This window comes from Streptomyces sp. NBC_00258, from assembly GCF_036182465.1.
GTDB lineage: Bacteria > Actinomycetota > Actinomycetes > Streptomycetales > Streptomycetaceae > Streptomyces.
In genome coordinates this window covers 4,712,431-5,635,176 of the sequence record NZ_CP108081.1, presented here as the reverse complement: position 1 = coordinate 5,635,176, position 922,746 = coordinate 4,712,431, and the positions used below count along the sequence as shown (strand labels likewise).

Genomic DNA, 922,746 nt, shown 5'->3' with positions numbered 1-922,746 from the left:
CTACTCGCCAACATCGGCGTACGAAGCGACTATTCACTCGACCGGGTGGCATATACCAGTGGAGTCTTCCGTCGAGATACCGCGAGGGTGTATTGTCCGGCGCCCTCTCGCCGAGAGCGGTGGAAATTCGGCCCAACACCGCCTCGCGCGCCGCCCGGTGACGCCTCGTCCCACCGGTGGCGCCCTGCCTCAGGACATCGCCACGGTGGCGTAGTCCTTGGCGACGTCCGCGATGAACTCCCGGGACTGGTCCGCGTTCAGGGCCTGCGCCCGCAGATGCTCGTACATGACGCTGTACTTCTGGACGTCGTTCGCCTTCTCCAGGTACAGGTCGCTGGTGACGCCCTCGATGTAGACCACGCTGGAGTCGGCCGCGTCCGGGAACTCCAGGATCGCGTACTGCCCGCTGACCCCGGGATGGGCGCCCATGGTGAACGGAATGACCTGGACCGTCACGTGCGGCACGTGGGACATCTCGACGAGATGCTCCAACTGCTCGATCATCACCTGTTTGTTGCCGACGGTCCGGCGCAGCGCGGCCTCGTCGAGCACGGCCCACAGCCGCAGCGGGTTCTCCAGGTCGGAGATACGTTCCTGTCGCCGCAGCCGTACCTGCACGCGCTTCTCGATGTCGCCGGGTGCCGCCTCCGGGAGCGCGCCCTGGATCAGGGACTCGGCGTACGGACGGGTCTGCAGCAGGCCCGGGACGACCAGCGGGTCGTACACGCGCAGGCTCGCCGCGTCCGTCTCCAGACCGATGTAGACGCTGTACGGGATGTCGCCGAAGGAGTGCCACCAGCCCTGCTGGCGCGAGTCCTTGGCCATCTGCATCAGCGAATCGACGATGCGGACGTCCTCGACCTCGTACACGCCGCACAGATCGCGGACGTCGCGCTGGCTGATGCTGCGCCGCCCGTTCTCCAGGCGGCTGATCTTCGACTGCGAGACGAGCAGCCGCTCGGCCACTTCTTCTGCCGTCATGCCCTTGAGCTCGCGGAGCCGGCGCAGCTCCTGGCCCAACCGGCGTCGCCTGACGGTGGGATTGACATTGGACGCCACGGGACGTGCACCTCCGGCTGCGTACTGTCTGTACTTTGCGTATCTGCTGTTGAGCAGATTGCCACCAAGGCGCTTGCTACCGCTGGGAAACAGCGGATATGCCGTGCGTACCCGCCACTTGTCGCCACCTCGCGCCACCTGGCGTGGAAGAGTGGTGAGAAGTGTGATGAGACGCGCGGTTGTACGTGGAGATACGTGACGTTGCGATACATGCGACTTGGCGGCACATGAGATGACATGCCGACGCGCGGGGCGGCGGGCCGTGTCGTCGTCCGGACGTACGGCCCACCGCCCCGCGCGGCCCAGCGGCTCCCGGACCGGGTCTTGGGGACGTCGGTGCGGCGCTGACGTGCGTGACGCGCGGTGTGTGCCGCGTGCTGCACGGTGGGTGCTGCGGTTGTCGGGTCCTGCTGGTCCTGCTTGTCCTACGGGTACTGCTGTGCTGCGGTCGTGCCGGCGGGTGCCGTGGGACTGCGGCTCAGTGAGCCACGGCACGCGCCATCGAACCGCGGCGCGGTTGCATCGGGACGCCCCTGGCGGGCTCCGGTGCGGGCCTGGCTCCGGGGGCGGCCTGACGGCCGGCCGGTGCCGGGCTGCGGCGTGGCTGAGCGGCCACACCGTTCTGGACGTCCATCACGGCGTGCGCCACGAGGCCGCCCATGGGGTCGTGCCTGATCAGGTCCCGGAGGCGGGAGCGCGACGAACGCCCTTCGTTCCCCGGGTAGAGGTGCTTGCCCAGGCCGACGGCGTGCGCCAGCGCGGCCAGCGCGGCGGTCCGCGGATCCGGCGGTACGCCGGTGCGGATCGCGCTGTCCAGCCGGGCCCTGATCTCCCGGCTGATCTCCGTGTCCGTCGCCTGATAGCGAGTCGTCGGAAGCACCCCGCACATCTGTCCCGCCACGGCATGCACCATGCCGCACCGCTCCAGATGCGAGAGATAGGTCTGGCGCAGCCCCAGTCGGGGTCCGCCGATCCAGTTCACAGCGCGTACTGGAGCACCCCGCCTGCGGAGTAGTTCCAGCGCACAGTCCAAGGTCGGATCTCCGGTCGGCCGTGGTGCCACCACGGCGATACGATCCCCGTCTGGGGCTATCCGTCCGGCCAGCGCCAGCTCCACTAGCTGCGCTCCGGCCAGACCTAGGTCGAGCGACTGCGGCTGTGCGGTGGTACCCGTGGTCGGGTCCAGCGCCAGCAGCAGAAGCTCCTCCGGAAGTGTTCTGCGGCTCCTGCCCATCCATGCCTCCCCGCGTGGATGAATGACAGGGTGACCCCTCTCACATTGGTCTGTCGAGAGTGCGTGACCGGAATGTAGTGGAACCGATAGGTATGTCGTTCTCGTCTACCACGGGGGTTAAGCCCGCACACAGGACACTGGTACATGGTTCGGACACGGGATGTCCGGGCGTGTGTGCACTGCTTGGCGGGTTCATGGTTCGGTTGGCCGCACGGAGTTGTGGCACATGGAGGAGGCACCGGTGGCGGGCGAGTCCCCCGACAGGTCGAAGCAGCACGAGTCGTCGGCAGAACCGACGTCGGGGAGCAAGGCTCCGGTTCCGGATCCGCGGCTGGCGGTCGCCAGGGAGGCCGTGACGGCGGCATCCCGGGTGGACACGGCCACGGCGGTGTTCTCGACGAAGCGCTCCGCGGGGTCGGAGGGATCCGTCTCCGCGAGTTCCCAGGGGAGTGACGGTTCTGCGGACCGCGAGTCCGCCGGGAAGGGCCCCGCCAAGGGCACCGAGGGCGGTGACGCGCGTCTGCGGGACGTGGTGGCCGCGTGGGTCGCGACAGCGGACGAGGAGGCCCCTGAGGGCGCCTCTGGCGCCGGCGACTCCGATGGCACGGAAGGTTCCGGTGCCGCCGAGGGGTCCGACGGTCCGGAATCGGACACATCGGGTTCGGCCGGTTCGGCCGGGGGCGACGCGGAGGGTCCGGACGCCGCTGAGGGCGCCTCTGGCGCCGATGACTCGGACGGCGAGGGTGAGTCCGGTGCGGAGGGCGGTGCGGCTGGGGCCGAGCCGGAGCCCGAGACCGAGGACGCCGAGCCGGAGGGCGCCGCTGACGCGGAGGCCCCGGCCGAGGACGACGCCCCCGCAGACACCGACTCCGCCGCCGAGACCGACGGCGACGACGACGCGGAGCCCGCTGGTGGCGTCGACGCCGACGCCGAGCGGGAGCCCGAGGGCGAGTCGCGGAGCGAGACGACCGACGAGGCGAAGGATCAGCCGGAGGACGAGCCGGAGGCCGGTGCCGACGCGAAGGCGGGCGCTGCGCCCGAGGCCGTCGCGTCCGTCGCGTCCGACAAGTCCGAGGGTGAAGGTTCCGGCGACGGTGACGCCGACGCGAAGGCCGACGCCGTGTCCGAGCCCGGTGCCGCCTCCGATGCGGACGAACCGGCTGACGAAGCCCCCGCTGAGGTCAAGGCCGACGCCGCGAAGGTCGACGCCGTGCCCGATGCGGGCGAACCCGCTGACGAAGTGCCCGCTGAGGCCAAGGCTGACGCCGCGAAGGCCGACGCCGTCGCCGATGCGGACGAAGCCGCAGGTGAAGACCCCGGCGAGGGCAATGCCGACGTCGATGTGAAGGGCGAATCCGAGTCCGACGCGGGCCGGTCCGACGCGGTGGCCGCCGGTGACGGTGACGCCGGGTCGGGCGCGGACGTGGACGCGGACTCCGACGACGCCCCCGAGCCCCCCGTCGACCAGCCCACCGCCATCTTCAAGATGCCGGCGCGTGCCGTGGACCAGCCCACCACCATGCTCAAGCTGGGCGGCGCCAAGCCGGGTGCCGAGACCGACGAGAAGTCCAGGACCGGGACGGACGCCGGGACGGACAAGGGCACGGCAACCGAGCCCAAGCCCGAGCCCGGTGCCGGGCCCGACAAGGGTGCCGACCGTGCCGCCGAGGAGAAGCCCGCTCCGGCCTGGGCCGCCAAGCCCTCCACCGAGCCGGAGTCCGAGCGCACCAGCAAATTCGTAGCGCTCAAGCCGCTCGACGAGCCCGCGCCGCCGAAGGCGAGGCCGGTCGTGCCGCCGGCGGTTCCGCCGGCCGCCGAGACCGCCGCCATCCCGCAGGTCGGCCCGGAGCGGACGACGCAGCAACCCCTGCCGCCGAAGCCCCCGTTGGACCTGCTGGCGGAGCTGACGAACACGCCGCCGCCCCGGCAGACCCCGGTGCGGACCGTCGTACGGCGGGTCAAGATCTGGACGCCGCTGGTGCTGCTGCTGGCCGTGGTGTTTGCAGTCGTACAGGCCGTACGCCCGCTGCCCACCCCCACGCTCGCGCTGACGGCCGACGAGTCGTACGCCTTCGAGGGGAACAAGGTCACCCTCCCCTGGCCCGACGAGGGCCAGGGCTGGATGGACGTGAACGGCATCGGCACGGTCGACACGTTCGGTGAGCAGAAGCCGGTCGCCATCGGCTCGGTCGCCAAGGCCATGACGGCGTACGTGATCCTCAAGGAGCACCCGCTGAAGCCCGGCGAGGACGGCGCGAAGATCCCCGTCGACGCGAAGGCGGAGACGGAGGGCGGCTACGACGCGCAGGGCGAGTCGACGCTCAACACCGTCAAGGAGGGCGACACCCTCACCGAGAAGGACGCCATCGCGGCCATCATGATCCCCTCCGCGAACAACATCGCCCGGCTGCTGGCCCGTTGGGACTCGAACGGTTCCGAGGAGGCGTTCGTCAAGAAGATGAACGACGCCGCCAAGGACCTCGGGATGACCGACACGACGTACACCGACCCCTCGGGCCTCAAGGAGACCACCGTCTCCACCGCCGAGGACCAGGTGAAGCTCGGCAACGAGCTGGTGCGGATGCAGGCGCTGGTGGACATCACCAAGCTCCCCACCTGGGTGGACCCGTCCGGCAAGAAGTGGGACAACTACAACCGCCTCGTGCCGTACAACAACGCCATCGGCATCAAGACCGGCTCCACCACCAAGGCCGGCGGCAACCTGCTGTTCGCCGCCACCCAGGAGGTCGGCGGCGAGAACGTCATCGTCGTCGGCGCGGTCCTCGGCCAGCACAAGCCGCCGATCATCGACACGGTCAACGCGGTCAGCAAGGAGGCGATGATCGCCGCCCAGGAGGCGCTGACCTCGCAGAAGATCCTGAAGAAGGGTGACGTCGTGGGGTACGTGGACGACGGGCTCGGCGGTCGGACGCCGGTCGTGGCCACGAAGGACGTCTCCGCGGTGGGCTGGGCCGGACAGACCGTCAAGCTGAAGCTGAGCGAGGACGGCGCCGCCATCCCGCACACGGCGAAGGCGGGAACCGAGGTCGGCTCCCTGAGCGTCGGTGACGGCACGAGCGGCAACGCGGTCGAGGTGCCGGTCGCGCTCCAGTCGGACCTCGTCGAACCGGGCTACGGGCCCAAGCTCACCCGGGTGAGCTGACGGGACGTACGCAACTGCGGCGGCTTGGGGGCGTAATGCTCCCAAGCCGTGCCGAAACGGTCGTACGCCGCCGACGGAGTACCGCCCCGGCGCTCTGGGCCGGGGCGCGTGCTAGCGTCGCGAGAAGGGCAAGGTCGCCCGCCGCGGGGCCCGGCCGAGCAGCGAGACAACGGGACACGGGAGTGCCTTCACGTGGCGACAGCGGAGCCGACGCACGCCGACGACGCCGAGCCCGGCCAAGGAGCCGGCCAGCGAATACGCGTGCGTACGCGGCACGTTGAACGCCCCGGACCGAACGACGCCCCTGACTCCTCCGGGTCGGCCGAGAGCCCCGAGCACGACACGGACTCCGGCGGCGGTGAGCACCGCGCGGACCCCGACGGCGTTCAGGAGACCACTCGTCTCCACCGCTTCCTCCGGCACCCCGCGACCCTCGCCACCGCGCTCTCCGGCATCCTCCACGTCATCTGGTTCTTCACGTTCGCGAACAGCGGGGGCGACCTCGCGGCGCAGGACGCGTGGGCCGAGTTCGTCGGGCGGAACCCGGGTTCGGCGTACAACCTGGCCTGGTACGGCGGGATGCACCCGGTCTCGTACAGCGTGGTGTCGCCGTATCTGATGGCCGTGCTCGGCGTGCGGACGACGCTGATGATCGCGGGGACGATCTCCGCCGGGCTGCTCACGCTGATCCTGATGCGCACCAGGGCCGTACGGAACCCGGTGTGGCCGTCCCTCGCCGGAGTGTTCGCGCTGCTGTGCAACGCGGCCTCGGGACGCGTGACCTTCGGCCTCGGCATGGTGTTCGCGCTCGGCGCGACCGCCGTCGTCTTCTGTTGGCCGTACCGCTGGCGCTACAAACGCTGGGCCAAGGCCCTGTGCGCGGCCCCCCTCGCCGCGCTCGCGACCGCCGCGTCACCCGTGGCCGGACTCTTCGTGGGCTTCGTCGCGGTGGCGCTCTTCCTGCAGAAGCGCCGCCCGGGCGCGTACGCGCTCGGCCTCGCGCCCGCCGCCGTCGTCGGCGTCTCCGCGTGGCTGTTCCCCTTCTCCGGTACGCAGCCGATGCTGTGGGCGTCGGTCCTGCTGCCGTTCTCGTACTCGGTGTTCGTCTTCCTTCTCGTCCCCAAGGAGTGGAAGACGGTCCGGATAACGGCGGCGGTGTACGGACTCTCCGTCCTCCTCGTCTGGCTGATCAGCTCGCAGATCGGCTCCAACATCAGCCGCCTGCCCATGCTCCTGGCGGGGGTCGTGCTGATCGCCGCGCTGCCCTTCACGGTGCCGCGCTCGCGCAAGTGGTACGCGATCGTCGTCACCTTCGTGGGCATGAACGCCTGGATCGGCTTCAAGGCCGTCGACGACATAGTGCACACGACGCCCGCGGCCTCCTGGGCCCGCGAACTGGCCCCGCTGGTCAACCAGCTCCAGGTCGCCGGTGCCGAGAAGGGCCGCGTCGAGGTCGTACCGGCCCGCTCCCACCGGGAGGCGTCCGCCCTCGCCCCGTACGTCAACCTCGCCCGCGGCTGGAACCGGCAGGCGGACATGGAGCGCAACCCCCTCTTCTACGACGACACCCTCAACTCCGCGAACTACCACGAGTGGCTGCGGCGCTGGGCCGTCCACTACGTCGTCGTCCCCAAGGGCGAGCCCGACGGCGACGGCGGTGAGCGCGAGCGGGAGCTCGTGCAGCGCGGGATGCCGTATCTGAAGCAGGTCTGGGGCGACGCCAACTGGCAGCTCTTCAAGGTCATCGACCCCACCCCGATGGCCGACCCGCCCGCCGTCGTCGACCGGGCCGAGCAGGGTGAGCTGACGATCGAGGTGAAGCGGGCGGGGCAGGTGCTCATCCGGATCCCGTACTCGCCGTGGCTCGGGCTCGTCGACGCGGAGGGCAAGAGCGTGAAGCCGCCGCAGGAGACCGAGGAGTCGAAGCGGCTGCGGGAGGACGACGACGAGTTGCCGAAGACGTACGAGAACGTCAACGGGTGTCTGATGGAGACGGAGGAGGACGTCAACGGGGACAAGTGGACTGAGCTTCTCGCTCCGCGGGCCGGCACGTATCGGTTGGCTGCGCCTTATCAGTTGCCCCGGGGGACGGGGTGTCCTGAGGAGATGAGGGAGGCCGTGCGGGGGACCGGGTAGCGCTTCCGCGGGTTCGATTTCGGGTGCGGGTTCTTTGTGGCCGGTCGCGCCCACGCGGCGGAGCCGCAAATCGATACAGCCCCGCGCCCCTAAACAGGGAATGCCACGTCGCAGACCTCGTCCTCCGGGCCCGACTCGTCCCAGTCGGTGAAGTAGATCTCTCGGCACGGGCCCGCGTAGGCGAGGCCTTCTTTGGTCAGCCAGGCCTCCACCGCCTCGTAGGCGGCGTGGATCTGGGGGTTGGCCACCTGGGCCTTGGTAATGCGGGTGTAGGCGAGGCGGCGGGCGGGTTCGAGGCGGGCCGTCGTGTTCCAGGCGCGGGCGTGCCGGGCGGCCCAGGCGCGGGCGGCGGCCGGGTCGGCGACGGGGACGCAGGACTCGACGGGGCCGTCGCTCTCCTGCGAGACCTCGGAGTAGTAGACGACGAACGGGGCGCCCGTCGTGCCGCCGCACTCCTTCGCGGCCGCCTCCAGCCGCCCCAGTGACGCCGGGATCCAGACGGGCAGCTCCTCCACGAGGGTGTGCCGGTTCTCGGTGATGACCCACTGCTCCGGTACGTCCACGGTGTGGACCTCGAATGTCGCGTACAACTCGGAACTCCTTCCGGAAAGCCGTCCACGGAGGTAGTGCGCGAGTGTCCGCTGCCCGGCGAGGCGTTCCTCGACGTCCGCCCAGTAGGCGCTCACGAGGTCCGCGGCCGCCTGCCCGTCGGTCTCCTGGCGCTCCACGACCTCGGCGATCCGCGCGAGCGGCATGTCGAGTCCGCGCAGCAGGAAGACCAGGCGGGCCCGTTCGACCTGGGCGGCGCGGTAGTAGCGGTAGCCGGTCGCGTCGTCGACGTGCGCGGGGCGCAGCAGGCCCAGCCGGTCGTACAGCCGCAGCGCCTTCGGCGAGAGCCGCGCACGGGCGGCGAACGCGCCGATCGTGAGCAGGCCCTCGGCCGGGGGCAACGCGTTGGTCACGGGTTCCACGGGCCCATCCTCCGTCACCGGGCGACTGCCGCCCGGCGGGAGGAGGATGCTCCTTGCCCCAGGGGCAAGGTCAACCGACGGGAGCCGCCGCGTCAGGCGACGAGCGCCTCCACGGCCGCCACGACCTCGGCCGACTCCGGCTCGGTCTGCGGCGAGAAGCGGGCGACCACCGTGCCGTCCCGGCCGATCAGGAACTTCTCGAAGTTCCAGCGGATGTCACCGCTGTGCCCCTCGCCGTCCGCGAAACCGGTCAGCCGCTCGTAGAGCGCGTGCCGCGCGTCCCCGTTCACGTCGACCTTCTCGGTCATCGGGAAGGTCACGCCGTACGTCGCCGAGCAGAACTCCGCGATCTCCTCGGACGTGCCGGGCTCCTGGCCCATGAACTGGTTGCAGGGCACGCCGAGCACGGTGAAGCCCTGCGCGGCGAACCGCTCCTGCAGCCGCTCCAGGCCCCCGTACTGAGGGGTGAGCCCGCACTTGGAGGCCACGTTGACGATGAGCACGGCCTTGCCCTTGTACTGGCCGAGGTCCGCTGAACCGCCCTGCAGGGCATCGATGTCGACGTCGAGAACTGAGTCAGTAGTCATAAACGGATGCTAACTCCGCTCCGAAGTGGCACGGGCGGCGCCCCGGTCTCCCTGGGCGCCGACGAGAACCTCGCCCGCGGGGGTGCGGTAGTAGAGGACCGACCGCCCGGAGCGCCGCCGCTCGACTAGCCGGGCGTCGAGGAGCACCTTCAGGTGGCGGCCGACCGAGCCGAGCCCCTGTCCGGTGACGGCCACCACCTGGCTCGTACTCATGGGGGAGCCGAGCAGCACGAGAACGCCCGCCCGCCCCGCCCCGAGCAGCCGGCTGAGGCTCTCGGGGGCACCCGCGGCCGTCGCCCCGGTGTCCGCGAGCGCGCCCGAGCACGGGTACACGACCGCGTACCGGTCGGGCTCCTCCCACGACACCCAGCCCTGCCGCTGCGGTGTCACGGGTACGAAGATGAGCTCGGCGCCCGAGATCTCGCGGGGCGGGTACTCGTGGAGGTTGATCTGCAGCCGGTTCTCGCCGAGCCAGCGCATGCCCGGCCGCATCGCGTCGAGGGCTGCCGCCCAGCCGCCCTGGCTCAGCTGGGCGGTGCGGGCGACGACATCGGCTTCGAGCACGCGGCGGCGACGGGGCCAGTAGGGGCGTACGGCCTCGGTCCAGACGTGGGTGAGCAGGTCGGCGGCGCGGTCGGGGAGGTCGTCGCGGTCCTGGAGTATGCCGGGGAGCGGGCCGCGCAGGGCGACGGCGAGGTGGGCGCGGGCGGCCTCGGGGGAGGTCTCGCGTACACGGCCGACCTCGGTGCCGAAGTCCTCCTCGCCGCGCGGGGTGGGCGTGAGGAAGTCGGCGATCCACTCGGGCCCGAGCCCGGCCCGGACGAGGGCGGCGGTGACGGGATCGGCGGCCAGCCGTCGTAGGTGGTCCGGCAGATGGGCCTCCAGCCAGGCCCGCTCGCCCGGGTGCGCGGCCGTCCCCGCCCGCAGTGCCTTCAGACAGGCGAAGGTCTCGGCGAGCGGCGAGAGCACGAACCGGCTGCCCGCGAGGGTGTCGGCGTTGACCTGCCACCAGCCCATGTCGGCGACCTCCCCGGTGCCTGTCCCGCCGTCTGCCGCACTGGCTGTTCCGCCGACTGTTCTGCTGTTTGCTACGCCGTTTGCTTCGCTGCTTGTTTCGCGCAGGAGCGAAACTCTACCGGCCGCTCCGGCGCCGGTCCGAGACTCCGGGGCATGCCCACGACGTACCGGTCCCTCTTCCGCACCCCGGAGTTCACCCCTCTCTTCCTGGCCTCCTCGGCGCAGGTGGCCGCCCAGACGATGAGCGGTCTCGCGCTCGGCACGCTCGTCTACCGGGCCACGGACTCGCCCCTGCTGTCGGCCCTGAGCATGTTCGGCCCGTCACTGGCCCAGGTGCTGGGCGCGACCACGCTCCTGTCGGCGGCCGACCGGCTGCCGCCCCGGGCCACGCTGACGGGCACCGCGCTGGCGTTCGCGGCGGGTACGGCGGCTCTGGCGGCCCCGCAGCCCCTCTGGGGGATCTTCGCCCTGATCCTCGTACTGGGCCTGGTGGCGTCCCTGGGCGGCGGGGTCCGCTGGGGCCTGCTGAACGAGATCCTGCGCGCGGACGGCTACATCCTCGGCCGCTCGGTCTTCAACATGGCGAACGGGATCACCCAGGTCGCGGGGTTCGCGACGGGAGGCGTCCTCATCGCGTTCCTGTCCCCGCGCGGCACGCTGCTCACGGCGGCGGCCCTGTACGCGACCGCCGCCGCGGTGTCCCGCCTCGCCCTGACCCGCCGCCCGCCGAGAACCACGGGCCGGCCGTCGGTGCGCGAGACCCGCCGCACGAACGCGGCCCTGCTCGCCTCCCGCCCGCGCCGCCACCTGTTCCTGGCCCTCTGGATCCCCAACGGCCTGATCGTCGGCTGCGAGTCCCTTTATGTCTCGTACGCCCCCGGCCACGCGGGCCTGCTCTTCGCCTGCGCGGCGCTGGGCATGCTGACCGGCGACGTGGCGGCGGCCCGCTTCGTGCCGGCCCGCCTGCGCCCGCGGCTGGGCGTGCCCCTGCTCCTGCTGCTGGCGGCCCCGTACGTGCTCTTCGTCCTGCGCCCGGGGCCCTTCCTGGCGGCCGCCCTCGCCACCCTGGCCTCGGCCGGTTTCGCGGCGAGCCTCCTGCAACAGGAACGCCTGATGGCCGTGACCCCGCCCGAACTGTCCGGCCACGCACTGGGGTTGCACTCGTCCGGAACGCTGACGATGCAGGGGGTGGGAGCGGCCCTGGCGGGCGGGACGGCCCAACTGACGTCACCGGGCACGGCGATGACGGTGATGGCGCTGGCGTCGATCGCCGTGACGGTGAGCCTGGCGCCGGGGCTGCGCCCCGCACCTCGTCCGGCTAGCGCGCCACGAACTGCGTGAGGATCGCCTGGACCTCGTAGATGTCCACGCCCTTGGTGAAGGTCTTCTCGATCGGCGCCGGGGTGCCGGAGATCCAGATCTTCAGCTCGGCGTCGAGGTCGAAGTGGCCCGCGGTCTCGACGGAGAAGTGGGTGATGCTGCGGTAGGGGACGGAGTGGTACTCCGTCTTCTTGCCGGTGATGCCCTGCTTGTCGACCAGGATGAGGCGGCGGTCGGTGAAGAGGATCGTGTCGCGTATCAGCAGGTACGCCGCGTACACCTGCTCGTCCTGTCCGAGCAGTCGCGCGTAGTCGTGCTGGGCCTTCGCCGGATCGATGGTGTGCGCGTTTCCGAACAGCGCCATGATGTGCCCCCGTTGGATGTGTGGAACCGGATGCGGACCGGATCGTGATGTCACAAGATCCTCACACTGTAGGGCAATCAGGGCACCGATTCAGCTGAGGCGACCGCCGTCCGGCGGCGGCTCACCCCGGGTGCCGACCGGTCCGTCCGATCCGTGACGCTTCCATTACTCACACCACCCTTGACAGCGTGCGTACTGTTTCGCGAGGTTTGAGCCACGCCGAACAGTTCGAGGCGGGGGCAGGACGCGGAGAGCGCGTCACGGGGGAATGGGGGGGGCTGCCCGTGCGATCCATGAGCACCATCACGATCCACAGACCCGAGGAACTGAGCATCCCGCTGCGCCGGGCCTGGCACCGTGCGATGGACGAGTCACCGGACTACGCGAACCCCTTCCTGGCACCGGAGTTCGCGGCCGGGATCGGCCGGCACCGCGGTGGGGCGCGGGTGGCGGTCCTGCACGAGGGCGAGGAGGCCGTCGGCTTCCTCCCGTACGAGCGCAACGCCTTAGGGGTCGGCCGGGCCATCGGACTCGGTCTCTCCGACGCCCAGGCCCTCGTGCACCGGCCCGGCGTCACCTGGGACACCAGGGAACTGCTGCGGGCCTGCGGGCTGTCCGTCTTCGAGTTCGACCACCTCGTCGAGGAGCAGAAGCCCTTCGGGGCGTACGTCACGGGGACGTTCGCCTCACCGGCCATCGACCTGAAGGACGGCGACGACGCGGGCTACGCGGAGTGGCTGCGCGGCGCGTACCCCGGGCTGGCCAAGACGACGCTGAAGAAGGAACGCAGGCTGGCGCGCGACCTGGGCGAGATGCGGTTCGTCTTCGACGAGCGCGATCCGGGGGCGCTGCGCACGCTCATGCGATGGAAGTCCGCCCAGTACCGCAGGACGGGACGGATGGACCGGTTCGCGCGGCCGTGGATAGTCGAGCTCGTGGACCAGCTGTTCCAGGTCCGCGAGGAGCACTTCACCGGTGTGCTGTCCGTGGTGTACGCGGGGGACCGGCCGGTGGCCGCGCACTTCGGGCCGAGATCGCGCACGGTGTTCGCGCCGTGGTTCACCGCGTACGACCCCGACCTCCACTACTACTCGCCCGGCCTGATCATGCACCTCCGCATGGCCGAGGCCGCCGGCCGGGACGGTGTGCGGCTCATGGACCTGGGGCGCGGCGACAAGGAGTGGAAGGACTGGCTCAAGACCCGCGAACTGCGCGTCGGCGAAGGCTTCGCCGTCCGGCCCCACCCGGTGGCCACGGCACACCGGCTGTGGCGCAGGCCGGTGCGCGGCCTGCGGAACACGGTCCTGGCCCATCCGCGGCTGCGGGAACCGGCCGACCGGCTGCTGAAGACGGTGGGCACGCTGCGTACGTCGGGCCGCATGGGCACGGGCTCCGGCACCGCCCCACGACGGAACGCGGACGGACGGGACAACGTGAACCCGCAGGCCGACGCGGACCCACAGGGGAAAGCGAACGCGCGGGGCAACGCGGCCCCGCAGCGGAAGAGGTGACGATGCCGTACGGATCGCGGCTCGCCGCGACGATGGCACGCCGGCTCGGACGGGAGTGCGTCTACACACCCTCGGCACGTCTGGCCCTGTACCTGGCACTGCGACGCTGGTGCCGCCCGGGCGGGCGGGTGCTGATGTCACCGGTGAACGACGACGTGATCCTCTTCGTCGTCCTCGCGGCCGGACTGCGCCCGGTGCTGGCCCCCGTGTCCGTCCGGGACGGCAACATCGACCCGGCCGCCGTACCGGAGTCCACCTGGCGCGGCGTGGACGCCGTCCTCACCACGAACCTGTACGGCATGCCGGACCGGGTCGTGGAACTGCGCCTGCGCTGCGAGGAGTTGGGGATACCCCTGATCGAGGACGCCGCACACGCGATCGGCACGCACCTCGACGGGCGGCCGATCGGGACGTTCGGAACGGCGGCGGCCTTCAGCCTGTCCAAGCACGTGGCGGCGATGGCGGGCGGCTTCCTGGCCGTGGAGGACGCGCGCACCCGCCGGGAGCTGGAGCTGCTGCGGGACGACCTCCTGGTCCCGGGCCGCCTGGCCGGCGACCTGGCAACTGCCCTGCGCCCACTGGCGCGTTCGGCCGTCCGCACCCTGCACCTGGTGCGCCCCGCCTGGCGGACGATGCAACGCCTCGGCCTCCTCGAACGCGACGACTTCCGGATGGCCCTGCACGCGCCCCGGCTCTCCGCCAGCGCACTCCGGGCACCGAGCCTGACCGCGTACGAGTCATGGATCCGTGTCGACCTCCACGACTTCCGGACCCGCCACGGAACCCTGGTCCGCGGGCAGTTGAAGCTCAGGATGGCGCTGCTCGACGAGAACCTCACCCGCCGCCGGGCAGGCGTCGGCGTCCTCTCCGGCACGCCCTGGGCCTCACCGGCACTCCGAGATCGCGCGGCAACGGGCGGGCCGCTTCCCCTCTTCCGGGTCCCGCTCCTGGTCCACGACCGCGACGCCCTCGTGCGGCGCCTGGTGAGACACGGAGTGGTCGCGGGCTACATCTACGATCCCCCGCTCGACGACTACGCGGGCGCGGAGTTCGTCGAACCGTCCCCCGACCCGTCGTCCGCCCGCTGGTTCGCCTCCCACGTCCTTCCGGCCGATCCCCTCCTGGCCCGCACCCTCACCGCCGCCCTCACAAGAGAACGGACGAAGACCGCGCACCCACCGACCCCGACCGCCGTCGTCCCGGACGCCACACCTCCGGCGCCGTTGGGGCAGTGAGCGGGCGGGTGGTCTCACCGGCCGTGCGCCGGGCCCTGCTCAGGGGCGCTCCGTGTCGTACACCGTCTGGTTCCGCTCGATGTCGGGGTTGTTGTCGACGGCCCACTCGGCCAGCGCCACGGCGGGCTCGATCAAGGTCCGTCCCATCGCGGTGAGTTCGTACTCCACGCGAGGCGGAACCTCGGCGAACACCGTGCGGGACACGAGGCCGTCGCGCTCCAGGTGCCGGACCGTGCGGGTGAGCATGCGCTGCGAGATGCCGGGGATGCGCTGCTGGAGCTCGGTGAAGCGCATGCGCTCGCCGTCGAGGGTGGCCACCACCAGCAGCGTCCACTTGTCGCCGATGCGGTCCAGGATGCCCCGGATCGCACGGCCGCCGTCGCCACGGATGAGGCAGGTCCTGCGGTACTTCGACATCGGCGTCCCCTGTTCGCAACGCACACCGGTGTGCCTTTTGTGAGCGTCTCGATAGTCACCGACCATGTGCCTACTTACAAGTGGTAACCATGACGGAGGGCGCAGAACATGGAGATCGCCTACTGGATCGTCGCCGGACTCCTCGCCGTCTTCTACCTGTACGCGGGTGGCAAGAAGGTCGCGCAGAGCAAGGAGCAACTGGCGCCCATGATGGGCTGGGTGGACACGGTCCCGATGGGGGCGGTCCGGGCCATCGGCACCATCGAGATCCTCGGCGCCGCCGGCCTCGTACTGCCGCCCCTCACAGGGACGGCCCCCGTCCTCGCGATGGTCGCCGCACTCGGCTTCCTCGTACTCCAGATCCTGGCAACCGCCCTGCACCTGTCGCGCGGAGAGGTGAAGGAAACGGGCCTCAATGTCACGCTCATCGCCCTCGCGGGGGTGGCCGCGTGGCTGGCCACGACCTGGTGAGGCCCAACCCCGAACAGCTCCGGTCGCGGGTGGCCGGAACCCGGACAGTTATCCTTCCGTCTTCCCTCGTCGGGCGGGCTGTTCTCCATGGGGGAGAAAGCGGTCCCGACGGGAAGGCGGCGAACGAAACTCACCCCGACCATTGACCAAAATCTATTAAATCGGCTGAAAATTGAGATATATACCATGGCGTGATTCTTCGCGAACAAGAAGAAGAATCACGCTCTCCGTGTGGCGTGGGTCACGGACGGGGCTCTGGGTCGCGGCGGGTGTCGTGGCTCTCGGATTCCTCATAGCGCTGGAGATCGCCGCACGGCACTACGGTCAGCCGGGGCCGATCACCAATCAGGCGCGAGAGGTGATATTCGCGCCCAAATCGGGCTTCCTGCTGTATGCCGGTATGGCATTGATGATGGTGGTTCTCACCTGGCGGCAACGGTTCATCGCGGCCGGTGCCGCCATCGGTATCGACATCGCCTTCGCGGTGGTCCGGTGGGCGGTCGACGCCAGGGTGACCGACGGCCACCCCTTCGGCAACGGCGCGTTGTGGGTGATGCTGGGGTACGCGGTCATCGCCGTCACCCGCCGTACCGGCCGGGAACGTGTCCTGTTGCTCAAGGGCGTCGGACTGGGCCTGCTGCTGGTGGCCGGCCGCAAGACCGGCGACATCTGGCTGCTGATCACCTCCAGGACCCGCCCAGGGGTGCTCGACCAGTACGTGGCAACCGCCGATCACGCACTGGGCAACCCGTCGTGGCTGATGGGCCGGATCGTCACGGCCACCGGCCCGATCGGCTCCAACCTTCTCAACATCGTCTACAGCCAGCTCGCGGTGGCCGCGGTCGTCGTCGCGCTGTACCAACTGCGCAACGTGGCGGCCGAGCGCCGCTTCCCGCGCCACCATCTGGTGCGTACGTTCCTGGTGATCGGCCTCCTCGGGCCCGCCACCTACATGATCTTCCCGGTGGTCGGACCGGTCTTCGCCTACGGCACCGGCCTCGAGCACTGGTCGTCGGTCGGCCTGTGGCCGGAAGGGCCGCCCAGCGGGCAGTGGGCGGTGGCCGACCTGTGGCCGCGGACGCTGCCGCCGATCAGCACCCCGCACCCCATGCCGTTCGACGAGGTCACCCCGCGGAACTGCATGCCCAGCCTGCACACGGCCTGGGCCGTCGCGATCTTCATCCACTCCCGGAAGGGCCCGCGGACGCTGCGATTCGCAGGCACGTTCTGGCTGCTGGCCACGCTCGGCGCAACGCTGGGATTCGGCTACCACTACGGCGTGGACCTCATCGTCGGGGTGGTGTTCACGCTCACGGTCGAGGCGGCCCTGCGCTCGTACGACCGCGGCTGGGATCGAGCAGGGGTCCGACTGGTCGCCTACGGCACAACCGTCTTCGCCGCGCTCCTGGTGTCCTACCGCTACCTGCCGTTGGAGATGGCCCGACATCCGTGGCTGTACGGCCCACTCCTCATCCTGACGATGATCTCGGTGATCTACGGCTATGCAAGGACCGTCGCACTGTGGGAGCCGAGTGCAGCACCAGCGCGACAACCGGAACGGCAACCCGAACTCGTTTGAACCGCGTCGCACCCGGTTGTGGGCCGAGCGCGGAAGTGGGCGATGGCGACTGAGCGGTCAGCCGGTCGGTCGCCCTGTCACACCGGCTCCTGCCCGTCCCCGCGGTCTGAGAGTGGGGACGGGGGCGGACCCGGAGGCGGTGTCTGTGCCTCGTGCCATCATCCTCGCGTGCTGAAGATCCCCGGATACGAACACGGTCCTCTGGTCGTGGGCAGCGCCTACCTGGACGATCCGCTGTTCTGGCCCGTGCACCTCGGTTCCTGCTTGCGCGGAGAGGACGCGCAACGAGCCGCGTTCGGCGCCGACTGGGACGCGGCCATCGAGCTCAGCCGCAGGCTCTCCGCCGCGCGTGAGTGGCCGGTGTTCAGCCTGCCCCTGCGCTCCGGTCACACCATCCACGTCGTCTACCGGAACTTCGAAGGCGACCGAGGGGTGGACTACCTCATTCACCACCCGGCTTGGTCCGCAGCGGAAACCCTCGCCGTGGACGACGGCCATTTCATGGGGCCGGGCACGGCATGGCCGGAACTGCTGTCCGCGGCTGGTCAGTCGGCATCGGAGGGCGTTGACGATTCCGACGCCCGTCTCCTGCTCCTGTTCCCGAGCCTCGGGGATGCGCAACTCCCCGACGACGCGCCCGCTGCCCTGACGGCCGCTCTTGCCGCTCTCACCTTGATCGAGGAGCCCGCCGAAGTAGCGAGGACGCTTCTTGAGAAGCAGGGGCAATGGGCGCCTGAGCACTGGAGATTGGCAGACGGCATCTGGATCAACGACGGCGGGCATTCCTACCGAAACCCCCTCAACGCCTTCGCCATGCCCAAGGGTCACCTTCTGGAGATCAGCAACGCATTGAACGGTGAGAAGCGCGGGCCTCACCAGACATCCGGCTGAAGCACTGAGCGTCCGCGTCACCAAAACCCGGTTCTGCGGTCGGGCCTGGCTGCGGCAGCATGGGCCGTTGCACTGATGATCCTGAGGCGCTCCGGAGGGACCTGGTGGACGCGGGACGCGGGCCGAGGCTGATTCTGCTGTGCGGGCTTCCTGGTTCCGGGAAGACGACACTGGCCAAGCGCCTGGCGGATGAGACTCCGGCTGTGCGTCTGTGTCCGGACGAGTGGATGGCGGATCTCGGCGTCGACTTCTTCGACGAGCAGGCGCGCGACCGGCTCGAGAGGCGCTTTGCCCGGCATGCCCAGGAGCTGTTGAAGCTCGGACAGAGTGTGATCCTGGAGTTCGGCTTCTGGGCACGCTCGGAGCGGGACGAGAAGCGCCTCGGGGCGCGCGCACTCGGCGTTCCCGTCGAACTGCACTACCTCACGGCGCCGATCGATGAACTGCACCGCCGCCTCGATGTCCGCAACGGGGAGGGCGAGCGGGGGACGGTCCCGATCACTCGCGAGATGCTCGAGGAGTACGCAGCACTCTTCGAGGCCCCGACCAGCGACGAACTCCGCCTGTTCGACGAACCTCCGCCGCCCCGGAGGGGATGACCGGGCCGGCCGGGTTCCGGGAGCGGCCGAGCCGCGGTGCACGGTTCTGGCATACGCCTAGCGACGCCGGTTGTATCTCCGCTTCACTGCGAGACATGGAACTTCAGTGGTTGGGCCCGTGGGACGCAAGCCGCCACCGGGCCAACACGGCATCAGCGCGGGGTGAGTGTTCCTGGGCAGCACCATGCCCCGAACCCGCAAAGTGGAGCGTTCTCGTCACGTACTCGGGTGGCGAGAGCTGGTGGGCCGCTTGCGCGCGGCACGCCGCCACATCCGCGGTGCTGTCCACCGGCAAGCCGGCCGACTAGCACGCGGCTCCGGCCGCCCTGTGCGGCTTGCAGAACATCACCGGTCGGGTGACCTCCACACCGGCCTGGGCGGCCCGCAGGTACCAGGTGGTCGCCCGCGAGGTACGTACGCACGTCGACCTGTGTTCCCCGACGAAGTCCGTCTCGACGCGGCGGTCAAGGAGTCGGCCGAGTCGGTCCCCGGTATCGAGGAACGTGCGTCGGTCACGATCGAACTCGCTGCCGAGGCAGTCGACGAGCCGGGGCTCGGGCACCGGACCGGCATTGCCGAGGTCAGCCCTGTTGAGGCCCGGGTCGGTCTGGTGCGTAGGCACCAGGGCATGTGAGCGGCTGGTCCGGGTGCACCAGGGGAAGACGGCGACGGGGGACGATGCCCGGCCGGGCGCCGGCGGGAAGTGTGGGAGGCGCGCGAATCTCGCGCATTCCCCTTCCTAACGGTGTCTGGAGCGATCAACAGATGGCGATTTTTCTATACCGGATCGGACGGTGGGCCTTCCGGCGGCGCCGGCTCGTCAGTGCTGTGTGGCTGGTTGCCCTGGTGCTGGCCGGGGTCGCCGCCGCCACGGCGCCGGAGGGGAAGGAAGAGGACCTCTCCATGCCCGGCACCGAGTCGCAGAAGGCGTTCGACCTGCTGGACGAGCGGTTCCCCCAGAGCAACTCCCAGGGCGCCGAGGCCCGTCTGGTGTTCCAGGCCCCGGACGGGCAGCGGGTGACGGCCAGGGAGAACAAGGCGGCCGTCGAGGACACGATCGGCTCCCTGGACGGGGGCGATCAGGTCGCGTCGACCACCGACCCCTATGAGACCGGCGCCGTCAGCAAGGACGGCACCATCGCCTACTCCACGATCACCTACACCGCGGACGCCGTCGACCTGACCGAGCCGACCAAGAGCGCACTCGAGGACGCCGCGAGCCAGGCGCGGGACGCGGGGCTGACCGTGGAGATCGGCGGCTCGGCCCTGGACGCGGAAGTGGAACCGGGCGGTACGACGGAACTCATCGGCGTGATGGTGGCGGCGGTGGTGCTGGTCCTCACCCTCGGGTCGCTGGCCGCGGCCGGACTGTCGCTGCTGACCGCCTTCCTGGGCGTGGCCATCGCCTTCGGCCTGGTCACCGCACTCGCCGTTCCGCTGGGCCTGACGTCCACCGTCGCCATCCTGGCGCTGATGCTGGGACTTGCGGTCGGCATCGACTACGCACTCTTCATCACCTCCCGCTTCCGCGACGAGCGCGCCCGGGGCAGCGAACCGGAGGAGGCCGCCGGCCGGGCGGTGGGCACGGCCGGATCCGCCGTGGTCTTCGCCGGCGCGACCGTCTTCATCGCCCTGGCCGGGCTGGGGGTCGTCGGAATCCCCGAACTCACCAAGATAGGCATGGGCGGCGCGGGCGCCGTGGCCCTCGCCGTACTCGTCGCACTGACCCTCGTCCCCGCGCTGTTCGGCTTCTTCGGCCGGCGGGTACTGTCCCGCTCCGTCCGCAAGGCCGCCCGGCGGGCAAGCGAGCGCCCGCACCCGGTGCCCACCGCGGCGGGCCGGCCCGGACTCGGCACCCGCTGGGCGCGGTTCGTGCTGCGCAGGCCGGTGGCCGTGCTGATGGTCGCCGGACTCGGCCTCGGCGCCGTCGCCCTACCGACGCTGAGCCTCGAACTCGGGCTCCCAGGAGACGAGTCCAAGCCGGTGGAGACCACCCAGCGCCGCGCCTACGACCTGCTGTCGGAAGGCTTCGGCCCCGGCTTCAACGGCCCGTTGACCGTGGTCGTGGACACATCGAAGTCCGCGGACCCCAGCGCTGCCACGGACCTGGTCGTCAAGACCGTACGGGGAGTGGACGGGGTCGCCTCGGTCGGTGATCCGGTTCTCAGCCGGAACAAGGACACGGCCGTCCTCACCGCCGTCCCGCAGACCGCGCCGACCAACGGCGAGACCAAGGACCTGGTGCACACGCTCCGGGACGAGGTCTCCGGCATCGAAGCCGGCACGGGCGCCGGCATCCTGGTGACCGGCACCACCGCGCTGAACATCGACATCTCCGAAGCCATGTCCGACGCCCTCATCCCCTATCTGACCGTGGTCATCGGCCTGGCGGTGCTCCTGCTGCTGGTGGTCTTCCGCTCGATCCTGGTCCCGGTCAAGGCCGCGCTCGGCTTCCTGCTGTCGGTGGGTGCCGCCTTCGGCGTACTCGTCGCGGTCTTCCAGTGGGGCTGGGGGGCAGACCTGGTCGGCATCGAGCAGACCGGACCGGTCATGTCGCTGATGCCGATTCTCATCATCGGCATCGTGTTCGGCCTCGCCATGGACTACGAGGTCTTCCTCTTCACCCGCATGCGGGAGGCGTACGTCCATGGCGCCACCCCCGGCGAGGCCATCGTCAGCGGTTTCCGGCACAGCGGACGTGTGGTGGCCGCGGCGGCGATCATCATGATCAGCGTGTTCGCCGGATTCATCGGGCTGAACAGCCCGACCATCCAGACCATGGGCGTCGGCCTGGCCTCCGCCGTCGCCTTCGACGCCTTCCTGGTCAGGATGGCGATCGCACCCGCGGTCCTGGCACTGCTCGGCCACCGGGCCTGGTGGCTGCCCCGTATCCTGAACCGCGTGCTGCCGAACGTGGACATCGAGGGTGAGGCACTGAACAGGCGTGTCCCGGCCCCCGCGGCCGATCCGGACGCAGAGGTGCCGCGGCTCCCCGTCGGCCGGCACAGCAGGCCATGACGAACACGGGTCGTGGCGGCCCGCGACCACGCGGCGCGTGGTGGCGGGAGGCGGCGGTCACGGCAACGGCGTTCGTGCTCTGTCTGCTCGGCGGCACGGTGCAGGTCGACGACACCCTGTCGGCACCGCCTGCCGCCGCCTACTTCGTCGCCGTGGTGTCCTGTGGCGTGCTGCCGGTGCGGCACCGGGCACCCCTGGCCGCCATGGCGGCCACGACCGTGTGCGGCATGCTGGCCGGGCCGTTGGGCCTCCTGCTGAGCCCGCTCATCGCGGCCCCCGCCGTGATCACCGCCTACTCCTACTCGCTCGCCGCGCGCACCGAATGGCGCGCGGCGAGCGCGGTGTCTCTCAGCTCCGTGGCGCTGCTGGTCGCCTCCACCTCCATGTCCGGGGACCTCTCATGGAAGGACGCGAGCAGGATGGGAGTGGTGGGGGCGTTCCCGCTGGTGGCCGGCGTACTCGGTCACTCGGTGCGGAACCGACGGGCCTACCTGGCGGCCGTGGAGGAGCGGGCCCGGCGGGCCGAGGAGAGCCGGGACAGGGAGGCGCGCCGGAGAGTGGCCGAGGAACGGGTGCGCATCGCCCGGGAGTTGCACGACCTCGTGGCCCATCAGATCACCCTGGCCAACGCGCAGGCCACGGTCGCCGCCCACCTCTTCGACACCCGCCCGGAGCAGACCCGCAAGAGCCTGACGGAGCTCGTCGAGACCACCGGCCACGCGCTCGACGAACTGCGGGCCACGGTCGGTCTGCTGCGTCAGTCCGGGGACACGGCCGCCCCCGCCGAACCGGCGCCCGGGCTGGCCCGGCTCCCCACGCTCTTCGAATCCTTCCGCCGCGCGGGTCTGGAGGTGTCGGTGCACCAGGAGGGCACGGCCAGGCCGCTGCCACCGGGTGTCGACCTCACCGCGTACCGCATCGTCCAGGAGGCCCTGACCAACGTGACCAAGCACGCCGGCACCGGCAGTGCCCGGGTGCGCCTCGCCTGGAACACCGATCGGGTGACCATCACCGTCGCCGACGACGGAGCGGACGCCCGCACGGCACCGACCGCATCCAGGGGACCGTCCACATCCGCGGGACCGTCCACGTCCGCGGGACCGATCACGTCCAACATGCCGGAACGTTCGCCCGGTTACGGTCTGATCGGGATGCGTGAACGTGCCACCGCGGTCGGGGGACACCTCTCCGCGGGCAGGCGTCCGGAGGGCGGCTTCCTCGTCTCCACCCAGCTGCCCCTCCCGCCCGCCAAGGACACGACACGGACGACCGACGGATCAACAACCGTCGAGGGACGGATGTCTGACGGAACGACAGACGACGTACGGACGGGCGGCGGAGCGACAGGCGACGGGCGAACAGGCGACGGAGAAGCCGGTGATGCGCCGTGACGCTCCGCGTGCTCCTCGCCGACGATCAGGCCCTGCTGCGCGGTGCCTTCCGGTTGCTTCTCGATTCCGCCGACGACATCACCGTGGTCGGCGAGGCCGCCGACGGCAGGGATGCGGTGAGACTCACCCGGGAGCTGCGCCCGGACGTGGTGATCATGGACATCCGTATGCCCGAGGTGGACGGTCTCACCGCCACGGCGGAGATCTGCGCGGACCCCGAACTGCGTGCCAGCCGCATCCTGATCCTCACCACGTACGAGACCGACGAGTACGTCGCTCAGGCGCTGCGCGCGGGGGCCGGCGGCTTCATCGGCAAGGGCATCGGGGCCGAGGACCTGCTGAACGCCGTACGTACGATCGCCGAGGGGGACACTCTTCTGTCCCCCGCCGCGACCCGTTCCCTGGTCACCCGTTTCCTGGCCACACCGGACGACGCCCCGCCGAACCACCCCGAACTCGCCGTGCTCACCCCGCGCGAACGCGAGATGGTGGCTCTGGTCGCGACCGGCCTGTCCAACCAGGAGATCGCCGAGCGGATGTTCCTCAGCCCCTTCACCGTCCGCGCCCATGTGCAGCGCGCCATGACGAAGCTGGAGGCCCGCGACCGGGCGCAACTCGTCGTCATCGCCTACCGGACGGGCCTGGCCCACGCGGCCCCCGACGGCGGCACCGACCGCCGCCGGCCGTAGCCCGATACCGAGGACTCGTTGCCGGGGCCCGTCAGCGACTCGACGCGGCTGCCGTATCAGCTCACGGGCTCACGAGTTCATGGGCAGCGGGGCGAATTCGGGCAGCGCAAGGGCCGAGTAGGCCGGTCGTACCGTCGCGGAGGGCATGGTGACGAGATCGCGCAGCATGGTGTTGCGTTGCTCCAGGGCCCGCACCGTGGTGGGGAAGAGCGTGGCCCCGCCGTTGTCGACCAGCGCCTGATTCATGGCCACGAACCCGCGAGCACCGCGTTCGTAGGCGGCGAAGGCCGCGGTGTGGTCCCGGTTCGCGGCCAGGGCGTTGGCGAGCATGTAGGCGCCGACGAGCGCGAGGCTCGATCCTTGTCCGGTGAGGAACGAGGGCGCGTACGCGGCGTCGCCGACGAGCGCGACGCGACCCTTGGACCAGTGGGGCATACGGATCTGACCGGCCGTGTCGAAGAACAGGTCATCCGCGTCACGCATGGCGTCGACCATGCCGGGGACCTCCCATCCCGCGCCCGCGAAGACCGTGGCGACCAGATCCCGCTGGGCGTCGGGGCTCCGGAGGGCGCCGAAGGGCGGTTCCGGCTGGTGAAAGGTCAGGAAGGCGTGCAGTTCGTCGTTGTCCCCGACGGCGTAGAGGGCCGCGGCCTTCCCCGGGGTGTTCCACAACACGACCTCGCGGGAGAGCCCGAAGGTGTTCGGCATGGTGAATATGGCGAAGCAGTATCCGAGGTGGCGGTGGAACTGTTCTTCGGGGCCGAACAGGGACTCCCGGGTGTGTGAGTGCATACCGTCGGCGCCGACCACCAGGTCGAACGTACGCCGTCGCCCACTGTGGAAGGTGACGTCGACCCCTTGTCCGTACTGGTCGAGGGTGTCGATGGAGTCGTCGAACAGGAATTCCACGTCGTCGCGAACCACCGCGTAGAGGGCCGCGGCCAGGTCCCCACGACGCACCTCCAGGTCCCGTCCCTCGACACCGCCGGCAACGGCGTGCGGGCTGAGCGAGGCCACTTCGCTGCCGTCGGCGTCGAGGAAGGTGCAGCGACGCGAGTCGATGTGCGCGTCCCGCAGCCGCGGCAGTATCCCCATCCGCCGGACCACCTCGATCGCGGTGCCGCGGACGTCGATCGGGTAACCACCGTCGCGCAGGGCGCCTGCCTTCTCCACCACCGTGACCGCGAATCCGGACCGGTTCAGCCAGTACGCCAGCGCGGGCCCGGCGATGCTGGCCCCGGAGATCAGAACCTTGCGCTTCGCGGCGGTACTCGCCTGAGTACTCACGTGCGTCGACAGGCCGGTCGACAGACCGATGGACGTCATGCCTGGGATCCCTTCTTCGCGATATTGATCTTCGTGATACGGACAATGAGCAGTGACAACGCGGCTACGAGGCCGGCGGCGGCGAAACCCGTGGCGAAGGCCGATTCGGCAGGAAGGCCCGTCGTCGGGTCGGCCCCGGCGTCGAGGATCGCGCCGCCGACCTGGGCGCCCAGAGCGACGCCGATCACGCGAGTCACCACGAGCAGGCTGGTGGCGATGCCGGTGTCCTTGGCCTCGACGGCGGTGGCGGTGCCGGCGAGCAAAGCCGTGGTGCCGACGCCCGCGGCGAACGCGGTCAGCACCTTCGCGAGGACGAGCTGCCACTCCGCGGAGTGCAGCGACGCCAGGGCGATCATCGTGACCGCCGTGACGACGGTGCCCACGACGACCACGGCACGCGGACCGAAACGCCGCGCAGCGATCCCGCCGACCGAGTCGCTCACCGCCCCGGCGATGGCACCGGGCAGCAGGAAGAGTCCGATGTCGGTCGTACTGGCTCCGAAGCCGTACCCGTCGGCCGATACGGCGAACAACTGCGGGAGCAGAAAGAGCACCATCCCCGCGCTGGTGGTGATGACGAAGGTGAGCACGCCCGCATGCCACATCGCGGGCTTCGTCAGCATTCGCAGATCGACCATCGGCGAGGCTGCCCGGCGCTCGACGGCGACCCATCCGGTCGCGAGGGCGGCCACGACCACCGCGATGGCGCCGACCGCGAGCGGCGGCAGGCCACCCTCCCTCGTCACCGTCACGAGCCCGAGCATGAACGCGAGCAACGTGGCGCTCAGCAGAACCGTGCCGGGCCAGTCGATCCTGTCGTCCGACCGGATCGGTGGATCATGCGGCATCAGCCGAGCGACGGCCAACGTCGTCACGATGATCGCGATCGTCGGCAGCGCGAACATCCAGTGCCAGGACAGGCCTTCGGCGATCGGCCCGGCAAACAGCATTCCCACCATGCTGCCGCCCGTGAACAGCGCGACGACCAGCCCGATCGCCACCTGCGACTCTCCCGCCGGGAGGTGTTTGCGCACCAGGATGAAGGAGAGGGGCAGCGCACCCACCATGACGCCCTGCAGTACCTGACCGAGCAACAACACCGGCAGGTTCGGCGCCAGGCCGGCCAACAGACCACCGACCGAGACCACGGCCATCAGCTGGACCAGCACCCGCTTTCCGCCGTAACGGTCGCCGAGTTTGCCTGCGACGGGTGTGACGACCGCACCGGTGATGAGCAAGGTGTTGCCGATCAAGGCCCCTTCGCCAGAACTGACCCCCAACTCACGTTGCAGCAGCGGGAGCGCAGGCTCCACCACCGACTGCAGGGTGCCGAGGGCGAGCGCCAAGATGCCGAGGGCACCGATCGCCGGCCTCCCGATACGAACCGGCGAAACCACGGCTTCGGACGTAGACGTCCCTTTCATCACCTGTTGATCACTCCAGACACCACTGCGCAAGGGCAGGGGGAGGGGGAAGGGCAAGGGAAATGCGCGAGTTTCACGCGTCTCCAACACTTCCTTCCGGCGCCCGGCCGGGCATCGTCCGCGGCCGCCGTCTTCCACTGGTGCACCCGGACCAGCCGCCCACGTGCCCTGGTGCCTCCGCACCAGGCCGCCTCGGGACGGGTGAGGGTGACGGTCGTGGCGAGGCCCGTGACTGGGTTGGGCGCGCCTACGACCTCTTCGTCCCGAACTCTCGGCCGGGAGGCTGTTGAGGTCCGGTCGGCTGGTCGGTCGGCCTTCGGCGGTTGTTGACGCCCGGCTGCGGTCGTGGTGATTGCTGTACTCCATTGCCGTACAGCTGTCACGGGATCAGGAAAGCCGCCCGGCGTCGTGAAGCGCGTCGAAGGCCATCTCGTCGACGGCCGAGACCCGGTCCCGATCGGCGTAGCGGAACCACGCCTTCTCGGCGATCTCCCTCGACGGGGTCAGCTCACCGCGGTGATCGGCGGTGTAACAGATCATCCGGAAGGGGTCGTGATCCGGATGGCCCTCGCCGATCTCGAAAGTGCCGAAGTGCACCATGGAACCGGGGTCGATCGTTGCCTGCAGTTCCTCGTCGATCTCCCGCACCAGGGTCTCGCCGTCGGACTCGCCCGGCTCACGATGACCGCCCGGGAGGTAGAAGCGATCTCTGCCGTGACTGCGCGTCACCAACACCCGGTCGTCCCGAACCAGGATCCACGCCACCTTCTCCGGCACACCGCTGCCACTCGCCATGGGCCGGGACCGTATCGGAGGGCATCGCCTGCGTCAGCACCGTCTTGGTCACTTCCACCGTGACTCCCCGCTGTTTCCCGTTCTGTCCGGTGCGCTTGTGGTGCGGCGGCTGAAGGACCTGCCGATGACCACCCTCTGGGCGGCTCAGGAAGATCATGCAACAGTGGGTCCATGGCGGCATCGGAAGTCACGGTCGTGGCGGTCGACGAGGCCGAGAGGCTTGCGGTGGACGGGCTGGGCTGGCTGACGGCGACGGCGCGGGAAACCGCCGACGGAGGCCTTGCCTGGACGACCAGGCCCTCGGACGATGAACTCGACGCGATGCTCTACAGCGGCACAGCCGGGATCGTCCCTGTGCTTCTGGAGGCGTGGCGGCACTTCGGCGACGACTCCTACGCCGACACGGCCCTGCGCGCGGCCCGCAGCCTCGCGGACTCCGTCGACAGAATTGACGACGACTCCCTCTACTTCGGTCGCACCGGAATGGCTGTCGTCCTGCGGGCCCTTCACGACGAACTCGGCGACACGGCCGCCGGCGCCGCCGCGGACCGCGCACTGGAAGTCGTACGATCACGCTTCGACGGGACGCGCTGGGGCGAGCTGTTCGAGCTGATGGGCGGCAACGCGGGCATTGGCCTCGGCGCGCTCGTGGCCGGCGATGCCGAACTGGCCGTCCTCGCCATGGAGCCGTATCTGCGGACGGCGGAGCACACCCCGACGGGCGTCCAATGGGCCCACCTCCCGGACACCGACTCCCGTCTGCACCACATCTCGCACGGCACCCTCGGCATTGTCCTGGCGCTTGCCCGGGTCGGCCGGGCCACCGGCCGTGCCGACCTGGTCGAGCTGGCGCTGACCGGCGCCACGAACATCGTGGCGCGTGACGAAGCAGGGCCGGAGGGCTTCCTGGTGGTGCACTCCACCCCGCAATACCTCCCCGATGCGATCGATCCCATCAGCTACGGCTGGTGCCACGGCCCGGCCGGCGACGCCCAGGTCTTCCGGCTGATGCGGGACATCACGGCCGACCCCCTCTGGCCCGCCCTCGCCGACCGCTGCTGGCACACGGTCACCCACTCCGGGCTGCCCCAACGGCTGCGCCCCGGCTTCTGGGACAACAACGGGCGCTGCTGCGGCACCGCGGGTGTCCTCGCTCTGGCCTGTGACCGGATCGCTGAACAAGAGGACCCGCACGACTTCGCACACGTCCTCGTCGCGGACCTTGCCGCCCGCGCGATCCAGGACGCCGACGGTGCGCGGTGGTCCAACTTCGAGCACCGGGCCACCCCGAGCGACCTCGAACCCTGCACCGGCTGGGCGATGGGCAACGCGGGCATCGTCCGCGAGCTCCTGCGCTTCGTACGGCTGAGCCGCGGAGGCGACCCCCGGTACGCGTTCACCTGGCCGGACCAGCCTTCGACACCCGCTCAGACCACGATCCGCTACTCCGGCACGGACACCGTGTCGTGACGGATCGTAGGTGCGAGCCGGTCAGGCGGCGTCGACAGGCGCTGTCCTGCTGTTCGCGCGCTGTGCGTCGTCGTTGTCACGCAGTTGGACACTCAGTGTGTCTCGCACGCGAAGCCGGGGTGCAAGTTCCTACAGGCCTCGTAGCGCCTCGTACAGGTCGTCGTAGGCTGCCCAACAGTCGATGCTGCCGTCGTCGTACAGGCTGCCCATGTACCAGTCGTCGTCATCGACGGGCTTCACGAGGCACAGGCTGTGGAACCCGAGAACGATCTCCGGGCGTGGCATTTCGTGGGCCTCGGCGAAGGCGACCCACTTCACTGGCCGATCGGGATCCAGGACAACGGCTTCTCGGTCCCCCGATACATCGCGGATCTGCTGAAGAGTCCATCCCCGGGGAAGCCGCGCTTCTGCCATCCAAGGATGATCCCACTCGCCCAGGTGTGGATTACCGCCTTGGAGCGAGGTTGGGCGGCTGCCGGGATGAGCTGCGGAGACGTGCACCGGGGCAAGTACGCGCTCGTGCTCCGTTGTTGTCGCCGAGTCCCCGTGAGTCCCCCGTTCTGGCACGAGAGCGGCACGGGCTTGAGGCGGTGGTGAGCCAGCCGACCCTTGTTGCACCCCTGGGGGCGCGGTCGAAACTCCTTGCGCTTGAAGGAGTGAGACTGGAGGATCACTCAGGATTTTGACCAGGTTCTTTGAACAGGTTCTTTAAAGGGGGGGCATGTACGACAGATACCGCGCCGCGTTTGTGGCGTCAGGCGCCGTCGCGCTCGTGTTCACGCTCGGTGCGCTCCCTGGCGCCGCCCACGCGGTCGGCCAGGGGCACGGAGGCCGTGCTGAAGTGACGTCGCTGAGTCGGGAGGGCTACTGGCCCTTGGAGGAGGCGCCCGGCGGAATCGCTCCCAATGTGGAGCCCGATGGCCTGCCGCTGACGTTGAACGGCGATGCGTGGATCTACCACAACGAGGACATCTTCGGAGACCCCGCACTGGTTGATCAGGGCGATCTCAGGCTTGACGGCGAGGGTGACTGGGCGGCGACATCCGCGGCACCGGTCGGCGGGGACGGGAGTTTCACTCTCGCAGCCCGCGCTCGCTTGTTCGCAGCCGACGACAGGACACAGACCGTCCTGTCCCTCCCGGGCTCCGACGCCGACCGCATCGCGATCCGGTACCAGGCGGCAAGCGGGAAATGGGAAGTCGTGGTGTCCACCAAGGACAAGGCGAATGCTCCGCAAGTGGTCGTCACCGAGGAGCAGGACCTGCCCGATGACCATCCCCAAGGCGTGGGCGACCACTTGGCCGTCGTATTCGACGCCCCTGCTCATGAGCTCCGTTTCTACGTGAACGGGCAGCTGGCCAACACGTCGACCGCCGTGGACACGACCTCGTGGACGGCCTCGGGCGGTCTTCAGGTGGGCCGCTCGGCGATCCACGGTGAGTACTTCCAGGGCACCGTCGACGAGGTGCGCGCCTACTCCGGTGCTGCGAACCCGACGATGATCAACCAAATGGCCTCCCTGACGGGACTCCCCGACCTTTGAGTCCCAGGCGGGCCGGCCGGACCCACAGACCGTGACCCCCACCCGGCACGCCCGGGTCCTACCGGCGACTTGGCGAGTTGGGTTCCCCTGCTCAGGAGCGGCAGGCCCGTGAGCCTGGTGGTCGTCATCGATTGTCGCTGACCGCTGTGGCTCGCTGATGTCAAAGGCCCCGGACCCCGATCGGTCCGGGGCCTTTCGCCTGGCGCCCCCGGAGGAGCAGAAAAGCGCTCGATCTGTGCGTTCCTGCTCGGCGATGTCCGCCCGCGCGTTTTGCTCGACGCCGCGTACGGCCCGGCGGAACTCCTCGCGGCGTGGTCCTCCTGAGCATGCAGGAACACGTGTGGGCGTCAGGTCTTCATGGCCTGTCCCCCCAACTCGGGTCGGCCGAGCCTCCGACCCACGGCGACGGCGACGTCCCCCCCCCCCGCTCACGCAAACGGCCCCGGACGACGAGTCCGAGGCCGAGAAGCGCCTCCCTGGGCGAGAAACCCCAGGTCGGCGACTATCGCGTTGTGCCCCCGGCAGGATTCGAACCTGCGACACCCGCTTTAGGAGTTCGATCGAGCAGCCTCCACGGAGCCCTTCTGCGGGTACGGCTGCGCCATGCAGGACTGTCCAAGGTCGCCTGTGTACGCCGCCGTTGATGTCAGCTGGTGATGTCAGGTTGGATGGCCCGATGGAGCGTGTTGAGGCAGAGCTGTTCACCGACGGCGGGAACGATGCTGTGGTTCGCCTGCCCGGTCGCCGCTTCCCCGGTGTGCTGGTCCAGGGCGACTCACTTCACATCCTTCGCGGCGACGTGGCCGAGTTGGTGGAGGCCTGTGAACGTCGGGACCTGGCTGAGGCGGGGGAGTGCGCCGGCCTCCTACTGGAGCATCTCGATGCACTGCTGAACCGCTATTCCACGGCGTTGGAAGAGCACCAGATTCAGCGGCCGTACTGAGTGGCGGGACTCTCAGCTTGAGAAGCTCAGGTGATTCAGGAGCTGTTGCCCGGCTGACCTGGGGTGGATCGAGTTCAGCACCCAGCGGACCGTCACTTGATGCCCCGGTGTTCTCCGCGCCATCTGGCACGGGTCTGGCCCGCCAGCCTCAGTAACGACCAAGCTGGCATAGGCGGCTCAACTGTGGAAATGGGCAGGAATATTTTTGCACTGTTCGGCACAAAAATAAAGTATGGCCGACTCCCTTGTCCTCTCCCTAGCTGGAATGATCGGAACTCTGGTTGGTGGTGGCTTGGCGGGTTTCCTTTCTCTGAGGTCGGAACACCTGAGACACCAGGCCCAAGAGCGACAGGAAGAACGCCAGTCTCACAGGCAAGAGGCCTTGCAGGTAATGGACCTTCGCTTAGAGCATCATCGATGGAGAAGGGAGCACAGAAGGGAGGTCTATCAGGAATTTGCTGGGAAGGCCCAGACGGCCCGAGGTGCTTCCCTTGATTACCATCGGTCTTGCCTGCAAGGAATTTCTGATCCAGTGCGTATCGCTGACCTTCGTTCGGAGGGTAGGAAAGCGCACAGAGATGCTGTACTGACATCCTACGGAGTCGGGTTGCAGGGTCCCGAAGAGGTAGCCGCTCTGGCGAATGACTGTATCGCCAGTCTCCGGGACCTATTGAATTGCGCCGAACAACACGAAGCGAGACTATCGACAGAATTGCCGACGGAGGAAGCTACTGCCGAAATGGAGGAGCGGATAACGATTCGCTACATAGGCGTGCAGGAGAGGCTTCGAACCTTCATCGAAGCGGGGCGCGTGGCCCTTGATCAACCAATGCCTTCGGCGTGATGTCTTCTTTCCCTGGGTGTTGTCAGGGATCTTGGTGAGCTGACTTTTGCTGCTCAGGAGCGATGTGCGTGCGCTCCTGGTGGTCGTCATTGGCCACTGTCGAGCGGCCTCGAACGGCCCAGGGACGGCCCAAAAGATGGGATTTACTCGTCACTGCCGGCCACCTGGACCGCTACGCGCCGGGAGCCCGGTACTGGACTTGCCCGGCTTTGCGCAGGGCATCCATGGTTTCGTCGATGGTCAGGAGAACGGTCGTTTCAAACGAGCTGAGCGCGCCGCCTCCGCTGATCGACAGGGCGACCGCGGCCATGGAGACGTTGTCGGGGGCTTCCCACAAGTTGTAGCCGTCACTAGTGCCGAACGCGTACCAGAAGCCGTGTAGCTTGCCGCCGACGGACTCGATGTACGACTGAGCGGCCTTTGCGCGGTCCTCGGGGTGGCCGATGAGTTTCGCCCAAGTCTCCGGCGTGTAGCTGAACCTCGATAGATAGAGCGGCATCATGTCTCCCTTTCGTCCCAGCAAGGGATGCCCCACAGGGTGAGATACGCCCCCGAGGCCGCGCGCGTTTCCCCCGAACGGCCGGGATGATGACCGGCATGGCCACTGCTGTGAGCGACCCCGCCCGCATCGGAACTACAGCATCGAAGCCCTCAGCTTGGGAAGCTTGGGTCTCTTGGCGGTGGTGGCTGTGCTGAACTGCGGCGGAGTGGTGTTGGGGCCCGGTCGCGCCCGTGGCCAGTTCTCGCTGTTCCCCGTGGTTCCCCGCAGGATCTGGCACGCGAATGGCACGGCCCGTTTTGCCACGGAGAACCCGGGGCGGTAGCTCGGTCTTGAAGCCTGAGCCTCAGCCGACGACAGTCAGCCACGATAGCGGGTGCGTATACCTATCAGGCGCTCGCGGATCTTGCTGTACCCAATCGGCCTCAGTCAAGATATCGGCGATTGTTGCAGATCAGTCGCAACTAACCTTCTATTGCTACATCATATTCGGTCGCATCGGAATTCTTTTTCTCTTCCAGATGGGCGATGTACTCAGGCAGGACGGCCTTTGCTGCCACTTCATCCATTTCTTCTCGCTCCTGCTGTGCCTATCGATAGAGATCCTCGATCTTGTGCGAAATATTGAACAGCTCGTCCATAACCCGCTCAATGTCAGGGATCGTCAAGGCAGTCACCTTAGTTACACCCTTCCTCATACGACTTCGGGCAAACAAGTAGGACGGTCCGCTTGACTTACCCCAGGGTGGGTACATTATGCGTCGACCTACTGGATCCTTGACGATCAGGCCATGTATCACCTCGTTCCGGAGGTCATTTAGGATCTTGAGTTCTCTAAGAGTTGATCGAAGCGCTGCTATTCGAGGCCGTTCCGGGGGAAGATATTTTTCCGGCCAGTCGTTCCACTCGTCGAGCATAGCCATCATGTCACTGAGAATTTGTTCTGTGGAGCGCCCTTCAAATAAAACCCAAATTGGCTCTTCTGTTTCAGCGCCTGCCATGAGCCGCGCCACAGAGGAGAGGTGATAGTCCAGGTAGGTGTGTGCGTGTGCGAGCTTGCCAATTGCAGCGAAGAGCTGCTCAGTCAGTGGTTCTGCCATGTCGGTAGTGTGTCAGTTAGACGCGTCTAAGACAGCCGCATTTCAGTTGCTGAGGGTTGGACGTGAGATCAGTGGAGTTCCAATGGGCGATTCAAGACCTGTCTTCTTGCCCTGGGTCTTGCCGGGGATCTTGGGGAGCTGGGTTTTTGCTGGTCAAAGCGGTCCTCATAGGCGAGCGAGTGGTCATCATTGGTCGTCGTTGGCCACTGCCGAGCGGCCTCGGACGGCCCAGAGACGGCCCAGCCAACACCGTCACGAGCGTCGGCCTATCGCGTTACGCAGTGCCTCGAACCAACTCATGAAGAACCATCGAAGCCACCACATCCAGCCTCTCCGGCTGCCTTGCGGTTGCGGTTCCGGACGCGCCGGCATACGTGGAAGCCGGGGAGGAGTAGAGACACGTGGGCTTCGGCTTCGTCGACCTCCACCACCGTGCAGATGGCAGCAGCCCATCCATCCGGCCGGGTTTCCGCACGCTCGTCCCTGCCGTGTCACGCCAGCGCAACGCCCCATGACCGGAGTTTGGCCGAGCGCGCGCGTGGAGGGGGTGATTGGGGCAACTCCCACGAGAACTGCGGAGTCCAACCTACGGAGACGTCGCCTTGGGAAGGGCGGACGTGACTGGCGGCGAAGTTCACCAGGTCGTTCCGGCTGTGGCGGCAGCACAGGGGAACGGCGCATCTCGACTGTGGCGAGCCATCATTGACCGTGATTGACCGCACAATGTGGCACGAGGACTGCTTCCCGAAGCAACTTGGGCGGGAGCGCTGCCTTGGGCTGAGGTGGCTTTCACCTGCGCTGATGATCCGCAGACGTCCACGGTCGTCCGCCGGTGTTCGTCGGCGCTGTCACGCAGTTAGACACTCACGCCACGCAGGCTCCTTCACTCCTCTTCGGGCGGGAGGAGGCGATCGGCGCTATCAGCGTCGTCCACATGTCCGTGCTTGTCGACGGTGATTGGAGTGGTTCGCCCCTTGGAGGTGACGAGCCATGCAAGGACCTGCTCGGTCAACGGCCCGTTCTCCGGGCCTTCGTCCTTCCAGTGCGCACGCCAGCCCCCTCCGGGGATGGCGGCCACCACTTGGTCTGCTTGCTCCAGGTGCGAGAAGTCCGGGTAGTCCGTCACCGGGCGCCGAGTACCGCGCTGCGGATCGACAACTAGGGCAACGCCTGTGGCCGTGTCCCACGCGTCCACGTCCACAGTCCGAGCCATCATCGTCTCCGTGCCGGTGAACATCGCGAGCCAACCGGTCCCGTTGAAGTAGTGCATGCGGTCATCCTCCACGTCGGCGGCCGGCTCTGACAGACCAACTGCGGTGCCCTGGCGTGACCTCAGCTTGGGAAGCTTGGGTGCTCAAGAGGTGGTTCCTGTTCTGACCTGCGACGAAGCGCCCCTGTGTACTTGGCTTGCCGGTCCACGAGACCCCGCTGTTCCCCGTGGTTCCCCGCTGGATCTGGCACGCGTCTGGCACGGACGCTTTTCGTCTCGCTGTGTTCGGAGTCTTCGCAGGCGGGCGGTCTCCCACACGGGGCACGGGTAGTTTCGTCCCGCAGATGCGCCGCAGATCTGTTATGAGGTGGGCGAGCTTGGAGCGAGCTGGCCTGGAGTGTCCTGCCCCAGTGCGCAGTTCGGCGAGCCGATCACACCGTCCAAGGAATCGCTCTGAACCGAAGGAAAGCCACACGGGCTCTGCCGTGATCGCTAGCCTGGGCCGCGTGTCGGCTGCAGAAGATACGCCAGAGGTGCCTGAACTTGATGCGGCGCCCCTCTCTAAGTGGGAACGCCTGGCGGCGTCACTGTCAGGGGCTGCCCTGTCGGGGGCGGGTGTCGCTGCAGTTTTTGTCACCAGTAATCAGGCTGGTTCGGTTGCACTCCTACTTGTGGGCGTTGTGCTTCTGATCATGGGTATCAACGGGTCTCCTCTTACGCGCGCCCGTTACCAGGACTATGAGCTGTTCATGACACGTCGGCGCCGTCAGATCGTGGCGAGCATCGAGCAAGATTCTCCAGAAGAGGCGCGGCAAGCTCTCCAGGTCTTGACCACCGTTGATCCGGGGGCGTCCCGTGACCCTCTCGTAGCTCATGTCTCTGCGGCAGTCCTGGAGCGTGAGGTGATCAACCGGCTGACCGTCCTGTTCCCCACAACTTCGTTTGCTGCCGGGCCTGGGGATATGGGACTGGATGCCGTGGTGCCTACGCCGAACGGGACCATTGGTGTTCAGGTCAAGGGCGGCAGCACCCCTCTGAGCGGGTTGGAACTGCGCAACCTGGTCTTGGCTGCATCCCGAGCTCGCGTTCCTGCGGCTCCGGCAGGCGTCGATGCCTTGCTTGTGGTGACGAACAAGCCGCTTCCAACCAACCTGCCTCGGCGGGTTCGGGAAATGAGTGCGAGCCTTCCGACTGCAGTTGTGCGATGGGTCGATGAGCAAGACGATCAGGCTCTAGACGCAAAAATCCAGGAGCTCACTCGACGAATCTCTCCGCCTGAGTAGGCGTCACGCTCACAGCCTCTTCAGCCCAACCATCATCCTCAGCTCTTATCCCGTCTGCCAGGCAGCGTGAGCCGCAGGAGGCCGGTCGTCGGACGTCTGGGCCGTTTTCGCGTTTTCCCTTGCAGAGGCGGCGTGCTGAGCTGACCATCGACAGCACGGTGAGGCGCGTCGGCAAGGGGGACCATGACCAAGCCCACGAAGGGCGAGCCGGCCTCCGAGGCCATGGCCCGGCACAAGGCGGCGATGGCGCAACGTGAGAAGGCGCTCAAACTGATGGCAAGTCAGGCTGCCAGGAGTTCCGCAGCAGCCAAGAAAGCCAAGTTGGACCCCGGGAGCAGCCGGAGAAAGCGGCTCGGGCCACGAAGCAGCCGTTGCGAGTAGTGCGGGTGGCTACCAGCGTTCGGACGGTGTCTGGAGGTCTGCCGCCCCTAGAGGTTGTCCCGTAACCGGTGTGGCTGTTGGGGCGTTGTCCGGTCATGGGTGGGGTGATCTCAGCGGGTGATCCGAAGTGGATCGAGCCGTTTGTCGGGTTGAGTCCGGGGCAGTTCAACCGGCTTGTCGCGCTGGTGCGCCGACGCGGTGGCGACATCCAGCGAGGCCGGCCGTGGCGATTGTCGCTCGAGGACCGGGTGTTGCTGGTGGCGACGTACTGGCGCACGAATCTGACGTTGCGGCAGGTGGCGCCGCTGTTCGGGGTCTCCAAGTCGGCCGCGGACCGGATTCTGGACCATCTCGCACCGTTGCTGGCGATCTCACCGGCCCGCCGCAAACGGGAAGACACCGTCTACATCGTCGACGGCACCCTGGTCCCCACGCGAGACCGCAGCATCGCGGCCTCGAGCAAGAACTACCGGTACTCGACGAACCTGCAGGTGGTCATCGACGCCAACAGCCGCCTGGTGGTGGCCATCGGCGATCCGCTGCCCGGCAGCCGCAACGACTGCAGGGCTTTCAGCGAGTCCGGAGTCGACCGGGTCTGCCGCGGTGTCCCCACCATCGCGGATGGCGGCTACCAGGGCACCGGGCTGCTCATTCCGCACCGAAAACGTCGTGGTCAAAAACATCTGAGTCCCGTGCAGGAAGCGGAGAACTCGGTCCACCGTCGCGCTCGGGCACGCGTCGAGCACGCCTTGTCCCGGCTGAAGAACTGGAAGATTCTGCGGGACTGCCGACTCAAGGGCAACGGGGTCCACCAAGCCGCACTCGGCATCGCCCGCCTCCACAACATGGCCCTCACGGGATAACTCAAACCCCATACGGGACAACCTCTAGGGAAGCATCGATGACCCATTGAGACCGCCTTCCTTCAGCCCAGGTGATCCGGGGGGCCTAGCAGTCCCGCTCTGAACCGGCAGTGCCCAACACCGCTTTAGGAGAGAGGCCGGCGGATCTTACGGCTGAGCTGCGGCTTCGCCGGTCGAGGCGGCAGGCGAGTACTAGACCGCGGGACACTGGTGCTGACCGTGGCTGACCCCTGTATCTGGCACGGTTGTGGCACGGACTTCGCTCGTCAACCGCCGTTAGTAGTTCCGGGGCGGGGATCGGCCGATCGGATGCAGTCGTTGAGGGCGGCAAAGGACACTCGTGGACCGGCCGCCGCGCGAACGGTGCTCAGGCTGACGCTGTCCGCGTTTAGGGCAGCGACTGCTGGGCGGGGGAGTACGTAGAATTGCCACTGGGCCGTGTCGAGCGGGTTGTAGGCAGCGTGTTCACGGGCGGTCTGGACGGCGAACACGTAGACGTCGGCGTTGTACGACTTCGCCTCCGAGAAACCGTTCTCGGATGACCATGTGCAAGCGCGGAGTCCACTGAAGCGGATTTGAGAGGGCGTGCGCTGCTCCCAGGCTTGCAGATAGGCACCGGCCTTGACCTCGATGCGCAGTCCGTCGTCAGTCTCGACATCGTGGCTTGCCCACTCCACCCGGGGCTCGTGGGAGCCGACCGCCTGGTGGACCAGGAATTCGGCGAACAGGCCGCGTGTGTTGTTCATGCGGAGGTCCGGCATGGCAAACCGCCAGAAGTCAACCACGGTGGCGTCCGGGAAGCCGACGATCGACTCGTCGCCGCGGAGCGGGGGCATGGGACGCGGGGTCAAAGGCAGACGGGCAGGCTGCTTCATGGGTCCGCAGTCTGCCAGCGAGGCGTGGACGCTTGCACATCTGCTGTCGGCAGCCCTTGCCAAGACGCTGGCTGGGTGGTCGCGGAAGTGGAGCCGGGTCCACGCTCTCAGCTTGGCAAGCTAAGGGCATCAAGCGCTTGGTCAGGGCCTGACCTGCGACGGAGGGAGGCAGACGCCTGGCGGACGGTCGATGGGTTCCCCGCTTTTCCCTGTGGTCCTCGCAGCATCTGGCACGAGTCATTCGTCGTCGCACCTCTCCAAGACGAGGCTTGCGGACCCCTCTTCAAGTCCGTTGTTCTCCTCCAGGTGGAGATGGGCGCCGTTCGGGGTGCCGTCCTGGGCCAGTGTGAGGAGGTGGCCGGCCAGGGTCTTCAACCCGGCGGCGTTGGCCTCAATGACGATCTCGCCGCCCAGGTTGCGGACGTCGATGCGTGCGCCAGCCTCCCACGTGAAGACTCTGGTGGTGCCGTCGGTCACCGCACTTACGTGAGTGGTCGTCGATGGAGCAGCGCTCGGTTCAGGGGCCATACCCAAGCTTCGCGTACTCAGGAACCGTCAGACACCGAGGGTGCACGCTTTCCAACTGTGTTGGTGGGGTGTTGGGGTGCGTGCAGGGTAGTTCACCTGCGTTCATGGGCGGTTGCCCGTGGGGCTAGCTCGGTGCGCGGTCCTCGATGAACGGCCGTGAACGGAGCTGAATGAGACGGAAACTGAGACGGGCTGGCCTGGTTGTGCCAGCTGGTGGCCAGGGCTTCCGGCTCCATAGACGCGGCTCAATCTCCGGACAGGCGCAGCACGCCCCAAAGCCCAGGGTTGAGCGGGCCACATCTCAGCGCCGCAGACGACTGTCAATATGTGTGACAACCAGCCAGTGCCAGGACTCGCCGCGGTACCTCGTGTCGAGCTCATCAACTTGAGTGAAGCCCTCCATCCAACGTCTACGCCCGTGGTACTGCGCGAGGCACGAACAGGTGCAGTACGGGCCATGGGCGTTCTTACAGCTTGCGTTGCACTTCTCATGCGGGTTGTACTCGCGGCCAAGCATCAGGTGTTTATGGCGTCCCAGGAGCCTGCCGACCATCACCAGAAAGTGGTTCTTCGGCACCGTCCAGCACTCGCGCTGCGGGTCCCACACTGGCCGCGTGCTGGTCGTCATCATGGCGTCGATCGAAGCGATGTGCCCCAAAGAGGTGGTGTGGGGCAACCAGATACGAAGTGCGCCGGATGCAGGGAGGGAGAGAGAAGCCATGTGTCGCTGCTGCCAGGGCGGCAGCCACGCGGGCGCCGGAAGGTGTTCCGCTGGTCGCTTCGCGGGCTTAGCATCACGCCTCGCGCCTTCTGTATCCCACACAGGCTGCTGGCCTTCTCCTTTGCAGCGAAGCTCGCTGAACTCAGTCAGAAGATGAGGGGCCACTAGCCCTTGCGCGGATCGTTCGACGGGCTGAGTGCAGTGCGGGCAGAGATGCACAGTTCCCCCTCTTCGCTGTGATCCCGCTGGGCTGCCCCATCATGCTCTGCACCCTGCAGTTGTGGCAGCGATTCCAACTACACGGAGGCTCCAGAGTGGGTCTACGGAGTTCAGTGAGAGGACCAGGGCGTGTCTTCTTGTCGGGGATCTTGGGTGACCTGCCTTTGCCTGTTCAGGGGCAGTGGTCCCGTGCGCCTGGCGACCGTCGTTGGTCGTCCTTGGCCACTGTTGAGCGGCCTCGGACTGCCCGGGACGGCCCAGCTCCTTAGTCGGAGTGAGCCGCCCGTCGGTCTCAGCGTGAGGGGCGCCTCTTCGGGGGGACCGGGCCAGGGATCACATCCTTGCCGAGGTGTTCCTTGATCAGGTATTTGAGTTCTGGCCCTTCGATGAGTTGGAGCCGGCCATGCTGTCGGGCGAAGTCGTGGCTGGCCCTGCCGAACCACGATGTGGTGATCAAGACCCCTTTGGCAGCACGCTTGTGCTCAACCACTCCGGCGAGTGCCTGGACGGACTCGACACCCACGAGCTTGTTGTAGCGCTTCGCCTGGATGATGCACTCACCGTTGAAGACGGGGTCCTTGCTGACGGCCACAGCGTCAACGCCCTCGTCTTTGGACGCCTGGGTGTTCCAGGCCTCCATGCCGATCGCCTCGAACAGTTGGCGAATCAGGTGCTCGAACTCGGTGGGAGTCAGCTTCACCAGCACGGGCCTGCTGTCCAGGCCGGCGACTACATCCATGCTGTCCATCAATCGGTACTTCGACAGGTCGAACTCGACGATGGGGCGAATAGGTTCGAGATCGTAGGGATTGGGAGACACCAGCGCGTTGAGTCCCCTGAGGCAGTGCGCTGGATCAACCTGACTGAGACGGAGCTTCCCGAACTGGTCCCTGCTGGCGCTGAGCGTCACCAGACAGGGCGAGACCTCCTGACCGGTGGCCCGGTCGATGGTCTTCACATGGCCGTTCAGGATCACGCCATTGACGACCCGGTCCGGATCGCTCGTCAGGACCTCGTGGACTGTCCTCAGAGCGACTTGCGCCAGGACGGAGGCGTAAAGCTCTTTGCGCTCTTTCTCCGGACGAGGCAGCACGGTCGTCTCGTCTCGGTTCTTCACGTACCGGTAGCCCCGCGCGGCAGGAACGATCGCCTCAGGAGGCAAGTGGATCTCAACGAGCACGTCACCGGTGGCAGGACGAAAGGCGATTCGATGTTCGTGCGGGAAGCCCACTGGATACTCCGACGCATCCAGAACAGCACCAAGATGACCTTCGACCGCCGTGGGCTCCCCGACCCTGTACGCCTCGCGCTCCTCGTCCAACTTCCCGTTAAAGGTCGCCACCTCGTCAAGGGCTTGCGCTTCGGCCTGGCGGTGCTCAGCACGCTTCCGCTCCAGTGTCGCCAGCCGCTTCTCTTCCACTCGGCCGTGGCGTTCTTGTGCCTCGCCGAAACGCACACGCGCCTCGGCAACCTCAGCTTCATAGCGCTTCCTGCCAAGTCCCAGGACAGCAGCCAGACCGCCGGGCTCAGGTGGTGCAAACTCCTCCCAGCGCGGGGAAGGTTCCGGTCGGGACCAACGACGCTCGTCTAACTCTTTGGGTGTGTGGGTCCTCCGCCGGCGCTCAAAGGTCGTTGGCGGATCGCCAACCAACGCGTCACGGAGCAACTGCCCCAGCTGCTCGACCTCGTGTTCGACCCCGATCGTGCGCACCTGCGCCTGCTCGGCCTGCTGCTCCTGATACGCGGCCTTCCGCTCGCGTTCCTGCCGCTTGCTGGCCGTCTCAGCGGCCTTGCGTTCCCGCTCCGCTTGTCGTGCCCGTAGCTCCTGGGCACGCCGTAGAGCTTGCTGCTGCCGCTGATAGTCGTTACCTCGGCTACTACCCCGTTGTGCCACCCGCTTACCCCTCCCCTGGCCGTACTCCGCCACAGGGCTGCATTCCCCTTCCACAACGCAGAATCACGCAGGGCAGAGACGTCACCTCAGCTGGACCGCAACAGTGCGCCGTGGACTCAAGTCGTCTGCGCCTCAATTGACGACAGTCAGCCACGACGGCGGGTTTGCCGACCTGCCAAGGCGCGCGTGTGCCTCGCTGCACCCCCACTGGCCTCAACCACGCTGTCGAGGTATCGACGACCAGAGAGAGCCAGGACGGCTGGGGTTGCGAGCACATGGCCTAGGCCATCGGATTGAGAAGCTGTGATCATCTGCGACTCACCGTTGTGTTGACCTGGCTGAATGGCTACGTTAAACGCCTTACTGACCTTGAATGCGCGATGTCGTCATGGTGCGGCGGTTGCCAGTCCGGTGCCGGTGAGGCAGCCGTCGAGGACGTCGTGGCGGTACTGGAGCTGGCGTAAGCCGCGCCGGACAGTGGTGATCAGGTCTTGCGGGTCGGCGAAGGCGCGATTGGCCATGGTGGTGCGCCGCAGTACCGACCAGATGCCCTCGACCGGGTTGAGGTCGGGTGCGTAGGGCGGGAGTTGGTAGACGGTGAGCCAGTCCCGTTCGGCGATGTAGTGGCGCATCCCGGCCGTCAGGTGGGTGTTGAGGTTGTCCCAGACCAGCACGATCGGGCCGTCGAGTTGCTGGTGTGCGGTCTGGATCAGGTCGCGGTAGTCCTTCCAGGAGAAGCTTTTGCGTCCGTCGGGGCGGGCGTCCGGGCAGGGCCGGTAGATCAGCCGGGAGCGTTCGCCGGGTTTGTAGCAGGCCAGGGCGGCGACGGATAATCGTCGGCGGGAGCGGCCCCGTACGCGCACGACGGGAGTGCGGCCGCGGCGGGACCATGTGCGGGCGGTCGGCGGCGTCATCGAGAAACCTGCCTCGTCCTCGAAGACGAGCCAGGCGTCGAGCGCCGCCACGGTCATTCCACGCGCGGCCAGGTCTCCTTCGCCCAGCCGGCCACCGCTGTCTCGTCGCGTTCCAGGGCCCGGCGGGCGGGGAGCCGGCAGGTCCAGCCGTGCCGTTTGAGCAGGGCCGCGACACCCTGGATCGTGTAGCTCCGGTGGAACCGGCGTCCGATCAGGGTCTTGATCCGTGCCAGAGTCCAGGTCTGGTCGGGCCAGCCGTGCGCGAGGGGGCCCTTGTCCAACTCCCGCTCCAGGACCGCGAACAGCTCATCGCCCAGCAGCGGCAGGGACGCCGGTCCCCTCGACGCGGGAGCCCGCGTCCCACCTTCGGCCCACGCTCTGCGCCAGCGCTGCACCGAGCGGACAGTGACCCGCAGGTCATGAGCGACAACGGCAGTGTCGTCACCTCGCGAGAATCGCTCAGCCGCCTCTGCCCGAAGTCGCTCCCGAAACGCCCGACGCTCGGCGGTCAACCCGCCACCCTGCGCGTACCTCATGAAGACGGCATACCGCCGGGATCACCAACTGTCAGCCCTCACGACACCACGCTTTGAAGGTCAGTAGGCAAGGCTGAGGCAGTGTGACTCCCTGCCATTCCCCGCTCGATCTGGTGAGTAGTGGTGCAGCGACGACTGAAGGCCAAGCGACACGACACTCACCAGATGTCATGGTCGTACGGAGGGTTACGGCGGTCGGAGTGATTCCCTGCAAGGTTCAGCAAGGAAGCTGACAACTTCCGTTGTGTCCCGCACTTCGTGGTGGTCGGCAAGGCAGCGACGGGTGTGATGGATGCTGAGACGGTCCGAGGCCCTCTTCTGGTCAGCCAGCAACGCAGTAAGAATAGTCCTGGATCCTGCTATTGGGTATTGCCAGGTGCAGCTACCAAGCTACGCTTACCCTTCATACTCAATGACCGCGCATTGCTCGGCCCAAGGGGACATCGTTGATTCTGCGTCTTGAACGTACCCCATTCCGGGAGGAGTCCTTCGGGGCACACCACAGCATGCATCTCCACGCACGAGGTCGAGCCGGTCGCTCCAAGACAGTTGTCGTCTTTGTTCACGGCCTAAACGGACGTGGATACGGCACCTGGCAGGGCTGGCCGCGCATGTTGTTCGATGGCGAAGGAGGCCATCCCCCACTGGATGTAGCGATGTTTGACTACCGGAGTTTGTTTAGAGCTGTCGCACAACTCAAGCCTGGAGCCGATATTGATTTCCAAGCACAAAAGCTCGCAGGATATTTTCGTGAGCTCGGTGAAGAATACCAGGACATCTTTGTTGTAGCTCACAGCCTGGGTGGACTGCTAGCGGAGGCTGCTGTCGAGCAGTTTCTAAGCGATATGCGATGGAAGGATGAGAACTCAGCTGTTTCTCCAGTAGCGGCCCTGATTTTCATGGCATCCCCTTTGGCAGGGTCTACTAAGGCAAGGTTTCCGCTTTTCTTTTTCCGTGACATTCGTCGACTAAGAGTGCTATCGAGTGAGCAGGGAAAGATCAGATCCTTCTTCACTTCTCACGTGCAGGCAAAAACCATTGCTTCCGAAAAGCCTTTTGACTTTCTCGTCCCCCGCTATGCAGGTCTGGTTGATACAGACGTCGCGGTTAGTTCGACTAGCGCAATAGGAAGTGTGCCGAGCGACCAGTGCGGCTATTTTAAAGGATCGCACTCTTCAATTGCAAAACCGGATGAGCCTACCGATCCGCAGCACGTATGGCTTTTGCGGATCGTGAGAGAGGTGCAGGAGGTTCGCACACAATGGCACCGAGAGGACAATCAGAGAAGACGCATAGAAATGAGTGCATCCTCTGCTGATAAAATTTCCATCGTCACGGAGATGCGATTTGAGCGGCGTCGAGGTGTCTGGGATCGCGCTTACAATGACGCCCGCGCTAATTCATCTAAGAGATATGCGAAAATCCGAGATCGAGATCATGCGGGTATCGAATCAAAAGTAAACCTCCTTATCACCGTGCATGAAGCCAGCGAGATTCTAAGTACTGATGAACCCAGAGCAACGGTAGAAGAAGCAGTTCTTGACTATGCGAGTGGCGATGTGCTCTCGGTGGCTGTATGTCCCGTGGGTATCGAGTTCTTGGCGGCGGAGCGAGCCGTCCTGGGATGGCTCCCTGTGAGATATAGGAATAAGTTCTATGTTGAGGGTTCAGTAGACGTTGAAGGATTCCGAGAAAATATGATGACTTGGATTGATGCAGTAATACATGGTCATCCAGAGAGGCAGCAGAGAGCGGTAGTCGGTAGACGCTTGTTGGCGAGGAACTTTGACCCTTATGAGGAGGGTGAAGATCTGTGAACCTGATGTGGATTGCGGCAATTCTGCGTCCGCGAGATATCATCAATACGAGCTTCCCTTCTTCGGGGAGGGAAGCTGAACCTGCCTCCTGGCTCGCGGCATTGGTACTCGGAAAATATCGGTACGCTGATCTCTCTGATAGGGGTGAGGATCACCCGAGTCGTAGAGATCCAAGCTTGTTGCTCGCTGAGCAGAGTCTAAGGTATGCGAGTATCCGACAGGGCACAGACGGACTGGTCGACGAAATCCTAATAGACGGACCTCCTGACGATCTAGCCCGCGCTTGTGCGTTCGCTCTTTTTGCATGCAGTGCTGCATCAGAGATGGACGACTATGCAACCTGTGATCGAGTCCTGGACCGACTCTTGACGTGGGTTGGCACAGACGGCTCGGCAGAAAAAATGGTTCGTCTGATCCTGCTGCAACAGAAGAGTCTGCGACTGTGGGACTCCGGGCGCAATCATAGGGCTACCAATTTGGAGGCCCTGCAGCTTATTAATGAAATCGATGTTACCGCTATCCCGTCATTTAAGGTCGGGCCTCTTGCTGCTGGTTCATCACTAAATACGCTGCATCATATCCTTGCTGCTCTCAAGCGCGCGGTCTGGAGCCTTGCGCCACAGTTCGAGATCGAGGCCAGCCAGGCAGCTGGATATGAAAATTTCCCGACAAGGGATGAACAACTCCGGACGCCGCGGTCCGAGGAACTCTTGCGAATTAGAGCGGATCGGTCGGAGGTTTACGCAAACTTCGTAAGTCAGACGTACAAGAATGCCTTCCGTAGTAGCTCGCGCTATGTAATTGGAGGGCCAATGGCTCCGGACCTTTTTCCGGAGACGTTTGCGATGGAGCTGCTGGGTCATGCTGAGGTGCGAAAAGCTCGTAAGGAACTCGCACTGATGCGGCTACTGCAGGTGGAATCTCTTGACGATCCTGATCATCTGCGTGACGCACTTAGACTCTTGCGCCAGGCAGGCGCCGAAACTGAACTGAACCTCGCTGTTGAGCGACTTCGCGCGGCAGGGCCTCTCTCGGCTCTTAGTGAGGATGCACGACAGATCTTGAGGGCACGCACTACGCGAGAATTGTTGCGTTCGCCTGAGCTTCGTGTTCTGCGTGGCGCGGCTGAACTCATGACTCCGAGCGAAGCGAGGGGTGCGCTCGATACCGTACGAGCTGTCCTGGCGTCAGGCGGGCCCGTAAATAAGCCCGGTTTTCTACAAAACAACTCGAAGCTTCTGGGAGAAGCGTGGCTTGCAGGGGCTGTCCTAGCCAATGCTGCAGAAGTGCCGGGTGAAATGGTTGAGGTATTTCTCCAGGAGGCAAGTAAACCAGAAACTCAAGAGGATGACCTACGAGATCGTGCTATTGCGCGAGCGGTCCGAGCACTCAGTTGGCCAGATATTTCGGCAGCGGTTGTTTCCCGAGCATCAAGTTGGTTGACAGAAGGAGAGACAGTTGCTCCGGCTACGGCCGAAGTTGTCAGCTCGCACTGTGGCCCTGGAGAGGGCGGGGAAAGCGAGACGCTCTCGGATCTCGACGAGGTAGCGGTTCGGGTGAACAGTGCCATCCGTGGAAATCCCATGCCGAGAGAATTGGTGGTGCGGGCTGTCCCTCTTGTTCGTGATGCTTTGGTGGGAATTCTGCGGCAAGCGCACGGGGGAGCACACTCTGTGGGTACTCTCTCCGCAGCAGACATCGGGGCGGCTCTTATTGCGTACACCGATGCGCCACTGTGGGTAGATCTGGCCGATTTCCTCTCCGACCCGTCGATTGGGCGGCATGAGACTAGAGATGCTTTTGAGCGGTTGGCGCATGAGCGCCCCAGTATGCCTGAGTCGATTTCGGATAAATTCCGATCCGCTGCAGAAGAAATGCTGTCCGCATCGGTAGACGTGTTCGGAGGGTCTGACGTCTTTATTCCATATCCTGAAGCTCTGCGTTTCCTTTCCAGTAATAGACTTCTCGATGAAATCACGACATTCGCGAATATCGCAAAACTCGCAGGAGACGGGACGCCAGCGGCGCGGGAGCAAGCGGCGCGCACCGTAGCCACTATCGCTGAGGTGAGCCCCGACACGTGGTTGCTGGCGGTTGCAACCCAACTGAGTCATGACCGGGATTCGTCAGTCAAGGCGCATGCTGGCCGAGCTCTCGCGCTGCTAGCATCCAAGGATGACAATTTGTCTCGAGTTGCTAACCCTCGCATTGTTCAATTGCTGAACGAAGACGGTGTCCTAATCCCGTTCCGGCTGCTGCATGCCATGCGCAAGCAGGAAAATCTGCAACCCGACGTGAGGCAAGAGGTCGAGCGGCTAAGTCGTGATCACCCCTCCCGCATTGTTCGCCATGCTGCTCAGACTGTGATCGACTCTACGGTGTCTAGCTAGAGACTCAGGGTTTTAGCAGAGGGCTGATGTGAGGCGGTTACTCAAGGCGAACCGCCTACCCTACAGGCAAGCAAAGTCGTTAGGTCGGCGGAGCGGATTTGGGCTGGAGCTGCGTGGGCGTGAGTGATCATGGACCCGGAAGCTTCCGACGCGTCGGGCAGTCTGTGGACCTGCCCGGTAAAGCACGACGTTGGGGCCGTGATTTTCGAGGCTCGCGCAAAAGTGGCTGCCTAAAGCCGTGGAGCTGGCCGCCCCAACCACGACGTATCCCTTCTCTGGCATCAGGCGGCTGACTGCCATGAGCGCGGCACGGACGCCGGCCGGGCTGGAGCGGGGCGGAGACAGGAGCGCAGGCCCGGCCGGGGGCCGTGCCGCGCGCGGGGAGCGGAGCGAGCCGCCTTGAACCCCGTAGAGAAAGTTGTAACTCAGCTGCTGACTTTGCGTCGCCATTCGCGCATCTGAGCGTCCCAGTAGATGACGACTTTGCCACCGTCCGGTTCTGCGGCGGCCAGTCCGAGAAGGTCAGCAGTAGCCAGAGCTTGCAACGCGTCGTTTGGCAGGTGGTCGGGCATGACGAAGCTGACGCCGCTCGCCGTATCTTGCACAGTGATCTTGTGAGAGCTGTGCCATCTGGCCTGATCCACGGCGCTGCCAACCGAGGTGCGATGGCGGATGTAGCGCTCTCGGTAAGCCCTTGCCACCTCGAACATCCGCGCTCCAGCCTGAGTGGCCAGTGATTGCATGAATGGCAGCACAGTGGCAGTGACCGTGACGGTCGCTGCCGTCCCCAGCCATTCCGGCATGTGCTGGTCAAGAGTAGTTATGTCTCTGCGGAAGATCTCGTGCTGTGCCACCTGCTTCCAAGCAGGTCCTCTTTGCTTGAGGTGGCTCTGGAGTTCGTTCAGCATGGTCTCGCGCTTGTGACCATTGGGTTCACTAACCCGCGAAGCTTGGTTGAGCCACTCGGCCACGTCGGATGGCTCGGGAGATCCGCTCACCAACCTCAGACAGATAGACAGCAGATCGCCTTGCTCTGCAACCTCTGAAACGGTCCGAGCGGGTTGCCGGTACCGCCGCACAACTGGATCCTCAGGGTGGCTATCCGGCCACTGAAGGTCGTCCGGCAGTGTCGTTTCGTCATCACTCATGCCCCAATGCATCTCCCGAGTCTGCCGTTTCGACGGACATCGAGTACGCAACTTCGGAGACTCACAGCAGCAACTTGGGCAGAGTCCATACCGATCAAGCCTTGAGGGTCACCGAGCGCCATAACCTCTGCTGAGATTCGACGCTTGGTCTCCGATGTGCCACAGCGGCGCGCAGTACTGCTCCGGGCGGGAGCTGATCAGCAGTTGGCGCAGGTCCTCGCGCTGGGAGCCGTTGAGGTTGAGGGCCTCGGTGAGGTGGCGGAATGTTGTGTGGGTGACTCCGCGGCGCCGGGACTCGCCCTCGAACTGCTCGAGTTGGGCCAACACGGTCTGGGGGACCAGGTCCGCGGGCGGCTGGTCTTTGAGCCATGCGGCCTTGTTGCGTTCGTAGTCGATTTCCGAGTAGCCGCAGACTTCGCGGCTGTGGGCCTCGACCTCGTCGAGCGTCTCGGTGGCCATGATGGCGCGGGCCAGTTGGTTGCGGGTGACGGCGTCGTCCACGTCGACCACGTGGACGGTCGGGCCTTCATCCGTGAGCGCGACGGGTAGGCCAGCGTCCCGGACTTCGCAGGTTCCGCGTACGCCTCGGGCAGTGGCTGCAAGCATTCCGGTGGCCTCGGACGGATGCCACTCCAGGACCGCGCTGATCGGCTCGACATCCTTCGCCGTGAAGGTGTGGACGAGGGGGCCGAGCATGCCGCGCAAGTCGTCGAGCGGTAGTTCGCCGTCAAGGCCGGGGCCTGCGACCAGTAGCCGGATGGGTGCGTTCACCTGGCAGCATGCGGCAAGCGTGAGGGCGTCCGCGAGCGGGCTCTTCAGTGTCGGTTCGTCGCCCCGGGCCAGGACGTCGCCCCCCACGTCGAGCAGATCGATCGACTCCGGTGACAAGTGGCCGATCAGCTCTTCGAGTTGGCGCGTGATGCCCTCGGCGCCGTAGTGAGGGTCGATCAGGGCGAAGGTGTGCGGGAGCTCTGCCGCAAGCCGGGGGAGTGTGGAGCCTGCTGGAGCGATCGGGCGGGCATCCGCCGGCACTGTCCAGACTGCCGGGGTGAGCTGTTCGAGGCCGGTGAAGTTGTCCGGTCCTCGGGGGCCCGGTACCGGGTCGATGAGGAGGCGGTCCCACGCGTACGTGAGGATCACCGCCTGGTCCTCGTCGCCGTAGAGGGCGGCGTGAAGCATTGCGGCGGCGACAGCGTCGCCCCCTCCTCCTGCTGCGACGATCAACCGCTTCATGCGGTCAGCGTACGGGGTGGAGGGTTGACCACTCACTCTATAGTGGCTAGAGGCCATAGCCACTTGGACGAGGAGGGCGAATGCCTCAGATCGAGGAGGCTCAGCCGAAGTATCTCCAGATCGCGCACTTCATCCGCGATCAGATCCTTCGGGGAGACCTTAGGCCGGGGGACGAGGTGCCCTCGGAGCGCCAGTTGGCGGCGGACTGGAAGGTGTCCCGGCCCACGGCTGCACGGTCGTTGGAAGCACTGAGCCATCAGGGGCTCGTCGAGAAGCGCCAGGGATCGGGCACGTACGTGCGCAGCCTGGAGGTCAACCGGCGGGCGCGTGAGCTGTACGGCCGGGCCCGGCAGACCGGGAAGATCTACACGCCCGGTGAGTACGCGGTGATCACGTCGGCTGGTTGGCTGGATGCGCCGGATCACGTTGCCGAAGCTTTGGGTCTGGTCAAGGATCGTCGGGCCGTGCACCGGCGACGGGTGACCAACAACCATGACGGGCCGATCACCCTGTCTACCTCGTGGTTTGCTCCTGACGTCGGCCAGCGTGCGCCGAAGCTCCTGGAGCCTGAGCGGATCCAGGAGGGGACGCTCATGTACGTCGAGAACATGACGGGCCGCCAGGGTAGCTATGCCGAGGACCGTATGTGCGCTCGGAGCGCCACCGACGAGGAGGCATCGGACCTTCAACTGGACGCCGGTTCAGCGGTTCTGATCGTTCATCACGTCGTCTTCGACCTTCAGGACCGGCCGTTGGAGTTCGCCGAAGCCACCTATCCCCCGCACCGCTGGGCCTTCGAACAGGGCTACCCCCTCACCTGAGTGTCCGGCAGTTGCGCCGAATCACTTGCACACTCCAAGTGGCTAATGCCACTATCCACAAAGTGGCTAAGGCCACTTGGACTGGAAGGGGGCACGGCGTGACGAGTCAGCGGCCGGACAAGGGCGCGCGGTTAGCTTGCCGGGGATGCCGTGGGCGCGGTTGGAAACGCGTCGGCTCCCGTACGGCTCTGGCGCTCTCCACGGCCAACGACCGCGTTCGTGCCACATCGAAGCGGCGCTGTCTCGACTGTGATGGCAGCGGCAAGGAGTGAGCGCGGATGGATGACACCACCGATGGCCGCGACGGTTTCGGTACCGCACGACTCGGGGCGATGATCCTGCACCCGGCGCCGGAGTCCGTACCCCGGGCCCGGAGCTGGTTCCGGAAGTTCATCGCCGCGTACAACCCGGCCTGCTCGATCGACGACTGCACGCTGATGGTCTCGGAGCTGGTCACCAACGCGATTCTCTACGGACGGGCGGATGAACCCTGGCTTGTGCGCGTTGAGTGGTACCGCGTGGAGACGTCGCTGCGGATCGAGGTGCACAACCCGGGGTTCCCGGCGAACGTGCGACTGCGGCGCCCAGAGGCCAGCGAGGCACACGGACGCGGCCTGTTCCTGGTCGACGCCATCGCCGACTCATGGCACTCCGGACCCAGCCGCTTCGGCGGGACCGTGGTCTCCGCCGTGGTGGCCGGCGCCTGGCCGACGAACGAAGGATTCGGCCCCCTCCTACTGTGAGTGTGCAAGTGTCGCTAGTCTGGTTGACCAGTTGACTGGTCCAATCCCGACGGGCGGCGTTCATGGCGTATGAAGTGGAGCCACCGAAGTACGTGCGCCTCGCGCAGACCCTTCAAGGTCGCATCGAGGACGGCACGTACCCGCCCGGCACACGGGTGCCCAGTGAGAACCAACTGGTGCAAGCCTTCGCGATGTCCCGCCCGACCGTCGTGCGAGCGCTGGAGCTGTTGAAGCGTGACGGCTGGCTGGAGTCCCGGCAGGGATACGGCACGATCGTGCGGGGACGCCCCGAGGCTGGCGAGCAGAAGGACCGCCGCGGTCGTACGGCGCTGGAGCGCGACGAATCGCAAGCGCCCGGCCGCCTGATTGAGGTCGGCCATGTACCCGTTCCTGCTCGCGTTGCCTCGGCGCTCGGACTGCCCAAGCGGGCGAAGGTTCTCGTGCGCCGGTTCCTGGTCGAGGAGGACGGCGAAGCGGTCGAGTTGGTCTCGTCGTACTTCCCCGCCGGCCTGGTCGAGGGAACCGAGCTGGAGACTTCCGAAGCCCTGAGCGGCAGCGTCCGCGAGCATCTTGAGACGCGGAAGAAAGTGCGCTTCGACCATGTGACGGAACGGGTCTCGGCGAGAGTGCCCGACAGTGGCGAGGCTCAACTTCTGGAACTCCCTGAGGGTGTTCCCGTCCTCAGCGTGCTGGTCATCGCCTGCGACAGCTCGGGGCAAGCGTTGCAGGTCGTCGATGTGCTGCTGCCAGCCGACCGGCAAGAACTTGAAGACACTTACCGGCTCACCTGAACCGGCGTGCCGCCTGCCGTTCGGCTGCGATGGCTTGTCTTAGGTGCGTCGGCTGGCGAGTCGGTAGACGACGTATGTAAAGCCAAGGATGACGTCAACGGCCGCCCACAGGCCGATGATGAGTCCCACGCCGATGGTGGTTCCGATGTCGTTCGCGTCCTCGCACACCTGCAAGTTGTCACCTGTCAGGCCTCGGCACTCATCGGGTGTGCCGCTGCCGCTCGCGGCGCCCGTGATCACCCAGATCAGGAACAAGATCTGAACGATCAGGAAGATCCATAGAAAGACGCGGCGTCGCTTCTTCGGCCGGGACGTCGTCTCGCCCTGATAAGGGCTGTTTGGCCGGGGGCCTTCCGGTGGCGCAGACCAGGCATTTGGCGGTGGCGCGGGCCCTTGCGAGTTGCGTGGACCCCATGACTGCGGCTCCTGAGCGCGGTGTTGCTTGCCCATGTCGCGCCCTCCTTTGTACTGCCTGGTTACAGGGTGCGCTTGCGTTGTCGATCGTGCTCGTTGGTCGTCAGGTAGCCACTTGACAAGTCAACCAGGCATCCTTACCGTCGAACTTGCTAAGTCAACTTGTCATGCGGCGAGTTGATCCACTCAGAAGGAGAAATCTCTGTGCGTGTGATCCGTATTGACGCCTCGTCCGCCACGATCCTGCTCACCGAAGCGCCGTCGCCGAAGGTGCGCGACCGGCAGACCGGTGAGATCGCGAAGGACGCGGTGAGTGGCGAGGCACTGATGACGGTCGGCGTCGTCTTCATCGACGAGGGGGAGTCGTCGCTGATCCAGGTCACCATCCCCGAAAGCGGTGTGACGGACGGGCTGTCGGTCGGTTCCCCGGTCTCGCTGCCGGGTCTGATCGCCCGGCCGTGGGAGAGCGTGTTCAACGGCCAGCAGCGGCACGGCATCGCCTACCGGGCCACGGCCATCACTTCGGGCGCCTTCCCGGTCGCCCAGGCGGGCTGATCGACGTGACAGACCTGGTGACGTTGGCCGAGCTGAGCGGGCCGCTCGCTGCGATAGGCGGCGCGGCCTACGCCCGGCACGCCCACCCGGCGGCGTACTGGTCCACGGTCGGGCTGCCGGTCTCGGTGGTCCGGCTGATGGCCTCGTACTCCTCGACCATGGACGCGTGCGGCCTGACGGTCGCGCCGTCCCGGCTGCGGGTACTGGCCGTCAAGGCCACGACTCGCCGTGAGGTTCGGCCTGTGCCCCCGCGTCGGGGCATGATCCGGCCCACCACGACCGGCCTGCGGCTTCGGCTGCGGCTGGCTCCGGGCCAGGAACCGGCGGACGTGGCGGCCTCGGCCGAACGGCTGCGGCACGCCTGGGGCGTTCACACCGTATACGTGCGGAACGTGAAGCCCGGGGTCGTGGAACTGCGGCTCGTCGGCTTCGACGTACTGCGCAAGGTGCGCATGCCCCGCCGGATCGATGGCGGGCTGCTGCGGGTGCCGGTGGCGCTGCGGCAGGATGCGACCGCGTTCGTACGGGACTACCGGGCTGTACCTCATGAACTGGTCCTCGGCGCCACGCTGTCGGGGAAGTCCATGTTCCTGCGCAACCTGTTGACCGGGCTGGCGGCTCAGCCGGTGGTCCTGGTCGGCATCGACTGCAAGCGCGGTGTTGAGCTGGCGCCGTTCGCCGCCCGGCTCTCCGCGCTGGCGACCGACCCGGAGCAAGCGGCCGAGCTGCTTCCCGTGCTCGTGAAGGAAATGGAGGACCGCTACGACCTGATCAAGGCCCGACAGGGCATCGCCCCTGGCACCCCGGACGAGTCGATCACCTCGGACATCTGGGGCCTGCCCGAGGGCGAACGCCCGGCGCCCATCGTGCTGTTCATCGACGAGGTGGCCGAACTCTTCCTCATCGCGACGCGGAAGGAGGAGGAACGGCGAGATGAGATGGTCACTCAGCTGATCCGGCTCGCTCAGCTCGGCCGGGCCGCCGGTATCTACCTGGAGGTCTGCGGGCAGCGGCTCGGCGCCGAGCTGGGCAAGGGCGCGACCATGCTCCGCGCTCAGCTCTCCGGCCGGGTCTGCCACCGCGTCAACGACGAAGCCTCCGCAAAGATGGCGCTCGGCGACATGGCCCCGGAAGCCGTCGGCGCTGCCTGCGCCATCGCGGCCGAGCTGCCCGGCCTGGCCGTCGTCGGTGACACCTCTGGCGGCTGGTCCCGCATTCGCACTCCGTACATGTCCCTCGCCGACGCTGCGGTCACTTGCCGGGAGACGGCGCATCTCGCCCCCGACGTACCGGCGCTCACGCCCTTCCGGCCGTACGTTCCGCCGGTGCCCGTGAAGGCATCCGAACCGGTGGCTGCCCCGCTGCCGGTCACCGAGTAAGCGCACCCGCCCCAACCGCCGGCGCGGCCGTCCCGCGCCAAGTCCCTACCCCCGCCTTGCCCGAAACCGACCGAAGAACGGGAGTCTCCATGTCCCACCGCCCCACAGTCGACCAAATCGCCGCCTTCCTCGCGGACCTCAAAGCCGTCTGCACCATCGGCGGCGATCCGGTCGAGCTGGCCGCTCGTAAGGCAGATCTGTTGGAAGGCATCGCCGACGCCATGCCCGGTGACCAGGAGGCGGTGGAAGTCGCCCGTGCTGCTCGCGCGGCTGCTGACAAGGCTCAGGAGCGGTGAGCGATGCGCATCGGTCGTCTCCGGGCTGATCCCGTACTGATCCAAGCCGTCATCGCCGCAGCGCTGTCCTTCGCCCACCTGCACGACCTGGCCTCGGCCGCCGGACAAGACGGGTGGAAGGCGTGGGCCTATCCGGTCTCCGTCGACCTGCTGATGGTGGCGGCCTGGCATCGACTGCGCTCCGGCGAGGCGATAGCGGCCGGATGGTGCTGGTTTCTGGTCGCGCTCACCGCGTCGCTGGGCGCCAACGTCGCCACCGCCGGGCTGCTCGACCTGAACGACGTACCGGCCTGGCTCCGCATCCTCGTCGCCGGATGGCCCGCCGTCGCCTTCCTCGGCGGAACCCTGCTCGCCCACGGCGCCCCGACACCGACAGGGGGTCCGGCGGCGAAGGAGCCAGAGTCCGCCCCGACCACCACAGCTCCCGAACACCCCGCGGCGGCACCAGAACCCGCCCAACCCTCCACACCCTCTGTCCCGCCCGCGCTCGTCGCCCTTGCGCACAAGGTCGCCGACGAACACCGCACCCGGACCGGAACCGCCATCGACACCCCGACGCTTCGCGCACGCCTCGGCATCCCCGCGCCGCTCGCCGAAGCCATCGCCGCTCAACTCACCTGATCCCGGAGGACTTTCCACCTTGCGCCCGACCACGCTCCGCGCGCTCAAGCGCGCTGCCGAGCTGACCCGACAGAACCGCCTCACCGAAGCGGTGCTGATCGCCGAGCCCGTGATCCTCGCTGCCGACAGCTACGAGGGCGACGAGATCTTGCGCTGGCTGGCCGACCACGTCACCGACTTCACCGGCCAGACCCACGACGACCACAACGGCCACGACAACCCGAAGGAGCCCCACTGATGACCGCCAACCGCCGGTTCCGCAACGTCGTCCGCATCGGCCCCGTCCAGGTCGCCACGTACTACGACGGCCGGGGCCACGAGAAGCACACCGCCGCCTGCACGGCTCCGCGCTGCGGCTTCTCCACGGACTACGACAGCCGCGCCGCCGCCGAATTGGCCGCCCGCACCCACCGCTGCCCCGCCCGCTGACCGCTGAGGAGCTCGCGTGACCGTCTCACTGCCGCTCGTCTTCGTCCTGGGCGTCATCGCCTGGGCCGCGATCAAGTTCCTCGGCGTCCGCCTCTGGGTCGCCGCAGTGATCGCGCTGTTCGGCTTCTGGCTCTCGCACACGATCCTCGCCCCCGCCATCGAGTCCGGCACCCGTTCCGGGGTCGACGTCGTCAACGGCACCCACGACTGAGAGGAGCCCCGCCATGTTCCGCCCCAAGCTGCCCGACGCCCCGCCCCTGCCGACAACCGTCACCACTCAGCAGCACGTTCAGGCTCCGGCCGTTCCATCCGCCGGCCGCCCGGTCGCCCCATACGTGGGCGTCGGAGTCGGCGCGGTCGCTGCTGTGGTCGTCGTCGGTGTCGTCCTCACCGCGCTCCTGGCGGCAGTCGCCATCACGGCTATCTCGGTCGCCATTTCCGCCGTGGTCCTGCGCTCGCTCGTCAACGGCGCCAACAGGCGCTGACCGGCCGCCGGGGCGGCAACAACGCCGCCAAGCATCCCGCCGCCCCGGGGCCGTCCCTCCCAACCGCGAAACAGCCGAAAGGAACTCCCATCATCACCCGGCAGACTCCGCCCCCGCTGGCGGAACTCTCCATGCTGGCCTCCCTCGGCACTATGCCCGAGCTGGCCCGGCAACTCTCCGGCCTGGGCGGCTGCACCCGCCCCGTACGCCTCGACGGCCACCGCACCGAGTACGAGATCAACAAGGCAACCGGCGAGATCGGCCGCACCCTGCACCACCTGGACTCGGCCACCCTCCCGGCCGGTCACCTCCTCGTCCGCTGCAACAACCGCCGCGCCACCCGATGCGCGGCCTGCGCCGAGACGTACCGCCGTGACACCTACCACCTGATCACCGCCGGACTCCGCGGCGGCAAAGGCACCTCCGAACAAGTCGGCACCCACCCGCGCGTGTTCGCCACCTTCACCGCCCCGGGCTTCGGCCCCGTCCACAACCGTCCCTCCAGCGGCCGTGCCTGCCGCTGCGGCGTCCGCCACGACCAGGAGGACGCGACCTTGGGCACGCCCCTCGCCCCGGACACGTACGACTACGAAGCGGCCGTGCTCTGGAACGCCCACGCCGGGGCCCTGTGGCGCCGGTTCTCCATCTACCTGCGTCGTGAGGTCGCCAAGCGCGCAGGTCTCACGCAACGCGCCTTCCGTGAGCACGCGCGCATCTCGTTCGCCAAGGTCGCCGAGTACCAGAAGCGCGGCGCCGTCCACTTCCACGCGGTCATCCGCCTCGACGGCCCCGAGGGCGGCGACACAGCACCGCCCGCCTGGGCCACCGCCGAACTGCTCACCGACGCCATCGGCGCCGCTGCACGCGCGGGGCAAGTCGACGGCCCGGTCATCGAGGGCCGTGCCCACACCTTCACCTTCGGCCGTCAGCTCGACGTCCGGCCCATCCGAACCACCGACTTCGACGGCGGCCAGGAGCTGACCGAACGCGCTGTAGCCGCGTACATCGCCAAATACGCCACCAAGGGCGCCGAGACAGCGACCGGCACCCTCGACCGGCCGATCAAGTTCCTCGCCGAGCTGGCACAAGCCAAACTCACCGACCATGCCCGACGCATGATCCGCACCGCCTGGACCCTCGGCGCACGCCCCGAGCTGGCAGACCTCCGCCTCCGGGCCTGGGCCCACATGCTCGGCTTCCGCGGCCACTTCTCCACGAAGTCCCGCCGCTACTCCACCACCCTCGGCGCACTCCGCACCGCCCGAGCCGACTGGCGCCGCGAGCAAGCCAACCCCGCACCGCAGAACACCGAGGAATCCACGCTCGTCCTCGCGCACTGGGTCTTCGCCGGAACCGGCCTCAGTGCCGGTGAGGCCTGGCTCGCCACGTCCCTCGAACCCGCGCCCGGAACAGAAGGTGAGCCGACGCATGCCTGACGACGAGCTGTTGACCGTGGCTGACGTCATGGCGCGACTCAAGCTCGGTCGGTCGACGGTCTACGACCTGATCCGCTCCCGTCGGCTCCCCTCGATCACCATCGGCCGATGCCGCCGCATTCCGGCGCGGGCTCTCAGCGACTACATCACCAACGAAATGGAGGCGGCTGCCTGATGGCCGGTCAGCGCAAGAGGAACCCCAACGGTGCGGGGACGATCACCAAGCGCAAAGACGGCCGTTTTCAGTGCGCTGTCTACGTGCTCCAGCCGGACGGCACTCGGGCCCGGAAATTCGCCTACGGCAAGACCTGGACCGAGTGCGACACCAAGCGCCGGGAACTGCTCGCCAAGGTCGACCAGGGCGTGCCCGTGCCCACCCGTTCGGCCAAGCTCTCCGAATGGCTGCCGTACTGGCTGGACAATGTGATCAAGCCTCGGCGGAAGCTCAGCACGTACGACAAGTACGAGTCGCACGTTCGCCTCTACCTGGTGCCGTTCCTCGGTGCGAAGAGGCTCGAATCCCTCGGCGTCGCGGATGTGCGCCGTTTCCTCGTCCGGCTGGAGAAGGAATCCACCGCTGCAACGGCCAAGGAATCGCACCGCGTACTGCGCTCCGCTCTCTCCTCCGCCTGCCGCGAGGAGCTGATCACGCGCAACGTCGCCAAGCTCGTCGAGCCGCCCCGAACGGACAACCGGGAGCTGAATCCCTGGAGCCTGGACGAGACCTTGGACTTCCTCGCGGCGTCCCGCAGAGATCCGCTCTACGCGGCCTTCGTGCTCGCCATCGCGATGGGGCTCCGCCGGGGCGAGATCATCGGTCTCCGCTGGTCGGATCTCGACCTCGAAAACCGCATCCTCTACGTCCGCCAGCAGACCCAGCGCCGTCGCGGCGTTCTGTACGACGACGATCCCAAGAGCCGTCGTCGTCGCGTTGTCCCCCTGCCCGCGCTCTGCATCGCCCCTCTGCGCTGGCACCGGATGAGACAGTCCGCCGCACGCGCAAAGGCGGGGGAGCGGTGGCACGAGTCGGGGTACGTCTTCACCACCCGCACCGGCCTCCAGGTCGAGCCGCGCAACGTCTACCGGTCCTTCACCCGTGTCGCCGAGTCCGCCGGCCTTCGCGTGATCCGGCTGCATGACGCTCGCCATGGCACGGCGACTCTTCTCACGGCGGCCGGAGTCGCCCCCCGTGTCGTGATGGAGATCCTCGGGCACAGTCAGATCAGCATCACGATGGACGTGTACACGCACGTCGTGCAGGACACTCAGCGCGAGGCCATGAGCCACATGGACCGGCTGCTCAGGAGGCGCCCCGGTCGGCAGTGACCGCCCCGTTGATGTCAGACCTGGATGTCAGAGGCCCACCAGATACCAAAATTGGTATGTGGTGGGCCTCTGACCTTGTGCCCCCGGCAGGATTCGAACCTGCGACACCCGCTTTAGGAGAGCGGTGCTCTATCCCCTGAGCTACGAAGGCGTGGTGCCGGTTCCTGGGCTCAGGTGGGGGTTGGGGTTTCGTGCGTGTCCCCAGCCCTCCTCCTGGTGGCAGGGAGAGGTACCGGGAACAGCGTAGCGGACGAGCGTGGGAGCTGGGTGGGCAGTGCTCCGGGGGTGGCCAGCGCCCGGTGTCGGTGCGGTGATTCTTGCCGTGTTTCTTTCGTGCGGTGTGGAGGTGGGCACCCGGAGGCCTCGCCCCCGCCACTCCCGCTCACCACCCGACGCCGCTCAGCAGCGGCTGCTCAGCTGAGCACCCACACCCCACTCAGCCCCCCCTCACCACCCACACGGCAGCCCCGCCTCGATCACCGTCGGTCCTCCCGTTGGGCTCGTCAGGCGGACGGTGCCGTCGAGTGCGGCGATGCGGCGGCGCATTCCGAGCAGGCCCGAGCCGGCTGTCTCGTCGGCGCCGCCGTGGCCCTCGTCGGACACGGTTACCGTCAACCCCGTTGGGACAAGCGCGAGTTGGACCGAGGCGTGGTCCGAGCCGCTGTGCTTCGCGGCGTTGGTCAGGGCCTCGGCCACGGTGAAGTACGCGGCCGCCTCGACCCCCGCCGGGGCCCGGGGGCCGGTCTCCAGGTCACCCGTGTCGACGGTCACGTCCAGGCCACTGCTCGCGGCCAGGGCGCGTACGGCGCCCACCAGCCCGCGGTCGGTGAGGATCGGCGGGTGGATCCCGCGGACGACGTGGCGGAGCTCCGTCAGCGCCTCCTCCGCCTGGTCCTGGGCGTCGTCCAGGAGTTTGCGGGCAGCGGCGGGGTCGCGTTCGTACGCTCGTTTCGCGAGGCCCAGGCGCATGGAGAGGGCGACCAGGCGGGCCTGGGTGCCGTCCTGCAAGTCCTGTTCTATGCGGCGCAGTTCGGCCTCGTGGGCGGCGACCACTCCCGCCCTCGTCGCGGTCAGTTCCTCGACCCGCTCGGTGAGACGTGCTCTGGGGGAGGGCTTGAGCAGGGCGGTGGAGTATCTCGCTTCGAGGTCCGCCACACGGGTGATCAAGGGGAGGACGAGCGGGTCGCGGTTCAGGAGTCCGCAGCGGATTCCGTCCACCAGCAGCGCCGCCGGCCACAGCGGGAGCACCAGGATCGGCAGCAGGCTGCCGTAGCCGTACTGGGCGAACATCCAGCGCAGGTCCATGAGCGTGCCGGGGTCCTGGACCGCGGTGCGCAGGCGGACGCGGAGCGGGCCGTCGTCCAGGGGGAGGTAGGCCTCCGGGATCCGCTCGCCCGTCCACTCGGTCACCTGGCGGCGCTTGGCCCCGGCGATCCGGCGTACCAGCGTCACCGTCTCGGGGAGCAGCCCCGCGCCGACCACCGCGAGGGTGGCCGTTGCCGTGATCAGCAGGACCGTGAGGAAGAGCATCGTGCCGAAGGTCAGGACCGCGGCCCTGGCCAGCTGGACCGTTGCCCCGGCCGCCTGCCGCGTCGTCTTCCTCATGCCGTTCAGGCTAGGAGCCGCGGGGTACCCCGCGCGGGGGAGTGGGACACCGTCCTGGTGGTGTAGCCCGCTACACCACGGTTCGGGAGCGCGCTCTCTCGTGACGGCGGGCCGCCGCCGGGATCGTTGATCTCGGAAGTCGACGGCCCCCCGGAGGGCGTTGACGGCCCCGGCGGGAGCCGGGCCACGGGCCGGCCCAGGCCCCCTTTCAAACACCGACCCACCGCCTCGGGCCCATCGCTCGAAGCACCCCCAACTCGCACCCACCCCCGTACCTCGCACCGCCGCCGTACCCCCGCACGCCACCCACACCCCTCGACGTACGCGACTCTTGGAGACCCCCGTGGCCACTTTCCTCTACCGACTCGGCCGGCTGGCCTTCCGAAGGCGCTGGTACGTCACCTTCCTGTGGGTGGCGGTCCTCGCCGCCGTCGGTTTCGGTGCCGCCAAGGCGCCCGCCGCCCCCGACGCGACGAACAGCATGCCGGGCATCGAGTCCCAGAAGGCCTTCGACCTGATGGAACAGCGCTTCCCCGGGACCGAGGCCGACGGCGCGACCGCCCGTATCGTGTTCGTCGCGCCCGACGGGCAGAAGATCACAGCCGCCGACAACCGGAAGGCCGTCGACACCCTCGTCGAGCGCGCGGCCGACGGACCGCAGGTCGCGAGCGCCGTCAACCCCTTCAAGGCCGAGGCCGTCAGCAAGGACGGGACGACCGCGTACGCCACCGTCACCTACAAGGCCGCCGCCGACGACCTCACCGACGCCGCCAAGGACCGGCTCGAGAGCGCCATCGAGCGGGCCCGGGACGCGGGCCTCACCGTCGAGGCCGGCGGAACCGCCCTGGAGACCCAGCCCTCGGCCGGCGGCTCGGCGGAGGCGATCGGTATCGCCATCGCCGCATTCGTCCTGCTGATCACCTTCGGATCGCTCGCCGCCGCCGGTCTTCCCCTTCTCACCGCGATCCTCGGCGTCGGCGTCAGCATGGCGTCGATCATGGCGCTGGCCAGCGCGTTCGGTCTGTCGTCCACGACCGGCACCCTCGCGACCATGCTGGGCCTCGCCTGCGGCATCGACTACGCCGTGTTCATCGTCTCCCGCTACCGCGAGGAGCGCGCCAAGGGCCACTCCCCGAAGGAAGCGGCCGGGCTCGCCACCGGTACCGCCGGATCCGCCGTCGTCTTCGCCGGGCTCACCGTCGTCATCGCGCTGGCCGGGCTCTCGGTGGTCGGCATCCCGATGCTCACCAAGATGGGTCTCGCCGCCGCCGGCGCGGTCGTCGTCGGAGTGCTCATCGCACTGACCCTGGTCCCGGCCGTCCTCGGCTTCTGGCCCAACGCCGTTCTCTCGCGCAGGGCCCGCAGGAACGGACGTATCAAGGAGGGCGGCGAGAACAACGGCGGCAGCCGCTGGGCACGCTTCGTCCTGCGCCGCCCCGTGCCCGTCCTGATCGCCTCCGTCGTCGGACTCGGCGCACTCGCGATACCCGTCATGGACCTCCAACTGGGCATGCCGGGAGCCGAGGCCAAGCCCACCTCCACCACCGAACGCCGCGCCTACGACGACCTCGCCGCCGGTTTCGGCCCTGGCTTCAACGGGCCCCTCACCGTCGTCGTGGACGCCAGGAACGCCGAGAACCCGAAGACCGCCGTCCGTACGATCGAGAAGAGGATCGGGGCCACCGACGGGATCGTGTCCGTCTCACCGGCCCGGTTCAACTCGGCCGGCGACACCGCCGTGTTCTCCGCGATCCCGTCCACGGCACCCACCAGCGAGCAGACCCAGGACCTGGTGAAGAGCATCAGGGCCGACCGTCCCGCCACCGAGGCCTCGACCGGCGCGGAGTTCGAGGTCACCGGCACCACCGCGCTGAACATCGACGTCGCCCAGAAGACCCAGGACGCGCTGATCCCGTACCTGATCCTGGTCGTGGGCCTGGCCATCCTGCTGCTGATGATCGTGTTCCGGTCCGTGCTCGTCCCGATCAAGGCGGCCGTCGGCTTCCTCCTCTCGGTGCTCGCGGCCCTCGGTTCCGTCGTCGCGGTCTTCCAGTGGGGCTGGGGCGCCGGACTCCTCGGGGTCGAGACGACCGGCCCGATCATGAGCATGATGCCGATCTTCCTGGTGGGCATCGTGTTCGGACTGGCCATGGACTACGAGGTGTTCCTGGTCGCCCGGATGCGGGAGGCGTACGTCCACGGGGACAGTCCGAGCCAGGCGATCCGGACCGGCTTCCGGTACAGCGCCCGGGTCGTGGTGGCCGCCGCGCTGATCATGATGGCGGTCTTCTCCGGGTTCATCGGGGCCGGCGAATCCATGATCAAGATGATCGGCTTCGGGCTCGCCATCGCCGTTCTCTTCGACGCCTTCGTCGTCCGCATGGCCCTCGTCCCGGCCGTCCTCGCCCTCCTCGGCAAGGCCGCCTGGTGGATGCCCCGCCGGCTGGACCGGATCCTGCCCCGCGTGGACGTCGAGGGCGAGGCCCTCAGCCACCGGGCCGCGCCGCCGCAGGCCACGAAGGACGGGACCTCCACCGCGGTGCCCACCGAGGCCCCCATTGCGGCACGTACCGAAGAAGAGGAGACAAGGCAGGACTTCACAACCGTCTGACCGCCTCCACCGAGGGCCGCTCGCCGACACAGGGGCGGCCCTCGGCCCGTACGCACCCGGTACCGAGCACCGCACCGCACAGCCCCGCACTCGACAGGAACCCGCGATGACCACCAGCCGGCAGCGACTCGTACGCAGACCTGTGCGCGGACTCGTACGCGACAGCCCCCGCGCCCGCGACATCTCGATCGCCCTGCTTCTGTTCGCCGTCTCCGTGCCCGGCGCGCTGTACGTCTCCACGGGCACCGCGTCCCCGCTCCCGTGGTGGGCCGTGCTGCTGCTCTCGGGCGTCTCCTGCGCGGTCCTGCCGCTGCACCGCACCCGTCCGTACGTCACCGTGGCGGTGACCACCGCCTGTGCCGTGACGGCGGCCGGGCTCGGCCAGTTGCAGACCGTCCTGTCGCTGGGGCCGCTCATGGCGGCGCTCTACTCGTTCGCGCTGCGCACCGACCGCGACGGCGTCCGCAGGTGCTGTGCCATCGGGGTCGCCGTCCTGCTGATGACCACCGAACTGATCGCGGGCCCCGCCGACCGCCCGCTGGACCTCAAGGCGGTCGGCCCCGCGGCCTGGGTCCTGCTGCCGACCGCACTCGGCAGCTGGGTCCGGCTGCGACGGGCGTACGTGGACGCCGTGCGGGCCCGTGCCGAACACGCCGAGCGGACCCGCGACGAGGAGGCGCGGCGCCGGGTCGCGGAGGAGCGGATGCGCATCGCCCGCGAGCTGCACGACGTCACGGCCCAGCATCTGGCGCTGGCCAACGCCCAGGCCGGGGCCATCACCCACCTCATGCGCTCCGACCCCGACAGGGCCCACGGGATCCTCGCCGACTTCGCGGTGTCCACGTCCTCGGCGCTGCGTGAACTCAAGGCGACCGTCGGCCTGTTGAGACAGACGGACGATGACCCGGACGCGCCCGTGGTGCCCGCCGTCGGACTCGCCAGGCTGGCCGCCCTGACCGAGTCGTTCCGGTCCGCCGGACTCGCGGTCACCGTCACCACCGAGGGCGCGCCGCACCGGCTGTCACCGGGAGCGGACCACACGGCGTTCCGGATCGTGCAGGAAGCCCTCACCAACGTCACCAAGCACGCGGCCGCGCGCGAGGCACGGGTCCGGCTCGCCCACTCCGACGACCGGCTGACCATCACGGTCACCGACGACGGAGGCGGCCCGACACCTTCCCGGGCCACCGGAGACAGTGACACCGGGACCGGGACCGGGACCGGCAGCGGCTTCGGCCTCCTCGGCATGCGCGAACGTGCCCAGTCGGTCGGCGGCAGCCTCGTCGCCCGTCACCGCCCCGAGGGCGGCTTCGAAGTGGTGGCCGAACTGCCGCTGTTCCAGAGGGACTTCGGACAGGAGGAGGCCGGCGGGTCAACGCCAGTCAGGAGCCCCTGACGCGGGCGACAGAACACTCTCGATCTTCGTCCGGATCTCCCGCATGACCGCCACGACCCGGGCCTCGTGCGCCGCGTCGAGCCGGGCCACCGGCACCGAGCAGCTGATGGCGTCCGTGGCCGGTGAGTCGTACCGCAGGGCGAAGCCGAAGCCCGCGATGCCGGTCACCGTCTCCTCGCGGTCGATGGAGTGGCCGCGCTCGCGCACCTCCGCCAGGTCGGCGAGCAGGGTCGCGCGGTCGGTGTGGGTGTTCTCCGTGAGGGCGGCCAACGGCCCCTCGGGGAACGGGAGTTCGTCGTCCGGGCGCTCGGCGAGGAGGGCCTTGCCGAGGGCGCCCGCGTGGGCCGGGATCCGGCGGCCGACCCGGCTGATGGTGCGCAGGTACTCGTGGGACTCGCGGGTCGCGAGGTAGACGACGTTCGGGCCGTCCAGCCGGGCCAGGTGGATCGTCTCGCCGAGCGCGTCCGAGGCCTCGTCGAGATAGGGGCGGACCGTGCGGACGTGCGGATCGCTGTCGAGGTAGCTCGTGCCGGTGAGCAGCGCGCTGATCCCGATGCCGTAGAGGGAGCCGGTGGTGTCGGAGCGCACCCAGCCGCGGTCGACGAGGGTCTGCAGCAGCTGGTACATGCTGCTGCGCGGTACGCCCAGCTCCTCGGCGAGTTCGTCCAGGCGGGCGGGCCGGTCGCCGCGCGCGGCGAGCAGTTCGAGCAGTGCGACGGTACGGGCCGCGGACTTCACCTCACGGACGCCCGAGCCCCCCGCACGGACCCGTGCGGGCGCCTCTCCGCCCCGCGCCTCTTCGCCCTGCGCCCCTCCGCCCCGCACGTCTTCGCCCCGCACCTCTTCGCTCTCCGGCATGGGGCTCATCGTAAATCCGCGGTGTCGTACCCATTGACCCATCGCGTTCACCAACTTAGCCTCCATCTTCATACGTAGACGGCATCTGCATATGGAGACAGCGTTCATGACAGGGATCAGCGCGGAGGCCGAAGGCACTGTCCAGCGGCTGCGTGACGGCATGGCGGGCGGGGTGCTGTCCTTCCCCCTCACCAGCTTCCACAGTGACGGCGGCCTCGACCTCGACTCGTACCGGGCCTACCTGACCGGACAGTTGGCGGCTTCTCCGGGCCCGGGCGCGGTCTTCCCCGCCTGTGGCACCGGTGAGTTCTTCTCGCTGGACGAGGACGAGTACCGCGAGGTCGTCCGGGCCACGGTCGAGGTCGCCGCAGGCAGGCTGCCGGTGGTGGCGGGCATCGGCTACGGCTGGGCGCAGGCCCGCCGTTTCGCCCGGATCGCCGAGGAGGCGGGCGCGGACGCTCTCCTCGTACTCCCGCACTATCTGGTGGCCGCCCCGCAGGACGGACTCGTCGAGCAGCTGCGCCACATCGCCGCCGGCACCTCGCTCCCGCTGATCGCGTACCAGCGCGGGCAGGTCGCCTTCACCGCCGAGGGACTGCGCCGGATCGCTGAGATCCCCACCGTCATCGGCCTCAAGGACGGGCACAGCGACCTCGACCGGCTCCAGCGCCTCACCCTCGCCGCCCCCGACGGCTTCCTCTTCTTCAACGGCGCCTCCACCGCCGAGATCCAGGCCCGCGCGTACGCCACCGTCGGCGTCCCCGCCTACTCGTCGGCCGTCCACGCCTTCGCCCCCGAGATCGCGAACGCCTTCTTCACGGCCCTGCACACCGACGACCACACGACAACGACCAAGCTCCTGCGCGACTTCTACGTCCCCCTCGTGGAACTCCGGGACCAGGTCCCCGGCTACGCCGTCTCCCTCGTCAAGGCAGCCGCCCGCCTGCGCAACCTCCCGGTGGGCCCGGTCCGAGCCCCCCTGACGGACCCGGACCAGACCGACCTGGCAGCCCTGGAGAAGATCCTCGCCACGGGCCTCGCCCTGGTAGGAGCCCGCTGACCGGGCCCCTTTAGGGGCGCGAGGAACCGCGCGCTCAGCCCACGAGGACTCGCACCGACGCCCCGCCCTCAGCCACGCCTTTCAGGGGCGCGGGGAACCGCGCGACAAGCCCCCACGCACCCGCACCCAGCACCAAACCGGCGGAGCCACCCGCACCCGGCCCCGAACCGGCGGAGCCACCCGCACAAGAGCCCAACAGTTCAAAGGGGAACTGCCATGCCTCTCCTCGTAGTAGGGATCAGCGTCCTGATCCTGCTGCTCCTGATGACCCGCCTGAAACTGAACGGCTTCGCCGCCCTCCTCCTCGTGGCGATCGGCGTGGCCGTGGTCCGCGGGATACCGGTGGCCGACATCCCGGACGTCCTCTCGGCCGGCATCGGCGACCAGATCGGCGACACGATGCTCACCATCGGCCTCGGCGCGATGGTCGGCCGGGTCATGGGCGACTCGGGCGCCGCCCAACGCATCGCGGGCAAGCTCCTCGACGCCTTCGGCCCCCGCTGGGTCCAGGTCGCCATGGTCGTCACGTCCATGCTCATCGGCGTGACCATGTTCTACGAGGTCGCCTTCATCATCATCGTGCCGATCGCGTTCACCCTGGTCAGGGTCACCGGGGCGAACCTGCTCTGGGTCGGCCTGCCGATGTCGATCGCGCTGTCCACGATGCACAGCTTCCTGCCGCCGCACCCGGGCCCCACCGCCGTGGCGGCGACCTTCCACGCGTCCGTCGGCCACACCCTCTTCTACGGCCTCTTCATCGCCGTGCCCGCCGGTGCGGTCATCGCGCTCGCCTGGCCGCGGCTGCCGTTCATCAAGCGGATGAACCCGTCCATCCCCACGGGCCTGGTCAGCGAGCGGGAGTTCGCCGACGAGGAGATGCCCGGCATGGGCTGGTCGCTGTTCGTGGCCCTCTTCCCGGTGGTGCTGATCGCGGGCGCCGCCGTGACCGACATGGCAACGTCGGGCGAGAGCCCGTTCCTGAACTTCGTCGCGTTCATCGGCTCGGCACCGATCGCGCTCATGCTGACCCTGCTGCTGGCGATCTGGGCGTTCGGACCGCGGATCGGCCGCAGCATGGAGGAGGTCAGCGCCTCCTGCACCTCCGCCGCCAAGGCGATGGCGATGATCCTGCTGGTCATCGGGGCGGGCGGCGCCTTCAAGAACGTCCTCGTCGAGGGAGGCATCTCCGACTACATCAAGGACGCCACCGACGGCTGGTCCATCTCGCCGATCGTCCTGGCGTGGCTCATCGCGGTCATCCTCCGCGTGGCCCTCGGCTCGGCGACGGTCGCCGTCGTCACGGCCTCCGGCGTGGTCCTCCCGCTCCTCGCGGGCAGTGGCGTCCACCCCGAGATCATGGTGCTCGCCGTGTCGTGCGGGTCGATCGCCTTCTCCCACGTCAACGACCCGGGATTCTGGCTGTTCAAGGAGTACTTCAACCTCTCGGTCATCGAGGCGATCAAGGTCCGTACCACCTATACGACGGTGCTCGCGATCATCGGCCTGGGCGGCGTCCTGGCGCTGGAGTGGGCCCTGGACGTCCTCAGCCTGTGAAGTCTTCGACCACTGGCCCCAACCACCTTCACACACAAGGGACTTCGACTCGCATGAGCCAGCCGACCGTCACCCACTTCGCCGTCTATCCCGTTGCCGGCCGTGACTGCATGGAGCTGAACCTCTCCGGCGCCCACGGCCCGTACTTCACCCGCAACGTCGTCGTCCTCAAGGACTCCGAGGGCCGTACGGGACTGGGGGAGGTGCCCGGTGGCGAGAAGATCACCCAGACCCTCCGCGACTCCGAGTCCCTGGTGGTCGGTGCGAAGGTGGGCGACTACAAGCGGGTCCTGCGCGAGATCGGCGCCCGTTTCGCCGACCGTGACTCGGGCGGACGCGGTGCCCAGACCTTCGACCTGCGCACCACCGTCCACGCGGTCACGGCCGTGGAGTCGGCGTTGCTCGACCTCCTGGGTCAGCACCTCGACGTACCGGTCGCGGCCCTCCTGGGCGACGGCCAACAGCGGGACTCCGTACGGGTGTTGGGCTATCTCTTCTATGTCGGTGACCCCGACCGCACCGACCTGGAGTACGTCCGCGAGCCCGACTCGGACATCGACTGGTACCGCGTCCGGCACGAGGAGGCACTGACGCCGGAGGCGATCGTCCGCCAGGCCGAGGCGGCCTACGACCTGTACGGCTTCCGGGACTTCAAGCTCAAGGGCGGGGTCCTGGCGGGCGCGGAGGAGGTCGACGCCGTACGGGCGCTCAAGGACCGCTTCCCCGAGGCCCGCATCACCCTCGACCCGAACGGCGCATGGTCACTGAGCGAGGCGATCGAGCTCTGCAAGCCGCTCGTCGGCACGCTCGCCTACGCCGAGGACCCCTGCGGGGCGGAGGGCGGCTACTCGGGCCGCGAGATCCTCGCCGAGTTCCGCCGGGCGACCGGCCTCCCGACCGCGACGAACATGATCGCCACGGACTGGCGTCAGATGACCCACGCCCTCGCCCTCCAGTCGGTCTCCATCCCTCTGGCCGACCCGCACTTCTGGACCATGCAGGGCTCGGTGCGGGTGGCCCAGCTGTGCAACGCCATGGGTCTGACCTGGGGATGCCACTCCAACAACCACTTCGACATCTCGCTCGCCATGGTCACCCACTGCGGCGCGGCGGCCCCCGGCGAGTACAACGCCCTCGACACCCACTGGATCTGGCAGGAGGGACTGGAACGCCTCACGGTCGCCCCGCCCCGCATCGCCGACGGCGAGATCCGGGTCCCCGACGCTCCCGGCCTGGGCCTCGACCTCGACATGGACCGCCTCCTCGCCGCCCACGACCTCTACAAGGAGAAGGCCCTCGGCGCGCGGGACGACGCCACGGGCATGCAGTACCTCATCCCCGACTGGCAGTTCGACCCGAAGCGACCTTGTCTGGTCCGGTAGGACCAAGGGGGGTTCGTCGTATGTCTGCGGACGCGCTGTGGCTGGTCGCGCAGTTCCCCGCGCCCCTGTCTTTCATCTTTTGGGGGCGCGGGGAACTGCGCGACCAGCCACGACGGGCCCGCAGACGCCCAGCAACCCCCGCACCCCCAACCCCCCTATCGGGAGACCCGCGTCGCCAACCCATCCAGCACGCGATCCAACCCGTACTGGAACCCCGTCTCCCGAGCCACCCCCGGATCCTGATCCCGCTGCCCGGCGTACCCGTCACGCAAGTGCGGGTACGCCTGAGCAGCAGCCTCCGCCGCAGGCCACAACCCCCGCACATACTCCGCCTCGGTCTGCCCGCTCCGGGCCAGCACGGTCAGCCAGGCAGCCTCACTGGTCGCCATCCCGATGACGTACGAGATGACGGTCGACCCCGCGTGATCGGCCTCGTCCGCCGGAAAGCCCGCCCGGATGAGCACGGTGAGCAGCGTCTCGGACATCCGCATGGCGTTCGGCCCGAGATAGGACATGCCCAGCTCACCGAGCACCGAGGCGATCCACGGATGCCGCAGCATCGTCGCGCGCAGGCTCCGGCCGCACTGGGCCACGTCGGCGCGCCAGCGGTCCGGGTCTCCCGAGTCCGGTACCTCGATCTCGCCGTAGATCTCGTCCACGGCCAGCTCGATCAGCTCGTCCTTGTTGGCCACGTGCCGGTAGAGAGAGGTGGCGCCGGCGCCGAGCCGGGTGCCCAGCTTGCGCATGCTCAGCGCGTCGATGCCCTCCGCGTCGAGCAGATGCACGGCCTGGGCGACGATCTGGTCCCGGCTCAGGGCGGGCTGCTCCCGCTTGCCCTGCGGCCGGGTCCACACGGACTGAATGGGCTGCTTCTGTGCGGGCATGGCGGACATCGCTCCTGCTCTGTGGTCACTCGGCGGCTACGTGTGCGTACACCATACGCATCAAGCGTACGCCCCGAAAGTTATGCGCACAGTGTTCCGAGCCTTCGCCTCTACGCCCCCACTCCCCGCCCCTCAGTACACGCCGACACCTTCAACGCACCCCGCACCCACCACCCCCACCGCCGCCTCCTCCCAGTCGGCCTCGCCCCCGCCGACCGACCCCCCACTCGCAATCGGAATGCCCGACAGCACCTGCGCAGGCAGATCGAAGGCGTCCACGAGGGTCATCAGATGGGGAGCGAGTTCCCCCACAACCGTGTCGACGGCCTTTGGCAGGGCCCGTACGTGATCCGGCGTGAGCCGCCCCTCGGCGAGCAGATCCCCCGTGTGGTCGCCGAGTTGCCGCAGCAGGAACAGCCGGCACAGGCTCCGCATCAGGAAGGCGGCCCGGGGGTCCTCCGCCCGGGCGGCCGCGGCGAGGAACGCGTCGGCGGCCTGGAGCCGGGCGTGCGCGGAGACCATCTCCAGGGCGGCGTCCGAGGTCACGTTCCAGCGGCCGACCGGGTCGCCCGAGGGGCCTTCGCGCAGGGCCGTACGCGCCCGGTCCTGCCAGATGCGCTCGGCCTCGGCCAACAGGTCGCGGAGGAAGGGGAGTTCGGTGAGCTCCCGGCCCTCGGGATCGCCGGACTCGCCCGGGCGTACGCCCTCGTGGCCGAAGACCATCTCGGAGGCGGCCTTCACCCAGATCACCAGGTTGTCGCCCTCGGCGGTGATGCCGCCCTCGATGTTGAGGGGGAGGTCGGCCAGTCCGTTGACCGGGAACAGGCCCTGGGCGCCGCAGCGTTCGCGGCACTCGGTGGTGATCGCGCGGGCCTGCCAGGTGATCCAGCCCTTCGCCACGGCCACCTCGCGCTCCACCTCGGCCCGGTCCCCGTCCGCGTGCACGGCGAAACGGCTCACCAGCGAGCGGTGCAGGAACGTCATCGCGTACGCCGTCGCCAGCGCGTGCAGCAGCCGGCCGTGGTGGCTGCGGTGGGCGGCCAGCGGAATGCGCTCGCCCGCCTTCGGCCCGGCCAGGAAGCGGCTGTGCGCGTACCGCACCGCGATGGTCAGCGCGGCCCGTGACATGCCCAGCGTGCCGGCGCTCATGCACAGCTTGCCCATGGTGACGCGGTTGATGGAGCGCAGCAGCCGCTTGCGCCTGTTGCCGAGGGTGCTGGCCAGTGTTCCGTCGGCGCCGAGCCGCCCGTGCTCGGCCTCCAGCAGTGCCTCGCGCGGCAGCCACACCCGGTCGAACGAGGTGAGGCAGTGGTCGACCGGAGTGCCGGTGCGCTGGGGGAGCGGCCGGACCCGTACGCCGGGGAGGTGGCCGTTCTCGTCGCTGAGCGGGGTCAGGAAGAGGAAGGTGCCCTGGTCCTCTTCGTCGACGACGAGGCGGGCGGCTACCACCGCCGTCTTGGGGCCGCCGGTCAGGCTGGTGTTGGGCATGAACTTCCGCGCGCCCGGCGTGGGGGTGGTGAGGTGGAAGCCGCCGGTCGTGCGGTCGAACACCGCGACGGTCTCCATCGAAGCTACGTCGTTCCCGTGCTCCAGCTCCGTGCAGAGAAACGTTCCTGTGCGCCGGAGCGAGGTGAACGCGGACAGGTCCCTGTTCCGGCCGCCGTCGTGGTCGAGGACGCTCCCGAGGAACAGGTTGTAGTGGATGCTCGCGAGCGTGGTCAGCCCGCCGTCCACCGGTCCCGTCCACTCGTGCAGCCCGGCGAGGCGGTACGGATCGGCCGCCAGCTCCACCGGGTCGCCGGCCGCGTCGTTGAGGAGCCGCAACCGCTCGTACGAGAGGGCCGTCCGTTCCTCGGGAGACAGCCCCGGGCGGTACGCGAACTCCTTGCCGGACACGAGCCGACGCCAGGCCCCGTGCACGCGGTCGCGATCGGCGCCCTCGAAGAGCAGCTGGGCCAGCTCGTCGGCGACGGGGTGGGTCTTGGTGTGTGCGGGCACGGCCATCGAACTCCCCTGGGTGTGGGAACCGGTCAGGTACGAACCACTGCGCACCGAAGATACGTACCAACCGGTTTTGTTTTCAAGGGTGCTCAGGGAGGCGAAGGTGCTCACTGGGGGAGCCCGAGGGGGCGCTCGCGGCGCGGCCGAAGGGTCGGCGCAGCTCACAGTGGGGCCGCGAGTTCGATATGGGTGAATCCTTGAGAAACCGTTCGGCTGGTTTTATTCTGAACCGCGAGGTCACGGCTGCCCAGTACAGACCTCAAGGTCTCTTTTCCCGGTGAGCGGGATGGTACGGAGGTTGTTCGTGGCGCGGCAAGAGCGGGCCATTCGGACGCGGCGGGCGATTCTGGTCGCGGCGGCCGAGGTGTTCGACGAGGTCGGATACGAAGCGGCGACCATCTCGGACGTCCTCAAGAAGTCGGGCATGACCAAGGGCGCCCTCTACTTCCACTTCACGTCCAAGGAGGAGCTCGCCCAGGCGGTCCTCGCGGCGCAGGTCGGGGCCCTGCCGCGCGTGCCCGAAAGGGAGCTGAAGCTCCAGCAGTCGCTGGACGAGGCGCTGCTGCTCGCGTATCTGCTCAAGCGGGACACGGGTGATCCGATCGTCCAGGGCAGTGTGCGGCTGACCGTCGACCATGGGTCGCCCAAGGACCACCTGAACCGGCGGGTGCCGATGGGGGCCTGGCAGGACCACACCCGGGCCCTCTTCCAGGAGGCCATGGCGAGGGGCGAGGTCCTGCCGCACGCCGATGTGGACTCGCTCGCGAAGCTGTTCGTCGGCGCCTTCACCGGCGTACAGGTGCTGTCGCGGATCATGACCGGCCGCGAGGATCTGGCGGAGCGGGTGGCCGACCTCTACCGGCATCTGATGCCGTCGATCGCGGTGCCGGGCGTGCTCGTCCGGCTGGACTTCACACCGGAGCGGGCGGCGAGGATCCACCGCGAGGCCATGGAACTGCGCGAGGCGGAGGCGGCCGAGGCCGAGGCGGAAGGCGACCTGGAGGACGGACTGGAGGACGGCCCGGAGGCGGACATCGCGACCGGCCCGCAGGCCGGGGCCGGGGCGCCCGCGGAGGTCGCGACCGCCGCTCAGTGAAGCGCCCTCGCGCCGGGGGTGCGCCGACGACCAAACCGAACGGAGTGCACGGATGGACATGCCTGCTTGCCCGTACGCGCTGGACGTGACCGGGCGCGATCTCGCCTCGGAGGCCGAGAAGCTGCGCTCCCGAGGGCCGGTGGCCGAGGTGGAACTGCCGGGCGGGGTGGTCGCCTGGGCGGCCGTACGGCAGAAGTACGTCAAGCAACTCCTGCTGGATCCAAGGGTGTCGAAGGACGCCCGGCAGCACTGGCCCGCCTTCGTCGAGGGTCGGATAGGCCCCGAGTGGCCGCTGTACCCGTGGGTCGCCAACGAGAACATGCTGTTCGCATACGGGGATCACCACTCCCGGCTGCGGCGGCTGGTCGCGGGCGCCTTCACCACGCGCCGGAGCGAGGCCCTGCGACCGCGGATCGAGGAGATCACGGCCGGGCTGCTGGACGACCTGGCCGCGGTGCCGGACGGTGAACCGGTCGATCTGCGGGCCGACTTCGCCAGGCTGCTGCCGATGCGGGTCATCTGCGAACTGTTCGGGGTGGCGGAGGAGACGCGTGAACCCCTGTGCACCGCGCTGGAGTTGGTGTTCGGCACGGCCGTGCCCGCCGAGCGCATGGCCGCCGCGCAGATCGAGGTCTTCGGGATGCTCGCCCGACTGGTCGCCGAGAAGCGGGCCGAACCCGGTGGCGATCTCACGTCCGCGCTGATCGGGGCCCGCGACCAGGACGAGGACGGCGGGCTCACCGAGGAGGAACTCCTCGGCACCCTCTACCTCATGATCGCCGCGGGTCAGGAGACGACCTGCACGCTCATCACCAACGCCGTCGGGGCCCTGCTCTCCCACCCGGAACAGCTCGCGCACGTCCGCGCAGGCCGGGCCACCTGGATGGACGTGGTGGACGAGACGCTGCGGGTGCACAGCCCGGCGGCGTACTCCCCGATGCGGTTCGCGGTGGACGACATCGCGCTGGGGAACCCCGCACCGGCCGACGCCGGGTCCGGTGGCGAGTCCGACGGCGTACTGATTCGCAAGGGCGACCCGATCCTGGTCTCCTTCGCCGCCGCGTCCGGAGATCCGGAGGCGTACGGGGAGGACGTCGCCGTCTTCGACCTGCTGCGCCCGGGCCGCCGCGAGGATCTGGCCTTCGGGTTCGGTGTGCACCGGTGCCTGGGGGCGCCGCTCGCGCGGATCGAGGCGAGCGTGGCGCTGGCGGGGCTGTTCGACCGCTTCCCCGGGCTGTCGCCGGCGGCTCCGGTGGACGGCATCGAGCCGGTGGAGTCCTTCATCGTCAACGGCTACGGGTCGCTGCCCGTGCTCCGCGCCCAGCAGGAGCAGGAGCAGGAGCAGGAGCAGGAGCAGTAGTAGCAGTAGCAATCGCAATGACACGGCAATAGAAACCGCCTGTGCGGTTTGTTATTGTGGGGGCGCCTCTCTGGCATGCCCCCCGCAGCAACGGAGTGCTCTGATGGCCCAGCAGGAACGCGCGGTTCGTACGCGCAACGCGTTGATCGAGTCGGCGGCCGAGCTCTTCTGCAAGGACGGCTTCGACGTCGTGTCCCTGTCCACGATCAGCGCCCGGGCCGGAGTCAGCAACGGCGCGCTGCACTTCCACTTCGCCAGCAAGGCGGCGCTGGCCGTGGCGGTGTGGGAGGCGGCTGCGCAGCGGCTCGGGCGGATCACGGCCGAGGGCCGGGCGAGGAGTGAGGCCGCCGCGACCGCCGAGGGTACTGGGGGCACCGGTCCCGGCGGGCCCCTGCAGGTGCTGGTCGACGCCACGCACGCGCTGCTCCGGGGCCTGCGGCACGACGTGATCCTGCGCGCCGGGTTCGACCTGAGCGAGAGCCCGGTGCCCGTGGCGGCCGGGGCGGATCTGCGGCGGCGGTGGCAGGCCTGGGTGGAGGGCGTACTGGCCGAGGCGGCCCGCGAGGGCACGCTGGCCCGTGACGTGTCGCCGCAGGACGCGGCCCATGCCGTGGTCGCGGCCACCGTGGGCTTCGGGGCCCTGGGCAGCCGGAACGCGCAGTGGCTGTCGCAGTCCATGCTGACCCGCTTCTGGGCGCTGCTGCTGCCGCGGCTCGCCACGGAGGTGGCGCTCAAGGGGCTGGTGGCCTCTGGGTGGCGGGAGGGAATGACGGGGGCCGACGGCGTGCCCTCGCCGTTCCGCGTCACGGCCCGGTCGGGAGCGTGACGACGTCGATGTTGAAGGCGTGGGTGCCCAGGCCCTCCGCGATGCCGACGAAGAGCAGTGCGAAGTGCTCCTGACCGCGTGCGGTGCCGATGCCGCCGAGGTCCAGCTGTGAGGCCGCGGACCAGCCGAGGTCGGTGAGCAGCCGGGCGGTGAGCTGCTTGGCCGCCCCGCTGTCACCGGACAGGAAGACGGTGCTCCGGCCCTCCAGCGCGCCCGGCCGCACCATCACCGACGCGTCCATCGTGCACAGCGTCTTGACGACGGGTGTCTCCGGGAACGCCTTCTGGATCAGCTCTCCCAGGCTGCTGTTGGGGTGCGACAGCTCGGTGAAGTCGTCGGACAGGCCGACGCCCACGTCGACGAGCGTCTTCCCGGCGAGAGCCGTCGCCCCGACCGAACCCAGCAGGTCCACGGACACCGTCCCGGGCGTCGCGTTGACCACCACCTCCGCGTCCGCGACCGCCGCGTCGAGCCCCACGACGGTGAAGCCCGCCTCCGTCACATCCGTACGTTCCTCCGGTCTGCGTGAGCCGAGCACGACGTCGTGCCCCGCGGTGGACCAGCCGGCTGCCAGCGCACGGGCGACATTGCCCGTGCCGAGAATTCCGATACGCATGCCGCCGACGCTAACTGCCCTGTGTCCCAAGGGGATCGGGCGTGCGGACCAGGTGTCACCGGTACCTGGGGCGTAGGTCCGGGCGACCCGGAGACCTCCGGCGAGTACGCCGTTCCCCTCTTGCGCACACTGTGCGCAAGTCGGTACGTTGTTCCTACCGAGCGCACGACGTCCCGGAACCGGGAGAGGTGTGCGCCGCCAGGCCCGTACCGCTCGAAAGGCAGGAAGATGGACCGTCACCCGCGCCGCTGGCTCATCCTGATCGTGTTGTGCCTCAGCACCCTGGTGCTGGTCGTCGACAACATGGTTCTCACCGTCGCGATCCCGACGATCGCCGAGGACCTCAGGGCGAGCGCCTCCGATCTGCAGTGGATCCTCGACTCGTACATGCTCGTCTTCGCCGGACTGCTGCTGACCGCGGGAAGCCTGTCCGACAAGTTCGGGCGCCGGAAGGTGATGGTCATCGGGCTGGCGCTCTTCGGAGCCGCCTCAGTGGTGGCGATGGAGGCCACCACACCCGAACTGCTCATCCTGGGACGGGTGTTGATGGGCGTCGGCGGCGCCCTGGTGATGCCCAGCACGCTCTCGATCCTCATCACGGTCTTCGACGACGAGGAGCGGCCCAAGGCGATCGCAGCCTGGAGCGCCGTCGCGATGGTCGGTCTGGTCGGCGGTCCCGTGCTCGGCGGCGCCCTGCTCGCCCACTACTGGTGGGGCGTCGTGTTCCTCATCAACATCCCCATCGCGCTCCTCGCCATCGTCGCCGCGCTCATCCTGATGCCGGAGTCCAAGGGCCCCTGGCGCAAGGCCGATCCGGTCGGCATGGTCCTCTCGATGGTCGGTATGACCGCGCTCGTCTGGACGATCGTCGAGCTCCCCAAGGGCGGCCTCGGCCACCTGGGCACGCAGATCTCACTCGCCCTGACGGTGTTCAGCCTGGTCGGGTTCGCCGTGTGGGAGGCGCGCTGCAAGTCCCCGATGGTCCCCGTGCAGCTCTTCAGGAACCGTGTGTTCACCGGCGCCAGCTTCTCGCTCGTCCTGCTGACCCTCGCCAACGGCGGTCTGATGCTGGTCCTCACGCAGTACCTGCAGTTCGTCCTCGGCTACTCCGCCACCGAGGCGGGTCTCGCCTTCATGCCGCTGGCCCTCGCCACCCTGGTCTTCAACAGCATCGGCGCCGCACTGCTGTCGAAGACCGGCAACCGCGCCATGGCGGTCTTCGGACTCCTTGTCATCGCCGCCGGGTTCGGCCTGCTCTCCACGCTGGGCACGGACAGCGGCTGGGGCATCCTCGCCGGTGCGATGTGCCTGATGGGCGCCGGTGGCGGGCTGGCGATGCCCGCCGCGATGTCGGCCATGATGGGCGCCATCCCCGACGAGCACGCCGGTGTCGGCTCCGCCCTCAACGACACGGTCCAGCAGGCCGGTGCCGCCCTCGGTGTCGCGATCCTCGGCGCCGTCCTCTCCAGCACCTTCACCGGGAACATGCCGTCCGACGCCCCCGAGGCCGCCCGCCACTCCATCGGCGACGCCCTGGCGGCGGCCGCCACCACCAAGGACCCCGCCCTCCTGACCGCCACCCACGACGCCTTCACCAGCGCGATGTCCGCGAGCTTCCTGACGGGAGCGGCGGGAGTGGTCGGCGCGGCGGTCCTGGCGTTCTTCCTGATGAGGGGCACCAAGGACCTCCCCGAAGGGGCGCCTGTCGGGAACACGGAGACCGAGGCCGCACCGGCCGAGCTGGCCGAGGCGGCGCCCCTTTAGGGGCGCGGGGAACTGCGCGACCAGCCCCCACGAACCCGCACGTTCCCCACCACGCACGACCCCACCCCCCACCGCGCGAAACGCTCCAGGGCGGGTGGGAGACCGGCAACCCCGGTCTCCCACCCGCCCCGCCGCCGTCATCGCCCCGCCGGCTAGGCGACCGGCACACGGGCAAACCGCCCCGCCACGCGAAGATCCCCCTCGATCCGCCCGGCCGTCGCGGCCAGCTCCGGCAACACCTCACCCACACACTGCTCAACCGTCCGCCGCGAACTGTGCATCGCCACGTTCACGGCCGCCACGACCAGCCCCGAACGATCCCGCACCGGAACCGCGATCGACCGCAACCCCTCCTCCAACTCCCCGTCCACCAGGGCGTATCCGGCCTCCCGGACGCGATCGAGGGTGGCCGCGAGAGCCCCCGGGTCCGTGACCGTGTGCGGGGTCAGCGCGTGCAGGCCGGTCAGGAACGGGCCCCGCTCGGCCGCGGCGAGGCCGGCGAGCATCACCCGGCCCAGCGAGGTTGCGTAGGCGGGGAAGCGCGTGCCGACGGTGATGTTGACGCTCATGATGCGGCTGGTGGCGACGCGGGCCGTGTATTGGATCTCGTCGCCCGCGAGGACCGCGAGGGACGCCGAGTCGTGCAGCCGGTCGGCGAGTTCGGCGAGATGAGGGGCCGCGATCTGCGGAAGCGTCGTACGGGAGAGCGGCGGGAAGCCGAGTGCCAGGACGCGCGGCGTCAGGGTGAACGTCCGCCCGTGGGCGGTCACTTGACCCAGGTGCTCCAGGGTGATCAGCGCACGCCGGGCCGTCGCCCGCGCGAGCCCGGTGGCCTGCGCGACCTCGGTGAGCGTCAGCTCGGCCCTGCCCTCGCCGAACGCCGTGATCACGGTCAGCCCGCGGGCCAGCGACTCGACGAACTCCCGGCCCAGTTCCTGCTTCGAGGCTCCGGTCCAGGCGGCGAGACCGGCGCGCGCGGCGGGCTGCTGCGCGGGGGCGTCCCGAAGATCCCGTTCCATCGCACGCACGGTCGCCCGCAGCCGGGGCAGCAGGGTGTCCCGCAGGGAGTCCGCGGTGTGCCGGCTGGTGTGGCTCACCACGCTCACCACGCAGGCGATACGCCCACCGCGATCCCGTACCGGAACGGAGAGCGCGACCAGGCCCGGCTCGATCAACTGGTCGTCGAGCGCCCAGCCGCGCGCCGCCGCCTCACGTGTCCGCTCCTCGAACTCCTCGTCCCCGGCGGGGTGTTCACGGGGTGGCACGGCGGGGAAACCGCGGTCCTCGGGATCGGCGGCCCGCCGTTCGCGCCAGCGCGTCCAGTCCTCGTCGGTCCACCCCGTGGCGAACAGCGGGCCCGGCGCGGTCCGTTCGGCCGGGAGCAGATCGCCGATGCGGAAGCTCAGCGACATCGCGCGCCGGCGGGTCGCCTGATGGATGAAGCGGATGCCGTCCCGGTCGCCGACCGCCAGCGACACCGACTCGTCCAGTTCGTCGGCGAGCGCGTCGGCCCGCCCGTCCAGCAGCCGGGGCAGCCGCAGGGCGGCCAGATAGGCGTTGCCCAGCTCCATCAGCCGCGGCGTGAGCACGGCGTCCCGTCCGTCGAGACGTACGTATCCCATGCGGGCCAGCGTCGCCGCGATCCGGTCCACCGTGGACCTGGCGAGGCCGGTGGCCTTCTCCAGGGCGCTGAGACTCGACGTGCCGCCCGCCTCTGTGAGCCGGAGCAGCACGGTGATGCCCCGCATCAGCGGGGCGACTGCCTCGACGGGGGCGACTGTGTCGGGCTCGGCAGGTGTGAGGTGGGTCGGAGTGAGGTGGGTCGGTGGCATGGGCTCCCCATTACGGTGTGCGGACCACGGTAATGAATGCGGGTCGCTCCGCGGGAAGGGCCGTATCGGAGGTGCGGGCCGGTGAGGGCTGGTCGCGCCCCGCGGCGGAGCCGCAAAATGTCACAGCCCCGCGCCCCTGAAAGGGCGCGGCCGCCTGAAGGGGCCCCGCGGCCTACGACGCCGCCTGGCGGTCTCGGGTCACGTACACCTGGTGGTTGCCCGTGGAGTCGGTGCCCGCGACCGTGATGCGGATGCCGGTTCTGAGGTCCTTGAAGTACTGGCCGGGGGAGAAGGCCGCGTCGGAGAGTTCGGCGTGGACGTTCGGGCTGCGGGTGCAGCCGCCGCTGTCCTTGGTGGAGTCGATGACCGTGATCGGGCCCCGGCCGGTGTCGACGGTCGCGTCGACCTTGTAGATGAGAACGCCCGTCTTGCAGATCGCGTCGTCGTTGCCGGCCTGGGTGCGCAGCTCGACCGCGTACCCCGTCCTGGAGTCGACCGGGACGAAGACCAGCTTGCCGCCGGTGCCGGGCTCGGCCAGCGGGGTCAGGACGTGCTCGGTGGTGCCGGCCGCGGACGCGCAGCCGACCTGGGAGTCGTCGAGCCAGCCGAGCTTCCACTTGTGCCAGCCCAGCAGGTCGTTGTCGGCCCCCCAGTCCTCGCTCATGATGTCCCAGTGCCCGACCGCGCCGCCCCCGTCCTGGGTGTAGAGGTCGGGCAGCCCGAAGACATGGCCGTTCTCGTGGGGGAGTACGCGGTAGCCGGTCTCTTCGTACGAGCCCGAGCCGTCGTCCTGGCGGCTGTAGACGAAGGACGCGTTCGCGACGGGCACCCCGTCCGCGACCGGCGCCTCCGTGTTGCCCGCGAAGGTCACCGACAGGACCGTGTCCAGGGCGGAGGGGCCGGCGTTCGGGGTCATCAGGACGTTCAGCAGGTCGTACTCCCTGAAGTCCACCTTCGGATCGGCAGCGGCCACGAGGTCCTGGACCAGCTCGCGGTAACCGGGGTCGAAGGGCGCCCCGCGTTCTATCCCGTACTCCTCGAAGGACTTGGGCATCCGCAGCCAGCCGCCTATCGGGGCCTCGGGGCGGTAGTCGAGGCGGCCGTACGAACTGGTGCGGAACCAGTTGGTGGTCTGCGGGAAGAACTCACCGAAGCGGTCGAGCGCGCTGCCCTGGCCGGGCGCGTCGGAGAAGTCGACCATCAGGTTCAGGGCGCGGACGGTGCCGGTGGAGCGCGAGTAGCCGGCCGGGGTGGGGATGCCCTCGGACATCTGCACGCCCATCGAGCCGCTGATCATGCAGGGACCGAGAGGGGAGGAGCGCGCCAGCGCGATGGGTCCCGCAGCCGTGGTGGAACCGGTCGTCAGATGTCCGGTCCCGGCCGAGGTGCTGACCGTCAGGGTGAGGACGGTGACCGAGGCGAGGGCTGCGGCGCGGCGGCGCGGGGATATCCGACGGCTGGTCGGCTGCATGCAGGGGCCTTTCGCTCCAGGCAGCCGGCCGGTATGGCTGCACCCTGTTCGATCACCCTGTGCCGCCGGATGCGCGGGCGCGCGCTGGAGGAGACCGATCGTGGGTTTCTTGTTCGCGGGAGCCCCTGAAGGGTGTGACGCGGGTCACATGGAATCTCTTCGATGTTCGGAAATAACTGGGGATCGTTTCCCCGTTTAGCCATGTGTCCGAGCGAAACGGGGAGTGGATCCCCGGATCGCACCCACCGGCTCAAGGAGTACGCCGTGGAGACCGCAGTCCGCGTACAGCACAAGGTGACCCGGCCGCGCGCCGACGCCCTGCGCAACCGGGAGCGGATCGTCACCGCCGCCCGCGAGATGTTCGTGGAGTTCGGCCCCGACGTGCCGCTCGACGAGATCGCTCGCCGGGCCGGCGTCGGCAACGCCACGGTGTACCGCAACTTCCCGGACCGGGACGCACTGGTGCGGGAGGTCGTCTGCTCGGTCATGGACCGTACGTCGGAGGCGGCCGAACTCGCGCTCGCCGAGACGGGCGACTCCTTCGAGGCACTGTCGCGCTTCGTGCACGCCTGTGCCGACGAGCGGCTCTCGGCCCTCTGCCCGATGATGTCCAGCGCCTTCGACCAGCACCACCCGGACCTGGAGGCGGCGCGTGAGCGGATCGAGGAACTGGCCGAGCGGCTGATGGCCCGCGCCCGCGAGGCCGGACAGCTCCGACCCGACGTGGGCGTCGGCGACATCATGATCGCCGTGGCCCAGCTCAGCAGGCCCCCGGCCGGTACCGCGACCCTGTGCTTCGACCGGTTCGTCCACCGCCACCTGCAGCTGTTCCTGGACGGTCTGCGGGCCCCGGCCCGATCCGAACTGCCGGGCATGACCGCGACCATGGAGGACCTGCGACAAGCCTGACCGATGACTTCCGCCCCTCCGGGCGGTCCTTACCAGCGACGACCCGACCAGTCCTCGCGTAACCCCACTTACGCACCGAACATCCCGGCCGTCACCGACGACGAGCCGCGCCCTCTCACTGTCTTTTTCGATCCGAAGTCCCGAAGTGGGTACCTCCATGTCTGAAACAGCCCAGGCCACCGCCGGCAAGGCGCAGGCCCCCGATTCCAACCGCTGGAAAGCGCTGACCTTCATCGCGCTCGCCCAGCTCATGGTCGTGCTCGACGCGACCATCGTGAACATCGCGCTGCCCTCGGCCCAGCAGGACCTGGGCATCTCCGACGGCAACCGGCAGTGGGTCATCACGGCCTACGCCCTCGCCTTCGGCGGACTCCTCCTCTTCGGCGGCCGGATCGCCGACATCTGGGGCCGCAAGCGCACCTTCGTCACCGGCCTCATAGGCTTCGCCGGCGCCTCCGCCCTCGGCGGTGCCGCGACCAACGAGGCGATGCTGCTCGGCTCCCGTGCCCTGCAGGGTGCCTTCGGCGCACTGCTCGCGCCCGCCGCGCTGTCGCTGCTCGCGGTGATGTTCACCGACTCCAAGGAGCGCGCCAAGGCGTTCGGCATCTACGGTGCGATCGCCGGTGGCGGTGGCGCCGTCGGCCTGATCCTCGGCGGCTTCCTCACCGAGTACCTGGACTGGCGCTGGACGTTCTTCGTGAACATCCCGTTCGCGGTCGTCGCCGCGGCCGGTGCGTACTTCGTCATCCGTGAGCCGTCCGGCAGCCGCAACCGCTCGCCGCTCGACATCCCGGGTGTCGTCCTGTCCACCGTCGGTCTGGTCTCCCTCGTCTACGGCTTCACCCGCGCCGAGTCCGAGGGCTGGGGCGACTCCATGACCATCGGCCTGTTCGTCGCGTCGGCGGTGCTCCTCGCGGCCTTCGTCCTCGTCGAGTCCAAGGTCAAGGCCCCGCTGCTGCCCCTGCGCGTCATCACCGAGCGCAACCGCGGCGGCGTCTACCTCTCGCTCGGTCTCGCGATCATCGCGATGTTCGGCCTGTTCCTCTTCTTGACCTACTACCTGCAGATCGTGAAGGGCTACTCGCCGGTCAAGACCGGTTTCGCCTTCCTGCCGATGATCGCGGGCATGATCGCGGGCTCCACGCAGATCGGCGCCCGGCTGATGAACCGCCTCCCGGCGCGTCTGCTGATGGGCCCGGGCTTCCTGGTCGCCGCGGCCGGCATGCTGCTGCTGACCCAGATGGAGATCGGCTCCTCGTACGCGGCCCTGCTCCTGCCGGCCATGCTGCTGCTCGGCCTCGGTATGGGTACGGCGTTCATGCCGGCCATGTCCCTGGCCACGCTGGGCGTCGAGCCGCGTGACTCCGGTGTCGCCTCCGCGATGGTCAACACCTCGCAGCAGGTGGGCGGCGCGATCGGTACGGCTCTGCTGAACACGATCGCCGCGTCGGCCACCACGGCGTACGTCAAGGACCACATCGCCGGTGCCACCACCCAGCCCCAGCAGCAGCTCGTCCAGCTGCAGGCCCAAGTGCACGGCTACACCAACGCGATCTGGTTCGCCGTCGGCATCCTCGTCATCGCCGCGGGAATCGCCTTCACCTTCATCAACGCCGGAAGCCCCGACGCCACCGCGGCCGCGGGCTCCCTCGAAGGCGCCGAGGACGACGTGAAGGTCCCGGTCATCGCCCACTAGTGCGACCGGACCCGCATGGGGTCACCCACTGACCTCGTACGTGTGCAGGGGTGGGGACGCCTTCATACGTACGAACCGGGATCTGCCCCGGCTCCGAGAGCGGTGGAGCCGGGGCAGATCCATGCCCATGCCCGGGGCCCGGACCGGTGCCGGGGCCCGCGATGGGCCGCGTGAGCGGCCCTTCGGGGGCGCGGGGAACTGCGCGACCAGCCACTACGAACCCGCACCCGACGACGAACCCGGCGAACCCCTACCGCAGCCAGGGCAGGTCCGCCCCCGTCCCCTCCGGCTGGAGCCCTTCCGCGATGAGCAGCATGGCCTCCCCGAGGGCCTTCTGCTGATCGGGCGTGAGCCGGTCGAAGAAGGCCTGCCGGACCGCGGCCACATGCCCGGGCGCGCTCCGCATCAGCACCTCGTGTCCTTCGTCCGTCAGCACCGCGAACTGCCCCCGCTTGTCCGAGGGGCAGTCCTCCCGCCTCACCCACCCGTTCTTCTCCAGCCGCGCGATGGCGTGCGAGAGCCGGGACCTGGTGATCTTCGCCTTCATCGCCAGCTCGGTCATCCGCAGCCGCCGGCGCGGGGCCTCGGCGAGACCGACGAGCAGGCCGTAGTAGATGTGAGGCATGCCCGCATCACGCTGCAGCTGGCGGTCGAGATGGTCGTCAAGAAGTGTGGTGGCATGGATGTACGCACGCCACGTGCGCTGTTCCTCGTCACTGAGCCAGCGCGGCTCGTCAGCGGATGCCGTGTTCATGCATCTACTGTACGAGACCCCTCCTTGAACGTTAAACAAATGCGGAGTAACCTCATATCACAGAAGTTGATACTTCAAGCAAGTGGGCCCGGCCGGTGTCGGTCGAGCCGGTCGAACGAGTGCCCAAGGGAGCCGCCGTCATGTCCGCCGCCACCGAGGAACGTGCCGTCGTGGAGCGCATGCCCGCCCTCTACCTCTCCCACGGGGCCCCGCCGCTGGCCGACGATCCGATCTGGCCCGGCCAGCTCGCCGCCTGGTCCGCGGACCTGCCGCGCCCGAAGGCGATCCTCATGATCTCCGCGCACTGGGAGGAGGCCCCGCTCGCCCTCGGGGCCACCGGGACCGTCCCGCTGGTCTACGACTTCTGGGGCTTCCCCGAGCACTACTACAAGGTGCGGTACGAGGCCCCCGGCGCACCCGAACTCGCCGAGTCCGTCCGCAAGTTGCTGCGCGCCCCCGGCATGCCCGTCCAGGACATCCCGGACCGCGGCCTGGACCACGGCGCGTACGTCCCGCTCGTGGAGATGTTCCCCGCGGCCGACATCCCGGTCCTCCAGGTCTCGATGCCCACGCTGGACCCCGTCCGCCTCATGGAGATCGGCCGCAAGCTGGCACCCCTGCGCGACGAGGGCGTCCTCATCGTCGGCTCCGGCTTCTTCACCCACAACCTGGCGGCCCTGCGGCAGGGCGGGATCCCCGGCTGGTCGGTGGAGTTCGACGAGTGGGGCCACCGGGCCCTGGACTCGGGTGACGTCGACGGCCTCCTCGACTTCCTCCACAAGTCCCCGGCGGGACAGCTGGCCCACCCGCGCACCGAGCACTTCGCCCCGCTGTTCGTGACGATGGGCGCGGCGGACGCCGCCGGTGAACTGGACGCCCAGCGGTCGGTGATCGACGGCTTCTGGCTGGGACTGGCGAAGCGGTCGGTGCAGTTCGGCTGAGACCGGCGGGCCCCGGCCGACGGCCCCCGGCGCCGGACCCCTGGCACCGGACCCTGGGCGATGGGCCCGGGAGACGGACCCCGGCCGTGGCGCGGAACCCTCAGAGCTCCTTCTCGTACCAGGCCACATCCCAGTACCGCCCGAACTTCCGGCCCACCTCCCGGTACGTACCGACGTACCGGAACCCGAACCGCTCGTGCAGCCGCACGGACGCCTCGTTGGGCTGGGCGATCCCCGCGTAGGCCCGGTGCAGATCCTCGTCCGCGAGCGCCGCGAACAGGGCCTTGTAGAGCAGTGTGCCGACACCCCGGCCACCGGCGTCCGGGGCGAGGTAGATCGTCACCTCCACGGACGTCTCGTACGCGGGCTTCGGCCGGAACGCGCTGGATGTGGCGTAGCCCAGAATCTCCTGTGAGTCCCCGGCCGTGGCAACCATCAGCCGATGCGGGCCGTCTTCAGGGTGAGAGAGCAGCCAAGGGCGGCGCTCTACCGGAGTGAAGGTCGCTGTGTCGAACGTGATCGGCGTCTCACGCACGTAGTGGTTGTAGATGTCCGTGAGGGCGTCGAGGTCGCTCTCGACTCCTGGCCTGACCTGCACCTCTGTACGTTCCGACGACATCTGCCCTCCCTCGGTGGCCGCACAGGGTACTGCAAGATCAGAAAAATCGAGTAGCAGGTTGGGAATTCTGTCCGGATTCCAGTCGTTGTTTCCATCGGATGCAGGGCACCCGGGAAGGTGTCCGAGCCACCACCAGAACCACTAGGACCCGCAAGCCCACCATCGCAAGGGAGCACGCATGGCAACCCGTGCCGTCGCCCGTCGTAAGTCCGCCTCAGGCGGAAGCGACGCGGCACGCAGTGTTCGCGTCGTAGGCGGCGAGATCGCCGACCGCGACCTGGTCGGCATGTATCTCGACGAGATCGCGCGCACACCGCTGCTCGACGCCGCCAAGGAAGTGGACCTCTCCCAGACCATCGAGGCGGGCGTGTACGCCCAGCAGATCCTCGACGGCGAGGTCACCGACACAAAGGTGAAGGCCTCCCGCGAGGAGCTCGAAGCGCTGGTCGCCGACTCCGAGCGGGCCAAGGACATCTTCATCCGGTCGAACCTCCGCCTGGTCGTGGCGGTCGCCCGTCGCTACCCGCGCAGTGGCCTGCCGCTCCTGGACCTGATCCAGGAGGGGAACGCGGGCCTGGTCCGGGCCGTCGAGAAGTTCGACTACCGCAAGGGCTTCAAGTTCTCGACGTACGCGACCTGGTGGATCCGTCAGGCCATCACCCGTTCCATCGCCGACCAGTCCCGCACCATCCGCCTCCCCGTCCACCTGGTGGAGGAGCTGGGCCGGATCCGCCGTGTGCAGCGCGAGTTCAACCGCGAGCACGGCCGTGAGCCGGAGCCCTCGGAGATCGCCGCGGAGCTGGACACGAAGCCGGAGCGCGTGGTCGACGTGCTGGACTGGGCCCGCGACCCGGTCTCGCTGAACATGGCGGTGGACGACGACGGTGACACCCAGTTCGGCGACCTGCTGGAGGACACCTCCGCCGTCTCGCCCGAGCAGTCCGTGCTCACGCTGCTGCGCAGCGAGGAGCTGGACGACCTCATCGGCCGCCTCGACCAGCGCACGGCCTCGATCATCAAGATGCGGTACGGCATCGAGGACGGCCGGGAGCGCACGCTCACCGAGGTCGGCAAGGAGCACGGCCTCACGCGCGAGCGCATCCGCCAGATCGAGAAGCACGCGCTGCTGGAACTGAAGAAGCTGGCCCGCGACACGGGCTTCGACGCCGCCGCGTAAGCCGCCCCTGGCGGCCGGGTGGTCCGGCCGCCGACGGCTCACCCCGCGAGAGTGGCTTCCGGCCGGGGGCGCGTATCGCGCGCCGGGCGGTTGTGACCGGTTTCGCGGGGGCGGGTGTGTACTGTCTGCCGGAAGCGGGCGGGACGCCTCCCGCGCCGACAGCGGGACCCGTCCCGGGCGGGCGGTCCCGGACGGTGAAACTCACTGTCGTCGGGAGGATTGGCCTCGCTCCGTCGGGGCAGGCGCTCTTACCCGGCCATGTACCTGTGACCGGGGTCGACCGTGCCTCGCCGGGCGGCCGGGGCAGGTCTCGAACAAAGTCGTACAGAAGTCCGTATTCCGCCGCTTCAACACATCGGCCCCGGGGCACAAGACTCCAGGGCCCACAGAGCCGAGTCCCGACGCACACCCCCCCCCGGCGCCGGGACTCTCCCAGAGCCGAGCTCCGGCGCCTCCCCCCCTGGCGCCGGGGCTCGGCTCCATCTTTGGGGGTGGGTACGGCTGCGAGTGCGGCTGTGGCTTCGGGTGCGCGGGCGCTTGGTGCGAGGGTTTGGGTGCAGCCGCGTGGGCATGGCTGCCCGGGCCACCCCGGACCTGAACCCCGGGGTGACCCGGGTGGCACATTGTGCCATGAGGGCAAATCTTGCCGGTCGGGTGCCTGGGGCGGGCTTGTTTCGCCCCCGCCGCCCCTACCTGTTCCCGTCACTGCTCGGGGGCTCCGCCCCCGAACCCCCGCTCCTCAAACGCCGGAGGGGCTGAAATGCCTCAGGGCCGAGATACCCAAGGGGCGCGGGGAACTGCGCGACCAGCCACAGCCGGACCCGCACCTTCACAATGAACCTGCCGCCCCCAGCCCGTCCGGCGCCTGAGGGCAAGGGCCGTTCAGGCCGCTCTACCGATTCGCCGCCGCCCGGCTCAGTCGGCCCCCCAACTGCCGTACGTACTCCACGAGTTCAACCGGCTCATGCACGGTGAACTCGCAGTCCACCATCGCGAGCCGTACCGCCAGCCACTCCACGGCATCTCCGGAGGAGCTGCGCAGCCGACAGCTCCGCTCGTCGACCGGCTCGGGCACCCCGAGCCACCCCGGCAGCCGCGCCGCGATGAACTCCGCGGGCGCGGCGAACGTCACCTCGAACTCGTACGTCTCCTGGCGCCGGTGCATCGACTGCCGCAGATACTCGGCGGCGCTCCCCGTGGGCAGCTCGCGCGGCGTGAAACGGGCCCCGGTCGCGAACGGGTCGGCCACCCGGTCGACCCGGAACGTACGCCAGTCCGCGCGGTCGAGGTCGTACGCGACGAGGTACCAGCGGAGGCCGGTCGACACCAGCCGGTAAGGCTCGATCCGGCGCCGGCTCTCCGCGCCGTCCTTCGCCCGGTACGCGAACCGCAGCAGTTCCCGCCCCGCGATCGTCGAGGCCATCACGGTCAGCGTCTCGGGCGCGATGCTCGCACCGTCGCCGCTGGTCAGTGGAGTGGTCGCGGCCTGCAGGGTGGAGACGCGATGCCTCAGGCGGCTCGGCAGGACCTGTTCGAGCTTGGCCAGCGCCCGTACGGAGGCCTCGTCCACGCCCGCGACGGCGTGCCCCGCACCGGCCCGCAGCCCGACCGCGATCGCCACCGCCTCCTCGTCGTCGAGGACCAGCGGCGGCATGGCCTTCCCGGCGACCAGCCGATACCCGCCGTCCGCGCCCATCGTCGCCTGTACCGGATAGCCGAGTTCCCGCAGCCGGTCCACATCCCGCCGCACAGTCCGCCGCGAAACCCCCAGCCGCTCGGACAACTCCCCACCGGGCCACTCCCGCGGAGTCTGAAGAAGAGAGAGCAACTGAAGGAGCCGGGCCGGGGTGTCGGTACTCATGGGGTCTCCCTCTCGTGGTTTCTCGTTCCTCCGAGAATGCCTCACCACTAGGACATGACCTGACCTATATCCCCTCTACCTTCAAAACATGACCTCTTCCAGCAGCACTCTCCCGTCCCCCCGGCCGGAGGCCGACCGCCGGCGCTGGTTCGCGCTCGCCATCGTGATGACCGCGGCCTTCATGGACCTGGTCGACGTCACGATCGTCAACGTCGCGATCCCGTCGATCCAGCGGGACGAGGGCGCGTCCTTCAGCCACATCCAGTGGATAACGGCCGGCTACGCGCTGGCCTTCGCGGCCGGCCTGATCACCGGCGGCAGGCTCGGTGACATCCACGGCCGCAAGCGGGTGTTCCTCGTCGGCATCGGCGGGTTCACGCTCGCGTCCGCGCTCTGCGGCTTCGCGGTGAACCCGGACATGCTCGTCGCCTCCCGCATCCTCCAGGGAGCCATGGCAGCGCTGATGGTGCCGCAGGTCCTGTCGATCGTGCACGCCACGTTCCCGGCGCACGAGCGGGGCAAGGTCTTCGGGATGTTCGGCGCGATCGTGGGTCTCGGCGCGGTGTCGGGCCCGATCCTGGGCGCGCTGCTCACCGAGTGGAACCTGTTCGGCCTGGAGTGGCGGCCGATCTTCCTCATCAACCTGCCGGTCGGCATCGCGGGCCTCATCCTGGGCCGGAAGTTCATCACCGAGTCCAAGGCCCCGCACGCCCTCAAGCTCGACCTCGTCGGCGTCGTGCTCGTCACCCTCGGTCTGCTGATGCTGCTCTACCCGCTCACCCGCGGCCGCGAGCTGGGCTGGCCGATGTGGGGGTACGTCGTGATGGCCGGCGCCCTCGTCGTCTTCGCGGCGCTGGTGGCGTACGAGAAGAGGAAGGCGGCACGCGACGGTTCCCCGCTCGTCGAGCTCTCGCTCTTCAAGGTGAAGAGCTTCGCCGCGGGCATCGCCGTGCAGACGGTCTTCGGGGTCGGCCTCGGCATCTTCTTCCTGGTCTGGACGCTGTACATGCAGGTGGGCCTCGGCTGGAGCGTGCTGCGGGCCGGTCTGACCGGTGTTCCCTTCTCGATCGCGGTCTCGGTGGCGGCGGGCATGTCGGTGCAGATGCTGGTGCCGAGGTTCGGGCGCAAGGTGCTCCAGGCGGGCGCGCTGACCATGGCGGCGGGCGTCCTGCTCTACATCTGGGAGGCCGAGCGGTACGGCATGTCCATCGCCTCCTGGCAGATGGCCCTTCCGCTGGTCGTCATGGGGGCCGGCATGGGCCTGATCGTGGCCCCGCTGACGGACGCGATCCTCTCCGAGGTGCCGCGTGAGCACTCCGGTTCGGCGTCGGGCCTGATCAACACGGTTCAGCAGATGGGCAACGCCCTCGGCCTCGGCCTGGTCTCCGTCGTCTTCTTCGGCACGATGTCCGACGACCTGCCCGGACCCGAGGTGGGCCCCGCCTTCGTCGACGCCTTCCAGAGCGCGCTGGTCTGGGTCGCCGTGGTGATGACGGCCATCTTCCTGCTGATGTTCGCCCTCCCGAAGCGGCCCGCCCAGCACGTGGAGGGGGCGGAGACCGCCGAGACACCGGAGATCACGCCGCTCGGCAAGGAGCCCGAACTCGTCGGCTGACGAGAGCATCTGGTGACAGCGGTCGGCGATGCGCCGACCGGATCCGGCATCGCGAGGCCCGGCCCCTCAGGGGGCCGGGCCTCGCCGTATGCCCACCCACGCCCGGCCCGATGTCCGTTCATGCCCACATCGATGCCCGAACCTGTTTACTTTGCGGAAATCTGGGCGTAGCCTCACGCTTAAACCACAGGTTCGGGCACAGAGCGGAGGCGAACGGACATGTACGCACCGGAGCGACAGCAGGAGATCCTCCGACTCGCACGTGACGGCGGCCGTGTGGATGTCGTGTCGCTGGCCGAGGAGTTCCAGGTCACGGCGGAGACGATCCGGCGGGACCTGAAGGCCCTCGACCGGGCGGGACTGCTGCGCCGGGTCCACGGCGGTGCCATCCCGGCCGGGCGGCTCGACTTCGAGCCCGACCTCGCCGAGCGCGAGACCACCGCGGCCGACGAGAAGGACCGCATCGCCAAGGCGGCCGTGGCCGAACTGCCGGACAAGGGCACGATGATCCTCGACGCGGGCACGACCATCGCCCGCCTCGCCGGAGCCCTCCCCCTGGAGGCGACACTCACCGTCGTGACGCACAGCCTCCCCATCGCGGCCCGCCTCGCCGACCACCCCGGCATGCAGCTCCACCTCATCGGAGGCCGCGTCCGGCACCGTACGCGCGCGGCGGTCGACGCCTGGGCGCTGCGGGCCTACGGAGAGATCCGCGCGGACGTCGTCTTCCTCGCGGCGAACGGCTTCTCCGTCGAGCACGGCCTGACCACCCCGGACCTCGCCGAGGCCGCCGTGAAGCGCGCCGCGCTCGCCGCCGCGCGCCGCGTGGTGCTGCTCGCCGACTCGGCCAAGCACGGCCAGGAACACTTCGCGCGCTTCGGCGGCCTCAGCGAAGTGGACCTGTTGATCACCGACAGCGGGCTGAGCCCCGAAGACGCGACCGCCATCGAGCGCGGCGGCACGGAAGTAGTGCGCGCATGATCCTCACCGTCACCCCGAACCCGTCCCTGGACCGTACGTACGAGGTCCCGTCGCTCGACCGCGGCGAGGTCATACGGGCCACCGGCGAGCGCATGGACCCGGGCGGCAAGGGCGTCAACGTCTCGCGGGCCGTCGCCGCGGCCGGCCGGCGCACCGTCGCCGTGCTGCCGCTCGGCGGAGCGCCCGGCGCGCTCGTCGCCGACCTCCTCGACGCACAGGGCATCGAGGTCGCACCCGTCCCGGTCGCCGGGGCGACCCGCTCGAACATCGCGCTCGCCGAGGCCGACGGCGTACTGACGAAGATCAACGCACCCGGGCCCGAACTCACGTCCGCCGAGGAGGAGTTGCTCCTGGAGACCGTGCGCGAGCAGTCCGGCGACGCCGACTGGATCGCCTGCTGCGGCAGCCTGCCGCGCGGCCTCGCCCCCTCCTGGTACGCGGAACTGGTCGCCCGCGCCCACCGGGCGGGCGCCCGCATCGCGCTCGACACCTCCGGACCCGCCCTGCTCGCGGCCCTCCGCGAACGGCCCGACGTGGTCAAGCCCAACGCCGAGGAACTCGCCGAGGCCGTCGGCCGCCCCCTCGCCACGGTCGGCGACGCGGTCAAGGCCGCCGAGGAACTGCGCGAGCTGGGCGCCCGTGCCGTGCTCGCCTCCCTCGGCGCCGACGGGCAGCTGCTCGTCAGCGAGGAGGGCGCGTGGTTCGCGGGCGCGCGCGTCGACGTCGTACGCAGCAATGTGGGCGCGGGCGACTCCTCGCTCGCCGGTTTCCTCATCGCCGGCGGCAGCGGTCCCGGCGCACTCGCCTCCGCGGTGGCCCATGGCGCGGCCGCCGTCCAGCTTCCGGGCAGCGTGATGCCGAGCCCGGCGGACCTCGACCCGTCCTCGGTGACCGTCACTTCGGAGATCCCCGTGGACCGCGTACTGACGGAGCCGGTGTCATGACCGGCCGCCGACTCCCGCGTACGGGCTGTCCACTCGCGCGTACCGGCTTGCGCGCAACCCACGAACCGGCCCTGATGCGGCGGGGACTCCCCTTACCCGCCGCAGCCGCCGCCGCGCGGAGGCGGGGCTTCACCGGCCCCGTCCCCGGCTCCGGCCCCGTTTCAGCACACCCCGTAGTCCCCGTAACCGTCGCGGTTCTCGACCGCGGCACCCCCGTCCCCACCCTCGCCCACAACTCTCCCCGGGCGATACGCGTGCGAAGGAGCCCGCGATGAGCGAGATGATCACCGCGGACCTGGTCGATCTCGACCTGTCCGCCGATACGAAGGAAGCGGCGGCGCGCGCCCTCGCCGAGCGCATGGTGTCCCTGGGCCGGGTGACCGACCTGGACGGCTTCCTCGCCGACGTGGCCGCCCGCGAGGCCCAGATGCCGACCGGCCTCGACGGCGGTATCGGCATCCCGCACTGCCGCAGCGAGCACGTCACCGAGCCGACGCTGGCCTTCGGGCGCAGCGCGGCAGGGATCGACTTCGGCGCGCCGGACGGCCCCGCCGACCTGATCTTCCTGATCGCCGCCCCGGCCGGCGCGGACGACGCCCACCTCACGATCCTGTCGTCACTGGCCCGCCAGCTGATGAACGCCGAGTTCACCTCGGCGCTGCGGTCGGTGGGCGACGCGGCGGGCGCCGCCGCCCTGATCAGCGGCGACGAGCCCGCGACCGCACCCGCACCTGCCACCGAGACCGCAACTGCGGCTGCCGAGCCGGGTGCCGACGGCTCCTCCGAGGGTTCCGGTGACTCGGACGGCTCCGAGGCGGCTTCCGGGACCGGCTCCGCCGAGGCCGGCGCCGGGACTGCCCCGGCCCCCGCTCCTGCCCTCGCCGGTACGGACGACGAGGGTGCCGCCGACGGGAAGGGCGGGCGACCCTTCCGTATCGTCGCCGTCACCTCCTGCCCCACCGGTATCGCGCACACCTACATGGCGGCCGAGTCGCTGGAGAACGCGGGCCGTGACGCCGGTGACGTCGAGGTCGTCGTCGAGACGCAGGGCTCGGCCGGTTTCACCCGGCTCGACCCGGCCGTCATCGCCGCGGCGGACGGCGTGATCTTCGCGCACGACATGCCCGTACGGGAGAAGGACCGGTTCGCCGGCAAGCCCACCGTGGACGTCGGCGTGAAGGCGGGCATCAGCAAGGCCGCCGAGCTGATCGCCCAGGTGCGCGGCAAGGCCGAGCGCGGCGAGGTCACGGCGGCCGCCGGGCCCCGCGGCGGTACACCGGTGGAGCGGGCCGGCGAGCCCGGTGAGGGCTACGGCACGAAGCTCCGCAAGTGGCTGATGTCCGGCGTGAGTTACATGGTCCCGTTCGTGGCCGCGGGCGGTCTGCTGATCGCGCTCGGGTTCGCGATCGGCGGCTACCAGATCAACGAGGCCAAGCCGGTCACCGAGGTCTTCAACTGGGGCCAGGTCGACAGCTGGGCCGCGCTGCTCTTCCAGATCGGCGGCGTCGCCTTCGGCTTCCTGATCCCCGTCCTCGCCGGTTACATCGCGTACGGCATGGCGGACCGGCCCGGTCTCGTGCCCGGCTTCGTCGGCGGCATGATCTCCGCCAACATCGCCGCGGGCTTCCTCGGCGGTCTGGCCGCGGGTCTGCTGGCCGGTGGTGTCGTCCTCGCGATCCAGCGGATCAAGATCCCGCCGGTGCTGCGCGGCATCATGCCGGTGGTCGTGATTCCACTGGTCTCCTCGATCGTCGTCGGCTTCCTGATGTTCATCGTGATCGGCAAGCCCATCGCCGAGGCGCAGAAGGCCATGACGGACTGGCTCTCCGGTCTCTCCGGCACCAACGCCGTCCTGCTCGGTGTGCTGCTCGGCCTGATGATGTGCTTCGACCTCGGCGGCCCGGTCAACAAGGTCGCGTACGCCTTCGCCACGGGCGGTATCGCCGTCCAGGACCCCAGCGGGTCCGCGATGAAGATCATGGCGACGGTCATGGCGGCCGGCATGGTCCCGCCGCTGGGCATGGCCCTGGCCACCACGATCCGCAAGAAGCTGTTCACCTCGGCCGAGCGGGAGAACGGCAAGGCGGCCTGGGTCCTCGGCGCCTCCTTCATCTCCGAGGGCGCGATCCCGTTCGCGGCGGCCGACCCACTGCGGGTCATCCCCGCCTCGATGGCGGGCGGCGCGGTCACCGGTGCCCTGACCATGACCTTCGGCTCGACCCTGCGCGCCCCGCACGGCGGCATCTGGGTCACCTTCCTGATCGGCAAGCCGTTCCTCTACCTCCTCGCCATCGCGATCGGCACAGCGGTCACGGCAGGCCTGGTCATCGTCCTGAAGGGCATGCGCAAAACGACCCCTGAGGGCGACGAGGACAAGACCCCGGAGGCCCCGACGGCCACTCAGAAGAAGGAGCCGATAGCGGCCTGAACGCTCCGCTGAAAGCGACAACGACGGTGGGCCGGGACTGAGAAGTCCCGGCCCACCGTCGTTGTCCCGTCAGGGGCGCGGGGGTGCCCATTCAAGCGGGCAGGGCCGGCAGTGGTTTTTAGGGGCGCGGGGAACTGCGCGACCAGCCACAACGACCCGCAGATCACCCACAGGCCGAATCCCGCTTAACCGCCGGAGGCAGACGCACGGCGCTCCATGGCCGACCGCGCATCCTCCTCGGACGGATACACCTCACACATGTGCCGCCCATCGGGCGTAGCCGTGTGCTCGACCTCCCACAACGACAGCTCCCGCCCGTCGTGGAGCAGAAACGCGTGCTCGTAGAGCGAGAAGCACATCCCGCGCTCACCCGCCCGGCACGGCCGCCCGAACGCCTGGGTGATCTGGTGCGCGAACGCCATCTGCAGCAGATCGGCCATGTCCTCGCCCGGCCGGTCCGCGTTCTCCGCGCGCCGCAGCAGCCGCCGCCCGTGATCCGCGGAGTCGTCGGGAACGTACGCGTGCAGCGGCTCGGGGACGTGCGACACCCGCACCATCACCGGCAGTTCGAAGTCCGGCGCGTCCGCCGGGAGAGGCAGGCGCCCCGTCGCGGTGCGCAGCTCCTCCTCGTCCTCGTACACCTCGTGCTGCGTGTCGCGGCCCGGTGCGGTGTTGTGGACGAGCTCCCAGAGCGTGAGCGCGCTCCCATCGGCCAGCAGCCAGGTGTGCCGGTACGTCTCGCGGTGCAGCCCCGCGCTGTGGTGTGCGGAGTGCAGCGAGCTGTCGTGGGCCAGTGCCCGGTCCAGCCGCCGTATCGTCTCGTCCGGCAGCTCGAAGGAGTTCAGGGCACGGCCGAGGAGTCGCGCGAGATGCTCCTCCGGAGACTCGGGCGACTCGGGTGGCTCGTACGCTGCCGTCTCGTACGGAACGCTCAAGGCTTCTCCCGGCGTTGCTGCATGTCACCTTGTGGGTGCATACCGTAGCCCCTCGGGCGGACATCATGTCCGGGAACCGAGAAAACGTACGCACAGAAAACGCCGGGGCCGTGTGAGGAGTTCCCACACGGCCCGCCGAAACGTCAAAACCCCTTGGTCAGAGGGCACTTCCCGCGGTCCAGGCACTCCATGCCATGTTCCAGCCGTTGAGACCGTTGTCCGGAGCGACCGTCTTGTCGGGGGAGTTCTTGACGGTCACGACGTCCCCGACGAGCGAGTTGTCGAAGAACCACTTGGCGACCGTGTCACCGCCTGCGCCCTGCACGTCCGCCAGCCCCACGCAGCCGTGGCTGGTGCCCTGCTTCCCGAAGGGCGGATTGCCCTTGTTGTACCAGTAGTTCCCATGAATGAAGGTCCCCGAGGTCGTCAGCCGCATCGCGTTCGGCACGTCCGCGATGTCGTACTCGCCGCCGTAGCCGACCGTCGACCCGTTCATCCGCGTCTGCCGGAACTTCTCCGAGATCACCATCTGCCCGTTGTACGTGCTGTTGTCCGGGCTGCCCGCCGAGATCGGGATCGTCTTGACGGTCCTGCCGTCACGAACGACCGTCATGGTCTGGGTGTTGACGTCGACCGTGGACACCTGGGAGCGCCCGACCGTGAACGTCACCGTCTTGTCCTGCACCCCGTAGACGCCCTTCGCGCCCTCGACGCCGTCCAGGTCGATCTTCATCGTGACCTTGGAGCCGGCCTTCCAGTACGCCTGGGGCCGGAAGTCCAGCCGCTGCGCGCCGAACCAGTGCCCGACCACCTTCTGCCCGCTGCTGGACATGACGGTGATGTGCGACTGCACGTCCTTCCTGAACTTCCCGCCGCCGATCGTCTTGTCGAAGGTGAACGACACCGGCATCCCGACGCCGACCTTCGTGCCGCCGTCCGGTGTGTACGTCCCGATGAAACTGTTGTCCGTGGACACCGTCGTGAAGATGGAGTTGGCCGCCGCCGGCTTCCCGTCGCCGTCCTTCGCGGTGGCCGATATCTGGTACTTGGTCCCCCGCTCCAGCTGCTCCTTCGGCTTCCAGCTCTTCCCGTTCGCCGCGATCGACCCCGGTACGGCCGCCCCCGTGGCCGACTCCTTCATCGCCACCTCGGTCAGCTTCCCGTCGCTGACCTTCACCCCGGTCGAGTTGATCGACGCCGACGCCGAACCGTCCTTCGCGGAGATGACTATCTTCGCCGCCGAAGTCCTGGTTCCGCCGTTCTTGTCCTCGGACTTGTTGTCGGCCTTGGCGTCGCCGCCGCACGCGGTGAGGGTCAGGGCGCCGACCATCAGGGCGGCACAGGCCACCAGCGCGCGCCTCGCTGTTGTGTCCGGCGTTGTCACGGGCTGCTCCAGTTCTCGCGGTTGGGGGTGATCCGCTCCGTTCCGTGGAGAAAGATCGGATCCATGGAGAAGGAGGGGAACATCACCCGCCCGGGTTCCCCCAGCCCGACATCAACACCATCACGTGACAGATTCGGGACAATCGCCCTATGCGGCGGGGGCCTTGGCGGCGGCATCGGCGGGGGACCCGTCCGCGATGCGCAGCGCCTCGACCAGATCGCGGTAGAGGGAGTCCGTGGCGAGCAGTTCGTCATGGGTGCCCCGGGCGCGGACACCGCCCGCGTCCATCACCACGATCGAGTCCGCGTCGATCACCGTCGACAGCCGGTGCGCGATCGTCACCACCGCGTGCTCCCTCGCCCGCCGCCGGACACAGTGGTGGACCGCCGACTCCGTGAGCGCGTCGAGCTGGGCCGTCGCCTCGTCGAGCAGCAGCACGTCCGGCTCCCGCAGCAGCGCCCGCGCGAGAGCGATGCGCTGCCGCTCCCCGCCGGAGACGGCCGCGGTCGACAACTCCGTGTCCAGTCCCTCGTCCAGCGACTCCACCTTCTCCGTCAGCCGCACGTCCGCGAGAACCTGAAGCAGTTCCTCCTTGCTTGCCTCCGGCCGGGAGATGAGCAGGTTGTCGCGGATGGTGCCGGGGACGACCGGGGTGTCCTGCTCCACATACGCCAGCCTGGAACGGATCGCCGCGTGACTGTGCCGGTGATACGGGACACCGTCCAGCAGCAACGCGCCCTCCTGCGGCTCCAGAAAACGCAACAGCAGGGAGAAGACCGTGGTCTTGCCCGCCCCGGAGGGCCCGACGATCGCGGTGTGCCCACGAGCCGGCACCGCCAGGTCGATCCCGCGCACGGCAGGCTCCCGGCCAGGACCGTACGACGCCGTGACGCCCTTCAGCTCCAACACCGGGCCGCTCGTGTCCGGCTTCTCCGGCACGGGACCGCTCGTCCGCCGTCGGCCCGACGGCTCCGCCTGCCCATCCGTCGCGGGCCCGTCCGTCTCCGCGTCCAACTCGTCCACCGCCCGGATCCGCTCCGCCGCGGCGATACCGGACTGCAGCGCGGTGAGATTCTGCGACAGCTCCGTGATCGGCTCCATCAGCCCGAAGGCGTAGAGCAGGAAGGCGATCAGGCTGGACACCTCCAACTGCCCTTCCCCGACCCGCCACGCGCCCACACCGAGGATGAGGATCACCGCGAGCTGGATCCCGGTCCAGGCGATGGTCCACACGGTGGCCTCCAGCCGCACCGCGCGGATGCCGTACTCCGCCGAGGCCCGCGCGTCCGCCGCGATCCGCTCCGCCTGCCGGTCCTCGGCACCGCTCGCCTTGACCGTACGGATCGCCCGCAGCGTGCCCTCCAGGGTGCCGCCGACCCGGCCGACGTGCTCCTGCGCCCGCTCCTGCGCCTTCGCGATGCCGGGCATCAGCACCGCGAACAGGACGATCACCACCAGTACGGCCGCCACCGTGGTGCCGAGCAGGACCAGGTCCAGAAAACCCATCAGCACCAGCGTGCCGACCAGCATCACCACGCCGTTGATCAGCCCGATCACGCTCGACGAGGCCGCCTCGCGCAGCAGCACCGTGTCCGAGACCGTCCGCGAGACCAGCTCGCCCGGCGGACGCGCGGTCACCGCGGGGATCGTCGCCCGGAAGTACCGCCGCACCATCGACTCCCGGGCGTCCAGCACCACCCGCTCCCCGAGCGTGCCGAGGAGCACCCACTGCACGCGGTACAGCACCGCGCCGATCACCAGCAGTACGAGCAGCGCGACCACCGGACCACGCAGCGAACTCCCGTCGTTGAGCGCGTCCAGCACCCACTTGGTCACCATCGGCGTGGCCAGCCCCAACGCAGAAGCGGCCAGTGCCAGCAACAGCCCGACCGTCAGCGTCCGCCGGTGCGGCCGCGCGAACGAAGCAAGAACCCGCAGACTCTCCGGAGCAACCATGCTCACGAGTGGAACATCGATGTTCCAAAACTGTCAACTCTGTTTTATTGTGGAACAGCGCTACAGTGTGTGCCCATGGACACCGCTGTAAGCGACAGGAGCGGCGCACGAGGCCGCACGAGGCGCGCCATCCTCGACGCCGCCGCCGTCGTACTGGCCAAGAACTCCGGGGCCTCCCTCGGCGACGTGGCCGCCGCGGCGGGCGTCGGCCGCACCACCGTCCACCGCTACTTCGCGGAGCGCTCCGACCTCCTGAGAGCCCTGGGCGCCGACGTCCTCGAAAAGGTCGCCGCCGCGACCGACCGCAGCCGCCTGGAGGACGGCCCGGCACTCGCCGCCCTTGAACGGCTGTGCCAGGAACTCTTCGAACTCGGCGACGCCCTCACCCTCGTCTTCGACGAGTCACTGGTGGCCACCTGGAACTGGGAGGGCTGGGACGAGGACACCGACGCCGACCGCGCCCTCGCCCGCCTCATCGAACGCGGCCACACCGAAGGCGCCTTCGACCCCGCCCTGGACGTCGACTGGATCGTCCAGACCCTCTGGTCCCTGCTGTACGTGGCCTGGCAACGCGGCCGCACCGGCGGAACCAAGCACGAGGCACTGACCCTGTGCCTACGCACCCTGCGGAAGGCTGTTTCCCCGGGGCTATAGGGGCCTTCGGGCGGGTGGGCGTGCCGGGTTGGCCGGGCTGGCGATGTCGGCCGGGGTAGCCGGACTGGCCGCCTCCCCCCTGGGCCCCTCCCCGCCCCCTCCTCCCACCCTCCCGCTACCGCCGCCCGTACAACTCCCCGTACGCCGGCCACATCCCTCCCGGTCCCTCCACCGATTCGGCGGCTCGTACCGCCCGGACGATGGCGCGCGTCACCAGGTCCGCGCCGGCCGCGAGGATCTCGTTGAGCGCGAGCGGGTTCTCCTCCTCCAGCGGACGCGCCCCTGTGGCGAGCGCGAACACCGTGTCGCCGTCGTGGAGGAGATGCACCGGCCGGACGGCACGCGCGATGCCGTCGTGCGCCGTACCCGCGAGCTTCTGGGCCTGCGCCTTCGACAGGTCGGCGTCGGTGGCGACCACCGCGAGGGTGGTGTTCAGCGGGGGAAGGTTGTTCTTCGCCGCGGCCTCGGCGAGCCGCACCCGCGCCGCCTCGTGAACCTCCTCGGCCGGACAGCTCAAGAGCCCCTGGACCAACTCCCCGTACAACGCCCCTGTCTCCGGCTCCACCACCGACCCCGCCGCGTTGGCCACGACCAGCGCCGCCACCGTGACACCCGATTCGAGCACGGCACTCGCGGTGCCGACCCCTCCCTTCATCATTCCCACGGCCGCCCCCGTCCCGGCGCCCACGGACCCCTCCGGAACAGGTGCGCCCGGTTCGCTCGCCGCCGCGGCCTGCACCGCCTCGCGACCGGTCGCCGCGTCCGGCCTGGCCCGGAAGTCGCCGCCCCGGCCGAGGTCGAAGACACAGGCCGCCGGCACGACGGGCACCACCTGCCGCGGACCGGGCCCGACCCGTACACCGCGTCCCCGCTCCTCCAGCCAGGCCATCACACCCGTCGCCGAGTCCAGCCCGTACGCGCTGCCGCCGGTCAGTACGAGCGCCTCGACCTTCCGCACCACATTGCGAGGATCGAGCGCGTCGGTCTCCTTGGTGCCCGGCCCACCACCGCGCACATCCACCGCGGCGACCGCGCCGCCTTCCGGGGCGAGGACAACCGTCGTACCGGTGAGCCAACCGTCACCGGTCCTCGTGGCGTGCCCCACGCGCAGCCCGGCAACATCCGTCAGAGCGTCAACTGTCATACGCCCAGTGTCGACCCGACCTATGCGGCCGACGCGCCCGCCACGGCTTCCTCGCGCTCCTCCCGCGCGGCCGTCCGGGCGGTCAGCGTCACCCCCACCACCACCGCAAGAGCGGCCACCACACCCGCCGCGAACACCGCCCAGTCACCCAGGAACGTGCACAGGGCCACCGCCAACGCCGTGACGGGCAGCACCAGTTGCTGCGCCGTGCCCACCTTGTAGTGGCGGGCGTGCAGCGCCCAGACGGTCAGGAGGAACAACGCCGTCGGAAGTGTCACCGCGGCCGACGCCGCCAGTGTGGAGATGTGCGCCTTGCCGACCGCCTGCTCCACGGCGACCTCCAGTCCGGCACCGATCGCCGCCGCCGAAGCGAAGATCAGGTAGTGGCCGTATCCCCACAGGAACGCCTTCCTGCTGGAACTGAGATGACCGTGGATCGGTACGACGAAGTAGATCCACCACGCGGCGAAGATGATCAGCAGCCCGCCCGAGGCGATCGGGAGGAGCTCGCCCAACGCGTCGTTCTCGTCCACCCCCACCTTCACCGCGATCGTGGCGGCGGCGATGGTCTCGCCGAGGACGATGATCGTGAAGAGCCCGTATCGCTCGGAGATGTGGTGCGGATGCCAGACCGTGCTGTACTCCCTCTCCGCCACCAGCGGGACGCACATCTCGGCGATCGCCATCACCAGGAACAGCCACGGCCGGCCGGACTCCGGCAGGAGCACCAGTCCGACCCAGCCGACCTGGCACACCAGGACCCCGCCCGCGTACCGCAACGCCATCCGCCGCTCGGCGCCGTCCGCGTTCCGGGCCACGCGCAGCCACTGCACGGTCAGCGCCATCCGCATGATCACGTAGCCCAGCAGAACCAACAGGAAGTCGTGGTCCTCGAACGCCTTGGACACCCCGGCGGCCAGCACCAGCACACCGGCGATCTGGACCAGCGTGACGACCCGGTACAGCGCGTCGTCGTTGTCGTAGGCCGACGCGAACCAGGTGAAGTTCATCCACGCCCACCAGATGGCGAAGAACACCATCGCGTAGTTCAGGATGCCCTCGGCCGCGTGCGCCTCCGCGACGGAGTGCACCAGCTGCACTCCCGCCTGGGCGATGGCCACGACGAAACACAGATCGAAGAACAGCTCCAGCGGCGACGCGACCCGGTGCGCCTCGTCCCGTCCGCGCGCTGTCATCCTGCGCAGCGGCCGACGGGAGGGGACGGTTGGGGAGCGGCGCGGAGCGGAATCGGAAGCGGCATCGGACGTCATGCGACCAAGCAGAGCAGAAACGCTCCAAAAATCCAGAAGCACGCCGACACCCGCACCCGGAGTCCGGACAGCACCCGCACCCGGAGCCCGGCCCCTGCCCAGGACCGCGCCCGCACCCATGGGCCGGCCCGAGCCCGGAGCCGGACCCGTACCCTGGACGCATGAGCGCTACCCCCGATCCCGCCCCACCGCAGGTCCAGCCCTCGGGCGCCGAATCACGTGACCCCAAGGCCGCGCTGATCTTCGACGACCCGCTGAGCCGCCCGTCCGCCGACGACACGGACCGCGGTTGGGGCGAGCGGCCCGCCGGCGACAGCGCGGCGGACCTGGCCCGCTTCCTGGACGAGAAGCCGCCCCACCACATCTGACCCCCGCACCACCGCCGAGCCCAGCGGGCCGCAGCCCCTGTGGGACCCCGACGGACGGCTGCCAGTACGGCACGGACGCCTGCCAGTACGGCGGTTACCGCAGTTACAGCGGCCAGTACAGCGACTACTGCTCGTTGTGCCCCGAGCCGCGCTGGGCCACCAGGGCGTCGCGGATCTCCTTCAGAACCTCCAGCTCGCTCACCTCGATCACCTCCTGAGCCCCCTCCTTCGCCTTCTGGCGGGCCGCCTGCCTGGCGAGGTACTTGGACATCGGCAGCACCATCAGGAAGTAGACGACGGCTGCGGTGATCACGAAGGTCAGCGTCGCGCTGAGGACCGTGCCCCACATGATGGGGATACCGCTCGTCGCGGTCCCCGTCGCCTCGTCGAACCGGCACGGGTCCTTCAGGCAAGAGCTGTACTGGTCGAGGTCCTTGGTGCCGAAGGCGCCGACCAGGGGATTGATCACGCCCTTCACCACGGAGTTGACGATGTTGGTGAAGGCGGCGCCGATGACCACCGCGACAGCCAGATCGACGACGTTCCCGCGCATCAGGAAGGCCTTGAAGCCGTCCCAGACGCTCGGTTCCTTCTTCTTCTCGCTCACCAGGGAGCCCCTCTTCAGCCGCACAAACTGTGGAATCAACAGCTCCGCAACCTACGTCAGGGCGTGGCAGCGCTGTCCAATTCCGTAACTCCAACGAGGGACTTGACAGCCTGACGGCAGCCATCCTGGCCATGGTCAGCACAGGGTCACCGCCAAGCGCGAGGTCGCGCCGGCCCCGGCCAGCAACGTCGCCGTCCGCCGAGGCACGGACAGGACGACGAGCGCCCCACCCTCCGAGACACTGTCCGGCGACTCGGGCAATTTCGTCACCCGCGCACCGCGCGCGACCACATGCGCGTCACCCGGCCCCACCGCCCCCTGCTCAGCCGCGACGACGTCGACCCGGTCACCGGGCCTGAGCAACCGCACCGTCGCACCGTCGGCGATCCGCACCGGTGCCGTAACCATCTCGACGGGCCGCCGCTCCCGCACCGGATCCACCACCGGGCGCCCCCGCGGAGGCCCGGCCCCCCGCGCCTCGGTATCTCTGGCCCCGGGCCCCGCCGCGACGATCGCCACAGCGGTCACCGCGAGCCCGACCGCGACGGCCCGCCTCCGATGCCGAACGAGCCGCCGCACCTGATACCGCCCACCACGCACCCGCACCGGAGCGAAATGCGGCACCTCACACGTACCGGGCACATCAGTGCCCAACGGGCGCGAAAAGGAGGAGAGCTGCGACACGGTCACCACCACCTGCGGTCGAAAGATCGGCTTGCGACCCCAGCCTGCGCCCTCTCCAGAAATCCCGCCGAGCCCAGTGGACGACCACCCAGTTGTGGACAACTCCCTCACCCGAAGGAACAGTTCCGCCCCCGCGCACAACGCACCCGCACCCGCACCCGAACACACACGGGAGCGACCCGCACCCGCAGCGAATCACGCACGGGAGCGGGCCGTGCCGGTACGTCGAAAGCCCGCCGCGTACGGCTCCTCCAAAAAAGCGGAACCCTCAAAACCGCAGCAGTACACCCGGCAGCGGCGGGCTCGACGTACCGGCACGGCCCGCGCCCCACACGACCACGCGGCACACGACCACGCCCCACACGGCACGCGGCGCACCACCTAGGGCAACGCGACCCCCGGATCCATCCCACCCAACGCAGTCGTACACAGACAGTCCCGCGAAGCGTTTGCAGGCAGCCCCGCCACCGCATCGAACAGAACCCCCCGCAGCCGATCCACATTCGCCGCGAACACCTTGAACACCTCGTCGTGCGAGACGCCCTCCCCGCTCTCGGCCCCCGCGTCGAGATCGGTGACCAGCGTCAACGACGTATAACAAAGCTCCAGTTCACGAGCGAGCGCCGCCTCCGGATGCCCGGTCATACCCACCACGGACCACCCCTGCGCCCGATACCAGAGCGACTCCGCACGGGTCGAGAACCGCGGCCCCTCGATCACCACCAGCGTCCCGCCGTCCACCGCCTCCCAGTCCCGCCCGCGCGCCGCCTCCAGAGCGACCTCGCGCCCGGTGGGGCAGTAGGGATCGGCAAGGGACACGTGCACGACGTTCGGCACCTCACCCCCGGGCAACGGCAGCCCGTCGAAGTAGGACTGTGCCCGGGACTGCGTACGGTCCACGAACTGGTCCGGCACGAGCAGCGTCCCCGGCCCGTACTCGGGCCGTAGCCCGCCTACCGCACACGGCCCGAGCACCTGACGCGCCCCGACGGAGCGCAGCGCCCACAGATTGGCGCGGTAGTTGATGCGGTGCGGCGGCAGATGATGGCCGCGCCCATGGCGGGGAAGGAAGGCGACCCGCCGCCCGGCGATCTCACCGAGGAACAGGGAGTCGCTGGGCGGTCCGTACGGCGTGTCCACCTGTATCTCGGTCACGTCGTCGAGGAAGGAGTAGAAGCCCGACCCGCCGATGACGCCGATCTCGACGTTCTCCGTGTTCACCATGAACGGCACCCTAACGGGACCCGGAAACGCCGAAGACCCTGCCGTCGTACGACGACAGGGTTCGTGGGCGAAGAACCGTTGTGCGCGAGAGCGTTACGCGGCGTTACTGCTGCCGGAGGACGAGCTCGTGGACGACGACTTCGAGTCCGAGGACGACTTGGAGCCCGACGAGGACGAGGAGTCCGACGAGGACGACGTCTTCGAGTCGGACGATCCGGTCGACGTCTTCGTGGCCGGCGCCGGGCTGCTGCTCGACGACGAACCGCGGCTGTCGTTGCGGTAGAAGCCGGAGCCCTTGAAGACGATGCCGACCGCGGAGAACACCTTCTTCAGGCGTCCGTCGCAGCTCGGGCACACGGTGAGGGCGTCATCGGTGAACTTCTGCACCGCCTCGAGGCCCTCGCCGCACTCGGTGCACTGGTACTGGTAGGTCGGCACTTGTCTTCCTCCTGGCACTCTCACTCAGTGAGTGCTAACGACGGTCCATAGTGACGTATTCCTCGGGATCAGTCCACTGCCACCGGCACTCGGTGACCCACGCCACGTGCGACGGTCCGGCTCACCACCCGGGGCGCGAGCCGTGAACGCAGGGCCACGAGGGTCGCCAGGGCCACCAGTGTGCCGCCCATCGGGACGAGGAATCCGGCACCGTCCCACAGGCGGTCCTCCATCTGCCCGGCGATCGTGACGGCGGCCGCCTGCCCGAGCGCGACCGCTCCGGTGAGCCAGGTGAAGGCCTCAGTGCGGGCGCCGGCGGGCACCAGGCCGTCGACCATGGTGTAGCCGGTGATCAGGGCGGGAGCGATGCACACACCGACGAGGAGGCCGATCCCCGCGAGGACGATCACCGACTGGGCGGCCCACAGCCCGGAGGCGGCCAGTCCCAGGGCGGCGTACGCGACGACGAGGCGGCGGCGCGGGGCCACCTTCCAGGCGATCGCACCGCAGACGACGCCGGAGAGCATGTTGCCCGCGGCGAAGGTCCCGTACAGGACACCGTTCAGACCGGGCTCACCGATGGACTCGCTGAAGGCGGCGAGCGAGACCTGCATGCCGCCGAAGACGGCACCGATGCCGAGGAAGGCCACGATCAGCACTCGCACGCCGGGGACCGACAGGGCGGAGGCGTGCTTCACGCGCGCGTGGCCGTCGGCACCGGCGTCGGTGGCCACGGCCGGCTGGGTGCCGCGCTGGGCGGCGAACAGCAGACCGCCGACGAGGGTCAGCGCGGCCTCCGTGAGCAGACCGGCGGCCGGGTCCACGGCCGTGCACAGCGCGGTCGCCAGCAGCGGCCCGAACACGAAGGTGAGTTCGTCGGTGACGGACTCGAAGGCCGCCGCGGTCGTCATCAGCGGCGAGTCCTGGAGCTTGACGCCCCAGCGGGCCCGCACCATGGGCCCGACCTGCGGCACGGAGGCGCCCGTCGGCACGGCGGCCACGAAGAGCGCCCACAGGGGCGCGTCCGAGAGCGCCAGCGCGGTCAGGGAGAGCCCCGCCACCGTGTGGACGAGGACGCCGGGCAGCAGCACGGCCCGCTGGCCGTGACGGTCGGCGAGACGGCCGGTGAAGGGCGCGAACAGCGCCAGGGAGACACCGGTCACGGCGGCGACGGCGCCGGCAGCCCCGTACGAGCCGGTGGTGTGCTGGACGAGCAGCACGATGGAGATGGTCAGCATCGCGAACGGCTGCCGCGCGGCGAAGCCGGGAAGCAGGAACGTCCACGCGCCGCGCGTACGCAGCAGTTGTCCGTATCCCGGGCGGGAGGAGACAGGAGTCCCGGGGGACTCCGAGGTGACCGTGGATGCCACGGCCCGTGCCTTTCTGCCGCCTGGTAGCGCGGCCCGTTTCACTGGGCCGGAGGCGCCGAGAGCTGTCCTCTTGCGCGGAACTGCGGTAGATGCCGGGCCGCCCGCCAAGAGGGCACCGCGGCCGCCATACGGTCGCGCCAGCTCTGCGTCAGGCAGAGTTGGTTAGATCAAGATGCGCCTTGATGATACAGGTCCGAGCGACCCTGCCCCTGTGAAACCCAGCACTCTCCTGATCGAGACCTGCGAATACTCGCCGGCCTGGAACCCGCGAGCCGAGAACCGCGAACCACCAAGCCGAGCAGCCGACCACGTGAGGACCTGAGGACCTGAGGATCCCGGGTCCTGAGGATCCCGGGATCCTCAGGACCCGGGAGAGCCGAGGATCAATCCTCGGCTCCGTTCCCACCCGTCCCCAGCCACCCCGCCAGCTTGCCGCCCTGGCCGACCGCGCGCAGCCTCTGCTCGGCGGCGTCCCGGACGGGATCGGTGGCCACGACGAGCAGCTCGTCACCGCGCCGCAGCACGGTCGTCGGAAGCGGAACGAACGATTCTCCGCCGCGGACGACCAGGGTGACGGCGGCGCCCGCGGGCAGCCGCAGCTCGTTGATCTCGACGCCGTGCATCTTCGACCCCTCGGGGATAGCGACGGACAGCAGATGCCCGCGCAGCCGCTCCAGGGGTGCCGACTCGATCCCCAGGTCGGCGGTCTCCGAGGAGGCCTTGGACACGCCAAGCTTCCGGGCCAGCCAGGGGAGCGTAGGCCCCTGGACGAGGGTGTAGACGACGACAAGTACGAAGACGATGTTGAAGATGCGACGGCTTTCCTCGACGCCGCTCACCATCGGGATCGTGGCCAGGATGATGGGCACCGCGCCGCGCAGCCCGGCCCACGACATCAGGGCCTGCTCCTGCCAGCGCATACGGAACGGGGCAAGCGCCACCACGACGCTCAGCGGACGAGCCACCATGGTCAGCACCAGGCCGATGACGAGCGCGGGCCAGATGTCGTCGCCCATCTCGTGCGGTGTGACCAGCAGCCCGAGCAGCACGAACATGCCGATCTGGGCGATCCAGCCGAGCCCGTCGGCGAAGCCGCGCGTGGCGGGCCAGTGCGGCAGCTTCGCGTTGCCCAGCACCATCGACGCCAGATACACGGCGAGGAAGCCGCTGCCGTGGGCCAGCGCCCCGGCCGCGTACGCCGTGACCGCGATCGCCATGACGGCGATCGGGTAGAGGCCGGAGGCGGGCAGCGCCACGTGCCGTAGTCCGTACGCCCCCAGGAAGCCCACCGCGAGGCCGATGGCCGCTCCGATGGACAGCTCAAGCGCTATCTCGCCGAGCAGGTGGTACCAGTGCTCCACGGGGCCGGTCATGGAGAACGAGACGACGAGGATGACCACCGGGGCGTCGTTGAAGCCCGACTCGGCCTCCAGGATGCCCGTCACGCGCGCGGGGAGGGGCACCTTCCGCAGCACGGAGAAGACCGCCGCCGCGTCCGTCGAGGACACCACCGCGCCGATGATGAGCGCCTGCCGCCACTCCAGCCCGATCAAGTAGTGGGCCGCTGTCGCGGTGACGCCGACGCTCACCGAGACGCCGACCAGCGCCAGTGAGGAGGCAGCCGGCAGCCCGGGCTTGATCTCTTTCCACTTCGTGCCGAGGCCGCCCTCGGCCAGGATGACGACCAGGGCCGCGTACCCGATGACCTGGGTCAGTTCGGCGTTGTCGAAGTGGATGTCGCCGATGCCGTCCTGGCCCATGGCGACGCCGATGCCCAGGTAGACGAGCAGGCTGGGGAGCCCGCTGCGCGACGAGATCCGAACCGCTGCCACCGCGACGAGCAGAACGAGCGAGCACACGAGCAGGAGCTGGTTGAGGTGGTGGACAGTCAGCGGCTGTTCCCTTCTCGCCGTTCCGGGTGGATCACTTTGACCAGTTGGACCGCATTGACCGGTTGGATCACCTTGTTCGGTGCAACCGTGGCCGGTTCAGCCGGCTCGATGGTTCAACTACTTCGTTACCTTACCTAACTCTTGACGCTTTCTTGACACTCGGCAAGGCAAGATCGAACTCCCGTCCGCCCGGGTTCCCGACTCCGCGTCAAGTCCGAGTTGGCCCTGCGCCTATGGTTGCTCCAGCGCTCAGTCAAATGGACAAGCCCGCCTGCCGCTCGCGTGAGGACAGCAAGGACAGCGATGCCCCCCAACACCACCGCATCTTCCGGTCAAAAGCCCGGCAAGTCCGGCAGGAAGAAGGGGCGCAGAGCCCGTCTGATCCTGATCGTCCTGGTTCTGGCCATCATCGGCGGCGTCGCCTACGGGTCGTTCTGGAGCATCAGCACCGTCCGTGCCTCCTTCCCCCAGACCAAGGGTTCCATCACGCTCGACGGCCTGTCGGGCCCCGTGGACGTGAAGCGCGACGGCTACGGGATCCCGCAGATCTACGCCTCGACCGACGCGGACCTGTTCATGGCGCAGGGCTACGTCCAGGCGCAGGACCGGTTCTACGAGATGGACGTACGCCGTCACATGACGGCCGGCAGGCTCTCCGAGATGTTCGGCGAGAGCCAGGTCGACGAGGACGAGTTCCTGCGCACGCTCGGCTGGGACCGGGTGGCGGAGAAGGAGTACAAGACCACGCTCTCCGCGGAGACGAAGAAGTACCTGCAGGCATACGCCAAGGGGGTCAACGCGTACCTGAAGGGCAAGGACAGCGCGGACATCTCACTGGAGTACGCGGCCCTCGGTTTCCGCAACGACTACAAGCCCAAGGAGTGGACCCCGGTCGACTCGGTGGCCTGGCTCAAGGCGATGGCCTGGGACCTGCGCGGCAACATGCAGGACGAGATCGACCGCTCCCTGATGACCAGCCGTCTGGGCCCGCAGCAGATCGACGACCTGTACCCGGCGTACCCGTACGACCGGAACAAGCCGATCGTGCAGGAGGGCGAGTACAACAGCACCACCGGGGAGTATCAGCAGGGCGGCGACTCCGGTACCGGTACCGGTACCGGCGGTACGCAGTCCGCGGCGGGTACCGGACTGGCGAACAACGCCGAGGCCCCCTCCGGGCTGCAGAGTCAGCTGTCGGGCCTCTACAAGGTGCTCGACGACGTCCCGGCGGCCGTCGGCGTGAACGGCAACGGCATCGGCTCGAACTCCTGGGTCGTCAAGGGCACCCACACCATCACCGGCAAGCCACTGCTCGCCAACGACCCGCACCTGTCGCCCTCGCTGCCGTCCGTCTGGTACCAGATGGGCCTGCACTGCAGGAGCGTCTCCGAGAAGTGCCAGTACGACGTCTCCGGGTACACCTTCGCGGGCATGCCGGGCGTGGTCATCGGCCACAACCAGAGCATCGCCTGGGGCATGACCAACTCCGGGGCCGACGTCACCGACCTGTACCTGGAGAAGCTCACCGGGAACGGCTACGAGTACGACGACAAGGTGAAGGCCTTCACCACCCGCGAGGAGAAGATCAACGTCGCGGGCGGCGAGGCCAAGACCATCGTCGTCCGGGAGACCAACAACGGACCGCTGCTGTCCGACCGCGACGACGAGCTCGTGAAGGTCGGCAAGAAGGCCACCGTCGACAGCGCGGCACCGGACCGCGGCGACGGCTACGGCATCTCCCTGCGCTGGACCGCCCTGAACCCGGGCAACTCGATGGACGCCGTGTTCGCGATGAACAAGGCCACCGACTGGACGGAGTTCCGCAAGGCGGCCGCCCTGTTCGACGTGCCCTCGCAGAACCTGACCTACGCGGACAGGGACGACAACATCGGCTACCAGCTGCCGGGCAGGATCCCCATCCGCGGTGAGGGCGACGGCTCGCTCCCCTCGCCCGGCTGGGACTCCAAGTACCGCTGGACCGGTTACATCAAGCAGGCCGAGCTGCCCTACGAGTACAACCCCGACCGCGGCTACATCGTGACCGCCAACCAGGCCGTCGTCGACAAGGACAAGTACCCGTACACGCTCACCACTGACTGGGGCTACGGCACGCGCAGCCAGCGGATCGCCGATCTCATCGAGTCGAAGATCAAGGGCGGCGGCAAGATCTCGACCGACGACATGCGCCAGATGCAGCTCGACAACAGCAGCGAGATCGCCAAGCTCCTGGTGCCCAAGCTGCTCAAGATCGACGTGGCCGACAAGCACGTCCGTGAGGCGCAGAAGCTCCTGGAGGGCTGGAACTACACCCAGGACGCCGACTCGGCCGCGGCCGCGTACTTCAACGCGACCTGGCGCAACATCCTCAAGCTCGCCTTCGGCAACAAGCTGCCCAAGGAGCTGCGGGTCGAGGGCCAGTGCCTGAACGTCGAGCCGGTGGACTCCACCGGTCCCGCCGACGAGGACCGGCGGGTGCGCGAGTGCGGTCAGCGCGACGCCGACAGTGCGCAGCCGGACGGCGGCGACCGCTGGTTCGAGGTGGTGCGCAAGATCCTCGACGACGAGGACAACGCCTGGTGGTCGGCGCCGAAGACGCGTACCGACAAGGCCGTCAACACCCGCGACGAGCTCTTCGGGCGGGCCCTCACGGACGCCCGCTGGGAGCTCACCGCCAAGCTCGGCAAGGACATCGACAGCTGGAACTGGGGCCGGCTGCACCGGCTCTACCTCAAGAACCAGACCCTGGGCCTCGAAGGGCCCGGCTTCCTGAAGTACATGCTCAACCGCGGCCCGTACAACATGGGCGGCGGCGAGGCGGCGGTGAACGCCACCGGCTGGAACGCCGCGGGCGGCTACTCCGTGGTCTGGGTGCCGTCGATGCGCATGGTGGTGAACCTCGAGGACTTCGACAAGTCGAAGTGGATCAACCTCACCGGTGCCTCCGGGCACGCCTACAGCGCCCACTACATCGACCAGACGGGCAAGTGGGTCAAGGGCGAACTGCTGCCCTGGGCCTACAAGGAGCAGGCGGTCGACGAGGAAACGTCGGACACGCTGGTCCTTAAGCCCTGAGCACCACGTGAGAACGGCCCTCCACGCGCGCGTGGAGGGCCGTTCTCACGTGGTGCCGCCCCTGCGGGAGCGGTCGCGGCCCCTACGGAGAGGCCGAGGCTCCCACCGTGCGACCGGCCTCTACGGAGAGGGCCGGCGGAAGCGGCGTACTCCCGAAGGGGTCACCACCGCGTGCACCGGCCGGTCGTGCGGCTCCCCGGGGACGCGGTCGACCACTTCGGAGTCGTACAGCAGCACCACAAGGGCCGGATCCGCGCCCGCCCGGTCGAGCCGCGCCAGCACCCGGTCGTACGATCCTCCGCCCCGGCCGAGCCGCGTCCCGCGCGCGTCCACGGCCAGGCCCGGCAGCAGCACGGCGTCGGCCGCGAGCACGGCGTCCGGACCCAGCCGCTCGCCCGCGGGCTCCAAGAGAGCCATCTTTCCCCGGTGTTGTACGGCGACGAGCGAGCCCTCTCCGGCGTACGCGCCCCAGTCCAGGTCGTTGTCCGGGAGCAGCGCCGGGAGCAGGACGCGCACGCCGCGCGCGTGGAGTGCGTCGAGGAGCGCACGCGTGCCCGGTTCGCTCCCCACAGACACGTAAGCTGCCACCGTGCGCGCGTGCGCCAGTTCGGGCAGCTCCAGGGCGCGGGTGGCGAGTGCGGCCCCGGATTCCCGCACGTCATCGGCCGTATACCGGCTTCTCACCGTGAGGAACCCTCGCCGCAACAGTCGCTTGCCAGACTCGGGTTCGGGTCCAAGGTGGCTCATAGACTTGTTCCGTACCCTTCATAATGCGCTCATATGAGAACAAATTAACCGGAGCCACAGATTCCATACAAAGGCACCGGATATGGTGTCGGGCATGACTCAGGCACACCCCAGGATCAGCAAGGCTGTCATCCCCGCAGCAGGCCTCGGCACCCGGTTCCTGCCGGCCACCAAAGCCACTCCCAAGGAGATGCTGCCGGTCGTCGACAAGCCGGCGATCCAGTACGTGGTCGAGGAGGCCGCGTCCGCGGGCCTCGATGACGTCCTCATGATCACGGGCCGCAACAAGCGCCCCCTCGAGGACCACTTCGACCGCAACTACGAGCTGGAATCGGCCCTTCAGAAGAAGGGCGACGCCGACCGGCTCGCCAAGGTGCAGGAGTCCAGCGACCTCGCCACCATGCACTACGTCCGCCAGGGCGACCCCAAGGGCCTCGGCCACGCCGTGCTCTGTGCCGCCCCGCACGTCGGCCACGAGCCCTTCGCCGTGCTCCTCGGCGACGACCTGATCGACCCGCGCGACCCGCTGCTCAAGCGCATGGTCGACGTCCAGGAGCAGCACGGCGGCAGCGTGATCGCCCTCATGGAGGTCGCCCCCGAGCAGATCCACCTCTACGGATGCGCGGCCGTCGACGCCACCGACGACAGCGACGTCGTCAAGGTCCACGACCTGGTCGAGAAGCCGAACGCCGCCGACGCCCCGAGCAACTACGCGATCATCGGCCGCTACGTCCTCGACCCCCACGTCTTCGACATACTGCGCAAGACCGAGCCCGGCCGCGGCGGCGAGATCCAGCTCACCGACGCCCTCCAGCAACTCGCGGCCGACGAGAAGATCGGCGGCCCGGTGCACGGCGTGATCTTCAAGGGCCGCCGCTATGACACCGGTGACCGGGGCGACTATCTGCGTGCCATTGTCCGACTCGCGTGCGAACGTGAAGACCTGGGCCCGGACTTCCGGACCTGGCTTCGCAGTTACGTCACCGAGGAGATGTAGCAACTTGAGCAGCGCCGCGACCCGTGTCACCGGCCAGGACCACCTCTGGTCGGTGTCCGAGCACCTGGAGGACATCCTCGCGACCGTCCGCCCCCTCGAAGCCATCGAGCTGCAGCTCCTCGACGCCCAGGGCTGCGTCCTGGTCGAGGACGTCACCGTGCCGGTCTCCCTGCCGCCGTTCGACAACAGCTCGATGGACGGGTACGCGGTCCGGGTCGCCGATGTCGCGGGCGCGAGCGAGGAGTACCCGGCCGTGCTCACGGTCGTCGGCGACGTCGCGGCGGGCGAGTCCGAGCTGCTAAACGTGGGACCCGGCCAGGCCGCCCGCATCATGACGGGTGCCCCGCTGCCGCCCGGCGCCGAGGCCGTCGTCCCCGTGGAGTGGACCGACGGGGGCCTCGGCGAGGGCCCCGTCTCCGGGATGCGCGCCCGCAGCGCGTCCCCCGAGGGCGCCTCCGGCGAGGTCCACGTCCACCGCTCGGCACAGGCACGCGCGCACGTGCGCGCCAAGGGCAGCGACGTGAAGGCCGGCGACCGCGCCCTTGCTGCGGGCACCGTCCTCGGCCCGCCGCAGATCGGCCTGCTCGCCGCGATCGGCCGGGGCACCGTCCGGGTGCGCCCGCGCCCGCGCGTGGTCGTCATGTCCACCGGCAGCGAACTGGTCCAGCCCGACGAGCAGTTGGGCACCGGCCAGATCTACGACTCCAACAGCTTCGCGCTGTGCGCCGCCGCCCGTGACGCCGGCGCGATCGCCTACCGCGTGGGCGCGGTCGCCGACGACGCCGAGACACTCCGCGCCACCATCGAGGACCAGCTCATCCGCGCAGACCTCGTGGTCACCACGGGCGGCGTCAGCGTCGGCGCGTACGACGTCGTCAAGGAGGCCCTGTCCTCCGTCGGCGACGAGGACGAGGCGGGCAGCGGCATCGACTTCCGCAAGCTCGCCATGCAGCCCGGCAAGCCCCAGGGCTTCGGCTCCATCGGCCCCGACCACACCCCGCTGCTCGCGCTCCCGGGCAACCCCGTGTCGTCGTACGTGTCCTTCGAGCTGTTCGTGCGCCCCGCGATCCGCACACTGATGGGCGTCGACGACGTCCACCGGTCCACCACCAGGGCGACCCTCCGTACGGACAAGGCGCTCACCTCGCCCGCCGGACGCCGTCAATTCCTGCGCGGACGGTACGCGGACGGGGAGGTGACGCCCGTCGGCGGCGCCGGATCCCACCTGATCGCGGCCCTCGCGCACGCGAACGCGCTGATCGTCGTCCCCGAGTCCGACGAGTCCGTGGAGCCCGGCACCGAGGTCGACGTGGTCCTCCTCGGCTGAAGGCCCCGAGTTGGGGGTACCGTGTCGCGCACAACAGGCCCGACCGGGAGCGCCCCAGCCATCATGAGTACGCAGGACCGACTGACCCACATCGACGAGGCGGGCGCCGCCCGCATGGTGGATGTGTCCGAGAAGGACGTGACCGCCCGCACGGCCCGCGCGAGCGGTCGCGTCCTCGTCTCGCCCCGCGTGATCGAGCTGCTGCGCGGCGAGGGGGTCCCCAAGGGAGACGCCCTCGCCACCGCGCGCATCGCGGGCATCATGGGCGCCAAGCGCACACCGGATCTGATCCCGCTCTGTCACCCGTTGTCGGTGTCGGGTGTCAAGCTTGACCTGTCGGTCGCGGACGACGCCGTCGAGATCCTGGCCACCGTGAAGACCACCGACCGCACGGGCGTCGAGATGGAGGCCCTCACCGCGGTCACCGTCGCGGCTCTCACCGTGATCGACATGGTCAAGGCGGTCGACAAGGGGGCGGTCATCACGGACGTGCGTGTGGAGGAGAAGACGGGCGGCAAGTCCGGCGACTGGAGCCGGGCATGACGGCGGCACCGGCCGAACCACCGATCGGCGGCGCGCTGACCGCCCCGTACAGCGCGCTCGTCGTGACGGCCTCGAACCGGGCTGCGGCGGGTGTCTACGAGGACAGGGGCGGGCCCCTGATCGCGGAGGGGCTCATGAAGTTCGGCTTCGCGGTCGACGGACCGTGGGTGGTCCCTGACGGTGACCCCGTCGAGAACGCCCTGCGGGTGGGCGCCCAGGCCGGGTACGACGTCATCGTGACCACCGGCGGCACGGGCATCTCACCCACCGACCGCACCCCCGAGGCCACGCGCGAGGTGATCACGTACGAGGTGCCGGGCATTCCCGAGGCCATCAGGGCGTTCGGAAGGGAGAAGGTGCCCACGGCGGCGCTCTCCCGGGGCCTCGCCGGGGTCGCGGAGAGGACACTGATCGTGAACCTTCCCGGTTCCACCGGCGGGGTGCGGGACGGTCTCGCCGTCCTCGAACCCCTCCTGATCCACGCCGTCGAGCAGATCCGCGGCGGCGACCACCCCAGACCCAGCGGCAGTGGGGGTGTGAGCTGAACAGCCCATCCTGGCCGGTCGAGCTGGTGGACGGCGATGTGGTCCTCCGGCCCATAAAGCTGCGCGACCAGCGGGCCTGGCGCGACGTGAACCGCCGTAACCGGGACTGGCTGCGCCCCTGGGAGGCGACCATCCCGCCGCCCACGCCCAGCGGGCCGATCGCCCACCGGCCGACCTATCGCCAGATGGTCCGGCATCTGCGCGCCGAGGCGAACTCGGGGCGGATGCTGCCGTTCGTCATCGAGTACCAGGGGCGGCTCGTCGGGCAGTTGACGGTCGCCGGAATCACCTGGGGCTCGATGTGCTCGGGCCATATCGGCTACTGGGTGGACGAGGCGGTCGCCGGTCGCGGAGTGATGCCGACTGCCGTGGCGCTTGTGTCCGACCACTGCTTCCGAACCGTTGGTCTGCACCGCATCGAGGTCTGTATTCGGCCCGAGAACGGACCGAGCCGACGGGTCGTGGAGAAACTCGGATTCCGCGACGAAGGCCTTCGTCCACGTTATCTCCACATCGACGGCGCCTGGCGTGACCACCTCGTCTTCGCGCTCACGGCCGAAGAGGTGCCCGAAGGACTGCTGGCCCGCTGGCGGCGGACACGCTCGCGGAACACGTCCGAAAACTCACCGCGGGACACCCCCCGGAACACCGCGTAAATGAAATGGGTGTTCGAAAGTGATCGGCGATCGACCATCCTCGGGCATTAATTTCGCGCCCCTGGCGGCCTGCTGATCGCATCGGTCACAAAAAAAGCTCGAAATATCAGCCAGATCGTGCGACACACCGGCTCAATTGGCAGATGGCCTCACGCAAACCCCTCTACCGTGTGAGGCGTGAGCAGCAGCGGCCTCATCTACGCAGTCATTGTCGGGGCCTGGGCCGCCTACTTGGTGCCTATGTGGCTCCGTAGGCAGGACGAGCTGAATGAGGCCCGTCCGACGGAACGCTTCAGCACCGCCATCCGGCTTCTGTCCGGCCGGGCGGGCATGGAGCGCCGGTACGCCAAGGACCTGCGGGCGCGCTCCGCCGAAGAGGGGGAGCACCACGCCGACCCGGACGGCGTCACCGACTCGGTGGACGTCCGGGCCTTCGCCATGCCTCCGACCCGTCGCGAGGTACGGGCCGACGCCGACGACGTACGGGATGCACGAGACGTGCGTGACGGACGGGACGCGCGGGACGAAGCGCGGTCCGAGGGTCAGGCACAGGCGCAGCCCGCTTCGAGGCAGACGCCGAAGAAGGCGTCGAAACACGCACCGGAACAGGCGGCACGGCAGGCGTCGAGACAGGTGTCCGCGACGGTGCCGAAGCCCGGCTCCCCGGCCGGTGCCGCCCACCCCGCACCGAAGTCCGGCCGTGCGGCGGACGGCCGGCCGGTACCCCGGCAGGGCGCCAAGCCCTCGTCGGACGGAGCGTCCGCGTCGTCTCCCGCCAGGCGGGCCGCGGCCGCGGAGGCAGCGGCGCGCGCCCGGCGCTCGAAGGTGCTCGCGCGCCGGCGGCGTACGACGGTCATGCTCTTCATGGCCTTCACGCTCGGCGCGATCGTCGCGGCCGTCGGCGGACTCGCGTTCCTGTGGGCGCCCGGGGTGCCCGCGGTGATGCTGAGCGTCTACATCGCCTATCTGCGCTCCCAGGAGCGCCGGCGCTTCACCTACGTGATGGACCGCAGGCGGGCCGAGGTCGCGGCGCAGCGACTGCGGGAGCGTCAGCCCAGGCGGCGGCCGCCCACCGACCCGGGTGCCGCGGACGAGCCGGAGGACGGACCCGAGGCCGACACCGATCCCGGTCTGTCCGCGCTCGCCGCCGACCGCCGTGCCCTCGTCGAGCAGACCGACCACGCCGAGTGGGTCGACCAGCAGCGCGAGCGCCGCAGCGGCCCCTCCGGCGGTGACAGCTGGGACCCCGTCCCGGTGCCGCTGCCGACGTACGTGACCGCCCCGGTCGCCCCTCGCGCCACGTCCGACGTCGACCTGGGCGGACCCGACGCCTGGAGTTCGGCCCGGTCCAGCACGGTCGAACCGAACGCCGACCGCCCGACGGCCGAGGCGGGAGAGGAGCTCGGCGAGCCCGACGCGGACGACGCGTCGGACAGCGCCGCGGACGCCCGGCGCGCGGCCTCGGCCCGCCGCGCCCGCGAACGCGGCCGCACGCCCCTCTTCGACCAGTACGAGGACGGCGACCGGCCGCGCGCGGCCAACGAGTGACGGCGCCTCAGAAGTCCCGCCGCGGGCCCGCTCCTGACCAGCGGGTGAGGGCCCGGGAACGGATTTCCAAGCACCCTGACCGGGATGCTAGAGTTTCACTCGTTGCAAGGGCCTGTGGCGCAGTCTGGTAGCGCACCTCGTTCGCATCGAGGGGGTCTGGGGTTCAAATCCCCACAGGTCCACGCACACGGCTGTTCTTGAGTTAGCTCGGGAGTAGTTGACGAGATCCCGTCCGATCGGAAGATCGGGCGGGATCTTCGTCGTTTCCGGGTGGTGTCCGGGTCGCTCCGGCGGTGCAGGTGGAGGCCGAGCGGGGTGATCGTCTTGCGCAGGCCCATGTCGTCGGGGAGGCAGCCGCCAGGCCGCGTCCGCACATCTCGGCAAGCCCCGGGCGAGGCCGCGCGGCTGGTAGCCGCGCAGGATGGCGGTGAGGGCGGCGGGCCGGGTCGCGGGCGGGCGGGACGCGGACTCGCGGATGCGATCGGCGAGGCCGGCGAGCCCCGCCGACCGCCTCACGGGCGACCGGCTCCCCGTCGGATGTCACCCGCTCACCGGTGCCGCTTGCGCCCGCTCCTGCCCGCGGAGCGCGGCGGAAGTACGCAAGGCCTGGGCCGGCAGTTGCCTGAGCTCTTCGAGTCCGGCCCGGTCCGGGTGCGCGGATTCCAGCGCGGCGGCAACCGCGTCCCTGGCCTCGGGGCCCTGGGCGCGCGGCGCCTCCTTCGCGCCCTCCCGGCCGCCCGCCGGCTCCACGAGCTGCAGCAGGCTCTCGGCGAGCACCCGCAGATGCTCGGCGTCGGTCATGTCCGCGGGGTGACAACAGCTCACGGTGCGCCAGAGCGCTCAGTGCGAGCGGTGCCACCACGGCGTCGTCGCGCAGCGCACGCAGCAGCCGTTCGCCCTCGCCGTTCAGGCGACGCCGCCGGCAGCACGTCGAACATCGCCTCCGCACGTGTGCGGAGGCGCATGGTCCGTACAGCGTCGGTCGGTTGCCGCGGCGCGGTATCCCGTCAGATCTTGGTGAAGGTCCACAGCAGGTTGGTGCTGGTGCCCCAGGTCCACTGCTTGGTGACGGAGCCGGAGGAGACGTTGCCCCCGCCGTCCAGGACGAGGCCCGTGGTGCGGTTGGCGATGGAGTAGCGGCCGTCGCCGCGGTGGGTGATCAGCCATTGCTGGTTGGTGCCGCCGTTCCACGCCTGCTGCCTGGCCGGGGCGCCGTCGCTCGTGGCGCCCCCACCGTCGGCGACGAGGCCGTTGGCGCGGTTCTCCAGCTTGTGGTGGCCGTTGCCGAGGTCGACCGCGTGCCACTGCAGGTCGGTCGAACCGTCCCAGGTCCGCAGCTTCAGGTCGGAGCCGGCGGGGACGTCGCCGCCGCCGTCCAGGACCAGCCCGTTGGTGACGTTGGTGACGCGGAAGTATGCGGCCGGGTCGAACACGACCTTCAGGGAGGTGATCCTGCTCCGGATCCTGGCGTTGTCGACGGTGAAGGTCCACGACCTACCGGTGAAGTCGTCGCCGGAGTAGCCGACGACCTGGTATCCCGGGGCCAGCCGCAGCGAGGAGAGAGTACGCGGCGGGATGCCGGCGAGGGAGAGCTGTTCGGCGGTGTAGCCGCCGACGGCCAACACGGCGCTGTCACCCGCGTAGTTGGCGCCCTGGTGGGCCACGGCACCGACGAGGGGCCGCAGCGCGGGGATCCGGCCGGAGAAGCGGAGCTTGAGTACGTACGCGGGCGCGTCGAACGGCGCCGTGGACGGCAGGGTCACCTTCAGCCCCGACGCGTCCTGGGCCGGGGCGGGGAGGTCGATGTATTCGCCGGCGGTCGCGCCGAGCAGTTTCACCGAGGACAGCGAGGCCAGATCGATCCGTTCGGAGCCGAGCGTCTCGATCGTGAGCGAACTGCCGGGCCAGCCGAGGGCCGTGGCGTACAGGACCGTGTCCGCCTTGTTGCGGGTGAAGCGGATGTCCTGCGCGGTGCCGGCCGTGGGGCGGGTGAAGGAACCGCCGCCCATCTTCGTCGGGCCCTCGCCGTACGCGGTCCACGCCCGGGTGTCGTAGATCGACTCGCCGTGGCGCTTCAGGTAGTCGCCGATGGCGAGGAGGAGGTCGCGCTGGCCCTGCGGGATGGTGCCGTCGGCCTGCGGGGCGATGTTGAGCAGCATGTTGCCGTTCTTGCTGACCCGGTCGATCAGCGAGTGCAGCATCTGCACGAGCGAGTAGTAGCCGATGCCCTCGGTGTAGCACCAGCTGGTGTTGGAGATGCTGTCGTCGGTCAGCCAGTACGGCGCGGTGAGGTCGGCCGGTCCGCCCCGCTCGTAGTCGAAGACCTCGCCGTGGGCGTTGAGCCCGTCCTTGTAGGTGGCGACGACTTCCTTGCCCCACTTGTTCGCCTGGTTGTAGTAGTACGCCAGGAAGTTCAGCCGTTGCGTCTCGTCGACGTGGTCAAGTCGCCAGTCCTGCCACAGGATGTCCGGCCGGGCCCGGTCGACGACCTCCTTGAGCTTGTCGAACCACAGTTGGTTCTCCTTCGCCGAACTCAGCTGGCCGTACAGCTTCTTCAAGCTCGGGTCGGACTGAGCGGGTGCGTACTCGTAGTAGCCGGTGTAGTTGTACGCGTGGTGCATCGCCACCAGCAGCTTGAGGTTGCGGGCGCGGATGGCGTCGGTGAACAGATGGAGCAGGTCGAGCCGCGGCCCCTTGGCCACGGAGTTCCACTCGTTGACCTTGCTGTCCCACATCGAGTAGCCGTCGTGGTGCTCGGCGACCGGGCCGGCGAACCGCGCGCCGGCGTCGACGAAGAGCTGCGCCCACTCGTCGGGGTCGAAGTTGCCGCCGGCCGACTTGAGTTTCGGCGCGAACTCCACGTGGTCCCCGGCGAGGTCGTCCGCGCCGTTGATGAAGTTGTGGAGCGGCCAGTCGGCGGGGTTGCCGTAGGTGGCGATGTGGTGCTTGTTCGCCTTGCTGCCCGGCTCGTACATGTTCCGCGGGTACCACTCGCTGTCGTACGCGGGCACGCTGAACACGCCCCAGTGGAAGTAGATGCCGAACTTGGCGTCCCGGAACCACTCGGGGGCCGCCGGATGACGGTTCACCGAGTCCCAGGTGGGCGTGTAGGTGCGCGGGGCCGCCATGGCATTGCCGCCGGCGAACACGTCGGTGACCATCGCGGCCGCCACGACGGACGTGGCACCGGCCAGTAGCCTGCGCCTGCTGATCGATTGCGACACTGCGGAAACCTCCGGCGAAGCGGAACCCATGGGACTTGAGCGCCTGGTGTTACGCACGAACGTCAGGCACGCGACCCTTCACTGTCAACGGGTGTGCAGGGATGAATTGCCCTGACGAGACAGCTGATATGACCGATTTGATGCTCCATCAAGCAGTTCGTGCGGGAAGATACATCACATGTCTTTCGGAGAGAGGTCCCCTTTGTCCCTGACGGACAAGGCCATCGAGCAGATCCGCGAGCTCGTTCGCTCGGGTGCGCTGCCGCCAGGCGCCAAGCTGCCTCCGGAGCCGGACCTGGCCGCGCAGCTGGGGCTCTCGCGCAATCTGGCGAGGGAGGCGGTCAAAGCGCTGGCCGTCGCCCGGGTGCTGGAGGTCAGACGGGGTGACGGCACCTATGTGACCAGCCTGCAGCCGAGTCTGCTGCTGGAGGGTCTCGGGGGTGCGGTGGACCTGCTGCAGAGCGATGCGGGTGCCCTGTTGGACCTGATGGAGGTCAGGCGGCTGCTCGAGCCGGTCGCCACCGCGCTGGCCGCCACCCGGATCTCCGACGAGGACCTGGCCGAGGCGAAGCGGCACCTGGACGCCATGCGGGAGGCCCGCGACGATGTCGAGCAACTCAACGCGCACGACGCGGCGTTCCACCGCGCGGTGGTCGCCGCCACAGGCAACGAGTCACTGGTCACGCTCCTGGAGGGCGTCTCGGGCCGCACCCTGAGGGCCCGCATCTGGCGCGGCCTGGTCGACGGCCAGGCCGCGGGGCGCACCCTCGCTGAGCACGAGGCGATCTTCAGTGCTCTGTCCCGCCGCGACGCCGCACTCAGCCAGGCCGCCGCGCTGCTGCACGTCAGCAACACCGAGCAGTGGCTGCGGGATCACCTGGATGCGACGCCGGTCGCCTCCGGGACGCCGACGACGATCGACGGAGACGGGAGCGGTCAGATGTGACGCCCTGTCGCTCGGCGGTGGGTTCCGCGAAGACATCGGACCGTCCCGTCCGCTCCCCGCCTTCCCCCATGGCGTCGATGTTCCCCACCCGGGTGGGGGCGGGCGGGAAACGATCACCTGCCGGCCGGGAAGCGATCACTCGCAGCCCTCAACTCGGCAGGCCACGGGGACTCGTGAACGCCCCACGCACAGATCGGAGCCCCAGTCGGTATCACCGACCGGGGCTCTGACGTGTTCCCCGCTTCGCCGTGTTCGCTACTTGGCGTTGACCATCTGCAGGTGGTGGCCCGTGACGCGGATGTCCGTGCCGGACGCGGGGACAACGGCCATGGTGATCAGGGAGTTCGTGCGGGTGAGGCCGCTCGTGCTGGTCCTGCCGTCCAGATAGACGTCCGTGACCGTGGGCAGGTCGTCGATGTCCAGCTGGGTGCCACAGCGAGGGCCCTCGGCCTTCGGCCAGTTCCGGTAGTCGACGCCGAAGTCGTACAGGGCCAGCGCGCCGCCGTCGGTGGTCTTCAGGCCGTACGCCGTCTCGGCCGCGGTGAAGCCGGGCTCGTACTCGCCGTCGACGCAGCCGTCGTCGAAGGCGGCGCGGTTCGTGTACGCCTTCTTCCAGGTCTTCACGGACGCGGTGTTCACGAAGCTCGCGCCCGTCTTCCTGCCGCCCGTGACGTAGAAGTCCTTGGACAGGTCGCGCAGGTCGTCCAGCTTGACCTTGCCCACGGTGTCCGAGGCCTTGAGGACCGTGACGAAGCCGTCGTCGTCGCGCTCCACGGCCGGCAGCCTGCCGTCGGCCTCGCCGACGGACACCGCCTTCCACTCGGCACCCTTGTTCTTGCTCTTCTCGTAATCCTTCACGTGCTCGAAGACCAGGAGGCGGCGGCGGTCCTTCTCGATGTCCTCGCCGGTCACCCGGGTGTCGACCATGAAGACCTGCGGCGAACCCTTGCGGGGGATGTAGAAGCGGGCGCCCTCCACCGGGTAGTGGAACGGCGTCTTGAAGCTCGCCTGCTCCTTCTTCGGCAGGGCCTTGAACTGGGTGAACGTCGCCTGACTCTGCTGGAGCAGCGCACCGCCCTCCACCTCGGCCGTCCTGTCCGGGGCCTGCGCGGCGTTGGCCGCGTTGTTGACCTTGGCGTAGTTGAGCAGGACGGCCTGCGCCGACTTGAGGGAGATGACGCCCGCCGCGGCGGAGGAGCCGCCCTTGTCGTCCGCGCCGGATGCCTCGGTCCCGCCGTCGGAGCACGCCGTGAGGGCGAGTGCGAGGGCGGTGACGGGCACGGCGGCTCGCAGAAGTCCGGGCGTGCGGCGGCGCGAAGTCATGGGTCCCCTGTCGTGAGGTGTCGTGAGGTGTCGTGAGGCCGGTGGTACGGGTCCGGCCGTCCGGTGCCCGTGGTGAACCGGGCCGATGATCACGACAGGCTAGTGGCCCCGCCCGCGCCGGGCGGGAGTCCTCACAGAAGCTTCGCGAAGCAGCGGCTGTCCTCGTGGAAGCGGTAGTGGCCGAACTTGACGCACGGCTCATAGCCGCTGGAGGCGTAGAGGGCGATGGCCTCGGGCTGCTTGTTGCCGGTCTCCAGGACCATGCGGATGCGGCCGGCCGCGCGGGCGTCGTCCTCCAGGGCCGCCAGGATGCGGCGGGCCAGGCCGTTGCCCCGGGCCTCCTCGATCACGTACATGCGCTTCAGCTCGGCGTCGCCGTCCGAGTAGCCCTCGTCGTTCTCGTCCTGGGTGCGCCAGCCGCCCGTGGCCATCGGGCGCTCCTGGACGTCGTACGCCATCAGGTACAGGCCGGCCGGCGGCTCGAACATCGACGGGTCGAGCGGGGTGACGTCGCCCTCGTCCCCGTAGCGCACGGCGTACTCGGCCTGCACCTGGTCGTTGAGCTTGACGGCGTCGGGGTGGTCGAAGGCGACCCGGCGTATATTCATGCTGAGTATCGTACTTCTATGCGGTGAGTGGGACGGAGGCGTGCGGTGTGCCCGTCCGTGCGGAGGGCTCGGCCGGGCGCTGTGCACATCCAGTGTGCCGGTATCGTGCCCGGGTGCTGACTGTGACCTCTGTGAATGTGAACGGGCTCCGGGCCGCCGCCAAGAAGGGCTTCGTGGAGTGGCTGGCGGAGACGTCCGCCGACGCGCTGTGCCTCCAGGAGGTACGGGCCGAGCCCCAGCAACTCCCGGAGGGCGTACGGCAGCCCGAGGGATGGCATGTCGTGCACGCGCCCGCCGCCGCGAAGGGGCGGGCCGGCGTCTCCCTCTACACGCGCCGCGAGCCCGACCGCGTCCAGGTCGGCTTCGGGTCCGCCGAGTTCGACGGCAGCGGACGGTACGTCGAGGCCGACCTGCCCGGCGTCACCGTCGCCAGCCTGTACCTGCCCTCCGGCGAGGTCGGCACCGAGCGGCAGGACGAGAAGGTCCGGTTCATGGACGAGTTCCTCGCCTACCTGAAGGACCTGCGCGAGCGGGCCGCCGCCGACGGGCGCGAGGTCGTCGTCTGCGGCGACTGGAACATCGCCCACCAAGAGGCCGACCTCAAGAACTGGCGCGGCAACCGGAAGAACTCCGGCTTCCTGCCGGAGGAGCGCGAATGGCTCGGCCGCGTCCTCGACGAGACGGAGGGCGGGTACGTGGACGTCGTACGCGCGCTCCATCCGGACGTGGAGGGGCCGTACTCGTGGTGGTCGTACCGGGGGCGGGCCTTCGACAACGATTCAGGGTGGAGGATCGACTACCAGGTCGCCACGCCCGGTCTCGCGGCCAAGGCCGTCAAGGGATTCGTGGAGCGGGCGGCCACGCACGACGAGCGGTGGTCGGATCATGCGCCGGTGACCGCGGTCTACGACCTCTGACCCCGTAGGCGCCGGTCCAGCGCCATCGAGAGCTCCGCCTCCACCACGCTCTTCGCCAGCGGGCGCAGGCGTTGGAGGTCCTCCGCGGTGCGGTCGGCCGTTCCGGTTGTGAGGACGAGGGCGGCGAACAACTCGGCCAGGGCGTCGGCGTGTTCGCGGACCCGGTGGGCCGCGGCGAGGACGTCCGCCAGGGGGATGCCCTCGCGGACCAGGGCCGCCGACGTGTCCAGCAGGCGGCGGCTGATGTGGACGAGGTCCGTGCCGTCGGTGGCGAGGTAGCCGAGGTCGAGGGCCGCGGCGAGGTTCTCCGGGGTGTCCTGGCCCGCGAAGACGTCCGCCAGTTCCTCCGGCGAGAGGCGGACCGGGGTCTCCTCGGTGGGCGCGCCCAGACCGAGGAGCTCGCCGACGTCGCGGCCGTGGTCGAAGGCCTCGGAGAGTTCCGCGATGCCGTTGAGCGTGTGGCCGCGTTCCAGGAGCGCGGCGATCGTGCGCAGCCGGGCCAGGTGGTCCTCGTCGTACCAGGCGATCCGGCCCTCGCGGCGCGGTGGCGGGATCAACTTGCGCTCGCGGTAGAAGCGCAGCGTGCGCACGGTGATGCCGGCCTCCCTGGCCAGCTCCTCCATTCGGTACTCCCGCTTGTCCGCCACGCCGGAAGCCTATGTCGTACCGTCGGTAACTTTCCTTCCTCCAGACCCTACCCATCGGTATGGAGCTGCTCTACGCTCCAATTGCGCCAGTGTTCACTGGCGGAGTCGGCAGCGTCGTACGCGGCAATGGAGGCGTCGGGATGACCGAGCACGAGCATGTACGGGTGGCGGTGATCGGCTCCGGATTCGGTGGGCTCGGAGCCGCTGTGCGGTTGCGCCGTGAGGGCGTCACCGACTTCGTCGTCCTGGAGCGGGCCGACAGCCTGGGCGGGACCTGGCGGGACAACAGCTATCCGGGCTGCGCCTGTGACGTGCCGTCCCACCTCTACTCGTTCTCGTTCGCGCCCAACCCCGACTGGCCGCGCACCTTCTCCGGGCAGGAGCACATCCGCGCCTATCTGGAGCACGTCGCCGACGTCTTCCGGCTCCGGTCGCATCTTCGCTTCAACTCGGAGGTGAAGATGATGACGTGGGACGCGGAGCGGCTGCGCTGGGTCATCGAGACCAGCAGTGGGACCCTTACCGCCGATGTCGTCGTGTCCGCGACCGGGCCGCTGTCCGACCCCAAGGTCCCCGACGTTCCCGGCATCGACACCTTTCCCGGCAAGGTCTTCCACTCGGCCCGCTGGGACCACGACTACGACCTGCGCGGCAAGCGGGTCGCGATGGTCGGCACGGGCGCCTCGGCCATCCAGATCGTGCCGGCCATCCAGCCGGACGTCGCGAAGCTCACCGTCCTCCAGCGCACCCCGCCCTGGGTGATGCCCCGCGTCGACCGGGCCATCAGCGGGGCCGAGCGCTGGCTCCACCGGCAGCTGCCCTTCACCTCGCAGGCCCGGCGCGGACTCCTGTGGGGCCTGCGGGAGTTGCAGGTCCAGGCGTTCACCAAGCGGCCCAACGAGCTGGGCCTGGTCGAGCAGCTGGCCAAGCGGAACATGGCCCGGGCCATCAAGGACCCCGAGCTCAGGGCCAAGTTGACCCCGTCCTACCGCATCGGCTGCAAGCGCATCCTGCTCTCCAGCACGTACTACCCGGCCCTCGCGCAGCCCAATGTGGACGTGGTCGCGAGCGGGCTCAGCGAGGTCCGCGGGTCGACCGTCGTGGCCGCCGACGGGAGCGAGGCCGAGGTCGACGCGATCGTCTTCGGCACGGGCTTCCACGTGACCGACATGCCGATCGCCGAGCGGGTCGTCGGGGCGGAGGGCAGGACGCTCGCCGAGGCGTGGCGGTCCGGCATGAAGTCGCTGCGGGGCGCGACGGCGGCCGGGTTCCCCAACTGGATGACGATCATCGGGCCGAACACCGGCCTCGGGAACTCCAGCATGATCCTGATGATCGAGTCCCAGCTCAACTACATGGCCGACTACGTGAAGCAGTTGGCGGTGCTCGGCGGGCCGGCCGCCCTCGACGCACGGCCCGGCGCGGTCGACGCCTGGAACCACCGGGTCCAGGAGCGTATGAAGCGCACGGTCTGGAACACCGGCGGCTGCACGAGTTGGTACCTCGACGAGAACGGCGTCAACACGACCATCTGGCCCGGTACGACGACGGAGTTCCGCGGTGCGACGCGGCGCGTGGACCTGGCGGAGTACGACCTGCTGCGCCCGCCGCCCGCCCCGGAGGCGGCACCCGGGCGTCGTACGAAGAAGACGGTGGAGGCGGGCGCGTGAGTCGGCTGATGCATGTGGCGTCCGGTCCTTACGCGCCGCCCGTTCCCGCGCGCGAGCTGACCGCCGTCTCCGCGGACGGGGCCCGGCTGCACGTCGAGGTGCACGGGCCCGACGGGGCACCAGCGGTGGTGCTCTCGCACGGGTGGACGTGCTCGACCGCCTTCTGGGCGGCGCAGATCAGGGACCTCGCCACCGACCATCGCGTGATCGCGTACGACCAGCGGGGCCACGGGCGCAGTCCCGTGAACCCCGTGTGCAGTGCGGACGCGCTCGCCGACGATCTGGAGGCGGTGCTGGCCGCCACGCTCGCGCCCGGGGAGAAGGCCGTCCTGGCCGGGCACTCCATGGGAGGTATGACGCTGATGGCCGCGGCCGGGCGGGACCGGTTCCGGGAGCACGCGGGTGCCGTGCTGCTGTGCAGTACGGGCAGCTCGCGGCTGGTCGCCGAGTCGCTGGTCGTGCCGATGCGGGCCGGTGGGCCGCGGACCTGGCTGACCAGGAAGGTTCTCGGGTCGCGGGCGCCGCTCGGGCCCGTCACACCGCTCGCCCGGCGGATCCTCAAGTACGCGACGATGGGGGCCGGTTCGGCACCCGGCATGGTCGAGGCGTGCGCGCGGATCGTGCACGCGTGCCCGCGCAAGGTGCGGTACGCCTGGTCGCACGTGCTCGACACACTCGATCTTGACCATCGCGTACGGGAGTTGAGCGTGCCGGTCGCGGTCGTCGTCGGCACGGCCGACCGGATGACGCCCGTCGTGCACGCCCGCGCACTCGTCGCCGCGCTGCCGCACTGTGTCGGATCCACCGAACTGCCCGGGCTCGGGCACATGACCCCGGTCGAGGCGCCCGCGCTGGTCACCACCCGGATACGGGAACTCGTCTCCACATACGTACGGATCCAGCAGAAGGAGGGCGCATGAGCAGGGTCAGCCTGGAAGGGCAGGTCGCCGTCGTCACGGGGGCCGCGCGGGGCGTCGGGGAACTCCTCGCCCGCAAGCTGTCGGCCCGCGGTGCCACGGTCGCTCTCGTCGGCCTGGAGCCGGACGCGTTGAAGCAGGTCGCCGAGCGGCTGCACGGCGAGAGCGGGCACTGGTACGCCGACGTCACCGACCACGAGGCGATGGCGCGGGTCGCGGCGGAGGTGAAGGAGCGGTTCGGGAAGGTCGACATCGTCGTCGCCAACGCCGGGGTCGCCAACGGGGGTCCGTTCGTCGACTCCGACCCGGAGGCGTGGAAGCGGGTCATCGAGGTGAACCTCATCGGGTCGGCGATGACCGCGCGGGCCTTCCTGCCCGTGCTGATGGAGAGCCGTGGGTATCTGCTGCAGATCGCCTCGCTCGCCGCGATCACGCCCGCGCCGATGATGACCGCGTACTGCGCCTCCAAGTCGGGCGTCGAGGCGTACGCGCACAGCCTGCGGGCCGAGGTCGGGTACAAGGGCGTACGCGTGGGGGTCGGGTATCTGTCCTGGACCGACACCGACATGGTGCGCGGGGCCGATCAGGACGACGTCATGCGGGAGTTGAGGCAGCGGCTGCCGTGGCCCGCCAGCAAGACGTATCCGCTCGGGCCGGCCGTCGACCGGATCGTGGCCGGGATCGAGCGGCGGTCCAGCCATGTCTACGGGCAGTGGTGGCTGCGGGGGATGCAGGGGGTACGCGGGTATCTGCCGGGGCTCATCGGATCGGTGGGGCAGCGGGAGATGCGGCGGTTCGCTCCGCGGGTGGGGCAGGTTCCCAAGGGGCTGGTCGGGGCCGGGGGAGAGGCCGATGAGCAGGCACGGAGCACTCTGCGTAACTGACCGTTACTGATCGAAATGCGCGTTTTGTCGGTCCGTGTGAATCTGGTCGAGGCCCCATCCCCCACCCACTACGGGAGTGAATCTCATGGGCATGAAGGACCAGTTCCAGGACAAGGCCGAGGAGCTCAAGGAGCAGGCGCGTCAGCGTGCCGGCCAGGGCCGGGACGAGGCGAGTGAGCGCGGGCAGCAGCCGCGTGAGCCGCGTGAACCGCGTGAGCGGGCGTCGCGTGAGCGTGAGCGGCAGGAGCCGGGGCGGCAGGAGCCGGGGCGTCAGACGCCTGACGAGGCTCAGCGCGCGTCGCGCGACGCGCAGGAGCGCTTCGACCAGGACTACGACATCTGATCGAGTGTCCTGAGCGTGGGGTGCCCTTCTTCGGGAGGGCGCCCCACGCTTTTGTGTTTGGCGGGCGTTCGTTGTTGGGTGCGGGTGCGTTGGGGCTGGTCGCGCAGTTCCCCGCGCCCCTAAAGACTTGGGTGGGCCCCGCTGAAGAAGGAACCCCCCGCGCGCCTAAAAGACTTGGCTGAGCCCCGGTCAAGAAGGAACCCCCACTGGCGAGTCCCCTACGAAAGTGTCCTCGGCGGTAGCTTCGGGCGGGTTCTCGTGGGGGTGTTTTCGTAGGTTGGTGGAGTTGCCGCGGGGTGTAGGGACAGGAGGTCCAGGGCCAGTTGGACCGCGTCGTCCAGTTGGGCGTGGCGGCCTTCTGCCCAGTCCAGGGGGGTGCGGAGGATTTCGAGGTCGGGGGTGACGCCCTGGTTCTCGACGGACCAGCCGTACGCGTCGAACCAGGCGGCGTTCATGGGGACCGTGATGACGGTGCCGTCGCCCAGGCGGTGGCGGCCGGTCATGCCGACGACGCCGCCCCAGGTGCGCTGGCCCACCACCGGGCCCAGTTTCAGGAGTTTGAACGCCGCCGTGATCATGTCGCCGTCGGACGAGGTCATTTCGTCGGCCAGGGCCACCACCGGCCCCCGCGGGGCGTTGGACGCGTACGACACCGGCTGGGCGCCCCGGGTCAGGTCCCAGCCCAGGATCGTGCGGGTGAGTTTCTCCACGACCAGCTCGCTGATGTGGCCACCGGCGTTGCCGCGTACGTCGACGATGAGGGCGGGCCGCGACACCTCCATGCGCAGGTCGCGGTTGAACTGGGCCCAGCCCGAGCCGCCCATGTCCGGGATGTGCAGATAGCCGCAGCGCCCGCCGCTCAACTCCCGTACGACCTCGCGGCGTTTGGCGACCCAGTCCTGGTAGCGCAGGGGGCGTTCGTCGACCAGGGGGACCACCGCGACCCGGCGTGAGCGGCCCTCGCCCTCCGCCGGGGTGAACGTCAGCTCGACCGTCGTGCCGCCCGCGCCCGCGAGGAGGGGGAAGGGGCCCGCGACGGAGTTCACCGGGCGGCCGTCCACATGGGTGAGGACCGCGCCCTCGCGGATGCCCGTACCGGCCAGCGGGGAACGGGCCTTGGAGTCGGAGGAGTCACCGGGAAGGATGCGCCGGACGAGCCAGCCTTCGTCGCGGCGCACGAAGTTGGCGCCGAGGAGGCCCTGCGCCCGCTGGTAGTGCGGCGGGCCCTCGTTGCGGCGGGCGGCGGTGACGTACGCGTGCGAGGTGCCCAGTTCGCCCAGGACCTCGCGGAGCAGGTCGGCGAACTCGTCGGGGGAGGCGACCCGTTCGACGAGCGGACGGTACTGCTCCAGGATCCCGTCCCAGTCGATGCCGCACATGTCGGGGGCCCAGAAGTAGGCGCGGATGAGACGGCCCGCCTCGGCGTACGCCTGGCGCCACTCCGCGGCCGGGTCCACCTCGTGCAGGATGCGGCGGAGGTCGATCCAGACGGTCGAGTCGCCGTCGCCGGGCTCCGTCGAGGGGACCGCGCGCAGGTCGCCCTCGTCGACCACGACCAGCCTGCTGCCGTCGCCGCTCAGCGCGAACCAGTCGAGATGCTCGACCAGTTCGGACTTCTTCGCCTTGGTGATGTTGAAGTACTCCAGGGTCGGACGGCCGCTCGTGTCGTCCGGATTCGCGAACGTCTCGCCCAGTGCTCCCGAGATCGGCCAGCGCAGCCAGACCAGGCCGCCGCCCGCGACCGGGTACAGCGCCGAGTACTTGGAGGCCGTGACCGGGAACGGCGTCACCCGGCTCTCCAGGCCCTCGATCTCCACGGTCACCGTTCCGTCGCCGGCATCGTCCTCGACCGGGTCCAGGCCGCCCGCCGCCGGGCGGCCCTCGGGGGTCAGCGCGAACGGGGACGGGGTCGCCGAGGACAGGGGGACGAGGTACGGGCGGCAGCCCAGCGGGAAGGAGAGGTCGCCGGTGTGGACGTCGTACACCGGGTCGAACCCGCGCCAGGAGAGAAAGGCGAGGAAGCGGCCGTCCCGGGTGAAGACCGGGTTCTCGTCCTCGAAGCGGCCGTTGGTGACGTCGACGATCGTGCGCGCGCCCGGACCCTCGATGCGGGCCATCTTGATCTGGCGCAGGGTGCGGCCGATGCCCGGGTGCGACCAGGTCAGCCACGCCCCGTTCGGGGAGAAGGCCAGGTCGCGCACCGGCCCGTTGATGGACCGGATGAGCTCCGTGACCCCGCTTTGCCCGGACTCCGTACGGGAGTTGCCCTCGGACTCCTCCGTCGCGTCGAGAAGCAGCAGTCGCCCGTCGTTCGACGCGATGGCGAGACGCTCGCCCTTCGGGTCCGAGACGAGTTCCAGGACGCGGCCCAGTTCGCCGGAGGCCAGCCGGCGCGGCTCGCGTTCGCCGCTGGCGCGCGGCAGATAGGCGATCTCGACGGCGTCCTCGCCCTCCGCGTCCGTCACGTACGCGACCTGCCCGCCCGAGCCGAGCATCTCGGGGAGCCGGACGCGGACGCCCGGGGTGTCCGCGATCGTGCGCGCCGGGCCGTCGCGGTGCGTGAGCCAGTACAGGCTGCCGCGTACGACGACCGCGCCGGCCCGGCCCGTCTCGTCCACGGAGATCCCGTCGACGTGCTGCGCGGCCGGCACCTGGTACGTACGGCGTCCGGCGCGCGGCCCGCCGAGGCGTACGTCGAGGCGGCGGGGCAGCGATTCGGGGGACAGGTCGTCGACGATCCACAGGTCGCCCGCGCACTGGTAGACGACCCGGGTGCCGTCGCTGGACGCGTGCCGGGCGTAGAAGGTGTCGTGGTCGGTGTGGCGGCGCAGGTCGGAGCCGTCGTGCAGACAGGAGTAGAGGTTACCGATGCCCTCGTGGTCGGAGAGGAAGGCGATGCGGCCGCCGACGAACATCGGCGAGTCCAGGTGCCCGTCGAGATCGGCGAGGATGCGCCGCCCGTGCAGCCAGAGCCGGCCGGTGGCACCGCCGCGGTAGCGCTTCCAGGCGGCGGGCTCGTGCGGGGGCGTGCCGGTGAGCAGCAGTGTCAGGCGCTCGCCCGCGAAGTCCTCGACCGCGATGTGGGAGACCGGGCCCCACGGGAGCTTGCCGCCGGGGCAGCCGTCGACGGGCACGCTGTAGGCCCAGGTGAAGTACGAGAAGGGCTCGCCGTGCGAGGCGACGGCGAGGATGTCGCCGTCGGGGGACCAGCCGCAGACCTGGGTGTCGGCGTTCCCCCAGTAGGTGAGCCGCCGGGCCGGGCCGCCGTCCACCGGCGCCAGATGGATCTCCGGCACGAGGTTGCGCCAGGTCGTGTACGCGATGTGGCGGCCGTCGGGCGAGAAGCGCGGATGGCTCACCTTCGTCCGGTCGACGGTCAGCCGCCAGGCCCGGCCGGGGGTGTCCAGGGGGGCCACCCAGAGGTCGTCCTCGGCCGCGAAGCACAGGCGGTCGCCGCTGAGGTGCGGGAAGCGCAGGTAGGCGGCGGAGCCGTGGCCGTCCCCGGTCGCCCCGCGGTCCGCGGCCTCTTCTGGCAGAGGGCCGTCTCCGGTCGCGTTCTCGTACTCGTCGCTCACCCACCCATGCTTTTCCGGTGGGCGGGGCCCGGCAACTCGTGGTCCGGCGGAACGGGTGTGCCGCGGCCCGGGGGAGGGCGCCGGTGGGACGTGAGTGGGGACACCGGTGAGAAGTCGGTGAGAAGCCGTGACCCAGCACACGTACGAAACGGTTTCGTTTCGCTTGGGGATGGGGTACCTTCATAGGCGTACGAGACAGTTTCGTTCGAGCGGAAAGTGGTGAGCAGGATGGCTGAGACAGCAACGACGCGTCGCAGCCGGATCACGCCCGAGCGCGAGGCCGAGTTGTACGAGGCCGTGCTCGACCTGCTCCAGGAGGTCGGTTACGACTCCCTGACCATGGACGCGGTCGCCACCCGCACCCGGTCCAGCAAGGCCACCCTCTACCGCCAGTGGGGCGGAAAGGCCGAACTGGTCGCGAGGGCGATCCGGCATCACAAGCCGGTCGATCTCGCGTCGATCGACACCGGAACCCTGCGGGGCGACTTCCATGCGCTCACGCAACGCCAGAACGACTGCCAGATGGAACAGGACTCCGCGCTGATGCGAGTCCTCGGCACGGCGGCCCACACGAACCCCGAACTGCTGGCCGCCCTCCGCGAATGGCTGATCGAGCCGGAACTCGGGGAGATGCGTCGGGTGGTGCAGCGTGCCGTCGACCGCGGCGAGGTCCGTGCGGACAACCCCGCGATCGACTACGTGCTGCACATGATCATCGGTGCCTTCGTGGCGCGGACGTTGATCGACGAACAGCCACCGACCCAGGCCTTCATCGCCTCGTACATCAACGCTGTGGTGATCCCCGCCCTCAGCGCCTGATCCGATCCCGGGTCCCTTGGGTTCTACGGCCCTGGACCCTCCCCGAACCTCACGCCCCGAGGCTCATCCCCCTTACGCACGACCCCAGTTGCACCTGACGCGACCGCTCACGTCGTCGGGCCGATGACTCACGCCCTGCCATCACCGACCTGACCGGGAGTACGCCCTCGTGGCCACGTTCCTCTACAACCTCGGCCGACTCGCCTTCCGGCGACGGCATTTCGTCGCACTGATATGGGTGGCGCTGCTGACGCTCGCGGGCGTCGGAGCGGCGAGCGCACCCGCCGCCGGAACCACCTCCTTCTCGATTCCCGGCACCGAGGCGCAGAAGGCCTTCGACCTGCTGGAGCAGCGGTTCCCCGGCGCCAGCGCCGACGGTGGCACCGGGCGCATCGTCTTCAAGGCGCCCGAAGGCCAGAAGATGACGGACGCCGACAACAAGGCGACCGTCGCGAAGACCGTCAAGGAACTGGGCGGCGGCACCGAAGTCGTCTCCGTCACCGACCCCTTCACGACGAACGCCGTGAGCAAGGACGGCACGGTCGCCTACACGTCGGTGAAGTACGAGGTCCCCGGCATGGAGCTCGCGGACTCGACCAGGGAGTCCCTGGAGGCTGCCGGTGACGACGCCCGGGCCGCCGGGCTGACCGTCGACGTCGGAGGTGACGCGCTGGAGGCCGGCGCCGAACCGGGGGCGGTCGGCGAGATCGTCGGCATCGCCATCGCCGCGGTCGTCCTCGTCATCACCCTGGGCTCGCTGGTCGCGGCCGGACTGCCGCTGCTGACGGCGATCATCGGCGTGGGCATCGGAGTCTCCACGATCACCGCTCTCGCCAAGGCGCTCGACCTCGGCGACACCACCTCCACGCTCGCCCTGATGATCGGCCTCGCGGTCGGTATCGACTACGCGCTGTTCATCGTCTCCCGCTACCGGAACGAACTGGCCGAGGGCCGCGACCGCGAGGAGGCGGCGGGCCGCGCCACCGGCACCGCCGGCTCGGCTGTCGTCTTCGCGGGGCTCACGGTCGTGATCGCCCTGGCGGGTCTCGCGGTCGTCAACGTCCCGATGCTGACCAAGATGGGTCTCGCGGCGGCGGGCACGGTCGTGATCGCCGTCCTCATCGCGCTGACCATGATCCCGGCGATGCTCGGATACGCGGGCAGGAAGATCCGGCCGGCCGGCGAGAAGCGCAAGGCGTCCGACGCCGCCACGCCCGAGAAGCAGACCAAGTCCGAGAAGCAGGCCAAGCCCAACATGGGCACCCGCTGGGCGAGCTTCGTCATCCGCCGCCCGGTCGCCGTGCTGGTGCTCGGCGTGGTCGGTCTGGGCGCGATCGCCCTTCCCGCCACCCAGCTGGAGCTGGGCCTGCCCGACGACGGCTCGCAGCCGACGTCCACGACCCAGCGCCGGGCGTACGACACGCTGTCGGAGGGCTTCGGCCCCGGCTTCAACGGCCCGCTGATGATCGTGGTCGACGCCAGGGACAGCGACGACCCGACGGCCGCCTTCGGTGACGTGGCCGACGGGATCAAGGGCCTCAAGGACGTCGTGACGGTCACGCCGCCGGCGCCCAACAAGGCCGGCGACACCGCGACGATCACCGTGATCCCGAACTCCAAGCCGTCCTCGACCCAGACCGAGGACCTGGTGCACGCCATCCGTGACAAGGGTTCCGACTTCAAGGCCGACACGGACGCGGAGGTACTGGTCACCGGCACCACCGCGATGAACATCGACTTCTCGCAGAAGCTCAACGACGCGCTGGTCCCGTACCTGGCACTGGTGGTCGGTCTCGCCTTCCTGCTCCTGATCGTGGTCTTCCGCTCCATCCTGGTCCCGCTGAAGGCGGCCCTCGGCTTCCTGCTCAGCGTGCTCGCCGCGCTCGGCGCAGTGGTCGCGGTCTTCCAGTGGGGCTGGTTCTCCGGCCTGATCGGTGTCGAGGAGACCGGTCCGATCATGTCGATGATGCCGATCTTCATGGTGGGTGTGGTGTTCGGTCTCGCGATGGACTACGAGGTGTTCCTCGTGACCCGCATGCGGGAGGCGTTCGTCCACGGAGAGTCGGCGAGCCAGGCCGTGGTGACCGGTTTCCGGCACAGCGCCCGGGTCGTGGTCGCCGCCGCGATCATCATGATGGCCGTCTTCGGCGGCTTCATCAGCTCCAGCGAGTCCATGATCAAGATGATCGGCTTCGGTCTCGCGATCGCCGTCTTCTTCGACGCCTTCGTCGTCCGTATGGCGATCGTCCCGGCGGTCCTCGCGCTGCTCGGCAAGAAGGCCTGGTGGCTGCCGAAGTGGCTGGACCGCGCCCTGCCGAACGTCGACGTCGAGGGCGAGGGCCTGCGGGCCCACGACGACCGGACGAAGGACTCGGGCTCCGGCTCCGACGAGGACCGGGAGCTGGTGCGCGCCTGAGGACCGGGAGGCGGTACGCGCCTCATGCGCGGGAGCCGGTACGTGACCGATGTACGGCTGACACGCATGTGACGTGCCGGCTCCTGTGAAGGACCAGCCGGTGAGGGCTCCGTGGGGACGGGCGGCCCTCACCGGCTTCATTCGTGCCGCGCGGGTGTGCCACGGGTGTGTGCGGCACGCCGGGCCGGGGCGATTGTCAGTGGCGCGGTCTAGCGTGAAGGGCATGACGACTCTCTCCGAACGACCTCGCACGGCCCTGATGGTGATCGACGTCCAGAAGGGCGTCGTGGCCGGGGCCCACCAGCGCGACACGGTGGTCGCGAACATCGCCGCCCTCGTCGAAACGGCCCGCACCCAAGGCGCCCCGGTCGTCTGGGTCCAGCACTCCGACGAGGGCCTGGAGAAGGGCAGCGAGGCCTGGGAGTACGTTCCCGAGCTGGCCCGCCGGGATTCGGAACCGCTGGTGCACAAGTCGTACGGCGACTCCTTCGAGGACACCGACCTGGAGGAGGTCCTGGCCGGAGCAGGCGTCGGACATCTGGTGGTCACCGGCGCCCAGACCGACGCGTGCATACGGTCCACGATCCACGGAGCGTTCGTGCGGGGCTACGACGTGACACTCGTCGGCGACGCCCACACGACGGAGGACCTGAGCCAGTGGGGTGCCCCGCCGCCGGAGCAGGTCATCGCGCACACGAACCTGTACTGGCAGGAGCAGTCGGCACCGGCGCGCAAGGCCGGGGTGGCGGAGACGAAGGACGTGACGTTCAGCGACTGAGCCCGGGGCGGGACTCGGCCCGGCGGAGGCCGAGGTCCGTGATGGTGACCTCGCCGTCCGGGCCGGCCTGTCCGCCGAGCCGGTCGCCCAGCGCGCCGGGGCGGGGGAGTGCGCTGCCGTGGAACTCGTTCGCATGTCCCGTACACCCACCGCTAGCGTGCCGTGCATGACGACGAGCGCAGCTGAAGAGTCCGGAGCACACCCCCGTTTCGCCGAAGCCCTGAGCGAGCTGGGTCTCGACGATCTGCACCCGCGGATCCGCCGCTTCCCGGACGCCGCCCGTACGGCCGTCGAGGCCGCCGAGGCGATCGGGTGCGAGCTGAGCGAGATCTGCAAGTCGCTGATCTTCGCGGCGGACGGCGTGCCTGTCCTGGTGCTGATGGACGGATCGTCCCGGGTGGACATCGAGCTCGTACGCCTGGCGCTGGGGGCCGAGAAGGTCACCCGGGCCAAGGCCGAGCTGGTCCGGGAGACGACCGGGTACGCGATCGGGGGCGTACCGCCCTTCGGGCACCGCACCCGGACCCGTGTCCTGGCGGACCGCTCGCTGCTGGACCACGACACGGTGTGGGCCGCCGCGGGCACCCCGCACACCGTGTTCCCCATGGACCCGAAGACCCTGATCGCCCACGCGGGCGGCACTCTGGTGGATGTCCGCGAGCAGTCCGCGTGACCCCGCTGGTCACCGCGGCCGTCCTGCTCGCCGCGGTCACGCACGCCAGCTGGAACGCCATCGCCCACCAGATCACCGACAAGCTGGTCGGCTTCACGCTGATCGCGGGCGGCGGGATGCTGATCGGGCTGGCCATGGTCCCGTTCGTGCCGTTCCCGGCGGCGGAGGCGTGGCCGTATCTGATCGGCTCGGCGGTCATCCACGTCGTGTACTACGTGCTGCTGATGAAGTCCTTCCGGCTCGGAGACTTCGGGCAGGCGTACCCGATCGCACGTGGCACCGCGCCCCTGGTGGTGACCCTCCTCGCCGCCGTCTTCGCGCACGAGGTGCCCGACGGCTGGGCGGCGGCGGGCATCGTGGTGTCCTGCGCCGGGCTGACCGGCGTCGCACTGTGGGGCCTGCGCGGACGCCGGCCCAACTGGGCGGCGATCGGCGCCGCGTTGGCGACGGGCCTGTCGATCGCGGCGTACACCGTCGTCGACGGCCTGGGCGTACGCGCCTCCGGCTCCTCCCTCGCCTACATCGCCTGGCTGATGGCGGTGGAGGGCGTGGCGGTCCCCGCGTACGCGCTCTACCACTGGCGCGGTGAACTGCTCGGCGTCCTACGCCCGTTCGCCGCCGTCGGCCTACTGGGCGCCGCCCTGTCAGTCGCGGCCTACGGCCTGGTCCTCTGGGCCCAGACCAAGGCGGAACTGGCCCCGATCGCGGCGCTCCGGGAGTCGTCCATCATCGTCGGCGCGGCCATAGGAGCGGTCTTCTTCAAGGAGCGGTTCGGGGCGCCTCGCATCGCTGCCGCGGGGCTGCTGGTCGTGGGCATCGGCCTCATGCTCCACGCCTCATGAGGCGGCGCGGGCCCGGCGGGGGGTGTTCGCGCAGTTCCCCGCGCCCCTGAAAACGGGGCTGCCGCCCGAGTCTTTTAGGGGGCGCGGGGAACTGCGCGCTCAACCCAATGCGGCCGGCAGCAAATCCACAACACCAGCCCTCACCCCCTCAGGAGCGCAGGGAACTGCGCGCCAAGCCCTCACCGGGCCGCAGCGAATCCACAAGACCAGCCCTTACCCCCCTCAGGGGCGCGGGGAACTGCGCGAACAACCCTCACCGGGCCGCAGCGAATCCACAACACCAGCCCCACACACCCAGGGGCGCGGGGAACTGCGCGACCAGCCACAACGCACCCGCACCCGTACCCAACACAGAACCGCCAGAGGCACCCGTTCACAACGAGGCGCGAAGTGCCCGCACAAGCGCCTGCGCCCGAGGATCCGCCGTCACCGTCTTGCTGAAGCCGTTCGTGACGTAGCCGAAGGCGATGCCCGACTCGGGGTCGGCGAAGCCGAGGGAGCCGCCGCGGCCCGGGTGGCCGAAGGAACCGGCTTCCAGGAAGGGCGAGGCCGAGCCATGGAGCATGTAGCCGAGACCGAAGCGGGTGTTGATCACCAGGACCCGGTCCGGCCCCGCGGACTCCTCCGCGCGGGCCGCCGCCAGCGTCCCGGGCGTGAACAGGCGCCGCCCGCCGTCCACTTCACCGATCAGCGACGCGTAGAAGCGGGCCAGCCCGTCCGCCGTGGCGATGCCGTTCGTTGCGGGGAGCGCGGCCGCCCGGTACGCCGGGTCGTTCTGGTCGGGGAACGGAGTGATCGCGGCGAAGGCCCGTCGGGTGAGGGAGGCCGGATCGTCGTAGGCCTCGGCGACCGACCGCTTCGGGCGGGACCGCAGACCCCCGGCGTTCCCCGGCGCCTCCACGCGGCCGACCACGCCCACCCGGCCCACCTCCGCGGCGGGCAGCCCGACCCACAGATCGGCGCCCACCGGTCCGGCGATCTCCCCGGCGATCCAGTCACCGACGCCACGGCCCGTGACACGCCGCACCAGCTCGCCGGCCATCCAGCCGTACGTGAGGGCGTGGTAGCCGTGATTCGTGCCGGGCTCCCACACGAGGGCCTGGCGCGCGACCGCCTCGGCACCGCGCAGGGGGTCCAGCGCCTCCTCGGGCGTCAGCGGCAGATCAAGGACCGGCAGCCCGGCCCGGTGCGACAGCACGTGCCGCACCAGGACCCGCTCCTTGTCCGCCGCCTTGAACTCGGGCCAGTACTCGCCCACCGGAGCGTCCAGGTCCAGCAGCCCGCGCTGGTGCAGGAGAAGGAGTGCGGCCGCGGCGACGCCCTTGGTCGCCGAGCGCACGATCTGGGCGGTGTCGCGCTCCCAGGGCGCCGAGTCCGCCGTACCGTCGACGTCCTTCGTGCCGGCCCACAGGTCCACGACCCGGTGCCCGTCCCGGTACACGGCGACGGCCGCACCCCGGTCCCCGAGCACCTCGAAGTTCCGTACGAACGCTTCCCCGACCGGCTCGAAGCCCTCGGCCACAGTGCCGTTCACGTCCACGCCCGTGCTCCGTTCAGTCCAGTCCTGTCCAACTCGCTCCGCGGACAGTGGGTGCAACGCCCACCCACCGCCCGCGATTCCTGAGAATTGTCGGACCGGCCCTAGCCCAGCAGGATCGTGACCTCGATGTTGCCGCGTGTCGCGTTCGAGTACGGGCAGACCTGGTGGGCGGCGTCCACGAGCTTCGACGCCACGTCCTGGTCGAGGATCGGCAGCGAGACGCTCAGGGCGACCGCGAGGCCGTAACCGCGCTGCTTGTTGGGGCCGATTCCGACCTTCGCGGCGACCGTCGAACCGGTCAGGTCGAAGCCCTCGCGGCGGCCGACCAGGACCAGCGCGTTGTGGAAGCAGGAGCTGAAGCCGGCCGCGAAGAGCTGCTCCGGGTTGGTGCCGTTACCGTCGCCGCCCAGCGCCGGAGGCATCGCGACCTTCAGCTCCAGCTGGCCGTCCTGGCTGGTCACATACCCTTCGCGGCCCCCGTGTGCCGTGGCCTCGGCCACGTACATGATCTTCGTGGGACGGCTGTCGAGGTCAACAGCGGCGTCGGTCATGGATCGCCTCACCCCCAGGCACGCGAGAACGCGGAATCAGAGTCCAGAAACAGAGTGCACAAACACATCGCACACAATGTATCCACCGATCCGGCCACTTATTACTTGGGGGTAGAAACCGTCGGTAACATCGAGGTCAGCCGCCGGAGGTCCGCGCGCAGCCGCTCCACCTCGTCCGCCGTCAGCCGCGTCCCGGCCAGCAGCGCCGACGGCACGCACTCCGCGCGCTCCCGCAGCTCCTCGCCCCGCCCGGTGACCGCGACCAGCACCGACCGCTCGTCCAGCACGGAGCGCTCCCGGTGGACAAGACCGGCCGACTCCAGGCGTTTGAGCAGCGGCGACATGGTCCCGTAGTCGAGCCGCAGGGTCCCGGCCAGCTCCTTGACGGTGAGCTCGCCGCGCTCCCAGAGGACGAGCATGACCAGGTACTGCGGATAGGTGAGCCCGAGCGCTTCGAGGAGCGGACGGTACGCGGCGGTCACGGCACGCTGGGCCGCGTACAGCGCGAAGCACAACTGGTCGTCGAGCAGCAGCGAACCGGCCGGCGCGCCCTCGTCGGGCGAATCCGCCGTCGGACCCTCTTCGTTCGTCACGCGCCCATTGTCACGGAGCGCGGGTCGAAGCCGAACGGCAACTCCAGACGGTGCTCCCGCATCAGCTCGTCGTCCGACAGAAGCTCGCCGGTCCTGCCGTCCGCCGCGATCACGCCGTCGCTGAGGATCAGGGCCCGCGGGCACAGTTCGAGGGCGTACGGCAGATCGTGCGTGACCATGAGCACGGTCACGTCCAACGACCGCAGGATGTCGGCGAGTTCGCGCCGTGAGGCGGGGTCGAGGTTGGACGACGGCTCGTCGAGGACCAGGATCTCCGGCTCCATCGCGAGCACGGTCGCGACCGCCACCCGGCGCCGCTGCCCGAAGGAGAGATGGTGCGGCGGGCGGTCGGCGAAGGCCTCCATCCCGACCCGCTCCAGGGCGGTGCGCACCCGCGCCTCCAGCTCGGGCCCCTTGAGCCCGGCGGCCGCGGGCCCGAAGGCCACGTCCTCGCGCACGCTCGGCATGAACAGCTGGTCGTCCGGGTCCTGGAAGACGATGCCGACCTTCCGCCGGATCTCCGCCATGTGCTTCCGGCCGACGGGCAGCCCGGCCACCGTCACGGTCCCGGCACCGCCGGTCAGGATGCCGTTGAGGTGCAGCACGAGGGTCGTCTTGCCGGCGCCGTTCGGCCCGAGCAGCGCCACGCGCTCACCGCGATCGACGGTGAAGTCGACGCCGAAGAGGGCCTGGTGTCCGTCGGGGTAGGCGAAGGCGAGTCCGGAGACTTCCAGGGAGGGCGCGGTAACAGGAGTCACGGAGGAGGTCACAGGGTCCATCCCAACAGACACACGACGAGGGCGGCGGACGGCAGGGCGAGCGCGTACGACCACTGCGCCCGGGACGCGGTCACCTCGTCGATGACCGGCATCGAACCGGCGTACCCCCGGCTGACCATGGCGAGATGCACCCGCTCCCCGCGTTCGTACGAGCGGATGAAGAGCGCGCCCGCGGACTTGGCGAGGACGCCCCAGGACCGGACGCCGCGGGCCTCGAAGCCGCGCGACTCCCGCGCGATCTTCATCCGCCGCATCTCGTCCGCGATGACGTCCCCGTAGCGGATCATGAAGGACGCGATCTGTACGAGGAGCGGCGGCAGCTTCAACCGCTGGAGCCCCAGCAGCAGTTCGCGCAGTTCGGTCGTCGAGGCGAGCAGGACGGACGCGGCGACGCCGAGCGTGCCCTTGGCCAGCACGTTCCAGGCGCCCCACAGACCGTTCACGCTCAACGACATGCCGAGTACGTCGACCCGCTCGCCCTGCGCCACGAACGGCATCAGCACCGCGAAGGCCACGAACGGCACCTCGATCAGCAGCCGCTTCAGCAGGAAACCGGCCGGGACGCGGGCCGCGTACGCCACGGCACCCAGCAGCAGCGCGTACAGCCCGAAGGCCCACATCGCCTCGCGCGGGGTCGACACCACGACCAGCACGAAGGCGAAGACGGCGGCGAGCTTCGTGTGCGGCGGCAGGGCGTGCACGGGTGAGTGCCCGTGCCGGTAGAGCCGGTGCGCGTGTCCCGCCCCCATGTCAGACGGATTCCCCGACCTGCGAGGGCGAGGCCTCGGACGTACGGCGCTTCCGTACGGCCCAGAAGACGCCCGTGCCCGCGACGACCGTGACGCCCACGCCGATCACGCCCGCGAGGCCGCCGGAGATCCGGGAGTTGGTCAGGCCCTCGACGCCGTAGTCGGCGAGCGGGGAGTCGGCGGCCGCGTGGTCCTCGGCCTTGGCGTCGATGCCCTTGTCGGCGGCGACCTTCTCCAGGCCGTCGGGGTTCGCGGAGGCGTAGAAGCTGACGAAGCCCGCGAGGACGAGGGAGGCGGCCAGGCCCGCCAGCCACACCGGGCGGTGCGACCGCGCGGCGACCGGGACGGGCTCCGCGGCGGGCGTGTCCACCAGCTCCCCGCCGACGCGCAGCTTCAGCGGCGCGGTCAGACCGCGGGCCCCGTACACGAGGTCCGGTCGTACGGCGATGACGGCGCCCACCGTGAGAGCGGTGATCGCGGCCTCACCGATGCCGATCAGGACGTGGACGCCGACCATGGCGGTGAGGACCTGCCCGATCGGGACGTCCGTGGTGCCGCCTATCGCGTAGACGAGCGTGAAGGCCGCGGCGGCGGCCGGAACGGAGAGCACGGCGGCGATGAACGCCGAGACGGTAATGGACCGACGCTTCTTGGGCAGAAGTTTTACAAGACCGCGGAAGACGGTGTACGCCACGACCGTCGTGACCACCGCCATGACGGTGATGTTCACACCGAGCGCGGTGAGCCCGCCGTCCGCGAAGAGGATGCCCTGCATGAGGAGCACGACCGAGACACAGAGGACCCCGGTGAAGGGGCCCACGAGTATCGCGGCCAGCGCGCCTCCGAGCAGATGTCCGCTGGTCCCGGCCGCGACCGGGAAGTTGAGCATCTGCACGGCGAAGATGAAGGCGGCGACGAGACCCGCGAGCGGGGCGGTGCGCTCGTCCAGTTCGCGCCGGGCGCCGCGCAGGCTCACGGCGACGGCCGCCGCGGCGACGACTCCGCTGGCCACGGAGACGGGTGCGTTGATGAAACCGTCGGGGACGTGCATGAGGGCTCCGCTTCCGGGGGCAGGCCGGCTGGCTATAACCGTTCGATGATAGTGGCTTAATGCGAACAGCTTGCAAGAGCGAGGTGACCTCGAATAATTCAGGAGCGCATTTCGGAAAATATGCGACATTGGAGAGGAAGCAGCTCAAACACGGAGCAGCTCGCAGAGGGAGCGATCGATGTCCGCCGTCGAGCAGTACGCGCGCGCCCACATAGTGACGGACGCGGCGCAGGATCCGCCCGCCGTCCCGGTGGCCCTTCGATACGACCCGGAGGCCGACCCCCGACGGGTGCACATCATGCTGCCCGGCCATCACGAGTGGGTCTTCGCCCGCGACCTGCTCGAACAGGGTCTGCGGGCTCCGGCCGCCGCCGGTGACGTACGCATCTGGCCGTGCGGGCGGGTCCAGGCCGTCATGGAGTTCCACTCGCCGAAGGGAGTGGACGTCGTGCAGTTCGACACGAGGACCCTGATCCGGTTCCTGCGTCGTACGTACACGGCCACGCCGGTCAGCAGCTGACCGGACACTCGGCCGGGGCGCTCCGCCGGGGCGCCCCGCTGGGGTGCGGTTTCGTCTGCGGGTTCGTCGTGGCTGGTCGCGCAGTTCCCCGCGCCCCTGAAGGGCGCGGGGCTTCAGCTGCCTGCCTTCAGCAGTGCCGCCACGATCGGGCCGGCCGTTTCGCCGCCGTGGCCGCCCTGCTGGACGACGCCCGCGGCCGCGAGGTCGCCCTTCCAGGCGGTGAACCAGCCGTTGGGCTTCTTCTGGCCGTCGACCTCCGCGGAGCCGGTCTTGGCGCCGAAGTCCGGGCCGAGACCGGCCATGGCCTCGGCCGCCGTGCCGGCCGCCGCCGTGTACTGGAGGAGCTCCTTGAGCTGGGCCTGAGTGCCGACCGACAGCGAGCGGGATGCCTTCGCGAGGGTGCGCTTGTCGACCGTCGGGGCCACCAGATAGGGCTGGTGGAAGGTGCCCGTCTTGGCGGTGGCGACGACCGACGCCATGTTCAGCGGGTTCATCCGGACCCCGCCCTGGCCGAGCAGCGAGGCAGCCATCTGTGCCTGCGACTGGACCGGCACCGAGCCGTCGAAGGTCGGCACGCCGATCGCCCAGTTGTCCATGCCGAGCCCGAACACCTGCTGGGCCTGCTTGGTCAGGTCGTCGTCGCTCAGCTTTTTGGCCTGGCTGATGAAGGCCGTGTTGCAGGAGCGCGCGAAACTCGCCTTGAACGTGCCGCCCTTGATCTGGAACTTGTCGTCGTTCTGGAACTTCCAGCCGCCGTACGTCGAGTACTTGGGGCAGGGGTGCTGCTTGTCCGCCGACGCGAGGCCCTTGTCGATGAGCAGCGACGCCGTGATGATCTTCATCGTCGAGCCGGGGGCCAGGGAGCCCTGGAAGGCGGTGTTGAAGCCGTGGCCGGCGTTCGCGACGGCCAGGATCTCGCCGGTGGACGGCCGGATGACGACGGCCGACGACTTGGCCTTCTTGGCCACCTGCTGCTCGGCGGTCGCCTGGAGACCCGGGCTGAGCGTCGTACGGACCGTGCCCGGGGTGCCCTTGCTCAGCTCGAGGAGCGTCTTGTCGGGGTTCTCGTCGGAAGCGGTCTTGGCGGAGCCCTCGGCGTCCTTCGACTTCGCCTCGGCGCGGATCACCCGCAGCTCGATGCCCGCCTTGCCGCCCGCCGTCTTGCCGAACTTCTCCCGCAGGCCGTCCAGGACCGTGCCGAGCGAGGGGTACTTGGCGGTGGTCAGCTCGCCGCCGTCCCGGTCGAGCGCCTTCACCGGGGGCGTGCCGGCCTCACCGGTGACCAGCTTGTCGCCGTCCTTCAGGTCCGGGTGCACGACCGCCGAGTGCCAGTCGACCAGCGGCTTGCCGTCCTTGGCGCGACGGACGACGGTGAGCTCGGACTCGTACGCCAGGGGCTTGGTCAGGCCGCCCTTGTACGCGACCGTGCCCTTGACGGAGAACGGGACGGCGGCGCCGGAGCGCTTCTTGGCGGTGAGCGTCACATCCTTGATGTACGCCTCCTTGCCGTAGCCGGTGAGGAGGGTGCGGGCCGCCGCCGTGTCGTTCGTGGCGGCCGCGGCGGTCGTGACGTCACCGCCCTGCCAGGCCGTGAGGAACGCCGTGGCCGTCGACTTCACCTCGGTCGCCGACAGCGGGCCCTTCTTCACGGGCTTGGAGTCGGAGGCCGAACTCGAATCGTCGGCCGCCGCCCCGCCCCCGTACAGGGCGTAGACACCGAACCCCGCGCCGCCCACGACAACGGCGATCATCCCGCCGATGACGGCGGGTTTCGTCCTGCCACGCTCAGGCGCGCGCCTTCTGTTCCCCACGGCTTCCGTTCCTTCGCTGCTTCCCCGGTACCTCACGGTCCCCTACAAGAACGAGCGTCACCACCCTAGAGTCCCGCCCTGTGGGCGTGAGTTCGGACACCTGTGTACCGGCGCCCCCTCGGGCTCAGCCCCCCGCCCGCAGGACCTGGGCCACGATCGGTCCTGCCGCGTCGCCGCCGTGGCCGCCCTCCTCCGTCATGGCCGCGGCCGCGACGTCGTTGCGGAAGCCGGTGAACCAGCTGTTGGGCGTCTTCTGGCCGTCGACCTCGGAGGAGCCGGTCTTGGCGCCGATGTCTCCGCCGAGCCCGCGCATGGCCTCCTGGGCGGTGCCGCCGGTGGCGGTGAGCCGCATCATCTGCTTCAGCTGGCCGACGGTTCCGCTCGACAGGCCGCGGGCGGTGGCCAGTTGGCGGTTGTCGAGCTTCGGTGACACGAGGTAGGGCTGGCGGAACGTGCCCGTGATCGCGGTCGCGGTGACCGACGCCATGTTCAGCGGGTTCATCTGGACCTCGCCCTGGCCGATCGCGTTGGCCGCGCGGTTCGGGCCGGCGGACGCGGGGACGCTGCCGTCGAAGGAGACGATGCCCGTCTTCCAGTCCTTGCCCAGGCCGAACCGCTCCTGGGCCTCGGTCGTGAGCGACTCGTCCGTGAGCGGGTTCGCCTCGGTGCCGTCGATGAGCTTCACGAAGGCCGTGTTGCACGAGCGCATGAAGCTGTTGGCCAGCGAGGCACCCTCGTTGGGCTCCATGCCCTTGAGGTTGGGGATCGTCTGGCTCTGCCAGGTCGCGGTCGGCGGACAGGGTGCCGGGCCGTTCATCGAGGCCACGCCGTTGTCGATGAGCATCGCCGCGGTGATGATCTTCATCGTGGAGCCGGGCGCGACCTGGCCCTGGAACGCCGCGTTGAACGCGTCGCCGCGGTGGTTCGCGACCGCCAGCACCTGACCGGTGCTCGGCTGCACGGCGACCACCGACGACTCCGCGAACCGCGTGACCGCCTTCTCCGCCGCCGCCTGCACGCCCGCGCTGAGCGTCGTGCGCAGCTTGCCCGCCTCGCCCTTGGTGAGGGTCACCAGCGAGGTGTCTCCCGCGCTCTCGCTGTCGTGCCGGATCGCGAGTTCGACGCCGGGCGTGCCGCCGGCCTTGTCGCCGTACCTGTCGCGCAGCGTGTCCAGGACCGGGCCGAGCGACGGGTACTTCTCCTTGGTCAGGACGACGCCGTTCCGGTCCACCGCCTCGATGGGCGGGCTCGCGGCCTCGCCCGTGACCAGGGTGTCGCCGGTCTTCAGATCCGGGTGCACGACGGACGGCTGCCAGTCGACCAGCGCCTTGCCCGTGGTCTTCCCGCGTACGACGGTCAGTTCGCTCTTGTACGCGAGGGGCTTGCTCTTTCCCTCGTACGACACCGTGGCCGACACCGAGTAGGGGACGGTCGTGCCCGTCGGCGTACCGGGCGTGACCTTCACCTTGGTGATGTGCGCCTGGCCGGCGTAGGCGACCAGCAGGGGCCTGGCGGCCTGCGCGTTGTTCGTCTCCGCCGCGGCCGTGGCCGCCTCACCCTGCTCCCAGGCCGCGAGGAACTTCTTGCTGGTCTCCTCGACCTCGTCTCCCGACGGCGGCCCGGTCTTCTTCTCCGCCGTGGTCCCGGCCGAGCCGCTGTCGCCGCTGACCGCGCTCACTATGTTGTACGCGCCGTACCCGGCGCCCCCCACCATCACAGCGAACACCCCGCCCACAATGGCGGCCTTGGCCCCGTTGCGCATCGCGCGTTCCCTCCCCGATTCCCCGTTCCCCGTGAACCTTTCTGAACGCGTTCAGAAAGGTGTCCATGTTGGCACTGTATGCGGGAGGCGTGGCGGATGGGGCGGCTGTCTCCAGAAGTTGTCCGAACAGAGACGAGGATCCCGAGGCGGTTCACATATCTGACCGCTCATGACTGCCCGTCACCACCCATGCCTGTCCGCGCGCTCCCTCGGAACGGTCGCCGAGAGCGGAAAACCAATCAGAAAGAGACCGCCTCCGTCACCGCGTTCTCAATATCGGATCAGCATTCTTTTTGCTGTTCGTCGATTCCTTTCATGTGTTTGAGTGACGTGCTTCACACCGCAAATGAGGGGGACGAGTGGGGTATTCGCGCGGGATCACAGAAGTCCAAGTCAGCAAGGGCGCCCTGTGGGTGGCTTCGGATACATATCCGTTGCGCAACATCGCCAGGACGTCGATGCGGGAAATCGTGCCCGACTACGGCAAGGCCAAGGCCGAGTTCGTGAAGAAGCTGGTGCTCCAGCTGATCCTGGTGTTCGCGGGGCTCGCGCTGATGTCGGCGTCGGTGTTCTTCGGCTTCCTGCTGCTGATCGTCGGTGCCGGACTGATCGCTCGCGACTATCAGCGGCTCCAGAAGGTACTGAACGCTCCGACGCTGTACGTACTGCAGATCACGACGTCGGGGTCCCCGCAGACCGCACTGACGAGTGACGACAAGGGACTGATGGACAAGATCTTCCACCAGCTGATGGAAGCGATGGACAACCCGGAAATCCAGTTCCGCTACGAAATGCCGACCTACAACATCAACGGCGACAGCATCTACCAGTTCGGCGACCACAACACGGGACAGGTGATCGGGTGACCGGCGACAGCGTCATGCAGTTCGGCAACTTCAACATCGGAATGGTCAAGAGTCAGGGCCCGGTGGACCAGCGCGCGGCCCACGAGCAGATGATCAACGCGGTACTGGCCATCCGGGCGCGCGTCTCCGAGACGGACCGGGCGGTGATCGACGACTCCCTGGGCATCATCGACACCGACGGCCCCGTGGACCGCCAACGCTTCCGCCAGGCCCTCGGCACGATTGGCGGAATCGCGGCGTTGCTGGGGGCGGCGGGGGCACCGGTGATCGAGTCGATCGGCAACGTGATGGAGGCGTTCGGCCTGGGCTAGTCGCAGGCTTCCGGCCTCGGACGTACACAGTGCTCCTGCCCCGCCACGACGGGCCAGGAGCACTGCCATGTCATCTCCACCCGGGCCCTCAGACCCAGGTGTCCAGCCACATCCGTGACCGCCAGCTGTCGATCGGGATGGCCTCGCCCGTGTAGATCGGCCAGAAATAGATGAAGTTCCAGGCGATGAGGAGGACCAGGACTCCCGCCGTGGCCGCGCCGATCACGCGGCGGCGTTCGGTGGAGCCGGGCGGGCCGAGGATCGCGCCGATCATCATGGCGACGGCGAGGCAGAGGAAGGGGAGGAAGACGACGGCGTAGAAGAAGAAGATCGTGCGTTCCTGGTACATGAACCAGGGGAGGTAGCCGGCCACGACGCCGCAGGCGATCGCGCCCGCGCGCCAGTCGCGGCGGAAGAGCCAGCGCCACAGGACGTAGAGGACCGCGAAACCCGCCGCCCACCAGAGCATCGGCGTGCCGAGGGCGAGGACCTCGCGGGCGCACTTCTCGCCCGCGTCCGTCGGGCAGCCGTCCTTGCCGGGCAGCGGCGACTCGTAGAAGTACGAGACCGGGCGACCGGAGACGATCCAGCTCCACGGGTTCGACTGGTAGGTGTGCGGGGAGTGCAGGCCGACGTGGAAGTCGTACACCTGGGTCTCGTAGTGCCACAGGCTGCGCCACCAGTCGGGGAACAGCCAGGACCAGTCGCTGGTGCGGCCGTCGGCCGTGGCCCAGTCGCGGTAGTAGCCGCCCTTGCCGTTGGTGGCCGACAGGAACCAGCCCGTCCACGACACGATGTACGTGGCGATCGCGACCGGGACCGTGGAGAGGAACGCCCAGCCCACGTCGTGCTTGAGGACCGCCAGATGGGGGCGGCGGGCGCCCGCGACCCGGCGGGAGCCGACGTCCCACAGGACCGTCAGCAGGCCGAACGCGACGAGGAAGTAGAGGCCGTTCCACTTCGTGCCGATGGCGAGGCCGAGCAGCAGACCGGCCGCCAGGCGCCAGGGGCGGCGTCCCAGCAGCGTCTCCTCGGCGACGCGCGCGTCCGGGTGTACGAGGCCGTCGGCGTTCGGTGGGAGCGCGGCTGCGAGGCGTTCGCGGACCTTGTCGCGGTCGATGAGCAGGCAGCCGAAGGCCGCGAGGACGAAGAACATCAGCACCTGGTCGAGCAGCGCCGTGCGGCTCATCACGAAGTGCAGGCCGTCGACGGCCATCAGGGCGCCGGCCAGGCAGCCGAGGAACGTCGAGCGGAAGATGCGGCGCCCGATCCGGCACAGCATCAGCACCGACAGCGTGCCGAGCAGCGCCGTCATGAACCGCCAGCCGAACGGCGTGAACCCGAACATCCACTCGCCGAGCCCGATGACGTACTTGCCGACGGGCGGATGGACCACATAGGCGGCGTCCGTCGGGATCTTGACGTTGCCGCCGTTCTGCAGGATCAGTTCGTTGGCGTTCTTCGCCCAGTTGACCTCGTACCCGCGGTGGATGAGCGCCCAGGCGTCCTTGGCGTAGTACGTCTCGTCGAATATCACCGCCTTCGGGCTGCCGAGGTTCCAGAACCGCATCACGCCCGCGATCAGCGTGACGAGCAGCGGGCCGCCCCACGCCGACCAGCGCACGAGGCGTTCCGCCGCCTCCCGGCGGAGCCCGATCGCCGCCCACAGCCGGGGGCTGGGCTCGGTGTACGCGGGCACCAGGCGGCCCTGGACGTCGCCTCTGGGCGGGGCCGTGTAGCCGAACCGGCGCAGCCGCTGTTGCCACGACGGCCGCTGGTCTTCGACGCCCTGTCCCTGCCGGGTGTCCGTGGAGGACGCGGTACTGGTCACCGCGCCATCGTAGGGAACAGGTCTGTGTGAGTCCCGCGGGCCGCCCCTGCGAGGATGGAACCGTGACAGGAACCCTTGTACTCGCCGGCACGCCCATCGGGGACATCGCGGACGCGCCGCCCCGTCTGACGGCCGAGTTGGCGGGGGCCGACGTCATCGCCGCCGAGGACACGCGGCGGCTGCGGAGACTGACGCAGGCGTTGGACGTACAGCCGTCCGGGCGGGTCGTCTCGTACTTCGAGGGGAACGAGTCCGCGCGTACGCCCGAGCTGGTCGAGGCGCTGGTGGGCGGGGCGCGCGTGCTGCTCGTCACGGACGCCGGGATGCCGTCCGTGTCCGACCCGGGATACCGGCTGGTCGCCGCCGCCGTGGAGAAGGACATCAAGGTCACGGCCGTCCCCGGACCCTCCGCGGTGCTCACCGCGCTCGCGCTGTCCGGGCTGCCCGTCGACCGGTTCTGCTTCGAGGGATTCCTGCCGAGGAAGGCCGGCGAGCGGCTGTCGCGGCTGCGGGAGAACGAGGTCGAGCGGCGCACGCTCGTGTACTTCGAGGCGCCGCACCGCCTCGACGACACGCTCGCCGCGATGGCCGAGGTGTTCGGTGCGGAGCGGCGGGCCGCCGTCTGCCGCGAACTGACCAAGACGTACGAGGAGGTCAAGCGCGGGCCGCTGGGCGAACTCGCCGCCTGGGCCGCCGAAGGGGTGCGCGGCGAGATCACCGTCGTCGTGGAGGGCGCCTCGGAGACCGTCGAGTCGCTCGACGCCGAGGAGCTGGTGCGCAGGGTGCGGGTTCGCGAGGAGGCGGGGGAGCGGCGCAAGGAGGCGATCGCCGCCGTCGCCGCCGACGCGGGACTGCCGAAGCGGGACGTCTTCGACGCGGTCGTCGCGGCGAAGAACGCGACGCGCCCGAACCCCTGAGCGAACAGCCGCGTCCGACCCCATGAGCGGGCAAAGGACGATCGCGAAAAGCAAAGCTCAGACCGTGTTCTGAGGGCGCTCCGACAAGGAAAGGCCAAGACGGCTCCAACACTCGACAGGTCTGGTGCGCATCGGCCGGCGGAAGCGTCCACTGGTTAAAGGACGCACCCGTCCTCGTCCAGCGGACAAGAGGAGCTGGCATGAGTGAGATCGCAGGTCAGACCGGGCAGATCACTGGAGATCCTGGCCACCGCACCACGGCGACCGACACAGTCCACGAGTCGTATTCCTTCGCCTGCATGCGCTGCGGGCACGGCTGGGAGCAGTCGTACGAGATCGAGCACCACCTCGACGCCGAGGGCACCGAATTCGTCATGTACGTGGCCGACGGCCGGGTCGTGCCGTCGCCGCTGAGCCGGCCCAGCTGTCTGAACTGCGACGGCCATGTCGTCCGCATCATGCGCGCGGGACAGGTCTCCTCGGCGCAGAACTCGTTGCGCCGGCCGACGCCCGTACGGCCGAGGAAGGCCCCGGACGCCGAGAGCCCGGAGACGGCGGAGAACGCGGAGTCGGCAGCGGCCGAGGAGCGTCACCACTGGCACCTCTCCGATCTGCTCCACCCGTTCCACCACCGCAAGGCGAGCTGATCCTCCGGTCCGCCCACTGATGCCGGGCCCCACGTTCCGCGGCGCCTCCCCCCGCCTCCCGCGACGTGGGGCCCGGCATCCCCCTTCCCGATGCCTCCCGAGACCCCCTTCGTAGGATCGGGGCATGCCTTCCAACGCCGAAGCCCCGCCCCCGCCGACTCCCCTCCGGGTGCCGGTCGCCGACTCGCACACCCACCTCGACATGCAGTCCGGCACGGTCGAGGAGGGCCTCGCCAAGGCCGCGTCGGTCGGTGTGACCACGGTCGTCCAGGTGGGCTGCGACGTGAAGGGCTCACGCTGGGCCGCCAAGACCGCCCTTGAGCACGAGGCCGTCCACGCGACCGTCGCGCTGCACCCGAACGAGGCCCCCCGGATCGTGCACGGCGACCCCGACGGCTGGTCCCGGCAGGGCGCCCGGCAGCCCGGTGGCGACGGCGCGCTGGACGAGGCGCTCGCCGAGATCGACCGGCTCGCGGCCCTTGTGCAGGTCAAGGGCGTCGGCGAGACCGGCCTCGACTACTTCCGCACGGGCCCCGAGGGCAAGGCCGCCCAGGAGAGGTCCTTCCGCGCCCACATCGAGATCGCCAAGCGGCACGGCAAGGCGCTGGTCATCCACGACCGCGACGCCCACGCCGACGTGCTGCGGGTCCTGAAGGAGGAGGGCGCCCCCGAGCGGACCGTCTTCCACTGCTACTCGGGTGACGCCGCCATGGCGGAGATCTGTGCCCGCGCCGGCTACTACATGTCGTTCGCCGGGAACATGACCTTCAAGAACGCCCAGCCGCTGCGCGACGCCCTCGCCGTCGCCCCGCTCGAACTGGTCCTCGTCGAGACCGACGCGCCCTTCCTGACCCCCGCGCCGTACCGCGGACGGCCCAACGCCCCGTATCTCATTCCGGTCACGGTCCGCGCCATGGCCGCCGTGCGGGGGCTGGACGAGGACGCGCTGGCGACGGCGATCTCGGCGAACACGGCCCGCGCGTTCGATTTCTGAGCCGTAACGGCCGGCCCGCCCGCAGGGGTCCGACCGGGGGACGTCTCGCGACACAGCGTAGTCGTGCTGCTTTGGAGAGTGACGAATGCTCCGCTAGGTTCCTCTGGCCCGATCCGGATCGGATCCCTGGAGCGTGTCGTCGTGAGCAACTCGCAGTACGAGACGTATGGCCCGACGTACGAGACCCCTGAGCCGTACGGTCACGGATACCCGGACATGGACACGGCCTCGGAGCCGGACACGTATCGGCCCGCGTACGAGGACGTGAGCGGGGGTGGGAGCGGTGGCCGGCGTGAGAGCTGGGGCGGCAACGAGTACGCCCCCGACGGGTGGCGCGGGCCGGAGGCGCCGACGCTTCCCCGGCAGGTTCCGCCCACGCTGGAGATGCCGCTGCCCGGTGGCCGCGCCGAAGCCCGGCGGGCCGCCCGGCGGCGCCGGGGAGCCGAGCGGCCCGATGTGCGCCGGCTGCTGCCACAGGCGCTCGTCGTGGCGTTCCTCGCGGGCGGCACCACCGCGTTCGTCGCCGACGACAAGGCGATCGAGCTGAACGTCGACGGGAAGCCGCGCACGCTGCACACCTTCGCCGACGACGTGACCGAACTCCTGGCCGACGAGGGCGTCGAGATCGGCGCGCACGACATCGTGGCGCCCGGCCCCGGAGCGGCGCTGACCAGCGGCGACGAGGTGGCCGTACGGTACGGGCGGCCCGTGCGCCTCACGCTCGACGGACAGCGGAGCCGGGTCTGGACCACGGCCCACACCGTGGACGGCGCGCTGCGGGAGCTCGGGGTGCGTGCGGAGGGCGCGTACGTGTCCGTTCCGCGCTCCCGGCGGATCGGGCGGGAGGGGCTCGCGCTCGACGTCCGTACCGAGCGGACCGTGACGGTCATGGCGGACGGGCGGGCGCGGACGGTCCGGACGAACGCGGCGACCGTCCGCGAGGTCGTGGCGGACGCCGGGATCACGCTGCGCGGCGAGGACACCACGTCCGTGCCGCCCGGGAGCTTTCCCCGGGACGGGCAGACGGTGACGGTCATGCGGATCACCGCTACGCAGGAGGTCCGTGAGGAGCCGATCCCCTTCGAGGTGCGGCGCACGGAGGATTCCGGGCTGTTCCGGGGAACGGAGGTCGTCGAGCGGGCGGGGCGGCCGGGGCTGCGGCGCGTCACGTACGCCCTTCGTACGGTCAACGGGGTGAAGCAGCGGCCTCGGCGGCTGGGGGTCGAGGTGGTGGACCTGCCGCAGGCGCAGCAGGTGAAGGTGGGGACGAGGCCGCTTCCCACGTCCGTGCAGGGGGCGGACGGGCTGAACTGGCAGGGGCTGGCGCACTGCGAGTCGGGCGGCCGACCCGGCGCGGTCGACTCCTCCGGCACGTACGGGGGGCTCTACCAGTTCGACACCCAGACCTGGCACAGCCTCGGCGGCTCCGGCCGCCCCCAGGACGCCCCGGCCGCGGAACAGACCTTCCGCGCGAAGAAGCTGTACGTGCGGCGGGGGGCGAGCCCTTGGCCGCATTGCGGGGGGCGGCTGTAGGGCTGAGGGCCTTTTCCTCGCCCCCGCCGCCCCTACCCATTCCCGTCCCCTGGGGCTCTGCCCCAGACCCCGTGGGGTGCGTTGTCGGGTGCGGGTCGGTTGTGGCTGGTCGCGCAGTTCCCCGCGCCCCTTTAGGGGGCGCGGGGAACTGCGCAGTCTTTTGGGGGTTCGGGGGCGGAGCCCCCGAGTAGTGACGGGAATGGGTAGGGGCGGCGGGGGCGAAAAACAGCCCCGCCCCGTCCCACCCGTACCCTTGGGGCGTGAGCAGCCCCACCTCCGACGCCCTCCTGGGCCCCGCCGACATCCGCGAACTCGCGGAAGCCCTCGGCGTGCGGCCCACCAAGCAGCGCGGCCAGAACTTCGTCATCGACGCCAACACCGTGCGCCGCATCGTGAGGACCGCCGACGTCCGCCCCGAGGACGTGGTCGTCGAGGTGGGCCCGGGACTCGGCTCCCTGACCCTCGCCCTGCTGGAGGTCGCCGACCGCGTCGTCGCCGTCGAGATCGACGACGTCCTCGCGAGCGCCCTCCCCGCGACGATCACGGCCCGCATGCCGTCCCGCGCGGAGCGCTTCGCGCTCGTCCACTCCGACGCCATGCAGGTGGCCGAACTCCCCGGCCCCGCCCCCACCGCCCTCGTCGCGAACCTCCCCTACAACGTCGCCGTCCCGGTACTCCTGCACATGCTCGACACCTTCCCCACCATCGAGCGCACGCTCGTGATGGTGCAGGCCGAGGTCGCCGACCGCCTCGCCGCCCCGCCCGGCTCGAAGGTCTACGGCGTGCCGTCGGTGAAGGCGAACTGGTACGCCGACGTCAGGCGGGCCGGTTCCATCGGCCGCAACGTCTTCTGGCCCGCTCCCAACGTCGACAGCGGGCTCGTCTCGCTGGTGCGGCGCGCGGAGCCGGTGAAGACGACAGCCTCCAAGCGCGAGGTCTTCGCCGTCGTGGACGCGGCCTTCGCCCAGCGGCGCAAGACCCTGCGGGCCGCGCTCGCCGGGTGGGCCGGTTCCGCCCCCGCCGCCGAGGCCGCCCTCGTCGCGGCGGGCGTCTCGCCCCAGGCACGCGGTGAGTCCCTGACGGTCGAGGAGTTCGCACGGATCGCGGAGAGCAAGCAGTGAGCGTGACGGTAAGGGTCCCCGCCAAGGTCAACGTGCAGCTCGCGGTGGGCGGCGCCCGCCCCGACGGGTTCCACGACCTGGCCAACGTCTTCCTCGCGGTCGGCCTCCACGACGAGGTCACCGTGACCCCGGCGGACGCCCTCCGGGTGACCTGCGAGGGGCCCGACGCCGCCCAAGTGCCCCTGGACCGTACGAATCTGGCGGCCCGCGCGGTGGAGAAGCTCGCCGCGAGGACGGGGCGCGAGGCCCGTGTGCACATCCACATCGCCAAGGACATTCCCGTGGCCGGGGGCATGGCGGGCGGGTCCGCCGACGGCGCGGGCGCGCTGCTCGCGTGCGACGCCCTCTGGGGTACGGGGGCCTCTCGCGAGGAACTCCTCGACATCTGCGCCGAGTTGGGCAGCGACGTGCCGTTCAGCCTGGTCGGCGGCGCGGCGCTCGGGACCGGGCGGGGGGAGAAGCTGCGGGTTCTGGAGGTCGGGGGGACCTTCCACTGGGTGTTCGCCGTCGCCGACGGCGGGTTGTCGACGCCTGCCGTGTACGGGGAGTTCGACCGGCTGAGCGAAGGGGTGGAGGTGCCTGAGCCGGTTGCCTCCGGCGGGCTTCTGGAGGCGTTGGCCAAGGGTGACCCCGTGGCTCTTGCGGGCACCCTCTCCAATGACCTTCAGGCCGCCGCGTTGTCCCTCCGGCCGTCGCTGGCCCTGACACTGGCCGCGGGTACCTCTGCCGGGGCGCTGGCCGCGCTGGTGTCGGGGTCCGGACCGACGACCGCGTTCCTCGTGCGGGATGCCGAGGCGGCGGTGAAGGTTGCGGATGCGCTTGTTGTTTCCGGGACCTGTCGCGCTGCGCGCGTTGCCGCGGGGCCCGTGCCCGGGGCTGTTGTGATCTGACGGTCGTGTTGCGACCGCGGGTGCGTGGGGGCTGATCGCGCCGTTCCCCGCACCCCTGGGGGCCGGGGGCTGAGGGCTGGGGGAGCCGCCCCCGGACGGGCGGAAGGATCACCCTCACGGGCGACTACCCTGGAAGGTCGATCGATCCCCCTTGTCAGGAGTGCGATGGCCGTCAATCTGGTCAATGTCGAGGCAGTCAGCAAGGTGTACGGAACCCGTGCGCTGCTCGACGGAGTCTCCCTCGGCGTGTCCGAGGGCGACCGGATCGGGGTGGTCGGCCGCAACGGTGACGGCAAGACCACACTGATCCGGATGCTCGCCAAGCTGGAGGAGGCCGACACCGGGCGGGTCACGCACTCGGGCGGCCTGCACCTCGGTGTGCTCACCCAGCACGACTCCCTCGACCCCGAGGCCACCGTCCGCCACGAGGTCATCCGGGACATGGCCGACCACGAGTGGGCGGGCAACGCCAAGATCAGGGACGTACTCACCGGACTGTTCGGCGGGCTCGACCTGCCGGGCTTCCCGCAGGGGCTCGACACCGTGATCGGACCGCTCTCCGGCGGTGAGCGGCGGCGGATCGCGTTGGCCAAGCTGCTCATCGAGGAGCAGGACCTGATCATCCTCGACGAGCCCACCAACCACCTGGACGTGGAAGGGATCGCCTGGCTCGCCCAGCATCTGAGCCGGCGCCGGTCCGCGCTCGTCTGCGTCACCCACGACCGGTGGTTCCTCGACCAGGTCTGCACCAGCATGTGGGACGTGCAGAAGGGCGATGTGTACGAGTACGAGGGCGGCTACACCGACTACGTCTTCGCCCGGGCCGAGCGGGAGCGCATCGCCGCCACCGAGGAGGTCAAGCGGCAGAACCTCGTCCGCAAGGAGCTGGCCTGGCTGCGGCGCGGGGCGCCCGCCCGTACGTCCAAGCCGCGCTTCCGTGTCGAGGCGGCCAACGAGCTGATCGCCGATGTGCCGCCGCCGCGGGACAGCAGCGAGCTGATGAAGTTCGCCTCGACCCGGCTCGGCAAGACCGTCTTCGACCTGAAGGACGTCACCGTCCAGGCCGGGCCGAAGGTGCTCCTCAAGCATCTGACCTGGCAGCTCGGGCCGGGGGACCGGATCGGTCTCGTCGGTGTGAACGGCGCGGGCAAGACCTCCCTGCTGCGGGCCATGAGGGACGCCGCCCTCTCCGAGGGCGAGACACAGCCCGTCGCCGGACGGGTCGCGGTCGGCAGGACCGTCAAGCTCGCCTACCTCTCCCAGGAGGTCGCCGAGCTCGACCCGACGCTGCGGGTGCTGCAGGCCGTCCAGGCCGTGCGCGACCGCGTCGACCTCGGCAAGGGCCGCGAGATGACCGCGGGCCAGCTCTGCGAGACCTTCGGCTTCAACAAGGAGAAGCAGTGGACGCCGGTCGGTGACCTGAGCGGTGGTGAGCGCCGCCGTCTCCAGCTGCTGCGGCTGCTGATGGACGAGCCGAACGTCCTCTTCCTCGACGAGCCGACGAACGACCTCGACATCGAGACCCTCACACAGCTGGAGGACGTCCTCGACGGCTGGCCCGGCTCGATGATCGTGATCTCCCACGACCGGTTCTTCATCGAGCGCACCACAGACCGGGTGTTCGCGCTCCTCGGCGACGCCACCCTGCGGATGCTGCCGCGCGGGATCGACGAGTACCTGGAGCGGCGCCACAAGATGGAGGAGGCCGCGGCGGCCTCCGCGCCCGCGCCGGTTCCGTCGTCCGAAAAGACCGGTGTGTCGTCGGCGGACGTCCGCGCCGCGAAGAAGGAACTCCAGAAGATCGAGCGGCAGCTGGACAAGATCTCCGAGAAGGAGAGCAAGCTGCACACCCAAATCGCCGACAATGCCACGGACTTCGGGAAAGTGGCGAAACTGGACTCCGACCTGCGCGAACTGGCCACTGAGCGCGAGGAGTTGGAAATGCGGTGGCTGGAGCTCGCAGACGACGCGTGAAGGCTGCGTGAAGGAGCATAACGAGGGCATCACGGGCCGGTCCTCCCTTGGGAACAGGGGAGGAACCGGCCCCTTGTTCGAGCGCGTCATGGTGATAGAAAGAGCCGTCCGAGAACACTCTTGGGCAGTCTGACAACCACTGTGAGTGCATCGCCTACTGCGGTGCGTACTGCAGGGCATGGCTAAAAATCAGTGAAGAGGGGGAACGCGCTGATGACTCAGCCGCCCAACCAGCCGCCGCAGGGCGGGTTCGGAGCGCCACAGGACCAGCCGCCGCAGGGAGGCTTCGGCCCGCCGCAGGCCCCGGGGGGAGCCACGCCTCCGCCGCCCGCCCAGCCGCCGGGGACTCCGCCGCCGCCTCCGCAGGGCGCGCCGGGGACCCCGCCGCAGCCCGGTTACGGCTACCCGCAGCAGCCCGGTCCCTACGCCCAGCCGGGTCCGTACGGCCAGCAGCCGGGGCCGTACACCCAGCCCGGCCCGTACGGGCAGCCGCAGCAGCCCGGTCCGTACAGCCAGCCCGGGTACGGCTATCCGCAGCAGCCGCAGTTCCCGGGTGCGCCCGGGACGCCGCCGGGCGGTGGCTCGCGCAATCCCTTCAAGGGGAAGCCCGCGATGATCATCGGGGCGGCGCTGGCCGCGGCGCTCGTCATCGGCGGCACCGTGTGGGCCGTCTCCGGCAGTGGTGACGACACCAAGAAGAAGGAGCCCGTCGCCGACAAGAGCCAGGACGGCAAGGCCTCCGCCTCGGACGCCCCGGTCAACCCCGGCGACGGTGACGGCGACGGCAACGCGGGCACCGAGGACCTCAACGAGGGCCGCCAGGCGGGCGAGTCGAAGGTGCTCTGGTACAAGGAGGCGCCCGACGCGCCCGGTTCAGGCGCCGACGCCCCCGGCCTGTGGGTCACCGACAAGATCGCCGTGAAGGCCGCGTACAAGCAGGTCTTCGCCTACAACGTCGACGACGGCAAGGTCGCCTGGCCCGCGGTCTCCTTCCCGGAGAAGATCTGCGCGGTGTCCCCGCAGAAGACGTCCGCGGACAAGGTCTTCGTGGCGTACAAGGAAGGCACCAAGGACGCAGCCGAGTGCAACCAGGTCGTGGAACTCGACCTCGCCACCGGCAAGAAGGGCTGGACGAAGGAGATCCCCGAGGGTGACCTCTTCGACAGCTCTCTTCAGCTCGGCCTGAACATCGTCGGGGACACGCTGGTCGTGGGCCGCTCCATGTCCGGCATCGGCTACGACGTGAGCAGCGGCGACAAGCTCTTCGAGAAGAAGAAGTACGGCGCCTCCTGCTTCCCGTCGGCGTTCACCGGTGGTGCCAAGCTGCTCGTGGTCTCTTCCTGCGGGGCCGGCGGCGACAACGAGCACGACGAGGTGCAGGAACTCGACCCGGCCACCGGCAAGGCCCAGTGGACCAGGAAGTTCCCCAAGGGCTGGCGCGTCGAGCGGACGTACTCCGTCGACCCCGCCGTCATCTACCTCACCAACGCCGACAAGAAGCAGTGGAACGTCACCACGCTGAAGAACGACGGCACGGTCCGCTCGGAGCTCGACGTCGACGAGTCGTTCGCGCCCGAGTGCGGCTGGGCGATCCTCTCGCGCGACCTCCAGGGCTGCGCGGGTGTGGCGGCCGACGCGAACACCCTCTACCTGCCGACCGAGGCGAAGAGCGGCGCCAACGAGGTGGTCGCCGTCAGCCTGGAGACCGGCAAGGAGAAGTGGCGGGTCAAGTCCCCGGCGGACGAGGCGATGATGCCGATGAAGCTGGACGGCACGAACCTGATCGCGTACGTGCAGCCCTCCTACGACTCGGGCGGGCGGGTCGTCTCGATCCCGACCGGCGGCGGCTCGCACACGCCTCGGAAGCTCCTGCAGAACCCGCAGGGCACCGCGGACATCGAGGACGGCTTCTTCTCGAAGGCCGTCGACTACGTGGACGGGCGCTTCTACCTCTCCACCACTCGCCTGACGGGCAACGACGAGTCCAAGGAGAAGCTGATGCTGGCCTTCGGCAAGTGATCCGGCCGGCTCTCCCGTACGTTCTGCCCGCTCGTCCCGTCCGGCCCGTCCACGGCCACCAGACCTTCGTCCCCTTCGTATCCGAGGTACACACGTCATGAGTCAGCCGCCGCCCCCGCCGCCCAACCAGCCGCCCCAGGGAGGCGGTTTCGGCGCCCCGCAGGACCCGCCTCCGGGTGGCTTCGGTGCGCCCACCCCGCCGCCCACCCCGCCGCCCGCCACTCCGCCCGCCGGGCCTCCGCAGCAGCAGCCGGGCTACGGCTACCCGCAGGCGCCGGGGCAGGCACCCCAGACCCCGCCCCCGGCCGGGCCCCCGTCGGCCCCGCCGCAGCAGCCGTACGGCTACCCGCAGGCGCCCGGCGCGCCCCAGGGAGGCCCGCAGACGCCGCCGGCCCAGCCGGGCTACGGCTACCCGGGCCAGCAGCAGCCCGGTTACGGCTATCCGGGCCAGCAGCCCCAGTACGGCTACCAGCAGCCCGGCACCATGCCGATGCAGCCGCAGGCTCCGCAGGGCGGGCGCAAGGTCAACCCGCAGGTGGCGATCATCGTCTCGGCCGTCGTGGCGATCGCGCTCATCGTCGGCGGCGGTGTCTGGTACGCGAACTCGTCCGGCAAGAGCGACGACAAGGACACCTCGGCGGGCCCCGGCGGCACCGAAGGCAAGGACGACAACAACGGCGGCGACGACGTCGGCGGAAGCGGCGGCACGGAGAAGGTGCCCTCCAGCACCAGCGCCAAGGTCCTCTTCCAGCTGCCCGCGGCGGAGGTGCCCAAGAAGGACGTCTGGAGCGTCGCCGGCTCCTGGCTGACCGACAAGGTGTACGCCAAGTCCGGCCCCAGTGAGGTTGTCGGCTACGACCCGGACACCGGCAAGGAGTCCTGGACGCTGCCGCTGACGGGGCTGACCTGCGCCGGTTCCCCCGAGGTCACCAAGGACGGCGTCGCCGTGGTGGTCGCCGAGGACGCCAAGCGCACCAAGGCGAACCCGTACCCGGAGTGCACCGAGGTCACCGCGTTCAACCTGAACACCGGCAAGGCGCTCTGGACGAAGTCCGTGGCCCCCAACGGCGGTGAGAAGGCCGCGTTCAAGGAAGTCAGCATCACCGGCACCACGGTCGCGGCCGGCTCCGGCCTCAACGGCGGCGCCGCCTTCGACATCAGCAACGGCAAGATCCTCTGGCAGCCGAAGGTCGGCACGTGCGAGGACGTCGGCTACGCGGGCGGCGAGCAGCTCGTCGCGGTCCGCAAGTGCGGCGACTACGGCAACGAGAAGTACGAGGTCCAGCTGCTCGACCCGAAGGCGGGCACCGTCAAGTGGAGCTACAAGCTCCCCGCGGGCATCGACAACGCCAAGGTCATCTCCACCAAGCCGGTCGTCTTCGGTGTGGACTCCGGCGAGATCACCGCGTCCGGCGCGACGGACGTCTTCTCGCTGGACGACAGCGGCAAGCTGCGCACCAAGATCACGCTGGAGGACGGCAAGTACGAGCACGACTGCGGTGTGAACAAGATCCACAACTGCCGCTCGATCGCGGTCGGCAACGACAGGCTGTACGTGCCGACCAAGCAGCACGAGGGCGCCGAGCAGTACTCCCGGGTCAACGAGATCGTGTCCTTCTCGCTGGCCACGGGCAAGCCCACGAGCGACCGGGCCGACGCCGGTGACGGCTACGAGATCCTGCCGATCCGGATGGACGGCGGCAACGTCATCGCGTACAAGAACGGCCCGTACGACAAGGGTTCCCAGGTCGTCTCCATCGACGGCAAGACCTTCAAGGAGACCAAGCTCCTGGAGACCCCGGCCGAGGCCCAGGTCCGCAGCGCGATCAGCAGCATCAGCCCGAGCAGCGCGGAGCTGCGGTACACCAGCGGCAGGCTCTTCATGGCTCAGGAGCTGATCAGCGCGCCGTACTCCGCGGACGACAAGGAGTACGCGGCGATCGGCTTCGGCGCCAACTAGGCGTCCCACGGCTGCCCGAGGTCTTCGACGGGCCTCGGGCGGGCCGTACGCCGATCAGGCGTTCGCCTGTCGATCACGACTCCGTCCCTGCTCAGGGGCGGAGTCGTTCTCGTACGGCCCATCGCTCGCGAATGCGAGGAATTTCGGAAATCCGGGGCACTTCTCTCCAGTAGGGGAAGCGCAACGTCGAACAAGCGTGTAGCTTCCGGGGGATGGAGAGCCGGGGGGCTCCTATCCATGGGGTACCAGTGGGGATCCAGGGGGACTGGGGGGTTGGGCTCGATGGGAGTGCGGCTCATGGTGGTCGACGACCACCGACTGCTCGCCGAGGCGTTGGCCTCGGCCTTGAAGCTGCGCGGGCACCGCGTGCTGGCCGCGGCCGCGCCTGCCGCGGGAGCGGCGGAGCTGGTGATCACGAGGGCGCCGGAGGTGTGCCTGATCGGCACGGCGACGCCCGCCGAACCGGGCATGTTCGACCCGGTGGTGAGGATCAAGCGGGAGCGGCCGCAGGTCGCGGTGCTGGTCCTCGGACCGGTGCCGAACCCGCGCGGAATCGCCGCGGCGTTCGCCGCGGGAGCGTCCGGCTACGTACGGCACGACGAGCGGATAGAGGGTGTCGAGCGGGCCATCATGAAGGCCCGGGCGGGGGAGGCGGCCGTGGCGCCGCAGCTTCTGCAGGGCGCCTTCAGTGAACTGCTCAACCCGGCCGCGCAGCCCGACGACGAGGGCCAGCGGCTCCTCCAGATGCTGACGCCGAGAGAGGTCGAGGTGCTGGTGAGGGTGGCCGACGGCGAGGACACGCGGCTCATCGCGGCCGGCATGGGCATAGCGCCGAGCACCGCGCGGACCCACGTGCAGCGCGTACTGATGAAGCTGGGCGTCGGCTCCCGGCTGGAGGCGGCCGCGCTCGCCGCCCGTACGGGGCTGCTGGACCGCGCGGGGCCGATTCAGCACCCGGCGCCGGACACGGGGTCCGAGGTCTAGTCCCGGCCCTGGTACAGGGTCCCGGTCCCGGCCCCGGTACAGGTGTGGGGGCCGGAGTCGCGCTGTGCGGCTCCGGCCCCGTACCCGCGATCGCCGTGCCCGGCGGTTACCCGGCGGGTCGCTCGGTGTCCGGGTCCTGGTCCGGTGTGGGCGGTGCCGTCGGGCGCAGCCACAGCCAGGCCAGGAAGAACAGGCCGAGCGCCAGCATGCCGAGGCCCGTCCAGAGGTTGATGTTGACGTCCTGGGCCTTGGCGATGTCGGCGTCGGACTCGGTGATGCCGGCGATCGTGACGATGATCCCGTAGACGACGAACAGGCCGCCGATGATGCGGCGGATGTCGAACAGGCGGGCCGCGGTGGCGGACTTGCCCTGCAGTTCGGTGACTTCGCGTTGAAGGTCGCGGTCGGAATAGCCAGAGTGCTCGGACATGGGTGATCAGGCCTCCGGTCGTCAGAAGGAGAAGGGGATGTAGCAGGCGGCGGCCAGGATGATCGCGCCCCAGCCGAGCAGGGCCGGCTTGCGGTACCAGGCGTCGTCGCCCTTGGCCGGCGGCTCCTCCATGCCGGGCGAGGTGGTCCCGTACACCAGGCCCTGGAGTTCCTCCGCGGGCTTCGGCGCGGTGAAGAGGGAGACGGCGAACATGACCACCGCGCCGGCCACGAACCCGGCGATCGCGGAGACGAAGTTGGCGCCCTGGTCGGAGGGGATGCCGATGATGTCCTGCTTGTAGAGGACGAAGTAGTTGATCATCGCGGCCGTGGTGCCCGCGAGCAGGCCCCAGAAGCCGGACTTCATGGACGCGCGCTTCCAGAACATGCCGATGATGAAGACGACGAACATCGGCACGTTGAAGAAGGAGAACAGCGTCTGGAGGTAGCTCATGATGTTCGAGAAGGAGGAGGCGAGGAACGCCGTCCCGATCGACGCCAGCACGCCGGCGGCCGTGATGAGACGGCCGAAGCGCACGTAGTACGTGTCCTCCTCGTCGCGCTTCACGTACTTCTGCCAGATGTCCGTGGTGAAGACGGTGTTGAAGGACGAGATGTTGGCCGCCATGCCCGCCATGAAGGCCGCCAGCAGACCGGTCACCGCGATCCCGAGGACGCCGTTGGGCAGCAGGTCCTCCATCAGGTACGGGATCGCGTCGTTGTACTGGAGGTCGGACCCGGAGGTCCCGATCTTCGGCACGAGCACGGCCGCGACGAGCCCCGGGATCATCACCAGGAAGACGATGAAGATCTTCGGGAACGCGGCGATGAGCGGGGTGCGCTGGGCCGCGGAGAGGTTCTTCGCGGACAGGGCGCGCTGCACCTCGGCGAAGTTCGTCGTCCAGTAGCCAAAGGACAGCACGAAGCCGAGGCCCAGGACGATGGTGAGCCAGTTGGCGCCGAGCGGGTTGTCGCTGCCGATTCCGGTGCCGCCCCACGCGGTGGTGAAGTCGGCTCCGTGGGACGCCGTCAGGGAGTCGGTCAGGCCGTCCCAGCCGCCGACCTTCTTCAGCCCGAGCACCGAGAGCGGGATCAGCGCGGCGAGGATCACGAAGAACTGCAGCACCTCGTTGTAGATCGCTGACGACAGACCGCCGAGGGTGATGTAGCCGAGCACGAAGAAGCCCGCGACGACGATCGACACCCACTGCGGCCAGCCGAGCAGTGCCTCGACGACGATGGCGAGCGCGTAGAGGTTCACCCCGGCGATGAGGATCGCGGCGAACGCGAACAGGATCGAGCTGAGCAGATGCGCCCCCTTGTCGAAGCGCAGCAGCAGGAACTCGGGGACGGACCTGACCTTCGAGCCGTAGTAGAAGGGCATCATCACCAGGCCCAGGAAGACCATGGCGGGGATGGCGCCGATCCAGTACCAGTGCACGGTGTAGACGCCGTACTGGGCGCTGTTGGCGGCCATGCCGAGGATCTCGGTCGCGCCCAGGTTGGCGGCGATGAACGCGAGACCGGTCACCCAGGCGGGCAGCGAACGCCCGGAGAGGAAGAAGTCGAGGCTGGTCTTCACCGAGCGGCGGGCCGCGAAGCCGATGCCGAGCACGACGACGAAGTAGATCGCCAGGATCGTGTAGTCGAGCCAGTTGGTGGGGAGGCGCAGCTCCGCCGCCAGGTGCACGGGCGATGTGGGGGCTGGATCTGTGGGGGTCTGCATACAGCACTCACTTCACTTTGGTGTTCTTTGTTTGGTTGTGGTGATGACTGGCGTGGGGGTTTGTGGTTTGATGTGTTTGCTTCTGTTGAATGCTTTGATCGGGTACGGATGGAGAGTCCGGCGTGAAGAAGACCTCGACCCGACTGGCCGACGGTCGTGAGCTCATCTACTACGACTCGCGCGACGACACGGTGCGCGACGCGGTGGACCGGCGCCCGCTCGACCGGACGGTCACCACATCGGAGGTACGCCGCGATCCGCTGCTCGGTGACGCGGTGGCCATCGCCTCCCACCGGCAGGGCCGGACCTACCACCCGCCGGCTGACGAATGCCCGCTGTGCCCCTCCGAGGGCGACCGGCTGAGCGAGATCCCGGACTCCTCGTACGACGTCGCGGTCTTCGAGAACCGCTTCCCGTCGCTGGCCGGGGACTCCGGTCGCTGCGAGGTCGTCTGCTTCACCTCGGACCACGGCGCGTCCTTCGCCGATCTGACCGAGGAGCAGGCGGGTCTGGTCCTGGACGCGTGGACCGACCGCACGGCCGAGCTGTCGCATCTCCCCTCCGTGGAGCAGGTGTTCTGTTTCGAGAACCGCGGCGCCGAGATCGGCGTGACGCTCGGACATCCGCACGGGCAGATCTACGCGTACCCGTTCACGACGCCTCGAACGGCCCTGATGCTGCGGTCGCTCGCGGCACACAAGGAGGGGACGGGCGGGGAGAACCTCTTCGACGCCGTGCTGGAGAAGGAACTGGCCGGCGAGCGGATCGTGCTGGAGACCGACCACTGGGTGGCCTTCGTGCCGTACGCCGCGCACTGGCCGTACGAGGTGCACCTCTACCCGCGCCGCCGCGTGCCGGACCTGCTGGGTCTCGACGAGGGGGCACGCACAGAATTCCCCCAGGTCTATCTGGAACTGTTGAGGCGCTTCGACCGGATCTTCGGCGAGGGTGAACCGCGCACGCCGTACATCTCGGCCTGGCACCAGGCGCCGTTCGGCACGCTGGAGGAGTTCGACGGTGTGGTGAGGGAGGACTTCGCGCTCCACCTCGAGCTTTTCACCATCCGCCGTACGTCCGGCAAGCTGAAGTTCCTCGCGGGTTCCGAGTCCGGCATGAGTGTGTTCATCAACGACGTGCCGCCGGAGGCCGCGGCCCAGCGACTGCGAGAGGTAGCGAGTTCATGAGTGGGAAGTACCTGGTCACCGGCGGTGCGGGCTATGTGGGCAGTGTGGTCGCCCAGCATCTGCTGGAGGCGGGCCACGAGGTGACCGTCCTCGACAACCTCTCCACCGGCTTCCGCGAGGGCGTGCCCGCGGGCGCCGAATTCATCGAGGGCGACATCCGCGACGCCGCCAAGTGGCTGGACTCCTCGTTCGACGCCGTGCTCCACTTCGCCGCGTTCTCGCAGGTCGGCGAGTCGGTCGTGAAGCCCGAGAAGTACTGGGACAACAACGTCGGCGGCACGATGGCCCTGCTGGCGGCCATGCGCTCGGCGGGCGTCCGCAAGCTGGTCTTCTCCTCCACGGCGGCGACGTACGGCGAGCCGGAGACCACCCCGATCGTCGAGTCCGCCCCGACGTCCCCGACCAACCCGTACGGCGCCTCCAAGCTCGCCGTCGACCACATGATCACCGGCGAGGCGGCCGCGCACGGACTCGCGGCGGTGTCGCTGCGCTACTTCAACGTGGCGGGCGCGTACGGCGCGTGCGGCGAGCGGCACGACCCCGAGTCGCACCTGATCCCGCTGGTCCTCCAGGTCGCCCAGGGCCGCCGCGACGCCATCTCCGTCTACGGCGACGACTACCCGACCCCGGACGGCACCTGCATCCGCGACTACATCCACGTCGCGGACCTGGCGGAGGCCCACCTGCTGGCCGTCGCCGCCGCGCAGCCGGGCGAGCACCTGATCTGCAACCTCGGCAACGGCAACGGCTTCTCGGTCCGCGAGGTCGTCGAGACCGTCCGCCGGGTGACCGGACACCCGATCCCCGAGGTCGCGGCCCCGCGCCGCGCCGGTGACCCGGCCGTCCTCGTCGCCTCCGCGGCCACGGCCCGCGAACGGCTCGGCTGGAACCCGTCCCGCGCGGATCTCGCGGGGATCGTCGCGGACGCGTGGGAGTTCGCGCAGCACATCGCGACGTCGCAGTCGTCGGCGCAGTCGAAGTCGAAGGAGAACTAGTGGGGGCACAGCAGGTACGCGAAGGGTTCGAAGCGCTCTTCGGGGCGGCCCCCGACGGTGTCTGGGCGGCACCCGGCCGGGTCAACCTGATCGGTGAGTACACGGACTTCAACGAGGGCTTCGTGATGCCGCTCGCGCTGCCGCACACGGCGGTGGCGGCGGTCTCGCGCCGCGACGACGGCGTACTCCGCATCCACTCGGCCGACATCGAGGGCCCGGTCGTCGAACTGCACGTCGACGAACTGGCGCCGCTGACGAACACGAGCTGGGCCGCCTACCCGGCGGGGGTCGTCTGGGTCCTGCGCGAGGCCGGTCACGCCGTCACCGGCGCGGACATCCACCTCGCCTCGACGGTCCCGACGGGCGCGGGCCTGTCGTCCTCGGCCGCGCTGGAGGTGGTCACGGCCCTGGCGCTGAACGACCTGTTCGAGCTGGGCCTCACGCGTCCGGAGCTGGCCCGGGTCTCCCAGCGGGCGGAGAACGACTTCGTGGGCGTGCCCTGCGGAATCATGGACCAGACGGCGTCCGCCTGCTCCACGGAGGGCCACGCCCTCCACCTCGACTGCCGTGACCTGTCCATCCGGCAGGTCCCGTTCGACCTGCCGGCCCACGGGCTGAGGCTCCTCGTGGTCGACACCCGTGTGAAGCACGCTCTGGGCGACGGGGAGTACGCGGAGCGGCGGGAGGGCTGCGAGGAGGGGGCGCGGCAGCTCGGTGTTCCCTTCCTTCGGGACGTCCGCTTCGAGGACCTGGAGGCTTCCCTCGCGCGTCTGTCCGACGAGCGGGTGCGTCGCTATGTGCGGCATGTGGTGTCCGACGACCATCGGGTCGATGAGGTCATCGCGTTGCTGGACGCGGGGGATGTGCGTGGCATCGGGCCGATCCTGACGTCCGGTCATGCCTCGTTGCGGGACGATCTGCGGATCTCGTGCCCGGAGCTGGATCTGGTGGTTGCCACGGCGAACGAGGCGGGGGCGCTTGGCGCTCGCATGACCGGGGGCGGGTTCGGCGGCTCGGCGATCGTGTTGGTGGAGTCCTCGGACTCGGACACGGTCACCAAGGCGGTGGAGGAGGCCTTCGCGGCCGCCGGCTTCACCGCGCCGCGGGTGTTCCCGGCGGTGCCTTCTGAGGGTGCTCGGCGGGTGAGCTGACCTCGGGCTTTCCTCGCCCCCGCCGCCCTTACCCATACCCGTCACTACTCGGGGGCTCCGCCCCCGAACCCCCGCTCCTCAAACGCCGGAGGGGCTGGATTTTCCGCGGCCTGGGCCGACACTTCCAGCCCGTCCGGCGTTTGAGGACGAGGCCGTTCAGGCCGATGCGGGGGTCTGGGGGCGACAGCCCCCAGGGACGGGACGGGTAGGGGCGGCGGGGCGAGAAACGGGTGGGTCAGGCGAGGTGCTTCGTCAGGGTGTACTCCGTGATGCCCGGGGGATAGTCCGGGATCTCGCACACCACCTCGTAGCCCTGTTTCCGGTAGAAGGCCGGGGCCTGGAAATCCCACGTCTCCAGCCGGGAGTTGCGGCAACCGCGGGACGTACGGGCCAGATGTTCCGCACGGGACAGAAGGTGCGAGCCAAGACCGGCACCACGACGGCGCTCGTCGACCCAGAGATACGTCACGTGCAGCCACCCCGCCCACGTGTGCCCGACCAGACCCCCCACGACCCCACCGGCCGGATCCAACGCCCATACCTGGAGCGGAACTTCCCGTTCACCAGGGGTTCCGCGCAGAGAACGGAGCACCGGAGACGCAGCCATGTTCGCGTCCCGTAGCCGTGAACGCAGGAATTGACTACGCTCTTTGTCGACTTCAGTCTCAATACGAAACATACGGCTCACCATAAACGCGCTGGCCAATCAGTTCTGCAAATCACCTTCCGCTCCTGCTGCCCAGCCGTACTCTGATGAGCAGCACCGGTGGGGGCCGGTGCTGATCAGGGGGCGAGACAGTCGGGTACGACGCCCGGAGTGGGGGTAGCAGTTCCAGCACGGCGGCGGCCGTGCGGCTGCGGCACCCCGTTTTCCGAGCGTAGGAGTTCGGAATCTCCGGGCGCCGTACCTGCGTCGGCCGTCCCCCGAGCAGTGGGGGTTTCAGTGGTTCGCATCCGTGTCCTGGTCGTCGACGACCACCGTATCTTCGCCGAGTCGCTCGCCGCCGCCCTGGCCGCCGAGCCCGACGTGGACGTCTCCGCGGCCGGCAGCGGTCCTGCCGCGCTGCGCTGCCTGGAGCGGGCGGCCGCCGAGGGCCGCAGATTCGACGTGCTCCTCGTCGACGCCGACCTGGGCGGCAACGTGCCGGGCGCCCGCCCGGCCGTACCCGTCCACGACAACAACGAAGAAGGCCTGGTCGACGGCATCTCGCTGGTCGCGGGCGTCCGTTCGGGCCAGCCCACCGTCCGTACGGTCGTGCTCGCCGAGAAGGACGACCCGCGTCGCGCGGCGCTCGCCCTGCAGGCCGGCGCCTCGGGCTGGGTCGCCAAGGACTGCTCGCTGTCCCGGCTGCTCACCGTCATCCGGGGCGTACTGCGGGACGAGACGCATCTGCCGCCGGCGCTGCTCACCGGCGTGCTGCGCGAGCTGACCGCCGCGCGGAAGCACCGTACGGAGAGCGAGCGGCTGGTGGAGTCGTTGACTCCGCGGGAGCGGGAAGTGTTGCGGTGCATGGTCGCGGGGCTGGGGCGCAAGGCCGTCGCCGAGCGGCTGTTCCTCTCGCCGCACACGGTCCGTACGCATATGCAGAACGTGCTGGGGAAGCTCGGTGTGCACTCGACGCTCGCCGCCGTGGCGCTCGCCCGGCGGGCCGGGGTCGGGCCCGTCGACCTAGCCGGGGATGTTGTCGAACGGGGCGGTCAGCTGGCGTAGCAGCCCGGCGAGTTCGCCGCGCTGGGCCCTGCTGAGTTCCGCCAGGATCGCGCGCTCCTGGTCGAGGAGTCCGGCCAGTGCCTGGTCCGCGCGGTCGCGGCCGTCCTCGGTGAGGCGTACGAGTACACCGCGGCGGTCGCTGGGGTCGGGGAGCCGCTCCACCAGGCCCTTTTTCGCCAGCCGGTCGATGCGGTTCGTCATCGTGCCCGAGGTGACGAGCGTCTGGGTGAGCAGCTGGCCGGGGGAGAGCTGGTACGGAGTCCCCGCGCGCCTCAGCGCCGTCAGGACGTCGAACTCCCAGGGCTCCAGGGCATGCTCGGCGAACGCGATCCGGCGTGCGCGGTCCAGGTGTCTGGCGAGCCTGCTCACCCGGCTGAGTACCTCGAGCGGTTCCACGTCGAGGTCAGGGCGCTCCCGGCGCCACGCAGCGACCAGCCGATCGACCTCGTCCTCCATGGCGATCAGTGTAGTGGTTGTGTCGACATGAAGTCTCTTGACGTGAAGTCTCTTGACGTCGAGAGAGTTGGGGTGTGAGGCTGGGGTTTCTTCGGGACGTCGGGTGCGGCGTCGCTCGTGACTTCGAGGAGGCCCTCATGCCTACCACCCCCACTTGGGACCCGGGCCAGTATCTGCGCCACGCGGAGCATCGCGCGCGGCCCTTCGCCGAGCTTCTCGGCCGGGTGCCGGCGCTGCCCGGCGAGCCGGCCCGCGTCGCCGATCTGGGCTGCGGGCCTGGCAACGTCACCGTGCAGCTGGCCGAGCGGTGGCCCGGCGCGTACATCACGGGGTACGACAACTCCGCGGAGATGCTGGCCAGGACGGGCGAGCATGCGGGGCCCACGGCGGGGGGTGGGCGGCTGGACTTCGCCCACGCGGACCTCACGGACTGGGCGCCGACGGAGACGTACGACCTGATCGTCTCGAACGCGGCGCTGCAGTGGGTGCCGGGGCATCTGGACGCCTTGCCCGGCTGGGTCGACGCGGTGGCTCCCGGCGGGACCTTCGCCTTTCAGGTTCCGAACAACATCGATGCGCCTCTGCATGCGCTGATGCGTGAACTCGCCGCGTCCGGCCGGTGGAAGGGTCACCTCGACGGCGTCCTCCGCCGTACGGACTCCGTCCATCCGCCGCTTCTCTATCTGGACCGGCTGGCCCGGCTGGGGTGCGCGGTGGATGTCTGGGAGACGACCTACATGCAGCTCCTGGAGGGAGAGGATCCCGTGCTCGACTGGGCCAAGGGCACGGGCTTGCGGCCGGCTCTCACCGCCCTCGCGGACGATCCGGAGGCGCGGGACGCCTTCGTCGAGGAGTACCGCGACCTGCTCCGCAAGGCCTATCCGGCTGCTCCGTACGGGACTGTGCTTCCGTTCCGGCGGCTGTTCGTGGTGGCCCGGAAGGGGTAAGCGCATGCGGCTCGTGGGTGGGGCGGGGCCGTGCCGGTATGTCCAGCCCGCCGCGGCGGGGCGTACTGCCCCGTGTAGTGGGGTGGGCGCTGTTGCGGGAGCCGTATGCGGCGGGCTGTGACATACCGGCACGGCCCCGCCCGGTTGTACGGCGGCTGCGGCACCGTCGTGCGCGGCCTGGTCACCGGTTTTTTGAGGGGTACGGGGAACTGCGCGATCGGGCCCCGCTCGGTCGCAGGCGTGCTGTGACCCTGGCTACGCCTTCCGGCGCCCTATCAGGCGCGGCTTGGCCTCCAGGCCGTCCAGGCCGTGCCAGGCCAGGTTCACCAGGTGGGCCGCCACCTCGGCCTTCTTCGGGCGGCGGACGTCCAGCCACCACTGGCCGGTGAGGGCGACCATGCCTACGAGGGCCTGGGCGTAGAGCGGGGCGAGTTTCGGGTCGAAGCCTCGGCGCTTGAACTCGCGGCCCAGGATGTCCTCCACCTGTGTCGCGATGTCCGAGATCAGGGATGCGAAGGAGCCCGTGGACTGGGGGATGGGGGAGTCGCGGACCAGGATGCGGAAGCCGTCCGTGTACTCCTCGATGTAGTCGAGGAGTGCGAAGGCCGCTTGTTCGCAGAGTTCGCGTGGGTGGCCCGCGGTGAGTGAACTCGTCACGCCGTCCAGGAGGCGGCGCATCTCGCGGTCCACCACTACGGCGTACAGGCCTTCCTTGCCGCCGAAGTGTTCGTAGACGACGGGTTTGGAGACGCCGGCCTTTGCCGCGATCTCCTCCACCGATGTCGCCTCGAAGCCTTTCTGGGCGAAGAGGGTGCGGCCGATCTCCAGCAACTGGGCCCGCCGCTCCGCACCGGTCATCCGGGTGCGGCGGGCGCGCCGCGGCTTTTCATTGCTGGGTGTGCTGGAGTCGGCCACGCCGTCAATCATGCCGCGTCGGCGGTCTCCGCCTTGCGTCGGGAACCCTTCCCGTCCGGGTTTCGGCGGGAATCGATACGCGAGCGTGACGGCCAGCGCACGTCGTACGCCCAGCCGAACGCTTCGAACCAGCGGATCAGACGGGCCGAGGAGTCCACCTGGCCGCGCTCCACACCGTGCCTGGCCGAGGTCGGGTCCGCGTGGTGGAGGTTGTGCCACGACTCGCCGCAGGAGAGGACCGCCAGCCACCACACGTTGCCCGAGCGGTCACGCGACTTGAAGGGGCGCTTGCCCACCGCGTGGCAGATCGAGTTGATCGACCAGGTGACGTGGTGCAGCAACGCCACCCGGACGAGCGAGCCCCAGAAGAAGCCCGTGAACGCGCCCCACCAGGACATCGTCACCAGGCCGCCGATCAGCGCCGGGAGCATGAGGGAGAGCCCCGCCCAGAGGAGGAACTGGCGCGAGATCGTACGGATCGCCTTGTCCTTGATCAGGTCCGGCGCGTACTTGTCCTGCGGTGTCTGCTCCTCGTCGAACATCCAGGCGATGTGCGCCCACCACAGGCCCTTCATCAGCGCCGGGACCGTCTCGCCGAAGCGCCACGGCGAGTGGGGGTCGCCCTCGGCGTCGGAGAACTTGTGGTGCTTGCGGTGGTCGGCCACCCAGCGGACCAGCGGCCCCTCGACGGCCATCGAGCCGGCGATCGCCAGCGCGATGCGCAGCGGACGCTTCGCCTTGAAGGCTCCGTGGGTGAAGTAGCGGTGGAAGCCGATCGTGATGCCGTGGCAGCCGAGGTAGTAGAAGAAGACCAGCAGACCCAGGTCCAGCCAGCTCACGCCCCAGCCCCAGGCCAGCGGCACCGCCGCGAGGACCGCGAGGAACGGGACGGTGATGAAGAGGAGAAGGGTGATCTGCTCGATCGAGCGCTTCTGCTCACCGCCCAGCGTGGCGGAGCGGAGTGCGGTGTCGTCGTTGTTCGCCTCGGGGGCGTCATCGATCACATCGGAACTCGTGGTCATGGGAGCGTCCCCTGTGGGGTCGAGGGTTGTGAGAGTGGCCGGTAATCGCGCCTGCCGGGTTGCCGGAAACCGCGCTTACGGTTCCGTAACCTACGGCGTCGTAAGTATGGCAGTGCCTCGCCCGGCGGCAAGAGCCCGAGAGACTGCGCGTCCGTATGGACACCTATCCTTAAGGTCGGTCGGACAGCGCGGTCCGCTCTGTTTCATTCCCGGATGCCCCGTCGCCGATGCGCGCCCGCCGCCCAGGTGACGGGTTCCCCTCCAGACGAGCTTCAACACTGCAAGGAGCCGCACCTGTGAGCAGTGCCGACGACCAGACCACGACAACCAGCAGTGAGCTGCGCGCCGACATCCGCCGCCTGGGCGATCTGCTGGGCGAGACCCTCGTACGTCAGGAGGGGCCCGAGCTTCTGGAACTGGTCGAGAAGGTCCGCCGCCTCACCCGCGAGGACGGTGAAGCCGCCGCCGAGCTGCTGCGCGGCACGGAACTGGAGACCGCGGCCAAGCTGGTCCGCGCCTTCTCGACCTACTTCCACCTGGCCAACGTCACCGAGCAGGTGCACCGCGGCCGCGAGCTGCGTGCCAGGCGGGCCGCCGAGGGCGGACTGCTCGCCCGCACGGCGGACCGGCTCAAGGACGCCGACCCCGAGCACCTGCGCGCGACCGTGCAGCACCTGAACGTTCGCCCGGTCTTCACGGCGCACCCCACCGAGGCGGCCAGGCGCTCCGTCCTCAACAAGCTGCGCCGGATCGCCGCCCTGCTGGAGACGCCCGTCATCGAGGCGGACCGGCGTCGCTACGACACCCGTCTGGCCGAGAACATCGACCTGGTCTGGCAGACCGACGAGCTGCGAGTGGTGCGTCCCGAGCCCGCCGACGAGGCCCGCAACGCCATCTACTACCTGGACGAGCTGCACGCCGGCGCCGTCGGGGACGTCCTTGAGGACCTGACGGCGGAGCTGGAGCGCGTCGGGGTCACGCTGCCCGATGAGACCCGCCCGCTCACCTTCGGTACCTGGATCGGCGGCGACCGGGACGGCAACCCGAACGTGACGCCTCAGGTCACCTGGGACGTCCTGATCCTCCAGCACGAGCACGGCATCAACGACGCGTTGGAGCTGATCGACGAGCTGCGCGGCTTCCTGTCGAACTCCATCCGCTACACGGGTGCCACCGAGGAGCTCCTGGAGTCCCTGAGGACCGATCTGGAGCTGCTTCCGGAGATCAGCCCCCGCTACAAGCGCCTCAACGCCGAGGAGCCCTACCGGCTCAAGGCCACCTGCATCCGGCAGAAGCTGGAGAACACCAAGCAGCGCCTCGCCAAGGGCACCCCGCACGAGGTCGGCCGCGACTACCTCGGCACCGCCGAGCTGCTTCAGGACCTGACCCTCGTCCAGAGTTCGCTGCGCGAGCACCGGGGCGCGCTGTTCGCCGACGGCCGCATGAACCGTACGATCCGCACGCTCGCCGCCTTCGGCCTCCAGCTCGCCACCATGGACGTACGGGAGCACGCGGACGCCCACCACCAGGCGCTCGGGCAGCTCTTCGACCGGCTCGGCGAGGAGTCGTGGCGGTACGAGGACATGCCGCGCGAGTACCGGCACAAGCTGCTCGCCAAGGAACTGCGGTCCCGGCGGCCGCTCGGGCCCACCCCGGCACCGCTGGACGCGGCGGGCGAGAAGACCCTCGGTGTCTTCGAGACCGTGAAGCGGGCCCTCGGCGTGTTCGGGCCCGAGGTCATCGAGTCGTACATCATCTCGATGTGCCAGGGCGCGGACGACGTGTTCGCCGCGGCGGTGCTGGCCCGCGAGGCCGGGCTGATCGATCTGCACGCCGGCTGGGCGAAGATCGGCATCGTGCCGCTGCTGGAGACGACGGACGAGCTGAAGGCCGCGGACACGATTCTGGAGGACATGCTGTCCGATCCGTCCTACCGGCGCCTCGTGGCGCTGCGGGGCGATGTCCAGGAGGTCATGCTCGGGTACTCCGACTCGTCGAAGTTCGGCGGCATCACGACCTCGCAGTGGGAGATCCACCGGGCGCAGCGACGGCTGCGCGACGTCGCCCACCGGTACGGCGTACGGCTGCGGCTCTTCCACGGCCGCGGCGGCACGGTCGGGCGTGGCGGCGGTCCGTCCCACGACGCGATCCTCGCCCAGCCCTGGGGCACGCTGGAGGGCGAGATCAAGGTGACCGAGCAGGGCGAGGTCATCTCCGACAAGTACCTCGTGCCGTCGCTCGCGCGGGAGAACCTGGAACTCACCGTCGCGGCCACGCTGCAGGCCTCGGCCCTGCACACCTCGCCGCGTCAGTCCGACGAGGCGCTCGCCCGCTGGGACGCGGCCATGGACGTGGTCAGCGATGCCGCCCACGCGGCCTACCGCAGGCTGGTCGAGGACCCGGACCTTCCGACGTACTTCCTCGCCTCCACTCCGGTGGACCAGCTCGCCGACCTGCACCTGGGCTCGCGGCCCTCCCGCCGCCCCGGCTCGGGCGTCTCGCTCGACGGTCTGCGCGCCATCCCGTGGGTGTTCGGCTGGACGCAGTCGCGGCAGATCGTGCCCGGCTGGTTCGGTGTCGGCTCCGGTCTGAAGGCGCTGCGCGAGGCCGGTCTCGACAGCGTGCTGGAGGAGATGCACGAGCAGTGGCACTTCTTCCGCAACTTCCTCTCCAACGTCGAGATGACGCTGGCGAAGACGGACCTGCGGATCGCCGGGCACTACGTCGACACGCTCGTCCCGGACGAGCTGAAGCATGTCTTCGAGACCATCCGGGCCGAGCACGAGCTGACCGTGCGCGAGGTGCTGCGCATCACCGGTGAGCCGGGGCTTCTGGATGCCCACCCGGTGCTGAAGCAGACCTTCACCATCCGTGATGCCTATCTGGACCCGATCTCGTACCTTCAGGTCGCTCTGCTCAAGCGGCAGCGTGATGCGGCCGCCGCCGGCGAGGAGGCCGACCCGCTGCTGTCGCGGGCCCTGCTCCTCACGGTCAACGGCGTTGCGGCCGGTCTGCGCAACACCGGCTGACCCGTCTGGAGGTGCTCCGCAGGGAGGGCTGTGTGTTCTCTGCGGGTTCGTTGTGGCTGGTCGCGCAGTTCCCCGCGCCCCTTTGGGGCGCGGGACTGCGCCCGGCCTCAGAGGGTTACGAAGGCTGCCGTGAGCAGGGTCAGGCCCGCGCCACCCAGGGCCCATGCGAGGCGGGTCAGGCGCAGGCCGCCCGCCACCACCATCGAGGCGAGCAGCAGTGCGCCGCCGAGTGGGGCCCAGGCGTAGAGGAGTCCGCCGGTGCCCGTGCGCACGACCTCGTCGCTGCCGGGCTTCACGGTGACCGTGTAGGTGCGGCCCTTGTCCACCGCGACCTCGCTGTCGAGGACGACCCGGTCGCGGGCGGTGGATCCTTCCGACAGCGGCCGGTACGGGCCCGTGCAGCGGTCGTCGGCACATCGCGTGACCGTCATCGTGCCGCGCTCACGGCCCTTGGTGAGCATCACGTGCTGGGCGGTGCCCCAGGAGGCCCAGACGCCCGCGATCAGGATCAGCGCCGCGACCGTACCCATCGCCGCGAGCTGCCCGAACCGCAGCGCGACGACCGCGTTCTGACGGGAGGCGAGGGCAGGCATGGCGGAGATCCTTGGCCATGGCCCTGCGCTCGGTCAACTCCGGTGGGGGACAAGTCCCGCGTTGTACGGACCTTTTGTACGGATCTTCCGGCGGTGCCGCCGGATTCTCAGCAGTCGGCGTTCTCAGGAGTTGTACGTCGACTGGGCCCGCTCCAGGCCCTCGATCACCAGAGCCTCCACCGCGTCGGACGCACGGTCCACGAAGTAGTCCAGCTCCTTGCGCTCCGCCGAGGAGAAGTCCTTCAGGACGAAGTCGGCGACCTGCATACGGCCCGGCGGGCGGCCGATGCCGAAACGGACGCGGTGGTAGTCCGGGCCCATCGCCTTCGTCATCGACTTCAGACCGTTGTGGCCGTTGTCGCCGCCGCCGAGCTTCAGCCGCAGCACGCCGTAGTCGATGTCGAGTTCGTCGTGGACGGCCACGATGTTCGCCGTCGGCACCTTGTAGAAGTCGCGCAGGGCCGTGACCGGGCCGCCCGACAGGTTCATGTACGACATCGGCTTGGCCAGGATCACCCGGCGGTTCGCCGGTCCCGGCGGGCCGATACGGCCCTCGATCACCTGGGCCTGAGCCTTGCCGGCCCGCTTGAACTTCCCGCCGATCCGCTCGGCGAGGAGGTCGGCCACCATGAAACCCACGTTGTGGCGGTTCCTGGCGTACTCGGGGCCGGGGTTGCCGAGCCCCACGATCAGCCAGGGGGCGCCTGGTTCCGTGGTCACGTCCGTCTCTCCCATGGGTCCTCGGTCGGCGGGCTGTCCGGATCAGGGACACGCACCGGCCGCCGCCCCCTCGGGAGCGGCGGCCGGCGCACGGTGATCCGGTGCGGGATCAGGCCTCGGCGGCCTCGTCGGCCGCGGCGTCCTCGGTGGGCTCCTCCGCCTGGGCGGCCAGGACCTGGAGCACGACGGCGTCCTCGTCGATGACCAGCGTGGTGCCCTCGGGGAGCGGGATGTCCTTGGCGGCGATGGAGGCACCGGCCTCCAGGCCCGCGATGGACACGGTGACCGACTCGGGGATGTGCGTGGCCTCGGCCTCGACCGTCAGCGTGCTCAGCACGTGCTCAAGGAGGAAGGCGCCCGGCGCCAGCTCGCCCTCGGTGTGGACGTAGACCTCGACGGTGACCTTCTCGCCGCGCTTCACGGTGAGCAGGTCGACGTGCTCCAGGAAGCCCTTGATGGCGTCGCGCTGGACGGCCTTCGGGATCGCCAGCTCGGTCTTGCCCTCGATGTCCAGGGTGAGCAGGACGTTCGGGGTACGCAGGGCGAGCTGGAGCTCGTGGCCCGGGAGCGTGATGTGGACGGGGTCGGCGCCGTGGCCGTAGACGACCGCGGGAACCTTGTTCTCACGGCGGATGCGGCGGGCGGCACCCTTGCCGAACTCGGTGCGGGTCTCGGCGGCGATCTTGACGTCGGCCATGGTCACTCCTCGTAGATCAACTGGGGAAGGTGGTCACCCGGCCAAACATCGGCCTGCTACGAAGAGCGCGTCGATAACGGACCGCCGCACCAAAGAGTGCGGCCTCCCTCGCCGAGCAACTGTGACAGCTTACGCGGCGGGGAGGCCGTACAAGAAATCGATCTACGCGGCCCGGAGGGACCGGCGGACCTGCTTCCCGGTCACTCGTCGAACAGGCTGGTCACCGAGCCGTCCTCGAAGACCTCGCGCACCGCGTTGGCGATCGTCGGCGCGATCGACAGCACGGTGATCTTGTCGAGCTCCAGCTCGCCCGGGGTGGGCAGCGTGTCCGTGAAGATGAACTCGCTGACCTTCGAGTTCTTCAGCCGGTCCGCGGCCGGACCGGAGAGCACACCGTGCGTGGCCGTCACGATGACGTCCTCCGCGCCGTGCGCGAACAGCGCGTCCGCGGCGGCGCAGATCGTGCCACCGGTGTCGATCATGTCGTCGACCAGGACACAGACCCGGCCCTCGACGTCACCGACGACCTCGTGGACCGTGACCTGGTTCGCGACGTCCTTGTCGCGGCGCTTGTGCACGATCGCGAGGGGCGCGCCCAGGCGGTCGCACCAGCGGTCGGCCACGCGCACGCGGCCGGCGTCCGGCGAGACGACCGTGAGCTTGGAGCGGTCCACCTTGTGGCCCACGTAGTCGGCGAGCAGCGGCAGCGAGAACAGATGATCCACCGGGCCGTCGAAGAAGCCCTGGATCTGGTCGGTGTGCAGATCGACCGTCAGGAGGCGGTCGGCACCGGCCGTCTTCATCATGTCGGCGATCAGACGGGCCGAGATCGGTTCACGTCCGCGGTGCTTCTTGTCCTGCCGGGCGTAACCGTAGAAAGGCATGATCACGGTGATGCTCCGGGCGGAGGCCCGCTTCAGAGCATCGATCATGATGAGCTGCTCCATGATCCATTTGTTGATCGGAGCGGTGTGGCTCTGGATGAGGAAGCAGTCGGCGCCGCGGGCCGACTCCTCGTAGCGGACGTAGATCTCGCCGTTGGCGAAGTCGAAGGCCTTCGTCGGGACGACCCCGACACCCAGCTGGTGGGCGACCTCCTCGGCAAGCTCGGGGTGGGCGCGGCCGGAGAAGAACATCATCTTCTTCTCGCCGGTCGTCTTGATCCCGGTCACAGCACTGTCTCCTCAGAGGTGTCTCAGCTGGATGTTGAGATGTGTTCTCAGATGCGGTCCCAGCTGGGTGTGCGGGTGTGCATCTATCACGGTACGCCGAGTCCGACCCACCGCTTTCCGGTCAGCTTTCGCCGGCCGACTCCCGGGCAGCCGCCTCCGCCGCCTTCGCGGCCGCGCTTCCCGGACGCTTGCGGGCCACCCAGCCCTCGATATTCCGCTGCTGGCCCCGGGCGACGGCCAGTGAACCGGGCGGCACGTCCTTCGTGATGACGGAGCCCGCGGCGGTGTAGGAGCCGTCCCCGACCGTGACAGGCGCCACAAACATGTTGTCCGAGCCCGTCTTGCAGTGCGAGCCGACCGTGGTGTGATGCTTGGCCTCGCCGTCGTAGTTCACGAAGACGCTCGCGGCGCCGATGTTCGAGTAGTCGCCGATCGTCGCGTCGCCCACGTACGAGAGGTGCGGGACCTTGGTGCCCTCGCCGATCGTCGAGTTCTTCGTCTCCACGTACGTACCCACCTTGGCCTTCAGTCCGAGGCGGGTGCCGGGGCGGAGATACGCGTACGGACCCACGTTCGCCTGGGGGCCGACCTCGGCGCCGTTGGAGACCGTGTTGTCGATCCGGGCGCCCGCGCCCACCCTGGTGTCCTTCAGGCGGGAGTTGGGGCCGACCTCGGCGCCCTCGGCCAGGTGTGTGGCGCCCTGGAGTTGCGTGCTCGGGTGCACGATCGCGTCCTGCTCGAAGGTGACGGTGACGTCGATCCAGGTGGAGGCCGGGTCGATGACGGTGACGCCGGCGAGCATCGCCCGCTCCAGCAGCCGGTCGTTGAGGATGCGGCGGGCCTCGGAGAGCTGGACGCGGTTGTTGATGCCGGCGATCTCGCGGTGGTCGCCCGCCACGGAGGCGCCGACGCGGTGCCCGGCCTCGCGGAGGATGCCGAGGACGTCGGTCAGGTACTCCTCGCCCTGGCTGTTGTCCGTGCGGACCTTGCCGAGCGCGTCCGCGAGGAGCTGTCCGTCGAAGGCGAAGACACCGGAGTTGATCTCACGGATCGCGCGCTGGGACTCCGAGGCGTCCTTGTGCTCGACGATCGCGGTGACGGCACCCGAGACGCCGTCGCGCACGATGCGGCCGTAGCCGGTCGCGTCCGGGACCTCGGCGGTGAGCACGGTGACCGCGTTGCCGTCGGTGCCGTGGTTCGAGGCGAGGTTGCGCAGGGTCTCGCCGCTGAGGAGGGGCGTGTCCCCGCAGACGACCACGACGGTTCCGTCGACGGTGCCGCCCAGCTCCTCCAGGGCCATCCGCACGGCGTGACCCGTGCCGTTCTGCTCGGCCTGCACGGCGGTCCGTACGCCCGGAGCGGTGTCGGTGAGGTGCGCGGTGACCTTCTCCCGGGCGTGGCCCACGACGACCACCAGATGCTCGGGCTCCAACTCGCGTGCGGCGGCGAGTACATGGCCGACGAGAGAACGGCCACAGATGTCGTGCAGGACCTTGGGTGTGGCCGACTTCATACGGGTGCCCTCACCCGCTGCAAGAACGACGACGGCTGCCGGGCGGTTGGCGCTCACGGGGATGCCCTTCGGCTTCGGATGGCTGGGGTGCCTTTGGGGGGTGGACATCCGCAGGATACCGGGGCGTTGTGAGGGGGAAATGTGAGTGGGCCCCGACGGTGCTGTCAGGACCCGATTGCCGTCTGCTCCCCCGCCAGGACTCGAACCCGGACAGATGGCACCAAAAGCCACAGTGCTGCCAATTACACCACGGGGGATGGAACTCGACGGGACCGGAGATCCGGTCGGGCTGCCGAGTCGACATCCAACACTATGCCGTACCGGGTGCCTTCGGTGCGACGGTACTTCGACGGTGCCGGGTGCTGCCGGGTGGTGCGGGGCGGGCGTGGGGTGACTCGGGGGCGGCTTGGGCCGGTTCCGGGTTTTCGGCGGATTGCGGCGGGTTTCGTGTCTGTTCGATTACGGCGAGTGGTGTAGGCCAGTACGCGAAACTCACCGGAAAAGCGGCGGGGGGCGACCGTAGGCTGGAGGCATGACCACGACGGGGGAAGACCACACCGCGACCCTGACCGGGCCGTGGTGGTGGGCGAGGTGGCGCAGTGCGGTGCTCGACGGGAGCCTCGCGCTGGTGTCCGCCGTGGAGTGTGCGATCGAGGGATATCCCTTCGCGGATGCGGCCGGAGTGCCGGTGCCCGCCGGGATGGTGTTCGGGGCTGTCGCCGGGTCCGTGTTGTTGTTCCGGAGGCGGTGGCCCATCGCCGTGGTGCTGGTGTCGATCGCCATCACACCGGCCCAGATGGGGTTCCTGATGGGGCTCGTCGGGCTCTACACGCTCGCCGCGTCCGAGATGCCCCGGCGGATCATCGGGGCGCTGGCCGGTATGTCGATGGTGGGCATGCTCATCGTCACGTACGTGCGCGCGCACCAGGGGATGGTGCGGGGCGACCTTCGGATGGTGGGCGACTGGTTCGTTCCGTTCGTGTCCATCACCACCTCGCTCGGGATGACCGCGCCGCCGATTCTGCTCGGGTTGTACGTGGGGGCCCGGCGGCGGCTGATGGAGAGTCTGCGGGAGCGGGCCGACTCCCTGGAGCGGGAGTTGATGTTGCTGGCCGAGCGGGCCGAGGAACGGGCGGAGTGGGCGCGCAACGAGGAGCGGACCCGGATCGCCCGTGAGATGCACGACGTCGTCGCGCACCGGGTGAGTCTGATGGTGGTGCACGCTGCGGCGCTGCAGGCCGTTGCGCGGAAGGATCCCGAGAAGGCCGTCAAGAACGCCTCGCTCGTGGGCGACATGGGCCGGCAGGCGCTGACCGAACTGCGGGAGATGCTCGGGGTTCTGCGTACGGGCGAGGGGGGTTACGGGGGTTCCTCCGTACGGATGCAGACCGTGCCGCTCGCGGCGGTGGGGGTCGCGGCTGCCGCCGCGGCGTCCCGGGCCGTGGACGAGGACACGGGGGAGGGGCCCTGCCTCGACGATCTCCAGGAGCTGGTGGGGCAGTCCGCCGCCGCGGGGATGGTCGTCGACCTGTTCGTGGAGGGGGACGCCCGGGGCTACGCGGCCGCGGTGGAGCAGACCGCCTATCGCGTGGTGCAGGAGGCGCTGACCAACGTCCACAAGCATGCGGCGGGGGCGAAGACCCGGGTGCGGGTCGCGCATCGCGGGGCCGAGATCGCCATGCAGGTGGAGAACGGGCCCCCGCCCGAGCCCGGTGCCGCGTCCGACGCCCGGCTGCCCAGCGGCGGGAACGGTCTGGTGGGGATGAAGGAGCGGGTCCTGGGACTCGGGGGCGTGTTCGTGTCCGGCCCCACCGACGCCGGCGGCTTCCGGGTCTCGGCGGTCCTCCCGGCCGAGGCGTGAACCCGTCCGGGGGTGAACCGGCCGGCGGCGTGAATTCGTCCGGGGGTGACCCGGTCGGGGCGGGATCCCTCAAGGCCGGCCCTGGAGAGGCCGTGGCGGTTCAGCCGGCCGTCAGGCGTACCGGTTCCAGGCCCGAGACGAGTGTGGTCAGGGCCTGGTCGATGGTCGCGCCCAGGTACCAGTCGCCCGTGTGGTCGAGGGTGTAGGTGCGGCCCTCCGCGTCGATGGCGAGCAGGGCTCTCGTGTCGGACTCCTCGCCCAGCGGGGCCACTTCGCTGTCCAGGGCTCTGCCCAGGTCCACGAGCGTGCGGGCCATGTGGAGGCCGTGCAGGGGGTCCAGGTGCAGAGGGGTCGGGGCGATCTGGCGGCCCGGGGCCGTGGCGGGGATGTGGAGACCGCCGAACTCCGCCCAGGCCTCCACCGCCGCCGGGAACACGGAGTGACGGTGACCGGCCGGCGACTCGTGGCTGCGCAGGGCGTCGGCCCAGATCTCGGCCTGCTTTATGTCCCAGCGGCCCGGCTGCCATCCCGCGGAGCGCAGCGCGGCGTCGACCGCGGCGGAGAACCGGGTCGAGGTCGGTGTGGGGGAGGGGGAAGTGCGGTCGGTGTGCATCGGCCCTTCGCGTTCGTCTGAGCTGCCGCGGCTGTGGTTCGGCGGCTTCGGAGGGGCGTGGGTGACGCCCTGTGTGGGGGAAGAGGGGTTTGTCAGTCCCCCGGTGCCGTCGGGTCGACGATGCGTACGCCGAAGTGGGCGCTGAGCGCGGTGCAGGAGCGGCAGGGCGGCGCGAAGCTGCCGTGCAGCGGGTCGCCGTCCTCGCGGATGCGGCGGGCGGTGAGTTTGGCCTGCTTGAGGGACTTGCGGGCCTCTCCGTTGGTCATGGGTTTCCGGGAGGCCCGTTTGGACCGGTCCGCGTCCACCGCCGTGATGTGCCGGGAGATGAGGATCACTTCGGCGCAGCGGCCGGTGAAACGGTCGCGCTGTCCGCTCGTCAGGGTGTCGAGGAAGTCCCGGACGAGCGGGTGGAGCGGCGGCGGCAGGTCGCCCCGGCCCGCCGTGCCGGTGAGGGTCGCGCCCCGTACGGACAGGGCGGCGGCGATGGTCGGAAGTATGCCGTCACGGCGGTGGAGGAGTGTGGGAGTGACGGGCGCCTCGTTGCTGCTCCAGCCCACCCTCGGGTCACCAGACCTGCCTGTCTGCGTTGAGTTCATCGTCCTGTTTCCTCCCCTTACCGCATCCCCCGGTGCTCGGACAGAGTGCCAAACTCCGTGGCTGGTGCGGAAGCTGGGGCGGCGCGACACGCGTGGTCTTCGCCGCACCGTCACGGCGCGATGACGGCAGGTCACGGAACCGGAGTCCCGCTGGCCGGTACGGAACCGGAGGCCCGGTGACCGGTGTCGTTCAACCGCATAGGCTGTCGATATCCGCGATCCATCAGAACGCCGCAGGGGGCAACCGCCATGACGACAGGTCGGCTCGGGCAGCAAGCCGCGCCGCCGAACGCGGCCTACGCCGGGCAGGTCGTGCACTTCCCGGACCCGGTCCGGGCGGCGCGTCACCCGAGAGGTGTACGTGTCGACGACCGCGGCTATCCCGACTTCTCGTTCTATGCGCGTGCAGCCGCGGAGATCGCCGAGCCGCCCGAGGGGTTCGGGGTCGACGAACTTCGGCTGACGGACTACGTGTCCGCGAACGCGGCCATGGCCGCGGACGGTCATGACCTGTGGGACACCATCCCGCCCGTCGCCACTCCGCACGGCTGGACCTGGCACCACGCGCCGGGGACCCGGCGGCTGGAGCTGGTGCCGGTCGAGGTGAAGGCGCTGCTGCGGCACCACGGCGGACTGGCCACCGCGGCCGTCGACCAGAACAAGCGCGGGACCCGGCCCCTGCAGGAGACCCGGCCCGCGCACTTCGTGCTGCCCAAGGCCGCCGTCGCGGTGACCGAGCAGCAGGTGCTGGGCGTCGAGGAGGACCTCGGTTACCGGCTGCCCGGCGCGTACCGGTCCTTCCTGAAGGCCGCCGGCGGGTGCGCTCCGATGGGGGCCGCGCTCGACGCCGAGCTGGGGCTGCTGGTCGACCAGCCGTTCTTCACCGTGCGCGACGAGGCAGCCGTCAACGACCTCGTGTACGTCAACAAATGTCTGCGGGACCACCTGACCAAGGACTACCTGGGCGTCGGCTTCGTCCAGGGCGGTCTGCTCGCCGTGAAGGTCAAGGGCGAGAAGGTCGGGTCCATGTGGTTCTGCGCGTACGACGACGCCCGTGACCAGGACCTGTGGGCGCCCCCGGAGCGTGTGCAGCGGCTGCTGCTGCCCTGCGGGGACGACTTCGACCAGTTCCTGGCCCGGCTCGCGGGCAATCCGCCGGAGCTGGAGACCGTGGCGAATCTGATGGTGGACGGTGGATTCGCGCGGGCTGTGTCGGTGTCCGCGGTGTCTTCGGTGGGGGAGTGAGCGTCCGATGGTGACCTTCGCGCAGGCGCAGGAGCGCGCCGAAGAGTGGATCAACGGGGATGTGCCCGGCTACCAGCACCGCGAGGTGCGGGTCCGGGAGTTCGAACTCGGATTCGTGGTGTGGGCCGAGGACCGTGCCGAAGGACCGCGGTCCGACGGCGGTGCCCAGCGGCTCGTCATCGCCCGCGACAGCGGAGAGGCCACCCTGTGGCCCTCGCTGCCGCTGGGCGAGGTGATCCGCCGGTACGAGGAGGAGTACGGCCTGCCGGACGCGGCGCCCGATCCGGCGCCCGCGCCTCCCGCGCGCGTCGACCTCAACCAGACGTCCTTCCTGCTGACGCCTCCGGAGTGGCTCCAGGAGGCGGCGGACCGGATGGGCATTCCGGACCGACGGGACCGGACGTCCGGCGGTTCGACCGGCGGGACGTCGGGCGGCGGTTCGCCCCGCCCGTCGGACAGGACTCCGGACAGGACGTCCGACGGGGCCGGGTCACGGCCCGCCGCCGCTGCCGCCGTCAGTGACGCGGTTCCGCCCGGCGGTCCTGCCGGCCCCGCCCATGGAGGGGCCGGCGGCGGAGGCGCGATCCCCGAGACGTTGCCCGGGCCCGTCGGTGCCCCGGGGCCGTCCTCCGCTCCCGGTGGCGGTACGTCGTGGCCCGCCGCCGGCGGAGAGCCCTCGGATGGTTCCGGGGTGCCCGCCGACGCGACGCCGTGGGCCGGGACCGACACCAACGCCGAGACGGGCGACGACCGTTCGGTGCCGCTGCCCGCGACCGTGTACGCGCCGCAGATAAGGGACGGGGGCGCCGGTGGCGGGCCGTCGGAGCCCGACGCGACGCCCGAGGCCAAGACCAGCCTGATCTCGGGCGGCAGCCGGCTCCCGAGCACGACCGTCGCGCCCGCGGTGGGCAACCCGAACCCGCCCGCGTTCCCGCAGGGCCCGGGGGCTCAGGCCGGTCCGGGAGGCCCGGGTGGGCCCGGCGGTCCTGGTGCGCAGGGCACTCCGCCGCCGGGTGCGCCGTCTTCGTACGGCTATCCGCAGGGGCCTGGCGCCGGTACGCCGCCTCCGGGTGGGCCCGCCGGAGCGCCTGGTGCGCCTGGTACGCCGCCGCCCGGGGCGCCTTCCTCGTACGGCTATCCGCAGGGGCCCGGCGCCGGCACACCGCCTCCCGGTGCGCCCGGTACTCCGCCTCCGGGTGCGCCCGGTACTCCGCCTCCGGGTGCGCCCGGTGCGCAGGGTGCTCCCTCGTACGGCTTCCCGCAGGGTGCTCCGCAGCCGCCCGCCGGGCCCAATCCGCCGCAGCCGCCTCCCGGTTCGGGTGCGCCCGGGCGGCCGCTGCCCCCGAACGCCGGTGACATCGCCGACGCCGCCACCAGCAAGGCGCAGGCTCCGCCGCGCGGTGCCCGTGGTGCGGGTGCGGCCGGTACGCCGCCGCCTCCGGGTGCGCCCGGAACGCCGGGTGCGCGGCCGGGTGGTGCGGCTCCCGCGTCCGGGCCCGGTGCGCCGGGGACTCCGGCCGGCGGGTACGTACCGACGCAACTCGTCTCGCAGCTCGGCCCCGACGGGCCGGGCGGCCCCGGGACCCCGCAGCCTCCTGGAGCCCCGGGTGCCCCTGGCGCTCCGGGTACCCCGGGCGGTACGCCTCCGGGCGGTGTCCACCACGCGGCGACCATGCTCGCCGACCCGAACCAGCCCGGCGCGCCCAAGCCCCCCGGCGCGCCCGGTACTCCGGGTGCCCCGCAGCCTCCTGGTGTGCCCGGCGCACCAGGTGCTCCTGGCGCGCCCAACAACCCCGGCGGTACGCCCGCGGGTGGCGTCCACCATGCCGCGACCATGCTCGCCGGTCCGGCCGTGGGCGGCCCCGGCGCGCCACAGCCTCCGGGTGCCCCAGGCGCTCCGGGTGCTCCGGGAGGTCCCGGCGGGCCAGGTGCCCCCGGCGCCCCCGGTGGCGTCCACCACGCCGAGACCATGCTGTCCGGTCCTCCGGGCGGCGGCCCGGGCACGGCCCCGCCGCCCCAGGCGCCTCCCGGGATGCCGCAGGGCGGCCCCGGCATGCCGCCGTCCGCTCCTCAGCCGATGCCCGGTCAGCAGCCCTTCCCGGGGCAGCCCATGCCCGGGCAGCCGATGCCGGGCCAGCAGCCGCCGGCCTACGGCTATCCCCAGCAGGGGCAGCCGACCGTCGGCCCCGGCTACCAGGCGGTCCTGCGCTACCGCGCCCAGGACGGGAGCGAGCAGCAGCTCATCCGGCGTTCCGCGCCGGGCACCCCGCACCCGGAGTGGCAGATCCTGCACGAGCTGCGCGCGATGAACGTGCCGCCGCAGCAGGTGCTGGAGCTCCACACGGAGCTGGAGTCCTGCGAGCTGCCGGGTGCGTACTGCGCCCGGATGATCCGGGAGAGCTGGCCGCAGGCGCGGATCACCAGCATCGCCTCGTACGGCACGGACCACGCGAGCCGTCAGCAGGGTATGGCCCAACTGCTCGCGCACCAGGGTGAGTTGCACCAGGTCGCGGACGGTCCGGCGCGGCCCGGACCGATCCGGGCGCCGCTGCCGCCGGTGCAGCCCGCGCCGCCGATCCCGCCGGAGGCGATCGGGCAGGAGCTGGCGGCGGCGTTCGGACCCGGAGTGTTCCGGTTCGACCAGGCGGCCGTGTCCCGGCAGGGTGTGCCGCCGATCGTGGCGCACACGCTGGTGGTGGCCGGACTGCCCGTCGACATGAACCCGTTCTTCTGGGCACAGGCCCAGCCGGGTCGCCCGGTGCCGACGCTCGCCGAACTGGCGCAGGAGCGTGGCGTCCAGCCGTCCGCGGACGCGGGCTCGTACCTCGTCATGGGCAGCGACTTCGGCAAGGCGATCTGTGTCCAGTACGGGACGGCGCACATCGTGGCCGTGCCGGTGGAGGCGGGTCCCGGCGGGGCTTCCGTACCGCCGCAGTTCGTGAACACGGGGCTGCCCGAGTTCGCACGCAGCCTCGCGCTGCTGGGCCGTATGTGGCGTCTTCGCTTCGGGCTCAACCAGGAGCAGGCGGGGCGCTGGACGGTCGACTTCCAGGCGCAGTTGGCCGCGACCGACCCGGCGGCGCTCGGTTCGCCGGAGAGCTGGTGGTCGGTGCTGCTGGAACAGATGTGGGACGGCTTGCTGTGACGCGACGTTGACGACGTGACTGACGTCGAGAGCTGAGTACGAGAGGGCCGGGCCCGGTCGGTTGACCGGGCCCGGCCCTTTTGCGTCACATTCCTGCCTGACCCAAGTCCGGAGTGTCGCGTTATGAACGCTTCTGCCTGATCCGCCAAGATGTGCGACAAATCATGTCGTACGCCGGAGAGGGGATTCGAGGATGAGCAACGCATCGGTGTCACCTCATGGCTTCGAGGCCGTACGGGGGCGCGGTTACCGTCCCGACCAGGTCGACGCGTATGCCGCGGCGCTCTCCGGGGGGCGTGACGCCGCCTGGGAACGGGCCGCCCGGCTGACCGTCCTGGCAAGGGAGATGGAGGCCGAGGCGGACCGGCTGCGGGAGGTCGTGGCGGGACTGGCTCCCCAGACGTACGAGACGCTCGGCGACCGCGCCCGACGGCTCTTCGAACTGGGCGAGGAGGAGGCCGCGGCCGTGAGCGAGGGCGCGCGGCGGGAGGCCCGGCTGGTCGTGGAGGAGGCCGAGGCGGCGGCCGGGCAACTGCGCGCGGCCGCGGGCGCGGACGCCGACGCGGTGCGTGGTGAGGCCGAGGAACGGGTCCGGCACCGGCTGCTCGCCGCGCAGGCCGAGGCCGACGAGATGCGGATCGCCGCGCGGCGTGACGTGAAGGAGAACCGCGGTGAGGCGCTCGCCGCGCTGCGTGAGACGCGGCGGCGCAGCGAGACGCTCCTCGCCGAGCAGGAGAAGGAACACGCCGAGCGCTGGGAGCGGGTCGGACGCGAGGCGGCCGAACGGGAGGCCGCGCTCGACGCGCGCCACGAGGAGCGGGCCTCGCGCGCGGCGGCGGAACTGGCCGAGGCCGAACGGGCCCTCGCCGAGGCCCACGAGTCCACCCGCCATCTCCAGGAGGACGCCGAGGCCCGCGCCGCCGAACTCCTCGCCGAGGCCCGCCTCCACGAGGACCGCATCACCCGCGAGACGGAACGCGTCCTCCGTGAACACGGCGACGAGTGGGACGACGTCAGCGCCCACATGACCCACGTCCGCAACAGCCTCACAGCCCTGACGGGCCGAGCGACGGCCGAGTAGCCGCGACGCGTTGTCGGCTGCCGGCCGGTGGGGGCTGACCGCGCAGCTCCCCGCGCCCCTGAACGGGCGGCCGAGGTCTGCATGTCGACTGCGGGTCGTCCCTGGCTGGTCGCGCAGTTCCCCGCGCCCCTAAAAACGGGGGGTGCCCCCATCCTTTTAGGGGCGCGGGGAACTGCGCGAACAACCCCCACCGGCCGGCAGCCGACACACACGCCTAAGCCCAACCCCCCTCAGTCCCGCCGGACGGCCCCCGCCAGAATCCACCCCTCCACCGCCTCGTACTGCTTCCGCTGCTCCTCCGCCGCCCCCCGGCCGGAGGCCACCGTGCCGAGCCAGCCGAGCAGGAACCCCAACGGAATGGAGACGATCCCGGTCGTGGTGAACGGGAACCAGGTGAAGTCATGGCCGGGGAATGCCGATATGGGCGACCCGGACACCAGATTCGTACCGGTCATCAGAACGAGCGTGCTCACCGAGCCGCCGATGAGCGTGCACATCAGCCCTGCCCGGGTGTACCGCCGCCAGAACAGGCTGTAGACGAGCGCCGGCGCTATGGCGGACGCGCCGAGGCAGAACGACAGCGTCACCAGCGGCTGCAGGCTGTGGTGCTGGACCAGCGTGGCCAGCAGGATCGCCGGGATGCCGACCGCCGCCGCGGACACCCGTGCCAGCGTCATCTCCCGGCGCGGCGACAACTGCTTCCTGCCGTGCGCGAAGACGTCATGGGCAAGGGAGTTGGCGCAGGCGAGGATCATCCCGGCGACGGAGGCGAGCACCGTGAGGAAGATCGCCGCCGTGACGGTGGTGAACAGCAGCGTCTCGGCCGTCGAGACGTCCGCCCCGAACGCGGCCCGAGCCCCCAGCAGATACGCCGTGTTGCCCTGCGGGTCCTCCGCCGCGATCGCCTCCCGCCCGATCAGGGCCGTCGCCCCGAACCCGACGACCGTGATGATCAGCACGAACAGTGCCACGGCCGGCACCGCCCAGGACATCGAACGGCGTACCTGACGCGCGCTGCCCGCCGTGTACATACGCATGGTGATGTGCGGCAGACAGGCCCCGCCCAGCACGACGGTCAGCTCCGAACTGATCATGTCCAGGCGGGGGTTGGGCCCGCCCGCGAACTGCAGCCCCGAGCTCAGGAAAGCGGATCCGGCCCCGCTGCTCCGCGCCGCCTGGTTGAACAGGCCACCGAGGTTCCAGTCGAACTTGTTCAGGATGAGTACGGCGATGACGGCGCCCGAGCCGAGCAGCATCACGATCTTCAGGATCTGGATCAGGGCGGTGCCCTTCATGCCGCCGATCGCCGCGTAGCTGATCATCAGCGCGCCGAGCCCGATGATGCAGCCCGTCTTCAGCCCTTCGCTGGAGAAGCCGAGGATGAACGCCAGCAGGTCGCCGGTTCCGGCGAGCTGGACCAGCATCAGCGGGAGCAGCGCGGCCAGCGTCGCCGCGCAGGCCGTGATCCGTACCGCCCGGCCCGGCATCCGCCGGGCCAGCGCGTCGCCCATGGTGAACCGGCCCGCGTTCCGCAGGGGTTCGGCCAGCAGGAACATCAGCAGCATGAGGGAGAGGGCCGTGCTGAGGGCGAGTACGACACCGTCGTACCCGAAGAACGCGATCACGCCGCCCGTGCCGAGCACGGTGGCCGCGGAGATGTAGTCGCCCGCGATGGCCAGGCCGTTGCGCATGGGGGAGAGGGAGCCGTAGCCCGTGTAGAACTCGTCGAGGTCGTCCCGGTCCGGGCCCGTCATCACGCACAGCAGCAGCGTGATGGTCGCCACGACCGTGAACGCCACGAGCGACATCGCCTGGGCGGAACTGCTGAAGCCGGTCACCTGCCCGCCTCCGCCCGCTTGGTGTCGAGTTCCGTCTGCTTCCGTATCCGCTCGGCGATCGGGTCCACGCCCCGGCGGGCCGTGTACTCGTACAGCGCGATCGCCACGCAGGTGACGGGCATCTGGAACAGCCCAAGGAGCAGACCGAGGGGCAGCCCTTCGGCCACCTCCCTCGTCATGAACGACGGCGCCCACGCGGACAGGACGAGGAACAGCGTGAAATAACCGAGCGCGGTAAGCGTCGCCACGCGCCGCTGCCAGCGGTACGCGGTGCGCAGCACCCGGAGGTCGCTGTGGTGCCCGAGAGCGGTGTGGCGATGCCGGTTCGGCTGTCGGGCGGGTTCCGGCTCCGGTTGCTGTGGAGCCCACGGATACGTCGGCTGCGTGGGGTACGTCGAGTAGGACGGTGACGAGTTGTGGGGCGGATGGTGCGGTGGAACGGGGTACGACGGGGACGTGTCGTAAGACATCCCGGTTCTCCTTGCGTGGCTCGGGCCCGGTGCGGACCGCAGGGAGCGGGGGGTGAGCGAGGACGCACGCTACTCGCAGGTAGCAGGCTTGCGCGAGGGTTTCGCCAAACTGTCTGGTCGGTATGCGCTTACTTCGCTGACCTGGGGTGTTACCCGCGTTAACCCGAACGGTCGTGCCCGCGTTGACCACTTGTGACCGAAGTGTGAACAACTTGAGTGCACACGTGTCACTTTCGGCCCGGTACTCTCCTCGTCGACCGCGTTCGTACACCCGGGCGTCCAGCGGAACTTGTTCCGGGGCTGAGAGACTGCTGATGGGCGAAGACATTCGGTTCGTGGAGGAACTGGTCGCCAGGATCCCTGAGTTCGGTGAGCTCTACGAGAATCACGTCTTCAACATGGGCGGTGAGGCGCTGCCGCACGTGTTCTTCGGGGACGTCACGCACGCCACCGTCGATTCGTATCTCGGTACGGATCCCGACGCCCCCGACTGGCGTGCGACGCTCCGGTTCCTGGAGGAGCAGTTCGAACGTCAGGTAACGGAGATCACCGAGGTGATCGTGACGTCGTTCCTCGACCACCTGCCGTTCCGGGGCGAGCCGGGCCACGGGATCGTCGAACACCTCGGGCCCCTCATGGCGAGGAAATACCGGGAACTGCGGCCTACGGGCTGACGCTGTCCGAACAACGGGCCAGAAACGATGCCGCTGCCGGAACTCCGGGCAGCGGCATCCGGAAGTTTTCCAGCAAGGGAAATCGATGACTGACGTACGTGAATCCGTGATGCCCCGCTCAGTGCGAGGAGCCCAACTGCTCGTGTTCGTCCTGGCGTTCGCGGGGCTGGTCGTCGTGCTCGCGTTGTCGGGCGGGCTGACGTCCTACGGGATGGGCAACATGATCGCCCCGTGGCTACTGGTCTGGGTGTGCGCGCTGCTCGCCCTGACCTACGACGGCAGCGCGCGCGGCGGGGTTCGGGTCACGACCATAGTGGTGATGGTGTTCGTGGTCCTGCCGTCGTTCAGCAGGGCACTGGGCGCGGCGGGGCCCGCGGAGTTCGTGGACGCCGCACTGCGGATCGTGCTCGGGCTGCCCGTGATCGTCCTGCTGTTCCTGCCGGAGACTACGGCCTGGTTCGACCGAGCGAAGTGACGAAGGCCGTCCAGGCGGGGGCGGAGAAGGTGACGGCGGGGCCGGCCGGGTTCTTGCTGTCACGGACGGGGATGCGGGTGGTTGCCCACTCGTTTCCCGCTGTGCGAATGCCCCAGGTGCGGCCCGATTACTTGAGTTGGACCAGCGACACCGACGGCGGCACCTCGTCGCCGTCGAGGGTTGCCGTGAACTCCAGCCGGTGGTCGGTCCGGCGCTGTACCCCGCTGCCTGCCGTGATCGTGAAATCCACGGTCATACGGCCCTGGGGCGGAACTTCGACCCGCGTCGGCCCCTCCGCCCGCGCCGACCAACCCCCGGCGGGACTCGCCTTCACGGTCACCGTCCGTGAGGTGGACGTGAAGTTGTAGACGTCCAGGGACATTTGGGTACGGCGGGACAGGCGGTAGCCCAGCGGGGGTTCCGCGTCGCCGTTGTCCTTGTTGGGGGCGGCGTTCCGGGCCGCGTATCGCTGGCTGAGGACGATGTGTTCGGCGGGGGAGAGGGGGGCTCGCCGGCGCGGGGCCGGGTGGGCCTCCGGGCGGCCGACGGTCGCGGTGACCACGTACACGGGGTCTCGGGAGACGGTCACTTCGGCGGAGGGCGTCGCCATCTGCCTGCCCATGATGTCGTGCACGGTCGCTCCCGGCACCGGCACCGGCACCGGCACCCGTACCGGCTTCGACGCCCAGAGCACCTGTGCCGACTCGCCCCGGCCCGAGTCGAATTCGAAGCCGACAGCCCCGGTGGGCAACCCGTTCACCGGCCCGACGAAGTGCGCCTCGCCCAGCAACGACGTCAGCGCCGCGCATGCGCTGTACGCCGGCAGTGGCTGGAACTCCCGGCTCAGCAGCCCGAAGTACACGCCGTCGTCGTGGAGCGGTGGAGCCGCGAACCAGAACTGCCGGGTGTTCCCCGCGGCCAGCCCCTCCACCATCGACCGGACCAAGTAGCGGGCCTGGACGGCTTGTTGGGCGGGCACGAGATCGACGCCCGGCCGCACCGCGAAGAACGCGCCGCACTCCGTCATCCACCGCGGTACGTCATCCGCACCGAGTCGTTCCGCCAGCTCGCGCTGCTCGTCCGCCGCCCCAGGGAAGGCCGGTTCGCCCTGCTCGGCCGGGTCCGGGTAACCGTGGAACGCCCACACGTCCGCGTACCGCACGACGTCGTTCGCCAGCAGCAGGTCCTGGAAGTGGCCCGCCTGCGCGATACCCGGCAGGACTATGAGAGGCCGGTCGGGGGTGTCCGCGATGCCCAGGGCCGCCGCCTTCACGAAGGCCGCGTGGGCGTCGCCGGTGCTGCTGGTGACGTCCACGTCGGGCTCGTTGGAGAGCTGGACGGCGGCGGGGTGGCGGGAGGCCAGGCGGCGGGCGTAGCGGTACGCGTGCCGCAGGTCCGTGGGGAGGGGGAGCGAGGCGGTCGTCATGGCCCACTCGGGGGCGGGTGACATGACCTCCAGGGGCGCGAGGCCGTGACGGCGCATCGTCCGCGTGACCCGGTCGTGGTGTTCCGTGTCGTACGCGCCCGGTGTCGGCTCGGCCGCGGGCCAGGCCTGGCCGTCCCTTGTCCAGCCCGCGCCCATGTCCCTCATCGCGGCGGCGAAGGCGTCCAGGCGGGAGGGGGGTACGAGGGAGGTGGCCCAGACGTTGACGCCGAAGCGGTTGGCGGCGCCGGACGCGGCGGCGAGCGCGGGCAGGCAGGCGAAGTGGCCCACCACCGCTTCGGCATCACCGGCATCACTGGCATCACCGGCGGCGGCGGCGGATGCGGCAACCCGGTAATGTCCGGGCGGGAGTTGAGGGAGCGGGACCTTCACCGTCGTCCTTCCGGCCGCGATCGTCGCGTATCCCTCCGCGACCCGTTCCCCGAAGTAGTCGACGACGGTGTAGCGCACGCGGTACGGGTCGTCGGGGCGGCCGTTCAGGCCGAGGGCCAGGCTCGCGGGCTCCCCGAACCGGTACGTGCTCAGCGTGCCGTCGCCGCCCGCGTGGACCTCGCGCAGCTCCAGCCCCTCCCGCCGTCGCAGCGTGAATCGGTCCAGCGCGAGCGCGTACGCCGTTCCGGTCTCCAGGACCGTCGGTTCCGTCACCCGGAACGTCAACGCGTTCTCACCGCGCCGCAGTTCGAGGTCGCCGAGGTCGAGGACGGAGAGGTCGCCCCAGGCCGGTTTCGACTCGTACCAGTACGGCTGGGACCGGGCGATCTCCGTGAACCGGCCGTCATTCAGGGAGAGTTGGAGGTACGAGGCCGTCGCCTCGGTGTGCGGTGTCTCGACCGGGGCCGTGGCGACCGCGGTCAGCGCGTACACGCCTGCCTCGGGTGCCTGGATCGTGTACGCCGCGTACCAACCTCCCTTCGGAGGCGTCTTCTTGGTGTTCAGGGCGAGGAAACTGCCCCCGGACGCACGGCGGTCCCGTACGACCGGGATGTTCGTCCGGGTCGCCGCCTCGCCCTGCACGGTGAGTGCCGGGGTGGCCGAAGTGCCTTGTGAACGAGCCGAGTTCAGCCCCAGTGCCGACACCGCCGTCGTCAGGAGGCCCGCCTTCATCGCCGTGCGCCTGTTGAGTCCCATCGGTCCAGCAGACCTGGGTCGGCCGATGCCGGGCGTCCTGCGTGAGGAGGGGTGTACCCCGGACGTGCGCTCGGGGATGACCCTTCGGGGTCAGCGGTTCTGCCAGGTCGTGCCGTGGACCTCAGTCCCCGGGATTCTTGAGCAGCGGGAAGCGGCGCGGCGCCACCAACAGCAGGACCAGGAAGGCGAGCCCGGCCGCGCAGGCCGCGCCGAAGTAGACGGCGTGGACGGCCTCCGCGACCGCTCGGCGCATGTGTTCGCCGGGGGCGCCCGAGTCGAGTGCCCTGGTCACCGAGTCCAGGTCGCCCGCACCGCCGAGCCGGGCGGCCAGCACCCCGTTGGCGACCGCGCCGAAGAGGGCGGCACCGATCGTCTGGCCGGTCTGGCGGCAGAAGAGTACGGACGCGGTGGCCGTGCCGCGCTCGGACCAGCCGACGGTCGACTGGACGCCGACGAGCAGCGGGAGTTGGAAGAGACCGAGCGCGCCGCCGAGCAGGAACATGAGGAGAGTGGGCTGCCAGGCCTCGCCGGGGTACGGGAGGAAGGGGAAGGCGAACAGGAGCAGTGTGGCCGTGCCGATGCCGAGCATCGCCGTGTTGCGGAAGCCGATGCGACGGTAGACGTGCTGGCTGAGGGCCGCCGACACCGGCCAGCTCAACGTCCATACGGAGAGCACGAATCCGGCGGTGATCGGGGCGAGGCCGAGCACCGACTGCGCGTAGGTCGGGAGGAAGACCGTCGGGGCGACCATCAGGAGGCCCAGCGCGCCCAGTGCCAGGTTCACGGCGGCGATGGTGCGGCGGCGCCAGACCCAGCCGGGGATGATGGGTTCGGCGGCCCGGCGTTCGATGAGGACGAGAGCGGCGATCAGGGCAAGTCCCGTACCGAACAGGGCCATTGACGGTGGCGAGAGCCATGGCCAGGCCACCCCGCCCTGCACCAGGGCCGTCAGGAGTACGCCGCCGCAGGCGAAGACCGTGAGCGCGCCGGCCCAGTCGATGCGGGGGCGCTCGGTGGCCTTCCGTTCGCGCTGGGGCTCGTGGAGGTGGCGGATCAGCAGCCAGAGCGCGACCGCGCCGAGCGGCAGGTTGATGAGGAAGATCCAGCGCCAGTCGGCGTAGGCGGCGATCACCCCGCCGAGCGCCGGGCCCGCGACCGCCGAGGTGGCCCAGACCGTGGACAGCTTGGCCTGGATCTTGGGGCGCTGTTCGAGCGGGTACAGGTCGGCGGCGAGGGTCTGGACCGTGCCCTGGAGGGCGCCGCCGCCGAGGCCCTGGACGACCCGGAACGCGATCAGCGCGGCCATGTTCCACGCCAGCGCGCAGAGCAGGGAGCCGAGGAGGAAGAGGATCGAGCCGGCGATCAGCACCGGCTTGCGGCCGAAGGTGTCGGAGAGCTTGCCGTAGACGGGCAGGGTGACCGTCACGGCGAGCAGATAGCCGGAGAACAGCCACGAGAAGACGGAGAAGCCGCCGAGGTCGCCGACGATCTGCGGGACGGCCGTCGACACGATCGTGGAGTCGAGCGCGGCCAGGCCCATGCAGAGCATGAGGGAGGCGACGACGGCTCGGCGGCCGCGGGTCCCGGCCCGCGCGGAGGCGGGCTCGTCCTCCTTCGCGGCGGGTATCTCGGTGTCTTCCCCCTGGCCCACTGGATTCCTTCCCCCTGCATCCATCTGCCGGAAGCCACTCTCCCACTTGACCCTCACGTGGCGGGAGGGTGGACGCTGACCGGGCTGGTGGGTGGAGGTGTCCCTGAGAGGTGGTCCACCGACAGGTGGAGATCCCCTAGGGGGCTCTCCGTACTACGGCCCGGGGAGGGTTCGTACTGCCGGAGGAGGAGAGGGGCCGAACCGCTACTTAACCTGGCTTTATGCCGCTGGGGGGCGGTGTACCGCACCTGCCGGGGTGGGGTTTACCCCAGCAGAAGACTGCGCTGGGCACCAGCGCGGTGGACCACCTGCCGCCACCAGACTTATCGCTGTAACCGCACGGCGTGAACGAACGACGTGACCGCACGGCGTGAACGAACATCGCACGGCTCAACCGCACGACATACACAAGCGCAGATCCCGTCGTCCTCAAGGGCGTCCGACTTAGGAGACATACCGTGACATCGGCTGTAACCATTCCCAGGCACGGCAGCACTGGAGGACGTACGGCCGTCGCGGCACGGGCGCGGCAGGTCGTGAAGGCGTACGGGTCCGGTGAGACCCGCGTCGTCGCCCTCGACCAGGTCGACGTGGACATCGCGCGGGGCCAGTTCACCGCGATCATGGGCCCCTCGGGCTCGGGCAAGTCGACGCTGATGCACTGCCTCGCCGGGCTCGACACCGTCTCCTCGGGGCAGATCTTCCTGGACGATACCGAGATCACCGGCCTCAAGGACAAGAAGCTCACACAGCTTCGCCGGGACCGTATCGGCTTCATCTTCCAGGCGTTCAACCTGCTGCCGACGCTCAGCGCGCTGGAGAACATCACGCTGCCGATGGACATCGCCGGCCGCAAGCCGGACAAGGGCTGGCTGGCCCAGGTCGTGGAGACCGTCGGGCTCAAGGACCGGCTCAAGCACCGGCCCAACCAGCTCTCCGGAGGCCAGCAGCAGCGCGTCGCCGTGGCCCGGGCGCTGGCCGCCCGGCCGGAGATCATCTTCGGTGACGAGCCGACCGGAAACCTCGACTCCCGCGCGGGCGCCGAGGTGCTGGGCTTCCTGCGCCGCTCGGTCGACGAGTTGGGCCAGACCATCGTGATGGTCACGCACGACCCGGTGGCGGCCTCGTACGCGGACCGTGTGCTGTACCTCGCCGACGGCCGGATCGTCGACGAGATGTACCGGCCCACCGCGGACGCCGTCCTCGACCGCATGAAGGACTTCGACGCCCGGGGGCGCACGTCATGACCGTCTTCAAGACCTCGATGCGCAACTTCTTCGCGCACAAGGGACGGATGGCCCTGTCGGCCGTCGCCGTCATGCTGTCGGTGGCCTTCGTCTGTGGCACGCTCGTCTTCACCGACACGATGAACACGACCTTCGACAAGCTCTTCGCGACCACCGCGTCCGATGTCACGGTCTCCCCCAAGTCGGCCAAGGCCGACGACACCCCGCAGAACGGCAAGCCGGAGTCCCTGCCCGCGTCGGCCGTCACTCGGGCCCAGAAGGCGCAGGGCGTCAAGTCGGCCGAGGGCGCGGTCAGTTCGATGAACGTGACCGTCGTCAACAGCAAGAACAAGAACATGGGGTCCAGCACCGGCGCCCCGACGATCGCGGGCAACTGGACGAAGAACGACCTGCGTTCGATGGAGATCACCTCCGGGCACGCCCCGCGTGGGCCCACCGAGGTGATGGTCGACGCCGACACCGCGGACAAGCACCACCTCAAGATGGGTGACGAGCTGCGCACCATCGCCGTCACCGGTGACTTCAAGGCGAAGATCGTCGGCATAGCCACCTTCAAGGTGACCAACCCCGGTGCCGCCGTCGTCTACTTCGACACCGCCACCGCCCAGCGCGAACTGCTCGGCGCCACCGGCCGGTTCACGCAGATCTACGTCTCGGCGGCGCAGGGCGTCTCCGACACGCAGCTCAAGCAGAACGTCTCCACGACGCTCGCCGGTGCCGAGAAGGCCACCGGGGCGTACAAGATCCAGACGCAGAAGGAGTTCTCGGACGAGAACCGCGAGGGCATCGGCGAGTTCATGAACGTCATCAAGTACGCCATGCTCGGCTTCGCCGGAATCGCCTTCCTGGTCGGCATCTTCCTGATCATCAACACCTTCTCGATGCTGGTCGCCCAGCGCACCCGCGAGATCGGCCTGATGCGGGCGATCGGCTCCTCCCGCAAGCAGGTCAACCGGTCCGTGCTGGTCGAGGCGCTGCTGCTCGGTGTCATCGGCTCGATCCTGGGTGTCGCCGCGGGTGTCGGTATCGCGATCGGCCTGATGAAGCTCATGTCGATGGCGGGCATGAACCTCTCCACCGCCGACCTGACGGTGAAGACGACGACCCCGGTCATCGGCCTGGTCCTCGGCGTCGTCGTCACGGTGCTCGCCGCCTATCTGCCCGCCCGCCGCGCGGGCAAGGTCTCCCCGATGGCCGCACTGCGCGACGCCGGTACGCCGGCCGACGGCAAGGCAGGCTGGATTCGGGGGATCATCGGCCTCCTCCTCACGGGAGCCGGCGCCGCCGCGCTCTTCACGGCGGCCGGCGCGGACAAGGCGAGCGACGGCTCGTTGATGCTCGGCGCCGGTGTGGTGCTCTCGCTGATCGGGTTCGTCATCATCGGCCCGCTGCTCGCCGGCGTCGTGGTCCGGGCCATCAGCGCGGTTCTGCTGCGCGGCTTCGGACCCGTGGGACGACTCGCGGAGCGGAACGCACTGCGCAACCCGCGCCGCACCGGCGCCACCGGCGCGGCCCTGATGATCGGCCTCGCGCTGGTCGCCTGCCTCTCCGTGGTCGGCTCCTCGATGGTGGCCTCCGCGACCGACGAGCTCGACAAGTCGGTGGGCACGGACTTCATCGTCCAGGGCAACCAGCGGATCGTGCCGCAGGCCCAGAAGGCCATCGAGTCGACGCCGGGCCTGGCGCACGTCACCAGCTACAAGGAGGTCGAGGCCAAGCTGACCTCGCCCGACGGCAAGACCGAGGACAGCAGCGTGACGGCCGCGGACCCGACGTACGCGAGCGACCTGCGCCGCGAGACGACCGCCGGTGAGCTGTCGGCGGCCTACGGCAAGGACGCGATGGCGCTCGGCTCCGACTACGCCAAGAAGCACGGCGTGAAGGTCGGCGACACGATGACCGTCGCCTTCAAGGGCGGCCAAACCGCGAAGCTGAAGGTCGCGGCGATCACGAACGACGACGTGGCCATCGACAAGGGCGCGCGGTACATGAGCATCGCCACGATGGAGAAGTACGTCCCGGCCGACAGGATCCCGCCGAACGACATCATGTTCGCCGCGGCCAAGGAGGGCCAGGAGAAGACGGCGTACGCGGCCCTGAAGAAGTCCCTGGACCCGTACCCGCAGTACCAGGTCCGTGACCAGACCGACTACAAGCAGGAGCTCAAGGACCAGATCGGCCAGCTGCTGAACATGGTCTACGGCCTGCTGGCCCTCGCGATCATCGTGGCGGTCCTGGGAGTCGTGAACACCCTGGCGCTGTCGGTGGTGGAGCGGACCCGCGAGATCGGCCTGATGCGTGCCATCGGCCTCTCCCGCCGCCAGATGCGCCGCATGATCCGCCTGGAGTCGGTCGTCATCGCCCTCTTCGGAGCGCTGCTCGGCCTCGGGCTGGGCATGGGCTGGGGCGCCACCGCCCAGAAGCTCCTCGCCCTTGAGGGCCTGAAGGTCCTGGAGATCCCCTGGCCGACGATCATCGGCGTCTTCATCGGCTCGGCCTTCGTGGGCCTGTTCGCCGCGCTGGTGCCGGCGTTCCGGGCGGGCCGGATGAACGTGCTGAACGCCATCGCGACGGAATAGCCGCGGCAGCGGCGGCCGCCATCACGTCGGCCGCCATGACCGCAGCCTCCATCACTGCCCCAGAGCCACCGTGGACGGGGGTCACGGGGGAGAGGGGGACGGGGGAACGGGGAAGGGCTGGGCCCGGCGGATCACTCCGCCGGGCCCAGCCCGGTTGTCCGTCGGCCTACGGGACTCGCCCGATGTGCAGCAGGACGATGGTGACGGTGCCCTCGTCGATCTCGTACATGATCCGGTACAACCCGACGTGCATCCGTCGCAGGTCAGGCGATCCAAGGGCAGTGGTTCCCGCGGGGCGCGGATCGTCTACCAGCAGATCGACGGAGGCGAAGACCTGGCGCAGGCCGTCGGGGTCGTCCTTGAGGAAGCGGGTGGCCGTGTCGGTCGCCCGTTCCTGCCAGATGATCTGGAAGGTCACTCATCCTCCAGGCCGAGCAGCTTGCGAACCTCTTCATGAGGAACACCGACGAACGTGCCGTTCGCCTTCTCTGCTCGGTACCGAACCAGCGCCAGCTCCTCCTCCAGCTCCAGTACCCGCTCCTCCAGCTCGGCCAGCTCTCTGGGGTTTATGAACACGGCCGCGGCCCGGCCATGATCAGTGATCGTGATGCGCTCACGGTCAGTCGCCGTCCGGCGGACAAGGGAGCCGAACTGCGCGCGGGCCTCCGTGATGGGGAACGCGGCGTTCGTGCCGGTAGATGTGACACTCATGTACGGAACTGTACGGTCCTGCACGGTGGCGAGTCGATCCCTCAAACGGGTGAGTCGCCCGCGGCCGTCGTACCCTGGACACCCCCGGCCCGTCAGACGTGTCGGGCGGTTCGCGTTGCCCACCCGTATCGCATATCGCCCCTGTCGGATATCGCCCACTTCTTCAGATCCTCGGATGGAAGCCTCTTCATGAGCCTGCACGGTCTGCTCGACGCCGTCGTCAAGGACGCCGCACTCACCGAAGCGGTGAAGGCCGCCGGCGACGGCAACCGTATGCACGTCGATCTGGTGGGCCCGCCCGCGGCCCGCCCGTTCGCGGTGGCGGCGCTGGCCCGCGAGGCGGGACGTACGGTGCTGGCCGTGACGGCCACGGGCCGGGAGGCCGAGGACCTGGCGGCGGCACTGCGGACGCTGCTGCCTGCCGACGGGGTCGTGGAGTACCCGTCCTGGGAGACGCTGCCGCACGAGCGGCTGTCCCCGCGCAGCGACACCGTGGGACGCAGGCTCGCCGTCCTCCGCAGGCTCGCGCACCCGCGCCCCGACGACCCCGAGACCGGCCCGGTCTCCGTCGTGGTCGCTCCCGTCAGGTCGGTCCTCCAGCCGCAGGTCAAGGGCCTGGGCGACCTGGAGCCTGTGGCCCTGCGGACCGGCCAGAGCGCCGACCTCGGTGACGTCGTGGCGGCCCTGTCGGCAGCGGCGTACGCACGGGTCGAGCTGGTCGAGAAGCGCGGCGAGTTCGCCGTACGCGGCGGGATCCTGGACGTCTTCCCGCCCACCGAGGAGCACCCGCTGCGCGTGGAGTTCTGGGGCGACGACGTCGAGGAGATCCGCTACTTCAAGGTCGCCGACCAGCGGTCCCTGGAGGTCGCCGCGCACGGGCTGTGGGCGCCGCCCTGCCGCGAGCTGCTGCTCACGGACGACGTACGGGAGAGGGCGGCCCGGCTGGCCGAGGCCCACCCCGAGCTGGGCGAACTGCTGGGCAAGATCGCCGAGGGCATCGCGGTCGAGGGCATGGAGTCCCTCGCGCCCGTCCTCGTCGACGACATGGAACTGCTCATCGACGTCCTGCCCAAGGGCTCCATGGCCGTCGTCTGCGACCCGGAGCGGGTGCGCACGCGCGCCTCGGACCTGGTGGCGACCTCGCAGGAGTTCCTCCAGGCGTCCTGGGCGGCGACGGCGGGCGGCGGCGAGGCCCCGATCGACGTCGACGCGGCGTCCCTGTGGGGCATCGCGGACGTACGGGACCGGGCCCGCGAGCTGGACATGATGTGGTGGTCGGTGTCGCCGTTCGCGGCCGACGAGGAGCTGACGGACACATATGCCGCCGACGCGGCGGGGGACACGCTGAAGCTCGGGATGCACGCGCCCGAGACGTACCGCGGCGACACCGCGAAGGCCCTCGCCGACACCAAGGGCTGGCTCGCGGACGGCTGGCGCACGGTGTTCGTCACCGAGGCCCACGGCCCGGCGGCCCGTACGGCCGAGGTGCTCGGCGGCGAGGGCATCGCGGCCCGCCTCGAGTCGGACCTCGCCGGGCTCGTCCCCTCCATCGTCCAGGTGGCCTGCGGTTCGATCGACTACGGATTCGTCGACCCGGTGCTGAAGCTCGCCGTGCTCACGGAGACCGACATCTCCGGCCAGAAGGCCGCCGGCAAGGACGGCGCCCGGATGCCGGCCCGCCGCCGCAAGACGATCGACCCGCTCACGCTGGAGGCGGGCGACTACATCGTCCACGAGCAGCACGGCGTCGGCCGCTACATCGAGATGGTCCAGCGGACGGTCCAGGGCGCGACACGCGAGTACCTGGTGGTCGAGTACGCGCCCGCCAAGCGCGGTCAGCCGGGCGACCGTCTCTACATCCCCACCGACCAGCTGGAGCAGATCACCAAGTACGTGGGCGGCGAGTCCCCGACCCTCCACCGCCTCGGCGGCGCCGACTGGACGAAGACCAAGGCGCGCGCGAAGAAGGCGGTCAAGGAGATCGCCGCGGACCTGATCAAGCTGTACTCCGCGCGGATGGCGGCCCCCGGGCACGCCTTCGGCGGCGACACGCCGTGGCAGCGCGAGCTGGAGGACGCGTTCCCGTACGTCGAGACGCCCGACCAGCTCACCACCATCGCCGAGGTCAAGGAGGACATGGAGAAGACGGTCCCGATGGACCGCCTGGTCTGTGGTGACGTGGGCTACGGCAAGACGGAGATCGCGGTCCGCGCGGCCTTCAAGGCGGTGCAGGACGGCAAGCAGGTCGCCGTCCTCGTACCGACGACGCTGCTGGTCCAGCAGCACTTCGGCACGTTCGGCGAGCGTTACTCCCAGTTCCCGGTGAACGTACGGGCGTTGAGCCGCTTCCAGACGGACACGGAGGCGAAGGCGACCCTGGAGGGCCTGCGCGAGGGGTCGGTCGACGTCGTGATCGGTACGCACCGGCTCTTCTCCTCCGAGACCAAGTTCAAGGACCTGGGGCTCGTCATCGTCGACGAGGAGCAGCGGTTCGGCGTCGAGCACAAGGAGCAGCTGAAGAAGCTGCGCGCCAACGTGGACGTACTGACGATGTCCGCGACCCCGATCCCGCGCACCCTGGAGATGGCGGTGACGGGCATCAGGGAGATGTCGACGATCACGACACCCCCGGAGGAGCGTCACCCGGTCCTGACCTTCGTCGGCCCGTACGAGGAGAAGCAGATCGGCGCGGCCGTCCGTCGCGAACTGCTCCGCGAGGGCCAGGTCTTCTACATCCACAACCGCGTCGAGTCCATCGACCGGGCGGCGGCGCGACTGCGCGAGATCATCCCGGAGGCGCGCATCGCGACCGCCCACGGCCAGATGTCCGAGCAGTCCCTGGAGCAGGTCGTCGTCGACTTCTGGGAGAAGAAGTTCGACGTCCTCGTCTCCACGACGATCGTCGAATCGGGCATCGACATCTCGAACGCGAACACGCTGATCGTGGAGCGCGGCGACAACTTCGGTCTCTCGCAACTGCACCAGCTGCGCGGCCGGGTGGGCCGTGGCCGCGAGCGGGGGTACGCGTACTTCCTCTACCCGCCGGAGAAGCCCCTCACGGAGACCGCCCACGAGCGTCTCGCCACCATCGCCCAGCACACCGAGATGGGCGCGGGCATGTACGTGGCGATGAAGGACCTGGAGATCCGCGGAGCCGGAAACCTGCTGGGCGGCGAGCAGTCGGGTCACATCGCCGGCGTCGGCTTCGACCTGTACGTACGCATGGTCGGCGAGGCGGTCGCGGACTACCGCGCCTCTCTGGAGGGCGGTGTCGAGGAGGAGCCGGCGCTGGAGGTCAAGATCGAGCTCCCGGTCGACGCGCACGTCCCGCACGACTACGCCCCGGGCGAGCGGCTGCGCCTCCAGGCGTACCGGTCGATCGCCTCGGTGAACTCCGAGGAGGACGTCAAGGCGGTACGCGAGGAACTCGTCGACCGCTACGGCAAGTTGCCCGAGCCGGTGGAGAACCTGCTGCTGGTGGCGGGTCTGCGGATGCTCGCGCGCGCGTGCGGTGTCGGCGAGATCGTCCTCCAGGGCAACAACATCCGCTTCGCGCCGGCGGAGTTGAGGGAGTCGCAGGAGCTGCGCCTCAAGCGGCTGTATCCGGGGACCGTGATCAAGCCGGCCGCACATCAGCTGCTGGTGCCCCGCCCCAAGACGGCGAAGGTGGGCGGCAAGCCGCTGGTCGGGCGGGAGCTGCTGGGGTGGACCGGGGAGTTCCTGGCTTCGATTCTGGGGTCCTGAGCGGATCGGACGGATTGCACGTGCAGCCCTGTGGACCTGCGCGGCCGGAAGGGCACGTGAACGGCAGGGTCACGTGGACGCACGTGGACCGGAAGGTCAGGCGGACCGGAAGAGCATGCTGCTGAGTGCGCGGAAGACGTCCTCCGGGTCCTGGTCTCCCACCGGTCCGTCCAGGTTGTGGCTGAGCAGCAGCGTGGCGAAACCGTGGGCCAGGGACCAGGCGGCCACACCGGCGAGGCGGGCGTCGGTGCCGCGGCCCTCGGGCGGGACGGCCGAGACGGCGTCGCGCAGGCGCTCGCCCGCGAGGGCACGGGCCGTCGTCAGCTCCAGGTCGTTGCCGCGGAGCAGCTCCGGCGTGAACATCACCTGGAAGTGAGCCGGGTGCTCGCGGGCGAAGCGGACGTAGCGCACGCCCGCGTCCTTCAGGTCCGCCGCCTCCGTGAGCGTGGCCGCCAGCAGTCCGTAGCCCTCCGCCGCGATCGCCGTCAGCAGACCCGTGCGGTCCTTGAAGTGGTGGGCCGGCGCCGCGTGCGAGACACCCGCGCGGCGGGCCAGGTCCCGCAGGCTCAGCGCGGAGGGGCCCTCGGCGGAGATGACGTCGAGCGCGGCCGCCACGATCGCGCGGCGCAGGTCCCCGTGGTGGTACGCGCGGCGTCCGCCGGACTTGTTGGCTGAGGGTTCGGACGGGCCGGATGGCTCGGACGCTTCGGATGGTCCGGACGGCTTGGACGCCTCGGACGGTCCAGACGGTCCAGACGGGCCGGAGGACTCGGTGGGCCCGGTGGACGGCGTGCGGGTGCTCTTCGTCATGGTCAGCAGCGTACGCCGAATCTAGGCATTGACAAGTTCCATGCGGGCGGGCAATCTAGACAGTGTCAAGTTGTCGGACGGTCGGGAACGGACGAAGGGGGTACGTCATGTCTGTGGACGCGGGCGAGACGGTGCTGGACGGCGGTGGGGTCGAGCTGGGCAGGGTGCGGCAGATGTGGCATCTGATCGAGCCACTGCACGCCGTGCTCTATTACGCGCCGGAGGTCTTCGAGGAGGTGGCGGCGCTCGGCTTCGACGCCGGGGACCGCTGGCCGAGCTACTTCCCGTCGCGTGCCGCCCCGTTGGGCGCCGTCGGGAGTGAGCGTGTCGCCTCCGCCTTCTACAGCTTCAGCCCTCGCATGGTCGCCGAGCACATGGACCACGCGTGGCGGACCGCCGATCCTCGGAAGGTGCTGGAGGCGAGGGAGCGGGGTGTCGACCGGGCGTATCGAGCGATATTCGGGGATCGCGTCGACAGCTCTGAGCTGGCGGAAGCCGCTGCTCTCGCCCGCCGCGCGGCCGAGTCGGTGAACACGGCCGGTCGCCCCTTGGCCGCCGCCAACGCCGAGTTGCCCTGGCCCAAAGCCCCGCATCAGCAGTTGTGGCACGCGGCGACGATCCTGCGAGAGCACCGCGGTGACGGACACCTGGCCGCGCTGCTCGTCGCCGGCCTCGACCCCGTCGAGTCGCTCGTGTCGTTCGCGGCGATAGGCGCCGCGTCCGTGGAGCGGTTCGAGAGCCGCGGCTGGAGTGCGGGGGAGTGGGCTGCCGCGCGTGAACGGCTCCTCGCACGGGGCCTGTTGGCCGCCGAAGGCACCGCGACGGACACCGGCCGCGCCCTCCGGCGGGAGGTGGAGCGCCACACCGACGAGCTGGCGACCGCACCCTGGCAGGGGCTCGGACCGGACGACACCGGTCGACTCGCCGATCTGCTGGGGGAGTTCTGGGTCGCGGTCCTCGGGTCGGGGCTGCTTCCGTCGGAGACGACGTTGGGGATCGGGAAGGGATGAGGCATCGGGAGATGTGAGGGGGCGTGAGGAGGTCGGTGGCGGGGCCGGCGCTGCGGCCGCGTGCGGGGACTCCCAACTGCCGGTCACCACCGGTGTCACGCCGGTCGTGCACCGCTTGCCCGTTGAAGTCCGATGAAGTCCGTTCGCCGCCTGTTATTGCGCCACCCTTTGGCCAGTACGGTGAGGTCCAGGGAAACCGCCCGCTCAGGGCGGACAGGGGCAAGCAAGGGGAGGGAGCGCCGTGACGCTCTGGACCAGGGTCGCCGGAGCCGCGGTACTGCTGCTCGCCGCGACCGGCTGCACCGTCGAGACACCGGGTTCGGCCGGCCCCGAGGAGTCGGCGGCGGGAGCGGGAGCGGGCGCGGGCACAGGCGCCGGTGGAGCTGCCCTCACCGCCGTCGACGGGCTGACCGTCAAGGGGCGGGCACCCAAGACGGGATACGACCGGGACAAGTTCGGCAGCCCCTGGGCCGACACGGACACGAACGGCTGCGACACCCGCGACGACGTACTCAAACGGGACCTGAAGGAGGTGAAGTTCAGCGACGGCGACTGCGAGGTGAGTTCAGGGAAACTCGATCCCGACCCGTACACCGACAAGGACGTCACCTTCGTACGAGGGGGACGCAGCGAGGTCGACATAGACCATCTCGTCGCGCTGTCGGACGCCTGGCAGAAGGGCGCCCAGAAGTGGGACGCGAGCAAGCGGATAGCGCTGGCCAACGACCCGCTGAACCTCCTCGCCGTCGACGCCGGCCGCAACCGCAGCAAGGGCGACGGGGACACGGCGACCTGGCTCCCGCCCCACAAGGCGTACCGCTGCACGTATGTGGCCCGGCAGGTGGCCGTGAAGAAGAAGTACGAGCTGTGGGTCACCGCCGCCGAGAGGGACGCCATGAAGAGGGTGCTGTCCGGCTGCCCCGGGCAGAAACTCCCCTCCGGGGGGACCTCGACACAGGCGCCCGAGCGATTCCACGCGGACTGAGCAGGCTGAGCTGTCTGAGTGGGGTGGCGCGAGGGGTGGGGCCGGATCCGCGCAGGTAAATCCGTTCCGCGCCGCCCGAGTCGCCGCCTACGGTGTCCCGCATGGAGCTGAAGGTGTCGAGCCTCGCCGAGCGGCCCGAGATGTACGACCAGGTGACGGGGATGGCGGACACCTGGCCCGAGTTCCTGCGCAACGACCCTGTCGGCAACGCGCACTACGGCCGCATCGCCACCGAGCTGCCGGAGTACGTGCTGTTCGCCGAGGACGAGCGCGGAGAGGTGGTCGCGCACGCCTACAGCGTGCCGTTCGCCCTCGCGGACCAGGACCGCGGCGAGCTGCCGGCGCGGGGCTGGGACGAGGTGCTGGTGTGGGCCTTCTCCGACCGGCGCCACGGCATCACACCCGACACGGTGAGCGCGATCTCCATCGTCGTCGCCCCGCACGCCCAGGGCACCGGCCTGTCGGGCCGCATGCTCTCCGCGATGCGTGACAACGCCAGGGCCCAGGGCTTCGACGAGGTCGTCGCCCCGGTGCGCCCGAGCGCGAAGCATCTGGAACCGCGTTCGGAGATGGCGGAGTACGCGTTCCGGACGCGCGGCGACGGGCTGCCGCACGACCCGTGGCTGCGGGTCCACGTCAGGGCGGGCGCGCGCATCGAGGCGATGGCGCCCGCGTCGATGACCGTGGCGGCGTCGCTCGACGAATGGCGGGCATGGACGGGGCTGCCCTTCGACGAGGAGGGCCAGATCGAGGTGCCCGGCGCGCTGGTGCCGGTGCACTGCGAGCCGCGACGCGGGTACGCGGTGTACGTCGAGCCCAACGTGTGGGTGCGGCACGCTCTTTGAGACGCGTGCGGTGGTCCGGTGTGTCTGGTTGGGGCATGCCTGTGCGGGCGGGCACGCCTTGAGGGCGCCCCCCTGAAGGCGCGCCCCATAGGCGCCCGCCAGTCCGGGCGGTGTTCCGTCAGCCGCCCATCTCGTCCAGGTCGATGACCTGGCCCGCGGGCTTCTCGGCCGGGACCGGGGTGTCGAAGTCGCCGAAGGTGACCGTGCCCGGGTCCTCGGCGGACTTGCTGACGACCCTCAGCAGGTAGGGCTTGCCCTCGGTGGCGACGTACAGCGTGTAGGTGTCCTTGCCGTCCTTCTCGTGCAGGACGATCGCCGGGGTGCCGTCGACCGTGGTCGTCCTGCCGCGGGTGGCGTCGGAGTTGACGTCCTTGAAGTCCGCGAGCACGGTGTCGAGGTCGCAGAAGCTCGCGATGTCCTTGGCGTCCGAGCCGGTCGCGGACATCTTGGTCCACTTGCCGGCCAGCATGGCCACCACTCCGTCGGTCTCCTCCTTGGACGCCCCGTCGCTCTGGGCACGCAGGAACTTCTCGTCGTACTTCATGTAGAGGGTGTCGCCGGTCTTGACGAGGTCGGCCTTGCCCTCGCCGTTCGCGCTCATCGTGCCTGCGCACTGGCCCTTCCTGTCGAGGGCCATGTCCAGGCCGACGCGGCTGCCGCCGTCCTTGATGTCGCCCTTCATACGCAGCGACGACGCGTTCGAGGTGGCCTTCACGGCCTGGTCGGCGATCTCGCCGCCGGTCTGCCCGGCGAACGGGCCCTTCGGCTTGCTGTCCGCCTTCTCCTCCCCGGGCAGACAGCCGGTGAGCGAGGCGGCGGCCGAGGCGGCGAGACAGAGAGCGGCAAGTGCGGTGCGACGCATGACAGTTCCTTGAAGTGTCGAGGTGAACAGAAAAGGGGAGAGGGCATGGACGCGCGAAGAGCGATGAAGAGGAGGCGCGCGCGGGCGCGGATGCGGATGCGGCAGACGCTGGCCGGGGCCGGGGCCGGGGCCGGGGCCGGCACGGGGACGGCGGCGCGTGGTGTCAGCCGGTCTTCTTCCAGTCCTTGCAGCCCGTGGTCTTGAAGTACGCGTCGCCGGCGGCCACGGTCACGACGGCCGTGCCTGACACGTTGTTGTTCGCGAGGATCGACTCCATGGAGTGCGAGGCGTCCTTGGCGCGCTCCCAGTAGCAGAGGTCGTCGGTGTTGCCGGTGGACCTGTAGGTGCCGGGAGCGATGTCGACGCCGACTCTGTGCATGCCGCCGTTGCCCTTGACCAGGGCCGCCGGGGTGCCGGTCGCCCTCGCGGCGACGGCCTCCCAGTCCTTGCAGCCGCTCGACTTGAAGAGCTTGTCGCCCGCCGGGATCGTCACGTAGCTGGTGCCGCTGACGTTGTCGTTGGCGAGGATCGAGTCCATCTCGCCCGAGGCGTCCTTCGCGCGCTCCCAGTAGCAGAGGCTGTCCGTGTTGCCCGTGGTCCGGTAGGTGCCGGGCTTGACGTCGGTGCCGACCTCGAAGTCGCCGTCTCCCTGGAACGCCGCCTTCTTCTCGGCCTTGTCCGCCTTTGCGTCCTTCTTCGTGTCCTTCTTCGTGTCCGTGTCCGCCTTGGTGTCGGACTTCGTGCCGGACTCGCGGTCCGCGGAGGCCGCGGAGTCCTTGCCGTTGCCACCGGAACCGCTGTCCCCGTCGTCACCCGCGTTCGCCGACACCGCGCCGATGACGACGACGCTCACGACAACCCCCAGCGCGATCTTGCCCTTGGCGCCCATGACAGTCCCCTCCCCCGAGGTGACGGCCGCCGCTTTCGGCGGCCGTTCATCCGATGGGTCAATCACAGCAGAGCTTGTGAACTGAGTCAACACGGTTCACAAGGATGTGTGCGTACACGGCCGTGAATGGGTTGTTGACTCGTGCGTCGGTATGCTCGACGCCACACACCAGGACGAGGGGAGCCGTGCGGGTGCAGGACAACGCGACAGAGGTCACCGCGGCGGGAATCGCCAGGCTCGCCGGAGTCGGCCGGGCCGCCGTCAGCAACTGGCGCCGCCGCCACGCCGACTTCCCCAAACCCGTCGGCGGCACCGAGACCAGCCCCTCCTTCGCGCTCACCGAGGTCGAGACCTGGCTGCGCACCCAGGGCAAGCTCGCCGAGGTACCCCTGCGCGAGCGCGTATGGCAGCAGCTCGCCGGTCACCCGGAGGGCCCGGTCACCGCCCTGGTCCACGTCGGCTGCGCGCTCCTGCTCGTCAACGACCGCCCCACGGTCTGGCTGGAGCTGAGCGCCGGCTCCGACGCGCGCCTCGCCGAACTGCTGCCCGCGTCTCTCGACCAGGTCCTCACCCCGCGCTTCGGCCTGGTCCGCAAACGGGCCGTGGACACGCCGACCGCCGCCCAACTGCTCCCGTCCGCCCCCCTGTTGCGCGGCGCCGCAGACCTCGCGGCCGAACTGGGCACCCGCAAGGCGTACGAGTTCCTGCTCGGAAGGCACCTGGACGCCAACCCGCGCCAGTACACGCTCACGCCGACCGGCCTCGCCGCCCTGATGACCGACCTCGCGGGCCCCGCCCGTACCGTCCTCGACCCCGCGTGCGGCACCGGCGCCCTGCTGCGCGCGGTGGCCGCCGCGCAGGACACCAGGGGCATCGAGGACCAGCACCTGTACGGCCAGGACAGCGCCCCTGAGTTGGCCGCCCTCACCGCACTGCGTCTCGCCCTCCACACGGAGGCCACCGTGACGACCGTGCGCACCGCCGCCGCCGACAGCCTCCGCGACGACGCGTACGGCACCCTCGGGGCCGACGCCGTCCTATGCCATCCGCCGTTCAACGAGCGCAACTGGGGCCACGACGAGCTCGCCTACGACCCCCGCTGGGAGTACGGCTTCCCGGCCCGCACAGAGTCCGAACTGGCCTGGGTCCAGCACGCGTTGGCCCGCCTCAAGGAAGGCGGCATCGCCGTCCTCCTGATGCCGCCCGCCGCCGCCTCGCGCCGCTCCGGCCGCCGTATCCGCGCCGATCTGCTGCGCCGCGGCGCCCTCCGCGCGGTGATCGCCCTGCCGCCGGGCGCCGCACCCCCGTACAACCTCCCGCTGCACTTGTGGGTGCTGCGCAGGCCCGCCGTCACCGCCCATCCCGCGCAGCCCGAAGTGCTGCTCGCCGACACCGGTGTGTTCACGGCCGACAGCCGCGGCGGCCTCGACTGGCAGTCCGTGCGCACCGCGGTCCTCGACGCCTGGCGCCCCTTCGACCGCACCGGCACCGCGCCGGAGCAGCCGGGGCTCAGCCGTTCGGTGCCGGTCATCGAACTCCTCGACGACGACGTGGACCTGGCCCCGGCCCGTCATCTGCCGCCCCCCACGGCGGGCGGCGGCGCCGAGCAGCTCGCCGATGTACGCGACCGTCTCGGCGAGACCCTCCGCCTCACCGGCGACCTCACCCCGCCCGCCGCCGACCCGCGCCCGCCCACCCGCTGGCCGCTCACCACGATCGGCGAACTCGCGCGCGGGGGCGCACTCCAACTGCGTACGGGCGGAAACGGCGGCCACGCGCGCGTGCCCGTCCTCACCGACCACGACGTCCTCGCCGGAACAGCACCCTCCGGAACGCTGCCCGAGAGCGACGAGGAACCCGTCCTCACCGAGCCCGGAGACGTCGTCGTCCCCGTGCTCGGCGGTGGCGCCATCGCGCGCGTGGTCGACGAGGCGACCGCGGGCGCCGCCCTCGGCCGCAACCTCGCACTGCTGCGGCCCGACCCGGCCGCCATCGACCCGTGGTTCCTCGCCGGCTTCCTGCGCGGCACCGCCAACAACCGCCAGGCCAGCAGCTACGCGTCCACCGCGACCCGGCTCGACGTCCGCCGCCTCCAGGTGCCCCGGCTGCCACTGGACCAGCAGCGGACGTACGGCGAACGGTTCCGGGCGCTCGCCGAGTTCGAGGAGGCGCTACGGCTGGCCGGCCACCTCGGCGAGCAGCTGGTGCGCGGCATGTACGACGGCCTGACGGACGGCACGGTGGCGCCCGCCTGAGGCGGTTGGGGCGGACGGAGTGATCGGCACGACAACGGTTCGGTACAACCCGGGAACAGTTGTCCTTGTCGGCCTATACGCTCGGACTTCCAACTCGTAGGTTCGTCCTCCGTCCGTTCTCCGTCCCACCTTCGTCCGTCCTCATCAGGCCTCCAGGAGCAACCATGCAAGGCCACGGCCAGGCGCCGCCGGTGAAGCCGCCACCCTCGACCGGGTTGCTGGTCTTCCTGCGCGTGTTCTTCGTGGTGATCTCGGTGTGCAGCTTCGGCCTGCTCGGCTGGACGATGATGCTGCGCCTGGCACTCGTGACCCGAAAGTCGCTCGACTGGGGCCTGTTCGTCGCCACCCTGGCGGCCGAGATCCTCGGACTCGTCCTGCTCGGCACCGAGCCCGGCGAGGAGATCCACACCGTCGGCGGCTGGCTCGGCCTCGCCCTGCTCTTCGGCTCCCTCGTGGTCGTGATCTCGTACTATCTCGCGGCGGACATCCGCCACTTCCACCAGCTCGGCTACGCGACAGCGGGCTACGCGCAGCACCAGCAGCAGCCCTCGGCGCCCGTGTACGGCTACCCGCAGCAGCAGTCGCCGTACACCGCCGCGACGGGCCCGCACACCCCGGTGCCCCCGATGGCGCCGATACCCCAGCCCGCCACGCCCCAGCCCAATACGCCGACCCCGACCCCGCCGCCGCAGCGCCCCGCGCCCGCCCGGATCGACCAGGTGCGCGCCGAGCTCGACGAGCTGAGTGACTATCTCCGCAAGCACGAGGACGGCAGGTGACCGTGGCGCCGGGACGTGTGATCACCGGCCGCTACGAACTGTCCACGCTCATCGGGCAGGGCGGCATGGGCCAGGTGTGGACGGCGTACGACCAGCGCCTGGACCGGCGCGTCGCCGTCAAACTGCTGCGCCCCGACAAGGTCGCGGGCGCCGAGGCCGACGAACTGCGCCGCCGCTTCGTGCGCGAGTGCCGCGTCACCGCCCAGGTCGACCACCCCGGTCTGGTCACGGTCCACGACGCGGGCAGTGAGGGCGAGGAGCTGTTCCTCGTCATGCAGTACGTCGACGGCGCCGACCTCTCCGACCACCTCGCCGAGCACGACCCGTACCCCTGGCAGTGGGCCGTCTCGGTCGCCGCGCAGCTGTGCGCCGTGCTGTCCGCGGTGCACGCCGTGCCGATCGTCCACCGCGACCTCAAGCCGCGGAACGTGATGGTCAAGCAGGACGGCACGGTCACCGTCCTCGACCTCGGCGTCGCGTCGGTCATGGACACGGACACCACCCGCCTCACCCACACCGGTTCACCCATCGGCTCGCCCGCCTACATGGCTCCCGAGCAGGCGATGGGCGGCGCGGTCGGGCCGTACACGGATCTGTACGCGCTCGGGGTGCTGATGCACGAACTCCTCAGCGGAGACGTGCCGTTCTCGGGCTCCACCGCCCTCGGCGTGCTCCACCGCCATCTCTACGAACCGCCCCTCCCGGTCCGCCGCCTGCGCCCCGAGGTCCCGGAAGCGCTCGAAGCCCTCGTGCTGCGGCTGCTCTCCAAGGACCCGCAGCACCGCCCGGACTCCGCGCAGGAGACGTACGAGCAACTGCTGCCGCTGCTTCCCGCGCGCGGGATCCCGTCCGGCGGCCCGCTCGACCCCACCCGCCCCTTCCTGCGCCCGCACGCCCCCTGGCCGGACCGCGCCCGGACCCCCGCGGCCCAGCCGCAGGCCACTCCGGCAGCCGAGAAGCCCGACGTCGCGGGAGCCGTCGACGAGGTCAAGCGCCTCCTCGGCGAGGGCCGCATCACACAGGCCGTCGACATCCTCGGCGGCATCCTCCCGGCCGCCGCCGCCCAGCACGGCGAGCACTCACCCGTCGTCCGCACCCTGCGCAAGCAGTACGCGGCCACGCTGATGGACGACGGCCAGTACCGCCGAGCCCTGCCCGAACTGCGCCACCTCGCCGACGAGCGCGCGGCCGAGGCCGGCCAGGCCGACCCGCAGTCCCTGCGCTTCCGCTACGAGGCCGCCCAGTGCCTGGAACAGCTCGGCGAACCGGCCGCCGCCCTCGCCGAGTACCGCGCGCTCCTCCCGTACTACGAGAACCAGTACGTCGCCCAGGACGCCGAGCTGTCCTTCGAAGTCCGCCGCCGTATCGGCCACTTGCTGCTCGCCCTCGGCGACCGCGCCGCCGCCCACGACACCCTGGCCCGCCTCCAGTACGACGTCGAACGGCTGCGGGGCCCCGGCCATCCACTGGTCACCGAGATCAGCCGGACCCTCCAATGGCTGGGACAGGTCCGAGGCTGACCGCACCCCTCCGACGGGACCCCGCCGCCCGGGCGCGACGGGTCCGCGGCGCCTGGACCTGGCGGGTCCGCGATGCCTGGGACGCGCCGGTGGCGGTCACCGGCTGAGGCCGCTGTGCGGCGTGAGGATGGAGACGGCCCGGTGACGGTGCCCGAAGTCCTGGCGAATCGTTGGGTCGAATGGGTGGCCGATAGCCGGTCCCCTGCCTACCATCGATCACCGCAAGACTTTGTGCACCGTCGCACAAGCTCCTACAGGAGGTCTCCTTGCACCGCCGCCGTCGCACCGCGTTCCTCCTCTCCGCCGCGCTCGTCACCGCGGCCCCTCTCCTCTCCGCCTGCGGCAACGACGCGCATCCCGGTGCCGCGGCCGTCGTCGGCGGCGACCGCATCACCGTCTCCCAGCTGGAGAACCGGGTGAACGAGGTACGGTCCGCGCAGCGGGCGGCCACCACGGGCGAAGCGCAGTACGAACAGGCCATCGCCAAGTCCGGCGGCCTCACCCGCGACACCCTGCACGGCATGGTCCTCGACCGCGTCCTGCACCAGGCCGCACAGGACGCGGGCGTGACCGTCACCCGCAAGGAGGTCCAGCGCTTCCGCGGCGAACTGGAGAAGCAGGCGGGCGACGCGAAGGCGCTGGAAGTGGCCTGGCTGCAGCAGTACGGTGTCGCGCCCGAGCGGCTCGACGACAACCTCCGCGTCCAGATCGAGGCCCAGAAGCTCGCCGCCGCACTCGGCACGGACACCAGCCAGCCCGCCTTCTGGGAGGCGCTGTCCAAGGCCTCCAAGAAGATGGACGTCGACCTGAACCCGCGCTACGGCGACTGGGACGTGGAGAAGAGCAGCCGCGTCGACGCGAAACTGCCGTGGCTGCGCGAGGTCACCTCGTCGGGGAGCAAGGAAACGGCGTGACCGGTCCGGTCCGGTCGTGATCCTTCCCCGCTGACGGCACGTGACCTTGATGTCAGTGGCGTGGGTTACGTTCGGTGTGTGAACGCATCCAGCCCGGGGCGCATCGTCCTGCTCACCACCAGCCACCGAGTCGCGCCCGGACTCCTGTCCTGGCCCGCCTGGCAGGCGCTGCACGGCGCCGACCGCGTCCTGTGCGCGGACGGCACGCACCCCCAGCTGCCATATCTGCGCGAGGCGGGCGTCCAGGTCGACGAGGCCGCGCCGACCGCCGAGGACCTCGTCGACACCTGCTCCGGCGGGCACACGGTCGTCGTCGTGGCCACCGGAGAGGGCGAGCCGAGCCTGACCGACGGCCTGGCCCGGCTGGCCGGCTCCGGGCGCGTCCAGATGCCCGACCTCGAACTGCTCCCCGCGTCGTACGACCTCCCGGGCGCCCGCCTCCTCGACCTCGTCCAGGTCATGGACCGCATTCGCGTCGAGTGCCCCTGGTCGTCCCAGCAGACCCACAAGGGCCTGGCGAAATACGGCATCGAGGAGGCGTACGAACTCGTCGAGGCCATCGAGGAGGGCGACCGCGACGAACTGCGCGAGGAACTCGGCGACGTTCTGCTCCAGGTCGTCTTCCACGCCCGGATCGCCGAGGAGGGCAGCCCGGAGGACGGGGAGGAGCCCTTCTCCATCGACGACGTGGCGGGCGGCATCGTCACCAAGCTCATCCACCGCCACCCGCACGTCTTCGGCGACGAGACCGCCTCGACCCCCGAGGAGGTCAAGGAGCACTGGCTGCGCACCAAGGCCGTCGAGAAGCAGCGGACGTCCGTGACCGAGGGCGTCCCACTCGGCCAGCCGGGCCTCGCACTCGCCGCCAAGCTGGCATCCCGCGCACGCACGGCGGGAATGGAAGTGCCACTGCCCCAGGGCGAGGGCGTCGGCTACGAACTACTGGCGCTGGCGGTCCGCGCCGAGGAGCAGGGCGTGGACCCGGAGGCGGCGCTCAGGTCGGCGGCGCGGGCATACCGGGACGCGATACGAGTGCGCGAAGGCCGACCGACCGATGACCTGCCGGCCGAGAGCTGAGCGTTCCGCCGGAAGAGCGTTCGGTACCCGAGGGCCGACTGTGGCTGGTCGCGCCCACGCGGCGGAGCCGCACATTGACTTCGCCCCGCGCCCCTTGTGAGGCGTTCAAGGCGGGTTCAGTCCGGCTCACGTGCCGACGGGTTGTGCCAGTGCGGACGGGGCCGGTGGAGAAGCCATTCGCCCGGGCCGAGCGGGCGGGCCTGCCCCTGATCGGTGGGCGGCAGATCGTCGCAGAAGACGCGCTCGGGGTCGGCGCCGAGAACAGCGAGGACCTCGGCGGCCTCGTCGACCAGCCTGGGCGGGCCGGCCAGATAGACGTCGTGGCGGGCCCAGTTGGCCCGATTCCCCAGGGCCGTCAGCAGACGGCCGGTGGCCTGGGCCTTCGGCCGGCCGGGCGCGGGCGTTATGACGGTGACGTCGAGATGCGGCAGGCGCGTGCATAACTCCCCGAGCGCGGCCCGGTCGTACAGGTACGCGGTGTCCCGGGCGACCACGAAGAGCCGGGCCTCGTCGTACGAGCCCGGCTCCCACGCCAGTTGCTCCAGCAGCGCCTTCACCGGAGCCCAGCCGGTGCCCGCGGCGATGAACGTGACGGGCCGCTCCACCGGCGTACGCAGGGTCAGCCGGCCACCGGGGGCGCCGAGCCGGAGGACGTCGCCCGCGCGGGTGCGGCGGACGAGCTCGGTGGACAGGACACCGTCCTCGACGAGACTGACGTGCAGGTCCACGGTGTCGTCGGAACGGGGCGCGTTGGCGAGGGAGTAGGGGCGCCAGACGCCCGGGATCCGGGGGCTGTTGACGCTCACGTACTGGCCGGGCAGATGGGGGAGCGGACGGTGGGGGCGCAGCTTCAGCACGGCGAGGTCGTCCCCGTACCGGGCACGGCCGAGCACCTCGGCGTCCCACCAGGGCGGCTCCCCGCTGCTCTCCGCCTCCCACGCGCCGTCCATCATGGAGTCCGCGATCACGGCGTACGCCTCGTCCCAGGCCTTCTCCACCTCCGTGCTCCACGCCGCCCCCGACACGGCGGCGAACGCGGCGATCAGGCTCGTGCCCACGGCCGCGTAGTGCTCCGGCCGTGCCAGATACTTCCGGTGGTCCCGCCCCAGCTCCCACAGATACTCGTGCATCCCCGGCTCCCCCAGCCGCCCCACGACGAGCGTCAACGCGGCGAACAGACGGTCCCGCTGACGTTCCATGTCCTCCGGGAAATCCAGCGGGAACAGGGCGCGGACATCGGGGTGGTGCCAGAAGAGGTGCGAGTAGAAGTACTTGGCCGCGAATTCGGCTCGCCTTTCGACGACCGCGAAACTGGTCCGGAGGAGATCGGGGTCCACGGGCGCGAATGTATGGAGTTTCCGGCTCGTGGGGTCAAGGAGCAGGTGATTCACGGACGTTCTGGGATGAACAGCGCAAGCCGTGGAGTGGAGCCCGGCTCGACGAGCAGCCGCGGCGGGCCACGACGGCACCGGGCCGGCTCCTGCCACCGACCGGGCCGGCTCTCACCACCCACCGGGCCAGTTCTCGCCACTCCCTGCCGATACGGTCGAGGAGTGACGGAAACACCTGTTCAGCCCCCCGCCGGGGAACCTGCCCCGGAACTCTTCACCTGGGAGTTCGCGACCGACCCCTACCCGGCGTACGCCTGGCTCAGGGAGCACGCCCCCGTGCACCGGACGAAACTCCCCAGCGGAGTCGAGGCCTGGCTGGTCACCCGGTACGCGGACGCCAAGCAGGCCCTTGCCGACGGCCGGCTCAGCAAGAACCCCGCTCATCACGACGAGCCCGCGCACGCGAAGGGGAAGACCGGCATCCCCGGCGAGCGCAAGGCCGAGCTGATGACGCACCTCCTCAACATCGACCCGCCGGACCACACCAGGCTCCGGCGACTGGTCAGCAAGGCGTTCACGCCTCGGCGAGTGGCCGAATTCGCGCCCCGGGTGCAGGAGTTGACCGACCGGCTCATCGACGGGTTCGTGGAGAAGGGGGAGGCGGACCTCATCCACGAGTTCGCGTTCCCGCTCCCCATCTACGCCATCTGCGATCTGCTGGGCGTCCCGCCCGAGGACCAGGACGACTTCCGGGACTGGGCCGGAATGATGATCCGGCACGGAGGAGGGCCGCGCGGGGGCGTGGCGCGGTCCGTGAAGAAGATGCGCGGCTATCTCGCCGAGCTCATCCACCGCAAGCGCGAGGAGCTGACCGAGGTGCCCGCCCCGGGCGAGGACCTCCTCTCCGGTCTCATCCGCGCCTCCGACCACGGCGAGCACCTCACCGAGAACGAGGCCGCCGCGATGGCCTTCATCCTTCTGTTCGCCGGGTTCGAGACGACCGTCAACCTGATCGGCAACGGCACGTATGCCCTGCTCACCCACCCCGAGCAGCGGCAGCGGCTCCAGGACTCCCTGACGGCCGGCCGTACGGACCTTCTCGCGACCGGTGTCGAGGAACTGCTCCGCTACGACGGACCCGTGGAACTGGCCACCTGGCGGTTCGCCACCGAGCCGCTGAGCATCGGCGGGCAGGACATCGCCGTCGGCGACCCCGTACTCGTCGTGCTCGCCGCGGCCGACCGGGACCCCGCCCGGTTCGCCGAGCCCGACACCCTCGACCTCTCCCGCCGTGACAACCAGCACCTCGGTTACGGCCACGGCATCCACTACTGCCTCGGCGCGCCCCTGGCCCGGCTGGAGGGCCAGACCGCGCTGGCCACGCTCCTCACCCGCCTCCCCGACCTGCAACTCGCGGGTGATTCCGCCGATTTGAGGTGGCGTGGAGGGCTCATCATGCGGGGATTGCGCACGCTTCCGGTGGAGTTCGCCCCTTCGGGGAAGGTGCGTACCAAGTAGCAGACCGGTCGATGGAACATGAGACTCCGTCAACTTTGTGATCTTCACGTTATCTGCGCTGCATCGACTTGTGACAAGAGTTCGACTGCCTATACGTTCACCCATCAATGCGGCCGGTCCCACCTGCCGCAGTAGTCACAAGCGCAGTCGTCGGCTGTGCGCTGTGCGCAGTCCTTGATGTCACGCGAAAGGCAACCGCATGCTCTCCGGGAACGGTCGTCACCGTCGCCCCCGTCAGGCTCCGGCTCTCCTCGTCGCGGCGGGTGTGACCGGGTCGGCCATCGCGATCCCTCTGCTCGGTGCGACCGGCGCGAGCGCCGCCAGCGGGACCACATGGGACGCGGTGGCGGAGTGCGAGAGCGGCGGCTCGTGGAGCGCGAACTCCGGCAACGGGCACTACGGCGGCCTCCAGATGACCCAGGAGACCTGGGAGGACCACGGTGGCCTCGACTACGCGCCGAGCGCCGACCAGGCCAGCCGTTCGCAGCAGATAGCCGTCGCCGAGAAGATCCTCGCGGACCAGGGCACGAGCGCCTGGGCGACCTGCGGTCTCGTCGCGGGTCTGACGCAGAACTCCGACTCGGCCGACGTCGACACGGGAGTGGTGGAGGAATCTCACACCCCGCTGTCCGGCTTGGGTATGGGGGACAGCGGTGACGGGACGAAGTCCGACACTTCTGGTTCATCCGGTTCGCCCGACTCGTCCACCGGTAGTGGCGACAGCGCGGACTCACAGGATTCCGAAAGCTCCTCCGCGGACGCCACCGCAAAGAGTGACGACTCGGACAAGTCGTCCCAGAGTGGGGAGGCTTCGGCCGAGGCGAGCGAGGGTGCCGGGGCGGACGACACCGGCTCCGGCCGCCACCGCGGCGGCAGTGCCGACGAAGGCGCCACCGATTCCCGTGCGGACGACTCCGCCGGCAGGCACGCCTCGCGCAGCGACAGCGAGTCGCGCGTCGCCGCCGAGGGCTCGTACGCCGTGCGTTCCGGAGACAGTCTCTGGGGGATCGCCGACTCCCTTGACGTCAAGGGCGGATGGCGGGCGCTCTACGCCGAGAACAAGGAAGCCGTCGGTGACGACCCGGACTTCATCATCCCCGGTCAGAGCCTGGACGTGGACGGCCTGCAGACGGCGGACAAGTAGCGGTCCGCGCGGTGTGCCATGTGGTCATCAAGGCGTCGAATCGGGCGAAAAACAGCGGCAGTTCGCGCTGAATGTCCGATTTGGTGAAAGTGAGACATGGATCTCAAGAGCCTGATCGTCTTTGAAATTCGGCGGATCGCGTGTCTACGGTCGTGACCGCTCGCCACTGGTGAGCCCCGACGGTCGCAACGCCGAATCCTGCCAACGGCCGTACGGGAACAGTCGTCGCGTCAAGCGCCGTAGGCAGGAGCGGGGGACCCAAGGTAAGTGCCGGACCCGGTCGTTGAGGCCAGGTACGGCTTGGGGTTAAGCCGCGTGACAGCAGTGTCGCGCGGCCGGGCAACTCACTCGGCCCGAACCCGACAGCTCACCTCGCAGGCGTCGGTGAGGGGATCACTTCATGCTGCTTTCCGGCAAGGGCAAGCACCGCCGCCCGTCCAAGGCCACCCGTATCGCCACGCTCGCCGGTGTCACCACCGCGGCCGTCGCCGTCCCGCTGATGGGCGCCACGGGAGCCTCCGCCGCCACCGCCTCCGAGTGGGACGCCGTCGCACAGTGCGAGTCCGGCGGCAACTGGTCGATCAACACCGGCAACGGCTACTACGGCGGCCTGCAGTTCTCGGCCTCCACCTGGGCCGCGTACGGCGGCACGGCGTACGCCTCCACGGCCAACCAGGCCTCCAAGTCCCAGCAGATAGCCGTCGCCGAGAAGGTCCTCGCGGGCCAGGGCAAGGGTGCCTGGCCGAGCTGTGGCGTGGGCCTGTCCGGCGCCTCGACCGGTGGTGCCCCGGCTCCCTCGAACTCGGGCAACTCCGGCCAGAGCACCTCGCAGTCTCAGCAGCAGCAGAGCACCAAGTCCTCCGAGGAGCGCGCCTCGCGTTCCCAGGAGCGCTCGACCGCGAAGAAGACCGTCGAGACCCCGACCGGCAAGAAGGTCAAGAAGGGCGACGGCGAGTACAAGGTCGTCAAGGGTGACACCCTCAGCGAGATCGCCGAGAAGGAGAACGTCAAGGGCGGCTGGCAGAAGCTGTACAAGCTGAACGACGACATCGTCGACGACGCCGACTTCATCTTCCCGGGCCAGCAGCTGCACCTCAGCTGACACCCGTCGGCCGCGACCCCCACTTCGATTGCCCGGATGGCACGTCCTGGCCGAGGCCCCTGGCCGCTCAGCCTCGGCCTGATCCGGATCTCCGGATCAGCCGGCGTCCGCCCCGCAATCGAATCGCGGCTGAACCACAGCGTCCTCACATCCGTGTCCCCCATAGTGGAGGCCTCGTGAGGGCCACCCCCGTCCCCCACGGGCTCCCCGCACCGGTGCGTGTTCCCCCGTACGCACCGGGGCGGGGCTTTTTCGTTCCCGCGCTTCCCGTGTACTTCCTTCGCGCTTCCCTCTCGCTTTGTTCCGTTCGGAAACAATTTACTCTCGGTTCTGTCCAGGAGGCGGTCGAGGGCTGGCCGAACCCCGGCAGCCGGTTAGGCTCATGCCGCGGGGCCACCACAGGTCCGCACCCAACCGGGCCTTCGGCCCGGACAGCTTGCGTCACATCCCAGAAGGAGATGCTCGTGCCGTCCATCGACGTCGTCGTAGCCCGGGAAATCCTGGACTCCCGAGGCAACCCCACGGTCGAGGTCGAGGTCGGCCTCGACGACGGCAGCACGGGTCGTGCCGCCGTTCCGTCCGGCGCCTCCACCGGTGCCTTCGAGGCTGTTGAGCTCCGTGACGGAGACCCCAACCGCTACCTCGGCAAGGGTGTCGAGAAGGCCGTCCTCGCCGTCATCGAGCAGCTCGGCCCGGAGCTCGTCGGCTACGACGCCACCGAGCAGCGCCTCATCGACCAGGCCATGATCGACCTGGACGCCACCGACAACAAGGGCTCGCTCGGCGCCAACGCCATCCTCGGCGTCTCGCTCGCCGTCGCCCACGCCGCGTCCGAGGCGTCCGACCTCCCCCTCTTCCGCTACCTGGGCGGACCGAACGCGCACCTGCTGCCGGTCCCGATGATGAACATCCTCAACGGTGGGTCGCACGCCGACTCCAACGTCGACATCCAGGAGTTCATGATCGCCCCGATCGGCGCGGAGTCCTTCTCCGAGGCCGTGCGCTGGGGCGCCGAGGTCTACCACACCCTCAAGAAGGTCCTGAAGAGCCGCGGCCTGTCCACCGGCCTCGGCGACGAGGGCGGCTTCGCCCCGAACCTCGGCTCCAACCGCGAGGCGCTGGACCTGATCCTCGACGCGATCAAGGAGGCCGGTTACATCCCCGGCCAGCAGGTCGCCCTCGCGCTCGACGTCGCCGCCTCCGAGTTCTACAAGGACGGCAAGTACCTCTTCGAGGGCAAGGAGCGCTCCGCCGCCGAGATGACGGAGTACTACGAGGAGCTCGTCGCGGCCTACCCGCTCGTCTCCATCGAGGACCCGCTGTACGAGGACGACTGGGCCGGCTGGAACGTCATCACCGAGAAGCTGGGCGACAAGGTCCAGATCGTCGGCGACGACCTCTTCGTCACCAACCCGGAGCGCCTCGCCCGTGGCATCGAGGAGGGCTCCGCCAACGCCCTGCTCGTCAAGGTCAACCAGATCGGCTCGCTGACCGAGACCCTGGACGCCGTCGAGATGGCCCAGCGCAACGGCTTCAAGTGCATGATGTCCCACCGCTCCGGCGAGACCGAGGACGTCACGATCGCCGACCTCGCCGTCGCGGTGAACTGCGGCCAGATCAAGACCGGCGCCCCGGCCCGCTCGGACCGCGTCGCCAAGTACAACCAGCTGCTGCGCATCGAGGAGATCCTCGACGACGCGGCGGTGTACGCGGGCCGTTCGGCTTTCCCGCGCTTCAAGGGCTGAACCGCTCAGGAGGGGTGACAGCCCCGTCGTACGTACGTCCCCGTACTCGGTCCCGTACCGTGTGCGGGGACGTACGCACGTGATGGGCTCGACGGGCTCGATGTACTCGACGGGTTTGTACCGGGGAGGCGGGACAGATGGCCGTGAAGGACCGCGACCGGTTCTCCACCTCGACCAGGCTGAGGCTGCTCGGTGAGCAGACCGCCGCCCGTGTCTACCGCTCGCAGACCAAGCGCCAGGCCCGCCGCTCGCGCCTCACCGGCCGGGCTGCTCTGCTCGCCCTCGTCCTGTGCACGCTCGTGGTGGCTCTCGCCTATCCCATAAGGCAGTACGTCTCCCAGCGCGCCGAGGTCGCCGACCTCCAGCGCGAGCGGGAGCAGGCCCGGCAGCGGGTCGAGCAGCTGCGCGACCTCAAGGCGCGGTGGCAGGACGACGCGTACGCCGAGCAGCGCATCAGGGAGCGGCTGCACTACGTGATGCCGGGCGAGACCGGCTACATCGTGATCGACCCCGACGCCGCGAAGAAGACGCGTACGGATCAGACCGCGGCCGACCGGGCCTGGTACGCCAACGTCTGGGACGGCGTCGACAAGGCAGACGCCGCCGACAGGTGATCCGACCAGTGATCCCCTCAGTGAACTGACTAGAGAGACTTACGCACAGGCATGCAAACGCCCCCGCCGCCCACCCCGCGCACCGAGCCGACCGACGCGGACGTCGAGGCCTTCAAGCAGCAGCTCGGTCGGCCGCCGCGCGGGTTGCGCGCGATCGCGCACCGCTGTCCGTGCGGGCAGCCGGACGTCGTCGAGACGGCTCCCCGGCTGCCGGACGGGACTCCCTTCCCGACGACGTACTACCTGACGTGTCCGCGGGCGGCCTCCGCCATCGGGACGCTGGAGGCGAACGGTGTCATGAAGGAGATGACGGACCGGCTCGCCACGGATCCCGAGCTGGCGGCCGCGTACCGGGCGGCGCACGAGGACTACATCGCTCGGCGTGACTCCATCGAGGTGCTCGAAGGCTTTCCGAGCGCGGGCGGTATGCCGGACCGGGTGAAGTGCCTCCACGTCCTGGTCGCCCACTCCCTGGCCGCCGGGCCGGGGGTGAACCCCTTGGGGGACGAGGCACTCGCGATGCTGCCGGAGTGGTGGCGCAAGGGCGCGTGCGTGGTGCCCACCGAGGCCTGATCCGGCCTCGTGCCACCGTCTGGGGCCGCGGGTTCGTGGTGAGGTGCGGGTCCGGCTGTGGCTGATCGCGCAGTTCCCCGCGCCCCTCAAAGGGGCGCGGGGAACTGCGCAGTCTTTTGGGGGTTCGGGGGCGGAGCCCCCGAGTAAGGGACGGGAATGGGTAGGGGCGGCGGGGACGAGAGAATACTCGGGCGCCCCCGGAGCCACGATCGCAACAGGAGACCACCACTCATGACTCGCGTCGCTGCCATCGACTGCGGTACCAACTCGATCCGGCTGCTCGTCGCGGACGCGGACCCGGCGACGGGGGAACTCGTCGACCTGGACCGCCGGATGACGATCGTCCGCCTGGGCCAGGGCGTCGACCGGACGGGCCGCCTCGCCCCGGACGCGCTGGACCGAACCTTCGCGGCCTGCCGCGAGTACGCGGCGATCGTCAAGGAACACGGCGCGGAGCGACTCCGCTTCGTGGCGACCTCCGCCTCCCGCGACGCCGAGAACCGCGACGAGTTCGTACGGGGAGTCCTCGACATCCTGGGCGTCGAGCCCGAGGTCATCTCCGGCGACCAGGAGGCGGAGTTCTCGTTCACGGGCGCCACCAAGGAGCTGACGGGCCGGGACGGCCTCGCCAAGCCCTACCTCGTGGTGGACATCGGCGGCGGCTCCACGGAGTTCGTCGTGGGTGAGGACCAGGTCCGCGCCGCCCGCTCGGTCGACATCGGCTGCGTACGGATGACGGAACGACACCTCGTGCACGACGGCGTGGTCAGTGACCCGCCCGCGCCGGAGCAGATCGAGGCGATCCGCGCCGACATCGAGGCGGCCCTCGACCTCGCCGAGGAGTCCGTGCCGCTGCGCGAGGCTCGTACGCTCGTCGGGCTCGCCGGATCCGTGACCACCGTCTCGGCGATCGCCCAGGACCTCCCGGAGTACGACTCCGAGGCCATCCACCACTCCCGGGTCTCCTACGACCGGGTCCGCGAGATCACCGAGCGGCTGCTGTCGGCCACCCACGCCGAGCGTGCCGCGATCCCCTCGATGCACCCGGGCCGGGTCGACGTCATCGGCGCCGGCGCCCTCGTACTGCTCTCCGTGATGGAGCGGATCGGGGCGGACGAGGTGGTCGTGAGCGAGCACGACATCCTCGACGGCATCGCGTGGTCCGTGGCCTAGTTCCGGCCCGGACCGCCCTCGACTGAGCAGGTCGGATGACGTATGAGCGCCTCCGAAGGCCTCTGAACGGTCTTGGAAACGGTCCCGGGAACGCCCCGTCGGAAAACTTCGTGAAGTTCTTCACAAGAGAATCGGCCCTGTTGGGCGAGGTTTTCGTCCCTACGGGTCCCCCGGGGCCTCCGAGCGACTCCGGAGCATGATCAACAGGGTGTTCCGCGAGTGCTGCGATCGTATGAAAAAGGGGTCTGGTTCAGAGGGGTCGAACAGCCGGAGCGGCAGCTCACGCGGCATTGACAACGGCCCGTACCGGGCGCTGGTTCCCCTGCTGTGGCATGACCTCGCTCACGTGGGCCGCGCAGTGTAGCAGAGGGTGTGAAGAAGCTTGTGAAGGGGCGCACGAGCGACCCCCCTGAGGCAGGTGGATACTCGATGGCATGAGCACCACGGAGCGTCCCAGGATCCTCGTAGTAGGCGGTGGGTACGTAGGCCTGTACGCAGCTCGGCGCATTCTCAAGAAGATGCGCTATGGCGAGGCGACCGTCACGGTCGTCGACCCCCGGTCGTACATGACCTACCAGCCCTTCCTCCCCGAAGCCGCCGCCGGCAGCATTTCGCCTCGGCACGTCGTCGTCCCGCTGCGACGCGTGCTGCCCAAGGCGGAAGTTCTGACCGGCCGGGTCACGACCATCGACCAGGACCGCAAGGTCGCCACGATCGCCCCCCTCGTGGGTGAGGCGTACGAGCTGCCTTTCGACTACCTCGTCATCGCGATGGGCGCGGTCTCGCGCACCTTCCCGATCCCCGGCCTCGCCGAGCAGGGCATCGGTATGAAGGGCATCGAGGAGGCCATCGGCCTGCGCAACCACGTGCTCGAGCAGCTGGACAAGGCCGACTCCACGACTGACGAGGACGTCCGCCGCAAGGCGCTCACGTTCGTCTTCGTCGGCGGTGGCTTCGCGGGCGCGGAGACCATCGGTGAGGTCGAGGACATGGCCCGCGACGCGGCCAAGTACTACAGCAACGTGTCGCGCGAGGACATGCGGTTCATCCTCGTCGACGCCGCGGACAAGATCCTTCCCGAGGTCGGCCCGAAGCTCGGCCAGTACGGCAAGGAGCACCTCGAAGGACGTGGGGTCGAGGTCTACCTCTCCACCTCCATGGACTCCTGCGTCGACGGCCACGTGGTGCTGAAGAACGGCCTCGAGGTCGACTCCAACACCATCGTGTGGACGGCCGGCGTCAAGCCCAACCCGGTGCTCTCCCGGTTCGGCCTGCCGCTCGGTCCCCGTGGTCACGTGGACACGCAGACCACGCTCCAGGTGCAGGGCACGGACTACGTCTGGGCCGCCGGCGACAACGCCCAGGTGCCTGACCTCGTCGGCCGCAAGGCCGGCAACGAGAACGCCTGGTGCCCGCCGAACGCGCAGCACGCGCTCCGTCAGGCCCGCGTCCTCGGCGACAACGTGATCTCCGGTATGCGGGGCTTCCCGCAGAAGGACTACAGCCACGCCAACAAGGGTGCGGTCGCCGGTCTGGGCCTGCACAAGGGCGTCGCGATGATCGTCATGGGCAAGATGAAGATCAAGCTCAAGGGTCGTCTTGCCTGGTACATGCACCGGGGCTACCACGGGCTGGCCATGCCGACGTGGAACCGGAAGATCCGTGTCTTCGCGGACTGGACTCTCGCGATGTTCCTGAAGCGTGAGGTCGTCTCGCTCGGGGCCATGGAGACTCCTCGTGAGGAGTTCTACGAGGCTGCGAAGCCGGCGCCGGCGGCTGCCGCCGCGAAGGCTGAGCCGGTGTCCGCGGCTTCGGCCGCCAAGACCGAGGAGAAGGCCAAGGCCTCCTGACCTCCGGTCACCTGCTTCACCCTGAAGGGGGCCTCCCGCCATCCGTGGTGCGGGAGGCCCCCTTCGGGGTTTTGTCGCCCCCGCCGCCCCTACCCGTCCCGTCCCTGGGGGCTGCGCCCCCGGACCCCCCTTGTCGGCCTGAACGGCCTCGTCCTCAAACGCCGGACGGGCTGAAGGTGCCGGCGTTTGAGGAGCGGGGGTTCGGGAGCCGGCCCCGTGGTTTGCGTGTTGCCTGCATGTATTTTGCTCAGATGTAACGCTTTGGCGGGACTGCGCATCGGGCCCGTTGGTGTTTACGTGGTGTTGGAGTCTGTGGGATCCCACGTCACGGAGGTGTGCGTCATGCAGGACGCGGCGCTGCGGCTGAAGGCGCTGATGGAGCAGTTGCTGGGAGCCCCGCTCCCGGTGCGCATTCGCGCCTGGGACGGTTCGGAGGCGGGCCCGCCCGAGGGCCCCGTACTCGTCGTACGGAACCGCCGGGCCCTTCGCCGACTGCTCTGGAAGCCCGGCGAACTGGGCATGGCCCGCGCCTGGGTCGCCGGGGACCTGACCGTGGACGGCGATCTCTACGCCGTCCTCGACGTCATGGCCGGGCTGGTGTGGGAGCGCGGCGAGGACGCCCGGACCCTGCGCGAGTCCCTCCGGGATCCCGACGTGCGGGCCGCCGTGTGGGGGCTCGTGCGGATGGCGGGGCCGCCACTGCCCCCCGCCCCGCCCCACGAGGAGGTGCGCAGACGCTCCCACCTGCACACCAAACACAGCGACAGACGGGCGATCAGCCACCACTACGACGTGGGGAACGACTTCTACGAGATCGTCCTCGGGCCGTCCATGGTCTACTCGTGCGCCTACTGGGACTCCCCGGACGGCACCCTGGAGGACGCCCAGCACGACAAGCTCGGACTGGTCGCCCGCAAGCTCGACCTGAAGCCGGGCATGCGGCTCCTCGACGTCGGCTGCGGGTGGGGTTCGATGGCCATCCACGCCGCCCGCGAGTACGGCGTGAGCGTCGTCGGCGTCACCCTGTCCCAGGAACAGGCCGCCTACGCCCGCAAGCGCGTCGCGGAGGAGGGACTCACCGACCGGATCGAGATCCGCGTCCAGGACTACCGCGACGTCACCGACGGTCCGTACGACGCGATCTCCTCCATCGGCATGGCCGAACACGTCGGCAGCGACCGCTATCTGGAGTACGCGCGGGATCTGTTCGCCCTCCTCAAACCGGGCGGACGGCTCCTCAACCACCAGATCGGGCGTCGGCCGTGGGGCAACGAATCGGCGTACGAGATCGACGAGTTCATCGACGCGTACGTCTTCCCGGACGGCGAGCTCGCGCCGATCGGCGGGACCGTGAGCGGGCTGGAGGCGGCCGGGTTCGAGGTCCGTGACGTCGAGTCGATCCGTGAGCACTACGCGCTCACGCTGCGCCGCTGGGTCGCCAACCTGGAGGCGGACTGGCCGAACGCGGTCCGGCTCACCAGCCCCGGCCGGGCCCGGGTCTGGCGGCTCTACATGGCCGCCTCGGCGCTCGCCTTCGAGCGCAACCGCATCGGCGTGAACCAGGTGCTGGCGGTGAAGACCCCGGACACCGGCACCTCGGGGATGCCGCTGCGCGCCCGCTCCTGGCGGTAGGACGTACGTGAGTGGGGCCCCGGACGACGCTCGTCCGGGGCCCCACTCCTGTGCGCGCCTCCAGTGACTACTCGCTCTTGATCGCCATCAGCGGGTTCAGCTTCGCCGCGCTGCGCGCCGGCCACATCGCCGCGAGGACGCCGACCAGGCCCGCGATGCAGAGGAAGACGGCGATCCGGCCGAACGGGATCTCCATGGTGTACGTCTTCACCGTGCCGGAGATGCTGTCGCCCGCCACCCAGCCCATGAAGAGGCCGAGACCGATGCCGAGCACCGCACCGAACAGGGAGATGATGATCGCCTCCAGGCGCACCATCTGCTTGACCTTCGCGCGGTCGAGACCGATGGCCCGCATCATGCCGATCTCGTGCTTCCGCTCGAAGACCGACATGGCCAGGGTGTTGATGACACCGAGGACGGCGATCAGGATGGCCATCGCCAGGAGGCCGTAGAGCATGTTCAGCATCAGGTTGATCGCGCCGGCGATCTCGTTGTTGATCGCGTTCTTGTCCTGGATCTTGATGGCGGGGTTGTCGCCCAGGGCCTTGACGATGGCGTCCTCGGCCCGGTCGGAGACACCGTCCTTCATCTTCACCATGACCTGCTGATCGGTGACCTTCGACAGGTGCGGGTCGACCACGGCGAGCGGCGCGAACAGACCGTTGAGCATCTCGTTCTGCTCGTAGACGCCGGCGACCTTCAGCCGGGCCGTCTCGCCGTCGTCGAACTTCACCGGGACGGTGTCACCCGTCTTCAGGCCCTCGTCGTCCGCGGTCTCCTTGTCGACCAGGGTGGAGGCGCCGGTCAGGTTCGCGAGGGAGCCGCTGGTGAAGTCGAGGCTCACCAGCTTGCCGAAGGCCTTCTCGTCGACGCCGGAGACCTCGGTGTACGAGTCGCCGAGCTCGCCGTAGGCCGGGCGCAACGGGCTGCTCGCCTCGACGTCGGGGAGCTTGTCCAGCTTCTCGCGGATCTCGGGGGCCAGCGGCTGGTAGTTCGCCATGGAGACGGTGTAGTCGGCCTTCAGGGAGTCCGCGGCCATCTTGTTGATGGCGCTGCCCATGGAGGTCGCGACAACCGTCATCGCCGTGATGAGGGTCAGGCCGATCATCAGGGCCGAGGCGGTGGAGGCCGTGCGGCGCGGGTTGCGCACCGCGTTGAGCCGGGACAGCTTGCCCGTGACGCCGAACGGCTTCAGGAGCGGGGCCGACGCGGCGATGAACGGGCGCGACAGGAGCGGCGTGAGGACGATGACACCGACGAGGATCACTCCGGCGCCGCCGGCCTTCACGTAGTTGTCGTCCATGAACAGCATGACCGCGCCGAGGGCGACGATGATCGAGCCGAGGGTGTTGCGGACGACGAGACCGCGCGTGGTCGGCGTCGCGTGGACGCTGTTCATCGCGGCGACCGGCGGGATCTTCGCGGCGCGGCGGCCCGGCAGCCAGGCGGCCAGCATGGTCACGACCACGCCGATGACCAGCGCGACGACGATCGTGGTCGGGGCGATGACGAGCGGCCCGTCGGGCAGGGACGCGCCCGCGGAGTTCATCAGGGACTCCAGGCCCATGGCCACGCCGATGCCGAGCGCGAAGCCGGTGACCGCGGCCGCCAGGCCCACGAGGAACGCCTCGATGAGCACGGAGCGCGTCACCTGGCGGCGCGAGGCGCCGATGGCGCGCATCAGGGCCAGCTCCTTGGTGCGCTGGGCGACCAGCATGGTGAAGGTGTTGGCGATGATGAAGATGCCGACGAACAGGGCGATTCCCGCGAAGATGAGCAGGACCTGGCTCATCGCACTGGTCTGCTCCTCGATCATCGCCTCCTGGTCGTCGGAGAGCTGGGCACCGGAGAGGGCGACCGTCTCCTTCGGCAGGATCTTCTCGACCGAGCTCTTCAGCGCCGTCTCGGAGGTGCCCGCGGCGGCCTTCACGTCGATCTCGTCGTACTGGCTCTTGCCGAGGACCTTCATGGCGGTGTCGTTGTCGAACACCACCAGGCTGCCGCCCGCGAGGACGCTGCCGTCCTCGGTGTCGAAGACGCCGCTGATCCTCGCCTGCCTCACCGGTCCGTCGGTGGAGTAGCGGACCGTGTCACCGACCTTGTAGCCGGTGCGTCCGGCGGTCCTGGAGTCGAGCGCGATCTCACCGGCGGACTTGGGTGCCGCGCCCTCGGTGAAGTCGTAGCGGGGGTCCTTGCCGTCCTTGCCGGGGTAGTAGTTGGCACCGGAAGTGCCCCAGTCGCCGCCGACGAGCTTGCCGTCCTTGTCGGCGAGCGCGGTGAAGTCCATGACGCCGCCGATCGCCGAGTCGGCGCCGGGCAGGTTCTGGGTCTTCTTCAGGAGGGCGTCGGTCAGCCGCGGCGGCTTCTTGGCCTCGCCGTCGTCACCGGACTCGTAGTAGGAGCCGCCTTCGGGCTGTATGGCGACCGAGACGTGGTCGAAGCTCTTCGCCGACTTGTTCTTGTAGGCGTTGCCGAAGGTGTCGGTGAAGACCAGGGTGCCGGAGACGAAGGCGACGCCGAGCATGACGGCGAGCACGGTCATCAACAGCCTGGCCTTGTGCGCGAGGACGTTGCGCAGGGCGGTACGGAACATGGGTTTCTGTCCTGGTGGAGGAGGAGGCGGGACGAGACGCGGCGGGGCGCGAGGGCGCGTTGTCGGCTAGCTCGTACGGCCCTTGGCGTCGAAGGCCTTCATCCGGTCGAGGACGCCGTCGGCGGTCGGCGAGAGCATCTCGTCGACGATCCGCCCGTCGGCCAGGAAGATCACGCGGTCCGCGTACGCCGCGGCCACCGGGTCGTGGGTGACCATGACGACGGTCTGCCCCATCTCCCGTACTGAGTTGCGGAGGAAGCCCAGCACCTCGGCACCCGATCGCGAGTCCAGGTTTCCGGTGGGCTCGTCGCCGAAGATGATGTCCGGGCGGGACGCCAGCGCGCGGGCCACGGCGACGCGCTGCTGCTGGCCGCCGGAGAGCTCGGTGGGACGGTGGGAGAGCCGGTCGGCCAGGCCCACCATGCCGATCACCTTGTTCAGCCACTCCTTGTCCGGCTTGCGGCCCGCGATGTCCATCGGAAGGGTGATGTTCTCCAGGGCCGTGAGGGTCGGCAGGAGGTTGAACGCCTGGAAGATGAAGCCGATCTTGTCCCGGCGCAACTTGGTCAGCTGCTTGTCCTTGAGGGAGCCGAGTTCGGTGTCGCCGATGCGGACCGAGCCGGAGGAGAAGCTGTCCAGGCCCGCCACACAGTGCATCAGCGTGGACTTGCCGGAGCCGGAGGGGCCCATGATCGCGGTGAACTCCGCCTGCCGGAAGTCGACGGAGACCCGGTCCAGGGCGACCACCTGGGTCTCCCCCTGTCCGTAGACCTTGGACAGTTCCGAGGCGCGGGCTGCCACCGTGGTGGCACGGTCGGCGAGGGGCATGGTGGTCACGGGAGGGTGCTCCTTGTCGGTACGACGAGTGAGGACGACCGTTCCATCGTCTGCGTCGATCGGCGTCGTGTAGTCACCCGCTGTTCTGGTTCCGAAGGCAGCCTTGGGTCGGACCCGGCGACCCCGTGTCATACCTGGGGATGACGTCCGCCCCTGAGAGGGAATCGGCGACGGTTCGTCAGGTTCCGCTCGTTCGGGCGGTGAAATCACGTCATTCCCCATACGCCGCCAAGCTTCGGCCGAAGGGCATTTGGCATGTGCTGATGGCGCGTACCGTGGGCTGATGCACCCTCAGACGTCAATAAAATAAGACAACATCGGGCTGCCCTTCCGCTGTTCGGGGGATCTGTCCCGATAGGCTCGGAACACTCGACGCGGAGCCCATGGCCTGCCCGGATGGTGGAATGCAGACACGGCGAGCTTAAACCTCGCTGCCCCTCGCGGGCGTACCGGTTCAAGTCCGGTTCCGGGCACCTCCGACACTTCCGCTTTTTCCGGCGTATCCCAATGAAGGGTGCATCCTTCATTGAAGACTTCACCTCGCAACCGTTGACAGCGGGTTCTGCCCGTCGGAGACTCACGGTAGTGATTTGGTGAATTAAATTTCACTGAGCGAACGGTATGGGTATCGCTCACTGCTGTTGTCGGAACGCGAAGGGGCGTGGCGATGCGTACCACCGTCGGGATCATCGGGGCCGGACCGGCCGGGCTGCTGCTGGCGCGGCTGCTGCACAACGCGGGGATCGACTCCGTCGTGCTGGAGAGCCGGGACCGGGCCTATGTGGAGCATCGGCAGCGGGCCGGGATCCTGGAGCAGGGGACCGTGGACGTCCTGCGGGCCGCGGGCGCCGGTGAGCGCATGGACCGTGAGGGACTGCGGCACGACGGCATCGAGCTGCGGTTCGACCGGCGTCGGCACCGGATCGACTTTCCCGCTCTGACCGGTGGGCGGTCCGTGATGGTCTACGCCCAGACCGAGGTGTGCAAGGACCTCATCGCGCTTCAGCTGAAGGAGGGCGGGCCGCTGCTCTTCGAGGCGGAGGCCCTCGCCGTGGAGGGGGCGGACAGTGATGCTCCGCGGGTGCGGTTTCGGCATGAAGGGCGGGAGGACGTTTTGGAGTGCTCCTACGTGGTCGGGTGCGACGGGTTCTGGGGGGTTGCCCGCAAGGCGATTCCCGCTGAGCTCACCCGGGTCTTCGAGCGGACCTACCCGTTCGGGTGGCTCGGGATCCTCGCCGATGTGCCGCCCTCGCACGACGAGCTCGTCTACGCCCGGCACGACCGTGGTTTCGCCCTGTTGTCCATGCGGTCGCCCGTCGTCTCGCGGCTCTACCTCCAGGTGCCCGAGGGCACGGACGCCGAGGAGTGGGCCGACGAGGAGATCTGGGACGAGCTGGAGCGGCGGTTCGAGACCGGGGACGAGTGGCGGCTGGAGCGGGGGCCCATCACGCAGAAGTCCGTCACCCCCATGCGCAGCCATGTGCACGAGCCGATGCGGTACGGGCGGCTCTTCCTGGCAGGTGACGCCGCCCACATCGTGCCGCCGACCGGAGCCAAGGGACTGAACCTCGCGGTCGGTGACGTCGTCACCTTCGCGCGGGCTCTGGCGTACGAGAAGGAGACCGGGTCGGCCGAGCGGCTCGACGCGTACTCCGAGACCTGTCTGCGGCGGGTGTGGCAGGCCGAGCGGTTCTCGTACGAGATGACGACGCTCCTGCACCGCACGGCCGACGCGACGCCCTTCGAGGACCGGATCCAGCTCGCCCGGCTGGCCCGGATCGCCGGTGCGCGGGCCGCCGAGCAGGACCTCGCCGAGGGGTACACCGGCTTCCCGCTGGAGTGAGAAGCCCCGGAAGAGGGAACCGGAACAGTGCGTACCGGCGTTGTAGCGGTGCGGGGAATGCCGGGTCCAGGCCTGGTGTTCCCGGTCACAAGAGGGGAAAGATCCTCCCCAGGCACTAGAGGCTTTCTTTTGCCTACCCATTACTCTTGAGCCAAGGCCACGCAGGGTGGCCATGGAGGAGTGAAATGAGGAGCAGCAACCCGGTCTTCTCGCGACGGGGGTTCAGCCGCGACAACGGCTACGCGGGCTTCAACACCGCGCCGCAGGCCGGGGGCCCCGCTGTCGGAACGCAGGGGAACCCGTACGCGGGCACCCCGCACGCCCCGCAGGGCGGCAACCCGTACGCGCAGAATCCTTACGCCCCGCAGGACCTCCAGCACGGCGCGCCGCCGCAGGCCCCGCCCGCCGCCGGCCGCATGACGATGGACGACGTCGTCACGCGCACGGCCATGACGCTCGGCACGGTCACCGTCGGTGCCGTGCTCGCGTGGGCCCTGCTGCCGGTCACGTCGAGCAGCTTCGGCCTGGCCATCGGCTCCGCGCTCATCGCGATGGTCTTCGCGCTGGTCCAGGCCTTCAAGCGCAAGGCCTCGCCCCCGCTGATCCTGGCGTACGCCGCCTTCGAGGGTGTTTTCCTCGGCGTGATCAGCGAGATGTTCAACAGCAGGTGGAGCGGCGCGCCCTTCCAGGCCGTGCTCGGCACCATGGCGGTGTCCGGCGCCACCCTGCTGATCTACAAGGCGGGCTGGATCCGAGTCACCGCCCGGTACGCGCGCATCGGCATGGCCATCGCCATCGCCTTCGTGCTCGTCATGGCGGTCAACCTGCTGCTGGTCGTCTTCGGTGTCGCCGATGACGGCGGGCTGCGGAGCATGGGCCCGCTGGGCGCGATCGTCGGCATTCTCGCGATCGTCCTCGGTGCGTTCTTCCTGACGCTCGACTTCAAGCAGATCGAGGACGGCATCGCCTACGGCGCGCCGCGCGAGGAGTCATGGCTGGCCGCCTTCGGCCTCACCATGAGCCTCGTGTGGATCTACCTGGAGATGCTGCGCCTGGTGGCGATCTTCAGCGGCAACGATTAGCAGGACCGCAGTAGGAAGGGCCCGCGAACCGAGGTTCGCGGGCCCTTCCGTGTTTTTCGGGTGCTGGAGCAGAGCGAAACCGCTCAGAGCAGTTTGCGCGCGGCCCTCCTCAGGTCGTACTCGTGAATGATGGCTTTGGCGTGGCCGTACGCGAGGTCGTGCTCGGCGCGGAGCCAGCTGACCTTCTCCTCGAAGCGGAAGAGGGCGGGGCCTTCGTCGACGGTGCGCAGCCAGTCGGAGATCTCACGACCGGTGCAATGGGGGATGCGGGCGAGCAGATTGCGATGGGTCTCCTCGGAGAAGACTTGGGACATCGGCGCCTCCGGACGCATGGGATGTAAGCCGGTCCTTCAAGTCACCGTGCCTGAGCGTTGGCCTGTTGGCAACAGTCCAGATGAGGCGCGTAGGGTCGGCGCGTGCTTGATACGACGCCTTTGACGCGGGCCGTGGAACATTTCGCCGACCGGTTGCGGGCCGCTCCGCAGAGCCGGCTGCAACGGGGGGCTGCCGCGGAAGCGCTGGGGCTGGCCAGGGAGTTGGCACTGCGTGCCCAGCGGTTGGAGGATCCCTCGCGGGAGCCTCTGGAGATGCCGGACGCGGGGATGTTCGCCGCGGCGGATCAGATCACTCTGGCTGGGAATGACTTGGCTGTTGTGCTGACTTCCGAGGACGAGGTCGCGGAAGCGGTGCGGGTTGTGGAGGAGGCGCAGAAGAGGGCGGGGGTTTGAGTGTTCGTTGCGACTGCGGGTGCGATGTGGCTGAGCGCGCAGTTCCCCGCGCCCCTGACGGGGCGCGCCTCCTGTCAGGCTTGTTCTAAAGCGAGGCTATGACCCGGTCCGCCAGGACGTAGACGTTTTCGTCCGCGCATTCGAAGGTCAGGGCGTAGGCGCCTGAGACTCCGGAGCCGCCCAGGAGGACCGGGGGGTGGCCGGTGCGGAGGGAATCGGCGAGGCGTTCGGCCGTTTCGCGGTGGCCCGGGGTCATGCAGAGGGTGGTGCCGTCGGCGAAGACGTAGACGTCGAGGGTGCCGAGGGGGCCGGGGCGGATGTCGGCGAGTTCCGTGCGGGACTCGGCCAGTTCCTCCAGGCAGGACACGGTGCGTTCGTGGTCGTTCACGACCGGTGACTGGACCGGTACGAAGTCCGGGTGCGAGGGGTGACGGCGGCGGGCCGCGGCCAGTTCGGGGGAGTCCCCGGCGAACTCGTCGGCGTCGGCGGCCGGCTCGGTCACCGGCTCCAGGTGCTCGAGACCCGCGAAGTCCGACTGGCGCGGCAGGAACAGGTCGCTGTCCGGCAGGCCGAGCAGGGTGGGCGAGTCCGAGGCGTCACGCGCCTCCTGAGCGGCCCAGAACGCCCGGGCCTCGGCGAGCTCCCGCTCCCGCTCCTCGGCGAGCGCCTCGGCCACGGCGGCACGTATCTCGTCCGTGTCCGTGGTCGAGCGCGCGGACGGCACGAGACCGCGGACGGCCGTGGTGCGGCTCTCGGCGAGCTGGGTGTGCAGGGCCGCCACCTGTCGGCGCAGCGCCAGCAGGGTGCGCAGAACGGCGACGCCCACGGCCGTGGTGGTGGCTGTGGCGAGCAGCAGAGCAAGAGACGTGGTGCTCACTGACGTACTCCCGGTTCAAAGTCGACCCCCGACTTCCTACATCAGCTTGAAGGGCGGACTAACCAGCTGTCAGTGCGTAACGTCACGAAAGGGACAGGACTTTAGGCCTGATGTTTGGTTGCGTAACGGCTCTGACCTGCGTAAATCCCTCTCCGGAGGGAGATAGGTCACATCCTGGGGGAGATTGGATCACAAATCGGCCCGTAGCCCCGGTGGTTGCGGGGTTCCGGGCCGATCCGGTCACGCTGAGTTCAACTGCGGTTACAGGTGCGGTGCTTCGGATCGGGCGCCGGTGCCTGTGGTGACTCCCGCTACTAGCTCAGGCGCTCGATGACCATCGCCATGCCCTGGCCGCCGCCGACGCACATCGTCTCCAGGCCGAACTGCTTGTCGTGGAACTGGAGGGAGTTGATGAGCGTGCCGGTGATGCGGGCGCCGGTCATGCCGAAGGGGTGGCCGACCGCGATCGCGCCGCCGTTCACGTTCAGCTTCTCCAGCGGGATGTTCAGGTCGCGGTAGGAGGGGATCACCTGGGCGGCGAACGCCTCGTTGATCTCGAAGAGGTCGATGTCGTCGACGGTCAGGCCGGCGCGGCTCAGGGCCTGCTTCGACGCCTCGACCGGGCCGAGGCCCATGATCTCGGGGGAGAGGCCGGTGACGCCGGTCGAGACGACCCGGGCGAGCGGGGTCAGGCCGAGCTCGCGGGCCTTCGTGTCGGACATGATCACCACGGCGGCGGCGCCGTCGTTCAGCGGGCAGCAGTTGCCCGCCGTGACGAGTCCGTCCGGGCGGAAGACCGGCTTGAGGCCCTGGACGCCTTCGAGGGTGACGCCGGCGCGGGGGCCGTCGTCCTTCGAGACGACCGTGCCGTCCGGGGTTGTGACCGGGGTGATCTCGCGCTCCCAGAAGCCGTTCTTGATGGCTTCCTCGGCGAGGTTCTGCGAGCGGACGCCGAACTCGTCCATGTCCTGGCGGGTGACGCCCTTGATGCGGGCGAGGTTCTCCGCGGTCTGGCCCATCGCGATGTACGGGTCGGGCACGAGGCCGTCCTCGCGCGGGTCGTGCCAGCTCGCGCCCTCGCTGGCGGCGACCTCGGCGGTGCGGGCCTCCGCGTCCGCGAAGAGGGGGTTGTGCGTGTCCGGGAGGCTGTCGGAGTTGCCCTTCGTGAAGCGGGACACCATCTCCACGCCCGCCGAGATGAAGACGTCGCCCTCGCCCGCCTTGATGGCGTGCAGGGCCATGCGGGTCGTCTGGAGCGAGGAGGAACAGTAACGGGTGATGGTGGTGCCCGGGAGGTGGTCCATGCCCATCTGTACGGCGACGATGCGGCCGAGGTTGCTGCCCTGCTCGCCGCCGGGGAGGCCGCAGCCGAGCATCAGGTCCTCGATGTCCCTGGGGTCGAGCTCCGGGACCTTGGCCAGGGCCGCCTGGATGATCGTGGCGGTGATGTCGTCGGGGCGCAGGTCCTTGAGGGAGCCCTTGAAAGCGCGGCCGATGGGGGAGCGGGCGGTCGAGACGATTACGGCTTCCGGCATGACGGCTCCATTGGCGTACGAGGGTGTAGGCGGACCTGGATTGGAAGTTACCCGGACGTATGGGCGAGGTCACGGGTGTGGGCGTGTGACTCGGGCCGCATTTGTCTAAGCGCTTGCTTTCCTCGCCCCCGCCGCCCCTACCCGTCCCGTCCCTGGGGGCTGCCGCCCCCAGACCCCGCATCGCGCTGACGCGCTCGTCCTCAAACGCCGGACGGGCTGAAATGCAGCCCGTCCGGCGTTTGAGGAGCGGGGGTTCGGAGGCGGAGCCCCCGAGTAGCTGACGGGAACGGGTAGGGGCGGCGGGGGCGAGAAACGTCCCGGTCAGGCGGACGGCTGGTGGGTCGTCGTCGGGGACGGGTCCGTGGCGGGGACGCGGTGGCGACGGCGGCGCTTGAGGAGGGCCCAGGGGCCACGGGGCCCCGTGGGCATGGCCGCGGTGACCTCCGTGCCCGCCTCGGAGGCAGCCTCCGCGGCCGCCCGGGCCACCGGCAGGAACCCCTCCCGGCGGGAGACGTCCGGACGCTCCTCCTCCGCCGGCCACAGGCCCAGCGCCGCGCACACCGTGGGCAGCACGGCCATCGCGGCCGTCGCATAGCCCTCGGCGGAGGGGTGGTAGTTGTCGGGCCCGAAGAGCTCCCGCGGATTCGCCGCGAACTCCGGCCCCAGCATGTCGCCCAGCGACACCGTCCGCCCGCCCTGCTCCACCGTCCCGATGGTCTGGGCGGCCGCGAGCTGCCGCGAGGCGCGCCGTGCCAGCCACCGCAGCGGCTGCTGGACCGGCTCGATGGTGCCCAGGTCGGGGCACGTGCCCACGACCACCTCGGCACCCGCCGTACGCAGCCGGCGTACCGCCGACGCGAGGTGGCGGACCGAGCGCGTCGCCGGCATCCGATGTGTCACGTCGTTCGCGCCGACCATGATCACGCACACGTCGGGGATCCCGTCCGGCTCCCCCAGAACCACCGCCACCTGGCGGTCCAGGTCGTCGGACTGGGCGCCGGGCAGCGCCACGTTCCGCAGCCGCACCGGCCGCTCCGCCACCGCCGCGAGCCCGGAGGCGAGCAGCGCGCCCGGTGTCTGACGGGCCCGGTGCACCCCTTGCCCCGCGGCCGTGGAGTCACCCAGCATCGTCAGGCGCAGCGGTTCCTCGGAGCCGGCGTACACATACCCGTACAGTCCGTCCGCGCTCGGCGGATGGGGGCTGTGGCCGTTCCCCACCTGGCGCTTCGCGAGCTGGACCTCGGCCAGCACCACTCCGACCGTCGCCGCACCCAGCAGACCGATGCCACCGCCGCCGTACGCGGCGCCCGCGGCGATCCGGCGTGCCACCCTCGCTCTCGACAAGCTCGTCATGCGTAGCCGCCACCTCCTCTTTGCCGTACACCCACTCCTTGCCCCGTACAGACCGTCGGCCAATCTCAACGCGACGTGAACGCCCAGGAGGGGGCATAGGCTGACGACCACCCCGACCACTTCTTTTTCAGCTCCGGAGACAACGGTGCAATTCCACGACTCGATGATCAGTCTCGTCGGCAACACCCCGCTGGTGAGGCTCAACAGCGTGACAGCCGGCATCCAGGCGACCGTCCTCGCGAAGGTCGAGTACTTCAACCCCGGCGGTTCCGTGAAGGACCGCATCGCCCTGCGCATGATCGAGGCCGCCGAGAAGAGCGGCGCGCTCCAGCCGGGCGGCACGATCGTCGAGCCGACCAGTGGAAACACCGGTGTGGGCCTTGCCATCGTGGCCCAGCAGAAGGGCTACAAGTGCATCTTCGTGTGCCCCGACAAGGTGAGCACCGACAAGATCAACGTCCTGCGGGCGTACGGGGCCGACGTCGTCGTCTGCCCCACCGCCGTTGATCCCGAGCACCCCGACTCGTACTACAACGTCTCGGACCGGCTCGTGCGCGAGACGCCCGGTGCCTGGAAGCCCGACCAGTACTCCAACCCCGACAATCCCCTCTCGCACTATCACTCCACCGGCCCCGAGCTGTGGGAGCAGACGGAGGGGCGCATCACCCACTTCGTGACGGGCGTGGGGACCGGCGGCACCATCTCCGGGACCGGGCGGTACCTCAAGGACGCCAGTGACGGAAAGGTCCAGGTCGTCGGCGCCGACCCCGAGGGGTCCGTGTACTCCGGCGGCTCCGGACGCCCGTACCTCGTGGAGGGCGTCGGCGAGGACTTCTGGCCGACCGCGTACGACCGGACCGTCGCCGACGAGATCGTCGCCGTGTCCGACAAGGACTCCTTCCAGATGACCCGGCGGCTCGCCAAGGAGGAGGGGCTGCTGGTGGGCGGTTCGTGCGGCATGGCCGTCGTGGCCGCGCTGCGCGTCGCCGAGCGGCTCGGCCCCGACGACGTCGTGGTCGTGCTGCTGCCCGACAGCGGACGCGGCTACCTCAGCAAGATCTTCAACGACGAGTGGATGGCCGACTACGGGTTCCTGGAGGACGAGGGTCCCAGCGCCCGCGTCGCCGACGTCCTGAGCGACAAGGTGCACGGGGCCATCCCGTCACTCGTCCACATGCACCCGGACGAGACGGTCGGCGAGGCCATCGAGGTGCTGCGGGAGTACGGCGTCTCGCAGATGCCGATCGTGAAGCCGGGCGCGGGCCACCCGGACGTGATGGCCGCCGAGGTCGTGGGCTCCGTGGTCGAACGCGAGCTGCTCGACGCGCTGTTCACCCAGCGGGCCTCGCTCTCCGACCCGCTGGAGAAGCACATGTCGGCACCGCTGCCCCAGGTCGGCTCCGGTGAGCCCGTGGGCGACCTGATGACCGTGCTCGGCGGCGCCGACGCGGCGATCGTCCTGGTCGAGGGCAAGCCCACCGGTGTCGTCAGTCGGCAGGACCTGCTGTCCTTCCTGGCCAAGGGTGGACGCCAGTAGGAACGTCCGGTGAACTCCGCACCCCGGAGGGGAACTTCCGGTGTGAGCGATCACGGCGGAACTTCGTGGAAGTGGTACGAGCGCGTCACGTCCGCGCAGCACACGCTTAACACGCGTCCGGCACATTGGTGGATGTCGGCAAGGGCGGGAGCGGCTCCCCGCCCCGGCCGGCACCGAAACGGCGCCAAGGACCTCCGGAGCGGCTCCCGGACCTCCATGGACGCCACGGACGCGTAAGCCTGGCCCTGACCCGGCCCGCGTCCCTCGCGGGGACCGCCGTCGTCCCGCCCCCCGGTATCGGGGGTGCGGCGGTCCCCGCGCAAGCTCGCGAAGGGCCCGGTACCCATATAGGTACCGGGCCCTTTGTGCGTGGGCTGCGCTGTCGGTCTTTGCTGCGGGTCCGTGGGGGTTGGTCGCGCAGTTCCCCGCGCCCCTTACGGGGCTCGGTGGTGCTTGCCGCGCGTGTGGCCTTACGGGGCTCGGTGGGTCAGTCTTCCCACTCGCTGTCCTGGGAGGACTTGTGGCGCCTGCCGAAGAAGTTCGGTGAGTTGCGTGCGGCCTGGACCACGTTGACCCCCACGATGCCCGCCCAGGCGACGAGGAGGCCGGGCAGGTCCGCGACCCCGCCGCCGATCGCGGACAGGGGGATCGCGAGGACCAGCGAGACGATGCCGAAGCCGAAGCGCTCGCCGAAGGAGTCCGAGGATCCCTGCGGGGAACGCGAGCCCCGGGCCACCACCATCTGCTGTTCCGCGAGCTGACGACGCACCCGGCGGTCGACCGCGCCGTCCAGGCGCTGCTCGACCTTTTCCAGGAACGAGTCGACCAGCGCGGACTCGTACTCTTCGCCCAGTTCCTTGCGTGCGTGCAAGGTGGCGTCGAGTTCCTTCTTGAGTTCGGCGTCGGGGGTTTCCATACCGGTCATATCTCGACGGTAGAGAGCCGGAGCGCGGTTGGCACGGGGGTTAGCCCCCCTGTCCTCGCTGGGCTGTTCCCCACCAGGTGGGGCCGCCGGCGTCGGGTCCCGCCTCGTCGGGCCCTACTTCGTCAGGCCCTTCTCCTTCGCGTACGCGTTCGCCACGTCCTCCGGGTCCTTCTTGTCCTTGTCGACCTGGCGGTTCAGCTCGGTCAGATCCTCGGTGGTGAGCACGTTGCCCAGCTCGGCGAGGGCCTTGCGGACCGTCGAGTCGGCCTTGCGGTCGGCTATGAGGGGGACGACGTGCTGGCCGGGGATGAGGTTCTTGGGGTCGGTGAGGACGACCCACTTGTTGGCCACGATGTCGGTGTCGGTGGTGAAGAGGTTCGCCACGTCCACGTCGCCCTTCTTCAGGGCGCCCTTCACCAGCGGCCCCGAGGAGTCGAGGGACTTGAACTCCTTGAACTCCACCCCGTACACGTCCTTCAGGCCCACCGAGCCGACCTCGCGCTTCTTCACCTCGGGCGCGGCGCCGATGACGAGCTTGCCGTTCTGCTTCTTCAGGTCGGCCAGGGAGGACAGCCCGTACCTGTCGGCCGTCTCCTGGGTGACGACGAACGCGTCCGAGTCCTCGGCCATGCCGTACGGCAGCACCTGGAGTCCGGCGGGCAGCGCGATGGCGAGGGCGTTCTGCATCTCGCCCTCCTCCGTCGCCTTCGCCTTGGGGGAGAGGTAGTGCAGGAGGGCGCCCTGGTACTCGGGGAGCAGGTCGATGTCGCCGCCCCTGAGCGCGGGTATGAGGATCTCGCGGGTGCCGAGGTTGGGCCGGACCTTCGTCTTCACACCGGCGGCCTCCAGCACGGCCGCGTAGAGGAAGCCGAGCACCTGGTTCTCGGTGAAGTTGGCGGTGCCGATGGTGACGCCGTCCTTGCTGGACCCGCCCCCGCCACCGGCACTGCCCCCGCCGTCGAGGGAGGTGATACCGCTGCTGCAAGCGGCGAGAGCGGGCACGGACGCGGCGGCGAAGAGCCCGCCGAGGAGGGTGCGACGATTCATGGGGTGACTCCTAAGCGTGGGGTGCCCCTTCGTGCTTCTAGGGGCGCGGGGAACTGCGCGACCAGCCACGACGGACCCGCAGATTCAATACAAACGGTCGGCGGCAGCGCCTACGCGGGGCGATGACGGAACAGCACCCGCTGAAGGCCACTCAGGCCAAGGTCGAGCACGACGGCGACCAGAGCCACCAGCACCGCCCCGCCCAGCACCTGCACAAGGTCCCGCTGGGCGAGCCCGTCGAACACATACCGACCCAGCCCCCCGAAAGAGACGTACGCCGCGATCGTGGCCGTCGCCACCACCTGGATCAGCGCCAGCCGCAGGCCCGTCATGATCAGCGGGAGCGCGAGGGGCAGTTCGACCTGGAAGAGGACCTGGTGCCAGCGCATGCCCTGGCCGCGCGCCGCGTCCTTCACGTCCGGGTCGACGGCGGTCATGCCCGCGTACGTGTTCGTCACGATCGACGGGACGGCGAGGGCGACCAGCGCCACGTACACCGGCCACATCGACAGGCCGCTCGCCAGGAAGACGAGCACGACCAGGCCGACGGTGGGCAGCGCGCGGCCGAAGGACGCGAGGTTGATCGCGAGGAACGCGCCCCTGCCCGTGTGGCCGATCAGCAGGCCCACGGGGAGGGCGATCGCGGCGGCCACGAGGGTGGCGAGGAGGGAGTACTGGAGGTGTTCGGCGAGGCGGTGGCCGATGCCGTCGGGGCCGGTCCACTGCTCGCCGCTGACCAGCCAGTCGCCGAGGTCCTTGAAGAGTTCGTACATGTCAGGCTCGCCGCCTCGTCCACGGGGTGAGTACGTACTGGACGGCGACCAGCAGCGCGTCGGCGACCAGGGCCAGCAGGAGCGTCAGGACGACGCCGACGATGACCGGGGTCGGGAAGTTGCGCTGGAAGCCGTCCGTGAAGAGCTGGCCGAGGCCGCCGTCGCCGATGTAGGTGGCCACGGAGACCAGCGAGATCGACATGACCGTGGCGATACGGACGCCCGCCATGATCACGGGGAGCGCGAGGGGGAGCTCGACCGTGAGGAGGGCGCGCAGGGGGCGCGTGCCCATGGCCTTCGCGGCCTCCTTCGTCTTCGTGGGGACCGAGTCGAGGCCTTCGACCGTGTTCCGCAGGAGGACGACGAGGGTGTAGATCGTCAGGCCGATGACCGTGGTGGTGCGGGTCAGGCCGGAGACCGGGAGGAGGAGTACGAAGACCGCGATCGACGGGATCGTGAAGAGGACGTTCGACAGGCCCAGGAGCACACCGCGCAGCGGGCGGATCCGGTGGGCGACCACGGCCAGCGGGAGGGAGATCAGCAGGCCGAAGAAGACCGCGGACAGGGCCGCCTGGAGGTGCGAGACGGTCAGGGTGGTGAGGTCGTCGGTGTGGTCGCCTATCCACGACCAGTCGACGGTCACGAGGCCACCCGGGCTTCCGCGTGGGCCTGGCCCGCGTGCTGGTGGATCTCGTCGCGGGAGGTCACGCCGGTGAGGGCGCCGTCGGCGTCGACGCGGGCCACGAGCCCGGTCGGGGAGGCGATGGACTCGTTGAGCGCGGCGAGCAGGGAGTCGGTGTCGCGCAGCGGCCGTACGGGGAGTTCGGTGTCCCCGGTGCGCCAGTGCAGGGGCCTGCGGGCCGCGTCGAGGGCCAGTTCCCAGGTGCCGCCCTCGGGGGCCGGCGCCTGCGGTATGTCCTTGAGCGGCGTCAGGGACAGGAGCTTCAGGCCGCGCTCGGCGCCCAGGAAGTCCGCGACGAAGTCGTCCGCCGGGCGGGCCAGCAGTTCGGAGGGGGTCGCGCACTGGACGAGGTGGCCGCCGGTGCGGAAGATCGCGATCTGGTCGCCGAGCCGTACCGCCTCGTCGATGTCGTGCGTGACGAAGACGATCGTCTTGCTCAACTCCTTCTGGAGCCTGAGCAGTTCGTCCTGGAGCTGGGTGCGAACGACCGGGTCGACCGCGCCGAACGGCTCGTCCATCAGGAGCACCGGCGGGTCGGCGGCGAGCGCGCGGGCCACGCCGACGCGCTGCTGCTGGCCGCCGGAGAGCTGGTGCGGGTAGCGCTTCCCGGACTCGGCGGTCAGGCCGACCGTCTCCAGGAGCTCGGCGGCCCGGGCCCGTGCCTTGCGGCGGCCGTGGCCGAGGAGCAGCGGCACGGTCGCGATGTTGTCGAGGACCGTGCGGTGCGGGAAGAGGCCCGACTGCTGGATGACGTAACCGATGGAGCGGCGCAGATCGGCGGCGTCCTGGTCCAGCACGTCACGGCCGCCGACCCGGATGGTCCCTGAGGTCGGGTCGACCATTCGGTTGATCATTCGCAGGGTGGTCGTCTTGCCGCAACCGGAAGATCCCACGAGGACGGTCACGCCGCCTTCTGGCATCTCCAGGGAGAGGTCGTGGACCGCTGTGGTGCCGTTCGGGAAGCGCTTGTGGACCGCGTCGAACTGGATCATGAGGTGTCCCTTGCCCGGCTGCATATCGTCATGCAGAGTTCTCTGTATCTGAATAGGTTGTCAACGGTTCGGTGTTAATCGCCGGTTACTTATGACCGTCAGGCAAGATCCAACGTCCGGATTGAGGGGAGTTCGCGCTCTATGTCGTCTCAGGATGTGGACGCACCGGTTGCGGTGACCACCGGCCTCGTGGTGCTGGACGGTTGCAGCACCGGTGTCGCCGACGTCGTACGGCTCGCCGACGGGACCGCACGGCCGGTCGCGGGTACCGAGGCGATGAAACGCGTCGAGGAATCCTGGGACGCCGCCCGGCGGATCGCCGCGACCGGGCGCGTGTACGGCCGCTCGACCGGAGTCGGCGCCAACCGGAACGAGGACGTGCCGACCGAGGCGGCCGCCGAGCACGGTCTGCGTCTGCTGCGCAGTCATGCCGGCGCCATCGGCGAGGAACTGCCCGCCCGGCAGGTCAGGGCGATGCTCGCCGTCCGCGCGAACCAGCTCCTCGCGGGCGGCGCGGGCCTGCGGCCCACCGTCGTCACGGCACTGTGCGAGGCGCTGGAGGCCGGCGCGTACCCCGTCGTGAACGAGTTCGGCTCGGTGGGGACCGGGGACATCGCGGCGCTCGCACAGCTCGGGCTGGCGTTGGCCGGGGAGCACCCCTGGCGGGGCGCGGACGCGTCGACCGGTGTGCGCGCGGTCGTGGGTGCGGGCGCCTCGGGAAGCGTGGGCGGTGGTGTGCTCGGAGGCGCGATCGCGGGAGCGGCCACGGGCGCGGTCGCCGGTACGCCGGAGTCCGTGGGCGCGCCCGAGCCCCAGCCGCTCGACAACAACGACGCCCTCGCGCTGATCAGCAGCAACGCCCTCACCCTCGGACAGGCGGCCCTCGCGCTGCACGAACTGCGCGGGCTCATCGGGGCCACCCAGGTCGTCGCCGCGCTGTCACTGGTCGCGGTGGACGGCTCGTACGAGGCCTACGCGGCGCCCGTGCACGCCGCGCGTCCGCACCGCGGTTCGAGTGAAGTGGCCCGCCGGATGCGGCAGTTGATCGGCGCCGCCGACCACCCGACGCCGCCGCTCGGCCGGATCCAGGACCCGTACGGATTCCGATGCCTTCCCCAGATCCACGGGCCCGCGCACGACGCGGCCGACGCCCTGGAGGAAGTCCTCGCCGTCGAGATCAACGCGGCCGCCGAGAACCCGCTGATCTGCGCCGAGGACATGGCCGCCTACCACCACGGCGGCTTCTACCAGGCCCAACTCGCCCTCGCCCTGGACCACTTCAGGCTCTCCCTCACCCAGGTGGCCCGCCTGTCGACCTCCCGCCTGTCGACCCTCAACGAACCCTCCTACACCCGCCTGCGCCCCTTCCTCGCCGACCACGAGCCCGCCTCCTCCGGCGTGATGATCCTGGAGTACGCCGCCGGGGCCGCCCTCGGCGATCTGCGGGCCTTCTCCGCGCCCGCCTCGCTCGGCCACGCTGTACTCTCCCGGGGCGTCGAGGAGCAGGCCAGCTTCGCCTCGCTCGCCGCACGTCAGACGCTGCGCGCGTGCGATGCGTACCGGCTCGTCGTGGGCTGTGAACTCGTCGCCGCCGTACGGGCGTTGCGTCAGCGCGAGCTGCGGCCGGATCCGGAGCTGCCGGTGGCACGGGCGCTGGAACTCGCCGAGTCGGTGCTCGACGCGGACCCGACCGACCGGCCGCTCACGGACGACGTGACGGCTGCGGCCGCACTGCTCGACCGGTTCACGGACATCTGGAGGGGGAGCACGGCATGAGCGTGGACGGGAACATGAGCGTGAATATGGGCATGGACACTGGCATGGAGACGGGCCTGGACGGCGAGGCGGGCGTGGATGGCGGGAGCGCGGGCGTGACGGACACTCCTGCCGGGCGTCTGCAGACGCTCTTCGAGGGCCACCGGCTCACCCCCACGCAGCGGCGCATCGCGCACAGCATGGTGCGGCGGGCCGCCGACGTGCCGTTCCTGTCGAGCGTGGAGCTCGCGGAGCTGGCCGGGGTCAGCCAGCCGTCCGTCACCCGTTTCGCCGTGGCCCTCGGCTTCGACGGCTATCCGGCGCTCCGCAAGCACCTGCGCGAGGTCGCGCCCGCCGAACCCGCGGCGGACACGGGCTCGTACAACGAGTACCAGCAGGCCGTCGAGGCCGAGATCGAGAACATGCGCCATCTCGCCTCCGTGCTCGCGGACCCGCGTCCCGTGGAGCGGGCGGGACGGCTGCTCGCCGCCTCACGGCCGCTGCCCGTCCTCGGACTGCGGGCGGCCGCGTCCCAGGCCTACGGCTTCGCCTACTTCGCCGCCAAGGTCCATCCGGACGTACGGCTGCTCCACGAGGGCGGCACGATGGTCCACGACCGGATCGACTCGGCCGTACGGGCCGGGGCCACGACCCTGCTGTGCTTCGCGCTGCCCCGGCATCCGCGGGAGGTCGTGGACACGCTGGCCTACGCGAAGGAGGCCGGGCTGACCGTCGTCACGGTGGCGGACTCGGCGTTCGCGCCGGTGGCCAAGGTGTCCGATCTGCTGCTGCCCGCCGCCGTCGGGACCGGGCTCGCCTTCGACACGGCGTGCGCGCCCATGCTGCTCGGGCGGGTGCTCCTTGAGGCGATGTGCGACGGGCTGCCCCAGGCGCAGGCACGCCTGGAGGAGTTCGACGCGCGGGCCGCCGCACGGGGCCTGTTCGTCGATTAGCAGTACCGTGTCGCGTTTTTTCGTTCGCTCTCAGACGTGTCTCACTTTTGCTCGCTAGCCTGCGTGCCCGAAAGAGGCGTCGATGAGTCGGTGAGGAGCGGATCGTGACGCGCGGAGGGCAGGGACTGGCGCGGGTGGCCGTCGTCGTACGGGCCGGGGCGGCACCGTTGTGGTGGCTCGGAGTGATCTCGGCGGGTGTGGGTGTGCTGGTGCCCGGGATCACCGGGCGCCGGATCGGGGTGATGGCGGGAGCCGCGCTCTTTCTGATCACCGCGGCCGTGGTGGCCCTGGTACGGCACAGGCGGTACGTGGCGCTGGTGGGCGGGGCCGCCCGGGCCGGGAAGCACGACGTGCTCCAGGACCGGGCCGTGACGGTACGGAACTGGCGGCGCGGGCACCGGTGGTGGCTGCTGCTCGCCCTCGCGGGAGCACTGGGCTCGGCGTTCGCCGTCCCTGCGGCCGGAGGGATGCTGCTCGCCGGAGCCGGGGCGGGCCTTCGCCTCAAGGCGGCCCGGATCGGACGGCTGGAACGGGCCGCCGAGTCGCTCGTCTGGGTCCGTGTCGACTGGCTCGGGCGCGGGGCCGGCGTTCCGGCGGGCAAGCAGGTCAAGGGCTATCGCGCCACGGGGATCGCCGCGGGCGACGCCGCGCCCGGTGGGGCGCGGCGTCGGGGTGGTGTGCTCGTCTGAGGTTCGGGGCGGAGTCAGACCTCCAGGTCGGCCTCGATCCTCTTCAGCTGGTGCCTGGCCATCGCGAGGTTCGAGCGCTTGGCGTCGAGCACCAGGTAGAGGAAGAGGCCGTTGCCGCCGCGGCCCTTGATCAGCCGGATCAGGTGGTACTGGTCGGACAGCGTGATCAGGATGTCCTCGATGTCGCCCTTGAGGCCCAGGTGCTCCATGGTGCGGATCTTGGCGCGTACGACGTCGGTGTTGCCGGCCGCCGCGACCGTGAGGTCGAAGCCCTTGCTGCCGCCGATCGTGCCGAGTGCCATGCCGCTGGTGTAGTCGACGAGAGCGGCTCCGGTCGCGCCCTCGATGGAGGCCAGGGCCTCTTTCAGTGCGGTTTCGGTGTTGGTCATGGTCGTGCCTGTCCTTTCGGTTCGGTGAGGCCGGACCGGTGAGTTCGGTCCGGTGAATCCGTGCTCAACGGCTCTTGCCGGTCGGCTCGGTGGTGGTGGTGCGCGCGACGCGCGCGGTTCGGGTGCGGGGCGCGGTGGGCTTCGCGGGGGCCCGCGCGGCCGGGGTCGGCCGGCTCTCGACCGCGGCCTCGACGAGCTCCGCGATCCGGGTTCCGGAGCGGCGCCCTTCGAGGTGCAGCCGGCCGACGTTCGCCCGGTCGCCGGCCAGTAGCGTCAGCACGGCGGACGGTCCCGCCGCGTAGGTCGCCAGATAGCCGTGCTCGCCGTGCAGCAGCAGCTCGCGGAAATCGCCCCGTCCGGTCGCGTCCGCCATGCGCAGGGCGACTCCCAGTGCGGCGGCGGTGAGCGCGGCGAGCCCCTCCGGCTCCACGCCCGGGGTGTCCTGGGCCAGCACGAGGCCGTCGACGCTGGCCGCGAGGGCACCCGTCAGCTGGGGCACTCGGGCCCGCAACCGGTGTAGTTCGTCGAGGACTTCGGCCTCGGCCGCCATCAGTTGTCTCCTCTCGGCACGCTGTCGGAGCGCGCGGATCACAAGGCCTCCAAGGCGTCTCTGAGCCGGCGCAGCAGGGCGACGTCGGGATCGGCCGACGCCTGCGCCGCCTCCGCGGCCTGCGCGACCACCGTGGAGACGGGGGACAGGGGGGCTGCGGGCGCTCGGGGCGCCCGGGATTCGTCCGGCCCGGATTCGGCGGGCCCGGACGCGATGGATCCGGACGTGATGGACCCCGTCGGGACCGGCCCGGACGCGGTCGTCGGCGATCGCGGCGTCACGATTCCGGCGGCCGCGAGCCTCCGGAGGTCGACCAGGGTGTGGAACCCCGGACGGCCGAGCACCAGCGAGATGTCCGACGCCGTGCGCTCACCGTCCACCTGGTCGAGGACCGTGCGCTGACGCGGGGGAAGGGCCAGGTCGACGGCACGGCCGGTCCGTACGAGCGGTCCGGTGTCCGTGCCCGGCTCCGGCCAGATGCGGTGCAGCAGATCGCGACGCCGCAGCGTCTCCCGCTCCACCGCGTCCACGGAGACCGGCCGTACGGGCCCGATCCAGTGCGCGACCCCGTATCGGAAGCGCGCCGGACCGCTGCTCGGGCCGAGCGTGAAGAACGCCGCGTCGTACAGCGCTCCCAGGTGGCACAGCTCAAGGGCGCCCGCCGTCAGTCGCCCGCTGTCCACCAGGAACCGTCCGACCCGCCGCTCGGCCCCCGCCTCCGAGACCGCCTCCCACCAGCCGTCGGAGCCCAGCGCGCCGCGGGTGGTGAGCAGCACGTCGAGCCCGGGTGTCGCGGGGCTCTCGGCGTGCACCACCTGGCCCTCGACCAGATACAGCACACCGCGTTCCCGCGTCAGGACGCCGGTGGCGCGCTCCTCGGCGAGACGGCTGAGCATCGGGCTGAGCGTGGGCGGGATGCCGGACCGTGGTTCCGCGCGGTTCGGGGAGCCGCGGTCCGGGGTGGTGCGGTCCGCCGGGACGTGGTCCGTCCTGACGGGATCCGCCGTGTCGCCGTCGGCTCTGTCGCGGCCGGGCAGGGGGCGCGCCTCCATCGTGGTCACCCCACCACCAGCCGTTCCGCCATCTCGCCCAGGCGTATGCGGGCCAGCGCGAGATTGCCGTCCGAACGACCCAGCCACAGATGCAGGAACACACTGCTGTCGAACGTCGTACGGACGAAGCGCAGGACGTGGTAGCTGTCCTTGTTGCAGATGATGAGATCCTCGACCGGCGGCTGTCCGCCGGACCAGTCGGCTCCTTCCTCGGGGGCGAAGGCCTTGTGCTCCGCGGCCAGGCGGGCGAGTTCCGCCGCCTCGGCCGCGGTGGCCTCGTGGTCCCCGTTGGGCGAGTCCCCGACCGTGCCGAGAGCCAGTCCGCTGGTCCAGTCGACCACCGAGGCTCCCCGGGCTCCGGGCAGTCTCATGGCCTCCAGCAGGCACTCGTCGATTCCGGGCACGGTGCTTCCCTCCCGCCCGTTGTGGTTCGGCTGAGTAACGCCGAAACTACGCAACGTGTGCGCGAGGAGTGATGGTTCTGGCATTTTCCTGTGGAACATGCCAGCGGCTGGCTAGAGTGTGTGGATTTTCCCTCTCAGTCCTCGCTCCTTACACGCAGCACCACCTTGTTCAGCGCCCACAGGCCCACCCCGACGGCCAGCAGCACTCCGGCGCGGATGTAGACGTCCGCGGGGCGGTCGGCCAGCGGGCTGGCGAGGATCAGGGCGGTGAGGGCGCCGAGCACCGGAAGCACGGTCGGCGTGCGGAAGTGCTGGTGATCGACGGGGTCGCGGCGCAGTACGAGAACCGCGATGTTGACCACGGCGAACACGCACAGGAGCAGGAACGACGTCGTGTCGCCGAGGCCCTCGATCTCGCCCGTGGAGACCAGCCCGATCGCGAGCAGCGTCACGAAGGCGATGCCGACCACGGGTGTGCGACGCGTGGGCAGGACGCGGGCCATGCCGCGCGGCAGGATGCGTTCGTTGGCCATGCCGTAACACAGGCGCGAGGCCATCATGATGTTGATCAGCGCGGAGTTGGTGACGGCGAACAGAGCGATGAGCGCGAAGAGTTTGTGCGGGAAGTCGACTCCGCCCGCCTTCACGACCTCCAGCAGCGGGCCGCTCGAACCCTCCAGCACCTTGTAGTCGACCAGCAGCGACGAGACCAGCGCCACCAGGACGTAGATCGTGCCCGTCACCGCCACACCGACGAAGATCGCCCGCGGGAAGGTGCGCACGGGATCCTTCGTCTCCTCGGCCATGTTCACCGAGTCCTCGAACCCGACGAACGCGAAGAAGCCCAGCGCCGTCGCGCCCAACACCCCGGTCATCAGGGCGTATCCGGTGCCGCCCGCCTCGAACTCGCCCAGCCGGGAAGGCTCCCCGTCGCCGTTCAGCACGGCCCACGCGCCGATCGCGAGGATGATCGCCAGGCCCGTCAGCTCGACCAGCGTCAGGACCACGTTCGTCTTCACGGACTCCGACACGCCCCGCAGGTTCAGGGCGGCCAGCAGCAGGATGAAGCAGATCGCGACGAGCGTCGGCGGCAGCGCGTCGCCCGTCAGCTCCGACAGGTAGTCGCCGCTGAACGCCCGGGCCGCCGCGCTCGCCGACGACAGGCCCGAACACATCACCATGAACGCGACGATGAAGGTCAGGAAGGGGACCTTGAACGCCTTCTGTGTGTAGAGCGCGGCCCCGGCCGCCTTCGGATACTTGCCGACGAGCTCGACGTACGACGCGGCCGTCAGGATCGCCACGACGAAGCCGATGGCGAACGGCAGCCACAGCGCCCCGCCTACCTTCCCGGCGACCTTGCCTGTGGTGGCGTAGATGCCGGTCCCGAGGATGTCGCCGATCACGAAGAGGATCAGCAGTTTGGGGCCGAGGACCCGCTTGAGCCCCGGGTCCTCGGCGGGCGCCGGTGTGCCCGCGGTGGTTTCTGCGGTGGACAAGAGAACCTCCCCCGATCGGTGATCCGTCCGGGGACGTCTTCCCTGCGCCGCGCGCGGGATGCCGGTCGGGAGCCGTCTCAGAGGTTCATCAGAGCTTCGCCCCGGCGTGGGCGCCTCAGAACAGGTCCGTCAGCGAGCCCGCGTGTGCCCCTCCCGACTCCGTCACGATCTCGTCGAGGGTCTGCGGTGTCCGGACCACGGCGAACCGCACCCCGCCCGCCCCGTCGGGCCCGAAACCGTAGATCCCGGGCCGCGCGAGGGAGTTGTACGCGTAGTGGTGCGCGAAGTAGTACGCGCCCGTGTCCAACGCGGCCGCGTAGTCGCCCTGTTCGAGCAACGGCATCGACCGCCCCTCCGCCAGCAGGTCGCCCGCGAAGCACGCGGGACCCGCCACGTCCTGCACCACGTCGGGCCCCGCCTTGGGCCGCCCCTTCGTGTCGTACGCGGCCACCCGCAGCGGCCAGGACTTCGGCGCGTACACCGTGCGCGCCGCCACCTGCACCCCCGCGTGCGTCACCGCGATCGCCCGCCCGCCGGCCGACTTCGCGTACTCGACGCGTGCCAGCACCACCCCGTGCTTGGCGAGCAGCGACCGCCCGAACTCCGTGACCAGCCCGTACCGCCCGTCGAACAGCCCCGGCACGGTCTCCGCGAGGAGCCGCGCGTACTCCTCGTACGTGGGCGTGTGCGCGTCCGACCCGAAGTTCACCGGCAGTCCGCCACCGATGTCGAGCGTGTCGATCTGCCGCCGCCCGGCCCGCTCGTTGATCTCCTCCGCGAGCCCGTACGTCTCCGCGACCGCGCGTGCCATCAACTCCAGCGGCATTCCCTGCGAACCGGAGTGCGCGTGCAGCCGGGTCAGCCACGGCCGGTCCAGATACGCCCGCACGACCCACTCGCGCGCGCCCTCGTCCCGCAGCGCGACCCCGAACTTCGAGGTCGCCGTCGCCGTCGAGAGCGCTCCGATCGAACCCCCGCCGACCTGCGGGTTCACTCGGATCCCGATGGGGGAGCGGGTCGAGGCCGAGCGTACGAGCGCGTCGAGGCGGGCCAGCTCCTGCGGGTTGTCCGCGTTGACCGCGATGCCCAGCGCGAGCGCCTCCCGCAGCTCCGCCGGGGTCTTGGCGGGCGAGTCGAGGACCGTACGGGCCGGCGGGACACCGGCCGCGCGGGCGAGGGCCAGCTCGCCCGGGCTCGCGACCTCCGCGCCGATGCCCTCCCGGTGCAGCAGCCGCAGCACCGGCACGAGAGGGGTCGCCTTCACCGCGAACGCGTGCAGCACGGGCGTCCCCGGTGCCGTCACCGCGTCGAAGGCCGCCCGCAGCGCCGCCGCCGAGGCCCGGATGCCGGTGATGTCGAGGAGCCCGATGATGGGGGTGGCGGGACCGACCAGCCCCTGTTCCACGGCCGCGCGAACGGCCTCGTCCCGCCGAATGCCCCCGTCCAGGGCCGGGCCCGGCTCCTCGTCCGAAGCGCCTCCCGGCTCCCCTTCCGGAGCGTACGGAACCGCGTCCAGCTTCTTCGTGGGGCCGTCCGGTTCTTCGCCCGTCGGGTCCCCGTCTCCTGTGCCTGTGTATGCCGCCATACATCCAGCCAAACATCCGTGCCGCGCCCGTGCTGGCCCACGAAGGTATTGACTAGTTCTATTCAGGAGATCAGGATGTGAATATCGACTGAATGACCGGCACCACCCGGAGCACTCACCAGCCGCCAGGAGGCAGACCATGTCAGGACCCCGCCCCGTCCGAGCACCGCGCGGTACGGAACTGAGCGCCCTGGGATGGCAGCAGGAAGCCGCTCTGCGGATGCTGCAGAACAACCTCGACCCCGAGGTCGCCGAGCACCCCGACAAGCTCGTCGTCTACGGCGGCACCGGCAAGGCCGCCCGCGACTGGCGCTCCTTCGACGCCATGGTCCGTACGCTGCGGACGCTCAAGCAGGACGAGACGATGCTCGTCCAGTCCGGCCGGCCCGTCGGCGTCATGCAGACCCACGAGTGGGCCCCGCGCGTCCTCATCGCCAACTCCAACCTGGTGGGCGACTGGGCGAACTGGGAGGAGTTCCGACGCCTGGAGGCCCTCGGCCTCACCATGTACGGGCAGATGACGGCCGGCTCCTGGATCTACATCGGCACCCAGGGCATCCTCCAGGGCACCTACGAGACGTTCTCCGCCGTCGCCGCGAAGAAGTTCGGCGGCACGCTCGCGGGCACGATCACCCTCACCGCCGGCCTCGGCGGCATGGGCGGCGCCCAGCCGCTCGCCGTCACCATGAACGACGGCGTCGCGATCTGTATCGACGTCGACCCGCGTGCCATCGAGCGCCGCATCGAGCACCGGTACCTCGACGTGAGGGCCGACTCCCTGGAGCACGCCCTCCAGCTCGCCGTCGAGGCCCGCGACGCCCGCCGCCCGCTCTCCATCGGGCTCCTCGGCAACGCCGCCGAACTGCTGCCGCGCATGCTCGCCGAGGGCGCCCCGGTCGACATCGTGACCGACCAGACCTCGGCCCACGACCCGCTGGCCTACCTCCCCGTGGGCGTCGACTTCGACGACATGGCCTCGTACGCCGCGAAGGATCCGGCCGGGTTCACGACCCGTGCCCGTGAGTCCATGGCCCGGCACGTGGAGGCCATGGTCGGCTTCATGGACGCCGGCGCCGAGGTCTTCGACTACGGCAACTCCATCCGGGGTGAGGCCCAACTCGCCGGGTACGAGCGGGCGTTCGCCTTCCCCGGCTTCGTCCCCGCCTACATCCGCCCCCTCTTCTCCGAGGGCAAGGGCCCCTTCCGCTGGGCCGCCCTGTCCGGCGAGGCCTCCGACATCCACAAGACGGACAAGGCGATCCTCGACCTCTTCCCGGAGAACGAGTCCCTGCACCGTTGGATCAAGCTGGCCGGCGAGCGGGTGCACTTCCAGGGGCTGCCGGCCCGGATCTGCTGGCTCGGCTACGGCGAGCGCGACAAGGCCGGCGAGCGGTTCAACGACATGGTGGCGAGCGGCGAGCTGGCGGCCCCGCTGGCCATCGGCCGCGACCACCTCGACTGCGGCTCCGTCGCCTCCCCGTACCGCGAGACCGAGGCCATGCTCGACGGCTCCGACGCGATCGCCGACTGGCCGCTGCTGAACGCCATGGTGAACGTGGCGTCCGGGGCGTCCTGGGTGTCCATCCACCACGGTGGTGGCGTGGGGATGGGGCGGTCCATCCACGCGGGTCAGGTGTCGGTGGCGGACGGTACGAAGCTGGCCGGGGAGAAGATCCGGCGCGTGCTGACGAACGACCCCGGGATGGGTGTCATCCGGCATGTGGATGCGGGCTACGACATCGCCGAGACCGTGGCCGATGAGCGGGGCGTGCGGGTTCCCATGCGGGAGGGCGAGTGAGCCTGCCGTTCGGTGGGGAGCGGGACTCTTCTTCCCCCACCCCGCCCCTTCCCGAATCCATGGGCTCTGCCCCTGGACCCCGCCGGGGGCTCCGCCCCCAGACCCCCGATCGGCCTGAACGGCCTCGTCCTCAAGCGCCGGACGGGCTGAAAACGCCTGGACCGGGCTCGAAGACTCAGCCGCGCTCGGCGTCTCCGTCCTTCCACGAAATGTGGCGGCAGCTGCAGCCCATCGGCCGGCACCCCGACTCCGGTGGGTACCGGCGGTTCGCCTGGACCGGGGCCGACCGTGACTGCCGGGACTGGTTCGAGGAGCAGGCCCGGGGGCGGGGGCTGACCTACGAGCTGGACCGGAACGGGAACCAGTGGGCCTGGCTCGGCGATCCCGCCGCGGGGGACGCCGTCGTCACCGGGTCGCATCTCGACTCGGTGCCCGACGGTGGCGCCTTCGACGGCCCCCTCGGTGTCGTGTCGTCCTTCGCCGCGCTGGACGAACTGCGGAGCAGGAACGCGGAGTTCGCCAGGCCGCTCGCCATCGTGAACTTCGGTGACGAGGAAGGGGCCCGGTTCGGGCTGGCATGTGTGGGGTCCCGGCTCGCGGCCGGGGAGCTCACCGTCGAGCAGGCGCGGCGGCTCCGGGACGGTGACGGGGTCAGCCTTCCGCAGGCCATGGAGGCCGCCGGTTACGACCCGGACGCCATCGGGGCCGACCCCGAGCGCCTGGCCCGGATCGGCGCGTTCGTCGAGCTGCACGTCGAGCAGGGCCGTGCCCTCGACCTCTCCGGTGACCAGGTCGGCATCGCCAGCGCCATCTGGCCGCACGGGCGGTGGCGGTTCGACTTCCGGGGCGAGGCCAACCACGCGGGGACCACCCGGCTCGTGGACCGCCGCGACCCGATGCTGTCGTACGCCGAGACCGTGCTCGCCGCCAGGCGGGAGGCTCGGCTCGCGGGTGCCGTGGCGACCTTCGGCAAGATCTCGGTCGAGCCGAACGGCGTCAACGCCATCCCGTCCCTCGTGCGCGGCTGGCTCGACTCCCGCGCCGCCGACCAGGCGACCCTCGACACGGTCGTGAGCGGCATCGAGAAGGCGGCCCGCGAGTACGCCGACGAGCACGGGGTCCAACTGGACGTCGTCCGGGAGTCGTTCACCCCCGTCGTCGAGTTCGAGCACGCCCTGCGGGACGAGATCGCCCGCATCCTGGGCAGGGAGAAGGAGGCGGACCTCAAGGTCCCCGTCCTCGGTACCGGCGCGGGACACGATGCCGGGATCCTCTCCGGATCCATCCCCACCGCCATGCTGTTCGTACGCAACCCCACGGGCGTCTCGCACTCGCCGGCCGAGTACGCCGCCGAGGACGACTGCGTGGCCGGGGTGACCGCACTCGCCGACGTACTGGAAGGGCTGGCCTGCACGTGAGCGCGCGAGGCACGACCTACTGGCTGGAGCACGCCTGGCTCGACTCCTACGTCGAGCCGGGCGTGGCCCTGGACGTGGACTCGGAGGGGCGGATCGCCGCCGTCCGCACGGGCGTCGACGCCCCGCCCCCGGGTGCCGAGATCCTGCGCGGCCTGACCCTTCCCGGTCTCGCCAACGCCCACAGCCACGCCTTCCACCGTGCCCTGCGCGGCACCGTCCAGGTCGGCTCCGGCACCTTCTGGACCTGGCGCGAGATCATGTACTCCGTCGCGGACCGGCTGACCCCGGAGACGTACCATGCGCTCGCCCGTGCGGTGTACGCCGAGATGGCCCTCGCCGGAGTCACGGCCGTCGGTGAGTTCCACTACGTCCACCACGCGCCGGGCGGCACTCCGTACGCCGACCCGAACGCGATGGGCGAAGCCCTCATCGAGGCCGCCGCCGAGGCGGGCATCCGCATCACCCTGCTCGACACCGCCTACCTCGCCGCCGGCCTCCTGAACACGCGCAGCGGGCAGCCCCCGAACCGGCACCAGCTCCGCTTCTCCGACGGCACCGCGGAGGCCTGGGCCGAACGCTGTTCAGTTCTCAAGGACCGGGATCACGCACGGATCGGGGCCGCCATCCACTCCGTACGGGCTGTGCCCGCGGGGCAGTTGGCGACGGTGGCGCGGTGGGCCGAGGAGCGGCGGGCGCCGCTCCATGTGCACCTGTCCGAGCAGACGGCGGAGAACGACGCCTGCCTGGAGACGCACGGCTGCACGCCGACCCGGCTGCTCGCCGACCACGGGGTGCTCGGCCCGCGCACGACGGGCGTCCACAACACCCACCTCACCGACGAGGACATCGCGCTGCTCGGCGGCTCCACGACCGGCACCTGCATGTGCCCGACCACCGAGCGCGACCTCGCCGACGGCATCGGACCGGCCGTCGCGCTCCAGCGGGCGGGCTCGCCGCTGTCCCTCGGCTCCGACAGCCACGCCGTCATCGACCTGCTCGAAGAGGCGCGTGCCATGGAGCTGAACGAGCGCCTGCGCACCCGCACCCGAGGCCACTGGACGGCGGCGGCGCTCCTGCGCGCCGCCTCCGCGGACGGTCACGCGGCCCTGGGCTGGGACGACGCGGGCATCCTCGAACCCGGCGCGCTCGCCGACTTCACGACGATCGCGCTCGACTCGGTCAGAACAGCGGGGCCGGTGCCACGGCTCGGCGCCGAGACGGCCGTATTCGCGGCGAGCGCGGCGGACGTGCGCCATACGGTCGTGGGCGGCCGCCATGTCGTACGCGACGGGGCCCATGCCCTGGTGCCGAACGTGCCGCAGGCCATGGCCGATGCCGTCGAAGCCCTGCGCGCCTGATTCCCGCCCCCGCCCCTGTCCCAGCTCCAGCCATCGCCCCCGCCGCCCCGAGCCCTCACAAGGACGCCATGAGCAGCACAGGCAGCACCACGAACGGCACGACGACCGTCATCACCAACATCGCCAGTCTGGTCACCAACGATCCCTCCCTCGGTGACGGCTCCCCCCTCGGTCTGATCCAGGACGCGGCCGTCGTCATCGACGGCGACCGCATCGCGTGGACCGGTGATTCAAGAGAAGCACCCGCCACTGACAACCGGGTCGACGCCGGTGGCCGCGCGGTGATCCCGGGCTTCGTCGACTCCCACTCGCACCTCGTCTTCGCGGGCGACCGCACGCAGGAGTTCAACGCCCGGATGTCCGGCCGGGCCTACAGCGCCGGCGGCATCCGTACGACCGTCGCCGCCACCCGGGCGGCGAGCGACGAGGAGCTGGAGCGCAACCTCACCCACTACCTCGCCGAGGCCCTGCGCCAGGGCACGACCACGTTCGAGACGAAGTCCGGCTACGGACTGACGGTCGAGGACGAGGCCCGGGCCCTGCGCATCGCCTCCGCGCACACCGACGAGGTCACCTACCTCGGCGCCCACATCGTCTCCCCGGACTTCGCCGACGACCCCGCCGGGTACGTCGCGCTCGTCACCGGCGAGATGCTCGACGCCTGTGCCCCTTACGCCCGTTGGGTCGACGTCTTCTGCGAGAAGGGCGCCTTCGACGGCGACCAGGCCCGCGCGATCCTCACGGCCGGCAAGGCGAAGAGCCTGCACCCGAGGGTCCACGCCAACCAGCTCTCGTACGGCCCCGGCGTCCAGCTCGCGGTCGAACTGGACGCGGCGAGCGCGGACCACTGCACGCACCTCACGGACGCGGACGTCGACGCCCTCGCGAGCGGCGACACCGTGGCGACCCTGCTCCCCGGCGCCGAGTTCTCCACCCGTGCCGAATGGCCGGACGCCCGCCGCCTCCTCGACGCGGGCGCCACCGTCGCCCTCTCCACCGACTGCAACCCGGGCTCGTCCTTCACGTCGTCCGTGCCCTTCTGCATCGCCCTGGCCGTACGGGACATGCGCATGACCCCGGACGAGGCGCTGTGGTCGGCCACCGCGGGCGGAGCCCGGGCGCTGCGCCGCACCGACGTCGGCCGCCTCACTCCGGGCGCGTACGCCGACCTCGCGTTCCTCGACGCCCCGAGCCATGTCCACCTGGCCTACCGGCCGGGCGTGCCGCTGGTCGACCAGGTGTGGCGGCGGGGCGTACGCGTGGTCTGAGGCCGGCCCCGGGCGGGCCGGTCGCTCAGCCCGCCTTGGCCCGGACCCCGTACATCAGCCGCCGCAGCACCGCCTCGGCCGGGCCCCGGCGCCCCGCGCGCTCCAGGGCGTACGCCCCCGCCACCGTGAGCAGCCAGACGCCGACCGCGAAGAGGGCCATGGTCCAGCTGGACAGGTGCTCGCCGAGGCCGAGGCCCCAGGCGGCCAGCACCGGCGCGAAGAGCAGCGAGTGCGCGAGGTAGCAGGACAGGGACCGCTTGCCGACCGCCGACACCGCCGCGACGACCGTGGCACCCGCGCCGGCACCCGCACCCCCGATCGCACTCGCCGCCGAACCCGCGATCTCGCCCGCCCCCACACGCGCCCTCCGGCTGGTCCACCAGTGCACGAAGAGCGCGACGGCCGCGACGTAACCGAGTCCGGCGGCGTTTCCGGTGACGTCCCGGAGAAGCGTGAGCGCTCCCTCCTCGCTCTGCGCGTCGGCCGGTACGTCCAGGGCGCCGACGTGCGCGAGTGCGGCGGGCAGCGCGCCGAGCCAGCCGACCGTGATGCCGATGACGGCCGTGCGGCGCAACAGGGTCCGATGGCGCCCGGGCTCCTCCAGGACACGGCGGCGGGCCGCCCAGAAGCCGAGCAGGAAGACTACGTACCCGCCGCCGGCCAGTGCCAGAGCGGAGGCCAGGAACGTGATGAACAGCCCGGTCTCCAGCCGGGTCCCGGCCGCCGTGAGCCAGTTTTCTTCCTGCGCCGCGTACGCCATGAAGCCGGGCTCCGCGCCCGCGTCCCCGAGTGTGCCCAACTCGCCCCGGAGCAGGGCCGATACGACGGGCTGGGCCGCGAAGAACACGATCAGTACGGCGCCGGCGCAGATCCACCCCTTCAGCGCGCGCTCGCTCCGCCGCAGGAACACCAGGCCGAGGACGAGGCTCAGCACCCCGTAGTAGCCGACGATGTCGCCCGCCATCAGCAGGGTGGAGTGCAGGAGCCCGATGACGATCAGCCACAGACTGCGCCTGCGCAGGATCCTGGCGGCGCCCCGCTCGGAGTTGCCGGCCGCGGTCTGCCGGAGGAAGAGCTGCATCATCCCGTAGCCGAAGAGGAACGCGAAGAGCGGATAGACCCGCAGGTCCAGCACGATGATCATGGTGAACTGCACCGCGTGGTCGAGCCACGAGCCGTCCGCGGGCTGCCAGCCGGAGGGCCCGCGCCGGGCCGCCCAGAGGTGGAAGGCGGTGTTGGACAGAACAATGAGCAACAGCATGATCCCGCGCGCGAGGTCGGGTGCGAGCGCCCGCTCCTCGGCCCGCACGCCCCCGCGTCGCACCGGCGTCTCTTCGCTCGTGGTTGTCATGACCCCACGCTAGGAAGGGCGTGACCTGGGCGACATCGGCCGGCGGTCCAGTGCCGACCGACCAAGGGATGACACCGAGTCGCGGGACCGCGACCAAAGTCGCCGCCGAACACCCCCTCGGTCAGAAACCTGGTCGGGTGCCCGGACAGGAACCCGGTCAGAAACCCCGTCACCCGGCCAGGAAGCCCGCCCAGTGGCTCAGGCGGGCCCCGCCCCCGCCCGCCACAACTGCTCCGTGCGCCCCGCGTCCGTGGCCAGGTCGAGGCCGTCGTCGCCGTACGGAGTCAGCGCGTGGTCCGGGGCGACGGCCGGGCGGATCACGCCGTCGGCGGTCACCGCGAACCTAAGGTTCACGGCGTTGCGGCCGCCGAGCGAGTCGCACTCCCAGATGCCCACGCCGTCGTCGGTCGCGCCGCGGCTGTCCAGACAGAAGTCGGGGTCCGCGTACGACTGCAGCGCGCCCCGGTCGGTGTCGACGCGCCAGCGCTGGGTGCCGGCCGAGGAGCAGGGGGCCGTGATGACGTCCGTGCCCTTCTCCATCTCGCCGTCCAGGATGTCCAGACAGCGGCCGGTGGAGCGGTTCACGACCTGGGCGTAACTGCCGTTCGGAGGCGGCGGCGGAGCGGACGGCGGGCGGGAAGCCGGGTGGGACGGGCTCGGGGACGCCGGCTTCGACGGGCTCGAACTCCTCGTCGGGGACGGGGAGTCGGAGCTGTCCGTGGGGGAGGCGGACGGCGCCGTCGGGACCGTGGCCGTCACCGTGACCGCCGCCGGGGGCACCGGAGTCCCCGCGCTTCCCGCGGTGTCGGGCTGTGAGCCGCCCGAGGAGACGAGGAAGAGCAGCAGCGGGGCCAGGGCGACCCCGAGCGCCGCGGAGGCCAGCACGAGGCGGCGTGAGGGCGGCCAGGCCGCCAGGGACCCCCAAGTGGCCGACTGCGTCTGCGCGGTGGCGTGCGAGCGGGCCGCCGCACCCGTGCCGTACGCCGTGCCGCCCCACGGCAGCAGGCCCTCGGCCAGGCCCGTGTGCGGGTCGTCGCGCAGCGCGGACAACTCCTCGTACGCGGTGGCGCAGTGCGCGCACTCGGCCATGTGGGCGCGCAGATCCGTGCTGTGGCGAGGGCTGTCGGGGCGTACCGACTCCTCGATCAGCCGGCGGAAGTCCTGGCAGCGCGGATCGCCGGAGGCGGCGAGATGGCTCTTCAGGAAGGACGCGCGCAGGGCCTGGAGCGCCGGCTCCGTTCCGTACGTCACGTCCTCGCGGGTGAGTCCCAGGAGGCCCGCCGTGTTCTCCTCGGGCTCCTGCTCCACGATCCCGTACCAGACGAGGCCCTGGACCCGGGAGGGGAGCGACCTGAACGCGTCGAGCAGCGGTGGCGTCGGGCCCTCGGGACCGGCCGCGCGCAGCCGCGCGAGGAGGCCGGGGTCGAGCCGGCCGGCCCGTTCGTCCCCGGTCCATGTGACGGCCACCCGCCCCGCCAGCAGCAGGAGTTGGTGCCGCCAGGCGCCTCCCGGGTCGGAGCCGCGCGCGGTCTCCTGGGCCGCGAGCGCGAACGCCCGGTCCGTCAGCTGCCGCGCCGCGGAGTCGGCGGTGGTGCACAGACGGGCGTACGCGAGGACCGCCGGCCGGTGGCGCACGCGCAGTTCGCGCAGTGCCGCGTACGCGGTCTTGGTGTCCGCGCGCAGCAGCTCGGTGAGCCGCGCGTCGGCCGCGCCCGCGTGCACGCCGCCCCCGCCCCCGCTCCCGATGCCGGCATCGTCGCCGGTCCCCTGCCCCTCGCCCCGAACCATCCACGTGCCTCCCTGCACCCCTGTGCGGCCCCCGCCGGACAACTGACATACCAGCCAGTTTGGCGGGTGACCATAGTGATGGAAGGTGAACAGTGAAGAAAGGGGTTCCCGTGGGTAACTCGGGGGATGCGAGGGTGCGGACCCGCGTGCCGCGAGGTCATGGACCCGGGCGATCCGAGGGTGTGGACCCGTGGGATCCACCGGCCGGAAGCCACGTCATCCGCGGGCGGGAAGCCGCGTGACCCGCGGGCGTGACGTCGCGTGATCCGCGGACAACGCACTCGGGGCCGGGCCGGATGATCCGGCCCGGCCCCGAGCGCACACCTGCGCGCCCTGTGTGCCGGTACGACCACACACCTCGTGCGGTGGTGCGGTGGTGGTGGCGACGGTGACCCTCACTCCTCGACGGTCAGTCCCCTGCGCAGCCGCACCAGCGTCCGCGAGAGCAGCCGGGAGACGTGCATCTGCGAGATGCCGAGTTCGTCACCGATCTCGGACTGGGTCATGTTGGCGACGAACCGCAGGGACAGGATCTGCCGGTCGCGCGGCGGGAGTTCGGCGATCAGCGGCTTCAGCGACTCGACGTACTCGATGCCTTCGAGCCCGTGGTCCTCGTAGCCGATCCGGTCAGCCAGCGCGCCCTCGGAGTCGTCCTCCTCGGGCTGGGCGTCGAGTGAGCTGGCCGTGTAGGCGTTCGACGCAGCCATGCCCTCGACGACCTCGTCGTTCGACAGGCCCAGACGCTCCGCCAGCTCTCCCACCGTCGGAGCGCGGTCCAGTTGCTGCGCGAGTTCGTCGCCCGCCTTGGCCAGGTCGAGGCGGAGTTCCTGCAGTCGGCGCGGTACCCGCACGGACCATGAGGTGTCGCGGAAGAAGCGCTTGATCTCGCCGACGATCGTCGGCATCGCGAAGGTCGGGAACTCGACGCCACGGCTGAGCTCGAAGCGGTCGATCGCCTTGATCAGGCCGATCGTGCCGACCTGGATGATGTCCTCCATCGGCTCACTGCGGGAGCGGAACCGGGAGGCCGCGAACTTCACCAGGGCGAGATTGAGTTCGACCAGGGTGTTGCGTACGTACGAGTACTCGTGGGTGCCTTCTTCCAGCGACTCCAGCCGCTCGAAGAGGGTCTTGGACAGGGCCCGTGCGTCCACTGGCCCGACCTCGGCGAAAGGCGGGATCTCCGGAAGTCCTGCGAGGCCGGCGTTCTCGTCGGCGGACTCGTCTTCCAGTCGTTCCAGAGGGGGTGTCGACGTCGCCCTCTGGGGCTGCGATGCGTCGAGCCGGGGTGACATGGTGTCCTCCATCGTTCTCGGCATATGGCTGCCGATGCCAATACGTGCACTGCGGTGTGCGGCGCCTCCAAAGCCGGCCGTGTCGAAAACTGTCTCTACTAGCCCTACCCGCTTTCGCGACTCTCTCGCAAGTGTGTTTCATGGCTAAATGTCCGTTTCTTGGCGGTTGTTCGGGTGTTGAAGAGTGCGAGGAAGGCGTAGGGTTCGTGGGCGTATCAACAGCCACGACGGTCGGAAGAGAGACACGGCATGGACCGCGGGACGGTCGGCAGCGCACAGTCGGGCCGGCTTCTGGTCGAGGTGAGGGAAGAGGGCGCTAGCGCCGTCGTGACCCCGGCCGGTGAGTTGGATCACCATACGGCGGATCTACTGCGTGAACCGATCGAGGAATACCTCGACCGCGGGTTCGCGCGACTCGTCGTGGACTGCTCACGTCTGGAGTTCTGTGACTCCACGGGGCTGAACGTGCTGCTCGGTGCCCGGCTGAAGGCCGAGGCCGCGGGTGGCGGGGTCCATCTGGCGGGCATGCTGCCGGTGGTGTCCCGGGTCTTCGAGATCACCGGGGCGGAGGCCGTCTTCACCCTCCACGACACGCTCGAAGAGGCTCTGAGCGAGCCCGGGTCCGACGGGTCCGAGGCCGGCAAACCCGAGCCCGAACCGGGCGACCAGTCGCACTGAGGCGCTCCCGTGAGGCAAAGTTATGCCTCGGTTGTGTCCGTGTGATCAGCGCGTTACCAGAGTCACAGCATCCATGCCGAATAAGTGGGTGTTCTGACGGTTCGGTCGGGCAGGAGACATCCTGAATATGTCAACAGACCGAACGGCAAGCGCGCGGCAGTCCCCGGACGACTCCCGGATCCCGAGTGTCCCTGAGCTTTCCGAATGTCCTGAATGTGCTGAGTACTGAGTCTTGAATCGTGAACTGGTGAATCGGTGAGGTGAAGCGCTGATGAGCACCACCCGGCCTTACCCGCCGGGCGACCGCGGCCCGGAACCGGGCGACGGCGGCGCTTCCGGGACGCCTCCGGGCGGTACGCCTGTCGTGCGTCGGGCCCGTCGGCTGAACTTCGACGGCGCGAGCGGGGTCGTCCCGCTCGCCCGCGACTTCGCCCGTCAGGCGTTGTACGAGTGGGGCTGGCTGCCCGCGGCCACCGCCGACCAACGGGCCGCGGCCGAGGACGTCCTGCTGGTCGTCTCCGAGCTGGTCACGAACGCCTGTCTGCATGCCGAGGGGCCGGACGAGCTCTCGATCGCCTGCGAGAACAAGGTGCTCCGCGTCGAGGTCTCCGACCGGGGCACGGGCCAGCCCGCGCCGCGCACCCCGCACCGGGCCGGCCGACCCGGCGGCCACGGGATGTTCATCGTGCAGCGGCTGTGCCTGGACTGGGGTGTGATCCGTACGAACGGGGTTGCGGGCAAGACGGTCTGGGCGGAGCTCGGGGCGCCGGCGTAGCCGTTCCACTGGGTTCGGCGTTGTCGGCCGGGTGCGCTGTCGGGTGCGTCGTGGCTTGTCGCGCAGTTCCCCGCGCCCCTTTGGGGTGCCTGCCCTTAGGTGCCTCTTGGGGTTACCCGCGGTTCGGTTTTTCCCCTTCCCTCACTTGATGCGCGTCGGATCCCCACGGATCCGGCGCGCACTTTGTCTTCCCTCGGCAAGGCCCCGGGCGTACCTTGACGGCCGATCTGATGTGCCGTCAGGAACGCCATCAGGAAAGCCTTCAGGAATGAGGGGACCGTGTCATACCGGATGTACCCGAAACGAACCGCCGCGCTCGCGACCGCCGCGGCTCTGGCCGGCTCGGCGGTGCTGATGGCCGCCCCCGCTGCCCAGGCCGACGTGGTGGACGTCAACTACCAGTGCAAGACACCCATCGGTGACAAGTCCGCCGTCTCGCCCATCGACATCAAGGGTGTCAAGAGCGGCAGCGGCTACCAGATCACCATGACCTTCGAGAAGGGCGTCTCGTCCAGCCCCGTCGACCTGGGCAAGGGCGCGATGAACCCGAGCGCCGTCATCAAGCTGGGCGGCGCCGATACCGGCACGCTGGCGGTCAAGGGGCCCGCCAACCCGGAGACCGTGCCCGCCAACACCCCGATCAAGATCACCGACCTCACGGGTACGTACACCCCGAAGAAGACCGGCAAGGTCACCTTCACACCGGGTGTGCTGACCATCAAGGCTCTCGGTACGACGACCACGTGCACGCCCTCCAACGCCCCGAAGGTCTCGCTGACCCTGGACGTCACCGCGGCCGGCGGCGGGACGACGGGGACGACGGGCTCCTCGCAGGATGCCCCCGCGGGCGGCGAGGAACTCCCGCAGACCGGCCCCGAGGACTCCGCGATCGCCCTCGGCACGCTCGGCGGCACGGTGCTGCTGGCGGGTGCGGCCGGAGTGCTGTGGCTGACCCGGAGGAACCAGGCCCACCGCTGATCCGCACGTCTCGTACGACCTGCACGACCTGCACGACCTGCACGTCTCGCACGACCCGTACGCCATCCGGAGCCGCCGATGCCGTTCGTACCGCCCACCGCCCGTGTTCTCTGTCTCGCCGCCGTCGCACTCCTGGCCGTTGCCCCGACCGCGGCGGCCGACGACGGCTGGTCCGTCGTGCCGTCGGCCGGCGGGCGGGACGCACGGCCGTACTTCTACGCGGAGGGCGCGCCCGGCACGGTCCTGCAGGACACGGTGTCGGTGCTCAACCCGGGCGGGAAACCGCTCACCGTGCGGTTCCGGGGTGCGGACGCCGACAACACGAGGAGCGGCGGATTCTCCGTGCGGACCAGGGCGACGGACACCGGTGCCTGGATCACCTTCGCCGAGCGGACCGTGCGGATCCCGGCACGTACCCGCGCGGACGTGCCGTTCACCGTGAGCGTCCCGGCGGGCGCCACGCCCGGCGACCACCCCGGCGCGATCGTCGCGAGCGCCGCCGGCCGGACCGCTGCCGTACGCGTCCATCTGCGGGTCGCGGGCCCGACCCTCTCCGCGCTCACCGTCGAGCACGTGCGGGTCACCGGCGGGCGCATCTCGTACGAACTGGTCAACCGCGGCACCACCGTGCTGACCCCGAAACTCGCCGTACGCGCCGAGGGGCTCTTCGGCGAGGTGCTGGACCGGGCCCCGCGCACCCTGCCCGTCGAACTGCTCCCCGGCCGCCGCGTCACGCTCACCGAGCCCTGGCCCGACCCGCCCGCGATCGACTCCGTCGACGTCGAGCTCACGGTCACGGCGGCGGGCGGGGCGCACGACGAGGCGGGAGTGTCGGCCCGGTTCGTGCCGTGGGGAGCGGTGACGGGCGCGGCGATCGGGCTCGCGGCGTGTGCGGCCGGCGGCCACTGGTTCGTACGACGTCGTAGGCGGCCGCGGGAGTCACCGGACGCCGAACAGCCGCGTACGGAAGTCGAGTTGACGGGAGCGGTGACGTGAGCGGGAAAAGAGGGGCGCGGATTCCGGCGGTTGTCGTGGTGCTCGCGCTTGTGCTGTTCCCCATGGCGGGGGCGACCGCCTCGGCGGCCGAGAAACCGGTGGTCAAGCTTTCCAAGGCCCAGGCGGGGACGGGCGGTTCGATCACCGTGGGCGGTACGGGGTGGCGGCCGAACGCGCTGCTGATGATGCTGATCTGCGGGCAGTCCTCGACCGACCGGGGTGTGATCGGCGGGACCAACTCCTGTGCCAACGCGGACGGCCGGGCCGTCACGACCGACGCGAAGGGCGCCTTCAGCAAGAAGCTTCCGGTCGCCGAACCGCCCAAGCCGTGCCCCTGCGTCGTGCACGTGGCGACGGTCACCGGGGAGAAGGCGGAGGCGGACGCCCCGTTCCTGGTCGCCGGACACGATGTCGAACCGCTGCCCAAGCAGGACAGCGGCGGACGGCTCTCGGTGCTCACCGACACCCGGCTCGACGGGTCGAGCGGCCTGCTCGCCTGGTTCGGCGCGCCGCCGTCCCGCAAGCTCGTCTTCACCGTCGGCAACGTCGGCACGACCGCCGTCAAGAACCCCGTCTTCCAGGTCGGCACCTCCCACGGCGTGTTCGCCCCCCAGTGGGAGGAACAGCAGTGGCGCGGCACCATCGGGCCCGGCGAGAAGGAACGGATCACCCTGCCGGTCGAGCTGACCGCCGGCGCGCACGGCGACTACACGGTCTCGCTCAAGTTCGGCGGCAAGGTGCTCGCCGAACAGCCGTGGGGCGTGGGGCGCCCCTGGGGCGTGACGCTCTTCTGGATCCTGGTCTGCGTCGTCGTACCGGCCGCGCTCTTCCGGATCGGCATGGCCGTGGTCGACCGGATCCGGCCGCGCGGCTCCGCGGGACGCGGCGGACGTGCAGGGCGCCTCGCGCGACCGGGGCGCCCCGGGCGTGGCGCGCACGGTGTGCGGCGCGGCGGTCTCCGGCTGCCCGAAGTCACCCTGCGCATGCCGAAGCTGAGCCTCACGTCGGCCTCCCCGGAGTCCGAGGCCGACACCACGACGCGTACGCCGTCCCGTACGAACCCGACGCTGCCCTGGTTCACCCCGGACACCGATCCCGGGGCGGCCGAGGCCGATCCGCTCTCCGCACCGCACGAGAACAGTCCGACGACCCCCACCAGGAAGGGAAACACGTGAGCACGCAACGGAGAGTCCGGCCGGGGCCGACACGGCCCAGAGGCAGCCGGAGAGCGGGCGCGGCCGGGGTCGCGATGATGCTCGGCGGTGCGGGAGTCCTGCTGGGCGTGGCCGCTGCGCCCGCCCAGGCCGCCGAGGTGTCCTACGCGACCGACTGCGTACCGCCTCCGGTCTCCGGGCTGCCGACGGTCAAGGGCACCACCAAGGTGGAGGTCACCGCGCCGGCCACGGCGAAGGTCGGTGACGAGGTCGAGGTGGTCTGGAAGTTCACGCAGGCCGCGTCGAAGAACCCCGACCTCATCGACCTGCCCGCGAACTCGGTCCAGCCGTCCGGCACCCTCAAGGCGGCCGGCGCGCAGGCCGCGTCCATCGCGATGCAGGGGCCGCGGGAGAACCCGGCGATCCCCAAGGGCGGGGCGATGGTCCTGTCCGACATGAAGGGCAAACTGAAACTGACGACGGCGGGAGACGTGACGCTGACGCCCGACGCGTACGCCATCAACGTCATGTCGACGGACACCAAGTGCACGCCGACGGAGACGGTGAAGCCCGCGGCGACGATCAAGGTCACGGCGGGGGAGGGGACTCCGCCTCCCGATCCCACGGATCCCCCTGATCCCACCAGCCCGCCGCCGACCGAGAGTGAGACCGGGGGCAGCGACACGGGCGGTACCACCGGTGGAGGCGGTGAGACCGACTTCACCGGCAAGGAGGTCAAGATCCCCTACGCGTGCAAGACGCCGATCGGCGACAAGAACGCGACCTCTCCCGTGCAGATCAACGCCAAGAAGGACGGCGGGAGTTACGACCTCACCGTCAAGTTCAAGGGCTCCGTGATGGACAGCCCCGCCGACATCCCGGCGGACTCGGTCAAGCCGTCGATGGAGGTCGCGCTCGGCGGCGCCGACAAGGGCACGGTCCATGTCGAGGGGCCGACGAACCCCGAGGCGATCAAGTCCGGGGATCCCATGGTGATCTCCGACATGACCGGCACGTACAAGCCGGGCGCCGACGGGGAGTCGACGCTCTCGCCGGGTGTGCTGACGGTGAAGGCGCTCGGGACGACCACGACGTGTACGCCGGAGAAGTCCGAGGTGTCGTTGACGCTCGACACGTCGGCGCAGCCGGGTGGCGCCGCCGGTGGGAGTGGCTCCGCCGGAGGAACTGGTACGTCGGGGTCCGGTGACACCGGTGGAGGGCTGGCCGACACCGGCGCCGATGACAGTGGAGGGCTGCGGGCGCTCGGGTTTGTTGCCGGGACCGCGATTCTGCTGGGCGGGGCCGTGTTCACGTTCATGCCCAGGCGGCAGGCTTCGCGTCGGGCGCCGTAGGGGTGGCGCTTCGGTGGGGAACTGCGGGACCGCCGTGGCTGGTCGCGCAGTTCCCCGCGCCCCCAAAAGACTGCGCAGTTCCCCGCGCCCCCTAATAGGGAGCGCGGGGAACTGCGCGATCAGCCACAACGAACCCGCGGTTGGCCCACCGGACCTCGGCGGAGCGTCTAGCGGACGTCGCCCATCAGGGACTTGACCTTGTTGCGGTACATGTAGACCGCGAAGCCGGCGATGACGGCGAGGGTGGCTTCCAGGGCTACGACGCCCATGCCGTTGAGGTCGACGCCCGCGATGGAGAGCAGGCCCGTCGTGGCGTCGCCGGCGGTGACGGCGAGGAACCAGACGCCCATCATCTGGGAGGCGTACTTCGCGGGGGCCATCTTCGTGGTGACGGAGAGGCCGACCGGGGAGACGGTCAGCTCGCCGACGGTCTGGACGAAGTAGATGGCGACCAGCCACATCGCGGCGGCCTTGTGACCGCCCTCGGCGATCGACAGGGGAGCCAGGAAGAGGAAGAACGACGCGCCGACCAGGACCAGACCCGAGGAGAACTTCACGATCGTGCTCGGCTCCCTGCCGGCGCGGTTCAGCGCCAGCCAGGCCCAGGCGAAGACCGGGGCGAGGGCCATGATCAGCACCGGGTTCACCGACTGGTACCAGGAGACCGGGAACTCCCAGCCGAACACGGTGTTCTCGGCCGACGACTCGGCGAAGATCGACAGCGTGGAGCCGCCCTGGTCGTAGATCATCCAGAAGACGGCCGCGGCGATGAAGAACCAGATGTACGCGGACATCTTCGACTGCTCGACACGGTCCAGGGACTTGTCCCGCTTGATACGGGCGATGACCCAGACCGGGATGACCAGGCCGAGGACGGTGAGCGGAACCAGGATCCAGTTCAGCGTGTAGTGGCCGGAGAAGCCGACGGCGGCGTAGAAGACCGCGGCGACGGCCAGCCACAGCAGACCCTTGCGCAGCGTCGAGGCCTTCTCCGCGGCGGACAGCGGCGTCGGGACGACGTCGGAGCGCGTGTCGAGGTGACGGCGGCCGAGCAGGAACTGGGCCAGACCCAGCGCCATGCCGAGCGCGGCGAGCGCGAAGCCCAGGTGCCAGTTGACGTTCTCGCCGATGGTGCCGATGACCAGCGGCGCGGCGAAGGCGCCGAGGTTGATGCCGATGTAGAAGACGGTGAAGCCGCCGTCACGGCGCGGGTCGTCCGGGCCGTCGTAGAGGTGGCCGACCATCGTCGAGATGTTGGCCTTCAGCAGACCCGAGCCGATCGCGACGAGGCCGAGGCCGGCGTAGAAGGTGCCGGACGAGGGCAGCGCCAGCGTCAGGTGGCCGAGCATGATGACCAGGCCGGCGACGGCGACGGTCCTGCGGGGGCCGAGCACGCGGTCCGCGAACCAGCCGCCCGGGAGGGCGAGCAGGTACACGAGCGACAGGTACACCGAGTAGATCGCGGTCGCGGCGGTCGCGCTCAGGTGCAGGCCGCCGGGGGCGACCAGGTACAGCGGGAGGAGTGCCCTCATGCCGTAGTAGGAGAAACGCTCCCACATCTCGGTCATGAAGAGAGTGGCCAGTCCGCGGGGGTGGCCGAAGAAGGTCTTCTCGGAACCGGGGGTGCCCGGAGAGACCGAGTCCTTCGTCAGGCTGGACGCCATGGTCGTTCCTTGCTGGTCGGGACGCGCTGCAGAGCGTCGCGCGCCCGGTGGGGGAGGCGGCCGGCACCGGCGGGGGCCCGTCCCGCCCCACGCCCACGGGGAGTCCGCTCCGGGTCATCGGAACGGTGGACGGCGACCACCGGGATCCACGCCCCGCACGCGTCCTCGCGCTCGGGGCCCGGCCACAGGTCATTCCTTTCGAGGCTGGTAGACACCAGCCCGCACACAAAAGAGACCTTCGGCGTCAAGCTCCCGCCAAAGGTCCCTGCGTGGTGCTACAGGCGTCTGGTCACCATAAGGCCCCACGGCATGGCATTGCCGCATATGACATGACTTGAGAGATGGATCACAGGTATGGATGGAACTATGCGCCTGAATCGAAGGTCGTTCATAGATTTACATCCCTAACCCACAGGGTTGCATCCCCCGCGCGGTGCGGGCGAATCACGGGTGTCGATCACCCTGTCTGCACTGGTCCGCAGCGGACTACCATCAGTTCATGACCCGAGTACTGCTCGCCGAGGACGACGCGTCCATCTCGGAACCCCTGGCCCGCGCCCTGCGCCGGGAGGGGTACGAGGTTGAGGTACGCGAGGACGGCCCCACCGCGCTGGATGCCGGCATCCAGGGCGGCATCGATCTGTGTGTGCTCGACCTCGGGCTGCCCGGCATGGACGGCCTGGAGGTGGCCCGGCGGCTGCGCGCCGAGGGGCACACCGTGCCGATCCTCATCCTGACCGCGCGCGCCGACGAGGTGGACACGGTCGTGGGCCTGGACGCCGGCGCCGACGACTACGTCACCAAGCCGTTCCGCCTCGCCGAGCTGCTGGCCCGCGTCCGGGCCCTGCTGCGGCGCGGCGCGTCCGAGCCCCAGCAGCCGCCGGCCACGCACGGCGTGCGCATCGACGTCGAGTCGCACCGGGCCTGGATGGGCGACGAGGAGCTCCAGCTCACCGCCAAGGAGTTCGACCTGCTGCGGGTTCTCGTCCGGGATGCCGGGCGGGTCGTCACGCGTGACCAGCTCATGCGTGAGGTGTGGGACACGACGTGGTGGTCGTCCACGAAGACGTTGGACATGCACATCTCGTGGTTGCGGAAGAAGCTCGGTGACGACGCCGCGAATCCGCGGTACATCGCGACGGTACGTGGAGTGGGTTTCCGCTTCGAGAAGAGCTAGCTCGTTGCTGTCGGGCTGCGCCTCATCGCCGTTGTGGCGTCGGTGGGTGCGCGGCCGCGGGTCGTGTGTGGCTGGTCGCGCAGTTCCTCGCGCCCCCGTAGGGCGCCCCTAGCCCTTGATCGATCAGTTGCCCGGAGGGCCCCGTGCGTCGCCGTCTCATCAATTCCACGTTGGCCGTCGTGCTGGTCGTGATCGCCGTGTTCGGGGTCTCGCTCGTCATCGTCGAGACCCGCACGATCAGCAACAGCGCCCAGGAGCGGGTGGACTCCGAGGCGGTGCGGCTGGTGAGCATCGTCGACAGCCGCATCCTCGGTGACGAGCTGATCAGTGCCGGTGTCCTCAAGGACCAGGTCACGGGCGACCGGTACGCGCGCATCGAGATCCCGGGCCGTGCCGACATCCACATCGGCGACAAGCCCACCGGTGACGTCATCAAGTCCACCCGCGAGGGCGAGCAGCGCGAGACGGTGACGGTCCAGGAGCCCCGTTCCGCGGTCACCCGCGAGGTCGGCCGTACGCTCCTGATCATCGCGGCGGTCGCCCTGCTCGCGGTGATCGCCGCCGTGCTCCTCGCGGTACGCCAGGCCAACCGGCTCGCCTCCCCGCTGACCGACCTCGCGGAGACCGCCGAGCGGCTCGGCTCAGGGGATCCGCGGCCGCGCCACAAGCGCTACGGCGTCCCGGAGCTGGACCGGGTCGCCGACGTCCTGGACGGTTCCGCCGAGCGCATCGCCCGCATGCTGACGGCCGAGCGCCGTCTGGCGGCCGACGCCTCGCACCAGCTGCGTACGCCGCTGACCGCGCTGTCCATGCGGCTGGAGGAGATCACCCTCACCGACGACCCGGACATCGTGAAGGAGGAGGCGACCATCGCGCTGGGCCAGGTCGAGCGCCTCACGGACGTGGTCGAGCGGCTTCTGACGAACTCCCGGGACCCGCGGACCGGCTCCGCCGTCACCTTCGACCTCGACGAGGTCATCAAGCAGCAGCTCGCGGAGTGGCGTCCGGCCTACCGCAACGCGGGCCGCGCGATCGTCAGCTCGGGCAAGCACCATCTCCAGGCCGTCGGGACGCCCGGAGCCGTGGCCCAGGTCCTTGCCGCGCTGATCGAGAACTCCCTGATGCACGGTGGCGGCACGGTCGCGCTGCGCACGCGCGTCACCGGCAACCAGGCTGTGATCGAAGTCACCGACGAGGGGCCCGGTGTCCCGGCCGATCTGGGCGCCCGGATCTTCGAGCGGGCCATCAGCGGCCGGAACTCCACGGGCATCGGCCTAGCCGTGGCCCGTGACCTCGCGGAGGCCGACGGAGGGCGCCTGGAGATGCTCCAGGCGCAGCCTCCGGTGTTCGGGCTGTTCCTGTCGCGTACGCCGCTCAGACGGCCGCAGGACGGCGACGAGCAGACGGTTCGCTAGCGCCCCCGAAAAGTCCCCTAGCGCACGCGCTGGACCTGGCGGAACTGGCGGGTCGGGCGGTCCTCGTCCTGCAGGTAGGCCTGGCGCTCCTGGTCGAGGTAGGGCTCCGGGTTCTCCAGGAACGATTCCGCGCTGGCCACGGCCTCACGCGCCGGAGCCGCCCGGAAGACCCAGGTGCGGTAGGACCAGAAGCGGAAGAGCGTCGCGATGCCGATGCCGACGAACTTGAAGACGTTGCTGGCGAGGGGGCTGTCCAGCCCGAGCCCGTACGTGGCGGCGTAGAGGAAGCCGTTCTCGATGACGAGGCCGACCGCGCTGAACAGCACGAACAGCGTCAGCTCCTTGGTGCGGCCGCTCTTGTCGCGATCGCGGTACGTGAAGTACCGGAAACCGATGTAGTTCGAGACGATAGCGACGACCGTGGCGATCACACTGGCCCGTACGACCTGAAGATCAGTGGCACTGCGCACCACGTTGAAGGCGATCAGGTTGACCAGCAGACCGGCACCGCCGACCGCGCCGAACTTGGCGACTTCCCTGGTCAGCCGGTCGATCCGCATGCGGACAGCGCTGGGCGGCCTGGCATGTGCCCTGCGTTTACCACCTTTGCCCATGGTGTCGCCCAGCCCCCGTCTCGTCGGATACGTCAATTTCGTCAACCTTCGTCGACTCCGCCATGCTAACCAGCGGTTCCCTTCGGTGCCCGGCTTGGACTCGAATATGTGGCCGGGATGTGATGAACATGCGGAACTTCCGATGATCATGCGGGTGACAGGGGTGCCCCGGTATGGCCGATACCCTGGGGGCGTGACGTTCCCGGTAGTCGGCATGGTCGGCGGGGGCCAGCTCGCTCGTATGACACACGAGGCGGGCATCCCGCTCGGCATCAGATTCAAGCTCCTCAGTGACACCCCCCAGGATTCCGCGGCGCAGGTCGTCGGTGATGTCGTCATCGGCGACTACCGCGACCTCGACACGCTGCGGGCCTTCGCGCGGGGCTGCGACGTGATCACTTTCGATCACGAACACGTACCCACCGAGCACCTGCGTGCCCTGGAGGCGGACGGCATTCCCGTGCGCCCCGGGCCCGACGCGCTCGTGCACGCCCAGGACAAGGGCGTGATGCGCGCGAAGCTCGACGAGATCGGCGTGCCGTGCCCGCGGCACCGGATCGTGAGCGATCCGGCCGACGTGGCCGCGTTCGCGGCGGAAGGGCTCCCCGAGGGAGCCGAGGGTGACGGCTTCCCGGTCGTCCTCAAGACCGTCCGCGGCGGCTACGACGGCAAGGGCGTGTGGGTCGTGCGGTCCGCGGCGGACGCCGAGGACCCCTTCCGCGCAGGCGTCCCGGTCCTCGCCGAGGAGAAGGTCGACTTCGCACGGGAGCTCGCGGCCAACGTCGTACGGTCGCCGCACGGCCAGGCCGTCGCCTACCCCGTCGTCGAGTCCCAGCAGGTCGACGGGGTCTGCGACACGGTGATCGCGCCCGCGCCCGGCATCTCCGACGAGCTCGCGCTGCGGGCCGAGGAGCTGGCCCTGCGCATCGCGAAGGAGCTCGGCGTGGTCGGCCATCTCGCCGTCGAGCTCTTCGAGACCCGCGACGGCCGGATTCTGGTCAACGAGCTGGCCATGCGCCCGCACAACTCCGGCCACTGGACCCAGGACGGCGCGATCACCTCCCAGTTCGCCAACCACGTCCGCGCGGTCCTGGACCTGCCCCTCGGCGATCCGCGCCCGCGCGCGAAGTGGACGGTCATGGTGAACGTCCTGGGGGGCGACTACCCCGACATGTACTCCGCGTACCTGCACTGCATGGCCCGCGACCCCCAGCTCAAGATCCACATGTACGGCAAGGACGTGAAGCCCGGCCGCAAGGTGGGCCACGTCAACACCTACGGCGCCGACCTGGACGACGTCCTCGACCGCGCCCGCCACGCAGCCGCCTACCTGAGAGGCACGATCACCGAATGAGCACGTCCGCAGATGCGTCCTCCGAGTCGCCCGTAGTCGGCATCGTCATGGGCTCGGACTCCGACTGGCCCGTCATGGAAGCGGCCGCACAGGCCCTCGACGAGTTCGAGATCGCCTACGAGGTCGACGTGGTCTCCGCGCACCGGATGCCGCGCGAGATGATCGCGTACGGCGAGGAGGCGGCCGGGCGCGGCCTCAAGGTGATCATCGCAGGCGCGGGCGGCGCGGCCCATCTGCCGGGCATGCTCGCCTCGGTGAGCCCGCTGCCGGTGATCGGCGTCCCGGTCCCGCTGAAGTACCTCGACGGCATGGACTCGCTGCTCTCGATCGTCCAGATGCCCGCGGGCGTTCCGGTCGCCACGGTCTCGGTCGGCGGCGCGCGCAACGCGGGTCTGCTGGCCGCCCGCATCCTCGCCACGCAGGACGAGGAACTCCTCGGCCGGATGCGCGAGTTCCAGCAGGAGCTCAACGACCAGGCCACGGAGAAGGGCAAGCGCCTGCGCTCCAAGGTCGAGGCCGGCGCCGGCAACGGCTTCGGCTTCGGAAAGTGACGCGCATGTCGTCCCTGGACCGCGCCCGCGCCCTGCTCGCCGACTTCCCCGTCGTCGACGGCCACAACGACCTCCCCTGGGCCCTGCGCGAGCAGGTCCGCTACGACATCGACGCCCGCGACATCGCCGCCGACCAGAGCGCCCATCTGCACACGGACCTGGCCCGGCTGCGCGCGGGCGGTGTCGGCGCGCAGTTCTGGTCGGTGTATGTGCGCTCCGACCTTCCCGGTGCGGTGACGGCGACGCTCGAACAGATCGACTGCGTACGGCAGTTGATCGCGCGCTACCCCGCCGACCTGCGTGCCGCGCTGACGGCCGCCGACATGGAGACGGCCCGCGGCGAGGGCCGGATCGCCTCGCTGATGGGCGCCGAGGGCGGCCACTCGATCGACAACTCCCTCGCCACCCTGCGCGGGTTGTACGAGCTGGGGGTCCGCTACATGACCCTCACCCACAACGACAACATCGCGTGGGCGGACTCGGCGACGGACGAGCCGTCCGTGGGCGGCCTGTCGGCCTTCGGCCGCGAGGTCGTACGGGAGATGAACCGCCTGGGCATGCTCGTGGACCTCTCCCACGTGGCCGCCACGACGATGCGGGACGCGCTGGACACGTCCGTCGCGCCGGTGATCTTCTCCCACTCCTCCTCGCGCGCGGTCTGCGACCACCCGCGCAACATCCCGGACGACGTGCTGGAGCGGCTGCCCGCCAACGGCGGTGTGGCGATGGTGACGTTCGTGCCGAAGTTCGTCCTCCAGGCCGCCGTCGACTGGACGGCCGCCGCCGACGAGAACATGCGCGAGCAGGGCTTCCACCACCTCGACACGACCGCCGAGGCGATGAAGGTCCACCGTCTCTTCGAGGAGTCCAACCCCCGCCCCGTCGCGACCGTTCCGACGGTCGCCGACCACCTCGACCACATGCGCGAGGTGGCGGGCGTCGACCACATCGGCATCGGCGGCGACTACGACGGCACGGCGTTCACGCCCGAGGGCCTCGGTGACGTCTCCGGCTACCCGAACCTCATCGCGGAACTCCTGGACCGCGGCTGGTCGTCCACCGACCTCGCCAAGCTGACCTGGCAGAACGCGGTCCGGGTGCTGGGCGCCGCGGAGGACGTGGCCCGCGCGGAGCAGTCCCGCAGGGGCCCGTCGAACGCGACCCTGGAGCAACTGGACGGCTAGCACGGCCAGGCGCATCGGTCACGCGGGTGCGGGGTGCCCCAGAAGCATGGTCGGGGCGCCCTTCACCCGGGTCAGGAACACGGTCGCCGAGTTCGGCCCCTGCGGCTTCACCTTGCGCCGCAGCTCCTCCGGCTCGACGGCGGAGCCACGCTTCTTGACGGTGAGGACACCGACCCCACGCTCCCGCAGCAGCGCCTTCAACTTCTTCACGCCGAAGGGAAGCTGGTCGGTGATCTCGTAGGCGGTGGCGTAGGGCGTGTCCTTCAGGGAGTCCGCTGTGATGTAGGCGATGGTCTCGTCGATCAGCCCGCCGCCGTCCAGCTCCCCGGCGACCTCCGCGACCAGATGCGCCCGGATGACGGCCCCGTCGGGCTCGTACAAGTACCGCCCCAGGGGCCGCACCTGAGGGTCGGGCAGCCCCCGGCCCACGAGGGTCCGCGGCCCGGGCAGCAGGGTCGCACGTACGGACCCGGCCTCTCCCGTGCCGAACCACAGCACGGCCTCCTTCACGTCCCCGGAGTCCGAGATCCACTCGGCCCCGGCCTCGGCGGGGACGGTCTCGTGGGGAATCCCGGGTGCGATCTTCAGCGCGGCGAGTGGCGCTCCGAGGGCGGTTCGCACGGCCCACGACAGCGGCGGCGAATAGGCCTCGGGATCGAAGACGCGCCCGCGCCCGCCCCGCCGCGCCGGATCCACGAACACGGCGTCGTACGCGGATGTCGAGACCTCCGTGACATCCGCCTCGCGCACCTCGATCAGATCACCGAGCCCGAGTGCGTCGGCGTTCGCCCGTGCCACGGCCGCCGTCAGCGGGTCCCGGTCGACGGCGAGCACCCGGATCCCGGCCCGGGCGAGCGCGATCGCGTCACCGCCGATGCCGCAGCACAGGTCCGCCACCGAACGCACACCGAGCTCCTGGAAACGCCGGGCCCGGTACGCGGCGACACTCGCCCGGGTCGACTGCTCCACCCCGTTCGGCGTGAAGTACATCCGCCCCGCGTCCGCCGCGCCGAACTTCACCACGGCCCGCTGCCGCAACCGCGCCTGCCCGAGCGCCGCCGACACGAGCCCGACGGGATACTCCCGCCGCAGCCGGGTCGCGACGGCCAGCTCCTGAGCGGGTTCGGTGTCCCGCACCTCGTCGAGAAGGGCACGGCCCTGGCCGGTGAGCAGGGAGGTGAAGGCGGAGAGCGGATCGAGGTCGTTCACCGCCCCATTGTGGGCCAGTCGGTGGACGGCACGCGGTCGCCGGATGTGTCGAGGGCTCGTGAGGGGTGTGACCTGTGAGGATCCGGGTTCATGCGACTTGTACGACAAAATGATGGCAACAATGTAAATGGCGGCTCGGGGGACGCTCCCTCAGGGGCGCGGAGAACCGCGCGACAAGCCCCCACCGCCCCGCAGGTCGCAATCCGGCCGTCCCAGGCAGTACGCACCGCTCTCGTCCTGCTGACGGTCACCGCACTGGCAGCCGGCTGCGCGGAAGCAACTCCCACCACCGTCGAGCCCGCCGCAGGCCAACAACTCCTGAAGGCCCCACCGGCCCGGGCCATGGACGCCTACGCCACCAAGCTCCGTCAGGAGCAGCGGGCCCGCGCCACCGCGGCGAAGAAGTGGGGCCTGGCCGAGCCCCCGCTACCCGCGCCCCCCGCCCCCGGGCAGAAACCCCGCATCAGCACCCGCAAGGGCTTCGAGGTGGACGACCACGAAGGCCTGCCACCCGTCTTCACCACGATCCCCACCAAGGACAAGGTCGTCTTCCTCACCATCGACGACGGCGCCGAGAAGGACCCGGCGTTCCTGCGGATGATGAGCGAGCTGAAGATCCCGTACACGGCCTTCCTGAGCGACTACCTGGTCAAGGAGGACTACGGCTACTTCAGGAAGATGCAGGACAGGGGCGTGGTCCTGAACAACCACACCCTCCACCACCGTCAAATGCCGAACCTCTCCTACGAACGGCAGAAACAGGAGATCTGCGGCATGCAGGACGTGATCGAGAAGCGCTACGGCAAGCGCCCGACCCTCTTCCGCCCGCCCTTCGGCAACTACAACGAGGACACCCTGCGCGCGGCCAGGGCCTGCGGCATCAAGGCGGCACCGCTGTGGAACGAGGAGGTCTTCGCCGACCGCTGGGACTACCGCGAGTCGGACCGCGACCTCCACCCCGGAGACATCGTTCTCAGCCACTTCCGCGGCAAGGAGCACTGGAAGGGCACGATGCCGGACATGGTCCGCCACTTCCTGAAGCTGGTCACGGACAAGGGGTATGCGGTGGCACGCATCGAGGACTACCTGTGAGGAAGCGGCCGGCCGTCGGCGCGGCGCTGCTCGCGGGCCTGGTCTGCCTGGCCGGCTGCGCCCAGTCCGTGGACCCCATCGAGCGGCTGGGCAAGAAGGCCGCGCAGAAGGTACGCACGTACGGCCCCACCGAGGACCCGTACCGCCGCTGGGGCCTGGCCGCCCCGCTCGCCCCGGCGCCGAAGCCGCCCGACCGGCGGCCCTCCGCCCGCACCGCGGGACCGGGCCTGCCGCCCGTCGTCGACCGCGTCCCCACCCGCGACAGGGTCGTCTTCCTGACCTTCGAGGACGGCGCCGAGAAGGACCCGGGATTCGTCGACATGGTCCGCGAACTGCGGCTGCCGGTCACGATGTTCCTCACGGACAGTGTCGTCGGGCCGGGATACGCCCACTTCGGCCGGCTCCGCGCGGTCGGCGCGACCGTGCAGAACCACACGCTCGACCACCCGTACCTGCCGGGCCTGCCGTACGCCGGCCAGCGCGCCGAGATCTGCGGCCAGCAGGAGAAGCTCAAGCAGCGCTTCGGTATCCGACCCCGGCTCTTCCGCCCGCCCTACGGCGACTACAACGCCGACACCGTGCGCGCGGCCGCCGACTGCGGAGTGGCCGCCATCGTCCTGTGGCGCGACGCGGACCGCCTCCGGCCGGGTGACATCCTCCACTGCCCGGAGGGCCGGATGGGGGCGAGTCTCACCGATGCGACGACCGCCATGCTGAAGCGCATCCAGGGGGAGGGGTTCACGGTGGCACGGCTGGAGGACTACCTCTAGCGGGTTCGTTGTGGCTGGTCGCGCAGTTCCCCGCGCCCCTGAAGAGCGGGTCTGGGGGCGCAGCCCCCAGCAAGGCCCACCCCGGTTCCGGGTGCCGAACATCTCCCTGACCGCCGGAGGCAACTGGCACTCCGCTTGACCGAGTGCTAATCGCAGTCATAGTCTCAGGTCTGGCACTCACCGCAGGAGAGTGCCAATAGCGACGGGCAGGTCCGGCACCCGCGACGACGGATCCACCTGGTCGCCACCTCAGACAGTTAACCCCGTGAGATCTCCGAAGGGGGAGGTCGGATCGTGACGACCACCAGCTCCAAGGTTGCCATCAAGCCGCTTGAGGACCGCATTGTGGTCCAGCCGCTCGACGCCGAGCAGACCACGGCCTCTGGCCTGGTCATCCCGGACACCGCCAAGGAGAAGCCCCAGGAGGGCGTCGTCCTGGCCGTTGGCCCGGGCCGCTTCGAGAACGGCGAGCGTCTTCCGCTCGACGTCAAGACCGGCGATGTCGTGCTGTACAGCAAGTACGGCGGCACCGAGGTGAAGTACAACGGCGAGGAGTACCTCGTCCTCTCGGCTCGCGACGTGCTCGCGATCGTCGAGAAGTAATTCACCCGGCATTACCAGCATTGCAGTGAACTGCGCCCCTGGCCCCCGCGACCTTATGAAGCCGGGCGTCGGGGGCGCAGTTCGTTTCACCCACGTTTTCCGAGAGGGCTGAACCGCTCCCATGGCGAAGATCCTGAAGTTCGACGAGGACGCCCGTCGCGCCCTCGAGCGCGGCGTCAACAAGCTTGCCGACACGGTCAAGGTGACGATCGGCCCCAAGGGCCGCAACGTCGTCATCGACAAGAAGTTCGGCGCACCCACCATCACCAACGACGGTGTCACCATCGCCCGCGAGGTCGAGATCGACGACCCGTACGAGAACCTCGGCGCCCAGCTGGTGAAGGAGGTGGCGACCAAGACCAACGACATCGCGGGTGACGGTACGACCACCGCCACCGTGCTGGCCCAGGCGCTCGTCCGCGAGGGCTTGAAGAACGTCGCCGCCGGCGCGTCCCCCGCCCTCCTGAAGAAGGGCATCGACGCGGCCGTCGCCGCGGTCTCCGAGGAGCTCCTCGCGACCGCGCGCCCGATCGACGAGAAGTCCGACATCGCCGCCGTCGCCGGTCTGTCCGCCCAGGACAGCCAGGTCGGCGAGCTCATCGCCGAGGCGATGGACAAGGTCGGCAAGGACGGTGTCATCACCGTCGAGGAGTCCAACACCTTCGGTCTGGAGCTGGACTTCACCGAGGGCATGGCCTTCGACAAGGGCTACCTGTCGCCGTACTTCGTGACGGACCAGGAGCGCATGGAAGCCGTCCTGGACGACCCGTACATCCTGATCCACCAGGGCAAGATCTCCTCCATCCAGGACATGCTGCCGCTGCTGGAGAAGGTCATCCAGACCAACGCCTCCAAGCCGCTGCTGATCATCGCCGAGGACGTCGAGGGCGAGGCCCTGTCGACCCTGGTCGTGAACAAGATCCGCGGCACGTTCAACGCCGTCGCCGTGAAGGCCCCCGGCTTCGGTGACCGCCGCAAGGCGATGCTCGGCGACATGGCCGCGCTCACCGGCGCCGAGGTCATCGCCGAGGAGGTCGGCCTCAAGCTCGACCAGGTCGGCCTCGACGTGCTGGGCACCGCCCGCCGCGTCACCATCTCGAAGGACGACACGGTCATCGTCGACGGCGGTGGCGACACCGGCGCCGTGGCCGGCCGTGTCAACCAGATCAAGGCCGAGATCGAGAACACCGACTCCGACTGGGACCGCGAGAAGCTCCAGGAGCGCCTCGCGAAGCTGGCCGGCGGCGTGTGCGTCATCAAGGTCGGCGCCGCCACCGAGGTGGAGCTCAAGGAGAAGAAGCACCGTCTGGAGGACGCCATCTCCGCGACCCGCGCCGCGGTCGAGGAGGGCATCGTCTCCGGTGGTGGCTCCGCGCTCGTCCACGCCGTCAAGGTCCTCGAGGGCAACCTCGGCAAGACCGGCGACGAGGCCACGGGTGTCGCGGTCGTCCGCAGGGCCGCCGTCGAGCCGCTGCGCTGGATCGCCGAGAACGCCGGCCTGGAGGGTTACGTCATCACCTCCAAGGTCGCCGAGCTCGACAAGGGCCAGGGCTTCAACGCCGCCACCGGCGAGTACGGCGACCTGGTCAAGCAGGGCGTCATCGACCCGGTCAAGGTCACCCGCTCCGCCCTGGAGAACGCCGCCTCCATCGCCTCCCTGCTCCTCACGACCGAGACCCTGGTCGTCGAGAAGCCGGCCGAGGAAGAGGGCGACGCGGGTCACGGCCACGGTCACGGCCACTCCCACTAGGCGCAAGCCGCTTCCGGGCGGCCCGAGGGGGCGTACGTCCCTTTGAGCGCCCGGCGAAGGCCCGGTACCCCGTCTCGGGGGACCGGGCCTTCGTGCTGTCGTCGGCGCGGCCCGGCGCGGTCAGACCTCCAGCTGGTCCAGCACCCCGAGCTGGCCCATCAGCCCCAGCCGGTCGTACTGCCACCACCCCTCGACGACCTTGCCGTCCTCGCGGCACCGGTGAATGGTCATACCGGTCATGGTGACCTGCTTGCCGCTGGCCGGTATCCCCATGAAGTCACCCGTGTGGGTGCCGTTCCAGGTCCAGCGCGTACAGACCCGGTCGCCGTCGGAGATCTGGTCCTCGATGGTGAACACGAAGTCGAACCCGGCCCGCCACATCTCCACCTCGCGGCGCATGGCGTCCATCCCGATCACGTCCTGCTCGTTGGACGGATCATGGTCGTGGTAGTTCTCCGCGACGGTCTCGTCCCACGACGGCAGGGTGCCCTTCCCGGCGAGCAGTCCGAAGAGATTGCGGACGCTGGCCTTGTAGAGCCGCTCGTCCCGCACCACGTCGAGATCCGTGAACGTCGGCATCTCGTCACAGAGTGCCACCATCTCCCGGAAGATCCGGTCGGTCTCCGGAAGGTTCGAGTTCCGCATCGCCTCCTCGAAGGACGGAAACTCCACGATCTCGATGAAGTGCCCGGCGTCGTGCCGGTCCTTCCCGATCACGTTGTGCGTCGCGGTCCGCTTGCCCTTGGTCTGCTCGACCCAGGTGTCCATGAGCCGGTTCATCTCGTCGATCCGGCTGGTCTTGCAGTCGATCAGCTGTACGAAAGTCATGGCGCTGCCTCCCGGCACTTCGAGTCCGGTTGAATACGCCCATTTTAGTGAAAATCCCCTTCAGCCGTTTTTCAGCCGAAGGGGATTGTGCCGCTGCCTAAGTGTCCGTCCACGTCACCGCGCACGACCGGGCTCACTTCGGCCCGTACTTCCGCCCTGTCTTCGAACTGATCCCACTGAGCAACGCACGCGGTGTCACCTTCGCGACACCCATCAGGGCCTTGTAGCGCGGGTCCGGAATGGACAGCGACTTGCCCCGCGCCAGGTCGGCCAGCGCGGCCGTGACCACCTTGTCGGCGTCCAGCCACATCCAGTTCGGGATGTTGTCCGTCCCCATCCCGGCCCGCTCGTGGAACTCGGTCCGCACGAACCCGGGGCACAGCGCCATCAGCCGCACACCACTGCCGGACAGGTCCTTCGCCACGCCCTGCGTGAACTGCACGACCCACGCCTTCGACGCCCCGTACGTACCGCGCGGCACGAACGCGGCCGTGGACGCCACGTTGACGACACCGCCGCGCCCGCGCGCCCGCATGGACCCGGCCGCCGCCGACGTCAGCCGGAGCACCGCCTCGCAGTGCACCTTGAGCATCTTCAGCTCGTCCTCCATCGGTACGTCCAGATAGAGGCCCTTGTTGCCGAAGCCCGCGTTGTTGATCAGCAGGTCGACCGCGTTCTTGCGGTCCGAGAGGCGGGCGGCCACCGCCTCGATGCCCTCGTCGGTCGCCAGATCCGCCGTCAGCACCTCCGCCTCGATGCCGTGCCGGTCGTGCAGTTCGGTCGCCTGCTCACCGAGCCGCTTCTTGTCGCGCGCCACCAGCACGAGGTTGTGCCCGTCGGAGGAGAGCCGCCGCGCGAAGGCGGCACCGATGCCCGCGGTCGATCCCGTAATCAGAGCCGTTGTCATGGCCCAAGATTAGTGACCCGTCTCATGCTGTCCGTGCGCCGAACGACCCGAAAGTACCCCCGTCGGCTGTGCCTTCCCCACAACCTCCACAACGACGAACTGCCCCGTCATCTCCCGGCCTTCGCACTGCGGTGGACGGCGGTGGGATTTGCGCGGAGTGTCCGGACCGGCCGCCCCTCGCTGCCGGGCTCCTCCAACTCGACCGGCGGGACGCCGGTCTCAGCTCACTTCGCGTCCTGGCCGTACTTCTCCACGTACTCCCGCGCGTGCTTCAGCGCCTCCGGATGCAGTGCGTCCGACGCCTCCAACACCCGTGGCAGCAGGCCTCGTTCGGTCGTGACGGCGCGGAACTGGAGGGCGACGGTCACCTCGTGGTCGGGCCGGTGGACGATCTCGATCGGGTCGCCGGCCCGCAGCTCACCCGGCTCGATCACCCGCAGATACGCACCGGGTGCCCCCTTCGCGGTGAACCGCTTGACCCACCCCTTCTCGCCCAGATGGCCCTGGAAGGTGAGACAGGGAATCCGCCCGGAGGTGACCTCCAGGACGACCTCGGAGCCGACCCGCCAGCGCTCCCCGATCCGCGCGCCGGACACGTCGAGGCCCTCCGTCGTGAGGTTCTCCCCGAACATTCCGCTGGCCAGGGGCCTCCCCAGCTCGCGCTCCCAGTCGTCGAGGTCCTCGCGCGCGACGGCGTACACGGCCTGGTGGTCGCCGCCGTGGTGCCGCAGCTCGCACACCGCGTCCCCGGCGAGCCCGCTCGCGCCGACCCCCTTGGGCCCGGGCGCGGACACCCGCACCCGCCCGTCCACCGGACGCTTGTCGATCCCGGTCACACCCTCCGCCTGGTCCGTGTAGTTGACGGCCTTGGGGCGGCCAAGGTTCAGAGAGAGAAGCTTCATGACTGCACGCTAGGTGATCCGAGCCAAAGCCTCGACGCAATATTCGTCGCCGTATCCAAGATTCGCTTATGCTCGGAGGGTGATCGAGGCCCGTCATCTCCGTGTGCTGCGTGCCGTCGCCGCCACCGGCTCCTTCTCGGCGGCGGGGCGCGAACTGGGCTGCACCCAGCCCGCCGTCAGCCAGCAGATGAAGGCCCTCGAAGCCTCCGTCGGCACACCCCTGCTGATCCGCACGGGCCGCGAGATGCGGCTGACCCAGGCCGGCGAGGCTCTCGTACGGCACGCCGCGGGCATCATCGCCGGGCTGACGGCCGCCGAGGAGGAGGTCGCCGCGATCGCGGGCCTGCGGGCCGGCCGGGTCCGGCTCGTCTCGTTCCCCAGCGGCAGCTCCACGCTCGTACCGGCCGCGCTCGCCGCCCTGCGCGCCGCGCACCCCGGCACACGTGTCTCCCTGGAGGAGGCCGAGCCGCCGCGCTCGGTCGAGATGCTGCGCGAGGGCGACTGCGACGTGACACTCGCGTTCCGGTACGAGGGCGCGGCGGGCGCAGAGGAGTGGGACGACCTGGTGGTACGGCCCCTGCTCAGGGACCGGCTCGTCGGTCTGGTCCCCGAAGGGCACAGGCTGGCCCGCGCACGGACGGTCGCCATCGGCGAACTGGCCGACGAGCCGTGGATCGCCGGCTGCCCCCGCTGCCGCGGCCGGCTGGTCGAGGTCTGCGAGCGCGCGGGCTTCACACCCCGTATCGACTTCGCGACCGACGACTACCCGGCCGTGGTCGGCCTGGTGGGAGCGGGTCTCGGGGTCGCGGTCCTGCCGGAGCTCGCCATCGAGTCCGTACGCCCCAAGGGCGCGCGCACGGTGATGGTCGAGCCCGCCCTGCGTCGGGAGATCGTCGCGCTCACGCTGCCGGACCTCGCCCAGGTGCCCGCGGTGGCGGCCACGTTGGATCAGCTGGCCCGGGCCGCGGCGCGCTGACCCGCCGGAAAGTGGGGGCACGCGCGCGTGCCCGTTCGAAGAAACGTTCCTTCAGTGATGTGACGGAGTGCCTCCGCCGGACGCCGACGCCGACGCCGAGACCAGGCGGTTGCGCGCCCGCCCCATGAGTTCCTCGCGCTCGTCCTCGGTGAGGCCGCCCCACACGCCGTACGGCTCGCGCACCGCCAGTGCGTGTGCCGCGCACTCCGCGCGTACCGGGCACCTCATGCAGACCTCTTTGGCCGAGTTCTCACGAGCGCTCCGTGCCGCACCGCGCTCGCCCTCGGGGTGGAAGAAGAGCGAGCTGTCGACCCCGCGGCAAGCCGCGAGGAGCTGCCAGTCCCACAGATCCGCGTTGGGTCCGGGAAGGCGGGAGAAATCTGCCATTGCGTTGTCCCCTTGTAGCCGTTCTGGGCGGTTACGTGCCCATGACCGTACATCTACGATCTAAGGAGATGAAAATATGACTCATTGCGAATCTAGCCTCAGACACCAGTAAATGGGAAGAAAAGCGGCTAAATGGGGCATGGGTTGTGATGAAACCTTGAGGGTCCGCCGTGGGTGTCTCCACCGTGTCCGTGCCCTCACGTAGAGTGCCGAACGTGGCTCACCGCCCCGTAACTCTTTCGGGTGACCGTCGTTGGTAGTGCGGAGCGGTTGAAAGAACAAGCGCTCGGGCAAGCGTCCGAGAGCGTCAACCGCACAGGTGACGATTCGTACCAGCCTGGAGGCTCAAGGTGACGCGCATCAGCTGCGGAGGACGGCCATGACATCCGTCCTCGTCTGCGACGACTCCCCGCTTGCCCGAGAGGCGCTCCGCCGTGCGGTGGCGACCGTGCCCGGCGTAGAGCGCGTGACCACGGCGGCCAACGGCGAGGAAGTCCTCCGCCGCTGGGGTGCCGACCGTTCGGACCTGATTCTGATGGACGTACGCATGCCCGGTCTGGGCGGCGTGGAGACGGTCCGGCGGCTGCTGTCCGCCGACCCCGGTGCGCGCATCATCATGCTCACCGTCGCCGAGGACCTGGACGGTGTCGCGCTCGCGGTCGCCGCCGGTGCCCGCGGCTATCTCCACAAGGACGCCTCCCGCGCGGAGCTGCGTGCGACCGTCACCCAGGCTCTCGCCGACCCGACCTGGCGGCTCGCGCCGCGCAGACTGCGGTCGGCCGAGATGGGCGCCGCGCCGACGCTCACCGCGCGTGAGATCCAGGTCCTTGAGGGCATGAGCCACGGCCGGTCGAACGCGGAGATCGGTCGTGAGCTGTTCCTCTCCGAGGACACGGTCAAGACCCACGCCCGACGGCTCTTCAAGAAGCTCGGCGCCTCGGACCGCGCGCACGCGGTGGCGCTCGGGTTCCGATGGGGCCTGGTCCGCTAGGTGAACCGCCGCGGGGGTAGCGGGTGTCCCCGCCCGCCGCAGGGCGGGTGGGGCCGGGCCCGACAGGGGATCGAAAACGGCCGTTCGGGCGCCCGATCCCCGTTTCCCGGCGGATGCCGCATCCTTGAGGTGTGGAGTTCCTCGGGAACGAGTCGGTCGAGCGGGAGGGGAGGGCGCAGGAGATGAGTTCCGGCGCACCTGCTCATAACGCTTCGGTGCACAACTACGGACGCGGTGCCACGGACAGGACGACGCCAAGGCACCATGGACCGATGCGTGACGACGAGGCGGCCACTGCCCAAGGGGCAATCGGTGCGCTCGTCCATCGCGCGGTCGACGGAGACGAGCAGGCCACGCACGACCTGCTCGCCCATGTCCATCCCCTCGCGATCCGCTACTGCCGCACCCGTCTTTCCCGACTGCCGGGTGACGCACGGCACTTCGTGGAGGACCTGGCGCAGGAGGTCTGTGTCGCGGTGCTCCTCGCGCTGCCGCGGTACAAGGACACCGGGCGCCCCTTCGAAGCCTTCGTCTTCGCCATCGCCGCGCACAAGGTCGCCGATCTGCAGCGCGCCGCGATGCGCCATCCCGGCTCGACGGCGGTGCCGTCGGACGAGATGCCCGAGCGGCCGGACGACTCGCTCGGCCCCGAGGAGCGTGCCCTCCTCAGCAGCGACGCCGAGTGGGCCAAGAAGCTCATGGCCAACCTTCCCGAGAACCAGCGGGAGCTCCTCCTGCTGAGGATCGCGGTGGGCCTCACGGCCGAGGAGACGGGCCAGATGCTGGGCATGTCACCGGGCGCGGTCCGCGTGGCCCAGCACAGGGCGCTGAGCCGTTTGCGGGCACTGGCGGAGCAGTAGGCGGACTTCGCGGGCTTCTGAGTGCGGCCTCTGGGCGGGGCGCCGGGCCGACGTGGGGTTGGACCAGCCGGCCGATGCGCGGTTGAACGACCGGTGGGCCAAGCCGACGTGCGGTCGCACGACTGGTGAGCCGGCCCGTGGATCGCCGCGCGAGCCTTCCCGGCAGGGTGGGCTTTCTCATGAGTACGGCAAATTTTTTTCCGCCGCCCCGGGTGAGGCGCGGGGCGGCGAGGCAGGGCACGGCCCGCCCAAGGCCCGTGCCCCCGGCGGGCGGGCGCCGGATGAACGCGGCGGCCGTCCTCCACGTACGAAGCTACGAAGCCCAGGGGCACCCGTAACCGTGGAATGAGAGAGCCATGCTTCCCGTTAGCATGGACATCCGCACCGATCAAGGCCATTTGGGGAAGGTGTCATGACTGCAAACGTCGACGGAGTGCCCGAGAAATTCGCGACACTCGGGCTGACCTACGACGACGTGCTGCTGCTGCCGGGCGCATCCGAGGTGCTGCCCAACGCGGTCGACACCTCGTCCCGGATCTCCCGCAACGTGCGCGTGAACATCCCGCTGCTGTCCGCGGCGATGGACAAGGTCACCGAGTCGCGCATGGCGATCGCGATGGCCCGGCAGGGCGGTGTCGGCGTACTGCACCGGAACCTGTCCATCGAGGACCAGGTCAACCAGGTCGACCTCGTGAAGCGCTCCGAGTCCGGCATGGTCACCGACCCGATCACGGTGCACCCGGACGCGACGCTCGCCGAGGCCGACGCCCTGTGTGCCAAGTTCCGCATCAGCGGCGTGCCGGTCACCGACGGCAACAAGAAGCTGCTCGGCATCGTCACCAACCGCGACATGGCCTTCGAGACCGACCGCTCCCGTCAGGTGCGCGAGGTCATGACCCCGATGCCCCTGGTCACCGGCAAGGTCGGCATCTCGGGCAACGACGCCATGCAGCTGCTCCGCCGCCACAAGATCGAGAAGCTTCCGCTGGTCGACGACGCGGGCATCCTCAAGGGCCTCATCACGGTCAAGGACTTCGTGAAGGCCGAGAAGTACCCGAGCGCGGCGAAGGACGGCGAGGGCCGCCTCCTCGTGGGTGCCGCCGTCGGCGCCAGCCCCGAGGCACTGGACCGGGCGCAGGCGCTCGCCGAGGCCGGTGCGGACTTCCTGATCGTCGACACCTCCCACGGGCACAACAGCAACGCCCTCAACTGGATGGCGAAGATCAAGTCGAGTGTCGGCGTCGACGTGATCGGCGGAAACGTCGCCACCCGTGACGGCGCCCAGGCCCTCGTCGACGCCGGTGTCGACGGAGTCAAGGTGGGCGTGGGCCCCGGCTCGATCTGCACCACCCGCGTGGTCGCCGGCATCGGCGTCCCGCAGGTCACCGCGATCTACGAAGCCGCTCTGGCGGCCCGCGCCGCGGGCGTCCCGGTGATCGGCGACGGCGGACTGCAGTACTCCGGAGACATCGGCAAGGCGCTGGCCGCCGGCGCCGACACGGTGATGCTCGGCAGCCTCCTCGCCGGCTGCGAGGAGTCGCCCGGCGAGCTGCTCTTCATCAACGGCAAGCAGTTCAAGTCGTACCGCGGCATGGGCTCGCTCGGCGCAATGCAGTCCCGCGGCCAGGGCCGGTCGTACTCGAAGGACCGCTACTTCCAGGCCGAGGTGGCCTCCGACGACAAGCTCGTGCCCGAGGGCATCGAGGGCCAGGTGCCCTACCGCGGCCCGCTGGCCAACGTGCTGCACCAGCTCGTCGGCGGTCTGCGCCAGACCATGGGCTATGTGGGCGCCGCCTCCATCGACGAGATGGAGACCAAGGGCCGCTTCGTACGGATCACGTCGGCGGGTCTCAAGGAGAGCCACCCGCACGACATCCAGATGACGGTCGAGGCGCCGAACTACAGCCGTAACCAGTAGTCATTTCAGCAGTCGCCATCCAGTCGGCATCGTGCTCCACGCGCGCGTGGAGCACGGGAAGCACGGACAAGGGCGGTCCCGGAGGCTCCGGGACCGCCCTTGTCGTGGGTGTCGGGGATACTGGGAGGCGCAGAAGCGAAGAGGGAAAGGCCACACACGTGACTGAGATCGAGATCGGGCGCGGCAAGCGCGGCCGCCGGGCGTATGCCTTCGACGACATCGCCGTCGTCCCGAGCCGCCGTACGCGAGACCCGAAGGAGGTCTCGATCGCCTGGCAGATCGACGCCTACCGCTTCGAGCTGCCGTTCCTGGCCGCCCCCATGGACTCGGTCGTCTCGCCGGCCACCGCCATCCGTATCGGCGAGCTCGGCGGCCTGGGCGTCCTGAACCTCGAAGGCCTCTGGACGAGGTACGAGGACCCGCAGCCGCTCCTCGACGAGATCGCGGAGCTGGACGTGGACTCCGCGACCCGCCGTCTCCAGGAGATCTACGCGGCCCCCATCAAGGAGGAGCTGATCGGGCAGCGCATCAAGGAGGTGCGCGACTCGGGCGTGGTCACCGCGGCCGCGCTCTCGCCGCAGCGCACCGCCCAGTTCTCCAAGGCCGTCGTGGACGCGGGCGTCGACATCTTCGTCATCCGCGGTACGACGGTGTCGGCCGAGCACGTGTCCGGTGCCTCCGAGCCGTTGAACCTGAAGCAGTTCATCTACGAGCTGGACGTCCCGGTCATCGTCGGCGGCTGCGCCACGTACACGGCGGCCCTGCACCTGATGCGTACGGGCGCGGCCGGTGTCCTCGTCGGCTTCGGCGGCGGCGCCGCGCACACCACGCGCAACGTGCTGGGCATCCAGGTCCCGATGGCCACCGCGGTCGCCGACGTGGCCGCGGCCCGCCGCGACTACATGGACGAGTCCGGCGGGCGGTACGTGCACGTGATCGCGGACGGCGGTGTCGGCTGGTCCGGCGACCTCCCCAAGGCGATCGCCTGCGGTGCCGACTCCGTGATGATGGGCTCCCCGCTCGCGCGCGCCACCGACGCGCCCGGCCGTGGTCACCACTGGGGCATGGAGGCCGTCAACGACGAGCTGCCGCGCGGCAAGAAGGTCGACCTCGGCACGGTCGGCACGATCGAGGAGGTCCTCGCCGGACCCTCGCACACACCCGACGGTTCGATGAACTTCTTCGGTGCACTGCGGCGGGCCATGGCCACGACCGGCTACAGCGAGCTCAAGGAGTTCCAGCGCGTCGAGGTCACGGTGGCGGACTCGCAGCACAAGCGGTAGCCGCACGGCACTTCGAAGGGCCCGGGCCGAGGTGGTCCGGGCCCTTTCGTGTGCCCAACTGGGCCTCGTGGGGCGCGTGGTTGCGTTCGGGGCGAATGCGCGTCTGAAGGCCGTTTCGGGGCGGTAACGTCCCTGTTCGGCGCCCCAGTTGTGTGGGGTGCCCCCTTCCAAGGACATGGTTCCGGACCCCGGCCGTCGGGGCCCGGCCCGAGTTCCGACGTGCTGCCCAACGGGCCTCTGGGTGGCGTCGTGGAAGGGGGCGCCCATGGGCCGCCATCGCAAGCCCACCCGCTGGGACCGGATCCGTCTGTGGACGGTGAAGTGCCGGAGGAGGTGGATCTTGCGAATTTTCGGATGGTGAGCGGCCGCCCCTAAACGCAATAGGGGCGGACACTCTGTGATCCATCCTGGGGCCTGCCGCAGTGTCCGCTGCGGTGGGCTCCACCTTTTGTACGGTACCGGCGTGGAGCGCTCCGTGCCACCAGCCCCAGAGGCTCGGGACCGCCCCGCGCGCCCCCGGTCACAACCTGTGCGCCGCCCCCGTGGGCGTAGCCCCCCGCGTGTCCAGCAACAGTTGCGCCTTCACCGACAGCCCCTGCAGGTCGTACGTGCGGTGTTGCTGGAGGAGGATCGTCAGGTCCGCGTCGGCTGCCGCCTCGTAGAGGGAATCCACGCGGGGGACCGGGCGGTCGAGGATGCTCCAGGACGGGACGAGCGGGTCGTGGTAGCTGACGGCGGCGCCGAGTTCCATCAGGCGGGTCGCGATCTCCTTGGCGGGGGAGCCCTGCTGGTCGGCGTGGTCGGGCTTGTAGGTGATGCCGAGGAGGAGCACGCGTGCCCCGCGGGCGGACTTGCCGTGCTCGTTGAGGAGCGTGGCCGCGCGCTGGATGACGTACTGGGGCATGTGGTTGTTGACCTGCTGGGCCAGTTCGACCATGCGCAGGGAGCGGGTCCGCGGGCCCGCGAGGTCCCGGGGGACGGCGTGGCCGCCGACGCCGGGGCCGGGGCGGAAGGCCTGGAAGCCGAACGGCTTGGTCTCTGCGCAGCGGATGACGTCCCACAGGTCGACGCCCAGATCGTGGCAGAGGACCGCCATCTCGTTGACGAGGGCGATGTTGACGTGCCGGTAGTTGGTCTCCAGGAGCTGCACGGTTTCGGCTTCTCGTGGTCCACGCGCGCGTACGACCTTGTCGGTGAGGCGCCCGTAGAAGGCGGCGGCCGACTCGGTGCAGGCGGGGGTGAGGCCGCCGATGACCTTCGGGGTGTTGGCGGGGGTGTGGTCGCGGTTGCCCGGGTCGACGCGGCTGGGTGAGTACGCGAGGTGGAAGTCGCGGCCCGCGCGGAGGCCGGAGCCCTCTTCGAGGAGCGGACGGAGGAATTCCTCCGTCGTACCCGGGTATACGGGTGACTCCAGGATCACCGTGGTGTGCGGGCGCAGGTGTGCGGCCAGGGTGCGGGCGGCGTCGGCCAGTTGACCCAGGTCGAGCGCGCCGTCGGCGCCACGTGGGGTCGGCGCGCAGATGACCGCGGTACGGACCCGGCCGAGTTCGGCCGGGTTGGTGGCCGGCCGGAAGCCCGTCGAGAGCATCCGGCGCAGGTCGGCGGCGGCCAGTGGCGCGGGGTCGCCGAACTGGTAGCCGAGTGTGGGGACGCCGGCGGTGACGGCGGCCTGGGCCAGGGGCAGGCCGAGCTGGCCGAGACCGATGACGGCGAGATCTGCGGGCATGGCGGTGGGCCGTCCTTCCCAGTAACCGAAGGGGGACAAGGGCGCAAGCCCTGTGGACAGAACGGGCGAGTGCAATGTCAGACTAGGAGTAAATATGACCGATTTGCGGGATTGCTCGGCTGTGTTTCTCCGGAAGTCACCGAGAGATATCCACAGGCGGACGGCTGGTGGTGGCCGAAGGCGGGCAACGGGTTGAGAATTTGGGCATGGGGGATGTGAGCCGGGCCTCGCCGGACGGGTGAGCCGGGCGCGACGGAACAGCGGGAGGCAACTGTGCGGACAGCGACACTGGGACCGGCGGAGCGCGCCGAGTCACTCGCGGGAATGGCCGAGCACGAGCTGGATGTGCTGGTCGTGGGAGCAGGCGTGGTCGGCGCGGGCACGGCACTGGACGCCGTGACCCGCGGTCTGTCCACCGGTCTGGTCGAGGCGCGTGACTGGGCGTCGGGCACGTCGAGCCGGTCGAGCAAGCTGATCCACGGAGGTCTGCGCTATCTGGAGATGCTCGACTTCCCGCTCGTACGGGAGGCGCTGAAGGAGCGCGGGCTGTTGCTGGAGCGGCTCGCGCCGCACCTCGTGAAGCCCGTTCCGTTCCTGTATCCCTTGCAGCACAAGGGGTGGGAGAGGCTGTACGCCGGTTCGGGCGTCGCGCTCTACGACGCGATGTCGATGGCGCGCGGCCACGGGCGCGGACTGCCGATGCACCGTCACCTGTCACGCCGTCACGCGCTGCGTGTCGCCCCCGCACTGAAGAAGGACGCGCTGGTCGGGGCGCTGCAGTACTACGACGCGCAGATGGACGACGCCCGCTATGTGGCGACCCTGGTGCGCACGGCCGCGGCGTACGGAGCGAAGGTCGCCAACCGCGCGCGCGTGACCGGCTTCCTGCGCGAGGGCGAACGTGTGGTCGGCGCCAAGGTGCAGGACGTCGAAGGGGGCGGGGAGTACGAGATCCGCGCCAAGCAGGTCGTCAACGCCACCGGGGTGTGGACGGACGACACCCAGGCGATGGTGGGCGAGAGGGGACAGTTCCACGTCCGGGCGTCCAAGGGCATCCATCTGGTCGTACCGAAGGACCGGATCACCTCGACGACCGGGCTGATCCTGCGTACGGAGAAGTCCGTGCTGTTCGTGATCCCCTGGGGCCGGCACTGGATCATCGGGACGACGGACACCGGCTGGGACCTCGACAAGGCCCACCCGGCTGCGTCCAGCGCGGACATCGACTACCTGCTGGAGCACGTGAACTCGGTGCTCGCGGTACCGCTGACACGTGATGACGTGGAGGGGGTGTACGCGGGGCTGAGGCCGCTGCTCGCCGGTGAGTCGGACGCCACGAGCAAGCTGTCGCGCGAGCACACCGTGGCGCATCCGGTGCCGGGGCTCGTGGTCGTGGCGGGCGGCAAGTACACGACGTACCGGGTGATGGCCAAGGACGCGGTGGACGAGGCGGTGCACGGGCTCGACCAGCGGGTCGCGGAGTGTGTCACCGAGGACATCCCGCTGATCGGTGCCGAGGGGTACCGGGCGCTGTGGAACGCGCGAGCGCGGATCGCCGCGCGGACCGGACTCCATGTGGTGCGCGTGGAGCACCTGTTGAACCGGTACGGGGCACTCGCGGAGGAACTGCTCGACCTCATCGCCGCGGACGCCTCGCTGGGCGAGCCGCTGCCGGCCGCCGAGGACTACCTGCGCGCCGAGATCGTCTACGCCGCCTCGCACGAGGGCGCGCGGCACCTCGACGACGTGCTGACGCGGCGGACACGCATCTCGATCGAGACCTTCGACCGGGGTACGCGCAGCGCACGGGAGGCCGCGGAGCTCATGGCTCCGGTGCTGGGCTGGGACAAGGACCAGATCGAGCGCGAGGTCGAGCACTACGAGAAGCGGGTGGAGGCGGAGCGGGAGTCGCAGCGGCAGCCGGACGATCTGACGGCCGACGCGGCTCGGCTGGGGGCGCCGGACATCGTGCCGTTGTAGGGAGGGACGGATGGACGGTGGTGGAGGGGCGGACGGCGGTGGACGGACGGTGGGAACGGTCGGTGGTGCAAAGGCGCGGGCCGTGCCACGGTCCGGCTGTGGTGGCGGCCCGGGCATCCGAGCGGATGTCTCCGTGCTGCCTCCGTGCCGCCTCCGGATGTCACCCGAACGAGTGTCCTGAGCTGGGATCTTTGCTCGGAACCCGGGCGTTCTACGGGGTGCGGGGGCAGAACTCGGCGGCGAGCAGGGCGGGTTCGAGATCGGGGTCTGCGATCGCATCCGTGTTCACGCGGAAGGTGAGGACACGACGGGCGTCGAGCGTGGCCGCGGTCCGGACGTAGCTGCCGGTGATGCGGCCGTTGTGCCCCCACACCGTGGTGCCGCACGGAAGTTTCTCGGAATAGAGGCCCATGCCGTACAAGCCGTGTGCGGTGCGGGTGTCGAGCATCTCGCGCAGTTGGCGGGGCGGCAGCAGGTCGCCGCGGAGCAGGGCCGCGTAGAAGCGGTTCAGGTCGGCGAGCGTGGTGACCAGCTCGCCCGCCGCGCCGGCCACGCGCGGGTCCAGTTCGGTCACATCGGATCCGTCGGCGTCGTACGCGCGGCCGTGCGGATCCGGCAGAGAGCGACGGGCGCCCGGGAACGAGGTGCCCGTCAGATGGAGGGGAGTGATGATGCGGCGCTCGGCCTCGGTGGCGTACGAGCGGCCGGTGACCTGCTCGACGACCATGCCGAGCAGTACGTAGTTGGTGTTGGAGTACTCGAAACGGCCGCGTTCGGCCGGGGTGCGGGCGAGCGCGATACGGACGGCCTGGATGGGGGTGAGGGAGACGACACCGGCGGAATCGGCGGTGAAGTCGGCGAGGCCGCTCGTGTGGGTGAGCAGGGCGCGCAGGGTCAGGAGGCGCCCGTCGTTGCCCGAGCCGCGCACCAGGCCCGGCAGATGAGCGTCCACCGAGTCGGACAGGGACAGGCGGTGCTCGGCGGCCAGTTGAAGGACGACCGTCGCGACGAACGTCTTGGTGATGCTGCCGGCGCGGAAGTGGTCGGCGCGGCCGATGGCGTCGGCGGAGCGGATGGCTCCGGCGGAGCGTATGACGTCGGCCGGGCCGGCGGTTGTGGGGGCTTCCGCGTGGGCGAAGCGGGAGCCGGACTGCTCGTCGGCCAGCAGGGCGGCTGCCGGGACCTTGCCTTGCGTGACGAGCCGGGTGAGGGCGGTGTCCACGGCAGGGAGCGCGGGAGTTGTCGAGGCGGTCGAGGTCAGGGCGAGGAGGGTCAGGCACACAGGAAGGGTCAGTAGCGTCCTCAGAGGCGGCATGAGGTCCTTCCTTGTCGCCGCTCATCATGAGGGACGGGCTCGGCCGGGTGACGGGCGGGGCAGGTGAGGGGCGGCGCGGGGAAGCAATGCTTCCACGAGGGGGCACCCGGGGCGTCGGACGGTGGTCGGGTGGGTGACAATGGAGGCTCTGTCAGGGCGGGTTGCATGAGGGGACGCATGTCGGAGGCGGAGCGCACGGGAGCATCCCGGCAGGACGAGAGCGATCGTCTTCTCGCCGGGCGATACCGGCTGGGAGGAGTCCTCGGCCGCGGCGGCATGGGCACCGTGTGGCGGGCCAAGGACGAGACGCTGGGCCGGACGGTCGCGGTCAAGGAACTGCGCTTGCCGGCGCGGATCGACGAGGACGAGAAGCGGCGGCTGATCACGCGGACCTTCCGTGAGGCCAAGGCCATCGCGCGGATCCGGAACAACGGCGCGGTGACGGTCTTCGACGTGATCGACGAGGACAACCGGCCGTGGATCGTGATGGAACTCGTCGAGGGCAAGTCGCTCGCCGAGGTCATCCGTGAGGACGGGCTGCTCACGCCGAAGCGCGCGGCCGAGGTGGGGCTGGCCATCCTCGACGTGCTGCGTTCGGCGCACCGCGAGGGCATCCTGCACCGGGACGTGAAGCCGTCGAACGTGCTCATCGCCGAGGACGGCCGGGTCGTGCTCACCGACTTCGGTATCGCTCAGGTGGAGGGCGACCCGTCCATCACCTCGACCGGCATGCTCGTCGGTGCGCCCTCCTACATCTCGCCCGAGCGCGCGCGGGGGCACAAGCCGGGCCCCGCGGCCGACCTGTGGTCGCTCGGCGGGTTGCTGTACGCGTCGGTGGAAGGCGTGCCGCCGTACGACAAGGGGTCCGCCATCGCGACGCTCACCGCGGTGATGACGGAGCCGATGGAGCAGCCCAAGAACGCCGGGCCGCTGGAGAAGGTCATCTACGGGCTGCTCGTCAAGGACCCCGAGCAGCGGCTCGACGACGCCGGGGCCCGGGCGATGCTCACCGAGGTGCTTCACGCGCCCGAGCCCAAGGAGGACGAGCCGGAGCCGGCGGACGCGACGAAGGTCGTGCCGTTGCCCGAGCTTCCGGTGGACGACGCCCCTGCCAAGAAGAAGAGTTCGGGCGGCAAGGCCGCGGGCGGGAGCAAGAAGGGCGAGGAGCCGGTGGAGCGGCTTCGCGGGGCCCTGCGTTCCGTGCGGAAGGGCAAGGGGGCTGCTGCCGCGGCGGGGGCTGCCGCGGTGGCCGGAGCCCGGAAGGCCGGTGCCGGGAAGGCCGGTGCCGGGAAAGCCGCGGACACCGAGGCTCCGGCGGCGCCGGAGGGGGCGGACGGCAAGGCTGCCAAGGCCTCGACATCAGCCTCGGCCTCGGCTGCTCCTGAAGCCTCCCCCTCCCCCTCCGCCTCAGCCTCGACCCCCTCTTCGCCTGCTGCCCCTGCCCCTGCCCCTTCTGACTCGGCCGCCGAGGCTGCTCCTCGCTCTGCCTCCGCGGATTCGGCCGGTTCGGCCAAGGGGCGTGATTCTGCTGCCTCCGTGGTGAACTTCAGTTCGGTGGGCGGGAGTTCGGGCGGTGCCGGGGACACGCATCCGCGGACCGCCGCGCCGAGGGCGTCGCTCACCGATGTGGTGCCCCGGCGGACGCTGATGATCGTCGCCGTGGTCGTCGTGCTGGCCGTGCTGGGCACGATCCTCGCCGTCACGCTCAGTGGCGGCGACGACTCCAGCGCCAAGGAGAACAAGGGCGGCGACGACAAGTCGGTGTCGAGCGGCGCGAGCGCGGGCAGCGACACCAAGCAGGACGAGAAGAGCGGTACGGAAAAGGACAGCGGAGAGAAGACCGACTCCGCCGGCGGAGGCGCGAACACCGGCAGTTCGCCGAGTGCGAGTGCGTCCGGTGAGACCGGCGGTTCGAAGGACGACTCCGGCAGCGGTTCGGGCGACGGCGCCGCGGAGACGTACAAGAGCGGGCAGGGGTTCTCGATCGGGCTGCCCAAGGGGTGGAAGTACGAGTCCACGAGTGCGGCCGGGTCCCGGTTCGCCGGTCCTGACGGGCAGAAGCTGCTGGTCGGATGGACCACGACGCCCAAGAGCGACCCGGTGGCGGACTGGAAGAACCAAGAGCAGTTCATGCAGCGGCCGCAGTACAAGCGCATCCGAATAGAGAAGGTGGACTACCGCGGCTGGAACACGGCCGACTGGGAGTTCACCTACGTTGATGGTGGGACCCAGTACCGGTCGATAGACCGCGGGTTCGTCGTCAACGACGGCCTCGGATATGGGCTCATGTACACCGCGAAGGGCTCGAAATGGGACACCGAACTTCGTAAAAATACGTGGCGGACGCTGACGAAGTCGTTCGAACCGAAGTCCTGAGGGGCACGAGATTCCTGAGATCTCGTATCTCCTCACTGTGGGTTGCCTCCGGCACGTATCGTGAATGGTTGCGGACCGTACGCAGCCACATCTGCAGCCACAACGGGACGCATGGCGAACGGAATTGACCAACCGGGCGGCCGGGGGAGGCATCGTGGACGACTATGCGGGACGGGTACTCGCAGACCGTTACCGTCTGCCGCTGCCACCGTCGGACGAGTACGAACTCGCCGAGTCCCGGGCCTTCGACACGTACAGCGGGCAGGAAGTCCTGGTCCGGCAGGTGCCGTTGCCCGAGATCGTCGAGGCGGAGGTGCTCGACGCGGACGGGCTGCCCGACGGGTTCGTGGCCCGGGACACCGGAGTGCGGCGGCCGTCCGCGCGGACCACACGGCGGCCCACCGAACCGGCGGTGCGGCGGGCGATCGAGGCCGCGCAGGCCGCGGCCCAGATCCCCGACCATCCGCGGCTCGACCAGGTCTTCGACGTGTTCGCCGAGGGCGGGTCGTTGTGGATAGTGAGTGAGATGGTGGCCGCGCGGCCACTGGCGGCGCTGCTCGCGGAGCGGCCGCTGAGTCCGTACCGGGCCGCGGAGGTGGCCTCCGACGTGCTGACCGCGCTGCGGGTGCTGCACGGCCATGGATGGGTGCACCGGAACATCACCGCGCGCACGGTGCTCGTCTGCGACGACGGGCGCGTGATGCTCACGGGGCTTGCCGCGGGGGCCGCGGAGGAGGCGCTGTGCGGGTACGACCCGGTGCCGGCCGCCGACGGTGAGGGCGAGGCGGACGGCTCCGGAACGGCAGACGGTCCGCCAGGTCGGATGGGTCCGGCAGGTCCGGCCGGCTCGGCAGGCCCGTCCGGGCCGCACGGCCGGCTCGGGCATGGTCAGCAGGGGCAGTCCCAGCAGGGCGGTTCCGGTGGTGTGCCCGGTGCTCGGGTTGCCGGTGGCGGTCGTGCCGCCGTCGAGGCCGTGCCCGGAGGCGGCGGAGGGCTGTCGCCCGTCCCTCGGGCACAGGCGTCGGCCGCGGGGCAGCGGGCGCTGGACGCCGGCGGTGATGTGCGGGCCGCGCGGGCCGGGGCCATCGCGGCCTACCGCGCGGGCGCGCGGGCCGCGGCCCGGGTGCAGGAGGAACAGCAGGGCGGCCGGAACGCGGCGTTGCCCGCGCCGAGGTCCCGGCCCGCCGAGGGCGAGGTCGAGGGCGAGGTCGGACAGACCTCCGGGCTCGGGCTGGAGCACACCCCGCCGCCGGGGCAGATCGCCGACCCGTACGGAGTGGGGCGGTCCAGTTCCTGGCACGGCGCGGCGCCGCGACATGGCGCCCCCGAGCTGGGCGGGAACGGACAGAACCAGCCTCCCGCGCTTCCCGGCCCCGGAAGCAGCGGCAATGGCGGCAACGGGGGTAACGGAAGTGGCGTACAGGGCGACGGTGACGGCACCGGATTCCCCGGGAACGGCAACGGCGTGTCCCACACCGGGAACAGCAACGGCACCGCCGGCCATTTCGCCAGCACCTCCGACCCCGCCTACAGCACGGACCCCGCCTACACCGCAGACCCTGCCCACACCCCCGGCACCGCCACCGAGGCCCCCACCCAGTGGAGCCGGCTGACCGCCGACCCCGCACCCGCCGCCCATCGGGGCCCCGCCACCGCCCTGGCGGCAGAGCGGGCCCGGCAGGCGCGGATGACCGTCGTCGGACCCGTCACCGAGCGCTGGGCGCCCGAGCAGGCCGGGCCCGTGCACGAGAACTGGCAGTTGGCGGCGCCGATCGGGCCCGCGACCGACCTGTGGGCGTTGGGGGCGCTGCTCTTCAGGGCCGTTCAGGGGCACGCGCCCTATCCCGAGGAGAACACCGCCGAGCTGGTGCAGCTGGTGTGCGCCGAGCCGCCCGCGTTCGCCGAGGAGTGCGGGCCGCTGCGGCCGGTCGTGGAGTCGCTGCTGCGTCAGGACCCCACGGAGCGGCTGGACTTCGAGGAGCTGCGCGGCTGGCTGCGTTCGCTGGTGCGGTCGGCGCCCGAGCCGGAGGCCGGGACGTACGTCGTGGCCGCGCCGCCCGTGGACCCCAAGCGGCTGCCCGTCGTGCGCCGCCGGGGCGAGCTGGTCCGAAGGCGCCGCGCCGGGCTGCCCGACACCAGCCCGCACGGCCGCCACAAGCGGTCCAAGCGGGAGGCCAAGCCCCGCCGGCTCGGCCGCACGCTGCTCCTGCTGATACTGCTGGCCATGGCGGCGGCCGTCGCGTATGCCGTGGCCTTCATGCCCAAGTCCGACAACGCCGGTGAGCGGACCGGTTCCGCGGGGGACATCGTCAGTCCGGCGCCGGGACACTCGGCCGACACGGACACCGGCACGGACGGGAACGCGGGCACGGATCCGCAGGACGAGAAGTCGCCTAGCAAGGAGAACAGCCCGACGCAGTCGTCCAGTTCCGGCACCCAAACCACCGGACCCGAGGTCGCACAGGGCTTCACCCTGCGCAAGGACTCCGAGGGCTTCCGCGTCGCGGTCGCCAACGGCTGGGACCGGACGGGAAAGAACGGCCGCGGCCAGATCGTCTACTCCCAGGGCGACTTCGAGCTGCTGGTGGTGCCGGGCCGCGACACGACCGGCGAGTACGGCACCGACCCGATGACGTACCAGCGTGAGGACGAGCGGGAGTTGCAGCCGTTCCGCGACTCGACGTGGGCCACGTCCAGCGGGATGCGGCGCATCGAGGTGGGCGGACGGACCATGGCCGAGGGGCAGTTCACCTGGCAGGACTCCCAGGGGCGCGAGGTCTTCGTACGCAATCTCGCGATCATCGTCGACGGGCGGTACCACGTGGTGCAGGTGCTCGGTCCGGAGGCCGAGCGGGACGAGGTGACACGGCTCTACGAGCAGGCGTCGGCGACCTATCAGCCCACTGGCTGAGGCCAGTCAGCCCACCGGCTGACGTCCGATTGCCGGGCGGTAACCGCCCGTTCACGCTCGGGCAAACCGTCACAGTGCTGTCTCCGTAGGGCCCCGCCGGTTCCCTGGGCGGGGGCCGGTCCTTAGTCTGACCCTGTCAAGAGCATTGCGGGGAAACGTGAATCAGATGCAGGGCCTGCTGCTGGCGGGGCGCTATCGGCTCGTCGACTCCATCGGCAGTGGTGGCATGGGCCGGGTGTGGCGTGCGCACGACGAGGTGCTGCACCGGGCCGTCGCCATCAAGGAGCTGACGGCCGCGCTCTATGTGGCGGACAGCGACCAGCCCGTGCTCCTCGCCCGGACCCGGGCCGAGGCGCGCGCGGCCGCGCGGATCAACCACTCGGCCGTCGTCACCGTGCACGACGTGCTGGAGCACGACGGCCGCCCGTGGATCGTGATGGAGCTGGTCGAGGGCCACTCGCTCGCCGACGCGGTCAAGGACTCCGGACGCGTCGAGCCCCGCGAGGCGGCGCGGGTCGGGCTGTGGGTACTGCGCGCGCTGCGGGCGGCGCACGCCGCGGGCGTACTGCACCGAGACGTCAAGCCCGGCAACGTACTGATCTCCAACGACCGGCGCGTCCTGCTCACCGACTTCGGGATCGCGCAGGTCGAGGGCGACACGACGATCACGCGCACCGGGGAGATCGTCGGCTCGGTCGACTATCTGGCGCCTGAGCGCGTACGCGGCCACGATCCGGGTCCCTCCTCCGATCTGTGGGCGCTCGGCGCGACGCTCTACACGGCGGTCGAGGGGAGGTCTCCGTTCCGGCGGACGACCCCGCTGACCACCATGCAGGCCGTGGTCGGCGAGGAGCCCGACGAGTTGACGCACGCCGGCGCGCTCGCGCCCGTCATCGCCGCGCTGCTGCGCAAGGATCCCGCCGAGCGGCCCGGGCCGGAGGAGGCCGAGCAGATGCTCGCCGAGGCCGCGGAGGGGCGCACACCGAATTCGGCGCAGGCCTATGTGCCGACGGAACATGTGGCCACCTCGCACGAGTCCGCCGAGTCCCCTCAGCCTCCCGAGTCGCCTGTGCCGCAGGGCACGTACGGGCCGGCCCATGCCGCTTACGGGCCACAGGGCGTCCCAGGAGCGCAGGGCACGTACGGCGGCCCGTCGGGCGCGCACGGAGTCCAGGGGACCCCTGGCGTTCCCGGCGCCCATGACCCCTACGGCGGCCGCGGCGGGCACGACACCTACGGCAGCCACGGCCGTCCCGCGCCCGACCCGGTCGTCGCCACCATGAACCAGCCGACGGTCGCCGGGACGCAGCGCCGCAAGGTCAGCACGCTCGTCCTCGTCGTCATTCTCGCCGCGCTCGTGGGCGGCGGAGGCGTCGCGGCGATGCTGTACGCGGACGGGTGGGGCAACGACACCAACTCGACGTCCTCGCCCGACCGCTCCTCACCCGACCCGTCCTCCTCCACCCCGTCGTCCTCGGCGGGGGCGACGGACGACGGGAAGGGGAACCAGACCCCGGACACGGGTGCCGGCGGTGTGCCGGACGGCTGGGAGCGCGTCAACGACCCCAAGGGTTTCAGCCTTGTCCTGCCCAAGGGCTGGAAGCGCCAGGTCGAGAACACCCAGGTCGACTACACGCCCGACAACGGTGAGCACTTCGTCCGTATCGCCATCGACGACGCCCCGGACTTCGACACCCCGTACACACATCTGCTCGACCTGGAGGAGCAGTTGGGGCGGCTGCAGGACTATCAGCGGATCGGTCTGGAGGAGAACACCTTCCGCGACCGCCCGGGCGCTCTCTGGGACTTCACCTGGACCGCGCTGCCGAAGGACACCGAGTTCCCCGGCCCGCGCCGGGCCAGCGAGCAGGCGTATCTCAGCCGTGACGGCGTCGAGTACGTGATCTACATGTCCGCGCCGGCGGCGGACTGGGACACCGCGAAGGAACGGTTCGACACCATCCTGCGCAGCTGGCGGCCCCCGGGCGCCCAGTGACCCCGAACGCCCCGTAGGTACGGCCGGCCCGACACCGGACCGCGTACGTCGCTTGTCGGCCACCCGCGCCGCAGCGCCCCGGAGGGCCTCCGTCCGGTGCGGCATGATGGGGCGCATGGTGACCGAGGGGGACAACGTCCGTGTCATCGCGGGCCGTTACCGGCTGGAGTCCAGACTCGGCCGGGGCGGTATGGGCGTCGTATGGCGGGCCACGGACCAGTTGCTCGGCCGGCAGGTCGCGGTCAAGGAACTCGTCCTCGACACCTCGCTCTCGGCGGAGGAGTACCGGCTGCAGTGCGATCGGACCCTGCGCGAGGCGCGTGCGGTCGCGCAGTTGCGGGACCCGCACATCATCGTCGTGCACGACGTCGTGGAGCAGGACGAACGCCCCTACATCGTCATGGAGTTGATCGAGGGCGGCTCGCTCTCCGAGCGGATCTCCCGGAGCGGGCCCGTGGACGCGGCCGAGGCCGCCCGGATGGGGATCGACCTGCTGGGCGCGCTGCGCAGGGCACACGGCGCGGGCGTGCTGCACCGGGACCTGAAGCCCGCGAACGTACTCCTCACCGGGGAGGGCCGCGTCGTCCTCACCGACTTCGGGATCGCCCAGGTCGCGGGGTCGACGACGCTCACCGAGAGCGGGTCGTTCGTGGGCTCGCCCGAGTACACCGCGCCCGAGCGGATGTCCGGCGTCAGGACCGGGCCCGAGTCCGACCTGTGGTCGCTCGGCGCGCTGCTCTGTACCGCCCTGAGCGGCGAATCGCCGTTCCGTCGCGACTCGTTGGGCGGGATCCTGCACGCGGTGGTGGTCGACGAGATACGTCCGCCCGCGGCCGCCGGGCCCCTGCTTCCCGTCGTACGGGGCCTTCTTGAGCGCGATCCCGAGCGCAGGCTCGACGCGGTGGAGGCGGAGCGGCTGCTGCGGGCGTTTCTCGACACGGGCCGTATGCCGCCGGTGTCGCCCGGCTACACGACGACCCATCGGGACGCGCCGAGGCCGCAGACGCAGTCACTCCACGCGCCGTCGCCTCCGCCGGACTCGCCCGTGACATCGCCCATGAGGCCGGGGGCCTCCTCGCGCTCCCCAACGCGGAACGTACTGATCGCGGTCGCGCTCGTCGCCGCGATGGCCGTGGCGGGTGTGTCGGCGGCCGCGCTGTTGATGAACGAGGACGGCGGTGGGCCCTTGTCGCCGACGAGTTCCGTGCCCACGTCCCGGGCGACGACCACCGTGACGACCACGGCAACGCCGAGCCAGAGGCCGAGCCGGACGGCGAGCGCGACCCCGAGCCCAGCGCCCACGACTCCAGCGCCCACGACCCCCGCACCCACGGGGCCTGAGCCCACGAGCCCCGCCCCTTCGGGCACCTGAGTCGCCCGGCCGCGTAAAAGGAACATAAGCGACGCCGTGCGTCACGGGTCTGTGACTGGAAAGCGCCCAGGGTGGCTCCCGAAGCGCTTGCCGCGATAGGGATGGACCCATGAGCAACAACGGGGGAGCCCCTTACGGACCCGACGAACCAACGAGTTTCGGCCTGCAACCGCCGCGACCGCCCGTCGCCGTGCCGCACCCCGGGAACCCGTACGCGGCGCCCACCCAGGTCGTGCCCGACCAGCAGGCGCCGCAGGAGCCCGGCATCGGTCGGCTCATCGCGGGCCGCTACCGGCTGCTCGGCAAACTCGGCCACGGCGGGATGGGCACCGTGTGGCGGGCCAAGGACGAGACGGTGGACCGGGAGGTCGCCGTCAAGGAGCCGCGCGTACCGGATCATCTTCCCGAACGCGAACGGGCCAACGTCTTCGAGCGGATGCGCCGCGAGGCGCGCGCCGCCGCCCGGCTCGACCACCCGGCCGTCGTGAACGTCCACGATGTCGCGGTCGTGGACGGCCAGCCGTGGATCGTCATGGAGCTCGTACGGGGACGTTCGCTCGGTGCCGCGCTGCAGGAGGGCACGATCGGGGCGCGTGAGGCGGCGAGAATCGGCCTCGACGTGCTCGGCGCGCTGGAGGCCGCGCACGCGGCGGGCATCCTGCACCGCGACGTCAAGCCCGACAACGTCATGCTCGGCACGGGCGACCGGGTCGTCCTCACCGACTTCGGCATCGCCCAGATCGAGGGCGAGACGAACCTGACCGACACCGGCGGCTTCGTCGGCTCGCCCGAATTCATCGCACCGGAGCGGGTGTTGGGGCAGCGCCCGGGTCCGGCCTCGGACCTCTGGTCCCTCGGCGTGGTCCTGTACGCGGCCACGGAGGGCGTCTCGCCGTTCCGCCGCAACAACACGCCCGCGACGCTCCAGTCCGTCCTCAACGCCACGCCGGCCGCGCCCAACGCGGCCACGGGACCGCTGGCCGACGCCATCAACGGCCTCCTCGACAAGGACCCGGCCCGCCGCCCGGACGCCGCACGGGTGCGAGCGCTCCTGGAGCAGGCCGCGCGTCCGCCCGAGCCCGCGCCCACGCAGGTCGTACGGATGGCGGAGCCCGGCGGCAGGTCGATCAGGGTCGGCCGCAAGGCGTGGATCGGCATCGGTGCCGTCGTGGTCGCGGCCGCGCTGGCGGCGTACCTGGTGGTCGCGGACCCGTTCGCGGGGCCGCTGCCCGACAACTGGAACAAGAGGGACCTGAAGGCGCTGGGCGCGACGATGGCGGTACCGGCCGGCTACCAGAAGACCGTGCCCAAGCCCGACGCGGCCAAGGACGAACACTGGGTCCAGTTCACCGACGAGAGCGGCAGCCTCTGGATCAGCCTCACCCTGGCCAAGAGGCTTGAGGACACCAGCGGCGAGATCGCCGCGTCGGCGGCGGCCGAGATGTACGACGACGACGCGAGCTACAGACAGAGCGGCAACTACGGCATGGACATGGACTCCGAGCCCGCTCCCAAGAGCAACCCCGATACGACGAAGTACAAGGACCGGAAAGCGGCCCTCAACACCATCACCTACTCGACCACGGACACCGAAGCCCCGCGTCCGCGCGAGATCCAGGTCCTCTACTACAAGACCAAGTCCGGCGACATGTACAAGCTCATGATCGGCTACCCGGGCAAGGGCGACTTCACCGAGCGCGGGCGCGAGGTCGCGAAGACGGCGATCGCGAACCTGGACATCACCAAGCCGTGAACACGCGAGAGGGCGGACCGGTGGACCCGGCCCGCCCTCCGTTCGCGCTTGCGCGCGGGCTCAGGCGTCGGCTCAGCCGAGCTTCGCCGTCTGGGCCTTGATGAGCTCGGCCGGCACGTCGTAGTCGGAGACCTTGGCGTCATCGGCGAACGCCGCCAAGCTGATGGAGTAGTACGTGGCGACCGTGTTCCCGTGCCGCGCGACCTCCGCGTGCACGACCGGGTCGCCGTCGGAGTCCGCGGTCACCGCGAACGCCAGCGACTCGTCGCCGTTCCCGGACGCCTTCTCCGACTCGACCTTCTTGAACTTCTGGGGCTCCTTCTTGGCCGTGGCCGTGAAGCCGCTGCCGCAGCCCTCGATCGCGGCGGAGAGCGAGGACATGGTCTCCTTCGCTCCGTCGCCCTCGTACGAGGACAGCGAGACGAGGGTGACGGTCGAACCGAGGGCGTCGGTGATCGAGTTCATCGCGTCCTCCATCTCCTCCTCGGTCATGTCCTCCAGGTCCTCGGTGGGGGACGCGCTCGCCTTGGCCGTCGGGTCCTCCTGGGCCATGCGGTTGACGTACGAGGCCGAGTCGCCCGGCGCGAAGCCGGTGAGGACGTACGCGAGGGGCGCGCACTTCTCGTCGACGACCTTGATCTCCTCCTTGGAGGAGGCGAACTGGTCGGACTGGTCGGCCGGGCCGACCTTGAAGCCCTTGACATCGGCCGTCGCGATGATGAGCTTCTCCAGCTCACCCTTGGCGAGGGTCTTCGCTGCCGCGGCCGGCTCCTTGCCCGCGGCCTTGTCGTCCTTGCCCGATCCGGAGTCGGAACCGCTGTCGGAGCAGCCGGTCACCAGGGCGAGCGAGAGGACGGACACAACGGCTGCGGCGCCGGGACGCGGCAGCGCGAGTCTCTTCATTATTCGAATATTCCTTCGGTGGTATTGCGGTGAAGCTGGGAGTCTGAGGGCAGGTCAAGAAAACGTCAAGCCGGTTCCGGGAACGGCATACTGCTCTGCACCGACGGACAACAGGGACGACAGCCGCCGACCCTCCCCGCGGCTTCCTGTGAGAGAGGTGACGGGCGTGGGCCTGGATCTCGACGTGCGTGCGCACGCACGCCAGCGGTGGGCGGCGCGTGGTGCCCTGGCGGCGGCCGGCCTCGCCGTGCTGCTGCCGATCGGATTCGCCAGGGCCGCGAGCGTGTTGCTCGTCGTGGTCGGGGTGCTCGGTACGGCGGTCACGGTCGCCGCGCTCTGGTGGGTACTGACCCTCAGGGGACCGGCCCGGGCCGCGGCCGGGGTGCTGGCCCTCGCGACACCCGCCACGGTCATCGGGCTCTTCGCCGCCGCGAACCTGCTGTGGGTCGTCGTGGTGTCCCTGGCGCTGTGGGGCTTCGCCGTCTGGGCCGGGAAGTTCGCGCTCAGCCTGACCAAGTCGCACGCCGTGCGCGTGGCCGAGTACAGGACCCCCGCCCCCGCCAGGCCCTTCCTCATCATGAATCCGCGGTCCGGCGGGGGAAAGGTCGAGCGGTTCGGGCTGAAGGAGAAGGCCGAGCGGCTCGGAGCGCGCGTCCACCTCCTCGACCCCGAGCAGAAGGAGGACGTCACCGAACTCGCCCGGCGCGCCGTCGCCGACGGGGCCGATCTGCTCGGCGTCGCGGGCGGGGACGGCACACAGGCGCTGGTCGCCGCGATCGCCGCCGAGCACGACATCCCGTTCCTCGTCGTCTCCGCCGGGACCCGGAACCACTTCGCCATGGACCTCGGACTCGACCGGAACGACCCCGCCACCTGCCTCGACGCGCTCACCGGCGCGGGGGTCGAGGTCCGTGTCGACCTCGGTTTCGCGGACGGGCACCCCTTCGTCAACAACGCCTCGTTCGGGGCGTACGCGGTGGTCGTGCAGAGCCCCGAGTACCGCGACGACAAGGTGCGTACGACGCTGGAACTGCTGCCGGAACTGCTCACGCACCAGCGGGGGCCGCGGCTGACCGCCCGGATCGAGGAGAAGGGCGGGACCGGCGGGACCGCTGGGACCGGCGCGACGAGCGGGGCGGAGGCGGCCGGGGTGGCCGTCATCGAGGCGCCCCAGGCACTCCTCGTGAGCAACAACCCCTACCGCATGGACGATCCGGCGGGCCTCGGCTACCGCGAGCGGCTGGAGTCCGGTCTGCTCGGCGTCCTCGGCATCAAGGTGGAGAACGCGGCCGAGGCCGCCGGGCTGCTGCTCGGGGTGCACTCCACCGGGCTCACGGTGCTCACGGCCCGCGAGGTGGTCGTCGACGCCGACCTTCCCGAGGTCGAGGTCGGCGTCGACGGCGAGGCCTTCGTCCTGCCCACGCCGGTACGGTGCCGCATCGAGCCCGGCGCGCTGCGCGTGCGCGTCCCCCGGAACCGGCCGGGCGTGCCGGAGACCAAGCCGCCGATGGACTGGCGCCGGCTGCGCAAACTCGCGGCGGCGGTGGGCCGTACGGCACTCCCCAAGCACCGGGCCCTGCCCAGGGACGAGGCTCTGCCCGAGAACCGGACCCCGCCTACCGCATGACCCACTGCATGACGTCGACAAGCTCGGGCCCCGCACGGTACTGATGGGGCATGAGCGATGACGGGGGGCGGTTGATCGGAGGCCGTTACCGGCTGGCCGAGCGCATCGGCTCCGGCGGTATGGGCACCGTGTGGCGGGCCGTCGACGAACTCGTCGAGCGGGACGTGGCGGTCAAGGAGCCACGGCTTCCGGGCGATCCCCAGGACGCGGCCCATCAGCGCGCGTACAACCGGCTGCAGAGGGAGGCGCGGGCCGCGGCGCGCGTGGAACACCCGGCGGCCGTCGCGATCCATGACGTGGTCGTGGAGGACGGACTGCCCTGGATCGTCATGGAGTTGATCCGCGGCGAGTCCCTCCACGAGGTGCTGCAGCGCGGCGCGCTTCCGCCCGCCGAGTCCGCCCGGATCGGGCTCGCCGTCGTGGGCGCGCTGAAGGCCGCGCACGCCAAGGGCATCGTGCACCGTGACGTGAAGCCGGCCAACGTGCTGCTCGGACAGCACGGTCGTGTCGTGCTCACCGACTTCGGCATCGCCCACATCCAGGGGGAGGAATCCCTCACCATGAGCGGGGAGTTCGTGGGCTCCCTGGAGTTCATCGCACCCGAGCGGATGTCCGGCCGCGGCGCGGGTCCTGCCGCGGACCTGTGGTCACTCGGCGTCTGTCTGTTCGCGGCCGTCGAGGGCTGGTCCCCTTTCCGGCGTACGACGCTGGAGTCCACCCTCGCCGCGATCCTGTCCGCCGAGCCGCCGGAACCCAAGCAGGCGGGGCCACTTGGTGTGCTGATCGTGCGGCTCCTGGCGAAGGACCCGGACGAGAGACCGGACGCGGACGAGGTGGTCGCCGCGCTGGAGGCGGTGGCGGAATGGTGGCCGGTTCCGGCATCGGTTCGGCAGGGAGATCCGACGATCCCTCAGGACGCCTCCGCGTTGAGGGAGTTCGCGGACGATTCGGGGACTGTGCAACTCGTCGCGCCTTCCGCCTCGGGCGAGGCGCGGGGCGAGGCGGGGGCATCCGAGTCGCCCGAGCCGCGTGAATCGCCCGAGCCGCCCGAGCCGCCTGAGCCGCCTGAGTCGCCCGAGCGACCGGAGGCGGCCGCCCCGCCCGCTACCCCCGCCACCTCTGAAGACACCCAGGCCGAGTCCATCCCCGTACGCCCCAAGCGCAAGCGCTCCACCGCGCGCCTCGTGGCGGGAGTCCTGGCCGGTGCCCTCCTCGTCGTGGGTGGTGTCTGGGCCGGGACCTCGCTCACCGACGACAGCGCGACCGCCGCAGGGGGCGAGCCGTCGGTGACCCCGAACCCGCCGACGACCAGGGACAGTTGGGTCGCCCACGAGGAGGAGGACCTGAACGCCGTTCTCTCCCTCCCCAGGCAGTACGTGCGCTTCCACGAACAGGGCGGCCCCGACGACCAGCCGCGCATGGCCATCTACGACAACGACGAGGTCGTCCAGGTCCGCCTCACCCAGTGGGACGAGGCGCCGCGCTCGCCGATGGGCCAGGCGAAGGACTCGGCCGAGACATGGGCCGGATACGGGGAGTCGCAGACGCAGTACACGAAGACGTCCGTCCACGGGAACGAGGCCGTGCTCGTCGACACGACCTACGAGACCGAGGGCAGGCTGGTCCGCGTCATGGAGCTGATGATCCTCACCGACGACAGCCGGCTGTACGAGCTGCGTGTCGACATGCCGAAGGGGACGGCGGACGAGAAAAGGGGCACTGAGGTGTTCAAGGGCGCGCGCGACCGACTGGAGATCGGCGGGTCGAGGAAGTGGTCCCCGCGCTCCGATTTTTCGGTCGGGCCCTGATCGTCGCCGGACAACCCCCTGATCAGGCCATTCATTGCCAGTGATCGCTGGCGCTGTGTGTGCACTCGGTGAATCCCTATTACCGCCGGGTACCCAAAGCGGCGGGCCCGGGCATACGCTGCGGGCCATGACCGACTCGCAGGCCCCGGTACAGGCCCCGGAAAAGACTGGCACCAACCCCCTCGCGCCCGCCCCCGAGGGCGCCCGCACGGCTGCTGACGTGGTCACGCCGGAGCTGATCGCACAGCTCACGCGTGGCGTGGTCGGTTCGGGCCGCACCGCCAACCACACGCCGTTCACGGGCGAGAAGCTGGCCGACCTGCCCGAGTCCACCCCCGAGGACGTGGAGCGGGCCTACGAGAAGGCCCGCGCCGCCCAGGCCGTCTGGGCCCAGACCCCCGTCAGGCAGCGCGCAGCCGTCCTGCTCCGCTTCCACGACCTGGTGCTCGCCCGCCAGGCCGAGGTGCTCGACCTCATCCAGCTGGAGACCGGCAAGGCCCGGCTGCACGCCCACGAGGAGGTGCAGGCCGTCGCCGTGGCGGCCCGCCACTACGGCCGCAAGGCCGTCTCGTACCTCAGGCCCAAGCGTCACGCGGGCGCCGTGCCGACCCTCACCAAGGTCACCGAGCTGCGCCACCCCCGAGGCGTCGTCGGCCAGATCGCCCCCTGGAACTACCCGCTGGAACTCTCCGTCGGCGACGCGATCCCCGCCTTCGTCGCGGGCAACGCCGTCGTGATGAAGCCCGACACCGAGACCTGCCTCACCGCCCTGTGGGCCCGTGACCTGCTGATCGAGGCGGGCCTGCCTGCCGACGTCTTCCAGGTCGTCCTGGGCGAGGGACCGGTCGTCGGCCCGGAGGTCGTCAAGCGCGCCGACTACGTCTCGTTCACCGGCTCCACCCGCACGGGCCGCGAGGTCGCCCAGAGCGCGGCGGCCCGCCTGGTCGGCGTCTCCCTCGAACTCGGCGGCAAGAACGCCATGCTGGTCCTGGAGGACGCCGACATCGACAAGGCGGCGGCCGGCGCGGTCCGCGCGTGCTTCTCGTCCGCGGGCCAACTGTGCATCTCCATCGAGCGGTTGTACGTCCACGAGTCGGTCGCGGACGCCTTCGTGGAGCGGTTCGCCACGCGCACCAGGGCGATGCGGCTCGGCAAGTCCCTCGCGTACGGCGCCGAGATGGGCTCGCTGGTCGGCGAGCGCCAGCTGGAGACGGTGACCCGGCACGTCGAGGAGGCGGTCTCCAAGGGCGCCAAGCTGGTGGCGGGCGGTGTCGCCCGCCCGGACATCGGCCCGTACTTCTTCGAGCCCACGATCCTGGACGGGGTCGAGGCGCCGATGGCGGTCTGCAACGAGGAGACCTTCGGCCCGGTCGTCTCCATCTACCGCTTCAAGGACGAGGACGAGGCGGTCGAACTCGCCAACGCCACGCCCTACGGCCTCAACTCGTCGGTCTGGACGAAGGACGGCCGCCGCGGCGCCAAGGTCGCGGCCCGCCTGCGCACCGGCACGGTCAACGTCAACGAGGGCTACGCGCCCGCCTACGGCAGCGTCCAGTCCCCGATGGGCGGCATGAAGGAATCCGGCCTCGGGCGCCGCCACGGCTCCGAGGGCATCCTCAAGTACACCGAGGCCCAGACGGTCGCCCAGCAGCGCCTGCTGCCCATGGCCCCGTCCCTCGGCATGGACGACGAGGGCTACGCCCAGTTCATGAGCCGCAGCCTGAGGCTCATGAAGGCGTTCCGGTTCCGCTAGGAGTTCTCGTCTTTCAGGGGCGCGGGGGCCGCATCGATATGCGGCTCCGCCGCGTGACCCGGCCAGCCACACACAACCCGCACGGACACTCAACGAGGAGCACACGTGCCTCAGGACACTTACGATTACGACGTCATCGTCGTCGGCTCCGGCTTCGGCGGCTCGGTGACCGCCCTACGCCTCACAGAAAAGGGCTACAACGTAGGCGTCCTGGAGGCGGGCCGCCGCTTCACCCCCGAGTCCCTCCCCAAGAACTCCTGGGACCTCAAGAACTACCTCTGGGCGCCGAAACTCGGTATGTACGGCATCCAGCGCATCCACCTCCTCGGCAACGTGATGGTCCTGGCGGGCGCCGGCGTCGGCGGCGGCTCGCTCAACTACGCCAACACCCTCTACGTACCGCCGAAGCCGTTCTTCGAGGACCCGCAGTGGAAGGACATCACCGACTGGCAGGAGGAGTTGAAGCCGTACTACGACCAGGCCCGGCGCATGCTCGGCGTACGGCTCAACCCGACCATGACCCCCTCGGACGTCCATCTCAAGGCGGCCGCGCAGCGGATGGGCGTGGGCGACACCTTCCACATGGCACCGGTCGGTGTCTTCTTCGGTGACGGCCAGGACGCCGACGGGACCGTGAAGGCGGGGCCCGGACAGCAGGTCGACGACCCGTACTTCGGCGGGGCGGGGCCGGCCCGCAGGGCGTGCGCCGAGTGCGGCGAGTGCATGACGGGATGCCGGCACGGCGCGAAGAACACCCTCAACGAGAACTACCTGTACCTCGCCGAGAAGGCGGGCGCGGTCGTCCACCCGATGACGACCGTCGTGTCGGTCACGGACGACTCGCAGGGCGGCTACGCCGTCGCGACGCTCCCCACGGACGAGAAACGCAAGGGCGAGGGCCGGACCTTCAAGGCCCGCCGGGTCGTTCTCGCCGCCGGTACGTACGGCACACAGACCCTGCTGCACCGCATGAAGTCGAGCGGTCAACTCCCTTACCTGTCCGGCAGGCTGGGCGAGCTGACCCGTACCAACTCCGAGGCCCTGGTCGGCGCGCAGACCGACAACCGCCGCTACCGGAAGGCCACCGGTGAGGCGAAGGTCGACTTCACGCGCGGAGTCGCGATCACGTCGTCCATCCACCCGGACGAGAACACCCACATCGAGCCCGTCCGCTACGGCAGGGGCTCGAACTCGATGGGCAGTCTGTCGATCCTCCAAGTCCCCTACGCGGAGGGCTCGTCGAGGGTTCTGGGCTGGCTGGTCAACGCGGTGAAGCACCCCACCCTCGTGGCCCGCTCGCTCTCCAACCGCCGCTGGTCGGAGCGGACCATCATCGGCCTGGTGATGCAGTCCCTCGACAACTCCCTGACGACGTACCTCAAGCCGAAGGGCGCGGGCAAGGGCCTGCTGACGGCCGGCCAGGGCCACGGCGCCCCCAACCCCAAGCAGATCAAGGCCGCTTCGGAGTCCGCCTCCGCGATCGCCGCGGAGATCAACGGCTTCGCCGGTTCGAACGTCGGCGAGCTGATGGGCACCCCGCTGACCGCCCACTTCCTGGGCGGGTGCCCGATCGGCGCCTCGGCCGACGAGGGCGTCATCGACCCGTACCACCGGCTGTACGGACACCCGGGCATCTCGGTCGTCGACGGTGCCGCGGTCTCGGCGAACCTGGGCGTCAACCCCTCGCTCACGATCACCGCGCAGGCGGAGCGCGCGATGTCGTACTGGCCCAACAAGGGCGAGGCGGACCCGCGTCCGGCGCAGGGGGCCGCGTACGAGCGCCTGAAGCCGGTCGAGCCCCTCGCACCCGCCGTCCCCGCGGACGCCTTCGGCGCGCTGCGCCTGCCGTTCCTGGGAATGCCGACGGTGCCGCCGAAGAAGTAACGACGAAGGACCTGCGCCCCCCTCCGAGCGCAGGTCCTTCGTTTCTTGCGTGAAGCGTTGGTCGCGTGAAGCGAGTTACGCCCTACGCGTCCTAGACGTCGGCGCCGGCCTTGCGGCGGCGGACGACGAACACAGCGCCGGCACCGGCGACGACGGCGGCGCCGCCGACGAGACCGATGGTCGGCAGGGCGGAGCTGGAGCCGGTCTCGGCGAGGTTGCCGGTCGGCAGCTCGGAGACGTTGCCCTGCGGCTTCTTCACCGGGTCCTTGCCGTTGTCGCTCGGGTCGGCGGTGCCCGGGTCGGGGTTGGTCGAGCCGGCCTTCAGCACCTCGAAGTCGTACTGCGCCCAGCCCTCGGCGATGCAGTCCTGGTCCTTGATCTTGTCCAGGTAGGCGCCGGAGCCGAAGGAGTACGAGTCACCGGCCGGGGCACCCTTGTCGACGCTGAAGCGCAGGGCGACCTTCTCGCTCGCCTTCGCCTTCAGGGACTCGACGTAGAAGAAGTAGTCACCGGCCCAGTTCTCGTCGCCGATCCGCTCCCACTTGCCGGACTCGGTGTTCTTGAACTCCAGCGTGACGTACGGGCTCAGGAACTTCGCCTCGTCGAGCTCGTAGTTCTCGATCTCGGCGTAGAAGGCGACACCCTTGATGTCGGCCTTCGACTCGTTGGTGACGACCAGGTTGAAGTTGTGGAAGCCGTCGCCCGCGACGATCTTGCCGGGCAGACCCTTGATGTCCGCGGAGACCTTGGCGTCGCCGTAGTTCTCGTCGAGGTCCTCGCAGTACGGGACGTCCGGGTCGGGCTCCTCGCTCGGCCCGGGCGTCGTGGTCGGCGACCCGGTGGGCGTGGTGGTGGTGCTCGGGGTCGGCGTACCCGAGGGGATCTCGGTGCTCGGCGGCGTCGTCGTGGGCGTCGCGCTGGGCGTCGTCGTCTCGGTGGTGGTCGGCGTCGCGCTCGGCGTCGTGGTGGCGGACTCGGTCCCGGTGGGCGTGGGGTCCGTCGCGAAGGCGGCAGGAGCCGACAGCAGCGCGAGCGGAGCTATGACGGCCGTCGTGGCCGCAGCGGCCATGACACGGCGAAGCTTCATGAAGACCTCGGAGAGTCCGGCGTACCGCAGCGTTGCGGCACGAGAGGTTGGGAGGCCTCCGCGTGCGGGGTACGCGGGTACGGCCGTTGGTTCCGCAAGTGAGACCTGTGACTCCTGTAAAGGGTTGTCCTCGAACTCACAGAATTCTTATGTGGGCTGGGTCACAGCCGGATCGGACTTGTGAACTCCCTTGCCCACGCCTTAGAACTGTCCATCGTTTGTCCGTCGAGTAATTCGAAGAAAACGTCGATCCGCGGGTCGATCATGGGGGAGAGGCGCCAGCGCCATGGCCGAGAAGCCGTCGGAGAAGACATCCGAGGAACCCGAGGGGGCTGGGCAGTCCGGAGAGCCCATACCGGATGACGTGTGGGCGCGGTTCGTCGAGGACAGCGAGCGGGACATCCACACGTCCGACGCACCCAAGGAGCCGTCCGCGCGGGCCCGCATGGTGACCGAAAGGCTGCGGCAGCAGGAGGCACGCGGCGAACTGCCCCCGGGGTGGCGCACCGGGCCTGCCTGGCAGGAGATGAACGGGCGGGCGGCCCGGCGCCGCAAGGTGTGGACGATCATCGGCGTCGTACTCGCGATCGCGTTGGCCGTGGTGGCCATGAAGCCGTCCCTGCTGCCGGGCGACCCATTCGGCACCGGCACGGACGAGGGCACGCAGTCGGCGAACCCGCTGCCCGACGAGACCGCGGCCCCGACGAACGCCCCCTCCGGCGCGCCCGGAACGCCCACGCTGGACGAGCCGTTCGCCGGCTCTCCCGCCGTGCGGTACGCCGACGGCGCGGCCGGAATCGTCCTGCCGGAGGCGACGCCGGTCGGCGCGTTCGGCAAGGACCAGGTGGCCAAGGCCCTGGCGCAGACCAAGTCCCTGCTCGTCGACGCGAACCTCGACCGCAAGACCCTGCTCGGCGGCACCCCCGAGACCACGCTCGACAAAATTCTGGACCCCAAGCAGCCGGACATGATCGACGACGCGAGGTCCTGGCTCCGCGAGCCCGGCAAGGACAGCGACCCGCTCTGGCTCTTCAGCCGCTTCGACCCGGACGAGGTGCGGCTCGTCGGCGACGTGGTCAAGACCCGTGGCCGTACCACCTTCAAGGCGGGCAAGGACGGTGGCGTCGCCATCCACGCCGACTACACCTTCGTCTACGCGCTGGCCCCGGCCGACCCGGACGCCACCGAGGTCACCCGCACCATCGTCCGCCGCATCCTCGACCTGGAGCTCCTCAACCCGGCGACGTACGAGGTCACTCCGGGCAGGCTCTCGGTCGACCGCCACGACCAGGATCTCGCCAACTCCGCCTGTGACGTCTACGACGGCTTCCTGCACCCGCAGTTCGACTCGGCCGACCCCACGGGCGCGCCGCCGAGCGGGCCCACGACCGACCCGTACGACCGCAGCCGGGACCTCGGGAATTCCGGGACGGAGGAGTGTGGGACGGTGTCCCGGACATGAGTACGGGCGTGAGCAGAAGGATCGTGCGGACCGTCGTGGCCGCGTCGGTCGTGGCCGGCCTCGGATGCGCCTCGGCGTGCGCGGGTGGCGACGGCAAGGACAAGAAGGCAGCAGGGACGCCGGCCGCCGCACAGTCGGCCGGCGAGTCGAAGGAGCAGGCGAAGGACAGGGGCGGGGACGGGGCCAAGAGCAGGGCGAAGGCGCCGGGCAAGGACGGCTCCTCGGTCGCCCCGGACACGGACGAGCCCCTGACCCGGGCGCAGTTGAAGAAGGCCGCGCTCGCGACGGGTGACGTCAAGGGGTACAAGGTCGAGGGGGCGGGGTCCGCCGATCTCCAGGGGGCGTCCTCCCCGGCGGTCCCGGCGAAGTGCCAGCCGGTCGCCGACATGTTCCTGTTCACCACCGACCCGGCCTCACGGACCTCCCTCAGCCGCGGCGTCACGGCCAAGGACGAGACGAACGCCTCGGTGACCACGCTCGCACTCCTCTCGTACGGGTCGGGAGAGGCCGACGACGTGCTCGCCGGGCTGCGCAAGGCGACGGGAGAGTGCACCGAGTACCGGTACGTCGGCTACAAGTACACCGGGGTCAAGGCGCTGGCCGATCCGAAGCTGGGCGACGAGTCCGTCGCGTTCCGGCTGGTCGCCTCCATCGAGGGGGCGGAGGTCCCGGCCGCGTACACGGTCGTCCGTGACGGTTCGACGCTGGTGGCCTTCAGCTCGATGAACATGCTGGACGCCGACGAGGTCGAGGTCCCGGCCGAACTCGTCGAGGCGCAGCTCGCGAAGCTGAACAAGACGACCGCCTGACGGGCCGGCCCGGGACACGGGACCGGCCGCACGGCGTGCCGGACAGGCGAAGGGCCCCGCGGGCAACCGCGGGGCCCTTCGTGGTCAGCACCGACGTCAGGGCAGCGCCGGTGCCTACGGGACGGCGCCGGGGGGTGCGCCGCTTACTGGCTTCTCCGCCCGGTCGGCGCCCCGGCGCACCGGGGGAGTGCGCGTGGTATCGACCAATGGCGGTAAGACGATCCAATGCTGCTGTCGCTCAGGGACTTGGGGGTAGTTCCAAACATCGTGCTCGATGGGCCGCGGCCTCCGCAACCGTTTCGACCGCCCTTGCACAGATTCCGCCGGTCGGCTCCGAGCGTCCCCGGAGCCGACCTCTCTTGGGTGACCGGGCTGCTGTCCCCTGCCGTCCGGTCACTTCTCTGGAACGAGGTCCCACGGCGCACGTCCGTACGCCTCATCGTTCCAGCGGAGCCACGCGTGGTTCTTCGGGCCCGCCCCTGGCTGGCACGGACACCGGGACCAACGAAGCCCGCCGCGGGGCGGTCACGCGCCGTACGGGTGAGAGGACATGCGTACGTGCGTGCACCGGACGTCCGTCGTACGCGGATGTCGTACGCGGATCCCGTACGCCCTCAGCACCGTCGGAGGCGATCTTCGGAGGCGGTCTTCGGACGCGGTCTTCAGATCCGGCCCCGGCACAGCTCCAGGAGCGTCATCGCGAGTGAGGTGCCCGGCTTGCCGAGTGCGTCCCTGTAGTGGCCGAGGACGTCCATCTCGCGCGACAGGTTCACGCGGCGGCCTCCGGAGGCGATGCGGGCCTCCTGGATGACCGCCGAGATCGCCATGCGTTCCTGGACGAGGCCGATGATCCGGTCGTCGAGGGCGTCGATGCGTTCGCGGGCGCCGGTGATGACGTCGGCGGCCTCTTCGGTGCGGGCGCCGGTCTTGTCCGTGGTGGCGGCTGTGCTCATCTCGGGGGCTCCTCTTCGAGTGGGGTGCCCCGGAGCGGCAAGGTCCGGAAACCGCGAGGCGCCCCGGGCCTTGTCGGCCCGGGGCGCCTGGGAAGTCGCTTGTCAGTTGCTCAAGCAGCACGACCATGGCAGCCGGTGGGCCGGTTGCCATAGGTAAAGACGAAGGTCTCGTGCGTGAGCATGGGAGCAGTATGCCCGGCCACCGGCCGCCGGCCAACCACGCTCGGATGCTGAGACGGTTCTCTCGCCCCCGCCGCCCCTACCCATTCCCGTCACTACTCGGGGGCCGGCCCCCGAACCCCCGCTCCTCAAACGCCGGAGGGGCTGAGATACCCAGGGGCGCGGGGAACTGCGCGACAAGCCACAGCCGGACCCGCACCCGACGACGGGGCCTGGGGCGGAGCCCCGGTGGCGACACGGGGGCCGGGGGGTGGAGCCCCCAGGGACGGGACGTCGGCTCCGGGCGCCCGGTTAGACTCGGGAGCACATCCCTGCTGAACCGCCGGAAGGCAAACCGTGCCAGAAGCGTCCCCCGTCGCCCCCGACACCGTCCTGGTCGTCGACTTCGGTGCGCAGTACGCCCAGCTCATCGCCCGCCGAGTCCGCGAGGCCCGGGTCTACAGCGAGATCGTGCCGAGCACCATGCCGGTCGCGGAGATGCTCGCCAAGAACCCGGCGGCGATCATCCTCTCCGGCGGCCCCTCGTCGGTGTACGCGGAAGGCGCCCCCCGCCTGGACCGCGCCCTGTTCGAGGCCGGCGTCCCGGTCTTCGGCATGTGCTACGGCTTCCAGCTGATGGCGACCACCCTCGGCGGCACGGTCGACAACACCGGCGCCCGCGAGTACGGCCGTACGCCGCTGCACGTCTCCAGGTCGGGCTCGACCCTCTTCGAGGGCACCCCGGACGAGCAGTCGGTGTGGATGTCCCACGGTGACGCGTGCAGCGCGGCCCCGGAGGGCTTCTCGGTCACGGCCTCCACGGACGTCGTCCCGGTCGCCGCCTTCGAGAACGACGAGAAGCGGCTGTACGGGGTCCAGTACCACCCCGAGGTCATGCACTCCACGCACGGCCAGCAGGTGCTCGAACACTTCCTGTACCGGGGCGCGGGCCTGACCCCGGACTGGACCACCGGCAATGTGATCGAGGAGCAGGTCGCCGCGATCCGCGAGCAGGTCGGTGACAAGCGCGCCATCTGCGGCCTCTCCGGCGGCGTGGACTCCGCGGTCGCCGCGGCCCTCGTGCAGAAGGCCATCGGCACCCAGCTGACCTGCGTGTACGTCGACCACGGTCTGATGCGCAAGGGCGAGACCGAGCAGGTCGAGAAGGACTTCGTCGCGGCTACCGGCGTCCAGCTGAAGGTCGTGGACGCGGAGGAGCGGTTCCTCACCGCCCTCAAGGGGGTCAGCGACCCCGAGGAGAAGCGGAAGATCATCGGCCGCGAGTTCATCCGGGTCTTCGAGCAGGCGCAGGCGGAGATCATCGCGGACGCGGGTCCCGAGGTGTCCTTCCTGGTCCAGGGCACGCTCTACCCCGACGTGGTCGAGTCCGGCGGCGGCAGCGGCACCGCGAACATCAAGTCCCACCACAACGTGGGCGGACTCCCCGAGGACCTCGAGTTCGAGCTCGTCGAGCCGCTGCGCAAGCTGTTCAAGGACGAGGTCCGGATGGTCGGCCAGGAGCTCGGCCTGCCGGACGAGATCGTCCAGCGCCAGCCGTTCCCGGGCCCCGGCCTCGGTATCCGCATCGTCGGCGAGGTGACCAAGGAGCGGCTCGACCTGCTCCGCGAGGCCGACGCCATCGCCCGCGAGGAGCTGACGGCGGCCGGTCTCGACCGCGACATCTGGCAGTGCCCGGTCGTGCTGCTCGCGGACGTCCGCAGCGTGGGCGTCCAGGGCGACGGCCGGACGTACGGCCACCCGATCGTGCTGCGGCCCGTCTCGTCCGAGGACGCCATGACCGCCGACTGGTCGCGCCTCCCGTACGACGTCCTCGCGAAGATCTCGACGCGCATCACGAACGAGGTCGCGGACGTCAACCGGGTCGTCCTCGACGTGACGTCGAAGCCGCCGGGCACCATCGAGTGGGAGTAGCCCCAGGGCTGCTGAAGGTCACGTCCGCCTGAGAGTCCGCACCGGCTCTCCGGGCTTCCAGATCTCGACGACCAGATACTTGTCGTCCTCGACGTAGGTCCGTACGACCTCCGTCAGCTCGGTGCGGAAGAGGTGGAACGGCTCCGGCGGTTCCACCTCTTCGGCGTACCGGGCGCGCTCGGCCGGTTCCTCGACCTCGACGGCCCGGCCCGCGATCCGTACGTCGCCGCCCGCCATCTCCGTGCCGGGACCCGGATTCGCCTGCAGGGCGAAGCGCGGGTCGCGGCGCAGGTCCAGTGCCTTGAGCGAGTCCGGCATCATGCCGAGCCACAACTCCCCGTTCAGGAACCGGACTTCGAGTCCCGAGGTGCGTGGCGACCCGTCCTTGCGGAGGGTCGCCACGATGTGGTGAGTGAAGGCCGCGAACCGGTCCTCGACGGTCTTGGCGAGGTCCGGTTCCGCGGCGGTGATCGCCGCCCAGTTCGATGTCGTCCGAGTCATACGACGAGTCTGACGCCGATACCCGACACCTTCCGTCGCCTTTGCGGCGGAGGATTTCTCGGGCGGATCTGCGACGGGGGATTCCTCGGGCTCGGATCGCTCAGATCAGCCCCGCCGACCGCAGCCGCCGGGCCAGCCGGTCCTTCCGTAACACCTCCAGGCGCAGGAAGACCGCGAACACCGCGGCCATGGTGGCGCTCGCGGCGAGCGAGGCCCTCCAGCCCGCGGGGATCAGCAGCAGCGCCATGAGGGCCGCGCTGGCGGTCATGAAGACGGCCTTGCGGCGCCAGTCCAGGTCGTCGGCCAGCGCGTCGAACTCGATACGGGCCTTGAGGAGCCCGACCGCGGGCGCCACGTCGGGCAGCGGTTTGAGTGTGCCCGGGCGCATGCCCGGAGCGCGGCCGGCGGCGAGGCGGCCGAGGGCGGCCGTGCTGCGTTCGCGGGCCTCCGGGCGGGGGTCGCGGGTCAGGCGGACCTGGAGTGTCTGGCCGAGTCTGCTCGTCTCCTCGTAGCGGAAGCCGTACTGCACGGCGATGTAGGTGAGCGCGGCGAGGCGGCGGGGGGATCCGCCGAGGTCGTCCAGGACGACGACGTCGCGCGTGGCGATCTGTCTGAGCATGCCTGTGACAAGGCGCTCGTTTCTCTTCATGGGCGGTTGGGGGGTGCGGTCGCGGGACGCGGTCCGCGCAGCGTAGGGGGGTGACTGCGCACGGGGGTCCTCCAGGGGGCGTCGGTGCAGGTGCCCGACCGATTAGTTGGCTCCAGACAGGCAGACCACCGACCCCGTGCAACGGTTGTGCACTCTCTTCACGAACATCTCTGTTCTCCTGCGCTGACCGCCGGTAACTTCCCGCCCGTAAACACGTACGGAGTCCGTACCTCAGGGCTGGAGGACATATGCACGGGCCCACACCACCCCTGCCGCTTCCCACCGACCGGCTGCGGTTCGCCATGCCGCCCATGCACGAGTCGCTCGACGACGAGCGGCGGCACCGCAAGGAACGCCTGGCAGGCGCGCTGCGTCTGTTCGGCCGGCTCGGGTTCGAGGACGGGGTCTCCGGTCACATCACCGCGCGCGATCCGGAGTACAGCAACTGCTTCTGGGTCAATCCGTTCGGCATGCCGTTCAAGCACGTCACGGTCAGTGATCTGGTCATGGCCAACGAGGACGGGCAGGTGATCGAGGGCCGCTATCACGTGAACCAGGCGGCGTTCACCGTGCACGCCCAGGTGCACGCCGCCCGGCCGGACGTCGTCGCGGTCGCCCACTGCCACTCGGTGTACGGCCGCGCACTGTCCGCGCTCGGCGACCTGCTCGACCCGATCACCCAGGAGAGCTGCGCGTTCTACGAGGACCACGCGCTGTACGACGCGTACTCGGGGGTCGCCGTGGACGCCGAGGAGGGGCGGCGGATCGCCTCCGGGCTCGGCACCCGCAAGGCGCTCGTGCTGCGCAACCACGGGCTGCTGACCGTCGGCGACTCGGTGGACGCGGCGGCCTGGTGGTTCCTGTCGATGGAGCGCTCGTGCCAGGTGCAGCTGACCGCGTGCGCGGCGGGCCGTCCCGTACTCATCGACCACAAGCAGGCGGTCGCGACACGGGAACAGCTCGGCGGGGATCTGGTGGCGTGGATCAACTACCAGCCGCTGTGGCAGGACATCAGCCGCAGCGAACCCGACCTCCTCAGTTAGCCCGGTCCCACCCGTGTCAGAAGTCCCGCAGCACCGCCGCTTTCGTCGCCGCGAACTCCTCGTCCGTGAGCACGCCGTCGCGGTGCAGTTCGCCCAACTCCCTGAGGCGGCGCAGGAGTACGTCGTGGTGCCCCTGCCGGGGCGGCTGCGGTACGGAGTCCTCGGGTGCGGGCGGGAGGCGGGGCGGGTCGCCCTGGGTGTACTCGCCGGACCGCGTGGACGGGTGCGGGAGCCGGGCCATGACCGCGGTGGCGACCAGCGCCGTGAGCAGATCGCGGCGGGCACTGCCCCACAGGTCGAGGGCGAACGGGTCCTTCTCCGGCGGCAGTTTGGAGAACACCGAGTCACGGGTCACGAAGCGCAGGAAGCCGTCCTCGTAACCGGAGTTGGGCAGCCACTCCACCTGGACCAGATCCGGCAGCTCGATGATGCGCGGGCCCGTCGCGCGCTTCACCCGGTCCGAGGTGTCGCTCCAGTCGATACGGACCTGGGTGCCGTCGAAGGACACCGTGCCGTCGCTGGAACGGACCGAGACGGGGACGGGCGGGCCGGGCACGAGGTAGGTTCTGGCCGGTTCCTTGGGGATCTGTTCGAGGAGCAGGGCGCGCCGGATCTCCTCGGCGACGTACTCGGCGACGCCCGAGCGGTCGATGTCCACCGTCAGCCGGTACGGGTCCGCGGGCTCGGGCAGACGGCCCCCGGTCGCCTGGAGCAGCGGGTCGGCGCCCTCGCGGAGTCTCAGGCGCAGCCGGCCACGCTTGCGTTCGGGTTCGTAGGCGACGCCCGCGACCGCTTCGAGGGGCACGGCGATCTCTCCGTACGTCTGCCGGAACAGCGGCACGGAGCGGTGCAGTCCCGGGGTGATCCGGACCGTGCTGCCGTCGAAGGCCCAGGTCCCGTCGCGCTGGATGATCTCGGCCATACGGGAATTCTCGCAGCCGGGTCAACACGGGGGTGGGCGGTTCACCCGCGCTGACCAGACCTGGCGGACGCGCGGGGTGTGGGGTACGGCACAATGCGCTGTCGTCGCGAGGCACTTGTGCGGCTGCGCAGATGTGCGGGGGTTGATTGTGCGACCGGTGGCCTCGGGGCCGGTGGTCGTGCCGCTGTCCGTGGTGCGGCGGTGGCGTGCGAACGTGACATATCGGTAGGGCGTGCGGTCGGTTCGGTGGGGCGTGCGGTAAATGAGGGTTCGACCCAATGGTCTGGAAGGCGGCAACGGGCGTGGCGGTGCAGGAGACTGGACAGGGCGCGGGGCGTGACGCCGGGCGCGGCGCCGGTCGGAGCGGGCACGAGGGGGGCTGCACCTGCGGGAACTGTCCGCACGGGGCACGCGAGGGGCATCGGCGCGCCGTTGCCGAATTCCTTTCCAAGCGGGACGAATTGGCGTCCGGGCGAGGGCTGCCCGCGGCCGTCGCGTACTCGGCCGGTGCGTCGAGGCAGTGGGTGTCGGACGAGCTGACCCAGTCCGCGGACGTCGTCGCGGAGCGCGGGCGGGCCGAGGGCGAGGTCTGGCTGGGTCTGGTGTGGCGGCGAACCGTCATCGCCGTGTGGGGAGTTGTCCTCGTCCTGCTCCTGGTGCAGACGCTCACCGCGATCGGGGCGGGCTGGACGGCCGCACGGACCGCGGGGCTGGTGGCCGCGGTGGTCGTGAGCGGGCTGCTGACCGGGGCCTCGTGGTTCCACCGGGCACGGGGCGGAGTGCTGGCGCCCGTCATCGGCGAGGACAACCGGCTGTCGACCTCCCGTGCCGTGGCGGTCGGCTGGGTGCTGTTCGTCGTCTACGCCGTGCTCGTACTGGCGGGACGCCTGGCGGGTGCCTCCTCGCCCGCCGAGCGGGACTCCCTGATCGCGGGGCTCGAACTCGCGCGGGGCGCCGGCATCGTGACCGTGCTCGCCGTCGTGTGCGCGATCGCCGTGCTCGTACGGCGGGTCGTGGGGCTGCGCGTCCTCGGACAGCGGCTGCAGAAGGTGCGGGCCGACCGGCCCCGGGCTGCGGATCTGCTCACCGACGACTCCGGCCGCGGCAGCTTCGCCGACATCCAGTACGTGGTCGTGGGTGCCGTCGCGCTGGTGTTCGCGGCGGTGCGGCTGGCCCGGCGGCCCGAGCAGCTGCCCGATCTGCCGTGGGGGCTTGCGGTGATGGTGCTGGTGTCGGCCGCCACCTATGTCGCCGGGAAGTACGCGGAAGGCGGGCGGCCGGTGATTCTGTCGGTCGTGCGGGCACGCGAGGCGGGGGATCTGGACGCGCCGATCCGGACCGGCGACGACATCGAGATCCGGGGCGCCGGGTTCGTGCCGCCCGGCGCGCAGGGCGCGGACCGGCTGTCGCGGATGGTGGTGCGGATCGGGCCCGTGCATGTGCACGTACCGCTGGTTCCGGTGCCCGGCGGGTTCAGCAACCCGTCCGACGCGGTGCTCACCGTGCCGGTGCCGGCGGATGTGGAGCCCGGGCGGGTGGACGTACAGGTCGTCACCGCGGCGGGGCTGGAGACGAACCGGGTGGGGATCGACGTCACCGAGTGACCGGCGACTCGGTGACGGGGTGTGACCGCGGCGCGCGGCGCGCCCGGTCTGCGGTTCCCGCCACCCGCATGGGCGCCGCGTGGACATCTCTCCGGAGGGCGGCGTGCGGATGCGGATCTTCCGTGCCCGTACGGGAACAAAAGGGATGTTCCGGCGGACCTGGTGAAAATTTGTGCGTCCGCTCTTGAGCGGGAGCTCGTCGTCGTACGTATCGTCTGTTGAGGGGTGAACCGTTCGGCGGGCGAGAGGCGGCGGAGAGCGATGGCTCACGGCATGCGAATGGACACGCACTCCGGGTACATGGACGACGGCGGCGGTGACTGGCGGGACACCGCGACGCGGTACGCCCTGCTTCCGCTGCGGGTCTTCCTCGGCGTCACCTTCATCTACGCGGGAATCGACAAGCTGACCGACAGCGCCTTCATGAACGATGCCGGGGCCGGGTCGGTCGGCGACCTGATGCGGACGGTGCGCGACTCGTCGGCCATCCCCGCGCTCGTCGATCTCGCCCTGAAGAATCCCGTCGGCTTCGGCTATGCCATCGCCTTCGGTGAACTCGCGGTGGGTATCGGCACGCTGATCGGTCTCCTCGCCCGTCTCGCCGCGTTCGGCGGCGCCCTGATCTCCCTCAGCCTCTGGCTGACGGTGAGCTGGGCCTCGGACCCGTACTACTACGGCAACGACCTCCCCTACCTGATGGCCTGGCTGCCGATCGTTCTGGCCGGTGCGTCGGTGTTCTCGGTGGATGCGATGCTTCGGTCCCGGCGGAGGCGCCGGTCGAGCAGCGCCTACTAGGCGCTCCGCCGGCCGAGGTGATCAACCCGCGGGCCGGTGGGGGCTTGTCGCGCGGTTCCCCGCGCCCCTGAAGGACGCGACTACTGGCCCGGTGCGTGTGTGGCCTCCCTGGAATCCTGGGCCTCTTGCGAGAGCAGCGCGCGGCGCCGCCGACGGCGGACTCCGTGCGCCAGGGTGCCTGCCGCGGCCGCCAGGCAGAGGCCGACCGTGACGAGGGGGATCACCACGAACCACGGGGTGTCCCAGGCTTCCCCCGCGTCTCCGGCGTAGACGACGCCCGTGAGGGTGAGGAAGAAGCCCGCGATGAGCCGGCCGGGCTGGAACTCATGACGTGACACGGGTGACCTCCGCCTGTCCGATGCCGACTTCGAGGGTGAGGTCGAGCGTGCCGCCGGCCTTGGCCTTGTCCGCGCTCTCTCCCGTGGGGGAGAGCGTCACCTGCTTGTGCTTGCCCGGGGCCACGTCCACGTCCTGCTGGTCGTCACCCGGCAACTGGATGTCGCCGACGCCCACTTCGATCACCAGCTTCACCGTCACGTCCTTGGGCAGGATCACCTTGAGCTGTCCCAACCCCACCTCGGCGTTCGTCGTCACGGTCCGGCCCTTGGCGAGGTCGATCCGGCTGAGGTCGAGCGTGCCGACGCCGGTGCCGAGGTCGTACTGCTCCTGTACGGCGGCGGCCGTGGCCGGTGTCCAGTCCGTACGCACCCAGTGGGTGCTGATGTCCTTCGGCAGTGCCGCCGAGCATGCCAGCAGGCCCGCCGTGACGATCGCGAGGAAGATCGACCCCGCTCCTGTGCGTCCTCGGAACGCGCTGACCGCGATGCCCAGGCCGAGCACGACGAGCGCGCAGGCCAGGCCGGTCTGCAGGCTGGCGCCCAGTGCGCGGTCGTCCCAGGTCAGGCGCGTGGCGAGCAGGCCCGCGAGGAGGGCGAGAAGGAAGGCCGAGCCGCCGATCGAGCGAGGGCCGCGCGGCTTGGGCGCCCGGGGCCGTATGTCCCGGCCGTGACCGCCGCCCTGCGCGATGGTGATCGCGGCCGCGATGTCGCGGTCGCGCACGTCCTTGGGGCCCCACAGATAGCCCGTGCCGCCCACATACGTGCCGTCCTTGACGATGGGCTCGCGCCACCAGGAGGGGAACGAGGCGGGGACGGGCGGCGCCTGTGCCTCCGGCGGCGCGTCGGCGACGGCCTGCGCGGCGAGCGGGTCGGGGTCCTCCGTCGCGCGCTGCCGCGACCAGTACCCGGCGCCGGCGAGGAGCAGCGAGAGCGTCGTCGCGAACGTCAGCACACCGCTGTTGCTCAGCATGGAGAGGAACACACCGCAGCCGACCAGGGCGAACAGCACGCCCGCCAGCGCCTGGCCGTCCACCCGGCCGGTGAGGAGCTTGCGCACCTCGTTCTCGTCCTCGTCGTCGTTCGGGACGAAGAGCCAGGCGAAGCCGTAGAAGATGAGGCCGAGGCCGCCGGTCGCCGAGAGAACGGCGAGCACGATCCGGAAGATCACCGGGTCCATGTCGCACTGCCGCCCGAGCCCCGCGCACACGCCGCCCAGCATCTTGTGCCGTGGGTCGCGCCGGAACTTCCGCGGGACCTCGGGCACACCGGGCTCACCGGGTGTGACCGGACTCCCCGGGGTGTGCGGCTCCCCGGGTGCGCGCGGCTCCTCACCCGCGGTCGCCCGGGCGCCCGCGGGCACGGTGTCCTGCGGCTCCGCCCCCGGGATTCCACCCCCGGCCGGGCCGGAGCCGGGTCCCGGACCCGGCGCGGCGTGCTGGTGATCTGTCATGTGTCCATGGTGACGGCCGCGACGGCCCGGCGGGAGTCGGTACGACCCTGGCCGAACCCTGAGATCGACCCTGGGCCGGACCCTCACGCGGTGATCACCGAGGAGAATCCGTGCCGATTCGAAGATCAGGGGAGTCTAGGGGGTCGACCCTGATGCCCGGCGCTCCCCGGCGTGTGAACATCGATGGCATGCCGGAAGCCGCAACCCTGACCGTCGAGGATCCGCGGCCGCCGCGCAAGCTCTACCGCAGCAGTGACGGACGCTGGCTCGGAGGGGTGGCGCGGGGGCTCGCGGGCCATCTCGGGCTGCCCGTGATCTGGGTGCGGCTGGTCTTCGTCGGCCTGATGATGGCGGACGGCCTCGGCGCGTTGCTGTACGCGGCGTTCTGGTTCTTCGTCCCGCTCGGCATCGGCGGTGTGGACGCCGAGCGGCCTCCCGCCCTCGCCACCGAGACCGCGCCCGACGGCCGCCGCAGGCTCGTCGCCCGCAAGCCCGACAAGGGCCAGATCGTCGCCCTGCTCGCCATGGTCGTGGTGGCCCTGATCTTCGTCGGCAATGTGGACCTGAGCGGCGGAGCCAAGGCCTACCTCTGGCCCACCGTCCTCGTGGGCGCGGGCGTCGCCCTGGTCTGGCGCCAGGCGGACAACGCTCGGCGGGCCCGCTGGATGGAGGTGGGCCGCCGCAAGCGCACGATCACCCTGCTCCGCTCCGCGGCCGGTGTCCTGCTCGTCGCCACGGGCGTCTCCGCGATCTTCGTCCTGCAGGGCTCCGCGGCTCACCTGGGCTCGGTTCTCCAGGCCGCGCTCGCGGTCCTCGTCGGCATAGCGCTGCTCGCCGGCCCGTATCTCGTCCGCATGACCCAGGACCTCTCCGAGGAGCGCCTGATGCGCATCCGCGCCCAGGAGCGGGCCGAGGTCGCCGCCCACGTCCACGACTCGGTGCTGCACACCCTGACCCTGATACAGCGAAACGCCGAGAACGCGAGCGAGGTGCGACGCCTCGCCCGCGCCCAGGAGCGCGACCTGCGCAACTGGCTCTACAAGCCCGAGGGCACCGGCAAGGACGAGGACGACGAGCCCGGCACGCTCGCGGAGGCCGTGAAGCGCAACGCCGCCGAGGTGGAGGACAAGCACGGCGTCCCCATCGAGGTCGTGGTCGTCGGCGACTGCCCGCTCGACGACCGGATCGGCGCCCAGATGCAGGCCGCGAGGGAAGCCATGGTGAACGCGGCCAAGTACGGTGGCGAGGGCGGCGCGGTGCAGGTCTTCGCCGAGGTCGAGGGGAGAACCGTCTTCGTGTCGGTCCGGGACCGCGGCCCGGGCTTCGACCTGGATTCGATACCCGGCGACCGCATGGGCGTCAGAGAATCGATCATCGGCCGCATGGAGCGCAACGGCGGCACGGCGCGGCTGCGCGCGGTGCCGGACGGCGGCACGGAGGTCGAGCTGGAGATGGAGAGGGCGGAGACATGAGCGACGCGAACGAACCGACCGGAGCGGCCGGGCCGGACGCCGGCACGACCGGCGCGGGCACGGCCGGCGGCCCTGCCGCGGCGACCGGTGCGGCAGGTTCGGCCGGCGCGGCCGGTGCGGCCGGAGTCGGCGCGCCGTCCGGTGCCGCCCTGGCCAACGACCCTGCGGGCGCCCCTGATCCGGCTGATCCGGCGGGCTCCGCGCCCGGGCGACGCGTGCGCGTGGTCCTCGTCGACGACCACCGCATGTTCCGTACGGGGGTCCAGGCGGAGATCGGGCAGACCGAGCGGACCGGGGTCGAGGTGGTCGGCGAGGCCGCCGACGTCGACCAGGCCGTCACGGTCATCACGGCGACCCGGCCCGAGGTCGTCCTCCTCGACGTGCACCTTCCGGGCGGCGGCGGGGTCGAAGTCCTGCGCCGCTGCTCGCCGTTGATGGCGGACGCCGAGCAGCCGGTGCGGTTCCTCGCGCTGTCCGTGTCGGACGCCGCGGAGGACGTCATCGGTGTGATCCGGGGCGGCGCCCGTGGCTACGTCACGAAGACGATCACAGGCACGGACCTCGTCGACTCCGTCTTCCGCGTCCAGGACGGCGACGCGGTCTTCTCGCCCCGCCTGGCCGGCTTCGTCCTCGACGCCTTCGCCTCCACCGACGCCCCGCCCGTCGACGAGGACCTGGACCGCCTCACCCAGCGCGAGCGCGAGGTCCTGCGCCTCATCGCCCGCGGGTACGCGTACAAGGAGATCGCCAAGCAGCTGTTCATCTCCGTCAAGACGGTCGAGTCCCATGTCTCGGCGGTCCTCCGGAAGCTCCAGCTGTCGAACCGGCACGAGCTGACGCGGTGGGCGACGGCCCGACGGCTGGTCTGACGTCAGGGGTTCACGGCCACGGCCTTGAAGAACGTGTAGTGGAACGTGCCGTCCGGGTCCGCCGTGCGGCGCAGGTCCACCAGGCCGTGATCCCAGTCCGTCGGGGTCATGAGACCCGCCGCCAGGGCGTCCTCCCGTACGGACTCGATCATCGCGATGAAGGTGTTGCGGGTGAAGCCCTCGACCAGGGCCGGGCGGGAGCTGTCGGCGTAGACCGGCCGGGGGCGGACGTCTACGCGCTCGTACCCGGCGGCGGTGAGAAGCGGGTGCAGTCGGCGACCCAGCAAGGCGTTTCCGCCCGCCGCCTGCTGTAGTCGGACCTGGCAGTCGATGGCAGCGTGGGCGTACGTGCTGTCGGGGTGGAAGAACGTCGAGCCGTGGTCGCCCTCGATGACGGTGAGCGTGCCGCCGGGGCGCAGGACACGGCGCAGGGCCGTGAGAGCCCGCCGCGGGTCGGGCAGGTGCTCAAGCACGAAGCAGACGAGGACGTGGTCGAACTCGGCGTCCTTGAAAGGGAGTTCGAAGAGGTCGGCCCGGTGCCAGGTGACCAGGGCGTCCGGGAACCGTGCCGTGACGCGGGCACGGGCCTGGGCCAGCGAGGCGGCCGAGATGTCCACCGCCGTGAAGCGGGCCTCCGGGCTTGCCGCGACCAGGTGCACCGTCTGGGCGCCCACTCCGCAGCCCACCTCCAGGACCTTGCTGCCCGGTGGGTACGCCGTGCCGGCGTGGAGCAGTTCCGCGAGGGTGTTTGCCTGGTCGCCGAGGCGGCGGGACTCGTGAGGGGAGTAGCCGTGGACGTAGTCGACGGGGTTGGCGCTTGTGGTCATGACAGCGAGCCTTGCCCGAGAATGGTCCTGTGGACAGGTCCAAAGACGGTGCTGTTGAAGGGGCCATAGGCGAAGCCTCGGAGTCGGGCTCGGGTGCGGTCGTCTCCGGCTCCGACTTTCTCCAACTCGATGTGCGCGAGGCGCCGTTCGGTGGGCGGGCCGAGTGGCTGGCCGGGCAGTTGCGGCAGGCCGTCGCCGACGGGCGGTTGCCGGTCGGCAGCCGGCTCCCGGCGACTCGGGTGCTCGCCGCGGAGTTGCGCGTCTCGCGCGGGGTGGTGACCGAGGCGTACCGGCGGCTCTCGGAGGAAGGGCAGGTGGAGGGACGGGGGAGGGGCGGGACCGTGGTGGTGGCGGGGCCGGGGGCCGCGGGAGCTCCGGGTTCGGGTGGTGGGGGTCGTGCGATCGGCTCCGGGCAACTCGCTTACGCCACGCCTCCGTACGCCGAGTTCCCTTCCACTCCGTCCCCGTCCACCCAGTACCCGTCCACCCCGTCCCCCTCCACTCCGTCCCCTTCCACTCCGTCCTCCCCGTTCGACGGCCCGCCCGGCGACGACGTCTTCGACCTGATCCGTACGGCGGCCGCGCGGATCGATCTGTCGCCGGGGGTGCCGGATCTCGCGGCGTTTCCGCGGGCGGCCTGGCTGCGGGCCGAGCGAGGGGTGTTCGGGGAGCTGGCGGCGGGCGGGTTCGGGTACGGGGATCCGCGCGGGACCGAGGAGCTGCGGCGGGCCGTCGCCCGGTGGCTGGGGCGGTACCGGGGAATCAGGGTCGAGGCCGGTGACGTACTGATCGTCGCCGGGACCGCGCAGGCGCTCGCGCTGATCGGGCGGGTGCTGCGGGAGGACGGCATCGAGGAGATCGCCGTGGAGGACCCGGGGTCGCTCGGGGTCCGCCAGCATCTGTGGAACCAGGGACTGCGTACCCCGCCCGTGGCGGTCGACGGAGAGGGCGTCGTCGTCTCCGAACTGCGGGACCACCGGGCCGTGTTGCTGACGCCGGCACACCAGTTTCCGACGGGGGTCGTGCTCGGGGGCGCGCGGCGCCGGGAGCTGATGCGGTGGGCCGGGGACGGCGGGCTGGTCGTGGAGGACGACTACGACGCCGAGCACCGTTACGACCGGGCGCCCGTGCCCGCGCTGCGGTCGATGCTGCCGGAGCGGGTCTGCTACGCCGGGAGCGTGTCCAAGCTGCTCGCGCCCGCGCTGCGGATGGGGTGGGTGGTGGCGCCCGCGCGGTACCGGGAGGCGCTGGTCGCCGCGAAACGGTACGCCGACCTCGGCAACGCGGTTCTGCCCCAGCTCGTGCTGGCCCGGCTGATGGAGTCGGGGGAACTGGAGCGGCACCTGCGGCTGGTACGGCGGCGCCATCGGCGTCGGCGGGACGCGATGATCGGGGCGATACGGGCGCGGTTGCCGGGCGCGGTGGTGCACGGGGCCGCGGCCGGGCTGCATCTGCTGATCACGTTCGGCGGGGGCGACAGCGCCGGTACGAGTGGCGGGGCGCCGGGGGAGTTCAGGGACACGGACCTCGCCGCCGACTCGCTGGCCCACGGGGTCAAGGTGCACCCGCTCTCCTGGCACCGTCAGCGCCCGGACGGCCCACCCGGGCTGCTGCTCGGCTACGCGGCGTCTTCGGTGTCGGCGATCGAGGAGGGGATCGCCGTACTGGGCGAGGCAGTTGGCCGCTGCTCGGCCGGTACCCGGGGCCCCAACACCCGTACGGCCCACCGATAGTGCCGTACGGCCTTCACCACGCCGATCAGACCGGTCAGCCAGAGGATGAATCCGATCCCCATCACGAGCACCACGTCGCTGTAGGCGTCCCGTCCCGGCCTCGCCTCCGCCACCCCCGCGAACGACGTCCACAGCCCGAACGCGCAGACGGTGAGCGAGGAGAGCAGCCAGAAGAGACTCAGGCCGGAGGAGCGCAGGCGGGCGTCGGTGGGCGGATGGCTGTCCAACCGCAGCCAGGCGTCGAGAAGTTGGCTGATATGGCGGTCCCTCCTGACGGCGAGGACGACGGCCACGACGGAGGGGGCGAGCGAGGCCAGACCGAGGACCGCGAAGAGCGGCCCCAGGATGAACCCGGTGGGATCGCGCTGCTCCAGTTGCTGCAACGGCAGTACCAGCAGCGCCCATCCGATGATCGCCGCGACCGCCAGCAGCCACAGCAGCAGCACCCGGTGCACCCCGAGACTGCGTCTGCGCAGCTCCTCCAACGCCCGTCCGCGGTCGGCCAGCAGCGCCGACCTGTCCGGCCAGCCGCTGAAGTACGCGGGCGGCTGCGGAGGCGGCAGCGTGGGGCCGGGCATCGAATCCTTCGGGAGGGCGACGGCGAACCAGGCGGAACGTGACGGCGGAACGGGATGGGAGGGGAGGCAGCGAGGTGGAACGGGACCGAGCGGATCGAGACCGTGCGGTGCGACATGTCGAACAGTGCCACGCCGACGCTACCCCGCCGCTGTACCCACGCGATGCCCATCCAAGCCGGTCCGATGCCCGAACGGCTTGAACTCCCCCGCTCTCTCCACCAACCCCTGCCTGTTCCCAACAACCCCTGCCTGTTCCCAACGACCCCCGCCTGTTCGCCGACCGGCTCACGCCACGCGCGTGGCCCCCGCGAACGGCATCTCGTCGATCGGCGCCACCCGCACCGGCGCCGACGGATTGGGCGCGTGGACCATCTGCCCGTTGCCCACGTACAGCCCCACATGGCTGATGCCCGAGTAGAAGAACACCAGATCGCCGGGGCGCAGTTCGGACCGCGACACACGCCGGCCCGCGTTGATCTGCGCGTACGTCGTGCGGGGCAGCGAGATCCCCGCTTCACGGTACGCGGCCTGCATCAGCCCCGAGCAGTCGAAGGCGTCGGGTCCGGTGGCACCCCACACATATGGACTGCCGAGTTTCCCGTACGCGTACGAAATCGCTGTCTCGGCACGGGAGTTGGTAGCAGCGGCAGATGAACCCGTGCCGCCGCCCAGGTCGCGCGGGCCCGCGGCGGAACGTGAGGCACGCGCGGAGTCCGCGTCGTCGGCGCCGATGCGGGCCCGGTCCGCGTCCGACAGCCGCGACAGCAGATCCCGTGCCTCTCCCAGCTTCCCGGTGACGGTCGTCTTGTGCCGCCTCAGCTCCGCCTGCCGTTCCTTGAGCGAGGTGAGCTCCACGTGGGCGGCCCCGCGCAGCTGCTCGATCTCGCGCAGCTGCCGACGTACCCGCGACACGTTCGAGGCCTGCCTGTCGCCGGCCCGCTCGGCGAACGCGGCCCCGTCCAGGTACTGATCCGGGTCGGAGGAGAGCATGAGCCCCAGCGCGGGGTCGACGCCGCCGTCCCGGTACTGCGCGGCGGCGAGTGAACCGAGCGCGTCCCGCTCGGAGTTGAGCCGTTGCGTCCTGCGCGCGGCCTCGTCCTGAAGGGTGTCCAGCCGGCCCCGCGTCTTCGTCGACTTCTCCTTCGCACCGTTGTACTTCTCGGTGGCGACCTCCGCCTCCTGGTACAACTTGTCGACCTTCGCCCTGACCTGAGCGGGTGTCAGCTCCGGGGCGGCGGTTCCCGTCCCCTCGAACCCGGTCGCGCTCGCCGCGCCCGCCAGCGCGATGGTGAAGGCGGTGCGGGCCGTACTGCCGCCGACTGAGCGCTGTCTCGGCTTGCGGTGCGCTGCCACGTGCGATCCACGTCCTTCCGTACGGCCGCCGAGGCGTTGGTGCAGCCGCGGCGGCGGCCCTCAGGGGCCGGTTGCGCGTCCGGCGGCGGCCCGCACAGGGGGAGCGGGCCGCCGCCGGACCTTTCTCGGCGGTGGTGTCCGGATGCCGCCCCTGACCCGGGCGGTGGTGGGGAGCCGGTCACCTGGTGAAGGACGCTAAACCTGGGACCGCGGCGGGGGTAACGGCATGTACGGAAGTGGTGGGACTCGGACATGAGCTGACCGGGTGCGACCGCGATTCGGGCCCGGGGCCGCCGACTTGATGTGGTGCGGTGACCGATGCGCGGGTTGTGGGGAAACGGGCGGCGGGCCGGTGCTATGGGCTCCGCCGGGCTGTGGCGCGGGAGCTGCCGGGGGCCAGTGGGGCGGGCGGGGCAGGGCGTGCGGGGCCGGCGGGGCGGGTGCGCGGGGCGGGTGGGGCAGGGTGTGCAGGTCCGGGGGCGGTGCGTGGTGGCGCGGAGGCGTTTGGTTAGTGTCCGGGCTCATGGACGTACTCATTCATGTCTTCGTCGCCCTGCACATCATCGGCATCGCGTCCCTCCTCGGCGGCTTCCTCACGCAGATGAAGGCCATGAGCGCCGGCACGGCCCGCTTCAGCCCCGCCATGCTCCACGGCGCGCTGACCATGCTGGTCACCGGCGCGATCCTGGTCGGCCTCAACCAGGCCGACGACCAGACCGTCAACAACGTCAAGATCGGCGTGAAGCTCGCCCTGCTGGTCGTGATCCTCGGCCTCGTCTACGTGAAACGGGACGAGGAAAAGGTGGAGAACAGCCTGTTCGGCCTGGTGGGCGGGCTGACCACGGCGAACATCTTCATCGCGGTGCTCTGGACCTGAGCGGAAGCGGGCCGGTCTCGACCGGCAAACAGGAGAGGGCACGCGCGCGTGCCCGCTCCCGACGTCTGCACATCTGCGAAACAGGTCTACGAAAAGCCCCTCATGCCGGGCGCACCACGCTGTGGATCGGCATGTAGTAGATCGACTCCTCGCGGACGTACGCCCCCGGCTTGGGCGCGTGGATCATCATTCCGTCGCCGATGTAGATGCCGACGTGGCTGATGTCGTCGTAGAAGAAGACCAGGTCACCGGGCTGGGCGCTGTTCACGGAGACCGTCGCGCCGGCCTTGACCTGGTCCCAGGTGGTGCGCGGGAGCGTGACGCCGGCGGCCTTCCAGGCGGCCTGGGTGAGACCGGAGCAGTCGTACGAGCCGGGGCCGCTGGCGCCCCAGACGTACGGCTTGCCGATCTGGGCGCGGGCGAAGGCGAGGGCCTTGTCGGCCTTGGCGGTGGAGGCGGCGGAGCCGGACCCGGAGGTCCCCGAGGCGCTCCCCGAGCCCGTGGAGGTCCCGGTGCCCTGCGCGGCCTCCTGGCGCCGCCGCTCGGCGTCGGCCGCCTGCTGCCGGGCCAGCTCGTCCGCCTTGCGCTGGGCCTCTTCCTGCTTCTTCCGCTCGATCGCGGCGAGCCGCGCCTTCTCCTCGGCGGTCAGCTTCGAGAGGAGGTCGCGCGCCGTGGCGAGCTTCCGCTGGACGTCGGCCTTGGACGTCTTCAGCGAGCTCTGCGTCCTGGTGAGCGTCTCCAGGCTCTCGGACGCCTCCTGCCGCTTCTCCGTCGTGGCGGTCTGCTGCGTCACGTAGTCGTCGACGGACTGCTTCTGGCGGCTGGTCAGCCGGTCCATCAGCTGGGTCTGGTCGAAGTAGTCCTGCGGGTTGTCCGCGAGGAGGAGGGAGGCGGTGTCGGGGGCGGAGGCCCCGGTGCGGTACTGCGCGGCGGCGAACGTACCGAGTTCCTCGCGCGCGTCGTTGAGCTTCTCCGTGCGGCGCGCCACGTCGTCGAGGAGGGTGTCGACGCGCTTCTTCTGCTTGGTGGTCTTCTCCTTGGCCGCGTTGTACTTCTCGCCGGCCGTCTCCGCCTGGCGGTAGAGGTCGTCGACCTTCTTCTCGACTTCCTCGAGGCTCGGCCTGGGCTCCTCGGCGGGGGACGCGTTCGCCGTCTGGGAGAGGAGGGCCACCGAGGTCAGGGCCGCGGTGGCGAGGGCCGGAGTCCGTATGCCCATGGGACTGGGGGGCCGGGACTTGCGGTGTGGCGCCACGAGGGCGTCTCCTTCCGTCATCCGCCTACCGAGTTAGCTGTCGGGTTCGGGCGGGTGCTCCGGAAGGTTTGCCCTACGGTCCGCTTCCCCGAAGGGAGTTGGACCGATTCACCCCAAGGTCGGTTGGGTCCCCGGCTCCGTCGGCCACGAGGGCGTACCGGACTCGGCGGAGGCCGCTCGGCCCGGCGTGTTCGCCGGTGCGGGTCGTGCGGCCCACATAAAATTTAGCTAATTCGTGTGGCCCCTGTGAAGTTTGATGTGCGATATGCCCGATACATTTTCGTGACCTTGGCCTTGGATTCTGCTCCGCGGGGTCAATTCGGAATGGTGTGGGCGGAGTTGTCCATCGCCCCGTCAGGGGCGCGGGGAACTGCGCGCCCAGCCACAGCCGGCCCGCACTCGCGATACGGCGTTCCGGGTTTCCAGGTTTCCGGTCTCTGGCGAAGGCGAAGGTCGACCACCTGATCGCGGACCGCTACAGGTCACCTCCGGAGGGTGACAGAGCCCTCGCTGGGCGGCCCCGGAAGACCCTCGGCCCCGCGGAGCGATCCGCGGAGTTTCAAGGGTGGCGGCGGGCTGTCAGTGGGGGCGCCTAGACTCGGAGAGCGATGAGCAGCCTCTTTGATGACAGCTTCCTGGCGGACCTCAAGCCCTCGCGGGCCCACGAGGAGGAGCCCCCGCCGCCGCCCGAGGACGAGGCGTCGGAGTCGGAGCCGGTTCCGGACGATTTGTTCGGCGGCCGCTTCGACGCGCCGCCGAGCAGGGACGGGTACTACCGCGACGGCGCCGCCCGGCCGCACGTGGACCCGGCCGCGCTCCTGGACGGGCTGAACGAGAACCAGCGCGCGGCGGTGGTTCACCACGGCTCGCCGCTGCTCATCGTGGCAGGAGCCGGTTCCGGCAAGACCCGTGTGCTCACGCACCGGATCGCCCACCTGCTGGGCGAGCGCAACGTGCACCCGGGCCAGATCCTCGCGATCACCTTCACGAACAAGGCCGCGGGCGAGATGAAGGAGCGCGTCGAGCAGCTCGTTGGCCCGCGGGCCAACGCGATGTGGGTGATGACCTTCCACAGCGCATGCGTACGGATCCTGCGGCGGGAGTCGAAGCAGCTCGGCTTCACCTCCTCCTTCTCGATCTACGACGCCGCCGACAGCAAGCGCCTCATGGCACTGGTCTGCCGCGACCTGGACCTCGACCCCAAGCGCTTCCCGCCCAAGTCGTTCAGCGCCAAGATCTCGAACCTGAAGAACGAGCTGATCGACGAGGAGGACTTCGCGGCCCAGGCCGCCGACGGCTTCGAGAAGACCCTCGCCCAGGCCTACGCGATGTACCAGTCACGCCTGCGCGAGGCGAACGCGCTGGACTTCGACGACCTGATCATGACGACGGTCAACCTCCTGCGCGCCTTCCCGGACGTCGCCGAGCACTACCGCCGCCGATTCCGGCACGTCCTGGTCGACGAGTACCAGGACACGAACCACGCGCAGTACGCCCTCGTGCGGGAGCTCGTCGGCACCTCCGAGCACCCGGTCGACGTACCGCCGAGCGAGCACGACCTCCCGCCGGCCGAGCTGTGCGTGGTGGGTGACGCCGACCAGTCGATCTACGCCTTCCGGGGCGCGACCATCCGCAACATCCTCCAGTTCGAGGAGGACTACCCGAACGCGACGACGATCCTGCTGGAGCAGAACTACCGCTCCACGCAGACGATCCTCACCGCCGCCAACGCGGTCATCGAGCGCAACGAGAGCCGCCGCCCCAAGAACCTGTGGACCAACGCGGGCGCGGGCGCCCAGATCACCGGCTATGTGGCCGACACCGAGCACGACGAGGCCCAGTTCATCGCCGACGAGATCGACCGCCTCACGGACGCGGGCGACGCGAAGGCGGGCGACGTCGCGGTCTTCTACCGCACGAACGCGCAGTCCCGTGTCTTCGAAGAGGTCTTCATCCGCGTCGGCCTGCCCTACAAGGTCGTCGGCGGCGTCCGCTTCTACGAGCGCAAGGAGGTCCGTGACGTCCTCGCGTACCTGCGCGTGCTGGCGAACCCCGAGGACTCCGTACCGCTGCGCCGCATTCTCAATGTCCCCAAGCGCGGCATCGGCGACCGCGCCGAGGCGATGATCGACGCGCTCTCCCAGCGCGAGAAGATCAGCTTCCCGCAGGCGCTGCGCCGCGTCGACGAGGCGTACGGCATGGCGTCCCGCTCGACGAACGCCGTCAAGCGGTTCAACACGCTGATGGAGGACCTCCACACGATCGTCGAGTCGGGCGCCGGCCCGGCGACGGTCCTGGAGGCCGTGCTCGAACGGACCGGCTACCTCGCCGAGTTGCAGGCTTCGACCGACCCGCAGGACGAGACCCGCATCGAGAACCTCCAGGAACTGGCCGCCGTGGCCCTGGAGTTCGAGCAGGAGGCCGGCGAGGGCGAGGTGCCGGGAGGGCTCTCCGCCTTCCTGGAGCGGGTCGCGCTCGTCGCCGACTCCGACCAGATCCCGGACGAGGAGGAGGACGGGTCCGGCGTGATAACGCTGATGACCCTCCACACCGCCAAGGGCCTCGAATTCCCCGTGGTGTTCCTGACCGGCATGGAGGACGGCGTCTTCCCGCACATGCGCGCGCTCGGCCAGACCAAGGAGCTGGAGGAGGAGCGCCGGCTCGCGTACGTCGGCATCACCCGCGCGCGGGAGCGGCTGTATCTGACCCGTGCCTCGATGCGCAGCGCCTGGGGTCAGCCCTCGTACAACCCGCCGTCCCGCTTCCTGGAGGAGATCCCGGACACGCATCTGGACTGGAAGCGCACGGGCTCCCTGGGCCCGGTGGCCTCCGGCCCGGCGTCCGGCGTGGCGGCCTCCCTGTCCTCCTCGCGCTCCCGCTCGGCCGCCTCGGGCGCGTCCGGCTTCGCCACACGACGTGGCGCCACGGACAAGCCGGTGGTGTCACTCGCGGTCGGCGACCGCGTCACCCACGACCAGTTCGGCCTCGGCACGGTCGTCGGCGTGAAGGGCACGGGGGCGAACGCCGAGGCGACGGTCGACTTCGGCGAGGAGAAGCCGAAGCGGTTGCTGCTGCGGTACGCACCGGTGGAGAAGCTGTAGCTCTCAAGGGCCGTGGTCCCCAGGAGCATTGGCTGCTGGGGACGAAGCCCTCAGGACTCCGGCCTCAAGGAAGGCTTCAAGGAAGGCCTCAACAGGGGTTCCCCTACGAGGGGTCCAACCCGTGGCTGCGCAGCCACGGCAGTGGGTCGATCGCCGAGCCGCCACCCGGACGCACCTCGAAGTGGAGGTGCGGACCGGTCGAGTTGCCGGAGTTGCCGGAGTACGCGATCGGGTCCCCGGCCTTCACGACGGCACCCGAGGCGACCTTGTACGTGGAGAGGTGGCAGTACCAAGTCTCCGTACCGTCCTTGGCCGTCACGATGACCATGTTCCCGTACGCGCTGTTCCACTGCGTCCGGACGGTCCCGTCGGTCGCGGCCATCACCGTCGTGCCGTACGAGACGGGGAAGTCGATACCGGTGTGGACGGACATCCAGTTGATGCCGGCCTGCCCGTAGTAGGCGCTGAGCCCGTGCTGCGAGACCGGCAGCGCGAACTTCGGCCGCAGCCGCTCCTTGCGGGCCGCCTCCGCCGCCGCCTTCTGCTTGTCGGCGGCCTGCTGGGCCTTCAAGTCGATACGTTCCTGCGTACGGCTGGCCCGGTCGGCGAAGTCGTCCGCGTCCGCGGAGAGGTTCTCCAGCTGGGTGTCCAGCTGGTTGTTCGCGGCCGACGGCTTCACGGCGCTCGCGTCGGGCGCGGCGGCCGTCGTCGTCTGCACGTCGTCGTTGCTGCTGCTTCCGCCGGTCACGGACGCGGCGGCGATTCCGGCCACGCCCATCACACACGCCGAGGGCACGGCGACCGTCAGCAGCGCGGAACGCTTCGGCGGGGTGCGGCGGCGGGAACGGGGCGCGGAACGGCCGGCCGCACGTGACGCGGAGCGGCCGGCCGGGGCGGCGGTGGCGACGGAGGTGGTTTCCTCGACGTCGTCGAAGGGAGCGGGTTCGTCGTGGGTGTGGCCGTGACCACCGGTACCGGAGTCCGCGTCGGCGTCGTCGGAGGGGGTGAACTCGCCTTCCGCGGTGGCCTGTTCCTCGTACGGGACCTGCTCGAAGGTGGTGGTGGCCTGCTGGTCGTACGACTCCTGCCGGTCATGGACCTCGTGGTGGTCGTACGACGTGTGCTGGTCGGCCGGATACGACTCGTGCTCGGCCTGCGCCTGATGGTGGAGCTGGGGCTGGACCTGGGTCCGGTCCTGCTGGTTCTGGTCGCCGCCGTCCGAGTTCCACGCCGTCGCGTCGTACGTGCCGGTCTCGAAGGTCGGCGCGGTCCACTGCTGGGTGGGGTCGACCGGATCGGCCTGGAGCCAGGCGTTCGCGTCCCACTGGCCGGTGCCTTCGGGGCCCGCGGCCTGCGTCGGGATCTCGCCGAGCTGCTGGTAACCGGAGTTTTGCCAGACACCGCTCGTGTCATAGCTGCCGGTCTCGAACGCGGCGTGGTGCTGGGCCGCGTACGGGTCGTAGTTCAGCGTCTGATGACTGCCGGTGGCCCACTGCGTGGCGTCGTACGAACCCGTGCCCGCGCCGCTGCCGTCGGTTCCGCCGCCGTTGCCGGGGAGGTCGCCGAACAGGGGGTCGGTGTCGAAGGTCGTCGTCGCGTAGGCGCCCGTCGTGTCGTAGCCGCCCGTCGTGCCGTACATACCGGGTGCGTTGGCGTCAAAACCGGTGGCGGAGTAGCCGTCGTACGTGGTGAAGTCGCCGTACTGGACGCCCTGTTCGCCATGGGACGCGTAATGCGCCGAGGCGGCCTCGGGAGCCGGAGCCGGGGGAGTTGCGGTCCCCGACGGGTGACGGTCGTTCACCAACTTCTCTTTCGCCTCGACGACAGGGGCTGGCAGAGCAGTGCGGTGACTGTACCCGGCGGTACGAGGGCGCGACAATCTTCGGCGGCTTTCCTCCTCTCAGGAAACGGGCATTCGGCCGTCTTTCGGTGGAGGGCGGGCACAGCTTTGGCCTGGCGTTCGATGAATGTTCGAAGAAACGTCGGTCCTCGGAGCCGATTGAACGGGTTCGGCGGCGCGTTCCGGTTGTGCCGGTTCGCTTTTGCGCCGCTTGCGCTCCGCCGCTTCCGGTTGTCCCACTACCCGTTCCGGCGTTTCCGGCGACACCCCTGCCCGTGGTGACGCCCGCGGTGACGTCACGTCACGCCGTCGTCGGCCGGTCACGCCATCGTCAGTGGGTCACGCAACCGGCAGCCGGTCACGCAACCGTCAGGCCGTCGGCGTGGGCGGCGGCGGGGCGGGCTTCCGTCTCCTCGGCGTCCAGGGCCTGCCGGACGCCGGCCGCGACGGCCGGGTGCACGGGGAGGGCGAGATGCCCGATTCCGCTCACCCGCACGTTCTGGACGAGCAGGTCCGGGTGCTCGATGCACGCGGTCTCCAGCGGGTCCATCAACTGGTCGAGGTCGCTCCAGAAGCTCACGAACCGGGTACGGCAGTGCGGCGCCGGCTGGCACAGCTCGTCGAGCACGCCCGAACCGGGGCGCATCTGGCGGACGATCGGGTGCGCGTTCATCAGCGGGACGACCCGCGTGCCCGAGTGCGGCGTGCCCAGCGTGACGAGGGTCCGGACGCGGACGTCACCGCCCAGGCACTGCACGTAGTACCGCGCTATCAGTCCGCCGAGGCTGTGCCCGACGATGTCCACCTCGTGACGGCCGGTGCGCTCGCAGATCTCCTCTATGTGCCGGCCGAGCAGCTCGGCGGCGGTCCGGATGTCACAGGTCAGCGGGGAGTAGTTGAGCGACTCGATCTGCTGCCTGCCGTGCTGTGCCAGCGAGCGGCGCAGCATCACGAAGACGGAGCGGTTGTCGATGAAGCCGTGCAGCAGGACGACCGGGGGCCTGGTGGGGGTGGGGAGCCGGGTGGTGCCGGGGGTGTCGCCTGTGCCGGCGCCCGTACGTGTGCCTGCCTCGGTGCGTGTGCCGGTATGTGTGCCTGTGTCGGTCAGGTCGGTCGGGGTTCCGGGTGGGGCCGGGGCCGGGCGGCGCTCCGGGGTGATGCCGGTGGGGTACAGGAGCAGGTGGCCCGCGAGGATCGCGATTTCCAGGGCGGTCGCCTTCAGGAGGGTCAGTGAAAGTCCGGCCAGTCTGTTGGGCAGCAGGCGCTGGCAGAGTGGAAGAAGGGGCGACACTGCCCTGGTGACCTTCATGGCCGACCTCCCGTCGGCGCACGGGAGGACGACTCCGTCCCCCGTGTGCCCTCGTGAGAAGCCGGTGACGAGGAAGGCGAGGTGCACGTGCGGCGTGTGTGACGCCGGTGGAGCGACGGGCGTGCCCGTCGTCGTGCGATCGCCGATGCGCCGTACCACCTTGCCGCGCGGCTGACGGCGCGGTGGTGCGGCGACCTCGAAGCGGCTCCCCTTGCGCCCGGTTCGGCCGCGGTCCATCGGCCGCAGGCAGCGGCCCATGTGCCGCGTGATGCGGGACCGGTGCGCGGCGAACTTGTCCCACCGTGTGATTTCCCCCTCGGTCCACACCGCGAAACTGCCGGTTGCGGGATGGTGGCGATAACGTTCGTTCACTTTTCCGGGCCGTGTCGTGCGGGGTTGCTGTGCCACCGGGGCATATCTGACGTGAGGGCGGTGGCGGCGAGTCGCCGTCGCGGCCCTCGGGTGCTATCAGTCGGTACAGGTCCGATCGGAGATCCGCGGACTGTGTGGATCTCCGCAGATCTCCGTAGATCTCCGTAGATCACTGCGGATCTCCGCAGATCCCCGCGGACCGTGTAGGTCGGTAGAACGGTGCAGTCGGTTCATGGAGGCAGTGATGGGTGTGGCAGCCGGTCCGATCCGCGTGGTGGTGGCCAAGCCGGGGCTCGACGGCCACGACCGTGGGGCGAAGGTGATCGCGCGGGCGCTGCGGGACGCGGGTATGGAGGTCATCTACACCGGTCTCCACCAGACGCCCGACCAGATCGTGGACACGGCGATCCAGGAGGATGCCGACGCGATCGGACTGTCGATCCTGTCCGGCGCGCACAACACGTTGTTCGCCGCGGTGATTCAGCTCCTGAAGGAGCGGGACGCGGAGGACATCAAGGTGTTCGGGGGCGGGATCATTCCGGAGGCGGACATCGCGGCGCTGAAGGAGCTGGGCGTGGCGGAGATCTTTACGCCCGGGGCGACGACTATGTCGGTCGTGGAGTGGGTTCGCGCGAACGTGCGGTAGGGCTCCGCCGGTGGGCAGGGGGTTGTGGGGGCTTGGCTTGTGTTGTGGGTGCGGGTTCGTTGTGGCCGGGCGCGCAGTTCCCCGCGCCCCTGGGTGGGTGGGGGTTGTCGTTCTGAGTCCTCTGCGGATTGTTCTGGGCTGAGCGCGCAGTTCCCCGCGCCCCTTGGGCGGGTGGAGCCTGGGTGCTCTACTCCTCCGTGAGTTCTCTCTGCATCGCTGCTCGTAGGCGCAAGGTTGTGACCAGGCGTTGGAAGGATTCCGCCCAGTAGCTGCCGGCGCCGGGGGCCGCGTTTTCCGGTTCGTCGGGGATGGCGGTGAGGGTTTCCAGGTGGGGGGCCTCCGAGGGGTCCAGGCAGCGTTCGGCCAGGCCCATGACTCCGCTGAAACTCCATGGGTAACTGCCCGCGTCGCGCGCGATGTTGAGGGCGTCGACAACGGCCCGCCCCAATGGACCCGACCAGGGCACCGTGCACACTCCGAGCAGTTGGAACGCCTCGGACAGGCCGTGTACGGCTATGAATCCCGCCACCCAGTCGGCCCGCTCCGCGGCCCCCAGCGTGCCGAGCAGCTTGGCCCGCTCGGCCAGCGACACCGCCCCCGGCCCGCCCGCCTCCGGCGCGGCGGGAGCTCCGAGCAGCGCTCTGGACCAGGAAGGGTCGCGCTGGCGCACCGCGGCCCGGCACCACGCGGCATGCAGCTCGCCCTGCCAGTCGTCCGCCACGGGCAACGCCACCATCTCCTCCGGCGAACGTCCCCCGAGCCGCCGCGACCACGTACCGAGGGGTGCCGCCTCGACCAACTGGCCCAGCCACCAGGACCGTTCACCCCGCCCTGCCGGAGCCTTGGGTACGACTCCGTCCCGCTCCATGCCCGGGTCGCACTCGTGCGGTGCCTCGACCGCTATCGTCGGCGTGCTCTGCGTGTGGTCGACGGCGACGCAGGACTGCGCGCGCTCCGCCATCCGCCCGGCGAGCGCCGAACCGGGCAGCGCGGACAGCAACTCCGCCGCCGTGGCCCGCACGTTGCGGCTCCGGTCGGCCAACGCCCGCTCCAGGAACGGCTCGTCCGCCGCGCACAGCCCCCTCCGCAACGAGTCGAGGAACATCAGCCGGTCCTCGGCCCGCTCCGTCGCCCACGTGGTGGCCAGCAGGTCCCGGGCGGCCGCCGCGTCCCGGGCCCGTATCCCCGAGAGGAGCGATACCCGCTCGGCGAAGAGCCCCTCCTCCCACAACTCCCGTATGCGATCGGGCTCCTCGGGCCCGGGCAGAGCTGCGCCGCCGCCCGGCGTCGAACGCAGCGCGAACCGCCAGTCCGCGTTCAGCCGGGCCAGCCACAGCGCCCGCGGCCCCGCGAACGTCAGCACCGCCGGCCGCAGATCCGTACGCCCCCGGGCCGCGTCCAGCAGCGCGGGCAGTGCCTCCGGGCGGGGCGCGAACCCACGCCGGTTCGCCGTAGCGAGCCACTGCGGCAGCAGCTCCATGAGATCGGGAGCCGATCCTCTGCGGCCGCCACTGCCGCCGCCCGTCCCTGGCCGGTCGGCGAGCAGCATCGCGAGTCTGCGCGCGGCCGCGGGCGGCAACAGCGGACGAGGGTCCGCCACCGCGGGCTCCACCCGGGCCGCTGCCGGTCCCGGCCGCATCCCGGCCCGCCGCCGCACGGTCTCCACGGCCGCCGCGTCCAGCAGCGCCGTCGGCGCCTCCCGGCCGGCCGGGATCCCCGACGGCGTACGCCGCGCGGTCCCCAGCAGCGCCGCGGTCACGAGCTCCTCCCAGCGGCTCCCGCCGGACGCTTCAGCGGAGGCCGTGTCGGTGGGAGTGGGGGTCCTGTTCATGTGAGTCCTTTCCACGGATCCACCAGGTCGGTCACGTGGGTCACGTCGGCCGGGTCGGGCAGGTCCGTGGGCGGCGAGGGGGCGGGAGTGGTGTCGGGTGTCGGCGTCAGCACAGGGGCACCGCCTCGCCCGGGCCCTCCGGCCATGCGGTGAGGGGCGTGAAGCCGCGGTGGCCGCACTCGCCGAAGACCGTGACCGGTGTGCCGCCGGAGAGGGCGACCAGGCGCCACAGGCCCGAGCCGGACCGGGCCGCCGGGTTGAGCGGCAGCGCCAGCTCGCCGTCGGCGTCGGCCAGTTGCCAGGTGTCGCCGTCGGGGGTCGGTATGACGCGGCCGAGGGTCACCGGGTAGGAGTCCAGCCACGGGTCGTCCCGGAGCGCCTCGCCGTACTTGGCCGCCGCCTGCGCCACGCCCACTCCCGGCGGACGGATCGCCGTGGGCGCCGGAGGCGTGAACTGCTCGCCGAGCGCGGCCCGCAGCTGTCCCGCGCCCGGATAGACGGACACCTCCGCGTCGAGCGCCAGTCCGACCGGCAGGGCCAGTTCGGGTGCGCGGCCGGCCGCCCCGTACGACAGGAGCAGGACCGGGCGCGCCGATTCCTCCCCGTGCAGCCAGATGCGACGGGTGGTGAGGCGGCTGTCCGACGTGTCGTACTGGGCCAGGACCAGCCAGTGGTCGCGGACCGGTGGGGCGTCCGCCGAGCCGGTCAGCCCGATCCGTGAACGGACCGTCGCGGCCAGGCCGTCCGGCAGCCGCTCGCGGCGCAGCCAGCCCTGGTCGAGGAGATGGAGCAGCGCGCACTCCTCCAGCAACCGCACCGGCCAGCCGGGTCCCGACGACGGGATAGCCCCCAACTCCCTGACACGCGCCGCCAGTCCCGACGCCTGTGCGTCGACCATCCGGGCCGCTGTCTCCTCCCACAGCCCGTACCCCGCCTGCTCCGCCGTGGCCAGGCCGCCCCGGAGCAGATCGGCCAGCCGCTGCTCCAACTCCGCGGCGCCCGCCGTGATGTGCTCGGCCCGCCGCTCCGCCCTGCGCCGCGCGGCCTCCGGATCACCCGACGCCGGGGACCCCGCCGCGCTCGCCGCCCGTTTGTCGTCCGCGCGCTTCCTCCTCCCCTCTGTCCACTCCTCCGCCCAGTCCGGCACCTGGCCCCGCAGCACCGTGCCGTCCTCGCCCGCCCAGAGCAGCAGCAGCCCCAGCGCGTGCTTGCACGGGAACTTGCGGCTCGGGCAACTGCACTTGTACGCGGGCCCGGTGGAGTCCGCGATGTCGATCACCGTCTGATATGGCCTGCTGCCACTTCCCCTGCACAGTCCCCACACCGTCCCCTCGTCGGTACTGCCCGCCTCCGACCACGGCCCTGCCGCGCCGAGCTTGCTGCCCGCCTTGCGTGACGCGGCGTCAGGCGCCAGTGCCAGCACCTGATCCGCAGTCCAGCGCACCCCCTGCTGAGTCATGTCATCGAAGGTAGATCCCACCACTGACAATCGACCGTGACGAGTGCGTTCTCGCAGGTCAGAGCCGATTGTCAGTGGCGTAGGGCACGGTGGAACCAGATCCGAACCGGCCGAGCCGCAAGGGGGACCCCTCCATGTCCGTGTCCGTCGACCCGACGTCCGTCGAACCGAGCCAGCACCACTCCGCGCACACGCGAGAAGCAGGCGAGGGCGAGGCGCTGCGGCCGCACGCCGAGGACGCGTTCGCCGCCGAGCTCGCGGCGCTGGCCGCGCAGGACGACCGCCCGCGCCCGGTCCGCTGGCGGATGTCGCCGTGGGCCGTCGCGACCTACCTGCTCGGCGGCACCCTCCCGGACGGCACGGTGATCACGCCGAAGTACGTCGGCCCGCGCCGCATCGTCGAGGTCGCCGTCACCACGCTCGCCACCGACCGGGCCCTGCTCCTGCTCGGAGTGCCCGGCACGGCAAAGACATGGGTCTCCGAGCACCTGGCCGCGGCCGTCAGCGGCGACTCCACCCTCCTCGTGCAGGGCACGGCCGGCACACCGGAGGAGGCGATCCGCTACGGCTGGAACTACGCGCAACTGCTCGCGAACGGTCCGAGCCGGAACGCGCTGGTGCCCAGCCCGGTCATGCGGGCGATGGCGGAGGGGATGACGGCCCGGGTCGAGGAGCTGACCCGCATCCCCGCCGACGTACAGGACTCGCTCATCACGATCCTGTCGGAAAAGACCCTGCCGATACCGGAGTTGGGCTCGGAGGTGCAGGCGGTCCGGGGCTTCAACCTGATCGCCACGGCCAACGACCGCGACCGCGGGGTGAACGACCTGTCGAGCGCCCTGCGCCGCCGCTTCAACACGGTGGTCCTGCCGCTGCCGGAGAGCGCCGACGCCGAGGTCGACATCGTCTCGCGCCGCGTCGACCAGATCGGCCGCTCCCTCGACCTGCCCGCGGTGCCCGACGGTGTCGACGAGATCCGCCGCGTCGTCACGGTCTTCCGCGAGCTGCGCGACGGCATCACCGCCGACGGGCGGACGAAGCTGAAGTCGCCCAGCGGCACGCTGTCCACCGCGGAGGCGATCTCCGTCGTCACCAACGGGCTCGCCCTGGCCGCCCACTTCGGGGACGGCGTCCTGCGCGCGAGCGACGTCGCCGCGGGCATCCTCGGTGCCGTCGTCCGCGACCCGGCGGCCGACCGCGTCATCTGGCAGGAGTACCTGGAAGCGGTCGTCCGTGAGCGCGACGGCTGGAAGGACTTCTACCGCGCCTGCCGGGAGGTGAGCGCGTGAGCGACCGCGACGGGGGGACCGGGCCCCTGCTGCTCGGGGTGCGCCACCACGGGCCCGGCTCGGCCCGGGCCGTACGGGCCGCGCTCGAAGCGGCGGGCCCGCGCACCGTACTCATCGAAGGGCCGCCGGAGGCCGACGCGTTGATCGCGCTGGCCGCCGACGAGGACATGAGGCCGCCCGTCGCCCTTCTCGCGCATGTCGTGGACGAGCCGGGGCGGTCGGCGTTCTGGCCGCTCGCCGAGTTCTCACCGGAGTGGGTGGCCATCCGCTGGGCCCTGGAGCACGGGGTGCCGGCCCGCTTCATCGACCTCCCGGCCACGCACACGCTGGCATGGGGACGGGAGGAGAGGGAGGAACAGGAGCAGGAGGCACCGGAGAAGGGGGAGCCGCAGGGGGCGGGGGAGCCGGGGGGACTTCCGTCCGAGCCCGGAGAGGCCGTGCGGATCGACCCGCTCGCCGTCCTCGCCGAGACCGCCGGCTACGACGACGCCGAGCGGTGGTGGGAGGACGTGATCGAGCACCGGGGGGCGCGCGACGGGGACGCGTTCGCGCCGTTCGAGGTGCTCGGCGAGGCGATGGGGGCGCTGCGGGAGGCGTTCGGATCCGGGGGACACGAGCGGGACCTCGTGCGGGAGGCGTACATGCGGCTCCAGGTGCGGGCGGCTCAGCGGGAGTTCGGGGACGACGTGGCCGTCGTGTGCGGTGCCTGGCACGTGCCCGCGCTGCGGCAGCGCACGACCGTCGCCGCAGACCGGGCGCTGCTGAAGGGGCTGCCCAAGGCCAAGGCGGACATGACATGGGTGCCCTGGACCCACCGGCGCCTGTCGCGGGTGAGCGGCTATGGCGCGGGGATCGACTCACCGGGCTGGTACGGGCACTTGTTCGGCGCCGCCGACCGCCCGATCGAGCGCTGGATGACGAAGGTGGCCCGGCTCCTGCGTGACGAGGACCGGCTCGTCTCGTCCGCGCACGTCATCGAGGCGGTGCGGCTCGCCGACACGCTCGCCGCGATGCGGGGCCGCCCCCTGCCGGGCCTGACCGAGACCACCGACGCCGTACGGGCCGTGATGTGCGAGGGCTCGGACGTGCCGCTGGCGCTCGTGCACGACCGGCTCGTCGTCGGTGACGTCCTGGGCGAGGTGCCCGCGGCGGCGCCCGCCGTGCCGTTGCAGCGCGACCTCGACCGGCTCCAGCGGCGGCTGCGACTCAAACCGGAGGCGCAGGAGCGGGAGTTGGAGCTCGACCTGCGCAAGGAGAACGACGCCGGGCGCAGCAGGCTGCTGCACCGGCTGCGGCTCCTCGGCATCGAGTGGGGCGAGCCGGCCGCTTCGCGCGGCAGCACCGGTACGTTCCGGGAGACCTGGCGGCTGCGCTGGGAGCCGGAGCTGGCGGTGCGGGTCGCCGAGGCCGGCGTGTGGGGCACGACCGTGCTCGCCGCCGCGACCGCGAAGGCCGAGGCGGACGCCATCGGCGCCCGGTCCCTCGCCGACGTCACGGGCCTCGCCGAGCGCTGCCTCCTCGCCGAACTCCCGGACGCGCTCCCGGTGGTGATGCGGATCCTCGCCGACCGCGCCGCCCTGGACGCCGACGTCGGCCACCTCGCCCAGGCACTGCCCGCCCTGGTCCGCTCCCTCCGCTACGGCGACGTACGCGGCACGGGTACGCAAGCCCTGGCCGAGGTCGCCGCGGGCCTCGCCGAGCGCGTCTTCGTGGGGCTGCCCCCGGCCTGCGCCGCACTCGACGCGGAGGCCGCGGAGGAGATGCGCGGTCATGTGGACGCGGTGCACGGGGCGGTGGGGTTGCTGGGGGAGGGAGAGGGGGACGAGGACGGCTCGGCCGGACCTCGGCCCGGGCCCCGTGGCGGCATACGTGGCCGTTGGCACGGCGTTCTGCGCACGCTCTCCGGGCGGGACACGGTTCCCGGGGTCGTCCGGGGGCGGGCCGTGCGGTTGCTGCTGGACGACGGGGAGTTGGGGCAGGAGGAGGCGGCGCGGCTCATGGGGCTCGTGCTGTCGCCGGGAACGGAGCCGGCGGACGCGGCGGCGTGGATCGAGGGCTTCGTCGGCGGGGGCTCCGGGGGCGGGATGCTGCTCGTGCACGACGAGCGGCTGCTCGGGCTGGTCGACGCCTGGCTGACCGGGGTGCCGGGGGACGCGTTCACCGACGTGCTGCCCTTGCTGAGGCGCACCTTCTCGGCGTACGAGCCCGGAGTGCGCCGCACCCTCGGCGAACTGGTCCGGCGCGGACCGGGAACCCGCGGCAGCGCCACGGCCACCGCCTCGGGCATACCCGGCTTCGCCGCCGACCTCGACGCCGCACGCGCCGACGCGGTGCTGCCGGTGCTGCGCCTGCTGCTGGGGCCGGACGAATCCGCGGACGCCACCGATGCCGACGACAGCAGCACCGATGGCACCAGCACCGGTACCAACGACAACGGTGCCGACGACAACGACCTTGTGGGGGTGGGCCGATGAGCGCGGGAGCGGTGAACACGGGAGCGACAGACCAAGCCGGGACTCCCGAGCCGGGCGGCGCGCCCGATCCGGCCGGCGCCGGCGACGAACGGCTCCGCCGCTGGCGGCTCGTGCTCGGCGGGGAGGACGCGGACGGCACCGGGTGCTCGCTCACCGGGCAGGACGCCGCGATGGACGGGGCGCTCGGGGCGCTGTACGGGAACTGCAAGGGGGGCAAGGCGCGGGCGGGGCGGGAGCGTTCGGCGGGGCTCGGGGCGTCCGCGCCGTCCGTCGCCCGGTGGCTGGGGGACATCCGGACGTACTTCCCGTCCTCGGTCGTCCAGGTCATGCAGCGGGACGCCATCGACCGGCTCGGCCTGTCCACCCTGCTCCTGGAGCCGGAGATGCTGGAGGCGGTGGAGGCGGACGTCCACCTGGTCGGCACGCTCCTTTCGCTCAACAAGGCCATGCCCGAGACGACCAAGGAGACGGCACGGGCGGTCGTACGCAAGGTGGTCGAGGACCTGGAGAAGCGGCTCGCGACGCGGACCAGGGCCACGCTCACCGGTGCCCTCGACCGCAGCGCCCGTATCAACAGGCCCCGCCATCACGACATCGACTGGAACCGCACGATCTCGGCCAACCTCAAGCACTACCTGCCCGAGTACCGCACGATCGTGCCCGAGCGGCTCATCGGGTACGGGCGCGCGTCGCAGTCGGTGAAGAAGGAGGTCATCCTCTGCATCGACCAGTCGGGTTCGATGGCGGCGTCGGTCGTGTACGCGTCGGTGTTCGGCGCGGTCCTCGCCTCCATGCGGTCCATCAACACCCGGCTCGTGGTCTTCGACACGGCCGTCGTCGACCTCACCGACCAGCTCGACGACCCGGTCGACGTGCTCTTCGGCACACAGCTCGGCGGCGGCACGGACATCAACAGGGCACTGGCGTACTGCCAGTCGCAGATCACACGCCCCGCCGACACCGTGGTCGTCCTCATCAGCGACCTCTACGAGGGCGGCATCCGGAACGAGATGCTGAAGCGGGTCGCGGCGATGAAGGCGGCGGGGGTGCAGTTCGTGACGCTGCTCGCGCTGTCCGACGAGGGGGCTCCCGCATACGACCGTGAGCACGCGGCGGCGCTCGCGGCGCTGGGCGCACCGGCGTTCGCCTGTACGCCCGACCTCTTCCCGGAGGTGATGGCGGCGGCGATCGAGAAGCGCCCGCTGCCGATACCGGACACCGGGAGCCCGGGGCAGTAGCGGCGGCGGAAGCGGCCGAGGCCGTGGAGCCGAAAGACGACGGAAATAGCGGACATGAGTATCCATCGGTAACAGGGGACTTGCGCAACCTCGGGAGTCCCGTGCAAGGATCGGCGGGACTTCAGGGGGCGCGCAGCCTCGTCGCCGCGCCCCGATGCGCTCCACCCCGCCCCACCCGATCTCGCACCGCCTTGTCCCTCCGCACGGGAGGCTCTCCCCGCCTTGGCCCTGTCAGCAGTACTGCCCGATGTCGCTCTGCGCATGACGCGCACGGCGGCGGGGCGGCGTGCGCTGCAAGTGGCCTTGCTGGTGGGCGGGTTGTTCGTGCTGGGGCTCCTCTGCGGGGAGCAGGCGCGCGCGGTGGACGGTGTCGCGCCGGCCTCGACGCCCACAGCGGCCGTGCGGTCGGTGACGAGTTCGGCCGAGCAGATGGCGAAGGGTTCGGAGCAGCAGCGGATCGGAGAGCGGGCCCCGGGCTCGAACTCCAGGTCCGTGACCGCAGCGTCGGCCACCTCCCCATCGACGACCACCCCGTCCGCTTCCGCCACTGCCCCAGGCTCCAACTCAGGCGCTGCCGCTGACTCCGCCTCTGGCTCTGGCTCTGAACAACCCGGACTCCCCAAGGCGATCACGCCCGTGACCGACGAAGTCCAGCGAGTCGTAGGGCCGGCCGCCGAGCCTGTCGTGCGGCCGGTGACCGAGCGCGTCGTGCGGCCGGTCACCGAGCAGGTGGTGCGCCCGGTCACCGAGCGGGTAGTACCGCCGGTCGCCGAGGACGTCGTACGGCCCATCGGAGATCTGGTGGATCAGATCACCGGCGGGGTGTCCGGCGGGATCGGCGAGCGCCCGGCCCCGCCGCAGTGGTGGCCGTCGCTGCCTCAACTGCCCACGCTGCCGGGCCTTCCCGGGCTGCCGGAGTTCCCGGGGCTGCCGCTGCCCGCGGTTCCCGGTCAGACCCTGCCGGCCGGTACGGCGCCGCAGCAGCCCGGCGGGGCGACGGACGACCACCGGGCGGCCGAGAAGCAGTCGCGCGACGACAGCGCGGCGGTGGCGTACGGGCCGCAGTTCGCCGGTGGCCTCGCGGCGGCCGGTGACGAGGTGCGCCACCAGACGGGCACCCAGGGCACGCGGGCCGTGCAGGCACCCGTGCACCAGGTTCCCGACGGCGACCCCACGGGTGTGCTGGGGCGTCACTCCGCGGTCGACAACGGGTCGCCGCGGCACGGCGACGCGCAGGCCGTCGCGCTGAACGAGAGGGCCCGGCCGACGCTGGTGCCCGGCGCCGCCGCGGACGTCACCGCGGTCGGGACCCGGGACAGGCACCGGGACATTCCGGCGTTCCCCGGCTAGGACCGGCCTTCCCCCGCTGAGACCTGCCGCGCGGGGGCGGCACAGGTCTGCCCGCGCCCGTCCGGACATCCGACATCCCTCCGATGCCTCCGGACGCGATCGGCCGGACACCCCCCGGACGCGGGCCGCTGCCACGGCCGTCGGTGCTCGACTCCTCGCACCGACGCGGCGCATCGGCCCCTCCGGACGCCCGGTCCCTCCCCCTCACGTCCCGAACTCTCGGTCTTCCGAAGGACTGACGCACGCATGCACAAGAACATTCGCCGTTCCATCGTCATAGCTGCCGGCGTCACCGGCGCCTGGGCACTCGGCTCAGCCGTCGCCAGCGCGGACGAACTGCCCGCCACGTCCGCCTCCGTACCCGACGCGTCCCTCTCGGTGGACGACGTGGACGGCGTCGTCGGCACGGTCACCGACACGGTCGACGGGGTGGTCGGTGACGTCCGGAGCGACGTCTCCACGACCACCGGCACGACGACGGACACCCTCACCGACGTCACCGGCGGCACGACCGCCAAGGCGCAGGACACCGTCACCGCCGTCACCGGCACGAGCACCGACACCATCGACAGGGCGAAGTCGGCCCCAGCCGTCGACACGAAGACGAAGGCGGCCGACCAGGCCCGCCGGTACGTCGATGCCGAGTTGCCGGCCCAGCAGACCCAAGCCAGGGCCGGGGCCGCGACCGCCGAGTCCGCCGCCGTCGCGACCGCCGTGGCCACCGACGCGCTGTCCGACGCCCCCGGCCCCCGTCCCCAGGGCGAGGTCGACTACCTCTTCGGCCCCCTCTCTGCGTTCGCGCCGGAGCTGGAGCAGGCCCTCGCCGCCACGCAGACGAAGCTCGGGGCCACCCGGCGCACCGCCACCGCCGTCCCCTCAGGTGCCCGCGCCGAGGTCAGGCAGACCGTCGCCACCGCAGGCCGGACCGTCCCCGACTCCCGCCGCACCGTGAACAACGCGCCCGGCCATCTCCAGGCCACCCTCGACGCCACCCCCGCCCACCTCCAGAACACGGTCACCGGGGCCAGGAGCCAGGTGCACGGCACCACCACCGAAGTCCACGGCACGGTCGCCACGCTGGGCGGCGGTGCCCAGGCCACCGTCACCTCCGTGAAGGCCGACGCGGCCGCCACCGTCACCGGCCTCCCCTCCACCGTCCGCGGCATCCAGGGGACCGTCACCCCGGTCGTCGACGAGACGGCCGCCGCCGCGCTGCCGCCTGTCGCCGCCACCGCCGTGCACGGCGTCACCCCGATCGCCGGCCGGGCCGTCGCCGGTGTCACCCCCGTCGCGGACCAGGCCGTGACCGGAGTCGCCCGGGTCGCCACCGGCGCCGCGAACGGCGTGGTCCCGGTCGCCGGTCAGGCCGTGGGCAACGCCACCGGCCTCGCACACGAGGTCGTGGCCGACGTGCGCACGTACACCGACGGAGTCACCGGCGACGTCACCCCGTACGCGACGGGCGTGGTCGGGAACGTCGGCCCGTACGCGACCGGCGTCGTCGGCGAGGTCGCCCCGTACGCCACCGGCGTGGTCGCGGACGTCCCCCCGTACGCCACCGCCGTGGTCACCCAGGTCGCCGACGAGACCGTCGGCTCCGTCCTCCCGCCCGTCGCCGCCACGGCGGTGGACGGTGTGGTGCCCGTCGCCGGGCAGGCGGTCGGTGACGCGACCGTGCTCGCCGACGGTGTCGTCGGCGACGTGAGCCCCTTCGCGGGCGGCGTCGTCGGCGAGGTCCCGCCGCTCGCGTACGGCGTGGTCGGCGAGGTCGATCCGTTCGCGCAGGGAGCCGTCGGCCAGGTGCCGCCGTTCGCCGAGGGCGCCGTCGGCGCGGTGCGGCCGGTCGTGGACACGGTCGTCCAGTACGTCCGGCCCGTCGTGGACGGGGTCGGCGGCAGCGCCACGACGCTGGCGTACGGCGTCACGGGCGACGTACGCCCCTTCGCGGACGGTGTCGTCGGTGAGGTCGCCCCGTTCGCGGCCGACGTGACCGGACAGGTCGGGCCCTTCGCGCGGAACGTGACCGGAACCGTCGAGTCGGCCGCCGGCCCGCTGGCCGAAAACGCAGTCGGCGGAGTCGAGGACGTCGCCGAGTCCGTCACCCCGGGCTATCTGCCGACCGCCAACGGGGTCACCCCGAGCCACACGCCGACCGCCCCGTACGGGCAGTACGGCTCCCCCTACGGCGTCTGACCGACGCCCCCGTCGTACGGCCGTGCCCGGCGGCCGGCCGTACGGCACCCATCCGACCCCGCAGGGCGACGGCCACGTACGGCCGAAATCCGTCGGTCCGTGCGACCGAAACCCTGCGGTCAGGGCCGGGCGGTCCTCATTGGGGTGGGGACCGGCCGCCCTACGCCCCTTAGGTCACTGTTAGGGGCTGTTCGAGGGGCCTCACCAGGCAAACCCCAGCCTGGTGAGGCCCTTTAAACTGGCAATCTGTGACCGTAATCACCGCCCAGGTGTGATCTGCGATTTACGACCCCACCACGAGCGGGGATAACCTGCGAGACGGACATGCCGCGTGCCGGCCACCGTGCCCACGCCTTCCTTGTGACCGCGCAGTCACGTTGCCCTTCGCGGCACGCCCACGCAGACAACGAACCGCGAGATACCTGATAGGGACGGACGCGCGTGGACCTGTTCGAGTACCAGGCGAGGGACCTCTTCGCCAAGCACGGTGTACCGGTGCTGGCCGGTGAAGTGATCGACACGCCTGAGGCAGCCCGCGAGGCGACCGAGCGGCTTGGCGGCAAGTCCGTCGTCAAGGCCCAGGTGAAGGTCGGTGGCCGAGGGAAGGCCGGCGGCGTCAAGCTCGCCGCCGACCCCGACGAGGCGGTCGCCCGTGCGACCGACATCCTCGGCATGGACATCAAGGGCCACACGGTCCACAAGGTGATGATCGCCGAGCTGTCCCCGGAGATCGAGGCGGAGTACTACGTCTCGTACCTCCTCGACCGCACCAACCGCACCTTCCTGGCCATGGCCTCGGTGCAGGGCGGCATGGACATCGAGGAGGTCGCGGAGAAGACCCCCGAGGCCCTCGCGAAGGTCCCGGTCAACGCCGTCGAGGGCGTGAACATCGAGAAGGCGCGCGAGATCGTCGCCCAGGCGAAGTTCCCGGCCGAGGTGGCCGAGGGTGTCGCCGAGGCCATGGTGACCCTGTGGGAGACCTTCGTCGCCGAGGACGCGCTCCTCGTCGAGGTCAACCCGCTGGTGAAGACCAAGGACGGCCGCATCCTGGCGCTGGACGGCAAGGTCTCGCTCGACGAGAACGCCGACTTCCGCCAGCCGGAGCACGAGGCGCTCGAGGACAAGGACGCGGCCAACCCGCTCGAGGCCGCCGCCAAGGAGAAGAACCTCAACTACGTCAAGCTCGACGGCGAGGTCGGCATCATCGGCAACGGCGCGGGTCTCGTCATGAGCACCCTCGACGTCGTCGCGTACGCCGGTGAGAACCACGGTGGCGTGAAGCCGGCCAACTTCCTCGACATCGGCGGCGGCGCCTCCGCCGCGGTCATGGCGAACGGCCTGGAGATCATCCTCGGCGACCCGGACGTCAAGTCCGTCTTCGTCAACGTCTTCGGTGGCATCACCGCCTGTGACGAGGTCGCCAACGGCATCGTCCAGGCGCTGCAGCTGCTCGCCGACAAGGGCGAGGAAGTCACCAAGCCGCTGGTCGTCCGTCTGGACGGCAACAACGCGGAGCTGGGTCGCAAGATCCTGTCCGACGCCAACCACCCGCTGGTGCAGCGCGTGGACACCATGGACGGCGCGGCCGACAAGGCCGCCGAGCTGGCCGCGGCCAAGTAAGGGACGAGGGAAAACCACAGCCATGGCTATCTTCCTCAACAAGGACAGCAAGGTCATCGTCCAGGGCATGACCGGCTCCACGGGCATGAAGCACACCAAGCTCATGCTGGCCGACGGCACGAACATCGTCGGCGGTGTGAACCCGCGCAAGGCCGGCACGTCGGTCGACGTCGACGGCACCGAGATCCCGGTCTTCGGCACGGTCGCCGAGGCGATCGAGAAGACGGGCGCCAACGTGTCCGTCCTCTTCGTGCCCCCGGCCTTCTCCAAGGCCGCCGTCGTCGAGGCCATCGACGCCGAGATCCCCCTCGCGGTCGTCATCACCGAGGGCATCGCCGTCCACGACTCCGCCGCCTTCTGGGCGTACGCGAAGGCGAAGGGCAACAAGACCCGCATCATCGGCCCGAACTGCCCCGGCCTCATCACGCCGGGCCAGTCCAACGCCGGCATCATCCCGGGCGACATCACGAAGCCGGGCCGCATCGGCCTGGTCTCGAAGTCCGGCACGCTGACGTACCAGATGATGTACGAGCTCCGTGACATCGGCTTCTCGTCGGCCGTCGGCATCGGTGGCGACCCGGTCATCGGTACGACGCACATCGACGCGCTGGCCGCGTTCGAGGCCGACCCCGACACCGACCTGATCGTCATGATCGGCGAGATCGGCGGCGACGCCGAGGAGCGCGCGGCCGACTTCATCGCGAAGAACGTGACGAAGCCGGTCGTCGGCTACGTCGCGGGCTTCACCGCGCCCGAGGGCAAGACCATGGGCCACGCCGGCGCCATCGTCTCCGGCTCCTCCGGCACGGCCGCCGCGAAGAAGGAGGCCCTGGAGGCCGCCGGAGTCAAGGTCGGCAAGACCCCGACCGAGACGGCGAAGCTGGCCCGCGCCATCCTCGCCGGCTGAGCACGGCTCCCGGCTCAGCCCCGGGACAGCTCCCGGACGGCTGATTCGCAGCCTGTACGCGGACGGGCCCGCACCCCTTCTCCAGGGGTGCGGGCCCGTCCGCGTTGCCGTATGCCCGGTGACTCTCGCGCCCACGCTCCTCAGCGGAGTTCCGGCCGGAGCCTCTCCGGACCGTTCTGGAACGTCGAGCGGAGCTTGGCGCGGATCTCCTGCTCCTCCTCGGACAGCGGACCGGAGCCCGACCGCGGCGGAACCCCGCTGATCGTCGCGGCGGGCGCCTGCGGGGCCTCGTAGTGGTCGGGAGCCGTGCGGAGCGTGAACGCGGTGGAACCGATGAGCAGGACCGTGAAGGCGATGGCGGCACGGGTCCAGCGACGGGCGCGGCGTTCACTTCCCGACCGCACCACGACGGGCTTCGCGGCGGTCCGCAGCGACTCCTTGCTCCCGAGCTCCGTCAGCCTGAGCCGCAGCTCCTCGGGATCCGCCAGCTCGGGCACGCGCGCGGCGACGACCTCACGCGCGTGCAGCAGCCGGCCCGCCGCCGCGGGCGTGCTCGCCTCCGTCTCGGCCGCGGTCTCCGGCAGCCCGAGGCCGAGGCCGTCGTAGAGGAGCACGGTGCGGCGGTACGCGGGCGGGAGGCTGAGCAGTACGGAGAGCAGCCGGCGGTCGTCCAGGGCGGCGGGCGGCGGCTCCGGAGTCCGGTGCCGAAGACGCAGCCTGTGCCAGGGGGACATCGCGTACTCGTACGCCGCCGCCCGCACCCAGCCCGCGGGATCCCGGTCAACCGCCACCTCCGGCCAGCGCTGCCACGCCAGTTGGAAGGCCCGCTCCACGGACTCGCGCGCCAGCTCGCGCCGCCCGGTCAGCAGATAGGTCTGCCGTACGAGGGCGGGGGCCGCGTATGCGTAGAGGGCGTCGAAGGCCTGACCTGGCGTCAGGGCGAGGGCGGGGGGCGCGGGTTCGAAGTCGGCCTCCACCTCGGTCCCGTCCGGGTCCTCCACGTCGGTCCCGTCCGGGTTCTCCGGCTGGTTCTCCGCCTCGGTATTCACCTCGGTCCCGTCCTCGGCCTCGGCCTCCGGAAGTGGCGGCGGGCAGGCAGGGGTCTGCGTCACCGGGCGCCCCTTCGCACGTAAAAGTACATAAAACGTATATTGAGCGACACATCCGGGGTTCGCCTGTTACGAGGAGAAAGCGCGTGTCGTTGGGAGCATGGCGGCGTGACCCAGACGACCGACCGCAGTCCGGACCGCAGCCCCTCCCCGCCGATCCTGCCGACCAAGCCGGCCCTGCTGGCCCGATGGCGCGGGAGGTCGCCGGGACTGGCCGCGGGCCTGGTCGGCGGCGCGCTCGCGGCGGGGCTCGGACTGGCGGCGTTCACCGTACTCGTGACGGTCCTCTGGATCAGTTCGCCCTATCCGGACAGCGGTCCTGACGGGGCGTTGCACATCGCCGCCGGGCTGTGGCTGCTCGCGCACGGCTGCGAACTCGTCCGCACGGACACGCTGTCCGGCGTACCCGCGCCCGTCGGCGTGACCCCGCTGCTCCTGGTCGTGCTGCCCGCGTGGCTGCTGCACCGCGCGGGGCGCGACGCGGCGGACGGCGACGAGGAGTCGGCACCGCCCGCCGTCCGTACGGCCTGGGCCGGTGTCGTCGCGGGCTATCTGACGGTCGGCACGGCCGCGGCCCTGTACGCCTCGGGCGGTGCGCTGCGGCCGTCCTGGGCATCGGTCGCCGTATGGCCGCCGCTGCTCGCGATGACCGCGGCGGGGGTGGGCGCGTGGACGGCGTACGGGCGCCCCCGGGGGCCTCTGCCGCCGCCCGTGCGCCGGGCCCTGCGCGCCCTCCCCTTCGCCTCCTTCGTCTCCTCCGCCCCCGGGTTCCGGCTTCCGGCCGCCCTGCGCGCGGCGAGTGCGGGGGCGGCGGTGCTCGTGGGGGGCGGGGCGGTGCTGGTCGGCGCCTCACTCGTGTGGCACGGAGGCCTGGCCCGCGGGTCGTTCCTGCATCTCACGGAGAGCTGGTCGGGACGGTTCGCGGTGCTGCTGCTGGCACTGGTCCTCGTGCCCAACGCGGCGGTGTGGGGGGCCGCGTACGCCCTCGGACCCGGCTTCGTGCTCGGCGCGGGGCACGCGGCCGATCCGCTGATGTCGTCGCCCGGTCCGCTGCTCCCGCCCTTTCCCCTGCTGACCGCGGTTCCGGACGCGGGCCCTGGCACCCCGGTGAACTGGGCGGCGGGCGCCGTGCCGTTGGCGGCGGGCGTGGTGGTGGCCTGGTTCACGGTGAGGGCGGGGGTGCCGGGGCGGAAGGACGCGGGGGAGGCAGAGGCAGACGGAAGGGGGAAGAAGGGGAGGCCGGGTCGGGTTCCAGTGGCGGCCCACCGCGGTGAGGCCTGGTCGCCCGGCCGGACCGCCGGGAACGCGGCCCTCGCGGCACTCCTCTGCGGACTGGCCCTCGCGGTGCTCGCCGCCCTGTCGGGCGGCCCCCTCGGCACGCACGCGCTCGCCGACTTCGGCCCCGTCTGGTGGCAGACGGGGCCCGCGGCGGCCGGGTGGACCGCGGTGGTGGGCGTCCCGGTGGCCCTGGTCCTGCGCACCTGGCGGCTGCGACAGCCGCGGGTACGGGTGCCGCGGGCGCCCCGTGTACGGGCCGCGCATGGAAGTGGGCGCTGGGGGTGGGCTTCCTGGATGTGGAGGCCTTGGACGCGGAGGAGGGGAGTCCAGGAACCGCTGGTTCAGGAACACGGGGTTCAGGAGAACGGGGTTCAGGAACATGTGAGTCAGACACATGCGGGCCTGAAGCCTTCGGCCCATGAGCCTGGGGGCGGGGTGACTCCGGTGCATCGGCCTGTGGGCGGGGAGCCATCGGACGATGAGCCGCAGGCACACCTTCCGGACTTCGAGCGGTCAGAAGCCGTGCACCCGGCCGACGGGCCCTCCGAGCAGGCCCAGCAGCGGGAGTCCGGGTTCTCCGAGCAGGCCCGCCAGACCGACTCCGGGCCCTCAGAGTGGGCTCGCCGGACGGATTTCGGGCTCTCCGAGCGGGCTCCTCGACCTGAGTCCGGGCCCTCCGAGCGGGTTCGTCGGGCCGAGTTCGAGTCTTCCGAGCAGGCCCCTCGCCCCGCGGCCGGGCCCCCCGAGCAGCCCCTCCACCCCGAGCGCCTCGCCCCCGAGCCCCGGGCCCCCGAACGCCTCGCCCACCAGCCTCTCGCCCCCGAGGCGCCCGCATCCCCCCTCCACCCCCGGATGTCCCCCGAACCCCCCACCGAACCCCCGCCGCCCCCGCGCACCCAGGTGTCCCAGGGGTCCCAGGGGTCCCAGGGGTCCCAGGGCGCTCAGCGCACCCCGAGAACCAGCTGGTTCTCGCGCGTACGGCCTCGGCGCCGCCCGGAGGCGCCGCCCGTCGCGCCCGTCACCCCCGTCGAGCGTCGCCGCGGCACCCCGGACCCCGACTTCGAGCCGTACGACTTCCTGCCCCCCTCCGACTCCTTCGGTTCGCTCTGGCACGACGACGTCTCGCGGGAGGCCCGCTGGGCCGCTCTCAGGCAGGCGTCCGGCCCGGCCGATCCCCCGGACCGGGAGGACCGAGGGGACCGAGGCGACCGAAGGGACTGACGGGGGTCAGCGGGCCGAGTCCAGCCGGGCCCGCTGTTCCGCCGTCAGTTCCAGGTCCACCGCCGCCAGGTTCTCGTTCAGCTGGGCCACCGAGGAGCAGCCGACGAGCGGGATCGCCGGGACCTCGCCGTCGATCAGCCACGACAGGACCACCTGGTTGACCGTCGCGCCGGTCTCCTCGGCGACCGAGCGGAGCGCGGCCAGCCGGGCCGGGGTGCCCGCGTGGTCGAACTCGGGACCGAGCGGCTTGTCGTCGCGGACGTAACGGCCGGACAGGAGCGGGGTGTAGGCGACGAGCGTGAGGGACGGCTCGGCGCGCAGATAGCTGAGCAGGTCGCCGCCGGTCACGCCCTGGTCGCCGTCCGGCGAGAGCTGGCCGGGCAGGTCGGCGCGCTTGCGCAGATAGCTGTGCTGGTACTGGAGGACCTCGTAACCCGGCAGGCCGGCCGCCGCCGCGAGGCTCCGGGCCCGCTCCAGACGCCAGGTCCAGTGGTTGCTCGCGCCGAGCAGCCCGACCATGCCCTCGGCGACGAGTTCGGCGAAGCCCTCGACGGTCTCCCGCAGGGGCACGGCCGTGTCCTCGATGTGGGCGTACAGCAGGTCGAGCTTCGGAACGCCGAGCCGCTCGCGGCTGCCCTCCACCGCCTCCCGGATCGCCTTGGCGGACAGCCCCTCCGGGTTGTCGGTGTAGCTCGTGCCCGGGGCGAGCGGCCGTGCGCCCAGCTTCGTGGCGATGACGATCTCGTCGCCGATGCCACGGCTGCGCCGCCAGCGGCCGATCAGGGCCTCGCTCTCGCCGCCCTGCGTGCCGTTGATCCAGAACGCGTAGTTGTCGGACGTGTCGACGAACGTGCCGCCCGCCTCGACGAACCGGTCGAGGATCGCGAACGAGGTCGCCTCGTCCGTGACCGTCCCGAACAGCATCGCGCCGAGGCTGAGGACGCTCACCTCACGGCGGGTCCCGGGGGCCGTTCCGATCGTGCGGTAGCGCATGCGGGTGTCCTCCCCTTACGGCCCGCCGAGCGGCGGGCGTTGAGAGGAGCATGGATTTTGAAGCGCACTCCAAGTCAACCCACGGCCGCACCACGTACGGCGCGGGCCCTCAGCTCTGCGTACCCAGCAGCCCCCGCAGCTCCTCCGGCAGCAGCTGGTCGCAGGACTTCTTCGCCGTGTTCGTGAGCGAGTCGTTCACGCACGTGTAGTAGTCGCTGTACACGAGCTGTGCAGTGAAGGTGGCCGCGACCATGGCGAGGGCCAGGGACGCCGTGACCAGGCCGCTGATCGCCGCGGTGGTCTGTGGTTTGCTGCCCGAGGAGGGCGGCGCCGGGGTGTTCGGATCCGGCGCGCGCGGCGGCTTGCTGCGCAGCGCGCTGATCGCCCAGTACAGGGCCAGCGCGCCGAGCAGGAGCGCCACGTACGGCCAGCTGAAGAGGGCGAAGAAGAACGCCCACATGCCGGACAGCAGCGCGAACCGGGCGCGGCGCTGGGCGGGGTCCGTCGGGTCCCAGCGCATGCCGGTGCCCGGGCCGCCGGCGGGCCCTTCCGGACCGTTCTGGCCGCCGCCGGACCCGCCGTTGGAACCGGGCCGGTCACCGAACCGGCCGCCCTGCGCGGGCCCCGGCTGGCGGTCGCTCCACTGGCTGCCCCAGGGGGAGCTGTCACCCTCGCCCCGGCCGTCCTGGCCCTCGCCCTGCCCGCCCGCGGGCCGACGCGGCTGCCAGGGCCGGTCGGGCGTGCCCTCCGGCGGCGGGGCGAAGGGGTTGTCGTCGGCGGGAGGCTGCGGCGGCTCGGGCCGCTGTCCGGAATCGGGCGCACCGGAGCCGCCCGCACCGCCGGAGTCGCCCCGGCCACCCGTGGGGCCCTGCCCACCTGCGGAACCATGGCCGCCCGAGGAGCCCTGCCCGCCCTCGGGCACGTCGTCGTTCTCCCGCGGCGGAGTGGGAGAAGGGCGCCGCTCGCGCAGCAGGAGTGGAGGGAGTCGGAGACTGCGGTCCGGCATCAGGTGTGCGTCTTCCCCTTGATGGTCTCTGGCGGGCAACGTGTCCACAGAGCTGGTTACGTGTCCGGGGCTCGCGCCCAAGCGTTCGTACCCGTCCCTGGTCAACGTCCCGTGCGCAGAAGGCGTTCCCCTGTGCGCACCGTGTCCCCGGGCGGATCCTCCCCAGACGCTACCTTCCGGCCACGCCCCCGTCCCGTGGGGGCCGCTCGGTGTGCCGGTATCGTTGCTGACGGTCGGCCGCTTCGTAGACTTCCCCGTATCCGGGGGCTCGATGCATTCGTACGACCGTACAAACGCCGACCGTGGACACGCTCTCCCCCGAGAAGTCCCCCAAGAACCGCAAGAACCCCCGAGAACCTCCGAGAAAGGGCCCCGCCGTGGCCAAGGCCAAGCGCCTCGTCGTGCTGGTCTCCGGATCAGGTACGAATCTGCAGGCCCTCCTCGACGCGATCGCGTCGGAGGGGACGGCCGCCTACGGAGCCGAGATCGTCGCGGTCGGCGCGGACCGCGACAACATCGCCGGCCTGGAGCGCGCCGAGCGCGCCGGGCTTCCCACCTTCGTGTGCCGGGTGAAGGACCACGCCACGCGTGAGGAGTGGGACAGGGCACTGGCCGAGGCCACCGGCGCGTACGAGCCGGATCTCGTCGTCTCGGCCGGGTTCATGAAGATCGTGGGCAAGGAGTTCCTGGCCCGCTTCGGCGGCCGGATCGTGAACACCCACCCCGCGCTGCTGCCGAGTTTCCCGGGGGCGCACGGCGTTCGCGACGCCCTCGCGTACGGCGCGAGGGTCACCGGGTGCACCGTCCACTTCGTCGACGACGGCGTCGACACCGGCCCGATCATCGCTCAGGGCGTGGTCGAGGTCCGGAACGAGGACGACGAGAGCGCTCTGCACGAGCGCATCAAGGAAGTCGAGCGAAGCCTGCTCGTTGATGTCGTGGGGCGGCTCGCCCGCAACGGCTATCGCATTGAGGGACGAAAGGTAGTTATCCCGTGACCGCCGAAGGTACGCAGGGTACGCAGGACACGAAGCGGGTCATCCGCCGCGCGCTCATCAGCGTCTACGACAAGACCGGTCTTGAAGAGCTCGCCCGCGGCCTGCACGCGGCCGGTGTCGAGCTGGTCTCCACCGGCTCCACCGCCGGGAGGATCGCCGCCGCCGGAGTCCCGGTCACCAAGGTCGAGGAGCTCACCGGCTTCCCCGAGTGCCTGGACGGCCGGGTCAAGACGCTGCACCCGCGCGTGCACGCGGGCATCCTCGCCGACCTGCGCCTGGAGTCGCACCGGCAGCAGCTCGGCGAGCTGGGCGTGGAGCCGTTCCAGCTGGTCGTCGTGAACCTCTACCCGTTCCGGGAGACCGTCGCCTCGGGCGCCACGCCCGACGAGTGCGTCGAGCAGATCGATATCGGCGGCCCCTCGATGGTCCGCGCCGCCGCCAAGAACCACCCGTCCGTGGCCGTGGTCACCAGCCCCGAGCGGTACGCCGACGTACTGTCCGCGGCCCGCGACGGCGGCTTCGACCTGCACGCCCGCAAGCGGCTCGCCGCCGAGGCGTTCCAGCACACGGCCGCGTACGACGTCGCCGTCGCCTCCTGGTTCGCGAGCTCGTACGCGCCCGCCGACGAGTCGGGCTTCCCCGACTTCATCGGCTCGACCTTCGAGAAGCGCAACACCCTGCGCTACGGCGAGAACCCGCACCAGGGCGCCGCGCTGTACGTCGACGGCACGGGCGGTCTGGCCGACGCCGAGCAGCTGCACGGCAAGGAGATGTCGTACAACAACTTCACGGACACGGATGCCGCGCGCCGTGCCGCGTACGACCACGACGAGCCCTGTGTGGCGATCATCAAGCACGCCAACCCGTGCGGGATCGCGATCGGTGGGAACGTCGCCGAGGCGCACCGCAAGGCGCACGCCTGTGACCCGCTCTCCGCGTTCGGCGGTGTGATCGCCGTCAACCGGCCCGTCTCGAAGGAGATGGCGGAGCAGGTCGCCGAGATCTTCACCGAGGTCATCGTCGCGCCCGAGTACGAGGACGGCGCGCTGGAGGCCCTCACCAAGAAGAAGAACATCCGCGTGCTCCGCGCCCACCAGGGCCCGGCCGCCTCCGTCGAGGTCAAGCAGATCGACGGCGGCCGGCTCCTCCAGGTCGCCGACCGCCTCCAGGCCGACGGCGACAACCCGTCCTCCTGGACCCTGGCGACGGGCGACGCCCTGTCGCCCGGCGAGCTGGCGGAACTGGCCTTCGCCTGGCGGGCCTGCCGCGCGGTGAAGTCCAACGCGATCCTCCTCGCCAAGGACGGCGCCTCCGTCGGCGTCGGCATGGGCCAGGTCAACCGCGTCGACTCCGCCAAGCTCGCCGTCGAGCGCGCCGGCACCGAGCGCGCCCGCGGCTCCTTCGCCGCCTCGGACGCCTTCTTCCCGTTCCCCGACGGCCTGGAGATCCTCACCGACGCCGGCGTCAAGGCCGTGGTCCAGCCCGGCGGTTCGGTCCGCGACGAACTGGTCGTCGAGGCCGCGAAGAAGGCCGGCGTGACGATGTACTTCACGGGGACGCGGCACTTCTTCCACTGAGTGGTACGCGAACGCGCGTATGGCGGGCCGTGTCCCCTGTCGGGGTACGGCCCGCCATACGTACGGGCTTCCTCAGCAGCTGTCCACCCAGCGGTGCGAGCGGAACGAGCGGTGCTCCAGGAGGTTCACCGGTGCGCGGGGTTCGACGCAGACCGGTGGCCCGGTGAAGTTCGCCCCCGGGTAGACGGCGACCGGGGTGAGCCCCGCGTTGCGGACCGATCCCACGCCCGTGGTCGCGGCCCATGAACAGCGGAACGGTCCGGTGTTCCAGTTGGGGACGTCCACGTCCGTGGAGCATCGTTGGCCGGTGCCGGCGGTCCCTTCGTAGAAGCAGACATGTCCCGTGGTGCAGTTCTGCGCCGGGGCGTCGGCCGCTTGGGCGCTCCCCGGCACCGCGACGGCCGCGAGGCCCGCCACTGCGGCACCGATCAGCGCGGTACGGATGCCCGTCATGTGTTTCCCCCGCCCCCGCCGGGCCGCGATCAGCAGCCGTTCACCCACTTGTGGGAACGAAGCGTGTAAGTGCCCGCGAGGTTGCCCTTCTTGCCCTTCGTCGTGCAGCCCTTGCGGTCCTTGTAGTCGGAGTCGTTGTAGTAGACGACGGCCTTGCCGCTGGTGCCGTTGTTGTAGACGGACCGCACCTTCTTGTCCGCGGACCACGAGCACTTGATCGCGCCGTTCCGCCAGTCCTTGTCGTCCCCGTCCCAGGCGCACCTGTCGCCTCCGCCGTCGTCCTTCGTGTAGAAGCAGATGGATCCCGACGGGCAGCTGTAGGCGGCGGCCGCGGCCTGTGCCGGTGCGGCGGTGACGCCGAGGCCCAGGCCGGCGAAGACCGTCGCTCCGGAGATGAGGCCGACCTTGGTGCGCAGCGCTCGTACTCGCTTCATGAAGCTTCCTCCTGGTCGATGGTGCTGGAGGGGTTGTGGTGCCCTCCCCCGATTACCGGCGCCGTGGTGGCGGCGCTGACATCAATCTGGGGGGAGTGGGCCGTGAGCGGAACCTGGAAGGTTTCAGGGTCGGCCACGAAGCCGTCTGTGCCACAGTGCAGTTCACACCGCACGGTCTTGCCGCCGCGGCTCTGCTCCACGCCCCAGCGCAGTGCGACCGCGTCGAGCAACGGCGACGGCGGCAACTGCGTCGAAGTCCGCCACGACCTCCCCGGTTTCGTCCCCGTCCGGGACTCCAAGACCCCCGCCGGCCCTGCCCTCGTCTTCCCCGTGAGCGCCTGGGCCCCCTTCGTCGGGGCGCTCAAGGGTGACGGCGCGCCGACGGGTTAGCCGGCGCCCAGGCGTCAGCAGCGCGCGATCCATCTGTGGGACAGCGGGGCGTACGTGCCCGCCAGGTTTCCCTGGTTGCGCTGGGACGTGCAGCCCGTGCGGTTGCGGGCGTTCTCGCGGGTGACGTCCGCGCCGACCGGGGTGAAGTCGCGGCCCCTGAAATACGCTACGGCGCCGAGGCCGTTCTCGTCGTCGCTGCTGTTGTTGAAGATGGACTTCACCGGTTGGCCCCGGGTCCACGCGCAGGTGTCCGCCCCCGACAGCCAGTCCGCGTCGTCCTCGTCCCAACTGCACATCTCACCCGAGCCGTTGGGCTCGCTGAAGAAGCAGACGGAGTCGGCCGGGCAGCGGTGGTAGCCGTACGTCAGACCCTGGTCGTCCTCCCGCATCGCGTACACCACCGTCGTCGCCACGATCAGCGCCGCCGCTGCGAGGGCGCCCACCAGGGCGGGGCGCCACCGGCGTCGGGGCCGCAGTCTCGGCAGTCGGGCCGAGCGGGTGGCGCCCGCGGCCCGCTCCACCCGGCGCAGCAGTGAGGCGGTGTCGTGGGCGGCGCGCTCCTCGTGCGTACGGGCCAGGCAGTCGGTGATGATCTCCCGCCAGACGGCGGGGAGTTCGGGGGACAGGCGCAGTTCCTCGGTGCCGCGCGCGTACCGTACCGCCGCGTCGCAGCGGGCCTCCGTGGTGCCGCCGGGCAGCGGGAACGTGCCGGTCAGGACGAGGTGGGCCAGTACGCCGAAGGACCAGACGTCCGCGGTCGGGCGGATCTGCGTGCCGCGTTCGCTGACCTCGGACCAGAGGAGTTCCGGCGCGGTGTAGTCGGGGGTGGCGAAGGCGGGCGCGTACGCGTGGGTGCCCTCCATCTCCGCCGCCATGTTGAAGTCGCCGAGCCGGGCCGAACCGTCCTTCATCAGCAGCACGTTGGCGGGCTTGAGGTCGCCGTGCACCCAGCCCGCGTGGTGCAGCTGGTGCAGACCCTCGCAGACCTGGGCCAGCAGGGCGGGCCCGTGCGGCGGGCCCGGGGAGCGGTCGAGCAGGGCGGCCATGGAACCCTCGGCCCGCTCCAGTACGAGGACGGTGGCGCCGTCGAGTTCGGGATGGTCCGGGTCGTCGACGGTGAGGGCGTCGTACATCCGGATCAGCCGCGGTGAGCGCAGGCGGCTCAGCAACTCCTGCTCACGGTGGGCCAGTTCCCGCAGGTGGTGGAGTTGGCGCGGGGTGCGGGTGCCGGTGGGCAGGAACTTCAGCGCCGCGTGCCGGGGCAGGGGACCGGTGCCTTCACCGGCGGTGGTGTCCTCGGCGGGCCTCTCCGCGGCCTCGCCGCCGTCACTCGTGAGCCTGGCCGCGTAGACGCTGGCGAACGCGCCGGACGCGAGGGGCTCGCGCACCTCCCACGGGCCCACTCGGTAGCCCTTCGGAACGGGGACGGTGGGGCCTCCGTTCACTGCCCCACCTCGCTCGGGGCCGCCGCGAGAACGACCAGATCGTCCTCCCGTACCAGGTTGAAGCGGAGCGCGAGCGAGACCAGCGACTCCTTCTTGCCGTTGACCCGCGGTCCGGGCTCCGCCGCGTCCGGGCCGGGCCGCAGCCGGAGTTTGACCGCCAGGTAGTCGATGTTCCAGTACACGGAGGAGCGGTTCGCCGCGGGCCAGCCGGGCCGCAGACGCTCCACGAGCTGGTCGACGGTGGGAGGCGGGGCGTGCGGCTCGCCGCGCAGCCGGGGCTCGCACAGGGCGGTGAGTACGGCGAAGTACCGCTTCGTGCGGTCGAGCGTGAACGCCGGGGCCGTGATGCCGCCGGAGAGCCCGGAGCGGGCCGCGGCGCCGTAGCTGTGGCGCGGCGCCCACACCTCGAAGCTGAGCAGCTCGCCCGCCGCGGGCAGGACGACACGGGAGAACTCGAACGACACGGGCGCGTCCAGCCGGCCCGGCGCGACCTTGATGTGCTCGCCAGCGCCCTCCGGGTTCTCGACCACATAGGTCTGGTCCTCGCTGAGGTTGCTCAGGATCCAGAAGGCCCGGTGCGCGGTGATCTCACCGGCGACCCGGGACACCCCTTCGTGGGCGATCCTCAGTCCGCCGTCCCGAGCCGTTCTGCCGAAGGCGAGCTTCTCGCCCGCCGCGAGCCTGATCTGGCCGTCGCATCCGTCGGCGGATCCGCCACTCCGCGGTGGCACCACGATGACGCTGTACATGGAGTCGTCCCCCTCCTCCTGCCTCAACGGAGGCCAGAGTAGGGCGAGTTACCCGGGACATGTCACGGCGGCGCGACGGGGGAGGGCATGACGACGGCGGCCTCCGGCCCTCCCCCGAGGGAGCCGGAGACCGCCGCATTCGGATGGACCGATACCGCCCACCCTGGCGGCGGACGCCCGCGAGGGGTACCTCGGAACTCTCAGGGTCACTTCTTGTCCGCGGGCGTGTACTCCTTGAGGTAGTGAGCGACGCGGGCGGCGTAGTCGCGGTACTTCGGGGGAACACCGGCCGCGTCGTTCACCTTCTCGTACGACGTCCGGTAGGCGGCCGCGATCAGTACGCGGTGGTCGCCGGCCAGCTTGGGATCGAGTCGTGGCGCGATCCAGCACAGGTATCTGCTCATGGCGGGGATGGACTCGGCGGGGGAGAAGGGGGGCTCGGGGATCGTCTTCGCGGTGACGCCGTCGGACCGGATCCACCAGCGCAGCACCCGCGGGGTCCAACGGGCGATGCCGTACTCGTCGTTGCCCGGGTCGGACAGGCCCGGGTCGAAGTCGCTCTCCACCTTCAGCATGGCGGCGAGCAGTGCCGGGGTGACCTCCTCCTGCACACAGTCGTGCGCGGAGTCGACGATCAGCGGCCGGTATTCGGCCGGTACACCCTTGCCGGTACGGAGTTCGCCGGCGCCGTAGGAGGCCTGGACGACCTTCTCGGTCGCGGGAGCCCTGCCCTCGCCCCCCTCCGTGCCGCTCCCGCTGTCGCCCGCCCAGGTCGTGATGCCGTACGCGAGCCCCGAGACGGCGACCGTGGCGGCCGCGGCGGCGAGGACCAGCGTCGAGCGGCGTCCGCGCCGGGCGCGCAGCCTCGGCAGGCGGGGGGACCGGCTGGTGCCGGCCGCCTCCTCCACCCGCCGCAGCAGTGTCTCTCCGGAGATCCGCTCCGTGTGCGTACGGGCCAGACAGTCCCGCACGATCTCCCGCCAGCCGTCCGGGAGTCGAGGGGACAGCCGCAGTTCGTCGGTGCCGCGCGCGTACCGGACAGCCGCGTCCCGGCGGGCCGAGGGGGTGCCGCCCGGCAGCGGGAACGTGTCCGTGAGGACGAGATGGGCGAGGACGCCGAAGGCCCAGACGTCGGCCGAGGGCCTGATCTGGCGGCCGCGTTCGCCGATCTCCGACCAGAGGAGCTCGGGCGGGGTGTAGTCGGGGGTGGAGAAAGCGGGGGTGTAGGCGTGGGTGCCCTCCAGCTCGGCGGCCATGTTGAAGTCGGCGAGCCGGGCCGAACCGTCCTTCATCAGCAGCACGTTGGCGGGCTTGAGGTCGCCGTGGACCCAGCCGGCGCTGTGCAGCTGGGCCAGTCCCTCACAGGTCTGCGCGAGCAGCGTGGGGCCCTGCGGCGGGTGCGGGGAGCGGGCGAGGAGCGCGGCGAGCGAGCCCTCGGCCCGTTCCAGTACGAGGACGGTGGCGCCGTCGAGTTCGGGGCGGTCCGGGTCGTCGACGGTGAGGGTCTCGTACATCCGGATGAGCCGCGGGCGTGTGAGTCTTCGGTGCAACTCGACCTCGCGCTCGGCGAGTTCACGCAGATGCGTCAGCTGACGTGGCGTACCCGTGCCGGTGGGCAGGAACTTCAGCGCCGCGGACTTCGGCAGGCCCTCGGGCGGGTGGGCGCACCGGGCCTCGTAGACGCTGCCGAACGCGCCCGTGGCGATCGGGTCCCGCACCTCCCAGGACCCCACCCGGTACCCCTTGGGCACCGAGACCGCGTACCCCTCCGTCACCGCGCCGCCCGGCTCGCCGGCTCCGTCAGGACGAGCAGGTCGTCCTCCCGTACGAGATCGAACCGCAGGGCGAGGGAGACCAGGGACTCCTTCTTGCCGTTGAGGCGCGGGCCCGTGTCCGCCGTGTCGGGGCCCGGCTTGAGCCGCAGTTTCACGGCGAGGTAGTCGATGTTCCACTGGACCGACGTGCGGGACGCGGCGGGCCAGTGGGGGCGCAGCCGCTCCACGACCTGGTCGACCGTGGGCAGCGGGGCGTGCGGTTCACCGCGCAGCCGGGGCTCGCAGAGGGCGGCCAGCACCGCGAAGTACCGCTTGGTGCGGTCGACGGAGAACGCGGGCGTGGTCGTCGCCCCGTCCAGGCCCTCGGGTGAGCGCAGATAGTCGTGGCGGGGTGCCCACACCTCGATGGGCAGCAGGTCGCCCGCCGCGGGGAGCACGATCCGGGCGAACTCGAAGGGGACCGGCGCGTCCAGCCTGCCGGGTCCGACCTTGATGTGCTCGCCCGCGCCCTCCGGGTTCTCCACCACGTACGTCTGGTGGGCCGAGAGGTTGCTCAGTACCCAGAAGGCGCCCTGCGCGGTGATCTCCCCGGCGTTCCGGGAGACGCCTTCGTGTGCGATTGCAAGTCCGTTGCCGCTCGCGGAGCGGCCGAAGGCCAGCCGCTCGCCGGGCGCGAGCCGGATCTGGGTGCCGGTGCGCTTTGCGCCGTACGTCCCGCCGTGCGCGTCGCCATACGTGCCGCTGTGTTCGTCCTCCGTGGTCGGCGGAGGTACCACGATGATGCTGTACAAGGCCGTTCTCCCCGTCCCGCTCCCCGTTCCCAGTCCCGCACGCGGTTACCGGATCAGGGTATGGCGACGCGGCAGGGCCGTGTCCCCCTCAGCGGGGGGAAACACGGCCCTTGGCGTGAATGGCGTGAACGTGCCGTTGCGGCGGCTGAGCCCGGGGCTCCGGGGTCGGTGCCGCGGGCGTTCCGAGGTCAGTACCGCGGGCGGTTGAACCACGCCGAGGCCGCGCCGTTCACCATCGAGGCGAGGATGATGCCGGCGATGGCGAGGGAGATGAGCCCGCCGAACGTGCCGGAACCGCCCGCGCCCTGCACGGTGTTGGCGAGGCCGCCGAGGATCATCAGCGACGCGTACACGATCGTCGTGACGCGGATCCCGCTGCCGCCGTTCTTGAACTTGACGCCGAGGAAGATGGACAGGGCGCCCATACCCACCAGGAACGCCGCGAGCACGAAGCCCAGTCCGGCGAGGGTGTCGGTGTCGTCACCGCTGCCCACGCCGTTCGACACGTCCTGGACGGCGCCGACGGCGATGCCCGCGATGATGCCGAACAGGATCTGGAGGCCTGCCAGGATGAACAGCAGGACGCGCGCGGTCTTCATCAGACCGGGCATCTCCATCGTCATGTGGTTGCCGCCCGGGTAACCGGGATACGCGGGCTGCTGCGGGTAGCCGTAACCGGGCTGCTGCGGCGCGCCCTGCGGGTAGCCGTAGCCGGGCTGGCCCTGGGGCGGGTAGCCGGGCTGGCCCTGAGGAGGCTGTGGAGGGTAGCCGGGCTGCTGGCCCTGCGGCGGACCGTATGGGTTGTTCGGGTCGCCAAAACTCATGGCGTCTTTCCTCCGTCGTTGCGTAAGTGCGGGGACGACGCGGCACATTTCGGAGGAAAGTTCTACAGATGCGGTTCGTCCCCCCGGTACTGTCCGCGGCACTGTGCCGCTCATCGTCCTTAACGCGTCGCTTATTTGTCCAGCCGGATACCGCGTGTGTTGTGCAAGTGCAACATCGCCGATCATGGGCGCGGGCCGGACGGCGACCGGACGGAGTGCGCCCGGGAGGTGCCTCGGGCAGGCCGGAAGTGGCCGTGGGGGGCCGGATTGGAACCAGGGCCCGGTCATCCGCGAGGATGGGCACATGACCGCCCAGATTCTCGATGGCAAGGCCACCGCAGCCGCGATCAAGTCCGATCTGACCGTCCGCGTGGCGGCCCTGAGGGAGAAGGGCATCACGCCCGGCCTCGGAACCGTCCTGGTGGGCGACGACCCCGGCAGCCAGAAGTACGTCGCGGGCAAGCACCGCGACTGCGCCCAGGTCGGTATCGCCTCCATTCAGCGGGAACTGCCCGCGACCGCCACGCAGGAGGAGATCGAGGCGGTCGTCCGCGAGCTCAACGAGGACCCGGCCTGCACCGGTTACATCGTTCAGCTGCCGCTTCCCAAGGGCATCGACGAGAACCGCATCCTGGAACTGATGGACCCGGACAAGGACGCGGACGGGCTCCATCCGATGAACCTCGGCCGCCTCGTCCTGAACGAGCCGGCCCCGCTGCCCTGCACCCCCAACGGGGTCCTGACCCTCCTGCGCCAGTACGGCGTGGAGATCAAGGGTGCCGAGGTCGTGGTCGTCGGCCGTGGCGTGACGATCGGCCGCCCGATGCCGCTGCTGCTCACCCGCCGCTCCGAGAACGCGACGGTGACGCAGTGCCACACCGGCACCCGCGACCTCGCCTCGCACCTGCGCCGGGCCGACATCATCGTCGCCGCGGCGGGCTCCGCGCATCTGATCCGTCCCGAGGACGTGAAGCCCGGGGCGGCCGTCCTCGACGTCGGTGTCTCCCGCAGCGCCGAGGGCAAGATCGTGGGCGACGTCCACCCCGGTGTCGCCGAGGTCGCCGCCTGGATCTCCCCGAACCCCGGGGGAGTGGGCCCGATGACCCGCGCCCAGCTCCTCGTCAACGTGGTCGAGGCGGCGGAACGCAGTGCCGGCTGACCGGGCCGCCACCGGGCGGGACAGCGAGACCGACACCTCCGCGACGGCGGACACCTCCGCGAACGCGGACACGTCGACGAAGGCGGATGCCTCGACGAAGACCGACGCGGTGATGCGGGCCGAGGCTGCGACACGGGTCGAGGCTCCGACGCGTGCCGACGCCACGACACGGGCCGAGGCCGCGGACCGGAGCGGCAGTGAGCGCCGGGAGGACAGCCCGGCTCCGAGCGACGCCGCGGGTCAGGGCGCCGAGAGCACCCCGGACGTCCAGGACGTCCAGGACACCAAGTCGCACGGGACGTCCGCCGCCGGGGCATCCGTACCGGAACAGGAGCCGGCCGGCACCGAGCCGGAGGCCGGACGGACGCCGGACGCGAAGCCGACCGGCACCGAGCCGAGTGGCGCGGAAGAAGCGGCGGCCGGACAGGTACCTGGCGCGAAGCCACACGGCACCGAGCCGAGTGGCGCAGAGCCGAGTGGCGCAGAGCCGACCGGTACCGAGCCGACCGGTACCGAGCCGCACCCGGCGCACGCCGACGAGGGGGACTCCGGCGGCACCCCGGCAGAGGACGCCGAAGCCGATGCCGACGCGGCCCGCGAGGGCGAACCCACCGCCCGGGACGCGGTCAGCGCGCCCGGCCCCGACGGCAGGCCCCGGAGGGTCACACGGCGGTTCCCGCTGTTCACGCGGGACACCGCGCGGCCCGAGGGCGGTGGCCGGGCGGCTCCGCGCGACGCGCCCGCGCCCGTGCGCCAGTGGCCGATCCTCGCGGTCACCGGCACCGTCGGACTCGGTCTGCTGCTGACCGCGCTCGACCTCTTCAAGTTCGGCACCCTGCTGATCGGTGTCGCGCTGCTCGCGGGCGGCGTCATGCGCTGGATGCTGCCCGACGTGGGCATGCTCGCCGTCCGCTCCCGGTTCACCGACCTCGTCACCTACAGCGTTCTGGGCGTGACGATCGCGCTGCTCGCGATGATGGCGCAGCCCAACCCGTTGCTGGAGATCCCGTTCCTGGACGACACGCTGCACTTCACGATCAGGACCTAGCGAACGCGGTGCCTGTGTGACGAAAGCCCGTCCCCTCTTCCCGAGGAGGCGGGCTTCTTCGTGGGAGGGAGCGGCGCCTGTCCACTCCCCCGAGCGAGGACGGGCGCCGCCTGGACTCCACAGTCATGGACGTGCCAACGGCGGTTCAATGCCTGTCAGCCCCCTGTGGCACGGAGGTGACGGTTCCGGCACGTCCCGCCCGTCGTACGTCTCCGTATGTCGCCGTTCGGCCGCCGTATGGCGTCGTACGACAGGCGTATGGCATTCGTCCCGCGACGCATCCGGCGGGAACCGATTCGCCGTCGGGGCCGTCACCCGGTCATAGCGGGGGACGTACGAGGGAGACGGCGAGGGGGGCGAGGAGAGGGATGAGCGCCTGGCAGCCACTGCCTGCGGATCTTCCGCCGGAGGTGGGGCATTTCGTGGAGCAGCTGCGGCTGCTCAAGGACCGTACGGGGCTCAGTCTGGTCGCCCTGGGCGAGCGCACGGCGTACAGCAAGTCCTCCTGGCACCGCTATCTGAACGCGACACAGCCCCCGCCCCGGCAGGCGGTCGTCGCCCTGTGCCGGGTCGCGGGGGCGGACGCCGAGCGCTTCGGCGTGTGCTGGGAGCTGGCGGTGCGGGCGTGGCCGCGAACGGTGGCCCCGGCCCGGGCACCGGCTCCGGCGGGGGCGCCCGTGGCCGGGGGCGAGGGTGCGAACGGGGCGACGGACGGGGGCAAGCGCGAGGACGGGTACGAGGACGACCCCACGGTCCCGTGGTGGGACCTGCTCGCCGAGACGCCGGAACCGGAGCCCGCCCGGGCCTCCTGGGCCGCCTCGCACCGTCTGCTGCTCTGCGCCCTGGTGCTCGTCCTCGTCCTGCTGCTGACCGCGGTGGTCGGTGCCGTCACCCTGGCGTGATCACACGTCGGAGTGACGGTCCGAGGGCGCGGGAGGCACGGGTTCAGCCGCGCCGGCTGTACGCCGCGACCTTCCACTGCGTACCGATCTTGACGTAGTACTTCCCGCTCAGCCGCTTGAACGTGACGTCCCGCTGGTAGCCGCTGTACGTAACCTTGCCGCCCCGGTACGGGCCGTCGAGGAAGTCGTCTGCGTGGCCGAAAGTCTCCTTTCCGACGATGCCGTCGACGTCTTCGAGTTCCTCGCGGGCCTGCCACCACTTCGTGGCCGACTTCGTCTTCCAGCCGAAGGAGCCGTCGATGTCGTACTTCGTGAAGGGGTGTTTCACGCCATTGCCGTCCCTCCACCTGGCGCCGTCCGCGTACAGGACGGTCTGCCACAGACGCGTCGCGTTGCTGTTCGAATGGCGGCCGACGGAGAGCGTCCCTTCGTCGCCCCAGTCGTTGTACGCGCCGCCGGTGCCGTCGATGACCTGCGGAGAGGCGGCGGACCCGGACGTGGCCGCCGCGAGCGGACCGCTCACGCCGAGCGCGAGTCCCGCGGTCGCCGTCACGGTGACGGCGGTGAGCAGTCGACGATTCGACCTGCCCCTGGTGTGCATGTGATCCCCCTGAGGTCGTGAGTGACGCACGAGGTCGCGCATGTGTTCCCCGCGTGTCGATGTGTTGACAAGTTCGAGGATTTACGCTGATCACCCCCGACACCAGGGATAACGTGGGCAATCGGGACGCTCCGGGACGTCCCGTGCGCTGACCAGGCGATCCTGTCGGCCGAGAGGGAAGACGGTGGGACACTGGACCGCAGACCAACGGGCGTGCAACGGTGCATGCCCACAGGCCCGAATGCTCCCGTGCGCCCCCATCCCGGGAACTGAGATCCTTACTGCGCGCATCCCTGTGGGTAGCCAGAACGAGGACTCGGCAGAGGGCTTCACGCGCGGGAAAAGCCAGCACGTACGGGGGGAAAGAGGGGGGTAGCAATGCCTCGTTGGAGGGCCTTGCCGGATGAACTCGATCCGCAGGTCAGGGAGTTCGCCAGTCAGCTGCGCCGGCTGGTCGACCGCAGCGGACTGAGTGTCGCCGCCGTGGCCGACCGCACCGGGTACAGCAAGACGTCCTGGGAGCGGTATCTGAACGGCCGGCTGCTCGCGCCGAAGGGCGCGATCGTGGCTCTGGCCGAGGTGACCGGGACCAATCCCGTCCATCTGACGACGATGTGGGAGCTTGCCGAGAGGGCCTGGAGCCGCTCGGAGATGCGCCACGACATGACCATGGAAGCGATCCGGATCTCCCAGGCGCGTGCCGCGCTCGGAGAGTTCGGGTCGACTCCGGCCAAGGGGGGACGGAACGGGAAGCCGGCGCGCGCCGGGGGTAGTGCGACGGCGGCGCCCACGCCGGGTATCGCGGGACCTGCCGGGGTGGCGCCCACGGTGCCGCCGGGGACTCCGGTGCAGGGGGAGGAGCGGCGGACGCCGCACGGCGCCGGTGCCGGGGCCGGTGGCGGCAGTGGCTCCGGCGGAAGCTCGGGTTCGCGCGGTGGCGGCTGGGGAGTCGTTGCCACGCCTTCGGGGACGTCCGGGTCGTCCGGGGGGTACGGATATCCCGGGGGTCTGGGTGCGTCGAGTGCAGGCGCGTCCGGCTCTGCCGGTGCGTCCGGGTCGTCGGGCCTCGGCCCGTCGGGCTCCTTCGGGCCGTCCGCCATGGCCGGACCCGCCGGTTCGGCCGGTTCCGCCGGGGGGCCGCCTGAGGACGCGCGGCCGCGTTCGGGCGGTTCGCCCGACGGGAAGCGGGGGAAGCGGCGGCTCACGATGTTCCTCGCGGGGGTCGTGGGTGCGCTCGTGGTGATAGCCGCGGCCGTGTTCCTCACGAACGGCGGGAGCGACGACACGGCGGGGAGCGACACCACGCCGACGCCGACACCGACCGTCAGCAAGGAGCTGCCGGCCGGCGTCGAGTGCTTCGGCGCGGACTGCGCGGGCAAGGACCCGGAGAACATGGGCTGCGGCGGCACGCTTGCGACGACGGTCGAGAAGGCCGTCGTCGGCACCGCCCAGGTCGAGGTCCGTTACAGCGAGACGTGCGGGGCCGCGTGGGCCCGCATCACCGCGGCCGGACCCGGCGACGCGGTCCGGATCACGGCGGGCAAGGCGGCCGCCCAGACCGCCGAGGTCGACACGGACACCGACGCCTACACCCCGATGGTCGCCGTGAAGAACGCCACCGAGGCCAAGGCCTGCGCCACCCTGCAGACCTCGGGCGAGGAGGGCTGCACCAAGTAGCACAGAGGCTCACACTGAACGAGCTTCGACCGGGTGCCCGCCTCACAAGAGGCGGGCACCCGCATTTTCCGGCACCGCGGCCACCCGCTTTGTCGGGCTGCGGCCACCCGCCTTTCCGATCGCGGTCACCCGCGCTTCGGGCTGCGGGAACTTGCTTGTTCGGCCGCCGGGGACTGCCTCTTCAGGGGCGCGGGGAACTGCGAGACCAGCCCAGAACAACCCGCACGCACCCACCGGCCAAAGCCCACCCACACGATCCGAGGCGCTCCGCAACTATTCGCCGAACAACAGGAATGGCCTCCTCCCGCCGGGGCAGGCGAACCGTACCCCCACGGGAGTCCGGCGCCGTCCGGGAGGACTCACCCCCCTCCCGGCCAACCGGCACCCCCACCAAGGCGGTCGTCGTCCTTCTCTCCCGGAACGACGGCCGCCTTCCCGTGCCCCACGTCATCCCCTCCCACACCCCGCCCCCTGTCCCGCAAGCGGGCGGAGCGCTCCGCCGAGCGCCCTGTGGGGTGGGCCACATCGGCCCCGGCCGTCCGGGATCCCGGATGCGCGATAGCCTGACCGCTGGATCTCTCTTGACGCCAAGAGATCGATCATCGACACCGGTGATCGATCATCCCGGCGGCAGGGCAGGGGATCCCGTACCCCGGGGCAGGGACGCCCCACCGTCGTCAGCTGTCATACGGAGAACGCCATGACCCGCACTCCCGTGAACGTCACCGTCACCGGCGCGGCCGGCCAGATCGGTTACGCCCTGCTCTTCCGCATCGCCTCCGGCCAGCTGCTCGGCGCGGACGTGCCGGTCAAGCTGCGTCTCCTGGAGATCACGCCCGCGCTGAAGGCCGCCGAGGGCACCGCCATGGAGCTCGACGACTGCGCCTTCCCGCTCCTTCAGGGCATCGACATCACGGACGACCCGAACGTCGCCTTCGACGGCACGAACGTCGGTCTCCTCGTCGGCGCCCGCCCCCGCACCAAGGGCATGGAGCGCGGTGACCTGCTCTCCGCCAACGGCGGCATCTTCAAGCCCCAGGGCAAGGCCATCAACGACAACGCCGCGGACGACGTCAAGATCCTCGTCGTCGGCAACCCGGCCAACACCAACGCCCTCATCGCCCAGGCCGCCGCTCCGGACGTACCGGCCGAGCGCTTCACCGCGATGACCCGCCTGGACCACAACCGCGCGCTCACGCAGCTCGCGAAGAAGACGGGTTCGACGGTCGCGGACATCAAGCGCCTCACCATCTGGGGCAACCACTCCGCCACCCAGTACCCCGACATCTTCCAGGCCACGATCGCCGGCAAGAACGCCGCCGAGACCGTGAACGACGAGAAGTGGCTGGCCGAGGAGTTCATCCCGACCGTCGCCAAGCGCGGTGCCGCCATCATCGAGGCCCGCGGCGCCTCCTCGGCCGCCTCGGCCGCGAACGCCGCCATCGACCACGTGTACACGTGGGTGAACGGCACGGCGGACGGCGACTGGACCTCGATGGGCATCCCGTCGGACGGTTCGTACGGCGTTCCGGAGGGTCTCATCTCCTCCTTCCCCGTCACCACGAAGGACGGCTCGTACGAGATCGTCCAGGGCCTCGACATCAACGAGTTCTCCCGTGCCCGCATCGACGCGTCGGTGAAGGAGCTGGAGGAGGAGCGCGAGGCGGTCCGCGGTCTCGGCCTCATCTGAGCCGCACGCCGAGCCGAAGCCTGAAGGCAGAGTCCTCAAGGCCGAAGCCCCGAGCCTGAAGCCGCCCCCGGGAGTTCCCGGGGGCGGCTTCTCGCGCACCGCACCGCACATCACCGCGCACCGCTCACCACCCCACCGTCCGGTACCTGCTCTCCCCTGTGCAGCAGGTCCCGGACAGCGGCGGCGCGTACGAGCCCGGCTCAGGCGGTGTCGATCCGGTTTCCGAGGCCTACTGCGGCCACCGCGGCGACGCCGAACGCTCGCCCACGATCGGCGGCAAGGACGGCTGGCCGGCGACGGGCGGTACGTCAGCCGGGCAGGACCAGGACCTTCTCGAACCAGTAACTGGCGTGCGCGTTCGCGTCGTACGCCGGGATCTCGACGTACCCGCTCGTGCGGTACATCGCGGCGGCCTCCTTGAGGACCTCGTGCGTGTCGAGGCGTACGACGTGATGCCCGCGCCGGGCGGCCGCACGTTCCAGCGCGGTCAACAGCCGCCGTCCGAGGCCGAGTCCGCGGGCGTCGGGGTGCACCCACAGATGCCGGATCTCGGCCGTGCCGGCGTCGAGCGCGCACAGCGCCCCGCAGCCGACGGCACGCTCCTCCTCGTACGCGACGAGGAGGACCGCGATCTGCTCGGGTGGCACGAGGTCCGCGGTGGCGTATCCCTCGGGGAACCGCTCGTCGAGCTCGGCGGCGAAACCGGCCAGGCAGGCGCGGGCGTCGGCCGACCCGGCGTCGACGGCCCTGACACCGACCGCGGCCAGCCGGAGCAGCCGCTCGGCCACGGTGACGGCCTCCGTCAGCCGTCCCCGCTGCTTCTCGCTCAGCCCGTCGAGCAGTCCCTCGGCGAGTCCGTCCGCACGCCGGTTCTGCTCCGCCAACTCCGCCCGTCCGGCCTCCGTGAGCTCCGCGAGGCGCAGCCGGCTGTCCGTCGGGTGGACGCTGACCCGTACGAGCCCCTGGCCCTCCAGTGCGCGCACCATCCGGCTCAAGTACCCGGCGTCCAGGCCGAGTCGGGTCCTCAGCTCCTTCAGCGACGCGCCGGTCCCGATCTCGAACAGCAGGCGCGCCTCGCCGAGCGGCCGGTCCTGCCCGAGGTAGTGGTCGTCGAGCACACCGATCCGGCGGGTGAAGTACCGGTTGAAGCGGCGCAGGGTGGTCACGTGCTCCGCGGACACTGACGCTGTCACTGGCTCCATATTTCTTTGACTTTAGTCAAAGGACGGCGGAGTGTCCATGGTCGCACCGACCGAAGGTGCCCATCGGCCGACCGAAGGTGCCCATGGTCGGGTCGAAGATCTTGGCAGTCCCCGCGCCGCCGGCGGCGATAACTCCAGCCTCGCGTTTCGTGCCTTCTGGGCGAATTTACGCTGATTTTTCAGTGACCCCGCGCACTATCCGTCACTGGTTGTGCATGCAAACCAGGTCCCGGGGCAGGTGCACTCGGCCCACGAGAGTGACACGCGTGTGACACAGGGGCACGGAACAGGAACGGAAGGCAACACCGATCATGTCGGGACACCAGGCGCAGCAGACGATTCACGTGGGCGGAGAGTGGCGTGCGGCCGCCTCAGGGGCCACGCGCGACATTCTCGACCCGGCGGACGCCAAGACGTTCGCCGTGGTCGCCGAAGGCGGAGTGCCGGACACGGACGCCGCCGTCGAGGCCGCCCGGCGCGCCTTCGACCACGGAGAGTGGCCACACACACCCGTCACCGAGCGGGCCGCGCTCCTGCGCCGCGTCGCCGACCTCCTCGTACGCGACCGCGAACAGCTCGGGCTCCTGGAGAGCCGGGACGCCGGCAAGACCCTGGAGGAGGGGCGCGTCGACATCGACTGTGTCGCCGACGCCTTCCGGTACTTCGCCGATCTCGTCGTCGGAGAGGGCGGCGGACGGGTCGTCGACGCCGGGTCGGACGACATCCACAGCGTCGTCGTGCACGAACCCGTCGGCGTCTGCGCGATGATCACGCCCTGGAACTATCCGCTGCTGCAGGCGAGTTGGAAGGTCGCCCCCGCCCTCGCGGCCGGGAACACGTTCGTCGTCAAGCCGAGCGAGATCACTCCGCTGACCACGGTCGCCCTCATCGAGCTGCTGGTCGAGGCCGGACTGCCCGAGGGCGTCGCCAACATCGTCACCGGTCCCGGCCACAGCGTCGGCGCCCGGCTCGCCGAGCACCCGGACGTCGACCTCGTGTCCTTCACCGGCGGGCTCGTCAGCGGTACGAAGGTCGCGCAGGCCGCCGCCGTCACCGTCAAGAAGGTCGCCCTCGAACTCGGCGGCAAGAACCCCAACGTCGTCTTCGCCGACGCCTGCGCCACGGAGGAGGGGTTCGACACCGCCGTCGACCAGGCCCTCAACGCCGCCTTCATCCACAGCGGGCAGGTGTGCTCCGCCGGTTCCCGGCTCATCATCGAGGAGTCCGTGCGCGAGCGCTTCGTCGCCGAACTGGCTCGCCGGGCCGAGCGGATCCGGCTCGGACGCGGCACCGAGGGCGGCGTCGAGTGCGGACCGCTCGTCTCCGCCGAACAGCGCGAGAAGACCGAGTCGTACGTCGCCGCGGCCCTCGCGGAGGGCGCGGTGCTGCGAGCCGGCGGCGCCCGCCCCGAGCCGTCCGCCGAGCGGCCCGCCACCGGCTACTTCTACGAGCCGACCGTCCTCGACCAGTGCCACCGCGACATGCGGGTCGTCCGGGAAGAGGTGTTCGGCCCCGTCCTGACCGTCGAGACCTTCCGTACGGAGGACGAGGCCGTCGCGCTCGCCAACGACACGGAGTACGGGCTCGCGGGCGGCGTCTGGACCGCCGACGCGGGGCGCGCCCGGCGCGTCGCCGGCCGGCTGCGGCACGGCACCGTCTGGATCAACGACTTCCACCCCTACCTCCCCCAGGCGGAGTGGGGCGGCTTCGGCAAGAGCGGTGTGGGGCGCGAACTCGGCCCCGCGGGGCTCGCCGAGTACCGCGAGACCAAGCACGTCTACCAGAACCTCGCGCCGAAGCCCGTCCGGTGGTTCGCGGGCTGACCCCCGGCCCGTCCGTGGGCCGGCACCCGGCCCCGACCACCTTCGACTCCCCACCGCACAAGGCACCTTGGAGCGCCACGCCATGCCCGAAGAACAGAACACGTACGACTACGTCGTCATAGGCGGCGGCACCGCGGGATCCGTCATCGCCTCCCGGCTCACCGAGAACCCGGACGTCACCGTCGCCGTCATCGAGGGCGGCCCGAGCGATGTCGGCCGCGACGACGTCCTGACCCTGCGGCGCTGGATGGGACTGCTCGGCGGGGAGCTGGACTACGACTACCCGACGACCGAGCAGCCGCGCGGCAACTCTCACATCCGGCACAGCCGCGCCCGTGTCCTCGGCGGATGCTCCTCGCACAACACGCTCATCGCGTTCAAGCCGCTGCCGTCCGACTGGGACGAGTGGGAGGCGGCGGGCGCCAAGGGCTGGGGCGCGGTGCCGATGGAGGCGTACTTCCCGCGGCTGCGCAACAACATCGTGCCGGTCGACGAGAAGGACCGGAACGCCATCGCCCGCGACTTCGTCGACGCCGCGCAGTCGGCGCTCGAAGTGCCGCGCGTGGAGGGCTTCAACAAGCAGCCGTTCACCGAGGGCGTCGGCTTCTTCGACCTCGCGTACCACCCGGAGAACAACAAGCGGTCGAGCGCCTCGGTCGCCTACCTGCACCCGTTCATGGACGAGCGCCCCAACCTCCACATCCTCCTGGAGACCTGGGCGTACAGGCTGGAGCTCGACGGGACGCGCGCCCGCGGTGTGCACGTACGCACCAGGGACGGCGAGGAAGTCCTCGTGAAGGCCAGGAACGAGGTGCTGCTCTGCGCCGGCGCCGTCGACTCGCCGCGGCTGCTCATGCACTCCGGCATCGGGCCGCGCCAGGACCTCGAAGCGCTCGGCATCCCCGTCGTCCACGATCTGCCGGGCGTCGGTGAGAACCTGCTCGACCACCCCGAGTCCGTCATCGTCTGGGAGACGGACGGGCCGATCCCCGAGAACTCCGCGATGGACTCCGACGCGGGTCTGTTCGTGCGGCGCGACCCCGAACACGCGGGCCCGGACCTGATGTTCCACTTCTACCAGGTCCCCTTCACGGACAACCCGGAGCGCATCGGCTACGAACGCCCCGCGCACGGCGTCTCGATGACCCCGAACATCCCCAAGCCGCGCAGCCGCGGCCGCCTGTACCTGACGAGCGCCGACCCGGCCGAGAAGCCCGCCCTCGACTTCCGCTACTTCACGGACGAGGACGACTACGACGGCCGCACCCTCGTCGACGGCATCAAGATCGCCCGCGAGATCGCCAGGTCCGAGCCGCTCGCGCACTGGCTCAAGCGCGAGGTGTGCCCGGGTCCGGACGTCACGGACGACGAGGAGCTCAGCGCGTACGCCCGGTCGGTGGCGCACACCGTGTACCACCCGGCGGGCACCTGCCGCATGGGCGCCTCCGACGACCAACTGGCCGTCGTGGACCCAGAGTTGCGCATCCGTGGCCTCGACGGCATCCGGATCGCCGACGCGTCGGTCTTCCCGACGATGCCCGCCGTGAACCCGATGATCGGGGTGCTCATGGTCGGCGAGAAGTGTGTGGACCTGCTGGGAGGCGGTGCGTGATGAGTACGTCAACCGATGTTCAGGACAGTGCTGTTGAGCCCACGGGTGGCAGGCGCACGGGTGCCGGGCACGCCGGTGCCGATCCCGTCTTCGCCGTCGAGGGCCTGTGGAAGGTCTTCGGCCCCAAGGCCGAACGCGTCCCCGCCGACCCCGAGCTCACGGCCCTCACCCCGGCCGAACTCCGGTCCCGTACCGGCTGCACGGCCGCCGTCCGGGACGTGAGCTTCGACGTGCGCAAGGGCGAGGTCTTCGTCGTCATGGGCCTGTCCGGCTCGGGCAAGTCCACCCTCGTACGCTGTCTGACCCGGCTCATCGAGCCGACGGCCGGCTCGATCGTCATCGACGGCGAGGACGTCCGCGCCATGGACAAGGCCCGGCTGCGCGAACTGCGCCGCCACCGCGCCGCGATGGTCTTCCAGCACTTCGGCCTCCTGCCCCACCGGACCGTGCTCGACAACGTCGCGTACGGGCTCGAAGTCCAGGGCGTCGGCAAGCGCGAGCGCCGCGAGAAGGCGCAGGAAGTCGTCACCAAGGTCGGCCTCGAAGGCATGGAGCAGCGGCGGCCCGGCCAGCTCTCCGGCGGTCAGCAGCAGCGCGTCGGACTGGCGCGGGCGCTGGCCGTGGACCCCGAGGTCCTGCTGTTCGACGAGCCGTTCAGCGCACTCGACCCGCTGATCCGGCGCGACATGCAGGAGGAGGTCGTCCGGCTCCACCACGAGGAGGGCCGCACGATGGTCTTCATCACCCACGACCTCAACGAGGCCCTGCGCCTGGGCGACCGCATCGCCCTCATGCGCGACGGCCGCGTCGTCCAGCTCGGCACGCCCGAGGAGATCGTGGGCTCGCCCGCCGACGACTACGTACGCGAGTTCGTACGTGACGTGCCGCGCGAGCAGGTCATGACGGTACGGCGGGCCATGCGGGCCGCGTCCGCGCAGGAGGCGGGCGAGGGTCCGGCCCTCGCGCCCCAGGCCACGGTCTCCGAGGCCATCGAGGCGGTCGCGCGCACCGGCCAGACCGCCCGCGTCGTCGACCAGGGGCGCTGCCTCGGGGTCGTCGACTCGGACGCGCTGCTGGGAGTGGTGGCGGGGACCGGCGGGCAGTTCGCCGACTCGGCCACCGATACCGATGCCGATGCCGAAACCGATGCGGCTGCTGGTTCGGGCGCTGGTTCAGGTGCCGCGTCGGCCGAGTCCGCTCCTGACAAGGGTGACGGAACGGCCGAGCCCGCTCGCGAGGGGGTGGCCTGATGGCCACGATCACCGCGGCCGCCCCCCGGAGCGGTCTTCCCGGCTTCCTCAAGCACCCCGCCGCCGGCAAGCTCCTGCTGCTCGCCGTCGCGGCGGCGGTCCTCGTCCCGCTGGCCAACGCACGCTGGGCCAGCGGCAGTTGGCCGCACGCCCTCACCGTCGACCTCACCGAACCCCTCGGCAAGGCCAGCGACTGGGTCATCGACAACCGCGACAGCCACCCGCTGTTCCTCTACTTCTTCGGGTACATCTCCAACGCGGTCGTCCTCTCCGTACGCGCCGTCTACCTCGTCCTGCTCGCCGCCGGCTGGGCGGGCGTCACGGCCGCGGCGGCACTGGTCGCCTGGCGGGTCGCGGGGGTACGGCTGGCGCTCGGCACGGGCGCCGCGTTCCTGGCCTGCGGGCTGCTCGGCATGTGGATCCCCACCATGCAGACGCTCGCGCTCATGGTGGTCGCGGTCCTCGCGTCCGTCGTGCTCGGCGTGCTCCTCGGCCTCGCGGCCGGGCTCTCCGACCGCGTCTACCGAGGGCTGCGCCCCGTACTCGACACCATGCAGGTGTTCCCGGCCTACGCGTACCTCCTGCCGGTCGTCCTCGTCTTCGGCATGGGTGTCCCGGCCGCGGTGCTCGCCACCGTCGTGTACGCCGCGCCGCCCATGGCCCGCCTCACCGCGCTCGGCCTGCGCGGCGCCGACGCAGGGGTGATGGAGGCCGTCGAGTCCGTGGGCACCACGGCCCGGCAGCGGCTCCTCACGGCCCGCCTGCCGCTCGCCCGCAAGGAACTCCTCCTCGGCCTCAACCAGACGATCATGATGGCCCTCTCCATGGCCGTCATCGCGTCCGTCATCGGCGCGGCCGGCCTCGGTGACCGCGTCTACCAGGCGCTCGCCTCGGTCGACGTGGGCGCGGCGCTCGCCGCCGGCATCCCGATCGTGCTGCTCGCGGTCGTCCTCGACCGGGTGACCGGCGCGGCGGGCGCGGCGGACGGAGGGCTCGAAGAGCCCAGGTCCCGCTGGACCGGTTGGGCCTACGCGGCCGTCGCCGCCCTGGCCGTCGCGGTCGCCGGACGCCTGACCGACCGCCTCGACTGGCCCGAGGCCTGGCTCGTGAACATCGCCGAGCCCGTCAACCGGGCCGTCGACTGGATGACGGACCACCTCTACTCCGGCGTCCCCTACGTGGGCGGCACCGCCGACTGGGCGGGCCACTTCACCACCTGGGTCCTGGACCCGATGCGGGACGGCCTGCAGTGGCTGCCCTGGTGGTCGGTCCTGCTGATCGTCGCCGCGCTCGCCTGGCTGATCGGCACCTGGCGCACCGCGCTCACCGCCGTCCTCGCGATGGCCGCGATCGGTGTGCTCGGCGTGTGGGGGCCGTCCCTCGACACGCTGTCGCAGGTACTCGCGGCCGTGACGGTCACCCTGGTGCTGGGCTTCGCGACCGGCATCGCGGCGGCCAGGAGCGAGCGCTGCGAACGCGTGCTGCGCCCCTTCCTGGACGTCTTCCAGACGATGCCGCAGTTCGTGTACCTCATCCCCGTCGTCGCGCTCTTCGGCGTGGGCCGCGCCCCGGCGGTCGCCGCCGCGGTCGTCTACGCCCTGCCCGCCGTCGTCCGCATCACCACGCAGGGCCTGCGCCAGGTCGACCCGGCGGCCATGGAGTCCTCGCGCTCGATGGGCGCCACGGGCTGGCAGCAACTGCGCCAGGTCCAGCTGCCGTTGGCCCGTCCCGCACTGCTGCTCGCGCTCAACCAGGGCGTCGTCCTCGTCCTCGCCGTCGTCATCATCGGCGGCCTGGTCGGCGGTGGCGCACTCGGCTACGACGTCGTGTTCGGGCTCGCCCAGGGCGACCTCGCCACGGGTCTGGTGGCCGGCGCGGCGATCGTCTGCCTCGGCCTGATGCTCGACCGGGTGACCCAGCCGACGGACCGCCGTACGAAGAAGGGAGCCTGAGATGCGTACGCGTATACGTCGTGCGACCGGTACGACTGGTGGCACGCGCATGACGGGCGCTCTGGCCGCCGGCTGCTCCCTGCTGGTGCTGACGACGGCCGGCTGCGGAGCCGCCGACATGACCAAGCAGGCCTCGCCCTTCGCCAACGCGCAGGGGGCGAAGACTGTGACCCTGTCGGTGCAGTCGTGGGTCGGCGCACAGGCCAACGTGGCCGTCGCGCAGTACCTGCTGGAGCACGAACTGGGCTATCGCGTCGACACCGTCCAGGTCGACGAGGTCCCCGCGTGGGACGCGCTCAGCCAGGGCCGGGTCGACGCGATCCTGGAGGACTGGGGCCACCCCGAGCAGGAACAGCGATACGTCAAGGACAAGAAGACGATCGTGAACGGCGGCGGCCTCGGCGTCACCGGGCACATCGGCTGGTTCGTGCCGACGTACTTCGCCAAGCAGCACCCCGACGTGACCAACTGGAAGAACCTGAACAAGTACGCCGACCAGCTCCGCACCCCCGAGAGCGGCGGCAAGGGGCAGTTGCTCGACGGCTCGCCCTCCTACGTCACGAACGACAAGGCGCTGGTGAAGAACCTGGACCTCGACCTCCAGGTGGTGTTCGCCGGTTCGGAGGCGGCCCAGATCACCCAGATGCGCCAGTTCGCCAAGGAGAAGAAGCCCTTCCTCACGTACTGGTACTCACCTCAGTGGCTCTTCAAGAAGGTCCCCATGACGGAGGTGAAGCTGCCCGCCTACAAGGAGGGCTGTGATGCCGACCCGGAGAAGGTCGCCTGCGCCTATCCGCACACCCCGCTGCAGAAGTACCTGAACACGGACTTCGCGAAGAGCGGCGGCAAGGCGGCGGCCTTCCTGAAGAAGTTCAAGTGGACGACCGAGGACCAGAACGAGGTCTCCCTGATGATCGCCGACCAGAAGCTGACGCCCGAGGAGGCGGCGCGGAAGTGGGCCAAGAGCCATGAGTCCACGTGGAAGGCGTGGCTGGCCAAGTAGCCCTCCCTGTACGGGTGCCGGGTGTCTCCCTGACGAGGGCACCCGGCGCTCCCGTATGCGGTGCTGCTGTTTGTACGGCTACGGCTACTTGTACGGCTACGGCTACTTGTACGGCTACTGGTGACGGCTACTTGTACTGCCCGGCCGTGTAGTGGCCTGCCACCAGACGGCAGGTCACGCCGAAGCGGTTCCAGGCGTTGATCACCGTGATGGCGGCGATCAGCTGGGTCAGCTCGGCCTCGTCGAAGTGGCGGGCGGCGGCCTCGTACACCTCGTCCGGCACGAAGCCGTCCGTCAGGACCGTCACGGCCTCGGTGAGCGCGAGCGCCGCGAGCTCCTTCTCCGTGTAGAAGTGCCGTGACTCCTCCCACGCGCTGAGCTGGACGATCCGCTCGACGCTCTCGCCCGCCGCGAACGCGTCCTTCGTGTGCATGTCGAGGCAGAACGCGCAGTGGTTGAGCTGCGACGCGCGGATCTTCACCAGCTCCAGCAAGACCGGGTCGACGCCCTTCCGGGCGGCCGCGTCCAGCCTGACCATGGCCTTGTAGACCTCGGGGGCGAACTCGGTCCACTGGAGTCGGGGGGCGTGCTCGCGGGCGAGCGGGGTGCCCTGCGGGATGTCGGCGGCGGTGTCTGTCGTGGTGTCGGTGGCGGTCTTGGCCGCGGTGCCGGTGGCGGTGGTGTTCGTCGTCATGATCATGAGCCTACGTCCGGATTAGCCCAGGAGTATGGTCCATTTCCATGGTGAAATCCTGGGCCACTTTCGGAGTGGATCTGCATCTCGACGTGACGCGCACCGGCTCCGGCCTGCGCAGAGGCCTGACGGACGCGCTGCGGGCCGCGGTGCGCGGCGGACGGCTCGCACCCGGGACCCGGCTGCCGTCGTCGCGCTCCCTCGCGGCCGATCTGGGCATCGCGCGCAACACCGTCGCCGACGCGTACGCCGACCTCGTGGCCGAGGGCTGGCTCACCGCCCGCCAGGGCTCCGGCACCCGGGTTGCCGAGCGGGCGGTGGTGGCACCGGCCTCCGCCCAGCCCCGGCCGCGTACGCCCGGCGGCCCGGCGTACGACCTCGTCCCCGGCACCCCCGACCTCGCCTCCTTCCCGCGTGCCGAGTGGCTCAAGGCGTCGCGCCGAGCCCTCGCCGCGGCCCCGTACGACGCTCTCGGATACGGGGACCCGCGCGGCCGCGTCGAACTGCGCACCGCGCTCGCGGGCTACCTCGCCCGGGCCCGCGGTGTACGCGCCGACCCCGAGCGCATCCTCATCTGCTCCGGGTTCGCGCACGGCCTGATGCTGCTCGGCGCGGTGCTGCGACAGCGGGGCGCGGGGGCACTGGCGATGGAGTCGTACGGGCTCGACGTGCACTGGAATCTGGTGGAGCGGGCCGGACTGCGGTCGGTGACCCTGCCGTTCGACGAACTGGGCACGCGCACGGAGGAGTTGACCGGGGGAGGTCTTGGCGGGAGCGGGGACGGAAGTGGGGGCGGGCGCGGGAGCCGGAGCGGGACCGGGAGCGGCAAGGGGAGCGGCGGCGGGACGGGGAGCCGGGGCGGGAGCGGGCGCAAGGGTGGGTCCGGTGGTGTGGGGGCGGTGCTGCTGACTCCCGCCCACCAGTTCCCCATGGGCGTGCCCCTGCATCCCGACCGCCGTGCCGCCGTCGTCGACTGGGCGCGGCGGACGGGCGGGCTGATCCTGGAGGACGACTACGACGGGGAGTTCCGTTACGACCGGCAGCCCGTGGGCGCGCTCCAGGGCCTCGACCCGGACCACGTGGTGTATTTCGGCACCGCCAGCAAGTCCCTGGCCCCCGGCCTGCGACTCGGCTGGCTGGTCCTGCCGCCGGACCTGGCGCCCGAGGTCACGGCGGCGAAGGGCGGCGCGGACTGGTCGTGCGGCGTCCTGGACCAGCTGACCCTGGCGGAGTTCATCACGTCGGGCGCGTACGACCGCCATGTGCGCGCCTCCCGCCTCCGTTACCGCCGTCGCCGTGACCACCTCGTCTCGGCCCTGGCCGCCCACGCCCCGTCGGTGACGGCCACCGGCATCGCGGCCGGCTTCCATGCGGTACTCCAACTCCCGCCCGGCACCGAGCAGTCGGTCGTCCGCTCGGCGGTCTGGCAGGGCCTGGCGGTCCACGGCCTGACCCGCTACCGCCACCCGTCCGCCACGGCCCCACCCCTGGACGCGCTGGTCGTGGGGTACGGGACCCCTACGGACAGCGGATGGCCAGGAGCACTGGAGGCACTGGTCAGGGCGCTGCCTTAGCTTGGCCGGCCGGCCGGCGGGCTGAGGGCTGAGGGCTGGCGGGCTGGGGGGCCGGGGCCGGGGTCTGTGGCCGGCGTGTGGCTGGGGTGCCTGGGAATGGCCGGGCGGCTCGGCAGTCGTGGGGCGCGAACCGGCCTCCGCCGCGCCCGTCACCCGCCGCGCCCGTCACCCGCTACGCCCGTCACCCGCCGCGCCCCGCCCCACCCGCGGAGCCCTACGGCGCAACCGACTCCGACTCGTCCACCTCCACCGGCGCCTCCCCGAAGCGGGCGAGCGCCAGCGCCCCGGCCACCGCCACGGCGAAACCGAGGACGGCCAGCCAGGCCAGTCCCTCCCGCGTACTGTCGCCCAGCCACACCACACCCACCACCGCGGGCCCGATGGTCTCGCCGATGACCAGCCCCGCGGTGGCCGTAGTGACCGAGCCCCTCTGGAGCGCCGACGTGAGAAGCAGGAACGCCGCGCCTCCGCCCAGCAGCAGGGCGTACGTCGCCGGGTTGGTGAAGAGCGCCGAGGGAGTGAGGCCGTCGATGAGCCGCACCGACACCTCGACCACCCCGAACCCGAACCCGGCACCCAGTCCGAGCGCGAGCGCCCGCCCCCGATCGGGCAGCCGTCCGGCCAGCGCGCCGAGGAGCAGCACGACCACGGCCGTGCCGAGCATCGCGTACTTGAGCGCGGTCGACCCGGCCTGATCCCCCTCCTCCCCGGACGCGAGCCCGAGCATCGCGAGCCCCGCGCACACCACCCCGACCGCGCCCCATTCGAGCCCGCTCAGCCGCACATGGAGCAGCCATGCCGCGACCACCGCCGTCACCGCGAGGCTCGCGGCGAGCGCCGCCCCCACCGTGTAGATCGGGAGCGACCGCAGGGCCGCGATCTGCAGGACGAACCCGACCCCGTCGAGCGCGAGCCCGGCGATGTACCGCCACTCGCGCAGGGCCCGCAGCAGCAAGGCGGCGTCCACACCGGACGAGCCGGAGTCGTCCGCCGCCGGTGCGGCCGCCCGCGCGGCAATCGCCTGCAACACCGTCGCCGTCCCGAAGCACAACGCCGCGCCAAGGGCACACACCATTCCAAAGAGCACAAAGCGACTCTAGGGGAGGGAGAGTTCGGGAGAGCCGTTTGTACAACCCGCTCACCTGATCTTTGCCCTGTCCGGGGCCGGACGAGCGAACCCGGCCCTGGACGAGCCCGCCGGACGGGCCCGACGGAGGAGAGAACATGGCGGACCAGCGCAGAAAACTGCGTTCGAGCACGGTCGTCCTCGGCGGAGTGGGCATCCTCGCCGCGGCCCTCACCTCGTGCGGTTCCGACCCCGACCGCCGCTGCGTGGACCGCGACAGCTACGAGTACGACGGCTACAAGATCGTCGCCGACAAGAACCGACAAGCCGGGCTCCACCCACGGCACCGGGCTGGGCGCCCCCGGTCCGGCGAGGTGCGAGGCCGGTCACACACCCAGTACGCCCCGCAGTTGCGCGAGCCCCCAGTCCAGGTCCTCCTTACTGATCACCAGCGGCGGCGCGATCCGGATCGTGGACCCATGGGTGTCCTTGACCAGCACACCCCGGTCCATCAGCTTCTCGGAGATCTCCCGGCCCGTGCCGTACACCGGGTCGATGTCGATCCCCGCCCAGAGTCCGCGACCCCGCACCCGAGTGATCCGGCCCGAACCGGCCAACTGCCCCAGCTCCCGGTGCAGATGCTCGCCCAGCTCGGTGGCCCGCCGCTGGTACTCGCCCGACCGCAGCATCGCGATCACCTCCAGCGCCACCGCACAGGCCAGCGGATTCCCGCCGAACGTCGACCCGTGCTCACCCGGCCGGAACACCCCGAGCACCTCGCTCGACGACACCACCGCCGACACCGGCACGACCCCGCCCCCGAGCGCCTTGCCCAGCACGTACATGTCCGGCACGACCCCCTCGTGCTCACACGCGAAGGTCCGTCCCGTCCGCCCGAGGCCCGACTGGATCTCGTCCGCCACGAACAGCACGTTCCGCTCACGCGTCAGCTCCCGTACGCCCGCGAGATAACCGGCCGGCGGCACCAGCACCCCCGCCTCGCCCTGAATGGGCTCCAGCAGCACGGCCACCGTGTTCTCCGTGACCGCCGCGCGCATCGCCGTCAGATCCCCGTACGGCACGATCTCGAAGCCCGGCGTGTACGGACCGAAGTCCGCCCGGGCCTCGGAATCCGTGGAGAAGCTGATGATCGTCGTCGTACGCCCGTGGAAGTTGTTGCCCGCCACGACGACCTTCGCCATCCCGTCGGGCACGCCCTTGACCCGGTACCCCCACTTTCGGGCGGTCTTCACGGCCGACTCGACAGCCTCCGCGCCCGTGTTCATCGGCAGCACCATCTCCATGCCGCACAACTCGGCCAGCCGCGTGCAGAACTCGGCGAACCGGTCGTGGTGGAACGCCCGCGACGTCAACGTCACCCGCTCCAACTGCGCCTTCGCCGCCTCGATCAGCCGCCTGTTGCCGTGACCGAAATTCAGCGCCGAATACCCGGCCAGCAGATCCAGATAACGGCGCCCCTCGACGTCCGTCATCCAGGCCCCGTCCGCCGTCGCCACGACGACCGGAAGCGGGTGGTAGGTGGGCGCGCTGTGGGCTTCGGCCGAGGCGATCAGTTCTTCGGTAGTGCTCACGGGGTCTCCGTTTCCGGCCGCACAAGGGCTCGTGACCTGCTTCTTTTCCCGCTGCTGTTCCCGAGCTCCGGCCCGGCTCCCTTCCGGCCGTCCGACTGCATGTGGCCCCTTTCCTATCGTCGCTCGCATGGTGGACGGCGGACCCCGACGGTCCGGCGCGCCCGGTACGCTGATCCACGGGCCGTGACTGGCGCGCTGGGATGGGACCGACCATCGGGGAGCGGCCCAAGAACTGTGTGCCGTGCGCCTGGGCCGAACCGTGAACGCCGAACGCCACGTCCGGAGGCCGTCATGTCAGAGCCCCTCTCCAACGAATCCACCGCCTTCCGCAGCGCCCTCGAAGTGATCCGCGCCGTCGAGCCCCGCGTCGCCGACGCCATCGGACAGGAAGTCGCCGACCAGCGCGAGATGCTCAAGCTGATCGCCTCCGAGAACTACGCCTCCCCGGCCACCCTGCTGGCGATGGGCAACTGGTTCAGCGACAAGTACGCCGAAGGCACCGTCGGCCGCCGCTTCTACGCCGGCTGCCGCAACGTGGACACCGTCGAGGCCCTCGCCGCCGAGCACGCCCGCGAACTCTTCGGCGCGGAGCACGCCTACGCCCAGCCGCACTCCGGCATCGACGCCAACCTCGTCGCCTTCTGGGCCGTCCTCGCCGCCCGCGTCGAGGCCCCGGCCCTCCAGAAGGCCGGCGTCCGCAACGTCAACGACCTCTCCGACGCCGACTGGGCCGAACTGCGCCAGGCCTTCGGCAACCAGCGCATGCTCGGCATGTCCCTGGACGCCGGCGGCCACCTCACCCACGGCTTCCGCCCGAACATCTCAGGCAAGATGTTCGACCAGCGCTCCTACGGCACCGACCCCGCCACCGGCCTCATCGACTACGAGGCCCTGCGCACCTCCGCCCGTGAGTTCAAGCCCCTGATCATCGTCGCCGGCTACTCCGCCTACCCCCGTCTCGTGAACTTCCGGATCATGCGGGAGATCGCCGACGAGGTCGGCGCCACGCTCATGGTCGACATGGCGCACTTCGCCGGTCTCGTCGCCGGCAAGGTCCTCACCGGTGACTTCGACCCGGTTCCGCACGCCCAGATCGTCACCACGACCACCCACAAGTCGCTGCGCGGCCCGCGCGGCGGCATGGTCCTGTGCGACTCCTCCCTCGCCGACCAGGTCGACCGCGGCTGCCCGATGGTCCTCGGCGGCCCCCTCCCGCACGTCATGGCCGCCAAGGCGGTCGCGCTCGCCGAGGCCCGCCGTCCCGAGTTCCGCGACTACGCCCAGGCCGTCGTCGACAACGCCCGTGCCCTCGCCGAGGGCCTGATGCGACGCGGCGCCACGCTGGTCACCGGCGGCACCGACAACCACCTCAACCTCATCGACGTCGCCTCCTCCTACGGCCTCACCGGCCGCCAGGCCGAGACCGCCCTGCTCGACTCGGGCATCGTCACCAACCGCAACGCCATCCCCGCCGACCCCAACGGCGCCTGGTACACCTCCGGCATCCGCATCGGCACCCCGGCGCTGACCACCCGTGGCCTCGGCGCCACCGAGATGGACGAGATCGCCGGTCTCATCGACCGCGTCCTCGCCACCACGGAGCCCGGCACCACCGCCAAGGGCGCCCCTTCCAAGGCCCAGCACGTCCTGGACCCGAAGATCGCCGACGAGATCTCCCACCGGGCGACCGACCTCCTGGCCGGCTTCCCGCTCTACCCGGAGATCGACCTCGGCTGAGACCGCGGGCACGGTCGCGGGCGAGGCGGAGGGAGCGGGTGCCGAGACCGAGAACCGACACCCGGTCTCGGCCGGAGCCGCTCCGCGAGCCGAACCAGCGGCTTCGTAGGCCGGCCCACAAGGCGCCTCACAAGCCGACTCACAAGTCGATCAACTCCTGTCGTGACTCCCGCGGCGGCCCCGGCTCACGCCCGGCCGCCGCGCGGCGTATCAGCAGGGTGCCGCCGGAGCCGAGGGCCAGGCCCGCCGCGAGTCCGGCTGTCGCCCACCCCGGGCCGCCTGCGGGATCGGCCGCACCGCCCGTCACGGATCCCGGGCCGAACAGCTCCTTCCCCTCCAACTCGTCGTAGACCGACCGTGGTGCCCGATGCCAGCGGATGTCGTCGTCGTTCACGTCGACCGCCGGGTCGCTCCGTATCCAGGGCGTGCCGTCGTCCGCGAGGAACACCTGGTCCTGGCGCCCCATATAGATGTCGCCCCCGGGCGCACTGTCCGTATCGGGCCAGCCGCCCACGCCGGTCGTCCCCCAGATCACGGTGGCCCGCACGGCAGGGAAGCGGCCCTCCAGCCAGTCCTGCGGGACCTTCTCCGTATCCGCGGCCGAGGGCCCCAACAGCCGCCAGAGCCGCGCGAAGTACGGATCCCCGGAACGCACGCTCGTCGTCCGCCCGTTGCCCTCACCCGCCATGACCACCGCCAGGTTCGGAACGTCGGGGTCCGGAGCCGAGGCCGCGGACGCCACAGCCGCGTGAGCCCTTGGCGCCCCGAGCCCGGCGAGAGCCACGATGACAAGCGCGGCCATGACGCACACGACTCCGGCAGACACCCCGCCGCCGAGCCGCCCGCCCGGACCCGCACCTGCCCGCCCACCCCGAAGGCGACGGGCCACACCCCTGCTTCGGGTAAGCGTGCCTTGGGTCCGTATGCCCCGGGTACGCGTGCCCCGGGTCCGTATGCCGCGGGTCCCCGTGCCCCAGATCTGCGCGCCGCGGAACCACGTGCCACAGGCCGTCCTCGCTCTTCGGTACGGCACGCCGAAGACCCCCCCCACGCGTCCGACCCCCACCTTCATGAGCCCTGCCTCACTGCTGCTCCCCCTCAGACATCCCTAGACATCCCTCAGCTCCTGCCGAGGACCCGCCTCCCGAACCCGCCGACGGCTCAACTGCCGCACTCCCGGCAACCGTCCGACGAACGGCCGCAGCCCCAGGGCCAGCACAGCCCCGGTAACCAGCCCAGGTATCGCCCACCACCAGTCGGTGTCGTCGCCCGCCGCCACGGCGGCCGTAGCCGTGCCGGACTGCTTCGTGGGCTCGGACTCGGGCGCGGTGGCGGCATCCTCCGCCGTCTCCCAGGGCGCCGGATAGATCGCCCCGGCGGCCTCGCCGGACGATTCGCCCAGCACGCCGAGCTTCTTCAACAGCGCGCGCACCGCGGCCGGTTGCGCGGCCCTGTGCCAGTAGCCGTTCGTGGACTCCGGAACGTTGGCCGCCGTGTGTATCCAGACGTCCTTGGTGCGCGGTGTCTCCGGATAGACGCGGTCGACCCGCCAGGGCGAGACGTCATGGATCATCCAGGTGACGTTGATCTGCCGACCGCTGCCCACGCCCAGCCCGGGCGGCTCGTCGCGGGTGCCCCTGTCCGGCGCTCCGAGGAGGCGCTGCAACTCCCCGTACTCCGCCTTCGAGTTGTAGAGCGCCGCGCTCTGTCCGCTCTCCGGCGAGACCACCAGCACGCTCGTCGGACCGCCGGCCGCCGCGGTGGGCGCGCTCAGCACCACGAGGCCGAGCGCCATCGCCCATCCCGAGAGCACCGCCCAACCCCGACTCCCCGTCACTCGTGCACGAACCTTGCGCATCCCGACACCCCCAATCGGTCCCGGTGCGGTCCGCCCGCACCCGTGTGTCACTTCTGGTACACCGCTCGACCCGCCGGGGTTCCCACTCGACACCGACCAGAATTTCGAGAAACCTGAACCGCCCCGGCCTGCTCCGCCCCGCATTGGCCCGGCCCGTCCCGCATCGCCCCGCCCGGCCAACAGGCTCGCTAGTCCAGCGACTTCGCGATCTCCACCGCCCGCGCCCTCGACGCCACACCCTCCAGCCGGAGCGTCATGTCGCCCCCGTGCGTCCACAGCAGCGTGGGTCCCGCGGTCCGCTTGGAGCGGGTGAACTCACCGTCCCCGTCCATCAGCCAGAGGCGCAGGAGATGCGGTTCGGGAAACCACAGCGCCGTGCGCTCGACGAAGTCCGCGTCCTCGCCCAGCGGCACATACTCCGGCTGCTCGCGCACGAACTTGGTGAAGCCGGGACTCAGCATCGCCGGATACTCGTCCAGCCGGACCGTGCGCCCCTGCTCTCGCCAGCACAGGGTGATCAGGAACCGTCCCTTCGGCTCGCGGGTCACCGTCACCGCCTCCGGGGTCCCCAGGGCAGGGGGCGCGAGGGGCGCGAAACCCGCCCGCCGCTCGGCCTCGGCGAGGGTGAGCGACGGGCCGCCGCAGCCGGGCACCTCGGCCCCCGGCGAAGGCGTCGCCGACGGGTCGTACCGCACCTCAACCCCGCCGAAGTCGAACCAGTCGACGACCGCGGCGCGCACCGGAGGCGTGAGCACGAGGACCGTCAGCAGACCGCACAGCCCCGCGGTCAGCGCGCGCCGACGCGCCCGGGCCCAGCGGCGCACCGCCCTCAGACGCTCCGCGGGGCCCGGTGGCTCGGCCACGGGGACCGGCACGTGCTCGGCGAGTATCTGCTCCAGCACCCGCTCGACCATCGACTCACCGCCCGCCGCCCCGGGCCGGTCCAGCGACCGCCCGAGCGCCCGCAGCTCCTCGGGCAACCGGGAGACACCCTGCCCGCGCCCATCGCCCTGCCCCTGGCCCGGCCCATGCCCACGCCCGTCGCCGCCCCAATACTGGCCCTCACCGCGGCCCCGGTCACCGGAGGACCCCGTGCCCCCCGCCTCGTACGACTCGTGAGAGTCACCCATGCTCATCACCTCCTCCCCGCGTCCTCTGACCTCTCAGGCCGTCCAGGCCCGCCGCATCCGTGCCGTCCGCCGCATCCTCCGAATCCCCCGAACCCTCCCGCGGCTCGAAGTCCGGCAGCAGTCTGCCGAGCTTCCGCAGGGCGCGGTTGAGCCGGGATTTCACCGTCCCCCGCGGCCAGCCCAGGGCCTGGGCGGTCTCCGACTCGTCCATCTCCAGCAGATAGCGGTAGGTGACGACCAGGCGGTGGTCCTCGCCCAGTCCTTCCAGGGCGGTCAGCAGGGCCGTCCGGCGCTCGCCCTCCAGGGCCGCGGCTGCCGGATCCGCCGATTCCGGTATCAGCGGCTCGGCCTCGACGAGGGCGGCCTCACGGCCGGCCAGCGTCCGCTGGCGCACCGCCGTCCGCACTGTGTTCCTCGTCTCATTGGCGACGATCGAGAGCAGCCATGGCTTGAATGCCGCGCCGTCCCGAAAGCGCCCCAAGGAGCAGTAGGCCTTGAAGAAGGCCTGCTGCACCACGTCCTCCGCGTCCGCACCCGCCCCCAGTGCCGCGGCCGCCCGGAGCGCGAGGCCCGTATGGGCACGCACCAGCTCCGCATACGCCTCCGGCTCTCCGGCGCGCACGCGTGCGATCACCGCGGCCTCATCGACGATGCGGCCCCCCTCCCGCGTCCTCACGCTCTTGTTACACCGCCGGAGGCAGATCGGTTCCCACCCGTGTCACATCTGTTTCCGACCAGTTCCGGAACGGCCCCTGACACCTGAGAGAATGGTGAGCATGGCCTCTGATCGTCCCCGTGTGCTTTCTGGAATCCAGCCCACCGCAGGCTCGTTCCACCTCGGCAATTACCTCGGCGCCGTCCGTCAGTGGGTGGCCCTGCAGGAGTCCCACGACGCGTTCTACATGGTCGTCGACCTGCACGCGATCACCATTCCGCAGGACCCCGCGGACCTCCGTGCCAACACCCGGCTGGCCACCGCCCAGCTGCTGGCCGCGGGGCTCGACCCGGAGCGCTGCACGCTCTTCGTCCAGAGCCATGTCCCCGAGCACGCACAGCTCGCCTGGATCATGAACTGTCTCACCGGCTTCGGCGAGGCGTCCCGCATGACCCAGTTCAAGGACAAGTCCGCCAAGCAGGGTGCCGAGCGCGCCTCGGTCGGCCTCTTCACGTACCCGATCCTGCAGGTCGCGGACATCCTGCTGTACCAGGCCAACGAGGTCCCGGTGGGTGAGGACCAGCGCCAGCACATCGAGCTGACGCGCGACCTCGCCGAGCGCTTCAACGGCCGGTTCGGGCAGACGTTCACCGTTCCGAAGCCGTACATCCTCAAGGAGACGGCGAAGATCTTCGATCTCCAGGACCCGGCGATCAAGATGAGCAAGTCGGCGTCGACCCCGAAGGGCCTCATCAACCTCCTCGACGAGCCGAAGGTCACCGCCAAGAAGGTCAAGAGCGCGGTCACCGACACGGACACGGTGATCAGGTACGACGTCGAGAACAAGCCCGGCGTCAGCAACCTGCTGACCATCTACTCCACCCTCACTGGAACCGGTATCGCGGAACTGGAGCAGAAGTACGTCGGCAAGGGCTACGGTGCGCTGAAGACCGACCTCGCCGAGGCCATGGTCGACTTCGTGACGCCGTTCCGGGAGCGTACCCAGCAGTATCTGGACGACCCGGAGACGCTCGACTCGATCCTGGCCAAGGGGGCCGAGAAGGCCCGCGCCGTCGCCGCGGAGACCCTCTCCCAGACGTACGACAGAGTGGGTTTCCTGCCGGCGAAGCACTGACTGCCGGGACGACAGCCAGTACGAGACCAGGACAACACCGGTACGACAACCGGTACGGGGCCCTTCGGCCGTACAGTCGATAGCCGAACCGGCAGCAACCCCTGCCCGAGAAGTACACCAACACGACCGAACATCAACACAACGACAGGAGACGACGTGGGGACCGTAACGATCGGTGTGTCGATCGCGGTCCCGGAGCCACACGGCAGCCTGCTCCAAGAGCGGCGCGCGGGCTTCGGCGACCCCGCGGCTTCCGGCATCCCCACGCACGTCACACTGCTGCCGCCGACCGAGGTCGACGACTCGGCGCTGCCCGCGATCGAGGCGCATCTCGTCGAGGTCGCGGCCGCCGGCCGGCCCTTCCGGATGCGGCTGTCGGGCACGGGCACCTTCCGTCCGCTGTCGCCCGTCGTGTTCGTACAGGTCGTCGAGGGGGCCGAAGCCTGCGCCTGGCTGCAGAAGCAGGTCAGGGACGCGTCCGGGCCCGTGGCGCGCGAGCTGCAGTTCCCGTACCACCCGCATGTGACGGTGGCGCACGGCATCGACGACGAGGCGATGGACCGGGCCTTCGAGGAACTCGCGGAGTACGCGGCCGAGTGGCCGTGCACCGGCTTCGCGCTCTACGAGCAGGGGGCCGACGGCGTGTGGCGCAGGCTGCGTGACTACGTCTTCGGCGGTGCGGTCGTTCCCCCGCAGGCCGCCCGCGCGGAGCGGGGCCCGCTCCCGGCCCGCTGAGCGGACGACCCGCGGACCGGCCGGTCCGCCGAGTGCGGCCCACGGACCGGGTGCCCCGATCCGGTGCCGCCCGAGCCCGGCGCCTCGATCGACCATGGGTTCCGGGGGTGGGGCACGTCCAGGTCAACCAGAGTGGTGATCCGATGAGCAGGTCCGTGATCGTGTCGCTCGAGCGGTAGCGCTTCGCGCGGGGCAGTACATCAGAGTGCGGCGCGGTGGGGGCTTGTCGCGCCCACGCGGCGGAGCCGCACAGTGTCACAGCCCCGCGCCCCTCACGGGGCGCCCCTGAACGTCGTCCCCTAGATCGGCAGGCGGCGGAACACCGCCCGCGGTACGTGCCTCAGTGCCGACATGACCACCCGCAGTGCCCCCGGTACCCACACGGTCTCGGAGCGTCGGCGCAGGCCTGTCTCGATGGCCGTGGCGACCGCCTCGGGGGTCGTCGCGAGCGGGGCCTCCGGCAGGCCCGTCGTCATCCTGGTGCGGACGAAGCCGGGGCGTACGACCATCACGTGGACGCCCGTGCCGTGCAGGGCGTCGCCCAGGCCCTGGGCGAAGGCGTCGAGGCCCGCCTTGCTGGAGCCGTAGATGAAGTTGGCGCGGCGCGCGCGCTCGCCGGCCACCGAGGAGAGCACGACCAGGGAGCCGTGCCCCTGGGTCTGGAGCGCCCGCGCGCACACCAGCCCCGACGACACCGCGCCCGTGTAGTTGGTCTGCGCGACACGGACCGCGGAGCCGGGCTCGTTCTCGTCGCGCGACTGGTCGCCGAGGACGCCGAACGCGAGCAGAACGAGGTCGATGTCGCCTTCGGTGAAGACCTTGCCGAGGGCGGTCTCGTGGGCGTCGGGATCGAGCGCGTCGAAGGCGACCGTACGGACGTCCGCGCCGAGGACGCGCAGGTCGGCGGCGGCCGTCTCCAGGGCGGGCGAGGGGCGGCCGGCGAGCCAGACCGTGCGGGTACGGCGGGCGATCAGCCGCCGCGCGGTGGCCAGCGCGATCTCGGACGTGCCGCCGAGAACGAGCATGGACTGGGGGGCACCGAAGGCGTCCTTCATGAAACCGAACTCCTATAGAGAGAGTGGGAAAACCGAACTCACCTAGCGGCTCACCATCAGAGGCCCAGGCGGCGGGACAGGTCCGAGGTGAAGACGGAACGCGGGTCCAACTCCTCGCGCAGCGCCCGGAAATCGCCCAGCCGCGGATACATCGCCGAGAGCAGCTCGGGCCGCAGCCGGGAGTCCTTGGCGAGATAGACACGCCCGGCGGCGGCGGTGACCTCCTCGTCCAGCTCGTCCAGGAAGCCGTCGAGCCCCGGCAGGTTCGCGGGGATGTCCAGCGCGAGGGTCCAGCCGGGCATCGGGAAGGACAGCCAGCCGGGGTCGCCCTCCCCGAACCGCTTCAGGACGGCGAGGAACGAGGGACAGCGGCGCTGCGAGATGCGGTGCACGATCCGGCGCAGGGCGTCCTCCTGGCCGTATCCGACGACGAACTGGTACTGCACGAAGCCGCCGCGCCCGTAGACGCGGTTCCAGTGCGGCACGCCGTCGAGCGGGTGGAAGAAGGTGGAGATCCGCTGCAGTTCGCCGCTGCGCGCGCGGGGCGCCTTCCGGTACCAGAGCTCGTTGAAGAGACCGACCGTCGTCCGGCCCAGCAGCCCCTCGGGCATCCAGGCGGGTGCGGCTGGAAGGCGGCCGGGACGGAACTCCAACGGGGCCCTACGCGCGCGCGTGCGGTCCGACAGCGCCTCCAGGGGAGCGTGATCGCCCCGGGTGAGCACCGAGCGCCCCATCGACGCGCCGCGGGCCAGCAGATCGATCCAGGCGACCGAGTAGCGGTAGCGGTGGTCGGTCGCCGTGAGGCGGGCCATCAAGTCGTCCAGGTCCGTGGCGCGTTCCGTGTCGACCGACATCAACGAGGTCGCCACGGGCTGCAGCCGGACGGTGGCCGTGAGGATGACACCGGTCAGGCCCATACCGCCCGCCGTCGCGTCGAAGAGGGGCGTGCCGTGGCTCACCGTACGGATCTCGCCGTCAGCGGTCAGCAGTTCGAAGGAGAGGACATGGCGGGCGAACGAGCCGGACACATGGTGGTTCTTGCCGTGGATGTCCGCGCCGATCGCCCCGCCGACCGTCACGTAGCGGGTCCCGGGCGTCACCGGCACGAACCAGCCCAGTGGCAGCAGGACTTCCATGAGGCGGTGCAACGAGACGCCCGCGTCGCACAGCACGGTCCCTCCGTCGGCGTCGATCGCGTGGACGCGGTCCAGGCCCGTCATGTCGAACACGGCCCCGCCCGCGTTCTGCGCCGCGTCCCCGTACGCCCGTCCCAGGCCCCGTGGGATGCCCCCGCGGGCTCCGCACTCCCGGACGGCCGCCGCGGCCTCCTCGTACGAACGAGGGCGGGTCAGACGGGCGGTGGTGGGGGCGGTGCGGCCCCACCCCGTGACGGAAACCGTGTCGGCAGGCATGCATGCGACCGTATCGCCCGAAAGTGACCGTTAGTTCCTTAACATCCTTGCTCTCCCCGAAATGGGTGATTAATGGGATGTCGCTCAATATTGCCGGAGTTCCAGCGGTGTTGACGTGAACAGTGAGTCCACATGGACCACCACGACGACCGCCCCGATCTGGACCACCGGATCCTTACGGCCTTCCACGCCCGCGGTGCCGCCCCCCGCGTCGCCGCCGCCGCGCGGGCCCTGTCCCTGGCAGGCGAGCACGGTGCGCTGTGGCTCGCGGCGGGCCTCGCCGGAGCGGCCGTCGACCGGGAGCGGCGCGGCGCCTGGCTGCGCGGCACGGCACTGACCGCGGGCGCGCACCTGGCCAGCATGGGCGTGAAACGGCTCGTACGCCGCCCACGCCCAGGACACGTCGAACCCCTGGTCCGCACCGCGGGCCGGCACTCCTTCCCCAGCTCGCACGCCACCTCGGCGGCGGCCGCCGCAGTGGCCTTCGGAGCGCTCGGCGCCCACGTGGTGCCCCCGCTGGCCGCCGCGATGTGCCTCTCGCGGCTGGTCGTCGGCGTCCACTACCCCTCCGACGTGGCCGCGGGCGCGGCGCTCGGCGCGATGACGGCCCGCCTCGGGGCCCGTTGGATGACCGGAGGTCGGGACCATGGCTGACACGACCCTTCTGGAGAGCACGCACAAGAAGCACGAGAAACAGCCCGCCCGGGAGAAAAGCGGCCTCCTAAGAGGGCTGATCAGGACCGCCCGTCCGAAACAGTGGGTCAAAAACGTCCTCGTGGTCGCCGCCCCGGCCGCGGCCGGCGAGCTCTTCTCACGCCACGCGCTCACCCAGATCGCGCTCGTCTTCGTGCTGTTCACGGCCTGCGCCGCAGGCGTCTACCTGGTCAACGACGCGCGGGACGCCGACGCCGACCGCGCCCACCCGGTCAAGCGCCACCGTCCGGTCGCCGCCGGACAGGTGCCCGTACCCGTCGCCTACTCCGTAGGGATCGCGCTCGCCGTCGTCGCCCCGACGGTGGCCGCGTTCCTGTGCTCCCCGCTCACCTCGGCCCTGCTGACCGCCTACCTGGGCATGCAGTTCGCGTACTGCGTCAGTCTCAAGCACGTCCTCGTGATCGACCTCGTCGTGGTCACCACCGGATTCCTGATGCGGGCCATGATCGGGGGACTCGCGCTCGGGATCCCGCTGTCGCGCTGGTTCCTGATCACGACCGGCTTCGGCGCGCTGTTCATGGTCTCCGCGAAGCGCTACTCCGAAGCCGTGCAGATGGCCGGGAAAGCGGGCGCCACGCGCGCGTTGCTCACCGAATACACCACCGGCTACCTGCGGTTCGTCTGGCAGCTCGCCGCCTCGGTCGCCGTCCTCGGTTACTGCCTGTGGGCCCTGGAGGAGGGCGGCGTACCCCACACCAGCGTCCTGCCCTGGCGGCAGCTGTCGATGGTCGCCTTCATCCTCGCGGTCCTGAGATACGCGGTGTTCGCCGACCGCGGCACGGCCGGCGAACCCGAGGACGTCGTCCTGCGCGACCGCGCGCTCGCCCTCATCGGCGTGGTGTGGCTCGCGATGTACGGCCTGGCGGTGGCCAACTGGTGAGCCACGCACAGCAGTTGAAGGCCCCCGGGCCCCAGCCCCAGCCCCCGTCGCCGGCCCCGTCCCAGGCCCGCCCCGAGCCGCGCCCGAGGCCGCGGACCCGGCGCCCCGGAGCCCAGGAGCTGCTCGGCTTCGCCGCCGCCGGGCTCCTCGCGTACGCCGCCGATCTCGCCCTCTTCGTCTGGCTGCGCGGCCCCGTCGGCATGGACCCGCTCACCGCCAAGGCCCTGTCGTTCGTGGCGGGCTGCTCGGTCGCGTACGCGGGCAACGCGCTCGGCACCTACCGCCACACGGCGACCGGGGGCCTGCGCCGGTACGCGGTCTTCTTCGCGGTGAACATCGCCGGCGCCCTCGTCCAGCTGATGTGCATCCTCATCAGCCACTACGGCCTCGGCTACACCTCCCCGCGCGCGGACACGGTGTCGGGTTCAGGAATCGGCATGGCGCTCGCCACTGTCCTGCGGTTTTGGGGTACCCGGACATTGGTTTTCCGAGGCGAGGGCAGAGTCGGATCATGGACTGGCTGAAAAAGCTCCCCGGCGTGGGCCCGTTGGTCACACGTCTGATGGCCACGCACGCGTGGCGCTCGTACGAACGGCTGGACCGGGTGAAGTGGACGCGGCTCGCCGCCGCGATGACCTTCATCAGCTTCGTCGCGCTGTTCCCGCTCATCACCGTCGCCGCCGCGATCGCCGCCGCGACGCTCGACAAGGAGGGGCAGGAGAAGCTGCAGGAGAAGATCGCCGAGCAGGTGCCGGGCATCTCCGACCAGCTCGACATCGGCGGTCTCGTCGACAACGCCGGCACGGTCGGACTCATCGCGGGCGCGCTGCTGCTGTTCACCGGCATCGGCTGGGTCGGTTCGATGCGCGAGTGCCTGCGCGCGGTCTGGGAGCTGCCGGACGAGGAGGAGAACCCCTTCCTGAGCAAGCTCAAGGACGGCGGCGTACTCGTCGGCCTCGGCGGCGCCGTGCTCGTCACGCTCGCCGCCTCCACCGTCGCGTCGAGCGCGGTGGGCTGGACGGCCCGGCAGTTCGGCATCGACGAGGACGGCTGGGGCGGGGTGCTGCTGCAGACCGCCGCGTTCGCCGTGGCCGTCCTCGCCGACTTCCTGCTGCTTCTGTACGTCCTGACGCTGCTGCCCGGAGTCCAGCCCGCGCGGCGCCGCCTCGTGGTCGCCGCGCTCATCGGCGCAGCCGGGTTCGAGCTGCTGAAACTGCTGCTCAGCGGCTATATGCAGGGCGTCGCGTCGAAGAGCATGTACGGGGCGTTCGGGGTGCCCATCGCACTGCTCCTGTGGATCAACTTCACCTCGAAGCTGCTGTTGTACTGCGCCGCCTGGACGGCGACGCAGCACGAGGAACCGGCCGGGTCCGAAGAGTCGGCCGAGCCCGACGAGTCCACCGTGGAAGGCGGACCGGCCGGATCCGGCGGGCCCACGGGGTCCGGCACGGTCGCCGGCTCCGGTAAATCCGCCGGCATCGGCAGGTCCGACGGTGTCAGCGGCGGCGGCGCATCAGGTCGGGCAGCGGCCAGCGGCGGTTGATCACGAAGACACCGGCCGCGAGGAGCACGAGGACGCCGCCGGTGATCGCCAGCGCGATGCCGACGCCACTCGAACCCTCCGTCTCCGCCGAGGCCGCGACGGGCTTCGAGGAGGCCTCGCCGTCGCCCGAACCGCCCGCCTCGCCGGAGGCGTTCGCGCCCGGCTGCGCGTCCGTGTCCGCGCTCTTCGGCGGCACCAGTTCGCCCACCGGGTCGACCTTGCCGGACGCCTGGAAGCCCCAGTCGAGGAGCTTCGCGGTCTCCTTGTAGACCTGGTCGTGCTCCTCCTTCTCGGGGTTCATGACCGTGACGAGCAGCACCTTGCCGTCGCGCTCGGCGACACCCGTGAAGGTCGAGCCCGCATTCGTGGTGTTGCCGTTCTTCACACCTGCGATGCCCTTGTAGGCGTCGAGTCCGTAGTCACCGGTGAGCAGCCGGTTGGTGTTCTGGATCTCGAAGGTCCCGCGGGTCGTCTTGCCCTTCTTGTTCTTCTTGGTCTCGCCGGGGAACTTCGCGCGGACCGTCGAGCAGTACTCCCTGAAGTCCTTCTTCTGCAGGCCGGAGCGGGCGAACAGGGTCAGGTCGTACGCCGACGACACCTGCCCCTTCTCGTCGTACCCGTCCGGGCTGACCACGGTCGTGTCGAGGGCCTGGAGTTCCTCCGCGTGCGCGTTCATGTCCTTGACGGTCTGGTCGACGCCCTTGTTCATCGCGGACAGGACGTGGACCGCGTCGTTGCCGGAGCGAAGGAAGACGCCGAGCCACAGATCGTGGACCGTGTACGTCTCGTCCTCCTTTATGCCCACCATGCTGGAGCCCGAGCCGATGCCCGCCAGGTCGGACGGCACGACCTTGTGCTTCTCCGTCTTCGGGAACTTCGGCAGCAGGGTGTCCGCGAACAGCATCTTCAGCGTGCTCGCCGGCGGCAGCCGCCAGTGCGCGTTGTGCGAGGCGAGGACATCGCCCGACTCGGCGTCCGCGACGATCCAGGAACGGGCGCTCAGGTCCTTCGGGAGGACCGGGGCGCCGGCGCCGAGATTCGCCTGGGTGCCGGACCGGCCGAGCTGGGCGCCGCCCACGGTCGACATGTTCGCCGGGGGCGTGGCCGACGGGCTGGTCGACGCCTTGCCCGACGGCGAGGTCGACGTCGACGGAGTCGAGGAGGGTTTGTCGTCCGCGAGGGCCGGTGCGGTGGCGGTCGCGGTGAGCGCGAGCGAGAACGACAACAGGGTGGCGGAGGTGACCAGCAAGGACGACTTGGCGGTCTTTTTCATGGCGGGCACGGTCGAGAACGTACATGGCGCCGGGCGGGAAGTCGCGCGGTCCTCCCCACCGTGGCGCGTACCGTTGAGGTCGTTCCCGCTGTGGTCCTTCCCACCCCGGACGCCGGTGCCGTTCGACGGCGGCGATACTGAACCCATGAAGCTCAGCCGTCCCGTCTCCTGGTTCCTGCTCGCCTTCGGAGTGTGGAGCTGGGTCATCTGGATCACTTTCGTCAAGAACCTGTGGAAGGACGGGAGTGGGCTCGCGTTCGACGACGCGGGCGATCCGACCGGGTACTTCTGGGTGCACCTGACGCTCGCCGTTGTCTCCTTTGTCTTGGGGACGGTCGTCGGGGGCATCGGGTTGCGCGGTGTTCGAGCCTTGCGTCACACGTCATAACGGGGAGTCTCCGCGTGATCATCGTGTTCCTGGTCCTGGTCCTGGCCGTGTTCGGCGGTCTGCACTGGTATGTGTGGCGCCGGATGGTGCGTGACACCACGGCGCGGCCGGGAGTGGCCCGCCGGGTGGGTACGGCCTTGGTCGTCGGCGGGCCGTTCCTGATGTTCGCGGCGATCGCCTCCGAGCGGGCCGGGGCGCCGTTCTGGCTGCAGCAGGTGCTGGCCTGGCCCGGGTTCCTGTGGATGGCGTTCTCGCTCTATCTCCTGCTGGCGTTGCTGGTGGGGGAGGTCGTGCGGCCGTTGCTCCGGCGGGTGCTGGAGCGGCGTTCGACGCCCGCGGTGGAGACGGTGGGTGTACGCGAGGACGCACCCGTACGCGCGCGAGTGCCCGACCTGGAAGCCGAGCCCTCCTCGGAGCCCGAGACCTCCTCCGATGCCGATGCCGGTGCCGGTGAGGCCCAGACCGGGCCCGCCGAGAAGCCGGAGCCCGCGGTCACCGGGCCCTCGCGGCGCCTCTTCGTCTCGCGTGTGGTGGGCGGTGCGGCTGCCGCCGCGGCCGTGGGGACCGTCGGATACGGGACGTACGGCGTCCTGCGCGGGCCCAAGGTGAAGCGGGTGACCGTGCCCCTCGCGAAACTCCCCAGGTCGGCCCACGGGTACCGGATCGCCGTCGTCAGCGATGTGCACCTCGGCCCCGTACTGGGGCGCGGGTTCGCGCAGAAGGTGGTCGACACGATCAACTCGACGCAGCCCGACCTCATCGCGGTCGTCGGGGACCTCGTCGACGGCAGCGTGAAGGATCTCGGGCCCGCGGCGGCGCCCCTCGCCCAGTTGAAGGCCCGGCACGGTTCGTTTTTCGTCACGGGCAATCACGAGTACTTCTCCGGTGCCGACGAGTGGGTCGCGCACGTACGGGGGTTGGGGCTGCGGCCGCTGGAGAACGCCCGTACGGAGCTGGCCGATTTCGATCTCGCCGGTGTCAACGACGTGTCCGGTGAGGACGAGGGACAGGGGCCCGACTTCGTCAAGGCGCTCGGGGACCGGGACCGGTCGCGGGCGTGTGTGTTGCTGGCACACCAGCCGGTGCAGATCCATGATGCCGTGGACCATGGCGTGGATCTTCAGCTCTCGGGGCACACGCACGGCGGCCAGTTGTGGCCCGGCAACCTCATCGCGGATCAGGCCAACCCGACCCTCGCCGGCCTGGAGCGGTACGGGGACACGCAGTTGTACGTGTCGCGGGGCGCCGGCGCCTGGGGACCGCCCACGCGGGTGGGCGCGCCGTCCGACATCACGGTCGTGGAGCTGGCTTCCAGGCAGGCCTGAGGCGCACACGTCACGCCTGGGAGCGGGCTGTGAAAGCGGCCGGAAACCATCGCTTGGTCAGCTTTCTCCCAACACTCCCCATAAGCCTTCCCCCGCCCGAAACCCCTGTGGTTGAGTGCCTCGCGCCACCAGGGAGTGGCTTGAGGAGCCACTGGGGGAGTGGCGGGATTGAGCCACGGGACCGTGGCTCCAGGAGGGGCGCCGATGCGATCGGTTCGCATACGGATTCTTGCGGTGGTTCTGGTGCTGGTCGCCGTGGGTGTGGGCGGCTGGCAACTGCTGCCGACGGGTGGCGGCGGGGCCATCACCGTCGGTACGACGGACGCGGTGACGGCCCTCGATCCGGCGGGGGCCTACGACGCAGGGTCCTGGGACCTGTTCAGCAACGTCTTCCAGTCGCTGCTCACCTTCGAGCCGGGCGGCGCGGACCCCGTGCCCGACGCCGCCAGGAGCTGCGGATTCGTCGGTACGGGCCTGACCACGTACCGGTGCACGCTGAAGGAGGGCCTCACGTTTCCCAGCGGGCACAGGATGACCGCCGAGGACGTGAAGTTCTCCTTCGACCGGGTCAGGTCCATCGACTCGGCCGTGGGACCCGCCTCGTTGTTCGACACGGTGGGTTCGGTGGACGCGAGCGGGCTCACCGTCACCTTCCATCTGTCGTCGCCGGACGCCACGTTCCCGTTCAAGGTCGCCACCGGCGCCGGTTCGATCGTCGACCGCACCCGCTACTCCGGGCACTCGCTGCGTACCGACAACGGGGTCGACGGCACGGGACCGTACACACTGAAGACGTACACGAAGGATCAGCGGGCCGTTCTGACGCCGAACTCCCGCTATCGGGGGGCGGCGCAGAGCAAGGGTGAATCCGCCGTCGTGCGCTACTACGCGACTCCCGGGAAACTCGACGCCGCCTGGAAGGCCAAGAAGGTCGACGTCGTGGCGCGCACGCTGCCGCCGAAGGTGCTCGCCGGGCTGTCGCCGAGCGATCCCGGTCATCGCGTCACGGAGGCGGCCGGCGCCGAGACCCGCAATCTGTACCTCGACGTGCGGGCCGGATCACCGCTCCACGACCGCCGGGTACGGCAGGCGCTGGCCCTGCTGGTCGACCGCGACGAGCTGGCCGCCACGACGTACCAGGGGACGGTGGATCCGCTCTACTCGCTGATCCCCGCGGGCATCACCGGGCACACGGCCTCCTTCTTCGACGCCTACCCGAAGCCCGATCCCGCGCGGGCGAAGGCGCTGCTCGCCGCCGCCGGCGTGAAGGCGCCCGTGCGCTTCACGTACGGGTACGCGAAGGGCAGGGACGCGGCCGGGGCGGAAGCCGCCGAACTCAAGCGGCAGCTGGAGCGGGGCGGACTGTTCCAGGTGACGCTCAAGGGCTACGAGTGGACCGACTTCCAGAAGCGGTACGCGGACGGCGAGCTGGACGCCTACGCCGTCGGGTGGGTCGCCGACTTCCCCGACCCGGACAACTTCACCGCGCCGCTCGTCGGCACCGGCGGCAGCATGAAGAACGGCTACAGCAGCAAGGACGTGGACCGGCGGATTCAGGACAGCCGGCAGTACGCGGACCGCAGTCGCACGGAGGAGGACTTCCGGGTGGTCCAGGACGACGTCGCCCGCGATGTTCCGCTCGTTCCGCTGTGGCAGCGCAAGGAATACGTGCTGAGCAGTGAGGCCGTGGGCGGCGGACAGTACCTGTCGGACGGCACCGGGGTCTTCCGGCTGTGGAGCCTCGACCGGATCTGAAGCGTTGGCGCGGGGTTGACGATTGCGGGAGTGACGCGATGAGGTCACCCCACGCAGCATCTTGTGACGAAGGTGTGCGTGGGGTGAGGAGCAAACGTGTTGAGACGCAACTCCTTCCGGCTGCCCCGGCATCCGGCTTCGGTCGGGCTCGCCCGGCGCCGGGTGCGCGACCACCTGTCGAACTGGGGGCACAGCGCGGGGGAGCAGGCGTTCGAGGACGTCGTGCTGCTCGTGTCCGAGCTGTCGACGAACGCCGTGCGCCACGGACCGCTGCTGGAGCGGGAGTTCGAGGTCGCCGTCACCGTGCTCGCGGACGGCTCCTGCCTCATCGAGGTCTCCGACGAGAGCCCCGTCCAGCCCCGCCTGCGGGTGGTCGGAGAGTACGACGAGGAGTCCGGCCGGGGCCTGACCCTGGTGGAACACCTCACGACTGCCTGGGGAGTATGGAGCCGCGGAAGATACGGCAAGACGGTCTGGGCACTGGTCCCGGCGGCATAGCGCCCCTGTCCTTTCAGGGGCGCGGGGAACTGCGCGACAAGCCCCCACGGCCCTGCAGATCACAACGCACCGTTCGCCCCCGAAGAATCAACCACAAGCCTTCGCAGGCAACGTGACCGTCACCGCCAGCCCCTCCCCCGGAGCCGTCCGCACCACCACCTCACCCCCATGGGCCACGGCCACCCCCTGAACGATGGCCATGCCGAGCCCACTGCCCGCACCCCCACCCGCCCGGAAGAACCGGTCGAAGATGCGGGAGGCGTCATCCTCGCCGAGACCGGGCCCCTCGTCGGCGACACAGAGCCGGACGACCCCGTCGACCCGCTCCAGACCGAGCGTGACCGCGACAGACACGGGCGTGTGCGTCCGTACGTTCGCCACGAGGTTTCCCAGGATCTGACGCAGGCCCGACTCGTCGGCGTGTATCAGCAGGGCCCCGTCGGCGCCCACGGACACCGGCCGCTCGGGCTGCTGGGCGCGAAGATCCTCGGCCGCGTCGCGCACGAGACGGCTCAGGTCGACGTTCTTGAAGCGCAGTTCGGGCTGCTGGTCGAGGCGGGCCAGGGTGAGCAGCTCGTCGACCAGGCGGGCCATGCGGTCGGCCTCACCGGTCATCCGGTCCCAGGCCCGCTTGCGCTCGCCCGGCTCGCGCAGCATGCCCTTGTCGTACAGCTGGAGGTAGCCGCGGATCGCCGACAGCGGCGTACGCAGTTCGTGGGAGGCGTCCGCGACGAAGCGGCGCAGTTGCGTGGCGCTCCGCTCACGGGTGCGATACGCCGACTCGACCTGGTGGAGCATCGAGTTGAGGGCGAGCCGCAGCTGCTCGACCTCCTGGGTCGGGTGATGGCTTGAGGGCACCCGCCGGGCCAGATCCCCCTCGGCGATCGCCGACGACGTCTCGACCATGTCCTCCAGGGGGCGCAGCCGACGGCTCACGCTGAGCATGGTCAGTACGGCGAGCAGCGCCAACAGCAGGACACCGAAGGTCAGATCGAGCTTGAGGGCCTTGGCCATGCCCTTGTGCAGGGCGTCCGTCGAGGTGGCCAGCAGGATGGTCGTGCCGTCCGTGAGGGAGATGCCTATGACCCGGTACGGGGTGCCGTCCACGCTCACGTCCCGTGGCTCGGCGTCGCCGGTGAGGGACCGGGGGTCGTCCACGGCCGCGGCCAGCGCCCGCTGGTTGTCCGTCGGTTCGAAGGTGCCGATCGTGAGGGTGTGTCCGGTGGTGTCGACCAGGGCGAAGAGGGAGTCCGAGTTCGGCGGCCCCTGCGATTCGGGGATCTTCCCCTCGCGGACGAAGGCCAGGGCGCTCATCGAGTCGATCTGCCGCGCCGTGAGCTGCGTACTCCCCAGCGAGTCCCGTGTCTTGAGCAGTTCCGAGTCGACCTGGTCCAGCAGGTAGTACCGCATGCCCATCAGGCTGACCGCCGTCGCCACGATGATGCCGAGCGCCAGCAGTGCCACGTTGGCCAGCGTCAGCTTGCCACGCAGCGAGTGGATGCCACGGCTGTGCTTGCGGCAGATCATGCGAGCCCGTATCCGACGCCCCGGCGTGTCGTGATCACCGGGGCGCCGAGGGCGTCGAGCTTGCGCCGCAGATAGCTGATGTACGTCTCCACGACGGTCGACTCGGCCGAGTGCTCGTACTGCCAGACGTGGCGCAGGAGCTGCTCCTTGGGGACGATCCGGCCGCCGTTGCGCACGAGGAAGCGCAGGAGCGCGTACTCGGTGGGGGTGAGTTCGACCGAGCGGCCCGCGCGGTGCACCGAGTACGTCGTCTCGTCCAGCTCCAGGTCTCCGTAGCGCAGGGGCGGGCGCTCGGGGAGGACGTCCGCCGGGCGGGTGCGGCGCAGGACCGCGGTGATGCGGGCGATCACCTCGTCGATGTTGAACGGCTTGGTGATGTAGTCGTCGCCGAAGGAGAGCGCGCCGACGATCTCGGTGGGCGCGTCCCTCGCGGTGAGGAACACCAGGGCCAGGTCGGGCTGTTTCGCGCGCAGTTCGCGGCCCAGCGCCCGGCCGTCGCCGTCCGGGAGCATCACGTCGAGGAGCGCGGCGTCCGGGCGGGTGCGCTCGGCCAGCGTCAGCGCCTGGCGCACGGTCCCTGCCGTCATCACCTCGAAGCGGTGGTAGCGCAGAGCGATGGCCAGGACGTCCGCGATGCTCGGTTCGTCCTCGACGACCAGGACGGTCGCCCCCTCGTGAGCGGTCATGTCCCCAGTATCGGCGCGGGCACCGACAACGGGGGCGGGTCGTGCTTTGGAGTTCCTTGTGAGTCATGGCCGAGTCGTGTCCACGGGTGCGCGCCACCCCGATGCTGATCCGCAGGACCTGGGGGACCAACCGACAACCGACTAAGGGGCGTTGAGGCGTGACGACATTGGCACGGTGGTGCTATCGGCACCGGCTGGTGGTCCTGTTGTTGTGGGTGGGGGCGCTGTTGGGGCTGGGCTTCGCGGGATCCGCCGCGGGCACGAACTACGCGGACACCTTCACCCTTCCGAACACGGACTCCACGCGCGCGTACGACCTGATGGAGAAGGCCTTCCCGGAGCGGTCGGGCGACACCGACACGGTGGTGTGGAAGGTCGACGACGGATCCGTACGGGACGATTCCGTACGCTCCCGGATCGAGCCCGCCCTTGAGGAGATCGGGCGCATGAAGGGCGTCGGCGACGTCAGCAGCCCGTACGCCGCCCAGGGAGCCACACAGATCAGTGAGAACGGGCGGATCGCCTACGCCCAGGTGACCTTCACCGAGCAGGCGAACGGTGTCCCCAAGGAGCTGGTCCAGGACGTCGTAGACACGTCACAGGACGCCGAACGAGCCGGCCTCCAGGTGGAGCTGGGCGGCCAGGCGATCACCCGGATCCAGGAACCGCCCACCGGTATCGCCGAGATGGTCGGCATCATGGCCGCGGCGGTCGTCCTCTTCCTCGCCTTCGGCTCGCTCTTCGCGATGCTGCTGCCGCTCGTCGTCGCGATCGCGGCCCTCGGCACCGGCCTGATGGCGACCTCACTGCTCAGCCATGTCACCGACGTGCCCGAAGTGGCCCCGCTGCTCGGCTCGTTGATCGGTCTCGGCGTGGGCATCGACTACGCGCTGTTCATCGTGACGCGGCACCGCCGGGGCATCCTGCGCGGCATGAAGCCCGAGGAGTCCGCCGTCACGGCCCTCAACACCTCGGGCCGCGCCGTGCTGTTCGCGGGCGGCACGGTGTGCATCGCGCTCGCCGGAATGCTCGTGATGAACATGCGTTTCCTGGACGGCGTGGTCGTCGCGACCTCGCTGACCGTCGTACTCAGCGTCCTCGCCGCGACCACTCTGCTGCCCGCGCTCCTCGGCATGCTCGGCATGCGCGTCCTCAGCCGCAAGCAGCGGCGCAGGCTCGCCGAGACGGGACCGGAGCCGGCCGAGGCGAGCGGCCTCGCGGCACGCTGGTCCATGTACGTGCAGAAGCGGCCGCGTTCGATCGCCGCCGGGGCACTGGTCGTGATGGTGATCCTCGCGCTGCCCGTCCTGTCGATCCGGCTCGGCGCCACCGACCAGGGCAACCACAAGGACTCGACGACGACGCGCCAGGCGTACGACCTGCTCGCCGAGGGCTTCGGGCCCGGCTTCAACGGCCCGCTCCAGGTGGTCGTGGACGGCGGTGACACGGACGCGCTGGTGTCGACCATCCGCTCGACCGAGGGCGTCGCCCAGGTCGCGGCCGCGCCGCCCTCCCAGGGCGTCACGGTGATCCAGGTCGTGCCCACCACGTCACCGCAGTCCGAGAAGACGGACCAGTTGATCGACCGGCTGCGGGACGACGTGATCCCGGAGTCCGGAACCGAGGCCCACGTGGGCGGAGTGACCGCCGTCTTCAAGGACTTCGCGGCCGTCACGGGGGACCGGCTGCCGTACTTCGTCGCGGCGATCATCACACTCGGCTTCCTGCTGCTGATGGTGGCCTTCCGCTCCCTGGTGGTGCCGCTGACGGCAGCCCTGATGAACCTGATCGCGGCCGCCGCGTCCTTCGGAGTGCTCGTCGCGATCTTCCAGTGGGGCTGGGGCACGGGACTCCTCGGCCTCGGCAAGGAGGGGCCGATCACCGCCTTCCTGCCGGTCATCATGCTGTCGCTGCTCTTCGGGCTCTCGATGGACTACCAGGTGTTCCTGGTGAGCCGCATGCACGAGGAATGGGTGCACACCAAGGACAACGCGCGGGCGGTCCGGGTCGGCCTAGCCGAGACCAGCCGGGTCATCAACTGCGCGGCCCTGATCATGATCTGCGTCTTCTCCGCGTTCGTCCTCAGCGGCGACATGGAGGGCGCGATGGCGGGCATCGGGCTCGCGGCGGCGGTCGCACTGGACGCGTTCATCCTGCGTACGGCGCTGGTGCCGGCCGCGATGCACCTCCTGGGGAACTCCAACTGGTGGCTGCCCGCCGGTCTGGAGAAGCGGCTGCCGCATCTGGCGGTCGAGCCCCGCGAGGAGGAGGCTGCCGAGCCCCACGCGCGCGTGCCCGACGCCGACGGCGGTTCGACCGTGGTCCACGGCTTCGTCCGCACCCCGGACGGCGCACCCGTCGAGGGCGCCGCGCTGACCCTGCTCTCCAAGGGCGGCCGTCAGCTCGACCGGGTGACGTCGCTGGCCGACGGCTCGTACATCGTCACGGTGCCCTCCGCGGGCTCGTACCTGCTGGCCGTGACGGCCGCCGAGCACCCCTCCCGCGCCCGGCACGTGATGGTCGGCGCCGAACCGCTGGTGTACGACGTGGAGCTGGCGGAGGACGAGGTGGACGCCGTGAACTGACCGCCGCGGCGGGCTCCCGCGCCGGTGCCGCTCGATCGGGTGACCGGCGCGGGGAACCCGCCACGCGAGGTCCGGGGCGGTCCTACGGTCCCCCGTAACCCGGTCGCGCGGTGCCTCCGGGGCGGAGCCCGGCGGAACGGGGGGCGGCGGAGTGGGACTGCGCCAGCGCAGCAAGGACGTGTGGCGGGGGTCGGTGCCGAGTGACGCCGGCGCGCTGGTCCTGGACCTGTGCGAGGAACTGATCGACGGCTACGCACAGCGCCGGGGCCCGATGCCGGTGGTGGTCCTGCACGCGGCCGGGCAGGACCCGGAGGGCCGGCACGACGACGGGGTGAGGGAACTCGTCGACCTGTTGCACCGGGCCCAGAAGCCCCGCTGGCTGCTGTGCCGCAGTATGGACCCGCCCGCGGACCGCGGTCACCCGCCGGAGCCCTCGGACACACCGCCGGAGGGCGGACTCCGCCTGGACGACCAGACGTACGCGGCGACGACCGCGTTGGTGAAGGACGTGTCCGAGGGGGTGTGGGAGAACCACAACCGCTCCCAGTACCGTCCGTACCGGATGCCGCGGTCCCGGCTGATGGCCGCGCTGGACCAGGTCCTGGACGAGATGCCGGAGAGCGACCGGGCCCCCGACCCGCGCGCGGCCGTGACCCGGCTGACGCGGCGGCGCTGGCAGCCGGCCACCCGGCCGGAACCGGACGGGTTCTGGCGGCAGTTGGGGACGATGCTGAGCCCGGCGACCGTGCTGGGCGCCGCGGTGGTCGCCGCCCTGGGCGTCCTGGCCGCCAAGGTGGACGCCTGGCCGCTGGCGGCCGCCGTGCTGGCGGTCCTGTCGGTGCCGGCGGTGGGCTGTCTGATCCGGCGCCGGCTGCCTCCGCTGTGGCTCGGGTCCGGCTGCCGTTGGTTCGCCACCACCACCTTCCCGCTGATGCCGGGCACCACGGCTCCGGTCTGGTCGCTGTGGCATCCCCGGCAGTCCCGCGCCACGCTGGAGGACCGCGCCGTCGACGTGATCCGCCAGATGCTCACCGCCGTCGGGCCCGGCGACACCGGGGACGGCGGGGACACCGGATGCGGGACCTCGGCCCGGGAGTCGGCCCGCCAGTTCTGCCTCCAACTGCGCACCCTCGCCCTGCTGGAGGACCTGCGGGAGAACCACCGCCCGGCCTGGGACCTCAGGCACCGCAAACGCACGGTCCCCCCGCTGCTGCTGATCCCACGGGCCACCCGGGCCAACGGAGCGCTGCCCTTCGTCCGGGCGATCAGCGACGTACGCAGCCGCCGCAGCGAGCAGGACCCGCTGCTGGTGGTCGCCGGCGTCGCCCACGGGGACCTGGCCGGCCTGCGCGAGCGCACCCTGCTCCCACTGCCGTCACCGGACGCCTACCGCCGCGAGCCGGCGAGGCTCTACGAGGCATGGGTGGCCCGCAGTCTGCGTACAGGTCAGGCACCGAGCCTGAACGCGGCGTTGCCCTGGATCCTGCCGGTGTCCCTGACGGGGCCCCTCCTGAGGACCAACGACGCGAACGCCCCGTTCAACGAACGCAGCACGTACCGCGTACGGCGCAGCCCCTGGCTGCTGTGGTCGCGGTGGACCCTGGCCGCGACGTGTGTCTTCGCCACGACCGGTGCCGGCGTCTACTACGAGAGCCTGAAGGACAGGTACTGCATCGCGCCGGAGACCGTCTGGAACCGTGACCTGGTGCGCACGGTCGACGACCAGTGCGTGGGGGTGGTCACCGGCCGGCCGCTGCTCGAAGGGTCCGATCCGCCGCTGCTCGACGCCGGCCTCGGCCGACGCGTCGGCCTGAAGGAGCTGCAGGCCGCGATCAAGGCCGAGAACGAGGCCCTCGACGAGGACAGGAAGCACATCACCCTGGTCTTCGCCGGTGCGCTCACCACCAAGGAACACGAACCGGGGGACGCGGTGGACGTTCTGCGCCAGCTGGCCGGCGTGTACGTGGCACAGCACCTTGTGAACAACCCCGAAGAGACCAACAGCGACCTGCAGCTGCGGATCCTGATCGCCAACGGTGGTCCGGGCATGGCGGACCAGAAGACCATGGCCACCAAGATCGTCGAGTACGCCCGCTGGGATCCCAGTGTCGTAGGTGTCGTCGGCATGGGCATCCACACGCCGGACAGCGCGGATGCCGTGCGGCAGCTCCAGCAGGCGGGCCTGGCGGTGATCGGCACCACCAACTCGGCCACGGGCCTGGCCTCGACGTACCGCAACTACTTCGGCATGGCCCCCACCGACCAGGAGGAGGCGTCGCTCCTCGTGAACTCCCTGGGAACGGCCGGGAAGCGAACGGCGGTGGTCCTGGCGCCCGCCGAGGGCGAGGGCCCGGGCAGCAGCTCCTACGGCAACGACCAGGCGAAGTACGGCACCTTGGCACTCCGGGCAGCCGACTTCACCCTGCGGCGGCGCGTCGACTACGAGGTCACCGGCACCAGCGCGGACATGCACGAGGCAGCCCAGAGGATCTGCGGCGAGCGGATCGACATCGTCTATCTGGCGGGCCGGGCGAGCCACGTCAGCAACCTCATGAGGGTGCTGAGGGACCACACGGGCTGCGAGAAGCACCCGGTCACCGTGCTGGCGGGGGACGACATGGAAAAGAAGTCGTTCGAGGACGAGGACATCACCTTTCCCGACGGAGGCCGGCTGCGCTACACCTCCCTGACGTACGACAAGCACCTCCGGACAACGGACCTCCACCGTCGCGCGGCGGCCGCGTTCGCCTACCCGCTCTTCGAGGGCCGGCGCCTGAACGACACCAGGGACGCCATCGACGACGGAGGCTTCCTCGCCCTGTCCCACGATGCGGCGATGGCGTTCCACACGGCCGCGGCGGAGGCCGGGGTTCCCGGCAACGGCCGCGCCCCCGCCGTGCTGGCCGTCCTGCATACGATCGAGTTCACGGGAAAGGTCGGGAACATCAGCTTCCGGAACGCGGACGCGTCGAACCCCGAACTGCGCGGCCACGGCATCGGGCTCCACGAGGTGACGCGGACGCCCGGGGACTCCACGCTCCGTGACGTGACCCTGTGCGGCCGTGCGGCCGGTGACTCCACGGCCCTCAGGAAGCTGTCGTGCCCCCCGGTGCCGCCGGATCAGGAGCAGAGTTCGTCATCCCCGGCAGGAAGTCCGTGAACAGCCCGTGCACCTCGCGGACCAGCGGCCGCAGCACTCGGAAGCGGGCCAGTGAGACGCCGAGCGACGTGAGGCGGGCACCTCGTTCGGCGAGCCGGTAGCTGCGCTCGCGGCCCTCCGTGCGGTCGAAGACCCAGTACAGGACGAGACCCATCTGGGAGAGCCACAGCAGCTCGGGGAGCACCTCCCGCAGTTCCTCCGGGATCTTCGCCTTGGAGCCCGCCAGCACCTCGCGGCAGACCCCGATGGCCTCCACGCGCGCGTGCTCCGACTCGGCGGAGAACGGGCTGAGCGGGCTGTCCGGATCGGCCGCGTTCTTGAAGAACTGCACCGCGAACTCGTGGTACGGCGTCGCCACGTCCAGCCACGCCTTCAGCACCCCGGCGATCCGCGCCTCCAGATCCTTCTCCTGGTCCAGGACTTCGCGGACCGCCGCCCGGTGCTCGGCGGCGAGCCGGTCGTAGAAGCCCTGGATCAGGTGCTCCTTGCCGGCGAAGTAGTAGTAGGCGTTGCCTACGGAGACCCCTGCCTCCGTGGCGATGGCCCGCATGGTCGTCTTCTCGTAGCCCCGTTCCTGGAACAGGCGCATCGCCGTCTCCAGGATCAGGGCCCGGGTCTGCTCGCTCTTGGCGGGCGTACGGGACGGCCGGGCGGGGCCTTCCGGCTCCGCGGGGCCGTCCGGACGACTGGCACTGTCTTTCGCTGCTGGCACGGGAGAGAGCCTAACGAGGCGCGCAGGTGCCGCTGTCACAGGCGGGCGCGTTGTAGGTCCAGCCCGTGGCCGGGGTGTACTGCCATCCGTCGGCCCCGTAGTACGCGCCTCCGCCCCAGGCGCCGTGCCTGCGTGCCCACTGGCCCTCACGCCACTTGGCGGCGGCGAGGACGGCGCCGCGCGCGAGCCGTGCCCCGGCCGGGGTGCTGAACCGGTGGGCCGTCGGGCGGTGCTCGGCCAGCGCCCACAGGGTGACGATCCAGGCGGCGGTGCCGCGGTAGACCTGGCCCGAGTCGCCGATCACGGTGATCTCGTCGAGTGTCGCCGCGTGGTCGAGCCCCGGGAAGCGCCGCATGGCGGCCTCCGAGCCGGCGGGCACCAGGTCCAGGGGCACCAACTGGCGCTGCCGTACGAGCCAGTCGCGCAGGAAGCCGCAGAGCGAGCACTGCGCGTCGTACAGGACGGTGAGCCCGCGGACCGGGACGCGCGCGGCGTCCCGGTCCGGGGTGGCGGTGGTGGCCATCGCGGTCACGCCCCGACCGCCGGGGCGACCCAGCCCTGCGGCGGCACGGGCGGCTGCTGCTCGCGCTCCATGATGCCCCGGCGCCGGATCTTGTTGAGCACGTACACATTGCCCAGGTGCATGGCACCGAGCACCAGGAGCACCACGCCGATCTTCGTCGACAGGGCCTCGAACACCCCGCGGGCGTCGGCGATCTCCTCGTCCTGGCTCAGATAGAGGGCCACGAAGCCCAGGTTCACCAGGTAGAAGCCCACCACCAGCAGGTGGTTGACGGCGTCCGCGAGCTTCTCGTTCCCGTGCAGCACATCCGCCAGAAAGATCCGCCCGTTCTGGCTGAGCGTCCGTGCCACCCAGATCGTCAGCGCCACGCTGACCAGCAGATAGATGACATACGCGAGGACTGTGAGGTCCATGTCCCCACCCCTTCCCGACTTCTTGAACGCGTTCAAAACGCGCTGTCGAGGAAGAATGTAGACCTGTTTTTGAACGTGTTCAAGTCAGTTGCGGGACGTGCGTGTGTGACGTGCGGCTCAGGCCGCGACGGGAGTGGGGGAGCCTGGGGGAGTTGGTGCCGCGGGCGGGGCTCAGCCGTTGCGCGCCAGCTCCGGCCGCTTGCCGTAGTCCGTGAAGCCGATGACGTTGCCCCAGGGGTCGGCGATCTCGACGGTCCAGCCGGTGGCCACCGGGAAGGGCTCGTCGAGGGGCGGGATCCCGGCCGCGGTCAGCGCCCGTGCCGTCACCCGGGCGTCCCGCACCTCCAGCCACACGCGGCACGCCGGCCAGGACGGCTGCCGTTGTCCGAGTTCCTCGTCCACGCGCAGCAGTACGCCCGGAGTCTCGTTCCCCACCTTCAGCAGGGCGATCCCGGCCTCGTCCAGGCGGAAGGCCACCGGAAACCCGGCCCGCCCGTAGAAGCCCAGCGCCTCGTCGAGATTCCCGACGGGCAGCAGCACGTTGTCGAAACCGAGCAGTTCGTACGACTCGTCATCTGACATACCGTCAGAATAGGTCGCCGTCCGCTCAGGGCGAGGGAACCGGCTGCGGCGTCGCGCGCGTGGCGAGCAGCCGCAGCGACTTGTCCGTCGCGGAGCCGGGCTCCGCCGTGAACGTGACCAGGGTCTGGCCGGGATCGGAGGGCAGCGGCAGCGACTCGTAGTGCAGCCACAGCTCGCCCACGACCGGGTGGGTGACGTGCTTCACGCCGTAGCACAGGCCCCGTACGTGCTGCTGGTCCCAGCAGCGGCGGAACTGCGCGCTGTGCTCCAGCAGGTCCGCGATCAGCGCGCCGAGGGCGGGGTCGTCGGGGTGCCGGCCCACATCGGCGCGGAGCGTCGCGGCCATGTACTCGCCGCCCGCCTCCCACTCCGGATACAGCGACCTGGACTGCTCCTCGTGCAGGAAGTACAGCCGGGCCAGGTTCCGCTCCCGCGGCTCCAGCGCGGCGAAGTCGTAGGTGACCCGCCCGCCGAGCGTGTTCCAGGCCAGGACGTTCATGGCCACGCTGCACACGTACGCGGGCACGTCCTCCATGGCGTCCATCAGCAGCCGGATGCCCTGCCGCACCTGCTGTGACGCCGTCGTCGCCGTCGGCAGTGTCCTGCGTCCGGGAAGGGTGAGGTCCCGCAGATAGGCGTACTCGGAGTCGGTCAGCCGCAGCGCGCGGGCGACGGCGTCCAGGACGGAGTCCGAGATGTTGGGCGTACGGCCCTGCTCGATGCGCGTGTAGTAGTCGACGCTGATCCCCGCCAGTTGGGCGGCCTCCTCGCGCCGCAGACCCGGCACCCGTCTGCGGTTGACCCCGGCGGGGAGCCCCAGCTCACCCGGGTCGAGAGCGGCACGGCGGGCCTTGAGGAACGCGCTGATGTCGGGTTCGGGACGCGTGACCATGCTTCGAGTATCGCCCAGCCGGATCCGTCGCCGGTTCCTGGTACTGCCAGACCCAGGCTGGACCGGGCCTGGTCCGGACCCGTGGCGGGAGGGAGGGTCGAAAGGTATCCACACAGCCACATGAAACCCACAGCCACGTGAAACCCACAGCCACGTGAAGCCCAAGGAGGCTCGACACTCATGCAGCGCAGGATTCTGGGCGGCACCGGCATCTCGGTCAGCGAGTACGCGCTCGGCGCGATGATGTTCGGGGAGATCGGCAACCCCGACCACGACGATTCCGTACGGATCATCCACGCGGCCCTGGAAGCGGGCATCAACTTCGTGGACACCGCAGACATCTACAGCACCGGCGAGTCCGAGGAGATCGTCGGCAAGGCCCTCAAGGGGCGCCGCGAGGAGGTCGTCCTCGCCACCAAGTTCCGGCTGCCCATGGGCGACGAGCCCAACCTGGCGGGAGGCTCGCGCCGCTACATCATGCGCGCGGTCGAGGACAGCCTGCGGCGCCTGGACACCGACTACATCGACCTCTACCAGATGCACCGCCCCGACCCGCTCACGGACATCGACGAGACCCTGTCCGCCCTGTCCGACCTCGTACGGTCCGGAAAGGTACGGGTCGTGGGCTCCTCCTCCTTCCCGGCCGACCAGATCGTGGAGGCACAGTGGACGGCCGAGCGGCGCGGCCACGTCCGGTTCCGTACCGAGCAGCCGCCCTACTCGATCCTGGCCCGCGGGGCGGAGGGCAGCATCCTTCCGGCGGCCCAGCGCTACGGCATGGGCACGCTGACCTGGGGACCGCTCAGCGCCGGCTGGCTCTCCGGCCGTGACCTCGCGGCCAGCGGGCGCGCCAAGCTGGAGGGCTTCAAGTTCGACCCGGCCCTGCCCGGCAACGCGGCCAAGCTCGCCGCGGTCGCGGACCTCAAGAAGGTCGCCGCCGACGCCGGTCTCCCGCTCCCGCACATGGCCCTGGCCTTCGTACGCGCCCACCCGGGCGTCACCTCGGCCATCATCGGCCCGCGCACGATGGACCAGCTCACCGACCTGCTGGCGGGCGCCGACGTCACCCTCGACGACGCGATCCTGGACCGCATCGACGAGATCGTTCCGCCCGGCACGGACCTGAACCGGGCCGACAACTACTTCGTCGAGCAGCCGGCGTTGACGGACCCGTCGCTGCGCCGCCGCAGGTAGCGCGGACGGTAGCGCATAGCGCGGACGGTACGGCCCCCACTGCGGCGGGGCTCCGGAACCGGGGCCCCGCCGCCTGTTTCTCCCCCGCGGTGACTGATTGTCAGTGGTGCCTCGTACTGTCGACGGCATGGGAATGGTGACGTTCGTCGACGAGACGACAAGCGGGGACCGCGGTGCGGGCTGGGGTCTGGAGATCGCCGAGGAGCGGCTCGCGCTGCGCGAGTTGATCCGTCGGCGGGTCTTTCAGGAGGTCGCCGAGTTCAACGCGCGTACGCCGGAGGTGTTCCAGGGACTGGTGCAGCCCAAGGACACCGAGCGCGTGCTGAACGGGTACGCGTTGCGGACGCCCCGGCGGATAGACCCCGAGGCCCAGACGGCCCTGGCGCTCAGGGCCTTCGCGGGGAACGGCTTCCTGGTGCTGGTGGGGGACCGGCAGGTCACCGACCTCGACGAGGAGATCGAGCTGGCGCTCGGCACCGAGGTCACGTTCCTGAAGCTCGTCGCGCTGGTGGGTGGCTGATGACGTCGATGCGATCGCACAGGCAGAAGATCAGCAACCAGATCGCCGCGGGGAACATGGGCAGACTCGCCGACGAGACGCTGAAGGCCGCCGTCGCCAACCACGGCTTCTGGGGCGGAGACTGGGCCGAGATCTTCGACATCCTGCGCAGCCTGCCCATGGAGGAGCGTCGCCGGCTCGCCCACGCGCTCGTCGAACGCTTCGACTCGCTCGGCTCGGAGCCGGAGGCCCGGCAGAGGGTGCTGACGCTGCTCGGCATCATCGCCCGTGACCTGCCCGACGACTTCTTCCTCCCCACCGAGCGGCTGGCGGAGCTCGAATCGCTCGGTGCCCGGCACTCCTTCTGGCACGCCACGCGTCTCGACCTCCTGGCGGAGGCGGAGCTCGCGACCGGCAGACAGCTCGCACCCCCCGTCGTGGCCGTCCTCCGTCGTACGGCCCTGGTCGCCTACCGCGCGGAGCACCTCGTGGAGTTGGTCAAGAAGCTCACCACCCCTGTCCTCAACGTCGGCGAGGCGTGGGCCGATCACGCCATGGAACAGCTCACCGGCTCGGACGACGACCCCTGGCACGACCTGCTCGTCCACGCGCTCACGGCCACCGCCTCCAAGCCCAGCGCCAAGTGGGACAAGCAGGCGCAGGCCCTCATCGACACCATCGGCCCGGACCGGGTCAGGGAGACCGCCCTGTCCTGGCTCGCCCTCGTCGGCCGCCCGCGGACCATCCCGCTGGAACGCCAGACGTACGACCCGGACATCAACAACGCCTACGACCCCTACAACGCCAACGCCCTGCGCGGACTCGCCTGGCTCCTGTCCCTCCTTCCGCCGCACCCGGACACGGCCCGGGCGCTGGGCGCGCTCGTCGAGACCTCCCTCAAGAAGGTCGCCGGGATCGGCCCGCGCAACCCGAAGGTCGCCAACGCGGGCGTCATCGCGCTCTCCCGCGTCGACAGCGAGGCAGCCCTCGCCGAACTGGCCCGCCTGGCCACGCGGGTGACGTACAAGAACACGGCGAAGCTGCTCGACGGCGCGTTGGAGGCGCGGGCCACCGCTCTCGGCCTGAGCCGCGAGGAGATCGAGGAGCTCGCCGTCCCGGCGTACGGGCTCACCGAGGTGGGGCGTGCCCTGCACCGGTTCGGGGACGTCACCGCCCTCATCGAGGTCCATGGCTCCAAGTCCGTGCTCAGCTGGCGCAACGCGGCCGGCAAGGAGGTCAAGAGCGTGCCCGCCGCGGTGAAGCGGGATCACGCCGACGACCTCAAGGAGCTCAAGGCCGCCGCCAAGGACATCGACAAGATGCTCTCGGCGCAGGCGGAGCGGCTCGACCGCCAGTTCCTGGCTCGGCGAACCTGGGCGTACGACGCCTGGCGCGAGCGCTACGTCGACCACCCACTGGTCGGCACCCTCGCCCGGCGCCTCGTGTGGACGGTCGACGGCAGACCGGTCGGTTTCGCCGACGGCGAGCTGCGTACGCTCACCGACGACCCGGTGGCCACAGGTTCGGAGGTCGGGCTCTGGCACCCGGTGGGACGCGAACCCGCCGAGGTCGTCGCCTGGCGCGACTGGCTGGAGCGGCACGAGATCACCCAGCCGTTCAAGCAGGCCCACCGCGAGGTGTACCTGCTCACCGACGCCGAGCGCGCCACGGGCACGTACTCGAACCGTTTCGCGGCGCACGTGCTGCGGCAGCACCAGTTCAACTCGCTGGCCGCGATCAGGGGGTGGCGCAACAAGCTCCGGCTGTGCGTCGACGACTCGGCTCCGCCGGCCAGCCGGGAGCTGTCCCAGTGGGGCCTGCGCGCCGAGTACTGGATCGAGGGCGACGGCGAGGAGTACGGCGAGGACACCACGGAATCCGGCAGTTACCTGCGACTGCGCACCGACCAGGTCCGCTTCTACCCGATGGACGCCCCGGAGAACTCGGCGCACTGCTACGGCGGCGAGTACAGCATGTGGCTGCGGGACGGGCAGGACCCGGTCGAGCCGTTGGCCCTCGCCGACATTCCACCCCTGGTCCTCTCCGAAGTCCTGCGCGACGTCGACCTGTTCGTGGGCGTCGCGAGCGTCGGCAACGACCCGACCTGGCAGGACGGCGGCCCCGGCGGCCGCTTCCAGGAGTACTGGTCGGGGTACAGCTTCGGCGAGCTGAGCCAGAGTGCCGAGACCCGCCGGGCCCTCCTCGACCGCCTGATCCCCCGGCTCGCGATAGCCGACCGCTGCACCCTGGAGGGCCGCTTCCTGCACGTGAAGGGCGAGCGCCACACGTACAAGATCCACCTCGGCTCGGGCAACATCCTGATGACCCCGAACGACCAGTACCTGTGCATAGTCCCGAAGTCCGCGCCGGCGTCTCCCCAGACCGGCTACTTGCCGTACGAGGGAGACCGAACCCTCGCTGTCATCCTCAGCAAGGCGATGATGCTGGCCAAGGACACGGAGATCACGGACCCGACGATCCTCAGCCAGCTGTAGCCGGTACTGGGACGTCGAACGCCGCCCCCGCTATCCGCATGACGTACGGCAGTTCCGGGGTCCGGTCCGTCGGGTTGAGGGCGTAGACGAGGAGACGGCGGAGGTCGCGGGTGGCGAAGGTGCCGCTCGTGTAGCCGGGTACGTGCCCGCTCTTGCCCCAGACGACCGTGCCGTCGGGGAACTCGGTGCGCTGGAGCCCGCCGTAGCTGAACTGCGTGTCACCGGACGCCGCAGCGGGCATCCGGAACAGATCTTTCTGCTGGGCAGGCGGGAGGAGGCGGCCGCGGTACAGGGCCGTGAAGAAGCGGGCCAGATCGGGTGCGTTGGAGATCATGCCCCCTTCCGCCCAGCCGAACGGATTCTGGACGCTCACGTCCTTGAGCCCGCCGGAGCCCGGCACCGCCACCAGGCCGCGTGTGTAGGGGGCCGGGATCGACCAGTCGTCCAGGGCGGGGACGTACGTGTCGCGAAGCCGGAGCGGCTTCAGTATCCGCGCACGGACTTCGGAGCCGTACGTGTGACCTGTCACCTGCTCGATGATGAGGCCCGCGATGAAGTAGTTGATGCCGTTGTACCGCGTGACCTTGCCCGGTTCCGTCGGTTCTCCGCAGGCCAGGGACGCGTCCACGGCCTCGCGCGGTGACATGTCCTCCGTGGCACAGGTCATGATCTGCAGGCCGCTGGTGTGGCTGAGCAACTGGCCCACGGCGACGGGGTAGTAGCCGGCCGGCAGAAGACCCGGCATCAACTCCTGCACCGTGTCGTCCAGAGTCAGCCGTCCCTCGGCGGCCAGTTGCAGCAGCACGGTCGACGTGAAGATCTTCGTGACACTGCCGATCCTGAAGTGCGCGTCGGAGGATGGCACGGACGGACCGGCCGTACCCGTCCAGCGGCCGTCCGTCCCGGACATCCGGATCAGCCCACCCGTCACGTTCTCATCGGGCAGCCCGGCGAGGGAGGCCCGCAGCGCCTCCTTGTCGAGCCCCCGGTCACTCTCGCCGAGCCCCCGATCACTGCGGTCCACACCGTGCCCGGGCCCCGCGGCCACCGCAGGCACGGTCCCCACCACCAGCACGGCCGCCACCACTCCGGCGGCCGCCACCGCCCTCCAACGCCTCTTGTGTCCACGTAAGTTCGCCATGCACACCAGCTTTGCGCCGCCCTTCCCCCGCTTCCATCGGGAAGATCCCGGACACGCCCCTGACCTCACCCTGAGCCGCCCCCCGGCTTCTGCCGGCCACAGGACGCGCACGCCTGTCCACGACGAAGGCCCCGCCCCCGGAACTCCGGAGTGGCAGGGCCTTCGTCAACGTACGACCGTGGAGGTCAGAAGCGGCGCGTGATCAGCGCCCTCTTCACTTCCTGGATCGCCTTGGTTACCTCGATGCCTCGGGGGCAGGCGTCCGTGCAGTTGAACGTGGTGCGGCAGCGCCAGACGCCGTCCTTGTCGTTCAGGATCTCCAGGCGCTGCTCGCCCGCCTCGTCACGCGAATCGAAGATGAAACGGTGCGCGTTGACGATCGCGGCCGGGCCGAAGTACTGGCCGTCGTTCCAGAAGACCGGGCACGAGGAGGTGCAGGCCGCGCAGAGGATGCACTTCGTCGTGTCGTCGAAGCGCTCGCGGTCCTCCGCCGTCTGGAGGCGTTCCCGGGTCGGCTCGTTCGTGTCCTTCGTGATGAGGAAGGGCATGACGTCGCGGTACGCCTGGAAGAACGGCTCCATGTCCACGACCAGGTCCTTCAGGACCGTCAGGCCCTTGATGGGCTCGACCGTGATCGGCTTCTCGGGGCTGAGGTCCTTGATCAGCGTCTTGCAGGCGAGGCGGTTCCTGCCGTTGATCCGCATCGCGTCCGAGCCGCAGATGCCGTGCGCGCAGGACCGGCGGAACGTCAGCGTGCCGTCCATGTCCCACTTGATCTTGTGCAGCGCGTCGAGGACACGCTCCTTCGGGTCGATCTCCAGCTGGAAGTCTTCCCAGACCGCCTCCGCCGAGACCTCGGGGTTGAAGCGGCGGATGCGGAACGTGGCGGTGATGTACGGGGTGTCGGCGAAGCCGGCCTCCGGCGCGCCGGCGCTGTCCGCCTTGTCCAGGGTGGGGGTAGCCATCAGTACTTACGCTCCATCGGCTGGTAGCGGGTCTGGACGACCGGCTTGTAGTCGAGACGGATGGACTCGGTGCCGTCGTCGCCGACCTCGCGGTACGCCATGGTGTGGCGCATGAAGTTGACGTCGTCGCGGTTCGGGTAGTCCTCGCGGTAGTGACCGCCGCGGGACTCCTTGCGGGCGAGGGCGGAGACCGCCATGACCTCGGCCAGGTCCAGGAGGTTGCCGAGCTCGACGGCCTCCAGCAGGTCGGTGTTGAACCGCTTGCCCTTGTCCTGGATCGAGACGTTCCGGTAGCGCTCGCGCAGCTCCGCGATCTTCTCCACGGCCGTCTTGATCGTCTGCTCGGTGCGGAACACCATGACGTTGGCGTCCATGCACTCCTGCAGCTCGCGGCGGATGTCCGCCACGCGCTCGTTGCCCGTGGACGACCGCAGCCGCTCGATCTGCTCGACGACCTGCGAGGCCGGGTCCTCGGGCAGCTCGACGTGCGAGGCCACCTTCGAGGAGTACTCCGCCGCGGCGATGCCCGAGCGGCGCCCGAACACGTTGATGTCCAGGAGGGAGTTCGTGCCCAGGCGGTTCGCGCCGTGGACGGACACGCAGGCGACCTCGCCGGCCGCGTACAGGCCCGGGACGACCGTGGTGTTGTCCGACAGGACCTCACCCTCGACGTTCGTCGGGATGCCGCCCATCGCGTAGTGCGCGGTGGGCTGGATCGGGATCGGGTCCGTGTACGGCTCGATGCCCAGGTACGTACGCGCGAACTCCGTGATGTCGGGCAGCTTGGCGTCCAGCTGCTCCGGCGGGAGGTGCGTGAGGTCGAGGTAGACGTGGTCGGCCTCGGGACCGCAGCCGCGGCCCTCACGGATCTCCGTGTAGATGGAGCGGGACACGACGTCGCGGGACGCGAGGTCCTTCATCACCGGCGCGTACTTCTCCATGAAGCGCTCGCCGTCCTTGTTGCGGAGGATGCCGCCCTCACCGCGGGCGCCCTCCGTCAGCAGGATGCCCATGCGCCAGATGCCGGTCGGGTGGAACTGGAAGAACTCCATGTCCTCCAGCGGCAGGCCGCGACGGTAGACCGCCGCCTGGCCGTCACCCGTCAGCGTGTGCGCGTTCGACGTCACCTTGAAGAACTTGCCGGTGCCGCCGGACGCGTAGATCACGGCCTTCGCCTGGAAGACGTGGATCTCACCGGTCGCCAGTTCGTACGCGACGACACCGGCCGAGTGCTTGACGCCGTCGATCTCGGTGATGAGCTGGTCGAGGACGTAGAACTCGTTGAAGAACTCCACGCCCTCCTTCACGCAGTTCTGGTACAGCGTCTGGAGGATCATGTGGCCGGTGCGGTCGGCCGCGTAGCAGGACCGGCGGACCGGGGCCTCGCCGTGGTTGCGGCTGTGACCGCCGAAGCGGCGCTGGTCGATGGTGCCGTTCGGGGTGCGGTTGAACGGCAGGCCCATCTTCTCCAGGTCGAGGACCGCGTCGATGGCCTCCTTCGCCAGGATCTCGGCGGCGTCCTGGTCGACCAGGTAGTCACCGCCCTTGACCGTGTCGAAGGTGTGCCACTCCCAGTTGTCCTCCTCCACGTTGGCCAGCGCGGCGGCCATGCCGCCCTGCGCGGCGCCCGTGTGGGAGCGGGTGGGGTAGAGCTTCGTGAGCACGGCGGTACGGCTGCGCTTCGTCGCTTCGATCGCGGCGCGCATGCCGGCGCCGCCTGCGCCGACGATGACTGTGTCGTACTTGTGGATCTTCATGAGTCTCGTAGCCCCGGATCTAGCGGATGTTCGGGTCGAAGGTGAAGATCACCAGCGTGCCCAGCAGGATGGTGAACACCGTGGCCGTGTAGAGCAGGCCCTTGAGCCACAGCCGGGTGTTCGCGCGCTCCGCGTAGTCGTTGATGACCGTGCGCAGGCCGTTGGTGCCGTGCAGCATCGCCAGCCACAGCATCAGCAGGTCCCACGTCTGCCAGAACGGGGACGCCCAGCGGCCCGCCACGAAGGCGAAGCCGATCTTGGATACGCCGCCGTCGAGGACGAGCTGGATCAGCAGGTGGCCGATGACGAGGACGACGAGGACGATGCCGGACAGACGCATGAAGAGCCATGCGGCCATCTCGAAGTTGCCACGGGTGGACTTCGGGGTCTTCTTCGTCCGCTTGCGCGGGGCCTCGATCAGGGGCGCCGGGTTGTCGACGCTGTAGAGGGACGCGCCCTCGACGGGGCCGATGCCGGCGGCGGTCTTCTCAGTGGTGGACATTGTTGGCGTCAGCTCCCGAAGACTTCACGAGCGGCGTGGCCGAGTACGGGGTACAGAGCCCCGACCATCAGCACGACCCAGATGCCGACCACGGTCCAGAGCATCTGCTTCTGGTAGCGCGGGCCCTTCGACCAGAAGTCGACGGCGATCACACGCAGGCCGTTGAGCGCGTGGAAGAGGATGGCGGCGACGAGGCCGTACTCCAGCAGCGCGACGATGGGCGTCTTGTAGGTGGCTACGACCTTGTCGTAGTCCTCGGGGGAGACACGGACAAGAGCGGTGTCCAGCACGTGTACGAACAGGAAGAAGAAGATGAGGACGCCGGTGACTCGATGAGCCACCCATGACCACATTCCTTCCCGGCCGCGGTACAGCGTTCCAGCCGGCACGGAAGAACCCTCCGGGAGCGGGGATTGGGGCCGCGCCGGCTTCTGTGTCGGACGGGCCCGGCCGGGTACGGTCCACCGGCCCTGGCCATCGTAGCGACGTGTTGTCGGAACGATTACGGCGGGCCTACCGATGTGATCGAACCGGCAGTCATATGGGACACGGACGGGCTACTCCGTAGGTGGTGCGGGGGCGGCTACGGGGGTGGGGGTTTGTGCGGTTTGCCGGGTGCGGGTGCGTTTTGGCTTGTCGCGCCGTTCCCCGCGCCCCTGAAGACTGCGCCGTTCCCCGCGCCCCCAAAAAGGACTGCGCCGTTCTCCTGCCCCAGAGACTGCGCAGTCCCCGCGCCCCTAAGGGGTTGTGGCGGTGCCCGGGCCTAGGAGACGGCGCAGTTTCCCGCGGGTCTGAAGGACCTCGTGAGGCGGCCTCTTGCCAGGCGGCGTAGTTCTTCTGCCGTCTGGATTCGTTCCTCGTCGGGATCGTTTGTCAATCGTGATCGGATTCCGGCCAGGACCTGGTCGAGGGACTCCTCGGGGGTCGTGTCGTCGAGGCAGATGACGAAGACGTGGCCGAAACGGCTCTCGTAGGCGGCGTGGGCGGCGCTCAGGGCGGTGTGGGCCGCGGAGTACGCGCCTTCCGGCAGGAGCGTGAGGGATTCGCAGGCCAGGGCCTCGGCGAGATCGCCGGGTGTCAGGTCGTACGCCGCCTCGTCGGCCGCGGCCAGCAGGGCGTCCAGGTCGGGGTACGGGCGGTGGGCGGCGACACGGCGGGCCCAGTGGTGGCTGCCGCAGCAGACGAGGAGGGCGCGCTCGGCCTCGTCGGCGGGCATGGCGTTGAACCCGTCCAGGCCGGTGGGACGGGGTCCGGCGGGATCCGGCGCCGAGCGGGTCTGCCCCGGCAGTTCCGAAGGCCCCGAAGGCTCCGAGGGCCCCGACGGGTCGGTCGGTTCGGAGGGTTCCGGAATGGCGACGGCCTGGCCGGGGAGGCGGGAAGGACGGTGCGCGGGCAGCGTGGGTTCCTCGGCGGTTCGGTGACGCTCGGATGTGCGCCACGCGTGGTTCGGCAGGGGGTCAAGTGAGAGATGTGTCATCACGCTATCGAGGTGTGACGCGACCTGTCCGACGGATGCCCGAATATCACCCGTAAGAGAGAGTTTAAGAACGGGCGGTGGACGGCGGCCCCGGGTGACGGGGCCTAGGTTCACAGTGAAGGTACAGGTACGGGAGTGATCGCAGGAGGGTGAGTGGTCTGTGGTGAACGGGCGTGGGCGCAGGGCTTCGCGGTCCGTGCCGGGCGGCAGGAGGACTCTGCTGGTCGGTGCGGGTGTGGCGGTCGCGGCGGGTGCCGCGCTGACCGTCGGGCTCTGGCCGAGCGGTGACTCCGGCGCTCCCTCGTCCCAGCGGCCCTCCGGCGGGAGAACCGCCCTGGCGCCGACACCGTCCCATTCGCCCACTCCGTCACCCAGTCGGACGTATCCGCTGTCGAAGACTCCTCGGACCATTCCGGCCGTGAGGGAGCACACCCCGGCGCGCGGGCCCGGCTGGCGTCCCGGGAAGGGCGGGCGGGTCGTCGTGGGCGACGACGCGCTCGCGGACGAGGGGCGGCTGCTCGCCGGGGAACTGGGCCTGGCCTACGCGGGCTCCGGCGGAGCGCGGGCCGGCGACGTGGAGCTGGGCCTCACCGACGAGGACGCGAACGCCGAGTCGTACACGCTGACCGTGAAGGACGGGCGGGTGCGGATCAGCGGGACGGCCGAGGCGGGCGTCTTCTACGGGACGCGCACGCTCAAGCAGGAGGTGCGCGCGGGCGGCACGGCACCCGAGGGAGTCGTACGGGACTCGCCGGCCAAGCCGCAGCGCGGGTTCATGCTGGACATCGCGCGCAAGCACTTCACGGCCGGATGGATCGAGGACCGGATCCGTGAGCTGGGGGACCTGAAGTACAACCAGCTCGGGCTGCACTTCTCCGACGACCAGGGCTTCCGGATCGCCTCCGACTCGCATCCCGAGGTCGTGTCGAAGCAGCATCTGTCGAAGGCGGAGGTGCGGCGCATCCTCGACCTCGCGGCGAGCCGGCACATCACCGTCGTGCCGGAGATCGACTCGCCCGGCCACCTGGGCGCGGTGCTCGACGCTCACCCGGACCTCCAGCTCCGCAACGCGCAGGGCGTCGTCTCGCGGGGCTCGCTCGACATCTCCAAGCCCGCGTCCGCGAAGATCGTGGACGACCTGCTGAACGAGTACGCGGGCCTCTTCCCCGGGCGCTACTGGCATCTCGGCGCCGACGAGTACCGGGCGCTGACGGTGTCCAACCCGGCGGCCTCGTATCCGCAGCTGGCCGCCGCAGCGAAGGACAAGTACGGCTCGGGCGCCGGGATCGCGGACCTCGCGACCGGGTGGCTCAACGACCGGGCCAAGGTGGTGCGCGGGCACGACCGGACCCCGCGGGCCTGGAACGACGGGTTCTTCCCCGGGGGCGCCGTGCAGGCCGACGACGACATCCAGGTCGCGTACTGGACGGGCAAGGAGATCGGCGCGCGGCAGCCGGCCGAGTATCTGCGGGCCGGGCGCGAGGTCATCAACTACAACGACGAGTACCTGTACTACGTGCTCGGGCAGCCCAACGCCTTCGTCTACCCGACCGGGCAGCGCATCTACGAGCAGTGGACCCCGCTCGTCGTGCGCGGGACGACGCCGGTGCCGCGGGAGTACGACGACCAGATCCTCGGCGGCTACTTCGCCGTCTGGTGCGACCTCTCCGGCTCGCAGACGCAGGACCAGGTGGCGGCGGGGATCCGGATGCCGCTGCGGGCGCTGACACAGAAGCTGTGGGATCCGCGGAAGCCTGCGTTGTCGTGGGCCGACTTCAAGGGGCTCGCCGGGAAGCTGGGCTGACGATACGGGTGAGTCGTACGAGACGGCCGTGTCGCGTGGACGTCAACACCCAGGTGGCGGTATGCAGGACGAAAAGGCCTGGCCTGGATCACGCACCGGTGTGGCGCAGTTGCGGCGGCTTGCCCGTTTCGGTGGCGAACTGCCGTGCGTGTGTGGTGTATTCACGCTGGCCGAACCGATACACCGGGGGAGCGGGATGGGCTACTGGGGATATTTCGTCGTAGGCAGGAGCGAGCAGCCGCTCGCGGAACTGGAGGCGCTGTCGGGCGCGACGGGCTTGACACTGCACCAGACGGCGGACGACGGCTGGCAGGTGTGGGAGTACCCGAACGCTCCCGACGACCCCTCCAAGGGTGACGTCGGCAACATGAACGACCTGGCCGGGGAGACGGGCGCGCCCGCGCTCTTTGGGTACGTGATGGACAGTGAGTGCGTGGTCGTCGAGGCGGCCGCGCCCGAGAGCGGTGCCTGGACGACCTGCCTGGACAGGGACGCGATGGCCGGGTATCTCGGCGGCAACGAGGACGGGCTGGCCGTCGACGACTTCTTCCTCGAACCGCACGACGCCGTCGGACGGGCCGTCGCCTGGGCCGCCGAGTCCGGGCGTCCCGTGCCCGAGGAACCCCTCCTCGACGTGCTCACCGCCGACGCCGACCCGTCGGCCGAGATGCTTTTCTTCCGATTTCTGGACCGGCTGGGCGTCGTCCCCATGTAGATTTCGGCCAACTCGCAGTGTGACGTTCCGGCCACAGTGCACGCAGTAAGGGGAAGTGCGGGCTCCGTTACCAGAGGCGGCCCCACCGAGGGAGGCGTGATGAGCCTGGTGGAACTGATCGCTCAGGCCGACGAGCGTGGTCTTGCGGCGAGCGGTCTGGCGTGTCTCGACCGGTGCGTGCCGCTGTTGGGCGGTGACGACGAGATTCTGCGGCCGTTGTGGGCGAGCCTTGCCGAGAGCGAGGGGTGGGGCGAGGACTGGGGAGAGCGGGTCGAGCAGGCGCGCGCCAAGCTCGACATGCCCGGTGTCGGTGCCGGTGTCCCGGGCGGTGGGGTGTTCGCCGAGGGCGAGGCCGTTGTGCTCGCGCACCGGATGCTCGGTGCCGTTCCGGTGGACCGCGATCCCGGGGACCTTCGTGAGTGGGCGGACGCCTGTTCCGTCGCGGCGCTTCAGATCCACCGGCTCCTCGATGCCGCGAGCGACGGTGCGTCCTCGGTGACGGCTCGGCGGGAGGGGCGTACGCAGGACATGTCGCCCCTCGTCGCGGCCGAACTGCGGCGCCAAGTCGCCATCCTGGAGTTGCTGTCCGCCCATGGTCCTGCCGGGCTGCGTCAGGCGCTCGACCTGTCGACGGAGGGCCGCCGCGTGCTCCGCGCGGTCGTCTCGCGCCGGGCGCGTGGGCGGGTCTGAGAGTTTCTCGCCCCCGCCGCCCCTACCCGTCCCGTCCCTGGGGGCTGCCGCCCCCGGACCCCCGCATCGCGCTGCCGCGCTCGTACTCAAACGCCGGACGGGCTGGGTGGGTTGACCGTGGGTGGGTGGGGATCGGCCTGAACGGCCTCGTCCTCAAACGCCGGACGGGCTAGTAATTAGCCCCTCCGGCGTTTGAGGAGCGGGGGTTCGGGGGCTGGCCCCCGAGTAGTGACGGGAATGGGTAGGGGCGGCGGGGGCGAAAAAAGCCGGGACCCACACACGTGGGCCCCGGCTCTCGGTTGATGGGGCTACGGGGTCAGGAACTGGCCCAGGCGGGCGGCTGTTGGCGTGGTCAGTTGGGTTACGCCGTAGTAGGCCGACTTGGCGACGGAGACGCCCGAGGCCGTGGTCGGGAGGTACAGGAGCGTGCCGTTGCCCGCGTCCTCGCCCTCCGCGCCGATCAGCAGATGGGCGCGGCCATGGCCGGAGAAGTCCGTCAGCGAGACGGACGAACCCAGCTTGTCGTCCTTCTCCGTGGAGCCGGGGATGCCCGTCGTGTCCTGGGAGTAGGACAGCGAACCGGTGCCGGTGAGGCCCGAGGAGGCACCCTTGAAGAGCCAGACCGCACCCGCGTTGGCGCGGTTGGTGGTGCGGGTGATGTCCTCGTTCGGGGCGCCGGTCAGGACGTCCGCGTAACCGTCGGCGTTGAAGTCGCCCACGGAGACCGACGTGCCCAGCGCGTCGCCGGACTCGTTGGCGCCCGCGACCCCCGCGGTGTCCTGGGTGATCTTCGTCATCCCGGTCGTGGTGAAGCCGGTCGACGTGCCCGGAACCATGGTGACCTGGCCGCCGGAGATCGCTCCGGACTCGGTGGCGTACGGCTGGCCGATGACGATGTCGTCGTAGCCGTTGCCGTTCACGTCGCCCGCGGCGATGGAGCGCCCGCCCTTCACGGAGAGTGTCGAAACCTTCGACAGGCCCAGTGACTTCGAGCCCTTGAACCAGGTGACCTTGCCGACTCCGGACGCGTCGCGGTAGTTGAGCGCCACGTCCGCGTAGCCGTCCCGGTTGAAGTCACCGGTCGCGGCATCCGCGTACGAGAGGGCGCCGGAGACGGTGGTGAGGTCGCCCGCGACCTCGTGGCCGTCGTTGAAGCGGGCCGCCCAGTTGCCGCCCGTGCCGGTGGCCGCCGTGAAGACGTCGGCCTTGCCGTCGGCGTTGAAGTCGCCGACCGCGACCGTCGCACCGAACCGTGCGCCGGCCGGCTCGTAGTCGTCGCCCAGCGCCATGGTGTCGGCACCGGTGTCGAACTTCGGGCCGTACAGGATCGTCACCGCGCCGCGGTCCGCGTGGCCGGTCGTGTCGTCCTCGCCGGGCGCGCCGATCGCGAGGTCCGCGTAGCCGTCGGCGTTGATGTCGCCCCAGGCCGTGGCCGTGCCCCACTGGTCGCCGGACTCGGCGGCACCCGGAACACCGGCGCTGCCCTGGTTGAGCTTCACCTTCGAGGCGGAGACGGGGCCGTTGACACCGCCCGGCACGAGCGTGAGCCAGCCGCTGCCCTGCTTGGGCGTGGCGGCGACGGCGTCGCTGATGCCGTCCCGGTTGAAGTCGGCCGTGGGGATCGCGGCGTTCTTGCCGGGGCTGGAGGCGTACCGGCGGATCTCGCTCAGCTTCGAGTACAGGTTCTTGCCGGGGCACGCCGTGGCGAAGCCGTCGCGGTGGCCGGAGATCGTGTTCAGCGTGGCCTGCTCGCCCGCCTTCCACACACCCGTGTCGGCGGCGGCGGTCAGTGTGACCTGGCCGCTCGGGTTGCCCCCGTACTGGCCCAGCTTCCACGCGGCGACGCGCGCCACGGACTCCAGGGCGGCGCGGCTCGGCCTGCCCGCGGCCTTCGCCGGAGTGGTGGAGGTGGCGGCAGCGCCCTCGAAGTCACCGAGGACGGCGACGCCCGCCGAGTCGCCGTTGAAGCCGTACGTGTGCGCGCCGCGCACCGGCAGGTCGATGCCGCCGCCGCGGCCCTCGAAGATCCGGCCGCACTTGTCGACCAGGAAGTTGTAGCCGAGGTCGTTCCACCCCTCGCTCTGCACGTGGTACGCCATGATGCCGCGCACCAGCGCCGGGGACTCCGCGCAGCTGTAGTCGTTCGTGCCGACCGTGTGGTGCACGAAGACCGCGCTGACCTTGTCGATGTACTCCGGCGGGTCCTTGACCGTCGACTCGTCGGCGCCCCACTGGGCACGGGAGACGATCGTCGGCTGCGCCACGGTGGACGGCGGCGGGGACGGCACCGGGTCGGGGGTCGGGGAAGCGGACTCCGACGGGCTCTCCGACGTGCTCTCGGTGGGCGACGCAGGGGCGCTGGTCGTGGGCTCCGTGCCGGTGGAGTCCGTCGGCGACGGGGAGCCCGAGGCCGGGTCGGTCGGCGTCGGGGAGTCGGTCGGGTCCTCGGCGACGAAGGCGGCGTTCTCCAGGGAGGTGCCGGTCGTCGTGCCCAGTGCCTTGTTCTTCGCCTCGGCCGAGGTCACACCCGGGTCGACCAGGCTGACCTCAAGGCCCTTGGGCAGCGGCGAACTCGACGAACCGTCGGCCGCCACGACCCGCGCCTCGACACCGTCGCTCGGGCCGACCCACAGCGGATCGGAGGCGCCACGGGCATCCTTGGCGCCCGGCTCGGCCTTGTCGACCGGGTGCGGCTCCAGATCCAGGTTCTGCCAGCCGGTCCACTCGCCCGTCGCCAGGTCGCGGGTGCGTACCTGGGCGGTGCCGTCCAGCTCGGTCTTCGCGCCGGTCCAGGTGACGCCGAGCAGCGAGAACTGCTCGGTGCTCGTCCGCTCGACCTCGCGCCGGTCCGAGCCGTCGCTCGTCATCGTGAGCTCGTGCACCTTCACGGGCCGCTTGCTGCGCGCGGCGTCCACGGCCGGGTCCGTGCTCGGGTTCGCGACGGCGTACGTCACGGCGCCCGCCCCGCCCAGCACCACGGCCCCTATCGTCAGCCACGCCCTCCGCTTCAGACTCAGCGGCTTGTACGCATGGGTCGTCCGGCGACTCAAATACCCCACCCCTAGGAAATCCTCACAAAAAACCCACCCGTCACTGGGGTGGCTTTCTAATTCAGCGGTAAGACGAGGTTAAACATCACCCAACAAGGGTGTGGGGTACGTCACTTCATGTTCGCGCAGACGTCCGAGAGTGGCGGATGGTTGTACGGGTATCGCCGACTTGTCACGTGACCCTTGTCACTGTGGTGACGTGTGATGTTCGGGGAGCCCGCCCCGCTTGGTCTGCCAGAGGCGGATGCGCGACCGCTGATGCGTGAGTGCGGACGTGTGAGCGCAGATGTGTGAACCAGGGGGGCGGAAACGGTGGAAAGGACAAGGCTGTCGGCCGACCTGCGGATGCGGCGGCACGCGGCGGAGTTCGTACGGGACGTCACGGCCCGCAGCCGGCTGCCGCTGGACTACTCGGTCGCGAGCCTGCGGGTGGTCGACTTCATCGTCGACGGGCTGCGCAAGAGCGGGCGGGACCGCACGGCCGTGGGGCACGTGCTGTTCGGGCTCGGGGTGTACGCGGGAGAGGTGCTCGTCCGCCGGGCCGGTGCGGTGTGGGTCGAATTCGACGAGGGCCGACGGGAGTTGTTCGGCCAGCCGGTGGGCGTACGGATGCCGGACGGGCGGCTCTGGAATCCGCTGGGCAAGGTCGTGAAGCGGTTCGAGGCGGGGGAGCGGGAGTCGCTGCGGACGTTCTATCTGCAACTGCACGGGCGGGCGGCGCGGACGGGGTTGCCCGGACAGCCCGGGCCCGCTGAGACGGGTGGGACGGGCGGGGCCGGTGATCGGGCCGGCCATGGTGCCGGTCGTGGGGGCGCTCGTGGGCCCGCCGGGCCGTCTGACGGGCTGTGACATTTCCGTGCCGTCCGACGCTGATGACCTTGGAGGCGCGCGGGCATGGCGACCCGCGCCGGGCGGTGCGGATCCGGTACGAACTCGGCGTGAACGAGGACACTGTTGGGCCAGGGAGGGGAACCCCACCGCGGGCGGACGTCCGACGGTGAGCTGGGCACGGCCGTCGAACGGGCGCAGGAGGGGGACGAGGCGGCCTTCGCCGTCGCGTACCGGATCGTGCAGCCCGGACTGCTCGGGTATCTGCGGGGGCTGGTCGGCGACGAGGCGGAGGACGTGGCGTCGGACGCCTGGCTGGAGATCGCCCGGGACCTGGGGCGGTTCCGCGGGGACGGGGCGGGGTTCCGAGGCTGGACCGCGACCATCGCCCGGCACCGGGCCCTCGACCATCTGCGGCGGCTGAAGGTGCGGCCGCGGGCGTCCGCGCTGGAACACGACATGCTCGACCTGCCCGGCCCGCACAGCACGCACGACCAGGCCCTGGAGTCCCTCTCCACGGAGTACGCGCTCGAACTCGTCTCGAGTCTCCCGCGTGACCAGGCCGAGGCCGTACTGCTGCGAGTCGTCGTCGGCCTCGACGGCCCCGCCGCCGCGCGCGTCCTCGGCAAACGCCCCGGCGCGGTACGCACCGCCGCGCACCGGGGCCTGAAGCGCCTCGCGAGCCGGCTCGGCGCGGAGGGTGTGACGGATGACGGGCCCAGCACGCTGGGGGAGTCGAGATGAACGGCAAGCAGTCCTTGGCCGGCGAGGGTGGATACGGACATGGCTGAACAGCACGACCCCGACGGCCCCCCGAACCCCCCTGCCGGGAACCCGCCCGACCTCGGCGCGTCGCTCGCCGCCGCCGTGCGCGGCGACGCGGTCGATGCCGAAGCCGAGAGGCGGGTGCTCGCCGCGTTCCGGGCCGCGCGGGACGAGGGGGCGCACCGGGCGGCGGGGCGCAACCGGCGGCGGGACGACTGGCGGCCGGAGCGAGAGCGGCGGGGCGGCCGGCCGGTGCGGGCAACCCTGGTCGCGTTGGTGGCGAGCGTGGCGCTCGGCGGGGTGGCGGTCGCGGCCATCGGCTCGGTGGGCGGCGGAACGCGGGACGAGGGCGCCGAGCGGGGCGGGCCCCTGCCCGCGAGCAGTGCTCCGACCGGCTCGGCGACCGCCGGGCCGAATCCGTCCGCGCCCGCGCAGGCCGACCGTGGTGCGGGCCGTCCGTCGGCCGCCCAGGACACCGAGGCCCGCTGTCGCGCGTACGACTCCGTCAAGAAGCGCGGCAAGGCCCTCGACTCGACCGCCTGGCAGCGGCTGATACAAGCCGCGGGCGGTGAGGAGAACGTCGAGGCGTACTGCGCCGAGCAGCTGGCTGAGAAGAAGGAGAAGAAGAAGGAGAAGGGGAACGCCGACAAGGGCGGGCCGAGCAAATCGCCCAAGGCGTCCAGGACTCCCGGCAAGGGCGCCACGAAGAACGCGAAGAGCGCAGAGAGCACGGAGAACTCGAAGGGTCAGGCCGGCTGACCGAGAAGCGACCCGTAAAAGGGTGAAAAGCGGTATAAATGCCCAGCCTCACCATGCCGATGGCAACGACCGGGGCCGCCACCCCCCACAGGAGAGGCCCCGGCCGTCGCGCGGCACGGGCCGCGCGGCGGCCCGTACTTGCTTCAGCGTCGGAGGTGCGTTTTGTGTCACACCCCACGCCGGAACGCGATAGTTGCATGTTGTACGGACATGGACGGGGAACGGTTTCACGCCGTAACGTGCCTTTCGCGCCGGACTGCGGCAGACCTGAATCCACAGAGGATCCACGACCGCAACCATCAATTGAGCAAGCACGATGGTGAGCAACCACGTCCGCGAGAGCGGCGCCGGTTTAGGCGCATGAGGGAGTGCGGTGCTGGGGGACGACGCGGAGCTGACCGCCGCGGTGCTTGCGGCACAGGACGGAGACGAGACCGCGTTCCGGACTGTGTACCGAGCCGTGCATCCACGGCTCCTGGGGTACGTACGGACGCTGGTCGGTGACCCGGACGCGGAGGACGTCACGTCCGAGGCCTGGCTGCAGATCGCCCGTGACCTCGAACGGTTCAGTGGCGACGCCGACCGCTTCCGCGGCTGGGCGGCCCGGATCGCCCGCAACCGCGCCCTCGACCACATACGCATGCGAGGCCGCCGCCCCGCGATAGGCGGCGACGAGACCGAGCTCACCGGCAGGGCGGCCGAGTCCGACACCGCCGGTGAGGCCATCGAGGCCCTCGCCACCGGCAGCGCGCTCTCCCTCATAGCCCAGCTCCCGCAGGACCAGGCCGAGGCCGTCGTGCTGCGCGTCGTCGTCGGTCTCGACGCGAAGACCGCCGCCGAGACCCTGGGCAAACGGCCCGGCGCCGTCCGCACGGCCGCGCACCGCGGTCTGAAGCGGCTCGCGGAGCTGATCGGCGCGGATCCGGAATCGGCCGGATCCCTGAGTTCCGTACCCCCACAAAGACCCCCACACGCAGAACCGCGTACCCGCGCGGTGACGTCCGCCGGTGTGACGCATACGCGTTCGCGGACGCAGAAGGACATGTGATGGCCGACGAGCAGTACAGGTGGCTGGACCGCGATATGGCGGAGCGGCTGCTGCGCGGCGAGCCGTTGGACTCCGTCGACGCCGACAACCGCGACCAGGCCGATCGGCTCACCGAGGCGCTCGACGCCCTCGATGCCCTGGGCATGCAGACCGCCGACGCCACGCCTGCCGACTCCGAACTGCCCGGTGAGGCCGCCGCGTTGGCCGCCTTCCGCAAAGCACGCACCGGCAAGAACGGCGAACAGGCGAGCCTCGGTCCGCGCACACGTACCCGCTCGGCGGCCTCGGCCTCCGCCGCTTCCTCCGCTGCTTCCCAGATCTCCTCCGACGCGGGCCTGATCCACCTCGGCCGCCCCGCCGCGCATCGGCGCGTCCCCTCCCGCTGGGGCCGCCCGGTGCGATACGGACTCGCCGCCGCGCTGGCCGCGGGGATGATCGGCGGGGCCGCCATGGCAGCGACCTCCGGTGTCCTGCAGTTCGGCGGAGAGGAACCGGAACCCGGCTCGTCCGCGACGGTCGACGTCACCCCGGACCGCCCACTCGTCTCGCCGTCCCCCGAGAAGAAGCCGGGCGGCGGGGCCGACGAGCCGCGGCCCGACGGCAGCGCGGGCGGCCCGACCGGCAAGGGTCCGGTCCCGCCCGGAGAGGCGCGCGGCGGTACGGACCCGGGCGTACGGCCCGATCCCGGCGACGACCGGCGTGAGGGGCGGCCCGGCCGGGGGTGGCGCTGGCTCGCCTCGGCCTGCCGCGACTTCCGCGACGGCAGGAACCTCGACTCGGAGCGCAGACGCGGCCTGGAGGACGCGGCGAGCGGCGCCGAGCAGGTGAAGAAGTACTGCGAGGGCGTCCTGAAGAACTGGGACGACCGCGACTCCGGTGACGGCCGGCGCGGCTACGGGTCGGGCAGGGGTGAGTCGGGCCGGGGCGGCTCGGGCTGGAACAACGACCGCGAGGGCAGGGACGGCAGGGACAACGACGACGACGGCGACGGGGACGGCGAGGGCTCGCACATAGGCGCGGGCGTGTTCCGGGGCGGCAGCGGCACGGTCAGCCTCGCCGCCGGCTCGGCCGAACCCACGGCCTTCGCCCCCGTCCGGCCCTCGGCGACGCGGACTCCGACCCCCGTACGGACGCTGCTTCAGGCACCGGCCAAGACACCCACAGAGGCGCCGGCCAAGGCGCCCGTTCAGGCATCGACGCGGGCACTCGCCCCCGATGCCGGTACCCCGACTCGGCCCATGGCCGCCGTCCCCTCCCCGCTCTCCGCCCAGGGCCGGTCCGCGGGACCCGAGCCCCGGTCCGCGGATCCCAGGGAGTCCGCCCCGCGTAGCCCGCGGGCGCTCCCCGCGCTCTCGTCACCCTCCTGACCGCCGCCCGACCTGCGGTTTCCCACCACTGCCCGGCTGCCATAGCCCGGGTGTGACGTTTTCAGCCGCCCTGACGCAGTAGTAAGCGAGCCGACTGGTCATCGGCTGTCGCACGAGCCGGGGTTCCCCCCGTACCCACGGCTCAGTGCACAGTGGCGCGGGCGGGACACGTTCCCCCGGTCCCGCCCGCGCCCACGCACTCTTCCCGCCGCGGGTTCCTCACCAGTAGACGACGACCTTGTCGCCGTTCCTCACCTGGGAGAACAGCGCCGCGATCTTCCCTTCGTCCCGTACGTTCACGCAGCCGTGCGAGGCTCCGTAGTAGCCCGTCGCCGCGAAGTCCGAGGAGTAGTGGACCGCCTGTCCACCGCTGAAGAACATCGCGTACGGCATGGGTGAGTCGTAGATCGTCGACACATGGTGGCGCGACTTGAAGTAGACGTTGAAGACACCTTCCCGGGTCGGCGTGTACTGCGAGCCGAAGCGCACGTCCATCGTCGAGACCGTGCGGCCGTCGATCATCCAGCGCAGGGTGCGGCTCGTCTTGCTGACGCACAGCACCCGGCCCGTCATACAGCGCGGGTCGGGCGTCGCGGCCGGCTGACCGCCCGACGCGTACAGCTCCCACTTGCCGGGCTCGCGCGTCATCTTCAGCAGCCGCTGCCATGTCACGGTGTCCGTCTTCCCGGTCTTCGGCAGGCCCCGCTTGCCCTGGAAGCCCTTCACCGCGGTGACCGTCGAGCCGTCGTACGTCCCTGTCGGACCCTCGAAGAGCCAGAGGACCTGACGCAGCCGGGCCTGCAGTTCCCGTACGTCCCTGCCCTGATCGCCCTTCGACCACAGGGTCCTGGGGGCGGGCGTCGGCGGCGCGGCGGGCTTCGGCTTCGAGGGCTTGGCGTCGTCCGGGGAAGCGCCGGGTGTGGGAGACGTACCGGCCGGTGTCTTCCCGGCCGGTGTCTTCCCGGCGGGGGTCTGTCCGCCGGACGTCCCTTCGGCGGGCGTGCCAACGGTCTGGACGGTGCATCCGCTCACCGCGACGAGCGCCGCCATCGTCGTCGCCACCGCGCCTGTTCGCCACATGACCGGTATACGCATCCGAACCCCCCGTTGCTCACCGACCCCCGGTGGTGCGTCGTGCCCCCTGAGATGTTTCCCGCGCGTGCCCGGTTGCGAACTACGCGGCATTGTTGAGGGCGGAGGCCCGTCCCGGTCCAGTGGGAGGCAGACATCATGGCGCGTGAGTCGGAGTCCGGGCTGCCCATCGAGCCGGTGTACGGGCCGGATGCCCTGGAGGGCTGGGATCCGGGGGAGAGGCTGGGCGAACCGGGTGGGTATCCCTTCACGCGGGGTGTCTATCCGTCGATGTACACCGGTCGGCCGTGGACCATGCGGCAGTACGCCGGGTTCGGTACGGCCGTCGAGTCCAATGCCCGTTACCGGCAGCTGATCGCGCACGGCACGGCGGGTCTGTCGGTGGCTTTCGACCTGCCCACGCAGATGGGCCATGACTCGGATGCCCCGATCGCGTCGGGTGAGGTCGGCAAGGTGGGGGTGGCGGTCGACTCGGTCGAGGACATGCGGGTGCTGTTCGACGGGATTGCGCTGGACCGGGTGTCGACGTCGATGACGATCAACGCGCCCGCCGCGCTGCTTTTGTTGATGTACCAGCTGGTCGGTGAGGAGCAGGGTGTGCCGGCCGGCCGGCTGACCGGCACGGTCCAGAACGATGTGCTGAAGGAGTACATCGCGCGCGGTACGTACATTTTCCCGCCGAAGCCGTCGTTGCGGCTGATCGCGGACATCTTCCGGTACTGCCGGGCCGAGATCCCGCGGTGGAACACCATCTCGATCTCCGGTTACCACATGGCGGAGGCGGGTGCCTCGCCCGTGCAGGAGGTCGCGTTCACTCTGGCCGACGGTATCGAGTACGTGCGTACGGCGGTGGCGGCCGGGATGGACGTGGACGATTTCGCGCCCCGGCTGTCGTTCTTCTTCGTGGCCCGTACGACGCTGCTGGAGGAGGTCGCCAAGTTCCGGGCGGCGCGCCGGATCTGGGCGCGGGTGATGCGTGAGGAGTTCGGGGCGCAGAGTCCCAAGTCGCTGATGCTGCGCTTCCATACGCAGACGGCCGGGGTGCAGCTGACGGCGCAGCAGCCGGAGGTGAACCTGGTGAGGGTGGCGGTGCAGGGTCTGGCCGCGGTTTTGGGCGGTACCCAGTCGCTGCACACGAACTCCTTCGATGAGGCGATCGCGCTGCCGACGGACAAGAGCGCGCGTCTGGCGTTGCGCACTCAGCAGGTCCTCGCCCATGAGACGGACGTGACCGCGACGGTCGATCCGTTCGCGGGCTCGTATGTGATCGAGAGGATGACCGACGACGTCGAGGCGGCCGCGCTCGACCTGATGGGCCGGGTCGAGGAGCTGGGGGGTGCGGTCGAGGCCATCGAGCAGGGTTTCCAGAAGGGGGAGATCGAGCGCAACGCGTATCGGATCGCCCAGGAGACCGATTCGGGTGAGCGGGTCGTGGTCGGTGTCAACCGGTACCAGCTCGACGTCGAGGAGCCGTACGAGCCGTTGCGGGTGGATCCGGCGATCGAGGCCCAGCAGGCCGAACGGCTGGCCAGGCTGCGTGCCGAGCGTGATCAGCCGGCGGTGGACGCGGCCCTGGCCGCCCTGAAGAAGGCCGCCGAGGGCCAGGACAACGTCCTGTATCCGATGAAGGACGCGCTGCGGGCCCGGGCGACGGTCGGCGAGGTGTGCAACGCCCTGCGCGAGGTGTGGGGGACCTACGTGCCGAGCGACGCGTTCTGACACCGCTGCCGGACACCGCTCCCGGACACCGTTCACGGCGTCTCGGCGGGGCGGTTCGCGCGGCGCGCACGACGGCCGTCCCGCAAGGTGAAACCCCGGGGCGGAGTGTCGTACCCGCGTGCGACACTCCGACCATGCTTGGCGTAATCGACCTCCCCACGTACCTCGCGGGCCTCGTGCTGATCGTCCTGCTGCCCGGGCCCAACTCCCTCTATGTGCTGTCCGTCGCCGCGCGGCGGGGCATCAGGACCGGATACCGGGCCGCCGCGGGCGTCTGGTGCGGGGACGCCGTGCTGATGACGCTGTCGGCGGCCGGAGTCGCGTCGCTGCTGCAGGCCAACGCACTGCTGTTCGGGATCGTGAAGTACGCGGGCGCCGGATATCTGACCTGGCTGGCGGTCGGCATGCTGCGGGCCGCGTGGGGCATGTGGCGGACCCGGAAGGAGCGGACCGAGTCGCAGGAGGCCGCCGCCCCGGCCGCCGAGGAGCGGCCCTTCCGGCGGGCACTCGTCATCAGCCTGTTCAACCCGAAGGCGATCCTGTTCTTCGTCGCCTTCTTCGTGCAGTTCGTCGACCCGGCGTACGCCTACCCCGCCCTGTCCTTCGTGGTGCTCGGCGCCTTCGCCCAGCTGGCGAGCGTCCTCTACCTCAGCGCGCTGATATTCGGCGGTACGAAGCTGGCGGCGGCCTTCCGTCGGCGCAGGCGGCTCTCCGCCGGTGCCACCTCCGCGGCCGGCGCCCTCTTCCTCGGCTTCGCCGTGAAGCTCTCCCTCGCCAGCACCGTCTAGCCGACGGCCGCCGACCCGGCCCGGTCATCGGCGCCCGGACCCACGCCCACACCCGCCGCGTACTCCGCCAGCCCCTCCGCGGTCGCGCCCGCCCAGCCCACGTAACCGTCGGGCCGGACGAGGAACACCCCGGTTCCGTATGCCTCGTAGGCCGGGATCCGGACCGTGCGGGCCGCGAGTCCGGGCAGCTCGGTGTCCGTGCCCACCGCGAGCAGCGTCCAGTGCGGACCCCGGAACGCGTCGAAGAGGCGTACGCCGCCGCGGGTGCCGTCCGGTGCGCGGTCGCCCGCGTGGAGGGCGTCCTCGGACAGGCCCTCCCGGGTCTCCCTCGCGAGGGAGGAGCCCCGGTAGCCGAGGCCGAGCTGCTGTGTGGCCGCGCCGCGTCGGACCTCGCCCCGGTGGACGCCGGTGGAGAGACCGAGCATGTGCGCGGCGATCGGCAGCCGCTCCTCCTCGTACGAGCCGAGGAGGGACTCGGGAGCCTCGCCCCGCAGGACGGCCGCGAGCTTCCAGCCGAGGTTGTAGGCGTCCTGGACGCTGGTGTTCAGGCCCTGTCCGCCCGCCGGTGAGTGGACGTGCGCCGCGTCGCCCGCGAGGAACACCCGCCCCTGTCGGAAACGGTCCGCCATCGCGGCCCGCGGCCGGAAGTCGGAGGCCCAGCGCACCTCGGTCACGTCGTCGGCCGCGAGGTGCGTCCGCGTGGCGACCAGCTTCCGCATGCCGTCGAGGGACAGGTCCGGTTCGGCGGCCGGGTCCTCGAAGCCGCCCGCCAGCTGGAAGTCCTCCGTGTGCGGCAGCGGGCAGATCGCCAGGAAGCCCTCGCCGTCGGCGGGCGGGAACACATGCCAGTTGTCGCGGTCGAGTCCGCGGATCCGCAGGTCCGCCACCAGCGCCGGACCCGGGTCCACGGTCTCCCCGGTCATGCCGATGCCGAGCGCGCGGCGCACGGCCGAGCGGCCGCCGTCCGCGGCGACGGCGTAGCGGGCCCGGACCGGGGCGCCGGAGGCGAAGGCCGCGGTCACGCCGTCCGCGTCCTGGGAGAGGCCGGTCAGCTCCCGGCCGAAGGCCACGCTCCCGCCCAGCTCCTCCAGACGCGCGAACAGGATCTCCTGCGTGCGCCACTGCGGAACCATCCACGGGACGCCCGCGTAGGGCTCGGCCTCCGTCGTCTCCGTCTCGTCGAACATCCGGTGCTCGCCCTGCCGGGTCCCGTCCTGCCAGATCATCCCAACGGGATACAGGCCGCCCCCAGCCCAGATCGCGTCCAGCACGCCGAGGTCCTCGAACACCTCCAGGGTCCGAGGCTGGATGCCCTTGCCGCGCGAGCCGGGGAAGAGCTCGCCGGCCCGCTCGACGACGAGGGCGCGCACCCCCCGCCGGGCGAGGTCGACCGCGAGGGCGAGCCCGGTGGGGCCCGCGCCGACGATCAGCACGTCCGTGTCTGCTGTGTCCTTGTGTTCCTGCGTATGCGTGGCCATAGCCGCACTCCTTAACGCTGTTAAGTTCGCTGCTCTTCGAGAGTGGCCTTAACGCCGTTAAGCTGTCAAGTGTGAATACGGAACGCCGAGCGCCCCTCGACCGCAAACGCGTCGCGGACACCGCCCTGAAGCTGCTGAACGAGGTGGGCCTGGACGGCCTCAGCCTGCGGGCCATCGCGAAGGAGCTGGACGTCAAGGCGCCCGCTCTGTACTGGCATTTCAAGGACAAGCAGGCGCTGCTCGACGAGATGGCGACCGAGATGTACCGCCGGATGATCGCCGGCACCGCCCTCGACCCGGACGACACCTGGCAGGAGCGGCTGCGCAAGTCCAACAGGGGGCTGCGGACCTCGCTGCTCGGCTACCGCGACGGCGCGAAGGTGTTCAGCGGCTCACGCTTCACCGGCATCGAGCACGCCGGGCAGATGGAGGAGAGCCTGCGCCTGTTCACGGCCGCCGGTTTCACCCTCGCCCAGGCGGTCCGCGCGACCTCGACGACGTACCTCTACACCCTCGGTTTCGTCACCGAGGAACAGGGCGTCGAGCCACTGCCCGGCGAACGCCGAGAGGGCTACGACGTACACGAACGCGCCCGCCTGATGGCCGACTATCCCTTGTCGGCGCAGGCGGGCGCGGAAATCTTCGAGAACTACGACCAGCACTTCGAGGAGGGCCTGGACCTGGTGATCACGGGCATCGAGGCGCGCTACCGGGCCCCGTGAGGGGCAGCGCCCCGAAGGGGGCGCGGGGAACTGCGCGACCGGCCACGACGAACCCGCGGCCGACGAACCACCCTTCAAGCGCGCGAAGCGCCTAGCCGCGCTCCGCGCGCTTGGCGGCCCGGCTCCGCCGCACAGCCCGCGTGACGACCGGCGGCAGCAGGTCGAGGGCGAGACGCCGGGTACGGGACCGCCCGGCGCCACGGACCGCGGTCCGGGCCGGGGCCTGCGCGGCGGCCGGAGTGGACTGCCGGACGGGCTCCGGGACGGGCTCCACGAAATGGCGCGAACGCGGGAAGGGCGGCGGCTTCATGCCCTGTGACCTGGTCCGGATCAGCCGATGCCCCGCGGCCATCTGCACACTCAGACCGAAGTCGTCCCGCTCCTTGATCATGGCGAGGAGCTTCTCCTGGAGCGGCTCGGGGTCGCCCCAGGTCCCGTACAGCTTCTGGGTGCTCAGGCAGATGGGCCGCAGGCCTCGGTTGAGCACGGCCTCCCACGCGGCGACCGAGACCCCGGGGGTGTGCTCGGAGCGGAAGTCGTCGAGGACGACGATGCCGCCGGGCAGCAGGATGTCGTGGGCCGCGCCGATGTCGCCGTGGACGTGCTCGTACAGGTGCGAGGCGTCGATGTGGACGAAGCGACAGGTCGTGGGGGAGACCTCCTTGGAGATCACGGAGCTCGGTCCCTGGATGACCGTCGGCAGCGTGTCGTGGAACGAGAGATAGTTCCGCTCGAAGATCTGCCTCGTCAGCGACGCGTACGACTTCGTCGCCTCGGCACGGTTGGACTCGTCCGGCGCGTCCCCCTCGAACAGGTCGCACACCGTGAACTTCTCGTCGTCCCTCAGGTGGTGGCCGAGGAGGATCGCGCTCTTGCCCATGTAGACGCCGAGTTCCAGCAGATCGCCTTGTATCCCCTCCGTCTCCTGCTGTTCGAGCAGCCAGGTGAAGAGCACCTGGTCCAGCGGCGGGAACCAGCCCGGGACGTCCTTGAGCTCGCCGGGGTGACTGGGGGTCTGCTGTGAGTTGGCCATGTGATGAGTCTTCTCCCTCGGTACGTGGCGAACTTTCGAGGACCTGAATGTCCGGTGAACAGAGCGCGTGTCGTCGCTGGGGAACGCGGCGTCAGCGCGGCTTGGAGAGCATCGTGCGCATGCGGGGTGTCAGCGGGTCCTCGACGAACCGGTTGAGGAGCCAGGCCAGGGTGAGCATCGACAGAACCGTCAGGGGCAGGGTCGCGTACGCCGGGATGTCCAGCTTCTGGTGGTACGCCTCGATGGCGACCCAGCCCAGGTGCTCGTGCACCAGGTAGAAGGGGTATGTCAGGGCGCCCGCGACCGTCAGCCAGCGCCAGTTCGCCCAGTTCAGCCATCCCAGGGCGATCACGGCGACGGCGACGAAGCCGAACGTGACGACGAGGACGATTCCGAACGAGGTGCGGTAGGAGAAGAAGTCCGGGTTCGGCGCGTGCCACAGCCCGCGCACCGCCTGGTGCTGGCCGATCAGCCAGCTCACGATCACGATGCCCCAGGCGTACGCGTCGTGCCGGTCGCGGTGGACCAGGTAGAGGCCGATCCCGCCGATGAAGAACGGCGCGTACTCCGGCATCAGGACCAGGTCGAGCAGCGGCTCGTCCGCGGCCTGGGTGAGCGCCGCGGCCAGGGTCCAGACCGCGCAGAACATGATCACGCGCTGCCGGGTCGCGCCCGGCATCACGACGCACAGCGCGAACAGCGCGTAGAAGCGGACCTCCGCCCAGAGCGTCCAGCAGACCCCGAGCACCCGGTCCGCCCCGAGCGGCTGCTGCATCATGGTCAGGTTCACCAGCGTGTCGCTCGGTGAGACCGTCTTGTACGCCACCACGGGCAGTGCGAACACCAGCGTCACGATGACGATCGCCGCCCAGTACGACGGCAGCAGCCGGGACGCCCTGGAGGCGAAGAACGAGCGCAGCGGCCTTCCCCAGCCGCTCATGCAGATCACGAAGCCGCTGATGACGAAGAAGACCTGCACACCCAGACAGCCGTACGCGAACCACGAGTGCAGCGTCGGGAACTGGGCCTTCGCGGAGGTTCCCCAGGCCTGTGTGACCTCGCCGCCGCGACCGCCGTAGTGGTACGCCGCCACCATCAGCGCGGCGATCAGCCGCAGCCCGTCGAGGGCCCGCAGCCGGTTCTCCCGCGGCCTTTTCACCTGTGGCGGGCTGGGCCTGTCGGCTGCCGGGAGGACGGCACGGACCACCGTGCCCACGGACGTCGTACGTGTGTCCTCGGGAATGTCGGTCACGGGTCCCCTCAACGGCCGTTCTGTGAAGTCGTGCGTACTGCGGGCCGTGGATTCCGTGACCCGGGGCCTCCGAGGGCCTCAGCTAATTCACAGCACATTAGTCCGACTCACAGGTGGGGCCCGGTTGAAGAACTGATCATTCCCTGACCGGACCCCAGGAATTCACCGTCTGTTTGTTCTCATTTCCCGGAGGAACTCAGCGGCGTACTGCTTTCTTCAGCGAGCGCGCGCGGCGGGCCACCCGGCGCACCGCCGCGTTGCGCGGAAGGAACGCCAGCTGCGCCGGGACCGCGCCCGGCAGCGCCAGCGAGGTGAGGCGCTTGCGCTTGAAGTACCGCCAGGTGTGCGTGTTCAGATGCTTCGTCAGATAGGTCTCGGCGGCCGGGCGCAGGTCCGGGTAGATCTTCGGCTGCATCGCGTAGCCGACGGCCCGCACGAGGTCGGTCAGGCCCTGCTCGTCCGTGCCCCGGCGCTGCTCGGTGACCGCCTTGCGGTCGGTCAGGTCCGGCAGCAGCGCGTCGACGACCGTCACCGGCACGCGGTTGCTGTTCTCGTACGGCGTCAGACGGTCGAGGAGGGTGGCGGTGCCGACGCGGGCGACCGGCAGGCCGTACAGCGCGTAGGCCGTGAGCAGTGCCGTGGAGAAGCATCCGACGACCAGGGCGGGACGCATCCGCTGGTAGAGGACCTCGGCGAGGACCGGGGTGTCGAGCACCGTCAGGTCGGCGCCCAGCTTCTCGGCCTCCTTCTCCAGGCCGCGGGTCCAGCGGGCCGGCGCGGAGGGGTGCGGCTTGAACACCACGCGGGTGTGGCCGAGTTCGACGGCACCCTTCAGCATCCGTACATGGAGGTCCTCCTCCTGCTCGGGCGTGAGGATGCCGAGCGCGGAGAGGTACTGGCCGAGGAGCAGGGCCGGTTCGTCGACCACCGGCAACGCGTCACCCGTGTCGACCAGTTCGGCGAGCACCTTCACGAAGGCGTCCGTCGGCACGATCTCCGAGTCCACACCGAACTCCGTGAGCAGGAGTGGCCGCAGCCCCGGGACCAGGTCGAGGTGGAGCAGCCGGTCCACGCGGGTGCCGACCAGCGGGTCGATCTTGTTGCGCGTGGGGCCGTAGCTCATCAGCCCGTCCGCGTACACGGTGACGGGCGCGCCGGTGAAGATCTGCGTGACGCCGAGCGCCGGATTGACCTGGATCGACTCGACGGCGAGTTCCACGGGGTCGTCGCCCAGCCCCCACGCGAGGCGCAGGTGCCGCTCCCAGATCGGGACGTCGTCGAGCCGGGGGGCCCAGCCGCCCGGATGGAAGGGCGAGATGGTCTCGTTCCACGACACCACGTCGTCGAACCGCTCGCGCAGCCGCTCGAACCCGGGCATCTCGTCGACACCGGGTGTCGTCTCGGGCGTCGTCGTGTTGTTGCAGACGAGCAGGATGCGGCGGTCCGCCGGCGCGAAACAGTCGGAGTCGAGGGCGGCGGCGAGCGTGGCCGTGCCGTACAGCGTCGACGCCAGGAAGATCTGCGTGGTCACGCGGCGACCCCCGCGGCGGCCGGGCGGCGGCGCAGCCGGCGCAGCCTGGTGGCCCGCTGGATGTCCATGGAGTCGAGGGCCTCGTCGAGGACGTTCTGCGGCATACGGCGCAGTGCCGCGGCGCTCATCGACTTCAGTTTCCGTGCCACCTGTGGCTCGAACCTTTCGATGGATCCCAGATGATGGGAAATAATCGCGCAATATGTGCGCACGGCCTTGGGAAGCAGTTTGTCCGCGTCCGGGTCCTGCGCGGTTTCCACGACGACCTGGTCGAACGCGCGAATGAAATCGAGCTGGCGCACATCGCCGATCTGGGTCAGCGAGGACGCGACGCCCCGCCGGTAGAACACCCCGAGCAGCCCCACCGTGGCGAACGACTCGGCCTCCCGGTGGAGCTTCCAGATCCACGGCCGGTCCTCGGCCGTGCGCAGCCCGTCGGTGAAGTGCAGCAGGCCCCGGTCGACCAGCCGGCGGTGGTAGATGCCCGCCCACGCGTACGCGTAGTCGACGGAGGTGGACCGGTCGGCGGGCAGGATCGCCTCGCGCGGATTCAGCACGACACCGCGCCTGCCGTGCGGCACCCGGTGGATGGCGCGGGCCCGCGCGGTGCACTGGACATGGTCGGTACGGACGAAGTCGCACCCCAAGTCCTCGATGGAGGCCAGGAGTTGCTCGTAGTAGCCGGGGGCCAGCCAGTCGTCCCCGTCGAGGAACGTGAGATATTCGCCGCGTGCCGCGTCGATGCCCGTGTTGCGCGCGGTCGCCAGCCCTCCGTTCTGCTCGTGTCTGACATGCACCGCGCCCGGGAGCTCGCGCTCCGCGCGCGCGAGAATGTCCGGGGTCTCGTCGCGCGAACAGTCGTCGACGAGAATGAATTCGAAGTCCTCGCGTGCGTTCGCACGCAGACTCCTCAGGGTGTCGGGTGCGTATTGCTGCACGTTGTAGAACGGCACGATGACGGAGAGCTTGACCACCCGAGTGACGTTAGGCGGCGGCCCGGCATTCGTCTTGACCGCCGGTGAGATGCAAGGTGAACGACGCGTGGCGGATTGGTGAATCGGGTCTTTTCCGCTGCCGATCCGAGGCCGATTCGCCATTCGGCTCTGTGCTGTTAACCCTTTGTTGCATTCTGGTTGGGCCGCACATCGGAATCGCTTCCTAGCGTCTTGGACGTGCCAGCAAGTACCCCGAAGTCCCTGCGAGTCGCCGTCCTCGCCGATTCCGACACCCGGTGGAAATGGGGCTCGCTCACCGCGAACCGCATCGCACCGGCCGATTCGGACATCAGGCTCGACGGCTACCTCCTGCGTGGCCGTGCGACCCCCACCGCCCGACAGCTCGAAGAGGTCGGCGTGCGCGCGGACTCCCTCCGGGAGGTCACCGCCGTGGAGTTCCTGCGGGAGATGGCCCGCCCCTCCGAGGGGGCCGAGGGAGCGCCCGCGTACGACCTCGTCGTGCTCTCCCTCGTCGGCGGCGCCGTCCAGGCCATGCTGCACGGACTCTCGTACCAGTGGCGGGAGCGCTTCGGACCGGGGCGCGTGAAGCGGCCCGTCGTCGTCACCGGCTACGTCGGGGTCGTCTACGAGAAGCTCGCCGACGGTCTGCTGCTGCGGCACGGCGCGGACCTCGTCCTCGCCAACTCCCGCCAGGACGCGGACCGTTTCACCAGCGTGTACGAGGGAGTGGGCGCCGACGCCTCCTCCGTGACCGAGGTCGCGCTGCCGTTCCTCGGCGGCGCCGCCTACGAGAAGCACGACCCGTACACGGTCGTCTTCGCCGCGCAGCCCTCCGTCCCGGAGAGCCGCAAGGACCGTACGTACCTGCTGAACCGGCTGGTGAAGCACGCCCGGCTGCACCCGGACCGCGAGGTCCTGCTGAAGCTGCGCTCCAAGCCGGGCGAGCACACCACGCACATCGAGGAGCAGCCCTACCAGCGCCTCGCGGAGCGGATCCCGGGCGGCCCGCCCGCCAACTTCCGCCTCGTGTACGGGCACATGGGCGAGGTCCTCGACCGTACGGACCTGCTGGTCACCATCAGCTCCACGGCGGCCCTGGAGTCCCTGCACCGCCGGATCCCCACCGTCGTTCTCACCGACCTCGGAGTGCGCGAGTCGCTCGGCAACCACCACTTCGTGGGCTCCGGGTGCCTCGCCTCCTGGGACCAGCTGGACGCCGGGCACGAGCCGTCGCCCGACGAGCAGTGGGTGGGCCGGCAAGGAGTGGCCGCCGACGGATCGTACGAGACGGCCTTCGACGCGGCACGCGAGCGCATCGCGAAGCTGCTCGGCCAGGGCGGACTCACCGCCCTCGCCCCCTACTACACCCCCGCCACCGCGCCCGGCTATCTGCCCGGCATCCTCGCCCGCCACCACCTCGGCCCGGACGGCAGCCCGCTGCCCGGCGCCCCCGACGCCGACAAGGAACCGGGCCCCGTGCGGCAGATCGTTCGCCGGGCGGCCCGGGGTGCCTACCGGCACGGCGTGCAGCGCGTGGCGCCCGTCATCCGGCGAATGGGCGAGCTGTGACCGCCCTCCCTACGGATCCGCGAGCCGCGGGCGTCCAGAACCCTCCTCAAGGAGTACAGCCAATGACCAACTCGCAAGCGGGCCAGGCGACAGCGGGCCGGGCGAAGCCGGTGCGCCGGGTGCTCGCGGTGATCCCCGCGCGGGGCGGCTCCAAGGGCGTCCCCGCCAAGAACCTCCTCCCCGTCGGGGGCGTACCGCTGGTGGCCCGCGCGGTGCGCGAGTGCGTCGCGTCCCGGCTCGTGACGGACGTCGTGGTCTCCACCGACGACCAGGCGATCGCCGCCGCCGCCCGCGAGGCCGGCGCGGAGGTCGTGCTCCGCCCCGCCGCCATCGCCGGCGACACCGCCACCTCCGAGGCCGCCGTCCTGCACGCCATGGACGCCCACGAGGCGCTGCACGGCTCCGCCGTCGACGCCGTACTCCTCGTGCAGTGCACCAGCCCCTTCATCATCCGCGAGGACATCGACGGGGTGGCCGGCGCGGTCGTCGAGAACGGCGCGGACACCGCGCTGACCGTGGCGCCCTTCCACGGGTTCATCTGGCGGGACGCGGACGACGACCCGACCGCCGTCGACACCGAGCGCACCCGGGCCGTCGGCGGCGGCACGGCAGTCGCCAACGCCACGGCCACGGACGGCGGTTACGGCGTCAACCACGACAAGTCCTTCCGCCCGCGCCGCCAGGACCGCCCCCAGGACCTCCTGGAGACCGGCGCCGCCTACGCCATGAACGCGGCGGGGCTGCGCGAGCACAAGCACCGCTTCTTCGGCCGTACGGAACTCGTCCGCACCGACCCCGCCCGGGTCCTGGAGATCGACGACCCGCACGACCTCGCCCGTGCCCGGGCCCTCGCGCCGCTCTTCGACGCGAACCGGCCCGGCACCCTCCCGACCGCAGAAGACATCGACGCGGTCGTCCTCGACTTCGACGGCACCCAGACCGACGACAGGGTGCTGATCGACTCCGACGGACGGGAGTTCGTCTCCGTGCACCGCGGAGACGGACTCGGCATCGCGGCCCTCCGCAAGAGCGGCCGGACGATGCTGATCCTGTCCTCGGAGAAGAACCCGGTCGTCGCCGCCCGAGCCCGGAAGCTGCAGATCCCGGTGCTCCACGGCATCGACCGGAAAGACCTCGCACTGAAGCAGTGGTGCGAGGAGCAGGGCATCGCGCCAGAGCGCGTGCTCTACGTCGGCAACGACGTCAACGACCTCCCGTGCTTCGCCCTCGTGGGCTGGCCCGTGGCGGTCGCGAGCGCCCACGACGTCGTACGCGGCGCCGCACGCGCGGTCACCACCGTTCCCGGCGGCGACGGCGCGATCCGAGAGATCGCCAGCTGGATCCTCGGCCCTTCTCTCGACTCCCTCGACAAGTAAGGAACTTCTCCACCATGAGCACCAACTCCCGTCTGCGCCAGTTCGGTTCGAAGACCGCCGGCCCGGGTCACCCCGTCTACGTCGTCGGCGAGATCGGCATCAACCACAACGGCTCCCTCGAGAACGCCTTCAAGCTGATCGACGCCGCCGCCGAGGCCGGCTGCGACGCCGTGAAGTTCCAGAAGCGCACCCCGGAGATCTGCACCCCGCGCGACCAGTGGGACATCGAGCGCGACACCCCCTGGGGCCGCATGACCTACATCGACTACCGCCACCGCGTGGAGTTCGGCGAGGACGAGTACCGCCAGATCGACGAGTACTCCAAGTCGAAGAACATCGCCTGGTTCGCCTCCCCGTGGGACACCGAGGCCGTCGCCTTCCTGGAGAAGTTCGACGTCCCCGCCCACAAGGTCGCCTCCGCCTCCCTCACGGACGACGAGCTGCTGCGCGCCCTGCGCTCCACCAACCGCACGGTCATCCTCTCCACCGGCATGTCGACGCCGAAGCAGATCCGCCACGCGGTCGAGGTCCTCGGCAGCGACAACATCCTGATGTGCCACGCCACGTCGACCTACCCGGCGCAGGCCGAGGAGCTCAACCTCCGCGTCATCAACACCCTCCAGGCGGAGTTCCCGAACGTCCCGATCGGCTACTCCGGCCACGAGACGGGCCTGCAGACCACCCTCGCCGCGGTCGCCCTGGGCGCCACCTTCGTCGAGCGTCACATCACCCTCGACCGCGCGATGTGGGGCTCCGACCAGGCCGCCTCCGTCGAGCCGCAGGGCCTGACCCGCCTCGTCCGCGACATCCGCACCATCGAGGCCTCCCTCGGCGACGGTGTCAAGAAGGTCTACGAGTCCGAGCTCGGCCCGATGAAGAAGCTGCGCCGCGTCCCGGGCGTCGTCGCCGAGGCCGAGATCGCGGCGGCGGCGGGCGAGCCGGTCGCGGTCTGAGTCACCTCCGAATCCCGATCAGGATCAAGGGAAAGCGACGGTCCTACGTCGATGAGTCCCCGCGCCGGGTCCACCGGCCCCCAGTCACCCGCCACCCTGGCTTTCGTGGAGAGCCCGGTGCAGCTCCTGAACGTCCTGGAGTGGGCGCATGCGCATGCCCTGAGGGCGGCTGCCCTCAGGATCACGGGCGAGCCCTCCGGACCCCCGGGTCCGGAGCTGGGAGCCGGCAGGCCCGGCGGGAACGGCAGGTTCGGCCGGTCGGGCCGGCCCGGCGGCGCCGGCAGGACCGGCGGCACCCGCGGGGTCAGCAGGCCCGACGGGGCCGGGGCGGGGCTCAGCCTCGTCGTCCTCTCGCCCACCGACCCGATGACCCGCGGACAGCTCCGGCGCATGGCCGAGCTGGCGCGCGACGAGGGGTACGACGTGCGCTGGGAGGAGGCGCGGGGCGGTGCGACGGCCCCCTTCCACACGGTAGGGGGGCTCGCCCCGCTCCTGCGACGCGCCGAGCGGATCGTCATGGGCGACCCGTTCTCCCGCTACGTACAACTGCTGCTCAGCATCACCCGGGCCCGTGACCTCGTCGTCGTCGACGACGGGACCGCGACGATGGAGTTCGTCTCCCAGCTCGCCAAGGGCGAACGGCTGGTGCGCTGGCACCGGCGCGGCGGTCGTCCCGGGGCCCGCGACCTGGTCTTCGCACCGGTCTCGGCCCGGGCCCGCCGCCGGCTCACGCCGGGGAACGGACGGCGGGTGGAGGTCTTCTCCTCCATGCCGATCACCGAGACGCCCGAGGGCGTCACCATCACGGCCAACGACTTCTCCTGGACCCGGTCCAGGTTCGGCCCGCCCCGGATCACGAAGGGCGCCGACCTGGTCGGAACGTCCCTGGTGGAGACGGGAGTCGTGGACCCCGACCGCTACCTGGAAGCGGTGAAGGGGCTCGCCACGACCTATGGCGCGACCCGTTACTTCGCCCACCGCCGGGAGAGCCCGGACAAGCTGCACCGGCTGGCGGTCGAGACCGGCCTGGAGATCGTCCGCCCGGACCTCCCCCTCGAACTGATCGCCCGCCGCGGCCCCATCGGCCGTACGATCCTGAGCTTCCCGTCGACCGTGGTGCACACGCTGCCCCTCGCGCTGGTCGGCACGGAGGTCAAGGTCGCGGTGTGCGACATCGACCCGGCCTGGCTCACGGAGAGCGCCTCTCCCCGGGCCCAGGGCTTCCTCTCGGGCGTCACCGGCACGGCCCGCGACGTCCACCGGCTGTCGGCCGTCTCGACGGCCACCTGAGGTACCCCGAGGGGTACCTGGTTGGACGCAGGGTGCGGGCCGCCTGTGGCCGATCGCGCAGTTCCCACTCACCCGCACCCGACACACAACCCAGAGCCGCCTTGCCGTCCGTCAGGTGAACAGAACCGGCCACGGCCACGTATGCGTGGTATGCGTAGAGAAGCTGTTCCCGGAGACCCGGGAATGGGCGTCGCCGCCCGGGGGTTCTCCCATCAGGAGACCTGGATCACGATCCATCCGGCCACACAAGATCCACACGGCCGAAAAGCCGGGCGAGTGTACCCAGCCCAGTCAATATCTATGCGCCACGCGGCCAGGTTTTCTTCCCCAATCGGGTTGAAGTTTTGTTGATCGTGGGTCAGTTGGCCGTCGCGTCGCCCTACCCTTCAGAGGGTGAACCAACTGATGTCCCGAGATTCCGAGGCCGACCAGCCCGGGGAAGCCACGCTCCCCGGCACGCTCCCTGGTGCGCTCGCAGGCGCCCTGCCGGGCGCACTCCCCGGCACGCTGCCCGAGGCACTCCGCACGGAGCTCGTGGCGTTCCGCCGCGACCTGCACATGCACCCGGAGCTCGGCAACCAGGAGTTCCGCACCACCGCCGCCATCAAGGCGCGACTGGAGCGGGCCGGCCTTCACCCCCGCGTGCTCGCCATCGGGACCGGACTCATCTGTGACATCGGCGACCCGGACCCCGCGCGTCCGATGCTCGCCCTGCGTGCCGACATCGACGCCCTGCCCATCCCGGACACGAAGACCGAGTGCGCGTACCGCTCGACCGTGCCCGACCGGGCCCACGCCTGCGGCCACGACATCCACACGACCGTGGTGCTCGGGGCCGGCCTCGTCCTCGCCCAACTGCACGAGCAGGGCCTGCTCAACAGGGCCGTGCGCCTGATCTTCCAGCCCGCCGAGGAAGTACTGCCCGGCGGTGCTCCGGACGTCATCGAGTGCGGGGTACTGGACGGCGTCGGCCGGATCGTCGGGGTGCACTGCGACCCGAAGGTCGACGCGGGCCGGATCGGACTGCGGCACGGCCCCATCACCTCCGCCTGTGACCGGCTGGAGGTGTCGCTGGACGGGGCCGGCGGGCACACCGCACGGCCGCACCTCACCACCGACCTCGTGACCGCCGCCGCCCGCGTCGTCACGGACGTGCCCGCCCTGGTCGCCCGCCGGGTCGACGCGCGGGCCGGCCTCGCCGTCACCTGGGGACGGATCGAGTCGGGCCACGCCTGCAACGTCATCCCGCAGCACGCCGAGCTCTCCGGGACCGTACGGTGTCTGGATCTCGCCTCCTGGCGGGCCGCACCCGATCTGGTGCACGCCGCCATCGACGAGATCGCGAACCTGTACCGGGCCAAGTCGGAGATCAACTACATCCGAGGGGTGCCGCCGGTCGTCAACGACCCGGACACCACCGACCTGCTGCGGGACGCCATGGCCGCGCGGCGCGGACTCCACTCCGTGGAGGACACCGAGCAGAGCCTCGGCGGCGAGGACTTCTCCTGGTACCTGGAGCACGTGCCCGGGGCCATGGCCAGGCTCGGAGTGCGCACACCGGGGGAGCGGACCGTGCGGGATCTGCACCAGGGCGACTTCGACGCCGACGAGTCGGCGATCACCGCGGGAGTGGAGCTCTTCACCGCGGCAGCCCTCCTCGACGCCGGGGCCTGACCGGCGGGCGCGGCCGGTCCTTCCGGTCGCGCCGCGTACCCCGTCGCAGTAGCGTGGTGCACTGTCAAGAACCACTCGTGTCGTCACGCGGACTCCACCGTGCCGGTTGCGGAGCGTGACTGCCGTGGTGGGTGTTGCGTCCCTATGTGCGCCTTTCGATCCCGGGGTTCACAAGGACGTAACCGGCCATCGGCACGAATGGATAACGGCCAAGCGCTACCCCGTTCCCTCAAGGGTCTACGCGCGTTAATGTGCGCCGAACTCAGCACCCACTGCGGGGCTTGGAGAATGGGGAACTTCAGATGCGTCGGATATCCAGCCTGACCCGCGTCGCGGTGGGGGTCGCGTCGCTGGCACTGGCGGCGACCGCCTGTGGCGGCACCAGCAGCGACAGCAGCAGTAGCGACAGCAGCGAGAGCAAGGGTGGCAAGGGCCTTGCCATCGCGTACGACGTCGGCGGCAAGGGCGACCAGTCCTTCAACGATGCCGCGTACGCCGGTCTGGAGAAGGCGAAGAAGGAGTTCGGCTACCAGACCGCCGACATCGAGCCCACCGACGGCGAGACGGACGCCGACAAGGAGCAGCGCCTGGTCTCGCTGGCCAAGCAGGGCTACAACCCGGTCGTCGGCGTCGGCTTCGCCTACGGCCCCGCGCTGGAGGCCGCCGCCAAGAAGTACCCGAAGACCAGCTTCGGCATCGTGGACTCCGTGGTCGAGGGCGACAACGTCGCGTCGCTCGTCTTCGCCGAGCAGGAGGCCTCGTACCTCGCCGGTGTCGCGGCCGCCAAGGCCACCAAGACCAACACGGTCGGCTTCGTCGGCGGTGTGGACATCCCGCTGATCCACAAGTTCGAGGCCGGCTACACGCAGGGCGTCAAGGACACCAAGCCCAGCGTGAAGGTCCTCTCGCAGTACCTGACGCAGACCGCCGAGGAGGGCGGCTTCTCCAGCCCCGACAAGGGCAAGGCCGCGGCCGAGGGCCAGCTGGAGAAGAACGCGGACGTCATCTACCAGGCCGCCGGCCTGTCCGGCCAGGGTGTCATCGAGGCCGCGGCCAAGAAGAAGGTCTGGGCGATCGGTGTCGACTCCGACCAGTACAAGCAGGAGGCGCTGGCCGCGTACAAGGACTACATCCTGACGTCGGCGCTCAAGGACGTCGGCGGCGCGGTGTACTCCCTCGCCAAGTCGGTCGAGGACGGCAAGCCGCTGACCGGTGTCCAGACCTTCGACCTGAAGGTGGACGGCGTCGGCCTCGCCGACAGCAACCCGAAGATGGGCGAGATCGCCGGTCTCACGGACGCGGTGGCCAAGGCCAAGGCGAGCATCATCGACGGCACCATCAAGGTGAAGACCGAGTAGTCCTGAGGGCGGGCCCCCGGGCCCGTCACCGCCCGAACGGGCGAAGCAGTCGAACTCACACAGAGCGGGCGGGCATCCTCGATGCCCGCCCGCTCTGGTGTTCCCCTCGCAGGTCATCCGCCATGGGCGGACCTTTGCGGTCGGCAAGCCCGCAGCCGGTCCGCGGGAGCCCTCGGGCACAGCCGCATAACAAGGTGGACAGAGGGGGTTCTCTCGCGGGTCTACGCGCGTTAATCTGCGGCGAAGCCAGCGCCGAAGGTGTTCCGCCCGGCGCTTGTACAAGCTTGTACGACAGGAGCACAACACATGCGCCGGGTTCCCCGCATCGCGCTCGCAGGCGCAGCGGCCGCCTCTTTCGCCCTCGTCCTCTCCGCCTGTGGCGGTACGTCGACCTCCTCCGGTTCGTCGGAGTCGAAGGGCGACAAGGGCCTCGCCATCGCGTACGACGTCGGCGGCAGGGGCGACCAGTCCTTCAACGACGCCGCGTACGAGGGCCTGAAGAAGGCGAAGGGCGAGTTCGGCTACGAGACCGCCGACATCGAGCCCACCGACGGTGAGACGGACGCCGACAAGGAGCAGCGGCTCGTCTCGCTGGCCAAGCAGGGCCACAACCCGGTCATCGGCATCGGCTACGCCTACGCGCCGGCCGTCAAGGCGGCCGCGGAGAAGTACCCCGACACCACCTTCGGCATCGTCGACGACTCCACCATCGAGGCGGAGAACGTCGCGGACCTGGTCTTCTCCGAGCAGGAGGCCTCCTACCTCGCCGGTGTCGCGGCCGCCAAGGCGACCAAGACCAACACGGTCGGCTTCGTCGGCGGCGTGGACATCCCGCTGATCCACAAGTTCGGGGCGGGCTTCGCGCAGGGCGTCAAGGACACCAAGCCCGGCGTGAAGGTCCTCTCGCAGTACCTGACGCAGACCGCCGAGGAGGGCGGCTTCTCCAGCCCCGACAAGGGCAAGACGGCCGCCGAGGGCCAGATCGAGAAGAAGGCCGACGTCGTCTACGCGGCGGCCGGTCTGTCGGGTCAGGGTGTCATCGAGGCCGCCTCCGCCGACAAGGTGTGGGCGATCGGTGTCGACTCCGACCAGTACAAGCAGGAAGCTCTGGGCAAGTACAAGGACGCCATCCTCACCTCCGCGACGAAGGATGTCGCCAAGGCGGTGTACAACCTCGCGAAGTCGGTCGAGGACGGCAAGCCCGAGACCGGTATCGTCAGGGGCGACTTGAAGTCCGGTGAGGTCGGCCTCGCGGACTCCAACCCGAAGTTCAAGAGCGACACCGCGGTCCAGGAAGCCGTTCAGGCGGCCAAGGAGAAGATCATCGGCGGCGAGATCAAGGTCAAGTCCAGCTGACAAGCAGTACCTCAGGAGCAGCTCGGCGATCCGGGAAGTCCGGACATCGGTCTTCCCCGGAATCGCTCGTAACCGCGGGGTTACGTCCGCTCAACGGGGTACGGGGAGCCTGGCTCCCCGTACCCCGTTCTCGCGGCGCGTCGGCCCCTCATGTTGCCGTAGGGGCGCTACGCGCGTAGACGACCCCCTTTCCCTTCAGGAGAGTGCGCCATCAACGCGTCCAGCAGTCCTCCGGCCGGCGCGGTCAACGGATCGGTGACCGCAGTCGAACTCGCCGGGATCACCAAGCGGTTCCCCGGCGTCGTGGCCAACCACGACATCCACCTCAGCGTCCGCAAGGGCACGGTCCACGCGCTCGTCGGCGAGAACGGCGCCGGCAAGTCGACGCTGATGAAGATCCTCTACGGCATGCAGAAGCCGGACGAGGGGACCATCGCCGTCGACGGGGACCAGGCCACCTTCTCGTCGCCCGCCGACGCCATCGCCCGCGGCATCGGCATGGTCCACCAGCACTTCATGCTCGCCGACAACCTCACCGTCCTGGAGAACGTCGTCCTGGGCAGCGAGAAGTCGTACGGCATCGGCGCCAAGGCCCGTCGCAGGATCGTCGAGCTCTCCGAGCGCTACGGCCTCGGCGCGCGGCCCGACGCCCTCGTCGAGGAGCTCGGCGTCGCCGACCGCCAGCGCGTGGAGATCCTCAAGGTCCTCTACCGCGGCGCCCGGATCCTCATCCTCGACGAGCCCACCGCGGTCCTCGTGCCGCAGGAGGTCGACGCGCTCTTCGCCAACCTGCGTGAGCTCAAGTCCGAGGGCCTGTCGGTCATCTTCATCTCGCACAAGCTGGGCGAGGTCCTGGCGGTCGCCGACGACATCACGGTGATCCGCCGGGGCACGACGGTCGGCACGGCCGTCCCGTCCGAGACCACCTCGCGCCAGCTCGCCGAGCTGATGGTCGGCAGCGAACTGCCCACCCCGGAGACCGCCGAGTCCACGGTCACCGACCGGCCGGTGCTCACCGTCGAGGACCTGCGCCTGGTCGCCCCGGGCGGCAAGGCACTGCTCGACGACATCAGCTTCACCATCCACGAGGGCGAGATCCTCGGCCTCGCCGGTGTCGAGGGCAACGGCCAGACCGAGCTGATCGAGGCCCTCATCGGCCTCAAGGCGGCCGACTCCGGCACCATCACGCTGGCCGCCGAGGAGATCACCTCCTGGGCCACCCGCAGGCGCCGCGAGCAGGGCATCGGCTACATCCCCGAGGACCGCCACCGCCACGGCCTGCTCCTGGAGGCCCCGCTCTGGGAGAACCGCATCCTCGGCCACGTCACCGAGAAGCCCAACGCGAAGGGCGTCTGGCTCGACATCAAGGGCGCCCAGGACGACACGCGCCGCATCGTCGAGGCGTACGACGTCCGCACGCCCGGCATCGACGTCACCGCCGCCTCGCTGTCCGGCGGCAACCAGCAGAAGCTGATCGTCGGCCGGGAGATGACCCACAAGCCGCGGTTCCTGATCGCCGCCCACCCCACCCGGGGTGTGGACGTCGGCGCACAGGCCGCGATCTGGGACCACATCCGCGAGGCCCGCCGCGAGGGCCTGGCCGTCCTGCTGATCTCCGCCGACCTGGACGAGCTCATCGGCCTCTCCGACACCCTCCGGGTGATCTACAACGGCAAGCTGGTCGCGGACGCCGATCCGGCGACCATCACCCCGGAGGAGCTCGGCTCGGCCATGACCGGCGCCGCCTCCGGACACCTCGAGAACGAAGAGCTCGTGGAACAGCTCGAAGAGCAGGCAGAGCTCGAAGAGCATGCCGAGACGCCGGCCGACGGCCCGGCAGACGCCCCGGAAGACGAGGCCCGCTGATGAAGAAGTTCGACAAGGAGCGACTGCTCCTCGCGGTGGCCGGACCGGTCATCGCGCTCGTCGTGGCCGTGGCGCTGACCTCGGTCGTGCTGATCGCCTCGGGGAAGAACCCGTTCGAGCCGTACTCGATCATGTTCGAGCAGGCCACGTTCTCCGACATCCAGGTCCTGATCATCAACCAGGCCTCGCTGTACTACATCGCGGCGCTCGCGGTGGCCATCGGCTTCCGGATGAACCTGTTCAACATCGGCGTGGACGGCCAGTACCAGCTCGCCGCCATGATGGCCGCGGTGGTCGGTGCCCACGCCAGCCTGCCGGCGGTCCTCCAGGTCCCGCTGCTGCTCCTCACCGCCGTGCTCACCGGCGCCTTCTGGTCCGGCATCGCCGGTGTCCTCAAGGTCACCCGAGGGGTCAGTGAGGTCGTCGCGACGATCATGCTGAACGCGATCGCGACCTCCGTCATCGCCTACTTCTGGCTGCCCAACGTCTTCGGCGTCAAGGTCGGCAACAACAACACCACCGGCGAGATGCACGAGTCCGGCTGGATCCCCGGCTTCGACATGGGCGACGCCGGCGAGATCTACGGCCTCGTCGTCCTCGCGGCCCTGCTCGGCATCGGCTACTGGGTCGTCCTCAACCGCACCCGCTTCGGCTTCGACCTGCGCGCCTCCGGCGCCTCGGAGACCGCCGCCGCGGCCAGCGGTGTGAACCCCAAGCGCATGGTCCTCACCGCCATGCTGATCTCCGGCGGCCTGGCCGGTCTCGCGGGCCTGCCGATCCTGCTCGGCGACTCGCACACGTACAGCCTGAACTTCCCGACCGGCATCGGCTTCCTCGGAATCGGTATCGCCCTGCTCGGCCGCAACAACCCGACGGGCATCGCCTTCGCGGCCCTCCTCTGGGCCTGGCTGGACAAGGCCTCGCCCGAGCTCGACTTCCACGGGTACGACAAGGAGATCGCGGTCATCATGCAGGGCCTGATCGTGATCGCGGTCGTCGTCTCGTACGAGGCCGTGCGCGAGTGGGGCCTGCGCCGCCAGCAGCGCCGCGTCGGCGCCGAACTCGCGGCGGGCCACGTGCTCGGCGCCACCTCCGACAACTCGACCCAGAAGGAGGTGGCCGGACGATGACCACCGTGACCGACCTCAACCAGCCCTCGCTGCAGCCCACGGCGCCCAAGGGCCGCCGGCTCACGCTCCCCGTCCTTCTGCTGGTCATCGCGGGCGGCCTCGCGCTGACCTCGATCGTCCGCATCATCACCGGCGCCGACGGCATCACCAACGTCAGCCAGATGTCGACCGCGCTCGAACTGGCCGTCCCGATCGGCCTGGCCGGTCTCGGCGGACTGTGGGCCGAGCGCGCGGGCGTCGTCAACATCGGCCTCGAAGGCATGATGATCCTCGGCACCTGGTTCGGCGCCTGGGCCGGCTACCAGTGGGGACCGTGGAACGGCATCCTCATCGGCATCATCGGCGGCTGCGTCGGCGGCCTGCTGCACGCCATCGTCACGGTCACCTTCAACGTCAACCACATCGTCTCCGGTGTGGCCATCAACATCCTGGCCCTCGGCGCCACCCGCTACCTCGCCCCGCTCGCCTTCGAGGGCGTGCAGGGCGGCTCGGCCAAGCAGTCCCCGCCGGTCGAGTCGATCGGCAACTTCACGGTGCCGGGGCTGTCCGACGCGCTCGTCGACCTCAACGACAAGGGCTGGTTCTTCATCTCGGACCTCGCCGGTCTGCTCGGCGGTCTGGTCACCAACGTGTCCTGGCTGACCCTGATCGCGATCGCGCTCATCCCGGCCACCTGGTGGATCCTGTGGCGCACCGCCTTCGGCCTGCGCCTGCGGTCCTGCGGCGAGAACCCGGTCGCGGCGGAGTCGCTCGGCGTCAACGTCTACAAGTACAAGTACCTGGCCGTGATCATCTCCGGCGGCCTGGCGGGCCTCGGCGGTGTCTTCCTCTCCATCGTCGCCAACCCCTTCTACCTGGAGGGGCAGACCAGTGGCCGCGGCTACATCGGTCTCGCGGCGATGATCTTCGGCAACTGGATGCCGGGCGGACTCGCCCTCGGCGCGGGCCTGTTCGGCTACACCGACAGCCTCAACCTGCGCGGCGGCGCCGAGAACGTCCACGCGCTGCTGCTGCTCGGCGCCATACTGCTGGCCATCGGCGCGATCTGGCTGCTGGTCAGGAAGAGGTACGTGCCCGGCGTGATCACCCTGGCTGTCGGCGTCCTGGTGTTCACCTGGTACTCGCTCACCGACGTGGTGCCGAACCAGGTCGTCTCCGCCACGCCGTACGTCATCACGCTGCTCGTCCTCTCCCTGTCCGCACAGCGGCTGCGGATGCCGAAGGCGGACGGCATGCCGTACCGGCGGGGGCAGGGCAAGTGACGTCCGCCGAAACCGGGTCCGGGCCCGAGGTCGACTGGGAGTCCCTGCGGGAGGTGGCCCGCGAGGCCATGTCCCGTGCGTACGCCCCGTACTCGGGCTTCCCGGTCGGTGTCGCGGCCCTGGTCGACGACGGCCGGGTGATCTCCGGGTGCAACGTCGAGAACGCCTCGTACGGGCTCGGGCTGTGCGCCGAGTGCGGACTGGTCGCGCAGCTCCACAACACCGGGGGCGGCCGGCTCACGCACTTCACCTGCGTGGACGGCCGCGGCGAGATCCTGGTCCCGTGCGGCCGCTGCCGCCAGCTGCTGTACGAGTTCGGCGGCCCCGATCTGATCATGGAGACGCCGGCCGGGATCCTGCCGCTCTCGGAGATGCTTCCGCAGGCCTTCGGGCCGGGGCACCTCCGCAAGTAATTCACTGTCGGCCCCCCGGTGTTCGGAGTCCCTGTGCCTCCAGGACACCGGGAGGGGCCGCTGCACTTCGGAAGGAAAGGCCATGGCTTTGTTGTCGATGGATGCCATCTCCGTCATCCGCACCAAGCGCGACCGCGGCGAGCTGAGCGACGAGCAGATCGACTGGGTCATCGACGCGTACACGCGCGGCGAGGTCGCCGACTACCAGATGGCCGCCCTGAACATGGCGATCCTGCTCAACGGCATGAACCGCGGCGAGATCGCCCGCTGGACGGCCGCGATGATCGCCTCCGGCGAGCGCATGGACTTCTCGTCCTTGTCCCGCCCGACCGCCGACAAGCACTCCACGGGCGGCGTCGGCGACAAGATCACCCTTCCGCTGGCCCCGCTCGTGGCGGCCTGCGGCGCGGCCGTCCCGCAGCTCTCGGGCCGGGGCCTCGGCCACACCGGCGGCACCCTCGACAAGCTGGAGTCGATCCCGGGCTGGCGCGCCCTGCTCTCGAACGAGGAGATGCTCTCCGTACTGGACGAGGTCGGCGCGGTGATCTGCGCGGCGGGCGACGGCCTGGCCCCGGCGGACAAGAAGCTGTACGCGCTGCGGGACGTGACGGGAACGGTCGAGGCGATCCCCCTCATCGCCTCCTCGATCATGTCGAAGAAGATCGCGGAGGGCACGGGCTCCCTCGTCCTGGACGTGAAGGTGGGCACGGGCGCCTTCATGAAGACGATCGAGGACGCGCGCGAACTGGCCTCCACGATGGTCGGGCTGGGCACGGACCACGGCGTTAAGACGGTGGCCCTGCTGACGGACATGTCGACCCCGCTGGGCCTGACGGCGGGCAACGCCCTCGAAGTCCGCGAGTCGGTCGAGGTGCTGGCCGGCGGAGGCCCCGCGGACGTCGTCGAACTGACCCTCGCCCTGGCCCGCGAGATGCTCGACGCGGCGGGCGTGAAGGACGCCGACCCCGCGAAGGCACTGGCCGACGGCTCGGCGATGGACGCCTGGCGCCGCATGATCGCCGCACAGGGCGGCGACCCGGACGCCCCGCTCCCCACCTCCCGCGAGCAGCACGTGGTCAAGGCCCCCTCCTCGGGCGTACTGACCCGCCTGGACGCGTACGACATCGGCATCGCCGCCTGGCGCCTCGGTGCGGGCCGCGCCCGCAAGGAGGACCCGGTCCAGGCCGCGGCGGGCGTCGAGATGCACGCCAAGCCGGGCGACACGGTGACCGAGGGCCAGCCCCTGCTGACGCTGCACACGGACACCCCGGAACGCTTCGAGTACGCGCTGGCGGCCGTCGAGGGCTCGTACGACGTGGCAGCACCGGGCACGGACTTCACGGCGGCGCCGGTCGTGCTGGAACGTATCGCCTGAGCCGAACCGACCCGACTGGCAGGTGAAGGGGACCGGCGTCCGTCGCCGGTCCCCTTCGGCTGTCCGGGCGGCCGGGCCCGGCCTCAACCGAGGGTCGCCGCGACCACCACCAGGACCGGCACCGCCAGCATCGTCGACAGCAGGATCGACTCCCGCGCCAGGACCTCGCCGACGCGGTACCGGGACGCGTACGTGAAGAGGTTCTGGGCGGCGGGCAGGGCCGAGGTGACCACCACGTCGAGGAGTGGGGCGCCTCGCAGGCCGAAGACTCCCGCCGCCAGGGCCCAGGCCGTCAGGGGCTGGCCCACCGACTTCAGGGCGACGGAGAGAAGGACAGGGGTCCGGTCGGGGCCGCGGCCCGGCATCGTGCTGCCGCACAGGGAGATGCCGAAGGCCAGGAGAACGGCCGGGACCGACATGTTCCCGATCAGGGTGAGCGGGTCGAGGACCGGGCCCGGGACCGTCAGGCCGGACGCGGAGACGGCGACCCCGGACAGGGAGCCGATGCCGACGGGGTTGCGGACGGGAGTGGTCACCCGCCGCCACAGGGAGGTCTTCTCGCCCGGGCCGGAGAGGTCGAGGACCGTCAGGGCCACCGGGGTCATCACGATCTGCTGGAACAGCAGGACCGGGGCCACGAGTGAGGCGTCGCCCAGCACGTACACCGCGATCGGGATGCCGAGGTTGCCCGCGTTGACGTAACTGGAGCACAGCGCGCCGATCGTCGTCCGGCCCACGCCCCAGCGGCGTACGGCACCGACCGCGACGAACACGCCGGCCATCGCGAACGTGCTGATCGCCGTCACCAGCAGCCGGTTGGAGAGGATCACCGACAGGTCGGCCTGCGCGAGCGTGGTGAAGAGGAGCGCGGGGGTGGCCACGTGGAACGCGAGCTTGGTCAGCACCTCCCGGCCGTTGTCCCCGAGATAGCCGCGGCGTCCGATCAGATAGCCGACGCCGATGACGACGGCGATCACCGCGAAGCCGTTCAGCACCCCCTGCACGGCACCTCCCGGAGCCCGCGGAGCTCCCGGGGGTGGCCGGGAGCTGCGGCGCGGAGGCGGTCGCGTATTCGGTCGGGGCGGAGTGCGGGCAGGCGGACGGGCGGTGATTCGTGGGGCATACACCGAACCCTCTGGGGTAGGCCATGCCCAGGTCAATGTGACCTTGCGCTACCTGAACTTCGTGCTCGGTGAGCACGCAGCGATGAGTTCCGCGCCTCCGCCCGGTCTACCGCACGTGGACGCCATGACACCTGCTGTACTCGTACTGCCCGGCCCCGTCACCCGAGACGAGGTGCCGAGGCTCTGCCAGGACGTGCGCGCACGGCTGATGAGCAGCAGAGCCGGCGTCTTGGTCTGCGACGTCGCCGGTCTCGGACCACCAGGTCTGACCACCGTCGACGCGCTCGCCAGGATGCAGCTCGCCGCCCGTCGCGCCGGGGGACGGATCAGACTGCGCGACCCGGACCCCGCCCTGCGTGCGCTACTCGGTCTTGTCGGCATCCCCTTCGAGATCGAGGGGCAGCCCGAACAGCGGGAACCACCTCTTCGTGTCGAGGAAGCAGTGGAACCCGGTGATCCGGCCCTCTGACGTCTCCAGGACCTGCACGGCCCACGCCGTGTAGCCGCCCGTCTCCGGGTCCGGCTTGTACTGGGCGAAGCCCGGCAGGCCGTTCACGGCGACCGGGACCAGGTGCGAGTTCGCACAGGGCGCGCCGAGTGTCGTCATGAAGCCCGTGATGTCCTCGGGGCCGGACAGCCACAGGTCGAACGGCGGCATCGTCATCACGGCGTCCTCGTGCAGGAGTGCCGTGAGGGCCGTCATGTCGTACCCCTCGAAGGCCGCCACATAGCGCTCCAGGAGCTTCTGCTGCGCCTCGTCGAGCGGGTCGGACGTGGCGGCCCGGGCCGCGGCGCCGTCGCTCTCGGCGAGCGTCGCACGGGCCCGCTGGAGCGCGCTGTTGACCGAGGCGACCGTCGTGCCGAGCAGCTCGGCGACCTCGCTCGCCTTCCAGGCCAGCACCTCGCGCAGGATGAGCACGGCCCGCTGCTTGGGCGGCAGTTGCTGCAGGGTGGCCATGAACGCGAGGCGCACCGACTCCTTGGCGACGGCGGCCTCGGCCGGGTCCTCGACGACGGGCAGCACACGCGCGTCCGGCATCGGCTCCAGCCAGGTGTGGTCGGGGCGCGGATTCAGCGCCGCCTGTGTGAGCGGTGTCGATTCCGTCAGGTCCATGGGGCGGGCCCGCTTGTTCCCCGCCGACAGCATGTCCAGGCACACGTTCGTCGCGATCCGGTACAGCCACGAGCGCATCGAGGAACGGCCCTCGAACTTGTCGTAGCTTCTCCAGGCCCGCACGAGCGTGTCCTGGACCGCGTCCTCCGCCTCGAAGGACGAGCCGAGCATGCGGTAGCAGTACCCCGTCAGCTCGACCCGGTGCTTCTCAAGCCGGACGTCGAGGTCCTCCACCGTCGCCGTTCCGTCGCTCATAGCCAACCCACCCCTGTGGCATGTTCGTCGTCACCTTCACCGCCTCTTTGCGATGCCGGCACTTCGGAAGCTACCGCAGCCCACTGACAATGGCCCCCCGAGATACAAAAGGTGCAGGTCAGGACAGTTATTGTCCTGACCTGCACCCGTACGTTCGAAAGCCGACCCGCTGTGCCGCCGTGTCTCAGCGGTGCACGGCCACCAGCCGCCGCTGCGTCCTGGCCGCGTGCGACCCGACCACCGTGATCGTCACGACCCCGATCACCGCCAGCAGGCCGAGCGCCACCGTCCCGGCCCAGCCGCCCGAGTGGAAGGCGACCGCGCCGAGCGTGCCGCCCGCGCTGGAGCCCAGGTAGTAGGCGGACTGGTAGAGGGCGGAGGCCTGCGCGCGGCCCTCCTTGGCGGTGTGGCTGACCGAGGAGGAGGCGACCGCGTGGCCCGCGAAGAAGCCCGCGGTGATCAGGACCAGGCCGAGCAGGATCAGCGGCAGGGAGTCGGCCAGCGAGACCAGCAGCCCCGCGGTCGTCGTACCGCCCGCCAGATACAGCGCGCCGCGCCGGCCGAGCCGCCCCACCAGCTTCCCGGCCGTCGACGCCGAGACCGTGCCGACCAGGTAGACGAGGAAGATCGAGCCGATGATGCCCTGCGGCAGCGAGAACGGGGCCTCCGTGAGGCGGTAGCCGATCACCGTGTAGACGGCGCCGAACACCGTCATGAACAGCGCGCCGATCACGTACAGCCTGCACAGCAGCGGGTTCGCGAGATGGCCGCGGACCGTGCGGACCAGCACCGCGGGCCGCAGCGAACCGGCCTTGAAGTGCTTCGGCGCCGGGAGCAGCAGCCGGAAGGCCACCGCGCAGCCCACCGCGATCAGCCCGATGGTCCCGAGGGCGACCCGCCAGCCCCACTCCTGAGCGACCCAGCCGGTGATGACCCGGCCGCTCATGCCGCCGACGCTGTTGCCCGCGACGAACAGACCGATCGCGGTGATCAGCGCCTTCGGCCGTACCTCCTCCGCCAGATAGGCCATCGCCGAGACCGGCAGCCCGGCCAGCGCCGCACCCTGCACGGCCCGCAGCGCGACCAGCCAGCCGACCGACGGGGCGAAGGGCACCAGCAGTCCGACGGCCACCGCGATCGCCAGGGACGCCGTCATCAACGTACGCCGGCCGAACCGCTCCGAGAGCGCGCTCAGCGGCAGGACGAACAGCGCCAGCGCACCGGTCGCCGCCGACACCGTCCAGCTCGCCGTGCTCGCCGTGACCCCGAAGTCGCCGGAGATCAGCGGCAGAAGGGCCTGGGTGGAGTAGAGAAGCGCGAAGGTCGCGACACCCGCGAGGAAGAGGGCGAAGCTCATCCGGCGATAGCCGGGCCCGCCCGGGGCCATACGGGAATCGACGGGAACGACTTCGACGGGAGCGGCTTCGGTGCGAACGGTGCTGGCTGCGGAGGCGCCCACGATGGTGGACGCCCCGGTACTTGCGGAAGGCATGCTTCGAACCTAAAACCGTCCCGCTCATCCGTCCAATGCATGGAATCGTCATAATCGTTCCTGTGATGCATCAGCAGAGGTCAGAGCCTCACCTGTCACCGTCCAGTGACACAGAAGACATCGTCGCGATCCTCGCCCCGCGCCTCGCGTACTTCGCCGGGGTCGCCCGCACCGAGCACGTCACACGGGCCGCGCAGGAGATGCAGGTCCCGCAGTCGACCCTGTCCCGCGCGATGGTCCGCCTCGAACACGACCTGGGCGTGGACCTGTTCGCCCGCAGAGGCCGCACGGTCTCCCTCACCCCTGCCGGACGCACCTTCCTGGCCTCCGTCGAGCGGGCCCTCGCCGAGATCGAGCGGGCCGCCGACGAGGTGCGCGCCGACGCCGACCCGGCCACCGGCAAGGTCGCCTTCGGCTTCCTGCACACCATGGGCTCCGAGACGGTCCCCGGCCTGATCCGCGCCTTCCGCGCCGACCATCCCCGCGTCCGCTTCAGCCTCGTCCAGAACTACGGCGAGGCCATGATCGAACGCCTGCGCTCCGGCGAGCTGGACCTCTGCCTCACGTCCCCCGTCCCGGACGCCCCCGACCTCGTCGCCCGCCGCCTCGACGAACAGAAACTCCGCCTGGTCGTCCCCGCGGACCACCGCCTCGCCTCCCGCCGCCGCATCCGCCTGGCCGAGGCCGCCGACGAAACGTTCGTCACCCTGGAACCCGGCTACGGCCTCCGCCGCATCACCGACGACCTCTGCCAACAGGCGGGCTTCCGCCCCCGGGTCGCCTTCGAGGGCGAGGAGGCGGAGACCCTGCGCGGCTTGGTGGCCGCGGGCCTGGGCGTAGCCCTCCTGCCCCCACCGGCCGTGGCCCGCCCGGGAGTTGTCGAACTGACGGTCACGGCTCCAAGGGCGGCCCGGGAGATCGGCGTGGCTTGGCTGGACGGGCATCCCGATACGCCCCCGGTGGCGGCGTTCAAGAAATTCCTACTGTCAAAGAGGGGAAATCTGCTCCCCGACTAGGGTCTCTTCATCAACTGAGTCGCACGATGGCATGTCTTTTTAGGGGCGCGGGGCTGTATCCATATGCGGCTCCGCCGCGTGGGCGCGACCAGCCCCCACCGAACCCGCACTCCACCACAGCCCGGGCAACTAACGGCGAAGGGACCGCCCAAACCCGGAGGCAAGCGGCATCCGCAACCCCAAAGGCGGCGGGGCCGCAAGCGCATCCTCCACGGGCCGGGCAAAGGCCCGCCCGAACAACGCCCCCATCACAAAGTCCTCCGCCAACGAGTACACCTCGTCGCGAAACGCGTGCAACGCATGCCCGTCGGAATGCACCTCGAACCGACAGACATCCCGGTTCGCCTTCTTCGCCCGGGCCGCCAGCCGGAACGACAACTCGGGATCGGTCCGCTCGTCGTTCGTGCCGTGCACCATCAACACCCGCCGCCCCACAAGCTGTTTCACCGGTTCGGGCGGCGCGGCGACATCCTCCTCGGGGAGCCAAGGGGACAGCGCCAGCACGGAGTTGACGGCGGTGTGCCCGCCCGAGTGCAGAGCGGCCCGCCCGCCCATGTCCACGCCCGCGAGACACACGGGAACGTCCCCGTACCGCCGTACGACCTCGTCCGCGGCCCACGAGGCGTCCCGGGCCTGATCCGCCTGCGTGCCGTTCCAGCCCCGGAACCGGTAGTGCACCACGTGCACGACCAGGCCGTCGTCCCGTCCCGCGCGGGTCAGCCGGCGCCCCAACGCCCGTACGGACGCGGTCGCCAGCATCGGTGAGGGTCTGCGGGCCGAGGTCTCCTCGCCGCCCGGCAGCAGCAGCACCACGCCGCTCACCGCCGTCGGTTCCGTTCCGAGTGCCCGCCCGAGCCGGGCCGTGCGAACCGGCGTCGCTTGCTGTGCCATGACAGAACAGTGTCAGAAGCGATGGTGTACGCCATCCGTCCGCACGGTCACCGTTACGTATCGACGGTTCCGTACAACAGGAGATCTACGCGCGTAGGCGGTAGAGTGCGGAGATGACGAGCCAGATCAAGAACACCCCGAGCTCGGAGCAGATCCGCCGGGCGCCGAAGGTCCTGCTGCACGATCACCTCGACGGGGGCCTGCGCCCCGGGACGATCGTCGACCTGGCCCGCGCGTCGGGCTACGAGAACCTCCCCGAGACGGATCCCGACAAGCTCGGCATCTGGTTCCGTGAGGCCGCCGACTCCGGTTCCCTGGAGCGGTACTTGGAGACCTTCGCGCACACCTGCGCCGTCATGCAGACCCGCGAGGCGCTCGTCCGCGTGGCCGCCGAGTGCGCCGAGGACCTCGCCGAGGACGGTGTCGTCTACGCCGAGGTGCGGTACGCGCCCGAGCAGCACCTGGAGGCCGGGCTCACCCTCGAAGAGGTCGTCGAGGCGGTCAACGAGGGCTTCCGGGAGGGCGAGCGGCTCGCCCGCGAGAACGGCCACCGGATCCGCGTCGGCGCACTGCTGACCGCCATGCGGCACGCGGCCCGTGCCCTGGAGATCGCCGAACTCGCCAACCGCTACCGCGATCTCGGTGTCGTCGGCTTCGACATCGCGGGTGCCGAGGCCGGCTTCCCGCCCACCCGTCATCTGGACGCCTTCGAGTATCTGAAGCGGGAGAACAACCACTTCACGATCCACGCGGGCGAGGCCTTCGGGCTCCCGTCCATCTGGCAGGCCCTCCAGTGGTGTGGCGCCGACCGGCTCGGCCACGGCGTGCGCATCATCGACGACATCCAGGTCCACGAGGACGGCTCGGTGAAGCTCGGCCGCCTCGCCTCGTACGTACGCGACAAGCGCATCCCCCTGGAGCTGTGCCCCAGTTCCAACCTGCAGACGGGCGCCGCCGACTCGTATGCCGAGCACCCCATCGGGCTGCTGCGGCGGCTGCATTTCCGGGCGACGGTGAACACCGACAACCGTCTGATGTCCGGCACCAGCATGACCCGGGAATTCGAGCACCTTGTCGACGCCTTCGGCTATTCGCTCGACGACATGCAGTGGTTCACAGTCAATGCGATGAAATCAGCATTCATTCCTTTCGATGAACGACTGGCCATGATCAATGACGTCATCAAGCCCGGTTATGCCGAGCTGAAGTCCGAATGGCTGTTCCAGCAGACCGCTTCCACCAGCGGTTCTGTGAGCGAAGAGGGCTGAAGAAGAAGGACGGGAAGCGGCCGGGCGATGACGACTCGGCCGCTTTTCGATGTTTGCGGGGCGAGCTCGCACGTGATTACCGTTTCGGACCGCTCAAATCCCCGTCACAGCATGCAAGGACGAAGATGAAGCAGTCTGCTGCCAAGACCCTCGGTGTCGCCGCTCTCGGTGCCGCCTTCGCCGCCGCCGGCGCGGGTGCTGCCAACGCGGCCCCGGCGGTCCCGGACGCCTCCTCGGCGCTCTCCACCGCCACCAGCGCGCTGCCGGTGGACGGGGTCACCAAGACCCTGCCCGGCGCGGGCGAGTCGCTCGCCCAGGGTGAGAACGCGCTCGGCAGTGGCCTCGCCGCCGCCCAGCCGGCCGTCGCGAACCTCCTCGCCGAGGGTCCGGCCGCGCCGGTCGCCGGTCTGCTCGGGGGCCTGCCGGTCCAGGGCCTGCCCACGCACGGCCTGCCGGTGAACGGGATTCCGCTGGGCTGAGTCCGGCACCTGAGCACCACCCCTTTCGCGCCGATGGGGCGCACCCGGTACCGGGTGCGCCCCATCGGCGTTCGCTCTGGTGCGTCACCAGGCCGTACGCGCCGCCTTGCCCTCGGAGGGGAACAGGATCCACAGCGCTATGTAGAGCAGGAACTGCGGGCCCGGCAGCAGGCAGGACACCAGGAAGATCACCCGCATCGTGGTCGCGGAGGTGCCGAAGCGCCGAGCCAGCGCTGCGCACACTCCGCCGATCATCCGGCCGTTGGTGGGGCGGGCAAGGCGGTTCATGAACGGCTCCTTCGTGAGCGTCGGTCCGAGGCCTCCCGTGTGGCTGCCTCATCTGTCGTCAACGCTACGGAGACGAAGGGGGCAAAGCGTCGCTCTAGGGGGCGATCCCGACCCTGGGAATCGTCGGGGTCCGACCCTGAGTCGTCTCCTCGGCCGCCTGCTTGCGGCGGAGGGCGGCGGCGACCCGCCGCCGGGTCTCGGCCCGGCGGCGCAGCAGGGCACGGGCGGCGGGCACCACGGCTACATGGGCCAGCGCCACGCCCACGGTGTTCAGGAGCAGCGAGTCGACGTCCACGACCTGCCCGGGCACGCCGGTCTGCAGGAGTTCGATGCCGAGTGAGAGCAGGGCGCCGGCGGCGACCGTACGCATCAGGGACAGCAGTGGGGAGACGGCGAGCCTGCCGCCCGCCATCGGCAGCAGCACACCGAGCGGGGCGAGCAGCAGCAGGCCCTTGCCGATGTTCCTGGCGGCCGCCTCGGGGCCCAGCGCCAGATCGGCCCGGATGCTCGCGAAGGGACGCAGATTCGCGGCGCTCACCCACGGCACGTCCAGGGGCCGCAGCGTGACCCAGGCAACAAGCGCGAGATGCGCGACGAGGAGGACACCCCCCGCCGCACGAAAGCGGATCACGGCGCTGCTGCCGTTCGAGCCTTGACGCTGCACGCACCCCAAGACGCGGCCACCGGCAGGATCGGTTCCGTGTGACGGCGGCGCTTGGCCCGCACGGGTGAGGCGTGCGCCACAGACGGGGTCCGGCCGGGGCCCGTCCGGAGGGCTCAGGTCCCCTCCGCCTCCGACTGCGGCGGGGTCTCCGAGCCGGGCCGGGAGCGCACCGCCTCCGTGCACTCGTAGCGGCGCGGGGCGTCCGTGCCGGGCCCGCCGAGCGTCACCGTGTCGCCGTCCGAGGCGGCCGCCGAGTCGCTGAACGTGCAGATGATCTGGGCCAGCGCGAACGGCGTCAGGTCCGCGGGCGCCGTGCTCAGACGCAGCGTGTCCTCCGGTTCACCGCGGCCCGGGCCGCTCACCGTCAGGCCCCGCGGCACGTCCGTCGTGTAGTTCGCCTGCTTCTCGGCGTCCGACGGGGACTCGGACAGCTCGTCCAGAAGCGCCTGTGCGGCCCGTACCCGGTCCGTCGCCGCGGGTCCGGCCCCGATGCGCACGGTCCGGTCCACCGGAGCCAGCTGCGAGGAGCAGAGCAGGAAGACCTGGACGAGGATCCCGCGCGAGGACTGCGTACCGATGTCGGGCTCGGTCAGCGTGCACGGCACCCGGGAGGGCGCGGGACCGAAGTCGGTCGGCACCTCCGTCGCCCGGATCCCGCACCCGGCGAGCGTCACCGCGAGCAACGGCACGGCGAGCGCGAGACGAGCCGCACGCGTCCGGCGTCCGCCCGATGCGTAGGCCGCACGCGTCCGGCGTACGCCCCATGCGTGGCGTTCGGACATCACGCGCCCCCCTCGGTGCGGTCGTCGGCGACGGCCGCGCCCGGGCCCCCGGGGTTGTCGGGGTCTTCCAACTCCGAGGCGTCGCGCGGCAGACGCAGCGTGAAGACCGCGCCGCCCTTGGGCGAGTTCGCCGCGGTGATCTCGCCACCGTGGATATGGGCGTTCTCCACGGCGATCGACAGACCGAGGCCGCTGCCCTCCGAACGCGGCCGGGAGGCGCTCGCCTTGTAGAAGCGGTCGAAGACGTGCGGCAGGACGTCCTCGGGGATGCCGGGACCGTGGTCCTGGACCTCGATGACCAGGTCGTTGCCCTCGTCCCGCACGCTCACGCGCACCGGGGAGCCGCCGTGCTTGAGGGCGTTGCCGATGAGGTTCGCCATGATCACGTCCAGGCGGCGCGGGTCGACCCGCGCCATGAGGCCGCGCTCGGCGTCCAGGTCCACCGCGTCCAGCCAGGCCCGCGCGTCGATGCACGCGGTGATCTGGTCGACGATGTCGACGTTGTCGACGACGAGCCGGGCCGTGCCCGCGTCGAAGCGGGTGACCTCCATGAGGTTCTCCACGAGGTTGTTCAGCCGCCGGGTCTCGCTGACGACGAGCCGGACGGCGGGCTCGATCATCGGGTCGACGCTGCCGGTCTCCGCGTCGAGCTCCTCCTCCAGCACCTCGGTCACGGCGGTGATGGCGGTCAGCGGCGTCCGCAGCTCGTGCGACATGTCCGCCACGAACCGCCGGGACGCCTGCTCACGGGCGCTCATGTCCTCGACCCGTTTCTCCAGCGACTCCGCCGTGCGGTTGAACGTCCGTGACAGATCCGCGAGTTCGTCCGTGCCCGACACCCGCAGCCGGGTGTCCAGCTTGCCCTCGCCGAGCCGCCGGGCCGCCGTGCCCAGCCGGTGCACCGGCTTCAGTACGGTCGTCGCGGCGGCCTGCGCGAGCAGCGCCGAGCCGATCAGCGCGAGCCCGGTCGCGATCCCCAGCGACCAGGCCAGGGAGTTGAGGTCCTTGGCCTCGGGCTCCAGCGACTTGAGCATGTATCCGGTGGGCCCGCCGCCGATGACCTTCGCGCCGCCCACGAGATACGGCTTGTCGCCCTGGACTATCCGCTGCCAGTACAGGTGGTACGTGTACTTGTTGTTCGAGGAGATCTCCTGCTCCTTGTTCACCGCCTTCTGGAGGGACTTCGGTACGTCCTCCAGCGTGAAGGTGTCCAGGTCGGAGTTCCCGCGGACCGGGTTGCCGCTCTCGTCCTCGGCGATCAGCAGCACGCTGAAGCGCTGGCTGCTGTTCGCCATCTGCCCGGCGGCGCGCTGCAGTTCCTCCTGCGTGGGATGCGGCCGCAGCGTGCTGGCGCGGGTCTGCATCGCCTGCTGGAAGTCGCCGAGCACCGCGTCCTGCGTACGGGTGAGCACCGCCTCGCGGTTGAGCCAGTACGCGATCCCGGACGCCGACACGGCGGCGGTGAGCGCCACGAGCCCGAACACCACGACCAGACGCAGCCGCAGGCTGGTGAAGCGCAGACCCGCCAGTATCGTCTTGCGCGCCGCGGCCCAGCCGCGGAGCTTGTCCTGCGGTTTTGTCACTGAGGACTGTCCAGCCGGTAGCCGACTCCCCGAACCGTACGGATCAGGGTGGGGGAGGACGGCACGTCCTCCACCTTCGCGCGCAGCCGCTGCACACACGCGTCGACGAGCCGTGAGTCGCCGAGGTAGTCGTGCTCCCACACCAGCCGCAGCAACTGCTGGCGGGACAGCGCCTGCCCGGGCCGGCGGCTCAGTTCGAGGAGCAGCCGCAGCTCGGTGGGCGTCAGCTGCAGATCCTCGCCGTTCTTCGTCACGGTCATCGCCGCACGGTCGATGACCAGCGAACCGAAGGTCGCCGCGTCGTTCGCCTCGCGCTCGCCGCGGCGCAGCACGGCACGGATACGGGCGTCGAGCACACGCCCCTGCACGGGTTTCACCACATAGTCGTCGGCGCCGGACTCCAGCCCGACCACGACGTCGATGTCGTCACTGCGCGCGGTCAGCAGAATGATCGGCAGCTGGTCCGTACGCCGGATGCGGCGGCACACCTCGAATCCGTCGATGCCCGGCAGCATCACATCGAGGACGATCAGATCGGGCCGTTGCTCGCGCAACAGCTTCAGACCGTCCTCGCCGGTGGCAGCGGTGGCCACCCGGTGTCCCTGGCGCGTCAGAGAGAGCTCCAGGGCCGTCCGGATGGCGTCGTCGTCCTCGATCAGCAACAGGGAAGGCACGGACGTCATTCTGTCCCATGACATGGACGTGTATCGACTGTTGGAGCGCTCCCACACATGTCCCGCGTACGAGTGGGTGGCCGTGTGTCGGATGAGTAGCCGTACGACGCTTCTCTGTGATCGGTCTGTGGGCCGACTGGGCCGAGCCCCTGTGACAGGTCTGTGACAGTCGGCGGACACCGTCATGAAGTGACCCCGGCAAGCTTTTGGTCACAGGCAAGGAAGCACCACAGCGAAGTACCGAAGAACCGGAACTCCACGACGGGGGGCGCGAGATGAACACGCTGCACAGCACCAGTACTGGCGCAGTTGTCACGCGGCTCCACGACGTCACGAGGAGCACGGAGAAGTCCGGTGCCGTGAGCGGGCGGGGGTGCGCTCGCGGCACCGGGCGTCAGCACACCGGGTACATGACGGTGGTTGACGCACACACGGGGGGAAGCAGCACGGGGGTTGCCCACGGGGGAACGGGGGCAGCGTACGGGGAGGTCACGGGGGAGCGTCGTTCGGTGTCGGAGGCGGAGTTCACCGCCTACGTCCAGGAGCGCCGCGCCTCCCTGTACGCAACCGCCTACCACCTGACCGGTGACCGCTTCGAGGCCGAGGACCTGCTGCAGAGCGCACTGTTCTCGACCTACCGGGCATGGGACCGGATCAGCGACAAGGCCGCGGTCGGGGGCTACCTCCGCCGCACGATGACCAATCTGCACATCAGCGCGTGGCGCCGCCGCAAGCTGAACGAGTACCCGACCGAGGAGCTGCCGGAGACGGCCGGCGACACGGACGCGATGCGCGGCACCGAGCTGCGCGCCGTCCTGTGGCAGGCGCTCGCCCGGCTGCCCGAACTCCAGCGCACCATGCTGGTCCTCCGTTACTACGAGGGCCGCACGGACCCGGAGATCGCGGAGATCCTCGACATCAGTGTCGGCACGGTGAAGTCCAGCATCTGGCGGTCACTCCGCCGGCTGCGCGAGGACCAGGTCCTCAGCTTCGGCCGTGACGAGGAAGAGTCCTTCGGGGAGCTTGTCGCCTGAAGGGTGTGGGGGGATGCCCGTCACTCCGGGGGGAGGTAGCGGGCAGGGTGTTCGTCACTCCGGGGGGAGGCGACGGACAGCACGGGGGAGCAGTACCGGGGGGAACCAACGGGGTCACGGGGGACCACGGGGGAAAACGGGAGTGGGTCCAGGCAGACCGGGGGGTCTGACTGGGCCTCCTTTCGTTTGTGCCGCCCCTACTTCTTGTCCTTCGCCACGACGGTTTCCGCGCGCTCGACCATGCGCCGCTTGCGGTCGTTCACCGCGGTGAGCGTGGCCTCGTTCTTCTCGATGAGCCGCTTCTGGTGGCCGGACTCGATTGCGTGCCGCTTCGCCACGTAGCCGGTCGTGGCCTTGCAGCGGACATCGGCCTCCGCCGTGGCGATCTCCTTGGCGGAGGGCGCGGGGAAGCTCGGGTGCGGGCCGTCCGGGCTGGTCCGCCGGGTGCGCCAGGTCTCGTCGTCGGCCGCCGCGAGCGGGTCCGGATACGTCAGTCCGGCCTTCCGCATACAGGCGCTCCACCGCTTGTCGAGGGCGACCGTGCCGGGATCCTTCTTCGTGGTGGCGGACGCCTCGAAGAACAGCGTCTGGACCTTCGTCAGATCGTCGGCGGCCCGGTCGGCCAGGGCCGCACGCCGCGCCTGTCCGTGGCAGCCGCCCTCGGGCACGCCGGCCGGGACCTCGGTGGAGGCGCCGCCCTTCTTCTGTGCCTCCTGAGCCGTCCCGGTGTAGACGGCGGCCGCGACGGGAGTGATCGTTCTGTCCCGGGCCTGCGCCTTCCGCTGAGCCGTCACGGCCTCCTGCCGGGTGACGCCGTCGGGCAGCGGCGGCTTGTAGCCGTACACGCGGACCGAATCCAGGTCCGTGGGCCCGTACTTGCGGGCGTTGAGCGGAATGCCGGCCCCGGACGCCTCGTACGCGGGCCAGGTCACGCCGAACTTCTTCAAGCAGGGACCGGCCAGGACGCGGACCGCGTGGTCGACCGTCGAGGTCTCCGCGGCGGTCGGGCGGTAGGCGTCCAGCGGGTAGGCCTTGGGCGCGTTGGCGAACGAGGTGGCGACGACCGGTTCGGTGTCCTTGCCGTTCCGCTCGTCCCGGGCGGTGTCGCCGCTGCCGCAGCCGGTGGCGAGGAGTGCGGTGGCTGCCGCCAGGGGGATCATCGCGCGGGCCCCGGTCACCGGGCTCGTCCTGTTACGCATGTTTCAGATGATCATTCGTGATGCGAACCGGTCAAGTGGCTCAAGGGGCCGGGCGGTTCGAACGTATGTGTTCTGGTCATGATCACCGAGATTTCGGCCATTGTCCGGAGTGATCGTTTGGCGTGTCGGCCCATGCGCCAAGATCACCTGCGCAATCGCTCCGGAACGAAGGGCAGGAAATGACAAGAGCACGAGGTCTTCTGGCGGCGTCGGCGATGTCCGTCGCGGCGGTCTTCGCCGCGATCACGCCCGCGCAGGCGGCCAGCTACGACGGCAGCTGCAACGTGGACGAGGCGTGCCTCTACCGCAACCTGGACTACGCGGGCGGTGTCTACGACACGCTGAACAGCAAGAAGACCTACAGCGGGATGACCTACTACGGCACCTCGACCGCCGTCGACAACACGGTGAGCTCGGCCAAGAACCGTGACCCCGACAGCAACCTGTGGTTCTACTCGGGCACCAACTGGACCGGCGACTCCTGGGGTCTGCCGGCCGGCTCCAACACGAACTTCTCCAGTTCGTTCGAGAACACGCCGTCCTCGCACTGCTGGAGCGGCGCGACCGCGGGCTGTCCCGCGGGCTGACGCCGAGCCGCGCCGCCGGGGGAGGTGCCGCTACGCCGTCGTCGGGCGTGGTGCCGCGCAGTGCCCGGCGGTCGCGGCGGCCAGCCGGTCCAGGGCCTCGTCCTTGTCGCAGGGGTGCGCGCCCAGCGCGGTCTGCCGGGCCACGATCGACCGCTCGGCCCGCATCAGCCGCCAGCCGCGACGCAGCAGGAACGGCACGGACTTCCGCCCCTCCCGCAGATCCCGCAGGAACCGCCGCCGGAACGTGGCCACCGCACCCCGGTTCAGGCACAGCGCGTCGGCCAGCACGCCGGCCTCACGGCACCGCGCCACGATCTCCGCGGCGAAGATGCCTTCCGCGATGAAGGTGGGTGCCCCCTCGATGTCCACGGTCTCCTCGCCCGTACGCGCGCTGAGGGAGATGTCGTACATCGGAACGCTCGTACGTCCCGTCCGGCACAGCTCGGATATCGCCGCGACCGCGGCGTCCGCGTCCCAGGACAGCGGGTGGTCCCAGTCGATGTCCGAACTCCCCGCCACCTGCGGCAGCGTCGGGTCGTCGCCCTCTTTGTAGAAGTCGTCGAGCCGCAGTACCGGAAGGCCGGCGCGGGCCGCGACCAGGGACTTGCCGGAGCCCGAGGGGCCGCACAGCAGCACGACGCGGGCGGTTGTCGCGGAATTCGGGAGATGTGAACTCACGAGACACCAGTCTGACGCATCGAGCGCCCCCCGCCGACCCCGCGGGTCGCCTTTGGAGCGGGCATCACACCTCAACTACCCTTCGTATCGACCCGATTACTTTGCGCAGCAGAAGGTGGCAGCAGCCATGGCACGATTCTCGGCCTCCCAGAACCCGACCGCCCGGCGCGCGTTGCTGGCCCTCACGACCGCGGGCATCGCGGTGGGCGTGGGAGCGACCTCGGCGGCCGCGGACACCGAACCCGTCGTGGACGTGGTCCGCACCCGGCCCACCTCGCTGGGCAACATCGACCCGCAGGCGGGTGTCCAGGCGCTGACCCGGACCGTGGGTTACGTGACCGGCCCGGTCGCGGGTCTGAAGCCCAACCCGCTGGCCGGCACGGGTGTCGACCCCCTCGACAACGGGCTCGCCACCCAGGTCGCCGACTTCCCGCCGCTGGCGACGACCATGCTCACGGCCCCGGTCGCCCAGGCCCAGTCGCTGGGTGCCGTTCCGGTACTGGGACAGGTGACGGGCCTGCTGCACTGAGCCGTACAACCGCCCGTGGCGCGACGGGAGTCGCGCCACGGCCGAAGAGAGAGCCGCGCCTCCCCCGGACGGTGGGGAAGCGCGGCTCTCCCGTCTTCGGCGCCGTCGGTACGACGAACGCGGTGGCCGTCAGTACGACGAGCCGGAGGCGCCCAGTGCGCCCGTCGGGTGCCAGACCGTCTTCGTTTCGAGGAAGGCGGTGAGGCGCTCGATGCCCGGTGCCGCAAAGTAATCCACAGCCTGTGGACGGACGACCCGCTTGAGGTTGTCCGCGGCCGCGACCTCCAGTTCCTTCGCGAGTACGTCGTCCGCGCCCGCGAGGTCGATCGCGTTGACGTCCTGGTGCGCGGCCAGCGGGGCCGCGATCTCCGCCGTCTTTCCGGAGAGGACGTTGACGACCCCGCCCGGAACGTCGGAGGTGGCCAGCACCTCGCCCAGCGACAGCGCGGGGAGCGGGTACTTCTCGCTCGCGATCACGATCACCGTGTTGCCGGTCGCGATCACCGGGGCGATCACCGAGACCAGCCCGAGGAAGGACGACTCCTGGGGGGCCAGGACCGTCACCACACCCGTCGGCTCGGGGGTGGAGAGGTTGAAGTACGGGCCCGCGACCGGGTTGCCGCCGCCCACGACCTGGGCGATCTTGTCGGTCCAGCCCGCGTACCAGACCCAGCGGTCGATCGCCGCGTCGACGACCGCCGCGGCCTTGGACCTGGAGAGTCCTTCCGAGTCCGCGACCTCCCGTACGAACTGGTCCCTGCGGCCCTCCAGCATCTCCGCGACGCGGTAGAGGACCTGGCCGCGGTTGTACGCGGTCGCTCCGGACCAGCCGCCGAAGGCCTTGCGGGCGGCGACCACCGCGTCACGGGCGTCCTTGCGGGAGGAGAGGGGCGCGTTCGCCAGCCACTTGCCCTTCGAGTCCGTCACCTCGTACACCCGGCCGCTCTCGCTGCGGGGGAACTTGCCCCCGACGTACAGCTTGTAGGTCTTGAAGACGCTCAGGCGCTGCCGCTCCGCCGTCTCGGTGTTCTTGGGCTTTGCGGTGTTCTTGGGCTTATCGGACATCGAGGTACGCCTCCAGGCCGTGGCGACCGCCCTCGCGGCCGAAGCCCGACTCCTTGTAACCGCCGAACGGTGACGTGGGGTCGAACTTGTTGAACGTGTTGGACCAGATCACGCCCGCGCGCAGCTTGCTCGCGACGGCCAGGATCCGGGAGCCCTTCTCCGTCCAGATCCCCGCGGAGAGGCCGTACTGGCTGTTGTTGGCCTTGGCGACCGCCTCGTCCGGCGTGCGGAAGGAGAGGACGGACAGGACCGGGCCGAAGATCTCGTCGCGGGCGACGGTGTGCGCCTGGGTGACGTTCGTGAAGAGCGTCGGGGCGAACCAGTAGCCGGAGGAGGGGAGTTCGCAGGCCGGGGACCAGCGCTCGGCGCCCTCGGCCTCGCCCTGCTCGACGAGCGTGGTGATGCGCGAGAGCTGCTCAGCGGAGTTGATCGCGCCGATGTCCGTGTTCTTGTCGAGCGGGTCGCCGAGCCGCAGGGTCGACAGGCGCCGCTTCAGGGAGTCCAGCAGCTCGTCCTGGATCGACTCCTGGACCAGGAGCCGGGAGCCCGCGCAGCAGACCTGGCCCTGGTTGAAGAAGATGCCGGAGACGATGCCCTCGACGGCCTGGTCGATGGGTGCGTCGTCGAAGACGATGTTCGCGCCCTTGCCGCCCAGTTCGAGCGTGACCTTCTTCCTGGTGCCCGCCACCTGGCGGGCGATCGCCTTGCCGACGGCCGTCGAACCGGTGAAGGCCACCTTGTTCACGTCCGGGTGCTCGACCAGGGCCGCGCCCGTGTCGCCGTACCCCGGAAGGATGTTGACGACGCCCTTGGGGAGGCCCGCCTGGCGGCAGATGTCCGCGAAGAAGAGCGCCGAGAGGGGGGTCGTCTCGGCCGGCTTGAGCACGACCGTGTTGCCCGTGGCCAGCGCCGGGGCGATCTTCCACGCCAGCATCAGGAGCGGGAAGTTCCAGGGGATGACCTGGCCCGCGACGCCGAGGGGCTGCGGGTTGGCGCCGAAGCCCGCGTGGTCGAGCTTGTCGGCCCAGCCCGCGTAGTAGAAGAAGTGCGCGGCCACCAGGGGGAGGTCCGCGTCGCGGGTCTCCTTGATCGGCTTGCCGTTGTCCAGCGTCTCCAGGACGGCCAGTTCGCGGCTGCGCTCCTGGATGATGCGGGCGATGCGGAAGAGGTACTTGGCGCGCTCGGAGCCGGGGAGCGCGGACCACTTCCCGAAGGCCCTGCGTGCCGCCTTCACCGCGCGGTCGACGTCCGCCTCGCCCGCCTGGGCGATCTCGGAGAGGACCTCTTCGGTGGAGGGGGAGACGGTCTTGAAGACCCTGCCGTCCGCCGCCTCCACGAACTCGCCGTCGATGAACAGGCCGTACGAGGGCGCGATGTCGACGACGGAGCGGGACTCGGGCGCGGGTGCGTACACGAAAGCGGACGACCGCTTCTCGGTGTTTTCCGTGGTCATGGTGATCAGTCCACCGTCACGTAGTCGGGGCCGGAGTAACGGCCGGTGGCCAGCTTCTGCCGCTGCATCAGCAGATCGTTCAGGAGCGAGGACGCGCCGAAGCGGAACCAGTGGTTGTCCAGCCAGTCCTCGCCCGCGGTCTCGTTGACCACGACCAGGAACTTGATGGCGTCCTTGCTGGTACGGATGCCGCCGGCGGGCTTCACGCCGACCTGTACGCCGGTCTGCGCGCGGAAGTCGCGGACCGCCTCCAGCATGAGGAGAGTGTTCGAGGGCGTCGCGTTGACGGCGACCTTGCCCGTCGAGGTCTTGATGAAGTCCGCCCCCGCCAGCATGCCGAGCCAGCTCGCGCGGCGGATGTTGTCGTACGTCGACAGCTCGCCCGTCTCGAAGATGACCTTGAGGCGGGCCGCCCCGGAGGCCTCCTTCACGGCGACGATCTCCTCGTACACCTTCGCGTAGTTGCCCGAGAGGAACGCTCCGCGGTCGATGACCATGTCGATCTCGTCGGCGCCCGCGGCGACGGCGTCCCGCACGTCGGCCAGCTTCACGTCGAGCGCGGCGCGGCCGGCCGGGAAGGCGGTGGCGACGGAGGCGACCTTCACGCCGGAGCCGGCGACGGCCTCCTTGGCGGTGGCCACCATGTCGGGATAGACGCAGACTGCGGCGGTCGACGGGGCCGTGCGGTCCGTGGGGTCGGGGCGGACCGCCTTGGCGCCGAGCGCCCGGACCTTGCCCGGGGTGTCCGCGCCTTCCAGCGTCGTCAGGTCGACCATCGAGATGGCGAGGTCGATGGCGTACGCCTTCGCGGTGGTCTTGATGGAACGGGTGCCGAGGGAGGCTGCGCGTGCCTCCAGGCCGACCGCGTCCACGCCGGGGAGCCCGTGGAGGAAGCGGCGCAGTGTGCTGTCGGACGCGGTCACGTCTGTGAGTGCGTGTGCTGCGGGTGCAGTGGTGGGCATGGTCACCAGACGAGCATATCTACGCGCGTAGCGGCTGTACAGCCCCGGGGGTGGGTGAGGGTGGGGGTGGGCGGGGCGTGGAGATTTCGCCCCCGCCGCCCCTACCCATTCCCGTCACTTGCTCAGGGGCTCCGCCCCCGAACCCCCGCTCCTCAAACGCCGGAGGGGCTGGATTTGCCGGGGCTGGAAATCGATTGCGCGGGGCGTCGGGCAGAATCGGGGTATGACGACGCCCGACCAGCAGCCGACCGCACCGGAGACACCGGATCCTCAGTTCAAGGATCGGGTCTATCGGTCGCCCTCCGGTATCGCGGGTGGGGTGCTGTTGCTCGCGATCGCGGGGTGGCTCGGGATCGACGCGCTGGTCACCGGGGAGGGGCGGGCGCCGTGGGTGGCGCTGGCCGCGCTGCTTCTCCTGGTTCCGCTGGTGCTCGCGTTCACCGTGCGTCCGGCCGTGTACGCCAATGAGCAGCGGCTGCGTGTCCGTAACCCCTTCCGGGTGATCGTGCTGCCCTGGGGGACGGTCGAGGGGTTCAGGTCGGGCTACTCGAACGAGGTCCTCGACAAGGCCGGCGCCAAGTACCAGGTGTGGGCCGTGCCCGTCTCGCTGCGGGGCCGCAAGAGGGCGGCGCGGCGGGAGGCGCGCGGGGAGGCCCGCGGCGCCGCGGCGGCCGCTCGGGGCGGTCAGCAGCACCATGCCGCGGCGGTGGCCACCGGACCGGTGCGGTCCGCGGGCGACCAGATCATGGAGGAGCTGCGCGAGCTGCTGGAGGCCCGGGGCAAGGATCCGCGGGCGCAGGGCGAGGTGTCCGTGCGGTGGGCGTACGAGATCGTGGCCCCGGCTGTGGCCGGTGCCGTGCTGCTGGCGATCCTGCTGGCTGTGGGCTGACGCTGCCTGGGGCGAGCCGTCGGGGCCCGCTCCTACCTCTTGTGATTTCTTGAGCCTTCTCATGGCATTTCGTGGCCTGACGTCCCCGCCCGTTTGAGGCGATGGGCGCGTCCGGCCGTACGAGAGGGCGGCACCTCGGTGGGGGCGGAAGCGGTCCGGTGGCCCGGGCAGGGGCGTCCGGTCGCTACTGTCACCACCTGTGCCGGCGCCGGTGTCATCACCGGCGTTCCCACGCGATCCAGGAGTGCATGTGTCGTACGACGAGCCGCTGCGACTGCCCGTTGCCGCGATACCCGACGGCTGCCGGGACTGGACGGCCGGGCGGGCGGGCGTCTGGTCGGCCGCGCTGCCTCCGCGCTGGTCGTTCCTGCGGGTGCGCAGGTCGATCGCGGGAGCCGTGTCCACCTTCGCGCTGTGCGCGGGCGCCTGGGCGGCGATGCTCGGCGGACTGTGGCCGTTCGTCGCGGCGGGGTTCGCGGTGTACGTCCTGTGGGTGCTCGCACGGCCCGAGCTGGTCTGGGCCGGGGCGCCCGTCCTGCTGCTGGTGCTCGCCTTGGAGGCGCCTTCGCTGCCGTGGGTCGTGACCGCCGTCGTGGCGTTCGCCGTGGTGGTCACCTGGGCCGCGGTCGCCGTACGCCTGCGGGCCCGGAGCGGCCAGCTCGAACGGGCGCTGGAGGCCGCCGGGGACACCACGGCACGGACACCGGACGCGGACGCCGTGCTCCAGCGCGGCCGTTTCCTGTTCCCGCTCGGCCTCACGGTGCTCGGGCTCGGCGTGCTCACCGGCGCCACCGCGGGCCTCTGGGGCACGGCCGACGACCAGCGGGGCTCCTGGGTCATGGCCATCTACCTGGCCGGGCTCGCCGTGACCGCCCTGGCCTCGGCGTGGCTGGGCCGCCACCGGGCCCTCGCCCTGCGCCGGGTCCCCGCGCCCGTACTGCGCGTCCTGGTACGCGACGACGCGCAGGGCACCACGGAGGTGTACGCGGCGGACGACCTCGCGGCGGTGCGCCCGCTCTTCACGGTGGACCTGACGTCGTACGACGGTGAGGAGCCGGACGACGACGAGGACGAGGACGACGAGGACGGCGAAGCGGACGACGAGGAACTGGAGCGGCTCCTCGACGCGGTGGACGACGACACCCCCGGGCCGGTCCGCGAGGCCGTCCTCTACGGCGCTCCCTTCGACGGCGCCGAAGTCGTGGTCGTCAGCGCGGACGAGGACCCGGACCAGCCGCCGCTGACGGAATGGTCGACGGGACCGGTCCGGCCGCTGTCGCCGAGCGCGGGCATGAGACGGGTCGCCAAGGAGAAGGCCCGCGAGGAGCAGAACCGCCAACTGGAGGAACAGGCGAGGGAGTTGGTCGTCGACCGGCCGCCCGTCCCGGTCCGCCGCTGGCGTGCGGGCTGGCTCGACTGGGTGGCCGCGGCGCTGCTCGTGCTCTGGGGTGCCTGGTTCGTCGCGATGTGGTTCTCCGAGTCCGGAGCGCCCCTCTGGAAGCTGGCACTCCTCGGCGTACTCGGTCTCTACGGAGTCGTACGCGTCCCCGTGAAGCTCGCCTGGCGCATCACCGCCGACCGCTCGGGCCTGTGGGTCACCGGACTGCGCGGCCCCCGGCACGTCCCCTGGGACGACATCCGCTCCGTACGCCGTCAGTCCTTCGAACTGAAGCTCCGCTGGCGCGGCGACAACTGGTCGGTCGCGGCGCCGCGCTGGGCGTGGTTCGAGCGACGCCAGGGCCTGGTCCATCCCTACGACGCCCTGGCGGCCGAACTCACGGCCATGCGTACGGATCCCGCGCTGCGGCCCACCGGAGAGAGCACCGCACCCGAACGGGGGCGCCCGCTCTGGCCGTTGGCCCTGGTGCTGGGGCTGGTGTGGGCGGCGGTACTGGTGGTGTGGGGCTGAGACCGAGGTGAGCGAGCGCGCGGCGCGGCCCACGTCGGTCGTGCCCGACCGGCAACCTTCGCGGGAGTCGGCGGCGACCTGAGGGTGAAATCCCGTCCCCCACCAAGGGAGTTCACCGTGCACAGACACTTGGCGCGTCTGGTCACCGTTCTCGCCGCGCTGGTCGCGCTGGTCGCCTCGCCCCTCACGTCGGCGTCCCCGGCGAAGGCCGCCGACGTGTGGAACCCGCCCGCGAACCTCGTACAGCCGCTGGGCGAGGTGTGGAACCACGTCTCGACCACCTACCCCGACCTCTACGGCTTCCGCAACTACGGCTGGGACCAGGTCATGGCCAACCGGGGAAGCATCAACTACTGCGTCCGCTGGGAGTCCGACGCCCCGGTCAGCACCGATCTGCGCGACCGGATCCACGCCGCCCTGAAGAAGCAGTTCGGCAAGTGGACGGCGGCCATGGTGGACAACGGCACGGGCCACAACGCCTGGCCGTACACCAGCGTGCCGGTCAACATCGTCGGCTGGGCGGTGAAGAACCGCTCGACACTCCAGTGGACCGACAACTCCGTCGACATCTACACCGGCCTCGACGGCGGCGGCTCCCCGCAGTGCGCGCCCGACTGCGGCCGCTTCTTCCACCAGGACGGCAACTACTCCCGCTGCCCGGGCGGCGCGGCCCGCCACTACGACCAGTCCCTCTGGCTCACCAAGGGCTTCCAGGGCGGTGCCGGCGGCGACTGGGGCCAGCGCGTCGGCCAGGAATACTTCACGGGCGCACTGTCGCAGGAGAACATCCACATCTACCTGCACGAGGTCGGCCACACCTTCGGCCTCGACGACTTCTACGACTGGACCCCGACCGGCCAGTGCTGCTTCCTCATGAAGGCCGGCAGCGCCGCGCAGATCACGGAGTTCGACAAGTGGATGTTCCGGGACTTCTGGCGCCATCTGAAGAGCCGGTACGGCTTGTGACGCCCGGCCGCTGACAGGGGTGTCCGGCGGGGGCCGCGGTGGTAGGACCCGGCCCCCGCCGGGTGTCCGTCAGGATCGCAGCGTCCTCAGATGCCCGCGGCCGCCGACAGGTCCCGCTTGATCGTCGACAGCAGCTCCGTCGCCTTCGCACGGGCCGCCGGGAGGTTGTCGTGGGTGCCCACCGGGACCACGACCTCCAGGTAGCACTTCAGCTTCGGCTCCGTACCGCTGGGGCGGACGATGACGCGGGCGCCGTCCAGCGTGTAGCGCAGGCCGTCCGTGGGCGGGAGCGTGTCCGTGCCCTTCGTCAGGTCCTCGGCCTTCGTGACGGGCAGGCCCGCGAGCCGCGTGGGCGGCTGCTCGCGCAGACGGCGCATCGCGTCCGAGATGAGGGACAGGTCGTCCACGCGGACCGAGAGCTGGTCCGTGGCGTGCAGGCCGTGCTCGACCGCGAGGTCGTCGAGGAGGTCGAGGAGGGTACGGCCCCCGGACTTGAGCTCCGAGGCCAGTTCCGTGATCAAAAGGGCCGCCGTGATGCCGTCCTTGTCCCGTACGCCCTCGGGGTCCACGCAGTAGCCCAGCGCCTCCTCGTAGCCGTACCGCAGGTCCTCCACCCGGGCGATCCACTTGAAGCCCGTCAGCGTCTCCTCGTACGGAAGGCCCGCTTTCTCGGCGATCCGGCCGAGGAGGGAGGACGAGACGATCGACTCCGCGAACGTGCCCCGCGCGCCCCGGCGGACGAGGTGCTCGGCGAGGAGCGCGCCCACCTCGTCGCCGCGCAGCATGCGCCAGTCCCCGCCGTCCTTGACGGCCGCCGCGCAGCGGTCCGCGTCCGGGTCGTTCGCGATGATCAGGTCCGGGTCCGTCTCGTGGGCCTTCGCGAAGGCCAGGTCCATCGCGCCGGGCTCTTCCGGGTTGGGGAAGGCGACGGTGGGGAAGTCCGGGTCGGGGTCGGCCTGTTCGGAGACGAGGACCGGTTCCGGGAAGCCGGCCCGCGCGAACGCCGCCAGGAGCGTCTCCTTGCCGACGCCGTGCATCGCCGTGTAGACCGTGCGGGCCGTACGCGGGGAGCCGGCCGCCAGGACCGCGTCCGTACGGGCCAGATAGGCGTCCAGGACGCCGTCGTCCAGGGTCTCCCAGCCGCTGTCCGGGCGGGGGACGTCGGCCAGGCTCGTGATCGCGGCGATCTCCGCGGCGATCTCGGCGTCCGCCGGGGGCACGATCTGGGAGCCGTCGCCGAGGTAGACCTTGTAGCCGTTGTCGCGCGGGGGGTTGTGGCTGGCCGTGACCTCCACGCCCGCCACCGCGCCCAGGTGCCTTATGGCGTATGCGAGTACCGGCGTCGGAAGGGGGCGGGGGAGCACGGCGGCGCGCAGGCCCGCGCCCGTCATGACCGCCGCCGTGTCGCGGGCGAAGTCGGCGGACTTGTGTCGGGCGTCGTAGCCGATGACGACGAGGCCGTCGGTCCGGCCCTTCGCCTTGAGGTACGCGGCGAGGCCGGCGGCGGCGCGGATGACGACCGAGCGGTTCATGCGCATCGGGCCCGCGCCGAGTTCGCCGCGCAGGCCGGCCGTGCCGAACTGGAGGGTGCCGCTGAAGCGTGCGGTGAGCTCCGCCGTGTCCTCGGCGTCGATCAGCTTGGCGAGTTCCTCACGGGTTTCCGCGTCGGGGTCCTCGGCCAGCCATGCCTTGGCCCGTGCGGTGAGTTCGTCCTGCACGTCGGGTCAACCTCTCTCTTTGTCCTGTCGTCCTGTGGTGCCGCGTACCCGTCCCGTCCCTGGGGGCTGCGCCCCCAGACCCCCCATATCGGCCTGAACGGCCTCGTCCTCAAACGCCGGACGGGCTGGAAGTGTCGGCCCGGGCCGCGAAGTATTCAGCCTCTCCGGCGTTTGAGGAGCGGGGGTTCGGGGGCAGCGCCCCCGAAAAGGGACGGGAATGGGTAGGGGCGGCGGGGGCGAGGAAACTACAGCCGGTCCAGGACCTGGGTCAGGAGGGCACCCATGTGGGTGGCCGAGTCGCGGCCCGCCTGGAGGACCTCCTCGTGGTTGAGGGGCTCACCGGTCATACCGGCGGCGAGGTTGGTGACGAGGGAGATCCCGAGCACCTCCGCACCCGCCTCGCGCGCGGCGATCGCCTCGAGCGTGGTCGACATCCCGACGAGGTCCGCCCCGATCACCCGCGCCATCCGAATCTCCGCAGGCGTCTCATAGTGCGGCCCGGGGAACTGCGCGTACACCCCCTCTTCGAGGGTCCCGTCGATCTCCTTGCACAGCGCACGCAGCCGCGGCGAGTACAGATCCGTCAGGTCGACGAAGTTCGCGCCGACGATCGGCGACGCCGCCGTGAGGTTGATGTGGTCGCTGATGAGGACCGGCTGCCCGGGCCGCATGCCCTCGCGCAGCCCCCCGCAGCCGTTGGTCAGCACGATCGTCTTGCAGCCGGCGGCCACGGCGGTACGGACGCCGTGCGCGACGGCGGCGACACCGCGGCCCTCGTAGAAGTGGGTGCGGCCCAGGAACACGAGCGCGCGCTTGTCGCCGATCTGGTACGAGCGGACCTTGCCGCCGTGGCCCTCGACCGCCGGCGGCGGGAAACCGGGCAGCTCGGTGACCTGGAACTCGGCCGCGGGGTCGCCCAGGGCGTCCACGGCAGGTGCCCAGCCGGAGCCCATCACGAGGGCGACGTCGTGGGTCTCGGCGCCCGTCAGTTCCCGTACGCGCACGGCGGCGACGTCGGCGGCGGCGTACGGGTCGCCCTGGATGTCGTCCGGAAGAAGAGATGCGTTCACGCGCACGAGGGTAGCCGGTCTGGGCCTACGCGCGTAGATGGTGATGGTCACGGGATTGCGATCGTTGTCTTGTTGTTTCCGCCGAAGGCCGCCGGGGCGGTCAGCAGGGGCGCTTGCGCAGTTCCATCACGTAGTCGTGCGGGGCGCCCGCCGATTCCGCCGCGTCCGCGATCTCGCCGAGGTACCGGGCCGAGGGGAGCCCTCCCTCGTAGCCGTTGAGGACGTAGACCCATGCGGCCTCCTCGCCCTCCAGCGTGTGGATCCGTACCCGCATCCGCCGGTAGACGTCCAGGCCGACGCCCTCCCAGCGGTCCATGGACTCCTCGTCCGGGGGCGCGATGTCGTACAGGGCGACGAAGACCTGCGAGCGCGGGGCCTCGACGATGGTGGCCAGTGCGCCCTCCCAGCCCATGTGCTCGCCGCCGAACGTCAGCCGCCAGCCGTTCAGCCACCCCGTGGCGCGCAGCGGCGAGTGCGGAGCGCGGCGCGTCATGAGCCGCGGGTCGAGATTGCCGGCGTACGCGGCGTAGAGCGACATGGATCGAGAGTACGGCAGGCGGCACGCCGGCCTCGCCCGATGACAAAGACCCCTCGCGCACCGCAGCCACCGATCGAGCAACCACGACGGTGAGCAATCCGGTCCGGGAGAGCGGCGCCGGTTCAGGCGGAAAAAACAGCCCCCGGGCGGAAGCACCTTGAAGCGTGCGGGACAATGGAGTACGTGACTCGGATCGTGATCATTGGTGGCGGACCCGGCGGATACGAGGCGGCCCTGGTGGCCGCCCAGCTCGGCGCGGAGGTGACCGTCGTCGACTGCGACGGTCTGGGCGGGGCGTCGGTGCTCACCGACTGCGTCCCGTCGAAGACCCTGATCGCGACGGCGGAGGTGATGACCACCTTCGACTCGTCGTACGAGGAGCTGGGGATCATCGTCGCCGATGACACTCCTCACATCGACACGCCCGCGCGGGTCGTCGGTGTCGACCTCGGGAAGGTCAACCGCCGTGTGAAGCGGCTCGCGCTCGCCCAGTCGCACGACATCACCGCCTCCGTGACGCGTGCGGGTGCCCGGGTGCTGCGGGGCCGCGGGCGGCTCGAAGGCATGCAGGCGCTGGACGGGTCGCGCAAGGTCGTCGTACGGGCCGCCGACGGCAGCGAGGAGACCCTCGTCGCCGACGCCGTGCTCATCGCCACCGGCGGGCACCCCCGCGAGCTGCCCGACGCGCAGCCGGACGGGGAGCGGATCCTCAACTGGACGCAGGTCTACGACCTCGACGAGCTGCCCGAGGAACTCATCGTCGTCGGGTCCGGTGTCACCGGTGCCGAGTTCGCCGGCGCCTACCAGGCCCTCGGCTCGCGCGTCACGCTCGTCTCCAGCCGCGACCGCGTGCTGCCGGGCGAGGACCCGGACGCGGCCGCCGTCCTGGAGGACGTGTTCCGGCGGCGCGGCATGAACGTCATGGCCCGCTCGCGTGCCGCGTCCGCCAAGCGCGTCGGCGACCGTGTCGAGGTGACGCTCGCCGACGGCCGGGTCATCACCGGCTCGCACTGTCTGATGGCCGTCGGCGCCATCCCGAACAGCCACGGCATGGGCCTCGAGGAGGCCGGGGTCAAGGTCCGGGAGTCCGGCCACATCTGGACCGACAAGGTCTCCAGGACCTCCGCCCCGGGCGTGTACGCCGCCGGTGACGTGACCGGCGTCTTCGCGCTCGCCTCCGTGGCCGCCATGCAGGGCCGTATCGCCATGTACCACTTCCTCGGCGACGCGGTCGCCCCGCTGAACCTCAAGACGGTCTCGTCGAACGTCTTCACCGACCCCGAGATCGCCACCGTCGGCTACTCCCAGGCGGACGTCGACGGCGGCGTCATCGACGCCCGGGTCGTCAAGCTGCCCCTGCTGCGCAACCCGCGCGCCAAGATGCAGGGCATCCGCGACGGCTTCGTCAAGATCTTCTGCCGTCCGGGCACCGGGATCGTCGTCGGCGGTGTGGTCGTCTCGCCGCGCGCCTCGGAACTCATCCATCCGATCTCGCTCGCGGTCGACAACAACCTGACCGTCGAACAGATCGCGAACGCCTTCACCGTGTACCCGTCCCTGTCGGGCTCGATCGCCGAGGTGGCCCGGCAGCTGCACACCCGGAAGACCGAGGGCGAATCCTGACGGTGAAAGACGGTTCCCCGCTGGTCACGGGGATCATCGGCCCTTCGGTGACGGTGAGTCGCGGCCCATTCGTACGGCATAGGCGCCGCGATTAGGCGCGTATACCACTCCGTGCCCTGCCGTGCGAACAACTTCTGTTATTCGGCGCAAACTGCTGAAAGCAGACGGTCGTTGGGGTTACTGTCAGTTTCGTGTTCGCTGCAGAACGTCGCCAATTGATCCTCGAAATGGTGCGAGCGAATGGGGCCGTGTCGCTCCGTGAGCTCGCCCGCGTCGTCCAGACCTCCGAAGTGACCGTACGGCGGGACGTGCGCGCACTGGAGGCAGAAGGACTCCTCGACCGCCGGCATGGCGGTGCGGTATTGCCGGGCGGGTTCACGCGGGAGTCCGGCTTTCCGCAGAAGTCTCATCTCGCGACCGCCGAGAAGACGGCCATCGCCGATCTCGCCGCAAGTCTCGTCGAAGAGGGCGAGGCCATCGTGGTGGGGGCGGGAACCACGACACAGGAGCTGGCCCGCCGGCTCGCGCGGGTCCCCGGCCTGACCGTCGTCACCAACTCCCTGCTGGTGGCCCAGGCGCTGGCCCACGCCAACCGCGTGGAGGTCGTGATGACCGGCGGCACCCTGCGCGGTTCCAACTACGCCCTGGTCGGCAGCGGGGCCGAGCAGTCCCTCCAGGGGCTGCGGGTCTCCCGGGCCTTCCTGTCGGGGAGCGGACTGACCGCCGAGCGCGGCCTGTCCACCTCCAACATGCTGTCGGCGTCCGTCGACCGCGCGCTGGTGCAGGCGGCCGCCGAGGTCGTCGTCCTCGCCGACCACACCAAGCTCGGCACCGACACGATGTTCCAGACCGTGCCGACCGATGTGATCACCCGGCTCGTCACCGACGAGCCGCCCGCCCACGACGACCGCGCGGGCACCGAACTGCAGGCCCTGGCGGATCAGGGCGTACAGATCACGGTGGCCGGAGCGGGCGGTGCGGGAGGGGATACGGTCCCGGCGGGGCGTCAGCCGCCACGCCGGGACGTGCCGCTCCCCGGCCCCAGGCGTGGCCAGGTCCCGGGTGGAGGCCCGCAGTTGCGCAGCGCGGCCGCGGTTCTGGGGGAACAGCCCCAGAGCGAGCGGGCGCGGGTCGCGGACCTGCGCCGACGCTGACGGGCGGCCGGCTCCGATCCTGCCCGACCTGCCCGATCCTGACGGACGACGGTCCAGTTCGTACGTCACGAAGTGCGGTTCCGGCAGTACGTACGTTGTCGGTGCGCGTGTCGGCAGTAACGGGCGCTAGTTGTGCGGGGCGTCAGGCCTTGAGGCCCCGCAGGGTCAGTGTCAGCAGGCGGTCGGCCAACTCCGGATCGTCCGGGGTCTCCTCGGCCGCCAGCGCGATGGCGTTGGTCAGCTGGAGCAGGTCGCCGATGGAGACATCGGATCGCACGGCGCCCGCCCGCTGCGCACGGGCGAGCAGGGCGCTGCCCGCCTCACGCATCGGACCGCTGCACCGGGCGAGTTCCGAATCGTCGTCGTGCGAGGCCGCCATGAGCGCACGCGCCAGACCGCGGTACTCACTCGCATGAGTGATGATGGCGCGCAGCCACGTCACGAGCGCCGTGCACGGCTGCGGGTCGTCCAGTAGTTCGCCCGAGAGGTCCAGGAGATCGCTCACCGCGTCCGAGAAGACCGAGCTCAGCAGGGCGTGGCGGTTCGGGAAGTGCCGGTACAGCGTGCCGATGCCCACTCCGGCCCGTCTGGCCACGTCCTCCAGGGAGGCGTCCGCGCCGAACTCGGCGAATGCCGTTCGTGCCTCGGAGACCAGTCGCTCGTGGTTGCGGCGCGCATCGGCTCGCATGCGTGTGCCTGCCGGCGGCTTGGCCATGTGATTCACCTAGCCTCTTCTGCGTGCCGGGTCGGGTTGTGGTTGCCCGATGCCCATCTCGTCTGCCCCATTGTTGTCGTCCGGGGGCTGCGGGCCGATTGTGGCTGGTCGTGCAGTTCCCCGCGCCCCTGGCGGGGCGCGTCGCTGACCGGGCTTTGAACCCGAGGCGCCCGACGGACAGGCTAATCCTGTTCGTCGGGCGCCTCGGGGCGGTGTGTGCGGGTCAGTCCTTGATTTCGCAGATGGGGGCGCCGGAGGTGATGGAGGCGCCGACTTCGGCGGAGAGGGCTTTGACGGTGCCGGAGCGGTGGGCGTTGAGGGGTTGTTCCATCTTCATGGCTTCCAGGACGACGACGAGGTCGCCTTCCTTGACTTCCTGGCCTTCCTCGACGGCGACCTTGACGATGGTGCCCTGCATGGGGGAGGCGAGGGTGTCGCCGGAGGCGGCGGGGCCGGACTTCTTGGCGGCGCGGCGTTTGGGTTTGGCGCCGGCGGCGAGGCCGGTGCGGGCCAGGGACATGCCCAGGGAGACGGGCAGGGAGACTTCCAGGCGTTTGCCGCCGACCTCGACGACGACGGTCTCGCGGCCGGGCTCGTCCTCCACCTCGGTGTCGGTGGGGGCGGCGAAGGGCTTGATGTCGTTGACGAACTCGGTTTCGATCCAGCGGGTGTGGACGGTGAAGGGGTCGGTGGAGCCGGTCAGTTCGGGGGCGAACGCCGGGTCCTGCACGACCGCGCGGTGGAAGGGGATGGCGGTGGCCATGCCCTCGACCTGGAATTCGGCCAGTGCGCGGGCGGCGCGTTGCAGGGCCTGTTCGCGGGTGGCGCCGGTGACGATCAGTTTGGCGAGCAGGGAGTCCCAGGCGGGGCCGATCACGCTGCCGCTCTCCACGCCGGCGTCCAGCCGCACTCCCGGGCCCGAGGGCGGGGCGAAGGTGGTGACGGTGCCGGGGGCGGGCAGAAAGCCCCGGCCGGGGTCCTCGCCGTTGATGCGGAACTCCAGGGAGTGGCCGCGCAGTTCCGGGTCGTCGTAGCCGAGTGCTTCGCCGTCGGCGATGCGGAACATTTCGCGGACCAGGTCGATGCCGGCGACTTCCTCGGTCACCGGGTGCTCGACCTGCAGGCGGGTGTTGACCTCCAGGAAGGAGATCGTGCCGTCGGTGCCGACGAGGAACTCCACGGTGCCGGCGCCGATGTAGCCGGCCTCCTTGAGGATGGCCTTGGAGGACGAGTACAGCTCGGCGACCTGCGCCTGGGACAGGAACGGGGCGGGGGCTTCCTCGACCAGTTTCTGGTGGCGGCGCTGCAGGGAGCAGTCGCGGGTGGAGACGACGACCACGTTGCCGTGGGAGTCGGCCAGGCACTGGGTCTCCACGTGCCGCGGCTTGTCGAGGTAGCGCTCGACGAAGCACTCGCCGCGGCCGAACGCGGCGACCGCCTCGCGGACCGCCGAGTCGTAGAGTTCGGGGACTTCTTGCAGGGTGCGGGCGACTTTGAGGCCGCGGCCGCCGCCGCCGAAGGCGGCCTTGATGGCGATGGGCAGGCCGTGCTGTTCGGCGAAGGCCACGACCTCCTCCGCGCCGGAGACCGGGTCGGGGGTGCCGGCCACCAGGGGGGCGCCGGCGCGCTGGGCGATGTGGCGGGCGGCGACCTTGTCGCCCAGGTCGCGAATGGCCTGCGGGGGCGGGCCGATCCAGATCAGCTGGGCGTCCAGGACGGCCTGGGCGAAGTCGGCGTTCTCGGAAAGGAAGCCGTAGCCGGGGTGGATGGCGTCCGCGCCGGAGTCCTTGGCCGCCTGCAGCACCTTGGTGATGTCGAGGTAACTGGTCGCGGGGGTGTCACCGCCCAGCGCGAACGCCTCGTCCGCGGCCCGCACATGCAGCGCGTCCCGGTCCGGCTCGGCGTACACCGCCACGCTCGCGATACCGGCGTCTCGGCACGCCCGGGCGACACGAACAGCGATTTCGCCACGGTTGGCGATCAACACCTTGCGCACGTTGGCTCCCTCTCCTTGAAACAAGCCGAGTTTAGGGACTGCCGACACGACGTATCGACCCGTCCCCGGTGGTGAGCTTGCCCACACGGAGCGTGATACGAGGCCCGCTCGTCCGCGAAATCCCTTGTCGCACCGCGGTACGCAGGGGGCTTCCCAAGAACCCTAGCCCTCCGATGTGGCCAAGGTCTCTGTGAGAGCGTGCTGCGCCCCACTCCGTTTCTTTGTGGAGTCCCTACGAATGGCCCAACGAATCTTTGCCCTCCGTAGATCCCTTGTCCCGCGGTTTACCCGTTAGTAGCGTGCAGGCTGTCCCGAACGTACTTGAGGTAACAACAGTTTTGGTCGAGCGGCAGTCGGAAGTGGGTGGGGACCGGTGGTGCGCAGACCGGTGGCATGGGTGACCGCGATCGTGCTCTTCGCGGAGGCGATAGGCATCGCGTTGGTCAACTGGTTCATGGGGATAGTCGTCGACCGGCAGGACATGTCCCTGGCGGGGCTCGACTCGGACGTGATGTCCACGTCCTCGAAGGTCGCCGGCCTGCTCTTCGGCCTCTACTTCGCGCTCTGTGGTGTAGTCGCGCTGCGCGTGGCCCTGCGCGACCGCGCCCCGGCCGGGGTCGGCCGCATCCTGCTGTTCAGCGCCGCGGTGGTGCACGCCCTGCTCGGCGCGTTCACGGTGGGCCTGGTGGGCTGGGGCGCGTTCGCCTTCATGATGGTGGTGCTCGGGCTGATCGTGCTCATCTTCATGACGTACGACCGTCGCGAGGGCACCGTCTCCGACGCCGGGCCGGACGACGCCAAGCCGGACGGTGGCGTGGCAGGTGGTGGCGCCGCGGGTGGCGGCAGCGGCGGGACGCCGGTCATCCCGCCTCCGGCGCCCTCGACTACCTGACCGCCCGTCCCGCGCCGCGCGTCACTTCTCGCGCGGCGTCCACAACTCCGTGATGCCGACACCCAGTTCGGCCAGCAGACGGCGCACCAACGGCAGCGAGATCCCGATGACGTTGCCGTGGTCGCCGTCGATGCCGTCGATGAACGGGGCCGAGCGGCCGTCGAGCGTGAACGCCCCCGCGACATGCAGGGGCTCGCCCGAGGCGACGTACGCGGCGATCTCCGCGTCGCTCGGCTCGCCGAAGCGGACCACGGTGGAGGCGACCCCCGAGGTGTGGCGCCCGGCCGTCGTGTCCCATACGCAGTGCCCGGTCTGGAGCGTGCCCGCACGGCCGCGCATCGACTTCCAGCGCGCGGTCGCCTCCTCGGCGTCGGCGGGCTTGCCGAGCGCCTCGCCGTCCAGGTCGAGCACCGAGTCGCAGCCGATCACCAGGGCACCCTTGACCTCCGGCCTCGCCGCCACCACGGACGCCTTCGCCTCGGCCAGCGCGAGCGCCAGTTCGGCGGGGGTCGGGGCGGTCACGGCGTCCTCGTCGACCCCGCTGACGATGACCTCGGGGGCGAGTCCGGCCTGGCGCAGCAGCCCGAGCCGGGCGGGGGACTGGGAGGCGAGGACGAGTCGGCGGCGTGGCTGATCAGTCATGCGGCCAGGGTATCGGCGGGGCCGCGGCGGCTCACATCACGCCGAGCACGATCATCGCGAGCACCGCGGCCAGTGCCAGGAGAACGCCCAGTCGCCGCAACATGTCCTGCATGTCGCGCAGTTCCTTGGGCGGCTCGTTCTCCGGGTCGGACCACAGCATGTCAACGATCGTGACTCCGCCGCGGGCGCGGGCGCCTGAGTACGCGTACTCATTTTGAGTAAAAGGGTCTGGGGTTCCATTAGCTCTTGTTCCCCTGCTACCGTTCCGGGTGTCACTAACGGGACTCCTGTCCCGTTAGGTAAGTCTGCTGATCCTCTCAGGGAGGGATGCGCCGTGTTCACCACCGCCTGGACCGCCTCACCCCAGCTGCCCAGCACGGGCTTCACGCCCAACTGGTCGCAGGAGGGCTTCTGGCGGCAGTCCCTGCGCCAGGTCGTCCGCGTCGGCGCGGGCGGCGACCGGGTCCGTATCCGTCTGTCGAACGCGTACGGGACCTCGCCGCTGCGGGTCGCGGGCGCGACGGTCGCCCGTACGGCCCGTGGAGCCGCCGTGCGGCCGGACTCGGTCCGGCGGCTCACCTTCGCGGGGTCCGCGTCCGCCGAAGTCCCCGCGCGCGGGGAGATCATCGGCGACGCGGCCGAACTCGCCCTGGAATCAGGCGAATCGGTGACGGTCACCCTTCATCTGGACGCCGTCACCGGGCCCGCCACCTTCCACGCGCAGGCCTTCGCCGCCAGCTACCGGGGCGCGGGAGATCTCCTGGCGGACACCGGGGGCGAGGCCTTCGACGAGGTCAGTGAGTCCTGGTACTTCCTGTCCGGCGTCGATGTCTCCGCGGGGCGAACGGACGCCGTGGCCCTCTTCGGCGACTCGATCACCGACGGGTTCGGGTCCACGCCCGGCGCGAACCGACGCTGGTCCGACGCCCTCGCCGAGCGCACGGGGCGGCCCGTGCTCAACGCGGGCATCGGGGGGAACCTGCTGCTCAACGACTCGGCCTGGTACGGGGAGAAGGGCGTCCGGCGGGTGGAGCGGGACGTGTTCGCGCTCGCGGGCGTCGACACGGTCGTCGTTCTGCTGGGGCTCAACGACATCGGGTTCAGCGAGACCGACGAGCAGCCGACGTATCGGCCCGCGCCTCGGGTCGAGGTGAGTGAACTCGTCGCGGGGCACCGGGAGTTGATACGGCTGGCACGGGCTCGCGGCGTGCGCGCGGTTGGTGCGACGCTGCTGCCCTTCGGCGGGTCCGATCACTGGGGGGAGCGGGCGGCGAAGGTGAGTCACGAGCTGAACGAGTGGATTCGTTGCTCGGGGGAGTACGACGCGGTTGTCGATCTCCACCGGGTCATGGGCGATCCCGGCGCGCCGGATGTGCTGTGTGGTGCGTACGACTTCGGCGATCACCTGCACCCGAATGATGTCGGGTACGAGGTGATGGCCGAAGCCGTCGCTCGTGTTCTTTGACTGCGGGTGCGTTGTGGCTTGTCGCGCAGTTCCCCGCGCCCCTAAAAGGGGCGCTGCCCTCTAACCGGGCCAGAAGGTGCGGGCCCAAGACCTCGGACCCGGGGGCGGCAGGCGCCTCTGGGCCACTCGGGACGGGTCGGACCATGCCGGGCGTTCCTGTGTCGCGCCGGGCGGAGTGGTTGCCGCCGCCGCGGCGCGGGCCTGGACCACCGCCAGTGCGGCTGCCAGCTCCTCGGGGGTCGGGTTGCCCCTTACGACCTTGATCATGACCGTTCCCGCTCTCGAATCGTCTGCTCTCGACCGGCGTCCTACAGGGGGATGTTGCCGTGCTTCTTCGGCGGCAGGGACTCCCGCTTCGAACGCAGCGACCGCAGGCCGCGTACGACGTGGGAACGGGTGTCGGACGGCAGGATCACACCGTCGATGTACCCGCGCTCGGCGGCCGTGTAGGGGTTGAGGAGCGTGTCCTCGTACTCCTGGATCAGGCGGGCCCGGGTGGCCTCCTGCTCGTCGGCGGGGGCCGCGGCGATGGTGCGGCGGTGCAGGATGTTCACCGCGCCCTGCGCGCCCATCACGGCGATCTGGGCGGTCGGCCAGGCGAGGTTGAGGTCGGCACCCAGGTGCTTGGAGCCCATGACGTCGTACGCGCCGCCGAAGGCCTTGCGGGTGATGACCGTGATCAGCGGGACGGTGGCCTCCGCGTACGCGTAGATCAGCTTCGCGCCTCTGCGGATGATGCCCGTGTGCTCCTGGTCGACACCGGGGAGGAAGCCGGGGACGTCCACGAACGTGATGACGGGGACGTTGAAGGCGTCGCAGGTGCGGACGAAGCGGGCCGCCTTCTCGCTCGCGTCGATGTCGAGGCAGCCCGCGAACTGCATCGGCTGGTTGGCGACGATGCCCACCGGGTGACCCTCGACCCGGCCGAAGCCGGTGAGGATGTTCGGCGCGAACAGCGGCTGGGTCTCGAAGAACTCGGCGTCGTCCAGGACGTGTTCGATCACCGTGTGCATGTCGTACGGCTGGTTCGCGCTGTCCGGGATCAGCGTGTCGAGCTCGCGGTCCTCGTCGGTCGGGGCCAGGTCGGCCTCCTCCGGGAAGGCGGGCGGCTCACTGAGGTTGTTCGACGGGAGGTAGGACAGCAGCGACTTGACGTACTCGATCGCGTCCTTCTCGTCGCCCGCCATGTGATGGGCCACGCCCGACACCGCGTTGTGCGTGCGCGCGCCGCCCAGCTCCTCGAAGCCGACGTCCTCGCCGGTCACCGTCTTGATGACGTCCGGGCCGGTGATGAACATGTGCGAGGTCTGGTCGACCATCACCGTGAAGTCGGTGATCGCGGGGGAGTAGACCGCGCCGCCCGCGCACGGGCCGACGACCAGGCTGATCTGCGGGATGACACCCGAGGCGTGGGTGTTGCGGCGGAAGATCTCGCCGTACATGCCGAGCGCCGCGACGCCCTCCTGGATGCGGGCGCCGCCCGAGTCGTTGATGCCGATGACCGGACAGCCGGTCTTCAGCGCGAAGTCCATCACCTTCATGATCTTCTGGCCGTAGACCTCGCCGAGCGCGCCGCCGAAGACCGTGAAGTCCTGGGAGAACACGGCGACCGGGCGCCCGTCCACCGTGCCGTAGCCGGTCACGACCCCGTCACCGTACGGGCGGTTGTTCTCCAGGCCGAAGTCCGTCGAGCGGTGCTGCGCGAACTCGTCGAACTCCACGAAGGAGCCCTCGTCCAGCAGCAGCTCGATCCGCTCACGAGCCGTCAACTTGCCCTTGGCGTGCTGCTTTTCGACGGCACGCGCCGAGCCGGCGTGCGTCGCCTCGTCGATGCGGCGCCGCAGATCCGCGAGCTTGCCCGCGGTGGTGTGGATGTCGATCTCGTGCTGCTGTTCCGGCTCGGACATCGGGATGCGGCTCCCTGCCTGCTCAGTGGGGACGTGAGGGTGAGGTGACACGAGGTGTTTCGGACCTGCTGAACGGTGCTGGCGGTGCTCAGAAGGGGGGTTGGCTACTCATCCGTAGCGTAGTGGCGTGCCTACCGTTCGGCAGTGCGGCGTTTACCACACCTAGGGTGGGTTGCATGACGCCGCGAGACGACTCAGACGCGAACAGCAATCGGTGGTCCGACCTGGACCGTCCCCCGCTCAACGCCGTGGCCCTGCGCCGCGCGCTCGTGCGCAACGGGGGCCACGAGGGGCTCTGGCGCGCTGTCGACGTCGTGCAGCACACCGGCTCCACCAACTCCGACCTCGTCGCCCTCGCCACGGAGGGCAAGGCGGAGGAGGGCACGGTCCTCGTCGCCGAGGAGCAGGACGCCGGGCGCGGGCGCCTCGACCGCCGGTGGACGGCACCCGCCCGCTCGGGCCTCTTCTTCTCCGTCCTGCTGAAACCGACCGAGGTGCCGGTCGAGCGCTGGGGCTGGCTGCCGCTGCTCGCCGGGGTCGCGACGGTCACCGCGCTGTCCCGCGCCGCCGGGGTCGACACGGCACTCAAGTGGCCCAACGACCTGCTCGTCACCGTGGACGGCCAGGAACGCAAGACCGGCGGCATCCTCGCCGAGCGTGCCGGGCCCGACGCGGTCGTCGTAGGCATCGGCATCAACGTCACGCTCCGCGAGGACGAGCTGCCCGTGCCGGGCGCGGGTTCGCTCGTCCTCGCGGGAGCGTCGACCACGGACCGTGACACGATCCTGCGGGCCGTGCTCCGGTCCCTCGGCCAGTGGTACGAGAAGTGGCGCAGCGTGGGCGGCGATCCGGCCAGGTCCGGCCTTCAGGACACGTACGCCGCCGGATGCGCCACGCTCGGGCGGGTCGTACGGGCCGAACTGCCCGGCGGGAAGTCGATCACCGGGGAGGCGGTGGCCGTGGACGGCGACGGACGGCTGGTCCTGGCCACGGCGGAGGGCGTGCAGCACCCCGTGGGAGCGGGGGACATCGTGCATCTGCGGCCGGCGGGGGACCCGGGGGACCAGTGACGGACATGCCGGCAGGGGTGCGCGGGACGCTTCGTGCCTGGTGGTGAGCAAGGAGCGCGTACGAGCCGTACGAGTGGGAGTGGGCCGCGGACCTACGCGGGAGGAGTGGGCCACGGGCCGTCCGGCCTCGGCGGTCGGGAGTGAGCCAGAGCACACCTGCCGTAGAGTTGAGGCCGGTCGATACCTGACCGCGGCAGATCGGAAGGGCAGCAGGCGTGACCGTCGACGACACGGGCTCCGGCACGGGTGACACCGCCTCCGACGGTGAGCCGGGGCGTACCACCGGGTCTGTCGCCGACACGGCGGCCGCACGGATCGATCGGGCCGAGGCGCACGCGCGGGTGGAGGAACAGAACCGAGTGGACGCGCAGGACGGCCGGACGGACCGGGCGGAAACGCCGGACCGGACGGAGACGCCGGACGGACCGCCCAGCGCGCCCGAGGCGTCGGATCAGGTGGAACAGACGGATCTGTCGGATCAGACGGATCTGACGGATCAGGTGGATGCGTCGGGCGGGTCGCCGACCGCGGGCCGGGCGGAGAGCTCGGGCCGAATGGGGACCTCGGGCCGGGCGGAGGCCGCGGGCCGCGGTGAGGTTGCGGGCCGGGGTGAGGGGGCCGACCGTGCGGAGGCGCAGGCCGCCGCCTCCGAGGAGGATCCGCTGGCCCTGCGTCTCGAACAGCTCATCCTCGGTGCCGAGCGCCGCTACACCCCCTTCCAGGCCGCCCGCAGCGCGGGCGTCTCCGTGGAGCTGGCCACCCGTTTCTGGCGGGCCATGGGCTTCGCGGACATCGGCCAGGCCAAGGCGCTCACGGAGGCCGACGTACTCGCGCTGCGCCGGCTCTCCGGTCTGGTGGAGGCAGGGCTGCTCAGCGAGGCGATGGCGGTCCAGGTCGCCCGTTCGACCGGCCAGACCACCGCGCGGCTGGCCGAGTGGCAGATCGACTCCTTCCTGGAGGGCCTCACCGAGCCCCCGGAACCGGGCATGACACGCACCGAGGTCACGTACCCCCTCGTCGAACTGCTCCTGCCCGAGCTGGAGGAGTTCCTCGTCTACGTCTGGCGGCGCCAGCTCGCCGCCGCGACCGGCCGCGTCGTGCAGGCCGCGGACGACGAGGAGATGGTCGACCGCCGGCTCGCCGTCGGCTTCGCCGACCTCGTCGGCTTCACGCGTCTGACCCGGCGCATGGAGGAGGAGGAACTCGGCGAACTCGTCGAGGCCTTCGAGACCACCGCGGCCGACCTGGTGGCCGCGCACGGCGGGCGACTCATCAAGACGCTGGGCGACGAGGTGCTGTACGCGGCCGACGACGCGGGCGTCGCCGCCGAGATCGCGCTGCGGCTGATCGAGACCATGGCCGGCGACGAGACGATGCCCGAGCTGCGCGTCGGTATCGCCTTCGGCACGGTGACCACCCGTATGGGAGATGTCTTCGGTACGACCGTCAACCTCGCGTCCCGGCTGACCTCGATAGCTCCGAAGGACGCCGTCCTGGTCGACGGGGCGTTCGCCGAGGAACTCACCCGGACCGGCGACGCACCCGCCTCAGAGGCCGCTGCCGCCGACGAGGCCGCCGCCGCGGAGAAGGAGGGCGAGGAGCCGCCGGCGTACCGCTTCGCGCTTCAGCCGATGTGGCAGCGGGCCGTGCGGGGGCTGGGCGTGGTCGAGCCGTGGCAGCTCAGGCGGCGCAGCAACTAGCCGTTGTCGGTCCGCGTCGGTCCGCCCTTCCTCGGTCCTTTCCTACCTGTCGTTTCCGTCGAAGCACAGGCCCACGATCGGGACGCACAGGCCCGTGCCCGGGCGGGCGGGATCCTGTGGTGTGCCGGGGGGCGTCGGGGCCGGCGCGGGGGCTGAGGGTGTGGCGGCGGGGGGCCGGGGCGCTGCCGGTTGCTGTCCTGCTCGGGCGGGCGGGGTTGCGGTGATGGGGCGGCGGGTGTCCTGGAGGGCGGCGGAGGGGTCGGGGGCGGGATTGAGAGGGCCTGCGGGTCCTGGGAATCCGGCTGGTCCTGCGGCTCCGCTCTGCGCTCCCGGGGCGGACGGTCCGATCGGCCCCTTCGAATCCCTCGTCTCGCCCGGCTTGTTCTGCCCGTCCAGCCGGTTCGGTTCGTTCGGTTTCGATGTGGCTCCCGAGGGGCCCATGGCGGCCGTGGGTGGTGCGCCCACAGGCACCGCCCCCGCGTCGTCCTGAGCCGGGTTCTCCGTCGAGCCGGCCGCGCTGGGGTCGATGTCCGTGGCCTCCACGCCGGTGCCCCCGCCGGTGGGGGCGGGTGCCATACGGAGGAGGCTCAGGGCTCCTGCGGCCAGGGCCAGGCCGCCCACCGCGAACAGGATGCGGCGGGGGCGGGGTTTGCGGTGGCGTCCTCGGGGGCGGGTGAGGACCGGTTCCGGTGGTGTCGTCTCCGGTGTGACCGTTCCTGGCTTCGTTGCCGTGTGCGGCATGCAGTTCCCCTCCCCGATGCGAGGGCGCCCCCCCGGCGCGCTGTCGCGGTGCGCAGGTTATGCGCGCTGTGGTGTGGTTCGGGGCGACTCGGGTCTCCCATCACCCGAACGGGGAGTCTCCGACGGCTTGGGGTTTCTTTCGCCCCCGCCGCCCCTTCCCGTCCCTGGGGGCTGCGCCCCCAGACCCCCCGTTATCGGCCTGAACGGCCTCGTCCTCAAACGCCGGACGGGCTGAAATTCAGCCTCTCCGGCGTTTGAGGAGCGGGGGTTCGGGGGCTGGCCCCCGAGTAAGTGACGGGAATGGGTAGGGGCGGCGGGGGCGAGAAACTACTCCCCGGGCCACTCCGGCCGGCGCTTCTCGTTGAAGGCCGCTACCCCCTCCGCCCGGTCGCCAGAGAATGCGACCGAGCGCCACGCGGCATCCTCGATCTCCAGACCCGCGCGGAGATCGAGCCCGTGCCCGAGCCGAAGCGCCCGCTTGGCGGCCCGCAGCCCGACGGGCGAGTTGACGGCGATACGGCCCGCCAGGGCCAGCCCCTCCGCACGGGCCTCGCCCGCGGGGACCAGGACATCGACCAGCCCGAGGTCCCGTGCCTCGTCGGCCTCCACCCGCCGCGCCGAGAAGATCAGCTCGGCCGCCCGCGCCGCACCCACCCGCCGCGGCAGCAACTGCGTACCCCCGCCCCCGGGAATGACGCCGACCGACACCTCGGGCAGCCCCACCACGGCCGTACCGTCCGCCACGATCAGATCGCAGGCCAGGGCGAGCTCGAAACCGCCGCCCAGCGCGAACCCGTGCACGGCGGCGACGGTGGGCATCGGCAGATCGAGTACGCCGGTGTACGCGGCACGCGCGAGCGGACGCTGACGGACCAGCTCGGCGTCCGTGAGGGAGTTGCGCTCCTTGAGGTCGGCGCCGACGCAGAAGGCCCGCTCGTGGGTGGAGGTGAGGACGACCGCCCGGACGTCCCGGTCCGCGGCCAGCGTTTCGCACGCGGCGGAGATCGAGCGGGCCATCTCCGTCGACACGGCGTTCATGGCCTTGGGCCGGTCCAGGACGAGCTCGGCGACGTGCGACGACGCATCGCGCCGCACCACGACGTACTCCCCGAACCGCTGCTCCGCGCCTTGCTCGGACATGAGACTCTCCCGGTTCACGGTTCACGTTAACGGCGGTTAACTTCTCTGCGGCCCGATCATTCCAGCCGCCCGCCCCGAGGGAAAGGCCCGCCCCGGACCCCTGTTCGCCGCATCAATGTCCCAAATCATTACAAACGTACCTAACCTGGAGTGATGGGCGGTGACGATGTGCGGTTGAGGGCGGTGGTGGCGCTGGCGCAGGGCATGGCCGCCGCGCACGCCCCGCGGGAGTCGTGGCGGGCTGCGGCTGCCGGAGCCTGCCGGGCGCTGGGCGGGAGCTTCGCCGCGCTGTCCGTGTGGGAGCGGGAGCTCGGGCGGCTCAGGGTCCTGGCGAACGTGGGGGACCGGGCCCGGGACGAGGAGGAGTTCCCGGAGGACGAGGCCTATCCCGTGCACCAGTTCCCGGAGATCACGGAGTTCCTGCATGAACGCTGGGTCGGCGGCGGCGGACCCAACGCCTGGGTGGAGACGGCCGACGGGCCGGCCACGGGGCACGCCGGGTACTGCCATCAGCGCGTCGCCGCCCTGCGCAGACGCGGCCGCGGGTGCTGTGTCGTCGCGCCGATCGTCATGCACGGACGCGCCTGGGGCGAGTTGTACGTCGCCCGCCCGGCCGGAGCCCCCGTCTTCGACCGCGCCGACGCCGACTTCGCGACCGTCCTCGCCTCCGTGGTCGCCGCCGGGATCGCGCAGACCGAACGCCTGGAGGAGGCCAGACGTCTCGCCTTCACCGACGCCCTCACCGGCCTCGCGAACCGCCGTGCCGTGGACATGCGACTGGACGAGGCCATCGAACGCCACCGCGCCGAGGGCGTGGTCGTGAGCCTCGTCGTGTGCGACCTCAACGGCCTCAAGCGCGTCAACGACACCCGGGGCCACGCCGTCGGCGACCGGCTCCTGGAGCGTTTCGGGTCCGTCCTCTCGCTGTGCGGCGCGATGCTGCCCGGCACGCTCGCCGCCCGCCTCGGCGGCGACGAGTTCTGCCTGCTGGCCGTGGGTCCGGCCGCCGACGAGGTCGTCCGCGTCGCCGACGAACTGTGCCGCCGCGCCGCCGAGTTGGAGCTCGGCGAGGGTGTGGCGTGCGGGGTCGCCTCCACCGAGGATCCGCTCGGCCCCGTCCGCTCGGCCCGGCGGCTCTTCCGGCTCGCCGACGCGGCCCAGTACCGCGCCAAGGCCGTACGCTCCGCGAAGCCCGTCGTCGCGGGCCGCGAGGGGCCGGACGACCCCGTCGTACGCCTCGCCGACGCACCCCCGCCCGCGGCGGCCGAGCGCCGGCGGTTCCGCGGCCGGCGGTAGGGCCGCCCCTGTCCGTCCGCCCCTGCGGGCTTCTGTGTGTAAGGACCCAACCCGCCACCCACTAGTGACACCAAGGCATTCACTGCGTACGCTCCTGAATATGGATATGCACACTGTGGTGGTGGGGACGACGGGTGTCACCGCGTCCGACGTTCTCGCCGTGGCGCGCGGCGGCGCCCGGGTCGAACTCTCCGACGAGGCGGTGTCGGCGCTCGCCGCGGCCCGCGAGATCGTGGAAGCGCTGGCAGCCAAGCCGGAGCCCGTGTACGGGGTCTCCACCGGCTTCGGAGCCCTCGCGACCCGGCACATCAGCCCGGAGCTGCGGGCCCAGCTGCAGCGCAACATCGTGCGGTCGCACGCCGCCGGAATGGGCCCGCACGTGGAGCGCGAGGTCGTCCGCGCCCTGATGTTCCTGCGGCTCAAGACCGTCTGTTCGGGCCGCACCGGCGTCCGCCCGTCCGTCGCCCAGACCATGGCCGACATCCTGAACGCCGGCATCACCCCGGTCGTCCACGAGTTCGGCTCCCTCGGCTGCTCCGGCGACCTGGCGCCGCTCTCCCACTGCGCCCTGACGCTCATGGGCGAGGGGGATGCGGAGGGCCCGGACGGAACGATTCGCCCCGCCGGTGAACTCCTCGCCGAGCACGGTATCGAGCCCGTCGAACTGCGCGAGAAGGAGGGCCTGGCCCTCCTCAACGGCACCGACGGCATGCTCGGCATGCTGGTCATGGCCCTCGCCGACCTCGACACCCTCTACAAGTCCGCCGACATCACCGCGGCCCTCTCCCTCGAAGCGCTCCTCGGCACCGACCGGGTCCTCGCCCCCGAACTGCACGCCATCCGCCCCCACCCGGGCCAGGGCGCCAGCGCCGCCAACATGCTGGCCGTGCTGAAGGGTTCGGAGCTGACCGGCCACCACCAGGACGACGCCCCCCGCGTCCAGGACGCCTACTCCGTGCGCTGCGCCCCGCAGGTCGCGGGCGCCGGCCGCGACACCATGACCCACGCCCGCCTGGTCGCCGACCGCGAACTCGCCTCCGCCGTCGACAACCCCGTCGTCCTGCCCGACGGCCGCGTCGAGTCGAACGGCAACTTCCACGGCGCCCCGGTCGCCTACGTACTGGACTTCCTCGCCATCGCCGCCGCCGACCTCGGCTCGATCACCGAGCGCCGCACGGACCGGCTCCTCGACAAGAACCGCTCGCACGGCCTGCCGCCGTTCCTCGCGGACGACGCCGGTGTCGACTCCGGCCTGATGATCGCCCAGTACACGCAGGCCGCCCTGGTCAGCGAGATGAAGCGGCTCGCCGTCCCGGCCTCGGCCGACTCCATCCCGTCCTCCGCCATGCAGGAGGACCACGTCTCGATGGGCTGGTCGGCCGCCCGCAAGCTCCGTACGGCCGTCGACAACCTGACCCGGATCGTCGCCATCGAGCTGTACGCCGCCACGCGCGCCATCGAGCTGCGCACCGGCCTCACCCCCGCCCCCGCCTCGCAGGCCGCGATCTCCGCCGCCCGCGCCGCCGGGGTCGCCGGCCCGGGCCCCGACCGCTTCCTCTCGCCGGACCTGGCGGCCGCGGATGCGTTCGTGCGCGGCGGCCACCTGGTCGAGGCCGTGGAACCCGTAACGGGCCCGCTGGCATAGGGATTTCCGGGGTTCCTTCAGGTGTACGAGGTGGGGGCGCCGGGGCGTCGCGACGCCCCCACCGAAATCTGTGCTAGGGTTCCTAACGAAACGTTTTTGGTACCCATTAACTTTGTGCGCCTGAAAGGAATCCTCTCTCAGGCGCGTTTTGTTTTTCCGGTCATTTCCGGATGGGAGCCACCTATCTTGGAGAAATGACATGGCTACTGGCACCGTGAAGTGGTTCAACGCGGAAAAGGGCTTCGGCTTCATCGAGCAGGACGGCGGCGGCGCCGACGTCTTCGCCCACTACTCGAACATCGCCACCTCGGGCTTCCGTGAGCTGCAGGAGGGCCAGAAGGTCTCCTTCGACGTCACGCAGGGTCAGAAGGGCCCGCAGGCGGAGAACATCGTCCCCGCCTAATTCCGGGACGCGCATCACGCGAGCCGGGGCCCGCACCTTCGGGTGCGGGTCCCGGCTTGTGCTGTCCGTGTGTCCTTGAGCACGGGATAACCGTGAGGCCCAGGAAGGAATTCCAGATCCAGCATGACTCGATCCGAACGTCCTGAACGACCCGCCGGCAAACGCCCGGCGAATTCCCGGGGTTCCCGTGGCTCTCGTGGCACGCGCGGCGGAGCCCCTGCGGCCGCCGCGAACGGCGGCGCAAGGAACGTACGCAAGAAGCCGTCCCCGCAGTCGACGGCGCCGCGGGAGTTCACCCTGCCGCAGACGCTGACGCCCGCGCTGCCCGCCGTCGAGTCCTTCGACGCGCTGGACATGCCGGCCGCACTGACCAAGACCCTCGCCGCCCAGGGGGTCATCGAGCCGTTCCCGATCCAGGGCGCGACGCTCCCCAACTCCCTCGCCGGGCGCGACATCCTCGGCCGCGGCCGGACCGGCTCGGGCAAGACCCTCGCCTTCGGCCTCGCGCTGCTCGCCCGTACGGCCGGCCGGCGTGCCGAGCCGAAGGCGCCGCTCGCGCTCGTCCTCGTGCCCACGCGCGAGCTCGCGCAGCAGGTCACCGACGCGCTCACGCCGTACGCCACGGCCGTGAACCTGCGGCTCGCGACCGTCGTCGGCGGGCTCTCCATCGGCAAGCAGTCCGGTCTGCTGAGGCGCGGTGCCGAGGTGCTCGTGGCCACACCCGGGCGGCTCAAGGACCTGATAGACCGGGGCGACTGCACTCTCGCCCAGGTGGGGATCACCGTCCTCGACGAGGCCGACCAGATGGCCGACATGGGGTTCATGCCCCAGGTCACGGCGCTGCTCAACCAGGTCGAGCCGGACGGACAGCGCATGCTGTTCTCGGCGACGCTGGACAAGAACATCGACAAGCTCGTACGGATGTTCCTCACGGACCCCGTCGTGCACTCCGTCGACCCCTCCGCGGGCGCGGTGACGACCATGGAGCACCACGTGCTGCACGTCGCCGACGAGACCGACAAGAAGGCCGTCGCGATGCGGATCGCCGCGCGCGACGGGCGCGTGATCCTCTTCGTCGACACCAAGCGCTCGGCCGACCGCTTCGCCAAGCGGCTGCTCGCGAACGGTGTGAAGGCCTCCGCGCTGCACGGCGGGCGCTCGCAGCCGCAGCGGAACCGGACGCTCGACCAGTTCAAGACCGGGCTGGTGACCGCGCTCGTCGCCACGAACGTCGCGGCCCGCGGAATCCATGTCGACGACCTGGATCTCGTCGTGAACGTCGATCCGCCGGTCGACCACAAGGACTATCTCCACCGGGGCGGGCGTACCGCACGCGCGGGGGAGTCCGGGAGCGTCGTCACGCTCGTCCTGCCCGAGCAGAAGCGGGAGATGACCCGGCTGATGGCCGACGCCGGGATCAGCCCGCGGACGGCCCGGGTCAAGTCGAGCGACGAGGAACTCGTACGGATCACGGGGGCTCGGGAGCCGTCCGGGGTTCCTGTCGTCATTCCTGTGCCGGAGCCGGTTGCCGCGCAGGCTCAGCCGAAGTCGCAGGCGCGGGCTCGACGCGGTGGTGGTGGGCGCGGGGGCGCTGCCGCCGGGGCGCGCACCGGTGCCGGTACCGGCGGGGGTTCGCGGGGGCGTGGTGGTGCGGGTTCTTCGCGTGCGCGTGGAGGCCAGGGGGGCGGGCGTCGGTCCGCCTGACAGCTCGGCGGGGGACGTGGGTCGGCGGCTGCGGGTCGAGTGCGGCTGGTCGCGCAGCTCCCCGCGCCCCTTACGGGGCCCAGCTCCCCGCGCCCCTCAGGGGGCGCTGATCGCCACGTCGTTCGTGATCGTGAAGAAGTAGTGGGCCTGCACCGACCTGCCAGTCGGGGTGGTCAGCGTCGTGCTCGGGTGTTTCGCTGTGGGCTTGCGGTCGACGATGTCGTCGGTGATGCGGCCCACTCGTACGGGGGCGGCGGCTTCGGAGGGGCGTAGGAAGAGGTCCCACAGGGGCTTGTCCGCGTCGGTGGGGCGGGGCAGGGTCGTGATGCGGGCCCGGAACGTCCGTTCCCCCGTGGGTGTCGCCGGGGTTTCGAAGTCGTGAGGTCTCCCGTCGCGGGAGACGCCGAGCAGTGCCGCGCCCTCGCCCAGGACGGCCCCATGGAGCGTGCCCTCGACGGACAGTGAGTCGTCGTCGGTGCGCAGGGCGGTGGCTTCCGCGTGGGCCGGGCGGTGGAAGGTCCGTAGCGCCAGGTAGCCGTCCTTGGTCGCGTACGGGATCCACCAGGCGAAGGCCTTCCCCGGAACCGGTCTCGCGCTCAGCAGACCGCGCTGCTCGACCAGCCCTGCCTTCAGGCGACGGCGTGTGCCGTCCTCCGCGCGTTCGACATACAGGTCCCAACGGCCTTCCGCCAGGGTGAGCCGGTGATGGGACAGGTTCGCCGTCCAGGGCGACTTCGGGTCGTCCGGGCGCTCCAGCGGAACGCGGGTCTCGTCGTCGCCGTGCCGGTGACGCAGTACCAGCGTCAGGTCCTTGCCGGACACTCCCGCCGCGTTCACCGTGATCCGTACGCCACCGGTGGAGTCGGTCGTGCAGCCGCCCTTCGGGCGCAGGGCGCGCGGGCGGTCGTCCGCGAGCGGTGGGGCGGCCGGTGGCGCCTCCTCGGGGCCCGGGCGTGAGCCCTGGGGCAGCAGCGTCGCGAGTGCGCGGCGCACCCGGCGCGTGACCTTCGTCGTCGTCGAGGTCCGGGCCTCGCGCAGTTCGCCGAACAGCCGCTCGTACTGGTCCGCGATCCGGCGGGGGGCGAACCGCTGGACGGTCTCCCTGGCGGCCTCGCCCATCAGCCGGCGCTGGTCCGTGTCCTCGATCAGCTTCAGCAGCCCGGCCGCGAACGCGTCCGCGTCTCCCGGCGGTACGAGGAGTCCGTCGGAGCCGTCGGTGATGATCTCGCCGGGGCCGTGCGGACAGTCGGTGGCCACCACCGGGACGCCGGCGTGCATGGCCTCCAGGATCGTCATGCCGAAGGACTCCCAGTCCGAACTCACGGCGGCGACGGAGGCCTTGGCCCACTCGGTCTCCATCGTCGGGTGGGCTCCCATGAGGAAGACGTGGTCGTTCAGGCGGTGTGCGTCCACGGCGGCGCGCAGGGCCGCGCGCTCGGGGCCCTGGCCGTAGATCCGCAGCCGCCACTCCGGGCGTACGGCGACGACCCGGGCGAAGGCCTCGATGAGCAGGTCGTAGCGCTTCACCGGCATCAGCCGGCCCGCGGCGACCACCAACGGGGCCTGTACGTCGGAGCGTTCGGCCTTCGGCCGGGGCGCGGCGTTCGGGATGTCGGTGATCCGCGTCCGCAGCCCCGGCAGGTGGTCGCGGTGGTCGGCCGCGTCCTGGGCGGAGACGGTGACGAAGGCGTCCAGGTGCCGGAGGGCCTCGTTCTGCGCGGTGCGTACGTCCGGGACGTGGTTGTCGTACGACAGGTGCTCCTGTCCGACGCGCAGATAGCGGCGCGAGCCGTGCCGGGCCAGGAAGACCACCAGCGCCGGGCGGGTCGCGACCACGACGTCCGCGTCCGTCCCGTTGAGGAAGTCGCGCAGCCGCTCGTCCGTGAGCTCGGTGTAGCGGTGCGCGAGGACCTCGGCGGGAGGTACGACGGTGGAGGGGCGCGCCATGAGCGGGTTCCCGCCGTCGTACGTCGGCGCGTCGGGGCGCTCGTCGACGAGCGGGACGAGACGGACCTTGCGGTTCACCCCGAGCAGGGGTCTCTCCTCGCTGCGGAAGACCGAGACGATCTCCACCTCGTGCCGCGCGGCCAGGGCACCGGCGAGGTTGAGCGTCGAGCGCACCGTGCCACCGATGGCATAGGCGTTGTGCAGCAGGAAGACGATCTTCACGTGGGCAACTCCCTGTTCACGCGGTATGGAGAAGCGACAGGGAGTGCGTGCGTGAACCCCACGGACTGTAAACGGGTCCGCCCCTCTCTCGCCGGTCTTCCTTCGAGGATGACGCGAAATGGCTGAAAAGGGGGCGGATATCTCCGTGCCGGGCCGTGCGGGCGCCCGGGCGGCAGGGAGATCCTCAGTACACGGTCGTACGTTCCCGGCGTACCGAATACACCACGAAGCCGGCGCCCAGGCCGAGGAGCAGGGTGCCGCCGACGACGTACGGGGTCGTGTCGAAGCTTCCCGTGTCGGCCAGTTGTGTGCGGACGGAGGTCGTGGCGGCGCCCTCCGAGTCCTCCTCGCCGGACGGCCCGGTCTCGTCCCCTGCCTTGGTCTGCAGGGTCGTGGTCGTCGTTGTCTGTGTTCTGTGTTCTGCCGCCCCGTCCCCGGTCGCATTGGCGGACGGGACGAACCACAGGGCGCCCAGAAGAGTCCCCGCGGCGGTGGCGGTCAGCAACGATCGACGTGCGGACACGGAATATCGATCCCCTTGTGACGCTGGCGAATTGGCCGTGTGGGGCGATGTTAGTGAAAGGTGCGGGTCACGGGAAAGTCACGGTGGTGATGAGTCGTACGCTCCGACCTATGAGCACTCCTGAGACATCACGTTTTGTACGGTTGCGCGTCGAATTGGTCGTCGAGGTCGACGACGAGGGCGCGCTCACCAAGGCGGCGCTGGGGCGCATCGCCGAGGATCCCGAGCTCCCGGGCGACGAGCGGGCGCACGCCGAGAACGCAGTGACGGAAGACACTGCCGAGGCCCTCGCGTACCTCGTCGACCCGTTCGACCTGGTCAGCGAGGTGGCCGGGGTCGAACTCGCACAGGCCTCCTGGAGCAGTGAGCGGATCGACTACGACCCCGATTCGCCGGACTGGGACCTCGACGAGGATGATGAGGCCGGAGACGAGGAAGAAGTGGTCGGCTGAGGCGGCTTGGGAGAATCGTGACCCCGGGCGGCAACCGCCACCCGGGGTTCTGTCGTCTCAAGGGGCGCAGTGACCGACACCCGCACCAGTCGTAACAGCCGCACCGGTCGAATCGAGGACGATCCGACGTGGGCTGAAATGGATCGACGTGGTGTGCCCCACACCTGGGAAGGGTGTGGAAAGGGACGAACCGGTCGTAGCGTTTACAGGTGTTACGGGGACTCTCGGGGTTTTGGGGATTCGGCAACGATGGAGAAGCGTGTGATGACGGACAGTAAGCGGCGCAAGGGCCTCGCGGCCGCGTCCGCACTGCTCGGCGGGGTGCTGGTGCTCTCTGCGTGCAGCGGAGGCGGCGGCGACGACCCCAAGGGCGAGAGTGGGGGTGACGGCTCGTCGCAGTCCAAGGTCGACGAGGCGGCGGCCGAGAAGTCCTCCGAGGCCCAGATCAAGATCACACCCAAGGACGGCTCCGACAACGCCTCCATCAACAGTGCCGCGGCCGTGACTGTGACCAAGGGCACGCTGACCGACGTGACCATGAAGACGGCGGCCGGCACGGCTGTCGCGGGTGAGATATCCGCGGACAAGAAGAGCTGGAAGCCCAGCGCCCAGCTGGAGCGCGCCACCGCCTACAAGATCGCCGCGACGGCCAAGGACTCGGACGGCCGCGCCGCCCACGAGAACGCGTCGTTCACGACGGTCTCGCCGGCCAACAGCTTCATCGGCAACTTCACGCCCGAGGACGGTTCCACCGTCGGCGTCGGCATGCCGGTCTCGATCAACTTCGACAAGGCGATCACGAACAAGGCCGACGTGCAGAAGGGGATCACCGTCTCCTCCAGCAGCGGCCAGGAGGTCGTCGGCCACTGGTTCAACGCCAACCGGCTCGACTTCCGCCCCGAGGAGTACTGGAAGGGCAACTCGACCGTCACCCTGAAGCTGAACCTCGACGGTGTCGAGGGCGCCGACGGTGTCTACGGCGTGCAGCAGAAGACGGTCACCTTCAAGATCGGCCGCAACCAGGTCTCGATCGTCGACGCGCAGACCAAGACGATGAAGGTCACGCAGGACGGCAAGACCATCCGGACGATCCCGATCTCCGCGGGCTCGCCCGAGAACAAGACGTACCAGGGCCAGATGGTGATCTCCGAGAAGTTCAAGGAGACCCGGATGAACGGCGCGACCGTGGGCTTCACGGACGACGACGGCAAGGGCGAGTACGACATCAAGGACGTACCGAACGCGATGCGTCTGTCGAACTCCGGCACCTTCATCCACGGCAACTACTGGGGCGCCAAGTCCATCTTCGGCAGCGTCAACACCAGCCACGGCTGTGTCGGCCTGTCGGACACGAAGGGCGCCAACGACCCGAACACGCCGGGCGGCTGGTTCTTCAGCCACTCGATCGTCGGCGACGTCGTGGACGTGCGGAACACCGGTGACAAGACCATCGCCCCGGACAACGGCCTCAACGGCTGGAACCTGGACTGGGCGGCGTGGAAGGCCGGTTCGGCCGTCTGACCCGAACGCGTTTCCCGTCCCGAGGGCGGTTGCCCGTACTACTCGTACGGGCAACCGCCCTCGGCGTTCTCACAGGGTTCCGCGGCGGCGCACAGTGTTCTCATCCTTCTCTTATGCGGGCCTTATCCCGCCATCACGCGGTGTCCCTAGCTTTCGGCCATGTTCTTCACCTATCTGAGGCGCGAACTGCGCCGCCGCAGAAAGGCGGCGCTCGTCGTCGCCTCCGGACTCGCCCTGGGCATCGCCCTGGTCATCGTGGTCAGTTCCGTGTCGTCCGGCATGGAGAAGGCGCAGGGCAAGGTCCTCCAGTCGCTGTACGGACTGGGCACGGACATGACGGTCACCAAGGCGGCCCAGGCACAGTCGAGCACGGGCGAGCGCCCGCGCTTCCAGTTCGACGCCCGGGGCAGCGACTCCGACGAAGAACAGAGCAGTGACCGCGTCATGGTGCAGGGCTTCCAGACCCTGGCCACGAGCACGGTCTCCAAGGTCGGCGCGCAGAAGGGTGTCTCGGACGTCGTCGGGGGGCTCAGCCTCCAAGTCGTCAAGGTCAGCGGTCAGTTCCGCCAGGGCCAGTTCCAGCAGGACCAGCAGAACGGCGGCGGCAACCAGCAGGGCGGCGGGCCCGGCGCCCAGCAGTCCCCGGAGGGCCGTGTCGAGGGCGGCGGCGCCGACTTCGACGTCAACAACTACTCCGTCTACGGCACGGACGTCACCAAGCCCGCGCTCGGCCCGCTGACCTCCTCGAAGATCACCAGCGGCCGGACCTTCAAGTCCTCCGAGACCGACGCCAAGGTCGTCGTCGCCGACAAGTCGTACGCCAAGGAGAAGAAGCTCGCCCTCGGTGACACGGTCACCATCAAGAGCGTCAAGTACAAGGTCATCGGCATCGCGACGCCCGACAGCGGGGACGCGGCGGCCAACCTATACATCCCGCTCAAGCAGGCGCAGACGCTCAGCGACTCCAAGAACAAGGTCACCACGATCTACGTCAAGGCGTCCGACTCGCAGCAGATCAGCGCGGTCAAGTCGACCATCCAGAAGAACATCTCGGGTACGACGGTCACGACCTCCGCCGATCTCGCCGACACGGTCTCCGGCTCCCTGTCGACCGCTTCCGACCTCGCCTCGAACGTCGGCAAGTGGCTGTCGATCGCGGTGCTCGTGGCCGCGTTCCTGGTCGCGGGCCTGCTCACCTCCTCGGCCGTATCCCGCCGAGTGAGGGAGTTCGGCACCCTCAAGGCGCTCGGCTGGAAGTCCGGCCGCGTCACCCGGCAGGTCGTCGGCGAGGCCGTCGTCAACGGTCTGGTGGGCGGCGCCCTCGGTATCGCGCTCGGTCTCGGCGGCGCCTACGTCGTCACCGCGATCAGTCCGACGCTCCAGGCCGAAGTCGGCTCCACGGGCGGGTCGCTCGGCGGACCCGGCGGCGGTGGTGGCCCCGGCGGTGGCATGGGCGGACCCGCCCGCGAGACGGCGTCCAAGGCCCTCGACGTGGCGCTGACCGCGCCCGTCGCCCTCAGCACGATCGCCCTCGCGGTCGGCCTCGCCGTCACCGGCGGCCTGATCGCGGGCGCCTTCGGCGGCTGGCGCGCCTCCCGGCTGCGACCGGCGGACGCCCTGCGCCGCGTCGAATAGCCGGCCGCCTCGGGCGCCTGCCCGGCCGCGCGTCGCGGCGGGCGCCAACCCCCTTACGCATCCCAGGAGTTGCACCATGTACGAACTCAGAGGCGTCACCAAGCGCTACAAGCGGGGAAAGGAGTCCGTCGACGCGCTCGACGGGGTCGACCTGACCATCGGGGACGGTGACCGGCTGGTCATCCAGGGCCCCACCGGCGGCGGCAAGTCCACCCTTCTGCAGATGCTCGGCGGACTCGACCGGCCCACCGCCGGAAGCGTCGAACTCGACGGTACGGATCTCGCCAGACTGTCCGAGACCAAACTCACCAAGGTGCGCAGCGAGAACATCGGCTTCGTCTTCCAGAGCTTCAACCTCATTCCCACGCTCACCGCCCAGGAGAACGTGGAAACCGCCCTCGTACCCCTGAAGCTGAAGGTCAAGGACCGGCGCGAACGGGCCGCGGCGGCACTGGATTCCGTGGGGCTCGCCGAGCGGCTCGGGCACCTGCCGGCCGAGCTGTCCGGCGGTCAGCAGCAGCGCGTCGCGATCGCCCGTGCCCTGGTCAAGCAGCCGAAGGTGCTCCTCGCCGACGAACCGACCGGAAACCTCGACGAGTCCATGCGCGACGAGATCATGGACGTACTCGAAACCATGTGGAAGGAGCACGGGCTCACTTTCATCATGGTCACGCACGATTCGGCGATCGCGAAGAAGGCCCCCCGGCTCGCCACGATCCGCAAGGGGAGGATCACCGTGAAGGAAAACGCGAACTCTTAACAGCTGTCTCACTATTGAGCGCCTGTTCACCCCCCGGCATACTGAGTATTCCGGGGGGTTACGCGCGAGCATGCGTGCGGGACGTCCCCCGGCCGGATGAACGGGGATTCATCCCGGACCTGCATCTCCAGGGGGAGACTTGCGCAGACAAGTGAAGAGAGCGTGCGTGGCCACGATCGCCGCGGCGGCAGCCGTGGCACTGGCGGCGGGCATGACCAGCCCGGCGTCGGCGGAGGCCAGGCCCACGGCCGCCGACTCGGCAATGCCGACCACGCCCAAGCACCGCATCACCCTGATCACCGGCGACCGTGTGGTCGTCGACGCCAAGGGCCGCGTCGTCGGCCTGGAGCGCGCCAAGGGCCGCGAGGGGATACCCGTCCAGATCCGCACGGCCGGCGGGCACACACTCGTCGTGCCGGCCGACGCCGCGCGGCTGATCGCCTCCGGCAAGCTCGACCAGCGGCTCTTCGACGTCACCGAGCTCAACAAGTCGGCCAACCGCAAGGCCCAGAAGCAGGGCCTCAAGCTGATCGTCGGCTACCGCGGCGCGGCCGCGGCGGCGAAGGCCGACGTCCGGGACGCCGGCGACACCAAGGTCCGCCGGACCCTCAAGTCGCTGAACGCGGACGCGGTACTGACGCCGAAGGCCGACGCGACCGACCTCTGGTCCGCGGTCACCGACGCGCAGGGCGGCAACGCTCGGACCGCGTCCGGCATCGCCCACGTGTGGCTCGACGGCGTCCGCAAGGCCAGCCTCGACAAGTCCGTCAAGCAGATCGGCGCCGACAAGGCCTGGGCCGCCGGGTTCGACGGCAAGGGCGTCAAGATCGCCGTCCTTGACACCGGTGTGGACACGACCCACCCGGACCTCAAGGACCAGGTCGTCGCCGAGAAGAACTTCTCCACCGCTCCCGACGCGACCGACAAGTACGGCCACGGCACGCACGTCGCGTCCATCGCGGCAGGTACGGGCGCCAAGTCCGCGGGCAAGTACAAGGGCGTCGCACCGGGTGCCCAGGTGCTCAACGGCAAGGTGCTCGACGACAACGGTTACGGCGACGACTCCGGCATCCTCGCCGGCATGGACTGGGCGGCCGAGCAGGGCGCCGACGTCGTGAACCTCAGTCTGGGCGGCGGCGACACCCCCGAGGTGGACCCGCTGGAGGCCCAGGTCAACAAGCTGTCCAAGGAGAAGGGCATCCTGTTCGCGATAGCCGCCGGCAACTCCGGCGAGTTCGGCGAGCAGACGGTCGGCTCCCCGGGCAGCGCGGCCGCCGCGCTCACCGTCGGTGCCGTCGACGACAGCGACAAGCTGGCCGAGTTCTCCAGCACCGGACCCGGCCTCGACGGCGCCATCAAGCCCGACGTGACCGCACCCGGCGTGGACACCACCGCAGCCTCGGCCAAGGGCAGCATCATCGCCCAGGAGGTCGGCGAGAACCCCGCCGGCTACGTCACCATCTCGGGTACGTCGATGGCGACCCCGCATGTGGCGGGCGCCGCCGCGATCCTCAAGCAGCAGCACCCGGACTGGAAGTACACCGAGCTCAAGGCCGCGCTGACCGGCTCCACCAAGGGCGGCAAGTACACGCCGTTCCAGCAGGGTTCGGGCCGTATCCAGGTCGACAAGGCCATCAAGCAGACCGTGATCGCCGACCCGTCGTCCGTGAGCTTCGGCCTCCAGCAGTGGCCGCACACCGACGACACCCCGGTCACCGAGAAGATCACGTACAAGAACCTCGGCACGGCCGACGTCACGCTGAGCCTCTCCGCGACGGCCACCAACCCGAAGGGCCAGGCCGCTCCGGCCGGCTTCTTCACGCTCGGCGCCAAGACGCTGACCGTCCCGGCGGGCGGCACGGCCTCCGCCGACCTCACGGTCAACACCAAGCTGGGCGGCACGCTCGACGGCGGCTACTCCGCTTACGTGACGGCGACCGGCGGCGGCCAGAGCGTGCGCACGGCGGCGGCGGTGCAGCGCGAGGTGGAGTCGTACGACGTCACGCTCAAGATGATCGACCGTGACGGCAACCCGGCGAAGTACTACGACGCCAGCCTGACCGGTGTCTCCGGCATGGCCGCGGAGAAGTGGTTCTCGCCGTACGACGAGTCCGGCACGGTCAAGGTCCGGGTGCCCAAGGGCGGATTCATCCTCAACTCGGCGTTCTTCGTCGACCCGGAGGACTTCACCAAGGGTGCCGACTGGGTGGCCCAGCCGAAGCTGAGCATCACCAAGAACGCCACGATCACGGTCGACGCGCGGACCGCGAAGCCGGTGGACGTCACCGTGCCCGACACGGCCGTCAAGTCGGAGTTCGCGTCGCCGGACTACATGGTGGAGGTGGGCAACAACGCCTACGGGTTCGGCTGGTGGCTGGACACGTACGCCAACTTCCGTACCGCGCACGCCGGTCCGGAGATCACCGACGGTTCGCTGTTCCAGCAGTGGGGCGGTCACTGGGCCAAGGACGCTGAGGAGTACAACACCGTCGCGGGCGGCAAGGTGAAGAAGCTCGCCACCGGCTACACCAAGCACTACAAGGCGAGCGAACTGGCCACCCTGAAGGTCGGCCTGGGTGCCTCGACGAGCGGCAAGAAGGGCGCGGTCAACACCACCGGCTGGCTGCCCGGAAGCTTCAGCGCCTCCTCGATCGGTTTCCCGCAGACCCTGCCCAGCACGCGGAAGGTGCATGTCACCACCGCGAACGGCGTGAAGTGGGAGCAGGACTTCGAGCAGCACGGCGGGATCGACCCCGACGGCTTCCCGATCACCGAGGCCTACTACACGCTCGGCAGCGCCCAGACCTTCAAGGCGGGCAAGAGCTACGAGAAGATCTACAACACGGCGGTCTTCGGTCCGCGCGTCGGCTCCGGCTTCGGCATCCAGCGCGAGGGCAACGAGATCTACGGCTACGTGCCGCTGTTCGCCGACGGCAAGACGCACGCCGGCTCCTCGCTCTTCTCGGCGGTCACCACGACGCTCTACCGCAACGGCACCAAGGTCGGCTCGAACGCGGACCCGCTGTTCGGCGAGGGAGTCTTCAAGGTCCCGGCCGGTGAGGCCTCGTACAAGCTGACCACCTCGGTCAAGCGGAGCGTCAAGGTCGCGGCGGCCTCCACCCGCATCGACGCCAGCTGGACCTTCCGCTCCAAGAAGGTCTCCAGCGCCGCGCTGCCCACCTCCTCGGTCCGCTTCAACGCGGCCGTCGGACTGGACAGCAAGGTCCCGGCAGGCAAGAAGGCCTCCGTCCCGGTGACCGTCCAGGGCTCGGCCGCCGGCAAGAACCTCAAGTCGCTGTCGGTGTACGTGTCGTACGACTACGGCCAGACCTGGAAGAAGGTCACCGTCAAGAACGGCAAGATCGGCGTGACGAACCCGGCCAAGGGCAAGGGCATCTCGTTCCACGCGAAGATCACCGACAAGAAGAACAACAAGTCGACGATCTCGATCTACAACGCGTACTACGGGAAGTGAGCCGTGGGGATCGGCCTTCGGGCCGATTCTCGTGGTCGGTCCTGTGGTTCGCTGAACGCTGACTGATGCGAACGGCCCGTCGGAAGTACAGCTTCCGCGGGCCGTCCGTGTTTGTGTGGAGGCATGACAGCGCACACCGTTGAGTACATCCGGTACCGCATTCCCGAGCAGCAGTCGGCGGAGTTCCTCGCCGCCTACACCCGGGCCGCCGCCCAGCTCGCCGCGGCCCCGCAGTGTGTCGACTACGAACTGGCGCGCTGCGAGGAGGACTTCGAGCACTTCGTGCTCCGCATCACCTGGACCTCCACCGAGGACCACATCGAGGGCTTCCGCAAGTCGGAGCTCTTCGAGGAATTCCTGGCCGAGATCCGGCCGTACATCAGCTCCATCGAGGAGATGCGGCACTACAAACCGACGACGGTACGGGGTACGGGGGCGTCCGTGCCGACGCTGTACGTCTGGGCGGGGGGTGCCGAGGCCTTCGACCGGCTCACCGAGGTCTTCTACGACAAGGTCCTCAAGGACGACGTCCTGGCGCCCGTCTTCGAGGGCCTCGCTCCGGAGCACGCGTCGCATGTCGCGCTGTGGCTCGGGGAGGTGTTCGGGGGGCCGGCCGGTTACTCCGAGACGCAGGGCGGGCACGGGCACATGGTCGCGAAGCATCTCGGGAAGGGGATCACGGAGGTGCAGCGGCGGAGGTGGGTGAACCTGCTTCAGGACGCGGCGGACGACGCCGGGCTCCCCTCCGACGCCGAGTTCCGTTCCGCGTTCGTGGCGTACGCGGAGTGGGGGACTCGGCTTGCCGTGTACTTCTCCGGGCCCGACGCGGTGCCTCCGGCGGAGCAGCCGGTTCCCAAGTGGACGTGGGGTTCGGCTCCGCCGTACCAGGGCTGACGTCGTTCAGTCCGGGGCAGTCCGGGGTTTTCTTCGCCCCCGCCGCCCCTACCCATTCCCGTCCCTGACTCAGGGGCTCCGCCCCCGAACCCCCGCTCCTCAAACGCCGGAGAGGCTGAGTTGCAGTGGGGGTCCGGGGGCGTCGGCCCCCAGGGGATTACGCCTGCGGCGTCGACGTGCCCGCGCGGGTCGCGTCCGTGCCCCAGCTGGCCAGGAGGCGGAGGGCTTCGGCGGAGGGGGAACCGGGCTCGGCGTGGTAGGTGATCATCGACTGTTCGTCGTCGTCGACGAGCCGGAAGGACTCGAAGGAGAGGGTCAGCTCACCGACGAGCGGATGGTGCAGCCGCTTGACGCCATGGCTCTTCTCCTTGACGTCGTGCGTCGCCCAGAGCCGACGGAACTCCTCGCTCTTCACGGAGAGCTCGCCCACGAGGGCGGACAGACGCGGATCGTCGGGGTGGCACCCCGCGTCCATCCGCAGAAAACTCACCATGTCGGACGCCTTCTGATCCCACTCCACGAACAGCTCGCGATACTCGGGCTTGAGAAACACCATCCGCGCCCAGTTCCGCTCCTGCGGCGGCACCTCCGACCAGTCCCCGAAGACGGCCGCGGCCATCCGGTTCCAGACGAGGATCTCCGACCGCCGACCCACGACATACGCGGGCACACCGTCGAGGGTGTCGATCAGCTCCCGCAGAGCGACCCGCACCTGCTGCGGCCGGACCGACGGCTTCTTCTTGTGCTGCTTCGGCTTCGCGAGATGCGTGAGATGCGCGTGCTCGGCCCCCGTCAGCCGCAGAGCGCGCGCGATCGAGTCGAGCACCTCCGCGGACACGTTCCGCCCATTGCCCTGCTCAAGGCGTGTGTAGTACGCCACGGACACCCCGGCCAGCTGCGCCAGCTCCTCGCGGCGCAGCCCGGGCACCCGGCGATGCCGCCCGAAGTCCGGGAGCCCCACGTCCTCCGGCTTCAGCCGGGCACGGCGCGTGCGCAGGAACTCGCTGAGCTCGGCACGCCGGTCCAGCGGCCGCCCGGGCCCCTGCCCCGCCTGTCCCGACCGCCCCGCGGACTCCTGAGAGGGCTGTTCATCCATACGTCCAGTATTCACGGTCGTACGCATACGAACCTGCCCCCATCAGTAGTAGGACCAGCGAACGTACGCAAAGCCGTGGTCTGGGTGACTTCCCGGACGAGGAGCAGGCTGGAGGCCGTGCCCGGCCGGAAGGCAGGCCGGGCGCAGAACCCCTCCTTAGGAGAACCCCCGGCATGACCACTGTCGCCGCATACGCCGCTCCCGCCGCCAAGGCTCCGCTGGAGCGCACCACCATCGAGCGTCGCCCGGTCGGCGAGCACGACGTTCTGATCGACATCAAGTTCGCCGGCATCTGTCACTCCGACATCCACCAGGCCCGCGAGGGCTGGGGCGAGGCCATCTTCCCGATGGTCCCCGGCCACGAGATCGCCGGAATCGTCACCGAGGTCGGCCCGGGCGTCACCAAGTTCGCCGTCGGCGACCGCGTGGGCGTGGGCTGCATGGTCGACTCCTGCCGCGAGTGCGAGAACTGCAAGGCGGGCCTGGAGCAGTACTGCACCCAGGGCAACGTCGGCACGTACAACGCCGTCGGCAAGGACGGCGAGGTCACCTACGGCGGCTACTCGACGCACATCGTCGTCGACGAGGCCTTCACCGTCCGTATCCCCGAGGGCCTGGCCCTCGACGAGGCCGCGCCGCTGCTGTGCGCCGGCATCACCACGTACTCCCCGCTCAAGCACTGGAACGCCGGCCCCGGCAAGAAGGTCGCCGTCCTCGGCATGGGCGGTCTCGGCCACATGGGCGTCAAGATCGCGCACGCCCTCGGTGCCGAGGTGACCGTTCTCTCGCAGTCCCTGCGCAAGAAGGACGACGGGCTGAAGCTGGGCGCCGACCACTACTACGCGACCAGCGACCCGAAGACCTTCGAGGAGCTGCGCGGTTCCTTCGACCTGATCCTTTCGACGGTGTCCGCCCCGCTGGACCTGGACACCTTCCTGTCCCTCCTCAAGACGGACGGCGCCTTCGTGAACGTGGGCGCTCCCGAGGAGCCGGTCTCCCTGAACCTCTTCTCGGTGATCGGTGGCCGTAAGACCCTTGCCGGGTCCGGGATCGGTGGCATTCAGGAGACCCAGGAGATGCTGGACTTCTGTGCCGAGCACGGGTTCGGCGCGGAGATCGAGCTGATCAGTGCGAGTGAGATCAACGAGGCGTACGAGCGGGTGCTGAACAGCGATGTGCGGTACCGGTTCGTGATCGACGCCGCGACCATTTAGTTCCACTGGGGGCGGGGTTCGGCTGCGGGTTCGTTGTGGCTTGTCGCGCAGTTCCCCGCGCCCCTAAAGGGCGGGGCTGCGCCCCTGCCCTCGGCCCTTTCCGCCCGCCAGCAGCCATAGCAAGTACGGGCCGCCCACCAGCGCCGTCAGTGCCCCCACTGGGATTTCCAGTGGGGGCATCAGCGTGCGGGCCGCCAGGTCGGCCGTGATCAGGACGACCGCACCCGTCAATGCCGAGGTCGCCAGGGGGAGTTGGGGGGTGCGAGTCAGGCGGCGGGCCAGTTGGGGGGCCGTGAGGGCGATGAAGCCGATCGGGCCCGCCGCTCCTGTGGCCGTTGCCGCGAGGACTACGCCCAGGACCGTCAGGGCGAGCTGGGTCCGGTGTACGCGTACACCCAGCGCGGCGGCCGTGTCGGGGTCCAGGCCGAGCGGTCGCAGGGCCCGGTTCGCCCACACCAGGGCGGGCAGGGAGAGGAGAAGTACCCAGGCGAGAGGGCCCGCCTGTTCCCAGCCGCGACCGTTGAGGCTGCCGGTCAGCCACAGCTTGACCTGCTCGGCCGCGGCAAGCTCGCTCTCCGTGAGGTACAGCTGGACGATCGCGGAGAGGGCCACGCCGATGCCGACCCCGGTCAGCACGAACCGGCTGGGCTGCATACCGTGCCGCCAGGCCAGTACGTACACGAGCGCAGCGGCACCGAGCCCGCCCGCGACGGAGACCGCCGGGAGCGCGCCGGGGGAGGCGACCGTACCGGTGGCGAGCGCCAGGACCGTGGCGGCGGCCGCCCCGTGGCCGACGCCGATGACGTCCGGGCTGGCCAGCGGATTGCGGGTCACGGTCTGCACGAGTGCCCCGGAGAGCCCGTACGCGGCGCCGACCAGCGCGCCGAGCACGATCCGCGGGACCCGCAGCTCCCCGACGATCAGGTCGTACGGGCCGCCGTGGCCGCGCAGGACCCGCCAGACCTCGCCCGGCGACACGTACGCCTGCCCGACGCACGCCGAGAGCACCATGACGCCGGCCAGGAGCAGCAGCAGTACGGCGACGACCACCGCCGAGCGGCGGTGCAGGAGCAGTGAGAAGGAGCGGCGGCGGAGTACGGAGAGGCCCGCCGAGTGGGGGTAGCCGGGGTCCGGGGACGGCCTTGGGGGTGTCGCCTGCTCGGACGGGCGCGGGGATGCCGTCGTCATGAAGCTGCTCCCTTCCGGCGTACGAGCACGACCAGGACCGGCACGCCCACGAGGGCCGTCATCACTCCCGCCGGTACCTCCGCGGGCGCGCGGACCACCCGGCCCGCCACGTCCGCCGCGAGCAGCAGGGCCGCCCCGAGCAGGGCGGAGAGCGGCAGGGTCCAACGGTGGCCGCCCGAGACGAGGCGGCGGGCGAGGTGCGGTACGGCGAGCCCTATGAAGGCGATCGGCCCGGCGGCGGCCACCGCGGCGGCGGTCAGGACGGTCGCGCCGAGTGCCGCGCAGACCCGTACGAGCTGGACCTTGTGCCCCAGCGCACGCGCGGTGTCGTCGCCGAGGGCGAGCGCGTCCAGACCGCGTGCGCAGCCGAGCACCAGCAGCGCGCCCGCGACGAGGAAGGGCAGCATCTGCCCGACCGTCCCCGTGTCGCGCCCGCTGAGCGCGCCCACCTGCCAGAACCTGAACTGGTCCAGCGTCGCCGAACTCGACGTCAGGACCACGGTGGTGGCCCCGCCGACCATCGCGGACAGCGCGGTCCCGGCGAGCGCGAGCTTGACCGGCGAGGCGCCGCCCCGGCCGCGCGAGGCGACGGCGTACACCAGACAGGCGGCGACGACGGCGCCCACGAAGGCGAACCAGACGTAGCCGCCGAAGCCGTTCGCCAGCCCGCCCGCGATCGCGAACACCACGCCGGCCGCGGCCCCCTGGCTCAGCCCGAGGATCCCCGGGTCGGCCAGCGGATTGCGGGTGACGGCCTGCAACGCCGCCCCCGCGACACCGAGCGCGGCCCCCGCGGTGAGCCCGACGGCGGTCCGGGGCAGCCGCAGCGACCGTACGACCAGAGCGTCCCGCGAGCCGCCGCCGTGCAGCAGAGCGTCGAGCACGGCGGACAGCGGCACCGGCCGGGTGCCGACGGCAAGGCTGAGGGCCACCGCGACGAGGGTGAGGAGGAGGGCGACCGCCAGCCAGGAGGTGCGTACGGTCGCGGTGCGCGTGGTCACGTGCTCGCGGACCTACTTGGCGAGTGACGCGGTGAGCTGCTTCACGACCAGGCCGGCCGCCGTGGGACCCGCGTTGAGGTACCAGGGGTCGTCGTCGACCTCGACGGCGTGCCCGGCCTCGACGGCCTTCATCGACTTCCAGAGCGGTCCGGCGAGGACGCTCCCGGCGTCGGTCCTGTCCTGGGCACCCTGCACGGAGTAGAAGATCCAGTCGCCGTCCGCGACATCGATGCTCTCGGCGCCGATGTCCTCCGAAATGGCGTTGAACTGCTGGGACTTGGGCCGTCCGAGCCCCATGTCGACGGCGATCGACCCGGTGAAGGAGGAGATCCCGAACATCCGGGTCCGGTCCGGCGTGAACCGCACCATGGACACGCTGGTGTTCTGCCCGTCGGCCTTCGTGCCCGCCGCGGCTGCCTCGTCCGCGTGCTCGTCGAGGAGCTTCTGCGCCTGCTCGCCCTTGCCGACGGCGTCGCCGACGAGCAGCAGGTCCCGCTTCCAGTTGATGCCGTTGCCCGCGGTGATCACGGTCGGGGCGATCTTCGAAAGCTTGGGGTAGAGGTCGCCGAGCGAGTCGTTGGCGAGGATGAGGTCTGGCTTGGCGGTGGCCAGCGTTTCGAGGTTGGGCGCGGCCCTGGTCCCCGCGTCGGTCATCTTCGCGAGCTGCTTCTTGTACCGGGGGAAGGCGTCGGCGAGGTAGCCGGGTACGAGTCCGGCGTTGTCGGCGCGGGTCGTGGCGGCCGGCACGACTCCCAGGGTGAGCAGGTCGTCCAGCTGCCCGGTGCTGAGCACGGCTATCCGCTTCGGCGCGGCCCCGATCTCCGTCCTGCCCTTGAAGTGGCCGACGGTACGGGGGAACTCGCCGTCAGCCGCCTTCGTACCCATGCCGTCGGCGAGGGCGCTCGGGGCGGCGGAGGGGCCCTTGGAGGCGCCGGCGACGAGGTTGCGGTCGCTCTTGCCGCCGCCCTCGCCGCTCCTGCCGCTCTCCGACGACGCGCATCCGGCCATCAGCCCGCCGACCACGGACACGGCCATGACGGCTTTCAATCCCGATGTGCGCACGACTCGCTCCGATTTTTCGATCTATAAGGCAAGGCTTACCTTATCCCGCGTTCCGGAGTGGCCACTTCCGGGGCTGCGCACCTGCCGCGGGGGCGCCTAGCGTGGAAGGGATACGCGGAAAAGGGCAGGAAACGGTCGCCGGTGATGAGTGATCCAGCAGGACCGACGACGAGCAACGCGCCAAGGAGGTACGCACGATGACCGTCGAGCTGAACCACACGATCGTCGCCGCCCACGACAAGAAGACCTCGGCCCGGTTCCTCGCCGGCATCCTGGGCCTGGAGGTGAGCCCGCAGTACGGCCCGTTCATCCCGGTCAGGATCCCCAACGGCGTGACCCTCGACTACATGGACGCGACCGGGCCCATCCCGCCCCAGCACTACGCGTTCCTGGTCTCGGAGGCCGACTTCGACACGATCTTCGCCCGCATCCGGGACGCGGGTCTGACCTACTGGGCGGACCCCTTCCACCGCCACGTCGAAGAGATCAACACGAACGACGGCGGTCGCGGCACGTACTTCGACGACCCGAACGGCCACAACCTGGAGATTCTCACCCGGCCTTATGGGAGCGGGAGCCAGGAGTAGGCGACATCGGCGGCGGATCGGCCGGCCGACCGCACCGGTGGGCCGGACGGCTGTCGGCCGTCGACTGTCGAACCGTCGGCTGTTGGACCACTGGCTAGTGGACGGTCCTCGCCGCCCACAGCACCGCGTCGCCGGACTTGATCACGACGTTGCCGTCGGCCTGGAGGACCAGGACCGCTCCCGGGTGGCCGAACGTCTGCGAGGCCCACACGGGTTTTCCGGCGCTGTTGTGGACGACCAGATTGCCGTCGTCCTGGAAGCGGGCGGTGTTGCCGGTGCCGGACGTCATGGCGGCCCAGAGCGGGCGGTCCTTCTTGTCGGTGATCACGAGGTTGCCGTCCCGCTGCATGACCAGCTTCGTCTTGTTGGTCTGCACGGACTCTCCGACGCCCAGGTCGTACACGGCCTGGAGGATCCTGCGTACCGGGTTCGCCGGCTTCGTGGCCGACGCCGACGCCGACGCCGAGGGCCGTGTCTTCGTGCCGCCGGAGGAGCCGTCCGACGCATCGGAACCGGAGCCGCGCATACCGGCGTACGCGGCGACCGAGACGGCAGTCACGGCGACGGCGGCCGCCGCGGTGACGGCGACGACCAGCCAGAGGGGGCGACGGCGTCCTTCGGGCGTGCCCGGGACAGCCAGGACGGTGCTGTCCTGCGTCTGCCCGGCGACCGGGTGCTCGGGGCCGGGAGCCATGAAGGGCCGGGTCCGCTGTTGGTGCCGCGGGTCGGGCTGCGAGCCGGGCCGAAGGTCGGGTCGCAGATCGGGCGGGAGGTCGGGCCGCGGGTCGACGAGGGTGTGCGTCGGCTGCTCGTGCGCCGCCAGTTCCGTGGCGAGGGCCGGAGGACGGACGTCCGGCCAGTGGCCGGTACGGGCGCCGATCTGCTCCAGGCGTTTGCCCAGCTCGGCCGCGGTCGGGCGGTCGGCCGGGGCCTTGGCCAGACATGAGGCGAGTACGGGGACCAGGGTCGGCGGAACGCCCTGGAGGTCGGGCGCCTCGTGGACGGCCCGGTAGACCAGGGCGGCCATGGCCACGTTCTCCTGCGGGCGCGCGAACGGCCCGTGGCCGGTGGCCGCGTACACCAGGACCGCGGCCAGCGAGAACACGTCGGCGGGCTCGGCCGGTACGCCACCGACGGCCTGGTCCGGTGCGAGGAATCCGGGCGAACCGAGAACTCCGCCGACCTGGGTGTGCCGGGGGTCGTCGGCGGCCCGCGCGATGCCGAAGTCGATCAGCCGCGGGCGGTCGCGTGCCAGCAGGACGTTGCCCGGTTTCACGTCCCGGTGCGTGAGGTCGGCCTGGTGCACCGACTGCAGCGCGCCGCACAGTTCGGCGGCGAGCGAGAGGACCGCGGCCTCCGGCAGCGGGCCGTGGCGCGCGACCCATTCGTCGAGCGACGGCGCCGGTACGTACTCGGTGGCCAGCCACTGCGGACGCTGACCCGCAGGGCTGTAGTCCACGACGGTCACGGTCCACGGCGAGCGCACCCGGTCGCTGTTGCGTATCTCGCGCGCGAACCGCTCCTCGAACCCCGGATCACTGCTGAGGTCCTCACGGATCGTCTTCAGCGCCAGCAGACGCCCGGACGGCGTACGGGACAGGAACACCTGCCCCATGCCTCCCGCTCCGAGGCGGCTCAACAACGGGTAGCCGCCGATGGACGACGGATCCGAAGGCTGAAGGTTCTTCATGAAAGCTGCACCCCGGGAATCGGCCTCGCCGCTCCAACAACGCGTAGCGGTCTGGTAGTTGAATCGAGGAGCAGCGTAGTTGGCGGGGCGCGCGGAGGTGACCGGGCACACGTCTTGGGCCGGGTCTGTGCCGCGATTGTGCCGAGTCTGTGGCGTGGAGTGCCGTGGCGTGGAGTGGCAGGTCTGCCGTCCGGTGCGGCCTAGGGGCGGCCCACGATGCCGGGGTGGCCGCCTCGGCCTTCTCGGTCACCTCGGCGATCTCCTGATCCGCTCGCTGCCCGCTGCCCGCAGCGCGGAATGTGGGCCGAAATGCCCCGTACGGCCGGGGAGTTGTGTTCGGTAGCCTGCCCGGGCCGACGGCCGGGTACTTGGGTGCGCGATCGTGCCGAAGCGAGGTCGTGGCAGTTGAGCGATCGTCATGGGGGCGTGGCATGCGAGCGATCGTCGTGGGAGCGGGTGTCGGGGGACTGGCGGCGACGCTGAGCCTGCGCCGGGCCGGTCATGAGGTCACGCTGGTCGAGCAGGCGGCCCGGTTCACCGAGATCGGTGCCGGGATCCAGCTCGCGCCCAACGCCACGCGCCTGCTGCGCCGGCTGGGCCTCCTCGACGCGGTCGCCGCGCAGGCCGCCCGCCCCTCCCACGTGAGCTTCCGCACCTGGTCCGACGGGGCCGAGATCTGCCGTTACGCGCTGGGACGTGCGGCCGAGGACGCCTTCGGGGCGCCCTATCTGCTGCTCCACCGGGCCGATCTGCATCAGGCCCTGGTCGCCGCGGTGCCGCCCTCGTCGGTGCGTCTGAACACCGTGGTCGTGGGCATCGACCAGGACGAGGAGTCCGCCCGTGTGACCACGGCGAGCGGCGAGCGCCTGCGGGCGGACCTGGTCGTGGCCGCCGACGGGATACGGTCGGCGGCCCGCCGGTGGCTGTTCGGCCCGGACGAGGCGGTCTTCTCGAGGACCATCGCCTACCGGGCGCTGCTCCCGGCCGACGAGGTGGCCGATCTGGGCCTGCCCGACCTCGGCCTCTGGCTCGGTCCGGGCCGTCACTTCGTCCACTACTGGGTGCGTCGAGGGGAACTGCTCAACGTCGTGGCCGTCTTCACGGCGGAGGCGGAGGCGGAGGCGCACGCGGCGACGGAGTCGTGGACCGCTCGGGCGGAACCGGGAGAGCAACTGCGCGAGTTCGACGGGTGGGACTCCCGGGTGCTGAGCGTCCTCGAACGCGCCGGGCAGATGTTCCGCTACGGCATCCATACGCGGGTGCCGCTCGCGCGGTGGAACGTCGGCCGGGTGACCCTGTTGGGCGACAGCGCCCACGCGATGGTGCCGTTCCAGGCCCAGGGGGCGGCTCAGGCGATCATGGACGCGGCCGTACTCGGCGACGCCCTCGCGGATGCGACGCCGGCCGAGGTCCCCGACGCGCTCGACCGGTACGTACGCCGGCGCCTGGCCACCGCCACGTGCATGCAGGCCGCCTCCGCGCGGGCGGGCGACGACTTCCACCTGCCGGACGGTCCCGAGGCCCAGGCACGGAACGCCCGCATGTCGGCGTACGCGGACGAGCACGTCTTCCTGCCCCAGGCGACGGGATGGGCGGTGGACGTCCTTGACGACCGACGTCCTTGAAGAACGGGCGCCGTCGCGGGGCTAGGCCGTCGTCGTCGGCGGCATCACGACGTGCTCCTTGACGAGTTCGTACGACCGCAGCCGGTCGGCCAGCGCGTAGACGGGCGTTACGAGCATGAGTTCGTCCGCGCCGGTCAGGTCCACCACCTCCGTCAGCTGCTTCGCAACGGTCTCTGGCGAGCCCTGTGCCTGGTGGGCGCGGAAGCCTGCCAGGGCCTTCGACTCTTCCGCGGTGAACGAGTGGGCCGCTGCCGCCTCGGGCGTGGGGAAGGGGATGCCGCCTTGTCCCTTGAGGAGTCCGACCTTGATGACGTCCATCGGGCCGACGAGTCGGGCCGCCTCCTCGTCAGTCTCGGCGCACACCGTTTCCACGCAGACCAGCACGCGCGGGCTCGCGCACCAGCGGGAGGGGGTGAAGTGCTCGCGGTAGTGGGCGAGCGCGGCCAGGGTGTTGTCGGGACGGATGTGATGGGCGAAGGCGATCGGCAGTCCGAGTTCCGCGGCGAGCGCGGCACCGGCCGTGCTGGAGGACAGCAGCCATGGCTCCGGGAGCGGGTCCAGCCCGACCTCGTCCACCAGGAAGCGCAGGGTCGATGACACGTCGTCGCGATATTCGTCGTCCGTCGTCGGACCGGCCCCGCGGCGCAGGGCCCGCGCCGTGGCCTCGTCGAAGGTACCCGGGCCACGGCCGATGCCCAGGTCGATCCGGCCCCCGTGCAGCGCGGCCAGCGTGCCGAACTGCTCCGCCAGCATGATCGGGGCGTGGTTCGGAGCGAGAACGCCGCCGGAGCCGAGACGGATGGACGCCGTCAACGCGGCCGCGTGGGCGGCCAGTACGACGGGCGGGAACGCTCCGATGGCCGGGGAATGGTGATGCTCGGCGTACCAGAGCCGCAGATAGCCGAGGTCGTCGACGTGTCGGGCGAACTCGGTGGTGTCTCCCAACGTGTCCTCGGCCGGAGTGCCCGTCTGGACCATGGCCACTTCGAGCGCGCTGAGCGGAACGGTGATCATTCGGTCAGTATAGAAATCGTCCGCAGTCGCCAATTCCCTTTGCGCGTACGGCGGATCGGGCGTGGCGGAGACCCCGGGCGGGGTCGGCCGGTGCTGCTGGCCAGAAACCGCGGGTCGGATACCGCGGGTGGTCGGTTGGAGTGGCGAGTGCGGTATTACTCCGTTCCGCCTGAAGACTCAGACTCAGACTCAGACTCAGGCCCGGACTCAGGGGCTTGTGCGGGCTCGCCGCGTCCGATCGTCATGGACCACCACACCGACGAGGGCGCCAGAACCGAGACGGTGCCCTTCTTCTCCACTCCCGCGACGCCGATCCGGTTGTAGGTGGTGCTTGTGGTGGTGCTTGCTTCGCCATCGACGCACTCCAGCGGGAAGCCGACGTTCACCGGCTTCACGGAGACCTTGATCTCCCCTTTGCCCCGGCACCGGACGGCGATGATCAGGGCATCACCTTTCTCACCTTCACCGAACTCGAATGTGCCGCTCCCACGGGTCTCACCCTGACGGCCGGCGACGGTCTCGGAGTCGTCCAACTCGGGTGGGGACTTCACGGGGTTGGAGTCCGAGTGCAGGTCCGAGTGCGGGTCCGAGTCTGAATGCGGGGCTGAGTCCTGTTCGGAGCTGGGAGAAGCGGCGGGCGCCGTCGTGCTGGGCGTAGCGGGTGCCGGAGGACTTGCGACGTCCGTCCGATCGGACCCGCAGGCAACTGCAAGCGCCAACACTGCCATTGCGAGACCTGGTGCAATCAGCAGCGATGCCGTTCTTGAAATTCGTATAGCAGTCCCCCTGGCCGGGCGAGCGGGGGGAACGGTTGCGGTGGCCCCGCTCGCGATCACCTGATCTTGCAGCGCGTCACGTCGGCAATCAAGATCGCAGCGAAAACGCTGAGGGGAACGTGAGATTCAAGTTCTGTCCGAAGCGGCCTGGGGCGAGTTCCGGGCGGGAGCGGGGGCGCCCTGGTCAAGGGCGCCCCCTGCCCACCGCCTGCCGGCTACTTGGTGCCGTTGGCGGCGAACGTCCAGACGGCGCGGCTGCCCGGGCCGACGGCGAGGGTCGAGAGGCCGATCTGCTCCACGTGCCGGTCCTTCACGGGCCGGTTGAGCGAGAACTCGACCCGCTGCAGCCCTGCCTGGTCGCGCGGGACGGCGTCGAACCGGATCGTGGTGCCGCCACGCGACGCGACGACGCCACCGTCCGCCACGGTCCGGACGGCGAACCCGCCGACCCGCAGCAGCGGTACGTTGTCGGCGAGGTCGCCCTCGGTGACCGCGAGGTGGACGGAGGTCACGTCACGCATCAGGTGGGTGCGGTAGTCGTCGGACAGGTAGCGCTCCCGGCCGACGTCACCGGGGAAGCTCGCCGGCTCGGTCTTGCCGCGTGGGTCGGCGAAGTACTCCGGGCGGTACTCCATCGCCCAGGCCCCGAAGGCGTCGTACTCGGTGGTGGTGAGGATGGCGTCGAACCACGGCACGGGGACACCGTCACCGAAGTCGCGCGTCTGGAGGAACTCGACGGGGTCGGCGACGCCCTCGTCCTTCAGCCGCTCGGTGACCGTCGCCAGGTCGCCCGCACGCTCGGTCGAGAGGCCGAGACCGGCGGAGCCGAGGGTGCCGTCCTGACCGGCGATGTCGCCGACTCCGAACAGTTCGACGTAGGTCTCGCGGCCCATCAGATAGCGGCCGGTCCAGGTCTCTCCGCCGGTACCGGTCGTCGTACGGACCTGGAAGTTGGCGAAGTCCCGCAGGTAGTCGGAGTGCTCGATGGCGTCGGCTGTCTCCCGGTCGAGGACACCGTAGGAGTGGTTGTAGAACAGCAACTGCCGATCGTGCGACGACGGGCTCCCCTCCGCTTGCGCCGTCCCCACACCACCCCCGACCGCACCGGCGAGGGCGACAGCGAGCACGATGATCATCCGTAATGTCCGGCGAATCAGCATGCGAGGGATCGTAGGTCGGGGAGTACGCGGGCGCTGTTCATTTCGAACGAGGCCGAATTGACTGAAGCGTGACCTGTGGCGACCGCGCTGCTTTCCTGGCATCGGGTCATGGCACCCGATGGACGAAACGGGGGTCGCCATGAGGCGCTCCGACCATCGCCTCCTGGCCCCTGACCATCGCCCCTGGCCCCTGGCCCCTGGCCCCTGGCCTCCCGGCCGTAGACGCGGTGGCCGGTCCACGACCCGTGTCATCCGTGCGGGCGGGAAGCGCCTGTCCCGCCGAACCTGTGCTGCCATGGGACCCACGGGCGGGGCCGGTCTTCGACCACGCCGTAGTGCGGGCCCGTCAGAAGATCAGCTCACCCGGTACTTGCCGAATACATGCAGCACCCCCGCGATCAGGAACTTTCCGCGGCCCCCCAGCACCCCGTAGATCTCGACGAAGACGTCTCTCGAATCCGGGATTGCCGCGATCCGCACGGTGAACGTGCGTCGGCCGACCAGCCGGTGGCTGTACCAAGCATCGTGCTCGATGTCCGTTCCCGGCACGGCGGCCTCGACGACCTCCCATTCGGAGTCCCCGAAGTCGTGCTCGGCGAAGTGCGCCAGAACCTGACACAGGGGCCGTAGGTTCTCGCCGTGGATCCGCCGCTTGGCCATGGCTCGCGTCCAGCCCAGCGGGTGGGCATGGACACCGTCCCAGACTCCCCGGCGTACGAGACGGCGCTGGCGGCCTCTCTCGATCAGTGCGAGCAGCCCGAAGAATCCGCCGAGCAGTACACCCACTCCCAACGCCGGCAGTACGGCGCCCTCGAAGACGGGGATGAAGAGCCCCCACAGGACGACCCCTGCCGCAAGCCCGACGACGAGTGGCCGCCTCGCTACGGACATCTGCGGTCCAGTCGGAGGTTGTTGCCCTCCGAGAGCGCGGTCGAAAGCCCGGTAGGCGCGCGCCAGATTCCCACCCGTGATCGGCATGGCGGGATCGTAGTCCGTCCCCCGCTGCAGAGGCAGGCCTCGGCCTTCGTACTGCTCAGCGTGACGGTCTGCTGACATGTGCCCCGACTGATCCAGCCGCGTCTTCGGCGAACTGCCCAGTCACAGAGGCAGGTTGCCCAGTTGGTCGTCGGCGGACGTTCGAAGGGCCGGCGCACGGTCGGGTGACCTGTCTGGTCACCAACGGGTCACCTGCCGGGTCAACTACGGGGCAGGGCGGGGTGCCTGGCTCTGGGCCCGGCGACGATACGCGGGGCAGCCTTCAGCGAGCTGCCCGGCAGCTCCACCGTGCTTCGATCGCCGACGGTGCAGCACCGTCGAAAGCCGCACCGATCCGGACCTCGGACCGCCCCGGAAAGCCGCTCGCCAGTCTCCGGATGCGCGGCAGGGCATGATCACCGACGTTGACCTCGTACACGTGCCGTGCGCACAATCTGCGGGCCCGCGACGGCCGTTGGCGAACAGGGAGGCCCACCGTGTGTGAAGACTGCGGTCACCGCGAGACGATCGCGGCGATCGCGGCGATCTCGCGAAATCCTGCGGCGCCGGCCGACGTCCTGACCAGGCTGCTGTGCGAGGAAGCCAAAGCGGCCCGGAACGCGTTCGCCTGGCGCGCTCTGCCGGACGAGGTGGTCGACGCCATCGTCGCGCACCCCGACCGCAGAGTGCGGGCTCTGCTCACTGAGAACATCTCGGTACCGGCGGAACAACGCGCCAGGCTCGTGGACGATCCCGATCCATACGTCCGCCTCGGGCTGGCCATCGGACCCAACTGGTTCCGCATCCCCACGCCACCACTGCCCCTGTCCACTCAGCAGCGTCTGCTCGCCGATCCGGAACCGAAGGTCCGCCGAAGCGCGGCCTTCTGCCACGACACGGCTCCGAGCCTGGTCGCCGGGCTCGCCGACCACCAGGACGCGGCCCTTCGACAGGCGGCCTGCCGTGAGTGGGCCCTGCTGTCCGAGTACACCCGGAGCCGTCTGCTCAACGACGCCGAGGACAAGGTCCGCCAGGCGGCCATGATCGAGGCCTCCCGTGAAGACGCGGCCTGCACGGACCTTCTTCTCGCCGCGGAATCCGGCAGCCTGGACAGCCTCGACAGACGGAAGGTGATCCGTTGCGGCGCCATGAGCACAGCGACCGCCGAACAGCTCGCGGCAAGCACCGATGAGGCGGACCGGCGGGAGCTGGCGGCCAACCTCCACGTCCCCATCGACATCGTCCGGTCGTTGGCGGACGACGACGCGCACGGCGTCCGGCTCGCGGTATCGGTACGCCCCGAGCTGACGGAGACGGAACGCGCAGCCATCGGCGTCACCATCGGCCCGTCCGACCGGCTCCACCCCGTCGAATGGGTTCGCCTCTGCTCCGATCCCGACGTCCTGCGTCAATGCGCCAAGTCGGCCAACACGCTCCTACGGCGCAGCGCCACCTACAGCCCGCACCTGCCTGCCGACGCCATCGACCTGCTCTCGAAGGACGACGACCACCCCGTACGACTCCTGCTGTGCGAGAACCAGCCGACCGTCGACGGCGAGGTGGTGCTCCAGACCTATCTGGACTGCAAGGTCATCACCAAGGGCGCTCTGCAGGGCCACCCGAACTTCCCGCGCGCGGGCAACGGGCAACGCTTCGCCGACGACCCGGATCCGGCGAAACGACGGCTGGTCGGTCTGGACCCCGAAGCGCCCGTCGACGTCTTGGTCCGGTTGCTCACAGACTCCGACGATCTTGTACGCACCATGGCAGCCGGGCACCCCGCACTGCCGGTCGATCTCATCCTCGAAAGCTGCGGAAACCCGAAGACCTCTTCCCAGGCCCTCAGCAACCCGAGCCTTCCCGCGGAAGCCATGCACCAACACCTGGACGAGGCCGGCATCCCCCGCTGACGCGGACGGACCCCTCTCGGGCTGCGGGTCGGTCGATTGCGCCTGCCGGTCCCTTTGCGGGAGGGGTGGTCGCAGCATGGCGTGAGTGGCCGGTTCCAGGCTCGTCTGCGATATTCCTCGGCTCAAGAGGTGCGTCCTGGTTCGATCGGGGAGGGCGAGGGCTTACGCGTTGTCCTGCCGGAGGGGGCGGAGAGAGTGCATGAGCGTCAGGTCGTTCTCAACGAGCTTGCGCAGGGGATTCGGCCCATGGCCGAAGGCGCCTCATGGTTTGCCGCTCTAGCGGAGGACGAACAGCGTCTTGTCCTGACGGAGTTGGTGCAGTTCTGCGTCCAGGCACGTGCCGTGGAGACGGATGCCGAAGAGGCGATCGCGCGCTCCGGGATACGCCCGACCTACACACCGGCCGTGATGCTGACCCGCTGGCGGTTGAACATGTCGCAACTGCCGCCCTACGACCGAGCCCGGGCGTTTCCCCTGCTGGTTGCCCTGTTCGCCATTGCCGACACGCGTCGACGCGATCGTTACTGCGTCGGCGGATGCAGCCATGCGTGGCATCAGCTGGTCGCTCATCGGGGCGAGGGCCCAACGGCCCTTGGGTGACCGCTGGTCGTGGTCACGGACGTACGTGGGCCGGCAGTTCTTCCGGGGCAGGGTAGGGACGTTCCTCGGGCAGCAGCCGTGCCGCCGATTCGAGGTCGCCGTTGCCGACGAGCGCGTGGATCTCGTGGGCGAGCGGCGTCACATCGCTGATGCTGACCGTCCAATCGTCCGCGTAGCGTCGTACGGCTTCACCGGAGAGACCGAGTTGCAGGGAGCGGTACGGCAGGGCGTGCAGACAGAGGTCGCGCTCCGGGTCCCACTGGATGCGAGTGGGTGCGTGCTTCAGCTGACGCTGCCAGGCGGCACGGTCGGGGTGCACCCCACGCACGTAGCTCGACAGGCACGCGTTGCGCAGCGCCCACTCGAAGCCGTCGCGTGTGATCTCGACTGCCAGAACGGTTTCCTGCCCTGCTTTCGTGCCCCAGCCACAGCGGTACATCATCCACAGGAAGGACGGCTTGATCCAGGTCAAGCCGCGTTCACAGCCTCATACGCTGCAGTCCCATCTCCTCGATGCGTCGCCCGTGTGGCAGCACCTCGCCCCAGGCCCGGCGTGTGAGGCCTCAGTGACTGCCGCTCCCACCACCACAGCTGAAGGCGCCGCCCGAGCCGGCGTCCGAGTCGGAACCGGAACCGGAACCGGAACCGGAGTCGGAGTCGTGATCCAGGGCCTTGCCCATGCGGATCAGCGCCCGGCCCAGACCGGACGGGACCGGCCGCGCGCTGACGACGCCGCGCCTGACCAGGCCGTCCGGGAGGACAGCGGGACCACCGAAGACGTAGTCCGGCAGCCCCTCGCCTCGTTCGGCCGCCCGCAGTTGCCGTCTGCCCAGCCGCGTCAGCCGGCGCCGAGACCCCGTCACCAGGCTCCGCGCAGCAAGTCGGCGGGCGATCTCCTGCACCTCTGGAGAGCGTTGCAAAACTGCGAGTACAGAGGCGGCGCTCCTGCTGCGCGGGCACGAGGCGATCAGGGCACACTCGACCGGGTGCTGAGGCAGCGCCTCACCCACGGCACCCACGGCCCGCACTCGTGGACCGCTGAGCTTCAGCAGGCCGCAATCGGACAGCGCGATCATCGCGCTCTCCACCACCCTCTGTGCCCCGCCTGCCAGGAAGGCGACGTCGTAGGCGTCCAGGACCCAGGGCTCCTCCATCGCCGAAGCGGACCGCCGAAACCCAATTCCCATACCGATCCCCCTTCGGACACCTCGCCTGCCTGCAGTGTCACCGGGCAGAAGATCGCACAACCCTGTCCCCTGCCACTTCAGAGCAACAGTTGAGCTTTCCGGTCGGGTAACGAGAGCACGGAGCACGACGAACGCGCCTGGCCGCCCTCCGGAGAAGATCAAGTCCTGTCAGCATTGGGCACGTAGCACTTGAGGATAGTCAGGACCACCAGCGGTACCGGACCGAGCGGCCAGGGCCTGGCGAGGCCTCAGGAGTAGACGGGGCAGGACAGTGAGACCCATGTCAAGCCGGGTCCACAAACCTCCGTGCCCTTCTGGCATCCACAGATATGTCACCCCGCGCCGCCCGGGCAGGGAACGCACGAGAGGCTGTACAACTGTCCGGTGGACTCACGTGTCTGATGTCTGATGCACAACGCATGAGATCAGGAGAGACATGGCCGATCGCCGGGGCGTGCCACCCGTGGGCCCGGTCACTGCTCCCGAGAAGTGGCTGCTGCGGGTCGGTGTCGTGGGCCTCCTCATTGCGGCCCCGGGTGTGGCGGTGGGCTACTTCGAGGGGTTTCAGGACGGCACGGAGGCCGGTGGCTTCGCCTGGGTCATGACCTTTCTCGGCGGTCTGCTGATGGGTGTCACGGCATTGGCCGGTGTGGTGCGCAGGCTGGATCCTGAGTCGAGGAGGGAGCGTCGCCGCAGGACCGCCGCCCGAGGTTCCCGGCAAATGCCCCTGACTGCAGCGGAGCTCACCCGTGAGACCCTCCTCGCAGCGGCCGTGCGCTCCACGGCTGTACCCCTGCAGTCGAGGCTGGCCGCGCCCGTGGCCGGCAGCCGGGGGCGACTGGTCTGGTAGCGCAACCGCGAACTGCTCACTGCTTTCGATCTTCCCTACATCGCGGCCGGGACCGTCGTCGGGGCGTTTGTCGGGTTCGGCGGTGTGCTGCACATCTTCGGAGGGGCCGGCCGTGGTTGGTTTTTCCTCGTGGCCTCGGTCGGCTGCTTGGCGGTGCTCGTGTCCGATGTGCGGATCGTCCGCCGTCTCGCCCGCCTGGCCACCAGCAAGGATTTACACCAGATGTGCTGGCTGCTGCTGCGCGAACCGGACGCGGGTGACGCCTACTTGGTGCTGTACCTTGCCGACGACGATCCGGACGAAGCTCCGCCGATGCTTCTGCGGCTCGCGAAGAAGAGCCAGGCACGACGTCTCCCCCCGTCGGGAGTTGCAGACGTCCACGGCCTGCTCAATTCCGTCACCGTGCTCGTGCCGTGGATCGACGGCTCGCCTGTGTGGACCCGCCACCCCGTGACCACTCTCGACTTGACGACTGAACGCGACCGAGGGCGGCTGACCTACCTCAAGGGATCCGAGACCCACGGTCAGTAGGCGTTCTTCGCGACCGGATCCGACAGCGCTGAGCACAGGGTTCTCCGGGACTGACTCGCGGTGTCCCCGCGGTCCCAGTCAACAAAGTGGCCGTCAAAGCGGCTTGATGGGCCATGTAAAGCCACGCTCAGCGACCGTATCCGGGGCAGTTGGCTTCGGACGTAGCGGGCCCCACACCGGTTACATCGACACCTTGTCCCATCGCGCGTCCACGCTCCATGCGGCCTCACCTGAAGCGAAGTCGGCGAAGATCGTTGCTACTTGATTCTTCTCGCTCAGCACACACCGGTAGTGCCGGTCCGGCGAACCATCCCGGTGTTCGACAGCAAATCCGCCTGCGGACAGGCCTGCGTTCGGCCCTTGACCGACTTGGAGGTAGCGGCCCAGCCGCTTCTCCAGAATCAAGAACCAGTTCTCCGCGGACAAACGACGTACGGCACGTTCGATCACATCACGGTCCGGGTCCTCGACCTTCAGCCCAACGCATGGCTGAAGACTCAGTCCATCTGTCCCGCGCAGCGCGGGCGGAAGGTGAAGCACCTCCGCCTGCGGGTCGAAACAGACCAGTCCATGACGGCCGGCGAGGGCCACTACCTCGGGCGCCGTCTCACTGGCCCGACTCCACGACATGGGCATGAGCACGTGAGCGGCAGAGACATCGAGGCCTGCCATCCACGGCGACACCGTCACCTGCTGACAGTCGTCTCCGGCAGACGAGAGCTCGGGGAAATCCGCGATCAGCGCCTGATGGAACGCAGACACGGCCTCGCTCGCGACAACTCCCGCCCCTGCGAGGTCGCTGCCACACAACCGCTCATACTTCCCGGCGGCATCAGAGGCCGACACCCGCTCGGGTTCGAACCACACCGCAAGATCAAAGCCCACGTCGTCCCATCCGCCGATACCTGCCTTCGAACGGGACCGAGCCTATGGCGGCCCACTGACAACGCCAGCGCCCCTCAACTTGTGCTCACTGCTGCGCTGCCCCGAGCTGAGCATCCGGCCGGGAGACCCAGGTCAAGCTGTGTTCACAGCCCTTTCCGTCAAAGGTGTTCGGGCTGGTCGTCCATGGTCGTACCTCTGACGGTGCTGGGCAGCGTCAGCCGCGTTGCTGCCACCAGCGCCGCTTCGGCTCGACCTGCCGAGGATGGTCTGCGGTCTCACCAAAGGCTGGTGGGGTATCCGAGGGGAGGGAGTTCAGGGCGGCGCGGATGCGGTCGAAGGAAGCAATCGCGTGGTGACCTTCGGCGGGCAGTGTCACCCCCAGGCAGACCAATTTGAAACTGTCCCCGCTGAGGCGAGTGCTGATGAACACCGGTGCCCCTACGCACCCCGGCGGCAGGTCTCCGTTCCAACGGATGCTGTCGCCGCTGGTGCGCGTGACCTGGCCGACCACCACAGCCTGCTCTCGGGCACCGTCCTCGATGATGTGCCCCAGTACGTAGGCCGCGATCGGGTGCTCACCGAGGCCGGCGATGTCCTCCTCCGTGGCGGCGATGCCTTCGGTGATCTCGTCGGTCGTCCAACTCCACCCCTTGCGAGCGCCGTGCGCGTGCAATCCGGTGGTGGGCATGACCGCCACTCCCAGGTCGCCGAGATGAGTCCACCCCTCCGCGAAGTCGATCATCATCAGCTTCTCTGCGCTCATCGCGGGTGTGCACAAGTCCGGACGCAGGGTGAATTCGGCCAACTCGACTCTCGCCGGCTCGCTGGCGGTCACCAGGTACTGGCGGATGACCTCGTCTTCGGCGGTCGTCTCCACGAGTTCGTTGAACCAGAAGGCCGTGGCGTGTTGTTCCTCCCGGTGGGCTCGCTGGAAGGGAAGCGTCGATCGGCCGACGTGATCGACTATCGCGTCGATGGTCGCACTATGAAGATCGGGTAGGTCGGACATAGCCCGAGAGGCTAGTGCCTGCTCTGAGACAGCTACCGACAGGGCTGACGGTCCAAGGGGCGCCATCGACCTCGGGGTGGTCCCAGCTCCTCGAGAGTTCCACGATCACCAGGCAAGATCGGCGCCGTGATCAAGGCAGGCTCCGCCCACGCGCCACCAGTCCTCAGCCTTCGTCGTCGGCAACGCACAAGGGTCTGTCAAAGCGGCTTGATGATCCAAGTCATCCTGCCCTGCTTCCACGCGTTGGGGAATCGGCCCTCTCGGGCGGCGGGCCGGCCGATTTCCGGGGAGTACGCCTGGTAGACGGTGATCGTGGATGCCGTGTAGGCCGCGCGGATCCTGCGTTGCGGTTCTTCCATGAGTGCAGCGTGGCGCCCGCCTGGGATGGGCGGCCATCGAATTTCGACTGCCCTCATGCTTGGGGAGCGGGCCGCAGCACCGCGTCGGTTGCTGGTGCCGCGGCCTCCCCCTTCACTTGAAGTGCGGGACGGGTCACCCAGTTCGACACCTTTCCCCATGCGCCTGCGCTGCCATGTGACGCATCCAGGCAGCGATGGCTGGATGTCTGGTCTCGCGCGATGGCGGGCTCAGGTTGGCCAGCAGTTCGTCTGCGGCGGGGTCGGTGCGCTCGTCGTGGCAGTCGGCGGCCGCAAGGCCGGTTGGACGGGCACGGAATCGCCCGGAACCCTCGCGCGTTGAGCACAGTGGGAATGGGATGCCGGTGGTGTGCGAGCCGATGAGCCCGAGTGACCGAGCTGACAGACACAGATATTGGAGGGCCGCAATGGCTGCGCAGACGCAGAGGGCCGTACTGGCGGGCGGATGCTTCTGGGGGATGGAGGACCTGATCCGCCGGCTCCCGGGCGTGACGGCGACCCGGGTGGGCTACACCGGGGGTGACGTGCCGAACGCGACGTACCGTAACCACGGCACGCACGCGGAGGCCATCGAGATCCTTTTCGACCCCGCGGGCACCGATTTCCGCGCGCTCCTGGAGTTCTTCTTCCAGATCCACGACCCGAGCACCAAGAACCGCCAGGGCAACGACATCGGCCTCAGCTACCGCTCGGCGATCTACTACGTGGACGACGAGCAGAAGCGGATCGCCGAGGACACGATCGCGGATGTGGACGCCTCCGGGCTGTGGCCGGGCAAGGTCGTCACCGAGGTGGAGCCGGTCGGCCCCTTCTGGGAGGCCGAGCCCGAGCACCAGGACTACCTGCAGCGTTACCCGGACGGTTACACCTGCCACTTCCCGCGCCCGGGATGGCGGCTGCCCGCCCGCGCGGAGGGCTGACCGCGAAGCGGCCCGGCGAAAGGCGGAGGCCGACTCGGTCGAGGCTCCGCAACCGGGCCGCGCATGCGTGTGCGGGCCCGGTTGCGGAGCCTCGGTGGGCGCGAGGCGGAGGGCGAAACAGGGGCCCGGCGAGACGATCAAGCCCCGCCGTCCACCGTGCCGCGTCCCCATCACCGTGCGATCCGGTACCGGCCCACCACCTGGCCGGCGGGCCCGCCCCGATCGTTCCGCCGGTACCGCCGACGTCGTACGCCGGTGCCGCCACCGTCGTCCCGCTCGGCTCCGGCCTTCTGACGGACGGCCCCCCCCCGAGCGTTCCGCCGCGAGACCGTGGGCGCGCTCAGTGCGGCAGCGTCGCCGGGCTCCCGCCGTTCGCCTCGTAGCCGCCCACCGCCAGTGCGCGGTACACCGCGTAGTCCGCCGCCGGGTCCGACGTCAGGGTCCAGGGGAGGGCTCCCACGTGGCCGTCGACGTGGATCAGCTGGGTCATCGCCTCCGACCAGCGTTCGCCGCGGACCAGGAAGAAGACCAGCAGGTGGCGGACGTGGGCGAGCATCGGGTCGTCGGGGCGGGCCGAGTGGACCGCGAAGAGCGCGCCGTGGACCGCCTTGGTCACGACCTCGCTCTGGTAGAAGCCACTGACCAGGTTCACCTCGGGGAGGTGCTCGAAGACGGCGAAGAGGGGCATCGCGGCCAAGAGGGAACCCTGGGGTGCCCGGGCCGCCGCCGCCTCCGCGAAGGAGTACGCCACCTCGCGCGAGCCGTGCCACTTCTCGCACCAGTAGTGGAGCGCCGCCAGATGCGCCCCCATGTGCGCGGGCGCGCGGTCCAGGATCTTCAGCCAGACCTTCTCGAACTCCGCCTGGGGGTAGGCGAGTCCGCGGCCCACGGAGAGCTCGATGATGTACGGGATCGGGTCGCCCGGAGACAGCAGCGCGGCCTCGCCGCAGGCCGCCCTCGCCTCCTCCATGATGATCCGGAACTCGTCCGTACCCGGCGACGACGTACGCCACGCCTGCTGCACCAGGAACTCCGCGTGCACGGCGGCGCCGCCCGCGTCCTTGGGCTGCTCGGCCCGCCACACCCGCAGCCACTGCCCGCCGGGGGAGTCGCTCACCCCGCCGGGGCGCTGCTGCAGCTCCAGCGACGCGGCACCCGCGAAGGCCTGCACGCGCTGCCAGCGCCGCTCGCCCTCGATCTCGGTGCCGGCGAGGAGCTGCGACGCCGCCCGGTAATCCTGGGTGCGCTGCACGAGGTCCAGGACCTCCAGCAGGTCCTGGTCGGGGCCGGGCATGCGGATGTCCAGCTCCTCCTGGCGCAGGAAGCCGTAGTTCGCCGGGTCGGCCGCGTCGGGGTCGCCCGGGGCGACCTGCTGGATACCACCGGCACGCCTGCGCAGAAGGATCGGCCAGAGGACGAAGCTCATCATGAGCAGCGCCATCAGGACCCAGAGAATCTCCATGCCTCAAGCGAACCAGACTGGTCCGACAATTGGCGAACCTGGTCACCGCTCCTGTGGAAACTGCTCGGCGGATCCTGTGGAAAACCGCCGGACCGACGGCCGGATGCACCCTGGTCCGAGGCCCGCACCAGGCCCGCACCAGGCCCGCACCAGGCCCGCCTCGGGGCAGCCGGGCCCGGCCCGCTCCAGGCTCTCTCCGGGCCCGCCCAACCCCGTGCCCCGTCCCCATGCCTCGCTCCATGCCCCGTGCCCCAGCCCCGTACCTTCGGCTCCCCGCCCCGCACCCCCGCCCCGTGCCGTCACTTTCCCCGCGAGCGCATTACCCTCGGTGCCCATGAGCGACAGGCACATCAGCCAGCACTTCGAAACCGTGGCGATCCACGCGGGCAACACCGCCGATCCCCTCACCGGCGCGGTCGTCCCGCCGATCTACCAGGTTTCGACCTACAAGCAGGACGGCGTCGGCGGTCTGCGCGGCGGCTACGAGTACAGCCGCAGCGCCAACCCCACCAGGACCGCCCTGGAGGAGAACCTCGCCGCCCTGGAGGGCGGCCGCCGCGGGCTCGCGTTCGCGTCCGGACTGGCGGCCGAGGACTGCCTGTTGCGTACGCTGCTCAGCCCGGGCGACCACGTGGTCATCCCCAATGACGCGTACGGCGGTACGTTCCGCCTCTTCGCGAAGGTCGTCTCCCGGTGGGGCGTGGAGTGGTCGGTCGCCGACACCAGCGACCCCGCGGCCGTACGGGCCGCCATCACCCCCAAGACCAAGGCCGTCTGGGTGGAGACCCCCTCCAACCCCCTCCTCGGCATCACCGACATCGCCGCGCTCTCGCAGATCGCACGCGAGGCCGGCGCAAAGCTGGTCGTCGACAACACCTTCGCCAGCCCCTACCTGCAGCAGCCGATCGCGCTCGGCGCGGACGTCGTCGTGCACTCGCTGACCAAGTACATGGGCGGCCACTCGGACGTCGTCGGCGGCGCACTAGTGGTTGCCGACCAGGCGCTCGGCGAGGAGCTCGCCTACCACCAGAACGCGATGGGCGCGGTCGCCGGGCCCATGGACGCCTGGCTGGTACTGCGCGGCATCAAGACGCTCGCCGTCCGCATGGACCGGCACAGCGAGAACGCCACCCAGGTCGCGGAGATGCTCACCCGGCACGCGCGCGTGACGCGCGTTCTGTACCCGGGCCTCCCGGAGCACCCCGGTCACGAGATCGCCGCCAAGCAGATGAAGGCGTTCGGCGGCATGGTCTCCTTCCAGGTCGAGGGCGGAGAGGAGGCGGCCGTCGAGGTCTGCAACCGCGCCAAGGTGTTCACGCTGGGCGAGTCCCTGGGCGGCGTCGAATCCCTGATCGAGCACCCGGGGCGCATGACGCACGCGTCCGTTGCCGGGTCCCTCCTGGAGGTCCCCGCCGATCTGGTACGCCTCTCCGTAGGCATCGAGAACATCGACGACCTCCTCCAGGACCTCAAGCAGGCCCTGGGCTAGTCACCGACGGGCTCCTCGGCGAGTCGACGGACTCACCGAGGGGCTCACCAGCCGGTCAGCGGTGGAGTCGTCTCCGACGGCGGCTCCACCCACGGCTGAGTCAGCGAAGCCCACACCACGAAGGCCACGGCCGCCGCGAACAGCAGCAGCCAGAACAGCCGCCTCGCCGCCGTCCTGCGGCGCAGCATCCGTCCGCCCCGGCGCAGCGCCTCCCCGTACAGATCGGGCGGTACGGGCGGCTGCGGCTCCTCCAGGATCCGGCGGACGTCCGCCTCCCTGCGGCTCATCGAGCTCATGACGGGGCCACCTTCGCGATCACCGGAGCGGCCTCCCGCGGCGGGTGCAGCAGCGTCGCCATGGCACGCGCGCAGATGGCCCGTACGCGCTCGGTGGGCAGCCCGAGCAGCGCCGCGGCCTGTTCCTCGGCGACACCCTCGTACATGCGCAGCACGAGGATCAGCCGCTCCTGGGGCGTGAGGCAGTACAGGACGCTGTCGGTTTTCGGGCGGCTCCGGGGGTGTGCCCAGCCCAGGCTGCCGTACTGATGCCATGCCCCGCGCGCGAAGCGCACGGCCACCTGCTGCCGGGTCCGGTCGTACGGGTCCTCGCCGCGCAGCCGGTCCCAGGAGGCGTACGTATGGGCGAGGGCCGCGGTGAGCAGGCGCCGCGCGCGCGGGTTGTCGTCCGGGGGCTCCGCCGTGAGCAGCGTGGCGGCATGCAGCAGCCGCCCTGCCGCGCCCGCGACGAACGCCTCGAACTCCCGGGCCCGGCGGGCGTTCTGGGACGCCTGCCGCTCTCGCACCGCGCCTCCCGGCTGAGGGAAACCGGGTCCTTGAGACGTACGCCGAGGACAGCCGCGTACGACAGGACCCGGTCTCATATGAGGCCAGGCGCGGGTCCCTGGTCAAGAGGCGGGCGCCGATGTGGTGCGCGCGGGGTGTTTCAGGAGGGCTCCGGTACCTCCGCGGAGGGCGACGCGGCCATGCGGGCGGAGAGCGCGAGGTTGAACCGGGTGAGCAGCGTGCAGAAGGCCTCGCGCTCCTCGGGGGCCCACTCCTGGGTCAGCTCTGCCATCAACTGGCGCCTTGAGGACCGCACTTCCTCCAGGCGGGAGAGCCCGCGCGGGGACAGCTGGAGCACCACGGCACGTCCGTCCTCCGGGTGGGAGGTGCGCTTGACGAGCCCGGTGTCGACGAGCGGGGCGACCTGCCGGGTGACCGTCGACGAGTCGATGCCCATGCTCGCGGCGAGTGCCTTGACGCCCATCGGCCCCTCCTTGTCGAGGCGGTTGAGCAGCAGGTATGCGGCACGGTCCATGGAGTTGCGCACCTGGCCGACCCCGCCGAGCCGGGTCTGTTCGGCACGGCGGGCGAACACCGCCACCTCGTGCTGCAGCGATTCGAGAAGACCGGTGTCACCGACGGTCGTCATGTCCATCGACATTTCAGGTGTTGTGGGCATGGCCGGAGGCTCTATTCATGCGTGGGGCTGGGTTGGGGGACAGAGTACGCGGACGGGGGGCGGGCCGTACCTGCGCTGAGCAAACCAGTCTCGGACGTTGGTCACAGCCGGTGTGGCGCCGCGTGAACTGCGAGACTGGTGGTCATGAGCTACCGCACGGCTGACTCCTTGCCGCTGGTGACCCTCGACGATGTACGCGGCGCCCAGAAGATGCTCGCGGGCGTGGCGCGGATGACCGCCATGGAGGGCAGCAGGCACCTGTCCCGGCTGGTGGGCGCGCCGGTCCACTTCAAATGCGAGAACCTCCAGCGGACGGGTTCGTTCAAGCTGCGCGGCGCGTACGTGCGGATCGCCGGGCTGCTTCCCGAGGAGCGGGCCGCCGGCGTGGTCGCGGCGAGCGCGGGGAACCACGCGCAGGGCGTCGCTCTCGCCTCTTCTCTGCTGGGTGTGCGTTCCACGGTGTTCATGCCCAAGGGCGCCCCGCTGCCGAAGGTCGCGGCGACCCGGCACTACGGCGCCGAGGTGCGCGCGCACGGCACGGTGGTGGACGAGACGCTGGCCGCCGCGCAGGAGTACGCGGCCGAGACGGGCGCCGTCTTCATCCACCCCTTCGACCATCCCGACATCATCGCGGGGCAGGGCACGGTCGGCCTGGAGATCCTGGAGCAGTGCCCCGAGGTGCGCACGATCGTCGTCGGGATCGGCGGCGGCGGTCTCGCCGCGGGCATCGCGGTCGCCGTGAAGGCGCTGCGGCCGGACGTACGGATCGTGGGGGTGCAGGCGGCGGGCGCGGCCGCGTACCCGCCCTCGCTGGCGGCCGGGCGCCCGCTGTCCATCGAGAACCCCGCGACGATGGCCGACGGCATCAAGGTCGGGCGGCCGGGCGACGTGCCGTTCGGGATCATCGGTGACCTGGTGGACGAGGTCCGTACGGTCTCGGAGAACGATCTGTCCAGCGCGCTGCTGCTCTGCCTGGAGCGGGCCAAGCTGGTCGTCGAGCCGGCCGGCGCGAGTCCCGTCGCCGCGCTGCTGAGCGAGCCGGAGGCCTTCGAGGGCCCGGTCGTGGCACTGCTGTCCGGCGGGAACGTGGACCCGCTGCTGATGCAGCGCATCCTGCGCCACGGCATGGCCGCGGGCGGCCGCTACCTGGCGGTCACGCTGCGGCTGACGGACCGCCCCGGCGCCCTGGCAACGCTTCTCGGGGTGTTGTCAGTGGTGGACGCTAACGTCCTCGATGTGAGCCACGTACGGACCGACCCACGGCTCGGGCTCACGGAGGTGGAGGTCGAGCTGCACCTGGAGACCAAGGGACCGGAGCACTGTGCCGAGGTGAACTCCGCGCTGCGGAAGGCGGGTTACACGATCATCGACTGAGGTCGGATCGGCTGTCGCCCCGGTTGGAATAATCCGTTGAGAAACGCGATACATCGCGTTATGGTGTGTCTCTGGTCACAGGTCCGCCTTGCCGCCGAACCGGCTCGTCGGGCGGCGTAAACCTGAGAAAACTAGCTTCTTTCCGCAGGATCCCCAACCACTTTTCGGAGACTCATATGCCAGGCGCCATCTACGCCGAAGGCCTGGTGAAGACCTTCGGCGACGTAAGGGCTCTGGACGGCGTCGATCTCGATGTCCCGGAGGGCACCGTCCTCGGCCTGCTCGGGCCGAACGGCGCGGGAAAGACCACCACGGTCCGCTGTCTCACCACCCTGCTCCGGCCCGACAGCGGCAAGGCCGTCGTCGCGGGCATCGACGTGCTGAAGCAGCCGAACGAGGTGCGGCGCTCGATCGGCCTGTCCGGTCAGTTCGCCGCGGTCGACGAATACCTGACGGGCCGCGAGAACCTCCACATGGTCGGCCAGCTCTACCAGATGCGGGCGAAGCAGGCCAAGGTCCGCGCGGTCGAGCTGCTCGAGCAGTTCCACCTCACCGACGCCGCCGACCGCCCCGCCAAGACGTACTCCGGCGGGATGCGCCGCCGGCTCGACCTCGCGGCGGCGCTCGTCGTCTCGCCGCCCGTCATGTTCATGGACGAGCCGACGACCGGCCTCGACCCGCGCAACCGCCAGCAGCTGTGGGAGGTCATCAAGGACCTGGTCTCCGGCGGCACGACGCTGCTGCTCACCACCCAGTACCTCGAAGAGGCCGACCACCTTGCGCACGAGATCGCCGTGGTCGACCACGGCCGCGTCATCGCCCGGGGAACCGCCGACCAGCTCAAGGCCCGCACCGGCGGCGAGCGCGTCGAGGTCGTCGTGCACGAGCGCGAGCACATCGAGACGGCGTCCGAGGTGCTGCGCGGCTTCGGCAAGGGCGACACCACCGTCGAGCAGCACACCCGCAAGCTGACCGTCCCCGTCACCGGTGGCGCGAAACTCCTCGCGGAGGTCATCCGCGAGCTGGACACCCGTGGCATTGAGATCGACGACATCGGTCTGCGCCGCCCCACCCTCGACGACGTCTTCCTCTCGCTGACGGGGCACCACGCCGAGGCGGAGGACCAGGAGAACGGCACGGCCGAGGACGCCAAGGGCCGCAAGGACAAGAAGGACGACAAGGAGGCCGCCAAGTGAGCGCCGTCACCGACGCCGTGCGGACCGCTGCCCCGGGAGGCTCGTTCGGCCAGTCCGTCCGGGACTCCCTGGTCGTGGCCAAGCGGAACCTGATCCGCATGACCAGAATTCCCGAAATGATCCTTTTCGGTCTGATTCAGCCAGTGATGTTCGTGGTGCTGTTCACGTACGTCTTCGGCGGCTCGATGCAGATCGGGGACACCACCAATCCGGACGTCTACAAGAACTTCCTGATGGCCGGCATCTTCGCGCAGACCGTCACCTTCGCCACCGCGGGGGCCGGGGCGGGCATCGCGGACGACATGCACAAGGGCCTCATCGACCGGTTCCGCTCGCTGCCCATGGCGCGTGGCGCGGTACTGACCGGACGCACCGTCGCGGACCTCGTCCAGACGGCCCTGACGCTGCTCGTCCTCGCGATGGTCGCGCTGCTCGTGGGCTGGCGTCCCGGCTCCATGGAGCCGACCAACTTCGGGAAGATCATGGGCGGCTTCGGCCTGCTCCTGCTGCTCGGCTATGCCTTCACCTGGATCGGCGCGCTGATCGGACTGTCCGTGCGCACCCCGGAAGCGGCTACCTCGGGCGGTCTGATCTGGCTCTTTCCGGTGACGTTCCTGTCCAACGCGTTCGTGGACTCCAGCAAGATGACGCCCTGGCTGCGTCACATCGCCGACTGGAACCCGTTCAGCGCGACCGTTCAGGCCTGCCGCAAGCTCTTCGGTGACCCCGGCCTGTCCACGTCCGGCGCCTGGCCCATGCAGCACCCGGTCTGGGCCTCGCTGATCTACTCGGTCCTGATCGTCGTCATCTTCCGGACGCTGGCCGTGCGGAAGTACCGCTCGGCGGCGGCCTGAGGCAGGGCGACGGCCCGAGGCGCGGTGGCCGCCCCGGACGTGACGGGCCGGCCAGGACATGGCGGGCCCGCCAGGACATGGTGAAGCCCCCGGAGCGTGGGCGCCGGGGGCTCACCAGGGGCGATGCGCTGGACGGGTCGCGAGGCGCGGGGAGCGCGCGACGCGACGCGGGAGGAACTACGCGGCGTACGGCTTGGCCTCCAGGATCTTCACCGAGGCCAGCTTGCCGTTCGGCAGTTCGTACTCGGCGTCCTGGCCGATCTTCTTGCCGTTCACGCCGGAGCCCAGCGGGGACTGCGGCGAGTACGTCTCGATGTCCGTGCTCGCGTACTCACGCGAGGCGAGCAGGAACGTGAGCGTGTCGTCCTTGTCGCCGTCGAAGGCGATGGTCACGACCATGCCGGGCGCGACCGCGCCGTCGGCCGCCGGGGCCTCGCCCACCTTGGCGTTCTCCAGGAGCTGGGTCAGCTGGCGCACGCGGAGCTCCTGCTTGCCCTGCTCCTCCTTGGCCGCGTGGTACCCGCCGTTCTCGCGCAGATCGCCCTCCTCGCGCGCAGCCGCGATCTTGGCGGCGATCTCCGTGCGCGCAGGACCAGACAGGTGATCCAGCTCGGCCTTGAGCTGGTTGTACGCCTCCTGGGTCAGCCAGGTGACGTTCTCGCTGGTCTGGGTCACAGGTGCTCCTCGTAGGTACTGGGAATACAAAGCATCGCCCTACCCAGAAGAATGTTCCTTCACGGGTGGGCGAAACCACGAGCCTAACAATTCACGGCCCAAAGGGGGAGGACATAAGCCATCAGTAATACGTCAACGCAGGTCAGCGGCCAGTTGTCCAGGGTGACATCCGTCAGCCGCGCGACGGGACTCAGTCCGCGTGGCAGCCGAGGAGTTCCGCGGTCGTGCCAGGGGCCGTGGTGCGGAGGGTGACGACCTTGTCGATGCGGGTGGAGTCCTGGTCGAAGCGGAAGTCCGCGCGGCCCACCTCGGCACCGCTCTCGGCCTGTGAGCGGATCGTGCAGTAGCCGCTCGCGTCCGCGTCCTTGCGGACCTCCAGGTGCACCTTCACCGAGGTGTCCGAGAGGTCGAAGGTGATGATCTCGGCGCTGATCTTGTTGCCGCCGACGTAGTAGTAGGCGAAGTAACCGACCAGGGCGAGCAGGGCCGCCCCCAGCACCGCACCGATGATCCTGAGCCTGCGGTCGGCGCGCCCGTCCGTGGAGCGGCCGTACCGGCCCTCGGGCAGCTGCACCGTACTCATGATCGTCCTCTCCGCGGCGGGCGGGCGGGGTTCGGGGCCCGGAATTATTCGCCCCCCGATTCGGTCACTATAGAAGCGCCGATCGCGCCGTTTCCCACCGGGCGCCGACTTACGAGGATTGAGTCTTGACTGACCAGCTGCGACTGATGGCCGTCCACGCCCACCCCGACGACGAGTCGTCGAAGGGCGCGGCCACCATGGCGAAGTACGTTTCCGAGGGGGTGGACGTGCTGGTCGTGACCTGCACGGGCGGGGAGCGCGGCTCCATCCTCAATCCGAAGCTTCAGGGGGACAAGTACGTCGAGGAGCACATCCACGAGGTACGCAAGAAGGAGATGGACGAGGCCCGCGAGATCCTCGGCGTCAAGCAGGAGTGGCTCGGTTTCGTGGACTCGGGTCTGCCCGAGGGCGACCCGCTGCCGCCGCTGCCCGAGGGCTGCTTCGCCCTGGAGGACGTCGACAAGGCGGCCGGTGAGCTGGTCCGCAAGATCCGCGCCTTCCGTCCGCAGGTGATCACCACCTACGACGAGAACGGCGGGTATCCGCACCCGGACCACATCATGACCCACAAGATCTCGATGGTGGCGTTCGAGGACGCGGCGGACACCGAGAAGTACCCGGAGTCGGAGTTCGGCCCGGTCTTCCAGCCGCAGAAGCTCTACTACAACCAGGGCTTCAACCGCCCGCGCACCGAGGCGCTGCACAACGCGATGCTGGAGCGCGGCCTGGAGTCGCCGTACGGGGACTGGCTGAAGCGCTGGGACGAGTTCGAGCGCACCGAGCGGATCCTGACGACGCACGTCCCGTGCGCCGACTTCTACGAGATCCGCGACAAGGCCCTCATCGCCCACGCCACGCAGATCGACCCCGACGGCGGCTGGTTCCGGATCCCGATGGACCTCCAGCGGGAGGTCTGGCCGACCGAGGAGTACGAGCTGGCGAAGTCGCTCGTCGATACGTCCCTCCCCGAGGACGACCTCTTCGCGGGCATCCGCGACAATGCCTGACATGAGCGCAAGCCTGGCACTGACACATCTCGTCCCCCTCGCCAAGGAGGTCGACGAGAACAAGGTCACCCCCGGTGTCCTCGGCTTCATCGTCTTCGCGGTGATGGCCCTGGCCGTGTGGGGTCTGATGAAGAGCATGAACCGGCAGCTGGGAAGGGTCGACTTCACGGAGGAGGCCGACCCGAAGGCGGCCGCCTCCGAGCAGACGACCGGTCCGGCCGGTTCCGGAGGGAAGGCCTCGCCCGCGAAGGGCTGAGGCCGACCGGGGCCCGATCGGGCAGCGGCCCTGATGCGGTGACACGCCACAGGCGTCACCGCGTCAGGCCTGCGTGCGCCCGCGTGCCTCGCACCCGGCCCGGGCGCCTCACACCCGCCGGGCCGACACCGCCACCCCCATGACCTCCCGCGCATGCCGGTTCGGCACCATGCCCAGCCGCCATGCCTGCCACCCGGCCTCCAGGTCGGCTCCCCGTTCCAGGAGCAGCTGGTACGCCTCGATGTAGTCGTCCAGCTTGCCGTCGCGGGAGCCGTGGCCCGTGCGGGAGAGCTGGGTCAGCTCCTCCTGGGCCACCGCCGTGCCGACCTCCACACCGCCCGGGGAGGCGTAGGGGAGGAGCGTGCAGCGCAGGAAGCGGGCCCAGTCCTCGCCGCGGCGGTCGCCGTAGGAGGCGAAGAGGGACGCGGCCTCGTCGCAGAGGCCGAGGGCCGGCTGGGTACGGGCGTTGCCGGCGTCGACCACCGCCAGTTCCAGGCAGGTCCAGGCCTCGCCGTGGGCGACGCCGATCCGCTGGAAGTCGGCCCGTGCGTCCACCAGGAGCTGGCGGGCGAAGCCCGAGTTCCGCAGTGAGCCGGTCTGGGCGGCACGCTGGTCGCGGGTCACCCGGGCCGAGTGGTGGCGGGCGCACGCCAGGCCGTACACGTCACGGATGCGGGAGAACATCGTCCGTGACCGCTCCAGCTCACGGACCGCCTGGTCGAGGTTGCCGGTCTCCTCCAGGGCCTGGCCGAGGTAGTAGACCGTCCAGGCCTCGCCCCGCGAGTCCTCGTTGTCGCGGTGACGGGAGGCCGCCTGGCGCAGGCCGTCCACCGCGGAGGACGGGTCGCCGTCCACCAGGCGGGCCCGGGCCAGCTGGGTGAGGGCCCAGGCCTCGCCGCGGGCGTCGCGCGTGCGGCCGTACAGATCGAGGGCCTCGCGGAGCTCGGACTCGGCGCGCGGTACGTCGCCCATGCGCAGACCCAGCTGGCCGAGCTGGAAGTGGGCCCACGCCTCGCCGTGCACGGACTCGCCCTCGCGGTGCAGGACCAGGGCGTTCGTCAGCAGGTCGAGCGCCTCGCGCAGCCGTGCCCGGTCCCGCTCCACCGCCGCCAGCGCGTGCATCGTCCAGGCGCGGTCCGCCGAGAGGCCGGGGGAGGCCTGGAGGTCCATGGCCTCCTGGAGCTTCGCCGCCGCCTCCGTGAGATTGCCCTGGTGGTGGAGGGTGATCCCGAGCGAGCAGAGCGCCCGGGCCGCGCCCGCGTCGTGGTGCGCCTCGAAGTAGAGGTCCACCACGGAGGCCAGTTGTGTACGCGCCTTGTCCAGCTCGCCGAGCTGGCGGGCCGCGATGCCCGTACGCCACTGGACCGAGCGCACCAGCAGCCCCTGGTCGACGGCCTGCGTCAACTCGCTGATCTCGCCCAGGCGGTAGAGGTCGCCGCGCAGGAGGCAGTAGTCGCACAGCGCGCCCAGGAGGTTGAGCACCGTCGCCTGGTTGACGCCCTCCGCGTGCCGCAGGGCCGCCGTGATGAAGCTCGACTCGTCGTCCAGCCAGCGAAGGGCCGCGTCCAGCGAGGTGAAGCCGTGCGGGCCGAACTGGTCGGCGCGCGTGGACGTCTTGCCGTCCACCAGGCGGATCACCGAGTCCGCGAGCTCGGCGTAGTTCGCGATGAGACGTTCCTGCGCGGCCGTGCGCTCGGACGGCTCCTCCTCGTCGAGGAGGCGGGCCTGCGCGAAGGCGCGTACGAGGTCGTGCAGGCGGTAGCGGCTCCCGCGCACATGGTCGATGAGGCCCGCGCGGGAGAGGGCCTCCAGGTGGCGGGTCGCCTCCGGCTCGTCCGTCGCGAGCAGGGCGGCCGCCGCGGCCGCGCCCAGCGAGGCGCGGCCCGCCAGCGCGAGCCGTCGCAACAGCCGCCGGGCCGTGTCCGACTGGTCCGTGTAACGCAGCCACAGCACCCGCTCGACGGGCTCGACCGGGCCGTACGCCGCCAGGTCGGCGGCGAGCCGGCTGGGTGTGCGCGGGCCGAGGGACGAGCCCGCGATGCGCAGCGCCAGCGGGAGGCCGCCGCACAACTCCCTCACCTGGTCGGTGGATTCGGCGTCGTACGGGGACGAGTCGTCCTGTGCCGCAGCCTTCAGGAGCTCCTCGGCGCCGGGCGCGGTCAGCGGCTCCACGGCCAGCTGGTGCACCCAGGCGGGGAGGTCGGCGGGCAGGTCGAGGGGTTTGCGGGCGGTGACCACGACGAGGCTGTCGGAGCGCTCGGGCACGAGCGTGCGCACCTGCTCCACATCGTTCGCGTCGTCGAGGATGATCGTCACCGGCAGGCCGGTCAGATGCTGGTGGTAGAGCTCGGCGAGCCGCCTGACCTGCTGGTCCTGCGAGGAACGCTCACGGAACAGCAGCTGCTCGCGGGGCGCGCCCAGCCTGTTGAGCAGGTGCAGCAGCGCGTCGCGCGTCGTCAGCGGCGACTCCTCCGGGCTGTCGCCGCGCAGGTCCACCACGCACGCGCCGCGGAACTGGTCCTTCAGTTCGTGCGCCGCCCGGACGGCGAGGGTGCTGCGGCCGGAGCCGGGCGCGCCGTACAGCACGACCACCGTCGGCCTGGTCTCCGTGCTCGCACGGGCCGCGTGCACCCACTGTGCGACGCGCAGCAGCTCCTGCCGACGGCCCGCGAACGGACCGACCGGCTCGGGAAGCTGGCCGAACGACTGCTCCAGGACACTTCGTCTGCGGGCCGCCGCGCTCTTGTCCGTACGCCGCAGCTGGGGCGCCCCCTTCTTCGCGCCGGTGGAGGCGATGAGGACGCGCTGCTGGTCGAAGAACGGGCGGATGCCGCGCACCTCCAGGGCGGTCAGCCACGCCAGGCGCAGCTGTTCCGGGCCGCCGGGCTGGCCGAGGGCCCCCGCCCGGCGGCTCGCGGCCGGCAGATGGGAGGCCGTCACCTTCACCACCGTGGCCGCGGCGCCCGCGACGCCGACGACCGCGCCGGCGGCCACCGCCGTGCCCGTGCCGATGCCGAGAGCCAGGTCCGCGACGACGGCCGCGAGTGCGGCAACGGCGGCCACCAGCAGGGGAGTTCCGGCGCCCTCGCGGGCGTACCGCTGGCCGAAGGTGAGCCGGCCCACCTCCGCCTCGTCCAGCGCCGAGGTGAACGCCTCGTACTCCTCCGTGGAGGTCTGGGCCATCGTGTCCAGAGACGCCCTTGCCCGCGACAGCAGCGCGCCCCCGTCGGCCCGCCCGCCCGAGCGCCGGACCTCCTCCTCCACGGCCCGCACCAACAGCCGTTCGGCCTCCGCCCGATGGCTGTCCCGCATATCGCGTCCCCCTCCGCCGGTAACGGCTTTCTTGGTCAAGTGTCCTGCGGATGGGCGGGGAAGGCGAGAGAGCCAGCCTCTGTCATGACCACGCCCAACCGGAATGCGTCGGACCCATCACCTACCCCCGGCGCGCACGGGTGATCCGCATTGCCCACCGGGTACTGCGGCAGGATGGACCCCATGCCGAACCGACTGGCCCATGAGACGTCTCCCTACCTCCTCCAGCACGCCGACAACCCCGTCGACTGGTGGCCCTGGTCGGCCGACGCCTTCGAGGAGGCACGCAGGAGCGGCAAACCCGTGCTGCTCAGCGTCGGGTATTCGAGTTGTCACTGGTGCCACGTCATGGCGCACGAGTCGTTCGAGGACCAAGAGACCGCCGACTACCTCAACGCGCACTTCGTGAGCGTCAAGGTCGACCGGGAGGAGCGGCCCGACGTCGACGCCGTCTACATGGAGGCCGTGCAGGCGGCGACCGGCCAGGGCGGCTGGCCCATGACGGTCTTCCTCACGCCCGACGCCGAACCGTTCTACTTCGGCACCTACTTCCCGCCCGCGCCCCGGCAGGGCATGCCGTCCTTCCGGCAGGTCCTCGAAGGCGTGCACAGCGCGTGGACCGACCGGCGGGACGAGGTCGCGGAGGTCGCCGAGAAGATCGTGCGGGACCTGGCGGGCCGGGAGATCGCGTTCGGCGACACCCAGGTGCCCGGCGAGGAGGAGCTCGCGCAGGCGCTGCTCGGCCTCACCCGGGACTACGACTCCGTTCACGGCGGCTTCGGCGGCGCGCCCAAGTTCCCGCCGTCCATGGCGGTCGAGTTCCTGCTGCGGCACCACGCCCGCACCGGCGCCGAGGGCGCGCTGCAGATGGCCGCCGACACCTGTGAGCGGATGGCCCGCGGCGGAATCTACGATCAGCTCGGCGGCGGCTTCGCCCGCTACTCCGTCGACCGCGAGTGGGTCGTGCCGCACTTCGAGAAGATGCTGTACGACAACGCCCTGCTGTGCCGGGTGTACGCGCATCTGTGGCGGGCCACCGGGTCCGACCTTGCGCGCCGTGTCGCCCTGGAGACCGCCGACTTCATGGTCCGCGAACTCCGTACGAACGAGGGCGGGTTCGCCTCCGCGCTCGACGCCGACAGCGACGACGGGAACGGGAAGCACGTCGAGGGCGCGTACTACGTCTGGACGCCCGCGCAGCTGCGCGAGGTTCTCGGCGAGCAGGACGCCGAACTCGCCGCCGACTACTTCGGTGTGACCGCGGAGGGCACCTTCGAGGAGGGGGCCTCGGTCCTCCAGCTCCCGCAGAGCGAGGGCGTGTTCGACGCGGAGAGGATCGCCTCCATCCGTGCGCGGCTCCTCGAAGCGCGCGGCGAACGCCCCGCCCCCGGCCGGGACGACAAGGTCGTCGCCGCCTGGAACGGTCTCGCGGTCGCGGCCCTCGCCGAGACCGGCGCGTACTTCGACCGTCCCGACCTGGTCGAGGCGGCACTCGGCGCCGCCGACCTCCTCGTACGGCTCCACCTGGACGAGCACGCCCGCCTCGCCCGTACCAGCAAGGACGGTCGCGTCGGCGCCAACGCGGGTGTGCTGGAGGACTACGCGGACGTCTCGGAGGGCTTCCTCGCGCTCGCCTCGGTGACCGGCGAGGGCGTCTGGCTGGAATTCGCCGGTTTCCTGCTCGACCACGTGCTCGTGCAGTTCACCGACGAGGAGTCAGGGACGCTCTACGACACCGCCGCCGACGCCGAGAAGCTCATCCGCCGCCCGCAGGATCCGACCGACAACGCCACGCCCTCCGGCTGGAGCGCGGCCGCCGGTGCTTTGCTGAGCTATGCCGCCCAGACCGGTGCCGAGCCCCACCGGGCCGCCGCCGAGCGGGCGTTGGGCGTCGTCAAGGCCCTCGGCCCGCGCGCCCCGCGTTTCATCGGCTGGGGGCTCGCCACGGCAGAGGCCCTGCTCGACGGGCCGCGCGAGGTGGCTGTGGTCGGGCCGGTCGACGATCCCGCGACCAAGGAGCTCCATCGCGCGGCCCTCCTCGCCACCGCCCCCGGAGCGGTTGTCGCCGTGGGTGCTCCGGACAGTGACGAACTGCCTTTGCTCGCGGAACGATTGCTTGTGAGCGGTGAACCAACCGCGTATGTCTGCCGTAACTTCACATGTGACGCTCCGACGACCGATGTCGATCGTCTCCGGGAGGCCCTGGGGCGCTGAGCGGCGAGAACGCCTGCTCACGGGGGATTATGTGGGCATGTGTTCGGATACGCCCAACAAGTCGACCGACCATTCCGAAACACGTTATTTATCAGAACACCTCCCGGGCTTCACAGAACCCCCATAGTCTCTGTCCCGGACACGACAGGAGTGACTCGCTGTCGTGACAGGGGGTTATGGGGATCCTGGGGGGATCTGTTGCTTACGTCTGTGCTCATTGCTGCCGTTTCGCTTGCCCTTTTCGGGATGGCTGCCTTCACTCTGTGGTGGCAGATGCACGCGTGGCGTACGCCCGAAGTGCTCGCCTCCACCCGGTTCAGCAGTCCCGACGGGGGTGAACACCTGTCGTTCTCGCTGCTGCTGCCGGCGAGACACGAGCAGGCCGTGCTCGACCACACCATCCAGCGACTGCTGGAATCCAGCCACACCGACTTCGAGATCATCGTGATCGTCGGCCACGACGACCCGGACACCACCGAGGTGGCCCGGAAGGCCGAGGCGCGCGACCCGCGCGTACGCGTCGTCGTCGACACGCACGAGAAGAAGAACAAACCGAAGGCCATGAACACGGCGTTGCCGCACTGTCGCGGTGACGTCGTCGGAGTCTTCGACGCCGAGGACCAGGTCCACCCGGAGCTCCTCGCGCACGTCGACCACGCCTTCAGGTCGACCGACGCCGACGTCGTCCAGGGCGGCGTCCAGCTCATCAACTTCAACTCCAGCTGGTACAGCCTGCGCAACTGCCTGGAGTACTTCTTCTGGTTCCGCTCGCGGCTCCACCTGCATGCGCAGAAAGGTTTCATTCCGCTCGGCGGCAACACCGTCTTCGTCCGCACGGACGTCCTGCGGGCCGCCGACGGCTGGGACCCCGACTGCCTCGCCGAGGACTGCGACCTGGGCGTGCGGCTGTCCAGCATCGGCAAGAAGGTCGTCGTCGCGTACGACTCCGACATGGTGACCAAGGAGGAGACGCCCGGCAGCCTGATGTCGCTGCTCAAGCAGCGCACCCGGTGGAACCAGGGCTTCCTGCAGGTCTACCGGAAGAAGGACTGGAAGCAGCTGCCCGGCTTCGGCCAGCGGCTACTCGCCCGCTACACGCTGATGACGCCGTATCTCCAGGCGATCTCCGGCGTGATCATCCCGCTCAACGTGGCCGTCGCGCTCTTCCTCGACGTCCCGGTCGGCATCGCCTTCATCACCTTCCTGCCGGCCGTCACCGCCTTCGTCACCTTCGTCTTCGAGCTTGTCGGACTGCACGACTTCGGCAAGCAGTACGGGCTTCGCGTCCGATTCGTCCACTACCTCAAGCTCATCGTCGGCGGCCCCTTCTATCAGGTGCTCCTCGCCGGAGCGGCCGTCCGTGCCGTGTGGCGTGAGCAACGGGGCCGGAACGACTGGGAGCTGACCAGCCATGTCGGCGCACATCTCACCGATGTCGGGGCCGCCCGCGCCCTCGAAGCCACTGAAGCAACCGAAGCCGCGGCCGTAGCGTCCCGCGGGTCCCGAGAGGACGTTCCTGCGTGACCTCCACCCTTCCCGCGGTGACCACCCCAAAGGTCCCCGCGCAGCGGACACCTGTCCCCAAGACCGGTTCGACTCCTCGAACGACCCCGCTCCCGTCCCGCCTGCGCACCTCGCGCGCCGACCTGGTCCTGTGCGGCGTACTCCTCGTGGTCGTCATGACCGTGCAGGGCTGGAACATCGCCGACTACCCGGCGCTCAGCGACGACGAGGGCACCTACCTCGCCCAGGCCTGGTCCGTGCAGCAGGGCAACGGGCTCGCCCACTACACCTACTGGTACGACCACCCGCCGCTCGGCTGGATACAGATAGCCCTGCTGACCTGGATACCGTCCCTGATCAGCCCCGAGTCGATGACGGTCGGCTCGATGCGGATCGTGATGCTCCTGGTCAGCGCCATCAGCGCGGTCCTCGTCTACGTGGTGGCCCGCCGCCTGTGGCTGCCCCGCTGGGCGGCCGGACTCGCGATGCTGCTCTTCGGGCTCTCGCCGCTGTCGGTGGTCCTCCAGCGGGAGATCTTCCTCGACAACATCGCCGTGATGTGGACGCTGGTCGCGTTCTGCCTCGCCGCCTCCCCGAGCCGCCACCTCTGGCACCACTTCGGGGCGGGTCTCGCGGCCGCCGCGGCCGTCCTCACCAAAGAGACCATGATCTTCGTGCTGCCCGCGGTGATGATCACGATGTGGCGCCACAGTCACCGGGACACCCGCAAGTTCGCGCTCACCGGAGCCATCACGGCCTGCGTGCTGATCGGCATGTCGTACCCGCTCTTCGCCCTCCTCAAGGGCGAACTCCTCCCCGGTGACGGACACGTGTCGCTGTGGGACGGCCTCGAATACCAGCTGACCAGGCCCGGTTCGGGATTCATCCTCGACCAGGGCTCCGGCTCGTACGGGGTCCTGCAGTCCTGGCTCTACTACGACCGCGTGCTGCCCCTCGGCGGCCTCGCGGGCGCGCTGCTCCTCCTGGTCACCTGGCGCTGGTCGGTGACCGCGCGGGCCCTCGCCGGACCCGCGTTCACCGTCGCGATCCTCGCGCTGGTCGCCCTGCGCCCGACCGGCTACCTGCCCGCGATGTACGTCATCCAGGCACTGCCGTTCCTCGCGCTCGTCCTCGCCGGAGGCGCCGCGAGCGTCGCGCACGGGGTGCTGCGCAGGTGGCGGAGCACCGACGAGAAGGAGTACGTCACCCGCGCCCGGTACGCGGTCGCGGCTCTGCTCGTAGCGGCCTCGGCGGCGTACGTCGTGCCGCGCTGGTACGACGGCGACCGCACCGCAGTCACCGCCGACGCCAACGCCCCCTACCGGGCGGCTTCCAAGTGGCTGGCCACCGAGGTCGACAACCCCGAGGACACCCGCGTACTCGTCGACGACGCTCTCTGGCTCGACCTGGTGCACGCCGGCTACGAGCCGGGCCTCGGCGTCATCTGGTTCTACAAGGCCGACCTCGACCCCGCGGTGACCAGGACGATGCCGCGCGGCTGGCGCGACATCGACTACGTCGTCGCCTCCCCGACCGTGCGGCGCGACGCGGCCGACCTGCCCAACGTCAGGCAGGCGATGAGGCATTCGACCCCTGTCGCCACCTTCGGCAAGGGCCCGGACCGGATCGAGATCCGGCAGGTCGAGGGCGGATCCACGGCAGGCACGACGAGCACGGCCGACACCGCCGGTGCGACGACCACCGGAGGCGACCGATGACGTACGAGTCCACCGTCCCGGGGGAGTTGCACGACCCCGCCCTGAACGCGGCCTCCGCCGTTCCCGAACCCGGCGCCGTCACCATCGTCGTGCCGACCTTCAACGAGTCCGCGAACATCCGGGAGTTGCTGCACCGGATCACCGAGTCGGTGCCCTCGCGGCTGCCCTGCGAGGTCGTGTTCGTGGACGACTCCACCGACGACACCCCCGAGGTGATCCGGGACGCCGCGCGGGACTGCCCGTACCCGGTGACCGTGCTGCACCGCGACACACCGGCCGGCGGGCTCGGCGGCGCGGTCGTCGAGGGGATCCGGGCCGCGACCTCCGACTGGATCGTCGTCATGGACGGCGACCTCCAGCACCCGCCGTCCCTCGTACCGGAGTTGGTGGCCGCGGGCGAGCGCGAGCACGCCGGACTCGTCGTCGCCTCCCGCTACATCAAGGGCGGCAGCCGCGCGGGCCTCGCGGGCGGCTACCGCATCGCCGTCTCACGCGGCGCGACCTGGCTGACGAAGACGCTGTTCCCGCGGAGACTGCGCGGCATCAGCGACCCGATGAGCGGCTTCTTCGCGATCCGCCGCAGCGCGGTCACCGCCGACGTCCTCAGGCCGCTCGGCTACAAGATCCTCCTCGAAATGGCCGTACGCGCCCGCCCGCGCCAGGTCACCGAGGTTCCGTTCGTCTTCCAGGACCGGTTCGCGGGCGAGTCCAAGTCGACCGCGCAGGAGGGCTTCCGCTTCCTGCGCCACCTCGCCGGGCTGCGCACCGCCTCGCCGGTCGCCCGCATGGTGGTGTTCGGGCTGATCGGCGCGACCGGGTTCCTGCCGAACCTCGCCGCGCTCTGGGCCCTGACGGCCGCCGGGATGCACTACCTGCCCGCCGAGATCGTCGCCAACCAGTTCGGCGTCGCCTGGAACTTCCTGCTCATCGAGCACCTCTGCTTCCGGGACCGCCGGCAGCACCGGCGCTGGTGGGACCGCTCGGGCCGGTTCGCGCTGCTGGCCAACGCCGACCTGGTGCTGCGCATCCCGCTCATCGCGCTGTTCGTGGGGCAGTTCGGGATGTCCGTGCTCGGCGCCACCGCACTCGCCCTGGTGACCACCTTCGTCCTGCGGTTCGCGGGCACGGAGGCCCTGGTCTATCTGCCGCGGAAGGGAGGGCGCGCAGGGAACACGACGGCCGTCGAGACCGGCCGTCACGCAGGGAGCCGCGACCGCGCAACAAGGGGGAGAACCAGCTGATGTTCAGTAGACCCGTTCCGAAGTTCAGAAGACCCGTCCGGCCCAGACGCCGCACCGCGCTGCTGGCCGTGGGAGCCCTCACCTCGGGGCTGCTCCTCATCGCCCCGCAGCCCGCCTCCGCCGCCAACCTCGTGAAGAACCCCGGCTTCGAGACCGCCGGCACGGGCGACATGCCGTACTGCTGGGAGAAGTCCGGCTGGGGCGACAACGACTTCACCTTCTCCACCGTGGCCGACGCCCACTCAGGCTCCAAGGCCATGAAGGTCGAGCTGACCCGCCGCGCCGAGGGCGACCGGAAGGCGCTGATCACCGAGTCCGCCGAGTGTGCGCCGGTCGTCAGCGTCGGCAAGCAGTACGACCTCGGGCTCTGGTACAAGTCGACGACCCCGGACACCTCGCTCACGCTCTTCCGGCACGACGCGACCGCCGGCTGGCAGTACTGGACCGACCTCAAGACCCTGCCGATCAGCGGCGGCTGGGCCGAGGCCACGGTCCGTACGCCCGAGGTCCCCGCGGGCACCGACCGCATCACCTGGGGCGTCTCCGTCTACGGCACCGGAGCCGTGACCACCGACGACTACACGATGGACCAGGTCGCCGACCCGGTCCCGGACCCCGTGTGCACCGGCACGGCCGAGGAGTGCGCCAACGGCAAGTGGGACGTGCTGCCCACGCAGAACCCGGTCCGCTCCATGCACTCCGTCGTCCTCAACAACGGCAAGGTGCTGCTGATCGCGGGCTCCGGCAACAGCGAGGAGATGTTCAAGGCGGGCACGTTCACCAGCGCGGTCTACGACCCGGTGAACGGCACGTACAAGCAGATCCCCACGCCCAAGGACATGTTCTGCGCCGGGCATGTGCAGTTGCAGGACGGCCGGGTCCTCGTGATGAGCGGCAACAAGGGCTACCCGTCCGCCGACGGCACGATCGGCTACCAGGGCTACAAGGACTCGTACACCTTCGACCCGGTGACCGAGACGTACAGCAAGACGAACGACATGAACGACGGGCACTGGTACCCGTCGGCGACGATCCTCGGCAACGGTGACGTGATCTCCTTCGGCGGGCTGAAGGAGGACTCCACGGGGTCCGTGACGGCCGAGCGCTGGTCGGCCGCCGAGAACAAGTGGCTGCCGCTGTGGCAGGTCAACCAGACCTGGTCGTACTGGGGTCTGTACCCGACGATGGTCCTGATGCAGGACGGCCGCCTCTTCTACACGGGCAGCCACACCTTCGGCAACAACATCCCCGGCACGGGTTCGGCGATCTACGACTACGACGCCAACACCACGACCGAGGTGCCCGGCCTGCAGCGCAAGGACGAGCGCGACCAGTCGGCGAGCGTCCTGCTGCCCCCGGCCCAGGACCAGAAGGTCCTCACCGTCGGCGGCGGCAACATCGACTCGAACCCCGACGCGAACCGGCTCACGGACATCATCGACCTCAAGTCCGCCAACCCCGCGTACGTCGCCGGGCCGCCGCTCCCGCAGGGCACCGTCGACCTGGGCAACGGCAGGATCCCGCAGACCGGCAACCAGGGCAAGATGTACGTCTCCACCGTGCTGCTGCCCGACGGGAAGGTCCTGGAGACCGGCGGCGCCCTGCACAACCGCGCCAACCCGGTCTACGAGTCGTCGATCTTCGACCCGGCGACGGAGACCTTCGACCCGGTGGCCGCCGACCCCGAGGCACGCGGCTACCACTCCTCCGCGTTCCTGCTCCCCGACGGCCGTGTGATGGCGACCGGCGACAACCCGGGCAACGGCTCCTGGAACCACAACGTGTCGGTCTACACCCCGCCGTATCTGCTCAAGGGCGCCCGCCCGACGATCACTTCGGTGATCGACAACGAGTGGACGTACGGCGACACGCAGCGCATCACGGTCGACCGGCCCATCGCCAAGGCGGAGCTGATCCGCCCGGCCGCGGTGACGCACTCGTCCGACCCGAACCAGCGCTTCGTGGACCTGCCGCTCTCCGTCGACGGCAACAACGTCGACCTGAACGTGACGAGCAACCCCAACCTGGCCCCGCCCGGCTGGTACATGCTCTTCGCGGTCGACGCAAACGGCGTGCCCTCGGTGGCGAAGTGGGTCCACCTCCAGGGCCCGTCCGCCATGGCGGCGGCGGCCGAGGACACCCCCTCGGCGCACGAGCACTCCTTCGCGGACTCGCTCGAGGGCAAGGTCAAGAAGCCCGGCAAGAAGCGCGCCTCGGCCAAGGTCAGCACGACCGTCGCCGGCTGCGACCGCCACTACGGCTCCGCCAACGTCTGTGTCCCGACGGTCTTCCCCGACGAGGTCAAGAAGACGACGGCGGCCCGCTGCGCCTGGCTGAAGGAGAACGACTACGGCCGCCTCAAGATCAACGGCAAGGACGACCCACTGCGTCTGGACCGCGACAAGGACGGGCTGGCGTGCGGAAAGGGTGATGTGACGAGGCGCTGAGTGCGCCCTCGTGAGTTCGTGAGACGCGGTTGCCCCGCGCCCCTTTCGAGGGGCGCGGGGCAACCGCCTTCCTCCGCTACTCCGTCCGCGGCGCGAGCCCGTGCTCCAGGACGTCCAGGGCGCGGTCGACGAGATCGGCGAAGTCGTCCTCGTGGTGGTGTTCGGCCCAGTAGAGGGACACCTCCATCAGGCCGCCGACGAGGGACATCGCGAAGACGCGCACCTCGAAGCTGTCGGGGTCCCGGTTGGTGCGCTCGCCGACGACCTGGCAGAGCAGGTGGCTCGTGACCGACATGCTCTCCATCATCCGCGAGCGCACGGCGGGCACCTCGGCCATCAGCCTGGTCCGCACCCGGGTGACCTCGGGGTCATCGGCCATCCCGGTGGCCACGGCCTTCTTCAGCACGTACCTCAGGGAGTCCATCGGAGGCTCGTCCGCCGGCCGTGCCCGCAGCTCCGACTCCAGCAGCGGGTCGTACTCGTCCGTGAGGACGATGTCCTCCTTGGTCGGGAAGTAACGGAAGACCGTGGACGGCGACACCTCGGCGAGCTCGGCGATCTGCTCGATCGTCGTGGCGTCGTACCCCTGCTCCTCGATCAGCCGGTAGGTCGCGTCACGGATCGCCGTCCGGGTCTTGATCTTCTTCCGCTCACGAAGTCCCAGCTGGGGGCGGTCGGCGGGGATGGAGGTACGTGCGGCCGTCATGGGGGTCATTGTCGGCCATCGGCCGGGGCGGGGGCCATGTCCGGGGCCGGCTTCCCCTCCTCGGACCCCGTGGCGTCCCGCGATCCGGTGTTCGGCAGGAACGCGCCCGCGAGCAGCGCCGCCACGAGCGAGGCGATCCCGCACACCAGCAGGACCAGGCCCATGCCGTGCACGTACGCCGCGTCCGCGGAGGTCACCAGGTCGGCGGCGCCCACGCGGTCGCCGACGAGGTGGGACGCGACCACGGACTCCCGGGCCGTGTCCGCCGCCCGCTCGGGCAGCCCGGTCACGTCGAGCCGGTCCCGGAACGCGCCGGCCAGCAGACTGCCGAGCAGCGCGATCCCGATCGCCCCGCCGACCTGGCGCAGCGTCATGAGCAGCCCCGAGCCGCTGCCGGCCCGGTCGGCGGGGAGTGTGGCGAGCGCCCCGTCCATCGCAGGGACGACGGCGAAGCCGAAACCGAGGCCCGCGATCGACAGCCACAGCGCGGTGAAGCCGTACCCGGACTCGACCGTCGTACGACTGCCGAGGAGCGCGGCGAAGGCCAGCACCACCAGACCGGCGCTCACCACACCACGCGACCCGAACCGTTCGACGACCGGCTGGGCCGCCCTCGCCGCGACCATCAGCCCGCCCATCATCGGCAGCATCCGTACCCCCGTACCGAGGGCGTCGTTGCCGAGGACGGCCTGCAGATACGGCGGGAGCACGAACATCAGGCCGGACAGGACGAACATCACGAGCGTCGCCGCGACCGCGTTGAGCAGGAAGCCGCGGTGGCCGAGCAGCGACATGTCGAGCATGGGGCGTACGGACCGGCGCTCGCGCACCACGAGCGCGGCCAGCAGGATGACGGACCCGGCGATCAGGGCGAGCACGAGAGGGTCGCCCCAGCCGCGGTTCGGCGCCTCGATGATCGCGTAGATCAGCGCGCCGAGCCCGGCCGCGGTGAGCGCGGTGGAGACGACGTCGACCTTGGGGGAGGCCGGGTCGCGGGTCTCCGGCAGCAGGAAGAGACAGGCGGCGATGCCGATCGCGGCCATCGGGACGTTGATCAGGAAGACCGAGCCCCACCAGAAGTGGTCGAGCAGCCAGCCGCCGATGATCGGGCCGAGCGGCATGCCGAGCGCGGACGCGGCCGAGATGACGCCGACCGCCTTGGTGCGCTCGGTGGGCGGGAAGAGCGAGGGCAGGACGGACAGGGCGAGCGGCATCACCAGCGCGCCGCCCACGCCCATCACGGCACGGGCGACGACGACCCAGGTCACATCGCCCGCCAGCGCGCCGACGAGCGAACCGGCGAGGAAGACGCCGAGCCCGACCATCAGCATCCGGCGCCGCCCGAACCGGTCGCCGAGCAGCCCGGCCGGGAGCATCAGCGCCGCGAAGACGACGACGTAGGCGTCCGCCATCCACTGCTGCTCACCGGTGCTCGCGCCGAGCTCTCCGGCCATCGTCGGCAGTGCCACGTTGAGGATCGTCATGTCGAAGCCGAGTACGAGCATGCTCGCGACCAGGGCGCCGAGGGCCCACCAGCGACGGGGGTCGAGGTGCGTCTCGGGATGCGGAGTGACAGTAGCCATGAAATGAGAGTAACTCTCAAAAGATGGTTACTGTCAATCCACGGGTCGGTGGCTGGACGCGCCGGACGTGCCGTGCCGGGCAATGCGAAAGGGCCCCGTCGCGCGATGCGACGAGGCCCTTCGGGTAAGGGGGTGAGGGGCGGTGGGGGCTATCCGTGCTGGTAGGCCACCATCGAGATGCCGATGTAGTGCGTGGCGAACGCCGCGAGTGTGAGGGAGTGGAAGACCTCGTGGAAGCCGAACCAGCGCGGTGACGGGTCGGGGCGCTTGAGTGCGTAGATCACGCCGCCCGCGCTGTAGAGGAGTCCGCCCACGATCACCAGGACCAGTACGGCGATCCCGCCCGCCCGCATGAAGTCGGGCAGGAAGAAGACGGCCGCCCAGCCCATCGCGATGTAGCACGGGGTGTAGAGCCAGCGCGGGGCGCCGATCCAGAACACGCGGAAGGCGATGCCCGCGACGGCCGCGCCCCAGATGCCCCACAGCAGCCACTGTCCCTTGGCCTCGGGCAGCAGCAGCATCGTGAGCGGTGTGTACGAGCCCGCGATGATCAGGAAGATGTTCGCGTGGTCGAGTCTGCGGAGCACGCCGTCCATGCGTGGTGTCCAGGTGCCCCGGTGGTAGATCGCGCTGACGCCGAACAGCAGGCAGGCCGTGAGCGCGAAGATCGCGCAGGCGATACGGGCGCGGGTCGAGCCGGCGAGTGCCGTCAGGACGAGGCCGGAGACGAGTACGGCCGGGAACATCCCGGCGTGCAGCCAGCCGCGAAGCTTCGGCTTCACCGGATGCGGCAGGGAGAGCGCTTCGGCGACGCGGTCTACGACCGGCGTGTCCGAGGGCGCGTCGGGGACGGACGCAGTCATGAAGGGCATCGTACCTACGGAACCGTAAGTTACACATCAGTCCGACCGCATGAAGGGCGTCAAGTGGCCATGGTCTCACCGGCGTACGAGGTGGGGGTCTCATCGGCGTACGAGGTGAGGCCTGGTCGGCGTACGGGCCGGGCGACCGGTGGGCGGGGAAGGGGCCCGGGTAAATGACCGGCAATAAGTGGTGATGCTCACGCTGCTCACGTGTGAGGCCCTCTGGACATATGCGCGGACCCGTCGGATGATCAAATGAGTGCGGTCGGCACCGGATGAGCGCCTAAGCGTCACCACGTGAAGCATCCGGGTCGCAGCCCCCACGGGGCATAAACAACCAAAACCCCTCATCTAGGAGCAATCGTGGCGCGCGACATCGCGGCTCCCTCAACCGTTCCCACCAATCACCAGGAACTGATCTCGTGGGTCAACGAGATCACCGAACTGACGCAGCCGGACAGCGTGGTCTGGTGTGACGGCTCAGAGGCCGAATACGAGCGACTGAGCGAGGAGCTCGTCCGCAAGGGCACCTTCAAGAAGCTCGACCCGATCAAGCGCCCCAACTCCTACTACGCCGCCTCGGACCCGACCGATGTCGCCCGGGTCGAGGACCGGACGTTCATCTGCTCCGAGAAGGAGCAGGACGCGGGCCCGACGAACCACTGGAAGGCCCCCGGCGAGATGCGGGAGATCTTCCAGGGCACGGAAGGGCAGGGCGGCGTCTTCCGCGGCTCGATGAAGGGCCGGACGATGTACGTCGTCCCGTTCTGCATGGGCCCGCTCGGCTCCGACCTCTCCGCCATCGGCGTCGAGATCACCGACTCGGCGTACGTCGCCGTGTCCATGCGCACCATGACCCGCATGGGGCAGCCGGTCCTGGACGAGCTCGGCTCCGACGGATTCTTCGTGCGTGCTGTGCACACGCTCGGAGCGCCGCTGGAGGCGGGCGAGGCGGACGTGCCGTGGCCGTGCAACTCCACGAAGTACATCTCGCACTTCCCGGAGACCCGCGAGATCTGGTCGTACGGCTCCGGCTACGGCGGCAACGCGCTGCTCGGCAAGAAGTGCTACGCCCTGCGCATCGCGTCCGTGATGGCGCGGGACGAGGGCTGGCTCGCCGAGCACATGCTGATCCTCAAACTCACTCCGCCGCAGGGCGAGTCGAAGTACGTGGCGGCGGCCTTCCCGTCGGCCTGCGGCAAGACCAACCTCGCGATGCTGGAGCCGACGGTCGGCGGCTGGACCGTCGAGACGATCGGCGACGACATCGCGTGGATGCGGTTCGGCGAGGACGGCCGTCTGTACGCCATCAACCCCGAGGCCGGTTTCTTCGGCGTCGCGCCCGGCACCGGTGAGCACACCAACGCCAACGCGATGAAGACGCTGTGGGGCAACTCCGTCTTCACGAACGTCGCGCTGACCGACGACAACGACATCTGGTGGGAGGGCATGACGGAGGAGACTCCGGCCCACCTGACGGACTGGAAGGGCAACGACTGGACCCCGGAGTCGGGGACCCCGGCGGCCCACCCCAACGCCCGCTTCACCGTGCCGGCCGCGCAGTGCCCGATCATCGCGCCGGAGTGGGAGGACCCGAAGGGCGTGCCGATCTCGGCGATTCTCTTCGGTGGCCGTCGTGCCACGGCGGTGCCGCTGGTGACGGAGTCCTTCGACTGGAACCACGGCGTCTTCCTCGGTGCGAACGTGGCGTCGGAGAAGACGGCTGCGGCCGAGGGCAAGGTCGGCGAGCTGCGCCGCGACCCCTTCGCGATGCTCCCCTTCTGCGGCTACAACATGGGCGACTACATGGGCCACTGGATCGACGTCGCCAAGGACAAGGACGCGTCCAAGCTCCCGAAGATCTACTACGTCAACTGGTTCCGCAAGAACGACGAGGGCAAGTTCGTCTGGCCCGGCTTCGGTGAGAACAGCCGTGTCCTGAAGTGGATCGTCGACCGCCTCGACGGCAGGGCGGAGGGTGTCGAGACGCCTATCGGCATCCTGCCGACGAAGGAGGCCCTGGACACGAAGGGCCTGGAACTCTCGGACTCCGACCTCGACTTCCTCCTGACGGTCGACAAGGAGGTCTGGCGCGAGGAGGCCGCGCTGGTCCCCGAGCACCTCAACACCTTCGGCGACCACACGCCGACGGAGCTGTGGGACGAGTACCGGGCCCTGGTGAAGCGCCTGGGCTGACGCCCACCCCCGCACAAACTCCGTGGCCGGCCCCGAGTTGCCCTGACCTGCGACGTCGTCGGGGCCGGCCGCGGTGGTATTTCCTCGCCTCCGCCGCCCCTACCCATTCCCTTCACCTGAGGGCTGACGCCCCCAGACCCCCACTGGTAGTCAGCCCCTCCGGCGTTTGAGGAGCGGGGGTTCGGGGGCAGCGCCCCCGAGTAGTGACGGGAACGGGTAGGGGCGGCGGGGGCGAAAAAGACCCTACGAGCGGTCCTCCAAATAGCGGGTGTGGGACTCCTGGCGGCGGGCTTCCACCTCGTGGAGGCTGGTGGCCAGGGTCTGTGCCTCGTCGTGGAGCACAGCGAGCTGCCGCTCCAGGTGCCGCTCGGGCGGCTCGACGCCGGGCGCGAGCCGAGTCCACCACCGGGTCCGTACGAACGTGTCGACGGCCTCGGGCACATCCTGTCGCACGGCCCGGGACAGGGCGTGAACCCCCTCCGGGTCCTGGGCCAGGACCTCGGCGACCCAGCCGGGGTCCAGCAGCGCGGCCAGCAGCTCCGTCAGTTCGGTGAGGTGGCCGGCCGCGGCGGGCGGCAGCTCGACGTCGGCCAGATATGCGCGCAGCTTGCCGAAGTCGCCCCGAAGTTCGTCCAGTTGCGCGGACGGGTCCGGGAAGTCCGGCACCGGCGGCCGTTCCGGGGGCGCGACCAGCGCCCCCGCGCCGTACAGGCCCGCGACCACCACCGGCCAGTACGGGCCCGCCACACCCGCGAAGGTCAGCGCCAGGCCGACGATTCCCCCGGCACTGCCGGCGAGGTTCTTGCGGGACTCCAGGTAGCCCAGGAGCCTATTGGTAGCCACGGATCTCCTCGAAGGCGCCGTCGAGCGAACCCTTCTGGGCGTCGAAGAGCCGGCCGCCGGTCAGCTCGGCGATGTGCTCCAGTTCGCCCCGGTCGGAGTCGCCGAAGAGGATCGGGAAGACCGGGATCTCCCGTTCGGCTTCCGGCAGTCCGCCGTAGAAGCCGTCGAACCTCGCCGGGCTCGCCCCCGCCGTGTTCTCGCCGTCCGTCATCAGCACGATCGACGTGAACGTGTCGTCGTCGGCGCCCAGATGCTCGTACGCCTTCTCCAGCGAGGTGTAGATCGCGGTGTCCCCGTCGGCGGTGAGCGCCTCGGTGTCGCGGCGGATCCCGTCGAGCCCCGACCGCGGGTTCTCGGGCCGCACCACATGCGTCCGTACGCTCTTGACCTCCGAGCCGAACGGCATCAGGGTCACCTCCTCCCGGTCACGGAAGTCGCCCGTCAGATCGGTGAGCGCCTTCTTCAGCCGGTCGAGCCGCCCGTCCTCGCCCATCGAGCCCGAGGTGTCCAGGACGTACACCGTGCGCGAGGGCCGGCGCAGCTTGTTCTCGTACGAGTCCAGGAGTCCGTCGGCCACGGAACGGCTGCCCGGGAAGGGGAGTTCGCGCCGTCGGGTGGTGTCCAGGCCGGTCGCGGGCGGCACGGAGGCGACGACCGGGCGGCGCAGGGTGCGGTCGGTGATCAGCCGCTGGGCCGCCGGCGCGCGCAGCGCCTCGGTGAGGCGGCGGACGTCGTCGCGGACCTGCCGGCTCGTGGACGCGAGCGAGGAGAGCGGATAGTCGGCGGTGACCACGCCGTCGCGCGGCCGGATCACCGTGAGGTCCTTGCGCGCCTTCAGCACCGACTCGTAGTTGAGCAGCGCGTCGACGTCACCGCGCCGGTCGTACGCCTCCGCCAGCCAGCCCGACGAACCGGACGTCAGCTTCTGCCCCTTGAAGAACTCCGCCAGTCTGGGCGTCGCCTGCTTCACGTCCTTGTCCGTCAGCGCGGACTGGGCGTCGGACAGGCCCGACGCCACCGAAACGAGGGTGGAGAAGCCGGAGTTGGAGCGGGACGGGTCGGTCATGCCGTACGTCAGGTCGCCGTCCGCCACCGCCTCCTCGACGTCCGCCCAGGTGACGTTCTCCGGCTTCCAGCCCAGCTCCCGTACGGTGGCGTCCTTCACGCCGATGGCCACCGGGCTGGACATGACCGGGGTCTCCGACACGATCTGCTTCGCGGCGGTGGGGTTGAGGCGCAGGTAGTCGTTGGAGGAGAGCCAGATCGCGTCGTACGTGCCCTTGGCCTTGTCCTTCGCCAGAAGGTTCACCGCGTCGAGGGTGCCCATGTAGGTGGGGCGGACCTTGATGCCGGTGTCCTGCTGGATCTGCTCCAGCACGCTCTTCATGTCCGCCAGTTCGCTGGAGGCGAGGATGCGGAGGGTGCCGGGGTCCGGCTTGCTGGAGGGGGCCGGCTCTTCCGTTGCCGACGTGCATCCTGCCGTCACCAGGACCAGTGCGACGGCGGCTGCCGCCCGGTGAGTGGCCACAGACCGTGCGGCGGAGTATCTCGTCACGCGAGCCCGCCTTCCAGTGCGCCCCTCGACCTCGAACGGTCCAAGTACGCGCTGGCGTGCTGGAGTTCCGAGGTCAGGGACTCGACCGTCGCCGCCATGGACTCCGTGGCCTGGGCCTTGTAGGTGTCGATGGTGTCGAGGGTCCGGTAGATCTGCTGGAAGGCCGCGCGGAGCGTCTCCGCGCCGACGGCCGGGTCGGCGGCGATGCGCTGGATCTCGCCGGACTGCGTGGCGAGCATCTCCGCGTTGCCGCGGATGAGGTCCTCCGTCGTGCCGCGCAGCGCGTTGACCTGCTCGACGACCTTGCGCTGGTTGTCGAGGGCGGAGGCGAGCATCACGGAGATGCGCAGCGCGGAGACGGTCGTGGTGGCCGCGCGGTCGACGCCCTTGATCAGCTCGTCGTTGTTGCGCCGGACCACGTCCATCGCCAGATAGCCCTGGGCGCACACCGCGAGCTGGGTGAGCAGGTCCTGGTGCTTCTGCCGGACCGGGAAGAGGACGTCGGCGCGCAGGTTGTCCGCCTGGGCCGGGTCCTGAGCCTCCACGCCGGCGATGTGCCCCTCGACCGCCGCGTCCAGGGCCTCCGTCAGGACGACGTACTCCTGGAGCTTGCCCATCGAGTCCCAGAGGCGGACGCGTTCGGTCTGCAACGCGGCGTTGTCGCGGCGCAGTTCGTCCTGGCCGCCGCGGAGCGAGCCGACGATCTTGTTCAACGTGCCCTGCGCGGACGCGTACTTGGCGACGTGGTCGCGGAGCTTGTTGCCACCGGGAAGCCGGGACAGCAGCTTGCGCCCCTTGCCGCCGGGCAGGTCGCGCGGGTCCAGGTCCTCGACCGTACGCCGCAGTTCGACCAGCGAGGACGAGACGCGGGACTGGGCGTCCTCGCCGTTGGCGGGCAGGCTGCGGATCGTGCGCTCCAGCATGCGGTTCGACTGGGCGGCCGCGCCGCGCATCTCACCGGAGCCGAGGCCGACGATCTCCCCGATCTTCCCCGCGAACTCGGGGGAGCGGGCGTCGAGCGCGGCCAGTCCGTCGACGTACTCGGCGGCCTTGCGCGCCATGTCGGTGCGGACGGACTCGTCGACCGGCACGAGTCCGCCGGCCTTCTCCCTCGGTACGGCCGCGACGGCCTGAGGTGGTGTCAGGACAAAGGTGTCTTCGGTGTTGCTCACTTGCGGTTCCCCCTAGCCCCGCGCCCGGCGCGCCATCTCGTGCAGCACCTTGGAGGCGGGCACGGGCGACTGCCGGACACCGGTCAGCTTCTGGTTGAGATACGTGGTGTGGGCGGCGGTGGCCGCCGTGAACTCCGCGCTCGTGCCCTGCGGCCGGAACCCGTGCCGCACCGCGAGCTTCCGCAACTCCTTGTCCGTGCCGAGGAGTTCACCGAGCGCCCGGCCCTCGTCCGTGAGGGGGACGACGGTGTGGTCGCTGTTCGCGGTGGTGTCGGGGTAGAGGACGGTCAGGTCACCGACGTCCTGGCCCTGCGCGAGCAGCGAGGCGACCTGCGACTCGTACACGAGGACCAGCGGGTTGCCGACGCCGCTGATGAAGTCCCTGAACGCCGCGTCCGAACTGGTCTGCTGGGCGCCCTGGACGCTGATCAGCTTGCGCATCAGCGGTGCCGTGCGGTTCACGGCCGCGGTGCCGTCGGCGACCCGGCCGCCGTCGGCGACGTACGAGGCGGCGGCGAGGTAGAGCGCGCCGGAGTTCGAACTGGTCGGATCAGTGGTGGAGATGAAGAGCGTGCCGCTCAACTCACCGTGCCGTTCGGCCCCCTTGAGCTGTTGCCAGGTCCGGTCGGCGCCGGCGGCCTTGAGGTAGGCGGACATCCTGAACGTGCCGTTGCCCTTGGCAGGCAGAGTCGCGAGCCCGTTGTCGGCCAGCACCGCGGCGGCGCTTCGGTGCGCCACGACCACGAGGGGCGAGTAGAAGGGACGCGGCAGAGGCTGCCGTACGTCGTACTTCGCGGCCAGTTCGTCGGCGGGGGCCTGGCTGGACGGGAAGGCGAAGTCGTACCCCTTGAGGTCGAGTCCCTCCATGGCCCAGGACCCGGAGGTCTCCGTCTTCAGGGTGTAGCCCTTGGCAGCGAGGGCCTTCACCACATCCGGATCGGCGAAGAACTCCGCCTTCTCCGATCCGATCACTCCCAGCACGGTCTTCGTTGCCGTGCCCTTGTCCTGCTTCTCGCGGCCCGCGACGACGGCTGCTGCCACTCCGCCGATCAGGAACACCGCCAGGACGATGGCGACTATTCGTCTCACACTCGGAGCCTGCTCCCGGAACCCAACATTCCGCACGGTTCCGGGTGAACGCGGGGTGACGACCCCATCCCAGTACGCAACCGGATCAGCCCGTTCCGGGCGCCCCTTCAGGGGTGCGGGAACTGCGCGATCAACCCCCACCGACCCGCAGATTCGTACCGGCGCCAAGCGGAGCGCAATGGCACCCGGCCCGCGCGTCACTGCGGGCGCACGCGGGCCGGGGCCGACCGGGGGAGCCCTGAGGGCTCAGTGGGTGGTGAGGGTGCGGCGCGCCTCGGTGGCCGCCGTGTGCGCGTCCATGCGCTCGGCGGCCAGGATCGCGGCCGCGGTGTCCGCGCGGGACGCCGCGACGACGAGGGCGCGGCCCGCGAGGGCGTGCGCCCGCTCATGAAGCGCCACGACCTGGGCGGACTCGGCGGCGGTACCGGCACCGGTCGCCGACGCGCGGACCGGCGGACGGCCCCCGCGAAGACGTGCGACCTGCCCGGTCAGCCGCTCGGCGGCGACATCGAGCTCGGCGGACGGTTCGATCCCGCGCAGCTCGTCGGTCACGGCCAGCAGTGCCGCGAGGTGGCCGGCGAGCTGGATGTCCAGCTCCTCTTCGCGCGACCGGTGGGGAAAGTCGGCGGTGCCGGCCATCGTGTGGACCGACTTGGTGCGGATCGGTTCGTACATGGGAGATGGCCTCCTGTGCTCTGACAGGAAACCATCCTAGCTTGGATTTCGTCTAAAGTTGAGCTTGTTCATAAAAGCGGGCCGGTCGACCACGGAGCGTGACTGAGTGGGCGTCAGGGCTGGCCGTATCCGTCCAGGAAGTTCCCGATCCTGGTCACGGCGTCCGTCAGGTCCCGGGCGGTGGGCAGGGTGACGACCCGGAAGTGGTCGGGCTCCGGCCAGTTGAAGCCCGTCCCCTGCACCACCATGATCTTCTCGGTCCGCAGCAGGTCCAGCACCATCTGCCGGTCGTCCTTGATCTTGAAGACCTTCGGGTCGAGGCGCGGGAAGAGGTAGAGGGCACCCTTCGGCTTCACGCACGTCACGCCGGGGATCTGCGTCAGCAGCGCGTGCGCCACGTCCCGCTGCTCCCGCAGCCGCCCGCCGGGAAGCACGAGCTCGTTGATCGTCTGCCGCCCGCTCAGCGCGGCGACCACGCCGTGCTGGCCCGGCATGTTCGCGCACAGCCGCATGTTCGCGAGGATGGTCAGCCCCTCGATGTACGAGTCGGCGTGCGCCCGCGGCCCCGAGATCGACATCCACCCGACCCGGTACCCGGCCACCCGGTACGCCTTCGACATGCCGTTGAAGGTGAGCGTCAGCAGGTCCGGGGCGACCTTGGCGGTCGGCGTGTGCGTGGCCTCGTCGTAGAGGATCTTGTCGTAGATCTCGTCCGAGCAGACCAGCAGGTTGTGGCGGCGGGCGATGTCGGTCAGCCCTCGCAGCATCGCCTCGTCGTAGACCGCGCCCGTCGGGTTGTTCGGGTTGATGATCACGAGCGCCTTGGTGCGGTCGGTGACCTTCCGTTCCACGTCGGCGAGATCGGGCATCCAGTCGGACTGCTCGTCGCACCGGTAGTGCACGGCCGTGCCGCCGGACAGTGACACGGCGGCGGTCCACAGGGGGTAGTCGGGCGCCGGTACGAGCACCTCGTCGCCGTCGTCCAGCAGCCCCTGCATCGCCATCACGATCAGCTCGGAGACGCCGTTGCCGATGAAGACGTGCTCGACGTCCGTCTCGATGCCGAGGGTCTGGTTGTGCATGACCACGGCCCGGCGCGCCGCCAGCAGGCCCTTCGCGTCGCCGTACCCGTGCGCGGACGAGACGTTGCGGAGGATGTCCTCCAGGATCTCGGGCGGGCACTCGAACCCGAACGCGGCCGGATTCCCCGTGTTCAGCTTGAGAATGCGATGCCCAGCCGCTTCGAGCCGCATCGCCTCCTCGAGCACCGGGCCCCGGATCTCGTAACAGACGTTGGCGAGCTTGGTCGACTGGATCACCTGCATGTCCGTGAGCTTACGGCCCGGTAACGCCCCTCGGGCCGTGTTTTCCACCACGTGAGACACGGCGGTTTGGGTGGATATCGCCACCGGCGGTCCCACCGGCCCCTCCCGCCCCTGCGATCAGCCGCCACGCCGAGGCCGTACGAGTGCGAAAAAGGACGTACGCCACGAACGCCGCGGTCGGTGCACGCGACGTCCCGGTGCGCACCGGCAGGACGACGGGCCCGTGGCTCCGCCGATCGTGTACCACCCGCGGAACGAGCCGCCCCAGCCGCGGGACATGCACCGAATGAACCGGGGGCCGCCGGACATGAACCGGGCGGCCGCCGGGCAAGCGCCCAAGTGGCAGTCGCCCTGGTCAGGTTGATCGCGCCCGAGGCAACTCCTTGCCCACACCCCCCTCTCGCTTCACAATGTGCATGACAGACCCGTGGGCGGCCGGAGATTCTCCGGCCGCCCGAGTCTCAATGAGGGGACCCCCACATGAGAAAGCCTCTCGGCGCCGCGCTCCTCGCCCTGGTGATAGCCGGGGCGGGCGCGGCACCCGCGGTCGCGGCGCCCAATCCTGTGACCGTGGACGCCGTGGACACGGACACCACCACGTCGGTGGTCAGAGACGCCGTCACGTCCACGACGGCGGCCGTGTCCAGGATCACCGCGCCGACGGTCCAGGCCGTCAACTTCGCCGGCACCGTCTCGCTCAGCAACTGCTCGGGCTCCGTCGTCCGCTTCCCGGACTCGGAGGACAACGACCCGGCGATGGTCATGTCCAACGGCCACTGTCTGGAGACCGGCTTCCCCGCGGCCGGTGAGGTCATCGTCGACCGGGCCTCCAGCCGCACATTCGGCCTGCTCAACGCCTCCGGCGGACGAGTCGCCACGCTGCGGGCCAGCAAGATCGCGTACGCGACGATGACCGACACGGACGTCTCGCTGTACCAGCTCACCACCACGTACGCGCAGATCAAGAGCTCGTACAACATCAGCCCGTTGACGCTGAACGACACGCACCCGGTCGCCGGGACCGCCATCACGGTCGTCTCGGGCTACTGGAAGCGGACCTACGCCTGCAACGTCGACGGCTTCGCCTACCGCCTCAAGGAAGGCGCCTGGACCTGGAAGGACTCGGTCCGCTACACCTCGGCCTGCCAGACGATCGGCGGCACCTCGGGCTCGCCCGTCGTCGACAACGCCACCGGCAACGTCGTCGCCGTCAACAACACCGGCAACGAGGACGGCGGCCGCTGCACCGACAACAACCCCTGTGAGGTCGACGAGAGCGGCAACGTGACCGTCCGCGCGGGCATCAACTACGCCCAGGAGACCTACCAGATCCCTGCGTGCTTCGGCATCGACAACAAGCTCGACCTGAGCGCGAGCGGGTGCACCCTGCCCAAACCGTGATCCCGCGGCGGGCGGTCACGGAGCAGTTCCGCGCACCGCCCGCCCCGCGAGCACATCCGTCCTGCGCCCGTCCTCCACGACGAAACGCCCGTCGATCAGGACGTGCGGGATGCCGGTCGGCAGCGTACGAGGATTCTCGAAGGTCGACCCCGCCGCCACCGTGGCCGGATCGAAGAGCACCAGATCCGCCCGGTACCCCTCACGGACCAGCCCCCGGTCGGGCAGCCGGAGCCGGGCCGCGGGCCGCGACGTCAGATGGGCCACGCACTCCTCCAGACCGAGAACGCCCAACTCCCGTACGTACCGGCCGAGATACTGCGGGAACGTGCCGTACGCGCGCGGGTGCGGCTTGTCGCCGCGAAGGATGCCGTCCGAGCCGCCGGTGTGGACCCGGTGCCGCATGATCGCCTGCACGTTCTCCTCGTGCCCGACGTGCTGGAGGATCGTCGAGCCGAGCCCGTCGTCGAGAAGCAGCCGCCGCGCGGTGACCCACGGGGCCTCGCCCCGCGCGTCGGCCGACTCCTGAACCGTCCGGCCCACGTACTCCGCGAGCGCCGGATCGGCAACCCCCGAGATCTCGATGGTGTCCCACTCGATGGGAACGCCGTGGCACCCGTCCGCGCCCACCACCTCCATGTGATGGCGGATCCGCTCCGCGGTCTCGTCGTCCTTCAACCGGGCGAGAACCGCCTCGGGACCACCCTCACTGGCCCAACTGGGCAGCATGGCCACGAGAGTCGTACAGCCGGGCGTGTACGGATACGTGTCGAGACTGATGTCGGCCCCACCGGCGAGCGCACGGTCGACGAGCGCCAGCAGCTCTGGCCCTCTGCCCTTGTTCACGCCGAAGTTCATGGTGGCGTGGGCCAGATGAAGGGAGCAGCCCGCCTCGCGCGTCAGCTCCACCATCTCCCGGTACGCGTCCAGGGCGCCGGCTCCGTACGACCGGTGGTGCGGGCAGTAGTAGCCGCCGTACTCCGCCACCACCCGGCACAGTTCGGTGAGTTCGGCGTCCTTGGCGTACATGCCCGGGGTGTAGGTGAGCCCGGACGACATGCCGACCGCGCCCTCCCGCATACCGTCGGCGACCAACTGCCGCATCCGGTCCAGTTCCCGTGGCGTTGCTTCACGATCGTCCCAGCCGACGGCGAGCATCCGCACCGAGCCCTGAGGAATCAGATAGGCGGCATTGACGGCGATGCCCTCACCGTCAAATCCATGATCCAGCCGGTCCAGATACTCGCCCACGGACCGCCAGGTGAAGTCGATGTCGTCCCCGTTGCCGTTCCACCCGGTGATGGCCCTGCGCACCTCGGCGAGGGTCCGGTCGTCGACGGGCGCGTACGACAGCCCGTCCTGCCCGATGACCTCCAGCGTCACGCCCTGGGCGACCTTCGCGCTGTGGTCGGGGTCCCTGAGCAGGGCGAGGTCGCTGTGAGCGTGCATGTCGATGAAGCCGGGGGAGAGGACGAGCCCCTCGGCGTCCAGAACGCGGCGGGCCACGGGCCGCAGGCACCCAGCAGCAGCGGCCTCCTGGACCACGGCCGTGATCCTGCCGCCCTCGATACCCACGTCGGCCCGGTAGGAGGGGCCTCCGCTCCCGTCGACAACGTCCACGTCACGCACTACGAGGTCCATCATGGCGGGCTCCTAGAAGTAGGTGCGGATGTAGTCGACGACCGTGCCGTCCTGCTCCACCACCGGAATCAGCTCCCATTTGTCGAAGGACGTACAGGGATGGGAGAGCCCCATGCCCACCCAGTCACCGACCCGGAGTTCGGCTCCTTCGTCCGTACGAATCCAGGCGTGCTGATCGGACAGACCAGTGACCGCGACACCGTCGGCGGACCGCTCGCCCTCATCCGAGCGGACCACCTGCACCTCGGGCAGATCAAGGTCGTAGGCGGCGTCCCGCTTGCCCGCGTTGACGAAGGCCTGCTCGGCCGAGGGGCGGGAAACGACCTGTGCCCAGAGCCGGAAGGCGGGCTGGAGGGCACCCTCATCGGGAACCCGGTTGAACGGGGTGATCTTCCGGTAGTGCCCGTCATCGTGCGAGACATATGCACCGGACCGCAGCAACTTCAGTACGGGCAGGGAGAGTTCGGGAATCCCGGCGAAGACATCGGCCACGGCGTCGAACCAGGCGCTGCCCCCCGCGCTCACCACGATCTCGTCCAGCCCCTCGAAGCGACCGTCCTTGTCGAAGTCGACGGCCAGCGTGACAAGCCGCCGAAGCCAGCCACGCACCCGCTCCGAATCGGCGTCCGGCACCTCACCCTCGTACCCGGCGACACCCACCAGCCGCAAGGTGTCCACACCGGCGACCGCATCCGCGACGGCGGAGCACTCCTCCTCCGTCCGCACACCGGTCCGAGCACCCTCACCGGCAGCCAACTCGACGACGACGTCCACGGGCCGAACGGCACCCCGCAACGCGGAGTCCATCAACTCCACCCCGCGCACGGAGTCGACGTAACAGACGAAACGAAACCCGGGATCGGCGTCGAGCTGCGAGGAAACCCACTTCAGGGCGGCGGCGTCCACCACTTCATTCGCCAGGAAGACCCGCTGGACCCCGAACGCCCGCGCGACCCGCACCTGATGAGGCACGGCCAGAGTGATCCCCCAGGCGCCACGCTCGATCTGCCGCTGAAAAAGCCGGGGAGCCATGGAGGTCTTGCCGTGCGGGGCGAAGGCGAGCCCGTGCCGGACCGAGTACGTCTCCATGAGCCGCAGATTGTGCTCAAGACGCTCGGCGGACAGGGCGAGCACCGGAGTGGTGAACCCACCGCTGAACAGGTTGCGGCGCTGAGCGGCCAGCTCACCGACCGTGAGCCCGTCGGCATCGGGCGGGAGCCCCTTGAAGCGGTGGTCGACACGTTCGTCCGCCAGCGCGGCAAGACGCTCCGCACCGGTGCCGGAGACGGAATCGGCGGCCATGAAGCCTCCCCAATATTCGCCGTTGCACTCCTTGCAACAGTCATTGCGTATCGCGCTTACTGCTGTCTAACATCTCGGCCAACGCCGGGTCAACGGAGCCGCCGAGACCCGCAAAGGCCGAGGAGCCCAAGCCATCGTGACCCCCACCGGACCCGCCCCCACGGCCGCCGCGCACCCCGCGCCCGCCGTGGATGTCGTCACCCTCGGCGAGTCCATGGTCACGTTCCTCCCCTCCCGCCCGGGCCGCCTCGCCGACGTGCCGTCCTTCGACCGGGCGATCGGCGGCGCGGAGTCCAACGTGGCCTGCGTACTGGCCGCCGCGGGCCACACCGCCAGGTGGGTCAGCCGGGTGGGTGCCGACGGTTTCGGCGACCACCTGACCGAGGCGATCGGCGCGTACGGCGTCGACACGTCCGCCGTACAACGCGACCCCACCCGCCCCACCGGCATCTACTTCCGCACGGCGAGCGACCGCTCCACCGACGCCCACGAGGTGGCGTACTACCGCACGGGCTCCGCGGCTTCGGCCATGTCCAAGGCCACCCTCGACATGGCGGCCGTCAACGCAGGCCGAATCCTCCACCTCTCCGGCATCACAGCAGCACTCTCCCCCGACTGCCGTTCCCTCCTGACAGCCCTGACGGCCCCACACCCCGACCGCCCCCTGATCTCGTTCGACGTCAACTACCGAGCAGGCCTCTGGCCAACCCCGTCCAAAGCAGGAGCCACCCTCCTCACACTCGCCCGCGGCGCCGACCTCGTCTTCGTGGGCGAGGACGAGGCGGAGGCGGCCTGGGGCATCACGGGCGGCCCCACCGCGATCCGCGCCGCACTCCCGGAGCCCCGGGTACTGGTGGTCAAGGCCGGCAGCCAAGGAGCCACGGCCTTCGAGACAGCGCCCCCCACGCACCCGCACCCGCCCACGGACGGAAGGGGGCGTGTCGGGGGGTGTCCGCCCGCAGCGGATGGCGTGTCAACTCGTAGCCCTTCTCAGGCAACCGATTCCACGCCAGACCGAGGACGGACACCCCCCGGCGCGCACCCGCCCCCCACCACACGCGAGGGCGACCAAACCACGGCGCGGTACTCGCACACCACACGCGAGGGCGACCAAACCACGGCGAGCCACCCGAACGACACCGTCACATTCGTCCCCGCCCTCCAGGTGGACGTAGTCGCCCCGGTCGGCGCGGGCGACGCCTTCGCGGCCGGCTTCCTGTCGGCGACCCTCCGTGGACTCCCTCCACGGGCCCGCCTCCGCCACGGCCACCTCATGGCCGCCGCCGCGCTCACCGACCCCGGAGACCTGGGCGCACCCCCCTCCCGCGACCACGCCGACCGCCTCGCCGCCCTGGACGACGACGCGTGGGGGACACTTCGACTCGGCCCCGGCTGGACGCACACCGCAGACCGGGCCCAGGAGGAGGTACCCACCCCATGAGCCAGACCGTCGACAGAGCGCTGTCCATCCTGCCGCTCCTAGCCGAAGGCCCCGCCGACCTGGGCCAGGTCGCCGACCGCCTGGGCGTCCACAAGTCGACCGCCCTGCGGCTCCTGCGCACGCTCCACGAACACGGCCTCGTCTACCGCCAGTCCGACCAGCGCTACCGCCTCGGCGCCCGCCTCTTCGCCCTGGCCCAGGAGGCCGTCGAGAACCTCGACGTCCGGGAGATCGCCCACCCCCACCTCGTACGCCTCAACGAGCAGTGCGGCCACACCGTCCACCTCGCCGTGCACGAGGAGGGCGAGGTCCTCTACATCGACAAGGTGGAGAGCCGCTACCCCGTCCGGATGTACTCCCGCATCGGCAAACCGGTCGCCATCACGGTCGCCGCGGTCGCGAAACTGCTCCTCGCCGACCTCCCGGAACCCGAGCGCCACACCCTGGCGGACAAGCTCGACTACCCCATGTACACATCCCGCTCGACCCCCAACGCCCCGGCGTTCCTCAGGGAGTTGGAGAAGGTACGGGACCAGGGCTGGGCCACCGACCTCGGCGGCCACGAGGAGTCCATCAACTGCGTGGCCGCCCCCATCCGCGGCACCGACGGCCGAGTCGTCGCCGCCATGTCCGTCTCCGCCCCGAACGTCGTCGTCACCGCCGACGAACTCCTCACACTGCTCCCACTGGTGCGCCGTACCGCGGCGGCCATCAGCGGCGAGTACTCAGGCAAGACCCCGACGAAGGAAACCAGCTCATGACCGACAAGATCGCCCTCACCCCCAAGACCCACACCACCCCGCCCGCCAAGTTCTCGCACGGCGTCAGGAAGGGGAACATCCTCCAGGTCGCGGGCCAGGTCGGCTTCCTGCCCGCGGTGGAGGGGCAGCCCCCGACGCCGGCCGGCCCGACCCTGCGCGAGCAGACCCTCCAGACCCTCGCCAACGTCAAGGCCATCCTCGAAGAGGGCGGGGCCTCCTGGGACGACGCGATGATGATCCGCGTCTACCTCACGGACGTGGACCACTTCGCGGAGATGAACGCGATCTACAACGCGTACTTCGAGGAGCAGGGCCTGACAGCACCCCCCGCGGCCCGCACCACGGTGTACGTGGGCCTCCCGGCGGGCCTGCTGATCGAAATCGACACACTCGCAGTACTGGGCTAACAACGCGGCCCCACAACGCGCCTCCCCCCAACGCGCCCCACACTCCCCACCCCCCACAACACCCGCACCCCGTAAGTCATCACGGTGCGGCGCCCACCCCCAGGGCGCCGCACCGCGATCCGCCCTGCCCGAAAGCTCCATGCCCTTAAGAAGAGGCCCCCCATGTCGTCCCTGCTCGCAGCCACACCCACCCCGGAAGCGCCACCCCACACAGGCGGCCTGCTCCTCCTCATCGACGGCACCGCAGGCCTGCTGACGGTCGCGGCCCTCGGCATAGTCCTGCTCCTCGTCCTGATCATCAAAGTCAGACTGCAGCCGTTCGTCGCGCTGCTCGCGGTGTCCATAGCCGTCGGCCTCTCGGCCGGCCTCTCCGTCACCGAACTCTTCGGCACGGTCCAGCGGTCGACCTCCGTCTCGATGATCGAGTCGGGCATGGGCGGCATCCTCGGCCACGTCGCGATCATCATCGGCCTCGGCACGATGCTCGGCGCGATCCTGGAGGTGTCGGGCGGCGCGGAGGCGCTCTCGGCCCGCCTGCTCAACCTGTTCGGCGAGAAGCGCGCCCCGCTCGCCATGGGCCTCACCGGCCTCATCTTCGGTATCCCGGTCTTCTTCGACGTAGGCATCTTCGTCCTCGCGCCGATCGTGTACGCGGCCGCCAAGCGCTCCGGCAAGTCGATCCTGCTCTACTGCATGCCGCTCCTCGCGGGCCTGTCGATGACCCACGCGTTCCTGCCGCCGCACCCCGGCCCGGTCGCCGCCGCAGGTCTGTTCAAGGTGGACCTGGGCTGGGTCATCCTGATGGGCGTCGTCGTCGGCATCCCCGCCGTGCTCGCCGCGTGGGCGTACGCCGCCTGGATCGGCAAGCGCCTCTTCGTCCCCGTACCGCAGGACATGGTCGAGGCCGCGGAAGAGGCGAAGGCGGCGGTCGCCGCGGAGCGCGCGGCGCGCCGCGCGGCAGTCGGGGGACCCACCGACGGCGCAGGCACGGCCACGGGCGCAGGCACGGGCGCAGGCACGGGCACGGGCACAGGCACGGGCAAGAGCACAGGCGCGGGCTCCGGTTCGGTCGCCGTCGCCGAAGGCCCGGGCGGGGACCCCGCCGAGCAGCCGCCCTCCCTCTCCACGGTCTTCCTCATCATCGGTACGCCGCTGCTGCTGATCCTCGCCGCGACGTTCTCCTCCATCGCCCTGGACCCGTCGACGTTCCGCTCGGTCGTCGAGTTCTTCGGGCACCCCTTCGTGGCGCTGACGATCGCGCTCCTCATGGCGTACTACCTGCTGGGCATCCGGCGAGGCTGGTCCCGCAAGTCGCTGGAGACGGTGTCCACGGCGTCCCTGAAGCCGGTCGGCAACATCCTGCTGGTCGTCGGCGCGGGCGGCGTCTTCGGTGCCGTACTGAAGGGCTCGGGCATCGCGGACGCGCTGGCCGACACGTTCAACGACGTGGGCCTGCCCATCATCGTGCTGGCCTGGCTGATCTCCGTCGTGCTGCGGGTCGCCCAGGGTTCGGCGACGGTCGCCATCGTCACCACGGCCGGCATCGTCGTCCCGCTGGTCGAGGGACAGGACCTCTCCCAGGCCCACCTGGCGCTGATCATCATGGCGATCTCGGCCGGTTCGATCTTCGCCTCGCACGTCAACGACGGTGGCTTCTGGATCGTCGCCAAGTACTTCGGCATCTCGGAACGCGACACCCTCAAGTCCTGGACCGTCCTGGAAACGGTGCTCTCGGTGGCGGGCTTCGCGATGGCGGCGCTGCTGAGCGTCTTCATATAGCGGGACGAAGCGGAGCCCGGCTGTTCCTGGCACAGGATCGTCGACCATACTGCCCGCTGTGGAGCAGCGCATAGGACCCAACATCCAGCCCCTGCAAGGCGCCGCGGTCGATCCGGCGTTCGTGCCCGGCATCACGGGCCCGCGCCCCGCCGAGCCGAAGGACGCCGAACCGACGGAGGCCGTCGAGGCGGCCTCGAAGGAGGAGACGGCCCCCGAGAAGCGGACGCCTGCCAAGCAGACGGACCTCAGGAAGGAAGCCGCAGAGGAGGAACCCTCCAACGACGAGCCCTCCGGCGAGGAGCCTTCCGGCGAGGACCCGGAGGAGCCCGAGGAGGCTCCCGAGGGCGGCCCCGTCTTCGAGGCCTCCGACCGCCGCGCGAAGATCGTCGCCGACCACATTGGCGTACGGCTGCGCCTGGACGACCAGGAGGCCGAGTTCCGCTGGGAGGAGATCGGCGCGGTCGAGACCGAGTCACCGCGCTTCGGGAAGCGGTTCACCATCACGGTGCACACCCCCGACCGCCGCTGGTACCCGATCGAGATCGAGGCGTCGGCCAGGTCCCGCTTCAAGGAGTGGGAGACCCAGCTGGACGAGGTCCTGGACACGTACTTCGAGGACGCCGAGGAGGCGTCCGAAGCGGAAGAGGTCGAGGAGAGCGCCCCGTAGGGGGCGCGGGGAACTGCGCGACAAGCCACGACGGACCCGCAGTTCCCCACGCACCTCAACCGACCTGACTCAACTGCAGTACTGCGCTTCCTTCCCGATGGACCGGTACATGCAGTCGGAGTTCTCCAACAGCTGCAGCACGGCGTCCCGGTTCCGCGCGGTCTCCCGCTCGATCACCTCGTCGGGCGGGTAGAACCCGCCCCCGCCGCTGGACCCCGGATACATCTCGAAGGTGTAGGCGAAGATCTTCTGACTGCCCCACAGGTAGTCGTCGATCGACCCGTCGGTGATGTAGAGGTCGCTGGACTGCTCGGGCGTGTAGCCGTTGCTCGCGGCCATCTTCTGACCGACCGTGGCGAAGGCGTTGCGGTCGTCGACCGTCATCCCGGTCGTGGTGTCCGCGTTGGTGTAGCCGAAGGGCCACAGCACCAGCTCGCTGTACGTGTGGAAGTCCACGCCCGCCCTGATCTGCTGCTTGCCGCCCACGACCCGGCTGCGCACGAAGTCGGCGACGACCTTGACCTCGGGCGCGGACTCGGGCGCCGTGCCCCGGTAGGTCTCGGAGGACGTCGAGCCCGAGGAGCCGCCGCAGCAGCCCCAGCGGTAGTTCCAGTTGCGGTTCATATCGGTGCCGACGTACGAACTGCCGCTGTTGGGCTGGCGGTTCTTGCGCCACGAGCGGTAGGCGCCGGACGCGATGTCGTACTCGCCGCCGTCCGGGTTGAGGTCCGGGACGATCCAGATCTCCCGGTTGTTCACCATGTTCGTGACGCGGGAGTCGGAGCCGTACCCGGCGCCCAGCTCACGCAGCAGATAGAGAGCCATCTCCACGGTGAGGTGCTCGCGCGCGTGCTGGTGGTGGGTGAACAGGACCTCGGGCTCGGACTCGTCGGTCGCCACGTTGTCGCTGATCTTGATGGCGACGATGTCCCGGCCCTGGTACGACTTCCCGATCACGCGCTTGCTCATGATGCTCGGGTAGGCGGCCAGGCGCTGGTTGATCTCCGTGTTCATCTCGGCGTAGTTGTGATAGCGCGAGTCGGCGGAGGGGAAGTCGAGGATGCCCACGTCCGCGGCGCTCGACCGGTCGGGGGCGGAGCCGAGGGCCGTGACCTCGTAGCCGAGCTGCCGCAGCTTCTTCGCCTGGGCCGCGCGTCCCGAGACGACGACGGTCTCCTCGTCGGCCTCGTCGATCGACACGCCCGCCTGGGAGATCGCCGTACGGGTGGCCGAGGTGCTTCCGTGGACATGGACCTCGTACTGACGGATCTCCTCCGTGTCGGAGGCGGGAGCCGCCCCGGAGGCGCCGTTCGCGCTGGTCGTGGCGGCGACGGGGGCCGCGAGAGCCAGGGCGAGCAGCGTGGCGAGGGCGGCGGTGCGTCGGCCGCGTCTGCCGGGTGAGGGGGGTGCGGCGGGTGTTCCGCCGCCCTTGATGCGAAGTCGCATTGATTCTCCTAGATTCTCCAGAAATTCCGGGATCACCGGAAGTGTGGGGAGTGGAGCGGGGGGTGGATCGGTGCGACGTGCCGGGGCTGTCCGCCGAATGAGCCGGCAGGACCCCGTGTGCGGGTGTGGCGCTCATCGTGGGGCTATGGCATGTCCGGGTCAAGACCAGACCGAAACCCGCCACCACGAACCGGCCGAAACGAGACGGGTCGACCTCCGACCCCCGCCCCGCGCCCCTTCAGGGGCGCGGGGCTGTATCGATGTGCGGCTCCGCCGCGTGGGCGCGACAAGCCCCCGCCGGCCCGCAGGCATCAGGCGGCCTACCCGCGGAGTGCCGGGCGCACGCGGTGCGGCACAGGGCGCACACGCCGGGCGCAATGCATATATGCGGCCCGGCAGTGTACGCGGCCACACACCACACGTCGCGGACCCACGCAAAGTGCACCCGCCGGTGTGACGCCCACGTGCGAAGCCAAGGCGCAGCCGCGAGAGTGGGGAACCAGCGCAAGGGGAGCCACCCACTCCGGCTCCCGTCTCACACCCAGAGGGCTGGCTGATCATGGGCGGATCAGCGCCGCGAAGGGTCCATCAGCCACCGGTCGAGACGACCAGCTTCGTCGACCGGCGGGACGAACTGGCCGAGGGGCGGCGGCTGTTGGCCACCGCACGACTGGTCACGCTGACCGGACCCGGCGGCGTCGGCAAGACGCGGCTGGCCGGGCGGATCGCCGCCCGGGTCGAGCGGGCGTTCCCGGACGGCGTGCGCTTCGCGCACCTCGCCGGTCTGCACGACCCGGCACTCGTCCCGCTCGCCGCGGCCGACGCCCTCGGTCTGCACGACCACTCCGAACAGCCGCCCCTGGACACGCTGGTCGAGCGGCTGCGGGACCGTCGGCTGCTCCTCGTCCTCGACAACTGCGAGCATCTGCTGTCCGCCTGCGCGGAGTTGGCGGCAGCGCTGCTGCACGGCACGAGCGGCGTCCGGATCCTCGCGACGAGCCGCCACCGCCTGGCCCTCACGGAGGAGCACCTCCTGGACGTACGGCCCCTGCCGGTGCCCGACCCGGACTCGGATCTCTCGGCCGCCGCGACCTACCCGGCCCTGGCGCTCTTCGCCGACCGGGCCGCGGCCGTCGCCCCCGGTTTCGAACTCACCCCCGACAACCGGGCCGCCGTGGCCCGCCTCTGCCGCCGCCTCGACGGCCTGCCGCTCGCCATCGAGCTCGCGGCCGTCCGGATGCGCGTCCTCGGCGTCGATCAGCTCGTCGCCCGGCTCGACGACCGCTACCGCCTCCTCACCACCGGCAGCCCGGCCGTCCTGCCCCGCCACCAGACACTGCGTGCGGCGGTCGACTGGAGCCACGAACTCTGCACGGAGGCGGAGCAGTTGGTGTGGGCGCGGGCCTCGGTCTTCGCGGGCAGTTTCGACCTGGAGGCGGCGGAGGCGGTGTGCGCGGACACCGAAGCGGACTCGGCCCCGGACACAGCCGGGCGCGCAGACGAACGCCACGGCACGGGCGACGGCACGGGCGGCGGCAAGGGTGAGGGCAAGGGCGCCGGCACGGACGACGGTACGAGCATCGGCGACGGCAAGAGCATCGGCGTACACCCCCAGGACGTCCTCGAAGCCGTGGCCGGTCTCGTGGACAAGTCCGTGCTGTCCAGGGAGGGCGGCCCGGGCACGGCCAGGTACCGCCTGCTCGACACGCTGCGGCACTACGGGCTCGACAAGCTGCGGCAGCGGCCCGGGGAGGAGTCGGCCGCCCGGCGGCGGCAGCGGGACTGGGCCCAGGAGGTGGCCGCGGAGTGCGAGCGGAGGTGGTTCGGGCCGGGGCAGCGGGAGATCGTGGCCCGGCTGCGGGCCGACCAGGACAACCTGCGGGCCGCCCTGGAGTTCAGCCTCACCGTGCCCGGCGAGGCCCGGGCCGGACTCGGGCTGGCCGGGACCCTGTGGTTCTACTGGCACGCCTGCGGAGCGCCCCGCGAGGGCCGGTACTGGCTGGACCGCGCGCTCGACGCGCACCCCGAGCCCACCCGGGAGCGCGCCAGGGCACTCTGGGTCGCGGGCCTGCTCGCCGGCTGTCCCGAGGACCTCACCCGGGGCCGCCACCGCGCCGAGGACGCCCGCGCGCTCGCCCGCCGCCTCGGCGACCCGGCCGAGGTCGCGCACGCGGAGTACCTGCTCGGCCTGATGGCCCTGTTCGGCGACGACCTGCCCGCCGCCCTCGACCACTACGAGGCCGCCGTCGCCCGCAACCCCGTCGACGGCCAGCTCCCCAGCCTCGCCGTCCTCGACCAGGTCGAACTCGCCGCCAGCCTCGCCTTCCTGGGCCACACCGACCGCGCGGTCCAGGTCTGCGAGGACGCCCACCGCCTCTGCGAGGAGCACGGTGAGGAGTGGGTCCGCTCGTACGTCCTGCGTGTCCTGGCCCTCGCGTACACGGAGCGGAAGGAATGGGACCGCGCGGAGCCGCACGCCCGGGACGCCCTGCGCCGCAAGCTCGCCGTGCACGACGTCATCGGCATCGGTCTCACCCTCGACCTGCTGGTGGTCATCACCGCCGCCCGCGGCGCCCACGAACGTGCGGCCGTCCTGCTCGGCGGCGCCGACCGCGTCTGGGCCGGCATCGACGGCAACCGCTTCGGCTCCACGACGTACAACTCCGCGCGCAAGGAGAGCGAGACGCGGGTACGGGCGGCCGTCGGGCCGGGCGTCTTCGACCGGGCGTACCGGCGCGGCGGCGGGCTAGGGCTCACCGCGATCGTCTCGTACGCCCTCCAGGAAGCCGGGAGACCGGTCGTCCCCGGCCCCCGCAGGGCCGACGGGAACCCGCACCCGGACTCCGGCCGGGGAGACCCCCGTCTCGCGTCGCTCACCCGGCGCGAGAGGGAGGTCGCCGAACTGGTCGCCGAGGGGCTCGCCAACCAGCAGATCGCCGACCGCCTGGTGATCGCCCGCCGCACCGCCGAGGGCCATGTGGAACGCATCCTCGGCAAGCTCGGCTTCAGCAACCGCAGCCAGATCGCGGCATGGGTCTCCGCACGCCGCTGAGCCCCCGGTCCTGGGGGCCGAGGTGCCACAACGCCCCATGCGCGGCCTGTTGGCTCGCCGACAGCCAGGCAGCCCGCTCAACCAGGCAGCCCGCCGCCACAACCAGGTGGATACGACAGAAGGGAAATCCTCGTGACTGCCGAATCGGCCGAGCCGTCCCGACCGGCTCAACCAGCCCCGCCCCAAGGGGCGTTCGACCACCGTATGGCCGTCTTCGGCTCCGACGACGCGTTCGTCGCGGCCGCGCTCCCCTTCCTCGTGGAGGGCCTGGCCGCACCGGACGAACCACCGCCCGTCGCCATCGCCGACCCCGGCAGACTGGATTTCCTGCGCGACGCGCTGGGCACGGACGCCAAGGGCGTCGCCTTCGTGCCGCACACCGAGTGGTACACGGGCTCGGCGGCCAACGCCGTGGCACAGAGCGCCGGTTACCTCGCCGCGAACGCGGGACCCGGCGGCCGTGTCCACCTCCTCATGGAGCCGCACTGGGCCGGCCGTGCCGGACGCTCGGCACGCGAGACCACCGAGTGGATCCGCTACGAGTCGCTCGCCAACCTCCTCTTCGCTCCGTTCGCGACGACCGCCCTGTGCGCGTACGACACCCGCACCGCGGGCCCCGCCATCGTCGACGCCGCCCGCCGGGCGCACCCCGGCACGCCGGTGTACGAGCAACCGGCCCGCCTGGTCCACGAGTTGGACTCGATCCCCCTGCCCCCGCCGCCACCGGACGCCGAGCGCCTCACCGCACCGGACCGCGACACCCTGCGCGAACGGGCCCGGGCGCGCGGACTCGCCCCCGCGGACGCCGACCTCTTCGCGACGGCGGTCACCGAGGCGGCGACCCCGTACGTACCCCCGCTCCCCACACCCCCGCTCCCCGAGGTCCTGCTGTGGGGCGAGGCACCCGCCTGTGTCTGTGAGCTGCGTGTGCCCGAGCGGATCACCGATCCGCTCGCCGGCTTCGTCCCGCCGCCCGCCGAGGGCCCGGAGCCCGGCCAGGGACTGTGGTTCACCCGCCAGGTCTGCGCGTACGTGGACATCCGGGACGCGGAGCCGGGCGACGGCTCGCTGATCCGTGTCCAGTACGCGTAGGAGCGCGGCACACCCGGTCCCGTACACCTCCGTACGGCGAAGGCACCCGCACGCCCAATAACCGGTGCGAACGCACGTTTTCAGGTAGGCATTCAGGTAGTACTCCCCGTGTCCACGAGCCACGGGGAGCCGAACCTTTACGCATGCTGGAACTCTCCGGAGGACATCCTCCGGATCCCGACGCCGCGTACGGCTGGTACCCCCAACCACCATTGGGAGCAGGCCACTTGAGCGTCGTGTACGACCCCCGCCCTGTCGCGGCGGCCGAGGCCCGCGCGGAGGTCAGGCGGCAGCTGGAGGTCTGGGGGCTCGCGGAACAGAGCGACACGGCGGAGCTCCTCGTCAGCGAACTCGTCACCAACGCCCTGATACACGCGGCGAGTCGCCTCCGCCTCACCCTCTCGGCCGCGCACGGAGTCCTGCGCTGCGAGGTCTCCGAGGCAGGCCGCCGCCCTCCGGAGGTGTCCCGGGCGGGCACCGCGGTGGGCGGCTGCGGGATGTTCCTGGTGGATGCGCTCGCGTGGCGCTGGGGCTGCCACCAGGACGGGCCGGGCCGGACCCTCTGGTTCGAGCTCGGCACGTGCGGGTCCGACGGCTGTGGTCGGCGACAGCCGTAGTGCCCCGCGAGTTCCGGACGAACCGTTGTCCACCTCCGGAACCACAGCCCGGGCCCCGGTGGCGCGCCCTGCCGCCGGGGCCCGCCCGAACGCCTTCTCCTCGCCCGGCACGCTCCTCACCTGTGGACATCGGGTGGTGATCGCCGCACGCCCTCTTGTGCGCCCGTTCTCTTTACGCTTTCTTGATCCGCATGGCTGACACCTCTGGGAACGCGGACACCACTGGAAGCACGGCCACGGGAGCGACGGGGGAGTCCCTCCCCGGTCCCCGCAAGTCCAGTTGGAAATACATCGGCCCCGGCATCGTGGTGGCCGCGACGGGCGTCGGCGCCGGAGACCTCGTCGCCACGCTCATCGCGGGCTCGAACTTCGGCTACACGCTCCTCTGGGCCGCCGTCATCGGCTGTCTCGTCAAGATCTCGCTGGCCGAGGCGGCGGGCCGCTGGCATCTGTCCACCGGCCGCACGCTCTTCGACGGCTGGGCGAGCCTGGGCCGCTGGACGTCGTGGTTCTTCGTCGTGTACGTCGTGATCTGGGGCTTCGTCTACGGCGCCGCGGCCATGTCCTCGTCGGGCCTGCCGCTCCAGGCGCTCTTCCCGGACGTCATGGACCTCGAATGGTGGGCCGTCCTGACCGGTCTGGTCGGCCTGGTCTTCGTCTGGTTCAACAAGTACGAGGTCTTCGAGAAGGTCATGACCGTCCTGGTCGGCGTGATGTTCGTCGTCACGGTCTACCTGGCGATCCGCGTCACCCCGAACCTCGGCGACGCCTTCGCGGGCCTGCTCCCGGTCCTCCCCGACGAGAAGGACTCGATCCTCAACACGCTCGGCCTGATCGGCGGTGTGGGCGGCACGATCACGCTCGCCGCGTACGGCTACTGGGTCAACGCGAAGGGCTGGACGAACACCGGCTGGATGAAGGTGATGCGCCTGGACAACCGCGTCGCGTACATCACCACCGGCATCTTCGTCATCTCGATGCTCTTCGTCGGCGCGGAACTCCTCCACTCCTCCAACGTCGCCATCGCGAGCGGCGACAAGGGCCTCATCCAGCTCGGCGACATCCTGGAGGACGAGTACGGCACGGCGACCGCCAAGTTCTTCCTCATCGGCTTCTTCGCCACGTCCTTCACATCCCTGATCGGCGTCTGGCACGGCGTGAGCCTGATGTTCGCGGACTTCGTGGAGCGCTACCGCAAGGACCGCGCCGACCGCGCGACCGTCGAAGGGGAGACCCCGGCCGGGAAGACGACGTCGGTCGACGAGGTGGCCTCCGGCGCCCGTGAGCGCTCCTGGCCCTTCCGCGCCTACCTCCTCTGGCTGACCTTCCCGCCCATCGTCCTGCTCTTCCAGGGCGAGCCCTTCCGCCTGATCATCCTGTACGGAGTCCTGGGCGCGGCCTTCCTCCCCTTCCTCGCCCTCACCCTGGTCTGGCTCCTCAACTCCTCCCGCACCCCCGCGGAATGGCGCAACGGAATCCTGAGCAACTCCATGCTGACGATCGCGGGCCTGCTCTTCATCGTCCTGTGCGTCAAGCAGATCTGGGACCAGCCGTGGTCGGAGTTCTTCTAGCCGCGGCCGTGATCCGGGCTGACACGCGGACACACGGAAGCGCCGCCGCCGGATCGGCGGCGGCGCCGGCCCGTTGACGAGCCGTCCCTACGGGAGCCCGTGCACGTGCGGTCCCACCGCGTTCGACCAGGCGTTGCCGGCCGTCGCGTCCCAGTTCGTCGACCAGGTCATCGCGCCGCGCAGGTCCGGGTAGGTCCTGGAGGGCTTGAAGGAGCCGCAGTTGGTGCCCCTGGTGAGGCAGTCGAGGGCGTTGTTGACGATGCTGGGGGAGACGTAGCCGCTGCCCGCGCCCCTCGTCGAGGCCGGCAGGCCGAGGCCCACCTGGGACGGGGCGAGGCCGCCCTCCAGCTGGATGCAGGCGAGGGCGGTGAGGAAGTCCACCGATCCCTGGGAGTACACCTTGCCGTCGCAGCCGAGCATCGAACCGCTGTTGTAGTACTGCATGTTGACGACCGTGAGGATGTCCTTGACGTTCAGGGCCGTCTGGAAGTAGCCGTTGGACGTCGACTGCATGTCGATCGTCTGCGGAGCCATCGTGATGATCAGCGAGGAGCCCGCCTTCGAGGACAGGGACCGCAGCGCCTGCGTCATGTACGTGGCGTTGATGCCGTTCTCCAGGTCGATGTCGACGCCGTCGAAGCCGTACGTCTGCATCAGCGTGTAGACGGAGTTGGCGAAGTTCGTCGCCGAGGCGGAGTCGTTCACGGCGACCGTGCCGCGCTCGCCGCCGATCGAGATGATCACCTTCTTGCCCGCGGCCTGCTTGGCCCGGACGTCCGCCTTGAACTGGTCGACGGTGTAGCCGCCGAGGCCTGCCGAGTCGAGGTTGAAGGCCACCGCGCCGGGAGTGCCCGTGGCGTCGGCGAAGGCCACCGCGATGATGTCGTACTGGGACTGGACGTCGGAGATCTTCTGGACGGCCGCGCCGTTGTTGAAGTTCTGCCAGTAGCCGGTCACCGCGTGCTTGGGCAGCGCGGTCCCGCCGCCCGAGTCCGCCTTGGTCGTCCCGGTGACCGCCGTCGACTTCACCGACTCACCGGCCGCGTTCGTCGCGGTGACCTGGAAGGAGTACGAGGTGGAGGCGGCGAGGCCGGTGACCGTCGCCGATGTGCCGGTCACCGCGAGGACCTTCGTACCGGCGCGGTAGACGTTGTAGCCGGTCGCGCCCGACACCGTGTTCCAGGCGAGGGAGACGGAGGAGGAGCTCGTGGACGCCACGTTCAGACCGGCGGGCGTCGAGGGGACGACCGGATCGGGGTCGCCGCCTCCGCCCCCGTCGGGCCCGAACACGGACACGTCGTCGGCGAAGTAGGCCGCCTGTCCGTACCAGCCGTGCGTGTAGACGGTCACGGACGTCGTGGACGAGCCCGTCGTGAACGACGTCGTCAGTTGCTTCCAGGATGAGGAGTCCGGGGTCCAGGTCGACACGTCCGTCGTCCCCGTACCGCTCGCCCCGAGGTACGCGTACCCGCCCTGCACCCACGCGCTCAGCGTGTACGTCGAGTTGGGCTTCACCGCCACGGTCTGGCTGCACCTGGCGTTGTCCTGCCCGGCGGGCGTGGCCTTCAGGGCGGACGCACCGCCGTGCACGGGGGAGGAGACGGCGGCGCCGCTGCCCGCCGAGCAGGTCCAGTTGGAGAGCCCCGACTCGTAGCCGGCGTTCTTGGTGTTGTTGACGTCGGCGGCCGAAGCCTGGCCGGCTCCGGCAAGGGAGAGGACGGACGCGGCGAGTGCGGTGGCGAGGGCTGCCGCCCAGGTCCGTCTGCGTCTGGGCATGCCTGGTACGCGGTCCACTGGGGCCTCCGGTGGGGGAGTGGGAGTCAAAAGTGGGGGACGACTACGGTGGCCACCGCTGGAGGACCAAGGTGGTCCAGACCAATCCGGTTGTCAAGACCTCTGACGGAGGTCAACGCCCTTGCCGTACCGTCGAGTTGAGGCATATGCGCCTCACTCTGTGTGGATCACCCGCGCACCTTGTGTGAGGTGATCTCGCTGATCCGGTGTTGAGCGGCCCATGCCGTGGATAAGGTGCAGTTGCGGAAGGGCGCCACAGTGACAAATTCGCGTTCTTCCGTGAAGGTTTGATGGTGGAATCAGGGGCGATCTGAGGCGGTGGTTGACCACCCCGCCGCAGTGAACGGGGTGGTGTGCAGCGTGCCGACCGCGATAGCCGTCACCAGTTCCGATCTGGTGCTCCCACCGCACGACCGGCAGACCCCGCCCGCCGCTGTCCAGCCACTCGAAAGCCTCGAAAGCTCCCTCACCGGGATGCACGCGCTCATCGAACAGCACGGATATGTGATCGCGCTGTACCCGGCCTCCACACCGGGTGACATCACCCGGCGGCTGCACGCCGTGCGCTCCGTCCTGGAGAGCGACCGCATCGCGCTGCTCGGCCTGGACCTTCCGCCGCTCGGACTCGCCCTGCTCGCCCAGCAGTTGCGGCAGCTCTCCGTCTGCGACTTCAGCCCCGGCGTGCTCGCGTCCTCCGCGCGGCTGCTCGCCCACTACATCTACGCGGGCGCCCTGCTCGGCTCGGTCGCCAAGCTGGACCGCATCCCCGTGACCCTGAAGTCGCACGCCAAGTCATGGGTACCGGGCGCCCAGTTCGCCGTACTGGCCAATCCTCGGCCGCAACTGGTCCGCGTCGGCCACGAGGAGCTCACCGGGCCCGAGTTCGGGACACGGATGCTCGTCGCGCCCGGACAGCTGCCCGCCGAGTGGCTCACCGGGACGCTCGCGCCCGCCTGGCGCGTCCAGGGCGTCACGACCGTGCCCCTGCCCGCGGAGTCCACGCGCTGGTGGGGCACGGGCAAGGTCGCCGAGTTCGCCACCGGGCTCTACGACGTGTCCGTGCTGTACCAACTCGTCTCGTCCGTGCGGCGCGAGGAGTGTCACTGGTGCGGCCTCGAGCTCATCGGCGACCGCTGCGGATTCTGTGCGGCGCCTTTGCCACCGCCCCAGGAGCTTCCGAGGGCCACGGTGCGGGCAGCTTCTTCGGTACGTGCCCTGCCCCGAGGGGCTTCGTGAACCACGTAAGTCATGTACGTACACCTGAATAACGGTGCACAACAGGCACGTTGAACGAGCACGTAGAACGAATTACCAGGCACGACCGCTCGACCCCGCTGTCCCCGCCCCCCGATCGAGGTTGTCCGCGTCATGAATTCACGCCAGCGCCGCGGCGTCATCCTGCTGGTCCTCTCGGCCCTGTGCGCCCTGGGCGCCTTCGCCGGAGTGCTCTCGGTGATCCGCGACGTGAACTCGAAGGTCGGCCCCGAGGTCGCGGCGTACCGACTGAAGGACGACGTCGCGCCCTACCGGGAGCTGTCGTCCGACCAGTTCGAGAAGGTCTCCATGCCCGAGCGGTGGCTGTCGTCCACCGCCGTCACCGACCTCTCCCAGATCCGCGGCAAGATCGCGGTCACCCGGCTGGAGAAGGGCTCGCTGCTCCAGAGGGACATGATCGTGGACCGGCCCGAGCTGGAGGCCGGCCAGCAGGAGATCGCGATCATGATCGACGCGGCGACCGGTGTGGCGGGCAAGATCAACCCGGGCTCGCGGGTCAACATCTACGCCACGTTCAAGGACGAGACCGACAACGGCAAGGACCAGTCGAAGGTCATCGTCGAGAACGCCCGCGTCATCGACGTCGGCAAGCTGACCGCCCTGGACCCGGGCCAGTCCAGCAACGACCGCCGTCGCACCGCGAACGAGGCGGTCCCGATCACCTTCGCCCTCGACACCGCCGACGCCCAACGCGTCGCGTACGCCGAGTCGTTCGCCGAACACGTCCGCCTCGCCCTGGTCGCGGGCGGCACCGACCCGACCGTCGCCCCCGGCGACCGCACGTACACCCTCGACGAGGACAAGTAGGAGGCCGTGATGCGCTCAGCCCCCACGTGGCCAGGCCGAGGGAACGGCGTGCCAGGCCGAGGCCGAGGGACCGGCCGATGACCATCCGCATCCTCCCCGCCGTCGGCGACATCGACTCGGCCCGCGCGCTTACCACGCTGCTGAGCCAGCTCGCCGACGCCGAACCCGCGCCGCCCGTCGCGGACACCACGGCCCTGCTGGACACCCTGGCCCGCCTCGCCGCCGAGTCCCTCGACGAACTGCCCGAGGTCGTCCTCGTCCACGAGCGGATCGGCCCGGTCCCGGCGCTCGACGTCATCCGCGACCTGGTGCTGAGCTTCCCGGCCGTCGGCGTCGTCCTCATCACCGCCGACACCAGCACCAACGTGCTCACAGCCGCCATGGACTCCGGCGCCCGCGGCATCATCGGCCTGCCCCTCGGCTACGACGCCCTCGCCGAACGCGTCCACGCGGCCGCCGCCTGGTCCATGGGCATGCGACGCCATCTCGGCAGCGGCACACCCGAGTTGTACGCGGGACCGGGCGGCCGGGTCGTCACAGTGACCGGGGCGAAGGGCGGCGTCGGCGCGACCGTCGCCGCGGTCCAGCTCGCCCTGGCCGCCCAGGCGTCGGGCCGCTCCGTGGCCCTGCTCGACCTGGACCTCCAGTCGGGGGACGTGGCCTCGTACCTCGACGTGCAGTTCCGCCGCTCCATCGCCGACCTCGCCGGGATCAGCGACATCAACCCGCGCGTGCTCCAGGACGCCGTCTACACCCACGACACCGGACTCGGCCTCCTCCTCGCCCCCGCCGAGGGCGAACGCGGCGAGGAGATCACCGACCGGGTGGCCCGCCAGGTCCTCGCCGCCCTGCGCTCCCGCTACGAGGTCGTCGTCGTCGACTGCGGCGCCCAGCTGAACGCCGCGAACGCGGCGGCCGTCGAACTGGCCGACCAGGCCCTGCTGTTGGTGACCCCCGACGTGGTCGCCGTCCGCGCCGCCAAACGCATGGTCCGCATGTGGGACCGCCTCCAGATCCGCAAGGCCGAGGAGACCCTGACCGTCGTCAACCGCTTCTCCCGCGGTACGGAGATACAGCCGTCCCTCGTCGAACGCGTCACCGGCACGAAGGTCGCCCGCTCCACCGTGCCCGCCGCCTTCAAGGAGCTCCAGTCGGTGGTGGACGCCGGCCGCATGCAGGACCTGGACGCCCGCTCCACGGTCAAGCAGGCGCTGTGGGCCCTGGCGGGCGAGCTGGACCTGGTGGTCAAGCAGGAGGGCGGTGGCGGCGGCCGGCGTCGTAAGGCCTCGTCGGACCGGGGGGCGCTGGCCCTGCGCCGCAAGGGCGGCGACCGAGGAGCGGTCACCCTCGAATTCGCCGGGATGTTCCCCATCCTGCTGGTCGTGATGACGATCCTGTGGCAGTGCGTGCTGTACGGCTACACGTACTCCCTCGCGGGGAACGCGGCGGACGAGGCGGCGAGGGCCGCGACGGCGGCGAACGCGGTGACGCCGGGGGCGTACGGCGGTGCCTGTCAGGACGCGGGCAGCGAGAACCTACCGGGCGCCTGGGACGACACCGCGATCGGCTGTGCCCCCGACGGGCCGGTCATGAAAGCCACGGTCACCGCCCAAGTACCCCTGTTCTTCCCGGGCTTCGACGTGAACTGGACGGTCGACGCAGAGGCGGGGGCCGCGCTGGAAGGGGACGACGAATGAAGCGTCTCCCGGCACGCCGCCCGACCCGCCTCCTGAGGCGTCTCGTGAAACGTCTCCGGGGCGACGACCGGGGCGTATCCATGCTGGAGTTCGCCGGTTTCCTCCCCATCCTTCTCCTCGTGGGCATGGCGGCCATCCAGCTCGGCCTGATCGGCTACGGGATCAACCAGGCCGGTTCGGCGGCGCGGGCCGCGGCCCGCGCCGCCTCGCAGGGCGAGGACGGCGCCGCGGCGGGCCAGGCCGCGGTAAGCGGCTGGCTCAACCCGGCCGTGTCGCCCAATGAGGGCCCCGACCTCACCACCGCGACGGTCACGCTCCAAGTCCCTGCCGTCATCCCCCTCCTGCCCGCCGTGACCGTGGAACGCCACGCCACCATGCCCACCGACGACTGACCGACCGAGAAACCGAGAACCGAGAGGAGGCGACCCGCATGAGCCTGCGAGCCCGTATCGCCGCCCCCGAAGAGGGCGGATCAGGCCGCGAGGACGGCCACCTCGTCGCCGTCTACCGTGCCAAGCTGCTCGAAGAGATCGACCTCGCCGAGATGTCGAGCCTCGCGGCGGCCGAGCGGCGGATGCGCCTGGAGCGCGTGCTCGGGCACATCATCAGCCGCGAGGGCCCGGTCCTGTCGTCCGCCGAGCGCTCCCAGCTGATCAGAAGGGTCGTCGACGAGGCACTCGGCCTCGGCGTCCTCGAACCCCTCCTCGCCGACGCGTCCATCACCGAGATCATGGTCAACGGACCGGACTCGATCTTCGTGGAGCGGGCCGGACGGGTGGAACAGCTCCCGCTCAGGTTCGCCTCGAACGAGCAGCTGATGCAGACCATCGAGCGCATAGTCTCCACGGTCAACCGCCGCGTGGACGAGTCGAATCCGATGGTCGACGCCCGCCTCCCCACCGGCGAGCGCGTCAACGTCATCATCCCGCCGCTCGCCCTCACCGGCCCGACCCTCACGATCCGCCGCTTCCCGCGCGCGTACACGCTGCCGGAGCTGATCGGCCTCGGCTCGCTCGACGAGCAGATGCTCATGTTGCTCGCCGCGTTCGTCCGGGCCCGCTTCAATGTCATCGTCAGCGGCGGTACGGGCTCCGGCAAGACCACGCTCCTCAACGCGCTCTCCGGCCTCGTCCCGTCCCACGAGCGCATCATCACCATCGAGGACTCCGCCGAACTCCAGCTCCAGCAGGAGCATGTGATCCGCCTCGAATCCCGCCCCCCGAACGTGGAGGGCAAGGGCCAGATCACCATCCGCGACCTGGTCCGCAACTCCCTGCGTATGCGCCCCGACCGCATCATCGTCGGTGAGGTCCGCGGCGGCGAGACCCTCGACATGCTCCAGGCCATGTCGACGGGCCACGACGGTTCGCTCGCGACCGTCCACTCGAACTCCGCCGAGGACGCCCTGATGAGGCTCCAGACCCTCGGCTCGATGTCCGAGGTCCAGATCCCCTTCGAGGCGCTCAAGGACCAGATCAACTCCGCGGTCGACGTCGTCGTCCAGCTCACCCGCCACGCCGACGGCTCCCGCAAGGTCACCGAGATCGCCCTGCTCGTCTCGCACGGCCGCGAACAGTTCCGCGTCGTCCCGGTCACCCGTTTCGTGCCCCGCCCGACAGGCCCCGACCGCGTCGTCCACGGCCACTTCGAACACCTGCCGCTGCCCCGCTCGGTCGCCGAGAAGCTGTATGTCGCCAACGAGCCCCTGCCGCCCGCCTTCGGGGTCGCGGAGGCCATCGACGTCCTCAACACGAGGCAGGCCATCGGATGACCGGCCGGGCACTCCTCGGGACGACCCCCACCACCGAGACCGACAAGACTGATGAGAGGAGCGAGCCGTGAACAACCAGGCCCTGCTCGCCCTCGGCGGCACCGTCCTGTGCGGCACACTCGCCGTCGCGGGCGTGCACACGTACGCGGTGGGACGCGCCCAGCGCCAGGCCCTCGTCGACCGCCTCTCCGGCGGCGGCCCCCTGCGCACCGCCGCCGGCCGCGCCCGCCGCTTCGCCGCCGTCGACCGCCGGCTGCGCCGCACCCGCCTCGGCCGCACCATCCAGCTGCGCCTCTCGGCGACGGGACTCGACCTGACCGCGGGCGAGTTCTTCACGTACGTCGCCGCCGTGGTCGTCGGCCTCTGGCTGACCGCGGCCGCCGCCCTGGCCCCGTTCTTCGGCCCCATCGCGGGCCTGGCGGGCGTCTGGAGCGCCGCGATCTTCCTCAACTGGCAGCGCCAGAAGCGCATCGAGGCCTTCATCAACCAACTCCCCGACGTGGCCCGCCTGCTGGCCAACGCGGCGGCGGCCGGCCTCGCCCTGCGCACGGCCCTGGCGATGGCGGCGGAGGAGCTGGAGGCCCCGGCGGGCGAGGAACTGGCGCGAGTGGCCGACCAGTTGACCCTGGGCCGCTCGGTCGACGACGCGCTCGGCGAACTGGCCGAACGCCTCCCGTCCCGCGAACTGGTCGTCCTCGTGACGACCCTCGTCCTGTCCAACAAGGCGGGCGGCTCCGTCGTCAACTCCCTGCGGAACCTCACCCAGACCCTGGAGGACCGCAAGGAGACCCGTCGCGAGGTTCGCACCATGCTCTCCGAGGTCAACGCGACCGCCTTCACGGTCCCCCTCCTCGGCGTCGGCTCCCTCCTCCTCATCAACTCCTCGAACGAGGGCGCCCTGGCCAAGGTGACCGGCTCCCCGCTCGGCCAGACCCTGGTGCTCATCGCGATGGGCCTCTACACCATCGGCTTCTTCGTCATCCGCCGCCTCGGCAAGATCGAAGTATGAGGAGGAGGGGATCACGTTGCTTGCCTTGCTCCTTGCCGCACTGACCGGCCTCGCCGTCGGGGGCATGCTCCTCGGCATCCGCATGTACCGCGCGGAGGCCAAGCTCCCCGGCGACATGGCGCTCGCCCTGGAGGTCGGCGCCACCCGCGTCTCGAAGTCCGACTCGGCCGTCGACCGCCTCGGCATGCGGTTCGCCCCGCTCGTCCTGCGGCTGATGGGCCCCCGCCGCGTCGACGCCAAACGCCGCCGCATCGACATGGCGGGCAACCCCGGCGGCCTGACCCTGAACCGCTACGCGGCCCGCCGCGCCGTGTACGGGGTCTTCGGCGTCCTGCTCTTCCTGATCTTCCTCACCAACGGGCAGCTCCTCTTCGCCCTGATGGCCCTCGCCTTCGGACTGCTCGCCGCCGACGCCCTCATCTGGCAGGCCATCCGCGAACGCAAGGAGGTCATCGACCGCACCCTCCCGGACTTCCTGGACGTCCTGGCGGTCGTGGTGTCCGCGGGCCTCGGCTTCCGCCAGGCCCTCGACCGGGTCGCGGACCACTACGAGGGCCCGTGGGCGGACGAACTGCGCATCACGCTGCGCCAGATGGACATGGGCGTCAGCCGCCGCCAGGCCTTCGACGAACTGCGCAAGCGCAACTCCTCCGAACAGGTCGCCCAGTTCGTCTCGGCGCTCCAGCAGGGCGAGGAGCTGGGCTCCCCGATCGCGGACACCCTCATCCAGCTCGCCACGGACATGCGCCGCACCGACGCCCAGAACTCCCGCCGCCGCGCCGCCAAGACGATTCCCAAGGCGACCATGGTCACCCTGGTCTTCATGCTCCCGGCCACGATGATCCTCATCGCCACAGGCATGTTCCTGGGCTCCGGCTCGAACTTCGGCTCGATCCTGGGACGCTGAGATGCCCGGGACCTGGAAGCACCGGTGGTCATGGCGCCCCGATAAGGGGCGCGGGGAACTGCGCGACCAGCCACAACGGACCCGCGGCCTCCGAACGGCCCTCCCTCCGGGCGGCTCCGCCAAGTGGGCCACAGGCTACTTCGCAGACGACGCGGCAGCGCCCGGCAGCGTCCGCCTCCAGCTCAACGCCCTCCAGGCCCTGTGCCGCCAGGCGTTCGCGGTCCGGCTCACCCTGATCGCGATCGGAGCCCCCTTCGCGACGGCCAACGCGACGGACGGCCCGCCCCGTTACGGCGTCCTCGCCGCGGCGGTCCTCGGCGTCATGGGCTCGTACGCCATGCTCAGGGACTGGGACCGCTTCGCCCCCCGCCTCCTCGCCCACCCCACCCTCATGGCGGTGGACCTGGTCTTCGGCGCGGTACTCCTGCTGACGGCGTCCCCCGCCTCCCCTCTCGCGTACGCGGCCGTCTGCACCCCGCTCCTGGCGGGCCTGCTGTACGGCTGGCGCGGCTCCGGAGTCTTCACGGGTCTCCAACTCGTCGTGCTGCTCACGGTGTTCAGAGCCTGGGAACACCGTCCGGGCGCCGGCGCCAGCACCCTCCTGGTCGCCGGCTTCTGCATCGCCGCGGGCATCATCGGCGTCACCCTCCGCAATCTGATGTTCCACTTCGGCACGGCCAGCCAGGCCCTCGCCGAGGCCAACTCCCGCCTGGCCGTCGCGGAGGCCGTCGAGTCCGAACGGGCCCGCCTCGCCCGCGAGATGCACGACTCCGTGGCGAAGACGCTGCACGGCCTGGCCCTGTCCGCCGAGGCCCTCGCGGTCGCCGCCGACCACGACACGGACCCCCGCGCCCTCAAGTCCCAGGCCACCGCGGTGGCAGGCGCGGCCCGTCGCGCGGCGGCGGAGTCCCGCGACCTCCTGACGGACCTCCGCCACCACACGGCGCTGTCGGCCCCGCCCACGGACCTCAGGACGGAACTGACGTCGAGGGCAACGGACTTCACCGGCCGTACGGGCATCACGGCGAGCGTCGACTACCAGGCGCCCCCCACACTCGTACTCCCGCCCGAGGCCTCCCACCACCTCCTGGCGATCGTCTCGGAGGCGCTGGAGAACACGCACCGCCACGCGACGGGGGCGACGCGGGTGGACGTGACCCTCGACGCCTCGCCCTCCTCGCTCCACCTGACCGTGCTGGACGACGGAACCGGCACGGCCGTATCCCTCAATGACGTACAACACCTGGCGAAATCCGGCCACTTCGGTCTGCTGGGCATGCTGGAGCGCGCGACCTCGATGGGCGCGGGCCTCCAGCTGCACCGAGCCGAGCAGGGCGGCACGGAGGTCAAGGTCGACCTTCCGCTGGCCGCCGCCCTGCCGGTGTCCCCCTCACACACTCCTCAAGAGGAGGCCGCACATGCCTGACCAGGCACATCCCGGCCCGCCCCTACGAGTGCTCGTGGCCGACGACAACCCCGTCGTCCGGGCGGGCCTGGCGGCCCTGCTCGACGCCCACCCCGACATCCGGGTCACGGCCCGGGCGTCGAACGGTGCGGAGGCACTCACGGCCGCGACCCGACACCGCCCCGACGTGATCCTGCTGGACGTCCGCATGCCCGGCACGGACGGCCTCACGGCACTGCCTTCGCTGGCCGGGCTGGCTCCCGTGATGATGCTGACGTACAGCCGTGAACCCGAGGTGGTGGCCCGGGCGTTGCGCCTGGGAGCCGCCGGTTACCTCGTGCACGGCGAGTTCACGGCGGACGAACTCATCACCGCCGTCCGCAACTTGAGTGACGGAAGGGCCACCTTCACGGCCTCCGCCGCCGAGGCCGCCGCTGTGTCGGATTCGCTCGGTGTTTCGTACGAACCGAACGAAAACTCTTCGCATCTGCAATCGGTTGTGGCACAGTCGTCGAAGGCTCGACCCGCCTCCGCGGCGGGGCTCCACCGCCGCGGCCCTAACCCACTGGAATTCGGGCTGAGTTCACGGGAGGTGGAGGTCATGGATCTCATCGCGGCCGGCATGAACAACCGGCAGATCGCCGCCACGTGCTTCATCAGCGAGAAGACCGTCAAGAACCACATCAATCGCATCTTCGCAAAGCTGCACAGTTCAACCCGCAGCGAAGCGATCGCCCACTGGCTGGGCACGGCCCACGAGGGGTGGAACCGGTGACTCCGAACTCGGGAAGTTGGGCCCCTGGACCCACCCGGAGTAGGCGGGTTCTCACGTACGGTGCGCGGGACGGTAGTGGTTTTGGGTGGGAGGGAAGGGATCACTGTGACCAAGAGCCTGCAGCCGGAGACGTCCATGGGGACGAAGCAAGCGGTCCGAGGGTGGGCCCGCACCGTGGCCTCCCGAATGCGAGGACGGGACCGGGACGCGGGAGCGGGCTTCGTGGAGTACGCGGGCCTGATGATCCTGATCGCGGGAATCTTCACGCTGATCGACGGGCTGGGGCTGGACGGCCTGATCTCGGGTGCGATCCTGGCAGCGGTCACCAGCGTCGTCGGAGGCTGATCTCCGCACGTCCGCGCGGCGACCGGGGGTCGACTCTCCCCATCGCCATCTGGCTGACGGGGATTCTACTCTTCGCCGGGTTCGCGTTCTTCGCATTCGCTCAAGCGGCGTCCGCCCGTAACGGAGCTCAATCCGCGGCGGACGCCGCTGCGTTGGCCGCGGCACAGAGCGCTCGGGACGAACTGGTGAAGGGCCTGGGGGACGCCGTCGTCGGAGGGGACGCCGGCTGGTGGGACTGGCTCGATCCCGAAGACCTCGAAGGCGGCGAAGCCGCCGCGGCGGCCGACGCGTTGGCCGCCGAGAACAACGCGTCCGTCACGGGGTTCGCGGGCGCGACCGTGGCCGAGTTTCCCGGCTACGACGTGGAGATCCAGACCAACTACACGGTCGGAGACTCCATCATCCCGGGCACGGAGAACATGCAGGCGACGGCCGATGCCGTGGCTGTCATCGAGCCCCGCTGCGACTTCGACATACCCGAGGACCCCAAGGACGTCGTCGAACTCGACTGCGACGGCGAACCGGTGAACATCGACCCCGAAGATTTCGATTTGGACGACCTTCCGGACGCGTCCGTGCTGTTCTCTGTGCAACTGGCCGAGTGAAAGGAAGCCGTACCGATGAACATTCGGCGCACCAAGAAGGGCCGCACGGTACTGACCGCGGTGGCGATCACGACTGGGCTGGTCCTCACGGTGGCCGGCTGCGGCGGGGGAGACGACGGCGGTTCGGACAAGAAGACGTCGTCCTCGTCGCCTGCAAAGAACGACGACGGGGACGACGACAAGCAGGAATCCCAAGCACCGCCCGCCGAGCAGACGTTGGCGGAAGTCAAGGCCGGCGGTCTGACCCTGGCTGTCACGTCGGCCACCCGGGACGACGGTGGCTTCGTCACTGTCGAAGGAAGGGTGACGAACAGCAGCGGCAAGCCGTGGGTCGCCGCGGACTGGCGGGGCGACGAGAGCGAACTGGCCAAGAACGGCGGGTCGATCGCCGGCGCGAGCGTGGTCGATCAGAAGGGCAAGAAGAAGTACCTCGTCCTGCGTGACACGGAAGGGCGCTGCCTGTGCACCCGGTTCACCGGGGGCGTGCTGTCGGGTGACACCGCGGAGTGGTTCGCCCAGTTCCCCGCCCCGCCCGAGGACACCACCAAGGTCTCCTTCCAGGTCGGCTCCATGCCCCCCGCGTCCGTCGAACTCTCCGAGGGCGAGTGACCATGTCCCTCACCCTCCGCACCACCGCGATCACCTTCACCGCCCTCACCACGCTCGTCTTCCTGACGCCCCTCACCCCGGCCCAGGCGGACGACGAGGACCCGAGTGCTCCGCCGGGCAGTGTCAGCAGTTCGCCACCCCCTGAAGTGGACGCGAACAGCCCGGGGCTGAAGCTCGCCGACGGCGCCACGCTCGCGCCCGCGCGGGTGCTGGACATCAAGTCGGTCGTCGAGGACCTCGGCGGCGAGGAACGCCGCGTGGACACCAACGAGGACGTGACGTTCGCGCTCCAGGCGGAGGTGCTGTTCCCGAAGGACAGCTCGAAACTCAACCCCGAGGCACGTTCCCGCATCAAGGCGATCGCGGACGAGATCAAGGCCCAGAACGCCACGAACGTCCGCGTCTTCGGCTTCACCGACAACCTGGGCTCGTACGCACACGGCCTGACCCTCTCCAAGAACCGCGCCGAAGTCGTCCACGAGGAACTCGCCGCCGCCCTCGGCGGCACGAACGTCACCTTCGCGGTACGCGGCTACAGCGAGGACTACCCGATCGCCGACAACACCTCGGAACAGGGCCGCCGCAAGAACCGCCGCGTGGAGGTGACGTTCCCGAAGGGGGAGAGTTAGCCCCCGGGACCGGGTAGGAAGGCGGCATGACTGCACTAGGTGCCGTGTTCCGGCCTCAGCTGCCCCCAGAACGTCTGCGCGCGATGGTCCGTACGGCGGAGGACGCGGGGCTGGAGGAGCTGTGGTTGTGGGAGGACTGCTTTCTGGAAGGGGGGATCTCCGCGGCGGCGGCAGCGCTGGCCTGGTCGGAACGGCTGCGGGTGGGAGTGGGTCTGCTTCCCGTGCCGCTGCGGAACGTCGCCGTGACGGCGATGGAGACCGCCACCCTGGACCGGCTCTTCCCGGGGCGGGCGATCGTCGGCGTCGGCCACGGCGTACAGGACTGGATGGGGCAGGTCGGAGCGCGGGCCGAGTCGCCCGTGACGCTGCTGCGTGAGTACCTCGTGGCGTTGCGCGCGCTGCTGCGGGGCGAGCGGGTGACCACGGACGGCCGGTACGTGAAGCTGGACGACGTCGCCCTCGACTGGCCCCCGCAGGCACCGGTGGCGATCCTCGCGGGAGCCACAGGACCGCGTACGCTCCGGCTCTCGGGCGAGTTCGCGGACGGCACCATCCTCACCGCCGGCACGCCCCCGGAAGGCGTGCGCAAGGCGCGCCAGCTGATCGACGAGGGGCGGAAGTCGGCCTCCCGTACCGACGCCCCGCACTCCGTCGTCGTCTACCTCCTCACCGCCACCGGCCCCGACGCCGCCGCCCGTCTCCGCGCCGAGTTGGAGGCGGAGGGCGCGGCGTCGGTCCCGGACCTCGGGGTCGCCGGGGACGCGGAGGCGGTCGCCGAGGCCGTCCGCCGTCTCACGGACGCCGGCGCCGACACCGTGATCCTCCAGCCGACCGCCGACGAACCGGACCCCGAGGCCTTCGTGCGCTTCACCGCCGAGGACGTACGCCCCCTCGTTCCCTAGGGGGCCCGAGCCGTCGTCGCTCATGCCGGGGCCGAGTGTCGGCGCCCGGTGCCCGACGCCCTCGGCATGAGCGACGACGGCTCGGGTCCGCCGTGGAGAGGATGCGTACGTCCTCCTCGTACTCGACTCCGTACTCGACTCCGTACTCGACGGGAACCCGCGAACGTGACAGCGCCCGGCGGCCGGCCCCCGGGAATTCGGTCGCGGCACTCCGACCCCGCCTGTCACCATCGCCCGATGAACCCGGCCGCGTCCTCCACCCCCTCCGCCCTCTCCTTCGAAGAACTCGTCGCCGAAGGCGAAGCCGCCCCCACCGAGGGCTGGGACTTCTCGTGGTTCGAGGGGCGGGCCACCGAGGAGCGCCCCTCCTGGGGATACGCGCGGGCCATGGCCGAGCGTCTGGCCACGGCGGAGGCCGCTCTCGACATCCAGACCGGCGGCGGCGAAGTCCTTGCGTCGGCACGGGAGTTGCCGCGCCTGACGGTCGCCACCGAGGGCTGGCCGCCGAACGTCGCCAAGGCCACCGCCCTGCTCCACCCGCGCGGCGCGGTGGTCGTCGCCTCACCGGAGGACGCCCCGCTGCCGTTCGGCGACGCGGCGTTCGACCTCGTCGTGAGCAGGCACCCGGTGACGGCGCACTGGACGGAGATCGCCCGTGTCCTCGCGCCCGGCGGCACCTACTTCGCCCAGCACGTGGGACCCAGCAGCGTCTACGAACTCGTCGAGTACTTCCTCGGCCCCCAGCCTGAGGCCAACCGCAACGCCCGTCACCCCGGCCGTGAGCGTGCCGGAGCCGAGGCGGCCGGTCTTGAGATCGTCGATCTGCGTGCGGAGCGGCTGCGGATGGAGTTCCACGACATCGGGGCCGTCGTGCACTTCCTGCGGAAGGTGGTGTGGATGGTGCCCGGCTTCACCGTGGACCAGTACCGGACCCGGCTCCTGGAGCTGCACGAGCGGATCGTGGCCGAGGGCCCGTTCGTGGCCCACAGCTCCCGCCACCTCATCGAGGCTCGCCGGCCGTAGAGCACGTGGCGCGAACAAGCCCCCGAGGGCCGGGCGGAGTTGACGTCCGCGGGTTACGCGTGCGGGCCCGCCGTCACCTTCCCCACCACCAACTCGGGCCCGGCCTCCAGCACTTCACCGACCCGCTCCACCTGTTCCCGCAGTTCCCGCTCCTGCGCCTTGGTCAGCCGGGCAAGCGGCTCCACCGTCACCGTCGTCCGCTTCCCCTGCCGCCGCTGGTGCCAGACCCCGGCGACCACGCCGTCGACGAGCAGCACCGGATAGTTCCCCGCCTGCCCGCCCGCCAGGGCCCGCTCGTACGCCGAGCCGGGGAACATCCGCTCGCGGGGCTGCGCGGCGATGGCGTACGCGTCGAAGTAGGGGAGCAGCCGCACCCCGCGTACGGCCTCAGCCGTGAACTCCGTGTCGCCCGCCACCACCCAGGCCGGCGCCCCCTCGAAGTCGACCTCCTCGATCCCGCCCGAGGAGGCCAGCGTCGCGAAGAGGCCGGCGGCCCAACCCCGGGGCGCGGCGGCCCACTTGGCGAAGTGCTGCGGCGTCGCGGGACCGTACGCGTGCAAATAGTGGCCCACGAGCGTGGCGAGCGCCTCGTCCGCGGGGAGCGGGTCGAAGTGCGGCGGGCGGGTGTAGGCGGCCTTGCGGCCGCGGTTGGGGGCGAAGCACAGCGCGCCGGACTGGCCCGCGCGATGCATGACCTGACGCCAGCGCGGCCACTTGCCCTGGAAGGCCTCCATCACGAGGTCCCCGGCCCAGGGGCCCGTGCGGGCCACGACCTCCTCGGACAGCTCGTCGATGGTCAGCTGCCGTCCGTCGAGGGCCTCACCGATCGCGGCGACGACCTGCTCCTCCTGCCCGGGCGTCATCCGCACGCCCGGCGGGGCGCTCGCGCCGCTCGGCACGGCGGTCAGCGCGGCGCTCCAGAAGGGGAGTTCGGCGGCGGCGAGGAGATGGATCGTGCCGCGCGGCCCGTACGTCTTCACCAGGCTCCGGTTGTCCCACAGCGCCGAGCGGACGTCCTGGCGGGTCGCGCCGTCGAGCCGCAGGCCCACGGAGAGCTCGGCGGCGGACAGGACCTGCGCGTGCGTGGCGAGCAGCGTGGAAACGACCTCGGCGACGGGGGTGCCGGCCGGCGCGGGCGCCCGCAGCAGTTGCCGCTCGTAGCGCCGCGCGCTCGCCTCGTCCCATGTGATCCTCGATGTCATGGCAGCGACGCTAGACGTCATTGAGGTCAGATCCTGTCCGCTGCCCCGGTCTTGGGAGGAGTCGACCATGTCGAAGGACAAGGGGCCCTACAGCTGTGGCCTGGACGCGGCCGTGGACGTCGTGGGCGGCAAGTGGAAGCCGATGATCCTTTGGGCGCTGCACGTGGGCGGCACGATGCGCTTCGGGGAGCTGCGCCGGGACATCGGCGGCGGGCACTCTCCCGGAATCAGCGAGAAGGTGCTCAGTCAGCAGCTGCGCGAGCTGGAGGCGGACGGAGTGGTGCACCGGGAGGTGTACGGCGAGGTGCCGCCCCGCGTGGAGTACTCGCTCACCGAGCTGGGCAAGGCGCTGAACACCGCGCTCCTGCCGCTGGGCGAATGGGGTGATCTGCACATGAAGGAAATTATCTCCCGTAAACACTCAGACTTGAGCAAAGAGCCGCCGGTCGCCACCCGGACCGGGTGAGGCCCCTCACGAAAATCCAGGAAACGTGCACAGGGTTTCCACATCGTTATCCCGGATGGTCCGTTGCACCTCTCCGCCTCACGTAAATTCGAAGCAAGGTAATTCGCGTGAGCAAAGCTGCGCGGAGCGGTACCGCGCGGAGGAGGGGGCCGCGCGGTGCCCTGCCGGCAGCGCCGGGGGGCGCGTTCAGGGTTCCCGCACCGGGGTTCCGGTTCGGTCGGAGTCGTGAAGTGGCCGAGGCCGCGAAACCACCTTGGCGTCAAGTGGACGTTCCCGAGTGCGTCACCCTTGGGGCGTACGTCCGAGGCGGATGGCCCAGTGCCCCACAACCGCTCGCAAACCCCCTGGTTCCCTCCGGATTCGCCTCCGCTGCCTTGGAATCCGCTGTGATTCGGCCACGTTCTTCCCTTGAATGAACGCTTCCGCACTCACTCGGGCGTTGTCGGGCGACTCCGGAGAGTAGTTGTGGCACGCCGATGCACGCAGCATCACTTACGAAGGGTTATGGTGGAAACCCCCCCTCGGGCCGGTCCGTCTCCCCCCCACGGACCGGCCCGTTTTTTGTGCGCTCACACGCGCCCGGCGTACGCCCCTGACGTGCCGTCGTCCCATGCGGCGAGGCGTCGGCGCCCCGCACGGCCCGCCCTCGCCCGGTGCCGCCCGGCGAGCAGGAGGCCTTGCACCCCAAGGGGGAGCGGGGCTCCAGCAGCGGTAGGGTGTCGCCCTCGGGGGACCGTTATCTGCACGGAGGGGCTGACGAAAACGTGAACCTGCGCGACAACCTGCGCCGCTTGCTGGTCAGGTTCTATGCACGCAGGGTGGAAGGCCACCTTGACCACGACCAGGTGCCCAAGCACATCGGGGTCATCATGGACGGCAACCGGCGCTGGGCGAAGGCGGCGGGCAGCACCGCCGCCCAGGGACACCGGGCCGGGGCCGACAAGATCGAGGAATTCCTCGGCTGGTGCTCCGAGACCGACGTCGAGGTCGTCACCCTCTGGCTGTTGTCCACGGACAACTTCGACCGCCCTGAGGAAGAGCTCGTACCGCTCCTCGGCATCATCGAGAACGTCGTGAGCTCGCTCGCCGCCGACGGCCGCTGGCGTGTGCATCACGTCGGCACGCCGGACATCCTGCCTTCCCGGATGCAGACCGTCCTGAAGGAGGCCGAGGAGTCCACCGCGCGCGTCGACGGAATAGTCGTGAACGTCGCCATCGGCTACGGCGGCCGCCAGGAGATCGCCGACGCCGTGCGCTCGATGATCCTCGACCACGCCGAGAAGGGCACCTCGATGGAGGAGCTCGCCGACATCGTCGACACCGACATGATCGGCAAGCACCTCTACACCAGCGCCCAGCCCGACCCCGACCTCGTGATCCGTACGAGCGGCGAGCAGCGGCTGTCCGGGTTCATGCTCTGGCAGACGGCCCACTCCGAGTACTACTTCTGTGAGGTCTTCTGGCCGGCCTTCCGCAAGGTCGACTTCCTGCGCGCGATGCGTGACTACGCGGCGCGACACAGGCGCTACGGAGGCTGAGCTTCCGGGTTCGCCCTTCTGGCAGGGGGCGCCATCAGGGACGTACGTCATCTGGTGTTAACGAACGCGCCGTCATCGCCCTTGGCATGGCATCGCGCGTTCGAGGGCATAAGCCTTGCAGGTCGACACCCGAACCACGGGTGTCGTATCTCAGCGGACGGCACGGGGCCGTCCGCCCGGGAGGCCCTTTGCACCAGCCCGACCGTGCGGTCAGTACGGACGAAGCGGAGAGGGCCGGTAGTCGGCCCGTGCATCGCGGCCGCACACCGGTCCAGCTCTCCTCCGTCGCTCCCCGACCTCATCCGAGGGGGTACGTCCTTCCGTGGTGACCAGCACAAAGCGCCGTATGCCAGACCGGCGCACCTATGTTCTCGACACCAGCGTCCTGCTGGCCGACCCGCACGCCATGAACCGCTTCGACGAGCACGAAGTAGTGCTTCCGATCGTCGTGGTCACGGAATTGGAGGCCAAGCGGCACCATCCCGAACTCGGCTACTTCGCCCGGCAGGCCCTGCGCCTGCTCGACGACTACCGAGTGAAGTACGGCCGTCTCGATGCCCCCATCCCCACCGGGGAACTGGGCGGGACCGTACGTGTCGAGCTCAATCACTCGGACCCCAGCGTGCTGCCCAGCGGCTATCGCCTGGGGGACAACGACTCCCGCATCCTCGCGGTCGCCCGCAATCTGCAGGCCGAGGGGTTCGACGTCACAGTCGTGTCGAAGGACCTGCCGCTCAGGATCAAGGCCTCCTCGGTCGGGCTCCTCGCCGAGGAGTACCGCGCGGAGCTCGCCATCACGGGCTCCTCCGGCTGGACCGGAATGTCCGAACTGACGCTCTCCGGCGAGCAGGTGGACCTCCTCTTCGACCAGGAGACCCTGTACGTCCCCGAGGCGTCCGACTTCCCGGTCCACACGGGCCTGATGATCCAGTCCGAGCGCGGCAAGGCCCTGGGACGCGTGACGTCCGAGGGCAACGTCCGGCTCGTACGGGGTGATCGGGAGGCCTTCGGCATCAAGGGCCGCAGCGCCGAGCAGCGCATCGCGCTGGATCTGCTGCTCGACCCGGACGTCGGGATCGTCTCGATGGGCGGCCGGGCCGGCACCGGAAAGTCGGCGCTCGCCCTGTGCGCGGGCCTGGAGGCCGTGCTCGAACGGCGCCAGCATCAGAAGGTGATGGTCTTCCGTCCGCTCTACGCGGTCGGCGGGCAGGAACTCGGCTATCTGCCGGGCTCCGAGTCCGAGAAGATGGGCCCCTGGGCGCAGGCGGTCTTCGACACGCTCTCCGCGGTCACCAGCCGCGAGGTCATCGAGGAGGTCACCGCACGCGGCATGCTGGAGGTCCTGCCGCTCACGCACATCCGCGGCCGCTCCCTCCACGACGCGTTCGTGATCGTGGACGAGGCCCAATCTCTGGAACGGAACGTCCTGTTGACCGTTCTGTCCCGAATCGGCGCGAATTCACGGGTGATCCTGACCCATGACGTGGCCCAGCGGGACAACCTCAGGGTCGGCCGGTACGACGGTGTCGTGGCCGTCGTGGAGAAGCTGAAGGGCCATCCGCTCTTCGCGCACGTCACACTCACCAGGTCCGAGCGCTCCCAGATTGCGGCGCTTGTGACCGAAATGCTGGAGGACGGGCACATCTGATCAAGATCACCCCACCCGTCCGGTCTGTCCAACGGGTGGCGGCTACACGGTAATTGACGCCGTCCGGCAAAGGCTGAAGAGCCTAGCCGGGCGGCGTCTTGGCGCGTGCTCGTTTCCGAAAAACTCCTGGGCCAAACGAGGTGTGAGCTTTCACACCCGGCACAGAATTGCCCTCCGGTGTCGGGGTGCGGCAGAGTCTCACTCCTGTCAGGCCCCGCATACGACACATCTGTGCCCCCAGCGGTACGGCACCACAGCAGCAACCAGAACTCCATAAAGCCGTCGTATGCCGCCCGAGCACCACGTGGCGCTCCCGTCATGGGAGTTGCCCATCGGGCCCGTGCCTCCCGTGACCCCGCAGTTGGGAGGCCAGCGCCAAGGGGCACGATTGCGTCCGCGAGGGTCACCTGTAGCGGGCGATGCTGGAAGGAAACCGTGTGAGCCGGATTTCGGTCCGGGGATTCGCAGTGGTCTCGGCCACCGCGGTCACCGCTGTCGGCGCTGTCACCGGTGTTGCCTCGGGCAACACCGCGTCCTCGAGCGACGACGCGGAGGCAACGGCAGCCGGCGCGACGCTTCTCGCGGACATACCCGCGGGTGCGCAGGCGCAGGTGCAGACCGCATCCCTGACTCAGCAGGCCGACTCGCAGGCCATCGCGGCCGACGCGACCGCCAAGAAGGACGCCGAGGAGTCTGCGCGCAAGCAGGCTGCCAAGGACGCCGTCGCCAAGCAGAAGGCCGCGGAGAAGGCCGAGAAGGAAGCGAAGGAGCGGAAGGAAGCCGAGAAGGTTGCCAGCCGTTCCGCCACGCGTGACGCGTCCAGCTTCCCGACGCAGTCCTCGTACAGCGTCGCGGAGATCCAGGCCATGGCGCGCCAGATCGTCCCGGCGGACCAGTTCCAGTGCTTCAGCACCATCGTGGACCACGAGTCCAGCTGGAACTACCGGGCGGACAACCCCACCTCGGACGCCTACGGTCTGATGCAGGCGCTGCCCGGCTCCAAGATGTCCTCCGCCGGCGCGGACTGGGCGACCAACCCGGCCACCCAGATCAAATGGGGCCTCGGCTACATGAACGACCGGTACGGCAGCCCGTGCGGAGCCTGGGACTTCTGGCAGTCCAACAACTACTACTAGGCCGACAGCCACTCGGTCCTCTCAACCTTTTCAGAGCCCCTCACCGTCCTACGGTGAGGGGCTTCTGCCATGTACGGTCGATGCCGACGACTCCAGGGGGGAGTGGTGGGGCACAACGGGGAAAAGGAACGGATCATGTCGCGAGTGCCAGGGTGGCTCAGCAGAGTCGGCGCCGGACTCACCGAAATGGGAGACCGGTTGAGCGCACGCCGCGCGCAGGCCGACGAGGACGACGACTTCGGCGGGCGCGACGACTTCGCCCGGAACGACGGCATCGATCGGGGCGACAAGGACGGCATCGACGCCTCGGCCGCGTCCACCGCCACCGGGAACGGCACACCGACCCGGCCTCCCTCCCCTCCCTCGGACGCTCCCGTGGCAGTCGCCACCCGTCCCGATCCCGCGGCGGCCGTTCCCTGGGGCATGCGGGTCGCCGCGGAGGCCGGCTGGCGGCTGCTCGTACTCGCGGGAACCGTCTGGGTGTTGATGCGCGTCATCAGCGCCGTTCAGCTCGTCGTCCTCGCCTTCGTCGCCGCGCTGCTCATCACCGCGCTGCTGCAGCCCACCGTGGCGCGGCTGCGGCGGTACGGGGTGCCGCGCGGGCTCGCCACCGCGCTCACCGCGACCCTCGGCTTCGTGGTCATGGGGCTCGTCGGATGGTTCGTGGTCTGGCAGGTCATGGAGAACATCGACAACCTCTCCGACCAGATCCAGGACGGCATCGACGAGTTGCAGCGCTGGCTGCTCAACAGCCCGTTCCACGTCACCGAGGACCAGATCAAGGACATCGCCAAGAGCCTGCGCGAGGCCGTCGGCGCCAACACGGACGAGATCACGTCGGCGGGCCTGGAAGGCGTCACCGTCATCGTCGAGGCCCTCACCGGCATCCTCCTCACGATGTTCTCGACGCTCTTCCTTCTCTACGACGGCAAGCGCATCTGGCAGTGGACGCTCAAGCTCGTGCCGGCGGCTGCGCGGCCCGGGGTGGCCGGGGCGGGCCCGCGTGCCTGGCGCACGCTCACGGCCTACGTCCGCGGGACGGTGATAGTGGCGTTGATCGACGCCATCTTCATCGGCCTGGGCATCTTCTTCCTGGATGTACCGATGGCTGTCCCGCTGGCCGTCTTCATCTTCCTGTTCGCCTTCATCCCGCTGGTCGGTGCCGTCGTCTCGGGCGCACTGGCGGTCGTGGTGGCTCTCGTGACGCAGGGGGTCTTCACCGCGGTCATGGCGCTGCTCGTCGTGCTCGCCGTCCAGCAGATCGAGGGGCACATCCTCCAGCCGTTCATCCTCGGCCGGGCCGTGCGGGTTCATCCGCTCGCGGTCGTTCTCTCCGTCGCCGCGGGCGGGATGGTCGCGGGCATCGGCGGCGCGGTCGTCGCCGTCCCGCTCGTCGCCGTCACCAACACGGTGGTCGGCTACCTCCGCTCGTACTCCCAGGAGCCGGCGCTGCGCACGTCGCCTGTGCCGCGGGGGGCGACGGCGACGAGGGTGGCCCCGGTGGAACACCGCCCGACGGAGGGGCCGCCGTCTTAGGGGACTTCTTCCGCCCCCGCCGCCCCTACCCATTCCCGTCGCTTACTCAGGGGCTCCGCCCCCGAACCCCCGCTCCTCAAACGCCGGAGGGGCTGAATACTTCGCGGCCCGGGCCGACACTTCCAGCCCGTCCGGCGTTTGAGGACGAGGCCGTTCAGGCCGATGCGGGGGTCTGGGGGCGGCAGCCCCCAGGGACGGGACGGGTAGGGGCGGCGGGGGCGAGGAAACTCCGAAGCCCCGCCCACCGCGAAGGTGAACGGGGCCACGAGGGGCAAAACCGGCGGAGCTACTCCGCGAGGACCGCCTCCGCGTCGAGGGTGACACCCACGGCCTGGACGACCGAAGCGATCTTGAACGCTTCCTGGATGGTCTCCCGGTCGACACCGGCCTTGCGGAGCACCTGCTCGTGGGAGTCGAGACACTGCCCACACCCATTGATCGCGGACACGGCAAGCGACCACAGCTCGAAGTCGACCTTCTCCACACCGGGGTTGCCGATCACGTTCATCCGCAGACCGGCCCGCAGGTTCCCGTACTCCGGATCGGAGAGCAGGTGCCGCGTGCGGTAGAAGACGTTGTTCATCGCCATGACCGCCGCGGCGGACTTGGCAGCCGTGTACGCCTCAGGAGAGAGCTTCGCGTTCGCCTCCTCCTCCAGCTCACGCAGCACACGAGGAGACCGCGAGGCGATGGCGCAGGCGAGCACCGTCCCCCACAGCTGCTGCTGCGGAAGCTCGGAGTTGCCGATCACCGAACCGAGGTTCAGCCGAAGGTCCTTGGCGTAGTCCGGAATCGCGGACTTCAGCGCGTCGAGCGACATCGGTCACTCACCGGCCAGCAGCTTGACCGGGTCAAGGGTGTCCTCGCCCTTGCTCCAGTTGCACGGGCACAGCTCGTCGGTCTGCAGCGCGTCGAGAACCCGCAGAACCTCCTTGGGGTTACGCCCGACGGAACCGGCGGTCACCATGGAGAACTGGATCTCGTTGTTCTGGTCGACGATGAAGACGGCACGCTTGGCGAAGCCGTCCTCGCCCTCGATGCCGAGGTCCCGCATCAGCTCGTGCTTCGAGTCGGCCAGCATCGGGAAGGGCAGGTCCCGCAGATCGTCGTGGTCCTTGCGCCAGGCGTGGTGCACGAACTCGGAGTCGCCGGAGAAACCGAGGACCTGCGCGTCACGGTCGGCGAACTCGTCGTTGAGCTTGCCGAAGGCCGCGATCTCGGTGGGGCACACGAAGGTGAAGTCCTTGGGCCACGCGAAGACGATCTTCCACTGACCCTCGTACGTCTTGTGGTTGATCTGCTCGAACTCCTTGCCCTTCTCCAGCGAGACACAGGCAGTCAGGTCGAACTCGGGGAACTTGTCACCGACAGTGAGCACACGCTCTCCTTGAAGCGAAGAAAGCCCCTTATGTGGGGTTTTCCCTTGGGTTGGACGTTCTTGATCGTGGCACAGAGTGCATTGATTAGTGAAATAGCTACACTCGGTCTTCCTGATCGGAGGTGGTTATCAGTGGCCCCCAGTAAGAAGAGGCAGCCGAGCCTCTCCCAGCTGCGAGCCTTCGTCGCGGTGGCCGAGCATCTGCACTTCCGTGACGCCGCCGCGGCGATCGGTATGAGTCAGCCCGCGCTGTCGGGGGCCGTTTCGGCGCTGGAGGAGACGCTGGGGGTGACCCTGTTGGAGCGTACGACGCGCAAGGTGCTTCTCTCGGCTGCCGGTGAGCGGCTGGCCGTGCGGGCGAAGGCGGTGCTCGACGAGGTGGGGGCGCTGATGGAGGAGGCGGAGGCGGTGTCGGCGCCGTTCACCGGGGTGCTGCGGCTCGGAGTGATCCCGACCGTGGCGCCGTATCTGCTGCCAACCGTTCTGAAGCTGGCCCACGACCGCTACCCGGCCCTCGACCTCCAGGTCCACGAGGAGCAGACCGCCAACCTGCTGGAGGGGCTCACCACGGGGCGGCTCGATCTGCTGCTGCTCGCCGTGCCGCTGGGCGTGCCCGGTGTCGTCGAACTGCCGCTGTTCGACGAGGACTTCGTGCTCGTCACGCCGATGGATCACTGGCTCGGCGGCCGGGAGGGGATCCCGAGGGAAGCTCTGCGCGAGCTCAATCTGCTGCTGTTGGACGAAGGGCACTGCCTGCGCGACCAGGCCCTGGACATCTGCCGGGAGGCCGGTCGCGAGGACGCCCCGGTCACCACGACCGCCGCCGGGCTCTCCACCCTCGTACAGCTGGTCGCGGGTGGTCTCGGGGTGACCCTGTTGCCGCGTACGGCCGTCAGGGTCGAGACGACCCGCAGCGATCAGCTGCTCACCGGCTGCTTCGCGGAGCCCGCCCCGACCCGGCGCATCGCCCTCGCCATGCGGACGGGTGCGGCCCGGGGGGCGGAGTACGAGGAGTTGGCCGGGGCTCTTCGGGAAGCGCTGGGGCCGTTGCCGGTACGGGTGGTGTGACCCGCACCGGCAACGGCCCCGCGCCCCCTGAGGCGCGCTACTCCGTGCGCAGCCCGTCCGGGCGCATCAACCGCAGCAGTGGCGGCACGCTGAGGGCCGTCACCACGAGGACGACCGCTGAGCCGATACCCGTCATGGCCAGGACGCTCAGCCAGTCCACGGTCACCTTGGTGTCCGTCATCTTCAGCAGGACCGCGCCCAGGGTGAGGCCCACCACCGAGGCGAGGGCCAGGCCGAGGGCGACCGGGATCGCGGTCTGCCACAGCACCGACAGGCTCAGTGTGCGGCGCCGGGTGCCGAAGGCGACGAGGACCGACAGGAGCTTCTTGCGCTCCCGCAACTGCTCCAGCTGCGAGACGAGCAGGCTCGCCCCGATCAGCGCGAGAACACAGGCCGCGCCGACGAACAGCCCGGTGCGGATGGAGCCGAACGTCTGGGACTCCTCGCTCGACGTGTACGTCCAGGGGTCCGTGAGCGGATCCACCTTCGCCGCAGCGTTGCGTACGAGTTCCTGCACGTCCGGGACCGTCATGTCGAGCTGCAGATAGATCTGCCCGTCGAGGGTCGAGGCCGCCGCGGTGGGCAGCGCGCTCGGGGTGAACAGGAAACCGCCCCGCTCCCAGCCCTTCGGGTCATTGCCCGGGGCGGCCTTCATGATGCCCCGCGGCACCGTCCAGGCGATCTCCTTGGCCTTCTCCTCCCCGCTGTAGGAGGGGTCGATGTAGAGCTTCCCGCCGGGTGCGGCGAGCTTCGGGGTGTCCGTGTCGTAGTCGGCGCCGTGCACCGCGAAGACGTCACCCTCGCGGCACGAGGGCAGCTTCGCCACCTCGCGCAGGGCGGCGCAGTCGCCGACGGTCAGCGGCGTGGACGTCTCGGGGTCCTTCCTGCCCGAGCCCAGCCAGCCGTCGGAGAGCGCCATGGCCTGGCGCACACCGCTGGTCTCGGCGAGGGCCTGCCGGGCCTCGGCGAGTGGGGCGGTCCTCGGTACGGACATCTGCATCTGGGCGCGCGAGAGGTCCTGGCCGGTGGGTTCCGTGTAGCCGCTCTGGACGCCGGCGAAGAGCATCTGCAGGGCGATCGCGCCGGCCACCGCCACCGCGATGCCGTTCACCATGCGGGCCGCCGTACCGCTGCTCAACTGGAGCCTGCGGACCGCCAGTTGCCAGGAGACCGGGCCCGAGTTCAGCCGGGCCACGACGGCTTCCACGATCCACGGCAGCAGCGCGGTGATGCCGACGAGGAGCAGGATGACGCCGCCGGTCACCATGTACTCGTTGAAGTTCCCGTTCTCGGTGCCCTTCCCGATCATCGGGACGAGCAGCCCGATACCGCCGAGCGGCAGGAGCAGCCGCCACCACAGTCGGCGTCGAGCGGGCCTGGCCGTGCGCACCACGCCGAGCGGTTCGATGACCACACCGCGCAGGGCGAGCAGCGTCACCGCGACCGCGGCCGCCGGGACCGCGACGGCGATCAGTACGGCGAGTACGGGCGTCGGGTTGAGGTAGCTCGGGAAGACGCTGAACCCGAAGACCTCGACGGAGCCCGCGATCTGACGGCCGATCAGGAAGAAGCCGGTACCGAAGAGCAGCCCGAGCACCGCGCCGGCGAGGGCCTCGCCCGCGGCGATCCGGCGGGTCATCCGGCTGTCGGCGCCGACCAGCCGCAGCGCCGCGAGCCTGCGGTCGCGCCGCTCGCCGCCGAAGCGTACGGCCGCGGCGATGAAGACGCCGACAGGCATCAGCAGCACCACGAAGACCGTGAGAACGAGCAGGAGCAGGACCGGGTCCATCTCCTCCGAGGGCGCCTTCTGCCCCTGGAAGGTGTTGATGCGCGTGACGCCGGGGCCGTCGCCGTACCGGGCCAGGTTCTCGCCACCCGAGTAGAAGGCGAGTTCGGCCGAACCGATGAGACCCGCCTCACTGATCGTGCCGGTGATCCGGTCCGGCAGCCGCTCGCGCAGCAGCTTGGCGTCCTTGGACTTCAGCAGCTCCTTGAGCGCGGGCGACACGACCATCTCGCCCGGCGCGGGGAACTTCTTCAACCCCGGCGGCAGAGGTGCCCGCGAGCCCTCGGGCTCCAGCTGGCGGCCGCGGACGTCCCGGCCGCGGAACTCGGTGCCGACATTCGCGACGAGCACCGTGTTGTCGGCCTTGGGCGGATCCTCCTCGCCGATCGTGACGTCCATGCGCGCGTACTCGCGGTCGGACCGGGCCTGCATCGCGTTCGGTATCGCGGTGGTGAGCAGCAGCAGCGCCACGCCGAGACCCACGCCCACGCCCGTGAGCAGCACGCGCACCCAGCCCTCGCGGCCCCCGGTGAACGCGAACTTGGCGCCCATGGCCAGGTCCTTCGACCACTGGCGTGCGCTCATACGACGCGCTCCATGTCCCGGGACTTGCCGTCGCGTACGACGATCTCGCGGTCCGAGTAGGCGGCGACGCGTGCTTCGTGGGTGACGAGGACGACGGCGGCGTTGGCGGAGCGGGCGGCGTCGGTGAGCAGTTCCATCACGCGTTCGCCGTTGAGGGAGTCCAGGGCGCCGGTGGGTTCGTCGGCGAAGAGCACGCGGGGGTCGGTGACCAGGGCGCGGGCGACGGCGACGCGTTGCCCCTGGCCGCCGGAGACCTCGCCGGGCCGTTTGGCCTTGAGGTCGTCGACCTCCAGCTGTTCCATCCGGGCCAGGGCGGTGCGTTCGGCGTCCTTGCGGGAGGCGCCGTTGAGGCGCAGGGGCAGTGCCACGTTCTCGACGCAGGTCAGTTCCGGTACGAGCTGGCCGAACTGGAAGACGAAGCCGAACTGGGAGCGGCGCAGGGCGCTGCGCTGGGCGTCGTTCATGGTGGCCATGTCCTGGCCGCCGTACATGATCGAGCCGGAGTCGGGGGTGACGATGCCGGCCAGGCAGTGCAGGAGGGTCGACTTGCCGGAGCCGGAGGGGCCCATCACGGCGACGACCTCGCCCGGGTGGATGGAGAACTCGGCGCCGTCCAGGGCGTTGGTGGGGCCGTAGGCCTTGCGCAGGTCGTGGGCCACGAGCAGGGAGCCTGCGGGGGTCATCGAGTCACCGCCTCTGCGAGCTTGCCGAGGCGCGCGGCGGTCAGTTCCAGCCACCGCAGGTCGGCTTCGAGATGGAAGAGTGCGTGGTCGCAGATCAGCTGGTCGGCGAGGTCGCCCTTGCGCTTGCGGTCGGTGAGCATCCGCATCATGCGCAGGTGCTCGGCGCGCTGGGTGTCGAGGATCCCGGACGCGTCGCGGTGGGTGAGGAGGGCGAGGACGACCTTGGTGTAGAGGGTCGACTGGAGGTAGGGCTCGGGCTTCTCCGGGGTGGCGAGCCAGCGCTGGACGTCGGTGACGCCTGCTTCGGTGATCGCGTACCGCTTCCGCTCCGGGCCGTCGCCCGCCTCTATCCCGTCGACCTCCACGAGGCCGTTCTTCAGCAGCCGGGACATCGTCGAATAGACCTGGCCGTAGTGGAGCGGCCGGTCGTGACCGAACTTCTCGTCGAAGGCCCGCTTCAGGTCGTAACCGTGGCGGGGCCCGGACTCCAGGAGCCCTAGGAGCGTGTGACCGATGGACATGCGGAGCACTGTACACAGGGCGTATACACCGCGTGTATACGCACCGTGGACAGCCGCATCCGAGGCGTACGGGTCCGCAGGTCAGGCTCGATTGTCACGGTTCTGTTACTGGGGTGGCGGGTGGGGCGTCGGCGCCTTTTTCGCCCCCGCCGCCCTTACCCATTCCCATCCCTTTTCAGGGGCTCCGCCCCCGAACCCCCAAAGACTGCGCAGTTCCCCGCGCCCCTAAAAGGGGCGCGGGGAACTGCGCGATCAGCCACAGCGGACCCGCGCCTTTCGCCACGAGCCCGCCGCCCCCGGTGCGTGCCTACTCCTCGGCCTCCCCGGAAACGGGAGGCCGACCCCGGCGGGGGATCGGACCAGCCCCGCCCGGCAGGCGACCCGTCTCCGCCAGGGCCCTCCGCAGGAGGAACTCGATCTGCGCGTTGGCGGAGCGAAGCTCGTCGCCGGCCCACCGCGCAAGCGCCTCGTACACGAGCGGATCCAGCCGCAACAGCACCTGCTTGCGCTGCTGCTGCGGCCGCCGCTTGGGGGAATCCCCCTCTGGAGGTGACGTCACTGGTAGAGGGACCCCGTGTTGAGGACGGGCTGCGGGGCGCGGTCGCCGCACAGGACCACCAACAGGTTCGACACCATCGCCGCCTTCCGCTCGGAGTCCAGCTCGACGATGTCCCGCTCGGTGATCCGGGCGAGCGCGTCCTCGACCATGCCGACCGCGCCGTCCACGATCTGTCGCCGCGCGGCGACGACCGCGCCCGCCTGCTGTCGCTGGAGCATCGCCGAGGCGATCTCGGGAGCGTACGCGAGATGCGTGAAGCGGGACTCGATGATCTGGACGCCCGCGGCCTCCACGCGCGCGTGCAGTTCGACGGCGAGCTTCTCGGTGATCTCCTCCGCGTTGCCCCGCAGCGACAGACCGTCCTCGTCATGGGCGTCGTACGGGTACTCGATGGCGATGTGCCGCACCGCCGCCTCGGTCTGGGTGGCGACGAACTCCAGGAAGTCGTCCACCTCGAAGCTCGCCTGTGCGGTGTCCTCGACCTTCCACACCACCACCGCGGCGAGCTCGATCGGGTTGCCGTAGGCGTCGTTGACCTTGAGGACGGCCGTCTCGTGGTTGCGTACCCGCGTCGAGATCTTCGTACGGGACGTCAGTGGGTTCACCCAGCGCAGGCCGTCCTCGCGGATCGTCCCGCGATAGCGGCCGAAGAGCTGGACGACGCGGGCCTCGCCCGGCGCCACCATGTTCAGGCCGCACATGGCGACGAAGGCCGCGAGGCCGATCAGGATGCCGGACACGATCAGCGCGGCCTTGCCGCCGGTGGAGTCCACCGCGGTGGCGCTGACGATCATTCCGGCGCCCGCGAGCAGTCCGACCAGCCCGAGCAGCAGCGCGAGCCCGCCGCCGATGCTGTGCGCGACGGACTCCCGGACGCGCGGTGCGGGCATCTCGGGTACGTCGGCGGTGTGTGGAGTGTCGTGCGTGGACATGGGTGATCCCCCGTTTCGTGGTGCTGCGTTTCCTGGTGCCGCGGCTCTCGTGCGAGCACCTGGCTTCGTACTATCTAAGTGATATCACTTTACCCGTCACGGCAACCTTCTACGCATCCGAATCGTCGGTTCCATAGGGACAGGTCGGGACAGGTGCTGATTGTCACGTCCGCAAAAGGCGGGATCGACCGTCCTATGTCGCCACGCGCGGTGTTAGTTTGCTGAGCTGACCTGAGCGGTGAACCTGTGAGACACGAGAGACGGAAGCGGAGCGGATCGGACCCATGGGACGAGCGGAAGAGAGACGAGCGCGGCAGCGCGGTGGCCACCGCGCCGCGCCGAAGCGCTCGTCCAGAGCCGGCGCCAAGGGTGGTGCCACGGCCGGTGCCAAGGCCGGTGCGAAGAGTGGCATACGTCGCCTCTTCACCTGGAAGAAGCTCCTCGGTACGTTCTTCGGCCTCTGTCTCCTCGGGATGGCGGCCTTCGTCGCTCTGTACCTGATGATCGACGTTCCCAAGGGCAACGCCGCCGCGGTCCAGCAGAGCAACATCTACAAGTACAGCGACGGCAAGACGCTCGCCCGCGACGGCGCCGTCAACCGCGAGCTCGTCGACCTGGACCAGGTCTCCAAGGGCGTCCGGATGACCTTCGTCGCCGCCGAGAACAAGTCCTTCTACGAGGACGCCGGCGTCGACCTCAAGGGCACGGCCCGCGGTCTGCTCAACACCCTCTCCGGCAAGGGCAAGCAGGGTGGCTCGACGATCACCCAGCAGTACGTCAAGAACTACTACCTGACGCAGGACCAGACCGTCACGCGCAAGCTGAAGGAACTGGTCATCTCCCTGAAGGTGGACCGCCAGGAGTCCAAGGACGACATCCTCGCGGGCTACATCAACACCAGCTACTACGGCCGCAACTCATGGGGCATCCAGGCCGCCGCGCAGGCGTACTACCGCGTCGACGCGGACGAGCTCACGGTCGCGCAGGGCGCGTACCTCGCCGCACTGCTCCAGGCGCCGAGCCAGTACGACTGGGCGGTCGCGAGCAAGACCAGCCAGAAGCTGGTCACCGCCCGCTGGAACTACGTCCTGGACAACATGGTCGAGGAGGGCTGGCTCAGCTCCGCCAAGCGCGACGGCATGAAGTTCCCCGTGCCGAGGGACCCCCAGGGCGCACCCGGTCTGCAGGGCCAGGCCGGCTACCTGGTGGAGGCCGCCGACACCGCGCTGAAGAAGCAGCTCGTCTCGCAGGGCACGGCCGCCGACATGGACGAGGCCGAGACCATGGTCAAGGCCGGCGGCTGGACGATCACCCTGAACATAGACAAGAAGAAGCAGGCCCAGCTGGAGAAGTCCGTCAAGAGCCAGCTGACCGGCAAGCTGGACGCCAAGAAGCGGAAGATCGACGCCGACGTCCAGGCCGGTGCCGCCTCCGTCGATCCGAAGACCGGCAAGGTCGTCGCGATGTACGGCGGCGTGGACTACGTGAAGCACTACACGAACAACGCGACGCGCCGCGACTACCAGCCCGCCTCCACCTTCAAGCCGCTGATCCTGGCCGCGGCCGTCGACAAGGACGCCGAGACGCAGGACGGCACACCGGTCACGGCGAAGACGATCTACGACGGCACCAGCAAGCGTCCTGTCGTCGACGACGGCAAGAAGGTCGGCTTCGCGCCGCCGAACGAGGACGACGTCGACTACGGAGACGTCACCGTCCAGACCGCGATGAACAAGTCCATCAACTCCGTCTTCGCCCAGCTGGGCGTCGACGTCGGCATGGACCAGGTCATGAAGACCGCGGGCGAGCTCGGCATGGACGTCGAGGGCGCCAAGTCTGTGCCCGCCCAGACCCTCGGCACGATGGGCGCGAGCCCGCTGGAGATGGCCGGCGTCTACGCGACGCTCGACAACCACGGCAAGAAGGTCACCCCGGCCCTCGTGAAGTCGGTCGAGCACAAGGACCGCGTGGTCAAGTTCCCGGATCCGATCGGCGACCGGGTCATCAGCCGGGAGGCCGCCGACACGGTCACCTCGGTGCTGACCGGCGTGGTCGACGACGGTACGGCCAAGACGTCCGTACGCGACAACCCGGCCCGTGACGGCCAGCAGGTCGCGGGCAAGACCGGTACGTCCGACTGCAACAAGTCGGCCTGGTTCACCGGGTACACGCCCAAGCTCGTCACCTCGGTGGGCGTCTTCGGCGAGGCGGCCAAGGCGGGCACCACCCGCTGCGGCAAGGACAAGCCGGTGAAGGTCAAGGCGTTCAGCCAGGTCACGCTGCAGGGCGCGGCCGGCGGCGGCCGGGTCAACGGCGGTGGCTTCCCGGCCCAGATATGGGCGGCGTACACCTTCGGCGCGATGGGCAGCGTCTCCAAGTTCGACCTGGACACCGACCAGGGTGCGGCCGTCCAGCCGACGATCACGCCCACGGCCTCCCAGCCGCCGCCGACCCCGTCCGACGAGCCGAGCAGCGAGGACCCGCCGACGAAGCCGTCGACCAGCAGTCCGCCGCCGGAGAGCAGTCCCGAGGGCACCCCGACGGAGAGCGAGGATCCGCCGACTCCGACGACCAGCCCACCGCCACCGCCGGACGACGGCATAGAACTACCGACGGACCCGGACGACCCGCAGTCGGATCCGTAACCGGCGGCAACGAGGAAGGCGCGCCCCCGTCAAGGGGCGCGCCTTCCTCGCGAACCGTGCGACCGGCCACGAACGGCCCGCAGTTCCGCACCGGCCTCGCGGTGACGGACCTCAGTCCCCGTTGCCTCAGTCCCCGTTGACCGAGTGGGCGATCCGGTCGCCGATCTCCTTGTCGATGTTCCGCCAGTACTGCAGCGCACGCTCCAGCACGGGCCGGGACACATCGGCCTGCAGATGCCCGCTGACGTTGGACACCAGCCGCTCACGCTGGGCGTCGTCGAGGACCTGCCGGACCATCGTCCCCGCCTGCCCCCAGTCGTCGTCCTCCCGGTGCAGCTTGTACGCCTCGCGCACCAGCTCCCCGGCGGTCTGCCAGCTCGCCGGGTCGCCGAACTGCCCGTAGTCGGCCGCGGGCCCCCCGTAGGAGTTGGGCGCGTACGGGCGGGCCGCGTTGGACGCCTCGTACCGCATCGGGCCGTCCTTGGCGTACGAGTTGACCGGAGCGTGCGGCCGGTTGGGCGGCAGCTGCGCGTAGTTGGGGCCGATCCGGTACCGATGGGTGTCCGGGTACGAGAACAGCCGGCCAAGGAGCATCTTGTCCGGCGAGGGACCGATGCCCGGCACCAGGTTGGACGGCTCGAAGGCGGCCTGCTCGATGTGGATGAAGTAGTCCTCGGGGTTCCTGTCGAGGGTCATCCGGCCGACGTCGATCAGCGGATAGTCGCCGTGCGGCCAGACCTTCGTCAGGTCGAACGGGTTGAAGCGGTAGTCCGCCGCGTCCTCGAACGGCATGATCTGGACCTTGAGCGTCCAACTCGGCGCGTTCCCGGACTCGATCGACTCGTACAGGTCACGGCGGTGCTTGTCCGCGTCCGAACCGGCCAGCTCGTCGGCCTCGTCCTGCGTGAGGAAGTCGATGCCCTGGTCGGTCTTGAAGTGGTACTTCACCCAGAACCGTTCACCCGCGCCGTTGATCCACATGTAGGTGTGGGACGAGTAGCCGTTCATGTGGCGGTACGTCTTCGGAATGCCGCGGTCGCCCATCAGCCAGGTCACCTGGTGTGCAGACTCGGGCGAGAGCGTCCAGAAGTCCCACTGCATGTCGTTGTTGCGCAGCCCGGTCGCCGGGTGGCGCTTCTGCGAGCGGATGAAGTCCTGGAACTTGATCGTGTCACGGACGAAGAAGACCGGGGTGTTGTTGCCCACCAGGTCGTAATTGCCGTGCTCGGTATAGAACTTGAGCGCGAAACCGCGGGGGTCCCGCCAGGTGTCGGGCGAGCCCTGCTCACCTGCGACGGTCGAGAAGCGCGCCAGCATCTCCGTGCGCTTCCCGGGCTGGAAAAGGTCCGCCTTGGTGAACTGGCTGACGTCATTGGTGACTTCGAAGAATCCGTACGCGCCACTGCCCTTGGCGTGCACCACCCGCTCGGGGACCCGCTCCCGGTTGAACTGGGCCATCTTCTCGATGAGGTAGTGGTCCTGGAGCAGGATCGGGCCGTCGGGACCGACGGTGAGCGAGTGTTCGTCGCTCTCCACCGGAATTCCGACGTTGTTCGTGGTGTACGGAGCCTTCTGGGGTGTCTGCGTCACGAGCGTCCTCCCGTCAAGAAGAGAGTCGTCAGGTCGCTTCGGCCACCCCAGCAGTCAACTCCGCCGACGGGATGTCGGCAACATTTGGACGCGGTCCAATTCCGGTTCGATTCTCACCCGGCTGCCGGGGGGCGTCCTCCGTGGGTACCCCTCGATCAGGGATCGACTCAGCCGTGGTTCAACTCGAACCAGACCACCTTTCCCGTGCTGAGCCGGGTCGCGCCCCACCGCCTGGCCAGCTTGTTCACCAGGTAGAGACCGCGGCCGCCCTCGTCCGTGGCCCGCGCCTGCCGCAGCCGCGGCAACTGCGGCACGTCGTCACCGACCTCGCAGCGCAGCACGTCCGTACGGAGCAGACGCAGCGTGACCGGCCGTGACGTGTAGCGCACGGCGTTCGTCACGACCTCGCTGACGAGCAGCTCCAGGGAGTCCGTGAGCTCCTCCAGACCCCAGCGGGAGAGCGCCTTGCGGGCCAGCCGGCGGGCCCGGCCCGGTGCCGCGTCCTCGGGGTCCAGATGCCAGAAGGCGACGTCGCTGGGCGCGATGCCGTCGAAGCGGGCGGCGAGCAGCGCGATGTCGTCGTCCCGGTCGCCCGGGCCGAGCATGTCGAGCACCTCGTCGCACAGCGCCTCGAGGGGCGGCGGATGGTCGGCGCCGGTCAGCTGCGCGGTGGCGGCGAGCTTCTCGCGCAGCTGTTCTATACCGGTCCACACGTCACGCAGCCGCGACTCGACCAGACCGTCGGTGTAGAGCAGCAGGGTGGCGCCGGCGGGCGCGTCCAGCTCGACCGCCTCGAAGTCCACGCCGCCCACGCCGATGGGGGCGCCCGGCGGTACGCGCAGGACCTCGGCCCGGCCGCCCAGGTGGAGCAGGACGGGCGGCGGATGGCCGGCGTTGGCGATGGTGATGCGGTGCGCGACCGGGTCGTACACCGCGTACAGGCAGGTCGCCATGCGGTCGGTGCCGAGCCGCTGGGCCTGCTCGTCCAGGTGGTGCAGGACCTCCTGCGGGGGAAGGTCGAGCCCGGCGAGGGTCTGCGCGGTCGTGCGCAGCTGGCCCATGATCGCGGCCGAGGTCATGGAGTGGCCCATGACGTCACCGACGACGAGGGCGACCCGGCTGCCGGGCAGCGGGATCGCGTCGTACCAGTCGCCGCCGACCCGCGCGGTCTCCGCGGCCGGGAGATACCGGGACGCCAGCCGCACGCCGGTCGGCCGGGGCAGCGTCTCGGGCAGCATCGTGCGCTGGAGCTCGTCCGCGATGTACGCCTCGCGCCCGTACAGCACGGCCTTGTCGATGCCGAGGGCGCTGTGCGTGGCGAGCTGGGCCGCGACGAGCAGGTCGTCGGTCTCGAAGGCGGGCCGGTCCGGGCGGCGCAGGAACAGCGCGGCACCGATCACGCGGCGGCGTCCGCGCAGCGGGGCGAGGATCGCCCGCTGGCCGCCGGGCACGGTCAGGTCCTCGCCGATCAGCTCGGGCAGCGCGGCCCGTGCGGCCGGCGCGTCCGCGAAGACGGGCCGGACACCGCGCAGCACCTCGTTCAGCGCGCCACCGGGCCGTACGGTGCACAGCTCGGCGGTGATCCCGAGATCGGGCTCGGGCTGCAGCGCGGGCAGCAGGAAGCCCTCGGTGTCCCGGTCCTCCGGGATCCGGTCCGTGCGCCGCAGCCGCAGCACGACGGGCCCGGTGGGCCGCTCGTCGCCGACCGGCAGCGGGTCGCGCAGATAGACGAGGATCGCGTCCGAGAAGGTCGGCACGGTGGCCCGGCACAGGCCCATCACGATCTCGTCGAGGTCGATGCCGCGGGCGATCCGCCGGGTGGCGGCTCCCACGAAGCGCAGCCGGTCGCCGTCCCGGCGCATGGGCATGGGGGTGCCCGGCGCGGGCCCCTGTCCCGTACGCCGCTCCTTGCCGCTCAGGACCGCGGCCGCCTCGGCACCCGACTGGGCCGGGATGGTCTCGGGCGCGGGCCGCGGGCGGTGCGGATCGGGCTCGGTGACGGACGGCTGGGAATGCTCGGATCCCGCGCCGGTGGGAGCGTCGGTCGGGCCGTGACCGCCGGAGGGCGCGGGCGGGCCCTGGCTGCCCGCCGGGGTCCCGGACGCGGCGGGCGTGCCCGTGGCGGCGGCGAGGGTGCCCGAGGGCGTGGGGGCGCCGGTGGGGTCCTGGCCTTCGGAAGCGGGCGCACCCGGGGTCCCGGGCGGGGTGGGGGCCTCGGCCGGCCGTCCCTGTGCGGGTAAACCGGTGGAACCCTGCGCCGGCGGCTCCGGGGTACGCAGAAGCGCCCCGCGTGGGTCCGCGGGGGCGGTGGGCCGGGCAGCGCTTGGCTGGCGGCGCTCGTGGGAGGTGGGGTGCTCCGTCACGCGTGTCGAATCCATCCGTCCGGTGCTGCGCGCCGTGCGTGCAGTTCGTCCCGCAGAAATCCCGATACCCGGAATGCGTGCCCCAGGAACGGAATCCCCGCGTGGTCAGACAGCCTCTCAGAAGAGAGACCGTCGGGCACCGGCGGGAACAGCCCGTCCGGCCGTCTCCCGACCGTACCGCTGTGGCCCTCGTACCCCTCGCTCACGTCCTGCCGCCCCTCGGTGACGTTCGGTCAAGCCCAGCGTGTGCTCCGGGAGTTGTCGCCTCGCGCCCGCCCGCCACCCGACCACCACTCCTCAACGACGGTGCTGCGCACCGACCGTGACTGTTCGTTGCGGAGGACGATCCTACGGTTCTACCACGGGGGCACATCAAGGGTCTCACGTGGACACGTGCGCGGGCGTACGATCCCAGTCGTCCGGCAACGACGGTACGGACCAGGACGGATCCGGGCGCCAGTGCTGCCAGCCGTCCGACAACGGCGGGCCCCAGGCGCGGATCACCTCCACCGCGGCCCGGCCGGCCTCCCGCACCCGGGCGGCCAGTCGGTCGTCCATCAGGCCGTCCCGCTGGGCCTGCGCGAACTCGTCCTCGTCGCGCCAGTCCCAAGTCCGGTCCGGGTTCACCGAGATGTCGAGGAAGTGGTCCTCGGAGTCCACGCCTCCGGCCCATCTGGCCAGCGGTTCCTCCAAGTTGACGTACCAGTTCTTGAACTGCCAGCCGGGCTCCCAGAACAGCCACACCGACCACGGCTCACCGGGCCGCGCCAGCTTGAGCACACCGGTGCCGAACCAGTGGCCGCGCTGCACGGTCCGCGGCTTGGTGTAACGGGACTCCAGCGGCTCCACGTGCACGGGCGTACCGTCGGCGAGGACGGGCTTCACGCACTCGGTTCCCGGGGCCAGCCACACGGCGAGCAGCTCCTCGTCGTCCCGCACGACGGTCACGGGGCGCACGATGTGGAAGCGCTCGCCGGCGTTCTCCCGGTAACGCCACAGGATCCGACTCCCGGGGTTCCAGTACGCCGCCGACCCGCCCGCTTCCACGTCTGCCACCGCTCCACCCTCTGCCATGAACAGATATTAGGTGCCCATGGCATACGACGCTGCGGCGCGCGTCACGGTTCGCGCGCCGGGCCGAATGCCGTTACGGGCGCGTCATCCGCAGGACATCCAGGGCCTCGTCCAGCTGCTCCCGGGTGAGATCACCACGCTCGACGTAACCGGACTCCAGGACGACCTCACGGATGGTCCTCCGCTCGGCGAGCGCCTTCTTGGCGACCTTCGCGGCCTCCTCGTACCCGATGTACTTGTTCAGCGGCGTCACGACGGACGGCGACGACTCGGCGTACTCCCGGGCGCGCTCGCGGTCGGCGGTGATCCCGTCGACGGTCCGGTCGGCGAGCAGCCGTGAGACGTTCGCGAGGAGCCGGACCGACTCCAGTACGTTCCTGGCGATGACCGGCAGCATCACGTTGAGCTCGAAGTTCCCGGAGGCGCCGGCGGTGGCGATCGTCGCGTCGTTCCCGGTCACCTGCGCGGCGACCATCAGTACGGCCTCGGGAATGACCGGATTCACCTTGCCGGGCATGATCGACGAACCGGGCTGGAGGTCGGGAAGGCTGATCTCGGCCAGACCGGTGCGGGGCCCGGAGGCCATCCACCGAAGGTCGTTCGCGATCTTCGTCAGCCCGACCGCGATGGTCCGCAGCTGCCCACTGGTCTCGACGATCCCGTCCCTGGCCCCCTGCGCCTCGAAGTGGTCGCGCGCCTCGGTGAGCGGCAGCCCGGTGGCCCGCGCGACCTCCGCGATCACGGCGGCGGAGAAGCCGGGCGGGGTGTTGATCCCGGTCCCCACGGCGGTCCCCCCGAGCGGCAGCTCGGCGAGCCGCGGCAGGGAGGCCTGCAGCCGTTCGACCCCGTACCGCACCTGGGCGGCATACCCGCCGAACTCCTGCCCGAGCGTCACGGGCGTCGCGTCCATCAGATGCGTACGCCCGGACTTCACGACGTCCGCGAACTCCTCGGACTTGCGGGTGAGCGCGTCCGCGAGGTGATCGAGGGCGGGTACGAGATCGCGGGTGACGGCGGCCGTCGCGGCGATGTGGATCGACGAGGGGAACACGTCGTTGCTGGACTGCGAGGCGTTCACATGGTCGTTCGGATGTACGTCCCTGCCGAGCCGTTCCGTCGCCAGCGTGGCGATGACCTCGTTCGTGTTCATGTTGGACGAGGTCCCGGAGCCTGTCTGAAAAACGTCCACGGGGAAGTGGTCGTCCCACTTACCGTCCACGACCTCCGCGGCCGCCTCCTGGATGGCCTCCGAGACGTCCTTGTCCAGCACTCCGAGCCCGGCGTTCACCTTGGCCGCGGCCGCCTTGATCCTGGCGAGGGCCTCGATGTGCGCGCGCTCGATCCGCTGCCCGGAGATGGGGAAGTTCTCCACTGCCCGCTGGGTCTGGGCCCGCCACTTGGCGTCGGCGGGGACGCGGATCTCGCCCATGGAGTCGTGTTCGATGCGGTAGTCGCTCATAACAGGTACATCGCCCCCGCCGCCCCTACCCATTCCCGTCCCTTTCGGGGGCCAGCCCCCGAACCCCCGCTCCTCAAACGCCGGAGGGGCTAACTATTAGCCCGTCCGGCGTTTGAGGACGAGGCCGTTCAGGCCGATAGGGGGGTCTGGGGGCGCAGCCCCCAGGGACGGGACGGGTAGGGGCGGCGGGGGCGAAGAAAACCCCGCAGCGCCCACCGGCTAACCCAGTCCCGGCCCCCGCACGGGAATCGACGTGAACGTCGGCTCCGGCGCCGGGTCCTTGAAGAAGTCGTTGCCCTTGTCGTCGACCACGATGAACGCCGGGAAGTCCTCCACCTCGATCTTCCACACGGCCTCCATCCCGAGCTCCTCGTACTCGACGACCTCGACCTTCTTGATGCAGTCCTGCGCGAGCCGCGCCGCGGGCCCACCGATGGACCCGAGATAGAACCCCCCGTGGGCATCACACGCGTCGGTGACCTGCTGCGACCGATTCCCTTTCGCCAGCATCACCTTGGACCCGCCGGCCGCCTGGAACTGCGCCACGTACGAGTCCATCCGCCCGGCCGTGGTGGGCCCGAACGACCCGGACGCGTACCCCTCGGGGGTCTTGGCCGGCCCCGCGTAGTACACGGGGTGGTCCTTCAGGTACTGCGGCATCTCCTCGCCCGCGTCCAGCCGCTCCTTGATCTTGGCGTGCGCGATGTCGCGCGCCACGACGAGCGGCCCGGAGAGGGACAGCCGGGTCTTCACCGGGAACTTGGTGAGCTCGGCGAGGACGTCGTCCATCGGCTGGTTCAGGTCGATCTTCACCACGTCGGACGACTCGTCGAGGTGCTCCTCGGTCGTCTCCGGCAGGAACCGCGCGGGATCGGTCTCCAGCTGCTCCAGGAACACACCCTCCGCGGTGATCTTCGCGACGGCCTGCCGGTCGGCGGAGCAGGAGACGGCGATGGCGACCGGGCAGGACGCCCCGTGCCGCGGCAGCCGCACCACGCGCACGTCGTGGCAGAAGTACTTGCCGCCGAACTGCGCGCCGATCCCGATCCGCTGCGTCAGCTCGAAGACCTTCTCCTCCAGCTCCTTGTCCCGGAAGCCGTGCCCGAGCTCGGAGCCCTCGGCCGGGATCTCGTCCAGGTAGTGCGCGGAGGCGTACTTCGCGGTCTTGAGGGCGTACTCCGCGCTCGTACCGCCGACGACGATCGCCAGGTGGTACGGCGGGCAGGCCGCGGTTCCCAGGGAGCGGATCTTCTCCTCCAGGAACTTCATCATGGAGGACTCGTTCAGGACGGCCTTCGTCTCCTGGTACAGGAACGACTTGTTGGCCGAGCCGCCGCCCTTGGCCATGAAGAGGAACTTGTAGGCGCCGCCGTCGGCCGCGTACAGCTCGATCTGGGCGGGCAGATTCGAGCCGGTGTTCTTCTCGTCCCACATGGTGAGCGGGGCCATCTGCGAGTACCGCAGGTTGAGGTTCAGGTAGGCGTCGTAGATGCCGCGGCTCAGCGCGGCCTCGTCGCCGCCCTCGGTGAGCACGTTCTGCCCGCGTTTGCCCATGACGATCGCCGTGCCGGTGTCCTGGCACATGGGGAGGACACCCGCGGCCGCGATGTTCGCGTTCTTCAGGAGGTCCAGCGCGACGAACTTGTCGTTGCCCGACGCCTCGGGGTCGTCGATGATGCGCCGCAGCTGGGCGAGGTGCGCCGGCCGGAGGTAGTGCTGGATGTCGTGGATGGCCTCGGCGGCGAGCTTGCGCAGAGCCTCCGGCTCCACCTTGAGGAACGTGCGCCCGTCGGCCTCGAAGGTGGAGACACCCTCGGAGGTCACCAGCCGATACGGGGTGGTGTCCTCTCCCTGGGGGAGCAGATCGGTGTACGCGAACTCAGGCATCTCGCCAAATCCTTCATCGACAGACAGCGGCCGGCCTCCGTTGGCGGGCGCACACCAGCGTAGAACCTGCTACCGACACCAGGCTTGTGAGGTAAGGCTCAGTTCGCCGTCCACACCCCCTAGTCGCGATCTATCGCGTTTGGGTACGCTGCTGCCGTGGACCTAGAGAAGCGCACCGCACCCGCACCCGACCTTCGGAAGCAGACCGACCTCCGGGCGTCCGACGCCGACCGCGACCGGACGGCGGACATCCTGCGCGAGGCCCTCGCCGAGGGCCGCCTCACCGCGGAGGAGCACTCCGAGCGGGTCGAGGACGTCTTCCGCGCGAAGACCGTCGGCGAACTGGAACCACTCGTGGCGGACCTGCCGGTGGCCCATCGGTCCCACTCGGCGGCGACGTTCGCCCCGGCGCCGAACCGCCCCACCCCGGGCAAGGTCCCCCCGGTCGCCGAGGAGAACGTGGTGGCGGTGTTCAGCGCCGCGGTCCGCAAGGGCCGCTGGCGAATCGGCCGCCGCACGCACGCGTACGCGATCTTCGGCAGCGTGGAGATAGACCTCAGCGAGGCGGTCTTCGAGCACCAGCAGGTCGTGATCAAGGCGATAGCGGTCTTCGGCAACGTCGAGATCCGTGTCCCGGAGAACGTGTCGTTGCGAGGCAACGGCGGCGGGGTCCTCGGCAACTTCGAGGTGGACACGCTGGATTCGGTCGACCACGACGCACCCGTGGTGTACGTGGACGGACTGGCCGTTCTGGGAAATATCGAGGCAAAACCCAAGCGGGGCAAGCTGATCGAGGACATCCTCGACCGCGTCGGGGACCGGCTCAACGCCAAGTTGCGCAAACACCTCGGGCATTGACGGTCGCGAATTTCGCGGCGAGCGGAGGGTATTGGTCCAGTAGTGACGGTCCAGTGCCGGTCGGGATCTCCCGCGCTTCGGAACTGAGTGCATAGGCGCGCGTACAGCGGGTAGGCCTTGCTGCATCGTCTCTCGCTCGCGAAGCCGTCGTCAGGAGTAGACCGTGCTGCATCCGCCGCATCAGTCCCTGCAGGTCGCCGCCGTTCCGCCCCAGCCGGCACCGGTGCGCGACAGGGACCAGGACGCCCCTTGGCACACGGAGGCCGTGTGCCGCCGCGACGAGGCCGGGCTGTTCTTCGCGCCCTCGAAAGAACCCACCGCGGCCCGGCTGTCCCGGGAGGAGGCGGCAAAGCGGGTCTGCGCACGCTGTCCGGTAATGGTCGAATGCCGCGAGCACGCACTGCTGCAACCCGAGCCGTACGGGGTATGGGGCGGCCTCACCGCCGCCGAGCGCCGCGTCGTCCTGGCCCGGCGCCGCCGCCGCGACCTCGAACTGCAGAAGGCGGCCCGCGCCACAGGACCGATAGCCGCGGCCGGCTGACTCTCACGCCGATGGGGCGCCCCTCCGCACAAGGGGCGCCCCATCGTCGTACAAGAATCAGCCGTTGCCCGTACAGCGCCGGCCGGGTGCGCCCCTTCAGGGGCGCGGGGCTGTGACACTTTGCGGCTCCGCCGCGGGCCGCGACCAGCTCGGACGAGCCCGCAGCTACCGACGGCCCGCAGTGAACGGCGCGGCCGGCGAACCTACTTGGCGCGATCGAAGTCGATCGCGCTGTAGGCCCGCAGCTTCGCCAGCCGGTGCTCCGAGTTGATCTGCCGCACCGTCCCCGACTTGGACCGCATCACGATCGAGTCGGTCGTCGCGGTCTCGGGGCGATAGCGAACCCCCCGCAGCAGCTCACCGTCGGTGATCCCGGTCGCGACGAAGAAGACGTTCTCGCCGGAGACCAGGTCGTCGGTGAACAGGACCCGGTCGAGGTCGTGGCCCGCGTCGACGGCCCGGGCGCGCTCCTCGTCGTCCTTGGGCCACAACTTGCCCTGGATCGTGCCGCCGAGGCACTTCACCGCACAGGCGGAGATGATGCCCTCGGGCGTACCGCCGATGCCGAGCAGCAGGTCGATGCCGGTGCCCTCGCGCAGCGCCAGGATCGAGCCCGCGACATCGCCGTCGGAGATGAGCTTGATACGGGCGCCGGTCTCCCGGATCTCCTTGATGATGCCGTCGTGGCGCGGCCGGTCGAGGATGACGACCGTGACGTCCTCGGGCGTGACGCGCTTGGCCTTGGCGACCCGTCGGATGTTCACGGACACGGGCGCGTTGATGTCGACGAAGTCGGCGGCCTCGGGGCCGGTGACCAGCTTGTCCATGTAGAAGACCGCGGACGGGTCGAACATGGTGCCGCGGTCGGCGGCGGCCAGCACCGCGATCGCGTTCGTCATGCCCTTCGCGGTGAGCGTGGTGCCGTCGATCGGGTCGACGGCGATGTCGCACTCGGGGCCCGTCCCGTCTCCGACGCGCTCCCCGTTGAAGAGCATCGGGGCCTCGTCCTTCTCGCCCTCGCCGATGACGACGACGCCGTTCATCGAGACGGTGGAGACGAGGGTGCGCATGGCCCGTACGGCCGCGCCGTCGGCGCCGTTCTTGTCGCCGCGGCCGACCCAGCGGCCCGCGGCCATGGCGGCGGCTTCGGTGACCCGGACGAGCTCAAGGGCGAGGTTGCGGTCGGGGGCCTCGGACGGGACCTCGAGTTCGGACGGCAAGTGATGCTCGGTCATCGGAGCGCACCTTTCTGATACGACGACGGCCGGATGAGGGTTCGGGCCGACTCTATCCTCAGTCCGACAAAATGAGCAGGGGGGCCCACGGATGAGCAGACCAGTACACCTGCGACGATGGGGGCGTGGCAGGTATGAAAGGCAAGCAGTCGGTCCGGGACATGGTGTTGTCCCTGGGCCTGATCGGCATAGTCGCGGGCTTCATCTACGTCTTCATTCCCAATGACGACTCGGAGCCCCCTCTCAAGCGGGTCGACTACCGCGTGGAGCTCCTCACGGCACGCCGCGCGGCCGCCTATCCGGTGGCGGCGCCCGAGGGGCTGTCCAAGGAGTGGAAGGCGACGTCGGTGCGGTTCCAGGGCGCCGACTTCGACGCGTGGCACCTGGGCTTCCACGACCCCGACGGTGAGTACGTGGCGATCGAGCAGTCGACTCAGAAGCCCGCCGCGTTCATCGACGACGCGAGCCAGGGTGCCGAGGAGACGAACACGACGCAGCGCATCGGCGAGCGCTCCTGGGAGCGGTACGAGGGTGCGAAGTACGACGCTCTCGTCCTCCAGGAGAAGGGCTCCACGACGGTCGTGACCGGTACGGCGTCCTTCGCGCAACTGACGAAGATGGCCAAGGCCCTGAAGACGGAGTAAGGCACGCACGCATGACGGCGGCCCCCGGTACGAATGCCGGGGGCCGTCGTCATGCGTACGGCGAGGGTCAGACGGTCGTGATGACCTGGTCGGCCTCGAGGCGCGGGGAACGCGGGAACCAGGCGTCCTCGGCCGGCCTGCCGATGTTGACCACCATCAGCGGGGTGTGGTCGCCGTCGAGGAACTCCTTCTGGACGCCCGCGAAGTCGAAGCCCGTCATCGGACCGGCGGCCAGACCGGCCGCGCGGACGCCGATGATGAAGTACGCGGCCTGCAGCGCGGCGTTGAGGGAGGCAGCACCCTCACGGGCCGGGCGCTCGGCGAAGAAGACGTCCTTGGCCTGCGGGAAGTGCGGGAAGAGGTGCGGGAGTTCCTCGTGGAACTCGTTGTCCGCGGAGAGGATCGCGACGAGCGGGGCGGTGGCCGTCTTCGGCTGGTTGCCCTCGGCCATGTGCTGCACGAGGCGCTCACGGGCCTCGGCGGAGCGGACCAGGGTGATGCGCAGCGGGGACTGGTTGAAGGCGGTCGGGCCGAACTTGACCAGGTCGTAGATCGCCTGCACCTGCTCCTCGGAGACCGGCTCGTCGGTGAAGGCGTTCGCGGTACGGGCTTCGCGGAAGAGCAGGTCCTGAGCGGTGGGGTCAAGGACGAGGGACATGAATCAACCTTTTCGGGGAGTGCGTCGAACCCTGTGGGGATCGCCTTGCACTTCCGAAGGTACGTCGATGAAGTTTAGTATTCAACCAAAACTGGAGCATGGTGATCCGGTTCACAGGCCGCGAGGGTCGGCGAAGCCGCTGTGAACGTGAGGGCGGAGGGTGTTTCGGGAGGGGTTTCCCCTGCCTGACGGCCCTGCCTGACGGCCGCGGCTGGCGCCCGTCAGGTACAGGACCCCGAGCTACTCGGAGCCGGAGCCGGAGCCGGAGCCGGAGCCGGAGTTGGGGCTGCCGGCTTCCTCCTCGGCTTCCTCCTCCGCCCCCGCCAGAGCGGCGTCGAGGCGGGCGCGGGCGCCGTCCAGCCACCGCCGGCACACCTTCGCCAACTCCTCGCCCCGCTCCCACAGGGCGAGCGACTCCTCAAGTGTCGTACCGCCCGCCTCCAGGCGTCGTACGACCTCGATGAGCTCGTCCCGTGCCTGCTCGTACCCGAGCGCCTCGTCCGTCCTGCTGGTCATGCGCCCACCCTAGGGTCCGTCTCGGACATCGACTCGTACCGTGAACTCGCCCTCGGCGACCCGCGCCCGCAGGGGTTCGTCCGCCGTCACCTCGTCCGGGGACCGGACCGCGTGGCCGTCGGACTTCTGCAGCACCGCGTAACCCCGCTTGAGGGTCGCGGCCGGGGAGAGGGCCACCACGCGAGCGTGCGTGTGCGTCAGCTCGGAGTCGGCACGGTCGAGGAGGTGCCCGAGCGTGCGGCGGCCGCGGTCGAGCAGCGAGGCGACATGGTCCGCGCGCTCGTCGACCATCCGGTGCGGATCCTCTATCGAGGGGCGGGCCAGCGCGTGAGCGAGGCCTCTCTCCTCCCGGTCGATGAAGGACTGGACGCTGCGGCGGGCGCGGTCCCGCAGGAACTGCACACGCTCGTACTCCTCGCCGACGTCCGGGACGACCTTCTTCGCCGCGTCGGTGGGGGTGGAGGCACGCAGATCGGCCACGTGGTCGAGCAGCGGGTTGTCGGGTTCGTGCCCGATGGCCGAGACGACCGGTGTACGGCAGGACGCGACCGCCCGTACGAGCTGCTCGTCCGAGAACGGGAGCAGGTCCTCCACGCTGCCGCCGCCGCGCGCCACGATGATCACGTCGACGTCGTCGAGCCCGTCCAGTTCCTTCACGGCCTGGACGACCTGGGGGACCGCGTGGACGCCCTGCACGGCGACGTTGCGCACCTCGAAGCGGACGGCGGGCCAGCGGTGGCGCGCGTTCTCCAGTACATCCCGCTCGGCGGCGGAGGCGCGGCCGCAGACGAGCCCGATGAGCTGGGGCAGGAAGGGCAGTGGCTTCTTGCGCTCGGCGGCGAACAGTCCTTCGGCGGCGAGGGACTTCTTCAACTGCTCAAGCCGGGCGAGCAGTTCACCCACACCCACGGGCTTTATCTCGGCGGCCCGCAACGACAGCTGCCCACGCGGCGCGTACCACTCGGGCTTCGCGAGTACGACGACACGGGCGCCCTCGCTCACCACGTCGGCGACCGCGTCGAACACCTGGCGGTAGCAGGTGACGCTCACCGAGATGTCGTACGACGGGTCGCGCAGCGTCAGGAACACGACACCCGCGCCCGGCCGCCGCGACAACTGGGTGATCTGGCCCTCCACCCACACCGCCCCGAGCCGGTCGATCCACCCCCCGATGAGCCGCGACACCTCGCCGACGGGGATGGGTGCGTCCGAGGACGTGTTGAGAGCCATGCGGCGAGCGTAGCCGCAGACTGTGACAGAGCGGTCGTGCGTTGGGGCGGGTTGGGCGGGCGCGGGTCGGACGGGGCTGACCGCGCAGTTCCCCGCGCCCCTAGGTCTTTAGGGGCGCGGGGAACTGCGCAGTCTTTTGGGGGTTCGGGGGCGAAGCCCCTGAAAAGGGACGGGAATGGGTAGGGGCGGAGGGGCGAAAACCCCAGGTCAGCCCCCCGCAGGCACCCGCCCCCGCTGCCCCACCAACACTGCCAGCCCGACAACCAGCCACACCGCCCCCACCACCTGCGCAGTCCCCGACGCCTCGACGATCACGGCAACAGTGATCGCCGCCCCCACAACCGGCATCAGCACATGCCGCCACCACACCACCGCCCCACCCCGCCGCCGCACGGCGAACCAGCCCACGACACTCGCGTGCAGCAGCGTGAACGCGGTCAGCGCACCGATGTCGACCACCGACACCAGATGGTCCATCCCGTCGTCACGCCGAGCGGCCCACACCGCGGCCACCATCGTGATGACGGCCGCGCAGAGCAGAGCCACCCGCGGCACCCCGGAGTCCGTCCGGGACAGAACCCGCGGCAGCCGCCGGTCCCGGGACATCGCGAACAGCAGCCGACCGGCCGCCGCCTGCCCGGCCAGCGCCGCGAACGCCGCCCCGATCGCCTTGCTCACCGCCACCAGATCGTGCAGCCACGTCCCGACGGAGGCGTCCACGGCGTCGTAGAAGGCAGACCCCTGCTTGCCCGGGTCGGCGGCGAGCTGCGCGGACGACAGCGGTTCGAGCAGGGCGATGAGATACGTCTGCGCGATGAACAACACACCGGCGAGTGCGAGACAGAACAGCACCGCCCTGGCCACCTTCTCCGAACTCCCCGTCACCTCCTCGGCGAAGGAGGCGATCGCGTCGAAGCCGAGATAGGAGAGCACGGCGATCGACACGGCCCCGACGACCGCGGACAGCGCGAACGCCCCTTGGGAGCCGTCACCCGACAGCGGCGACAGCCACCCCCGCTCGGCCCCGTCGCGCGCGAGGACGACGACCGCCGACACGACGAAGACGAGGAGGACCACGATCTCCATCGCGAGCACCAGGAAACCGACGCGCGCGGCGGCCCGTACGCCCCACAGGTTGAGCAGTGTCGTGACGACGACGGCGAGTGCGGTCCACACCCACCGCGAGACCTCCGGGACCAGGGAGTTCATCGCGATCCCGGAGAAGAGGTACGCCACCGCGGGGATGAGGAGGTAGTCCAGCATCGCCATCCAGCCGGCGACGAACCCCGCCTCCTTTCCGAGCGCCGCGCGCGCGTAGGCGAACACCGAACCCGCCTGGGGGACCACACGCACCATCTGGGCGTAGCTGAAAGCGGTGAACGCCATCGCGACCGTGGCGACGACGTAGACGAGTGCGACCGCCCCGTGCGACTTGGCGTCGAGGGTTCCGAAAATGCCGACCGGCGCCATGGGGGCGATGAACAGCAGCCCGTAGACGACCAGATCGCGGAAGCCGAGACTCCGCCGCAGACCCTGTTCGTCGTCGGCCGCGCGGGCCGAGGTCTCCGTGCCGGACATCCGTACCTCCCGAGAGTCACGCCTGGCCCCACCCCTCCCAGCTCCCCAGCTCCCGACCAGTCTCCCCAAGGCGGCGATCTTTGACGCGCCGGGCGCGGCCTTACGATGGGATGCATGACTGCTTCGACTGGCCGCCGTGTCCTCCTCGCCGCCCCCCGTGGCTACTGCGCGGGAGTCGACCGTGCCGTGATCGCCGTCGAGAAGGCCCTGGAGCAGTACGGGGCCCCGATCTATGTCCGCCACGAAATCGTCCACAACAAGTACGTCGTGCAGACCCTGGAGAAGAAGGGCGCGATCTTCGTCGAGCGGACGGCGGAGGTCCCCGAGGGGTCCATCGTCATGTTCTCGGCGCACGGCGTCGCCCCGGTCGTCCACGACGAGGCCGCGGCCGGAAAGCTCGCGACCATCGACGCGACCTGCCCGCTGGTCACCAAGGTCCACAAGGAGGCCGTCCGCTTCGCCAAGGAGGACTACGACATCCTCCTGATCGGGCACGAGGGCCACGAGGAGGTCATCGGCACGTCCGGCGAGGCGCCCGAGCACATCACGCTCGTCGACGGCCCCGAGGACGTCGCCAAGGTCGAGGTGCGCGACCCCTCCAAGGTGGTCTGGCTCTCCCAGACCACGCTGTCGGTCGACGAGACCATGGAGACGGTCGACGCCCTCAAGGACAAGTTCCCGCAGCTCATCTCCCCGCCCAGCGACGACATCTGCTACGCCACGCAGAACCGCCAGATCGCGGTGAAGAAGCTCGCCGAGGACGCTCAGCTGGTGATCGTGGTGGGTTCGAAGAACTCCTCGAACTCGATCCGGATGGTCGAGGTGGCCCTGGACGCGGGCGCCTCCGCCGCACACCTGGTGGACTTCGCCGCCGAGATCGACGAGGCCTGGCTGGAGGGCGTCACCACGGTCGGCCTGACCTCCGGCGCCTCGGTCCCGGACGTACTGGTGGACGGCGTGCTGGAGTGGCTGGCCGAGCGCGGCTACGGGGACGTGGAGACGGTCAAGACGGCCGACGAGTCCATCACGTTCTCCCTCCCCAAGGAACTGCGCCGTGACCTGCGCGCGGAGGCGGCCGCCCTGGTGGCGGAGCGCACCGCCGGCACCCCCTCGGCGGAGTGACTGTCCGTCGTACGACGTAACGTAGAGCCATGCAGATCTTCGGTGTGGACATCGGCGGCTCAGGGATCAAGGGCGCTCCCGTGGACCTGGACGTGGGCGACCTGGCGGAGGAGCGCTACAAGGTGCTCACGCCGCACCCCGCGACCCCCGACGCGGTGGCGGACGGCGTGAAGGAGGTCGTCGGCCACTTCGGCTGGACGGGCCCGGTCGGGATCACCTTCCCCGGCGTGGTCACCGGCGGCGCCACCATCCGCACGGCTGCCAACGTGGACAAGGACTGGATCGACACGGACGCCCGAGCCCTCCTCGGCGACCGCCTGGGCGGAATGCCGGTGACGGTGCTGAACGACGCGGACGCGGCGGGCGTCGCCGAGATGCAGTTCGGCGCGGGCCAGGGCCGCCAGGGCACGGTCATCCTGCTCACGTTCGGTACGGGTATCGGCAGCGCCGTCTTCGTGGACGGCGTCCTGGTGCCGAACACGGAGCTGGGCCACCTGGAGCTGAACGGCCACGACGCGGAGAAGCACGCCTCCACGAAGGCCAAGGAGGACCACGACCTCTCCTGGGAGCACTGGGCCCACCGCGTCCAGAAATACCTCGCCCATGTGGAGATGCTCTTCTCGCCCGAGCTCTTCATCATCGGCGGCGGCGTCAGCCGCAAGTCCCACAAGTTCCTGCCCCTGATCGAGGGCATCAAGGCGGAGATCGTCCCGGCCCAGCTGCAGAACAACGCGGGGATCGTGGGCGCGGCGATGCGGGCGGCGAAGGCGGGTTAGCCGGCCGACGACCTGCCCGGCCGGAGCCCGTTGCGACGGGCGCGTGGCCGGGCGGGCCCGAGTCTCAGGCGGCTGCCCGGCGCCGCTGCGCGGCACGGCGGCTCATCATCCGTACCTTGCGCACGGTGACGATGAGGCCGGCGACCAGCGTGCCCCCGTACAGCCATCCCGCGTGCAGTGCGAGAGCGGTGACCAGCCCCATCAGCCGTCCGAAGAATCCCCCACTGCTGTCGGCGATCGGCAGCAGTCCGACGGCGAAGGCGATCGGCACGGCGACGACCGCCGTGACGAGGTCGGCCCGCCGCACCCACACCGCCGTCAACGCGCACACCGGCAGGAACAGCACCCCGTAGACGACGAGCGAAGACCCGAACAGCAGCGCGTCGAGACAGGCCAGCGCGAACATCGACGCGGCACAGAACAGCCCGCTGCCCAGCCCGGTGAGCCGGGGGTTGGGGAACCGGCGTACGGCCTGCACCAGCGGTGACGCGGCCGTCGCGGTCCTCGGGACACCGGCCCCGTCCTGCCGGGGTGTACGGGTCCCGCCCCGTCCGGCCTGCGGGGGAAGGGGCGCGCCGCGACGCAGCGGCGGTGACTGAGGGGGACGAGTTCTGTGTTGCTCCACAGGTCCAACTTAGGTCGGGTTATGTGTGGAATGGGCCCTGGGACACGCGCTTTGGCCGACCTTGAGCAAGCGTTCGATACGTCGCCGGTGCGGGGCGCGGAACGCCGTAGACTGGTGGATCGTCTGGATCGTCCTCCACCCTTACGTACGGGAAGTCGCAACGTGTCGCTCACGATCGGAATCGTCGGTCTGCCGAATGTCGGCAAGTCGACCCTGTTCAACGCCCTGACCAAGAACGACGTGCTGGCGGCCAACTACCCGTTCGCCACGATCGAGCCGAACGTCGGCGTGGTCGGCGTCCCCGACACCCGGCTGACCAAGCTGGCCGAGATCTTCGGTTCGCAGAAGATCCTCCCGGCCACGGTCGACTTCGTCGACATCGCGGGCATCGTGCGCGGCGCGAGCGAGGGCGAGGGCCTCGGCAACAAGTTCCTCGCGAACATCCGTGAGTCCGACGCGATCTGCCAGGTCATCCGTGCCTTCAAGGACGAGAACGTCGTGCACGTGGACGGCAAGGTCTCGCCGAAGGACGACATCGAGACGATCAACACCGAGCTGATCCTCGCCGACCTGCAGACCATCGAGAAGGTCCTGCCGCGCCTCCAGAAGGAGTCGCGGATCAAGAAGGACGTCGTGGCGAAGGTGGCGGCGGTCGAGGCGGCCAAGGAGATCCTGGACGGCGGCCAGACCCTCTTCGCCGCGGGCATCAAGCAGGACTCGGACCAGGAGGCCCTCCTCCACGACCTGCACCTGCTCACGGTCAAGCCGTTCCTGTACGTCTTCAACGTCGACGAGGACGAGCTGACCGACGACGCCTTCAAGGCCGAGCAGAGCGCCCTGGTCGCCCCCGCCGAGGCGATCTTCCTCAACGCCAAGCTGGAGGCGGACCTCGCCGAGCTCGACGACGAGGAGGCCCTGGAGCTCCTCCAGTCCGTCGGAGTCGAGGAGCCCGGCCTCGCCACGCTCGCCCACGTCGGCTTCAACACCCTCGGCCTGCAGACGTACCTCACCGCCGGCCCCAAGGAATCCCGGGCCTGGACCATCAAGAAGGGCGCCACCGCCCCCGAGGCCGCCGGAGTCATCCACACCGACTTCCAGAAGGGCTTCATCAAGGCGGAGGTCATCTCCTTCGAGGACCTCGTCGAAACAGGCTCAGTGGCCGAGGCCCGCTCCAAGGGCAAGGCCCGCATGGAGGGCAAGGACTATGTGATGCAGGACGGGGATGTGGTGGAGTTCCGCTTCAATGTGTAGCGGGTGACATACCACCACGTGACTGATCTGGCAAATGTCCAGGTCAGAAGGGGTCCGACTCTTCGGAGTCGGGCCCCTGGTTTTTTCCCGTGCTGGGATGGTGCTGGGAAAGCTGACCCCTCGTCACCTGTCATCACCCCTGCTCATCCCTACCGTGCTGGGATCGTGCTGGGATGCCAGTGAGGCTGCCGTGCTGAGGCGTGGGTCGTAGCACCACTGCTGGTTGGCCGGGGGACTCGTCCTCGCACTTTCTTCACTGTTTTCGAAGCCCTGGAGGAAACAAACCTTCCCCTCCTCGACGTTGTCGATCTCCTAACCGAGGAGGGGAAGGTGTCGGGCCTGAAGCTGTTCCACACGACGAAATGCGGCGTGACCGAGGTCATGCCGCGCCTTGCTGAGGTCGAGGCGGACGTGCAGAGCTTCGTCGAGACGCACATGGAGACGATGCTGGGCGTCACGTTTCTCGCGAGCGAGTACGTCATCGATTGCGTCGACGGAGGACGGATCGACTCGCTGGGGATCGACGAGAACGGGGCACCAGTGATCGTCGAGTACAAGCGCGGCACGGACGCCGGCGTGATCAATCAGGGCCTGTACTACATGGCCTGGCTCACCGCGCACAGGAGCGCCTTCGACAGCCTGGTCCGCGACCGGCTCGGGGTACCAGCCGCGGCCCAGGTCCTGTGGAGCGCACCTAGGCTGATCTGCATTGCCGGGGACTTCACCCGCTATGACGCCCACGCCGTACGCGAGCACCGGCGCAGCATCGACCTGGTCCGCTACCGGTACTTCGGCAACGACCTCATCGGGCTTGAGACCGTGGCTTCGGTTACCGGGCAGCCGGGTGCGAGCCGACGGACTCGTCGGCGCACCGGCGTGCTCCCGGCAACCCCGAAGAGCACAGGGGCCATGACAGAGCTGGCCGAGGCTGTCGACGAGGTTCTCCTCGGCCTTGGGGACGGCATCACCCGTGTCCAGCGCAAGCAGTACGCGGCCTATCAGCGGCTGCGGAACTTCGCCTGCGTCATACCGCCCCAGCAGGCCAAGGTGCTGGTCTACCTGAAGGCGGACCCCAAAGGGGTGGATCTCGTGCCCGGGTTCACACGGGACGTGAAGGGGCTCGGCCACCACGGCACGGGCGACCTGGAGGTGCAGCTGCGCACCGAGCGTGACCTGGAGCGCGCCCTGGACCTGTTCAGGCTCAGCTACGCCGCGGCGTAGCGGCTTCATGGCGGGAAAGACGGCAGAGCCAGCTATTCGGTTGTGAATGGTCGTTGTCTGCTGTCCTTTCGCAGTGACGGCTATGGACGTGGCGGTGGACTACTAATGGTGCGGCGGAGTCCCGGTTTCGGTAACCGGGACTCCGCCGCTATATTGCTCGCCCGGCACGGTAGTCCGGCGTGATGGGGGTGCGGACTCTGGGTTCCAACGAGGCTGGCCGGATGAGCTGGATCTGCGTGCGGTGCGCCTTAGGGATCCTTCTCCTCAATGCCGTTGGAGAACGGCGGAGAACCCTTCACCGTCCCCATGGTCTGGACGCTTCCCGCTTCGACCAAATACTTCGCTCACTGATCACGTCATGGCCAGCGGCTTCCGCGGACAGCCCATGCCGGTGGCGACGTTACGACTGGCGGCGTCTTGCCTATTCGCAGGGCCGCTGAGACTGGCAACGGTGTACGCCGACCTCACGCCTTTCGTACCGGCGTATCCAGGATGGAGGCAATCGCCTGGGTGTTGCTGGCGATGAAATCGGCCAACTGCGATGGCATCAGATTCAGTTCGCGGAGGGTGCCGCAAGTGAACGGGACCCGGACGACCTCGTAGTCGCCTCTTTCCGGTTTGCTAAATTCCGTGCCGGTCCGCGCGGTCAGGTCCATCGCCACGAGGCGGGCAGCGAAGATGTGCTGGACGCCGATGCCGCCGTTGAGTTGGTCGGTGATCAGGTAGACGAGTTCAGCGCGGTCCACTGTGCCGCCGAGTTCCTCGAACACCTCGCGGTGAAGGGCCGCTTCGATGGTGTCGTCGTCGGCCTCTACGCCGCCGCCGACCGTCACCCAGTACGGTTCCCGGCCCGGCTTCGTGCGCTTGATCAGGACAAGTTCCTCGCCGTCGAGGAGGATGGCGCGGGCGCTGCGCCTTACGACGTCGGACATGGCGTGGGTTCCTTCTGGTCGCGGTACGGCAAGCACCGGGTCGGAGTGCCGCCTGGCGGCGACCGGATCTCCAGCCCGACGGACTCAGCATGAAGCAGACCCTGGCCAGGTATGGCGTACGCGTGCCGGACCAGTGCCCCAACGGCTGAGGTCTCCCAAGTGCTGGAGACGGCGTGCCAGTTCGTCCAGAGGCTCAGCCAAAGGGCGAGGGCTGGTCATGTCGAGGGGCCCAGCGGGAGTTCGTGCCGCGAAAAGATGAGGCGGACCGCACGCCTTCTGCGGCAGACTGGCCCGCCCTGCCCTGGGGGTATCGCTGCCACGCCGTCGAGATCGTTTGGAGGAAGGCGATTGACTGAGTTCGATCAGCCAGCGGCCCGGTGGAAGAGCGAACCGATGACGACGCGGCTCATCGCCGCTGTACTCGTCTCGGATCCCGACAACGGCAGACTCCTCATCTTGCGTCGGAGCAGTCACCTGGATTTCGCGCCTGGCGAGTGGGATGTTCCCAGCGGCAAGGGCGAGCCCCGGGAGCCGATCACCGCGACGGCGGTACGGGAACTGAAGGAGGAGACTGGCGTCGTGGTTGCCGAGGCGGACCTGCGCCTCGTCCACGTGGTCCATGGCTCCTGGGGAGCGGAGGTCCCGGGGATGTTCATGGCCCTGATCTTCCATACCGACCGGTGGAGCGGAACTCCCCACAATGCGGAACCGCACAAGCACGACACCATCGCCTGGGTGCCTCCGGACGACCTTCCCCAGCCCTTCACGCACACGACCCTGGTCGCCGTGCAGCGGTACCTGGACGGGGGCCCGATCCTTTCGTTCGACGGTTGGCCAGAGGCCGGATGACGGTCAGTGCGGGCGGCTGCCGCGGGGGCGTTGCCCGGCGTCGCCAAGCTCAGCAATGAGCCGCGCAGCTTCCTTCCTGGCCGGCTCCAGCCGGGGATCCTCGGGATGCGCGTGCGGCCCTGCGACCTTCGCGCAGAAGAACAGAGCCATCAGCAGGCCGGACCTGCTCTCCAAGTCCGGCCGACGCTCGCTCCACACACGCTCCGCCAGGGCCGGGACGACGAGAGAATGGCCCCATAGCGTTGCCGCGTCCAGTCCGCGTGGCGCCATGCCCCAGTCCTCCCAGTCGATCATGCAGAACTCCGGGCCGGTCACGTTCGCCCACGTCAGGTCGGCATGGGCCGGCCGCCACTCCTTCAGCGTGGTGTCGGTCACCTCGGGAAAGACCTCCCCGAGAGTTCTTGTCACCAGCTCCTGCGTGATGGTTTCGGTGTCCGGCGTGGCGACACGGGGTGCGGACTGGGTAGCGAGCGCGTCTAGGGAAGCGCTCAGCGCGGACCACCACGCATCCTGGAGACGAGGATCTTCGATCACAAGAGCGGCTTGCCCGACAGGCGCGGCGTTGACCAGTTCCATCTCATCCGCCCGCCACATCACCGGTTCACCCGGCTCGCGCCACGAGAACCCTGCGTACCACGAGGGCATGCCGACCCCGCTCAGGACAGCAGCGGATTCAGGGCCATTCCACCCCTGGGCCCCGATCCGGTCGAACCCCCGCCGCTCGACGCGCACCCAGCTGTCGCGGTCCGTCCGAGCTCCGACCGTACGGCGCTTGCACACGACCGACTCCCGATCGAGACGCACCTGCAGCGACCGCTCCACACGGTCCAGCACTCCATCGAGCGATTCCCTGCGCAGATCAACAGCACGAGTCACAGGCAGCGTCATATACGGGACCGTAGCAACCACACGGGGCCGGCTCCCGAGATATTCGGGCACCTCGCTCTGTCCGGCTGCGCCAGGTGTTGACGTCGTCTGTGCGGCCGGGCTGCACGCACCTGCCCACGCACTCGCGCCCTTCCCGGCAAGAGATCAGAACACCGTGTGAGTGGGGGACCGTCTCGTCGAGGGAGGGTCTCAACGCCACAATGGGCGGCATGATCAGCCCACCCTTGCGGGAAGCCGCTCGCGTCGTCGCCCTCGACGATGCCCAGCGGGTCCTGCTGCTGCACCACCACGACGAGGGTGGAAGCTACTGGGCCACCCCCGGCGGCGCCCTGGAGGCAGGGGAGGACCACGCTGCTGCCGCGCTCCGAGAACTGCGCGAAGAACTCGGCGTCGATGAAAAGAACGTCGCGCTAGGCACGCAGCTGGCCCAGCGCAGCCAGGAGCAAACCGTCGGCGGGCGGGCAGTCCGGCAGGTTGAGCGGTACTTTCTAGCCCACCTTGAGCCCGCGGATGCCGACCCTGCCCGAGCCACTCAGCCCGACAACATCCAGGCCCACCGCTGGTGGACGCTGCAAGAACTGCGGGAGACGCCGGAGACGATCTATCCCGACGGCCTCCTCGGCCTGATTGCCGGGCTACTCGCCAACGGCGTGCCCAGGTGCCCCATCACCTTGCGCTGAAGCGAGCGGCACACCTCTTTGGAGATCCGGGTCGCCTGCGCGGCAGTCGCGCCCTCCTGTCGGCTTCAGGCGTAATCCGGGCAGACCCCTCGGCGTCGTCACGTGGACGACCCGCCACGCCCGCAGTCGTTACGAGAGCAGCGTCACCCGAGGTCAGCTGGGAGGTGCGACTCCGCGTAAGCCGGGTCGCCGGATCGGGTGTCAGTTATGGTTCGGTGCTGTCGCATGTTGGCCTGTCCGTGGAATCAGGGGATGCCGATGACACAGCAGCTTTGGAGCAGCCAGAGGCATCAGACCGCGATCGGCCGAGTCGGCCTCTCGCTGCCGGCTCGTCGGGCCGTCGGCGACCTCCAGCTGGATCCCGACACGGGAGTACTGGACTACGGGTGCGGACGTGGCGGCGATGTACGGGCACTGCAGCACCTCGGCCTCGATGCCGCAGGGTGGGACCCGGTCCACTTCCCGGACGGGCGGCGTGAGCCGGCCGAGGTGGTCCTTCTCACCTATGTCCTGAACGTCATTGAGAATCCCGCCGAACGGCGCGAGACGCTCCTACGAGCCTGGGACCTCGCTAAATCGGTGCTGGTCGTGTCCGCGCGGCTGAGGTGGGAGCGCAACCAGATCAAAGGCGCGGAATACGGCGACGGCATTCTCACCCAGCGCCGCACCTTCCAGCGCCTCTACGCCGCTGGCGAGCTGCGCGATTACGTCGAGGAGGCCACCGGCGTCCGCTGCGTGTCGGCGGCGCCCGGCATCGTTTACGCGTTCAAGGACGATGCGGCCCGCCTGAGTTACCTCGCCCGACAGGTCGCTCCTGACGGTGGGTGGCTGGCGTCCGAGGACACCGCCTCGGCGATCACCTCGGTCGTCGATCATCTCGAACAGCGTGGCCGGATGCCTCAGCTGGAGGAAATGCCGCAGCCCATCATCAGCCTCCTTGGCCACCTGCGCCCCGCTGAACTCAAGCGCCTTGCCGAGCAGGAAGCCGACCCCGCGAAGGTAGAACGAAGCGCCGAGCGCGGAGCCCTCGACACACTGCAGTTCCTCGCGCTGGAGCTGTTTCACGGCCGGGGCCCGGTCAGCAGTCTGCCCCTGCCAGTTCAACTGGACATCCGTGCCTTCTTCCCGTCGTACACCGAGGCGTGCCACCGAGCGGATCGGCTGCTGTTCAAACTGCGCGACGACGCCTACGTCCGCCGGGCGATGAACGGATCGATCGCCGGCAAGTTCACCGCGACCGCCCTGTACGTTCACCGCCGCGCACTCCATCGGATCCCGGCCGTGCTGCGCCTGTACGAGCAGTGCGCGAGCATTGCCGCCGGCCGTCCTGGCGAGTGGTCTGTCGTCAAGCTCCGCCATCAGGGCCGCGGGGTCAGCTGGCTCGACTATCCCGAGTTCGACGCGGATCCCCACCCGCGAATCGCGGCCTCGTACGCCGTCGACCTGAAGACCCTCAAGTCCTCCTTCACCTCGTACGCGGACTCCACCAACCGTCCCCTGCTGCACCGCAAGCACGAGTTCCTTGCCGAGGATGATCCCGACGCACCCAAGTACCGGAGGCTCACGGACGCCGAGGTCCGCGCCGGTCTTTACGAGAGCCCGCACCTGATCGGCACAGAAGAGGGATGGGAGCGCGAACTCGTTCGCTGCGAGCGGGAGTTGCGAGGCCACAGGCTCGTACGGCGCACCACCAGCACGTGAGCCTCGCTCCGGCTCTCGGCACCGCAGTGATTGTCAGTGCTGTGTGCCACGCTCCACCCATGACCACCACCCGGATGGAGGGCTCCTGCCTGCCCTCATACCGAACGCTGTCTACCCTCGCGCTGTCCGAGCCCGAGGACCATGTCCGTGAACTCACCGACTGGGTGGAGCATGCCTCCGCCGTCGCCGGAGCCCCCGGCGCGCAGAACGGATGGGACACGGCCTACAAGTGGCTGCGTCTCGCCCAGGGCCTGCGCACGGTGACGTTCGACATGTCCTACGACGACGGCGGCATGTGCTCAGCGGGCCTCGACTTCGACGCCGTCTGGACCGAGATGATGGAGGAGTGGCAGCAGCACCAGGTCCGTCTCGGCTACCTGCGCGCAGCACTCGAAGCATTCGTCCGGCTGCTGTACCCGGACACCGCGAAGCCTGGTCTGGCGGTGGAGGCCGCTGAGCAGCAGTTGCAACACCACGCCGACGCGTGGCCGGTGCACGCGCATGCGGTCGCAGACCATTTGCGGACGCATGCCTCGGACGGCGTGCCGGGCGCTGGCCCCTCGCTGGCGGCGGCGGTGACCCAGGCGATTGTCCTGCACGAGGTGGCCGTCCGGGGCCGCGCCGCCATCCCCGAGCCGGGAAGCGACGATGACGGAAGGGTCTTTCCCACGGGACACGCCGAGGTCTGTGCGGCCAAGGAAGCCTCCACGGTACTGCTGCTGGGGATCCAGCTGCTGATGACCGCGGCGGTGAAGGAAAACCGCGTCGCTGTCTTCGACGACAAGTATCTTTTCGACGGCATGTGGATTCCCGACTCCGCAGGCGGCAGCCGGTGGGTGGATGAAGAGATGCCCTACGGCGAGTATCTCGCTGTTCTCCACCTTCAGCCTGGCGAGCCGCCCGAGTTCTAATCCCACCACGTGCTGTGGCCTCTACTCGGCACGCACCAGGTCATGGTCCAGCTGGAGTCACGCGCTCCCTCATCCTCATGGAGGTCACTTTCCTCCGGGCTCTCATCGGGGATGGCCTGAGTGAGCGGGATTCCGTACCTCGTGAGATCTCGGCCTCCCGGCTGAATGCGGAGTCAGTTGAGTTGGTGTGGTGGTCTCCGGGGGGGCATACGACGAGATCGGCATGTGAGAGGCAGCATGGATGGTCGGCAGTGATCGAGTGGTTCTCTCGCAGCCGTCTCTGCCCGCTAGCGGATCGGGTGGGCCTTGCTGGGCGGGGCGCTTTGCAACCCCGTTACATGCGGTCGCTCGCTCTTCTCGCGGTGCGTATGGGTAGGGGCCGCCCTCAGCCCTCGGTTGTGCTACTCCACAAGGGCGCAATCGGCATGGACTGGGGGAGTGGCTCCGGTGTTGAGGGGGGAGTATTTATATGGCTCAGTAGTTGTCTCCAGTGTCTGTGCCGTCCGTGATGCTGGCATTGACCTTACGGAAGGGTGCAGAGCGTGGCTCGCATCGAGGGTATGCCTGCAAGGAGCCTCACCTGGTGGGCTCGACTTGGCAATCTGACCTCCCGGGCTTCGAGATCGCAGCGTCGGGTAGTGGCTGAGCCCGGGTGCCTATTCTGCATGCGTGAGGACGCGTCTCTCAATACAGTTCTGAGGGAGAACGGCACCTGTTATGTGAGACTTGATAACTATCCAGCGGCAGACGGGCACGTTGAAGTTGTGCCGAAGCGTCATATTGTTTCCTTCTTTGAGCTAACCCCTCGTGAAGTCCTGGATGCCTACGCTCTGCTAGTTGAGAGTCAAGCGGAACAAAAGTCGATGTATCAGCCAGACGGCTACACGATTGGCGTTAACGAAGGCAGAGCCGCTGGGCGCACTATTGATCACCTGCATATCCATCTAGTTCCGCGACATGATGGTGATGTTGTCGATCCTCGTGGGGGTATCCGGCAGGTCCTCCCTGGACCGAGTCCAGATGCATGGGCTGGATAAGCAAGATCAACCACCCCAAGGTCAGTTAGCATCCTCTCTTTAGGAATGTCCCGTAGCGAGAAACCAGCTCCTCCGCTAGAGGATTGGTAGGATGAAGAATTGAATCCAGCCTGGCCTGTCGCGTTTCCTTTTGGATTGCTCCAAACGTGTGACCTTCCTCAGCGGCGATGAGGCTGTATGCAGTGGGAACGTTGCGGGGCCCGAAGCCAAGGCTTCGGGCCCCGCCCGTCGCGGCCTGCTAGGCACGTATCAGGTCATGCACCAGCCGGAGTCGCACGCTCCCTCATCCTCATCGAGGTCAATTTCCCCCGGGCTCTCATCAGGGATGGCCTGCGTGAGCGGGATGCCGTACCTCGTGAGATAGACATCATCCCGGCCGAGCGCGGCCCGTCGGAGGTTGATCGTCTCCTCCAGCCGGACCGACTGTGCGAACAATTCGGGCTCGTGGCGACGCTGGTGACGCCAGGCGTCGACGGTACGGAAGGGGCAGAAGAAGCAGGAGCTCTTGGGCGGTACCGGCAGGCCGGCCTCGGTGATGATGCGCTCGCAGTCGTCTCGGCGCAGCCCGAGGTCGAGGAGGGGGTACTCGATGACCTCGTGGGCTTCCCTCCGCCGACGGTTGGCGCGATGGATTTCGTCGAGCGAAATGCCGATGCCGACCGCCGCCGGTGCCTTCGCGGTGGCGCCATGCTCCCGAAGCCACCGCCCGACCACCTTGATCTTGAAGTCTGCGGTGCAGTTGCGGCGGCCAGGAGCGCCGTTGGCCATACGGACCGGGATGGGGATCGACCGGGTATCCGGCCGGTTCAGCCGCTGCATAAGGGTTTCCGTGGCCCCGTCACGGCGGCGTCGCTTGAGCTCGTAGATGTGCAGTCCCGCACGCTCGGCGTAAGGGATGGCGATCTCGCGAACGTACGCGAGAGTCGCCGGGTGCTCGCTGTCATCCCCGACATTGGCGAAGAGGAAGGTGGAGAAGTCGATCTCGCGCTGGGCGGCTAGCACCAGCAGCGCGGTCGACTGGACGCCGCCTCCGTAGGAGATAACCCTCATCGGGGATTCACTTGGCTGGTGAGCCGCCAGGTCGAGGACGGCCCGTGGGCCCGATTCCGTCGGGTTGTCGTGGTGGGCTCCGGGGGTGCGTGACAAGATCGGCATGTGAGAGACAGTATGGATGAAGTATCGAGGTATCAAGTGTTTCTCTCACAGCTGTCGGCGAACACGCTTAGCTATGCGGCCTAGCGTCCTGGGGGTCCCAGTCAGGTAGGGGAGGCCGACTAAGGTCGCGGCTCGATGACCACTGAGTGTCCCTCCGCCAGGACTGCTGCCAGGAACTCGGCCGCGGCCACTTGGTCGGCACCAGTGAATGTTCGTGCTGCGGGCGGGGCCTTGCGTGGCGGCTGGGAGAGGGGCTCTCTGTGCCTGCGCCCACGTGGTTTCTGCGGGGCGCGGTGACCTGTACGCAGCAGCTCGACTTCGGACGGGAGGATGGTGCGCTGCCGCTGTTGCGCATCATCCACGATGGTGTCCAGGAGCCAGAGAGGGGACCCGGAGAGGGTCAGGTCAGCCTCGGCGATTTGTCGCCGGTTACGCCATCGGGAGATCGCCTGCGCGTCCCGCGCGAGGACGCGGGCGGCCTCCTGGATGCCGAGGATGACGGGCAGGTCCTCCTCGTCCTGGACCTCGTAGCCGCGGGGGATGCTGGTCTTGTAGGAGGCCAGCCGGTCTCGCGCCACGTGGCGGTCGCCGACGCCGTCTAGCCGCATTACCGTCGCCAGCAGCCAGTACGGGTTGCCGGACGCGACCAGGTCAGGTGCGGCGAGGGCGCCCTCTGTCCGCCATTTCTGCGATGTTTGGCGCTCCACTCGATAGAGGGAGGCGATTTCGGCATGGCCCAGCAGGAACGGGACCCGCACCTGTGCCATGAGGGGGCCTTCCCATCACCTTCGTCTCCGTGGGGTGGCGATGAGCGGGGGAGTTGCTCCGCCGCTCTACGCCGTGCACGCAGATCTTAGGTGTGCTCCCGTCCTGCCCGCAGCTCCCACGAGCCCACCTCGGTGTAATAGCGGCCGAAGTGCTGCAGCCAGGCCGCGAGGGTCTCGGTCGTCCTCCGTGCCTGGTCTTCTGGGTCTCCTGTCCGTTCCACGATGGCCTTCTGGAGCTCGATGTTGCTGAGGCGCTCGCCGACGAGCAGCTTGTGGAGTTCTGGGATGGCGTGCAGCCGAGCTTCGACCGCCGCGTTGAAGTCGTGCTCCGCCAAACCTGCCGGGATATCGAGCATGGCAAGGTCCTGGATGATGCCGGCCTCAACCGGCGAGGTGAATCGCGTTCGCCCGCTGTAGAGCGCGAACACGTTCTCCGGGCGCCTCGTCTCCGGGTACCAGAGGGGGGCGGGTTCCCCCTCGGCCGGGGGCGCGATGCGTTCCTCCTTCAGAAGTTCTGCCTGCTGCCGGACAAGGGCGGCCACCAAGGGTGTGGCCGCTGTCGAGCGGGACTCGATCAGGCTGAGAGCGCGCTGCACTTCGGGATGCGTGACGGGCGCATCCAGCAAGAGCTCCACGTTGGCGTTGGGGACTCGGCCGGTGGCCTTGCCGGTCAGGTTCGCGGATCCGACCAGGCATCGGTCGTCGGCGACGTAGATTTTGGCATGCAGCGACGGGCAGAGAGTGATCTGCACGCGTTCGTCTCTCTCTGCCGCCTCGATGATCTCGGGGTCGGAGACTCCGGCGGCTACCTCCGCCGGAGTCCAGCGCGTGACGCATTCGATGTTCTCCACCGAGGCTGGCACTGAGGCGAGGGTCTCCTCGAAGATCGCCTTCTTGATGAAGGGCGCCACGAGGATCACTCGCGCGGTGGCGCCCTTCATCAGGTCGGCTATCTGCTGCCAGACGTGGTCCGGCTGCGTCACTCGTCATCGCTCCCGTCTTCGATGAAGTCACGGGCGTAGCGGCCCCAGTCGCGCCGGGCGTCCGAGATCCTGGCGCGGTCCCGCTTGTTGGGGATCTCGTCCTCCATGCGGGCCCAGGAGAAGACGAGGAGTTTGAAGGTGTCGGAGGCGCGGGCCAGGCGTCGACGGAGTTCGGCCTCGTTCGCGTCTTCGGGCACGTCTTCAAGGACGGTCATCAGCTCGCTGTGCAGCGGGTGTTCGGTGTTGAAGATCACCTGAAGCATGCCGGCCATGAGGTCGATGTTGAAGAACGCCGTGGAGTCCTGCGGGCTGGAGATCCAGCGGACACGCCAGTCTTTCTCGAGCGCCTCGTCGACCATGGACTGGGCGGTGTCCTCGTCGAGGTGATGCCGCTCGGTGAGCGCCGCGAACTGCTCCTGGCGCTTGTCGTTCTCGGTGGCCTCTTCTGCCAGGCGGTCGGTCGTTCCCGTGTGGCCGTCCTCCTGCCGACGCTTCACCGCGTCCGTGGCCTTGGACGTGACGACGTCGTCGTGGCGCTTCTTGCCTCCCCGCTTGCCCAGCGTGTGCTGCTTCAGCTTCCGCCGCATTTTGGGCAGGAGGTTTTTCTCCAGGTAGAGCGCGAGATCGATCAGGGGCAGGCGAGGGTCACCGAATTCGGCGATGCGGTCCTTGAACGCCTTGGGCGTCTCGTCCCCTTCGGCCTCGGCCGTCCAGTCGAAGTGAGCGAGCGACGAGAAGACCGTGGCGGTCTGCTTGTTGTTCGTGACGCCGAAGATGTCGTCGAGCTCCGGGGGGAATTCCACCTCGATGCCCCACCAACGCTCGACGGGGTCGTACCCGATGGCCCATTTGGAATCGAGGTCAAGTTCGCGTCCCTGCCGGACAAGGGAAATCCCGATGTTCCGTCGAGCATGCTGACCCCACGGATGGAAACCGGCGTCGCGGTTGGGGCTCGCGTTGTCGGGCCACGGGTGACCTTCGACGTCGGCGCGGCGGGCCTCGGGCCGGGCGATGGATGCCCGCACCTTCACATTGTGCTTCGTCCCGTCGACCGTGATCGGGAAGTAAGCGACCCCGGGTTCCTTCTCGTTGCCCATGTCGAAGGGCTCGAACATGGGCTTGTTCCCGAACGGCGGCGGCGTCCCGGTTGAGTCCATGAGGTACAGGGGATCGTTGGGCTCGGCGAAGTAGGCCCCGTTGTCCCCTTCGAGGACCTTTCCCTCGCGGACCGGCGCCATCTTGATCTCCACCCTGCCGTCGTGGAGGTAGTGCCGGTACACACGGCCGATCAGCTCGGCAGTGTTCCGCAGGGTGGCGCCGGCGCCGTGCCATTTGACCCGGTCGAGGTCCGACCAGACCACGAGGGTGCCGGTGGTGCCCAGGGGCGCCTCGCTGAGGTCGCTCCAGGACTCCGGCACGGGGCGGTGTTCGGGATTGGGGACGTCGTCGAGTCCGCCGTTGATCTCCTCAAGATCGAGGTAGGTGTACATGGCGTTCGGGGACCCATTGGTCCAGGACCAGACCTCGACCTTGGTGCACTGGGACATGCTGGAGTTGGGCAGCCCCATGCCGAATCGCCCGATGCGGTTGCGGTCGCCCCCGAGGCCGTCGCCGTACTTCAGGGCGCGCCGCAGGCGTTCGGTGTCCATGCCCTTGCCGTTGTCGAGGACGGCTATGGTGTCCACCCGGTGCCTCGTCTGGGTGGCGCCCTGCACCGGGCTCTCACAGGCGAAGACCTGAACCAGTGTGGCTTCCGCGTCGATGCTGTTGTCGATCAGCTCGGCGAGCGCGTAGGCGGTGTTCTTGTAGCCGCTGTCGCGCATGGCCTTGACGGTCAGCGAAGGGCTGACGATCCGGTATTTGCTTCCCTCGCCGGTCACGCGGTCTCCCATACGTCTTCCCAGTTGGTGAATGCCTCGGCCACGTCTCCGAACCCGGGAAGCTCCGGGTCGACGACGGTGACGATCTCGCAGGTGGCGGTTCCGCCGGCCTTGGGGCCGCGGATGACCCGGCCGACCATCTGGCTGTACAGGACCAGCGACTTGGTCGGTCGGGCGATGATGGCAGCACTGGCCGCCGGGGCATCGAAGCCTGTGGTCAGGACCCCGAAGTTGCACAGAATCATGGGGCGTCGGCCGGCGCCCTTGAAGCGTCTGATGGCATCGTTCCGGTGCCGGGCAGAGGACTCGCCGGTGATGAAGTCGGCATCGAGGCCGAGCGCTGACAGGACGGCAGCGATCAGGCGGCAATGGTCAACGGAGGCCGCGAATACCAGGATCCTGCGGTGCTGGCGTTCCAGTAGCTCCAGCACGGTCTGAACGACCTTGAGGTTCCACTGCTCGTCGCTGGCCAGCGACGCGATGATTTCCGACGGGATGTCGAAGGACTTCGCGAGTAGCTGCTGATCGCGCGCGGACAGATGCAGGCCGGCTTCGGAGGCGACGGTCTTCATGATGGGCTTGGCCAGGTAGCCCTGTTCGATGAGGGCGGTTACCGGGTTGCTGTATCCGTCGATCTGCAACATGACCTTCTGGCGGGCGAAGAAGTCCGACAGCCGCTCATCTTGCGTGACGTCCGCCCAGGTCCGGCCGGGGGTGGCCGTCAGGCCCAGCAAGCTGGCATCGGGGCGGATGGTGAGGGCGTCCACCACTCGCTGGTAGGTCGGCGCGATGATCTGATGAGCCTCGTCGAAGACTGTGAGGGTGCTGCGCGATGCGAGTTTGCGGAGAAGCTCCGGATCGCTCTTGTCCGCGGAGACGGCCTTCTCCAGCCCCAGGATGACAAGGCCGTCCGTCAGCGCCTCCACGTCGGTGGGCGCCTCACCCCACATCCGGACGACCGCAATCGGACGGTCGCCGAGCTTGGACCACGCGCGCTCGAACTCCACAGCCGCCTGCTCCAGCAGTTCCTGCCCACGCGCCAGCCAGACCACAAGCGTGGGCTCGTGCTGCCGCAGATGGTCGGCGATCAGGTTCATTCCGGTGCGGGTCTTGCCCACGCCTGTCGGCAGGTGAAGGACAACCCGCCGCGGCCCGTCGTACAGCAACTCCTTTACGCGTGCGGCTGCGCGCCGTTGGTGGGGGAACAACCCGTACTCGGGTTCGGAGTCCTGCCGAAAGAGCGGGGGCAGCGCGGGTGCCCTGTCGACGCTGAAGCCGAAGAACTCCAGCAGCTCCCGCTGTTGCTCACTCGCCCACTTCAGGCCGTTCAGGTAGACCAGGGCATCGGTGCCCGCGCCGTCCGTCCCAAGACGTTGGGCAAGCTCTGTCTGCTTGTCGGCGGGCAGGAGCCGCAGCAGCTCCTCGCGGTCCGTCTGATTGGACACGAGCTTCTCGGCGTCCACCGCCACGACAGCGACTGCTCGGAGCCGCTCATCGCCGGCGCTTCCGCCGTCGATGAGGTCGAGCAGAGCGCACATGTGCTTGCCGAGCCGCTCGCGGATGTACGGCATGGGAGCGCTGTCCAGCACGGCTTGGAAGGACAGGCCGGGCGACCACGCTGTCATCGATTCACCACCCCTGCGGAACAGGGGAGATTTCCCCCAATGTCTGAATGACCGTCAACTTGCGGAGCCCCCACCTCAGTTCTGTGCATGCAGAGCTGCCCGCAACTCTGAGTCGCCCCAGAGTTACAGTGCCCGATCACCATAAACCCACGCACTGACACTCGGATCTCAGCGATTGATATTCGCAGCTCAGGGCCGCTGATGAGGTGCGGACGGCCCCATAGAGGATCCCGTGCCGCCTCTGCGCCGATGCCCTTTCCCGATATCGGTTGCAGGCACCCAAGCAATAGGGAACATTAGTTCGAGTTACAGTTTGCGCTCCGGGCTGAGTGTCGGTTTCGCGGACTGATCGATCTCGATCGCTACGATCACGACTCACTCCTGGTGCTGCCCCCGGTGCGCACGTCCGGGTTCCACCAGGAGTAGATTGTGTGCGGTGCTGAGCGAGACGAGGTGGGGCATGAGGGATGAGTCTGATGGGCCGGTTTCGGCGTACCTCGACTACAACGCGACGGCGCCGATTCGGCCCGAGGCGTTGGCGGCCGTTGTGGACGCCCTGCAGGCCGTCGGTAACGCATCGAGTGTGCATCACCCCGGCCGGGACGCCGCCTATCGCGTAGAGGTCGCTCGTCGGCACCTTGCTGACCTGCTGAACTGCTCACCCGGGGAGATCATCTTCACGTCGGGGGCAACCGAAGCGAACAATCTCGCGCTGCGCGCGGCTCACCGCCGCGGGGCCCGGATTGTGACGAGTGGTGCGGAGCACCCTGCGGTGCTGGAGACAGCCCGGGATCTGGCCCAAAACGAGCCGGGATCGCTGACCGTCTTGCCGATGCGGGCGGACGGCCTGGTGGAAACCGTGGCCCTGGAGGAAGAGCTCGGCCGGGGCGACGTCGGTCTCGTCTCCCTGATGGCAGCCAATAATGAAACCGGGGTTCTCACCGACCTCACGCCGGTCGTCAAGGCGGCGCATGCCGCAGGCGCGCTAGTCCACACGGACGCCACACAGATGATCGGCCGGCTGTCCCTGGACCTTTCCGAAGTGGACGTCGATCTTCTGTCCCTGTCGGCCCACAAGTTCGGCGGCCCTCAAGGCGTTGGCGCACTGTTCGTACGACGCGGCACACCGTTGCCGTTCAGGCCGCTGATCACCGGTGGCGGGCAGGAGAAGGGGTGGAGGGCCGGCACCCTCAACGTGCCCGGGATCGCCGGTGCCGGAGCTGCCGCTGAGGCCGTCAGCCGTGACCTTGCCGACGACGTCGCCCGCGTGACCCAACTGCGCGATCAGCTCGAACACATGGTGACCACGGCTGTGGGTGGATGCCGTATCAACGGGCAACAAGCCCCCCGCCTGCCCGGTGTGGCGAGCATCACCTTTGCGGGTGCCCCGGCTGACGCAGTCATGGCCGCCATGCCGCACATAGCCGCGTCCGACGGAAGCGCCTGCGCCTCGGGAGCCCCAACTCCCAGCCACGTCTTGCTCGCTATGGGGCTGAGCCGGGAGGAAGCAGAGTGCACTGTGCGCTTCTCCCTCGGCTACGCCACAACCGCAGACGAGACCGCCGCAGCTGCCGAGGCGGTGGTGCGTGCGGTCCACCAGGTGCGCGCCGCTATGGCAACGACAGCCGGCGCCGCTGCTCACTGACTTCAGCAGTTCCCTTTATCTCTTCTTGTATTGAGAGGCCCTCGTATGGCAGACAGCAGGCTCGCGGAAGCCGCACATTCCAGCTTCGCGCGCCATGAGACCTTCGCCCCCCGCTTCGGCTGGCTGCATAAGGCGTACATGCAGGTCAAGGACAATCCGGCTGCTTTCCTTGCCGAAGATGCTCCGGTCCTGCTCGGCGTGGGTAAGAACATGGTCCATGCCATGCGGTACTGGTCAAAGGCGTTCAAGCTGACCCGCGAGCACGCCGACCCGGCGGGTAAGACGAAGGCCCAGTACGCGTCCCCGACTTGGGAAGCGCGGTGGCTGCTCGACGAGAAGGATGGCGCCGATCCCTACCTTGAGGAACCCGGCAGCTTGTGGCTGTTGCACTGGTGGCTCGTGTCGTCGCGGCCGGGCGCCAAATGCTGGGCCCCCGCTTGGTACACAGCGTTTCACCTTGCTCCGTTCTCTCGCTTCACCGTCGCGGATATGACGCAGGTCGTGACGCGGCATGTCAACTTCTCCTTCAGTGATGGACCAGTTGAGGCGTCGATCACCCGGGACGTCGAGTGTCTGACCAAGATGTACGCGCGCACGCCGGTCGAACAGAGCGGTTCCCGCGCCACCTATGAAGACCTCTTGGCCTGTCCTTTCCGTGAGCTGGACTTGCTGACCTCCGTGGGCACCCGGGGAAAGCAGGAGTGGCAGTTCACCACTGGCACGCGCACCTCTCTCCCGGCCCACGTCCTGGTCTACGCCTGCCTCGACTACGCCGCCCGCGACACCCAGGGTTCCGGCTCCATCTCTCTGGCGCGACTTGCCAACGAGCCCGGAGCGCCCGGCCGGGCCTTCCGGGTCCGGGAGCCTGAGATCGTCGCCGCCCTCGACAAGGTCGCCGTGGGCCGTCCGGAACTCAACCGGGTGGACGCCGTCGGCCAGCGGACCATGTCCTTCTCCAGCGATCCGATGGCGCTCGCCTGGGACATCCTCGACGAGCAGTACGACCACGTCACCCGGCGCCCCGGCTTTCCCACCCGGGACGAATGGAGCGCGCAGTACCCGCAGTTGGCCGAAGCAGAGGAGGCCGAGAAGGCCGAGAAGGCCGAACGCAAGATCCAGGACCACCAGCAGCAGTTCACGACTCAGGAGAACGCGTGACCACCGCAGCTCCCACGCGGACCTCCCGCACCCCGCAGGACGAGGTAACCACTCAGTTCCCGGCCGGTATCGAGCTGGTCGGCTCCCAGATGCGGTCGACCAACCTCGAACGCGACGTCGAGGACGAACTGCACGGACCGTATGTCGGCGCGAGGGCAGTTGATGTACTGGAGCGCATCGCCAACGCTGTCGGCGACCTGCGGCGTCCCCGCGCGTGGTCCTTCACCGGACCCTACGGCTCCGGGAAGTCCACGCTGGCTAACCTGATCGAAGCGCTTCTCGGCCGCGACGAGGACCGCCGCGAGGAGGCTCACCGGATCCTTGCGGACACCAGCCCAGCCCTCGCCGAGCGTCTCGCCACGGCTCGGGCTGAGCGGACAGGAACCGGGTTCCTCGGAGCCGTGGCCACCGCGCGGCGTGAACCGCTGGTCGCCACTGTGACCCGTGCGCTGGAGACCGCGGCAAAGCGCCGCTGGGGCAAGCGCATCCCGAAGAACATCGCCGCAGCACTCGCGGCCTGCGAAGACCCGACGACGACCGGGCCGAAGACGAAGCAGGTCATGGCCGCCATCAAGGCCCTGACCGACAATCAGCAGCCGCTCTTGCTGATCATCGACGAGTTCGGCAAGACCCTGGAACACCTTGCCGGACACAACGAATTCTCCGGCGCCGAGCACGATCTCTTCCTCCTGCAGGAGCTCGCCGAGCACAGCGCCGGGCCCAACGGCCTGCCCGTCTTCCTGGTCACCCTGCAGCACCTGTCGTTCATGGACTACGCGTCACGGTCCAGTGAGCTCAAGATCCGCGAATGGGCAAAGATCCAGGGCCGCTTCGAGGACGTCACCTTCGTCCCGCACCACGGCGACTCCCTGCAGCTCCTGCGCCGGCGTCTCGACCACTCCGCGGTCGACGCAGCGGGCCAGGACCTCATCCGCGCCTCGGCCCAGGCATCAGCCCTCGCGTGGAAGAACCACGGTCTGAACGTCCTTACCGAGCTGGCCAGCGACGACTTCGCCGGCCTCTACCCGTTGCACCCACTGACGGCGATCGCTGCGCCGATCCTGGCGGCGCAAATCGGCCAGCACGACCGCAGCCTGTCGGGCTTCCTCAACAGCGGAGAGCCCAACACCGTCCGCGACTCGCTGGTCGCACACTCCCGGCCGGATGCCGAACTCGCCAGCACAGTGCAGCTGCCACAGCTGTACGACTACTTCCTCAACTCCGGCCGGACCTCGCTGCTCGCGGCTTCCAACGCCGGCCGCTGGATCGAAGTCGACGCGCGCATCAAGGAAGCCAACGGACTGCCCGACGCCGACCAGGCGCTGCTGAAGACCATCGGCGTTCTGAACCTCATTGACGCCGACGGCGCGCTCAGCGCTACCAGCGAGATGATCCACCTCGCGCTCCACGACCCCACCGATCTGACCGACGCGGGCGCTTTCGCCCGCCTTGAGGAGCAGCTCGCCGACCTCGTCCGCCGCGGCTTCCTCGTCCACCGGGAGTTCAGCGGTGAGTATCGTGTCTGGCAGGGCACAGACTTCGACATCGACGCCCGCCTGAAGGAGATCATCAGTCACCTCGACGATGCCTCCATCGTCCAGCGCCTTGGCGCACACCTTCCCAGCGCCGTGGTCGCCGGCCGCCACAGCCAGGTCACCGGGATGATGCGGGTGTTCCTCACCGCCGTCAGCGGCCCAGAGACCCGCGAAATCCAGGCGCCGGACGAGCTGAAGGACCCGGCCGACGGCCTCCTCGTCTTCCACCTCGGCCCCCGGGACCAGTTGCCCACCGTCAACTCGACGCTGCCGGTGATCCTCGGAACAACCACCCACCCCGATGTGGTACTCAACTCCGCCACGCACCTCATCGCCCTAAAAGAGCTGCTCGAAGACAAGGAACTCGATCACGTCGCTCGGCGCGAGGTCACCGACCGCGCCGTCCAGGCGGAGGCCGAGCTGCGGGAGGTCATCCAGGCGGCCTTCTACCCGCCGACCCAGGACGCCACCTGGGACCTGTGGAACGCCGGACTCGCCCCGGGGACGGCCCCCGACAGCTCGAGCCTGCCGGCCCGCAGCCTCAGCGGCCTCGTCTCCCTCGCCTGCGAGAGCGTCTACCCGCACACCCCGCACATTCGCAACGAGATGCTCGGACGGCACTCACTCACCAGCAACGCCGCCCGTGCCCGCAGCGATGTGCTGGACGCGATGCTCACCCGCTCCGGCGAGCAGTACCTGGGCTTCGACGCGACGGCCGGAAGATACGGTCCGGAGCGAGCCATCTACAGCGGCGCGCTGGCCTTCCTCGGCCTGCACCGGGCCAACGGCCCAATCCAGGCAGAGAATTCCCCCAACAGCCTGCTGCCGTACGGCTTCTCCGCTCCAGGCGAGGGCCACGAGCACGCCCAGCCCGTCTGGGAGGCGCTGCAGGAGGCGCTGGACGCAGCAACCCGGCGTACCAGCCTCGACCACATCATCCGGGTCCTGATGAGCCCGCCCTACGGGGTGAAGGCCGGTGTCTGGCCTCTGCTAGTCGTCACCGCCCTGGTGATCCGCCGACACGATGTCGCCCTCTTCGAAGAAGGCTCCTACCTGCCCCGGCTGACGCCGGACGTCGTCGACCGCGTCCTCGCCGCCCCCGCCCGTTTCGACGTGAAATACACGCCAGTCGGGCAGGGCCAGCGCGCCAGTGTGATCAAGAAGCTCCTGGTGTCCCTGAAGGTCGAACCACCACGGTCACAGGCGCTGCGCAACCCCGATCTGCTGTCCGTAGCCAGGGCGCTGCTCGAACGCGTCATGGTCTTGAACAGCTACGCTCGCAAGACCAAGCGCATCTCTCCGGATGCGCTCGCCGTGCGCAACGCCCTGGCAAACTCCCAGGATCCGGACGACCTTCTCTTCCGGGCTCTGCCCAAGGCGCTGAGCCTTGCCCCCATCGAAGCCGGCACCCGCGCCGACGCGGCAGCCGCCACGGAGTATGTCGACAGGCTGACCGCAGCGGCAGACGAGATCACCGGAATCGAACGCACGCTGCGGGAAGAAGTGGTCGCGGTTCTCGCAGAAGAGTTCCGTCTGCCCGCGACGCTTCCCGAGCTGCGGTCGACACTCGCCGCGCGGCTGAATGGCTTCGCCACGGTGTCACTGAACCCGGAGCTGCGGGGCTTCGTCGACTTCGTGCTCAGCGAAAGCCTCGCTGACGAGGACTGGCTCGACCCGATCGTCGTCCGCCTCACCAACAAGGCACTCGGAGACTGGGACGACCGGGACGCAGGCATGTTCCCTCGCCTTGCACGCGAGATGTCCGCATCCCTCGACCGCGTTGCCCACCTCTACCAGGACAGCAGCGAGACCCGTGAGCAGGAAGTAAATCTGGAGACGCGGCTGTTGACCTTGACGGACAAGACAGGAGCGGAACGGCGGACGCTGATCTACGTGCCGGAGCAGTCCCGAGGCCAGGCCGACCAGCTCGCGGCCGACGTACTGCAGCAGGCTGAGCAGGCCCTCGGACCCGACGGCGCACGGATCTTGCTCGCCGCTCTTGCACAACGCGTTGCCGACGGGCCGGCTGTCACAGCAACTGAAACGAAGGAGGGGGCATGACGGATCCAGTCACCCAGGAAAAGGTTCGCCACGTCCTGGGTATCTCAGGCGGCAAGGACTCCTCGGCGCTTGCCATCTACATGCGCGATCGCGTGCCGGAGATGGAGTACTTCTTCTGCGACACCGGTGCTGAACTCCCAGAGACGTACGAGTACCTCAACCGGCTGGAAGCGGCCCTCGGTAAGCCCATCGAGCGACTCAACGCCGACCGGAACTTCGATCACTGGATGGAGGTCTACCAGGGCACCCTGCCCAGCCCGCAGATGCGCTGGTGCACCAAAAATCTGAAGATCAAGCCGCTGGAGGAGTGGGTCGGCGACGACAAGGTCATCTCCTATGTGGCCATCCGAGCCGACGAGAACCGCCTCGGCTACGTCAGCACCAAGCCGAACATCGATGCCGTCTTCCCCTTCCGCGAGGATGGCGTTGACAAGGACGGCGTGATGCGCATCCTCGACGAAGCTGGCATTGGACTCCCCGGCTACTACGAGTGGCGCACGCGTTCGGGCTGCTACTTCTGCTTCTTCCAGCGCAAGCACGAATGGGTCGGCCTGAAGGAGCGCCACCCCGACCTGTACGACAAGGCCGTGGAGTACGAGGACAAGGTCCGGTTCCGCCACACGGCCATGAAGGGCCGCAACTACACGTGGTCACAGGGTGAGTCGCTCCCGGAGCTCATAGAGCGCAAGGACGAGATCGAGGCCAAGCACCAGGCAGCCTTGGACCGCGCGGCCAAGCGCGTCAAGCCCAACCGGCCCCTCCTGGAAGTGCTTTCGGATGCGCTCGACTCCGACGACGACGAGGCCGGCTGCTCCGTCTGCCACCTCTGAGGCGTAGAAGCAGGTAAGTGGCCCGGCTCGGGCAGACCGAGCCGGGCCACTGCTATTTCCGGAGTAGCGCCCGCGACGCCGCTTGTGCCCCGGGCCGCGAGCGGTCAGTCAGAGGGCGGCGGAACCAGTGGCAGGACCACTGCTCAACTGGATGTCGCTCTGCGCGATGAGGCAGGTTGTGGGCGCTAGTCGGGCCGTAGGGAGGCTGGTACCGAAGCGCCGAACTGGGCGAGGTGAACGTCAATGGCCGGCCCATGTGGATCCCGGAACAGGTGTCTAGGATGGAGTCTTTGGCGCGTCATCCCTTTTCCGACCCTCATCCGCCGCCAAGTCGGCAAGTTCCCACGCAGGTTGAAGAGGCCCACTGCTAGGGTATGGGCTCGACTTCCGGCAGAGCGAGCGGATCCGCGCGTCCGTGCACCATGGGGGGATGGGTGTTCACTGCGTTTGAAACGCGCGTGCTGAACGTTCGCGAGTACTTGGCGATGGGACGGGAACGTTCCGAGCTGATACCAAGAGTGCCTGGCATATATATCTGGACGCTTGACTTCACTGATATCGGAAAGACAGCACTCGAGCGGGAACCGGAAGACGTGTTTTCTGTCGTCCAGGCAAGAATCAGTGCGCCCCGTGGTGAGCCGCTCGAAGTTGGAATGGTTGGGCGATATAGAAATGTTCTGATTCAGGATGTCCCGCCTGAGCTGACGCGTGCTTCAGCTGTCCGGGTGGAAGAGATGATAAAGGCTCGCAACCTGCATCTCGAATGGGCTTTTCTGTGTGCCACGCTGTTTCAGAGGCCACTGTACGTAGGTAAGGCCGTCAACTTGTCGGTACGCCTTAAGGCGCACATGAAATCGGACTCTCATCTCAGTGGCGAGCTTGAACGCCTGGGGCTGACGGTAAACGACTGTGCGGTACTCATGCTCCCTGTTGCATCACCCGACAATATCGCGGAGCTTGTGGCCGCTGAAGAAGAACGTGCTCGTGCCTTGCGGGCGGCCGGCGCGGCCGAACCGACCGCAAGAAATATCCTCAGCGCAGGAGAGGATGACGGCGCAGACGACGACGATGACGGGGGTAACGATTTGGACGCTGAAGACGATGACGCTCTCTTCTCGGACTCCGAACTTGACGCCGCGGCAGCCCCTGAGTTGAGACAAGTTGATCAGCTCGTGCGTTTTGCTGAGTCGCTGACCATTCGCGCCGCCCACCCTTTGCTGAATATGAAGATGGACTAACCCATGAGCCTTTCGTCACTGAGCCGTCGTCGCCCAGCCTATACCGACCAATACTCCTACGTCCGGGGCGAATATGCCATCGGTGATGAGAAGGTCCCCTATTTCTCCATCTCGATGACCATCAGGGAAGCAGATCAGTACCTGCGCCTGGCTCGGGAGCTAGCTTTTAGTGACGACGAGCCCGTGAACCTCGAGGAACTGTTTCAGCGAACGGTTGACGAGGACCGTGCCGCCGGCCCGATCGCTACTTACTTGAGGCAACCCGGCTCACTCAAGTTTTTCAACGCCTTCACCGTTGTTCTTCTACCAGTCGATCCCGATAAGGCTGACACGGTCGCTGAAAGTTACATTGAAGACTCAGCCGCCCCGGCCGAAACCCCGGATGGCGATCTTGAGCGTACGTCGATCGGCCCCGTTCAAATCGACAACTTGCCCGGAACGGATATCGGGTTCATCCGGTGGAGCACTAAGCGTGCTCGTGCCGTGATTCTCGATGGCCAACACCGCTTCCTGGCCCTGAAAAGGATCCTAGACTCACCGCAGACCAATCTGCTTAAGCCGGATACCACGAAGATTCCTGTACTTCTCTTGGTTCTTGACGAGAGAGCTGGATTCGTTCCTGCTCGAGATCAGGATAGGCTACTTCATGCCTGCAGGAGCATTTTTGTCGCCCTGAACAAGCATGCCGTGGCGGTCTCAAAGACGCGCACGTATCTGCTCGACGATCAGGACATCGTGTCCGTAAGTATGCGCCGTCTCTTGACGTCGGAAGTCGGAGACGGTCGCAATGGCCAAGATTCGATTGATCGAATCCCACTGGCGCTCGTCGATTGGCACTCGGATCAGGCGAAATTCGATCGGGGTCTTCATCTTACGAGTGTCCTCGGATTGCATGAAACCATCCGACAGATCTACCCGAATCGTTGCGACGAGTCGGACTATGAGGGACTGCGCGAATATATCACCAAGGTGAGTGCGCTCATCGGCCCTACAGGTGATTCGCGCTGGTCGGAGCTCGCCCTGCGTAATAGGGTGAGTAAGTACGAAGACGACGCATTGCCTTTCATATTTTCTGCTGAGGAAGTCTCTGCAGTTGCGGATGTCTTCGCGAGCGGCGTTGGGCAGGCGATCGTGCGCCCCCTCCTGCAGCTGGAGCCCTACAAGCAGCTGAGGGAGGGGTATCAGGCGGCAGGGCTGATTGGCGGCCCCTTGGAGCTCTGGCTTGGTTTCGATAAATACGGAAAGCAGGCATTTCAGACCCGCACGGGGAATGATCCGAGTGATCTCGCCCGCGGTATCGCCGAGAATGTAAAATCTGGCGATAATGCATTTGCTGTGATCTTTCAGCGCGGCATCCTCCTTTCGGCGGTCAGGTTTGATATCGCCCGGTCTGACTTTGCTGGCGAGTGGGAATGTTCATCGGATCGATTCGCTGTCCTTGACCGCTGGATCGAACGAATGAACGCACGTGTTGTTCCCTATCTCGCCAACCCTGATTTCTGGCTAGGGGCCGGAATTAAGGGTGACCGCAATGTCAACTACACTAAGGTGGGTGCCAACGGGGTCAAGGGATTGGTGTCCCTTGCGACCATGTGCCCGATTGCTGAGCTGAGAGGGGATGCGGCGGCGCTCGCCGAGGGGGGCATCTCTTCAGAGGCCCTGACAGGATCTGAACAGCTGGCCTGGAAGATGATCTCAGATCCTGACAGTCCTTACTTGCGAGACGATCGAGTGATGGCAGGCGCCGCAGAGCCTAGTCTTCAGTTTGCGGCGTATCGCTGGCTTGCACGGCAATTCGCAACAATCGGTCGCGGACGGGCAACGAGCGTTGTGACTGGCGTTACCCGACAGGCGTGCATCGAATATCGAAATGCGGCCAAAGCGTATGTCCAGAGCGAGCTCCGTGCATCGGGCGTGCCGGCAGACGAAGAGGTCGTACTGCAAGGGGTTCTAGTCCTCGGCGCCCGCCGCTTGGCCCAGATCGCGCAGGCATCTGTGTGAACCCCTCTCTAGTCGGCCCGTGAGTGGCCGCGCTGAGCATCGTTATGGGGCGTCCCGCACGCCCCATTGCCACCATCGTGAGCACGCCAGTGCGCAGTTCCTGGTTACCCTCGTGCGTCGGTTTATGCCGCACGCGGGTTGCCTCCCCGGGGTGGGCCCGTGAGCCACTTGGGTGTGACTAGACGCTCTCTCAGACCCACTCGAATCCGACGATGACCAGGGTGGCTGCTCCATCTGCCAACTCTGATGAGCCAGTACGCGAAGGCGGCCGATCTGCGCTCATCGGTCGGGCCTCTGGCTGCTCTGTGCAAAGAGCGGGGCGCGCCGGTACGTGCAGGCAACTCACCCAGCGCCTGCATGACAGCTTGGGATGGGTGGCCTCTAGGCCCAGGGGTCCGCTGGCGAGATCAGGCACTGTTCAGCTTCCCACAGGGCGAGGCGAATAGTGGTGCACGCTTTCACGTACGCCGCCCGAGAGGCGTCGTCGACGGCGTCCAGCACGGTGGGTGTCGGGTGTCCTAGGGCAACGGCGGGATCTTCGGGCAGGCGGGATAGAACCGGGATGCCGAACCGTGCGAGTTCGGCATCCACCTGTTCGGTGAAGTCCGGTGACGGGGTGCTGTCGGCGCGGGGGGAGGACTGCCGCAGGACGAGGCCGGAAATGGGGACACGGTCCAGAGGAATCCCTGTGAGGTGTTGCTGGCGCCAGGCCATGGCCGATGCGGCGGGGGTCACAGCTACTTCGCGGTGCTCGGCGACGCCATTGCGCGCCTGCGCGGTCACGAAGCTCTCGGGGTATCCGGAGGAATCGACCACGACGAAGTGGCTGTCCACTGATCGTTCGATGTAGGGGCCCATACCGAGGTCGTCGTTGCAGTCCACAAAGATGGCCCAGTCGAAATGAGCGCGTGCCTGCTGGAGCAGGGCGCCCACGTCCGCACGGGAACCGGACGTCGTATGGGTGAAGAGTGCACCGCTGCCAGGAACGAGCCTGCCCCTGCTCCAGGGCAAGGATGGAACAATGTTGGGGCGGTCCGGGATGGACCATCCGAACACGTCATGCTCGTAGAGGCGGCGCACCTCACGGTCGGCGTCGAAGGAGTGGGTCACGACGAGGACCGCGCAGCCGTCCAAGGCCCACGCCGCACCAATTTGCATCGCAATCCCCCTCAGATCCCACTGGCATCTGCTGAGTCGAGGGGCGAGCAGCTGCGTGGACCGGCCGACCGTCGGCTCGTTGCCGTCGGCGACCCGGGAGCGTTGAGAACGGTGGCGGGCGGCGGGTGTGTTGTGAGGAAGGCCGCCGTGGCTGGGGAACGCAGTCTCGTCGAGTGCGGTGAAATGACGTGGCCTCTGCGGCACAGGTGGTACCGGGACGCTCGCTGCAGCGGTTTCCACTCGCAGGATGCCGCGCCAGCCGCTCATGCGGTCGGCCGGCGCGGTGAATTCCATGACACAGCGGTCGTCGTCACAGTGATGGCCTTCCCCATCGGTGACCAGGCCCGGCCCGGCCACGGGGTCGCTGAGAATCGCGGCGAGCCGGTCGTCATGGAGGGGTACGCCTTGGTGGATCTCGCGCACGATGTGCCAGTCCAGGCCATAGTTCGCGGTTGCGGCCGACACCTTCAGACCTGCGTGTCCGGACAGTCGGTCCCATAGCCGGATCCGGCGTAGGAGGGCGCTGGGCAGCGCAGCCGCCGGGCGGTGGTCGTCGATGATCGTACGGGGCTGGGGCTTGCGGCGTCGGCCGCCGGTGCGGAGCTTCTCGGGCGGAAGGGTGCCGGGGTCAACGGTCCACAGGGGCACACGCCGCTGCGCGGCAAGGGACGCTTCGTATGCGGAGAGGAGTCCTTCGACATCGTCGGACCGGTCCAGTGTGGTGAGAGCGATGACACCTGCGGCAGGGTGACGAGCGAACGCGATCTCGATGCTGTTGCCGACCACACGGGCCCACAGCTCGGGAGTGCCGTGAACCGTCCGCTGGCCCCGCTCACGGTGGGGGAGCATCTCCAGGGCGGGGCGTACCAAGTCGGAGTGCTCGAAGCGGATGTCCAGGCGGCTTGATGAGGGAACGACTTCGGCGATCCCGAGAGGGAAGCGGCTGGAGAGCTGCGCGTTGCCGATGTACTGCAACAGGATCGATTCCAGGAGCAGTTGGATGTCCGTGCCGCTCGGCACGAGCGACCTCCAGCTCGGCAGTTCCTTGATGCGTAGCCGTACGGCACGCAGGGATTCCCCCGTCATCTGTTGCCTGGCGGCGGCGACTTGTTCCTCGATCAACATCATGCTCCTTCTGGTGCGTGCCCCGACCTGGCACAGAAGGCTCATGAAACCGTTCGATGTAGTGGTTGATCTTGAGATCGTCGGAGAGGGTTGTCCGGCAGTGCCAGGGTCGGTTCAACGGCACTCGGAGCTGGCCGCTTCCAGGGGCCAGGTGGCCCCACTCCAGCTCATGTGGGGCCTCGGTGTCAAACACCGCGAGCGCAGCCGGAGCGCCGTCACTCCATCGGTACCTTGCGGAAGGGTTCCTCTTCAACGCTGCGCCCCTATGCACGTCCGGCGTGAACCTTCAGGAAAAGCGTCGGACCCGCGAGAAGACCCGCAACGCCAATGCACAGTGGTCAGCGTCGAAGACGCGTGGAAAGTGGCGGAAGCGGCGCAGCGGGCGCGCTGCCGGCGATCTGCTTCACGCGCCGAGGCTGACCGGAGCGTGGCTGGCGGGACCCGGCGCCGTGCGAGATTTCCTCCGCGAGATCGGCGAGAAGGCCAGCGGGGGTATAGGCGGCGTGGACGTCGAGGTGGGCATGGACGGCGAGGGGGCTGTTGGGCATGAAGGGTCGGCTAGTTCCAGGTTCGGGGAGGGCCATGCTTGGGAACCGAGCCCGGACGCGGGGGTCATCGGTGGGCTCGTGAGGTCGGCGGTGTGGGCCGGAGCGGCGGACTGGTCGCCCGGGGCGGTGGCGCGGCACGAGGGGGCTTGTGGCGCGACGCGGGCGGGGGTGCGGTGGCGCGGTTCCAGCGGGTGCGCAGGGCGTTGAGGTCTGCGAGGGCGCGGCGGCTGCCCGTGATGAGCTGGTGGGGGGTGTTGGCGGGGTCGTCGGTGTAGGCGTTGATCCGTGCGGCGACTGTCTGGGCGCGGGCGAGGAGGGCGCGTTTGACGATCTTCTCGCCCCAGTACTCGGGGGAGCCGGCGGGCGTGGAGACCAAAGCCATCACGTTCTTGGGGGAGAGGGAGCCGGTGAGCAGACCGCGGTGCTGGGCCTCACCGAGGACGGTGACCGGATCGACCATGTCGCCGCGGTGGACCAGCGCCGTGATGGACTGCCACAGTGCGGCGTGCAGCGGCAGAATGAAGTCCGCCTCGGCCAGCCACCGCATCTGCCGGACCTCCGCCGGATAGGCGGTGGCGGTCGCCAGGAGAAGGCGTTCTTCGTCGAGGTCCTCCTCGCTGGCCTGCCGTGGGATCGCGGAGGGGAGTGCTGTGCGGGGGAAGGAGCCGGGGTGCGGGGCGAACTGTTCGGCGAGGGCGTCCAGGACGCGGCCGATGTCGTCGGCCAGCCCGAGCGTCGAGGCAGCCGGGTTGGGCAGGCCCGCGTCAGTTGCGGTAGAAGCGAGGCGCTCGGCGTGAGCGCGCAGGACCCGGCGGGCGTTGTCGGCGCGGATCATCCTGGCGTACGCCGCCGCGTGCTTCGGCTGCGGGCAGAACTGAATGAGGGCGTGAATGTAGGAGGCGCTCAGGCCGGGAGCATGCGGACGCGCGTGGTCCAGTACGGCGTTGAGCCAGGCGGTGTCCTTTGCGTGGTCGTCGGGGTCGGGCGCCGGGAGCGTGCGGATCGCGGTGAACAGCGCGGCATGGGTGTGACTGTCGAAGTCATGGGCGAGCAGCGGCTCGGTGTCGGCCAGACGCGTCGGTTCGAGGAGGAGGGCGCCGAGCAGGGCCTGCTCGGCGTAGTGGACCGGCTTCGGCGCCGGCATGAGGTCGAGGTCGTGGTCCTCGTGGGGTTCAGGGGTATGGGGCATCAGGCGGCGAGGGTGAAGTCGTCGGGGTTGAAGGACGTGTTGAGGTGCGGGGCGAGCAGGTGGGCGGCCAGGCGCGGGGGGACGGCGTTGCCGATCTGCGAGAAGGTCTGGCCCTTGTTGCCCTGCCATGGATAGTCGGCGGGGAAGCTCTGCAGTACGCCCGCTTCCCGCGCGGTGATCTTGATCGGGGCCGGTGCCGATCGCTGCTCGTCGTCCGGAAGGCCGGAGGCGGTGTCGGCGACCCAGGCGCACTCGTTGACCCGGTGGCCGAAGAACAGGGTGCCGGCGGGCTCGTCGGCCCGGCGCACGGTGGCGTTGGTCTGGTTGTTGCTGCGCAGTGACCATGACCAGCGGTGTGCCTCGGCGGTGAAGGTGGGTGCCGGAGCGTCTGCGGGGCGGTTCTCACCGGGCCGGGCGGCCCAGCCGGAGCCCTCCCTGCGGGAGGCCAGGACGATCTCGGAGTCGGGGTGGGGTGTCCAGGTGCCGCGGTCGCGGGCGTCGGTCAGGGTCTTACGGGAGCCGGAGGGGAAGGGTTCAGGGCCGCCTCCTGGGCCGCCGCCGGCGCACACGGTGGGCACGGGGCGGTCGGTGGCGCCCCAGCCCAGGGCCTGGGCCATGGACACCCAGCGGGCGCGGCCGGGGCCGAAGAGTGATTCCGGCTCGGCGGACTGTGCGTGGGTGGGCGGCGAGGGCTCGGCGGTGCGTACGCGGGAGGCGAGCAGGATCGCTCGCTTCCGGGTCTGGGGGACGCCGTAGTCGGCGGCATTGAGGATGCCAGTCCAGACGGAGAATCCCCAGGTCCGCAGGATGGCCGCGTATTGCCGCCACAGCGGCAGGACGTCGGGGACTTCCTCCATGAGCACCCACTCGGGCTCGCCCGCCAGGTTCAGCGCGTGCAGGTAGCGCATGGGCTCGGCCGCGAGAAGAGACCGTTCGTCCGCGCACGCGCCGAGCAGCTGCTCACGGGTGTCGCGGCCGGCGGCGAGGTCGGCGACGGCCTGGTGGACGAGCGGCTGGTCGACCAGACCGAGGCGCTTGCCTGCCATGCTCCATGCCTGACAGGGAGGGGAGGCGATCAGCCCGAGGATCCGGCCGGAGAAAATCCACGCCGGATAGCGGGCAACATCGGTCCGGATCGTCAACTGCCCGGCCCTGGCCCGGGTTTTGCAGGCCCACTCGTCCCACTCCAGGCCGATGTCCCGCTCGCCGAGGACGGTGAGGGCGTGGCTCCAGCCGCCGGGGCCGGCGAACAGGTCGAGGATGATCCGCCTCAAGAAGCCAGCCCGAAGTCGTCTTGCACCGGTTCGGCTGCGGGTGCGGCGATTTCTCGTTCGAGGCGGTTCAGGTGGGTGTAGACGGCTGATGGTTCCCAGCCGGTGTCGGCGAATATCGCGTAGTCGACCTTGGGAAGGACTCCTGCGGCGGACAGGGCGAGGAGGGTGCTGGATTGGACTCCCGCGCCCAGGGAGAGGGCGCGGAAATGAGGCTGATTGGAAATGGGCAGTCCTGGGTGTGACGGGTACGAATGTCGGACCTCAACGGGACTCGCTCGCAGGCAGGTTGAACGTCGTGAGCGAGTCGCGCTGGATGGCCTGACACAGAGCGGGGATGGCATCGAGCAGATCGGTGGCCGACGCGACGTACTGCTGGGGCGACGGACGGAGGAGGACGAGAGGCTCGTGTGTGGCGTGGGCTCGACGGTGCTGGTTCTCCACGGCGCGGGTAAGCGCCGCGCTGAGTTCGGCGCCCGCGTCCTGGGCGGCTTTGGCGATGTGCGCGACGCGGTCGAGGAGCAGCAGGTGTGCGGGCGCGGAGCGCAGAGGCTGCTGTGTGAGGTTGACGAACAGCTGTAGAGCAGTGCGGGAGAGCGTCTGGGCCTCAGTGATCCTGGCCGTCAGCGCCTGCACGTGACCGATGGTGTTGGTGCGCAGGGCCCGGTGCAGGTCGCGGGCGTCGGCCTCGATCAGGTCGAGGATCTCGGGCAGGCCGCGGCGGTCAGCCATGGTGTTGCCCGAGCGAGCTTGCGTGCAGGGTCTGAGCGAACGCGGCCGTCACATCGGAGGCCAGACCGGGGCCGGCCATCAGTGCGCGGACGATGGGGGTACCGATGACGACGGCGTCCACCAGCGGGGCGACACGGGCTGCGAGGGCGGGGGTGGAGATCCCCACCCCCGAGACCACGGGCAGCGGGCTCGTCCCGCGCAGGCGCTGGGCGAAGTCGGCGAGCCCGGGGATGTCGAGGGGGCCCTGGTAGCCGGTGAGGGTCGTGCTGGCGGGTACGTAGAGCCAGCCGGACGCACGCTCGACCGCGGCCGGAAGGCTGGCGTCGGGTGTGGTGCGCGAGATGAGGTGCGGGGTGTCCAGGCCCGCGTCCCGCGCAGTGTCGTGCCACCGGAGTGTCTCGTTACCGGGCAGGTCGACGACCATGATTCCCGTGGCGCCTGCGTCGGTGACCCGGCGGGCCAGGCGTTCGGGGCCGTGGCGACGGACGGGGTCCCAGTAGGTCATGACCACGGTCGGCCGCAGAGACGCGGCGTGCTCGATGGCGCGGAGGGTGCGGTCCAGGACGTTCCCGTGTGACAGGGCGCGGTGGTAGGCGGCCTGGATGACGGGACCATCGAGTACCGCGTCCGCGGTGGCCAGACCGACCTCGAACAGGTCAGCCCCGGCTTCCGCGAGACGGCCGAGTTGTCGGCGTTGGGTGTCCGACCGGTGCAGGCCAGCAGGGATGAACACGCCCAGCGAGCACCGTTGTTGGGTGAGGAGCGTGTTGAGGGGGGCGGCGGTCACCAGGATGGTGTCTTTCTCGGTAGGTGTGCTGTCGTTTCAGGTCAGCGGTGGCGCTCGGCCGCTGAAGCCGGGCTCGCGGGCGCGCGCTGCGACGTGTGACTGGGGTTCTGCTGAAGAGGAGGGGCGGTTGCCGAAGACGGGGTGGATGTCGTCCAGGCCGTCGGCGAGTTCGCGGGTCCTGTCCGCCGTCGCGTGTGGTGGTCCCCCACTGGAAGAGTTCGTCGAGCGAGGTCGCTACGGGGCCGGGATCGTCCGGCAGCCCGTAGAGGCGGGCGCACAGTGACTGGGCGATGCCGTTCGCGGGGCCGCCGGAAGACCGGTGGTCGTAGCGCGGGGCGGCCAGACGGTGCAGGGTGAAGTGGACGACGACGTCACGGGGCGTGGCGTCCGTTGGACCTGGGCGGGCAGCGCGAGGGCGATGTCGTGCGGGGTGAGGCGTCGGTGGGCGTGGGGTCTGCCGAGGATCGGGTGCGGGGGTCAGCGGGTGCGGCCGGCGGTGGCCTGGGGCAGGGCCGCTGCGGGCCGCGCCGTGGTGGGTGCGAGGCGCTTGGGGCGGCCGAAGGCGGCGGCGAGATCACGGCACCCGTCGGGGGTGAGGTGGACCCGCTCGTCGGTGAGCCACAGCGGGCACTCCTCGCGGGCCACGAGGCCGCGGGCCTCCAGGGCGCGCACGGTGCTGATCGTCACGCGCACGTCGTCGGCGCGGACGTAGGGCTTGTTGTCGGCGATCGTCACCTCGCCGCGTGCGACGGCGCGCAGCGCGGCGTCCTGGGCCACGGTGAGGGCGGGTGGCTGGCGCGGGAGCGAAAAGCCCCGGCGAAGCCGCTCGGCGACGTACGCCTCGGCGGCCGTGAGGGCGTCGTCGGCCCCAAGCACGGTCAGATCTCTGACGAGCGTGAGGCGGCTGCCGGCCTCTCCGAGGGCCTGCTGGCCGGTCAGCGTGACCAGGAGCGAGTCGTCGAGCTCGACGGGGAGTCCGGCGCGCGTGTTGTCGAGGATTTCGGCGGCGTCCAGGAGGTGATCGGCGGTGTCCGTGGCCAGGTGAGCGAGCTGACGCACGCGTGCGTACACGGAGCGGATCACGGGGCTGTGGTACATCCGCTGGGCGTTGAGGGTGTCCACGATCTCCAGCGCCGCTCGGGCCAGGTGCTGGGCGGCGGCGGCCTGGGCGGTGAGGAAGGCCGAGGGGCTGGGACCGTTGATCCGGTGTCGCAGAAGGGCGTCGCTGTGCCGGGTGAAGTCGGCACCCAGGAGCAGGAGTTGTTCGGCAGGGGCGGTGGACGCGATGTTCTGGGGCAGGGGGGTTCCGTTTCGGGGGCGGCGTCAGCGGCGGCGTGCAGTGGCGCGGTCGAGCTGGGTGAGGGCGTGGTAGACGTGCGGGTTCACCGAGGCGCCGCGGACGGGGGTGATCAGGGCGCTGTCCGCGTGCCGTGTGCTGAGGGGGACATCGGCGTAGGCCCGCTCCACGGCCAAGGGCGTGGCCAGGTGGGCGAAGAAGTTGCCGACGAGCGCCTCAGGGGTGTCCTGCGTGAACGTGGCCAGCGGCTCGTTTTCGTAGTAGAGGTGCTCGACCTGCCAGGAGACGTCCTCGCCGGGCGTGTGCCGCAGGCTGCAGTACAGGTCGGGTGAGGTGAGAGTGCCGCCGTCGGCGGACCAGTCGTTCAGCTCGGCGAGCTGCTCCAGGGGCATGTCTGTGATCGGGATGCGCTCGGCGTGCCGGGCATCGCCGAGCAGCTGAGGCAGTGCCTGGGTGACGGCGGCGACTGCCTCCAGGGGCGTCTGCCTGCTGAACATCACTTCCCAGAACGGCTCATGGTGGGCAACGGTGACCCATCGGCCGAGCGGGTGCAGCGGGTTGAAGTCGAGGAACATGCTGCCGTCGGGGCTGTCGATCCTGATGTGCCCGGAGGCGGCGTCGTGCTCGTGGCGCCAGCCGAAGAGGTGGATGAGGGGGCCGATCACATCGGCGATCCGGTCTCCGGCGCCTGCCATGTACCGAGGCGAGACCATGACCCGGTCGTCGTGCGTGTACGGGTTCACCGGCGTACCCCCTGCCTCGCCGCAATCTTGGGCGGGGCTGGCGCGGCGGCGGTCAGCGCGGCGTGCGGGCGAGGTTTGGCCAGGGCTCGCAGGCCCTGCTCGGTGACGGTGATCTTCTGGCCGTGGTACAGCGAGGTGCTGGTGTCGGCGGTGACCATCCGGTGCTTGGCCAGGGCCCGATAGGTGGCGATGGACACGCGGGCGCCGTCGTCGGTGGCTACGCGTGTGACGCCCAGTCCGCGTTGGGAACTCTCATACAACCGTGCGCCGCCCAGGAAGGACGTGAGAGCGTCGTACTGGGGGCGGGTGAGGTCTGGCACGGTTGTCTGCTGAGCAGGCGCCGCCTGGTGCTCCTGTTCGGATGACAGGTCTTCGGTGATGCCGTGGGCCAGGTAGTGGCATCCGATCGCGCTCAGGTCGAGCTGGTGGGCGGCGTCATCGAGGTGGCCGGTCATCTGCGGAATGGCCTCGGCGTGCCGCGCGGTACGCACCGCCTCGTCGTCGGCCGGATATCCGGCGAACTGCAGGCCCTCGTAGGGGTTGGCGAGCAGCGCGTGGGCGAGGTCGGTGCCGGCTAGCGACGAAGAGGACACGACCGAGGCCAGCAACTCCAGGCTGGCGCGGCTGCCGGCGATGTTGGTGTACGCGCTGTTGTCGAGCGCGGTCAGACGCACCAGGGCGGTGGCCGTGAGGTCCTGTGCCGTGAGCAGGAGCGGGCTGATGCGGCGCAGCGCGTCTGCGCCGGGCGTGTAGGAGACGTCGCGTACGCGGGTGCGGAGGGCTTCGAAGTCCCGGGCCAACTGGCGAAGCTGGCGGACTTGTTCGGGCAGGTCGAGTTGGGGCGTGGGGATGGGTGACTCCTGTGGGCGGCGGTTCAGCGGCTTCGGGTGGCGGCCTGTGAGGTGGCGGGTATCGGGCGGGGCGTCGCGCCCAGAGCGGTGTCTGGCCCGGCCGCAGGTAGGCCGATGCCGGAGGCGAGGACGGTGATGCCGGCGGGTGTGAGGCGTACGCGGTCCTGGGGCGGGCCACCGCGGTAGGCGGGCAGCGCGGAGTTCGGAGTGCGTTCGGCCAAGCCCTTCGACTCCAGCGTCCGCAGGGTGCTCATCAAGATCTTGGGATCGCGGGAGCGCGTGAACTCCCGTCCCAGGGAGCTGCTGGCCACGACGTGGCCGGAGGCGATCTGTGCCAGGGCGGAGCGCTGGTCGGAAGTGAGCCGCACATCTGGCGCGATGGCGCTCGCCCCGCGACGGCGCCGCGTCTCTGCGGCGAGACTCACTGCGCAGCCCACCGTGGTCTCGGGAGCCAGGGCGGTCAGTTCACGCGCCACCTGTACGCCGTGGTCCGCTGATGCGGCGCTGAGGAAGGCGAGCTGCTTCAGCCGCAGAACTGTCTCCGCCAACTCGGTGCTTTCGTATAGCCGTTGACCGCGGATGGCTCGGATGGCCATGCGGGTGTCGGCCGCCAGCCGGTGAGCGGAGGCGGTATGGGCCTGCGGCTCGGGCTCGGTGGCGGCGCGAAGGTGGAGGTCGAGCGCGTCGTTGTGCCGGGTGTACTGGCCAGCGAGGTGGAGTAGCCGTTCGACGGGCGTGGGCACGTCGAACAGCAGGGATTCGGCGGTCAGCGTGCTCATGAGCGGCGCCGTGCGGTCGGGGCTGGCACGGGCACGGTGGCGGTCGCGGCGGGTGTCGTGGAACGGCGCGGGCGAAGGCAGACGCGGGCTTCGGCCAGGGCCCGACCGGCGTCGTCGAGGTGGACACGCAGGCGGCTGTGCAGGTCGATCGCGTCGAGCTGCTGTTGGAGCGTGGCCTGTGACCCGGGCTGCGCGAGCGCGACGAGCGGGGCGAGGGTCTGGGTGTAGTGGGCGATGGCGCGCCCCACGTGCGCCGCCGTCTGGCTCAGGTTCTCGGCCGATGGCGTGGCCGGCCCGCCTGCGCTGTCGTGGTTGTGGAGGTACTCGGCGTCGCCTGCCAGTCGGCCGGCTAGGGCGCACAGCAGCTCGATGTGGCGGCTCGCGGTGAACAGGCTGTGCCGGTCGCCGGGGATCGGGTGGTCGCGCAGGTCGGCGGTGACCGCGTCCACGGCTTCGTGCGGTGCCATGTCGTGTAGATCGATGGGTTCGTATGTGTGCAGTGCGTCTCCCAGGGGCGGGGCGGTCAGTGATGTCTTGACTGGCCGGGCGAACCCGGCGGCGAGGGCAGTGGCGCCGTCGCTTGCTCGGCCGGTGCTCCTCGCGCGGATGCGAAAGCGTCGAGGACGGCGGACACCTTCGGGATATGCCGGGTGCAGGCGAGAGCCTGTTGGTTCGTTGCGGGGGGGTGATGGCCCGCAGCGTGACGCCGGGGTTGCTGTTGCCGCATTCCAGGCAGCAACGGTGAGCGGGGTTCCAGTCGTCGGGGACGTCGTGGATCTTGCGCGGCTTCGCCAGGCACGGCCGATCAACGCGGCGTTCGAGGCTCGCCGTGCCCTCAGCACCGCCGGACCAGGCTCGGCACTGTCGGCGGGCTCACGGGTGAGCGTGGTGTGGTGTCGCACTCATGCGGCCTTGCCGAAGTCGGACTGTTTCGGGGCGGCCTTGGCGACGGCACGTTCGGTGATGTCCTTGGACGCCCGGGCGGAGGCGGCGGCCAGTTCGCCTGCGCCGGGTTCGAGATACCAGGGGCGCAGGTCGAGCATGGCCGCGCGCATGCCGGTGGCGAATGCGAGCGCGGTGCCCTTGGGCAGGGCGCGGATGGCGTCAGCGGCCAGGATGCGTTCCTGCCGCATGCTGACGGACGTGGACTTACCGGACTCGGAGGTCGAGGTGGAGGTGGTCTCCACGTCGTGATCGCCGATCAGGCGGGACAGCTTGTCGGCGAAGTCCGGGTCGTCGATGCCGGACCCGATGACCTTGATCGTGGAGGCGCTCCACATGGCGTCCATGCCGGCGTCGCCCCAGACTTTCTGGCCCTGCCGGTAGCTCTGCAGGATCGTGATGGGAATGATCCCGCGGCTGCCCAGGTGGGAGTAAAGGTCCGGCAGGTCCGAGATCTTGCAGACGTTGGCGGCCTCGTCGAGGATCGCCAGCATGGGCGGGTCGAGGCGTCCGCCGGCGCGTTCGGCCTGGGCGGTCGCGGCCCGCATGACCGAGTCCGCGCACGCGGCGATGAGGGCCGAGGCGCCGCCACCGCCGTCCTTCGACAGCAGATAGAGCGTGTCCTTCGAGGTGACGAACTCGCTCGGCTTGAACTCCGCCACGTCCTTCTGCGGGGTCACCCATGCGGCGATCTCGCTGTTGAGCAGGGCGGCGGCGTACTGGCGGGCGGTCTCGTAGATCCCGTCGCGGGTCTCAGGCGGGCCCTCCACGGTGCCCTTCAACTGCGCGGCGACGGCGGCGAACCCGTGGTCGCGCAGGATGTCCAGCGGGGTCCGGTCGGCGGGGAAGGCCAGCCACTGCATCACGTCGGTGATCGGCCGCTCGTCGAGAGCCGCGGCAAGGAACAGCTGCGAGAGGATGTTGGAGCCCGCCTTGGACCAGAAGTCGCCCTGCTGGGAGGCGTCCACCGAGGCCGCGAGGAAGTGGCCGGCGAGGCGGCCGGCGCCGTCGAGGGTCTTGGCGTCGGACAAGGGGTTCCACCACATGGCCCGTTCGGCGTGGGCGATCTGCTGCGGGTCCATCGACCAGGTCCGGCCGACGGCCGCCCGCGCGTCGAGCGTGGCCGTGTAGGCGTCGCCCGCCGCCTTGTTGGAGGTGAGCAGGACCGGGCCGGGCGCGTTGAGGATGGAGGGGATCGCCAGCGACGTGGTCTTGCCGGACCGCGGCGCCATGATCGCGACGGCGACGTCCTCGTACCCCATGCGCACTTCGTGCTTCGTGCCCTGGAGGTTGCCGAGCAGGATGCCGGTGTCGGCCGGCTCGAGGCGCTTGGCGTCCTTCAGACTCGGGCGCAATGATCTTGCCTTGGCGGTGATGGCCTTGGACAGCAGTGGCTCGATGTCCCGCTGCTTGGCCATCCCGGCGACGCGCTTCCTGCGTCCGCCGTTGCCGTCCTTGTGCCGCTTGTACAGCACGGCGGCCGTGATCCCGAGTGCGAGTAGCACGGTGCCGGGCAGGATGCGGGCGCCCAGCAGCAGGGACGTGTCGCCGAGGCGGGGCCACAGCTGATCGGGATGGAGCAGGGCCTGGACGGGCTGGTAAGGCGCGCGGGGACCGGTGTCGGTGGCCCAGGCGGTGAGGTTGCCGCCCAGCCACGCCAGATTGGACAGGGGGACGGCGATGGCGAGGACGACGCCCAGGACGCGGAAGGCTATGTCGTAGCCGTCGGTGGACGAGGTGGAGGAGGGCTGGGGCAAGGGCTGTTCCAGGTACGTGGGTGAGGAGCGCGGCGCGGGCGGGGCCGGTCAGCGGGTGCGGCGCGGCGAAGGGCCGTGTGGCGGGGGTGTGGCAGTGGTCGCTGGGCGGCGCCGGGCGGCGAGGGTGCTGACGCGTCGATCCAGGGCGAAGGCGATGTCCGGCGCGGGGAGGTGATGGGTGTGCACGGTCATGCGGTCGCGGGCCAGGCCCGGGATCCGGCTCGGATCGCGGGGGATGGGGGTGCGGTCGGCGAGCGACTGCGTCACGGCGGCGATCAGGTGCAGCGGGGTGGTGCCGGTGAACACGGCCCGCCAGATCGTCGGGTCCTGGATCACCGCGGTCTCGATGCTCCACAGATCCCGGCCGGGGGCGCCGATCCGCCAGACGTGCGCGATGTTGTCGGGGGAGGCGAGGCTGCCGAGGTGGGGCGGCGTGTGCCAGCCTGCGTCGCGCAGCGGGGCGCAGGGATCGGGCGCTGCGGTGGGCGGGCCGGATGGATCGGTCAGGGCGTCGGTGAAGGCGGCGATGATCTCGACGGGGGTGCGGGCTTCGAAGGTGGCCGTCCAGCCGGGGTGATCCGCGGTACGCGCGTGCCGGATGGTCCACCAGCCCGGATCGTCCGGGTCGGGGTCCAGATGCAGCTGGATGAGTTGGTCCGGGCTGGTGAGCAGGACGCGCGGCATCAGCGGGTCGTGTCCGTAGCTCCAGCCGGCGGCGCGATGCAGCGGCACGGTGATCCACCCCGGGTCTCCGCCGCCCGCGAGATAGCGCGGGGTGATGAGCGCCTGCTCGACGGTGTCGCTCACGCGCACCACCGCCGGGCCGCAGACGACGCTGCGGCGGCCTTGGGCACGGGCGGCGCCGCGACCAGTGCTGGCGCGGATGCCTTCGGTCGCTTCTGCGCCAGCGCGTTGATGGCGAAGAGCGCCTGGCCGTGGATCGCCCACTGGTCGAGGTAGTGCCAGGCTTCCGCGTAGCTTTCGGCGAGCGGTTCATCGAACGCCTCGGTCCCGGGCCGGGCACGCGCGGGCAGTGCGCGGCGCACGGCGAGCCAGTCGTCGTGGACGGCGTACAGCCCCTTGGTGCTGTCGCGCAGTTCTCGCACCTGCCAGGCGTAGCGCCGGGTCCCGGCGGAGGCGGGTAGCTGGGCGAGCTGCTGTTCGGCGACGTGCACCAGTTCGTCGGCGTGGTCATATACCCGGCCGAAGGAGACCAAAGTGTCGGAGTCACGCTGGCGCTGGCGCAGGCCGTAGGCGTCCTCGTCGTAGGGCTGGTGCGTGTCGGGGTCGGAGTGCTGGTCGGAGTAGGCGTCCCAGGCGGCGAGGATCTGCCTGCTTTCCCGCAGGTAGATGGCGAGTTGGCTCAGATGGAGGCGGTGCTCTGGGCTCGCGGGTCCCAGTGGAATGGTCAAGAAGGGCCTTCGGGCATACAGGTGTGACGGCGACGGAGTGCGGCGCGGCCAGGGCCGCGCCGCGTGGTTCAGCGGCCCCGGGACGCAGCAGCGGCCAACTCGGCGGCGGGTGCCGGGGCGGGGTGCGTGGTCGGCGCGCCACTGCGGCGGGCCTTGCGGGCGGCGGCCCGGATGGCCTTCAGGCGCGCCTCGTGGGCGGCGGCCAGTTGCTCGCCCTGGGCGCCGCGTTCCACCTGGGTGACCAGGTGGGAGTGCGGGACGTCGTAGTGGCCGCGCGGCACGGGCGCGGGGTCGGTGAGGGCGGTGGCGAAGGCGGCGAGCAGGTGGCGGGGTGTGCGGTCGTCGAAGTACGCGTGCCACAGCCGCTGGTGGCCGCCGAGACCGGTGGGGATCGCGACGTCGGCGCTCCAGCTGAAGTAGTCGCTCGTCAGCGTCGCCCGCCGCTCCATGGTGGTGATGCCGTCCGGATGGCGCGCACTCTCATTGCCCCGCTCGTCGCGCTCGTAGGTCCAGTCCGCTGCTTGCAGGGTCGGCCACACGTCTGGCTCCGTGGCCGGGGCGGGGTGCAGGAGGGCGTCGGTGAATCCGGCGATGATCTCGGCGGGTGTGTTGCCGCCGAACGACGCGTGCCAGCGCTGTGAGGAGATCCGCCACCAGGCGGAGTATGTGTCCGCAGCGGGTTCGAGTACGAGCGTGTGGCGGAAGTCGGGGCTGGCCAGGACGACATGGGGAAAGTCGGGGTCGGCGTAGTTCTTCCAGCCGCCGGCCCGCAGCGCCTGGGTGACATGGCGCGGGTCGCCGGGCCCGGCGAGATGACGGGGACTGGTGTCGAACCAGATACGAGACCAGGGGGCGTCGGCTTTGCTGGCGATGTAGGGGCGGGTCACGAAGTCGTCGGCGGACCTGCGGGCGCGAACGCCTGGCCGCCCGCGCGCTGGATGTCCCAGTGCAGGACGTGCCAGTCCGTGGCTTCCTGGGCGGCGTCCCGGAGCCCGTCGATGATCAGGTGGATCTCGTCGGTCTGGGGGCTGGCGGCCTGCTGGGAGACGAGGTGCGCGGCGTTGCGCAGGACGTCGCCGAGCAGGATGGGGACGCCGGTGTCCTCGTCGAGGAGGCGAGCCAGCAGCGGCAGCACGTCGGTGACGGGCGGGTTGGTGCGTAGATAGTCCTTGAGCTGGGTCAGGGTTGCGGTCGCCTGCGCGATCTGGTCGGAGCTGGGGTGTGAGGGGTTGGGCATCAGCGTCCTTGAGTGAAACGTGGTGGTGAGCGGGGCCAGGCTGTGGACAGCCCTGTGGATATCTCCTGTGGCGAGGGTGTCGTCGCAGTTCAGATCGGTGATGAATCTCCTTGTCATCGAGGAAAGTTGGGGACAGGGTGGCGGGCGTGTCCACCCGTGGCCGGTCAGCGGCGTCGGCCGGCGGACGTCGCGTACGGGCGAGCGCCGGGGCTGGAGCGAGCCCGGTTGGTGGCGAAGGAGCTACGGGCCCATGTGGCCGCTCTGGCGGCGGTGATCCGGGCCTGCTGCCACGCGCCGAGCTGGGACGGTAGGACGGACACGGAGGTGGTGCGGATCCGCTGGGAGGGCGGGACGCGGCCGAGGGGCCGCAGCACGGGCTGTGGATCCGCGAGCGCCGTGCTGAATGCCTGCACCAGATGCATGGGCGTGGTCGGCGTGAACATCGCCTCCCACACCCGGCCGTGTTCGTTGCGGGCGCCGGCCCACCAGTGCGCCTGCCCGGGGCTGGACTGGTGGAAGCGGACGAAGGCGTCGCCGTCCGGGCTGCGGGCGGTGAAGTGCTGGCCTCGCTCGGTCTCCCAGCCCTGTTGCTGCAGGGGCTCCCACACGTTGGGGGCGTGCGCCTTGCGCTCCGTGAACAGGGCGTCGGTGATGCCGGCGACGATTTCGACGGGTGTCTGCCGGCCGAGGGTGGCGTGCCATGCCTCCTGGTGCGTGGTCTGCTTCCCGCTGATGGTCCAGCCGCCGGGCTGGGTGAGCGGGTCGTATCCGATGCGCACGGACTTGTCCGGGCTGTCGAAGACGATGGGGCCGCCGGTCTTGGACTTGTCCTTCCAGCCGGAGGCGCGCAGGTACTCGGTGACGTGGCGCAGGTCGCCGCCGCCGGCGAGATGGCGGGGCTCGACGAGGTAGTGCTGCTGGGCGTGCTGACCGGCGGCGCCCCAGCCGGTCCACTGCTTGTTCTGTCTCACCGGTGCCGCCTGACGACCATCGCCGATCCGGCGGGCTGCGCAGCCGGACTGGTGGACGGGGTGGCGGGCGTGGCGAGCTGTTTGATTGTGCCGGTGTGCTCGTTGAGGTCCTCGCCCACGCTGTCGAGTTCGTTGGCGGCGCGGCCCAGGGCCAGCCACACCTCGGGGTGCAGGATGCCGCGCTGGGAGTGGTCCTGGGCGAAGCGTGATCCGGTGGCGACCAGGTCGGTGACTCGTCCGAGCAGGCCCTCGTCGTAGTCGAGGACCTTGCCGAGAATCTGGGCGGCCTCGTGCGGCGGCGACTGGGCCAAGAGCTGTGTGAGCTGGCTGAGCTGGCGTGCGATGTCGTCAGCGAGCCGTACCGAGGTGAGGGGCGGGGGGTTGGTCATGGGCCTCCTGAACGGGCCAGGTCGGGCTGCTAGTTGTGGTGGCGGATGTGGTGGCTGTCGACGAGAGGGAACATGTCCCGGCGACGGGCTTCGTCGAGGGCCGCTTCGGGGTGCCCGCCGGCCAGCAGGTTGGTCCGTGTGCTGCTGCCGGCGGTGACGGCACGCAGGTAGCGGCGGAAGAGGGCGGTGACCAGGCGCGGCTTGCGGTCGGCTGTGATGGGCGGTGGGGTGCGGTCGGTTTCGCGGGTGACAGGTCCTCCAGGTGAGGGCTGGGCCGCCCCCCGTGCGGGGTCGGCGCGGTGGGTGGTCAGCGCGTACGGCGAGGGCGCGACGCGCTCGGGGCAGGCGCTGCGGGCGCGGGTGCCGGCCGGTGTGCTGGGGATGCGGCGAGGGCGGCGCGGTAGGCGGTGCCGCCGAAGAGGCCCGCATCGATGGAGACCTGGAAGCCGTGGCGGGTCAGCAGCCACGCAGCCCGATCGGCCATGTCCTTCATGGCGATCTCGTCCATGTGGTCGGGGACTTGATGCCAGATCTCGCCCTCGCCGCCGTGGCGTTCGAGCCCGAGGCTGTCGAGCAGGACGAGCAGCTGCTCCGGGGCGCTGGTGCGGGTATCGACGTAGATCGTTCCGTCGCGGTGATAGAACTCGACGTCGACCTCGTGCTCGTCCGCCAGGCTCACGAGCGGAATCCTTTCGATTGTGGCTCACCGCCGACGAGGTGTCGCCGGAGTGCCGTGGGCTCGGATGACGGAGGCGGTCGCGGTGTGCGGCGCGGCTGCGGCGACGGGCTGGTGGCGCTCTGCCTCTGCGGCCTCCTGATAGGCGGCGGCGTCCCAGACGGCGTTGGTGATGTTGACCAGGTATCCGGCCACGAGCAGCGAGGGAACGGCGCTGGTGGCGAGCCTCTTCTTCTCGGCCTCGGTGAGGCGGTTGGGGACCTCGTGCCAGACATAGACGGGCCCGGCCGTCGCCGCCGTCTTGCGTTCGAAGCCGAGGCTGTCGAGCAGGGCCAGGAGTTCCTCGGGCGCATCGGTGGGGGTGTCGGCGTGGACCGTGTCGGTCAGCGGTTTGATGTAGATCTCGACGTCGGTGCCTTCGTCGTCGGCGCGGTTTCCCACGTACGGCATGCTCCTGTTCTGGGATCGGGTCAGCGCTGTCGAACGGCGGGCGCAGCCAGTGGCGAGGGCGCTGTGGACACTGGGCGGGGGTGGGTCTGTGGTGCGGGGCCGGTCCGGTCGACGTCGTTGCGGACTTGCTCGATCTGCCAGGTGAGGGTGGACAGTTTGTTGACGATGACCCCTAGCTGCATCGCCACCTGCGGGTCACGGCCGGTGTCCTTGAGACGCCGGCCCCACGATGCCCAGGTCGCAAGCAGCGACTGCGTCAGGCGGGGTAGCAGGCCGTCGTCGGGTGCCGCGATCTCGGTCAGGACCGCCGCGACCTGCCGGTCATTGTCGGCATCGCTGCCGAGTGAGGTGAGCTGTTCGAGATGGCGGTGGGCGGCTTGCCGGTCGCTGCCCTGGGTGGCCAGGGTGTTGAGCGTGGGGTCGAGATGGACGCTGTACCCACCAGCCAGAAGCAGGGCATGGGCTGCGGCGGTGGCACCCTGACGCTGCTCCTCGACGGGCAGGGCGTGCGGCAGGCGGTGGTAGTCGCCGAGTGGGCTTGGGGCGGAATGGAAGCCGCCGTCGGTCTGCAGGAGGCCGGCCGCGCGCTGGTCGCCCCCGATGGCAACGACCAGCGCGGTCTTCGGGTCCCGGGTGATGGTCACGTAATCCAGGACGAGGAATGTCGGCTCGTCCTCGTGGGGGAGAGTCACCGGCCCCGGTGCGGAGAGGTGACCGGCGGGCTCGGAGGCGCTACCGCGGTGGTGCCTAGGGCGGGCCGGGCGGGTGGATTACGTAGGACGACGCCGACGCCCAGGTCGGACAAGCGGTGGCCGGCGGCTCGTACGGACGCGGCCTGGTGCGCGGAGTCGTCACCGGGCAGGACGAAGACGTCGTTTTCCGCGTCGAGGGCGAAGCCGTAGTCGGTCAGGGCCTGGACGATGTCGTCGCGGTCGGGCTTGTCGACGACGAGGGCGTCGCCGGACCAGGTCATCACCACGTGTTCCGGCTCGACGTCCGGTGGCGCCGTGAGGCGGGCGGCGTTGGTGCGGACCTGGGCGAGGGCCTTGTCGTACCGGGGCAGCAGGTCGTAATGGATGTCCTCGGCGGCGCTGAACGGATCGGCGTCCACCGCGATTCCGTCGGGCTCGCGGACGCCACGGAACGCTTCGGCCGGGGCGTCGGTGGGGGCCATAGCGGCGATCAGGTAGCCCTCTCCGTGCCCGAGCGGGTCCGCGACGAACAGTCGGCTGCCGTCGTCGCGGGTCAGCACGGCGCAGTGGTCCACGGTGTGCTTGGCCAGGGTGTCGGCGACATCGTTCATGTCCCACACGTGGTCGGTGAGGGCGTCGTGGTCGTTGTTGCCGCCGCGGTCCGGGTGGTACGTGCTGGTCCAGGCGCCGGGCAGTTCGCCGGCGAGGACGGCAGCGAATGATCCGAGAGTGGTGTCGGGGGTGGGGTCGTGCATGGTCTCCTCAGAAAGGAAGGGGGCGGGGGTCAGCGCCGCCTGTTTGCCGGGGTTGCTGCGGTGGGTGCGGCGGCGGGGCTGGTGGCCAGGCGCGGCGGGGGTGCAGGACAGGCGCAGACGGCGGAGGCTTCGTGCTCGTCCGGCCCGACGTCGGCGGTGCACGCGCGGCGCTGGGGGTGGTTCTGGTGCCGGTCGGCGAGGTCGTTGCGCATGTGGGTGAGGTTGGACCGGATGACGCCGAGCCGGTGCTCGCCGAGGTACTGCAGCCGCTTTGCGGTGTGCGGATCCGGGGACTGGCCCAGGCCCTGGTAGAAGGCGGCGGTCGCGGTGAGGACTTCGCCCAGTGCGATGAGCACTCCGTCGTGGGAGGCGGTCAGTTCGGTCAGCGCGTCGGCGACCTCGCCGCTCGTGGTGGCTTCACGGATCCGCTCGGCGAGGTCGGCGACCAGCGAGCCGAGTGGCTGGTAGTGCGCCTCGCGCGTCTCGGTGTCGAAGGCGTCATCGGCGTCGACGTTGTAGCGCACAGCGCGCAGCCGGGCCACGGCGCGAGTGGCGAGACGTTCCTCCTCGGCCATGTCGAGACCGATGGGCAGGCGGTGATAGGTCTCGTGGAGGCGGACGACGGGGACGAAGCCGGTGCGTTGAAGGATGCTGTGGGCTTCCGGATCGCCGCCGTGGGCGAGGACTTCTCCGGAGTGCGTGTCGCGCCCCAGGGTCAGGAAGCGATCGGCAAAGGCCAAGAAGCTGTGCTTTCTGTCGGGTCAGTGGGTCAGCCGGGTGCCGGGCGTGGGAGGTGAGGCGGTCATCCGGGTCGAGAGGGGCACCGGCCGTGCGGTAGCGGGCAGGGCGGCGGCGGTCGCGTCGAGGTCCTGCTGGACGCCGTGCAAGCGGCGGGCGATCAGCTCCAGTTGGTGTCCTGCGGCCGGGCCGTAGGCGTGCGGGAGGCGATCGAGACGGTGGGCTGCGTGCTCGACGAGGCCGCGCACGGTCGCGAGCGGGCCGGTGTTCTCGTCGGCGAGCTGGCGGAGCAGTCCGGCGAGTTGAGTGGTGGCGTCGGCAGCGCCTGGTGAAGCGCCGTTGCCCGCTGCGGTGGAGCGCTCCGCGAAGCGGGCGGTCTGTCCTGGATCAGGGCCGAGGAGGGGAGAACGGAGGTCCAGCTCGGCCTCGATACGTCGGCACTCGGCTGCCAGGAGCGGAAGCAGCCGGTGGGGCTGCGTGGTCCATGTGTCGTCCGGGCGGATGAGGTTGGCGAGAAGGTCGAGGCGGCCGGGCTGTGCCTGGACGGCGATCCAGCGGCAGCCGTGGTCGTCCCCCGGCCGCTGGATGCCCGCGATGCGGGCGATCCGGTGGGCGATCTCGGACCACTCGGGGCCGGTGAGGTCGCGGTCGCAGGCGTGCAGGCGCACATCCGCGTGCCAGATGGCGCGTCGGTCGTCCTGCGCACTGGCCGCGAAGGGGTGCTGCCAGCTGGGGTCGTCCAGGAGCTCGGCCCACTCGGCGGAGGTCCAGGACTTCTGCTCGTCGTCGAGCGTGTAATAGTCCAGCCCCGGCCAGTGGGCGACCACCGTGTGCTCGGTCAGGCCCTCTTGGTCGCTGACCGGGCGGCCGAGGGCTTCGGCGAGAGGCTCGCTGGGGCTGGTGTCGCGTGGACGGATACGGATGATCATTGTGAGGTGGGCTTCCGGCGCCTACGGGCGAGTTGGGTCAGGTCGTGCGCGGCGGTGATCAGGGTGTGTTCGCGCACCAGGTCGGAGTGGACGGCCAGGTTGCCCGGCGGCAGGAGTTCCAGGGCGCGCTCGATGGCCGTGCGCGCCTGGCGGTACTGGCCCAGCGCGCGCAGCGCCGAAGCCTTGCGGAACTGCGCGATCGGATCGTCTCCACCGCCCTCGGGCAGCCGGTCCACGAGGGCGAGCAGCGCGTCCGCGCGGCCGGGAAGCAGACCGCCCAGCCACACTCCGTGCAGCAGGACGTGCAGCGTCTTGGGGTGATCCGATGCGGTGGCGAGGACCTGTTCCATCACGGCCAGGCCATCCGAGCGGGACTGGCCCAGGCGCGCGAAGGCGTACAGCGCCCAGCTGTACGGGTCCGCATTCAGCACGCTCAACGGCACCTGGTTCAGGAGGGATTCGATGGAGCGGCACCGGAAGTCGTAGCGCAGGGCACTCAGGTAGAGGTGCCGGTACGTCCGCCAGATCACCGGGCCGGGGCCGGGGCCGGGGTCGGTGACGTGCTCGGGGTCGAGAAGTACCAGCGCACTGTTCCCGGCGGCGCGGGCTTGCCAGGCGACGTCGGCGCACACCTCGGCTGACTCCTGCCACGTCGCGTCCAGATCACGCAGGGCCTCGGCCAGGCGCATGGGCCACTGGGTACCGGCGACCGTCTCGATGGCGATCGAAGCCGCGCGGGCCAGGGCCGCGTTGCGCTCGGGGCTGGGGGTCATCGCCCGCCTCGGGCGTCGGCGACGTGCACCACCTGATTGAGGTGGTTGACCGAGTACCAGCCGCAGTCGACGTCCTGTTCGGCGCCGGCCAGGCGTGGGACGAGGTAAGTACGCAGCGCCTGCTGGTAGATGAGGCAGTCCGGGCAGCGGTTGGAGAGATGGACGAGGTAGCGCGGGTGAGCGGTGAGGTACGTGCGCTCGCCGCCGGCCGGGTCGTACAGCCGCCACCCGTCCTCGTCGGTCGGCGTGTGCCACGAGGGCGTGACGACCTTGTAGGCGTCTCCCCACAGCTCGCTGCCGGAGGTGCCCTTGAGGATGACGACCTGGTCGCCGGGCCGGAAGTGCTGGTGGGTGATGTCCCGTTCGGGGGTGACGACGTCACCTGGGGCATGCGGATGGCGGGAGATGGCGTCGGGCACAGCAGGGGGTTCCTTCCACTATCACGCGCAGGGGAGGCGGTGGGAGGAACAAGGATCCGGACGATCCCCGGTTTCGGTAACCGGTGATCGTCGGGTATAAGACGCTGTGTCTACCGGAACGGATTCTCGGTTCCGGTGTCGTCGCTGGTGGCGGCATCCAGGAGTTCGGGCAGGTCAGTGCCCTCGGCGTCGCGCTGATCGATCCACCACCCAACGCGGGTGACGGTGCGGATCGTGTCCTCCAGGGCAGCCCAGTCGGCCTCGTCCCAGCTGCCTTCGGTCACCAGCGCGCTGTACGCAGTCGTGACGAGCTGGTGGCGGGCGCGCTCACCCCAGGCGAGAGCCTTCTCGGGTCCTTCGAGCGGCGGCATGTCGAACCTCTCGGCCCACTCGGTGGCGGCCTGCTGTTCCTCCGCCCGCCTGGCGGCCAGCCACTCCTCCTTGCCGGCGCTGTCCTCGTCGCGGGCGGCCTTCCAGCAGTCGGTGCAGTCGCGCCCCTCCAGCCAGCGGGCGAATCCGGCCCGCCGGTCGGCGGGGCGGTTGGAAAGATCATGCGAGATTTCGTGTCCACAGCTGTGGACGATGTTCCACGTCGTTCGGACGGCCATATGAGGGCGAATCTCCTTATTGTCAGGAGTGTTTCGGTGTGTTCCGGGCGTTCTGCGCGACCTGGGCGGGGTGCTAGCGCCCCGGGCAGTGGCCTCGGCAAGGCGGCAGTGGTGGACGGTCAGCGGGTCCGCCCGGTGGCGGCAGCAGCCGCCGGCGGTTTCGGCGGCGTGCTGGTCGAGACGGTGGGGCGGGAGGGTCCCTGGGACGAAGCGACGGTGGCGCTGCGGACCACCGCGACCAGGGCCTCGCCGGACTCGAGCCACACCGCCATGGCCTCATCGGTGCCGCCCGGTTCGAGCCCGCTTCCGGCGTCGTCGCTGGACTGCGTCAGGGAGGCGAGGAGGGTCTCGAAGCGGTCGAGAACCTTCGCATCCTGCTCGGCCAGGGGCTTGGCACCGGCGCAGCGACTGGCCGCGATCAGGTAGGGCGCGTGGGTGAGGAAACGCTCCAATGCGGCCTCTAGGTCCGCGGGGTACGGGTAAGGCACGGTGCCGGGCTCGACGTCGTCCCGCAACCAGTCCAGGTCTTCCTGCACTTCGCGCAGCCGCGCAAGGTTCACCAGCTGCTCGAATTCCGGCAGGAGGCGTGAGCGCACCTCTGCAGCGACTGCACGGGCGGTGGGGGCGGCGACAGTGCGTGGCCCTGCGCCGATCACGTGGAGGTGGTCCGGGGAGGGAAGCAGAGTAGCGACCAGGTACTGGCCGTCCCACGGGCGTTCGGCCAGGAGGAGTTCGGTGCCGCCGCCGTCGCGCAGGATCGCCGCACCGGAGTTGCGGTACTTCACCAGCACGGACAGCACGGGACCGGCCTCCCACACCCAGTCCAGCAGGTGGGAGGGGATGGAGCCGTCCGGGTAGTGCTCGATGTCCACCTCCCACTGGCCGGGAAGGCCCTCGGCGACGTCGTGCGCGATGTCGCCGAGATAAGGACGCTCACTGGCGATGACCTTGGCCTGGCAGTCGCGGGCCGTCTGGTGGAGCTGTGTGAGCGCCTCGCGTGCTTGGGCGTGGTTGTCGAGGGACAGCCGGTAGACCTCGTCCTGGTGCCGGGTGAATCCCGCCAGTTCCAGGGCGGTGGTGGCCCACCGGTGCCGCTCCCCGCTAGGGAGCGCGACGATCGTGTTGCCGGCGGCGAGGTGCAGGGTGATCTCGGCGGAGGAAGTCAGGGCAGCGGGCTTTCGTCTTGGGACGCCGGGTCAGCGCCGTGGCCGCCGCGGGGTGCCGGCGGGCGAGGGCTGCGCGGTCATCGCGGTCTCCGTGCGGCGCAGCGTCGGCGGTGCGGAGGCTGCGGCCGGAGTGGGGCACAGGTCAGGATCGAGGTCGACGCTGTAGCGGGCGGCGGTGAGTATCTCCGCAGCCCAGGTGGCGTGTTCGTTCTCCCAGGTACGGCCCAGGTCGAACGGCAACCGGATCCACACGCCGCGCAGCGTGGGATAGGTGTCGAATCCGGCACGGGCCAGGACGCTCGCGGCGAAGGCATCGACCGGGCCACCGACTTCGACTTCGCCGCCCAGGCCGCGGGTGATGCGGATCGCTTCGTCGCTCATCGGCTCCGCCCCTTTCCGGCTGTCTGTGCTCGGTCGCCCACGGGCACAGCGGCGGTCTGCGGCACAAACTCAGGGAGGGTGACTGTCGGGGCGGTGAGCCTTTGCGGGGAGCGGGTGGCCGCTGCCTGCGCGATGGGGTTGCGTCGCTCCATCAGCTTGTTGCGCACGGCCGGTTGCGGTGGGCCGGCGGTGAGGGCGGGGTCGAGGGGGTAGTCGGCCTGCACCTCGTAGCCGTGTCGGCGAAGGTCGAGGACGGCCTGGCGGGTACGGCGGACCCCGTCCTGCTGGGGGTGGGTGAGCCGGTACAGACCCGGGGTCTCGGGGACCGGCTCGAACTGTTCACGGACCAGGAACCAGTCGGCCAGGTGCGCGGGGATGTTCGCGGTGGCGGCGGCCACGAAGCCGTGGTCGGGATGGGCGCCGAAGCGGAAGTGTTCAGACAGAGGCGAATCCTTACTTTGAGCGGTCAGCGATGCGCTGCCGCGGAGCGCGGGGCGGGCAGCGGCGCGGGGCGGGCGGTGAGCAGTCGCGGGCTGGGCGCGGACAGCGCGGCCGGCCCGCCCGGTACGGCGGCGCGGGCCTGGCGCTCGAACGCTTCGCTGTCGGCGAGCCACGTTTCGATCGCGGGCAGGACGGCGAGGCCGAGCTGCCCGCGGACCTGGCTCCATTCGTGGGCCGGCAGTGTGCGGGGGATCGAGTACAGGTCGTGGCGCAGGTCGTTCCATTCGCTCCAGGCGTCCTGGCTGTGGTCGAGTGCCTCGCGAAGGCGGGTCAGGGCCGCGGCGTCATCGGGCCAGGGGGTGGCGGCGGGACGGCAGCGGGTAAGCAGGACCGGCGCATGTTCGAGCACGTCGCGGTAGGACAGCCAGGCGTGGTCGGCGAAGTCCCGTTCCAGTCCTGAGATCAGGCGGGAGTTGCCGAGCGGAACGCCGTCGCTGTACCGGCCGGATTCCTTGATCACCTGGAGAGTCTGGTGCTCTTCCCGGATGCGCTCCAGGGCGCGCAGGACGTTGTTCAGGTCCTGGTTGTGCAGGGCGCGACGGTAGGCGGGCAGGAACGTGTGCGTGACGGCGTGGGCGGCGAGGCCGGGATCGGCGGGCAGCACGATGCTGTGAGGCGTGGTGGGATCGTCGTGAGGGTCCTCTTGCTCCCGGTCGGTGAGAGCGCCGAGAAGGTATCCGCTGCGGTGACCGGGCCGCTCGATCAGCAGCAGCTCGGTGCCGGTGCCGTTCTTCAGGACGGACGCGAAGGGGATGCGGTGGTCTTCGAGGGCCCGGTATATCTCCCCGGCTTCCCACAGCATGGGCCAGAGGTCTTCCTGCCACAGCGGGTGGCTGTAGATCTCCAGCTCGGCGCTCCAGGTGCCGGGCAGCCGGGCGGCGATCTCGGTGCCGATGTCGCCGAGGTAGGGCCGGCTGCTGGTGATGATGGTGGCGCCGTGTTCGTGGGCGTGATGCACCAGGGCGCTGGCGGTGGCCCGGGCAGCCTGCGCGTCGGCCAGCGGAGCGGTGAACACACCGTTGGGCAGACGCCTGAATCCGGCGTCTTCCAGCGCTTGATGGGCCTGCGGGTACTTCTTGCCGGAGGCGATGGCGACGAGCCCCAGGGAGCGGCTGGTGGTGAGGGTGATCTCGGCGGAGGGGATGGGCATCAAGGTCCTGGTGGGGCGAGACCGCGGGCGAGTTCGTCCAGACGGACGGGGCTCAGCGGGTCTTCGGGGCGCGCTTGGGCTCGGGGGTGCGCGGTGATTCGGCGTGCGGAAGCTGCGCCGAGGGGCGGCGGGATGGCGATGAGACCCGTTCGATGGTCACCAGCGGGGCGACGGCGGCGGGGAAAGGGAAGGACGTGGAGCGCAGGGTGGGTCGGGGATCGAGTGTCTCGGCGACGACCGCGTGCATGAGGAAGGGCGGCGTCTTCTCCGTGAACGAGATGTCCCACAAATGGCCGAGGTCTTCCGGGGAAGCGGCCAGGTGCCAGGTGATGGATGAGTCTCCGTGGATGGGCGGCGCTGGCGAGTCCACGGGGCGGCCCACCACGGCGGCGTGTCCGTCATGCGAGATGAATCCGGAGAGCCCGAAGTCGTCGAAGTGGGTCCAAGAGCCGACGTCGACGTAGAGTTCCAGCAGGCCGGGCTCGACGCCGATGCCGTAGACGACGTGATCCGGATCGGCGGCCAGTTCGCCTGCCAGGGTGCCAATGAGCCTGGCGACGAACTCGATCGGCACATTGCCCGCGATATCCGCACGCCAGCGCTCAGCAGCTTCTTCGTCGGTGCGGGCTGAGATCACCATATGAGGGCCTCGGCCCACCACTGCTTGGTCGTGGCGGATCGTGATGCGTCGGCATGGGCTGGTCACGGTCAACGACGACGCGTCGGCGTGTGCGCTCCACGCGGTTTCCTCGGCGAAGATGTCCAGGAGCTGTTGATGGTCATTGGGGAGGCTGGCGGCCAGGTAGCGGGGAGAGATGAGGATCTTCTCTCGGGGACTGTCCTGGTCGGGGTCGTTGGGCATGGTTCTTCCGGTGGGATCGGGGAGCGGGCGATGAAACGGGGCGCCTCAACTACGCGGCGGAGGAGGCGGAATCGCGGAGAGCGCGCGCTGCGGCGTGCAGGCTGGCACCGAACCGGTGGGCGAAGACCCGCGCCTTTCCCTCCAACTCGTCGTAGGAGTCCTGCGCGGTCATCTGGGCGGCGTGCTTGCGGTACCGGTAGACCGGAACGGGCAGCAGGATTCCCGGGGCGAGGCAGGTGATCGCGAGAGCGCAGTAATCCTCGCCCTGTACGAGACCGCCCATGGGGGCCGCGCGCACCAGGTCGGTTCGGGCCAGGAGGGTGGTCGGGCCGAGCGGGATGGTGTCGGCCGGGTCCTTCCAGTACCGCCATACGTCCCCGGCCTCATGCCGGCCGGGCGGCGTCGGGCACCGCCACAGGGTCGTGGACCCGTCCGCGTGCAGGTCCTGACTGTATCCGGCACACCAGCCCACCCCGGTCTCCTCCAGTGTGCGCAGCCGCAGCGCCATGGCCCAGTCGGTGAACTCGTCATCGTCGTCAGCCCATTGGACGTACTTGGTGCGCACTTCGTTGAGGGCGAAGTTGCGGGCGCAGGCCGCGCCGACCGGGCGCGGCAGGGCGAGGGTGCGGATGCGCGGGTCGGCGGCGAGCGCGGCGGGCAGCCGGGTGGGGTCGGCGCCGTCGAGGGCGATGACGGCCTCCCACGGGACGCTCTGGCGGCACAGGCTCGCGTGCATGGCGGCGAGAAACGCCAGCCGCTCCGGGCGGAGTTGGGTGGCGATGACCACGGTGATCTTCGAGTGAGGGTGCGGCGACAGGGGCTTCTCCGGGCGGGCTTCGGTAGGGACGGTGCGGGCTGCCGGGGCTATCGGCGGGCGGCCTTGCGGGGCGTCGGCGCCGATGCAGGAGCAGTGGCGGACAGGCGCGGGGCGGTACGCGGCGGCACGACCGGCGCCGGAGAATTCGGGTTCCATGCACCGGGATCGGCGACGATGCGGCTGCGCGGGTTGGTGTCCCACCCGACGACGGGTCCGCGGTCGTACGCCAGCAGGCCGATCACTTCGATGCCGGACTCGTGCAGGACATAGGCCCACTCCAGGTCCTCGGTGCCGTCCTGCGTGATCAGTTCACGCTCGGCCGGGGTGCCGTCCGTGTTGTACACGTTGGTGAGCTGGCGGCTGGGGTACTCCTCGCCCCCGGTCAGGGAGCGGCGCAGGCCGGCGGGAGCACCGTCGAGGAGGTCCGTGCCCAGTTCCTCCCAGCCGTGGTGGACCTCGTCGATCAGGTGCCGGGCCATCGCCTCCACGTCACCGGCGAACCGGTGCTGGTAGGCGGTCAGGAGCAGCGGGAGTTTGCTGTCGGGGTAGCCGTCGAAGTGGACGTACATGCCGGCATAGCCGTCGGCGGTAGGGCGGGCGATGACCGCACGGGTGGACAGACAAGTCTCCTGGGGGATGGGGCGGGTCAGTGCGAGCGGGCGCGCAGCGCCGGAGCCGAGGTGGGGGCCGGCCGGGCTGCGGCGGGAGCAGGTGTGCTGGTCCGCGCGGTGGTCTGGGGCGGTGTAGTGGCCGGGATCGGCTGGTCGGGCCTCCACAGGCCGGGGGTGTCGCGGAGCCGGACGCGGGGGTCGGTGCTCCACCCGACGAGGGGACCGCGTTCCACGCCGGGCGCGCTGATCACTTCGATGCCGTGCGGGTGGAGGACGTATCCCCAGTTCAGGCGGGACGCCGTCCGCTCCGTGTAGATCAGAGGCGGCACGGTCGGCCGGGCCGGGTATCGCTTGCCGGGCCGGTCGCGGCCGGCGGCGAGGCGGTCGCGCAGGGCGCCGGGCGCTCCGTCGAGGAGGTCGGCGCCTAGCGAGGACCAGCCTTCCGGCGCGTCGTCGATGAGGTACGCGGCCAGGGCCTCGGTGTCGCCGGCGAACCGGTGCTGGTGCGCGGTGAGCAGCAGCGGCAGGTGATGGCTGGGGTAGCCGTCCCAGTGGACGTACGTCCCGGCGTAGCCGGTGACGGTGGGGCGGGCGATGACAGAACGAGTGGACAGAGAGTCTTCCTGTCGACGGGACGGGTCAGCGGGAGAAGCGGCGTGCGGGCGCGGCCGGTGGCGCGGGTGCCGCCACGGGGCCGCTCGTGGGCTGTGCCGGGGCTGACGGGTGCGTGCGCCGGTAGGTGTCAGCGAGGTGGTCGTCGGTCAAGTAGCTGAGTTCGTCTCCGAGTTCGGACAGCTGCTCGGCGTGCCGGCGGTACCGTTCGGCGATCTTCGGCTCGTAGTTGCGCTCGCACCACTCGGCGGCCGACTCCAGGAACTGGTGCAACTCGCTCAGAGCGCTGTGTCCGTCGCCGAGGACGGCGGTGGCGACGGCCTGGAACTCGGCGGTCGTGCGCACTTGGTACAGCCGGCGGGTCCAGGCGATGACGCTCTGCCCGGCGTCCTCGATCGTGAGGCCGTCGGTGAACTGCTTGGCGTCGTGGGCGGCCCAGCGGTGCAGGTCGTCGGTGGTGGGCCGGCTGCCGCAGCGGCCCTTAATCTGCTCGCCGGTACGACCGACGTTGTCGTATGGGTCGAAGTCGGGGTGGGGCAGGGACAAGGAACTCCTCGGGGCGTGGAGCCGTGCCGCGGTTACGAGCGGGTCGTCAGTGCGGAGGCGACGGGCGGCCCGGAGGCGTCGGTGCGGGCGCACGTGTAGCCGATGAGGCGGGACGGTGCTGCCTTGGCCGGCACGGTGGCAGCGTCGGAGCAGACGAACGTGTACGTGACCGAGGTGCGCGGGACGTCATGGAGCCAGGCGCGGTCGTCCTTGCCGGGGTTGATCTGCAGCCCGGAGTGCGCGACGGCGTCGGTCTGCGTGTGGGTGTGGGCGAACAGGATCAGCGCCCCACCGTCGGTGGTCTTGAGCGCGTAGGCGTCCTGGTAGCGGTTGGCTGCCCCGGCGAAGACGGTGGTGCCCAACTTCCCGTACTTCTTGCTCGTCTTGTCGTGGACCTTGATCTGCTGCTTGCTCGCCGTGGTCGGGGTGAAGACCTTGGTGCCGGTGTTCACCCCGCCGGTCGCGAAGTTGTCGATCACCGCGGTGCGCAGCAGGTCGGCATCGGCGGCGAGCTGCCTGTTGCCGTCGGCGGCGACTGCGGTGGCGTAGCCGTGCTGGTCGAGGGCGATGCCCGGCAGTGTCTTGTCGTCGAGGTCGACGACGGAGACCATCTCCCACCGCTTTTGCTCCGGCTGCTCGGCGAAGACCGCAAGTCGGCTCGGAGCCTTGCCCTTCCGGCCGGAGAGCGCGGCGGCGAACCAGCGTTCCTGGCCAGCGGTGAAGCGCGGGATGTACAGCTTGGCGTTGGCAATGTCGTACGACCACGGCTTGTACGGCTTGCGGTCGGCCTTGGGCAGGCCCTCGTCCTCCTTGTAGTCCGCCACGGACATGGCGTACAGCGGGCCGTCCTCGATGCTGTCGAGGAGCGTGCGGTCGTTGTCGGCGTTGGCCTCGTTGTTGATCTTCGAGTAGTGGGTGATCTGGGCGAGGGCCTCCTGCTTCGTCAGCGCTGGTACGGCGGCCGGTGCGGGGGAGGCGGTGCGGGTGGCCTTCGTCGTGGCGTCGTGGCTGCTGGTGTCGGAGGTTGTGCAGGCGGACGCGGTGAGGGTGACGGTCGCGAGCGTGGTGAGCAGCAGGGCGGCGCGGCGGGCGGGGGCGTGCGAGGGGATGAGGGCGCTCCGGGGAGGGGATCAGCGGGATCGGGATGGGGTTGTGGTGGTCGACGGGGAGGGTACGGCGGTCGCGGCCGGTGGTGTGCGGGTGTCGGCGGCGGCGCGCAGGTGCTTCGCGGCGCGGGCGAGGGAGATGCGGCTGTCGCCGAGGCGGTCTTCGAGCCGTTGGTGCTCGGTGGTGATCGCCCGGTCGCGGGCGGGGCCAGGGGCCTGGTGAGCGAGGTCGGCGAGATGGCCGAGGTGATGAACTGCGGCGCTGAGGGCGGCGAGCGCGAGCCCGGTGGGTTCGGCGGCGCTCGCGAGCGCGAGGGTCGTGCGGCGCACCGTCGTCGTGGGCCGGGCCGGGGAGCGGGCGGCGGCGCGATGGCGGAAGGCGCTCTCGCCGGCCAGGAATCCCAGCACGCGGGCCAGGTGACGGATTTCGTCGTCCAGGATCTCGCTCAGTGCCGGATCCGGGCGGACCTGGTCGGGGAGCGGAAGGTGGTCGGCAACGGTGTTGAGTCGGTCGGCCACGTCGTGCAGCAGCATCCGCTGGTCGGGGTCGGACAGCGGCAACTCCTTGATGCGGAAGCCGGGTTCTACCGGCGAGAAGTGGATTTCGGGGAGGAGGACACCATTGGCAGCATCTTGCTCGCGGGTGCTGATGCCGCAGTGGGAGGCGGGAGGGGAGCGGCGCGGCGGAAGTTGACCCCGATGCCCTGGAGTGTGAGCCGCTGGGCGGCGAGTTGGACCAGCAGGGCGCGCTCCTTGGAGCTGTAGGAGGCTGGCAGCACGAAGGCGAACTCATTCGGCCTGTACTGGAAGTTGCAGCCGAACAGCGTCATGCGTGCCTCTTCGGGAACCGAGTCGTATGGTGCTCCCACCACACCGTCCGGGTACCAGACCAGCGTGAGAGTCTGGGCGACCTCGGGCGCGGGCTGTCGGTGCGGCGGCTCGGGCTGGCTAAAGGCGTTGTGACGGACCGCGTCCAGGGCCGCCCGGTAGCGGGGCAGCACGCGTCGGGTGACTGCGGCGGCGGCGCGGACCGGATCGTTGGGGACGGCGATGCCGTTCGGCTCACGTACCGGGGAGATCTGGTGGGTCTTGAAGCCATCGGGCTCCAGTGGGGCCACCACGAACTGGTGGCGGTACAGGGGCCGGTCGGTGACGTAGAGCTGCTCTCCATCGGGGCCGTTCAGGACGGCGTAGTGGCCGAGGACGTACTGGCTGACGATGTAGTCGACGTGGCCGGCGTCCCAGAGCCGTTCGACGGTGGGGAACTGGTCCTGGTAGGTGGGGTGGCGGTGGTACTCGCTCGTCCAGGCGCCGGGCAGGCGTTCGGCGAGCGCGGCGGCGAAGGCGGACAGGTCGGTGCGAGTCGGGGGCATGGGCTCCTGGGGGTTCTGTGCGGCGGGTATGTGGTCAGACGCGGCGCAGGCTGTCGAGTACGCCGCCCCACTGGGGGCCGTCCCAGTTGATGACCAGCGCGGATCCGTCCGGCTTGAGCTTGAGTGTGCCCCGGGCGCGGTCCGAGTCCGGTGTCGTGCAGTGCAGGGTGAGCACGGGTGGTTCCGTGGTGGTCTGGGCGAGAGTGCCGGGGCAGGCAAGGGTGCCGGTCGTGGTGACGGCGGTTCCGGAAATGGTCAGCGAGGCGATGGGGCTGTCGGAGTTGATCGGCCGCCACGTGCCGTCCAGCCCGTGAACCGCGTGCGTGGCGGCCGGCGTAGGGGTGCGAGGTGCCGGGGAGACGCTGACGGAGGTGGTGTCAGTGGCCTCGGTGGTGGTGCCGCATCCGGCTACCAGGGCGGTGGCTGCCAGGAGGGCGGAGCCGGAAACCGCCGCCCGGTGACGTCGGCGTGGGGTGAAGGCGGACATGGGAAGGCTCCTGTCGGTCGTCGAAACGCGAGGTGAGCGGGGTTTCAGTGCATGCGGGCGTCGGTGTCGAAGAGCGCCAGCTCATGGGGGTGCAGGAGGTGCTGCACGATGAAGCTGCGCCCCGCGACCTTCCACAAGCCGCGACCCCGGTTGAGGTGGGAGATCGCGTCGGTCTCCACCGAGGTCAGGCCCAGCAGGGCTGCTGCGGCATGGAGTTGGTCAGTCTCCTGCCGGTAGACGATGCGGGTGGAGCAGTCGGCGAGCAGACCTTCGGCCAGGGCCCGGCCGCGGGATCCGGCGTCGCCCGCGGTGAGCAGGTCGGACAGCCGGTGGATCACCATCAGGTTCGCGATGCCGAGTCCGCGGCTCAGCTTCCACTGGGACTGCATGCGCTGCAGGAGGCCGGGGTGGCGCATCAGGCGCCAGGCTTCGTCGTAGACGATCCAGCGCCGGCCGCCGTTCGGGTCGGACAGTGCGGATTCCATCCACGCGGACGCACAGGTCATCGCCAAGACCAAGGCGGTGTCGTCGCCGGATCCGCCCAGGCGGGACAGGTCGATAGTGAGCATCGGCGAGTTGGGATCGAAGGCCACCGTGCTCGGGGCGTCGAACATCCCGGCGAGGTCGCCGTGGACCAACCTGCGCATGGCGTGGGCCAGGTCGCGGGAGGCGTCGCCGAGGCGGCCGGACATGATGCCGCCGGCCACGTCGAGTTCGTCTGGGTTGTTGAGGGTGGCGGCGATGTCGCCGAGCAGCGGGGTGCGACCGGTCGCGGCGGCGCGGGTGACGACGGCATCCAGCGCGACGTCGAGGCCGGTGTGCTCCATCGGCAGCAGGTCCCGCCCGAGCACGGTGCGGGCCAGCGAGCCGAGCAGCAGCAGGCGGCGCTTGCGGATCTCGCCCGCCCAGTCGGCCTCGGAGACGCTGTTGGGCCGCGGCGCCGCGTCCAGAGGGTTCAGCTTTCCGGGCAGGCCCGGCCCGAGCGCGATGGAGGTACCGCCCAGCGCCTGCGCCACGGGCGTCCATTCCCCCTTCGGATCACACGGGACGTAGACCCGGTACCCGAAGGCGATCGACCTCAACGCGAAGGACTTGGCCAGCGCCGACTTGCCCTGCCCGATCACCCCGGCAAGGAGCACGTTGGGGTTGGTGAACCCCTCGACCTTGCCGTACAGCGCGAACGGGTCGAAGCAGAAACTGGCTTCGGCGTGGACGTCGCGGCCGATGTAGATGCCCTCGGCGCCGAGGCCGCCTTCGGCGAGAAACGGGTACGCCCCGCTCGCGGTAGCGGTGGTCATGCGGTGGGCGGGCAGCTTGAGCCTGTTGTTGCGGGAGGACGCGGGGCCGGGTCGCCCGGCGGGTGGGAAGAGGGGCGCCGGCATCTCCTGTTCTGCTACGCCAGCGCCGCTGGTGTGGGCGGCTGCTTCGAGGCGGGCCTTCGCGGCGGCCTCGGCGAGCCGCCGGCGGGCAGCCTTACGGGACGCACGATCGGTGCCGTGCGGGGTGAACAGGGGGCTGGCGCTGGCGCGGCGGGCGCGGCGCGCAGGCCGGTGGCTCATGATGGGCGGCTTTCACGTGACGGCGGTCTGGACGCGGCGCGGGGTCAGACGACCGGCGAAGCGGTGAACAGAATCGGGCTGCGATAGCTCTTGCCGTCTCCCGACCAGTCCAGCTGGATGTAGCCGTCGGCGAGGTAACGGCCGGAGCCCGCCTTGGACTTGAGGGTTCCGGTCGAGTAGGAGCCGTTGCCGTTGCCGCTACTGTGTTCGAGCGCGTGCTCCAGGCCGGTGTAGGCGCCGGACTTCACGACCGGGTCAGTGCCGCTGACGCTCCGCTTGGTCTGGAGCTGGAACTTGGCGTTGTTGAAGGTCAGGGTGCTGCGGTTCTTGGCCGTGTACGGGCCGTCCCAGTACACGGTGGCGGTGGTGTAGATGTAGCCGCCGGATCGCATGGCGCACAGCGTCACGTCGAAGTCCCAGTTGTCGGAGTCGGGGCCGTTATAGCTCGGGTCGTCGACGCTGTGGCTGCTGGTCTTGCAGTGGTAGCTGGCGGCGGATGCCGGAGTGGCGGTGGCCAGGGCGGCGGTGCCGGCGAGCGCGGCGAGGGCGACGGCGGCGGAGGTGGAGCGCTTCAGGTTGCGCATTCAGGGCCTTTCGGGGGTGCGGGGGTTACTGGCTGCAGGTGGTGGTGTGGCCGTGCAGCGGGGTGTTCAGGTCGCTGGGGGTGGTCTTGCGGCGGACGACGTGACCTGCGGCGAGGTGGCGCTGGCAGATGGTCAGGACGGGTGGCCCCTCGGGCAGCCGCTCGGGGCGGCATTCCGTGTCCGTCGGGGTATCGCCCGCGACAGGCAGGAGGTGGAAGGCGTCGTGCACCGCGGCGGCGGACTGCCACAGCCGGGTGTGCGCGGTGGCGAGATGGCGGCCGGCGGCGGGATGCGGCGGACGGGTGGATTCGGCGAGCTGGTCGAGCAGGCGGTGCAGCGCGGTCAGATGGGCGTGCAGCACGTCGAGGTGCACGCGGTCCGCGGGCGAAGCGATGTGCTGGGTGCGTGGGGTGAGGGCGCGGGCGTGGTGGCGGATACCGGCGCTGGCGGCCCGCAGGTACGGGTACGCGTCGCCGACGGGGATGGCAGAGGTCAAAGGGGAGAGTTCCTTCCTGCCATGGGGGCAGGACGTCGGCTGGTGCCGGAGTGGGGCTACAGGGCCGCGCGGGCGAGGGGGAGGGCACCGAGCGTGAAGGCGTCGGGCTGCTGGAAGTTGAGCCGTCGCAGATCCACCTGGGCGGTGACGGCGGCGGTCTCGATCTGCGCGCACGCGGCGTCGAGCAGGGCGTCGGTCTCCGCGGAGACGGTGAGAAACCCGGTCAGCGACACGTCGGCGTGTCCGGCGATCAACTGGCGCTCCCGGACCTTGACGTCCGCGTATTCGACGGAGTCGGCTTCGGAGTCGACCTGCCCGCGACGCGAGCGTTCGTTGGCGTCGGCGATGATCGCCGCCTTCTTGCGCTGCACGTCGCGCATCGCGGACTCGAGCCCCTGCGGCACGTATATAAGGGAGAGGGTGCGCCGGACCCCGGCGGTGAACATCAGGCCGTGCAGGAAGCCTGCGCTCGTTTCGGTGCGGGGCCAGTCCTCGACCCAGTAGGTGGCGTGCCGGGCGGAGTCGGTGGCGAGCCGGTCGTACTCCTCGACCTGAACCACGGGCCCGGCGGCTGCCGGGTCGGCTTCGGCCCGGCCGGAGTGGGACCACTGCTGCAGCGCGGACAGCGCCCTGGGGTCGTAGGCGGTGCGGATGACGGCGGCGATCTCGCGGGCGTTGAGCCAGCCCGTCACCATCAGTCCGGCGCTGCGCGCGGCCTGGGCGATGGAGGACGTGGTCTGTTCCATCACAGTGAAGGCGCCGGGCAGTCCGCCGCCGGCCTGACTGATGAGGCGCTTGGCGGCCTTGAGGTCGAGGGAGATCGCCAGGTACGCCTCGTGCGGGGCGGCGGCCGGGCCGGCGGAGGCGACAAGTTCGCTGTAGACCTGTCCGGCGACCGGGGTTTCGGGGTGGCCCTGCTGGGCCCAGTGGCGGGTGAGGGTGTCGCCGCTGTCGGGCACGGTGCGCTCCAGGACCTGCACAGTGGCGACGTGTCCGGTGCGGGCGATGCCCGCCAGGGCCCGGCCCCAGCTGCTGACGTTGTGGTTCTGACTCGCCGGGTCGAGGAGCGCGAAGGCCCTGCTGGAGACGCGGGCGACGGCGGTCAGGGTCTGGCCGTGCGGGTCGTGCACAGCGGCGGCCTGGTTGGCGGAATCGCCGGGCGTGACCACGCGCAGTGAGGCGGCGGTGCCGGGCAGGTGCAGGATGCCGTCCTGGCGGGGACGGGTGACGGGCCGGGCGAGCCACAGGCTCTGGCCGGTACGCCGCCGCCGGGCGAAGCGCAGGACGATCGGCGCCCAGTCGATCAGCGAGCGGCCGTGCCTGCGGACGACGACCAGGGCGGTGACCGCGGCCCACAGCGGGGTTAGGGCGAGGGCACCGAGCAGCCCGGTGGATACCACCGTTACCAGCAAGAGTGCCGATGCGCTTGATACGAGGACGAGTTGGGGCAGGGAGAGGCCGAGCAGGATGCCGCGCCTGGACCGGTGGGGGAATTTGACGGTGAGCGGTTGGACGGTGAGATCAGACAAGGGCCGTTCCGATGGTGCGCGGGGCGGTGGCCGGGGCGGCACGCGGCGAGGAATGCGCAGCGCGTGCCGCCCCGGAGTCGGGCAAGGTCACAGGCCGGTGGGCGGAGGTGGCGGTGCCCCGGTTCCGCTGGAGGTGCCGGCCGAGTTCGGTGCAGGCGGGGCGCCCTGCGGCGGTGGTGTTGAGGTGCCTGCGCCGGGCTGCGACATGAATCCGCTGCTGCCGCTGGGGGGCGATCCGGAACCGCCACCCGGTCCGGGTGCACCTCCGAACTGACCACTGGTGTCGTCACGGGGGCTGGTCGGCGGGGGCTGGACGGCCTTGTCCAGACCGCTCGTGATCCCCTCGCCCCCGGACGACGGCGTGCTTGAGCTGCCGCCTTCCTTGCTGGTGTCCGGCGTGGGGTTGGCGGCGATGTCGCCGGGGAAGCCGCCCGGCACGGAGTCCGGGCCCTGGGGAGCGGCGCCGACTCCGGCCGCGGCACCGCCACTTCCGGCAGTGGCGACCGCGGCGGCGGCCTTGCGCCCGGCGCGTTCGGCGTGCTGACGGGCCATCTGCGCACCGGCTCCGCCGGAGCGGTGCAGGGTCTCGGCGTCGGAGCCCTCGGAGGCGGCCCAGTGCACGAACTTGAACGTGGCGTACGGGCACAGCAGGACTAGCGCCAGGATGACGATGCCGGCCATCACGTCGGCAAGGGCGGCGATGCCGTCCTTCGCCTCGGTCTTGCCCATCGCGGCGATCCCCAGGACGAAGATCACAGTCATCAGCAACTTGCTGACCACGAGGGTGGCGGTGGCTTCGATCCAGCCCTTGCGCCAGCGGCGTGCGACCTCCCAGCCGCCGCCGGCTCCGGCGAAGACGGCGAGGGTGACCATGACGAGGATGCCGACCTTACGGACCATCATCACGCACCAGTAGAGGAAGGCGCCGATCGCGGCGCCGATGCCGACGAAGACGGTGACGAGCCAGCCCAGGCCAGACAGTTCGGCGATCTGTCCCACCTTGACGATGCGCCGCACCGCGGTGGCGATGTCGAGGTTGGCGGCCTTGAAGAGTCCGTCGCTCAATGCGTCGACGACTTCGATGGCGACGGTGGTGAAGGCGATCGCGGTGAACGCGAACAGCACGCCGGTGGCGGTGCCGGTGAATGCCTGGGTGAGCGCCTGGCCGTCGCGGCGGATCGCGGCGCGTACGAGCTGGGCGCAAAATGTGGCGACGAGGACGACCAGGCCGATCGGCAGGATCATCTCGTAGTTGTCGCGGAACCACCCGGCGTTGAGGTCGACCTTGGTGGTGGTGTTGACTGCCTCGGCGGCCAAGTCAGCTGCGGCTGCGGCGAGTTCGCCCGCGCTCTTGGCCATCCAGTTGCCGATGGCCGTGCCTGGGTCGGAGGCGAAATCCACGGCGTCACCGACGGCGCAGAGTTTGTCCGCGAGGGGGAGGTCACAGAAGCCCAAGGGGGAATCCCCTCCTTTCTCAGGTGGGCTGGGGGCATGTCAGGGCACGACGCGGGGGGCGATGGAGACCAGCGAGCAGTTCGCGTTGGGGCGGCACTGCACGGCGAGGGTGATGGAGCGGTCCTCGGCGCCGGCCCCGCCCCTCTTCCAGGCGATTTGCTGCTTGCCGGTGACGGTGACGGCGTAGATGTACGCCTCGGTGATCGCCGACGGATCGTCCGCCAGGGCCTGCTTGAACGCCGAGGGGTAGTGGGCCTCCGTGACGGTGGCGGTGGCGTACTGGTCCTGGTCGGCCATCCGCGACCACAGCACCGGATCCGGCACCTGCGCGGCGATCGAGGACCAGTCGGCGTACTTCGTCTCCGACGTCAGCCACGCCCTCATTCCGGCGAGCTGCTGGTCACGGCTGGTGGTGCGGGCGTCGTACGACCACAGCGTTGCCGCGGCGGCCTTGGCGAAGGCGACCGGGTCCGCCAGCTGCGGGGGCTTGGCCACCGAACCGGCCCCGGCCGACGCCGTCGGACCGGCGGACGCGGAGGTACTGCTGCTCGGCCCGGAGGACGGAGCGGCAGACTGGCTGTCGCCGGCTGTGGTGCGGCCGGTGAGCAGGGCGACGACGACGGCGAGGGCCAGCAGGACGGCGAGGCCGGTCGCGAGGACCGTGATGCGCTGGCGGGTCGACCAGCCGAGGCCGTACCCGGACAGGGAGGGGAATCGTTTCGTCATCAGTGGACCTGCGACCCCAGGGCGGAGAAGAACGCCACGACCCCGTTCGCGGCGCCGAGACCAAGGGCGGCGCCCGCCGCGACGACCGCGCCCTTCTTGCCGTTGGCCTCGGCCTGGTGGCCGCCGGTGTGGTGGCCCCACGCCCACACGCCGAGGGAGACGGCGAGCGCGCCGACCACGGCGACGATCGCGAACAGGTTGATCGAGTTGACGACGTTCTTGAGCACGGCGAGGCCGGGCAGGCCACCGCCCGAGGGCGTGATGCCGGGGTCGTAGGCCAGATACTGCACGGTTTCGAGCAGGTGCAATGAGGCTCCTTGGGCACGCCGAAGCCCGGCGCGCGGGAATCACAGAAAGGACGAGAGGGCGAGGCAACTGCCTCGAAGGAAGGCCGGCAGCGGTGCGGGAGACGGCTGGCCCGGTCGGCGCCCGCGTTGGGGCGGCGTGGCGTGCACGAGGTCACGCAGGTTTCGCGCCGAGGCTGGACGAGGCCACAGGTCGGGCCGGGGCTGCTGTCGATGGCGCTTCCGCTCAGGCTCCGAACCGGCTGCCGGGGTGCACTACTTCGGGATCGACGGCTTCGGTGCCGGGTTGGTCTTGTACGGGTTCGCGCAGTTGTAGATCATGTAGCCGCGGATCTTCTTGCCGTCGGACTTCCGGGTGACGGTGCCGCGGGTGTACCAGGTCTTCTCGGCCTTCTTGTAGGCCCACTGGTCGTAGACGACCTTGTCGCGCCGGTAGCCGATGCCCACGACGGTGGACGTCTTCGACGGGGCCTTGCGGATCTTGACCGCACTGCAGCTGATCGTGGTGGTGCCGGTGTCGTACGCCTGTGCCGTGCTGGCGGTGGCCAGGCCGCCGGCGGCGACGGCCAGGCCCAGGGAAGCTGCCGCGAGGGCGCGCTGGGTGCTGTGGCGGGTTATCAAGTAGGTGCTCCGTGATGTCAGGGGAATGAGGGTGGGCAGGCCGGCGGGTCCTGCGGGGCCCGTCCGAGGTGAGTGCGGAAGAGGCCCGGGGGGGTATCCCGGTCAGGGGCGGTGGGCCGGGGCTGCCGCGCCCCGACCGGGGGTCAGATGACGCGGCGGGCGGCGAGGATGTCCCAGTCCGCGAGCGGCGTGATCCGCACAGGCTTTCTGGTACGGGGGGCCTCGATCGCGAGTCCCGAGCCGATGTACATGCCGACGTGTTCGGGGCGGGCGGCGCTGCCGCGGGAGAAGATCAGGTCACCGGGCTTGAGCGCCTTGGGGGACACAGCCTTGCCCTCGTCGACCTGCGTATACGTGGTGCGGGTGAGCTGGATGCCGGCGTGCTTGTACGCCTGCTGGGTCAGCGAGCTGCAGTCGCAGCGGCCCATCGGGTCGGGGCCGTGCGGCGCAGTGCAGGTGCCGCCCCACTGGTACATCGTGCCGAGCTGCGCCATCGCCCAGGCGATCGCCTTGCGCGCCTTCGGATCGGCGTCCTTCGGGATCGAGTAGCCCTTCGGTACCGACCCTTCCGGGATGGTGCCGTACCCGGAGCCGTCCTCGGCCGCCGCACAGGACGCGGAACTTGAGGCGGTGTTCGTCTCGCTGGTGTCCTGGTCGGCGTCGGGGAACGTCGCGGCGATCGCCTTCTGCAATGCGGTCGCCAGCTCCTCCCAGTCGGCGTAGGCGTCCGGGTAGCCGGAGCGCTGGACCTTCTGCGCGGCCTGGGCGACGGTCAGCTGCTGCCAACCATCCACCGCGAGCAGGTGCTTGTAGAACTGCTCGCTCGCGTAGACGGGGTCGTGGATCTCCGTAGCGGTGCCCCATCCCTGGCTCGGCCGCTGCTGGAACAGACCCAGCGAGTCGCGGTCGCCAGAGTTCAGGTTGCGCAGCCGGGATTCCTGCATCGCGGTGGCGAGCGCGATGATCTGGCCCTTCTTCGGCACGTTGAGGCCGATCCCGGTGGCCACGATCGTGCGGGCGTTGGGGATCTGTTCCTCGGGCAGGGGCAGGCCCTCGACGTGCACGTCCTTGGCGGTCGCACCGTTGAGGATCTTGGTGACCTGCTCGACGACCGTGTCGGTGTCGACGTCGCCCACGCAGCTGAAGGACGAGTAGGTGGTCTGGGCGGCCTCGCTGCTGGTGGCCATCAACATGGCCGTGCCGGCGAGGAGGAGAGGAGAGAGGACGAAGACGCCGATGCCGGCGGCCACGCCCTTCAATCGGGGACGCCTCCCGGGCGGCCGTCACGGGCCGGAGACCGGTGCGCGGGCAGGGGAGGGCAGAGCGATGTCACAACGAGGTCCTTGGTGAAGTCCCGGCGGCGCGTGCGTCGTTGAGGAAAGGGCGCGACGGCCGGGGTGGTGGGTAGATCGAGGGCCCAGGTGCACGTGCGCGAGTTGCCGCTCGCGCTGGCGCAGAGGCGTCGGGTCAGGTGTGCCAGGACATGGGGATACCTCCACAAAGGCAGGGGCGGGGATGCGCCATCGGCGTGGTCCGCCGGGCAGTTCCAAAACACTAAGGGCGGATCCCCGGTTGCCGAAATCGTCTCTGATCAAGGCTCTATTTCGGGGTTCTCGGCGGCGATAGCGCTCAACCGGGGATCGTGCCCTACAGTTTTGTCTCCTCCCCTCGCCCCCGCCGCTGCGCGGCCCGCAGCGCCTTCCTGCCCGCATGCGGTCCCGCGGGTTATCCAGGCGGGCCGGAGCGTCTCTCCCTCACCTCACCCGACCCGAATTGGGGTATCTCTTTGCCTTTTTCCCTGCACCAGGGCGACGCGCTCGGCGTCCTCGCCGAACTGCCGGACAACTGCGTCGACTCCGTCATCACCGACCCGCCGTACAACTCAGGCGGGCGGACGGCCAAGGAACGCACCTCCCGCAGCGCGAAGCAGAAGTACACCTCCGCCGACGCAGGTCACGAACTGCCGGACTTCACCGGCGAGAACATGGATCAGCGGTCGTACGGCTTCTGGCTGACCCAGATCATGACCGAGGCACACCGGCTCACCAAGGTCGGCGGCACGGCGCTGCTGTTCACCGACTGGCGGCAGCTGCCGATCACCACGGATGCCATCCAGGCCGCCGGCTGGCTCTGGCGGGGCGTGCTGGCCTGGCACAAGCCGCAGGCTCGCCCCCAGAAGGGACGTTTCACCCAGAACTGTGAATTCGTCGTCTGGGCCAGCAACGGACCGATCGACGCCTCCAGGAACCCGGTCTACCTGCCCGGCCTGTACAGCGCCTCGCAGCCGTCGGGCAAGAGCCGACACCACATCACGCAGAAGCCCGTCTCCGTCATGCGGGAGCTGGTCCAGATCTCCCCGCCCGGCGGCACGGTGCTCGACTTCACCTGCGGCTCGGGCTCGACGGGAGTCGCGGCCCTGCTGGAGGGCCGTGATTTCATCGGCGTCGAGAAGACCAAGCACTACGCCGAGATAGCCGCCGACCGGCTCACCGAAACGCTGCAACAGACTTTTTCCCAGGACGACTTGACCCTCACATCCTGAGCCCTGTTGTACAGCGCAGTACGGCCTGTGGTGCGTGGCCCGTCATGCCATGGCCGTGCCGCTCGGGGCGTTATAGCAGCAAAATCCCGGTTACCGAAACCGGGGATTCTCCGGATGGTTTGAGCCGCAATTCACGCCCAACGGCCGCGGCTCAAGGAGGCCCCTTTTCGTGCCTGAATCCATAGACCCCCCCGAGGGCGGGGAGACGGAACCGGTCCGGCTGCCGGAGTCCGATCTGGAGAGCATTGAGGCGAGCGTCCGCAAACTGCTGGACCAATCTGCCGAGCAGGCCCGCCAGCTCGACAGCCTCGCCTCCGCACCGCCGCCCACGGACTCACCGTTCGGCGCCTTCGGCATGCCGGGGTTCGCGGCCCTGCCGCCGCAGCCCGCCCCGCCGGAGCCCCGCCCGATCCTGGAACTGGAGGGCGAGGAGTACGAAGACGAACTCGACGCGCTGTCCGACTGGGTGGATGACTTCCTCGTCCGGGTCTACGGGGCGGAGGTCACCACCGCCGCCCCGTGGTGCGAGCAGTGGCAGGAACACGCCGACGTCGTCGCCTGGCTCCACGCCCTGTGGCTGGCCTACCAGCAGCACAAGGATCCCGAGGCCGGTCTGTCCGGCCTGTTCGTCTGGCACCGGGACTTCCTCACCCACGCCATGGCCACCGTCAGGGCTGCCGGCGGGCCGCTCTCCGCGTGCATGACCGATCCGGACCGCCCCGCCCACCGCCTGCTGCCCGGACCGCCGCCCTCGAGCCGGACCACCGCCGAAACCGCAGAGTCCGAGGAGAACGGCGCACCCGGCCAGGGGGCCGGATGAGCGGCCACGACCGGCCCGCCTTCGGTCTCTCCTTCGACCCGCGCGCCCTGACCGACCTTCTCCAGGCCCCCAGCGACATCCGCGACCTAGCGCTCGCCCAGCTCCAGGACGTCGTCAACGCCCGCCTGTTCGGCGCCAAACTCACCCGTGATCTCGCCGGATGCCGCAAGGTCTACGTCGATCACCGCAATGCGTGGCGCATCGTCTACGCCCAGCGGCCAGCGCCTGCCAACTCCATGCACACCACCGAGATCCACGTCGTGGCCGTACGCCCGCGGGAAGCCCACGACGTGTACGACACCGCCCGCGCCCGCCTCGGCCTCACCCGACGGCCCCTGGGCGAGCGCACCCACGCGGCCCGCACCCGCTCGCCGCAGCTGGGAGCGCGCCAGCCCATCCCCAAGCCAGGACCACCGCCCTACGCGATGCCCGGCCTTCCCCGACCCGCACTGCCCCCGACCGTGAAGGGCCCCATTCGTTGACGCAGTTCCCCACTCTGATCGACCAGGTCGCCGCCGCCGTACTGGCGCCGACCGAGGTCACCGAAAACCCGCACCACCGCGCCATCGTCGATGTGTTCGTCGAGATCCAGGACCTCGACCGGCAGCTCGCCGCCCTGTCCGGCGCCGAACGTCACGCCGACGTCAGTGCCACCGAGCAGCTCGACACACTCACCGACCTGCTGATCGAACGCATGGCAGCCGGAGCCGAGTTGAGCGCGCTGCTGTCCACCTCCTGCTGCTGCGCGGCTGCGTACGAGCCCGAACCGCCCAGCGAGTACGAGCCGGTGGAGGACGAAGAGCCCGACTTCGATCCGGACCTCGATCCCGACTTCGAGGGCTTCGACGACTTCGAGGATCTGGAGGGTCCCGACGACCTCGACGGCTTCGATGACCTCCACGAGGCCACATGCGAGGAGTTCCTGACCTGCCCGAGCCGGCCGAGGACGATTGTCCACGCCTGCCTTGACATCTTCGACGTCCTGGATGCAGCGGAGTATCTGAGCACCGCGGAGCTGGTCACGCGCCTGCGCGAGCTGCCCGGCGAGGCCGATGGACGCTGGCGCTACGCCGACCTCACCCCGGTCCGCCTCGCTCTGCTCCTGCGCCCCTACGGAGTCCAGTCCCGCAAGCCGCGCAACGTCGACGGCAGCCGCTACCGGGCCTACCGGCGCGGCGACCTGCAGGCCGCCCGCCCGGACTGCTCCTGCTGACCCACCCCGCCCTCGCGCGTGCGCGCCCGGTGACGGCGGCGGATTGGGACCTGGTCGCCGCCTTCCACGCGCAGTGTTCCGAACAGAACCTGCTGCGCCGCTGGGGCCGCACCCGCCTCACGCCCCGCGACCTGACACGGCTGCTCGCCCAGGCGCAGTGCTGGATCGGACTCGACGCGGACGAGCGGCCACTGGCCCTCGTCTGCCTCGGGCCCGTCAGCCGGGAGCCGGGCGTCGTCGACCTCGGACTGCAAGTCGCCGACGACCACCACCGCCGCGGCATCGGAACAGCCCTGGCCCGGCAGGCGGCCCGGATGGCCCGCACGCGCGGGGCACACACCCTCACCGCATTCACGCAGGCGTCCAATGAGCCGATGCTCCGGCTCCTGGAGCGTCTGGGGCCCACCCGGCGCACCCGCGAGGGCCCCTACGTCGAGGTCCGCATCGCCCTGGACGCGTGCGCCTCCGACGCTCTCCCGTACACAAGAACCGCTCCGACATGAGCTCACCGCCCGCACCCTCGCCCAACCGCCACCCGCGCACCGTGCTCGACCACAGGATCGAGACGGCCGCAGGGTGCAGCATCGAGACGCTGCGGCGGCACCGCGAGGCCGGTCTCCTCGACGCACCCCACTCGGCCCTGGCGGACGCCCACCGCGACCTCGTCCGGGCCGAGCGGGACGTCACCTTCCACCGCGCCCGTCTCGCCCGCCTGGTGTCCGGAGAGCTCCCCGTCGATCAGGCGCTGTTGGCCCGGATCGAGCGCACGGTCGACCAGCTGGCGCACGCCATCGACGAGCGCGACACCGAGCAGGCCAAGGCCGCCGCCGCGCTGGAGCCGATCGAAGCCGCCGCTCCGCCGCAGGCGCCACAGCAGGTGCCGACGAAAGACTTCGCGGCCCTGCTCGCCATCGCCCAGGGCGCCAAGCTCCACGAGAACCTCCTCACCCACCGGCTCGCCGTGGTCACCCCCTCCCGTACCCGCATCTCCTACGCCCAGCTGCAGCGCCTACAGGCGAGCGGCCTCGTCGACCGCGACACCTCCCACCCAGTGCACGCCGGCCAGCCCGTCACCCTCACCGACGCCGGCCGGGCCGTCCTTGCCGCCCCGCGCCCCGCAGGCCCGCCCGGCACCACGCCGTCGCTCCGGCCAGCGTCATCACGCGCTCCCGCACACCTGCGTCGCTGAACAGCTCAACACGCCCTGCCCACGACGCCCATGGCGTCGTTGCACCGAAAGCACCGATGCCCACCTACGAACCGGATTTCCGCCTCGACGGATATGAGGCCGTCAACGACCAAGTCGCCGACCAGTTCTGGCAGCACATCACCATCGAGCAGGACATGCTCACCCTGCTGGCCGAGCACCACACCGAGGACGGCGAGCACAGCTTCTACGTGATGCACAACCGCGCCGTCACCTGGGGCATCCCCGGCGAACCTCAGATCGTCGCCCTGCACCTCAAACGCGACTCGGCGGCGCGCACCTTCCGCTTCACGCACAAGGAACTGCCGCTGCCGTCCATGGCTCAGTCCTGGCTGATCGCCCGCGGCTGCCCCGAGGACAAGATCCTCCTGCCCGACGGCATGGGCACCACACCCGCCAACCAGGCCACCCGCGCCCTGGAGAAGCGACTGCGCAGCGACGGCGACCATTTCGCCCTGCTGACCAGCTACACGCACGACGCCGAGCCGATCGAGACCACCGTGCTGCTGCGCGCCATCGACGAGAAGGCGCCACTGCCGTTCCGGGTACTGCTCGAAGAGGTCGACACCGACGCGTGGACGCACACCCTGCGCGAGGGCGCCTTCGCCACCTTCGAGGCAGCCACCCAATGGTGGGAAGCGCACTGGGATGGCGAGGCGATCCCGCTGCCGGCCGCGTCACCGCCAGCCCGCCACACCACCGCTCCGGGCGTCGCCGCTCTGCCCGCGCACCCCGCTCCACCGCGCGGCCCGAGCCGCTGAATTCGCGGCTACCCACCGGCTTTCCCCTTCCCCGCCCACTGAAATGCCGGCTGCCCTGAGCTAGGTGGCGCGAAACATAACACGCAATCCCCGGTTACCGAAACCGGGGATTCTCCGGACTCTTGCTCTCGGCCCGCACGGCATCAGCCCGGGTCCGTTTCCGCATTCCCTTCCTTGTTTTCGTGGAGGTCAATTCCCCATGCGCACCAGCCGCATAGCCGTCTCCGCCGCCGTTCTCGGCGCGCTCGCTCTCCCGCTCGTCTCCATCCCCACCGCCAGTGCCGCAACCAGCGTCAGCAGCTGCTCGGCAAAGCCGCTCCCGTACAAGGTGCACACGAAGGCTGTAACGATCCGCTCCAAGGCGTCCTCCAAGTCCACGGCGCTCGGCGTGCTCTACCGCAGCCACAAGTTCACCGTCCACAAGAGCAGCGGGAACTGGCGCTACATCACGGACAAGGCCACCGGCGTAAAGGGGTGGGTGTCCGGAACGTACGTCTACCGCGACACCGCCATGTGCCTGGACTAACAGAACGGCCCGCAATTCCCCTCTCCGGCATCCAGGTTCGCGGACTGCTCCCGCACGGACCGGATTTGCAGTGCATTTTCCCGCCCCCGAAAAGCGAATGAAAGGAGCCTCTCCGTGCCCGAGTTCAGCGAGGACGTGATGGGCGTCGTCACTGAGCGGATCGAGGACCGCTTCCAGATGCCTCTCGCCGATCTGCGCCGCGCGGTTCAGGCGGCACCACAGGCCAACCCCGATGCCACCAGTGTCGTGCACTGGTACGGCCTGCTCGCCGAAACCCAGGACGCACTCGACACCGCGGAGGACGCGCTCGTCGAGGCGCTCGGCTCGCACCCGGGCGAACTCGACGACGCTGTCATGGAGTTGGCGCACCAGGTCAACGCCGCTGTCACTGCACGTGACGGTCGCGTGATGGTCGTGAACTACCTCCTCGACCCCCTCGCCCCTGGCAAGCGCGGGCCTGGCGCCTGGCGTGGTGCCGGCCCCGCCGCGCGCCGCGCTCCGGCGCTGCCCACCGCGGCGCCCGCACTGCCCGGCGAGCGGGGTATCCCGACGCGCGGGGTGACGCGATGAGCGTCATCGACAAGTCCACCAGCCGCGACACCGCGCTGGAGGAGGCGTTCGGTGCCTCCGTCGCCGAGCTGTATGCGCAGGCAGCCCATCTTGAGGTCTGCGCCGCCCTCCACCGTGCCCTGGAACTGCGCAGCTTTCTCGCGGTCGCCGAGGAACAGGTCGTCCGCGTACGTGATCGCGTCCACGCCTCGATGTCCTGCGACCGCGACCTGGGCGAGCTGTCCGCTGAGGACCTGCGCTGGGACGCCCAGTGGCTGGAGGCGGCTCTGGCCAGCCGTGAGGGCTACGTCGCCGCCCTCGACGACCTCCTGCGGACCATGCCCGCTCCCGATCAACGCCCCGCGCAGCGGGTGCAGTTCGCCCAACCGAAGGTCACCGTTACTGCTCCGCCCGCCCCGGCAACCGGCCGTGCCGGGGCGGTGCGGACCCACCGTCCCTGAAAGCCCGCCGATTGCCCCAGCCTGACGCCACCGCCCACGCCATCTCCGAGATCATCGCCCAGCGCATCGAGGCGCTGTTCGGACAGCCGCTCGGTGAGCTCGAAGCGCTCGCCGACAGCACCCCCGATGCCACCCTGCTCGCCGCGCTCACCGGCAGTCACAGCGATCTGGCGCTCGCTGAGCGCAACATCGCCTTCCAGCTGGAGAGGCTGCGCGAACTCATCGCCCCTGAGCGGGAGATCGGCCGTTTTGCCGCCGGTCACATCGTCGACTGCGCCCGCCGCATCGCCGAGTCCGTCGCCGCCCGTGACGCCTACGCCAAGAACACCGGCGCGGTCCTGGCGGGACTGCGCCGTGTACCGGCCCCCGACACCCCACCGCCGGCTGTGCCCGTACCCGCCGCCCCGGCGACCGCCGCCTCCCGCACCCGCTGATCTGCCCGCACTGCTTGAGGAGCCCCATCCTTGGCCACCACCGCTCAGCCCCCAACCACCCCGAACGACTACTCCAGCGTCACCAAGACGCTGGATCTGCTGGCCCCGCGCTGGAGCGTGTGGGTGCTGATGACCCTCTCCTCCCAGCCGCTGCGCTACGCCGAGATCAAGCCCCGGCTGCCGTGGCTCGCCGACGGCCAGCTCCACCCCCGGCTGCGCCACCTCACCAACGCCGGCGTGGTCGAACGCACGGAGTACGCCCCGCGCCACGTCACTTACGGCCTCACTGGCCGCGGTGCCGAGCTGTTGCCCGTCCTGGCCGTGATCGCCTCTTGGGGCGACACCTACCTGGAGAAGCAGCTCGTCACCAGCAAGGCCACCGGTGAGCTGGAGCCCGAGCGGATCCCCCCGGCCCAGAACATCGACGACACGATCACTCTGATCGCCCCGCGGCACGCCACCCCGATCCTTATGACCCTGCAGGCCCGGGGCCGTGCGAGCGCGAAGGCCCTGGCCACCGAGGCTATGCCTGGATATGGGCTGACTGCTGTCTACAAGCCCCTGGACCGACTGGTGGCCGACGGCCTCGTCATGGTCACAGGCAGCGGCGACTTCCAGCTGTCTGCCAGCGGCCAGGCACTCGCCCCCGTCTTTCAGGCCATCACTACGTGGGCTGTCCTCCCGTCCGCCGGGGCCGATCCGCTTCGCCGACCGGGGACCGCCCCGTCCCAGACCCGCTCTGGCACGTGGGCGACCACCCCGACGCGCCTTCCGGCACCCGCCATTCCGGCCGCATCGTCTGCCGGCCCTGCCCTGGCCACCACCCCGCCGCAGGACGGGCCGGCGTGGAAGTCCAGCGACCTCTTCTCCCACCAGATACCCGCCCGCCCCATCACCCCGGCAGGAGGCCCGCGCCGATGACAGCCGCCCTGCCCACCAGCGTCGTGCGCGAACGCCGCGCGATCCGGACCCTGTCCCTGCCTGGCCTGATACGCCTGATCACCGAGATCGACGACAACGGCCCTATCAGTCGCCAACGCGGCAGCCTGCAGGGCGCCCTCGGCGACCTCACCACCGGACAACTGCGCCACGCCATCGACACTGCACGCGACCTCGGCCTCATCCACGCCCGCGGACACGCCTTGGCCCGCTACCAGCTCACCGCGAGCGGCAAGGACCTGGCCGAGGTGTACGACACCGCAGCAGGCTGGGCCCGTACCCATCAACTCCCCAGCCGCACCAGCGACTTCGTCGCGCGCGTCCAGTACGCCCTTCAGATGCAGGACGGCGGCCCGGGGCAATCCGGCGCAGCGACCGAACCGTCGGCTCCGCACGAGGCGCTGTCCGAGTGGCTCAAGACGCACCCCCGCGTCCTGCACCAGGACGTCACCCGCTCCTCCCACGCGGCGCAGGAATCGGGGCGCGCTGCGTGAGATCCCGTGTCGGACCCCGGCATGCCCTCCGGCCGGTCCCGACCCTGCTGCGCGGCATCTACCTGCCGCGCAGCACGGACGCCGCAGCGTTCGCCATGGCCACCTACGGCATCCCGCTGCTGGTGCTGGCCACCACCGACTCCGCCGCCCTGACCGGCCTTGCCTTCGCACTGGAATGGATTCCGCGACTGGGCGCGTTCGCCTTCGCCGGGACCCTGGTCGACCGACACGGAACCACCGCCGTGCTCCGCGCCGCCTCCGCCGGCCGGGCCCTGGTCGTCCTGGCCGCCGCGTTCATCTTGCCCACGCAGGCAGCGGGCCTCGGCGCGACGGTCACCGTCATGCTGCTCGCCGCCTCCACCGGGATCCTCACCGAATGCTCCTACATCGCGGCCGAGACCGCCGGCGGCGTCGCCGGCCGTGAAGCCGGTGAGCGCGCCCACCGCGTTCAGTCGGTGCTGCTCGGCATCGACCAGGTCGCCACCCTGTTGGGCCCCGCACTCGCCGGGCTACTGCTGCAGTGGACGGGCGCCGCCGGGATGCTGATGGTGATCGCCGGCTTCTCGCTGCTCACCAGCGTGCTGGCTCCGCGCCAGTACCGCCGGACCAAGCCCGCCGAGCCGCAGCCGGTCCTTAAGGGGCTGCACACCGGTTGGTCGACCCTGCGGTCCCTGCCAGCCCTGGGTTGGCTGGTGACCGGACTGACCGTGTCCAACTTGACCGTTGGCCTGCTGCAGGCCGCCACCCCGGTGATCGTCGTCAAACAGCTCGGACACTCCACGGCCGACGTCGGGCTCATCTGGTCGGCAGCCGCCGTCGCCTCTCTGATCGCGGTCGCCCTGTGCCGCCGGGCGATTGACCGCTTCGGCCTGTGGCCCATCGGCGCCGTGTCCGCCACGATCGCCGCCTTGGCGTGCCTGGCCGTCTCCTTCACCTACACCTACGGCAGCTACCTCATCCTGATCGCCGTCCTTATGGCCGGCGAGGGCGGCTTGAGCGTCGTACTGCGCACCCTGCGCTCCCGCCTCATCCCCGCTCCGGTGTTCGGCGCCACCCTGTCGCTGACCATCCTGCTGCTCCTGCTGCCCTTCCCCCTCGCCGGTGTCCTCGTTGCCACCGTGCCGCCCGCCCAGCTCGGCCACGTGCTCACCCTCTGCGCCGCACTGCAGGCCCTGGTCCTCTTCGCCGCCTTCGCCCGGCTGCGCACCGCCCCTTCCCTGCGTACCTCCTGCGCCTGACCCGCCCGGTCACCCTCCCGCTCACCACCGGAGACCGCTGCCAATGCCCACGTCCTACACCCTTGCCGACCCTTACGCCCTGCCGGTAGCCCGAGCGTCGTTTCGAGCGGGCTCGCGCCCGACGCTGACCGACCGGTTCTTGGCCTTCGATGCTGAGCATCCGTACGTCTACAGCGCCCTGGAGCGCCTGACGGCCGACCGACTCGCCGCCGGCGCCACCCGGGTCGGGCTCAAGGCGTTGTTCGAGGACCTGCGCTGGCAGCTGCCTGCGGGCGTGCGCGGACTGAACAACTCCTTCACCGCCCTGTACGCCCGCAAGCTGATCGAGGACCACCCCCAGTGGGCGTCTGCCTTCGAGCTGCGGCGCCGCCGCACCCCCTGACCCAGGCGCCCTGCCTCAGCTCTCCGTTCCCCCGCACTGTTTGGAGCCTTGTTGTCCTCTCGCCCCGTCGTCCTGGTCGTTGCCGCCTCCGACATGGAGGCCCAGGCGTATCGCGGCACTTGCCTTCAGAACGTCGCCACCCACTTCGAGGTCGTCCTGATCTCCGGCGCCGCGCCGACCTGGGAGAAGGAGTTCCTCCTCGACTACGAGGTCGCCGACCCCGCCGATCAGGCGGCGTTGACCGCGGCCGGGCATGCGCTCGCCGATCGGCACGCGCTGGCTGGCGTGATGACGTGGACCGAGTGGTATCTCATCCCCGTCGCGCGCCTGGCCCGCCGGCTCGGCCTGCCCACCACCGCTCCGGAGGCCCTCCAGGGCTGCCGCAACAAGCACACGAGCCGCAGCCTGTTCGCCCGCCACGGGGTGCCCTCCGCCGCCTCCGTCAGTGTGCGCACCGAGCACGAGGCGACAGATGCCGCCCGGCGCATCGGCTTCCCCGTCGTCCTCAAACCCGCCGCGCACGCAGCGAGCATGGGCGTTATCCGCGTCGACACCGCCGACCAGCTGCAGGCCGCGTACGCCTTCGCCGCCAAGACCGCCAGCCACGGAGTGGAGAGCACCCAGGTCCTGGTCGAGGAATACCTCGACGGCCCGGAGGTGAGTGTCGAGTGCGTCACCCACCAGGGACAGACCACTGTCGCCGCTGTCACCCGCAAGAGCGTCGGCATGCCGCCCCATTTCGAGGAGCTGGCGCACATGGTCGATGCGAACGACCCGCTCCTTCCCTCCGTGGCCCAGGCCGCCGTCGCGGCCATCGACGCCCTCGGTGTCACCGACGGCGTCAGCCACGTCGAGCTCCGCGTGGTCGACGGCCGCCCCCGCCTCATCGAGGTCAACGCCCGGATCGCCGGCGACATGATCAGCCACCTCGTCCACCTGGCCACCGGCGTCGACCTCGCCCGTGCTGCCGCAGACATCGCCTGCGGACATACTCCCGACCTGACGCCGACTCGCCACCAGGCCGCGGCGATCCGCTTCATCTACCCGGCCTACTCCGGCACCCTCACCGCCCGCTGTGTCACGGAACCCACCGGGGGAGTGGAGCGCGTGCGCTTCCAGCGACAGGTCGGCGACCAGCTCGTGCTGCCGCAGGACGGGGGCGATCTGTTCACCGCTCGCATCGGCTACCTGATCACCACCGGGCCGACCGCCACCGTCGCCCAAGCCCGCGCCCAGGAGGCGTACCGCAACCTCGACGTCCAGGTGGCCGCTGCCGCGCAGACGGCCTCGGCCACAGGGGAGTACGCCGCGTGAACCAGACCGCGGGGCCCGAGCTGGCGCGCAGCCGCCGTCTGCTGACCGGGTACTTTGCCGGCTTGGGTGTGGTGATGGCTGTCTGGGGCGCACGCATGCCGGCCGTTCAGAAGACCGCCGAGGTGAGCACCGCCGGGCTCGCCCTGGTCCTGCTGGCCGCTGCCCTCGGCATGGTCGCTGGACTCCAGACCGGCGGACGCCTCGCCCACCCGGCCCGCCTGCCCGCACTGCTGACCGGCGGTGCCATCGCTCTCGCCGTCTGCCTTGCCGTCCTCGGGGTATGCCGCAGCCTGGAGAGCCTCCTGGTGGCGGCGTTCGTCTTCGGCGCCGCGCACGGTGTCCTCGACGTCGCAGTCAATGCCGCTGCGGTCCGCTGCCAGGACGCTCACGGCCGCCCGATCATGGGCCGGTTGCACGCGAGTTTCAGCCTCGGCGGCCTCACAGGCGCTGTGCTGGCCTCAGCCACCGCCCACACCCCGCACACCGTCCTGTTCGCCGGCGTCGCAGCCATCGCCGCCACGGCAGCAGGTGCAGCGACGCGCCTTACCCGCTGTCTTGCCAGCCCTGGACTCGAGCCCGTCCACGACCGTGTGGCACCGGGCTTGGACGAACGCGGGGGTCTGTCGCGGCCCCGGTTGTGGCTGCTGGGCGCACTGGGGGCCGGAACCCTGCTGGGCGAGGGGGCCGCTGCCGACTGGGCTGCCGTCCACCTGCACGACCTCGGTGCGACCGCGGCGACCAGCGCCGTGGCGTACGGCGTCTACAGCGCCGCCATGGCCGCCGGTCGCCTCGCCGGAGACCGGCTCACCGCCCGCTTCGGCGCTCCCGCTGTTGTCCGGGCCGGCGCCGCCCTGGCCGCGCTCGGCCTTGCAACCGGGCTTGCTGGCTCCACCGTCGTCTTTGCCCTCCTGGGGTGGGCAGCCTTCGGCCTGGGGTTGTCCGTCACCATCCCCAGCCTGATCACCGCCGCAGGCATCGGCGGCCCCCGCGCGGTCGCCACCGTCGCGGTCACCGGCTACGTCGGCCTGCTCGCCGGCCCCGCCCTCATCGGCGCCCTCGCCACCGTCACCGCTCTGCCGCACGCGCTGCTGCTGCCCGCCCTCCTCGCCGCTGCCGTCGCCGCCCTCGCTCCCAAAGCCCTGGAGAAACCCAGCCCTTGACCCACACCTCCGTCTCCCCGAACGGCGTGGACGCCCTACTCCTCGACTACAACGGAGTCCTCGGACTCCAGCCCAGCCCCGGCATGTGGACCCGCCTCGCCGACCTCGCCGAGTGGCCCGACCGACACCTCCCCTCCTTCCAAGAAGCCTTCTGGGCACCCCGGATCGCGTACGACGCAGGCGAACTGAGCGATCTCGCCTACTGGGCGAAGGTGCTCGGGCACCGTCCCGGCGCGCGGTGGCTGCGCACGCTGCGGGCCGCCGATACCGCCATGTGGACCCGTACCGACCCCAGAGTCCTCGACGTCCTGTACCGAGCCCGGGCCGCGGGGCTGCCTCTGGTGCTGCTCTCCAACGCCCCGGCCCATCTCAGCGACGTCCTGGACGCCACCGACTGGCGGCGCGATCTGATGAGTGACGCCCTGTACTCCGCCCGCCTGGGCCGGTGCAAGCCCGATTCGGCCGTTTACGAGCACGCCCTGGCGGCCACCGGCGTCGCCGACCCGGGACGCGTGCTGTTCGTCGACGACCGCGAGGACAACTGCAGGGCCGCCGCCGAGCTGGGCCTGCGCGCCCTGCACTACGCCGGCCAACCCGCAGACCTGGAACACCAGCTGCTGCCCGCACTTGCGAACAGCACGCGTACCTGACCAGAACCGCGTGCTCCTCCCCCCAGCCTCAACCTCAGGACTTTCGTGCCCGACACCGAAGAGATCGACGGCGACAACTACGTATCCCCGCGCTACCTCGCAGGCAGCACTTGCGACGCAGACCCCGCGCTGGAGCCGCTCCTCGCGCTTGGCTTCGACCTCCATCACGACAACCTCGCCAACGCCTACGTCACTGCGCCCGACCACCGCGTCCGACTCGGATTCCTGCCCGAGGGCGACGACGACGGACTGTGGCGGATCAGCGCCTACCGCGACCGCTTCGCCCCGCCCGCGTGGGGCGTCAGTTTCAACGACACCGCACCCACGGAGTTCGTCACCGCCTTCACCACCGCCCTTGCTCAGGCGTACACCGCCGGCCCCGACATCTACCTTGCCGAGCCCGACCTCAAGGACCCCGAGCTCGGCGCCTTCGACGCCGTCGTCCCGCTCATCAAAAACGGCTGGCAGTTTCAGCACCCGCGCTGGGGCGTGATGGAACTGCAGTCCCCGGACGGGATGGCCACCTGTGAGTACACCACCGGCCGCCTCGACCCGGAGAAGGAACTCACCACCCTGGAGGCCCGCTGGCACCTGTGGGGCGGACCGAAGAACGGGTACGCCCGCTGGTACGCCACCGCCACCACCAACACCCCCACCGCTCTAGTGAAGGCCATCACCCAGAGCGTGTCCGACCCGGCGCCCCTGCCACGCTGGAGGGACTCGATGCTCCCTGGGCTGCGCGAGGCCGCACAGCTCACTCCCGTCACACCGCCCGCGCCCCCGGTTCCGACCCCGCTCGACGTCCAGCGCGCCCTCACCCGCCGACCGCCGGCGCTCGGCACCCGCAGCGTCCCGCGCTGGAGCACGGCCACCCTTCCTCCGGCGCCCGCCGCCCCACGCACGGCAGCGCGCCGCTGATCCGCCCCCTCCCACGACCAGCAACTCCCGCCCGACGAAAGGACCTTGTGGCACTCAGCCCTCTGGACGATCTCGACGACCACGACGTGGTCGAGGTCCTGCCCCGCCACCTCGCCGGCCCCGGCATCCACGACCTCATCGACGTATGGCCCTTCCCATTCGATCAGGGCTGGACCCTCCACCACTCCGGAGACGGCCCGGCCATCGTGATCAGTCCCGGCATGCAGCTGCTCGCCGGGCACGTACCGTCCGAGGACCACGTGCGCGGCGGCGAGTGGCTGATCGCCGCACACAAGGACCCCTTCCGGCCGGCCACCTGGACGGCCACGCTCGACGCCAGCACCCCCGTCGAACTCGTTCGCGACCTGTATGCCGAAGTGCTCGCGCTGTGCGAGGCGGACAGACGGGGCGAACGCAACCTGCTGCGCCCAGACGACGTCCGCCCCCAAGACGTATACCTGCCGCTGCTCACCGCCGGCTGGCAACACACGGTCAAGACGGACGGAGTCCAGTACTTCCGCAGCCCGGACGGTTACGGCGTGCTGCAACACGCCTACGTGCGCAAGAACATGGCCGCACCCGTCTGGTCCGCGTGGGGCGGGCCACCGGACGACCCGCTGTGGAAGGCCACGTTCTCCTCCGCCGCGCCCGCCTCCCTGGTCGCGGCGTTCGCCTCCTCCCTGGCCTCACCCGTGCCGCTCGCCCGCGCCGTGTGGAACATTCCGGCCGACACCCGCCTCCATCTCACCCTCCCAGCCGCTCTGACCGATGCCGCCGCGCGCCAGGGCGCCTCGGCACAGAGCCGAGCGCCGGCACCCTCGTCGCCGACCCTGCTGTCCGCGCACGCCGGCGTCAGCGCCCCGGGCACCGGTCCCGCGCCGACCGTCCGTCCCGCCCTGTCGGCCGGCCGACGCAGGTAGCCGCCCCGCAGAACCGTCCGCTGCCGAGGAGCACCACCACCGTTGTCCCTGCACGCCCAGCACTTCTTCACCGACCTGCTCGACCTGCCCGTCCACGAACGACGAGTGATCGGCGACGCCTGCTACGCCGTCGTCTCGCCCGACTCCCCGCTGCGGCTGCGCATCGAGTTCGCCCAGACCATCCGAGAACGTGAGTACGGCGGACTGCGCCTGAGCATCCTCCACCCGGACTGCGGCGCCCTCGACCACGCGTACCTGTCCTTCGCCGACCACGGCACGTTCGCCGTCCGGGACGCCCGCCTCGGCAATCAGCCCGGACATGACGGCTACGGCGTCGTACGGGACTGGCACCACGACGACACCTCACCCTGGATCGGCGCCGCCGTCATACCCCTGAGCCATGCCATCCAGGACTACCTGAAGGTCTGGACGCCCGAACCGTCCCCGCCGCCCAGCAGCGCCGACAGCGCACGGCGGCGACCGGCTCAGCTCGATACGGATCCTGAGCCGTCCCGGGGATGCTGGCTCACAGACGCCGACTTCCTCACCCGCCTCCACCAGGCCACGCCCCTCTGGCTGGACATCGTCGACAGCGTCCTCGACGACGGACTTCCCCTCACTCAAGCACTGACCGGCAGCCGCGAGAACGCTGCCCAACTGCTCGACATTCCACCGGCGTTCGGCCTCCTGATCGAAGCCGAGGCTGCGGCCCGGATCGTGCATGCCGCCGGCCTACCGGCGGGCACACTGCGCGGTGCCTCCGTCGCGCAGGGCCTATCGCACATCGCGACGTTGCCCATCGAGGACCAACACCACCTCGTCCGGGCCGCCGCCCGCGGAAGCACGATCGACGCCCCCGCGCACCTTCCAGGGCGAACCCGTCCGTCCCCGCCGCCCCAGCCGTCGTCGGCCCGTACCCGCTGACCAGCATTATCCCGCTTGCACCGACGGGCAGCCCTGCCCGCGTCCCCTCCAGGAGAGTTCCTTCTTGCGTATCCGTTCCGCCCGTCGCCTGTCCGCTGTGGCCGTCACCGTTGCCACGGTGACCGGCGTGGTGGCCTTGGCCCCAGCCGCCTCCGCGAAGACCCCCGAGCCGACCCCGTCCACGTCCATCACTCCGCTGAGCGCGGCCGGGAACGGCGGCGTCACCATCCTGAAGAAGGACTCGGGCGGCGATGTTCTCGCCGGAGCCACGTTCACCCTGCTCGACTCCATCGGCAAGCAGGCCGCCAGCGGCACCACCAACGCCGAGGGCCAGCTGACCTTCCAGGACCTCGCGCCCGGTGTCTACCGGCTCAAGGAAGTCTCCAGCGGTAGCCCGCTGCACGAGGTCGTCGACGACCAGGACGTCATCGTCACCCCCGGTGCCGACACTCCGCTGACCATCATTGACCCGTTCAAGCCCGCCTCAGTTCTGCTGAAGGCCAAGGACGACAAGACCGGCAAGCTGCTGGCCGGATCCACGGTCAACATCGGCAGCGGCGACAAGACCATCCTGACGCTGACGACCAGCTCCGACGGAACGGCTAGCGGCAAGCTGCCCATAAACTCCCGCACTGGCAGCGACTTCTGGGTGAAGCAAGTGAAGGCGCCCGCTGGCTACGAGATCTACAAGCCCTCGAAGGCGTTCAAGGCCAAGCCGGGCGCCCCCGTGACCGTGACCGTCACCAACGCCAAGAGCGCCACCACCCCGCCGCCCACGGGGAAGCCGACCGACGAGCCCACCGACAAACCGAGCGACCGGCCCACCCCGGACAAGCCCGGGCAGGAAGAGGACACCTCGACGCCGTCAGCCTCGGGCACACCGACCTCCGACGAGACCGCGTCGAGCAGCACCGTTGCCCCCGCCCCCGCGGGCTCGCTCGCGCACACGGGCGCCGACGCCACCCCGTGGCTGATCGGCGGCGCGGCAGTCCTGATCGCTGCTGGCGGAGGCGCCCTCTTCGTGGCCCGTCGCCGACGCGCGGACAACTCCACCGACGACGGCTCCACCACGAGCTGACCTCACCCGCTTCACTCCGCAAAGCCCCCGGAATCGGATCGTTCGATTCCGGGGGCTTCGTCGTGGGCGCTTACGTGGGGCCAGCTGATGAAGGCGCTGGAGGCCGCGCCCATGCCGACCGCCGACTGGGACCGCCGATAGCCGCCGTGGTCGTAAAGGCTCGTACTGATATTCGCCTTCAAGGGTGGACTCGCCGTCCCGTTCGGGTCGAGCGGTGCCGAACATCAGCGCGATGTCGCGGCGGTACGGCACACTGCCGCCGGAATCAGCTTTCCCGCACCAGAGGAGCCGTCCCCGTGGCCGAGCCGATTGTCGTCCCTGACCTGTGGAGTGGGCGCTGCCAGTGCGGCGATCACACGTATGAGGCGTCCGGCATCCCGGACGACCCCCACTTGTGCTCGTGCGAGCACTGCACGCGTCTGTCCGGGGCGCCGGCGATGGCATGGGTCGGGTTCCGCAGGGACGCCCTGAAGTGGACGGGCCCCGCAGGCGAGCCGACGTACTTCTCCACCTGGCCGACGCTGCATCGAGGATCCTGCAGCCGTTGCCGCACCCAGCTCACCTCCGTCGCGGACGGCTCGGACATGATCATGGTGACAATGTTCAGCCTCACCCGCAGCGGCGAACTGGCCCCGGTCGGACACAGCTATCGCGAAGCGGCGGCGCACTGGATGTCCATCACGCTCGCGCCCGACCCGCAGCGCCGCACGTGACGCCCGGCAGGCATCACGATGACCCTGCCGCGGGCGCAGCGGCCGAACCTCCGCTTCCCGCAGATCGTCACCTGAATCGCCCCGGCTGATGGGCCCGAGCGGGGCCCGCGAGTGCGTGCGCGCGGTGCACGATCATGTTGACCGAGCCGCGGTCACGTTCGATGTGTCCCTCCAGCAGCACCGCAGGGGCACCGAGGACTACCTCTCGCGTGCGTTCCCAGACCGGAGGAGAGAAGACCAGGTTGATCATGCCGGTCTCATCTTCCAGGGCGCCGAACGCAACTCCCCTGGCCGTTGGGGGCCGTTGGATGTACTTGGCCAGTCCGCCGACCCGCACCCGGGTCTGGTCGGCCAGGTCACGGGCATCGCGCGCAGGCTGCGCCCCGTGTGAGGCCAGCAGAGCACGGAGGTGCTGTACGGGGTGAGTGGTGGCGCTTGCGCCGGAGGCGTCGAGGTCGGCGGCGGTGGCCTCGGCCGCGGTCATGACCGGCAACTCCGGTGCGGGCGCCAGGTCGTCCAACCCCGGAAGGACGTCCTGGATCTCGCCGGTATAGACGCCAGCCGACCACAGGGCGGTGCGCCGGTCCACGCCGAGGCCATCGAACGCCCCAGCGGTGGCCAGCTGTTCCATCAGCTTCGCCGACAGCCGCGTGCGGCGGGCGGCATCGGCCACCGAGCGGAAGGCCACGGTGCCGCGCGCGGTCAGGATCCGCTTGGCGATCTCCTCGCTGATGCCGGTCACGGAGGTCAGTCCTCGGCGGATCGCCGGCCGCCGCTCCGGCTGATCGGTGTGAGGCTCGAGCGTGGCGTGCGCACCGGAGCGCTGGATGTCGACACTGCGGACCTCGATGCCGTGTTGCTTCGCGTCTTGGATGAGCGTCTGCGAGTCGTAGAAACCCATAGGGAGATGCGCCATAATCCCCGCAAGCATGGCGTGCGGAAAGTGGTACTTCACCCAGGCGCTGGCATAAATGATGCCCGCCATCGATTGGGCGTGAGACTGCGGGAATCCATAATCCGAAAACGCTTCTATCATGCCCACAATACGTTCGGAGGCGGCTTGGTCGATGCCCTTGGCGGCCATCCCGGCAAGCAGTCGTCCACGCAGCTGTGCCACCTTTTCGGGAGAGTGCTTGGCGGCCATCGCCTTACGTAGACGGTCCGCCTCGCCCGGGGTGAAACCTGCACAGTCGATGGCCAGGGCCATGGCCTGCTCTTGCCACAAAGCAACCCCGAGAGTTTTGGAAAGCGCTGGTTCGGCGAGCGGATGCGGGTAGGTTACGGGCTCCAGGCCGGCCCGTCGCCGCAAATAAGGATGTTTTGATCCGGCCTGAATTGGGCCCGGCCTGATGATCGAGGCGGCCACCGCGAGGTCCTCGAAACACCGTGGCTGCAGCTGCGGCAGTGTCGAGACCTGCGCCCTTGACTCGGCCTGGAAAACTCCTATGGTCTGACCTGCGGCAATCATGGCGTACACGTCCGGGTCGTCCTGCGGAATTGAGGCCATATCCACGCTGATTCCGTGGTGTTCGGCAATGAGGTCGCACGCGGTGTGCAAGGCGGCCAACATGCCCAATCCCAGGATGTCAATTTTCAGAAGATGGGCGGCGGCCACATCGTCTTTATCGCCTTGTAGTACCGAGCGCCCTTCTCGGGTGGCCCATTCCACCGGCATGATTTCCCCGATGGGCTGGCGGGTTAGTACCATCCCTCCCACATGGATACCCAAATGCCGTGGCAGGGTGTGCAGTTGTTCTGCGAGGGAGCGTACATCGGCGGGGATGTCGGCCTCGGGCCCGGGCGGCTCGTGGTGAATATGGCGGGTCATCTCATTGGTCCGTGCCATGGGATAACCGAGGGCGCGTGCTGAATCCCGCACACTCAGGCGGGGTTGGTAGGTGATGAGGTTCGCCACCTGCGCGCAGTGAGACCGGCCGTATTTGGCATACAGGTACTGGATCACCTCCTCCCGGCGGTCGTTCTCGAAATCGATGTCGATGTCCGGGTCAGTCTTCTCGGCGTGCAGAAATCTCTCAAAGAGCAGGCCGTGCTTGAGCGCGTCGACGGAGGTGATGCCCAGCGCGTAGCAGACCACCGAGGAGGCGGCGCTGCCGCGCCCCTGGCACCAGATCCCCTGCTCGACCGCGAACCGCGTGATGTCCCAGCAGATCAAGAAATAGCCTGGCATGCCCATGTCGTTGATCACGGACAGCTCATAGCCGAGCTGTTTCCACGCCGTCCCAGCTGCCGGGTCGGTGCGCGGCCCGTAGCGGCGGGCGCAGCCTTCTTCCGCGAGGTGGCGCAGATAGCTGCCGGGGGTGTGCCCGGCGGGCACCTCGAAGTCCGGCAGCTGTGGGCGCAGTTTGCTCAGGTCGATGACGCTGCTGCGGGCGAGGTCGACGGCGGATGCGATGGCCTGCGGGTAGCGGGCCATGAGGATGCGCATCTCCTCGGCGGTGCGCAGATGCGCCGTCGGGGCCGGCGGCAACTCCCCGATCGCGGTGTCGAGGTTCTCTCGGCGGTGCAGCGCGGTCAGCGCCGCCGCCAGCCGCGCAGAACGCGGGGCCGCGTACCGGACCGCGTTCGTGGCCACCACCGGCAGTCGCCATCGCTGCGCCGCCGCGTGCATTGCGGCGTTGCGTGGACCGTCTTCGGGCAGCCGGTGATCGACGAGTTCGGCGTGCAGGTGGGTGCGGCCGAAGAGGTCCACCAGCCGGTCCATCCGGGCGTGGATGGCGTCGGTGTCGTACGCGGCCTCGCCGATGACGGGGCAGCCGGTGAGGATCGCCCACTGGCCCTCGTGCGCGGCAGCCGACAGCGCGTCGAGGTCGTAGACCGGGGCTCCCTTGGCACCGGCCAGCTGCCCGGCGCTGATCGCCGCGGACAGCCGAGTGAAGCCCAGCAGGCTGCGGGCGATCACCACGATCGACCCGAGGCCCTGGTCCAAGGTGAGTTCGGCGCCGTAGATGGTGCCGATGCCGTACTCGCCCGCGGCCTCCGCCAGACGTCTCGCGCCGTAGAGCCCGTTGGTGTCGGTGATCGCCAGGGCCTCGATACCGAGGCAGACGGCCTCGGCGACCAACTCCTCCACGTGGTTGGCGCCGAACAGGAACGAGCCGGCGGAGTGCACGTGCAACTCCGCCCAGCCGCCGCCCACAGGCGTCGGCGCGGCGCGCCTGCCGGGGAAGTGCAGCACCTTCCCGCGAGGGTCAGCCATAGAGCGCCTCCACCGCCCACCGGCCGTCTTGGATGTGCAGCAGCCAGGCGCGGCCGTCCGCGCAGGCGACCTGAAGACGCGCAAGGCGGCGGGCTTGGGCGGGGATCCACCAGTCCTCCAGCACCGGCCACGGTCCGGTCCACCCGGTCACCGCCACCGGCGCGGCGCCGTCGATGGAGAGCGCGGCCGGGGCCTGGGTGAGCAGGGTGCGTCCGCTCACCCCGACCGGGCTGCCATCTGCCCCGAGCACCTGGGCGGGGCGCGCGGTGGGGTAGACGACGGCCGGGTGCGGGGCCGGCAGCCGCCCCGGCCACGTCCCCTCGACCAACGGGCGTGAGCGCGCATCGCCGTACGGGATGTCCACGATCCGCTCGCCCGGCCCGCGGCCTCCGGCGAGTTCCTGACGTACCACCGCGCGGTGTCCGAGCATCGCCTGCAGTTGCCCCGCGGCGTGCTCCAGTTCCTCCGGCGCGATCCGCGGCCCGAACAACAACGACTGCCGCCCGGTCGCCGCCGACAGCTCCTCCGGGACCAGCCGCAGTGTGGTGATCCCCGCCGCGGCGGCGTCTAGCTGCCCGGTCTCGGCCCAGGCGGCGATCTGCCAGCGCACCCGTTCGGCCACCGCCAGCGCCGAGAGCCGACCCTCGTGTCGCCACAGCCGCGACAGGCGCAGCCCGCTCGTGAGGCCCACTTCGACCTGCAGCCGGGCACACACCGCGCCGGCCCGCGCGAGGCGGGCGTGAAGCTGTTCGGCGAGGGCTTTGGCAATGAACGTGACCGGCTCGAGATTGTCCTCGGGCGGCTCGAACGCCTCGGCCACGCTGTAGTCACTATCCGCCCCGGATGTGTTGAGCGGCCGGGCCTCCTGGCCGCGGGCGGTGCGTTGGGCCGCGGCGCCGTCGTGTCCGAACCGGGCCAGCACCCGGTCACCCGGCAGCGCCGCGAACGCCCCCAAGGTGGTGATGCCCAGGCGGGGCAGCAGCTGAGACAGCCGCGGGCGGCCCAGCACCCCCACCGGATACGGGGCCAGAAAGTCCGCGGTCTGCCCGGCCGGCACCAGGACCCCGGCCTGCCCGGCCCGCACCGCCAGGGCGGCGGCGAACACGGTGTCCGCCGCGCCGGTACGTGATTCGACCCCGGCACCGGTGAGGACGCATGTGATGTGCTCCACCAGGGCCTGCTCGCCGCCGAAATAGCGGGCGGGTCCGCGCGCGGGCACGGCGATCAGGCCGGGCCGCAGGACTTCCATGTGCGGAGCGACGCGCTTCTCCAGCAGACGCAGCACCGGCTCGAACGCCCGCACCTCCGCCTCGGGGTCCCGATCGAGCAGCCTGAGCTGCGGACAGCGTCCGGATGCCTGGCGTACCCGCATCCCGCGCCTTACGCCCTGTCGGCGGGCCTCCCTGGAACAGGCCAACACCCGCTCCCGCGCGATGATCGCCACGGGCTCGTCGTGATCCGCGCCCGCGGCCACCACGGGCCAGTCCATCATCCAGATCGCAAGTGCACGCAACTCCGGCTCACCCCGCGGTGACGGGCCGCAGCGGCACCACATCCGCGCTGGCGATGGCCGCGGGCTCGGCGATCAGCTGCACCGAGCCGTCCGGCCCCGGCAGCCACACCTCGGCATGCCGCGGCTGCGTCGCAGCACCCCGACCAGCCACCACCAGACGGGCACGCCGGCCGGCGAGCAGACCAAAGCCGTCCCCGAGCCCGTCCCAGCGTGCCTCGGCCACCCGTAGCCGCAGCTGCGCCTCCGGCCAGTCCTGCCAGGTCAGCAGCGTCGTGCCGGAGCGCCGCAGGCGGGCCGCAATGCGACGGCTCGTACGCAAGGCCACCTGCCCCACGGGGCCGAGCAAGACCACCGGCGCCGCCTCGCACACCGTCGCCAGCACCTCGGGCCACCGCTCTCCCGGCTCGGGTACGGCCAGCCCGCACGCCAGGTCCAAACCGGCATCCGCCGCAGCCAGCCCGCCGAGCTGCGGCAGACCGACCGCTGCCCAGGCGCCGCCGTCGGTGGCGGCCTCCGCGGCCAACGCGATCAGCAGGGGCAGGTCGCCCCCAGCGCTCACCACCGCGCCGCGGGGCAGCTTCCCACCCAGGAGCAGGCTGGAGAGCGTGCCGGACTTGGCTCCGGTCGCCTCCGGAGTCCCTCGCTCACCAGGCGAAACGACGTGCATGAACACATGTTCGATTCCTTGTGCGAGAAATGCAAGCGGACGAACGCCACACCACTCGCACGAGCCTCGCGACCGACTGCGGTCGACAGGTCCGGCGAAAGGAGTGGCGGTCGTGAACGACCATGCCGCGTAAGCCCGTTCGCCTCGCCCCGCCCGAAGTCGCCCGGCGTATGCCCGCCGGCGGCGGCAGCTCCTGCGGTCTTGCCGAGGGACAGGCGTGCCGCACGTGCCTCGCTACGCTGCCGCAGTGATCGAGTCCTCCTCGCTGCCGGGCGATCCCACCGAGCTCCACCTACGGATCTCCTTCGATGACGAACTGTGGGATACCCCGCAGGCCGACACGCTGGAGCGGTGGAACGTCGCCATCCTGCACCGCCGACGTACACATGACGGAGCTCAAGGCCCGGCGGCGGGCGCCGCCTACCAGACCGTGGACTGCCCGTCGTGCACGACGGAGGATGTCGCCGTCGGGGAGATGACCTTCTACCGGGTGCATCTTGACCGCGGCCGCAACGCCTACTGGGCCATGGAAGAGGAGTCCGAGGAGCTGTACGAGACCGCCCAGGTCCTCCTCGACCCGCAGACGGGTTCCTTCACCAGCGAGGTCGGCGAGCTGCTGGAGTACGTCGGTTCCGCACTGCTCGTCATGGATCGAGTGACGCTGGATCCGCAGTGGCGCGGGCACGGCCTAGCGGCCGTACTCGGCATCGAGGCGATCCACCGGCTCATGCCCGGATGCCGGGCCATCGCCTGCTCACCCGGCATCACGGACCTCAGCAGTCAGCGTCTGACGGACAGATCGGAGTGGGACCGCGTGAACGCCAAGATCGCCCAGGGGTGGGAGCGCATCGGGTTCCGCCTGTACCGCGACAACGTCTATCTCCTGTCGCCGGCCTCGCAGGACCTGGAGGAGCAGCGCGGCGTACTTCGTGGGCAGCTCGCGGAACTCGGCGCGTCCTGGCGGACCACGATCTCCTGACGGACGCCGCTGCCGAGACGAGAACCATCGTTCGTGACGGGGTGCGGCTGAGCGTCACCGGGCGCGCCAAGGAAACCGCCAGCCACTACGGCGGGCTGGCGCGCCATCCTGGCCCGGTGCCCGGTGCCCGGTGCCCGGTGCCCGGTGCCCGGTGTCCGGTGCCCGGTGCCCGGTGGCGGCGGGGCGATCATGTCGAGCTCCTTGCCAATCAAATTAGTCGTCGCGGGTCAGGGCGCGGCAGACGACTGGCTTCACTGTCCAAGGACAAGTTCGCCGGTGGCAGACAAGAAGATCACCCAAAGGACTGGTGGACGCTGCAACGGCATGTCAACCTGAACGACCTTCCGAAAAACCCCAGGTCAGAGAGGTGATGCTGTGGCATTGGATGCGGCGCAACCCGGATTCGCCACCACGGTCGCGGCCCTGCGGCTCCGCTCCTGGAAGCTCGGTGCCGGTCAGGCGATGGAGGTGGTCGACCAGTTCTCGGAGGCCGATTTCACCCACATCGTCGACGACCGCGCCGACGTGCACGTCAGCTCGCACGACGGCCGGTTCTACCTCGGCTACTTCCCGAACGGCCGGCCCGGCGGCGCGGACGAGGACTGGGTGACGGGCGAGGGCTGGGTGATCGCGGTCACCGGCACCGCGAACGTTCCCGGCTACCGGATGTCCTTCGGTACGGAGACCCCGGCGGAGATCATCGCTGTTGTCGTGGCCCAGATCCTGGCCACCTCCCAGCCCCTGTGACCGGCACGTCCGCTTCCCCTCGTACGCGCCGCGTACCCTGCCCCAGCTCTCGTGGCCCCGTCCGCTACCGCTAGGAGAACGCCTTGGACCCGCACTCGCCCGAGATGACCGTCGGTGACATTCTCGACCTGCTGTCCGTCTGCGACCGCAACACGCCCGTCCGTCTCGCCGTCAACCCCTTCTTTCCCATGGCCCACCGTCTGGGCGGCGTGGAGAAAGCGGTGGACGAGCACGGCCGGCCGATGGTCTACATCGCCGAGTCCCCGGAGGCCGAGCAGTTCGGCCCTCTGCCGCCCGCCGTGGCTGTCGCTCTGACCTGGCAACCACCGGCCGAGGGACCCTCGCGCCGCCGACGCGGCGCAACCGGGCCGAACACCAGCCAGTGATCCAACCTCGAACTGACGGAGGCGCCCCTGCACCCGCACCACCCCATCGATCCCTCCCACCCCCACTCGCCGGACTCGATGTACTGGGTCACACCCCGCCACCTGGCCGGTGATGACGGCGTCCTCGCCGAGCGGATCGGCGACACCCTGACCGACCTCGGCTGGCGCATGTGGCCGACCTCCCGCAGCACCCTGCTCTATGTGAGCCCCGACGGCCTGCGCGGCGCCGAGTGGATCCTCGCCGCCTACCCGTTCGAGCTGGGCGGCCTCCCGGTGGCCTGGCAGCTGTCGGCCCGTCCATACCCTGCCTCGGCCCTGACCGAGTGGAACGCGTACTTCACCGCCGGCGTACCGCACGAGGCGCTCACCGATTTCCTGCTCGCGCTCGACGCCAGCGAGACCCCCGACGCCGGGCTCGAAAACGCCGAGTCGGTCCTCACCGCACTCGGCACCCGGGGCTGGCTGCGCGACATGGACCGCCCGCGTACGACCGCCACCGACCCGGGCTTCTCCACGAACGTCTCGCTGGAGATGCTGCCGCCGCTCATCCACGACGCCGACCCCCGCGATGACCTGCTGGGCTGGCAGGCGTGGGCGGAGCCCGTGCTCGGGGCGCCGTATCTGTGGTGTGCGAGCTTCAGCGCGAGCGCCCCACACGAGCTCGTCGCCGCCTTCGCTTCCTCGCTCGCCGCACCCGGCCCGGTACCGCGCCGCACGCTCCCCGAAGGCGCGAAGGACCGTCTCACCGTCGTCCGCCGCGGCTGACGGGCAGCTCAGAGCCGGTGGCCGAGGCGGGGGATCGGCGGGGTGATGCCCCTTTTCCAGGCCCGGTGGTTCCACTCTCTTCGCGGGAGGAGAACCGCCGGGCCTTCGCCGTACCCCGGCAGCCGCGCGCCTGAGGGGACCCTGGAACGAAGATCCAGACCGCGCATAGGATCCCCGTCGTGGCAGGCAAAGTGATCGGCAAAGGACCCTTGCGCGGCTACCTCCTGGAGGAGGTGCTGGCCTGGCTGTTGCGCTCCAGCGGCTTCGAAGTCCTCACTGCCGACGACGACAAGGACAAAGAGCCGTGGAAGGTGCTGAAGAAGGACAAGAACGGTCTGCTGGTCCGTGGACGCGGGGCGTGGCACCAGGTCGACGCGCTCGGACAGTTCCGGTACGTTCCGCCGTTCTCACTGCCGGTCCGCTTGTTCGTCGAGGCAAAGTACCTGACCACAGCTCCAGTTGGTCTGCCCACTGTGCGCAACGGCCACGGTGTGATCCACGATGTGAACGAGGGCGAGACCACCACGCTCACCGCTCCGGGGACAGGCCGGCCGCGGACGCGATACCGCTATAGCTACGCGATCTTCTCTACGTCCGGCTTCAGCCCGGAGGCGCAGGATTACGCGCTGGCCCACCAGATATCCCTGATCGACCTCTCCGCACCGGACTTCGCCGTCCTGCGGAATCTCGTCAAGACCACGGCCGACACCATTCACGCAGCGCTCGAAGTGACCCCCGCGGCCGAGCGGCCGAAGGTGCACGAGATACGGACGTATCTTCGTGGCCCGCTGTTGGAAATGGACGCGGGCGACGTGGACCTGCCCGATGCGATTCGAGGCCCACTCGATTACCTGGCGCAGGCCCTGCACAGCCGGTCGCAACTGGGTCTTGTCTTGGCCTTCCCTGCCGCGCCGTTCGTCTTGGGACTGGCATCGGATGATCTGTACGCCTTCGTGGATTACGCGAGAGCGCACCCCACGCACGCGGTGCGCCTGCGTCGCATCAATCAGGCAGCGTCACATCCGGTTTGGGAACTGCGCTCCGCGGAGCACCCAGAGGCATACGCGTTGCGGTTCGGTCTGCCAGAGCGGGTGGAAGCCTGGATCGTCGAACAGGACGAAGGAATGCCTTCGCGAACCCGGTATATCAAGCGCAGCATGCTGTCGACCATGACCCTGTACTGGATGCACGGGGAGCACGCGCAGACCTTCCAACTCCGCTACGAGCCGGGCGAACTCCGTCTCGACGGCTGATCGCCCCATGCGCCGAAACCCCGGTGTCCGGGCCTGTCGGGAGGACAGGCCCGGACACCGGGTCAGGTGGAGGAGCGGGTCAGCGTGCGATGCGAGCCTTGGCGACCGCCTCGCCCAGGTGGGCGTCCACGAGGCCCGGCGAGCCGGAGACGATCAGCAGGATGCTGCCGGTGCGGATCGCCGTCTGCTTGACGACGCTGCGCTGCCCGCTGGCGGAGTAGGTGAGCAGCTGGCTCCACTGCTCGTCGCCGAGGTCCGGCGCGGACGTCTTCGCGGTGCCCATGTCGACGACGGTGCTGCCCGACGTCACCTGGTAGGTGGGGCAGGAGAGCATCGCGTCGAAGATCTTCCCGATGCTCTTGGACAACTTCGCGGCGCTGTCGCTGTACAGCTCCTCGCTGACCTCGGAGCTGCTGCTGCCGGTGTAGGTGAAGGACGCCTTTGCCTTGCGGCTGAAGTCGAGGCCGGAGCCGGTGGCCGCGTCGCTGCCGAGCTTCTCCAGCGCCGGGCAGCCGATGACGGTGACGTCGTCGTTGCTGCGAGCGGGCTCGGGCTTGCGGGTGTAGCCCTCGCCCAGGTCGCTCTCGTTCAGCAGCCGCTGGTTCAGCTGGGTCGAGGACAGCGGCGCGGATGCCGAGCTGCCGCCTCGGTGTGCGGGTGCGGAGGATGCGGCCGAGACGTCGGCGGGCTCGGTGTGGCTGGAGCAGCCGGTCTGGGCGAGGACGGTGAAGACGGTGCCGAGGCCGAGGGCGGTCGTGGTGGAACGGCGCATGCGGAAACCCCTTGGTGATGCGAGACGGATGGTCTGACCGGGTCGGCCCTCTGGGCGCCGACGAACGCAGGGGTGAGGGAAGGGGTTTCGGGGCTTTAGTGGCCGAGGTGGTGCAGTCCGTCTTCGAGGGTGGGGTGGAAGTGGTCGATCGGACCGGAGTTGCGGTTGTACCAGGCGGTGTCCAGTCGGGTCTCCTCCGTCTCGTGGCCAGCCGGGCAGCGCAGCCACACCGAGTCGTCGCGCATGTTGAAGACGATCCAGTTTCGGTACGCACCGCAGTGGCACGCGTGAACCTCGCCGTCGATGACGAGCGGCAGGTCCCAGCGCATCATGAATCCCGAGACGTCCTGGCGGGACGGCGCCCGGAAGTCCGGCGGCAGGAAGTCGGGCACCACCGTGGCCGCCAGCGCAGCCGAGGCAGCGACAGGGCAGGGTGCGTCCGGCAGCGGCAGCTCGGTGTGCATCGCCAGCACCGCCTGGCCGGCACGCTGGGCTTCACGGAACTCTCGGTCCGCACGATTGCGTCGGAACACGCCGTCTCCATCTCTGTCGTCTCGCCTGCACGAGGAGAGTGCCGCAAGTCCCTGACCTGCTGCAACTCTAAGAATGTTGAATTCAGCGGGACTTGGCGGGACGGTCGGTGCGGTGCGTCGGACGCTGCGCAGCACCGCGGGCGGTGGCGGGCGCGGTGGCCGTGTGCTCGGGCATGGCGGAAGGGTCGGCGGGGAGATCGGCCATGCGCCGCAGCCGCCACACGAGCACGTCGCTGATCGAGTCTGCGGTGTCCAACTCCCGTCGCTCGGCGGCCTCGGCCAGGAGCACGGCCGGGTCGTGCCCAGCGTGCTCAACATCGGTGAGCGTGGCGGCCAGGGCGTACCAGCCCTGCTCGGTGAGGACCTGCTCGGCCAGCTCCGGGACGGCCTGGCGCAGGTAGGCGGCCTGCTTGCGCTGCAGGGGCTGGGACAGACGCCGACCGCGCTGGTGCATGACGCCCAGGTACATCGGCGCGGCGGCTTGGTAAGCGGCGCGTAGGTGCTCGGCGGCCTGGCGGGCGGCAGCCGCCTGCTGGGCGTGCTCCTTCTTCCTGTGCCAGTGGGCGGCGGCGGTGACCAGGAAGAACACCATGTCGATCAACATGGCGGTGGTGGCGCCGTCCTCCCCACGACCGAGCGCCGGCCCGCCGTAGACGAGGTCACGGGCAGCCTGCCGCAGACCACGGTCGTGGCCCCGTTCGGCCCGGATGTGGGAGCGGGTGGCCCGCTCGAACGCGAAGGCGGCGTCTCGCAGTTCGCGCCGGGTGTGCGCGGCCGAGGTCTTGGCGAGCGCGTCGAGGACCTCGCCAGCCGCGGCGAGCTGCGCGGCGATCTGCCCGTCGTCGCTCTGGTCGACGACGAGTACGGCCTGCCAGACCGCCGTCGTCGCCTGGCGCCGCGCGGTCGACGGGTTGACACGCGCCGAGCCGGAGGAGCGGTCCGCAGCGGCTTCGGGGCCGGGTCCGGAGCCGTAGCCGTTGCCGGCCCACCGCTCGCGGATGCGCGGTAGGGAGAGGTCGGGTGCGAGGGTGGAGCCCGAATAGTAGATCGGCTCCTGGTCCTCGTTGCGGTCGTCGGGCAGCGCGACCTTGTAGCCGAGCAGATCGCCGGAGGGTGCGACGCGCTGGCGGACCAAGAGGCCGGCGGCGGCCAGGCGGTCGAAGAACTCCTGCTCGCTGGCGACGCCGGCGGCGGCGCGGCGCACCGTCTCTCGCAGTTCCTCGCGTGGCGTTCGTTCCTTGCCCTGGCGGTTCGCCTTGTGGCGTTCGGCGCTGGTGGGGCGTTTGGCGGCGGTTCCGTCGCCGGCGTTCAATCGGCGTAGCCCGTAGTCCACTTCGATCTTCCGGGCTTCCGCCTGGGAGCGGGCGCCATCCTGGCGGATGCGGGCTTGGCGGCCGTCATGGCGGACGACGGTGGCGATGATGTGGATGTGGTCGTCGGCGTGGCGGACAGCCGCCCAGCGGCAGGCGGCATCGTCGCCTTCAGGGGCGATGCCGGTGGCGGCGACCATGCGGCGGGCGATGTCCGCCCACTGCTCGTCTGTGAGGATCGGGTCTTCGGGGGCGGCGCGTACGGACAGGTGCCACACATGCTCGGCGGGCCTGGCGCTTTCGGGCAGTGCTATGACGGGCTGGTCGAGCAGACGCTGGAGGTCGCCGTACGTCGCCTCGGGGTCGCGGCCGGGGTCGGGGGCCAGGCGATCCCACGCCGCGACGAGGTGGGGGTCGATGTGCTCCTCGGCCTTGCCAGGGCCGTACAGGTAGGCCACCAGGCCGCGGGTATCCGTGCCCATGTCGTGGACTTTGGGGATCATGCAGCCGGACGCTCGCCGTCCAGGTAGCGCCGGAGGAAGGCGTCCACACGCAGGGAGATGCGGTCGACGGCAGAGAGGACCGCCGTGGCCTGCGGCGCGGGCTCGTCCGAATTCAGGGCTGCCGCAACCTGGTTGAGGTTGTTGCCGATCCGGTTCAGTGCGGTTCGCAGGTCGAACAGCTCCTTCAGCATCTCGCGTTCGCCGGCGATTTCCGCGGCGGTGCGGTCGAGGTTGCGGGCGGCTTTGAGCGCGGCGCGGGCAAGGTAGCTGGCGATACTCATGTTGCAGGCGGCAGCAGCACGGACGAGGAGCTGGTACTCGTCGTCGTTCATGCGGCAGCTCGGCTGGTGCATGCGCTTCTTCTCGTCGCGCAGGCGCTCACGCTGCTGAACGTGGGGTTTCGGCGGCATGGTGTGGGCGCAGTCGGTGCTGTGGCAGGAGTGGTTCTCCCCTTCTTCAGGATGCGAGCCGCCCTCGGTCGCATCCTGACGGATCGGCGCCCCCTGGTGCCGATCCGCTCCCGCCACCCCCGGGGCGGGAGATGCAAGAGCATTGCTCCCACCGGGAGCAATGCTCTTGCACCAACTTGCTCGCGACGAGGTCGAGTTGGTTTCCGGCTCGCCTGGCGCGGGAGTGGGGGTTGTCGTCGGGTTCGTCATCGAGTGCGGTTCCTCGTGGTGCGGATGCGGTGCTGGATTTCGGCGGCCAGATCGACCATGGCTCTGGGGCCGTGGAGGACGTGGACAAGGGATTCGGCGTGGTGCTGGACGAGCCACTGGCCGCCCGGGGTCAGCACGGCTGCGTACAGGAGCTGGTGGCCTACGAGCACCTCCGCCCAGGCGGCGGCCTCGGCGGTGGACGGTGGGTGCATACGCGGGTGGTGACGGGCAGTAATAGCGGGTCCCTTCAGTGCTAGGGCGGTGGCCCGGCCGAGGTCGGGCCACCGGACGGGAAGACGGAAGCAGGCACCTGACCTGCTTGGTTGCGAGCGTCAGCCGCACTCGGGGCAGCGGTCGAGGTGCCGGTTCAAGGCCCGCGCCATGTTCCGTTTCACCGAGATGGCGTTCTTCGCGCTAGTCTTCGCCGGCGCGGATCCCCGGTGACGCTCGGCGTGAGCGTGCAGGAAGCGGATGTCCTGCTCGAAGCCGGACTTGATGTGTGCGAAACGCTGGCAGGTCTTCATCGGGCCGTACTCCGTGCCGTGGTGATGCCCGCCTCGTCGCGGAGCCGCTGCAGAACCGGCGTCAGACGCTCGTTCCGCCCTCCCCGGATCTGCTGGGCACGGAGGATCTCCCGCAGCTGAACCCGGGTCAGCGACTCGTTGCCGTCCCGCTTCAGCAGCGCGGGCACATGGGGACGGACCCGCTCGACCATCTCCTCCACGCTCAGCTTCGGCTGCTTCCGGGACCGTTGGGATTGACCGCCGCGCGGCCGGTTCCGGGACGCCCTCGCCTTCGGCGTCCGCCGTACTGGGACGGTGTGGGGACGGTCCCCGTTGGGGTCGGTCCCCGTTTCGGTGTCGGGGTGTTCGCGGTCCCCGTCGTCGTTGGGGACGGTGTGGGGACGGTCCCCGTTGGGCTCGGTCCCCGTTTCGGCGTCCGGGTGCTCCCGGCCCTCGTCCCCGATGGTGATGGCCGCCGGGGACGGGCCTGTGCCCTCCTGAGCAGCGGCTTCGCGCACATTTGCGGCACTGTCGCTCGCGCCGTCGTCGGGTTCCTCGGTCCCGGCGGGCACGGTGTCCTGGTCCCCAACTGCCGCCTCTTGGCCCTCGCGCAGCAGGCTTGAGCCGGACTCGGCGACTCGGTCCCCGTTGCCGACGGAGTCCGGGTGGGGACGGTCCCCGTCGGGCTCACGTCCCGTCCCCGGCTCCGGACGGTCCCCCTCTGTACGGTCCCCGATCGATGCGGTGCTTCGGGGACCGTCGCTGGGGACAGGGGACCGGTCCCCGCGATCGGCGTCCTGGTCCCGCGCGGGCTGAATCCAGGGCGACGGCAGGACCACGGTGGCGAGCTCCGTGGCGTGCCGACGGGCGGCCAGCTGCTCCAGAAGCGCGCGACGCTGCTGCGGGTCGGTGCCGACACCGGATCGTGCGAGAGCCGACTGGAGCCGCCGCGTGATCCGGCTGCCACGGCCGTTCTCACGCTCCTTCTCTGGTATCCCGGCCAGCCGGGAGGCCAGGGCCACGGCCCGCTGGGTCGCGCGGTCCTTGGTGATCTGCGCGGCATCGCGGTTGCGGGTGGCGACGCCCAGGCGCGAGAGGAGACGCTCCCGCACTTCACGTCCGAGCGTGGCCAGGAGCCCTTGGGAGGCGGCGTCCGGCTTGTGCAGTCGCAGCTCGATGCCCATGGCCAGGTGCCAGAGCACGGCCGCCATGACCGGGCCGACGAAGGCCCGCACGGTGCCGCCCACCGTGCCTGACTCGGCGTACGCCGGGATGACCTGCACCCCGGTAATCACCCAGACCAGGCCACCCGGCAGGCCGGGTGCTCCTTGGGTCTTCAGGTTCTGCCGGGCCATCAGCGCCGTCGCGAACAGCGCCAGCTCGGCCGCGCTGAACATCATGGCCCGCTCTACCGTGCCGGCCATGTCGAGGTAATCGGCGGCGAACCGCCAGCTGGTGTCGGCGCTGTAGGCGGTGCAGTTGAGGGCGGCGAGGGCCGCGACCCAGACCGCGGGCGTGCCGGCGCGCGGGCCGCTCGCCGGGGTCCGGTTACGCCGGATCGACCATCCGCCGAGCACCAGGGCGAGCACTCCGACGGCTGCGACGAGGTGGACGGGCTCGATGCCAGAGAGGAGGGAGGGCATGGCGAGGAGGTGAGTCATGCGGCCTTTCGGAGAGCGGCGATCAGGGCGTGGGTCTGCGCCTGGCGGGGCACCTGCACCGGGGAGGCGGCGTCCTCGGCGGCTTCGTCCTCGACGTACTCGTCGTCGGCTGCCTCGGCCGGGTCGACTTGCCCCCAGTAACGGTCGCGGTCGGCGACGGCGTGGGCGGCGTTGCGCATCAGGTCGCGCGCCCAGTCGAGGTCGAGCCGCAGTGCGTAGGCGAGGCGCTCGGGGCTCCAGCCGCGGACGTAGGCGTGGCGGGTGACGGCGTCGCGCTCGGCGTCGCTGAGGTGGACGTCGCGGCCTTCGAACGCGGCCTTGACGCGGCTGTAGTCCAGGCGCTTGTTGACTCGGGCGTGCCAGGGGCGGCGCTCGTCCTCGGTGAGCCCGCCCCACATGCCCTGGCGGATCTCGTTGTCGAGGGCGTAGTCGAAGCACGCCTTCTTCACCGGGCAGTTGCCGCAGATCGCCTTGGCCGCGTCGATGGCCGTGCGGTCGCGGGCCGCGTGGAAGAACAGCTCGTCGATCTCCTTGGCCGGCAGGCCGTGGCACAAGCCCCGTTCCTGCCAGCTGTGGTCGGCGATGCCCCGGATCGTCGGGGGCGGGGTGTCGTTGGTGGTGATGTGGCGCATGACGGTCTCCGGAAGTCGCCTCGGTGGGTGCGGGTCGCTCGGCACCGGGGGTGGACAGGGGTGCGGCGGGCGCTTCGAGGCGGGCTCGGGGTACGGCGTGGGGCCGTACCGGAGTCGGAACGTTTTGGTGGAGAAGGGGGCTGCTGTCAGGCGGCGGATGCCTGCTGGGCCTGCGCAGCCAGGGCGCGGTCGATGCGGCCGGGGTGGGCTGTGACGCGCGGTGCGTTGCCCCGGGCACTTCCGTCGAGGCTGATGCGACGGCGGCGGCAGGGCTCGCCCTTGTCGGCGTGACACCAGTCGCACGGCACGCTCAAGACGTCGGGTCCTCCGGCGGCGATGGCGGCTTCGCGGGCGGCGCGGGCCGGGCGGTACGGGGCCAGCTCGGCACGCACGGCCGGCGGGATGTAGGAGCCGACGGCGGCAAGCTGGTCCTTGAGTCCCGGCCGGTGTCGCCCCGCGGTGATCCCGCGGTGAGCCGAGGGTGCGGCCACTCCGGCAGCCACGGCATCTCGCGCCGCCAGCAGCTCCGCCCGCCAGGCTTCCGGATTGTCCGGGTCGGCTGCCGGGGTCGGGTCGGTGTGCCGGGCCAGACGGTCGCGGCGGTGCGCCTGCCATTCGCGGGCCACATCGGCCGGCAGGATCGGGTATGGCGAACTCACGATGCGCTTGCGGACGATCTCGCGGACGTCCCAGCCCTGGCCGGTGGCCATCGGGACGTCGCCGAGCAGCTCGTGCCACATGGCGAGCTGGTCGCGTGCCTCGCCCGCGTCGGTGCGGATGGTGCGCGGGTCCAGGCGGCCGACATAGGTGAGCACGGCAGCAACTTCGCGGCGGTCCAAGGTAGTTACTCCGTTCCAGTCGGTTCATCGACGGCAGCGAGCAGGGCGGCCATGTGCGCGTCGGCGCGGGTCATGCCGGCCTGCGGCGCGGGGATGCCGCCGGGCAGGGCATAGAGGTTCGGGCGCTGGGGGGTGGGGCTGTGCTCGCGGGCGATCCAGGCCCGCCAGTCGGCAGCCCAGGCGGCGGCGGAGCGAGCGCTCCAGGTGCTGCGGTGGTGGCGCCACTTCGCGTCGGCGGCCTGGACGCCGTGCTCGCCGAGGCGGGCGAGATGCCCCTGCTGCTGAGCCCAGGACAGGCTCGCGTCGTCGGCCTGCCAGTCCGCGGCGGAGGTGAGGTCAGCAGCACCACTGCTGCTGTACCTACGGTTCACCTTCGGTTCACTACGGTTCTGGGGGTCAGGTTCAGACCCGGAGGGGGGTTGGATTCTGACCCGGGGAGGGGTCAGGTTCTGACGAGGGGGTGCAGATTCCGACCCGGTCAGATCCTGACGACGGGGGTCGGATTCGGACCCGGTCTTGGGCCAGATGCCGTGCTTGCGTAGCCGCTCGTCGTCCAGCTCGGGTACCGGGTCGGTGTCCGTCAGGGGCTCGACGTACGCGCCGGGGTCGTTTTCCCGGGCCGCCGCGACCTTGGCCAGCCATGCAGCGGCGCGGGGGAGCCGATAGACCGTGCTGTGCTGCGGTCCGCCGAGATCGTCGAGCACCTCGAGTTCGCCGCTCTCGGCCAGCGCGACCAGGGCGCCGCGCACGGCGTTGCGGCTCGCGTTCGTACGCTTCATCAGCGAGGTGAGGGACGCCCAAGCGACGCACTGCTCGTCGGGGATCCGGTCGGCGATCGACAGCAGAACCAGTCGCGCGTTTCCGCGGCTGGCGCTGTGCTCCCACGCCCATTCGCGGGTGTCCCGGCTCATCGGGTCACCGCCCAAACGGGCCGGGCGCTGGGGGCCGGCTCCGGCGCGAGGGCGCCGGGCAACCGGTACGCGTCCAGGGAGCCAGGCGGCGAAGCGAGGACGGCTGCCGCGCGAGCCGGGGACACCGGCCCTTTGCGCAGGGCAGGCGGCATGTAAGACTCTCCTCCGTAGTGAAACCCGCGCCGGTGTGCCTCGTAGGAAAGGACCGGTGCGGTGAAGGTGGGTAAATCTCCGCCCTTGCCGGGGCAGGAGTACCATTTGGCGTTCGGCGTCCGGGAGTTACCGCTCCTTGGACGCCGTCGCTGTGCTCGGGGCTATCTCACCCGGCTAGATCGCGCGTTCCGCATGTGGCTCCTAGCGTCGTTGGCCGCCGAGCGGGGTGCCCGGCGGGGGACGACGAACATATGCAGACCCTGCGGCAAGATCCAGACCTTGCTAAAGGACTCTCTACAAGTCGCAACGGAGGGCGGCGGCACCTGTGCCTACGGGTGGAGGCAGCGGGCCGCGAAACGGGCAGCAGGCGGATCGCCCCGACGTACTCGGAGATGACCTTCACTGCGCCCCCTCGTGTCTCATGCCACAGCGCAGCGCAGTGGCGAACAGCGCGAGTCCAGCGTCGCCGAACATGGCAGCGGGCTCGGCGGCACCCGCCATGTCGAGCAAGTCGGCGGCGAACCGCTGGCTGGTGTTGGCGGTCCGGGCGATGGCGGTGAGGGAAGTGCCCCACACCGCGGGCGCAGACGGCCGCGCCGCTCCGGTGCAGTCGCGGCGGCGCAGAGCCGCCCATCGGCCCACGAGTATGGCGAGGGCTGGCAGCGCGCCGCGGTGCCCGAATGACCTCACGGAATTACCCGCACGGGCATCGCGAAGGGGATCGAGCGTTCCCACTATTGCCTCGGTACCTTCTATTCGAAGATCAAATTTGTTCTGTAATCACGGACGCGACTAATCCCGCCAGGCAAAAGTGACACGTGTCACGCATACCGTGCGCACCTATCGGTAAAAACGGGCAGACCATCCCGAAGGATGGACGGGCGAACGCGGAGCGCGTTTGCAAGGTAGAACTTTCCATACGCAAGATCGGTGCGTCAACTGGCGTTAATCGCGGAGTACAGTGGCTGAACCATTGTTAACCCGCACCCTGGAAGGATCATGGAAGAGCCACCCGAGGAGCCGATGGGGCTTCATGCGAAGAAGCTCAGCGACCGGCTCAATCGCCTGTTTGAAGCGGTCCACCCGCCCGATCGTGGCCCGTACAGCAACGCTGAAGTGGCTGAGCTGATGGCTGAGCGAGGGCTTGAGACGGTGACGTCCACCTATCTGTGGATGCTGCGCACCGGTCGCCGCGACAATCCGACGAAGCGTCATCTTGAAGCCCTGGCAAGCTTTTTCGGTGTTCCGGCCGCCTATTGGTTTGACGATGAGGTCGCCGAAAAGACCGCAGAGGAACTGAAGTTGCTGGAATTGCTCCGTGATTCCAAGATCAAAAACGTGCTCCTTCGCCTGTCCGACGTCTCGGCGGACGGAAAGGAAGCGGTTCTCGGTCTCGTGGACGGCGTGCGAAAGATGGAGGGGCTGCCGCCCTCCAACTAGCCGAATTCTGGCTATAGTTCAGAAAATGATCAAGGAATGAAAATGTGGTCCACGGGTAGGTGGCGCCAGGATGACCCCCTGGCCGAGCTGAAGCTCCCCGACGTCACGAACATCCGCGACCTACGCGACGAGGTCTCTCGTCGTACGGGGCGCGAAGTGATCCTGCAGGCGCAAGAGCAGGCGCCGTCGGTCTGCGGGGCGTGTGCCGTCCTTGAGGCCGTCATCTACGTGTTCTACGACCCGCGGACCAGCCCCCTGCATCAAGATCAGATCATCGCTCACGAGTTCATGCACCTCTTTCTTGGGCACCACGAGGCCCGCCCGATGTCCGCCTTGGCGCCGGCGCTCATCACCACCATGGACCCGGCCATCGTGCAGATGATGCTTGGGCGGACCAAGTACGACGAGGCGGAGGAGCGCGAGACCGAACTCCTCGCCTCGCTCCTGCAGCGCGGGATCATCGACCGGTGGCTGCGCAGCGACGAGTCCTCCGGCGACGAGGTGCAGGACCGGGTCGCGCACACCCTGCTGCGCAGGCGGGAGGCTCGACGGTGAAGGACTTGCTTCACCCCATCAGCCTCGTGGTCGCCGTCCTGGGGTTCCTCTGCCTTCTGAGGGATATCCCCGCCCGGCGCCGCGACCCCGCCACCACGGCCCTGGCCGCCGTCTTCCTGCTGTCGGGCCTATCGTTCCTGTTCTCCATCACCCCGATGTGGAACTACCTCGACCGCGTCCTGGGCACCGTGAACATCTCCGTTCCCCTGGCCCAGGGCTGCGTGATCGCGCTGATCGCCTGCCAGCAGGTGGTTCTCACCTACTGGGGATCACCCCCGGACATCGCCCGCAGGAGAGCGCGGGCCTGGCTCGGCGCCGGCCTGGCAGTGATCGCGGGGCTGCTGGTGCTCTTCGCCCTGCTGACGCCCAGCGCGCCCAGGCCGATCGACTTCACGCTGTACTACGCGCACGACAACATGTACGACGCGTATCTCACCCTGTACGTCACCGCGTACACGATCGGTGAGGTGTTCCTCGCCCGTGGCTGCTGGCGCCTTGCCGGGCGCAGCAGCCGTACCTCTGTCCGCGTCGGCCTGCGGCTTGTCGCTCTGGGTGCCGTCGTCACCTTCGGATACAGCGGCGTCCGGACCGGCAACGTGATCGCCGGCGCCTTCGGCACTTCCCTCGCGGGCTGGGAGAACTTCGCCTGGACGTGCGGCGACGTCGGCGCCATGCTCACCCTCATCGGCTGGCTGGTGCCCACGATCACCGACCAGGCCAAGAACGTCCAGTACCGGTTCAAGCAGCACCTCAGCTACTACCGCCTGCGCCGCCTGTGGCTGGCCTGCTACAGCGAGGCGCCCGAGATCCGTCTGCCAATCGACCGGGGCGATCCCGCTCGGAGCCGCCGCTTCCGCAGCATCGGGTTCAAGCTCTACCGGCGGGCGGTCGAGATCCGCGACGGCCGCTTCGTGATCCGCCAGTACCTCGACGCAGGCGTCCGCGAGAGCAGCGAAGCTCGCCACAGTGCGCGAGGGCTCTCTGGCGAAGAGCTGAACGCCGCTGTCACGGCCGACCAGATACTCGCCGGCATCGCCGCCCGCAAGACAGGCGAGCGTCCCCATCCCGACTGGCTCACCGACTTCGCCGATTCCGACCCCGAGACCACCCAGCCCATGGACGACATCGATGCCCTCCTCGCCGTCGCCCGCCACCTCCCCCACCAACGCGCCCGCACCCCTCACTCCGAGCGAGCCTCCGCATGACCGACCTGACCCGCCAGCCCGCCCACGTCCAACTGCGCGCCCTGGACCGCCGCGAGATTTCCAGCCGCGAGCTCCTCGACCTCCACCTCGACCGAATCGACGCTGCCACGCTCAATGCCGTCATCACCCGCGACGACGACGCGGCCCGGCAAGCTGCTCACTCCGCCGACGAACGCCGAGCCCGCGGCGAGGCCGTTGGGGTCCTCGACGGCCTTTCGATCACCATCAAGGACAGCTTCGAAACGGCCGGCCTGCGCACCACCAGCGGAGCCGAGGAGCTGGCGGACCACATTCCTGACCAGGACGCCGACGCAGTCGCGCGGCTTCGCCACCAGGGCGCGGTGATCATGGGCAAGACCAACATCCCCGCTTACTGCCAGGATCTCCACACCGACAACGCCCTCTTCGGCTCCACGCTCAACCCGCACGACCCAACGCGGACAGCCGGTGGCTCCTCGGGAGGACCTGCCGCGGCGGTCGCCGCCCACCTCACCCCCGCCGACCTCGGCAGCGACCTTGCCGGCTCGCTGCGCCTGCCGGCCCACTACTGCGGGGTGTACGGACTGCGGCCGACACACGGACTCGTTCCGGCCCGCGGCCATGTTCCCCGGCCGCCGGGCTGGCTCACCAGCAGCGACATGGTCACGCCGGGCCCCCTGGCTCGCCACCCCCGGGACCTCGACCTTCTGCTCGCCGCGCTCACCACACCGGCACCGGCTGAGGACACGCCCTGGCGCGTAGATCTGCCGACGGTCGGCAAGAGCGTCGAGCGTTTGAGCATTGCGATCTGGGCCGATGACCCGAACTGCCCCGTCGACCACGAGACCGCACAGGCCCTAGTCACCCTTGAGGAGACTCTGACCGCAGCCGGAGCCCTGGTCCGACACGTGCCCGGACCTGTTGGCTTCACCGACTCCACACGCCTGTTCGAACAGCTCCTGCATGCCACCGCGACGGCCACCACCAACGACGAAACCGCTGCCGCTGAACTCGCTGCCACACGACAACTGCACGACGACGACACCAGCCCCCGCGCGATCTTCCTCCGTCACCGGACCCAAACTCACCGCAGCTGGCTGCGCGCGAACGAAGAACGCGCACGACTTCGATCGGACTGGCAGCGGTTCTTCACGGAACACGACGTCCTCGTCACACCGGCCGCACCAACACCCGCGATCCCGGCAGGCAGCCGCACCCTGACGGTCGACGGCCAGGAGCGGAACTTCTTCGACCAGACCGGCTGGGCCAACCTCACCAGCCACATCGGCCTCCCCAGCCTGGTCGTACCAGTGACCACGACCGCCCAGGGACTGCCCATTGGCGTCCAGATCATCGGTCGGCCGTACGCGGACCGCGTTCTGCTTGCGGTGGCGGACGGACTGGCATCCTTGCTTCGTGCCTCTGCGTGAGGACGCAGCCGTCGGTCCTAAGTTGGACGCTGCCCGGGCTCACCGACGACGCCCGGGAGGACGGTCGGGGAGAGTACCGAGTCTGCGTCGGCCCATGCAGCGCATCCGCGCGGCCGGGGCTGGGGGCTCGGGCCGGTGTTGGCAGCATGACGGCGTCGCTCATACGGTGGCGGCCATGACCCAGACCCCCGACCAGCGCAGGGTGAGCGAGATCGCGCGTTCGCTCAACCGGTACGAATGGCGGCCCACCGCTGAGGAAGTCAAGTGCGGTGCGGAGTTCTTCCAGCTGGTTCAGCGCCTGGAGGAGGCGGAGCACCCGCGTTTTCCCCGGGATACGAGCGCGAAGCCGTGGACGCTGCGCCTGCACACGGAGAATGTCGCCGTCCTGGCCGAGGAGATCACCCTGCTGCAGGAGGAATTCCTGCCCCCCTGGCGTGAACGCCTAGCCGCCGACTCACCGATGACCGAGTTGGTTGACCTGCACGTCCGGGGCGCGCAGCCAATCGTGCGGCACGCGGACGCGGTCCTGGCTGCCTGGGAGCACACCACCCTGCCGGAGCCGACCGCGGAGGAGATCGGCTACCGCACCCGGCACTCAGGTGCGGCAGCCAAGGACGTGGCGGCCCGGCTGCGGTACGACATCGCTGCCACCTGGGAGGATGAGCCTGCTCGCCGCTCGCTGTGGGAGGAGATGGGGCCGGCCTGGAACTATCTGGGGGCGGTGCGGTCCACGATGATGGCCGCGGTGAGCGGGGACGTCGAGTACTGAAGCGAACTCACCCCACATCCAAGTCCATTCGGCGCAGCCGGTGGAGGGGTGCCGTCCCCTTCTGTAGCGGTGCCGTAAGACGCACCCGCTCAGCGGCAGGGTGCGTTGGCCGCCGGGGCGCGTCCTCCGGGCATCATGGGCTCGCAGGTTCATCACAGCCATGAGGATGGGCAGTTGCCTGCTGGATAGGATCTCGGCATGCCGAACCGCCTTGTACCGCACTGGAAAGCGGCGTATGCGCGAGCCCTGCAGCAGCACGTGCTGGACGGCAGCGAGCGGGACGTCCTCGCGTTGATCCTTGCGCTGGTAGCCGTTGAGGACGGCACCGCGATCGAGGACATCTCCCTGTGGTCCGTGCGCTACCGGCTCGGCGATCCAAAGCAGTTGCACCAGAAACTGACCGCCCTGCTACCCGGCCCCCTGAACCACGTCGCCACCACGGTGGCGGACGCGAGGAAAGAGTCGACCCGAATCCGGATCGACGAACTCGTCGATGAGCACGGGAACTTCATCGGCCGCGCGGACCTGGAAGACCTCTTCGCGCAGGAGATCGAGGCCGTCGTCCGTGACCGTGGCGCCTTTGCAGCACCCGCCCCGCTGGAAGGCCGGATCTGGCGCCGGTGGGCCGCTCTGCAGGCACCCCACGGCATCCCCTTTGAGGACACCCTCACGTCGGAGGAACTCACGGCCCACGACGCGATGGGCCGAGACGGCGGCTATGAGGCGTCGGGCAAGACCGTGTTCGAGCACAGCGTGCAGCGCCTTATCCAGTTCCTCGACAGACTGCTCCTGCCGGCCAGCGGTGCGCCGCCCCTGTACGGCGAGGTGCTGGTGACCGGCGGTGTGCACGAGGGGCGCAGCGGTCGGCTGAACGCGGTTACCTGGAGCGTCGATGACGAGCAGCGGGCGTGCTGTGAGCCGCCGGCCTCGTTCACGATCAGCTTCGATGACCGTCACGGCAGGGCGGACATCGCCCCGGCCGATGTGATGCCCTTGCCGCAGTGGGACCGGCGCTTCGCCGTGGTGCACGCAGGCCAGCCCATGCCCATGGAGTGGGGCGCCTGCGTGCTGCTGGCCAGCCCGGAACTCGATGCGTCCTGGCAGCACAGCCTGATCGCGGAGCTGGAGGACGGCTGGCAGCAAGTGGACCGCCTCGTTGTGCTCGTCCCCCACCGGTCCGACGGCCAGATGCTCTCCGATGAACAGGGGCAGTGGCTTCGCGGCGCCTACGCATGGGCCGATGAGATCATCAGCACGCGCGCACCGGCCCCCGCTCCCGGCGCGCTCCACACGCCTGGACCTGTATTTGATCTTGAAGGGGCCAGTGACCGTCTGATCCTGCAGGTGGCCACGCCCGACGAGGCGACCCGCCGGTGGGCGGGGCAGCGTGCCGTCCCCGTGGCACAGACTCCGGCCGATGCTGCCGCCGCCGTGCTCAAGCGCCTTGACCGCGGCTGGCGCCGCCAGGGCGGGGAGCGCCAGGTACGGCTCCCCGTTGTACGCAACTACGGCTACCACCAATGGCGGGATGCCGTGCGCCAGGCCGGCCGGCTGCTCGATGCCGCAACGATCGACTGGACGCACGCGAATCCCCGCCATCCGGGAGAAGCTTCCTGGTGGGCGATCACCGCACAGGTGAGGCACCCCGACGATCTCGTCACCGAGGAATTGGTCGTCGGCCGGGGCGACGTGCTCAGCCTCATCGCCTTTCGGCGGCACCCGGTATGGACCGACAGTGAGGTCGTCCTCCTGCGCCACCCCATCAGCCTCGGTGCCCCTCCGCCGATCGCCGGGCCGACCAGGTTCCCCCTGCGCCTGCCGACCGCAGACTTCGACAGTCCACGCCATCTCCGAGGAGAGCACCAAGACCAAGGCGTGCCGGCGCTGGCCAACGAACTCGGCCTGGTTGTCGACCGAGCCCGGCTGCGTTCTCTGGACAACCGGCCGGAGTCCGCTCTCCTGGCCGCCCAGCGCCGCACCTGCTACCTGGAGTTGACCGACGACGAGTGCGAGGACCTCAAGGCCCGGCACGAGACGTGCGATGGCACCGCCGCGGCGGGAGCAATGGAGGTCCACCGTGTCGCGGACCTGCTCTCCTCCCGTCTGCCAGGTGATGCACTGGTCGACTGGGCCACCCTTGGCGTGATCATGCGGGCTGTGGTTCCCACCTGACCCCTGCGAGAGGCGACATCACCGCAGTGGCTCCCTGGTGATGACTGAACCCGTCTCGGTGCGACAGCACGCGCTTGACGGTGCTTGTGGCATCTAGGGTCCGGGGCTTACGGGGTCGTGGCCTGCGGGACGTTGCGGATAGCGGCGAGCAGGGCGAGGACTCCGGCATCGTCGGTGTTCTGGGTGGCGCGGATCAGTCCGAGGACCTGTCGGGCGACGGCGTCGTCGTCCCGGTTGCCGCGGTGACGGGCCCAGTGGAGCAGCGTCTGCCCGTACAGCGTCATCAACCGATCGTCGAGTGTGCCTGCGATCGGGGCGGGACGGCGCAGATCAGTGAGTACGGACACGGTGGCGTCGGGGACCTGGCCGACGGACGCGATCCAGTGCAGTGCGAAGCCGGCCGCGACCCAGTCGAGGGTGACCGGCGGCGGCACGCTCGCCCGGATCTGCGCCAGCCGAGCCATGTCCTGGCGGACGACGGCCTCCAGGTAGTCGACGGCCTGCAGCAGTTCGTCGCGGTTCACGGTGTTCCTCCCCGGATGATGTGCCGGGCCGAGCCGAGCACCAGCAGGGTCTCCTCGTGGTCGCCGGGAGGCGCTCCGGCCATCAGCTGCAGCCAGCCCAGAAGGACCAGGGCCAGGTCCTGGGCCTCGGTATCGGTGGGGTTGTCGTCGGCCCATGCACACAGAGCCATATGGATCAGCGCCGACGCCTGCGCTCCGCGGTCGGTGGCCATCGTCTCGTGAGCCGTGTGGAGCTCGGCCTCGCTCGTGGTGTCGCTGATCTGGAATGCCTGGTTCAAGAGGGCCGGAATCAGCTCGTCTGCCATACCTGCGATCGTGGAGGCGATCTGTCCAGGCGCGGCCAGGATCCGCGCACTTGACGCGGCTTTCGACGCGTCCTGCAGGAGTACGGCTTCGAGGTAGTCGAAAGCGGCCGCCCACTGAGCCGGGGACATCGTCACCGGTGCCCCCGCACGTGACTCTGCTGCGACGTGAAAGTGCTCTCCACCCGTATTCCCCTTCTCCTGCGCGCAGTTGATGCGACAACCCCACCGAACGGTATCGACGTTCGCGTCACCACGGCCACCGTAGACCCTCGCCCACCTGCGAAGTGATCCGCCCGGACTGCCCCTGACAGGTGGACTGCACCCGGCCAACGAACCGCACCACGCCGTAGTCTCCGCCGACGGACGCACCCGAACTCTGCCAGTGGGAAAGAAGCAAGAGACCGTATCTGGCCCACGTCCCACGGCCCCCGGCCGGCTGGCTCTTGTGGTGCTCCCTCGGGTTGGTCTGTGCGATCGATCACCAGTCGGCGACGGGGCGGAGGACGCGCGCGTCCGTCGTGCGGGCCTGCTCCCACGTGTACAGGCGGTAGCCGTCGGGGATGTCGTTTAGCGGGTGGTGACTGCGCAGGCTGCACACGATGATGCTGCTGGACTCGAGCTCGCCCGGCCAGCCGTCCGGGGCGGACGCCACGTCCGTATCCCGCAAGGGGTTCTTGGCCACGATTCCGATCACCCATTCGTCGGGAGGCTTGGGCAGGTCAGCGGCTTCGTCGTCGGCCAGGTCCAGCTCGTCGAATGGGAACGGGTCGTGGGAGACGAGGTAGCCGATGACTTCCAGCGGTAGCGGCTCCGGGAGCCAGTCCCGCGTGACGGCCTTGGCCGTCATAGGCCGGAAGTAGCCGGTGCCGACGGCGTCGAACTGCTCGAAGACGTGACGGAGCGGTTGGGTGTCCAGTGGGATGCCGGTGAGCTGGAACGACACGTTGCAGTGCTGGACCATGCGTGAGGGGTGGCTGGCGACGTCTGCGGCCAGTGTGTAAAAACCTCCGTCTTGGAACGTGTCGACGTAGGTCACCTTTTCGGTGTGGTGCACATCGCCCTCGTCCAGGCCGTCGTAGCGCTCCTTCCAGGCTCGCAGCGTGTCGAGGAATTCGCGGGCGCCCACGCCGTGCCAGTTGCGGGTGGCCTGCTGGATCGCCCACTGGGGCTGGGAGGTCGTCCAGCCCAGCGACGCCAGGGCGGACAGGAGGTCGGCGAGCCCGTTCTCGTCGAAGGCGCCGATCGGCAGATCGAGACACACTCCGCTCCCGTCGGCCGGCACCCAGTCCACGTCCGGGAGCTCCTGGACGAACACCAGGTCGGTGAAGCCTCCGTCGCCCGCCACGTACGTGAGCGGGGCGAGGTCAGTGCCGAGCAGCCTGAGATCGGAGGCGGGCAGGTCGGTAGAGGGGCGCCGCCTGCGCCGCCGGGGCTTGGCACCGGCGGCCAGATGCACGCGGCCGTGGGTGACGAGCTGCTCCCGCTTGCGGTGCAGCAGCCCCGCCACGGACGCGGGCGCGGCAAGCACCTCGGCCAATTCCTCCTCGCCGAGAAGGAGCACCAGTTCTTGCCCGCGGCACTTCGCCGCCTCTTCGATCACGGTGTCGGTGAACCCCGACACGCTCACGATCACACCGATGACCTGGGACGATGCCGCCCGCTGCAACCGCCGGAGGACGGCGTCGAAAACGTCCACGTCGGCCGGGGCGTTCTGCCACTTCGCCTCGATCAGGTACCACACGTCGCCGTAACGGGCCACGAGGTCTGTCTGCCGTGGCGCTGCGATCCCCGCATCACGGTCGACACGGAAGTGCGCCTGCTGGAAGAGCCGCTCCAGGAGCTGCTCGAACTTCCGGCCCCGCTGGTGCGCGTTCGTCACGGCGCGCAGGCGCGTGAAGTCCGTCGACAGAGGTCCCCGTGGCATCGTCGCCCCTTCATCCGGCCATCACAAACGGCAGGAGGCAGAGTTGCACAAGTCGAGGTCCTCGTCGGACGCCCAGTGGAAAGGAGCACGCATGGTCTCCTCGTGGCCGCTTGGTGTCCGGTGACACTGAACCTTGACCGCTTGCCACTGAAGTTTGACCGCGTGGGACTCGGCGGCTTGGAGGGGAGATCGCCGAGATAAGCGCAAAGGGGCCACGGGACGTCCTGAAGCCTTGAGTGCCCGGTTTACTTCGGCGGCGGGCGGCGGGGTCGCGCTCGGCGACCGCGGCGACACTGGGACGGGCCTACAGCCCCAGCCCTCAGTGTCGGTGCTTGCCGCCGGAATGCGACGGCAACGGGCGGCACGGAGCTCCAACGTACACTGCACCGTTGTGGCGATACCTGACACTTGCCCGAGCTGCGGCGAGACCGATGGCTCCTGCATCACGCTCACGCCGCTGCTCGATCGGCCCGAAGCTGTCGTCGGGTGTTTCGCTCATCTCTGGTTCGACGTCCGCAACCGTGAGCCGTATGCGAACCGCGAGGAGTGGCTTGCGGCTCTTGAAAATTTCGCGCCCACGGCAGCCAGCGAGTCTGTGAAGGCAACCGAGACCCTGCGGACGCTGGAACTGCGGGAGACGGGGCAAACCATGGCCATGCCCGATGGGCTCATGGAGTACACCGGCTGTGGGGACATTGCCCTCGACATCCACGAGTACCTCGGTCCTGTCGCCATCTGCCCAGACTGCATGCAACCCCTCGGCAAGCACATCTTCGCTGCCGGAGCGGCCTACTGCTGGCAGCACTTCTCCCAGCAGTACCGGCTCATCAACTGCCCGCACCTCGACGACTTTCCCCGTGACGCTGACGTACTCAAGGCCGAGATGAGCAGCCAGGTATGGGCGACCGTCAAGGACCGGTTCCCTCTGGTGCCTATCCCGTACGAGGACGACGAGGAGTAGGGCGTACGGCGAGTCGAGAACTCCCTCGTGCGTGGGTGTAGCTCGTTCTGAGGGAGGGTGCCATGGTGTGGACCGCCTACTGCACAAGGCGCAGCTTGGCCGGGTACGAGAGACACGGTTCCTCAGTTACTGCGCCTGGCGGCCTCCTGGGCACCGGCAGCGACAAGGTCGGAGACAGCCGACCGCGGGTCGCGACCCGTGACCAGTGACTCGCCCGCGAGTACCGCGTTGGCGCCCGCGTTGGCGTACGCGATCAGGTCGTGCGGCCCGCGCACGCCCCCCTCGGAGACCTTGACGATGTGGTCGGGGATCCTCGGCGCGAGCCGCTCGAAGGTGCCGCGGTCGACGTCGAGGGTCTTGAGGTTCCGGGTGTTGACGCCGATGACCTTGGCGCCCGCGGCGACGGCACAGTCGACCTCGTCCTCGTCGTGGACCTCGACGATCGGCGTGAGCCCGATGGACTCGGCGCGCTCGATGAGCGACTCCAGGGCGGGCTGGTCGAGGGCTGCCACGATCAGCAGCACGAGATCGGCGCCGTAGGCCCGGGTCTCCCACAGCTGGTACGAGGTGACGATGAAGTCCTTGCGGAGGACCGGGATGTCCACGCGGGCGCGGACCGCCTCCAGGTCGGCCGGCGAGCCGCCGAAGCGGCTCTGTTCGGTGAGGACGGAGATGACGGCCGCGCCGCCCGCCTCGTAGTCGGCGGCGAGCGCCGCCGGGTCGGCGATCGCGGCCAGCGCGCCCTTGGAGGCGCTGGAGCGTTTGACCTCACAGATGACCTTGACGCTGTCCCCGCGCAGGGCGGCGAGACCGTCCTTGGCCGCGGGAGCCTTGGCCGCGCGCTCCTTGAGCTCGTCGAGGCTGACACGCGCCTGCCGCTCCGCGAGGTCGGCACGGACTGCGTCGATGATCTCGCCGAGAACGCCCGACGGTCGAAACGACGGGACGCGGTCCGGCCGGACGGTGTCTGGTGGATCCGAGGGCGTGGGAGTCCTCGCGGCGTGGGCCGCAGCACGCCGCTTGAGGTTGTCCAAGCGGGCCGCCAGGTCCTCGGGGGAGTATTCGACGTCTTGTGTCGCCTCGTGCAGCAGCCGCTTGAAGTCGTCGGATTCCTCAGCCATCAGCTCTGCCCCCCTTTCCTGAACTCATCCGCGTAACTCGGCTCCAAGCTCTTGGCCAACGCAGCACGACCATCGTGCAGTGTGGATTTGACCGTGCCCGGCGCAATTCCCAACGTCTGCGCTACCTCGTCAACAGTTTGGTCGAGGAAGTAGTGCAGCACCAGCACCTCGCGCTGCCGCTCGGTCAGACCGAGCAAGCCGTTCACCACGTCGGACCGCCTCTCGACATCCTCGGCGGGCTGCGGTTCACACGCGTTGGGGAACGGCCACGCCCGCCGGGACAGCTCCTGTCGCCGGACCACCGTTCTGCGCAGCTGGCGCCACTTGTAGACCGCGATCTTCGCTACCCAAGCCTCTGGTCTGTCCAGGCGTCCGACCTTCTCCCAGTCGCCCAGGGCGACCAGGAACGCCTCCTGCGCCAGGTCCTCGGCCGTGGATCGGTCGGCTCCCAGCACCACCAAGGCGCGCACCACCGCGGCGAACCGCGCCACGAACAGTTCGTCAAAATCCGCCGCCGTCGTCACCCGCACCGCCGTGGCGCACCCGTAGGTCCAAGGTCGTCGTCCTGCGGGTCACGCCTCCGCAGGTGAAGATCGCAGGCATTGGGATCGTGGTGGATTCGAAGCTCCGCGACGTTGTGGCGGTCTGTGTCGAGCACAGCGACCAGTGTGGCGCGACGAGCGCGCTCGTACAGCACCTTCGCGACCGCCCGTGCGGTGATCCGGCTGACACCGAGCACCGTAAGAGCGACGGCCAAGGTGATCGGGCTGCTCCCCACGGAGCTCCTCCTTCCAGGTCGGCAACAACATGGACGACGTCGTCACCCATCAACTGCCACAGGAAGGAGCTTCGGTTGGGCTGGCGAGCACTTCGATCTACACGGACGGCCGGCCTGCGCGAGTGCCGAGATCAACAGGGCCGCGCGGATCGATGTGACGAGGCGTTCGTGATCTTCCCTCTTCCGCCACCCGTGCACGTCCCTCAAAACGAGCCACACCCCTCGTGCGTTCAGCAGGCCACCGAACGTACTCGTGGCTTCAAGATCGCATCATTGCCCCTAGACCCGTATCGCGGCGATACCCCAAGGAACGGCAGGCCAGCAGCATCCGCACGACTAGCCGGCTTGGCCCGTCGTAATCGAGCACCGGTCAAACTTCAGTGGCGAATGGTCAAGGTTCACCGAGGGGACTGCTGGGCAGCGGCGAAGAGCGGGCGATGTCATCCGGCGAGTAAGGAGCAGGTGGTGGAGGCCCTGCAGAGCCACGTGGAACCGTGCGGATTCCGCCGTTCTGACACGGAGTTGGGCTTCTGACATGTCATCGCCCGCCCCACGCCGCCGGCTGGCGTTCCCGCTGCAGACAACCTGGTAGGCCAGGACCGAGGGCTCGCCGGGGAGGGCGGGCGTGAACTTGTGGTCATTGGGCGTTGAGGTTGTGAGAGCGAGATGAGATCAAGCGGTTCCCAGAGGAAGGCGCGCGATGGGGTCCCAGCTCATCTTCCAGCGGACGTTGTCGTCCGGTGTCGGGTGGGCTGTCCAGCGCACGTCGAGAAGGTCAAGGTGCGACACGGTCAGCGGGGCATGGCTGGGGGTGATCTTGCGTAGGGCGCTCTGGAGTGGGTCAGAGTCGGCGTTGCCGTAGGCGTAGCCGAGTGACGCGTGCCCGCGGCCACCGCTGTCGGTGATGGCGGGCCTGTCGTGTACCTCCCACAGGGCGTTGCGCACCAGGTTGCGCAACGCGCTAAGGCCCAGGTCGGGATAGGTGTCGAGGATGGCTCCGGTGCGATTGGCGATCGGGGAGCCGCATAGGACGGTGAACGGTTCGACGCCGGTCAGCCGGGCTTTCAGTGCGGCGATGAGGCGAGCCCGCTCGTCGGTGCTGATGCCGGTGCTGGGCGCGTAGGCGTCCATCTCGACGGTGATGTGCACCAGGTCGTCGGGCAGGCACCAGACGGGATAGTCGTGCAGGACGGTACGGCACTCCGAGATAAGGGTGAAGAGGTCGGAGTCGACGGCAGGGTCGGGAAGGACGTAGAGGTGAAGGGCTCTAACGCCAGATTCCCAGTCCTGTTGCCTGAAGGAGGGGGTGAAGGGCTGCAACGGTGTGCTCCTTATCCGGCAGTGCGGCGACGGATTTTGTGGACGTGGCGCAGGGGGAGGTGTTGGCCGTGAAGTGCTGTGTCTCAGGCAGTGGCCGAGGTCTTGTCCACGGCTGCGTTGGTGAGGGATGCGGGTGGGGCGGGCATCGAGGTGGTCTTCATGCCCTGGGGCGGTGAGGGAATTAGTGGGTAGGGATCAGGCCCAGCCGAGTTCCGTGTAGGGGCGTCCGTGCCGGATACCGTCGATGGCGGCCCGGGTGTACGCGACGGTGGGCTCGGGGAGGGTGCCGGCGGGCCACCAGCTCCAGCTGACGCATTTGTCCGGCTCCAGGACTTGGGGTTCGCCCTGCCACGTTCGGGCCCGGAAGACCAGCTGGAGGCGCGGCTGAGCGCCGGGGGAGTCGACGAGGTGGACGGCGTGCACGAGGTCGACGTCCTCAGCCTTGATCACCAACCCGGCCTCCTCCCAAGCCTCCCGGATCAGGCAGGCGATGGCGGATTCCCGTTCGCAGTGACCGGCCAGAAAGTGGTGCTCCAGGGGCGCGTAGGCGGAGTCGGGATGCCGCAACCCGAGCAGGATCTCGCCGTCCCGTTCCAGGTACAGATGGACGCCGATAACGTTCGGCACCGTCTTCGTGCCGGCATCGCGTAGGCGCAGCACCGGCAACGCGTCGGCGGCACCACCGTCCGGGCGTGGGCCCTTCTGGTGGTGGCGGATGACGGCCGTGGTGCCGGGGTCCATGGTCAGATACGGGATCTGCTCGGCATCGGTGAAGCGCAGCATGATCCCCTCGGTGAGGGGCAGCAGAGCGGGGTCGCCGTCCCACGTCCCGGTGTACACCTGGACCCGGCTGGTGGTCCGGTCGTCGGCGTTGGTGTCCTCGACGACGGCGAGCGGGACGAGGTCGGGGATGTGCAGGCCGGCCTCTTCCATCAGTTCGCGGGCGATGGTGTCGTCGAGGCTTTCGCCGGGTTCGGGATGGCCTCCGGGCAGGGACCACTGTCCGGCGCTGCAGATGTTCTTGTTGGCGTCCCGCAGATGCAGCAGGTAGCGGCCGTCCGCGCTGACGAGCAGCGCCGCCGTGGTCGTAGTTAGCACTGGTGCGGTCACGGAATCCTCCATCGGTACGGCGGGCAAGTGGTGGGGTCGTCGCGCCCCAGGGCCGGGGCGCGACGTAGTTGGGTCAGCGGTCTGTGGACAGGGCCAGAAGTTCGGCGAACAGGCCACCGCCGTGGGCGAGTTCGTCGTACGGCCCGTGTTCGGCGATCCGGCCGTGTTCCATCACGATGATCCGGTCGGCGATCTTGGTATTGACCAGCTGGTGGGTCACCACGATCGTGATCCGGCCGGCCGCGATGGTCTTGATCTCTTCGAGGATGGCGTGCTCGCCGCGGGCGTCCATCTGGCTGGTCGGCTCGTCCAGGATCAGCAGGCTTGACCTGCGATACAGGGCCCTCGCACATGCCAGGCGCTGCCACTGCCCGCCGGACAGTTCCGTCCCGCCCCACAGCTCCCGGGCCAGCAGCGTGTCCAGGCCGTCGGGGAGTTCCTCGACGGCGTCCCGCAGCCCGACCTCCTCCAGTGCCCGCCACACCAGGTCATCGCCCGCCTCGCGGGGCTGGCCGAGGGTGACGTTGTCGCGGACGGACAGCGGCCACTGCGCGAAGTTCTGCGGCACCAGCCCGGACAGGTCCCACAGGCTGTCGGGGTCGAGGTCGGCGACGTCGCGGCCGTTCCAGGAGACGCTGCCCTTGTCGGCCAGGAAGATGGCGGCGAGCAGTCGGGTGAGGGTGGACTTCCCCGAGCCGTTCTCGCCGACCACGGCGAGGATCTCGCCGCTGCGCACCGCCAGCGACACTCCCGCCACGGCCGGGTTGTCCTTGCCCGGATACCGGTACTCGACCTCGTCGAGCCGGATCTCTTCCACCGGCCGGCTCGGCGTGAACTCGCCTCGGTCTGGGGCGCGTTCGGCGGCGTAGTCGAGAAAGCCACCCATGTCCGCGAGGTAGAGGGAGGTGTGGAACATGGCTGCGCCGTAGATGACGAGCTGACTGAGGGCGGCGAGCGCGGTCTGCACCGCGACGACCGCGGTCGCGGCGATCGACGGCTCGATCCGTCCGCTGGCCGCCAGCCAGGCCAGCCCCGCCCAAGTCGCGACGAGGAAGAGGCCACCGATCGCCGAACTGACCAGCACGATCCGCAACATCTTCGGCGCCGCGGCGAGGGTGCGCGCGTCGATCCGCTCCGAGATCGACCGGTACCAGAACACCAGATACGAGGTCATGCCGTTGGCGCGGATCTCGTCGGTGAACTTCACGCTGGTCGCCCAGCCGCGCAGGTTCTGTCGAACATTGCGGTCGCCCACGTTGGCGTAGTGGGTCTCGTAGTTGACGCGGGCGTGCAGGACCGCGCCCACGCCGGCGGGGACGACGGCGAGCAGCAACAGCGGCAGCAACAGCGGGTGCAGCACCGACAGCACCCCGCTCGCGCTGACCATACGTACGACAGCGGCGGTGAACCGGGTGGCGTCCTGCACCATCACGTGGCTGCGGACCACCCCCATCTCCGCCGCCTCTTGCCGGTCCGCGCAGCCGTCCTCCGCCCGCGCGGCGGCCTCCATGCGGCACACCGCCGCCACCAGGGCGCAGTCGGACTCGGTCGTCAACCGCGGGGTGATCCGGCCGTCCGCGTATGAGGACAGCGCGGTCGCCACCCGCCCTGCCGCTGACGCACAGGTGATGACCAGCAGGGCCGGCAGCGCCTGGTGGAGCCGGTCGTCCACCTCACCGTCGGCCAGGATCCAGCGCATCGCACGGGATGTGGCGGTGAGCAGAACAGCGGCACTGATGCCGATGGCCAGCTGGCAGCTCGCCAGCAGAAGCACGGCTCGCCGGTCGATCACCCACGCCATCCGCGCGGTCTGCGCCAGCACCGACGGAAGCCGCCGGCACATCTGCGCAAACGATGCGTCCGTCAGGGGATTCTTGGCGTGCCGGCCGCCGTAGCGCAGCTCGGCAGGCGGTGGAGGCGGCAACCGGAGCGGCGCCGCCGTATCAGGCGCCGGAGAGGCGGGCTCGACGCTCACCGGCCACCTCCCCTCGCCCTGTCCGTAAACGGGGAGGCAGACGCAAACGGCCATGAGGCCGTCGGGAGCTCATTCGGGGCAGCCTGAACGGCAGGCAACTGGGCACCTCCAGCACCAACTTGGGGGGATGGCTGATGACGACCGGAACAACGACGCGACGTCCGTCTTCGAACGCACGTGTTTGGGTCGTATCCTCAGCCGCCCAATCTCGCGGTCCGCACGCTCGTGGCCGTTGATTCAGGCGGGTCCACCACATGGCGGCGGTGGCCGAAACACCGACGGCCGAAACGGATGAGGCCGATGAGGTGGGTGGGATGACGGCATGTTCGGGGCGCGGAGCGGCTTGATCAGCCTGGCGGGCCGACCGGTTACGCATTGGCGCGCCCGCGGCGGAGTTCTCACTGGGCACCGTCTCCCCCTGCAAGTCGGGGAATTTCATTTCTGGAGCTGATTCACGGTCGGTCAGTTCCTCGATGTCGTCGAAGAAGGATCGGAAGGCACTCGTTCAGCGGGTAGGGCGTGTCGTCTCGCCGCCCCGACGCGTCAGACGGGCAACCAGCAGGGACTTCGGAGCACGGCTGGGGCGTCTTCGTGCCACGTCGGCCCGGTTACACGGCGGTGCTGAGGATCTGTTGCACGGCGTGCAGCTCGAAGGTGGCGATGACGAGCGCGTGGTCGGTCACCCGTCGGACGTCCTCGGTGTCGATGACCTCGACGCGCCGAAGGGCCGGCGCCCAGTCGGGGGTGCCGAGGATCCAGTCGATGCGTTGCGGTGGGCCCTGGTCCGTGCGCTTCAGGCTGGCGGTCGGAGCCAGCGCCCCGGGCTGCCCGAGAACAGTGCCGGCATGGTGCGCGAGGTCGGCGAAGACGGCCTTCGGACCGCCGGTGAGGATCTCACTCGGGCGCGTGTCGCTGACGCGTACGCCGTTGCGCTCGATGGTGCGGTGCTGGAAATGGACGGGGTCTTCAACCCCTGCCCAGACGAGCATTTCGGAGACCTCGTCGGCACTGCGGTGGGGGTAGCTGTTGCCGTCCATGCCCGTCAGGGCGGTGCGGCGGTGGTCGGCCAGGGTGGTGAACCGCCGGGCTTCGGTGGCCCGCATGTCGGGATCGAAATGGCACAGGTGGCCAGACGCCAGATGAAGCGTCTTGGGGCAACCCTTAAAGCGCACCTGGACGTGGCAGATCGCCTTCCACGGCAGATCGTGATCGGTATGCGCGACGATCTCGAACAGCTGAGGATCAACCATCACGCCCGTCGGGTTCCGGCTGCGGCCTTCGCGCGGAGACGCCATGAACGGGAACAGTCCGCCGAGCGCGGTCGCCTCCTCGAACAGGGCGCGTTTGCCGTGGTCCCAGGCACCGGTCAGTTCCTGCCGGAAGACGATGTGCGGCCGGTACGAGGCGAGGATGCGATGCGCCAGATGACGCGTCTGGGCGCCACCTCCGTTGTAAGGTCGGCCCGGGGCGCCCTGCCAGCGTTGCCGCTGGTGGGTTTCCCCGGACCGCCTTCCGAACCCGGCGTGCCCGTCTCCGGGCACCGGGCTCTCCACAAGTCCCGCTCGGGCATTCTGTGATCTCACGCTGTCACCGTCCAGGGTGTCGGGATGCTGTATCCGCGGAACCGGTATCGCGTGGTAGCCATCCGGCCAGGCTGGAACAGCTTCCCGCTCTCCGTAACGGGCTCCCAACCGCCGTCGCAATAGACTCGGCGGAACCCACTCAACCGCATTCCTTTGTGTTTACGGCACGCCCAGATGAACACCCTCTTCCACGTGTAGTGGTTGAGGTACTGGAACGTAACCTTCGACACTCCGGGGCGGAAGTAGTTACACCACCCGAAGAGCACCGGATTGAGCTGGTGCAACAGGGCGGTGAAGGGAAGGTTCGTACTGCTCCGGCACATCTTCTTGACCTTCTCCTTGACGGCGTTGAGCGCCTTCTTGGAGGGGTAGTTGTAGACATACCGCCTGTCCGTGCCCCGCTTGAGATGGCGCTGGATGTGCCACCCGAGGAAGTCAAACCCCTCGTCGATGTGCGTGATGAACGTCTTCTCCTCCGACAGGGTGAGCCCCATCGGTACGAGAACCGAAGCGACCTCGTCGCGCACGGCCTCCGCGTCTTCGCGGGTGCCCCACACAAGAATCAGGAAATCGTCCGCGTACCGGACCAGCCGATAGTTTCCGAGTCCCTGGCGCCTGCGCTTCCTGCGCTCGTAGGAGGTCGAGTTCGGCCCCCCGTCCATACCGGCCACGTACTCGTCCAGCACGGAAAGGGCGATGTTCGCCAACAACGGTGAGAGGATGCCTCCTTGCGGGGTGCCGGTGCGGGTTTCCCGTGCCTGGCCGTCCTTGGAAAGAATGCCTGACTTGAGGAATGCCTTCACCAGGTCCAGGACGCGTCTGTCCTTGATCCTGCCCCGCACTCGGTCCATCAGGGCCGGGTGCGAGATCTCGTCAAAGCACGCCTTGATATCGCCCTCTACCACCCACTCATAGCTCTTGGATGCCATCATGCGAGTCTCAGCGATTGCATCGTGGGCCCGGCGATTGGGGCGGAACCCGTAGGAACACGGGAGGAAATCCGCCTCGAAGATCGGCTCCAGCACCAGCTTCAGAGAAGCCTGGACCACCCGGTCCGCCACGGTAGGGATGCCCAGACGGCGCAGCTTTCCGCCCGCCTTGGGGATCATCCTTTCCCGCACCGGTACCGGCCGGAACGTCAGCTCTCTGAGCTGAGAGCGCAGTTTGTCGAGGAACCCCTCGACGCCCTGTCCGGCCTCGATGGAGTGGACCGTCTTGCCGTCCACTCCGGCCGTGCGCGCCCCCTTGTTCCCTCGTACCCGGTACCACGCCACCAAGAGGAAGGCGGGATCGGCCACGAGGTTGAACAGGTCATTGAACCTGCGATGTTGATCGTCGTTTGCCCAACGGTGCAGCTTGGTCTGGATCTCCAGTACCCGGCGTTCGGCCTTAGCGACCGCCCACTCCAGTTCGTCGGTATTCACCATCGTCCTCCTGGCATTCCAGCATCCTTACTGCTGACTTGCTGGCCCCCTTCGCCATGTACGTGCCTCTCGCACGCTCGGACTACTACGGGGCCTCCGTCCCACACTGCGGCCGTCAGTCGGCAACGGACCTTCCCACTTTCCGGACTGGATGCCCGGAGCAGAGGGGAACCGCAGGCGGTTCCCACGTTCACCACATAACCGATTGGCCAGTTAGGCGTCCGGCTATACCCCGGCAGCATCTCCGTACCTACGCCGCAGACATTCGGCACGGCCTCCTCGCCGATAAACACAGTCGGCTTCGGAGTTGCCCCCCTAGTAAACAGAGAGGGAGCACGCACTGCATCACGGCCCATATCCACCAGATTTGAGCCGCTGGAACTGTTACGGGGCTTCGAATGCCGGTTCACTCTCGTTACACCTTCTGACCTCGCTTGCCCGACCCACACCATCTGGTAGTTCTGGCGCGTCCAGGCTTTGTCAGGACTGCTCCTGCCCTTGTCGGCGTTCCCCGGTTCGGACTGTCCTCAGCTTCTTCCGGTCGGCTGCGACCGCCGGAAGGCGGGGGTCTTACACCCCCACTCGGTTATGCAGCGCCTCGTGGCGCACGTGCTCAAGGTTCCAGCAGGCAACGCGCAGTTCAGTGCCGTCGCAGGTCAACAGGTCTCCTTCTTCGGGTTCGAGCAGGACACCGCGAACTGGTCCGCGTGGGAAGCCGGACGGCCCGGGTGGGCCGGTGTGTCAGGCCGCAGGGCCGAAGCGGTCGAGGTAGATCTCGATGACGGCATCGAGGTCGTACGTCACCACCACGGTGTGGTGATCACTCAGGTCCTTCATGTCGACGACCTCGGCATGCACGACGGCGGGCAGGAGAAAGTCGGTGGTGTAGACGCGGTCGACCCGGTGGGCCGGGCCATGGGTGTCCGATGAGTCCACGGTGGGCGCGACGGCGGCCAGACCGGGGCCGTCGGGCTGGAGAGCGGCGTGCCGTGCCGCGTCCTCCAGACCGGCGGTCAGCAGGATCCGGTCCGGGCGGGAGTCCATCACCCGCTGGCCGGGGGCGATCTCGTAGCTGCGGTGCGCGCGGTGCTGCGGATCCTTGATCTCCGCCAGGGTCGGGATGGGCAGTTCCCCGGGAACGAGCCTGTCGGGGTCGATGTAGCTGTTGCCGTCCATGCCGACGGCGAGGACGGGCAGCTTCCGCTCCACCTCGCCGTCGGGGGTCAGGTACGTCTCGACCTTGTCGGCGAACCGGGTGACGTCCTCGGTCTGAATCGGTCGGAGGGAGGGCGAGTTGTAGGACAGGTGTGCACAGGCCGCCACCAGGTCGACGTCGTCGGTGCCGCGCACCCGGAGGGTCATCGCGGTGGGCGGTAGCAGCCAGTTCGGCCAGTCGGTGTCCCACAGGGTGACCTGCTCGAAAACCTCCGGGTCGTAGTACAGGGACGTGGCGCCCATCCCCGGGCCGAGCTCCCCGGAAAGGCCCAGGATGCGTTGGGAGGCGTTGAACAGCGTTCTTCCGCTTCCGGTACGGGCATGCCCGGGATTCTCCTGGCGGCACAGGATCGTCGGCTTGAGATCGGCCAGCCGCTGGTGCATGGCCAACCATTTCTTTTTTTCGCCACCGCCGTTGCGCTCGAAGTTGCAGCTGGCGATCTTGATGTGTCGAGGTGGTGTCATGACCTTCCCAGAGGGTGCTGATGATGTTGTGCAGTGCGTTTGGGTACCGCCCTGGCACTCGTCGGTACGGCGTGAGAGCGGTCCTGCGGCAGGCCAGGGCTTCACGGTGGGGCCGCGAACGCTGCGGAGATCTCCGCAGCTTGGGTCGTGGCCGGTGTGGCAGAGAGAGGTCTCAGCGAGCCCCGGCTCGAGCCCCGCCATTCATCGGTGAACTGAGCGCCGTCAGTGCGGCTGCACAGGACGAAAGCGCCGATTGGCACCACGTGCAGACCGTTACCCCAGTTGGTCCGTATCTATCGGATGGAGGCCCTCGGTGCCTTCGGGGAGTGAGCGGTGGGGGTTCAGTGGCGCTACTCCCGCAGGACCGTGCCTTTACGGTCCGCTGGCCCACCGCCCTGCGCTTCCCGCACGCGGCCCGCGCCGACGTCCATCGCAGGGGCGCCGGGATGCCCACCCAGGAGCCGGGCGAGTGCCTTGTTGAGCTTGCCCTCGACCTCGTCGGTGAGGTCCTTCCCGTCCGTAGTGACCACTCGCACGGAGTTGGTGCTCGCGCTGGTGGCCCCTTTCCGGCCGCTGCGGTATCGGGTTTCGAAGGCCACGTGCAGGGTCGCGTTCGAGGACGTAACGGCAATCACATACCGCCCCTTGCCGTCGCGGCCGACGCAGACGGAGATGTCGTCCCGGCCGTTCAGGCGTGTCTCGCACTGGCGGAGTTCTTTGCGGATCTCCACCGGAAGCGTCTCAGGATCACCGACGGGAATGAGAGCAGGGAGGGTTACTGGAGCGTCAACGTCGGCGGACATACGTTCCACCAACGCGTGGTACTCCGGCCATGACTGCGGTGTCAGGCGTCGCTCGCCGTCATGGAACAACTGGTAGTCGGAGCGTTTCCATCCTCTGCTGCTGCGTCGGAAAACGGTCTCGATGCGCAGGCGACCGTTGACGTGTGTGAGATGGATGGCGACTGCGCCCTCGTAGGCGATCACCGGCTCAATCCCGGTTTCACGGGCCATGATGTCGGCTTCACGCTGCACCGGCAGCGGTATGAACAACCTCTGTGTGGAGGGGACTTGCGGTATTTCGGGCACTCCGGATGGCTCCGTTTCTTACTGAGGCTCTTCGGGGCGCGAGCTGTCGGATCCGGTGAGCTGCCCCTTGGCGGGGCGTATGCGGCCGTCCGATGCGCTGACCAGATCTCTTTCGAAGTCGCAGTCGTCGCGTCGTGCGGTGGTCAAGGGGCTACGCCGGATCCCGAGGGTTTCGCAGGCTTGTCGAAGTGAGGTTCCGGATGCGACTTCGTCGATCAGGGCTCTCTTTTCCGACGCGGACAAGGGACGGCTCTGTTCCTGAAGCGCAGCTTTCAGGAGGGCGTCGAACTCGGCATCCTTCTGTCGTGCCGTCACAATGGAGGAAGCGGAGAGACCAAGGAGTTTGCGGGCTTGTCGCATTGAGGTCCCGGAGGCGACTTTGTCAACCAGGGCCTGCTTCTCCGATGCGTCCAGGAGCCGGTAGCGCGCCTGGCGTGCGGCTCTCAGGAGAGCGTCGAACTCGGTGTCCTTCTGCCGTGCCGTCGTGACAGCAGAATCGCTGAGGCCGAGCGCTTCACGGGCTTCCTGGAGTTGCGTGCCGGCTTGGACCTTCTCGACCAGGGCTGCCTTGAGGTCCTTGTCCATGGCAGTGAACCGAAGGTCCAGGACAACTCCGCGTCGCTCCAGTTCGGCACGGTGGTCTGCATCCAGCGTCCGCGGCATTCCGGCCCGGTCTTTGATGGCGCCCTGGGCAACGGAGCGCGTGTAGGAGAGGGCTGGTCCGAGGCGGTAGCCCTCGTCGTCGGCGTACTTGACCGGTACATCGAGGTTTCCGAAGCGCTGGCGGTAGCGGTCGCAGGCGTCCAGCAGTTCCTGCCTTTTGGCGGCTTGCGGGTCCCAGCGCATCCCCATTTCGTCCAGCGCGTCGATCAGGGGCTGGTGGAGGCGGCCTTCACGGTAGGCGGCACGCAGCGCCTTGAACTGCGAGCCCAGCAGCCGCCCCTCTGCCGTGACATGGTCGTTCGGCACATCGAGGTTGCCGTTTTCCTCGTGATACGAGCGGGCATCGCTGAGCAGCTGCTGCCGACGGGCATCCAACGGTTCCCACTCAACGCCGATGCGGTCCATGGCGTCGATACGGTCCTGGGGAACCCAGCCCTTGCGCCGATGCTTGCGCAAGGTACCCAGCCATGCATCCAGCCTGCGGCCACTGGCGCCGAGGTACTTCTCCGGCACGTTCAGGTGGCCGTGCTCCTGGTGGAAGGCGACCGCGTCCGCGTATCCCTCCCACCAGGAGGAGGTGGAGTTGCGTACCGTCAGCAGCCGCAGCTGATCAAGGATTCGGTCGGATGTGCCCTCCGGCAGATGGAAGGTGATCCTCTTCGGCAAGCCGGGTTCCTCGGGTTCCCACTCGCCCGGTTCCTCGGCGTCCTTCCCTCGGGCGGCACGCAGAGACCGGTTCGCGCGCTCCCGGTCCAGGTCGGCGGCGAAGACGTCGTCGTGGGCCCTGAGGGCACGTACGACTTCGAAGAGAACCTCGAAGTCCCCGGCGTCGAGTTCGCCGTCGACCTCGGCGGTGTCGTCCGGAACGATGACCGGCACGATGATCGTGGCTATGGAGGCAGTGTGGCGGCTTCGGCGCATGGCCCGGCCCACGGCTTGGGCCACTCTGGCCGCGGACCGGGACGGATGGGTGAACACGATGGTGTCCACCGCCGGAACATCAACGCCTTCGGTCAGGCACTGCGCGTTGGAGACAACCGTCCATCCGCCGGCGGGCGGCTGCGCCAGCAGCGCCATGATTCCCTCCCGCTCGGCGGTGTCCATCACGCCGCTGATGTGGGTGGCATGCACCCTGCCCGCCGGCTGCTTGGCAGCAGGTAGGCGAGCGACGGTGGCGGGAAGGGTGCGTGCGAAGTCGGTGGCCTGCTGCACCCGGGGGTGGAAGGTGATGGCGCGCTCGGTGCCGTAGGTGTTTCGGGCGTGGGCCAGCGCGGCCTGTGCGACGACGGTCCTCAGAGCGATCTCGCCGTCGACGTAGTCGGATGCGGTGTTGGCGAGCAAGGCACGAGCCTCGGCGTCGCTGACGCCCAGCACCACCAGCCGGTAGTCCTTCAGGTACCCTTCGGCGATCCCGCGGGCGAACGGGTACCGGAACAGCACCGGCCCGAACAGTTCCTCGTTCCGCCAGGTCAACGCATCCTCAGCCTGGCCGACTGTCACGTCCGGCGTTGCCGTCATCACCAGTCGGCGGCGGTGGGGCAGGAACGTCGAGTCGGTGACGATCCGACGACGGGTGGCATCTCGCTTGCCGAACAGGTGGTGCCCCTCGTCACACACCAGCACGTCGACTTCGAGGCTGGCCTGCCGCAGACCTTCACCGACCCGGGCGGCCGACATGTAGGTACCGAAGATCACCCGGCGTCCCCCACCGCTCAGCCAGGATGTGATCACGTCCGGATCAGTACTGACCGGCACCTCAAAATCCTCGGTCCGTACCGGGACATCGGAGACCTTCTCGTCCGAGCAGACCGCCATCGCACGGAACTCGACCATGCTGGCGTCCTGCCACTCACGCAGAATCTGAGCGACCAGGGCCAGTGACGGGGCCAGGACCACGATCATCCCGTCTCCCGGGACCAGTTCCTCCACCGCACGCAGCGCCATGAATGTCTTGCCGGACCCACACGCCGCGTGCAACTGTCCCCGGTTCCCGTTCGTCAGCCCGGTGACAATCGCGGCGTGCACCTCTTCCTGATACGGACGCATCGAGGGAAGGTGCCGCGGGGCGGCACGACGGGGCGTGTCAGAGTCGGTCAACCGGGTCACTAATGATCCTTCTGTGTTGGTGTGGCTGGTATGGGCTCTGCGCCCTGCGGGGCAGAGCCCAGCAGGGGCACCGATGGACAGAGCTACGGCGATGTCCGGCGCTGGCATGCGGTACCGGGCCTGGGCCAGGACGCGGAGGCTGGCGTAGGTGCGCCGATTGGCACGGCGTGCAGACCGCTACCCCGGTTGGTCGGGGTGAGGTTCTTTGCTGCTGCGGCGCCTGGTGGCGGCTGCCTGTGTGCGTCGACACGAGATGCCGTGCGCTCGCTCCAGCCAGCGCAGCAGCTCCTGCAACTGGCTGACCAGCACCAGCAGGTGTTCGTACGCGAGGTCCGCCCGCGGCCGGGAGTTGGCACGGGCCTCGGTCCGCTCAATCAGCTCGTGGAGTTCGGAGCGTTCCCTGTCGCCGAGCCGTGCGGTGAGGGTGCGGGCGTGCGGGATCAGGGTGGGGGCGAGCTCCTCCAGTGTGGTGAGCGAGTCGGCGACGGCACGTGGGGCGGAGACGATGCCCCGGTTTGCGATGCTGTCCAGCTCCCGCCGCGCCTCGACCAACAGCGCGGACACATCCGTGTCGGCCGTAGGAACGACGGGAGTTGTGATCGTCATGGAGGTGCTCCGTGTCGGTTGAGTAGGAGGCGGAAAACAGAGGGCCGCTGAGCTGTTCCATGGCCGGCCGTGCTGTCGGCAGGCCCCATGCGACGGGTGGAGCCTGTACGGGGCGGCAGGTACTGGAGGCAGACAGGGGAGTCGAGGGGTCCCCGCAGCCGGTCGTCGTGTCTGAGGGCGCGGGAGCCTGGAGTCAGGTGGCTGTGCTGGTGGGGATGAAGAGCGAGGTTTTGGCGGCGAGCCGTTCGGACCACTGAACGGGAGGGGCGCCGAGCTCGGTTTCGGCCAGACGCTGGCGCTGAACCTCACCAGTTCCGGCAGGCGAGTACGTGTGCTGGACGTCCCGCCATAGCCGCTGGAGGGGATAGTCCGTGCGTAGGGCGTGGGCGCCGTGCAGTTCCATGGCGTCCTGGCCCGATTGAACGGCCCATTTATGGTTGAGGTACTTGGAGTTGATGAGTCGGTCGTCGCAGGTGCGGCCGGAGTCGAGCATGCGTACGGCGAGGTAGGCGAGCTCGCGGCTGGCCATCAGCCGGGACTTCATGTCACCGACCCGGTCGCGCAGGACGGCGAGGTCGGCGAGGGTTCCGTCGTAGCGGCGGCGGCCCTCAAGGAAGCCGGTCGCGCATTCCATGATCGCTTCGTGGATTCCGAGGGACACCGCGGCGAGGTTGGGACGGCCGTAGAGGATGCTGCTGCTGTAGGCGATGTCTTTGCCATCGCCTACTTCGCCGATCACGTTGGCCTCGGGTATTCGGACGCCGTCGAAGGTGAGCTTGCCGAAGCTGAAGCCGTGCAGGCCGAGGGAGGGTCGGTGCGGTTCGACGGTCAGTCCGTCGCGGTCGTGTTCGACGAGGAAGGCGGTCAGTGCGCGGGAGCCGGCCTTCTCGGCGGAGTCGGTGCGGGCCACGACGCAGTGGACGTGCGCGATGTGGCTGTTGCCGATGTGGACCTTGCTGCCGTCGAGGATCCAGTCGCTGCCGTCGCGGCGGGCCGTGGTCTCCATGCCGAGCACATGGCTGCCGGTCTCCTCTTCAGTCACCGCGATCGACAGCAGTATGTCCCCGGAGGCGACCTGGGGCAGCAGCAGGGCCTTCTGCTCGTCGCTTCCGAAGTGGATGATCATCGATACGGGCAGCTGGCTCGCCTGCAGGATGGCGCCGGCCGCGCCCGAGGCCCGCGCCATCCTCTGGATCATGAGGGTTTTCGCGAGATGTCCCGCGTGCATGCCGCCGTACGGACGACGGGGAATCGTGGCGCCGAACCATCCCTGCTCGGCCATGAGCAGGGCCAGGTCGCGTTCCACGGCGTGAGGGGACGACTCCATGCGCTGGACTCGGGGGGTGACTTCGGCAGCAGCGAACTCGTCGAAGTGCTGGACCAGGGCTTCGTAGCCGGGCGTGAGATCCGGAGTCGTGGACGACATCGTGGGCATCGTTGTCTCCCCCTCGGGGTGGTGGTCGCGGGTGGTGCGGCCGGGCGCGCGGGTGCTGCTACGAGCTGGTACGCCGGTAGAACTCGGTCATGAAGAGGTCGCGGTAGTGGTCGATGAGCGTCCACAGCGGGCGACCTTCCGAGCGGTCTCGCGGCTCGGTGCCGACCACGCAGACCGTGCCCCAGACATGGTTCGTGCGCTCGTCGATGAGAGGGGCTCCCCCGTACACGCGGACCCCGATCTCGTCGACGACCGGGTTGCCGGCGAACTCGTCGAAGTCGAGGACATCGGTCAGGACCAGCGAGCCCCGGCGCTGGACGACGTGCGGGCAAAAGCCGTGCGTCAGCGGCATGGCGCGGCCCACCACGGGCAGTTCGCCTCCGGAGGGGTTGGCGAGACCGAGGAAGAACTGCTCGCTGCCGACCCAGTTGAGCATGGCGTACGGAGTGCCGGCCGCGTTGGCGACCTGTTGGGCGAAGGCGTCGAACGCGCCAACGGGCGGAGCCGTGGGGTCGAAGAATTCGGGCAGGTGGCTCTGCCAGTCGACGTCGTGGCCGGTGGCGGACAGGAGACCGGACGGAGCGTGGGTGTTCACAGCTGTGCTCCTTGAAGAACGGTGGCAGGGGCATATGAGCGGGTGAGTGCGTGGTCGACGAGATGGGCGAGTACGCCAGCCGCGTCCGACCTCTTGCGGGCGTCGCACAGCACGACCGGAACCGTGGACGGCAGGGCAAGAGCGGACGCGACTTCGGCGGGGTCGTAGCGGCAGGCGTCGTCGAACTCGTTCACGGCGACGATGATGGGCAGGCCGCGCCGCTCGAAGTAGTCGACCGCGGGAAAGCTTTCGTCGAGGCGGCGAGTGTCGACGAGGACAACCGCAGCGAGGGCTCCTCGCGTGAGCTCGTCCCACATGAACCAGAACCGGGTCTGCCCTGGCGTGCCGAACAGCATCAGAACGGTGTTCAGCTGCGGGAAGGTGATCCGGCCGAAGTCCATGCCAACGGTGGTCGCCTTCTTGTCGAACAGCAGCGTGAGGTCGTCCACGCCCTCGGAGGCGGCCGTCATCACGGCCTCGGTACGCAGCGGGGTGATCTCGGAGACGGCGCCCACGAACGTGGTCTTGCCGACGCCGAACCCGCCGGCGACGACGATCTTGACGGAGGTGGCATTCGCGCCGCCGAGCCGGCGTGGCAGCCCGAGGTCAGAGCTTTTGGAGTCCATTGCGAAGGGCCTTCAGGAGAGCAACGTCGGGAAGGTCAGCGGAGTGTGTGGCGGTCATGGCATTCAGCGCACCGAAGTCGATCAGCCGGGACATGAGGATCCTGGTGATCTGGAAGGGCAACCCGATCAGGGCGCCGATCTCAGCGACGGCCAGGGGCTGCTCCCGGCACAACGCCACAGCCTGTTCGGCTTCCGGCGGCTGGCCGGCAGGCGGTTCTCTCTCGGCCCACAGCAGCGTCTCGATCTGTAAGTCGTGTGTGGGCTTGGTCTGGCCGCCGGTCAGGACGTAGAGGCTGGGGGTTTCGGTGTCCTCGACGGTCCAGGCCGGGGTGCTTGCGGACGCCATCTCACTGGCCGTCACCGGAAGGGGTCCCGCCCACGCGGGCCTGTGTGGCCAGCAGCTCGCCCATCCGCTTGATCAGGTTGACCATCGCGAAACCGATGGCTCCCTCGTCCGCCCGGGTGTTGGTGAGCACGCCCAGCACGCTTTCGACCTTGTCCGGGTCGCGTCCCGCGTTCCGTGCCACCACGGCCGGCGGGCTCCCGGCGCTCATGATGAACAGCAGGAAGCTGGTCTTCCTGATAAGGATCTGTTCGACACGGCCCTTGCCGTCGTCGACACCGTGAGCGAGCGAATAGGCGCCGTTGATCACTGCGGCCAGGCGGTCCGCCATTTTGCCGTCCATGCTCGGTCCCGCGTGAGCCAGTCGTAGGCCGTCCTGCGAGCCGAGCAGGACGCCGGTCACGTCGGGCAGTTGAGCCAAGTCGTTGAGGAGCTCGTCCACAACCACTTCCGGCTGGACTGCCGTGGAATCGGTGGTCATCGCAATTCTCCGTATCTCCGTACGCTGTACGGGCTGGTGCGCAGGCGCGAAGCCAGGCACGAAGGATGTGTGGGGCGCGCTGCGGGGTTAGCGTGCGTCCCCCTCGGGCGGTCGCGCCTCGCTGTCCACGCTGGCTTGCTCCGCGCGATGCACGCCCTGGGCGAAGTTGCTGACGAAGCCCGGATCCGGCGGCGCGAACGAGACGGGGGCGCCCGCTGGCTCCGAAGGGGCCGCATCCTCGCGGACCGTCGCCTGTGGTGTCCGCCGAGGCAACTGGGGACGAGTGTCGGGTGCTACCCCGAGCGCAGGCGTTGTCATGGTCGCTGCCGGGGCGACGGGTTGTTGCTCCTGGGTACGCCGCGCGTCACGGTAGGGCAATGGCGCCGTCCCCGCCGCCGGGGCGGGAACGGGGGGCGCGGCAGGGGGGCTGGGCCTGGGACCGCCGGCCGGTCGGGGACCGGGGTGCCCCGCGAATTGCGCCGCTGGGCCCGGTACGGCGGGAACGTATGCGTGAGCCTGCGACGGTGCCGCCGGCTCGTCCTGCCAGAGCAGGAGTTTGTCCGGCACCACCACGAGTGCCGTGATGCCGTGCATGAGATTCTGCTGCAGTCGCACGTGGATGCCGTACCGGCGGGCGAGTTTGGCCACCACTAGCAGGCCGGTCTGGCGATGGGCCAGTTGCTCGGCCAGGTCCGTGTCCTGGGGATCGGCCAACATCCGGTTGTAGCGGTCGAGTTCGCCCTGGGCCATGCCTATGCCCCGGTCCTCGATCTCCACGGCCAGACCTGCGGTGACCCTCGTCGCGCGCACGGCGACCTTGCTGTCCGGCGGCGAGCAGAGAGTGGCGTTCTCCTCCAACTCGGCCAGCAGGTGGATCAGATCGGGACCGGCGAAGCCCGGTACCTGCACATCCAGGGTGGATGTGTGCATGCGGACCCGAGCGTATTTCTCGATTTCCCCCGACGCGCCGCGCAGCAGGTCCACCAGCCCGATCGGCTGGTTCAGCGTGCGCGCCTTCACCCCGCCCAGAACCGCCAGCCGTCCAGCTGACCGCCGCATGCGCTTGAGTAGATTGTTGACGTCGAACACGCTGTACAGCACGTCCGGGTCCTGGACCTGCTTCGTCAGCTCTGTGACGATGCCGAGCGCCCGTACGAGCAGCAGGGTCAAGCCCCCGGCGAGATAGACGAGCGCTTGGGTCAGTTCCGTCTGCCGCCCGTTCACCACCGCCCGCCAGGCTTCTGAGTGCAGTTGGAGCAGAGCGACCTCAGTGTCGTTCCACGGGTTGCTGTCGGAGTTCGCCTGTGCCGCGCTGAAGTCGGGGGCGGATGGCCGCTCGCCCCGGTCGAGCTGCTCCAGAGCATCGCTGATGCTCTTGCGCCCTTCGTCCACGCCGGATTGGAAGTGCCGCAGCCAGCCGTGCACCGATTCGCTGTACTCGCTGCGCTGCCGGTGCAGGTCAGCCGCGGTGCGAACCGCCAGCCAGTCTGCAGAGACCAGCACCGTCAGAGCCGCGGCTGCTGCCACCGCCCCGAGGATCCAGCCGTCCACATGGAAGCGGGCCGCCGTGCCGACGGCAGCCGCCATGCACAAGATCGCCGAGGCCAAGAGGGCGGGCATGAGCACCAGAAGCCGCAGCCGCAGGCGCAGCCCCTTCTCGGTGCGCAGCGGCTCGGCACCGTGCGCGCGCCGTCGCTGGCCACGTCGGCGACCGTTTGGGCGCGGGCATGACAGATTAGACATGGGTGACCTCGCGGAACGTGGTCCTGACAGGGAGGACGGGACAGCCGGCCTGGAACGGGCTGGCAGCGCACCGGCTTCGCGCGCGGCACCAGCGGCGGCCAGGCCGGGACTCGGGCGGGAGTGGCCGCCGAGGCACGCGCACCAGACCGCAGTCGACGGGGGAGGCGGCGTACGGCCCGGGTCCACGGGGGTGCCCCGGCGGCCGGTCTATATGCGGATCTCGCTGATCGTCTCGACCGCACTCTGTACGACGTGGCTGATGGACGGAGCGAGCGAGCTGTCGTGGAGATAGAAGCCGAGGAGCACGGCCGCTATTGCGTGGCCGGTCTTGAGGCCGCCTTTTCGGATCAGCAGCCACACCATGACGGCCAGCACAACAACCAGGGAGACAGTGATGCTCACGGAATTGGGTTTCTGCTGGGCGAGTGCGTCCGGGGGGCCCCGCGTTGCCAATCGGGTCGGCGGCAATGACCCGCGTGGCTGCGGGACTTGAAGCGTCGGCGCGCCTGAAGGATGGCGCACCTGCGCAGCTGGTGACCGCATTGGTCCGTGCGCGGCCGAGATGGGCCGTCATACCGGCTAAGGCGGGAAACGGGGCAGGCACGATGTCCTCCGGGGGGCGCAGACTTGTCGTCTCGCGTCATGTCCGCGACGCCCGGGTGACCGTTTCCGGCCTTCGTTGATTTTACAGGTAAACCAGGGAAGTAATCGATGCTCTCAGGTCAGAAGCCTGTGAAAAATGCATGGTGCACAAGGGTGTTGGCACTCAGAACGGGAAATACCGCTGCGCTGCATGTTCGGTGATGCTGGTCAATCGGACTGAATTCTCTCCATTGCTGTGGTGACATCGTCGGCTCAACTCCTGCGGGGCCAGTCGACGACGAGGCGGCTGCAGGGCTTGTCCACGACGAAGCGCGGTTCGGAGGCTGTCAGTTGGTTGCGGGCGTCACCAACGGCCATGCGGAAGCTGGGTTCGGGTGAGCCGTTGCCCCAGCTTTGGTTCCACTCGCTGATTTCGGTGACGACCTGGTCGGCTACTTCCGAGGCGCGCGGGCCGTGGCCCATGACGCCGATCTGCCAGAACGTGCCGTGCTCGTCCTCGCCTTCCCGCTTCGTGAGGTAGGCCAAGGAGTCATTGTCGAGTGCGGTCATCGAGCCCCAGCCGAAGTTCGGGATGAGGCCGGAGCGGGACCCCGGCATCCGGGACAGGCCGTTCGGCAGCACGTATGCCAAATACAGGTAGAGCCACTCGTAGGAGTCGCCCTTGCGGAACTTCACGTTGGTGCAGATCTCGGCTGGGGGCTGGTCCAGGACGGTGCGGATCGCCTCGCGGTCGACGTTCTGCTCGCTGTAGGTCTCCAAGCGCACGTCGCCGTCACCTGCCATGTCGACCATGGTTCGGACGTCGTTGCAGACGCCCTTGCGCAGGGGGACGAACGTCATCATCTCGGTGGAGACCGTCCGCCAGGTCTGGCCGTCGCGTTCAAACGCGAAGCTGCGGGAGATGCTGCCGCGAATCCGCATCGGGATGACGAGGCGTCCATCGGGGGCGAGCTGGTCGAGAATCCGCACGGGGATGTCGCCAGCGCCGACCGTGAACTGGATGCGGTCGAAGGGCGTATTTTCGGGCAGACCGGCGGCGCCGTCGCCCAGTGCGACGGTGACGTTTGCGGCCCCGGCCTGAGCGAGGTTCTTCCGCGCGCCGTCGACGAGGTCCTCGTCGACATCCACGGTCCACACATGGCCTTCGAGAGCGACGAGTTCTGACAGCAACCGGGCGTTGTAACCGGTGCCGGCCCCTGCTTCGAGGATCTTGTGGCCGGGCTGGGCGCCCAGTTGTTCGAGCTGGGTGGCGACGATGGAGGGGGCGGAGATACAGGAAAGCATCGCGCCCGTCGCGTCGTGCTTGATCGCCACGGCGTCGTCGACGCAGGCGCTCTGAAGGTCGACGCCGGGGAGGAACCGGTGGCGATCGGTACCCCGGAACGCGGCGATGACTTCCGGGGTGCGCAGGTGGCCGCTGTCGACGAGGCGGCTCACGAGCTCGTCGCGCCATACGGCGGGATCGGTGACGGGCGTCACGGTGGTCTCCATTCGCGCGAGGTTAGGGGCTGGCGGGGTGGAACGACGGGGAGGCGCGTCGGTGGCTTGCGCCTCTACACAAACGACTTGGTGGCGCAGCCGATGCCCCAGCCTCCTGCTGGTCGGTAGCACTCAGGTGTGGTCGAAGGCGGCGATTGCGTGGCGGGTGAGAGCGGCCCGCGTCCCACGCCCCCAGAGCATCGGCGGTAGTTGCATCAGCTGACACCTGGCTGTCTCGCATGCGGCGCTACACCTCCCTCCTCAGTGAGGCACTGAGCGAGGCTCGTCCCAGCCGTGCTGACAGCCCGCATCAACGTGGACAGAACCGATTCCGGCAGGGTGCCCCGGCCGAGGCCGCCGTCGTGGACGATCGCCTCCAGCTCGTGGCGTGACCACTTGTCAGCCGGTGGGGCGGGGTGGCGGAGGATTTCGCGTGCTGCGTACGCGTCCCGCGCCTGTGTGGTGTCGCTGACGATCGCGTCGTACAGGGGGCGCGCCAGGGTTTCAGCGCCTTCCGGCGCCAGGTCGATCGCCGCCAGGGCCAGCCGCACCCGGAACATGCGCAGGTGTGGCGGGTCCGGCTCCAGCGCATCCCGCACGGCGAGTGCCGTAGCGGCGAACCCTCTTGCTGTGGCGCGGCCCGCAAGGTGGTCGCCGTAGTGACGGAGGATCTGCGCGACGGCTTCCTCCCACGGCTCCGTGATCTTGGCCTTGTCGATCAGGGAGTTGGCCGTGTCCAGAGCGTCCATATGCAGGTTCGCCACGATGCGTGCTTGCCTGCTGCCGTACAGCCGCTCGGGCTGCTCGTCGTAGGCGATCGCGTGTTCTGCCGCCTCATGCCATTGGCCGGCGGCGACCAGGAGCCGGGTGCCGTCGTCGAGCAAGAGGTCATGTAGCCAGGGCTGGATGTAGTCCAGGACGGCGTCGGTGGTGAAGCCCGTGAGGTCGATGGCCTGTCCGTGGACGGTCACGCTGCCGCCGTCACGGGCGGCGCGGTGCACGCTCATGAGCTGCTGAAAGGCGGCCTGTGGATCGCCCGTTCGGGCGGTCAGTCGTACGAGGTTGACGATGGGTTGGAGGCTGGCGATGGCAGTGTCCCCGGTGACAGGCCATGCGGCCTGGAAGAGACGGAGCTGACGCAGGCAGAGGTCCGTCGCCAGGTCGGTCAGCCCGCAGTCGGAGGCGATCAGCGCGGACAGGTTCCAGGTGGCACATGCGAGGTTGATCCGGTCGCGGAGGGGTCCGTCCTGCGCCGACTTCTCCCCGCAGGTGCGGACTTCGTCGAGCCGGGCGGCGAAGCTGGGGTAGACGAGATGGGACCGGATGACCAGCGGAAACCGCCTGGAGAGCCGACGGAGCCTTGCCTGTGGGTGCTGTGGTGGCGCGGTCACGGCATCGGCCTTTCCGTGGGGTCAGCGGGATGCAGGATCGCGGTATGTGCCGCGTGAGCGAGAACGCTCTGGGTGCGGGCGGGCAGGCCGATCCGGTTCCAGTGGAAGATCACGTGGTAGGAGATGACGTCGCGCAGGCCGCGGTCGAGGGCTCCGTCCCGGGCGGCTGTGCCGAGGTCTCCTCCGGCCTGCCGAAACGCGCTCACCCAGTCGGCGGCGGACTTGAGGGTGCGGTCCGACTGGAGCATGGGGCCAGCGGGGCTGGTGTCGGCGATGAGCAGTTGTCGGAGGCTGTCGGCCATGGCGTGAATTTTGGCGGCCGGTACGTCTGAGGGGAGGGGCCGTTCCCGGGTGACGCGGTGCCAGACGTCTCCTTGCTCGTACCACTCCAGTCCGGCGGCGCGCATCAGAGTCGCGCATAGCAGCAGTGACAACTCCCGGCGGCCCAGCTCGCCATGAGCTGTGGTGAGGATGGCGTGGCTGTCGGCGTGGAACAGGGTATGGGCGATGGTCATGCTGGTGTCGCCGCCGAACGCTGCGGTTTCGGGTTCGTAGATGCCGGGCCACCAGCGGTGGACTCGCCCTGCAGCCGTGAGTTTGTCGAGCATGTCGGTCAGTGCCAGGGGGAGTTGCGTTCCGAAGGCCGGGAGCAGCCGCATCCGCCAGCACGGGTGCTTACGGATGAACCACCACCCGCTGATCAGACCGTCCTGTTGGGCCTGGTCCAGGACGGGGGCGAAGTGGTCGACGGCGATCTGCTCGGCCTTGGCCCAGTCGGTGAACTGGATGTACAGCTGACGCCATGCCGGAGGTCCCGCCTGCTGGGCGAGGGCCTGGTGCCCGGCCTGCTGGTAGACGGCGACGGCGGCGTCCAGGTCGGCGGGCTCAAGTCCGGCGCGGGCTGCGGCGGTGTCCGTGCCGGTGCCGGCCAGGACGTCCAGCACGGCTTGCAGGGTCGCTTCCAGGAGGACGGGCTGGATCAGTCGATCAGTAGGCATGCGTCCCATCCCGAGGTCGGCGCAGCGTCCTGGGCTGCGGTGGTCAGGGCGAGGGCAGTGCCCGCGGCGCCTTGCAGGAGGCCGGGGTCGCGGCCGGGTTGGGCGTGCCGGGTCAGGGCGGCGGCCAGGTCGGGCGGGGTGGCGCGCAGGGCCGGGGCGGAGGCGTCGTGGGCGGCGCGGAAGGCGGTCTGGTAGACGCCCGCCCAGCCGTGGCACAGACCGGCGTCGGTGATCTTGGACAGCTGATCGGGATCGGTCAGGCAGCGGACCAGGGCGTCCTCGTACAGGCGCTGGCGAGCCGGGTCGCGGCGCGCCAGGGCGGCGAGCTGTCCGGCGCGGGCGATGCCGGGGGTGCCGTAGCACCAGCTGGGCCGTGCCGGGCCGCGCTGGGCGGGTCGGGCGGCGCGGAATTCACCGAGGCGGAGGTGCTCGGGCCACCAGAATCCGGCGGGGCCGTCCTGCCGCCACGTATCGAGCCAGTGAAGGATGGTGTCGATGGCGTCTTCCTGGCCGTCGACCCTCACGCCTTGGCGCAGGGCGCGGGAAAGGAGCAGCAGCGGGCCGGCAATACCGTGGGCGGCGCCGAAGTTGGCGTGGCCGGCGGGGACGGTGGACGGGGTGAGGTCGGGCTGGTGATCGACCCACCAGCCCGGCAGCACGCCCTGGTCACCATGCCGGATGGGGCGGGTCAGTTGTACGAGGTAGGCCAGGACGCGTGCCATCGCGGTGCCGGACGGGGACCGGCGCAGCAGATAGGCGCCGATGCCGGTGAGCCCGTAGAAGATGTCGTACTCGTGGAAGCCGGCTGGACGGCCTTGGCGGATGCGAGTCTGCGCTGCGTCGCATCTGCGGTGGGCGAGTTGAGCCACGTGGTGGTCCAGGGCTGCCAGCGCGTCCTGATACCTGGGTGCCTCGTCCGTGACGGCGCAGCCGAGCATGAACGCTGCCGCAGGGGCCCCCAGGTACAGGCCGCTGGTGTCGGCGGCGCTGACGGGGGTGGCGACGGCGGTCTTGATCCAGGGGTGTGCCTGCTGCCAGGTGCCGTCTCCGGTACGCGCTCGCTCGATGTGCAGGAGCGCGGATCCTGCGGCGCCGGCGGCCAGGTCCTGCGCTGCCCAGGGCTGGTCTTCGGGCGGCGGGACGGGGGTGGCCAGGTGGCGGGCGAAGGCGTCCGCCAGCACGGCTGGGCTGGTTGTTGCGGTGGTCACGGCTGCCGCTCCCGGTGTCGCAAGGCGCAGGCCCGGGCGAGCCGGCCGGTGGCGCGTTCGTGATCGGGGTCGACGGGCAGCGCCCGCACGCAGTGCTCTTGGAGCAGCGACCGCAGCACGCTGTCGGCGTTGTGCCCGGTGGCCAGCTGCTGCCGGTAGGCGGTCAGGGCGGCAGCGCGCTGCCGCCAGGCGGCAGCGACCGCGGGGCCGCCCGGCAGGGCCTGGAGAGCGGTGCGCTCGGGATCAGCCAGAGCCTGGGCCAGGACGATTCGATCCCGGGGTATGGGGCCGCGTTCTCGAGGGAGCGTGCGGGTCAGCCAGTCCGACGCCTGATCTGCGTCGCCGGTGAACCGCACCGTCAGGTCGAACATGCTCGCAGCGGTCAGGGCCTGCCCGGTGGCGGCGTCATCCGCAGCGGCACGGATCTGCGCCACGCTGGCGGCCGAGTCCGCAGCGAACACCAGGTGCGCGGCGTCCAGAGCGGGGCCGTGCCCGTACGGGCCGGTCTGAGGCGGATAGGTAGCCAACTCCAGGCGGGACGCCAGATGTTGGCTGCTGAGGGCGTCTGCCCAGCCGGTGACCAGTTGGGCGGCCGGACCGAAGGCGGCTGAATCGGGAAGGCGCAGGTACAGATCCAGATACTGGTCGGCGTCCGGTCGGGTTGTGTTGCGATGGCGCCTGAACCACCAGAGCGGCATGGTGGTGAACTGGTCGAGCAGCGTGGGCAGGTGGCCGGACAGGATCTCGTCGTAGCGCTGGGGGTGCGCGAAGAGTCGGGCATACAGGACGGTGGGCTGGCTGGGCGTCCCAGGGGCGGCGGCAGCGGCCTCCGGCAGGCGGGGCGGGTCGGCGGGGGTGGAGTTCGCCAGAGGGATCAGGAGCTCGTGGGGGCGGCCGATCCATGCCCAGTCCCGCGCAGTGGTGCTTTCGCGCAGTTCGACAACGCGGTTGCGGTCGACGCCGGCGCGCAGCAACGCCCGGTGGATGCGCTGGTCGAGGCCGAGGGGCAGCTGCTGGCCGTCTTCGACCAGAGCAAGGCGATCGGGGACGCAGAGCCGTTCGCGCCATCGGGCCAGTGCCTTGTCCCAGTCGGCCATGGGGGCGGACCGGCCGGGCAGTTCCTCGGCGGACAGCAACCAACGGGCAGGCGCGAGGACCGTCCGCTTGTACCGCACGCGTGGCAGGTAGGGCAGGGTGGCGGCAACGCCAAACGTGAACGCCCGGTAGGCGGCGCTGCGGGCGGTGGTGATCTCTGCCAGGAACCGGGCGAGCGGCGGTGTGTGGACGGACGCTTCCAGCGCATGGGTGACGCGAGGCTCGACGTGCTGCCCCGTTGACCTGCGCACCAGATAGAACCGGCGGGTATCCGCAGTCACCGCCAGGTCGTCGAGCGGGATCACGCCGGGGCCGGACTCGTGGTGCTGGCCGAGAGGGATGGTGAAGGGCAGGACCTGCACGGTGCGGGCGATGTTCTCGTTGCGGCGCCGGCGAGGGGTGAACGACAGCTGCGCCGCGATGGCGCCGGGGCCAGCGGTCGCGTACGAGTCGGTGAGCGCGGTCTGAGCGGACGGCGGGAGCAGGTGTGCGAACCGGCCGAGCATGCTGCTGCCGGGGCGGGGGGCGCCGGTGACCAGCAGCCGGTAGTCGCCGCCCTGCACGGCCTCCAGAGTGGGGGCGTGGATCTCCACGGCGATCTCGGCCCGGGGCAGGGGCAGCAGCGGTTCGGTGTGGTGGGCGGTCAGGTCGGCGATCGTCGCCCGGGTGAGGACCAGCTCACGCCTCCCTTCGAGCATCGCCTCCTGGAGCAGGCGCAGGATCTTCTCGTCCCGGTCGGTCACCTCATAGGGCGGGCGGGCGCGCTCGGAGCCCAGGAAGCCCGCGGGCAGGCCGAGACCGCTGTCCGCGACCAAATCCAGTACGGGCACGAGGGCCTCGTTGCCGTATCGGTCGAGGAACCGCTGGTGGTAGTCGCGCCATTGCGGATACCCGTACGGATGAGGCGACAGGTGGTGCATGACCTGGGCTGCCTCGGCGGCTTCGGCCAGGAGGGCTTCGGGGATGTGGGCGGTGCAGTCCAGTGCGGCGTCGACCAGCAGCGGGACGCGGCCGGTGGTACTCACGTGCTGCATGCTCTGCGTCAGCGGGTCTCCGAGCGTCCAAGGGGCGACGGTGTCCGGGTCATTCAAGCCACCCCGGATCGAAGCGAGCTGGGAGGCCAGCTCTGCGATGTCGGGTATGCCGGTGGCGTCTGCTTTCTCCAGCTCATCGCATATGTGGGCGAGCGTGTCGACGGACGTCATCGGGGGCCACAGGCTGCTCATCAGGATGTGCTTGCTCAATAGGTCGGAGATCAGGCCGACGAGCTGCTCGGGGCGTGCGGTGGGGAACTGCCCGGACAGACGGTGCACGAGCAGCTCGTACGGGATCGGGGTACGGGCAGCCTCCAGCACGGCAGCCACGGGCCGGGTCAGGCGGACCGACAGCTCGATGGGGGCGTAACCAGAGGTGTGCGCGTCAGTCGGCATCCCGTCCACCACGTGCCGGGTGCCGCGGGAGCGGCCGGTGTTGTTGGCCACGACCGTCAGCCGGGCCAGCAGAGCGGGGTGGCTCTCCAGGCGGATAATGACGTCCGTCAGCCAGTCGGAATCAGGCCGCAGAACAGTCCGGTACCCCTCACCCCACAGAATGTGGGCGGCTTGAGCGGGCTCAGCGGGGGCGACGCCGGCGAATACCCCGAACGGCGTGGGCCGGTGGTTCCACCGCAGGAGGTACGCGGCAACAGACCGGACGGCCCGCCTGATACGGCGGCCGTCGGTGACGGTGCCGTTCAGGATCTCGGCGACGCGCTGACACAGAACGGGGCTGGCTGCGGACAGCGCCGTCGGCACTGGAGCGCGCCATACCTCCTCCAGCCACTGCCGACCGCGGATCGTGGCGTCGTCGCCGTGCAGGTCAAAGTCCGGCACGGGGATCGGCCGGGAAGCGGTGGAGGCGCGCAGCAGCATTCCTGGCTGCCACTGATACGTGAGGGGTACTCCGTGGGCCACCAGTGTCCCTTCCTGTTGTGGGGTGCGCGGACGGGTGGTGCCGGGGCGGCAGCGATGATCGGCTGCCGCCCCAGCGGACGCCACGTATTAGGCGGCGTCCTCGATGGAGGACTGGCAGGCGCTGGCCCCGTTCACGCAGGTGTTGCCGCAGCCGTCACTGGTGGGGCACATGAAGACGGTGAGGGGGCTCTCGGAGATGACGACCTTGATGTCCAGCTCGAAGTCGTCGTCGGCGAGGCCGTCGACCGGCAGCACGGCCGGGGCGGTGGGGTGGTCGAGTACGGCAGTGGTCATGCGATCACTCTCTTTGTCCGATGGGATGGTGCAGAACGCCCTGGCTCAGCACCGTGGTTCAGACGGTCGGCCAGGAGATCGAAATCCGGCTGTGCCTCTTGTCGATGATCCGGTCGCCGGTGATCCGGTCATCGGGCGTGCCCGCCGCGTAGACGGCGATGCGCGGGCCGTCAGCGCCGCGGACCTTCTCGCCCCAGGTGCGGAAGAGGTCGGCGATTCGCTCAGCGAACTCGGCCGCGTCGGGCCCGAAGGCGTGGACGCCGTACTCTGCGGTCTTCTTCTCGGTGTCGCGGCGCACGACGGTGTAGGCGAAGTGCGGCCCGTCGATGGCGACCATGGACCAGCTGTTGCCCGTGGGGCCGATCTTGCCGGTAGCCAACTCGGGGTTGGTGGACATGAAGCAGAACTTGGGGACCTGTGTGGACAGGTACATCTGCAGGGTGCCGATGGGCTCCTGGCTGGCGACGGTCACCCCGGTCCACGTCTCCGCGCGGGCGCTGTTCAGGACGCCGTCCAGCAGAGAGGGGTTGGCGGGCAAGCCCTCGTCGAAACGCAGCGTGACGCCCTCCTCTCCGGGCAGCTGCATGACCTGCTGCGTGTGGGAGCCGGCGCCCTGTGCCGCCACGAAACCGCACACGTGGGCGCTGGTGGCGACGAGGTGGTCAGACTGCCGGACGAACCCGTAGGTGCGGGTCAGGCCGTTGATGCGCAGCGGCACGACGAGCCGACCATCGTCCTTGAGCTGGTCGATCCAGGCAGGCGGGATATCCCAGGCGCCGACCGTCACCACGATCGCGTCGTAGGGGGCGTTCTCGGGAAGGCCGTTCTCGGCGTCGGCGACGACGACGTTGACGCTCGTGTAGCCGGTCTCGGTGAGGAACCGCCTGGCTCGGTCGGCGGGCGCGGGGTCGATGTCGACGGTGGTGACCTGACCGGTGGGCCCGACCAGCTCTGCGAGGTACGCGGCGTTCGGCCCGTTGGTGCCGATCTCCAGCACGTTGTCGCCCGGGCGGATGCCGGCCTGCTCCAGCTGGATCGCCTGGATCTGCGGAGCGGACACCGAGCTGGTGTGATTGCCGTGCTCGTCCTCCTTGGTGATCACGGCGTTGTACGTGCTGTATGCGTCGCTGAGCGGCGCCTCGGGCACGGCTAGGTGCCGGGGCACCTTGCGCATGGCGGCCTCGACCGCGGGCGACACGATCGTGCCGTCCTCCTTGAGCTGGTCGACGACCTTGTTGCGGAGCCGGGTGGCCTCGTCGGGGGACACGGTCACATCGGTCATAGAGGGATTCCTTACGGGGCCTCGTGCGCCTTCGCCTCCGGCGTCGGCGCCAACTGCAGGGTGGTTCGGCGATGGATGCCGGCTGGCGGAAGCCGGCTGTTGTTCAACGCCCCAGGGGCAGCTCCTGGATACGTTCGAAGGTGTAGGCGTGGCGGTCGGGATGCTGGGTTTCCATCACCAGCCACACGGATTTGACGCGCACGGTCACGTGATGACGAGCGCGGCGTAGCAGGGAGGAGGCGAGGTCGTCTGCCCGGTCCATTTGGTTGAGGTAGTGGGTGTCGACCTTCCCGTAGGCGGCCGACATGTGCGGGAAGTACGTCTCGGTGGCCTCGGGCAGGACCAGGCCGGCGTTCGTCAGACCGGCTCGGACTCGCAGATTCAGGTGCAGCGGCGGGTTCGAGGAGGCGTCATGGGGCCAGACGCGGGCGAGGATCGCGCTGCGGCTGAGCGCGACCGGGCCGATGTCGATCGTGAACGGCTTCTGTTCGGCCAGATCGATCCGGACGGCTTCGGCGGCGTCTTTGAGCTGCCGGGGACCGACGCGCTCGTCTGCGTAGTCGTGCGAAAGGGCGCCCTGGATGGTCCAGTGCAGGTCGTCGTCGGCGATCGGGGCCACGATGTCCTCGTACGGGGCGAGGACTTCTCGTACCTCCCGGAAGTAGTCGATCACCTCGGCCGGCGGCAGCCACAGCACATGCGGGCGGACGCTGTCCTCGGCAGGAGCGCCTTCAGCACGCCATCGTCGGCCGGCACTCATGAAAGCCTTCATGCTGCTGTCACCCCCAGCTCGTGCAGGGCGAAGTCGGCGGTGACCAGCAGGTGGTCCGAGGCGGCCTCGGCGTCAGGCCCGTAGTGGGTGCGGTGCGCGCGAGCGGTGGCGGCGACGTTCTCCGTGACGCGCAGGGTGTCGATGCGCCGGCGGCCGAAGTCGTCGGCTCGCCCCTTGGCGTCGATCCAGTGCCCGCAAGACCACTGCCACGGCACGTCCAAGACGGCGGCGCTGTCCCGCAGCCCTCCCGGGTCGCGCCGCAGGAACTCCCCGGCCTCGCGGTTCGCTCGCTTGGGAGCGTTGGGGTTGTTGGGGTCGAAGGTGACCTGGTATCGCAGCTTGCGGTGGTTCTGCTCCAGGTAGGGCTCGGGGTCGTAGTACGAGCCGTCCGGGCGGCGGTCGGCGCTGATCGAGTTCCAGTCGGCTGCGACGCCGCCGGCCACGTCGGGCTCCTGGAACACCGCGAGCACGCGGTGGGCCTCCTGGAGGCGCCGCTCCGGGCGGAAGGGGTCGGCGTGGTACGAGCACCAGCGGGTGGGCACCGGGCCGCCGGCCTGGAAGTCGGCCATGGCCAGGCCGTGCCAGAAGTCGCTGCCGCCCTCGTAGGCGCGGAAGGTACCAGGGACCGGCTCGATGTCGGAGGTCCACAGCAGGCCGACGTGGAAGCGGTGGGCACTCGCCCCGGGTGCCTGGCTGGCCAGAGCGGGGATCGCTCTCCTCCCGCGGACCGGCATCACCTCACACATGAGGCCGGTGTCCTCGGCGAGGTAACGCAGCAACTGTTGGGCATCGCTCTTGGTGGGGCCGAGGAGTTCCTGGACGCCGAGGACGCCCGTGCGGTTCTGGAAGGTGGAACGGATGTTTCCCACGATCAGCTCGTAGCGCTGCTTCGCGTCAGGTGTGGTCGGTATCTGCAGGTTGAACAGGTTGTACGTGCCGAATCGGAACAGCGCCGGTGTCACGGCGGGACTCCTTCTGCGTCGTGGTCAGTGCGCGGCCGAGGCGGACGGGGACAAACGCACGGGATAGCGGTGGGCGGGCGCATGGTCGATGGGCAGGTCGGGGCGCCAGAAGCTGAGGACTTGGGCGGAGGGCACGAACAGCGGGCTGGGTAGATCGTCCAGGCGGCGCCACTGCCACTGCGCGACCACCTTCGGTTCCTTGGCGGTTGGTGTGCCCTGGAAGCGGTGGATGAGGACCGCGGCGGTAAGGCGGTTGAGGTTGTGCCTCGCGTCCAGAAGCACGGCGAGCACCCGGACGTCCTCGGGGTGTGCCACGAGGCCGGTCTCCTCGGCGAGTTCACGGATCGCAGCGGTCTCGATGGACTCGCCGGCACCGTCGCATGCGTCCACCTTGCCGCCGGGCAACTCGTAGGTACCCAGGCGGTGTTGCCCCATCAGCACGCGGCCGTCCGGGGTGGAGACGATGATGCCGACCCCCAGGGCCGCCTGGGCGACCGGTGGCCGAAGGCTTCGCTCCTGAGCCACCACCCTGGGCGCGTCGGCGTGCGAAAGGCGGCGGGCCTGGATGAGCTGGCATACCACCGGGTTGTCGGCACCCGGGGCGTGCAAGAGGTCGATGGACTCGACGGCGAAACCGTGCTCGGCCAGCAGCCGCTCCCAGACTTCGGGGGCGAGAATCCACATCTGCACCGGGATCGGGGCGGTCTTCGCCAGCCGCACTTCCTCCTGGCGGGCGGTGACAGCGGGGGAAGGGCCCAGCCCGTTCAGGTTGGTGTGCAGGGTGGAGAAAACCAGTCGTCCGCCGTGAGGCCGAATCCCGTCGCGCAGCACGGGCAGCAGCCGGTGCGGGTCGATGTAGGACAGGCCGTGCACGGAGTAGACGAGGTCGTAGGGTTCACTCTCGCGCAGGTGGGACACGGTGTCACCGGTCAGGAACCGCGCGCCTGGCAGGGAGGCGAACCGGTTCCGGGCACGCTGCTGCTGGGTGGGGGAGATGTCGATGGCGTCGACGAAGGCCGCGTGGTCGCGGGCGAGATGCGCGGCGTGGACTCCGGCCCCGGAGCCGAGGTCCAGCACGCGGTAGCCGGCGACGTCGCCGAGGACGCGGGTGCCGGGGCCGGTGCCCCAGAACCCCCAGTCGATCTCGGTGACCTCCGGGGGCTGGTAGCCGCGGTCGAGCTGCCTGCGCCCGTACTCACGCCAGGCATCCTCATTGACCCGCTCCGCTGCCGTGGGATCGGATGTCGTCATGCCGCCTCCTTCCGGAGCCGGTGCAGGGTGCGATGCCCGCGCTCGACGAGTTCGGGGTCGCCGTGCGCGGCGCCGTACTGGATGCCGCTGAGCGCGTCGAGGGCCGACAGGCCCTTGAGCGCTTGGGCCTCGTCCGGGGACAGCGTGCGGCCGTAGCCGTCGAACAGGGCGGCTTCGAGCTCGGGCGCGTCAATCCAGGTGTCGGCGATGCGTACGAAGTCGCTGACGAGGGGCCCGATTTCAGCGCGTTCCCAGTCGATGAGGGCCAGGGTCCCGTGGTCGTCGAGCAGCAGGTTGCGCCGCTGTACATCACCGTGGCGACGGCCATGGGGGACGGGCGGGACACGGGGCAGGTGAAGGGCGAGGGACCGCACCAGCGTCTCCTCCCCGGGCTCGAGGAGCCCGTCGGCTGCGGCTAGGTGCCGATCCAGCTTGGCCAGCCCGCCCAGGGCCTGCGCCATCATCGGGGGCTCGCCGAGGTGGAGGGCCCGCAGGAGCTGCCCGAGCTGGCGGTAGACGGACTGCCAGGCGGCCATGCTCAGGTCGGCGCCGTGGAGTACGCGGCCGGGAAGCGCGCTGACGATCACGGCGAGTTGTTCGGGGTCGGCGGCGACGAGCTGTGGGGCGTGGCCGGCTCCGAGGGCCGGGGCCCACTCTCTCAGGGCGCCCGCCTCACGCTGGTGGAACTTGGGCCCCTGGTGAACCTTCAGGAACCAGCTCCCGCTGTCGCGTCCGGTAAGCCGCCACACGCGGGACGCTTCCCGCGCCCAGGAGGCGTCCGTGATCTCCTTCAGTGGGCCGATGGTCTGTTCAGCGAACGTGCCGAGTTGCTCGCCCAGGACGGCGTAGGGGTCCGGCGCCCGCGTGGGCAAGGGGTGCAGACGGTTTGGCCCGTTCGCGTCGTAGGCGATCGGGTCGTCGGGTTCCTGGAGGTGCAGCGCGAAGGAGCGCCCGTCCCGGTACGCCTCCAGGCCGGCCCGGCAGTACGCCACCATGTCGGCGGGCAGGTCATGGAGGGCAAACCAGTCCAGCTGTGAGCAGCGGTCCGGTTCGGCGATGCGCGGGACGCCGAACCACCGGGTGACCTCGAAGAACCAGCCGGTGCGGTTGTGACCATTGGGGCTGCGGTGCTGCATCACCAGCGCGACGCGGACATCGGTCGGCCGGATGATGATGCCCAGTTCCTCCTCGGCTTCCCGGACCAGCCCGGTGACCACGTCCTCGAAGTCTCCGTCGAGGTGCCCGGAGGGCATGTGCAGCAGGCCCGAGGCGTAGGTGTCGCCCGCCCGCCGGCTCAGCAGCACCTCGCCGCCACGCCGCAGGACGAGATGGACGTCGACCGGTTCCCGGTGGCGCTGCACGTTGTCGTCCCCGCCCCGATGCGAGGCTGCCTGCCCGTTCACCGCTGGCCTGCCAGACGGGGGAGCGGCCGACGCCGATTCGTGTCTGGGCACCGCGGGGTGGCGTCGGCGAACCGCCCCGCAAAGGGGTTTACGGGAACGCGCGCGAACGCGCGGGTGTGGGGCATGCGGATCTCCGGGGTGCAGACGTGACGTCCAGCGTCAGTGACCGCGACGCCCGGGTGCCCGCTTCCGGACGTCACGGATTCTATCCGGGAGTCCATTGAGAGTCGGCTGGTCACCGGCTTGATTCCGCCGGTCTGCTGATCACGCAGCTCGGCCATGCGCGGGCTCCTTTCGGGCCGTGCCGGCGTATGACGCGGCCTGGGGCAGGACCGGGTATTCGAATGCCAGTGTCTGTGGCGCGGTCAGGCCCGGGGAGGTCAGTTGCCAGCCGTCGAACAGCCGGGCGATCTGTTCCTTCGTCCGCAGGTGTACGGGGCAGCCGGCCGACGTCATGGTCTTGGCGAATCGGCGCACGGGCTTGCCCGAGACGTCGGCGGTGGCGTGCGTGATGACGAGAGCGCTGCCGGGGGCGGCGACGTGTTTGTACTGGTCAACGAGGACGGTCAGGGGCTGTGCCGCGGTGTCCTCGATGTGGTGGAGCACGCTACCGAGGAGAAGGATGACCGGTTTTCGCCAGTTGATCGTCTCCAGGATTTCTCTGGAAGCGAAGATCGACTCGGGGTCGCGTACGTCGGCGCACAGGCTCTCGACGACAGCGGGCGCCTTGCCCGTCATCATTGCGTCGGCGTGGGTGTGGACCAGCACGTCGTTGTCGATGCACACGGCGCGGGCGTCGGGATGAATGCGGGTCAGGACATCCACCGGCGTTGGGCCGTGGGGAAGGCCGCAGCCGAAGTCGACCAGCTGCCGGATGCCCGCGATGGCCAGGGCCTGCACCATCAGGAGCACGTACATGCGCTCGTGGCGCACGGCGCTCTCCAGGAACGGCATGCGGTCGGCCGCCCGAAGGGCCCCGTCCCGGTCGACGATGTAGTGGTCTCGCCCGCCGAGCAGGTAGTTCTGCATCCGGGCGCTCGACGGCCGTGCCTGCAACTCGGCGATCGCTGCGGAGGGGTGGAGGAGCATCGGATGGTCAGGTCGCATGCCGCTCCACCTCGCCGGTGATCGTGTGGAGTTCGGGCAGACGCCACGACGGACCGTCCGGTGCACCGAGCCACAGAGTGTGTTCGGTCTCCGTGATCGTCACGCCCAGCTGCTCAACCTCTGGTTCTCCGACCGCGTGCCACTGACCGAGCGCGTCGAACAGATCGGAGCCGAGATCGCGCGGCCCCCACTCGTAGATGCGGGGGGAGTGGAGGAAGACCACTGCCCGCGACGCCTGGTGGTCATGAATACGCAGGCGGTCGGCAACGTCGCCTTCGAGCTGCGCAACGCCGCGCACGACCTGCATCCGAAGGTCAGGGCGGAGCAGGCCGGCGAACAACCGGGCCGCGGGCCGTACGTGCGCCCCCCTCGCGTCCAGGGTTTCCGACGCCCTCGGGCTGCCCTGCGACTCGACGGAGGTGCCCTCACCAGGGCGGTGCTCGCGAAACCACATGGTCTGCGGAGCCGGTCCGGCGTGGAAACGTCCACTGGCCGACGCCCCGTCCCGCGCCACGGTCAGGACGAGCAGCGTGCTGGATCCGCCCAGAGCGGTACGGACGGGCAAGCACAGCCGGCCACCCGGACGAACCCGGGTGACCCACTCCCACGGCACACGGCGTACCGCACGATGGGACAGCAGCCCGTGGAACGCACCCGCCGGTCCCAAGACCCCGGCCTCAGACCCGCTGACCACCCGAACCCGCGGGTAGGGGCGTAGGCGCTGCCGGGCGATCTCGGCGAGACGCTCCGTGTCCGCGACCGTCACCACCTGGCCGCCCTGGAGAAGGTGCTCCAGGGCGGCTGCCGTCCAGCCGCAGTCCGTGCCGATCTCGGCAACGGCCGTCCCCGGCACTGGAGCGAACGCGGCCAGGCGCGCCGTGGCGTCTTCCTTGGACGGGATCACTCCCGTGACGATGCCGGGGCCGCCCTCCCCACCATCGTCCACGTCGAACACGAGCATCTCGGAGCGATGGACGAACTTCGCCCACTCCCCGGCGTTCTTACTCCGGTCTACCCTGCGCCAGCGACCACCTCGGTGCGTCCGGATCACGTTGGGCACGAAGTCCTGTCGCCGATCGCAGGTGAACACGTCCCCGGCCTGCTGGTGAACGTGGCCACTGCCCGGTCGCTGGCTGCCGGCCTCGACGCGGGCGTTCATGCCTGTCCTGCCATGGCGACGACGTCTCCGGAGTTGTCACGGCCGGTCGCGGGGCCCAGGAGACGGAACTGCCATCCTCGCGTGACCGCGTGTGCGGCTGAGGAAGCACCCAGCGCCCGCAGCAGGCGTCGAGCGTCCTTGCGCACGTCGTCCAGCGGACGCTTCTCGTCGGCCGCGATCTCCTCGACGGTCTGTCCGCCGGCGAGCCCTGCCAGGACTGTGCGCTGCTCCTTGGGCAGCTCGACGACGTAGTCCACAGGCCCGGGGACGGCCAAGTGCCCGTGATGGTAGGCGAGGTTCACCATGCCCGCGCGCTCGGAAGTTCCCAGCTTTCCGCCGATCCGGAGGATGTACGTCTTGACCGTGCTGTCGGACACTCCCATGTCCCAGGCCGTCTCTGCGGTCGTCCTTCCCTGAGAGATGCCCAGCAGAGCCTCCCGCTCCTGAGAGGAAAGCGGCGGCGAGATGGTCTCGTCCGGGGCCGGCATGGTCGTACTCCTTCGGTGTTCTGGCACAGTCGTCGTCTTATCGGGGCCGGCCCACTTTGCTGGTCGGCTGGTTGGGGCGTGAGCTACGAACCGCCGTAGAGCTGCAGGGCGAGTTCGGCGAGGACGTAGACGGTGGGCAGGCTGATGGCGGTAGCGAGGAGGACGGCGCCGCGGTGCTCGCGAGCCTGTTGCCAGCCACGTCGAACGCGCCCTGGGGCCGGCTCGTCTTTGCGGGGTGAGCCCGAATTCGGTGGGGCGGCGGGAGCACGGTGAATCCGCTGAGGATGCGCCGCGCGATAGGACCTGGTCATGTCACTCACCGTCCCGCTCGCAGTCCTGTTCGGCGTAGCGCAGCAGGGTCTCGGTGTGGACCGCGAGACGGTATGCGTGCTTCCTAGCCGCCTTGAGCCCCTCGCCCGGAGCGACGTCGCGGGCCTCCTGCGAGCGTTCGATCGCCTCACCGCATGCGGACCACCCGCGACTCCCGGCGGAGAGCGATTCCAAGTGGATCGAGACGTAGGGGACGAGCGTCGTGACGTAGCCGCTGAGCGCTTGCGTGACCGCCGCGAGGGTGTGCGGATGCGGGTACACCCCCGCCTGCTCCCAGGACTTCGCCGCACGAATGGCTTCGCGGATACGCGTCGAATCGAACCCGGTGCACACAGTCCTGCCCCAGCCATCGACAACGTCGTCAGAGGCGCCGGCAGGAGGAAGGACGGCGAGCAGCTCCCGCCCGACCTCGGACATCCGCTGGTGCAAGGACGCCGCATGCATGGCGTCGCCGGGAATCTCTTCGTCGAGTAGGGCACGCACGCGTACGACCAGTCGATCATCTTCCAGGGGAGGCTCGTTGGCATCGACGGGAAGGACTGCTCCGAGCAGTTGCATCAAGTGGCCGCGCATGAGCAGCAGTTGGACGTGTCGCTCGTCCGGGTCTTCACTGATGGAGGCAGTCTCGGCGAAGACCAGTCTGGTTACTTCGCGGTGAAGGGTCTCCTGCGCCGCGAGAGGCGACGGTCCGGGGGTCAGCGTCGACAGAACGGCCCTCAGGTCACGGCCCAGTTCCTGGAATGGGCCCTCCGGCCAGGACGCGCTGTCCACTTGCCCACCGCTGGCCGTGGGGGCCGAGGTCATGGTGCGAGGCATAGGGGCAACTCCATTGGCGGGGTTTGAAGTTGGCGATCGGGGCGTCGCCTCGACGGCCCCCAAGAGGAGCCGCCGAGGCATTTCGAGCCGCCACTCGCCGACAAGGGCGGTTCGTTCAGGGGAGACACAGCGCCGCGGGCTACACGGGAATCGTTCAGGGAACGCGGAGACACCGGTACCGCCCCGTAGGACCCGGCCAGGACGTCCTGGGACGTCCCGCTGGCCGGATAGAGATGGGAGCCGAACGTCCCAACAACGCAGTGCTGTTGAGGCTGGCTTACCCAGTCGAGCACGCTGGAGGAATCTGCAGTCTGGGAAGAAGTCGGGGAAGAAGGTGACGGACGGGGCATTGTGATCTCGATCGTGTAGTTGAGTGGGGGGGCGGGCTAGTCGTGGATCACGCGGGGGCAGAGTGCGCCAGGGTGAACCACACCTGTTTGCCGCTGCCGTCCTGAGCGAGATCTGCGCCCCATCGGTCGCTGACCGCTTCGACTAGTGCTAGGCCACGTCCGCTGACCTCCCAGCCCGCAGCAGCCCGGCGGACCGGCAACGCGCACGACGAGTCGGTGATGGCGACCCGAAGCACGTCCGTCGCGCACTCGACCTCCACCAAGACGGTGTCGGTCTCATGAGAGCTGCCGTGCTTCACGGCGTTGGCGAAGACTTCGCTGGCGGCCAGCACCGTGTCGTTGATCGCGTCCACCAGGCCCAACTCCATGAGGTGGTCCTTGACCAGTGACCGGACGTCAGCGGCATGCCGGTCCGACGCAGGGAACTCCACCTGAACGGTGGGGGAGACGTGTTCCTCAGTGCCGATTCTCATGCCGACCTCCCTGTGCCCTTCGAGTTCGTGGTCACGACTTCGAGGCGGCAGGTGGGAGCATCCTTCGGCTTCGAGCCGGGCCGGCCAGTCGGTCACGACGTTCAGCCCGACCGCACTCCGAGCGCCTGCTGTCAGCCTCGTCGCAGGGCCGGACAGCACGTGCAACCGGCTGCCCGGCATGGAAGAAGCGGTGTTGGTCTGCTGCGCTGTGAAGTGCATCGCCAGTCCTTGTCGTGGGCCTTGGTCGGTTGCTCCACTCACGCCCTACTGGGGGATCACCCCCCACTGGGGGCTGCCAAGACTGGCGGCGAAAGGTGCCGCCTGCACATTCCGGGGGTGATATCACTTGTGTGATCCAGGCTCCACCTGGAGTAATTGACGTTGCGCTCACGCGGGGGAGGCGGGAGATGCAGGAGCAGTCACAGCGAAGTTGCGGCCGATGCGGCAACCAGCTGAGCAACTACAACACTGGCCCGCTGTGCTTCACATGCACCCGGTCTCGGCCTGTGGAACCGCACCTGCCTACAGTCCCGGAGCACGTCTGGTTCGATCCAGATGTGCGCAGCGCGCTCATTGCATGGGACTTCGGGCGAGTCAGCACTTTGATCCGGCTGCGCGGTTCCCTACGGCAGGACGACTTGGCCCAACTCACGGGCCTGAGCCAGGCGTTCCTGTCCATGCTGGAGGCAGGCAGTCGCCGACTCACAAATATCGACAGAATTGTGCAATTCCTGTCGGGTCTCTCTGTCCCAGCCGAGCTTGTCCCACTTCCCCTGCCGCGCTCCACGCTCACGTCCTCCGTGCACGGTTCCGTCCCGGTCTCCAGTGATGCCGACCCGAGCCTGCCTTGGACCACGGCCCGTATGGTGGCGGCATTGGATATAGCGATGGAGGGCAGCGCGATGCACCGCCGAGGATTCCTCGCCGCTGGTGGCGTGGCACTGACGGCCTTCGTGAATCAGTGGGGTGCAGCCGAAGCGGAGCCACTCCATCGTGCGGCCGAGGGAAGCCGCCTCTCTCAAGTACTGCTCGGCAGTCTCCAGCACACCACGGACCATCTGCGCACGATGGACGCGACCGCCGGCAGCGGCACTCTCAAGACACTCGGCGACAAGCATTTGTCGTTCCTCAAGCACCTCGCGCAAGACACGTCGTACGACGAGGCAACAGGCCGGCAGCTCGCGGCCATCATTGCCGACACTGCTACGCAGACAGGATGGTTCGCCTTCGACTCCGGTGACCGCGACGGAACTCTGGGGTACCTGTACGCAGCCCTGCGCGCAGCCAAGGCGTCGGGGGACGTCCGGCTCGGTGCCGGCGCCCTCTCCTACATCGCCATCTACGGATACTCCACAGGGTCGCCATCCCGTGCCGTCACGGCAGCGCAGCGAGCTCGGGAGGCAGTCGGGAATCTCGGCACTCCGGCGCTCGAAGCCATGTTGCTGACGCGGCAGGCCCGTGGACACGCGAAGCTCGGCGAACGTCAATCAGCACTGGCTGCGCTTGGACGCGCGGCCGAACTCTGTGCTCAAGGGCGCTCAGATCGTGATCCGCACTGGCTCTACTGGATCAACGAAGGCGAGATCCACGGCCAGGCTGCCAGCTGCTACCTCGACCTAGGTGATCCACGGCGGGCTGCCGAAAGCTTCACCGAGGCAATGAAGGCGCTCAACCCTGGAGACCAGCGAACCAAGGGGCTCTTCCTGTCGCGCGCTGCTACAGCCCACACTGCACAAGGCGATCTCGAAGCCGGCTGTGCCGTGGCACACGAGGCTCTCGACCTCGCCGAGCACCTACAGTCCGCCCGCTTCAACGAGCACGTTCAAACCATGCTCGACCAACTCAGCTCGGCGGACCAAAGCCCCTACGCTCAAGGCGTCCTGGAACGAGCCACCGCCATGCGGGGAAAACGGAGCAGGAGTTGACCATGGCCCATCGCATCCTCGTGCTGTGGGACATCGACCGCACGCTGTTGTACGTCGGCGATATCGACCGGCAGGTCTACCGCGAGACTTTTTCCGAGATCGTTGGGCGGCCGGCGGACCGGCTTCCCGCCAGAGGCACAGGGGTAACCATGCCCCTCGCAATCCGGTCGCTGCTCCTCGAAAACGGTGTCCCTGAGCCGGATGTCCCCCGGCTGCTACCGCGCATGGTGGACCTCCTGCCGCACCGACTCGCGGCGCACGCTCAAGATCTTCGGCGCCTCGGGGTCCTTCTGCCCGGTGCAGTATCCGCCCTCAAGGCAGTGCATGGGCAGGCGAGCCTCGTGCCGACCGTTGTCACGGGGAACCTCAAGCCCAACGCGCTTCTGAAGCTGAGAGCCTTCCAACTCGAAGGGTTCCTCGACACCGAGATCGGCGGGTACTCCTCTGATGACGATCACCGCCCCGCTCTCGTCTCGGTGGCTCAGCGCCGTGCTCAAGGCAGATACGGCACTTCGTTCACGCGCTGCAATACCGTCGTCATCGGAGACTCACTTGAGGACGTCCGTACGGGACTCGAGGGCGGAGCGGCCGTGATTGGTATCGCGTCAGGCAAGACCAGCGTTGACGAACTGGCAGCCGCCGGAGCTCACGTCGTCCTCGACAGCCTTGAAGACCCTGCTCAACTTCTGGATGCCATCGCGATGCTGACCACCGATGATGCGTGACAGGTCTGGCCTGGACGGTCCCTGACTGCTGATATCACTGGAGTGATATCAGTGCTGTCGTGTGGAACATACGCTGTCACGTGCAGGAAGAGGAACGGGGGCGCGATGCAGAAGCACGGCCGTGTATGCAGTGGCTGTGGCTGCCGTCTCAGCCAGTACAACCAAGAGCCCCTATGCGCCACCTGTGCACGCGGCCAGCGCCTCGTTGCCTGCTCAACCCCTCGCGTTCCGGATGCAGTCTGGCGAGAGACCGAAGTCCAGGCCGCAATCGCGGCTTGGGAATTCGGTCGAGTAAGCCGACTCGTTCGCAAAGCGGCTGGCCTGCGCCAGGATGATATTGCGTTCATGACTGGACTGAGCCAGGGGTACGTGTCAATGCTCGAAGCTGGGAGTCGGCGCTTAACAAGCCTTGAAAAGGTCGCGCAGTTCCTCAATGGCATTGGTGCCCCTGACTCGTTTCTTCCAGCGCCACTAGGCGGCGTCCAACAGGCGGCGCCGACGCCTCTCACGCCGGAACGTACCTCCCTGAACGAGGGCAATTCTGGAGGCGGGCGGCAGGCATCGGATGCTCGCAACCTGGCAGTGCGGGCTGCGGCGCAGTCGTTGCAGTTCGTTGAGGAAATCACGAATAGCAATGTGAGTGATGTTGAGCTCGTAAAGCTGGAAGCCGAAGTCACCCGGCTTGCGACCGAGTACGTGCATGCTCCATTGCACTCCCTATTCGAAGATCTCTTGTCGACACGAGACAGCATTTTCTCCCTACTCAAAGGTCGACAGCCGCCTCGGCAGGCGCGTGAGCTGTTCCTCCTCGCCGGTACGAGTTGCCTTCTCATCGCGCACGCATCCCAGAACCTGGGAGACGAAGGTTCCGCAATCGCTCAACTCCAGACAGCCTGGACTCTGGCGGAGCACGCCGATCGCGATGATCTGCGGGCGTGGGTCAAAGGCACAGCTGCCCTGTTCGCGGAGTGGTCGCCGCGGCAACAAGCTGCGCTGGACTACGCACAGCAGGCCATGCTGCTTGCGCCTGGAGGTGAGACACGGGCCAGGATCGCCGCGATCGAAGCCAGAACCGCTGCTCGCGTCAAAGACTCAGACAGAGCAATCGCCGCGCTCGATGAGCTCAAGCGAGCCCGCGAGCTTCGGACCGAGCCCAGCGGCCTGACTCGATTTGGTGGGCTGCTCACCTTTCCGGTGGCCAAGCAGGAGTACTACATAGGTGGCACATACGCCCTGCTCGGCAAGCACCGATTGGCAGAAGAACATGCCACCGCAGCGATCCGGCTCTATGAGAGCGGGCCGCAGGAGCTGCGGTCCTACGGCGATGAGGCGCTGGCGCGCCTCGATATCGTGACAGCACGCATTGCCGCGGGCGAAGTCGAGGGTGCCGGCGAGCAGCTCCAACCCATCCTCGAACTTCCCGAAGACCGGCGTATCCGTCAACTTGGCGATGCCATGCATGGGGTGGCTAGGCTTCTTGAGGATCCACGATTCGCCCGCAGCCGACGGGCCCGCGAGCTGGCAGACGAGGCCCGCGGCTATCAGGTCATCGACACCCGAGCGAAGGTCATCGCCTCATGACAACGACGGTCTCTCCTGAGTCCGCCGCCCGTATCGCCTGTCGAGCATCGGGCTTGCCAGACAAGTCCCTCACGCCACTTCATCACCACGCTACCTCCGTGTTCCTACTGGATGCTGAGGATGTGGTGGTACGCGTCAGCCCCGCTGCGCAGCACGGACGTCTTGAAACCTCTGTGTTGCTCACCCGGTGGCTTGTTGCGAACGGCTTCCCAGCCACGGAGCCTGCGGATGTTCGCCAGCCAGTAGTCTGTGGTCCCTACGCCGTCACCTTCTGGCGGCACTACCCGCAGACAGCGTCGGGCGCGCCAGCAGCCCACCACCTAGGAAGTCTGCTGAGGTCGCTACACGATCTGCCGGTCCCGCCTTTCGAGCTGCCGGAATTTCAGCCCCTTTCCTCACTGAAGTTGACCCTCGGTTTCAGTACTTACCTTACAGTTTCACAACGAGAGTGGTTGTCGGCTCGGCAGGCGCTACTTTTGGAGGCTTACCGGGGTTTGGACTTCCCGCTCGGTTATGGCCATATACACGCCGACGCGTACCCGGGAAACACGCTGTGGGACGCCCCAAGCGTTAGGCTCGGCGACTGGGACGAGGCCGCGATCGGCCCGCGGGAAATCGACTTGGCCAACACTTTCCAGGGTGTTCGTTTCGGGCGGAGCGCCAGGGAACTGGATGACTTCAGCCTTCGTTATGGGTACGACATTCGGAATTGGTCAGGGCTCCCTGTCCTTTGCGGAATTAGGGACCTGCATACGCTCGGCTCGTTCATTCGCAGGGCTGACCACGGCGATGAAGCTGCCGCAGAGCAGCTGAATCATCGCATTGCAACGCTCATGAACGAAGACAGCCAAGCTCGGTGGAATGCCGCATAAGCTTCCTGTGGGTGTGCCGTCTGTTCGCGTCCTCAGATTTGTGTCACACCAGGGCAGAACTCGCCCAAGACGCGAACGCGCCGCGCAGCACGTCAACCCATGGTCGTCTCCTCGACGACCCAGGACAGGTAAGAACCCGATCCGTCTGTCACTGGAAGAGTGACCCACTGCGGTACCTCGTACGAGTGCCTCTCGGACACCCACGCCTCCAGTTCCGGCAGCCGGCTAGCGGTCGTCATGTACGAGATTCGCCACTCCCGCGCCGTTTCGATCTCGCTCTTCCACCAGTAGACGGCGGTGAACGGCGCGTCGATGTGAGCGCCCGCTGCCAGCTTGCTCTCAACCGCGCACCGAGCCAGTGCCTTCGCCTGGTCCTCGTCGTCGATGGTCGTCTGCGCAATCACGATGTCGGTCACGCCAGTGCCTCTCAAGCAGGGAGTACCCGACCCTATGCAGCGGCTTCCCGGTGTGCCCGGGTACCAGATCACGAGATGACCAGAATGAGCGCGTCCCCAATCCTGCCCTCATTTGGGGAAGCAGGGAAGTGCCGCCCCAGCCTCAGCATCGGACTTGGAGGAGGCGGCATACCCTCGCCGAGGGATCACGATTACCTTGCAGGAATGACCCTGGTCCAGCCTTCCAGCTCTCGAGCTCGCCTCCCCGATGCTCCCGGTGAACTCTTTGTTTACGGCACGCTCCAGTTCGCTGTCGTCCTCGAAGCTCTGTTGGGGCGACTACCGGCTCACACTCTTGCTTCCGCACCAGGGTGGCGCGCCGCCGCGCTCGAAGGCCGGGTCTATCCCGGACTCGTTGCCGCGCCCGGAAACGCCGCGGCCGGCCTCCTACTCACTGACCTCACCGACCAGGAATGGAGATTGCTCGACGCGTTCGAGGACGACCGATACGACCTGCGGAAGGTGGCCCTCTCGGGCGGCGACTACGGGTTGGCGTACCTCTGGCCGGACGGGGAGGTCCGGCCAGAGGACTGGGACCGAGCCGAATTCGAGAGTCTGCATCTTCAGGCTTACACCGCTCGGTGCGCCCGGATCGGCCCGAGGCTGGCCGCAGGCGAGCCCAAGGGCGAGTAGGCAGTCCGGCGCCAGACTGGGCAGGTGCTGTAATCCTCGCCGGCGCAGGCGAGGAGCAATTGCCAATAGTTGCAAATCGGTTCGCCCCTGCACCCTGCCGAAGCAGACGAAGTAGGCGCAGGTGGTGCCGCGGGGGATGGCGTCCGCGACCACACGCCCCACCGTGCAGCAGCTCCGTTGTGCGCGTGAACCGGTGTGCACTAGTACGAAACTGCGCGGAGGTCTTGGCCACTACCATCGCGGCATGGGAGACCCCTCGGAATACGAGCTCGCGGCCTGGCGTGACATCCAACGTTTCAAGGGCCGCCCACTGTCACGAGTGATGAGAAGCGCCGGCGAGCAAGTGGCCGCCGGCGCTGCGGAACTCGGCAAGCGTGCCACGAAGTATCTGGAGAACCACCCACGGGCCCAATCGGCCGTTTCGCGTGGACAGGAAATCGCTGCCAAGGGCGCTCACAAGGTCAGCGCCGGAGCTCGCGGAGCCGCCGACGCCCTCCCGGACTGGAGCGGCGCGGCTTCTCAGTCCATACGGAAGACGGTGGGACGGGTCTCGCGAGCGGGACTCTCCTCTCAGCGGGTGGTGGCGCGCCACAAGAAGCGCGGACACGACGTTGCATCACTGGCCGACCTGCGCCGCCTCGACCTCCAGCAGATCGACGCTGTCCGTGGACGAGCAGCGAGCTGGTACTACCCGGCCGGCGCAGCACTCTCGGGAGCGGGCGCGGGACTGGTGATCTCCGGAGGACAGCTCGTCATCGCCGCCTCCGCTGGCGCCGCGGCAGCGCCTTCGGGAGGTGCGATCGTCGGTGCTTTTACTGCTGATACCGCAGTCGTCCTCGGACTCGCGTCCCGCGCTGTTGGCCAGGTCTCGCTGTTCTACGGCTACGACCCCGAAGAGCCTGCCGAGAAGCTCTTCGTGATGTCTGTCGTCAACGCCGGGACGGCGAGCTCGGCCACCGCCAAGAACGCCGCGATGGCCGACATCTCGCGGCTCACCCAAGCACTCTTCCGCGGCAAGACGTGGAAGACCCTGAACGAGGCAGTTGTCGCCAGGGTCTCCACGCAGTTCGCGAAGGCGTTCGGCTTTCGGCTCACCAAGGAGGGACTCGGCAAGGCCGTCCCCGCAGTCGGGATCCTCGTCGGGGGCACCCTCAACTGGACCACTCTGGAGGGGATCGTCGACGCCGCCGAGGTGGCCTACCGGCGGCGGTTCCTCCTTGAGAAGTACCCGCATCTCGCCGACGAGGAGGCATCCGGTTCGTTTCCTGATGTCGGCCCGGACGTCCCAGACGACGCCGACGAGGCGATCAGTGTGCTTGGCCAGCTCGCCGAGGCGGGCGGACCCGATCTCCGCTGAACCGACGCGATTCACATGCCTTCCGGCGGTCCGAGACGTGCGTGCCCACGGTCATACCCTGCGTCTTCTACTCGTATGACCAGGCCCGGCCGGTGGCTTCGGCCGTCCCGCGGTACTCCTCGACGGGAATTGGGGCCACGCCAGGCCGTATCCGATTCAGCAGTAGAAGACCGCCGAGGTGATCGATCTCGTGCGCGATGAGCCGGGCTTCGCCCCGTTCATAGACCGTGGTCGCGGTGCTGCCGTCCGGCGTGACCGTCTCGACGGTGATCTGCAGGGGCCTGGGGACCGGGGCCCGTACGTCGAAGAACGACAGACACCCTTCGAACTTCTCGTCCATCTCGTCGGAGGCGGCAGTGATACGTGGGTTGAGGAGCACGATCGGGTCCGCGTGGGGCGGTTGGACGACGGCTGCGGCCCGGCCGATGCCGATCTGTGGGGCGGCCAGGCCCAGGCCCTTGCCGGAGAAGTCGTGCGCGTGGCGGATCCGTTCCATGGCGTCGAGGAGTTGGCTGATGACGGTGTCGGCGGTCTCCCGCTCATCAGGGAGTCCAAGGGGGCGGGCGGTCCCGGTCAAGATCGGGGCACCGTACTGGACGATGCCGAGGTTACGCATCTGCTGGCTGGGTCGCACTCGGATCAACTCCCCCTTCATTGACGGTCATCGGGATTCTGCCCCACGGGACGCATCAAGGCGGCTCGTTGCGGTTCCGACGGCCGGTGACGGGCCCGCAGCTCAACATCATGTGATGGTGCCAGCGGTGAGGGCCAGGGCGTGTGCCTGAACTCTGAGGTCGGTGGCCAGAGCCGCATCGGCGATGAGGTGGAGACGCCAGTACAACCCCAGGCGCCGCTGGCCGGCTGGAGTGAGCCCATGGGTGAGTACGGACTGAGGTGAGAGCAGGCGCAGACGTACGGCGAGGCGGGCGAGGTCGGACAACGGATCGCCGAAAGCGGCGAGTTCCCAGTCCAGTAGTAACCGTGGGCCATCCGGGACGCGGAAGAGGTGTCCGGGCTGGAGGTCATGGTGGAGCAGCCGGGGCTCGATGTCGAGATTCACTCGGTCGAGGTCTTGGCGGAGGGCTGCTGCGACGGTGACGAGACCGGGTGCCGTGGCTGTGTAGAGGTTCAGGCGGTCGTGGAGGTAGTCGCGCCAGGTGGGGTGGCGGGCGGCTCCGGCGAGGCGCCCGAAGTGTGTTCCGGGGATGGCATGGACTGCGGCGAGGGGGCCGACGAGTTCATCCAGGAACTGGCCGGCGGGGACGGGCTCGGCCTGGGTGACGCTCTGGGCGGTCCAGGCCGGCTGCCTATCGACGTCAGCGTGCAGCAGGCGGGGGCTGGGGGCCCGGTGGTGGGTGAGGAGGGCGAGGGCGGCGGCCTCGTTGGTGGCACGGGCCGGGTCGCTGTAGTGCTTGAGGATGTACGGCTCGCGTCCGCCGATGTGCCAGACGCGGTTGGCCTGGCCGGTGGTGATTTCAGTTGCGCCGTCGGGGACGCGGCCGTCGATCCTCACGGTCAGGCGATGTCGCCGAGGTAGCGGGTGGGAGGCTCGCCGTGGGCGAGGTCGGCGATCGGACCCCGCAGGCCCTGGGGCAGCAGGTTGAGGCCGGGCACCTTCTCCAGCTCCACCCATTCCAGCCCGGTCTGTACGTCGTCTTCGGCATGCCCGCCTAGCTGGCCCGGGATGCCTTCGGGTCGGCACAGGAAGATCGCTTCAACTCGGTGGTCCTCCGGGGCGCCGCCGTGGTGGGCGCCGATGTACTCGCGCAGCCACAGCAGGCGCTCGAGCGTGACAACCAGTCCGGTCTCCTCGTGGACCTCGCGGCGGACCGTGGTGCCGAGGGACTCGCCGGGGTGCTGGCCTCCGCCGGGAAGGAAGTAGCAGTCCTGGCCCTCCCAGTGGGCGCGCTGAAGCAGGACACGGCCGTCATGGAGGACGACGGCCTTGGCCGCGTTGCGGACAGTCGCGATAACGGGTTCAGCCACTGGGGCTCCCACTCTTGCTCGGGGGTTGAGGTGTTCAGCGTTCAGTCTTACCGAAACCGAGGTGGCGTCCGGTGGCCTTGGTCCAGATCAGCCGCCAGGGTCCGGCCAGCCGGATGAAGGGCTGGAAGGGGCTGCCCGCGGCGAGCGCGATCGGACGCGCTGGGGTAGCGCGCGGCGGTAGCTCGGTGGTGGCGGGCGGGATAACGCTGTGGTGCAGAGCCGGTGCCAGGGCGAGCAGCCGGGCGGTGGTGATGGGGCCGTGGAGCAGGATGCCGGCTGTGGCGAGCCCGGCCCAGAGAGGGCTTGCCCACCAGGCGCTGGCCACGGCGGCGGTCAGCAGCGGTGCGCCGAGGAGCCAAGCGGCTTCGTCCGCCCACTCCCGCAGGATGAGGGCGGCCCTGGCAGGCTGGGGCAGGGCGCTGGCTAGGTGGGCGACCTTTTGGGCGTGGCGGTCGGGACGGGCGGAGGCGGTGAAGGCGAGCGCGTGGAGGTTGGTCAGTCCGGCCGTGTCGGTGTAGGGCTCGTCGAGGACCAGGGCGGTGGACGGTGCGAAGTCGGCACCGAGGAGGGAGAGGCGGTGCCCGGTGCCGAGGTCTTCCATCGGTTCGGGGAAGCCGCCGAGCTGGCGCAGGGCCGGGAGGTGGACGGCCATGCCGCACCCGACGGCGTACACCATCGGCCGCAGCCACATCCGGACCGGCTCCGGAAGCCGGGAGCGGGTGAGCCACTGGTGGAGGCGTATGCGGGCGAGTTCGATGCCGAGGGAGCGCCGCAGCTGGTAGACCCACTCCTCGGTCAGCAGCAGGCCGGCCATGCCGCGCGGGAAGGGGCGGCGGGTGAGCAGAGGGAGCCGCTGTTGCTGGATCAGTGCTGGCGTCCGGCCGGTGCGTGTCCGGTGGACTGTGGCGGCGTCGGCGAAGGCGGTGAGGGTGGCTGCGTCGGGGATGGCGTCGGCGTCGTAGACCAGGATGAAAGTCTCATGCGCGTGGGCGTCCTCGCGCCAGCCGAGTGGCCCGAGCACGTCGGGGAGGCGGTCGAGGGCGAAGTTGAGCTGGCCGGGCTTTCGGCCGCCGATGTCGGGCTGGTGCAGGTGCATAAGCGGCAGCCCGCTCGTGGGGCCGGTGGTCAGGGCGGTCACGATGTCGGCGGTGGTCGGCTCGGCGTCGAACCGCTTAGCCAGCACCGCCAGGCGTTCGTCGGGCGGGGTGGTATTGACGGTGTCGGCAATGGCGGGGCAGCGGGCGGCGGGGAAGAGGCCCCGCAGCTGGGATGCCGTCAGCGTGGGCAGCGCGGCGAGCTCCGGCAGGCGCTTGCGGTGCTGGGCGCGGGCGGTGTGCTCGCGTTCGGTGGTGATGACCGCGACGGTTGCCCGGCCGGTGGGGTAGTCGAGCCCGGTGAACGCGGCGATCGACTGGGCGGCGACGGCCTGTTCGCGCAGCATCGGCAGCAGCACCACCAGCCACGGGGCCTCCCTATTCTCGTCGGCGGGGCGGCGGCGGGCGGGGGCGGACAGCAACCACCGCGCACTCGCCTCGACCGCGAGAGCGGCCCAAACCGCGCGGGCCAGCAGCCCGGTCACGAGGACCGGCACCACAACGTCCAACCACACGTCGGCGGCGCTCATTTTTCCCCCAGCAGCCGGTAGACGGTGCGCATTTGGTCAGCGACCAGCGGCCAGGCGAAGGACTCGGCCTGCTCCCGGGCGGCCACGCGCCGTGCGGTGTGGTCGGCGGTGCCCAGCTCGGCAAGGAGCTTGTCGGCTGCTTCGGCTGCGGCCGGGACGTTGCCGGATGGGATGAGGACGGCTGCCGGGCCGTTTCCGGTGTAGTGCCGGATGCCTCCGATGTCTGTGACGACGGCTGGGGTACCGCAGGCGAGTGCTTCCAGCAGCGCGTTGTTGGCGCTCGCCCCGGTCAGGGGCAGCAGTAAGAACGCCGCCCGCTTGTACAGGCCGATCAGTTCTTGCTCGCTGATCCCTTCGAGGATGCGGGCGGCCGGGTGCCAGAGGCGGGAGGCGGCCCGCCGGGTGACGACGGTCAGCTCGATCTCCTCGCCGTGGCGGCGGTGCAGGAGGTTGTGGACGGCGTCGAGGGTGTCGAAGTCGCGCAGCCACCAGCCGACGGTCAGCACCAGAGGCCGGCCGGGCTCCGGTGGCGCGGTGGCGGGGGTGAATGCGGTGGTGTCGATGCCGTGCGGCACCAGGTGCACGCGCTCGTTAGGGAGCAGGTTGCAGAAGAATGCCTGTTGCTGGGGGTCGAGGACGATGATCTGCTCGGCCCGCGCGGCCAGGCGCCGCCATACCCGCATGGGCAGCAGTCGTGCGAGTTGGTCGGGCGGCTGGTGGTAGGTGACGGCGGTCGGGCCGGTGCGGTGGCGGGAGAACCAGAACTGTTCGTCCCCGTACAGGACGTGCGCCGGCTGGTTGGAGGCAAGGACGCGCAGGTCGGTGGCGAAGTGTTCGGCCGGGTAGAACGGCAGAGGGCACTGGGGGCCGAGCACGCGGTGGGCGGCTGTGAAGGCCAGCCGTGCGCCTGGGTGTCGGGGCGGGGTAATGCGGCGGACTTCGGGCAGGTGGTCCAGTAGGCGGTCGTAGCCGCCGTGGGTGGTGTGCCAGGGCACGCGGACGACGGAGGCGATCACGCGCGTCACCTCGCTGTTGCGGGCAGCAGGTTGAGCGGGCGCAGCTGCGTGGTGATGGCGGAGGGCCGGTCGAGGTGCACGACACTCAGGTCTGCCGTGCGGTCGGGGTGGAGTCGCTCGGACCAGCGGCGGCGGTGTCGGTGGTGGTGCAGAGGTCCCCAGCGCAGGATGGAGTCCGGGGCCAGCAGGTGGCGGAAGGTCTCCCGGTTTCCAGCGAACAGTTCCTCGCCGGTGGCGGCCCGCCGTAGCGAGCGGTTGACCAGCCGGGGCAGGCAGACACGCAGCGGCAAATCGAGCCACAGGACCAGCTCGGCGCGGGCCAAGAGCATCTCGGCGACCTCGCCGCTGTAGTTGCCGTCCGCAATCCACGCCGGTCCGGCGAGCCGGTCACGGACGCCCTTGTGGAAGACAGGCGTGTCCAGGGGTGTCCAGTGGGGTCCCCAGAACAGCTCGTCGAGGTCGATGCCGGGCAAACCGGTGTGGGCGGAGATCGCTGCGGACAGCGTCGACTTGCCCGAGGCGACCGGTCCGACCAGGGCTATGCGGCTGGGTGTCACAGGAGCCTCCCCGTCACGGTGTCGGCGATCCGCTCCAGCAGGTCAGGGCTGTGCACGCCAGCCGTGATCGCCAGGACTGGCACCGTGGCGATGAGGCTCTCGATGACGGCGGCGGCTCGGCGGGCCAGGTCGTCGACCGGCCGGGTCCGGACGGCGAACCAGGGCTCGCGCCAGTCCTCGTCGTATGGGGTGCAGCACGCGGTGGAGAGAGTGGTGCGGGCCTGCGCCGCGCCGAGGACGCGGCTGCGCAGCCTGTGGTCTTCCTCGCGGAGCTGTGGGATGACGACGAGCCGCAGTGGCGCCGTCTCCTGTACACGGGAGGAGAAGGCGCGGGCGAACTCGCGTGGGGTCAGAGCCGCTTTGCGGGTGCTGCCGAAGGCATCGGGCAGCGTGTGCGGGTTCGGCAGGCCCTCGCGCCGGGCGACTGCGGACAGGGTGCCGCCGCCGATCCGGACGGAGATCGGCACTCCAGCCACCGCGCTGGCGTCGGCGGTGATCAGCGCACGGTCGGAGGCGATCAGGTCGGCCCTGTGGTGGGCGGCCAGCGCGGTCAGAACGGTGGTCTTGCCTGCCCCGGAGGGAGCGGCGATTAGCACACCGTGGTCGTCGATGGCGGCGGCTGCGGCGTGAAAGGAGGTCAAGCCGCGATTCTCGGCGCAGCGCATGACGACCTCGCGGACGACGCGCATCAGGTACCGCTCGCCGCGCACGGCTCCAGGGTTCAGGAGCACGGATAGCCGACCTGCCGCATCCCGAGCGTAGAGGTGGTCCTGGGGCAGGTGCGTGTCGGGGCCGGGCCGCCACCAGGTGATCTGTTCGAGCTGGCAGGAACGGTACGGCTCGCCGCGGAACGGCACCACGGTCAGTGACGGGGCGCCCGCGGCGCGGGCCATCCGGTTCTGGAAGGAGTCCGCGTCGTGGCGGATCCGGACTGTCGTCTTCTCCCCGCACGGTGGGGCGAGCTGGTGCTCGGGGACGAAGGCCCGAAGGTACCGCTCTTGGGTGGCGTAGAAGGCGACGTCGGTGACGGCGCGGAAGCGGTGTCCGGCGAACATCACCGTGGCCGTCTTCGCACCGGTCACGATCGGCACTCCACCCGGACCGCGGAAAGGTCGGGTGCGGAGGCGAGGAGTTCCTCTCGCGTTCCGTTCAGCAGGCGGCGGGCGATGTCGATGCCCATCTTGACCGCGTGGTCCATATTGCCGATCTCGTAGCGCCAGGTCCCGAACCGGCCCCGGGGGTAGATACCGTGGGCTTCCATCCACGGCACTACCTGCGCCAAGACTTCGTCCCGCCTCAGGGTGGGGACTGGGTAGGCGTACGGGATCACCTCGACATGGGTGCTGGCGAGCGGCGTGTGCTCGGGCACCAGGCCCTGACGGCGAAGCGACTGGTCGCAGGAGCGGACCAGAGCATGGCGGTCGAGGCTCTGGCCGGGGATGAGGGAGGTCTCTGTCATCCAGGCGCTGTAGGCGCCGGTGTCGGCGCCGGGGACGTTGGCGGGCGCGTACTTGCTGAAATTCGTGGCCCGGTAGAAGGGGATGTCGGGCTGTGGGAAGTAGAGCCAGGACCGGCTGTCGGCGGTCGGTGTCTTGTAGCCCAGGCCGACCATGGCCACGGTGGTGTGCCGCAGGCTCCGGGCGGCCGTCCGGAGCGAGGACGGGCAGGTGGCGGTCATGGCGGCGAGCTGGTCGAGCGGGCCGGTGGCCACTAGGTGGTCGTAGCCGACTTTCTCGCCGTCGGCGAGGATGGCGGTGCGGGTGCCGGGATCGACGGCGACCACGTGAGCCTGGGTGCGCAGGTGGCCGGCGTCGATGCGGGCGGCGAGCCGGTGCCAGATCTCGCCGGTGCCGCCGGACGCGGGGAAGGCGAAGGTGGCGTTCGGACCCCACCGGCGCGCGGGTGATGCGGTACCGACGAACGCGGCCAGAATCTCCTCGACATCTACAGGGGCCACCCGCTCGGCCACCCACGCCGAACCCATGTCTTCAAGCGGCGTCGCCCAGATCTTGGTGTTGTACGGGGCGAAGAAGCGGTCCACCAGGGCCTGCCCATACATGGTGCCCAGCCACGTCGCGAAGTCCGCCGGTGCCGCGGATTCCACACTGTTGTCGGGGCGTGCGGCCAGGAGATCGCGAAGGCAGGCCGTAGCGTCCTTCGGCGGGAGGTGATGGAGGTGGTGCTGGAAGGGGTAGGGCATCCATCCGTCGCCGTAGCGGATGTAGGAGGAGCGGTCGTGGTACAGCAGCTCCTCAGCGGTGAACAGATCGGCCAGCAGCCGGTCAAACTCGCCGAAGTGAGAGAAGACCACGTGGCCGCCCAGGTCCCACGTGAAGCCGGCCGCGTCCACTACGGATGAGGCGAGCCCGCCTGGGGCGGACGCGGACTCCAGCAGCAGGAAGTCGTGGTGGCCGAGGCGGGTCAGCTCGTCGGCGCAGGCCAGACCGCATGGTCCGGCCCCGAGTATGACGATCCGGCCGGTGTCTGGCGTGTGCGTGGGGTGGGGCATGACGCCCTCCTTCGATCGGCAGACGACGTGGAAACGCCCAGCCCACGGGTTGGGCGGCGTTGCGACGGCGGTGACTCGTCTCAGGCGTGCGGCGAGTAGGACCGCTGCCCACCTAGAGGCAAGGGTTCAGGGAGGCGGGAGCCGATCGAGGGTCGCGACCTGTCGGGCCAGGCAGCAAGGCGCTCAGCGAGGGGGAAGAGGCGCGGTCCAGCAGCGTGCGTTCGGCGGCCTCCAGCCGGGCCGGATCCGCGCTGAGCGAGGTGGTCGTCGACGTCGGCAACGGTGAACTCGTTGGCGAGTCGGCTCTGGCATGAACGTGGTGTCACGAGACGGCGCTCCCGGGGACGAAGAATCCTGTCCAAAGCCGTCTGTGACCGCGACGCCCGGGTGCCCGTTGCCGGACGCTGACGAGTCTATCTGTGCTGTGACGCAGGGGTGTTAGGCATTTTCGTGTCAACGACTCATCCACTCGGGGTGCTGCTGCCGTTGCCCGGGGCACAGGTTCTTGCGTCGAGAGGCTGTGCGCGGAGTTGGAGACTCGGGGCGGCGATGGGTCGCCGGTGGCCCCCGGCAGCCGTTGCCCCTAAACGCTGGTATCGACACGCGAGGACGCGCAGGCGACAGCCCTTAGCTGCGGCTCGGCATCCCGGTCGTCGTACGCCGCGACGCGCCCAATACTCCGGAGAAGTACCGCAACGAGTTGAAGCGTCGCGAACGCCGATTTGCCCAACGACCTGACGGCTCAGGCTAGATAGACTCGGGGGAGTCCGGCAACGGGCACCCGAGTCGCTGCGGTCACAGGCGGTGTACGCATTGTTTTCCTCATGCTCGGGAGGCCCCGCTGTGCCGTGTGTACTGCCTGTTAGGCGCCACCGATATCACCCTGACGCTCTCGCCGAGGCGTTGACCGATCCCATGCCATTGCCTGGTACGAGGCGGCGTGCGCATGTGCCGCGTTCCCAGAACGGAGCGTCCTGCACTCGGGGGCCTGCCTTGCGGCCCGCGCGGTCAACTGCCCTTCGTCACCGGCATGTGGAGAAGGAGAAGGTGTTGCCACGCCGTTCTGTGATCGGACTTCACTTAGTCCTGGTTCAGGGTGACCGGGTGCTGCTCGGTCTCCGTGCGGGCACTGCCTGGTGTGATGGATGGTGGGATGTTCCGGCCGGCCATCTTGAGGAGGGGGAGTCCTTCCTCGCCGGCGTGGTCCGTGAGGCTCGGGAGGAGCTGGACGTCGCTCTCGAAGAGGCGGACTTGGCGGTCGCGCACACGGTTCACGACTACGACCCCAAGACTCGCGAGAGTCGGCTCCAGGTCTTCTTCACCGCCAATCAGTACGCCGGGCGACCTCATGTCGCAGAACCGGACAAGTGTGCGGAGCTGCGGTGGTGGCCGCTCTCGGCTCTGCCGGAGAACCTCGTGCGCTACACCCGCCAGGCCCTGATCTGTATTCAGCGGGGCCGGAGCGCGAGCACGGTGGGGTGGCCCGATGCCTGCTGACGACGTGCGCGAGCCTGTGGGTTTGATGGCGCCGGAGGACTATGCGCGCTCACGTGCGGTCTTCTGGGGCGGGGCCGCGGTGCTGTTCACCGATGAAGAGGGCAGGGTTCTGGCCCTGGATCCCGCGTACCGGCCTGGAAGGCTGCTCTTGCCCGGCGGGGGAGTGGACCAGGCCGAGCGGCCCTCGGCCGCGGCGGTGCGGGAGGTGGCCGAGGAACTCGGGCTGTCCGTCGCCGTAGGCCAGCTCCTGGCGGTGGACTGGGTCAGCAAGGGCAATCCGGAGTTCGGGAGGGTGTACGGCTTTCCCGGTGAAACCATCTCCATCTGGGACGGTGGCGTCCTGGAGGAGAGCGACATCGCCCGCATTAGCTTGCCCGAGAACGAGATCACCTCGTTCCACTTCCTTCCGCCGGCGCAGGCCGCACGCCGGATGCGCCCGATCGAGAGGCGACGGATGCTCGCTGCCTTGCGTGCCCGGATCGACCGTGCCGGACCCGCCGTGCTGGAGGACGGTGAGACGATCGGGCTCGGACAGGCACTGCAGCGATTGGACGTCGTCCCGCGTATTGCGATCGGCTACCAGGACATCGGCTGGCACCCGGCCATGGAGCCCGCCGCCGGCCTTCCCGTGAAGCAAGCGTGGGTGTGGGCCTTCGACCCGCTCGGCCGGGTCGTCGTCCTCGTGGATCCGCGCGACGGCCATGTCGTCCTGCCGGGCGGAACGGTCGAAATGGACGACGACGGGCCGAAGGCGGCGGCACTGCGTGAAGCCGCCGAAGAGGCGGCTCTGCGCCTGCACGATGCTGCCTATCTCGGCTACCTCCTTGATCCGGACGGTGCGGTCTACGGCCCAGGTACCGGGGCGAACGCCCGGGCACGTTACATCGCACGCATCGACTCCCTGGGGCCGGCGGCACCGGATGTCGCGACCGGTATCACCTACGGCCGGCTGCTGGTCAGCCCGGTGCAGGCGAGCGAGCTGCTCGGTCTTGGACGCGCCGGGGCCGAACAGGCCGAGTACGCGGCCCGAAGGGCGGCAGCCCGCTGGGGAATTCCTTTGTGTCCGCCGCAGGCCGCGATCGAGATCCCCCACACGGTCATGGCGGCCCTCCTGCCCTGACGTCCGCACGTTACGCGCACCTTCGTGCCGGAGTCCTACCGGCGCGACGTCCTGCACTGCCTTTCCGGCCCTGGAGGAGGACTCTCATGTCCGGCGAACCTGACACCACTGCACAGGCTGTCGGCGGCCCTGACCGTGTGGTCACCGACGAGCAACGGGCGTACTGGGCCCAGCTTGAGGCGCCCATGGCCTCTTGCACTGCCCTGATCACTGATGCTGACGGCCGCATTCTCGTGGTCGACCCGACCTACAAGGACGGCTTCGACATGCCCGGCGGCATGGTGGAGGCCGGCGAAACGCAGATCGAGGGCCTGGAACGTGAACTGGCCGAGGAACTCGACCTGACCGGCGTCCCGATCGGCCGGTTCCTCGTCCTGGACCAGGTCCCCGCTGCCCGGTACGGGCGGGCCATGGTTGTCACGGTGTTCCACGTGGGTCCCCTCACCGACCAGCAGACACAGTCCCTGCGCTTCGCGGACGGGGAGATCGGCGCCGCCGAGTTCCTCCCCCTCGAGGAGGCCCTCGCTCGGCTGCCGCGCCGACTTGCCCGCCGCATCCAGGCGGCGCACGCCGCGCTCCTGGCTGGTGTGCCGGCCGTTCTGATCGACGGCAAGTCCCACGCCCTGTCCGGCCCAGCCGTGTCGGAGGCGCGATGAAGCGGCTCCTGAAACGGGTCTGGAAGACGGAACCGACCGTCTCCGAGTCCGAGGTCGCGCTCTTCGGCGGGGCGCTGCGCTACGACTTCGGCTGGGTGCGCCACGAGTACGCGCGACTGGACACCAAATTCGGGCAGGCCGCCCGGATGGTGCCAGCGCTGGTGGGCAGCACCCTGCGCCTGGCCTGGCAGGCGGACCGCCGTGCCCTGTTGACCATCGGGATCGCCGAGGTGGGCCAGAGCATCACCCAAGCCGCCGGGCTGCTGGTCACCAACCAGGTGATCCAAGCCCTGCTCATGGACGGGGACAACGTCTCCCGGCTGCACACCGCACTGCCGGCCCTGATCGCCGGCTGCATCATCGCCGTGGTCGGCACCGTCCTGGCCTGCCTTTCGACGGCGGGCACCGGGCGGCTGGAACCGAAAGTCGAGAGGCTGGCCACCGAGCAGTTCCTGGAGGGCGCCGCCCGCGCGGAACTCGAGGCCATCGAAGACGGCGAGTTCCGCACGCTCCTGGACTCGGCGTACTTCGGCGCCCAGTCCTCCCGCACCATGATCGGCGTCTGCGTGGCCGTGGTGAACGGCGTGTTCTCCCTCGTCGCCGCGGCTGGCGTGGTCACGGTCCTCAGCCCCTTCCTGCTGCCCCTGCTGCTGCTCATCGCGCTGCCCCGTGGCTGGGGCGCCATGCACGTGGCCCGGCGCCGCTACGCCTCCCGGATGCAGTGGATCGAGCACGAGCGGGCCAAGCGTCTGGTCAACAACCTCATCACCGCCCGGGAATCCGCTACGGAGATCCGCGTTCACCAGGTCGGCCCCTTCCTGCTCGATCACTTCCACGAGATGGGCCAGACCGCCGAGGCCGAACAGACCCGCCTCGCCGACGGCCGCGCGGTCACCGAACTGATTGCTGCCGCCATGGCTGGCCTCGCATCGGCGGCCACGTTTGCGGGCCTGGGCGCGCTGTGGCTGACCGGCCACATGAGCGCCGCCACCGTTGCCACCGCCGCGCTCGCGATCCGCACCGGCTCAGCAAGCCTTGGCGCCCTCGTCGACAACGTCCTGCGGCTGCACGAGGAGTCCCTCTACGTGCGCGACCTCGACCGCTTCCGTGACGAAGCCGAACGCCGGGCCATCCCCACAGGCGGCCAGCCCGTGAACGACTTTCCCGACCAGGTCACCTTCGAGAACGTGTCGTTCACCTACCCCGACCGCGACACTCCCGCTCTGCAGGAGGTGACCCTGACCTTCCCGCGCGGTGCCGTCATCGCCTTGGTCGGCGCGAACGGCAGCGGAAAGTCCACCGCGGTGAAGCTCCTCGCCGGCCTGCACCGGCCCACGGCCGGCCGCGTCCTGTGGGGGCAGACCGACCTTGTCGAGGCCGACCGGGTGGACATCTTCCGGCACGTGGCCGCTCTCGATCAGGGCTTTCAACGGTGGCCCTTCACCCTGCGAACCAATATCCAGATCGGCCAGCCGGAACGCAACGCGGACGACGACATCGCCCGCGCTGCCGCCTACTCGGGCGCCGACAAGCTCGCCGACGTTCTTCCCCGCGGTCTCGGCACCCTGCTGGCCCGGCAGTTCCGCGGCGGTCAGGAACTGTCCGGGGGACAGTGGCAGACGGTCGGACAAGCCCGGCTGCGCCATCGGCAGGCGAGCCTCGTCATCGCCGATGAGCCCACCTCCGCCCTCGACCCCGAGGCCGAGATCGAGTCCTTCGAACGCATCCGCCGCCTGGCCGACGAAGGCAAGACCGTCGTGCTGGTCAGCCACCGCATGGCCGGCGTCCAGCACGCCGACATCATCTATGTCCTGGACGAGGGACACCTCGTGGAGAGCGGTTCCCACCAGGAACTCATGGCGCGGCCTGATTCCCAGTACCAGCGCATGTACCTCATGCAGGCCAACCAGTACGGCGGCGCCGCCGCACCTTTGGTGCTGCCGACTCCCTCGGCCAACGGCGAATCACATGCCGCCAGCACCCCCGACTGACACCCACCACCCGCCGCGCACCGCCCGGCCCGGTGCGCGGCGGCCCAGCAAGTGGGCCGCCGACCCGCTGTGGAGCACGCTGCGCGACCTGCTGGGCTGCCTCGGCGTGATCGCGGCCGGCCTCGCCATCACCACGATCGTCACCCTCCTGATCTCCCACTTCCCCAACCCCAGGATCCGTCCGTGACCCACCTCCCGCCCCGACTCGTCCTCGGAACCCGCGACTCCGACCTGGCCCTGGCCCAAGCAACCCACGTCGCCGGACTACTCGAACACGCCTTCCCCCAAGTCGCCGTCCACGTGACCCCGATGAAAGCTGCCGGCGACCTGCACCGGGGACCTCTCGCGCAGATCGGCGGCAAGGCCGCCTGGGTACGCGAGCTGGACCGGGCGCTGGCCGCCGCACGCGTCGATATCACCGTCTCGTGCGCCAAAGACCTCCCAGGCCCCCACGAGCGCGGCACCGACACCATCATCGGCGCCGTCCTGCCCCGCGAAGACGCCCGGGACGCCCTCGTCCTCCCTGCCGGACAGCCCGACGCCACCTTGGACGACCTCCCCGCCGGAAGCGTCCTCGGCACCAGTGCGCCGCGCCGCATCGCCCAACTCCGCGCCCGCTACCCCCACATCACCATCCAGCCGGTGCGCGGCAATCTGATCCCCAGACTCGCCCGCCTCGACGCCGGCGAAGGCGACGAGCCCCTCGACGCCCTCGTGGTCTCTTATGCCGGACTGTGCCGGGTGTCCCAGGCGGACCGTGCCACACAGCTCATCCCGCCCTTGGTGCTGGCCCCGGCCACCGGTGCGGGCATGCTCGTCGTCGAGCAGCGCAGCGGCGACACCATCGCCGCCCACCTCCTCTACGCCATCAACGACCCCACCACCGCACGGCTGCTGGCCGTCGAGCGCGGCGTCCTTGCCCAGCTCAAAGGCAACTGCCAGACCGCCTGCTCAGTCCACGCGCACTACACCGACAAACCCCACCGGATCAGAGTCGACGCCGCCGTCTTCCACCCTTCCGGCTGCGACGCGATCCACGTCGCAGCCACTGGACCGGCCGACGACCTCGGCGGCCTCGTGGAGAACATCACCCAGCTGCTCCATGGCGAAGGAGTCGAACGACTCCTGCCGCGCTGACCACGTGCCCCCCGGTCGGCAACGGCAGCCCAACACGGGACGAGACACCGCACGGCGGGGCCGTAACAGCCATACCTATGAGGGGAGTTCGCTGACGTGCCGCACCGATCCGAACCTGACACCCCAGGAAACCTGTGGCGAGACAGAGACTTCCGGCACTACGCCGTCGCCCAGGGCATCAGCGTTACCGGGAGCGGTGTGACCACGATCGCGCTGTCCGTCCTGGCCGTCGTCGATCTGCACGCCTCCACCTTCAACGTCGCGCTGATCGCCTTTGCCTCCAAACTCCCACCCTTGCTGCTGTCCCTCCACGCTGGCGTCCTGGCCGACCGACGGCGCAAACGCCCGCTGATCATCACCTGCGACCTGCTCTGCGCCGCCGTCCTGCTCACCCTCCCCATCGCACAGCTCCTCGCCCGCATCACCCTGATCCATCTCTACGCGGTCGCCTTCACGGTGGCCGCCCTGCAGGTCATCGGCAGTAACGCGTCCATCAGCTACCTGCCCTCCCTCCTCGGCCCAGGCCGGATCAAGGACGGCAACTCCAAGATGGGCGCCAACAACTCCTTGGCCGATCTGATCGGCACCAACTCCGGCGGCGTCCTCGTCACGGTGCTCGGCGCGGCCCGCGCCGTCACCGTCGATGCCGCCTCCTACCTGGCCAGCGCCCTGCTCCTGTGGCGCATCAAGAACCGTGAGGACCCGCCGCCCGCCCGCACGGCGGGCACGAGCCACTGGGTGGAGATCCGCGAGGGCCTCACCTACACCCTGCACACCCCCGTCGTGCGCTCGATCGTGCTGTCGAATACGGCCACCTCCTTCGTGCTGGCCGCCAGCAGCGCCCTGTGGTCGGTGTACCTGCTGCGCGAACTGCACTGGAGCCCGAGCGCCCTCGGGATCGTCATGGGCGCCGGTGGAATCGGCGGCATCCTCGGAGCCCTCGTATGGCAGTCCCTGGAACGATGCTGGGGCCTGGGCCGGGTGATGCTCGGCGCGCTCGCCCTCAACCCACTCGCCCAGATTCCGCTGGTCCTTGCCGACCCCGGGCTCGGCGGGCAGTTCGCCATCGGCGCTGGCATGGTCATCCAAACCGGTGCCGCCGTCTGCCACGGCGGACTCCAGCGCGCCGTCCGCCAGGAACTCGCCCCCGACCATCTCCAAGGACGGGCCCAGGCCACCGGAGCCTGGCTCGCCTTCAGCCTGCGCCCGTTCGCCGCCCTCGCCGCCGGCGCGCTGGGCACCCTGCTCGGCCTGCGCCCCACCCTCACGCTCATCACCGCGGCCCTGGTCGTCCCGTTCCTCGTGTTGTGGAACTCGCCCGTCCGCGCACTCGGCCCCGCTGCCCCCATCTCCCTGACCCCGACCGAGGAGCCCGTCAACCCATGACGATCACTAACCCGGCCGATTACTGGGGCCCGCTGTGGGCATCGGGACGCCGCTACCGCAGCCTCGGCCCCGAGGAACAGCAGCTGACCCGCCGCTTCCTCGGCGCCGGCCGCAGTCGGCCCGCGCTCGACATCGGCTGCGGCGACGGGGCTGTCGCCCGGTACCTGCATGCCGACCTGGGATACCGCACCACGGCGATCGACTGCTCCTCCGCTGCTCTGAAGATCGCGCAGGCCGAGCAGGACGCGAACGACGGCCCGGTCTTCCAGCAGCTGGACATCGAGACCGCGACACCAGCGTGCTCCCGGACGCCGGCTACGCCGTCGTCACCTGCCGCCTGGTGTTCGCCTTCATCAAGGACAAGCCCGCGTTCCTCGACCGCGTTCGATGCCTCCTCCCGCCCGGCGGAACCTTCTGGCTGGTGACCCCTCTTGCTGAACGCCTCCCGGAGGAACGGAAATCGATCGGAATCACCGTGCAGCAGGCGGAATTGCTGACCGCGCCCTGGTCATCGGTACGAAGCGAAGACCTGGACTCGATGCGCTGCTACGCCCTGCGCCCCTGATCCGGCACGATCCAAATCCTGACCTCTACGAGGCCCTCCGGTGGCAGGTACAGGCCGGCTCAGGCCGCTGCTGCGCGCAGGTGGTCCAACAGGCCATCCCTATCCGTCAGATCCGGAACGACGAAGTCGGCGCCAGCGGCACGGAGTTCTGCCACCGAGTGGATGCCCGAGGCGACAGCAATACAGCGTGCCCCCGTGTCATGCGCTGCCTGCACGTCACGAGGCGTGTCACCGATCAGCACGGTCGGCGTCATCATTGCCGTGCCATAGGCGGCGTGAATCCGGGCCCGGGCGGCATCGACGAGACGGGCCCGGTCCTCGCTGTCCTCGCCGTACCCACCCACCGACATGTCGAGCAGGCCGTCGAGACCGAAAGCCCCCAGCTTGACGCGCGCGTTCGCCGCGATGTTGCCCGTGAGGACTGACGAGCAGATCTCGGAGTCTGCAGCGAGTGCCTTCAACGCCTCCTGGACCCCGGGCAGAACCCGACCCCGTCGTCGCAGATCTTCCTCGCGGCCCCGCCCGGCTTCTTCCAGCGCCCGTTGCGCCGAGGCCCATGCAGGAACTGGCAGATCGTGCCGGACGAACATCTCACGCATGATCGCTCGGTCCGTGCGCCCTTCCGTCGGCGCGGGCAGCTCGGCGTCCCGCCCCGCGAGGGCCTTGAAGGCGCTGGCGTAGATCTCTTTGCTGACGCCGGCGTTGTCTACGAGGGTGTGGTCCACGTCCCAGAGCACGATGAGCTGCACGTGCCCAGGGTATGCAGCGTGAACTGGCTGTTAATAGTGCCCTCTTGGGACGTCCTGGCGTCCCGCAAGATCTTGCCGCGTCCCAGGACGTCCTGGGAAGATGCGAATGTGAACGAGCGGCTGCGTACGGTGATGATCCAGCGGAAGGTGACCCCGGAGGGCCTTGCGGCCTCCTGCGAAGTCGACGTCAAGACGGTGGAGCGCTGGATCAGCCTGGGTCGGCAGCCACTCCGCAGGCATCGGTGGGCGGTTGCGCAGAGTCTCGGCGTGGACGAATCGTATCTGTGGCCGCCGGACGAGGACGACACCCCGGGACAGCCGACCGAGCAGACGGAACTGGTCGCCGCCTTTCCCAACCGCGCGAGCGTCCCGCAGAAGACCTGGGTCCGCCTTCTCAAGTCCGCGCAGGAGCACATCGACGTCCTGGTGTTCAGCGGGACATTCTTCGCCCAGACCAACCCGCGTGTGGCGGCGATGCTTGCCGAGCGCGCCGATGCCGGTGTCCGGGTCCGCCTGTGTTTCGGCGACCCATCCGGCAAAGCGGTCGCCGTCCGGGACGAGGAGGAAGGGATCGGCGGAACCCTCTCCGCGAAGATCAGGGCATCGCTCACCTACTACCGCAAGCTGATCGGCACTCCCGGCTGCGAAGTACGCCTGCACGACACAACTCTGTACAACAGTCTCTTCCGCTTCGACGATGCGCTGCTCGTCAACCCGCACGTCTGGGGGCAACCCGCCAGCGCCAACCCCCTGTTCGAACTGCGACGCCTGGGGGACGACGGCTGGTTCGACCACTACGCCGGCAGCTTCGACGCGGTCTGGGAGACTGCAAAGCCCTGGTCACCCGAGTCCATGTAAGGAGCACGGCCTGCGATGGGACGTACGGAGTACTGGTACGACGAGAGCGCACCAAAACCCAACACCCTGATCCCGGCGTGCAACATGCTCGTCGCCCGAGAGACCGACGGGGCGATCCTCCTACAGCGACGCCGGGACACGGGGCAGTGGGCTCTGCCCGGGGGAGCCATGGACATCGGGGAATCCCCGTCGCAGTGCGCGGTCCGGGAATGCAAGGAGGAGACCGGAATCGACGCCGAACCCACCGGGCTCCTCGGCGTGTACTCGCCCCCTGAACATGTCGTGGCCTACACGGACGGGGAGATCCGCCAGGCGTACGAAGTGACCGTGATCGGCCGGCCGGTCGGCGGCGAGCCCACCATCAACGACGAGGCCGATGGCGTCCGATGGGTCGTACCCAGCGAACTGGAGTCCTACAACATCCACCCCTCCATGAGGAAGCAGATCGCCCACTTCCTCAACGGGACGTATCCGCACGTGGACTGAAGTCCGCGCACCCCCTATTTGCCGACAGTAGCGAGCCGGACTTCGACCCTGTGCACAGCCGCGCACAGCTCGGGCTCCGCTCGACGGATGAACCGACCGACGACGCTGTCGATACCGTACCGACCGAGTATCTCCGCCAAGCGGGCATCGACCGTGGTCGGTTCACCGTCCGGCGTCGTAGTCATGTCGCAGTAGGCCAGTGCGTCGACCACCGCGGGACGATCGAGGAGGGGAAACTCGTCCACAAGCTGCTCCCTCAACCCCCGCTCCTCCGCCTCCAGCACGGCACACGAATGGTTGGCCACCAACCGCACCAACCTCTCGTCCGCAGCCGTTTGGTCCCGTAGGTAGCGGGCCCCGTCAAGCGGATGGAACCCTGTCACGGCCAGTGCCGGCGCGTAGCCGATGTCGTGCAGCATCGCCGCAGTCCACAGAAGTTCTGCATCGGAGCCCAGGATCTCTGTTAGAACCCCCGCCTTGGCGGCGACGCCCTGGGAGTGCGACCAGCGGCGCGGCAGGGGTTCCGCGAGGAGAGACTTGGCCAGGTCGTGGGCCCAGACGGTGAGATCCATGCTGGAAGACTAAGCCGGAACGCCCGGTGGGCGGCTCGACTCGGCTGGACGTCCCGGGACGTCTCGCAGGCGTCCCCGGCAGCTGTCGGCAGTGGCTTCTTTCCCGATGAGCGTCTTGCCCCGAGCCTGTCCTACATCAAAAACAGCGGGCAGCGCTGAGCACTGACCGAGTGCCAGCTGGAGCCTTCAGCTCACGGCAGAGGAGAAAGAGCCCCACAGGACTGGAACCCTCCCCTAGATCCATGTCAACGTACAACGTCCCCGAAAGTGCCAGGTCAGATAGGTAATGCACGCTCGGGGCGACTCGACGCCAGGCCGTTCCGGAACCCGCTTTCCCGGTTACCTCTGTCCTCGGGCCACATGCTCCCCACCAAGGAGGCTCACCCTGCCGAAGCCCGCACTTTGATCCAGCCACGCTACTGCCCCGATCCTCCTCGCGCTCGGCGCTATCAACGCCTGGACCACTCAGGAGACCGGCGACTACGGCTCCCTGTCCACGGCCCTGTGTCTCTGCACCTGCGCTGCCGGTCTGTTTGGCGAGGACCTCCTCCAAAGTGGCAACTGCCGTGATCGCGTAGTTCTTGCGCGCATTGCTGTTCACCCAGGCGCCGCGACTCGCAGCGTTGCCCGAGCGGTCGGCGCGCCCGAGCGCGTAGTGGCCCGCAGCCTCAACCGACTCACGTCCGATGGCCTCTTGGCGCTTGTCGCAGACGGTGTGACTCCCGCCATCAGGTCTTATCGGCTGGCCTCCTGGGGGGCGCAATATAGGCCACGATCCCCGGTTACCGAAACCGGGGATCGTGCAGACCATTGATGCTGTTCGTGCGCGGCTGTGCTTGGCGGTGGAGCCGTAGCGGACCAGTGGGACGGGCCTCAATAGGGGAAAGGAGGGCTGCATCGGTTCAGCCTGCTGATACCTGTAAATTGCGACGCCCATTGCATCAAATGCAGAGCGGCCCTCATCGAGATGGTGTTGAGGTCGGGCGTTGCTGGTCCTGCGCTATCGCCTGCGCCCTTCCCGCAAGGAACATCACGTCATGTGTCGATCCGTAATTCCCCCTGCCCTTTTTCGCTCTTCTGCTCGGCTTCAGGGTGCCGAGGTATGCGTGCGGGCAGCGTATTGAGCGCCGGGGGGAGTAATCGGCTGCTGACCCCGGAAGAGGTAGCCGCCTGGCTCAAGGTCAGCGAGATCACCGTAAAGAACAAGTATCGGACATGGGGGATTAAGGCCCAGAAGGTCGGTCGCCTCCTGCGATTTCGCGAGCGCGACATCGTCGCCTATCTCGAAGACAATTACGGGTAATGGCTGCTCAGTCGTGCCCAGTAAGTGAAGGGTGCCAATTGGCCACCGTTTTTCAGCGATGCAAAACTGACCCCAAGGTCGCCACGTACCCGTGCACGAAGCCGCGGTGCGGCCACTCGTGGACCGTTCGGTATCGTGAGCCGGGTGGCAGGACAGCGCGCCAGCGGGAAAAGACTTTCGAGAAGAAGACTGGTCCCAACGGAGCCGATGCCTTTGCCGCGAGGGTCGAGACTGACAAGGATGAGGGCCTCTATATTGACCCCAACGCGGGCAAGATCACGGTTCGCGCCTACGCCGAGGACTGGCTCGCTCGCCGAATTATCGGGGAGTCCACGTACTCGAATTACAAGGGTTTCATCGACAATCACCTCATACCGAGGCTCGGCCGGAAGACGATCGCCGGGGTGTCGAAGAGCGACATCGAGCACTTCAAGGCGGCCCTCGCCAAGGAGCTAGCGGCGAGCACGGTCTACGACCGGATGAAGATGGTGAAGCACATCTTCTGGTCCGCGAAGGAGGAGAAGCGGATTCGGGAGGATCCGACCAAGGATGTGAAGAACGCCCCCGGAAGCCATGCGGTGGACGAGGACGAGATTCCCACCCTCCCCGAGGTTCGCCTCCTGCATAAGCACATGTCGCCGCAGTACAAGCTGACCGTCTGGCTCCAGGCTGGAGCTGGGCTGCGCGTCAGTGAGGCGTTGGCCTTTCACCTCGGGTGTCTCCGCAGCGACGTGATCCGTGTTCGCTGGCAGATCAGCTCGAAGGCGCACCGCGAGGACTGCAAGACGCGCCTCGTTCCCCTTAAGCACAGAGAGGAGGGCGAGTACCGCGACGTGCCGGCCGCTCGCTTCCTCTGCGCCGAGATCGACGCCCACGTGGAGTTGTGGGAGCCGATCCCGCTCAGCTTCCGGAACGCGGCGGGCAAGACGCGGCAGGTCGAGGTATTTTTCGCGCCCCGCGAGCGAGGGAAGGGGATCATGCCCACGGCCAACACCTACTCGTACCACTTCAGGAAGGCGTGCGTGGCGGCTGGGCTTGTGGACGCTGAGGGGAAGCCGAAGTACCACCCACACTCGCTGCGGCACTTCTTTGCCTCGACCGCACTGGCGTCCGGCATACCGATCCACGAGGTCTCGCGCTGGCTCGGCCACAAGTCGATCAAGACCACGGTCGACATCTACGGGCATTTGGTTCCGGAGTCGTGGGACCGATGCCGTGAGATCATGCAGACAGCCTTCGCGGCGGCGGCCTGAGCGGAGCTCGTGCTGGGATCTTCCTCCCGTGCTGGGATGGTGCTGGGATGGCCCCCTTGAAATGGACGTTTTCCCAGGTGGGAGCCCTGCGCTAAACGTTCAGGTTCAACGTTTAGTTTCATCTCGAATCGCCCCCTGGTCTGCGTTTGTGCAGGTCAGGGGGCGATTTGCTGCCCGGGTCCATGCGTTGCGGTGGAACGTTCAAGGTCTGGGTTCGCGAGATGCGGCAAGGTGTTTGTGCAAGTCAGGGCGTTGCCGTCCGGTAGTTGAATCCGGGCGGGGTTTCCGGTTGCTGGATTTTTGCTGGTTGGGTCGGCGTGGCTGGAAGGCCAGGATGGGCTGGGTGGGCGGCGGTTGGAGCCCCGCCGATGCCCAAGCCTGCTTTCGGTCGACGAGGCCGGAAACTCCCGCCCCCGCGTCCTGGGAGGCGACACCCAGACCCTCACCTGGGACGCCGGAGGCCACCTCGCCAAGGCCACACCGCCGAGCGACAGGGGCGACAAGAGCACTGAGTGCCTCTACGACGCCGACGGCAACCGGCTGATCGCCCGCACCCCCACCGAAGCGACCCTCGACCTCGGGCACACCGAGATCACCGTGCCCATGGCATCCAGCCCAGGCGGTGCAGGACAACGACGGCGGCGTCTCCTTCACGCAAGACGGTGTCGCTGAGCAGAGCGTCGATGGCGTACTTGCGGCCGTGTCGGCCGACGCCAACGAGGAGGGCGGCGGAGGGGGCGGGAGATGGGTTCGGTGGCTGGTTCGACGATGAGGCGGGGCAGTGCCGGGCGGATGATCCGGGGTGGGCCACTTCGCCGACGAGGGTGGCGGTGGACGAGATGTTCCGCATGTCGTGGGCGCGGGCCAGGGGTGAGCCTCTGCGGTGGCCGGTCAGTGCCTTCGCGGGCTGGCGCCTCGGCGTCGCCGAGCAGCATAGGCAGCTGCCGCAGCGAGGGAGGTGCAGGCCAGAGCCGCGCCCAGAGCCCATTCGAAATTGGCGGGGCCGGTGCTGCCGCCGATGCCACCCTGGACGCCGCGGGTGGGAAGAGGGGTGGGCTGGGTGGGGAGAGGGGTGGCCGTCGTCGTGCTGGTGGTGCTTCTGCGGGGCAGGACCTCGCAGGCGATGCCGTCGTCCGGCCCTTGGTCCTCGTCCAGCCGGTGGGGGTCGCTGGGGTTTCGGTTCAGCTCCGCCTGGGCGTCTTCCTGGAAGGCGAAGTCGCGGCAGTCCAGATCGGGTTGGGCATGTGCCAGGCCGGCCAATGGGCCGGCGGTGAGGGCAAACGCCACTGCGGCGGTGAACGCGGAGCGTATCCGCATGGGTCATTCCTTTCGGGCCGTTGGCCTGCACGATCGTCACCGCGACTCTATGGAGATGACCCGGGCCCGGCGCGTGCTGTTAAGCCGAACGGGCACGGATCGGCGTGCGCCCGGGACGGAGCACGGGGCGGCTGCCGGCGGGCAGCCGATCAGGGACGGTGCTGTACTGAGAAGGCAGAATCTCTCCACCCTGGGAGGGCGCCATGTGCCCGTCGCCTCCCCCTGATCCGGACGCCTGGCGCCGCCGGTCGCAGCAGCCGCGCCCAGGGCGCCCCAGGCGCCTGAAGCACCCCTGGATCACTGCGGTGCTGGTCCTGGTCGGCCTCCTGCTGGCTTTCGGGGGTCTCGGAGCGCTCCTGGAAGATGACCGCACACCCACCACATCCGAGACGGCGCCCGCCGACGTCCCGCCGACCCGCTCACCCCCGCGGACACCAACGCCGTCCGAACCCCGTGACGCCCCCGCGCAGCCGACCACCAAGCCACCGACCACGAGACCGCCGGGTGTGGTGGTGCTGCGCGTCATCGACGGCGACACCATCGACGTGCGCGGCGACGGTCGCATCGTGCCGAAGGACACCGTGACCCGCGTCCGGCTCCTGGAGATCGACACACCGGAGCGCGGTGCCTGCTTCGCCGACACCGCCACCGCCCGCACCAGCGCGCTGCTACCGGCAGGCAGCAGCGCACGAGCCGAACGCGATGTCGAGCTGACCGACCGCTACGACCGCTACCTGCTGTACGTCTGGAACGACCAGGGCGTCTTCGTCAACGAATCCCTCGTCCGCTCCGGCCACGCCACGGCGGTCCTGTTCCCGCCCAACGACAAGCACTGGCCGGGGATCTCCCGCGCCGAGGACGCCGCCCGGCAGGCCGGGGCCGGCCTGTGGACCGCCTGCACCGATACGCCCGAACCCGCACCCCCGGACACACCCACCCGGCCCAACCTGCCCGAGGGACCTCCCGCCGGTGTCCCCGACGTGGACTGCGCCGATCTGCCCGGCCCGGTGTGGGTGGGCCCCGATGATCCGCACCGGCTCGACCGCGACGGCGACGGCATCGGCTGCGATACCGGCTGACCACTCCGTAGGCTCGACCCCGCTCGCCCTCATCGCCGTGCAGGGATACGGCCTGCCCGCCCTCGGAGTCACCTCCGCTCCCGGTGCTGGATCCGTGCTGGATCAACTGATACGTCGTCACCTGTCGTCATTCCTGGGTATCCGCACCGTGCGTATCCCGGGATGGCTGGTTCTCTTGCCAGGATCAGCGGGGTTGTCAGGCGCTCTGTGCCGGTGCGATGAGGGCGCGTAGTTCAGCTGCTTCCGTGCTTCCTGTCTGCTCAAGGATGAAGAGAGCCTCACGCCAGCAGGCTCTGGCCCGGTCGTCCTGTCCCAGTGCGGACAAGGCCCGCCCCAGGAGTGTCAGAACTTGGCCCCGCATCCGGTCGCCCCCGATGCATCGCAGGGCGAGGGCCTGTTCGGCGTGCTGCGCCGCCTCGGTGGGGCGTCGCGCGGCCAGGTGGACTTCGGCGATGCGGAAGCGCGTCGTTCCCTCCCAGAGCCGTTGCCGGTGTTCGACGAAAATGCCCAGGGCCTCGGAGAACTGGCCGAGAGCCTCGGCGTGACGGCCGGCCCTGTTCAATGCGATGCCCACGGCGTAGTGGCCATTGGCGACGCGCACCGTCCGACCGAATTCGGCATGTGTCGCATGGCCGCGCTCTGCGATCTCGACGGCCTTGGCGATGTCGCCCATGCCCAGATGGGCCTCTGAGAGGTTGCACAGGCTGGTCGCTTCGAAGGGGCGGTTACCGAGTGCACGGAACCCTTCGATGGCCTGGTCGAAGAAGGTCTTGCCCTCCGTGTACCGGCCCTGGTGCAGGCAGATGAGGCCCCGGATGTTGGCCACCCAGCTGATGGCGGTGGCATCCTGCGCGGAGCCCGCGAGGTCCATGGCGTGCTGCGCTTGCTCCTCCGCCTGCTGAATTTGGCCGGAGTCCAGGAGGACAGCGGTGAGGATCGTACGAGCTCTGCCCTCCGCACGGATGTCTAAGGCGGCCCGGGTGGCGTCGCACATGGCCCTGGCCGTCGTCTCGTACTGGTGGGAGATGGCCCCCGACTCGGTGAGGTCCTTGGCCGCCCACAGCAGATCCACCGCCCGCCGCAGCCGGTCCGTCCCCGCGGCCTGCCGTACGCAGGCCAGCAGTGGAGCTGCCTCCGAGTACAGCCAGTCCAGGGCCGCGGTCCCCTCAGCGAACCGCAGCCCCGCGTGGTCCGTCTCCTCCAGATCGTCCACCAGCCGGTCTCCGGGCCGCTCGATTGCGTACACCCCGGCCGCTGTGGCCAGGTAGAAGTCGAGCAGCCGGGACATCGCTGCCTCACGCTCGCTCGGCGGCTGTTCGTCCCGTTCGGCGCAGGCGCGCGCGTAGAGGCGTACGAGGTCGTGGAAGCGGTAGCGGCCGGGCGCCGCCGATTCCAGCAGGGACGTGTCGACCAATGCCTCCAGCAGGTCCTCGGTGTCGTCACCTGGGAGGTCCAGTACGGCCGCAGCGGCGGCCAGAGAGATGTCCGGGCCGTCGGCCAGGCCCAGCAGCCGGAAAGCCCGTGCCTGTGCCGGCTCCATCCGTCCGTAGCCCAGCTCGAAGGTGGCCTTCACGGCAAGGTCCCCGGCCTGGAGTTCGTCCAGACGACGGCGCTCGTCCGCGAGCTTCGCCGCCAGGACCGAGACCGTCCACGTACGACGGGCCGCCAGCCTCGACGCGGCGATTCTGATCGCCAGCGGCAGGAAACCGCACGCCGCCACCACATCCAGCGCTGACCGCCTCTCAGAGGCCACCCGCTCCTCGCCCACGATCTTCGTGAACAGTTGGCGGGCCTCCTCGGGCGACATCACGTCCAGGTCGACCAGATGCGCCCCCGCCAGGTCCACCATCCGCGCCCGGGAGGTCACCAGGGCCGCGCACCCCTCAGTCCCGGGCAGCAGAGGCCGTACCTGGGCCGCGTCACGGGCGTTGTCCAGCAGTACCAGCACCCGGCGGCCGTCCAGCGCGGCACGGTACAGCGCTGCCCGCTCCTCCAGAGAGTCCGGGATCGCCGAATCGACGGTTCCGAGGGCTCTCAAGAACGAGCCCAGCACCGTCTCCGGCTCGGCCGGCCGCGTCCCGGAGCCCTGCAGGTCCACGTACAACTGCCCGTCCGGGAACACCCCTCGCACCTGATGTGCGACATGGACCGCCAGCGTCGTCTTCCCCACGCCCCCGATCCCGGCCAGCGCCGACACCGCCATCACCCGCCCCTCGGCGGCGGAGGGCAGCACCTCGCTCAGCTCGGCCACGAGGCGTGTCCGACCCGTGAAGTCGGGGACCGTGGCCGGGAGTTGGGTCGGGCGCACGGGCGCGGCCGTCGGCTCCGCCACCGGTGCCGACGGTTCCGCCAGGCCCGGGTCCGCCTGCAGAATCCGCTGCTGGAGTTCCTTCAGGCCGGGGCGCGGGTCCACGCCCAGCTCGTCCGCCAGCAGGCGCCGCGTGTCCGCGTACACGGCGAGCGCCTCGGCCTGGCGTCCGCTGCGGTACAGGGCGAGCATGAGCAGTTCGCGGAGGCGTTCCCGCACGGGGTGGGCTGCCGTGAGCGCCGTCAGCTCCGACACCGCCTCCGCGTGGGAGCCCTGTTCCAGGTCCATGTCCAGGCGGGACTCGACGAGTTGGAGGCGCCACTCGTTCAGCCGCTGTCGCTGCGCCTCCGCGTACGGACCCGGAACGCCTGCCAAGACCTCCCCGTCCCACAGGCTCAGTGCCGTGTTGAGTAGATCACGCGCGTGGAGCAGATCCCCGGCTTCCTTCGCCCTCTCCGCGTCCGCGGCCAACTCCTGGGCCATCGCCAGGTCCAGGGAGTCGCGCTCTGCGGAGAGCCGGATCGCGTAACCGCCCGACTCACTGACCAATACCTCGGAGGACAGGATTTTGCGCAGCCGGGACCCGTACGTCCGCACAGCCGCCAGCGCCTGGGAGGGCGGCTCGTCGCCCCACAGCGCGTCGATCAGCTCGCTCGCCGTGGCCGTACGGCCCTCGCGGAGCAGCAGTGCGGCCAGCAGGGCCCTTTGCTGTGGCGAGCCGGTGGGCAGCGAGTCAGCGCCGCGCCAGGCGCGCATCGGCCCGAGCACACTGAAGCGCAGGTCCCCGGATTCTTCTGCCACCCGCCACTGCGACGCAGGTGGCAGAGGTGACCGGTTCTCCGGCACTCTCGGAATCGGCTGAGCGGCCGATACCGCGGTTGTCCGGGATCGGACCGAAGGAGATGGCGTCGGCGGCAGAGGCGTCCGCACCGCAGCCGCTCGTCGTTCGCTTCGGGGACGTTGCGCCGCCGCGACGACCATGGCCCGGGCTCCGGCAAGGCGCCGCTCGTCGCCCAGGGCCTGAGCCGCCTCCCACTCCGTGGTCGCGAGGTTCTCCAGAGCGGAGAGGGACAGCGGATGGCGTGGCCCGAGCATCGCGGACGCCTTCTGCGCGGCGACGGCGAGTACGTCGGCTGCCCGCTCCCATCGTTCGCGGTCGTCTGCTGCCATCGCCGACCTGAACTCGGCGCGGGCCAGGGCGATCAGCGCCGAGAGGGACTGTGGATGATCGCTGCCGAGATGCCCTACCAGCTGCCGGGCCGTGCGGGCGACGCCGTGCACCAGTTCGTCCGCTTCGGCATGACTGCCCTGTCGGCGGGCGGTCTCCGCCAGCACCGACTTCGCCAGCAGCTGGACTTCCAGTTGCTCTTGGAGGGAGTCGTCCCGGGTACTGCTGTCCAGGACCTGTTCGGCCGCGCTCGTGGCTCCGGCGAGATCGCCCAGACGGAGCTTGACAGCTGCCAGGTTGGCCAGGTTCCGGGTGGCGGTTCCATCCTGGTCCTCGTCCTTCGCCCTCAAGGTGACGGCCGGCGACAAGACAGTGACGGCAGCAGTGACGAAGCCGCGGTCCGCCAGGATGACTGCCAACTCGTTCCTGACGTCGCCAGGCAGCGAGAGGGACTTCGGGTCCCAGTGGAGGCGTGAGACCACATTCTCCAGGAGCGCGCGTGATTCCTCGTTCAGACGGAGTGCTTCGAGCAGCGACGTCAAGTAGGCGAGATCCCTGCCGAGAGCTGGCCGCCGGAGCGGATCAGGGTCGCCGCGCAGTGCCACCGCGGCCTCTGACGCACTCAGACGGGCCGCATCGTCCCCGCGGAGGGCACGTTCGGCGCTGACGACGGCTTGCTGCCAGAGATCGGTCATGCCCCGTCACCACGCAGTTGACGCTCCATGACTGCTTTCGCGGCCATGAACTTGAGTTCGGCAACCTGTGACGGATCGAGAACCCGGCGCTTCGCCCACTCGTCGATGAGACCGAACCACGACTCTGCTGCTGCGGCGGCTGAATCCACGGCCAACTTCTCAGTGGTCGCGGTCTGCTGGGGCACCGAGGTCGCCGGGTGGAGCACATCCATCAGATGCCCCACATCGAACTGGTCGAAGCGGCGCATTGCCTCACCGATGGTGGCGGCGAAGAGAACGTTGGCAGCGCGATCGGCGGCGGCCCGGTCCGGGGCCTGTTCCAGAAGGATTCCCACGATCACGGGTTCATGCTCCTCCGGAACGCCCTTGACCACCGGCCCGCCGGAGTATCCCGAGTAGTCGCCCAGGTGTTGGTGCGCTGTCAGTTGCAGCGCCTGGATGACCGCGCCCCCCTCGCAGAGGTATTCCGCCGTACCGCTGTCCACCTGGCCTCTGAGATGCACTTCGGACGCTGCGGGACGGTATGGGCTGTGCCAGTCGTCCCCGCCGTGAGCGACGCCGGCCTGGGGTATCGGCAGCAGCACTTCGCACTCGGTGGAGATCATGATCAGGGCCAGGTCGGCGTCCTTTTCGCGGCGGCACACCTGGCCTGCGAGTCGGCTGCCGTCCGCCAGGATGATGTCCACGTGCTCGTCCAGTGACGTGAGGCCCCGTAGACAATGCAGTGCCGTCACCACATATCGGCGCGTCAGCAGGAAACCACCTCCGAGGCGCTGTTCGGACTGGAAGAGCTCGACCCAGTAGCTTGCGCTGGTCACGGTGTCTCCGGAGCCCGCTCCACGGTGAGAGTGACCTCGAACGACGCCTCTGCTGACGCCTTGGACAGGATGACTCCTGCCTCTGCCGCCAAGGTGAGCCCGAAGGTGACCTCCATGCTCGATACCTGCCAGCCGTCCCGGCGCGGTACCTGGGAGAGGGACTGCTGAGCGATGGCCGAGGCCTGGACGATGGCTTCCTCCAGCTCGGCGGCACGGTCGCCAAGGGAGGAACTGGACCGCGTACGACTGGAGATCTGGCGACTGCCCATTGCGTCCAGAGGCACGGTCTCGACCCGAACTTCGGCCATGTGTCTCCCTGTTGGTGAGGCGTGGGTGGCACTGGTTCTCAGTCCCGTCGGAAGCGTAGCGAGCGACACGCCGAGCTCGCGACCCGTTCGGCACCTGCAAGATCCGGTCGGCGGGGCCCGGGAGGTCGTGGATCTGACGCAGGCGAAAGCCAGTGGTCCATCAGCGATCAACCACTGGTCTGCTCGGCCCGGCGACAGTACTCCGGGTCACGGCGGGCAAGAGGACACAGCTCACCGCTTCTACGAACGGCCTTCCTGGGCGCGGGTGCCGCCCGCCGGTGACCGAACAGCGGCGTGGCGTCGGCCGTCGCGGTCATACTGGTGGACCTGTCGCAGCGGGGGAGGCGTGCAGCACATGGGGTCCGGGACAGACCTGCCGGAGCGTTCGGCGTATACACCGTGGGACGGCGGTTGGGTGCGGGTGGCATGGGCACGGTCTACCTGGCCCGATCGCGTGGTGGCCGTGCTGTGGCCGTCAAGGTGGTACGCCCAGAGTTGGCCGCTGACCGGCAATTTCGTGAACGGTTCCGTGCCGAGGTGGATGCCGCCCGCAGAGTCGGCGGTTTCCACACAGCCCCGGTCGTGGGCGCCGACCCGGACGCGGAGACCCCGTGGCTGGCTACGGCGTACATCCCGGGTCCCACTCTGTCCGGGCTGCTCGCGGACCAAGGGCCGATGGGCGAACACCGTCTGAGGCTGTTGGGCGCCGCCCTGGCGGAGGCGCTGCAGGCCATCCACGGTTGCGGCCTCGTGCACCGCGACCTGAAGCCCGGAAACATCGTCATGGCCGAGGACGGTCCCCGGGTCCTCGACTTCGGCATCGCACGGGCGCTGGAGTCCACCCGGCTCACCGCCATCGGAGCGGCCTTCGGCACGCCCGGCTTCCTGGCCCCCGAGCAGGCGCAGGGCCTTGAAGTCAGCGGCGCCGCCGATGTGTTCGCACTCGGCGCGGTACTGGTTGCGGCGGCGGGCGGCAGCGCGTTCGGCACGGGCACGCCCATGGGGCTGATGTACCGCTCCGTGCACGAGCCCGCGGACCTGTCCGCCGTGCCGGAGGACTTGCGCTCCCTGGCCGCCGACTGTCTGTCCAAGGACCCGGCCCACCGGCCCACACCTGGGAGGCTCCTGGAGCTTTTCGTGCCTGGCCCGGCCGCGTACACGCCCACTCTGGTCCCCCCAGGGAAGGAGGCACCGACCCTGCCCGTGGGTTCCCGGCCTCAGGCCGGGGAGGAAAGCGGTACGGACAGTCCTGAAGCCGTCCTCATCGCTGGGGCCGGCCCGAGTGATGGCGGGACGCACGGCGACGCACTCACCCTCGGCTCCGGCAGCCAGGACATCCGGCCTGCCGGGGATGAGATCCGCACCGCCGGCCCCCGTCGGCCCACCGGAGGGAAGCGTTCGCGTAGGCACATCCTGATCATGGTGCTCGTGGCCACGGCCGCGACGGGCGCGCTCGTCGGCGGTGCCGTCTACCTCACACACCAGGGCGACCACACCGACGCTCCTTCTGCCTCCCCGTCAGGATCCCGGCAAGGACCTTCACCCTCGCCGGAACCCACCCCCGCGAACAGCGGGGTCACCGACGTGCCCAAGGACGAGGTCACGGTGCTGATCAGCGGCGAGGGCGGGCGGAGCTGGGTCTCGGCCAAGGACGCCGATGGCCAACTCCTGTTCGACGGAGTGCTCAACAAGGGCGAGACCAAGACCTTCACGAACAAGGAACGCATCGACCTCGTACTCGGCGATGCGGCCGCGGTCGCCCTCATCGTCAACGGAAAGAAGGTCCGAAACGATTCCCCGCCCGGCCAGGTCGAGCGCCTGACCTACACCAGGAACGACTAGCGACCAGCCGCGTCGTTCGTCCGGACGACGCGACCGGTGTATCGCAGGCACGCGTGGCTCCCTTGCCGGACGTTCCGGTCCCGTCGCTGGATCCCTGCTGGATCGCGTCCCGAGAACAGCGATATCCCCAGGTCATTGAACCGGCGCCAATATTCCGCTTCAACGTTTAGCTTCGCCTCGAATCGCCCTCTGGTCTGTGTTTGTGCAGGTCAGGGGGCGATTTGTTGCTTGGATTCGTACGTTGTGGCGGAACGTTCAAGGTCTGGGTTCACGAGATGCAGCAAGGTGTTTGTGCAGGTCAGGGTGTTGCCGTCCGCTAGTTGAATCCGGGCGGGGTTTCCGGTCGCTGGATTCTTGCTGGTTCGGTCGGTGTGGCGCGAGGACAGACCCGTTTTCGCCGTCCCGTTGCGATGGCTTCGTGGGCGGCCGTGGCCGAGAGGAAGAGGGCTCGTACTCGTCCAGGCCGCACTTGTTCATCGTGCTCTGGAAGCACGACCCGATTGCCCAGCCTCCATGCCGGGCGACTCGAACCTATGTCCCGAACTCCGGCGCCCTTTGGACCCTGTTGTCGGGGACCTTCTCCAACTGCTTGGCCTCTTCTGGATCCGGCTCCGACGCGAGTATCTTCTCCGCGCGCTGGTCGATGGTGCGGGTGAGGGCGATCTGGGCCAGTCCGAAGACCACGGCACAGGCCATGACGTCGCGCCAGGATTCAGGAGCCTCGATCATCGGCAGCCATTCGGTGTCCACCAGAAGCAGCCCGATCACGGCAGTGAGTGCCCCGATGGGGAGCTTGATGAGTTCTTGGTAGAAGGGAAGGTTGTAAGGGTTCCAACTGCCGCCCATCTTCTGCAGCCGCCCTACCACGTGGGTGGCCGCACCGAGCATGCCCAGAAGCATGACCAACCCGACTTCACGGAGGCCGGAGTCTGCCCGGCCGGGGCAGCCGCTCGTGCAGACGGGGATCGCTCCCGCATTGCGCCAGGCCACCACGACGGTCACCACAAGCAGTAGCGTCAGCACGCTGCCTGCTCGGATGAGTCGATTACGGAAGTTGCGGCTACGTACGGCTCGTTCCTCCTGGACCGCGTAGGCCGCCTCCAGGAGGGCCGCGACAGCCCAAGGCACACGATTGTCCTGCGGCTTGTTCTTCTGTTTCAGCTGCTCGACGAGGGCGAGGCGGGGATCCTTCTGGCAGAGCGGGCCTGCCAGGGCGAGCACGGCGTCGATGCGGGTCCACGCCCGGACGGGTTGGGCCAGCGCGAGGATCGCGACCTCGGCGGCGTGCAGGCATGCAAGGGTGCCTTCGTATGCCTGGCCGTTCCACCAACTGCCGAGCCTCCACGTCATTTTCTGGCTCTCGGCGGCCTGCTGCATGTGATGCTCGGCCGCGTCGAGGAGACACTTCACTCCTGCCTGCAGCTCCCCTTGCCGGACCCCGTTGTGACACAGGTGATCCGGTTGCCCGCACGTGGCCTTGAGTTCGTATCGCAGTACACATAAACGTGTTTGCGCACGATGCAGCCACGTATTGGACCTGAGGTGAGGAGGTCCTGCGGCAGCGGGCGCCGTTGAGGCGTCCTGTGCGCCAGGCTGTGTTGTTACTCGGCGGGCGCGGGTTCTGCGCAACCAGTCTTGGCGGCCGTGTGCGTTCATGGTGTCCCCCGTTCCGTTCGCGGGGTCAGGACGGAGTGCCCGCCCCGCCCTGCGACGGGTGATAGCGGTTCAGCCACTGCTGGAAGTCCCATGTCGCCAGGAACTGCTGTGCGGCGCTGCGGCCGTTGGTGTACAGCGTCTCGACCTGCTCCTGGGTAATGCGGAAGTCGGTCGACCGGACCCTGTTGGTGTCGACGAAGATGGTGCGGTCCTGCACGTGGCTCCGATCCACGTGGATCCTGTCGTGGGCGCTGGTCATGGTGGAGACCAGCCGCCTCGCCAACTCCACGGGATTTCGGGCCGGTTGCCATCCCTGACTGGGAGTCCGCCGCATCGAGAGTTTGATGCCGATGGTCGGCCAGCGGGGCGGTGTCGAGTCCCGCCGGTCGAACAGGTCGACGGGGAAGTTGGACAGCAGGCCGCCGTCGACGAGCATCAGTCGTTGCGACTCCTGTGACGGGCCGGTACGGAACCTCACCGGCCGGAAGTAGAAGGGGATCGAGGCGGAGGCACGTACTGCGTCGGCGACCTTCGCCGTGTCGGGATCCACCCCGCACAGCGCCTGGTAGTCCTCGGGCAGGTGCAGCTCACGCCCCCGGCTTATGTCGCTCACGACGACGGCCAGCTTGTAGGGCGGCGTGCCCGTATCGTCTCCTTCCTCCTGGCGGCGCAGTTGCTGGAAGGTGATGACGTTCTTGTCCGCCAGTCGCTCTTCGATCCAGGCATGCAGAGCATCGCCCTTGAAGACACCGTTGTGCAGCAGGACGGCCAATGCCGCCCCGACCTTCCCGAAATGACGCGCCGGACCGTCCTGGAACGAGGCGAAGTCCAGGCTCCGCATCTCCTGCTCCAACTCCGGGACGGTGTACCCGGCCGCCAGCAGTGCCGCGACGATGGCTCCCGCCGACGTACCAGCCACACGCTGCACGGTATGTGCCCCTCAGCGCACCGACGAGGGCGATGCCTTTGACGCCGCCCCCCTCCAGAACCACGTCCACGTTCGTCCTGGCCGAAGCGCCGGTTACAGCATTGCCGTCCATGATGATCGCCCCCGTAGCCGATGGGCGAGTCCGTTGATACGTCCCGCTCCATCACGCTTCCTGAAGCATGCTCCGGGAAGTGAACAACGTCCACTACGACGGCACAGACATAATCCGCCCTCTATGGCGAAACCGAGGGACAGTCAGCGTAGAGCGCTCGCGAAGACGGCGCGGTTGGCTTGCGTAAGCCAGGTTGCGTACCAGTAGGTGTGCGACCCGACGTACAGCGGCGGGATTCACGCGGGAGCGGACGAGGACGGCGGCTGGGCTCGTTGTCTGCCGTTCCGCGAACGTTGGTCTGATAGGGGTTTGTTGCAGACAATTGTGGCGAACTGCCGTCTGTGCTTCAGTGAGTCCAGGGAGCGCGAGCGCACGGGGGCGTGGGGACGGGGCGGCGGCTCAGGTGGCGGATCAGCAGGTGATGGTGGGGCGGGAGCGGGAGCGTCTGCTGGTGGACGGAGTGCTCACCGCGGTCGCCGAGTGCGGTGCCGCGCTCGTGCTGCGGGGTGAGCCGGGAATGGGCAAGACCGCGCTGCTGAACTACGCAAGCGTCGGCGCCTCGGCCCGCGGTGCACGCGTGGTGCGGCTGTGCGGCGTCGAGTCGGAGTCGGTGCTGCCCTTTGCGGCGCTCGCCGATCTGATGACCCCCTTCCGCGCGGGGCTGGCGGACCTGCCGGAGGCCCAGCGGTCCGCGCTGGACGTGTGCCTGGCCTTGGCGGCCGGCCCGCCACCGAAGTCCCTCGCCGTCTGCGCGGGAACGCTGAACGTACTCGCGGCGGCCGCGGATGCTACCCCTCTGGTCGTGCTCGTGGACGACTTGCAGTGGGTGGACCCCTCGTCGCGGCAGGTGCTGCTCTTCGTGGCGCGGCGGCTGTCCAGCGAACGGGTGGTCATGGTGCTGGCCGTTCGGTCCGACGCCCCTGAGCCATCCGCCTCGGGGCTGCCGGGCGTCGACTTGGCCGGCCTCCCCGCCGACGTGTGTGCCGAGCTGTTGGCCGGCCGGGGAGTCGCTCCGTCGCCCCAGGTGCTGGCCGGCCTGGTGCGTGCCACCGGGGGCAACCCGCTCGCGCTGCTGGAGACGGTGGCGGGCCTGAACTCGGGTCAATTATCAGGGATGCGGCCTATGCCGGAGCTTCTTCCCGTGGGACAGCAGCTCCACCGCGCGTGGACGGCCCGGCTGGACAAGCTGCCGGAGCGCACCCGACGGGCTCTGGCCCTGATCGCGGCAGGTCACTCCGCAGCCCCCGACGTACTGGCCCGGGCCTTCGCCTCGGTCGGCCTGTTTCCGGTGGATGTCGACCCGGCGCACGCCGCGGGCCTGGTGACGGCGACGGGCCAGGACCTGGACCTGCGCCACCCGTTGCTGCGTCTGGTGGTGCTGGAACGCCTCACTCCGTCGGCCCGACTCGATGTCTACCGGGCACTGGCCGGGGCGTCCACCGGCGAGGTGCGGGTCTGGTACCGGGCTGTGGCGGCCTCCGGGCCGGACGAGGAGGTCGCCGCGGCACTGGACGCGGCAGCCGGCCGGGCGCGGGAGCGCAGCGGATTCGGCGTTGCGGCGCGGGCGTTGCGGCGGGCGGCGGAGCTGACCTCGGACCGCCGGCTGCGGGCGGAGCGGTTGCTGCGGGCCGCCGTGGACGCGCACCTGGGTGGACTGCCGCACGATGCCGCGGCGTGGTGCGACGCCGCCGCTGCGGAGACCGCCGATCCGCTGCTGCGCGCGGACATAGCGTTGGTCCGCGGTCGTGTGCTGATCTGGATCGGACAGGTTGCGCGTGCCCACGATCAACTGCTCGACGCTGCCGATGCCGTCCGCGCCATCGATCCGGCCCGGGCAGGCACACTCCTTGCCGAGGCGGCCTTGTCCGCGGCCATGGCGGGGAAGGGCAGCCTGGCTCTGAGGGATGCGGATGAGGCGGCCAGGCTGGCGGCAGCGCCACCGCCGATGCGAGCCCCTGCCTCCTCCGCTGACGGCCGACACCCCGCCGCGCCCGCGGCACCTGCGGGGCCGGCGGTGGCGGACGGGCATGGCTCGGAGGACGTACCGGCAGCGTTGGCGGGTCCGGGCGAAGGCGCCGTGTTGCCCGCAGAGATCTCCGCCTGCGCTTCGTTCGCTCTGGCTCTCACCGGGCAGGTGACAGCCGCCCGTCGGTGGCTGGGGGCGGCACGTACGGCTCTGGAACCGGTGGACGCCGTGGACACGCAGCAAACACTCGCACTGATCGGCAGGGTGTGCGGATGGCTGGAGGACGACGACACCGCCCGCCGGGTGCTCACCTCCGCGATCAACGCAGCGCGCCGGTCCGGGGCCCCGGCCACTCTCGCTTACGCACTCGGCGCACGCAGCGAACTGGACCGCTGGGCCGGGCTGTGGTCCGCCGCCTACGCCGACGCGACCGAGGCGCTGCACTGGGCGGAGGAGTTGCGCCAGATGGGCGCGATCGGCTACAGCCTGCTGAGCCTGGCCCGCCTCGACGCGGCCCGGGGCGAACGGGCGCTGTGTGAGGAACGCATCGAACGGACCCGGCGTGAGGTCGGACCGCTGGGCATCGGTTCACTGGAGGTCTACGGATCCGGCACCCTCGGTCTGGTCGCGCTGGGCCACGGCGAACACAGCGTCGCCGTCGCGTATCTCGAACACGCCCGCGCGCTGGCCGCCGACGGCGGCCTCGGCAATCCCGTCATCGTGCCGTTCGCCGCCGACCTCGTCGAGGCCCACCTGCGCACCGGCGACCGCGACCGGGCCGAGACCGTCCTGGCGTGGTTGGAGGAGCAAGCCCGGTCCACCGGTCTGGCCTGGCCGGCCGCAGCCGCCGCGCGTGGCCGAGTGCTGCTCGCCGGCGACGGTGACGAGGCCGAGGCTTGCTACGCGGTGGCCGAAGTCGCGCACCGGCGTAGGGAGATGCCGTTCGAGGCCGCCCGCACCCGGTTGTGCCTCGGCGAGGTGTTGCGCCGCTGTCGCCGCCCGGCGGCGGCCCGGTTGCCCTTGCTGGCGGCTCACGCAACGTTCCAGTCGCTGGGTGCCCGCCCGTGGACGGCCAGAGCCGCGGTGGAACTGGCCGCCGCGGGTGAGCGTCCGGCGCCCGGTACTTCGGCCCCCGCGTTCGACCGGCTCACGCCGCAGGAATTACAGGTCGCGCGGACCATCGCCGACGGGATGAACAACGTCGAGACGGCGGCCGCGCTGTTCATCTCGCACAAGACGGTCGAGGCCCACCTGACCCGCGTCTATCGCAAACTGGGCGTCCGCTCCCGCACCGAACTCACCCGCATCCTGATGTCCCACGGCCTGGTCCCTGCCCCGCCCGGCTAGCCGGGCAAGCTGGATCGTTTCCGGCCCCTCCAGCACTGGGCGCCGCAGTCGGCGCCCATGACCGGGTGGACACAGCCTGGACCGCTACGCCGGGTCCGAGGGTTTTCCCCGATGCGCCCGTCGGCCGTCCCCGGTTGCCTGGGCGGCAGGCCGGGGGAATCCGGCTTGGCGAAAGGGAGGATTGCCGTGTCGATCGATCGCAATGCTTTGCTGACGTGGGCAGATGTTCCGGCCGACGTCGGTACTGACGCCGACGCCATGCTCGACCGCCTGCAGCCGAACATCGTGAAGCCTCACGTCCGGGACTACCTGTCGGTACTGCTGTTGGGTTTCACTGACAGCCCGGAGGGCGCCGTGGACGCCCGGGCCTTCCTGACCGCGGTCGCATCCCTGATGAAGTCGGCGCGGGAGCACCTCCGCGAGGTGGCGGCGTTCAAGGCTGGGGGCGCGCCAGGGACGCCGTACGTCGGTGTGGGATTGGCGAAGGCGGGCTACGACAAGCTGGGGCTGTCGGCCCAGGCGCCCACCGACCCTTCGTTCCGGCTGGGCATGCGGGACGAGCAGACCCGGCAGAAACTCTCGGACCCGGTTCTATCACTGCGGGAGGAGCCGTACCGGGAGGAGATACACGCGGTTGTGCTCGTCGGCGACGCCTCTGCCGTGACGGTTGCAGCCAGGCTTGCCCAGGTCCAGGCCGTGCGGCCCGCCTCGGTCCATCTCATCGGCCAGGAGACCGGCCTCGGCTTGCGCAACGCGAACGGAGACGGGATCGAACACTTCGGATACGTCGACGGGCGCAGCCAGCCGCTGTTCTGGAGTCAAGACGTCGACGACGAGCGGCGCGGTACTGACGGGACCTCGGTGTGGAATCCCGCCACCCCACTGGACCGCGTTCTGGTCCCCGACCCGGCGGCACCCGATCCGGAACTGGACTTCGGCAGCTACTTCGTGTTGCGCAAGCTGGAGCAGAACGTGCAGATGTTCAAGCAGGCGGAGGAGGCCTTGGCCGACCAGCTGAAACTGGTTGGCGAGGACCGCGAGCGCGCGGGCGCGATGATCGTCGGCCGCTTCGAGGACGGCACACCGCTGACCACACAGAGCGCGGCCGGGCCGCACAGCCCGGTGATGAACAACTTCGACTACGCGAACGACGAGCACGGCATGAAATGCCCGTTCCAGGGCCACATCCGCAAGACCAACCCGCGAGGTTCCGGCGGTTTCGAAGAGGCGGAGGACGAGCGCAGGCATCTGATGGCGCGGCGCGGCCAGACGTACGGGGAAAGGAAGGACGACCCGAACGACGACACGCTGCCGCAATACCGGCCCACTGGCGGCGTCGGCCTGCTGTTCATGGCCTTCAACTCCGAGCTGGGCAACCAGTTCGAGTTCACGCAGCGGACCTGGGCGAACAACGCCGGCTTCCCGAGGGCCCCCGCGGGTGACTCGCAGCCCGGTCTCGACCCCGTCATCGGCCAGGGCGCCCGCCCGACGGCGGCATGGCCGTCGGTCTGGGGCGGGACGAGCAAGGAACTGGGCATACCGGCCGTCCCGCAGGCCGTGACCATGAAGGGCGGCGAGTACTTCTTCATGCCGTCTCTTCCCTTCCTGCGCAGCCTCAGTCCAGGCACAGCTACAGGCACAGATACAGGAATCTGACTGGCGGACCCATGCCGGCCGAATGCCGATCTGAAAGGGATGTGCGATGCCGAACGTGTTCCGACCCGTGCCCGGCTGGTTCTCCCACGAGAACCAGGGTGCCGGGGTCGCGGTGGCCGATCTCGACGGCGATGGCCGCAAGGACCTGCTCGTGTTCATGGTCGACAACCCGCCGGGGCAGAACCGTGGGCTGTTCCGAATAGGCCGGGGTCTGTCCGCCGACGGGACCGTCATGGGCCCCTGGACGCCGTGGGCCGATGTCCCCGGCTGGTTCTCCCACGAGAACCAGGGTGCCGGAGTCACCCTCGCCGACCTCGACGCCGACGGCCGCCAGGACCTGGTCGTCGCCATGGTGGATGGCGCAGCGGGGCAGAACCGCGGGCTGTTCCGGATCGGCCGTGGCTTGTCCGCCGACGGGACCGTGACCGGCGGCTGGACGCCCTGGACCGACATCCCTGACTGGTTCTCCTGGGAGAACCAGGGGGTGTCCGTTGCCGTGACGCCGCCTGACCCGCAGGGCGTCCGCGACCTGCTCGTTTTCATGATTGACAACGGGCTGCAGCAGAACCGGGGGCTGTATCGGATCGGCCATGGACTCGGGGCGGACGGTGCCGTGACCGGCGGCTGGACGCCGTGGCAGGACGTCCCCGACTGGTTCTCGTGGGAGAACGCTGCCTGCGGCGTCGCGGTCGCCGACCTCGACCGGGACGGCGGCCGCGACCTGATCGTCTTCCATGTCGACGACGCCCTCGACCAGAACCAGGCCTTCTACCGGATCGCCCGGGACCTCGGCGCGGACGGACTGCCCGGCGATGGGTGGGGAGCGTGGCGCGGCGTGCCGAACTGGTTCTCCTGGCAGAACCAGGGCGGCGGGATCGCCGTCGCGGAAGTCGACGGGCGGCTGACGCTGATCGCGTCGATGGCCGACGCCCCACCGCAGCAGAACCAGGGCCTGTATCAGGTGCTGGAGCTGGAACCGGATCCCACGCGAGAGGGGCGCTGGGAGCTGTTGCCGTTCCACTCGGGCGTCCTGGCGGTGCACGCCGCGCTGCTGCCAAAGGGCGACGTGCTGTTCTTCGCCGGGTCGGGCAGCAGCGTGGTGCGGTTCGACAGCCCGCTCTTCGGCGACGAGGACGAGGGAGTCTTCACCAGCGTCGTCTGGGACCCGCCGGGCAACGCCTTCACTCACCCGGGGACCCTGCGTACGGCAGACGGCCGACCCTTCGACATGTTCTGCGGCGGCGACGTCTTCCTCCCGGACGGCCGGATGCTGTCCGCCGGGGGCACTCTCGCCTACAACCCGTTCAAGGGCCGCAAGGACGTCGCGGTCTTCGACCCGGGCAGCGGGAAGTGGTCGTTCGCTGCTTCGATGGCGCACGGGCGTTGGTACCCGACGCTGATCGCGCTCGGCGACGGGACGGTGCTGGCCACGACCGGACTCGACGAGTCCGGCGTGGGTCACAACCAGACGCTGGAGACCTACTCGCCTGAGACGGACGACTGGCGAGAGACGGACCTGGAGCCCGGCTTCCCCGGACTGCCGCTGTACGCCCACCTGTTTCTGATGGCCGACGGCCGGGTCTTTTTCTCCGGCGGGCGGATGGACGACCCGCTCGACGTCGAGCCCGGCATCCTCGACCTCGCTCACGACCCCGTTCAGGTGGTCGCGGTTCCGGACCTGCTCATGCCCGACATGCGCAACCAGTCCGCCAGCGTGATCCTTCCCCCGGCCCAGGATCAGCGGGTGATGGTCATCGGCGGTGGTCCGGTCGGCAAGCCCGACCGGACGGACGCGACGGACGCGGTCAGCGTCGTCGATCTCACCGCCGGCGAGCCCCGCTACTCGGCGGCCGCGCCGCTGGGCCTGCCGCGGCTGCACCTGAACGCCGTGCTGCTGCCCGACCGCACGGTTTTCGTCGGCGGAGGTTCGCTGAAGCAGGAGGACGGGCCCCTGGCCCGGCACGAGGCGGAAATCTACGACCCTGCCTCGGACAGCTGGAGCCTGATGGCGGCTGCCACCGTGCCACGCCTGTACCACTCCACGGCTGTGCTGCTGCCGGACGGTCGGGTTGTCGCGGCGGGCGGTAACCCAGAGGGTGGCCAATCGGTCACCTTCGAGCCGCCGGACGAGAACGAGGAGATGCGGCTGGAGATCTTCAGCCCGCCTTACCTCTTCCGAGGAGGGCGCCCGACCATCGGCTCGGTTCCCGAAAAGTGGCAGTACGGCGAGACGGTGACGGTCGTGACTCCGGACGCGGATGCCATCCGATGGGCCTCGCTGGTGCGGAACGGGGTCACGACGCACTCCTTCGACAGCAACCAACGGCTTGTCGATCTGGTGATGGCGCGACAGGGTGGTGGGACGCTTGACGTGCGAGTGACGGAGAACCGTGACATCGCGCCGCCGGGTTGGTACATGCTCTTCCTCGTCAACGAGGAGGGTGTGCCCTCCATCGCCGAGTGGGTGCGTCTGAGCTGACGGCGGCAGCAGCGTGCATGTCGTGGCCAAGCTGTTCGGACCGGGTCAGTTTCCATGACCCCTCTCGACGGCAGCCCGGGGCCGTTCCGCCGATTCAAGGACGTGTTGTCCGTCTCGCCGACGGAGCAGTACCGGTAAGTGGTGCTCGCCGCGGCACGGCAGCATGGCCGGACTCGGGTCGGGCTCGCCGACCACGACAACCACTCCGGAATACGGGGTTCTGACCGATCCGGGCAATGCTCAGGGCTCTTGGCCGGCCGAGGTCTTCCCTGTGTCCCGGCACCAGAGGTGCTCGGTTCGCCCACGGCCAACGTGCTCAATGCTCTGCCTAGCTCTGCCGAAGTTGGCCCGAGCCCAGCGCCGGCGAGTTGGTGGCCTACTGCTACTGGATGCTGGGCTTGTTCCACGAGGCCGAGGACCTGGTGCAGAAGACGATGCTGCGCGATTCACAGGCGGTGCCGGGTCGGATGGTGGGGATGCTGTCGGTCGGTTCCGACGCCATTCGTGACGGGCATGGCGCTGTCTCGGTGTGGGACGGGCAATTACCAGATCGCAGGTGAACCTCTGGTGACAGTTGGATACGCGACCTCATCAGTACCAAGGCCGGCGGAGCCGTGGCGCAGGCAGTTCAGCCCGCGGGCGTGGGCCACGTAGTCAGTCGTCCCTGTCCCATCGCCGGATCCTAGCTGGATCGTGTCCCGAAAAAGGCGGATTTCGCAGGTAGTGGCAGAGTCATCGATATTCCGCTTCAACGTCTGGCGTCGCCTCGAATCGCCCCTTGGTCTGCGTCTCTGCAGGGCAGGGGCTATTTTCTGTCCGGGTCCGTGCGTTGCGCCGGAACGTTCAAGGGCCGGGTTCGCGAGTTGCGAAAGAGTTTTTGCGCAGGTGAGGACGTTGCTGTCTGGTAGTTGAATCCGGGCCGGGTTTCCGGTTGCTGGATCTTTGCTGGTTCGGTCGGCGTAGTTGGAAGGCCAGGATGGGCCGGGGCCGCCGCCACCGCAGCCCGCAAGTGGGTCCAACTTGCGCAGGACGACTGGGCGGTACTGCCTCGCTGCTTGTCTCGAAGATCAGCGGCCGTTCGTCTGTGCGGGCGCCATCCAGATGCCGGAGCAAACCTCCGGACCGGATCGAACCCGTACACCACTTCTTGGGCCGCAACCGATGTGAAAGAAAGTTGCCTCTCAGGTTGGCGAATGGGTCTCAGTGATTTCGGTTAGCGGGCCTCCGGTCACAGTGGGGCGCAGGAGCGCATGAGAGGGCGCAAGAGGGCGCACTCAAACGTGGCTGCGATGACGCAGGGCACAGCCTTGGCCCTTGGGTGGCCGCTCATGCATGATTGGTGCGGCGCACTTCCCCGCTCACCAACAACTGGCCTTGATGGCTGCGGAGGTACCCAATGGGGATACCTGGACCTGTTCATCTGGTCTTTGTGCACGGACTTTTCGGGGGTGCCGGCACCTGGGACATCTTCAAGAAGCGTGTCACCGCGGATCCGGCGGTGAAGGGGCGGGTCACTGTGCACTGTTTCGAGTACAACTCGCCCAAGATCCGTCTGCGGCCGGACCGTCGAATCGCCGAAATCGATGACATCGCGGACCAGTTGGGGACATGGCTTAGTACGCGCTGCGCCGACGGTGCGCCGATCGTACTGGCAACGCACAGCCAGGGTGGCCTGGTGGTGCAGCGGTTCCTCGCCCGGAAGCTCGCCAACGCTCTAGGGCGTGAGCTGGCGCAGATCAAGCACATCGTTATGTATGGGTGCCCCAACAGCGGCTCGGGGTTCTTTCTCTTCTTCAGGAAGCTTCTCTGGTTCTGGAACCATCCCCAGGAACGAGAGCTGCGCCCGATCGGCAATCGACACGTTCAGGAAGCGCGGTCTCGAGTCATCAGGTCTGTGGTGCATGCTCGAACCGTCAGTGAGACGGAATGTAAAATTCCCATATCCGCGTACGGAGGGGCGACCGACAACGTCGTACTGGCCGTCGACGCAAAAACGGGATTCACCGATGGTGGCGTCGTTGACGGAGACCATTTCACCATTGTCCAGCCCGCCAACAGGAAGGCACAGTCATATCAGGTACTGAGAGCCGCGATTGAAGGAGTCGCTGAGCCTCCCCAGGAGCCTCTTTTACCCCAGGAGTCACCGAAACTCGTTGAATTGGCCAGCGATGAGCAGGGCCCCTACTCCGTCACCCTGCCATTCAAGGAGGGTACGCTCCACGGCCAGAACCGGAAGGGCATCGTCGGCTCGATTCTGTCAGCCGCGCACGCTGAGCGAGTCCATGTGCTGGCGGCACCCGGAGGCCGCGGAAAGAGCCGGATGGCCCTGGAAATCGCGTATCTCGCGAGAGAACAGGGACGACGCGTGTGGTGGGTCAGGGCCGACCGGCTGAGCCAGAGCATGCTGGAGGTCGCTCGACTCCTCGGCATACCGGTCAGCATCACCGACGCCACCTGGCGGGGCAACGGCAGCCAGACCGATCTGATTTGGAGCTATCTCAACAAGCTGGAGGAACCCTGGCTGCTGGTCTTCGACGACGTCGATGAGCCTCCGCAACTTGGGCCGGGCGGCGGAGCGGTCTCGGAAGGTACCGGCTGGTTGCGAGCGCCCACCGCCCTGGACGGGCTGGTGGTCGTCACCAGCCGGGATCGAAGGGAACAGGCCTGGGGCCGCTGGAGTCGTGTCCACGATGTACCGCTACTGGACGAACAGGACAGCGCGTCGATGCTCATGGAACGTGCCGGACGACTGTGCGGAACGATGGAGCAGGCACGGTTGTTGGCACGCCAACTGGGTGGTATCCCCCTTGCGCTGGTGGCTGCTGCCGACTACATCAGAGAGGTGGCCGAATCGGGAGTGTCGCTCGACGGTTCGGAGGCCAGGGATTTCGCGAGCTACGGTGAGGCCTTGCGGCGCCGCTTCGACTTTCCGGCGGGTATCCGGAGCGAACAGACCGGTGAGTCGCTCGGGCTGGAGAAGGTCGGGCACGTCTATCGCATGTCCCTCCGGCTTCTGGCACAGCGTGGACTTCCCCAGGCCGTACCCCTGCTGAAGGCGTTCGCGTGCCTGAGCAACACTCCGATCCCCTTCCGCATCATGGTCGGCGGCGACGCCCTGGCGCGATCCCCGCTCTTTGCCGGGTCGACGCCCGAACAGCGCCGTCGAGCGCTCTCAGGGTTGAATACCCTCGGTCTCGTTGAGGTGGCCCCGCTGAGCGAGAAAAGCGACGAGAACCTGTTGCAGGTGCTGTCGCTCCATCCGGTCGTACGGGGCATCTTTCGCGACGACGAGGATGTCAGGCACCGACGTGCCGCGTACTACGGGCTCAACGTCCGGATGCTGCTGGACGCGGTGCGGGACCGGGACCCGGACCAGCCGGGCAGTTGGCAGACCTGGGTCACTGTCGCACCGCACTCCATCGAAGTGACGCGTGCCCTTCTTCACCTCCGCACAGGAGGAAACGGGACTGTGCCCACGGGGGACCAGGACTTGATCGCACATGCTCTGGAACTCGCCCGGCTCACCACCCGGTATCTCTTGGTGGCGAGCCTGCTCAGGGAGGCCCGTGAGCTGCTGCTGCCGATTGTCGCCAACTGCGAGTCGCTGGGATATCACTGTGATGACCGGGAGATCCTTGCTCTGCGCCACGAGAAGGGCCGCATCTCGCTGGAGTACGGCGAGCACCGGGAGGCGGAGGAGGAACTGCGGGAGGTCGTCGCCGGACGTACGGCAGCCCTCGGTGAGAAGCACTCCGACACGCTCGCCAGCCGTCACAAACTAGCCCGGGCCATCCTGGAACAGAACAGGTGGGCCGAGGCGGAGCAAGTACTGAGCGCAGTGGTGGAGGACGAGCGGCAGAATCCCGAGCGGGGGCCGGAACACTCGGACACTCTCGTCGTCTGGCACAGCCTGGCACGAGCAGTCATGTTGCAGGGGCGTATCAGGGAGGCGGGGGCGGATCTTCGGGAGATCCTGCGCATCCGACTGGCCACGGGAGAGCCCGGTACACCGGAGACCCTGCACGTGCGAGAGACACTGGCCCGCTGCTTGCGGGAACAGGAAAGGCCTGTGGAGGCGGAGAGGGAGATCCGAAGCGCGCTGGAGTGTGCCCAGAGGTCAGCCGACTCCCACCCGGCGCTACGGCTGCGCTACCAACTCGGCATCGCACTGCTGATGCAGGTGCGTGTACCAGAGACTCTGGTGTTGTTCAGGGAGCTACTTGACGATCAACGCAGAGTGTTGGGCGAGGGTCATCCAGAAGTTCGACTGACCAGCGATCTGCTGAACAAAACATTAAAGGACTTGTGAAATCCGGCTCGAACTCACCGAAAGACAGAGCCGGTTGAGGTCTTGCGCGTAGCATCGACTACCTCCACTCTCTGAGTGGAGAAGGTTACACAGAGGCACCGATGCGGATCTGTACCTGACCGCTTGGGGGGATCAGACCATGCCATTCCCGGATGAACAAGAGGACGAACTGTTACGGCAGTGGGACGAGCCGGAGGCTGGGGAGAGCGACCGAACGTCACGGTTGGAGATCGCGCGGAGAATCGCGCAGGAAGCCCTGGACGCTGAACGTCACGTGCTGGAGCTCAGCGCGGCGACGGCGTTCCGGGACTTCGGCCACGTCCGGCCCGTCTGACGGATCGCGCGATCCTGGCGGTTCTCCCCGGTGGTGCAACGGCCCAGCGGTCAAGGTCTCGGAGATACGGGGGCCACAATGCGTCCTGTCGACTTACCTGTTGCTTCACATGCCGTACCGCATGACTCCTTCTTCCGCGTTGTCACCGCGGCTTCTTTCACTCGCAAGGGCATCGTTGATCTCGCTGCCGGACGGTGCGCGGCCGTTCGCGTGCCGGATTTCGTGCCGGGGGAAGCGTGCGCGGAGGTCTTGCATGCCCTGGAGCGCGCCCCGTTCGATGCATACGGCAGGCAACGGGTTCAGCCTCCTGTGATGCGGTTCGGTGTCGGCGTCAGCGACCACCGCACGAAGGAAGGCGGGGTCTCTGACGGCTACTGGTCTGCCGTCGAGGCCGGAGGCCATGCCTGGCAGGGCCTCGGACTCCCGTACGACCCTTTCGCGAAGTGCCGTGAGTCGTTGGCCGTGGACTGGCCGGGGAGGGTTTCGGTGGGGCGCCGCGGCGGCCGGGAGATGGCGCCCGGAGTGGCCCGCGAGCCCAACTACGGTTTCCGGATCCACTTCGACGACTCCTTGCGTGAGTTCGAGGGCGATCTGCTGGACGCCCCACTGGTGGCGCAGTTCGCGTTCAATCTCTACCTCAGCGTGCCAGACACCGGGGGAGAGACCGTCATCTGGCGGCACCGCTGGCATCCACGTGACGAGACGTTCCGACTGCCGCAGTCCTATGGCTATGCCGAGGAAGTGGTGGGAGACGCCGAGTCGGTCGAGATCCAGCCCCGCGTCGCAGATGCGTTGCTGCTCGACCCGCGCAACTTCCACGCAGTGCGAGCGGGCCAGGGCGCGCGGCGCATTGCACTGGGGTTTTCGATGGGGCTCACCGCGACCGGTGAGCTGCTCACCTGGGGGTGAGCCGAACAGAGCGCAATAGGAGGGTGGCTGCGGAAAACCGGGCGCAACGGACGCTTTGACGAGCTGTTCGGCTCTCGCTACGGTCACCCGATGCAGGTATTGCGATACGCAGCGTTCACAGCCGACCCGGTCGGCGGCAATCCCGCGGGGGTGGTGCTCGACGCCACTGGCGTCGACGACGTGACCATGCAGGCGACGGCCGCGGAGATCGGCTACTCCGAGACCGCGTTTCTGGTGCCGTTGGAGGAGCAGGGCACGGGCGCTTTCGCCATCCGCTACTTCAGCCCGCGCGCGGAGGTGTCGTTCTGCGGACATGCCACGATCGCCACGGCTGTTGCCCACGCCGAACGCCACGGTGTCGGAGCGTTGCGGCTGCTTACCCAAGCCGGCCCGGTCACCGTCACCACCAGGACCAGCGAGGACGGTCCGGTCGTCGCCACCTTGGTGAGCGTCGCACCGAGTTCGGTGCCGATTCCCGACCTTGTACTGGCCGAGTTGCTCGCCGCTCTCCGCTGGTCGGGCGGCGAACTCGCTTCCACGCTGCCCCCGCGCGCCGCGTATGCCGGCGCCTGGCACCCGGTCATCGCCGCTGCCAGCCGCGAACGGCTCGCCGATCTGGACTACGACTTCACGGCCCTCGCCGACCTGATGGCCCGCGAGGGCTGGGCCACCGTTGACCTTGTCCACCGGGAGTCCCCGACCGTGTATCACGCGCGCAACCCCTTCCCGCCTGGCGGAGTCGTCGAGGACCCCGCAACAGGAGCGGCGGCCGCCGCCTTCGGCGGATACCTGCGGGAGCTAGGTCTGGTAACCCCACCGACCAGCTTGACGGTTCATCAGGGGCGAGACATGGGACGGCCCAGCAGCATCACGGTATCGGTGCCGGAGGAGCCGGGCAGCGGTATCGCGGTCTCGGGAAGCGCCGTGCAACTCTAGGCGGGTGCTGCCGCCGTCAGGCGGTCACCTCGACGATGATCTCGATTTCGACAGGCGAGCCGAGCGGCAGTTCGGCGGCCCCGAGGGCGCTCCGCGCATGCCGTCCGGCGTCCCCGAAGACGGAGAGCAAGAGGTCGCTCGCTCCGTCGACCACCCCCGGCTGGCCTGTGAAGCCCGCGGCGGAAGCGACGTAACCTGTCACCTTCACCACCCGTACGACGCAGTCCAGATCCACGACCGAGTCGACGGCGGCGAGCGCGGCAAGAGCGCACAGCCTGCTCAGTTCCTTCGCGTACTCCGGTGTGACATCGACACCCACTCTGCCGGTGGTGACGAGTTCGCCGTTTTCCATGGGGACCTGGCCCGCGACAAACACATGGCTCCCGCTGCGAAGTGCGGGGATGTACGCACCTTTGGGCGGGCTGACATCGGGAAGTTCGAGGCCAAGTTCGCGCAGTCGGATACGAGGGCCTGCAGTCGACGGCATGAGCCGATGCTATGCCGGGAACCACGCCCAGCAGGGACGAGTTGTCGAATGCGCCCCCTCATGCGCTGCGATGTCAAGAGTGCGCGGGGCACGGGCGGAATGCAGCTACGACAGTGCTGGGGCACCGACGGCCCGGTGCTCGGAGTGGGACATCAGAGCACGGCCCGAACAGGTTCGTGGGTTTACCCGAACGGCACACGACGCGGGGACGTCGCCCTGCTCGGACTCGACGAACCCGCGCCGCGCGACGGGCCCTGGCACAGGTCTCCAGAGCCCGCGCATGGCCGCCTGGCCAGCTGTCTCGGTCCCGTTGCTGGATCCCCGCTGGATGGGGTAATGAGCGCAGCGGTTTTCGCAGGTGATTGCACTGCGGTCAATATTCCGGTTCAACGTGTGAGCGGATGATTCGGCGGGTCGGTCGAGTGGCTGGAGACCCAGCCCTTCGGCCGCCATGACCACGACGCCCTGGTACGCGACATGCTCGCCGTCCCCGGAACCACCTCGGACACCCCACTGGTCGCGGTCTCCCGCTGTGAGGTGTCCGATGGTCTGCCGCTCACTGCGCACTGGGGCCGGAGGACCTCGTACGGGCGTGGCGGCCCCGGTAGTTGCGGAGGCCGAGGCCTCCGGTGCGCAGGACGTGGAGTACTAGCGCGGCGGGACCGGCCGGTCGTAGATGTTCTTCGGGGTCACGATTTCGGTGATCTTCTGGGCGAGGACCGAGGACGGCTCCTTGCCCTCGTAGGAGATGTCGGTGTTGAGGAGGACCACCAGGGTGGCCTTCTTCGACGGGAGGTAGACGGTCACGCTCTCGTAGCCGGGGATGGAGCCGTTGTGGCCGATCCAGCCGTCGGACTCGAAGATGCCGAGGCCGTAGTTCGTGCCGGGGTAGCCGGTCGGCAGCGTCTTGAGCCGTTCCCGCTGGGTCTGCGGGCTGAGCAGTGTCCCGGTGGCGACGATCTTGGCCCAGCGGCGCAGGTCGTGCAGGTTCGAGATCATCGCCCCGGCCGCCCAGCCCCAGCTGGGGTTCCAGTCCGTGGCGTCCTCGACGTCGCCGCTGAGCGTCTGGTTGGTGTAGCCGCGCGGGTGCGGCTCGGGGAACTCGGCGTCCAGGGGGAACAGCGTGTGGCGCAGGTGGGCCGGGCGGAGCACCCGCTTGTCGATGAAGTCGACGAGGTTGTGCCCGCTGACCTTCTCGATCACCAGGCCGAGGAGGACGAGGTTGCTGTTGGAGTACTGGAACTGCTTCCCCGGCTTGAAGGTGTTCTTGTGCTTGAAGCCGTACGCGAGCACCTCACGCGGGGTGAACGAGCGAGTCGGGTCGCTCAGCAGATCGTGCTCGAAGTCCGCGTCGGCGCTGTACGGGAACAGGCCGCTGCGCATCTCGGCGAGATGACGCAGTGTGATCCGCTTGCCGCCCGGCACGCCATGGATGTACTTGGAGATCGGGTCGTCCAGGCGGATCCGTCCGTCGTCGACGAGCTTGAGCAGCGCGGTGACGGTGAAGGTCTTGGTCTCGCTGCCGATCCGCATGAACGGGTCGGTGGTCATCGGCCTGCCGGTGGCGGTGTCGGCGACCCCGGTCGCGCGTACGTAGCTTCCCTTGCCCGGCATCCACAGTCCGACGATGACGCCGGGGATGTCGGCCTCCCGGCGGACGTCCGCGATGGCCTTGTCCAGCCGGGCGGTCAACTTGCGACCGAGTCCGTCCGGCGGACACTCGTGCTTGTCGTGCCGGCCGACGCCGTGCGGGTCCACGCAGTGGCGGTTGCCGTCGTGCCGGCCGACGCCCGCGGCGTGGACCGTCGTGGCGGGAATCGCTGTCATCGGCGCCAGCACCGACGCCACGAGGAGCGCTGCGGTGAACAGCCGTCGGGAGGGGGTACGTCGCATGTCGGGGCGCCTCTTCCAGGTCAGGGGCTCGGACGGCAACGTCACCATCCGGACCCCGGGCGGAGGTCCCCGTCCGGTAATCGTTCCGGCGAGTCCACTCGTTCGGAGCCACCCCGGTTTCCGATGAGCCCCGGCACGGCGTCCTGCGGGCCTCAGACGGGGCCGGTCGGATCAGGGGCCGGCCCCCTTCGTGACGGTGAGGGCGAGGGTGCGGGAGAGGGTGTGGGCCGGCGTGGAGCAGGTGTCACCGGGGGAGTGGACGGCGGAGGGGCCGACTCGGCGAGAATGTGGAGGATGGCTCTTCGGACCGCCGCGATCCTGGGGTCGCGGCGGTATCCGTTGTGCCGCTCCAGGGGCCAGAAGACGGGCTGGGCACGGGTGCGGGCATGCGACCGCCCGGTGTCGGGGTCCATCGGCGCCACCCCGTCCTTCCACTCCTGGTCCACGCCGCCGACGCCGGTCGGGCCGGCCAGCAGGTCGGTCTCGCGGTGGATGTTGACCCACGTCCTGAGCAGGCGAGTCCTGTCCGGGGCGCTGTCGTCCACGTCGCGGACCAGGGCGTCGAGGGATTCGGCCGTGACATAGCCGGGGTAGTGGCGTGCGAACACCGCGCCGATCGGGCTTCCCGTCGTCAACAGGCCGATACGCGGACGCAGTTCGGGCGGAATCTGCCACAACGCGGCCACGGCGATCACCGACCCCATGGACTGCGCGTGCAGCAGTATCCGTGTACGGCTGTCGGAGTCGAGCAGATGCTCGATGCGGTGCACGAGTTCGGGCACGGTCCGTACGGTCCAGGCCGCCGGGGCGAAAGGGTGCGCGGCGCGCGGCCAGAACACGCCGAAGGCCCAGGCGATGCCCGTGTTCCTGCGCATCTCGGGACGGAGCGCGACGGCCCGTACCGCGAGCACCGCGACCGCCACGAGGGCGATCAGGGCGAGGGCGCCGAGGGTGGTCAGCTGCTTGACCGTGTCGTTCGTGGTCCGGCGGACGCTCGTCGTCAGGGAACCGTCGCCCACCCAGTTCGCCAGGTACAGGGTGAGGACCAGGGCCACGATGAGGGAGGCCAGCGCTGCGAGGCCCTGGTCGTACCAGTTCAGGCCGTCCTCTCCCACGTTCCGCGCCCAGTTGATCTCACTGCGGTGTCTCCTGTCCTCCTTCTCCTCCCCCGGATGTGCGGCGGCCGCCGTCCTGCGCTTCCACAGTTTCCACAGGGCGTTGGCCCCGGCCGCGAGCCCGCCCAGCACCACCACCAGCGGGAAGGCCGCGGCGATCACCCGCACCGCCCTGGGGAGTTCGGTGGCGTACAGGTCGCCGTCCGGGGTGAGCCAGCCCTGCGCCCACAGGGAGAACGCCGCCGTGTAGAGCCACCCGATGAAGCAGGCAATCACGGCGACCACGGGCCCCAGCAGTCCGTACAGGGACGTCCTTCCGGCGCGGTCGCGGTTCCTGAGGCACATCACGAGACAGGCGACGATCATCAGCAGCACGCCGACGCCCTGGGCGATCACGACGTCGTTGGCCTCCTCGCCCATTCCCGGCAGCATCCGGGAACTTCCGCGCGCCGCGAGCCAGTCCCGCTCGGGGAGCGCGCAGTAGAGCATGGCGGAGGCCGTCACCCCGAGACACACGCCGAGGGTGGTGCGCCGGTGATTGGGCAGCCACCGCCTCGACCACGCCACACTTCTGAACCAGGGCCCGTCGGCGACCATCAGCGCCGCCAGCACCAGAATCAGCACGAACAGCACCAGGCCGACGACCGTGCCGTCCCGGCGCAGGTCGTACTGGAGCCCCGGCACGATCACCAGCATCGCGACGGTGAGCAGTCCCGCACACCGATGCTGTGAAGTGAGACCCTCGGCACGCCAGTTGTACTCCCAGAAACCGCGCACCTCCAGCGGCCGCCGCACCTTGCCGGACCCCCGGGCCTGCCGCTTGTCCTCCTGTTCCAGGCGCCGGTACTCCCCGTCCTCCACGGTCTTCAGGACCGGCCGGTACTCCTTCTTGGCGTCCCGCGCGCTGAACGCCATCACCGCTCCGACGAGCAGCGGCACCACGGCCGCGAGTGTCAGCCCGAGTCCGGTGCCCACGTCGCGTGCGGCCCCGACCAACGGGTTCTCCGCGCCGCAGGCGGAGTGCGCGGGTGCCCCGCACTGCCACACGACCTGGTCCATGGCGGCCTGCCCGAACACGCCCACCAGCATCACCGTCAGCGACAGTCCGAGCAGCCGGGCCCCGAAGTCGTACAGCCAGCCCGACACCCTGCTGTGCCGCGGAAGCCTGGGCTGCATCCACGTCACCAGGTTGATCAGCAGAAAGGGCAGGAGGAGCAACCACATCGCCCGGCCCGCGCCGCCGATCGTGAGCCGGTTCCAGTCGTAGACCTGCCGTTCGACGAGCGGCTCGGTGTCGTCCTCTTCCATCGCTCCGTACCAGCCGGCGGCCTCGTCCCCGCTGATCCGGTGGACGACCGGCGGCTCCAGCGCCTCCGCGCGGTCCACCGGACCGATGCCGGGCACGACCAGCTCGACCAGGCGGGTCTCCCCGGCCTGTGATCCGTTGTCCATGGCAGATCACAGTGAGGGCCATGGGTGCCCGATCACAATGCGTAAAAAGTTCGAGACCGAGAGTGGTCACCGTGATTCCGCTTTGCGGCCCGCCGGGAAGCGATCGGCGGCGGCCCGTCCCCCTGCTTCGCCCGGCCATGGGGTGGGAACCGCGCCGAGCCTTCCGTACGTTGAGGAGTACACGAGGCAAGCCAGGAGGTTCTCATGGCGTACGGGCCGTACGGCGTGGCTGTTCCCGCGCCGGCGTCGCGCGGTGAGCGGGTCAAGTACGCGGCCCTGCTGACGGGCGGCTGGGTCGCCCTGCTGTGGGTGCTGGAAGCCATCGACGTGGCGACCGGCCACGCCCTGGACACGTTCGGCATCACCCCGCGCGAGTTCGGCGAGCTGCGGGACATCGTGCCCGCCGCCTTCGTGCACTTCGGCTGGGACCATCTCGTGGCGAACAGCGTGCCGCTGCTGCTCCTCGGCTTCCTCGCCGCGCTGTCCGGGATCCGCCGCTTCCTCGCCGTCGTCACCGTGACGATCCTCGTCAGCGGCCTGGGCGTCTGGCTCACCGCGTCCGAACACTCCATAACCGCGGGCGCGTCCGGTGTCGTCTTCGGTCTCTTCGGCTATCTGCTGGTCCGCGGCTTCGTGGACCGCCGGATCGGTGACGTGGTCATAGGGCTCATCGTCGGCGCGGTCTACGGCTCGATCCTGTGGGGCGTACTGCCGACGACGGCCGGAGTCAGCTGGCAGGGGCATCTCTTCGGCCTCATCGGCGGGGTGGCCTCGGCGTTCGTGTTCCGACGGCCACGCGAGGCGCGCCTCTAGCCGACGTGCTTCGGCGGACCCGCCGGTCGGCCCGTCCGGCGTCCGGCGCGACTGTCGGTCCCCCGTGGAAGGATGTCCGCTCATCGGGCGTACGGCACACGAGGGGCGTCATGGCGGAGGGCGAGGGGGCGGTCGACAGCCCCGTACCGGTGGGGCGGAAGACCCGTACGGTCGTCGGGCGGGGCGAGCGGCTGCGCGGGCTCGCGCGAGGAGTGCTCGACGATCACGCGCGGGCCGTCGACCAGGTGCGTACGGCCCTCGCGCCGGTCCTCGCCGAACTGGTCGCCCAGGAGCTGGAGGGCATCCCGGTCTCACGCCTGAAGGACGTCACCGAGGGACGGCTCAGGCTCGGGGCCCTCGAGGCGGCGGGGCTCGGATCGGTGCGCGCAGTGTTTGACGCGAGCCGGTACGAGCTGCGGCAGATACCGGGGGTCGGAGCACAGACCGCCGACCAGGCGCTCGCCGCCGCCCGGCAGATCGCCCGCGCGGTCGAGGAGACCGTGTCCGTACGGATCGACGTCGACCACCCCGAACCGCGGACCACCGCCCTCGTCATCGCGCTGCGCCGGCTGGTCGAGGCCGGACCCGAGCTGCGCCGGGCCGTGGACGCCGCCACAGAGCTCGACCGCAGGTTCAAGACGCTTCTCCCGGCGGCCCGTCCCGCCACCGGGCGGCTGCGCATGGCCCTCACGGGCAGGGCCAGACGTGAGAGCGCCCTCGCCGCCGTCGCGGAACTCCGCGCGCTGACGGGCGACGCCGTCGCCAAGGGCGTACCGATGCTGCTCACGCAGGCGTCCACCGACCTGCTGCGGGAGTCCGCGTCCGACGCCGAGGCGTGGGTGGACTTCGAGCTGAGGTCCCCGGAGTACTACAGCCAGCTCGCCGAGATCGCCGGGAGCGCGCCCGACGTCGAGGCCGCCGAGGGGTTCCTGCCGGCCGAGGTCGCGGACCGGGTGCACGCGCAGGGGCTCGACGACACGCACCGACGGGTCTCGCTCCGCGGGTACCAGTCCTTCGGCGCGCGGTTCGCGCTCGCCCAGCGCCGGGTGGTCCTCGGCGACGAGATGGGGCTCGGCAAGACCGTCCAGGCCATCGCCGTGCTCGCGCATCTCGCCGCCGACGGACACAGACACTTCCTGGTGGTGTGCCCGGCGAGCGTACTGATCAACTGGACGCGCGAGATCCGCTCCCGCAGCACCCTGCGTGCGGTGCCCGTGCACGGACCCGGCCGGCAGGACGCGTACGCCGAGTGGCGTGAGCGTGGCGGCGTCGCGGTCACCACCTTCGACGTGCTGCACAGCCTGCCTGACCCGGCGAAGGCCGCTAAGGGTTCGAAGGGACCGGCCGACGCCCCCGCCGCGCTCGTCGTCGACGAGGCCCACTACGTCAAGAACCCCGACGCCCGTCGATCCCGGGCCGTCGCGCGATGGACCGACCGGTGCGAGCGCGTCCTGTTCCTCACGGGCACGCCGATGGAGAACCGCGTCGAGGAGTTCCGCACCCTCGTCCGCTACCTCCAGCCCGAGCTGGTGCCGAAGATCCAGGGCAGCGACGCGGTCGCGGGCCCGCACACGTTCCGCAGGTCCGTCGCCCCCGCCTATCTGCGGCGCAACCAGCAGGACGTGCTCACCGAACTGCCCGCGCTCGTCCAGGTCGACGAGTGGGAGGAGCTCAGCGCCGCCGACCAGGACGCCTACCGCGAGGCGGTCGCCGCCGGGAACTTCATGGCGATGCGCAGAGCCGCGTACGCGCACGCCGAGAAGTCGGCGAAGCTCCAGCGGCTGCGCGAACTCGTCGCGGAAGCCGCCGTGAACGACCTGAAGGTGGTCGTCTTCTCCTACTTCCGGGACGTCCTCGCCACCGTCCAACAGGCCGTCGGCGAAGGCGCGTTGGGGCCGCTGGCGGGCGGTGTGCCCGCCGGCCGGCGACAGCAGCTCGTCGACGAGTTCACGGCGGCGTCCGGGCACGCCGTGCTGCTCTGCCAGATCGAGGCCGGCGGTGTCGGCCTCAACCTCCAGGCCGCTTCCGTCGTGATCCTCTGCGAGCCGCAGGTCAAGCCGACCCTGGAGCACCAGGCCGTCGCCCGCGCCCACCGCATGGGGCAGGTCCGCTCGGTCCAGGTGCACCGGCTCCTCGCCACGGACAGCGTGGACGACCGGCTGCTGCGGATCCTGGAGAGCAAGACCCGCCTCTTCGACGCGTACGCCCGCCGCAGTGACGTCGCCGAGGCGACGCCGGATGCGGTCGATGTGTCGGACGGCACGATTGCTCGGCGGATTGTGGAGGAGGAACAGCAGAGGCTGGCTGCGGGGTGAGGAGGGGGCCGGTGGAGGTTGTGCTTCGGGTGCGGGCCGGTGGGGGCTGGTCGCGCAGTTCCCCGCGCCCCTAAAAAGCAGGGGCTACCGCCCCCCTAAAGACGAAAGACAGGGGCGCGGGGAACTGCGCGACCAGCCCCCATCCACCCGCACCCGAGCCGCAACCCGAAGCCCTACAAATGCGCGAGCCCCGTTTTCAGGCCCGCCCCGCACAGGGGCACGACAGCAGTGCGCGCCCCCAGCGCCCCCTCCCGTACCGCCGCCCAGCACGCCACCCCCGTCGACTCGACGTACAGACCCTGCGAGGCCAGGTCGCTCTGGGCGTGGCGGAGTTGGTCCTCCGTCACGGTGAGGAAGGTGCCGCCGGACTCCCGGACCGCGCGCAGGATCTGGCGGGCCCGGGGCGGGCGGGGGATCGCGATGCCCTCGGCGAACGTGGGGGCCGCCGGGGTGACTCCGACCAGGTCGTCGGCGCCCTCGTGCCAGGCGTGGGCGAGCGGGGCGACGGCGGCGGACTGGACCGCGTACAGGGCGGGCCGGCGGTCGATCATTCCCGCCGCGTGCAGCTCGGCGATCGCGAGGGACGCGCCGAGCAGGAGCGTGCCGTTGCCGACGGGGACGACGATCACCTCGGGGAGCCGGCCGCCGAGGTCCTCCCACAGCTCATGGACGTACGTCTTCGTGCCGTGCAGGAAGTAGGGGTTGAAGACGTGCGAGGCGTAGAACGTGCCCTCCTCGTCCGCGGCCTCCCGGGCCGCACGCGCGGCCGCCTCCCGGTCGCCCGGGACGACTTCGAGGCGGGCCCCGTGCGCCCCGATCTGCTCCAGCTTCTTCGCGGACGTGCCGTCGGGGACGTAGACCGTGCAGGGCAGCTGGGCCCTGGCGCAGTACGCGGCGACCGCCGTGCCCGCGTTGCCGCTGCTGTCCGCGACGACCCGGCCCGGTCGCAGCCGCAGGGCCAGTTCGGCGAGCAGGACGGCCCCGCGGTCCTTGAAGGAGAGCGTCGGCATCAGGAAGTCCAGCTTGGCCGAAACGCCGTCCTTGAGCGGGACCAGCGGGGTGCGGCCCTCGCCGAGCGACACCGAGGGGGACGACAGGGGCAGGCACTCCGCGTAACGCCAGAGGGAATTCACCCTGCCCGCAAGGGACTTGAGGGAGGCGGGCGTGGGCGCGAAGTCCAGGTCGAGGGGGCCGCGGCAGACCGGACAGCACCACGCGAGCGAGTCCATGGGGACGCGCGTGCCGTCCACCGGGCAGAAACAATCCGGCAAGGGAGTCATGTCGGCAGGTTAGATGCACCGATTGGTGACGGAGTGTCATGACTGGCATATGGCACCTGCGTTACGTCCGTGCAGGGCTCTTGTGCAATTCCTGGGGAAGCCTCAATCTTTCGGCTGAGCGCAGGGACGAAGTGGCCAGTTCTTGACATGCCCCTGTCGTCTTCGTGTGCGTACGACCGCACCACCCCCCACCACCAGCGCACCACCGATTGAGGAGGATCCTCAGATGGCAGTGATGCGTCATGCCCGGCGAAGACTCGCCGGAATCACCCGTATCTCCGGTATCGCGGGCATCGGTACGGCGGCCCTCGTCGCCGGTCTCGTCTCCGCCCTCCCGGCGCAGGCCGCCGCGGGCCCCGAAGGCCGGATCCAGTACGCCGGCGCGCCCGGCACGATCGCGAACAGCTACATCGTGACGCTCCACCCGGACGCCGCGAAGTCCGGCTCGGCCGAGGGCAGGGCCCTCGCGAAGGAGTACGGCGCCACGATCGAGCGTACGTACAAGAAGGCGCTGAACGGTTACGCCGTAGAGGCCACCGAGGCAGAGGCGAAGAGGTTCGCCGCCGACCCGGCCGTCGCCTCCGTCGTCCAGAACCGCCTCTTCTCCATCGAGACGACCCAGCCCAACCCGCCCTCCTGGGGCCTCGACCGCATCGACCAGGCGGCCCTCCCGCTCAACCAGAGCTACACCTACGACGACACCGCCGGTGAGGGCGTCACCGCCTACGTCATCGACACCGGTGTCCGCATCACACACACCGACTTCGGCGGCCGGGCCTCCTACGGCTACGACGCCGTCGACAACGACAACACCGCCCAGGACGGCCACGGCCACGGCACGCACGTCGCGGGCACGGTCGCCGGCACGGCCTACGGCGTCGCCAAGAAGGCGAAGGTCGTCGGCGTCCGCGTCCTCAACAACTCGGGCTCCGGCACCACCGCCCAGGTCGTCGCGGGCATCGACTGGGTGACGACCAACGCCGTCAAGCCGGCCGTAGCCAACATGAGCCTGGGCGGGACCGTCGACACCGCGATCGACACCGCCGTACGCAACTCCATCGCCTCCGGTGTCACCTACGCCGTCGCGGCCGGCAACGAGACGACCAACGCCTCGACCCGCTCGCCCGCCCGCGTCACCGAGGCCATCACCGTGGGCGCCACCACCAGCACCGACGCCAAGGCCAGTTACTCCAACTACGGCACGGTCCTCGACCTCTTCGCCCCCGGCTCCTCCATCACCTCCGCCTGGGGCACGGGCGACTCCGCGACCAACACCATCTCCGGTACGTCGATGGCGACCCCGCACGTCGCCGGAGCCGCCGCGCTCCATCTGGCCGACAACCCGACCGCGACGCCGGCCGCCGTCCAGACCGCGCTGGTCAACTCCGCCACCACCGGGGTCGTGACCAGTCCCGGTACGGGCTCGCCCAACCGTCTGCTGAACGTCGGCGGCGGTACGACTCCGCCTCCGACGGGTGACCTCTTCGAGAACACCGCGGACTACGCGATCGCTGACAACTCCACCGTGAACTCGCCGGTCACGGTGAGCGGCGTCACCGGCAACGCGCCCGCCGCGCTGAGCGTGCCGGTGAACATCGTCCACACCTACATCGGTGACCTCCGGGTCCAGTTGATCGCTCCCGACGGGACGGCCTACACGCTGAAGGCGTACGGGACCGGTGGCTCGACGGACAACATCAACACCACGTACACGGTGAACGCCTCGTCCGAGGCCGCCAACGGGACGTGGACGCTGCGGGTGAGCGACAACGCTTCGCTCGACACCGGGTACATCAACTCCTGGGGGCTTCAGTTCTGATCCGACTGACGCCTACGGGGCGTCGGCCCTGGCGGTAGCGGCTCGTAGGCAGTCCTTCTCCTCGCCCTCGTGGCACGGCTTCGGGTCCTCGCCCTGGGCTGCCGCGGGGGCGAGGCGCGTTGGGTTCTCGCCCCCGCCGCCCTTACCCGTCCCGTCCCTGGGGGCTGCGCCCCCAGACCCCCCTTGTCGGCCTGAACGGCCTCGTCCTCAAACGCCGGACGGGCTGAAACTCAGCCTCTCCGGCGTTTGAGGAGCGGGGGTTCGGGGGCAGCGCCCCCGAAAGGGACGGGAATGGGTAGGGGCGGCGGGGGCGAACAAATGCAGCCGCCGACCGAATCGTCGGGATCGTTCCCTGTGTTCCGCCGCTGTCCGGGCCGCGCTTACGATGCGCCCTGTCGTACGTCAGTTCCGCACCCCCGGACACATCACCCGGACACAGCACTCGGACGAGGAGCACGGTACTAGTGGAGATACCCCCGCCCTCCGGGCCCCAGCACCCGCAGGGGCAACCCCAGGGGCCGTACCCGCCGCCGGGCCAGCCGCAAGGCCCGTACGGCGCGTACCCGGGCCAGCCGCAGGGGCCGGGACCGGGGCCGGGCCCGTACGGCTATCAGCCCTGGGGGCACGGCTACTCCCCGTACAACACCCCGGCCCCGGTCAACGGCCTCGCCATCGCCGCCCTGGTGCTCGGCATCCTGTGCTTCCTGCCCCTGGTCGGACTGGTCCTCGGATTCTTCGCGCTGGCGCAGATCAGGAAGAAGGGCGAGCGCGGCAAGGGCATGGCGATCGCCGGGATGATCCTGTCCGGCATCGGCGCCGCGATCCTCGCGCTCGCACTCGCCACCGGCGGAGCGGCCGAGTTCTGGGACGGCTTCCAGGAGGGGGCGCGCGAGGCGAGCGAGAACGGCGCCATCTTCTCCGTGGACGAGGGCGAGTGCTTCGACACGCCGGGCGGCTCGCTGGAAGGCATGGCGTACGACGTCGACACGGTGTCCTGCGAGGAGGAGCACGACGGCGAGGTCTTCGCGAACTTCAAGATGGCGAGCGGCAGTTACCCCGGTGACAGCGAGATCACCGAGGCCGCCGACGACAAGTGCTACACACTCCAGTACGCCTACGCCATGGACACCTGGGCCATCCCGGAGAACGTCGACATCTACTACTTCACGCCGACCCGGGACAGCTGGAGCCTCGGCGACCGCGAGATCAGCTGCCTGTTCGGCAACGTGGACGAGAAGGGCAGCCTGACCGGCTCGCTGCGCCAGGACGAGACGACCCTCGACGCCGACCAGCTCACCTACCTCAAGGCGGCCCAGGTCCTCAACGAGGCCATGGAGTCGGCGCCCGAGGAGGAGTACGTCGAGGACGACCTGCCCGGCCACAAGGAGTGGGCGACCAGGGTCTCGGCCGCAATCACCGAGCAGCTCGGAATGCTGCGCGGCCACGACTGGCCCGCCGACGCGAAGGATCCGGTCGCCGCGCTGGTCAAGGACCTGGACAAGGCTCAGGGGGAGTGGTCGGCAGCGGCGAAGGCCGCCGACGCGGACGCCTTCTACGAGCACTTCGACAAGGCGCTGGAACTCACCGGCGCCGAGAAGACGGTCACCACGCGCAAGGCTCTGGGCCTCGCCTCGACGCCGCCGGAGTCGTACGAGGGCGACGGCGGTGAGGAGGCCGGTACGGGAGGCGGCACAGGAGGCAGCGGCGCAGAGGTGTGACGGCGGCGATAGCGGGGAGAAAGTGCCTGCGTAAAGCCTTGAGCAACCTCAAGTCATCACATCGAGTGATTCTCTGGCCTTCGCTTGCCTGGCACAACCCACGGTTGCCACCCTGTAGCTGTCTGTACAACCTGACGGGAGTGGCCAGTGACATTCGGTGAGCAGCCGGCGTATCTGCGCGTCGCAGGCGATCTTCGCAAGAAGATCGTCGACGGATCGCTGCCACCGCACACACGGCTCCCGTCGCAGGCGAGAATCCGCGAGGAGTACGGCGTCTCCGACACGGTCGCCCTTGAGGCCCGCAAGGTCCTGATGGCCGAGGGGCTGGTCGAGGGCCGTTCCGGGTCCGGGACGTATGTGCGCGAGCGGCCGGTGCCGCGCCGCGTCGCCCGCTCCGGGTACCGGCCGGACAGTGGTGCGACGCCGTTCCGCCAGGAGCAGGCCGACGTCTCCGCGCGCGGTACGTGGGAGTCGCACAGCGCGCAGGCCGAGGCGAGCGGTGCCATCGCCGAGCGGCTCGGCCTCCAGGCCGGCGACCGTGTGATGTGCACGAAGTACGTCTTCCGGGACGCGGGCGAGGCGATGATGCTCTCCACCTCCTGGGAGCCCCTCGCCGTCACGGGCCGCACACCGGTGATGCTTCCCGAGGAGGGCCCCCTGGGCGGCATGGGTGTCGTCGAGCGCATGGCCGCCATCGACGTGATCGTGGACAACGTCACGGAGGAGGTGGGCGCCCGGCCCGGCCTCGCCGAGGAACTGTCGGCACTGGGGGGCGTGCCCGGGCATGTGGTGGTCGTCATCCAGCGGACGTACTACGCGTCGGGCCGACCGGTGGAGACGGCGGACGTGGTGGTGCCGGCGGACCGGTACCGGATCGCCTACCACTTGCCGGTGAAATAGGCCGTAGCGGACGCAACTGCCGCAACCGCTGTAACTGTCCATGACTTGGGCCGACCATTGGCTGACGGCTGACGGCTGACGGCTGACGGCTGACGGCTGACGGCTGACGGCTGACGGCTGCTGGTTGGCGGTCGGTGCCGGTGGAATCCGGTCGTTCTCGTGGGGGGTGTTCGGCGCGGTCTCTTCGCTGTCTGCGGGAGCCTGAGGGGGATGAGGGGGCGTGTCCGTGAGGATGCGCCCCCTCAGTGCTGGCCGATTGCGTACCTCTCGGGCATCTCGCGCATACCTCTTTGTGAAAAGCCGTATTCGCTGCGTGAAGGTTAGGCGTAGGCTCGGGCATATGCGGATTGCGGTTTCCTTATGTGGCGGGGCAGGACGCGAGCCGGGGGCGGGGAGCGGAGGGGCGCGATGAACGACGGCACCATCACACTTCCCTGGCTCGTCATACGACAGGACGACAACGGCAATCGCTACCGCGTCGGCAGGTACGCGACGAGGGCCGAGGCCCAGAAGATCGCGGACAGCCTCGACGACCGTGGGCACAAGCAGCTCTACTGGGTCGAGCGGATCGGGCAGAACGGCTCGAAGTGACGCGTGTGAGCGTGTCGGTGAGGCTCCCGTAGGCTCCGGCGCATGACCGAACGGATCGTGGTGGTGGGAGCCGCCGTGCTGAGCGACGGGTGTCTCCTTGCCGCGCGTCGTAGTGCGCCCGCGGAGTTGGCCGGGCGGTGGGAGCTGCCCGGGGGGAAGGTGGAGTCCGGGGAGACTCCCGAGGGGGCCCTTGTGCGGGAGCTTCGTGAGGAGCTCGGGATCGAGTCCGAGGTGCTTGCGCGTGTTCCGGGGGAGTGGCCTTTGCGGTCGCCGTATGTCCTCCGGGTCTGGACCGTGCGCCTTCTGTCCGACTCGCCTGCGCCCAAGCCGCTCCAGGACCACGACGAGCTGCGCTGGCTGACCGCCGACGAGCTCTGGGACGTGGAGTGGCTGGACCAGGACGTGGCTGCCGTGTTGGAGGTTGCGCGCGGGGCTTGGGGGAGTGGGGCGGCTGCGGGGTAGTGACCTTCTTTCGCCCCCGCCGCCCCTACCCATTCCCGTCACTACTCGGGGGCCAGCCCCCGAACCCCCGCTCCTCAAACGCCGGAGGGGCTGAAGACTTCGCGGCCCGGGCCGACATCTTCAGCCCGTCCGGCGTTTGAGGCCGAGGCCGTTCAGGCCGATAAGGGGGGTCTGGGGGCGCAGCCCCCTGGGGACGGGACGGGTAGGGGCGGCGGGGGCGAAGAAAAAGGTGTGACCATCACAACTTCGCGCACTCGAGTCTGCGGGGTGCGGGACGCACACCGTACGTGGGACGCTCGGGCTCGCGAGGCGCATGTGGCGGCCGAGACGAGCGCCGAGTACGCCGTTCGCGCCACAGTGCGCCCTCGCGCACGGTACTCCGCCCGGGATATCGGGTATGTGCCCATTAACCCCATGAAAACGGACATGGTCCGCTTCTGGCCTGGGAGTGATCTGCGTGATCCACACCGAGGGCGATATCGCCGAGTGGACCTTTCCCGCGGATCCAGGCGCCGTCCGGACCGCCCGAACCGTCGTCCGGGGCCAGCTCCATGCCTGGGACCTGGACTCCCTCGGAGACGTGACCGCGCTGTTGGTCAGCGAGCTGGTCACCAACTCCCTGCGGCACGCCACGGGTCCCATCGGGGTGCGCCTCGTGCGCCCCTCGGAACCGATGGACGTCCTGCTCGTCGAGGTCTCCGACCCCCTCCCGGATCCACCGCAGGAACGCGACGCGGAGCCCGAGGACGAAAGCGGCCGGGGTCTTCAGCTGGTGGCGAACTCCTCCCGCCGCTGGGGCACCAGGCCAGGCGGAAAGGGCAAGACGGTGTGGTTCGAACTGGCACTCCCGTCCTGACGGGCGGCCGCTCCGCACCCGATCCCTGGCCAACCGCGAGTCACCCCGCAGCCGACGAACGGCCGCCCCCAAGCCGATCGGTAGCCGCCCCCCATCGGCTATCAGCTGACCCCAGCCAATCAGCAGCGGCTTCCCGGCCGATCTGTAGGCGGTCGGGAAGCCCTCGCAGCCGACCAGCGGCCCTCTCCCAGCTCCACCTGCAGTCAGCCAGCAGCCGACCAACCGCCGCCCCCCGGTCAGTCCCAAGCCATTCCGCAGCCACTCCTGAACCGGTCCTCAACCGACCCCGAGTGACCCCCGGGACCACCCCCGTCACCTCGGACACACGAGCCACCCCCAAGTCCGTGGTTCGACCGGGTCCCACATGGTTAGAAGACTGGGAGTGTTTGTCGTGGCCGGTCCTAAAAGCATCGGGACCGTGCTGTGATCGTGAACACCGTGTTGTGCGGCACCGTAGTGCTGGATACTGCGGGCAGCCGCCTCCGGTGACCGGTGCCGGACGCGGTGAGCTGGAGGGGACGGTTCGCGTGAGCGAGATACCAGCGAAGGCCACGGAGTCCGAGGACCCGTCGGGCGGCGCGATGGCTGATGCGACGACAGGCGATGGCGCTTTGCCGGTGCCGGACGAGGCCCGGGGCGCGGGGCGCGGCGGAATATCCGGCGTGCCCGTCGAGGCGCCGGGCGAGGTGCCCGGTGAGGTCGTGTGGCAGAGCAGTCCGCCCGGATCGATCTACGACTACATAAAGGTCGCCTCGTTCTCCATCGGCCCCGACGGCCTCGTCGACCAGTGGAGTCTGCGCGCCGAGCAGCTCTTCGGCATCTCGACCGAGCGTGCGGTCGGCATGGACCCCATCGAGGCCTTCGTCGCCGAGGACAAGCGAGAGCTGGGCCAGCGGAAGATGGCCGAAGTCCTCGACGGCCGCGAGTGGACCGGTGTGGTCCCCTTCCGGCTGCCCGACCCCGAAGGCACCGGCCTGGCCGCCGAAGGACTCGCCGAGGTCTACGTCATGCCGACGCGGACCGAGGAGGGCGAGCGGGCCGCCGTGTGCATAGTCGTGGACGTACGCATTCTGCGCAGGATCGAGACCGATCTTGCCGCGTCGCAGGCCATTTTCGGCCAATCTCCTTTCGGTTTCCTGCTGATCGACCCGGACCTGCGCATCCGCCGTGCCAACGAGCGGTTCGCCTCGGTCTTCGGCGGCACCGTCGACGACCATCGCGGACGCACCGTCAAGGACTATCTGTCACCGGGCGAGGCCGAGCGTGTCTCCGCGATTCTGCGCCGTGTCCTGGAGACCGGCGACATGGTCAACGAGCTGCTGGTCAGCGGCACCGTGCCCGGTTCCAGCGAGCGTCGCCACTGGTCCATCAACCTCTATCGCGTGCACAGCGGTTCGGGCCGTCCGATAGGCATCGCCTGGCTGGGCACCGACATCACCTCGCGCCGCGCCGCCGCCCGCGAGGCAGCCCAGGCACGGCGCAATCTCGCCCTTCTGAACGAGGCGGGCGCGCGCATCGGCAACTCGCTCGACCTGGAGACCACGGCCCGCGAACTCCTCGACGTGGCCGTCCCGGGCTTCTGCGACCTCGCCTCCGTCGACCTCTACCAAGGCCTCCTGGCCGGCGACGAGACCCCGCCGGGCCTCGCCGACGGCAGCGCCGAGCTGCGCCGCGTCGCCTACGCCAGCGCCGTGTCCGACGCGCCCTACATCGGCGGCCCGGAGCCCGTGAACGTCGGCGCGGTCCACCACTACGCCTTCAACTCGCCCTTCGCGGACGCCCTGCGCACCGCCCGCCCGCAGAGCGTCGCCGCCGAGGAGGGCGGCCTGATCCAGTCCACGCTCGCGGTGCCGATGGTCGCCCACGACACGGTCGTGGGCCTGGTCCAGTTCTCGCGTACGAAGGGGAGCGAGCCGTTCGGGGAACGTGACAGCTCCCTCGCGGTCGAACTGGCCTCGCGTGCCGCGGTCTGTATCGACAACGCCCGCCTCTACCGGCGGGAGCACGAGCGCGCGCTGATACTGCAGCGCTCCCTGCTCCCCCCGGGCGACCCGGAGGCCTCCGGCCTGGACATCGCCTGCCGCTACCTTCCCGGAAACGCGGCCACGGAGGTCGGCGGCGACTGGTTCGACGTCATCGAACTCCCCGGCCACCGCACGGCGTTGGTCATCGGCGACGTGATGGGCCGCGGTCTGCGCGCCGCCGTCGCGATGGGCGAACTCCGCACGGCCGTACGCACCTTGGCGCTGCTCGACCTCGAACCCGCCGAGGTCCTCTCCGCGTTGGACGAGATCGCCCGCGGCCTGGGAACGCCCGGCGGGGTCCAGCAGTCTACGCGCGGTGCGCGCCAGTCCCGGGACGCCGACCTCTCCGAGGTCTACCTCGCCACCTGTGTGTACGCGGTCTACGACTCCGTCACACGCCGCTGCACCTTCGCCAACGCGGGCCATCTTCCGCCGGTCATCGTCGAGCCCGGCGAGAGCGCGCTCATGCTCGACGTACCGCCGGGGATGCCGCTGGGCGTCGGCGGAGAGCCGTTCGAGGAGGTGGAGGTGGAGTTGCCGGAAGGTGCCCTTCTGGCGCTCTACACGGACGGACTGGTCGAATCCCGCGACCACCCCCTCGACGAGGGACTACAAGCCTTCGTGGGCGCACTCACGGACCCCTCCAGCCCCTTGGAGGACGTCTGCGACCACGTCCTCAACACCCTCGACACGCACCACGGCGAGGACGACATCGCGTTGCTGATGGCACGTGTACAGGGTCTGCCGGCCGATTCCGTCGGCGACTGGACGCTGCCGCGCGAGCCGCGCAGCGTGGGCCGCGCACGGGAGTACGCCCGGGGTCAGCTCCTGAGCTGGGACCTCGAACCCCTCGTGGACACGGCCGAACTCCTCGTCAGCGAACTCGTCACCAACGCCCTGCGCTACGGCGAGGGCGAGATCCGGCTGCGCCTCCTCCTCGACCGCACCCTGGTCTGCGAGGTCTGGGACGCCGGCCTGGTGCAGCCCCGCCGCCGCCGCGCCCGCGACACGGACGAGGGCGGCCGCGGCCTCCAGCTCGTCGGCCTCCTGAGCGCGGCCTGGGGCTCGCGCCGCACACCCCGCGGCAAGACGGTGTGGTTCGAACTGCCCCTGCCCAACGGCGGGACGGGTCTCGCGGACCCGGCAGAGGCGCTACTGAGCCTGTTCTGACGCTTGCCGGGTCCCGCGGCCCTACACCGACCCGGACGGCCTCCTGCGGATCTTGTCTCCCAGCCACACCAGCGGGTCGTACTTGCGGTCGACCGCCCGTTCCTTCAAGGGGATCAGCGCGTTGTCCGTGATCTTGATGCCCTCCGGGCAGACCTCCGTGCAGCACTTGGTGATGTTGCAGTAGCCGAGGCCGTGCTCGTCCTGGGCGGTGCGCTTGCGGTCAAGGCCGGACTCGGACGCCGCGTCCAGGGGATGCATGTCCAGTTCGGCCACCCGCATCAGGAAGCGCGGGCCGGCGAACGCGGTCTTGTTCTCCTCGTGGTCGCGCACCACATGGCAGGTGTCCTGGCACAGGAAGCACTCGATGCACTTGCGGAACTCCTGCGACCGGTCCACGTCCTCCTGCATCATCCGGTACTCACCGGGACCGAGATCCTCCGGCGGCACGAACGCGGGCACCTCCCGCGCCTTCATGTAGTTGAAGCCGACGTCCGTCACCAGGTCCCGTACGACCGGGAACGCCCGCAGCGGTGTCACGGTGATCGTCTCCTCGCGGGTGAACACCGACATCCGCGTCATGCACAACAGCCGCGGGCGTCCGTTGATCTCCGCCGAACACGAACCGCACTTGCCCGCCTTGCAGTTCCAGCGCACGGCCAGATCGGGCGCCTGGGTCGCCTGGATGCGGTGGATGATGTCGAGCACCACCTCGCCGTCGTTGACCTCGATCCCGAAGTCCTCCAGGCCGCCGCCCTCGGCATCTCCGCGCCATACCTTGAAGCGGGCCTCATAGCTGCTCACTCGTAGAGCTCCTCTTCGGCGAGGTACTTGACCAGCTCCTCCTTGTCGAAGAGGGCGAGCAGGTCGGGGCGGATGGGTTCGGTGGTCTCGCGGACCAGGTCGATCTGGCCGCGCACGGGGTCGGTCGCCGCCAACCCGCCGGTGGGGTCGACCAGTTGGCAGAGCAGGTTCACGCGCCGCCATGCCCGGTCCATCGTCGGATGGTCCTCCCGCGTGTGGCCGCCCCGCGACTCCGTCCGCTCCAGCGCGGCCCGTGCCACGCACTCGCTGACGAGCAGCATGTTCCGCAGGTCCAGCGCGAGGTGCCAGCCGGGGTTGAACTGCCGGTGTCCCTCGACCCCGGCCCGCCGGGCCCGTACGCGCAGGTCGGCGAGTTTCTCCAGGGCCGCCCCCATCTCCGCCTCACGACGGATGATGCCGACGAGGTCGTTCATCGTCTGCTGGAGCTCCTGGTGGAGGGTGTACGGGTTCTCCGGCGGCCGTCCGTCCTCCGCGCCGGGCTCGGGCCCCTCGGCGGAGAAGGGCCGCAGCGCCTCCGCGGCCGCCGTGTCCACCTGGACCTCGTCCACGAGGGGCCGTGCCCCGGTGAGTCCCGTGGCGTACTGAGCCGCGTGCAGACCGGCCCGCCGCCCGAACACCAGCAGGTCGGAGAGGGAGTTGCCGCCGAGCCGGTTGGAGCCGTGCATCCCGCCGGCGACCTCTCCGGCCGCGAAGAGACCGGGCACTCCACGTGCCGACGCGCTGTCCGACTCGACCGCGATCCCGCCCATCACGTAGTGACAGGTGGGCCCGACCTCCATCGCCTCGGCGGTGATGTCGACGTCCGCGAGTTCCTTGAACTGGTGGTACATGGACGGCAGTCGGCGTCTGATGACCTCGGCGGGCATACGGGTCGACACGTCCAGGAAGACGCCACCGTGCGGGGAGCCGCGGCCGGCCTTCACCTCGGAGTTGATGGCCCGTGCCACCTCGTCCCGGGGGAGCAGCTCAGGGGGCCGGCGGTTGTGGTCCGGGTCCTCGTACCACCGGTCGCCCTCCTCCTCCGACTGCGCGTACTTCTCCTTGAAGACGTCGGGGATGTAGTCGAACATGAACCGCTTGCCCTCGGAGTTCCTGAGGACCCCGCCGTCCCCGCGCACGGACTCCGTGACGAGGATGCCCTTCACGGACGGAGGCCAGACCATGCCCGTCGGGTGGAACTGCACGAACTCCATGTTCAGCAGCGGCGCACCCGCGAGCAGCGCCAGCGCGTGCCCGTCGCCCGTGTACTCCCACGAGTTCGACGTCACCTTGAAGGACTTGCCGATGCCACCGGTGGAGACGACCACCGAAGGGGCCTCGAGGACGAAGAAACGGCCGGACTCGCGCTCGTAGCAGAAGGCCCCGGAAACCCGGCTGCCGTCCTTGAGGATCCGGGTGACCGTGCACTCCTGATAGACCTTCAGACGGGACTCGTAGTCCCCGGTCTCCTTGAAGTCCTCCTGCTGCAGCGACACGATCTTCTGCTGGAGCGTGCGGATCAGCTCGAGGCCCGTACGGTCGCCGACGTGCGCGAGCCGTGGGTACTCGTGCCCGCCGAAGTTGCGCTGCGAGATGCGCCCGTCCTTCGTGCGGTCGAAGAGGGCGCCCCAGGTCTCCAGCTCCCATACGCGGTCGGGGGCTTCCTGCGCGTGCAGTTCGGCCATCCGCCACTGGTTGAGGAACTTGCCGCCGCGCATGGTGTCGCGGAAGTGGACCTGCCAGTTGTCGCCGGAGTTCACGTTGCCCATGGCCGCCGCGATGCCGCCCTCGGCCATCACCGTGTGCGCCTTGCCGAACAGCGACTTGCAGATCACGGCCGTACGGGCGCCGCGCTCGCGGGCCTCGATGGCGGCACGGAGGCCGGCGCCCCCGGCACCGACCACGACGACGTCCCACTCCTGTCGGTCGACCACGGACATCAGAAGAACCTCGGATCGTCGAAAGCGCCGGAGGCGACCAGGTACACGTAGAAGTCGGCGAGTGCCACGCTCACCAACGACGCCCAGGCCAGCTGCATGTGACGGGCGTTCAGCTTCCCGACCAGCTGCCAGGTCCTGTAGCGCACTGGGTGCTTGGAGAAGTGCTTGAGCTTGCCGCCGACGATGTGCCGGCAGGAGTGGCAGGACAGCGTGTACGCCCAGATCAGCGCGATGTTGACCAGGAACACGAGCGTGCCGAGCCCCATGTGGCCCCACTCGTAGTGCTCGTCACGGAAGGCGAGCACGGTGTCGTACGTGAGGATCCCGGCCACCGGAACCGCCGCGTAGAAGAAGTAGCGGTGGATGTTCTGGAAGACCAGCGGGAAGCGGGTCTCGCCGGTGTACTTCTTGTGCGGCTCGGCGACCGCGCAGGCCGGCGGCGAGGCCCAGAAGCCGCGGTAGTAGGCCTTCCGGTAGTAGTAGCAGGTCAGCCGGAAGCCGAGCGGGAAGATCAGGATGAGCAGGGCGGGGGACAGCCCCCACCAGCTGCCGAAGATCTCCCAGTTCGGGCCGCCGCGCATCGGCTCGCAGTTCTCCGCCAGACAGGGCGAGTAGAACGGCGAGACGTACGGGGCCGCGTAGTAGTCGCTGTTCGCGAACGCCCGCCAGGTCGAGTAGACGACGAAGGCCAGCAGCCCGGCCGCGGTGGCGGCGGGCGCCAGCCACCAGCGGTCGGTCCGCAGATGCGGGGCGGCGATCGCGGCGCGCGTACGGGTCCGTACGCCGCCGCTGTTCATTTGGGGTTCCGTACCAGTGGCCAAGGAAAGCTCCGGTCGGGTTCAGGGTGCGTGGCGGTCGCGGGCGCCGAGACCCTCGTCGTCGGAGTCCGTCCACAGGGTGTTGTCGTACGGGGTGTCGGGGATGGACACGAGGTCGGGGCGCCGCGGTTTGCCGAGGCCGGGTGCGGCCTCGCGGAGCAGCGCAACGCTCTCGCGGAGGTGGTCGGCGTCGGTGCGCACCCTGCGCATCTCCAGGCCGCCGCCACCCATCTGCTGTTCCAGACGCTTCACGGACCTCACCAGGTCGTCGAGACAGCGCTGGACTGACGTCAGGTCATCGTGCACGGACATGGCGTGCCCTCACTTCCGCGGACCTCCGGCCCAAGGCGGCAACGTTCATGCGCCTGCGAGTGTCGCGCGTCACATCGGCCCCTGTGAAGGGATCTGCATGGATTACCGGATCGTGTCGCTCCCCGCGCGCCCTGCGCACGCCCCCGGCCGGGAGGGGGCGCGCCCGGTGGCGCGGAGCCGTTGGGCCGCACGGGTGGGCTTCCGTGGGCCGGTCGCCGTGTCGCCGCCCGGAGGCGGCGACTCTCCCCTTCAGTGGGGCGATAGATCAGATCAACTCCATTATACCGCCAAAAGTGATCTACATCACAGTGTCTGACCTGCCCCGTCCTGTCCGTACTGCTCATCGTGATCAGCACCGCCCCGGAGGTACCAGTCATGTCCCACGACGGCGTCGGACCCCGCGCGGTGATGCGCTCGGTCGCGTTCCTCACGGCGGGCGTGCTCGCGGTGCCCGCCCTGGCCGGATGCAGCGAGAACGACCCGGCGGGCAAGCCCACCGCGGGTCAGGAGATCGCCCCCGCGGAGCGCGGTCTGATCGCGGACGGCGGCACCCTGCGCTGGGCCGTGGACGCCCTCCCGGAGACCCTCAACGCCTTCCAGGCCGACGCGGACGCCGCCACCTCCAAGGTCGCGGGCGCCGTGCTGCCCTCCATGTACCGGCTCGACGCGAACGGCCGGCCGCAGCGCAACCCCGACTACCTGGAGTCCGCGAAGGTCGTCGACCGCGAGCCCAGACAGGTCGTGCTCTACAAGCTCAACCAGCAGGCCGTCTGGAGCGACGGCCGGGAGATCGGCGCCGCCGACTTCGCCGCCCAGTGGCGCGCCCTGTCCGGCAAGGACACCGCGTACTGGACCGCACGCAACGCCGGCTACGACCGCATCGAGAAGATCGAACGCGGCGCCGACGACCTGGAGGTGCGGGTCACCTTCAGCAAGCCGTACGCCGACTGGCAGTCGCTCTTCTCGCCGCTGTACCCGAAGGACGTCACGGGCACCCCGGACGCCTTCAACGACGGTGCCCGCCGCAAGCTGAAGGTCACCGCCGGGCCCTTCGCCCTCGACGCCGTCGACAAGGACGCCGGCGAGGTCAGGCTGAAGCGCAATCAGCGCTGGTGGGGACGCCCGGCCAAGCTCTCCGAGCTGGTCCTGCGAGCCGTACCGCGGGACAAGCGCACCGCCGCGCTCGCCGAAGGCAAGGTCGACCGGGCCGAGATCGACTCCTCCGAGGCCCACCGCATCACGCTCGCCGCCCGCGACAAGGGCAAGGGCAACGGGGCACCGCTCGCCCACGGCCCCGGCGCCGCCCTCACCCCCGGCAAGTCGCTGCGCTCCTGGGCGATCGCACACGGCTCCGACGAGGAGGCGGCCGACGAGGAGATCCTGGCCCGCAAGAAGCGGGGCAAGGCCGTCGCGAAGTACGCGGACGAGCAGTCGTCCCTGCGCGGCTTCGAGGTCCGCAAGTCCCTCGAACCCGCCTTCACCCAGCTCGCGTTGAACGGCGAGGAGGGGCCGCTCGCCGACGAGCGGGTCCGCCGGGCCGTGGCCCGCGCCCTGGACCGGGACGAGCTCGCCCGGGTCGTCCTGCGGCCGCTCGGCCTGCCCGCCGAACCGGTCGGCAGCCATCTCGCGCTCTCCGGACAGCACGCGTACGCCGACAACAGCGGAGCGCTCGGCGGCCAGGACACCAAGGAGGCGCAGGCCCTGCTGGCCGACGCCGGATGGGTGTCCGGCGGTCCCGTCAAGGAGGAGCAGAAGGAGAAGAAGGCGGCCGGCGCCGGGGCCTCGAAGGAGTCGGCCGACTCCGAGGCGTCGGGAACCCCCACGGACTCGGATGCCGCCGAAGGCCCGGACACTGACGAAGGCTCGGGCAGCTCCGAGGATGCGGGCAGCTCGGGCAGCTCCAGTACTTCTGACAGCTCCGAAAGCTCTGGCAGCTCCGGCAGCTCCACGAGTTCCGGCAGCTCCGACGGTTCCGGCAGCTCGGAGAGTTCCGACAGCTCCGGGGACGACGGTACGTACATCGTCGGTGAGGACGGGAAGCCGGGCGACGACAAGCCCGGCGAGAACCGCGCCCCGGCCCTGCTCGTGCCCGCGCCCCTGGCCGAACTGCAGCGGGTCGCGCTCCTCGACCAGGCCTACGTCCTGGGCGTACGCGGCCAGGACGAGAAGGCGAAGAAGGAGCAGAAGCAGAAGGCGGGGAAGAAGCAGCGGATCGGCAAGAAGCAGCAGGCCGAGACGGAGAAGAAGCAGAAGAAGGACGGGCCGGGCACGTCCGGCAAGGTGGAGAAGAATCTCGCCCGCGAAGGCAAGTCGCAGTTCCAGCACGGCGGTGCCCCCGGGGCGTACGCGCCCAAGGGCACGGCCGCCCCGGGAGGTGCCGCGGCCGGACCGCTGGCCAAGAACGGCAAACCGCTGTCGCTGCGCTTCGTGCTCCCGTCCGGCCCCGGCTCCCAGTCGCTGCGGGCGGTCGGCGAACGGATCTCGCGGATGCTGGAACGTATCGGCATCCGTACGGAGATCTCCAAGGTCGCCGACGAGAGCTACTTCAAGGACCACATCGCCTCGGGGCAGTACGACCTGGCGCTGTACTCCTGGCCCGCGTCCGCGTTCCCCGCGACCGACGCCCGCCCGATCTACTCCAAGCCGGTCCCGGCCGCCGACGGCTCCCTGAACGTCGAGCAGAACTACACCCGGGTCGGCACCGACCAGGTCGACCAGCTCTTCGACCAGGCCATCGCCGAACTCGACCCGGGCGAGTCCCGCTCCCTGGTCCGCAAGGCGGACGCCCGCATCTGGGCCGCCGCCGGTTCGATCCCCCTCTACCAGCGCCCCCAGCTCACAGCGGCCCGGACCAACCTCGCCAACGCGGGCGCCTTCGGCTTCCAAACTCCTGTCTACGAGGACATGGGCTTCCTGAAGAAGGGCACAAAACCGCAGACCAGCAGCGCCCCGTAAGGGGCGCGGGGAACTGCGCGACCAGCCCCCACCGGCCGGCACTGTGACCACCGGCCAGAGCCCCGTCGAGCCCAAGCGGCAGCGGCCCCGTACGATGGGGTAAGGCCGTGGCACGTTTCAGCCCGGCAGGGCCCCGCGCAGCGGAGGCCGTTCACTCACTCCGGGAGAAGCGCCTCAATATGGCCACGCGCCACGACATCCGCAACGTCGCCATCGTCGCCCACGTCGACCATGGCAAGACCACCCTGGTCGACGCCATGCTCAAGCAGGCCGGTGCCTTCGCCGCGCACGCCGCCGAGTCGCTCGACGACCGCATGATGGACAGCAACGACCTGGAGCGTGAGAAGGGCATCACGATCCTGGCCAAGAACACGGCCGTGAAGTACCACCCCAAGGATGGCGGCGACGTCATCACGATCAACATCATCGACACCCCGGGCCACGCCGACTTCGGCGGCGAGGTCGAGCGCGGTCTGTCGATGGTCGACGCGGTCGTGCTGCTCGTCGACGCGTCCGAGGGCCCGCTGCCCCAGACCCGCTTCGTGCTGCGCAAGGCGCTCCAGCAGCGTCTGCCGGTCATCCTGTGCATCAACAAGACGGACCGCCCGGACTCCCGGATCGACGAGGTCGTCAACGAGACCTACGACCTCTTCCTGGACCTTGAGGCGGACGAGGAGCAGATCGAGTTCCCCATCGTCTACGCGTGTGCACGCGACGGTGTGGCCTCGCTGACCAAGCCGGAGGACGGCACCGTCCCGGCCGACAGCAACAGCCTGGAGCCGTTCTTCTCGACGATCCTGTCGCACGTCCCGGCCCCGTCGTACGACGAGGAGGCCCCCCTCCAGGCGCACGTCACCAACCTGGACGCGGACAACTTCCTCGGCCGTATCGCGCTGCTCCGTGTCGAGCAGGGCGAGCTGCGCAAGGGCCAGACCGTCACGTGGATCAAGCGCGACGGCACGATGTCCAACGTCCGCATCACCGAGCTGCTGATGACCGAGGCGCTCACCCGCAAGCCGGCCGAGATGGCGGGCCCCGGTGACATCTGTGCCGTGGCCGGTATCCCGGACATCATGATCGGTGAGACCCTCGCCGACCCCGAGAACCCGATCGCGCTGCCGCTGATCACGGTGGACGAGCCGGCGATCTCGATGACCATCGGTACGAACACCTCGCCGCTGGTCGGCCGTGGCGGCACCGGCAAGGGCGCCTCCGCGAAGGCCGCCGTCAAGGACCGCAAGGTCACCGCCCGCCAGGTCAAGGACCGCCTGGACCGCGAGCTGATCGGTAACGTCTCGCTGCGGGTCCTGGACACCGAGCGCCCCGACGCCTGGGAGGTGCAGGGCCGTGGTGAGCTGGCGCTCGCCATCCTGGTCGAGCAGATGCGCCGCGAGGGCTTCGAGCTGACCATCGGCAAGCCGCAGGTGGTCACCCAGGTCATCGACGGCAAGGTGCACGAGCCGGTCGAGCGCATGACGATCGACGTGCCCGAGGAGCACATGGGCGCGGTCACGCAGCTCATGGGCGTCCGCAAGGGCCGGATGGACAACATGTCCAACCACGGTTCGGGGTGGGTGCGGCTGGAGTTCGTGGTGCCGTCCCGCGGTCTCATCGGGTTCCGGACCGAGTTCCTCACCGGCACCCGCGGCACCGGCATCGCGCACTCGATCCACGAGGGCCACGAGCCCTGGTTCGGCGTGCTGACGACCCGTAACAACGGCTCCCTGGTAGCCGACCGCGCCGGCGCCGTCACCGCCTTCGCGATGACGAACCTCCAGGAGCGCGGCGTGCTGTTCACCGACCCCGGCACCGAGGTGTACGAGGGCATGATCGTCGGCGAGAACTCGCGCTCCGACGACATGGACGTGAACATCACCAAGGAGAAGAAGCTCACCAACATGCGCTCGGCCGCCGCCGACTCGTTCGAGGCGATCGTCCCGCCGCGCAAGCTCTCCCTGGAGCAGTCCCTGGAGTTCTGCCGCGACGACGAGTGCGTCGAGGTCACCCCGGAGTCGGTTCGCATCCGGAAGGTGAACCTGGACGCCCGCGAGCGCGCCCGTTCCGCGAGCCGCGCCAAGCACGGCTGACGCCTCCTCAACTGCTCCGCAGCGGCTCCCCACGGTGCCCTGCGGGGCGCCGGGAGTATGCTCCCGGGATCTGTGAGGGTTTCTGAACGCCCGGTTCTCCGCACGACGTCGGAGGGCCGGGCCTTCGGCGTGCCCGGACGGCGAAACCGTGTCAGTTCGGACAACGGCGCAATGGAAGTAGCGGCGTTCGCATATCGGGCATTGCCCAATCAAGTTTCGGACACGTAAACGAAATTTTCGTCAACCATGTCTGATTTGCCGGATTCCGGTTTCACTTGTCAAGCGCGCCCAGGTGTCAATCTTTGCAATTTTTGCTCAAAATTTCGACGGTAGGGAGATCCCTATGTCTTCCGCCCTTGACGCGCGTTGACCCACTTGGTGAAAGTTCCCTGAAACCACAGAACCTGCCGGTATCTGTGCTGCGCTCAACTCTCCATCCCCCGGGGGAAGAACAAAGATGACCAGTCCAACCAAGGCCGAGGGCTCCGGGCCGTCGGCGGCCTTGGACCCCGAGCTCGCGTCGAAAACCGAGCCGGTCGAGGCGGAGAAGCTCGAGGGCCGTTCCCCCGGGCAGTTGATGTGGCATCGCTTCAAGCGAGACCGTACCGGAGTCATCTCCGCGTGCGTGGTGATTTTTTTCTTCGCGATCGCCGCACTGGCCCCGGTCATCTCGAGCCTGTACGGGAAGGATCCGTACACGCTCTACGCGCAGGAGCCCGACTACCCCTTCCTGCTCGACGACTTCGCCATGCCCACCGGCTCCTTCGGGGGAATGTCCGGTGACTTCTGGTTCGGCGTCGAGCCCAAGCTCGGGCGCGACGTGTTCACGATGCTGCTGTACGGCATGCGGACATCGCTCTACATGGCCGTCCTGGTCACGGTGTTCAGCGTCCTGACGGGCGTCGTCATCGGCATGATCAGCGGGTACTTCGGCGGCAAGGTCGACTACTGGCTGGGCCGGGTCACCGACTTCTTCCTGGCGTTCCCGCAGCAGCTGTTCTTCATCGCCTTCATGCCCGTCGTCACGGCGCTGTTCGTCTCCCCGACGGACGAGACCCCGGTCTATCTGCGCGCCGTCGCGATCATCCTCGTGATGTGGTTCCTCGGCTGGATGGGCATGGCCCGTCTGGTACGCAGCTCCGTACTCTCCCTGCGGGAGCGGGAGTTCGTCGAGGCGGCCAAGGTCTCGGGAGCCTCTCCGACGCGCATCGTGCGCAAGGAGATCCTGCCGAACATCGTCACGCCGATCCTCGTGCAGGGCACCTACATGCTGCCCAGCTCGATCCTCTCCATCGCCTTCCTCTCGTACGTCGGTGTGGGCTTCGTCGAGCCGACGCCGGACTGGGGCCGGATGTTCGCCATCGGCTCCGAGATCTACGAGCAGGACCCGATGTTCATGTTCTTCCCGGGCGTGGCGATGGTGGTCTTCGTGCTCGCCTTCAATCTTCTCGGCGACTCCGTCCGGGACGCTTTCGACCCCAAGACCGGACGCTAACCGTCCATTGGTGGTGGGGGGACTGCCACCCCCGTTCCGGGAGACCGGACCGTCAGGCAGTACTCGTGGACAACTATCGACAGGTAGGTGCATCGGCATCATGAAGCCCATCAGAACGCGCACCGTGCGCGCTATAGCCGTCGCCATCACAGCGGGGTCGCTGGCGCTGACCGGCTGCTCCAGTGACAGCGGCAAGGACAACTCCAAGGACAACTCCAAGTCCAAGGAAGATGCCGCCTCGCAGTCGACGCCTGTCGCCTACGGTGATGCCCAGGCGTCGAACGGCCCGGCCGAAGCGGTGGCGGGGGCCAAGACCGGCGGCACCATCAACGTCTACCAGCAGTCCGACCTGACCCACATGGACCCGGGCCAGATCTACGTCAGCGACGCCGGCCAGTTCGCCAACCTGGTCCACCGCGGTCTGACGAACTTCCAGGAGGACGACAAGGGCAACCTGACGGTCGTCGGTGACGTCGCCACCGACTCCGGCAAGTCGTCCGAAGGCGGCAAGACCTGGACGTACACCCTCAAGGACGGCATCAAGGACGAGGACGGCAACGCCATCACGTCCGCCGACGTCCGCCACACCATCGAGCGGCAGTACGCCAAGTTCATCTTCGACGGCCCGACCTACGTCCAGAACTGGCTCTCGGGCGCCGAGTACCGCAAGGCGCTGCCGGACGGCCCGTACAAGGGCAAGCACCTGCCGGACTCCGTCCTGGAGACCCCGGACGCCAAGACCGTCGTCTTCCACTTCAAGACGGCCCAGCCGGACCTCCCGCAGGCCCTGGCCATGGCCGGCTACGCCATCGTGCCCGAGAAGCAGGACACGAAGGAGAAGTACGACAAGGCCCCGGCCGCCCTCGGCCCGTACAAGGTCGCCGAGTACAAGGCCGGCAAGTCGGTGACGCTGGTCAAGAACACCCAGTGGGACCCGAAGACGGACTCGGTGCGCCACCAGTACGTCGACGGCTACAACTTCAGCAACACCATCGACCAGGCCAGCCAGACCAAGCGTCTGCTCGCCGACCAGGGCGAGGCCAAGAACGCCATCCAGTTCACGGACTCGGTGGACCCGGCCCAGCTGTCGACGGTCATCGGCAACGCGGCCGCGAAGAAGCGCACCATCCAGGGCTACCAGCCCTACGTGTGGCAGCTCTCCTACAACCTCGACAGCGCCAAGATGAAGGACAAGAAGGTCCGCGACGCGATCACCTACGCGATCCCGAACCAGTCCATGGTCCAGGCGGACGGCGGCCGTTACGGCGGCGAGGTGGCCGGCGGTCTGATGGCGCCGACCCTCCCGGGCTTCGACCCGACGTACGACCCGTTCGGCAAGCTGAAGAAGCCCAACGGTGACCCGGCGAAGGCCAAGGCGCTGCTGAAGGAGGCGGGGGTCAAGCAGGGCACCAAGCTCAGCTACGCCTACTCCAACACCCCGCGTGGCCAGGCCCAGATGCTCATCATCAAGGACGCGCTGAACAAGCTCGGCTTCGACGTCCAGGCCAAGGAGATCGACCGCGCGACCTTCTACGAGCAGGTCGGCAAGCTGAAGAACCCGTACGACCTGTACATGACCGGCTGGGGCCAGGACTGGCCGTCGCCGGGCACGGTCATCACGCCGGTCTACGACGGCACGCAGGTCGCCGACGGTTCGCCGAACTACTCGCACATCAACGACAAGCAGGTCAACGCCCTCATCCAGAAGGCCGTGACGCAGGAGCCCGAGGAAGCCGCCAAGACCTGGGAGCAGGCTCACCACCGCATCGTGGAGGAGATCAACCCCGGTGCCCCGGTGTACTACTCGAAGCAGATCCAGCTCTACGGTTCGAACATCGGCGGTGCCCGGTACAGCACGGAGTCGAGCTACATCGACATCAACGACCTGTACCTGAAGAAGCCGTAATCCCTCAGCTCGGCTGATCCGTGGGGGTGTGCGCCAGGCGGAGCGCACCCCCGCGGACGGTATCCCCCTCCTGCCGCCGCGTTCCGAAGAGAGCACCCACCCGCCATGCTTCAGTTCCTCATCCGCAGGCTGAGCGGCGCCGTCGTGATCATGTTCCTGATCGGCGCCTTCACGTTCTTCCTGTTCTACACAATCCCCCAGGACTTCGCGCAGCTGTCCTGCGGCAAGAACTGTTCCCCCGAGAACATCGCGGTCATCCGTGAGAACCTCGGCCTCGACAAGCCCATCACCACCCAGTTCTGGGAATTCATGATGGGCATCGTGTCCGGCCGGGACTTCCCGCAGGGACACTGCTCCGCCCCGTGCCTGGGTGTCTCCTTCGACAGCGGCGACTTCGTCTGGGACTCCATCATGGACCGCTTCCCGCTGACGCTCTCGCTGACCCTCGGCGGCCTGGTGATCTTCCTGCTGTTCGGTCTCGGCACGGGTCTGCTCGCCGCCTGGAAGCGCGGTACCGCCGTCGACAAGGTGGTCAGCGGTTCCTCGATGGTGCTCAGCTCGTTCCAGATCTACTTCCTGGGTCCCATCGTCCTCAGCCTCCTCGTCTACAACACCGGCTGGCTGGAGAACCCCAAGTACGTGTCGTTCACGGACGACCCGGGCGGCTGGTTCATGGGCATGCTGATCCCCTGGGCCGTGATGGCCACGATCTTCACCGCCCAGTACACGCGTATGGCGCGCTCGACCATGATCGAGCAGCTGCAGGAGGAGCACGTCCGCACCGCCCGCGCCAAGGGCATGCGACAGCGGTACGTCTTCTTCCGCTACGCCTGGCGTGGTTCACTCATCCCCATCGTCACGATCATCGGCATGGACCTCAGCGCGCTGCTCTCGGGCGCGGTGGTCACGGAGTTCACCTTCGACCTGGCCGGTATCGGGCGTCTCGCGGTCGAGGGCTCGCTGACCAAGGACCTTCCGCTGACGATGGGCGTCATGCTGTTCGGGGCCTTCTTCATCCTGATCCTGAACATCATCGTGGACCTCGCCTACGCCTACATCGACCCGCGCGTGCGCCTCGCCTAGGAGAAATACCGTGACCACACTGACCAAGACCGAAGGCGCGAAGGCCCCGAGCGGGCCGGAGTCCTTCCTCTCGGTCCGCGACCTGCGGGTGCGGTTCTCCACCGAGGACGGCATTGTGAAGGCGGTCGACGGGCTCTCCTTCGACGTCGAACGAGGCAAGACGCTCGGCATCGTGGGTGAGTCGGGCTCCGGCAAGTCCGTCACCAACCTGACCGTCCTCGGCCTGCACAACCCCAAGACCTCCACCGTCGAGGGCGAGATCGTCCTCGACGGCAAGGAACTGGTCACGGCGACCGAGAAGGAGATGGAGAAGCTCCGCGGCAACAAGGTCGCGATGATCTTCCAGGACCCGCTGACCGCGCTCTCGCCGTACTACACGGTGGGCCGGCAGATCGCGGAACCGTTCATGAAGCACACCGGCGCCTCCAAGAAGGAGGCGAAGGCGCGGGCCATCGAGATGCTCGACAAGGTCGGCATCCCGCAGCCCGCCATGCGCTTCAACGACTATCCGCACCAGTTCTCCGGCGGTATGCGCCAGCGCGCGATGATCGCCATGGCGCTGATCTGCGACCCCGACCTGCTGATCGCGGACGAGCCGACCACGGCCCTGGACGTGACCGTCCAGGCGCAGATCCTCGACCTTCTCAAGGACCTCCAGCAGGAGTTCGGCTCGGCGATCATCTTCATCACGCACGACCTCGGCGTCATCTCCAAGATGGCCGACGACCTGCTGGTGATGTACTCGGGCCGGGCCGTGGAACGCGGCAGCGTCCGCGAGGTGCTGCGCAACCCCCAGCACCCCTACACCTGGGGCCTGCTGAGTTCGATGCCGCGCCTCGGCGGTGACACGGCACAGGCGCTCACCCCGATCCCCGGGTCCCCGCCCAGCCTGCTGAACCCGCCGACGGGCTGCCCCTTCCACCCGCGCTGCGGCTTCACCGCCGAGGTCGGCGGAACCCGCTGCTCGGACGAGCGGCCGCAGCTGCCCGATGGCCGGGCCGCCGCCTGTCATCTCGACGCGGCGCAGAAGTCGACCTTTTTCATCGAACAGATCAAACCCCGGCTGGGCTAGGGAGAACGAGACATGAGCGACAAACTCACCCTGCCTAAGCCGCAGGGCCCCGTCGACGGAGTCGGCGAACCGCTGCTCTCCGTCGAGGGCCTGACCAAGCACTTCCCGATCTACGGCGGATTCCCGATCAAGCGCAAGGTCGGAGCCGTGCAGGCGGTCGACGGTGTCGACCTCACCGTCGGCGTCGGCGAGAGCGTCGGCCTGGTCGGCGAGTCCGGCTGCGGCAAGTCGACGACGGGCCGGCTCATCACCCGCCTCCTGGAGCCGACCGCCGGGAAGATCACGTACGCGGGCCAGGACATCACCCACGCCTCGCGCAAGCAGATAGCGCCCGTACGGTCCGAGATCCAGATGATCTTCCAGGACCCGTACTCCTCGCTGAACCCGCGGCAGACCGTCGGCACGATCATCAAGTCGCCGATGGAGGTCAACGGGATCAATCCGACGGGCGGCCGCGAGACGCGTGTACGCGAACTCCTGGAACTGGTCGGTCTCAACCCGGAGCACTACAACCGCTTCCCGCACGAGTTCTCCGGCGGTCAGCGCCAGCGCATCGGTGTGGCCCGGGCCCTGGCGCTGAACCCGAAGCTGATCGTCGCGGACGAGCCGGTCTCCGCCCTGGACGTGTCGATCCAGGCCCAGGTGGTGAACCTCCTCCAGAAGGTCCAGGAGGAGATGGGCATCGCCTTCCTCTTCATCGCCCACGACCTGGCGATCGTGCGGCACTTCTCGCAGCGGCTCGCGGTGATGTACCTCGGCAAGGTGGTGGAGGTCGGGGACCGGGACTCCATCTACAACCGGCCGCGGCATCCCTACACGCACGCTCTGCTGTCCGCGGTTCCGGAGGTCGCGCTCGACGACGAGGTCGAGGACCGGGAGCGGATTCGGCTCTCCGGTGACGTGCCGTCGCCGATCCATCCGCCGAGCGGTTGCCGGTTCCGCACGCGTTGCTGGAAGGCGCAGGACAAGTGCGCCACGGAGGAGCCTCCGCTGGTTCAGATCTCCGGCAACCGGTCCGGTCACCTGACGGCCTGCCACTTTCCGGAGGACCCGACGACGGAGGCCCGCGACGAGGACATCGTCCTGGACCCGGCCCTGGCGGCGCTTGAGCAGGACGTCACGAAGGACTGACCTTCCTCGCCCCCGCCGCCCCTACCCGTCCCGTCCCTGGGGGCTGCGCCCCCAGACCCCCCTTGTCGGCCTGAACGGCCTCGTCCTCAAACGCCGGACGGGCTGAAATTCAGCCTCTCCGGCGTTTGAGGAGCGGGGGTTCGGGGGCTGGCCCCCGAAAGGGACGGGAATGGGTAGGGGCGGCGGGGGCGAAGACTCGTTCGGGAGGAGACAGTTGAGTCGGGAGAAGCAGTTGGCGCCGGGGATCCACAGCATCACCTTCGACTGCACAGGAGACCCGTACGACCTCGGGCTGTTCTGGAGCGAGCTGCTCGGCCGGCCACTGGCCGACGACGACAAGCCCGGTGACCCGGAGGCACTGATCGCGGACCCCGACGGCGGCCCGAGGCTGCTCTTCGTCCGCGTCCCGGAAGGCAAGACGGCCAAGAACCGCATCCACTTCGACCTCAAGCCCAAGGGCCGCACCCGCGAGGAGGAGGTCGAGCGCGCGATCACCCTCGGCGCCCGGGTGATCGAGGACCGCAGGCGCCCCGACGGCGGCGGCTGGGTCACCATGGAGGACCCCGAGGGGAACGAATTCTGCGTGGAGCGGGGGGAGCCGGGCTGAGCCCGACACCGGCTACGGCTGCGTGCCTCCCGCCTTCCCGTAGCGACGGAAGGCAGCCGTCTCCACGGTCCACGGGCCGAACGGCACGGTGTCTCCGAAGATGTACGGGTTCTTGTGCTGGTACCGGTCCCCGCACGGGTCGGAGTGCGCCTCGATCGTGCCCGTGCGCGGATCCACGATCAGGTAGTGGGCGATACCCATGGCCGGGTACTCGGTGAGCTTCGCACCGTAGTCGTTGTCCGGATTGGAAGGCGAGACGATCTCGACGACCGCCAGCACCTGACTCGCGTCGACGGCGAGGCCCTCCTCGTCGAGCACGTCCTCGGGGATGACGACCGCGTCGGGGCGCCGCATGCGGCCGATCGACGGGTGCTCGATCTCGGGACCGTTCTCGCAGACGTAGCCGGGGTGGGTGGCGGGGAGCTGCTCGTTGAGCTGGTTCCGGATGCGTCGGACCGCGCCCTCGTGGCGCTTCGAGGGGCTCATCATGGCAAGGAACGGCCCGGAGGGCCCGATTTCGACGTTCCACGCTCCCTCAAGGTGCTCGGCGAACTCCGTGAGCTCCTCGGCGATCGCGCGCATCTTCGCGTAGTCCATGACTTCAGGGTAGGTGTCAGGCCGCGATCCCGGGGCCCTCGGAGGGCCGGGGCCCAGGGACCGTGTCCCTGGCCTCCGGGTAATGGCAAGCCGTCAGATGCCCCACCCCGTTCCCCTCTACCCGCACCAGCGCAGGCGTCTCCGCCGCGCACCTCTCCGTCGCCTTCCAGCAGCGGGTGCGGAAGCGGCAGCCGGACGGGGGGTTGAGGGGGGAAGGGACGTCTCCGGTCAGGCGGATGCGTGTCCGGGCGGCCGGGACGTTCGATGCCGTCGCCTCCGGGACCGCGGACAGGAGCGCCCGCGTGTAGGGGTGCCGCGGATTCTCGTACAGGTCGTCGCGGCCGGCGGTCTCGACGATGCGGCCGAGGTACATCACGGCGACGCGCTGCGAGAAGTGGCGGACGATCGCCAGGTCGTGGGCGATGAAGACGAACGCGATGCCCAGGTCCCTCTGCAGGGTCTGGAGGAGGTTCACCACCTGGGCCTGGATCGACACGTCCAGGGCGGAGACCGGCTCGTCCGCCACGATGAGCCTCGGGTTCAGAGCCAATGCCCTTGCCACGCCGATCCGTTGGCGCTGGCCGCCGGAGAACTCGTGCGGGAAGCGGTTGTAGTGCTCCGGGTTGAGGCCGACGATCTCCAGGAGTTCGCGTGCGCGCGTCTCGCGGCCGCCCGTCGGATTGATGTCGTTGATCTCCATGGGGCCGGAGACGATCTTCCCGACCGTGTGCCGCGGGTTCAGCGAGGCGTAGGGGTCCTGGAAGATCATCTGGATCTCTGAGCGGAACGGCGCCAGCTCCCTGCGGCCGGCGTGGGTGATGTCCTGGCCCGCGTACGTGATCTTCCCGGCGGTCGGCTCCAGGAGGCGGGTGATGAGCCGCCCGGTCGTCGACTTGCCGCAGCCGGACTCGCCGACCAGGCCCAGGCTCTCGCCCTCGCCGACGGTGAGGTCGACACCGTCGACCGCCTGCACCGCGCCCACCGTGCGGCGGACGGGGAAGCCGCCCCGTACCGGGAAGTGCTTGGTGAGCCCGGCGACGCTCAGGAGGGTGTCCGTGCCGCTCATGATCGTGAATTTCCTTCTCTCGTAAGCCGGTTGGACTGATCGTCAGTTGGACCGATGCGTCAGCCGGGCTGCGGCGTCGCGTAGTCGACGAAGAACTCGCGGCGCTGCTCGGCGGTGAGGTGGCAGGCCGTGCCGCGGCCGCCGCCGTTGATCTCCAGCGGCGGGCTGTCCGTGGCGCACAGCCCGCCGTGGACCTTCTCCGCGAACGCGCACCGCGGGTGGAAGCGGCAGCCGGAGGGCGGGTTGAGCAGCGAGGGCGGCAGACCCGGGATCGGCGACAGCGGCACGTCGACCGGTCCGTCGAGGCTCGGCATCGAGCCCAGCAGGCCCCAGGTGTACGGGTGTTGGGGTGTCCGCAGCACCTGGTTCCGCGTGCCCCGCTCCACACACCGGCCGCCGTACATCACCAGCACGTCGTCCGCGATGTTGGCGATGACACCCAGGTCGTGGGTGATGAAGACGATCGCCGTGCCGAACTCCTGCTGGAGGTCCTTGAGGAGGTCCATGATCTGGGCCTGGACCGTCACGTCCAGGGCCGTGGTCGGTTCGTCGGCGATCAGCAGTTGCGGGTCGCAGACCAACGCCATGGCGATCATCGCGCGCTGGCGCATACCGCCCGAGAACTGGTGCGGATAGTCGTCCACGCGCAGGTCTGGCTGCGGGATGCCGACCCGTCGGAGCATCTCGACCGACCGCGCCCGGGCCTCGTGCCGGGAGGCCCCGGTGTGCTTGCGATACGTCTCGCCGATCTGCTTGCCGACCGTGTGGAAGGGCGAGAGCGAGGCCAGCGCGTCCTGGAAGATCATGGACATCGTGTTGCCGCGCAGCCGCTCCAGTTCCCGCTCGGTCGCGGCCAGCAGATCCTTGCCGTCGAGGAGGATCTCGCCGTCCACGTCGGTGTGTTCGCGGTCGTGCAGGCCGAGGACCGCCATGCTGGTGACGGACTTGCCCGAGCCGGACTCTCCCACGATGCCGAGCGTCCTGCCCTGGGCGAGGTCGAAGGAGAGTCCGTCGACGGCCCTGACGAGGCCGTCCTCGGTGGAGAAGGCGACACGCAGGTCGCGTACGGAGAGGAAGGGGGTGCTCATGAGGTCGTCCTCTCCTAGGCGAGCCGGATCCGCGGGTCGATGAGGGCGTAGACGGCGTCGACGACGATGTTGGCGACGACGATCGCGGCGGCCGCGGTGAGGACGACGCCGAGCAGCAGCGGCAGGTCGTTGTCCCGTACGGCCTTGATGGACAGCGCGCCGATGCCGTGCAGTCCGAACGTCTCCTCGGTGATGATCGCGCCGCCGAGGAGATAGCCGATGTCGAGGCCGAGGATCGTGACGATCGGGCCCATCGCGCCCCGCCAGGCGAACCGGAAGAAGACCGTCCGGCGGGACAGGCCCTTGGCACGGGCCGTGCGTACGTAGTCCTCGCTGAGGCTCTCCACGAGCTGGGAGCGGGTCATCCGCGTGTAGTTGGCCGTGAAGATCAGCGCGAGGACCAGCCACGGCAGCAGCAGCCCCTTGAACCACGCGCCCGGATCCTGGGTGAACCCGGTGCTGTCCTGTGGCCGGGGGAGCAGATGCCACTCGTCGGAGAGGTAGTACATCGCGACCACACCGACGATGTAGATCTGCAGCGACGAGCCGACCAGTGAGGCGGAGGACGCGATCTTGTCCAGCGCCTTGCCCTGCTTGACCGCCGCGATCATGCCCGTACCGACGCCGAAGACCACGAACACCACCGCGCTGCCGATGGAGAGCGAGAGCGTCGTCGGGAAGCGGTCGGTGATCAGGCCGAGCACCGGCTCGTGGTTGGTGAACGAGTAGCCGAGACACGGGGCGGGGCAGTGCCCGAGCCCCGTGTAGTCACGGCCGGCGAACACGCCCACGAGCCAGTGCCAGTACTGGACCGGCAGCGGGTCCGAGATCCCGAGGTTGTGCCGGACCAGCGCGAGCGTCTGGGGCGTGCAGAGCTTGCCGCAGGCGGCCCGGGCCGGATCCCGCGGGGCGACGTAGAAGAGCACGAAGGTGAGGGCGCTGATGATCAGCAGGATCAGCAGCGCGCCGAGCGTCCGACGGACGAGGAAGCGGAACATGGCGATGCGATTCCCTGGTGGCCTCAGGCCTTGGCGTACAGCTTGTAGAGGATGAACGCCGAGAACAGCGGGTCGAACTCGCCCCCGCCCACCTTGTCCCCGTACAGGTAGTAGCGGCGCTGGTACGTCTCGGGGATGATCGGCGCCTCCTTCTCCATGATCTGCCGGTCCAGCGCGGCCCAGGCGGCGTTGGCCTTGGTCGCGTCAGGGATGACGGCGTTCTTCTTGATGGCCGCGTTCACCCAGGGCACGTTCAGCTGGGAGACGTTGTTGGCGCCGTTGGCGATCGTGGTGCCGTCGAAGAGGGGCTGGAGGAGGGTGTAGCCGGTGGGCCAGTCGGGGGCCCAGCCGAACCACATGACGTCGAACTGGTTGTCGATCTGCTGCACTTGGTCGTAATAGCTGGTCGACTCGACGGGCTTCACGACCGGGTCGAAGCCGGCCTCCTTCAGAGCGGCGGCGATGACGACCTTGGTCTTGTCGTACGCGTCGCTCGCGCCCTGCGGGTAGGTGTAGACGATCTTCTGGCCGAGCTTCCCGGCCTCCTTGAGCAGGGCCTTCGCCTTCGCCGTGTCGCCCTGCGGCTTGGTCAGCTTGCCGTAGACGTCGAACTTCACGCGGCCCGCGATGTCGGGGGAGAGGACGGTGGTCGCGTACTCGCCGGCGGACGGGCCGCCGTAGATCCGGCGGATCTGCTCCAGCGGCCAGGCGTAGTTGAGCGCCTGGCGCACCTTCACATCGGTGATCCGCTTGCAGTTGATGGCGTAGTAGTAGAGGCCGGTCAGCAGGCCGTCGACGCTCCGGGCCTTCAGGTCGGCCGTGCCGAGCACCTTCTGGATGCGCTCGGCCGGCACCCCGCTGTACGCCATGACCGCGTACTGGTCGTCCCCGGAGTCGGCGATCAGCCGGTCCGTTGCCTGGAGCCCCTCCGGGCCGAACTCGAAGACGAAGGAGTCCGGGTAGGCGTTGCGGATCGGGTCCGTCGCCGGGTCCCAGTGCGTGTTGCGCACCAGCGTCAGGGACTTGTCGACCGAGTGCTGCTTGATCCGGTACGGACCGCAGGAGACCGGGTCCTTGTCGTACTTCTCCTTGGTGTCGTGCTTGACGGGCACGGCTCCGTAGGAGTGCATCGCCAGCGTCCAGTTGAGGTCCGGGCGGGCCGTCTTCAGGTGGAAGGTGATGGTCTTCTTCGCGGTGTCCGTGACGACCGAGCTGAGGTGCTTGCCGCCGTACGGGCCCTTGTAGACCGAGCGGAAGTCGTTCGTGCCGGTCAGCGCGGACTGGAGGTAGGTGGCCCCCTCGGTGGTGAAGCTCGCGAAGCCGCGCTCGATGCCGTGGCGTACGTCCTCCACGGTCAGCTCGCTGCCGTCCTCCCACTTCAGCCCGTCCTTCAGGGTGAAGGTCCAGGTCCTGCCGTCGTCGGACATGGTGCCGGTGTCGGTGGCGAGGTCGCCGACGAGCTTCATGGCGCCGCCGGAGGCGATCTTGTAGCCGGTCAGACAGCGGATGTAGAGGTTGCCGACCGTGGAGTTCCACGAGTAGTAGATGCGCTGCGGGTCGAGGTGCGAGAAGTCGTCCGGCCCTATCGGGTGGATCGTCCCGCCCTTGCGTGCCCCGGCGACCGCGGGCGCGGGTCCGGTGGAGTCGTCCGCGGTGCCGATGCTGACCGCGGAGTACTTGGCGGTGCTCGTCGAGCCGCCGCCGCCCGTACCGCCGCCGCCCCCACCACTGCTGCAGGCCGAGAGCACCATGGAGCCGCCAGCCGCGACGGAGGTGGCGATGACAAAGTTTCTGCGCGAAATAGACATGGGTGTCCTGCCTGAATTCAGGGATGAGGGGAGAAGAGGGGGGCGCCCCTTCAGGGGCGCGGGGAACTGCGCGATCAGCCACGACGAGCCCGCAGATCCATGACGGCATCCAGCGGAGCGTCAACGCCGAGTTTTCGGATCCAGAGCGTCCCGTACGGAATCCCCAAGAAGGTTGAAGGCGATCACAAAGATCACCATCGTCAAGCCGGGGAAGAGCATGTAGGTGATGTCGTTCTGATAGACCTGCGCCCCGCGCTGGATCATCACGCCCCAGTCGGGCGTCGGGTCGCTGAGCCCCACCCCGAGGAAGGCGAGCGCGGCCTCCGTGGTGACGTACATCGGCAGCGCGAGAGTCGCCTGGATGAGGATCGGCGTCCACAGGTTCGGCAGCAGCTCCTTGAAGATGATCCGGGCCGGCGACGCACCGGTCACTTTGGACGCCTCCACGAACTCCCGCTCGCGCAGGGCCAGTACCTCGCCGCGCAGCAGCCGGGCGATGGGCGCCCAGCCGAACGCGGTCATCACCGAGATCAGGCTGACCACCGTGAGCCAGGTCGGGGTGGCGTCCTCCGGCGAGACGAGGATCGAGATCATCACGGGCCAGAAGGCGATGAAGAAGAGCGTGGAGGGGAAGGCCAGCAGGATGTCGATGACCCGGCCGACCAGGTAGTCGGTCCGGCCGCCGAGATAGCCGGCCGTGAGCCCGACGACGATGCCCAGCAGGGTGACGAGCAGGGTCGTCACCGTGGCGATCAGCAGGGAGTTGCGGATGCCGTAGAGCAGCAGCGTGAAGACGTCCCGTCCGAGCTGCGGTTCGACGCCGAACCAGAAGCCGCCGCTGATGCCGCCGTTGGGCCGGACGGGGAAACCGAAGTCGTTGAGCAGACCCGCCGTGTTCTGACCGTAGGTCGTGTACGGATCCTTGCCGTACAGCCTGGCGATCAGCGGGGCGCCGATTCCGGCGACGAAGAAGACCAGCACCACACAGGCCGAGACCACACCCGTGCGGTCGCGCTTGAAGCGCAGCCAGGCGAGCCTGCCGGGGGAGCGGCTGTCACCGCCACGAGGTGGGGTCTTCGGCGCCGTCGGTACGGCGTCTTCGGCCACCACCATGGGTGCGGTGGTGGCAGAGGGTGTAGGCGAGGTCATCGTGCTCCTGGCCCGAACTGTCATGCGGGTCTGCAGGATGCGACCCACCGGCTAGCGCGACCATTTCAACGCCGTTCAGGCAGCGTCAATGAAACGTTGACGGCTTTGATCTGGTCTTTTGCCGTTTGACCTGGGGCTGGCCGCCCGCTTGGCGTGGCTTGGTACTGCCATGACCAAAGTGAGGTCCGATATGCGGTTCGCCATGTTTCGGCATACGTGCATTCGGAGGGTGTTCCCACTCGTAAGAGTGGGATGAATGGGCGTCACGTCCTTTATGCCCCGATATTGGGCGCTGAAGGCACAGCGCTCCCGCGCCGGGGCCACAGCGCACTGAAGAGGAGGCACTCCATGCGTGGAGCCACGCACGCCAGATGGGCCGCATGCGCGGCGGCGGTAGCTCTCGCCGCGACGGCCTGCGGGGACGACGGGGGCGGCGACAGCGGCGGCGGCGACGGCGACGGCTCCGGGATCGTGAGCTCCTCGTGGGGTGACCCGCAGAACCCCCTGGAGCCGGCCAACACCAACGAGGTGCAGGGCGGCAAGGTCCTCGACATGCTCTTCCGCGGTCTCAAGCGCTACGACGCCAAGACCGGCAAGGCGAACGACATGCTCGCCGAGAAGATCGAGACCTCGGACTCGCAGAACTTCACCGTCACCGTCAAGAGCGGCTGGAAGTTCAGCAACGGCGAGGCCGTCGACGCCAAGTCGTTCGTGGACGCCTGGAACTACGGCGCCAGCCTCAAGAACAACCAGAAGAACGCGTACTTCTTCGGGTACATCGACGGCTACGACAAGACGCACCCGGAGGACGGCAGCAAGCAGACGGCCGACACCCTCTCCGGCCTCAAGGTCACCGGGCCCAACACCTTCACGGTCAAGCTCAACCAGAAGTTCTCGACCTTCCCCGACACCCTGGGCTACGCGGCCTTCTCCCCGCTGCCGCAGTCGTTCTTCGACGACCACGCGGGCTGGCTGAGCAAGCCGGTCGGCAACGGCCCGTACACCATCGACTCGTACGCCAAGGGCTCGGTGATGAAGATGCGCCAGTGGGTGCAGTACCCGGGCGAGGACAAGGCGCGGAACGGCGGTGTGGACCTCAAGGTCTACACCGACAACAACACCGCCTACACGGACCTCATGGCCGGCAACCTCGACCTCGTCGACGACGTGCCCGCCTCCCAGCTCAAGAACGCCAAGAGCGACCTCGGCGACCGGTACATCAACACGCCCGCCGGCATCATCCAGACCCTCGCCTTCCCGTTCTACGACAAGGCCTGGGACAAGGACGGCATGGAGAAGGTCCGCACGGGCCTGTCCCGGGCCATCGACCGCGAACAGATCACCGAGACCATCTTCCAGAAGACGCGCACACCCGCCACCGACTGGACCTCGCCCGTCCTCGGCGAGGCCGGCGGCTTCAAGGAGGGGCTGTGCGGTGACGCCTGCGAGTACGACCCCGACGAGGCCAAGAAGCTGATCGAGGAGGGCGGCGGGCTGCCCGGCGGCCAGGTCAAGATCTCGTACAACGCGGACACCGGCTCCCACAAGGAGTGGGTGGACGCCGTCTGCAACTCCGTCAACAACGCGCTGGACAACGACAAGGCCTGCGTCGGCAACCCCATCGGAACCTTCGCCGACTTCCGCAACCAGATCACCCAGTCCAAGATGTCCGGCCCCTTCCGGGCCGGCTGGCAGATGGACTACCCGCTGATCCAGAACTTCCTGCAGCCGCTGTACTACACCAACGCCTCGTCCAACGACGGCAAGTGGACCAGCGCCGAGTTCGACAAGCTCGTGAACGAGGCCAACGCGGAGACCGACCAGGCCAAGGCCGTGGACCTCTTCCAGCAGGCCGAGGAGGTCCTGCGGGACGACATGGGTGCCATCCCGCTCTGGTACCAGAACGGCAGCGCCGGCTACTCGGAGCGGGTCTCCGATGTGGCGCTCAACCAGTTCAGCGTCCCCGTCTACAACGAGATCAAGGTCAGCTGAGCCGCGGGGGCACCCGTCGACACACGGGTGCCCCCGCCTACCTCCGGAGCCCTCATGGGACGGTATGTGATCCGGCGCCTGCTGCAGATGATCCCGGTCTTCTTCGGCGCCACCCTGTTGATCTTCCTGATGGTGAACGTGATGGGCGACCCCATCGCGGGCCTGTGCGGCGACCGGCAGTGCGACCCCGCCACGGCCACCCAGCTGCGCAAGGAGTTCGGCCTCGACAAGCCCCTGTGGCAGCAATACGTGACGTACATGGGCAACGTCTTCACCGGCGACTTCGGCACGGCCTTCAACGGCCAGGAGGTCACCGAGCTGATGGCGAGCGCCTTCCCGGTCACCATCCGGCTCACGATCGTGGCGATCCTCTTCGAGATCGTCATCGGCATCACGCTCGGCGTCGTCACCGGACTGCGCCGGGGCCGTCCCGTCGACACCGGCGTCCTGCTGGTCACCCTCGTCGTCATCTCCGTGCCGACCTTCGTCACCGGTCTGCTGCTCCAGCTGCTGCTCGGCGTCGAATGGGGCTGGATCAGTCCGTCCGTCTCCCCGGAGGCCCCCTTCGACGAGCTGATCGTGCCGGGCCTGGTGCTCGCGTCCGTCTCCCTGGCGTACGTGACCCGGCTGACCCGGACCTCCATCGCGGAGAACCGGCGCGCCGACTACGTCCGTACGGCCGTCGCCAAGGGGCTGCCCCGGCACCGGGTCATCACCCGGCATCTGCTGCGCAACTCGCTGATCCCGGTGGTCACCTTCATCGGCACCGACATCGGCGCGCTGATGGGCGGCGCGATCGTCACCGAGCGCATCTTCAACATCCACGGCGTCGGCTTCCAGCTCTACCAGGGCATCCTGCGCCAGAACACCCAGACCGTCGTCGGCTTCGTGACCGTCCTGGTCCTCGTCTTCCTGGTGGCCAACCTGCTGGTCGACCTCCTGTACGCCGTACTCGACCCGAGGATCCGCTATGCCTGAACCGATGCCGCGTGAGCCGCACCTGTCGGGCGGGGGCCGCGCCCCGGAGGACGGCGCCATCGCCGCGACGGGCATGGGCGGCGCGATGGACCTGGCCACGGCGGAGGCCGAGACCCTGGAGAAGCGACCGAACGGACCGGACGGCACGGGCCCCGGGGAGAAGCCGCGCTCCCTCTGGTCCGACGCCTGGCGGGACCTGCGCCGCAACCCCGTCTTCATCATCTCGGCGCTCATCATCCTGTTCCTGCTCTTCATCTCCCTGTGGCCGGGGGTGATCGCCACCCAGAACCCGCTCAAGTGCGACCTCGCCAAGGCCCAGGAGGGCTCCCAGCCGGGACACCCCTTCGGCTTCAACGGCCAGGGCTGCGACGTCTACACCCGCACGGTGTACGGGGCCCGGGTCTCCGTCACCGTCGGCGTGTGCGCCACGCTCGGGGTCGCCATCCTCGGCTCGGTGCTCGGCGGGCTCGCCGGGTTCTTCGGCGGGGCGGGGGACGCGGTCTTGTCCCGGATCACCGACATCTTCTTCGCCATCCCCGTCGTCCTCGGCGGCCTGGTGCTGCTGTCCGTCGTCACCAGCTCCACGGTCTGGCCGGTGATCGGGTTCATGGTGCTGCTCGGCTGGCCGCAGATCTCCCGTATCGCCAGGGGATCCGTCATCACCACCAAGCAGAACGACTACGTCCAGGCGGCCCGGGCGCTGGGCGCCTCCAACTCGCGGATGCTGCTGCGGCACATCACGCCCAACGCCATCGCCCCGGTCATCGTCGTGGCGACCATCGCGCTCGGTACGTACATCTCGCTGGAGGCGACCCTCTCGTATCTCGGGGTCGGGCTGAAGCCGCCCACCGTGAGCTGGGGCATCGACATCTCCTCGGCGTCCCAGTACATCCGCACGGCCCCGCACGCGCTCCTGTGGCCGGCCGGGGCCCTCGCCGTCACCGTCCTCGCGTTCATCATGCTCGGCGACGCGGTGCGCGACGCCCTCGACCCGAAGCTGAGGTGACCGCCGTGCTGCTCGAAGTGCGCGATCTGCACGTGGAGTTCAGGACCAGGGACGGGGTGGCCAAGGCCGTCAACGGCGTCTCCTACAGCGTGGACGAGGGCGAGACGCTCGCCGTGCTCGGCGAGTCCGGCTCCGGCAAGTCCGTGACCGCCCAGGCCATCATGGGCATCCTCGACACACCGCCCGGGAAGATCACCGCGGGCGAGATCCTCTTCCAGGGCGAGGACCTCCTGAAGTTCAAGGAGGAGGAGCGGCGCAAGGTCCGCGGCGCCCAAATGGCGATGATCTTCCAGGACGCCCTGTCGTCCCTGAACCCGGTGCTCAGCGTCGGCGCCCAGCTCGGCGAGATGTTCACCGTCCACCAGGGCATGTCCCGGAAGGCCGCCAAGGCCAAGGCGATCGAGCTGATGGAACGGGTGCGCATCCCGGCCGCGGCGGCCCGCGTCGGCGACTACCCGCACCAGTTCTCCGGCGGAATGCGCCAGCGCATCATGATCGCCATGGCGCTGGCCCTCGAACCGGACCTGATCATCGCCGACGAACCCACCACCGCCCTCGACGTCACCGTCCAGGCCCAGGTCATGGACCTCCTCGCCGAGCTCCAGCGCGAGCTCAACATGGGGCTCATCCTCATCACCCACGACCTCGGCGTGGTCGCGGACGTCGCCGACCGGATCGCCGTGATGTACGCGGGCCGGATCGTCGAGTCCGCCCCGGTCCACGACATCTACAAGGCCCCCGCGCACCCCTACACGAAGGGCCTCCTGGAGTCGATCCCGCGGCTCGACCAGAAGGGCAAGGAGCTGTACGCCATCAAGGGCCTGCCGCCGAACCTCATGCACATCCCGCCCGGCTGCGCCTTCAACCCGCGCTGCCCCCTGGCCCAGGACGTCTGCCGGACCGACGTGCCACCGCTGTACGAGGTGACCGAGGCGGGCACGGACCGCGTGAGCGCCTGCCACTTCTGGAGGGAGTGCCTCCATGGCTGAGCCGATCCTCCAGGTGCGGGGCCTGGTCAAGCACTACCCGCTCACCCAGGGCATCGTCTTCAGGAAACAGATCGGCGCGGTGAAGGCCGTCGACGGCGTCGACTTCGAACTCGCCGCGGGCGAGACCCTCGGCATCGTCGGCGAGTCCGGCTGCGGCAAGTCCACGGTCGCCAAGATGCTGGTCAACCTGGAGAAGCCGACGGCCGGCGAGATCGCGTACAAGGGCGAGGACGTCACCAGGCTCTCCGGCCGCGCACTGAAGGCCGTGCGCCGCAACATCCAGATGGTCTTCCAGGACCCGTACACCTCGCTCAACCCGCGCATGACCGTCGGCGACATCATCGGGGAGCCGTACGAGATCCACCCCGAGGTCGCGCCGAAGGGCGACCGGCGCCGTAAGGTCCAGGACCTGCTGGACGTGGTCGGGCTCAACCCGGAGTACATCAACCGCTATCCCCACCAGTTCTCCGGCGGCCAGCGCCAGCGCATCGGCATCGCCCGCGGTCTGGCCCTGCGCCCCGAGATCATCGTCGCGGACGAGCCGGTGTCCGCCCTCGACGTGTCGGTGCAGGCCCAGGTCATCAACCTGATGGACCGGCTCCAGAGCGAGTTCGACCTGTCGTACGTGTTCATCGCGCACGACCTCTCGATCGTGCGGCACATCTCCGACCGGGTCGGGGTGATGTACCTCGGGCGGATCGTGGAGATCGGCAAGGACGCCGAGATCTACGACCACCCGACGCATCCCTATACACAGGCCCTGCTGTCCGCCGTGCCCGTCCCGGACCCCGAGGCCCGCGAGCACCGGGAGCGGATCATCCTCTTCGGCGACGTGCCCTCACCGGCGAACATCCCCTCCGGCTGCCGCTTCCGCACCCGCTGCTGGAAGGCCGAGGAGCGCTGCGCCCTGGAGGTCCCGCTGCTCGCGGTGCCCGCGGAGTTCCGGTACGAGGCGGCCGGTCCCGCGGCACATGACTCGGCGTGCCACTTCGCGGAGGAGAAGCAGGTGGTCCCGCCGGAGGAGCCGACGGACGAGAGCCCTGGCGGACCCACGGACAAGGCCCCCGACGGTCCCGTGGACAAGATCCAGGACGAGCCCACGGACGACGTGAAATAACACGACAAACACGCATCAACTTCGTTAACACGCAGGCAACTTCACCGACCCGATACCGATATACGGACGCGTCAGTCTGAACAGCGTACGGCCGTGCGGGTGCCGTAGACCGGCCGGGGCGCGCCATGTCTCCCCGGCCGGTCGCATCTCTACACCAGGTTCAGGGACCGCTTCAGGAAGTCCACCTGGAGCAGCAGCAGATTCTCCGCGACCTGCTCCTGCGGGGTCATGTGCGTGACCCCCGACAGCGGCAGCACCTCGTGCGGGCGGCCCGCGGCCAGCAGCGCGGAGGACAGCCGCAGGGAGTGCGCCACCACCACGTTGTCGTCGGCGAGGCCGTGCACGATCATCATCGGCCGGGCCGGCTCGGCGGCCCCCACCAGACCGTTGTCGTCGATCAGCGAGTTCGCCGCGTAGACCTCCGGCTGCGTGTTCGGGTCACCCAGATACCGCTCCGTGTAGTGGGTGTCGTACAGCCGCTGGTCCGTCACCGGCGCGCCCACCACGCCCGCGTGGAAGACGTCGGGGCGGCGCAGCACCGCGAGCCCCGCGAGATAGCCGCCGAACGACCAGCCGCGGATCGCCACCCGGTCCAGGTCCAGCGGGAAGCGTTCGGCGAGCGCCCGGAGCGCGTGGATCTGGTCGTCGAGGACGACCGCCGCGAGATCGTCCTTGACCGACTTCTCCCAGGCGGGCGAGCGGCCCGGCATGCCCCGCCCGTCCGCGACGATCACGGCGAACCCCTGGTCGGCGAACCACTGCGAGGTCAGATACGGGTTGTGCACGGCCAGCACACGCTGCCCGTGCGGTCCGCCGTACGGGTCCATCAGCACCGGCAGCGGACCGTCGGTGTAGTCGGTGGGGAGCAGAACGGCGCACGGCACACGGCGCTCGCCCGCCTCCGTAAGCGTCACGTGCGGGCTCAGTCCGGGGTCCTCGGCGTACGAGGCCACGATCGCCGCGCGCTTGCCCTCGCGCAGCACGTGCACCTGGGCGCCCGGCCGGTCCGGCACGGCCGACACCAGCACCGTCACACCGCCCGCGCGCACCGCCGAGTGGACGCCCGGCTCCTGTGAAATGCGTTCCACACCAAGGTCGTTGACCCGGTAGACGTGCACCTCGCCGATCTCCGGGGCGGCCGCCGCCGTACCGGCCGACGCGGAGACCAGTACGTCGTCGTCCGACACGTCCAGCACCGCTCGCACATGCAACTGCGGGCCCGTCAGAGGGCGTTCACCCACCGCGAGTACGCGCGCCCCGCCCTCGTCCGCGATCCGCACGAGCTGTCCGCTCGGGCTCCAGCTCGGTACCCCGGGGAAAAGATCAAGCCATTGTGGATCTTCGTCCGCGTGCACCATCCGGGTCGCCCCGGTGTCCGGGTCGACGGCCAGATAGAGCTGGCTCGCCTGGTCGCGCGCCTGGACGAGCAGCAGCGGTGCTCCGGCCGCCGACCAGTGCACCCGCGCCAGATAGGGGTAGCGCGCCCGGTCCCACGCGACCTCGGTGCGCGCCCCTTCGAGTCCGACCACGAAGAGCCGCACCTCCGCGTTGTCCGTCCCGGCCGCCGGATAGGCGACCTGCTGCGGATCCCGCTCGGGATGCGCCGGATCGGAGATCCACCAGCGGCGTACGGGGGCGTCGTCGGCCCGTGCGACCAGCAGCCGGTCCGACTCCGGCGACCACCAGAAACCGCGCGAGCGGCCCATCTCCTCGGCCGCGATGAACTCGGCGAGACCGTAGGTGACCGTGTCGGACTCGGGCTCCACGAGCGCCCTGTCGTCCTCCCCCTCGGCGCCGACGACCCTGAGGGCGCCACCGGAGACGTACGCGACGAGCCGTCCGTCGGGGGACGGGCGGGGGTCAAGCACCGGCCCGGGGACCCGCAGTTCGCGTGCCGTGCCCGCCCGCAGCTCCGCGGTGAAGAGCCGCCCCGACAGGGCGAACGACGCCAACTCCACGGCCGTGTCGGTGGCATAGCCGACGATGCCCGCCCCGCCCTCACGGCTGCGCTCGCGCCGGGCCCGTTCCGCCGCCGACAAGCGCTCCGAGCGGCCTCCGAGCAGCGCCCCCGGATCCGCGGCGGGACGCTCCTCGCCGTCCGCCACGTCGAGGACCCACAGCTGGTTCGCCCGGTCGGTACCGGACGCGGACCGCAGGTACACGACACGGGAACCGTCGGGCGCCACGGTGAACGCACGGGGCGCGCCGAGCGTGAAGCGCAGGGTGCGCGCCTGCCGGCGCGGAAAGGAGAGAGGCTCGGTCGTCATGCTCCGACCATATTGGCCATGCGCCCCCTTGTGCGGCCGTGCGCCGATCAATGCGCACGTACGAATAGTTATGATCACTACTGCTGCGTGGGTATCAACCTGCTGGCCGTTGTACGGATTTACTGCCCCCATCGTCCGACCCCCCGCGTCCCTGGGATCCTTGGAGGTGAGCCGCCGTGGCACTCTCGATTTCGGCGGTGGTGCTGCTGGCGATCATCGTCTTCATCCTGATCAAGAAATCAGGACTGAAGGCGCCTCACGCCATCGTGTGTGTCCTGTTCGGCTTCTACCTGGCCAGCTCGACGATCGCGCCCACGATCAACGACCTGACCACGAACATCGCGGGCATGATCGGAGACATCAAGTTCTGACCCGCCTCGTAGGGTGGGGTCCATGACCGAACTGCCCTCCCGGCGTCTTCTCCTGGTGCACGCGCACCCGGACGACGAGGCGATCAACAACGGCGCGACCATGGCCAGGTACGCGGCCGAGGGCGCCCACGTCACGCTCGTGACCTGCACCCTGGGCCAGCTGGGCGAGGTCATCCCGCCCGGCCTCGCCCACCTGTCGGGCGAGGCCCTCGGCGATCACCGCCGCGCCGAGCTCGGCGCGGCGATGCGCGAGCTCGGGGTGAGCGACTTCCGCCCCCTCGGCGGCCCCGGCCGCTACCGGGACTCCGGAATGATGGGCCTGCCCGACAACGACGACCCGCGCTGCTTCTGGCAGGCCGACGTCGACGAGGCGGCCGTGGATCTCGTCCAGGTGATCCGCGAGGTGCGCCCCCAGGTGCTCGTGACGTATGACACGAACGGCGGCTACGGCCACCCGGACCACATCCAGGCCCACCGCGTCGCCATGCGCGCCGCCGACCTGGCCGCGGAGTCCGGCTTCCGTCCGGAGCTCGGCGAACCGTGGACGATCGCAAAGATCTACTGGAACCGCGTACCGCGTCAGGTCGCCGAGGAGGGCTTCGCCCGCTTGAAGGACGTGCTCGACGAACTGCCGTTCCCCGCATCCGCCGCCGTCGACGACGTGCCGGGCGTGGCGGACGACTCCCTGATCACCACGGAGATCGACGGCACCCCCTTCGCCGCGGCCAAGGCCGCCGCGATGCGGGCGCACGCCACCCAGATCGAGGTCGTCGAGCCGTGGTTCGCGCTCTCCAACCAGCTCGCGCAGCCGCTGTTCGTCATGGAGTACTACGAGTTGGTGCGTGGCGAGCGCGAAGGACTGGCGCGGGAGACGGACCTGTTCGCCGGGACGGTCCAAAAGGATGAGGGTGTCCGATGAGTCGTCGTGGATGTCCGACACGTAATGAAGTGAGTGGCTGATGAGTACGGCGAACAGGCCGGGTGCGGGCAGCATGCTCGCCGAGCCCCCGCGAGCGCCCTCGGCCGGACGGATCCTCGTCCACCTGGGGCTCTTCGTGCTGGGTGCCGTGGTCGGGGCGGCCGGCGGACTGGTCCAGTCGGGCCTGTTCCCGGGCGGACTGCTGCTCGCGCTGGCGGGCGCGGCGGGGCTCTTCGTCGGCGGGGGACGGGCGACCGGTGGCCGGGGCGGGGCCGTCGCGCCCGCCGCCGGCTGGATGATCGCCGTCGTCCTGCTCACCGCGAGCCGGCCGGAGGGAGACTTCCTCTTCGCCGCGGGAGCGGGCTCCTACCTCTTCCTGCTCGGCGGAATGGCCGTGGCTGTGATGTGCGCCACCCTTGGCCCGGGGCGGCAACCAGGCGGGCCCGCCGCCCGACTTGGCAAGTGACGTACCACTTCGCCACAGCGCGCAGGTGCAAGTCCGGTGTGGGTTTCCCCGACGGCCGCAGGATGCGGGCGACAAGTGGCCAGTATGGTGGTGCGCGCCGCCGAGCCGCCCGAATCGAGGTCGAGTACACGGGCGGTGGAGCCAACCAGGAGAACCTGCCTTGAGTCGTGAAACTGACAGTTCGTCCTCCGGGCCCAACGGGCGCGGCGGAACCGCATACCCGTCGGGGACTCCGCCGTACGGAACGCCCAAGGCTTCCGACGGCGCCGCCGACAATGGGCGTTCCACCGGTGACCGGCCGGAGCAGCCCAAGACCGAGACCACGCTGACGACGCGGATCCGCATCAACATCCCCGGATCCCGGCCGATTCCGCCGGTCGTCGTGCGCACGCCCGTCGGGGGCGGCGAGTCCTCCGACAGCACGAGTGTGCCCGGACCGGCCCCCGTGGACACCGGGCCGAGCACCGGTCCGGGCGGGCCCGTGGACTCCGACACCGGGTCCCACCCCATGCCCACGGCCTCCGCCGAGGACAAGACCAGCGACTGGTTCGCGCCACGCAAGTCCGGTGCGCCCAAGGGCGGTCCGGGCGGTGGCGGCACCAACGGCGCCGGGACGCCCGGCGCTTCGGGTGCGCCGGGCCCCGGTACGGGTGCCGGAGCGGGAGTTGGCGCCTCCGGTGCACCCGGCACGCGTCCCTCCGGCTCAGGTGCGCCCACGGGCGCCGGTGCCGGTGGTGCGGCCAGGCCCGGTGGCTCCCGGCCCGGCGGCACCAACGGCGCGGGGCTGCCCGGCGCGGGCGGTACCGGGCCCGTGGCTCCCGGCCACGGCGGCGGTACCGGTTCCTTCGACGTGTCCGCGGCACTGGCGGCGGGGCCGCTGGGCAGCGGCCCCGGCAACTCGCCGTATCCGACGGACGGCACGGGCGACGGCGGCGGTGAGCCGCGGCGCGACGGCCTTCCGTATTTCTCCGGCGGCGGCCAGGGCGGCCAGGGCGGACCTTCGGGCCCGACCGGCGGGCCTGCCACCGGCGACGGTCAGCTGGCACCGCCCGGCACCGTGCGCGGCGGAGTCCCGGGCGGACCTGGCGGTCCCGGCGGCCAGGGCGCTCCCGGTGGTCCGCGAGTCCGTGGTGGCATGGGTGACCAGAACGGTCAGGGTGCAGCCGCGTTCCACGGCGCTTCCGGAGGACCGGGTGGACCCGGCGGCCCCGGAGCTCCGGACGGCTCGGGCTTCCCCGGACCCAACGGCGCCCAGAACGGCTCCGGCTTCCCCGGCGGACAAGCCGGTCCCGGTGGCCCCGGCAGTCCGGGCGGCGGCCCCGGTGGTCCCGGCTTCCCCGGTGGCAAGGGCGCCCAGAACGGCTCGTCCTTCACCGGCGGACCCGGTGGCGGGATGAGCGACGACACCGCGATCCTCACCCCGCAGAAGCCCGCCCCCGAACCCGGTACGCCGGGCTACGGCGGCGCCGGTGAGAACGTCTCCGGACACACGCTGACCAGCGGCATCCCCGTCGTGCCGCCCGCCCCGAACTCGCCGTTCGGACCGGGCGCGCACACCGACGGACCGCTGCCGCACCAGCCCCCGAAGCTGCCCGACCCGGTCTCGCCGGCGGCGCCCGCGGCCTCGCGGCCCAAGAAGAAGAAGGGCCGCAACAAGCTGGTGCTTCTGGTCACCGGCGTGGTGACCCTGGGCGGCATCGCGTACGGCGCCGGACTGCTCATGAACCACTCCGACGTGCCCAAGGGCACCACCGTGCTCGGCGTCGACATCGGCGGCGGCACCCGTGACGAGGCCGTCAAGAAGC

The 922,746-nt window shown here is 69.8% G+C and carries 801 protein-coding genes, 4 tRNA genes, 7 pseudogenes and 3 riboswitches (1 of these 815 only partly in view); of the genes and pseudogenes, 419 read left to right on the top strand and 393 right to left on the bottom strand.

Annotation, left to right across the window (positions count from 1 at the left end):
• Positions 1-189: 189 nt before the first annotated feature.
• Positions 190-1,059 (bottom strand): helix-turn-helix domain-containing protein, encoded by an 870-nt coding sequence (locus OG718_RS24935; protein ID WP_143638725.1) that lies wholly within the window; start codon positions 1,057-1,059, stop codon positions 190-192.
• Positions 1,060-1,537: 478 nt separating this feature from the next.
• Positions 1,538-2,293, bottom strand: coding sequence for a GOLPH3/VPS74 family protein (locus tag OG718_RS24930; RefSeq protein ID WP_055615874.1), 756 nt, complete (start codon positions 2,291-2,293; stop codon positions 1,538-1,540).
• Positions 2,294-2,519: 226 nt separating this feature from the next.
• Here OG718_RS24930 and OG718_RS24925 point away from each other — a divergent pair, with 226 nt between their 5' ends.
• Together OG718_RS24925 and OG718_RS24920 are read left to right on the top strand one after the other, a co-directional pair.
• Positions 2,520-5,456, top strand: coding sequence for a D-alanyl-D-alanine carboxypeptidase (locus tag OG718_RS24925; RefSeq protein WP_328845213.1), 2,937 nt, complete (start codon positions 2,520-2,522; stop codon positions 5,454-5,456).
• Between the two features lie 192 nt (positions 5,457-5,648).
• Positions 5,649-7,592, top strand: a complete 1,944-nt coding sequence (locus tag OG718_RS24920) for an MFS transporter (protein ID WP_143638729.1) — start codon at positions 5,649-5,651, stop codon at positions 7,590-7,592.
• 89 nt (positions 7,593-7,681) lie between these two features.
• Here OG718_RS24920 and OG718_RS24915 read toward each other — a convergent pair whose 3' ends face one another.
• The 3 genes from OG718_RS24915 to OG718_RS24905 all read right to left on the bottom strand — a co-directional run bounded on the left by OG718_RS24915 (position 7,682) and on the right by OG718_RS24905 (position 10,167).
• Positions 7,682-8,581 carry a MerR family transcriptional regulator gene (locus OG718_RS24915; protein ID WP_398937744.1) on the bottom strand — a complete coding sequence of 300 codons (900 nt, stop codon included), beginning with the start codon at positions 8,579-8,581 and terminating at the stop codon, positions 7,682-7,684.
• A 74-nt stretch (positions 8,582-8,655) separates the two neighbouring features.
• Positions 8,656-9,150 carry a glutathione peroxidase gene (locus OG718_RS24910; protein WP_143638732.1) on the bottom strand — a complete coding sequence of 165 codons (495 nt, stop codon included), beginning with the start codon at positions 9,148-9,150 and terminating at the stop codon, positions 8,656-8,658.
• A 9-nt stretch (positions 9,151-9,159) separates the two neighbouring features.
• Entirely contained in the window at positions 9,160-10,167 is a 1,008-nt protein-coding gene (locus tag OG718_RS24905; RefSeq protein ID WP_306938606.1) for a helix-turn-helix domain-containing protein, read from the bottom strand.
• Positions 10,168-10,320: 153 nt separating this feature from the next.
• Here OG718_RS24905 and OG718_RS24900 point away from each other — a divergent pair, with 153 nt between their 5' ends.
• Positions 10,321-11,508, top strand: a complete 1,188-nt coding sequence (locus tag OG718_RS24900; RefSeq protein ID WP_143638736.1) for an MFS transporter — start codon at positions 10,321-10,323, stop codon at positions 11,506-11,508.
• On the opposite strand, the gene OG718_RS24895 is transcribed toward OG718_RS24900, so the two are convergent.
• On the bottom strand, positions 11,486-11,851 hold the full coding sequence (locus tag OG718_RS24895; protein ID WP_055615870.1) for a PH domain-containing protein: 366 nt from the start codon (positions 11,849-11,851) through the stop codon (positions 11,486-11,488). The two genes, OG718_RS24900 and OG718_RS24895, sit on opposite strands and share 23 nt — an antisense overlap.
• A gap of 293 nt (positions 11,852-12,144) precedes the next feature.
• Between OG718_RS24895 and OG718_RS24890 the strand changes: the two genes are divergently transcribed.
• Complete coding sequence (locus OG718_RS24890) at positions 12,145-13,362, top strand: GNAT family N-acetyltransferase (protein ID WP_443055141.1); 1,218 nt, start codon at positions 12,145-12,147, stop codon at positions 13,360-13,362.
• Positions 13,363-13,364: 2 nt separating this feature from the next.
• Positions 13,365-14,597, top strand: a complete 1,233-nt coding sequence (locus OG718_RS24885) for a DegT/DnrJ/EryC1/StrS family aminotransferase (RefSeq protein WP_306938604.1) — start codon at positions 13,365-13,367, stop codon at positions 14,595-14,597.
• Between the two features lie 39 nt (positions 14,598-14,636).
• Here OG718_RS24885 and OG718_RS24880 read toward each other — a convergent pair whose 3' ends face one another.
• The gene (locus tag OG718_RS24880) at positions 14,637-15,014 is read right to left on the bottom strand and encodes a winged helix-turn-helix transcriptional regulator (protein ID WP_143638742.1); all 378 of its coding nucleotides are present in this window, start codon (positions 15,012-15,014) and stop codon (positions 14,637-14,639) included.
• 108 nt (positions 15,015-15,122) lie between these two features.
• Here OG718_RS24880 and OG718_RS24875 point away from each other — a divergent pair, with 108 nt between their 5' ends.
• The 8 genes from OG718_RS24875 to OG718_RS24840 all read left to right on the top strand — a co-directional run bounded on the left by OG718_RS24875 (position 15,123) and on the right by OG718_RS24840 (position 23,652).
• Complete coding sequence (locus tag OG718_RS24875; protein ID WP_143638744.1) at positions 15,123-15,485, top strand: DoxX family protein; 363 nt, start codon at positions 15,123-15,125, stop codon at positions 15,483-15,485.
• Between the two features lie 229 nt (positions 15,486-15,714).
• The gene (locus tag OG718_RS24870; protein WP_328845211.1) at positions 15,715-17,064 is read left to right on the top strand and encodes a phosphatase PAP2 family protein; all 1,350 of its coding nucleotides are present in this window, start codon (positions 15,715-15,717) and stop codon (positions 17,062-17,064) included.
• Between the two features lie 168 nt (positions 17,065-17,232).
• Positions 17,233-17,955, top strand: a complete 723-nt coding sequence (locus tag OG718_RS24865; protein WP_328845210.1) for a hypothetical protein — start codon at positions 17,233-17,235, stop codon at positions 17,953-17,955.
• Between the two features lie 59 nt (positions 17,956-18,014).
• Positions 18,015-18,554: an AAA family ATPase gene (locus OG718_RS24860; protein WP_328845209.1), complete on the top strand. Its 540-nt coding sequence runs from the start codon at positions 18,015-18,017 to the stop codon at positions 18,552-18,554.
• 430 nt (positions 18,555-18,984) lie between these two features.
• Positions 18,985-19,188, top strand: a complete 204-nt coding sequence (locus tag OG718_RS24855; RefSeq protein ID WP_143638749.1) for a hypothetical protein — start codon at positions 18,985-18,987, stop codon at positions 19,186-19,188.
• Positions 19,189-19,319: 131 nt separating this feature from the next.
• Positions 19,320-21,572: an MMPL family transporter gene (locus tag OG718_RS24850; RefSeq protein ID WP_143638750.1), complete on the top strand. Its 2,253-nt coding sequence runs from the start codon at positions 19,320-19,322 to the stop codon at positions 21,570-21,572.
• Entirely contained in the window at positions 21,569-22,963 is a 1,395-nt protein-coding gene (locus tag OG718_RS24845; protein WP_328845208.1) for a sensor histidine kinase, read from the top strand. Before OG718_RS24850 ends, OG718_RS24845 begins: the two co-directional genes overlap by 4 nt.
• On the top strand, positions 22,960-23,652 hold the full coding sequence (locus tag OG718_RS24840; RefSeq protein ID WP_328845207.1) for a response regulator transcription factor: 693 nt from the start codon (positions 22,960-22,962) through the stop codon (positions 23,650-23,652). The genes OG718_RS24845 and OG718_RS24840 overlap by 4 nt, the downstream gene beginning before the upstream one ends.
• 69 nt (positions 23,653-23,721) lie before the next feature.
• On the opposite strand, the gene OG718_RS24835 is transcribed toward OG718_RS24840, so the two are convergent.
• The 3 genes from OG718_RS24835 to OG718_RS24825 form a co-directional block, all read right to left on the bottom strand.
• A complete protein-coding gene (locus OG718_RS24835) occupies positions 23,722-24,978 on the bottom strand; it encodes an FAD-dependent monooxygenase (RefSeq protein WP_328845206.1) in 1,257 nt (418 codons plus the stop codon).
• Positions 24,975-26,402, bottom strand: a complete 1,428-nt coding sequence (locus OG718_RS24830) for an MFS transporter (RefSeq protein WP_328847826.1) — start codon at positions 26,400-26,402, stop codon at positions 24,975-24,977. The genes OG718_RS24835 and OG718_RS24830 overlap by 4 nt, the downstream gene beginning before the upstream one ends.
• Positions 26,403-26,789: 387 nt before the next feature.
• A complete protein-coding gene (locus OG718_RS24825; RefSeq protein WP_328845205.1) occupies positions 26,790-27,197 on the bottom strand; it encodes an NUDIX hydrolase in 408 nt (135 codons plus the stop codon).
• A 171-nt stretch (positions 27,198-27,368) separates the two neighbouring features.
• Here OG718_RS24825 and OG718_RS24820 point away from each other — a divergent pair, with 171 nt between their 5' ends.
• Positions 27,369-28,667: a lanthionine synthetase LanC family protein gene (locus OG718_RS24820; RefSeq protein ID WP_328845204.1), complete on the top strand. Its 1,299-nt coding sequence runs from the start codon at positions 27,369-27,371 to the stop codon at positions 28,665-28,667.
• A gap of 129 nt (positions 28,668-28,796) precedes the next feature.
• Here OG718_RS24820 and OG718_RS24815 read toward each other — a convergent pair whose 3' ends face one another.
• Positions 28,797-28,985 carry a hypothetical protein gene (locus tag OG718_RS24815; RefSeq protein ID WP_328845203.1) on the bottom strand — a complete coding sequence of 63 codons (189 nt, stop codon included), beginning with the start codon at positions 28,983-28,985 and terminating at the stop codon, positions 28,797-28,799.
• A 403-nt stretch (positions 28,986-29,388) separates the two neighbouring features.
• Between OG718_RS24815 and OG718_RS24810 the strand changes: the two genes are divergently transcribed.
• Together OG718_RS24810 and OG718_RS24805 are read left to right on the top strand one after the other, a co-directional pair.
• Positions 29,389-30,210, top strand: a complete 822-nt coding sequence (locus tag OG718_RS24810) for a LamG domain-containing protein (RefSeq protein WP_328845202.1) — start codon at positions 29,389-29,391, stop codon at positions 30,208-30,210.
• Positions 30,211-30,886: 676 nt separating this feature from the next.
• A complete protein-coding gene (locus OG718_RS24805) occupies positions 30,887-31,153 on the top strand; it encodes a DUF6959 family protein (RefSeq protein ID WP_328845201.1) in 267 nt (88 codons plus the stop codon).
• Between the two features lie 1,016 nt (positions 31,154-32,169).
• On the opposite strand, the gene OG718_RS24800 is transcribed toward OG718_RS24805, so the two are convergent.
• The 3 genes from OG718_RS24800 to OG718_RS24790 all read right to left on the bottom strand — a co-directional run bounded on the left by OG718_RS24800 (position 32,170) and on the right by OG718_RS24790 (position 34,866).
• Entirely contained in the window at positions 32,170-32,496 is a 327-nt protein-coding gene (locus OG718_RS24800) for a GYD domain-containing protein (protein WP_328847825.1), read from the bottom strand.
• 590 nt (positions 32,497-33,086) lie between these two features.
• Positions 33,087-33,596 carry a hypothetical protein gene (locus tag OG718_RS24795; RefSeq protein WP_328845200.1) on the bottom strand — a complete coding sequence of 170 codons (510 nt, stop codon included), beginning with the start codon at positions 33,594-33,596 and terminating at the stop codon, positions 33,087-33,089.
• An 883-nt stretch (positions 33,597-34,479) separates the two neighbouring features.
• Entirely contained in the window at positions 34,480-34,866 is a 387-nt protein-coding gene (locus OG718_RS24790; protein WP_328845199.1) for a hypothetical protein, read from the bottom strand.
• 446 nt (positions 34,867-35,312) lie between these two features.
• Here OG718_RS24790 and OG718_RS24785 point away from each other — a divergent pair, with 446 nt between their 5' ends.
• Positions 35,313-36,089, top strand: a complete 777-nt coding sequence (locus tag OG718_RS24785; RefSeq protein ID WP_328845198.1) for a hypothetical protein — start codon at positions 35,313-35,315, stop codon at positions 36,087-36,089.
• A 476-nt stretch (positions 36,090-36,565) separates the two neighbouring features.
• Positions 36,566-37,333, top strand: coding sequence for a transposase (locus OG718_RS24780; protein WP_328845197.1), 768 nt, complete (start codon positions 36,566-36,568; stop codon positions 37,331-37,333).
• A gap of 266 nt (positions 37,334-37,599) precedes the next feature.
• On the opposite strand, the gene OG718_RS24775 is transcribed toward OG718_RS24780, so the two are convergent.
• From OG718_RS24775 to OG718_RS54440, 5 genes are all read right to left on the bottom strand, one after another.
• Positions 37,600-38,208 (bottom strand): hypothetical protein, encoded by a 609-nt coding sequence (locus OG718_RS24775; protein ID WP_143638763.1) that lies wholly within the window; start codon positions 38,206-38,208, stop codon positions 37,600-37,602.
• A gap of 237 nt (positions 38,209-38,445) precedes the next feature.
• Positions 38,446-38,685 (bottom strand): Imm32 family immunity protein, encoded by a 240-nt coding sequence (locus tag OG718_RS24770; RefSeq protein ID WP_328845196.1) that lies wholly within the window; start codon positions 38,683-38,685, stop codon positions 38,446-38,448.
• Between the two features lie 352 nt (positions 38,686-39,037).
• On the bottom strand, positions 39,038-39,457 hold the full coding sequence (locus tag OG718_RS24765; RefSeq protein ID WP_328845195.1) for a hypothetical protein: 420 nt from the start codon (positions 39,455-39,457) through the stop codon (positions 39,038-39,040).
• Positions 39,458-39,968: 511 nt separating this feature from the next.
• A complete protein-coding gene (locus tag OG718_RS24760; protein WP_328845194.1) occupies positions 39,969-41,603 on the bottom strand; it encodes a restriction endonuclease in 1,635 nt (544 codons plus the stop codon).
• Positions 41,604-41,956: 353 nt separating this feature from the next.
• A protein-coding gene (locus tag OG718_RS54440) for an IS630 family transposase (protein WP_443055140.1) occupies positions 41,957-43,020 on the bottom strand; the annotation gives its coding sequence in 2 pieces (ribosomal slippage) (positions 41,957-42,574 and positions 42,577-43,020; 1,062 coding nt in all).
• 506 nt (positions 43,021-43,526) lie between these two features.
• On the opposite strand from OG718_RS54440, the gene OG718_RS24745 reads away from it, so the two are divergent.
• Together OG718_RS24745 and OG718_RS24740 are read left to right on the top strand one after the other, a co-directional pair.
• Positions 43,527-44,837, top strand: a complete 1,311-nt coding sequence (locus OG718_RS24745) for a lipase family alpha/beta hydrolase (protein ID WP_328845191.1) — start codon at positions 43,527-43,529, stop codon at positions 44,835-44,837.
• Between the two features lie 323 nt (positions 44,838-45,160).
• A complete protein-coding gene (locus OG718_RS24740) occupies positions 45,161-47,227 on the top strand; it encodes a hypothetical protein (protein ID WP_328845190.1) in 2,067 nt (688 codons plus the stop codon).
• A gap of 425 nt (positions 47,228-47,652) precedes the next feature.
• Here OG718_RS24740 and OG718_RS24735 read toward each other — a convergent pair whose 3' ends face one another.
• The gene (locus tag OG718_RS24735) at positions 47,653-48,375 is read right to left on the bottom strand and encodes a hypothetical protein (RefSeq protein ID WP_328845189.1); all 723 of its coding nucleotides are present in this window, start codon (positions 48,373-48,375) and stop codon (positions 47,653-47,655) included.
• Between the two features lie 108 nt (positions 48,376-48,483).
• Positions 48,484-49,608 carry a DUF1152 domain-containing protein gene (locus tag OG718_RS24730; RefSeq protein ID WP_328845188.1) on the bottom strand — a complete coding sequence of 375 codons (1,125 nt, stop codon included), beginning with the start codon at positions 49,606-49,608 and terminating at the stop codon, positions 48,484-48,486.
• 80 nt (positions 49,609-49,688) lie between these two features.
• On the opposite strand from OG718_RS24730, the gene OG718_RS24725 reads away from it, so the two are divergent.
• The 3 genes from OG718_RS24725 to OG718_RS24715 all read left to right on the top strand — a co-directional run bounded on the left by OG718_RS24725 (position 49,689) and on the right by OG718_RS24715 (position 51,963).
• A complete protein-coding gene (locus OG718_RS24725; protein WP_328845187.1) occupies positions 49,689-50,429 on the top strand; it encodes a GntR family transcriptional regulator in 741 nt (246 codons plus the stop codon).
• A 278-nt stretch (positions 50,430-50,707) separates the two neighbouring features.
• On the top strand, positions 50,708-51,172 hold the full coding sequence (locus tag OG718_RS24720; protein WP_328845186.1) for an ATP-binding protein: 465 nt from the start codon (positions 50,708-50,710) through the stop codon (positions 51,170-51,172).
• 62 nt (positions 51,173-51,234) lie between these two features.
• Positions 51,235-51,963, top strand: a complete 729-nt coding sequence (locus OG718_RS24715) for a GntR family transcriptional regulator (RefSeq protein WP_328845185.1) — start codon at positions 51,235-51,237, stop codon at positions 51,961-51,963.
• A gap of 39 nt (positions 51,964-52,002) precedes the next feature.
• Here OG718_RS24715 and OG718_RS24710 read toward each other — a convergent pair whose 3' ends face one another.
• Entirely contained in the window at positions 52,003-52,413 is a 411-nt protein-coding gene (locus OG718_RS24710; RefSeq protein WP_328845184.1) for a hypothetical protein, read from the bottom strand.
• Between the two features lie 168 nt (positions 52,414-52,581).
• Between OG718_RS24710 and OG718_RS24705 the strand changes: the two genes are divergently transcribed.
• The 11 genes from OG718_RS24705 (at position 52,582) to OG718_RS24655 (ending at position 58,904) form a co-directional block, all read left to right on the top strand.
• Positions 52,582-52,932, top strand: a complete 351-nt coding sequence (locus OG718_RS24705) for an SCO3933 family regulatory protein (protein WP_328845183.1) — start codon at positions 52,582-52,584, stop codon at positions 52,930-52,932.
• Between the two features lie 5 nt (positions 52,933-52,937).
• Positions 52,938-54,311, top strand: coding sequence for an FtsK/SpoIIIE domain-containing protein (locus OG718_RS24700; protein WP_328845182.1), 1,374 nt, complete (start codon positions 52,938-52,940; stop codon positions 54,309-54,311).
• Between the two features lie 89 nt (positions 54,312-54,400).
• Entirely contained in the window at positions 54,401-54,607 is a 207-nt protein-coding gene (locus OG718_RS24695; RefSeq protein WP_328845181.1) for a hypothetical protein, read from the top strand.
• Positions 54,608-54,610: 3 nt separating this feature from the next.
• Positions 54,611-55,228, top strand: coding sequence for a DUF2637 domain-containing protein (locus OG718_RS24690; RefSeq protein ID WP_328845180.1), 618 nt, complete (start codon positions 54,611-54,613; stop codon positions 55,226-55,228).
• A 19-nt stretch (positions 55,229-55,247) separates the two neighbouring features.
• Positions 55,248-55,466 (top strand): hypothetical protein, encoded by a 219-nt coding sequence (locus tag OG718_RS24685; RefSeq protein ID WP_328845179.1) that lies wholly within the window; start codon positions 55,248-55,250, stop codon positions 55,464-55,466.
• Positions 55,466-55,657, top strand: coding sequence for a mobile element transfer protein (locus tag OG718_RS24680; protein ID WP_328845178.1), 192 nt, complete (start codon positions 55,466-55,468; stop codon positions 55,655-55,657). The genes OG718_RS24685 and OG718_RS24680 overlap by 1 nt, the downstream gene beginning before the upstream one ends.
• Positions 55,658-55,673: 16 nt before the next feature.
• Positions 55,674-55,868, top strand: coding sequence for a hypothetical protein (locus OG718_RS24675; protein WP_269246680.1), 195 nt, complete (start codon positions 55,674-55,676; stop codon positions 55,866-55,868).
• Between the two features lie 13 nt (positions 55,869-55,881).
• A complete protein-coding gene (locus tag OG718_RS24670) occupies positions 55,882-56,142 on the top strand; it encodes a SpdD protein (protein WP_328845177.1) in 261 nt (86 codons plus the stop codon).
• A 131-nt stretch (positions 56,143-56,273) separates the two neighbouring features.
• A complete protein-coding gene (locus tag OG718_RS24665) occupies positions 56,274-57,578 on the top strand; it encodes a replication initiator (RefSeq protein ID WP_328845176.1) in 1,305 nt (434 codons plus the stop codon).
• Positions 57,571-57,753, top strand: coding sequence for a helix-turn-helix domain-containing protein (locus OG718_RS24660; protein WP_328845175.1), 183 nt, complete (start codon positions 57,571-57,573; stop codon positions 57,751-57,753). The genes OG718_RS24665 and OG718_RS24660 overlap by 8 nt, the downstream gene beginning before the upstream one ends.
• Complete coding sequence (locus OG718_RS24655) at positions 57,753-58,904, top strand: tyrosine-type recombinase/integrase (RefSeq protein ID WP_328845174.1); 1,152 nt, start codon at positions 57,753-57,755, stop codon at positions 58,902-58,904. The genes OG718_RS24660 and OG718_RS24655 overlap by 1 nt, the downstream gene beginning before the upstream one ends.
• Before the next feature lie 78 nt (positions 58,905-58,982).
• Here the strand turns inward: OG718_RS24655 and OG718_RS24650 are convergent.
• Positions 58,983-59,055: transfer RNA gene (locus tag OG718_RS24650), tRNA-Arg, on the bottom strand.
• Between the two features lie 296 nt (positions 59,056-59,351).
• Positions 59,352-60,509: a sensor histidine kinase gene (locus tag OG718_RS24645; RefSeq protein ID WP_328845173.1), complete on the bottom strand. Its 1,158-nt coding sequence runs from the start codon at positions 60,507-60,509 to the stop codon at positions 59,352-59,354.
• A gap of 343 nt (positions 60,510-60,852) precedes the next feature.
• Here OG718_RS24645 and OG718_RS24640 point away from each other — a divergent pair, with 343 nt between their 5' ends.
• Together OG718_RS24640 and OG718_RS24635 are read left to right on the top strand one after the other, a co-directional pair.
• Complete coding sequence (locus OG718_RS24640; RefSeq protein WP_328845172.1) at positions 60,853-63,120, top strand: MMPL family transporter; 2,268 nt, start codon at positions 60,853-60,855, stop codon at positions 63,118-63,120.
• Between the two features lie 106 nt (positions 63,121-63,226).
• Positions 63,227-64,516, top strand: a complete 1,290-nt coding sequence (locus OG718_RS24635; protein ID WP_328845170.1) for a sensor histidine kinase — start codon at positions 63,227-63,229, stop codon at positions 64,514-64,516.
• Here the strand turns inward: OG718_RS24635 and OG718_RS24630 are convergent.
• On the bottom strand, positions 64,493-65,254 hold the full coding sequence (locus tag OG718_RS24630; RefSeq protein WP_260695319.1) for an IclR family transcriptional regulator: 762 nt from the start codon (positions 65,252-65,254) through the stop codon (positions 64,493-64,495). The two genes, OG718_RS24635 and OG718_RS24630, sit on opposite strands and share 24 nt — an antisense overlap.
• 226 nt (positions 65,255-65,480) lie before the next feature.
• Between OG718_RS24630 and OG718_RS24625 the strand changes: the two genes are divergently transcribed.
• From OG718_RS24625 to OG718_RS24615, 3 genes are all read left to right on the top strand, one after another.
• Entirely contained in the window at positions 65,481-66,434 is a 954-nt protein-coding gene (locus tag OG718_RS24625; protein WP_186001232.1) for a 5-dehydro-4-deoxyglucarate dehydratase, read from the top strand.
• A gap of 216 nt (positions 66,435-66,650) precedes the next feature.
• Positions 66,651-67,988, top strand: coding sequence for a gluconate:H+ symporter (locus OG718_RS24620; protein WP_143638800.1), 1,338 nt, complete (start codon positions 66,651-66,653; stop codon positions 67,986-67,988).
• A 53-nt stretch (positions 67,989-68,041) separates the two neighbouring features.
• Entirely contained in the window at positions 68,042-69,370 is a 1,329-nt protein-coding gene (locus OG718_RS24615; protein ID WP_143638802.1) for an enolase C-terminal domain-like protein, read from the top strand.
• A gap of 155 nt (positions 69,371-69,525) precedes the next feature.
• Here OG718_RS24615 and OG718_RS24610 read toward each other — a convergent pair whose 3' ends face one another.
• The gene (locus OG718_RS24610; protein ID WP_328845168.1) at positions 69,526-70,254 is read right to left on the bottom strand and encodes a TetR/AcrR family transcriptional regulator; all 729 of its coding nucleotides are present in this window, start codon (positions 70,252-70,254) and stop codon (positions 69,526-69,528) included.
• 132 nt (positions 70,255-70,386) lie between these two features.
• A complete protein-coding gene (locus OG718_RS24605; RefSeq protein WP_328845167.1) occupies positions 70,387-72,306 on the bottom strand; it encodes an acyl-CoA dehydrogenase family protein in 1,920 nt (639 codons plus the stop codon).
• A gap of 253 nt (positions 72,307-72,559) precedes the next feature.
• Between OG718_RS24605 and OG718_RS24600 the strand changes: the two genes are divergently transcribed.
• The 3 genes from OG718_RS24600 to OG718_RS24590 all read left to right on the top strand — a co-directional run bounded on the left by OG718_RS24600 (position 72,560) and on the right by OG718_RS24590 (position 75,537).
• Positions 72,560-73,351, top strand: coding sequence for a ScbR family autoregulator-binding transcription factor (locus OG718_RS24600; protein WP_328845166.1), 792 nt, complete (start codon positions 72,560-72,562; stop codon positions 73,349-73,351).
• Positions 73,352-73,403: 52 nt separating this feature from the next.
• The gene (locus tag OG718_RS24595) at positions 73,404-74,711 is read left to right on the top strand and encodes a cytochrome P450 family protein (protein ID WP_328845165.1); all 1,308 of its coding nucleotides are present in this window, start codon (positions 73,404-73,406) and stop codon (positions 74,709-74,711) included.
• 103 nt (positions 74,712-74,814) lie between these two features.
• A complete protein-coding gene (locus OG718_RS24590) occupies positions 74,815-75,537 on the top strand; it encodes a ScbR family autoregulator-binding transcription factor (RefSeq protein ID WP_328845164.1) in 723 nt (240 codons plus the stop codon).
• Here OG718_RS24590 and OG718_RS24585 read toward each other — a convergent pair.
• Positions 75,515-76,153: an NADPH-dependent F420 reductase gene (locus OG718_RS24585; protein WP_143638812.1), complete on the bottom strand. Its 639-nt coding sequence runs from the start codon at positions 76,151-76,153 to the stop codon at positions 75,515-75,517. The genes OG718_RS24590 and OG718_RS24585 overlap by 23 nt on opposite strands.
• A gap of 219 nt (positions 76,154-76,372) precedes the next feature.
• Between OG718_RS24585 and OG718_RS24580 the strand changes: the two are divergent.
• A pseudogene (locus tag OG718_RS24580) lies at positions 76,373-77,917 on the top strand (MFS transporter); the annotation flags it as partial.
• 152 nt (positions 77,918-78,069) lie between these two features.
• On the opposite strand, the gene OG718_RS24575 reads toward OG718_RS24580, so the two are convergent.
• Both OG718_RS24575 and OG718_RS24570 read right to left on the bottom strand, forming a co-directional pair.
• A complete protein-coding gene (locus OG718_RS24575; protein WP_328845163.1) occupies positions 78,070-79,749 on the bottom strand; it encodes an IclR family transcriptional regulator domain-containing protein in 1,680 nt (559 codons plus the stop codon).
• Positions 79,750-79,921: 172 nt separating this feature from the next.
• The gene (locus tag OG718_RS24570; RefSeq protein WP_143638816.1) at positions 79,922-81,220 is read right to left on the bottom strand and encodes a M6 family metalloprotease domain-containing protein; all 1,299 of its coding nucleotides are present in this window, start codon (positions 81,218-81,220) and stop codon (positions 79,922-79,924) included.
• Positions 81,221-81,484: 264 nt separating this feature from the next.
• Here OG718_RS24570 and OG718_RS24565 point away from each other — a divergent pair, with 264 nt between their 5' ends.
• Positions 81,485-82,129, top strand: coding sequence for a TetR/AcrR family transcriptional regulator (locus OG718_RS24565; RefSeq protein WP_143638817.1), 645 nt, complete (start codon positions 81,485-81,487; stop codon positions 82,127-82,129).
• Between the two features lie 157 nt (positions 82,130-82,286).
• Positions 82,287-83,825, top strand: a complete 1,539-nt coding sequence (locus OG718_RS24560) for an MFS transporter (RefSeq protein ID WP_143638819.1) — start codon at positions 82,287-82,289, stop codon at positions 83,823-83,825.
• 250 nt (positions 83,826-84,075) lie between these two features.
• Here OG718_RS24560 and OG718_RS24555 read toward each other — a convergent pair whose 3' ends face one another.
• The gene (locus OG718_RS24555) at positions 84,076-84,579 is read right to left on the bottom strand and encodes a MarR family winged helix-turn-helix transcriptional regulator (RefSeq protein WP_143638821.1); all 504 of its coding nucleotides are present in this window, start codon (positions 84,577-84,579) and stop codon (positions 84,076-84,078) included.
• A gap of 140 nt (positions 84,580-84,719) precedes the next feature.
• Between OG718_RS24555 and OG718_RS24550 the strand changes: the two genes are divergently transcribed.
• Entirely contained in the window at positions 84,720-85,520 is an 801-nt protein-coding gene (locus tag OG718_RS24550) for a dioxygenase family protein (protein ID WP_186001233.1), read from the top strand.
• Between the two features lie 100 nt (positions 85,521-85,620).
• Here the strand turns inward: OG718_RS24550 and OG718_RS24545 are convergent, their stop codons facing one another.
• On the bottom strand, positions 85,621-86,139 hold the full coding sequence (locus OG718_RS24545; protein ID WP_306938581.1) for a GNAT family N-acetyltransferase: 519 nt from the start codon (positions 86,137-86,139) through the stop codon (positions 85,621-85,623).
• 178 nt (positions 86,140-86,317) lie between these two features.
• On the opposite strand from OG718_RS24545, the gene OG718_RS24540 reads away from it, so the two are divergent.
• Positions 86,318-87,316, top strand: coding sequence for a sigma-70 family RNA polymerase sigma factor (locus OG718_RS24540; RefSeq protein WP_143638824.1), 999 nt, complete (start codon positions 86,318-86,320; stop codon positions 87,314-87,316).
• An 892-nt stretch (positions 87,317-88,208) separates the two neighbouring features.
• On the opposite strand, the gene OG718_RS24535 is transcribed toward OG718_RS24540, so the two are convergent.
• Positions 88,209-89,177, bottom strand: coding sequence for a helix-turn-helix transcriptional regulator (locus OG718_RS24535; protein ID WP_143638826.1), 969 nt, complete (start codon positions 89,175-89,177; stop codon positions 88,209-88,211).
• An 88-nt stretch (positions 89,178-89,265) separates the two neighbouring features.
• On the opposite strand from OG718_RS24535, the gene OG718_RS24530 reads away from it, so the two are divergent.
• From OG718_RS24530 to OG718_RS24515, 4 genes are all read left to right on the top strand, one after another.
• Positions 89,266-90,792 carry an MFS transporter gene (locus tag OG718_RS24530; RefSeq protein WP_143638828.1) on the top strand — a complete coding sequence of 509 codons (1,527 nt, stop codon included), beginning with the start codon at positions 89,266-89,268 and terminating at the stop codon, positions 90,790-90,792.
• 219 nt (positions 90,793-91,011) lie between these two features.
• Positions 91,012-91,773, top strand: a complete 762-nt coding sequence (locus tag OG718_RS24525) for a DeoR/GlpR family DNA-binding transcription regulator (protein WP_143638832.1) — start codon at positions 91,012-91,014, stop codon at positions 91,771-91,773.
• Entirely contained in the window at positions 91,770-92,717 is a 948-nt protein-coding gene (gene pfkB, locus OG718_RS24520; RefSeq protein ID WP_143638833.1) for a 1-phosphofructokinase, read from the top strand. The genes OG718_RS24525 and pfkB overlap by 4 nt, the downstream gene beginning before the upstream one ends.
• A 271-nt stretch (positions 92,718-92,988) precedes the next feature.
• Entirely contained in the window at positions 92,989-95,145 is a 2,157-nt protein-coding gene (locus tag OG718_RS24515) for a PTS fructose transporter subunit IIABC (protein ID WP_143638835.1), read from the top strand.
• Between the two features lie 185 nt (positions 95,146-95,330).
• Here OG718_RS24515 and OG718_RS24510 read toward each other — a convergent pair whose 3' ends face one another.
• From OG718_RS24510 to OG718_RS24500, 3 genes are all read right to left on the bottom strand, one after another.
• On the bottom strand, positions 95,331-96,080 hold the full coding sequence (locus tag OG718_RS24510) for a DUF6227 family protein (RefSeq protein ID WP_143638837.1): 750 nt from the start codon (positions 96,078-96,080) through the stop codon (positions 95,331-95,333).
• 157 nt (positions 96,081-96,237) lie between these two features.
• A complete protein-coding gene (locus tag OG718_RS24505) occupies positions 96,238-97,464 on the bottom strand; it encodes a L,D-transpeptidase (RefSeq protein WP_328845162.1) in 1,227 nt (408 codons plus the stop codon).
• Positions 97,465-97,611: 147 nt separating this feature from the next.
• Positions 97,612-99,420, bottom strand: coding sequence for an ABC transporter ATP-binding protein (locus OG718_RS24500; RefSeq protein WP_306938577.1), 1,809 nt, complete (start codon positions 99,418-99,420; stop codon positions 97,612-97,614).
• A 75-nt stretch (positions 99,421-99,495) separates the two neighbouring features.
• Between OG718_RS24500 and OG718_RS24495 the strand changes: the two genes are divergently transcribed.
• On the top strand, positions 99,496-100,074 hold the full coding sequence (locus OG718_RS24495) for a TetR/AcrR family transcriptional regulator (RefSeq protein WP_306938576.1): 579 nt from the start codon (positions 99,496-99,498) through the stop codon (positions 100,072-100,074).
• Positions 100,075-100,189: 115 nt separating this feature from the next.
• On the opposite strand, the gene OG718_RS24490 is transcribed toward OG718_RS24495, so the two are convergent.
• Positions 100,190-101,218 (bottom strand): P1 family peptidase, encoded by a 1,029-nt coding sequence (locus OG718_RS24490; protein WP_328845161.1) that lies wholly within the window; start codon positions 101,216-101,218, stop codon positions 100,190-100,192.
• 20 nt (positions 101,219-101,238) lie between these two features.
• Positions 101,239-102,489, bottom strand: a complete 1,251-nt coding sequence (locus OG718_RS24485; RefSeq protein ID WP_328845160.1) for a low temperature requirement protein A — start codon at positions 102,487-102,489, stop codon at positions 101,239-101,241.
• A 161-nt stretch (positions 102,490-102,650) separates the two neighbouring features.
• Here OG718_RS24485 and OG718_RS24480 point away from each other — a divergent pair, with 161 nt between their 5' ends.
• Entirely contained in the window at positions 102,651-102,857 is a 207-nt protein-coding gene (locus OG718_RS24480) for a hypothetical protein (protein ID WP_328845159.1), read from the top strand.
• Positions 102,858-102,981: 124 nt separating this feature from the next.
• Here the strand turns inward: OG718_RS24480 and mscL are convergent, their stop codons facing one another.
• From mscL to OG718_RS24450, 6 genes are all read right to left on the bottom strand, one after another.
• The gene (gene mscL, locus OG718_RS24475; RefSeq protein ID WP_143638849.1) at positions 102,982-103,464 is read right to left on the bottom strand and encodes a large conductance mechanosensitive channel protein MscL; all 483 of its coding nucleotides are present in this window, start codon (positions 103,462-103,464) and stop codon (positions 102,982-102,984) included.
• Between the two features lie 135 nt (positions 103,465-103,599).
• Complete coding sequence (locus tag OG718_RS24470) at positions 103,600-104,160, bottom strand: hypothetical protein (RefSeq protein ID WP_328845158.1); 561 nt, start codon at positions 104,158-104,160, stop codon at positions 103,600-103,602.
• A gap of 369 nt (positions 104,161-104,529) precedes the next feature.
• Positions 104,530-105,372, bottom strand: a complete 843-nt coding sequence (locus tag OG718_RS24465; RefSeq protein WP_143638852.1) for an S-methyl-5'-thioadenosine phosphorylase — start codon at positions 105,370-105,372, stop codon at positions 104,530-104,532.
• A 93-nt stretch (positions 105,373-105,465) separates the two neighbouring features.
• A complete protein-coding gene (locus OG718_RS24460; RefSeq protein ID WP_143638854.1) occupies positions 105,466-105,810 on the bottom strand; it encodes an FmdB family zinc ribbon protein in 345 nt (114 codons plus the stop codon).
• A 68-nt stretch (positions 105,811-105,878) separates the two neighbouring features.
• Positions 105,879-107,180 (bottom strand): MFS transporter, encoded by a 1,302-nt coding sequence (locus OG718_RS24455; protein WP_143638856.1) that lies wholly within the window; start codon positions 107,178-107,180, stop codon positions 105,879-105,881.
• Between the two features lie 383 nt (positions 107,181-107,563).
• Entirely contained in the window at positions 107,564-109,072 is a 1,509-nt protein-coding gene (locus tag OG718_RS24450) for a potassium/proton antiporter (RefSeq protein ID WP_143638857.1), read from the bottom strand.
• Positions 109,073-109,375: 303 nt separating this feature from the next.
• On the opposite strand from OG718_RS24450, the gene OG718_RS24445 reads away from it, so the two are divergent.
• Complete coding sequence (locus OG718_RS24445; RefSeq protein WP_143638859.1) at positions 109,376-112,144, top strand: penicillin acylase family protein; 2,769 nt, start codon at positions 109,376-109,378, stop codon at positions 112,142-112,144.
• A gap of 120 nt (positions 112,145-112,264) precedes the next feature.
• Here the strand turns inward: OG718_RS24445 and OG718_RS24440 are convergent, their stop codons facing one another.
• A complete protein-coding gene (locus OG718_RS24440) occupies positions 112,265-112,891 on the bottom strand; it encodes a 5-formyltetrahydrofolate cyclo-ligase (RefSeq protein ID WP_328845157.1) in 627 nt (208 codons plus the stop codon).
• 94 nt (positions 112,892-112,985) lie between these two features.
• On the opposite strand from OG718_RS24440, the gene galU reads away from it, so the two are divergent.
• From galU to OG718_RS24405, 7 genes are all read left to right on the top strand, one after another.
• On the top strand, positions 112,986-113,888 hold the full coding sequence (gene galU, locus OG718_RS24435; RefSeq protein ID WP_143638862.1) for a UTP--glucose-1-phosphate uridylyltransferase GalU: 903 nt from the start codon (positions 112,986-112,988) through the stop codon (positions 113,886-113,888).
• Between the two features lie 4 nt (positions 113,889-113,892).
• Positions 113,893-115,215 carry a molybdotransferase-like divisome protein Glp gene (gene glp / locus OG718_RS24430; protein WP_143638864.1) on the top strand — a complete coding sequence of 441 codons (1,323 nt, stop codon included), beginning with the start codon at positions 113,893-113,895 and terminating at the stop codon, positions 115,213-115,215.
• A 63-nt stretch (positions 115,216-115,278) separates the two neighbouring features.
• Complete coding sequence (moaC, locus tag OG718_RS24425; RefSeq protein ID WP_143638866.1) at positions 115,279-115,758, top strand: cyclic pyranopterin monophosphate synthase MoaC; 480 nt, start codon at positions 115,279-115,281, stop codon at positions 115,756-115,758.
• Positions 115,755-116,303, top strand: a complete 549-nt coding sequence (locus OG718_RS24420; protein WP_143638867.1) for a MogA/MoaB family molybdenum cofactor biosynthesis protein — start codon at positions 115,755-115,757, stop codon at positions 116,301-116,303. The genes moaC and OG718_RS24420 overlap by 4 nt, the downstream gene beginning before the upstream one ends.
• A complete protein-coding gene (locus OG718_RS24415; RefSeq protein WP_063997313.1) occupies positions 116,300-116,959 on the top strand; it encodes a GNAT family N-acetyltransferase in 660 nt (219 codons plus the stop codon). Before OG718_RS24420 ends, OG718_RS24415 begins: the two co-directional genes overlap by 4 nt.
• A 177-nt stretch (positions 116,960-117,136) precedes the next feature.
• A complete protein-coding gene (sepX, locus tag OG718_RS24410) occupies positions 117,137-118,507 on the top strand; it encodes a divisome protein SepX/GlpR (RefSeq protein WP_328845156.1) in 1,371 nt (456 codons plus the stop codon).
• Between the two features lie 108 nt (positions 118,508-118,615).
• Positions 118,616-118,689, top strand: a tRNA-Ala gene (locus OG718_RS24405).
• A gap of 358 nt (positions 118,690-119,047) precedes the next feature.
• On the opposite strand, the gene OG718_RS24400 is transcribed toward OG718_RS24405, so the two are convergent.
• Together OG718_RS24400 and OG718_RS24395 are read right to left on the bottom strand one after the other, a co-directional pair.
• Entirely contained in the window at positions 119,048-119,308 is a 261-nt protein-coding gene (locus OG718_RS24400; RefSeq protein WP_328845155.1) for a hypothetical protein, read from the bottom strand.
• A 206-nt stretch (positions 119,309-119,514) separates the two neighbouring features.
• The gene (locus OG718_RS24395) at positions 119,515-121,731 is read right to left on the bottom strand and encodes an alpha-L-fucosidase (RefSeq protein ID WP_328845154.1); all 2,217 of its coding nucleotides are present in this window, start codon (positions 121,729-121,731) and stop codon (positions 119,515-119,517) included.
• 202 nt (positions 121,732-121,933) lie between these two features.
• Here OG718_RS24395 and OG718_RS24390 point away from each other — a divergent pair, with 202 nt between their 5' ends.
• A complete protein-coding gene (locus tag OG718_RS24390; RefSeq protein WP_328847823.1) occupies positions 121,934-122,677 on the top strand; it encodes a FadR/GntR family transcriptional regulator in 744 nt (247 codons plus the stop codon).
• A gap of 255 nt (positions 122,678-122,932) precedes the next feature.
• On the opposite strand, the gene OG718_RS24385 is transcribed toward OG718_RS24390, so the two are convergent.
• Complete coding sequence (locus OG718_RS24385; protein ID WP_143638873.1) at positions 122,933-124,000, bottom strand: hypothetical protein; 1,068 nt, start codon at positions 123,998-124,000, stop codon at positions 122,933-122,935.
• A gap of 131 nt (positions 124,001-124,131) precedes the next feature.
• Positions 124,132-124,608 carry a GNAT family N-acetyltransferase gene (locus tag OG718_RS24380; protein ID WP_306938561.1) on the bottom strand — a complete coding sequence of 159 codons (477 nt, stop codon included), beginning with the start codon at positions 124,606-124,608 and terminating at the stop codon, positions 124,132-124,134.
• Positions 124,609-124,700: 92 nt separating this feature from the next.
• Between OG718_RS24380 and OG718_RS24375 the strand changes: the two genes are divergently transcribed.
• Positions 124,701-125,525: an exodeoxyribonuclease III gene (locus OG718_RS24375; RefSeq protein WP_143638876.1), complete on the top strand. Its 825-nt coding sequence runs from the start codon at positions 124,701-124,703 to the stop codon at positions 125,523-125,525.
• On the opposite strand, the gene OG718_RS24370 is transcribed toward OG718_RS24375, so the two are convergent.
• On the bottom strand, positions 125,513-126,148 hold the full coding sequence (locus tag OG718_RS24370; protein ID WP_143639311.1) for a MerR family transcriptional regulator: 636 nt from the start codon (positions 126,146-126,148) through the stop codon (positions 125,513-125,515). The two genes, OG718_RS24375 and OG718_RS24370, sit on opposite strands and share 13 nt — an antisense overlap.
• 164 nt (positions 126,149-126,312) lie before the next feature.
• Here OG718_RS24370 and OG718_RS24365 point away from each other — a divergent pair, with 164 nt between their 5' ends.
• From OG718_RS24365 to OG718_RS24350, 4 genes are all read left to right on the top strand, one after another.
• A complete protein-coding gene (locus tag OG718_RS24365; RefSeq protein ID WP_328845153.1) occupies positions 126,313-127,842 on the top strand; it encodes a flavin-containing monooxygenase in 1,530 nt (509 codons plus the stop codon).
• Positions 127,839-128,762 carry an alpha/beta fold hydrolase gene (locus OG718_RS24360; RefSeq protein ID WP_328845152.1) on the top strand — a complete coding sequence of 308 codons (924 nt, stop codon included), beginning with the start codon at positions 127,839-127,841 and terminating at the stop codon, positions 128,760-128,762. Before OG718_RS24365 ends, OG718_RS24360 begins: the two co-directional genes overlap by 4 nt.
• Complete coding sequence (locus OG718_RS24355) at positions 128,759-129,643, top strand: SDR family oxidoreductase (RefSeq protein WP_143638882.1); 885 nt, start codon at positions 128,759-128,761, stop codon at positions 129,641-129,643. The genes OG718_RS24360 and OG718_RS24355 overlap by 4 nt, the downstream gene beginning before the upstream one ends.
• Before the next feature lie 91 nt (positions 129,644-129,734).
• Complete coding sequence (locus tag OG718_RS24350; RefSeq protein ID WP_328845151.1) at positions 129,735-129,986, top strand: hypothetical protein; 252 nt, start codon at positions 129,735-129,737, stop codon at positions 129,984-129,986.
• Between the two features lie 218 nt (positions 129,987-130,204).
• Here OG718_RS24350 and OG718_RS24345 read toward each other — a convergent pair whose 3' ends face one another.
• Complete coding sequence (locus OG718_RS24345) at positions 130,205-133,522, bottom strand: S41 family peptidase (RefSeq protein WP_328847822.1); 3,318 nt, start codon at positions 133,520-133,522, stop codon at positions 130,205-130,207.
• A 267-nt stretch (positions 133,523-133,789) separates the two neighbouring features.
• Here OG718_RS24345 and OG718_RS24340 point away from each other — a divergent pair, with 267 nt between their 5' ends.
• The 5 genes from OG718_RS24340 (at position 133,790) to OG718_RS24320 (ending at position 139,089) form a co-directional block, all read left to right on the top strand.
• Positions 133,790-134,380: a TetR/AcrR family transcriptional regulator gene (locus tag OG718_RS24340; RefSeq protein WP_143638885.1), complete on the top strand. Its 591-nt coding sequence runs from the start codon at positions 133,790-133,792 to the stop codon at positions 134,378-134,380.
• Between the two features lie 169 nt (positions 134,381-134,549).
• Positions 134,550-136,796, top strand: coding sequence for an MMPL family transporter (locus OG718_RS24335; protein ID WP_328845150.1), 2,247 nt, complete (start codon positions 134,550-134,552; stop codon positions 136,794-136,796).
• Between the two features lie 223 nt (positions 136,797-137,019).
• Positions 137,020-137,574, top strand: a complete 555-nt coding sequence (locus OG718_RS24330) for a cysteine hydrolase family protein (RefSeq protein WP_328845149.1) — start codon at positions 137,020-137,022, stop codon at positions 137,572-137,574.
• 166 nt (positions 137,575-137,740) lie between these two features.
• A complete protein-coding gene (locus tag OG718_RS24325) occupies positions 137,741-138,247 on the top strand; it encodes a YbaK/EbsC family protein (protein WP_143638891.1) in 507 nt (168 codons plus the stop codon).
• Positions 138,244-139,089, top strand: a complete 846-nt coding sequence (locus OG718_RS24320) for a DMT family transporter (RefSeq protein WP_306938553.1) — start codon at positions 138,244-138,246, stop codon at positions 139,087-139,089. The genes OG718_RS24325 and OG718_RS24320 overlap by 4 nt, the downstream gene beginning before the upstream one ends.
• Positions 139,090-139,462: 373 nt before the next feature.
• On the opposite strand, the gene OG718_RS24315 is transcribed toward OG718_RS24320, so the two are convergent.
• The 6 genes from OG718_RS24315 to OG718_RS24290 form a co-directional block, all read right to left on the bottom strand.
• On the bottom strand, positions 139,463-140,629 hold the full coding sequence (locus OG718_RS24315) for a serine hydrolase domain-containing protein (protein ID WP_328845148.1): 1,167 nt from the start codon (positions 140,627-140,629) through the stop codon (positions 139,463-139,465).
• Positions 140,630-140,730: 101 nt separating this feature from the next.
• A complete protein-coding gene (locus OG718_RS24310) occupies positions 140,731-141,180 on the bottom strand; it encodes an organic hydroperoxide resistance protein (RefSeq protein WP_306938551.1) in 450 nt (149 codons plus the stop codon).
• A gap of 101 nt (positions 141,181-141,281) precedes the next feature.
• Positions 141,282-141,773: a MarR family winged helix-turn-helix transcriptional regulator gene (locus OG718_RS24305; RefSeq protein ID WP_143638918.1), complete on the bottom strand. Its 492-nt coding sequence runs from the start codon at positions 141,771-141,773 to the stop codon at positions 141,282-141,284.
• A complete protein-coding gene (locus OG718_RS24300; protein WP_328845147.1) occupies positions 141,770-142,552 on the bottom strand; it encodes an energy-coupling factor ABC transporter ATP-binding protein in 783 nt (260 codons plus the stop codon). Before OG718_RS24300 ends, OG718_RS24305 begins: the two co-directional genes overlap by 4 nt.
• Positions 142,540-143,301 carry a cobalt ECF transporter T component CbiQ gene (cbiQ, locus tag OG718_RS24295; protein WP_143638921.1) on the bottom strand — a complete coding sequence of 254 codons (762 nt, stop codon included), beginning with the start codon at positions 143,299-143,301 and terminating at the stop codon, positions 142,540-142,542. The genes OG718_RS24300 and cbiQ overlap by 13 nt, the downstream gene beginning before the upstream one ends.
• Position 143,302: 1 nt before the next feature.
• Positions 143,303-144,352 carry an energy-coupling factor ABC transporter permease gene (locus OG718_RS24290; protein ID WP_143638923.1) on the bottom strand — a complete coding sequence of 350 codons (1,050 nt, stop codon included), beginning with the start codon at positions 144,350-144,352 and terminating at the stop codon, positions 143,303-143,305.
• 178 nt (positions 144,353-144,530) lie between these two features.
• On the opposite strand from OG718_RS24290, the gene OG718_RS24285 reads away from it, so the two are divergent.
• Entirely contained in the window at positions 144,531-144,872 is a 342-nt protein-coding gene (locus OG718_RS24285) for an SsgA family sporulation/cell division regulator (protein WP_143638925.1), read from the top strand.
• Between the two features lie 113 nt (positions 144,873-144,985).
• Here the strand turns inward: OG718_RS24285 and OG718_RS24280 are convergent, their stop codons facing one another.
• Both OG718_RS24280 and OG718_RS24275 read right to left on the bottom strand, forming a co-directional pair.
• Positions 144,986-146,683, bottom strand: a complete 1,698-nt coding sequence (locus OG718_RS24280) for a penicillin-binding transpeptidase domain-containing protein (RefSeq protein WP_328845146.1) — start codon at positions 146,681-146,683, stop codon at positions 144,986-144,988.
• A gap of 124 nt (positions 146,684-146,807) precedes the next feature.
• Positions 146,808-148,445: a penicillin-binding transpeptidase domain-containing protein gene (locus OG718_RS24275; RefSeq protein ID WP_328845145.1), complete on the bottom strand. Its 1,638-nt coding sequence runs from the start codon at positions 148,443-148,445 to the stop codon at positions 146,808-146,810.
• A gap of 359 nt (positions 148,446-148,804) precedes the next feature.
• Between OG718_RS24275 and OG718_RS24270 the strand changes: the two genes are divergently transcribed.
• A complete protein-coding gene (locus OG718_RS24270; RefSeq protein WP_260695301.1) occupies positions 148,805-149,311 on the top strand; it encodes a DUF6232 family protein in 507 nt (168 codons plus the stop codon).
• Positions 149,308-149,622 (top strand): hypothetical protein, encoded by a 315-nt coding sequence (locus OG718_RS24265; RefSeq protein WP_143638933.1) that lies wholly within the window; start codon positions 149,308-149,310, stop codon positions 149,620-149,622. Before OG718_RS24270 ends, OG718_RS24265 begins: the two co-directional genes overlap by 4 nt.
• Before the next feature lie 88 nt (positions 149,623-149,710).
• On the opposite strand, the gene OG718_RS24260 is transcribed toward OG718_RS24265, so the two are convergent.
• Positions 149,711-151,453 carry a dolichyl-phosphate-mannose--protein mannosyltransferase gene (locus OG718_RS24260; protein WP_328845144.1) on the bottom strand — a complete coding sequence of 581 codons (1,743 nt, stop codon included), beginning with the start codon at positions 151,451-151,453 and terminating at the stop codon, positions 149,711-149,713.
• A gap of 62 nt (positions 151,454-151,515) precedes the next feature.
• On the opposite strand from OG718_RS24260, the gene rsmI reads away from it, so the two are divergent.
• The 10 genes from rsmI to OG718_RS24210 all read left to right on the top strand — a co-directional run bounded on the left by rsmI (position 151,516) and on the right by OG718_RS24210 (position 164,492).
• Complete coding sequence (rsmI, locus tag OG718_RS24255) at positions 151,516-152,370, top strand: 16S rRNA (cytidine(1402)-2'-O)-methyltransferase (RefSeq protein ID WP_143638937.1); 855 nt, start codon at positions 151,516-151,518, stop codon at positions 152,368-152,370.
• Positions 152,371-152,570: 200 nt separating this feature from the next.
• Entirely contained in the window at positions 152,571-153,017 is a 447-nt protein-coding gene (locus tag OG718_RS24250) for a hypothetical protein (protein WP_328845143.1), read from the top strand.
• Between the two features lie 124 nt (positions 153,018-153,141).
• The gene (locus OG718_RS24245; RefSeq protein ID WP_328845141.1) at positions 153,142-154,011 is read left to right on the top strand and encodes a TatD family hydrolase; all 870 of its coding nucleotides are present in this window, start codon (positions 153,142-153,144) and stop codon (positions 154,009-154,011) included.
• A gap of 216 nt (positions 154,012-154,227) precedes the next feature.
• Positions 154,228-155,544, top strand: a complete 1,317-nt coding sequence (locus OG718_RS24240; protein ID WP_443055354.1) for a ubiquitin-like domain-containing protein — start codon at positions 154,228-154,230, stop codon at positions 155,542-155,544.
• A gap of 260 nt (positions 155,545-155,804) precedes the next feature.
• On the top strand, positions 155,805-156,665 hold the full coding sequence (gene rsmA / locus OG718_RS24235) for a 16S rRNA (adenine(1518)-N(6)/adenine(1519)-N(6))-dimethyltransferase RsmA (RefSeq protein ID WP_306938542.1): 861 nt from the start codon (positions 155,805-155,807) through the stop codon (positions 156,663-156,665).
• Positions 156,662-157,555 carry a 4-(cytidine 5'-diphospho)-2-C-methyl-D-erythritol kinase gene (locus OG718_RS24230; protein ID WP_143638947.1) on the top strand — a complete coding sequence of 298 codons (894 nt, stop codon included), beginning with the start codon at positions 156,662-156,664 and terminating at the stop codon, positions 157,553-157,555. Before rsmA ends, OG718_RS24230 begins: the two co-directional genes overlap by 4 nt.
• A 165-nt stretch (positions 157,556-157,720) precedes the next feature.
• Positions 157,721-159,529, top strand: a complete 1,809-nt coding sequence (locus tag OG718_RS24225; RefSeq protein WP_143638949.1) for an ABC-F family ATP-binding cassette domain-containing protein — start codon at positions 157,721-157,723, stop codon at positions 159,527-159,529.
• A 213-nt stretch (positions 159,530-159,742) separates the two neighbouring features.
• Positions 159,743-161,548 (top strand): outer membrane protein assembly factor BamB family protein, encoded by a 1,806-nt coding sequence (locus OG718_RS24220; protein WP_143638951.1) that lies wholly within the window; start codon positions 159,743-159,745, stop codon positions 161,546-161,548.
• A 97-nt stretch (positions 161,549-161,645) separates the two neighbouring features.
• Positions 161,646-163,508, top strand: a complete 1,863-nt coding sequence (locus OG718_RS24215; RefSeq protein WP_143638953.1) for an outer membrane protein assembly factor BamB family protein — start codon at positions 161,646-161,648, stop codon at positions 163,506-163,508.
• A 282-nt stretch (positions 163,509-163,790) separates the two neighbouring features.
• Positions 163,791-164,492 (top strand): helix-turn-helix transcriptional regulator, encoded by a 702-nt coding sequence (locus tag OG718_RS24210; RefSeq protein ID WP_143638955.1) that lies wholly within the window; start codon positions 163,791-163,793, stop codon positions 164,490-164,492.
• Positions 164,493-164,598: 106 nt separating this feature from the next.
• On the opposite strand, the gene OG718_RS24205 is transcribed toward OG718_RS24210, so the two are convergent.
• Positions 164,599-164,922: a hypothetical protein gene (locus OG718_RS24205; RefSeq protein WP_328845140.1), complete on the bottom strand. Its 324-nt coding sequence runs from the start codon at positions 164,920-164,922 to the stop codon at positions 164,599-164,601.
• Positions 164,923-164,943: 21 nt separating this feature from the next.
• The gene (locus OG718_RS24200) at positions 164,944-166,647 is read right to left on the bottom strand and encodes a sodium:solute symporter family protein (RefSeq protein WP_143638959.1); all 1,704 of its coding nucleotides are present in this window, start codon (positions 166,645-166,647) and stop codon (positions 164,944-164,946) included.
• 122 nt (positions 166,648-166,769) lie between these two features.
• On the opposite strand from OG718_RS24200, the gene galT reads away from it, so the two are divergent.
• Genes galT through galK form a run of 3 tightly spaced genes read left to right on the top strand, consistent with a single transcriptional unit; the run spans position 166,770 to position 169,977 of the window.
• Positions 166,770-167,831 (top strand): galactose-1-phosphate uridylyltransferase, encoded by a 1,062-nt coding sequence (gene galT, locus OG718_RS24195; RefSeq protein ID WP_143638961.1) that lies wholly within the window; start codon positions 166,770-166,772, stop codon positions 167,829-167,831.
• Positions 167,828-168,826, top strand: a complete 999-nt coding sequence (gene galE, locus OG718_RS24190) for a UDP-glucose 4-epimerase GalE (RefSeq protein WP_328845139.1) — start codon at positions 167,828-167,830, stop codon at positions 168,824-168,826. The genes galT and galE overlap by 4 nt, the downstream gene beginning before the upstream one ends.
• Entirely contained in the window at positions 168,826-169,977 is a 1,152-nt protein-coding gene (gene galK / locus OG718_RS24185) for a galactokinase (protein WP_143638964.1), read from the top strand. The genes galE and galK overlap by 1 nt, the downstream gene beginning before the upstream one ends.
• A gap of 235 nt (positions 169,978-170,212) precedes the next feature.
• On the opposite strand, the gene OG718_RS24180 is transcribed toward galK, so the two are convergent.
• Positions 170,213-170,668, bottom strand: a complete 456-nt coding sequence (locus tag OG718_RS24180; RefSeq protein ID WP_328847821.1) for a GNAT family N-acetyltransferase — start codon at positions 170,666-170,668, stop codon at positions 170,213-170,215.
• A gap of 252 nt (positions 170,669-170,920) precedes the next feature.
• Here OG718_RS24180 and OG718_RS24175 point away from each other — a divergent pair, with 252 nt between their 5' ends.
• Positions 170,921-171,688 (top strand): LuxR C-terminal-related transcriptional regulator, encoded by a 768-nt coding sequence (locus OG718_RS24175; protein WP_055617965.1) that lies wholly within the window; start codon positions 170,921-170,923, stop codon positions 171,686-171,688.
• Here OG718_RS24175 and OG718_RS24170 read toward each other — a convergent pair.
• The gene (locus tag OG718_RS24170; protein WP_055617964.1) at positions 171,647-172,144 is read right to left on the bottom strand and encodes a MarR family winged helix-turn-helix transcriptional regulator; all 498 of its coding nucleotides are present in this window, start codon (positions 172,142-172,144) and stop codon (positions 171,647-171,649) included. The genes OG718_RS24175 and OG718_RS24170 overlap by 42 nt on opposite strands.
• Before the next feature lie 137 nt (positions 172,145-172,281).
• On the opposite strand from OG718_RS24170, the gene OG718_RS24165 reads away from it, so the two are divergent.
• Positions 172,282-173,091 (top strand): trans-aconitate 2-methyltransferase, encoded by an 810-nt coding sequence (locus OG718_RS24165; RefSeq protein ID WP_328845138.1) that lies wholly within the window; start codon positions 172,282-172,284, stop codon positions 173,089-173,091.
• A 255-nt stretch (positions 173,092-173,346) separates the two neighbouring features.
• On the opposite strand, the gene OG718_RS24160 is transcribed toward OG718_RS24165, so the two are convergent.
• On the bottom strand, positions 173,347-174,018 hold the full coding sequence (locus OG718_RS24160) for a TetR/AcrR family transcriptional regulator (protein ID WP_143638968.1): 672 nt from the start codon (positions 174,016-174,018) through the stop codon (positions 173,347-173,349).
• The gene (locus tag OG718_RS24155) at positions 174,015-175,028 is read right to left on the bottom strand and encodes an acyl-CoA desaturase (protein ID WP_143638970.1); all 1,014 of its coding nucleotides are present in this window, start codon (positions 175,026-175,028) and stop codon (positions 174,015-174,017) included. The genes OG718_RS24160 and OG718_RS24155 overlap by 4 nt, the downstream gene beginning before the upstream one ends.
• Before the next feature lie 296 nt (positions 175,029-175,324).
• Between OG718_RS24155 and ppc the strand changes: the two genes are divergently transcribed.
• Positions 175,325-178,057 carry a phosphoenolpyruvate carboxylase gene (gene ppc, locus OG718_RS24150; protein WP_143638971.1) on the top strand — a complete coding sequence of 911 codons (2,733 nt, stop codon included), beginning with the start codon at positions 175,325-175,327 and terminating at the stop codon, positions 178,055-178,057.
• A gap of 107 nt (positions 178,058-178,164) precedes the next feature.
• On the opposite strand, the gene OG718_RS24145 is transcribed toward ppc, so the two are convergent.
• The 6 genes from OG718_RS24145 to OG718_RS24120 all read right to left on the bottom strand — a co-directional run bounded on the left by OG718_RS24145 (position 178,165) and on the right by OG718_RS24120 (position 183,009).
• The gene (locus OG718_RS24145; RefSeq protein ID WP_143638973.1) at positions 178,165-178,650 is read right to left on the bottom strand and encodes a hypothetical protein; all 486 of its coding nucleotides are present in this window, start codon (positions 178,648-178,650) and stop codon (positions 178,165-178,167) included.
• 123 nt (positions 178,651-178,773) lie between these two features.
• Positions 178,774-179,385, bottom strand: a complete 612-nt coding sequence (gene pth / locus OG718_RS24140) for an aminoacyl-tRNA hydrolase (protein ID WP_143638975.1) — start codon at positions 179,383-179,385, stop codon at positions 178,774-178,776.
• A 94-nt stretch (positions 179,386-179,479) separates the two neighbouring features.
• Entirely contained in the window at positions 179,480-180,067 is a 588-nt protein-coding gene (locus tag OG718_RS24135) for a 50S ribosomal protein L25/general stress protein Ctc (RefSeq protein WP_055617956.1), read from the bottom strand.
• Between the two features lie 200 nt (positions 180,068-180,267).
• Entirely contained in the window at positions 180,268-181,239 is a 972-nt protein-coding gene (locus OG718_RS24130) for a ribose-phosphate diphosphokinase (protein WP_055617955.1), read from the bottom strand.
• 121 nt (positions 181,240-181,360) lie between these two features.
• Positions 181,361-182,809 (bottom strand): bifunctional UDP-N-acetylglucosamine diphosphorylase/glucosamine-1-phosphate N-acetyltransferase GlmU, encoded by a 1,449-nt coding sequence (glmU, locus tag OG718_RS24125; RefSeq protein WP_143638976.1) that lies wholly within the window; start codon positions 182,807-182,809, stop codon positions 181,361-181,363.
• A 128-nt stretch (positions 182,810-182,937) separates the two neighbouring features.
• Positions 182,938-183,009 (bottom strand) — tRNA-Gln (locus OG718_RS24120).
• 275 nt (positions 183,010-183,284) lie between these two features.
• Here OG718_RS24120 and OG718_RS24115 point away from each other — a divergent pair.
• Positions 183,285-184,613, top strand: coding sequence for a sensor histidine kinase (locus OG718_RS24115; RefSeq protein ID WP_143638978.1), 1,329 nt, complete (start codon positions 183,285-183,287; stop codon positions 184,611-184,613).
• Positions 184,614-184,713: 100 nt separating this feature from the next.
• On the opposite strand, the gene OG718_RS24110 is transcribed toward OG718_RS24115, so the two are convergent.
• Both OG718_RS24110 and OG718_RS24105 read right to left on the bottom strand, forming a co-directional pair.
• Positions 184,714-185,226 carry an SUKH-3 domain-containing protein gene (locus OG718_RS24110; RefSeq protein ID WP_143638979.1) on the bottom strand — a complete coding sequence of 171 codons (513 nt, stop codon included), beginning with the start codon at positions 185,224-185,226 and terminating at the stop codon, positions 184,714-184,716.
• A 92-nt stretch (positions 185,227-185,318) separates the two neighbouring features.
• Positions 185,319-185,822 carry a YwqJ-related putative deaminase gene (locus tag OG718_RS24105; RefSeq protein WP_143638981.1) on the bottom strand — a complete coding sequence of 168 codons (504 nt, stop codon included), beginning with the start codon at positions 185,820-185,822 and terminating at the stop codon, positions 185,319-185,321.
• A gap of 249 nt (positions 185,823-186,071) precedes the next feature.
• On the opposite strand from OG718_RS24105, the gene OG718_RS24100 reads away from it, so the two are divergent.
• From OG718_RS24100 to OG718_RS24090, 3 genes are all read left to right on the top strand, one after another.
• Entirely contained in the window at positions 186,072-187,067 is a 996-nt protein-coding gene (locus tag OG718_RS24100; RefSeq protein WP_328845137.1) for an SMI1/KNR4 family protein, read from the top strand.
• 7 nt (positions 187,068-187,074) lie between these two features.
• On the top strand, positions 187,075-190,212 hold the full coding sequence (locus OG718_RS24095; RefSeq protein WP_328845136.1) for an SUKH-4 family immunity protein: 3,138 nt from the start codon (positions 187,075-187,077) through the stop codon (positions 190,210-190,212).
• Positions 190,213-190,405: 193 nt separating this feature from the next.
• Positions 190,406-191,293 carry a cellulose-binding protein gene (locus OG718_RS24090; RefSeq protein WP_328845135.1) on the top strand — a complete coding sequence of 296 codons (888 nt, stop codon included), beginning with the start codon at positions 190,406-190,408 and terminating at the stop codon, positions 191,291-191,293.
• Between the two features lie 230 nt (positions 191,294-191,523).
• Here OG718_RS24090 and OG718_RS24085 read toward each other — a convergent pair whose 3' ends face one another.
• Both OG718_RS24085 and OG718_RS24080 read right to left on the bottom strand, forming a co-directional pair.
• Positions 191,524-193,101 carry a sodium/solute symporter gene (locus OG718_RS24085; protein WP_306943418.1) on the bottom strand — a complete coding sequence of 526 codons (1,578 nt, stop codon included), beginning with the start codon at positions 193,099-193,101 and terminating at the stop codon, positions 191,524-191,526.
• 26 nt (positions 193,102-193,127) lie between these two features.
• A complete protein-coding gene (locus OG718_RS24080; RefSeq protein ID WP_143638988.1) occupies positions 193,128-193,601 on the bottom strand; it encodes a DUF485 domain-containing protein in 474 nt (157 codons plus the stop codon).
• A 314-nt stretch (positions 193,602-193,915) separates the two neighbouring features.
• Between OG718_RS24080 and OG718_RS24075 the strand changes: the two genes are divergently transcribed.
• Positions 193,916-194,275 carry a DUF7674 family protein gene (locus OG718_RS24075; protein ID WP_143638989.1) on the top strand — a complete coding sequence of 120 codons (360 nt, stop codon included), beginning with the start codon at positions 193,916-193,918 and terminating at the stop codon, positions 194,273-194,275.
• A gap of 85 nt (positions 194,276-194,360) precedes the next feature.
• Positions 194,361-194,750 carry a hypothetical protein gene (locus tag OG718_RS24070; protein ID WP_328845134.1) on the top strand — a complete coding sequence of 130 codons (390 nt, stop codon included), beginning with the start codon at positions 194,361-194,363 and terminating at the stop codon, positions 194,748-194,750.
• Here OG718_RS24070 and OG718_RS24065 read toward each other — a convergent pair.
• The 3 genes and pseudogenes from OG718_RS24065 to OG718_RS24055 all read right to left on the bottom strand — a co-directional run.
• Positions 194,722-194,823, bottom strand: a pseudogene (locus tag OG718_RS24065) (DUF397 domain-containing protein); the annotation flags it as partial. The gene OG718_RS24070 and the pseudogene OG718_RS24065 sit on opposite strands and share 29 nt — an antisense overlap.
• Positions 194,824-194,877: 54 nt before the next feature.
• The gene (locus tag OG718_RS24060) at positions 194,878-197,322 is read right to left on the bottom strand and encodes a hypothetical protein (protein ID WP_328845133.1); all 2,445 of its coding nucleotides are present in this window, start codon (positions 197,320-197,322) and stop codon (positions 194,878-194,880) included.
• Positions 197,323-197,443: 121 nt separating this feature from the next.
• Complete coding sequence (locus OG718_RS24055; protein ID WP_328845132.1) at positions 197,444-198,997, bottom strand: MFS transporter; 1,554 nt, start codon at positions 198,995-198,997, stop codon at positions 197,444-197,446.
• Positions 198,998-199,431: 434 nt separating this feature from the next.
• Between OG718_RS24055 and OG718_RS24050 the strand changes: the two genes are divergently transcribed.
• Both OG718_RS24050 and OG718_RS24045 read left to right on the top strand, forming a co-directional pair.
• Complete coding sequence (locus OG718_RS24050; RefSeq protein WP_143639002.1) at positions 199,432-200,220, top strand: ABC transporter ATP-binding protein; 789 nt, start codon at positions 199,432-199,434, stop codon at positions 200,218-200,220.
• Positions 200,217-202,799 (top strand): ABC transporter permease, encoded by a 2,583-nt coding sequence (locus OG718_RS24045; protein WP_143639004.1) that lies wholly within the window; start codon positions 200,217-200,219, stop codon positions 202,797-202,799. The genes OG718_RS24050 and OG718_RS24045 overlap by 4 nt, the downstream gene beginning before the upstream one ends.
• Positions 202,800-202,965: 166 nt before the next feature.
• On the opposite strand, the gene OG718_RS24040 is transcribed toward OG718_RS24045, so the two are convergent.
• Both OG718_RS24040 and OG718_RS24035 read right to left on the bottom strand, forming a co-directional pair.
• A complete protein-coding gene (locus OG718_RS24040; RefSeq protein ID WP_143639006.1) occupies positions 202,966-203,217 on the bottom strand; it encodes a type II toxin-antitoxin system RelE family toxin in 252 nt (83 codons plus the stop codon).
• Positions 203,214-203,510 (bottom strand): type II toxin-antitoxin system Phd/YefM family antitoxin, encoded by a 297-nt coding sequence (locus tag OG718_RS24035; RefSeq protein ID WP_143639008.1) that lies wholly within the window; start codon positions 203,508-203,510, stop codon positions 203,214-203,216. The genes OG718_RS24040 and OG718_RS24035 overlap by 4 nt, the downstream gene beginning before the upstream one ends.
• A 189-nt stretch (positions 203,511-203,699) precedes the next feature.
• Here OG718_RS24035 and mfd point away from each other — a divergent pair, with 189 nt between their 5' ends.
• Complete coding sequence (gene mfd / locus OG718_RS24030; RefSeq protein WP_306938515.1) at positions 203,700-207,254, top strand: transcription-repair coupling factor; 3,555 nt, start codon at positions 203,700-203,702, stop codon at positions 207,252-207,254.
• 96 nt (positions 207,255-207,350) lie between these two features.
• On the opposite strand, the gene OG718_RS24025 is transcribed toward mfd, so the two are convergent.
• Positions 207,351-208,064 carry a TetR/AcrR family transcriptional regulator gene (locus OG718_RS24025; RefSeq protein WP_328845131.1) on the bottom strand — a complete coding sequence of 238 codons (714 nt, stop codon included), beginning with the start codon at positions 208,062-208,064 and terminating at the stop codon, positions 207,351-207,353.
• Between the two features lie 107 nt (positions 208,065-208,171).
• Here OG718_RS24025 and OG718_RS24020 point away from each other — a divergent pair, with 107 nt between their 5' ends.
• From OG718_RS24020 to OG718_RS24010, 3 genes are all read left to right on the top strand, one after another.
• Positions 208,172-209,074 (top strand): SCO6745 family protein, encoded by a 903-nt coding sequence (locus OG718_RS24020; protein WP_328845130.1) that lies wholly within the window; start codon positions 208,172-208,174, stop codon positions 209,072-209,074.
• A gap of 241 nt (positions 209,075-209,315) precedes the next feature.
• Positions 209,316-210,059, top strand: coding sequence for an HNH endonuclease family protein (locus OG718_RS24015; protein ID WP_328845129.1), 744 nt, complete (start codon positions 209,316-209,318; stop codon positions 210,057-210,059).
• A 101-nt stretch (positions 210,060-210,160) separates the two neighbouring features.
• Positions 210,161-210,904: an N-acetyltransferase gene (locus OG718_RS24010; RefSeq protein ID WP_328845128.1), complete on the top strand. Its 744-nt coding sequence runs from the start codon at positions 210,161-210,163 to the stop codon at positions 210,902-210,904.
• 118 nt (positions 210,905-211,022) lie between these two features.
• On the opposite strand, the gene OG718_RS24005 is transcribed toward OG718_RS24010, so the two are convergent.
• Positions 211,023-211,766 carry a hypothetical protein gene (locus OG718_RS24005; RefSeq protein ID WP_143639019.1) on the bottom strand — a complete coding sequence of 248 codons (744 nt, stop codon included), beginning with the start codon at positions 211,764-211,766 and terminating at the stop codon, positions 211,023-211,025.
• Positions 211,767-211,929: 163 nt separating this feature from the next.
• Positions 211,930-212,655: a hypothetical protein gene (locus OG718_RS24000; protein WP_143639021.1), complete on the bottom strand. Its 726-nt coding sequence runs from the start codon at positions 212,653-212,655 to the stop codon at positions 211,930-211,932.
• Between the two features lie 191 nt (positions 212,656-212,846).
• Between OG718_RS24000 and OG718_RS23995 the strand changes: the two genes are divergently transcribed.
• The 5 genes from OG718_RS23995 (at position 212,847) to OG718_RS23975 (ending at position 219,200) form a co-directional block, all read left to right on the top strand.
• Positions 212,847-214,910, top strand: coding sequence for an N-6 DNA methylase (locus OG718_RS23995; RefSeq protein ID WP_328845127.1), 2,064 nt, complete (start codon positions 212,847-212,849; stop codon positions 214,908-214,910).
• Between the two features lie 164 nt (positions 214,911-215,074).
• Positions 215,075-215,689 carry a hypothetical protein gene (locus tag OG718_RS23990; RefSeq protein WP_328845126.1) on the top strand — a complete coding sequence of 205 codons (615 nt, stop codon included), beginning with the start codon at positions 215,075-215,077 and terminating at the stop codon, positions 215,687-215,689.
• 38 nt (positions 215,690-215,727) lie between these two features.
• On the top strand, positions 215,728-217,209 hold the full coding sequence (locus OG718_RS23985; RefSeq protein WP_328847820.1) for a serine/threonine-protein kinase: 1,482 nt from the start codon (positions 215,728-215,730) through the stop codon (positions 217,207-217,209).
• 266 nt (positions 217,210-217,475) lie between these two features.
• The gene (locus OG718_RS23980) at positions 217,476-218,123 is read left to right on the top strand and encodes a SurA N-terminal domain-containing protein (RefSeq protein WP_143639029.1); all 648 of its coding nucleotides are present in this window, start codon (positions 217,476-217,478) and stop codon (positions 218,121-218,123) included.
• 60 nt (positions 218,124-218,183) lie between these two features.
• Positions 218,184-219,200, top strand: coding sequence for a nucleoside triphosphate pyrophosphohydrolase (locus OG718_RS23975; protein WP_373466191.1), 1,017 nt, complete (start codon positions 218,184-218,186; stop codon positions 219,198-219,200).
• Between the two features lie 116 nt (positions 219,201-219,316).
• Here OG718_RS23975 and OG718_RS23970 read toward each other — a convergent pair whose 3' ends face one another.
• On the bottom strand, positions 219,317-220,537 hold the full coding sequence (locus OG718_RS23970; protein WP_328845125.1) for a globin domain-containing protein: 1,221 nt from the start codon (positions 220,535-220,537) through the stop codon (positions 219,317-219,319).
• Between the two features lie 216 nt (positions 220,538-220,753).
• Here OG718_RS23970 and OG718_RS23965 point away from each other — a divergent pair, with 216 nt between their 5' ends.
• From OG718_RS23965 to OG718_RS23925, 9 genes are all read left to right on the top strand, one after another.
• Entirely contained in the window at positions 220,754-222,049 is a 1,296-nt protein-coding gene (locus OG718_RS23965) for a cytochrome P450 family protein (protein WP_328845124.1), read from the top strand.
• A 199-nt stretch (positions 222,050-222,248) separates the two neighbouring features.
• Entirely contained in the window at positions 222,249-223,193 is a 945-nt protein-coding gene (locus OG718_RS23960; RefSeq protein ID WP_143639035.1) for a LysM peptidoglycan-binding domain-containing protein, read from the top strand.
• 225 nt (positions 223,194-223,418) lie between these two features.
• Positions 223,419-223,589: riboswitch (cyclic di-AMP (ydaO/yuaA leader) on the top strand.
• 4 nt (positions 223,590-223,593) lie between these two features.
• Positions 223,594-224,295, top strand: coding sequence for a transglycosylase family protein (locus OG718_RS23955; RefSeq protein WP_328845123.1), 702 nt, complete (start codon positions 223,594-223,596; stop codon positions 224,293-224,295).
• A gap of 464 nt (positions 224,296-224,759) precedes the next feature.
• Positions 224,760-226,040 (top strand): phosphopyruvate hydratase, encoded by a 1,281-nt coding sequence (gene eno, locus OG718_RS23950; RefSeq protein WP_186001238.1) that lies wholly within the window; start codon positions 224,760-224,762, stop codon positions 226,038-226,040.
• A 137-nt stretch (positions 226,041-226,177) separates the two neighbouring features.
• Positions 226,178-226,654: an FtsB family cell division protein gene (locus OG718_RS23945; RefSeq protein ID WP_125534845.1), complete on the top strand. Its 477-nt coding sequence runs from the start codon at positions 226,178-226,180 to the stop codon at positions 226,652-226,654.
• Positions 226,655-226,705: 51 nt separating this feature from the next.
• A complete protein-coding gene (locus OG718_RS23940) occupies positions 226,706-227,227 on the top strand; it encodes a DUF501 domain-containing protein (protein WP_143639038.1) in 522 nt (173 codons plus the stop codon).
• A 231-nt stretch (positions 227,228-227,458) separates the two neighbouring features.
• The gene (locus OG718_RS23935; RefSeq protein WP_328845122.1) at positions 227,459-228,400 is read left to right on the top strand and encodes a Ppx/GppA phosphatase family protein; all 942 of its coding nucleotides are present in this window, start codon (positions 227,459-227,461) and stop codon (positions 228,398-228,400) included.
• A 434-nt stretch (positions 228,401-228,834) separates the two neighbouring features.
• Entirely contained in the window at positions 228,835-230,250 is a 1,416-nt protein-coding gene (locus tag OG718_RS23930; protein ID WP_143639042.1) for an NAD(P)/FAD-dependent oxidoreductase, read from the top strand.
• Between the two features lie 342 nt (positions 230,251-230,592).
• The gene (locus tag OG718_RS23925; protein WP_143639045.1) at positions 230,593-231,882 is read left to right on the top strand and encodes an SAM-dependent methyltransferase; all 1,290 of its coding nucleotides are present in this window, start codon (positions 230,593-230,595) and stop codon (positions 231,880-231,882) included.
• 67 nt (positions 231,883-231,949) lie between these two features.
• On the opposite strand, the gene OG718_RS23920 is transcribed toward OG718_RS23925, so the two are convergent.
• Together OG718_RS23920 and OG718_RS23915 are read right to left on the bottom strand one after the other, a co-directional pair.
• Positions 231,950-234,475: an ABC transporter permease gene (locus OG718_RS23920; RefSeq protein ID WP_328845121.1), complete on the bottom strand. Its 2,526-nt coding sequence runs from the start codon at positions 234,473-234,475 to the stop codon at positions 231,950-231,952.
• A 66-nt stretch (positions 234,476-234,541) separates the two neighbouring features.
• Positions 234,542-235,312, bottom strand: a complete 771-nt coding sequence (locus OG718_RS23915; protein WP_143639048.1) for an ABC transporter ATP-binding protein — start codon at positions 235,310-235,312, stop codon at positions 234,542-234,544.
• Between the two features lie 390 nt (positions 235,313-235,702).
• Between OG718_RS23915 and OG718_RS23910 the strand changes: the two genes are divergently transcribed.
• From OG718_RS23910 to OG718_RS23900, 3 genes are all read left to right on the top strand, one after another.
• Positions 235,703-235,785 (top strand) — tRNA-Leu (locus OG718_RS23910).
• Positions 235,786-235,979: 194 nt separating this feature from the next.
• Positions 235,980-237,155 (top strand): 4-hydroxybenzoate 3-monooxygenase, encoded by a 1,176-nt coding sequence (locus OG718_RS23905; protein ID WP_143639050.1) that lies wholly within the window; start codon positions 235,980-235,982, stop codon positions 237,153-237,155.
• A gap of 185 nt (positions 237,156-237,340) precedes the next feature.
• Positions 237,341-238,237: a Bax inhibitor-1/YccA family protein gene (locus tag OG718_RS23900; RefSeq protein ID WP_143639052.1), complete on the top strand. Its 897-nt coding sequence runs from the start codon at positions 237,341-237,343 to the stop codon at positions 238,235-238,237.
• A gap of 83 nt (positions 238,238-238,320) precedes the next feature.
• On the opposite strand, the gene OG718_RS23895 is transcribed toward OG718_RS23900, so the two are convergent.
• The gene (locus tag OG718_RS23895; protein WP_103550712.1) at positions 238,321-238,551 is read right to left on the bottom strand and encodes a DUF4287 domain-containing protein; all 231 of its coding nucleotides are present in this window, start codon (positions 238,549-238,551) and stop codon (positions 238,321-238,323) included.
• 102 nt (positions 238,552-238,653) lie between these two features.
• Here OG718_RS23895 and OG718_RS23890 point away from each other — a divergent pair, with 102 nt between their 5' ends.
• Positions 238,654-238,965 (top strand): hypothetical protein, encoded by a 312-nt coding sequence (locus tag OG718_RS23890; protein ID WP_186001239.1) that lies wholly within the window; start codon positions 238,654-238,656, stop codon positions 238,963-238,965.
• An 85-nt stretch (positions 238,966-239,050) separates the two neighbouring features.
• Here the strand turns inward: OG718_RS23890 and OG718_RS23885 are convergent, their stop codons facing one another.
• The 3 genes from OG718_RS23885 to OG718_RS23875 all read right to left on the bottom strand — a co-directional run bounded on the left by OG718_RS23885 (position 239,051) and on the right by OG718_RS23875 (position 242,730).
• On the bottom strand, positions 239,051-239,842 hold the full coding sequence (locus OG718_RS23885; protein WP_143639054.1) for a hypothetical protein: 792 nt from the start codon (positions 239,840-239,842) through the stop codon (positions 239,051-239,053).
• Between the two features lie 314 nt (positions 239,843-240,156).
• On the bottom strand, positions 240,157-241,377 hold the full coding sequence (locus tag OG718_RS23880; protein WP_143639056.1) for an acetyl-CoA C-acetyltransferase: 1,221 nt from the start codon (positions 241,375-241,377) through the stop codon (positions 240,157-240,159).
• Between the two features lie 321 nt (positions 241,378-241,698).
• Positions 241,699-242,730 (bottom strand): SGNH/GDSL hydrolase family protein, encoded by a 1,032-nt coding sequence (locus OG718_RS23875; RefSeq protein WP_186001240.1) that lies wholly within the window; start codon positions 242,728-242,730, stop codon positions 241,699-241,701.
• A 145-nt stretch (positions 242,731-242,875) separates the two neighbouring features.
• Here OG718_RS23875 and OG718_RS23870 point away from each other — a divergent pair, with 145 nt between their 5' ends.
• Positions 242,876-244,267: a cystathionine beta-synthase gene (locus OG718_RS23870; protein WP_143639057.1), complete on the top strand. Its 1,392-nt coding sequence runs from the start codon at positions 242,876-242,878 to the stop codon at positions 244,265-244,267.
• A 487-nt stretch (positions 244,268-244,754) separates the two neighbouring features.
• On the opposite strand, the gene OG718_RS23865 is transcribed toward OG718_RS23870, so the two are convergent.
• The 5 genes from OG718_RS23865 to OG718_RS23845 all read right to left on the bottom strand — a co-directional run bounded on the left by OG718_RS23865 (position 244,755) and on the right by OG718_RS23845 (position 248,686).
• Entirely contained in the window at positions 244,755-245,183 is a 429-nt protein-coding gene (locus OG718_RS23865; RefSeq protein ID WP_328847819.1) for a hypothetical protein, read from the bottom strand.
• A gap of 123 nt (positions 245,184-245,306) precedes the next feature.
• Positions 245,307-246,239: an ABC transporter substrate-binding protein gene (locus OG718_RS23860; protein ID WP_328845120.1), complete on the bottom strand. Its 933-nt coding sequence runs from the start codon at positions 246,237-246,239 to the stop codon at positions 245,307-245,309.
• Between the two features lie 110 nt (positions 246,240-246,349).
• Positions 246,350-247,012: an ABC transporter permease gene (locus tag OG718_RS23855; protein WP_143639063.1), complete on the bottom strand. Its 663-nt coding sequence runs from the start codon at positions 247,010-247,012 to the stop codon at positions 246,350-246,352.
• Position 247,013: 1 nt separating this feature from the next.
• Positions 247,014-247,655 (bottom strand): ABC transporter permease, encoded by a 642-nt coding sequence (locus tag OG718_RS23850; protein ID WP_143639065.1) that lies wholly within the window; start codon positions 247,653-247,655, stop codon positions 247,014-247,016.
• Positions 247,652-248,686 (bottom strand): ABC transporter ATP-binding protein, encoded by a 1,035-nt coding sequence (locus tag OG718_RS23845; RefSeq protein ID WP_143639067.1) that lies wholly within the window; start codon positions 248,684-248,686, stop codon positions 247,652-247,654. The genes OG718_RS23850 and OG718_RS23845 overlap by 4 nt, the downstream gene beginning before the upstream one ends.
• Positions 248,687-248,827: 141 nt before the next feature.
• Between OG718_RS23845 and OG718_RS23840 the strand changes: the two genes are divergently transcribed.
• The 3 genes from OG718_RS23840 (at position 248,828) to OG718_RS23830 (ending at position 252,083) form a co-directional block, all read left to right on the top strand.
• Positions 248,828-250,462, top strand: a complete 1,635-nt coding sequence (locus OG718_RS23840) for an aromatic amino acid ammonia-lyase (protein WP_143639069.1) — start codon at positions 248,828-248,830, stop codon at positions 250,460-250,462.
• Positions 250,463-250,506: 44 nt separating this feature from the next.
• Positions 250,507-251,394 carry a MurR/RpiR family transcriptional regulator gene (locus OG718_RS23835; RefSeq protein WP_328847818.1) on the top strand — a complete coding sequence of 296 codons (888 nt, stop codon included), beginning with the start codon at positions 250,507-250,509 and terminating at the stop codon, positions 251,392-251,394.
• Between the two features lie 104 nt (positions 251,395-251,498).
• Complete coding sequence (locus tag OG718_RS23830; RefSeq protein ID WP_143639071.1) at positions 251,499-252,083, top strand: hypothetical protein; 585 nt, start codon at positions 251,499-251,501, stop codon at positions 252,081-252,083.
• Positions 252,084-252,097: 14 nt separating this feature from the next.
• Here the strand turns inward: OG718_RS23830 and OG718_RS23825 are convergent, their stop codons facing one another.
• From OG718_RS23825 to OG718_RS23800, 6 genes are all read right to left on the bottom strand, one after another.
• Positions 252,098-252,472 (bottom strand): hypothetical protein, encoded by a 375-nt coding sequence (locus OG718_RS23825; RefSeq protein WP_143639073.1) that lies wholly within the window; start codon positions 252,470-252,472, stop codon positions 252,098-252,100.
• Positions 252,473-252,536: 64 nt separating this feature from the next.
• A complete protein-coding gene (locus OG718_RS23820; RefSeq protein ID WP_143639075.1) occupies positions 252,537-253,022 on the bottom strand; it encodes a roadblock/LC7 domain-containing protein in 486 nt (161 codons plus the stop codon).
• 38 nt (positions 253,023-253,060) lie between these two features.
• Positions 253,061-253,918 (bottom strand): transcriptional regulator, encoded by an 858-nt coding sequence (locus OG718_RS23815; protein WP_328847817.1) that lies wholly within the window; start codon positions 253,916-253,918, stop codon positions 253,061-253,063.
• 161 nt (positions 253,919-254,079) lie between these two features.
• A complete protein-coding gene (locus OG718_RS23810) occupies positions 254,080-254,478 on the bottom strand; it encodes a hypothetical protein (RefSeq protein ID WP_055617535.1) in 399 nt (132 codons plus the stop codon).
• A 134-nt stretch (positions 254,479-254,612) separates the two neighbouring features.
• The gene (locus OG718_RS23805; protein ID WP_306938498.1) at positions 254,613-255,977 is read right to left on the bottom strand and encodes an APC family permease; all 1,365 of its coding nucleotides are present in this window, start codon (positions 255,975-255,977) and stop codon (positions 254,613-254,615) included.
• Positions 255,978-256,092: 115 nt separating this feature from the next.
• On the bottom strand, positions 256,093-257,562 hold the full coding sequence (locus OG718_RS23800; RefSeq protein ID WP_328845119.1) for a diaminopimelate decarboxylase: 1,470 nt from the start codon (positions 257,560-257,562) through the stop codon (positions 256,093-256,095).
• Positions 257,563-257,701: 139 nt separating this feature from the next.
• On the opposite strand from OG718_RS23800, the gene hutU reads away from it, so the two are divergent.
• From hutU to hutI, 4 genes are all read left to right on the top strand, one after another.
• Positions 257,702-259,360, top strand: coding sequence for a urocanate hydratase (hutU, locus tag OG718_RS23795; protein ID WP_328845118.1), 1,659 nt, complete (start codon positions 257,702-257,704; stop codon positions 259,358-259,360).
• 209 nt (positions 259,361-259,569) lie between these two features.
• Complete coding sequence (locus OG718_RS23790; protein ID WP_260695303.1) at positions 259,570-260,778, top strand: allantoate amidohydrolase; 1,209 nt, start codon at positions 259,570-259,572, stop codon at positions 260,776-260,778.
• On the top strand, positions 260,775-262,136 hold the full coding sequence (locus OG718_RS23785; protein WP_143639085.1) for a formimidoylglutamate deiminase: 1,362 nt from the start codon (positions 260,775-260,777) through the stop codon (positions 262,134-262,136). The genes OG718_RS23790 and OG718_RS23785 overlap by 4 nt, the downstream gene beginning before the upstream one ends.
• A 68-nt stretch (positions 262,137-262,204) precedes the next feature.
• Positions 262,205-263,404 (top strand): imidazolonepropionase, encoded by a 1,200-nt coding sequence (gene hutI / locus OG718_RS23780; RefSeq protein WP_328845117.1) that lies wholly within the window; start codon positions 262,205-262,207, stop codon positions 263,402-263,404.
• A 25-nt stretch (positions 263,405-263,429) separates the two neighbouring features.
• Here hutI and OG718_RS23775 read toward each other — a convergent pair whose 3' ends face one another.
• The 3 genes from OG718_RS23775 to OG718_RS23765 all read right to left on the bottom strand — a co-directional run bounded on the left by OG718_RS23775 (position 263,430) and on the right by OG718_RS23765 (position 267,838).
• Positions 263,430-264,755: a DUF418 domain-containing protein gene (locus tag OG718_RS23775; RefSeq protein WP_328845116.1), complete on the bottom strand. Its 1,326-nt coding sequence runs from the start codon at positions 264,753-264,755 to the stop codon at positions 263,430-263,432.
• Positions 264,756-264,953: 198 nt separating this feature from the next.
• A complete protein-coding gene (locus tag OG718_RS23770) occupies positions 264,954-266,543 on the bottom strand; it encodes an RICIN domain-containing protein (RefSeq protein ID WP_143639089.1) in 1,590 nt (529 codons plus the stop codon).
• A gap of 395 nt (positions 266,544-266,938) precedes the next feature.
• A complete protein-coding gene (locus tag OG718_RS23765; RefSeq protein WP_143639091.1) occupies positions 266,939-267,838 on the bottom strand; it encodes an RNA polymerase sigma factor SigF in 900 nt (299 codons plus the stop codon).
• Between the two features lie 249 nt (positions 267,839-268,087).
• On the opposite strand from OG718_RS23765, the gene OG718_RS23760 reads away from it, so the two are divergent.
• From OG718_RS23760 to OG718_RS23735, 6 genes are all read left to right on the top strand, one after another.
• The gene (locus tag OG718_RS23760) at positions 268,088-268,516 is read left to right on the top strand and encodes an STAS domain-containing protein (RefSeq protein ID WP_143639093.1); all 429 of its coding nucleotides are present in this window, start codon (positions 268,088-268,090) and stop codon (positions 268,514-268,516) included.
• A gap of 271 nt (positions 268,517-268,787) precedes the next feature.
• Positions 268,788-269,291: an ATP-binding protein gene (locus tag OG718_RS23755; protein ID WP_143639095.1), complete on the top strand. Its 504-nt coding sequence runs from the start codon at positions 268,788-268,790 to the stop codon at positions 269,289-269,291.
• Between the two features lie 291 nt (positions 269,292-269,582).
• A complete protein-coding gene (locus OG718_RS23750) occupies positions 269,583-270,269 on the top strand; it encodes an LPXTG cell wall anchor domain-containing protein (RefSeq protein ID WP_143639331.1) in 687 nt (228 codons plus the stop codon).
• A gap of 78 nt (positions 270,270-270,347) precedes the next feature.
• The gene (locus tag OG718_RS23745) at positions 270,348-271,265 is read left to right on the top strand and encodes a COG1470 family protein (RefSeq protein WP_328845114.1); all 918 of its coding nucleotides are present in this window, start codon (positions 270,348-270,350) and stop codon (positions 271,263-271,265) included.
• Positions 271,262-272,440, top strand: coding sequence for a hypothetical protein (locus tag OG718_RS23740; RefSeq protein ID WP_328845113.1), 1,179 nt, complete (start codon positions 271,262-271,264; stop codon positions 272,438-272,440). Before OG718_RS23745 ends, OG718_RS23740 begins: the two co-directional genes overlap by 4 nt.
• 77 nt (positions 272,441-272,517) lie before the next feature.
• Positions 272,518-273,771, top strand: coding sequence for a hypothetical protein (locus tag OG718_RS23735; RefSeq protein ID WP_328847816.1), 1,254 nt, complete (start codon positions 272,518-272,520; stop codon positions 273,769-273,771).
• Positions 273,772-273,938: 167 nt separating this feature from the next.
• Here the strand turns inward: OG718_RS23735 and OG718_RS23730 are convergent, their stop codons facing one another.
• Complete coding sequence (locus tag OG718_RS23730; protein ID WP_328845112.1) at positions 273,939-275,435, bottom strand: oligopeptide:H+ symporter; 1,497 nt, start codon at positions 275,433-275,435, stop codon at positions 273,939-273,941.
• Positions 275,436-275,934: 499 nt separating this feature from the next.
• Between OG718_RS23730 and OG718_RS23725 the strand changes: the two genes are divergently transcribed.
• Positions 275,935-276,612 carry a response regulator transcription factor gene (locus OG718_RS23725; protein ID WP_143639101.1) on the top strand — a complete coding sequence of 226 codons (678 nt, stop codon included), beginning with the start codon at positions 275,935-275,937 and terminating at the stop codon, positions 276,610-276,612.
• Between the two features lie 143 nt (positions 276,613-276,755).
• Positions 276,756-278,027, top strand: a complete 1,272-nt coding sequence (locus tag OG718_RS23720) for an ATP-binding protein (protein ID WP_143639102.1) — start codon at positions 276,756-276,758, stop codon at positions 278,025-278,027.
• A 17-nt stretch (positions 278,028-278,044) separates the two neighbouring features.
• Here OG718_RS23720 and OG718_RS23715 read toward each other — a convergent pair whose 3' ends face one another.
• A complete protein-coding gene (locus tag OG718_RS23715) occupies positions 278,045-278,587 on the bottom strand; it encodes a GtrA family protein (RefSeq protein ID WP_328845110.1) in 543 nt (180 codons plus the stop codon).
• Positions 278,588-278,783: 196 nt separating this feature from the next.
• Here OG718_RS23715 and OG718_RS23710 point away from each other — a divergent pair, with 196 nt between their 5' ends.
• The 3 genes from OG718_RS23710 to OG718_RS23700 are packed head-to-tail and all read left to right on the top strand — an operon-like array spanning position 278,784 to position 281,730.
• A complete protein-coding gene (locus OG718_RS23710) occupies positions 278,784-279,995 on the top strand; it encodes a 5-(carboxyamino)imidazole ribonucleotide synthase (protein ID WP_143639104.1) in 1,212 nt (403 codons plus the stop codon).
• Positions 279,992-280,546, top strand: a complete 555-nt coding sequence (purE, locus tag OG718_RS23705) for a 5-(carboxyamino)imidazole ribonucleotide mutase (RefSeq protein WP_143639106.1) — start codon at positions 279,992-279,994, stop codon at positions 280,544-280,546. The genes OG718_RS23710 and purE overlap by 4 nt, the downstream gene beginning before the upstream one ends.
• A gap of 5 nt (positions 280,547-280,551) precedes the next feature.
• The gene (locus OG718_RS23700) at positions 280,552-281,730 is read left to right on the top strand and encodes a dipeptidase (RefSeq protein ID WP_328845109.1); all 1,179 of its coding nucleotides are present in this window, start codon (positions 280,552-280,554) and stop codon (positions 281,728-281,730) included.
• 18 nt (positions 281,731-281,748) lie between these two features.
• Here the strand turns inward: OG718_RS23700 and OG718_RS23695 are convergent, their stop codons facing one another.
• Positions 281,749-282,939, bottom strand: a complete 1,191-nt coding sequence (locus OG718_RS23695; protein ID WP_328845108.1) for a THUMP-like domain-containing protein — start codon at positions 282,937-282,939, stop codon at positions 281,749-281,751.
• A gap of 90 nt (positions 282,940-283,029) precedes the next feature.
• On the opposite strand from OG718_RS23695, the gene OG718_RS23690 reads away from it, so the two are divergent.
• The 4 genes from OG718_RS23690 (at position 283,030) to groL (ending at position 287,154) form a co-directional block, all read left to right on the top strand.
• Entirely contained in the window at positions 283,030-284,031 is a 1,002-nt protein-coding gene (locus OG718_RS23690) for a polysaccharide deacetylase family protein (RefSeq protein WP_328845107.1), read from the top strand.
• Positions 284,028-284,801 (top strand): polysaccharide deacetylase family protein, encoded by a 774-nt coding sequence (locus tag OG718_RS23685; RefSeq protein WP_186001242.1) that lies wholly within the window; start codon positions 284,028-284,030, stop codon positions 284,799-284,801. The genes OG718_RS23690 and OG718_RS23685 overlap by 4 nt, the downstream gene beginning before the upstream one ends.
• 294 nt (positions 284,802-285,095) lie before the next feature.
• A complete protein-coding gene (gene groES, locus OG718_RS23680; RefSeq protein ID WP_015035628.1) occupies positions 285,096-285,404 on the top strand; it encodes a co-chaperone GroES in 309 nt (102 codons plus the stop codon).
• 121 nt (positions 285,405-285,525) lie between these two features.
• Positions 285,526-287,154 (top strand): chaperonin GroEL, encoded by a 1,629-nt coding sequence (gene groL, locus OG718_RS23675; protein WP_143639114.1) that lies wholly within the window; start codon positions 285,526-285,528, stop codon positions 287,152-287,154.
• Positions 287,155-287,274: 120 nt separating this feature from the next.
• Here groL and OG718_RS23670 read toward each other — a convergent pair whose 3' ends face one another.
• The 3 genes from OG718_RS23670 to OG718_RS23660 form a co-directional block, all read right to left on the bottom strand.
• Entirely contained in the window at positions 287,275-287,982 is a 708-nt protein-coding gene (locus OG718_RS23670; RefSeq protein WP_143639116.1) for an ester cyclase, read from the bottom strand.
• A gap of 133 nt (positions 287,983-288,115) precedes the next feature.
• Positions 288,116-288,889, bottom strand: coding sequence for an SDR family NAD(P)-dependent oxidoreductase (locus OG718_RS23665; RefSeq protein ID WP_143639118.1), 774 nt, complete (start codon positions 288,887-288,889; stop codon positions 288,116-288,118).
• Positions 288,890-289,113: 224 nt separating this feature from the next.
• Positions 289,114-289,791: an MOSC domain-containing protein gene (locus OG718_RS23660; protein ID WP_143639119.1), complete on the bottom strand. Its 678-nt coding sequence runs from the start codon at positions 289,789-289,791 to the stop codon at positions 289,114-289,116.
• Between the two features lie 79 nt (positions 289,792-289,870).
• Between OG718_RS23660 and OG718_RS23655 the strand changes: the two genes are divergently transcribed.
• Positions 289,871-290,767: a LysR family transcriptional regulator gene (locus OG718_RS23655; protein WP_328845106.1), complete on the top strand. Its 897-nt coding sequence runs from the start codon at positions 289,871-289,873 to the stop codon at positions 290,765-290,767.
• Positions 290,768-290,818: 51 nt separating this feature from the next.
• Here OG718_RS23655 and OG718_RS23650 read toward each other — a convergent pair whose 3' ends face one another.
• Positions 290,819-291,154, bottom strand: a complete 336-nt coding sequence (locus OG718_RS23650) for a WhiB family transcriptional regulator (RefSeq protein WP_143639121.1) — start codon at positions 291,152-291,154, stop codon at positions 290,819-290,821.
• A 379-nt stretch (positions 291,155-291,533) separates the two neighbouring features.
• Here OG718_RS23650 and OG718_RS23645 point away from each other — a divergent pair, with 379 nt between their 5' ends.
• The 4 genes from OG718_RS23645 (at position 291,534) to OG718_RS23630 (ending at position 296,206) form a co-directional block, all read left to right on the top strand.
• Positions 291,534-292,145, top strand: a complete 612-nt coding sequence (locus tag OG718_RS23645) for a response regulator transcription factor (RefSeq protein WP_003948568.1) — start codon at positions 291,534-291,536, stop codon at positions 292,143-292,145.
• Positions 292,146-292,417: 272 nt separating this feature from the next.
• On the top strand, positions 292,418-293,005 hold the full coding sequence (locus tag OG718_RS23640) for a sigma-70 family RNA polymerase sigma factor (protein ID WP_055612680.1): 588 nt from the start codon (positions 292,418-292,420) through the stop codon (positions 293,003-293,005).
• A gap of 412 nt (positions 293,006-293,417) precedes the next feature.
• Positions 293,418-294,923, top strand: coding sequence for an IMP dehydrogenase (guaB, locus tag OG718_RS23635; RefSeq protein WP_055612679.1), 1,506 nt, complete (start codon positions 293,418-293,420; stop codon positions 294,921-294,923).
• 158 nt (positions 294,924-295,081) lie between these two features.
• Positions 295,082-296,206 carry a GuaB3 family IMP dehydrogenase-related protein gene (locus OG718_RS23630; RefSeq protein ID WP_143639123.1) on the top strand — a complete coding sequence of 375 codons (1,125 nt, stop codon included), beginning with the start codon at positions 295,082-295,084 and terminating at the stop codon, positions 296,204-296,206.
• Positions 296,207-296,726: 520 nt separating this feature from the next.
• Here OG718_RS23630 and OG718_RS23625 read toward each other — a convergent pair.
• Positions 296,727-297,932 carry a nucleotide sugar dehydrogenase gene (locus tag OG718_RS23625; RefSeq protein WP_143639125.1) on the bottom strand — a complete coding sequence of 402 codons (1,206 nt, stop codon included), beginning with the start codon at positions 297,930-297,932 and terminating at the stop codon, positions 296,727-296,729.
• A 273-nt stretch (positions 297,933-298,205) separates the two neighbouring features.
• Between OG718_RS23625 and OG718_RS23620 the strand changes: the two genes are divergently transcribed.
• The gene (locus tag OG718_RS23620; RefSeq protein ID WP_143639127.1) at positions 298,206-299,912 is read left to right on the top strand and encodes a glycerol-3-phosphate dehydrogenase/oxidase; all 1,707 of its coding nucleotides are present in this window, start codon (positions 298,206-298,208) and stop codon (positions 299,910-299,912) included.
• A gap of 211 nt (positions 299,913-300,123) precedes the next feature.
• Here OG718_RS23620 and OG718_RS23615 read toward each other — a convergent pair whose 3' ends face one another.
• Positions 300,124-301,227 carry a serine hydrolase domain-containing protein gene (locus tag OG718_RS23615; RefSeq protein ID WP_328845105.1) on the bottom strand — a complete coding sequence of 368 codons (1,104 nt, stop codon included), beginning with the start codon at positions 301,225-301,227 and terminating at the stop codon, positions 300,124-300,126.
• 177 nt (positions 301,228-301,404) lie between these two features.
• Here OG718_RS23615 and OG718_RS23610 point away from each other — a divergent pair, with 177 nt between their 5' ends.
• The 5 genes and pseudogenes from OG718_RS23610 (at position 301,405) to OG718_RS23590 (ending at position 311,635) form a co-directional block, all read left to right on the top strand.
• The gene (locus tag OG718_RS23610) at positions 301,405-303,603 is read left to right on the top strand and encodes a serine/threonine-protein kinase (RefSeq protein WP_328845104.1); all 2,199 of its coding nucleotides are present in this window, start codon (positions 301,405-301,407) and stop codon (positions 303,601-303,603) included.
• A gap of 154 nt (positions 303,604-303,757) precedes the next feature.
• A complete protein-coding gene (locus OG718_RS23605; RefSeq protein ID WP_328845103.1) occupies positions 303,758-306,514 on the top strand; it encodes a protein kinase in 2,757 nt (918 codons plus the stop codon).
• Positions 306,515-306,680: 166 nt separating this feature from the next.
• The gene (locus OG718_RS23600; protein ID WP_143639338.1) at positions 306,681-308,510 is read left to right on the top strand and encodes a serine/threonine-protein kinase; all 1,830 of its coding nucleotides are present in this window, start codon (positions 306,681-306,683) and stop codon (positions 308,508-308,510) included.
• Positions 308,511-308,625: 115 nt separating this feature from the next.
• Positions 308,626-309,876, top strand: a pseudogene (locus OG718_RS23595) (serine/threonine-protein kinase); the annotation flags it as partial.
• Positions 309,877-309,991: 115 nt separating this feature from the next.
• Positions 309,992-311,635, top strand: coding sequence for a serine/threonine-protein kinase (locus OG718_RS23590; RefSeq protein WP_328845102.1), 1,644 nt, complete (start codon positions 309,992-309,994; stop codon positions 311,633-311,635).
• Between the two features lie 72 nt (positions 311,636-311,707).
• On the opposite strand, the gene OG718_RS23585 is transcribed toward OG718_RS23590, so the two are convergent.
• Positions 311,708-312,538 carry a hypothetical protein gene (locus OG718_RS23585; RefSeq protein WP_328845101.1) on the bottom strand — a complete coding sequence of 277 codons (831 nt, stop codon included), beginning with the start codon at positions 312,536-312,538 and terminating at the stop codon, positions 311,708-311,710.
• Positions 312,539-312,704: 166 nt separating this feature from the next.
• Between OG718_RS23585 and OG718_RS23580 the strand changes: the two genes are divergently transcribed.
• From OG718_RS23580 to OG718_RS23565, 4 genes are all read left to right on the top strand, one after another.
• On the top strand, positions 312,705-314,165 hold the full coding sequence (locus OG718_RS23580) for a diacylglycerol/lipid kinase family protein (protein WP_143639134.1): 1,461 nt from the start codon (positions 312,705-312,707) through the stop codon (positions 314,163-314,165).
• Between the two features lie 50 nt (positions 314,166-314,215).
• Positions 314,216-315,973, top strand: a complete 1,758-nt coding sequence (locus OG718_RS23575; RefSeq protein ID WP_328845100.1) for a serine/threonine-protein kinase — start codon at positions 314,216-314,218, stop codon at positions 315,971-315,973.
• 127 nt (positions 315,974-316,100) lie between these two features.
• On the top strand, positions 316,101-317,726 hold the full coding sequence (locus tag OG718_RS23570; RefSeq protein ID WP_143639138.1) for a succinic semialdehyde dehydrogenase: 1,626 nt from the start codon (positions 316,101-316,103) through the stop codon (positions 317,724-317,726).
• Positions 317,727-317,831: 105 nt separating this feature from the next.
• A complete protein-coding gene (locus OG718_RS23565) occupies positions 317,832-319,610 on the top strand; it encodes a GMC family oxidoreductase (protein WP_328845099.1) in 1,779 nt (592 codons plus the stop codon).
• A gap of 91 nt (positions 319,611-319,701) precedes the next feature.
• Here the strand turns inward: OG718_RS23565 and OG718_RS23560 are convergent, their stop codons facing one another.
• Positions 319,702-320,697, bottom strand: a complete 996-nt coding sequence (locus OG718_RS23560) for an LAETG motif-containing sortase-dependent surface protein (RefSeq protein WP_306938467.1) — start codon at positions 320,695-320,697, stop codon at positions 319,702-319,704.
• 286 nt (positions 320,698-320,983) lie between these two features.
• On the opposite strand from OG718_RS23560, the gene OG718_RS23555 reads away from it, so the two are divergent.
• Both OG718_RS23555 and OG718_RS23550 read left to right on the top strand, forming a co-directional pair.
• Positions 320,984-322,159: a hypothetical protein gene (locus OG718_RS23555; RefSeq protein WP_328845098.1), complete on the top strand. Its 1,176-nt coding sequence runs from the start codon at positions 320,984-320,986 to the stop codon at positions 322,157-322,159.
• An 8-nt stretch (positions 322,160-322,167) separates the two neighbouring features.
• Positions 322,168-322,968, top strand: a complete 801-nt coding sequence (locus tag OG718_RS23550; protein ID WP_328845097.1) for a hypothetical protein — start codon at positions 322,168-322,170, stop codon at positions 322,966-322,968.
• Between the two features lie 662 nt (positions 322,969-323,630).
• Here OG718_RS23550 and OG718_RS23545 read toward each other — a convergent pair.
• Complete coding sequence (locus tag OG718_RS23545) at positions 323,631-323,921, bottom strand: chorismate mutase (protein WP_306938465.1); 291 nt, start codon at positions 323,919-323,921, stop codon at positions 323,631-323,633.
• Positions 323,922-324,437: 516 nt separating this feature from the next.
• On the opposite strand from OG718_RS23545, the gene guaA reads away from it, so the two are divergent.
• Complete coding sequence (guaA, locus tag OG718_RS23540; protein WP_143639147.1) at positions 324,438-326,012, top strand: glutamine-hydrolyzing GMP synthase; 1,575 nt, start codon at positions 324,438-324,440, stop codon at positions 326,010-326,012.
• 18 nt (positions 326,013-326,030) lie between these two features.
• Here guaA and OG718_RS23535 read toward each other — a convergent pair whose 3' ends face one another.
• A complete protein-coding gene (locus OG718_RS23535; RefSeq protein ID WP_143639149.1) occupies positions 326,031-326,513 on the bottom strand; it encodes a pyridoxamine 5'-phosphate oxidase family protein in 483 nt (160 codons plus the stop codon).
• A 100-nt stretch (positions 326,514-326,613) separates the two neighbouring features.
• A complete protein-coding gene (locus OG718_RS23530; RefSeq protein WP_143639151.1) occupies positions 326,614-327,132 on the bottom strand; it encodes a hypothetical protein in 519 nt (172 codons plus the stop codon).
• Between the two features lie 278 nt (positions 327,133-327,410).
• On the opposite strand from OG718_RS23530, the gene OG718_RS23525 reads away from it, so the two are divergent.
• On the top strand, positions 327,411-328,205 hold the full coding sequence (locus tag OG718_RS23525) for a class II aldolase/adducin family protein (protein ID WP_143639153.1): 795 nt from the start codon (positions 327,411-327,413) through the stop codon (positions 328,203-328,205).
• Between the two features lie 16 nt (positions 328,206-328,221).
• Here OG718_RS23525 and OG718_RS23520 read toward each other — a convergent pair whose 3' ends face one another.
• Positions 328,222-329,127: a DUF4429 domain-containing protein gene (locus OG718_RS23520; protein WP_328845096.1), complete on the bottom strand. Its 906-nt coding sequence runs from the start codon at positions 329,125-329,127 to the stop codon at positions 328,222-328,224.
• Between the two features lie 302 nt (positions 329,128-329,429).
• Between OG718_RS23520 and OG718_RS23515 the strand changes: the two genes are divergently transcribed.
• Positions 329,430-330,731 (top strand): hypothetical protein, encoded by a 1,302-nt coding sequence (locus OG718_RS23515; protein WP_143639157.1) that lies wholly within the window; start codon positions 329,430-329,432, stop codon positions 330,729-330,731.
• A gap of 261 nt (positions 330,732-330,992) precedes the next feature.
• A complete protein-coding gene (locus OG718_RS23510; RefSeq protein WP_143639159.1) occupies positions 330,993-331,526 on the top strand; it encodes a DoxX family protein in 534 nt (177 codons plus the stop codon).
• 80 nt (positions 331,527-331,606) lie between these two features.
• On the opposite strand, the gene OG718_RS23505 is transcribed toward OG718_RS23510, so the two are convergent.
• Both OG718_RS23505 and OG718_RS23500 read right to left on the bottom strand, forming a co-directional pair.
• Entirely contained in the window at positions 331,607-331,864 is a 258-nt protein-coding gene (locus OG718_RS23505) for a hypothetical protein (RefSeq protein ID WP_143639161.1), read from the bottom strand.
• On the bottom strand, positions 331,851-333,314 hold the full coding sequence (locus OG718_RS23500) for a PspC domain-containing protein (protein ID WP_328845095.1): 1,464 nt from the start codon (positions 333,312-333,314) through the stop codon (positions 331,851-331,853). The genes OG718_RS23505 and OG718_RS23500 overlap by 14 nt, the downstream gene beginning before the upstream one ends.
• Before the next feature lie 188 nt (positions 333,315-333,502).
• Here OG718_RS23500 and OG718_RS23495 point away from each other — a divergent pair, with 188 nt between their 5' ends.
• The gene (locus OG718_RS23495) at positions 333,503-334,786 is read left to right on the top strand and encodes an ATP-binding protein (protein ID WP_143639164.1); all 1,284 of its coding nucleotides are present in this window, start codon (positions 333,503-333,505) and stop codon (positions 334,784-334,786) included.
• Positions 334,783-335,655, top strand: coding sequence for a response regulator transcription factor (locus OG718_RS23490; protein ID WP_328845094.1), 873 nt, complete (start codon positions 334,783-334,785; stop codon positions 335,653-335,655). The genes OG718_RS23495 and OG718_RS23490 overlap by 4 nt, the downstream gene beginning before the upstream one ends.
• A gap of 2 nt (positions 335,656-335,657) precedes the next feature.
• Here the strand turns inward: OG718_RS23490 and OG718_RS23485 are convergent, their stop codons facing one another.
• Positions 335,658-336,482 (bottom strand): L-histidine N(alpha)-methyltransferase, encoded by an 825-nt coding sequence (locus OG718_RS23485; RefSeq protein WP_328845093.1) that lies wholly within the window; start codon positions 336,480-336,482, stop codon positions 335,658-335,660.
• 29 nt (positions 336,483-336,511) lie between these two features.
• Here OG718_RS23485 and pdxR point away from each other — a divergent pair, with 29 nt between their 5' ends.
• Positions 336,512-338,215: a MocR-like pyridoxine biosynthesis transcription factor PdxR gene (pdxR, locus tag OG718_RS23480; RefSeq protein ID WP_443055139.1), complete on the top strand. Its 1,704-nt coding sequence runs from the start codon at positions 336,512-336,514 to the stop codon at positions 338,213-338,215.
• Here pdxR and OG718_RS23475 read toward each other — a convergent pair.
• Entirely contained in the window at positions 338,101-338,793 is a 693-nt protein-coding gene (locus tag OG718_RS23475) for a hypothetical protein (RefSeq protein ID WP_306938458.1), read from the bottom strand. The two genes, pdxR and OG718_RS23475, sit on opposite strands and share 115 nt — an antisense overlap.
• A 285-nt stretch (positions 338,794-339,078) precedes the next feature.
• Positions 339,079-340,146, bottom strand: a complete 1,068-nt coding sequence (locus OG718_RS23470) for a C40 family peptidase (RefSeq protein WP_328845092.1) — start codon at positions 340,144-340,146, stop codon at positions 339,079-339,081.
• A 523-nt stretch (positions 340,147-340,669) separates the two neighbouring features.
• Between OG718_RS23470 and OG718_RS23465 the strand changes: the two genes are divergently transcribed.
• A complete protein-coding gene (locus OG718_RS23465) occupies positions 340,670-341,023 on the top strand; it encodes a hypothetical protein (RefSeq protein ID WP_328845091.1) in 354 nt (117 codons plus the stop codon).
• Positions 341,024-341,123: 100 nt separating this feature from the next.
• Here OG718_RS23465 and OG718_RS23460 read toward each other — a convergent pair whose 3' ends face one another.
• Positions 341,124-342,275, bottom strand: coding sequence for a C40 family peptidase (locus tag OG718_RS23460; RefSeq protein WP_143639173.1), 1,152 nt, complete (start codon positions 342,273-342,275; stop codon positions 341,124-341,126).
• 7 nt (positions 342,276-342,282) lie between these two features.
• Positions 342,283-342,454, bottom strand: a riboswitch (cyclic di-AMP (ydaO/yuaA leader).
• 429 nt (positions 342,455-342,883) lie between these two features.
• On the opposite strand from OG718_RS23460, the gene pcrA reads away from it, so the two are divergent.
• The gene (pcrA, locus tag OG718_RS23455) at positions 342,884-345,376 is read left to right on the top strand and encodes a DNA helicase PcrA (RefSeq protein WP_143639175.1); all 2,493 of its coding nucleotides are present in this window, start codon (positions 342,884-342,886) and stop codon (positions 345,374-345,376) included.
• Between the two features lie 103 nt (positions 345,377-345,479).
• On the opposite strand, the gene OG718_RS23450 is transcribed toward pcrA, so the two are convergent.
• Both OG718_RS23450 and OG718_RS23445 read right to left on the bottom strand, forming a co-directional pair.
• Entirely contained in the window at positions 345,480-347,177 is a 1,698-nt protein-coding gene (locus OG718_RS23450; RefSeq protein ID WP_328845090.1) for a M23 family metallopeptidase, read from the bottom strand.
• Positions 347,178-347,574: 397 nt separating this feature from the next.
• Entirely contained in the window at positions 347,575-348,525 is a 951-nt protein-coding gene (locus OG718_RS23445) for an esterase/lipase family protein (RefSeq protein ID WP_143639350.1), read from the bottom strand.
• A gap of 616 nt (positions 348,526-349,141) precedes the next feature.
• Between OG718_RS23445 and OG718_RS23440 the strand changes: the two genes are divergently transcribed.
• A complete protein-coding gene (locus OG718_RS23440) occupies positions 349,142-349,543 on the top strand; it encodes a cobalamin B12-binding domain-containing protein (protein WP_143639352.1) in 402 nt (133 codons plus the stop codon).
• Between the two features lie 187 nt (positions 349,544-349,730).
• On the opposite strand, the gene OG718_RS23435 is transcribed toward OG718_RS23440, so the two are convergent.
• Both OG718_RS23435 and OG718_RS23430 read right to left on the bottom strand, forming a co-directional pair.
• Complete coding sequence (locus tag OG718_RS23435) at positions 349,731-351,374, bottom strand: DUF5691 domain-containing protein (RefSeq protein ID WP_328845089.1); 1,644 nt, start codon at positions 351,372-351,374, stop codon at positions 349,731-349,733.
• Between the two features lie 106 nt (positions 351,375-351,480).
• Positions 351,481-352,833 (bottom strand): SWIM zinc finger family protein, encoded by a 1,353-nt coding sequence (locus OG718_RS23430; protein WP_328845088.1) that lies wholly within the window; start codon positions 352,831-352,833, stop codon positions 351,481-351,483.
• A 134-nt stretch (positions 352,834-352,967) separates the two neighbouring features.
• On the opposite strand from OG718_RS23430, the gene OG718_RS23425 reads away from it, so the two are divergent.
• The 7 genes from OG718_RS23425 (at position 352,968) to sucD (ending at position 363,904) form a co-directional block, all read left to right on the top strand.
• Positions 352,968-354,122, top strand: a complete 1,155-nt coding sequence (locus OG718_RS23425; RefSeq protein ID WP_328845087.1) for an ATP-binding protein — start codon at positions 352,968-352,970, stop codon at positions 354,120-354,122.
• A complete protein-coding gene (locus OG718_RS23420; protein ID WP_328845086.1) occupies positions 354,119-356,596 on the top strand; it encodes a DUF5682 family protein in 2,478 nt (825 codons plus the stop codon). The genes OG718_RS23425 and OG718_RS23420 overlap by 4 nt, the downstream gene beginning before the upstream one ends.
• Positions 356,593-357,834, top strand: coding sequence for a vWA domain-containing protein (locus OG718_RS23415; RefSeq protein ID WP_328845085.1), 1,242 nt, complete (start codon positions 356,593-356,595; stop codon positions 357,832-357,834). Before OG718_RS23420 ends, OG718_RS23415 begins: the two co-directional genes overlap by 4 nt.
• Positions 357,835-358,470: 636 nt before the next feature.
• The gene (locus OG718_RS23410; protein WP_186001244.1) at positions 358,471-359,184 is read left to right on the top strand and encodes a hypothetical protein; all 714 of its coding nucleotides are present in this window, start codon (positions 358,471-358,473) and stop codon (positions 359,182-359,184) included.
• A gap of 246 nt (positions 359,185-359,430) precedes the next feature.
• Entirely contained in the window at positions 359,431-361,377 is a 1,947-nt protein-coding gene (locus tag OG718_RS23405) for a hypothetical protein (protein ID WP_328845084.1), read from the top strand.
• Positions 361,378-361,818: 441 nt separating this feature from the next.
• Positions 361,819-362,997, top strand: coding sequence for an ADP-forming succinate--CoA ligase subunit beta (gene sucC / locus OG718_RS23400; protein WP_143639186.1), 1,179 nt, complete (start codon positions 361,819-361,821; stop codon positions 362,995-362,997).
• Positions 362,998-363,019: 22 nt separating this feature from the next.
• Positions 363,020-363,904 (top strand): succinate--CoA ligase subunit alpha, encoded by an 885-nt coding sequence (gene sucD / locus OG718_RS23395; RefSeq protein WP_055618106.1) that lies wholly within the window; start codon positions 363,020-363,022, stop codon positions 363,902-363,904.
• A 140-nt stretch (positions 363,905-364,044) separates the two neighbouring features.
• On the opposite strand, the gene OG718_RS23390 is transcribed toward sucD, so the two are convergent.
• The gene (locus OG718_RS23390) at positions 364,045-364,905 is read right to left on the bottom strand and encodes an RNA polymerase subunit sigma-70 (protein WP_443055351.1); all 861 of its coding nucleotides are present in this window, start codon (positions 364,903-364,905) and stop codon (positions 364,045-364,047) included.
• 216 nt (positions 364,906-365,121) lie between these two features.
• Between OG718_RS23390 and OG718_RS54435 the strand changes: the two genes are divergently transcribed.
• Positions 365,122-367,512, top strand: coding sequence for a cell division protein PerM (locus tag OG718_RS54435; RefSeq protein ID WP_443055138.1), 2,391 nt, complete (start codon positions 365,122-365,124; stop codon positions 367,510-367,512).
• 6 nt (positions 367,513-367,518) lie between these two features.
• Here OG718_RS54435 and OG718_RS23380 read toward each other — a convergent pair whose 3' ends face one another.
• Together OG718_RS23380 and OG718_RS23375 are read right to left on the bottom strand one after the other, a co-directional pair.
• Entirely contained in the window at positions 367,519-368,505 is a 987-nt protein-coding gene (locus OG718_RS23380; RefSeq protein ID WP_328845083.1) for an aldo/keto reductase, read from the bottom strand.
• 109 nt (positions 368,506-368,614) lie between these two features.
• A complete protein-coding gene (locus OG718_RS23375; protein WP_328845082.1) occupies positions 368,615-369,511 on the bottom strand; it encodes a hypothetical protein in 897 nt (298 codons plus the stop codon).
• Between the two features lie 377 nt (positions 369,512-369,888).
• Here OG718_RS23375 and purN point away from each other — a divergent pair, with 377 nt between their 5' ends.
• Positions 369,889-370,509, top strand: coding sequence for a phosphoribosylglycinamide formyltransferase (gene purN / locus OG718_RS23370; protein ID WP_143639194.1), 621 nt, complete (start codon positions 369,889-369,891; stop codon positions 370,507-370,509).
• A complete protein-coding gene (purH, locus tag OG718_RS23365) occupies positions 370,506-372,086 on the top strand; it encodes a bifunctional phosphoribosylaminoimidazolecarboxamide formyltransferase/IMP cyclohydrolase (protein WP_328845081.1) in 1,581 nt (526 codons plus the stop codon). Before purN ends, purH begins: the two co-directional genes overlap by 4 nt.
• 72 nt (positions 372,087-372,158) lie before the next feature.
• On the opposite strand, the gene OG718_RS23360 is transcribed toward purH, so the two are convergent.
• Entirely contained in the window at positions 372,159-372,539 is a 381-nt protein-coding gene (locus OG718_RS23360; RefSeq protein ID WP_143639198.1) for a peptidase inhibitor family I36 protein, read from the bottom strand.
• Positions 372,540-372,568: 29 nt separating this feature from the next.
• The gene (locus tag OG718_RS23355) at positions 372,569-372,973 is read right to left on the bottom strand and encodes a peptidase inhibitor family I36 protein (RefSeq protein WP_328845080.1); all 405 of its coding nucleotides are present in this window, start codon (positions 372,971-372,973) and stop codon (positions 372,569-372,571) included.
• A 177-nt stretch (positions 372,974-373,150) separates the two neighbouring features.
• Here OG718_RS23355 and OG718_RS23350 point away from each other — a divergent pair, with 177 nt between their 5' ends.
• Positions 373,151-373,363: a DUF397 domain-containing protein gene (locus OG718_RS23350; RefSeq protein WP_143639202.1), complete on the top strand. Its 213-nt coding sequence runs from the start codon at positions 373,151-373,153 to the stop codon at positions 373,361-373,363.
• Between the two features lie 14 nt (positions 373,364-373,377).
• On the opposite strand, the gene OG718_RS23345 is transcribed toward OG718_RS23350, so the two are convergent.
• From OG718_RS23345 to OG718_RS23325, 5 genes are all read right to left on the bottom strand, one after another.
• Positions 373,378-374,808 (bottom strand): serine/threonine-protein kinase, encoded by a 1,431-nt coding sequence (locus tag OG718_RS23345; protein WP_328845079.1) that lies wholly within the window; start codon positions 374,806-374,808, stop codon positions 373,378-373,380.
• Entirely contained in the window at positions 374,805-375,557 is a 753-nt protein-coding gene (locus tag OG718_RS23340; protein ID WP_328845078.1) for an FHA domain-containing protein, read from the bottom strand. The genes OG718_RS23345 and OG718_RS23340 overlap by 4 nt, the downstream gene beginning before the upstream one ends.
• Positions 375,558-375,763: 206 nt before the next feature.
• Positions 375,764-377,332: a serine/threonine protein kinase gene (locus OG718_RS23335; RefSeq protein WP_328845077.1), complete on the bottom strand. Its 1,569-nt coding sequence runs from the start codon at positions 377,330-377,332 to the stop codon at positions 375,764-375,766.
• A complete protein-coding gene (locus OG718_RS23330) occupies positions 377,329-378,123 on the bottom strand; it encodes an FHA domain-containing protein (RefSeq protein ID WP_328845076.1) in 795 nt (264 codons plus the stop codon). The genes OG718_RS23335 and OG718_RS23330 overlap by 4 nt, the downstream gene beginning before the upstream one ends.
• Before the next feature lie 188 nt (positions 378,124-378,311).
• Positions 378,312-378,947 (bottom strand): hypothetical protein, encoded by a 636-nt coding sequence (locus tag OG718_RS23325; protein WP_143639210.1) that lies wholly within the window; start codon positions 378,945-378,947, stop codon positions 378,312-378,314.
• A 304-nt stretch (positions 378,948-379,251) separates the two neighbouring features.
• On the opposite strand from OG718_RS23325, the gene OG718_RS23320 reads away from it, so the two are divergent.
• From OG718_RS23320 to OG718_RS23310, 3 genes and pseudogenes are all read left to right on the top strand, one after another.
• Positions 379,252-380,106, top strand: coding sequence for a bifunctional methylenetetrahydrofolate dehydrogenase/methenyltetrahydrofolate cyclohydrolase (locus tag OG718_RS23320; RefSeq protein WP_143639212.1), 855 nt, complete (start codon positions 379,252-379,254; stop codon positions 380,104-380,106).
• Between the two features lie 466 nt (positions 380,107-380,572).
• Positions 380,573-381,154 (top strand): annotated as a pseudogene (locus OG718_RS23315) (DUF3017 domain-containing protein); the annotation flags it as partial.
• Between the two features lie 368 nt (positions 381,155-381,522).
• On the top strand, positions 381,523-382,056 hold the full coding sequence (locus OG718_RS23310) for a helix-turn-helix domain-containing protein (protein WP_328845075.1): 534 nt from the start codon (positions 381,523-381,525) through the stop codon (positions 382,054-382,056).
• A gap of 43 nt (positions 382,057-382,099) precedes the next feature.
• Here OG718_RS23310 and OG718_RS23305 read toward each other — a convergent pair whose 3' ends face one another.
• A complete protein-coding gene (locus OG718_RS23305) occupies positions 382,100-382,657 on the bottom strand; it encodes a peptidoglycan-binding domain-containing protein (RefSeq protein WP_143639216.1) in 558 nt (185 codons plus the stop codon).
• A gap of 378 nt (positions 382,658-383,035) precedes the next feature.
• On the opposite strand from OG718_RS23305, the gene OG718_RS23300 reads away from it, so the two are divergent.
• Complete coding sequence (locus tag OG718_RS23300) at positions 383,036-384,334, top strand: helix-turn-helix domain-containing protein (protein WP_143639218.1); 1,299 nt, start codon at positions 383,036-383,038, stop codon at positions 384,332-384,334.
• A gap of 700 nt (positions 384,335-385,034) precedes the next feature.
• On the top strand, positions 385,035-386,024 hold the full coding sequence (locus OG718_RS23295) for a malate dehydrogenase (protein WP_266759472.1): 990 nt from the start codon (positions 385,035-385,037) through the stop codon (positions 386,022-386,024).
• Between the two features lie 308 nt (positions 386,025-386,332).
• On the opposite strand, the gene OG718_RS23290 is transcribed toward OG718_RS23295, so the two are convergent.
• Positions 386,333-387,226, bottom strand: coding sequence for a GNAT family N-acetyltransferase (locus OG718_RS23290; RefSeq protein ID WP_143639222.1), 894 nt, complete (start codon positions 387,224-387,226; stop codon positions 386,333-386,335).
• Positions 387,227-387,537: 311 nt separating this feature from the next.
• Here OG718_RS23290 and OG718_RS23285 point away from each other — a divergent pair, with 311 nt between their 5' ends.
• From OG718_RS23285 to OG718_RS23265, 5 genes are all read left to right on the top strand, one after another.
• Positions 387,538-389,049, top strand: a complete 1,512-nt coding sequence (locus OG718_RS23285) for an aldehyde dehydrogenase family protein (RefSeq protein WP_143639225.1) — start codon at positions 387,538-387,540, stop codon at positions 389,047-389,049.
• Between the two features lie 82 nt (positions 389,050-389,131).
• Positions 389,132-390,661: a GMC family oxidoreductase gene (locus OG718_RS23280; protein WP_328845074.1), complete on the top strand. Its 1,530-nt coding sequence runs from the start codon at positions 389,132-389,134 to the stop codon at positions 390,659-390,661.
• Entirely contained in the window at positions 390,661-391,911 is a 1,251-nt protein-coding gene (locus OG718_RS23275) for a quaternary amine ABC transporter ATP-binding protein (RefSeq protein ID WP_328845073.1), read from the top strand. Before OG718_RS23280 ends, OG718_RS23275 begins: the two co-directional genes overlap by 1 nt.
• On the top strand, positions 391,911-393,863 hold the full coding sequence (locus OG718_RS23270; protein WP_328845072.1) for an ABC transporter permease: 1,953 nt from the start codon (positions 391,911-391,913) through the stop codon (positions 393,861-393,863). Before OG718_RS23275 ends, OG718_RS23270 begins: the two co-directional genes overlap by 1 nt.
• A 49-nt stretch (positions 393,864-393,912) precedes the next feature.
• Entirely contained in the window at positions 393,913-394,866 is a 954-nt protein-coding gene (locus OG718_RS23265) for an ABC transporter substrate-binding protein (protein WP_143639361.1), read from the top strand.
• Between the two features lie 127 nt (positions 394,867-394,993).
• Here the strand turns inward: OG718_RS23265 and OG718_RS23260 are convergent, their stop codons facing one another.
• The gene (locus tag OG718_RS23260) at positions 394,994-395,560 is read right to left on the bottom strand and encodes a carboxymuconolactone decarboxylase family protein (protein ID WP_328845071.1); all 567 of its coding nucleotides are present in this window, start codon (positions 395,558-395,560) and stop codon (positions 394,994-394,996) included.
• Positions 395,561-395,607: 47 nt separating this feature from the next.
• Here OG718_RS23260 and OG718_RS23255 point away from each other — a divergent pair, with 47 nt between their 5' ends.
• Positions 395,608-397,134, top strand: coding sequence for an aminotransferase-like domain-containing protein (locus OG718_RS23255; protein WP_328845070.1), 1,527 nt, complete (start codon positions 395,608-395,610; stop codon positions 397,132-397,134).
• Between the two features lie 214 nt (positions 397,135-397,348).
• Here the strand turns inward: OG718_RS23255 and OG718_RS23250 are convergent, their stop codons facing one another.
• Together OG718_RS23250 and rocD are read right to left on the bottom strand one after the other, a co-directional pair.
• On the bottom strand, positions 397,349-398,209 hold the full coding sequence (locus OG718_RS23250; RefSeq protein WP_328845069.1) for a hypothetical protein: 861 nt from the start codon (positions 398,207-398,209) through the stop codon (positions 397,349-397,351).
• Positions 398,210-398,586: 377 nt separating this feature from the next.
• On the bottom strand, positions 398,587-399,792 hold the full coding sequence (gene rocD / locus OG718_RS23245; RefSeq protein WP_328845068.1) for an ornithine--oxo-acid transaminase: 1,206 nt from the start codon (positions 399,790-399,792) through the stop codon (positions 398,587-398,589).
• Positions 399,793-399,965: 173 nt separating this feature from the next.
• Positions 399,966-400,052, top strand: a riboswitch (ZMP/ZTP riboswitch).
• Between the two features lie 31 nt (positions 400,053-400,083).
• Between rocD and OG718_RS23240 the strand changes: the two genes are divergently transcribed.
• Positions 400,084-401,529 (top strand): glycine hydroxymethyltransferase, encoded by a 1,446-nt coding sequence (locus tag OG718_RS23240; RefSeq protein ID WP_143639237.1) that lies wholly within the window; start codon positions 400,084-400,086, stop codon positions 401,527-401,529.
• 139 nt (positions 401,530-401,668) lie between these two features.
• Here OG718_RS23240 and OG718_RS23235 read toward each other — a convergent pair whose 3' ends face one another.
• The 4 genes from OG718_RS23235 to OG718_RS23220 all read right to left on the bottom strand — a co-directional run bounded on the left by OG718_RS23235 (position 401,669) and on the right by OG718_RS23220 (position 405,193).
• Positions 401,669-402,331 carry a hypothetical protein gene (locus OG718_RS23235; protein ID WP_328845067.1) on the bottom strand — a complete coding sequence of 221 codons (663 nt, stop codon included), beginning with the start codon at positions 402,329-402,331 and terminating at the stop codon, positions 401,669-401,671.
• Positions 402,332-402,637: 306 nt separating this feature from the next.
• A complete protein-coding gene (locus OG718_RS23230) occupies positions 402,638-403,324 on the bottom strand; it encodes a hypothetical protein (RefSeq protein WP_143639239.1) in 687 nt (228 codons plus the stop codon).
• Positions 403,325-403,575: 251 nt separating this feature from the next.
• Positions 403,576-404,517 carry a hypothetical protein gene (locus OG718_RS23225; protein WP_398937930.1) on the bottom strand — a complete coding sequence of 314 codons (942 nt, stop codon included), beginning with the start codon at positions 404,515-404,517 and terminating at the stop codon, positions 403,576-403,578.
• Positions 404,510-405,193, bottom strand: coding sequence for an RNA polymerase sigma factor (locus OG718_RS23220; RefSeq protein ID WP_143639241.1), 684 nt, complete (start codon positions 405,191-405,193; stop codon positions 404,510-404,512). The genes OG718_RS23225 and OG718_RS23220 overlap by 8 nt, the downstream gene beginning before the upstream one ends.
• A gap of 100 nt (positions 405,194-405,293) precedes the next feature.
• Between OG718_RS23220 and trpS the strand changes: the two genes are divergently transcribed.
• Together trpS and OG718_RS23210 are read left to right on the top strand one after the other, a co-directional pair.
• On the top strand, positions 405,294-406,307 hold the full coding sequence (gene trpS / locus OG718_RS23215) for a tryptophan--tRNA ligase (RefSeq protein WP_143639243.1): 1,014 nt from the start codon (positions 405,294-405,296) through the stop codon (positions 406,305-406,307).
• Positions 406,308-406,463: 156 nt separating this feature from the next.
• On the top strand, positions 406,464-407,042 hold the full coding sequence (locus OG718_RS23210; protein ID WP_328845066.1) for a 2'-5' RNA ligase family protein: 579 nt from the start codon (positions 406,464-406,466) through the stop codon (positions 407,040-407,042).
• 299 nt (positions 407,043-407,341) lie between these two features.
• Here the strand turns inward: OG718_RS23210 and OG718_RS23205 are convergent, their stop codons facing one another.
• Together OG718_RS23205 and OG718_RS23200 are read right to left on the bottom strand one after the other, a co-directional pair.
• A complete protein-coding gene (locus OG718_RS23205) occupies positions 407,342-408,097 on the bottom strand; it encodes a decaprenylphospho-beta-D-erythro-pentofuranosid-2-ulose 2-reductase (protein ID WP_143639247.1) in 756 nt (251 codons plus the stop codon).
• Positions 408,098-408,153: 56 nt separating this feature from the next.
• Positions 408,154-409,509, bottom strand: a complete 1,356-nt coding sequence (locus OG718_RS23200) for an FAD-binding oxidoreductase (RefSeq protein ID WP_143639249.1) — start codon at positions 409,507-409,509, stop codon at positions 408,154-408,156.
• Between the two features lie 132 nt (positions 409,510-409,641).
• Here OG718_RS23200 and OG718_RS23195 point away from each other — a divergent pair, with 132 nt between their 5' ends.
• The 4 genes from OG718_RS23195 to OG718_RS23180 all read left to right on the top strand — a co-directional run bounded on the left by OG718_RS23195 (position 409,642) and on the right by OG718_RS23180 (position 412,646).
• Entirely contained in the window at positions 409,642-410,163 is a 522-nt protein-coding gene (locus OG718_RS23195) for a phosphatase PAP2 family protein (protein ID WP_143639251.1), read from the top strand.
• Positions 410,156-411,103: a decaprenyl-phosphate phosphoribosyltransferase gene (locus OG718_RS23190; protein ID WP_328845065.1), complete on the top strand. Its 948-nt coding sequence runs from the start codon at positions 410,156-410,158 to the stop codon at positions 411,101-411,103. The genes OG718_RS23195 and OG718_RS23190 overlap by 8 nt, the downstream gene beginning before the upstream one ends.
• 119 nt (positions 411,104-411,222) lie before the next feature.
• Entirely contained in the window at positions 411,223-411,627 is a 405-nt protein-coding gene (locus OG718_RS23185) for a GtrA family protein (protein ID WP_143639368.1), read from the top strand.
• Entirely contained in the window at positions 411,615-412,646 is a 1,032-nt protein-coding gene (locus OG718_RS23180) for a YihY/virulence factor BrkB family protein (protein WP_328845064.1), read from the top strand. The genes OG718_RS23185 and OG718_RS23180 overlap by 13 nt, the downstream gene beginning before the upstream one ends.
• Here the strand turns inward: OG718_RS23180 and OG718_RS23175 are convergent.
• The gene (locus tag OG718_RS23175; protein ID WP_260695316.1) at positions 412,600-413,928 is read right to left on the bottom strand and encodes a D-alanyl-D-alanine carboxypeptidase family protein; all 1,329 of its coding nucleotides are present in this window, start codon (positions 413,926-413,928) and stop codon (positions 412,600-412,602) included. The genes OG718_RS23180 and OG718_RS23175 overlap by 47 nt on opposite strands.
• A 136-nt stretch (positions 413,929-414,064) precedes the next feature.
• Here OG718_RS23175 and OG718_RS23170 point away from each other — a divergent pair, with 136 nt between their 5' ends.
• From OG718_RS23170 to OG718_RS23155, 4 genes are all read left to right on the top strand, one after another.
• Positions 414,065-414,307, top strand: a complete 243-nt coding sequence (locus OG718_RS23170) for an SCO4848 family membrane protein (protein ID WP_055615755.1) — start codon at positions 414,065-414,067, stop codon at positions 414,305-414,307.
• 14 nt (positions 414,308-414,321) lie between these two features.
• The gene (locus tag OG718_RS23165; RefSeq protein ID WP_328845063.1) at positions 414,322-415,632 is read left to right on the top strand and encodes a metallophosphoesterase; all 1,311 of its coding nucleotides are present in this window, start codon (positions 414,322-414,324) and stop codon (positions 415,630-415,632) included.
• 204 nt (positions 415,633-415,836) lie between these two features.
• Positions 415,837-417,387, top strand: coding sequence for an ABC transporter substrate-binding protein (locus OG718_RS23160; RefSeq protein WP_328845062.1), 1,551 nt, complete (start codon positions 415,837-415,839; stop codon positions 417,385-417,387).
• A 96-nt stretch (positions 417,388-417,483) separates the two neighbouring features.
• On the top strand, positions 417,484-417,885 hold the full coding sequence (locus OG718_RS23155) for an ATP-binding protein (protein WP_143639262.1): 402 nt from the start codon (positions 417,484-417,486) through the stop codon (positions 417,883-417,885).
• 87 nt (positions 417,886-417,972) lie between these two features.
• Here the strand turns inward: OG718_RS23155 and OG718_RS23150 are convergent, their stop codons facing one another.
• Positions 417,973-419,412 carry a sensor histidine kinase gene (locus OG718_RS23150; RefSeq protein ID WP_143639264.1) on the bottom strand — a complete coding sequence of 480 codons (1,440 nt, stop codon included), beginning with the start codon at positions 419,410-419,412 and terminating at the stop codon, positions 417,973-417,975.
• Entirely contained in the window at positions 419,409-420,098 is a 690-nt protein-coding gene (locus tag OG718_RS23145) for a response regulator transcription factor (protein WP_143639266.1), read from the bottom strand. Before OG718_RS23145 ends, OG718_RS23150 begins: the two co-directional genes overlap by 4 nt.
• Before the next feature lie 167 nt (positions 420,099-420,265).
• On the opposite strand from OG718_RS23145, the gene OG718_RS23140 reads away from it, so the two are divergent.
• Both OG718_RS23140 and OG718_RS23135 read left to right on the top strand, forming a co-directional pair.
• A complete protein-coding gene (locus OG718_RS23140; RefSeq protein ID WP_328847813.1) occupies positions 420,266-422,683 on the top strand; it encodes an MMPL family transporter in 2,418 nt (805 codons plus the stop codon).
• Between the two features lie 151 nt (positions 422,684-422,834).
• Positions 422,835-425,843, top strand: a complete 3,009-nt coding sequence (locus tag OG718_RS23135) for an ABC transporter substrate-binding protein (RefSeq protein WP_328845061.1) — start codon at positions 422,835-422,837, stop codon at positions 425,841-425,843.
• Here the strand turns inward: OG718_RS23135 and OG718_RS23130 are convergent.
• From OG718_RS23130 to OG718_RS23110, 5 genes are all read right to left on the bottom strand, one after another.
• Positions 425,770-426,450 carry a TetR family transcriptional regulator gene (locus OG718_RS23130; protein ID WP_260695322.1) on the bottom strand — a complete coding sequence of 227 codons (681 nt, stop codon included), beginning with the start codon at positions 426,448-426,450 and terminating at the stop codon, positions 425,770-425,772. The genes OG718_RS23135 and OG718_RS23130 overlap by 74 nt on opposite strands.
• Before the next feature lie 115 nt (positions 426,451-426,565).
• Positions 426,566-427,078 (bottom strand): thiol-disulfide oxidoreductase DCC family protein, encoded by a 513-nt coding sequence (locus OG718_RS23125; protein WP_143639269.1) that lies wholly within the window; start codon positions 427,076-427,078, stop codon positions 426,566-426,568.
• Between the two features lie 5 nt (positions 427,079-427,083).
• Positions 427,084-427,491: a hypothetical protein gene (locus OG718_RS23120; RefSeq protein ID WP_328845060.1), complete on the bottom strand. Its 408-nt coding sequence runs from the start codon at positions 427,489-427,491 to the stop codon at positions 427,084-427,086.
• Between the two features lie 171 nt (positions 427,492-427,662).
• Entirely contained in the window at positions 427,663-428,073 is a 411-nt protein-coding gene (locus OG718_RS23115) for a VOC family protein (protein ID WP_328845059.1), read from the bottom strand.
• Positions 428,074-428,098: 25 nt separating this feature from the next.
• Positions 428,099-428,965 (bottom strand): helix-turn-helix transcriptional regulator, encoded by an 867-nt coding sequence (locus OG718_RS23110; protein WP_328845058.1) that lies wholly within the window; start codon positions 428,963-428,965, stop codon positions 428,099-428,101.
• A 180-nt stretch (positions 428,966-429,145) separates the two neighbouring features.
• Here OG718_RS23110 and OG718_RS23105 point away from each other — a divergent pair, with 180 nt between their 5' ends.
• The 3 genes from OG718_RS23105 to OG718_RS23095 all read left to right on the top strand — a co-directional run bounded on the left by OG718_RS23105 (position 429,146) and on the right by OG718_RS23095 (position 433,153).
• Positions 429,146-430,159, top strand: coding sequence for an aldo/keto reductase (locus OG718_RS23105; RefSeq protein ID WP_143639277.1), 1,014 nt, complete (start codon positions 429,146-429,148; stop codon positions 430,157-430,159).
• A gap of 127 nt (positions 430,160-430,286) precedes the next feature.
• Positions 430,287-430,679, top strand: coding sequence for a hypothetical protein (locus OG718_RS23100; protein WP_143639279.1), 393 nt, complete (start codon positions 430,287-430,289; stop codon positions 430,677-430,679).
• A complete protein-coding gene (locus OG718_RS23095) occupies positions 430,679-433,153 on the top strand; it encodes a DUF4132 domain-containing protein (protein WP_328845056.1) in 2,475 nt (824 codons plus the stop codon). Before OG718_RS23100 ends, OG718_RS23095 begins: the two co-directional genes overlap by 1 nt.
• On the opposite strand, the gene OG718_RS23090 is transcribed toward OG718_RS23095, so the two are convergent.
• The 6 genes from OG718_RS23090 to OG718_RS23065 all read right to left on the bottom strand — a co-directional run bounded on the left by OG718_RS23090 (position 433,140) and on the right by OG718_RS23065 (position 438,806).
• The gene (locus OG718_RS23090; protein ID WP_328845055.1) at positions 433,140-434,294 is read right to left on the bottom strand and encodes a serine hydrolase domain-containing protein; all 1,155 of its coding nucleotides are present in this window, start codon (positions 434,292-434,294) and stop codon (positions 433,140-433,142) included. The two genes, OG718_RS23095 and OG718_RS23090, sit on opposite strands and share 14 nt — an antisense overlap.
• A 185-nt stretch (positions 434,295-434,479) precedes the next feature.
• Positions 434,480-435,259, bottom strand: coding sequence for a succinate dehydrogenase iron-sulfur subunit (locus tag OG718_RS23085; RefSeq protein WP_328845054.1), 780 nt, complete (start codon positions 435,257-435,259; stop codon positions 434,480-434,482).
• The gene (gene sdhA, locus OG718_RS23080) at positions 435,259-437,016 is read right to left on the bottom strand and encodes a succinate dehydrogenase flavoprotein subunit (RefSeq protein ID WP_328845053.1); all 1,758 of its coding nucleotides are present in this window, start codon (positions 437,014-437,016) and stop codon (positions 435,259-435,261) included. The genes OG718_RS23085 and sdhA overlap by 1 nt, the downstream gene beginning before the upstream one ends.
• A gap of 19 nt (positions 437,017-437,035) precedes the next feature.
• Positions 437,036-437,518 (bottom strand): succinate dehydrogenase hydrophobic membrane anchor subunit, encoded by a 483-nt coding sequence (locus OG718_RS23075; protein WP_328845052.1) that lies wholly within the window; start codon positions 437,516-437,518, stop codon positions 437,036-437,038.
• An 8-nt stretch (positions 437,519-437,526) separates the two neighbouring features.
• Positions 437,527-437,907, bottom strand: a complete 381-nt coding sequence (sdhC, locus tag OG718_RS23070; RefSeq protein WP_079053671.1) for a succinate dehydrogenase, cytochrome b556 subunit — start codon at positions 437,905-437,907, stop codon at positions 437,527-437,529.
• 374 nt (positions 437,908-438,281) lie between these two features.
• Entirely contained in the window at positions 438,282-438,806 is a 525-nt protein-coding gene (locus OG718_RS23065) for a 2-oxo-4-hydroxy-4-carboxy-5-ureidoimidazoline decarboxylase (protein WP_443055350.1), read from the bottom strand.
• Positions 438,807-439,212: 406 nt separating this feature from the next.
• Here OG718_RS23065 and OG718_RS23060 point away from each other — a divergent pair, with 406 nt between their 5' ends.
• The 3 genes from OG718_RS23060 (at position 439,213) to OG718_RS23050 (ending at position 442,204) form a co-directional block, all read left to right on the top strand.
• A complete protein-coding gene (locus OG718_RS23060; protein WP_328847811.1) occupies positions 439,213-440,799 on the top strand; it encodes a beta-N-acetylhexosaminidase in 1,587 nt (528 codons plus the stop codon).
• Between the two features lie 196 nt (positions 440,800-440,995).
• Entirely contained in the window at positions 440,996-441,514 is a 519-nt protein-coding gene (locus OG718_RS23055) for a hypothetical protein (protein ID WP_143639378.1), read from the top strand.
• A gap of 99 nt (positions 441,515-441,613) precedes the next feature.
• A complete protein-coding gene (locus OG718_RS23050; RefSeq protein ID WP_328845051.1) occupies positions 441,614-442,204 on the top strand; it encodes a hypothetical protein in 591 nt (196 codons plus the stop codon).
• 308 nt (positions 442,205-442,512) lie between these two features.
• On the opposite strand, the gene OG718_RS23045 is transcribed toward OG718_RS23050, so the two are convergent.
• Positions 442,513-445,263, bottom strand: coding sequence for an FG-GAP-like repeat-containing protein (locus OG718_RS23045; RefSeq protein WP_328845050.1), 2,751 nt, complete (start codon positions 445,261-445,263; stop codon positions 442,513-442,515).
• A gap of 303 nt (positions 445,264-445,566) precedes the next feature.
• On the opposite strand from OG718_RS23045, the gene OG718_RS23040 reads away from it, so the two are divergent.
• The 5 genes from OG718_RS23040 (at position 445,567) to OG718_RS23020 (ending at position 450,021) form a co-directional block, all read left to right on the top strand.
• Positions 445,567-446,103, top strand: a complete 537-nt coding sequence (locus tag OG718_RS23040; RefSeq protein ID WP_328845049.1) for a hypothetical protein — start codon at positions 445,567-445,569, stop codon at positions 446,101-446,103.
• A 105-nt stretch (positions 446,104-446,208) separates the two neighbouring features.
• A complete protein-coding gene (locus tag OG718_RS23035) occupies positions 446,209-446,826 on the top strand; it encodes an RNA polymerase sigma factor (protein ID WP_143639292.1) in 618 nt (205 codons plus the stop codon).
• A gap of 39 nt (positions 446,827-446,865) precedes the next feature.
• Positions 446,866-447,606 (top strand): hypothetical protein, encoded by a 741-nt coding sequence (locus OG718_RS23030; RefSeq protein WP_328845048.1) that lies wholly within the window; start codon positions 446,866-446,868, stop codon positions 447,604-447,606.
• Positions 447,607-447,979: 373 nt separating this feature from the next.
• Positions 447,980-448,654 carry an RNA polymerase sigma factor gene (locus OG718_RS23025; protein WP_143639293.1) on the top strand — a complete coding sequence of 225 codons (675 nt, stop codon included), beginning with the start codon at positions 447,980-447,982 and terminating at the stop codon, positions 448,652-448,654.
• Positions 448,654-450,021, top strand: coding sequence for a hypothetical protein (locus tag OG718_RS23020; RefSeq protein ID WP_143639294.1), 1,368 nt, complete (start codon positions 448,654-448,656; stop codon positions 450,019-450,021). The genes OG718_RS23025 and OG718_RS23020 overlap by 1 nt, the downstream gene beginning before the upstream one ends.
• A gap of 219 nt (positions 450,022-450,240) precedes the next feature.
• Here OG718_RS23020 and OG718_RS23015 read toward each other — a convergent pair whose 3' ends face one another.
• Complete coding sequence (locus tag OG718_RS23015) at positions 450,241-451,116, bottom strand: L,D-transpeptidase family protein (protein ID WP_260695317.1); 876 nt, start codon at positions 451,114-451,116, stop codon at positions 450,241-450,243.
• A 135-nt stretch (positions 451,117-451,251) separates the two neighbouring features.
• On the opposite strand from OG718_RS23015, the gene OG718_RS23010 reads away from it, so the two are divergent.
• Positions 451,252-452,832: an acyl-CoA mutase large subunit family protein gene (locus tag OG718_RS23010; RefSeq protein WP_306938393.1), complete on the top strand. Its 1,581-nt coding sequence runs from the start codon at positions 451,252-451,254 to the stop codon at positions 452,830-452,832.
• Between the two features lie 134 nt (positions 452,833-452,966).
• Positions 452,967-453,620: a leucine efflux protein LeuE gene (leuE, locus tag OG718_RS23005; protein WP_143644532.1), complete on the top strand. Its 654-nt coding sequence runs from the start codon at positions 452,967-452,969 to the stop codon at positions 453,618-453,620.
• On the opposite strand, the gene OG718_RS23000 is transcribed toward leuE, so the two are convergent.
• Complete coding sequence (locus OG718_RS23000; RefSeq protein WP_328845047.1) at positions 453,617-455,098, bottom strand: FAD-dependent oxidoreductase; 1,482 nt, start codon at positions 455,096-455,098, stop codon at positions 453,617-453,619. The two genes, leuE and OG718_RS23000, sit on opposite strands and share 4 nt — an antisense overlap.
• Positions 455,099-455,169: 71 nt before the next feature.
• On the opposite strand from OG718_RS23000, the gene OG718_RS22995 reads away from it, so the two are divergent.
• Positions 455,170-455,820, top strand: coding sequence for a TetR/AcrR family transcriptional regulator C-terminal domain-containing protein (locus tag OG718_RS22995; protein WP_143644530.1), 651 nt, complete (start codon positions 455,170-455,172; stop codon positions 455,818-455,820).
• Positions 455,821-455,911: 91 nt separating this feature from the next.
• Here OG718_RS22995 and OG718_RS22990 read toward each other — a convergent pair whose 3' ends face one another.
• From OG718_RS22990 to OG718_RS22975, 4 genes are all read right to left on the bottom strand, one after another.
• Entirely contained in the window at positions 455,912-456,853 is a 942-nt protein-coding gene (locus tag OG718_RS22990) for a class I SAM-dependent methyltransferase (protein WP_143644529.1), read from the bottom strand.
• Positions 456,854-456,944: 91 nt separating this feature from the next.
• Positions 456,945-458,105 (bottom strand): acyltransferase family protein, encoded by a 1,161-nt coding sequence (locus OG718_RS22985; protein ID WP_443055137.1) that lies wholly within the window; start codon positions 458,103-458,105, stop codon positions 456,945-456,947.
• Positions 458,106-458,301: 196 nt separating this feature from the next.
• Positions 458,302-459,636 carry a polysialyltransferase family glycosyltransferase gene (locus OG718_RS22980; RefSeq protein ID WP_328845046.1) on the bottom strand — a complete coding sequence of 445 codons (1,335 nt, stop codon included), beginning with the start codon at positions 459,634-459,636 and terminating at the stop codon, positions 458,302-458,304.
• Positions 459,633-460,610, bottom strand: coding sequence for a glycosyltransferase family 2 protein (locus OG718_RS22975; RefSeq protein WP_143644526.1), 978 nt, complete (start codon positions 460,608-460,610; stop codon positions 459,633-459,635). The genes OG718_RS22980 and OG718_RS22975 overlap by 4 nt, the downstream gene beginning before the upstream one ends.
• A 198-nt stretch (positions 460,611-460,808) precedes the next feature.
• Here OG718_RS22975 and OG718_RS22970 point away from each other — a divergent pair, with 198 nt between their 5' ends.
• The 12 genes from OG718_RS22970 to OG718_RS22915 all read left to right on the top strand — a co-directional run bounded on the left by OG718_RS22970 (position 460,809) and on the right by OG718_RS22915 (position 476,214).
• The gene (locus OG718_RS22970; protein ID WP_143644525.1) at positions 460,809-462,161 is read left to right on the top strand and encodes a DUF6716 putative glycosyltransferase; all 1,353 of its coding nucleotides are present in this window, start codon (positions 460,809-460,811) and stop codon (positions 462,159-462,161) included.
• Between the two features lie 62 nt (positions 462,162-462,223).
• The gene (locus tag OG718_RS22965; RefSeq protein ID WP_143644524.1) at positions 462,224-463,537 is read left to right on the top strand and encodes an N-acylneuraminate cytidylyltransferase; all 1,314 of its coding nucleotides are present in this window, start codon (positions 462,224-462,226) and stop codon (positions 463,535-463,537) included.
• Positions 463,538-463,551: 14 nt separating this feature from the next.
• Complete coding sequence (locus OG718_RS22960; RefSeq protein ID WP_055611272.1) at positions 463,552-464,490, top strand: N-acetylneuraminate synthase family protein; 939 nt, start codon at positions 463,552-463,554, stop codon at positions 464,488-464,490.
• A 51-nt stretch (positions 464,491-464,541) separates the two neighbouring features.
• Entirely contained in the window at positions 464,542-465,780 is a 1,239-nt protein-coding gene (locus OG718_RS22955; RefSeq protein WP_143644523.1) for a hypothetical protein, read from the top strand.
• Positions 465,781-466,185: 405 nt separating this feature from the next.
• Positions 466,186-467,454, top strand: coding sequence for an amidohydrolase (locus OG718_RS22950; protein WP_143644522.1), 1,269 nt, complete (start codon positions 466,186-466,188; stop codon positions 467,452-467,454).
• A 302-nt stretch (positions 467,455-467,756) separates the two neighbouring features.
• Entirely contained in the window at positions 467,757-468,812 is a 1,056-nt protein-coding gene (locus OG718_RS22945; RefSeq protein ID WP_055611269.1) for a BMP family lipoprotein, read from the top strand.
• A 306-nt stretch (positions 468,813-469,118) separates the two neighbouring features.
• A complete protein-coding gene (locus OG718_RS22940) occupies positions 469,119-470,168 on the top strand; it encodes a BMP family lipoprotein (RefSeq protein WP_143644521.1) in 1,050 nt (349 codons plus the stop codon).
• 255 nt (positions 470,169-470,423) lie between these two features.
• Positions 470,424-472,034 carry an ABC transporter ATP-binding protein gene (locus OG718_RS22935; protein WP_143644520.1) on the top strand — a complete coding sequence of 537 codons (1,611 nt, stop codon included), beginning with the start codon at positions 470,424-470,426 and terminating at the stop codon, positions 472,032-472,034.
• A complete protein-coding gene (locus tag OG718_RS22930; protein WP_055611266.1) occupies positions 472,034-473,164 on the top strand; it encodes an ABC transporter permease in 1,131 nt (376 codons plus the stop codon). The genes OG718_RS22935 and OG718_RS22930 overlap by 1 nt, the downstream gene beginning before the upstream one ends.
• Positions 473,161-474,426, top strand: a complete 1,266-nt coding sequence (locus OG718_RS22925) for an ABC transporter permease (RefSeq protein WP_143644519.1) — start codon at positions 473,161-473,163, stop codon at positions 474,424-474,426. Before OG718_RS22930 ends, OG718_RS22925 begins: the two co-directional genes overlap by 4 nt.
• Positions 474,423-474,839 (top strand): cytidine deaminase, encoded by a 417-nt coding sequence (locus OG718_RS22920; protein WP_260695898.1) that lies wholly within the window; start codon positions 474,423-474,425, stop codon positions 474,837-474,839. Before OG718_RS22925 ends, OG718_RS22920 begins: the two co-directional genes overlap by 4 nt.
• 97 nt (positions 474,840-474,936) lie before the next feature.
• Positions 474,937-476,214, top strand: coding sequence for a thymidine phosphorylase (locus tag OG718_RS22915; protein WP_328847809.1), 1,278 nt, complete (start codon positions 474,937-474,939; stop codon positions 476,212-476,214).
• Between the two features lie 83 nt (positions 476,215-476,297).
• Here OG718_RS22915 and OG718_RS22910 read toward each other — a convergent pair whose 3' ends face one another.
• The gene (locus OG718_RS22910; protein WP_306938382.1) at positions 476,298-477,218 is read right to left on the bottom strand and encodes an AEC family transporter; all 921 of its coding nucleotides are present in this window, start codon (positions 477,216-477,218) and stop codon (positions 476,298-476,300) included.
• 202 nt (positions 477,219-477,420) lie between these two features.
• On the opposite strand from OG718_RS22910, the gene OG718_RS22905 reads away from it, so the two are divergent.
• Positions 477,421-477,807 (top strand): STAS domain-containing protein, encoded by a 387-nt coding sequence (locus tag OG718_RS22905; protein WP_143644536.1) that lies wholly within the window; start codon positions 477,421-477,423, stop codon positions 477,805-477,807.
• Here OG718_RS22905 and OG718_RS22900 read toward each other — a convergent pair.
• Positions 477,700-478,707, bottom strand: coding sequence for a sigma-70 family RNA polymerase sigma factor (locus OG718_RS22900; protein WP_143644516.1), 1,008 nt, complete (start codon positions 478,705-478,707; stop codon positions 477,700-477,702). The genes OG718_RS22905 and OG718_RS22900 overlap by 108 nt on opposite strands.
• 184 nt (positions 478,708-478,891) lie before the next feature.
• Positions 478,892-480,199 carry an MFS transporter gene (locus OG718_RS22895; protein WP_328845045.1) on the bottom strand — a complete coding sequence of 436 codons (1,308 nt, stop codon included), beginning with the start codon at positions 480,197-480,199 and terminating at the stop codon, positions 478,892-478,894.
• A gap of 65 nt (positions 480,200-480,264) precedes the next feature.
• On the opposite strand from OG718_RS22895, the gene OG718_RS22890 reads away from it, so the two are divergent.
• On the top strand, positions 480,265-481,215 hold the full coding sequence (locus OG718_RS22890) for a LysR substrate-binding domain-containing protein (protein WP_443055136.1): 951 nt from the start codon (positions 480,265-480,267) through the stop codon (positions 481,213-481,215).
• A 129-nt stretch (positions 481,216-481,344) separates the two neighbouring features.
• Here OG718_RS22890 and OG718_RS22885 read toward each other — a convergent pair whose 3' ends face one another.
• Positions 481,345-482,106, bottom strand: a complete 762-nt coding sequence (locus tag OG718_RS22885) for an alpha/beta hydrolase (protein ID WP_143644512.1) — start codon at positions 482,104-482,106, stop codon at positions 481,345-481,347.
• Positions 482,107-482,219: 113 nt separating this feature from the next.
• Here OG718_RS22885 and OG718_RS22880 point away from each other — a divergent pair, with 113 nt between their 5' ends.
• Together OG718_RS22880 and OG718_RS22875 are read left to right on the top strand one after the other, a co-directional pair.
• Positions 482,220-483,374, top strand: coding sequence for an adenosine deaminase (locus OG718_RS22880; RefSeq protein WP_143644511.1), 1,155 nt, complete (start codon positions 482,220-482,222; stop codon positions 483,372-483,374).
• 125 nt (positions 483,375-483,499) lie between these two features.
• Positions 483,500-483,853, top strand: a complete 354-nt coding sequence (locus OG718_RS22875; RefSeq protein ID WP_143644510.1) for an ATP-binding protein — start codon at positions 483,500-483,502, stop codon at positions 483,851-483,853.
• An 84-nt stretch (positions 483,854-483,937) separates the two neighbouring features.
• Here OG718_RS22875 and OG718_RS22870 read toward each other — a convergent pair whose 3' ends face one another.
• The 5 genes from OG718_RS22870 to afsQ1 all read right to left on the bottom strand — a co-directional run bounded on the left by OG718_RS22870 (position 483,938) and on the right by afsQ1 (position 487,844).
• The gene (locus OG718_RS22870; protein WP_143644509.1) at positions 483,938-484,141 is read right to left on the bottom strand and encodes a PspC domain-containing protein; all 204 of its coding nucleotides are present in this window, start codon (positions 484,139-484,141) and stop codon (positions 483,938-483,940) included.
• A gap of 94 nt (positions 484,142-484,235) precedes the next feature.
• Positions 484,236-484,805 carry a VanZ family protein gene (locus tag OG718_RS22865; protein WP_143644508.1) on the bottom strand — a complete coding sequence of 190 codons (570 nt, stop codon included), beginning with the start codon at positions 484,803-484,805 and terminating at the stop codon, positions 484,236-484,238.
• A 113-nt stretch (positions 484,806-484,918) separates the two neighbouring features.
• Complete coding sequence (locus tag OG718_RS22860) at positions 484,919-485,587, bottom strand: hypothetical protein (RefSeq protein WP_328845043.1); 669 nt, start codon at positions 485,585-485,587, stop codon at positions 484,919-484,921.
• On the bottom strand, positions 485,587-487,170 hold the full coding sequence (locus OG718_RS22855; protein WP_143644507.1) for a sensor histidine kinase: 1,584 nt from the start codon (positions 487,168-487,170) through the stop codon (positions 485,587-485,589). The genes OG718_RS22860 and OG718_RS22855 overlap by 1 nt, the downstream gene beginning before the upstream one ends.
• Positions 487,167-487,844 (bottom strand): two-component system response regulator AfsQ1, encoded by a 678-nt coding sequence (gene afsQ1 / locus OG718_RS22850; RefSeq protein ID WP_055611283.1) that lies wholly within the window; start codon positions 487,842-487,844, stop codon positions 487,167-487,169. Before afsQ1 ends, OG718_RS22855 begins: the two co-directional genes overlap by 4 nt.
• A gap of 275 nt (positions 487,845-488,119) precedes the next feature.
• Here afsQ1 and OG718_RS22845 point away from each other — a divergent pair, with 275 nt between their 5' ends.
• The gene (locus OG718_RS22845; RefSeq protein WP_143644506.1) at positions 488,120-488,878 is read left to right on the top strand and encodes a SigE family RNA polymerase sigma factor; all 759 of its coding nucleotides are present in this window, start codon (positions 488,120-488,122) and stop codon (positions 488,876-488,878) included.
• A 197-nt stretch (positions 488,879-489,075) separates the two neighbouring features.
• Here OG718_RS22845 and OG718_RS22840 read toward each other — a convergent pair whose 3' ends face one another.
• Positions 489,076-490,077 (bottom strand): hypothetical protein, encoded by a 1,002-nt coding sequence (locus OG718_RS22840; protein ID WP_328845042.1) that lies wholly within the window; start codon positions 490,075-490,077, stop codon positions 489,076-489,078.
• Positions 490,078-490,256: 179 nt separating this feature from the next.
• On the opposite strand from OG718_RS22840, the gene OG718_RS22835 reads away from it, so the two are divergent.
• Positions 490,257-490,664, top strand: a complete 408-nt coding sequence (locus OG718_RS22835) for a peptidase inhibitor family I36 protein (RefSeq protein WP_143644504.1) — start codon at positions 490,257-490,259, stop codon at positions 490,662-490,664.
• A gap of 30 nt (positions 490,665-490,694) precedes the next feature.
• Here the strand turns inward: OG718_RS22835 and OG718_RS22830 are convergent, their stop codons facing one another.
• A complete protein-coding gene (locus tag OG718_RS22830; RefSeq protein WP_328845041.1) occupies positions 490,695-491,417 on the bottom strand; it encodes a uridine kinase family protein in 723 nt (240 codons plus the stop codon).
• A gap of 52 nt (positions 491,418-491,469) precedes the next feature.
• On the opposite strand from OG718_RS22830, the gene OG718_RS22825 reads away from it, so the two are divergent.
• Positions 491,470-491,871 carry a hypothetical protein gene (locus OG718_RS22825; protein WP_143644502.1) on the top strand — a complete coding sequence of 134 codons (402 nt, stop codon included), beginning with the start codon at positions 491,470-491,472 and terminating at the stop codon, positions 491,869-491,871.
• A gap of 129 nt (positions 491,872-492,000) precedes the next feature.
• Here the strand turns inward: OG718_RS22825 and OG718_RS22820 are convergent, their stop codons facing one another.
• Genes OG718_RS22820 through deoC form a run of 3 tightly spaced genes read right to left on the bottom strand, consistent with a single transcriptional unit; the run spans position 492,001 to position 495,351 of the window.
• Positions 492,001-492,936 (bottom strand): aldehyde dehydrogenase family protein, encoded by a 936-nt coding sequence (locus OG718_RS22820; RefSeq protein ID WP_328845040.1) that lies wholly within the window; start codon positions 492,934-492,936, stop codon positions 492,001-492,003.
• The gene (locus tag OG718_RS22815; RefSeq protein ID WP_143644500.1) at positions 492,926-494,389 is read right to left on the bottom strand and encodes an aldehyde dehydrogenase family protein; all 1,464 of its coding nucleotides are present in this window, start codon (positions 494,387-494,389) and stop codon (positions 492,926-492,928) included. The genes OG718_RS22820 and OG718_RS22815 overlap by 11 nt, the downstream gene beginning before the upstream one ends.
• 5 nt (positions 494,390-494,394) lie before the next feature.
• Positions 494,395-495,351 (bottom strand): deoxyribose-phosphate aldolase, encoded by a 957-nt coding sequence (gene deoC, locus OG718_RS22810; RefSeq protein ID WP_143644499.1) that lies wholly within the window; start codon positions 495,349-495,351, stop codon positions 494,395-494,397.
• A 223-nt stretch (positions 495,352-495,574) separates the two neighbouring features.
• Between deoC and OG718_RS22805 the strand changes: the two genes are divergently transcribed.
• The 3 genes from OG718_RS22805 (at position 495,575) to OG718_RS22795 (ending at position 499,115) form a co-directional block, all read left to right on the top strand.
• The gene (locus tag OG718_RS22805) at positions 495,575-496,240 is read left to right on the top strand and encodes a PH domain-containing protein (protein ID WP_143644498.1); all 666 of its coding nucleotides are present in this window, start codon (positions 495,575-495,577) and stop codon (positions 496,238-496,240) included.
• 250 nt (positions 496,241-496,490) lie between these two features.
• Entirely contained in the window at positions 496,491-498,149 is a 1,659-nt protein-coding gene (locus OG718_RS22800) for a hypothetical protein (protein ID WP_328845039.1), read from the top strand.
• Positions 498,150-498,266: 117 nt separating this feature from the next.
• The gene (locus tag OG718_RS22795; RefSeq protein WP_143644497.1) at positions 498,267-499,115 is read left to right on the top strand and encodes a hypothetical protein; all 849 of its coding nucleotides are present in this window, start codon (positions 498,267-498,269) and stop codon (positions 499,113-499,115) included.
• A gap of 86 nt (positions 499,116-499,201) precedes the next feature.
• On the opposite strand, the gene OG718_RS22790 is transcribed toward OG718_RS22795, so the two are convergent.
• From OG718_RS22790 to OG718_RS22780, 3 genes are all read right to left on the bottom strand, one after another.
• Complete coding sequence (locus OG718_RS22790; RefSeq protein WP_143644496.1) at positions 499,202-500,833, bottom strand: phospho-sugar mutase; 1,632 nt, start codon at positions 500,831-500,833, stop codon at positions 499,202-499,204.
• A 245-nt stretch (positions 500,834-501,078) separates the two neighbouring features.
• On the bottom strand, positions 501,079-501,903 hold the full coding sequence (locus OG718_RS22785) for a purine-nucleoside phosphorylase (RefSeq protein WP_143644495.1): 825 nt from the start codon (positions 501,901-501,903) through the stop codon (positions 501,079-501,081).
• Positions 501,904-502,003: 100 nt separating this feature from the next.
• Positions 502,004-502,441 (bottom strand): gamma-glutamylcyclotransferase, encoded by a 438-nt coding sequence (locus OG718_RS22780; RefSeq protein ID WP_055615596.1) that lies wholly within the window; start codon positions 502,439-502,441, stop codon positions 502,004-502,006.
• Positions 502,442-502,615: 174 nt separating this feature from the next.
• On the opposite strand from OG718_RS22780, the gene OG718_RS22775 reads away from it, so the two are divergent.
• The gene (locus OG718_RS22775; protein WP_143644494.1) at positions 502,616-504,064 is read left to right on the top strand and encodes an NAD(P)H-quinone dehydrogenase; all 1,449 of its coding nucleotides are present in this window, start codon (positions 502,616-502,618) and stop codon (positions 504,062-504,064) included.
• Between the two features lie 191 nt (positions 504,065-504,255).
• Complete coding sequence (locus OG718_RS22770) at positions 504,256-505,218, top strand: DeoR/GlpR family DNA-binding transcription regulator (RefSeq protein WP_143644493.1); 963 nt, start codon at positions 504,256-504,258, stop codon at positions 505,216-505,218.
• Between the two features lie 142 nt (positions 505,219-505,360).
• Here the strand turns inward: OG718_RS22770 and OG718_RS22765 are convergent, their stop codons facing one another.
• Both OG718_RS22765 and OG718_RS22760 read right to left on the bottom strand, forming a co-directional pair.
• Positions 505,361-505,933: a TetR/AcrR family transcriptional regulator gene (locus tag OG718_RS22765; protein ID WP_260695896.1), complete on the bottom strand. Its 573-nt coding sequence runs from the start codon at positions 505,931-505,933 to the stop codon at positions 505,361-505,363.
• Between the two features lie 223 nt (positions 505,934-506,156).
• On the bottom strand, positions 506,157-507,929 hold the full coding sequence (locus OG718_RS22760) for an acetyl/propionyl/methylcrotonyl-CoA carboxylase subunit alpha (protein ID WP_328845038.1): 1,773 nt from the start codon (positions 507,927-507,929) through the stop codon (positions 506,157-506,159).
• A gap of 373 nt (positions 507,930-508,302) precedes the next feature.
• On the opposite strand from OG718_RS22760, the gene OG718_RS22755 reads away from it, so the two are divergent.
• A complete protein-coding gene (locus tag OG718_RS22755) occupies positions 508,303-508,821 on the top strand; it encodes a hypothetical protein (protein WP_328845037.1) in 519 nt (172 codons plus the stop codon).
• Positions 508,822-508,842: 21 nt separating this feature from the next.
• Here the strand turns inward: OG718_RS22755 and OG718_RS22750 are convergent, their stop codons facing one another.
• A complete protein-coding gene (locus tag OG718_RS22750) occupies positions 508,843-509,463 on the bottom strand; it encodes a Maf family protein (RefSeq protein ID WP_143636838.1) in 621 nt (206 codons plus the stop codon).
• 31 nt (positions 509,464-509,494) lie between these two features.
• Positions 509,495-509,623, bottom strand: coding sequence for a morphogenic membrane protein MmpB (gene mmpB, locus OG718_RS22745; RefSeq protein WP_143636837.1), 129 nt, complete (start codon positions 509,621-509,623; stop codon positions 509,495-509,497).
• Between the two features lie 174 nt (positions 509,624-509,797).
• Here mmpB and OG718_RS22740 point away from each other — a divergent pair, with 174 nt between their 5' ends.
• Entirely contained in the window at positions 509,798-510,928 is a 1,131-nt protein-coding gene (locus tag OG718_RS22740; RefSeq protein ID WP_328845036.1) for an SGNH/GDSL hydrolase family protein, read from the top strand.
• A gap of 60 nt (positions 510,929-510,988) precedes the next feature.
• Here OG718_RS22740 and OG718_RS22735 read toward each other — a convergent pair whose 3' ends face one another.
• Both OG718_RS22735 and OG718_RS22730 read right to left on the bottom strand, forming a co-directional pair.
• The gene (locus OG718_RS22735; RefSeq protein WP_143636835.1) at positions 510,989-511,195 is read right to left on the bottom strand and encodes an acyl-CoA carboxylase epsilon subunit; all 207 of its coding nucleotides are present in this window, start codon (positions 511,193-511,195) and stop codon (positions 510,989-510,991) included.
• A gap of 41 nt (positions 511,196-511,236) precedes the next feature.
• A complete protein-coding gene (locus OG718_RS22730) occupies positions 511,237-512,835 on the bottom strand; it encodes an acyl-CoA carboxylase subunit beta (protein ID WP_143636834.1) in 1,599 nt (532 codons plus the stop codon).
• A gap of 176 nt (positions 512,836-513,011) precedes the next feature.
• Here OG718_RS22730 and OG718_RS22725 point away from each other — a divergent pair, with 176 nt between their 5' ends.
• Together OG718_RS22725 and OG718_RS22720 are read left to right on the top strand one after the other, a co-directional pair.
• A complete protein-coding gene (locus OG718_RS22725) occupies positions 513,012-513,905 on the top strand; it encodes a biotin--[acetyl-CoA-carboxylase] ligase (RefSeq protein WP_328845035.1) in 894 nt (297 codons plus the stop codon).
• A gap of 554 nt (positions 513,906-514,459) precedes the next feature.
• Positions 514,460-515,605: an adenylate/guanylate cyclase domain-containing protein gene (locus OG718_RS22720; protein ID WP_260695157.1), complete on the top strand. Its 1,146-nt coding sequence runs from the start codon at positions 514,460-514,462 to the stop codon at positions 515,603-515,605.
• Positions 515,606-515,647: 42 nt separating this feature from the next.
• On the opposite strand, the gene OG718_RS22715 is transcribed toward OG718_RS22720, so the two are convergent.
• The gene (locus tag OG718_RS22715; RefSeq protein ID WP_143636831.1) at positions 515,648-516,346 is read right to left on the bottom strand and encodes a hypothetical protein; all 699 of its coding nucleotides are present in this window, start codon (positions 516,344-516,346) and stop codon (positions 515,648-515,650) included.
• A gap of 327 nt (positions 516,347-516,673) precedes the next feature.
• Positions 516,674-517,486, bottom strand: coding sequence for an enoyl-CoA hydratase/isomerase family protein (locus OG718_RS22710; RefSeq protein WP_328845034.1), 813 nt, complete (start codon positions 517,484-517,486; stop codon positions 516,674-516,676).
• A gap of 153 nt (positions 517,487-517,639) precedes the next feature.
• Between OG718_RS22710 and OG718_RS22705 the strand changes: the two genes are divergently transcribed.
• The 4 genes from OG718_RS22705 to OG718_RS22690 all read left to right on the top strand — a co-directional run bounded on the left by OG718_RS22705 (position 517,640) and on the right by OG718_RS22690 (position 522,534).
• Positions 517,640-518,782 carry a GGDEF domain-containing protein gene (locus OG718_RS22705; RefSeq protein WP_328845033.1) on the top strand — a complete coding sequence of 381 codons (1,143 nt, stop codon included), beginning with the start codon at positions 517,640-517,642 and terminating at the stop codon, positions 518,780-518,782.
• Positions 518,783-518,888: 106 nt separating this feature from the next.
• Entirely contained in the window at positions 518,889-520,427 is a 1,539-nt protein-coding gene (gene hutH / locus OG718_RS22700) for a histidine ammonia-lyase (protein WP_328847808.1), read from the top strand.
• 199 nt (positions 520,428-520,626) lie between these two features.
• On the top strand, positions 520,627-520,830 hold the full coding sequence (locus OG718_RS22695; RefSeq protein WP_053661143.1) for a cold-shock protein: 204 nt from the start codon (positions 520,627-520,629) through the stop codon (positions 520,828-520,830).
• A gap of 123 nt (positions 520,831-520,953) precedes the next feature.
• Positions 520,954-522,534, top strand: coding sequence for a DEAD/DEAH box helicase (locus tag OG718_RS22690; RefSeq protein WP_143636828.1), 1,581 nt, complete (start codon positions 520,954-520,956; stop codon positions 522,532-522,534).
• 96 nt (positions 522,535-522,630) lie between these two features.
• Here the strand turns inward: OG718_RS22690 and OG718_RS22685 are convergent, their stop codons facing one another.
• Entirely contained in the window at positions 522,631-524,703 is a 2,073-nt protein-coding gene (locus OG718_RS22685) for a glycosyltransferase family 4 protein (protein WP_328845032.1), read from the bottom strand.
• A gap of 184 nt (positions 524,704-524,887) precedes the next feature.
• Positions 524,888-525,226: an LAETG motif-containing sortase-dependent surface protein gene (locus OG718_RS22680; protein ID WP_260695138.1), complete on the bottom strand. Its 339-nt coding sequence runs from the start codon at positions 525,224-525,226 to the stop codon at positions 524,888-524,890.
• Between the two features lie 110 nt (positions 525,227-525,336).
• On the opposite strand from OG718_RS22680, the gene OG718_RS22675 reads away from it, so the two are divergent.
• The 6 genes from OG718_RS22675 (at position 525,337) to OG718_RS22650 (ending at position 533,963) form a co-directional block, all read left to right on the top strand.
• Positions 525,337-525,678 (top strand): hypothetical protein, encoded by a 342-nt coding sequence (locus OG718_RS22675; RefSeq protein ID WP_143636826.1) that lies wholly within the window; start codon positions 525,337-525,339, stop codon positions 525,676-525,678.
• A gap of 249 nt (positions 525,679-525,927) precedes the next feature.
• Entirely contained in the window at positions 525,928-527,199 is a 1,272-nt protein-coding gene (locus tag OG718_RS22670) for a L,D-transpeptidase (protein ID WP_306938362.1), read from the top strand.
• 159 nt (positions 527,200-527,358) lie between these two features.
• Positions 527,359-528,834, top strand: coding sequence for an ABC transporter permease (locus OG718_RS22665; protein ID WP_143636824.1), 1,476 nt, complete (start codon positions 527,359-527,361; stop codon positions 528,832-528,834).
• Between the two features lie 76 nt (positions 528,835-528,910).
• A complete protein-coding gene (locus OG718_RS22660; protein WP_143636823.1) occupies positions 528,911-529,594 on the top strand; it encodes an ABC transporter ATP-binding protein in 684 nt (227 codons plus the stop codon).
• A gap of 211 nt (positions 529,595-529,805) precedes the next feature.
• Positions 529,806-533,069, top strand: coding sequence for a S8 family peptidase (locus OG718_RS22655; RefSeq protein WP_443055349.1), 3,264 nt, complete (start codon positions 529,806-529,808; stop codon positions 533,067-533,069).
• 123 nt (positions 533,070-533,192) lie between these two features.
• Positions 533,193-533,963, top strand: a complete 771-nt coding sequence (locus OG718_RS22650) for a group II truncated hemoglobin (RefSeq protein WP_143636821.1) — start codon at positions 533,193-533,195, stop codon at positions 533,961-533,963.
• Positions 533,964-534,120: 157 nt separating this feature from the next.
• Here the strand turns inward: OG718_RS22650 and OG718_RS22645 are convergent, their stop codons facing one another.
• Positions 534,121-535,059: a helix-turn-helix transcriptional regulator gene (locus OG718_RS22645; protein WP_143636820.1), complete on the bottom strand. Its 939-nt coding sequence runs from the start codon at positions 535,057-535,059 to the stop codon at positions 534,121-534,123.
• Positions 535,060-535,232: 173 nt separating this feature from the next.
• On the opposite strand from OG718_RS22645, the gene OG718_RS22640 reads away from it, so the two are divergent.
• Positions 535,233-536,273: an NAD(P)-dependent alcohol dehydrogenase gene (locus tag OG718_RS22640; protein WP_143636819.1), complete on the top strand. Its 1,041-nt coding sequence runs from the start codon at positions 535,233-535,235 to the stop codon at positions 536,271-536,273.
• Between the two features lie 63 nt (positions 536,274-536,336).
• Here the strand turns inward: OG718_RS22640 and OG718_RS22635 are convergent, their stop codons facing one another.
• Genes OG718_RS22635 through OG718_RS22625 form a run of 3 tightly spaced genes read right to left on the bottom strand, consistent with a single transcriptional unit; the run spans position 536,337 to position 539,497 of the window.
• Positions 536,337-537,461, bottom strand: a complete 1,125-nt coding sequence (locus tag OG718_RS22635) for a FecCD family ABC transporter permease (RefSeq protein ID WP_328845030.1) — start codon at positions 537,459-537,461, stop codon at positions 536,337-536,339.
• Positions 537,458-538,462, bottom strand: coding sequence for a FecCD family ABC transporter permease (locus OG718_RS22630; RefSeq protein WP_328845029.1), 1,005 nt, complete (start codon positions 538,460-538,462; stop codon positions 537,458-537,460). The genes OG718_RS22635 and OG718_RS22630 overlap by 4 nt, the downstream gene beginning before the upstream one ends.
• A gap of 12 nt (positions 538,463-538,474) precedes the next feature.
• Positions 538,475-539,497: an ABC transporter substrate-binding protein gene (locus OG718_RS22625; protein ID WP_143636929.1), complete on the bottom strand. Its 1,023-nt coding sequence runs from the start codon at positions 539,495-539,497 to the stop codon at positions 538,475-538,477.
• Between the two features lie 224 nt (positions 539,498-539,721).
• On the opposite strand from OG718_RS22625, the gene OG718_RS22620 reads away from it, so the two are divergent.
• The gene (locus OG718_RS22620) at positions 539,722-540,111 is read left to right on the top strand and encodes a VOC family protein (RefSeq protein WP_143636816.1); all 390 of its coding nucleotides are present in this window, start codon (positions 539,722-539,724) and stop codon (positions 540,109-540,111) included.
• Positions 540,112-540,205: 94 nt separating this feature from the next.
• On the opposite strand, the gene OG718_RS22615 is transcribed toward OG718_RS22620, so the two are convergent.
• On the bottom strand, positions 540,206-541,801 hold the full coding sequence (locus OG718_RS22615) for a protein kinase domain-containing protein (protein WP_328845028.1): 1,596 nt from the start codon (positions 541,799-541,801) through the stop codon (positions 540,206-540,208).
• Positions 541,802-542,232: 431 nt separating this feature from the next.
• Here OG718_RS22615 and OG718_RS22610 point away from each other — a divergent pair, with 431 nt between their 5' ends.
• Positions 542,233-543,426 carry an FAD-dependent monooxygenase gene (locus OG718_RS22610; protein ID WP_328845027.1) on the top strand — a complete coding sequence of 398 codons (1,194 nt, stop codon included), beginning with the start codon at positions 542,233-542,235 and terminating at the stop codon, positions 543,424-543,426.
• Between the two features lie 21 nt (positions 543,427-543,447).
• Here OG718_RS22610 and OG718_RS22605 read toward each other — a convergent pair whose 3' ends face one another.
• The 4 genes from OG718_RS22605 to OG718_RS22590 all read right to left on the bottom strand — a co-directional run bounded on the left by OG718_RS22605 (position 543,448) and on the right by OG718_RS22590 (position 547,267).
• Positions 543,448-544,440 carry an LLM class flavin-dependent oxidoreductase gene (locus OG718_RS22605; RefSeq protein ID WP_328845026.1) on the bottom strand — a complete coding sequence of 331 codons (993 nt, stop codon included), beginning with the start codon at positions 544,438-544,440 and terminating at the stop codon, positions 543,448-543,450.
• A 155-nt stretch (positions 544,441-544,595) separates the two neighbouring features.
• On the bottom strand, positions 544,596-544,973 hold the full coding sequence (locus OG718_RS22600) for a hypothetical protein (protein ID WP_328845025.1): 378 nt from the start codon (positions 544,971-544,973) through the stop codon (positions 544,596-544,598).
• A 458-nt stretch (positions 544,974-545,431) separates the two neighbouring features.
• Entirely contained in the window at positions 545,432-546,352 is a 921-nt protein-coding gene (locus OG718_RS22595; protein WP_328847807.1) for a DUF5829 family protein, read from the bottom strand.
• 378 nt (positions 546,353-546,730) lie between these two features.
• Positions 546,731-547,267: a hypothetical protein gene (locus tag OG718_RS22590; protein ID WP_143636811.1), complete on the bottom strand. Its 537-nt coding sequence runs from the start codon at positions 547,265-547,267 to the stop codon at positions 546,731-546,733.
• 581 nt (positions 547,268-547,848) lie between these two features.
• On the opposite strand from OG718_RS22590, the gene OG718_RS22585 reads away from it, so the two are divergent.
• Positions 547,849-549,261, top strand: a complete 1,413-nt coding sequence (locus tag OG718_RS22585; protein WP_328845024.1) for a hypothetical protein — start codon at positions 547,849-547,851, stop codon at positions 549,259-549,261.
• 195 nt (positions 549,262-549,456) lie between these two features.
• A complete protein-coding gene (locus tag OG718_RS22580) occupies positions 549,457-549,861 on the top strand; it encodes a DUF5958 family protein (protein WP_143636810.1) in 405 nt (134 codons plus the stop codon).
• A 13-nt stretch (positions 549,862-549,874) separates the two neighbouring features.
• On the opposite strand, the gene OG718_RS22575 is transcribed toward OG718_RS22580, so the two are convergent.
• A complete protein-coding gene (locus OG718_RS22575; protein ID WP_443055135.1) occupies positions 549,875-550,333 on the bottom strand; it encodes a DUF4291 domain-containing protein in 459 nt (152 codons plus the stop codon).
• A 91-nt stretch (positions 550,334-550,424) separates the two neighbouring features.
• Positions 550,425-551,015, bottom strand: coding sequence for a TIGR04222 domain-containing membrane protein (locus OG718_RS22570; protein WP_328845023.1), 591 nt, complete (start codon positions 551,013-551,015; stop codon positions 550,425-550,427).
• 469 nt (positions 551,016-551,484) lie between these two features.
• Between OG718_RS22570 and OG718_RS22565 the strand changes: the two genes are divergently transcribed.
• Positions 551,485-551,898, top strand: a complete 414-nt coding sequence (locus OG718_RS22565; RefSeq protein WP_328845022.1) for a hypothetical protein — start codon at positions 551,485-551,487, stop codon at positions 551,896-551,898.
• 84 nt (positions 551,899-551,982) lie between these two features.
• The gene (locus tag OG718_RS22560) at positions 551,983-552,429 is read left to right on the top strand and encodes a hypothetical protein (RefSeq protein ID WP_328845021.1); all 447 of its coding nucleotides are present in this window, start codon (positions 551,983-551,985) and stop codon (positions 552,427-552,429) included.
• A 180-nt stretch (positions 552,430-552,609) separates the two neighbouring features.
• Here OG718_RS22560 and OG718_RS22555 read toward each other — a convergent pair whose 3' ends face one another.
• The 3 genes and pseudogenes from OG718_RS22555 to OG718_RS22545 form a co-directional block, all read right to left on the bottom strand.
• On the bottom strand, positions 552,610-553,314 hold the full coding sequence (locus OG718_RS22555; RefSeq protein ID WP_328845020.1) for a hypothetical protein: 705 nt from the start codon (positions 553,312-553,314) through the stop codon (positions 552,610-552,612).
• A 214-nt stretch (positions 553,315-553,528) separates the two neighbouring features.
• Complete coding sequence (locus OG718_RS22550) at positions 553,529-554,191, bottom strand: hypothetical protein (RefSeq protein WP_328845019.1); 663 nt, start codon at positions 554,189-554,191, stop codon at positions 553,529-553,531.
• A 344-nt stretch (positions 554,192-554,535) separates the two neighbouring features.
• Positions 554,536-554,682, bottom strand: a pseudogene (locus OG718_RS22545) (DUF4291 family protein); the annotation flags it as partial.
• 425 nt (positions 554,683-555,107) lie between these two features.
• Here OG718_RS22545 and msrA point away from each other — a divergent pair.
• Positions 555,108-555,620, top strand: coding sequence for a peptide-methionine (S)-S-oxide reductase MsrA (gene msrA, locus OG718_RS22540; RefSeq protein ID WP_143636801.1), 513 nt, complete (start codon positions 555,108-555,110; stop codon positions 555,618-555,620).
• Positions 555,621-555,960: 340 nt separating this feature from the next.
• On the opposite strand, the gene OG718_RS22535 is transcribed toward msrA, so the two are convergent.
• A complete protein-coding gene (locus OG718_RS22535) occupies positions 555,961-557,082 on the bottom strand; it encodes a hypothetical protein (RefSeq protein ID WP_143636799.1) in 1,122 nt (373 codons plus the stop codon).
• A 334-nt stretch (positions 557,083-557,416) separates the two neighbouring features.
• Between OG718_RS22535 and OG718_RS22530 the strand changes: the two genes are divergently transcribed.
• Positions 557,417-558,571, top strand: coding sequence for a cystathionine gamma-synthase (locus OG718_RS22530; protein ID WP_328845018.1), 1,155 nt, complete (start codon positions 557,417-557,419; stop codon positions 558,569-558,571).
• A gap of 44 nt (positions 558,572-558,615) precedes the next feature.
• Here OG718_RS22530 and OG718_RS22525 read toward each other — a convergent pair whose 3' ends face one another.
• The 3 genes from OG718_RS22525 to OG718_RS22515 form a co-directional block, all read right to left on the bottom strand.
• On the bottom strand, positions 558,616-558,867 hold the full coding sequence (locus OG718_RS22525) for a hypothetical protein (protein WP_260695132.1): 252 nt from the start codon (positions 558,865-558,867) through the stop codon (positions 558,616-558,618).
• A complete protein-coding gene (locus tag OG718_RS22520; RefSeq protein WP_306938347.1) occupies positions 558,864-559,373 on the bottom strand; it encodes a sigma factor-like helix-turn-helix DNA-binding protein in 510 nt (169 codons plus the stop codon). Before OG718_RS22520 ends, OG718_RS22525 begins: the two co-directional genes overlap by 4 nt.
• Positions 559,374-559,513: 140 nt before the next feature.
• Positions 559,514-560,014: a MarR family winged helix-turn-helix transcriptional regulator gene (locus OG718_RS22515; protein WP_186001165.1), complete on the bottom strand. Its 501-nt coding sequence runs from the start codon at positions 560,012-560,014 to the stop codon at positions 559,514-559,516.
• Between the two features lie 162 nt (positions 560,015-560,176).
• Between OG718_RS22515 and ilvA the strand changes: the two genes are divergently transcribed.
• The 3 genes from ilvA (at position 560,177) to OG718_RS22500 (ending at position 563,456) form a co-directional block, all read left to right on the top strand.
• Positions 560,177-561,406, top strand: a complete 1,230-nt coding sequence (gene ilvA / locus OG718_RS22510) for a threonine ammonia-lyase (protein ID WP_143636794.1) — start codon at positions 560,177-560,179, stop codon at positions 561,404-561,406.
• Between the two features lie 176 nt (positions 561,407-561,582).
• Positions 561,583-562,602, top strand: coding sequence for an ATP-binding cassette domain-containing protein (locus OG718_RS22505; RefSeq protein WP_328845017.1), 1,020 nt, complete (start codon positions 561,583-561,585; stop codon positions 562,600-562,602).
• On the top strand, positions 562,599-563,456 hold the full coding sequence (locus OG718_RS22500; RefSeq protein ID WP_143636790.1) for an ABC transporter permease: 858 nt from the start codon (positions 562,599-562,601) through the stop codon (positions 563,454-563,456). Before OG718_RS22505 ends, OG718_RS22500 begins: the two co-directional genes overlap by 4 nt.
• A gap of 177 nt (positions 563,457-563,633) precedes the next feature.
• On the opposite strand, the gene greA is transcribed toward OG718_RS22500, so the two are convergent.
• The gene (gene greA, locus OG718_RS22495) at positions 563,634-564,131 is read right to left on the bottom strand and encodes a transcription elongation factor GreA (protein WP_055614165.1); all 498 of its coding nucleotides are present in this window, start codon (positions 564,129-564,131) and stop codon (positions 563,634-563,636) included.
• Between the two features lie 190 nt (positions 564,132-564,321).
• Positions 564,322-564,714: a DUF4307 domain-containing protein gene (locus OG718_RS22490; protein ID WP_306938346.1), complete on the bottom strand. Its 393-nt coding sequence runs from the start codon at positions 564,712-564,714 to the stop codon at positions 564,322-564,324.
• A gap of 125 nt (positions 564,715-564,839) precedes the next feature.
• On the opposite strand from OG718_RS22490, the gene mca reads away from it, so the two are divergent.
• Both mca and OG718_RS22480 read left to right on the top strand, forming a co-directional pair.
• Positions 564,840-565,721 carry a mycothiol conjugate amidase Mca gene (mca, locus tag OG718_RS22485; protein ID WP_143636786.1) on the top strand — a complete coding sequence of 294 codons (882 nt, stop codon included), beginning with the start codon at positions 564,840-564,842 and terminating at the stop codon, positions 565,719-565,721.
• On the top strand, positions 565,714-565,977 hold the full coding sequence (locus OG718_RS22480; RefSeq protein ID WP_186001154.1) for a hypothetical protein: 264 nt from the start codon (positions 565,714-565,716) through the stop codon (positions 565,975-565,977). The genes mca and OG718_RS22480 overlap by 8 nt, the downstream gene beginning before the upstream one ends.
• A gap of 108 nt (positions 565,978-566,085) precedes the next feature.
• On the opposite strand, the gene OG718_RS22475 is transcribed toward OG718_RS22480, so the two are convergent.
• A complete protein-coding gene (locus tag OG718_RS22475; RefSeq protein WP_143636782.1) occupies positions 566,086-569,289 on the bottom strand; it encodes a tetratricopeptide repeat protein in 3,204 nt (1,067 codons plus the stop codon).
• A 183-nt stretch (positions 569,290-569,472) separates the two neighbouring features.
• Here OG718_RS22475 and OG718_RS22470 point away from each other — a divergent pair, with 183 nt between their 5' ends.
• From OG718_RS22470 to OG718_RS22450, 5 genes are all read left to right on the top strand, one after another.
• Positions 569,473-571,503, top strand: coding sequence for a thioredoxin domain-containing protein (locus OG718_RS22470; RefSeq protein ID WP_328845016.1), 2,031 nt, complete (start codon positions 569,473-569,475; stop codon positions 571,501-571,503).
• A 198-nt stretch (positions 571,504-571,701) separates the two neighbouring features.
• On the top strand, positions 571,702-573,027 hold the full coding sequence (locus tag OG718_RS22465) for a glycosyltransferase (protein WP_260695118.1): 1,326 nt from the start codon (positions 571,702-571,704) through the stop codon (positions 573,025-573,027).
• Positions 573,024-574,724: an ArnT family glycosyltransferase gene (locus tag OG718_RS22460; RefSeq protein WP_143636778.1), complete on the top strand. Its 1,701-nt coding sequence runs from the start codon at positions 573,024-573,026 to the stop codon at positions 574,722-574,724. Before OG718_RS22465 ends, OG718_RS22460 begins: the two co-directional genes overlap by 4 nt.
• On the top strand, positions 574,721-575,965 hold the full coding sequence (locus tag OG718_RS22455) for a glycosyltransferase family 2 protein (protein ID WP_328845015.1): 1,245 nt from the start codon (positions 574,721-574,723) through the stop codon (positions 575,963-575,965). Before OG718_RS22460 ends, OG718_RS22455 begins: the two co-directional genes overlap by 4 nt.
• Positions 575,965-578,412 carry a galactose oxidase-like domain-containing protein gene (locus tag OG718_RS22450; protein ID WP_328845014.1) on the top strand — a complete coding sequence of 816 codons (2,448 nt, stop codon included), beginning with the start codon at positions 575,965-575,967 and terminating at the stop codon, positions 578,410-578,412. Before OG718_RS22455 ends, OG718_RS22450 begins: the two co-directional genes overlap by 1 nt.
• A gap of 76 nt (positions 578,413-578,488) precedes the next feature.
• Here the strand turns inward: OG718_RS22450 and OG718_RS22445 are convergent, their stop codons facing one another.
• From OG718_RS22445 to trhA, 3 genes are all read right to left on the bottom strand, one after another.
• Positions 578,489-579,118 (bottom strand): TetR/AcrR family transcriptional regulator, encoded by a 630-nt coding sequence (locus tag OG718_RS22445; protein WP_186001153.1) that lies wholly within the window; start codon positions 579,116-579,118, stop codon positions 578,489-578,491.
• A gap of 5 nt (positions 579,119-579,123) precedes the next feature.
• Positions 579,124-580,701: a DHA2 family efflux MFS transporter permease subunit gene (locus tag OG718_RS22440; RefSeq protein ID WP_328845013.1), complete on the bottom strand. Its 1,578-nt coding sequence runs from the start codon at positions 580,699-580,701 to the stop codon at positions 579,124-579,126.
• Positions 580,702-580,850: 149 nt separating this feature from the next.
• Entirely contained in the window at positions 580,851-581,564 is a 714-nt protein-coding gene (gene trhA / locus OG718_RS22435) for a PAQR family membrane homeostasis protein TrhA (RefSeq protein WP_143636769.1), read from the bottom strand.
• A gap of 363 nt (positions 581,565-581,927) precedes the next feature.
• Here trhA and OG718_RS22430 point away from each other — a divergent pair, with 363 nt between their 5' ends.
• Entirely contained in the window at positions 581,928-583,760 is a 1,833-nt protein-coding gene (locus OG718_RS22430) for a phosphoenolpyruvate carboxykinase (GTP) (RefSeq protein WP_143636767.1), read from the top strand.
• A 243-nt stretch (positions 583,761-584,003) separates the two neighbouring features.
• Here OG718_RS22430 and OG718_RS22425 read toward each other — a convergent pair whose 3' ends face one another.
• From OG718_RS22425 to OG718_RS22400, 6 genes are all read right to left on the bottom strand, one after another.
• Positions 584,004-584,603, bottom strand: a complete 600-nt coding sequence (locus OG718_RS22425) for a hypothetical protein (protein ID WP_306938340.1) — start codon at positions 584,601-584,603, stop codon at positions 584,004-584,006.
• On the bottom strand, positions 584,590-586,092 hold the full coding sequence (locus OG718_RS22420; protein ID WP_398937155.1) for a substrate-binding and vWA domain-containing protein: 1,503 nt from the start codon (positions 586,090-586,092) through the stop codon (positions 584,590-584,592). Before OG718_RS22420 ends, OG718_RS22425 begins: the two co-directional genes overlap by 14 nt.
• A gap of 62 nt (positions 586,093-586,154) precedes the next feature.
• Positions 586,155-587,330: a toxic anion resistance protein gene (locus OG718_RS22415; RefSeq protein WP_143636763.1), complete on the bottom strand. Its 1,176-nt coding sequence runs from the start codon at positions 587,328-587,330 to the stop codon at positions 586,155-586,157.
• A gap of 12 nt (positions 587,331-587,342) precedes the next feature.
• Positions 587,343-588,419 (bottom strand): hypothetical protein, encoded by a 1,077-nt coding sequence (locus OG718_RS22410; RefSeq protein WP_143636762.1) that lies wholly within the window; start codon positions 588,417-588,419, stop codon positions 587,343-587,345.
• A 246-nt stretch (positions 588,420-588,665) separates the two neighbouring features.
• A complete protein-coding gene (locus OG718_RS22405) occupies positions 588,666-589,094 on the bottom strand; it encodes an SCO4983 family protein (RefSeq protein WP_143636760.1) in 429 nt (142 codons plus the stop codon).
• Positions 589,095-589,207: 113 nt separating this feature from the next.
• The gene (locus tag OG718_RS22400; RefSeq protein ID WP_143636758.1) at positions 589,208-590,419 is read right to left on the bottom strand and encodes a pyridoxal phosphate-dependent aminotransferase; all 1,212 of its coding nucleotides are present in this window, start codon (positions 590,417-590,419) and stop codon (positions 589,208-589,210) included.
• Positions 590,420-590,899: 480 nt separating this feature from the next.
• Between OG718_RS22400 and OG718_RS22395 the strand changes: the two genes are divergently transcribed.
• A complete protein-coding gene (locus OG718_RS22395; protein WP_328845012.1) occupies positions 590,900-591,820 on the top strand; it encodes a S1 family peptidase in 921 nt (306 codons plus the stop codon).
• 15 nt (positions 591,821-591,835) lie between these two features.
• Here the strand turns inward: OG718_RS22395 and OG718_RS22390 are convergent, their stop codons facing one another.
• Together OG718_RS22390 and OG718_RS22385 are read right to left on the bottom strand one after the other, a co-directional pair.
• Positions 591,836-593,461, bottom strand: coding sequence for an N-acyl-D-amino-acid deacylase family protein (locus OG718_RS22390; protein WP_328845011.1), 1,626 nt, complete (start codon positions 593,459-593,461; stop codon positions 591,836-591,838).
• Positions 593,462-593,470: 9 nt separating this feature from the next.
• Positions 593,471-594,760 carry an amino acid deaminase gene (locus tag OG718_RS22385; protein ID WP_328845010.1) on the bottom strand — a complete coding sequence of 430 codons (1,290 nt, stop codon included), beginning with the start codon at positions 594,758-594,760 and terminating at the stop codon, positions 593,471-593,473.
• Positions 594,761-594,896: 136 nt separating this feature from the next.
• On the opposite strand from OG718_RS22385, the gene OG718_RS22380 reads away from it, so the two are divergent.
• The 5 genes from OG718_RS22380 to OG718_RS22360 all read left to right on the top strand — a co-directional run bounded on the left by OG718_RS22380 (position 594,897) and on the right by OG718_RS22360 (position 599,815).
• On the top strand, positions 594,897-596,201 hold the full coding sequence (locus OG718_RS22380; protein ID WP_328845009.1) for a sugar kinase: 1,305 nt from the start codon (positions 594,897-594,899) through the stop codon (positions 596,199-596,201).
• Positions 596,198-596,962, top strand: coding sequence for an IclR family transcriptional regulator (locus tag OG718_RS22375; RefSeq protein WP_143636750.1), 765 nt, complete (start codon positions 596,198-596,200; stop codon positions 596,960-596,962). Before OG718_RS22380 ends, OG718_RS22375 begins: the two co-directional genes overlap by 4 nt.
• Positions 596,959-597,369, top strand: coding sequence for a RidA family protein (locus OG718_RS22370; protein ID WP_143636748.1), 411 nt, complete (start codon positions 596,959-596,961; stop codon positions 597,367-597,369). Before OG718_RS22375 ends, OG718_RS22370 begins: the two co-directional genes overlap by 4 nt.
• A 162-nt stretch (positions 597,370-597,531) precedes the next feature.
• Positions 597,532-599,148 (top strand): GntP family permease, encoded by a 1,617-nt coding sequence (locus OG718_RS22365; RefSeq protein WP_328845008.1) that lies wholly within the window; start codon positions 597,532-597,534, stop codon positions 599,146-599,148.
• Positions 599,149-599,206: 58 nt separating this feature from the next.
• Positions 599,207-599,815, top strand: coding sequence for a hypothetical protein (locus tag OG718_RS22360; RefSeq protein WP_328845007.1), 609 nt, complete (start codon positions 599,207-599,209; stop codon positions 599,813-599,815).
• A gap of 69 nt (positions 599,816-599,884) precedes the next feature.
• Here OG718_RS22360 and OG718_RS22355 read toward each other — a convergent pair whose 3' ends face one another.
• Entirely contained in the window at positions 599,885-601,261 is a 1,377-nt protein-coding gene (locus tag OG718_RS22355; protein ID WP_143636742.1) for a M14 family metallopeptidase, read from the bottom strand.
• A 559-nt stretch (positions 601,262-601,820) separates the two neighbouring features.
• Here OG718_RS22355 and OG718_RS22350 point away from each other — a divergent pair.
• From OG718_RS22350 to OG718_RS22335, 4 genes are all read left to right on the top strand, one after another.
• A complete protein-coding gene (locus tag OG718_RS22350; RefSeq protein ID WP_328845006.1) occupies positions 601,821-604,313 on the top strand; it encodes an ATP-binding protein in 2,493 nt (830 codons plus the stop codon).
• Positions 604,314-604,445: 132 nt separating this feature from the next.
• Positions 604,446-605,405, top strand: coding sequence for an MEDS domain-containing protein (locus tag OG718_RS22345; protein ID WP_328845005.1), 960 nt, complete (start codon positions 604,446-604,448; stop codon positions 605,403-605,405).
• A gap of 143 nt (positions 605,406-605,548) precedes the next feature.
• Complete coding sequence (locus tag OG718_RS22340) at positions 605,549-606,022, top strand: ATP-binding protein (RefSeq protein ID WP_328845004.1); 474 nt, start codon at positions 605,549-605,551, stop codon at positions 606,020-606,022.
• 191 nt (positions 606,023-606,213) lie between these two features.
• Entirely contained in the window at positions 606,214-607,593 is a 1,380-nt protein-coding gene (locus OG718_RS22335; RefSeq protein WP_143636738.1) for an Nramp family divalent metal transporter, read from the top strand.
• Between the two features lie 87 nt (positions 607,594-607,680).
• On the opposite strand, the gene OG718_RS22330 is transcribed toward OG718_RS22335, so the two are convergent.
• Positions 607,681-609,369: a chitinase gene (locus OG718_RS22330; RefSeq protein ID WP_186001151.1), complete on the bottom strand. Its 1,689-nt coding sequence runs from the start codon at positions 609,367-609,369 to the stop codon at positions 607,681-607,683.
• 378 nt (positions 609,370-609,747) lie between these two features.
• Between OG718_RS22330 and OG718_RS22325 the strand changes: the two genes are divergently transcribed.
• From OG718_RS22325 to OG718_RS22255, 15 genes are all read left to right on the top strand, one after another.
• Positions 609,748-610,623, top strand: coding sequence for a hypothetical protein (locus tag OG718_RS22325; RefSeq protein WP_260695115.1), 876 nt, complete (start codon positions 609,748-609,750; stop codon positions 610,621-610,623).
• Positions 610,624-610,755: 132 nt separating this feature from the next.
• Entirely contained in the window at positions 610,756-611,469 is a 714-nt protein-coding gene (gene cpaB / locus OG718_RS22320) for a Flp pilus assembly protein CpaB (protein ID WP_143636734.1), read from the top strand.
• Positions 611,470-611,546: 77 nt separating this feature from the next.
• Entirely contained in the window at positions 611,547-613,166 is a 1,620-nt protein-coding gene (locus OG718_RS22315; RefSeq protein WP_328845003.1) for an AAA family ATPase, read from the top strand.
• A 44-nt stretch (positions 613,167-613,210) separates the two neighbouring features.
• A complete protein-coding gene (locus tag OG718_RS22310) occupies positions 613,211-613,558 on the top strand; it encodes a TadE/TadG family type IV pilus assembly protein (protein ID WP_328845002.1) in 348 nt (115 codons plus the stop codon).
• Positions 613,559-613,596: 38 nt separating this feature from the next.
• Positions 613,597-614,937 (top strand): CpaF family protein, encoded by a 1,341-nt coding sequence (locus OG718_RS22305; protein WP_143636730.1) that lies wholly within the window; start codon positions 613,597-613,599, stop codon positions 614,935-614,937.
• A gap of 67 nt (positions 614,938-615,004) precedes the next feature.
• Positions 615,005-615,946, top strand: coding sequence for a type II secretion system F family protein (locus OG718_RS22300; RefSeq protein WP_328845001.1), 942 nt, complete (start codon positions 615,005-615,007; stop codon positions 615,944-615,946).
• Positions 615,947-615,962: 16 nt separating this feature from the next.
• Positions 615,963-616,853: a DUF5936 domain-containing protein gene (locus tag OG718_RS22295; RefSeq protein WP_186001150.1), complete on the top strand. Its 891-nt coding sequence runs from the start codon at positions 615,963-615,965 to the stop codon at positions 616,851-616,853.
• 1 nt (position 616,854) lies between these two features.
• Positions 616,855-618,279, top strand: coding sequence for a sensor histidine kinase (locus tag OG718_RS22290; RefSeq protein WP_143636726.1), 1,425 nt, complete (start codon positions 616,855-616,857; stop codon positions 618,277-618,279).
• Positions 618,272-619,033 carry a response regulator transcription factor gene (locus tag OG718_RS22285; RefSeq protein WP_143636724.1) on the top strand — a complete coding sequence of 254 codons (762 nt, stop codon included), beginning with the start codon at positions 618,272-618,274 and terminating at the stop codon, positions 619,031-619,033. Before OG718_RS22290 ends, OG718_RS22285 begins: the two co-directional genes overlap by 8 nt.
• 135 nt (positions 619,034-619,168) lie before the next feature.
• A complete protein-coding gene (locus tag OG718_RS22280; protein WP_328847805.1) occupies positions 619,169-619,378 on the top strand; it encodes a hypothetical protein in 210 nt (69 codons plus the stop codon).
• Entirely contained in the window at positions 619,375-619,983 is a 609-nt protein-coding gene (locus OG718_RS22275) for a pilus assembly protein TadG-related protein (protein ID WP_306943367.1), read from the top strand. Before OG718_RS22280 ends, OG718_RS22275 begins: the two co-directional genes overlap by 4 nt.
• A 15-nt stretch (positions 619,984-619,998) precedes the next feature.
• Complete coding sequence (locus tag OG718_RS22270) at positions 619,999-620,592, top strand: hypothetical protein (RefSeq protein WP_328845000.1); 594 nt, start codon at positions 619,999-620,001, stop codon at positions 620,590-620,592.
• 2 nt (positions 620,593-620,594) lie between these two features.
• Positions 620,595-621,221 (top strand): OmpA family protein, encoded by a 627-nt coding sequence (locus OG718_RS22265; protein WP_143636720.1) that lies wholly within the window; start codon positions 620,595-620,597, stop codon positions 621,219-621,221.
• Positions 621,222-621,247: 26 nt separating this feature from the next.
• Positions 621,248-622,123, top strand: a complete 876-nt coding sequence (locus OG718_RS22260; protein WP_328844999.1) for an LLM class flavin-dependent oxidoreductase — start codon at positions 621,248-621,250, stop codon at positions 622,121-622,123.
• 237 nt (positions 622,124-622,360) lie between these two features.
• Positions 622,361-623,146, top strand: coding sequence for a class I SAM-dependent methyltransferase (locus OG718_RS22255; RefSeq protein ID WP_328844998.1), 786 nt, complete (start codon positions 622,361-622,363; stop codon positions 623,144-623,146).
• 53 nt (positions 623,147-623,199) lie between these two features.
• Here OG718_RS22255 and OG718_RS22250 read toward each other — a convergent pair whose 3' ends face one another.
• A complete protein-coding gene (locus tag OG718_RS22250; RefSeq protein ID WP_143636714.1) occupies positions 623,200-624,348 on the bottom strand; it encodes a winged helix DNA-binding domain-containing protein in 1,149 nt (382 codons plus the stop codon).
• A 67-nt stretch (positions 624,349-624,415) separates the two neighbouring features.
• Between OG718_RS22250 and OG718_RS22245 the strand changes: the two genes are divergently transcribed.
• From OG718_RS22245 to OG718_RS22225, 5 genes are all read left to right on the top strand, one after another.
• Entirely contained in the window at positions 624,416-624,814 is a 399-nt protein-coding gene (locus OG718_RS22245) for a winged helix-turn-helix transcriptional regulator (RefSeq protein WP_328844997.1), read from the top strand.
• 764 nt (positions 624,815-625,578) lie between these two features.
• Positions 625,579-626,352 carry an isoprenyl transferase gene (locus OG718_RS22240; RefSeq protein WP_143636710.1) on the top strand — a complete coding sequence of 258 codons (774 nt, stop codon included), beginning with the start codon at positions 625,579-625,581 and terminating at the stop codon, positions 626,350-626,352.
• 322 nt (positions 626,353-626,674) lie between these two features.
• On the top strand, positions 626,675-628,000 hold the full coding sequence (locus tag OG718_RS22235) for a PhoH family protein (RefSeq protein WP_055614475.1): 1,326 nt from the start codon (positions 626,675-626,677) through the stop codon (positions 627,998-628,000).
• Positions 628,001-628,437: 437 nt separating this feature from the next.
• Positions 628,438-629,136, top strand: a complete 699-nt coding sequence (locus tag OG718_RS22230) for a transglycosylase SLT domain-containing protein (protein WP_443055134.1) — start codon at positions 628,438-628,440, stop codon at positions 629,134-629,136.
• 135 nt (positions 629,137-629,271) lie between these two features.
• Positions 629,272-630,672: an AI-2E family transporter gene (locus OG718_RS22225; protein WP_328844996.1), complete on the top strand. Its 1,401-nt coding sequence runs from the start codon at positions 629,272-629,274 to the stop codon at positions 630,670-630,672.
• Between the two features lie 286 nt (positions 630,673-630,958).
• Here OG718_RS22225 and OG718_RS22220 read toward each other — a convergent pair whose 3' ends face one another.
• Both OG718_RS22220 and OG718_RS22215 read right to left on the bottom strand, forming a co-directional pair.
• Positions 630,959-631,492 carry an alkyl hydroperoxide reductase gene (locus OG718_RS22220; RefSeq protein ID WP_143636702.1) on the bottom strand — a complete coding sequence of 178 codons (534 nt, stop codon included), beginning with the start codon at positions 631,490-631,492 and terminating at the stop codon, positions 630,959-630,961.
• A gap of 3 nt (positions 631,493-631,495) precedes the next feature.
• Positions 631,496-632,050, bottom strand: a complete 555-nt coding sequence (locus OG718_RS22215; RefSeq protein WP_143636700.1) for a peroxiredoxin — start codon at positions 632,048-632,050, stop codon at positions 631,496-631,498.
• Positions 632,051-632,182: 132 nt separating this feature from the next.
• On the opposite strand from OG718_RS22215, the gene OG718_RS22210 reads away from it, so the two are divergent.
• The gene (locus OG718_RS22210; RefSeq protein ID WP_143636698.1) at positions 632,183-633,118 is read left to right on the top strand and encodes a LysR substrate-binding domain-containing protein; all 936 of its coding nucleotides are present in this window, start codon (positions 632,183-632,185) and stop codon (positions 633,116-633,118) included.
• 37 nt (positions 633,119-633,155) lie between these two features.
• On the opposite strand, the gene OG718_RS22205 is transcribed toward OG718_RS22210, so the two are convergent.
• The 5 genes from OG718_RS22205 to OG718_RS22185 form a co-directional block, all read right to left on the bottom strand.
• Positions 633,156-635,489: an ABC transporter permease gene (locus OG718_RS22205; RefSeq protein ID WP_143636696.1), complete on the bottom strand. Its 2,334-nt coding sequence runs from the start codon at positions 635,487-635,489 to the stop codon at positions 633,156-633,158.
• Positions 635,486-636,172, bottom strand: coding sequence for an ABC transporter ATP-binding protein (locus OG718_RS22200; protein WP_143636694.1), 687 nt, complete (start codon positions 636,170-636,172; stop codon positions 635,486-635,488). The genes OG718_RS22205 and OG718_RS22200 overlap by 4 nt, the downstream gene beginning before the upstream one ends.
• Entirely contained in the window at positions 636,169-636,693 is a 525-nt protein-coding gene (locus OG718_RS22195; RefSeq protein ID WP_143636691.1) for a PadR family transcriptional regulator, read from the bottom strand. The genes OG718_RS22200 and OG718_RS22195 overlap by 4 nt, the downstream gene beginning before the upstream one ends.
• A 307-nt stretch (positions 636,694-637,000) precedes the next feature.
• A complete protein-coding gene (locus OG718_RS22190; protein ID WP_143636690.1) occupies positions 637,001-637,252 on the bottom strand; it encodes a hypothetical protein in 252 nt (83 codons plus the stop codon).
• Complete coding sequence (locus OG718_RS22185) at positions 637,249-638,184, bottom strand: SPFH domain-containing protein (RefSeq protein ID WP_143636688.1); 936 nt, start codon at positions 638,182-638,184, stop codon at positions 637,249-637,251. Before OG718_RS22185 ends, OG718_RS22190 begins: the two co-directional genes overlap by 4 nt.
• Positions 638,185-638,468: 284 nt before the next feature.
• On the opposite strand from OG718_RS22185, the gene OG718_RS22180 reads away from it, so the two are divergent.
• A complete protein-coding gene (locus OG718_RS22180) occupies positions 638,469-640,829 on the top strand; it encodes a transglycosylase domain-containing protein (RefSeq protein WP_328844995.1) in 2,361 nt (786 codons plus the stop codon).
• 126 nt (positions 640,830-640,955) lie between these two features.
• Here the strand turns inward: OG718_RS22180 and OG718_RS22175 are convergent, their stop codons facing one another.
• The 5 genes from OG718_RS22175 to OG718_RS22155 form a co-directional block, all read right to left on the bottom strand.
• Positions 640,956-642,419: a catalase gene (locus OG718_RS22175; RefSeq protein WP_328844994.1), complete on the bottom strand. Its 1,464-nt coding sequence runs from the start codon at positions 642,417-642,419 to the stop codon at positions 640,956-640,958.
• A gap of 167 nt (positions 642,420-642,586) precedes the next feature.
• On the bottom strand, positions 642,587-644,782 hold the full coding sequence (locus OG718_RS22170; RefSeq protein ID WP_443055133.1) for a SpoIIE family protein phosphatase: 2,196 nt from the start codon (positions 644,780-644,782) through the stop codon (positions 642,587-642,589).
• A 381-nt stretch (positions 644,783-645,163) separates the two neighbouring features.
• Positions 645,164-645,856, bottom strand: coding sequence for a cytidylyl-2-hydroxypropylphosphonate hydrolase (gene fomD, locus OG718_RS22165; protein ID WP_186001148.1), 693 nt, complete (start codon positions 645,854-645,856; stop codon positions 645,164-645,166).
• Between the two features lie 73 nt (positions 645,857-645,929).
• Positions 645,930-647,315, bottom strand: coding sequence for a class II fumarate hydratase (locus tag OG718_RS22160; RefSeq protein ID WP_328844992.1), 1,386 nt, complete (start codon positions 647,313-647,315; stop codon positions 645,930-645,932).
• A gap of 219 nt (positions 647,316-647,534) precedes the next feature.
• On the bottom strand, positions 647,535-649,202 hold the full coding sequence (locus OG718_RS22155; RefSeq protein WP_143636679.1) for a fumarate hydratase: 1,668 nt from the start codon (positions 649,200-649,202) through the stop codon (positions 647,535-647,537).
• 156 nt (positions 649,203-649,358) lie between these two features.
• Between OG718_RS22155 and OG718_RS22150 the strand changes: the two genes are divergently transcribed.
• On the top strand, positions 649,359-650,060 hold the full coding sequence (locus OG718_RS22150) for a DUF1707 SHOCT-like domain-containing protein (protein ID WP_143636677.1): 702 nt from the start codon (positions 649,359-649,361) through the stop codon (positions 650,058-650,060).
• A 163-nt stretch (positions 650,061-650,223) separates the two neighbouring features.
• The gene (locus OG718_RS22145; protein WP_055615018.1) at positions 650,224-650,601 is read left to right on the top strand and encodes a WhiB family transcriptional regulator; all 378 of its coding nucleotides are present in this window, start codon (positions 650,224-650,226) and stop codon (positions 650,599-650,601) included.
• A 203-nt stretch (positions 650,602-650,804) separates the two neighbouring features.
• Here OG718_RS22145 and glpX read toward each other — a convergent pair whose 3' ends face one another.
• Positions 650,805-651,836 carry a class II fructose-bisphosphatase gene (gene glpX, locus OG718_RS22140; protein ID WP_055615017.1) on the bottom strand — a complete coding sequence of 344 codons (1,032 nt, stop codon included), beginning with the start codon at positions 651,834-651,836 and terminating at the stop codon, positions 650,805-650,807.
• Between the two features lie 125 nt (positions 651,837-651,961).
• Here glpX and OG718_RS22135 point away from each other — a divergent pair, with 125 nt between their 5' ends.
• Positions 651,962-652,480, top strand: coding sequence for a DUF4245 domain-containing protein (locus OG718_RS22135; RefSeq protein ID WP_143636675.1), 519 nt, complete (start codon positions 651,962-651,964; stop codon positions 652,478-652,480).
• Between the two features lie 67 nt (positions 652,481-652,547).
• On the opposite strand, the gene OG718_RS22130 is transcribed toward OG718_RS22135, so the two are convergent.
• The 4 genes from OG718_RS22130 to OG718_RS22115 form a co-directional block, all read right to left on the bottom strand.
• Positions 652,548-653,138, bottom strand: coding sequence for a malonic semialdehyde reductase (locus tag OG718_RS22130; protein WP_143636673.1), 591 nt, complete (start codon positions 653,136-653,138; stop codon positions 652,548-652,550).
• A 240-nt stretch (positions 653,139-653,378) separates the two neighbouring features.
• Positions 653,379-653,654, bottom strand: coding sequence for an exodeoxyribonuclease VII small subunit (locus tag OG718_RS22125; protein ID WP_328844991.1), 276 nt, complete (start codon positions 653,652-653,654; stop codon positions 653,379-653,381).
• A 9-nt stretch (positions 653,655-653,663) separates the two neighbouring features.
• Positions 653,664-654,884, bottom strand: a complete 1,221-nt coding sequence (xseA, locus tag OG718_RS22120; RefSeq protein WP_328844990.1) for an exodeoxyribonuclease VII large subunit — start codon at positions 654,882-654,884, stop codon at positions 653,664-653,666.
• A gap of 207 nt (positions 654,885-655,091) precedes the next feature.
• On the bottom strand, positions 655,092-656,462 hold the full coding sequence (locus OG718_RS22115; protein ID WP_143636667.1) for an APC family permease: 1,371 nt from the start codon (positions 656,460-656,462) through the stop codon (positions 655,092-655,094).
• A 105-nt stretch (positions 656,463-656,567) separates the two neighbouring features.
• Here OG718_RS22115 and OG718_RS22110 point away from each other — a divergent pair, with 105 nt between their 5' ends.
• Positions 656,568-657,584, top strand: coding sequence for a 4-hydroxy-3-methylbut-2-enyl diphosphate reductase (locus OG718_RS22110; protein ID WP_143636665.1), 1,017 nt, complete (start codon positions 656,568-656,570; stop codon positions 657,582-657,584).
• A 29-nt stretch (positions 657,585-657,613) separates the two neighbouring features.
• Positions 657,614-658,360 (top strand): polyphosphate--glucose phosphotransferase, encoded by a 747-nt coding sequence (ppgK, locus tag OG718_RS22105; protein ID WP_143636663.1) that lies wholly within the window; start codon positions 657,614-657,616, stop codon positions 658,358-658,360.
• A 64-nt stretch (positions 658,361-658,424) separates the two neighbouring features.
• Here the strand turns inward: ppgK and OG718_RS22100 are convergent, their stop codons facing one another.
• Positions 658,425-658,985, bottom strand: a complete 561-nt coding sequence (locus OG718_RS22100) for a DUF6542 domain-containing protein (RefSeq protein WP_143636661.1) — start codon at positions 658,983-658,985, stop codon at positions 658,425-658,427.
• A gap of 162 nt (positions 658,986-659,147) precedes the next feature.
• Here OG718_RS22100 and ychF point away from each other — a divergent pair, with 162 nt between their 5' ends.
• Both ychF and OG718_RS22090 read left to right on the top strand, forming a co-directional pair.
• Entirely contained in the window at positions 659,148-660,236 is a 1,089-nt protein-coding gene (ychF, locus tag OG718_RS22095; protein ID WP_143636659.1) for a redox-regulated ATPase YchF, read from the top strand.
• A 330-nt stretch (positions 660,237-660,566) separates the two neighbouring features.
• Positions 660,567-661,457 (top strand): DUF5655 domain-containing protein, encoded by an 891-nt coding sequence (locus tag OG718_RS22090; protein WP_328844989.1) that lies wholly within the window; start codon positions 660,567-660,569, stop codon positions 661,455-661,457.
• A 464-nt stretch (positions 661,458-661,921) separates the two neighbouring features.
• Here the strand turns inward: OG718_RS22090 and OG718_RS22085 are convergent, their stop codons facing one another.
• The gene (locus OG718_RS22085; protein ID WP_328844988.1) at positions 661,922-662,389 is read right to left on the bottom strand and encodes an NUDIX hydrolase; all 468 of its coding nucleotides are present in this window, start codon (positions 662,387-662,389) and stop codon (positions 661,922-661,924) included.
• 393 nt (positions 662,390-662,782) lie between these two features.
• Between OG718_RS22085 and OG718_RS22080 the strand changes: the two genes are divergently transcribed.
• Positions 662,783-663,238, top strand: a complete 456-nt coding sequence (locus OG718_RS22080) for an NUDIX domain-containing protein (RefSeq protein WP_328844987.1) — start codon at positions 662,783-662,785, stop codon at positions 663,236-663,238.
• A 3-nt stretch (positions 663,239-663,241) separates the two neighbouring features.
• Here the strand turns inward: OG718_RS22080 and OG718_RS22075 are convergent, their stop codons facing one another.
• Complete coding sequence (locus tag OG718_RS22075; protein ID WP_328844986.1) at positions 663,242-664,126, bottom strand: hypothetical protein; 885 nt, start codon at positions 664,124-664,126, stop codon at positions 663,242-663,244.
• A gap of 209 nt (positions 664,127-664,335) precedes the next feature.
• Between OG718_RS22075 and OG718_RS22070 the strand changes: the two genes are divergently transcribed.
• The 4 genes from OG718_RS22070 to OG718_RS54430 all read left to right on the top strand — a co-directional run bounded on the left by OG718_RS22070 (position 664,336) and on the right by OG718_RS54430 (position 668,455).
• Positions 664,336-664,806: an NUDIX hydrolase gene (locus OG718_RS22070; protein ID WP_328844985.1), complete on the top strand. Its 471-nt coding sequence runs from the start codon at positions 664,336-664,338 to the stop codon at positions 664,804-664,806.
• A gap of 258 nt (positions 664,807-665,064) precedes the next feature.
• Entirely contained in the window at positions 665,065-666,507 is a 1,443-nt protein-coding gene (locus OG718_RS22065; RefSeq protein ID WP_328844984.1) for a DNA phosphorothioation-associated putative methyltransferase, read from the top strand.
• A gap of 59 nt (positions 666,508-666,566) precedes the next feature.
• Entirely contained in the window at positions 666,567-667,418 is an 852-nt protein-coding gene (locus OG718_RS22060) for a hypothetical protein (RefSeq protein WP_328844983.1), read from the top strand.
• Positions 667,419-667,978: 560 nt separating this feature from the next.
• On the top strand, positions 667,979-668,455 hold the full coding sequence (locus OG718_RS54430) for an HIT family protein (protein WP_443055348.1): 477 nt from the start codon (positions 667,979-667,981) through the stop codon (positions 668,453-668,455).
• Between the two features lie 249 nt (positions 668,456-668,704).
• Here the strand turns inward: OG718_RS54430 and OG718_RS22055 are convergent, their stop codons facing one another.
• The 5 genes from OG718_RS22055 to OG718_RS22035 form a co-directional block, all read right to left on the bottom strand.
• Positions 668,705-669,505, bottom strand: coding sequence for a phosphoadenosine phosphosulfate reductase (locus OG718_RS22055; protein ID WP_328847804.1), 801 nt, complete (start codon positions 669,503-669,505; stop codon positions 668,705-668,707).
• Positions 669,506-669,729: 224 nt separating this feature from the next.
• Positions 669,730-670,377 (bottom strand): hypothetical protein, encoded by a 648-nt coding sequence (locus tag OG718_RS22050; protein WP_328844982.1) that lies wholly within the window; start codon positions 670,375-670,377, stop codon positions 669,730-669,732.
• Positions 670,378-670,463: 86 nt separating this feature from the next.
• On the bottom strand, positions 670,464-671,318 hold the full coding sequence (locus OG718_RS22045; protein ID WP_328844981.1) for a phospholipase D family protein: 855 nt from the start codon (positions 671,316-671,318) through the stop codon (positions 670,464-670,466).
• Between the two features lie 38 nt (positions 671,319-671,356).
• Positions 671,357-673,252 carry an ATP-binding protein gene (locus tag OG718_RS22040; RefSeq protein ID WP_328844980.1) on the bottom strand — a complete coding sequence of 632 codons (1,896 nt, stop codon included), beginning with the start codon at positions 673,250-673,252 and terminating at the stop codon, positions 671,357-671,359.
• The gene (locus tag OG718_RS22035; RefSeq protein ID WP_328844979.1) at positions 673,237-674,709 is read right to left on the bottom strand and encodes a DEAD/DEAH box helicase; all 1,473 of its coding nucleotides are present in this window, start codon (positions 674,707-674,709) and stop codon (positions 673,237-673,239) included. The genes OG718_RS22040 and OG718_RS22035 overlap by 16 nt, the downstream gene beginning before the upstream one ends.
• Before the next feature lie 616 nt (positions 674,710-675,325).
• Between OG718_RS22035 and OG718_RS22030 the strand changes: the two genes are divergently transcribed.
• The 6 genes from OG718_RS22030 to OG718_RS22005 all read left to right on the top strand — a co-directional run bounded on the left by OG718_RS22030 (position 675,326) and on the right by OG718_RS22005 (position 685,333).
• On the top strand, positions 675,326-676,510 hold the full coding sequence (locus tag OG718_RS22030; RefSeq protein ID WP_328844978.1) for a cysteine desulfurase family protein: 1,185 nt from the start codon (positions 675,326-675,328) through the stop codon (positions 676,508-676,510).
• 45 nt (positions 676,511-676,555) lie between these two features.
• The gene (locus tag OG718_RS22025; protein ID WP_328844977.1) at positions 676,556-677,668 is read left to right on the top strand and encodes a DUF4007 family protein; all 1,113 of its coding nucleotides are present in this window, start codon (positions 676,556-676,558) and stop codon (positions 677,666-677,668) included.
• Positions 677,665-681,264 carry an ATP-binding protein gene (locus OG718_RS22020; protein ID WP_328844976.1) on the top strand — a complete coding sequence of 1,200 codons (3,600 nt, stop codon included), beginning with the start codon at positions 677,665-677,667 and terminating at the stop codon, positions 681,262-681,264. Before OG718_RS22025 ends, OG718_RS22020 begins: the two co-directional genes overlap by 4 nt.
• Entirely contained in the window at positions 681,261-682,094 is an 834-nt protein-coding gene (locus OG718_RS22015) for a phosphoadenosine phosphosulfate reductase family protein (protein WP_328844975.1), read from the top strand. Before OG718_RS22020 ends, OG718_RS22015 begins: the two co-directional genes overlap by 4 nt.
• A gap of 458 nt (positions 682,095-682,552) precedes the next feature.
• Positions 682,553-683,332 (top strand): hypothetical protein, encoded by a 780-nt coding sequence (locus tag OG718_RS22010; RefSeq protein WP_328844974.1) that lies wholly within the window; start codon positions 682,553-682,555, stop codon positions 683,330-683,332.
• Between the two features lie 3 nt (positions 683,333-683,335).
• Positions 683,336-685,333, top strand: coding sequence for a DNA sulfur modification protein DndB (locus OG718_RS22005; protein ID WP_328844973.1), 1,998 nt, complete (start codon positions 683,336-683,338; stop codon positions 685,331-685,333).
• Positions 685,334-685,714: 381 nt separating this feature from the next.
• Here the strand turns inward: OG718_RS22005 and OG718_RS22000 are convergent, their stop codons facing one another.
• The 48 genes and pseudogenes from OG718_RS22000 to OG718_RS21765 form a co-directional block, all read right to left on the bottom strand.
• A complete protein-coding gene (locus OG718_RS22000; protein WP_328844972.1) occupies positions 685,715-687,619 on the bottom strand; it encodes a hypothetical protein in 1,905 nt (634 codons plus the stop codon).
• A 609-nt stretch (positions 687,620-688,228) separates the two neighbouring features.
• Positions 688,229-689,353, bottom strand: coding sequence for a DnaB-like helicase N-terminal domain-containing protein (locus OG718_RS21995; protein WP_328844971.1), 1,125 nt, complete (start codon positions 689,351-689,353; stop codon positions 688,229-688,231).
• Positions 689,353-690,618 carry a DNA cytosine methyltransferase gene (locus OG718_RS21990; protein WP_328847803.1) on the bottom strand — a complete coding sequence of 422 codons (1,266 nt, stop codon included), beginning with the start codon at positions 690,616-690,618 and terminating at the stop codon, positions 689,353-689,355. Before OG718_RS21990 ends, OG718_RS21995 begins: the two co-directional genes overlap by 1 nt.
• 32 nt (positions 690,619-690,650) lie before the next feature.
• Positions 690,651-690,851: pseudogene (locus tag OG718_RS21985) on the bottom strand (hypothetical protein); the annotation flags it as partial.
• A gap of 37 nt (positions 690,852-690,888) precedes the next feature.
• A complete protein-coding gene (locus tag OG718_RS21980) occupies positions 690,889-691,356 on the bottom strand; it encodes a hypothetical protein (protein ID WP_328844970.1) in 468 nt (155 codons plus the stop codon).
• The gene (gene trpA / locus OG718_RS21975; protein WP_328844969.1) at positions 691,349-692,143 is read right to left on the bottom strand and encodes a tryptophan synthase subunit alpha; all 795 of its coding nucleotides are present in this window, start codon (positions 692,141-692,143) and stop codon (positions 691,349-691,351) included. The genes OG718_RS21980 and trpA overlap by 8 nt, the downstream gene beginning before the upstream one ends.
• 477 nt (positions 692,144-692,620) lie before the next feature.
• Positions 692,621-693,265, bottom strand: coding sequence for a hypothetical protein (locus OG718_RS21970; RefSeq protein ID WP_328844968.1), 645 nt, complete (start codon positions 693,263-693,265; stop codon positions 692,621-692,623).
• 201 nt (positions 693,266-693,466) lie between these two features.
• Positions 693,467-694,183: a DUF317 domain-containing protein gene (locus tag OG718_RS21965; protein ID WP_328844967.1), complete on the bottom strand. Its 717-nt coding sequence runs from the start codon at positions 694,181-694,183 to the stop codon at positions 693,467-693,469.
• Positions 694,180-694,983, bottom strand: a complete 804-nt coding sequence (locus OG718_RS21960) for a hypothetical protein (protein WP_328844966.1) — start codon at positions 694,981-694,983, stop codon at positions 694,180-694,182. Before OG718_RS21960 ends, OG718_RS21965 begins: the two co-directional genes overlap by 4 nt.
• Before the next feature lie 74 nt (positions 694,984-695,057).
• Positions 695,058-695,813, bottom strand: a complete 756-nt coding sequence (locus OG718_RS21955; RefSeq protein ID WP_328844965.1) for a hypothetical protein — start codon at positions 695,811-695,813, stop codon at positions 695,058-695,060.
• Complete coding sequence (locus OG718_RS21950; protein ID WP_328844964.1) at positions 695,810-696,280, bottom strand: hypothetical protein; 471 nt, start codon at positions 696,278-696,280, stop codon at positions 695,810-695,812. The genes OG718_RS21955 and OG718_RS21950 overlap by 4 nt, the downstream gene beginning before the upstream one ends.
• Positions 696,281-696,715: 435 nt before the next feature.
• Positions 696,716-698,512, bottom strand: coding sequence for a type IV secretory system conjugative DNA transfer family protein (locus tag OG718_RS21945; protein ID WP_328844963.1), 1,797 nt, complete (start codon positions 698,510-698,512; stop codon positions 696,716-696,718).
• Positions 698,513-698,560: 48 nt separating this feature from the next.
• The gene (locus tag OG718_RS21940; RefSeq protein WP_328844962.1) at positions 698,561-699,319 is read right to left on the bottom strand and encodes a DUF317 domain-containing protein; all 759 of its coding nucleotides are present in this window, start codon (positions 699,317-699,319) and stop codon (positions 698,561-698,563) included.
• A complete protein-coding gene (locus tag OG718_RS21935) occupies positions 699,316-699,924 on the bottom strand; it encodes a hypothetical protein (RefSeq protein WP_328844961.1) in 609 nt (202 codons plus the stop codon). The genes OG718_RS21940 and OG718_RS21935 overlap by 4 nt, the downstream gene beginning before the upstream one ends.
• Positions 699,925-699,992: 68 nt before the next feature.
• Positions 699,993-700,811, bottom strand: coding sequence for a DUF317 domain-containing protein (locus OG718_RS21930; RefSeq protein ID WP_328844960.1), 819 nt, complete (start codon positions 700,809-700,811; stop codon positions 699,993-699,995).
• Positions 700,808-701,161, bottom strand: a complete 354-nt coding sequence (locus OG718_RS21925) for a hypothetical protein (protein ID WP_328844959.1) — start codon at positions 701,159-701,161, stop codon at positions 700,808-700,810. The genes OG718_RS21930 and OG718_RS21925 overlap by 4 nt, the downstream gene beginning before the upstream one ends.
• Positions 701,162-701,325: 164 nt before the next feature.
• Complete coding sequence (locus OG718_RS21920) at positions 701,326-702,132, bottom strand: DUF317 domain-containing protein (protein WP_328844958.1); 807 nt, start codon at positions 702,130-702,132, stop codon at positions 701,326-701,328.
• Positions 702,129-702,521, bottom strand: a complete 393-nt coding sequence (locus OG718_RS21915; protein WP_328844957.1) for a hypothetical protein — start codon at positions 702,519-702,521, stop codon at positions 702,129-702,131. Before OG718_RS21915 ends, OG718_RS21920 begins: the two co-directional genes overlap by 4 nt.
• A gap of 307 nt (positions 702,522-702,828) precedes the next feature.
• On the bottom strand, positions 702,829-703,200 hold the full coding sequence (locus OG718_RS21910; protein ID WP_328844956.1) for a hypothetical protein: 372 nt from the start codon (positions 703,198-703,200) through the stop codon (positions 702,829-702,831).
• A 24-nt stretch (positions 703,201-703,224) separates the two neighbouring features.
• Positions 703,225-703,647 carry a hypothetical protein gene (locus OG718_RS21905; protein WP_328844954.1) on the bottom strand — a complete coding sequence of 141 codons (423 nt, stop codon included), beginning with the start codon at positions 703,645-703,647 and terminating at the stop codon, positions 703,225-703,227.
• Positions 703,648-703,667: 20 nt separating this feature from the next.
• Positions 703,668-704,339 carry a hypothetical protein gene (locus tag OG718_RS21900; RefSeq protein ID WP_328844953.1) on the bottom strand — a complete coding sequence of 224 codons (672 nt, stop codon included), beginning with the start codon at positions 704,337-704,339 and terminating at the stop codon, positions 703,668-703,670.
• A complete protein-coding gene (locus OG718_RS21895) occupies positions 704,336-705,094 on the bottom strand; it encodes a hypothetical protein (RefSeq protein ID WP_328844952.1) in 759 nt (252 codons plus the stop codon). Before OG718_RS21895 ends, OG718_RS21900 begins: the two co-directional genes overlap by 4 nt.
• A gap of 29 nt (positions 705,095-705,123) precedes the next feature.
• Complete coding sequence (locus tag OG718_RS21890) at positions 705,124-705,834, bottom strand: hypothetical protein (protein ID WP_328844951.1); 711 nt, start codon at positions 705,832-705,834, stop codon at positions 705,124-705,126.
• Positions 705,835-705,855: 21 nt separating this feature from the next.
• Positions 705,856-706,761, bottom strand: coding sequence for a hypothetical protein (locus OG718_RS21885; RefSeq protein ID WP_328844950.1), 906 nt, complete (start codon positions 706,759-706,761; stop codon positions 705,856-705,858).
• Positions 706,758-707,534 carry a hypothetical protein gene (locus tag OG718_RS21880; protein WP_328844949.1) on the bottom strand — a complete coding sequence of 259 codons (777 nt, stop codon included), beginning with the start codon at positions 707,532-707,534 and terminating at the stop codon, positions 706,758-706,760. Before OG718_RS21880 ends, OG718_RS21885 begins: the two co-directional genes overlap by 4 nt.
• A complete protein-coding gene (locus OG718_RS21875) occupies positions 707,531-707,953 on the bottom strand; it encodes a hypothetical protein (protein WP_328844948.1) in 423 nt (140 codons plus the stop codon). The genes OG718_RS21880 and OG718_RS21875 overlap by 4 nt, the downstream gene beginning before the upstream one ends.
• A 110-nt stretch (positions 707,954-708,063) precedes the next feature.
• Positions 708,064-708,561: a hypothetical protein gene (locus OG718_RS21870; RefSeq protein ID WP_328844947.1), complete on the bottom strand. Its 498-nt coding sequence runs from the start codon at positions 708,559-708,561 to the stop codon at positions 708,064-708,066.
• A 119-nt stretch (positions 708,562-708,680) separates the two neighbouring features.
• Positions 708,681-709,433, bottom strand: coding sequence for a hypothetical protein (locus OG718_RS21865; RefSeq protein WP_328844946.1), 753 nt, complete (start codon positions 709,431-709,433; stop codon positions 708,681-708,683).
• A 324-nt stretch (positions 709,434-709,757) separates the two neighbouring features.
• The gene (locus OG718_RS21860; RefSeq protein ID WP_328844945.1) at positions 709,758-710,108 is read right to left on the bottom strand and encodes a hypothetical protein; all 351 of its coding nucleotides are present in this window, start codon (positions 710,106-710,108) and stop codon (positions 709,758-709,760) included.
• Positions 710,105-710,506 carry a hypothetical protein gene (locus tag OG718_RS21855; protein ID WP_328844944.1) on the bottom strand — a complete coding sequence of 134 codons (402 nt, stop codon included), beginning with the start codon at positions 710,504-710,506 and terminating at the stop codon, positions 710,105-710,107. The genes OG718_RS21860 and OG718_RS21855 overlap by 4 nt, the downstream gene beginning before the upstream one ends.
• Before the next feature lie 68 nt (positions 710,507-710,574).
• On the bottom strand, positions 710,575-711,759 hold the full coding sequence (locus OG718_RS21850) for a hypothetical protein (protein ID WP_328844943.1): 1,185 nt from the start codon (positions 711,757-711,759) through the stop codon (positions 710,575-710,577).
• Between the two features lie 52 nt (positions 711,760-711,811).
• Positions 711,812-712,621: a DUF317 domain-containing protein gene (locus OG718_RS21845; protein ID WP_328844942.1), complete on the bottom strand. Its 810-nt coding sequence runs from the start codon at positions 712,619-712,621 to the stop codon at positions 711,812-711,814.
• A 49-nt stretch (positions 712,622-712,670) separates the two neighbouring features.
• A complete protein-coding gene (locus OG718_RS21840) occupies positions 712,671-713,408 on the bottom strand; it encodes a glycosyltransferase family 2 protein (RefSeq protein WP_328844941.1) in 738 nt (245 codons plus the stop codon).
• A gap of 77 nt (positions 713,409-713,485) precedes the next feature.
• Positions 713,486-714,214 (bottom strand): hypothetical protein, encoded by a 729-nt coding sequence (locus OG718_RS21835; protein WP_328844940.1) that lies wholly within the window; start codon positions 714,212-714,214, stop codon positions 713,486-713,488.
• A 474-nt stretch (positions 714,215-714,688) separates the two neighbouring features.
• Positions 714,689-715,207, bottom strand: a complete 519-nt coding sequence (locus OG718_RS21830; RefSeq protein WP_328844939.1) for a hypothetical protein — start codon at positions 715,205-715,207, stop codon at positions 714,689-714,691.
• Positions 715,208-715,239: 32 nt separating this feature from the next.
• Positions 715,240-716,037: a hypothetical protein gene (locus tag OG718_RS21825; protein WP_328844938.1), complete on the bottom strand. Its 798-nt coding sequence runs from the start codon at positions 716,035-716,037 to the stop codon at positions 715,240-715,242.
• 300 nt (positions 716,038-716,337) lie between these two features.
• On the bottom strand, positions 716,338-716,874 hold the full coding sequence (locus OG718_RS21820; RefSeq protein ID WP_328844937.1) for a hypothetical protein: 537 nt from the start codon (positions 716,872-716,874) through the stop codon (positions 716,338-716,340).
• A gap of 23 nt (positions 716,875-716,897) precedes the next feature.
• Positions 716,898-717,686, bottom strand: a complete 789-nt coding sequence (locus tag OG718_RS21815) for a hypothetical protein (RefSeq protein WP_328844936.1) — start codon at positions 717,684-717,686, stop codon at positions 716,898-716,900.
• A 34-nt stretch (positions 717,687-717,720) separates the two neighbouring features.
• The gene (locus OG718_RS21810) at positions 717,721-718,173 is read right to left on the bottom strand and encodes a hypothetical protein (RefSeq protein ID WP_328844934.1); all 453 of its coding nucleotides are present in this window, start codon (positions 718,171-718,173) and stop codon (positions 717,721-717,723) included.
• 44 nt (positions 718,174-718,217) lie between these two features.
• Positions 718,218-719,732 carry an ATP-binding protein gene (locus tag OG718_RS21805; protein ID WP_328844933.1) on the bottom strand — a complete coding sequence of 505 codons (1,515 nt, stop codon included), beginning with the start codon at positions 719,730-719,732 and terminating at the stop codon, positions 718,218-718,220.
• Positions 719,733-719,776: 44 nt separating this feature from the next.
• Positions 719,777-720,316: a hypothetical protein gene (locus OG718_RS21800; protein WP_328844932.1), complete on the bottom strand. Its 540-nt coding sequence runs from the start codon at positions 720,314-720,316 to the stop codon at positions 719,777-719,779.
• A gap of 25 nt (positions 720,317-720,341) precedes the next feature.
• Positions 720,342-720,812 (bottom strand): DUF6238 family protein, encoded by a 471-nt coding sequence (locus OG718_RS21795; RefSeq protein ID WP_328844931.1) that lies wholly within the window; start codon positions 720,810-720,812, stop codon positions 720,342-720,344.
• 56 nt (positions 720,813-720,868) lie between these two features.
• Positions 720,869-722,341, bottom strand: coding sequence for an SCO6880 family protein (locus OG718_RS21790; RefSeq protein ID WP_328844930.1), 1,473 nt, complete (start codon positions 722,339-722,341; stop codon positions 720,869-720,871).
• A gap of 87 nt (positions 722,342-722,428) precedes the next feature.
• On the bottom strand, positions 722,429-723,796 hold the full coding sequence (locus OG718_RS21785) for an SCO6881 family protein (RefSeq protein WP_328844929.1): 1,368 nt from the start codon (positions 723,794-723,796) through the stop codon (positions 722,429-722,431).
• Between the two features lie 39 nt (positions 723,797-723,835).
• Positions 723,836-724,522 carry a hypothetical protein gene (locus OG718_RS21780; protein WP_328844928.1) on the bottom strand — a complete coding sequence of 229 codons (687 nt, stop codon included), beginning with the start codon at positions 724,520-724,522 and terminating at the stop codon, positions 723,836-723,838.
• Positions 724,522-724,830 (bottom strand): DUF6112 family protein, encoded by a 309-nt coding sequence (locus OG718_RS21775; protein ID WP_033530972.1) that lies wholly within the window; start codon positions 724,828-724,830, stop codon positions 724,522-724,524. Before OG718_RS21775 ends, OG718_RS21780 begins: the two co-directional genes overlap by 1 nt.
• A gap of 252 nt (positions 724,831-725,082) precedes the next feature.
• On the bottom strand, positions 725,083-725,448 hold the full coding sequence (locus OG718_RS21770; RefSeq protein WP_328844927.1) for a hypothetical protein: 366 nt from the start codon (positions 725,446-725,448) through the stop codon (positions 725,083-725,085).
• Positions 725,449-725,591: 143 nt separating this feature from the next.
• The gene (locus tag OG718_RS21765; protein ID WP_328844926.1) at positions 725,592-726,707 is read right to left on the bottom strand and encodes a C40 family peptidase; all 1,116 of its coding nucleotides are present in this window, start codon (positions 726,705-726,707) and stop codon (positions 725,592-725,594) included.
• A gap of 527 nt (positions 726,708-727,234) precedes the next feature.
• Here OG718_RS21765 and OG718_RS21760 point away from each other — a divergent pair.
• From OG718_RS21760 to OG718_RS21650, 23 genes are all read left to right on the top strand, one after another.
• Positions 727,235-727,990, top strand: a complete 756-nt coding sequence (locus OG718_RS21760) for a DNA-methyltransferase (protein ID WP_328844924.1) — start codon at positions 727,235-727,237, stop codon at positions 727,988-727,990.
• Positions 727,991-728,159: 169 nt separating this feature from the next.
• A complete protein-coding gene (locus OG718_RS21755; RefSeq protein ID WP_328844923.1) occupies positions 728,160-728,810 on the top strand; it encodes a DUF4913 domain-containing protein in 651 nt (216 codons plus the stop codon).
• The gene (locus OG718_RS21750; protein ID WP_328844922.1) at positions 728,807-729,292 is read left to right on the top strand and encodes a hypothetical protein; all 486 of its coding nucleotides are present in this window, start codon (positions 728,807-728,809) and stop codon (positions 729,290-729,292) included. The genes OG718_RS21755 and OG718_RS21750 overlap by 4 nt, the downstream gene beginning before the upstream one ends.
• Entirely contained in the window at positions 729,289-730,023 is a 735-nt protein-coding gene (locus OG718_RS21745) for a DUF3631 domain-containing protein (RefSeq protein ID WP_328844921.1), read from the top strand. The genes OG718_RS21750 and OG718_RS21745 overlap by 4 nt, the downstream gene beginning before the upstream one ends.
• Before the next feature lie 29 nt (positions 730,024-730,052).
• Positions 730,053-730,526 carry a GNAT family N-acetyltransferase gene (locus tag OG718_RS21740; RefSeq protein ID WP_328844920.1) on the top strand — a complete coding sequence of 158 codons (474 nt, stop codon included), beginning with the start codon at positions 730,053-730,055 and terminating at the stop codon, positions 730,524-730,526.
• The gene (locus tag OG718_RS21735) at positions 730,523-731,212 is read left to right on the top strand and encodes a hypothetical protein (protein ID WP_328844919.1); all 690 of its coding nucleotides are present in this window, start codon (positions 730,523-730,525) and stop codon (positions 731,210-731,212) included. Before OG718_RS21740 ends, OG718_RS21735 begins: the two co-directional genes overlap by 4 nt.
• 56 nt (positions 731,213-731,268) lie before the next feature.
• On the top strand, positions 731,269-731,991 hold the full coding sequence (locus OG718_RS21730) for a hypothetical protein (protein ID WP_328844918.1): 723 nt from the start codon (positions 731,269-731,271) through the stop codon (positions 731,989-731,991).
• Between the two features lie 199 nt (positions 731,992-732,190).
• Positions 732,191-732,517, top strand: a complete 327-nt coding sequence (locus tag OG718_RS21725; RefSeq protein ID WP_328844917.1) for an SH3 domain-containing protein — start codon at positions 732,191-732,193, stop codon at positions 732,515-732,517.
• Positions 732,518-732,631: 114 nt separating this feature from the next.
• Complete coding sequence (locus OG718_RS21720) at positions 732,632-733,087, top strand: hypothetical protein (RefSeq protein WP_328844916.1); 456 nt, start codon at positions 732,632-732,634, stop codon at positions 733,085-733,087.
• Positions 733,084-733,527, top strand: coding sequence for a hypothetical protein (locus OG718_RS21715; RefSeq protein WP_328844915.1), 444 nt, complete (start codon positions 733,084-733,086; stop codon positions 733,525-733,527). Before OG718_RS21720 ends, OG718_RS21715 begins: the two co-directional genes overlap by 4 nt.
• An 11-nt stretch (positions 733,528-733,538) precedes the next feature.
• Positions 733,539-733,961 (top strand): hypothetical protein, encoded by a 423-nt coding sequence (locus tag OG718_RS21710; protein ID WP_328844914.1) that lies wholly within the window; start codon positions 733,539-733,541, stop codon positions 733,959-733,961.
• Between the two features lie 30 nt (positions 733,962-733,991).
• Entirely contained in the window at positions 733,992-734,882 is an 891-nt protein-coding gene (locus tag OG718_RS21705) for a winged helix-turn-helix transcriptional regulator (protein ID WP_328844913.1), read from the top strand.
• A complete protein-coding gene (locus OG718_RS21700) occupies positions 734,879-735,394 on the top strand; it encodes a hypothetical protein (protein WP_328844912.1) in 516 nt (171 codons plus the stop codon). The genes OG718_RS21705 and OG718_RS21700 overlap by 4 nt, the downstream gene beginning before the upstream one ends.
• On the top strand, positions 735,391-736,632 hold the full coding sequence (locus tag OG718_RS21695; protein ID WP_328844911.1) for an MFS transporter: 1,242 nt from the start codon (positions 735,391-735,393) through the stop codon (positions 736,630-736,632). Before OG718_RS21700 ends, OG718_RS21695 begins: the two co-directional genes overlap by 4 nt.
• Before the next feature lie 43 nt (positions 736,633-736,675).
• On the top strand, positions 736,676-737,014 hold the full coding sequence (locus OG718_RS21690; RefSeq protein ID WP_328844910.1) for a hypothetical protein: 339 nt from the start codon (positions 736,676-736,678) through the stop codon (positions 737,012-737,014).
• 93 nt (positions 737,015-737,107) lie between these two features.
• The gene (locus OG718_RS21685; protein WP_328847802.1) at positions 737,108-738,328 is read left to right on the top strand and encodes an ATP-grasp domain-containing protein; all 1,221 of its coding nucleotides are present in this window, start codon (positions 737,108-737,110) and stop codon (positions 738,326-738,328) included.
• Positions 738,325-739,488 (top strand): MFS transporter, encoded by a 1,164-nt coding sequence (locus OG718_RS21680; protein WP_328844909.1) that lies wholly within the window; start codon positions 738,325-738,327, stop codon positions 739,486-739,488. The genes OG718_RS21685 and OG718_RS21680 overlap by 4 nt, the downstream gene beginning before the upstream one ends.
• Positions 739,485-740,138, top strand: a complete 654-nt coding sequence (locus tag OG718_RS21675; RefSeq protein WP_328844908.1) for an HAD family hydrolase — start codon at positions 739,485-739,487, stop codon at positions 740,136-740,138. Before OG718_RS21680 ends, OG718_RS21675 begins: the two co-directional genes overlap by 4 nt.
• Positions 740,139-740,183: 45 nt before the next feature.
• Positions 740,184-741,056, top strand: a complete 873-nt coding sequence (locus tag OG718_RS21670) for a DUF317 domain-containing protein (RefSeq protein WP_328844907.1) — start codon at positions 740,184-740,186, stop codon at positions 741,054-741,056.
• Positions 741,057-741,103: 47 nt separating this feature from the next.
• Positions 741,104-741,976, top strand: a complete 873-nt coding sequence (locus tag OG718_RS21665) for a DUF317 domain-containing protein (RefSeq protein ID WP_328844906.1) — start codon at positions 741,104-741,106, stop codon at positions 741,974-741,976.
• Between the two features lie 42 nt (positions 741,977-742,018).
• Positions 742,019-742,900 (top strand): hypothetical protein, encoded by an 882-nt coding sequence (locus OG718_RS21660; protein WP_328844905.1) that lies wholly within the window; start codon positions 742,019-742,021, stop codon positions 742,898-742,900.
• A gap of 64 nt (positions 742,901-742,964) precedes the next feature.
• On the top strand, positions 742,965-743,978 hold the full coding sequence (locus OG718_RS21655; protein ID WP_328844904.1) for a SpaA isopeptide-forming pilin-related protein: 1,014 nt from the start codon (positions 742,965-742,967) through the stop codon (positions 743,976-743,978).
• A gap of 296 nt (positions 743,979-744,274) precedes the next feature.
• Complete coding sequence (locus tag OG718_RS21650) at positions 744,275-744,691, top strand: GFA family protein (RefSeq protein WP_328844903.1); 417 nt, start codon at positions 744,275-744,277, stop codon at positions 744,689-744,691.
• A 67-nt stretch (positions 744,692-744,758) separates the two neighbouring features.
• Here the strand turns inward: OG718_RS21650 and OG718_RS21645 are convergent, their stop codons facing one another.
• The 3 genes from OG718_RS21645 to OG718_RS21635 are packed head-to-tail and all read right to left on the bottom strand — an operon-like array spanning position 744,759 to position 750,088.
• Positions 744,759-747,908, bottom strand: a complete 3,150-nt coding sequence (locus OG718_RS21645) for an error-prone DNA polymerase (RefSeq protein ID WP_328844902.1) — start codon at positions 747,906-747,908, stop codon at positions 744,759-744,761.
• Positions 747,901-749,421: a DNA polymerase Y family protein gene (locus tag OG718_RS21640; protein WP_328844901.1), complete on the bottom strand. Its 1,521-nt coding sequence runs from the start codon at positions 749,419-749,421 to the stop codon at positions 747,901-747,903. Before OG718_RS21640 ends, OG718_RS21645 begins: the two co-directional genes overlap by 8 nt.
• A gap of 7 nt (positions 749,422-749,428) precedes the next feature.
• Positions 749,429-750,088, bottom strand: coding sequence for a hypothetical protein (locus OG718_RS21635; protein WP_328844900.1), 660 nt, complete (start codon positions 750,086-750,088; stop codon positions 749,429-749,431).
• A 247-nt stretch (positions 750,089-750,335) separates the two neighbouring features.
• On the opposite strand from OG718_RS21635, the gene OG718_RS21630 reads away from it, so the two are divergent.
• From OG718_RS21630 to OG718_RS21610, 5 genes are all read left to right on the top strand, one after another.
• Positions 750,336-751,067 (top strand): hypothetical protein, encoded by a 732-nt coding sequence (locus OG718_RS21630; protein WP_328844899.1) that lies wholly within the window; start codon positions 750,336-750,338, stop codon positions 751,065-751,067.
• Between the two features lie 375 nt (positions 751,068-751,442).
• A complete protein-coding gene (locus OG718_RS21625) occupies positions 751,443-751,814 on the top strand; it encodes a DUF317 domain-containing protein (protein ID WP_328844898.1) in 372 nt (123 codons plus the stop codon).
• Between the two features lie 104 nt (positions 751,815-751,918).
• Positions 751,919-752,200, top strand: a complete 282-nt coding sequence (locus OG718_RS21620) for a hypothetical protein (RefSeq protein ID WP_328847801.1) — start codon at positions 751,919-751,921, stop codon at positions 752,198-752,200.
• Between the two features lie 78 nt (positions 752,201-752,278).
• Positions 752,279-752,965 carry a DUF317 domain-containing protein gene (locus tag OG718_RS21615; RefSeq protein ID WP_328844897.1) on the top strand — a complete coding sequence of 229 codons (687 nt, stop codon included), beginning with the start codon at positions 752,279-752,281 and terminating at the stop codon, positions 752,963-752,965.
• A 179-nt stretch (positions 752,966-753,144) separates the two neighbouring features.
• A complete protein-coding gene (locus OG718_RS21610) occupies positions 753,145-754,218 on the top strand; it encodes a hypothetical protein (RefSeq protein WP_266586660.1) in 1,074 nt (357 codons plus the stop codon).
• 79 nt (positions 754,219-754,297) lie between these two features.
• Here OG718_RS21610 and OG718_RS21605 read toward each other — a convergent pair whose 3' ends face one another.
• From OG718_RS21605 to OG718_RS21555, 11 genes are all read right to left on the bottom strand, one after another.
• Entirely contained in the window at positions 754,298-754,990 is a 693-nt protein-coding gene (locus OG718_RS21605) for a hypothetical protein (RefSeq protein ID WP_328844896.1), read from the bottom strand.
• Positions 754,991-755,085: 95 nt separating this feature from the next.
• The gene (locus OG718_RS21600; protein WP_328844895.1) at positions 755,086-755,523 is read right to left on the bottom strand and encodes a hypothetical protein; all 438 of its coding nucleotides are present in this window, start codon (positions 755,521-755,523) and stop codon (positions 755,086-755,088) included.
• An 82-nt stretch (positions 755,524-755,605) separates the two neighbouring features.
• Positions 755,606-757,336: a relaxase/mobilization nuclease domain-containing protein gene (locus OG718_RS21595; protein WP_328844894.1), complete on the bottom strand. Its 1,731-nt coding sequence runs from the start codon at positions 757,334-757,336 to the stop codon at positions 755,606-755,608.
• A complete protein-coding gene (locus tag OG718_RS21590) occupies positions 757,333-757,863 on the bottom strand; it encodes a plasmid mobilization protein (protein ID WP_328844893.1) in 531 nt (176 codons plus the stop codon). The genes OG718_RS21595 and OG718_RS21590 overlap by 4 nt, the downstream gene beginning before the upstream one ends.
• 128 nt (positions 757,864-757,991) lie before the next feature.
• A complete protein-coding gene (locus OG718_RS21585; RefSeq protein ID WP_328844892.1) occupies positions 757,992-758,207 on the bottom strand; it encodes a hypothetical protein in 216 nt (71 codons plus the stop codon).
• A gap of 120 nt (positions 758,208-758,327) precedes the next feature.
• Positions 758,328-758,519, bottom strand: a complete 192-nt coding sequence (locus OG718_RS21580; protein ID WP_033531004.1) for a hypothetical protein — start codon at positions 758,517-758,519, stop codon at positions 758,328-758,330.
• Positions 758,516-760,159: a hypothetical protein gene (locus OG718_RS21575; protein ID WP_328844891.1), complete on the bottom strand. Its 1,644-nt coding sequence runs from the start codon at positions 760,157-760,159 to the stop codon at positions 758,516-758,518. Before OG718_RS21575 ends, OG718_RS21580 begins: the two co-directional genes overlap by 4 nt.
• The gene (locus OG718_RS21570) at positions 760,156-760,791 is read right to left on the bottom strand and encodes a WhiB family transcriptional regulator (RefSeq protein ID WP_328844890.1); all 636 of its coding nucleotides are present in this window, start codon (positions 760,789-760,791) and stop codon (positions 760,156-760,158) included. The genes OG718_RS21575 and OG718_RS21570 overlap by 4 nt, the downstream gene beginning before the upstream one ends.
• Before the next feature lie 146 nt (positions 760,792-760,937).
• Positions 760,938-761,630: a zinc finger domain-containing protein gene (locus tag OG718_RS21565; RefSeq protein ID WP_328844889.1), complete on the bottom strand. Its 693-nt coding sequence runs from the start codon at positions 761,628-761,630 to the stop codon at positions 760,938-760,940.
• A gap of 5 nt (positions 761,631-761,635) precedes the next feature.
• The gene (locus OG718_RS21560; protein ID WP_328844888.1) at positions 761,636-762,541 is read right to left on the bottom strand and encodes a helix-turn-helix domain-containing protein; all 906 of its coding nucleotides are present in this window, start codon (positions 762,539-762,541) and stop codon (positions 761,636-761,638) included.
• Positions 762,542-763,093: 552 nt separating this feature from the next.
• Positions 763,094-763,384 carry a hypothetical protein gene (locus OG718_RS21555; protein ID WP_328844887.1) on the bottom strand — a complete coding sequence of 97 codons (291 nt, stop codon included), beginning with the start codon at positions 763,382-763,384 and terminating at the stop codon, positions 763,094-763,096.
• Between the two features lie 309 nt (positions 763,385-763,693).
• Between OG718_RS21555 and OG718_RS21550 the strand changes: the two genes are divergently transcribed.
• The 6 genes from OG718_RS21550 (at position 763,694) to OG718_RS21525 (ending at position 770,244) form a co-directional block, all read left to right on the top strand.
• A complete protein-coding gene (locus OG718_RS21550; RefSeq protein ID WP_328844886.1) occupies positions 763,694-764,134 on the top strand; it encodes an XRE family transcriptional regulator in 441 nt (146 codons plus the stop codon).
• Positions 764,135-764,176: 42 nt separating this feature from the next.
• Positions 764,177-764,689: a hypothetical protein gene (locus tag OG718_RS21545; protein WP_328844885.1), complete on the top strand. Its 513-nt coding sequence runs from the start codon at positions 764,177-764,179 to the stop codon at positions 764,687-764,689.
• Entirely contained in the window at positions 764,686-765,894 is a 1,209-nt protein-coding gene (locus OG718_RS21540; protein ID WP_328844884.1) for an MAB_1171c family putative transporter, read from the top strand. Before OG718_RS21545 ends, OG718_RS21540 begins: the two co-directional genes overlap by 4 nt.
• The gene (locus OG718_RS21535; protein ID WP_328844883.1) at positions 765,891-767,303 is read left to right on the top strand and encodes an amidase family protein; all 1,413 of its coding nucleotides are present in this window, start codon (positions 765,891-765,893) and stop codon (positions 767,301-767,303) included. Before OG718_RS21540 ends, OG718_RS21535 begins: the two co-directional genes overlap by 4 nt.
• A 175-nt stretch (positions 767,304-767,478) precedes the next feature.
• Entirely contained in the window at positions 767,479-768,072 is a 594-nt protein-coding gene (locus OG718_RS21530; protein ID WP_328844882.1) for a hypothetical protein, read from the top strand.
• 198 nt (positions 768,073-768,270) lie between these two features.
• Positions 768,271-770,244, top strand: coding sequence for a hypothetical protein (locus OG718_RS21525; protein ID WP_328844881.1), 1,974 nt, complete (start codon positions 768,271-768,273; stop codon positions 770,242-770,244).
• A 107-nt stretch (positions 770,245-770,351) separates the two neighbouring features.
• Here OG718_RS21525 and OG718_RS21520 read toward each other — a convergent pair whose 3' ends face one another.
• The 3 genes from OG718_RS21520 to OG718_RS21510 form a co-directional block, all read right to left on the bottom strand.
• The gene (locus OG718_RS21520) at positions 770,352-770,768 is read right to left on the bottom strand and encodes a hypothetical protein (protein WP_328844880.1); all 417 of its coding nucleotides are present in this window, start codon (positions 770,766-770,768) and stop codon (positions 770,352-770,354) included.
• Positions 770,765-771,208: a hypothetical protein gene (locus tag OG718_RS21515; RefSeq protein ID WP_328844879.1), complete on the bottom strand. Its 444-nt coding sequence runs from the start codon at positions 771,206-771,208 to the stop codon at positions 770,765-770,767. Before OG718_RS21515 ends, OG718_RS21520 begins: the two co-directional genes overlap by 4 nt.
• Positions 771,209-771,551: 343 nt before the next feature.
• The gene (locus OG718_RS21510) at positions 771,552-772,997 is read right to left on the bottom strand and encodes a restriction endonuclease (RefSeq protein WP_328844878.1); all 1,446 of its coding nucleotides are present in this window, start codon (positions 772,995-772,997) and stop codon (positions 771,552-771,554) included.
• Between the two features lie 595 nt (positions 772,998-773,592).
• Here OG718_RS21510 and OG718_RS21505 point away from each other — a divergent pair.
• Entirely contained in the window at positions 773,593-773,958 is a 366-nt protein-coding gene (locus tag OG718_RS21505; RefSeq protein ID WP_328844877.1) for a hypothetical protein, read from the top strand.
• 122 nt (positions 773,959-774,080) lie between these two features.
• On the opposite strand, the gene trpC is transcribed toward OG718_RS21505, so the two are convergent.
• The gene (trpC, locus tag OG718_RS21500; protein WP_328844876.1) at positions 774,081-775,079 is read right to left on the bottom strand and encodes an indole-3-glycerol phosphate synthase TrpC; all 999 of its coding nucleotides are present in this window, start codon (positions 775,077-775,079) and stop codon (positions 774,081-774,083) included.
• Complete coding sequence (locus OG718_RS21495; RefSeq protein ID WP_328844875.1) at positions 775,079-775,603, bottom strand: SigE family RNA polymerase sigma factor; 525 nt, start codon at positions 775,601-775,603, stop codon at positions 775,079-775,081. The genes trpC and OG718_RS21495 overlap by 1 nt, the downstream gene beginning before the upstream one ends.
• A gap of 641 nt (positions 775,604-776,244) precedes the next feature.
• Here OG718_RS21495 and OG718_RS21490 point away from each other — a divergent pair.
• A complete protein-coding gene (locus tag OG718_RS21490) occupies positions 776,245-776,391 on the top strand; it encodes a DUF6233 domain-containing protein (RefSeq protein ID WP_328844874.1) in 147 nt (48 codons plus the stop codon).
• A 138-nt stretch (positions 776,392-776,529) separates the two neighbouring features.
• Here OG718_RS21490 and OG718_RS21485 read toward each other — a convergent pair whose 3' ends face one another.
• The 4 genes from OG718_RS21485 to OG718_RS21470 all read right to left on the bottom strand — a co-directional run bounded on the left by OG718_RS21485 (position 776,530) and on the right by OG718_RS21470 (position 781,365).
• Positions 776,530-777,177: a hypothetical protein gene (locus OG718_RS21485; RefSeq protein WP_328844873.1), complete on the bottom strand. Its 648-nt coding sequence runs from the start codon at positions 777,175-777,177 to the stop codon at positions 776,530-776,532.
• 195 nt (positions 777,178-777,372) lie between these two features.
• On the bottom strand, positions 777,373-778,287 hold the full coding sequence (locus tag OG718_RS21480; protein ID WP_328844872.1) for an NUDIX hydrolase: 915 nt from the start codon (positions 778,285-778,287) through the stop codon (positions 777,373-777,375).
• A 73-nt stretch (positions 778,288-778,360) separates the two neighbouring features.
• Positions 778,361-780,316 (bottom strand): ABC transporter ATP-binding protein, encoded by a 1,956-nt coding sequence (locus OG718_RS21475; RefSeq protein WP_443055132.1) that lies wholly within the window; start codon positions 780,314-780,316, stop codon positions 778,361-778,363.
• Between the two features lie 554 nt (positions 780,317-780,870).
• Positions 780,871-781,365 carry a hypothetical protein gene (locus OG718_RS21470; protein ID WP_328844870.1) on the bottom strand — a complete coding sequence of 165 codons (495 nt, stop codon included), beginning with the start codon at positions 781,363-781,365 and terminating at the stop codon, positions 780,871-780,873.
• 12 nt (positions 781,366-781,377) lie between these two features.
• On the opposite strand from OG718_RS21470, the gene OG718_RS21465 reads away from it, so the two are divergent.
• Positions 781,378-781,839, top strand: a complete 462-nt coding sequence (locus OG718_RS21465; RefSeq protein ID WP_328844869.1) for a hypothetical protein — start codon at positions 781,378-781,380, stop codon at positions 781,837-781,839.
• Between the two features lie 2 nt (positions 781,840-781,841).
• On the opposite strand, the gene ltrA is transcribed toward OG718_RS21465, so the two are convergent.
• The 29 genes from ltrA to OG718_RS21320 all read right to left on the bottom strand — a co-directional run bounded on the left by ltrA (position 781,842) and on the right by OG718_RS21320 (position 814,048).
• The gene (gene ltrA / locus OG718_RS21460; protein ID WP_328844868.1) at positions 781,842-783,272 is read right to left on the bottom strand and encodes a group II intron reverse transcriptase/maturase; all 1,431 of its coding nucleotides are present in this window, start codon (positions 783,270-783,272) and stop codon (positions 781,842-781,844) included.
• 738 nt (positions 783,273-784,010) lie between these two features.
• On the bottom strand, positions 784,011-784,949 hold the full coding sequence (locus OG718_RS21455) for a hypothetical protein (RefSeq protein WP_328844867.1): 939 nt from the start codon (positions 784,947-784,949) through the stop codon (positions 784,011-784,013).
• Positions 784,950-785,299: 350 nt separating this feature from the next.
• A complete protein-coding gene (locus OG718_RS21450; RefSeq protein ID WP_328844866.1) occupies positions 785,300-785,962 on the bottom strand; it encodes a hypothetical protein in 663 nt (220 codons plus the stop codon).
• Positions 785,963-786,055: 93 nt separating this feature from the next.
• Positions 786,056-788,806, bottom strand: a complete 2,751-nt coding sequence (locus tag OG718_RS21445) for a DEAD/DEAH box helicase (protein WP_328844865.1) — start codon at positions 788,804-788,806, stop codon at positions 786,056-786,058.
• A gap of 177 nt (positions 788,807-788,983) precedes the next feature.
• Positions 788,984-789,412 (bottom strand): hypothetical protein, encoded by a 429-nt coding sequence (locus OG718_RS21440; protein ID WP_328844864.1) that lies wholly within the window; start codon positions 789,410-789,412, stop codon positions 788,984-788,986.
• 193 nt (positions 789,413-789,605) lie between these two features.
• Complete coding sequence (locus OG718_RS21435; protein WP_328844863.1) at positions 789,606-790,847, bottom strand: acyl-CoA dehydrogenase family protein; 1,242 nt, start codon at positions 790,845-790,847, stop codon at positions 789,606-789,608.
• 58 nt (positions 790,848-790,905) lie between these two features.
• A complete protein-coding gene (locus OG718_RS21430; RefSeq protein WP_328844862.1) occupies positions 790,906-791,442 on the bottom strand; it encodes a GAF domain-containing protein in 537 nt (178 codons plus the stop codon).
• Positions 791,439-792,068 (bottom strand): GTP-binding protein, encoded by a 630-nt coding sequence (locus OG718_RS21425; RefSeq protein WP_328844861.1) that lies wholly within the window; start codon positions 792,066-792,068, stop codon positions 791,439-791,441. Before OG718_RS21425 ends, OG718_RS21430 begins: the two co-directional genes overlap by 4 nt.
• Positions 792,049-792,414: a DUF742 domain-containing protein gene (locus tag OG718_RS21420; RefSeq protein WP_328844860.1), complete on the bottom strand. Its 366-nt coding sequence runs from the start codon at positions 792,412-792,414 to the stop codon at positions 792,049-792,051. The genes OG718_RS21425 and OG718_RS21420 overlap by 20 nt, the downstream gene beginning before the upstream one ends.
• 1 nt (position 792,415) lies before the next feature.
• Positions 792,416-792,892 (bottom strand): roadblock/LC7 domain-containing protein, encoded by a 477-nt coding sequence (locus OG718_RS21415; RefSeq protein WP_328844859.1) that lies wholly within the window; start codon positions 792,890-792,892, stop codon positions 792,416-792,418.
• Positions 792,893-792,979: 87 nt separating this feature from the next.
• Entirely contained in the window at positions 792,980-794,635 is a 1,656-nt protein-coding gene (locus tag OG718_RS21410; RefSeq protein ID WP_328844858.1) for an ATP-binding protein, read from the bottom strand.
• A gap of 207 nt (positions 794,636-794,842) precedes the next feature.
• On the bottom strand, positions 794,843-795,037 hold the full coding sequence (locus tag OG718_RS21405; protein WP_328844857.1) for a hypothetical protein: 195 nt from the start codon (positions 795,035-795,037) through the stop codon (positions 794,843-794,845).
• Between the two features lie 453 nt (positions 795,038-795,490).
• A complete protein-coding gene (fxlM, locus tag OG718_RS21400) occupies positions 795,491-796,729 on the bottom strand; it encodes a methyltransferase, FxLD system (RefSeq protein ID WP_328844856.1) in 1,239 nt (412 codons plus the stop codon).
• A gap of 203 nt (positions 796,730-796,932) precedes the next feature.
• On the bottom strand, positions 796,933-798,108 hold the full coding sequence (locus OG718_RS21395; RefSeq protein ID WP_328844855.1) for a hypothetical protein: 1,176 nt from the start codon (positions 798,106-798,108) through the stop codon (positions 796,933-796,935).
• Positions 798,105-799,106 (bottom strand): thiopeptide-type bacteriocin biosynthesis protein, encoded by a 1,002-nt coding sequence (locus OG718_RS21390; RefSeq protein ID WP_328844854.1) that lies wholly within the window; start codon positions 799,104-799,106, stop codon positions 798,105-798,107. Before OG718_RS21390 ends, OG718_RS21395 begins: the two co-directional genes overlap by 4 nt.
• On the bottom strand, positions 799,088-800,314 hold the full coding sequence (locus OG718_RS21385; protein WP_328844853.1) for a lanthionine synthetase C family protein: 1,227 nt from the start codon (positions 800,312-800,314) through the stop codon (positions 799,088-799,090). The genes OG718_RS21390 and OG718_RS21385 overlap by 19 nt, the downstream gene beginning before the upstream one ends.
• Positions 800,311-803,361, bottom strand: a complete 3,051-nt coding sequence (locus OG718_RS21380; RefSeq protein ID WP_328844852.1) for a lantibiotic dehydratase — start codon at positions 803,359-803,361, stop codon at positions 800,311-800,313. The genes OG718_RS21385 and OG718_RS21380 overlap by 4 nt, the downstream gene beginning before the upstream one ends.
• A gap of 87 nt (positions 803,362-803,448) precedes the next feature.
• Entirely contained in the window at positions 803,449-803,655 is a 207-nt protein-coding gene (locus tag OG718_RS21375; RefSeq protein ID WP_127177387.1) for an FxLD family lanthipeptide, read from the bottom strand.
• A 58-nt stretch (positions 803,656-803,713) separates the two neighbouring features.
• On the bottom strand, positions 803,714-804,937 hold the full coding sequence (gene fxlM, locus OG718_RS21370; protein WP_328844851.1) for a methyltransferase, FxLD system: 1,224 nt from the start codon (positions 804,935-804,937) through the stop codon (positions 803,714-803,716).
• 103 nt (positions 804,938-805,040) lie between these two features.
• Positions 805,041-805,697, bottom strand: a complete 657-nt coding sequence (locus OG718_RS21365) for a 2'-5' RNA ligase family protein (protein WP_328844850.1) — start codon at positions 805,695-805,697, stop codon at positions 805,041-805,043.
• 8 nt (positions 805,698-805,705) lie between these two features.
• Positions 805,706-806,671: a hypothetical protein gene (locus OG718_RS21360; RefSeq protein ID WP_328844849.1), complete on the bottom strand. Its 966-nt coding sequence runs from the start codon at positions 806,669-806,671 to the stop codon at positions 805,706-805,708.
• Between the two features lie 24 nt (positions 806,672-806,695).
• Positions 806,696-807,922, bottom strand: coding sequence for a bifunctional class I SAM-dependent methyltransferase/NUDIX hydrolase (locus OG718_RS21355; RefSeq protein ID WP_328844848.1), 1,227 nt, complete (start codon positions 807,920-807,922; stop codon positions 806,696-806,698).
• Positions 807,919-809,283, bottom strand: coding sequence for a phosphotransferase (locus OG718_RS21350; protein ID WP_328844847.1), 1,365 nt, complete (start codon positions 809,281-809,283; stop codon positions 807,919-807,921). The genes OG718_RS21355 and OG718_RS21350 overlap by 4 nt, the downstream gene beginning before the upstream one ends.
• 306 nt (positions 809,284-809,589) lie before the next feature.
• Positions 809,590-810,432, bottom strand: a complete 843-nt coding sequence (locus tag OG718_RS21345) for an SAM-dependent methyltransferase (RefSeq protein WP_328844846.1) — start codon at positions 810,430-810,432, stop codon at positions 809,590-809,592.
• Positions 810,422-811,591: a protein-L-isoaspartate O-methyltransferase family protein gene (locus OG718_RS21340; RefSeq protein WP_328844845.1), complete on the bottom strand. Its 1,170-nt coding sequence runs from the start codon at positions 811,589-811,591 to the stop codon at positions 810,422-810,424. The genes OG718_RS21345 and OG718_RS21340 overlap by 11 nt, the downstream gene beginning before the upstream one ends.
• On the bottom strand, positions 811,588-812,079 hold the full coding sequence (locus tag OG718_RS21335; protein WP_328844844.1) for a response regulator transcription factor: 492 nt from the start codon (positions 812,077-812,079) through the stop codon (positions 811,588-811,590). The genes OG718_RS21340 and OG718_RS21335 overlap by 4 nt, the downstream gene beginning before the upstream one ends.
• Before the next feature lie 83 nt (positions 812,080-812,162).
• Positions 812,163-812,390: a hypothetical protein gene (locus OG718_RS21330; RefSeq protein WP_328844843.1), complete on the bottom strand. Its 228-nt coding sequence runs from the start codon at positions 812,388-812,390 to the stop codon at positions 812,163-812,165.
• Between the two features lies 1 nt (position 812,391).
• A complete protein-coding gene (locus OG718_RS21325) occupies positions 812,392-813,225 on the bottom strand; it encodes a DUF6415 family natural product biosynthesis protein (protein WP_328844842.1) in 834 nt (277 codons plus the stop codon).
• Between the two features lie 397 nt (positions 813,226-813,622).
• The gene (locus tag OG718_RS21320) at positions 813,623-814,048 is read right to left on the bottom strand and encodes an ATP-binding protein (protein WP_328844841.1); all 426 of its coding nucleotides are present in this window, start codon (positions 814,046-814,048) and stop codon (positions 813,623-813,625) included.
• Positions 814,049-814,455: 407 nt separating this feature from the next.
• Between OG718_RS21320 and OG718_RS21315 the strand changes: the two genes are divergently transcribed.
• From OG718_RS21315 to OG718_RS21300, 4 genes are all read left to right on the top strand, one after another.
• Positions 814,456-815,973, top strand: coding sequence for a helix-turn-helix transcriptional regulator (locus tag OG718_RS21315; protein WP_328844840.1), 1,518 nt, complete (start codon positions 814,456-814,458; stop codon positions 815,971-815,973).
• 2 nt (positions 815,974-815,975) lie between these two features.
• Positions 815,976-816,698, top strand: a complete 723-nt coding sequence (locus OG718_RS21310; protein WP_328844839.1) for an HAD family hydrolase — start codon at positions 815,976-815,978, stop codon at positions 816,696-816,698.
• A 105-nt stretch (positions 816,699-816,803) separates the two neighbouring features.
• Positions 816,804-818,279, top strand: a complete 1,476-nt coding sequence (locus OG718_RS21305; RefSeq protein ID WP_328844838.1) for a helix-turn-helix domain-containing protein — start codon at positions 816,804-816,806, stop codon at positions 818,277-818,279.
• Positions 818,276-819,151 carry a phosphotransferase gene (locus OG718_RS21300; RefSeq protein ID WP_328844837.1) on the top strand — a complete coding sequence of 292 codons (876 nt, stop codon included), beginning with the start codon at positions 818,276-818,278 and terminating at the stop codon, positions 819,149-819,151. Before OG718_RS21305 ends, OG718_RS21300 begins: the two co-directional genes overlap by 4 nt.
• A 92-nt stretch (positions 819,152-819,243) precedes the next feature.
• Here the strand turns inward: OG718_RS21300 and cutA are convergent, their stop codons facing one another.
• A complete protein-coding gene (gene cutA, locus OG718_RS21295; RefSeq protein ID WP_328844836.1) occupies positions 819,244-819,567 on the bottom strand; it encodes a divalent-cation tolerance protein CutA in 324 nt (107 codons plus the stop codon).
• A 204-nt stretch (positions 819,568-819,771) separates the two neighbouring features.
• On the opposite strand from cutA, the gene OG718_RS21290 reads away from it, so the two are divergent.
• The gene (locus OG718_RS21290; RefSeq protein WP_328844835.1) at positions 819,772-820,239 is read left to right on the top strand and encodes a gamma-glutamylcyclotransferase family protein; all 468 of its coding nucleotides are present in this window, start codon (positions 819,772-819,774) and stop codon (positions 820,237-820,239) included.
• 244 nt (positions 820,240-820,483) lie between these two features.
• A complete protein-coding gene (locus OG718_RS21285) occupies positions 820,484-821,596 on the top strand; it encodes an EcsC family protein (RefSeq protein WP_328844834.1) in 1,113 nt (370 codons plus the stop codon).
• A 67-nt stretch (positions 821,597-821,663) separates the two neighbouring features.
• On the opposite strand, the gene OG718_RS21280 is transcribed toward OG718_RS21285, so the two are convergent.
• The 8 genes from OG718_RS21280 to OG718_RS21245 form a co-directional block, all read right to left on the bottom strand.
• Positions 821,664-822,230, bottom strand: a complete 567-nt coding sequence (locus tag OG718_RS21280; protein ID WP_328844833.1) for a peptide deformylase — start codon at positions 822,228-822,230, stop codon at positions 821,664-821,666.
• A gap of 108 nt (positions 822,231-822,338) precedes the next feature.
• A complete protein-coding gene (locus OG718_RS21275) occupies positions 822,339-823,109 on the bottom strand; it encodes a phosphotransferase family protein (protein ID WP_328844831.1) in 771 nt (256 codons plus the stop codon).
• Between the two features lie 2 nt (positions 823,110-823,111).
• The gene (locus tag OG718_RS21270) at positions 823,112-823,582 is read right to left on the bottom strand and encodes an NUDIX domain-containing protein (RefSeq protein ID WP_328844830.1); all 471 of its coding nucleotides are present in this window, start codon (positions 823,580-823,582) and stop codon (positions 823,112-823,114) included.
• Between the two features lie 34 nt (positions 823,583-823,616).
• Positions 823,617-825,206 (bottom strand): hypothetical protein, encoded by a 1,590-nt coding sequence (locus OG718_RS21265; RefSeq protein WP_328844829.1) that lies wholly within the window; start codon positions 825,204-825,206, stop codon positions 823,617-823,619.
• Complete coding sequence (locus OG718_RS21260; protein WP_328844828.1) at positions 825,203-826,222, bottom strand: glycosyltransferase family 4 protein; 1,020 nt, start codon at positions 826,220-826,222, stop codon at positions 825,203-825,205. Before OG718_RS21260 ends, OG718_RS21265 begins: the two co-directional genes overlap by 4 nt.
• Before the next feature lie 5 nt (positions 826,223-826,227).
• Positions 826,228-826,779: a hypothetical protein gene (locus OG718_RS21255; protein WP_328844827.1), complete on the bottom strand. Its 552-nt coding sequence runs from the start codon at positions 826,777-826,779 to the stop codon at positions 826,228-826,230.
• Complete coding sequence (locus tag OG718_RS21250; protein WP_328844826.1) at positions 826,776-827,861, bottom strand: hypothetical protein; 1,086 nt, start codon at positions 827,859-827,861, stop codon at positions 826,776-826,778. Before OG718_RS21250 ends, OG718_RS21255 begins: the two co-directional genes overlap by 4 nt.
• On the bottom strand, positions 827,858-829,288 hold the full coding sequence (locus OG718_RS21245) for a protoporphyrinogen/coproporphyrinogen oxidase (protein WP_328844825.1): 1,431 nt from the start codon (positions 829,286-829,288) through the stop codon (positions 827,858-827,860). The genes OG718_RS21250 and OG718_RS21245 overlap by 4 nt, the downstream gene beginning before the upstream one ends.
• A gap of 915 nt (positions 829,289-830,203) precedes the next feature.
• Here OG718_RS21245 and OG718_RS21240 point away from each other — a divergent pair.
• The 8 genes from OG718_RS21240 (at position 830,204) to OG718_RS21205 (ending at position 837,500) form a co-directional block, all read left to right on the top strand.
• Positions 830,204-830,785, top strand: coding sequence for an NUDIX hydrolase (locus OG718_RS21240; RefSeq protein WP_328844824.1), 582 nt, complete (start codon positions 830,204-830,206; stop codon positions 830,783-830,785).
• Positions 830,775-831,905, top strand: a complete 1,131-nt coding sequence (locus OG718_RS21235; RefSeq protein ID WP_328844822.1) for an NUDIX hydrolase — start codon at positions 830,775-830,777, stop codon at positions 831,903-831,905. Before OG718_RS21240 ends, OG718_RS21235 begins: the two co-directional genes overlap by 11 nt.
• Positions 831,906-831,991: 86 nt before the next feature.
• Positions 831,992-832,561, top strand: a complete 570-nt coding sequence (locus tag OG718_RS21230) for an NUDIX hydrolase (protein WP_328844821.1) — start codon at positions 831,992-831,994, stop codon at positions 832,559-832,561.
• The gene (locus OG718_RS21225) at positions 832,558-834,552 is read left to right on the top strand and encodes an ABC transporter ATP-binding protein (protein WP_328844820.1); all 1,995 of its coding nucleotides are present in this window, start codon (positions 832,558-832,560) and stop codon (positions 834,550-834,552) included. The genes OG718_RS21230 and OG718_RS21225 overlap by 4 nt, the downstream gene beginning before the upstream one ends.
• Entirely contained in the window at positions 834,530-834,739 is a 210-nt protein-coding gene (locus tag OG718_RS21220) for a hypothetical protein (RefSeq protein ID WP_328844819.1), read from the top strand. The genes OG718_RS21225 and OG718_RS21220 overlap by 23 nt, the downstream gene beginning before the upstream one ends.
• Positions 834,736-835,689 (top strand): hydroxymethylbilane synthase, encoded by a 954-nt coding sequence (gene hemC, locus OG718_RS21215; RefSeq protein WP_328844818.1) that lies wholly within the window; start codon positions 834,736-834,738, stop codon positions 835,687-835,689. Before OG718_RS21220 ends, hemC begins: the two co-directional genes overlap by 4 nt.
• A 96-nt stretch (positions 835,690-835,785) precedes the next feature.
• On the top strand, positions 835,786-837,075 hold the full coding sequence (locus OG718_RS21210; protein WP_328844817.1) for an MFS transporter: 1,290 nt from the start codon (positions 835,786-835,788) through the stop codon (positions 837,073-837,075).
• Positions 837,072-837,500 (top strand): class I SAM-dependent methyltransferase, encoded by a 429-nt coding sequence (locus OG718_RS21205; RefSeq protein ID WP_328844816.1) that lies wholly within the window; start codon positions 837,072-837,074, stop codon positions 837,498-837,500. Before OG718_RS21210 ends, OG718_RS21205 begins: the two co-directional genes overlap by 4 nt.
• Positions 837,501-837,699: 199 nt before the next feature.
• On the opposite strand, the gene OG718_RS21200 is transcribed toward OG718_RS21205, so the two are convergent.
• The gene (locus OG718_RS21200) at positions 837,700-838,389 is read right to left on the bottom strand and encodes an HAD family hydrolase (protein ID WP_328844815.1); all 690 of its coding nucleotides are present in this window, start codon (positions 838,387-838,389) and stop codon (positions 837,700-837,702) included.
• Positions 838,390-838,497: 108 nt separating this feature from the next.
• Here OG718_RS21200 and OG718_RS21195 point away from each other — a divergent pair, with 108 nt between their 5' ends.
• Entirely contained in the window at positions 838,498-839,247 is a 750-nt protein-coding gene (locus OG718_RS21195) for an XRE family transcriptional regulator (protein ID WP_328844814.1), read from the top strand.
• 15 nt (positions 839,248-839,262) lie between these two features.
• Positions 839,263-839,733 carry an NUDIX hydrolase gene (locus OG718_RS21190; protein WP_328844813.1) on the top strand — a complete coding sequence of 157 codons (471 nt, stop codon included), beginning with the start codon at positions 839,263-839,265 and terminating at the stop codon, positions 839,731-839,733.
• 14 nt (positions 839,734-839,747) lie between these two features.
• Here the strand turns inward: OG718_RS21190 and OG718_RS21185 are convergent, their stop codons facing one another.
• Complete coding sequence (locus tag OG718_RS21185) at positions 839,748-840,305, bottom strand: HD domain-containing protein (RefSeq protein ID WP_328844812.1); 558 nt, start codon at positions 840,303-840,305, stop codon at positions 839,748-839,750.
• A gap of 1,102 nt (positions 840,306-841,407) precedes the next feature.
• Here OG718_RS21185 and OG718_RS21180 point away from each other — a divergent pair.
• Positions 841,408-841,608, top strand: a complete 201-nt coding sequence (locus OG718_RS21180) for a helix-turn-helix domain-containing protein (RefSeq protein ID WP_328844811.1) — start codon at positions 841,408-841,410, stop codon at positions 841,606-841,608.
• A gap of 38 nt (positions 841,609-841,646) precedes the next feature.
• Complete coding sequence (locus tag OG718_RS21175) at positions 841,647-842,861, top strand: tyrosine-type recombinase/integrase (RefSeq protein WP_328844810.1); 1,215 nt, start codon at positions 841,647-841,649, stop codon at positions 842,859-842,861.
• A 592-nt stretch (positions 842,862-843,453) separates the two neighbouring features.
• Here OG718_RS21175 and OG718_RS21170 read toward each other — a convergent pair.
• Entirely contained in the window at positions 843,454-843,711 is a 258-nt protein-coding gene (locus OG718_RS21170; RefSeq protein WP_328844809.1) for a hypothetical protein, read from the bottom strand.
• A gap of 41 nt (positions 843,712-843,752) precedes the next feature.
• Positions 843,753-844,178, bottom strand: coding sequence for a hypothetical protein (locus OG718_RS21165; RefSeq protein WP_328844808.1), 426 nt, complete (start codon positions 844,176-844,178; stop codon positions 843,753-843,755).
• 305 nt (positions 844,179-844,483) lie between these two features.
• Here OG718_RS21165 and OG718_RS21160 point away from each other — a divergent pair, with 305 nt between their 5' ends.
• Complete coding sequence (locus OG718_RS21160; protein ID WP_328844807.1) at positions 844,484-845,257, top strand: thermonuclease family protein; 774 nt, start codon at positions 844,484-844,486, stop codon at positions 845,255-845,257.
• A gap of 196 nt (positions 845,258-845,453) precedes the next feature.
• Here OG718_RS21160 and OG718_RS21155 read toward each other — a convergent pair whose 3' ends face one another.
• From OG718_RS21155 to OG718_RS21140, 4 genes and pseudogenes are all read right to left on the bottom strand, one after another.
• Positions 845,454-848,546 carry a BTAD domain-containing putative transcriptional regulator gene (locus OG718_RS21155; RefSeq protein ID WP_443055346.1) on the bottom strand — a complete coding sequence of 1,031 codons (3,093 nt, stop codon included), beginning with the start codon at positions 848,544-848,546 and terminating at the stop codon, positions 845,454-845,456.
• A 252-nt stretch (positions 848,547-848,798) separates the two neighbouring features.
• Positions 848,799-849,428, bottom strand: a pseudogene (locus OG718_RS21150) (hypothetical protein); the annotation flags it as partial.
• Positions 849,425-850,246 (bottom strand): trypsin-like peptidase domain-containing protein, encoded by an 822-nt coding sequence (locus OG718_RS21145; RefSeq protein ID WP_328844806.1) that lies wholly within the window; start codon positions 850,244-850,246, stop codon positions 849,425-849,427. The gene OG718_RS21145 and the pseudogene OG718_RS21150, both read right to left, overlap by 4 nt.
• On the bottom strand, positions 850,243-850,554 hold the full coding sequence (locus tag OG718_RS21140; RefSeq protein ID WP_328844805.1) for a CU044_2847 family protein: 312 nt from the start codon (positions 850,552-850,554) through the stop codon (positions 850,243-850,245). The genes OG718_RS21145 and OG718_RS21140 overlap by 4 nt, the downstream gene beginning before the upstream one ends.
• Before the next feature lie 426 nt (positions 850,555-850,980).
• Here OG718_RS21140 and OG718_RS21135 point away from each other — a divergent pair, with 426 nt between their 5' ends.
• Positions 850,981-852,396 carry a RodZ domain-containing protein gene (locus tag OG718_RS21135; protein ID WP_328844804.1) on the top strand — a complete coding sequence of 472 codons (1,416 nt, stop codon included), beginning with the start codon at positions 850,981-850,983 and terminating at the stop codon, positions 852,394-852,396.
• A gap of 531 nt (positions 852,397-852,927) precedes the next feature.
• Here the strand turns inward: OG718_RS21135 and OG718_RS21130 are convergent.
• The gene (locus OG718_RS21130; RefSeq protein ID WP_328844803.1) at positions 852,928-853,773 is read right to left on the bottom strand and encodes a hypothetical protein; all 846 of its coding nucleotides are present in this window, start codon (positions 853,771-853,773) and stop codon (positions 852,928-852,930) included.
• Positions 853,774-854,077: 304 nt separating this feature from the next.
• The gene (locus OG718_RS21125; RefSeq protein WP_328844802.1) at positions 854,078-854,971 is read right to left on the bottom strand and encodes a patatin-like phospholipase family protein; all 894 of its coding nucleotides are present in this window, start codon (positions 854,969-854,971) and stop codon (positions 854,078-854,080) included.
• A gap of 524 nt (positions 854,972-855,495) precedes the next feature.
• Between OG718_RS21125 and OG718_RS21120 the strand changes: the two genes are divergently transcribed.
• The 8 genes from OG718_RS21120 to OG718_RS21085 all read left to right on the top strand — a co-directional run bounded on the left by OG718_RS21120 (position 855,496) and on the right by OG718_RS21085 (position 869,028).
• On the top strand, positions 855,496-858,405 hold the full coding sequence (locus OG718_RS21120) for a helix-turn-helix transcriptional regulator (RefSeq protein ID WP_328844801.1): 2,910 nt from the start codon (positions 855,496-855,498) through the stop codon (positions 858,403-858,405).
• A gap of 186 nt (positions 858,406-858,591) precedes the next feature.
• Positions 858,592-860,061: a Dyp-type peroxidase gene (locus OG718_RS21115; protein WP_328844800.1), complete on the top strand. Its 1,470-nt coding sequence runs from the start codon at positions 858,592-858,594 to the stop codon at positions 860,059-860,061.
• Between the two features lie 46 nt (positions 860,062-860,107).
• On the top strand, positions 860,108-862,540 hold the full coding sequence (locus tag OG718_RS21110; RefSeq protein ID WP_328844799.1) for a galactose oxidase-like domain-containing protein: 2,433 nt from the start codon (positions 860,108-860,110) through the stop codon (positions 862,538-862,540).
• A gap of 389 nt (positions 862,541-862,929) precedes the next feature.
• The gene (locus OG718_RS21105; RefSeq protein ID WP_328844798.1) at positions 862,930-863,100 is read left to right on the top strand and encodes a hypothetical protein; all 171 of its coding nucleotides are present in this window, start codon (positions 862,930-862,932) and stop codon (positions 863,098-863,100) included.
• A gap of 836 nt (positions 863,101-863,936) precedes the next feature.
• Entirely contained in the window at positions 863,937-866,849 is a 2,913-nt protein-coding gene (locus tag OG718_RS21100) for an alpha/beta hydrolase (protein WP_328844797.1), read from the top strand.
• A 139-nt stretch (positions 866,850-866,988) separates the two neighbouring features.
• Positions 866,989-867,183, top strand: a complete 195-nt coding sequence (locus OG718_RS21095; RefSeq protein ID WP_328844795.1) for a hypothetical protein — start codon at positions 866,989-866,991, stop codon at positions 867,181-867,183.
• A 312-nt stretch (positions 867,184-867,495) separates the two neighbouring features.
• The gene (locus tag OG718_RS21090) at positions 867,496-868,092 is read left to right on the top strand and encodes a proline hydroxylase (RefSeq protein WP_328844794.1); all 597 of its coding nucleotides are present in this window, start codon (positions 867,496-867,498) and stop codon (positions 868,090-868,092) included.
• A gap of 90 nt (positions 868,093-868,182) precedes the next feature.
• Positions 868,183-869,028, top strand: a complete 846-nt coding sequence (locus OG718_RS21085) for a PhzF family phenazine biosynthesis protein (RefSeq protein WP_328844793.1) — start codon at positions 868,183-868,185, stop codon at positions 869,026-869,028.
• A gap of 16 nt (positions 869,029-869,044) precedes the next feature.
• Here the strand turns inward: OG718_RS21085 and OG718_RS21080 are convergent, their stop codons facing one another.
• From OG718_RS21080 to OG718_RS21070, 3 genes are all read right to left on the bottom strand, one after another.
• Entirely contained in the window at positions 869,045-869,515 is a 471-nt protein-coding gene (locus tag OG718_RS21080) for a RidA family protein (protein WP_328844792.1), read from the bottom strand.
• Positions 869,516-870,163: 648 nt separating this feature from the next.
• Entirely contained in the window at positions 870,164-871,408 is a 1,245-nt protein-coding gene (locus OG718_RS21075; RefSeq protein WP_143636657.1) for a serine hydrolase domain-containing protein, read from the bottom strand.
• A 152-nt stretch (positions 871,409-871,560) separates the two neighbouring features.
• Positions 871,561-873,975, bottom strand: a complete 2,415-nt coding sequence (locus OG718_RS21070; RefSeq protein ID WP_143636655.1) for a hypothetical protein — start codon at positions 873,973-873,975, stop codon at positions 871,561-871,563.
• 204 nt (positions 873,976-874,179) lie between these two features.
• On the opposite strand from OG718_RS21070, the gene OG718_RS21065 reads away from it, so the two are divergent.
• Both OG718_RS21065 and OG718_RS21060 read left to right on the top strand, forming a co-directional pair.
• The gene (locus OG718_RS21065) at positions 874,180-874,788 is read left to right on the top strand and encodes a rhomboid family intramembrane serine protease (RefSeq protein WP_328844791.1); all 609 of its coding nucleotides are present in this window, start codon (positions 874,180-874,182) and stop codon (positions 874,786-874,788) included.
• A 110-nt stretch (positions 874,789-874,898) separates the two neighbouring features.
• Positions 874,899-877,103, top strand: a complete 2,205-nt coding sequence (locus OG718_RS21060) for a DEAD/DEAH box helicase (RefSeq protein ID WP_328844790.1) — start codon at positions 874,899-874,901, stop codon at positions 877,101-877,103.
• Positions 877,104-877,276: 173 nt separating this feature from the next.
• Here OG718_RS21060 and OG718_RS21055 read toward each other — a convergent pair whose 3' ends face one another.
• The gene (locus tag OG718_RS21055; RefSeq protein WP_143636651.1) at positions 877,277-878,383 is read right to left on the bottom strand and encodes a threonine synthase; all 1,107 of its coding nucleotides are present in this window, start codon (positions 878,381-878,383) and stop codon (positions 877,277-877,279) included.
• Between the two features lie 226 nt (positions 878,384-878,609).
• Here OG718_RS21055 and OG718_RS21050 point away from each other — a divergent pair, with 226 nt between their 5' ends.
• The 7 genes from OG718_RS21050 (at position 878,610) to OG718_RS21020 (ending at position 887,923) form a co-directional block, all read left to right on the top strand.
• Positions 878,610-880,202 carry a S8 family peptidase gene (locus OG718_RS21050; RefSeq protein ID WP_143636649.1) on the top strand — a complete coding sequence of 531 codons (1,593 nt, stop codon included), beginning with the start codon at positions 878,610-878,612 and terminating at the stop codon, positions 880,200-880,202.
• A gap of 464 nt (positions 880,203-880,666) precedes the next feature.
• Positions 880,667-881,920, top strand: a complete 1,254-nt coding sequence (locus tag OG718_RS21045; protein ID WP_328844789.1) for a DUF4190 domain-containing protein — start codon at positions 880,667-880,669, stop codon at positions 881,918-881,920.
• Between the two features lie 147 nt (positions 881,921-882,067).
• Positions 882,068-882,820 carry a GntR family transcriptional regulator gene (locus tag OG718_RS21040; protein WP_055618616.1) on the top strand — a complete coding sequence of 251 codons (753 nt, stop codon included), beginning with the start codon at positions 882,068-882,070 and terminating at the stop codon, positions 882,818-882,820.
• 408 nt (positions 882,821-883,228) lie between these two features.
• The gene (locus tag OG718_RS21035; RefSeq protein WP_055618615.1) at positions 883,229-883,411 is read left to right on the top strand and encodes an SPOR domain-containing protein; all 183 of its coding nucleotides are present in this window, start codon (positions 883,229-883,231) and stop codon (positions 883,409-883,411) included.
• A gap of 42 nt (positions 883,412-883,453) precedes the next feature.
• On the top strand, positions 883,454-883,873 hold the full coding sequence (locus OG718_RS21030) for a (deoxy)nucleoside triphosphate pyrophosphohydrolase (protein ID WP_143636646.1): 420 nt from the start codon (positions 883,454-883,456) through the stop codon (positions 883,871-883,873).
• Between the two features lie 448 nt (positions 883,874-884,321).
• Positions 884,322-884,729, top strand: coding sequence for an ATP-binding protein (locus OG718_RS21025; protein ID WP_143636644.1), 408 nt, complete (start codon positions 884,322-884,324; stop codon positions 884,727-884,729).
• A gap of 527 nt (positions 884,730-885,256) precedes the next feature.
• Entirely contained in the window at positions 885,257-887,923 is a 2,667-nt protein-coding gene (locus OG718_RS21020; RefSeq protein ID WP_143636642.1) for a SpoIIE family protein phosphatase, read from the top strand.
• 21 nt (positions 887,924-887,944) lie between these two features.
• Here the strand turns inward: OG718_RS21020 and OG718_RS21015 are convergent, their stop codons facing one another.
• From OG718_RS21015 to OG718_RS21000, 4 genes are read right to left on the bottom strand one after another with little or no spacing between them, the layout of a single operon-like run.
• Positions 887,945-888,724 (bottom strand): succinate dehydrogenase/fumarate reductase iron-sulfur subunit, encoded by a 780-nt coding sequence (locus OG718_RS21015; RefSeq protein WP_143636640.1) that lies wholly within the window; start codon positions 888,722-888,724, stop codon positions 887,945-887,947.
• The gene (locus OG718_RS21010; RefSeq protein ID WP_306938233.1) at positions 888,721-890,664 is read right to left on the bottom strand and encodes a fumarate reductase/succinate dehydrogenase flavoprotein subunit; all 1,944 of its coding nucleotides are present in this window, start codon (positions 890,662-890,664) and stop codon (positions 888,721-888,723) included. The genes OG718_RS21015 and OG718_RS21010 overlap by 4 nt, the downstream gene beginning before the upstream one ends.
• Complete coding sequence (locus tag OG718_RS21005; protein ID WP_143636636.1) at positions 890,664-891,485, bottom strand: hypothetical protein; 822 nt, start codon at positions 891,483-891,485, stop codon at positions 890,664-890,666. Before OG718_RS21005 ends, OG718_RS21010 begins: the two co-directional genes overlap by 1 nt.
• 18 nt (positions 891,486-891,503) lie before the next feature.
• A complete protein-coding gene (locus OG718_RS21000) occupies positions 891,504-891,794 on the bottom strand; it encodes a hypothetical protein (RefSeq protein ID WP_055615711.1) in 291 nt (96 codons plus the stop codon).
• 375 nt (positions 891,795-892,169) lie between these two features.
• On the opposite strand from OG718_RS21000, the gene OG718_RS20995 reads away from it, so the two are divergent.
• From OG718_RS20995 to OG718_RS20960, 8 genes are all read left to right on the top strand, one after another.
• Positions 892,170-894,749: an ABC transporter substrate-binding protein gene (locus tag OG718_RS20995; RefSeq protein WP_328844788.1), complete on the top strand. Its 2,580-nt coding sequence runs from the start codon at positions 892,170-892,172 to the stop codon at positions 894,747-894,749.
• A 179-nt stretch (positions 894,750-894,928) separates the two neighbouring features.
• Positions 894,929-896,836 (top strand): translational GTPase TypA, encoded by a 1,908-nt coding sequence (gene typA / locus OG718_RS20990; protein ID WP_143636632.1) that lies wholly within the window; start codon positions 894,929-894,931, stop codon positions 896,834-896,836.
• A 457-nt stretch (positions 896,837-897,293) separates the two neighbouring features.
• On the top strand, positions 897,294-898,331 hold the full coding sequence (locus OG718_RS20985; RefSeq protein ID WP_143636630.1) for an ABC transporter permease: 1,038 nt from the start codon (positions 897,294-897,296) through the stop codon (positions 898,329-898,331).
• A gap of 100 nt (positions 898,332-898,431) precedes the next feature.
• Entirely contained in the window at positions 898,432-900,237 is a 1,806-nt protein-coding gene (locus OG718_RS20980) for an ABC transporter substrate-binding protein (protein ID WP_328844787.1), read from the top strand.
• A gap of 105 nt (positions 900,238-900,342) precedes the next feature.
• The gene (locus OG718_RS20975) at positions 900,343-901,320 is read left to right on the top strand and encodes an ABC transporter permease (RefSeq protein WP_143636626.1); all 978 of its coding nucleotides are present in this window, start codon (positions 900,343-900,345) and stop codon (positions 901,318-901,320) included.
• Positions 901,321-901,330: 10 nt separating this feature from the next.
• The gene (locus tag OG718_RS20970) at positions 901,331-902,392 is read left to right on the top strand and encodes an ABC transporter ATP-binding protein (protein ID WP_306938224.1); all 1,062 of its coding nucleotides are present in this window, start codon (positions 901,331-901,333) and stop codon (positions 902,390-902,392) included.
• A gap of 12 nt (positions 902,393-902,404) precedes the next feature.
• Positions 902,405-903,523, top strand: a complete 1,119-nt coding sequence (locus tag OG718_RS20965; RefSeq protein WP_143636622.1) for an ABC transporter ATP-binding protein — start codon at positions 902,405-902,407, stop codon at positions 903,521-903,523.
• A 214-nt stretch (positions 903,524-903,737) separates the two neighbouring features.
• Positions 903,738-904,130, top strand: a complete 393-nt coding sequence (locus OG718_RS20960) for a VOC family protein (protein WP_260695104.1) — start codon at positions 903,738-903,740, stop codon at positions 904,128-904,130.
• Positions 904,131-904,142: 12 nt separating this feature from the next.
• On the opposite strand, the gene OG718_RS20955 is transcribed toward OG718_RS20960, so the two are convergent.
• The 6 genes from OG718_RS20955 to OG718_RS20930 form a co-directional block, all read right to left on the bottom strand.
• A complete protein-coding gene (locus tag OG718_RS20955; RefSeq protein ID WP_143636620.1) occupies positions 904,143-904,727 on the bottom strand; it encodes a Uma2 family endonuclease in 585 nt (194 codons plus the stop codon).
• Positions 904,728-904,743: 16 nt separating this feature from the next.
• Entirely contained in the window at positions 904,744-905,793 is a 1,050-nt protein-coding gene (locus OG718_RS20950) for an ABC transporter ATP-binding protein (RefSeq protein WP_328844786.1), read from the bottom strand.
• Positions 905,794-905,852: 59 nt separating this feature from the next.
• Positions 905,853-906,881, bottom strand: a complete 1,029-nt coding sequence (locus tag OG718_RS20945) for an ABC transporter ATP-binding protein (RefSeq protein WP_143636616.1) — start codon at positions 906,879-906,881, stop codon at positions 905,853-905,855.
• 14 nt (positions 906,882-906,895) lie between these two features.
• Positions 906,896-907,879: an ABC transporter permease gene (locus OG718_RS20940; protein WP_328844785.1), complete on the bottom strand. Its 984-nt coding sequence runs from the start codon at positions 907,877-907,879 to the stop codon at positions 906,896-906,898.
• Between the two features lie 23 nt (positions 907,880-907,902).
• Positions 907,903-909,687, bottom strand: coding sequence for an ABC transporter substrate-binding protein (locus OG718_RS20935; protein ID WP_328844784.1), 1,785 nt, complete (start codon positions 909,685-909,687; stop codon positions 907,903-907,905).
• Positions 909,688-909,807: 120 nt separating this feature from the next.
• Entirely contained in the window at positions 909,808-910,836 is a 1,029-nt protein-coding gene (locus OG718_RS20930; RefSeq protein ID WP_143636610.1) for an ABC transporter permease, read from the bottom strand.
• Between the two features lie 348 nt (positions 910,837-911,184).
• Between OG718_RS20930 and OG718_RS20925 the strand changes: the two genes are divergently transcribed.
• From OG718_RS20925 to OG718_RS20905, 5 genes are read left to right on the top strand one after another with little or no spacing between them, the layout of a single operon-like run.
• A complete protein-coding gene (locus OG718_RS20925; protein ID WP_143636609.1) occupies positions 911,185-912,828 on the top strand; it encodes a peptide ABC transporter substrate-binding protein in 1,644 nt (547 codons plus the stop codon).
• Between the two features lie 54 nt (positions 912,829-912,882).
• On the top strand, positions 912,883-913,806 hold the full coding sequence (locus OG718_RS20920; RefSeq protein WP_143636607.1) for an ABC transporter permease: 924 nt from the start codon (positions 912,883-912,885) through the stop codon (positions 913,804-913,806).
• Positions 913,799-914,812, top strand: a complete 1,014-nt coding sequence (locus OG718_RS20915) for an ABC transporter permease (protein ID WP_143636606.1) — start codon at positions 913,799-913,801, stop codon at positions 914,810-914,812. The genes OG718_RS20920 and OG718_RS20915 overlap by 8 nt, the downstream gene beginning before the upstream one ends.
• Before the next feature lie 5 nt (positions 914,813-914,817).
• Positions 914,818-915,801 carry an ABC transporter ATP-binding protein gene (locus tag OG718_RS20910; RefSeq protein WP_055611117.1) on the top strand — a complete coding sequence of 328 codons (984 nt, stop codon included), beginning with the start codon at positions 914,818-914,820 and terminating at the stop codon, positions 915,799-915,801.
• Complete coding sequence (locus OG718_RS20905) at positions 915,794-916,918, top strand: ABC transporter ATP-binding protein (protein WP_143636604.1); 1,125 nt, start codon at positions 915,794-915,796, stop codon at positions 916,916-916,918. Before OG718_RS20910 ends, OG718_RS20905 begins: the two co-directional genes overlap by 8 nt.
• 149 nt (positions 916,919-917,067) lie before the next feature.
• Here OG718_RS20905 and OG718_RS20900 read toward each other — a convergent pair whose 3' ends face one another.
• Positions 917,068-919,185, bottom strand: a complete 2,118-nt coding sequence (locus OG718_RS20900; protein WP_328844782.1) for a S9 family peptidase — start codon at positions 919,183-919,185, stop codon at positions 917,068-917,070.
• A 176-nt stretch (positions 919,186-919,361) separates the two neighbouring features.
• Between OG718_RS20900 and OG718_RS20895 the strand changes: the two genes are divergently transcribed.
• From OG718_RS20895 to OG718_RS20880, 4 genes are all read left to right on the top strand, one after another.
• Positions 919,362-919,556, top strand: a complete 195-nt coding sequence (locus OG718_RS20895) for a hypothetical protein (RefSeq protein WP_055611106.1) — start codon at positions 919,362-919,364, stop codon at positions 919,554-919,556.
• Between the two features lie 22 nt (positions 919,557-919,578).
• The gene (mshB, locus tag OG718_RS20890) at positions 919,579-920,475 is read left to right on the top strand and encodes an N-acetyl-1-D-myo-inositol-2-amino-2-deoxy-alpha-D-glucopyranoside deacetylase (protein WP_328844781.1); all 897 of its coding nucleotides are present in this window, start codon (positions 919,579-919,581) and stop codon (positions 920,473-920,475) included.
• A 40-nt stretch (positions 920,476-920,515) separates the two neighbouring features.
• Positions 920,516-920,941: a DUF6113 family protein gene (locus OG718_RS20885; protein ID WP_143636598.1), complete on the top strand. Its 426-nt coding sequence runs from the start codon at positions 920,516-920,518 to the stop codon at positions 920,939-920,941.
• Positions 920,942-921,101: 160 nt separating this feature from the next.
• Positions 921,102-922,746 carry the 5' portion of a hypothetical protein gene (locus tag OG718_RS20880; RefSeq protein WP_328844780.1) on the top strand. The gene runs 785 nt beyond the window's last position, so 1,645 of the gene's 2,430 nt are visible here — the first part of the coding sequence; its start codon is at positions 921,102-921,104; the stop codon falls past the right edge of the window.

Coding starts and splice junctions, on each gene's coding strand:
- OG718_RS22025 (WP_328844977.1), top strand. CDS start 676,556: ATGGCAGACAGCAGGCTCGCGGAAGCCGCACATTCCAGCTTCGCGCGC.
- OG718_RS22915 (WP_328847809.1), top strand. CDS start 474,937: ATGGATGCCATCTCCGTCATCCGCACCAAGCGCGACCGCGGCGAGCTG.
- OG718_RS23125 (WP_143639269.1), bottom strand. CDS start 427,078: ATGGCCACCACCGCCACCCCGGACCGGGACGCCGCGCGCGTCCCGGTC.
- OG718_RS22280 (WP_328847805.1), top strand. CDS start 619,169: ATGGGGACGAAGCAAGCGGTCCGAGGGTGGGCCCGCACCGTGGCCTCC.
- OG718_RS21315 (WP_328844840.1), top strand. CDS start 814,456: ATGCAGGAGCAGTCACAGCGAAGTTGCGGCCGATGCGGCAACCAGCTG.
- OG718_RS23940 (WP_143639038.1), top strand. CDS start 226,706: ATGCAAACGCCCCCGCCGCCCACCCCGCGCACCGAGCCGACCGACGCG.
- OG718_RS54430 (WP_443055348.1), top strand. CDS start 667,979: ATGCCTGCAAGGAGCCTCACCTGGTGGGCTCGACTTGGCAATCTGACC.
- OG718_RS24205 (WP_328845140.1), bottom strand. CDS start 164,922: ATGTCCGAGCACTCTGGCTATTCCGACCGCGACCTTCAACGCGAAGTC.
- OG718_RS21410 (WP_328844858.1), bottom strand. CDS start 794,635: ATGTCTAATCTGTCATGCCCGCGCCCAAACGGTCGCCGACGTGGCCAG.
- OG718_RS23490 (WP_328845094.1), top strand. CDS start 334,783: ATGAGCGACGCGAACGAACCGACCGGAGCGGCCGGGCCGGACGCCGGC.
- OG718_RS23295 (WP_266759472.1), top strand. CDS start 385,035: ATGACCCGCACTCCCGTGAACGTCACCGTCACCGGCGCGGCCGGCCAG.
- OG718_RS22835 (WP_143644504.1), top strand. CDS start 490,257: ATGACAAGAGCACGAGGTCTTCTGGCGGCGTCGGCGATGTCCGTCGCG.
- OG718_RS24020 (WP_328845130.1), top strand. CDS start 208,172: ATGTCTGTGGACGCGGGCGAGACGGTGCTGGACGGCGGTGGGGTCGAG.
- OG718_RS24720 (WP_328845186.1), top strand. CDS start 50,708: ATGGATGACACCACCGATGGCCGCGACGGTTTCGGTACCGCACGACTC.
- OG718_RS23820 (WP_143639075.1), bottom strand. CDS start 253,022: ATGGCGGCCGAGGCCGAAGTCCTCGACGAACTACACCGGTTGCGGGCC.
- trpS (WP_143639243.1), top strand. CDS start 405,294: ATGGCCTCTGATCGTCCCCGTGTGCTTTCTGGAATCCAGCCCACCGCA.
- OG718_RS24440 (WP_328845157.1), bottom strand. CDS start 112,891: ATGAGCCACCTTGGACCCGAACCCGAGTCTGGCAAGCGACTGTTGCGG.
- OG718_RS21205 (WP_328844816.1), top strand. CDS start 837,072: ATGACGATCACTAACCCGGCCGATTACTGGGGCCCGCTGTGGGCATCG.
- OG718_RS23880 (WP_143639056.1), bottom strand. CDS start 241,377: ATGCCGGAAGCCGTAATCGTCTCGACCGCCCGCTCCCCCATCGGCCGC.
- OG718_RS24670 (WP_328845177.1), top strand. CDS start 55,882: ATGTTCCGCCCCAAGCTGCCCGACGCCCCGCCCCTGCCGACAACCGTC.
- OG718_RS23760 (WP_143639093.1), top strand. CDS start 268,088: ATGGACCGCGGGACGGTCGGCAGCGCACAGTCGGGCCGGCTTCTGGTC.
- OG718_RS22260 (WP_328844999.1), top strand. CDS start 621,248: ATGACTGCACTAGGTGCCGTGTTCCGGCCTCAGCTGCCCCCAGAACGT.
- OG718_RS21365 (WP_328844850.1), bottom strand. CDS start 805,697: ATGAGTGCCGGCCGACGATGGCGTGCTGAAGGCGCTCCTGCCGAGGAC.
- OG718_RS23305 (WP_143639216.1), bottom strand. CDS start 382,657: ATGCACACCAGGGGCAGGTCGAATCGTCGACTGCTCACCGCCGTCACC.
- OG718_RS24635 (WP_328845170.1), top strand. CDS start 63,227: ATGACCACCAGCCGGCAGCGACTCGTACGCAGACCTGTGCGCGGACTC.
- OG718_RS22065 (WP_328844984.1), top strand. CDS start 665,065: ATGACACAGCAGCTTTGGAGCAGCCAGAGGCATCAGACCGCGATCGGC.
- OG718_RS21440 (WP_328844864.1), bottom strand. CDS start 789,412: ATGACGATCACAACTCCCGTCGTTCCTACGGCCGACACGGATGTGTCC.
- OG718_RS23625 (WP_143639125.1), bottom strand. CDS start 297,932: ATGCCCGCAGATCTCGCCGTCATCGGTCTCGGCCAGCTCGGCCTGCCC.
- deoC (WP_143644499.1), bottom strand. CDS start 495,351: ATGCCCACCACTGCACCCGCAGCACACGCACTCACAGACGTGACCGCG.
- OG718_RS24615 (WP_143638802.1), top strand. CDS start 68,042: ATGAGCCAGCCGACCGTCACCCACTTCGCCGTCTATCCCGTTGCCGGC.
- OG718_RS24715 (WP_328845185.1), top strand. CDS start 51,235: ATGGCGTATGAAGTGGAGCCACCGAAGTACGTGCGCCTCGCGCAGACC.
- OG718_RS23770 (WP_143639089.1), bottom strand. CDS start 266,543: ATGGTTCGGGGCGAGGGGCAGGGGACCGGCGACGATGCCGGCATCGGG.
- OG718_RS22670 (WP_306938362.1), top strand. CDS start 525,928: ATGGAGAAGCGTGTGATGACGGACAGTAAGCGGCGCAAGGGCCTCGCG.
- OG718_RS24910 (WP_143638732.1), bottom strand. CDS start 9,150: ATGACTACTGACTCAGTTCTCGACGTCGACATCGATGCCCTGCAGGGC.
- OG718_RS23380 (WP_328845083.1), bottom strand. CDS start 368,505: ATGCGCTACCGCACGATCGGAACGGCCCCCGGGACCCGCCGTGAGGTG.
- fxlM (WP_328844856.1), bottom strand. CDS start 796,729: ATGGAGACCACCGTGACGCCCGTCACCGATCCCGCCGTATGGCGCGAC.
- OG718_RS24735 (WP_328845189.1), bottom strand. CDS start 48,375: ATGAGTGATGACGAAACGACACTGCCGGACGACCTTCAGTGGCCGGAT.
- mshB (WP_328844781.1), top strand. CDS start 919,579: ATGACCGAACTGCCCTCCCGGCGTCTTCTCCTGGTGCACGCGCACCCG.
- OG718_RS24710 (WP_328845184.1), bottom strand. CDS start 52,413: ATGGGCAAGCAACACCGCGCTCAGGAGCCGCAGTCATGGGGTCCACGC.
- OG718_RS23900 (WP_143639052.1), top strand. CDS start 237,341: ATGAGGAGCAGCAACCCGGTCTTCTCGCGACGGGGGTTCAGCCGCGAC.
- OG718_RS23775 (WP_328845116.1), bottom strand. CDS start 264,755: ATGACAACCACGAGCGAAGAGACGCCGGTGCGACGCGGGGGCGTGCGG.
- OG718_RS23430 (WP_328845088.1), bottom strand. CDS start 352,833: ATGACTCAGCAGGGGGTGCGCTGGACTGCGGATCAGGTGCTGGCACTG.
- OG718_RS21470 (WP_328844870.1), bottom strand. CDS start 781,365: ATGCGGGCCACCGAAGCCCGGCGGTTCACCACCCTGGCCGACCACCGC.
- OG718_RS21190 (WP_328844813.1), top strand. CDS start 839,263: ATGGGACGTACGGAGTACTGGTACGACGAGAGCGCACCAAAACCCAAC.
- OG718_RS24025 (WP_328845131.1), bottom strand. CDS start 208,064: ATGACGAAGAGCACCCGCACGCCGTCCACCGGGCCCACCGAGTCCTCC.
- OG718_RS23265 (WP_143639361.1), top strand. CDS start 393,913: ATGACGGGCGCTCTGGCCGCCGGCTGCTCCCTGCTGGTGCTGACGACG.
- OG718_RS21085 (WP_328844793.1), top strand. CDS start 868,183: ATGCAGGTATTGCGATACGCAGCGTTCACAGCCGACCCGGTCGGCGGC.
- OG718_RS21305 (WP_328844838.1), top strand. CDS start 816,804: ATGCAGAAGCACGGCCGTGTATGCAGTGGCTGTGGCTGCCGTCTCAGC.
- OG718_RS21355 (WP_328844848.1), bottom strand. CDS start 807,922: ATGACGACATCCGATCCCACGGCAGCGGAGCGGGTCAATGAGGATGCC.
- OG718_RS21130 (WP_328844803.1), bottom strand. CDS start 853,773: ATGCAGCAGGCCGCCGAGAGCCAGAAAATGACGTGGAGGCTCGGCAGT.
- OG718_RS23640 (WP_055612680.1), top strand. CDS start 292,418: ATGCGTGACGACGAGGCGGCCACTGCCCAAGGGGCAATCGGTGCGCTC.
- glpX (WP_055615017.1), bottom strand. CDS start 651,836: ATGACCGAGCATCACTTGCCGTCCGAACTCGAGGTCCCGTCCGAGGCC.
- OG718_RS22450 (WP_328845014.1), top strand. CDS start 575,965: ATGTTCAGTAGACCCGTTCCGAAGTTCAGAAGACCCGTCCGGCCCAGA.
- OG718_RS24095 (WP_328845136.1), top strand. CDS start 187,075: ATGGTGACCTTCGCGCAGGCGCAGGAGCGCGCCGAAGAGTGGATCAAC.
- OG718_RS22225 (WP_328844996.1), top strand. CDS start 629,272: ATGTCGCGAGTGCCAGGGTGGCTCAGCAGAGTCGGCGCCGGACTCACC.
- OG718_RS24310 (WP_306938551.1), bottom strand. CDS start 141,180: ATGACCGACGCCGCTGTTGACCTCGACAGCCGTCCCACGAAGATCATG.
- OG718_RS24445 (WP_143638859.1), top strand. CDS start 109,376: ATGCCCCCCAACACCACCGCATCTTCCGGTCAAAAGCCCGGCAAGTCC.
- cbiQ (WP_143638921.1), bottom strand. CDS start 143,301: ATGGGGGCGGGACACGCGCACCGGCTCTACCGGCACGGGCACTCACCC.
- OG718_RS24155 (WP_143638970.1), bottom strand. CDS start 175,028: ATGACCACGAGTTCCGATGTGATCGATGACGCCCCCGAGGCGAACAAC.
- OG718_RS23170 (WP_055615755.1), top strand. CDS start 414,065: ATGAAGCTCAGCCGTCCCGTCTCCTGGTTCCTGCTCGCCTTCGGAGTG.
- OG718_RS22005 (WP_328844973.1), top strand. CDS start 683,336: ATGAGCCTTTCGTCACTGAGCCGTCGTCGCCCAGCCTATACCGACCAA.
- OG718_RS22930 (WP_055611266.1), top strand. CDS start 472,034: ATGAAGAAGTTCGACAAGGAGCGACTGCTCCTCGCGGTGGCCGGACCG.
- trhA (WP_143636769.1), bottom strand. CDS start 581,564: ATGACTGCGTCCGTCCCCGACGCGCCCTCGGACACGCCGGTCGTAGAC.
- OG718_RS23645 (WP_003948568.1), top strand. CDS start 291,534: ATGACATCCGTCCTCGTCTGCGACGACTCCCCGCTTGCCCGAGAGGCG.
- OG718_RS23090 (WP_328845055.1), bottom strand. CDS start 434,294: ATGGCGAACTTACGTGGACACAAGAGGCGTTGGAGGGCGGTGGCGGCC.
- OG718_RS23825 (WP_143639073.1), bottom strand. CDS start 252,472: ATGACCAACACCGAAACCGCACTGAAAGAGGCCCTGGCCTCCATCGAG.
- OG718_RS22565 (WP_328845022.1), top strand. CDS start 551,485: ATGGCCGATCGCCGGGGCGTGCCACCCGTGGGCCCGGTCACTGCTCCC.
- OG718_RS22480 (WP_186001154.1), top strand. CDS start 565,714: ATGCCTGACATGAGCGCAAGCCTGGCACTGACACATCTCGTCCCCCTC.
- OG718_RS23725 (WP_143639101.1), top strand. CDS start 275,935: ATGACCCGAGTACTGCTCGCCGAGGACGACGCGTCCATCTCGGAACCC.
- OG718_RS23015 (WP_260695317.1), bottom strand. CDS start 451,116: ATGCGTATACCGGTCATGTGGCGAACAGGCGCGGTGGCGACGACGATG.
- OG718_RS24690 (WP_328845180.1), top strand. CDS start 54,611: ATGCGCATCGGTCGTCTCCGGGCTGATCCCGTACTGATCCAAGCCGTC.
- OG718_RS21105 (WP_328844798.1), top strand. CDS start 862,930: ATGCTGGGCTTGTTCCACGAGGCCGAGGACCTGGTGCAGAAGACGATG.
- OG718_RS24250 (WP_328845143.1), top strand. CDS start 152,571: ATGAGTGAGATCGCAGGTCAGACCGGGCAGATCACTGGAGATCCTGGC.
- OG718_RS23750 (WP_143639331.1), top strand. CDS start 269,583: ATGTACCCGAAACGAACCGCCGCGCTCGCGACCGCCGCGGCTCTGGCC.
- OG718_RS22060 (WP_328844983.1), top strand. CDS start 666,567: ATGACCACCACCCGGATGGAGGGCTCCTGCCTGCCCTCATACCGAACG.
- OG718_RS21110 (WP_328844799.1), top strand. CDS start 860,108: ATGCCGAACGTGTTCCGACCCGTGCCCGGCTGGTTCTCCCACGAGAAC.
- OG718_RS23415 (WP_328845085.1), top strand. CDS start 356,593: ATGAGCGCGGGAGCGGTGAACACGGGAGCGACAGACCAAGCCGGGACT.
- OG718_RS24465 (WP_143638852.1), bottom strand. CDS start 105,372: ATGGTGAACACGGAGAACGTCGAGATCGGCGTCATCGGCGGGTCGGGC.
- OG718_RS24340 (WP_143638885.1), top strand. CDS start 133,790: ATGGCTGAGACAGCAACGACGCGTCGCAGCCGGATCACGCCCGAGCGC.
- OG718_RS23960 (WP_143639035.1), top strand. CDS start 222,249: ATGCTCTCCGGGAACGGTCGTCACCGTCGCCCCCGTCAGGCTCCGGCT.
- OG718_RS21060 (WP_328844790.1), top strand. CDS start 874,899: ATGGCGGAGGGCGAGGGGGCGGTCGACAGCCCCGTACCGGTGGGGCGG.
- OG718_RS21725 (WP_328844917.1), top strand. CDS start 732,191: ATGCGCACCAGCCGCATAGCCGTCTCCGCCGCCGTTCTCGGCGCGCTC.
- OG718_RS21880 (WP_328844949.1), bottom strand. CDS start 707,534: ATGACCCCCAGCCCCGAGCGCAACGCGGCCCTGGCCCGCGCGGCTTCG.
- OG718_RS22965 (WP_143644524.1), top strand. CDS start 462,224: ATGACCAACTCGCAAGCGGGCCAGGCGACAGCGGGCCGGGCGAAGCCG.
- OG718_RS22365 (WP_328845008.1), top strand. CDS start 597,532: ATGTCGTCCCTGCTCGCAGCCACACCCACCCCGGAAGCGCCACCCCAC.
- OG718_RS24075 (WP_143638989.1), top strand. CDS start 193,916: ATGGGCGAAGACATTCGGTTCGTGGAGGAACTGGTCGCCAGGATCCCT.
- sdhA (WP_328845053.1), bottom strand. CDS start 437,016: ATGAAGATCCACAAGTACGACACAGTCATCGTCGGCGCAGGCGGCGCC.
- OG718_RS24795 (WP_328845200.1), bottom strand. CDS start 33,596: ATGGCAGAACCACTGACTGAGCAGCTCTTCGCTGCAATTGGCAAGCTC.
- OG718_RS21490 (WP_328844874.1), top strand. CDS start 776,245: ATGGTCAAGGTTCACCGAGGGGACTGCTGGGCAGCGGCGAAGAGCGGG.
- OG718_RS23955 (WP_328845123.1), top strand. CDS start 223,594: ATGCTGCTTTCCGGCAAGGGCAAGCACCGCCGCCCGTCCAAGGCCACC.
- OG718_RS23355 (WP_328845080.1), bottom strand. CDS start 372,973: ATGAAGCGAGTACGAGCGCTGCGCACCAAGGTCGGCCTCATCTCCGGA.
- OG718_RS22085 (WP_328844988.1), bottom strand. CDS start 662,389: ATGTCCGACGTCGTAAGGCGCAGCGCCCGCGCCATCCTCCTCGACGGC.
- OG718_RS22825 (WP_143644502.1), top strand. CDS start 491,470: ATGGCACGATTCTCGGCCTCCCAGAACCCGACCGCCCGGCGCGCGTTG.
- OG718_RS20905 (WP_143636604.1), top strand. CDS start 915,794: ATGGCTGAGCCGATCCTCCAGGTGCGGGGCCTGGTCAAGCACTACCCG.
- OG718_RS22015 (WP_328844975.1), top strand. CDS start 681,261: ATGACGGATCCAGTCACCCAGGAAAAGGTTCGCCACGTCCTGGGTATC.
- OG718_RS23095 (WP_328845056.1), top strand. CDS start 430,679: ATGACGTCGATGCGATCGCACAGGCAGAAGATCAGCAACCAGATCGCC.
- OG718_RS22530 (WP_328845018.1), top strand. CDS start 557,417: ATGAGCGACAGGCACATCAGCCAGCACTTCGAAACCGTGGCGATCCAC.
- OG718_RS20920 (WP_143636607.1), top strand. CDS start 912,883: ATGGGACGGTATGTGATCCGGCGCCTGCTGCAGATGATCCCGGTCTTC.
- OG718_RS22185 (WP_143636688.1), bottom strand. CDS start 638,184: ATGTCCACGCACGACACTCCACACACCGCCGACGTACCCGAGATGCCC.
- OG718_RS21605 (WP_328844896.1), bottom strand. CDS start 754,990: ATGCGCCGTTCCACCACGACCGCCCTCGGCCTCGGCACCGTCTTCACC.
- OG718_RS23665 (WP_143639118.1), bottom strand. CDS start 288,889: ATGACAACGGCTCTGATTACGGGATCGACCGCGGGCATCGGTGCCGCC.
- OG718_RS21850 (WP_328844943.1), bottom strand. CDS start 711,759: ATGCCCATCCCCTCCGCCGAGATCACCCTCACCACCAGCCGCTCCCTG.
- OG718_RS22655 (WP_443055349.1), top strand. CDS start 529,806: ATGACCAGCCCGGCGTCGGCGGAGGCCAGGCCCACGGCCGCCGACTCG.
- OG718_RS23520 (WP_328845096.1), bottom strand. CDS start 329,127: ATGGCCGAGATCATCCAGCGCGACGGGACCTGGGCCTTCGACGGCAGC.
- OG718_RS24900 (WP_143638736.1), top strand. CDS start 10,321: ATGCCCACGACGTACCGGTCCCTCTTCCGCACCCCGGAGTTCACCCCT.
- OG718_RS23600 (WP_143639338.1), top strand. CDS start 306,681: ATGCAGGGCCTGCTGCTGGCGGGGCGCTATCGGCTCGTCGACTCCATC.
- OG718_RS24490 (WP_328845161.1), bottom strand. CDS start 101,218: ATGACAGTTGACGCTCTGACGGATGTTGCCGGGCTGCGCGTGGGGCAC.
- OG718_RS22725 (WP_328845035.1), top strand. CDS start 513,012: ATGACGCCGCGAGACGACTCAGACGCGAACAGCAATCGGTGGTCCGAC.
- OG718_RS23465 (WP_328845091.1), top strand. CDS start 340,670: ATGGACGTACTCATTCATGTCTTCGTCGCCCTGCACATCATCGGCATC.
- OG718_RS24485 (WP_328845160.1), bottom strand. CDS start 102,489: ATGACGTCCGATGCCGCTTCCGATTCCGCTCCGCGCCGCTCCCCAACC.
- OG718_RS23555 (WP_328845098.1), top strand. CDS start 320,984: ATGGCCGAGAAGCCGTCGGAGAAGACATCCGAGGAACCCGAGGGGGCT.
- OG718_RS23905 (WP_143639050.1), top strand. CDS start 235,980: ATGCGTACCACCGTCGGGATCATCGGGGCCGGACCGGCCGGGCTGCTG.
- OG718_RS23525 (WP_143639153.1), top strand. CDS start 327,411: ATGCACGGGCCCACACCACCCCTGCCGCTTCCCACCGACCGGCTGCGG.
- OG718_RS21140 (WP_328844805.1), bottom strand. CDS start 850,554: ATGGCCGAAGTTCGGGTCGAGACCGTGCCTCTGGACGCAATGGGCAGT.
- OG718_RS22030 (WP_328844978.1), top strand. CDS start 675,326: ATGAGGGATGAGTCTGATGGGCCGGTTTCGGCGTACCTCGACTACAAC.
- OG718_RS21550 (WP_328844886.1), top strand. CDS start 763,694: ATGGAAGAGCCACCCGAGGAGCCGATGGGGCTTCATGCGAAGAAGCTC.
- OG718_RS21810 (WP_328844934.1), bottom strand. CDS start 718,173: ATGTCCGCCTTCACCCCACGCCGACGTCACCGGGCGGCGGTTTCCGGC.
- OG718_RS24070 (WP_328845134.1), top strand. CDS start 194,361: ATGACTGACGTACGTGAATCCGTGATGCCCCGCTCAGTGCGAGGAGCC.
- OG718_RS22840 (WP_328845042.1), bottom strand. CDS start 490,077: ATGCGTAACAGGACGAGCCCGGTGACCGGGGCCCGCGCGATGATCCCC.
- OG718_RS24085 (WP_306943418.1), bottom strand. CDS start 193,101: ATGTCGCTCGTGGCGTTCACGGTCGTGGCGACCATCACGCTGCTGCTG.
- OG718_RS23690 (WP_328845107.1), top strand. CDS start 283,030: ATGCGACTTGTACGACAAAATGATGGCAACAATGTAAATGGCGGCTCG.
- OG718_RS24570 (WP_143638816.1), bottom strand. CDS start 81,220: ATGCAGCCGACCAGCCGTCGGATATCCCCGCGCCGCCGCGCCGCAGCC.
- OG718_RS20945 (WP_143636616.1), bottom strand. CDS start 906,881: ATGAGCACCCCCTTCCTCTCCGTACGCGACCTGCGTGTCGCCTTCTCC.
- OG718_RS21230 (WP_328844821.1), top strand. CDS start 831,992: ATGTCCGGCGAACCTGACACCACTGCACAGGCTGTCGGCGGCCCTGAC.
- OG718_RS24365 (WP_328845153.1), top strand. CDS start 126,313: ATGACCGAGCACGAGCATGTACGGGTGGCGGTGATCGGCTCCGGATTC.
- OG718_RS24370 (WP_143639311.1), bottom strand. CDS start 126,148: ATGGAGGAGCTGGCCAGGGAGGCCGGCATCACCGTGCGCACGCTGCGC.
- OG718_RS24325 (WP_143638891.1), top strand. CDS start 137,741: ATGACGACGAGCGCAGCTGAAGAGTCCGGAGCACACCCCCGTTTCGCC.
- OG718_RS23930 (WP_143639042.1), top strand. CDS start 228,835: ATGAGCACCACGGAGCGTCCCAGGATCCTCGTAGTAGGCGGTGGGTAC.
- galU (WP_143638862.1), top strand. CDS start 112,986: ATGACTCAGGCACACCCCAGGATCAGCAAGGCTGTCATCCCCGCAGCA.
- OG718_RS23100 (WP_143639279.1), top strand. CDS start 430,287: ATGGGAATGGTGACGTTCGTCGACGAGACGACAAGCGGGGACCGCGGT.
- OG718_RS24645 (WP_328845173.1), bottom strand. CDS start 60,509: ATGAGGAAGACGACGCGGCAGGCGGCCGGGGCAACGGTCCAGCTGGCC.
- OG718_RS23535 (WP_143639149.1), bottom strand. CDS start 326,513: ATGACTCGGACGACATCGAACTGGGCGGCGATCACCGCCGCGGAACCG.
- OG718_RS21575 (WP_328844891.1), bottom strand. CDS start 760,159: ATGACTCACCTCCTCGCCATGCCCTCCCTCCTCTCTGGCATCGAGCCC.
- OG718_RS21925 (WP_328844959.1), bottom strand. CDS start 701,161: ATGCCCAACCCCTCACACCCCAGCTCCGACCAGATCGCGCAGGCGACC.
- OG718_RS23235 (WP_328845067.1), bottom strand. CDS start 402,331: ATGGCCGCGCTTGTCATCGTGGCTCTCGCCGGGCTCGGGGCGCCAAGG.
- OG718_RS24695 (WP_328845181.1), top strand. CDS start 54,401: ATGTCCCACCGCCCCACAGTCGACCAAATCGCCGCCTTCCTCGCGGAC.
- OG718_RS22385 (WP_328845010.1), bottom strand. CDS start 594,760: ATGGCCGCCGATTCCGTCTCCGGCACCGGTGCGGAGCGTCTTGCCGCG.
- OG718_RS24495 (WP_306938576.1), top strand. CDS start 99,496: ATGGACACCGCTGTAAGCGACAGGAGCGGCGCACGAGGCCGCACGAGG.
- OG718_RS24290 (WP_143638923.1), bottom strand. CDS start 144,352: ATGCACGTCCCCGACGGTTTCATCAACGCACCCGTCTCCGTGGCCAGC.
- OG718_RS22155 (WP_143636679.1), bottom strand. CDS start 649,202: ATGCCTGAGTTCGCGTACACCGATCTGCTCCCCCAGGGAGAGGACACC.
- OG718_RS24575 (WP_328845163.1), bottom strand. CDS start 79,749: ATGCCACCGACCCACCTCACTCCGACCCACCTCACACCTGCCGAGCCC.
- OG718_RS24400 (WP_328845155.1), bottom strand. CDS start 119,308: ATGACCGACGCCGAGCATCTGCGGGTGCTCGCCGAGAGCCTGCTGCAG.
- OG718_RS22690 (WP_143636828.1), top strand. CDS start 520,954: ATGACTCGATCCGAACGTCCTGAACGACCCGCCGGCAAACGCCCGGCG.
- OG718_RS21170 (WP_328844809.1), bottom strand. CDS start 843,711: ATGCGGAACATCTCGTCCACCGCCACCCTCGTCGGCGAAGTGGCCCAC.
- typA (WP_143636632.1), top strand. CDS start 894,929: ATGGCCACGCGCCACGACATCCGCAACGTCGCCATCGTCGCCCACGTC.
- OG718_RS24180 (WP_328847821.1), bottom strand. CDS start 170,668: ATGGTGAGCCGTATGTTTCGTATTGAGACTGAAGTCGACAAAGAGCGT.
- OG718_RS22050 (WP_328844982.1), bottom strand. CDS start 670,377: ATGGCACAGGTGCGGGTCCCGTTCCTGCTGGGCCATGCCGAAATCGCC.
- pcrA (WP_143639175.1), top strand. CDS start 342,884: ATGAGCAGCCTCTTTGATGACAGCTTCCTGGCGGACCTCAAGCCCTCG.
- OG718_RS23800 (WP_328845119.1), bottom strand. CDS start 257,562: ATGGCGGCATACACAGGCACAGGAGACGGGGACCCGACGGGCGAAGAA.
- OG718_RS24060 (WP_328845133.1), bottom strand. CDS start 197,322: ATGGGACTCAACAGGCGCACGGCGATGAAGGCGGGCCTCCTGACGACG.
- OG718_RS23560 (WP_306938467.1), bottom strand. CDS start 320,697: ATGAAGCTTCGCCGTGTCATGGCCGCTGCGGCCACGACGGCCGTCATA.
- OG718_RS24775 (WP_143638763.1), bottom strand. CDS start 38,208: ATGAAGCAGCCTGCCCGTCTGCCTTTGACCCCGCGTCCCATGCCCCCG.
- OG718_RS22675 (WP_143636826.1), top strand. CDS start 525,337: ATGAGCACTCCTGAGACATCACGTTTTGTACGGTTGCGCGTCGAATTG.
- OG718_RS22710 (WP_328845034.1), bottom strand. CDS start 517,486: ATGTCCGAGCAAGGCGCGGAGCAGCGGTTCGGGGAGTACGTCGTGGTG.
- OG718_RS22195 (WP_143636691.1), bottom strand. CDS start 636,693: ATGTCCATCGGTCACACGCTCCTAGGGCTCCTGGAGTCCGGGCCCCGC.
- OG718_RS21240 (WP_328844824.1), top strand. CDS start 830,204: ATGCCATTGCCTGGTACGAGGCGGCGTGCGCATGTGCCGCGTTCCCAG.
- OG718_RS22130 (WP_143636673.1), bottom strand. CDS start 653,138: ATGTCCCTCGTCCTTGACCCCACCGCTCAGGACCTGCTCTTCCGCGAA.
- OG718_RS22045 (WP_328844981.1), bottom strand. CDS start 671,318: ATGAAGGGCGCCACCGCGCGAGTGATCCTCGTGGCGCCCTTCATCAAG.
- OG718_RS22390 (WP_328845011.1), bottom strand. CDS start 593,461: ATGATGGACCTCGTAGTGCGTGACGTGGACGTTGTCGACGGGAGCGGA.
- OG718_RS23050 (WP_328845051.1), top strand. CDS start 441,614: ATGAGCCTGGTGGAACTGATCGCTCAGGCCGACGAGCGTGGTCTTGCG.
- OG718_RS24825 (WP_328845205.1), bottom strand. CDS start 27,197: ATGGCGAGTGGCAGCGGTGTGCCGGAGAAGGTGGCGTGGATCCTGGTT.
- OG718_RS21885 (WP_328844950.1), bottom strand. CDS start 706,761: ATGATCATCCGTATCCGTCCACGCGACACCAGCCCCAGCGAGCCTCTC.
- OG718_RS23925 (WP_143639045.1), top strand. CDS start 230,593: ATGCAGGACGCGGCGCTGCGGCTGAAGGCGCTGATGGAGCAGTTGCTG.
- OG718_RS22945 (WP_055611269.1), top strand. CDS start 467,757: ATGCGTCGGATATCCAGCCTGACCCGCGTCGCGGTGGGGGTCGCGTCG.
- OG718_RS23120 (WP_328845060.1), bottom strand. CDS start 427,491: ATGGACCTCACAGTCCTCGCGTATGTCATCTATCTGCTGGTCAGCGTG.
- OG718_RS23545 (WP_306938465.1), bottom strand. CDS start 323,921: ATGAGCACAGCCGCCACCACGGACAAGACCGGCGCCCGCACCGAAGAG.
- OG718_RS21155 (WP_443055346.1), bottom strand. CDS start 848,546: ATGGTCGTCGCGGCGGCGCAACGTCCCCGAAGCGAACGACGAGCGGCT.
- OG718_RS24620 (WP_143638800.1), top strand. CDS start 66,651: ATGCCTCTCCTCGTAGTAGGGATCAGCGTCCTGATCCTGCTGCTCCTG.
- OG718_RS23435 (WP_328845089.1), bottom strand. CDS start 351,374: ATGAACAGGACCCCCACTCCCACCGACACGGCCTCCGCTGAAGCGTCC.
- OG718_RS24355 (WP_143638882.1), top strand. CDS start 128,759: ATGAGCAGGGTCAGCCTGGAAGGGCAGGTCGCCGTCGTCACGGGGGCC.
- OG718_RS22000 (WP_328844972.1), bottom strand. CDS start 687,619: ATGATGTTGATCGAGGAACAAGTCGCCGCCGCCAGGCAACAGATGACG.
- OG718_RS21100 (WP_328844797.1), top strand. CDS start 863,937: ATGGGGATACCTGGACCTGTTCATCTGGTCTTTGTGCACGGACTTTTC.
- moaC (WP_143638866.1), top strand. CDS start 115,279: ATGAGTACGCAGGACCGACTGACCCACATCGACGAGGCGGGCGCCGCC.
- OG718_RS22515 (WP_186001165.1), bottom strand. CDS start 560,014: ATGTCGATGGACATGACGACCGTCGGTGACACCGGTCTTCTCGAATCG.
- OG718_RS21000 (WP_055615711.1), bottom strand. CDS start 891,794: ATGTCCGTGCACGATGACCTGACGTCAGTCCAGCGCTGTCTCGACGAC.
- OG718_RS24540 (WP_143638824.1), top strand. CDS start 86,318: ATGGCAACCCGTGCCGTCGCCCGTCGTAAGTCCGCCTCAGGCGGAAGC.
- OG718_RS22125 (WP_328844991.1), bottom strand. CDS start 653,654: ATGACCAGCAGGACGGACGAGGCGCTCGGGTACGAGCAGGCACGGGAC.
- OG718_RS22040 (WP_328844980.1), bottom strand. CDS start 673,252: ATGGGAGACCGCGTGACCGGCGAGGGAAGCAAATACCGGATCGTCAGC.
- OG718_RS23275 (WP_328845073.1), top strand. CDS start 390,661: ATGAGTACGTCAACCGATGTTCAGGACAGTGCTGTTGAGCCCACGGGT.
- OG718_RS24525 (WP_143638832.1), top strand. CDS start 91,012: ATGTACGCACCGGAGCGACAGCAGGAGATCCTCCGACTCGCACGTGAC.
- leuE (WP_143644532.1), top strand. CDS start 452,967: ATGCTTGGCGTAATCGACCTCCCCACGTACCTCGCGGGCCTCGTGCTG.
- OG718_RS24835 (WP_328845206.1), bottom strand. CDS start 24,978: ATGACGTCCATCGGTCTGTCGACCGGCCTGTCGACGCACGTGAGTACT.
- OG718_RS24595 (WP_328845165.1), top strand. CDS start 73,404: ATGGACATGCCTGCTTGCCCGTACGCGCTGGACGTGACCGGGCGCGAT.
- OG718_RS21815 (WP_328844936.1), bottom strand. CDS start 717,686: ATGCCCCCGACTCGCACCGACCTGTCCGCCTTCGCCGCCGCGCTCGCC.
- groL (WP_143639114.1), top strand. CDS start 285,526: ATGGCGAAGATCCTGAAGTTCGACGAGGACGCCCGTCGCGCCCTCGAG.
- OG718_RS22870 (WP_143644509.1), bottom strand. CDS start 484,141: ATGAACCGCCTTGCCCGCCCCACCAACGGCCGGATGATCGGCGGAGTG.
- OG718_RS21845 (WP_328844942.1), bottom strand. CDS start 712,621: ATGCCCAACGACCCCGACCAGGACAGTCCCCGAGAGAAGATCCTCATC.
- OG718_RS21425 (WP_328844861.1), bottom strand. CDS start 792,068: ATGGACTCCAAAAGCTCTGACCTCGGGCTGCCACGCCGGCTCGGCGGC.
- OG718_RS23325 (WP_143639210.1), bottom strand. CDS start 378,947: ATGAGTTTTGGCGACCCGAACAACCCATACGGTCCGCCGCAGGGCCAG.
- OG718_RS24895 (WP_055615870.1), bottom strand. CDS start 11,851: ATGGCGCTGTTCGGAAACGCGCACACCATCGATCCGGCGAAGGCCCAG.
- OG718_RS22080 (WP_328844987.1), top strand. CDS start 662,783: ATGACGACGCGGCTCATCGCCGCTGTACTCGTCTCGGATCCCGACAAC.
- OG718_RS24005 (WP_143639019.1), bottom strand. CDS start 211,766: ATGCGTCGCACCGCACTTGCCGCTCTCTGTCTCGCCGCCTCGGCCGCC.
- OG718_RS24045 (WP_143639004.1), top strand. CDS start 200,217: ATGACCGTCTTCAAGACCTCGATGCGCAACTTCTTCGCGCACAAGGGA.
- OG718_RS22400 (WP_143636758.1), bottom strand. CDS start 590,419: ATGCAGGTGATCCAGTCGACCAAGCTCGCCAACGTCTGTTACGAGATC.
- OG718_RS20935 (WP_328844784.1), bottom strand. CDS start 909,687: ATGTCTATTTCGCGCAGAAACTTTGTCATCGCCACCTCCGTCGCGGCT.
- OG718_RS22780 (WP_055615596.1), bottom strand. CDS start 502,441: ATGTCGCTCTACGCCGCGTACGCCGGCAATCTCGACCCGCGGCTCATG.
- OG718_RS24925 (WP_328845213.1), top strand. CDS start 2,520: ATGGAGGAGGCACCGGTGGCGGGCGAGTCCCCCGACAGGTCGAAGCAG.
- OG718_RS21905 (WP_328844954.1), bottom strand. CDS start 703,647: ATGCCGTACGTGGGAAACCGCGCCGACGACGAAGGCACCGACGTCGAG.
- OG718_RS22925 (WP_143644519.1), top strand. CDS start 473,161: ATGACCACCGTGACCGACCTCAACCAGCCCTCGCTGCAGCCCACGGCG.
- OG718_RS22775 (WP_143644494.1), top strand. CDS start 502,616: ATGGAGTACGTGACTCGGATCGTGATCATTGGTGGCGGACCCGGCGGA.
- OG718_RS22070 (WP_328844985.1), top strand. CDS start 664,336: ATGATCAGCCCACCCTTGCGGGAAGCCGCTCGCGTCGTCGCCCTCGAC.
- OG718_RS20930 (WP_143636610.1), bottom strand. CDS start 910,836: ATGACCTCGCCTACACCCTCTGCCACCACCGCACCCATGGTGGTGGCC.
- OG718_RS21800 (WP_328844932.1), bottom strand. CDS start 720,316: ATGCGCAACCTGAAGCGCTCCACCTCCGCCGCCGTCGCCCTCGCCGCG.
- OG718_RS24000 (WP_143639021.1), bottom strand. CDS start 212,655: ATGGGCGCCAAGGGCAAGATCGCGCTGGGGGTTGTCGTGAGCGTCGTC.
- OG718_RS20985 (WP_143636630.1), top strand. CDS start 897,294: ATGACCAGTCCAACCAAGGCCGAGGGCTCCGGGCCGTCGGCGGCCTTG.
- OG718_RS24860 (WP_328845209.1), top strand. CDS start 18,015: ATGGGCCGTTGCACTGATGATCCTGAGGCGCTCCGGAGGGACCTGGTG.
- OG718_RS21530 (WP_328844882.1), top strand. CDS start 767,479: ATGACCCAGACCCCCGACCAGCGCAGGGTGAGCGAGATCGCGCGTTCG.
- OG718_RS23020 (WP_143639294.1), top strand. CDS start 448,654: ATGGCCGACGAGCAGTACAGGTGGCTGGACCGCGATATGGCGGAGCGG.
- OG718_RS21510 (WP_328844878.1), bottom strand. CDS start 772,997: ATGCCACGGGGACCTCTGTCGACGGACTTCACGCGCCTGCGCGCCGTG.
- OG718_RS23300 (WP_143639218.1), top strand. CDS start 383,036: ATGCCTCGTTGGAGGGCCTTGCCGGATGAACTCGATCCGCAGGTCAGG.
- OG718_RS21915 (WP_328844957.1), bottom strand. CDS start 702,521: ATGACCAACCCCCCGCCCCTCACCTCGGTACGGCTCGCTGACGACATC.
- OG718_RS23610 (WP_328845104.1), top strand. CDS start 301,405: ATGTCGGAGGCGGAGCGCACGGGAGCATCCCGGCAGGACGAGAGCGAT.
- OG718_RS24805 (WP_328845201.1), top strand. CDS start 30,887: ATGGAGCGTGTTGAGGCAGAGCTGTTCACCGACGGCGGGAACGATGCT.
- OG718_RS21730 (WP_328844918.1), top strand. CDS start 731,269: ATGCCCACCTACGAACCGGATTTCCGCCTCGACGGATATGAGGCCGTC.
- OG718_RS21735 (WP_328844919.1), top strand. CDS start 730,523: ATGAGCTCACCGCCCGCACCCTCGCCCAACCGCCACCCGCGCACCGTG.
- OG718_RS23440 (WP_143639352.1), top strand. CDS start 349,142: ATGGGTGTGGCAGCCGGTCCGATCCGCGTGGTGGTGGCCAAGCCGGGG.
- OG718_RS21050 (WP_143636649.1), top strand. CDS start 878,610: ATGGCAGTGATGCGTCATGCCCGGCGAAGACTCGCCGGAATCACCCGT.
- OG718_RS21615 (WP_328844897.1), top strand. CDS start 752,279: ATGTACTGGGTCACACCCCGCCACCTGGCCGGTGATGACGGCGTCCTC.
- OG718_RS22660 (WP_143636823.1), top strand. CDS start 528,911: ATGTACGAACTCAGAGGCGTCACCAAGCGCTACAAGCGGGGAAAGGAG.
- OG718_RS20925 (WP_143636609.1), top strand. CDS start 911,185: ATGCGTGGAGCCACGCACGCCAGATGGGCCGCATGCGCGGCGGCGGTA.
- OG718_RS22805 (WP_143644498.1), top strand. CDS start 495,575: ATGACGACGCCCGACCAGCAGCCGACCGCACCGGAGACACCGGATCCT.
- OG718_RS22950 (WP_143644522.1), top strand. CDS start 466,186: ATGTCCCGAGATTCCGAGGCCGACCAGCCCGGGGAAGCCACGCTCCCC.
- OG718_RS21180 (WP_328844811.1), top strand. CDS start 841,408: ATGCGTGCGGGCAGCGTATTGAGCGCCGGGGGGAGTAATCGGCTGCTG.
- OG718_RS24530 (WP_143638828.1), top strand. CDS start 89,266: ATGACCTCTTCCAGCAGCACTCTCCCGTCCCCCCGGCCGGAGGCCGAC.
- OG718_RS21805 (WP_328844933.1), bottom strand. CDS start 719,732: ATGAGCCACCGGCCTGCGCGCCGCGCCCGCCGCGCCAGCGCCAGCCCC.
- OG718_RS23445 (WP_143639350.1), bottom strand. CDS start 348,525: ATGAAGGTCACCAGGGCAGTGTCGCCCCTTCTTCCACTCTGCCAGCGC.
- OG718_RS22635 (WP_328845030.1), bottom strand. CDS start 537,461: ATGACGACGGCATCCCCGCGCCCGTCCGAGCAGGCGACACCCCCAAGG.
- OG718_RS23700 (WP_328845109.1), top strand. CDS start 280,552: ATGTCGTCCCTGGACCGCGCCCGCGCCCTGCTCGCCGACTTCCCCGTC.
- OG718_RS23790 (WP_260695303.1), top strand. CDS start 259,570: ATGTGGCGGCAGCTGCAGCCCATCGGCCGGCACCCCGACTCCGGTGGG.
- OG718_RS23495 (WP_143639164.1), top strand. CDS start 333,503: ATGCCGGAAGCCGCAACCCTGACCGTCGAGGATCCGCGGCCGCCGCGC.
- OG718_RS23815 (WP_328847817.1), bottom strand. CDS start 253,918: ATGCTCAGCCGTCTCGCCGAGGAGCGCGCCACCGGCGTCCTGACGCGG.
- OG718_RS23485 (WP_328845093.1), bottom strand. CDS start 336,482: ATGACCACAAGCGCCAACCCCGTCGACTACGTCCACGGCTACTCCCCT.
- msrA (WP_143636801.1), top strand. CDS start 555,108: ATGGCTGCGCAGACGCAGAGGGCCGTACTGGCGGGCGGATGCTTCTGG.
- OG718_RS24035 (WP_143639008.1), bottom strand. CDS start 203,510: ATGAGTGTCACATCTACCGGCACGAACGCCGCGTTCCCCATCACGGAG.
- OG718_RS20955 (WP_143636620.1), bottom strand. CDS start 904,727: ATGGACTACGCGAAGATGCGCGCGATCGCCGAGGAGCTCACGGAGTTC.
- OG718_RS24200 (WP_143638959.1), bottom strand. CDS start 166,647: ATGCAGACCCCCACAGATCCAGCCCCCACATCGCCCGTGCACCTGGCG.
- OG718_RS24285 (WP_143638925.1), top strand. CDS start 144,531: ATGTCCGCCGTCGAGCAGTACGCGCGCGCCCACATAGTGACGGACGCG.
- mmpB (WP_143636837.1), bottom strand. CDS start 509,623: ATGCTGTGGTCCGACCCGGAGAACGAGCCGCCCAAGGAACTGCGCGAC.
- OG718_RS22610 (WP_328845027.1), top strand. CDS start 542,233: ATGCGAGCGATCGTCGTGGGAGCGGGTGTCGGGGGACTGGCGGCGACG.
- OG718_RS24765 (WP_328845195.1), bottom strand. CDS start 39,457: ATGGCTTCTCTCTCCCTCCCTGCATCCGGCGCACTTCGTATCTGGTTG.
- OG718_RS21780 (WP_328844928.1), bottom strand. CDS start 724,522: ATGACGAAACGATTCCCCTCCCTGTCCGGGTACGGCCTCGGCTGGTCG.
- OG718_RS21375 (WP_127177387.1), bottom strand. CDS start 803,655: ATGACCACTGCCGTACTCGACCACCCCACCGCCCCGGCCGTGCTGCCG.
- OG718_RS22765 (WP_260695896.1), bottom strand. CDS start 505,933: ATGGCCAAGCCGCCGGCAGGCACACGCATGCGAGCCGATGCGCGCCGC.
- hutU (WP_328845118.1), top strand. CDS start 257,702: ATGTCAGGACCCCGCCCCGTCCGAGCACCGCGCGGTACGGAACTGAGC.
- OG718_RS22075 (WP_328844986.1), bottom strand. CDS start 664,126: ATGACGCTGCCTGTGACTCGTGCTGTTGATCTGCGCAGGGAATCGCTC.
- OG718_RS24880 (WP_143638742.1), bottom strand. CDS start 15,014: ATGTCGAAGTACCGCAGGACCTGCCTCATCCGTGGCGACGGCGGCCGT.
- OG718_RS22715 (WP_143636831.1), bottom strand. CDS start 516,346: ATGCCGCACACGGCAACGAAGCCAGGAACGGTCACACCGGAGACGACA.
- OG718_RS24590 (WP_328845164.1), top strand. CDS start 74,815: ATGGCCCAGCAGGAACGCGCGGTTCGTACGCGCAACGCGTTGATCGAG.
- OG718_RS23650 (WP_143639121.1), bottom strand. CDS start 291,154: ATGGCAGATTTCTCCCGCCTTCCCGGACCCAACGCGGATCTGTGGGAC.
- OG718_RS23865 (WP_328847819.1), bottom strand. CDS start 245,183: ATGGAAACCCCCGACGCCGAACTCAAGAAGGAACTCGACGCCACCTTG.
- OG718_RS21645 (WP_328844902.1), bottom strand. CDS start 747,908: ATGGCTGACCCTCGCGGGAAGGTGCTGCACTTCCCCGGCAGGCGCGCC.
- OG718_RS22455 (WP_328845015.1), top strand. CDS start 574,721: ATGACGTACGAGTCCACCGTCCCGGGGGAGTTGCACGACCCCGCCCTG.
- OG718_RS23935 (WP_328845122.1), top strand. CDS start 227,459: ATGACTCGCGTCGCTGCCATCGACTGCGGTACCAACTCGATCCGGCTG.
- OG718_RS21465 (WP_328844869.1), top strand. CDS start 781,378: ATGGCACAGGTGGCCAGACGCCAGATGAAGCGTCTTGGGGCAACCCTT.
- OG718_RS21455 (WP_328844867.1), bottom strand. CDS start 784,949: ATGACACCACCTCGACACATCAAGATCGCCAGCTGCAACTTCGAGCGC.
- OG718_RS24800 (WP_328847825.1), bottom strand. CDS start 32,496: ATGCCGCTCTATCTATCGAGGTTCAGCTACACGCCGGAGACTTGGGCG.
- OG718_RS23845 (WP_143639067.1), bottom strand. CDS start 248,686: ATGATCCAGTTCGACGCGGTCCACAAGCGCTTCCCGAACGGCACCACA.
- OG718_RS24245 (WP_328845141.1), top strand. CDS start 153,142: ATGCCTTCCAACGCCGAAGCCCCGCCCCCGCCGACTCCCCTCCGGGTG.
- OG718_RS24545 (WP_306938581.1), bottom strand. CDS start 86,139: ATGTCGTCGGAACGTACAGAGGTGCAGGTCAGGCCAGGAGTCGAGAGC.
- OG718_RS23160 (WP_328845062.1), top strand. CDS start 415,837: ATGCGATCGGTTCGCATACGGATTCTTGCGGTGGTTCTGGTGCTGGTC.
- OG718_RS21595 (WP_328844894.1), bottom strand. CDS start 757,336: ATGATCCCCAAAGTCCACGACATGGGCACGGATACCCGCGGCCTGGTG.
- OG718_RS22340 (WP_328845004.1), top strand. CDS start 605,549: ATGCTGGAACTCTCCGGAGGACATCCTCCGGATCCCGACGCCGCGTAC.
- OG718_RS24625 (WP_186001232.1), top strand. CDS start 65,481: ATGACAGGGATCAGCGCGGAGGCCGAAGGCACTGTCCAGCGGCTGCGT.
- OG718_RS22695 (WP_053661143.1), top strand. CDS start 520,627: ATGGCTACTGGCACCGTGAAGTGGTTCAACGCGGAAAAGGGCTTCGGC.
- OG718_RS20980 (WP_328844787.1), top strand. CDS start 898,432: ATGAAGCCCATCAGAACGCGCACCGTGCGCGCTATAGCCGTCGCCATC.
- OG718_RS23105 (WP_143639277.1), top strand. CDS start 429,146: ATGCAGCGCAGGATTCTGGGCGGCACCGGCATCTCGGTCAGCGAGTAC.
- OG718_RS23255 (WP_328845070.1), top strand. CDS start 395,608: ATGGTGAAATCCTGGGCCACTTTCGGAGTGGATCTGCATCTCGACGTG.
- OG718_RS22890 (WP_443055136.1), top strand. CDS start 480,265: ATGCATCAGCAGAGGTCAGAGCCTCACCTGTCACCGTCCAGTGACACA.
- OG718_RS24930 (WP_055615874.1), bottom strand. CDS start 2,293: ATGGGCAGGAGCCGCAGAACACTTCCGGAGGAGCTTCTGCTGCTGGCG.
- OG718_RS23285 (WP_143639225.1), top strand. CDS start 387,538: ATGTCGGGACACCAGGCGCAGCAGACGATTCACGTGGGCGGAGAGTGG.
- OG718_RS22265 (WP_143636720.1), top strand. CDS start 620,595: ATGTCCCTCACCCTCCGCACCACCGCGATCACCTTCACCGCCCTCACC.
- OG718_RS22405 (WP_143636760.1), bottom strand. CDS start 589,094: ATGTACGAACCGATCCGCACCAAGTCGGTCCACACGATGGCCGGCACC.
- OG718_RS21325 (WP_328844842.1), bottom strand. CDS start 813,225: ATGCCTCGCACCATGACCTCGGCCCCCACGGCCAGCGGTGGGCAAGTG.
- OG718_RS22330 (WP_186001151.1), bottom strand. CDS start 609,369: ATGCCCAGACGCAGACGGACCTGGGCGGCAGCCCTCGCCACCGCACTC.
- OG718_RS24165 (WP_328845138.1), top strand. CDS start 172,282: ATGCCTACCACCCCCACTTGGGACCCGGGCCAGTATCTGCGCCACGCG.
- OG718_RS21165 (WP_328844808.1), bottom strand. CDS start 844,178: ATGCGGATACGCTCCGCGTTCACCGCCGCAGTGGCGTTTGCCCTCACC.
- OG718_RS23745 (WP_328845114.1), top strand. CDS start 270,348: ATGCCGTTCGTACCGCCCACCGCCCGTGTTCTCTGTCTCGCCGCCGTC.
- OG718_RS23945 (WP_125534845.1), top strand. CDS start 226,178: ATGGCCGTGAAGGACCGCGACCGGTTCTCCACCTCGACCAGGCTGAGG.
- OG718_RS23405 (WP_328845084.1), top strand. CDS start 359,431: ATGCACAAGAACATTCGCCGTTCCATCGTCATAGCTGCCGGCGTCACC.
- OG718_RS23895 (WP_103550712.1), bottom strand. CDS start 238,551: ATGTCCCAAGTCTTCTCCGAGGAGACCCATCGCAATCTGCTCGCCCGC.
- OG718_RS23150 (WP_143639264.1), bottom strand. CDS start 419,412: ATGATCTGCCGCAAGCACAGCCGTGGCATCCACTCGCTGCGTGGCAAG.
- OG718_RS24170 (WP_055617964.1), bottom strand. CDS start 172,144: ATGGAGGACGAGGTCGATCGGCTGGTCGCTGCGTGGCGCCGGGAGCGC.
- OG718_RS24725 (WP_328845187.1), top strand. CDS start 49,689: ATGCCTCAGATCGAGGAGGCTCAGCCGAAGTATCTCCAGATCGCGCAC.
- OG718_RS21245 (WP_328844825.1), bottom strand. CDS start 829,288: ATGCCCCACCCCACGCACACGCCAGACACCGGCCGGATCGTCATACTC.
- purE (WP_143639106.1), top strand. CDS start 279,992: ATGAGCACGTCCGCAGATGCGTCCTCCGAGTCGCCCGTAGTCGGCATC.
- OG718_RS21995 (WP_328844971.1), bottom strand. CDS start 689,353: ATGCCCCATACCCCTGAACCCCACGAGGACCACGACCTCGACCTCATG.
- OG718_RS20950 (WP_328844786.1), bottom strand. CDS start 905,793: ATGAGCGGCACGGACACCCTCCTGAGCGTCGCCGGGCTCACCAAGCAC.
- OG718_RS21420 (WP_328844860.1), bottom strand. CDS start 792,414: ATGGCGTCCGCAAGCACCCCGGCCTGGACCGTCGAGGACACCGAAACC.
- OG718_RS24905 (WP_306938606.1), bottom strand. CDS start 10,167: ATGGGCTGGTGGCAGGTCAACGCCGACACCCTCGCGGGCAGCCGGTTC.
- OG718_RS22820 (WP_328845040.1), bottom strand. CDS start 492,936: ATGTCCGATAAGCCCAAGAACACCGCAAAGCCCAAGAACACCGAGACG.
- OG718_RS21185 (WP_328844812.1), bottom strand. CDS start 840,305: ATGGATCTCACCGTCTGGGCCCACGACCTGGCCAAGTCTCTCCTCGCG.
- OG718_RS23340 (WP_328845078.1), bottom strand. CDS start 375,557: ATGTACAGCGTCATCGTGGTGCCACCGCGGAGTGGCGGATCCGCCGAC.
- OG718_RS21955 (WP_328844965.1), bottom strand. CDS start 695,813: ATGAGCACGCTGACCGCCGAATCCCTGCTGTTCGACGTGCCCACGCCC.
- OG718_RS21535 (WP_328844883.1), top strand. CDS start 765,891: ATGACCGACCTGACCCGCCAGCCCGCCCACGTCCAACTGCGCGCCCTG.
- OG718_RS24105 (WP_143638981.1), bottom strand. CDS start 185,822: ATGAACTCAACGCAGACAGGCAGGTCTGGTGACCCGAGGGTGGGCTGG.
- OG718_RS23250 (WP_328845069.1), bottom strand. CDS start 398,209: ATGGTGTGTGCCCTTGGCGCGGCGTTGTGCTTCGGGACGGCGACGGTG.
- OG718_RS22860 (WP_328845043.1), bottom strand. CDS start 485,587: ATGTCCGAACGCCACGCATGGGGCGTACGCCGGACGCGTGCGGCCTAC.
- OG718_RS21475 (WP_443055132.1), bottom strand. CDS start 780,316: ATGGCCGTTTGCGTCTGCCTCCCCGTTTACGGACAGGGCGAGGGGAGG.
- OG718_RS23500 (WP_328845095.1), bottom strand. CDS start 333,314: ATGACAGATCACCAGCACGCCGCGCCGGGTCCGGGACCCGGCTCCGGC.
- OG718_RS24135 (WP_055617956.1), bottom strand. CDS start 180,067: ATGGCCGACGTCAAGATCGCCGCCGAGACCCGCACCGAGTTCGGCAAG.
- OG718_RS22160 (WP_328844992.1), bottom strand. CDS start 647,315: ATGAGCGACTACCGCATCGAACACGACTCCATGGGCGAGATCCGCGTC.
- OG718_RS24810 (WP_328845202.1), top strand. CDS start 29,389: ATGTACGACAGATACCGCGCCGCGTTTGTGGCGTCAGGCGCCGTCGCG.
- OG718_RS21285 (WP_328844834.1), top strand. CDS start 820,484: ATGGGAGACCCCTCGGAATACGAGCTCGCGGCCTGGCGTGACATCCAA.
- OG718_RS23030 (WP_328845048.1), top strand. CDS start 446,866: ATGGCTGAACAGCACGACCCCGACGGCCCCCCGAACCCCCCTGCCGGG.
- OG718_RS24010 (WP_328845128.1), top strand. CDS start 210,161: ATGGAGCTGAAGGTGTCGAGCCTCGCCGAGCGGCCCGAGATGTACGAC.
- OG718_RS22350 (WP_328845006.1), top strand. CDS start 601,821: ATGGGCGGATCAGCGCCGCGAAGGGTCCATCAGCCACCGGTCGAGACG.
- OG718_RS21220 (WP_328844819.1), top strand. CDS start 834,530: ATGCCGCCAGCACCCCCGACTGACACCCACCACCCGCCGCGCACCGCC.
- OG718_RS22200 (WP_143636694.1), bottom strand. CDS start 636,172: ATGACCCCCGCAGGCTCCCTGCTCGTGGCCCACGACCTGCGCAAGGCC.
- OG718_RS24380 (WP_306938561.1), bottom strand. CDS start 124,608: ATGAATATACGCCGGGTCGCCTTCGACCACCCCGACGCCGTCAAGCTC.
- OG718_RS22885 (WP_143644512.1), bottom strand. CDS start 482,106: ATGGCACAGCAAGCGACGCCGGTTCGCACGGCCCGGCTCGGGCGGGCA.
- trpC (WP_328844876.1), bottom strand. CDS start 775,079: ATGGCTGAGGAATCCGACGACTTCAAGCGGCTGCTGCACGAGGCGACA.
- OG718_RS24240 (WP_443055354.1), top strand. CDS start 154,228: ATGGACACGGCCTCGGAGCCGGACACGTATCGGCCCGCGTACGAGGAC.
- OG718_RS24275 (WP_328845145.1), bottom strand. CDS start 148,445: ATGCGCAACGGGGCCAAGGCCGCCATTGTGGGCGGGGTGTTCGCTGTG.
- OG718_RS24225 (WP_143638949.1), top strand. CDS start 157,721: ATGGCCGTCAATCTGGTCAATGTCGAGGCAGTCAGCAAGGTGTACGGA.
- xseA (WP_328844990.1), bottom strand. CDS start 654,884: ATGGCTCTCAACACGTCCTCGGACGCACCCATCCCCGTCGGCGAGGTG.
- OG718_RS21300 (WP_328844837.1), top strand. CDS start 818,276: ATGACAACGACGGTCTCTCCTGAGTCCGCCGCCCGTATCGCCTGTCGA.
- OG718_RS24215 (WP_143638953.1), top strand. CDS start 161,646: ATGAGTCAGCCGCCGCCCCCGCCGCCCAACCAGCCGCCCCAGGGAGGC.
- OG718_RS20915 (WP_143636606.1), top strand. CDS start 913,799: ATGCCTGAACCGATGCCGCGTGAGCCGCACCTGTCGGGCGGGGGCCGC.
- OG718_RS23280 (WP_328845074.1), top strand. CDS start 389,132: ATGCCCGAAGAACAGAACACGTACGACTACGTCGTCATAGGCGGCGGC.
- OG718_RS22445 (WP_186001153.1), bottom strand. CDS start 579,118: ATGACGGCCGCACGTACCTCCATCCCCGCCGACCGCCCCCAGCTGGGA.
- OG718_RS24845 (WP_328845208.1), top strand. CDS start 21,569: ATGACGAACACGGGTCGTGGCGGCCCGCGACCACGCGGCGCGTGGTGG.
- hutH (WP_328847808.1), top strand. CDS start 518,889: ATGCACACTGTGGTGGTGGGGACGACGGGTGTCACCGCGTCCGACGTT.
- OG718_RS23615 (WP_328845105.1), bottom strand. CDS start 301,227: ATGCCGCCTCTGAGGACGCTACTGACCCTTCCTGTGTGCCTGACCCTC.
- cpaB (WP_143636734.1), top strand. CDS start 610,756: ATGAATTCACGCCAGCGCCGCGGCGTCATCCTGCTGGTCCTCTCGGCC.
- OG718_RS22335 (WP_143636738.1), top strand. CDS start 606,214: ATGGCTGACACCTCTGGGAACGCGGACACCACTGGAAGCACGGCCACG.
- OG718_RS22605 (WP_328845026.1), bottom strand. CDS start 544,440: ATGATCACCGTTCCGCTCAGCGCGCTCGAAGTGGCCATGGTCCAGACG.
- OG718_RS21570 (WP_328844890.1), bottom strand. CDS start 760,791: ATGCGCCACATCACCACCAACGACACCCCGCCCCCGACGATCCGGGGC.
- OG718_RS24655 (WP_328845174.1), top strand. CDS start 57,753: ATGGCCGGTCAGCGCAAGAGGAACCCCAACGGTGCGGGGACGATCACC.
- OG718_RS24210 (WP_143638955.1), top strand. CDS start 163,791: ATGGGAGTGCGGCTCATGGTGGTCGACGACCACCGACTGCTCGCCGAG.
- OG718_RS23270 (WP_328845072.1), top strand. CDS start 391,911: ATGGCCACGATCACCGCGGCCGCCCCCCGGAGCGGTCTTCCCGGCTTC.
- OG718_RS22470 (WP_328845016.1), top strand. CDS start 569,473: ATGCCGAACCGACTGGCCCATGAGACGTCTCCCTACCTCCTCCAGCAC.
- OG718_RS23000 (WP_328845047.1), bottom strand. CDS start 455,098: ATGGCCACGCATACGCAGGAACACAAGGACACAGCAGACACGGACGTG.
- fxlM (WP_328844851.1), bottom strand. CDS start 804,937: ATGACCGATGTGACCGTGTCCCCCGACGAGGCCACCCGGCTCCGCAAC.
- OG718_RS21700 (WP_328844912.1), top strand. CDS start 734,879: ATGACAGCCGCCCTGCCCACCAGCGTCGTGCGCGAACGCCGCGCGATC.
- OG718_RS21870 (WP_328844947.1), bottom strand. CDS start 708,561: ATGGCCGTCCGAACGACGTGGAACATCGTCCACAGCTGTGGACACGAA.
- OG718_RS21075 (WP_143636657.1), bottom strand. CDS start 871,408: ATGCGACGTACCCCCTCCCGACGGCTGTTCACCGCAGCGCTCCTCGTG.
- OG718_RS23840 (WP_143639069.1), top strand. CDS start 248,828: ATGTCGTCTCAGGATGTGGACGCACCGGTTGCGGTGACCACCGGCCTC.
- OG718_RS23180 (WP_328845064.1), top strand. CDS start 411,615: ATGGACTGGCTGAAAAAGCTCCCCGGCGTGGGCCCGTTGGTCACACGT.
- OG718_RS21685 (WP_328847802.1), top strand. CDS start 737,108: ATGGAGGCCCAGGCGTATCGCGGCACTTGCCTTCAGAACGTCGCCACC.
- OG718_RS24890 (WP_443055141.1), top strand. CDS start 12,145: ATGAGCACCATCACGATCCACAGACCCGAGGAACTGAGCATCCCGCTG.
- OG718_RS22895 (WP_328845045.1), bottom strand. CDS start 480,199: ATGCCTTCCGCAAGTACCGGGGCGTCCACCATCGTGGGCGCCTCCGCA.
- OG718_RS21055 (WP_143636651.1), bottom strand. CDS start 878,383: ATGACTCCCTTGCCGGATTGTTTCTGCCCGGTGGACGGCACGCGCGTC.
- OG718_RS22750 (WP_143636838.1), bottom strand. CDS start 509,463: ATGACTGATCAGCCACGCCGCCGACTCGTCCTCGCCTCCCAGTCCCCC.
- OG718_RS22290 (WP_143636726.1), top strand. CDS start 616,855: ATGCCCGGGACCTGGAAGCACCGGTGGTCATGGCGCCCCGATAAGGGG.
- OG718_RS23730 (WP_328845112.1), bottom strand. CDS start 275,435: ATGGCGTCCAGCCTGACGAAGGACTCGGTCTCTCCGGGCACCCCCGGT.
- OG718_RS24790 (WP_328845199.1), bottom strand. CDS start 34,866: ATGCACTACTTCAACGGGACCGGTTGGCTCGCGATGTTCACCGGCACG.
- OG718_RS23260 (WP_328845071.1), bottom strand. CDS start 395,560: ATGACGACGAACACCACCGCCACCGGCACCGCGGCCAAGACCGCCACC.
- OG718_RS21345 (WP_328844846.1), bottom strand. CDS start 810,432: ATGCGACCTGACCATCCGATGCTCCTCCACCCCTCCGCAGCGATCGCC.
- pfkB (WP_143638833.1), top strand. CDS start 91,770: ATGATCCTCACCGTCACCCCGAACCCGTCCCTGGACCGTACGTACGAG.
- OG718_RS22255 (WP_328844998.1), top strand. CDS start 622,361: ATGAACCCGGCCGCGTCCTCCACCCCCTCCGCCCTCTCCTTCGAAGAA.
- OG718_RS24665 (WP_328845176.1), top strand. CDS start 56,274: ATGCTGGCCTCCCTCGGCACTATGCCCGAGCTGGCCCGGCAACTCTCC.
- OG718_RS22875 (WP_143644510.1), top strand. CDS start 483,500: ATGAAGCAGTCTGCTGCCAAGACCCTCGGTGTCGCCGCTCTCGGTGCC.
- OG718_RS23860 (WP_328845120.1), bottom strand. CDS start 246,239: ATGAATCGTCGCACCCTCCTCGGCGGGCTCTTCGCCGCCGCGTCCGTG.
- OG718_RS21035 (WP_055618615.1), top strand. CDS start 883,229: ATGAACGACGGCACCATCACACTTCCCTGGCTCGTCATACGACAGGAC.
- OG718_RS22055 (WP_328847804.1), bottom strand. CDS start 669,505: ATGAGGGTTATCTCCTACGGAGGCGGCGTCCAGTCGACCGCGCTGCTG.
- OG718_RS22270 (WP_328845000.1), top strand. CDS start 619,999: ATGAACATTCGGCGCACCAAGAAGGGCCGCACGGTACTGACCGCGGTG.
- hutI (WP_328845117.1), top strand. CDS start 262,205: ATGAGCAGCACAGGCAGCACCACGAACGGCACGACGACCGTCATCACC.
- OG718_RS22735 (WP_143636835.1), bottom strand. CDS start 511,195: ATGATCAAGGTCGTAAGGGGCAACCCGACCCCCGAGGAGCTGGCAGCC.
- OG718_RS21080 (WP_328844792.1), bottom strand. CDS start 869,515: ATGCCGTCGACTGCAGGCCCTCGTATCCGACTGCGCGAACTTGGCCTC.
- OG718_RS23585 (WP_328845101.1), bottom strand. CDS start 312,538: ATGAAGAGACTCGCGCTGCCGCGTCCCGGCGCCGCAGCCGTTGTGTCC.
- OG718_RS22395 (WP_328845012.1), top strand. CDS start 590,900: ATGAGAAAGCCTCTCGGCGCCGCGCTCCTCGCCCTGGTGATAGCCGGG.
- OG718_RS22720 (WP_260695157.1), top strand. CDS start 514,460: ATGGGGACCTCGGGCCGGGCGGAGGCCGCGGGCCGCGGTGAGGTTGCG.
- OG718_RS24090 (WP_328845135.1), top strand. CDS start 190,406: ATGAGCAACGCATCGGTGTCACCTCATGGCTTCGAGGCCGTACGGGGG.
- OG718_RS21010 (WP_306938233.1), bottom strand. CDS start 890,664: ATGTCCGTGGTCGACCGACAGGAGTGGGACGTCGTCGTGGTCGGTGCC.
- sucD (WP_055618106.1), top strand. CDS start 363,020: ATGGCTATCTTCCTCAACAAGGACAGCAAGGTCATCGTCCAGGGCATG.
- OG718_RS23145 (WP_143639266.1), bottom strand. CDS start 420,098: ATGACCGCTCACGAGGGGGCGACCGTCCTGGTCGTCGAGGACGAACCG.
- OG718_RS24830 (WP_328847826.1), bottom strand. CDS start 26,402: ATGAAAGGGACGTCTACGTCCGAAGCCGTGGTTTCGCCGGTTCGTATC.
- OG718_RS22880 (WP_143644511.1), top strand. CDS start 482,220: ATGACGAGCCAGATCAAGAACACCCCGAGCTCGGAGCAGATCCGCCGG.
- OG718_RS22570 (WP_328845023.1), bottom strand. CDS start 551,015: ATGGAGGAGCCCTGGGTCCTGGACGCCTACGACGTCGCCTTCCTGGCA.
- OG718_RS22525 (WP_260695132.1), bottom strand. CDS start 558,867: ATGAGCTCGATGAGCCGCAGGGAGGCGGACGTCCGCCGGATCCTGGAG.
- OG718_RS22115 (WP_143636667.1), bottom strand. CDS start 656,462: ATGTCCGGCACGGAGACCTCGGCCCGCGCGGCCGACGACGAACAGGGT.
- OG718_RS23755 (WP_143639095.1), top strand. CDS start 268,788: ATGAGCACCACCCGGCCTTACCCGCCGGGCGACCGCGGCCCGGAACCG.
- OG718_RS23855 (WP_143639063.1), bottom strand. CDS start 247,012: ATGTACGAACTCTTCAAGGACCTCGGCGACTGGCTGGTCAGCGGCGAG.
- OG718_RS24740 (WP_328845190.1), top strand. CDS start 45,161: ATGGACGACTATGCAACCTGTGATCGAGTCCTGGACCGACTCTTGACG.
- OG718_RS24550 (WP_186001233.1), top strand. CDS start 84,720: ATGTCCGCCGCCACCGAGGAACGTGCCGTCGTGGAGCGCATGCCCGCC.
- OG718_RS21750 (WP_328844922.1), top strand. CDS start 728,807: ATGAGCGGCCACGACCGGCCCGCCTTCGGTCTCTCCTTCGACCCGCGC.
- OG718_RS23875 (WP_186001240.1), bottom strand. CDS start 242,730: ATGACGAGCTTGTCGAGAGCGAGGGTGGCACGCCGGATCGCCGCGGGC.
- OG718_RS22440 (WP_328845013.1), bottom strand. CDS start 580,701: ATGGCTACTGTCACTCCGCATCCCGAGACGCACCTCGACCCCCGTCGC.
- OG718_RS20900 (WP_328844782.1), bottom strand. CDS start 919,185: ATGACGACCGAGCCTCTCTCCTTTCCGCGCCGGCAGGCGCGCACCCTG.
- OG718_RS24145 (WP_143638973.1), bottom strand. CDS start 178,650: ATGCCTGCCCTCGCCTCCCGTCAGAACGCGGTCGTCGCGCTGCGGTTC.
- OG718_RS23990 (WP_328845126.1), top strand. CDS start 215,075: ATGCAAGGCCACGGCCAGGCGCCGCCGGTGAAGCCGCCACCCTCGACC.
- OG718_RS22180 (WP_328844995.1), top strand. CDS start 638,469: ATGGGACGAGCGGAAGAGAGACGAGCGCGGCAGCGCGGTGGCCACCGC.
- OG718_RS21310 (WP_328844839.1), top strand. CDS start 815,976: ATGGCCCATCGCATCCTCGTGCTGTGGGACATCGACCGCACGCTGTTG.
- OG718_RS22205 (WP_143636696.1), bottom strand. CDS start 635,489: ATGAGCGCACGCCAGTGGTCGAAGGACCTGGCCATGGGCGCCAAGTTC.
- OG718_RS20995 (WP_328844788.1), top strand. CDS start 892,170: ATGTCCCACGACGGCGTCGGACCCCGCGCGGTGATGCGCTCGGTCGCG.
- OG718_RS20965 (WP_143636622.1), top strand. CDS start 902,405: ATGAGCGACAAACTCACCCTGCCTAAGCCGCAGGGCCCCGTCGACGGA.
- ltrA (WP_328844868.1), bottom strand. CDS start 783,272: ATGGTGAATACCGACGAACTGGAGTGGGCGGTCGCTAAGGCCGAACGC.
- OG718_RS22625 (WP_143636929.1), bottom strand. CDS start 539,497: ATGGCCGTGTCCGTGGTCGGCGGGCTGATGGCCGGATGCGCGTCGTCG.
- OG718_RS22355 (WP_143636742.1), bottom strand. CDS start 601,261: ATGCGACTTCGCATCAAGGGCGGCGGAACACCCGCCGCACCCCCCTCA.
- OG718_RS23670 (WP_143639116.1), bottom strand. CDS start 287,982: ATGACTTTCGTACAGCTGATCGACTGCAAGACCAGCCGGATCGACGAG.
- OG718_RS23205 (WP_143639247.1), bottom strand. CDS start 408,097: ATGAAGGACGCCTTCGGTGCCCCCCAGTCCATGCTCGTTCTCGGCGGC.
- OG718_RS24850 (WP_143638750.1), top strand. CDS start 19,320: ATGGCGATTTTTCTATACCGGATCGGACGGTGGGCCTTCCGGCGGCGC.
- OG718_RS24500 (WP_306938577.1), bottom strand. CDS start 99,420: ATGGTTGCTCCGGAGAGTCTGCGGGTTCTTGCTTCGTTCGCGCGGCCG.
- OG718_RS24330 (WP_328845149.1), top strand. CDS start 137,020: ATGACGACTCTCTCCGAACGACCTCGCACGGCCCTGATGGTGATCGAC.
- OG718_RS21320 (WP_328844841.1), bottom strand. CDS start 814,048: ATGAGAATCGGCACTGAGGAACACGTCTCCCCCACCGTTCAGGTGGAG.
- OG718_RS23835 (WP_328847818.1), top strand. CDS start 250,507: ATGGAGACGGGCCTGGACGGCGAGGCGGGCGTGGATGGCGGGAGCGCG.
- OG718_RS24220 (WP_143638951.1), top strand. CDS start 159,743: ATGACTCAGCCGCCCAACCAGCCGCCGCAGGGCGGGTTCGGAGCGCCA.
- OG718_RS21070 (WP_143636655.1), bottom strand. CDS start 873,975: ATGGACAACGGATCACAGGCCGGGGAGACCCGCCTGGTCGAGCTGGTC.
- OG718_RS24535 (WP_143638826.1), bottom strand. CDS start 89,177: ATGAGTACCGACACCCCGGCCCGGCTCCTTCAGTTGCTCTCTCTTCTT.
- OG718_RS24100 (WP_328845137.1), top strand. CDS start 186,072: ATGACGACAGGTCGGCTCGGGCAGCAAGCCGCGCCGCCGAACGCGGCC.
- OG718_RS21715 (WP_328844915.1), top strand. CDS start 733,084: ATGAGCGTCATCGACAAGTCCACCAGCCGCGACACCGCGCTGGAGGAG.
- OG718_RS22705 (WP_328845033.1), top strand. CDS start 517,640: ATGGGCGGTGACGATGTGCGGTTGAGGGCGGTGGTGGCGCTGGCGCAG.
- OG718_RS22375 (WP_143636750.1), top strand. CDS start 596,198: ATGAGCCAGACCGTCGACAGAGCGCTGTCCATCCTGCCGCTCCTAGCC.
- OG718_RS23290 (WP_143639222.1), bottom strand. CDS start 387,226: ATGGAGCCAGTGACAGCGTCAGTGTCCGCGGAGCACGTGACCACCCTG.
- OG718_RS24875 (WP_143638744.1), top strand. CDS start 15,123: ATGGAGATCGCCTACTGGATCGTCGCCGGACTCCTCGCCGTCTTCTAC.
- OG718_RS22245 (WP_328844997.1), top strand. CDS start 624,416: ATGTCGAAGGACAAGGGGCCCTACAGCTGTGGCCTGGACGCGGCCGTG.
- OG718_RS22815 (WP_143644500.1), bottom strand. CDS start 494,389: ATGACCACGGAAAACACCGAGAAGCGGTCGTCCGCTTTCGTGTACGCA.
- OG718_RS22490 (WP_306938346.1), bottom strand. CDS start 564,714: ATGAGTACGGTGCAGCTGCCCGAGGGCCGGTACGGCCGCTCCACGGAC.
- OG718_RS24515 (WP_143638835.1), top strand. CDS start 92,989: ATGAGCGAGATGATCACCGCGGACCTGGTCGATCTCGACCTGTCCGCC.
- OG718_RS21560 (WP_328844888.1), bottom strand. CDS start 762,541: ATGAGCCGGGACACCCGCGAATGGGCGTGGGAGCACAGCGCCAGCCGC.
- OG718_RS23570 (WP_143639138.1), top strand. CDS start 316,101: ATGACCGACTCGCAGGCCCCGGTACAGGCCCCGGAAAAGACTGGCACC.
- OG718_RS21235 (WP_328844822.1), top strand. CDS start 830,775: ATGCCTGCTGACGACGTGCGCGAGCCTGTGGGTTTGATGGCGCCGGAG.
- OG718_RS22305 (WP_143636730.1), top strand. CDS start 613,597: ATGAGCCTGCGAGCCCGTATCGCCGCCCCCGAAGAGGGCGGATCAGGC.
- OG718_RS23115 (WP_328845059.1), bottom strand. CDS start 428,073: ATGTCAGATGACGAGTCGTACGAACTGCTCGGTTTCGACAACGTGCTG.
- OG718_RS22220 (WP_143636702.1), bottom strand. CDS start 631,492: ATGTCGCTCGACGCGCTGAAGTCCGCGATTCCGGACTACGCCAAGGAC.
- OG718_RS24480 (WP_328845159.1), top strand. CDS start 102,651: ATGAGCGCTACCCCCGATCCCGCCCCACCGCAGGTCCAGCCCTCGGGC.
- OG718_RS22110 (WP_143636665.1), top strand. CDS start 656,568: ATGGGATGCATGACTGCTTCGACTGGCCGCCGTGTCCTCCTCGCCGCC.
- OG718_RS24555 (WP_143638821.1), bottom strand. CDS start 84,579: ATGAACACGGCATCCGCTGACGAGCCGCGCTGGCTCAGTGACGAGGAA.
- OG718_RS23660 (WP_143639119.1), bottom strand. CDS start 289,791: ATGAAGCTTCTCTCTCTGAACCTTGGCCGCCCCAAGGCCGTCAACTAC.
- OG718_RS23085 (WP_328845054.1), bottom strand. CDS start 435,259: ATGGCTACCCCCACCCTGGACAAGGCGGACAGCGCCGGCGCGCCGGAG.
- OG718_RS23735 (WP_328847816.1), top strand. CDS start 272,518: ATGCTCGGCGGTGCGGGAGTCCTGCTGGGCGTGGCCGCTGCGCCCGCC.
- OG718_RS21620 (WP_328847801.1), top strand. CDS start 751,919: ATGACCGTCGGTGACATTCTCGACCTGCTGTCCGTCTGCGACCGCAAC.
- OG718_RS21135 (WP_328844804.1), top strand. CDS start 850,981: ATGGGCACGGTCTACCTGGCCCGATCGCGTGGTGGCCGTGCTGTGGCC.
- guaB (WP_055612679.1), top strand. CDS start 293,418: ATGACTGCAAACGTCGACGGAGTGCCCGAGAAATTCGCGACACTCGGG.
- OG718_RS24300 (WP_328845147.1), bottom strand. CDS start 142,552: ATGGACCCTGTGACCTCCTCCGTGACTCCTGTTACCGCGCCCTCCCTG.
- OG718_RS22475 (WP_143636782.1), bottom strand. CDS start 569,289: ATGCGGGACAGCCATCGGGCGGAGGCCGAACGGCTGTTGGTGCGGGCC.
- OG718_RS23010 (WP_306938393.1), top strand. CDS start 451,252: ATGGCGCGTGAGTCGGAGTCCGGGCTGCCCATCGAGCCGGTGTACGGG.
- OG718_RS21860 (WP_328844945.1), bottom strand. CDS start 710,108: ATGAGCGACGAAGCGATCCGCATCACCCGCGGCCTGGGCGGCGAAGTC.
- OG718_RS24885 (WP_306938604.1), top strand. CDS start 13,365: ATGCCGTACGGATCGCGGCTCGCCGCGACGATGGCACGCCGGCTCGGA.
- OG718_RS22620 (WP_143636816.1), top strand. CDS start 539,722: ATGACCGTCGAGCTGAACCACACGATCGTCGCCGCCCACGACAAGAAG.
- OG718_RS24560 (WP_143638819.1), top strand. CDS start 82,287: ATGTCTGAAACAGCCCAGGCCACCGCCGGCAAGGCGCAGGCCCCCGAT.
- OG718_RS22250 (WP_143636714.1), bottom strand. CDS start 624,348: ATGACATCGAGGATCACATGGGACGAGGCGAGCGCGCGGCGCTACGAG.
- pth (WP_143638975.1), bottom strand. CDS start 179,385: ATGGGAGAGACGGACGTGACCACGGAACCAGGCGCCCCCTGGCTGATC.
- OG718_RS21090 (WP_328844794.1), top strand. CDS start 867,496: ATGCGGTTCGGTGTCGGCGTCAGCGACCACCGCACGAAGGAAGGCGGG.
- OG718_RS24350 (WP_328845151.1), top strand. CDS start 129,735: ATGAAGGACCAGTTCCAGGACAAGGCCGAGGAGCTCAAGGAGCAGGCG.
- OG718_RS22990 (WP_143644529.1), bottom strand. CDS start 456,853: ATGGCCAACTCACAGCAGACCCCCAGTCACCCCGGCGAGCTCAAGGAC.
- OG718_RS23055 (WP_143639378.1), top strand. CDS start 440,996: ATGGGCTACTGGGGATATTTCGTCGTAGGCAGGAGCGAGCAGCCGCTC.
- mfd (WP_306938515.1), top strand. CDS start 203,700: ATGAGCCTGCACGGTCTGCTCGACGCCGTCGTCAAGGACGCCGCACTC.
- OG718_RS24660 (WP_328845175.1), top strand. CDS start 57,571: ATGCCTGACGACGAGCTGTTGACCGTGGCTGACGTCATGGCGCGACTC.
- OG718_RS21290 (WP_328844835.1), top strand. CDS start 819,772: ATGACCCTGGTCCAGCCTTCCAGCTCTCGAGCTCGCCTCCCCGATGCT.
- OG718_RS22640 (WP_143636819.1), top strand. CDS start 535,233: ATGACCACTGTCGCCGCATACGCCGCTCCCGCCGCCAAGGCTCCGCTG.
- OG718_RS22960 (WP_055611272.1), top strand. CDS start 463,552: ATGAGCACCAACTCCCGTCTGCGCCAGTTCGGTTCGAAGACCGCCGGC.
- OG718_RS23195 (WP_143639251.1), top strand. CDS start 409,642: ATGGACCACCACGACGACCGCCCCGATCTGGACCACCGGATCCTTACG.
- OG718_RS22650 (WP_143636821.1), top strand. CDS start 533,193: ATGACAGCGCACACCGTTGAGTACATCCGGTACCGCATTCCCGAGCAG.
- OG718_RS20885 (WP_143636598.1), top strand. CDS start 920,516: ATGAGTACGGCGAACAGGCCGGGTGCGGGCAGCATGCTCGCCGAGCCC.
- OG718_RS21585 (WP_328844892.1), bottom strand. CDS start 758,207: ATGCACCCACCGTCCACCGCCGAGGCCGCCGCCTGGGCGGAGGTGCTC.
- OG718_RS21950 (WP_328844964.1), bottom strand. CDS start 696,280: ATGGCACCGCACGAAGCCGTGGACGCGGTCACCGCCGACCTGCGCGAC.
- OG718_RS24055 (WP_328845132.1), bottom strand. CDS start 198,997: ATGGATGCAGGGGGAAGGAATCCAGTGGGCCAGGGGGAAGACACCGAG.
- OG718_RS23530 (WP_143639151.1), bottom strand. CDS start 327,132: ATGCTCAGACAGATCGCCACGCGCGACGTCGTCGTCCTGGACGACCTC.
- OG718_RS21580 (WP_033531004.1), bottom strand. CDS start 758,519: ATGAAGACCTGCCAGCGTTTCGCACACATCAAGTCCGGCTTCGAGCAG.
- OG718_RS23375 (WP_328845082.1), bottom strand. CDS start 369,511: ATGCCGGACCGCAGTCTCCGACTCCCTCCACTCCTGCTGCGCGAGCGG.
- OG718_RS21980 (WP_328844970.1), bottom strand. CDS start 691,356: ATGGCTGACCGCCGCGGCCTGCCCGAGATCCTCGACCTGATCGAGGCC.
- OG718_RS22285 (WP_143636724.1), top strand. CDS start 618,272: ATGCCTGACCAGGCACATCCCGGCCCGCCCCTACGAGTGCTCGTGGCC.
- OG718_RS21435 (WP_328844863.1), bottom strand. CDS start 790,847: ATGCCCACGATGTCGTCCACGACTCCGGATCTCACGCCCGGCTACGAA.
- OG718_RS21225 (WP_328844820.1), top strand. CDS start 832,558: ATGAAGCGGCTCCTGAAACGGGTCTGGAAGACGGAACCGACCGTCTCC.
- OG718_RS23240 (WP_143639237.1), top strand. CDS start 400,084: ATGTCAGAGCCCCTCTCCAACGAATCCACCGCCTTCCGCAGCGCCCTC.
- OG718_RS23230 (WP_143639239.1), bottom strand. CDS start 403,324: ATGGCGCTCGGCCTCGTGGTGCTGAGCGCGCCCACCGCGGCGGCCGGC.
- OG718_RS23225 (WP_398937930.1), bottom strand. CDS start 404,517: ATGGGTGACTCTCACGAGTCGTACGAGGCGGGGGGCACGGGGTCCTCC.
- OG718_RS22315 (WP_328845003.1), top strand. CDS start 611,547: ATGACCATCCGCATCCTCCCCGCCGTCGGCGACATCGACTCGGCCCGC.
- OG718_RS21065 (WP_328844791.1), top strand. CDS start 874,180: ATGGCGTACGGGCCGTACGGCGTGGCTGTTCCCGCGCCGGCGTCGCGC.
- OG718_RS24115 (WP_143638978.1), top strand. CDS start 183,285: ATGACCACGACGGGGGAAGACCACACCGCGACCCTGACCGGGCCGTGG.
- OG718_RS24385 (WP_143638873.1), bottom strand. CDS start 124,000: ATGACTTCGCGCCGCCGCACGCCCGGACTTCTGCGAGCCGCCGTGCCC.
- OG718_RS24780 (WP_328845197.1), top strand. CDS start 36,566: ATGGGTGGGGTGATCTCAGCGGGTGATCCGAAGTGGATCGAGCCGTTT.
- OG718_RS22900 (WP_143644516.1), bottom strand. CDS start 478,707: ATGAGCGACGGAACGGCGACGGTGGAGGACCTCGACGTCCGGCTTGAG.
- OG718_RS22370 (WP_143636748.1), top strand. CDS start 596,959: ATGACCGACAAGATCGCCCTCACCCCCAAGACCCACACCACCCCGCCC.
- OG718_RS23425 (WP_328845087.1), top strand. CDS start 352,968: ATGTCCGTGTCCGTCGACCCGACGTCCGTCGAACCGAGCCAGCACCAC.
- OG718_RS22505 (WP_328845017.1), top strand. CDS start 561,583: ATGCCAGGCGCCATCTACGCCGAAGGCCTGGTGAAGACCTTCGGCGAC.
- OG718_RS21340 (WP_328844845.1), bottom strand. CDS start 811,591: ATGAACGCCCGCGTCGAGGCCGGCAGCCAGCGACCGGGCAGTGGCCAC.
- ppgK (WP_143636663.1), top strand. CDS start 657,614: ATGCAGATCTTCGGTGTGGACATCGGCGGCTCAGGGATCAAGGGCGCT.
- OG718_RS23575 (WP_328845100.1), top strand. CDS start 314,216: ATGAGCGATGACGGGGGGCGGTTGATCGGAGGCCGTTACCGGCTGGCC.
- OG718_RS21390 (WP_328844854.1), bottom strand. CDS start 799,106: ATGCCTACTGATCGACTGATCCAGCCCGTCCTCCTGGAAGCGACCCTG.
- OG718_RS23075 (WP_328845052.1), bottom strand. CDS start 437,518: ATGTCCACCACTGAGAAGACCGCCGCCGGCATCGGCCCCGTCGAGGGC.
- OG718_RS23920 (WP_328845121.1), bottom strand. CDS start 234,475: ATGTTCCGTACCGCCCTGCGCAACGTCCTCGCGCACAAGGCCAGGCTG.
- OG718_RS20940 (WP_328844785.1), bottom strand. CDS start 907,879: ATGTTCCGCTTCCTCGTCCGTCGGACGCTCGGCGCGCTGCTGATCCTG.
- OG718_RS21690 (WP_328844910.1), top strand. CDS start 736,676: ATGCCCACGTCCTACACCCTTGCCGACCCTTACGCCCTGCCGGTAGCC.
- OG718_RS24585 (WP_143638812.1), bottom strand. CDS start 76,153: ATGCGTATCGGAATTCTCGGCACGGGCAATGTCGCCCGTGCGCTGGCA.
- OG718_RS24110 (WP_143638979.1), bottom strand. CDS start 185,226: ATGCACACCGACCGCACTTCCCCCTCCCCCACACCGACCTCGACCCGG.
- OG718_RS24160 (WP_143638968.1), bottom strand. CDS start 174,018: ATGATTGACGGCGTGGCCGACTCCAGCACACCCAGCAATGAAAAGCCG.
- OG718_RS22955 (WP_143644523.1), top strand. CDS start 464,542: ATGAGTCCCCGCGCCGGGTCCACCGGCCCCCAGTCACCCGCCACCCTG.
- OG718_RS24820 (WP_328845204.1), top strand. CDS start 27,369: ATGGCGGCATCGGAAGTCACGGTCGTGGCGGTCGACGAGGCCGAGAGG.
- OG718_RS22595 (WP_328847807.1), bottom strand. CDS start 546,352: ATGATCATCGTGCTCGCTGTCGCCCTCGCCGGTGCGGTCGGGGGTGGT.
- OG718_RS21825 (WP_328844938.1), bottom strand. CDS start 716,037: ATGTCCGTGGCGGACTACAAGGAGGACGAGGGCCTGCCCAAGGCCGAC.
- OG718_RS20975 (WP_143636626.1), top strand. CDS start 900,343: ATGCTTCAGTTCCTCATCCGCAGGCTGAGCGGCGCCGTCGTGATCATG.
- OG718_RS24610 (WP_328845168.1), bottom strand. CDS start 70,254: ATGCCCGCACAGAAGCAGCCCATTCAGTCCGTGTGGACCCGGCCGCAG.
- OG718_RS24745 (WP_328845191.1), top strand. CDS start 43,527: ATGCATCTCCACGCACGAGGTCGAGCCGGTCGCTCCAAGACAGTTGTC.
- OG718_RS24080 (WP_143638988.1), bottom strand. CDS start 193,601: ATGTCTTACGACACGTCCCCGTCGTACCCCGTTCCACCGCACCATCCG.
- OG718_RS21635 (WP_328844900.1), bottom strand. CDS start 750,088: ATGCACGTCGTTTCGCCTGGTGAGCGAGGGACTCCGGAGGCGACCGGA.
- OG718_RS24730 (WP_328845188.1), bottom strand. CDS start 49,608: ATGAAGCGGTTGATCGTCGCAGCAGGAGGAGGGGGCGACGCTGTCGCC.
- OG718_RS22905 (WP_143644536.1), top strand. CDS start 477,421: ATGAGTTCCGCGCCTCCGCCCGGTCTACCGCACGTGGACGCCATGACA.
- galE (WP_328845139.1), top strand. CDS start 167,828: ATGAGTGGGAAGTACCTGGTCACCGGCGGTGCGGGCTATGTGGGCAGT.
- OG718_RS22940 (WP_143644521.1), top strand. CDS start 469,119: ATGCGCCGGGTTCCCCGCATCGCGCTCGCAGGCGCAGCGGCCGCCTCT.
- OG718_RS21895 (WP_328844952.1), bottom strand. CDS start 705,094: ATGCACGACCCCACCCCCGACACCACTCTCGGATCATTCGCTGCCGTC.
- OG718_RS23310 (WP_328845075.1), top strand. CDS start 381,523: ATGAGCGCCTGGCAGCCACTGCCTGCGGATCTTCCGCCGGAGGTGGGG.
- OG718_RS21450 (WP_328844866.1), bottom strand. CDS start 785,962: ATGGCCCGTGAAACCGGGATTGAGCCGGTGATCGCCTACGAGGGCGCA.
- OG718_RS23510 (WP_143639159.1), top strand. CDS start 330,993: ATGGCTCACGGCATGCGAATGGACACGCACTCCGGGTACATGGACGAC.
- OG718_RS21265 (WP_328844829.1), bottom strand. CDS start 825,206: ATGAGCGCCGCCGACGTGTGGTTGGACGTTGTGGTGCCGGTCCTCGTG.
- OG718_RS23360 (WP_143639198.1), bottom strand. CDS start 372,539: ATGACGGGCATCCGTACCGCGCTGATCGGTGCCGCAGTGGCGGGCCTC.
- OG718_RS22665 (WP_143636824.1), top strand. CDS start 527,359: ATGTTCTTCACCTATCTGAGGCGCGAACTGCGCCGCCGCAGAAAGGCG.
- OG718_RS22730 (WP_143636834.1), bottom strand. CDS start 512,835: ATGTCCGAGCCGGAACAGCAGCACGAGATCGACATCCACACCACCGCG.
- OG718_RS21030 (WP_143636646.1), top strand. CDS start 883,454: ATGACCGAACGGATCGTGGTGGTGGGAGCCGCCGTGCTGAGCGACGGG.
- OG718_RS23475 (WP_306938458.1), bottom strand. CDS start 338,793: ATGCCCGGCCCCACGCTGCCGCCTCCGCAGCCGCCCGCGTACTTCAGC.
- OG718_RS24680 (WP_328845178.1), top strand. CDS start 55,466: ATGACCGCCAACCGCCGGTTCCGCAACGTCGTCCGCATCGGCCCCGTC.
- OG718_RS22845 (WP_143644506.1), top strand. CDS start 488,120: ATGAACACGCTGCACAGCACCAGTACTGGCGCAGTTGTCACGCGGCTC.
- OG718_RS22535 (WP_143636799.1), bottom strand. CDS start 557,082: ATGGAGATTCTCTGGGTCCTGATGGCGCTGCTCATGATGAGCTTCGTC.
- OG718_RS23190 (WP_328845065.1), top strand. CDS start 410,156: ATGGCTGACACGACCCTTCTGGAGAGCACGCACAAGAAGCACGAGAAA.
- OG718_RS21095 (WP_328844795.1), top strand. CDS start 866,989: ATGCCATTCCCGGATGAACAAGAGGACGAACTGTTACGGCAGTGGGAC.
- OG718_RS23110 (WP_328845058.1), bottom strand. CDS start 428,965: ATGGTCACGCGTCCCGAACCCGACATCAGCGCGTTCCTCAAGGCCCGC.
- OG718_RS23715 (WP_328845110.1), bottom strand. CDS start 278,587: ATGCGGATCGACCGGCTGACCAGGGAAGTCGCCAAGTTCGGCGCGGTC.
- fomD (WP_186001148.1), bottom strand. CDS start 645,856: ATGGCAGAGGGTGGAGCGGTGGCAGACGTGGAAGCGGGCGGGTCGGCG.
- ilvA (WP_143636794.1), top strand. CDS start 560,177: ATGAGCTACCGCACGGCTGACTCCTTGCCGCTGGTGACCCTCGACGAT.
- OG718_RS23590 (WP_328845102.1), top strand. CDS start 309,992: ATGAGCAACAACGGGGGAGCCCCTTACGGACCCGACGAACCAACGAGT.
- OG718_RS21545 (WP_328844885.1), top strand. CDS start 764,177: ATGTGGTCCACGGGTAGGTGGCGCCAGGATGACCCCCTGGCCGAGCTG.
- OG718_RS21330 (WP_328844843.1), bottom strand. CDS start 812,390: ATGACCAGGTCCTATCGCGCGGCGCATCCTCAGCGGATTCACCGTGCT.
- OG718_RS21525 (WP_328844881.1), top strand. CDS start 768,271: ATGCCGAACCGCCTTGTACCGCACTGGAAAGCGGCGTATGCGCGAGCC.
- OG718_RS22590 (WP_143636811.1), bottom strand. CDS start 547,267: ATGTCCGTAGCGAGGCGGCCACTCGTCGTCGGGCTTGCGGCAGGGGTC.
- OG718_RS22615 (WP_328845028.1), bottom strand. CDS start 541,801: ATGAAGAACCTTCAGCCTTCGGATCCGTCGTCCATCGGCGGCTACCCG.
- OG718_RS23765 (WP_143639091.1), bottom strand. CDS start 267,838: ATGTCACCCCGGCTCGACGCATCGCAGCCCCAGAGGGCGACGTCGACA.
- OG718_RS24420 (WP_143638867.1), top strand. CDS start 115,755: ATGACGGCGGCACCGGCCGAACCACCGATCGGCGGCGCGCTGACCGCC.
- OG718_RS22645 (WP_143636820.1), bottom strand. CDS start 535,059: ATGGATGAACAGCCCTCTCAGGAGTCCGCGGGGCGGTCGGGACAGGCG.
- OG718_RS23710 (WP_143639104.1), top strand. CDS start 278,784: ATGATCATGCGGGTGACAGGGGTGCCCCGGTATGGCCGATACCCTGGG.
- OG718_RS23200 (WP_143639249.1), bottom strand. CDS start 409,509: ATGCCTGCCGACACGGTTTCCGTCACGGGGTGGGGCCGCACCGCCCCC.
- OG718_RS21415 (WP_328844859.1), bottom strand. CDS start 792,892: ATGACCACCGATTCCACGGCAGTCCAGCCGGAAGTGGTTGTGGACGAG.
- OG718_RS21335 (WP_328844844.1), bottom strand. CDS start 812,079: ATGCCGGCCCCGGACGAGACCATCTCGCCGCCGCTTTCCTCTCAGGAG.
- OG718_RS23320 (WP_143639212.1), top strand. CDS start 379,252: ATGACCGCCCAGATTCTCGATGGCAAGGCCACCGCAGCCGCGATCAAG.